The 904,374-nt window shown below is 56.5% G+C and carries 870 protein-coding genes, 15 tRNA genes, 1 other RNA gene and 28 pseudogenes (2 of these 914 running past the window's edge); 457 read left to right on the top strand and 457 right to left on the bottom strand.

The genetic code is table 11. The annotated features are described in order from the left end of the window. From AC1DFB_RS09980 to AC1DFB_RS09970, 3 genes are all read left to right on the top strand, one after another. Positions 1-510: the 3' portion of an AraC family transcriptional regulator gene (locus tag AC1DFB_RS09980; RefSeq protein WP_010442724.1), read on the top strand. It extends 381 nt beyond the left edge of the window; only the last 510 of its 891 coding nucleotides appear in the window; its start codon lies beyond the left edge, outside the window; its stop codon occupies positions 508-510. 327 nt (positions 511-837) lie between these two features. After that, the gene (locus AC1DFB_RS09975; RefSeq protein WP_480921175.1) at positions 838-2,232 is read left to right on the top strand and encodes an alpha/beta fold hydrolase; all 1,395 of its coding nucleotides are present in this window, start codon (positions 838-840) and stop codon (positions 2,230-2,232) included. Between the two features lie 461 nt (positions 2,233-2,693). Next, positions 2,694-2,972: a hypothetical protein gene (locus tag AC1DFB_RS09970; protein WP_480921174.1), complete on the top strand. Its 279-nt coding sequence runs from the start codon at positions 2,694-2,696 to the stop codon at positions 2,970-2,972. Positions 2,973-3,248: 276 nt separating this feature from the next. Here AC1DFB_RS09970 and AC1DFB_RS09965 read toward each other — a convergent pair whose 3' ends face one another. Further along, positions 3,249-3,476, bottom strand: coding sequence for a DUF1127 domain-containing protein (locus AC1DFB_RS09965; RefSeq protein WP_480438755.1), 228 nt, complete (start codon positions 3,474-3,476; stop codon positions 3,249-3,251). Beyond that, positions 3,466-3,690, bottom strand: coding sequence for a DUF1127 domain-containing protein (locus tag AC1DFB_RS09960; protein WP_480921139.1), 225 nt, complete (start codon positions 3,688-3,690; stop codon positions 3,466-3,468). The genes AC1DFB_RS09965 and AC1DFB_RS09960 overlap by 11 nt, the downstream gene beginning before the upstream one ends. Before the next feature lie 100 nt (positions 3,691-3,790). Here AC1DFB_RS09960 and AC1DFB_RS09955 point away from each other — a divergent pair, with 100 nt between their 5' ends. Next, a complete protein-coding gene (locus AC1DFB_RS09955) occupies positions 3,791-4,714 on the top strand; it encodes a LysR family transcriptional regulator (protein WP_480921173.1) in 924 nt (307 codons plus the stop codon). Positions 4,715-5,196: 482 nt separating this feature from the next. On the opposite strand, the gene yghX (AC1DFB_RS09950) is transcribed toward AC1DFB_RS09955, so the two are convergent. Next, positions 5,197-6,084: a YghX family hydrolase gene (gene yghX, locus AC1DFB_RS09950; RefSeq protein WP_480921172.1), complete on the bottom strand. Its 888-nt coding sequence runs from the start codon at positions 6,082-6,084 to the stop codon at positions 5,197-5,199. 96 nt (positions 6,085-6,180) lie between these two features. Then, complete coding sequence (locus AC1DFB_RS09945; protein ID WP_170512642.1) at positions 6,181-7,344, bottom strand: aminotransferase class V-fold PLP-dependent enzyme; 1,164 nt, start codon at positions 7,342-7,344, stop codon at positions 6,181-6,183. 191 nt (positions 7,345-7,535) lie between these two features. Between AC1DFB_RS09945 and AC1DFB_RS09940 the strand changes: the two genes are divergently transcribed. Together AC1DFB_RS09940 and AC1DFB_RS09935 are read left to right on the top strand one after the other, a co-directional pair. After that, complete coding sequence (locus tag AC1DFB_RS09940; RefSeq protein ID WP_480921171.1) at positions 7,536-10,355, top strand: FAD-binding and (Fe-S)-binding domain-containing protein; 2,820 nt, start codon at positions 7,536-7,538, stop codon at positions 10,353-10,355. 9 nt (positions 10,356-10,364) lie between these two features. Further along, entirely contained in the window at positions 10,365-11,042 is a 678-nt protein-coding gene (locus tag AC1DFB_RS09935; RefSeq protein ID WP_170800107.1) for a GntR family transcriptional regulator, read from the top strand. A gap of 196 nt (positions 11,043-11,238) precedes the next feature. Here AC1DFB_RS09935 and AC1DFB_RS09930 read toward each other — a convergent pair whose 3' ends face one another. The 5 genes from AC1DFB_RS09930 to AC1DFB_RS09910 form a co-directional block, all read right to left on the bottom strand. Continuing rightward, entirely contained in the window at positions 11,239-12,159 is a 921-nt protein-coding gene (locus AC1DFB_RS09930; protein ID WP_480921170.1) for an Ldh family oxidoreductase, read from the bottom strand. Beyond that, a complete protein-coding gene (locus tag AC1DFB_RS09925) occupies positions 12,149-13,021 on the bottom strand; it encodes an ABC transporter permease (protein ID WP_170512646.1) in 873 nt (290 codons plus the stop codon). Before AC1DFB_RS09925 ends, AC1DFB_RS09930 begins: the two co-directional genes overlap by 11 nt. Then, on the bottom strand, positions 13,018-13,827 hold the full coding sequence (locus AC1DFB_RS09920; protein WP_170646556.1) for an ABC transporter ATP-binding protein: 810 nt from the start codon (positions 13,825-13,827) through the stop codon (positions 13,018-13,020). Before AC1DFB_RS09920 ends, AC1DFB_RS09925 begins: the two co-directional genes overlap by 4 nt. Then, positions 13,824-14,783 carry an ABC transporter substrate-binding protein gene (locus AC1DFB_RS09915; RefSeq protein WP_480438749.1) on the bottom strand — a complete coding sequence of 320 codons (960 nt, stop codon included), beginning with the start codon at positions 14,781-14,783 and terminating at the stop codon, positions 13,824-13,826. Before AC1DFB_RS09915 ends, AC1DFB_RS09920 begins: the two co-directional genes overlap by 4 nt. 125 nt (positions 14,784-14,908) lie before the next feature. Next, positions 14,909-15,730: a fumarylacetoacetate hydrolase family protein gene (locus AC1DFB_RS09910; protein ID WP_480921169.1), complete on the bottom strand. Its 822-nt coding sequence runs from the start codon at positions 15,728-15,730 to the stop codon at positions 14,909-14,911. A 238-nt stretch (positions 15,731-15,968) separates the two neighbouring features. Here AC1DFB_RS09910 and AC1DFB_RS09905 point away from each other — a divergent pair, with 238 nt between their 5' ends. The 5 genes and pseudogenes from AC1DFB_RS09905 (at position 15,969) to AC1DFB_RS09885 (ending at position 20,912) form a co-directional block, all read left to right on the top strand. Further along, complete coding sequence (locus AC1DFB_RS09905) at positions 15,969-16,649, top strand: FCD domain-containing protein (protein ID WP_170512652.1); 681 nt, start codon at positions 15,969-15,971, stop codon at positions 16,647-16,649. A gap of 187 nt (positions 16,650-16,836) precedes the next feature. After that, entirely contained in the window at positions 16,837-17,520 is a 684-nt protein-coding gene (locus AC1DFB_RS09900) for a fumarylacetoacetate hydrolase family protein (protein WP_480921168.1), read from the top strand. Between the two features lie 57 nt (positions 17,521-17,577). After that, positions 17,578-19,113 carry an acyl--CoA ligase gene (locus AC1DFB_RS09895; RefSeq protein ID WP_170512656.1) on the top strand — a complete coding sequence of 512 codons (1,536 nt, stop codon included), beginning with the start codon at positions 17,578-17,580 and terminating at the stop codon, positions 19,111-19,113. A gap of 4 nt (positions 19,114-19,117) precedes the next feature. Then, on the top strand, positions 19,118-20,095 hold the full coding sequence (locus AC1DFB_RS09890; RefSeq protein ID WP_170512659.1) for a 2-dehydropantoate 2-reductase: 978 nt from the start codon (positions 19,118-19,120) through the stop codon (positions 20,093-20,095). 109 nt (positions 20,096-20,204) lie between these two features. Beyond that, positions 20,205-20,912, top strand: a pseudogene (locus tag AC1DFB_RS09885) (IS6 family transposase). Positions 20,913-21,344: 432 nt separating this feature from the next. Here AC1DFB_RS09885 and AC1DFB_RS09880 read toward each other — a convergent pair. From AC1DFB_RS09880 to AC1DFB_RS09855, 6 genes and pseudogenes are all read right to left on the bottom strand, one after another. Further along, a complete protein-coding gene (locus tag AC1DFB_RS09880) occupies positions 21,345-22,073 on the bottom strand; it encodes a hypothetical protein (RefSeq protein WP_480921167.1) in 729 nt (242 codons plus the stop codon). A 132-nt stretch (positions 22,074-22,205) separates the two neighbouring features. Continuing rightward, positions 22,206-22,475 (bottom strand): recombinase family protein, encoded by a 270-nt coding sequence (locus tag AC1DFB_RS09875; protein WP_480885652.1) that lies wholly within the window; start codon positions 22,473-22,475, stop codon positions 22,206-22,208. Then, positions 22,472-22,777: a recombinase family protein gene (locus AC1DFB_RS09870; RefSeq protein ID WP_480921166.1), complete on the bottom strand. Its 306-nt coding sequence runs from the start codon at positions 22,775-22,777 to the stop codon at positions 22,472-22,474. The genes AC1DFB_RS09875 and AC1DFB_RS09870 overlap by 4 nt, the downstream gene beginning before the upstream one ends. Positions 22,778-23,018: 241 nt before the next feature. Then, a pseudogene (locus AC1DFB_RS09865) lies at positions 23,019-23,177 on the bottom strand (DUF2924 domain-containing protein); the annotation flags it as partial. 396 nt (positions 23,178-23,573) lie between these two features. Next, the gene (locus tag AC1DFB_RS09860; RefSeq protein ID WP_480921165.1) at positions 23,574-23,819 is read right to left on the bottom strand and encodes a glutathione S-transferase N-terminal domain-containing protein; all 246 of its coding nucleotides are present in this window, start codon (positions 23,817-23,819) and stop codon (positions 23,574-23,576) included. Next, a complete protein-coding gene (locus AC1DFB_RS09855) occupies positions 23,806-24,414 on the bottom strand; it encodes an NAD(P)H-dependent oxidoreductase (protein ID WP_480758715.1) in 609 nt (202 codons plus the stop codon). The genes AC1DFB_RS09860 and AC1DFB_RS09855 overlap by 14 nt, the downstream gene beginning before the upstream one ends. A gap of 130 nt (positions 24,415-24,544) precedes the next feature. Between AC1DFB_RS09855 and AC1DFB_RS09850 the strand changes: the two genes are divergently transcribed. The 17 genes from AC1DFB_RS09850 to AC1DFB_RS09770 all read left to right on the top strand — a co-directional run bounded on the left by AC1DFB_RS09850 (position 24,545) and on the right by AC1DFB_RS09770 (position 41,936). Next, complete coding sequence (locus AC1DFB_RS09850; protein ID WP_480758719.1) at positions 24,545-24,919, top strand: winged helix-turn-helix transcriptional regulator; 375 nt, start codon at positions 24,545-24,547, stop codon at positions 24,917-24,919. 20 nt (positions 24,920-24,939) lie between these two features. Then, positions 24,940-25,347, top strand: a complete 408-nt coding sequence (gene gloA2, locus AC1DFB_RS09845) for an SMU1112c/YaeR family gloxylase I-like metalloprotein (protein ID WP_480758721.1) — start codon at positions 24,940-24,942, stop codon at positions 25,345-25,347. Between the two features lie 43 nt (positions 25,348-25,390). After that, complete coding sequence (locus AC1DFB_RS09840) at positions 25,391-26,215, top strand: TauD/TfdA dioxygenase family protein (RefSeq protein WP_480758724.1); 825 nt, start codon at positions 25,391-25,393, stop codon at positions 26,213-26,215. A 211-nt stretch (positions 26,216-26,426) separates the two neighbouring features. After that, positions 26,427-27,428 (top strand): Gfo/Idh/MocA family protein, encoded by a 1,002-nt coding sequence (locus tag AC1DFB_RS09835; protein ID WP_480921164.1) that lies wholly within the window; start codon positions 26,427-26,429, stop codon positions 27,426-27,428. Then, positions 27,428-28,999: an acyl CoA:acetate/3-ketoacid CoA transferase gene (locus tag AC1DFB_RS09830; protein WP_480758729.1), complete on the top strand. Its 1,572-nt coding sequence runs from the start codon at positions 27,428-27,430 to the stop codon at positions 28,997-28,999. The genes AC1DFB_RS09835 and AC1DFB_RS09830 overlap by 1 nt, the downstream gene beginning before the upstream one ends. After that, the gene (locus AC1DFB_RS09825) at positions 28,996-29,763 is read left to right on the top strand and encodes an enoyl-CoA hydratase/isomerase family protein (protein ID WP_170511638.1); all 768 of its coding nucleotides are present in this window, start codon (positions 28,996-28,998) and stop codon (positions 29,761-29,763) included. The genes AC1DFB_RS09830 and AC1DFB_RS09825 overlap by 4 nt, the downstream gene beginning before the upstream one ends. Before the next feature lie 4 nt (positions 29,764-29,767). Next, positions 29,768-31,291 (top strand): aldehyde dehydrogenase family protein, encoded by a 1,524-nt coding sequence (locus AC1DFB_RS09820; protein WP_480921163.1) that lies wholly within the window; start codon positions 29,768-29,770, stop codon positions 31,289-31,291. Positions 31,292-31,359: 68 nt separating this feature from the next. After that, positions 31,360-32,598, top strand: a complete 1,239-nt coding sequence (locus tag AC1DFB_RS09815; protein ID WP_480922606.1) for an ABC transporter substrate-binding protein — start codon at positions 31,360-31,362, stop codon at positions 32,596-32,598. A gap of 101 nt (positions 32,599-32,699) precedes the next feature. Beyond that, the gene (locus tag AC1DFB_RS09810; RefSeq protein ID WP_170511643.1) at positions 32,700-33,593 is read left to right on the top strand and encodes a carbohydrate ABC transporter permease; all 894 of its coding nucleotides are present in this window, start codon (positions 32,700-32,702) and stop codon (positions 33,591-33,593) included. Beyond that, on the top strand, positions 33,593-34,474 hold the full coding sequence (locus AC1DFB_RS09805; RefSeq protein WP_068340098.1) for a carbohydrate ABC transporter permease: 882 nt from the start codon (positions 33,593-33,595) through the stop codon (positions 34,472-34,474). Before AC1DFB_RS09810 ends, AC1DFB_RS09805 begins: the two co-directional genes overlap by 1 nt. 6 nt (positions 34,475-34,480) lie before the next feature. Beyond that, entirely contained in the window at positions 34,481-35,593 is a 1,113-nt protein-coding gene (locus AC1DFB_RS09800) for an ABC transporter ATP-binding protein (protein ID WP_480885667.1), read from the top strand. After that, positions 35,590-37,080 (top strand): GMC oxidoreductase, encoded by a 1,491-nt coding sequence (locus tag AC1DFB_RS09795; protein WP_480885669.1) that lies wholly within the window; start codon positions 35,590-35,592, stop codon positions 37,078-37,080. The genes AC1DFB_RS09800 and AC1DFB_RS09795 overlap by 4 nt, the downstream gene beginning before the upstream one ends. After that, positions 37,077-37,835, top strand: a complete 759-nt coding sequence (locus AC1DFB_RS09790; RefSeq protein WP_480921162.1) for a 3-ketoacyl-ACP reductase — start codon at positions 37,077-37,079, stop codon at positions 37,833-37,835. The genes AC1DFB_RS09795 and AC1DFB_RS09790 overlap by 4 nt, the downstream gene beginning before the upstream one ends. Positions 37,836-37,851: 16 nt before the next feature. Beyond that, a complete protein-coding gene (locus AC1DFB_RS09785; protein ID WP_480885673.1) occupies positions 37,852-39,438 on the top strand; it encodes a GMC family oxidoreductase in 1,587 nt (528 codons plus the stop codon). Positions 39,439-39,440: 2 nt separating this feature from the next. Then, a complete protein-coding gene (locus AC1DFB_RS09780) occupies positions 39,441-39,749 on the top strand; it encodes a Dabb family protein (RefSeq protein WP_480921161.1) in 309 nt (102 codons plus the stop codon). A gap of 4 nt (positions 39,750-39,753) precedes the next feature. Beyond that, on the top strand, positions 39,754-40,923 hold the full coding sequence (locus tag AC1DFB_RS09775) for a dihydrodipicolinate synthase family protein (RefSeq protein WP_480758745.1): 1,170 nt from the start codon (positions 39,754-39,756) through the stop codon (positions 40,921-40,923). Between the two features lie 5 nt (positions 40,924-40,928). Continuing rightward, positions 40,929-41,936: a LacI family DNA-binding transcriptional regulator gene (locus tag AC1DFB_RS09770; RefSeq protein WP_480758746.1), complete on the top strand. Its 1,008-nt coding sequence runs from the start codon at positions 40,929-40,931 to the stop codon at positions 41,934-41,936. Between the two features lie 311 nt (positions 41,937-42,247). Here the strand turns inward: AC1DFB_RS09770 and AC1DFB_RS09765 are convergent, their stop codons facing one another. Further along, positions 42,248-43,315: a hypothetical protein gene (locus tag AC1DFB_RS09765; RefSeq protein ID WP_480922641.1), complete on the bottom strand. Its 1,068-nt coding sequence runs from the start codon at positions 43,313-43,315 to the stop codon at positions 42,248-42,250. Here AC1DFB_RS09765 and AC1DFB_RS09760 point away from each other — a divergent pair. Next, positions 43,242-43,949 (top strand): annotated as a pseudogene (locus tag AC1DFB_RS09760) (IS6 family transposase). The gene AC1DFB_RS09765 and the pseudogene AC1DFB_RS09760 overlap by 74 nt on opposite strands. 267 nt (positions 43,950-44,216) lie before the next feature. Here the strand turns inward: AC1DFB_RS09760 and AC1DFB_RS09755 are convergent. Continuing rightward, positions 44,217-45,695: an AsmA family protein gene (locus tag AC1DFB_RS09755; RefSeq protein WP_480921160.1), complete on the bottom strand. Its 1,479-nt coding sequence runs from the start codon at positions 45,693-45,695 to the stop codon at positions 44,217-44,219. Then, the gene (locus tag AC1DFB_RS09750) at positions 45,692-46,864 is read right to left on the bottom strand and encodes an AsmA family protein (RefSeq protein ID WP_480921159.1); all 1,173 of its coding nucleotides are present in this window, start codon (positions 46,862-46,864) and stop codon (positions 45,692-45,694) included. The genes AC1DFB_RS09755 and AC1DFB_RS09750 overlap by 4 nt, the downstream gene beginning before the upstream one ends. A gap of 423 nt (positions 46,865-47,287) precedes the next feature. Here AC1DFB_RS09750 and AC1DFB_RS09745 point away from each other — a divergent pair, with 423 nt between their 5' ends. The 4 genes from AC1DFB_RS09745 (at position 47,288) to AC1DFB_RS09730 (ending at position 50,878) form a co-directional block, all read left to right on the top strand. Next, the gene (locus tag AC1DFB_RS09745) at positions 47,288-47,557 is read left to right on the top strand and encodes a potassium channel family protein (protein ID WP_480439390.1); all 270 of its coding nucleotides are present in this window, start codon (positions 47,288-47,290) and stop codon (positions 47,555-47,557) included. Between the two features lie 180 nt (positions 47,558-47,737). Next, complete coding sequence (locus AC1DFB_RS09740) at positions 47,738-48,817, top strand: AI-2E family transporter (protein WP_170403697.1); 1,080 nt, start codon at positions 47,738-47,740, stop codon at positions 48,815-48,817. A 104-nt stretch (positions 48,818-48,921) separates the two neighbouring features. Further along, positions 48,922-49,878 carry an HlyD family secretion protein gene (locus tag AC1DFB_RS09735; RefSeq protein ID WP_170392807.1) on the top strand — a complete coding sequence of 319 codons (957 nt, stop codon included), beginning with the start codon at positions 48,922-48,924 and terminating at the stop codon, positions 49,876-49,878. Positions 49,879-49,930: 52 nt separating this feature from the next. Continuing rightward, positions 49,931-50,878 carry a hypothetical protein gene (locus AC1DFB_RS09730; protein ID WP_480921158.1) on the top strand — a complete coding sequence of 316 codons (948 nt, stop codon included), beginning with the start codon at positions 49,931-49,933 and terminating at the stop codon, positions 50,876-50,878. Between the two features lie 196 nt (positions 50,879-51,074). On the opposite strand, the gene AC1DFB_RS09725 is transcribed toward AC1DFB_RS09730, so the two are convergent. Next, positions 51,075-51,392: a hypothetical protein gene (locus AC1DFB_RS09725; protein WP_480921157.1), complete on the bottom strand. Its 318-nt coding sequence runs from the start codon at positions 51,390-51,392 to the stop codon at positions 51,075-51,077. A 125-nt stretch (positions 51,393-51,517) separates the two neighbouring features. On the opposite strand from AC1DFB_RS09725, the gene AC1DFB_RS09720 reads away from it, so the two are divergent. After that, on the top strand, positions 51,518-51,628 hold the full coding sequence (locus AC1DFB_RS09720) for a CGNR zinc finger domain-containing protein (RefSeq protein WP_480921156.1): 111 nt from the start codon (positions 51,518-51,520) through the stop codon (positions 51,626-51,628). Between the two features lie 3 nt (positions 51,629-51,631). Here the strand turns inward: AC1DFB_RS09720 and AC1DFB_RS09715 are convergent, their stop codons facing one another. From AC1DFB_RS09715 to AC1DFB_RS09685, 7 genes are all read right to left on the bottom strand, one after another. After that, entirely contained in the window at positions 51,632-52,489 is an 858-nt protein-coding gene (locus AC1DFB_RS09715) for an SDR family oxidoreductase (protein WP_480921155.1), read from the bottom strand. Between the two features lie 63 nt (positions 52,490-52,552). Next, complete coding sequence (locus AC1DFB_RS09710; protein ID WP_480921154.1) at positions 52,553-53,116, bottom strand: TetR/AcrR family transcriptional regulator; 564 nt, start codon at positions 53,114-53,116, stop codon at positions 52,553-52,555. A gap of 6 nt (positions 53,117-53,122) precedes the next feature. Further along, positions 53,123-54,184, bottom strand: coding sequence for a flavin monoamine oxidase family protein (locus AC1DFB_RS09705; RefSeq protein WP_480921153.1), 1,062 nt, complete (start codon positions 54,182-54,184; stop codon positions 53,123-53,125). A gap of 3 nt (positions 54,185-54,187) precedes the next feature. Continuing rightward, positions 54,188-54,871, bottom strand: coding sequence for an SDR family NAD(P)-dependent oxidoreductase (locus tag AC1DFB_RS09700; protein ID WP_480921152.1), 684 nt, complete (start codon positions 54,869-54,871; stop codon positions 54,188-54,190). 3 nt (positions 54,872-54,874) lie between these two features. Beyond that, positions 54,875-55,543 (bottom strand): cupin domain-containing protein, encoded by a 669-nt coding sequence (locus AC1DFB_RS09695; protein ID WP_480921151.1) that lies wholly within the window; start codon positions 55,541-55,543, stop codon positions 54,875-54,877. Positions 55,544-55,579: 36 nt separating this feature from the next. After that, complete coding sequence (locus AC1DFB_RS09690; protein ID WP_170567688.1) at positions 55,580-56,200, bottom strand: glutathione S-transferase; 621 nt, start codon at positions 56,198-56,200, stop codon at positions 55,580-55,582. Between the two features lie 73 nt (positions 56,201-56,273). Then, positions 56,274-56,474 (bottom strand): hypothetical protein, encoded by a 201-nt coding sequence (locus AC1DFB_RS09685; protein ID WP_480760320.1) that lies wholly within the window; start codon positions 56,472-56,474, stop codon positions 56,274-56,276. On the opposite strand from AC1DFB_RS09685, the pseudogene AC1DFB_RS09680 reads away from it, so the two are divergent. Then, positions 56,394-57,041 (top strand): annotated as a pseudogene (locus AC1DFB_RS09680) (IS6 family transposase). The gene AC1DFB_RS09685 and the pseudogene AC1DFB_RS09680 sit on opposite strands and share 81 nt — an antisense overlap. Before the next feature lie 489 nt (positions 57,042-57,530). Here the strand turns inward: AC1DFB_RS09680 and AC1DFB_RS09675 are convergent. Genes AC1DFB_RS09675 through AC1DFB_RS09665 form a run of 3 tightly spaced genes read right to left on the bottom strand, consistent with a single transcriptional unit; the run spans position 57,531 to position 60,204 of the window. After that, complete coding sequence (locus tag AC1DFB_RS09675) at positions 57,531-58,859, bottom strand: ATP-binding protein (RefSeq protein WP_480921150.1); 1,329 nt, start codon at positions 58,857-58,859, stop codon at positions 57,531-57,533. After that, positions 58,859-59,518: a response regulator transcription factor gene (locus AC1DFB_RS09670; RefSeq protein WP_480758777.1), complete on the bottom strand. Its 660-nt coding sequence runs from the start codon at positions 59,516-59,518 to the stop codon at positions 58,859-58,861. Before AC1DFB_RS09670 ends, AC1DFB_RS09675 begins: the two co-directional genes overlap by 1 nt. Positions 59,519-59,556: 38 nt before the next feature. Further along, positions 59,557-60,204, bottom strand: coding sequence for a PepSY domain-containing protein (locus AC1DFB_RS09665; RefSeq protein WP_480758780.1), 648 nt, complete (start codon positions 60,202-60,204; stop codon positions 59,557-59,559). Positions 60,205-60,358: 154 nt separating this feature from the next. On the opposite strand from AC1DFB_RS09665, the gene AC1DFB_RS09660 reads away from it, so the two are divergent. Next, complete coding sequence (locus tag AC1DFB_RS09660; RefSeq protein ID WP_480921149.1) at positions 60,359-61,450, top strand: hypothetical protein; 1,092 nt, start codon at positions 60,359-60,361, stop codon at positions 61,448-61,450. Positions 61,451-61,726: 276 nt separating this feature from the next. On the opposite strand, the gene AC1DFB_RS09655 is transcribed toward AC1DFB_RS09660, so the two are convergent. After that, a complete protein-coding gene (locus AC1DFB_RS09655) occupies positions 61,727-61,915 on the bottom strand; it encodes a hypothetical protein (RefSeq protein WP_480921148.1) in 189 nt (62 codons plus the stop codon). Positions 61,916-62,245: 330 nt separating this feature from the next. Between AC1DFB_RS09655 and AC1DFB_RS09650 the strand changes: the two genes are divergently transcribed. Both AC1DFB_RS09650 and AC1DFB_RS09645 read left to right on the top strand, forming a co-directional pair. Then, entirely contained in the window at positions 62,246-62,632 is a 387-nt protein-coding gene (locus AC1DFB_RS09650) for a hypothetical protein (protein WP_480921147.1), read from the top strand. 302 nt (positions 62,633-62,934) lie between these two features. Then, positions 62,935-63,642 (top strand): annotated as a pseudogene (locus tag AC1DFB_RS09645) (IS6 family transposase). 63 nt (positions 63,643-63,705) lie between these two features. On the opposite strand, the gene AC1DFB_RS09640 reads toward AC1DFB_RS09645, so the two are convergent. From AC1DFB_RS09640 to AC1DFB_RS09560, 17 genes and pseudogenes are all read right to left on the bottom strand, one after another. Then, entirely contained in the window at positions 63,706-65,337 is a 1,632-nt protein-coding gene (locus AC1DFB_RS09640; RefSeq protein WP_170403662.1) for an alpha-D-glucose phosphate-specific phosphoglucomutase, read from the bottom strand. After that, on the bottom strand, positions 65,325-67,325 hold the full coding sequence (gene malQ, locus AC1DFB_RS09635) for a 4-alpha-glucanotransferase (RefSeq protein WP_480921146.1): 2,001 nt from the start codon (positions 67,323-67,325) through the stop codon (positions 65,325-65,327). The genes AC1DFB_RS09640 and malQ overlap by 13 nt, the downstream gene beginning before the upstream one ends. Next, complete coding sequence (gene glgX, locus AC1DFB_RS09630; RefSeq protein ID WP_480921145.1) at positions 67,322-69,427, bottom strand: glycogen debranching protein GlgX; 2,106 nt, start codon at positions 69,425-69,427, stop codon at positions 67,322-67,324. Before glgX ends, malQ begins: the two co-directional genes overlap by 4 nt. Continuing rightward, positions 69,424-70,860, bottom strand: coding sequence for a glycogen synthase GlgA (glgA, locus tag AC1DFB_RS09625; protein WP_170403653.1), 1,437 nt, complete (start codon positions 70,858-70,860; stop codon positions 69,424-69,426). Before glgA ends, glgX begins: the two co-directional genes overlap by 4 nt. A gap of 1 nt (position 70,861) precedes the next feature. Beyond that, positions 70,862-72,085 carry a glucose-1-phosphate adenylyltransferase gene (gene glgC, locus AC1DFB_RS09620; protein ID WP_480922605.1) on the bottom strand — a complete coding sequence of 408 codons (1,224 nt, stop codon included), beginning with the start codon at positions 72,083-72,085 and terminating at the stop codon, positions 70,862-70,864. A 64-nt stretch (positions 72,086-72,149) separates the two neighbouring features. Beyond that, positions 72,150-74,357 carry a 1,4-alpha-glucan branching protein GlgB gene (gene glgB / locus AC1DFB_RS09615; protein ID WP_480885694.1) on the bottom strand — a complete coding sequence of 736 codons (2,208 nt, stop codon included), beginning with the start codon at positions 74,355-74,357 and terminating at the stop codon, positions 72,150-72,152. Next, positions 74,354-76,731: pseudogene (locus AC1DFB_RS09610) on the bottom strand (glycogen/starch/alpha-glucan phosphorylase). The gene glgB and the pseudogene AC1DFB_RS09610 overlap by 4 nt, the downstream one beginning before the upstream one ends. A 19-nt stretch (positions 76,732-76,750) precedes the next feature. Beyond that, positions 76,751-76,990: a helix-turn-helix domain-containing protein gene (locus tag AC1DFB_RS09605; protein ID WP_170403641.1), complete on the bottom strand. Its 240-nt coding sequence runs from the start codon at positions 76,988-76,990 to the stop codon at positions 76,751-76,753. A gap of 161 nt (positions 76,991-77,151) precedes the next feature. Continuing rightward, entirely contained in the window at positions 77,152-78,627 is a 1,476-nt protein-coding gene (locus AC1DFB_RS09600; RefSeq protein ID WP_480921144.1) for a mannitol dehydrogenase family protein, read from the bottom strand. Further along, positions 78,615-79,388, bottom strand: coding sequence for an L-iditol 2-dehydrogenase (locus AC1DFB_RS09595; protein WP_480922604.1), 774 nt, complete (start codon positions 79,386-79,388; stop codon positions 78,615-78,617). Before AC1DFB_RS09595 ends, AC1DFB_RS09600 begins: the two co-directional genes overlap by 13 nt. Then, the gene (locus tag AC1DFB_RS09590) at positions 79,385-80,389 is read right to left on the bottom strand and encodes an ABC transporter ATP-binding protein (protein WP_480921143.1); all 1,005 of its coding nucleotides are present in this window, start codon (positions 80,387-80,389) and stop codon (positions 79,385-79,387) included. Before AC1DFB_RS09590 ends, AC1DFB_RS09595 begins: the two co-directional genes overlap by 4 nt. Before the next feature lie 12 nt (positions 80,390-80,401). Next, the gene (locus tag AC1DFB_RS09585; protein WP_170585545.1) at positions 80,402-81,232 is read right to left on the bottom strand and encodes a carbohydrate ABC transporter permease; all 831 of its coding nucleotides are present in this window, start codon (positions 81,230-81,232) and stop codon (positions 80,402-80,404) included. Between the two features lie 10 nt (positions 81,233-81,242). Continuing rightward, positions 81,243-82,109 carry a carbohydrate ABC transporter permease gene (locus AC1DFB_RS09580; protein ID WP_480921142.1) on the bottom strand — a complete coding sequence of 289 codons (867 nt, stop codon included), beginning with the start codon at positions 82,107-82,109 and terminating at the stop codon, positions 81,243-81,245. 120 nt (positions 82,110-82,229) lie between these two features. Further along, on the bottom strand, positions 82,230-83,537 hold the full coding sequence (locus AC1DFB_RS09575) for an ABC transporter substrate-binding protein (protein WP_480921141.1): 1,308 nt from the start codon (positions 83,535-83,537) through the stop codon (positions 82,230-82,232). Between the two features lie 114 nt (positions 83,538-83,651). Further along, positions 83,652-84,658, bottom strand: a pseudogene (locus tag AC1DFB_RS09570) (LacI family DNA-binding transcriptional regulator). A 915-nt stretch (positions 84,659-85,573) separates the two neighbouring features. After that, positions 85,574-85,798: a DUF1127 domain-containing protein gene (locus AC1DFB_RS09565; RefSeq protein ID WP_480921140.1), complete on the bottom strand. Its 225-nt coding sequence runs from the start codon at positions 85,796-85,798 to the stop codon at positions 85,574-85,576. Further along, entirely contained in the window at positions 85,788-86,012 is a 225-nt protein-coding gene (locus AC1DFB_RS09560; RefSeq protein WP_480921139.1) for a DUF1127 domain-containing protein, read from the bottom strand. The genes AC1DFB_RS09565 and AC1DFB_RS09560 overlap by 11 nt, the downstream gene beginning before the upstream one ends. 100 nt (positions 86,013-86,112) lie before the next feature. On the opposite strand from AC1DFB_RS09560, the gene AC1DFB_RS09555 reads away from it, so the two are divergent. Further along, complete coding sequence (locus tag AC1DFB_RS09555; RefSeq protein WP_480901532.1) at positions 86,113-87,057, top strand: LysR family transcriptional regulator; 945 nt, start codon at positions 86,113-86,115, stop codon at positions 87,055-87,057. Between the two features lie 317 nt (positions 87,058-87,374). Here the strand turns inward: AC1DFB_RS09555 and yghX (AC1DFB_RS09550) are convergent, their stop codons facing one another. From yghX (AC1DFB_RS09550) to AC1DFB_RS09530, 5 genes are read right to left on the bottom strand one after another with little or no spacing between them, the layout of a single operon-like run. Next, positions 87,375-88,262 carry a YghX family hydrolase gene (gene yghX / locus AC1DFB_RS09550; protein WP_170511706.1) on the bottom strand — a complete coding sequence of 296 codons (888 nt, stop codon included), beginning with the start codon at positions 88,260-88,262 and terminating at the stop codon, positions 87,375-87,377. A gap of 42 nt (positions 88,263-88,304) precedes the next feature. Further along, entirely contained in the window at positions 88,305-89,873 is a 1,569-nt protein-coding gene (locus AC1DFB_RS09545; protein WP_170734661.1) for a malonate--CoA ligase, read from the bottom strand. Continuing rightward, positions 89,870-91,168, bottom strand: a complete 1,299-nt coding sequence (locus tag AC1DFB_RS09540; RefSeq protein WP_170403606.1) for a malonyl-CoA decarboxylase — start codon at positions 91,166-91,168, stop codon at positions 89,870-89,872. Before AC1DFB_RS09540 ends, AC1DFB_RS09545 begins: the two co-directional genes overlap by 4 nt. Position 91,169: 1 nt before the next feature. Next, entirely contained in the window at positions 91,170-91,826 is a 657-nt protein-coding gene (locus AC1DFB_RS09535; protein ID WP_480885703.1) for a GntR family transcriptional regulator, read from the bottom strand. Between the two features lie 51 nt (positions 91,827-91,877). After that, the gene (locus AC1DFB_RS09530; RefSeq protein WP_170403600.1) at positions 91,878-92,264 is read right to left on the bottom strand and encodes a YciI family protein; all 387 of its coding nucleotides are present in this window, start codon (positions 92,262-92,264) and stop codon (positions 91,878-91,880) included. An 84-nt stretch (positions 92,265-92,348) separates the two neighbouring features. Between AC1DFB_RS09530 and AC1DFB_RS09525 the strand changes: the two genes are divergently transcribed. From AC1DFB_RS09525 to AC1DFB_RS09480, 10 genes are all read left to right on the top strand, one after another. Further along, positions 92,349-93,233 carry a fumarylacetoacetate hydrolase family protein gene (locus tag AC1DFB_RS09525; RefSeq protein ID WP_480921138.1) on the top strand — a complete coding sequence of 295 codons (885 nt, stop codon included), beginning with the start codon at positions 92,349-92,351 and terminating at the stop codon, positions 93,231-93,233. Next, positions 93,230-93,895, top strand: coding sequence for a malonic semialdehyde reductase (locus AC1DFB_RS09520; RefSeq protein ID WP_480921137.1), 666 nt, complete (start codon positions 93,230-93,232; stop codon positions 93,893-93,895). The genes AC1DFB_RS09525 and AC1DFB_RS09520 overlap by 4 nt, the downstream gene beginning before the upstream one ends. Before the next feature lie 18 nt (positions 93,896-93,913). Beyond that, a complete protein-coding gene (locus tag AC1DFB_RS09515) occupies positions 93,914-94,369 on the top strand; it encodes an OsmC family protein (protein ID WP_480922603.1) in 456 nt (151 codons plus the stop codon). A 35-nt stretch (positions 94,370-94,404) separates the two neighbouring features. Continuing rightward, positions 94,405-95,478 (top strand): C4-dicarboxylate TRAP transporter substrate-binding protein, encoded by a 1,074-nt coding sequence (locus tag AC1DFB_RS09510; RefSeq protein WP_170392798.1) that lies wholly within the window; start codon positions 94,405-94,407, stop codon positions 95,476-95,478. A gap of 30 nt (positions 95,479-95,508) precedes the next feature. Further along, positions 95,509-96,060, top strand: a complete 552-nt coding sequence (locus AC1DFB_RS09505; protein WP_480921136.1) for a TRAP transporter small permease subunit — start codon at positions 95,509-95,511, stop codon at positions 96,058-96,060. Further along, entirely contained in the window at positions 96,057-97,361 is a 1,305-nt protein-coding gene (locus tag AC1DFB_RS09500) for a TRAP transporter large permease (RefSeq protein ID WP_170565456.1), read from the top strand. Before AC1DFB_RS09505 ends, AC1DFB_RS09500 begins: the two co-directional genes overlap by 4 nt. Positions 97,362-97,371: 10 nt before the next feature. Further along, positions 97,372-98,238, top strand: coding sequence for a dioxygenase family protein (locus AC1DFB_RS09495; RefSeq protein ID WP_170392795.1), 867 nt, complete (start codon positions 97,372-97,374; stop codon positions 98,236-98,238). Between the two features lie 21 nt (positions 98,239-98,259). Beyond that, positions 98,260-99,066 carry an amidohydrolase family protein gene (locus AC1DFB_RS09490; RefSeq protein ID WP_480921135.1) on the top strand — a complete coding sequence of 269 codons (807 nt, stop codon included), beginning with the start codon at positions 98,260-98,262 and terminating at the stop codon, positions 99,064-99,066. Positions 99,067-99,134: 68 nt separating this feature from the next. After that, a complete protein-coding gene (locus tag AC1DFB_RS09485; protein WP_170392793.1) occupies positions 99,135-99,440 on the top strand; it encodes a hypothetical protein in 306 nt (101 codons plus the stop codon). Positions 99,441-99,448: 8 nt separating this feature from the next. Continuing rightward, the gene (locus AC1DFB_RS09480) at positions 99,449-100,567 is read left to right on the top strand and encodes a cytochrome-c peroxidase (protein WP_480921134.1); all 1,119 of its coding nucleotides are present in this window, start codon (positions 99,449-99,451) and stop codon (positions 100,565-100,567) included. On the opposite strand, the pseudogene AC1DFB_RS09475 reads toward AC1DFB_RS09480, so the two are convergent. From AC1DFB_RS09475 to AC1DFB_RS09450, 6 genes and pseudogenes are all read right to left on the bottom strand, one after another. Next, positions 100,554-101,131, bottom strand: a pseudogene (locus AC1DFB_RS09475) (pyridoxal-phosphate-dependent aminotransferase family protein); the annotation flags it as partial. The gene AC1DFB_RS09480 and the pseudogene AC1DFB_RS09475 overlap by 14 nt on opposite strands. A 177-nt stretch (positions 101,132-101,308) precedes the next feature. Continuing rightward, positions 101,309-101,824 carry a redoxin domain-containing protein gene (locus tag AC1DFB_RS09470; protein ID WP_170512683.1) on the bottom strand — a complete coding sequence of 172 codons (516 nt, stop codon included), beginning with the start codon at positions 101,822-101,824 and terminating at the stop codon, positions 101,309-101,311. An 83-nt stretch (positions 101,825-101,907) separates the two neighbouring features. Beyond that, positions 101,908-103,188 carry a TRAP transporter large permease gene (locus AC1DFB_RS09465; protein ID WP_480758844.1) on the bottom strand — a complete coding sequence of 427 codons (1,281 nt, stop codon included), beginning with the start codon at positions 103,186-103,188 and terminating at the stop codon, positions 101,908-101,910. Positions 103,189-103,197: 9 nt separating this feature from the next. After that, positions 103,198-103,725 (bottom strand): TRAP transporter small permease, encoded by a 528-nt coding sequence (locus AC1DFB_RS09460; RefSeq protein WP_170511735.1) that lies wholly within the window; start codon positions 103,723-103,725, stop codon positions 103,198-103,200. Positions 103,726-103,800: 75 nt separating this feature from the next. Then, entirely contained in the window at positions 103,801-104,784 is a 984-nt protein-coding gene (locus AC1DFB_RS09455) for a TRAP transporter substrate-binding protein (RefSeq protein WP_170403565.1), read from the bottom strand. Between the two features lie 51 nt (positions 104,785-104,835). Next, positions 104,836-105,621 carry an SDR family NAD(P)-dependent oxidoreductase gene (locus tag AC1DFB_RS09450; protein WP_480752609.1) on the bottom strand — a complete coding sequence of 262 codons (786 nt, stop codon included), beginning with the start codon at positions 105,619-105,621 and terminating at the stop codon, positions 104,836-104,838. A 260-nt stretch (positions 105,622-105,881) separates the two neighbouring features. Here AC1DFB_RS09450 and AC1DFB_RS09445 point away from each other — a divergent pair, with 260 nt between their 5' ends. Then, positions 105,882-106,562: a GntR family transcriptional regulator gene (locus AC1DFB_RS09445; RefSeq protein WP_480921133.1), complete on the top strand. Its 681-nt coding sequence runs from the start codon at positions 105,882-105,884 to the stop codon at positions 106,560-106,562. A gap of 35 nt (positions 106,563-106,597) precedes the next feature. Next, the gene (locus AC1DFB_RS09440; RefSeq protein WP_170396125.1) at positions 106,598-106,909 is read left to right on the top strand and encodes a cupin domain-containing protein; all 312 of its coding nucleotides are present in this window, start codon (positions 106,598-106,600) and stop codon (positions 106,907-106,909) included. A 137-nt stretch (positions 106,910-107,046) separates the two neighbouring features. Here the strand turns inward: AC1DFB_RS09440 and AC1DFB_RS09435 are convergent, their stop codons facing one another. From AC1DFB_RS09435 to AC1DFB_RS09425, 3 genes and pseudogenes are all read right to left on the bottom strand, one after another. Then, positions 107,047-108,684, bottom strand: a complete 1,638-nt coding sequence (locus AC1DFB_RS09435) for a GMC family oxidoreductase (RefSeq protein WP_480921132.1) — start codon at positions 108,682-108,684, stop codon at positions 107,047-107,049. Positions 108,685-108,846: 162 nt separating this feature from the next. Continuing rightward, complete coding sequence (locus tag AC1DFB_RS09430) at positions 108,847-109,587, bottom strand: substrate-binding domain-containing protein (RefSeq protein WP_480922602.1); 741 nt, start codon at positions 109,585-109,587, stop codon at positions 108,847-108,849. A gap of 60 nt (positions 109,588-109,647) precedes the next feature. Then, positions 109,648-109,722 (bottom strand): annotated as a pseudogene (locus AC1DFB_RS09425) (LacI family DNA-binding transcriptional regulator); the annotation flags it as partial. Between the two features lie 247 nt (positions 109,723-109,969). Here AC1DFB_RS09425 and AC1DFB_RS09420 point away from each other — a divergent pair. The 8 genes from AC1DFB_RS09420 (at position 109,970) to AC1DFB_RS09385 (ending at position 118,925) form a co-directional block, all read left to right on the top strand. After that, complete coding sequence (locus tag AC1DFB_RS09420; protein ID WP_480922601.1) at positions 109,970-111,427, top strand: aldehyde dehydrogenase family protein; 1,458 nt, start codon at positions 109,970-109,972, stop codon at positions 111,425-111,427. 55 nt (positions 111,428-111,482) lie between these two features. After that, complete coding sequence (locus tag AC1DFB_RS09415) at positions 111,483-112,457, top strand: ABC transporter substrate-binding protein (RefSeq protein ID WP_170396129.1); 975 nt, start codon at positions 111,483-111,485, stop codon at positions 112,455-112,457. Positions 112,458-112,524: 67 nt separating this feature from the next. Beyond that, entirely contained in the window at positions 112,525-114,060 is a 1,536-nt protein-coding gene (locus tag AC1DFB_RS09410; protein WP_480453813.1) for a sugar ABC transporter ATP-binding protein, read from the top strand. Continuing rightward, positions 114,045-115,022 carry an ABC transporter permease gene (locus tag AC1DFB_RS09405; RefSeq protein ID WP_480922582.1) on the top strand — a complete coding sequence of 326 codons (978 nt, stop codon included), beginning with the start codon at positions 114,045-114,047 and terminating at the stop codon, positions 115,020-115,022. The genes AC1DFB_RS09410 and AC1DFB_RS09405 overlap by 16 nt, the downstream gene beginning before the upstream one ends. A 3-nt stretch (positions 115,023-115,025) precedes the next feature. Further along, on the top strand, positions 115,026-116,021 hold the full coding sequence (locus AC1DFB_RS09400) for an ABC transporter permease (protein WP_170403549.1): 996 nt from the start codon (positions 115,026-115,028) through the stop codon (positions 116,019-116,021). Continuing rightward, the gene (locus tag AC1DFB_RS09395; RefSeq protein WP_480613066.1) at positions 116,021-117,121 is read left to right on the top strand and encodes a mandelate racemase/muconate lactonizing enzyme family protein; all 1,101 of its coding nucleotides are present in this window, start codon (positions 116,021-116,023) and stop codon (positions 117,119-117,121) included. Before AC1DFB_RS09400 ends, AC1DFB_RS09395 begins: the two co-directional genes overlap by 1 nt. After that, positions 117,118-118,158, top strand: coding sequence for a zinc-dependent alcohol dehydrogenase (locus AC1DFB_RS09390; protein ID WP_480922581.1), 1,041 nt, complete (start codon positions 117,118-117,120; stop codon positions 118,156-118,158). The genes AC1DFB_RS09395 and AC1DFB_RS09390 overlap by 4 nt, the downstream gene beginning before the upstream one ends. After that, positions 118,155-118,925, top strand: coding sequence for an SDR family oxidoreductase (locus AC1DFB_RS09385; RefSeq protein ID WP_480922580.1), 771 nt, complete (start codon positions 118,155-118,157; stop codon positions 118,923-118,925). Before AC1DFB_RS09390 ends, AC1DFB_RS09385 begins: the two co-directional genes overlap by 4 nt. A 30-nt stretch (positions 118,926-118,955) precedes the next feature. On the opposite strand, the gene AC1DFB_RS09380 is transcribed toward AC1DFB_RS09385, so the two are convergent. The 7 genes from AC1DFB_RS09380 to AC1DFB_RS09350 form a co-directional block, all read right to left on the bottom strand. Continuing rightward, entirely contained in the window at positions 118,956-119,375 is a 420-nt protein-coding gene (locus AC1DFB_RS09380) for a secondary thiamine-phosphate synthase enzyme YjbQ (protein WP_480922579.1), read from the bottom strand. A 112-nt stretch (positions 119,376-119,487) separates the two neighbouring features. Beyond that, positions 119,488-120,351 (bottom strand): sugar phosphate isomerase/epimerase family protein, encoded by an 864-nt coding sequence (locus AC1DFB_RS09375; protein WP_480922578.1) that lies wholly within the window; start codon positions 120,349-120,351, stop codon positions 119,488-119,490. 11 nt (positions 120,352-120,362) lie between these two features. After that, positions 120,363-121,253 carry an NAD(P)-dependent oxidoreductase gene (locus tag AC1DFB_RS09370; protein WP_480922577.1) on the bottom strand — a complete coding sequence of 297 codons (891 nt, stop codon included), beginning with the start codon at positions 121,251-121,253 and terminating at the stop codon, positions 120,363-120,365. A 224-nt stretch (positions 121,254-121,477) separates the two neighbouring features. Then, positions 121,478-122,659, bottom strand: a complete 1,182-nt coding sequence (gene uxuA, locus AC1DFB_RS09365; RefSeq protein WP_480922576.1) for a mannonate dehydratase — start codon at positions 122,657-122,659, stop codon at positions 121,478-121,480. Next, positions 122,656-123,708, bottom strand: coding sequence for a Gfo/Idh/MocA family protein (locus tag AC1DFB_RS09360; protein WP_480922575.1), 1,053 nt, complete (start codon positions 123,706-123,708; stop codon positions 122,656-122,658). Before AC1DFB_RS09360 ends, uxuA begins: the two co-directional genes overlap by 4 nt. After that, positions 123,705-124,706, bottom strand: a complete 1,002-nt coding sequence (locus AC1DFB_RS09355; RefSeq protein WP_480922574.1) for a Gfo/Idh/MocA family protein — start codon at positions 124,704-124,706, stop codon at positions 123,705-123,707. The genes AC1DFB_RS09360 and AC1DFB_RS09355 overlap by 4 nt, the downstream gene beginning before the upstream one ends. Then, a complete protein-coding gene (locus tag AC1DFB_RS09350; protein ID WP_480922573.1) occupies positions 124,703-125,719 on the bottom strand; it encodes a Gfo/Idh/MocA family protein in 1,017 nt (338 codons plus the stop codon). The genes AC1DFB_RS09355 and AC1DFB_RS09350 overlap by 4 nt, the downstream gene beginning before the upstream one ends. A gap of 123 nt (positions 125,720-125,842) precedes the next feature. On the opposite strand from AC1DFB_RS09350, the gene uxaC reads away from it, so the two are divergent. Both uxaC and AC1DFB_RS09340 read left to right on the top strand, forming a co-directional pair. Continuing rightward, positions 125,843-127,186, top strand: a complete 1,344-nt coding sequence (gene uxaC / locus AC1DFB_RS09345) for a glucuronate isomerase (RefSeq protein WP_480922600.1) — start codon at positions 125,843-125,845, stop codon at positions 127,184-127,186. Next, a complete protein-coding gene (locus tag AC1DFB_RS09340; protein ID WP_480922572.1) occupies positions 127,187-128,383 on the top strand; it encodes a mannitol dehydrogenase family protein in 1,197 nt (398 codons plus the stop codon). On the opposite strand, the gene AC1DFB_RS09335 is transcribed toward AC1DFB_RS09340, so the two are convergent. The 10 genes from AC1DFB_RS09335 to AC1DFB_RS09290 form a co-directional block, all read right to left on the bottom strand. Continuing rightward, positions 128,370-129,233, bottom strand: a complete 864-nt coding sequence (locus AC1DFB_RS09335) for a sugar kinase (protein WP_480922571.1) — start codon at positions 129,231-129,233, stop codon at positions 128,370-128,372. The genes AC1DFB_RS09340 and AC1DFB_RS09335 overlap by 14 nt on opposite strands. After that, entirely contained in the window at positions 129,230-130,111 is an 882-nt protein-coding gene (locus AC1DFB_RS09330; protein WP_480922570.1) for a DMT family transporter, read from the bottom strand. Before AC1DFB_RS09330 ends, AC1DFB_RS09335 begins: the two co-directional genes overlap by 4 nt. Positions 130,112-130,114: 3 nt before the next feature. Continuing rightward, positions 130,115-131,002, bottom strand: a complete 888-nt coding sequence (locus AC1DFB_RS09325; RefSeq protein ID WP_480922569.1) for an NAD(P)-dependent oxidoreductase — start codon at positions 131,000-131,002, stop codon at positions 130,115-130,117. Positions 131,003-131,141: 139 nt separating this feature from the next. Then, positions 131,142-132,146, bottom strand: coding sequence for a Gfo/Idh/MocA family protein (locus AC1DFB_RS09320; RefSeq protein ID WP_170733458.1), 1,005 nt, complete (start codon positions 132,144-132,146; stop codon positions 131,142-131,144). Further along, a complete protein-coding gene (locus AC1DFB_RS09315; RefSeq protein ID WP_480922568.1) occupies positions 132,143-133,645 on the bottom strand; it encodes a UxaA family hydrolase in 1,503 nt (500 codons plus the stop codon). Before AC1DFB_RS09315 ends, AC1DFB_RS09320 begins: the two co-directional genes overlap by 4 nt. Positions 133,646-133,669: 24 nt before the next feature. Beyond that, a complete protein-coding gene (locus AC1DFB_RS09310; protein ID WP_480922567.1) occupies positions 133,670-134,620 on the bottom strand; it encodes a phytanoyl-CoA dioxygenase family protein in 951 nt (316 codons plus the stop codon). Positions 134,621-134,630: 10 nt separating this feature from the next. Continuing rightward, on the bottom strand, positions 134,631-136,253 hold the full coding sequence (locus AC1DFB_RS09305) for a TRAP transporter large permease (RefSeq protein WP_480922566.1): 1,623 nt from the start codon (positions 136,251-136,253) through the stop codon (positions 134,631-134,633). Beyond that, positions 136,253-137,095, bottom strand: coding sequence for a TRAP transporter small permease subunit (locus AC1DFB_RS09300; RefSeq protein WP_255612041.1), 843 nt, complete (start codon positions 137,093-137,095; stop codon positions 136,253-136,255). Before AC1DFB_RS09300 ends, AC1DFB_RS09305 begins: the two co-directional genes overlap by 1 nt. A gap of 16 nt (positions 137,096-137,111) precedes the next feature. Then, positions 137,112-138,281: a mandelate racemase/muconate lactonizing enzyme family protein gene (locus AC1DFB_RS09295; protein ID WP_170800174.1), complete on the bottom strand. Its 1,170-nt coding sequence runs from the start codon at positions 138,279-138,281 to the stop codon at positions 137,112-137,114. A 79-nt stretch (positions 138,282-138,360) separates the two neighbouring features. After that, entirely contained in the window at positions 138,361-139,374 is a 1,014-nt protein-coding gene (locus AC1DFB_RS09290; RefSeq protein WP_170396175.1) for a TRAP transporter substrate-binding protein, read from the bottom strand. A gap of 197 nt (positions 139,375-139,571) precedes the next feature. On the opposite strand from AC1DFB_RS09290, the gene AC1DFB_RS09285 reads away from it, so the two are divergent. After that, entirely contained in the window at positions 139,572-140,222 is a 651-nt protein-coding gene (locus tag AC1DFB_RS09285) for a GntR family transcriptional regulator (protein WP_170403493.1), read from the top strand. Here the strand turns inward: AC1DFB_RS09285 and denD are convergent. Further along, positions 140,219-141,154, bottom strand: coding sequence for a D-erythronate dehydrogenase (gene denD / locus AC1DFB_RS09280; protein ID WP_480922565.1), 936 nt, complete (start codon positions 141,152-141,154; stop codon positions 140,219-140,221). The two genes, AC1DFB_RS09285 and denD, sit on opposite strands and share 4 nt — an antisense overlap. A 29-nt stretch (positions 141,155-141,183) precedes the next feature. Further along, complete coding sequence (locus AC1DFB_RS09275) at positions 141,184-142,068, bottom strand: NAD(P)-dependent oxidoreductase (protein ID WP_170663772.1); 885 nt, start codon at positions 142,066-142,068, stop codon at positions 141,184-141,186. Between the two features lie 190 nt (positions 142,069-142,258). Between AC1DFB_RS09275 and AC1DFB_RS09270 the strand changes: the two genes are divergently transcribed. The 5 genes from AC1DFB_RS09270 to AC1DFB_RS09250 are packed head-to-tail and all read left to right on the top strand — an operon-like array spanning position 142,259 to position 147,193. After that, positions 142,259-143,017 carry an SDR family oxidoreductase gene (locus tag AC1DFB_RS09270; protein WP_170396183.1) on the top strand — a complete coding sequence of 253 codons (759 nt, stop codon included), beginning with the start codon at positions 142,259-142,261 and terminating at the stop codon, positions 143,015-143,017. Next, positions 143,014-144,810, top strand: coding sequence for an IlvD/Edd family dehydratase (locus AC1DFB_RS09265; protein ID WP_170800182.1), 1,797 nt, complete (start codon positions 143,014-143,016; stop codon positions 144,808-144,810). Before AC1DFB_RS09270 ends, AC1DFB_RS09265 begins: the two co-directional genes overlap by 4 nt. An 11-nt stretch (positions 144,811-144,821) precedes the next feature. Continuing rightward, complete coding sequence (locus AC1DFB_RS09260) at positions 144,822-145,670, top strand: fumarylacetoacetate hydrolase family protein (protein ID WP_480922564.1); 849 nt, start codon at positions 144,822-144,824, stop codon at positions 145,668-145,670. After that, the gene (locus AC1DFB_RS09255) at positions 145,663-146,586 is read left to right on the top strand and encodes a 2-hydroxyacid dehydrogenase (RefSeq protein WP_480922563.1); all 924 of its coding nucleotides are present in this window, start codon (positions 145,663-145,665) and stop codon (positions 146,584-146,586) included. Before AC1DFB_RS09260 ends, AC1DFB_RS09255 begins: the two co-directional genes overlap by 8 nt. 16 nt (positions 146,587-146,602) lie before the next feature. After that, positions 146,603-147,193 (top strand): LysE family translocator, encoded by a 591-nt coding sequence (locus tag AC1DFB_RS09250; RefSeq protein WP_480922562.1) that lies wholly within the window; start codon positions 146,603-146,605, stop codon positions 147,191-147,193. 47 nt (positions 147,194-147,240) lie between these two features. Here AC1DFB_RS09250 and AC1DFB_RS09245 read toward each other — a convergent pair whose 3' ends face one another. After that, positions 147,241-148,008: an SDR family oxidoreductase gene (locus AC1DFB_RS09245; protein WP_170403472.1), complete on the bottom strand. Its 768-nt coding sequence runs from the start codon at positions 148,006-148,008 to the stop codon at positions 147,241-147,243. Between the two features lie 69 nt (positions 148,009-148,077). On the opposite strand from AC1DFB_RS09245, the gene AC1DFB_RS09240 reads away from it, so the two are divergent. From AC1DFB_RS09240 to AC1DFB_RS09230, 3 genes and pseudogenes are all read left to right on the top strand, one after another. Further along, positions 148,078-149,136: an L-idonate 5-dehydrogenase gene (locus AC1DFB_RS09240; protein WP_480922561.1), complete on the top strand. Its 1,059-nt coding sequence runs from the start codon at positions 148,078-148,080 to the stop codon at positions 149,134-149,136. Continuing rightward, a complete protein-coding gene (locus tag AC1DFB_RS09235) occupies positions 149,129-149,950 on the top strand; it encodes a phytanoyl-CoA dioxygenase family protein (RefSeq protein WP_480922560.1) in 822 nt (273 codons plus the stop codon). The genes AC1DFB_RS09240 and AC1DFB_RS09235 overlap by 8 nt, the downstream gene beginning before the upstream one ends. 136 nt (positions 149,951-150,086) lie before the next feature. Next, a pseudogene (locus tag AC1DFB_RS09230) lies at positions 150,087-150,792 on the top strand (IS6 family transposase). Between the two features lie 104 nt (positions 150,793-150,896). On the opposite strand, the gene AC1DFB_RS09225 reads toward AC1DFB_RS09230, so the two are convergent. Next, on the bottom strand, positions 150,897-151,676 hold the full coding sequence (locus AC1DFB_RS09225) for an MOSC domain-containing protein (RefSeq protein WP_480922559.1): 780 nt from the start codon (positions 151,674-151,676) through the stop codon (positions 150,897-150,899). A gap of 402 nt (positions 151,677-152,078) precedes the next feature. Here AC1DFB_RS09225 and AC1DFB_RS09220 point away from each other — a divergent pair, with 402 nt between their 5' ends. The 13 genes from AC1DFB_RS09220 (at position 152,079) to AC1DFB_RS09160 (ending at position 166,346) form a co-directional block, all read left to right on the top strand. After that, entirely contained in the window at positions 152,079-153,398 is a 1,320-nt protein-coding gene (locus AC1DFB_RS09220) for an extracellular solute-binding protein (RefSeq protein WP_170424759.1), read from the top strand. A 79-nt stretch (positions 153,399-153,477) separates the two neighbouring features. Continuing rightward, positions 153,478-154,425, top strand: a complete 948-nt coding sequence (locus AC1DFB_RS09215; protein ID WP_170403466.1) for a carbohydrate ABC transporter permease — start codon at positions 153,478-153,480, stop codon at positions 154,423-154,425. Beyond that, entirely contained in the window at positions 154,422-155,360 is a 939-nt protein-coding gene (locus AC1DFB_RS09210) for a carbohydrate ABC transporter permease (protein WP_480922558.1), read from the top strand. Before AC1DFB_RS09215 ends, AC1DFB_RS09210 begins: the two co-directional genes overlap by 4 nt. Beyond that, entirely contained in the window at positions 155,357-155,545 is a 189-nt protein-coding gene (locus AC1DFB_RS09205; RefSeq protein ID WP_170399676.1) for a hypothetical protein, read from the top strand. The genes AC1DFB_RS09210 and AC1DFB_RS09205 overlap by 4 nt, the downstream gene beginning before the upstream one ends. Positions 155,546-155,547: 2 nt before the next feature. Next, positions 155,548-156,645 (top strand): ABC transporter ATP-binding protein, encoded by a 1,098-nt coding sequence (locus AC1DFB_RS09200; protein WP_480922557.1) that lies wholly within the window; start codon positions 155,548-155,550, stop codon positions 156,643-156,645. Continuing rightward, entirely contained in the window at positions 156,638-157,630 is a 993-nt protein-coding gene (locus AC1DFB_RS09195) for an ABC transporter ATP-binding protein (protein ID WP_480922556.1), read from the top strand. Before AC1DFB_RS09200 ends, AC1DFB_RS09195 begins: the two co-directional genes overlap by 8 nt. An 11-nt stretch (positions 157,631-157,641) precedes the next feature. Next, positions 157,642-159,264, top strand: coding sequence for a dihydroxyacetone kinase subunit DhaK (locus AC1DFB_RS09190; protein ID WP_480922555.1), 1,623 nt, complete (start codon positions 157,642-157,644; stop codon positions 159,262-159,264). A gap of 7 nt (positions 159,265-159,271) precedes the next feature. Beyond that, positions 159,272-160,330 (top strand): LacI family DNA-binding transcriptional regulator, encoded by a 1,059-nt coding sequence (locus tag AC1DFB_RS09185; RefSeq protein WP_480758950.1) that lies wholly within the window; start codon positions 159,272-159,274, stop codon positions 160,328-160,330. A 28-nt stretch (positions 160,331-160,358) separates the two neighbouring features. Then, on the top strand, positions 160,359-161,414 hold the full coding sequence (locus AC1DFB_RS09180) for a sugar phosphate isomerase/epimerase family protein (protein WP_480894996.1): 1,056 nt from the start codon (positions 160,359-160,361) through the stop codon (positions 161,412-161,414). Next, on the top strand, positions 161,414-162,568 hold the full coding sequence (locus tag AC1DFB_RS09175; protein WP_170403456.1) for a Gfo/Idh/MocA family protein: 1,155 nt from the start codon (positions 161,414-161,416) through the stop codon (positions 162,566-162,568). The genes AC1DFB_RS09180 and AC1DFB_RS09175 overlap by 1 nt, the downstream gene beginning before the upstream one ends. Positions 162,569-162,644: 76 nt before the next feature. Continuing rightward, positions 162,645-164,102, top strand: coding sequence for a xylulokinase (xylB, locus tag AC1DFB_RS09170; RefSeq protein ID WP_170403453.1), 1,458 nt, complete (start codon positions 162,645-162,647; stop codon positions 164,100-164,102). 8 nt (positions 164,103-164,110) lie between these two features. Further along, entirely contained in the window at positions 164,111-165,058 is a 948-nt protein-coding gene (locus AC1DFB_RS09165; protein ID WP_480922554.1) for an aldose epimerase family protein, read from the top strand. Continuing rightward, positions 165,048-166,346 carry a cytochrome-c peroxidase gene (locus AC1DFB_RS09160; protein WP_480922553.1) on the top strand — a complete coding sequence of 433 codons (1,299 nt, stop codon included), beginning with the start codon at positions 165,048-165,050 and terminating at the stop codon, positions 166,344-166,346. The genes AC1DFB_RS09165 and AC1DFB_RS09160 overlap by 11 nt, the downstream gene beginning before the upstream one ends. On the opposite strand, the gene AC1DFB_RS09155 is transcribed toward AC1DFB_RS09160, so the two are convergent. Next, the gene (locus AC1DFB_RS09155; protein ID WP_170403447.1) at positions 166,347-167,855 is read right to left on the bottom strand and encodes a CRTAC1 family protein; all 1,509 of its coding nucleotides are present in this window, start codon (positions 167,853-167,855) and stop codon (positions 166,347-166,349) included. It abuts the gene before it with no gap. Continuing rightward, positions 167,845-169,062, bottom strand: a complete 1,218-nt coding sequence (locus AC1DFB_RS09150; protein WP_170403445.1) for an ROK family transcriptional regulator — start codon at positions 169,060-169,062, stop codon at positions 167,845-167,847. The genes AC1DFB_RS09155 and AC1DFB_RS09150 overlap by 11 nt, the downstream gene beginning before the upstream one ends. A 151-nt stretch (positions 169,063-169,213) precedes the next feature. On the opposite strand from AC1DFB_RS09150, the gene xylF reads away from it, so the two are divergent. The 5 genes and pseudogenes from xylF to AC1DFB_RS09125 all read left to right on the top strand — a co-directional run. After that, on the top strand, positions 169,214-170,233 hold the full coding sequence (gene xylF, locus AC1DFB_RS09145; protein ID WP_170512769.1) for a D-xylose ABC transporter substrate-binding protein: 1,020 nt from the start codon (positions 169,214-169,216) through the stop codon (positions 170,231-170,233). Positions 170,234-170,293: 60 nt separating this feature from the next. Beyond that, on the top strand, positions 170,294-171,592 hold the full coding sequence (locus tag AC1DFB_RS09140) for a sugar ABC transporter permease (RefSeq protein WP_170396208.1): 1,299 nt from the start codon (positions 170,294-170,296) through the stop codon (positions 171,590-171,592). Beyond that, entirely contained in the window at positions 171,592-172,395 is an 804-nt protein-coding gene (locus tag AC1DFB_RS09135; RefSeq protein WP_170379765.1) for an ATP-binding cassette domain-containing protein, read from the top strand. Before AC1DFB_RS09140 ends, AC1DFB_RS09135 begins: the two co-directional genes overlap by 1 nt. A 9-nt stretch (positions 172,396-172,404) precedes the next feature. After that, a complete protein-coding gene (xylA, locus tag AC1DFB_RS09130) occupies positions 172,405-173,712 on the top strand; it encodes a xylose isomerase (protein WP_170512772.1) in 1,308 nt (435 codons plus the stop codon). 91 nt (positions 173,713-173,803) lie between these two features. Then, a pseudogene (locus tag AC1DFB_RS09125) lies at positions 173,804-174,154 on the top strand (DDE-type integrase/transposase/recombinase); the annotation flags it as partial. 123 nt (positions 174,155-174,277) lie between these two features. Here the strand turns inward: AC1DFB_RS09125 and AC1DFB_RS09120 are convergent. The 4 genes from AC1DFB_RS09120 to AC1DFB_RS09105 all read right to left on the bottom strand — a co-directional run bounded on the left by AC1DFB_RS09120 (position 174,278) and on the right by AC1DFB_RS09105 (position 177,487). After that, complete coding sequence (locus AC1DFB_RS09120) at positions 174,278-175,300, bottom strand: adenylate/guanylate cyclase domain-containing protein (protein ID WP_170396212.1); 1,023 nt, start codon at positions 175,298-175,300, stop codon at positions 174,278-174,280. A 3-nt stretch (positions 175,301-175,303) separates the two neighbouring features. After that, entirely contained in the window at positions 175,304-175,663 is a 360-nt protein-coding gene (locus AC1DFB_RS09115) for a group I truncated hemoglobin (protein WP_170403431.1), read from the bottom strand. 117 nt (positions 175,664-175,780) lie between these two features. Continuing rightward, the gene (locus tag AC1DFB_RS09110) at positions 175,781-176,611 is read right to left on the bottom strand and encodes a class I SAM-dependent methyltransferase (RefSeq protein ID WP_170597879.1); all 831 of its coding nucleotides are present in this window, start codon (positions 176,609-176,611) and stop codon (positions 175,781-175,783) included. 63 nt (positions 176,612-176,674) lie between these two features. Further along, positions 176,675-177,487, bottom strand: a complete 813-nt coding sequence (locus AC1DFB_RS09105; protein WP_480922552.1) for an alpha/beta fold hydrolase — start codon at positions 177,485-177,487, stop codon at positions 176,675-176,677. Positions 177,488-177,774: 287 nt separating this feature from the next. On the opposite strand from AC1DFB_RS09105, the gene AC1DFB_RS09100 reads away from it, so the two are divergent. From AC1DFB_RS09100 to AC1DFB_RS09080, 5 genes are all read left to right on the top strand, one after another. Further along, entirely contained in the window at positions 177,775-180,006 is a 2,232-nt protein-coding gene (locus AC1DFB_RS09100; RefSeq protein WP_480922551.1) for an ATP-binding protein, read from the top strand. Next, positions 179,999-180,712, top strand: a complete 714-nt coding sequence (locus AC1DFB_RS09095) for a response regulator (RefSeq protein WP_170511845.1) — start codon at positions 179,999-180,001, stop codon at positions 180,710-180,712. The genes AC1DFB_RS09100 and AC1DFB_RS09095 overlap by 8 nt, the downstream gene beginning before the upstream one ends. Positions 180,713-180,750: 38 nt before the next feature. Next, positions 180,751-181,641 (top strand): adenylate/guanylate cyclase domain-containing protein, encoded by an 891-nt coding sequence (locus AC1DFB_RS09090; RefSeq protein ID WP_170800219.1) that lies wholly within the window; start codon positions 180,751-180,753, stop codon positions 181,639-181,641. A 113-nt stretch (positions 181,642-181,754) separates the two neighbouring features. Then, a complete protein-coding gene (locus AC1DFB_RS09085) occupies positions 181,755-182,219 on the top strand; it encodes a hypothetical protein (RefSeq protein ID WP_170396227.1) in 465 nt (154 codons plus the stop codon). Positions 182,220-182,234: 15 nt separating this feature from the next. Further along, entirely contained in the window at positions 182,235-186,653 is a 4,419-nt protein-coding gene (locus AC1DFB_RS09080) for a WD40 repeat domain-containing serine/threonine protein kinase (protein ID WP_480922550.1), read from the top strand. A 71-nt stretch (positions 186,654-186,724) separates the two neighbouring features. Here AC1DFB_RS09080 and AC1DFB_RS09075 read toward each other — a convergent pair whose 3' ends face one another. Genes AC1DFB_RS09075 through AC1DFB_RS09050 form a run of 6 tightly spaced genes read right to left on the bottom strand, consistent with a single transcriptional unit; the run spans position 186,725 to position 191,949 of the window. Continuing rightward, entirely contained in the window at positions 186,725-187,630 is a 906-nt protein-coding gene (locus AC1DFB_RS09075) for an HAD-IIA family hydrolase (RefSeq protein ID WP_480922549.1), read from the bottom strand. Continuing rightward, positions 187,627-188,442 carry a phosphonate ABC transporter, permease protein PhnE gene (gene phnE, locus AC1DFB_RS09070; RefSeq protein WP_480922548.1) on the bottom strand — a complete coding sequence of 272 codons (816 nt, stop codon included), beginning with the start codon at positions 188,440-188,442 and terminating at the stop codon, positions 187,627-187,629. The genes AC1DFB_RS09075 and phnE (AC1DFB_RS09070) overlap by 4 nt, the downstream gene beginning before the upstream one ends. Further along, a complete protein-coding gene (gene phnE / locus AC1DFB_RS09065) occupies positions 188,442-189,257 on the bottom strand; it encodes a phosphonate ABC transporter, permease protein PhnE (protein ID WP_480922547.1) in 816 nt (271 codons plus the stop codon). Before phnE (AC1DFB_RS09065) ends, phnE (AC1DFB_RS09070) begins: the two co-directional genes overlap by 1 nt. Next, complete coding sequence (phnC, locus tag AC1DFB_RS09060; RefSeq protein WP_170403402.1) at positions 189,254-190,048, bottom strand: phosphonate ABC transporter ATP-binding protein; 795 nt, start codon at positions 190,046-190,048, stop codon at positions 189,254-189,256. The genes phnE (AC1DFB_RS09065) and phnC overlap by 4 nt, the downstream gene beginning before the upstream one ends. 58 nt (positions 190,049-190,106) lie before the next feature. Then, positions 190,107-191,081: a phosphate/phosphite/phosphonate ABC transporter substrate-binding protein gene (phnD, locus tag AC1DFB_RS09055; protein ID WP_170396240.1), complete on the bottom strand. Its 975-nt coding sequence runs from the start codon at positions 191,079-191,081 to the stop codon at positions 190,107-190,109. Positions 191,082-191,094: 13 nt separating this feature from the next. Then, positions 191,095-191,949: a DeoR/GlpR family DNA-binding transcription regulator gene (locus AC1DFB_RS09050; RefSeq protein ID WP_170403399.1), complete on the bottom strand. Its 855-nt coding sequence runs from the start codon at positions 191,947-191,949 to the stop codon at positions 191,095-191,097. A 224-nt stretch (positions 191,950-192,173) separates the two neighbouring features. Here AC1DFB_RS09050 and AC1DFB_RS09045 point away from each other — a divergent pair, with 224 nt between their 5' ends. From AC1DFB_RS09045 to AC1DFB_RS09025, 5 genes are read left to right on the top strand one after another with little or no spacing between them, the layout of a single operon-like run. Beyond that, positions 192,174-192,638 carry an NUDIX hydrolase gene (locus tag AC1DFB_RS09045; protein WP_170396245.1) on the top strand — a complete coding sequence of 155 codons (465 nt, stop codon included), beginning with the start codon at positions 192,174-192,176 and terminating at the stop codon, positions 192,636-192,638. 59 nt (positions 192,639-192,697) lie between these two features. Then, on the top strand, positions 192,698-193,723 hold the full coding sequence (locus AC1DFB_RS09040; RefSeq protein ID WP_170422361.1) for an ABC transporter substrate-binding protein: 1,026 nt from the start codon (positions 192,698-192,700) through the stop codon (positions 193,721-193,723). Further along, positions 193,724-195,937, top strand: coding sequence for an ABC transporter permease (locus AC1DFB_RS09035; RefSeq protein ID WP_480922546.1), 2,214 nt, complete (start codon positions 193,724-193,726; stop codon positions 195,935-195,937). 11 nt (positions 195,938-195,948) lie between these two features. Further along, the gene (locus AC1DFB_RS09030; protein WP_480922545.1) at positions 195,949-197,010 is read left to right on the top strand and encodes an ABC transporter ATP-binding protein; all 1,062 of its coding nucleotides are present in this window, start codon (positions 195,949-195,951) and stop codon (positions 197,008-197,010) included. Next, positions 197,011-197,577: a histidine phosphatase family protein gene (locus tag AC1DFB_RS09025; protein ID WP_480922544.1), complete on the top strand. Its 567-nt coding sequence runs from the start codon at positions 197,011-197,013 to the stop codon at positions 197,575-197,577. It abuts the gene before it with no gap. A 4-nt stretch (positions 197,578-197,581) separates the two neighbouring features. Here AC1DFB_RS09025 and AC1DFB_RS09020 read toward each other — a convergent pair whose 3' ends face one another. From AC1DFB_RS09020 to AC1DFB_RS08990, 7 genes are all read right to left on the bottom strand, one after another. After that, entirely contained in the window at positions 197,582-198,373 is a 792-nt protein-coding gene (locus AC1DFB_RS09020) for an inositol monophosphatase family protein (protein WP_480705239.1), read from the bottom strand. A gap of 214 nt (positions 198,374-198,587) precedes the next feature. After that, positions 198,588-198,662, bottom strand: a tRNA-Glu gene (locus AC1DFB_RS09015). A 22-nt stretch (positions 198,663-198,684) separates the two neighbouring features. Beyond that, positions 198,685-198,759, bottom strand: a tRNA-Glu gene (locus tag AC1DFB_RS09010). 108 nt (positions 198,760-198,867) lie between these two features. Continuing rightward, positions 198,868-200,610: a single-stranded-DNA-specific exonuclease RecJ gene (recJ, locus tag AC1DFB_RS09005; RefSeq protein WP_480922543.1), complete on the bottom strand. Its 1,743-nt coding sequence runs from the start codon at positions 200,608-200,610 to the stop codon at positions 198,868-198,870. Positions 200,611-200,700: 90 nt separating this feature from the next. Next, the gene (gene glpX / locus AC1DFB_RS09000; protein WP_170422349.1) at positions 200,701-201,684 is read right to left on the bottom strand and encodes a class II fructose-bisphosphatase; all 984 of its coding nucleotides are present in this window, start codon (positions 201,682-201,684) and stop codon (positions 200,701-200,703) included. A gap of 71 nt (positions 201,685-201,755) precedes the next feature. Next, the gene (locus AC1DFB_RS08995; protein ID WP_480922542.1) at positions 201,756-203,042 is read right to left on the bottom strand and encodes a homoserine dehydrogenase; all 1,287 of its coding nucleotides are present in this window, start codon (positions 203,040-203,042) and stop codon (positions 201,756-201,758) included. A 128-nt stretch (positions 203,043-203,170) separates the two neighbouring features. Continuing rightward, on the bottom strand, positions 203,171-203,419 hold the full coding sequence (locus tag AC1DFB_RS08990; protein WP_170396262.1) for a hypothetical protein: 249 nt from the start codon (positions 203,417-203,419) through the stop codon (positions 203,171-203,173). 100 nt (positions 203,420-203,519) lie between these two features. Between AC1DFB_RS08990 and AC1DFB_RS08985 the strand changes: the two genes are divergently transcribed. Next, entirely contained in the window at positions 203,520-204,107 is a 588-nt protein-coding gene (locus tag AC1DFB_RS08985; RefSeq protein WP_170734747.1) for a TetR/AcrR family transcriptional regulator, read from the top strand. A 7-nt stretch (positions 204,108-204,114) separates the two neighbouring features. Here the strand turns inward: AC1DFB_RS08985 and AC1DFB_RS08980 are convergent, their stop codons facing one another. Further along, positions 204,115-205,026, bottom strand: coding sequence for a pirin family protein (locus tag AC1DFB_RS08980; protein ID WP_480922541.1), 912 nt, complete (start codon positions 205,024-205,026; stop codon positions 204,115-204,117). A 159-nt stretch (positions 205,027-205,185) separates the two neighbouring features. Between AC1DFB_RS08980 and AC1DFB_RS08975 the strand changes: the two genes are divergently transcribed. Beyond that, positions 205,186-205,656: a hypothetical protein gene (locus AC1DFB_RS08975; protein WP_480759021.1), complete on the top strand. Its 471-nt coding sequence runs from the start codon at positions 205,186-205,188 to the stop codon at positions 205,654-205,656. Here the strand turns inward: AC1DFB_RS08975 and AC1DFB_RS08970 are convergent. Genes AC1DFB_RS08970 through AC1DFB_RS08960 form a run of 3 tightly spaced genes read right to left on the bottom strand, consistent with a single transcriptional unit; the run spans position 205,653 to position 208,583 of the window. Continuing rightward, positions 205,653-206,243: a hypothetical protein gene (locus AC1DFB_RS08970; protein WP_170403363.1), complete on the bottom strand. Its 591-nt coding sequence runs from the start codon at positions 206,241-206,243 to the stop codon at positions 205,653-205,655. The two genes, AC1DFB_RS08975 and AC1DFB_RS08970, sit on opposite strands and share 4 nt — an antisense overlap. Beyond that, positions 206,230-206,859, bottom strand: a complete 630-nt coding sequence (locus tag AC1DFB_RS08965; protein ID WP_170403359.1) for a hypothetical protein — start codon at positions 206,857-206,859, stop codon at positions 206,230-206,232. Before AC1DFB_RS08965 ends, AC1DFB_RS08970 begins: the two co-directional genes overlap by 14 nt. Beyond that, a complete protein-coding gene (locus tag AC1DFB_RS08960) occupies positions 206,856-208,583 on the bottom strand; it encodes a Tad domain-containing protein (protein ID WP_480759024.1) in 1,728 nt (575 codons plus the stop codon). Before AC1DFB_RS08960 ends, AC1DFB_RS08965 begins: the two co-directional genes overlap by 4 nt. A gap of 54 nt (positions 208,584-208,637) precedes the next feature. Between AC1DFB_RS08960 and AC1DFB_RS08955 the strand changes: the two genes are divergently transcribed. The 9 genes from AC1DFB_RS08955 to rpoD all read left to right on the top strand — a co-directional run bounded on the left by AC1DFB_RS08955 (position 208,638) and on the right by rpoD (position 220,141). Then, on the top strand, positions 208,638-208,952 hold the full coding sequence (locus AC1DFB_RS08955; protein ID WP_170734619.1) for a hypothetical protein: 315 nt from the start codon (positions 208,638-208,640) through the stop codon (positions 208,950-208,952). 55 nt (positions 208,953-209,007) lie between these two features. Beyond that, positions 209,008-210,438 (top strand): Glu/Leu/Phe/Val family dehydrogenase, encoded by a 1,431-nt coding sequence (locus AC1DFB_RS08950; protein ID WP_170396277.1) that lies wholly within the window; start codon positions 209,008-209,010, stop codon positions 210,436-210,438. 196 nt (positions 210,439-210,634) lie between these two features. Then, positions 210,635-211,888 (top strand): sarcosine oxidase subunit beta family protein, encoded by a 1,254-nt coding sequence (locus AC1DFB_RS08945; protein WP_170512810.1) that lies wholly within the window; start codon positions 210,635-210,637, stop codon positions 211,886-211,888. Between the two features lie 55 nt (positions 211,889-211,943). Beyond that, positions 211,944-212,207, top strand: coding sequence for a sarcosine oxidase subunit delta (locus tag AC1DFB_RS08940; protein WP_170396281.1), 264 nt, complete (start codon positions 211,944-211,946; stop codon positions 212,205-212,207). Continuing rightward, positions 212,204-215,137 (top strand): sarcosine oxidase subunit alpha family protein, encoded by a 2,934-nt coding sequence (locus tag AC1DFB_RS08935; protein ID WP_480922540.1) that lies wholly within the window; start codon positions 212,204-212,206, stop codon positions 215,135-215,137. The genes AC1DFB_RS08940 and AC1DFB_RS08935 overlap by 4 nt, the downstream gene beginning before the upstream one ends. Then, on the top strand, positions 215,130-215,582 hold the full coding sequence (locus AC1DFB_RS08930; protein WP_480922539.1) for a sarcosine oxidase subunit gamma: 453 nt from the start codon (positions 215,130-215,132) through the stop codon (positions 215,580-215,582). The genes AC1DFB_RS08935 and AC1DFB_RS08930 overlap by 8 nt, the downstream gene beginning before the upstream one ends. A gap of 129 nt (positions 215,583-215,711) precedes the next feature. Next, on the top strand, positions 215,712-216,008 hold the full coding sequence (locus AC1DFB_RS08925) for a hypothetical protein (RefSeq protein WP_170396287.1): 297 nt from the start codon (positions 215,712-215,714) through the stop codon (positions 216,006-216,008). Positions 216,009-216,088: 80 nt separating this feature from the next. After that, positions 216,089-218,038, top strand: coding sequence for a DNA primase (gene dnaG, locus AC1DFB_RS08920; RefSeq protein ID WP_480922538.1), 1,950 nt, complete (start codon positions 216,089-216,091; stop codon positions 218,036-218,038). A 114-nt stretch (positions 218,039-218,152) separates the two neighbouring features. Next, positions 218,153-220,141 carry an RNA polymerase sigma factor RpoD gene (rpoD, locus tag AC1DFB_RS08915; RefSeq protein ID WP_170396291.1) on the top strand — a complete coding sequence of 663 codons (1,989 nt, stop codon included), beginning with the start codon at positions 218,153-218,155 and terminating at the stop codon, positions 220,139-220,141. 183 nt (positions 220,142-220,324) lie between these two features. On the opposite strand, the gene AC1DFB_RS08910 is transcribed toward rpoD, so the two are convergent. Then, positions 220,325-221,338, bottom strand: a complete 1,014-nt coding sequence (locus tag AC1DFB_RS08910) for an AraC family transcriptional regulator (protein ID WP_170565787.1) — start codon at positions 221,336-221,338, stop codon at positions 220,325-220,327. A 148-nt stretch (positions 221,339-221,486) separates the two neighbouring features. After that, a complete protein-coding gene (locus AC1DFB_RS08905) occupies positions 221,487-221,609 on the bottom strand; it encodes a hypothetical protein (protein WP_255612047.1) in 123 nt (40 codons plus the stop codon). A 68-nt stretch (positions 221,610-221,677) separates the two neighbouring features. Between AC1DFB_RS08905 and AC1DFB_RS08900 the strand changes: the two genes are divergently transcribed. The 6 genes from AC1DFB_RS08900 (at position 221,678) to ribD (ending at position 225,230) form a co-directional block, all read left to right on the top strand. Beyond that, on the top strand, positions 221,678-222,103 hold the full coding sequence (locus AC1DFB_RS08900; RefSeq protein WP_170403336.1) for a DCC1-like thiol-disulfide oxidoreductase family protein: 426 nt from the start codon (positions 221,678-221,680) through the stop codon (positions 222,101-222,103). Next, a complete protein-coding gene (locus AC1DFB_RS08895) occupies positions 222,093-222,647 on the top strand; it encodes a DUF4166 domain-containing protein (RefSeq protein ID WP_170422328.1) in 555 nt (184 codons plus the stop codon). Before AC1DFB_RS08900 ends, AC1DFB_RS08895 begins: the two co-directional genes overlap by 11 nt. A 77-nt stretch (positions 222,648-222,724) precedes the next feature. Continuing rightward, positions 222,725-223,126, top strand: coding sequence for a hypothetical protein (locus tag AC1DFB_RS08890; protein ID WP_255612048.1), 402 nt, complete (start codon positions 222,725-222,727; stop codon positions 223,124-223,126). Between the two features lie 6 nt (positions 223,127-223,132). After that, entirely contained in the window at positions 223,133-223,543 is a 411-nt protein-coding gene (locus AC1DFB_RS08885; RefSeq protein WP_170422324.1) for a secondary thiamine-phosphate synthase enzyme YjbQ, read from the top strand. 119 nt (positions 223,544-223,662) lie between these two features. Further along, complete coding sequence (nrdR, locus tag AC1DFB_RS08880) at positions 223,663-224,133, top strand: transcriptional regulator NrdR (RefSeq protein ID WP_039534475.1); 471 nt, start codon at positions 223,663-223,665, stop codon at positions 224,131-224,133. 20 nt (positions 224,134-224,153) lie between these two features. Then, the gene (gene ribD, locus AC1DFB_RS08875; protein WP_480922599.1) at positions 224,154-225,230 is read left to right on the top strand and encodes a bifunctional diaminohydroxyphosphoribosylaminopyrimidine deaminase/5-amino-6-(5-phosphoribosylamino)uracil reductase RibD; all 1,077 of its coding nucleotides are present in this window, start codon (positions 224,154-224,156) and stop codon (positions 225,228-225,230) included. A gap of 3 nt (positions 225,231-225,233) precedes the next feature. Here the strand turns inward: ribD and AC1DFB_RS08870 are convergent, their stop codons facing one another. From AC1DFB_RS08870 to AC1DFB_RS08860, 3 genes are all read right to left on the bottom strand, one after another. Then, on the bottom strand, positions 225,234-227,231 hold the full coding sequence (locus AC1DFB_RS08870; RefSeq protein ID WP_480922537.1) for a capsular polysaccharide biosynthesis protein: 1,998 nt from the start codon (positions 227,229-227,231) through the stop codon (positions 225,234-225,236). 3 nt (positions 227,232-227,234) lie between these two features. Further along, positions 227,235-228,326 carry a polysaccharide biosynthesis/export family protein gene (locus tag AC1DFB_RS08865; RefSeq protein WP_480922536.1) on the bottom strand — a complete coding sequence of 364 codons (1,092 nt, stop codon included), beginning with the start codon at positions 228,324-228,326 and terminating at the stop codon, positions 227,235-227,237. A gap of 121 nt (positions 228,327-228,447) precedes the next feature. Beyond that, positions 228,448-229,746: a capsule biosynthesis protein gene (locus AC1DFB_RS08860; RefSeq protein WP_480922535.1), complete on the bottom strand. Its 1,299-nt coding sequence runs from the start codon at positions 229,744-229,746 to the stop codon at positions 228,448-228,450. A 141-nt stretch (positions 229,747-229,887) separates the two neighbouring features. Between AC1DFB_RS08860 and AC1DFB_RS08855 the strand changes: the two genes are divergently transcribed. Next, positions 229,888-230,475: a riboflavin synthase gene (locus AC1DFB_RS08855; protein WP_170396310.1), complete on the top strand. Its 588-nt coding sequence runs from the start codon at positions 229,888-229,890 to the stop codon at positions 230,473-230,475. A gap of 3 nt (positions 230,476-230,478) precedes the next feature. Here the strand turns inward: AC1DFB_RS08855 and AC1DFB_RS08850 are convergent, their stop codons facing one another. Next, on the bottom strand, positions 230,479-231,534 hold the full coding sequence (locus AC1DFB_RS08850; protein WP_480922534.1) for a phosphatase PAP2 family protein: 1,056 nt from the start codon (positions 231,532-231,534) through the stop codon (positions 230,479-230,481). A 319-nt stretch (positions 231,535-231,853) separates the two neighbouring features. Here AC1DFB_RS08850 and ribB point away from each other — a divergent pair, with 319 nt between their 5' ends. The 4 genes from ribB to AC1DFB_RS08830 are packed head-to-tail and all read left to right on the top strand — an operon-like array spanning position 231,854 to position 234,373. Next, positions 231,854-232,975 carry a 3,4-dihydroxy-2-butanone-4-phosphate synthase gene (gene ribB / locus AC1DFB_RS08845; protein WP_480922533.1) on the top strand — a complete coding sequence of 374 codons (1,122 nt, stop codon included), beginning with the start codon at positions 231,854-231,856 and terminating at the stop codon, positions 232,973-232,975. A gap of 2 nt (positions 232,976-232,977) precedes the next feature. Beyond that, positions 232,978-233,529, top strand: a complete 552-nt coding sequence (locus AC1DFB_RS08840; RefSeq protein ID WP_170396313.1) for a 6,7-dimethyl-8-ribityllumazine synthase — start codon at positions 232,978-232,980, stop codon at positions 233,527-233,529. Then, positions 233,526-234,008: a transcription antitermination factor NusB gene (gene nusB, locus AC1DFB_RS08835; protein WP_170396315.1), complete on the top strand. Its 483-nt coding sequence runs from the start codon at positions 233,526-233,528 to the stop codon at positions 234,006-234,008. The genes AC1DFB_RS08840 and nusB overlap by 4 nt, the downstream gene beginning before the upstream one ends. Positions 234,009-234,067: 59 nt before the next feature. Beyond that, positions 234,068-234,373, top strand: coding sequence for a hypothetical protein (locus AC1DFB_RS08830; RefSeq protein WP_170403312.1), 306 nt, complete (start codon positions 234,068-234,070; stop codon positions 234,371-234,373). 215 nt (positions 234,374-234,588) lie between these two features. On the opposite strand, the gene AC1DFB_RS08825 is transcribed toward AC1DFB_RS08830, so the two are convergent. Both AC1DFB_RS08825 and AC1DFB_RS08820 read right to left on the bottom strand, forming a co-directional pair. Then, a complete protein-coding gene (locus AC1DFB_RS08825) occupies positions 234,589-235,014 on the bottom strand; it encodes an SRPBCC family protein (protein WP_480922532.1) in 426 nt (141 codons plus the stop codon). Next, positions 235,011-235,331 (bottom strand): metalloregulator ArsR/SmtB family transcription factor, encoded by a 321-nt coding sequence (locus AC1DFB_RS08820; protein WP_170396321.1) that lies wholly within the window; start codon positions 235,329-235,331, stop codon positions 235,011-235,013. Before AC1DFB_RS08820 ends, AC1DFB_RS08825 begins: the two co-directional genes overlap by 4 nt. Before the next feature lie 117 nt (positions 235,332-235,448). On the opposite strand from AC1DFB_RS08820, the gene AC1DFB_RS08815 reads away from it, so the two are divergent. Then, entirely contained in the window at positions 235,449-235,868 is a 420-nt protein-coding gene (locus tag AC1DFB_RS08815) for an MmcB family DNA repair protein (protein ID WP_480436653.1), read from the top strand. Here AC1DFB_RS08815 and AC1DFB_RS08810 read toward each other — a convergent pair. Beyond that, positions 235,865-236,053: a DUF6324 family protein gene (locus tag AC1DFB_RS08810; RefSeq protein ID WP_170396325.1), complete on the bottom strand. Its 189-nt coding sequence runs from the start codon at positions 236,051-236,053 to the stop codon at positions 235,865-235,867. The two genes, AC1DFB_RS08815 and AC1DFB_RS08810, sit on opposite strands and share 4 nt — an antisense overlap. Positions 236,054-236,131: 78 nt before the next feature. On the opposite strand from AC1DFB_RS08810, the gene AC1DFB_RS08805 reads away from it, so the two are divergent. The 7 genes from AC1DFB_RS08805 (at position 236,132) to AC1DFB_RS08775 (ending at position 240,728) form a co-directional block, all read left to right on the top strand. After that, entirely contained in the window at positions 236,132-236,614 is a 483-nt protein-coding gene (locus AC1DFB_RS08805) for a GNAT family N-acetyltransferase (RefSeq protein WP_170403306.1), read from the top strand. Between the two features lie 47 nt (positions 236,615-236,661). Then, a tRNA-His gene (locus AC1DFB_RS08800) sits at positions 236,662-236,738 on the top strand. A gap of 92 nt (positions 236,739-236,830) precedes the next feature. After that, a complete protein-coding gene (gene dusA, locus AC1DFB_RS08795) occupies positions 236,831-237,850 on the top strand; it encodes a tRNA dihydrouridine(20/20a) synthase DusA (RefSeq protein ID WP_480922531.1) in 1,020 nt (339 codons plus the stop codon). A 28-nt stretch (positions 237,851-237,878) separates the two neighbouring features. Next, positions 237,879-238,703 carry a sulfite exporter TauE/SafE family protein gene (locus tag AC1DFB_RS08790; protein ID WP_480922530.1) on the top strand — a complete coding sequence of 275 codons (825 nt, stop codon included), beginning with the start codon at positions 237,879-237,881 and terminating at the stop codon, positions 238,701-238,703. Next, positions 238,697-239,482: a hypothetical protein gene (locus AC1DFB_RS08785; protein ID WP_480922529.1), complete on the top strand. Its 786-nt coding sequence runs from the start codon at positions 238,697-238,699 to the stop codon at positions 239,480-239,482. The genes AC1DFB_RS08790 and AC1DFB_RS08785 overlap by 7 nt, the downstream gene beginning before the upstream one ends. Positions 239,483-239,518: 36 nt before the next feature. Beyond that, complete coding sequence (locus tag AC1DFB_RS08780; protein ID WP_170422303.1) at positions 239,519-240,247, top strand: SpoIIAA family protein; 729 nt, start codon at positions 239,519-239,521, stop codon at positions 240,245-240,247. A 280-nt stretch (positions 240,248-240,527) separates the two neighbouring features. Then, positions 240,528-240,728, top strand: a complete 201-nt coding sequence (locus tag AC1DFB_RS08775) for a hypothetical protein (RefSeq protein WP_170512844.1) — start codon at positions 240,528-240,530, stop codon at positions 240,726-240,728. Positions 240,729-240,737: 9 nt separating this feature from the next. Here AC1DFB_RS08775 and AC1DFB_RS08770 read toward each other — a convergent pair whose 3' ends face one another. Genes AC1DFB_RS08770 through ccmI form a run of 3 tightly spaced genes read right to left on the bottom strand, consistent with a single transcriptional unit; the run spans position 240,738 to position 242,670 of the window. Further along, a complete protein-coding gene (locus AC1DFB_RS08770; protein ID WP_170512846.1) occupies positions 240,738-240,971 on the bottom strand; it encodes a DUF1289 domain-containing protein in 234 nt (77 codons plus the stop codon). A 17-nt stretch (positions 240,972-240,988) separates the two neighbouring features. Further along, positions 240,989-241,453 (bottom strand): Holliday junction resolvase RuvX, encoded by a 465-nt coding sequence (gene ruvX / locus AC1DFB_RS08765; RefSeq protein ID WP_170403288.1) that lies wholly within the window; start codon positions 241,451-241,453, stop codon positions 240,989-240,991. Further along, the gene (ccmI, locus tag AC1DFB_RS08760; RefSeq protein WP_480922528.1) at positions 241,450-242,670 is read right to left on the bottom strand and encodes a c-type cytochrome biogenesis protein CcmI; all 1,221 of its coding nucleotides are present in this window, start codon (positions 242,668-242,670) and stop codon (positions 241,450-241,452) included. The genes ruvX and ccmI overlap by 4 nt, the downstream gene beginning before the upstream one ends. A gap of 178 nt (positions 242,671-242,848) precedes the next feature. Here ccmI and AC1DFB_RS08755 point away from each other — a divergent pair, with 178 nt between their 5' ends. The 4 genes from AC1DFB_RS08755 to AC1DFB_RS08740 all read left to right on the top strand — a co-directional run bounded on the left by AC1DFB_RS08755 (position 242,849) and on the right by AC1DFB_RS08740 (position 248,128). Beyond that, positions 242,849-244,093: a sarcosine oxidase subunit beta family protein gene (locus AC1DFB_RS08755; RefSeq protein WP_170422297.1), complete on the top strand. Its 1,245-nt coding sequence runs from the start codon at positions 242,849-242,851 to the stop codon at positions 244,091-244,093. A gap of 88 nt (positions 244,094-244,181) precedes the next feature. Continuing rightward, a complete protein-coding gene (locus AC1DFB_RS08750) occupies positions 244,182-244,511 on the top strand; it encodes a sarcosine oxidase subunit delta (RefSeq protein ID WP_170422295.1) in 330 nt (109 codons plus the stop codon). Positions 244,512-244,554: 43 nt separating this feature from the next. Beyond that, on the top strand, positions 244,555-247,569 hold the full coding sequence (locus AC1DFB_RS08745) for a sarcosine oxidase subunit alpha family protein (RefSeq protein ID WP_170403278.1): 3,015 nt from the start codon (positions 244,555-244,557) through the stop codon (positions 247,567-247,569). Next, positions 247,562-248,128 (top strand): sarcosine oxidase subunit gamma family protein, encoded by a 567-nt coding sequence (locus AC1DFB_RS08740; protein ID WP_170422292.1) that lies wholly within the window; start codon positions 247,562-247,564, stop codon positions 248,126-248,128. Before AC1DFB_RS08745 ends, AC1DFB_RS08740 begins: the two co-directional genes overlap by 8 nt. A 109-nt stretch (positions 248,129-248,237) precedes the next feature. Here AC1DFB_RS08740 and AC1DFB_RS08735 read toward each other — a convergent pair whose 3' ends face one another. Beyond that, on the bottom strand, positions 248,238-249,005 hold the full coding sequence (locus AC1DFB_RS08735) for an FkbM family methyltransferase (RefSeq protein WP_480922527.1): 768 nt from the start codon (positions 249,003-249,005) through the stop codon (positions 248,238-248,240). A gap of 101 nt (positions 249,006-249,106) precedes the next feature. On the opposite strand from AC1DFB_RS08735, the gene AC1DFB_RS08730 reads away from it, so the two are divergent. Then, entirely contained in the window at positions 249,107-249,706 is a 600-nt protein-coding gene (locus AC1DFB_RS08730; protein ID WP_480922526.1) for a superoxide dismutase, read from the top strand. A gap of 285 nt (positions 249,707-249,991) precedes the next feature. Continuing rightward, positions 249,992-250,444 carry a baeRF12 domain-containing protein gene (locus tag AC1DFB_RS08725; RefSeq protein WP_170396355.1) on the top strand — a complete coding sequence of 151 codons (453 nt, stop codon included), beginning with the start codon at positions 249,992-249,994 and terminating at the stop codon, positions 250,442-250,444. 47 nt (positions 250,445-250,491) lie between these two features. Here AC1DFB_RS08725 and AC1DFB_RS08720 read toward each other — a convergent pair whose 3' ends face one another. Further along, positions 250,492-251,043 (bottom strand): TIGR00730 family Rossman fold protein, encoded by a 552-nt coding sequence (locus AC1DFB_RS08720; protein WP_170396357.1) that lies wholly within the window; start codon positions 251,041-251,043, stop codon positions 250,492-250,494. Positions 251,044-251,169: 126 nt separating this feature from the next. Between AC1DFB_RS08720 and AC1DFB_RS08715 the strand changes: the two genes are divergently transcribed. The 3 genes from AC1DFB_RS08715 (at position 251,170) to AC1DFB_RS08705 (ending at position 254,841) form a co-directional block, all read left to right on the top strand. Next, complete coding sequence (locus tag AC1DFB_RS08715) at positions 251,170-252,510, top strand: LysM peptidoglycan-binding domain-containing protein (protein ID WP_480922525.1); 1,341 nt, start codon at positions 251,170-251,172, stop codon at positions 252,508-252,510. 59 nt (positions 252,511-252,569) lie between these two features. Continuing rightward, a complete protein-coding gene (locus tag AC1DFB_RS08710; RefSeq protein ID WP_170403258.1) occupies positions 252,570-254,381 on the top strand; it encodes an ABCB family ABC transporter ATP-binding protein/permease in 1,812 nt (603 codons plus the stop codon). 136 nt (positions 254,382-254,517) lie between these two features. Continuing rightward, positions 254,518-254,841 (top strand): hypothetical protein, encoded by a 324-nt coding sequence (locus tag AC1DFB_RS08705; RefSeq protein WP_170403255.1) that lies wholly within the window; start codon positions 254,518-254,520, stop codon positions 254,839-254,841. Between the two features lie 46 nt (positions 254,842-254,887). Here AC1DFB_RS08705 and AC1DFB_RS08700 read toward each other — a convergent pair whose 3' ends face one another. Next, positions 254,888-258,703, bottom strand: a complete 3,816-nt coding sequence (locus AC1DFB_RS08700) for an efflux RND transporter permease subunit (protein WP_480922524.1) — start codon at positions 258,701-258,703, stop codon at positions 254,888-254,890. Then, a complete protein-coding gene (locus AC1DFB_RS08695) occupies positions 258,700-259,923 on the bottom strand; it encodes an efflux RND transporter periplasmic adaptor subunit (protein WP_170612415.1) in 1,224 nt (407 codons plus the stop codon). Before AC1DFB_RS08695 ends, AC1DFB_RS08700 begins: the two co-directional genes overlap by 4 nt. A gap of 226 nt (positions 259,924-260,149) precedes the next feature. On the opposite strand from AC1DFB_RS08695, the gene AC1DFB_RS08690 reads away from it, so the two are divergent. The 5 genes from AC1DFB_RS08690 (at position 260,150) to AC1DFB_RS08670 (ending at position 265,533) form a co-directional block, all read left to right on the top strand. Next, positions 260,150-260,821 (top strand): hypothetical protein, encoded by a 672-nt coding sequence (locus tag AC1DFB_RS08690; RefSeq protein ID WP_170396370.1) that lies wholly within the window; start codon positions 260,150-260,152, stop codon positions 260,819-260,821. 40 nt (positions 260,822-260,861) lie between these two features. Then, positions 260,862-262,184, top strand: a complete 1,323-nt coding sequence (locus AC1DFB_RS08685) for an outer membrane protein assembly factor BamB family protein (protein ID WP_480922523.1) — start codon at positions 260,862-260,864, stop codon at positions 262,182-262,184. Between the two features lie 49 nt (positions 262,185-262,233). Then, on the top strand, positions 262,234-263,697 hold the full coding sequence (gene der / locus AC1DFB_RS08680; protein ID WP_480922522.1) for a ribosome biogenesis GTPase Der: 1,464 nt from the start codon (positions 262,234-262,236) through the stop codon (positions 263,695-263,697). A 164-nt stretch (positions 263,698-263,861) separates the two neighbouring features. Further along, positions 263,862-264,848, top strand: coding sequence for a fatty acid desaturase (locus tag AC1DFB_RS08675; RefSeq protein WP_170396376.1), 987 nt, complete (start codon positions 263,862-263,864; stop codon positions 264,846-264,848). A gap of 88 nt (positions 264,849-264,936) precedes the next feature. Then, positions 264,937-265,533, top strand: a complete 597-nt coding sequence (locus tag AC1DFB_RS08670) for a helix-hairpin-helix domain-containing protein (RefSeq protein ID WP_480922521.1) — start codon at positions 264,937-264,939, stop codon at positions 265,531-265,533. A 52-nt stretch (positions 265,534-265,585) separates the two neighbouring features. Here the strand turns inward: AC1DFB_RS08670 and serS are convergent, their stop codons facing one another. Both serS and AC1DFB_RS08660 read right to left on the bottom strand, forming a co-directional pair. Then, positions 265,586-266,878: a serine--tRNA ligase gene (serS, locus tag AC1DFB_RS08665; RefSeq protein ID WP_170663714.1), complete on the bottom strand. Its 1,293-nt coding sequence runs from the start codon at positions 266,876-266,878 to the stop codon at positions 265,586-265,588. Between the two features lie 72 nt (positions 266,879-266,950). After that, on the bottom strand, positions 266,951-268,615 hold the full coding sequence (locus tag AC1DFB_RS08660; RefSeq protein ID WP_170597969.1) for a mechanosensitive ion channel domain-containing protein: 1,665 nt from the start codon (positions 268,613-268,615) through the stop codon (positions 266,951-266,953). A 192-nt stretch (positions 268,616-268,807) separates the two neighbouring features. On the opposite strand from AC1DFB_RS08660, the gene yajC reads away from it, so the two are divergent. The 10 genes from yajC (at position 268,808) to AC1DFB_RS08610 (ending at position 275,786) form a co-directional block, all read left to right on the top strand. Next, positions 268,808-269,095, top strand: a complete 288-nt coding sequence (gene yajC / locus AC1DFB_RS08655; protein ID WP_155151194.1) for a preprotein translocase subunit YajC — start codon at positions 268,808-268,810, stop codon at positions 269,093-269,095. Positions 269,096-269,128: 33 nt separating this feature from the next. Beyond that, a complete protein-coding gene (gene secD / locus AC1DFB_RS08650) occupies positions 269,129-270,790 on the top strand; it encodes a protein translocase subunit SecD (RefSeq protein WP_480922520.1) in 1,662 nt (553 codons plus the stop codon). Between the two features lies 1 nt (position 270,791). Further along, positions 270,792-271,760, top strand: coding sequence for a protein translocase subunit SecF (gene secF, locus AC1DFB_RS08645; protein WP_170396385.1), 969 nt, complete (start codon positions 270,792-270,794; stop codon positions 271,758-271,760). After that, entirely contained in the window at positions 271,741-272,499 is a 759-nt protein-coding gene (locus tag AC1DFB_RS08640) for a TSUP family transporter (RefSeq protein ID WP_480922519.1), read from the top strand. Before secF ends, AC1DFB_RS08640 begins: the two co-directional genes overlap by 20 nt. Positions 272,500-272,509: 10 nt before the next feature. Then, on the top strand, positions 272,510-272,863 hold the full coding sequence (locus AC1DFB_RS08635) for an Mth938-like domain-containing protein (protein WP_170626639.1): 354 nt from the start codon (positions 272,510-272,512) through the stop codon (positions 272,861-272,863). 130 nt (positions 272,864-272,993) lie between these two features. Further along, positions 272,994-273,608, top strand: coding sequence for a heme ABC exporter ATP-binding protein CcmA (gene ccmA, locus AC1DFB_RS08630; protein ID WP_170396391.1), 615 nt, complete (start codon positions 272,994-272,996; stop codon positions 273,606-273,608). Then, entirely contained in the window at positions 273,605-274,261 is a 657-nt protein-coding gene (gene ccmB / locus AC1DFB_RS08625; protein WP_480922518.1) for a heme exporter protein CcmB, read from the top strand. The genes ccmA and ccmB overlap by 4 nt, the downstream gene beginning before the upstream one ends. A gap of 61 nt (positions 274,262-274,322) precedes the next feature. Continuing rightward, complete coding sequence (locus AC1DFB_RS08620) at positions 274,323-275,096, top strand: heme ABC transporter permease (protein ID WP_170396395.1); 774 nt, start codon at positions 274,323-274,325, stop codon at positions 275,094-275,096. Then, positions 275,093-275,251 carry a heme exporter protein CcmD gene (ccmD, locus tag AC1DFB_RS08615; RefSeq protein ID WP_010442050.1) on the top strand — a complete coding sequence of 53 codons (159 nt, stop codon included), beginning with the start codon at positions 275,093-275,095 and terminating at the stop codon, positions 275,249-275,251. The genes AC1DFB_RS08620 and ccmD overlap by 4 nt, the downstream gene beginning before the upstream one ends. Further along, positions 275,244-275,786, top strand: coding sequence for a DsbE family thiol:disulfide interchange protein (locus AC1DFB_RS08610; protein ID WP_170396396.1), 543 nt, complete (start codon positions 275,244-275,246; stop codon positions 275,784-275,786). Before ccmD ends, AC1DFB_RS08610 begins: the two co-directional genes overlap by 8 nt. On the opposite strand, the gene AC1DFB_RS08605 is transcribed toward AC1DFB_RS08610, so the two are convergent. From AC1DFB_RS08605 to acnA, 3 genes and pseudogenes are all read right to left on the bottom strand, one after another. After that, a complete protein-coding gene (locus tag AC1DFB_RS08605) occupies positions 275,781-276,482 on the bottom strand; it encodes an SDR family NAD(P)-dependent oxidoreductase (RefSeq protein ID WP_170422266.1) in 702 nt (233 codons plus the stop codon). The genes AC1DFB_RS08610 and AC1DFB_RS08605 overlap by 6 nt on opposite strands. Positions 276,483-276,597: 115 nt before the next feature. Beyond that, positions 276,598-278,099: pseudogene (locus AC1DFB_RS08600) on the bottom strand (BCCT family transporter). 117 nt (positions 278,100-278,216) lie between these two features. Beyond that, entirely contained in the window at positions 278,217-280,907 is a 2,691-nt protein-coding gene (gene acnA, locus AC1DFB_RS08595) for an aconitate hydratase AcnA (RefSeq protein WP_480922517.1), read from the bottom strand. Between the two features lie 226 nt (positions 280,908-281,133). Between acnA and AC1DFB_RS08590 the strand changes: the two genes are divergently transcribed. Further along, entirely contained in the window at positions 281,134-281,835 is a 702-nt protein-coding gene (locus tag AC1DFB_RS08590) for a DUF1223 domain-containing protein (protein WP_480922516.1), read from the top strand. On the opposite strand, the gene AC1DFB_RS08585 is transcribed toward AC1DFB_RS08590, so the two are convergent. The 4 genes from AC1DFB_RS08585 to purB all read right to left on the bottom strand — a co-directional run bounded on the left by AC1DFB_RS08585 (position 281,836) and on the right by purB (position 286,233). Further along, entirely contained in the window at positions 281,836-282,759 is a 924-nt protein-coding gene (locus AC1DFB_RS08585) for a lysophospholipid acyltransferase family protein (RefSeq protein ID WP_170396406.1), read from the bottom strand. A gap of 85 nt (positions 282,760-282,844) precedes the next feature. Beyond that, positions 282,845-283,921 (bottom strand): flagellar motor switch protein FliG, encoded by a 1,077-nt coding sequence (locus AC1DFB_RS08580; RefSeq protein ID WP_480760272.1) that lies wholly within the window; start codon positions 283,919-283,921, stop codon positions 282,845-282,847. A gap of 84 nt (positions 283,922-284,005) precedes the next feature. After that, on the bottom strand, positions 284,006-284,548 hold the full coding sequence (locus AC1DFB_RS08575; protein WP_480561339.1) for a hypothetical protein: 543 nt from the start codon (positions 284,546-284,548) through the stop codon (positions 284,006-284,008). 380 nt (positions 284,549-284,928) lie between these two features. Beyond that, positions 284,929-286,233 (bottom strand): adenylosuccinate lyase, encoded by a 1,305-nt coding sequence (gene purB, locus AC1DFB_RS08570; RefSeq protein WP_170612398.1) that lies wholly within the window; start codon positions 286,231-286,233, stop codon positions 284,929-284,931. An 88-nt stretch (positions 286,234-286,321) separates the two neighbouring features. Here purB and AC1DFB_RS08565 point away from each other — a divergent pair, with 88 nt between their 5' ends. The 5 genes from AC1DFB_RS08565 (at position 286,322) to AC1DFB_RS08545 (ending at position 288,794) form a co-directional block, all read left to right on the top strand. Then, positions 286,322-286,654 carry a hypothetical protein gene (locus AC1DFB_RS08565; RefSeq protein ID WP_170396412.1) on the top strand — a complete coding sequence of 111 codons (333 nt, stop codon included), beginning with the start codon at positions 286,322-286,324 and terminating at the stop codon, positions 286,652-286,654. Then, a complete protein-coding gene (locus AC1DFB_RS08560; RefSeq protein WP_480922515.1) occupies positions 286,651-287,073 on the top strand; it encodes a DUF6314 family protein in 423 nt (140 codons plus the stop codon). Before AC1DFB_RS08565 ends, AC1DFB_RS08560 begins: the two co-directional genes overlap by 4 nt. Before the next feature lie 75 nt (positions 287,074-287,148). Next, entirely contained in the window at positions 287,149-287,736 is a 588-nt protein-coding gene (locus AC1DFB_RS08555) for a biotin transporter BioY (RefSeq protein ID WP_170396416.1), read from the top strand. A 139-nt stretch (positions 287,737-287,875) separates the two neighbouring features. Then, the gene (locus tag AC1DFB_RS08550; RefSeq protein ID WP_480922514.1) at positions 287,876-288,433 is read left to right on the top strand and encodes a hypothetical protein; all 558 of its coding nucleotides are present in this window, start codon (positions 287,876-287,878) and stop codon (positions 288,431-288,433) included. Between the two features lie 10 nt (positions 288,434-288,443). Next, positions 288,444-288,794 (top strand): hypothetical protein, encoded by a 351-nt coding sequence (locus tag AC1DFB_RS08545; RefSeq protein ID WP_170403183.1) that lies wholly within the window; start codon positions 288,444-288,446, stop codon positions 288,792-288,794. Between the two features lie 55 nt (positions 288,795-288,849). On the opposite strand, the gene AC1DFB_RS08540 is transcribed toward AC1DFB_RS08545, so the two are convergent. Then, positions 288,850-290,064, bottom strand: coding sequence for a bifunctional alpha/beta hydrolase/OsmC family protein (locus tag AC1DFB_RS08540; protein ID WP_170403180.1), 1,215 nt, complete (start codon positions 290,062-290,064; stop codon positions 288,850-288,852). A 255-nt stretch (positions 290,065-290,319) separates the two neighbouring features. Between AC1DFB_RS08540 and AC1DFB_RS08535 the strand changes: the two genes are divergently transcribed. Then, a complete protein-coding gene (locus tag AC1DFB_RS08535) occupies positions 290,320-290,514 on the top strand; it encodes a hypothetical protein (protein WP_170396424.1) in 195 nt (64 codons plus the stop codon). 10 nt (positions 290,515-290,524) lie between these two features. Here the strand turns inward: AC1DFB_RS08535 and dddP are convergent, their stop codons facing one another. Then, positions 290,525-291,868: a dimethylsulfonioproprionate lyase DddP gene (gene dddP / locus AC1DFB_RS08530; RefSeq protein ID WP_170422254.1), complete on the bottom strand. Its 1,344-nt coding sequence runs from the start codon at positions 291,866-291,868 to the stop codon at positions 290,525-290,527. Positions 291,869-291,992: 124 nt separating this feature from the next. On the opposite strand from dddP, the gene AC1DFB_RS08525 reads away from it, so the two are divergent. Further along, positions 291,993-292,736: a heme-dependent oxidative N-demethylase family protein gene (locus AC1DFB_RS08525; protein ID WP_170422252.1), complete on the top strand. Its 744-nt coding sequence runs from the start codon at positions 291,993-291,995 to the stop codon at positions 292,734-292,736. Positions 292,737-292,772: 36 nt separating this feature from the next. Here AC1DFB_RS08525 and AC1DFB_RS08520 read toward each other — a convergent pair whose 3' ends face one another. The 5 genes from AC1DFB_RS08520 to AC1DFB_RS08500 form a co-directional block, all read right to left on the bottom strand. Continuing rightward, positions 292,773-293,681, bottom strand: coding sequence for a hypothetical protein (locus tag AC1DFB_RS08520; protein ID WP_480438669.1), 909 nt, complete (start codon positions 293,679-293,681; stop codon positions 292,773-292,775). A gap of 197 nt (positions 293,682-293,878) precedes the next feature. Then, on the bottom strand, positions 293,879-294,673 hold the full coding sequence (locus AC1DFB_RS08515; RefSeq protein WP_480922513.1) for a lytic murein transglycosylase: 795 nt from the start codon (positions 294,671-294,673) through the stop codon (positions 293,879-293,881). 67 nt (positions 294,674-294,740) lie between these two features. Further along, entirely contained in the window at positions 294,741-295,388 is a 648-nt protein-coding gene (locus tag AC1DFB_RS08510; RefSeq protein WP_480922512.1) for an MSMEG_1061 family FMN-dependent PPOX-type flavoprotein, read from the bottom strand. Positions 295,389-295,515: 127 nt separating this feature from the next. Further along, positions 295,516-296,922: a type I glutamate--ammonia ligase gene (gene glnA, locus AC1DFB_RS08505; RefSeq protein ID WP_170396436.1), complete on the bottom strand. Its 1,407-nt coding sequence runs from the start codon at positions 296,920-296,922 to the stop codon at positions 295,516-295,518. A 33-nt stretch (positions 296,923-296,955) separates the two neighbouring features. Continuing rightward, positions 296,956-297,294: a P-II family nitrogen regulator gene (locus AC1DFB_RS08500; protein ID WP_170396438.1), complete on the bottom strand. Its 339-nt coding sequence runs from the start codon at positions 297,292-297,294 to the stop codon at positions 296,956-296,958. A 169-nt stretch (positions 297,295-297,463) separates the two neighbouring features. On the opposite strand from AC1DFB_RS08500, the gene AC1DFB_RS08495 reads away from it, so the two are divergent. From AC1DFB_RS08495 to tig, 3 genes are all read left to right on the top strand, one after another. Then, the gene (locus AC1DFB_RS08495; protein WP_480922511.1) at positions 297,464-299,047 is read left to right on the top strand and encodes an NAD(P)H-hydrate dehydratase; all 1,584 of its coding nucleotides are present in this window, start codon (positions 297,464-297,466) and stop codon (positions 299,045-299,047) included. Between the two features lie 300 nt (positions 299,048-299,347). Beyond that, positions 299,348-300,472 carry a porin gene (locus tag AC1DFB_RS08490; protein ID WP_480922510.1) on the top strand — a complete coding sequence of 375 codons (1,125 nt, stop codon included), beginning with the start codon at positions 299,348-299,350 and terminating at the stop codon, positions 300,470-300,472. Positions 300,473-300,656: 184 nt separating this feature from the next. Beyond that, the gene (gene tig, locus AC1DFB_RS08485) at positions 300,657-301,988 is read left to right on the top strand and encodes a trigger factor (protein ID WP_480922509.1); all 1,332 of its coding nucleotides are present in this window, start codon (positions 300,657-300,659) and stop codon (positions 301,986-301,988) included. Positions 301,989-302,082: 94 nt separating this feature from the next. On the opposite strand, the gene AC1DFB_RS08480 is transcribed toward tig, so the two are convergent. The 6 genes and pseudogenes from AC1DFB_RS08480 to rpsF form a co-directional block, all read right to left on the bottom strand. Then, a complete protein-coding gene (locus tag AC1DFB_RS08480) occupies positions 302,083-302,937 on the bottom strand; it encodes an acyl-homoserine-lactone synthase (RefSeq protein WP_480922508.1) in 855 nt (284 codons plus the stop codon). 118 nt (positions 302,938-303,055) lie between these two features. Beyond that, positions 303,056-303,757: a LuxR family transcriptional regulator gene (locus AC1DFB_RS08475; RefSeq protein ID WP_170472255.1), complete on the bottom strand. Its 702-nt coding sequence runs from the start codon at positions 303,755-303,757 to the stop codon at positions 303,056-303,058. A gap of 278 nt (positions 303,758-304,035) precedes the next feature. Beyond that, positions 304,036-304,335, bottom strand: a complete 300-nt coding sequence (locus tag AC1DFB_RS08470) for a lytic transglycosylase domain-containing protein (RefSeq protein WP_480922507.1) — start codon at positions 304,333-304,335, stop codon at positions 304,036-304,038. 337 nt (positions 304,336-304,672) lie between these two features. Next, positions 304,673-305,294 (bottom strand): annotated as a pseudogene (gene rplI / locus AC1DFB_RS08465) (50S ribosomal protein L9). Between the two features lie 12 nt (positions 305,295-305,306). Next, on the bottom strand, positions 305,307-305,534 hold the full coding sequence (gene rpsR / locus AC1DFB_RS08460; protein WP_005608650.1) for a 30S ribosomal protein S18: 228 nt from the start codon (positions 305,532-305,534) through the stop codon (positions 305,307-305,309). A 27-nt stretch (positions 305,535-305,561) separates the two neighbouring features. After that, the gene (gene rpsF, locus AC1DFB_RS08455; protein ID WP_068332653.1) at positions 305,562-305,915 is read right to left on the bottom strand and encodes a 30S ribosomal protein S6; all 354 of its coding nucleotides are present in this window, start codon (positions 305,913-305,915) and stop codon (positions 305,562-305,564) included. Between the two features lie 374 nt (positions 305,916-306,289). Here rpsF and AC1DFB_RS08450 point away from each other — a divergent pair, with 374 nt between their 5' ends. Further along, entirely contained in the window at positions 306,290-306,703 is a 414-nt protein-coding gene (locus AC1DFB_RS08450) for a hypothetical protein (protein WP_480759164.1), read from the top strand. Positions 306,704-306,829: 126 nt separating this feature from the next. Beyond that, a complete protein-coding gene (locus tag AC1DFB_RS08445) occupies positions 306,830-307,402 on the top strand; it encodes a YceI family protein (protein WP_170422240.1) in 573 nt (190 codons plus the stop codon). A 54-nt stretch (positions 307,403-307,456) separates the two neighbouring features. Here the strand turns inward: AC1DFB_RS08445 and AC1DFB_RS08440 are convergent. Then, a pseudogene (locus AC1DFB_RS08440) lies at positions 307,457-308,687 on the bottom strand (cytochrome b/b6 domain-containing protein). A gap of 172 nt (positions 308,688-308,859) precedes the next feature. On the opposite strand from AC1DFB_RS08440, the gene fabD reads away from it, so the two are divergent. From fabD to mltG, 7 genes are all read left to right on the top strand, one after another. Next, the gene (gene fabD / locus AC1DFB_RS08435; protein WP_170403147.1) at positions 308,860-309,798 is read left to right on the top strand and encodes an ACP S-malonyltransferase; all 939 of its coding nucleotides are present in this window, start codon (positions 308,860-308,862) and stop codon (positions 309,796-309,798) included. A 44-nt stretch (positions 309,799-309,842) separates the two neighbouring features. After that, the gene (gene fabG, locus AC1DFB_RS08430) at positions 309,843-310,580 is read left to right on the top strand and encodes a 3-oxoacyl-[acyl-carrier-protein] reductase (RefSeq protein ID WP_480922506.1); all 738 of its coding nucleotides are present in this window, start codon (positions 309,843-309,845) and stop codon (positions 310,578-310,580) included. A gap of 210 nt (positions 310,581-310,790) precedes the next feature. Next, the gene (locus tag AC1DFB_RS08425; protein ID WP_008756330.1) at positions 310,791-311,024 is read left to right on the top strand and encodes an acyl carrier protein; all 234 of its coding nucleotides are present in this window, start codon (positions 310,791-310,793) and stop codon (positions 311,022-311,024) included. 141 nt (positions 311,025-311,165) lie between these two features. After that, entirely contained in the window at positions 311,166-311,705 is a 540-nt protein-coding gene (locus tag AC1DFB_RS08420) for a GNAT family N-acetyltransferase (RefSeq protein ID WP_170512917.1), read from the top strand. 123 nt (positions 311,706-311,828) lie between these two features. After that, on the top strand, positions 311,829-312,572 hold the full coding sequence (locus AC1DFB_RS08415; RefSeq protein ID WP_170396463.1) for a 1-(5-phosphoribosyl)-5-[(5-phosphoribosylamino)methylideneamino]imidazole-4-carboxamide isomerase: 744 nt from the start codon (positions 311,829-311,831) through the stop codon (positions 312,570-312,572). Between the two features lie 203 nt (positions 312,573-312,775). Continuing rightward, entirely contained in the window at positions 312,776-314,041 is a 1,266-nt protein-coding gene (fabF, locus tag AC1DFB_RS08410; protein WP_170403139.1) for a beta-ketoacyl-ACP synthase II, read from the top strand. Then, entirely contained in the window at positions 314,042-315,199 is a 1,158-nt protein-coding gene (mltG, locus tag AC1DFB_RS08405; RefSeq protein ID WP_480922505.1) for an endolytic transglycosylase MltG, read from the top strand. A gap of 113 nt (positions 315,200-315,312) precedes the next feature. Here the strand turns inward: mltG and AC1DFB_RS08400 are convergent, their stop codons facing one another. Further along, on the bottom strand, positions 315,313-316,572 hold the full coding sequence (locus AC1DFB_RS08400; RefSeq protein WP_480771533.1) for a DEAD/DEAH box helicase: 1,260 nt from the start codon (positions 316,570-316,572) through the stop codon (positions 315,313-315,315). 325 nt (positions 316,573-316,897) lie between these two features. Here AC1DFB_RS08400 and AC1DFB_RS08395 point away from each other — a divergent pair, with 325 nt between their 5' ends. The 3 genes and pseudogenes from AC1DFB_RS08395 to AC1DFB_RS08385 all read left to right on the top strand — a co-directional run bounded on the left by AC1DFB_RS08395 (position 316,898) and on the right by AC1DFB_RS08385 (position 319,588). Further along, complete coding sequence (locus AC1DFB_RS08395; protein WP_480922504.1) at positions 316,898-317,785, top strand: DMT family transporter; 888 nt, start codon at positions 316,898-316,900, stop codon at positions 317,783-317,785. Positions 317,786-317,965: 180 nt separating this feature from the next. After that, the gene (locus tag AC1DFB_RS08390; protein WP_039536221.1) at positions 317,966-318,310 is read left to right on the top strand and encodes a hypothetical protein; all 345 of its coding nucleotides are present in this window, start codon (positions 317,966-317,968) and stop codon (positions 318,308-318,310) included. Continuing rightward, a pseudogene (locus AC1DFB_RS08385) lies at positions 318,219-319,588 on the top strand (DNA-packaging protein). Before AC1DFB_RS08390 ends, AC1DFB_RS08385 begins: the two are co-directional and overlap by 92 nt. 73 nt (positions 319,589-319,661) lie before the next feature. Here the strand turns inward: AC1DFB_RS08385 and AC1DFB_RS08380 are convergent. Next, positions 319,662-319,916 carry a hypothetical protein gene (locus AC1DFB_RS08380; protein ID WP_170800411.1) on the bottom strand — a complete coding sequence of 85 codons (255 nt, stop codon included), beginning with the start codon at positions 319,914-319,916 and terminating at the stop codon, positions 319,662-319,664. 421 nt (positions 319,917-320,337) lie between these two features. Between AC1DFB_RS08380 and AC1DFB_RS08375 the strand changes: the two genes are divergently transcribed. The 17 genes from AC1DFB_RS08375 to AC1DFB_RS08295 all read left to right on the top strand — a co-directional run bounded on the left by AC1DFB_RS08375 (position 320,338) and on the right by AC1DFB_RS08295 (position 333,487). Next, a complete protein-coding gene (locus tag AC1DFB_RS08375; RefSeq protein ID WP_480922503.1) occupies positions 320,338-320,847 on the top strand; it encodes a hypothetical protein in 510 nt (169 codons plus the stop codon). A gap of 115 nt (positions 320,848-320,962) precedes the next feature. After that, positions 320,963-322,123, top strand: coding sequence for a phage portal protein (locus AC1DFB_RS08370; RefSeq protein ID WP_480922502.1), 1,161 nt, complete (start codon positions 320,963-320,965; stop codon positions 322,121-322,123). Next, positions 322,116-322,334, top strand: a complete 219-nt coding sequence (locus AC1DFB_RS08365; protein ID WP_010442100.1) for a GTA head formation protein, RCAP_rcc01685 family — start codon at positions 322,116-322,118, stop codon at positions 322,332-322,334. Before AC1DFB_RS08370 ends, AC1DFB_RS08365 begins: the two co-directional genes overlap by 8 nt. Positions 322,335-322,360: 26 nt before the next feature. After that, positions 322,361-322,906: an HK97 family phage prohead protease gene (locus AC1DFB_RS08360; protein ID WP_480922501.1), complete on the top strand. Its 546-nt coding sequence runs from the start codon at positions 322,361-322,363 to the stop codon at positions 322,904-322,906. 34 nt (positions 322,907-322,940) lie between these two features. After that, the gene (locus AC1DFB_RS08355) at positions 322,941-324,119 is read left to right on the top strand and encodes a phage major capsid protein (RefSeq protein WP_480922500.1); all 1,179 of its coding nucleotides are present in this window, start codon (positions 322,941-322,943) and stop codon (positions 324,117-324,119) included. Between the two features lie 172 nt (positions 324,120-324,291). Next, positions 324,292-324,891, top strand: a complete 600-nt coding sequence (locus tag AC1DFB_RS08350; RefSeq protein ID WP_480922499.1) for a head-tail connector protein — start codon at positions 324,292-324,294, stop codon at positions 324,889-324,891. After that, on the top strand, positions 324,888-325,226 hold the full coding sequence (locus tag AC1DFB_RS08345; RefSeq protein ID WP_170422221.1) for a head-tail adaptor protein: 339 nt from the start codon (positions 324,888-324,890) through the stop codon (positions 325,224-325,226). The genes AC1DFB_RS08350 and AC1DFB_RS08345 overlap by 4 nt, the downstream gene beginning before the upstream one ends. Then, a complete protein-coding gene (locus AC1DFB_RS08340; RefSeq protein WP_170422219.1) occupies positions 325,223-325,636 on the top strand; it encodes a DUF3168 domain-containing protein in 414 nt (137 codons plus the stop codon). The genes AC1DFB_RS08345 and AC1DFB_RS08340 overlap by 4 nt, the downstream gene beginning before the upstream one ends. A 20-nt stretch (positions 325,637-325,656) precedes the next feature. Beyond that, positions 325,657-326,070 (top strand): phage major tail protein, TP901-1 family, encoded by a 414-nt coding sequence (locus tag AC1DFB_RS08335; protein WP_170396490.1) that lies wholly within the window; start codon positions 325,657-325,659, stop codon positions 326,068-326,070. Then, positions 326,070-326,384 (top strand): gene transfer agent family protein, encoded by a 315-nt coding sequence (locus AC1DFB_RS08330; RefSeq protein WP_170512020.1) that lies wholly within the window; start codon positions 326,070-326,072, stop codon positions 326,382-326,384. The genes AC1DFB_RS08335 and AC1DFB_RS08330 overlap by 1 nt, the downstream gene beginning before the upstream one ends. Further along, on the top strand, positions 326,381-326,590 hold the full coding sequence (locus tag AC1DFB_RS08325) for a rcc01693 family protein (protein WP_480922498.1): 210 nt from the start codon (positions 326,381-326,383) through the stop codon (positions 326,588-326,590). Before AC1DFB_RS08330 ends, AC1DFB_RS08325 begins: the two co-directional genes overlap by 4 nt. Then, on the top strand, positions 326,577-327,239 hold the full coding sequence (locus AC1DFB_RS08320; protein WP_170512022.1) for a phage tail tape measure protein: 663 nt from the start codon (positions 326,577-326,579) through the stop codon (positions 327,237-327,239). The genes AC1DFB_RS08325 and AC1DFB_RS08320 overlap by 14 nt, the downstream gene beginning before the upstream one ends. Before the next feature lie 12 nt (positions 327,240-327,251). Beyond that, the gene (locus tag AC1DFB_RS08315) at positions 327,252-327,884 is read left to right on the top strand and encodes a DUF2460 domain-containing protein (RefSeq protein WP_170565943.1); all 633 of its coding nucleotides are present in this window, start codon (positions 327,252-327,254) and stop codon (positions 327,882-327,884) included. Beyond that, a complete protein-coding gene (locus AC1DFB_RS08310) occupies positions 327,884-328,768 on the top strand; it encodes a DUF2163 domain-containing protein (protein WP_480922497.1) in 885 nt (294 codons plus the stop codon). The genes AC1DFB_RS08315 and AC1DFB_RS08310 overlap by 1 nt, the downstream gene beginning before the upstream one ends. Then, the gene (locus AC1DFB_RS08305; protein ID WP_170396502.1) at positions 328,768-329,208 is read left to right on the top strand and encodes an NlpC/P60 family protein; all 441 of its coding nucleotides are present in this window, start codon (positions 328,768-328,770) and stop codon (positions 329,206-329,208) included. Before AC1DFB_RS08310 ends, AC1DFB_RS08305 begins: the two co-directional genes overlap by 1 nt. Continuing rightward, positions 329,208-333,188, top strand: coding sequence for a baseplate multidomain protein megatron (locus tag AC1DFB_RS08300; RefSeq protein ID WP_480922496.1), 3,981 nt, complete (start codon positions 329,208-329,210; stop codon positions 333,186-333,188). Before AC1DFB_RS08305 ends, AC1DFB_RS08300 begins: the two co-directional genes overlap by 1 nt. A 2-nt stretch (positions 333,189-333,190) precedes the next feature. Next, positions 333,191-333,487: a DUF7742 family protein gene (locus tag AC1DFB_RS08295; protein ID WP_480885837.1), complete on the top strand. Its 297-nt coding sequence runs from the start codon at positions 333,191-333,193 to the stop codon at positions 333,485-333,487. Here AC1DFB_RS08295 and AC1DFB_RS08290 read toward each other — a convergent pair. Continuing rightward, complete coding sequence (locus AC1DFB_RS08290; RefSeq protein ID WP_170626669.1) at positions 333,468-333,806, bottom strand: TraR/DksA C4-type zinc finger protein; 339 nt, start codon at positions 333,804-333,806, stop codon at positions 333,468-333,470. The two genes, AC1DFB_RS08295 and AC1DFB_RS08290, sit on opposite strands and share 20 nt — an antisense overlap. Positions 333,807-333,892: 86 nt before the next feature. Here AC1DFB_RS08290 and cysE point away from each other — a divergent pair, with 86 nt between their 5' ends. Next, complete coding sequence (gene cysE, locus AC1DFB_RS08285) at positions 333,893-334,702, top strand: serine O-acetyltransferase (protein ID WP_170396508.1); 810 nt, start codon at positions 333,893-333,895, stop codon at positions 334,700-334,702. A gap of 71 nt (positions 334,703-334,773) precedes the next feature. Here cysE and AC1DFB_RS08280 read toward each other — a convergent pair whose 3' ends face one another. The 6 genes from AC1DFB_RS08280 to AC1DFB_RS08255 form a co-directional block, all read right to left on the bottom strand. Then, entirely contained in the window at positions 334,774-336,075 is a 1,302-nt protein-coding gene (locus AC1DFB_RS08280) for a pyruvate dehydrogenase complex dihydrolipoamide acetyltransferase (RefSeq protein WP_170565952.1), read from the bottom strand. Between the two features lies 1 nt (position 336,076). Continuing rightward, positions 336,077-336,337 carry a hypothetical protein gene (locus AC1DFB_RS08275; protein ID WP_170403080.1) on the bottom strand — a complete coding sequence of 87 codons (261 nt, stop codon included), beginning with the start codon at positions 336,335-336,337 and terminating at the stop codon, positions 336,077-336,079. After that, positions 336,337-337,707, bottom strand: a complete 1,371-nt coding sequence (locus tag AC1DFB_RS08270) for a pyruvate dehydrogenase complex E1 component subunit beta (RefSeq protein WP_480922495.1) — start codon at positions 337,705-337,707, stop codon at positions 336,337-336,339. The genes AC1DFB_RS08275 and AC1DFB_RS08270 overlap by 1 nt, the downstream gene beginning before the upstream one ends. 15 nt (positions 337,708-337,722) lie before the next feature. Further along, the gene (gene pdhA / locus AC1DFB_RS08265; RefSeq protein WP_170693615.1) at positions 337,723-338,712 is read right to left on the bottom strand and encodes a pyruvate dehydrogenase (acetyl-transferring) E1 component subunit alpha; all 990 of its coding nucleotides are present in this window, start codon (positions 338,710-338,712) and stop codon (positions 337,723-337,725) included. Between the two features lie 170 nt (positions 338,713-338,882). Further along, the gene (locus tag AC1DFB_RS08260; RefSeq protein WP_170403077.1) at positions 338,883-339,182 is read right to left on the bottom strand and encodes a septum formation initiator family protein; all 300 of its coding nucleotides are present in this window, start codon (positions 339,180-339,182) and stop codon (positions 338,883-338,885) included. A 130-nt stretch (positions 339,183-339,312) separates the two neighbouring features. After that, entirely contained in the window at positions 339,313-340,503 is a 1,191-nt protein-coding gene (locus AC1DFB_RS08255; RefSeq protein WP_480922494.1) for a phosphoglycerate kinase, read from the bottom strand. A gap of 135 nt (positions 340,504-340,638) precedes the next feature. On the opposite strand from AC1DFB_RS08255, the gene AC1DFB_RS08250 reads away from it, so the two are divergent. Together AC1DFB_RS08250 and AC1DFB_RS08245 are read left to right on the top strand one after the other, a co-directional pair. Continuing rightward, complete coding sequence (locus AC1DFB_RS08250; protein WP_170396522.1) at positions 340,639-341,145, top strand: peptidylprolyl isomerase; 507 nt, start codon at positions 340,639-340,641, stop codon at positions 341,143-341,145. After that, the gene (locus tag AC1DFB_RS08245; RefSeq protein WP_170422208.1) at positions 341,138-341,686 is read left to right on the top strand and encodes a peptidylprolyl isomerase; all 549 of its coding nucleotides are present in this window, start codon (positions 341,138-341,140) and stop codon (positions 341,684-341,686) included. The genes AC1DFB_RS08250 and AC1DFB_RS08245 overlap by 8 nt, the downstream gene beginning before the upstream one ends. 51 nt (positions 341,687-341,737) lie before the next feature. On the opposite strand, the gene aqpZ is transcribed toward AC1DFB_RS08245, so the two are convergent. Continuing rightward, positions 341,738-342,427 (bottom strand): aquaporin Z, encoded by a 690-nt coding sequence (gene aqpZ / locus AC1DFB_RS08240; RefSeq protein ID WP_480922493.1) that lies wholly within the window; start codon positions 342,425-342,427, stop codon positions 341,738-341,740. Between the two features lie 235 nt (positions 342,428-342,662). Between aqpZ and AC1DFB_RS08235 the strand changes: the two genes are divergently transcribed. Beyond that, positions 342,663-343,262: a hypothetical protein gene (locus tag AC1DFB_RS08235; RefSeq protein WP_480922492.1), complete on the top strand. Its 600-nt coding sequence runs from the start codon at positions 342,663-342,665 to the stop codon at positions 343,260-343,262. A gap of 116 nt (positions 343,263-343,378) precedes the next feature. On the opposite strand, the gene AC1DFB_RS08230 is transcribed toward AC1DFB_RS08235, so the two are convergent. From AC1DFB_RS08230 to AC1DFB_RS08215, 4 genes are all read right to left on the bottom strand, one after another. After that, on the bottom strand, positions 343,379-343,879 hold the full coding sequence (locus AC1DFB_RS08230) for a bactofilin family protein (RefSeq protein WP_170396528.1): 501 nt from the start codon (positions 343,877-343,879) through the stop codon (positions 343,379-343,381). Then, positions 343,869-345,194 (bottom strand): DUF5930 domain-containing protein, encoded by a 1,326-nt coding sequence (locus AC1DFB_RS08225; RefSeq protein WP_170422207.1) that lies wholly within the window; start codon positions 345,192-345,194, stop codon positions 343,869-343,871. Before AC1DFB_RS08225 ends, AC1DFB_RS08230 begins: the two co-directional genes overlap by 11 nt. A gap of 178 nt (positions 345,195-345,372) precedes the next feature. Beyond that, the gene (locus AC1DFB_RS08220) at positions 345,373-346,191 is read right to left on the bottom strand and encodes a ferritin-like domain-containing protein (RefSeq protein ID WP_480753776.1); all 819 of its coding nucleotides are present in this window, start codon (positions 346,189-346,191) and stop codon (positions 345,373-345,375) included. An 85-nt stretch (positions 346,192-346,276) separates the two neighbouring features. Further along, entirely contained in the window at positions 346,277-346,738 is a 462-nt protein-coding gene (locus AC1DFB_RS08215) for a peroxiredoxin (protein ID WP_480922491.1), read from the bottom strand. A gap of 68 nt (positions 346,739-346,806) precedes the next feature. Here AC1DFB_RS08215 and AC1DFB_RS08210 point away from each other — a divergent pair, with 68 nt between their 5' ends. The 4 genes from AC1DFB_RS08210 (at position 346,807) to AC1DFB_RS08195 (ending at position 353,345) form a co-directional block, all read left to right on the top strand. Continuing rightward, the gene (locus tag AC1DFB_RS08210) at positions 346,807-350,190 is read left to right on the top strand and encodes a YhdP family protein (RefSeq protein ID WP_480922490.1); all 3,384 of its coding nucleotides are present in this window, start codon (positions 346,807-346,809) and stop codon (positions 350,188-350,190) included. Between the two features lie 44 nt (positions 350,191-350,234). After that, positions 350,235-351,281, top strand: coding sequence for a tRNA preQ1(34) S-adenosylmethionine ribosyltransferase-isomerase QueA (gene queA / locus AC1DFB_RS08205; protein ID WP_170513053.1), 1,047 nt, complete (start codon positions 350,235-350,237; stop codon positions 351,279-351,281). A 106-nt stretch (positions 351,282-351,387) separates the two neighbouring features. Further along, positions 351,388-352,659: an MFS transporter gene (locus AC1DFB_RS08200; protein ID WP_170422201.1), complete on the top strand. Its 1,272-nt coding sequence runs from the start codon at positions 351,388-351,390 to the stop codon at positions 352,657-352,659. 107 nt (positions 352,660-352,766) lie between these two features. After that, on the top strand, positions 352,767-353,345 hold the full coding sequence (locus AC1DFB_RS08195; protein ID WP_170396541.1) for a DUF924 family protein: 579 nt from the start codon (positions 352,767-352,769) through the stop codon (positions 353,343-353,345). Here the strand turns inward: AC1DFB_RS08195 and AC1DFB_RS08190 are convergent. Then, the gene (locus tag AC1DFB_RS08190; RefSeq protein WP_480922489.1) at positions 353,342-353,776 is read right to left on the bottom strand and encodes a hypothetical protein; all 435 of its coding nucleotides are present in this window, start codon (positions 353,774-353,776) and stop codon (positions 353,342-353,344) included. The two genes, AC1DFB_RS08195 and AC1DFB_RS08190, sit on opposite strands and share 4 nt — an antisense overlap. A 212-nt stretch (positions 353,777-353,988) precedes the next feature. Here AC1DFB_RS08190 and lpdA point away from each other — a divergent pair, with 212 nt between their 5' ends. Further along, entirely contained in the window at positions 353,989-355,383 is a 1,395-nt protein-coding gene (gene lpdA / locus AC1DFB_RS08185; RefSeq protein WP_170663673.1) for a dihydrolipoyl dehydrogenase, read from the top strand. 134 nt (positions 355,384-355,517) lie between these two features. Here lpdA and AC1DFB_RS08180 read toward each other — a convergent pair whose 3' ends face one another. Then, positions 355,518-356,903, bottom strand: coding sequence for a dipeptidase (locus tag AC1DFB_RS08180; protein WP_170403049.1), 1,386 nt, complete (start codon positions 356,901-356,903; stop codon positions 355,518-355,520). A 302-nt stretch (positions 356,904-357,205) separates the two neighbouring features. Here AC1DFB_RS08180 and hemA point away from each other — a divergent pair. The 3 genes and pseudogenes from hemA to ispG all read left to right on the top strand — a co-directional run bounded on the left by hemA (position 357,206) and on the right by ispG (position 360,965). After that, positions 357,206-358,428 (top strand): annotated as a pseudogene (hemA, locus tag AC1DFB_RS08175) (5-aminolevulinate synthase). Between the two features lie 130 nt (positions 358,429-358,558). Next, positions 358,559-359,773, top strand: a complete 1,215-nt coding sequence (locus tag AC1DFB_RS08170) for a helix-turn-helix domain-containing protein (RefSeq protein WP_170403043.1) — start codon at positions 358,559-358,561, stop codon at positions 359,771-359,773. A gap of 70 nt (positions 359,774-359,843) precedes the next feature. Further along, a complete protein-coding gene (gene ispG, locus AC1DFB_RS08165; RefSeq protein WP_170396552.1) occupies positions 359,844-360,965 on the top strand; it encodes a flavodoxin-dependent (E)-4-hydroxy-3-methylbut-2-enyl-diphosphate synthase in 1,122 nt (373 codons plus the stop codon). A gap of 6 nt (positions 360,966-360,971) precedes the next feature. Here the strand turns inward: ispG and AC1DFB_RS08160 are convergent, their stop codons facing one another. The 3 genes from AC1DFB_RS08160 to AC1DFB_RS08150 are packed head-to-tail and all read right to left on the bottom strand — an operon-like array spanning position 360,972 to position 364,205. Then, the gene (locus tag AC1DFB_RS08160) at positions 360,972-362,042 is read right to left on the bottom strand and encodes an agmatine deiminase family protein (RefSeq protein WP_480922488.1); all 1,071 of its coding nucleotides are present in this window, start codon (positions 362,040-362,042) and stop codon (positions 360,972-360,974) included. Positions 362,043-362,064: 22 nt separating this feature from the next. Continuing rightward, a complete protein-coding gene (locus AC1DFB_RS08155) occupies positions 362,065-362,823 on the bottom strand; it encodes a DsbA family protein (RefSeq protein ID WP_170396556.1) in 759 nt (252 codons plus the stop codon). Then, entirely contained in the window at positions 362,820-364,205 is a 1,386-nt protein-coding gene (locus AC1DFB_RS08150; protein ID WP_170422466.1) for a M48 family metalloprotease, read from the bottom strand. Before AC1DFB_RS08150 ends, AC1DFB_RS08155 begins: the two co-directional genes overlap by 4 nt. On the opposite strand from AC1DFB_RS08150, the gene AC1DFB_RS08145 reads away from it, so the two are divergent. The 7 genes from AC1DFB_RS08145 (at position 364,204) to AC1DFB_RS08115 (ending at position 373,503) form a co-directional block, all read left to right on the top strand. Beyond that, on the top strand, positions 364,204-365,367 hold the full coding sequence (locus tag AC1DFB_RS08145; RefSeq protein WP_480922487.1) for a pyridoxal phosphate-dependent aminotransferase: 1,164 nt from the start codon (positions 364,204-364,206) through the stop codon (positions 365,365-365,367). The two genes, AC1DFB_RS08150 and AC1DFB_RS08145, sit on opposite strands and share 2 nt — an antisense overlap. Positions 365,368-365,433: 66 nt before the next feature. Continuing rightward, positions 365,434-366,654 (top strand): N-acetylmuramoyl-L-alanine amidase, encoded by a 1,221-nt coding sequence (locus AC1DFB_RS08140; RefSeq protein WP_170626681.1) that lies wholly within the window; start codon positions 365,434-365,436, stop codon positions 366,652-366,654. A gap of 95 nt (positions 366,655-366,749) precedes the next feature. Beyond that, positions 366,750-369,236: a penicillin-binding protein 1A gene (locus AC1DFB_RS08135; RefSeq protein ID WP_480922486.1), complete on the top strand. Its 2,487-nt coding sequence runs from the start codon at positions 366,750-366,752 to the stop codon at positions 369,234-369,236. A gap of 89 nt (positions 369,237-369,325) precedes the next feature. Next, positions 369,326-370,453 (top strand): peptide chain release factor 2, encoded by a 1,128-nt coding sequence (gene prfB, locus AC1DFB_RS08130; RefSeq protein ID WP_170396566.1) that lies wholly within the window; start codon positions 369,326-369,328, stop codon positions 370,451-370,453. Beyond that, positions 370,454-371,161 carry a M50 family metallopeptidase gene (locus AC1DFB_RS08125; RefSeq protein WP_480922485.1) on the top strand — a complete coding sequence of 236 codons (708 nt, stop codon included), beginning with the start codon at positions 370,454-370,456 and terminating at the stop codon, positions 371,159-371,161. Between the two features lie 118 nt (positions 371,162-371,279). Continuing rightward, the gene (locus AC1DFB_RS08120; RefSeq protein WP_480922484.1) at positions 371,280-372,677 is read left to right on the top strand and encodes an amidase; all 1,398 of its coding nucleotides are present in this window, start codon (positions 371,280-371,282) and stop codon (positions 372,675-372,677) included. Positions 372,678-372,705: 28 nt separating this feature from the next. Continuing rightward, positions 372,706-373,503: a DUF2189 domain-containing protein gene (locus tag AC1DFB_RS08115; RefSeq protein WP_170396570.1), complete on the top strand. Its 798-nt coding sequence runs from the start codon at positions 372,706-372,708 to the stop codon at positions 373,501-373,503. On the opposite strand, the gene AC1DFB_RS08110 is transcribed toward AC1DFB_RS08115, so the two are convergent. The 3 genes from AC1DFB_RS08110 to AC1DFB_RS08100 form a co-directional block, all read right to left on the bottom strand. Further along, complete coding sequence (locus AC1DFB_RS08110) at positions 373,500-374,195, bottom strand: helix-turn-helix domain-containing protein (protein ID WP_480922598.1); 696 nt, start codon at positions 374,193-374,195, stop codon at positions 373,500-373,502. The genes AC1DFB_RS08115 and AC1DFB_RS08110 overlap by 4 nt on opposite strands. 340 nt (positions 374,196-374,535) lie before the next feature. Next, positions 374,536-375,096: an acetolactate synthase small subunit gene (gene ilvN, locus AC1DFB_RS08105; RefSeq protein ID WP_010442156.1), complete on the bottom strand. Its 561-nt coding sequence runs from the start codon at positions 375,094-375,096 to the stop codon at positions 374,536-374,538. A 69-nt stretch (positions 375,097-375,165) separates the two neighbouring features. Beyond that, complete coding sequence (locus AC1DFB_RS08100; RefSeq protein ID WP_480922483.1) at positions 375,166-376,917, bottom strand: acetolactate synthase 3 large subunit; 1,752 nt, start codon at positions 376,915-376,917, stop codon at positions 375,166-375,168. A gap of 424 nt (positions 376,918-377,341) precedes the next feature. Between AC1DFB_RS08100 and AC1DFB_RS08095 the strand changes: the two genes are divergently transcribed. Both AC1DFB_RS08095 and AC1DFB_RS08090 read left to right on the top strand, forming a co-directional pair. After that, complete coding sequence (locus tag AC1DFB_RS08095; RefSeq protein WP_480922482.1) at positions 377,342-378,187, top strand: HalD/BesD family halogenase; 846 nt, start codon at positions 377,342-377,344, stop codon at positions 378,185-378,187. A gap of 43 nt (positions 378,188-378,230) precedes the next feature. Next, positions 378,231-378,617 carry a bleomycin resistance protein gene (locus tag AC1DFB_RS08090; RefSeq protein ID WP_255612071.1) on the top strand — a complete coding sequence of 129 codons (387 nt, stop codon included), beginning with the start codon at positions 378,231-378,233 and terminating at the stop codon, positions 378,615-378,617. Between the two features lie 74 nt (positions 378,618-378,691). On the opposite strand, the gene AC1DFB_RS08085 is transcribed toward AC1DFB_RS08090, so the two are convergent. Then, the gene (locus AC1DFB_RS08085) at positions 378,692-379,339 is read right to left on the bottom strand and encodes a response regulator transcription factor (RefSeq protein WP_480922481.1); all 648 of its coding nucleotides are present in this window, start codon (positions 379,337-379,339) and stop codon (positions 378,692-378,694) included. Further along, a complete protein-coding gene (locus tag AC1DFB_RS08080; RefSeq protein WP_170396592.1) occupies positions 379,339-380,772 on the bottom strand; it encodes a cache domain-containing protein in 1,434 nt (477 codons plus the stop codon). The genes AC1DFB_RS08085 and AC1DFB_RS08080 overlap by 1 nt, the downstream gene beginning before the upstream one ends. Positions 380,773-381,018: 246 nt before the next feature. Here AC1DFB_RS08080 and AC1DFB_RS08075 point away from each other — a divergent pair, with 246 nt between their 5' ends. The 3 genes from AC1DFB_RS08075 to AC1DFB_RS08065 all read left to right on the top strand — a co-directional run bounded on the left by AC1DFB_RS08075 (position 381,019) and on the right by AC1DFB_RS08065 (position 385,517). After that, positions 381,019-382,101, top strand: coding sequence for a TRAP transporter substrate-binding protein (locus AC1DFB_RS08075; RefSeq protein ID WP_480922597.1), 1,083 nt, complete (start codon positions 381,019-381,021; stop codon positions 382,099-382,101). Between the two features lie 117 nt (positions 382,102-382,218). Next, complete coding sequence (locus AC1DFB_RS08070) at positions 382,219-383,145, top strand: TRAP transporter small permease subunit (protein WP_480922480.1); 927 nt, start codon at positions 382,219-382,221, stop codon at positions 383,143-383,145. Positions 383,146-383,162: 17 nt separating this feature from the next. Further along, positions 383,163-385,517, top strand: a complete 2,355-nt coding sequence (locus AC1DFB_RS08065; protein WP_170800499.1) for a TRAP transporter large permease subunit — start codon at positions 383,163-383,165, stop codon at positions 385,515-385,517. Positions 385,518-385,569: 52 nt separating this feature from the next. Here the strand turns inward: AC1DFB_RS08065 and AC1DFB_RS08060 are convergent, their stop codons facing one another. The 5 genes from AC1DFB_RS08060 to AC1DFB_RS08040 all read right to left on the bottom strand — a co-directional run bounded on the left by AC1DFB_RS08060 (position 385,570) and on the right by AC1DFB_RS08040 (position 389,404). Continuing rightward, positions 385,570-386,928 (bottom strand): dicarboxylate/amino acid:cation symporter, encoded by a 1,359-nt coding sequence (locus AC1DFB_RS08060; protein WP_170512093.1) that lies wholly within the window; start codon positions 386,926-386,928, stop codon positions 385,570-385,572. Between the two features lie 243 nt (positions 386,929-387,171). Continuing rightward, a complete protein-coding gene (locus tag AC1DFB_RS08055; RefSeq protein ID WP_480762581.1) occupies positions 387,172-387,579 on the bottom strand; it encodes a VOC family protein in 408 nt (135 codons plus the stop codon). Between the two features lie 6 nt (positions 387,580-387,585). Beyond that, positions 387,586-388,410 (bottom strand): arginyltransferase, encoded by an 825-nt coding sequence (locus AC1DFB_RS08050; RefSeq protein ID WP_170396602.1) that lies wholly within the window; start codon positions 388,408-388,410, stop codon positions 387,586-387,588. A gap of 74 nt (positions 388,411-388,484) precedes the next feature. Next, positions 388,485-388,916 (bottom strand): RDD family protein, encoded by a 432-nt coding sequence (locus AC1DFB_RS08045; protein ID WP_170402989.1) that lies wholly within the window; start codon positions 388,914-388,916, stop codon positions 388,485-388,487. Positions 388,917-388,981: 65 nt separating this feature from the next. Then, complete coding sequence (locus tag AC1DFB_RS08040) at positions 388,982-389,404, bottom strand: DUF2852 domain-containing protein (protein ID WP_170396606.1); 423 nt, start codon at positions 389,402-389,404, stop codon at positions 388,982-388,984. 347 nt (positions 389,405-389,751) lie between these two features. Between AC1DFB_RS08040 and AC1DFB_RS08035 the strand changes: the two genes are divergently transcribed. From AC1DFB_RS08035 to AC1DFB_RS08010, 6 genes are all read left to right on the top strand, one after another. Next, on the top strand, positions 389,752-390,675 hold the full coding sequence (locus tag AC1DFB_RS08035) for a hypothetical protein (protein ID WP_480922479.1): 924 nt from the start codon (positions 389,752-389,754) through the stop codon (positions 390,673-390,675). Positions 390,676-390,787: 112 nt separating this feature from the next. Beyond that, positions 390,788-391,177, top strand: a complete 390-nt coding sequence (locus AC1DFB_RS08030) for a DUF4440 domain-containing protein (protein ID WP_480922478.1) — start codon at positions 390,788-390,790, stop codon at positions 391,175-391,177. Then, positions 391,174-393,966 (top strand): [protein-PII] uridylyltransferase family protein, encoded by a 2,793-nt coding sequence (locus AC1DFB_RS08025; RefSeq protein WP_480922477.1) that lies wholly within the window; start codon positions 391,174-391,176, stop codon positions 393,964-393,966. Before AC1DFB_RS08030 ends, AC1DFB_RS08025 begins: the two co-directional genes overlap by 4 nt. Beyond that, positions 393,953-394,225 (top strand): hypothetical protein, encoded by a 273-nt coding sequence (locus tag AC1DFB_RS08020; RefSeq protein WP_170396636.1) that lies wholly within the window; start codon positions 393,953-393,955, stop codon positions 394,223-394,225. The genes AC1DFB_RS08025 and AC1DFB_RS08020 overlap by 14 nt, the downstream gene beginning before the upstream one ends. Before the next feature lie 41 nt (positions 394,226-394,266). Next, on the top strand, positions 394,267-395,469 hold the full coding sequence (locus AC1DFB_RS08015) for an RSP_2647 family RNA methyltransferase (protein WP_480922476.1): 1,203 nt from the start codon (positions 394,267-394,269) through the stop codon (positions 395,467-395,469). Then, on the top strand, positions 395,466-396,008 hold the full coding sequence (locus AC1DFB_RS08010; protein WP_170635194.1) for an RSP_2648 family PIN domain-containing protein: 543 nt from the start codon (positions 395,466-395,468) through the stop codon (positions 396,006-396,008). The genes AC1DFB_RS08015 and AC1DFB_RS08010 overlap by 4 nt, the downstream gene beginning before the upstream one ends. 68 nt (positions 396,009-396,076) lie before the next feature. On the opposite strand, the gene AC1DFB_RS08005 is transcribed toward AC1DFB_RS08010, so the two are convergent. From AC1DFB_RS08005 to AC1DFB_RS07975, 7 genes are all read right to left on the bottom strand, one after another. Next, entirely contained in the window at positions 396,077-396,766 is a 690-nt protein-coding gene (locus AC1DFB_RS08005; protein ID WP_170396642.1) for a M48 family metallopeptidase, read from the bottom strand. An 84-nt stretch (positions 396,767-396,850) separates the two neighbouring features. After that, the gene (locus AC1DFB_RS08000) at positions 396,851-398,653 is read right to left on the bottom strand and encodes a hypothetical protein (protein WP_480922475.1); all 1,803 of its coding nucleotides are present in this window, start codon (positions 398,651-398,653) and stop codon (positions 396,851-396,853) included. Between the two features lie 161 nt (positions 398,654-398,814). Continuing rightward, positions 398,815-399,999, bottom strand: a complete 1,185-nt coding sequence (locus tag AC1DFB_RS07995; protein ID WP_480922474.1) for a vWA domain-containing protein — start codon at positions 399,997-399,999, stop codon at positions 398,815-398,817. 4 nt (positions 400,000-400,003) lie between these two features. After that, positions 400,004-400,171, bottom strand: coding sequence for a hypothetical protein (locus AC1DFB_RS07990; protein ID WP_170396648.1), 168 nt, complete (start codon positions 400,169-400,171; stop codon positions 400,004-400,006). A gap of 6 nt (positions 400,172-400,177) precedes the next feature. Further along, positions 400,178-401,542, bottom strand: coding sequence for a DUF2927 domain-containing protein (locus tag AC1DFB_RS07985; protein WP_480922473.1), 1,365 nt, complete (start codon positions 401,540-401,542; stop codon positions 400,178-400,180). After that, positions 401,539-401,988: a GNAT family N-acetyltransferase gene (locus AC1DFB_RS07980; protein ID WP_170509831.1), complete on the bottom strand. Its 450-nt coding sequence runs from the start codon at positions 401,986-401,988 to the stop codon at positions 401,539-401,541. Before AC1DFB_RS07980 ends, AC1DFB_RS07985 begins: the two co-directional genes overlap by 4 nt. Before the next feature lie 90 nt (positions 401,989-402,078). Then, positions 402,079-402,924: an AAA family ATPase gene (locus tag AC1DFB_RS07975; protein WP_170406386.1), complete on the bottom strand. Its 846-nt coding sequence runs from the start codon at positions 402,922-402,924 to the stop codon at positions 402,079-402,081. A gap of 385 nt (positions 402,925-403,309) precedes the next feature. On the opposite strand from AC1DFB_RS07975, the gene dksA reads away from it, so the two are divergent. Together dksA and AC1DFB_RS07965 are read left to right on the top strand one after the other, a co-directional pair. Then, positions 403,310-403,732: an RNA polymerase-binding protein DksA gene (dksA, locus tag AC1DFB_RS07970; protein WP_074736317.1), complete on the top strand. Its 423-nt coding sequence runs from the start codon at positions 403,310-403,312 to the stop codon at positions 403,730-403,732. A gap of 72 nt (positions 403,733-403,804) precedes the next feature. After that, positions 403,805-404,956 carry an FAD-dependent monooxygenase gene (locus AC1DFB_RS07965; protein ID WP_480922472.1) on the top strand — a complete coding sequence of 384 codons (1,152 nt, stop codon included), beginning with the start codon at positions 403,805-403,807 and terminating at the stop codon, positions 404,954-404,956. A gap of 4 nt (positions 404,957-404,960) precedes the next feature. Here the strand turns inward: AC1DFB_RS07965 and xth are convergent, their stop codons facing one another. Beyond that, positions 404,961-405,740, bottom strand: coding sequence for an exodeoxyribonuclease III (gene xth / locus AC1DFB_RS07960; protein ID WP_480922471.1), 780 nt, complete (start codon positions 405,738-405,740; stop codon positions 404,961-404,963). 281 nt (positions 405,741-406,021) lie between these two features. Then, complete coding sequence (locus AC1DFB_RS07955) at positions 406,022-406,345, bottom strand: HesB/IscA family protein (RefSeq protein ID WP_170406378.1); 324 nt, start codon at positions 406,343-406,345, stop codon at positions 406,022-406,024. A gap of 76 nt (positions 406,346-406,421) precedes the next feature. On the opposite strand from AC1DFB_RS07955, the gene AC1DFB_RS07950 reads away from it, so the two are divergent. Then, on the top strand, positions 406,422-407,579 hold the full coding sequence (locus tag AC1DFB_RS07950; protein WP_480922470.1) for a deoxyguanosinetriphosphate triphosphohydrolase: 1,158 nt from the start codon (positions 406,422-406,424) through the stop codon (positions 407,577-407,579). Here the strand turns inward: AC1DFB_RS07950 and AC1DFB_RS07945 are convergent. After that, a complete protein-coding gene (locus AC1DFB_RS07945) occupies positions 407,561-408,112 on the bottom strand; it encodes a putative pterin-binding protein (RefSeq protein WP_480922469.1) in 552 nt (183 codons plus the stop codon). The genes AC1DFB_RS07950 and AC1DFB_RS07945 overlap by 19 nt on opposite strands. Positions 408,113-408,242: 130 nt before the next feature. On the opposite strand from AC1DFB_RS07945, the gene argS reads away from it, so the two are divergent. The 6 genes and pseudogenes from argS (at position 408,243) to AC1DFB_RS07915 (ending at position 413,854) form a co-directional block, all read left to right on the top strand. Further along, a complete protein-coding gene (gene argS / locus AC1DFB_RS07940; RefSeq protein ID WP_480922468.1) occupies positions 408,243-409,988 on the top strand; it encodes an arginine--tRNA ligase in 1,746 nt (581 codons plus the stop codon). A gap of 39 nt (positions 409,989-410,027) precedes the next feature. Continuing rightward, positions 410,028-411,119, top strand: a complete 1,092-nt coding sequence (locus AC1DFB_RS07935) for an SPOR domain-containing protein (protein WP_480922467.1) — start codon at positions 410,028-410,030, stop codon at positions 411,117-411,119. Further along, positions 411,116-412,122, top strand: a pseudogene (nagZ, locus tag AC1DFB_RS07930) (beta-N-acetylhexosaminidase). The gene AC1DFB_RS07935 and the pseudogene nagZ overlap by 4 nt, the downstream one beginning before the upstream one ends. After that, positions 412,112-412,906 carry a segregation and condensation protein A gene (locus AC1DFB_RS07925; protein ID WP_170509855.1) on the top strand — a complete coding sequence of 265 codons (795 nt, stop codon included), beginning with the start codon at positions 412,112-412,114 and terminating at the stop codon, positions 412,904-412,906. Before nagZ ends, AC1DFB_RS07925 begins: the two are co-directional and overlap by 11 nt. After that, positions 412,899-413,549, top strand: a complete 651-nt coding sequence (gene scpB, locus AC1DFB_RS07920) for an SMC-Scp complex subunit ScpB (protein WP_480922466.1) — start codon at positions 412,899-412,901, stop codon at positions 413,547-413,549. The genes AC1DFB_RS07925 and scpB overlap by 8 nt, the downstream gene beginning before the upstream one ends. Positions 413,550-413,614: 65 nt before the next feature. Then, the gene (locus tag AC1DFB_RS07915) at positions 413,615-413,854 is read left to right on the top strand and encodes a hypothetical protein (RefSeq protein ID WP_480922465.1); all 240 of its coding nucleotides are present in this window, start codon (positions 413,615-413,617) and stop codon (positions 413,852-413,854) included. Positions 413,855-413,857: 3 nt separating this feature from the next. Here AC1DFB_RS07915 and AC1DFB_RS07910 read toward each other — a convergent pair whose 3' ends face one another. The 8 genes from AC1DFB_RS07910 to AC1DFB_RS07875 form a co-directional block, all read right to left on the bottom strand. Continuing rightward, entirely contained in the window at positions 413,858-414,937 is a 1,080-nt protein-coding gene (locus AC1DFB_RS07910) for a 2'-deoxycytidine 5'-triphosphate deaminase (RefSeq protein ID WP_170406356.1), read from the bottom strand. Between the two features lie 61 nt (positions 414,938-414,998). Continuing rightward, positions 414,999-415,075, bottom strand: a tRNA-Pro gene (locus AC1DFB_RS07905). A 61-nt stretch (positions 415,076-415,136) separates the two neighbouring features. Beyond that, a complete protein-coding gene (locus tag AC1DFB_RS07900; protein ID WP_480922464.1) occupies positions 415,137-415,727 on the bottom strand; it encodes a MerR family transcriptional regulator in 591 nt (196 codons plus the stop codon). 18 nt (positions 415,728-415,745) lie between these two features. After that, a complete protein-coding gene (gene ihfA, locus AC1DFB_RS07895) occupies positions 415,746-416,048 on the bottom strand; it encodes an integration host factor subunit alpha (RefSeq protein WP_008755922.1) in 303 nt (100 codons plus the stop codon). A gap of 96 nt (positions 416,049-416,144) precedes the next feature. After that, positions 416,145-417,116 (bottom strand): beta-ketoacyl-ACP synthase III, encoded by a 972-nt coding sequence (locus AC1DFB_RS07890; RefSeq protein ID WP_480922463.1) that lies wholly within the window; start codon positions 417,114-417,116, stop codon positions 416,145-416,147. 24 nt (positions 417,117-417,140) lie between these two features. Beyond that, positions 417,141-418,226 carry a phosphate acyltransferase PlsX gene (gene plsX / locus AC1DFB_RS07885; RefSeq protein WP_170396680.1) on the bottom strand — a complete coding sequence of 362 codons (1,086 nt, stop codon included), beginning with the start codon at positions 418,224-418,226 and terminating at the stop codon, positions 417,141-417,143. A gap of 24 nt (positions 418,227-418,250) precedes the next feature. Further along, a complete protein-coding gene (gene rpmF / locus AC1DFB_RS07880; protein ID WP_008756996.1) occupies positions 418,251-418,457 on the bottom strand; it encodes a 50S ribosomal protein L32 in 207 nt (68 codons plus the stop codon). A 205-nt stretch (positions 418,458-418,662) separates the two neighbouring features. Beyond that, on the bottom strand, positions 418,663-419,199 hold the full coding sequence (locus AC1DFB_RS07875) for a YceD family protein (protein WP_480922462.1): 537 nt from the start codon (positions 419,197-419,199) through the stop codon (positions 418,663-418,665). A gap of 84 nt (positions 419,200-419,283) precedes the next feature. Between AC1DFB_RS07875 and AC1DFB_RS07870 the strand changes: the two genes are divergently transcribed. From AC1DFB_RS07870 to AC1DFB_RS07860, 3 genes and pseudogenes are all read left to right on the top strand, one after another. Beyond that, on the top strand, positions 419,284-419,760 hold the full coding sequence (locus AC1DFB_RS07870) for an outer membrane protein assembly factor BamE (RefSeq protein WP_170396685.1): 477 nt from the start codon (positions 419,284-419,286) through the stop codon (positions 419,758-419,760). 98 nt (positions 419,761-419,858) lie between these two features. Continuing rightward, positions 419,859-420,592: pseudogene (locus AC1DFB_RS07865) on the top strand (GNAT family N-acetyltransferase). 68 nt (positions 420,593-420,660) lie between these two features. Further along, positions 420,661-422,469, top strand: a complete 1,809-nt coding sequence (locus AC1DFB_RS07860; protein WP_480922461.1) for an ABC-F family ATP-binding cassette domain-containing protein — start codon at positions 420,661-420,663, stop codon at positions 422,467-422,469. A 71-nt stretch (positions 422,470-422,540) separates the two neighbouring features. Here AC1DFB_RS07860 and AC1DFB_RS07855 read toward each other — a convergent pair whose 3' ends face one another. From AC1DFB_RS07855 to AC1DFB_RS07845, 3 genes are all read right to left on the bottom strand, one after another. Then, positions 422,541-423,083, bottom strand: a complete 543-nt coding sequence (locus AC1DFB_RS07855) for a sugar O-acetyltransferase (protein ID WP_170509866.1) — start codon at positions 423,081-423,083, stop codon at positions 422,541-422,543. Between the two features lie 10 nt (positions 423,084-423,093). Then, positions 423,094-423,849, bottom strand: coding sequence for a 3-hydroxyacyl-CoA dehydrogenase (locus AC1DFB_RS07850; protein ID WP_480922460.1), 756 nt, complete (start codon positions 423,847-423,849; stop codon positions 423,094-423,096). A 74-nt stretch (positions 423,850-423,923) separates the two neighbouring features. Then, entirely contained in the window at positions 423,924-424,874 is a 951-nt protein-coding gene (locus AC1DFB_RS07845) for a GlxA family transcriptional regulator (RefSeq protein WP_170396693.1), read from the bottom strand. Positions 424,875-425,007: 133 nt separating this feature from the next. Between AC1DFB_RS07845 and AC1DFB_RS07840 the strand changes: the two genes are divergently transcribed. From AC1DFB_RS07840 to AC1DFB_RS07825, 4 genes are read left to right on the top strand one after another with little or no spacing between them, the layout of a single operon-like run. Further along, on the top strand, positions 425,008-425,718 hold the full coding sequence (locus tag AC1DFB_RS07840) for a GntR family transcriptional regulator (RefSeq protein WP_170734892.1): 711 nt from the start codon (positions 425,008-425,010) through the stop codon (positions 425,716-425,718). A 7-nt stretch (positions 425,719-425,725) separates the two neighbouring features. After that, a complete protein-coding gene (locus AC1DFB_RS07835) occupies positions 425,726-426,643 on the top strand; it encodes a dihydrodipicolinate synthase family protein (RefSeq protein WP_170422094.1) in 918 nt (305 codons plus the stop codon). Positions 426,644-426,646: 3 nt separating this feature from the next. After that, positions 426,647-428,143 (top strand): aldehyde dehydrogenase, encoded by a 1,497-nt coding sequence (locus AC1DFB_RS07830; RefSeq protein ID WP_480922459.1) that lies wholly within the window; start codon positions 426,647-426,649, stop codon positions 428,141-428,143. After that, positions 428,140-429,480, top strand: coding sequence for an NAD(P)/FAD-dependent oxidoreductase (locus AC1DFB_RS07825; RefSeq protein WP_480922458.1), 1,341 nt, complete (start codon positions 428,140-428,142; stop codon positions 429,478-429,480). Before AC1DFB_RS07830 ends, AC1DFB_RS07825 begins: the two co-directional genes overlap by 4 nt. A 12-nt stretch (positions 429,481-429,492) precedes the next feature. Here the strand turns inward: AC1DFB_RS07825 and AC1DFB_RS07820 are convergent, their stop codons facing one another. The 8 genes from AC1DFB_RS07820 to AC1DFB_RS07785 all read right to left on the bottom strand — a co-directional run bounded on the left by AC1DFB_RS07820 (position 429,493) and on the right by AC1DFB_RS07785 (position 440,009). Next, on the bottom strand, positions 429,493-430,227 hold the full coding sequence (locus AC1DFB_RS07820) for an SDR family NAD(P)-dependent oxidoreductase (RefSeq protein ID WP_480922457.1): 735 nt from the start codon (positions 430,225-430,227) through the stop codon (positions 429,493-429,495). After that, positions 430,224-430,955 (bottom strand): SDR family NAD(P)-dependent oxidoreductase, encoded by a 732-nt coding sequence (locus AC1DFB_RS07815; RefSeq protein WP_480922456.1) that lies wholly within the window; start codon positions 430,953-430,955, stop codon positions 430,224-430,226. Before AC1DFB_RS07815 ends, AC1DFB_RS07820 begins: the two co-directional genes overlap by 4 nt. A gap of 19 nt (positions 430,956-430,974) precedes the next feature. Then, positions 430,975-432,525: a trimethylamine methyltransferase family protein gene (locus AC1DFB_RS07810; protein WP_480922455.1), complete on the bottom strand. Its 1,551-nt coding sequence runs from the start codon at positions 432,523-432,525 to the stop codon at positions 430,975-430,977. Between the two features lie 495 nt (positions 432,526-433,020). After that, on the bottom strand, positions 433,021-434,010 hold the full coding sequence (locus AC1DFB_RS07805) for a HupE/UreJ family protein (RefSeq protein ID WP_480922454.1): 990 nt from the start codon (positions 434,008-434,010) through the stop codon (positions 433,021-433,023). Beyond that, positions 434,007-434,837, bottom strand: coding sequence for a peptidyl-prolyl cis-trans isomerase (locus tag AC1DFB_RS07800; protein WP_480886938.1), 831 nt, complete (start codon positions 434,835-434,837; stop codon positions 434,007-434,009). Before AC1DFB_RS07800 ends, AC1DFB_RS07805 begins: the two co-directional genes overlap by 4 nt. A gap of 158 nt (positions 434,838-434,995) precedes the next feature. Beyond that, positions 434,996-436,918, bottom strand: coding sequence for a DUF3604 domain-containing protein (locus AC1DFB_RS07795; RefSeq protein ID WP_223117011.1), 1,923 nt, complete (start codon positions 436,916-436,918; stop codon positions 434,996-434,998). A gap of 462 nt (positions 436,919-437,380) precedes the next feature. Further along, the gene (gene tyrS, locus AC1DFB_RS07790) at positions 437,381-438,631 is read right to left on the bottom strand and encodes a tyrosine--tRNA ligase (protein WP_480922596.1); all 1,251 of its coding nucleotides are present in this window, start codon (positions 438,629-438,631) and stop codon (positions 437,381-437,383) included. Between the two features lie 298 nt (positions 438,632-438,929). After that, positions 438,930-440,009 (bottom strand): Hint domain-containing protein, encoded by a 1,080-nt coding sequence (locus AC1DFB_RS07785; RefSeq protein ID WP_170800582.1) that lies wholly within the window; start codon positions 440,007-440,009, stop codon positions 438,930-438,932. A 649-nt stretch (positions 440,010-440,658) separates the two neighbouring features. Between AC1DFB_RS07785 and AC1DFB_RS07780 the strand changes: the two genes are divergently transcribed. Then, the gene (locus AC1DFB_RS07780; protein ID WP_370644450.1) at positions 440,659-441,738 is read left to right on the top strand and encodes an anhydro-N-acetylmuramic acid kinase; all 1,080 of its coding nucleotides are present in this window, start codon (positions 440,659-440,661) and stop codon (positions 441,736-441,738) included. Positions 441,739-441,801: 63 nt separating this feature from the next. On the opposite strand, the gene AC1DFB_RS07775 is transcribed toward AC1DFB_RS07780, so the two are convergent. Both AC1DFB_RS07775 and AC1DFB_RS07770 read right to left on the bottom strand, forming a co-directional pair. Beyond that, positions 441,802-442,692, bottom strand: coding sequence for a fatty acid desaturase (locus AC1DFB_RS07775; protein WP_170422071.1), 891 nt, complete (start codon positions 442,690-442,692; stop codon positions 441,802-441,804). Positions 442,693-442,696: 4 nt separating this feature from the next. After that, entirely contained in the window at positions 442,697-443,116 is a 420-nt protein-coding gene (locus tag AC1DFB_RS07770) for a cupin domain-containing protein (protein WP_170422068.1), read from the bottom strand. 86 nt (positions 443,117-443,202) lie between these two features. Here AC1DFB_RS07770 and AC1DFB_RS07765 point away from each other — a divergent pair, with 86 nt between their 5' ends. After that, positions 443,203-444,621 (top strand): protein adenylyltransferase SelO, encoded by a 1,419-nt coding sequence (locus AC1DFB_RS07765; protein WP_480922453.1) that lies wholly within the window; start codon positions 443,203-443,205, stop codon positions 444,619-444,621. Between the two features lie 62 nt (positions 444,622-444,683). Here the strand turns inward: AC1DFB_RS07765 and AC1DFB_RS07760 are convergent, their stop codons facing one another. Beyond that, entirely contained in the window at positions 444,684-445,115 is a 432-nt protein-coding gene (locus AC1DFB_RS07760) for a hypothetical protein (RefSeq protein WP_480503309.1), read from the bottom strand. A 116-nt stretch (positions 445,116-445,231) separates the two neighbouring features. Between AC1DFB_RS07760 and AC1DFB_RS07755 the strand changes: the two genes are divergently transcribed. From AC1DFB_RS07755 to AC1DFB_RS07730, 6 genes are all read left to right on the top strand, one after another. Further along, positions 445,232-445,936: an endonuclease/exonuclease/phosphatase family protein gene (locus AC1DFB_RS07755; RefSeq protein WP_480922452.1), complete on the top strand. Its 705-nt coding sequence runs from the start codon at positions 445,232-445,234 to the stop codon at positions 445,934-445,936. Between the two features lie 72 nt (positions 445,937-446,008). Continuing rightward, on the top strand, positions 446,009-446,422 hold the full coding sequence (locus tag AC1DFB_RS07750; protein WP_170396723.1) for a Fur family transcriptional regulator: 414 nt from the start codon (positions 446,009-446,011) through the stop codon (positions 446,420-446,422). 136 nt (positions 446,423-446,558) lie between these two features. Continuing rightward, positions 446,559-447,437 carry a DMT family transporter gene (locus tag AC1DFB_RS07745; protein WP_170800590.1) on the top strand — a complete coding sequence of 293 codons (879 nt, stop codon included), beginning with the start codon at positions 446,559-446,561 and terminating at the stop codon, positions 447,435-447,437. A 144-nt stretch (positions 447,438-447,581) separates the two neighbouring features. Further along, on the top strand, positions 447,582-448,859 hold the full coding sequence (gene eno / locus AC1DFB_RS07740; protein ID WP_170406273.1) for a phosphopyruvate hydratase: 1,278 nt from the start codon (positions 447,582-447,584) through the stop codon (positions 448,857-448,859). Positions 448,860-448,981: 122 nt separating this feature from the next. Next, positions 448,982-449,299, top strand: coding sequence for a hypothetical protein (locus tag AC1DFB_RS07735; RefSeq protein WP_170422059.1), 318 nt, complete (start codon positions 448,982-448,984; stop codon positions 449,297-449,299). Between the two features lie 102 nt (positions 449,300-449,401). Beyond that, positions 449,402-449,569 carry a hypothetical protein gene (locus tag AC1DFB_RS07730; RefSeq protein ID WP_480922451.1) on the top strand — a complete coding sequence of 56 codons (168 nt, stop codon included), beginning with the start codon at positions 449,402-449,404 and terminating at the stop codon, positions 449,567-449,569. Here AC1DFB_RS07730 and AC1DFB_RS07725 read toward each other — a convergent pair. The 3 genes from AC1DFB_RS07725 to mazG form a co-directional block, all read right to left on the bottom strand. After that, positions 449,566-450,015 carry a GNAT family N-acetyltransferase gene (locus AC1DFB_RS07725; protein WP_170396732.1) on the bottom strand — a complete coding sequence of 150 codons (450 nt, stop codon included), beginning with the start codon at positions 450,013-450,015 and terminating at the stop codon, positions 449,566-449,568. The genes AC1DFB_RS07730 and AC1DFB_RS07725 overlap by 4 nt on opposite strands. After that, positions 450,012-450,950 (bottom strand): nucleoside hydrolase, encoded by a 939-nt coding sequence (locus AC1DFB_RS07720; protein ID WP_480922450.1) that lies wholly within the window; start codon positions 450,948-450,950, stop codon positions 450,012-450,014. The genes AC1DFB_RS07725 and AC1DFB_RS07720 overlap by 4 nt, the downstream gene beginning before the upstream one ends. A gap of 62 nt (positions 450,951-451,012) precedes the next feature. After that, on the bottom strand, positions 451,013-451,870 hold the full coding sequence (gene mazG, locus AC1DFB_RS07715; RefSeq protein WP_170662754.1) for a nucleoside triphosphate pyrophosphohydrolase: 858 nt from the start codon (positions 451,868-451,870) through the stop codon (positions 451,013-451,015). A gap of 66 nt (positions 451,871-451,936) precedes the next feature. On the opposite strand from mazG, the gene AC1DFB_RS07710 reads away from it, so the two are divergent. From AC1DFB_RS07710 to AC1DFB_RS07695, 4 genes are read left to right on the top strand one after another with little or no spacing between them, the layout of a single operon-like run. After that, positions 451,937-453,100 (top strand): M20 aminoacylase family protein, encoded by a 1,164-nt coding sequence (locus AC1DFB_RS07710; RefSeq protein ID WP_170406258.1) that lies wholly within the window; start codon positions 451,937-451,939, stop codon positions 453,098-453,100. Positions 453,101-453,112: 12 nt separating this feature from the next. Further along, entirely contained in the window at positions 453,113-454,081 is a 969-nt protein-coding gene (speB, locus tag AC1DFB_RS07705) for an agmatinase (protein WP_170406255.1), read from the top strand. Positions 454,082-454,140: 59 nt separating this feature from the next. Continuing rightward, positions 454,141-455,088 (top strand): agmatinase, encoded by a 948-nt coding sequence (gene speB / locus AC1DFB_RS07700; protein WP_170396741.1) that lies wholly within the window; start codon positions 454,141-454,143, stop codon positions 455,086-455,088. A gap of 45 nt (positions 455,089-455,133) precedes the next feature. Next, a complete protein-coding gene (locus AC1DFB_RS07695) occupies positions 455,134-455,547 on the top strand; it encodes a DUF1499 domain-containing protein (RefSeq protein ID WP_480922449.1) in 414 nt (137 codons plus the stop codon). Here AC1DFB_RS07695 and AC1DFB_RS07690 read toward each other — a convergent pair. Beyond that, positions 455,473-455,775 carry a hypothetical protein gene (locus AC1DFB_RS07690; RefSeq protein ID WP_170406248.1) on the bottom strand — a complete coding sequence of 101 codons (303 nt, stop codon included), beginning with the start codon at positions 455,773-455,775 and terminating at the stop codon, positions 455,473-455,475. The genes AC1DFB_RS07695 and AC1DFB_RS07690 overlap by 75 nt on opposite strands. Positions 455,776-455,837: 62 nt before the next feature. On the opposite strand from AC1DFB_RS07690, the gene prfA reads away from it, so the two are divergent. The 3 genes from prfA (at position 455,838) to AC1DFB_RS07675 (ending at position 458,556) form a co-directional block, all read left to right on the top strand. Beyond that, positions 455,838-456,893, top strand: a complete 1,056-nt coding sequence (gene prfA, locus AC1DFB_RS07685) for a peptide chain release factor 1 (protein ID WP_170396981.1) — start codon at positions 455,838-455,840, stop codon at positions 456,891-456,893. Then, entirely contained in the window at positions 456,890-457,747 is an 858-nt protein-coding gene (gene prmC / locus AC1DFB_RS07680; protein ID WP_170509927.1) for a peptide chain release factor N(5)-glutamine methyltransferase, read from the top strand. The genes prfA and prmC overlap by 4 nt, the downstream gene beginning before the upstream one ends. 227 nt (positions 457,748-457,974) lie before the next feature. Continuing rightward, the gene (locus AC1DFB_RS07675; RefSeq protein WP_170396747.1) at positions 457,975-458,556 is read left to right on the top strand and encodes a DUF4167 domain-containing protein; all 582 of its coding nucleotides are present in this window, start codon (positions 457,975-457,977) and stop codon (positions 458,554-458,556) included. Positions 458,557-458,614: 58 nt separating this feature from the next. Here the strand turns inward: AC1DFB_RS07675 and rsmA are convergent. The 5 genes and pseudogenes from rsmA to lptG form a co-directional block, all read right to left on the bottom strand. Continuing rightward, a pseudogene (rsmA, locus tag AC1DFB_RS07670) lies at positions 458,615-459,456 on the bottom strand (16S rRNA (adenine(1518)-N(6)/adenine(1519)-N(6))-dimethyltransferase RsmA). A gap of 81 nt (positions 459,457-459,537) precedes the next feature. After that, positions 459,538-460,503, bottom strand: a complete 966-nt coding sequence (pdxA, locus tag AC1DFB_RS07665; RefSeq protein ID WP_480922448.1) for a 4-hydroxythreonine-4-phosphate dehydrogenase PdxA — start codon at positions 460,501-460,503, stop codon at positions 459,538-459,540. Further along, the gene (locus AC1DFB_RS07660) at positions 460,500-461,753 is read right to left on the bottom strand and encodes a peptidylprolyl isomerase (protein WP_480922447.1); all 1,254 of its coding nucleotides are present in this window, start codon (positions 461,751-461,753) and stop codon (positions 460,500-460,502) included. Before AC1DFB_RS07660 ends, pdxA begins: the two co-directional genes overlap by 4 nt. Beyond that, positions 461,744-463,909, bottom strand: a complete 2,166-nt coding sequence (locus tag AC1DFB_RS07655; RefSeq protein ID WP_480922446.1) for an LPS-assembly protein LptD — start codon at positions 463,907-463,909, stop codon at positions 461,744-461,746. The genes AC1DFB_RS07660 and AC1DFB_RS07655 overlap by 10 nt, the downstream gene beginning before the upstream one ends. Continuing rightward, a complete protein-coding gene (gene lptG / locus AC1DFB_RS07650) occupies positions 463,909-465,009 on the bottom strand; it encodes an LPS export ABC transporter permease LptG (protein ID WP_480922595.1) in 1,101 nt (366 codons plus the stop codon). Before lptG ends, AC1DFB_RS07655 begins: the two co-directional genes overlap by 1 nt. A gap of 219 nt (positions 465,010-465,228) precedes the next feature. On the opposite strand from lptG, the gene AC1DFB_RS07645 reads away from it, so the two are divergent. From AC1DFB_RS07645 to AC1DFB_RS07635, 3 genes are read left to right on the top strand one after another with little or no spacing between them, the layout of a single operon-like run. Beyond that, entirely contained in the window at positions 465,229-466,695 is a 1,467-nt protein-coding gene (locus tag AC1DFB_RS07645) for a leucyl aminopeptidase (protein ID WP_480922445.1), read from the top strand. Positions 466,696-466,699: 4 nt separating this feature from the next. Next, the gene (locus AC1DFB_RS07640; protein WP_480922444.1) at positions 466,700-467,158 is read left to right on the top strand and encodes a DNA polymerase III subunit chi; all 459 of its coding nucleotides are present in this window, start codon (positions 466,700-466,702) and stop codon (positions 467,156-467,158) included. 31 nt (positions 467,159-467,189) lie between these two features. Beyond that, on the top strand, positions 467,190-468,236 hold the full coding sequence (locus AC1DFB_RS07635) for an aldo/keto reductase (RefSeq protein ID WP_480922443.1): 1,047 nt from the start codon (positions 467,190-467,192) through the stop codon (positions 468,234-468,236). A 75-nt stretch (positions 468,237-468,311) separates the two neighbouring features. Here the strand turns inward: AC1DFB_RS07635 and AC1DFB_RS07630 are convergent, their stop codons facing one another. After that, positions 468,312-469,298, bottom strand: a complete 987-nt coding sequence (locus tag AC1DFB_RS07630) for a GlxA family transcriptional regulator (RefSeq protein ID WP_170800611.1) — start codon at positions 469,296-469,298, stop codon at positions 468,312-468,314. A gap of 132 nt (positions 469,299-469,430) precedes the next feature. Here AC1DFB_RS07630 and bcoG point away from each other — a divergent pair, with 132 nt between their 5' ends. The 3 genes from bcoG (at position 469,431) to AC1DFB_RS07615 (ending at position 472,651) form a co-directional block, all read left to right on the top strand. Beyond that, positions 469,431-470,348 carry a 3-dehydrocarnitine:acetyl-CoA trimethylamine transferase BcoG gene (gene bcoG / locus AC1DFB_RS07625; RefSeq protein WP_480922442.1) on the top strand — a complete coding sequence of 306 codons (918 nt, stop codon included), beginning with the start codon at positions 469,431-469,433 and terminating at the stop codon, positions 470,346-470,348. Between the two features lie 63 nt (positions 470,349-470,411). Continuing rightward, complete coding sequence (locus AC1DFB_RS07620) at positions 470,412-471,893, top strand: carnitine 3-dehydrogenase (protein WP_480922441.1); 1,482 nt, start codon at positions 470,412-470,414, stop codon at positions 471,891-471,893. Then, positions 471,890-472,651, top strand: coding sequence for an SDR family oxidoreductase (locus AC1DFB_RS07615; protein WP_170396769.1), 762 nt, complete (start codon positions 471,890-471,892; stop codon positions 472,649-472,651). The genes AC1DFB_RS07620 and AC1DFB_RS07615 overlap by 4 nt, the downstream gene beginning before the upstream one ends. 1 nt (position 472,652) lies before the next feature. Here the strand turns inward: AC1DFB_RS07615 and AC1DFB_RS07610 are convergent, their stop codons facing one another. Continuing rightward, complete coding sequence (locus tag AC1DFB_RS07610; RefSeq protein WP_170396771.1) at positions 472,653-472,835, bottom strand: hypothetical protein; 183 nt, start codon at positions 472,833-472,835, stop codon at positions 472,653-472,655. A gap of 76 nt (positions 472,836-472,911) precedes the next feature. Continuing rightward, positions 472,912-473,778: a helix-turn-helix domain-containing protein gene (locus AC1DFB_RS07605; RefSeq protein ID WP_170732373.1), complete on the bottom strand. Its 867-nt coding sequence runs from the start codon at positions 473,776-473,778 to the stop codon at positions 472,912-472,914. A 108-nt stretch (positions 473,779-473,886) separates the two neighbouring features. On the opposite strand from AC1DFB_RS07605, the gene AC1DFB_RS07600 reads away from it, so the two are divergent. The 3 genes from AC1DFB_RS07600 to AC1DFB_RS07590 are packed head-to-tail and all read left to right on the top strand — an operon-like array spanning position 473,887 to position 475,909. Then, positions 473,887-474,090, top strand: a complete 204-nt coding sequence (locus AC1DFB_RS07600) for a DUF2061 domain-containing protein (protein WP_170396775.1) — start codon at positions 473,887-473,889, stop codon at positions 474,088-474,090. Continuing rightward, positions 474,083-474,985 carry a fatty acid desaturase gene (locus AC1DFB_RS07595; RefSeq protein ID WP_480922440.1) on the top strand — a complete coding sequence of 301 codons (903 nt, stop codon included), beginning with the start codon at positions 474,083-474,085 and terminating at the stop codon, positions 474,983-474,985. Before AC1DFB_RS07600 ends, AC1DFB_RS07595 begins: the two co-directional genes overlap by 8 nt. Positions 474,986-475,006: 21 nt before the next feature. Further along, a complete protein-coding gene (locus tag AC1DFB_RS07590) occupies positions 475,007-475,909 on the top strand; it encodes an EamA family transporter (protein ID WP_480762538.1) in 903 nt (300 codons plus the stop codon). On the opposite strand, the gene AC1DFB_RS07585 is transcribed toward AC1DFB_RS07590, so the two are convergent. The 3 genes from AC1DFB_RS07585 to AC1DFB_RS07575 form a co-directional block, all read right to left on the bottom strand. Continuing rightward, positions 475,906-477,258 carry a DEAD/DEAH box helicase gene (locus AC1DFB_RS07585; RefSeq protein ID WP_170396782.1) on the bottom strand — a complete coding sequence of 451 codons (1,353 nt, stop codon included), beginning with the start codon at positions 477,256-477,258 and terminating at the stop codon, positions 475,906-475,908. The genes AC1DFB_RS07590 and AC1DFB_RS07585 overlap by 4 nt on opposite strands. A gap of 183 nt (positions 477,259-477,441) precedes the next feature. Further along, positions 477,442-478,347 (bottom strand): glycosyltransferase family 2 protein, encoded by a 906-nt coding sequence (locus tag AC1DFB_RS07580; protein ID WP_480569980.1) that lies wholly within the window; start codon positions 478,345-478,347, stop codon positions 477,442-477,444. Positions 478,348-478,388: 41 nt separating this feature from the next. Beyond that, on the bottom strand, positions 478,389-479,993 hold the full coding sequence (locus AC1DFB_RS07575) for a peptide chain release factor 3 (protein ID WP_480922439.1): 1,605 nt from the start codon (positions 479,991-479,993) through the stop codon (positions 478,389-478,391). A 108-nt stretch (positions 479,994-480,101) separates the two neighbouring features. Here AC1DFB_RS07575 and AC1DFB_RS07570 point away from each other — a divergent pair, with 108 nt between their 5' ends. From AC1DFB_RS07570 to AC1DFB_RS07535, 8 genes are all read left to right on the top strand, one after another. After that, the gene (locus AC1DFB_RS07570) at positions 480,102-480,464 is read left to right on the top strand and encodes a SnoaL-like domain-containing protein (protein ID WP_480922438.1); all 363 of its coding nucleotides are present in this window, start codon (positions 480,102-480,104) and stop codon (positions 480,462-480,464) included. 72 nt (positions 480,465-480,536) lie between these two features. After that, the gene (locus AC1DFB_RS07565; RefSeq protein ID WP_480922437.1) at positions 480,537-481,316 is read left to right on the top strand and encodes an SDR family oxidoreductase; all 780 of its coding nucleotides are present in this window, start codon (positions 480,537-480,539) and stop codon (positions 481,314-481,316) included. A gap of 2 nt (positions 481,317-481,318) precedes the next feature. Further along, positions 481,319-482,431: a hypothetical protein gene (locus AC1DFB_RS07560; protein WP_480922436.1), complete on the top strand. Its 1,113-nt coding sequence runs from the start codon at positions 481,319-481,321 to the stop codon at positions 482,429-482,431. A gap of 96 nt (positions 482,432-482,527) precedes the next feature. Beyond that, the gene (locus AC1DFB_RS07555; RefSeq protein WP_480922435.1) at positions 482,528-483,574 is read left to right on the top strand and encodes a methyltransferase domain-containing protein; all 1,047 of its coding nucleotides are present in this window, start codon (positions 482,528-482,530) and stop codon (positions 483,572-483,574) included. An 80-nt stretch (positions 483,575-483,654) separates the two neighbouring features. Beyond that, positions 483,655-484,740 (top strand): ABC transporter ATP-binding protein, encoded by a 1,086-nt coding sequence (locus AC1DFB_RS07550; RefSeq protein ID WP_170396795.1) that lies wholly within the window; start codon positions 483,655-483,657, stop codon positions 484,738-484,740. A 118-nt stretch (positions 484,741-484,858) separates the two neighbouring features. Beyond that, complete coding sequence (gene surE / locus AC1DFB_RS07545) at positions 484,859-485,641, top strand: 5'/3'-nucleotidase SurE (RefSeq protein ID WP_170406170.1); 783 nt, start codon at positions 484,859-484,861, stop codon at positions 485,639-485,641. Continuing rightward, positions 485,638-486,288 (top strand): protein-L-isoaspartate(D-aspartate) O-methyltransferase, encoded by a 651-nt coding sequence (locus AC1DFB_RS07540; RefSeq protein ID WP_170509978.1) that lies wholly within the window; start codon positions 485,638-485,640, stop codon positions 486,286-486,288. The genes surE and AC1DFB_RS07540 overlap by 4 nt, the downstream gene beginning before the upstream one ends. Positions 486,289-486,346: 58 nt before the next feature. Continuing rightward, positions 486,347-487,510 carry a peptidoglycan DD-metalloendopeptidase family protein gene (locus AC1DFB_RS07535; protein WP_480922434.1) on the top strand — a complete coding sequence of 388 codons (1,164 nt, stop codon included), beginning with the start codon at positions 486,347-486,349 and terminating at the stop codon, positions 487,508-487,510. A gap of 63 nt (positions 487,511-487,573) precedes the next feature. Here AC1DFB_RS07535 and AC1DFB_RS07530 read toward each other — a convergent pair whose 3' ends face one another. Continuing rightward, positions 487,574-488,245, bottom strand: a complete 672-nt coding sequence (locus AC1DFB_RS07530) for a helix-turn-helix transcriptional regulator (protein WP_480922433.1) — start codon at positions 488,243-488,245, stop codon at positions 487,574-487,576. 21 nt (positions 488,246-488,266) lie between these two features. Then, on the bottom strand, positions 488,267-488,572 hold the full coding sequence (locus AC1DFB_RS07525) for a hypothetical protein (RefSeq protein ID WP_170406158.1): 306 nt from the start codon (positions 488,570-488,572) through the stop codon (positions 488,267-488,269). A 218-nt stretch (positions 488,573-488,790) separates the two neighbouring features. Between AC1DFB_RS07525 and AC1DFB_RS07520 the strand changes: the two genes are divergently transcribed. From AC1DFB_RS07520 to AC1DFB_RS07505, 4 genes are all read left to right on the top strand, one after another. Further along, entirely contained in the window at positions 488,791-489,006 is a 216-nt protein-coding gene (locus AC1DFB_RS07520; RefSeq protein WP_010440381.1) for a twin-arginine translocase TatA/TatE family subunit, read from the top strand. Between the two features lie 6 nt (positions 489,007-489,012). Continuing rightward, positions 489,013-489,471 carry a Sec-independent protein translocase protein TatB gene (tatB, locus tag AC1DFB_RS07515; RefSeq protein WP_170396807.1) on the top strand — a complete coding sequence of 153 codons (459 nt, stop codon included), beginning with the start codon at positions 489,013-489,015 and terminating at the stop codon, positions 489,469-489,471. Next, positions 489,468-490,346 carry a twin-arginine translocase subunit TatC gene (gene tatC, locus AC1DFB_RS07510; protein WP_170396809.1) on the top strand — a complete coding sequence of 293 codons (879 nt, stop codon included), beginning with the start codon at positions 489,468-489,470 and terminating at the stop codon, positions 490,344-490,346. Before tatB ends, tatC begins: the two co-directional genes overlap by 4 nt. Positions 490,347-490,461: 115 nt before the next feature. Further along, positions 490,462-491,304: an ATP-binding protein gene (locus AC1DFB_RS07505; protein WP_170732453.1), complete on the top strand. Its 843-nt coding sequence runs from the start codon at positions 490,462-490,464 to the stop codon at positions 491,302-491,304. A 61-nt stretch (positions 491,305-491,365) separates the two neighbouring features. Here the strand turns inward: AC1DFB_RS07505 and AC1DFB_RS07500 are convergent, their stop codons facing one another. From AC1DFB_RS07500 to AC1DFB_RS07420, 17 genes are all read right to left on the bottom strand, one after another. After that, positions 491,366-492,010 (bottom strand): SDR family NAD(P)-dependent oxidoreductase, encoded by a 645-nt coding sequence (locus tag AC1DFB_RS07500; protein ID WP_170509579.1) that lies wholly within the window; start codon positions 492,008-492,010, stop codon positions 491,366-491,368. 42 nt (positions 492,011-492,052) lie between these two features. Beyond that, a complete protein-coding gene (locus AC1DFB_RS07495; protein WP_480922432.1) occupies positions 492,053-492,301 on the bottom strand; it encodes a hypothetical protein in 249 nt (82 codons plus the stop codon). 238 nt (positions 492,302-492,539) lie between these two features. Continuing rightward, positions 492,540-494,060: an amidophosphoribosyltransferase gene (purF, locus tag AC1DFB_RS07490; protein WP_170396815.1), complete on the bottom strand. Its 1,521-nt coding sequence runs from the start codon at positions 494,058-494,060 to the stop codon at positions 492,540-492,542. 16 nt (positions 494,061-494,076) lie between these two features. Beyond that, a complete protein-coding gene (locus AC1DFB_RS07485; RefSeq protein WP_170421970.1) occupies positions 494,077-494,232 on the bottom strand; it encodes a hypothetical protein in 156 nt (51 codons plus the stop codon). A gap of 471 nt (positions 494,233-494,703) precedes the next feature. Further along, positions 494,704-495,276 carry a CvpA family protein gene (locus AC1DFB_RS07480; RefSeq protein WP_170406144.1) on the bottom strand — a complete coding sequence of 191 codons (573 nt, stop codon included), beginning with the start codon at positions 495,274-495,276 and terminating at the stop codon, positions 494,704-494,706. Between the two features lie 40 nt (positions 495,277-495,316). Further along, positions 495,317-496,681: a DNA repair protein RadA gene (gene radA, locus AC1DFB_RS07475; protein ID WP_170406458.1), complete on the bottom strand. Its 1,365-nt coding sequence runs from the start codon at positions 496,679-496,681 to the stop codon at positions 495,317-495,319. 121 nt (positions 496,682-496,802) lie between these two features. Next, the gene (locus tag AC1DFB_RS07470; protein ID WP_170509585.1) at positions 496,803-497,579 is read right to left on the bottom strand and encodes a DNA repair protein; all 777 of its coding nucleotides are present in this window, start codon (positions 497,577-497,579) and stop codon (positions 496,803-496,805) included. A gap of 148 nt (positions 497,580-497,727) precedes the next feature. Next, on the bottom strand, positions 497,728-498,180 hold the full coding sequence (locus AC1DFB_RS07465) for a paraquat-inducible protein A (protein WP_170465294.1): 453 nt from the start codon (positions 498,178-498,180) through the stop codon (positions 497,728-497,730). Positions 498,181-498,715: 535 nt separating this feature from the next. Further along, positions 498,716-499,462: an ATP-binding cassette domain-containing protein gene (locus AC1DFB_RS07460; RefSeq protein WP_170734926.1), complete on the bottom strand. Its 747-nt coding sequence runs from the start codon at positions 499,460-499,462 to the stop codon at positions 498,716-498,718. Then, positions 499,459-500,241 carry an MlaE family ABC transporter permease gene (locus tag AC1DFB_RS07455; protein ID WP_480922431.1) on the bottom strand — a complete coding sequence of 261 codons (783 nt, stop codon included), beginning with the start codon at positions 500,239-500,241 and terminating at the stop codon, positions 499,459-499,461. Before AC1DFB_RS07455 ends, AC1DFB_RS07460 begins: the two co-directional genes overlap by 4 nt. After that, positions 500,238-501,272, bottom strand: coding sequence for an alanine racemase (gene alr, locus AC1DFB_RS07450; protein WP_170800638.1), 1,035 nt, complete (start codon positions 501,270-501,272; stop codon positions 500,238-500,240). The genes AC1DFB_RS07455 and alr overlap by 4 nt, the downstream gene beginning before the upstream one ends. Before the next feature lie 47 nt (positions 501,273-501,319). Beyond that, entirely contained in the window at positions 501,320-502,258 is a 939-nt protein-coding gene (locus AC1DFB_RS07445; protein WP_480922430.1) for an isopenicillin N synthase family dioxygenase, read from the bottom strand. A gap of 173 nt (positions 502,259-502,431) precedes the next feature. After that, positions 502,432-503,922, bottom strand: a complete 1,491-nt coding sequence (locus AC1DFB_RS07440) for a replicative DNA helicase (RefSeq protein WP_170567117.1) — start codon at positions 503,920-503,922, stop codon at positions 502,432-502,434. Between the two features lie 201 nt (positions 503,923-504,123). Then, entirely contained in the window at positions 504,124-504,801 is a 678-nt protein-coding gene (locus AC1DFB_RS07435) for an orotate phosphoribosyltransferase (RefSeq protein ID WP_170732358.1), read from the bottom strand. Positions 504,802-505,131: 330 nt separating this feature from the next. After that, positions 505,132-505,614: a CinA family protein gene (locus AC1DFB_RS07430; protein WP_170509600.1), complete on the bottom strand. Its 483-nt coding sequence runs from the start codon at positions 505,612-505,614 to the stop codon at positions 505,132-505,134. Further along, the gene (locus tag AC1DFB_RS07425; protein WP_170406118.1) at positions 505,611-506,108 is read right to left on the bottom strand and encodes a phosphatidylglycerophosphatase A family protein; all 498 of its coding nucleotides are present in this window, start codon (positions 506,106-506,108) and stop codon (positions 505,611-505,613) included. The genes AC1DFB_RS07430 and AC1DFB_RS07425 overlap by 4 nt, the downstream gene beginning before the upstream one ends. Next, positions 506,105-507,235, bottom strand: coding sequence for a bifunctional 2-C-methyl-D-erythritol 4-phosphate cytidylyltransferase/2-C-methyl-D-erythritol 2,4-cyclodiphosphate synthase (locus AC1DFB_RS07420; protein ID WP_480922429.1), 1,131 nt, complete (start codon positions 507,233-507,235; stop codon positions 506,105-506,107). Before AC1DFB_RS07420 ends, AC1DFB_RS07425 begins: the two co-directional genes overlap by 4 nt. A 233-nt stretch (positions 507,236-507,468) precedes the next feature. Here AC1DFB_RS07420 and dusB point away from each other — a divergent pair, with 233 nt between their 5' ends. The 7 genes from dusB (at position 507,469) to AC1DFB_RS07385 (ending at position 516,459) form a co-directional block, all read left to right on the top strand. Further along, positions 507,469-508,398, top strand: coding sequence for a tRNA dihydrouridine synthase DusB (gene dusB / locus AC1DFB_RS07415; RefSeq protein WP_480922594.1), 930 nt, complete (start codon positions 507,469-507,471; stop codon positions 508,396-508,398). Beyond that, positions 508,395-509,474, top strand: coding sequence for a two-component system sensor histidine kinase NtrB (locus AC1DFB_RS07410; RefSeq protein WP_170396849.1), 1,080 nt, complete (start codon positions 508,395-508,397; stop codon positions 509,472-509,474). The genes dusB and AC1DFB_RS07410 overlap by 4 nt, the downstream gene beginning before the upstream one ends. Then, positions 509,474-510,841 carry a sigma-54-dependent transcriptional regulator gene (locus AC1DFB_RS07405; RefSeq protein ID WP_170396851.1) on the top strand — a complete coding sequence of 456 codons (1,368 nt, stop codon included), beginning with the start codon at positions 509,474-509,476 and terminating at the stop codon, positions 510,839-510,841. The genes AC1DFB_RS07410 and AC1DFB_RS07405 overlap by 1 nt, the downstream gene beginning before the upstream one ends. A gap of 162 nt (positions 510,842-511,003) precedes the next feature. Beyond that, a complete protein-coding gene (locus tag AC1DFB_RS07400; RefSeq protein WP_480922593.1) occupies positions 511,004-513,229 on the top strand; it encodes a sensor histidine kinase NtrY-like in 2,226 nt (741 codons plus the stop codon). Beyond that, positions 513,226-514,635 carry a nitrogen assimilation response regulator NtrX gene (ntrX, locus tag AC1DFB_RS07395; protein ID WP_480922428.1) on the top strand — a complete coding sequence of 470 codons (1,410 nt, stop codon included), beginning with the start codon at positions 513,226-513,228 and terminating at the stop codon, positions 514,633-514,635. Before AC1DFB_RS07400 ends, ntrX begins: the two co-directional genes overlap by 4 nt. Then, entirely contained in the window at positions 514,632-515,222 is a 591-nt protein-coding gene (locus AC1DFB_RS07390; protein ID WP_480922427.1) for a helix-turn-helix transcriptional regulator, read from the top strand. The genes ntrX and AC1DFB_RS07390 overlap by 4 nt, the downstream gene beginning before the upstream one ends. Positions 515,223-515,265: 43 nt before the next feature. After that, positions 515,266-516,459: an MFS transporter gene (locus tag AC1DFB_RS07385; protein WP_480922426.1), complete on the top strand. Its 1,194-nt coding sequence runs from the start codon at positions 515,266-515,268 to the stop codon at positions 516,457-516,459. Here the strand turns inward: AC1DFB_RS07385 and AC1DFB_RS07380 are convergent. Then, positions 516,424-516,903: a hypothetical protein gene (locus AC1DFB_RS07380; protein ID WP_170406102.1), complete on the bottom strand. Its 480-nt coding sequence runs from the start codon at positions 516,901-516,903 to the stop codon at positions 516,424-516,426. The genes AC1DFB_RS07385 and AC1DFB_RS07380 overlap by 36 nt on opposite strands. Positions 516,904-516,999: 96 nt before the next feature. Between AC1DFB_RS07380 and trkA the strand changes: the two genes are divergently transcribed. From trkA to hflX, 4 genes are all read left to right on the top strand, one after another. Then, on the top strand, positions 517,000-518,376 hold the full coding sequence (gene trkA / locus AC1DFB_RS07375) for a Trk system potassium transporter TrkA (RefSeq protein WP_170396865.1): 1,377 nt from the start codon (positions 517,000-517,002) through the stop codon (positions 518,374-518,376). Beyond that, the gene (locus AC1DFB_RS07370) at positions 518,376-519,917 is read left to right on the top strand and encodes a TrkH family potassium uptake protein (protein WP_170396867.1); all 1,542 of its coding nucleotides are present in this window, start codon (positions 518,376-518,378) and stop codon (positions 519,915-519,917) included. The genes trkA and AC1DFB_RS07370 overlap by 1 nt, the downstream gene beginning before the upstream one ends. A 131-nt stretch (positions 519,918-520,048) precedes the next feature. Next, a complete protein-coding gene (hfq, locus tag AC1DFB_RS07365) occupies positions 520,049-520,288 on the top strand; it encodes an RNA chaperone Hfq (RefSeq protein ID WP_005982826.1) in 240 nt (79 codons plus the stop codon). Then, positions 520,288-521,559 (top strand): GTPase HflX, encoded by a 1,272-nt coding sequence (gene hflX, locus AC1DFB_RS07360; RefSeq protein ID WP_480922425.1) that lies wholly within the window; start codon positions 520,288-520,290, stop codon positions 521,557-521,559. Before hfq ends, hflX begins: the two co-directional genes overlap by 1 nt. Here the strand turns inward: hflX and AC1DFB_RS07355 are convergent. The 4 genes from AC1DFB_RS07355 to hemB form a co-directional block, all read right to left on the bottom strand. Further along, positions 521,556-521,951 (bottom strand): nuclear transport factor 2 family protein, encoded by a 396-nt coding sequence (locus AC1DFB_RS07355; protein ID WP_480922424.1) that lies wholly within the window; start codon positions 521,949-521,951, stop codon positions 521,556-521,558. The genes hflX and AC1DFB_RS07355 overlap by 4 nt on opposite strands. A gap of 103 nt (positions 521,952-522,054) precedes the next feature. Beyond that, positions 522,055-524,517, bottom strand: a complete 2,463-nt coding sequence (locus AC1DFB_RS07350) for a penicillin acylase family protein (protein ID WP_480922423.1) — start codon at positions 524,515-524,517, stop codon at positions 522,055-522,057. 164 nt (positions 524,518-524,681) lie between these two features. Further along, entirely contained in the window at positions 524,682-525,203 is a 522-nt protein-coding gene (locus AC1DFB_RS07345) for a lipid-binding SYLF domain-containing protein (protein WP_480922422.1), read from the bottom strand. Positions 525,204-525,396: 193 nt separating this feature from the next. Continuing rightward, on the bottom strand, positions 525,397-526,395 hold the full coding sequence (gene hemB, locus AC1DFB_RS07340; RefSeq protein WP_480922421.1) for a porphobilinogen synthase: 999 nt from the start codon (positions 526,393-526,395) through the stop codon (positions 525,397-525,399). Between the two features lie 82 nt (positions 526,396-526,477). Here hemB and AC1DFB_RS07335 point away from each other — a divergent pair, with 82 nt between their 5' ends. Both AC1DFB_RS07335 and mfd read left to right on the top strand, forming a co-directional pair. Continuing rightward, positions 526,478-527,041, top strand: a complete 564-nt coding sequence (locus AC1DFB_RS07335; protein ID WP_480922420.1) for a component of SufBCD complex — start codon at positions 526,478-526,480, stop codon at positions 527,039-527,041. Positions 527,042-527,062: 21 nt separating this feature from the next. After that, positions 527,063-530,518 carry a transcription-repair coupling factor gene (gene mfd, locus AC1DFB_RS07330; RefSeq protein ID WP_480922419.1) on the top strand — a complete coding sequence of 1,152 codons (3,456 nt, stop codon included), beginning with the start codon at positions 527,063-527,065 and terminating at the stop codon, positions 530,516-530,518. Here mfd and AC1DFB_RS07325 read toward each other — a convergent pair. The 5 genes from AC1DFB_RS07325 to AC1DFB_RS07305 form a co-directional block, all read right to left on the bottom strand. Next, entirely contained in the window at positions 530,515-531,192 is a 678-nt protein-coding gene (locus tag AC1DFB_RS07325; RefSeq protein ID WP_170406081.1) for an SH3 domain-containing protein, read from the bottom strand. The genes mfd and AC1DFB_RS07325 overlap by 4 nt on opposite strands. After that, positions 531,189-532,853 carry a hypothetical protein gene (locus tag AC1DFB_RS07320; RefSeq protein WP_170406078.1) on the bottom strand — a complete coding sequence of 555 codons (1,665 nt, stop codon included), beginning with the start codon at positions 532,851-532,853 and terminating at the stop codon, positions 531,189-531,191. The genes AC1DFB_RS07325 and AC1DFB_RS07320 overlap by 4 nt, the downstream gene beginning before the upstream one ends. Positions 532,854-532,911: 58 nt before the next feature. Beyond that, positions 532,912-534,120, bottom strand: coding sequence for a multidrug effflux MFS transporter (locus AC1DFB_RS07315; RefSeq protein WP_170406074.1), 1,209 nt, complete (start codon positions 534,118-534,120; stop codon positions 532,912-532,914). A 73-nt stretch (positions 534,121-534,193) separates the two neighbouring features. After that, positions 534,194-534,853 carry a DsbA family oxidoreductase gene (locus AC1DFB_RS07310; protein WP_480922418.1) on the bottom strand — a complete coding sequence of 220 codons (660 nt, stop codon included), beginning with the start codon at positions 534,851-534,853 and terminating at the stop codon, positions 534,194-534,196. Beyond that, positions 534,850-536,367, bottom strand: coding sequence for a class I adenylate-forming enzyme family protein (locus AC1DFB_RS07305; RefSeq protein WP_480922417.1), 1,518 nt, complete (start codon positions 536,365-536,367; stop codon positions 534,850-534,852). The genes AC1DFB_RS07310 and AC1DFB_RS07305 overlap by 4 nt, the downstream gene beginning before the upstream one ends. A 65-nt stretch (positions 536,368-536,432) precedes the next feature. Here AC1DFB_RS07305 and AC1DFB_RS07300 point away from each other — a divergent pair, with 65 nt between their 5' ends. Further along, positions 536,433-537,056 carry an XRE family transcriptional regulator gene (locus tag AC1DFB_RS07300; protein WP_170396891.1) on the top strand — a complete coding sequence of 208 codons (624 nt, stop codon included), beginning with the start codon at positions 536,433-536,435 and terminating at the stop codon, positions 537,054-537,056. Here the strand turns inward: AC1DFB_RS07300 and AC1DFB_RS07295 are convergent. The 5 genes from AC1DFB_RS07295 to AC1DFB_RS07275 form a co-directional block, all read right to left on the bottom strand. Continuing rightward, on the bottom strand, positions 537,045-537,281 hold the full coding sequence (locus tag AC1DFB_RS07295; RefSeq protein WP_170396893.1) for a hypothetical protein: 237 nt from the start codon (positions 537,279-537,281) through the stop codon (positions 537,045-537,047). The genes AC1DFB_RS07300 and AC1DFB_RS07295 overlap by 12 nt on opposite strands. A gap of 187 nt (positions 537,282-537,468) precedes the next feature. Beyond that, positions 537,469-538,128: an aquaporin gene (locus AC1DFB_RS07290; RefSeq protein WP_480922416.1), complete on the bottom strand. Its 660-nt coding sequence runs from the start codon at positions 538,126-538,128 to the stop codon at positions 537,469-537,471. After that, positions 538,125-538,601, bottom strand: a complete 477-nt coding sequence (locus AC1DFB_RS07285) for an arsenate reductase ArsC (protein ID WP_170396900.1) — start codon at positions 538,599-538,601, stop codon at positions 538,125-538,127. The genes AC1DFB_RS07290 and AC1DFB_RS07285 overlap by 4 nt, the downstream gene beginning before the upstream one ends. 26 nt (positions 538,602-538,627) lie before the next feature. After that, complete coding sequence (locus AC1DFB_RS07280; protein ID WP_170406059.1) at positions 538,628-539,452, bottom strand: arsenate reductase/protein-tyrosine-phosphatase family protein; 825 nt, start codon at positions 539,450-539,452, stop codon at positions 538,628-538,630. A 32-nt stretch (positions 539,453-539,484) separates the two neighbouring features. Next, positions 539,485-541,311, bottom strand: a complete 1,827-nt coding sequence (locus tag AC1DFB_RS07275) for an extracellular solute-binding protein (protein WP_480922415.1) — start codon at positions 541,309-541,311, stop codon at positions 539,485-539,487. A 293-nt stretch (positions 541,312-541,604) separates the two neighbouring features. Here AC1DFB_RS07275 and AC1DFB_RS07270 point away from each other — a divergent pair, with 293 nt between their 5' ends. Next, positions 541,605-542,378 carry a 3-hydroxybutyrate dehydrogenase gene (locus AC1DFB_RS07270; RefSeq protein WP_170406053.1) on the top strand — a complete coding sequence of 258 codons (774 nt, stop codon included), beginning with the start codon at positions 541,605-541,607 and terminating at the stop codon, positions 542,376-542,378. Positions 542,379-542,442: 64 nt separating this feature from the next. Continuing rightward, positions 542,443-543,468, top strand: coding sequence for a patatin-like phospholipase family protein (locus tag AC1DFB_RS07265; RefSeq protein ID WP_170734946.1), 1,026 nt, complete (start codon positions 542,443-542,445; stop codon positions 543,466-543,468). On the opposite strand, the gene AC1DFB_RS07260 is transcribed toward AC1DFB_RS07265, so the two are convergent. The 4 genes from AC1DFB_RS07260 to AC1DFB_RS07245 form a co-directional block, all read right to left on the bottom strand. Continuing rightward, positions 543,469-544,146, bottom strand: a complete 678-nt coding sequence (locus AC1DFB_RS07260; protein ID WP_170396909.1) for a DUF502 domain-containing protein — start codon at positions 544,144-544,146, stop codon at positions 543,469-543,471. It abuts the gene before it with no gap. 63 nt (positions 544,147-544,209) lie between these two features. Then, complete coding sequence (locus AC1DFB_RS07255; RefSeq protein WP_170610888.1) at positions 544,210-545,124, bottom strand: pseudouridine-5'-phosphate glycosidase; 915 nt, start codon at positions 545,122-545,124, stop codon at positions 544,210-544,212. Further along, complete coding sequence (locus tag AC1DFB_RS07250) at positions 545,121-546,014, bottom strand: PfkB family carbohydrate kinase (protein ID WP_170509655.1); 894 nt, start codon at positions 546,012-546,014, stop codon at positions 545,121-545,123. Before AC1DFB_RS07250 ends, AC1DFB_RS07255 begins: the two co-directional genes overlap by 4 nt. 55 nt (positions 546,015-546,069) lie before the next feature. Continuing rightward, entirely contained in the window at positions 546,070-546,690 is a 621-nt protein-coding gene (locus AC1DFB_RS07245) for a thiamine phosphate synthase (protein WP_480704952.1), read from the bottom strand. A 164-nt stretch (positions 546,691-546,854) separates the two neighbouring features. On the opposite strand from AC1DFB_RS07245, the gene AC1DFB_RS07240 reads away from it, so the two are divergent. Genes AC1DFB_RS07240 through AC1DFB_RS07230 form a run of 3 tightly spaced genes read left to right on the top strand, consistent with a single transcriptional unit; the run spans position 546,855 to position 550,277 of the window. Then, the gene (locus AC1DFB_RS07240; RefSeq protein WP_170396917.1) at positions 546,855-547,598 is read left to right on the top strand and encodes an RNA methyltransferase; all 744 of its coding nucleotides are present in this window, start codon (positions 546,855-546,857) and stop codon (positions 547,596-547,598) included. Positions 547,599-547,657: 59 nt separating this feature from the next. Beyond that, entirely contained in the window at positions 547,658-548,803 is a 1,146-nt protein-coding gene (ctaA, locus tag AC1DFB_RS07235; RefSeq protein WP_170817822.1) for a heme A synthase, read from the top strand. Positions 548,804-548,807: 4 nt separating this feature from the next. Further along, positions 548,808-550,277 (top strand): carboxypeptidase M32, encoded by a 1,470-nt coding sequence (locus AC1DFB_RS07230; protein WP_170396921.1) that lies wholly within the window; start codon positions 548,808-548,810, stop codon positions 550,275-550,277. Between the two features lie 23 nt (positions 550,278-550,300). Here the strand turns inward: AC1DFB_RS07230 and trhA are convergent, their stop codons facing one another. Both trhA and gyrA read right to left on the bottom strand, forming a co-directional pair. Beyond that, positions 550,301-550,969: a PAQR family membrane homeostasis protein TrhA gene (gene trhA / locus AC1DFB_RS07225; protein WP_480922414.1), complete on the bottom strand. Its 669-nt coding sequence runs from the start codon at positions 550,967-550,969 to the stop codon at positions 550,301-550,303. Positions 550,970-551,095: 126 nt separating this feature from the next. Continuing rightward, positions 551,096-553,819: a DNA gyrase subunit A gene (gene gyrA / locus AC1DFB_RS07220; RefSeq protein WP_170509667.1), complete on the bottom strand. Its 2,724-nt coding sequence runs from the start codon at positions 553,817-553,819 to the stop codon at positions 551,096-551,098. A 194-nt stretch (positions 553,820-554,013) separates the two neighbouring features. On the opposite strand from gyrA, the gene AC1DFB_RS07215 reads away from it, so the two are divergent. Beyond that, on the top strand, positions 554,014-554,283 hold the full coding sequence (locus AC1DFB_RS07215) for an usg protein (protein WP_039535770.1): 270 nt from the start codon (positions 554,014-554,016) through the stop codon (positions 554,281-554,283). A gap of 3 nt (positions 554,284-554,286) precedes the next feature. On the opposite strand, the gene AC1DFB_RS07210 is transcribed toward AC1DFB_RS07215, so the two are convergent. Next, positions 554,287-555,240 (bottom strand): radical SAM protein, encoded by a 954-nt coding sequence (locus AC1DFB_RS07210; protein WP_480922413.1) that lies wholly within the window; start codon positions 555,238-555,240, stop codon positions 554,287-554,289. 163 nt (positions 555,241-555,403) lie between these two features. Between AC1DFB_RS07210 and zwf the strand changes: the two genes are divergently transcribed. The 4 genes from zwf to AC1DFB_RS07190 all read left to right on the top strand — a co-directional run bounded on the left by zwf (position 555,404) and on the right by AC1DFB_RS07190 (position 560,868). Beyond that, on the top strand, positions 555,404-556,858 hold the full coding sequence (gene zwf / locus AC1DFB_RS07205; RefSeq protein WP_480922412.1) for a glucose-6-phosphate dehydrogenase: 1,455 nt from the start codon (positions 555,404-555,406) through the stop codon (positions 556,856-556,858). Beyond that, on the top strand, positions 556,855-557,526 hold the full coding sequence (pgl, locus tag AC1DFB_RS07200; RefSeq protein ID WP_170800685.1) for a 6-phosphogluconolactonase: 672 nt from the start codon (positions 556,855-556,857) through the stop codon (positions 557,524-557,526). The genes zwf and pgl overlap by 4 nt, the downstream gene beginning before the upstream one ends. Before the next feature lie 5 nt (positions 557,527-557,531). After that, complete coding sequence (gene pgi, locus AC1DFB_RS07195; protein ID WP_480922411.1) at positions 557,532-559,142, top strand: glucose-6-phosphate isomerase; 1,611 nt, start codon at positions 557,532-557,534, stop codon at positions 559,140-559,142. Between the two features lie 106 nt (positions 559,143-559,248). After that, positions 559,249-560,868, top strand: a complete 1,620-nt coding sequence (locus AC1DFB_RS07190) for a long-chain-fatty-acid--CoA ligase (RefSeq protein WP_480922410.1) — start codon at positions 559,249-559,251, stop codon at positions 560,866-560,868. Between the two features lie 18 nt (positions 560,869-560,886). On the opposite strand, the gene AC1DFB_RS07185 is transcribed toward AC1DFB_RS07190, so the two are convergent. The 3 genes from AC1DFB_RS07185 to AC1DFB_RS07175 form a co-directional block, all read right to left on the bottom strand. Next, a tRNA-Asn gene (locus AC1DFB_RS07185) sits at positions 560,887-560,961 on the bottom strand. A gap of 117 nt (positions 560,962-561,078) precedes the next feature. Further along, positions 561,079-561,153: transfer RNA gene (locus tag AC1DFB_RS07180), tRNA-Asn, on the bottom strand. 73 nt (positions 561,154-561,226) lie between these two features. Next, positions 561,227-562,141, bottom strand: a complete 915-nt coding sequence (locus tag AC1DFB_RS07175) for an MBL fold metallo-hydrolase (protein WP_480922409.1) — start codon at positions 562,139-562,141, stop codon at positions 561,227-561,229. 44 nt (positions 562,142-562,185) lie between these two features. Here AC1DFB_RS07175 and AC1DFB_RS07170 point away from each other — a divergent pair, with 44 nt between their 5' ends. Next, on the top strand, positions 562,186-563,505 hold the full coding sequence (locus AC1DFB_RS07170) for an ATP-binding protein (protein WP_170406010.1): 1,320 nt from the start codon (positions 562,186-562,188) through the stop codon (positions 563,503-563,505). Between the two features lie 2 nt (positions 563,506-563,507). Here the strand turns inward: AC1DFB_RS07170 and AC1DFB_RS07165 are convergent. Next, positions 563,508-563,584 (bottom strand) — tRNA-Ile (locus tag AC1DFB_RS07165). 107 nt (positions 563,585-563,691) lie between these two features. Between AC1DFB_RS07165 and purM the strand changes: the two genes are divergently transcribed. From purM to rnd, 3 genes are all read left to right on the top strand, one after another. Next, on the top strand, positions 563,692-564,738 hold the full coding sequence (purM, locus tag AC1DFB_RS07160) for a phosphoribosylformylglycinamidine cyclo-ligase (RefSeq protein WP_480922408.1): 1,047 nt from the start codon (positions 563,692-563,694) through the stop codon (positions 564,736-564,738). Continuing rightward, positions 564,735-565,331, top strand: a complete 597-nt coding sequence (gene purN, locus AC1DFB_RS07155) for a phosphoribosylglycinamide formyltransferase (RefSeq protein WP_170817811.1) — start codon at positions 564,735-564,737, stop codon at positions 565,329-565,331. The genes purM and purN overlap by 4 nt, the downstream gene beginning before the upstream one ends. A 110-nt stretch (positions 565,332-565,441) precedes the next feature. Then, positions 565,442-566,599, top strand: coding sequence for a ribonuclease D (rnd, locus tag AC1DFB_RS07150; RefSeq protein ID WP_480922407.1), 1,158 nt, complete (start codon positions 565,442-565,444; stop codon positions 566,597-566,599). Here the strand turns inward: rnd and AC1DFB_RS07145 are convergent. Then, positions 566,596-567,084 (bottom strand): hypothetical protein, encoded by a 489-nt coding sequence (locus AC1DFB_RS07145; RefSeq protein WP_480561439.1) that lies wholly within the window; start codon positions 567,082-567,084, stop codon positions 566,596-566,598. The two genes, rnd and AC1DFB_RS07145, sit on opposite strands and share 4 nt — an antisense overlap. A 177-nt stretch (positions 567,085-567,261) precedes the next feature. On the opposite strand from AC1DFB_RS07145, the gene AC1DFB_RS07140 reads away from it, so the two are divergent. Further along, positions 567,262-567,672, top strand: a complete 411-nt coding sequence (locus AC1DFB_RS07140; protein ID WP_170392962.1) for a SufE family protein — start codon at positions 567,262-567,264, stop codon at positions 567,670-567,672. A 3-nt stretch (positions 567,673-567,675) separates the two neighbouring features. Here the strand turns inward: AC1DFB_RS07140 and AC1DFB_RS07135 are convergent, their stop codons facing one another. Together AC1DFB_RS07135 and AC1DFB_RS07130 are read right to left on the bottom strand one after the other, a co-directional pair. Continuing rightward, positions 567,676-568,341: a DUF1638 domain-containing protein gene (locus AC1DFB_RS07135; RefSeq protein WP_480922406.1), complete on the bottom strand. Its 666-nt coding sequence runs from the start codon at positions 568,339-568,341 to the stop codon at positions 567,676-567,678. 101 nt (positions 568,342-568,442) lie between these two features. Further along, complete coding sequence (locus AC1DFB_RS07130; protein ID WP_170392964.1) at positions 568,443-569,141, bottom strand: corrinoid protein; 699 nt, start codon at positions 569,139-569,141, stop codon at positions 568,443-568,445. A gap of 315 nt (positions 569,142-569,456) precedes the next feature. Between AC1DFB_RS07130 and AC1DFB_RS07125 the strand changes: the two genes are divergently transcribed. Further along, positions 569,457-570,524, top strand: coding sequence for a PA0069 family radical SAM protein (locus AC1DFB_RS07125; protein WP_170405992.1), 1,068 nt, complete (start codon positions 569,457-569,459; stop codon positions 570,522-570,524). A 9-nt stretch (positions 570,525-570,533) separates the two neighbouring features. Here the strand turns inward: AC1DFB_RS07125 and AC1DFB_RS07120 are convergent, their stop codons facing one another. The 3 genes from AC1DFB_RS07120 to gltX form a co-directional block, all read right to left on the bottom strand. Beyond that, complete coding sequence (locus tag AC1DFB_RS07120) at positions 570,534-571,475, bottom strand: autotransporter outer membrane beta-barrel domain-containing protein (protein ID WP_480922405.1); 942 nt, start codon at positions 571,473-571,475, stop codon at positions 570,534-570,536. Positions 571,476-571,646: 171 nt separating this feature from the next. Next, on the bottom strand, positions 571,647-572,942 hold the full coding sequence (gene gltA, locus AC1DFB_RS07115; RefSeq protein ID WP_170392967.1) for a citrate synthase: 1,296 nt from the start codon (positions 572,940-572,942) through the stop codon (positions 571,647-571,649). A 114-nt stretch (positions 572,943-573,056) separates the two neighbouring features. After that, complete coding sequence (gene gltX, locus AC1DFB_RS07110; RefSeq protein WP_480922404.1) at positions 573,057-574,463, bottom strand: glutamate--tRNA ligase; 1,407 nt, start codon at positions 574,461-574,463, stop codon at positions 573,057-573,059. A 78-nt stretch (positions 574,464-574,541) separates the two neighbouring features. On the opposite strand from gltX, the gene AC1DFB_RS07105 reads away from it, so the two are divergent. After that, a complete protein-coding gene (locus tag AC1DFB_RS07105) occupies positions 574,542-576,569 on the top strand; it encodes a ComEC/Rec2 family competence protein (RefSeq protein WP_480922403.1) in 2,028 nt (675 codons plus the stop codon). On the opposite strand, the gene lexA is transcribed toward AC1DFB_RS07105, so the two are convergent. From lexA to AC1DFB_RS07075, 6 genes are all read right to left on the bottom strand, one after another. After that, positions 576,563-577,261: a transcriptional repressor LexA gene (lexA, locus tag AC1DFB_RS07100; protein ID WP_170392970.1), complete on the bottom strand. Its 699-nt coding sequence runs from the start codon at positions 577,259-577,261 to the stop codon at positions 576,563-576,565. The two genes, AC1DFB_RS07105 and lexA, sit on opposite strands and share 7 nt — an antisense overlap. Positions 577,262-577,331: 70 nt before the next feature. Then, on the bottom strand, positions 577,332-578,504 hold the full coding sequence (locus tag AC1DFB_RS07095) for a molybdopterin molybdotransferase MoeA (protein WP_480922402.1): 1,173 nt from the start codon (positions 578,502-578,504) through the stop codon (positions 577,332-577,334). Then, positions 578,501-578,974: a cyclic pyranopterin monophosphate synthase MoaC gene (gene moaC, locus AC1DFB_RS07090; RefSeq protein ID WP_170405973.1), complete on the bottom strand. Its 474-nt coding sequence runs from the start codon at positions 578,972-578,974 to the stop codon at positions 578,501-578,503. The genes AC1DFB_RS07095 and moaC overlap by 4 nt, the downstream gene beginning before the upstream one ends. Beyond that, positions 578,974-579,786, bottom strand: coding sequence for an indole-3-glycerol phosphate synthase TrpC (trpC, locus tag AC1DFB_RS07085; protein WP_480922401.1), 813 nt, complete (start codon positions 579,784-579,786; stop codon positions 578,974-578,976). The genes moaC and trpC overlap by 1 nt, the downstream gene beginning before the upstream one ends. Continuing rightward, on the bottom strand, positions 579,783-580,802 hold the full coding sequence (gene trpD / locus AC1DFB_RS07080) for an anthranilate phosphoribosyltransferase (protein WP_480922400.1): 1,020 nt from the start codon (positions 580,800-580,802) through the stop codon (positions 579,783-579,785). Before trpD ends, trpC begins: the two co-directional genes overlap by 4 nt. After that, positions 580,799-581,380, bottom strand: a complete 582-nt coding sequence (locus AC1DFB_RS07075; protein ID WP_480922399.1) for an anthranilate synthase component II — start codon at positions 581,378-581,380, stop codon at positions 580,799-580,801. The genes trpD and AC1DFB_RS07075 overlap by 4 nt, the downstream gene beginning before the upstream one ends. 197 nt (positions 581,381-581,577) lie before the next feature. On the opposite strand from AC1DFB_RS07075, the gene AC1DFB_RS07070 reads away from it, so the two are divergent. Continuing rightward, on the top strand, positions 581,578-583,059 hold the full coding sequence (locus tag AC1DFB_RS07070; RefSeq protein ID WP_480893696.1) for a divergent polysaccharide deacetylase family protein: 1,482 nt from the start codon (positions 581,578-581,580) through the stop codon (positions 583,057-583,059). A gap of 24 nt (positions 583,060-583,083) precedes the next feature. Here the strand turns inward: AC1DFB_RS07070 and trpE are convergent, their stop codons facing one another. The 5 genes from trpE to fabI all read right to left on the bottom strand — a co-directional run bounded on the left by trpE (position 583,084) and on the right by fabI (position 589,068). Then, a complete protein-coding gene (gene trpE, locus AC1DFB_RS07065) occupies positions 583,084-584,595 on the bottom strand; it encodes an anthranilate synthase component I (protein WP_170509716.1) in 1,512 nt (503 codons plus the stop codon). 12 nt (positions 584,596-584,607) lie between these two features. Continuing rightward, entirely contained in the window at positions 584,608-586,449 is a 1,842-nt protein-coding gene (locus AC1DFB_RS07060) for a SurA N-terminal domain-containing protein (protein WP_480922398.1), read from the bottom strand. Between the two features lie 81 nt (positions 586,450-586,530). Beyond that, a complete protein-coding gene (locus AC1DFB_RS07055) occupies positions 586,531-587,706 on the bottom strand; it encodes an aminotransferase (protein WP_480922397.1) in 1,176 nt (391 codons plus the stop codon). Between the two features lie 39 nt (positions 587,707-587,745). Further along, on the bottom strand, positions 587,746-588,255 hold the full coding sequence (gpt, locus tag AC1DFB_RS07050; protein ID WP_480922396.1) for a xanthine phosphoribosyltransferase: 510 nt from the start codon (positions 588,253-588,255) through the stop codon (positions 587,746-587,748). A gap of 6 nt (positions 588,256-588,261) precedes the next feature. Further along, complete coding sequence (gene fabI, locus AC1DFB_RS07045) at positions 588,262-589,068, bottom strand: enoyl-ACP reductase FabI (RefSeq protein WP_170405951.1); 807 nt, start codon at positions 589,066-589,068, stop codon at positions 588,262-588,264. 134 nt (positions 589,069-589,202) lie between these two features. Here fabI and pdxH point away from each other — a divergent pair, with 134 nt between their 5' ends. The 4 genes from pdxH (at position 589,203) to AC1DFB_RS07025 (ending at position 591,048) form a co-directional block, all read left to right on the top strand. Beyond that, complete coding sequence (gene pdxH, locus AC1DFB_RS07040) at positions 589,203-589,808, top strand: pyridoxamine 5'-phosphate oxidase (protein WP_170405948.1); 606 nt, start codon at positions 589,203-589,205, stop codon at positions 589,806-589,808. A 117-nt stretch (positions 589,809-589,925) separates the two neighbouring features. Further along, the gene (locus tag AC1DFB_RS07035; protein WP_170392983.1) at positions 589,926-590,453 is read left to right on the top strand and encodes a cold-shock protein; all 528 of its coding nucleotides are present in this window, start codon (positions 589,926-589,928) and stop codon (positions 590,451-590,453) included. Positions 590,454-590,460: 7 nt separating this feature from the next. Further along, entirely contained in the window at positions 590,461-590,928 is a 468-nt protein-coding gene (locus AC1DFB_RS07030; protein WP_480922395.1) for a DUF192 domain-containing protein, read from the top strand. Between the two features lie 43 nt (positions 590,929-590,971). Next, positions 590,972-591,048, top strand: a tRNA-Pro gene (locus AC1DFB_RS07025). 8 nt (positions 591,049-591,056) lie between these two features. Here the strand turns inward: AC1DFB_RS07025 and AC1DFB_RS07020 are convergent. After that, complete coding sequence (locus AC1DFB_RS07020; RefSeq protein WP_170392985.1) at positions 591,057-591,491, bottom strand: hypothetical protein; 435 nt, start codon at positions 591,489-591,491, stop codon at positions 591,057-591,059. 544 nt (positions 591,492-592,035) lie between these two features. Here AC1DFB_RS07020 and AC1DFB_RS07015 point away from each other — a divergent pair. After that, positions 592,036-595,653, top strand: coding sequence for a vitamin B12-dependent ribonucleotide reductase (locus AC1DFB_RS07015; RefSeq protein WP_480922394.1), 3,618 nt, complete (start codon positions 592,036-592,038; stop codon positions 595,651-595,653). Between the two features lie 543 nt (positions 595,654-596,196). Then, complete coding sequence (locus AC1DFB_RS07010; RefSeq protein WP_170405941.1) at positions 596,197-596,442, top strand: EF-hand domain-containing protein; 246 nt, start codon at positions 596,197-596,199, stop codon at positions 596,440-596,442. Between the two features lie 54 nt (positions 596,443-596,496). Here the strand turns inward: AC1DFB_RS07010 and AC1DFB_RS07005 are convergent, their stop codons facing one another. Next, positions 596,497-598,041, bottom strand: coding sequence for a trimethylamine methyltransferase family protein (locus AC1DFB_RS07005; protein ID WP_480922393.1), 1,545 nt, complete (start codon positions 598,039-598,041; stop codon positions 596,497-596,499). Positions 598,042-598,454: 413 nt separating this feature from the next. On the opposite strand from AC1DFB_RS07005, the gene AC1DFB_RS07000 reads away from it, so the two are divergent. Beyond that, positions 598,455-598,973: an outer membrane protein gene (locus AC1DFB_RS07000; protein WP_170405935.1), complete on the top strand. Its 519-nt coding sequence runs from the start codon at positions 598,455-598,457 to the stop codon at positions 598,971-598,973. Between the two features lie 17 nt (positions 598,974-598,990). Here AC1DFB_RS07000 and AC1DFB_RS06995 read toward each other — a convergent pair whose 3' ends face one another. Beyond that, the gene (locus tag AC1DFB_RS06995; RefSeq protein WP_480561451.1) at positions 598,991-600,166 is read right to left on the bottom strand and encodes a pyridoxal phosphate-dependent aminotransferase; all 1,176 of its coding nucleotides are present in this window, start codon (positions 600,164-600,166) and stop codon (positions 598,991-598,993) included. 57 nt (positions 600,167-600,223) lie between these two features. Then, entirely contained in the window at positions 600,224-600,568 is a 345-nt protein-coding gene (locus AC1DFB_RS06990; protein ID WP_170662636.1) for an MmcQ/YjbR family DNA-binding protein, read from the bottom strand. Positions 600,569-600,786: 218 nt separating this feature from the next. Between AC1DFB_RS06990 and cysS the strand changes: the two genes are divergently transcribed. From cysS to AC1DFB_RS06975, 3 genes are read left to right on the top strand one after another with little or no spacing between them, the layout of a single operon-like run. After that, positions 600,787-602,187, top strand: a complete 1,401-nt coding sequence (gene cysS / locus AC1DFB_RS06985; RefSeq protein ID WP_480922392.1) for a cysteine--tRNA ligase — start codon at positions 600,787-600,789, stop codon at positions 602,185-602,187. Next, the gene (cimA, locus tag AC1DFB_RS06980; protein WP_480922391.1) at positions 602,184-603,818 is read left to right on the top strand and encodes a citramalate synthase; all 1,635 of its coding nucleotides are present in this window, start codon (positions 602,184-602,186) and stop codon (positions 603,816-603,818) included. The genes cysS and cimA overlap by 4 nt, the downstream gene beginning before the upstream one ends. A gap of 1 nt (position 603,819) precedes the next feature. Continuing rightward, entirely contained in the window at positions 603,820-604,596 is a 777-nt protein-coding gene (locus AC1DFB_RS06975; protein ID WP_480922390.1) for a squalene/phytoene synthase family protein, read from the top strand. A gap of 2 nt (positions 604,597-604,598) precedes the next feature. Here the strand turns inward: AC1DFB_RS06975 and AC1DFB_RS06970 are convergent, their stop codons facing one another. Continuing rightward, positions 604,599-605,825 (bottom strand): MFS transporter, encoded by a 1,227-nt coding sequence (locus tag AC1DFB_RS06970; RefSeq protein WP_223118012.1) that lies wholly within the window; start codon positions 605,823-605,825, stop codon positions 604,599-604,601. A 98-nt stretch (positions 605,826-605,923) separates the two neighbouring features. Here AC1DFB_RS06970 and AC1DFB_RS06965 point away from each other — a divergent pair, with 98 nt between their 5' ends. The 3 genes from AC1DFB_RS06965 to AC1DFB_RS06955 are packed head-to-tail and all read left to right on the top strand — an operon-like array spanning position 605,924 to position 607,548. Beyond that, positions 605,924-606,556: a DNA-3-methyladenine glycosylase family protein gene (locus AC1DFB_RS06965; protein ID WP_480922389.1), complete on the top strand. Its 633-nt coding sequence runs from the start codon at positions 605,924-605,926 to the stop codon at positions 606,554-606,556. Beyond that, complete coding sequence (locus AC1DFB_RS06960) at positions 606,553-607,218, top strand: alpha/beta fold hydrolase (protein ID WP_170392997.1); 666 nt, start codon at positions 606,553-606,555, stop codon at positions 607,216-607,218. Before AC1DFB_RS06965 ends, AC1DFB_RS06960 begins: the two co-directional genes overlap by 4 nt. 27 nt (positions 607,219-607,245) lie before the next feature. Continuing rightward, positions 607,246-607,548 carry a putative quinol monooxygenase gene (locus AC1DFB_RS06955; protein WP_170405913.1) on the top strand — a complete coding sequence of 101 codons (303 nt, stop codon included), beginning with the start codon at positions 607,246-607,248 and terminating at the stop codon, positions 607,546-607,548. 4 nt (positions 607,549-607,552) lie between these two features. Here the strand turns inward: AC1DFB_RS06955 and AC1DFB_RS06950 are convergent, their stop codons facing one another. Then, positions 607,553-607,978: a VOC family protein gene (locus AC1DFB_RS06950; RefSeq protein ID WP_480922388.1), complete on the bottom strand. Its 426-nt coding sequence runs from the start codon at positions 607,976-607,978 to the stop codon at positions 607,553-607,555. Positions 607,979-608,009: 31 nt separating this feature from the next. Beyond that, complete coding sequence (locus AC1DFB_RS06945; RefSeq protein ID WP_480922387.1) at positions 608,010-608,615, bottom strand: rRNA large subunit pseudouridine synthase E; 606 nt, start codon at positions 608,613-608,615, stop codon at positions 608,010-608,012. Between the two features lie 211 nt (positions 608,616-608,826). Between AC1DFB_RS06945 and AC1DFB_RS06940 the strand changes: the two genes are divergently transcribed. After that, positions 608,827-609,414 carry an HNH endonuclease gene (locus AC1DFB_RS06940; RefSeq protein ID WP_170405905.1) on the top strand — a complete coding sequence of 196 codons (588 nt, stop codon included), beginning with the start codon at positions 608,827-608,829 and terminating at the stop codon, positions 609,412-609,414. On the opposite strand, the gene AC1DFB_RS06935 is transcribed toward AC1DFB_RS06940, so the two are convergent. After that, positions 609,409-609,882 (bottom strand): disulfide bond formation protein B, encoded by a 474-nt coding sequence (locus AC1DFB_RS06935; protein ID WP_480922386.1) that lies wholly within the window; start codon positions 609,880-609,882, stop codon positions 609,409-609,411. The two genes, AC1DFB_RS06940 and AC1DFB_RS06935, sit on opposite strands and share 6 nt — an antisense overlap. Next, complete coding sequence (locus AC1DFB_RS06930; protein ID WP_170393003.1) at positions 609,879-610,457, bottom strand: YqaA family protein; 579 nt, start codon at positions 610,455-610,457, stop codon at positions 609,879-609,881. The genes AC1DFB_RS06935 and AC1DFB_RS06930 overlap by 4 nt, the downstream gene beginning before the upstream one ends. Positions 610,458-610,602: 145 nt before the next feature. On the opposite strand from AC1DFB_RS06930, the gene AC1DFB_RS06925 reads away from it, so the two are divergent. Next, positions 610,603-610,688, top strand: a tRNA-Leu gene (locus AC1DFB_RS06925). Between the two features lie 416 nt (positions 610,689-611,104). Here AC1DFB_RS06925 and AC1DFB_RS06920 read toward each other — a convergent pair. The 4 genes from AC1DFB_RS06920 to AC1DFB_RS06905 form a co-directional block, all read right to left on the bottom strand. Beyond that, on the bottom strand, positions 611,105-611,329 hold the full coding sequence (locus AC1DFB_RS06920; protein WP_170393004.1) for a hypothetical protein: 225 nt from the start codon (positions 611,327-611,329) through the stop codon (positions 611,105-611,107). 615 nt (positions 611,330-611,944) lie between these two features. Continuing rightward, complete coding sequence (locus AC1DFB_RS06915; protein WP_480922385.1) at positions 611,945-612,979, bottom strand: lipocalin-like domain-containing protein; 1,035 nt, start codon at positions 612,977-612,979, stop codon at positions 611,945-611,947. Beyond that, on the bottom strand, positions 612,969-615,383 hold the full coding sequence (locus tag AC1DFB_RS06910; protein ID WP_480922384.1) for an ABC transporter permease: 2,415 nt from the start codon (positions 615,381-615,383) through the stop codon (positions 612,969-612,971). The genes AC1DFB_RS06915 and AC1DFB_RS06910 overlap by 11 nt, the downstream gene beginning before the upstream one ends. Further along, entirely contained in the window at positions 615,380-616,027 is a 648-nt protein-coding gene (locus tag AC1DFB_RS06905; RefSeq protein ID WP_480922383.1) for an ABC transporter ATP-binding protein, read from the bottom strand. Before AC1DFB_RS06905 ends, AC1DFB_RS06910 begins: the two co-directional genes overlap by 4 nt. On the opposite strand from AC1DFB_RS06905, the gene AC1DFB_RS06900 reads away from it, so the two are divergent. Beyond that, a complete protein-coding gene (locus AC1DFB_RS06900; protein ID WP_370644421.1) occupies positions 616,026-616,628 on the top strand; it encodes a potassium channel family protein in 603 nt (200 codons plus the stop codon). The genes AC1DFB_RS06905 and AC1DFB_RS06900 overlap by 2 nt on opposite strands. Here the strand turns inward: AC1DFB_RS06900 and cls are convergent. From cls to AC1DFB_RS06885, 3 genes are read right to left on the bottom strand one after another with little or no spacing between them, the layout of a single operon-like run. Continuing rightward, a complete protein-coding gene (gene cls / locus AC1DFB_RS06895) occupies positions 616,625-618,037 on the bottom strand; it encodes a cardiolipin synthase (protein ID WP_480922382.1) in 1,413 nt (470 codons plus the stop codon). The genes AC1DFB_RS06900 and cls overlap by 4 nt on opposite strands. 23 nt (positions 618,038-618,060) lie before the next feature. Then, entirely contained in the window at positions 618,061-619,035 is a 975-nt protein-coding gene (locus tag AC1DFB_RS06890; protein WP_170732262.1) for an HAD family hydrolase, read from the bottom strand. A 60-nt stretch (positions 619,036-619,095) separates the two neighbouring features. Beyond that, the gene (locus AC1DFB_RS06885) at positions 619,096-620,706 is read right to left on the bottom strand and encodes an arylsulfatase (protein WP_255612093.1); all 1,611 of its coding nucleotides are present in this window, start codon (positions 620,704-620,706) and stop codon (positions 619,096-619,098) included. Positions 620,707-620,981: 275 nt separating this feature from the next. Here AC1DFB_RS06885 and AC1DFB_RS06880 point away from each other — a divergent pair, with 275 nt between their 5' ends. Continuing rightward, positions 620,982-621,578: a Crp/Fnr family transcriptional regulator gene (locus AC1DFB_RS06880; protein WP_480613503.1), complete on the top strand. Its 597-nt coding sequence runs from the start codon at positions 620,982-620,984 to the stop codon at positions 621,576-621,578. A gap of 7 nt (positions 621,579-621,585) precedes the next feature. Here AC1DFB_RS06880 and AC1DFB_RS06875 read toward each other — a convergent pair whose 3' ends face one another. Further along, complete coding sequence (locus AC1DFB_RS06875; RefSeq protein ID WP_170393011.1) at positions 621,586-622,677, bottom strand: AI-2E family transporter; 1,092 nt, start codon at positions 622,675-622,677, stop codon at positions 621,586-621,588. A gap of 158 nt (positions 622,678-622,835) precedes the next feature. Between AC1DFB_RS06875 and AC1DFB_RS06870 the strand changes: the two genes are divergently transcribed. The 3 genes from AC1DFB_RS06870 to AC1DFB_RS06860 all read left to right on the top strand — a co-directional run bounded on the left by AC1DFB_RS06870 (position 622,836) and on the right by AC1DFB_RS06860 (position 625,883). Then, entirely contained in the window at positions 622,836-623,693 is an 858-nt protein-coding gene (locus AC1DFB_RS06870) for a YihY/virulence factor BrkB family protein (protein ID WP_170393012.1), read from the top strand. Then, positions 623,690-625,597: a cytochrome c3 family protein gene (locus tag AC1DFB_RS06865; protein ID WP_480922381.1), complete on the top strand. Its 1,908-nt coding sequence runs from the start codon at positions 623,690-623,692 to the stop codon at positions 625,595-625,597. The genes AC1DFB_RS06870 and AC1DFB_RS06865 overlap by 4 nt, the downstream gene beginning before the upstream one ends. A gap of 91 nt (positions 625,598-625,688) precedes the next feature. Continuing rightward, positions 625,689-625,883: a hypothetical protein gene (locus tag AC1DFB_RS06860; protein WP_480922380.1), complete on the top strand. Its 195-nt coding sequence runs from the start codon at positions 625,689-625,691 to the stop codon at positions 625,881-625,883. A gap of 6 nt (positions 625,884-625,889) precedes the next feature. On the opposite strand, the gene AC1DFB_RS06855 is transcribed toward AC1DFB_RS06860, so the two are convergent. Continuing rightward, positions 625,890-626,606, bottom strand: coding sequence for an RlmE family RNA methyltransferase (locus AC1DFB_RS06855; protein WP_170610764.1), 717 nt, complete (start codon positions 626,604-626,606; stop codon positions 625,890-625,892). Next, positions 626,606-627,718, bottom strand: a complete 1,113-nt coding sequence (locus AC1DFB_RS06850) for a Ppx/GppA phosphatase family protein (protein ID WP_170393015.1) — start codon at positions 627,716-627,718, stop codon at positions 626,606-626,608. The genes AC1DFB_RS06855 and AC1DFB_RS06850 overlap by 1 nt, the downstream gene beginning before the upstream one ends. Before the next feature lie 241 nt (positions 627,719-627,959). Between AC1DFB_RS06850 and AC1DFB_RS06845 the strand changes: the two genes are divergently transcribed. The 4 genes from AC1DFB_RS06845 to AC1DFB_RS06830 all read left to right on the top strand — a co-directional run bounded on the left by AC1DFB_RS06845 (position 627,960) and on the right by AC1DFB_RS06830 (position 630,468). After that, positions 627,960-628,256 (top strand): virulence factor, encoded by a 297-nt coding sequence (locus AC1DFB_RS06845; RefSeq protein WP_170393016.1) that lies wholly within the window; start codon positions 627,960-627,962, stop codon positions 628,254-628,256. Between the two features lie 26 nt (positions 628,257-628,282). Then, entirely contained in the window at positions 628,283-629,209 is a 927-nt protein-coding gene (locus AC1DFB_RS06840) for a methylenetetrahydrofolate reductase (protein WP_170509779.1), read from the top strand. Positions 629,210-629,218: 9 nt separating this feature from the next. Next, positions 629,219-630,283: a methyltetrahydrofolate cobalamin methyltransferase gene (locus AC1DFB_RS06835; protein ID WP_170393018.1), complete on the top strand. Its 1,065-nt coding sequence runs from the start codon at positions 629,219-629,221 to the stop codon at positions 630,281-630,283. 111 nt (positions 630,284-630,394) lie between these two features. Continuing rightward, a tRNA-Gly gene (locus AC1DFB_RS06830) sits at positions 630,395-630,468 on the top strand. 1 nt (position 630,469) lies between these two features. Here AC1DFB_RS06830 and AC1DFB_RS06825 read toward each other — a convergent pair. Both AC1DFB_RS06825 and AC1DFB_RS06820 read right to left on the bottom strand, forming a co-directional pair. Then, a complete protein-coding gene (locus AC1DFB_RS06825; protein WP_170625878.1) occupies positions 630,470-631,327 on the bottom strand; it encodes a methyltransferase domain-containing protein in 858 nt (285 codons plus the stop codon). A 24-nt stretch (positions 631,328-631,351) separates the two neighbouring features. Continuing rightward, positions 631,352-633,398: pseudogene (locus AC1DFB_RS06820) on the bottom strand (ASKHA domain-containing protein). 215 nt (positions 633,399-633,613) lie between these two features. Here AC1DFB_RS06820 and guaB point away from each other — a divergent pair. The 3 genes from guaB to AC1DFB_RS06805 all read left to right on the top strand — a co-directional run bounded on the left by guaB (position 633,614) and on the right by AC1DFB_RS06805 (position 638,680). Beyond that, positions 633,614-635,062 (top strand): IMP dehydrogenase, encoded by a 1,449-nt coding sequence (gene guaB / locus AC1DFB_RS06815; protein ID WP_170405866.1) that lies wholly within the window; start codon positions 633,614-633,616, stop codon positions 635,060-635,062. Positions 635,063-635,121: 59 nt separating this feature from the next. After that, positions 635,122-636,285: an RsmB/NOP family class I SAM-dependent RNA methyltransferase gene (locus AC1DFB_RS06810; protein WP_480922379.1), complete on the top strand. Its 1,164-nt coding sequence runs from the start codon at positions 635,122-635,124 to the stop codon at positions 636,283-636,285. Between the two features lie 103 nt (positions 636,286-636,388). Beyond that, complete coding sequence (locus AC1DFB_RS06805; protein WP_480922378.1) at positions 636,389-638,680, top strand: ATP-binding protein; 2,292 nt, start codon at positions 636,389-636,391, stop codon at positions 638,678-638,680. Between the two features lie 5 nt (positions 638,681-638,685). Here AC1DFB_RS06805 and AC1DFB_RS06800 read toward each other — a convergent pair whose 3' ends face one another. Continuing rightward, on the bottom strand, positions 638,686-639,279 hold the full coding sequence (locus AC1DFB_RS06800; protein WP_480922377.1) for a gamma-glutamyl kinase: 594 nt from the start codon (positions 639,277-639,279) through the stop codon (positions 638,686-638,688). 190 nt (positions 639,280-639,469) lie between these two features. On the opposite strand from AC1DFB_RS06800, the gene recA reads away from it, so the two are divergent. The 4 genes from recA (at position 639,470) to AC1DFB_RS06780 (ending at position 644,653) form a co-directional block, all read left to right on the top strand. Further along, a complete protein-coding gene (gene recA, locus AC1DFB_RS06795) occupies positions 639,470-640,534 on the top strand; it encodes a recombinase RecA (protein WP_170393025.1) in 1,065 nt (354 codons plus the stop codon). Between the two features lie 180 nt (positions 640,535-640,714). Beyond that, positions 640,715-643,384 (top strand): alanine--tRNA ligase, encoded by a 2,670-nt coding sequence (alaS, locus tag AC1DFB_RS06790; protein WP_480922376.1) that lies wholly within the window; start codon positions 640,715-640,717, stop codon positions 643,382-643,384. A gap of 1 nt (position 643,385) precedes the next feature. Next, positions 643,386-643,673 carry a DUF1330 domain-containing protein gene (locus AC1DFB_RS06785; RefSeq protein WP_170393026.1) on the top strand — a complete coding sequence of 96 codons (288 nt, stop codon included), beginning with the start codon at positions 643,386-643,388 and terminating at the stop codon, positions 643,671-643,673. A gap of 359 nt (positions 643,674-644,032) precedes the next feature. Continuing rightward, positions 644,033-644,653: a transglutaminase-like cysteine peptidase gene (locus AC1DFB_RS06780; protein ID WP_170405851.1), complete on the top strand. Its 621-nt coding sequence runs from the start codon at positions 644,033-644,035 to the stop codon at positions 644,651-644,653. 870 nt (positions 644,654-645,523) lie between these two features. Here the strand turns inward: AC1DFB_RS06780 and typA are convergent. The 4 genes from typA to AC1DFB_RS06760 all read right to left on the bottom strand — a co-directional run bounded on the left by typA (position 645,524) and on the right by AC1DFB_RS06760 (position 649,042). Continuing rightward, entirely contained in the window at positions 645,524-647,341 is a 1,818-nt protein-coding gene (gene typA, locus AC1DFB_RS06775) for a translational GTPase TypA (RefSeq protein ID WP_170405848.1), read from the bottom strand. 76 nt (positions 647,342-647,417) lie between these two features. Next, complete coding sequence (locus tag AC1DFB_RS06770; protein ID WP_480453698.1) at positions 647,418-647,753, bottom strand: DMT family transporter; 336 nt, start codon at positions 647,751-647,753, stop codon at positions 647,418-647,420. A gap of 390 nt (positions 647,754-648,143) precedes the next feature. Further along, on the bottom strand, positions 648,144-648,389 hold the full coding sequence (locus AC1DFB_RS06765) for a hypothetical protein (RefSeq protein ID WP_170393030.1): 246 nt from the start codon (positions 648,387-648,389) through the stop codon (positions 648,144-648,146). Beyond that, positions 648,389-649,042, bottom strand: a complete 654-nt coding sequence (locus AC1DFB_RS06760) for an alpha/beta hydrolase (RefSeq protein ID WP_008758207.1) — start codon at positions 649,040-649,042, stop codon at positions 648,389-648,391. Before AC1DFB_RS06760 ends, AC1DFB_RS06765 begins: the two co-directional genes overlap by 1 nt. A 178-nt stretch (positions 649,043-649,220) precedes the next feature. On the opposite strand from AC1DFB_RS06760, the gene iscR reads away from it, so the two are divergent. The 10 genes from iscR (at position 649,221) to AC1DFB_RS06710 (ending at position 657,022) form a co-directional block, all read left to right on the top strand. After that, complete coding sequence (gene iscR / locus AC1DFB_RS06755; RefSeq protein WP_170393031.1) at positions 649,221-649,679, top strand: Fe-S cluster assembly transcriptional regulator IscR; 459 nt, start codon at positions 649,221-649,223, stop codon at positions 649,677-649,679. Between the two features lie 54 nt (positions 649,680-649,733). After that, on the top strand, positions 649,734-650,777 hold the full coding sequence (locus AC1DFB_RS06750; protein WP_480922375.1) for a cysteine desulfurase family protein: 1,044 nt from the start codon (positions 649,734-649,736) through the stop codon (positions 650,775-650,777). 18 nt (positions 650,778-650,795) lie between these two features. Then, complete coding sequence (gene sufB / locus AC1DFB_RS06745; RefSeq protein WP_170393033.1) at positions 650,796-652,316, top strand: Fe-S cluster assembly protein SufB; 1,521 nt, start codon at positions 650,796-650,798, stop codon at positions 652,314-652,316. Further along, positions 652,316-652,519, top strand: a complete 204-nt coding sequence (locus tag AC1DFB_RS06740) for a hypothetical protein (RefSeq protein WP_480922374.1) — start codon at positions 652,316-652,318, stop codon at positions 652,517-652,519. Before sufB ends, AC1DFB_RS06740 begins: the two co-directional genes overlap by 1 nt. A 51-nt stretch (positions 652,520-652,570) precedes the next feature. Then, entirely contained in the window at positions 652,571-653,326 is a 756-nt protein-coding gene (sufC, locus tag AC1DFB_RS06735) for a Fe-S cluster assembly ATPase SufC (RefSeq protein WP_170393035.1), read from the top strand. Next, complete coding sequence (gene sufD, locus AC1DFB_RS06730) at positions 653,326-654,606, top strand: Fe-S cluster assembly protein SufD (protein WP_480922373.1); 1,281 nt, start codon at positions 653,326-653,328, stop codon at positions 654,604-654,606. The genes sufC and sufD overlap by 1 nt, the downstream gene beginning before the upstream one ends. Next, positions 654,606-655,091 carry a YIP1 family protein gene (locus AC1DFB_RS06725; RefSeq protein ID WP_170393037.1) on the top strand — a complete coding sequence of 162 codons (486 nt, stop codon included), beginning with the start codon at positions 654,606-654,608 and terminating at the stop codon, positions 655,089-655,091. Before sufD ends, AC1DFB_RS06725 begins: the two co-directional genes overlap by 1 nt. Further along, the gene (locus AC1DFB_RS06720; protein ID WP_480922372.1) at positions 655,088-655,654 is read left to right on the top strand and encodes a Yip1 family protein; all 567 of its coding nucleotides are present in this window, start codon (positions 655,088-655,090) and stop codon (positions 655,652-655,654) included. Before AC1DFB_RS06725 ends, AC1DFB_RS06720 begins: the two co-directional genes overlap by 4 nt. A gap of 13 nt (positions 655,655-655,667) precedes the next feature. Next, positions 655,668-656,888 carry a cysteine desulfurase gene (locus AC1DFB_RS06715; RefSeq protein WP_480771451.1) on the top strand — a complete coding sequence of 407 codons (1,221 nt, stop codon included), beginning with the start codon at positions 655,668-655,670 and terminating at the stop codon, positions 656,886-656,888. A 57-nt stretch (positions 656,889-656,945) separates the two neighbouring features. Next, positions 656,946-657,022, top strand: a tRNA-Arg gene (locus AC1DFB_RS06710). 128 nt (positions 657,023-657,150) lie between these two features. On the opposite strand, the gene mepK is transcribed toward AC1DFB_RS06710, so the two are convergent. Then, a complete protein-coding gene (gene mepK, locus AC1DFB_RS06705; RefSeq protein ID WP_170393040.1) occupies positions 657,151-657,720 on the bottom strand; it encodes a peptidoglycan L,D-endopeptidase MepK in 570 nt (189 codons plus the stop codon). Positions 657,721-658,065: 345 nt separating this feature from the next. Here mepK and AC1DFB_RS06700 point away from each other — a divergent pair, with 345 nt between their 5' ends. The 4 genes from AC1DFB_RS06700 to AC1DFB_RS06685 are packed head-to-tail and all read left to right on the top strand — an operon-like array spanning position 658,066 to position 662,300. Beyond that, on the top strand, positions 658,066-659,667 hold the full coding sequence (locus AC1DFB_RS06700; protein WP_480922371.1) for a L,D-transpeptidase family protein: 1,602 nt from the start codon (positions 658,066-658,068) through the stop codon (positions 659,665-659,667). Between the two features lie 34 nt (positions 659,668-659,701). Further along, positions 659,702-660,793, top strand: coding sequence for a UDP-3-O-(3-hydroxymyristoyl)glucosamine N-acyltransferase (gene lpxD, locus AC1DFB_RS06695; RefSeq protein WP_480922370.1), 1,092 nt, complete (start codon positions 659,702-659,704; stop codon positions 660,791-660,793). A 32-nt stretch (positions 660,794-660,825) separates the two neighbouring features. After that, positions 660,826-661,083: an acyl carrier protein gene (locus tag AC1DFB_RS06690; RefSeq protein WP_170393043.1), complete on the top strand. Its 258-nt coding sequence runs from the start codon at positions 660,826-660,828 to the stop codon at positions 661,081-661,083. An 8-nt stretch (positions 661,084-661,091) separates the two neighbouring features. After that, a complete protein-coding gene (locus AC1DFB_RS06685; RefSeq protein WP_480922369.1) occupies positions 661,092-662,300 on the top strand; it encodes a beta-ketoacyl-[acyl-carrier-protein] synthase family protein in 1,209 nt (402 codons plus the stop codon). Positions 662,301-662,352: 52 nt separating this feature from the next. On the opposite strand, the gene AC1DFB_RS06680 is transcribed toward AC1DFB_RS06685, so the two are convergent. After that, on the bottom strand, positions 662,353-662,952 hold the full coding sequence (locus AC1DFB_RS06680) for an invasion associated locus B family protein (protein WP_170393045.1): 600 nt from the start codon (positions 662,950-662,952) through the stop codon (positions 662,353-662,355). Positions 662,953-663,393: 441 nt separating this feature from the next. Between AC1DFB_RS06680 and AC1DFB_RS06675 the strand changes: the two genes are divergently transcribed. Continuing rightward, on the top strand, positions 663,394-664,941 hold the full coding sequence (locus tag AC1DFB_RS06675) for a helicase HerA-like domain-containing protein (protein ID WP_480922368.1): 1,548 nt from the start codon (positions 663,394-663,396) through the stop codon (positions 664,939-664,941). Positions 664,942-664,970: 29 nt separating this feature from the next. Here the strand turns inward: AC1DFB_RS06675 and AC1DFB_RS06670 are convergent, their stop codons facing one another. The 6 genes from AC1DFB_RS06670 to AC1DFB_RS06645 form a co-directional block, all read right to left on the bottom strand. Next, a complete protein-coding gene (locus tag AC1DFB_RS06670; protein ID WP_480438555.1) occupies positions 664,971-665,183 on the bottom strand; it encodes a hypothetical protein in 213 nt (70 codons plus the stop codon). A gap of 227 nt (positions 665,184-665,410) precedes the next feature. Beyond that, positions 665,411-666,724 carry a branched-chain amino acid ABC transporter permease gene (locus tag AC1DFB_RS06665; RefSeq protein ID WP_480922367.1) on the bottom strand — a complete coding sequence of 438 codons (1,314 nt, stop codon included), beginning with the start codon at positions 666,722-666,724 and terminating at the stop codon, positions 665,411-665,413. Then, positions 666,721-667,731 carry a branched-chain amino acid ABC transporter permease gene (locus AC1DFB_RS06660; RefSeq protein WP_170393049.1) on the bottom strand — a complete coding sequence of 337 codons (1,011 nt, stop codon included), beginning with the start codon at positions 667,729-667,731 and terminating at the stop codon, positions 666,721-666,723. Before AC1DFB_RS06660 ends, AC1DFB_RS06665 begins: the two co-directional genes overlap by 4 nt. A gap of 297 nt (positions 667,732-668,028) precedes the next feature. After that, a complete protein-coding gene (locus tag AC1DFB_RS06655; protein ID WP_480922366.1) occupies positions 668,029-668,949 on the bottom strand; it encodes an ABC transporter ATP-binding protein in 921 nt (306 codons plus the stop codon). Continuing rightward, positions 668,946-669,734: an ABC transporter ATP-binding protein gene (locus AC1DFB_RS06650; RefSeq protein WP_170393051.1), complete on the bottom strand. Its 789-nt coding sequence runs from the start codon at positions 669,732-669,734 to the stop codon at positions 668,946-668,948. Before AC1DFB_RS06650 ends, AC1DFB_RS06655 begins: the two co-directional genes overlap by 4 nt. A 125-nt stretch (positions 669,735-669,859) precedes the next feature. Continuing rightward, complete coding sequence (locus AC1DFB_RS06645; RefSeq protein ID WP_170393052.1) at positions 669,860-671,041, bottom strand: ABC transporter substrate-binding protein; 1,182 nt, start codon at positions 671,039-671,041, stop codon at positions 669,860-669,862. Positions 671,042-671,211: 170 nt separating this feature from the next. On the opposite strand from AC1DFB_RS06645, the gene AC1DFB_RS06640 reads away from it, so the two are divergent. Both AC1DFB_RS06640 and AC1DFB_RS06635 read left to right on the top strand, forming a co-directional pair. Next, positions 671,212-672,306, top strand: coding sequence for a PQQ-dependent sugar dehydrogenase (locus AC1DFB_RS06640; protein ID WP_480922365.1), 1,095 nt, complete (start codon positions 671,212-671,214; stop codon positions 672,304-672,306). A gap of 88 nt (positions 672,307-672,394) precedes the next feature. After that, complete coding sequence (locus tag AC1DFB_RS06635; RefSeq protein WP_480922364.1) at positions 672,395-672,922, top strand: GNAT family N-acetyltransferase; 528 nt, start codon at positions 672,395-672,397, stop codon at positions 672,920-672,922. A gap of 20 nt (positions 672,923-672,942) precedes the next feature. Here the strand turns inward: AC1DFB_RS06635 and AC1DFB_RS06630 are convergent, their stop codons facing one another. Then, entirely contained in the window at positions 672,943-673,947 is a 1,005-nt protein-coding gene (locus AC1DFB_RS06630) for a GlxA family transcriptional regulator (RefSeq protein WP_480922363.1), read from the bottom strand. A gap of 169 nt (positions 673,948-674,116) precedes the next feature. Here AC1DFB_RS06630 and AC1DFB_RS06625 point away from each other — a divergent pair, with 169 nt between their 5' ends. Then, positions 674,117-675,487 (top strand): class II 3-deoxy-7-phosphoheptulonate synthase, encoded by a 1,371-nt coding sequence (locus tag AC1DFB_RS06625; RefSeq protein WP_480922362.1) that lies wholly within the window; start codon positions 674,117-674,119, stop codon positions 675,485-675,487. Between the two features lie 55 nt (positions 675,488-675,542). Here the strand turns inward: AC1DFB_RS06625 and AC1DFB_RS06620 are convergent, their stop codons facing one another. Next, positions 675,543-676,214 carry a PAS domain-containing protein gene (locus AC1DFB_RS06620; protein WP_480922361.1) on the bottom strand — a complete coding sequence of 224 codons (672 nt, stop codon included), beginning with the start codon at positions 676,212-676,214 and terminating at the stop codon, positions 675,543-675,545. Positions 676,215-676,446: 232 nt separating this feature from the next. Here AC1DFB_RS06620 and AC1DFB_RS06615 point away from each other — a divergent pair, with 232 nt between their 5' ends. The 10 genes from AC1DFB_RS06615 to phoB all read left to right on the top strand — a co-directional run bounded on the left by AC1DFB_RS06615 (position 676,447) and on the right by phoB (position 685,875). Next, positions 676,447-677,337, top strand: coding sequence for a YicC/YloC family endoribonuclease (locus AC1DFB_RS06615; RefSeq protein WP_170393692.1), 891 nt, complete (start codon positions 676,447-676,449; stop codon positions 677,335-677,337). Between the two features lie 15 nt (positions 677,338-677,352). After that, positions 677,353-677,994, top strand: a complete 642-nt coding sequence (gene gmk, locus AC1DFB_RS06610) for a guanylate kinase (protein ID WP_170393058.1) — start codon at positions 677,353-677,355, stop codon at positions 677,992-677,994. Further along, positions 677,991-678,512 (top strand): gamma carbonic anhydrase family protein, encoded by a 522-nt coding sequence (locus AC1DFB_RS06605; protein ID WP_170646059.1) that lies wholly within the window; start codon positions 677,991-677,993, stop codon positions 678,510-678,512. The genes gmk and AC1DFB_RS06605 overlap by 4 nt, the downstream gene beginning before the upstream one ends. Before the next feature lie 6 nt (positions 678,513-678,518). Continuing rightward, positions 678,519-679,550, top strand: a complete 1,032-nt coding sequence (locus AC1DFB_RS06600) for an ATP-binding protein (protein ID WP_170393060.1) — start codon at positions 678,519-678,521, stop codon at positions 679,548-679,550. Positions 679,551-679,730: 180 nt separating this feature from the next. Next, positions 679,731-680,771, top strand: coding sequence for a substrate-binding domain-containing protein (locus tag AC1DFB_RS06595; RefSeq protein ID WP_170393061.1), 1,041 nt, complete (start codon positions 679,731-679,733; stop codon positions 680,769-680,771). A gap of 88 nt (positions 680,772-680,859) precedes the next feature. Next, positions 680,860-682,332 (top strand): phosphate ABC transporter permease subunit PstC, encoded by a 1,473-nt coding sequence (gene pstC, locus AC1DFB_RS06590; RefSeq protein WP_170405796.1) that lies wholly within the window; start codon positions 680,860-680,862, stop codon positions 682,330-682,332. Beyond that, positions 682,329-683,645, top strand: coding sequence for a phosphate ABC transporter permease PstA (pstA, locus tag AC1DFB_RS06585; RefSeq protein ID WP_170393063.1), 1,317 nt, complete (start codon positions 682,329-682,331; stop codon positions 683,643-683,645). Before pstC ends, pstA begins: the two co-directional genes overlap by 4 nt. Before the next feature lie 12 nt (positions 683,646-683,657). Continuing rightward, on the top strand, positions 683,658-684,455 hold the full coding sequence (pstB, locus tag AC1DFB_RS06580) for a phosphate ABC transporter ATP-binding protein PstB (RefSeq protein WP_170393064.1): 798 nt from the start codon (positions 683,658-683,660) through the stop codon (positions 684,453-684,455). Between the two features lie 16 nt (positions 684,456-684,471). Beyond that, complete coding sequence (gene phoU / locus AC1DFB_RS06575; protein ID WP_170393065.1) at positions 684,472-685,173, top strand: phosphate signaling complex protein PhoU; 702 nt, start codon at positions 684,472-684,474, stop codon at positions 685,171-685,173. A gap of 12 nt (positions 685,174-685,185) precedes the next feature. Next, on the top strand, positions 685,186-685,875 hold the full coding sequence (phoB, locus tag AC1DFB_RS06570; RefSeq protein ID WP_039535547.1) for a phosphate regulon transcriptional regulator PhoB: 690 nt from the start codon (positions 685,186-685,188) through the stop codon (positions 685,873-685,875). On the opposite strand, the gene AC1DFB_RS06565 is transcribed toward phoB, so the two are convergent. Continuing rightward, positions 685,872-686,783 (bottom strand): LysR family transcriptional regulator, encoded by a 912-nt coding sequence (locus tag AC1DFB_RS06565; RefSeq protein WP_480922360.1) that lies wholly within the window; start codon positions 686,781-686,783, stop codon positions 685,872-685,874. The two genes, phoB and AC1DFB_RS06565, sit on opposite strands and share 4 nt — an antisense overlap. Before the next feature lie 98 nt (positions 686,784-686,881). Here AC1DFB_RS06565 and AC1DFB_RS06560 point away from each other — a divergent pair, with 98 nt between their 5' ends. Continuing rightward, on the top strand, positions 686,882-688,111 hold the full coding sequence (locus tag AC1DFB_RS06560) for an acyl-CoA dehydrogenase (RefSeq protein ID WP_170610671.1): 1,230 nt from the start codon (positions 686,882-686,884) through the stop codon (positions 688,109-688,111). A gap of 133 nt (positions 688,112-688,244) precedes the next feature. After that, the gene (locus tag AC1DFB_RS06555) at positions 688,245-689,012 is read left to right on the top strand and encodes an SDR family oxidoreductase (protein ID WP_480922359.1); all 768 of its coding nucleotides are present in this window, start codon (positions 688,245-688,247) and stop codon (positions 689,010-689,012) included. Here AC1DFB_RS06555 and AC1DFB_RS06550 read toward each other — a convergent pair. The 4 genes and pseudogenes from AC1DFB_RS06550 to AC1DFB_RS06535 form a co-directional block, all read right to left on the bottom strand. Then, positions 689,009-689,875, bottom strand: coding sequence for an acyl-CoA thioesterase (locus AC1DFB_RS06550; protein WP_480922358.1), 867 nt, complete (start codon positions 689,873-689,875; stop codon positions 689,009-689,011). The genes AC1DFB_RS06555 and AC1DFB_RS06550 overlap by 4 nt on opposite strands. Positions 689,876-689,924: 49 nt before the next feature. After that, entirely contained in the window at positions 689,925-691,142 is a 1,218-nt protein-coding gene (locus tag AC1DFB_RS06545; protein WP_480922357.1) for a serine hydrolase domain-containing protein, read from the bottom strand. 107 nt (positions 691,143-691,249) lie between these two features. Next, positions 691,250-692,282, bottom strand: a pseudogene (locus AC1DFB_RS06540) (phosphotransferase family protein). A gap of 27 nt (positions 692,283-692,309) precedes the next feature. Continuing rightward, positions 692,310-693,128 (bottom strand): SDR family NAD(P)-dependent oxidoreductase, encoded by an 819-nt coding sequence (locus AC1DFB_RS06535; protein WP_480922356.1) that lies wholly within the window; start codon positions 693,126-693,128, stop codon positions 692,310-692,312. A gap of 108 nt (positions 693,129-693,236) precedes the next feature. On the opposite strand from AC1DFB_RS06535, the gene AC1DFB_RS06530 reads away from it, so the two are divergent. The 3 genes from AC1DFB_RS06530 (at position 693,237) to AC1DFB_RS06520 (ending at position 695,566) form a co-directional block, all read left to right on the top strand. Then, positions 693,237-694,238 (top strand): NADPH:quinone oxidoreductase family protein, encoded by a 1,002-nt coding sequence (locus AC1DFB_RS06530; protein ID WP_170800824.1) that lies wholly within the window; start codon positions 693,237-693,239, stop codon positions 694,236-694,238. A 129-nt stretch (positions 694,239-694,367) separates the two neighbouring features. Next, the gene (gene aroQ, locus AC1DFB_RS06525; RefSeq protein ID WP_480922355.1) at positions 694,368-694,817 is read left to right on the top strand and encodes a type II 3-dehydroquinate dehydratase; all 450 of its coding nucleotides are present in this window, start codon (positions 694,368-694,370) and stop codon (positions 694,815-694,817) included. After that, on the top strand, positions 694,814-695,566 hold the full coding sequence (locus AC1DFB_RS06520) for an autoinducer binding domain-containing protein (RefSeq protein WP_480922354.1): 753 nt from the start codon (positions 694,814-694,816) through the stop codon (positions 695,564-695,566). The genes aroQ and AC1DFB_RS06520 overlap by 4 nt, the downstream gene beginning before the upstream one ends. A gap of 362 nt (positions 695,567-695,928) precedes the next feature. On the opposite strand, the gene tsf is transcribed toward AC1DFB_RS06520, so the two are convergent. The 5 genes from tsf to AC1DFB_RS06495 all read right to left on the bottom strand — a co-directional run bounded on the left by tsf (position 695,929) and on the right by AC1DFB_RS06495 (position 699,734). Continuing rightward, positions 695,929-696,804: a translation elongation factor Ts gene (gene tsf, locus AC1DFB_RS06515; RefSeq protein WP_170393077.1), complete on the bottom strand. Its 876-nt coding sequence runs from the start codon at positions 696,802-696,804 to the stop codon at positions 695,929-695,931. A gap of 76 nt (positions 696,805-696,880) precedes the next feature. After that, entirely contained in the window at positions 696,881-697,681 is an 801-nt protein-coding gene (gene rpsB, locus AC1DFB_RS06510; RefSeq protein WP_170393078.1) for a 30S ribosomal protein S2, read from the bottom strand. Positions 697,682-697,849: 168 nt separating this feature from the next. Beyond that, entirely contained in the window at positions 697,850-698,704 is an 855-nt protein-coding gene (gene olsA, locus AC1DFB_RS06505) for a lyso-ornithine lipid O-acyltransferase (RefSeq protein ID WP_170611119.1), read from the bottom strand. Then, entirely contained in the window at positions 698,691-699,446 is a 756-nt protein-coding gene (gene olsB, locus AC1DFB_RS06500; protein ID WP_480922353.1) for an L-ornithine N(alpha)-acyltransferase, read from the bottom strand. The genes olsA and olsB overlap by 14 nt, the downstream gene beginning before the upstream one ends. Positions 699,447-699,551: 105 nt before the next feature. Next, the gene (locus tag AC1DFB_RS06495) at positions 699,552-699,734 is read right to left on the bottom strand and encodes a DUF3553 domain-containing protein (protein ID WP_010440107.1); all 183 of its coding nucleotides are present in this window, start codon (positions 699,732-699,734) and stop codon (positions 699,552-699,554) included. A 42-nt stretch (positions 699,735-699,776) separates the two neighbouring features. Here AC1DFB_RS06495 and AC1DFB_RS06490 point away from each other — a divergent pair, with 42 nt between their 5' ends. Then, entirely contained in the window at positions 699,777-700,373 is a 597-nt protein-coding gene (locus tag AC1DFB_RS06490; RefSeq protein ID WP_480922352.1) for a histidine phosphotransferase family protein, read from the top strand. Here AC1DFB_RS06490 and AC1DFB_RS06485 read toward each other — a convergent pair. From AC1DFB_RS06485 to AC1DFB_RS06445, 9 genes are all read right to left on the bottom strand, one after another. Continuing rightward, positions 700,370-701,632 carry a glutamate-5-semialdehyde dehydrogenase gene (locus AC1DFB_RS06485; RefSeq protein ID WP_480922351.1) on the bottom strand — a complete coding sequence of 421 codons (1,263 nt, stop codon included), beginning with the start codon at positions 701,630-701,632 and terminating at the stop codon, positions 700,370-700,372. The two genes, AC1DFB_RS06490 and AC1DFB_RS06485, sit on opposite strands and share 4 nt — an antisense overlap. Positions 701,633-701,671: 39 nt before the next feature. Next, positions 701,672-702,778, bottom strand: coding sequence for a glutamate 5-kinase (gene proB / locus AC1DFB_RS06480; protein WP_480922350.1), 1,107 nt, complete (start codon positions 702,776-702,778; stop codon positions 701,672-701,674). Continuing rightward, a complete protein-coding gene (gene obgE, locus AC1DFB_RS06475; protein WP_170393084.1) occupies positions 702,766-703,800 on the bottom strand; it encodes a GTPase ObgE in 1,035 nt (344 codons plus the stop codon). Before obgE ends, proB begins: the two co-directional genes overlap by 13 nt. 37 nt (positions 703,801-703,837) lie before the next feature. Continuing rightward, on the bottom strand, positions 703,838-704,374 hold the full coding sequence (locus AC1DFB_RS06470; protein WP_170393085.1) for a GNAT family N-acetyltransferase: 537 nt from the start codon (positions 704,372-704,374) through the stop codon (positions 703,838-703,840). Then, positions 704,371-704,979: a LysE family translocator gene (locus tag AC1DFB_RS06465; RefSeq protein ID WP_170421610.1), complete on the bottom strand. Its 609-nt coding sequence runs from the start codon at positions 704,977-704,979 to the stop codon at positions 704,371-704,373. The genes AC1DFB_RS06470 and AC1DFB_RS06465 overlap by 4 nt, the downstream gene beginning before the upstream one ends. Positions 704,980-705,074: 95 nt before the next feature. Continuing rightward, positions 705,075-705,344 (bottom strand): 50S ribosomal protein L27, encoded by a 270-nt coding sequence (gene rpmA / locus AC1DFB_RS06460; protein WP_010440093.1) that lies wholly within the window; start codon positions 705,342-705,344, stop codon positions 705,075-705,077. A gap of 11 nt (positions 705,345-705,355) precedes the next feature. Continuing rightward, positions 705,356-705,973: a 50S ribosomal protein L21 gene (locus AC1DFB_RS06455; protein ID WP_170405742.1), complete on the bottom strand. Its 618-nt coding sequence runs from the start codon at positions 705,971-705,973 to the stop codon at positions 705,356-705,358. A gap of 233 nt (positions 705,974-706,206) precedes the next feature. Next, a complete protein-coding gene (locus AC1DFB_RS06450) occupies positions 706,207-706,986 on the bottom strand; it encodes a DUF2059 domain-containing protein (RefSeq protein ID WP_480901233.1) in 780 nt (259 codons plus the stop codon). Between the two features lie 26 nt (positions 706,987-707,012). After that, complete coding sequence (locus tag AC1DFB_RS06445; RefSeq protein ID WP_170405736.1) at positions 707,013-707,855, bottom strand: DUF2059 domain-containing protein; 843 nt, start codon at positions 707,853-707,855, stop codon at positions 707,013-707,015. 123 nt (positions 707,856-707,978) lie between these two features. Here AC1DFB_RS06445 and AC1DFB_RS06440 point away from each other — a divergent pair. Beyond that, a tRNA-Ser gene (locus AC1DFB_RS06440) sits at positions 707,979-708,068 on the top strand. A gap of 363 nt (positions 708,069-708,431) precedes the next feature. Here AC1DFB_RS06440 and AC1DFB_RS06435 read toward each other — a convergent pair. From AC1DFB_RS06435 to AC1DFB_RS06375, 13 genes are all read right to left on the bottom strand, one after another. Continuing rightward, positions 708,432-709,052: a class I SAM-dependent methyltransferase gene (locus AC1DFB_RS06435; protein WP_480885913.1), complete on the bottom strand. Its 621-nt coding sequence runs from the start codon at positions 709,050-709,052 to the stop codon at positions 708,432-708,434. 296 nt (positions 709,053-709,348) lie between these two features. Beyond that, entirely contained in the window at positions 709,349-709,825 is a 477-nt protein-coding gene (locus AC1DFB_RS06430) for a DUF411 domain-containing protein (protein ID WP_480922349.1), read from the bottom strand. 825 nt (positions 709,826-710,650) lie between these two features. Continuing rightward, on the bottom strand, positions 710,651-711,037 hold the full coding sequence (gene cueR / locus AC1DFB_RS06425) for a Cu(I)-responsive transcriptional regulator (protein WP_170405727.1): 387 nt from the start codon (positions 711,035-711,037) through the stop codon (positions 710,651-710,653). 15 nt (positions 711,038-711,052) lie between these two features. After that, the gene (locus AC1DFB_RS06420; protein WP_480922348.1) at positions 711,053-713,563 is read right to left on the bottom strand and encodes a heavy metal translocating P-type ATPase; all 2,511 of its coding nucleotides are present in this window, start codon (positions 713,561-713,563) and stop codon (positions 711,053-711,055) included. A 325-nt stretch (positions 713,564-713,888) separates the two neighbouring features. Beyond that, positions 713,889-714,617, bottom strand: coding sequence for a DsbA family protein (locus tag AC1DFB_RS06415; RefSeq protein WP_480436160.1), 729 nt, complete (start codon positions 714,615-714,617; stop codon positions 713,889-713,891). 1 nt (position 714,618) lies between these two features. Further along, positions 714,619-715,092, bottom strand: a complete 474-nt coding sequence (locus AC1DFB_RS06410; RefSeq protein ID WP_170406434.1) for a c-type cytochrome — start codon at positions 715,090-715,092, stop codon at positions 714,619-714,621. Continuing rightward, the gene (locus AC1DFB_RS06405) at positions 715,092-716,462 is read right to left on the bottom strand and encodes a multicopper oxidase family protein (RefSeq protein WP_480922347.1); all 1,371 of its coding nucleotides are present in this window, start codon (positions 716,460-716,462) and stop codon (positions 715,092-715,094) included. Before AC1DFB_RS06405 ends, AC1DFB_RS06410 begins: the two co-directional genes overlap by 1 nt. Positions 716,463-716,501: 39 nt before the next feature. Beyond that, positions 716,502-717,401 (bottom strand): c-type cytochrome, encoded by a 900-nt coding sequence (locus AC1DFB_RS06400; protein WP_480922346.1) that lies wholly within the window; start codon positions 717,399-717,401, stop codon positions 716,502-716,504. Between the two features lie 9 nt (positions 717,402-717,410). Further along, positions 717,411-717,980: a c-type cytochrome gene (locus AC1DFB_RS06395; protein WP_480922345.1), complete on the bottom strand. Its 570-nt coding sequence runs from the start codon at positions 717,978-717,980 to the stop codon at positions 717,411-717,413. Between the two features lie 396 nt (positions 717,981-718,376). Further along, positions 718,377-718,826, bottom strand: coding sequence for a c-type cytochrome (locus AC1DFB_RS06390; RefSeq protein ID WP_170392477.1), 450 nt, complete (start codon positions 718,824-718,826; stop codon positions 718,377-718,379). Positions 718,827-718,895: 69 nt separating this feature from the next. Beyond that, positions 718,896-719,486: a L,D-transpeptidase gene (locus AC1DFB_RS06385; protein ID WP_170625179.1), complete on the bottom strand. Its 591-nt coding sequence runs from the start codon at positions 719,484-719,486 to the stop codon at positions 718,896-718,898. A 208-nt stretch (positions 719,487-719,694) separates the two neighbouring features. Further along, the gene (locus tag AC1DFB_RS06380; RefSeq protein WP_480922344.1) at positions 719,695-719,883 is read right to left on the bottom strand and encodes a hypothetical protein; all 189 of its coding nucleotides are present in this window, start codon (positions 719,881-719,883) and stop codon (positions 719,695-719,697) included. Positions 719,884-720,212: 329 nt separating this feature from the next. Continuing rightward, a complete protein-coding gene (locus tag AC1DFB_RS06375; protein WP_170800856.1) occupies positions 720,213-720,404 on the bottom strand; it encodes a hypothetical protein in 192 nt (63 codons plus the stop codon). Positions 720,405-720,586: 182 nt separating this feature from the next. Here AC1DFB_RS06375 and AC1DFB_RS06370 point away from each other — a divergent pair, with 182 nt between their 5' ends. The 8 genes from AC1DFB_RS06370 (at position 720,587) to AC1DFB_RS06335 (ending at position 729,015) form a co-directional block, all read left to right on the top strand. Next, the gene (locus tag AC1DFB_RS06370) at positions 720,587-721,141 is read left to right on the top strand and encodes a hypothetical protein (protein WP_170393102.1); all 555 of its coding nucleotides are present in this window, start codon (positions 720,587-720,589) and stop codon (positions 721,139-721,141) included. Positions 721,142-721,352: 211 nt separating this feature from the next. Further along, the gene (locus tag AC1DFB_RS06365) at positions 721,353-722,381 is read left to right on the top strand and encodes an alcohol dehydrogenase catalytic domain-containing protein (protein WP_480922343.1); all 1,029 of its coding nucleotides are present in this window, start codon (positions 721,353-721,355) and stop codon (positions 722,379-722,381) included. 42 nt (positions 722,382-722,423) lie between these two features. After that, positions 722,424-723,299, top strand: a complete 876-nt coding sequence (locus tag AC1DFB_RS06360; RefSeq protein ID WP_480922342.1) for a branched-chain amino acid ABC transporter permease — start codon at positions 722,424-722,426, stop codon at positions 723,297-723,299. A 4-nt stretch (positions 723,300-723,303) separates the two neighbouring features. After that, complete coding sequence (locus AC1DFB_RS06355) at positions 723,304-724,401, top strand: branched-chain amino acid ABC transporter permease (RefSeq protein WP_480895342.1); 1,098 nt, start codon at positions 723,304-723,306, stop codon at positions 724,399-724,401. After that, entirely contained in the window at positions 724,398-725,162 is a 765-nt protein-coding gene (locus AC1DFB_RS06350; RefSeq protein ID WP_170421563.1) for an ABC transporter ATP-binding protein, read from the top strand. Before AC1DFB_RS06355 ends, AC1DFB_RS06350 begins: the two co-directional genes overlap by 4 nt. Then, on the top strand, positions 725,159-725,932 hold the full coding sequence (locus AC1DFB_RS06345; protein ID WP_480922341.1) for an ABC transporter ATP-binding protein: 774 nt from the start codon (positions 725,159-725,161) through the stop codon (positions 725,930-725,932). Before AC1DFB_RS06350 ends, AC1DFB_RS06345 begins: the two co-directional genes overlap by 4 nt. Before the next feature lie 5 nt (positions 725,933-725,937). Beyond that, entirely contained in the window at positions 725,938-727,824 is a 1,887-nt protein-coding gene (locus AC1DFB_RS06340; protein WP_480922340.1) for an AMP-dependent synthetase/ligase, read from the top strand. Positions 727,825-727,854: 30 nt separating this feature from the next. Further along, entirely contained in the window at positions 727,855-729,015 is a 1,161-nt protein-coding gene (locus AC1DFB_RS06335) for an ABC transporter substrate-binding protein (protein WP_480569674.1), read from the top strand. A gap of 51 nt (positions 729,016-729,066) precedes the next feature. Here the strand turns inward: AC1DFB_RS06335 and AC1DFB_RS06330 are convergent, their stop codons facing one another. The 3 genes from AC1DFB_RS06330 to rplM form a co-directional block, all read right to left on the bottom strand. Further along, positions 729,067-729,360: a hypothetical protein gene (locus AC1DFB_RS06330; protein ID WP_170662522.1), complete on the bottom strand. Its 294-nt coding sequence runs from the start codon at positions 729,358-729,360 to the stop codon at positions 729,067-729,069. A gap of 224 nt (positions 729,361-729,584) precedes the next feature. Next, the gene (gene rpsI / locus AC1DFB_RS06325) at positions 729,585-730,070 is read right to left on the bottom strand and encodes a 30S ribosomal protein S9 (protein ID WP_010440030.1); all 486 of its coding nucleotides are present in this window, start codon (positions 730,068-730,070) and stop codon (positions 729,585-729,587) included. Between the two features lie 6 nt (positions 730,071-730,076). Then, complete coding sequence (gene rplM, locus AC1DFB_RS06320; RefSeq protein ID WP_039536983.1) at positions 730,077-730,535, bottom strand: 50S ribosomal protein L13; 459 nt, start codon at positions 730,533-730,535, stop codon at positions 730,077-730,079. A 239-nt stretch (positions 730,536-730,774) separates the two neighbouring features. On the opposite strand from rplM, the gene AC1DFB_RS06315 reads away from it, so the two are divergent. Further along, positions 730,775-731,140: a nuclear transport factor 2 family protein gene (locus AC1DFB_RS06315; RefSeq protein WP_480922339.1), complete on the top strand. Its 366-nt coding sequence runs from the start codon at positions 730,775-730,777 to the stop codon at positions 731,138-731,140. 3 nt (positions 731,141-731,143) lie between these two features. Here AC1DFB_RS06315 and AC1DFB_RS06310 read toward each other — a convergent pair whose 3' ends face one another. Beyond that, positions 731,144-732,547 carry an aminotransferase-like domain-containing protein gene (locus tag AC1DFB_RS06310; protein WP_170625923.1) on the bottom strand — a complete coding sequence of 468 codons (1,404 nt, stop codon included), beginning with the start codon at positions 732,545-732,547 and terminating at the stop codon, positions 731,144-731,146. A gap of 99 nt (positions 732,548-732,646) precedes the next feature. Between AC1DFB_RS06310 and AC1DFB_RS06305 the strand changes: the two genes are divergently transcribed. Next, entirely contained in the window at positions 732,647-732,874 is a 228-nt protein-coding gene (locus tag AC1DFB_RS06305; RefSeq protein ID WP_170393113.1) for a YjiS-like domain-containing protein, read from the top strand. Positions 732,875-732,933: 59 nt separating this feature from the next. Here the strand turns inward: AC1DFB_RS06305 and AC1DFB_RS06300 are convergent, their stop codons facing one another. Continuing rightward, entirely contained in the window at positions 732,934-733,377 is a 444-nt protein-coding gene (locus AC1DFB_RS06300) for a PaaI family thioesterase (RefSeq protein WP_480613561.1), read from the bottom strand. A gap of 58 nt (positions 733,378-733,435) precedes the next feature. Between AC1DFB_RS06300 and AC1DFB_RS06295 the strand changes: the two genes are divergently transcribed. The 4 genes and pseudogenes from AC1DFB_RS06295 to gluQRS all read left to right on the top strand — a co-directional run bounded on the left by AC1DFB_RS06295 (position 733,436) and on the right by gluQRS (position 737,306). Beyond that, positions 733,436-734,221, top strand: a complete 786-nt coding sequence (locus AC1DFB_RS06295) for an enoyl-CoA hydratase (protein WP_170393115.1) — start codon at positions 733,436-733,438, stop codon at positions 734,219-734,221. A 251-nt stretch (positions 734,222-734,472) separates the two neighbouring features. Continuing rightward, positions 734,473-735,812: pseudogene (trmFO, locus tag AC1DFB_RS06290) on the top strand (methylenetetrahydrofolate--tRNA-(uracil(54)-C(5))-methyltransferase (FADH(2)-oxidizing) TrmFO). Positions 735,813-735,850: 38 nt separating this feature from the next. After that, a complete protein-coding gene (locus AC1DFB_RS06285; protein ID WP_480922338.1) occupies positions 735,851-736,543 on the top strand; it encodes a class I SAM-dependent DNA methyltransferase in 693 nt (230 codons plus the stop codon). After that, positions 736,461-737,306 (top strand): tRNA glutamyl-Q(34) synthetase GluQRS, encoded by an 846-nt coding sequence (gene gluQRS / locus AC1DFB_RS06280; protein WP_480922592.1) that lies wholly within the window; start codon positions 736,461-736,463, stop codon positions 737,304-737,306. The genes AC1DFB_RS06285 and gluQRS overlap by 83 nt, the downstream gene beginning before the upstream one ends. A 23-nt stretch (positions 737,307-737,329) precedes the next feature. On the opposite strand, the gene hisI is transcribed toward gluQRS, so the two are convergent. Then, complete coding sequence (gene hisI / locus AC1DFB_RS06275; protein ID WP_170421534.1) at positions 737,330-737,719, bottom strand: phosphoribosyl-AMP cyclohydrolase; 390 nt, start codon at positions 737,717-737,719, stop codon at positions 737,330-737,332. A 48-nt stretch (positions 737,720-737,767) separates the two neighbouring features. Here hisI and AC1DFB_RS06270 point away from each other — a divergent pair, with 48 nt between their 5' ends. After that, a complete protein-coding gene (locus AC1DFB_RS06270; RefSeq protein WP_170405662.1) occupies positions 737,768-738,220 on the top strand; it encodes an iron-sulfur cluster assembly scaffold protein in 453 nt (150 codons plus the stop codon). Positions 738,221-738,275: 55 nt separating this feature from the next. After that, entirely contained in the window at positions 738,276-738,914 is a 639-nt protein-coding gene (locus AC1DFB_RS06265) for a MarC family protein (RefSeq protein ID WP_170393121.1), read from the top strand. A gap of 185 nt (positions 738,915-739,099) precedes the next feature. Here AC1DFB_RS06265 and AC1DFB_RS06260 read toward each other — a convergent pair whose 3' ends face one another. The 5 genes from AC1DFB_RS06260 to sciP all read right to left on the bottom strand — a co-directional run bounded on the left by AC1DFB_RS06260 (position 739,100) and on the right by sciP (position 744,892). After that, positions 739,100-739,222, bottom strand: a complete 123-nt coding sequence (locus AC1DFB_RS06260; RefSeq protein WP_255612104.1) for a hypothetical protein — start codon at positions 739,220-739,222, stop codon at positions 739,100-739,102. A 110-nt stretch (positions 739,223-739,332) separates the two neighbouring features. Further along, complete coding sequence (gene recG, locus AC1DFB_RS06255) at positions 739,333-741,423, bottom strand: ATP-dependent DNA helicase RecG (protein WP_480922337.1); 2,091 nt, start codon at positions 741,421-741,423, stop codon at positions 739,333-739,335. Continuing rightward, a complete protein-coding gene (gene ligA / locus AC1DFB_RS06250) occupies positions 741,420-743,672 on the bottom strand; it encodes an NAD-dependent DNA ligase LigA (RefSeq protein WP_480922336.1) in 2,253 nt (750 codons plus the stop codon). Before ligA ends, recG begins: the two co-directional genes overlap by 4 nt. A gap of 125 nt (positions 743,673-743,797) precedes the next feature. After that, positions 743,798-744,514 carry a response regulator transcription factor CtrA gene (gene ctrA, locus AC1DFB_RS06245; RefSeq protein ID WP_170393124.1) on the bottom strand — a complete coding sequence of 239 codons (717 nt, stop codon included), beginning with the start codon at positions 744,512-744,514 and terminating at the stop codon, positions 743,798-743,800. An 84-nt stretch (positions 744,515-744,598) separates the two neighbouring features. Continuing rightward, positions 744,599-744,892 (bottom strand): CtrA inhibitor SciP, encoded by a 294-nt coding sequence (gene sciP, locus AC1DFB_RS06240; RefSeq protein WP_170393125.1) that lies wholly within the window; start codon positions 744,890-744,892, stop codon positions 744,599-744,601. Positions 744,893-745,022: 130 nt separating this feature from the next. Here sciP and mnmA point away from each other — a divergent pair, with 130 nt between their 5' ends. After that, positions 745,023-746,168 (top strand): tRNA 2-thiouridine(34) synthase MnmA, encoded by a 1,146-nt coding sequence (gene mnmA / locus AC1DFB_RS06235; RefSeq protein ID WP_170800877.1) that lies wholly within the window; start codon positions 745,023-745,025, stop codon positions 746,166-746,168. Here mnmA and AC1DFB_RS06230 read toward each other — a convergent pair. From AC1DFB_RS06230 to AC1DFB_RS06145, 18 genes are all read right to left on the bottom strand, one after another. Further along, entirely contained in the window at positions 746,165-746,746 is a 582-nt protein-coding gene (locus AC1DFB_RS06230; protein ID WP_170800879.1) for a cadmium resistance transporter, read from the bottom strand. The two genes, mnmA and AC1DFB_RS06230, sit on opposite strands and share 4 nt — an antisense overlap. Further along, positions 746,746-747,903 (bottom strand): lipid-A-disaccharide synthase, encoded by a 1,158-nt coding sequence (gene lpxB / locus AC1DFB_RS06225; protein ID WP_480922335.1) that lies wholly within the window; start codon positions 747,901-747,903, stop codon positions 746,746-746,748. The genes AC1DFB_RS06230 and lpxB overlap by 1 nt, the downstream gene beginning before the upstream one ends. Further along, complete coding sequence (locus AC1DFB_RS06220) at positions 747,903-748,697, bottom strand: UDP-2,3-diacylglucosamine diphosphatase LpxI domain-containing protein (RefSeq protein WP_170405641.1); 795 nt, start codon at positions 748,695-748,697, stop codon at positions 747,903-747,905. The genes lpxB and AC1DFB_RS06220 overlap by 1 nt, the downstream gene beginning before the upstream one ends. A 4-nt stretch (positions 748,698-748,701) precedes the next feature. Beyond that, positions 748,702-749,487 carry an acyl-ACP--UDP-N-acetylglucosamine O-acyltransferase gene (lpxA, locus tag AC1DFB_RS06215; protein ID WP_170405636.1) on the bottom strand — a complete coding sequence of 262 codons (786 nt, stop codon included), beginning with the start codon at positions 749,485-749,487 and terminating at the stop codon, positions 748,702-748,704. After that, positions 749,484-749,957 (bottom strand): 3-hydroxyacyl-ACP dehydratase FabZ, encoded by a 474-nt coding sequence (gene fabZ, locus AC1DFB_RS06210; protein WP_170393131.1) that lies wholly within the window; start codon positions 749,955-749,957, stop codon positions 749,484-749,486. Before fabZ ends, lpxA begins: the two co-directional genes overlap by 4 nt. A 72-nt stretch (positions 749,958-750,029) precedes the next feature. Further along, the gene (locus tag AC1DFB_RS06205) at positions 750,030-750,614 is read right to left on the bottom strand and encodes an OmpH family outer membrane protein (RefSeq protein WP_480759726.1); all 585 of its coding nucleotides are present in this window, start codon (positions 750,612-750,614) and stop codon (positions 750,030-750,032) included. 6 nt (positions 750,615-750,620) lie between these two features. Then, on the bottom strand, positions 750,621-752,981 hold the full coding sequence (gene bamA / locus AC1DFB_RS06200; RefSeq protein ID WP_170393133.1) for an outer membrane protein assembly factor BamA: 2,361 nt from the start codon (positions 752,979-752,981) through the stop codon (positions 750,621-750,623). 128 nt (positions 752,982-753,109) lie between these two features. Then, positions 753,110-753,238 carry a hypothetical protein gene (locus AC1DFB_RS06195; protein ID WP_255612105.1) on the bottom strand — a complete coding sequence of 43 codons (129 nt, stop codon included), beginning with the start codon at positions 753,236-753,238 and terminating at the stop codon, positions 753,110-753,112. 91 nt (positions 753,239-753,329) lie between these two features. Further along, entirely contained in the window at positions 753,330-754,682 is a 1,353-nt protein-coding gene (gene rseP, locus AC1DFB_RS06190) for an RIP metalloprotease RseP (protein ID WP_170595683.1), read from the bottom strand. Between the two features lie 5 nt (positions 754,683-754,687). Next, a complete protein-coding gene (gene dxr, locus AC1DFB_RS06185; RefSeq protein ID WP_480922334.1) occupies positions 754,688-755,860 on the bottom strand; it encodes a 1-deoxy-D-xylulose-5-phosphate reductoisomerase in 1,173 nt (390 codons plus the stop codon). After that, complete coding sequence (locus AC1DFB_RS06180; RefSeq protein ID WP_170393136.1) at positions 755,860-756,642, bottom strand: phosphatidate cytidylyltransferase; 783 nt, start codon at positions 756,640-756,642, stop codon at positions 755,860-755,862. The genes dxr and AC1DFB_RS06180 overlap by 1 nt, the downstream gene beginning before the upstream one ends. Further along, on the bottom strand, positions 756,639-757,370 hold the full coding sequence (locus tag AC1DFB_RS06175) for an isoprenyl transferase (protein ID WP_170421502.1): 732 nt from the start codon (positions 757,368-757,370) through the stop codon (positions 756,639-756,641). Before AC1DFB_RS06175 ends, AC1DFB_RS06180 begins: the two co-directional genes overlap by 4 nt. Before the next feature lie 9 nt (positions 757,371-757,379). Beyond that, the gene (gene frr, locus AC1DFB_RS06170; RefSeq protein WP_170393138.1) at positions 757,380-757,943 is read right to left on the bottom strand and encodes a ribosome recycling factor; all 564 of its coding nucleotides are present in this window, start codon (positions 757,941-757,943) and stop codon (positions 757,380-757,382) included. Positions 757,944-758,127: 184 nt separating this feature from the next. Next, positions 758,128-759,123, bottom strand: a complete 996-nt coding sequence (gene acuI / locus AC1DFB_RS06165) for an acryloyl-CoA reductase (RefSeq protein WP_170510026.1) — start codon at positions 759,121-759,123, stop codon at positions 758,128-758,130. A gap of 50 nt (positions 759,124-759,173) precedes the next feature. Then, positions 759,174-760,268, bottom strand: a complete 1,095-nt coding sequence (locus AC1DFB_RS06160; RefSeq protein WP_480922333.1) for a dimethylsulfoniopropionate demethylase — start codon at positions 760,266-760,268, stop codon at positions 759,174-759,176. Between the two features lies 1 nt (position 760,269). After that, complete coding sequence (locus tag AC1DFB_RS06155) at positions 760,270-760,776, bottom strand: DinB family protein (RefSeq protein WP_480922332.1); 507 nt, start codon at positions 760,774-760,776, stop codon at positions 760,270-760,272. Further along, on the bottom strand, positions 760,776-761,480 hold the full coding sequence (locus AC1DFB_RS06150; protein ID WP_480922331.1) for a DUF1326 domain-containing protein: 705 nt from the start codon (positions 761,478-761,480) through the stop codon (positions 760,776-760,778). Before AC1DFB_RS06150 ends, AC1DFB_RS06155 begins: the two co-directional genes overlap by 1 nt. Positions 761,481-761,484: 4 nt before the next feature. Beyond that, entirely contained in the window at positions 761,485-762,276 is a 792-nt protein-coding gene (locus AC1DFB_RS06145; protein ID WP_170562820.1) for a DUF2182 domain-containing protein, read from the bottom strand. Between the two features lie 89 nt (positions 762,277-762,365). On the opposite strand from AC1DFB_RS06145, the gene AC1DFB_RS06140 reads away from it, so the two are divergent. The 9 genes from AC1DFB_RS06140 to AC1DFB_RS06100 all read left to right on the top strand — a co-directional run bounded on the left by AC1DFB_RS06140 (position 762,366) and on the right by AC1DFB_RS06100 (position 769,353). Further along, entirely contained in the window at positions 762,366-763,097 is a 732-nt protein-coding gene (locus AC1DFB_RS06140; protein ID WP_170405607.1) for a FadR/GntR family transcriptional regulator, read from the top strand. A 116-nt stretch (positions 763,098-763,213) separates the two neighbouring features. Beyond that, entirely contained in the window at positions 763,214-764,614 is a 1,401-nt protein-coding gene (locus tag AC1DFB_RS06135) for a selenium-binding protein SBP56-related protein (protein ID WP_170393145.1), read from the top strand. Positions 764,615-764,627: 13 nt separating this feature from the next. Continuing rightward, positions 764,628-765,278, top strand: coding sequence for a hypothetical protein (locus AC1DFB_RS06130; protein WP_170421484.1), 651 nt, complete (start codon positions 764,628-764,630; stop codon positions 765,276-765,278). Positions 765,279-765,340: 62 nt separating this feature from the next. Beyond that, positions 765,341-765,703, top strand: coding sequence for a DUF4345 family protein (locus AC1DFB_RS06125; RefSeq protein WP_170465381.1), 363 nt, complete (start codon positions 765,341-765,343; stop codon positions 765,701-765,703). Between the two features lie 36 nt (positions 765,704-765,739). After that, positions 765,740-766,086: a transfer-messenger RNA gene (gene ssrA, locus AC1DFB_RS06120) on the top strand. A 99-nt stretch (positions 766,087-766,185) separates the two neighbouring features. Beyond that, the gene (locus AC1DFB_RS06115; protein WP_170393148.1) at positions 766,186-766,617 is read left to right on the top strand and encodes an ester cyclase; all 432 of its coding nucleotides are present in this window, start codon (positions 766,186-766,188) and stop codon (positions 766,615-766,617) included. Between the two features lie 129 nt (positions 766,618-766,746). Then, the gene (locus AC1DFB_RS06110) at positions 766,747-767,562 is read left to right on the top strand and encodes a sulfurtransferase/chromate resistance protein (protein ID WP_170465383.1); all 816 of its coding nucleotides are present in this window, start codon (positions 766,747-766,749) and stop codon (positions 767,560-767,562) included. Then, on the top strand, positions 767,559-768,809 hold the full coding sequence (gene chrA, locus AC1DFB_RS06105; protein WP_480759744.1) for a chromate efflux transporter: 1,251 nt from the start codon (positions 767,559-767,561) through the stop codon (positions 768,807-768,809). Before AC1DFB_RS06110 ends, chrA begins: the two co-directional genes overlap by 4 nt. A gap of 76 nt (positions 768,810-768,885) precedes the next feature. Further along, positions 768,886-769,353 carry a ClpXP protease specificity-enhancing factor SspB gene (locus AC1DFB_RS06100; protein ID WP_170405597.1) on the top strand — a complete coding sequence of 156 codons (468 nt, stop codon included), beginning with the start codon at positions 768,886-768,888 and terminating at the stop codon, positions 769,351-769,353. Positions 769,354-769,380: 27 nt separating this feature from the next. Here AC1DFB_RS06100 and AC1DFB_RS06095 read toward each other — a convergent pair whose 3' ends face one another. Further along, entirely contained in the window at positions 769,381-769,944 is a 564-nt protein-coding gene (locus tag AC1DFB_RS06095; RefSeq protein WP_170405595.1) for a hypothetical protein, read from the bottom strand. A gap of 207 nt (positions 769,945-770,151) precedes the next feature. Between AC1DFB_RS06095 and fumC the strand changes: the two genes are divergently transcribed. The 4 genes from fumC to AC1DFB_RS06075 are packed head-to-tail and all read left to right on the top strand — an operon-like array spanning position 770,152 to position 772,602. Beyond that, positions 770,152-771,546, top strand: a complete 1,395-nt coding sequence (gene fumC / locus AC1DFB_RS06090; RefSeq protein ID WP_170421467.1) for a class II fumarate hydratase — start codon at positions 770,152-770,154, stop codon at positions 771,544-771,546. After that, on the top strand, positions 771,546-771,722 hold the full coding sequence (locus AC1DFB_RS06085) for a DUF4169 family protein (RefSeq protein WP_170393154.1): 177 nt from the start codon (positions 771,546-771,548) through the stop codon (positions 771,720-771,722). The genes fumC and AC1DFB_RS06085 overlap by 1 nt, the downstream gene beginning before the upstream one ends. Continuing rightward, entirely contained in the window at positions 771,719-771,940 is a 222-nt protein-coding gene (locus tag AC1DFB_RS06080; RefSeq protein WP_170405591.1) for a ribbon-helix-helix domain-containing protein, read from the top strand. The genes AC1DFB_RS06085 and AC1DFB_RS06080 overlap by 4 nt, the downstream gene beginning before the upstream one ends. Before the next feature lie 59 nt (positions 771,941-771,999). After that, positions 772,000-772,602 (top strand): DNA-3-methyladenine glycosylase I, encoded by a 603-nt coding sequence (locus AC1DFB_RS06075; RefSeq protein ID WP_170510052.1) that lies wholly within the window; start codon positions 772,000-772,002, stop codon positions 772,600-772,602. Positions 772,603-772,614: 12 nt separating this feature from the next. Here AC1DFB_RS06075 and AC1DFB_RS06070 read toward each other — a convergent pair whose 3' ends face one another. The 4 genes from AC1DFB_RS06070 to AC1DFB_RS06055 all read right to left on the bottom strand — a co-directional run bounded on the left by AC1DFB_RS06070 (position 772,615) and on the right by AC1DFB_RS06055 (position 776,969). Further along, entirely contained in the window at positions 772,615-773,496 is an 882-nt protein-coding gene (locus AC1DFB_RS06070) for a fructose bisphosphate aldolase (RefSeq protein WP_170393157.1), read from the bottom strand. A gap of 72 nt (positions 773,497-773,568) precedes the next feature. Beyond that, positions 773,569-774,918: a cytochrome P450 gene (locus tag AC1DFB_RS06065; RefSeq protein ID WP_480922330.1), complete on the bottom strand. Its 1,350-nt coding sequence runs from the start codon at positions 774,916-774,918 to the stop codon at positions 773,569-773,571. Continuing rightward, positions 774,915-776,129 (bottom strand): hypothetical protein, encoded by a 1,215-nt coding sequence (locus AC1DFB_RS06060; protein ID WP_480922329.1) that lies wholly within the window; start codon positions 776,127-776,129, stop codon positions 774,915-774,917. The genes AC1DFB_RS06065 and AC1DFB_RS06060 overlap by 4 nt, the downstream gene beginning before the upstream one ends. Positions 776,130-776,216: 87 nt before the next feature. Further along, positions 776,217-776,969 (bottom strand): cytochrome c biogenesis CcdA family protein, encoded by a 753-nt coding sequence (locus tag AC1DFB_RS06055; protein WP_170393160.1) that lies wholly within the window; start codon positions 776,967-776,969, stop codon positions 776,217-776,219. A gap of 105 nt (positions 776,970-777,074) precedes the next feature. Here AC1DFB_RS06055 and AC1DFB_RS06050 point away from each other — a divergent pair. Beyond that, positions 777,075-777,307 (top strand): annotated as a pseudogene (locus AC1DFB_RS06050) (sulfurtransferase TusA family protein). A gap of 56 nt (positions 777,308-777,363) precedes the next feature. Here AC1DFB_RS06050 and AC1DFB_RS06045 read toward each other — a convergent pair. The 6 genes from AC1DFB_RS06045 to purC all read right to left on the bottom strand — a co-directional run bounded on the left by AC1DFB_RS06045 (position 777,364) and on the right by purC (position 785,645). Then, positions 777,364-780,195 (bottom strand): Rne/Rng family ribonuclease, encoded by a 2,832-nt coding sequence (locus AC1DFB_RS06045; protein WP_480922328.1) that lies wholly within the window; start codon positions 780,193-780,195, stop codon positions 777,364-777,366. 507 nt (positions 780,196-780,702) lie between these two features. Continuing rightward, positions 780,703-782,037 (bottom strand): sigma-54-dependent transcriptional regulator, encoded by a 1,335-nt coding sequence (locus tag AC1DFB_RS06040; protein WP_170393162.1) that lies wholly within the window; start codon positions 782,035-782,037, stop codon positions 780,703-780,705. A gap of 11 nt (positions 782,038-782,048) precedes the next feature. After that, positions 782,049-783,827, bottom strand: a complete 1,779-nt coding sequence (locus AC1DFB_RS06035) for a sensor histidine kinase (RefSeq protein WP_480438519.1) — start codon at positions 783,825-783,827, stop codon at positions 782,049-782,051. A 36-nt stretch (positions 783,828-783,863) separates the two neighbouring features. Beyond that, the gene (gene purQ / locus AC1DFB_RS06030; protein WP_170393163.1) at positions 783,864-784,532 is read right to left on the bottom strand and encodes a phosphoribosylformylglycinamidine synthase subunit PurQ; all 669 of its coding nucleotides are present in this window, start codon (positions 784,530-784,532) and stop codon (positions 783,864-783,866) included. A gap of 26 nt (positions 784,533-784,558) precedes the next feature. Further along, positions 784,559-784,789 carry a phosphoribosylformylglycinamidine synthase subunit PurS gene (purS, locus tag AC1DFB_RS06025; RefSeq protein WP_010439914.1) on the bottom strand — a complete coding sequence of 77 codons (231 nt, stop codon included), beginning with the start codon at positions 784,787-784,789 and terminating at the stop codon, positions 784,559-784,561. A 100-nt stretch (positions 784,790-784,889) separates the two neighbouring features. Further along, positions 784,890-785,645: a phosphoribosylaminoimidazolesuccinocarboxamide synthase gene (gene purC, locus AC1DFB_RS06020; RefSeq protein WP_170393164.1), complete on the bottom strand. Its 756-nt coding sequence runs from the start codon at positions 785,643-785,645 to the stop codon at positions 784,890-784,892. A 187-nt stretch (positions 785,646-785,832) separates the two neighbouring features. Here purC and AC1DFB_RS06015 point away from each other — a divergent pair, with 187 nt between their 5' ends. Continuing rightward, positions 785,833-786,153 (top strand): DUF1476 domain-containing protein, encoded by a 321-nt coding sequence (locus tag AC1DFB_RS06015; RefSeq protein ID WP_170393165.1) that lies wholly within the window; start codon positions 785,833-785,835, stop codon positions 786,151-786,153. 121 nt (positions 786,154-786,274) lie between these two features. Further along, positions 786,275-787,288 (top strand): betaine--homocysteine S-methyltransferase, encoded by a 1,014-nt coding sequence (bmt, locus tag AC1DFB_RS06010; RefSeq protein WP_170510072.1) that lies wholly within the window; start codon positions 786,275-786,277, stop codon positions 787,286-787,288. 8 nt (positions 787,289-787,296) lie between these two features. Here bmt and AC1DFB_RS06005 read toward each other — a convergent pair whose 3' ends face one another. The 10 genes from AC1DFB_RS06005 to AC1DFB_RS05960 form a co-directional block, all read right to left on the bottom strand. Further along, a complete protein-coding gene (locus tag AC1DFB_RS06005) occupies positions 787,297-788,073 on the bottom strand; it encodes an enoyl-CoA hydratase-related protein (protein WP_170393167.1) in 777 nt (258 codons plus the stop codon). Between the two features lie 73 nt (positions 788,074-788,146). Further along, entirely contained in the window at positions 788,147-788,602 is a 456-nt protein-coding gene (locus AC1DFB_RS06000) for a cytochrome c-type biogenesis protein (RefSeq protein WP_480922327.1), read from the bottom strand. After that, complete coding sequence (locus AC1DFB_RS05995; RefSeq protein ID WP_480922591.1) at positions 788,599-790,563, bottom strand: heme lyase CcmF/NrfE family subunit; 1,965 nt, start codon at positions 790,561-790,563, stop codon at positions 788,599-788,601. The genes AC1DFB_RS06000 and AC1DFB_RS05995 overlap by 4 nt, the downstream gene beginning before the upstream one ends. A 74-nt stretch (positions 790,564-790,637) precedes the next feature. Beyond that, positions 790,638-791,216, bottom strand: a complete 579-nt coding sequence (locus AC1DFB_RS05990) for a holin family protein (protein WP_480922326.1) — start codon at positions 791,214-791,216, stop codon at positions 790,638-790,640. Then, positions 791,207-791,818 carry a holin-associated N-acetylmuramidase gene (locus AC1DFB_RS05985; protein WP_480922325.1) on the bottom strand — a complete coding sequence of 204 codons (612 nt, stop codon included), beginning with the start codon at positions 791,816-791,818 and terminating at the stop codon, positions 791,207-791,209. Before AC1DFB_RS05985 ends, AC1DFB_RS05990 begins: the two co-directional genes overlap by 10 nt. Before the next feature lie 147 nt (positions 791,819-791,965). After that, complete coding sequence (ccmE, locus tag AC1DFB_RS05980; RefSeq protein ID WP_480922324.1) at positions 791,966-792,412, bottom strand: cytochrome c maturation protein CcmE; 447 nt, start codon at positions 792,410-792,412, stop codon at positions 791,966-791,968. 7 nt (positions 792,413-792,419) lie between these two features. After that, positions 792,420-793,448: an N-acetyl-gamma-glutamyl-phosphate reductase gene (gene argC, locus AC1DFB_RS05975; RefSeq protein WP_170610496.1), complete on the bottom strand. Its 1,029-nt coding sequence runs from the start codon at positions 793,446-793,448 to the stop codon at positions 792,420-792,422. Positions 793,449-793,542: 94 nt separating this feature from the next. Next, positions 793,543-794,352, bottom strand: a complete 810-nt coding sequence (gene murI, locus AC1DFB_RS05970) for a glutamate racemase (RefSeq protein WP_480922323.1) — start codon at positions 794,350-794,352, stop codon at positions 793,543-793,545. An 8-nt stretch (positions 794,353-794,360) separates the two neighbouring features. Next, complete coding sequence (locus AC1DFB_RS05965) at positions 794,361-795,239, bottom strand: lysophospholipid acyltransferase family protein (RefSeq protein ID WP_170405553.1); 879 nt, start codon at positions 795,237-795,239, stop codon at positions 794,361-794,363. Positions 795,240-795,317: 78 nt separating this feature from the next. Beyond that, on the bottom strand, positions 795,318-798,737 hold the full coding sequence (locus AC1DFB_RS05960; protein WP_480922322.1) for an indolepyruvate ferredoxin oxidoreductase family protein: 3,420 nt from the start codon (positions 798,735-798,737) through the stop codon (positions 795,318-795,320). A 169-nt stretch (positions 798,738-798,906) separates the two neighbouring features. Here AC1DFB_RS05960 and AC1DFB_RS05955 point away from each other — a divergent pair, with 169 nt between their 5' ends. The 6 genes from AC1DFB_RS05955 to grxD all read left to right on the top strand — a co-directional run bounded on the left by AC1DFB_RS05955 (position 798,907) and on the right by grxD (position 805,738). Then, positions 798,907-799,815 (top strand): LysR family transcriptional regulator, encoded by a 909-nt coding sequence (locus tag AC1DFB_RS05955; RefSeq protein ID WP_170393176.1) that lies wholly within the window; start codon positions 798,907-798,909, stop codon positions 799,813-799,815. 269 nt (positions 799,816-800,084) lie between these two features. Continuing rightward, positions 800,085-802,331, top strand: coding sequence for a mechanosensitive ion channel family protein (locus tag AC1DFB_RS05950; protein WP_170393177.1), 2,247 nt, complete (start codon positions 800,085-800,087; stop codon positions 802,329-802,331). Between the two features lie 189 nt (positions 802,332-802,520). Continuing rightward, positions 802,521-804,680, top strand: coding sequence for a phosphoribosylformylglycinamidine synthase subunit PurL (gene purL / locus AC1DFB_RS05945; protein ID WP_480922321.1), 2,160 nt, complete (start codon positions 802,521-802,523; stop codon positions 804,678-804,680). Between the two features lie 138 nt (positions 804,681-804,818). Next, positions 804,819-805,055 carry a BolA/IbaG family iron-sulfur metabolism protein gene (locus AC1DFB_RS05940; protein WP_170393179.1) on the top strand — a complete coding sequence of 79 codons (237 nt, stop codon included), beginning with the start codon at positions 804,819-804,821 and terminating at the stop codon, positions 805,053-805,055. A gap of 43 nt (positions 805,056-805,098) precedes the next feature. Further along, complete coding sequence (locus tag AC1DFB_RS05935; protein WP_170393180.1) at positions 805,099-805,389, top strand: hypothetical protein; 291 nt, start codon at positions 805,099-805,101, stop codon at positions 805,387-805,389. Then, entirely contained in the window at positions 805,376-805,738 is a 363-nt protein-coding gene (gene grxD / locus AC1DFB_RS05930) for a Grx4 family monothiol glutaredoxin (protein ID WP_170393181.1), read from the top strand. Before AC1DFB_RS05935 ends, grxD begins: the two co-directional genes overlap by 14 nt. 1 nt (position 805,739) lies before the next feature. On the opposite strand, the gene AC1DFB_RS05925 is transcribed toward grxD, so the two are convergent. Genes AC1DFB_RS05925 through AC1DFB_RS05915 form a run of 3 tightly spaced genes read right to left on the bottom strand, consistent with a single transcriptional unit; the run spans position 805,740 to position 807,315 of the window. Beyond that, a complete protein-coding gene (locus AC1DFB_RS05925; RefSeq protein WP_170405544.1) occupies positions 805,740-806,090 on the bottom strand; it encodes an MliC family protein in 351 nt (116 codons plus the stop codon). Then, positions 806,090-806,482, bottom strand: coding sequence for a cell division protein ZapA (locus AC1DFB_RS05920; protein WP_170393183.1), 393 nt, complete (start codon positions 806,480-806,482; stop codon positions 806,090-806,092). The genes AC1DFB_RS05925 and AC1DFB_RS05920 overlap by 1 nt, the downstream gene beginning before the upstream one ends. Next, the gene (locus tag AC1DFB_RS05915; protein WP_480922320.1) at positions 806,482-807,315 is read right to left on the bottom strand and encodes a hypothetical protein; all 834 of its coding nucleotides are present in this window, start codon (positions 807,313-807,315) and stop codon (positions 806,482-806,484) included. Before AC1DFB_RS05915 ends, AC1DFB_RS05920 begins: the two co-directional genes overlap by 1 nt. A 234-nt stretch (positions 807,316-807,549) precedes the next feature. Here AC1DFB_RS05915 and tkt point away from each other — a divergent pair, with 234 nt between their 5' ends. Further along, on the top strand, positions 807,550-809,571 hold the full coding sequence (gene tkt, locus AC1DFB_RS05910) for a transketolase (RefSeq protein WP_480922319.1): 2,022 nt from the start codon (positions 807,550-807,552) through the stop codon (positions 809,569-809,571). 50 nt (positions 809,572-809,621) lie between these two features. Here the strand turns inward: tkt and AC1DFB_RS05905 are convergent, their stop codons facing one another. Beyond that, positions 809,622-810,422, bottom strand: a complete 801-nt coding sequence (locus AC1DFB_RS05905; protein WP_480922318.1) for a thioesterase family protein — start codon at positions 810,420-810,422, stop codon at positions 809,622-809,624. 87 nt (positions 810,423-810,509) lie between these two features. Next, positions 810,510-811,481 (bottom strand): DUF808 domain-containing protein, encoded by a 972-nt coding sequence (locus AC1DFB_RS05900; protein WP_170393187.1) that lies wholly within the window; start codon positions 811,479-811,481, stop codon positions 810,510-810,512. 182 nt (positions 811,482-811,663) lie between these two features. Here AC1DFB_RS05900 and gap (AC1DFB_RS05895) point away from each other — a divergent pair, with 182 nt between their 5' ends. The 3 genes from gap (AC1DFB_RS05895) to gap (AC1DFB_RS05885) all read left to right on the top strand — a co-directional run bounded on the left by gap (AC1DFB_RS05895) (position 811,664) and on the right by gap (AC1DFB_RS05885) (position 813,968). Then, entirely contained in the window at positions 811,664-812,665 is a 1,002-nt protein-coding gene (gap, locus tag AC1DFB_RS05895) for a type I glyceraldehyde-3-phosphate dehydrogenase (RefSeq protein ID WP_170510529.1), read from the top strand. Positions 812,666-812,738: 73 nt separating this feature from the next. Further along, the gene (locus AC1DFB_RS05890) at positions 812,739-812,882 is read left to right on the top strand and encodes a hypothetical protein (protein ID WP_010439846.1); all 144 of its coding nucleotides are present in this window, start codon (positions 812,739-812,741) and stop codon (positions 812,880-812,882) included. 81 nt (positions 812,883-812,963) lie between these two features. Beyond that, positions 812,964-813,968, top strand: coding sequence for a type I glyceraldehyde-3-phosphate dehydrogenase (gene gap, locus AC1DFB_RS05885; protein ID WP_170562880.1), 1,005 nt, complete (start codon positions 812,964-812,966; stop codon positions 813,966-813,968). Here gap (AC1DFB_RS05885) and coaD read toward each other — a convergent pair. From coaD to AC1DFB_RS05870, 3 genes are all read right to left on the bottom strand, one after another. Continuing rightward, entirely contained in the window at positions 813,960-814,451 is a 492-nt protein-coding gene (gene coaD / locus AC1DFB_RS05880) for a pantetheine-phosphate adenylyltransferase (RefSeq protein WP_170393190.1), read from the bottom strand. The genes gap (AC1DFB_RS05885) and coaD overlap by 9 nt on opposite strands. An 82-nt stretch (positions 814,452-814,533) precedes the next feature. Continuing rightward, positions 814,534-814,971, bottom strand: coding sequence for a CBS domain-containing protein (locus AC1DFB_RS05875; RefSeq protein ID WP_480922317.1), 438 nt, complete (start codon positions 814,969-814,971; stop codon positions 814,534-814,536). A gap of 61 nt (positions 814,972-815,032) precedes the next feature. Continuing rightward, positions 815,033-815,935 carry a LysR family transcriptional regulator gene (locus AC1DFB_RS05870; protein WP_480922316.1) on the bottom strand — a complete coding sequence of 301 codons (903 nt, stop codon included), beginning with the start codon at positions 815,933-815,935 and terminating at the stop codon, positions 815,033-815,035. Between the two features lie 104 nt (positions 815,936-816,039). Between AC1DFB_RS05870 and AC1DFB_RS05865 the strand changes: the two genes are divergently transcribed. After that, entirely contained in the window at positions 816,040-817,539 is a 1,500-nt protein-coding gene (locus AC1DFB_RS05865; RefSeq protein ID WP_170421406.1) for a CoA-acylating methylmalonate-semialdehyde dehydrogenase, read from the top strand. Between the two features lie 188 nt (positions 817,540-817,727). After that, a complete protein-coding gene (locus AC1DFB_RS05860) occupies positions 817,728-818,327 on the top strand; it encodes a L,D-transpeptidase (RefSeq protein WP_170393194.1) in 600 nt (199 codons plus the stop codon). A 79-nt stretch (positions 818,328-818,406) separates the two neighbouring features. On the opposite strand, the gene AC1DFB_RS05855 is transcribed toward AC1DFB_RS05860, so the two are convergent. Both AC1DFB_RS05855 and AC1DFB_RS05850 read right to left on the bottom strand, forming a co-directional pair. Beyond that, on the bottom strand, positions 818,407-818,883 hold the full coding sequence (locus tag AC1DFB_RS05855; RefSeq protein WP_170393195.1) for a fasciclin domain-containing protein: 477 nt from the start codon (positions 818,881-818,883) through the stop codon (positions 818,407-818,409). Between the two features lie 71 nt (positions 818,884-818,954). Beyond that, positions 818,955-819,806: a class I SAM-dependent methyltransferase gene (locus AC1DFB_RS05850; RefSeq protein WP_170735124.1), complete on the bottom strand. Its 852-nt coding sequence runs from the start codon at positions 819,804-819,806 to the stop codon at positions 818,955-818,957. Between the two features lie 135 nt (positions 819,807-819,941). On the opposite strand from AC1DFB_RS05850, the gene AC1DFB_RS05845 reads away from it, so the two are divergent. Beyond that, positions 819,942-821,057, top strand: coding sequence for a carboxylate-amine ligase (locus AC1DFB_RS05845; RefSeq protein WP_170393197.1), 1,116 nt, complete (start codon positions 819,942-819,944; stop codon positions 821,055-821,057). Positions 821,058-821,059: 2 nt separating this feature from the next. Here AC1DFB_RS05845 and AC1DFB_RS05840 read toward each other — a convergent pair whose 3' ends face one another. Then, positions 821,060-821,920: a hypothetical protein gene (locus AC1DFB_RS05840; protein ID WP_170510124.1), complete on the bottom strand. Its 861-nt coding sequence runs from the start codon at positions 821,918-821,920 to the stop codon at positions 821,060-821,062. 159 nt (positions 821,921-822,079) lie between these two features. On the opposite strand from AC1DFB_RS05840, the gene AC1DFB_RS05835 reads away from it, so the two are divergent. Genes AC1DFB_RS05835 through mmsB form a run of 3 tightly spaced genes read left to right on the top strand, consistent with a single transcriptional unit; the run spans position 822,080 to position 825,147 of the window. Further along, positions 822,080-823,222 carry an acyl-CoA dehydrogenase family protein gene (locus AC1DFB_RS05835; RefSeq protein WP_480922315.1) on the top strand — a complete coding sequence of 381 codons (1,143 nt, stop codon included), beginning with the start codon at positions 822,080-822,082 and terminating at the stop codon, positions 823,220-823,222. An 8-nt stretch (positions 823,223-823,230) separates the two neighbouring features. Then, on the top strand, positions 823,231-824,271 hold the full coding sequence (locus tag AC1DFB_RS05830) for an enoyl-CoA hydratase/isomerase family protein (RefSeq protein ID WP_480895369.1): 1,041 nt from the start codon (positions 823,231-823,233) through the stop codon (positions 824,269-824,271). Positions 824,272-824,274: 3 nt separating this feature from the next. Next, the gene (mmsB, locus tag AC1DFB_RS05825) at positions 824,275-825,147 is read left to right on the top strand and encodes a 3-hydroxyisobutyrate dehydrogenase (RefSeq protein ID WP_480922314.1); all 873 of its coding nucleotides are present in this window, start codon (positions 824,275-824,277) and stop codon (positions 825,145-825,147) included. A gap of 74 nt (positions 825,148-825,221) precedes the next feature. On the opposite strand, the gene uvrA is transcribed toward mmsB, so the two are convergent. The 4 genes from uvrA to AC1DFB_RS05805 form a co-directional block, all read right to left on the bottom strand. After that, positions 825,222-828,080: an excinuclease ABC subunit UvrA gene (gene uvrA, locus AC1DFB_RS05820; protein ID WP_480922313.1), complete on the bottom strand. Its 2,859-nt coding sequence runs from the start codon at positions 828,078-828,080 to the stop codon at positions 825,222-825,224. A gap of 105 nt (positions 828,081-828,185) precedes the next feature. Further along, positions 828,186-828,752 (bottom strand): methyltransferase domain-containing protein, encoded by a 567-nt coding sequence (locus AC1DFB_RS05815; RefSeq protein WP_170393203.1) that lies wholly within the window; start codon positions 828,750-828,752, stop codon positions 828,186-828,188. 102 nt (positions 828,753-828,854) lie between these two features. Then, positions 828,855-828,931 (bottom strand) — tRNA-Asp (locus AC1DFB_RS05810). A 52-nt stretch (positions 828,932-828,983) separates the two neighbouring features. Beyond that, a tRNA-Asp gene (locus tag AC1DFB_RS05805) sits at positions 828,984-829,060 on the bottom strand. A 213-nt stretch (positions 829,061-829,273) separates the two neighbouring features. Here AC1DFB_RS05805 and AC1DFB_RS05800 point away from each other — a divergent pair. Next, positions 829,274-829,348, top strand: a tRNA-Val gene (locus AC1DFB_RS05800). 75 nt (positions 829,349-829,423) lie between these two features. On the opposite strand, the pseudogene AC1DFB_RS05795 reads toward AC1DFB_RS05800, so the two are convergent. Next, a pseudogene (locus tag AC1DFB_RS05795) lies at positions 829,424-829,652 on the bottom strand (hypothetical protein). Between the two features lie 248 nt (positions 829,653-829,900). Between AC1DFB_RS05795 and AC1DFB_RS05790 the strand changes: the two are divergent. Then, positions 829,901-831,487, top strand: coding sequence for an APC family permease (locus AC1DFB_RS05790; protein WP_170635659.1), 1,587 nt, complete (start codon positions 829,901-829,903; stop codon positions 831,485-831,487). A gap of 51 nt (positions 831,488-831,538) precedes the next feature. On the opposite strand, the gene lon is transcribed toward AC1DFB_RS05790, so the two are convergent. From lon to AC1DFB_RS05770, 4 genes are all read right to left on the bottom strand, one after another. After that, on the bottom strand, positions 831,539-833,947 hold the full coding sequence (gene lon, locus AC1DFB_RS05785) for an endopeptidase La (protein ID WP_170393206.1): 2,409 nt from the start codon (positions 833,945-833,947) through the stop codon (positions 831,539-831,541). A gap of 233 nt (positions 833,948-834,180) precedes the next feature. Continuing rightward, the gene (locus tag AC1DFB_RS05780; RefSeq protein WP_170405494.1) at positions 834,181-834,591 is read right to left on the bottom strand and encodes a DUF6636 domain-containing protein; all 411 of its coding nucleotides are present in this window, start codon (positions 834,589-834,591) and stop codon (positions 834,181-834,183) included. A gap of 92 nt (positions 834,592-834,683) precedes the next feature. Further along, the gene (gene tgt, locus AC1DFB_RS05775; protein WP_480922590.1) at positions 834,684-835,814 is read right to left on the bottom strand and encodes a tRNA guanosine(34) transglycosylase Tgt; all 1,131 of its coding nucleotides are present in this window, start codon (positions 835,812-835,814) and stop codon (positions 834,684-834,686) included. A 63-nt stretch (positions 835,815-835,877) separates the two neighbouring features. After that, entirely contained in the window at positions 835,878-836,789 is a 912-nt protein-coding gene (locus tag AC1DFB_RS05770; protein ID WP_480922312.1) for a nucleoside hydrolase, read from the bottom strand. A 175-nt stretch (positions 836,790-836,964) separates the two neighbouring features. Here AC1DFB_RS05770 and AC1DFB_RS05765 point away from each other — a divergent pair, with 175 nt between their 5' ends. The 3 genes from AC1DFB_RS05765 (at position 836,965) to AC1DFB_RS05755 (ending at position 838,591) form a co-directional block, all read left to right on the top strand. Continuing rightward, positions 836,965-837,855 carry an SPFH domain-containing protein gene (locus AC1DFB_RS05765; RefSeq protein ID WP_170393209.1) on the top strand — a complete coding sequence of 297 codons (891 nt, stop codon included), beginning with the start codon at positions 836,965-836,967 and terminating at the stop codon, positions 837,853-837,855. Further along, positions 837,855-838,133 (top strand): NfeD family protein, encoded by a 279-nt coding sequence (locus tag AC1DFB_RS05760; protein WP_480922311.1) that lies wholly within the window; start codon positions 837,855-837,857, stop codon positions 838,131-838,133. Before AC1DFB_RS05765 ends, AC1DFB_RS05760 begins: the two co-directional genes overlap by 1 nt. Positions 838,134-838,228: 95 nt before the next feature. Beyond that, positions 838,229-838,591 carry an SUF system Fe-S cluster assembly protein gene (locus AC1DFB_RS05755; protein WP_170393211.1) on the top strand — a complete coding sequence of 121 codons (363 nt, stop codon included), beginning with the start codon at positions 838,229-838,231 and terminating at the stop codon, positions 838,589-838,591. A gap of 305 nt (positions 838,592-838,896) precedes the next feature. Here the strand turns inward: AC1DFB_RS05755 and AC1DFB_RS05750 are convergent, their stop codons facing one another. Beyond that, the gene (locus AC1DFB_RS05750; RefSeq protein ID WP_170405485.1) at positions 838,897-839,220 is read right to left on the bottom strand and encodes a hypothetical protein; all 324 of its coding nucleotides are present in this window, start codon (positions 839,218-839,220) and stop codon (positions 838,897-838,899) included. Between the two features lie 164 nt (positions 839,221-839,384). On the opposite strand from AC1DFB_RS05750, the gene AC1DFB_RS05745 reads away from it, so the two are divergent. Next, on the top strand, positions 839,385-839,750 hold the full coding sequence (locus tag AC1DFB_RS05745; protein ID WP_480922310.1) for a HesB/IscA family protein: 366 nt from the start codon (positions 839,385-839,387) through the stop codon (positions 839,748-839,750). Here AC1DFB_RS05745 and AC1DFB_RS05740 read toward each other — a convergent pair. After that, positions 839,747-840,661: an isopenicillin N synthase family oxygenase gene (locus tag AC1DFB_RS05740; RefSeq protein ID WP_170393214.1), complete on the bottom strand. Its 915-nt coding sequence runs from the start codon at positions 840,659-840,661 to the stop codon at positions 839,747-839,749. The genes AC1DFB_RS05745 and AC1DFB_RS05740 overlap by 4 nt on opposite strands. A 120-nt stretch (positions 840,662-840,781) precedes the next feature. On the opposite strand from AC1DFB_RS05740, the gene tpiA reads away from it, so the two are divergent. Beyond that, entirely contained in the window at positions 840,782-841,531 is a 750-nt protein-coding gene (tpiA, locus tag AC1DFB_RS05735; RefSeq protein ID WP_170465411.1) for a triose-phosphate isomerase, read from the top strand. Positions 841,532-841,540: 9 nt separating this feature from the next. Here tpiA and AC1DFB_RS05730 read toward each other — a convergent pair whose 3' ends face one another. The 7 genes and pseudogenes from AC1DFB_RS05730 to AC1DFB_RS05700 all read right to left on the bottom strand — a co-directional run bounded on the left by AC1DFB_RS05730 (position 841,541) and on the right by AC1DFB_RS05700 (position 848,969). Beyond that, on the bottom strand, positions 841,541-841,987 hold the full coding sequence (locus AC1DFB_RS05730) for a nucleoside deaminase (protein WP_480601653.1): 447 nt from the start codon (positions 841,985-841,987) through the stop codon (positions 841,541-841,543). Between the two features lie 65 nt (positions 841,988-842,052). Beyond that, the gene (locus AC1DFB_RS05725) at positions 842,053-842,364 is read right to left on the bottom strand and encodes a DMT family transporter (protein WP_170562909.1); all 312 of its coding nucleotides are present in this window, start codon (positions 842,362-842,364) and stop codon (positions 842,053-842,055) included. A 156-nt stretch (positions 842,365-842,520) separates the two neighbouring features. Then, positions 842,521-843,897: a TRAP transporter large permease gene (locus AC1DFB_RS05720; RefSeq protein WP_170735132.1), complete on the bottom strand. Its 1,377-nt coding sequence runs from the start codon at positions 843,895-843,897 to the stop codon at positions 842,521-842,523. Next, positions 843,897-844,574 (bottom strand): TRAP transporter small permease, encoded by a 678-nt coding sequence (locus tag AC1DFB_RS05715; RefSeq protein WP_170735134.1) that lies wholly within the window; start codon positions 844,572-844,574, stop codon positions 843,897-843,899. The genes AC1DFB_RS05720 and AC1DFB_RS05715 overlap by 1 nt, the downstream gene beginning before the upstream one ends. A gap of 115 nt (positions 844,575-844,689) precedes the next feature. Next, positions 844,690-845,691, bottom strand: a complete 1,002-nt coding sequence (locus tag AC1DFB_RS05710) for a DctP family TRAP transporter solute-binding subunit (RefSeq protein ID WP_480438504.1) — start codon at positions 845,689-845,691, stop codon at positions 844,690-844,692. Positions 845,692-846,009: 318 nt separating this feature from the next. Beyond that, positions 846,010-847,240, bottom strand: a pseudogene (locus AC1DFB_RS05705) (sigma-54-dependent transcriptional regulator). Beyond that, positions 847,237-848,969: pseudogene (locus AC1DFB_RS05700) on the bottom strand (sensor histidine kinase). The pseudogenes AC1DFB_RS05705 and AC1DFB_RS05700 overlap by 4 nt, the downstream one beginning before the upstream one ends. Before the next feature lie 46 nt (positions 848,970-849,015). Between AC1DFB_RS05700 and AC1DFB_RS05695 the strand changes: the two are divergent. After that, positions 849,016-850,197: a cytochrome P450 gene (locus AC1DFB_RS05695; protein ID WP_480922589.1), complete on the top strand. Its 1,182-nt coding sequence runs from the start codon at positions 849,016-849,018 to the stop codon at positions 850,195-850,197. 106 nt (positions 850,198-850,303) lie between these two features. Here the strand turns inward: AC1DFB_RS05695 and AC1DFB_RS05690 are convergent, their stop codons facing one another. Next, entirely contained in the window at positions 850,304-850,777 is a 474-nt protein-coding gene (locus AC1DFB_RS05690) for an Lrp/AsnC family transcriptional regulator (protein WP_010439761.1), read from the bottom strand. Between the two features lie 245 nt (positions 850,778-851,022). Here AC1DFB_RS05690 and AC1DFB_RS05685 point away from each other — a divergent pair, with 245 nt between their 5' ends. From AC1DFB_RS05685 to infC, 6 genes are all read left to right on the top strand, one after another. Then, complete coding sequence (locus AC1DFB_RS05685; protein WP_170393224.1) at positions 851,023-851,337, top strand: DUF2849 domain-containing protein; 315 nt, start codon at positions 851,023-851,025, stop codon at positions 851,335-851,337. Positions 851,338-851,402: 65 nt separating this feature from the next. After that, positions 851,403-853,067 (top strand): nitrite/sulfite reductase, encoded by a 1,665-nt coding sequence (locus AC1DFB_RS05680; RefSeq protein WP_480922309.1) that lies wholly within the window; start codon positions 851,403-851,405, stop codon positions 853,065-853,067. Further along, entirely contained in the window at positions 853,057-853,818 is a 762-nt protein-coding gene (locus tag AC1DFB_RS05675) for a phosphoadenylyl-sulfate reductase (RefSeq protein WP_170595766.1), read from the top strand. Before AC1DFB_RS05680 ends, AC1DFB_RS05675 begins: the two co-directional genes overlap by 11 nt. Then, the gene (locus tag AC1DFB_RS05670; RefSeq protein WP_170393227.1) at positions 853,815-854,222 is read left to right on the top strand and encodes a DUF934 domain-containing protein; all 408 of its coding nucleotides are present in this window, start codon (positions 853,815-853,817) and stop codon (positions 854,220-854,222) included. The genes AC1DFB_RS05675 and AC1DFB_RS05670 overlap by 4 nt, the downstream gene beginning before the upstream one ends. Positions 854,223-854,327: 105 nt before the next feature. Continuing rightward, positions 854,328-855,161, top strand: a complete 834-nt coding sequence (locus AC1DFB_RS05665; protein WP_170393228.1) for a ferredoxin--NADP reductase — start codon at positions 854,328-854,330, stop codon at positions 855,159-855,161. 116 nt (positions 855,162-855,277) lie between these two features. Further along, positions 855,278-855,868: a translation initiation factor IF-3 gene (gene infC, locus AC1DFB_RS05660; protein ID WP_310793657.1), complete on the top strand. Its 591-nt coding sequence runs from the start codon at positions 855,278-855,280 to the stop codon at positions 855,866-855,868. Between the two features lie 75 nt (positions 855,869-855,943). On the opposite strand, the gene AC1DFB_RS05655 is transcribed toward infC, so the two are convergent. Together AC1DFB_RS05655 and AC1DFB_RS05650 are read right to left on the bottom strand one after the other, a co-directional pair. Next, entirely contained in the window at positions 855,944-857,260 is a 1,317-nt protein-coding gene (locus AC1DFB_RS05655) for an aspartate aminotransferase family protein (protein WP_170510190.1), read from the bottom strand. Beyond that, entirely contained in the window at positions 857,257-858,009 is a 753-nt protein-coding gene (locus tag AC1DFB_RS05650; RefSeq protein WP_480922308.1) for a beta-keto acid cleavage family enzyme, read from the bottom strand. Before AC1DFB_RS05650 ends, AC1DFB_RS05655 begins: the two co-directional genes overlap by 4 nt. A gap of 110 nt (positions 858,010-858,119) precedes the next feature. On the opposite strand from AC1DFB_RS05650, the gene AC1DFB_RS05645 reads away from it, so the two are divergent. Then, complete coding sequence (locus AC1DFB_RS05645) at positions 858,120-859,019, top strand: MurR/RpiR family transcriptional regulator (RefSeq protein ID WP_480922307.1); 900 nt, start codon at positions 858,120-858,122, stop codon at positions 859,017-859,019. 47 nt (positions 859,020-859,066) lie between these two features. Here the strand turns inward: AC1DFB_RS05645 and AC1DFB_RS05640 are convergent, their stop codons facing one another. The 5 genes from AC1DFB_RS05640 to AC1DFB_RS05620 form a co-directional block, all read right to left on the bottom strand. Next, complete coding sequence (locus AC1DFB_RS05640; protein WP_170510198.1) at positions 859,067-859,858, bottom strand: FAD binding domain-containing protein; 792 nt, start codon at positions 859,856-859,858, stop codon at positions 859,067-859,069. Positions 859,859-859,953: 95 nt separating this feature from the next. Then, entirely contained in the window at positions 859,954-862,314 is a 2,361-nt protein-coding gene (locus AC1DFB_RS05635; protein ID WP_170510202.1) for a xanthine dehydrogenase family protein molybdopterin-binding subunit, read from the bottom strand. A 51-nt stretch (positions 862,315-862,365) separates the two neighbouring features. Then, a complete protein-coding gene (locus AC1DFB_RS05630; RefSeq protein WP_170393234.1) occupies positions 862,366-862,851 on the bottom strand; it encodes a (2Fe-2S)-binding protein in 486 nt (161 codons plus the stop codon). A gap of 156 nt (positions 862,852-863,007) precedes the next feature. Then, a complete protein-coding gene (locus tag AC1DFB_RS05625) occupies positions 863,008-864,009 on the bottom strand; it encodes a molybdopterin-binding protein (RefSeq protein WP_480922306.1) in 1,002 nt (333 codons plus the stop codon). After that, positions 864,006-864,974 (bottom strand): XdhC family protein, encoded by a 969-nt coding sequence (locus AC1DFB_RS05620; RefSeq protein WP_480922305.1) that lies wholly within the window; start codon positions 864,972-864,974, stop codon positions 864,006-864,008. Before AC1DFB_RS05620 ends, AC1DFB_RS05625 begins: the two co-directional genes overlap by 4 nt. A gap of 206 nt (positions 864,975-865,180) precedes the next feature. Here AC1DFB_RS05620 and AC1DFB_RS05615 point away from each other — a divergent pair, with 206 nt between their 5' ends. Beyond that, positions 865,181-865,681: a hypothetical protein gene (locus AC1DFB_RS05615; RefSeq protein WP_170393237.1), complete on the top strand. Its 501-nt coding sequence runs from the start codon at positions 865,181-865,183 to the stop codon at positions 865,679-865,681. Between the two features lie 3 nt (positions 865,682-865,684). Here the strand turns inward: AC1DFB_RS05615 and AC1DFB_RS05610 are convergent, their stop codons facing one another. Together AC1DFB_RS05610 and AC1DFB_RS05605 are read right to left on the bottom strand one after the other, a co-directional pair. After that, the gene (locus AC1DFB_RS05610; RefSeq protein WP_480759865.1) at positions 865,685-866,941 is read right to left on the bottom strand and encodes a vWA domain-containing protein; all 1,257 of its coding nucleotides are present in this window, start codon (positions 866,939-866,941) and stop codon (positions 865,685-865,687) included. A 34-nt stretch (positions 866,942-866,975) separates the two neighbouring features. Further along, entirely contained in the window at positions 866,976-867,884 is a 909-nt protein-coding gene (locus tag AC1DFB_RS05605) for an AAA family ATPase (RefSeq protein ID WP_170510219.1), read from the bottom strand. Between the two features lie 146 nt (positions 867,885-868,030). Between AC1DFB_RS05605 and pyrC the strand changes: the two genes are divergently transcribed. Then, positions 868,031-869,068, top strand: coding sequence for a dihydroorotase (gene pyrC, locus AC1DFB_RS05600; RefSeq protein WP_480922304.1), 1,038 nt, complete (start codon positions 868,031-868,033; stop codon positions 869,066-869,068). On the opposite strand, the gene AC1DFB_RS05595 is transcribed toward pyrC, so the two are convergent. Next, on the bottom strand, positions 869,065-870,360 hold the full coding sequence (locus AC1DFB_RS05595; RefSeq protein WP_480922303.1) for an MmgE/PrpD family protein: 1,296 nt from the start codon (positions 870,358-870,360) through the stop codon (positions 869,065-869,067). The genes pyrC and AC1DFB_RS05595 overlap by 4 nt on opposite strands. 38 nt (positions 870,361-870,398) lie before the next feature. Then, positions 870,399-870,842, bottom strand: a complete 444-nt coding sequence (locus AC1DFB_RS05590; protein ID WP_170393242.1) for a type II toxin-antitoxin system RatA family toxin — start codon at positions 870,840-870,842, stop codon at positions 870,399-870,401. A 72-nt stretch (positions 870,843-870,914) separates the two neighbouring features. On the opposite strand from AC1DFB_RS05590, the gene hpt reads away from it, so the two are divergent. Together hpt and AC1DFB_RS05580 are read left to right on the top strand one after the other, a co-directional pair. Beyond that, positions 870,915-871,463 carry a hypoxanthine phosphoribosyltransferase gene (gene hpt / locus AC1DFB_RS05585; protein ID WP_010439696.1) on the top strand — a complete coding sequence of 183 codons (549 nt, stop codon included), beginning with the start codon at positions 870,915-870,917 and terminating at the stop codon, positions 871,461-871,463. Next, positions 871,463-871,636: a hypothetical protein gene (locus AC1DFB_RS05580; RefSeq protein ID WP_170421327.1), complete on the top strand. Its 174-nt coding sequence runs from the start codon at positions 871,463-871,465 to the stop codon at positions 871,634-871,636. The genes hpt and AC1DFB_RS05580 overlap by 1 nt, the downstream gene beginning before the upstream one ends. On the opposite strand, the gene AC1DFB_RS05575 is transcribed toward AC1DFB_RS05580, so the two are convergent. Next, on the bottom strand, positions 871,626-872,771 hold the full coding sequence (locus AC1DFB_RS05575) for an amidohydrolase (RefSeq protein ID WP_480922302.1): 1,146 nt from the start codon (positions 872,769-872,771) through the stop codon (positions 871,626-871,628). The genes AC1DFB_RS05580 and AC1DFB_RS05575 overlap by 11 nt on opposite strands. After that, a complete protein-coding gene (lipA, locus tag AC1DFB_RS05570; RefSeq protein ID WP_170405410.1) occupies positions 872,768-873,718 on the bottom strand; it encodes a lipoyl synthase in 951 nt (316 codons plus the stop codon). Before lipA ends, AC1DFB_RS05575 begins: the two co-directional genes overlap by 4 nt. Before the next feature lie 262 nt (positions 873,719-873,980). Here lipA and AC1DFB_RS05565 point away from each other — a divergent pair, with 262 nt between their 5' ends. Then, positions 873,981-874,529 carry a peroxiredoxin gene (locus tag AC1DFB_RS05565; RefSeq protein WP_170405407.1) on the top strand — a complete coding sequence of 183 codons (549 nt, stop codon included), beginning with the start codon at positions 873,981-873,983 and terminating at the stop codon, positions 874,527-874,529. 51 nt (positions 874,530-874,580) lie between these two features. Here the strand turns inward: AC1DFB_RS05565 and AC1DFB_RS05560 are convergent, their stop codons facing one another. Next, positions 874,581-875,504 (bottom strand): hydrogen peroxide-inducible genes activator, encoded by a 924-nt coding sequence (locus AC1DFB_RS05560; RefSeq protein ID WP_480922301.1) that lies wholly within the window; start codon positions 875,502-875,504, stop codon positions 874,581-874,583. A 60-nt stretch (positions 875,505-875,564) separates the two neighbouring features. Continuing rightward, positions 875,565-876,663, bottom strand: a pseudogene (locus AC1DFB_RS05555) (DUF6456 domain-containing protein). A gap of 241 nt (positions 876,664-876,904) precedes the next feature. On the opposite strand from AC1DFB_RS05555, the gene AC1DFB_RS05550 reads away from it, so the two are divergent. Beyond that, positions 876,905-877,204, top strand: a complete 300-nt coding sequence (locus AC1DFB_RS05550; protein WP_170510658.1) for a DUF6477 family protein — start codon at positions 876,905-876,907, stop codon at positions 877,202-877,204. On the opposite strand, the gene AC1DFB_RS05545 is transcribed toward AC1DFB_RS05550, so the two are convergent. Both AC1DFB_RS05545 and AC1DFB_RS05540 read right to left on the bottom strand, forming a co-directional pair. Beyond that, positions 877,205-878,749, bottom strand: a complete 1,545-nt coding sequence (locus AC1DFB_RS05545; RefSeq protein ID WP_170735167.1) for a trimethylamine methyltransferase family protein — start codon at positions 878,747-878,749, stop codon at positions 877,205-877,207. It lies immediately after the preceding gene. Between the two features lie 134 nt (positions 878,750-878,883). Then, on the bottom strand, positions 878,884-879,324 hold the full coding sequence (locus AC1DFB_RS05540; RefSeq protein ID WP_170405393.1) for a GNAT family N-acetyltransferase: 441 nt from the start codon (positions 879,322-879,324) through the stop codon (positions 878,884-878,886). A gap of 70 nt (positions 879,325-879,394) precedes the next feature. Between AC1DFB_RS05540 and guaA the strand changes: the two are divergent. From guaA to AC1DFB_RS05490, 10 genes and pseudogenes are all read left to right on the top strand, one after another. Then, positions 879,395-880,955, top strand: a pseudogene (gene guaA, locus AC1DFB_RS05535) (glutamine-hydrolyzing GMP synthase). 57 nt (positions 880,956-881,012) lie between these two features. Continuing rightward, entirely contained in the window at positions 881,013-881,603 is a 591-nt protein-coding gene (locus tag AC1DFB_RS05530; protein ID WP_170393253.1) for an acyltransferase, read from the top strand. 186 nt (positions 881,604-881,789) lie between these two features. Then, a complete protein-coding gene (locus tag AC1DFB_RS05525; RefSeq protein ID WP_480922300.1) occupies positions 881,790-882,677 on the top strand; it encodes a DMT family transporter in 888 nt (295 codons plus the stop codon). Positions 882,678-882,814: 137 nt separating this feature from the next. After that, a complete protein-coding gene (locus tag AC1DFB_RS05520) occupies positions 882,815-884,041 on the top strand; it encodes an OmpP1/FadL family transporter (protein ID WP_170393255.1) in 1,227 nt (408 codons plus the stop codon). Positions 884,042-884,138: 97 nt separating this feature from the next. Continuing rightward, positions 884,139-885,035 carry a DMT family transporter gene (locus tag AC1DFB_RS05515; RefSeq protein WP_170511201.1) on the top strand — a complete coding sequence of 299 codons (897 nt, stop codon included), beginning with the start codon at positions 884,139-884,141 and terminating at the stop codon, positions 885,033-885,035. Positions 885,036-885,084: 49 nt separating this feature from the next. Beyond that, positions 885,085-885,957, top strand: a complete 873-nt coding sequence (locus AC1DFB_RS05510) for an ATPase (protein WP_480922299.1) — start codon at positions 885,085-885,087, stop codon at positions 885,955-885,957. 38 nt (positions 885,958-885,995) lie between these two features. After that, positions 885,996-886,913, top strand: a complete 918-nt coding sequence (gene metA / locus AC1DFB_RS05505; RefSeq protein WP_170393257.1) for a homoserine O-acetyltransferase MetA — start codon at positions 885,996-885,998, stop codon at positions 886,911-886,913. Next, entirely contained in the window at positions 886,903-887,856 is a 954-nt protein-coding gene (locus tag AC1DFB_RS05500) for an alpha/beta fold hydrolase (RefSeq protein WP_480922298.1), read from the top strand. Before metA ends, AC1DFB_RS05500 begins: the two co-directional genes overlap by 11 nt. Before the next feature lie 48 nt (positions 887,857-887,904). Continuing rightward, complete coding sequence (gene ppk2 / locus AC1DFB_RS05495; RefSeq protein WP_480922297.1) at positions 887,905-888,774, top strand: polyphosphate kinase 2; 870 nt, start codon at positions 887,905-887,907, stop codon at positions 888,772-888,774. 83 nt (positions 888,775-888,857) lie between these two features. After that, positions 888,858-889,472, top strand: coding sequence for a TetR/AcrR family transcriptional regulator (locus AC1DFB_RS05490; protein WP_170393260.1), 615 nt, complete (start codon positions 888,858-888,860; stop codon positions 889,470-889,472). Positions 889,473-889,483: 11 nt separating this feature from the next. Here AC1DFB_RS05490 and AC1DFB_RS05485 read toward each other — a convergent pair whose 3' ends face one another. Continuing rightward, a complete protein-coding gene (locus AC1DFB_RS05485; protein WP_480922296.1) occupies positions 889,484-890,701 on the bottom strand; it encodes a tetratricopeptide repeat protein in 1,218 nt (405 codons plus the stop codon). A gap of 239 nt (positions 890,702-890,940) precedes the next feature. On the opposite strand from AC1DFB_RS05485, the gene AC1DFB_RS05480 reads away from it, so the two are divergent. The 5 genes from AC1DFB_RS05480 (at position 890,941) to AC1DFB_RS05460 (ending at position 896,747) form a co-directional block, all read left to right on the top strand. Beyond that, positions 890,941-891,219: a hypothetical protein gene (locus AC1DFB_RS05480; RefSeq protein ID WP_170421299.1), complete on the top strand. Its 279-nt coding sequence runs from the start codon at positions 890,941-890,943 to the stop codon at positions 891,217-891,219. Further along, positions 891,216-892,856, top strand: a complete 1,641-nt coding sequence (locus AC1DFB_RS05475) for a sulfatase-like hydrolase/transferase (protein ID WP_480922295.1) — start codon at positions 891,216-891,218, stop codon at positions 892,854-892,856. Before AC1DFB_RS05480 ends, AC1DFB_RS05475 begins: the two co-directional genes overlap by 4 nt. Before the next feature lie 99 nt (positions 892,857-892,955). Then, positions 892,956-894,623 carry a sulfatase-like hydrolase/transferase gene (locus tag AC1DFB_RS05470; RefSeq protein WP_170393264.1) on the top strand — a complete coding sequence of 556 codons (1,668 nt, stop codon included), beginning with the start codon at positions 892,956-892,958 and terminating at the stop codon, positions 894,621-894,623. A 45-nt stretch (positions 894,624-894,668) separates the two neighbouring features. Next, positions 894,669-895,913 (top strand): DUF3179 domain-containing (seleno)protein, encoded by a 1,245-nt coding sequence (locus tag AC1DFB_RS05465; RefSeq protein WP_480590595.1) that lies wholly within the window; start codon positions 894,669-894,671, stop codon positions 895,911-895,913. Positions 895,914-895,994: 81 nt separating this feature from the next. Further along, complete coding sequence (locus tag AC1DFB_RS05460; RefSeq protein ID WP_480922294.1) at positions 895,995-896,747, top strand: outer membrane protein; 753 nt, start codon at positions 895,995-895,997, stop codon at positions 896,745-896,747. A 7-nt stretch (positions 896,748-896,754) separates the two neighbouring features. Here AC1DFB_RS05460 and AC1DFB_RS05455 read toward each other — a convergent pair whose 3' ends face one another. The 9 genes from AC1DFB_RS05455 to AC1DFB_RS05415 all read right to left on the bottom strand — a co-directional run. Then, positions 896,755-897,462, bottom strand: coding sequence for an ABC transporter ATP-binding protein (locus AC1DFB_RS05455; protein WP_480922293.1), 708 nt, complete (start codon positions 897,460-897,462; stop codon positions 896,755-896,757). Next, a complete protein-coding gene (locus tag AC1DFB_RS05450; protein WP_480922292.1) occupies positions 897,462-898,193 on the bottom strand; it encodes an ABC transporter ATP-binding protein in 732 nt (243 codons plus the stop codon). Before AC1DFB_RS05450 ends, AC1DFB_RS05455 begins: the two co-directional genes overlap by 1 nt. Then, positions 898,190-899,137 carry a branched-chain amino acid ABC transporter permease gene (locus AC1DFB_RS05445; protein ID WP_480922291.1) on the bottom strand — a complete coding sequence of 316 codons (948 nt, stop codon included), beginning with the start codon at positions 899,135-899,137 and terminating at the stop codon, positions 898,190-898,192. Before AC1DFB_RS05445 ends, AC1DFB_RS05450 begins: the two co-directional genes overlap by 4 nt. Positions 899,138-899,139: 2 nt before the next feature. Further along, positions 899,140-899,991: a branched-chain amino acid ABC transporter permease gene (locus AC1DFB_RS05440; RefSeq protein ID WP_170405360.1), complete on the bottom strand. Its 852-nt coding sequence runs from the start codon at positions 899,989-899,991 to the stop codon at positions 899,140-899,142. Between the two features lie 65 nt (positions 899,992-900,056). After that, entirely contained in the window at positions 900,057-901,337 is a 1,281-nt protein-coding gene (locus AC1DFB_RS05435) for an ABC transporter substrate-binding protein (protein ID WP_170393270.1), read from the bottom strand. Positions 901,338-901,433: 96 nt separating this feature from the next. Next, complete coding sequence (locus AC1DFB_RS05430; protein ID WP_170510692.1) at positions 901,434-901,844, bottom strand: Rid family hydrolase; 411 nt, start codon at positions 901,842-901,844, stop codon at positions 901,434-901,436. Continuing rightward, complete coding sequence (locus AC1DFB_RS05425; RefSeq protein ID WP_480922290.1) at positions 901,841-903,022, bottom strand: malate dehydrogenase; 1,182 nt, start codon at positions 903,020-903,022, stop codon at positions 901,841-901,843. The genes AC1DFB_RS05430 and AC1DFB_RS05425 overlap by 4 nt, the downstream gene beginning before the upstream one ends. Then, positions 903,022-903,645: a BMC domain-containing protein gene (locus tag AC1DFB_RS05420; protein WP_170393272.1), complete on the bottom strand. Its 624-nt coding sequence runs from the start codon at positions 903,643-903,645 to the stop codon at positions 903,022-903,024. The genes AC1DFB_RS05425 and AC1DFB_RS05420 overlap by 1 nt, the downstream gene beginning before the upstream one ends. Then, positions 903,642-904,374, bottom strand: partial view of an aldehyde dehydrogenase family protein gene (locus AC1DFB_RS05415; protein ID WP_480922289.1) — the 3' portion only. Its footprint extends 647 nt past the window's final position; only the last 733 of its 1,380 coding nucleotides appear in the window; its start codon lies beyond the right edge, outside the window; it ends in the stop codon at positions 903,642-903,644. The genes AC1DFB_RS05420 and AC1DFB_RS05415 overlap by 4 nt, the downstream gene beginning before the upstream one ends.

Genomic DNA, 904,374 nt, shown 5'->3' with positions numbered 1-904,374 from the left:
TCGGCTTTGGCATTGGCGTCCTGGGATAGTGGTTTCACGCAGGCACTGCTGCGGCTTCTCGATCTGCTCGACAATCCGGTTGATCTGGAGGTGCTCGGGCAGGGGCGAATGCGCGAGTTGTGTTACGCGGTGCTCATGGGCGAGGCCGGGGCCTCCGCAAGACGAGCCTTTGGCGTCGGCAACGAAATCGCGCGCACCATCGACTACGTCTCAAACCACTTGAATGAACAGGTCACCATCGACGATATGGCCGACCACGTCGGCATGAGCCGGGCGGTCTTCCATCGGCGTTTCAAAGAAGCCACGACAATGTCTCCAATACAGTTCGTGAAATCTATGCGGCTGAACAACGCCGCCATGAAGATTGCCGAAGGAAAGACCGTGTCGGAAGCGGCATGGGACGTAGGCTATCAAAGCGCGTCTCAGTTCAGCCGGGAGTTCAAACGGATGTACGGCCAGTCGCCCCGGCAATGGAGCCATGCGGCGCAGGGGCCCGAACGAATGGCCTAGGGTGCAACAGTGAGCTTACGTTTGAGACGAATGTCCGGTTGAGGTGGTGCTACGGTCAATAGGTGCGTTGTACCGAATGACGGGTTTGTCCCGTAACTCGGGTGTTCGCTGCAACTTGCTTGAACGTTTCCAATGCGGACAAACCCGCCATTCCCTAAAAAAAACGGGTAGGCATACCTTTTGAATGATCGCTTCCACGGTCTTTGGTCAATTCGAGATCTTAGTTACCGATCATTCCACTGCAAGTTTTCAGGTATTAGGCAAGTTGCCGGTTCTAACAAACTAAGAACGTGGTAGTGTTTTCGAGCCAACTTGCGGGAAGTAGCCATGAGTCAACGCCGTCTTGCTGCAATCGTGTCTCTCGATGTCGTCGGCTTCAGTCGGATGATGCAGGGCGGCTCCAAGCTACTTCTCAAAACACTGAACACCTTGTACCGCGATTTGGTAACGCCGATCGTTGAGCAAAAGTCTGGCCGGGTGGTCAAACTGTTGGGCGACGGAGCATTGATTGAATTTCCGTCGGCCGGAAACGCCCTAGAAGCGGCAATTGCGATCCAAATCGAGCTAAGAGAGCCAGACCATCCCTATTTGGTTCCGGAACGTATCCAGCTTAGAGCGGGTTTGCATGTCGGCGACGTCATCGTCGATGGCGACGATATCTTCGGAGACGGCGTCAACATCGCTGCGCGGCTCCAATCGGCAGCCGTACCCGGGGGCATTCTGGCCTCAAAGGTACTTTGTGATCTTGCCGGAGCGGATTATGCCAAACGATTGCGCCGGGAAGGACTACATACGTTCAAAGGCATTGAACAGCCGATCGAAGTGCTGTCGTTCAACTTCACCGATGAACATGTGTCCAAATCGCGCGCTAACTTCGCGAAAACACAGGAAATTCGTTATTGCAGAACTGACGACAACATTAGTCTGGCCTGGAGCTCAGTTGGGGACGGTTCTCCGGTTGTAAAGGCGCCAAGTTGGATTGGACACTTGGAACTTGACTGGCGCAATCCGGCGAAAGCTCCAATTTACACTTCTATCGCTCAACGACATCGTTTGGTCCGTTTTGATGCCAGGCTCAACGGTCTATCTGACTGGGATGCAGAAATTTGCACGTTCGAACGGTTCGTTGATGACTTGGAAACCGTTTTCGACGCGGCGGGTATCAAGCGCGCACCGATCCTTGCGATATCGCAAGGGTCCGCAGTGGCAGCCGCCTTCGCAGCGCGCCGACCTGACCGCGTGTCTGCAATCGTAATGATAGGTGGGTTCCCCATTGGTCGGGCAAAAAGAACGTCACAAAAAGATGTGGAACGCGCCAACGCAATTAAGCAAATGATGACTGCCGGGTGGGATGATGATTATCCGTCTCTGCGTGATTTAATGGCGCAAATCATCGTGCCGGGCGCGAGCCAAGAAGAACGGCGGCAATATGCCGAAGATATGCGCAAGATGATTTCACCCGAAAACATGGGGCGGTATCGCGGCGTGATTGATAACATCGATATCTCACCGATATTGTCCAAGGTCGAGGTGCCGTGCCTTGTTTGTCATGGGACCAGTGACAGGATGCAGCCGGTCGAACAAGGACGGTTGTTTGCAAAGGGATTACCCAACGCGAGGTTCATCGCCTACGAAAGCTCCAACCATACCATCCCGGAAAACGACCCGGAATGGCCACGTTTTGAGAGGGACGCCTTGGCTTTCTTGGCTGAACACAGCTGAATTATTGCTCCAAGTGCCTTCGGGTCTGGCGCAATTTCTCTCAAAACAAATGCAGCAAGAGTACTTCGCCAGATTAATGGAACACAGAGTTGCGATAAATGCAGTCAGGCTCTCCTACGCCCAAGACGGCGAGGGAGAGCCGGTCGTCTTTGTTCATGGATCGAATGCGGATCATCGCGTTTGGGATGCGCACCGCGATTTAATCGCTCCACATCCTTTGCAGCTTCCGCGAAAGTAGACGTTCAAGCAAGTTGTGGTGAATGACTGCAACGCGGACAAAGCTGCCTAACAAAGATGCAACGAATTTGTTTGCCAAGTCCGCCTCAACACAAATGCTGCTAAAAAACTCGGCCAACTAAGAGGCTTAAGAAGACGTAATGATCAATTAATAATCGCCAAATGAAAGCGCATTAAATTCATTGTGTTACATGGTTCTGAGTTGGAAAAGGCGTTGGAATACTATGGTGTATGCAGTCAGCGTAGATATTGCGCTTTCTGCCATGAAAGTTTCTTCAGCAGTTCAGGAAAGAGATGACCAGCTTTACGCGATGGGCGTGTGTGAGGCCATGGGACTTTCCGCGTGTGAAGCCGCTGTGGTGATTTTGGCTAAAGACGGCGAGTTTGAAAGACCAAAGGACACTGAAATCTGCATCAAAAAATGGGCATGTGAAGGAAGAATGGATCCAACAGAACCGGCTGTGGCCGGTGCTCTTTCAAGGCTGGGTTATTCCGCGATTTAATCCCGATAGAATAGGTGTTCGGTGAAGGCGAGGCAAAGCCTGTTGTCCTGCGGTCTGTAGTGCGGATTGCGGTTTTTCACCTGTAAATCGTTCTAGCTCTGGTCTTGCAAATTCAGCTCAAGGTATCGAGCCAGCACTTTCGGGAGGAGTTGAAAGTGCTGGCCCGTGCGTTGGCGCTCCCTGTTGGCTTTTTCGCCGCCGCTTTTGCTGGCTTACTCTGGGAGGAGCGAGGACCAGCAAATTTCGTGCAATCTTCTATCCTGAGGGTCTACTTTTCTATTCGTCAGCCATCAATTTCGCGGCATATTCCGGGATATCGGATCGCGAGATTCCGATCTGAGCGAGCTGATGGTCGTTCATATTCGAAAGTGTGGAGAGCATCCGGGCCGTTTGAAGCGCCTTAAAGGCCGCATTTGCCGTGGCTCCGATCCTCGCCAGGAAGCTGATTGATAGGGCGATGGCGTGACCACGATCTGTACCAGCCGTTTGGGTGTTAGCAGCCATATGCAGCCTCCATAGCAAGTTTTTTGATGCTACTGCGCGGAATACCCAGATCTGTTAAGTCGCGGTCAGATAGCACCGAGAGCTCATAATACGTCGCGCGGTAAACCCTGCGATTGGCCTGTGCCTTTCGCATCGTGTCTATTTTTTGATGAAAGAACGTGCGGCCAGCTTCGAAAATGACATCCAGCCCGCTGTTTGATCGAGTAATTGCCATGATATTGCCTCGTCCGTTGCTGCAATGCAGTATTTATGCTGCAATGCAGAGATACGTGTGTTTGGTAGCGCTCACAATTTGGCAATTTGGCATAGGCCCCATGTCAGATTGGAACAGCAAGGGTCATGACATGGATATTTCTGCGCAAATGCTAATCTTTACGACAGTTGTCGAGCAGGGAAGCATATCTGCGGCTGCACGATCAATGGGGCAGACCCCCTCGGCTGTAAGCAAGCAGATCGGATTGCTTGAAGATCAGGTGCACTACCGCCTACTGAATCGCACCAGAACAGGTATCTCCCCGACGTTGGAAGGCCAAGCGTTCTACGAAAAATGCAAAGCGATGGCTGACAAATTCAAAGAAGCCGAGGCGATGATCCATAACTTTGATGGTATCCCACGCGGAGTGCTCAGAATCGCATCCACGGTTGCCTTTGGTAAGGCACAGCTGATCCCTGCTCTGCCGAAATTCATGGAAGAGAACCCTGAAGTTAATGTGTCCTTGGATTTGACCGACCGAGAGATTGATCTTCGGAGCGAAGGGTTCGATGCGGCGATCTGCTTTGCTGAACAACGCAAGAACCCAGATATGGTCATCAGACGCATTATGCAGAGTCGCAGGGTGCTATGCGCCTCACCTGAATACCTTGAGCGTTCAGGAACCCCGACGAGTTTTGCCGAGTTGGCTGAACACAATTGCCTGAGAGTTGCTGGAAGAAGCCAACGGAACGCTTGGAACAGTATCGAACCAAAGGTCGGCGAAAAATTTGAAGCAACGGGCAGTTTTGAGGGAAACAGCACCGATGTCGTTTTTCGAGCGGTACTGGCTGGCATCGGGATCGCACGGCTGCCCTGCTATATGGCAAACATTAAATTTAGCTCCGGCGAACTTGTCCACGTCATGCCTGAGTATGCACCACCCAGCACAGATATTGTCGTAATGTTTGCCGAAAGGCGGAATCTGGCACCAAAAACCCGCGCGTTCGTTGATTATCTCGCGCGGCGGTTTCGGGATTCTGATTAAGACCAAAGGAACGGCTAACTACGTATAGAAACGGTCGCAGTTGTCCAAGTTTATCCAAATCCATCTGTTGTGACTGTCTAAAAACCCGGCAGAGATTGAAAGAAAACTGACTGGGCCCCTCGATCAAAAATCTATTAGCGGTTGGAGGATGCAGAATTGATGAATTCAACCTAAGAGGAGCCATTATCCGGACACATGATTAATGGCTGCTATCAGCGGCATTAAAGTGATAGTGCGCTTAACCCACAGATGAGCTGAACACCTAACGATGGATCGCTTCACCTAAATCCGCTTCGACAATATTTTCCAATCGTTTCGACTCTAAAAAACACCCAATGGTTGGGGTAGTAGGCCAAGACCTGGTCGCGGACACGCTGACTGCGAAAGTCAAATTTCTAGGGCCTCTGAGGGCTTGGCCAAGATGAACCGTGGATTGCCAGGAAGCGATATCAACGCATGGCTGACTTCGTAGCTTGCACCAATTACCTCAGATAGGTGTTGAACCAATCAATGGTGCGGTCCCAGGCTAATTTTGCCATCGATTCATCGTATCGTGGCGTGCTGTCGTTATGAAAGCCGTGGTTAGCATTTTCGTAGATGTAGGCCTCGTAGACTTTTTCGTTGGATTGAAGAGCAGCTTCAAAATCTGGCCAACCTGCATTGATTCGTTCATCAAGCTCCCCCATCTGAATCAGCAGTGGTGCCTGAATTTTGGCTACATCTTCGGCTGCTGGCTGGCGGCCATAGAACGGCACGCCTGCCGCTAGTTCCGGGTAGGCCACCGCAATTGCGCTGACCACACCACCGCCATAGCAGAAACCCACAGCGCCAACCTTCCCGGTGCAGTCTTCTCGATTCAATAGGTATTCAAAGCCATTGAAGAAATCATTCATCAGCTCGACCCGATCGACCGTCTTTTGCAACTCGCGCCCATCAGCATCGTTGCCTGGGTATCCGCCAACCGACGTCAGACCGTCTGGAGCCAGAGCCATAAAGCCTGCTTTCGCCAAGCGTCGCGCCACATCTTCGATGTAGGGATTAAGGCCGCGGTTTTCGTGGATCACCAGCACTGCTGGCAGCGGCTCATCCACACCAGCAGGCCGGACAAGGTAGCCCCGTACGTCGCCGGTTCCATTTGGTGAGGGATAGGTGATGTGGTCTGCATGGATATCGGGATCGTTGAATGATACCTGCTCGGCCAATGCATAGTTCGGGCTGAGCATGTTCAGCAACGCGACCGCAGATAAACCGCCAACCGCGAACTTACCTGCGCGATCCAGAAACTGACGCTTAGTGATTTTGCCGTGCGCGTAAAAATCGTACAGGTCCAGTAGTTCCTGGTCGAAGTCTTTTGCCGTCATGCGAGTCATGGTCAATCTCCTAATGAGTTTGGCAGTCTGAAGGGTACGTAGTATTCGATCTGAAGATTTTGATTTTATTTGGTTTTTTAAAAGCCCTGTCCAACGTCACGCAGCCTTGAGATGCTCCAAGGCAGCCTGAGTGCCGCCTCCGTTATGTGGCATACCGCTCTTGGCTAGCCCCATCTCTACGCCAGAAAGGGTGGCCATCAACATTAGGTCGTTGAAGTCGCCCAAATGACCAATGCGGAATACCTTGTCGGCTACCTTGGACAGACCATTTCCTAGTGAGATGTCATAGTGCTCAAGCGCCGCAGCACGAAACGCATCGGCGGAGTGACCCTCTGGGACCTTAACCGCAGTCAAGACGCCCGATTCCTGACCTTGATGTGTGCACAAAACCTCAAGACCCCAGGCGCGCACGGCAGCCCGTGTCGCGGCTCCGTGTCGGGCATGACGGGCAAAAACGTTGTCCAACCCTTCCTCGTGCAACATGTCGATGGCCTCATTTAATCCATAGAGAAGATTGGTGCCGGGGGTGTAAGGAAAGAACCCCTTCTGATTTGGTCCGACCATATCTTGCCAATCCCAGTAACTTCGCGGCGTGGTCACGGATTGTGAGTGTTTCAGAGCCCGATCGCTCACGGCGTTGAAGCTCAAACCAGGCGGTAACATCAATCCCTTTTGCGAGCCGGAGACACACACATCGACCCCCCAGTCATCGAACCGAAAATCAATCGACGCAAGGCCGGAGATGGAGTCCACGATTAGAAGTGCAGGGTGCTTGGCTGCGTCTATGGCCCTCCGCACTTCCTCAATTGGTGTGACTGACCCGGTTGACGTTTCGTTGTGGACGACGCAAACCGCCTTGATGCCGTGCTGCTCGTCTGCACGTAGACGGTCTTCAATCTGATTGGGGTCCGCGCCGCCACGCCAATCTCCTTCAATCAGCTCTGGTCGCAGCCCTAGTTTTCCAGCCAAGTTGCACCACATGAAGGCGAAATGCCCTGTTTCGAACATCAGAACTTTTTCGCCAGGCGAAACCGTGTTCACAAGTGCGGCTTCCCATGCGCCGGTGCCGGATGAAGGATAGATAAAGACGTTCTGTTTTGTCCTGAAAATCGTCTTTATGCCATTTAGGGCCTTGTTCCCCACTTCAGCAAAATCCGGTCCTCGATGATCAATGGTCTGCGTGCTTATGGCTTTCAGGATGCGCTCTGGCACAGCACTCGGCCCTGGAATCTGCAAAAAATGTCTGCCCGCCTGACGCATTTGAACTCATCCTTACGCTGGTGCCAAAAGAGAGGCGCTATTACTTATTGCAAAAGTTAATTATGAATTCATTATTCAGTCAACGGTGAAGTGAAGCGTTTTATAAGACTTGAAGGGAAGGGAAGGCGAACCTGATGGTGGAGAATGGATCGTTGTACCGCCGACTGTTGTCTGATGTACGGGGAGAGGTGATGTCAGATCCGGCATCGCTTGCTCGATACTCGACAGATGCCTCAATTTATCAGATGACACCGGACGCTGTGGTGATCCCTCGGTCCACTGAAGATGTCCAAGCTGTAATGTCCATTGCGCGGGACGAAGGAAGTTCGGTTCTGCCTCGCGGCGGCGGCACCTCGCAATGCGGGCAAACGGTCAATCAAGGTGTTGTACTGGACAACACAAAACACTTGAATCGTATTCTAGACGTAGATGTTGAGAAGCGTATTGCGTGCGTTCAGCCCGGTGTTGTTCTGGATCAATTGAACCAAGCGTTGAAGCAGCATGGCCTGTGGTTTCCCGTGGATCCTTCAACAGCGTCCCGTTGCACTCTTGGGGGGATGGCGGCAAACAATTCTTCAGGCGGAAAGTCTCTCCGATACGGGATCATGCGAGACAACGTCCGTGCGATAAACGCAATCACGGTTGACGGTACGGAAGCGCGGTTCAGCGCTGATACGGCCGCATCAGGCGATTATGCGGATCTTGTTGGTGATATGCGCGCTCTTGGGCGTCGCGAGGCTGCCGAAATAAACGCTCGTTTTCCTAAAGTCCAGCGCCGCGTGGGCGGGTACAATATCGACGCCCTTGTAGGTAACGACATCAACATGTCCCATTTATTGGTGGGGTCAGAAGGCACATTGGCCTATTTCACAGAACTGGAACTAAGCCTCGCTCATCTGCCGGGAGCGAAAGTTACCGGCGTGTGCCATTTCCAGACATTTCGTGCTGCAATGGAGGCCACCCAGCACATCGTTACACTCAACCCGCAGGCGGTAGAGTTGATCGACGACACCATGATTGCATTGGGGCGAGAAATCCCAATGTTTAGCGAAACGATTAATGCATTTGTTGAAGGCAATCCCGAAGCCCTGCTGCTGGTGGAGTTTGCCGAGGGCAGCGCCGAAGCCAATGCTGCAAAACTGGTCGAACTTTCGCAACTGATGGGAGATCTCGGTTTTGCTTTCAGCGGTGCGGAACATCGGTGGGGCGGCGTTGTCTCTGTTACGGACAAATCTTTGCAGAATGCTATCGCCGAGTACCGAAAATCCGGGTTGAATGTCATGATGTCGATGAAAGAGGCAGGCAAACCGATCTCTTTTGTCGAAGATTGCGCCGTCCCTTTGCCCGACCTCGCCGATTACACCGCTGGCCTAACCGAAATATTTGCCCGGCATGGCACAAGGGGAACATGGTACGCGCATGCCTCGGTGGGGTGTTTGCACGTGCGCCCTGTGCTGAACATGCGGCAAGACAAAGACGTCCGGACAATGAGGGCGATCGCCGAAGAAACATTTGATCTGGTCAAAAAGTATAAAGGATCTCATTCAGGTGAACATGGTGACGGGATCGTACGATCAGAATTTCATGAAAAGATGTTCGGTAAGCGTATCGTTTCTGCGTTTGAACAGATTAAGAAACGGTTTGATCCTAATGGGGTAATGAATCCTGGCAAGATCGTGAACGCGCCCGCCATGGATAACCGCCGACTGTTCCGCTACGGTCAGGACTATTCGGTTCCTGAATTCGAAACGACGCTGGACTGGTCTGCTTGGCCGGGTGCCGGAGGAGGGTTTCAAGGCGCCGTCGAGATGTGCAACAATAATGGTGCATGTCGCAAGCTCAAGGGCGGCGTTATGTGCCCTTCTTTCCGAGCGACCCGAGACGAGCGAGACGCTACACGTGGGCGGGCAAATTCGTTGCGGTTTGCCATCAGCGGGCAGATGCCGGGCGGTTTGTCGTCTGATGCCATGTTGGACACAATGAAGTACTGTGTGTCATGCAAAGCTTGCGCTCGGGAATGTCCGACTGGCGTCGACATGGCGCGAATGAAAATCGAAGTATTGTCAGCAAAGCGTAAAAAAGATGGGCTGACGTTGGCAGACAAATTGATAGCTTACCTGCCCCGATATGCGCCAAAAGCCGCGAAAGTCGCGTGGTTTGTGAATTTACGAAACAAAATTGGACTCTCGCGTAAGCTATTGGAGGGACCGACTGGTATTTCAGCGCGACGCGATCTGCCAGTGTGGTCTTCTGCTCCGTTCCGTGATGTCGAAGCTCAGGACAATGATCCGCAGGTGTTGCTGTTTGCCGATGTGTTCAACCGGTATTTCGAACCGGAAAATTTGCGCGCTGCCGTCCGGGTTTTGCGGGCAACAGGATTTCGGGTGGCCGTGGCGCGAGACGATCGATCTGACAGGGCTTTGGATTGCGGACGTACTCTCTTGGCTATGGGGTGCGTGGACGAAGCGCGACAGGAGGCACAACGCGTGATTGACGCGACACGAGAGGCGGTTGCAAAAGGTGTTCCAGTGGTCGGGCTCGAACCTTCCTCTATCCTCACTTTCCGGGATGAATTTTTAGCGCTTTGCCCGGGGCCGGAAACGGAGATGTTGTCGAACGCAACGTGTACCTTTGAGGAATTTCTGGCCGATCAGCCGGACTTGCCCCTGAAGCCGTTGGATCGCCCGATTTATTTGCATGGGCATTGCCACCAGAAAGCACACGATGCCGTCACACCGATGCTTGACCTTTTGAAGCGTATTCCAGGGGCACAAGTTCACATGATTGAAAGCAGTTGTTGTGGCATGGCAGGGGCATTTGGATATTCGCCCGACACTATCGATGTTTCGATAAAGATGGCACAACTCGACTTGTTCCCGGCGTTGGAAGTCGCGCCCGTAGATGCAGTTATCGTGGCAGACGGGACATCTTGCCGCCATCAAATCGCCGAAGGTACGCAGCATCAAGCTATGCACGTCGCACGCCTCTTGGATCTGGTTCTTGATGTTTAGGAAATGGAAATGAACCTGACGGACAGCATTAATCGCCCGACCCTTCACGAAGAACTGGTCGAAAGGCTACGTAACCTGGTTGTCGAAGATGTTTTAAAGCCGGGTGAAAAAGTGCCCGAGAAACAGCTTTGCGACTCGTTGGGGGTCTCACGGACACCCTTGCGAGAAGCTTTAAAGGTGCTTGCGTCAGAAGGCTTTGTGGTACTTCAAGCCAACCGGGGGGCCCGCGTCGCAAGTGTCACGCGAGAGGAATTGGAGAATACGTTTCCAGTGCTTGCGACGCTTGAGCAACTGGCGGGAGAGTTGGCATGTCAGCACATGGATTCCGCTGAAATTGAACTAATCGAACGTCGCCATGCCGATATGCTGAAAGCCTATAATTCACATGACCGACAGGCATATTTTAAGGCCAATCAGGACATTCATCAGGCACTGATACGTGGCGCGCGAAACGATATTCTTGCGAGCCACCACAAGCTGTTAGCCGCACGGGTCCGCCGCGCACGTTTTATGGCCAACTTGTCGGACGAGCGCTGGGCGCAGGCCATTGACGAACATGAAGCCATGATGGAGTTACTCAGGGCCCGTAATGCTGACGGGCTTGGAAAATCCATGAAGCTCCACATGATGAATAAACTTTCTGCACTTGTGAAAGCGCTGGAGGCAGAGGACGAGGCACCTCTCTAAACTCTTGTCAAAAGCGCCTACCAGCTTCCCACGGATGTGCTGCTAGTCGGTGCTGAGACTAGGAAACAGAGGGGATAGCCCACAGTCCTCAGCAAGTTTGTTGAGGTCTCGACAAAGAACGGGGTTCAGCCTCACACCTTCTTTGCGGCGGGCTTCTGCGGCAGCCGTTTTGCCGTCTCCGGGCAAGCGCACCGGGTCATGACCGGGCAGGGGGGGATGCGCGCATTTCAGAGAAGACGCGAGCTGCGTTAGAAGCAAAGTCATTGCCCATCCCAAAGGCTGCCGGATTGAGCGCCATAACGAACTGGCCGGTATTTGTGGATGAAGTTGTGTCCGAGGTGAAATTGATCACATCAGAGCCGAAGGCCGCACCGTTTAAGACCCCGGCTATCAACCCGATAGCTACGGAAAGACCGAACCCTTTCGGACCGCCGATTGGCAAAAGAAACCCTTCTGACTTTAGGGCGGGGTCCGTCAATGGGTTTCCATCACGCCCAACCATCCAGCCTTCGGGCATAGGCTTGCCTTGCTGCAGCAGGGTTTTGATCTTACCCATCGCGGCTACGGTCGTCGCCATATCAAACACAAACGGGTCGGGACCATCGGCGGGGGCGGAAAAAGCAATGGGATTGGTACCAAGAAGCAAGTCACTACCGCCATAGGGCGGGACGTGGTTCGCGCTGCCCACTGCCGCGGCCATACCAAGCAGCCCTGCCTCGGCTTGTGGACGTACATAAAGTGCCAGTGGTCCAGCATGATTGCCGCGCCGAACACCAACCCATCCGATGCCGGCCTCTTTTGCCTTTTCAATTGCAAGATCCCGAGCCGCCGACATAGCCAGATGGCCGAGGCCGTCATCTCCGTCGATCAAAGCGGTTGCAGCGGTCTCATGTACTACTGTGACTTTTGGCGTAGGATTGGAGCCACCTCCCGCCAGCCGGGCTAGGTACTGTCGCAGGCGAAAAACACCGTGCGTGCCATAGCCATAAATGTCGGCCTCAACCATCGTCGAGGCCACCTTGTCCGCATCTGATTTTGGCACACCTCGAGTTTCGAGTGCGGCCGCCACAAATTCACGCAGGGTGTGGCAGTCAATTTTCAAAGGCTCAGAAGTCATCTCTTCCCACCTGTTCCTTGTGCCAGAACACCAATTTACGCTGTGTCCAAACCACCGACGCAAATACGACCAGACCGACAAGGCTGAGATACAGGATTAACGAGAAGACGCGCGGCGTGTTGAGCTGCGAGGCGGCAACCCGAATAAGTTCGCCAAATCCCTTGCCACCGCCTAGGAATTCTCCTGTGATCGCACCGGCCATAACGCCGACTGCTCCGATCTTGAGGCCGGTAAAAATCTGCGGCAGGCCAGTCGGCAGTTTCATCTTGAACAATGTCTGCATCCGACTTGCGCCCATCGTCTTGAAAAGCATACGCGCGTTTTCATCGGCGGCGTGAAGCCCAGCCGCAGTACCGACCACGATTGGAAATGTCGCGATAAAGGCAGCAAGTGCCACCTTTGATTCAATACCAAAGCCCAACCACGCTACAAAGAGTGGGGCAAATGCCACTTTTGGCATGGTATCTATCGCCACCAGGTAAGGCATCACTGCCTTTTCACCAAATGCCGTTTCCCCCACCAATACGCCCAGCGAAAATCCGATCGCGATTGCCAGTGCAAAACCATAGATAACTTCTTTGATTGTGATCCACAGCGCCCCAAGCATGTAGCCGCCAGTCAATAGATTTTGTCCCACGAAGATCATATCTTTCAGGGTTTCCAACGGTGTAGGCAGAATGATTGGGGAAACCAGCTTAAGGCTCGTAACAATTTGCCAAGTGCCGACGAAAACCACGAAGACAAAGGTCATCGCCAGCCAGCGTGGGACCGAGTCGATAAAGTGAACTTTTTGTTCCCATACCGTGTCTTCTGCGGTGTCGGCGTCTTTTAGGGCAGGTGAGTAGTTATGAACGTCGCTCACATTTCTTCTCCCTTATCCAGGAGGCCGCGAATGTAGTCTACAATAGCGCCAAACTTGGGTGTGGTCATCATATCCAACGTGCGTGGGCGTGGCAGATCGACCTTCACAATTTCGGCAATCCTGCCCGGGCGTGGTTTCAACACGACGATTTCGTCGGACAAAATAACGGCTTCCTGAATAGAGTGCGTAACAAGAAAAGCCGTCGCATCCTGTTCATGGCAAATCCGCTGCAGTTCCATATTCATCATGTCGCGTGACAGCTCGTCCAGCGCGCTGAATGGTTCGTCTAACAAAAGTACAGCTGGTTCTGTGATCAGCATACGGCAGATTGAGGCGCGCTGAGCCATGCCGCCCGACAATTCGTTCGGGTATACGTCTTCGAATCCCTTCAAGCCCACGATGTCCAATAGTTCGTGAGCCTTGCCCATTGCTTGCTTGGCGGCTGCCTTTCCGTCGCGGATCTCGATTGGCAACACGATGTTTTCCACCGCTGTTTTCCAGGGAAATAGTGTCGCCTGTTGAAACATCATACCAATGTCTCGACGGGGACCGGTGACTGGCAGGCCCTGTAGGATCACACGCCCTTTGGTGGGAGGGATCAGACCCGCCATGATCTTGAGCAGAGTGGATTTCCCGCACCCGCTGGACCCAATTACAGAAGTGAAGCTTCCTTTCCGTAGCGTCAGATTAATGTCCTCAAGCGCAACAACAAGGTTGCGTGCATAGGTCTTGCTTAAATGGGTCAATTCGTAGACCGGCGTGCCCAAGGGCGCGCCGGAAAACTCTTTTGCGGCTGCAGCGTTCATTTGCTGGCGGCCTCGTTGCCGATGGCGGCAAATTCATTGGTCCAGGCAGCGCTCAAGTCATCAAGCGGTCCCGGAATTTCGCCACCTGCAACAAGTGCGTCTTGCCATTCCTGCCAAACTTCGGCGGGGTACCATCCCAAACCGTTGCTTGGATCCGCTGCTATGGTTTTCGAACGTACGGCATCGAACAGCGCTGACTGGAACTCCTTGTCCTCGCCTTCCTGCGGATTGCCGTCCGCCAGGTGCTTCAACACAGCTTCGCGGTTGGCATCATCCAGCGCAAAGGCATGACCACGAGCGAAAGCGCGGCTCCAGGCCTCGACCAATTCGCGGTCGTTGGCGATTGTGTCGGCCATTGTGGCGATGCCGTTACCGAAGAAACGCCCGAATTCCGCAGGCGTAATGTCACGCACCGCCATTCCGCGTTGGTTCAGAATTGCCGTGTCAGCGGTGGAGGCGGAATACGCGTCGATTTCGCCATTCAGAAAAGCCGCGGTCGCAGGGCCACCGTCGCCGACAGTCAGGAAGGTATAATCTTCACCTTCTTTCATTCCTGCGCCGGTCATCACATTACGCGCAAAGCCCACTTCTGCGCCATCAGCTGTACCTGTCCCGATAACTTTGCCCCGCAACTCTTCAACGTTTTGGATGTCAGAGTCTTCGGGCACTGCAATGCCGAAGTTGCTCCGCGCCGCAACGTTGTAGATGTGAACCGCATCCACATCGCGCGAGCGCGCAGCAATCAGCGGGCCGGGGCCGGGGCGACCGAAGTGTGCTTGTCCTGCAGACAATGCCTGAAGCACGGCGCCTGAGCCGTTGATAGCCTCGACGGTCACGTTCAATCCTTCATCTGCGAAGTATCCTTCTCCAATGGCGACAAACACAGGAAATGAGTTGATTGCCGAAGGGCTGGGTTGCACGAAGGTGATTTCACGCAAGTCTTGCGCAAAACCCATTGTTCCTATTGCTCCTGCTACCGGAACAGCAGTAAGCAGGGACGCTGTGAAAGTCCTTCTGTTCATCATTGTAGTCTTCCTCCCTTGAATGTTGACGCCTCACAGCTATTGCTGCGTAGGAGCCATTACACGGCACGCACTTTGTTCCTTAGCGTGCCGATTTCGGAAACCTCGCAAACTACGACGTCCCCGTTTTTCAAAAACTGCGGCGGTTCCATTGCGTATCCGACGCCTGATGGCGTACCTGTCGCAATGATGTCTCCCGGTTCTAGTGTCAGGCCTTCTGACAAGGATGCGATCAACGTTGGAATGTCGAATATCATGTCCGACGTCATCCCGTTTTGGCGCTGCTCACCGTTAACTGTCAGTCCGATCGAAAGAGCTTGCGGATCGCTGATGGCATCGGCGGTCACGATGTAGGGACCGATTGGGCAAGATCCATCCAACCCTTTGCCTTTGAAGTACTGGCCGCCATGGCGGCGCTGTATGTCTCGGGCGGTTATGTCGTTCAGAATAGAATACCCAAAGACATGATTAAACGCATCTGCCTTGGTGATGTTGCGCCCGCGCTTCCCTATCACGACTGCCAACTCGACTTCGTAGTCGATGGACTGCGACACCGAGGGAAAGAGTAGGATGTCAGCGTCTGGCGCAACGACCGAGGTCGGCGGCTTGGTAAAGAAAACCGGATGCTCGGTGATGCCGATTTTCTCTTTTTGCGCCCGCTCGCCTTCTGCGATGTGCTCAGCGTAGTTTCGCCCCACGCAGAAAACGTTCTTGCGTGGCGTGGGAATGGGCGACAGAAGAGGCGCGTCTTCGGGGACGAGCAGGTCCTTGAGTTCGCCTGCCTCACCCGCGGCAACAACGGCACTCAACGCCTCCAGCGCGGTCGGACCGCCTTCGATAATCAGCTGCATCGTGCTTACATCAAGAGCCGTATCCGGCATGAGCATCTCAATAGCACGCGATACATCCAACCTGCTTCGATTGGGAAGCAATGCGACGCAAACGGCGTGGCTATCTACTGAAACAGTCGCTAAACGCACTTGGCTCTCCTACTACATAATGGCGCCAACTTAGGTCACCGATCTTGGCAGGCGACTCAGATTTGGTTGTCACTTGCCCTTGAGTTTTTGCCGACTTGGCGTTTCAATCAATCAACCAATCAGCAAATTGGGTGGCAATGTGAGTGAGCCTACAGAACTTTCGCAACGTGTCCGGGACCTGATCGACAATGCGGGATACCGGCACAACGATAGGCTTCCGCCTGAAAGGGAACTGTGCCAATGGCTAGGCACAACCCGAAATCAGCTGAGGCGCGTATTGGCCGAACTAGAGGCGCAGGGGCTTATCTGGCGGCATGTGGGTCGGGGCACGTTCGTTGGTGCCCGACCGGTTCTCAACTTAACGGACGTCACCTATTTGGGTGCACAGATCAAGCCTGAACAGGTTGTAGGTGTTCGGTTTACCATCGAACCGCAGCTTAGCCGTCTTGCTGCGCTTCATTCTACGCGTTCAGATCGCGAGCAAATGAGGCTCTGCGTTGAGAGGTGCCGAGCCGCAGAAGACTGGCGCACATATGAAGCATGGGACAATAATTTGCATCACGCGATAGCCCGGGCAACGCGTAATCAGCTTTTCCTGTATTTCTTCGAGACTCTAAATTCTGTCCGAAGGTCTATTGTGTGGGGACAACCCCGTAAAACCTACAAACCCCCCGATGATTATTCCAGTTTTCGAGAGCATGACTTGATCCTGTCGGCGATATCGAGTGGAGACGGAGAAGAGGCGGCGCAGGCCATGTTGGCTCATCTGAGATCCGTTTACTCCCGCGTGTTGCCAGCTAGTCTTGAGACCTGCCGCTAAACCAGCGCCCGACCAATTTGGGAAATGGTTGGGCTAAGCTGCGGCTGAACCTCTTGCAAATCGCCGGTCACATTGGCGATGACTGAGACAAGAGCTACGTCTTTGCGAGCGTGGCACAGCATCGATCGGAACAACGCCATAGATTGGCAAACCGATCTTTGGCAATGAAATGTTCAGGAGTAAAGCGATGCACGATCATGTAATTCCCGCGGTGAAGGTTCACGAAATACCGGTAGAAGGCGAAGGTATGTTCCCGGTACGTCGGGTTTATTGCATTGGTCGAAACTACGCGGCGCACGCCATAGAAATGGGCCACGATCCAAATCGTGAACCCCCATTTTTCTTCCAAAAGAACCCTGACAACTTCGACCCATCTGGAGAATTTCCATATCCGGCTCACAGCTCGGACGTACATCATGAAGCTGAAATGTATGTGGCGCTTAAATCCGGCGGCACGAATATTTCTGTCGAAGATGCTCTAGATCATGTCTACGGCTACGGGCTTTCACTGGATATGACCCGTCGAGATCTACAGGGCGAAATGAAGAAAATGGGTCGTCCTTGGGAAATTGGGAAGGCATTTGAGCGCTCAGCTCCATGCGGACCGGTGCACAAAGCAGAAGATGTTGGGCCACTCGACGAAGGCGCAATTCGCCTATCGGTGAACGGAGAAATTCGGCAGGAAGGTGATTTGAATCAGATGATCTGGAAAGTCCCTGAAATGATCTCTTATCTGAGCGATTACTTCGAACTTGCCGCCGGCGACGTTATCCTGTCTGGCACGCCCTCTGGAGTTGGTCCAGTAAACCGCGGCGATGTATTGGTGCTGTCGGTCGACAAATTGGGTAGCCTAACTGTCAAGGTAACGTAGCAACCACACCAAACACTCTTCGCAAAATAGGCCAATGCCTTTGTAAAGGGATCCCAGATGCCCCACTTAGTCGCCGAATTGATCGCACCCCATTCGGGCACTGCGAATGCTATCGGTGCCCCAGGTCGATCTTGGTTGAACTACCTGGGGCTGCGAGAGCTTTGCGCAAAGGTCAAAAAAGATCTCCATCAGATCGGAGTAGGTCGTGGCGACCGAGTGGCAATTGTGTTGCCCAATGGCCCCGAAATGGCAACGGCCTTTATGTCCGTTGCCCAAGTGGCGACGACGGCACCTTTGAACCCGGCGTACACTTACGAAGAATACGTTTTCTACCTCAAGGATCTGAAGGCCAAGGCCCTTCTTGTAAACGAAAACGACGATGGACCTGCCGTAATAGCTGCTGGGGATCTTGGCATCGCAATCTTGAGGGCCTCTCACGAAAGCTTACATTCGGCTGGACAGTTCTCCATATTGTCCTGTGACCCAATTGGCACGGCGGACACATCCGCACCGGGTGAAGATGATGTCGCCCTGATACTGCACACGTCAGGAACTACGTCGCGTCCCAAAATCGTTCCTCTGACGCAGGCTAATATCTACGCATCCGCGCGAAATGTGGCTGCGTCTTTGAAACTGACAATCGACGATCGCTGTCTCAGTATTATGCCGCTGTTTCATATCCACGGGTTGATTGCGGCTGTTGCCGCGTCTTTAGGTGCTGGATCTCAAATTAGCTGCGCCCCTGGGTTCAACGCTCTTAGTTTTTTCTCGCAGGTCGCTGAAGTTAATCCGACGTGGTACACCGCAGTTCCGACAATGCATCAAGCTATACTTGCCCGAGCTGCACGAAACCAAACGATCATTGAGCAATCGCGGTTGCGCTTTCTTCGATCTTCTTCTGCTTCGTTGCCGGGCCCGGTAATGGAAGAGTTGGTGGCAACATTTAATGCGCCCGTCATCGAAGCCTACGGCATGACTGAGGCGACACATCAAATGTGTTGCAACCCGCTTGCTCCCCAAACGCAAAAACCCGGATCTGTTGGAATAGCAGCAGGCCCCGAAGTCAGAATTGCAGACGAGAACGAAAATACTCTGATCTCTTCACGGGACGTCGGAGAAATCGTTATCAGCGGTCCGAACGTGACGCCGGGGTACGAAAGCAACCCGCAGGCAAATGCCGACAATTTTTTTGAAGTGGACGGAAAAACTTGGTTTCGCACTGGCGACCAGGGTTCATTCGACGAAGAGAATTATCTGCGACTGACCGGTCGTCTTAAGGAGCTTATCAATCGCGGTGGAGAGAAAATCAGTCCACTTGAGGTTGACGCTGTACTCTTAAGCCACCCAGAAGTCGCTCAGGCAGTTTGTTTTGCCGTTCCCCACGAAAAACTGGGTGAAGACATAGCGGCAGCTGTGGTGCTTTCAGAAGGAGCGACGATCCAAGGTCAGGAGGTCAGGGCTTTTGTCGGCGCGCGGCTCGCAAAATTCAAGGTGCCGACTTCGGTGGTTGTTCTTGAAGAAATTCCAAAAGGCGCGACTGGCAAGATACAAAGGATCGGACTAGCTGCTAAATTAGGACTGGCGAAGGCATAGACACATGAAAGTTTGTATCTTTGGTGCCGGAGCTATCGGAGGTTACGTTGCCGCGAAACTTGCACAGACTGATACAGAAGTCAGTGTCGTCGCGCGTGGCCCCCACTTGGCAGCAATGCAGGAAAAAGGACTGACCCTTCTTGAAGAAGGGCAGGATCCAGTCAGCGTTCCAATACGCGCTTCAGACAATGCTGCCGATCTCGGCCCACAAGACTATGTCTTCATCACACTGAAAGCGCATTCCGTCCCAGCAGTGGTAGACTCAATGCAGCCGTTGATTGCAGACGAGACAACCGTAGTTAGTGGAGTGAACGGGGTGCCCTGGTGGTACTTCCACAAACTAGGCGGTCCTTACGAGGGAACGAGGTTGGCTTCAGTCGATCCGGGAAATGTGCAGTGGGACGGTTTTGGACCAGATCGCGTCCTCGGATGTGTTGTTTATCCTGCCGCCGAGGTCATTGCTCCTGGATCAATCAAGCATATCGAAGGCAATCGTTTTTCGTTGGGCGAGCCCGATGGTGCTAAATCAGACCGTGCTGCCAAGCTTTCGGCTGCGCTATCCGCCGCCGGACTGCGTGCGCCCGTCAGACCAAGAATCCGGGATGAAATTTGGTTGAAACTGTGGGGTAACTTGTCGTTCAACCCGATTTCCGCTCTTACCCACTCAACACTTGATGTCTTGTGTGTCGACGAAGGCACACGCTCCGTGGCACGCGGAATGATGCTCGAGGCTCAGGAAGTCGGTGAAAAACTTGGGGTTAAGTTCCCGATAGATGTTGAAAAACGCCTCGACGGCGGAGCGGCGGTTGGTGCGCACAAAACCTCTATGTGGCAGGATTTGGAGTTACGCCGACCGATGGAAATTGATGCCTTGGTCTCGTCGGTGCAAGAACTGGGGCAACTTACAAGGACCTCAACGCCCATAATCGACATCGTCGCATCACTGATCAAACTGAGGGCAAAAGTCGCAGGTCTTTACTAGACTCTTTGTCGGCCTTGCAACGAGAGCATTGCTTGAGGCGGATAACTGATACGGTCTTGCCAGAAGAACTTGCCTTGAGGCGGGCAGGGGGCTTTCCTAGCTTTTGCCCATGACCAAATCTGCCTCATTCAAGTACTTCAAAACCAGCCCTGAGATCATCCGCCTTGCGGTGATGCTGTATATCCGGTTCCCGCTCTCGCTTCGGAATGTCGAAGATCTGCTGCACGAGCGAGGCATCGACGTGAGCCATGAAACTGTCCGCTATTGGTGGAACAGGTTTGGCCCGATGTTTGCATCAGAGATCCGAAGAAAACGGGTTCAGCAACTCCGAGCCTTTTCAAAATGGAAGTGGCACGTAGACGAAGTATTCGTGAAAGTGAATGGCAAACGGCATTATCTTTGGCGCGCTGTGGATGACGAAGGCGAGGTGCTGGAAGCAGTTGTAACGAAGCGCCGTAACAAAGCTGCAGCACTGAAATTTCTCAAGAAATTGATGAAGCGGCACGTCTGCGCCGAAGAGATCGTCACAGATCGCTTCGCTTCCTACAAGGCTGCCCTTAGAGATTTGGGTGCTCTCGAAAAACAACAGACGGGCAGGTGACTAAACAACCGCGTCGAGAATTCGCACCTGCCGTTTCGACGACGCGAACGCGCGATGCAGCGTTTCAAGCGCATGCGAAGTCTACAGAAATTCGCCTCCGTCCATTCCTCCGTGTACAACCACTTCAACCAGGAAAGATCGCTAGCCAGCCGAGACTCCTTCAAGCAGACACGCACCGCCGCTCTTAGCGAGTGGCGTCAACTTTGTTCCGGATAGGTTCGCGGTTTTCGCGGCAAACTGAGACTAGTTCGAATTCGTCTGACAGCACCGCCACTCATACCTGTCTCACTTCAGTTGTGTTTTCTGACCCGGAATTGTGCCGCAATTCCCGCGAGTTGGCGCATGCGCTTTCAATCAGAGACGGAGCAGATCACACACTCAGAGCGCAATTCCGGCCGCAGTCTCTGTGGCGCATTTTGGCGGGGTCGCTTTGGGCGGGATTTCCCTGATACCCGGCAATTTACAGGGAATTTTCGTGAAACAGGTCTGAGTTCCGTCATTTCTCCTATCGGAACTGCATGTTTTCCAGAGGTTTATGTTGCAAATTCCCTAAAAGGTGGAACAGGGAATTTTCTCGTGGGAACAGGGAATTGTGCCTACGGATCAGGGAGGGCAAACCCTGTAACAGGGACGAAGGACTTGGAGATGTCAGAAGCCGAACAGGCGTTCCTGTTCAGACCAGTCTAGTGGGTGGGTCACGCTGAACAGACGCTTGAGTGTGAGTCCGGGCGGCTGAGTGCCGTCGAGAATCGCGACTTGAATCTTCGGAGAGAGAAATGCGAGCTGAGCGCGGGTACGGACAAAGGCGCCTGAGAAGCTTTCGCGCCGCGCAATTTCCATCAGTTGAACTCCGGCTTTCAGATCACGGGTCCAGCCATGGGCGCGGATCAACATGGACCGGAGGCGGGGATCGGGTTGGGGTGCCATATCTCCGGCGATGACCTTGACCTCAACGCCGCGGCGGCGCAGATCGAAGGATGTGCTGATGTGTGTGAGATCCGGGTGCAGATGGTCCGCAACAATGCCAAATGTGCGCGCCAGAGTTCTAAGGTTCAACTCGAGGTCGATCTGTCCTCTTACAATTCTGCTGCTGGCCAGAATATCTGCACCGGCCTGACCGGCTTGGCGTTGGAGTCGGGTTACTAAAACCGTGATTGAAGTCTGCACTGCCTCCGCTGACCCGGCCTCCGGTTGCGCCAGCACCTGGTGCGCGGCGGTGGCGTCTTTCAGATGTCTGACGATGACATCCATGACAGCGTGTTCCAGCGCACGGCCGGGCAGTCGCCAGCCCGAGATATCCTTGCCACCCGAGATCAACCGATTGGAGACGTAATAGCGCAACCGTCGACCTTTGCGCGTGGTGTGGGTTGGCGTCAAGCGATCACCAGTTTCGTCCTGCAGCAGACCGTTGAGTCAGGAGCCGGAGTCAGTGGTACGTTGGCGCGTATCGGGCGCAGGGTCTGCACGGGATCGCTGCGACGCTTTGCGCATTTTTTCCTGCATCCGTTCTTAAACGCTTTGGTCGATGATCACCGGGTGTTGTCCGTCCCAGATCTTACCCTTGTGGCGGATTTTTCCGAGATAAACCGGGTTGCGCTGCAGGTAATAGATCTGGCCACGTGACAGTGGACAACTCCCCTTCACGCTGCCATCTGTCCGAACAACCCGTTTTGACCGCAGCCCTTCTGCCGTTGCCCGTTCCACTACTTTGCGCAGGCAACCCGGCTCGTCGTAAAGACTGAAGAGTCGCCGGACGGTTATTGCCTCGTCTTCATTCACCACCCGCGTTCTTGTTTTTGGATCGGGTTGCGATCATAGCCAAGTGGTAGGTTGCCACCCATCCAGAGCCCCTTTTTCTTCGACGCCGCGATTTTGTCGCGAATACGTTCGGCGGTGACTTCCCGTTCAAACTGAGTGAAGGACAACAGCACATTGAGTGCCCGTTGCCCCATGGAAGATGAGGTGTTGAATGCTTGTGTGACGGACACAAAAGAACAGCTCGTCCGTTCAAGCCGTTCGCCCAGCTTAGAGAAGTCGGCAAGCGACCGGGTCAGCCGGTCGATCTTGTAGACCACAACCATGTCGATGCGCCCTACATCTATCTCTTCAAGAAGACTTGAAGGGCGGGGCGCTCGAGTTTGCCTCCGGACAGCCCGCCATCATCGTAGCGCCCTGGCAATCGGGTCCAACTTTCGTGTCGCTGGCTGGAGACATAAGCCACGCAGGCCTCATATTGCGCGTCCAGTGAATTGAAGTCCTGGTCCAGATCATCTTCTGAGGACTAGCACCTGTAGATGGCGGATCGGATTTTATGGCGAAGGCTCATTTGGCGATCTTTCCGGTGAGCCCGAAGAAACGCGGCCCTGACCAATGCGCGCCGGTAATCTCTCGGGCGATGGCCGAGAGCGAGCGATAGGACCGACCGCTCCAAGTGAAGCCGTCATCTGTAACGTCCACTACATGGGTCGTGCCATTCCACTCGCGCTGTAGGCGCCCGCCGGGTTTAAGGGCAGGGCAGGTAGGTCGGGGTCTCTTCTCAGAACCTTTTTTCCAGCGTGGCTTTCACCTGCCGCGACAGCCCGCCACGATTGCGGGACTGCATCTCAAAGGCAATGAAGCGGCGCAGGAAGGGTTGGCTGAGCATGGTGGGGGCGGCTTAATCAAACAGTTGTTGCCAAATCGTGACCAGATCCGATCGACCCATGGCGGCGAGATCGGCGACATCGCTGGTCTTGGTCATGACTCTTCTCTTGTTCCCACCGTCAGGTGATAGGTGGAAGACACATGTCCCATCATCGGGCCGATATGGCCGACGTGAAAGAACATCCACTGCATGACCTCGGACCGTTTGACCGGGTCCGGTGATAGGAATTTCCATTATTTTTCAGTCAGGTGCCACAGTGTCGCACCGGATTCGAAGATCGCTCGCCCATCCGAGCGGTCTTCGATTTTTGGGATTTTTCCGTTTGGGTTCAGCGCCAGATAATCCGGCGCTTTTTGTTCCTGCTCGGAAAAGTTGATGTGAGACAGGTCATAGGGGACACCTGCCTCTTCCAAGAAGATGACCGGCTTGTAACCGTTCATCGTACCCGAGGTGTAGAGATGAATATCAGGCTGGGACATGTTCAACCTCTGTAAATGCTGTCTTAAGATGCAACTTAAATCGGGCGAAATCAGTTTCGATTTCCGGGTTCTTCATTACGTCAAATGCCGCAAACGTCGGCAATGGCTTCAAGTTGAGGAACTTTGCGGTCAGGTGTATCGGGCGCAAAAGGTCATCAACGCTGTCACCGGCAAAGAACGGTTCGGTCACGGCGTCGAACGCCTCTTTTGGCGCGTTGAACGTCACCGAAAGCATGTACGTCTTGTCGTTCAGCGCGCCTCCCATCCCATAATTGGCCTTCGGCGCGTCAGCCGTCCGACCATCACCGGTACTTAGCCGCCCATCCATACCGGCGGTGTACACCTCATCCATGTATTTCTTGAAAACCCATGGAACTCCCATCCAGTTCACCGGGAACTGCATGATGACTGTGTCGGCCCAAAGGTGCGCCTCGACCTCAGCATTGGCGTCATAGCCATCGGCAACGGTGGTCACGCGCACTTCGTGGCCCATTGCGGCCAACGTGTTACGCGCGTGTTCGGTCAGGCTGGCGTTCAATTGTCCGGGGGCGAATTCGTAGGGCTGGGTGCCGTTCACGATCAGGATTTTGCTCATGTCTATATCCAATAAGTGCAAATTTTGAACCCTTGACTCTGGGCGGGTTCAGAGAGCATTTGATTGTGCGGGTGTAAGAAATCAACTAGTATACTTTTAGTAACCTAGTTGCCTGGGTGAAAGGGCGGTAATGCGAGCGCGGATTGACGAGGATGCAAAGGGGCGTCGACGGGTCTCGGAGGCCTGTCTGGAGCCGTGTGCAATCGAACGCGGTATGCGGATCATTGGCGGAAAATGGACCGGATCGATCTTGTGGCACCTTAAGGATGGCCCGGTGCGCTTCAACGACCTGTCGCGTATGATCGGAGGGGCCAGCAAGAAGATGATCACCGAACGGTTGCGTCAACTTGAGGAACGGGGCCTGGTGCATCGGCAGGTAATGGATACATCCCCTGTTTCCGTGCAATACTCGGTGACCGATTTTGGCCAGACAGCGCTTGGTTTTCTTAATGAGCTTCGAAAGTGGAGCGAAGAATTGCCTCAAGAGCTGGACCGAACCATTTGATTTTAAAAGGGAACGAGTCTGTGGGCGGTCTGAAAGCAATCCACCATGCTGCAGTCATTTGTTCGGATTATGAACGGTCCAAGGCGTTTTATTCAGAAACGCTTGGGTTGAAGATAATTGCGGAAAACTTCAGGGCAGAGCGGCAATCCTGGAAGCTGGATTTGGCGTTGCCGGATGGTTCTCAGATCGAGTTGTTTTCCTTTCCCAACCCGCCCAAACGCGCGTCCCGCCCCGAAGCGCTGGGTCTGCGGCATCTTGCGTTTGTTGTAGATGACATCGAGACGTTGAAAGACAGTCTGGAACAGAAGGGTGTTTCCGTCGAGGACATCCGTGTCGATGAACACACCGGACGTCGGTTTACCTTTTTCAGTGATCCGGACGATCTTCCATTGGAATTGTATGAAGTAGCGCCGATAGCGTTGAAGTGATATTCCTCGTTCTTTAGACTGAGAGAAGCAGGGAGGAAGGCGCATGGAAGTAAAACCTCTCACCGGTGGATTGGGCGCGGAAATCGTCGGGGCGGACATCCGGCGCGAAGATCAATTCGATGCGATCAATTCGGCCTTTGCAGAGTATTCCGTAATCGTTCTGAGGGCCCAAAGCGTTAGCCCGCAAGAGCATCTGTCCTTTGCGCGAAGGTTCGGCCCGATCAACGTGAACCGCTTTTTCAAACCGGTCGACGGCCATCCCGAGATTGCCACGGTTTTGAAAGAGGAGGATCAGAAAGAGGCTGTGGGAGAGGGCTGGCATACAGACCACTCCTATGATCAGGAACCCGCCATGGGCTCAATTCTGCACGCCTTGGAAGTCCCGCCGCACGGGGGCGACACGCTGTTTGTGTCGATGGCTGCTGCCTATGAGGCTTTGTCGCCCACGATGCGTGGTTTTCTGGATGGCCTATGGGCGGTGCATTCCTCTCGCCATGTCTTTGGCGCCGGCATCGTGGATTCGGAGGCCGCTAAAAGCGGCAGGCTGGGTAATGCCGAAGCTGCCACGCAAGACGCTTTGCACCCCGTTGTAATCACGCATCCGCTGAGCGGCAGGCGAGGGCTGTTCGTCAATCCTGTGTTTACCACCGAAATCAAGGGGTTGAGCTCAGATGAGTTTGCAGCTGTGCTTGGGATGCTCTATGATCATTGTAAGCAGCCCGAATTCCAATGCCGCCTCCGTTGGCAGACAGGGGATATCGCCATTTGGGATAACCGAGCCACGTGGCACAAGGCAATCAACGACTACCACGGTTTTCGACGCCTTATGCACCGGGTGACGGTTGAAGGGGTTGCCTTGACGCAGTGAGGCAAGTGGCGCAAAGCGGACCTCAGCGACTCAGTTTGGGCGTGACGACACTTTAACATCTGTCGATTCCCGACGCCCCTATTCAACACAGCGGTTGATGTCTAATTTACTGCTTTATTTCTTATACTTAGGGCACGCTAAGGAAATTCTCTTGTAAAAATTGGAACGTTCCATTAAAGATTTTGGAACCTTCCAATTTTGGAGAAAATGGATGAATTGGGCATTTGTCGGAGCGAGCACAATAGCTTCGCAATACATGTTGGTTGCAGTGCGCCAGCAGACAGGTAACGACGTGACCTGGGTCGTCAGCAATTCTCCTGAGCGGGTTAAAAGCTGGGCGAGGGAACACGGAATTCCCAACGCAACCACAGACTTGGGCGCTGCCCTGACTGACCAGAACGTTCAGGCTGTCTACGTCTCCTCGACCAATGAGAAACACCACGGTCAGGCAATTGCAGCCATTTCGGCTGGCAAGCATGTTCTATGTGAAAAGCCGCTTGGGATGACCCAGGCGGAAGCGGTCGAAATGGTGCGCGCAGCCGAAGCGGCTGGCGTGACTTTTGGTACAAACCACCACCTGCGATGCTCTGGCAGCCATCGTGCCATTCGTGACCTCATTGCAGACGGGCGCGTCGGCGACGTTCTTTCGCTGCGTATACATCACGCGGTACATTTGCCCGGGAACCTACAGGGGTGGCGCATTAACTCAGCAGATGCCGGCGGCGGCGTGATCCCCGACATCGTCGTTCATGATGCGGATGTCACGCGGTTCCTGCTCAATGAGGACCCGATTTCCGTCGTCGCGCAAATGGCCAGCTCTGGGATGGGGCAGGGGGTCGAAGACTCGTGCATGTCCGTGTGGACGATGCCATCGGGGGCGATGGTCACGACGCACGAAAGCTTTACGCACCCCTTTGCCGGGTCGGGCCTGCAAGTGCACGGGACCAAGGGCTCGATTTTTGCGGATGGCGTCATGACGCAGCGCCCTGTTGGGGCAATAAAACTGGTGACTGAAGCCGGAAGCGAAGAGATTCCGTTTTCGGACCACTCTCTCTATGTTCAAGGCGTTTCGGAATTTGTCTCCGCAGCGGCGGGACAAGGCCGTCCTGCTGCCGACGGACCTGACGGAGTGAAATCGCTGTCAATCGCGCTGAGCGTTCGTGAGGCCGCAGCGTCGGGTGAACGTATCAACATAGATTATGGCGGTTTCTGATGACCAAGCTTGTTTCCGTTTCCGAGGCCGTTTCTCGTATCCCAGACAATGCGGTTGTCACCGTGTCGTCGTCCTCTGCGCTCGGGTGCCCTAACCTCGTGCTGAAGGCACTTGGAGAACGGTTTCGCACAGAGGGGCATCCGCGCAACATTACAACGCTGCACCCTATAGCCGCCGGTGATATGTATGGCGTGAAGGGCATGGATTATCTGGCGCAGGATGGATTGCTAAGCCGCGTTCTTGCCGGATCTTACCCGTCGGGCCCTTCCAGCCTTGAGATGCCGGAAATCTGGAAAATGATCGTCGAGGATCGGGTCGCCGCATATAACGTGCCGTCGGGAATTCTGTTCGACATGCATCGCGAGGCCGCAGCGCATCGGCCTGGTGTTCTGACGCAAGTCGGGCTTGAAACCTTCGTGGACCCTGTCCGCGAAGGGTGCGCGATGAATGCGCGTGGCGCGGCAACGCCCATCGTGAACCGGAGAGAGTTCGACGGTCAGACCTGGCTGCACTTCCCAAACATCAACCCGAACGTATGTATTTTGCGCGCTACCACAGCGGATGAGTTCGGAAACCTGACCTATGAGCATGAAGGCGCTTATTTGGGCGGGCTAGAGCAAGCGATCTGCGTCCGCAACCACGGTGGGATCGTGATCGCACAGGTTCAACGTGTGACTGCCGCCGGAAGCCTGCGCCCCCATGAAGTGCGCGTGCCGGGGCATCTGGTCGACCTGATCGTTGAAGACCCGGAGCAGATGCAAACGACTGAAACGTCTTATGATCCTGCGATTTCTGGCCAGATCATGCGCCCTTGGGACAGCTTTTCACTGGCCGAGCATGGCGTCGAAAAGGTCATCGCGCGTCGCGCCGCCCAAGAACTCCGCAGCGGCATGAGCGCCAACTTGGGCTTTGGAATCAGCGCTATGGTCCCGCGTGTTTTGTTGGAAGAGGGGCATCCTCAGGCTGTGACATGGGCGATTGAGCAAGGGGCCGTTGGAGGCGTCCCATTGACCGGATTTGCCTTTGGCTGCGCGTCCAACGCACATGCTTTCGTGCCGTCCCCACAGCAGTTCATTTATTTCCAGGGCGGCGGCTTCGATATGTCGTTCCTCTCGTTCCTCGAGGTTGATGTCGAAGGCAATGTGAACGTCTCCAAACTGGGTAAGAAGCCCTACCTGACCGCAGGATGTGGTGGGTTCGTCGACATCACGGCACGCGCCAGAAAGATCGTATTCTCGGGCTGGTTCGAAGCCGGCGCTAAGATCGACCTCGCAGAGGACGGTATCCGGGTGAATGCCCCGGGCAAGTTCACCAAGATGGTGGATCAGGTTGAACACGTCACATTTTCAGGTCGCCGTGCCCGGGAAACCGGTCAGGACGTTCTGTATGTGACGGAGCGCTGCGTCATTCGCCTTACGGATCAGGGTCTGGTTGCTACGGAAATCATGCCCGGCATCGAGGCGCAGCGCGATATTGTCGAAGCATCGGGTGGTCGCGTCAAAGTCGCGGAAAATGCGGTTCAGATGCCCAAATCTCTGTTCGCTTTAGGCCCGATGGGGATGACCCTGTGAGCAAACTTGGGTTTCATATCGAGGGTCCGACAGCCGTACTTACATTGGACAACGTGCCCAAGCTCAATGCTCTGACCGTAGACATGCTGGATGCGTTGGAGGCTCGCTTGCGAGAGGTCGAGCGTGACGCGTCCATTCGTGCGCTTGTTCTGACTGGCGCAGGAGAAAAAGCGTTCTGTTGCGGAGCCGATATTGAAGCATGGGGTGGTCTGAGCCCCGCCGAGTTTGCGCGTCACTGGGTCCGAGACGGACACAGAATCTTTGATCGGTTGGCACGGATCGGCAAACCGACTATCGCTGCGATCAACGGTCACGCCTTCGGCGGCGGTCTGGAGTTGGCCAGTTGCTGCGATCTGCGCTTGATAACTCCGCGTGCAACGCTGGCTTTACCTGAAGCTCGGGTTGGGATCGTGCCGGGCTGGTCGGGGACGCAGCGGTTGACCCGGCTGCTTCCCGAGGCTGCGGTGAAAGAGATGGCACTCTTTGGGCGCCGTATTGGTGCTGACCGCGCCGTGGCCTTGGGCTATGCGACCGAGGTGACTGACGACGTTCTGGCGCGCGCGCTTGAGATCACCGCCGAACTTAGCGACCTTTCGCCTCGCGCCACCGAAATCTCAAAAAACATGATCCATGCAGCGGTCGGTGAAGACACTCATGCCGTGGTCGAAACCCTTGGTAGCGCAGCGATTGCCGCCTCAGCGGACCGCGAAGAAGGCGTTGCCGCATTCATGGAAAAACGTAACCCCACATTTTCGGGCCTTTGACAATATGAAAGATATCACCATCAACCCTGCCATCCCGTTCGAGTTGCCGCCGTTGTTCGAAGGTCGGCATCTCATCGATGGCAGGTGGCAGAATAGCGCGTCTGGTGAGACGTTCGAACGGCGCTCGCCCTCGCACGGGCACATCGTCAGCCGTTCGGCCTTGGGTGGCGAGGCTGAAGCCGAGGCCGCGATCCAGGCGGCGCGCAAGGTGTTCGACAACGGTGATTGGAGCCGGGCATCAGGCAAAGAACGGGCCACCGTTTTGCTGAAGGTTGCCGACCTGATTGAGCAGAATGTCGACCGGATCGCACTGATCGAAACGCTGGAAAGCGGTAAGCCGATCAGCCAATCCAAGGGCGAGGTCGGCGGTGCAGCAGACCTTTGGCGCTATGCGGCCTCATTGGCACGCAGCACACACGGCGACAGCCACAACACTCTTGGCGCAGACATGATGGGTGTCGTGCTGAAGGAACCCATCGGTGTCGTGTCCATCATTACGCCGTGGAACTTCCCCTTCTGGATTCTCAGTCAGAAGCTGCCCTTCGCGTTGGCGGCTGGTTGCACCGTTGTTGTGAAGCCGTCTGAGATGACACCGTCGACAACCTTGATGCTGGGCGAGTTGCTGGTCGAAGCTGGATTGCCCGCCGGTGTATGCAATATCGTTCTGGGCTACGGAGTTCCCGTTGGCAGTGTGATGTCGAGCCATGACAGCGTGGACATGATCAGCTTTACGGGCTCAACGGCTGTGGGCAAGACGATCAGCGCAGTAGCATCGGATACACTCAAGAAAGTCGCGCTTGAGCTTGGGGGCAAGAACCCTCAGGTCATCTTTCCCGACGCCGATCTAAATACAGCCGCTGATGCGGTTGTGTTTGGTGTCTATTTCAATGTTGGCCAGTGCTGCAATTCAAGCAGTCGCATCATTGTGCACGAAGACATAGCCGACGATTTCCGTGAGCGTGTCGTTGCCCTGTCGCGCAAAGTCAAATTCGGCGATCCTCTGGACCAGACGACGCAGGTTGGTGCTATCGTAACGTCCGAGCACAACTCAAAAATCGACGCGTACGTCAAGCAGGCGCAGGCTTCGGGTGCAACTATTGATCTGGGTGGTGAGCCGCTGGAGGTCGAAGGCTTGGGCGCTCAGTTCTACCAGCCGACGGTGATTTCTGATGTCTCGCCCGACATGCCAATAGCCCGGGATGAGGTATTCGGACCAGTTCTGTCTGTTTTGACGTTCAAAACACTGGACGAAGCAATCGCGCTAACCAATGATAGCGCTTACGGTCTGTCGGCAGGGGTCTGGAGCGAAAACGTTCACACCTGCCTCGAATTCGCCCGTCGTGCAGAAACGGGAACGGTCTGGACCAACACCTGGATGGACGGGTTCCCCGAGGTTGCATTCGGTGGGTTCAAGCAATCCGGGCAGGGGCGGGAAATCGGACGTTACGGGTTCGAGGAATTCTTCGAAGTGAAATCAGTGGTCATGCGCATCGGCAACAACCGAGCGCCATGGGTTCCGCAAGACTAAAGCCGGGCACCGGATTGGTCCCGTATAAGAAGAACGCATTAAGGGAGGAAACAAGAATGCGTAAATTTATGAAGACAAAATCGCTGTTTGTAGCCGGTCTATTGTGCACGACCAGCCTTGCGCATGCTGAAGACGTGGAAGTTTTGCACTGGTGGACTTCAGGTGGTGAGGCCGCAGCGTTGAATGTTCTCAAGGACGACCTGTCCGGGCAAGGAATCGGCTGGACCGACATGCCAGTAGCGGGCGGTGGTGGTGAGCAGGCGATGACCGTTCTGCGGGCGCGCGTCACTGCTGGCAACGCACCAACAGCCGTTCAGGCCCTGGGCTTTGACATTATCGATTGGGCCAATCAGGGTGCGCTGGCCGATCTGAACGAAGTGGCCGCCAAGGAAGGTTGGGATGATGTCGTTCCAGATGCTCTGAAAGCCTTTGCCAAGCATGACGGCAAGTGGGTCTCGGCACCAGTCAATGTGCACTCCACTAACTGGGTCTGGGCCAACAAAGCGGTGCTGGACGCTAACGGCCTTGCACAGCCCGCCAACTGGGACGAATTCGTCGCAGCGGTTGAGGCATTGAAAGCCGCCGGAGTCACTCCGATCGCGCATGGTGGTCAAGCCTGGCAGGATGCGACCATTTTCGATGCGGTGGCGATGTCGACACTTGGACCCGATGGCTACAAAGCAGCCTTCGTTGACCTGGACGAGGAAACACTTGGCGGCGACGCCATGAAAGAAGCGTTCGACCGTATGGCATTCATTCGCGACAACGTGGATGAGAATTTCTCGGGCCGAGACTGGAACCTGGCGACAGCGATGGTCATCAACGGTGAAGCCGGTTTCCAGATGATGGGGGATTGGGCCAAGGGCGAGTTCCTGAACGCGGGCAAAGTGCCGGGTGAGGATTTCCTGTGCTTCCGCTTCCCGGGTACTCAGGATCAGGTCACCTTCAATGCTGACCAGTTCATGATGTTCGATCAGGGCGGTTCGGTATCGGCTGAACAGGCCGCTCTGGCCAGCGCGATCCTGTCGCCATCCTTCCAGATTGCCTTCAACAAGGTGAAGGGCTCTGTCCCGGCTCGTACTGACGTGGACGGTAGTGATCTGGATGCTTGTGGCCAACAGGGCATGAAGGATCTGGCAGCAGCGGCTTCGTCGGGTAACTTGTTTGGCTCGATGGCGCACGGCCATGCCGCGCCGGCATCGGTGAAGAACGCGGTTTATGACGTCGTCACAGCCCATTTCAACGGTGAGTATGACAGCGAGACAGCTGTAGTCGAACTGGTCGACGCAGTTTCGATCGCCAAGTGATCTTAACGTGATCCTCCCGATGGGGCGGCAGGTTGGCCGCCCTGTCACCAAGTGGGCGCAATCGCTCCGACCTACAACTACTCGAACGAGGAGGGCGCGCCATGGCTGGTTCAGCCGACGCGGATTTCAAGACACGCCTTCAGAACTGGATTCCCAAGCTAGTCCTGTCTCCATCGATCGCGATGATGACGGTCTTTGTCTACGGTTTCATTCTGTTTTCGGTCTACCTGTCCTTTACTGACAGCCGCATTCTGCCGACCTTTGGTTGGGTCGGGTGGGAAAACTACGACAAGCTGTGGCGGCTGAGCCATTGGGAAACATCACTGATCAATATGGGCATCTACGCCAGCCTGTATATCGTGATCTGCACATGCTTTGGGCTGGGTCTTGCAATTTTTCTCGACCAAAAAATCCGCGGTGAGGGGCTGCTGCGCCCGATCTACCTGTACCCGATGGCGCTGAGCTTCATCGTCACCGGCACCGCGTGGAAATGGTTTCTGGATCCCGGCATCGGCTTGGAAAACGTGATGCACACATGGGGTTGGACCAGTTTTGAATTCGACTGGATTAAGAATCGCGACTACGCCATCTACACAGTTGTTCTAGCAGCCGTCTGGCAGACGAGCGGCTTCGTGATGGCAATGTTTCTGGCTGGCCTGCGTGGGATCGACAATGAAATTCTGCGGGCTGCGCAGATGGACGGCGCGTCGAACTGGAACCTCTATCGCCGGATCATTATCCCGCAACTACGACCAGCCTTCTTGTCGGCCTTCGTGATCCTCAGCCATCTGGCGATCAAGACCTTTGACCTTGTCATCGCCCTGACCGGGGGTGGCCCCGGTCGCGCCACAGAACTACCCGCGACCTTCATGTATTCTTACACGTTCACGCGAAACCAGATGGGGATCGGTGCGGCCTCGGCCACGATCATGCTGATGACCATTGCCGCGATCATGATCCCGTATCTTTACGCCGAATTGCGGGAGAAACGCTGATGTCTCAAGCTACTCAGGATACCGCAATCCGAACGGGCCGCGTTACGCGCACGTTGATATATCTGGTGCTGCTTCTGTTCGGTCTGTTCTACCTGCTGCCGCTTTATGTCATGCTGGTGAACTCGGTGAAGCCATTGGAAGAGATCACCGGCGGCGGCATGATGAACCTGCCGCAGGTATTCACGATTGAGCCGTGGCTCAAGGCGTGGTCTTCGGCGCAGATCGGCGTCGATCCGACAGGGCTGAAGCCCTACTTCTGGAACTCGATCAAGATGGTGGTTCCGGCGGTGATCGTCTCGACCATTCTTGGGGCGTTGAACGGCTATGTGCTGACCAAATGGCGCTTCAAGTACGACACCATCTTATTCGGTCTGATGCTGTTCGCCTGCTTCATCCCGTTCCAGATTGTTCTTATCCCGATGGCACGGATGTTGGGCATAATCGGGCTGGCAGGCACCACCTGGGGTCTTGCACTTGTCCACGTTGTCTACGGGATTGGCTTTACCACGCTGTACTTCCGCAACTACTACGCTGTGTTCCCGACCGAGCTGATCCGCGCGGCGCAGATTGATGGCGCCGGGTTCTTCCAGATTTTCTGGCGCATTCTTCTGCCCAGTTCCGGGCCGATCGCCGTGGTTTCGATCATCTGGCAGTTCACCAACATCTGGAATGACTTTCTGTTCGGCGCGTCCTTTGCCGATGCCAACAGCCAACCGATGACGGTGGCACTGAACAATCTGGTGCAGTCATCAACCGGTGTGAAGGAATACAACGTTCATTTTGCAGGCGCCATTCTGGCGGCCATGCCAACTCTGCTCGTCTACATCGTGGCCGGTCGATACTTCGTCCGCGGCCTGATGGCGGGTTCGGTGAAAGGATAAGACCTCATGGGTTTTCTAGACATAGACAACGCGACCAAATCCTACGGGGCGGTCGAGGTTCTGCACAAAGTCGACATCTCGGTGCAGGAAGGAGAGTTCCTGGTTCTGGTTGGCCCCTCGGGCTGTGGCAAATCCACTCTGCTGAACATGATCGCGGGGCTGGAAGAGATCACCAGCGGCGAAATCCGCATCAAGGATCAGGTGATGAACGGGGTGCACCCGTCCAGCCGCAACATTGCCATGGTTTTCCAAAGCTATGCTTTGTATCCCAATATGACGGTCGGGCAGAACATCACTTTCGGTCTTGAGATGCATGGTGTGCCCAAGCCTGAACGCGACAAAGCGATGCAAGAAGTTGCCAAGCTCTTACAGATCGAGCAGTTGCTGGATCGTAAGCCCGGTCAGTTGTCGGGTGGTCAGCGCCAGCGGGTTGCAATGGGTCGCGCGTTAGTACGGAACCCTGATGTCTTTCTGTTCGATGAACCGCTCTCGAACCTCGATGCCAAGCTTCGCGTCGACATGCGAACCGAGATCAAGAAGCTGCATCAAAATCTCGGGACCACCATCGTCTATGTGACGCATGACCAGATCGAGGCGATGACGCTTTCAAGCCGGATCGCCGTGATGAACGGCGGTTATGTCCAACAGCTGGGTACGCCGCAGGAAATCTATGACACGCCTGCGAATATCTTCGTTGCAACATTCATGGGCTCGCCTGCGATGAACGTGGTACCGGCCAAGGTTACGGTTTTGAATGGCCACCCTCATGCAGAGGTCGCCGTTCACGACGGATCTATGGCGCAACTTCCGTTCAGCCAGGACAACTTGGCCGCATGGGATGGGCGCGAGATCTTGTTGGGAATCCGCCCAGAGACTATCACCGATATGGATGGCGCGGATCGAAAGTCGTCGAACATCGCGCAGATGGCCAACCGTATCGTGGTGACGGAGCCCGCTGGATCGGACACCTTCGTCTCGATGCAATTGGGTGGACGAGATGTGATCGCGCGTATGCGTTCGGATGCCGAAGTGGCACCGGGTCAGGATTTCAACTTTGCAGTGAACATGGAAAAGGCCGTGGCTTTTGATCCCGAAAGCGAGATGCGGATTCTTCCATGAATCGAGCTGACGTCATAATCATTGGGACGGGTATCGGGGGGGCAACGCTGGCTGCGGCGTTGGCTCCGTCCGGTCGTCGCATTCTGATCCTTGAACGAGGAAAGCGGTTGCAGCCCTCACCGCAGGATCGAGACCCAAAAGCGATCTTTGCCAATGGGCACTTTCGCCCCGATGAAACATGGCTAGATGGAGCAGGCAAACCTTTTAACCCCGGAAACTACTACTGCGTTGGTGGAAATTCTAAGTTCTACGGCGCAGCTTTGATACGCTATCGGAAAGAGGATTTTGAGCCGCGTCAGCATATGGGTGGTTACTCGCGCGGCTGGCCCATGCCCTATGAAGAGCTTGAGGCGGATTACACCACCGCGGAACAGCTTTACGACGCACGTGGGACCACCAAAGAGGACCCCACCGAACCGCCGCACAGTAGGGGTTACCCGCACCCACCTGTGCCGGATGAGGTTGATATTGCAGACCTGAGGAACCGGCTAAGCCACGCAGGCCTGACGCCATCCTCAGTGCCGTTGGGCGTGGATATTGAAACCTGGTTGCGGGCTGGGCAAACAACTTGGGATGCGTTTCCCAATACATGCGGCGGCAAAATGGACGCCGAAACCTGTGCCCTCGCCGAGGCATTGAAGCATAGGAATGTCGAGCTTTTAACTGACGCGCGTGTCCGAAAATTGAAGGCTGATGCCGTTGGTCGTGTCACAAGTGTCGAAGTTGATGGTCACGGTACCCTGCATGCGCAGGTCATCGTGCTTGCAGCAGGTGCGGTACAGTCCTCGGCACTGTTGCTGCAGTCCGCGAACGACAATTGTCCAACCGGTCTTGCCAATCGGTCCGATCAGGTCGGACGGAACTTTATGAACCACAATTGTTCGGCGGTGCTGGCCCTTCATCCGCTGCGTCGAAATAGGGCGGTCTATCAGAAAACGTTGATGTTTAACGACTATTACAACAGCGGCGGGCAGGGTGGTTTGCCATTGGGCAATATTCAGATGCTGGGAAAGATCACCGGGCCGATCCTTTCGTCGCAAACCAGCCTGCCGAGGCCAATTGCAGCGCTAATCGCCAATCGCAGCTTTGATTTCTATGCCATGTCCGAAGACCTGCCGAACCCAGACAGCCGGGTGACGGTCGAAGGAGACCAAATCACGCTGGACTGGAAACGCTCGAATTGGGCGGCGCACGAGGCCTTGGTTGCGCGGCTAAAGGCGCATCTGAAGCAGGCGGGGTTTCCTGTGGTACTGTCGCGACCATTTGATCGGCGCACTCCGTCGCATCAATGCGGCACAGCGCGGATGGGTAATGACCCGGCAAGCAGTGTCGTCGACACGTTCTGCCGCAGCCACGACCATAAGAACCTGTTCATCGCCGACGCGTCAGTTCTTCCGACATCTGCGGCAGTGAATCCGGCTCTTACTATAGCCGCACTCGCACTCCGGGCAGGTCGTCACATTATTGAAACGGAGTTTGCCGCATGACCGGAACAGCATTGGTGACCGGAGGACAACAGGGCATTGGACTCGGGGTGGCGCGCGCCTTGATCGCCGCAGGGTACAAGGTCGCAATAGCCTCTCGCTCGGCGCCCTACAAACCGGTCGTTGAGGCGACTTTGGCAGAGCTTGGCCCAAGCGCAATTTATGTGCAGCACGACGTGTCCGACATTGATCACGTTCCGGCGCTACTGGATCAGATCGAAGCCGATTTGGGCCCGATCACCGCGTTTATAAACAACGCAGGCGTAGGGGCGCCAGTGCGTGGTGACATGCTGGACCTGAAGCCCGAGAATTGGGATTTCGTGCAGAGCATCAACCTGCGTGGCGCGTTTTTTCTGGCGCAAGAGGTGGCCCGGCGCATGTTGGAGCAGACGCAAGATACCTATCGTTCGATCACCTTTGTCACCTCTGTCAGCGCGACAATGGTATCGATCGAACGCGCCGATTACTGCGTGTCCAAGGCGGCCGCAGCGATGATGGCTCAGTTGTTCGCAGTACGCTTGGCCCCCGAAGGCATCGGTGTCTTTGAGCTGCGACCGGGAATCATCGCGACCGAGATGACGGCGGGCGTGCGCGACAAGTATACCGACCGTATCGAGGGCGGTCTTGTTCCCGCGGCACGCTGGGGTGAGCCCGAGGATATTGGGTCAGTTGTCGTCCCACTGGTTCAAGGGCACATGCACTTTGCGAACGGTGCCGCCATCCCGGTGGATGGCGGCTTGTCGATTTCACGTCTGTAAGTCAGGGCACACAAGAATGTCTGAAGGATATGATTTCATTGTCGTTGGGGGAGGCTCGGCAGGCTCGGTGATCGCTGCGCGTCTTTCCGAAGAACCATCGGCGAATGTGCTGTTGCTAGAGGCCGGCGCCACCGATCGTCACCCATTCTTTCACCTACCAGCCGGGTTTGCGAAGATGACCAAGGGTATCGGCAGTTGGGGCTGGTCCACGGTTCCGCAAAAGCACATGCAGAACAAGGTCTTCAACTACACCCAGGCCAAGGTGATCGGCGGAGGGTCTGCGATCAACGCGCAAATCTACGCGCGGGGTGCAGCTCAGGATTACGATGACTGGAGGCAAATGGGCTGCGAGGGGTGGAGCTATGCCGACGTGCTGCCCTATTTCAAAAAGTCCGAAGACAACGACACCTACGACGACGAATTTCACGGCAAGGGCGGACCGCTGGGCGTGTCCATGCCCTCAGCCCCTTTGCCAATCTGCGATGCCTATATCAAGGCCGCTGGGGAAGTGGGGATTCCTGAAACACGCGATGTGAATGGGACCAAACAAGATGGAGCGGGGTATTATCAGCTGACCCAGCGCAATGCGCGACGATCCTCTGCTGCGATGGCGTTTATCGCGCCGAACCGCAGCCGCCCGAACCTGACCGTGCGCACTGGCGCACAGGTCCGCCGCATTTTGGTGGACAAGGGCAGGGCGACTGGTGTCGAGATGATGAACGGGGACAAGATCTCCGCCGCGAAAGAGGTCATTCTGTCCTCAGGTGCCATCGGTTCGCCGCGCTTGTTGCAACTGTCGGGAATTGGCCCGGCGGATCATTTGGACAGCCTTGGCATCGACGCGGTTTTTCATCAGCCGCAGGTGGGCGCGAATTTGCAGGACCATCTGGATTTATATTCCATCTGCGAAGTGACCGGCCCGCACACCTACGACCGTTTCGCTAAGCTGCACCTTTCAGCTTTTGCAGGCCTGCAATACCTTTTCACCCGCAAGGGACCGGTCGCGTCCAGCCTGTTCGAAACGGGTGGGTTCTGGTACGTAGACCCGGATGCGCGTTCGCCGGATCTTCAGATGCATCTGGGGCTTGGTACCGGCATTGAGGCAGGGGTCGAGGCGATGCCCAACGGTGGGGTTACACTGAACGCCTGTTTTCTGAGACCCAGATCACGCGGAACCGTCCGGTTGCAAAGCTCTGACCCCGCGATGATGCCGCTTATAGATCCCAACTATCTGGCGGATCCCTACGATCGCGAGATGTCCATTCGGGGTCTGAAGCTGGTGCAGAAGATCCTCGCTCAGGATGCGCTGAAGCCGTACATCTTGGCAGAACGTTTGCCGGGCCCGGACGTGCGGACCGAGCAGGATTATTTCGATTTTATCTGTGTACACTCCAAAACATCGCACCACTGCGCTGGTACCTGTCGTATGGGCAGCGATGCCGAAGCCGTTCTGGACCCGCGCCTGCTGTTCAATGGGGTCGAAGGGCTTCGCGTCGCGGATGCGTCGATTATGCCGACGGTCAATTCATCGAACACCAATGCACCTACAATCATGATCGGAGAAAAAGCTTCCGACATGATCAAACAAGATCAGGGTTTCTAAAAATGATCCGCCATATCGTACTGACCAAATTCCGCGCCGACGTGACCGAGGAGACAATCGGAGCCATCTACAAAGGTCTCGAGGACGTGTCCAAGGCCCTTCCCGGGGCCAGCGGGTTTACCGGGGGCCGCAGTGAGAGCCCCGAGCAGATCGAACGCGGATACATGCATGGGTTCGTGATCGACTTCAACGATTGGGGCGTGCTGGAGACCTATCAGAACAACGAAACGCACAAAGCGCTGGGCGCGCAACTGGTCGAGAACGCCGTGGGTGGCATCGACGGCATTCTGGTTCTGGATTTGGAGGTTTGAGACAGTGAAATTGATTTTGCCAAACCCTGAGGGGCAGCTGGAACCCTATGCGCTGACCGGAACGCCGTTAGTACCGCGCAAGCCGCAGGTGCCTCTGACGCGCACAGCGTTTGCAGCGGCGCATGTGGTCTCGGACCCGCTGACGGAACGCGACCCCTGGGATGGCCGTCCGGCGGTGGATTGGGACGCAACGTTGCGTTTCCGACAAGGGCTCTGGGATCAGGGGCTGGGTCTGGCCGAGGCGATGGACACTGCTCAGCGGGGGATGGGCGTCGATTGGGCGACTGCGTTGGAGCTGATTCAGCGCACCATGGCGGCAGCAAAGGCGCACCCAATGTCACCCCGCGTGGCCTGTGGGGCAGGGACAGACCACCTGCCGCTGAGCGCATTGAACACCGCTGGCGAAATCCTGTCGGCTTACGAACATCAGGCCGAAGCGATTGAGGCTGCCGGTGGCCAATTGATCCTGATGGCCTCGCGCGCTTTCCCGGCGATCAACGCTGGCCCCGATACCTATCATGACGTCTATCGCGCGTTGATCGATGGCGCGGCTCAGCCGGTGATCCTGCATTGGCTGGGCGACATGTTCGACCCCGCTCTGACTGGCTATTGGGGTAGTTCGGACGTAGACACCGCCAGCAATTTCGTCCTGTCTTTGATCAATGAGAATCCGGCCAAAGTGGACGGGATCAAAATTTCTCTGTTGGATCAAGCGCACGAAGAAGCCTTCCGGGCGCGGCTGCCTGAAGGCGTGCGTCTGTACACCGGCGATGACTTTAACTATGCGGACCTAATTGCCGGGGATGGCACACATTTTTCCCATGCACTACTTGGAATTTTTGCCGCTATTGCCCCCGCCGCCAGTCAGGCGCTTGAAGCGCTGGCGATGGGAAACATGGATCTCTACAACGCGTTGTTCGCTCCGACCGTTCCCCTCAGCCGAGAGATATTCAAGGCTCCGACCCGGTTCTACAAAGGAGGGATCGCATATCTGGCGTGGCTAAACGGGTCGCAGTCTCATTTCATCATGCCGGGCGGGTTCCAATCCAGCCGCGATATCTGCCACTTCGCGCAAGTCTTCAAACTTGCGGATCAGGCCGGTTTGCTCTCGGACCCGGAACTGGCTAAAGCACGGATGACCACGCTTCTCAGCCTGCATGGAGTTGAACAATAGCCTGAATGCGCAGACCCACGATCATAGATGTCGCCAACTCGGCGGGTGTTTCCAAATCGACTGTAAGCCTAGTGCTGCAGGGTAGTCCGCAGGTGAAGCAGGATACGCGCAAGCTGGTTCATGCTGCGATGAAAGAAATTGGGTATGTCTACAACCGGTCGGCGGCAAATCTGCGATCCACGGGAACGGCGCTTATTGGTTTGGTAATCAACGACCTGACCAACCCATTTTTCACTGAGTTTGCGACTTCCTTGCAGATGGCACTGGGGTCGCGAGGCTATGCAGTCGTTGTGGCCAATACAAACGAAGACCCCGAGCTTCAGGACCAGGTGGTGGGCGCGATGCTGGAGCATGGGGTTTCCGCCTTGATCCTATCGCCTGCTTATGGCGATGTCTCGAACACCTTGTCCGCGGTCGAGCGAGCCGGCATCCCTTTGATGCAGGTCTTGCGGCAAGTTGACAGCGAAACGGCCAGATTTCCCTTTATCGCCCCCGACTATTCAGAGGGTGGGCGCGCGGCGACGCAGTACCTGATCGACACAGGCGCGAGGAACATCGCCTTTATCGGAGGCCTGGATGGCGCTGAAGTCACTCAGGAAAGACTGTCTGGCTACATTGGTGCAATGAAGCGCAATGGCTTGCAGCCTATTGTGAAGACAGGGAAATCCAGTCGGTCATTTGGGCATGAAGCAACGATCAGCCTTTTCAAGGAGCATCCGGAGTGCGACGCGGCAGTTTGCTTTAATGACCTTGTTGCTTTCGGGATGATTAATGCCTGCCATGAAACTCAGGTTAAGATTGGCACGGAGTTTCAGATCGTTGGTTTCGACGACATCAAGGAAGCCTCGGAATGCTGGCCAGCACTGTCGACGGTACACTGCGGCGTCTCTGAGTTTGGCGAACAAGTGGCGGACACTGTATTGCTATGGCTGCAGGATGGAGTTACGCCGGCACAACATGCTCGCACCTCCACGCGCTTGGTTTTGAGGCAAACCACGAAAGACAAAGAATAACCAAAGGCAATACAGGCCATTGTTACGTGGCGCCTTGTTCTAAAAGTGTTGGAAGGGTCTGGTTCGTCAAAAAATTGCTTCAAATGCGCATGGATCATGCCGATAAAGTCATTTGAATTCCGCTCTGGTCCGAAAAGCAGTACTGGGTTCTGAGGTGGTTGCAAACTGGCCAGACAAAAGCCCCCACAATCCCGCAGGGGCTTTCACGCTTTGTATCATCAATTCGCTTATGGCTTTGTCGGTCAGTTAGCCGTTCGCTGGGCTGACCCAAAAACGGTTTGTTTGCGCACAATGCCGTCATTTGCCTTAGGCTAGCATTGAACCTGGGGGATGTGCTCGACCCTGGATGAACCAACGGTGATCATTCGCACAACCTTGTCACAAGGGTCAAACAGCACGTACAGATCTGCATTTCCACCTAGATAAAGCGCTTCCAGCGGTCCGAAATTTTCGTTTATGTCGGTCACCATTATAGGCAGTGCAGAAAGGTCGAGGACTTTTGGGGCAAGAAACCCGTGCAGCCCGTCCTGGCGAAGATCTGGTCCCAACAGGAAGACTTCAGCGCTCAATACGAGCAACAGGACCAAGAACAGCATTCCATCTATAACCAGCGCTTTCCCGATGTTTTGCTTAGATGGGCGCAACAATTCGGGAAGGTAATCTTCCAATAAAAACAGGTTTGCGAGCATTACCAGCGCGACGACTGCGCCCAAGATGATCGTAAGAATTCTGCCGCCAGAAAAGTCTAGTGGAACAGTGATTGCCAGAACGATCGCCGCGACGGCAACCCATTGGACTCGCTCGTTGGCAATGATAACTCCAAGCGTAGTTTTCCCAATTCTTACGGGTTTGATTTTCTTGCCTAGCATCCGAAGTCTGGGGCGGCCGTTTGCCCATGACTTCAATGCCCCGCGCCAGTTTTCTACAAAGTGAAGTGGACCCAGAAACCCCAAAGGCACAAGAAACGTCAGAACAAGCTCTGCTACACGGGTGCTCGCATCCGCGCCGATATCCACCACGCGAACGCCAATCTGCCCCCAGTATTCTCGCAACAGAAAACCGGTAACCGCGGCAATAAGGCCTGCTGCCGGAATTAACCCTAGCAGTACCTGGAACATAAAGTTCAGTATCTTCTTGGCTGAAGCAGCGAGTTCAGGCGCGGTAGCTTTGAGCACACCGATAGTGGTGTCGACCGGAAAGTAAGACTTCCCCTGTAGCACTTCGGAAATCGCCTCTTGAACCTCTGCGGGTCTTGTCAGAAGAACTTTGCTTGAGCGGGGCAGGGTGGTTGCGTAGCGTTTCAAGATGATCAAACCGGCCGCTTTCAAATACTTCAAAACCAGTCCAGAGATCATCCGCCTTGCGGTGATGTTGTACATCCGTTTCCCGCTCTCGCTTCGGAATGTCGAAGATCTGTTGCACGAGCGAGGCATCGACGTGAGCCACGAGACCGTCAGATATTGGTGGAACAGGTTCGGGCCGGTGTTTGCTGTTGAGATCCGAAAAAAGCGTGTTCAGCAACTGCGCGTGTTCTCCAAATGGAAGTGGCACGTGTATGAGGTTTTCGTGAAGGTGAATGGCAAGAGACACTACCTTTGGCGGGCCGTTGATCACGAAGGTGAAGTGCTGGAAGCAGTTGTTACCAAACGCCGAAACAAAGCTGCAGCACTGAAATTCCTCAAGAAATTTTTGAAGCGGCACGGTTGCGCCGAAGAGATCGTCACAGATCGCTTCGCTTCCTACAAGGCTGCGCTCAGAGAAATGGGCGCGCTCGAAAAATAACAGACGGGCAGGTGGCTCAACAACCGCGTCGAGAATTCGCACCTGCCGTTTCGACGACGCGAACGCGCGATGCTGCGTTTCAGGCGCATGCGAAGTTTACAGAATTTCGCCTCCGTCTATTCCTCAGTCTACAACCACTTCAACCAGGAAAGATCACTAGCCAGCCGAGACACCTTCAAGCTGATCTTCACCGACGCTCTTAGCGAGTGGCGTCAACTTTGTTCCGGATAGGTTTGCGGTTTTCGCGGCAAACTGAGATTGGTTCGAATTAGTCTGACAGCACTATTGATTTTACTTTAGCTGCCATTTCAATAGTGCACACGTTTTTCCATTTGCGTCTCAAAGTCCTTCCATCATGTCGGCTGAACTCTAAGAGAGTTTCCATTCGCCTAAAGTGTGGAATATTTCGAGAGAAAACCCAAAGCAAAGATCGCATCCAGAAAGCGATGTCATTCCTTTTGAACTTTATTTGTGTTCTTATATCGACTGCCTTCGCCACTACTGCAGTTGTAGAATATCCGGAACGCAAAGTTTTCTTTTTGCCGGCATTTTGTCCGCACCATCCGATCGTTTCAGTCGCTTGGGACCGTCTTTGACCTTGATCTTCGGCTTTGCTAGTGGGCCCTTCAAGGTCACGGGCCAGGGACTCTTCGAAAGCGGTTCGCCAATCTTGCGGGGCTGCAGATTTAGGTCCAAAACCTTCCCCGCCACATTAACACCGCCAAAGACGACAACTTGGACATGATCTGTTTCCAATGTGGTTTGTTTCGTCGAAATACTTCCATTGGAAATACTAATCGGTGCACGCAAACATACGATCGGAGCAATCTTTTGTTTCTCTTTGGTAAACACCCAAGGTAGTATCCCTAGCCCTGCCAGATCCAAAAGCTGGGTCTCGATCGAGCCGTCACGCATTGAGACCGTGGCATTGCCGTTCATGCTGTTGGCAAAATGCTTAGGTGAATCGGTTCCGCCGGTCACCGAAAAATCTGCATAGATGGTACCGCTTGCGCCCTTTTTGAAGTTCAGGTTGTGAAGAATTTCATCCAGCTGCCAGCCGCCTGCTGTGCCGGTCAGCGTGAGCAGATGCGCGTCGTTCGATAGATCCATTTGTCCGCTGACATCGAAATGAGCACCTCCGTATTCAAAATTCAAAGGTCCGGCCTTGAGTTCATTTTCGTTGAGCGTCAGTTCACTCTGCAAACTGCTGATGCCTTTGGCGCCCTCTATGTGCCGAAGATCAACGTCGACATCCATATCCATACCGGACAAGAGAATTGAACGCCCAATAGGTTTAAGTGTTACGTCTCTTAGAGGACTAGTGTCGCCGGATTCCTCAATGACGTCTTCCTCGTCGGGCTCTGGACCGCCAATTTTCCTCAATTGTGCAGCGGCCTGAACGATGGTTCGGATCTGATCTATCTTTATCAAGTCACTCTCTATGGAACCCTGCAGTACAGGATCACTCGTTGCATCATCAAGATCGGCCATAATTTGCAGGACAGAGTCGGCAACCTTGACTTTGGCATTCGCATCCCAATCGGTTCCTTCGCTGGCAAGGCCAATTTCAAAGATAGCCTGTCCAGTTTCCACCCGTTCAAGCGATAGGGCTTCTAACAGGTCCGCTCCGGAGGGGACTTCTACTTGAATTGCCAAGTCCAGGTTCTCGAATTTGAGCACATTTTTGACAGAGCCATGCACCTCAAGGTTCCAAAGTTCCGTTTCGCTTGTCTGGCCATCCAAATTTGTCAGCGAAAGCTGATTGATGTCGCCGTTCAAATGAAAGTTACCAGAAAATCGACCAAGTTGATCATCCGGTCCCAGAAGCTCTGGTGAGATCAAGCTGCTTGCGGGTATATCCATTAACCCGTCGGCCGATATGCCTTGTAATTGCAACGCGTCTTCGACCGAACCGTCCAAAATGATAAATGGATCAGCAGGGTTCCCAATTCTCAAATTGATGTTTCCAACACTCAAGGCGCCTTCGGGTGTTCTGGAAAGCTCGGAAAACTTAATCGGGGGGGGCCTTCACCAGAGGTATCCAATGTGAACCCGTTGGTTTCAATGACCATTTGCCGCTGCGGGACCTGCCCGGGTACGCTATCGATAACCATGTCAACTGCTATTAGTTTTAGATCATACCGCGACGCGGCTGGGGCGGGTTCAGCATCTTCAGGGTACAACCGAATGCGGGTTGTCAGGGATACGTCTTCTGGGTTTCCCAACTCTCCGATTTGTCCCGTCAGCGAAAGGCTTTGCCCACCATCCAATTCAGTCAATACAGCCAGGTCATCAATCCGGGCTACGCCGTCGACTGATTTGAATGTTGCACCAATGCTTCCTGAACCCTCCAGAACGCGATTGAGTTTCAGGATATCAAGAAGCTGACCAAGTTCGGCAACCTCTATGGTCGTATTCACTTGTAGCCCGTTCTCTTCAGGGACTTCTTCGGCGGCAATCGCAATCTGTTCGAAGTTCACTGCGACCTGAAACGGGTCGTCCGCGGGAATGCTCGCGTTCAGATCAAACTTCTCTCCATTTAGTGAACCAGCCCCAACCGCGGTCGCAACGTCGGTTTCCGTATCACGCTTTAAAAACAGCTCAGGAAGCTGCAGATCCAGCACAAGCCCGTTTAGATCGTTCTGGTAAAGAACGGCAACATCGGTCAGGTCAATTTTTTGGTCCGTTAGAATTCCAGCCACAGACAGGTTTGCAGGTTTGGCCGGATCCCCGGCTTTAGCGCCCGTTTGGGAAGCGGACTGCCAGTTTCCGACACCGTCTTTGTCCGTGATCAAGTTGAGGTGAACACCCGAGATAGAAAGCTCACTCAGCGACAATTTGCTGTTCCAAAGGTCGCGGGCAGAAATATTGAACTCAAGTTTGTCGATTGCCGCCAGATTCGCTTTGGTCTTGATCGCGCCGGGTAGTACCAATCCCGCTGCGGATACCTGCAGTTGCCGACCAAGGCCTAGACGCACTTCATCTTCTATTAACACGTCCTGACCAAGTTTCGTTGAGATCAGGTTTTCAACAAAAGTGGTTCTGACAGAAGAAAACAACGCAGATGACAGGAAAAGCCAAGCCGCAACAACGCCGACGAACGCGACAGCGCAACAAACCATTACACCTTTTGTGATGAACCGCACGCTTTTCTCCTAAGGTTCTGATTCCTTTCTTGGGCAGACTAGACCATTAAAGCATCATGTTAATGGAATATGTGGCTTCTTATTTTGCTGAACCCTAAATGACCTTGACCATTTAGCCGACTGCGCTTGCGGAATCGGTCGGACGGCTAAGAAATGGTTAAAGGTCAGAATTTAAGATGTGCTGCTGACCCAGTTTCAAAACAGCTGGCTTGAAGCGCGTTTAACAATCCATAAACGGGCAAGTTGCATTAGCTTTGACTACAGCGGCTCGACGCATCAACCAAATTAGCGGCGGTTAAAATACTTCAATTTCCCACATCCATCTAATTACTGTTATATATGAATTCTTCAAACGACGGGGACACAATGAATTCGCTAACTAGAATAACACGTGGGATAGGCGTCGCTTTCAAGGACGGTAGAGTGAAAGGCCTTCTTGCCTTCACAGTCGGAATGATTTTATGGGCCTCAGTCTTCTACCACTTTGTCGAAGGTTGGAGTTGGCTAGACTCGATCTACTTTTCCGTAGTGACAATTTCGACCGTAGGGTTCGGTGACTTCTCACCTGAAACTGCGGCGGGGAAAATCTTCACAATGGTATATATCATTGTAGGCTTGGGTGTTTTCGTGACTGCGGCGACCACAGTGGCAGATACAATCTTGTCCCAAGACGACGAAAAAACGGACAAATAGATTATCCCAAATTAAGGCAATTTGAGTTCATGCGCAGGTATCAGTGCGACCGCGCATCTGAAGCCGTGCCTCGGATTCACTCGTACCTTCAAACTGATAGATGATCGCCGAAAACTCAAAAAATATACATATTACGTTTTTTGAGTGTATTGTTTGGAAAACAGATAGTGGAGGGATGGAATGGAAAAGACCCAGGACGCGAAGATTGTCGACCTCGCGATACGATTGCTCTTTCTCGGATTATTCCTCTACAGCGCCCTGGTCATGGTGGCTCCGCTTGCAAGTGTGGTTATCTGGGCAACGATACTCTGCGTCGCGCTCTACCCGGCATTTGATTGGCTGCAATCCAAGCTGGGAGGACGTAAGAAGCTTGCCACAACAATTATCGTTCTGTTGGGCCTTGTTCTGACCCTGGGGCCAGTCGCAACTGCGGTGTCTGGTGCTGCAGAACTAGGGTCTGAATTCGCGGAACAAGCAGACAAGGGTGAATTGAAAATCCCCCCTGCGCCCGAGGGCCTCAAGGAATTGCCGTTGGTTGGAAATAAAATCTCCGATGTCTGGGGAATGTTTGAGCGCAATCTTGACGGCGCGCTTGCAAAATACGGCGCGCAAATCCTTGAGATCACCAAATCGCTCTTCGGAAAGGTGTTGGGCATTGGTATCGGGCTTCTTGGCTTAGCTCTGTCCGTATTGATTATGGGAGCATTGTTCAGCCCGGGGCCAAATTTGGTCCAGGGTCTTCAGCGCTTTGCCAACCGTGTCTTTGCACCACGCGGCGGTGAATTCGTGACACTGGCAGGCGCAACGATCCGGAACGTTACAAAAGGCGTGATTGGCGTAGCAGCCATTCAGGCTGTTTTCGTTTGGATACTGCTGGCTTTGTTTGGGATTTCTTCGGCCGCCACACTGGCATTTGTCTGCCTCATACTCTCAATTATCCAAATCGGGCCCGGATTGGTTCTTATACCGGTAATTATCTACGCATGGAGCTCCATGTCTGGCGGAACTGCTTTGATCTTCACCATACTGGCCGTTCCAGTCATGATAATGGACAGTTTCCTAAGACCCGTGTTCATCTCAAAAGGCCTTGAGACTCCCATGCTGGTCATCCTCATCGGTGTTCTGGGAGGTATGATGGCATACGGTTTGATCGGCGTTTTTATGGGGCCGGTTCTCTTTGCTGTCTTCTATGAGCTGTTCAAGGTTTGGATTGATACCTCACCTGAAGCCGAGGGCACTGTTGAAGGTGCGGCGAAATGAGGAAAACGATATGGACAACCCTGGCTATAATTCTGATTTTTCTTGTCTGGTATCTGGTCGCTGATCGAAAAACGCCATTTACCGGGAACGCCAGAGTAAAAGCGGTGGCCACCCAAATCGTGCCTCAGGTGACCGGAACGGTAACGGAAGTTTTGGTTGAAAACGGCCAAGTCGTTTCGGCAGGTGATGTTCTGGTTCGAATAGATTCCAGACCCTACGAAATCGAGCGTTCCAAGGCGGAAGCTGATCTTGAAGCGGCAACCCAAGAGGTGGGTGCGTCTTCGGCAGAGGTAAGTGCGGCACAAGCCAAACTCGCAAGGGCGCAGAGCGATCTGGATACGATGCGCATTCAGACGGAACGTGTATTTGCGCTCGAAAAGAAAGGGTTGATTGCCGTCTCAAAGGCCGATGATGCACGAGGACAACTGGCAGAATCTGAGGCAAACTTTGAGAACGCAAAAGCTGATTTGGAAAAAGCGAAGCAAAGGCTTGGTGACGATGGGATTGAAAACCCGAAAATCCAGCGCGCATTGGCGGCCTTGGCGGATGCGGAACTGAACCTTGAATGGACCGAACTGCGTGCTCCGGCGACAGGTGTCATTTCTAATCTGCTGATTGCCCCCGGAACGTATGCGCGATCCGGTCAGGATCTTTTGACGTTTCTGGATGCAACCGACGTCTGGATAGAGGCGTATTTTACCGAGAACAATCTGGGAAGAGCTTCAATAGGGTCTCCGGTTGATGTGGTGTTGGATATGCATCCAGGTAAGATTGTTCCGGGCGTCATTGAGAGCTTTAGTGCTGCTGTTTCTTTGAGTGGCGGTGATGAGCCGGGGCAATTGGCGAGCCCGCCAAGCACCAAGGGATTTTTGCGGGAGCCTGAAAGGTTTCCGGTCAGGATTGTTTTACCCGGCTATGAAGCTGGAAGTGCCGAAGACGATCTTCGCTTTCAACTGAACGGGCAGGCCGATGTGATCATGTATCTAAGCGACAACTCGTTGCTGAACCTCGTAGGCCGCGCCTACATCCGCGTAGTTTCAATCTTCTCCTATGCGTACTGAGGATCAGAGCTCTGTCACCCGGCTTGCGCTGGGTGTTACGGGTGTCTTTGCATTGGGCCTATTTCTTGGGTGGCCCCTTGCCGTTGTTGGGGCGGTGTTTACTGCCCTTTTCCTTCAAGCACCTGCGGCACTACCTTTGGCAGCATTTGGTAAGCTGTTTGTCTTCTCGATTGGATTGATGTTCATTTCGTTCCTTTTGTCGTCAGTCTTCTCACCTTATCCTCTTGTGTTTCTCATTCTGGTGGCCATTGGAATAATCCTGTCTTTCATTTGGTCAGTTTCCGGTGCCGGAGTATTGCCGGGTGTCATTGCTCTCATGGGGGCGTTGATGATTCCGAATTTGGTGCTGCAATCACAGGATCTGGCTCTGGTGCTCGTGTATTGGATCCCGTTGAACCTGCTATTTGCTGGCTTCGTATCGACGCTGATGTTCGTGTTGATACCCGCTGCACCTCAAACGGCACCTCAAAAGAAAGCTGCAGCATCGCCGGACTTCGACTCACATCGCCGAATAGTCAGGATGTCTCTTGTCACAGTGCCCTTTGCTATGGCGTTCTTTATTTCCGGCGCTTCTGCTTTGTTGGTTCTGTTTTTTGTCGCCCTGCTGAGCCAGCAACTTGCGGCAATGCCTGCTGCAGGCAAAACAGTTGCAAAAGCTATGCTGACGGCAAATCTACTTGGGGCTGCAGTATCCATCATATGCTATGAAATAAACGTAATAGCTCCGGTCATTCTAACCCCCATTCTGCTGTGTTTTTTCTTTTGCCTAACACTCGGAGCACTTGGAAAGTCAGAATTCCCTCTCGCCGCCGCCGCCGGTTCCGCGATTACAACAGCTCTGATTGTATATGGCGGCTCGGTTGCGCCGTTTTCAGACGAGGCTGACGTCAAGAGCATCACTCGTGTATTGCAAGTCGCCAGCGCCGCTTTCTTTGTAATTATCGCATATGTCGTGGTGGATGAATTCTGGCCAGAAAAAGAGCGCCAGGCGACTCCATGAAGTTAGTTGCGATAAAGCTTGGCGCTGAAACCAGCAGAGTTTCCAGTTTGACTGATTTTTGCAACCATCGCTCGAATTGCAGCGCCATAATAAACCGCGAACATTGCTGAAGCGGTTTTATGTCAAGCGATCTCTGGTTGAGCGATGGCCGTTCTGTAAAACGAATACGAAAGGCAGCCTCGCTGACGAAGCCGACCTAGGAAGCTGCTGCATCAATGTCCGCTTTTATTGTCGGCGGTGTAATCAATGCTGCTTCCAGCTCCACACTCAGACTCGCGGCCAAATCGAAATACTGTCGTCGCACGGTCTCGGCGTAGGGATTGGCCTTCTCAGTCGCTTCGAATACTTCTGGCGCATCGTTCTGAACCAAGGAAATCGCCTCAGACAACAAGTCGAAGCTCTTCGTTGTCATGCGCGTCGGCAGCGGTCCCATTCTCAGCAGTACTTTGGCTATGAGGTGCGTGAGCCCCTGAACGACAGCAGTTTCTTTGTCATGTTCTTCTGGTGTCGTCATGATGACATTCAGACCCAGAGCCTTGCATAAAAAACACGGCCATTGCGCTGGTCGCGCAAAGCTTTGCGACTCTGCTTACAAAGACAGATCTGAAACGGATCAGGAAATGAGTACATGCTAAATACGTGTTGGTGTTTCGCGTCATCTCAAAGAGCGGTCGTCGCCGGTGGTGTAGCATGGAAACCTGCGGCAACCGAAGCATGACTGCCACTTTCCGGCCAGCATCGCACAAATAGCTCTCAGCTTAGGAACTGCTCAATCACGGCTGCTTGTTGCTTTTTTCCATCCGGGTCTGCTTCGGTTTTCAGGCGAGTAAACGCCTCACCCCAGTTTGAAGTGCGAACGCGGATCGGCGGGTCAGAGGCTTCAATCACGCCCATGACAACTGATGCCACTTGTTCCGAAGTTTGATAGATATCGCTGCCATCCATTCGCGCCTGAGCGCCACCGATATACTTCTGGAGAATAGGTAGATACTCATCCTCAAGCATCCCGCCCGTGGCCTCGACATGTTTAAGCACATTGGTCGCAAACTCGGATTGAATACCGCCCGGTTCAACTGTCGAGAAATGGATACCGAAATTGGACGTGACATAGCTGGCCAGAGCCTCAGTGTATCCCTCAACGGCGAACTTTGCGGCGCAGTAGATCTCGTTGAACGGCTGACCCACTAGGCCGCCTACGGATGAGATTGTGATGACGTGGCCCGAGCGTGCTGCGCGCATGTGTGGCATCACCGCTTTTGTGCAGCGCACGACACCCATGAAATTCACATCCATGACCCAGGCGACCTCTTCTTCGCTGGCTTGTTCGGTTGTACGAACAAATCCGGCACCCGCATTGTTGATCAGCTTATCGATCCGCCCCTCGTTCGCGATGATCTGATCGACTGCGGCGTTTACGCTGGCGCTGTTCTGCACGTCCAGCTCAAGCACGTTGAAATTGACACCAGCGTCAGAGGCGGCCGCATCCAAGATGCCACGCTTGGCGAGGTTTCGCATAGTAGCGTAGACAGTATGGCCCGCTTGGGCTGCTTGTACGGCGATTTGAACACCAAGGCCGGTTGACGTGCCGGTGATCAGAATGACTTTGGGCATAATGGAAGCTCCGAATATCAAATGAATTGCTTGCGGCAACGATCCGATGTGTCGGGGCGAAGGTCAACAGCGGGACTTTAAAACGCCCAAAGCCTCATCGAAGGTATTCACATTCTCTTCTGCGCGCGCGGTCAGATGCGCGCCTTCCAAAAGGGCCAGTATCGCACGGGACTCCGAGATCGGATCGGTGATACCGGTGATTGACTTGTCCTCTTGGCCAAGCTTCAGGATCTCTTCGATTTGGGTAACCATCATGGCGCGGAATTTTTTGATCTTTTGGATCACGTCATCCGAAAGGCTTTCACGGCTGCTGATAAGCGACACGCAGAGGCACAAGGTTTTCCCGTCATTGAGTGCATCCCGGTAGAGGTCGATCAGGGCCAGCAATTGCTCGGCCCCGGTTTTGTGTTCTACCCGGATGCGGTTGCACTCTGCCTGCAGGGTTTCATGATAGCGATCCATGAGTGCCGCCGACAGCGCTGCTTTGGTCGGGAAATGATAGTGGATTGACGCCTTGCGAATACCCACCGCCTCTGCCAGATCGGCATAGCTGAACCCGTCAAACCCCCTCGCGCGCGCAGCGTGTTCGGCAACATCCAGAAGGGCAGTCTTGGTATCACTCGTCATACGTGCTCAAACCTTTTCCGTCATGATCAGGGCCAGCGCGTTTTCCGCAGTCTCCAGGGCGCCTTCGATATAGCCCCCGAACTGTGGTGCAACTTCGGTCCCGCCAAAGATTAGTCGGCCATCCCACAGACGGGTCATCGCATGGGGCAGCCCGTATTGCGGATGAGCGTATAACGGCTGTTGATCCGCTTCGATAGAGGTGAACGGGTCAAAGGCCCAATCTTTGACAAAGAGTGTCTTTGGCTCCGCAGCTTCGGCGCCGAACAGCCGGGACAGTTGCTCTTTGAGCAACTGCCGCAGCCGTTCTTCGTTACTGCGGGTGCGCGGGGGTAAGCCGATAAAGCCGAACAACGCGTAAGGTCCGCCCTCGGCAGGGGAGGCGTCGTGTATTTCCACCATCGGCCCCCTGCGGCTCATCGCGTCACCGGACAGCCCGGCCGTGCGCCAGAACGGGGTATCATAGACAGCGATGACTTTGGCCTGGCCGGCCATCCAAGTCGCGATCCCAGTCATTGCCGCTAAAGCTTCATCTGGTAAAGCAGGTGAGAACGCGATCTTGCTCGCCACGCGAGGAGGGAGGGCCAGTACGACTTCCTGAGCATGGATGACCTGCCCAGTTTGAGCGGTCGCGGTGATCCCAGACGCAGACTTCTCTAACCCGACGATAGGCGCGGATAAGATGAGCCGCTTCGGCGGTATCTCAGCGGCAAGCGCATCAGTGAGGGCGCCCAGACCACCTTTCAAGCGATAAGACCCTTGCATCGAGGCAAACCCGCGATCGCGCTCGACCTGGCCGATCTCGTTTTCAAAGCAGAGAGCGCCTGTTGAATATTGCTCGAACCACTCCTGTCCGAGCCGCTTTATTAACGCTGCAATACGCGGCTGCCCCGGCCAGAACCAGGCGGGACCCATGTCGAAGTACCCACCCTCCAGCCTTTCCGTCAAGATACGTCCGCCCGGACGACCCCGCGCTTCGACCAGCAGGTAGTCATGGTTTCGTGCCTGTAGCTGTCGCGCAAGGCAGAGGCCAGAAAGGCCTGCGCCAATGATCAGAGTTTGCGTCTGCATCGCTCAGAACCCCTCAGATGCCGGGCGCAGGTCCAGCTCATGGGTCCAGGTGGATTGCGGTTGATGGGCTAACTGCCAGTAGGCCTCGGCAATCTCGTCCGGTTTCATCATCTTCGACGGATCCAGCGAGTGCAAATCCCGCGAGCGGGGTGTATCGATGATCCCGTCCAGAACGACGTGCGAGATATGTACGCCATCCGGTTGATATTCACGTGCCAGCGATTGTGTCAGCCCGCGCAGGGCGAACTTAGCCGACGCAAAAGCGGAAAACCGTGGGCCGCCGCGCAGCGACGCTGTGGCCCCCGAAACGATCAGCGCGCCACCACCGCCGCGCACCATCGGTTGCAGAACACATTGCCCCAGCAGGACCAAAGATTGCACCATTGATGTCCACGTTCTCTGATAGTCTTCCAATGCGGTTTCGGGGAATGGCGCGATCACCAGCTCAGCCGTATTGTGCACCACGATCTTCGGCGGGCCATGCGTAGCGATCAATTCAGAAATCACTGGCGCAACCGCACTCGGATCGGACAGATCGACCTGATGAAACGGCGCGATCGTTTCCTGCGGCTGCGTCCGTCCAAGACCAATGGCCGTCATGCCACTTGCCTGAAACCGCGCGAGAAGGGACTGGCCAAGGCCAGCCCCCGCACCGGCGACAATCGCCAGAGGTTTCTTTCTACTCATGAATTAAACCACCGGTGGCTGTGCAAAGGGCAGGTGGCCAGTCTTCATCCAGACCTTCGCCCCGTCTGGGCCAGCCATAGCCGACAGCGCTTCACCCTCAGGCAGGCGTAGCCAGTCGTTCTTTTTCAGAACGTCACCGCCTGAGGTCAGCGATCCGCCAATCATTAACAGCTCGATACCACCCTGCGCATTCGAAGTAATCTCGGTGCCTGCATCAACATGGCTGTAAGTGACAACCTCGCGGTCATCCTTGTGCAGGGTCGCAGTGGCGACCCCGTTCACGGGTGCGGCCAGTTCGTCGGCCATGGTTTTGCGGAACTGATTGCGATCATCCATGTCAAACTGCCAGAGTTTGACGAAGATCGTGCAGCCGGGTTCTGAGCCGGGCGTATGCTCGGTCGTTGGGGGATTGCGCACATAAGTGCCTTCGGGAAAATCGCCATGCTCATCCTGAAAGACGCCGTCCAAAACTATGAACTCTTCACCACCCGTATGGGTGTGGGCCGAGAATTTGCTGCCTGGTGCATAGCGCACAATGGTGGTGGCGCGGGCGACTTCGCCACCAATTCGGTCCAGCATGCGCCGGTCCACACCCTTCATGGGCGAGGCCTGCCACTCAAGCTGATCAGAGTGAACAACGACACGCGAAGAGAAGTCCGAGTTGAGTTCCATGGGAGGGGTCCTTTCAACTTAAATGGCAGTTCTCGCTTAGCCGGCGATAGATGGACGGGCCGCCATCTTAGCACGCCAAGCTTGCAGGTTGGTCAGGGTTTCAGGAATTTCAACTTTGGCAAAATCGGCGAACGCCAATCCTGCAAAGGCGGTGATATCGGCCACAGAGAATGTGTCTCCGGCCAAGTATTCGTTTTCGGCCAATACCGCATCCAGATAGGCCATTGTGTTTCCGGCAACCTCTTTCTGTTTGTTGCCCCATTCGACGCATTGATAGGTTTCCAGGTCCGGGCCGAGGCCAGGTGTGGCATGGTGGAAGTAGGTGCCGACTGCATTCAAGAGACCGTTTTCCGCGCGCAGATTCATCATCGAGATTCGGGCGCGCTCTTGCGCAGTCACGCCGGTCAATGATGGGCCATCGAAGGTTGCGTCGATATATTCAGTGATCGCGTTGCATTGAGCGATGTGCGATCCATCTTCCAGTTCCAAACAAGGCACTGCGGCATCGGGGTTTTTGGCTTTGAACTCAGGCGTACGATGTTCGCCGCCCATCACATCCACAGGGATGAATTCAACTTTGTCTGACGCGCCTTTTTCAGCCAGCGCAATACGAACACGGGCAGGGTTCGGGAACCCTTCGACATCATATATCTTCATCTGAGTACCTCCGTCGGGGTTTGTGCTTCATGAAAACTACCTATCAATAGGTAGATATTATTACAAGCCTTTTTTACGTCTTGTCAGAAGAACTTGGCTTGAGGCGGGCAGGGCGGTTGCGTAGCTTTTGCAGATGACCAGACCTGCCTCCTTCAAACAGTTTAAATCCAGTCCCGAGATCATCCGCCTTGCGGTGATGCTGTACATCCGCTTCCCGCTTTCGTTTCGGAATGTCGAAGTTCTGCTGCACGAGCGAGGGATCGACGTGAGCCACGAAACCCTCCGATATTGATGGAACAGGTTTGGCCCGATATTTGCTGCTGAGATAAAGCGGAAGCGTGTTTAGCAATTGAGAGCATACTCCAAATGGAAGTGGTAGTTGGACGAGGTTATTGTGAAGGTGAATGGCAAGCGGCATTATCTTTGGTGGGCTATCGATGAAGAAGGTGAGGTGCTAGAAGCCGTTGTCACCAAACGTCGAAACAAAGCTGCAGCATTGAAATTTCTAAAGAAATTGATGAATCGACACGGCCATGCGGAAGCCGTCGTCACGGATCGCTTCACCGGATACAAAGTCGCGGTCAGAGAGCTGGTCGCGCTCGAAAAACAACCGACGGGTAGATGGCTCAACAACCGCGTCGAGAACTCGCACCTCCCGTTCCGACCAAGAGGACGCGCCAACCAACGGTTCAGGCGCATGCGAAGGTTACAGAAATTCGCCTCCGTCTATTCCTCCGTTTACAACCACTTCAATCAGGAAAGATCTCTAGCCTGCCGAGACACCTTCAAGCTGTCGCGCACCGCCGCTCTCGCCGAGTGGCGCGAACTTTGTTCTGGATAGGTTCACGGTTTCCGCGGCAAACTGAGACTGGCTAAAATTCGTCTGACAGCAACAATGTGGGATCATTCCAGCACTGGATCTGTAAGAAGATCATGGATTGAGACGGGCAAAAGTTATCTCAAATGCGGTTAGCTTTGTCCGCTAGGCGGTCGTTCGTGCGGAACAAAGGCGCAGTACTACGGCCAGCGGTGGCTTCGTCCGCACTGCGGTCGTTCATCTGAACTTGTCGAATGACCGCTGTGAGCCCTTTGTAGCGAATGCTGCGTCGTGGAATAATGGCCGCATTGCGCAGAAAGCGGACTTTGCAAAGTGAAGGCTGCAGCTCAAAGCGGTTACGCTACATCGAGCTGCCATGCCGCGGTCGCGGTTCATGCTGCCGCTATTCCCAGCACGGTCAAAGCCAAAGACTGTTCGAACCCATAATCTGAAAAAAATTGCAATTCGATTGACTGAACTCAACGGCTGATGTGTGCCTATGTGCAATTGTGTTTATTTTGAAATCAGAATTTGGCAAGCCAAGCCGCCGAGTTTTTGGGATGTATCTAGTGTCAGTTTGCATCCATATGCATTCAGCAGATCAACGGCTATTGCCAAACCCAAACCGGTGCCACTGACAGAAGTGTCTAAACGACCTCCCGAACGAAGCACTCCTTCACGTGCAATTTCAGGAATACCAGGCCCGTCATCCTCAATGCAGATCTGAATGCCCTCTTCAACACGCTTTGCGGTGATCTGAACTGTTGTTTGGCACCATTTGAGAGCGTTGTCGAGAAGGTTACCAATCACTTCTTCTACGTCCTGAGTGTCCATTCGCACCCAGAGACCGGCGTCGTGATCTGGAGTAAGTGATTTCCCCTCGCGCTCTGCCATGACCGAAAATAGTCTGGACAATCTCCCGACCGAGTTCGAAAGATCGGTTTTTGAATGTGTCAATTCTCCAGTATTGGTCGCACGCATACGTGCGAGAGAGCGGCCAAGCTGGGCATCGATCCGACCCAATGCCTCTTCTGCCTGAGTGGTATCAGCTCCGGTTTCCGACAAGCTTTTCAGTTCATTTCTGAGGATTGCTGTCGGTGTTTTCAGCGCATGCGCCAGGTCCGCCGCTTGCCGCCGCGAGCCGGCCACAATCTCGCGATTTCTGTGCAGAAGTTGATTGAGGTCTTCGACAAGTGGCGAAACCTCTTCCGGATAGTCTTTCGGCCTAAGATCATCCCCCTTGTCCCAACGATGCGCCACATCTGCGCGTAATTTCCTGAGAGGACCGACAATTGCTGACATCAACAGCAGCGAACCCGCAACTCCAATCAGACCGACCAGCCCAAATACTGGAAGCAAGTTGTTCTGCGCGGCGCGACGTTCGCTGATCAGTTCAAGCCTGCTTTCGGCGACCGTCACGCTCCATTCTGTTCCGTCTTCGAAGGTGATTTTCTGATAAGCGCTGCGAACGGCCTCGCTGTCCGGACCTGTGGTGTTCCAAACGAGGGTCTCATCACTCACACGCGCAGGTTCAGAAATAGTTTCGTCAAAGAGTGAGGCCGATGTGAATGTAACCCCGTTTGCATCGGTCACCTGCCAGTATCTGCCTGAAAACGGCGTTCCATAGGCCGGGTCGAACATGAGATCACGTAAGGCCTCGGGGCTGTCCGTCGTCGCGCTCAACCCGACAACCAGCTGCGTATGTCTATTGCGCAGCGTCTCGTCGAACTGCTCAAGAACGCGCGCATTGATGTAGGAAAAAACAACCAAAGTTCCAACGCCGACAGAAAGCGCACCTGTGGCGAGGCCGCCAAGCAACGCGCGTTGGCGCAGCGATAACATCAGGCGGTATCGATCATATAGCCGCGTCCTCTGACCGTTGTTATTAGGTCAGGGCCGAGTTTCTTACGCAGCCGGGTTATGAAAACGGCAATGGTGTTCGAATCCCTGTCACCATCATATTCGTAGATATGTTCGGACAGCTCAGTACGCGACACCATGCGCCCGAGATTATGCGCAAGGTATGTCAGGACAGCTATTTCCTGCGCGGTCAGATCAACGGGAATTCCACCTACGCTGACCCGTCCGTTTCGTGTATCCAAAGAGACGTCCCCCATTTCGATCACAGGATTCAATTGACCGCTCTGTCGGCGCAGGATCGCGCGGACACGTGCGGCCAGTTCTGGCATGTGAAACGGCTTGGTCATGTAATCATCCGCGCCTGCGTCAAGGCCATCTACGCGTTCACTCCAACCATCGCGGGCTGTTAGGATCAACACCGGCGTCTTGATCCCTGCGCCACGCCATTCGCGCAGGACGGAGATGCCATCGCGCTCGGGCAATCCAATGTCTAGGATGATCATGTCGTATGGTTCGGTCGCCCCCAAGTGAAGCGCATCCGTACCATTGTTGGCCACGTCCACTACGCGGCCTTCTGCACTCAGAAGCTTTTTGATCTGCTCGCACAACTGCGGCTCATCTTCGGCCAGAAGTACTCTCATATTCAAAAACTACAATCACAATGGCTTTGAATTAAGCCCTATTTTTTACCCTTGCCTTTGCCGTTCCCACCGGAATTGCCATTACCGTTGCCATTCCCATCGGAATTGCCATTGCCGTTACCATTTCCCCCGGAATTACCATTTCCGCCGCCATTGCCGTTTCCGCCACCGTTGCCTCCGCCATTGCCGCCCCCGTTTCCGCCGCCTCTGTTGCCATTCTCGCCGCTGCTGCCGCGGCTTGCAGAGGCACCACGGTTGTTACTGGTGCTGCGGTTGCTGTTCTTGTCGGCATTTGCAGACCCAGACCGCGCAGCTTTTGAAATTTGGCGGGCCACGCTGGTTCGGTTGGAAACAACGGCACCGGTTTGAGCATTCACAATGACGCTAACGATTTTTCCATCGGGCTTCTTAACGAGAATACGATAGTAAATCTGGTCCGCCTGAAAGGCGCGCGCATCGACAGGTGTGCCACCGAAAGCTTTCTCAACACCATTGATGACCCGCTTCAGCCGGATCGTGTCACCTGTCAGAGTCGCCTTGCGCAGTTCACCTTGCTTGAGCTCACGTGTTTCGGCACCCGCTTCCCCACTGGGTAAAGCAACAAGCACGTTTGCAACCAACAAGAAAACGTACGCACGCATAAAAGCTCTCAATATTTCCTGGCGTAAGATTACGCCGTTCGACATGAACCGATGATGAACAAGCAGTTAGCTCTGCGTTCAAGCGCTCTCAAGTTAAATGGGAACAATCATATGAGATTCGGGCGCGAATCGAGACGATAGAACACAGCGAGTTGTTTCAGAAAACTGCTACCCGCTGATTTCCACCGAGGAGGTCGATATGAAAACCACCAGTTTGGGACTGCTCAAAGCATCGACCCTGGCAATTGCGTTGCTGGGTTCAACCGCCATCATAGCCACCGTCGCCGCGCCTGATGTTGCCTTTGCAAAAGAAGGAAAAGGCAACGGTGGAGGAAATGGTAAAGGCGGTGACAACGGCAACGGCGGTGGAAAGGGTAACAGCGGCGGTAAGGGCAACTCTGGAAAAGGAGACCGCGGCGACCATAGCTCTGCCGGGAACAAAGGCGGAAAGAAGAGTGTTGACAAAGGTCAAGCTGGCCGGACTGCAGGAAAATCCAACAACGGCAACTCGAAGTCCAAAGCTTCGCGGTCTGTATTCGGCAATGGCGGTCGTATCTCGTTGAAGGACATCTTCAGCGGAAAAGGTAAATCGAGAACGGTTACCACCTCCAGGAAAGGGTCAACAACAGGTGGCGGCAAGCAAAAGCCACGGACGTACAAGAAGCCTTCAAAATCCGTGATCGTTGAAGAATCCATACGTCCGGCCGTCCGGACCAAAGGCAACAGGATGGCAGCACTTCTTGGTGCCCATCCGTCCGAGTTGGGTGCGCTGAACGCGGCTAACGCCAGCGCAACTGCACTGGCGAACGCAGCGCCCACCTCTCGCGTCGGTCGAATTGCCTACTATCGCGATACCGTTTTGGCTGGCGAACCGTTGCGTGAGGAACTTGCGGAGCAATTGGAAGAGCTTGCCAGACTGGAGCCGCCAGAGCGGACTATATCCGAAATCGAGGAAGACCTGCGAACTGCGTTGGATGATGTGCAGGAGAACCAAGAGAGAGTCGAAGAACTTGAACAAGCGCTGGAGGATGCAGGTGGAGCTGATCCTGAGATTGAGGAACAACTTGATCAAGCGCGCGCAGATCTAGAGAGTTCGGTCGAAGAAGCCCAGGACCTGAACGATGAAAGACAGACCGCTGTCGAATACGAAGAAGCGACTGAGGAAGTGCGGGAACTGGCTGATCTGGTTGAAGAGCGGCGGTTGACCGAGCGGAAAGCCTTGGAAGCTGCAGCCAACAAACCCGTCACGGATGCCGTTGAGCAAGAGGTAAAGTCGCTCCTGGGCCTGTAAGAACAGGCAACAGCTTATTCGCCTCACGATACACGCAGTACCAACCACTCACGGAAGTACTGAATGCCGGGCCAGCCATACGCTTCGCAAAGGCGAGAAATGGTTGGCCCGCATAATATGAGGCCGAGCCATAAAAACGAAGGCTACAAGCCTCGCATCCCTCACATCGACCACGCGGAAAAAGAAACCCCGCTCCAAGTTGGAGCGGGGTTCAGTTTTCAATTCCAATATTTTGGACAGATATCGGGAATTGTGTGGGGGTCTGCTGAACTGCCTTCAGACGTTGTTATGTGCCTCGGAAAGTCGCTTGTTTTTGACGATCTGTGTTAATGCACTTTCGATAGGAGGGAAGCGACCACTGCTCGACTTGGTCGTGATTGACAAACGCTCTTCGGCAATCTTGCCGGAGGTTTGCATCACAGCTGTTGTGCTGGACTTTTCAGTCACAAAGGCAGGCTTGATCATGCGTTTCCCCTCGTCAGCGATCAAACGGAACAACATTCCGATTGATCCAACACAATCACTATGCCTGAGACTGTTTGAACACTCTGAGAATACATTGTTCACGTTCGGTTAATGTTGTTCGCGAAATAAAGACAAACGAATAGGCGGGCGACCAGATGGACGAAGAATACCCGTTCTTGGTGCTTTGGCTGGGTTATTCGATGACAATCGCAGCACATGGATTCAGATCGTGAGCAAACGGCTGCATCGGAAAGCGACTCTTCGCTTATGAACTCGCCAAGGCCCATTCAAGATCATATCTAGGCTTAGAAGCTGAAGAAGGCGCTGGGAATGAAAAAAACAGTTGGAGTTCTGGCAGTGGCACTGACCGTGCAAGGCACGTCATTTGCAAACGCAAATCACAGCTTGTGGAGCCATAACACAGGGCGCGTCAGCGGAACCGATGCTACCGCACCGATTCATGTGAAATCCAAATCCGGACATTGTCCGCCGGGTTTGGCGAAAAAGGCGATCCCGTGCGTACCGCCTGGACAGGCCAAGAAGTATCGACGTGGGGATTACATCTATGATGGGTATGTCCGGATCGATGATCCCGGCCGTTGGGGATTACGGCGCAATGGATATTACGTGCGAGCCGGAGACTACGTTTACGAAATAAACCGTGAAACGCATGAAGTGCTGAATCTAATTGGGGCAATCGCCGATGTTTTGAATTGAGTGCTTCGCCAGTTCTTGGCCCTAATACTAAGTGCGAGCCCATTTAGGCGGCGTTCCAAAATTGAAACAAACGCCCGTTTAAGGCCTTGGTCACAGCAAATTATTCGCTTAAACAGCTTATGTCGCCAGCCCGAATGGAAATCTGGTATAGCCTTCGCTAAGGGCTGTATTGTTGCACAACTCGGGATCTGCAAAGCTCAGTTATGTAGGCTGGCTTTGAGCTACCATCGTTCACAGATGAGAAGAGTCTTGTCGGAAGAGCTTTGCTTGAGCGGGGCGGGACGGTTGCGTAGCTTTTGGCCATGGCCAAACCTGCCTTCTTCAAGTACTTCAAAACCAGCTCCGAGATCATCCGCTTTATGGTGATGCTTTAAATCCGTTTTCCGCTTTCGCTTCGGAATGTTGAAGACCTTCTGCACGAACGCGGGATCAACGTGAGTCACGAGACTGTCCGATATTGGTGGAACCGTTTTGGTCCAATTTTCGCGTCAGTGATCCGAAGAAAGCGTGTTCAGTAATTGCGAGCATTCTCGAAATTTATATGGCATTCAGATGAGGTCTTTGTGAAAATCAATGGAAGGCGGCATTACCTTTGGAGTACCGTGGATCACAAAGGCGAGGTGTTGGAAGCCGTTGTTACCAAACGCCGAAACAAAGTTGCAGCACTGAGATTCCTCAAGAAATTGATGAAGAGACACGGTGTAGTGGATGAAATTATAACGGATCGTTTCGCGTCATGCCGAGCCGCGCCCAGAGATATCGATGCGACGGAAAAGCAGATGACGGGCAGGTGGAATAACAACCGCGTCGAGAATTCACACCTTCCTTTCCGACGACGCGAACGCGCCATGCAGCGATTCAAGCTTATGCGAAGTTTACAGAAATTCGCCTCCATCCTTTCTTCCGTCTACAACTACTTCAATCAGGAAAGATCATTTAGCAGCCGAGTAATCTTCAAGCAGACCTGTTCCGCCGCTCTGGCTGAGTGGCGTCAGCATTGTTCCACGTAAATTTGCGGATTTGGCGTCGAACTAAGACTGGTTGGACTTAGTCTGGCAGCACCCTTGTAGCTGTTATGTTATGACGTCTGGCGTCTGGCGGTCGCAGATTTCGGGGATTTTAGTTATTCGAGCCATTGCTTCTGTGATTTCTTGCAATGCTGACTGGGTATCCATATGCATATCTCCTCCAACGGGTGTGAACTGCTCCAAATAGATACGAACTGTGGCACCGTCCGTTCCTGTACCCGAAAGGCGGATCACGCCTCGACAGCCATTCTCGAAAGTAATGCGCACTCCTTGGTTCTTGCTTATCGAACCATCGACCGGGTCTTCGTAGGAAAAATTGTCCGCAGTCGCGACAACAAGATTGCCGGTGCTGCTGCCAGGAAGTTCAGGTAACCGATCAGTCAAATCGGCGATCATTTTCTCGGCTTTGGCGTTGTCAACGGCCTCGTAGTCATGCCGCGAATAATAGTTGCGGCCATAAGTCCGCCAGTGATCTTCCATGATTTCGCGGACCGAGACCCGACGTTCGGCAAGAATGTTCAGCCACAGTAGAACGGCCCACAATCCGTCCTTCTCGCGCACGTGATCCGAGCCAGTACCGGCACTTTCCTCTCCGCACAGCGTGATGCAGCCCGCGTCGAGCAAGTTGCCGAAAAACTTCCAACCTGTTGGCGTTTCATAACAATCTAGTCCCAACTTTTCGGCAACACGATCGACCGCTGCGCTGGTGGGCATCGATCTAGCGATCCCGGCGAGCCCCTTGCCGTAGCCCGGGACGAGGTGGGCGTTGGCGGCCAGCACGGCGAGACTGTCGGACGGGGTGACATAGATCCCTTTCCCTAAGATCATGTTGCGATCCCCATCCCCATCTGACGCGGCAGCAAAGTCCGGACCACCAGGAGATAGGACCAGATCGACAAGCGGTTTGGCCCAGATCGGGTTTGGGTCGGGATGCCCTTTGCCAAAATCGACCGATGGCACAGCGTTCAGGACTGATCCCTTTGGGGCACCCAGTTCATCTTCAAGTATGGCGGTCGCATAGGGTCCCGTGACCGCATGCATTGCGTCAAAACGAAGGGTGAACCCGCCGGACAGCAAATCTCTGATCCGGCCGAAATCGAAAATATCACGCATCAGTTCTGTGTAATCGGCCACCGGATCGACGATCTCCACGCCCATATCTTCGAGCCTTGAAACGCCGACCCCTCCCAGATCGATGTCCCCGGACTCAAGCGAGCGATACTCGGTCATGCTCCGTGACTGGGCAAAGAATTCTTCCGTCAGGCTCTCGGAGGCCGGGCCGCCATTGGCACCGTTGAATTTCAGCCCGAAATCGGCGTCGATGCCGCCGGGGTTGTGACTGGCGGACAGAATAAAGCCGCCATCGGCCCCGTGCTTGCGGATCAGATTGGACGCGGCAGGCGTTGACAACAGGCCATTCTGTCCGACAATCGCACGAACAGCGCCATTGGCTGCGGCCATGCGCAAGATGATCTGGATGGTCTCGGCGTTAAAAAACCTGCCGTCGCCACCGATGACAAAAGTCTTGCCTTGCGCGCCGCCAATGGCATTGAAAATCGACTGCACATAGCTCTCCAGATATCCGGGTTCCATAAACACCCGCGTCTTTTTGCGCAGTCCCGAGGTGCCGGGTTTCTGACCCGCAAAGGGGGTGCAGGGAAACACTACGAAAGGCATGGATCAGTTTCCTTCTGTTGAACGGTGGCGGGGACTACCCGCGCCGGTTCCATCGAATTACGTACGTCTTTCAGACTTTGAACGGCAGCTAGTTCCTCTACAGACACGCGTGCCGGACGCCTCCAATTGGGGTGCTCGTCAATTGTTCCGGGTAGGTTCTGGGCCTGCTCGCTGCCCAACAAGTCGTCCAGTTGCACCGTCACCAGTTCCGCCGGGCTCTTTCCCAGCTCTGAATGCACCGCGCCGCGGATATCTTCCAAACTTGCTTCCGGCGGGATGGCGCAATGACGGCGCAGTGAATTCCGCTGGACGGCCCGCGCGGCGTGCAATGCCATCGCCCTGTCCCGGGACAGCCAACCGATGGTGCGCCACCATTCGATATCGCGCCCGCGCCAGAAGCCTTGGATCGTCGGCGTATCATGTGTACTGAAACAAGCCATACTGAAAGGGCGCAAATCCTGCGCCGACCTCAATGCGCCATCTCGTGTCCCTTCAAATTGCCAAACCGCGTAACTGTAGAGGCCGGACTCATTCAGGCGCTCGCGGAACCCGGCGGGCACCAATCCCAGATCCTCGCCCACAACGCAGCAGTGATTGCACCAGGCCTCTATGGCCACCACCGCAAGCAACACGTCGAACGGTTGCGAGATATACCCACCCGGGCTTCCATCCTCAGGTACCCAGAAGCTGCGCATCAGGCCAAGAACATGGTCAATCCGGACAATCCCAGCCTGGGACATCAGTTTTCTCAGCAGTGTCCGCACGGGTTCGTAGCGGTTTTTCGACAACTTATTTGGTGCGTAGGCCGCTAATGTCCAGGATTGCCCAGCAGGACTGAGCTGATCTGGCGGTGCCCCGATTGAGACGCCGCGTGCAATCAGATCCTGGTGCATCCAAACTTCGGCACCGTCGGGACGCGCTCCAACCGCAAGGTCCAAGAAAAGACCTAAAGCCATCCCGGACCGAATTGCGGTCGCTTGCGCGACCTCGAGCTGAGTATAGGCCCTCCATTGCAGCCACGCATGGAATTCGTTCCGGGGCGTCGGTTTTGTTCTTTCAGGTTGGCTTAAATGGATAGGCCAATTGCGAAAGTTGCCGCCATGCATTTCGCTGATGCTTTCAAACGTGGCGAACCGGGCCAGTTCCAGACCTTCGGCGCGGCAAAAAGCCTGAAATTCTTTGTGCTCCGTCGCTGCAGCGCTTTGCTGAAATCGCTGAAACTCCGCGTCCAATGCGAGGCGGTGTTTTATGCGAAAAGCCGGGTAATCGATCAACGCCCGGTCCGAAACAGATGCAAGCCGGGTGCCTGTTGCAATGTGATCGATATTCAGAAACCCGCGGTGACTAGGCGAATAAGGGCTTTTGGTGTCACCTACCGCCCATCCCAGCGCATGGACCGGATTAACGCCAAAATACATCGCACCCGATTGCCCCATGACAGACATCGCATGGCCCAGGTCGTCGTAGTTTCCCAACCCGCCGTTTGATCGGGACCGCAACGAGTACACTGCGCCCGATACACCCCATCCCTTCGTGCGTCCTGTCAGGTCTGCGATTGTCGGCGCATGTATCGGTCGGCTCAACAGAAACACTTCTTCGCAGCGACCAGGGCTATGCACAACCAACGTAAAATATCCAACAGGCAGAGGTTGAAGCGTTAGGCTTGTTTCCCCGCGCCCCGCCTGAACCTCGTGTCCTTTGTTATCCAGCACATGCCATTCGCTGGGCTGAGACAGTGCCAATTCAAACGGCAGGTCGGCCAGAATGACCTGTTCAATAGGTAACGCTCGTGCTGCCTGTTCGGCCTGACCCGCCCGTAAGGCCTCGGAAACGGCGCTGTCCGTATCTGCGTCTATGTCCATCGCGCGGAGCAGAGCCTTCAGGGTCGGTGGATCCGATGATAAACGCGTTCCATCCCAGGCGTTGTACCCCAGATGGATGCCGCAATCCTGCGCTAGTTGACGCAGTCTGTCGTCGCTGCCCATCATTCCACTGACCGTTCTTTTAAGACAAAGGCGGCTACCGAGTGTGCCGGAATGATCGTCGTTGAAGACGTGATCTTGCTGGCCGACTGATGAGAAACCGACGTGTCAATTTCTCGCTGCCAGACTCTGTCTCCGCCGGACGGCAACCGCAACTCCAGCGCCTCATTTTCCCGGTTGAAGGCCAGCATCACCACATCGAAGATAGTGTCGCCCGCCACGCATTCGGCGCAACCGCGCAGGATCAGACAAAGGCTGGACAGTCCCGGATCGCGCCAGTTCAGTGGCGATCCGTCCATGGCACGCCACTCGACATCCGGATATCCGTCTGTCCGTTGGGCACCATGCAGGAATCGATTTTGATTGAGTACGGGATGATTGCAACGGAAACGCGACAGTGCCGCGGTAAACGCGATCAAATCGCTGTCAAGTGTGGTCCAGTCGATCCAACTTACTGGGTTGTCCTGGCAATACGCGTTGTTGTTGCCATTCTGAGAATTGCCGCCCTCGTCACCGGCCAACAGCATAGGGGTGCCTTGTGACAAGAAGACAGTGGCCAGGAAATTTCGCATCCTTTGGAGGCGCGCGGCTTTCACTTCGGGATCGTCGCAGGCTCCCTCCATGCCGAAATTGTCGCTGTAGTTGCTGTGATGGCCATCGCGATTGTCTTCACCATTGGCTGCATTATGGCGCTGAAGGTACCGGGTCGTATCTGCCAACGTGAAGCCGTCGTGAGAGGCCACGAAGTTTACTGAAGACCAGGCCTGACGACCCTTGGTATCGAATAATTCCGCTGACCCCAATAAGGCCGAGCCCATGTCCTGCGCCGAATGGCTGTCGCCGCGCCAGAACTTGCGCACCGTGTCTCGGTAACGGTCATTCCATTCCGAAAACTCGGGCGGGAACCGTCCCAGTTGATAGCCTCCCGGACCGACATCCCAAGGCTCTGCAATCAGTTTTGCACCTGCTAGTACAGGGTCCTGGCGCAAGGCATCCAGGAACCCGCCGCTTGCTTCAAACCCATGCGCCTCGCGCGCCAGAGTCGTTGCCAAGTCAAAGCGGAAACCGTCGACCCCCATGCTCTGCACCCAGAACCGCAGGCTGTCCATCACCATCCGAAGCACAAACGGGTGCTTTACCTGAAGTGTATTTCCGGTGCCGGTGTCGTTCACATAGTAGCGCGGTTGGCCATCCAGCAGCAGGTAATAAGACGCGTTGTCGATCCCGCGAAAACTAAGCGTCGGGCCGAGATGGTCACTTTCGGCGGAGTGGTTGTAGACCACATCCAGTATGACCTCGATACCGGCGGCATGAAACCGCTCGACCATGGCGCGAAACCCGAACACGCCGGATGGCCCGAAATAGCGCGGTTCGGGCGCAAAGAAGCCCAGAGTATTGTACCCCCAATAGTTCCGCATGGATCGCGCGCGCAGCGCACCTTCAGAGGTGAAGGCGTGGATAGGCAGGATTTCAACAGCCGTCACACCCAATCGCATCAGATGATCCAGAACCGGCTGTGACGACATCCCTTCATAGGTGCCCTTCACATGGTCAGGAATGTCAGGGTGCAACATGGTCACCCCTCTGACATGCGTCTCATAAATGAACGTGCCGTTCCAACGCCGTCCCAGCGTCATCGCGTCCGAGGTGAAACTGTCAGGACTAGAGACGACGGATTTGGGCACAAAAGGCGCGCTGTCGACTTCACTGAAGGACAGATCACCGTAGGGAGAATTGGGCAGGTAACCCAGGATTGCCGGATCATGGGTGACGGTTCCGTGCAGTTCGCGCGTATAAGGGTCCAAAAGCAGCTTGTTGGCGTTGAACCTGTGACCCCGCTCGGGTGCAAAAGGGCCTTCCACGCGGTAGCCATAAAGTGCTCCGGGTTTCAGGCCCGGCACGTAACCATGCCAGATGGCTCCATTGCGTTCGGGCAAAGCCAGTCGGGTGAGCTCGGTTCGGCCATCCTCTGCGAAAAGACACAGATTGACGCGCAATGCGTGCTCGGAGAACAGGGCAAAATTCACGCCTTCACCGTCGAAATGAGCACCGAGCCGCGACGGGTTGCCTTGTCGAATTATCAGTTGTGTAGGTCCAACATCCTTCATACAGACAAACTCTTGTACAATTCGGCATACTCCCGCGCCGACCGATCCCATCCAACAGCTTGGCGCATCGCCGCGCGTTGCATCATCTGCCACGTCTTCTTGTCGTCAAAGCAGCCAAAAACACGATCAAGCACAGCCTCAACGCCGGTTTTCGTAACATTATCAAACACAAATCCGGTTGCACATTCGGCGTTCAGTGCTGCGACATTTGCGTCAATCACCGTGTCAGCCAATCCCCCGGTACGCGCGACGATGGGCAAAGTACCGTATCGCAGCCCATAAAGCTGGGTCAAACCGCAAGGTTCAAACCGCGACGGGATCAGAATGGCGTCAGATCCGCCTTGTAGCAGATGGGCAAAGGCCTCGTCATATCCGATCACGGCCCCTACTGAACCGGCAAAGCGCTGGCCGGCGTCCACAAAAGCCTGTTCGAGTGCAGTTTCGCCAGAGCCCAAAACAGCCAGTTGGCCGCCGCGTTCGACGATGTGCGGAACGGTGTCAATCAGCACATCCAGACCTTTCTGCTCAGTCAACCGACTGATGACACAGAACAGCGGACCCCTGGAATCGGGATCAAGTCCAACACGGTCTGCGATACTTGCGCGGCTGTCAGCCTTTCGCCCCAGGCTTCGTGCATTGTAACCTCGGGCCAGTGCTGGATCGCTCAAGGGGTCCCATGTGCCGGTGTCTATGCCATTCAGAATACCGCTAAGTATCGCTGTTCTGGACTGTAGAACGCCGTCCAAACCCATTCCATACTGCGGCGTGAGGATTTCCCGGGCATAGGTAGGGCTGACCGTCGTGATCCGGTCTGCAAACATCAACCCACCCTTCAGAAACGCAAGATCACCGTGAAATTCCAGCGCTTCGGGATGAAACCAGTCACCGCGCAGTCCTAAATCTGACAGGGCATGCGGGCCGAACCGGCCCTGAAAGGCAATGTTGTGAATGGTCAAAACCGATTTGGGCGCGTCTTGACCGGATTGTTTGAGATAAACAGGGGTCAGAGCGGCCTGCCAGTCATGTGCGTGGATGATGTCCGGCTGCCAACCGTCGACACCGTCAAGACCCACCCGCGCCGACGCCTGTGCCAGCGCGCCAAAGCGCAGATGATTGTCCGCCCAATCCGCGCCATCGGGATCCGTGTAAGGCAAGCCGGGACGATCAAACAATTGCGGAGCATCCAATAGAAGCAGGTCAATACCTTGGACAGAGACCAGAACAAGCTGTCCATAGCCGCCAGGCAGATCACTGAACTTGGCAACCTGCCGCCCGTCGCTGAGCAAAGGCTGCAACGACGGATAGGCCGGCAACAGAATGCGACAGTCGATGCCATGACCGGACAGCGCAGCAGGCAGCGCGCCGACCACATCCGCCAGTCCTCCAGTCTTAATGAACGGCGCGCATTCTGAGGCGGCCATCAGTACTTTCATATCACATGTCCAGTTGGTCGATCATCGCTTGGGTAATAAGGCAGACACCGCCTTCTGTGCGTCTGAACCGTTTGGCGTCAAGTTTTGGGTCTTCTCCAACAATCAGACCGGGTGGAATTTTGACACCCCTATCAATCACAACGTTCTTCAGGTAAGCCCGACGCCCGACCTCGCAATATGGCAGGGCGACAGCGCCTTCCAGTTGCGAAAAGGAGTGTGTTTTTACCCCGGTGAACAGCAAGCACTGATACAGTGACGAGCCTGAGATAATACAGCCGCCTGACACCATCGACGAAACAGCCTGGCCGCGGCGCCCTTCCTCGTTGTGAATGAACTTCGCCGGCGGCGTCAGTTCGGAATAGGTCCAGATAGGCCAGTCTGTGGCGTAGATATCCAGACCCGGTTTGAAATCGGTCAGGTCGATATTGGCCTGCCAATAGGCGTCAATCGTGCCTACATCGCGCCAATAGGGTTTGTCCTCAAGCCCAGACATGACACAAGACCGGCTGAAGGGGTGCGCCATTGCGCCGCCTTCGGCTACGATAGTCGGGATGATGTCCTTGCCAAAGTCATGGCTGGATGTCTCCGAATTCGCGTCTGCTTCAAGGATGTCATAGAGATATTCTGCCTCGAACACGTAAATACCCATGCTGGCCAGTGACATGTCCGCCTGACCGGGCATCGGGGGCGGATCCGCAGGCTTTTCAACAAAGCTTAGTACTTTGTCCGTCTCGTCGACATCCATGACACCAAAGCCTTTGGCTTCTTCGCGCGGCACCTCAATACAGCCCACCGTCACCTTCGCGCCGGATTGAACATGCTGCTCAATCATCAGCGAGTAATCCTGCTTGTAAATATGATCGCCAGCCAGCACCAAAATGTATTTCGGTCCATAGCCGCGCAAGATGTTTATATTCTGGGTAACGGCATCTGCGGTGCCTTTGTACCAGTTATCCTCATCCAGCTGTTGAGATGCGGGCAGGATGTCCAGAGACTCGTTACGCTCTGCCCGGAAAAAGCTCCAACCCCGTTGCAGGTGCCGGATCAGGCTGTGAGCCTTGTATTGGGTCGCAACGCCGATCCGCCGGATACCCGAGTTCACCGCGTTGGACAAAGCAAAGTCTACGATCCGCGTTTTGCCGCCGAAATAGACCGCTGGTTTCGCGCGGACATCGGTCATTTCCTTCAGACGGCTCCCCCTGCCACCCGCAAGAACATAGGCCATGGTCTGGTTGGCCAATCTGCGACGATCTTGTTTCAACGGGTGTCCTCCCACTATTGGTTCCGGTCTATTCGTGCCTCAATTCAAAGAAAACGGTGGCAAGTGGCGGAACGGTCATCACAACAGACTGGTCACAGCCATGCGCTGCGACTGGCTCGGAATTCAGCCCGTCTCCGTTGCCCTGATTGCTGCCGCCGTAATATGTGGAATCTGTGTTCAATCGTTCTGCCCAATAGCCCGCGACCGGCACACCAACGCGGAATTCCGTCCGGGTTACAGGGGTGAAATTGGCGACCACCAACACCGGCGGGCCGTCATCGGTGCCATAGCGAACCCAAGAGAACACCGAGTCGCTGGCGTTGCCGCCGTCGATCCAACGGAACCCTTCCGCACGCGTGTCTTGTTGGTAAAGAGCGGGCGTCTCACGATAGAGCATATTGAGATCGCGCACCAACCGTTGGACACCTGCGTGGCTGGGGTGCTCCAACAGGTGCCAGTCCAAACTTTGTTCGTGGTTCCATTCGGCAACCTGCGCAAACTCGCCCCCCATGAACAACAGCTTCTTGCCAGGATGCCCCCACATGAAGCCGTAGTAGGCCCGCAGATTGGCTAAGCGCTGCCAATCATCACCGGGCATTCTGTCCAGCAAAGACCCTTTGCCATGAACGACTTCATCATGACTGAGGGGCAGCACAAAGTTCTCGGAAAACGCATAGTGCAACCCGAATGTCATTTTGTCGTGGTGGTACTTCCGGTTCACAGGATTTTCGGCCATGTACCGCAAGGTGTCGTTCATCCACCCCATGTTCCATTTGAAACCAAAGCCCAGCCCGCCCTCCGATGTCCTGGCGCAGACACCCGGGAATGCTGTGGATTCTTCGGCAATTGTCATCGCGTCGGGATGCGCTGCATAAACTGCTTCGTTCATCTGTCTCAAGAAGCCGATGGCCTCCAGGTTTTCACGCCCACCATGGATGTTTGGCACCCATTCGCCCTCTTTCCGCGAATAATCGCGATACAGCATCGAGGCCACCGCATCGACGCGAAGCCCATCGATATGGTATTCTTCCATCCAAAATTTTGCGTTCGCGATCAGATAGCTGGATACTTCGGCCCGGCCGTAGTTGTAGACCAGCGTGTTCCAGTCTGGGTGATATCCTTCCTTCGGGTCGAGATGTTCGTACAAAGCAGACCCATCGAACCGACCCAGCCCGTGCGGATCGGAGGGGAAGTGGCCTGGCACCCAGTCGATGATCAAGCCCATGTCGGCCTGATGGCAAGCATCCACCAGCGCCCGAAAATCATTAGGTGTTCCAAATCGCGCCGTAGGCGCAAACAGCCCGACAGGCTGATACCCCCAAGACCCACCGAACGGATATTCCGAGATCGGTGTGAGTTCGATATGGGTGAAGCCCATGTCGCTGGCATAAACCACAAGATCGGTTGCAAGTTCCTGATAGTCCAGCGACCGGTTGCCAGCCTCAGGAACGCGCCGCCAACTTTCCAGATGTACCTCGTAGATGGAAATCGGTTTATCCACGCGTTGGTGTTGACCACGATTAGCCATCCAATCAGCATCCGACCAGTCGAATTTCCCGAGATCGCGCACGACCGAGGCCGTTTTGGGCGGTAATTCAGACCCAAACCCGACTGGGTCGGCCTTTTCCGGCATCAGATGTCCGTCGGACCCCACGATTTCGAACTTGTATGCTGTACCGTCGCCCAATCCAGGCATGAAAATCTCGTGAACGCCGGTTGCACCACGTCGCCGCATCACGTTTCGCCGTCCATCCCAGCCGTTGAAGTCACCGATAACCGACACCCGCCTCGCGTTTGGTGCCCAGACTGCGAAATGCACGCCAATGCTGCCTTCGTGCGACGTCACATGCGCCCCAAGCGCGCGCCACAACTGACCGTGTGTACCCTCTGCCAAGAGATATTCATCAATTTCGCCAAGAACAGGGCCAAACGCGTATGGGTCTTGTTCTGTCCAGCTATCGCTGTGGTGTGTTAGGCGTAGCAGGTAAGGGAACCGTTTTTTCCTATGCGGGACGGCACCAACAAAAACACCGCTTTCCGCGTCGACTCGCGACAGCGCGCAGAGCTTCCGCCCGGTTTTCTGATCCACAACCTCGACCGTGTCCGCTTCGGGGTGAAAGCACCGGATCACCAACCGTCCATCGACTTCATGCAGCCCAAGGACCGAGAACGGGTCACCATGCTCGCCCTGAGCGATGGCAGCCCTATCCTCGGCTTGGATCAGGTCGCTCCTCATGCCGACTTGCCCAGGGGTTTGATCAGAACACTATCCGCCTGCCAGATGTCGCGGGCATATCCTCTGATTGTACGGTCTGACGAAAACCATCCCATGCTGGCCGTATTCTGCAGCGCCATCGCGGCCCAATTCTGACTGTTGCGATATGCAATGTCGGTGCGGCGCTGAGAATCGAAATAACTGTCGAAATCGCAGGTGACCAGAAAGTAGTCGTGATCGTATAGCGTTCCGATCAGAGAGTGATAGCGCCCCGCTTCCTCAGGCGAAAACAGCCCCTCAAAAATCTGCCCCAATACACGCTCCAACCGTGGGCTGTCTGCAATTGCGGCGCGCGCATAGTCATGCACCCTGCGACGCTCCATGACCTCTTGTGCTGTCAAGCCGAACAGGAAAAAATTGTCCGACCCCACATGTTCGCGGATTTCGACATTCGCGCCGTCCAGCGTGCCGATCGTCAACGCGCCGTTTAGTGCAAATTTCATGTTTCCGGTGCCTGAGGCTTCTTTCCCTGCGGTCGAAATCTGCTCGGACAAATCTGCGGCAGGGATCAGGTTTTCAGCCATCGTAACGTTGTAGTTGGCGGGATAAACAACCTTCAGAAGATTACCCGTGACAGGATCGGTGTTGATGACTTTTGCCACATCGTTGATCAGCCGCACAATTTGCTTGGCAACGTGGTAACCCGGCGCAGCTTTGCCTCCAAAAACTTTACCCGAGGTGTCCATTCGACTCTTGGATTGTCCCGCATCTCGTTCCACAGGGCGACAGTTTCCAGAATATTCATAAGCTGGCGCTTGTATTCGTGAATGCGCTTGATCTGGACGTCGAAGATCGCGTCAGGATCAACCGAGACACCACATTTGGCAGCGACCCAGTTCGACAACTTTTCCTTGTTGTGTCGTTTTGCGGCGCTGAAGTCGCTGAGGAAGCCGCGATCTCCGGCGCGGTGCTTGAGCTGTTTTAGCTGCTCCAAATCCGCAACCCAACCATCACCGATTTCGCGAGTGATCAGATCGCTCAGAACAGGGTTGCAGGTGTGTAACCAGCGGCGGGGTGTGATGCCATTGGTTTGATTGATGATACGTGCCGGATGAATGCGGTTCAGATCGGCAAAGACTGTTTCCTTTACCAGATCAGTATGCAACGCTGAGACGCCGTTGACTTTATGCGCCATGATAAAGGCCAGCTCGCCCATATGGACTTCGCCGTGTTTCAGGACGCGCGGGCTGCCGGGAAACTCCTGCTGCTGTTGCTCATCAATGGCCCGAATGATCTCCAAATGTCGCGGAAGGACGCGGCCTAGCAACCCTTCGTGCCAGCGTTCCAGTGCTTCTGGCAACAGCGTGTGGTTGGTATATCCAAGGCACCGGCGGGCGAGAGAAATCGCCTCGTCCAGAGGCAAAACATGCTCATCAACCAAAAGGCGTACCAGTTCGGGTCCCGCAATCGCCGGATGCGTATCGTTAAGCTGAATGGCTACCGCATTCGGCAATTCGCGAATGTCGCCATGATCGCTCAGGAACCGGCGCAGCAAGTCCATGATCGATGCGGCGGTAAAGAAATATTCTTGCTTAAGTCGCAGTTCCTTGCCTGCATCGGTCGTATCGTCCGGATACAGAACGCGCGAAATCGTACGTGCCAGAGCCTCGGACCGGCTGGCCGCCAGATAATCGCCCCGATTAAAGCTCTCCAGATCGAACTCATTCTCTGGCCGGGCCGACCAAAGCCTCAGAGTATTGCCCCACGCGCCTTTCCATCCAACCACTGGCGTGTCAAAAGCCTGCGCCTGAACGGTGTCAGCGGGATGCCATTCAGCTTGACCGTCATGATGGCTAACATAGCCACCAAATGAGATACGATAGCAGGCCTCGGGACGCACGAATTCCCATGCAAATCGCTGGTTCAGCCAGGTTTCTGCTTTTTCAACCTGCCGCCCATCGACAAAGCTCTGCTCGAACAACCCATGTTCATAGCGAATACCATAGCCGTAGGCAGGTATTCCAAGGGTGGCGAGGGAATCCATGAAACAGGCCGCCAACCGACCAAGGCCGCCATTACCCAAAGCGGCATCAGGTTCGTCGTTAAAAACGACGGAAATATCCTGACCAAGATCCTCAAGGGCCTGCCTGACCTTTTCTGTAAGTCCTAGGTTTGCAGTCATGTCTTCGACCAGCCTGCCGATCAAAAACTCCATCGATAGGTAATAAACGCGTTTCGCACCAGACTGATACGTCTCGCGCGTGCTTTCAAACCAGGGGTCAACGATGCGATCGCGAAGTGTAAGCGAAACCGCCATACGCCAGTCATAGATCGACGCGTGCTCGGCATCTTTACCGAGTGAGTAAGTGAGATGTCTGAGGATTTCTGGTTTCATGTTAGAGTGGCTGCCCCGTTTACGCTGAATTGGATTTGATGGCGACGCCTATACCGTCAGACGTGCTGCCATGTTTTAGAAATTGAACGCCTTCATCCTCCAGCGTGGTGCGCATTGCTTCAATCATTGCGTGGTTTACGCCTTTTTTTCCAGCTTCAAATCGATGCACTGTCATATGAGAAACGCGCGTCAAATCCGCAAATTCTTTCATAGAGAGCCCAAGCACGTGACGGGCCATTCTCAATTGCTCTGGTTTCACGTTATTCTCCCGACTTTGGGCTTCGCGGTTGAAGCATGTGTGCTTTGCATGAGCTAATTCATATCAGCTCAGACACATCTGTAACTCAAGCGGCTGACAGTGCTACCCGATCGACTTTTGTCTTGTAACAAAAGTATTCGCCACAAAATGACTGGTCCGACTCACACTTCTTCAACGTACTCAATAAGGGCTGCTTCACATCCATCCTTCCAAATAAGGTTGAGCCACTCAGAGAACGCATCTGAGAACTCCTTAGCGTTCTGTAAATCGCCATAAATCCAGGATTGTTCGAGCCATGCGACCGGATTTGATTTCGCGGCAAGCGCGGCCTCAGACAGTTTGCCCCAAACGGGATCGTTAGCCTCGATCACACTACCATCTTCGCGCTTGCCTGCACACATGCGGGCCCAAAGAGCTTCGACGAGGGCTAGGCCGACAATAGAGCGACTTGCCTTTAGCTGGTCTCGAATGATCGGCATAACGAATCCCGTATGGCGCGCCGAGCCGTCGAAAGCCACTCGTCGGGTTGTGTCCACAATTCGTGGATTTGAGAACCTACTTTCAATTAGGCTTATATACTCTTCCGGGCTTTTTCCGGATACGGGTGCAACTGTTGGTGCTATTTCGGTTCTTTGAACTTTGCCAAAAAACTGCGAAAGCTGCCTGTGCTTCATGCATTCGGAAATCGTCTGAAGCCCCAGGATCTCTCCGGCATTTGCGAGAACTTGATGCCCAGCATTGAGGACGCGAATTTTCATAGTTTCAAACGCATGAACATCGTCAGTGAAAATTGCGCCAACATTGTCCAAGTCGGGGCGCCCTGCGCAGAAACTGTCTTCTATCACCCACTGACGATAGGCTTCGTGCGTGACGACCGCGGCGTCATCAATGCCAAAGTCTATGGCGAGTGCCAGTTCGCTTGGACCGGTCGCGGGGGCGATGCAGTCTACCATCGAATTTGGAAAGGACGCATTGGCGTCGATCCAATCGGCAAGTTCAGGGTTGGTCATTCGAGCCAACGAAATGACAGTTTGCCGAAGGACGTCACCGTTACCTTGCAGGTTATCGCAGCTGAGCCCAGTGAAAGGCATATGCCCTGCATCACGTCGCTGACCAAGCGCAGCCACCATGGCTCCAAATACGGTGCGGGGTTTCAGCGGGTTTTTAGCGTCATGAAGAACGTCGGGGTGGTTGGAGTCAAACTCCTTGGTGACTGGATCGATGTAGTACCCACTTTCTGTGACCGTCATAGTTACGACGCGAATCGTAGGATTCGACATCATGCGAACTAGCGCCCCATTGTCATCTTCAATAGGCAAGTAGTCGATCATGGATCCTATGACCTCGGCAGAGATTTTTTCCGGGTCGAGTTCGATCAAGGTTGTAAGGCAATTCTGGGCGAGCAATTTATCGCGCATAATCGCATCATAAGGGCGTACGCCAGCACCGATGATTGCCCAATCTTTGGCTTTGCCTTGCTGCATCAAACGATGCAGGTACCAAGCCTGATGCGCACGGTGAAAATTGCCGACCCCTACATGAACAATGCCAGGTTTCAATGCGGCACGGTCATACCTTGGGCGTTCGACAGTCAATTGATCGAGTGTCGCATTCGAAAGGGAGATCAGCTCATCCATTGCCCACCATCCACGTTGTAAGTTTGTGCGACGATGTAGTTCGCCGCATCACTTGCCAAAAAAACAGCCATTCCGGTCAAATCGTCGGGTGTACCCATGCGTCCGTAGGGTACGGCGGCATCAACTTCCTGTTTCTTTTGTCCGGGTGCCTTGTCTTCGTACTTCGCAAAGAACGCGTCCACGCCGTCCCAGTGCTCGCCATCGACGACACCCGGAGAAATTGCGTTCACGTTTATTCCGTGCCTGATCAGGTTCAGTCCCGCCGACTGAGTCAGGCTGATGACCGCCGCCTTGGTAGCGCAATAGACCGCAACCAACGGCTCACCGCGCCTTCCGGCTTGGCTCGCCATGTTGATGATCTTGCCACCTTTCCCGCGCTCGATCATGTGTCGGGCGACGGCCTGCATCGTGAAGAGCGTGCCCGCTACATTGATGTCAAAAGCGCGCTGATAGTCAGCGCGTTCGATTTCAACAATCGGGGCGGCTGTGAAAAGTGCCGCGTTGTTGACCAGAATGTCGATGTGACCGAATTCTGCAGACGTCGTTGTCACTGCGTTGTCGATGCTGGTCTGGTCGGTCACGTCCATAGCCACAGCAATCGCATTTTCGCCAAGTGCAGCAGCGCCTTGGCGGGCGCCATCTATATTTATGTCGGCGAAGGCAACCCGAGCGCCTGCGTTGACGTAGGCCTCCGCAAATGCCCGCCCGATCCCTCGGGCGGCGCCTGTAATCAGGGCTGTTTTTCCAGCCAGTTGCATTATTCGATCCTCAGGCCCTGAGCGTCGAACTTATGCAGCTTGTCCATTTGCGGGGTCAGGTAGATCGTGTCGCCATGCTTTGCCTGAATGTCACCGGTAATCCGCACAGTCACCATGTCAGCAAGACCTGTGTCATGGACGTGAATGAAAGTGTCTGACCCCAAGTGTTCGGCCACGCCGACGACGCCTTTCCACATTCCATCAGTCATGCTGACATCTGTGTGTTCAGGACGAATGCCGATTGTGGTTGCCCCGTTTTTCTCGGCCTCAGCGCCTTTGATCAGGTTCATCTTCGGAGACCCTATAAACCCCGCGACAAATTCGTTGCGTGGACTGTGATAGAGCTCAAGCGGTGACCCCACCTGTTCGATCACGCCAGCCCGCAAAACGACGATCTTGTCCGCCATGGTCATGGCTTCAACCTGGTCGTGGGTTACGTAGATCATTGTCGTCTTGAGCCGTTCGTGAAGTTCACTGATTTCAAGCCGCATTCCGACTCGCAGGGCCGCGTCGAGGTTGGAAAGCGGTTCGTCGAACAAGAATGCAGCCGGTTCCCGAACAATGGCCCGGCCGATTGCAACGCGCTGACGCTGACCACCTGACAATTGTCCCGGACGCCGATCCAGATAATCGGTGAGGTTTAGCGCCTTTGCGGCACCCTCAATCCGGCGGTTTTGTTCATCTTCATCGATCCCTGCCATTTTCATCGGGAACGCTATGTTTTTGCGCACCGACATATGCGGATACAGGGCGTAAGACTGGAAAACCATTGCCAAACCGCGCTTGGCAGGAGGCACATCCGTCGCATCCGAGCCATCGATTTCGATATGACCCGTAGTGATGTCTTCGAGCCCCGCGATCAGGCGCAGCAGTGTGGATTTACCGCAACCGGAAGGTCCAACAAAAACCGTGAACTCGCCGTCTCCAATCGTGAGGTCCAGAGGCGGAATAACCTGAACGTCTCCGAAGCTTTTGGTCACTTGGTTGAGTTTGATTTGTCCCATTGGTCAAGTTCCTTATTTGACGGCGCCGAAGGTCAGGCCGCTGACAAGTTGTTTCTGGCTGAACCAGCCAAGAATGAGGATTGGCGCAATGGCCATGGTTGATGCTGCACTTAGTTTGGCAAAGAACAGGCCTTCGGGGCTGGAGTAGCTAGCAATGAAGGCCGTCAGCGGAGCCGCATTGGCTGCCGTCAGGTTTAGTGTCCAAAACGCCTCGTTCCAGGCCAGAATGAAGTTCAGCAGCAAGGTAGAAGCTATGCCGGGAATTGCCATTGGCGTGAGAACGTGAAGGATTTCTTCTTTCAGCGTCGCACCGTCCATTCGGGCCGCTTCAAGGATCTCACCAGGGATTTCCTTAAAGTATGTGTACAGCATCCAAACAATGATCGGCAGGTTCATCAACATGAGGATGATGACCAGCGCACCTCGGCTGTCGAGGATGCCAAGTTTGATGCAGATCAGGTAGATGGGGTACAGAACACCAACCGCCGGTAGCATTTTAGTGGACAGCATCCAGAGGAGAATGTCCTTGGTGCGATTGGAAGGAACGAATGCCATCGACCAGGCCGCGGGGACCGCCACGATGATACCCAATATTGTCGAACCCCCCGCGATGATGATCGAGTTCCAGAGGAACCGGGCATAGTTCGACCGCTCCATGACAGCTGAGTAGTTTTCAAGCGTCCAGTCAAATGCCAGGAACACCGGAGGGTCTGCGATTGCGGTGGCTTCGGTTTTGAAGCTGGTCAGGACAGTCCAGAGGATCGGGAAAAAGATCAGCAGTCCAACACCCCAGGCGGCGGCTGTGTTGATGATCTTACGTTGTTGAGTTACTGCGCGGGCCATTTTGTCCTCCTCACGCGTCCAGGTTCTTGCCGACGATGCGCATCAGGAAGATCGCAACGATATTGGCGAGAATGATTGCATAGACACCACCGGCAGAACCGAGGCCGACATTCTGACTTTCAAGAACACGCTGGAAAATCAGATAGGTAAGGGTGCGGGTGCCAAACGCACCTCCGGTTGTGACAAAAATTTCTGCAAAGATTGCCAGCAAGAAGATCGTCTGGATTAGAACCACGATCGTAATCGCACGGCTGAGATGCGGCAGAGTGATGTAACCGAACCGCTTCAGCGGCGGTGCACCGTCCATTTCCGCAGCTTCCAACTGTTCTCCGTCCAGAGATTGGATAGCAGTCAACAGGATCAGCGTAGCGAAAGGCAACCATTGCCAAGAAACGATCATGACGATGGAAGGCAACGAGGCCTCAGACAGCCAAGCGATTGGCTCGGCCCCGAAAAAGCGCCACAGGTGGGCGAACAGACCGTTCACCGGGTCCATGAACATGTTCTTCCAAACCAACGCTGAAACTGTCGGCATAACAAAGAATGGTGCGATGACCAGAATGCGGACGACACCTTGCCCCCACATTGGCTGGTTCAGCAGGATCGCCAGCAAGACGCCGATGATCACGGTGATCAAAAGAACCCCACCGACGATGGTCAGGGTAGCCACCACCGACGGCCAGAACGCACTGGAGCTGACAAAGCGGACGTAGTTGTCGAAACCGACCCACCCTAGGTCTCCACCACGCAGTGGAAGGTATTGTTTGAATGAAAAAATGAGAGTCATGATCAATGGAACGAGCATCCAGCCGAGGAGCAAGATGACCGCTGGAGCCATCATAAGCCGCGCCGCTGATCGGGAGTGTTTAGTAGCCATCGGGCATACCTCCTCTGTTGATTGCCATAAGGCTATCTTAAACAGTGCAAAGTTTTTGAGAATTGATGGCGTCTCGGGAAACACTTGGGAGAAGAGTGCTCCCCGAGACAGACGCAGCGCTTAGCGGTAGCCAGCAGCTTCCATAGCGTCGTTTGTCAGCGCCTGAGCTTTGGCAAGCGCCTCATCGACGGTCTGCTGACCTGCATAGACAGCCGAGAATTCCTGGCTCACTTCCGTCGCGATGCCCGCAAATTCCGGGATAGCCACGAACTGGACACCAACATATGGTACCGGCTTAACCGTCGGGTTTGTCGGGTCTGCCGCTAGGATTGAATCCAGCGTCTTCTGAGCGAAGGGAACCGCCTGATAGTTGGGATTTTCGTATAGCGATGTACGCGCACCCGGAGGCACGTTCGCCCAACCTTCGTTTTCGGCAACAAGTTCAATATAGTCTTTTGACGTCGCCCATTCGATGAACTCTTTTGCTGCAGCTTCCTTTTGCGTTCCGGCCGGAACTGCCAGCGCCCATGCCCAGAGCCAGTTTGCTTTCCGATCGACACCTTCACTATTCGGTGCTAGCGCGAAGCCAACCTTGTCGGCGACGGTTGAGTCATCAGGATTGGTCACAAACGAAGCTGCAACGGTGGCGTCAATCCACATGCCACACTTGCCTTGCTGGAACAGGTTCAGGTTTTCATTGAATCCGTTGGTCGCGTAGCCGTTCGGCCCGGATTCCTGCATCATGTCGACAAAGAAGGTCAGCGCCTCTTTCCACTCTGGCTGATCGAACTGGGCATTCCAGTCTTCGTCAAACCAGCGCGCACCGAAGGAGTTGCCGGTTACGGTGATAAACGCACCACCTTCACCCCAGCCCGCCTTTCCGCGCAGGCAGATACCATTGATGTCATTGTCACGGTCGGTCATTGCTGCGGCAGCTTCGCGAATGAATTGCCAGGTTGGTGCCTCAGGCATTTCCAGACCGGCCTTCTCCATCAGGTCGGTGCGGTACATGATCATCGAACTCTCGCCATAAAATGGCGCTGCATATAGGGTACCATCGTGGCTCAGACCGGCTCGCATGGCTGGCAGGATATCATCAGCGTCATACTCAGCTGAAAGGTCGTCAAGCGAGACCAGCCATCCATTGGCACCCCAGATCGGAGTCTCGTACATGCCGATGGTCATGATGTCGAAAGAACCACCCTTGGCGGCGATGTCCGTGGTGACACGCTGGCGCAATACGTTTTCTTCCAATGTGACCCACTCGACCGTGTGGCCAGTCTTATCAGTGAAGTCCTGAGTCAACCCCTGCATGCGAATCATGTCGCCATTGTTCACGGTGGCGATGACAAGATTCTCTGCTAGTGCGCCACTTGCAGTGACGAGTGTCATTGCCGTCGCCGCATATAGAGCTTGTTTGAATGACATCCTAATTCTCCTCCTCGTTGGATGATGACTTCGACCTTAGTCAAAATCACAACGCGAAGTCAATTATAAATTTACGCGCGTAAATTTTAGGCTGATTGCGAGATTAGTGGTTTCTTATGCCGACTCCCGCATGATCAGACGGCCCTCGAACAGTTTTTCCTGTCTTTCCGGCGGGACTTCTCCCTTTTCAAACAATGCAAACAATGTGGACACCGACCAATTCGCGATACCTTCATAATCCTGTGCGATCGTTGTCAGAGGGGGCATGTGAACCTTGAAAACGGGTGATCGTCGTGGCCTGCAATCCGGAGATTGCATTCCGGACCATGACCAACTTTAAAGCCAAGGCCATAAGCCGCTGACAAAAGACCGATGGCAAAGCGATCATTGCTACATAGGATCGTGTTGGTCTTGAATGCCCCCTCAGACAAGAGCCGGCCACCCTGGACTTTCCCAATTTCTTCGAAGTCCCAGCCTTCTCCGTTCACTTGAAATATATTCGGTGTCTGACCGTGCCGCTCCATACTTTCGATATAGGCTTGCCTATGCTTATTGGCGTTGGGGTTGAGCGGTTTTTTCATTTCGAAAAAACAGGGAGGTTCACCGCTGCGGCAAAGGTACTCGACCATCAAATTGACGCTCTGAAAGTGATCGGTGCCAACAAATGCTCGTCCTACATTTTGCATGTTGGCATCAAACAAGACGACTGGAATCTCGGCATCAAATGCTTTAACGGCGTCTTTGTCTGACAGCCTGCCAAAAGGTGCCAATAAGACGCCAGCAGGTTTCAGGGATTTGAGTGAATTAAGGTTGTCTCGCTCCATTTCAGGATTGCCGTGTGAACTAAGTAAAATCGGGCTGTAGCCGGCCTCTATGCACGCAAGCTCTACGCGTCTGCCGATCTCGGAAAAGAATGGGTCAGCCAGATTGGGGACTACAACTCCAATGTTCTTGGTCGTGCGCCGGTTTTGGTTCATCGCGAATACATTCGGATGATACTCATACTCTTCCAGTGCTGCTTCGATCTTGTCTCTTGTGGAAACACGCACGCTTTCTGGATCGTTGAAGTATTTTGAAACGGTAGGTCGGGAGATCCCGCTGATGGCCGCAAATTCTTCCATGTTTCGGATTTTGCGTTTCAATTCTTGCCTCACACCAATTTTCAACATGTCGCGCGGAAACTTGTAGTAAATTTAGAGATGAAGGACCCGAAGTGTCAAGTCGGCTAGAAAGGGTTAAGTTTGCTCGCTTCCGCACTCATTTCAATCTTGACCGTTTTGTCCCGGGTTCGGCTCTCAAGCAACGAGCAGATCGCGATGCAAATAGCCCATGCCCAGTTATAGCATGAGCACACGTTTTGATTTCGATCACGCGTCATCGGGTTGGGGGATCAACCGCAACCCCCGCACTCAAGTTTCAAGTTGACGCAGATGATGTTCCGGGCGACCTGCGGGACTGTTTGGCCGCCGCAGTTAACCTTATCCGGGTAGTGCTGAAACCTCTTTTTTCCGCCATTGCGAACATATCTCTAAACAAAGCACTGCAAATCCCAGGGGCTCGGTCGTTCAGCTTTAACAGCGGTCGCTGCCTAGATCTTCCACATTTATGTATGAAAGACACCGCGTAGCTCCGCAAGGCCCCTTACTTGCCTGCAAAACACGGCCCATATGCGATTTTGTCTTAACCCGGAACGTTCTATGCGGAGTTCAAGCTGCCACTTCCGTTTACAGCTCCGCAAAACCGAGCCCATCGCATCTGGACAGCTAATTTATGTATTGGTCACAAATGTAAATTTTGTCGCCAAAACGGAGATGACGGACGAGCGGATCTCGTGATGTTCTCCTGCCTCTCATCTTTCGCGGCTCCTGCTTGGCAGGGTGGTTTGGGCCAGCATTTTCGGGAGGAGGTGAAAATGCTGGCCCTTTGCGTTGGCGCTCCCTGTTGGCTTTTTCGCCGCCGCTTATGCTGGCTAACTCTGGGAGGAGCGAGAACCAGCAAATTTCGTGTGAGCTTATGCCCTGAGGGCCTCCGCTCTATTAATCAGCCATCAATTTCGCGGCATATTCCGGGATATCGGATCGCGAGATTCCGATCTGAGCGAGCTGATGGTCGTTCATATTCGAAAGTGTGGAGAGCATCCGGGCCGTTTGAAGCGCCTTAAAGGCCGCATTTGCCGTGGCTCCGATCCTCGCCAGGAAGCTGATTGATAGGGCGATGGCGTGACCACGATCTGTACCAGCCGTTTGGGTGTTAGCAGCCATATGCAGCCTCCATAGCAAGTTTTTTGATGCTACTGCGCGGAATACCCAGATCTGTTAAGTCGCGGTCAGATAGCACCGAGAGCTCATAATACGTCGCGCGGTAAACCCTGCGATTGGCCTGTGCCTTTCGCATCGTGTCTATTTTTTGATGAAAGAACGTGCGGCCAGCTTCGAAAATGACATCCAGCCCGCTGTTTGATCGAGTAATTGCCATGATATTGCCTCGTCCGTTGCTGCAATGCAGTATTTATGCTGCAATGCAGAGATACGTGTGTTTGGTAGCGCTCACAATTTGGCAATTTGGCATAGGCCCCATGTCAGATTGGAACAGCAAGGGTCATGACATGGATATTTCTGCGCAAATGCTAATCTTTACGACAGTTGTCGAGCAGGGAAGCATATCTGCGGCTGCACGATCAATGGGGCAGACCCCCTCGGCTGTAAGCAAGCAGATCGGATTGCTTGAAGATCAGGTGCACTACCGCCTACTGAATCGCACCAGAACAGGTATCTCCCCGACGTTGGAAGGCCAAGCGTTCTACGAAAAATGCAAAGCGATGGCTGACAAATTCAAAGAAGCCGAGGCGATGATCCATAACTTTGATGGTATCCCACGCGGAGTGCTCAGAATCGCATCCACGGTTGCCTTTGGTAAGGCACAGCTGATCCCTGCTCTGCCGAAATTCATGGAAGAGAACCCTGAAGTTAATGTGTCCTTGGATTTGACCGACCGAGAGATTGATCTTCGGAGCGAAGGGTTCGATGCGGCGATCTGCTTTGCTGAACAACGCAAGAACCCAGATATGGTCATCAGACGCATTATGCAGAGTCGCAGGGTGCTATGCGCCTCACCTGAATACCTTGAGCGTTCAGGAACCCCGACGAGTTTTGCCGAGTTGGCTGAACACAATTGCCTGAGAGTTGCTGGAAGAAGCCAACGGAACGCTTGGAACAGTATCGAACCAAAGGTCGGCGAAAAATTTGAAGCAACGGGCAGTTTTGAGGGAAACAGCACCGATGTCGTTTTTCGAGCGGTACTGGCTGGTATAGGGATAGCGCGGCTACCCTTTTACATCGCGAACTGCAAGTTTCAGTCCGGCGAACTCGTCCATGTTATGCCGGAATACGCACCACCGAGCACTGATATCGTGGTGATGTTTGCTGACAGGCGCAATCTAGCCCCGAAAACCCGAGCATTCGTGGATTACCTGGTGCAACAGTTTCGTGATGTCGAAAGCGACAAAATGACCGGTTCTTAACCATCTGGAAAAAGGGGTTCTTCACGCTAGCAAGGTCAAAATCATTCGGAGAGATCACAAGCAAAGCTGAAAATGGGGTTCGAACTAAAGGCCCATAGCGGATATTCGCAACCAGACTTTGCAAGGCCCGTGGAGCGCAAGCAAGACCCCGCCCGACCCTGTGATCTTAGTGCCGGACAAAGCGCCGCTCTTCTGACCTTGCTGAAACTGGTCCGAGTTTGTCTGGCAGTACCCACACCATTATCGTTGTATGGCACGGGCAGCAGCGTCCAGCCTGCGTGTCGCTGGCTGGCGACGTTGGCTGCGCGGGGTTCGTACTACTTCAGATATGTGTTGAACCAATCAATTGTTCGGTCCCAGGCTAGGTTCGCCATCTCCTCGTCATAGCGTGGCGTGCTGTCGTTGTGAAAGCCGTGATTGGCATTTTCGTAGATATAGGCCTCGTATACTTTTTCATTGGCCTGCAGAGCGGACTCAAAATCTGGCCAGCCTGCGTTGATACGTTCATCAAGCTCTCCCATCTGGATCAATAACGGTGCCTGAATTTTGGCCACATCCTCTGCTGCTGGCTGACGACCATAGAACGGCACACCTGCAGCAAGTTCGGGGTAGGCCACGGCTATTGCACTGACGACGCCGCCGCCATAGCAAAAGCCTACCGCGCCGACCTTGCCTGTGCAATCTTCCCGATTCATCAGGTATTCGAACCCGTTGAAGAAATCGTTCATCAACTCGACTCGGTCCACTGTCTTTTGCAGTTCGCGCCCATCGGTGTCGTTGCCCGGGTATCCACCGACCGAGGTCAACCCGTCGGGGGCCAGCGCCATAAATCCAGCTTTCGCCAATCTGCGCGCCACGTCCTCGATGTAGGGATTCAAGCCGCGGTTTTCGTGAATCACCAGAACTGCGGGTAGGGGATCTTCCACGCCCGCAGGCCGAACCAGATAGCCCCGGACATCGCCGGTTCCATTAGGTGAAGGGTAAGTAATATAGTCCGCTTGGATATCGGGATCGTTGAAGGATACCTGCTGAGCAAGGGCATAGTTTGGGCTAAGCATGTTGAGCAACGCGACGGCGGATAAGCCGCCAACTGCAAATTTGCCAGCACGATCCAGGAATTGGCGCTTGGTGATTTTGCCGTGCGCGTAAAAGTCGTACAGGTCCAAAAGCTCCTGGTCGAAATCTCTGGCCGTCATGCGGGTCATAGTAAATCTCCTGTTGAGTTTGGTCGTCCGAAGGGTGGGGTACTATCCGATTAAGGAGTCCTTTTTTGATTGAGGTTCGCGGTACGTCTTTTGAGACACTTCCAATGGCTCCTTTTGCGCGTGCCGTTCGCGCAGCACATTTTTTTGAACTTTTCCCATTGTATTGCGCGGCAGTTCCGAGACGAGCTCGTAGCGGCGTGGATGTTTGAAGCGTGACAGCCTGTCTTCGACGGTCCTCGCTATCTGTTCCATGTCCGGTTGTGCGCCGGGCTCAGCCACCAGTGCGGCGATGATTGCTTCGCCGAAATCGTTGTCGGGAGTGCCGAACACCGCCGATTCCAAAATACCATCAATGTCGTTCAGGACATCTTCAATTTCTTTTGGGTAGACGTTGTAACCGCCGGTGATGATCAGGTCTTTTGACCGACCTACAATCGACAGGTAGCTATCCTTACTATATTGACCCAGATCGCCGGTGATGAAGAATCCATTGTCCCGCAACTCTTCAGCGGTTTTGTCGGGCATCTGCCAATAACCTTTGAACACGTTGGGGCCGCGTACTTCGATCATTCCAACCTCGCCCTGAGGCAGCGGTTCCCCGGTATCCGGGTTTGTCACGATCACTTCGATGCCAGGCAACGCCATACCAACAGTTCCCGCACGTCGTTCGCCACTATAAGGATTAGAGCTGTTCATGTTCGTCTCGGTCATTCCGTAGCGCTCAAGGATCTGGTGGCTAGTGCGCGTTTCGAATGCTTGATGGGTTTCGGCGAGCAGGGGGGCGGAGCCGGAAACGAACAGGCGCATGTTCCCGGTGATTTCTTCGGTGAACCGGTCGTCTGCCAATAGTCTGGTATAAAAAGTGGGGACCCCCATCAAAAGGGTCGACTGAGGCAACTCATCCAGGATGGCGCCGAGGTCGAACTTTTCCATCAGTCGAACTCTGGAACCGGCGAGTAGTGACGTATTCATTGCCACGAAAAGCCCGTGCGTGTGAAAGATCGGCAGCGCGTGAATCAAGCGATCGTCGTTTGTGATGCCCCACAGATCAACAAGAACTTGGGCGTTGGACAACAGGTTTTGATGGCTCAGCATTGCGCCTTTGGAACGGCCTGTGGTGCCTGATGTATAAAGCAATGCGGCAAGATCGTCCGGAGCGCGATCCAAGGTCTCGAATACACAAGGTTGTGCGTCGGCCTCGCTGCTCAGGCTAGCGGAAACGCCGCCGAGTGTCCGCAGCTTTGCCCCAGACCGAGCCGCCCGTTTTCCGATTTCAAGTTCGTCTTTGCTGTCGCAAACGATCATCGCTGGTTGGGCATCAGAAATGAAATAGTCCAACTCTGCCAACGTGTAAGCCGTATTCAGCGGCAGGTAAACAGCACCTGCCTGAACCGCCGCCGCGTAGAGCGCAATCGTATCGGCGAGCTTTGGCGCTTGCACAACGATGCGATCGCCAGGTGAAACTCCGTTGCTTTGCAAAACACGTGCGATCTGCGCCGCGCGCTTCAAAAACGAGTCATAGGACACCACTTGGCCATCATCGAGCTGCAGGAACGGAGCCTCGTTACCCTCATGTTGGGCAAACAAACTATCGTAGAGGGTATTGGTCACTCTGTATGTTCCCTTGGCTTGGCCGCAATCGCGGCGGTTGAGGCCGCGCGAACTGAACGCGAGGCTTCGATTGTCGCATGTGTTGCGAATTCTTCGTGATGACGTTCTGTCTTGTTCAAATCGTAAAGATAGTTGACCATCGCACCGCCGGATTGTGATCGTCCGTTCGGCGACAAATCGGCTTCGGCGTGCAGTTCGTGCAACTCGGCACCATTGCCGAGGTGAAAGCGGGCCACGGGATCAAGCGGCATCCCATCTTCACGCTTGGCGAACATCAAATATCGCGCGGCCATCGCGCGCAAATCTTGTGGCGATGTTGTTGCCGCAAGCACGGCCTCGGCGGCATAGCCGTGCTCAGGGTGTTCTGTCTCGCCCGCCAACCAACGATTAAGCCCCGGTATTGGTGATAAGGTCACAAAAGTATCAATCCCCTGGAGCTCTCTCGACAGCTCGGTCACAACCTGTTTGATCAACAGATTCCCAAAGCTGATACCCATTAAACCCTTTTGGCAATTTGAAATGGAATAGAACGCCGCGACCTTTGCCTGTTCAGCTTGGATCGGTTCTCGACCTTCGGACAAAAGCGCATCAATAGCGTCTGGAACTTCAGCCGTCAGAGCAACTTCGACAAAAATCAGAGGTTCATCTGGCATCGAAGGATGGAAGAACGCAAAGCAACGACGATCAGGCGGGTAGAGCCTGCGTCGCAGATCGTCCAGATCGTTGATCTGATGAACCGCCTCGTAGGCAACGATCTTGTCTAGAACGCGGGCAGGGGTATCCCAACTGATTTGTTTGAGGACAAGAAACCCCCGATTGAACCAGCTTCGCAGCAAATGGACGAAATCAATATCTGTTCGCTTGAACTCGGGGTTGGATCTGAGAAAGCGCAACAGGTCAACGCGCATTGCTACGAGTTCTTGAGTCGCACCTGATGGTTGGTTTAATCGGCGCAAAAACTCTTGCCGTTTGGGTTCCGCGACTTCACTAAGCTTTTGATATAAATCGGCACTTCGCTCCTTGGCGTAGAGACTTGCCGTTTCGGCAAGCTGATCCGCGTCCAGCTCAAGTTGATCATTCAAATAGGCAAAAAATTGAAATTTCTCGGAATCGTTTAAAGTCTGGTAGCGATCAAGGATCGTGGAAGCGAGGGTAAAGCCCGATACTTCGCCTTCTGCAGACAACAAGGCCTCACAAAGCTCTACAATAGATCGATTGTCGTCATTGCCGCGCCTTTTGCCGGGACGGTCGAACAACTGATTTAACAGATCGCCCAGAAACCAGTTCCGCTGCATTTCAGGACTCCATCTGACTGCTCAGGTACTCACCCGTTCGGCGGTAGTGGTTGAGCAAGTGCTGGGTCGCGCTGTCTGCGTCGTGATCGAGTGCGGCATCTAGGATTTGCTGGTGTTCGGCAGCGATATCGCGCTTTTTGTAACTCGACCCTCCCGCTGCCAGATAACGGTAGCGAATGTTGAGGTCATAAAGCTGCGAGCAATACCGTAGCAGCAACGGCAGTTTTGCATTTTCCAACAAGGCCATATGAAACGCTTTGTGGGCGTCTTCGAAGTCAGGCGCACCTTTTTGACTGGCCTTTTTCATATGGTGATGACGCAAGACTAGCCTGTCCTCCCAAGCTCCGTCTGCATTGACGATGGAAGCGCGCAGCGCTGTTTCCTCGAGGTTGCATCGCAACAGGAGTATTTCTTCGAAGTTACACTTGCTGACTGGCGCTGCCCGGAATCCGCGCTGATCAATCCGCTCGACCAACATGTCCGAAGTCAAAAGGCTAAGCGCTTCGCGAACCGGACTAGCGCCAGTGTCCAAAAGCCCGCGAAGTTGCTCGATCTTGAGTTTTTGGCCCGGAGGTAATTCTCCGGTCAGGATCATTTCGCGTAGCCTTCGATACGCTCCATGAGTGGCTGATGTCTCTTTGCCCTCAGTATCAAGCATGGCGTCCATATCCGACTGTTCCTATTTCGCGGCAAATACTCTTGAGTGCTCTTAACTGAGGGCACTCGTTCCAGTCGATAGGCCAACCGAAAGGTTCAGCGAGCCTTCGTTGATCATCCAGCGCCGAAGTACAAAACTACGTGCGCCACTTTTGTGTATAGGATCGTCTTCGGCCAGCTTCCGGGCGGCTTCAAGGCTGTCGGCGCGATAGATGATCAGTCCCATCCCCTGCATATGCTCGCCAGTTTCATCCGACATGGGGCCTGCAAAAGCCAGCTGCCCCAAACGTTCCAGCTGCGTCTGATACGCCAAGTGATCTGGCAGTGACGCCTTTACATCTTCGGGCGATTTGGCTGGCGTGCTCAGCGCGACGTAAAGCTCCAAAGCAAGAGCACCGCGGCTTTTTGCTTCTGATTTGTAGTCTGCCCAAGCAACCATTTGCTGCCTCCAAAAATATCGATATTATTTGACATATTGCAAAATAGTCGGCAAAAATCAAGTGAACTGACATGGATGGTGAAAATGAAATACCTGGTGGGAGAGACTTTGGATGGCACAGCGGTTTTTGCTGTAAACGGCGAAAATGCAGTGAATCTAACGGCTTTGCATCCTGCAATCGGTTCGGATTTGATGGGTTTGATAGCCAAGCCTGAACTGGCCGACTCACTTGCCCCCAAAATTGACGCGGCAGACAGTGTGCCCGTGTCTTCCATCACTCCGGCATTGCCCGTTGCCGCTCCCGGAACGATCATTTGCATGGGGTTGAACTACACGGACCACATCAAGGAAGGCGGGTATGAATTCCCGGAGTATCCGACGCTGTTTATGCGTGGGAAGAATTCGATCATGGCGGCAGGGCAACCTATGGTGCGGCCTACCTGTTCCGAGAAACTCGACTACGAAGCCGAGCTTATGCTGATCGTTGGAAAACGCGGCCGTCATATCTCGGAAGAGGACGCACTGGATTATGTCTTTGGCTACACCGTGTTTAACGACGGGTCGCTGCGGGATTATCAGCGTAAAACCGTTCAATGGACGCCCGGCAAAAACTTCGATGACACAGGCGCGATCGGCCCTTTCACCGTAACGCCGGATGAGTTGCCCGAAGGGGCATCAGGTCTGAAAATCGAAAGCCGAGTGGGGGACGAAATCCTGCAAAGCTCGAACACCGCAAACATGATCTGGGGAGTCCCTCAAGTCATCGCCACGATCTCGGAATATACCACTCTCGAACCCGGTGATCTGATTGCGTTGGGTACGCCGCCGGGTGTTGGTCACGCCAAAAAGCCCAATCCACGTTGGTTGAAGCCGGGTGAAACCGTCGAGGTCGAAATTGAGGGCATCGGCATATGCGCCAGCCCCGTCATCGACGAAAAGGACGCCGAGACTAAGGTGGCCGCAGCATGAGCGCACCAACCGGGGCAGAGCTGGAGGCACTTCGCGCAAAGGCGCAGCAAGATCATCGCGATCTGCGCGAGCGCATTCCACGTCTTTCAGACGACGCAATTGCCCTGATCCTCCGCGAATCCAGATCTCATTACGCCTGGACCGACAAGGCTGTTTCTAACGAATTGCTTGAAGAGATCTACGACATCACGATCAACGGCGCGACCAGCATGAACACGCTGCCCGCCCGCTTCGTTTTCGTGAAAAGTGCGGAAGCTAAACAGCGCTTAGCTAAGTCGTTAAAGCCGAAGAACTTGCCAAAGATGATGGATGCGCCGGTCACCGCGATCATTGCTTATGACATGAACTTCTGGAAGGAATTACCTTTTCTTTTCCCGCACGAAGATCGACGGCCACTTTTCGAAAACAATCCCGAATATGTAGCCGATACAGCGTTTCGCAATGGAACGCTTCAGGGCGCTTACTTCATGATCGCCGCGCGTGCGGTTGGGTTGGACGTCGGCGCCATGTCTGGCTTTTCAAACAAGATCGTCGACGAGGAATTCTTCGCGGGCACAACGCTCAAGTCGAACTTTCTTTGCAATCTGGGCTACGCAGACGAAACAGGATTGTTTCACAAGCTGCCTCGCTTCTCATTCGAAAAGGTTTGCTCTTATGCATGAGGAGGTTACCCCGTGGCGATGAAAGTCAAACCTGTCGTGACCTACCGTACGACAGCTCAATGCCCGACACACGCGCGGACTGAGATACCAATTCGCGATCTGGACATGATTATCGACGAGCCTGTCGAACGAGGCGGAACAAATCTTGGCCCGTCTCCGACTGAAGCCGCAATGGCTGCTTTGATCGCCTGCACGAATGTCATCGGGCACAAGAATGCGCACCGTTTGGGAATTGATCTTGGCACCGTGAAAATCGACGCGAAATGCAGGCTGGATCGGCGCGGTGTCCTGATGGAAGAGGAGATCGATGTTCCGTTTCCCGAAATCGAACTCACTGTGAAGTGCGATACGCCCGCCAGTCAGGAGGATCTGACACGCGTGGGCGAGGAGACAGCCAAGTATTGCGCCATCGCAAAACTGTTTCAAGCGGCAGGCACGGACCTGACCGTCAACTGGGTCAAAACCAACCAATAAAAATCGACAGGACCCGACTTTCTGGGAGGAGAGAAATGAAAAACTGGACTAAACGCAGCCTAATGGGATTTGCTCTGGCAGGCACCATGGCGTTACCTCTTGCAGCAGAAGAGACCATTTCCGCCGTCGTGATTGATGGCTATCCCGATCGGGCCTTGTGGGTGAAAGAATTCACCAACTTCTTCATTCCAGAAGTGGACAAGCGGCTGGCCGACTCCGGCAACTACAAGATGAACTGGCAAGAGAACTATGGCGGTTCGATCGTAAAGCCGAAGGGCGTGCTGGAAGGAATCCAGCTTGGCCTTGGCGACATCGGCATTGTCACAACTATCTTCCATTCGTCCAAGTTGCCCAGTCAGGGGATATCGGGGTCGACCCCCTTCGTGTCATCGGACTCTCGCGCGGTAGCCAAAGCCGTGGATGAGATCGCGCGCGAATACCCAGCGATGCAAAATGAGTTCGCTGCGCAGAACCAAGTCTATCTGGCGACCGGTGTAGTGCTCGATACTTATCAGGTTTTTTGTACAGAGCCGGTCTCGGCTGTTTCTGATCTGGAAGGCCGAAAAGTGGCAGGTGCGGGACTGAACCTCCGATATCTCGAAGGTATCAAAGATGCAGCGGGGGTTCGCGGTGGCCTGACCGATTTCTACAATATGCTGCAAACCGGCCTTGTTGATTGTGCGATGCTGTGGCCTGAAGCCGCCAAGACCTTCAAGATCGCCGAAGTGGCTCCCTACATGCTCAAAGCTGACTTGGGTGCCGTGAACTCCAAGACGATCACGGTGAATTCTGATTATTGGGCAAAGTTGCCGGATGAAGTCAAAGGCGTTCTGCAGGCCGTCGCAATTGACTACCGTGATCATGTGGCTGGCATCGCTATGGACCGGGCTGCGGCCTCAAGGGACGCATACACCGAAGCCGGCGGGACGATTGTCGAAGTTTCGGACGAAGACCGAGCGGCCTGGGCCAACGCAATGCCAAATGTAGCACAGGAATGGGCAGCCACGCTGAATGAGAACGGTGAACAAGGCGACGCGATACTGGCCGCTTATCTCGGCAAGCTGCAGGACGCCGGTTTTACCGGAGTGCGTGACTGGACGGCCGAGTAACAGTCTGGCGATCCACGAAAGGGGCCTTTCATGCTGAAGACCGCAGTTGCTGGCTTGTCGCGGGTCGCCAATTCGCTTGCTATCGCCGCCAACGCATTGGGTACGCTTGTCGTCCTTGCGTTGGTGGTCATTCTGAATGTCGACGTCATTGCGCGCGGTCTGTTTTCGGCACCTCTGCGTGGCACCTATGAAATGGTGCAGTTTTCGGTCGTGATGATCGTTTTTTTGCAGCTGGCCGACGTAGTCAGAGTGGATCGGCTGACGCGCTCGGACGGGTTTCTGAACCTGCTACACCACCGCCGTCCTGGGCTAACGGCCAACCTGAGGCGCATTATCAATGCCATCTCCGCAATCTTCATGGGTCTGATTGCTTATGTAACCTTTCCCGAGTTCCTGCATATGTGGGAGACGCAGGACTACTTCGGAGTTCCGGGTCTTTTCACTCTGCCATGGTGGCCGGTCAAACTGGTCATCGCGTGCGGTACTGCGCTTGCCTGCGTGATCTTCCTTCTCAAGGTTGTCACGGCGCAGGACCGCCCGCATCTAATTCGTGCACCTGAACATGACGAGGCCACAGAATGACGCCGATTGAGATTGGCCTGATCTCGGTCATAGCCATCGTCTTTCTGATTTACGCAGGCGTTTACATTCCCATCGCATTGGGCGTGGTCTCGTTCGTGTCGATCTGGCTAATGCGGGACAATTTCACGCTTGCGCTCAACCTGCTGAAAGTGGCGGTCGGCGACAGCGCGATGGAATACAGCTTTGCAACAATCCCATTGTTTACTTTCATGGGGCTCATTGTCTCAAAAGCCGGGTTGGGCAGGGACATCTACGAAGTCATGACCATGCGATTTCGCAAGGTCAAAGGCGGTATCGGTATGGCAACCGTTGGAGCCAACGCCGTCTTTGCCGCAGTGACTGGGTCGTCAATAGCCTCCGCATCCGTGTTCACCAAGGTCTCGGTCCCGCAGATGATGGCGCAGGCTTATAACCCACGCTTTGCTGTTGGCGTGGTCGCCGGGTCTTCGGTTTTGGGGATGATAATCCCGCCCTCTGCGATGCTGATCATCTATTCCTTTGTCGCCGAGCAATCTGTGGGGGACATGTTCCTTGCGGGCGTTATTCCGGGGATCATGCTGGCGATCGCTTATGTAGGCGCGATTTGGGTTATGGGTCGTTTCACCCCAGCATTCGTCGGTGGCCGCGTTGTCGAAGACACCGAGTGGATGTCAGGGCGCGAGATAGCCTCCAAAACACTGCCGACACTGTTCATCATTACCATCGTCCTTGGTGGTATCTACACAGGTTGGTTGACTGCCGTAGAAGCAGGGGCCGCCGGAGCTCTCGTTGCGCTAATCATCGCGGTTGCCCGTAAGTCGATGTCTCCACGCGCATTCTGGGACGCGTTGCTGGAAACCGGTCACATCACAGCCGCGATCCTGTTCCTGATCACGGCCGCTTCAATCTACAGCCGCATGCTGGGGCTGGCCGGGCTGCCCAATCAACTACAGGATCTGCTTGCGGGGAATTCCGCATCTTTCTGGTCGATCATGCTGCTCTATGTTCTGTTGATGCTGTTTCTGGGAACATTGCTCGACACCGCATCGATCATTCTGATTGTGGTACCGCTGTTCCTGCCCATGGCCGAAGCGCTTGATATGTCGCTGATCTGGTTTGGCATTATCACCGTGGTCGGGGCTGAAATCGGTCTTTTGACACCACCTTTGGGTATATCCTGCTTCGTTATCAAATCCACGATTAACGATGACCGCATATCACTTAAGGACGTGTTCATGGGCGCGCTTCCCTTTGCGTTCGTGATGCTGATCGTTCTGTTCATTCTGATCGAGTTCCCGATCCTCAGCCTTGCCCTGATTTAAGGAGGACAAGATGCGCTCTGTCACCAAAGACAATATCACCGACGTCTTCATGGGGTACCTTTCCAAAGATACTGATCCACGGATGCGTGAAATCATGGGCTCCCTGGTCAAACACCTCCACGACTTTGCGCGGGAAACCAACCTGACGCATGACGAGTGGCGGGCCGGGATTGCGTTTCTGGAAGGCTGCGCTGCGGTGGAAACCGAGGATAGGCATGAATTCGTGCTGGCCTCGGACGTGTTGGGCCTGTCGTCATTGGTTGATATGCTGCATTCCAGTGCCGATGCGACCAGTTCGTCCGTTTTAGGTCCATTTCACGTCTCGGGCGCCCCCCCGCTGCCAATCGGTGGCGATATGAAGCGTCACTACGGCGGGCCGGTTCTACTTGCAGAGGGCGTGATCCGCGATACCGAAGGTAACCCTATTGCCGGGGCAGAACTGGATATCTGGCAAACGGCACCCAACGGCCTCTACGCCAGTCAGGATGAAGAACAGGACACCTATTCTTTCCACGGGCTGATGTCAGTTGGCGATGATGGCAGATATGCGTTCACCACAGTTAAGCCAGTTGAATACACCGTGCCGTCTGACGGGCCAGTCGGTGATATTCTGCGCGCTTGTGGTCGCCATCCATGGAGGCCCTCACACTTGCACTTTATCGTCAAAGCCCCCGGGTATCGCTCACTCGTGACGGAGATTTTTCCGGACAATGATCCCTATTTAGATCAGGATACTGTCTTTGGCGTTCGGGACGATCTGGTAATGACATATGTTGAACGACCTGCATCAGAATTTCCCGATGGCATGGAGCTTTCTGGTAAGATTGCCGAACCTTTCTTGCACGTGAATTTCGACGTGACGCTTGCCAGGGTCTGAATGATATTGAGGAGGCTTGAGGTGCTGAAACATATCTCCATTTTTAGTGCAGCGTTATTTTGCAGTACCGCCGTCGCAGAACAGCGACCGATCTTTGACGCACATATTCACTACAGCCACGATGCCGTCAAACTGGTTCCGCCTGAACAGGTGGCCAAAATCCTTCGAGATGCAGGCGTGCGTAAAGCGCTGATTTCCAGCTCGGATGACAATGGCACTCAGCTATTGTTGGCCGTGGCACCGGACATCGTTGTTCCGGCGCTTCGCCCTTATCGTCGTCGCGGTGAGATCAACACCTGGATGCACGATGAAACTGTAATCGAGTATCTGGAAACAAACCTGGCAAAAAACAACTACGAGGCCATCGGCGAGTTTCACGCTTACGGAGATGACATCAAGACGCCGGTCATCCAGCGTATGATTGCACTGGCGAAAGAGCGGAACCTAATCCTGCACCACCATGGTGATCGCGAGGCCGTTGACTTGATCTTCGAAACATGGCCGGAAGCTCGGGTATTGTGGGCCCATTCTGGGTTTGACGATCCAGCCAGTGTGGTCGATGCGCTAGATATCTATCCCGGGCTATGGGCCGATCTGGCATTTCGTTCGGACATGGTTTCGCGGGGCCGTGTCGACCCGGATTGGAGGGCTGCGTTCCAAGCCCATCCCGATAGGTTCATGGTCGGTACGGATACGTTCGCACCTGAACGTTGGTACTACGTAGGCCCTCATGCCGATTTTTCGCGTGAATGGTTGGATTTGCTGCCGGACCAGATCGCAGACAACATTGCCTATGCTAACGCAGAACGTTTGCTGGCATCAGAATGACCCACTGCGCTGCTTGGTTTCTTATATGGTCCAGCGCGGCGGTTGCTTGTGAAGCGACGGGGCAACGCATGAATTCGGAAGTTCAAAACGCACCCAAGGTTTATCTGACGGTCGACGAAATTCCGTTGGCCCAACCGTTTTCGGTGTTGGTTTCAGTTTGTAGTGAAACTGCTGTGGGCCAAATGCGTGTGGATGCAATCATGCCCGCTCATCAACATGGTATGAACTATACTCCCAAGGTTACCGCATTGGACGGCGGAGTGTTCCGAATTGATGATATGTTGTTTCACATGCCGGGTTTGTGGGAGCTGCAAATCGATGTCGACGTCAGTGGCCAATCGGTTTTCTACACGTCAGAAATTGCGCTGAAATGAAGCTGTGGATGACAGCTGCGCTAATTTTTCTGACCGGGGCAGTACGTGCAGATGTCTTGTTGACCGAAGACGAAATTGAACAAACGTTGTCCTTTGGGCCGTGGCCACCATCCTTCCAGCCGGATCCAAGCAATAGATTTTCCAAAGACGCCACGGCAATCAAGCTCGGACAGGCTTTATTCAACGATCCGGTGTTGTCGGTCGATGGTGCATTTTCCTGTGCAAGTTGTCATGATCCTGAACAGGCATTTACGACGCCGGAGGCGCGGGCACTCGGTCGTGATTTGTTAAATCGAAACACACCATCACTGCGAAACCTTGCCGGGCTGCGCTGGTATGGTTGGGGCGGCAAAAGCGATAATCTTTGGGCAGCCAGCCTGCATCCGATCATCGAAGAACAAGAGATGGCGCATAGTGCCGAAAGCCTAATGATAGCTATCTCTGAAAGTACCTACATTGATGATTTTGAAGCCATATTTGGTCACCTCCAGGATCAAAGCCCTGAACTTTTTCTGGTGAATACTGCAAAAGCTCTTTCTGCTTACTTAGAGACCTTAGCCACCGACCGGACGATATTTGACGATTTTCGCGATGCTTTGGAGCGCCGAGATATTGCTGCGGCTAAGGAATACCCCGAAGCAGCTCAGCGAGGTCTTCAGCTCTTTTTAGGGCGCGGAAAATGCGTATTTTGCCACAACGGTCCGAGGTTTTCCAACAACGAGTTCCATGACGCAGGTGTGCCATATTTTCTGAATGAAACCGAGGTTGACCAAGGTCGGTTCGGAGGATTGAACATTTTACTCTCCAGCCCCTACACATTGGACGGCGACTGGAACGACGATCCGGAAAAGAAAGGTGCCTGGGCCGTGCGAAATGTACGCAGGAGCCATTCTGATTTTGGAATCTTTCGGACGCCCAGCCTGCGAGGTTTGGGCGAAACCGCCCCCTACATGCATGACGGCAGCATGGATGATCTGGACGCCGTGGTCCGGCACTACAGCGAAATCGATACGGAAAGGCTTCACGCCGATGGCGAGGCGATACTTTCTGAACTGAATTTGACGAAACAGGAGATCACGGACCTTGTGGCGTTTTTAGGGACGTTGTCCAGCGCTATGCGGCCTTGAGATATTCCAATGCAGCCTGAGTACCGCCTTTATTGCGCGGCACGCCACTCTTGGCGAGCCCCATTTATACGCCTGAGAGGGTGGCCATCAACATCAGGTCGTTGAAATCGCCCAGGTGACCTATGCGGAAAACCTTGTCGGCCACTTTAGACAGGCCATTTCCAAGTGAGATGTCATAGTGCTCCAGCGCCGTCGCGCGGAAGGCGTCCGCAGAGTGCCCTTCCGGGACTTTGACAACGGTCAGGACGCCCGATCCCTGACCTTGGCGAGCACACAGCACCTCGAGACCCCATGCTTGCACGGCAGCCCGAGTCGCGGCTCCGTGGCGCGAATGCCGAGCGAATACGTTCTCCAGCCCTTCCTCGTGCAACATGTCGATGGCTTCATTCAGTCCATAGAGAAGGTTTGTGCCGGGAGTATAAGGGAAGAGTCCTTTTTGGTTTGGCTCGACCATATCCCCCAATCCCAATAGCTTCGCGGCATGGTCCCGGAATTTGATTGCTCCAACGCCCGGTCAATTACAGCATTGAAGCTCAGACCAGGCGGTAGCATCAGTCCCTTTTGCCCATGACCAAAAGGGCGACTTTATTGGATAAGCTGAGACTGGTTCAAATTTTGTTGACAGTACTTCGCCCACCACTTGTGGTTAACAGTTCAAAAATGCAGGAGGGGTTGGATGCGATCGGGTGGCGTCCGGAGAGCTTTCTGGGAACAGTCCTGCATCAAAGTAGGTAATTGCAGTTATAAAACTGTTCCCCGAGTCGGGCGGTTGTTTTCGATATTGAACTTCATTCCGTCTAGCAATTCTTCAAGATCCGGGCGCGCAGCAGGGCCATTCGAAATGTCGACCAACATCAAACTGCCATCTGGCCGAATTCCGAATGCGCCGGGCTCTGCAAACAATGTGGTTGTCTCAGCCTCCGAAAGAGGGTCCGACACGTAGAGTCCAAGTGATCGCATCTGCGTTTCGGTCAATCCAAAGCCCAAGTTAAATGTCCAACCGAACTCTTCCTTGTCGGCCAAAGCCTTTTCTTTAGAGTCAGCAGAAACGACCACTACATCCATGACGCTGCTCCAATCAGCCAGCATGGCGTTCAATTTGTTGAGAAATCGCTTGCATCTGGGACAGTGACGCCCGCGATAGACGAAAAGCATCGTCCATCGATCTTTGGGCCGACCAATCTCTATTTCGCCACCGCAGACATCAAAAACACTGATGTGCTCGACGGGAGCATTCACTTTGGGTTTTTGCGACATGTCAGCTTCCTTTTTCATTAAGAGCGAAACTCGAACACAAGCTTAGCTTCAAGTGTCTGCCTTTAAACTTGAATGTACTTTATTCACCCAACCAAGCTTGGCAGTGTTAGTGAAATCGCGGGTACAAAAGTGATAAGCATTAATGCGAAGAGAATTGCCAAGTAGAAGGGCCATATTGTTCGCACGGCTTTCTCCATTGGCAATTTACCCACGGCGCAACCGACAAACAGGCAGGATCCGACCGGTGGTGTGCACAATCCTAATCCCAAATTCACGAGCAAGATCATCCCGAATTGCAGCGGATCAATCCCAAGGCTGTTGGCAACGGGTAGAAAAATGGGTGTGCAGATCAGAATTAGCGCTGCCATATCCATAATCATTCCAAGCAACAACAAAACCGCATTTACCATCAGCAGGATGAGTATCGGATTTTCTGTCAACCCAGTAAGCAGATCTACGGTTCTGTCCGGAACTCTGTAAAAGGTCAGCATGTAGGCAAACGCACCAGCGCATGCGATTAATATCATTACCATCGCCGTCGTGCGCACAGCAGAAGCGACGGCAATACAAAAGTTTTCCCACGTTATGCTTCTGTAGACGATCAGTGTGACCACGAATGCGTAAATGGCCCCAAAAGCTCCGGACTCCGTAACGGTGAAAATACCCGACAACACACCGCCGACGATAATCACAGCCGTCAAAAGTCCTGGAATTGCACTGAAGAAGCTCACTACGAGCGCTGGCCAACCCGGGAAAGTCTCAGCTTGATAACCTCTGCGCACCGCTACAAGGTACGCCGCCACAGCAAGGCAAAGGCACATTAAAACTCCTGGAACAACGCCTGCAAGAAACAGCTTCGAGATCGATATTCCACCCCCGGCTGCGATCGCGAAAATGATCATATTGTGACTGGGTGGAATAATTATACCGGCAATCGAGGACGTGACGGTCACGTTTACGGCGTAATCTGCATCGTAACCTTTCTCTTTCATCACAGGAACCAAGATAGACCCCAGTGCGGAAATGTCTGCGATGGCCGACCCTGAAATCCCCCCAAAAAGCATCGAAGAAAACACGTTCACAATTCCCAAGCCGCCGCGCACGGCCCCGACAGCGGCTGAAGCAAACCTGACGAGACGCATGGCTATCCCGCCGTGGAACATCAGTTCACCTGCAAAAATGAAGAACGGGATCGCCATCAACGAGAATACATTGATCCCGGAGACGATCCGCTGAAATCCGATCATCAAGGGTAAGCCTTCGAACCAAAATGCCGAAATGGCCGCTATTCCAAGCGCGAATGCTACAGGCGTTCCGATCAGAACGCAGAGGGCGAACACGCCAAGCAACAGAAGTATTCCCATCATTCGCCTCTATTCGATGCTGTCATTGCGCTCGTCAAAACCGACATAGAGGCGGATTAGATGACCAACGGAAAAGAGTAATATGAGTCCTCCGCCAATTGTGAGAGGCAATGAACGCAAGCCTTCGGGGACTTGAATCAATGGGATTAGCGATCCCCACTTAAAGATCGTAAGTCGGGCTCCGAACCACAGCATCAAGGCGCCGAACCCAGCCATAAGCACGTCTGTGCAGATAACCAAAATGGTCCTCACACGTGGAGGAACCGCAGAACGCACGAGAGACACGGACAAGTGCGTGTTATCGTGTACACCTACTGCCGCACCGAGAAACGCAATTGTCATGACGAGAAGCAAGGCGACTTGCTCGACCCAGGTCGGCGTCGCATTCAGAACATAGCGACCAAATACTAGCCATCCGAATATGACCGTGATGACAACCAGTGCGACACCGGTCAAAACCCGGCACACGTCGGCGATCCAATCCAGGATCTGGATCATCTTGCGCACAGATGTCGGGGGCAGGGAAGTATAACTCATTGGCTCACAACTCTTGATCAGGCGTCCGGACCCGCATGTGCGGGACCGGACAATATCAGACCCAATGTAGCTAAATCAGTCCGTCGCCTGGATAGTCTCGACAAGCGGGCGTAAATCGGGGTTCGTAGCAAAGTAGGCTTCGTAAACCGGGCCCATAGCCGCTTGGAACGGGGCTTTGTCTGCCACTTCATTCACGACCACACCAGCTTCTTCGACGGCTGTACGGCTGGCTGCTTCGCGCTCGGCCCACAATTGCCGCTGAAGTTCTGCAGATTCCTGAGCTGCCTCTCGAACCGCGGCCTGCATCTCAGGTGAAAGTGCGTTGAACGTGTCGGTATTAATGCAGATACATTCGGGTATGATCAGGTGCTGAGACAGCGAATAGAAACCTGCAACTTCGAAGTGGCCAGTTGACTCGTACGATGGCCAGTTGTTTTCGGCACCATCGACGACACCGGTTTTCAGGGCCTGATAAACTTCGGCAAACGCCATTGGCGATGGGTTGCCACCAAGCTCAGAAATCATGCCTGTAAACAGGTCGTTGTTCATGACCCGAACTTTCATTCCCTCAACATCGGCAGGTGCGTTGATTGCCTTTGTTCCGTTGTAGAAGGAGCGAGCGCCAGCGTCATACCACGCAAGAGGTGTCAAGCCTTTGGCTGCCATACCCGCCGCAATTGCCTCGCCACCCTCACTGTCCAAGACGCGGAACATGTGCGGGACGTCTTTGAATATAAAGGGCAACGATACAACATTGGCCTCGGCGACAATCGGGCCAATTGGGCCCAGGTTAAAGTTGCCGACTTCCAATGCGCCTGCGCGGACCTGTTCAACCGCGTCGGGCTGACTGCCCAGCGTGCCCCCATGGAACATTTGAAGGCTGATTTCACCGCCAGTTTTTTCCGTAATGAGTTCTGCGAATTTGTCCATCGCGATGGTGTTTGGGTAACCATCCACGTGGATATTCCACCCGCGCCAATCCTCTGCGAAGGATGCGCTCCCGGTAATTGCGACCACGGTCGCGGCGCTCATCAGCGTTTTAGTCAGTTTGATATTCATATTTTCCTCCCTAGAAAACAGACAGTTGACTCGATGCCCGGCGAAGGCCGGTTATGAAAAGAGCAGGCCTCCGTTGATGTCGATGTTCGCGCCCGTAATGAAAGCAGCGGCGTCTGAGGCCAGATAGGCGACCAGATTGGCGACATCCTCAGATGTGCCTTCGCGTTTAAGCGGCGTGGCGCCGGCCACGTTGGTCCGCACTTCGCTTTTTGTGAAGACATTGTGAAAATCGGTGTCGATCATGCCCGGGCAAACCGAATTTACCCGGATGTCCGGCCCCAGTTCTTTGGCCAATCCACGCGTCATCGTCATGACCGCACCCTTCGAGGCCGCATAGGCGACCGCGCCTGGGCCACCCCCGTCACGCCCCGCCTGACTCGCAAACCCGACGATCGCGCCGCCTTTTTTCATATGCGGCAACACGGCCTGAACAGTGCGAGCAAAAGAAGTGGTGTTCAGGTCCATGACATGGCACCAATGTTCCATATCCATCTCAGACAGGGTCTTCCGGGCCAGCAATCCGCCGGTCACGTGGGCAAGAATGTCGATCCGAGGTCCGAATGTCGCGATAGTCTCCGAGATCAGCCTTTCCACATCCGCACCGGAGGTCATGTCGCCCTGTATGGCAATCGCCTTACCTCCGGCAGCCGTTATTTCCTGAACCGCCGATTCCGCACCCGAAGATGAGCTGTGATAGTTGATCGCGATCGACGCTCCAGCCTTGGCCAGTTTCATGACGCAGGCGCGGCCAATGTCCCGTCCGCCGCCGGTTACGATCGCAACCTTCCCTGCCAGTTCCAAGTAAGGGCCAATCTGTTCAGCGTTCAATTCGGTCATTTTCCTGTCCCTTTGGGTCCCCGGTCATCCAGTCAGTGCGCCCGTTTTGGTCTTTGAGCCTTAACGAGCATTCAGCAGTGTTGCCTATTGTAGTCGACTAGGATACTAGTATTGTCAACAATTTTGTTTGGGATCCTCAAAAAGCATCGCACGGCGCGTGCCAATAGGATTGGTTGGAGATACATTGAGGAATATCGGAGGGAGGGGCCTAGTGGCCCAGAATGCCGCCGGTGTTGGTCACGCGCAGAAAAAGGCAGGAAATGCAAAGTATTACGGATAAAATCGAGCGGCGCACCACCACTGACATCGTATATGAGAGTTTGTACGAGGCGATCGTTTCACTGGAAATTCTGCCGGGAACAAAACTGTCCGAAGCAGATATTGCAAAAAAGTTCGAAGTGTCGAGGCAGCCGGTCCGCGATGCTTTCAACAGGCTTGAGGCGCAGGATTTGCTGCTGATCCGGCCACAGAAAGCCACGCGGGTACGTAGTTTTTCCATGGAACGCATCGGTCATGCACGCTTTGTTCGCCTCTCGGTCGAGTTGGAAGTGGTGCGCGCTGCATGTCGGAACTGGAAGCCCGAATATTCGAAGCTGCTGGAGGACAATCTCAAGCAGCAGAAAGACGTCGTTTCAAGGAACGAAGCCGAGAAGTTCCATCAGCTCGACTATGACTTTCACCGGCTGATTTGTGAGTTGAGCGGCAACCCGCTGGCCTTCAACACGATTCAGGAATGCAAAAGAAAGATCGACCGCCTTTGCGTTCTAAGCCTTGGGCGCGAGAGCGAGGCCGACATTCTGGTTCGGGATCATGTTGAGCTGGCAATAGCGCTAGCAGACCGCGACGAGGCGACTGCGACCGAGATGATACGCCGCCATCTGGGCCGCATCGACAAGACCATCGAGGAGGTTCACTCGAAACATGCCGAGTATTTCGAATAAATTGAACGCCGCCAACTGACTAAGGACCTCGCATTATGACCAAGAGCTATCCGATTGTATCACCTGCCTCAGGTGTCACGCGCCAGGTTTTGGCTGATAATGAAGACCTCATGATGGTTTCATTCCGGTTTGAAGAAGGTGCCGAAGGCGTGTTGCACGACCATCCGCATGTGCAGTCGACATTTGTGCGGTCCGGGCGGTTCAACTTTGTCATCGGAGATCAGGAGCGAGCGTTGGAACCCGGTGACAGCCTGATCATTCCGTCCGGTGTAAGCCATGGTTGTGTTTGCCTGGCTGCCGGAGAGTTGATCGACTGCTTCACGCCCAGGCGGGACGATTTTCTGTAAGGCGTTTTCCGTCCGCGCCATGACCTTTGGCCACGTTCTGCGCATTGAGGCAGGGTAGTCTATTTTCGGTGGGTCGGGCAGGGCGACGCCATATTCTGCGTTAGAAATCGGATCAATGATGGGCGACGCCGCACAGGTTAGGAACTGCGTATCTCGCGGGCTGATCCGATGCCGAGGATCAGGTCGGCGCATCGTTCGCCCAGCATCATGGCAGGTGCGTTTGTGTTGCCGGCGTTGATGTCGGGCACGGCTGACATGTCGCACACCCGCAAGCTCTCGATTCCGCGCACGCGCATCCTGGCGTCCAGCACGGCCATTCCGTCGCCGTCCCGGCCCATTTTGGCAGTGCCCGCCGGGTGATAGTTGGTTTTTACGAATCGCTTGCAATGTGCTCGTAGCGTCTGGTCGTCGTCCGCTGTGGGAATGACGATTTCGCGAACCCTTTGAGCAAGCGGGCCCGAAGTGAATGCCCGGCGAAAGAACCGCTGCCCCCAGATCATCTCTTGCATGTCGTCTTCATGCTTCAGAAGGTTGGGCGAGACCACTGGCATGGTGTGAGGATCGGCCGAGCGAAGCCGGACCTCTCCGCGTGATTTCGGTTTGACCACGACAGTCGTAACGGTCAGGCCAAAATCATCCTGCACCTCGTCCAGTGCGTCGCGATCCAGATAAACAATTGGCACGCAAAAAGCTTGAATGGTTGGTTCTCCATCAGGAATCGACGGATTGACAAACGCGCCGGCTTCGACTCCGGCGGAAGTCACCGGTCCGCTGCCGAACAGTTTGAACTGGATGCCGTTGCGAAGCATCCGCCAGCCCTCACCTTGTTTGAAGTATCCGTAGGGACCGTTGGCAAAGGCGGTAATTGGAACTTCGGGATGGTCGATCAGGTTCTGGCCAACCCCAGGCAATGGGCAGATCACGGGAATACCGTGATCGGCAAGATGTGCATCAGGTCCGATGCCTGATAGCATTAGGATTTTTGGCGTCACCAGAGCGCCCGCCGCAACGACAACTTCACCATCGCACCGGACCGTGCGGGCTCCGCGTTTGTCTCGATACTGCACGCCGACGGCCTTATCGTTTTCGATGATGACTTTGTTGACCGTTGCGCCAAGCTGGATGGTCAAGTTCGGGTTCGTCTCGAGAGGGGCGAGAAAAGCATAGGCCGACGAACTGCGCTTACCGGCGCGATTGGTGAACTGATAGAACCCGACACCGCGCTGCGTTGCGCCGTTGAAATCCGTGTTGAATGGTTCGCCAAGGGCCTGGACCGACTGAACGAACCAACGTGACATGTCGTCGATATGCCCCGGATCCGAGACCTGCACCGGACCGTTGCTGCCATGCAGGTCATTGTGAAGCCTGTTATTGTCTTCCATTCTACGGAAGTAGGGCAGCACATCATCCCATCCCCAGCCGACCCCGTCGTTGGTCTGTCGTAGCAGGTCGTCCCACGCGTCATAATCAGAAGGGCGGCCGCGCATATAGACCTGGGCATTCACAGACGACCCGCCACCCAGCACGTTGGCCTGCGGAATGTCATGCACGCGACCGTCCAGGTGGTCCTGCGGTTCGGTCTGGTGGTAGGTCATGAACTTGGACCCGTTGATCATCTTGAAGATACCCGGCGGCATGTCCAGCAACGGATGGCGGTGCGAATGCCCGGCCTCCAGCACCAGAACCCTGCACTTGCCCTGGTTGACCAGTCTCGCTGCAGCGGCTGCGCCGGCAGAGCCGCCGCCGATGACGATATGATCGAAGGTTTCCGTCATGAGTTCGCCTTCAGGCCCGGCGTTTGGGTTCGCTGATCGAGTCGCGCTCCACCAGTTCGCATTCAAGCTTCACGAGAGGGTGTCGCTGACCATCCGTCGGACCGTGGAACAACTGTTCGATGACCCAGCGTCCCATCGCCCTAGTTGGAAGGATCATCGAGGTCAGGGGGGCGACAGGTGTCGCGCGGTTTCGTCATCGTCAAATCCGATGACCGAGATGTCTTCGGGGATGGATAGGCCAAGTTCCTTGAGCGCCTCATAGCAGCCGATTGCCATTCGGTCATTCTGACAGAAAATGGCGGTTGGCGGAGAGGGCAGGTCCATCAATTCGCGCGTGCCAGCATAGCCTGCGCTGGGCAGCCAGTTGCCCTCGATGACCAAATCCTCGTCAAATGGGATGTCGGCGGAAGCAAGGGCGTTTCTGTACCCGGTCGTTCGCCCTGCGGCGCATTCCATGAACGGCTCGCCGGTGATGGTGGCAATTCGTTTGTGCCCCGCCTTGATCAGGGCGTTGGTCGCCGTATGTCCAGCAGCGACTTCGCCGGGGATCACCGCAGGAAAAGAGAGGTCGTCGCAAAAGCAGTTCAGCAGCAGAACCGGGGTTGCGGTCTGCCTGAGTATTTCCGGAACGACCACCCGCCGGGTGAAAACGGTTGCGTAAATGATGCCCGCAACCTGTTGGTCGAGGAAATACCTAAGCGTTCTGGGTTCGACCTCGGGGTCGTTTTGGGTTTCTGCCAGCAATACAAGATTTCCCGTGTCCCGAACGGCCTGTTTCACGCCATTAAACGCGTTTACCATTTCGGGGCTCGACGCCAGATCGTCCACGACAAAAGCGATGGTGCCGTCTAACGCCGAGGGTCGAGGCGCGCTGTCCTGGGGTTTCCTGAGTTGAGAGGGCATGGCGTATCCAAGCGTGTTGGCGGCATCCAGGACTCTTTGCTTTGTGTCCTCGGAGATTTTGACGGAATCGTTCTTGTTTAGAACCAGCGATACTGTCGTCTGTGAGCACCCGGCGACGCGTGCAATATCATGCATCGTTATGCGCTGCCGGCCCGCGACTCGTCCCACGCCCCTGTGCTGCCCGGTCTTGTTCGCTTGATCGTTCATCGCTCAACCTTTTTGTTCGCTTCCTTTTTATCGACTATGCGGAGGACACGCAACTAATATTAGTGAATAGTAATTAATATTAGTGTTGACGAAATAATATTATTAGTGTTTTGATCGGCAGTGCGGTCGCCAATGTGGTCTGACCGAGCAAACGCGGGAGGCGAAATTGCGGTCTGTGGTGGGGGAGTTGGGTCAGGTGGTTCGGCATTCGATGTTCATCGATGGCCGCTTTACCGACTCTGACGCGGACACGGTTGGTGTCGAGAACCCTGCAAATGAAGAGATCTTTGCGCAAGTTCCAGATGGCGGTGCCGCTCATGCGGATGCGGCTGTCGAGGCGGCCCATCGTGCTTTTGGCTCGTGGTCCTCGCGCCCGGCGATCGAGCGGGCGCGACTGGTTCAGCGGTTGGCCGAAGCCATTCGGATTGACGCCGGGCGTCTGGCAGCTTTGATCACGGTCGAGCAGGGCAAGCCGATCACGCAGGCCCGGAGTGAAGTTGATGCTGCTGTTACCTTTCTTTGCCATGCGGCTGAAGAGGCCCGGAGGATTTCGGGTGACATAGTGGCATCGGACAACAAGTCCGAGGAAATCCAGATACGGCGTCATCCTTATGGCGTTGTTGTTGCGTTGACGGCCTGGAACTATCCGTTGGCATTGGCCGCCAGGAAAGTCGGGCCTGCGCTGGTCGCGGGCAACACTGTTGTTCTGTTGGGGCACGAAATCACGCCGCTGTCCGGTCTCGCGATCGCCGAGCTTGCCGAAAAGGTCGGGTTTCCGCCCGGTGTTCTGAATGTTCTGACAGGCAAGGGGCCGGTGGTAGGGCAGCGGTTGGTCGAACACCCCGATACCTCACTGATCACAATGACCGGCAGCACACGAGCCGGTAAAGAGATTTTTCGCGCCGCGGCCGACCGGATCAAGGTTGTCCGGCTCGAGCTTGGCGGTAAGGCTCCGTTCATCGTGATGGAGGATGCGGATATTGACGCTGCTGTTTCGGCCGCCATTGCCGCCCGGTTTGCCAATTGCGGCCAGATTTGCACCTGCAACGAGCGTATGTATCTACATCGCAGCATTGCGGATCAGTTTCTTGAAAAATTCGTGTCTGCGACCCGCGCTTTGTCGATCGGGGATCCGATGGAGGACTGCGATCTGGGTCCCAAAGTAAGCAAGGCCGAGGTGTCCAAGGTCGACGAAATCATTAAGCGCAGCATCACGGAAGGTGCCACGGTTCATCTGGAAGGCGGGCCCCTGTTGGACAGCACGCACCGCAAAGGACACTGGATGTCCCCGACGGTTCTCGAGGTCTCCGACAACGGCAATGCCGCGATGCAAGAGGAGGTCTTTGGCCCTGTGGCGACAGCCATGCGAGTCGAAGATTTTGATCAGGCGATAGAATTTGCGAATGACACATCATTCGGGCTGTCTGCCTATCTCTTTACGGGATCGCACCGGCGATTGATGGAGGCCCCGAGCCGTTTGAAGTTCGGCGAATTGTACCTGAACCGCTCCAATGGTGAGGCCGTACAGGGATTTCACACCGGTTGGGGTTTGTCCGGGGTTGGGGGCGAAGACGGCGCGTATGGCTTCGATGGCTATCTGAGGAAACAGACGACTTACATGAATTGGGCATGACCTGAGAACTCGCGGTCAAAACGGAGGCGACCGCACCAATGGAGGAGGAATAACCATGAAACGCAGAACTCTTTTGATCTCGACGGTTGTCGCGGGTGCGCTGTTGGGCACCACGGTGATCGCGCAGGATCTGCCACCGCTTGAGCAGAAGGATCGCTACAAGGTCGGCTTTGCGCAGATGGAATCGAACAACCCGTGGCGCATTGCCGAAACGAAATCTTTCCATGACACAGCCGAGGCCTGTGGCTGGGATCTGATCGCGACGGATGCGGCCGGATCTGCGGCCAAGCAGGTTGCGGATGTGGACAGCATGATCGCCCAAGGCATCGACGTTCTGTTCCTGCCCCCGCGGGAAGAAAAGCCGTTGATCCCAGCCGTTATGAAGGCCCGTGCAGCGGGAATCCCGACCTTTTTGGTGGACCGCTCGGTTGATCCGGCCGTTGCCAAGCCGGGCGAGCATTTTGTGGCGTTCCTTGGGTCGGATTTTATTGATCAGGGCAACCGGGCCGCACAGTGGCTGATGGAGAATTTCGACGGCGACAATGGCGTCATCGTCCAGTTGGAAGGCACGACTGGTTCTTCACCTGCAAATGACCGCAAAAAAGGTTTCGACGACGCGATTGCAGCGGATGACCGCTTTGAGATCGTGGCTTCTCAGACCGGTGACTTTGCGCGCGACCTGGGTCGTCAGGTGATGGAAACCCTGCTGCAGGCGCACCCCGATGTGAACGTGGTCTACGCCCACAATGACGAGATGGCGATCGGTGCGATCCAGGCTCTGGAACTGGCCGGCCGCAAGCCCGGCGAGGACGTGACCATCGTTTCGATCGACGGGACACGCGATGCACTTCAGGCTATTATAGATGGCAAGATGGGGGTGACGGTGGAAAGCTCACCCTTCTTCGGCCCTCTGGCTTGTGAAGTCATGAAAAAATACGCAGCTGGCGAGGCGATCCCGGAATGGGTGAAAGTCGAAGATCGCATCTTTACCAAGGACAATGCGGCCGATCACATCGACGAAGCCTATTGATTCTCCCTGGTGGGTGGTGCTGGCCTGTGGTCGGCGCCGCCTGCAAGCAATCGGAGGAAGACATCTCATGAATGCGCTCGTCTCGATGTCGGGAATTGAAAAGTCCTTTGCCGGCGTGCCGGCACTTAGCCAGGCCAACCTGGAAATCGCGCCCGGCGAGGTTCATGCGCTGATCGGCCAGAACGGTGCGGGCAAATCGACGATGATCAAGGTTCTGACCGGAGTTTACGATCGGGATGCCGGCGACGTTCATCTGGCGGGTGTGCCAAGCCGCATTTCCACTCCGCGCGAAGCGCAGGAATCCGGAATTGCCACCATCTATCAAGAGCTCAACCTGGTACCGCTGCGGTCAGTGACCGAGAACATCATCATGGGGTACGAGCCCAAACGTCTCGGCTTTCTGGTCGACTGGCGCGAGGGCAACAGGCGCGCACGCGAGGTGCTTACGCGCTTTGGCATAGATATCGACGTGACCGAGCCGTTAGGAAATTTCTCGACAGCGATCCAGCAGTTGGTTGCAATTGCGCGGGCTGTATCGCTGGATGCGAAACTTGTCATCATGGATGAACCTACGTCGTCGCTGGATGCCAGCGAAGTCGAGGTGCTGTTCGGTGTTGTGCGCGAGTTGAAGAAACAGGGCGTGTCTGTTCTTTATGTTTCGCATTTCCTCGATGAGCTGTTCCAAATATGCGATCGAGTCACAACGATGCGAGATGGGCGCACCGTCAGCACGCGTAACGTCCAGGACACGACCAAACTGGAAATGATCGCGGACATGCTGGGCCGCAACAAGGATGAGATCGCGGCAGACGGTTTGACGGACTTCGCAGGTGCTAAGGCCAAGAAAGGCGATATCGTTTTGCGGGCGGACTCTGTTTCAACAGGCCCGCGGCTGACGCATTTCGACCTCACGCTCCACCGAGGGGAAATCGTCGGGTTGGGCGGATTGCTGGGCTCTGGCCGGACCGAGGCGGCGCGCGCTTTGTTCGGAGTGGACGGGAAACGCAGCGGCGCAATCGAGTTGCATGGCACGGTCGGTCAACCGTCCGGACCGGGTGACGCGATCGCAAACGGCGTCGGCTTTCTGACCGAAGATCGCAAGGCCGAAGGGATCATTCCAGACATGTCCGTGCGCGAGAACATGACGCTGGCCCTGCTGCCGAAACTGGCCAGCCGTGGTCAAATCGACTTTGCCCGCGAGCGCGAGATCGTTCAGGCCTTTATCGACGATCTGGGCATCAAGGCGGCGCATATGGACCAGCCCATTCGCGAATTGTCCGGCGGCAACCAGCAAAAGGTGTTGCTTGCCCGTTGGCTGGCGACGCAGCCCGACATCCTGATACTCGACGAGCCGACCCGAGGCGTGGATGTTGGCGCCAAGCGAGAGATCCAATCGTTCATTCGGTCTTATGTCGAGAAGGGGTTTGGTGTCGTCCTCATTAGTTCGGAATTCGAAGAACTGGTGGAAGGCGCTGACCGCATCGTTGTCATGCACGAGGGACGCTCGGTCAAGGAACTGACCAACCCCGGGGTCACCGAGAACATACTGGTGCGCGCGCTTGCGCATCATGAAGAAGGAACTGGTTCATGGACCGCGCAATGAAGTTGCCGCAACGGGTCGCATCAATGCCCTTCCGCTTTCACGGCGGCATCGCCGCGTTGGTCGCCCTATTAGTATTCAACGCGTTTTTCACACCTAATTTCCTGCAACTGCAAACCCTGTTCGTAAATATCAGCCAGGTCGCTACGATCGCCATCGTGGCCATGGGGATGACGCTGGTAATCGCCACGGGTGGGATCGATCTGTCGGTTGGGGCGGTCATGGCGCTGGCGGGGGCGCTTGCTCCGCTGATCTTTCTGTCGGATCTGGGCGCCGCTAATCCGATGCTAGGCGTCACTTTGGCCATTGTCCTGCCGCTGTTCATTGCGGGGCTATGCGGGGTATTCAACGGCGTGATGGTTGCCGTGTTGAACGTGCAGCCCATCGTTGCGACGCTCATTCTGTTTATCTCTGGTCGCGGTATTGCCCAGGTTTTGACGAACGGGAACCTGCAGACGTTTTCAAACCCTTCATTCAGTTATCTTGGAACTGGTAAAGTGCTTGGTTTGCCGTTCCAGGGCTGGCTGGCGCTGGCCATTGCCTGTGTGCTGTTTTGGGTGATCAGCAGAACCACATGGGGCCGTTACCTGCTGGCCATAGGGGGCAATGAACGCGCGGCCTATCTGTCGGGTGGTCCCGTCCGACGGGTCAAGATCGGGGCCTATGTCATCTGCGCGGTGCTTGCGGGCCTAGCCGGTTTGATCGTGGTTGCAATCAACTCGGCCTCGGACGCCGCGCGCAACGGCAATCTGATGGAGCTTGATGCCATCGCGGCCGCGGTTGTTGGCGGGGCTCTTTTGCAAGGCGGGCGAGCGCCGATCTTTGGTGCCATACTGGGTGCCGTCATCATCCAGTTGGTCAAATATACATTGTTGGCCAACGGGGTAGAGGACGAAGTTGCACTGATCGCCAAAGCCGTCATCATTATTCTGGCCGTTTGGGTCCAGCAGTTTCGGAGGGCTTAATCGATGTTGGATGAAACGGCTTTTGACCTGCGAAAATACCTTCGACGTAATTCGGCCTCGGTGACGGTGTGGATCGCACTGCTGGCTTTGATTCTGTTCGGGCTGATGCGCTATGACAACTTTGGCAGCGCCTACAATTTCTCGTCTTTCCTGAATTACAACGCGATGTTCATCGCGATTGCGCTGGGCATGTGTTTTGTGATCATGACCGGCGGGATTGATCTGTCGGTCGGATCAGTGGCGGCCTTTACCTCGGTTGTTGCGGCCTATCTCAGCCCGTATGGGATTCAGGTTGCGTTGCCGGGGGCCGTTCTTGCCGGGGTTGGTTTCGGGGCGATCAACGCCTTTTGCATAATCATCCTTCGGATCCCGCCCTTCATCGCCACGCTGGCCACCATGCTGGCCGCAAAAGGCGGCGCATTGGTGATTTCGGGCGCCCAGACAATTTCGGTCGATTGGGGGTCGAACTTCACCAAGCTTGGCATGGGGCAGGCGTTTGGCCTGTTTCCATGGGCGATCGTCATCGTGGCCGGACTGACTCTGGCACTTTGGCTGGTGCTGGAAAGAACAACCATCGGGCGGACCGTCTTGGCGATCGGTGGCAGCGAGGATGCCTCGAACCTCATGGGTCTGAAGGTCAATCGCGCCAAGGCTTTCGTCTACCTGCTGTCGGGTGGCTGTGCGGGGCTGGCCGGAGTCTTTCTGGCCTCGGGTTTTGGAGCTGGGCAACCCCTTGAAGGCATCGGATGGGAATTATCGGCCATCGCGTCCGTCGTGGTGGGCGGAACTTTATTGACGGGTGGGATGGGATCGATCCCTGCGACGGTCGCCGGAGCGCTGTTGCTGGGGCTGGTCTTCAACGTTCTAAACTTTGAAAACGGTCAGGGCACCATCAGTTTCAGTGCCTATTGGCAAATGGTCATACGTGGAGGCTTTCTATTTGCGGTCATCCTTCTACAGTCTCGGGTTATTGCCAGGCAGCAGAAGGTCTTAGGTTAATGAATCGCATAGAAAGTGTATCAGCGCGGCTGTTCAACGTTCCGCTCGCCGAAGTCCTAGTCGATGCCAAACATGGGGATCACACGTTTTTTCAATTGATCACTGTCACCATTCAAACCTCGGATGGGGTCGAGGGGGTCGGGTATACCTATACCGGGGGCAAGGGTGGCCATGCCATCTTGGCGATGATCCAGCATGACCTGGCACCGTTCCTTGTTGGACAAGACGCCGAACAGATCGAAAGCCTGTACGATACCATGCAGTGGCACGTGCACTACGTCGCACGGGGCGGGATCGCCTCGTTTGCCATCTCGGCCGTAGATATTGCACTGTGGGATATTCGCGGCAGAACGCAGAATGCGCCTTTGTGGCAGATGGCCGGTGGAGCGTCGAAAAGGTGCAAGGCCTATGCCGGCGGGATCGACCTGAATTTCTCGTTGGAGAAACTGCTGCGTCAGACCGAAGGGTACCTTGCGCGTGGGTTCAACGCAGTCAAGATCAAGGTCGGTCAACCAGACCTGGCCGACGATCTTGCACGTGCCCGGGCGGTGCGCGAGATGCTGGGGCCGGACCGGTTCTTCATGGTCGATGCGAATTACTCTATGAGTGTCGAACAGGCCATCGTCGCTGCCAGAGGGTTCGCCGACTGCGATATCCTGTGGTTCGAGGAACCGACAATTCCAGACGACTACAAAGGTTATGGCCGAATTGTCGAAGCGACGGGCGTTCCCCTTGCCATGGGTGAAAACCTGCACACCATACACGAATTTGAATACGCCTTTGATGACGCGAAACTGAGTTTTATCCAGCCCGATGCCTCAAACTGCGGTGGAATCACCGGCTGGCTGCGCGTGGCCGCGCTAAGCGCACAGCACGGCATTCCGGTTTGCAGTCATGGGATGCAGGAGCTGCACGTCAGCCTTGTTTCTGCGCAACCCAACGCAGGCTGGCTAGAAGTACACTCATTCCCGATAGACCAGTACACGACCCGTCCACTAGTTGTCGAAGACTGTCTGGCCGTGGCCCCGGATACCCCGGGAACCGGAGTGGAATTCGACTGGGACAAATTGAATGCGGAACACAAGGAGATGCATAGATGACGACCCAGACGATCACTGCCGCATACTACAGGGGCGATAAGAGCTTTGCAGTAGAGCAAGCCCAAGCGACAGATCCGGGTCCCGGCGAGGCTGCCATTCGTGTTGCCTATTGTGGGATTTGTGGGACGGATATGCACGTCTACCACGGCAACATGGATGCCCGCGTCGGCCTGAACCGGGTTATTGGGCATGAGATGTCAGGTGTGGTCGAAGCGGTGGGCGAGGGCGTCGATACGGTCGAACCCGGCCAGAAGGTCGTTGTCCGACCGCTTGATCACTGCGGAGAATGCCCAGCTTGCAAGCGGGGGCATCAGCATATCTGTCAGAATCTCAAGTTTCTCGGCCTCGACACCGATGGCGCGATGCAAGAGATCTGGACTGTTCCGGCCCACACGTTGCACGTTCTGCCGGATGACTTGCGCATGGATCACGCGGCGCTGATCGAGCCGGTTGCCGTTGCCTGCCACGATGTGCGGCTGTCTGACCTGCAACCTGGAGAGGACGTTGTCGTTATCGGCGGCGGCCCGATTGGCATCCTGGTTGCCATGGTTGCGCGGGACGCGGGTGGAAATGTCGTGATTTCCGAAGTGAATCCGAACCGTCTTGCGATTGCTGAAAAACTTGGCTTTGACACGATCGACCCAATCGAAACCGATCTGGTTTCCACAATCAACGCGCGCACGGGCGACAAAGGGGCAGATGTGGTTTTCGAGGTGTCAGGAACGCAGCCCGGTGTCGATGCAATGACCGCCGTTGCCGCGACTCGGGCCCGGATCGTAATGGTCGCGATCCATGCTCAAAAGCCCCAGATCGACCTGTTCCAGTTCTTCTGGCGAGAGCTGCGACTGATCGGTGCTCGGGTCTATGAGCCAGAGGATTACGAGAAAGCCATTGCAGTTGTCGCCTCGGGCGGAGTGGACGCGGATGTTGTGATCACGGACGTCAGCCCTCTGGCAGACATCCAGGCCGCGTTCGAAGCACTGGATCGCAGCCCAACCGCAATGAAAAGCCTGATCGAAGTAGGACCGCGTTCATGAGTGTTTTGCAAAGTTTCGACCTGACGGGAAAGACGGCCCTTGTGACCGGGTGCAAACGCGGTATCGGGCGCGGTATGGCCGAAGCATTGGCATCGGCCGGAGCCAATATCATCGGAGTGTCCGCCTCGCTCGAGCTGTCTGGCTCGGATGTCGAAAAAGCCGTGACGGCGATGGGACGCAATTTCCGGGCCTACCAATGTGACTTCTCGGATCGCGCCGCGCTGCATGGGTTCATTGATCAGTTGAGGGCCGACGGACAAGCCCCTGATATACTTATCAACAATGCCGGCACGATCAAACGCAAACCCGCCGCCGAACACCCGGACGACTGGTGGGACGAAGTGATGGAGGTGAACCTGTCCTCGCAGTTCGTTCTGTCACGCGAGATCGGCAAGGACATGCTGGCGCGCGGCTCGGGGAAGATCATCTTCACTGCATCGCTGCTGACATTTCAGGGTGGCATCACCGTTCCGGGCTATGCGGCCTCGAAAGGCGGGATTGGACAGCTGACCAAAGCCTTGGCCAACGAATGGGCCGGGCAGGGCGTAAACGTGAATGCGATCGCGCCTGGCTACATCGCGACCGACAACACCCAAGCCCTGCGGGATGATCCGGTCCGGTCGAAGTCGATCCTGGAACGAACACCCCAAGGCCGTTGGGGTACGCCTGTTGATTTTGCCGGACCGGTGGTCTTTCTGGCCTCTGCTGCGTCGGACTTCGTCAACGGTGAAATCCTTGTAGTCGACGGGGGCTGGATGGGGCGTTAGCACTGCCAACGCTCCATGTGATCCAAGGCATCACGTCCCGATGTAGTGCACCTTCAATCGGCGTGCCTTGGGTGCTTCCCGATGTTCGAACAGGTACAGGCTTTGTACGCGACCCAGCGGAAGCTGCCCCTGTTCGACCGGGATCGATACCTGAGTTTTCGTCAACAGCGCCCGCAGATGCGATGGAGCGTTGTCGTCCTCGGTCGGGCGGTGGTGATACTTGCCTGGTGACTTGGGTACGAGTTTCTCGAAGAACGTCTCGATATCCTTGAGCACATCGGGATCGGCATTGGCCTGCACCAATAGCGCGGCACCGGTGTGGACGCACCAAAGGGTCAACAGGCCCGAGACAAATTCGTGTTCGGACACCGCACGCTGCACGATCCCGCTGATGTCTATGAGGGATTTGCCCGGCGTTTCAATGGACAGGTCAAAAAACTCTTGCTTCATCCAGCAGGCCCTTTCCTTGATTTCACGCGAGCGCGCCCAGCTTTCTACATCTCACTTGGCATTCAGCAATGGGGGTCAAGCTTTTGATTTTGAACGCATATTGACTATATTTTTATGCAAACAGGCTTTTGAACTGGTCCACACACAGACGAAAACCATCTTCGAAATTCCCGTTGCCGGGGTGATAAACGCTTTCGAAAGAAATGACGCCATCATAGCCGTCGGATCTAAGCGCGTCCGCGATGGGTTGGAACAAAGGCGCAAGCTGACCTTCCCCCATGCGGCGCACTTCCAGCGTTGCCCGCGGCGTGTCGACCTTTACGTCCTTGATGTGAATGTGACCCAGATAGCCGCCGCGCAGTTCTTCATAACCGTCCGGATATGCCAGTTCATGGCACCAGCAGTTGTTTCCGGGGTCCCACAGCACTTTCAAAGAGTCTTTTGCGTCCAACTCGTCAATCAGCTTGCGGGCTGTATAGTTGGAATTGACCAGCGTGCCGTTTCCGGTTTCCACGACAAGCGTCACGCCCTCAGCTCTTGCCAGTTCAACCGCCGGCGCGATCAGCGGCGGCATCGAGTCCCATACCCCATGCGCTACGTTCCACTTCTCGGCGCCGTTTTTTCCCCACAGTATCTGCTCTTTTCGTTGGGTCATGATCCGAACCAGCGGAGACCCAACAACATGCGCCATGTCGATTACGCGTTTCAAGGCGTCCATATGCCGAGTGTGGAGGTCGTCGCCGGGCCTATTGGCAGCTGTCATCCCCGCAAAGATATGGCGCGACAGACATGACACAGGCTTGCCCCGGTCGCGCAAAAGCGCGTCGATCTCGGCAATTTGCTGCGGGGAATGATCCCCGACCTCCGCATCGCCAACGAATTGAAGCTCTGCATAGTCCAGGCCGAACTCGTCCATCACGTCCACGGCATGCCGCAGATCGCGGGAAATGCCGTCGCAAATTACACCCAATTTCATGTCCGGACCCCTCAGCGATGCAATTCTGCGTCAACGATTTCTTCGATGACGCGAGTACACACCCAGTTGTCACCATTCGGGTATTTGGTTTTTCCTGCGTGAAAGATCTGCATAGCTGATGATGCTGTGTGCATTGGAACGCCCAACGCACCGGCCAGTGCTAGCGAGATCGTCAGGTCCTTGTGCATGGTTGCGATATGGCTGCCGGTGGCCTCGAACTTGCGATCAATGATGTTTTCAAGGGCGGAATTCACGACGCCGCACCCCGCGCTGGATGAGGAGAACACATCAAGTAATGCCTGACCGCTGACACCGGCTTTGGCCGCCAGGGCTGCAGCCTCGAATGTGGCGGAAAAGATCGATCCGATCAGGGATTGCAGGCAGGCTTTCACGGTTTGCCCGTCGCCAGCGTTTTCTCCGACTCGATGAATTGTTGCAGACACTGCCTGCATGACTTCGGCATTTCGGTCCAGCACATCCGCAGCACCGGCAGCCATCATCGTCAATGTGCCGTTCTGCGCGCCGGGAAACCCACCTGAGACCGGCGTGTCGATTAAGTTAATCCCCGAGCCTTCCATATCCTGCCCGATGGCGCGGGCTTCGGCCGGGGTAATGGTCGCCGACAGGATGACCGTTCCGCCTTTGGCCATGTTCGCAACCAGCCCGTTTTCACCCAGAATGACATCGCGGGCCTGATCTCCGTTCATTACCATGACAAACACACTGGCGGCGTGTCGACCGACCTGTCCCACGCTGTCCTTGGGCTGGCCGCCCATGTCAGCAAATGCCGTCATGCGCGTCTCGCTCAGGTCGAAACCTGATGTTTCAAAGCCATTCTTGATCAGGTTCTTGGCAAGGCCGCTGCCCATGTCGCCAAGACCTATTACGCCTGCAGTTTTCATTTAGACTCCTCCCGATATTTCGCCATTGCCGTATGGCAGACGTTTCGAAAAATGATGCCCAATCGCATCGGTTTTCGCGGGAGTTTCACGCGTCTTGTACAGACGTCGGGCGAGTCCGGAAGACACCCCGCTGCCCGTTTACGTATAGCAATTAAACGAAGAATGCGGCGCTCAGGCAAGCATAGAAGTGTTGCGGGCGAAAAGAAACCGCCTGATCCGACGCGTTACGAGAACGCCGCCATGATGCCGCGCAGTTCCGCAAGCCCGCGCATACGCCCGATCAACGGATAGCCGGGAGTACTGTGTCCGCCCAGATCGCTCAGCAGTTCTTGTCCGTGGTCGGGCCGCATCGGAATTTGCCAGTCGCGACGCCCTTGGGATTTGCGGCGGCGCTGTTCGTTCATCAGTTCGCGAATTGTGCCGACCATGTCGGTGTCGCCCTCCAGATGCGAGGCCTCAAAGAAGTCCGGCTTCTGGCTGTCTGACCCGGCGATGCGTTGGGTATTCCGCAGATGGACAAAGTGAATTCGGTCGCCATGCCTGCGCACGAAGTCCGGCCCATCAAATTCGGGGGAAACTCCCAGCGATCCGGTACACAACGTTGCGCCGTTCGCCAACAAATCAACCGCATCCAAAACGACGCCGTAGTCATCGGTGCTGGACATGATCCGCGGCAGACCAAGCAACGAGAACGGCGGATCATCCGGATGACAGCACAAGCGTAGTTCCAGTTCTTGGGCGACTGGGGCGACCTCTGACAGGAAGTCGATCAGGTTTGCGCGAAGCCGGTCACGATCTATATGAGCATAGGTCTGCAACAAAGCGCGCACGTCCTGCACGCTCCACTGATCGTTGGCGCCGGGCAACCCTGCAGTGACATTATGCTGCAACTGGGCCATGGATTTATCCGACATGCGCAAGAAGCGATCCTTGGCCGTTTGCTGGACGTCGCTGGAATAGTCTTCGGACGCGCCCGGTCGCTTGAGAATATGTATGTCGAAAACAGCAAAATCGGTCAGGTCGAACAGCATGGCCGTTCCGCCGTGCGGCTGCGGGGCGCGAAGGGCGGTGCGCGTCCAATCCAGGATTGGCATGAAGTTGTAGCAAACGACTTTGATGCCACGGGCGGACAGGGCCCTGAGGCTGGACTTATACGCCTGCAGATGTTCAGCCATGTCTGCGGACTGTGTTTTGATCGCCTCGGAGACGGGCAGGCTTTCGACAACGTCCCAACTGTACCCGGCAGTAGCCAGAACTGCCTGCCGATCGGCGATGCTTGGTTCGTCCCAGGGCTGTCCCGGCGGGATGTGATGCAGCGCGGTGACGATGCCCTGAACCCCGACTTGATGGAGAGCGGCCAGGGCGATCGGATCATCGGGTCCGAACCAACGCCAGCATTGTTTCATGGCAGCCATCCTTCATACAGCGGGTGATCGGGCCTGATGGGAAGAGCAACGCGCTGACCCGTGCGCGCCGCGTGATAAATCGCCGTCACAAGGCCGATGGACGCAACACCGTCCTGCAGTGTAACGGCCGAATTTGCCTCGGACCGCAGCGCCCTGCCGACTTCGGTAAAGAACCCTTCGAAACCTATTGGCTCGTCAGTGGCGGCTGCAAGGGCCTCGTCGATAGCGGCTTGATTCACAGGGTCCCGCGCGACGAATGTCCAGGGCGTTTGACCCGGGGCATAGGGTTCGGTGCCAGAGGTGGCGGTCACCTTTTCAAAGACGAGCCGCAGGCGGGTTTCGTCCGTGGCGGCGCCCAAGGTGATATTGCTTGTGCACAAAGCTCCGGAAGTCATGCCAAAGCAGATCGCGGCGCAGTCTTCGGTCTCGATCGGGTTTACCCGCGTTGTGGCCATCGCAGACACCCAGGCGATATCACCTGCGATATGAGTCAGCAGATCATGGTTGTGGATGGCATGGCCCAGCACTGCGCCGCCACGTTCACCAGCCCATGTTCCCCGCCACGGCACCGCGTAATAGTCTGCCCCTCGGGACCAATGGGTCTCAAGCGCGGCAGTTTGGACCGCTCCGGTCAGGCCTGCGCATTGCAAGTGGCGCAATTGGGCAAGTGACGGGCCCCACCGGTATTGAAACACCGGAAACACCTGCTTGCCTGCGCTGCGTGTGGCTGCCGTGATCCGATCCACATCTTGCATCGAGGTCGCAAGAGGCTTTTCGCAGACAACGTGTTTTCCTGCGGCCAGTGCTGCAAGGGTGGTCGGTACATGCAGATGGGGCGGCAGGCAGATGTCGATGACATCAATCGCCGGATCATCAAGAGCGTCCTGAACGTTGGTTAGTGCTCGAAAATCCGAGTTCTGCCGTATCTGTTCGATCCGGTCCGTATTCTGGTCGACCACGGCGGCTACGCGAAAGGTGCGGTCAAGCCGTCCCAGAGCGTCCAGATGTTGCGCACCGATACCTGCGCCAAGGATCGCAACGTTGATCATCTGCGTTCCGCCATTTCCTGCGCGTGCAGTGCCAGTTCCATGACCGTAAAGCAGTGGGTCTGTGTCATCGCGGTTTCGGTCCGGTTGCGGATGTCATCGGCCAGGCGCGCGAAGTAGGGAAGGCCGGCGTCGGCTGCGTCGATCTTTTGGCAGGTTTCACCATTGACGAGGATCAGATGGTCTGTCCCTGAGGCCCCACCCACATCGACGTATTTCCGCAACTCGATATATCCTTCGGTTCCGAGGATCGTCAGACGACCATCCCCCCAGTTTGGCAAGGCATCCGGCGTGAACCAGTCAACTCGGATGTACCCAGTGCCATTCTCGCTGCGCAGATTGAGCTCTCCGAAATCCTGCAATCCGGGATCGTTGGGGTTTGCGTAGTTCGCCACGTAAGCGTTCGTGATTTCTGCGGTTTTCGAACCTGTGTAATGCAAGAACTGTTCGATTTGATGCGAGGCGATGTCGGTCAGAATGCCGCCATAGCGGTCACGCTGAAAAAACCAATCCGGCCGGGTTGCCCGGTTCAATCGGTGCGGGCCAAGCCCAACCGTCTGGATCACGCGCCCGATGGCACCGGACTCGACCAACTCGGTCGCCCGGGTGCTGACGGGCGTTTCAAATCGTTCGGAAAAATTCACCGACCAGATTCGACCGGTGTCGGCGACCGCTCGCTTGATCTGGTCGAGTTGCTCGAACGTCGTGCAGCCCGGCTTGTCGCTCATGACATCCATGCCGTTTTGCATGGCGCGGATCGTCAACGCGGCCCTATCTGCCGGTATTGCCGAAATCAGCGCCAGATCCGCCCCACTGGTTAGGGCGTCTTCAGGTCGGGCCAGCCGCGGAATATCGGGAAACCTTCTAACGTAGCCCGCCAGCGTTTCCGGATCGCCTTGTGTCCAATAGCCAACGCAGTCCACGCCGATTTTGCGCATGTTTTTCGTCATGCCATAGATATGGCGGTGGTCCAGACCAAGGGCGACGCAGGTCAGGCTCATGAGGCAACTCGTGTTTTCTGGCCGGTCCGATCGGCGATCTGCATCGCATCTATGACGGCGTGGGTCAAAAGGGCACTGCGTCCGGTGGCCATCGGCTGCGTTCCACCGGCAACGGCCTTGGCGAAATCCTCGATGACCGCCTGGTGCCACGCATGGGTGAACGCCATGGGATCGGCCCCTCCGCCTGTGGCGGACGTTTCGCCAACCTTGGATTTCCGACCATCGAATGTAGTCAAGGTCAGGACTCCTGACTCCAGATGCGCTTTGGCGCGCGTGCCCTGGATGGTGATGGACTCTGCAGCCCCCGGAAATTCGGCAGTAGTCGCCATCAAAGTACCCATTGCGCCGCTATCAGTTTCAAAGACTGCACCTGCCCAATCCTCGGCCTCGAGATCGTGTAACGGAGTTTTTCTCATCATGGCTTGAATGTCCGAGATCGGCCCCAGCAGCCACATCGCAAGGTCAAGCGTGTGGATTGCCTGCGAGATCATGACACCGCCTCCGTCGCGCGCATAAGTGCCGCGACCGGGCTCGTCATAGTAGCTCTGATCGCGCCACCAAGGGACACGGATCTCCACCGTGGCGATCGCTCCCAGCTCACCCTGTTCAATGGCCGATTTCAGCGCACGCGAGGCGGCGCGGGCGCGGTGCTGAAAGACGATGCCCAGCGGCACACCAGAGACCTCGCACTGCTCGACGATGGCTGTTGCGGCGCCCAACGTCCTCTCGATGGGCTTTTCCATCAGTATAGGTTTCGAAGCGGTCGAAAGAACCCGCACCGACTCTGCGCGCTGATCGGGCGGGGTTGCGATGATCGCAAAGTCGACGTTTGGGTCGTTTGCGATTTCCACGACCGAGCTGAATGCGCGGGTGTCGTTTCGCTGCGCGAACTCAGCTGCTTTTTCAGGGTTTCGCCCGAGGACGCCGGCAAGATTGAGGCCTCGATCCGATGCCCGAATTGCAGCGACATGCGTGCCCGAAACCATCCCCAAACCAATCAGCGCAATATTCATTCATTCCCCCAGATCACCCGGTTAGTCTGCGGTTTCGAACGGGAAAGATGCAACCATTAAAAACTGTGTTAACAATTGCGGGCAGCAGTATCGGAGGCAGAATTGACTGGTAATTTGAATGGCATGGCAGAAGACTTGTACCTGGGCATCAAGGACCTGCCGATCGTTTCTCCGCATGGTCACTGCGATCCGGGGTGGTTTGCAACCGATGCGCCGTTTCCCAACCCGGCAGAGCTGCTGGTGGTTCCCGACCACTACGTGTTCCGTATGCTCTATTCGCAGGGCGTTCCCTTGTCGGAACTCGGCGTTGGAGAAGAGGGGCGAAAGAAGGATCCTCGCGCCGTTTTTCGCACCTTTGCCGAGCACTGGCCTTTGTTTCTGGGAACGCCATCCCGAATTTGGATGAACTACGTGCTGCACGAAACGCTGGGCGTGTCTGAGGAGTTGTCCTCGCGCACGGCAGACCTGATTTATGATGAGATCTCAATAAAGCTGGCGCGACCCGAATTTCGTCCGAGGGCTTTGTTCGACAGGTTTGGGATCGAGGTTCTGGCCACCACGGATTCTGCTCTCGACTGCCTCGCGGAGCATCGGGAGATTCGTACAAGTGGTTGGGGCGGGCGGGTTGTTCCGACGTTCCGCCCAGACGGGGTTTTGGATGGGGCGGACCCGGAGTTCGAACAGAACCTGAACAAGCTGGCCGAGCTGACAGACTGCGATCTGGGCAGCTATGATGGCTACCTCAACGCGCTGCGAATGCGGCGAGCTTACTTCATCCAGCTGGGATGTACTGCCACCGACCACGGTATCGAGCGCGTACAGACCGAGTGGCTGGACGACCCGGATGCGCTGTACCAGCGGCTGAGACGGCGGGAAGGTATCGAACAGGATGCTCGCCGGTTCTATGGGCATATGCTGATCGAAATGGCGCAGATGTCTGTCGATGATGGTCTGACAATGCAGATACATGCTGGCAGCAAGCGCAACACGAACCACGCGGTACTGCGGGACTTCGGACGGGACAAGGGGGCCGACATTCCAATCGCGATGGATTGGGTCACGGGCCTTGAGGCGCTGTTGAACCGGGTCGGCAACTCGGCGGAACTGCGCATCATACTTTTCACATTGGACGAAAGCACCTATGCCCGTGAATTGGCCCCGATGGCGGGACATTGGCCGTGCCTTAGGATCGGGCCGCCTTGGTGGTTCCACGACAGCCCAGCCGGGATTGCGCGGTATTTCGATCAGGTCGTTGAAACGGCCGGATATTACAATCTGGCCGGATTCAATGACGACACGCGGGCTTTCCTGTCCATTCCTGCACGTCACGACCTGTGGCGAAGGGGTGTGGCGATTCATCTGGCCGAGCAGGTTGCGCGCGGCTATTTCGATCGGGACAGTGCCGAGCATCTGGCGCGATTGCTGGCGGTCGATCTGGCGAAACAAGTTTACGGGTTGCAAAGGTAAATGGGTACAATTCTTCATTTCGGCCTTGGAAACTTTGCCCGGGCGCATTTGCTGGATTACACCGATCAAGCGGGCGAATGGGACGTTGTCGGCGTCAGCCTGCGTTCATCCTCGGTTCGGGATGGATTGGCCCGACAGGGTTTCGAGTACGATTTGTGCGTACAGGGGCAGGGCGTCAAGCGCATCAAAGCTCTGCGGGAAGTTCTGGTCGCGCCCAAGGATCGCGCAGAGATATTCGATGTGATGGCGGATGCCGAGATCATTTCGGCAACCGTTACCGAGAAAGGTTATCACTTGGACGCCGCGGGCAAGCTGAACCTTCAGGATCCGGCGATTGCCGCCGATCTGGCAGGGCAAGGGCCTGCGACACTGATCGGGTTTTTAGCTTATGGCCTTGCGGAACGGCGCAAGCCAGTAACGGTACTAAGTTGTGACAATCGCATGGAAAACGGCAAGACGCTCGAAACGGCAGTCGCCGATTTTGCGGAAGCAGCCGGTCTGGACGTGAATTGGGACTCCGTTCGCTTTCCCAACGCGATGGTCGACCGGATCACCCCGGCTACCACGGACGCCGTTCGCGCAATCAGCGGCGATCCTATGGCTGTTCCGACCGAGGCGTTCTCGGAGTGGGTGATCGAAGACAGTTTCTCCGGTCCGCACCCGGATTGGCCGGGAGTGCAACTGGTCGATGACGTAGCCCCGCACGAGATGCGAAAGCTGCGCATGTTGAACGGTGCCCATTCCCTGTTGGCTTATGCCGGGTTGGAGCGGGGCATGACCTACGTCCACGAAGCGGTTCGAGACCCGGTTTTGCGCCCGCTGGTTTCTGAGTTGATGAAGGATGCGGGCGCAACGCTGCCCGCTGCACTGCAAGCACAGGTTCCGGATTATGCCGAGGCTTTGTTGCGCCGCTTTGAAAACCCCGAGCTGGCGCATCGTCTGGACCAAATCGCGATGGATGGCAGCCAGAAGCTGCCGTATCGGTTTGTTCCCACACTCCGTGAGACCGGCTCTCAGGCGGTGATTGCAGGGATGCGGGCCTGGATCTCCTATTGCATGTCCGAGATCGCAAAGGGCAGGGCGCTGAACGATCCTTGCGCGTCGGAAATTGCCAAGGCCGTCAAGCAGCCGGACCCGGTAGCGCCGCTTTTGGGTCTCGTTGGCGCTGAGGATCTCGCGCCACTTATCCGGGAATGATCGCGCCGCGGAATTGAACAACGGTGGAAGCCAAATTGTGTCCAGCCATCAGGGCGTCGGCCTGTGATTTCCCCATCAGCAAGGCCGCGAGGTACCCACCGTTGAAACTGTCGCCCGCCGCTGTCGTATCCAGCACGTTTTTGGCAGGTTCATAGGTTTGGTCAGTGTTCTGACCGATGGACAAAGGGCCATTCTCTCCGCGTTTCAACGCACCGACACCGTGATGATCGGCAAAGCGTGCAGCCACCTGGTCCGCCCTTTCACCGAACAATGCCATCTCGTCGTCAATGGACGGCAGGGCAATGTCTGCACGTTGCCAAAGCCGTTGGTTAATCTGCCGAGCGTGTTGGACGCTGTCCCAAAGACGCGGACGAAAGTTGCTGTCATATACCAACCGGACGGAAGAGCCTTCGAGCCAGTCCAGAAGCGCAAGCCTGACTGCATGCGGAAGAATGGCCACGGAAATCCCTGACAAGTACAGCACGTCGTAACCGTTCAGCGGGCTGAAGTCGTGATCGGCAAAAAGCTGACGGGCGGCTGCCTCGCTGCGCCAATAGGTAAAGCTACGTTCACCGTCCGCAGATGTCGTGATCGCGTATAGTCCCGGAGAGGCGTCCGGAATGATACGGATGCCTGATGTTCCGATGCCATGACTGGCGATGAAGTCCACGATACGCCTTGAGAACGGGTCGTCGCCTAGACATGTCACATACTCCACCTGCAGGTCAGGCGCGGCACGGTGCATGTAGATGGCCGTGTTCAGCGTATCCCCCGCGACGCCCACCTTTGCGCCGGTTTCCAGCATGGACAATTCGATCATTGCTTCGCCGATGCAGGCAATTCGCGTCATTTCTTTTCTCTTTTCCAGATGATGAGACCGGCAGCCATGATCAGCGCAGCCCCCGCCAACGTGAATGCGTCCGGTACTGTGTCAAAGAACAGATAACCCCAGATTGCCACGTAGATTAGGAACGAATAGGTGAATGGCATCAACTGGTTCGCCGTTCCAAACCGATGCGCGTTCGTCAGCAGCTGATGCCCGCACCAGCCAAACACACCAAGGCCGATCAGTACAATCAGGCTCCACGTGTTTTCTGGCTGGACCCAAAACCAGATGGCGAACGGCAACAGGACCACCGTACCAGTAAGCCCGAGGTAGAATTGCATAGTGTCCACGGCAACGACCCCGGACAGCCTGCGCGTCATGATCGAGTACATGGCCAAAGCGGTGGCATTATATACGATCAGCAGCATGGTCGGATGAAAGGCCGAACCAAACGGCCGTACGACAACCAACACCCCCAGAAAGCCCAGGATGATAGCCGCCCAACGCCATGGGCCCACGCTTTCTTTCAATACAAAGACGGACAGAAAGCACACGATGACCGGGCTTGAGAACATGATTGCCGACACAACGGTCAGTGGCAAAAACCGTAGGGCATAAAAATTGAAAACGGTCGCCGAGATCAGCAGCAAGGCCCGGCTTATCACCTGCCATGGATGGTCAGTCTTGAACCGACCGGCCTCTATCCCGCCCTTGGCGATCACGCCCACTGAGATCACGAAGTGCCCCGCATAGCGCATGAACGCCAACTGAAATGCCGGCACTCCGGCCAACGCCAACCACTTGGCCCCAAGGTCAACCAACGAAAAGAACAGCCACGCCATCAACATCAGCACAATGCCAAGGCGCGGCAGGTCAGCGGTGGGGTTGGCGGAGACGGCCATCGATCAAGTGTTGAAACGCTTAACGTAGTAGTCAACCATCTGGCTTACCATGTCATCCGCCTGACCGTGGTCGCGGGCGTCATTCAGCGCCGAAAGCGCGCCCTGCGACATCACGCTGGTAACGCCCGCCTCGCGCGCCATTCGGTCATAATACCCGAGGTCTTTTGCCGCGTTCTTGATGGCAAAGGCCAGCTGATTTGGGTCGCTCTCAACGCCATAGGCTTTGACGAAATCCATCATTCCGGAATGCAGCGGCCCTGCGGCCATCACATCATACAGCTGCTTGCGGTCAACACCGGTGATGTCAGCCATGGCAAAGGCTTCGGCCATCGCGTTCGCAACGGTCATTCCGAAGAAGTTGTTGATCAGCTTGATCGTGTGCCCGGACCCAACGGGGCCAAGGTAAAAAACGTTTTCGCCCAAATCTTTCAGTGTCGGCTCGGCCTTGTCAAAGGCAGCCTTGTCGCCAGACGTCATAATGTTGAGCTTGCCTTCTAGCGCGTGTGAAGGTGTCCGGCCAAGCGGTGCATCAAGATAGCTTCCGTCGGCTGCGGCAACCTCCTCGGCCAAGGCGCGTGTGCTGCCAGGAAGCGAGGTGCCAAAGTCGATGACAATCGCGCCGGACTTCAATCCCGCAATCACTCCATCTGCACCGTGCATTCGGCTCTTGACCTGTTCGGAGGTGCCCATGCACAGCATCACGATGTCGCTGGCCTGAGCCAGTTCTTGGGCGTTTCGCATCTCGCGGGCGCCTCGGTCAATCGCGGCGTCCAGGTACGTGCGGTCGCGGTTTCCCAATACAGCGACCGAATATCCTTGGTCCAACAGTCGGCTCACCATGGCTCCGCCCATTAATCCCAAGCCGATAAACCCGATTGATGGTTTGCTCATTGGTTTCCCTTTCCGTGAATGTGTCTGGTTTTTATTCTTGTGTTTGTTGCGGGCGGCTTTGCTTTTTTTATGCTCATATTGCCCGGTGGATAATCATTGGTTTTTGGGTGGTCCGGCATTTGGCCGGGCCGCATGTCCATCAGGCCGGCGCCCGCGCTCGAGTCGTTCGCGCCTTTAGCCCCTGTTCAATCCGTGATGTGACCTCGAGCGTTCGGGCTGCATCCTCGACGTCAATCAGTGGAGGAGCGCCATCGATCACGTCAAGGAAGTGATCCAGCTGCACCTCCAGCGGTGCGCGTTGTTGTTCCGGTCGTGTAAGTTGGTCTTTTTGGGCCGCAGTGCCCCAATCCTGTCCGCGCCACAGGGTCATGGAAGGAAAACTCACAGCGCCACTGGTTCCCGTGATCCAGATCATGTCCTGATGGGTCGTGCCGATGTTCGGGTTTTCGCCGGTTCCGGCCTCAAACCCCCAGGGGCTGGGTGCGGTATCGGCAAAGCTGATAGTGCCCGTCGCGCCGTTTTCGAATGCGATCGCGACAGCCCCGCTTTCTATCCTATCCGATCCGCGGATGGGCGCTCCGGGCAGGGCGACGACATCCGAGATTTCTCCGATCACAAAGCGCAGGACATCGATATCATGCACCAGATTGATCATGACTGGGCTGCCATCGGAAGTCCGCCAGTTCTGTTCAAAATAGCTGTCGGGTTTACGCATGGCCCACAGCAACGAGACATTGATGACTTGTCCGATCGTACCTTGCGCGATCACCTCCTTCAGGTGTTGCAAGATTGTATGATACCGCCGATGGTGGCCTACAAGACTGCGGACATTGGCCTGGCGAACGGCCGTCTTCAGGCGCAGGGCGTCATCGACCGATGCTGCAACCGGCTTTTCGATCAGCATGTGCCAACCGCGGGATGCGGCCAGAATGCCATGTTCGGCATGCAGTCGGGTTGGCGTCGCGATAATGACGCCATCTACCGGGTCCTGCACCTCGTCCATACTGGCAAAACGCGGCGCGTCGATCTGGATCGAGCCATCTGGATCGGCCAACCCGACCAACATGCAGCCGGGATGCTCAATCACGGCGCGGACGTGGCGGATACCGATCAATCCGCCGCCGGCTACAAGGATCCGTTTCACATCACCGCTCCGATTTGCCAGGGAACAAATTCGTAGTCACCCAAGCCCTGCGCCTCGGACTTGGTCCGCGCGCCAGAGGCGACTTGGAGCAGCCGTCGGTATATTTCCTGTCCTTTTTCTTCGACGCTGGCGCCTTTGGTCAGAATGTCGCCCGCATCCACGTCCATGTCTTCGGGCATGCGTGCTGCCAATTCAGAGTTGGTAGCGATTTTCAGCGTGGGTGCCGGTTTGGACCCAAATGCAGAGCCGCGTCCCGTGGTGAAGCACACAAGGTTGCACCCAGCCGCGATCTGCCCGGTCACCGAGGCCGGGTCATATCCGGGGCTGTCCATGAAGGTGAAGCCTTTGGCGGTGATGGGTTCGGCGTATTTGAATACACCGGTCAAAGGGGTGGTGCCGCCCTTCGCCGCTGCCCCCAGCGACTTCTCTAGGATGGTCGTCAGACCCCCTTGCTTGTTGCCGGGGCTTGGGTTGTTGTCCATCGAACCGTGATTGCGAGCGGTATAGTCCTGCCACCAATCGATCAGTCCGATCAGTTTTTCCCCAGTTGTGCGACTAAGGGCGCGGCGGGTCAAAAGGTGTTCGGCTCCGTAAATTTCGGGTGTTTCCGCAAGGACACCTGTGCCGCCTTGCGCAACCAACAGGTCGCAGGCATGTCCGAGCGCCGGGTTCGCGGTCACGCCGGACCAAGCGTCCGAGCCACCGCATTGCAGCGCAACCATCAGTTCGGACGCCGGGGCTTCGCTGCGCCTCGCCTCATTGGCAATGGGAAGCATCTTTTTGATCTTGTTGATGCCCATTTCCACGGTCCGACGCAATCCGGCGACGTTCTGGATGTTCATCGTCTGGAAGGTGGGACTTTGCTTCAGCCCATACGCGTCCAGCAGCCAGTCGATCTGGTTCATCTCGCAGCCTAGACCGACCATCAGAACGGCAGCGTGGTTGGGGTGTTTTGCAAACCCCCACATGACCCGTTGAAGGGCTTCAAAACCGTCGCCGGAATCGGCCATTCCGCAGCCCGTTCCGTGGACAAAGGCCACCACGCCGTCGACGTTCGGAAACTCGGCCAGCTTGTCCGGCGTGAAGTGATTGGCGATCATGCGGGCCGCAGTTGCCGAACAGTTCACGGTGGTCAGAACCGCGATGTAGTTGCGCGTGCCGACCCGACCGCTATCCCGGTGGTAGCCCATAAACGTATCGACCGAGTTGGCGGGTTTCGTGGGTCTGTGATCCGTCGCAAACTCGTAGTTCACGCTGGTGTTGCGGAACTCGACATTGTGGGTGTGCACATGGTCGCCGGGTTCGATCGGTTGGGTGGCGTAGCCGATGATCTGGGCGTACTTTCTGACCGGATCGCCGAGTGCAAGATTCCGCGTGGCGACCTTGTGCCCCGAAAGGATGCGCGCATTGGTCGTGACATCCTCGACCATACTGCCGGCCTCCAGGTGCCGAGTTGCAACCACCACGCTATCCGTTCGATCTAAACGTACAAAAGTCATAATCAGCTTTCCTGGCGGCAGCAGCTAGGCGCAGAACGGTGAGTCCGATGTCCACCGGTGAATATCTATATGCGGCTTGCCGGACAGTCTTGCTCGCGCCGCCTCCCAATTGGACTTGCAGACGCGCCAATCTCGCAGCTCGGTTTCGGGGCGCGATCTGGACCTCGCGATGAAGCTGGGGAAATGATCTCGACCGGTCGGCTGACCTGCCGCGCTAAAGCGGATGTCGAACGACCAGCGGAACCGGTCCGTTTTATTGATCAGCGAAGCGTGTGGCGTCAAAGGGTGAAACAGGATGATCCCGCCGGCCTTGACAGGAAGGGGCACGGCGCGGCCTTCATCAATGAACCCGTCGGCAATGCCTGTCTGCGTCCGGGCACAATGTGGCAGGATAGATTGGTCTTGTGCCATTGGCAGCACTTGCAGGCAGCCGTTTTCAACCGTTGCATCGTTGACGGCAATCCAAACCGTGACCATGTCGGTCTGATCAGCATCCTCCAGCGCAACCGCTCGGTCCTGATGCCAGTCCGTTGCGGTGATGTGCGCGCGCACCTCGTCCTTGGACAGCTTCAGGGCAGGTGGCTTCAGCCGAACGTGCTGGATTGGATTGCTCACCAACTCTGGCCCGATCAGCTGCTCGACGATGTCAAGCATGGGACGGGCCGTCAGCAAGTCGAACACTGCGGGCCCAATATGGAACGGTGTGTCCGCCATGATCCGATCGCCGGGCAGCGAGATGTCCAGCGGCTGGAAATAGTCGCATCCGGCCTGATAGGCGGACAGAAGTTTGTCCCAGAAGGTCATTCCGGACGGCTCGTTCTTGACCAGCCCTTTTCCGTACCAACAGTCATAGAGCCGGTTCAGGACATCCGAGTATTCCGCTTGCACCCGACCCAGGACATCGCCGGGAATTACATCCTCAACCACGAGGTATCCATCGGTCTGGAACTTGCCAATCTGATCTTGTGTCAGCATGGGTGCAACCTCACAACAGCAGCGCGATGATGCCCGGCCAAATCAGAAGAACGGAAAGCGCCAGCAACTGGATCCCGATGAATGGCAGGAAGCCGCGGAAGATATCCGTTAGGCTGATATGCGGCGGGGCCACTGACTTCAGGTAGAACGCGGCCGGGCCGAAAGGGGGCGAGAGGAAGCTGACCTGCATGTTCATACAGAACACGACGCCGAACCAGATGGCGACATGACTCGGCTCCAACTGGCCAAAGACTCCGATTTCCTCGATGGGAAGGCGCAGGACGATCGGCAGAAAGACCGGAATGATCAACAGTACGATGCCGACCCAATCCATGAATGCGCCCATGAACAGCAAGATCAGCATCATTACCAGAATGACCAACATGGTTGGCAGCTCCTGGCCGACGATCAGGTCGGCCACATATTGGGGCCCTCCAGCAATGGTGTAGGCACCCGCCAGCGCGGCGGCCCCGATCGTAACCCAGATGATGGTGCCTGTGGATTTTAGTGTCCGCATCAAGCTGTCCCAAACCAGCTCGAACGACCCTTCGCCCCGTAGGATGGCGATGATCAGGACGGCGAAGGCGCCCATGCCTGCAGCCTCAGTGATGCCTGTGATCCCGCCATAGATCGAGCCGAGCACGACGCCGATTACAACCAGCGGCGCGACGAGACCCTTGCCCATTTCCCAACCGATTTTTGAGCGTTGTCTGCCAAAGACGAAGAAAATCAGCAGAACGGCGACGATCGTGATGCCGGCAAACCAGGGCAGGTAGTCAGCTGTCCCCAATCGCGCTGGTTCGCCCTGGCTGGCAGCGTTGGAGCCTGACAGCTCGAAAAACGCGGCTCGGATAAACAGAACGGTGGAAAATCCGGCGACGACGATGCTCATGAAGGCACCAAACAGTTTGCGTTTCTCGGCTGGTTCGGGGTCGTTCGGGTCCGGTTCCGGCAGCGGAGCGTGATGAGGATTCAACCGCGTGCGGATGATGATGTACAGGATGATCATCGAGGCCAGCATGAAGCCGGGAATGAAAGACGCGGTGAACAGTGACTTGATCGAGGTTTCGGTGATCAGCCCGTAGATGATCAGAACGATCGAAGGAGGGATCATGGTGCCCAGCGACCCAGAGGCGCAGATGACGCCGATCGCGAGATTCTGATCGTAGCCCAGGCGCAGCATCTGGGGCAGAGCGATAAGGCCCAGCAGGACAACCTCACCGCCGATGATGCCGGACATGGCTGCCATGATCACCGCCATGATCGAAGTCACGATCGCGATGCCGCCGCGTGTTCTGGACAGCCAGACATTCAGCGACGAATACATGTCGCGCGCGATCCCGGACCGCTCTAGCAGCGACGCCATGAAGATAAACAATGGCACGGATATGAGCACGTAGTCCGTTAAGAGCCCGTATATCTTCTGCGCCAGGATATAGAGCGGCCCAGTCCCTGGCCGACCGGTGAGAATCCCGTCGCCGAATGAAAACGGGTTTAAAAGCAGTGTCGGTTCGAACTTGAGCACAAGAACCAGAACCGCAAGCGAAGCCGAGGCCAGACCCAAGGGCATCCCGATCGCCAGAAGCACAATCAGGGCGACCATCAGGATGAGTGAGATTGTTCCAATGTCCATCAGTCTTGTCCCACCGCCCGTTTGATCATTTCAATTTCGTCTTCGTCCGGTTCATCTGTGTGGATTTCCGGTTCTTTGTTCCAATCCGCGACCAAGTTCAAAATTGCTTGCATTGCGACGAGCGTAATCACGATCAGCACCATCGGCTGCAACGTCGCCGGGATCGGAGGATTGAAGGCAGAGCCATAAAGCTCCCATTTGTAGAGCTTATTGACGAACACCTGTTTGTAGCTGCCGTAGACAAGAAAGAAGGCAAATAGCACGATCAGTATAGTCGAAACCGTATCAAAAACGCGCTGAAGCCAACGTGGAACTGCGTCGTACATCAGGAATATTCGAATGTGACTGCGTTGCTGCATGGCGTAGTAGCCAGACATCAAGAACACAAAACTGGCGAACCAGAGTGTCATTTCGTTCGCCCACTCGGTCGGCTTCTCCAGTATGTAGCGCATGAAGACTTCGTAGAGCATGACGACAGTCATGATTGCGATCATCATCATCGTCACTCGACCTATGAACAGGGCGAAACGGTCCATTACCGTCGAGCCTTCGAACTCCATCGTCGCCGGGCGCACGGTCTTGGTACCAATCACTGCAAGAAACGGTAGGAGGACGAGCGCGGCCATGTCGATGATGTCGACATACCCCCCGAATACGCCAGACAATTCGGGCGTAACGTCGCTGCGCAGATATATTTCAGTTACCTGACTTTTGAGGGATTCAGAGGTGTAAGGCAGCCAGTCCAATAGGAATGCGGGAAGATGCCAAACAAGCCAGCTGGCTGTTGCGACGAAGGCCAACGGTATGAGCCATTCAATTAGTCCGCCTGAGTTCTTGTGCATCGCGTAACCCTCGTCCCTATCCTTCGATCCTGTAATGATCGATAAAGTCTCGGTCCGGCTCGACACCCAATCCGGGGCCAGTCGGGATCATGACTCGGCCGTTGTTGGCCTTGACCTGATTTTGAATTTCCAGCGGTTCGGTCAGCAGATCGTCCCGAAACTTGTTGTCCGTTGTGTCGAACTCCAGCATCGGCTCCCATGGATGCAAGCCGCCTGGAATTGCGGGCATGGCCGCTAGTAAATGCAGATTAGTTGCGACGGCGATGGCGCTACCCCAGACGTGATTTACGACCGGAGTGAAATGTGCGTGGCATAGAGACAGTACCCTGAGATACTCTGAAACACCGCCCAAAGCACAAACCTCTGGCTGCGCGATATCGATGCCACGGTTTTCAAGAAGATTGCGCCATGCCCAGCGATTGAATACCGCCTCTCCGCCCGAGATGTTTACTTTAAGCGAAGTGCGCAGTTCGCGGTATCCGTCAATGTCTTCTGGCGCGACCGGTTCTTCGAACCAATATGCGTCCAGTTCTTCCAGCGCCCGACCGACAAAGAACGCGTCTGAAGTCGTATAGGCATGGTTTGCATCGACCATAAAAGGAAAGTCGTCACCAACTCCGCGTCTTACTGCTTCGCACAGTTTCACATCAGGCTTCGGGCCAAAGCCCGTTTTCATTTTGGTGGCGGTAAATCCCATTGACTTGATCTTTGCGGCTTCATCCTCAAAACGGCTTGCAAGACTAGAAATCGGTTCATCCCGGAGCATCATGCCGTAGCCGTAGCAAGGAACGCTTGCGCGATGAGCCCCGCCGACAAGCTTATGGAGGGGGAGGCCAGAGATTTTGCCGGAGATGTCCCAAAGTGCGATGTCCACCCCAGACAAAGCCTGTATTGGCATTCCGCTTTGGCCATGGTCTCGCAAAAGATTGTACACCTTGTGCCAGATCACGTCTTTGTCCAAAGGGTCCATGCCAAGGACCATTGGTTGGATTACCTTTTCCACGATGGATTTGTTCGCAATGGCTACGTTTCCGGGACCAAAGCACTCCCCCCAACCGGTTACCCCTTCATCTGTCTGAATCTCGACCAGATGGGTTGTACGCTTGTCATAATACTGTTGCGAGTAGCCCAGAACTTCCGGCATGTCGTACTGCAGTACATGACTTATTATTCTGGTGATTTTCATGAAGTTCTGGATCCCGGCGCCGATCCGGAGAGGCCGCAAGTGCGGCCTTTCCGTGTGTCGTAGTTCGATCGAAGCCTGATTACTGCATTGCGCCCAGGTCACGCAGGAAGTTGATGTGGCTTTCCAAAAGCGCCTGTGCTTCAGGTGTCGTTGCGAACTCCGTCCAACCGACCTGAACGGCCGCGCGATACGCTGCCAGGTCTTCAGGCGACCATTCGTACAACTGAACGCCTTTTGCCTTCAGGTCTTTTGCAGTCTGAGCGTTCTGCACTTCATTGATTGTGGCATTGTGCAATGCCAGGCTATCCATTGCGACTTCCATGATCTTCTTGTGATGCGCGGGCATCGCTTCCCAGACGTCTTTGCGACAAGCTAGGTGATCTGCAGGCATCGAGTGGAAACCGGGATAGTTTGTGTGGCCTGCGATCTCGTACAGACCGAGGCCCACATTGTTCGTCAGGTTCGCAGCATCCGCACCATCAATGATACCGGTTTCCAAAGCCGTGAAGATTTCGTTGAAGTCCATCACGATCGGAGAAGCACCAAGTTCCGCGAACACCTTGGTAGCAAGGCCTGGAGGCGAGCGGAACTTCCAATCTTTGAAGTCTTCCACTTTTGCAATCGGCTTGGTCGAAGACAGCGACTCTGGCCCGGGAATCCACCATCCGATGAATTCCATGTCGTAGCCGTTGTATAGATCATTTACAGCTTCTCTTCCGCCGCCATGAAGAAGCCAAGCCATTTGCTGATATGGGTTCTGATATCCGCCGAGCAGGTCGCCCGCAAACTGGAAGGCCGGGTTTTTACCGGTCTGATAGCCGCCGCCCGTCATGTCGCAATCCAGAATTCCTGTAGCTGCGGCATCGAAGGTTTCAACTGATTTGACCACCGAAGAGGAATAGAACATTTCAACTTCGATTTCGCCGTTCGACATTTCCTGAATGTCTTCAACGAATTTTGCAGCCATTTGGCCTGACAGAGTTTCGGGTGAAAAATGGGTTTGAATTCTAAGCTTCGTTGTTTCAGCCATCGCGAAACCGGCTGCCATTGTCGTGGCTACGGCCGCCAGGGCCGCTGTCTTGACTATTTTCATATTGTCCTCCCAGACGTTGAGCGTGCGCGGTGTGGAAGATCTTGCCGCCTCCTTTGCTGTCGCGCAGGTAAACGTTAAGCCGACGAATCGAATGCAACAAGAAAAAATTGAAATTTCTAAAAATTTCGAGATTCTTGCGATAATTCGAAAATAAGGTTAGGACGCTACTTGGACAAAACTTGAAGGTGCATACTGGAATGAACGACGAAATAGATATTTATCAAGATCTTAAGATGCGCCTGATCTCTAATGGATTCGAGCATGGAGCGAAGGTGCGGGCTGAAGAACTTCGTAAAGTGTATGGCTGTTCTGCGAGCGCCGTTCGTGAAGTCCTTTTTCGTTTGGCCGCTGTTGGTTTGGTGGACTTTCAGGAACAAAAAGGTTTCCGCGTGCCAATGCGTTCGCCGCAGAAGCTTATCGAATTGACGCATGTCCGTGTTCTGTTGGAGGCCGAAGGCACCGCAATGTCGATCCGTAAGGGCGGGGTGGATTGGGAAGCAAGATTGACGGCCGCACATCACAAACTCAGCCATATCGAAAAACGCATTCACGCCACAGACGACCCGAGCGGCCTTATCGAGATATGGTTTGCCTCGGAAAAGGAATTTCACCAAACACTTATTTCTGCCTGTGGCTCGGAAACCTTAAAACAAATGCATAGCCGAGTTTATGCGCAATTCAGACAGCAGTTGATGGTGGCAGACCGGAACTTTGAATTCATTTCTCAGAACATAAGACACCATGCCGATATACTTGAAGCAGCATTGTCAGGGGATGAGCAGTTAACACGAGAGAAAATTCACGACCATCTGGAACGCCATCTAACTGGAAAGACGATGGGCGACTAAAGCCGAAAATCGTCTTCCAAATACACCTGAATTATATCGTCGAAGCTTGATTCCGCTTCGAACCCCAACTCCAGAGCGCGATCTGTTTGAAAGTCGCGCGGCCAATTCTTGACTATTCGTTCGATTGCCTCGTCGGGTTCTCGCCTGATTAGGCCAACCGCTTCTTGACCTGCCACGTTGCGCAGAGCTTCGATTTGTTCGGCGACGGTGCAACTTACGCCAGGCATGTTCAATGCGCGTCTGTCATTCAAAAGCTGCGTGTCCATTGTTGCTGCGTGGGTCAAAAAAGTCGCAGCGGCGCGGGGGCTGGCGTGCCAGTGACGAACAGTTTCGGCAACTGGCAAGACAGCCTCATCCCCATTCAATGGCTCTCGGATTATACCTGAAAAGAAGGACGAAGCGGCAGCGTTGGCTTTGCCCGGGCGCACACACAAAGTGGGCAAGCGCAAGGAAATACCGTCGATATATCCTTTCCTGCTGAAATCCGTGATCATCAATTCAGCCGCCGCTTTCTGCGCTCCGTAACTTGTCAAAGGTGCCGAGAGGAACTCATCGCTTATCTTTTCGGGGAATGGTGACCCAAAAACTGCTATGGACGAGGCAAAAACCAGACGAGGTGTGTACTCGTTTCCTGATGCCTCGTGTTCATCCTTAAGTGCGTTCAGCAGTGCCCACGTTGCCATAAGGTTTACATCCCAACCCAACGCAAAGTCTGTTTCAGCTTGGCCTGAAACGATAGCTGCAAGATGAAAAATGACGTCTGGCCGCTGCGTAGCAAAAGACTTAGCTATGCCTGACGCAGTCAAGTTCCCCACAATTTGATTACCTGCCGCACTGTCGGGCGGGAACGAGAGATCGAACAGTGAGACTTGGGCATCGGCTCCAAAGGTTTCTTGGGTCGACACGCGATGGGCCAGTTTCTGGCCCAGCATTCCTCCGCCGCCTATAATCAGGATCCGCGTCACAGCATTCCGTTCCGTTTTTTGAGTTCTAGATACAAAGCTGAATGATCCAGTTCGGCCCCATCCATTTCGTCTATCAGATATTCGAAACGGTCGCGCACAGATCGGGTGCTAGGTAGCTCAACGCCAAGGCTTCGTGCTTCCTCCAGCGTGTTGTCCAAATCCTTTAGTTGAAACTTAGACAAACCTCCGGGTGCAAAATTTCCATCAGACATGCGTTCGCCATGTTGTTGCAAGATAATACTATCCGCAAAGCCCCCCTTCAGTGCGGCCCTCAACGCGGTGGGGTCCGCACCACCTTGCTGAGCCAGTAGAGTCGCCTCGGCGACTGCCGATATTGTTACAGCGACAATTGTTTGATTGGCCAATTTGCACAATTGACCAGAACCACTTGGGCCAACATGTACAGGCCGGCCCATTGCTGTCAGAACCGGTCGCACGCGCTCCATAACGTCCTGATCGCCACCGACCATGATCGCAAGGGTGCCAGCTTCGGCACCTTTGGTGCCACCGGAAACCGGGGCGTCCAGATGCAGCACCCCCATCGAGGAAAGCTGCGCGGATTGCTCTCTTGCGTGTTCGGGTTTGGCGCTCGACATATCAATCCAGATCATCCCCGGTTTGAGTTGCTCGCGGAAAGCCTCGTCAGCAAGTAGCGCGCCGGTCGCGTATCCATCCGAGAGCATGGTTATTATTACGTCTGCACCCGAAACCGCCAGCGGGGCAGTTTCCACCAATGTCGCGCCTTCTGCTGTCAACGGTTTTGCCTTTTTCAAGCTGCGGTTCCATACAGTGAGCGGAAACTCGGCGCGCAAAATATTCCGCGCCATAGGAGCTCCCATCAGGCCGGTTCCCAACAGAGCCACTTTGAACTGCTTGCTCATCATCTACTGTCCTTCCGAAGGTGCGCCACGCATGGTTATGGCCAAACCAAAATCTCTGTCATACGCTAACGGCTCTGGGCCCACATGCCAGAAGTCGTTGCAAATCCGCCAAGGTTTCTTTGCTTCTCGGTTGATCTGTGGGACGACGTAACACTTGTCCAGTCGCCACTTTTGAGGTCGGAATATTTATATGTCAGAAAGACTTAAGGGAAAAAGCGTCCTGGTCACAGCCGCCGCACAGGGGATCGGACTTGCAAGCGCAATTGCAATGGCAAGAGAGGGTGCAAAAGTCTATGCGACAGATATTAGCCCCAAAAAACTAAATTTGATTCGCGGTCAGAATCTCGAAAATCTCGAAATTTTCGAGATGGATGTGACGAATAATGACAGCATTCATCATGGGGTCGCGCGAGCGAAGCCGGACGTTTTGTTCAACTGCGCAGGGTTCGTGCATCACGGAACTATTCTGGATGCAACCGATGAAGAGTGGGATTTTGCCATGGACCTTAATGTGCGCTCAATGGTGCGCACGACAAAGGCTGTATTGCCGGGAATGCTAGAGCGCGGAGGAGGCTCGATAATCAATATGTCTTCCGCGCTGGGTTCCATAATCGGTGCGCCAAATCGTTTTGTATATGGAACGACAAAAGCCGCTGTTGTCGGGCTGACGAAATCGGTGGCCGTGGACTTCATAACAAAAGGAATCCGGTGCAATTGCATTTGTCCGGGAACAGTCGACAGTCCCAGTTGGCGTGACCGCGTAGATGCGTTGGGAGAGCAATTGGGCAGCAGAGAAGAGGCCCTTGCACAATTTGTGGCGCGACAGCCTATGGGGCGTGTAGCGAAAGCAGAAGAGATTGCTGCATTGGTCGTCTATCTGGCGAGCGATGAAAGTGCATTCACCACAGGACACACGCACATAATTGACGGGGGTTGGTCAGGCCAATGACAAAAGTATCAAAAAACGATTTGCGATCTCGCAAGTGGTTCATGAATTCTGAGAACCTTGAGATGACTGCATTGTATCTGGAAAGATACCTGAATTACGGATTGACCCGTGAGGAACTGCAATCAGGCAAACCGATCATTGGCATTGCTCAGACCGGCAGTGATTTGAGCCCCTGTAATCGGCATCATATCGAATTGTCCAAACGTGTTCGCGATGGAATCATCGCCGCCGGGGGAACGTGCATCGAAATACCGGTCCACCCGATACAAGAGACAGGTAAACGGCCAACGGCGTCACTCGACCGCAATCTGGCTTATCTGTCCTTGGTTGAGAGTCTATTCGGGTATCCGATTGACGGCGTTGTTCTGAACATTGGTTGCGACAAGACCACGCCCGCGCTTCTTATGGCCGCTGCGACCGTCAACATCCCAGCGATCGCCCTGTCGGTCGGTCCCATGCTCAACGGCTGGTGGAAAGGTGAGCGCGCCGGATCGGGAACGGTTATTTGGAAAGCGCGCGAAGACCTTGCGGCTGACGAAATCGACACCGATGAGTTCATGGAAATCGCAGCCGCCGCAGCACCTTCGGTGGGTTATTGCAATACGATGGGAACAGCAACGACCATGAATTCGCTTGCTGAGGCCTTGGGTATGCAATTGCCCGGATCAGCCGCCATACCAGCCCCGTACAGAGAGCGCGGTCAAATCAGTTATGAAACGGGTAAACGCATTGTGGACATGGTCTGGGAGGATCTACGCCCGAGCGATGTGATGACACGTCAGGCTTTTGAGAATGCGATTGTTATCAACTCTGCGATTGGCGGATCGACGAACGCGCCGATCCACCTGAATGCAATCGCCCGGCATCTTGGTGTTCCGTTGACCAACGATGACTGGCAGAAACTTGGCCACGACGTTCCACTGTTGGTTAACATGCAGCCTGCGGGTGAGTATCTGGGCGAAGATTACCAACAGGCCGGAGGTGTACCCGCCGTTGTCGGAGAGCTTCTTGATGCTGGATTGCTGCCGCATCCCGATGCGATAACGGTGAACGGTAAGACGATGGGCGATAACTGCTCGACGCGCCGGTCTCAGAATAGCGACGTAATCAAGCCTGTCAGTAGCCCGGTTAAGCAACAGGCGGGGTTCATCAATCTCTCGGGCAACCTGTTCGAGAGTGCGATTATGAAAACATCTGTGATCTCAAAGGCATTTCGAGAGACCTACCTGTCGAACCCGGATGATCCTGATGCATTTGAGGGCAGGGCGGTTGTGTTTGATGGGCCTGAGGACTTTCACCATCGGATCGATGATCCTGCAGAAAACATCGACGCAAACTGTATTCTGATTATGCGCGGAGCGGGACCAAAAGGATACCCTGGTGCTGCAGAGGTCGTGAATATGCGGCCGCCCGCATATTTGTTGAAACAGGGCATTGAAGCCCTTCCTTGCATCGGTGATGGACGGCAATCCGGTACATCAGGAAGTCCGTCTATCCTGAATGCCTCACCCGAAGCTGCAGAGGGTGGTGGGTTGGCCTTGGTGCGAAATGGCGACCGACTGCGCATCGATCTTGGAAAAGGCACAGCGGATATGCTGGTTTCGCTTGAAGAGCTGCATGAACGCGCCCGCGATCTGGAGGCAAAGGGTGGTTATTCAACCCCGCCCAACCAATCCCCCTGGCAGGAATTATTCCGCGAAAAAGTAGATCGGTTGGATCGCGGGATGACGCTCAAGGGTGCAGAAAACTACCGCGATATCGCGCGAGGCTTCATGCCACGCGATAACCACTAAAAGGAACAGAAATGAAACTTGTTCGCTACGGAGCCAAGGGCTCGGAAAAGCCAGCCCTGGTCGACTCTGAGGGTCAATTGCGGGATCTGTCCGCTCATATCAATGATATCACGGGGGATATGTTGGATGACGGAACGCTTGATAACCTGCGGTCATTGGATCCGAACAACCTGCCAATTGTAGAGGGTGACCCTCGTATCGCTCCGTGTGTCGGTGACATCGGCAAATTTCTTTGCATCGGTTTGAACTACTCGGACCATGCTGCAGAAACCGGCGCAGATATTCCCGAGCATCCGATACTTTTTTTCAAGGCGAACTCGGCTGTCATTGGTGCTTATGACGATGTTGTTATGCCGCGGGGGTCTACACATACCGACTGGGAATGCGAACTGGGGGTCGTCATTGGTAAGACAGCCAAATATGTTTCCAAGGCCGACGCACTCGAATATGTTGCGGGCTATTGCATTGTAAACGACGTGTCGGAAAGGCATTTTCAAACGCAACTGACAGGTCAATGGACCAAAGGAAAATCCTGCGACACATTTGGCCCTACCGGCCCGTGGTTAGTGACCCGGGATGAGGTGCCGGATCCCCAGAATCTTGGTATGTCACTGGATGTAAACGGTCAGCGCATGCAAACCGGGAATACCGCCACGATGATCTTTTCCGTTGCCGAGATCATTGAGCATCTAAGCCAACTTTTTACACTGCACCCCGGTGACGTCATTTCAACCGGAACACCGCCCGGTGTTGGAATGGGGATCAAACCGGAACCAGTTTATCTGAAAAAGGGCGACGTCATGGAGCTTCGTATCGATGGGCTTGGTGTTCAGCGGCAAAAGGTCGGCCAAGATGACTGAATTGTTGCAAATCGGAGGGATCACTGAACGGATGCGAGAACGCCTGTCCTCAGTGTTCAATATTCAACAATTGGACGATTTCAACGCGGAAGGTATTACGCATATCGTAACGAACGGGCATGATGGCGTTCCGCATGACCTAATGATTTCACTCAGTAATCTGAAGATGATCAGCGTCTATGGAGTCGGCTACGACGCCGTCGACGCTAATGCTGCGGCTGAGCGTGGGATTGTTGTGACGCACACGCCCAATGTGTTGAACAAAGAAGTCGCAACCACCGCCGTTCTGCTGTTGCTGTCATGTTATCGAGAGCTCATACGTGACGATGATTACGTCCGGTCCGGGCGATGGGAAGTTGAAGGTAATGCCCCTTTGACGCGATCAGCGGACAATCAAAAAATAGGCATTCTTGGTCTTGGTCGCATTGGTCAGGCGATTGTTGATAAGTTGGAGCCGTGGGCACCCGAAATCTCATATCACACCCGCAATCCAAAGGATGTCCCGTACCGATATTTCGACAATTTGGTTGAAATGGCAGAGCATGTGGACGTCCTCATATGCATCACGCCCGGCGGCCCGTCGACTAATAAGCTGGTCAACGCTGAGGTGTTGCGCGCGTTGGGGGCAGGCGGCACTCTGATAAACGTTAGTCGAGGTTCAGTTGTCGACGAAACTGCCTTAATTAGTGCATTGCAAAACGGTGAGCTCGGGTGGGCAGGGCTTGATGTCTTCGAGGACGAACCGCGCGTTCCAAAAGCATTGCGCGAGTTGTCCAATGTCGTTCTGCTCCCTCACGCTGGTAGCGCGACTTTTGAGACGCGTGCAGCAATGGGTGACCTGACTGTCGACAATCTGCTGCAACACCATAAGGACGGATCGGTGATCACAGCTGTGCCGGAATGCAGAGATCTGTAATAGGCCAATCTGAAAAGTGTTTGAGTTTGCTGTCGCGGTTTTCTTTCTGCTGATTACGCCGGGCCCGGGTGTTCTAACAACCGCGGGTATTGGATCAGCATTTGGTTTTCGAGCTGGACTCGCCTTTGTGGCTGGTCTGATGCTGGGCGGGTTCATCAACATGATGTTAGTTGTCTCGGGAGTCGCTGCGGTTGCTTTGGCTGTACCGGTGCTTAGAACTTTGTTGCTAGTCGCCTCTGTCGGGTATTTGGTATTTCTCGCCTGGCGTATTGCCAGCGCCGGCTCAAAGGTCGGATTTTCCCCTGCGGTTTCGCCGCTTGGTTTTGCGAACGGTCTGACACTTCAGTTCATTAATCCCAAGGCTTACGTGGTCGGCACAGCATTGTTTTCAGGGTTTGCCTTTTTGCCCGATGCGCCCGTTTGGGAGGTCGTCATAAAAATCGTAGTATTCAATATGATTTGGGTGCCAGTGCACATGATCTGGCTGGGTGCTGGCGCAAAGCTGGGTAGCCTTGATTTAAGCGAGAGATCGCATCAAAGGATCAATATTGCGATGGCCGCTTCATTAATGGTTGTTGTGGTAATTGCCTTGGCGTCGGCGCTATGAACGATATCTAAGTCAGTCTTACTTAGCAGACGATTGGAAGCTGCAGATCAAAGTGACGCCGTTATTCCACCATCGACATAGAGAGTATGACCATTGACGAAACTGGATGCAGGGGAGGCAAGGAAAATGGCGGCGCCGACAAGTTCTTCTACATTGCCCCAGCGACCGGCCGGGGTACGTTTCTCAAGCCATGAGCTAAACTCTGGGTCGGCAACCAAGGCGGCGTTCAAAGGTGTATCGAAATATCCAGGTGCAATGGCATTGCAGTTTAGACCATACTTAGCCCAATCAGTTGCCATTCCTTTTGTAAGATTGGTCACGGCGCCTTTTGTCGCCGTGTAAGGCGCAATACCCGGTCTTGCTAATGCGGATTGAACCGACGCAATGTTAATGATCTTACCAGACTTTCTTTCAATCATGTGCCGTGCCACAGCCTGACCGACGTGAAAGACGGACGCTACATTTGTCTGTAGCAGGCGCTCGAAGGCATCAGCGGGGAAATCCTGTAACTCCGTCCTGTGTTGCATTCCGGCGTTGTTTATCAGGATGTCTATTGGGCCGACTTTTTCTTCAAAGTCGTCCACAGCAGATCGGACACCTTCATGATCGGTTGCATCGAACGAAAGTTCGCGTACCGAGGCACCTGTTTCGCTCAGCTCGGATGCTGCTGCCGCTAGTTTAGTGGCATCGCGCCCGTTCAAAACGACCTGCGCACCGGCGGCAGCCAAACCACGAGCCAATGCAAATCCGATGCCTTGGCTAGAGCCTGTTACGAGCGCGCGTGTTCCCTCTAGGCTAAACATTTCAAGCGTCATGCAAAAATCCCTTGGTTGTCAGCACCGACTATCCGTATCTTTTGGCAATCTGTATAGGGAGTCCGTGCAATGTCCTCGGCCAGTGTTGCTGTTGTTATCCATGCCGCAAAAGATTTGAGGTTGGAAAACCGGGATGTTCACGACGTGGGGCCAGACGAAGTCTTGATTGCCATGCGCGCGGGCGGGATTTGCGGCTCTGACCTGCATTATTATAACCACGGTGGTTTCGGCGCGATCAAGTTGCGTCAACCGATGGTGCTTGGACACGAAGTCGCCGGGGAATTAGTGAGAGTTGGGTCAAGTGTGCAGGGGCTACACCTAGGTCAGCTGGTTGCAGTTTCTCCATCCCGACCTTGCCAATCCTGCAGTTATTGTCTGAACGGGCAGCAAAACCACTGTCTTGATATGAAGTTCTATGGCAGCGCGATGCCGTTCCCGCATATCCAAGGCGCTTTTCAAAGCAAACTCGTAGCGAAAGCCAGTCAATGCGTTCCAGCAGATGGGTTAAGTCCTGCGCAGGCCGCTATGGCCGAACCTTTGGCGGTCTGTTTGCACGCGATTAAACAAGCTGGGAGCCTCTTAGGTAAAACGGTTCTTATCACGGGATGCGGTCCAATCGGCTGCCTCACGATCTTGGCGGCGCGTCGTTCTGGGGCGGCCAGAATAGTGGCGACGGATATCTCGGACCAGACCCTCGCTCTGGCGCGTGGATGCGGGGCAGACGATGTCATCAACACCTACACCGATCCACAAAAACTGGAGCAGTTTGAAAACGACAAGGGTCAGGTTGATGTACAACTGGAGTGTTCCGGGGCTCAATCGGCTCTGGCTTCTGGCGTCGCATGCTTGCGACCGGGTGGAACATTGGTTCAGCTTGGTCTGGGCGGAGATATGACTGTGCCGATGCAGGCGTTGACTGCAAAAGAGATAGTGCTTCGCGGGTCTTTCCGTTTCCATTCCGAGTTCTCAGTCGCGGTCGAGATGATGCGAAGCGGACTAATAAACGTCGACCAGTTGGTGACGCATTCCTTCGAGGTTGGCGAGGCCATCACTGCTTTCGAGGTCGCGTCCGATCGAACCCAATCAATGAAGGTGCAGTTAACTTTTCCGGATAATGACAATGGATAAACGAACGCGTGATATTGCAAAGACTTATGAAAGAGATGGTTTCGTAGCTCCGCTGGATATCCTGACAGCTTCTGAGGTCCAAACGCTGCGCGATGATTTTGAGAAAGCTGAGCGCATTCTCAGAGACGACCCAGATAAACTCAAGCTTCTATATTCTTATCCGGACAGGCTGATACCATCATTCGATGCACTACTTCGCCATCCGAAGCTGATTGAGGCTGCTTCAACGGTGTTAGGGCCGGACCTCATGGTTTGGAGCGGTGCACTTTTCGTAAAAGAAGCGCGATCATCGAAGATAGTCTCGTGGCACCAAGACTTGACCTATTGGGGATTGGATGATGCTGAAGAGGTTACCTGTTGGGTTGCGATTTCAGAAGCGTCTGAGCAAAGCGGGTGTATGAAGTTTGTTCCTGGCAGCCACAAAAGCCGTATCGTGCCTCACGTGGACACTTTCAGCGAAAACAATCTGTTATCACGTGGGCAGGAAATCGCAGTCGATGTGAACGAAAAAGATGCAGTTGCTGCCGAATTGTGTGCGGGGCAGGCATCCATGCATCACGGGCATCTCTTTCACGCATCCGGGCCCAATAACACAGACGATAGACGCATTGGTGCGGCGTTGCGTTTCATAAAGCCTTCAATGAAACAGCAGAATGGCGTGAAAACTTTGGTTGCGCTAGTCGCAGGGCGAGATGATTTTGGGCATTTTTTACTTGCGTCCTCCCCTCAGGGCTTTTTGCATGAGAACGATTTCGTTTTGTGTCAAAGGGATGCAGACCGCAAGAAACAAATACTCTTCGCCGGAGTGAAGTGACGCCCTTGGCATGCCAAGAACCATTGCTACATCGACCCGGAAGCAGACCTGAATCGCGAAAACCAATGAACATTCAAAAGGGTCTTGTCATAAGAACTTGGGGTGAGCGGGCAGGGGTGTTGCGTAGCTTGTGCCCATGACTAATCCTGCCTCTTACAAGTATTTCAAAACCAGCCCCGAGATCATCCGCCTTGCGGTGATGTTATACATCCGCTTCTCGCCTTCACTTCGGAATGTCGAAGTTCTGCTGCACGAGCGAGGCATCGACGTGAGCCATGAAACTGTCCGATATGGGTGGAACAGGTTCGGTCCGATGATTGCCTCTGAGATCCGAAGTAAGCGGGTGCAACAACTGCGCGCATTCTCGAAATGGAAGTGGCATGTGGATGAGGTTTTTGTGAAGGTCAATGGCGAGATACATTATCTTTGGCGGGCCGTCGATCATGAGGGCGAAGTGCTGGAAATAATCGTTACCAAACGTCGAAACAGGCAGGCGGCATTGAAATTCCTCAGGAAATGATGAAGCGCCATGGTTGTGCCGATGAGATTGTGACCGACCGTTTTGCATCCTACAAAGCAGCGCTCAGAGAATTGGGCGCGCTCGAAAACAACAGACGGGAAGGTGGCTCAACAACCGTGTTGAGAATTCGCACCTGCCGTTTCGACGACGCGAACGCGCGACCCAACGTTTAAGGCGAATGCGAAGTTTACAGAAGTTCGCTTCCGACCATTCCTCCGTATACAACCACTTTAACCAGGAAAGATCCCTCACCAGCCGAGACTCCTTCAAGCTGACGCGAACCGCCGCTCTTGACGAGTGGCGTCAACTTTGTTCCGGATAGGTTCACGATTTTGAGTCAAATAGAGACTGGTTAAAATTCGTCTGACAGCACCTGCATCCAAATCAATGGGTCCAGAGCCTAGCTGAGATTGGTTCATATTTGTTCTACTGCGTTATCTTTCCATGTTGGCCCACGTTTAGGGTTCCCTTCTCCTGCACCTCTGCGTACACGCCCATATCCATGTGGCCCAAGTGTTTTCGAATGAGGAACGGGATTTTCAGGTCTCGTTCGGCTGTTTGTGGGTTAACTTCGGTAGCGGCACATCTTTTTGTTCGCGAAATTATCTTTAGCTTCACATCGCCAAAGGCCAAGATTGAGCCGACAGAGTCCAACTCGGAAAATGGAGGTGGTCCGTCCAATTCAATATTCGCACGAAACCTTGCCGGGTGTATTTCCACATTGAGCTCTCTACTAAGTGCATCAACAGACGCTAGGTTGAGAACGGAAATTGCGTTCATCATTTTTGGCGACACGACCGAAACGTCTGTGAATCGATGCGGATGGGAAGAGACAAACACTGGCGGTTCGGGGTCTCTTAAGTCGAGTGTGTTATTGAGGAAACTCGCCGCGTCCAATTGCCCGTTTGGCTCACTCATATCGAAGTGGAGGGTTTTCCTTCCGTGCTTAATTTCCAGCAATTGAGTTTGAGCGTCGAATTTAGTTTGCAGTCCAGCCAGTCTTGCTTCGTTCAAAAGTACAACAAAGCGGTCTTTTCTCAATGGTTTTGGATCTCGAGGGTCGAAACCGGAGTTAAAGCGGGCAAAGCCGAAAAGGCGGTCACCAGGAATGCCTTCACCCGCTCGCAGGTTTATGGTGCTTAGTGGTTCCGGGCTCAAACCTTTGATTGGGTAGCGGTTCATCCGGACAATGGTGAGTTTACTCATAATTGGGGTCCTGGCTTGTCGAGATATCCGTGTGGTGAGGCTAGCTAGCGCCCTCCTAGCGATCCTACATTGGAATCTTGGTTGAACGGCAAGAATTGGGCTTCGGCATAATCATGGATAAGCTCGGGTTGGAAATGCAATACCGTCGGTGCCTTGATTTGAAGAAACAGCGCGTTTGATTTCGAATTCCTTCTTCCTTTGCGCTTGATGAACCTGAGTGATCGAGAAGAAGAAATATATAGTAAAAGCATATTATTACTGGGATACGTTGATGTGTTGGCGATGATTTTGAGGTACGAACCTCAAAATTTTCTGGACTTGAGGTGCGTACCTCAAATAGCCTTATAGACATGCCGCGATTCGCACATCCTCGAATGACGGCGCAAAAAAAGGGAGGAATGGATGACTTACTCAAAACTGGCCTCGGCCAGCGCAATAGTCCTTGCCGCTACTACTCTTTCTACAAGGGCATATGCCGAAGACCTGACACTGTGTTGGGCAGCATGGGACCCGGCCAACGCTCTAGTTGAGCTTTCAAAAGAATTCGAAGCTGAGTCCGGCCATACTATGAACTTCGAGTTTGTGCCGTGGCCAAATTTTGCGGACCGGATGCTGAATGAGCTGAACTCTGGGGGTAAGCTCTGTGACCTGTTGATCGGAGATAGTCAGTGGATCGGCGGGGGCGCTGAAAACGGCCATTATGTAAAACTGAATGATTTCTTCGATGCCGAGAGCATCAGCATGGACGATTTCGCGCCGGCAACGGTTTACGCCTATTCGACATGGCCTAAAGGTACTCCGAACTACTACGCATTGCCCGCAATGGGGGATGCAAACGGCTGGTTCTATCGCAAGGACTGGTTCGAGAATCCGGACATCCAAGCTGCGTACAAGGAAGCAACAGGGCAAGATTTGCGTGAACCTCAGTCTCAGAAAGAATTGCTGCAAATCGCGCAGTTTTTCCAGGGTCGTGAGATCGATGGAAAGACGGTCTACGGTGCGGCGATCTTTACTGAGCGCGGTTCCGAAGGGATCACCATGGGTGTGACCGGAGCGCTCTATCCGTGGGGCTTCAAATATGAAAACACACCAGGATCCTACGATATGGAGGGTGCCGTAAACTCGCCCGAAGCAGTCGAAGCGCTAGAGTTTTACAAAGAATTCTACAAAACAGCGACACCCCCAGGATACACAAACTCCTACATGGGAGAGAGCTTGGACGCCTTTAAGTCCGGTCAGGTCGCCATGGCTATGAACTGGTTCGCGTTCTTCCCGGGTCTCTATGCCGATCCCAATACCGGTGGTGACAAGATCGACTTCTTCGTGAACCCACCACAAAATCAGGCAGGCTCGACACTGGGCGGACAAGGTATCTCTGTTGTCAGCTACTCTGACAAACAGGACGCCGCGCTTGAGTACATTAAGTGGTTCGCGCAGCCAGAAGTTCAGGCCAAATGGTGGGAACTAGGCGGCTACTCAGCACATAATTCAGTGCTGGAAGATCCTGGTTTCGTAGACAGCCAACCGTTCGCCGGTGACTTCCTGGAAGCAATGGCCGGGGTGCAGGATTTCTGGCAAGAGCCTGCCTACGCGGAACTGCTGCTGGCAATGCAGAAGCGCATCCACGACTACGTGGTTGCCGACCAAGGCACAGCTCAAGAAGCGCTTGATCTTCTGATCGAAGATTGGACGGAAGTCTTCGAAGACGAAGGCAAGCTTTAGTCCGGACACAGGCAGGAGCGGGTGCAAACCCGCTCTACCTTCACCCGTGAGTCCTAAACCAACAAGAACTGGCAAAGAGATGTCTGACAGGACCGTAGATCGCGTTGCGCAGGCAACGCCCGAGCGAGTTGCGCGAAAAATTCGGGGGTTATCCGACCGCGCGATCGCCTGGATATTCATCTCCCCAACGATATTTCTACTGCTGGCGATCAATATCTTCCCTTTGATCTGGACCATCCAACTGAGCTTTACCAACTACAAGGCCAACCGGATCGGGCGCGAGGTCAAAGATGTCGGGTTCAGGAATTACGAGCGCATCCTGACAGACTCGGACACATGGCTGAACATGCAGGCCACCGCACATTTCCTGTTCTGGACGATTTTTTTTCAAGTCCTGATCGGATTTACTCTGGCGTGGTTGATCAACAAGAAATTCAAGGGCAATGATCTTTGGACCACGATCATCGTGCTGCCGATGATGCTGTCCCCGGCCGTTGTCGGAAACTTCTGGAAGTTTCTCTATCAGCCTCAGATCGGCCTGTTTAACTACATCGTATCGTGGTTTACCGGCAAAGACCCGTCGAGCTTTGAGATGCTCGGGTCCGTAACGCTGGCGCCCTGGTCCATCGTGATTGTCGACACCTGGATGTGGACCCCCTTCGTGATGCTCATCTGTCTGGCCGGGCTGCGCAGTATTCCCGATTACATCTACGAGGCAGCTGAGATCGACAGGGCCAGCAAGCTGCGCCAGTTCTTTACGATTACCATCCCGATGGTCCTGCCATTCCTCATGTTGGCGGTGCTGTTTAGAGGGATCGAGAACTTCAAGATGTTCGATCTGGTGGTGCAACTGACGGGCGGCGGGCCAGGGTCTGTTACGGAGCTGACCTCCATCAATTTGAAGCGCGAAGCCTTTGAGAAATGGCGCACGGGTTATGCCTCGGCCTATGCGATCATCCTTTTCGTCACCGTGTTCGGCCTTGCGTCGATCTACGTCAAAGCCCTGAACAAGGTGAAACAGAGATGAGCAGTTTTTCCGTCACCGAACCTTCGAACCGTTCAAAGTGGATCGCCGGGTTTCTGGTTATCACCTATGCGCTGATCACGATGATCCCGCTGGTTTGGATTTTGCTAACTGGCTTCAAGTCTCCAGCCGACGCGATCAGCTATCCGCCCAAGGTTGTCTTTGACCCAACACTTGAAGGCTATGTCAATCTCTTCACCACTCGCACACGGCAGACGCAGGAGTTCCTGGAAGCCAACCCGCCACAGAACTGGGCCGATGAGATCGTCCGGCAATATGACATGGTTATTGTCGGGCCATCCAAGTTTGGCGAGCGTTTTATGAATTCGGTGATCATCGGGTTTGGATCGACGTTCCTAAGCATCTTCCTTGGCACCTTGGCTGCTTATGCATTCAGCCGTTTCAAGGTGCCGCTCAAGGATGACCTTCTGTTCTTCATCCTCAGTACGAGAATGATGCCCCCGGTTGCCGTTGCGATCCCAATCTTCCTGATGTTCAGAAACCTCGGTCTAAGCGACACGCATATGGGGATGATCCTTCTCTATACGGGTGTGAACATCTCGTTGGCTGTTTGGCTGCTGAAAGGGTTCATCGACGAAATCCCGCGAGAGTACGAGGAAGCGGCACTAATAGACGGCTACACCCGGTTTCAGGCGTTTTACAAAGTTGTACTGCCACAGGCTGCGACGGGTATCGCTTCGACAGCGATCTTCTGCCTTATCTTTGCATGGAACGAGTATGCGTTTGCCGTGTTGCTGACATCCGCGAATGCGCAGACCGCGCCGCCCTTTATTCCAACCATCATCGGGATCGGTGGGCTGGATTGGCCTGCAGTTGCGGCTGGTGCCACGATCTTCCTGATTCCGGTCATGATTTTCACCATCCTGATGCGCAAACACCTGCTGCGCGGGATCACATTCGGAGCGGTGCGCAAATGAGCGAGTTTCTATCAGGATTAATGCGTTTTCGCCGAGGCCCATGGGAGATGGTCGCGACCATCCTCATCGCGGTCGGCGTATTTATGCTGATGCAACCGTTCGTCCTTTGGGCGTTCACTTATTCCTTCATCGTTACGCTGATCGGAACTGTCATGTTCATCATCGTCAGCCATTTTCCGGAGTAGAAATGGCCCAGATCGTTGTCAAAAACGTAAAGAAGATGTTCGGCGATTTCACCGCTGTGCGGGAAAGCTCGTTCACGATTGAAGATGGTGAATTCTTCATGCTGCTTGGTCCATCGGGCTGCGGCAAAACAACGACGCTGAGGATGATCGCAGGCTTGGAGCTTCCAACATCGGGTGAGATCTATCTCGACGGCGAAGAAATCAGCCAGCGACCCCCATCAGAGCGAGACATTGCATTCGTGTTCCAGATGTTTGCGCTGTATCCCCACATGAACGTGCGCAAAAATATCAGCTACCCCCTGATATCGCAGGGCATGCCGCGTGCTGCTGTAAAAGCCAAAGTAGAAGAAGTCGCGGGAATTCTGGGGATCAACGACATCCTCGATAGCCCGGTAGGTGGACTGTCGGGTGGCGACCGGCAGCGCGTGGCGCTGGGCCGCGCGATCGTTCGCGAACCCAAGGCATTCATGATGGACGAACCGTTGGGTGCCTTAGATGCCGAGTTTCGAGAACACATGGCCGAAGAGTTACGCGCGCTTCATGACCGTATGGGCGCAACCACTGTTTACGTGACACACGACCAGTTGGAAGCCATGCAAATGGGCGACAAGATCGTAGTGATGAACAACGCTGTGATTGAGCAATTCGGCACACCTCAGGAAATCTACGACAAACCAGCCACAATGTTCGTTGCAGATTTTATCGGGTCCCCTTCCATGAACTTCCTGCCGTTTCAAGGAAAGGTCGCGCCTGACTCGGAAATGGTTCGACTAAATGGCCATGACGAAGCCGTGCCCAAACTGATGGAGGGGGCGGAAGGTGACTTAGTTTTTGGGGTTCGCCCTGAGCATGTTTTTCTATCGGATGCGAGCGCCTACAGAGCCAAGGTTCTGGCGACAGAATATTTGGGAACCACCCAGATCGTGACGCTGCAAAGCCCGAACGGAGAGCTGAAAGCCCGGATTGATGCGCGCGAAGTCGTAAATCCCGGCGAGACGGTGGGGTTAGAGTTCCGCTCACCCGCAGTAACACTGTTTGAAAAGGCCACCGGACGCGCGTTGAAGTCCGCTCTGAACGACGAGGTACTAAGTAATGGCTGAAGTCGTTTTAGAGAATATCTCGAAGTCATTCGGCGATCTAAAGGCGGTGGAGGATATCTCAATGACGATCCCCAACGGCGCCTTTGTGGTGCTATTGGGTCCAACGGGCGCGGGAAAGACAACGACGCTGAGATTGATATCCGGACTTGAGAAACTGGATTCTGGAACCGTTCGCATTGCTGGACGGGATGTTGGAATAGAAACGCCAGCCCAGCGCGATGTGGCCATGGTTTTCCAGCAATACTCACTGTACCCGCATATGACAGTGCGGGAGAACCTGTCTTTTCCTCTGAGGTCGCCGATCCTGAAGACGCCAGAGGATGAGATCAAGAGGAAGGTTAACGAAGTTGCGGACATCCTCCAGATTCCGCACAAGTTGAACAACAAAGCGACTGAACTGTCTGGCGGTGAAATGCAGCGCGTTTCAATTGGACGAGCGCTGGTGCGAGACCCCCAGATATTTCTGATGGATGAACCCCTCAGCTCTTTGGACGCCAAGCTTCGGGCGGATTTGCGGGTCGAATTAAAAAGAATTCAGGCGGATCTGGGATCGACCTTGCTATACGTGACCCATGATCAAGTCGAAGCCATGACAATGGCGACGCATATCGGCGTTTTGGAGAACGGCAGGCTGGTTCAGTACGGAACACCCCGGGACATCTATGAAAACCCCGGTAGCGTTTATGTCGCCAGCCGGTTGGGACTGCCACGGATCAACATTCTGCCTTCCGAGCTGTTCGGAGGTAATCACAAAGGTCCGCAGATAGGTCTTCGCCCGGAAAACATCATCGAAGGAGAAGGCAGCGAAGCGCGGGTAATACGCGCAGAGCATCTGGGGGATCAAACGCGGCTACACCTGGACCTGAACGGTCACCCGGTTGTGACCTTGATTGATGTACATCAGGATTATCCATCTGGAAAACTTATAAAAATCCGCCCACACAACCCGTTGTATTTTGACGCGTCCGGCGCGCGCGTGAATTAAGGAGCAAAAGCATGGCCCAGTTCCTCAACACCAAAGAAACCCTTGTAACAGAGGCGATTGACGGTCTTTTGGCCGCTTCTGGCGGCGCATTGACCCGATTGGACGGCTACCCGCATATCAAGGTGGTTTACCGTTCGGATTGGGACAAATCCAAGGTGGCATTGGTGTCTGGTGGCGGGTCTGGTCACGAACCTGCTCATGCTGGGTTTGTCGGGGTTGGCATGCTGACTGCGGCTGTGTGTGGAGAGGTGTTTGCATCGCCTTCGGTTGAGGCGGTTCTTGCGGGCATTCTGGCCGTGACCGGTGAGGCGGGGTGTTTGCTAATTGTGAAAAATTACACTGGTGATCGGTTGAACTTTGGGCTTGCGGCGGAACGCGCCCGCGCCTTGGGGCGCAAGGTTGAGATGGTGGTAGTCGATGATGACATCGCCTTGCCGGATCTGCCGCAGCCGCGTGGTGTGGCCGGGACCTTGTTCGTACACAAAATTGCAGGCGCGCTTGCGGAAGATGGCGCTGACCTGGACACAGTGACCAAGGCTGCAAAAAGCGTCATCGGTAAAGTGGTCAGTATCGGGATGAGCCTCGATACCTGCACCGTTCCGGGATCTCCGAAAGAGGACAGGATTGCACCGGGCAAAGCCGAGTTGGGCTTGGGAATCCATGGCGAACCGGGTGTTGAGCAGGTGGATTTTGCCAACGCGGTCACGGCTATGTCCACCGTCGTAGGAAAGTTAAAACAACGGATTAGCTCGGGGGAATGTGTTGCGTTGGTTAACAACCTCGGGTCTACAACCCCACTGGAAATGTCCGTGTTGACGCAAGCGTTATCCGAAACAGGGATGGCGCGTCACATTATCGGTCCTTCGCCAATGATGACATCTCTGGACATGCACGGATTCTCTGTTTCTGTCTTGCCCGTGAGCGAAGGCGAACTGTCGGCGCTTGAAGCTCCGGTAGCTCTCGTGGCATGGCCAGGCGTCAATTCTATTGATCCAATTCAAGTCGCGCCTTTGCCTGATGGCTTGACACCGATTGATCCTATTCCATCCAACAATCCCGCGACGAAGGAAACGATCACGCGATTGTCCGAATTGATGATAAATGCTGAGAAGGACCTGAATGAGTTAGATGCCAAGTCCGGCGATGGAGATACCGGCAGCACATTGGCAACTGCGGCCAGGGCTCTGCAGGGTAGTCTGGACCGAATGCCACTTGCGGATCTGACGCAACTTTTTCCGGCTTTGGGCAACGAACTCAGCCAAACAATGGGTGGTTCTTCAGGGGTCATTCTTGCCATCTTTTTCAATGCAGCAGGAGACGCCTGCGCCAGTGGCGCATCGATCCCGAAGTCTTTGGTGGAAGGTTTGAACCGCGTCAGCCAGGTTGGGGGCGCGAAGGTCGGCGACAGGACAATGATCGACGCGTTGGCACCCGCTTTGGACGCTCTGCCTTTGGGATTGGTCCAAGCTGCACATGCAGCGCGCGAAGGCGCGGACAGCACTGCAAATATTCACCGTGCCAAGGCCGGTCGGGCCGCTTATGTTCCCGAGGAAAACCTGATGGGAAACAACGACCCTGGCGCTGAAGCCGTCGCCTTGCTGTTCGAGGGGTTGGCGCGGGAGATTAAAGGCTGAACGACACGTGAAAGAGCAAAAACACAAACTAGAATTGGTGAACAAACCAACTGTGAATGACATTGCGCGTGTTGCGGGTGTCAGTCTGGCAACCGTTGATCGTGTCCTGAACAGACGGCCGGGCGTTCGTGCAGTGACTGTACAAAAGGTTCAACAGGCAATTAATGAGCTTGGCTATGTCCGCGACACCGCTGCAGCCAACCTTGCGAGAAAGCGTGTCTATAACTTCTTGTTTGTGCTGCCCGATAGCGACAACGAGTTTGTCGAAGCGCTCAGCAAGCAAATCGTAGACCAGTCGCGCGATCAGTTCATCGAGCGGACGCGTATGAAAATCCAACGTGTCGCTCCATTTGATCCCCAGGAAATTGTCGAAATCCTAGACGCCTTGGACATTCGGGAAGTCGATGGCGTCGCTGTCTTCGGTCCGGAAACACCGTCGGTACGTGATGCAGTGAAACGGGTCCGGGACAAAGGCGTTCCAGTCGTCGCGTTGGTGTCTGACCTGCCCAGCTCGGAGCGCGACCACTTCGTCGGAGTTGACAACGTGTCGGCTGGTCGGACTGCGGCACAGTTGATGGGGCGCTTTGTGCATCGCAAGGGAAAGTTGTTGGTCTTGACAGGCTCGCGCTTGGCACGGGATCATTTGGAACGACGGCAGGGTTTCGATCTGGTGATTGCCGAAGATTTTCCGCATCTCGAAGTTGTGGCGTCGGTCGAAGGTCGCGATGACCCTGAGCTGATCTACAAGATGATGCCCGAGATTTTTGAGACCTATCCAGATCTTGTCGGTATCTATTCTTCCGCTGCTGGCAACGCCGGTTTGATCCAGTTTCTGTCCGACAGCAAAATCAGCAAAGATCTGGTGATCATAGCCCATGAACTCACGCCGCTCAGCCGTGACGCACTGAGCCGTGGTACATTTGATGCGTTAATCTCGCAGGATTCAGGTCACTTGGTCCGATCCGCGGTCCGTCTGTTGCGCGCAACATCAGACAAGGTTCCGTTCAACAAGGCACAAGAACGTATTCGCATCGATATCTATCTGAAGGAAAATTTACCGCCATAGAGGCATCGGTTTTTGGGGAGGAGACATTATGGAAACGATTAAAGGCCCGGCGTTGTTTCTGGCACAGTTCGCCGGAGATGAAGCGCCTTTCAACTCGTGGGACACCATTACCAAATGGGCGGCGGATTGTGGGTACAGAGGCGTTCAGGTGCCCAGTTGGGACGGCCGGTTGTTTGATCTTGAAACCGCTGCCTCAAGCACGGATTACTGCGATGAATTCAAGGGCAAGGCCAAAGAGAACGGCGTGGAAGTGACGGAGTTGTCCACGCATCTTCAGGGCCAACTTGTTGCCGTGCATCCCGCATACGACGCAGCATTCGACGGCTTTGCTGCCGAAAGCGTCAGGGGAAACCCAAAAGCCCGGCAGGAGTGGGCCGTTGATCAGGTTAAGAAGGCGCTGTCAGCTTCCAAAAATTTAGGGATATCAGCGCACGCGACATTCTCTGGCGCGCTCGCATGGCCTTATGTTTACCCTTGGCCGCAACGTCCTGCTGGCCTTGTCGAAACAGCATTTGATGAGCTTGCCAGCCGTTGGGTCCCGATCCTGGATCACGCAGAAGACTGCGGAGTCGATGTTTGTTATGAAATCCATCCAGGCGAGGATCTGCATGATGGCGTGACCTATGAGATGTTCCTCGAACGGGCGGGCAATCATGCTCGGGCTTGTATGCTGTACGACCCGTCGCATTACGTTCTGCAGTGTCTCGACTACCTTGATAATATCGACATCTACAAAGACCGAATCCGGATGTTCCATGTCAAAGACGCCGAGTTCAACCCGACCGGTCGGCAGGGCGTCTATTCTGGTTATCAAAGCTGGGTTAACCGGGCAGGGCGTTTCCGCTCGCTTGGTGATGGTCAGGTCGACTTTGGGGCCGTTTTTTCGAAGATGGCTGCAAACGATTTTGACGGCTGGGCCGTGGTCGAGTGGGAGTGCTGCTTGAAACACCCAGAAGACGGAGCGCGCGAAGGTGCGCAATTCGTTTCTGACCACATTATCCGTGTCACAGAGAAAGCATTCGACGACTTTGCGGATGGCGGCAGCGATATGGCGGCCAATCGAAAAATGCTGGGGATAGACTGATGGTAACTGGACGCAGTGAAGTAAAATCAGGCCGCATTCGCCTTGGCATGGTTGGTGGCGGCACTGATGCTTTCATAGGAGGTGTGCATCGAATTGCGGCGCGCTTGGATGACAAGTTCGAGTTGGTCGCAGGTGCCTTGTCTTCAACGCCAGAAAAATCTCGAGAAAGCGGAGAAGCGTTGGGGCTCGAACGGGTCTATGACGACTTTAAGCAGATGGCGATCAGAGAAGCGCGTTTGAAATCGGGGATCGAAGCAGTCTCGATCGTCACGCCTAATCACGTTCATTACGCCGCAGCGCGAGAGTTCTTGAAGCGCGGTATTCACGTGATTTGCGACAAGCCCCTCACTTCGACCCTTGCGGATGCCAAGAAGCTCGTGAAGGCGGCGGAGAGTTCAGGCGCGCTGTTCATTCTAACCCATAACTACACCGGTTATCCAATGGTCAGGCAGGCGCGTGAGATGGTCGCCAACGGAGAGATTGGCAATATCCGCGTGGTTCAGGTTGAATATCCGCAGGACTGGTTGACCGAGCAGCAAGACTTTAAGCAAGCCGAATGGCGAACCGATCCTGAGCGTTCCGGAGCAGGGGGATCGACGGGTGACATCGGAACCCACGCCTACAATATCGCCTGCTTTGTGACAGGCTTGAAGGCGGAAAGCCTTGCGGCTGACTTGCAGGCCTTTGTGCCGGGGCGCAGGGTCGACGATAACGCACATGTCCTGCTGCGGTTCGACGGTGGCGCGCGCGGGATGCTGTGGTCGTCCCAAGTTGCCCCCGGCAACGAAAACGCACTGCGATTGCGTGTCTATGGTGAAAAAGGTGGGATCGAGTGGGCGCAGGAAGATCCAAACTATCTTTGGTTTACGCCCTATGGTGAGCCGAAACGACTGATCACCCGCAATGGGGCCGGAGCCGGGGACGCCGCCAACCGTCTGAGCAGGGTGCCTCCGGGCCATCCGGAAGGGTATCTGGAAGGTTTTGCAAATGTCTATAGTGAAGCTGCGGACGCCATAACAGCGTTTCGAAGTGGCAATTCAGCTGATCCATCGGTGATCTATCCCACTGTTCAGGATGGATTGAATGGTGTCAGGTTCGTTGCAGCTTGCGTGCAAAGTTCTGCAAGAAATGCGGCTTGGGTAAAGTTGGAGTAGCGCGACAGTCGCCTTGACACTGCGTCTTCCATGATTAATTTTATCAACTAAAATAAAACTCAAAGGATGGCGCCGAATGTATCTTGGATTGGATTTGGGAACGTCGGGACTCAGAGGCATTCTGATCGATGAATCCGGTCTCGTCGTCAGCGACGCAGAAGCTGGCATTTCTACATCGACGCCAAAACCCGGCTGGTCCGAGCAGAATCCGTCAGATTGGATTAGCGCTTGCTTAGAAGTCGTCGCGAATCTCCGTGCGGACAACGAACCGGCATTCGCAAAACTTCGCGGCATTGGTCTGAGCGGACACATGCATGGTGCCACTTTATTGGATGCCAGTGGAAGGGTTCTTAGGCCCTGCATTCTATGGAATGATACACGCTCGGCGGACGAGGCAAGTACACTCGACCAGATTCCACAGATGCGCACCATATCAGGAAACATCGTTTTTCCTGGCTTCACGGCCCCGAAACTGGAATGGGTGCGATCGCACGAGCCCGAGGTGTTCTCAAAAACAGCCAAGGTTCTATTGCCTAAAGACTATCTGCGGTTTTGGCTGACGGGTGAGTACATATCGGACATGTCAGACAGTGCCGGCACATCATGGTTGGACGTAGACAATCGTCAGTGGTCGGAAACGGCTTTGGGTTTGGGTCACATGCATGCCTCGCAGATGCCGCGTCTTGTCGAAGGGAACGAACCGGCTGGTGAGTTGAAAACTGAGCTGCGGCGGGCGTGGGGGCTTTCCAATCCTGTCGTTGTGGCAGGTGGCGCAGGTGACAATGCGGCCGCCGCGTGTGGCATCGGGAGCATTCGGGACGGCGCGGGTTTTGTATCTTTGGGAACGTCCGGAGTTCTTCTTGTTGCTCGGGATGCATATGCTCCGGCACCTGAAACTGCAGTACATTGCTTTTGCCACGCTGTTCCCGAAATGTGGATACAAATGGGGGTCATACTCTCGGCAACAAACAGTATGAATTGGTTGTCTCGCAATCTAAGTCAATCTGTGGAAAAACTGGCGTCGATGGTACCCGACAGTATAACCGGACCCTCCTCGATCGCGTTCCTACCGTACCTTTCAGGCGAGCGAACGCCGCATAACAACAGCCGTATCCGAGCAGCTTTCTTAGGCGTAGATGTCGCGTCGGGCCCCGCTGAACTGACACAATCTGTGATGGAAGGCGTCGCCTTTGCGATGCGGGACTGTCTTGAAGCCTTAAAAAGCACAGGAACCGTACCGACCAACTTGATGGCTGTTGGAGGAGGTGCACGATCCAGGTTCTGGTTGGAAACAATGGCGACCGTATTGCAAGTGCCGTTGGGCTTGCCAAAAGGCAGTGATTTCGGAGCGGCGATGGGCGCAGCGCGCCTCGCTATCTGCGCGGCCAACAACGCAAACCTTGGGGACATCATGACACCGCCCAAAATTCAGGAAGTTATCGATCCACGTAACGATCTGGCCGAACACTATGAAAAGGAATATGGGCGATATCGACAGTATTACATGGCGCTGGCGCCCTTGGCGGCAGGATGACGCCTGCAATGGAATATTCTTCTCGGGTCGAGACGGTTATGCTGATCGATGGCGATATGCGGGCATCGGTGCTGAACTACGGGGCAATCACTCAAAGTTGGTGGTTCAAGGATATACCGCTTATTTTGGGGTTTGATAATCCAATCAAGTACTTACTCGATACAAGTTATGTGGGCGCAGTTGTAGGTCGTGTTGCGAACCGGATCGGCGGCGCGCGGTTCGAGTTGGCAGGCACACGTTTTGGGCTTAGCGCCAATGAGGGTAAGAATAGTCTGCATGGCGGGGCTGAGGGGCTTTCCAAACAATTCTGGAACCTTAGACAGACCGCACCGAACGAAGTGGTATTGCACTACCTTTCACACGACGGGGAAAGCGGTTTTCCTGCGAATGTCCGGTTCGAGGTCAGCGTCACGCTGCGGTACCCACGGTTGACCTATATATTAAAAGGTTATCCTGACCGTCCTACGCCGATCAGCCTAACGCAGCATAACTATTATTCGTTGGGCAGCTCAAAAGGTGTCGACGCACACAAGCTGGAACTGGCCTCTGTCCGCTACTTGGAACTAGACGAACAAGGAGTTCCGTCCGGTGCGGTGTGTTCGACCAAGAACGGCGAACTTGATTTCTCTGCGCCCAGATCGATCGGGCATGTTCCAAAGGCCATAGACCACTATTTCTGCTTTGACCTGAATCGCGATCCAACTGGTCCGATCGCGAAGTTCACCGCACCGTCTGGTCTTTCTCTGACTGCATATTCTGACCAACCCGGAGTACAGGTCTATTCGGGTGCCCAATTGGCGAAGCCGCTAAGCGGTTCGGCTGGTTTGTGCATCGAACCCTCCGGATATCCGAATGCGCCCAACATACCCTCGTTTCCTTCGATCATATGCACCTACGAGAAACCGTACAGGCAGGTGCTCACGCTCGAGATTTCGGAAGATGGCAATGAGAGCTAGGTTAGTCATTTCCACCATTGGCTTTTTGATTGCCGGCAATGGCGCCAATGCTCAGGAGCTTGGGCCACCTCCAACTTTCCTAGAACCTGATTTCGACCGCGTTGAACTAGGACAGTTGCTATTCTACGACCCGATTTTGTCCGGCAACAAGAACATCAGTTGCGCGACATGCCATCACCCGAGGTTTGGCACTTCGGACGGCCTTTCGTTAGGAATCGGGGAAGGCGGGATTGGCCTGGCTGCTGAACGCAGGCTGGATCCCCAGAATACGCCGGAGCAACGCATCCCCCGTAATTCACCGGCGCTTTGGAATCTTGGTGCGACAGAGTTTACGACGTTTTTTCATGATGGGCGCCTTGAGGCCGATCCATCACAACCCAACGGGATTAGAACACCTTTGGGGACACATATGCGGTCCGGTTTCCAATCGGCATTAGCGGCGCAGGCGATGTTCCCGGTTCTTTCACCAGACGAAATGGCTGGTCATTACTCGGAAAATGACGTCAGCAAGGCAGTTCGACTCGGGCTTTTGACACAGCAAGGCGGCGCGTGGGATCTGATTGCAGCACGTGTTGCCGCTATCCCAGAATACAAGCAGCGGTTTGAAGCCATTACGCCGGGTGGTGAGATATCTTTCACGGCCATAGCAAATGTGATCGCAGATTTCATCGCGTTCGAATGGCGCGCAGATAACAGTCCTTTTGATCGCGCGATGCGAGGTGAGGGCACACTATCCGAAGACGCCGAACTTGGCATGAACCTGTTTTATGGAGAGGCGGGGTGTAGCGCATGCCACGTGGGATGGTTCCAAACAGATCACAAGTTTCATTCGATCGCTCTTCCGCAAATCGGGCCCGGAAAGGCCGCTCGATTTGAGAACCATGTCAGAGATGATGGTCGTCTTCGCGTCACGGGTAACTCCGAGGACGCGTTTGCCTTTCGTACGCCATCGCTCCGCAATGTGACGCTAACCGCTCCTTACGGGCACAATGGAGCATTTGCACGGCTGGAGGATATCGTACGCCACCATCTGGATTCGGTTTCTTCTTTGCGAAGCTACACTACTGAAATGGCTTATTTGCCAGATTTTCCGGGTTCTGAAGACGAAACTCCGCTGCTGGATCAGCAACATCTAGATGCCATAGCCAAAAGCAACGGTTTACCGAAGGTTGTTCTAACGGATAATGAGATCGACGCGTTATTGAGCTTTCTGGCAAGCCTTGAAGACCCTGCTCAGAGGTTGGGCGTTCCTGCCTTTGTTCCAAGCGGTCTGCCGGTAGATCAATAGTCACCTGTGCATTTCAACGATCTGGTTCGGCACGACCTCCTGCCACGCACCGACTTCTCCGTCCGGCCATATAACTCGTAACTGTACTTGGGTCTCGGCCCCCAAGCCGAAATGATGATAGCCGGCCGTGCCTCCTACATGTCCGCCGCCAATGGTAATTTCGCGGGTCTGTAATCCCCGCCTGGTTCGAACCTCGACAAATCCGCCTACCGCTGCCCAATTGAATTTGTCCTGAGTAACTTCTACCAACAGCCAATTGTCACCTGCTGACATATTCTGGTTGACCTCAAGTTTTGATCCACGGTTTACGACCACCAGATCGAGCCGCCCATCGTTGTTCAGATCCGCAAGCGCTGCGCCGCGAGACTTCGCTATCGACGCAACACCAGCCTCTGCCGAAGCTTCGATAAACTGACCTTCCGAATCCTGAACCAAAAGGTTGTTCGGGTCGTTCAGTGCTGCATCGGGCATTTGCTCGACATTGCCTTTGGCGACGAAGATGTCGTCTCTGCCGTCATTGTTGACGTCTCCAAACTGCGCGTGCCAACCGGTCGACGGCCTTCCGTCATTGCCGACATGCGGCCTGTGGGCAGTCGTGCCTTTTTCATAAGTTGCATCGCGCCACGTCGGGCCGCCGGTATCGGGGTCAAAAATTTGGAGTTTTTGGTCACCCATCGAAGTCAAGTAAACCTCAGGAAAGCCGTCTCCGGTCAGATCGCGAGAGGCAATTCCCATGCCCCAGATCGAATAGGGCAGCCATCCGTCTTCGGGCGAATACAATCGGGGCTCTGGCTCCATGGCCCATAGTTGCTCTTGCCCGCCACGAACATAATAGTGGCGGTCGTTGCTGATACGGAGGTCAGCACGTCCGGTTCGCGCCCAGTCTGAAAACAAAATGGAAAGCGAGCAATATCCCGGTTTCAGATGCTGGGGTTGGCCATAACTGTTCCCGTTCGGGCGATAGAGTAGGGTTGGCCCGCAGGATTCAAACGGACCTTCTGGATCGAAGCGATCCACGTAAGTTCCAAACGCCAGAGTCGGCATAGACTGGCCTTCTTCCCAAGTGGCTGAAAACCCTGTGGTCCAGTGATCTTCGGATTGGAACTCGATGTTATCGAAGGGACGAAACTGACAATCCGACTGCCCTTGAAGCAGCACATCTTCGCCAACGCGCAAAATGGCCAGGTCAGTCAAGCCATCGCCGTTAATGTCTAATGGGTAAGCACCGGTTACTCCCGTCAAGAACAGTGGATCCGGCGTTTCAATCCGAAAAGAAATCTCGCCCTGAGAGGTGTTTTTGAACAGCTGAGATCGATTGGATCCGCCCGCGACGAACAATTCGGGAAACGTGTCGCCGTCACAGTCGAAAACTGCTACGCCACCACCCACAAAATGCTCCCAACCGCCGTCGTAGATATGTGCAGGTACATCTATTACTTTGAATTGCGGTTGAGTGCCCGCTTCGGCAGCCGTGGCAAGAAAGAGTAATGCCGCAAGTTCAGGACGCATTCGCCGCAAGCTCCTTCACCTTCAGGATCGAGACTTGTTCGATCCCATAGGCGGCCGCACCTTTGGCCCACATCAGATCACCCCAGTGATGCACTTTGATTTCAGGCAAGGGTGCGTCGACATTCACAACACCATTTCGAATGCGCGTCATAACTTCGGCTGAGCAAAGGTGTTCAAAACTCATTTGCGCGCCCGATACAATAATGCACTGGGGATCGAACAGATTAATCAGATTGGATACCCCAAGCCCGAACATCTGTCCTGCACGCGCTAGAACCGAGGCGGCTCTATCATCACCGGAATTGGCACGAGCGTGGATATCCGAGACCGTTTGCATATTATCGGCGTGACCTGTGACAGTCATTTCCCGGATCAGGGCGTAGTCCCCCACATAGGCTTCCAGACACCCCCGTTGTCCACATTGGCATAATGCGCCATCGAGTTGCACCTTAGTATGCCCAAATTCGGCCCCGCACCCTCTTTCCCCGCGATAAAGTCGGCCGTCCAGAACGATGCCAAGCCCAACACCATGTTCGATCGTGACGACAAGGAAATTCTTCAACCCGTTGCCTAGCCCAGAAAGCTGTTCAGCCTTTGCGACAAGGTTCGCGTCGTTTTCCACGAATGCAGGGCAGGGGAGTTCTTTCGCAAGTAAAGGGCTGAAGTCAATGTTTCTTTCAGTTACCGAGGATGACCAGTGGACAAAGTTCCTTGCCGCATCAATCTGCCCGGCCAATCCGATTGAAACGCCAGCCAAGTGTCCGATTGAAAGACCGACCCGTTGGCACGTAACTTCAAGGGCTTCGCGAATAGTCGATATAAGGTTCGTCGGCGACATTCGGGCGTCTTCAAGCGGGACGTTGTGCGACGTCACCTCGTTGCCTTCAAAATCCACCAATATGACCGAGATCACCTGACGAGCAATCTTCAGGCCCGCAACAAGAATGGATTGGCCATCCAATTGCAGCAAAACTCTGGGCCGCCCTCTTTTTCCAGACTTTGACTGAGCTTCGCCTTCGGTTTCCTTGATCAGCCCTGCCGAGATCAGATCAGCCGTCGCTGAAGTGATCGTGGCAGGACTGGTCTCCAAGGCGGATGCGATATCAATCCGCGATACGGATCCATTGCTTCTGATCTGTTCCAACACCCGCAGGCGGGTCGCGTTTCGTTGGTCCAAAGAAACTACAGACGCTTTGCTTTTCAGCATCTTGCCCTCGCGAATCTTACCTTTGGTTCAATCTATTTGAATTTTGGTGTGTCTTATAGACTAAATATTTTACCGACTGAAATAAATGTGTTATTTAAAACTGTAAGAGCCGCGAATCGAGTTGAGATGGCTCTGCTTATGGGAGGAAATCATGAAAAAAATTCTCAGCTTTTCAGCTGTAGCCACGCTGCTGGCCTCGACTGCGTTCGCAGAGCCGGTAGTCGGCGTAAGCTGGTCCAACTTTCAGGAAGAGCGCTGGAAGACAGACGAAGCCGCGATCAAATCGGCGCTAGAAGCCGGCGGTGCCGAGTATATCTCGGCCGATGCGCAATCGTCTTCGGCCAAACAGCTTTCGGATATCGAAAGCCTGATTGCGCAAGGCGTGGATGCACTCATTATTCTCGCGCAGGACGCGCAGGCGATTGGACCGGCGGTTCAGGCTGCCGCTGACGAAGGCATCCCGGTCATTGCCTATGACCGTCTGATCGAGGACGACCGAGCATTTTATCTGACCTTCGACAACGTGGAAGTCGGCAGAATGCAGGCTCGGGCTGTCTTTGAGGCCATGCCAAAAGGCAACTACGTGATGATCAAAGGCTCTCCTACTGATCCGAACGCAGATTTCCTGCGCGGGGGTCAGCAAGAGATCATCGGAGCAGCCGTCGACAGCGGTGACATTGTAATTGTTGGTGAAGCCTACACAGATGGTTGGTTGCCCGCGAACGCGCAGCGGAACATGGAACAAATCCTGACCGCGAACGAGAACAACGTGGATGCAGTCGTTGCGTCGAATGACGGTACTGCAGGCGGTGTTGTTGCGGCCCTAACAGCACAGGGTATGGAAGGCATTCCGGTGTCAGGTCAGGATGGCGACCACGCAGCGTTGAACCGCGTTGCGCTGGGCACTCAAACCGTTTCGGTATGGAAGGACGCTCGTGAACTCGGAAAGGCCGCTGGCGAAATCGCAGTCGCACTGAGCGGAGGGACAAGCCCTGCTGATGTCGAAGGTGCAGTTAGTTGGACATCACCGGGTGGCACCGAGATGAACTCGGTCTTCCTCGCACCCGTTCCGATCACCAAGGACAACCTATCCGTTGTTGTGGACGCTGGATGGATCCCATTGGAAGATCTGTGTCAGGGCGTTGAAAACGGACCTGCTCCCTGCAACTAAACTTCAAAGTCCCTGGCCCCGTCTGGGCCGGGGACTATTGCTGAATGTGAAAGATCGGAAATGACCGAAACTTCGTCTCAGCCGGTACCTGAAAAAGCGAAACCCAGCCTGTTCCAGCAACTGGAACTGGATATGCGGCTTTTGGGAATGATCGGCGCGTTTGTCATCCTGTGCATCGGGTTCAACATCTTCACAGATGGAAGGTTCCTGACGCCGCGCAATCTATTCAACCTGTCCATCCAGACAGTTTCGGTCGCCATTATGGCATGTGGGATGGTGTTCATTATCGTCACGCGACACATCGACTTGTCGGTAGGAGCGCTGCTGGCAACTACCTCGGCTGTGATGGCAATGACGCAAACTGAGCTTTTGCCGCAAGTACTTGGGATGGGTTTGAACAATCCAGCAACCTGGGCGATCACCATTGTTGTTGGGCTGTTTGTCGGCACGCTGATTGGTGCGTTTCATGGCTGGATGGTCGGATACCTGACGATACCAGCCTTCATCGTCACGCTTGGTGGATTTCTGGTTTGGCGAAACGTGGCTTGGTATTTGACCAGCGGTCAGACGATTGGTCCTCTGGATAGTACATTCTTGATGTTTGGCGGGACCAACGGGACATTGGGAACGACGACAAGCTGGCTGTTCGGCTTGTTTGCTACCGCAATCGCGATCTGGGCTTTGTGGAGCAGTCGTCGCGCAAAGGCGGCACATGGATTCCCCGTCAAACCTGTCTGGGCCGAAGCCACTCTGGCCGGGATAATCGCAATCGCCATCCTTGGGTACGTTTACATCGTAAACAGCTACGCCATACCGACGCGCCGACTGCAACGTATGTTCGAAGCACGCGGAGAGACAATGCCAGAGGGGCTAGTTGTAGGATACGGCATACCGATTTCTGTACTCATCCTAATCATCGTGGCTGTCACGCTGACAATTGTGGCGCGAAAAACCCGGTTTGGTCGGTACATCTTTGCCACTGGCGGCAACCCGGATGCGGCAGAGCTTTCGGGTATCAACACTCGGCTGCTGACCGTGAAAATCTTCGCTTTGATGGGTTTCTTGTGCGCGGTGTCCGCGGTGGTCGCCTCGGCTCGCTTGGCGAACCATTCGAACGACATTGGTACGCTCGACGAACTTCGGGTCATAGCAGCTGCAGTGATCGGAGGAACCGCATTGTCAGGCGGCATCGGCACTATCTATGGCGCGATCCTGGGTGCATTGATCATGCAGGCGCTGCAATCGGGCATGGCAATGGTTGGCGTTGACGCGCCGTTTCAGAACATCGTCGTCGGCAGCGTCCTCGTGTTGGCCGTCTATATCGACATCGTTTACCGCAAGCGACTGGGGGCAAAGTGATGCAAGCTCAGGATACGCAGAAAAAACCTTCTGGCACTGGGCGCGGTTCAGGCGCGCCGCCATTGGTCGAGATGCGCGATATTTCGATTTCCTTCGGTGGGATCAAGGCCGTCGACCATGTGTCGGTCGATCTCTATCCGGGTGAAGTCGTTGGCCTGCTTGGCCACAACGGGGCCGGAAAGTCCACGTTGATCAAGGTATTGTCCGGCGCCTATCAGATGGACCACGGCGAGATTCTGATCGATGGCAAGCCGGTCGAGATTGGCAATCCCCGTGACGCCCGGGCGAACAATATCGAAACGATATATCAGACGCTCGCCTTGGCCGACAATCTGGACGCGACATCAAACCTGTTCCTGGGGCGCGAGATGACGACGCCTTTTGGCTTGGTCAACGACGCAGCCATGGAGGCCGAGTGCCGAAAGATCATGGCGCAGCTCAATCCGAACTTTCAAAAGTTCAATGATCCCGTTTCCGCATTATCCGGCGGTCAAAGGCAATCGGTGGCCATCGCGCGCGCGGTCTATTTCAACGCCCGTATCCTGATCATGGATGAACCCACAGCAGCGCTTGGGCCACATGAAACTCAGATGGTGGCGGATCTGATCCACCAGCTAAAGGCGCAAGGCATCGGGATATTTCTGATCGATCACGACGTGCATGCCGTCATGGAACTGTGCGACCGCGCATCGGTCATGAAGAACGGAAAACTGGTTGGGACGGTCGATATCGCAGATGTAACTGATGACGATCTATTGTCGATGATCATTCTCGGCAAGCAGCCAGCACAAAAAGCAGAGTAGGGGGCAGAAATGCCAAGTGGATTTTTTGAAGGGATCGAGAAGGTCCAGTTTGAAGGCGTGGACAGCAAGAACCCGTTGGCCTTTCGTCACTACGACCCGGATGAAATCATTATGGGCAAGCGTATGGAGGACCATCTGCGGTTTGCTGTGGCCTGGTGGCATTCATTCGCGTGGGAGGGCGGAGACCCCTTTGGTGGACCTACGTTCGAACGCCCATGGTATCCTCAGGACGATATGGACCGGGCCCGTCAGAAGGCAGATATTGCGTTCGAATTGTTTGAGCTTTTGGGGCAGCCATTCTTTTGCTGGCACGACGCTGACATCCGGCCCGAACAGGGAAATTTTGCCGATAACCTGCGCACATTGGAAGATATCACCGATTATATCGGTGAAAAGATGCAGGTGTCTGGCACCAAGCTGCTTTGGGGCACGGCCAATATGTTCAGCCATCGTCGCTGGATGTCTGGTGCCAGTACCAATCCTGATCCCGACGTTTTTGCGTTTGCAGCTGCGACAGTGAAATCCTGCATGGATGCGACCCATAAGCTCGGCGGAGAAAACTACGTTCTATGGGGTGGCCGAGAAGGCTATGAAACCCTATTGAACACGGATTTGAAATCCGAATTGGACCACATGGGCCGTTTTTTGAACATGGTCGTTGAATACAAACACAAGATTGGGTTCAAAGGAACTATTCTCGTGGAGCCCAAGCCTCAGGAGCCGTCCAAACACCAATACGACTACGACGCCGCGACTTGTATTGGATTTCTCAGGAAGTACGGGTTGGAGGACGAGGTCAAGTTGAACCTGGAGCAGGGGCATGCGATCCTGGCCGGACACAGTTTCGAGCATGAAATTGCGGTTGCCGCTGCCGAAGGGATGCTTGGCTCGATCGACATGAACCGAAACGATTACCAATCCGGGTGGGATACGGACCAGTTCCCGAATAACACGCCAGAGGTTGCTTTGGCATATTACTACATCCTGAAAGCTGGTGGCTTTACAACTGGGGGCACAAATTTTGACGCCAAAATTCGTCGGCAATCGCTTGATGCAAAAGATCTTGTTGCAGCCCATGTCGGCGGAATGGACATTTGTGCACGAGGCTTGAAAGCTGCGGCTGCTATGATTGAAGACGGTGGCTTGGAGGACGCGCTGACGGAACGGTATTCCGGTTGGAACACGCCGAAAGCAGTTTCTATGTTGGGTAGCAGTCTGGAAGAGATTTCTGCCCGGGTTCTGCAGGAAAATACCAACCCGAAACCACAATCTGGGCGTCAGGAGATTCTGGAGAATTATGTGAACAGGTTTGTGTGACCAAGGAAAACTGCAATTGGGGAACTGTCAAAAGAATCTTGTCAGAAGAGCTTTGCTTGGGCGGGGTAGGGGTGTTGCGTAGCTTTTGCCCATGACCAGACCTGCATCTTTCAAATACTATAACAACCGGTTCTGAGATCATCCGCTTGACCGTGATGCTGTACATCCGATTCCCGCTCTCGCTTCGGAATGCCGTAGATCTGTTGCACGAGCGAGGCATCGACCTGAGTCAAGAAACCGACTGCTACTGTTGGGACAGGTTCGGTCCGATGTTTGCCTCTGAGATCCGAAGAATGCGGATGCAACAACTGCGCGCACTCTCGATATGGAAGTGGCACGCCGACGAGATTTTGTGGAGGTGAATGGCAAGAGACATTGCCTCTGGCGGGTTGTTGATCACGAAGGCGAGGTGCTGGAAACCGTTGTCACCAAACGCCCAAACGAGTAGCCGCTTATTTCGGGATCAAGATCAGTGGTTTTGGGACTGGGTAAACAGCCTACTGTATTCACTGCAGTGATCAGTCACCATTTAGTGCGAACAAAGGATTACAGCGGGCATTGACGCTTAGCTATCGTCGGACAAGCGCCAGATGTCTTGCTCTCCAAACCCACGGATTGTTCGCGCGCCGACATTCTCAAGGTCAAACTGATCTTTGAGGACCTGCGCGACTTCGTCCTGGACTGAAATCTGCATCGGGTCAGAGAATTCCTGAAGTCTGGAGGCCAGATTCACAGCCGGACCAAAGATATCGTACACATACTTCTGGATGCCAACGACCGACCCGACGACCGATCCCGTGGCCAGTCCAATTCTGCACCGCCACTGATGCGGATGGCTAAGGTTTCGGCGGGTCAAATAGCGTACGAAACGAATGGCTGTGTTTGCGATTGCCTTGGCGTGATCCGGAGTCGGATCGGGCAGACCAGCGACGGTGATATATGCGTCTCCGATTGTCTTGATCCGTTCGCAACCGAATTGCTCACCTATGCGATCAAACGCGCTGTAAATATCGTTCAGCTCAGTGACGGTGACGCTTGGGTCCTGCGAGGCGACCATATCCGTGAACCCCACGAAATCGAGCATCAGGACGGAGACGGGATCATAGAGTTGTGGCGTAACCACGCCGAAAGTCTTGTACTCTTCGTAGACCGACCGGGGCATCAGATTTAGCAGCAGTTTTTCAACCTGCTCCTTTTCCCGCTTCAACTCGCGGGTGTTCCGTTCCACCATCATCGAATAGGAGTCGATCATGGACTCCAGCTCTTTGATGCGGGTGATGTTCTGACATACCAGAACCAGCACATCGTCATGCGCGACCGTGAAATCGAGTGCGATCACCAGTGTGCGGCGTTTCTTTTTGAAGGTGATTTCTGATGTATGTCGCCCGGTGCCGGACAGGCTTGTTTGCACTGTGTCGATATCCAGATCAGGAAAGAGCTGCTGCAATTGGTCTGAAGGGCCATCGGCACTGAACCACTCGTCAAACGTATCATTGCGGAACCCAAACTTCAGCGATTGACGGTCCAGTAGGGCAACGCCCACACCAATCGCGCGAAGGAGCTGTTCATTGATGGCTTCGATGGTCATGATTTATCCAACAATCAAGGGACGACGTTTACTGAATTCCGCGACCACGATATCGATGTCCTCGGCATCCACGCCGTGTCTTTGCAAAGCGTCACGGAGCACGACCTCCAATTCGTCGAAATGGTCATCGGTAATTGCGAGATGAGAGTGTAACTGGCGCAGTTGATTGTCGGTGTAGGAGGCCGGACCGCCAAGGAGCGATGCTATGAACTTGGTCTGATGGTCGACCATGCGGCTCATATCCACGTTGTCGAAGAAGGGTCCAACCTCGTCATTGTCCAGCAGGATGTCATAGAACGAGAACACGATCTTGCTGATCTGTGAAAACCCACCGTATTTTTCATAAAGTGTGCGCTCGGCCATAACAAAATCCCCCTTAAACAAACTAATACCAAGAAAATGGTGGATCGACTACACCGGGTAATCTTCATCGTTCTTTGACGGTTGGGTCAAAGAACGATGAGCCAGTGATTCACGATCTCAGCCACGCTGCATGACAATTTCAGCGTACTCGGATGAGATGCAAAGTGTGTCATTGCCTGAGATATCGAACTTCTCGATCAGGGCCATGATATCGCGCTGCAGCGCCTCTTGTCCCGGTGCGTCCAGTGCATCGAAGGCCTTTTGCATCGGACCATAGAAAGTCCGAAAATACTCTAGGAAGTGTTCGGCTGAACGGTAGCGGAACATGAAGTTCTTGCGTCGGAACGAAACGATGGTGCTGTGCGATCCGAAGGATTCTTCAATCCAGTCCCGGCTGCCCCACAAAGCCGGAGAGCTTACGCCAGCAGGCGGAGGCACATGTTTACCGATCGTTTTGAACAGAAGGCCGATGAAGCTGTCCGGCGTCCAGTTGGCCAGACCAATCTTGCCGCCGCGTTTGACGACCCGTTGCAGCTCTGCTGCTGATTGTTGTTGGTTCGGTGTAAACATCACGCCGAACGTCGAAACCACCGCGTCGCAGGATTGATCATCGAAAGGCAGGTTTTCGGCGTCGGCAACCTTGTAGGTCACGAACAGACCTTCCGCTTTGGCGCGCTGGCTACTAGCGTCCAGCAGGGCTTCTACATAGTCGGTCGATGTAACATCACAAAAGCGCCGGGCGAAGGCCAAGGTGGCATTACCATTCCCGGCGGCGACATCCAGTACCTTGGAACCAGGCATCAGATCCATGCTTTCAGCCAGTTCTTCACCCGTAATTTGAAGGGTGACACCCACTTTGCTGTAGTCGCCGGAGCCCCAGGCGACGTTTTGCTTTGCTTTGATTGCCGCAAAGTCTGTGGTGGCGTTGATCGATGTTTGAATGCCCATGATATTGCTCCTTTTGATGTAGCAGTGGTTTGATGAAGGCCGCATTGCTAAATGCGGCCCCGGTCAGGCAGCTTGACGTTCTGGCCAGCTGACAGTTTCAACGGGCCGCTCCACATTGGCCACGTGTTCGAAAATCCTTGAGTTGATCCATTCGGGCTGGAAGACCGGCGCCATATGACCCAGCTCGGGCAGCAACGCGATCCGCGCATTGGGCAAAGCCTTCGCGATCTCGACCGAGACGTGCTGCGCAATCTCAGGTGACTCCAAACCAGTCATTACCAACGTCGGTATCTCAAGCTTGGACAGGTCCTTCAGTTGCCAGGTTTCAGCAAAACCTATTGCAAAATCCGACATGACTGATGGGATCATCCCAATGAACCGGTCCTGGGCCTGCGCGGGCAGCGAGTTCCAAAACCCCTTCTCGTTCCAGAAATCCAAAAAGTGATGCATACCAGCAGCGGCATCGCCATCCGCTGCTGCGGCGCTCACCACACCCGCGAGAAGCTGGATTTGCCCGAACAGTTTCTTGCTGACCTCATTGCCAGCCTTCAGAAAATGAAAGGCTGCAGGCTCATATACCGTCAGGCTTTTGACAAGATCAGGACGCATCAACGCGATCTTGATGGCAATACCTCCGCCGTTGGAATGACCAACAAGATGAACGGGGCGTCCCAGCGCTTCGATTTCGCGGATTACCGGTATGGCAGAAAACGCCGCACCGTTTTGAGAGTTATCTCCAGTCAACGGGCTACGACCGTACCCGGGAAGATCAACAGCGTGAACACTAAAGCGACCTTCCAGATCCGCCGCCAGTTGGTTCCATTGCCCACTATTGGACGCCGAAGAATGCAACGCAAAAATAGGTGCGTTAATCATTTCAGTAGTTCTAAAAGAAATAGTCATCGTTCTTACCCAATCGCACTTAAGATGGGCAATAACTGACCTTTCTATGTTTCATTGTGATGTCTGGAAGCGGTGCCAAGTGTTTCAGTTGTTGCTCTGTGAAGCAGGTCACACAACTTGCTATCCGGCTCAAAAACAAACAGGTTTATCGGCCGGTACTTGGCTGAGTTGGCACCTATTGAAACAATTGAAACACGCGATGCTGATTTTGAAATGGCATTGAAACAATGGTATCCTAAAAATTCAGGATGACGATGGGCATGGCGAACGAATTTGAAGAAATCGAGAAGGCGAGGGACCTTCTTCGTGATGCGATCGAATCTCTCAAAGAAGGGTTCGCCCTCTATGATGATGATCGCCGCCTTGTCCTATTCAACCAACGATATGCCGAGATGAACAAGGGGGTCGCCGACCTGCTGCAACCCGGACTGGACTGGGAAATCCTGATGCGCGAGACGGCACGCCGCGGGATATATGCGGACGCCATCGGCAATGAACAGCAGTGGGTTTCGGACCGGTTGGCCAACGGGGTCGAGTTCATCCAAGACTTTGAGCTGACGGAAACGGATGGGCGCACCTATCTGGTTTCTGTTCATCCCACCAAGTTCGGCGGATTTGTCGTCACGCGTGAGGATATCACCGAACGCAAACAAGCCGAGGTCGAAGAGCGCGACGGCGATCTATTGATCCGAAAGGTGCTGGATGCCAGTTCGGCAATCGTAACTATGGCGCGGATTGGTGATGGTCAGATACTGTATCGCACGCCTGCTGCGCTGCAGATGTTCGGACCTTCCAAATCCGCAAAACAACATTATCAAAAGCCGGAAGAGCGCGCGGATTTTGTAACCCAGCTTTTGGCCGATGGTCGTGTCGATGACTACAAGCTCGACTTGATTAATGCGGCTGGCAAAACCTTCCCTGCGTCGATTTCGTCTCAATTGATCGATTACAAAGGCGAAGAAGTCATCGTGACCAGCGTGATCGATCTAACCGTCCAGAAAGAGGCTGATGCCCTGATCCGTCAGGTCATGGAGGCTTATCCAGCAGCCATCAACATGACGCATGCCGACACCGGAGAGGTGCTGTTTGCTACGCCCGAGATAAAGGCGCTGTTTGGTGAAGCAGAAAGTTCGAAATCCTACTATGCGGACCCGAATGAGCGCCAACGGTACCTGAAAGACCTCCGGCAAGCGGGGGCGCTTAAGGATCGACGTATGGAGTTCGTCGATGCAAGCGGACGAAAGTTCTGGGGGGCGGATTCTTCACGGCTGATCGAGTTCAACGGTGAAGAAGTAATCGTTTCCAATACCCGCGATCTGACCGATGAATTGGCCATTGAGGCTGAGCTTGAAAAGCAACGAGAGCTGCTGTTCCAGAACGAAAAGATGTCTGCGCTTGGCGAACTACTCGCCGGTGTGGCGCATGAGCTTAACAATCCATTGTCGGTTGTTGTGGGTCATTCGTTGATGTTGAAGGAAGAAATTTCTGACCCCGATCTCGGTGTCAGGATTAAAAAAATCGGCAATGCTGCAGAACGCTGCGCGAAGATTGTAAAGACCTTTCTGGCGATGGCGCGTCAGCAGCCCAGCAAGATCGAGCAGGTTGATGTTCCCAGCCTGATCGAAACAGCTGCGGATGTCGCCGGGTACGGTAGCTCATCAGGCGAAATTCGCATTGAGCAAAGTGTGCCAGCAGACCTGCCTGCAGTTGCCGGGGATGCGGACCAGCTTACGCAAGTCGTCTTGAATCTTATCATCAATGCCGAGCAGGCCATGACCGCATCCGGCATCGGCGACCACATCATGCTGTCTGCCGAGGTCAAGCCTGACACCGGAATGGTTGAGATCACGGTTCAGGACAATGGCCCCGGTATCCCTAAAGCCATACGCGCACGTATCTTCGAGCCGTTCTTCACCACAAAAGAAGTGGGTGACGGCACCGGGATTGGGCTTGCTTTCTGTCACCGGATCATTCTGTCCCATGGCGGTCAGATCAGGCTTGATCAGGCCGCAGTGTCCGGCACCTGCTTCCGGATAACTCTGCCCGTCGCAAAGATGCAAAATGATGTGGCTGAAGAAAAACCCGAACCCGCCGCGAATTTTGCCAAGCACCGTGCATTGGTCGTGGATGATGAGGTCGAAGTGGGTGAGATCAATGCCGAGATATTGCGGAAGGACGGCTTTCACGTTGATTTCGTTACCTCAGGGGAAGAGGCGCTCAGGCAACTGCAGTCCGCCAACTACGATGTATTCCTAAGTGATATGAACATGCCCGGTGTTGACGGACGCAAGATTTATGAGGCGCTGGTGGCGCGTTTTCCGAAAATGCTGACCCGGACAGCATACATCACCGGGGACACCATGGGTGAAAGCTCATTGGGACTGCTGAAGGAATCCGGTCTGCCCTATCTGGAAAAACCCGTCTCGCCTTCGGAACTGAGAATACTTGTCGGAAAGCTGCTCGCCGATCAGAAGGATCAAACGGATGAATGACCAGAAAACCCATATCCTGGTTTGCGATGACGAGATCGACGTGCGCGAGATGCTTCAGGAATATCTGAGCAAACGCGGGTACGAGGTTTCTGCAGCCGCTGGCGGAGAAGAGCTCCGGTCTGTCATCTCCTCTCGTGCTGTTGATGTCATGATCATGGATATCAATATGCCAAAGGAAGACGGTCTTTCGATCCTCAGATCGCTTCGTCCTGAAAACACGACGCCCGTGATCATGTTGACTGCAGCAGGCGATGTAGTGGACCGGATCATCGGGCTTGAGATGGGGGCAGATGACTATCTTGGAAAGCCGGTTGATCTTCGGGAACTGGAAGCGCGGATCAAGGCCCTATTGCGCCGAGGGGCCATCAACGAAAGTCTGCCTGCAGATGCCCCCGAAGGCAATTTGGCCCTTTTTGGCGACTACACGCTGGATAAAGAGGCAGCCAAACTTCTTGCGCCGGATGGATCCGAGGTCCCGCTAACGGCGATGGAGTATAGTCTGCTCAAGGTGTTTGCTGAAAACAAAGGGCGTGTTTTGAACCGTGATCAGTTGCTAGAACAAGCGCATGACCGGTCCTGGGATCCGTTCGATCGCAGCATTGATATCAGAATATCCAGACTGCGCCGGAAGCTTGAAACCAACCCGGAAAAGCCGGAAATCATCAGAACCGTGCGGGGTATAGGTTATGTCTATGATCCCAAATAGGGTTTGCCGTTCCAGACAAACACATTGCGAGTAGCACCGTGGAAACCAAGCTCGTCACAACCATAATTGCTGACATTTCTGACAGCACCCCGTTCTACGAAGAAATGGGGGACGATCAGGCGCAGCAGTTGATTCAGTTTGAAATCGATCGATTGCGTGAGGTTCTACTTGGGTTTGGCGGAGTTCCTGTGGGGCAGAAAGGCGATGACGTCTTGTCCTATTTCAAGGAACCCGAGGCCGCCGTAAACGCGGTTGTAGAGATGATTCAGAAACCGCCCGGAACATTACTGTCGGTCCACGCGGGTGTTCATCAAGGTCCTGTTGTTATTGGCGATAATGGGATATTTGGCGAAACAGTAAATCTGACCGCACGTTTGGCGGCCGCGGCCAATCCGGGTGAAGCTTGTGTCAGCGAAAGCGTCGCCAAGGATCTAAGCCCCGAAAGTCTCCAGATGCTCACCCCAATCGGATCGCTTCGCCTGAAAGGTGTGAGTGACCCGGTCAAAGCCTATTCAATCGTGGCCTCAACGGACGGGTTAAGCACCGTGATGCATCTGCCGACGCAGACGGCCAGCAGATCTGAGGGCATGCAACAGAATGAAAGCTTTGCGCTCATTCTTTATCACGACGATCATACCTGGCGGTGTCGGGAAGGCGGGGAGCTAACGATCGGCAGATCCAGTCAATGCGATGTCATCCTGCCTGAGCCGTGGGTTTCGCGACTGCATGCGGTACTCAGCATGAAAGGCGGGAAGCTGATGCTGGCGGATCGCAGTTCGTCGGGAACTTATGTACAATTCGAGAATGCGCGTGAAATCCAGCTTAAGCGCGAGAACATAATGCTGGCCGATAGCGGGCTGATATCGCCTGCACTATCAATTTTGCACTCTGATGCGCGCCCATTAGAGTTTGAGGTCGTCCGCCGATAAACGACGTGGCACGCCTGAATTCTGGCTTCTGTGGTGAAAGTCTCAGAAAGAAACTCGCGATTGTGCTAGAATCGGCGCCAATTGCGTATTTCAACCAAGATTGGGAGGAAATGATGTCATTGAATACTTCAGGAAACCAGCTTCGTCAGGGCGCTCTGATCCTGGGTGCAGCTACACTCTTGTTTGGTGCTGATGCAACTGCCCAGTCAGCGATGCCCAATGCCTGCCCTGTGGATGGGTGTGAGGTGCAGATTGTATCGGTCGCCAAAGAGGGCGACGAACTGCTTGTGAACTACGATGCGAATTTCACTCCGGACGTATCGAAGAACCATTTCCATACATGGTGGGGCGAAAGCTATTCCGTTGAGCAAGTCGGCAGAAATGCCCAAAGCGAATTCAATGCCGTTCAGGGCAGGTGGCATCGGCACGATGATTACCCAAGCTATGTGACGAAGGAGGCGGCCTCGACATCGGCGCGAGAGGGAGGGACGACACTGTGCGTTACTGCTGCCGATAGGGACCACAACATATTGGATGCGACCAAGTATCATTGCGTGGATGTGCAAGAGCACCTCTGAAGCGCCAAGAATATCATGACTTTTCCCGCGTTCATCGGCCGTTACGCTGTTGACCGTGAAATCGCGAGCGGTGGGTTCGCGGCGGTTGTCCTTGCGCGGGATGACGAGTTGGAGGTTCCGGTGACCCTCAAGATTCTGCACGCCAACCTTGCGACCAATGACAAAGTCATCACCCATTTTCTCGAAGAAGCCCGTCTGTTGCGGCGCATTCGATCTCCGCGCGTTGTCTCCGTGCATGACGTGGGGCGTTTGGAGGACGGGCGGCCCTATTTTGTCATGGACTACGCGGATCGCGGCACATTGGCCGACCGACTAAAGCGTCTAAGCCCCGCTGCTTTGGCCAAACGCGAAGGTGTGGAAATACTGATTGATGCAATGGCAGATGGCTTGTCTGCGGTTCACGACGCGAATGTCGTGCATCGGGACGTCAAACCCGCAAATGTCCTTCTGCAACGAGTGAAGCGGTCCAAAGACGATAACAGCACGACGGTTTCTGATGCTTTGGTCGGCCTAGACGAGAGGGTTTTTCTGGCGGATCTCGGTATTGCAAAGGATTTAGCGATCGGTGTGACCGGCGCGACCATGATGGCTGGGACACCGCTCTATCAAGCGCCAGAACAAGCTGAGCACGGGCAACCCGTGACGCCGATGACCGACATCTATTCGGCCAGCGCGCTGATGTGGCATGTCCTGACGGGAAAGGCGCCGCCGCCATTCCATCGCGTTACCGAGTATCTTTCCAGCCTGCCGGAAATGTGGCGCGATTGCATTGAGCACGGGATGGCAATGGACCCGCAGGCGCGTTTTCTGGATATGGTGTCCTGGCGCAGTGCAATGAATGATGCGTTGGATCGTGACCGGCGAGAGGCCGCATCCGAAGCGGTGACGCAGATATCGGAAAGTAGGGTGGAATGCCCCTACAAAGGGCTCGCCGCGTTCCAGCCAGAGGATTCCGACTATTTCTTTGGTCGCGAGGATCTTGTTGAGGAACTTGTGACCCGGCTTCAACAGAGCCGGATATTGGTTCTGGGTGGCTCATCCGGCAGTGGTAAATCATCCGTTCTGCGAGCAGGGCTGCTGCCAGCGATCGCTGCCAACGCGATATCCGGTAGCGAAAACTGGCGCGTTTGTGTTTTTACCCCCGGGCGCGATCCAATGACCGATTTGTACTTTCAACTCATCGGCGACAATTCTCACCTTACGGCTCAGGTCTCGCTCAACGACTTCATCGCCTATCCGAGTGCGGCGCGCCGTTTGGCCACCGCGAATGAAGGAGAGTTGTTGATCTGCATTGATCAGTTCGAAGAATTGTTCACGCTGGTCAAACAGGAACGCAGAAGCAAGTTCATCGAAGCTTTGTCAGCTATGACAGACCCCGCAGATAGCCGTGTTCGTATCGTGCTGACAATCCGTGCGGACTTTTATGCATCCTGTGCAGAGATACCGTGGCTTGCGGATCGAATCTCGGAAAACCAGTTTTTGGTCGGGCCGATGACACGGCCCGAGCTGCGCCGCGCAATCAGCGAACCGGCACATGCAGCTGGTTTGCACATGGACAGGTCCCTTATTGATGCGATCGTTGATGAGGCCGGGCGCGAAGCGGGTTCGCTCCCGCTGGTGGCGCATTCTCTGTATGAAACATGGAGCCGACGTAAAGGTGCGGTCATGTCTCTGGACGGCTACCGTCAGTCCGGTGGTGTCACAGGGGCAATCAGCCAGACAGCAGAGACACTTTTTACAGACGTTTTTGACAAAGTTCAGCAAGAGGCAACCCGGCGGCTATTCTTGCGTCTGGTTACGCCCGGCGAGGGGACTCCGGACACACGGCGGTTGTTGCCGATCGATGAGATCGAGCGCGACTCGGACCCGGACACAACGCGGCGGGTCGTTGAAGCTTTGACAGATGCGCGGTTGCTGACGCTGGATGACAAAAATGTTCAGATTGCGCATGAGGCGCTGCTGCGTACATGGCCGCGACTTAATTCATGGATCGAAGAAAGCCGCGATGATCTGCGCATGCGTCAGCGTATTCAGCATGACGCTGCAGAGTGGGATGTTGAAAATCGCGAGCCCGATTTACTTTATCGCGGCACAAGGTTGTTGTCGGCTGAAGAATGGTCGGTGAAGAACCAGAATATCCTCGGTGCGTTAGAGCGGGAATTTCTGGGCGCTGCACGAGACGCGCGTGACCAAGCGCAGGCAGCATCCAAGATGCGCCGGCGTCGGCGTCGGCGTATCAATCAAGTTGCCGTTGCTGCCCTCGCCTTGCTGGCCATTGGCGCAACGGTTTCGTCTTTCTTGGCTATCCGCGCGTCCAACCTTGCCGAAAGCAACAGACAGATGGCCGTTGCCGCAACAGCTGAAGCCAATGAAAGGTTCGCAAGGGCGCTAGGCGCTGCGGCGAACGGGTTATCGGATACAGATCCCTTGCTTGCCCTGTCACTCAGCGCCGAAGCGATTGTCCGAGCCGAAACTGCTGGTTCGACATCAGAAGCGAGGGCGGCGATGCTGATGGCTCGGCAAAATCTGGGTGAGGTTGGGCTTGTCCCAATGGGCAGCCCGTTTACGGTTGGTGACGCGCAGACGATGGCTATTGATGCATCCGGTACGCGTGTTGCGGTTGGATTGCGTGATGGGCGCATCGTGGTTCATAGGGCTGAATCCGGCGGAGCGGTTATTGCTGAACTGGTGGGGCACTCCGGTGGGATAAGGGATGTTGCATTCTCTCCCGATGGTGAGTTGCTGGTTTCAGCGGCAACGGATGGGGATGTCCGCCTTTGGAATGTTGGTTCGGCCAGATACGGCCCGATCACGACACTGTTCTCTGGCAATGACGTCGCATTTGGCGTGGCCTTTGATTCCACCGGCAAGCGTGTCGCGTCGGCGACCGGTGACGGGACCGTTCGCCTCTGGAACGTTTCCAATGGAATGCAAATTGGAGAGCCATTGGCGAAAATGCCGCTGGGCTTCAAAAAGGTCGCGTTTTCGCCCGTTTCAGAAGGACTTGTAGCCGGAAATGTCGATGGTGGCATATTCGGCTGGGTCGACGCAAAGGCTACGCCTGCATTTCCGCCGATACCGGGCGGTCCGCTGGGGCCTGACCCCGATCACCTGTCCTTCAGCCGCGACGGGAGAACATTCGCGGTATCCCATACGAATGGGAAGGTCACGACGATTGGTTTTCCGGATGGTTCTCCAATTGTTGATCGTTTTTCAGATAGTACCGATATCGTAGCAGCAGCATTTACCGCGCCGGACAATCTGCTGGTAGGGGCAGGGGCAGACGGAACGCTGCGATTGGAAAATTCAAACATGGAAAGTGTTGGCGACGTGGTGCAAGCGCACAGTCAGAGGGTTGTGGACCTTGAAGTCGCCCAAAATGCCCCGTTGCTGGCGACTTTGGGCCGGGATCAGCAGGTACGTCTCTGGCGGATTGGGATCGACCCCGGCGGCAAAGACACGCTTGTTTTGCAGAACGGGGCAAAGGCGCTGGGCATCGCTTATACGCCGGATGCAAAGTCTATAGCCATCGGTGACAGTGAGGGGAATATCTGGGTCTGGAAGATGGGGGCTTCCATGAAACCCATGCAGCTGAAGGGGCATGAAAGCCAGGTGTGGGCGATCTCTTTCTCGCTGGATGGCAAAACCATGGTGACTGGTGATCGCGAAGGCGGCTTGAAAATCTGGGACACGGCTGCCATGCGGCTGAAAAATCAACTCGATCTGGGGCAGGCTCCCGTCTGGTCGATCATGCCGGGGTCAGGTCCCGAGGTCTTTGTGGCGACAGGAGATGGAGTGCTGCAAATCGATATCTCAGACGCTGATTTGGTCAAGAGCTTTGCGCCAGCTGACATTCAGGCAAATCGTGTCGCCGTCTCTGAAGATGGCGGCATGCTGGCAGCGGCCTCGGTGGATGGTAAGGTCTATATTTGGTCGATTGGCGACGGTCAGTTGATCAGAGTGATTGAAGCTGATGACAACACGCTTTGGAGTGTTGCTTTCAGTCGTGATGGCGCACAGGCTGCAACTGCTTCCAGCGATGAGGTGGTCAAGGTGTGGGATGTTGAAACCGGCGAAGAGCTTGCCGCTTATGGTGGCCATAAGGGTGGGGCGACAGATGTTGCCTTTTTGGCGGATGAGGCAACCTTGGTGGCAATCGACCGATCTGGGGAACTGCATTGGTGGGATACCGCGACGCACCGTCGGCTCATGCCTGTCGAAAAGATCCATGCAGGCCCGACCTGGCGTATCGCGCTGGCACCTGACGGACATTCTTTTGCGACAACCAGCGAAGCCGGTGATGTTCGGGTTTGGGACAGGTTGAGCTTAGAGATCGCATGTGCGTTGGGCAGTCCAACCTTCGATGAAGGGCGCAGGGTTCAGTATTTAGGAAGCGATGAGCCAACAACGACCTGTGATGCCTTCGCAAATTGATCACATGGTGAGTATTGAAAAGCACCGGCGGGCGCTTGGATTTGAAGCGGAACTAAGCAGGCGTGATCAGATTATGGTCGGTTCACAACGAAATTCGGCATGATCTGCGCCTGTGTGATTGCGTCATCGACGTCATGCCCTGCGAAAAAACCGTACCCCGAAATCAGGGCCGAGGCGATTCCGGCAGCATGGGCCCCCAATATGTCGGTATGCAAGCTGTCACCAACCATAAGCACGCGAGTTTTATCGACCCGGCCAAGTCGCTTGAAAGCTAGGTCAAAAATATTCTCAAATGGTTTGCCGAAGAATTCGGGTACAACGCTGGTTCGATCGGCAAGACGGTGCGCGAACAGACCGGGTTCGTCTGAAAACCCGTGCTCGCGTGGTGCGACTATGTCCGGATTTCCAACCAATACCGGACGCGGGCGTTTTAGCAGGGCTGCTTCCAAATGAGCCTGACGTGCCTCGGACCAGACGGCTGAGCCGATCATCAGAAACCCCTCAACCGAGTCATAGGGCTCGGGATCGTCATCGAGATAAGTCAGGTTCAAATCTTCCAGATCGCGAAGGCCGGTGCTGGGTGTTGCCATCAAACCCCAATGCAGCGCGCGTTGACCGCCCAGCTCTGCCAGCAGTGTTGCGCGGCTTGTGATGATATCCTCTGACGCAAAATCATATCCCAGCCGGGCGTATTTCTCGACGAGCGCCGCATGAGGGTGACCAGCTGCATTCGAGACGACCAGAAGGCGTTTACCCATGGCTCTAAGCTGATCAATCCGCGCGGCTGTACCGGGAATTGCAGTCTCGCCGATATTGAGGACACCGAACGCATCCAGAAGGAATACATCGAAGCCTTCAGCAATATCCATCAAAGTGTTCGCATGCTGATAGGATTGAACAGCTGGTTCAGCAGCCGGAAGTCGATGCCGAACGGCCTCGTAGGCGTCGAAAGCCTCTTGGGTCGTGAAGCGGCTCAAATAATTGCCCCTCGTACTTTGGCAGACACCCATTCGCTGATCATGACGGCAATCAGAATGACGATCAGGATAAGGCTGACCTGCGGCCATGCGAGAACGTTCAGCGACGCCGACAATTGCAGCCCGATGCCGCCTGCGCCCACAAGGCCAAGAACCGTAGACTCGCGAATATTGATGTCCCAGCGGAATACGGCGATCCCGGCAAAGGCGGGCAATATTTGCGGGACGATTCCATAGGCCATGACCTGCCAGCGGGATGCGCCGGTGGCGGTGATGGCTTCGACTTGGGTGTGATCAATTTCCTCGATGGCTTCATAGAGAAGCTTGGCGCAGAAGCCGATCGAACGAATGGCAATGGCGATAACACCTGCGAACACTCCGGGACCAATGATTGCGATTAACAAAAGCGCCCAGATCAACGAGTTGATCGAGCGGGTTGAGACGATGATCAGTAACGCGATGGGGCGGATGAACACGGCCGACGGCGTGGTGTTGCGGGCGGCCAGAAAGGCGACCGGTACGGCAAGGAACAGCGCAATGATCGTACCAAGTGTGGCGATGTTCAGCGTGTCCCAGATCGGGCGGCCTAACTGCGTGATGTAATCCCACTTTGGTGGTGTCGCGCGGGTCCAGATATCGTTCGCGATCCGGGGTGCGTCCCACACAAAGAACCATGTCGTCGAGGCCGAGATGATCTGCCAGCAGTAGACAAAGACCGCCACACCCAACAGCCAGCAAAACCAACGCAAAAGGCTTTGACCGGTCGTGCGTCTGCGCCAGATTTGCGTACCTTCATGTTCAAGCACTGGCATTACTGGACCCTCGCGCGGATGATACCCGAGAGGTATTCGAGCGCCATGACGATCCCGATGATCAGGATCAGAATGGCTGCCGCAGTGTCATACTCATAACGGTCAAACGCCGTATTCAGCGTGGCCCCAATGCCGCCGGCCCCCACAAGCCCAAGAATTGCACTTTCGCGAAAGTTGATATCGATCCTGTAAATCGACAGCCCGACCAGTCGCGGCATGACCTGTGGCTGCACGCCGTAGTTGATCCATTGCATCCATCGCGCGCCCGAGGCTTTGATCGCCTCGGCCTGCACTTTGTCCATGGCCTCGATGTCTTCGGCCAAGAGCTTGGACAGGAAACCGATAGTGGCGAAGGACAGTGTCAGGAAGCCGGCCAAAGGTCCGAACCCAAAGATGGCAACCAGAAGAATGGCGACGATGATCTCTTGCAGGGCGCGGCTGATCGCAACAATGCCTCGGCAGATCACATAGACCGGGAGAGGCGCAATATTGCGTGCAGCGCCCAGTCCGATCGGGATCGATATCAGGATGCCCACCACCGACGCTGCAACCGTCATCACGATGCTCTCAAGAAGACCGCTCCAGATATCGCTCCAGCGCGATATGAAATCCGGGCTTGTGAAAGCAAGGACAAAAGCCCAACCGCGATCCAAGCCTTCATAAACCCGGCCCCAATCCACCTCGATGGTCATAAATGCCGCAATCAGATAGGCGACGAATCCAACGATCAAGGTCCAGCGCAGTAAGGCGTTTTTGACGAAGGCCGGTTTCCGCCAGCCTTTGCCCAGCAGGTCATCAAGTTCGGGATGGCTCATTCCGCGGCCTCGATCTCTTCGTCGTCTTCAACTTTCTCTATGGTCGCTTCCCAGTCTTCTTCGCCATAGATTTCGGTCAACTTGTCAGGCGTAAGCCCAGAGGGGAGGCCGTCAAATACGATTTCACCAAAGCGTAGGCCAACGACGCGCGGTACGAACATTTGCGCAAGGGCCACGTCATGAATGTTGATTATCGCGGCTAATCCGCGTTCCTGACACAGCTCGGTAATCAAGCGCATGATCTGACGGCTGGTTTTTGGGTCCAGTGAGGCGGTTGGTTCATCGACCAGCAGAAGCTTGGGATTTTGGATTAGCGCCCGGCATATTCCAACCCGCTGACGCTGACCACCTGACAGTTCGTCCGCTCGTTTGTCGGCCATATGCAACAGACCCACGCGATCCAGCAGGCGGAATGCTTCATCCACGTCAGACTGGGGGTAACGTCGCAGGAAGCTCCGCCAAAACCCAACATATCCCAGCCGTCCCGACAGTACATTTTCCATGACGGTCAGGCGTTCAACCAGTGCGTATTCCTGAAAGATCATCCCCATTTCACGACGTGCTTTCCGCAGCGCTCCCGAGCCGAGTTTGACCAGGTCCACGTCGTCCAGCAGAACCTCGCCACTCGTGGGTTCAACCAAACGGTTAATGCAGCGGATCATGGTGGATTTGCCAGCACCAGAAGGCCCGATCAGCGCCAGAACCTGGCCCTTTGGCACATCTAGATCGATCGCCTTCAGGGCCTGATCGCCGGTTTTATAAGTTTTTGTAAGCTTTTGAAGCCGCAGCATTTACGCCCCCGGTTCGGGTGGTAACGGGCCCCGCAGGGCCCGTTGGATGTAGTATCGATTACTGGCAGGCGTAGGAAACGCCGTTGGCCGCGTCGATCTTGCGGATGACGTCCCAGAACTCCTGATAGGTCATCTCAAGGAACTGACCTTCATTCGATTTCGAGAACTCAGCCTCAAGCGTCGTTCCCTCCCAGTCGAAGCTGAAGAAGGCATTGCGGATCTTCTCCTGCAGTTCCGGCGTCAGGTTGTACACGGTTCCAAAGCCTGTCGTCGGGAAGGTCTGCGACTTGTAGATCGTGATGACGTCGTCTTCGTTGATCACATCGCGCGAGATCATCCGCGATTTGACCGAATTAGCGATCGAGGCAGCCAGATAGTCCTTATTGGCGACACCCAAGATCGAGTTGTCGTGTTTGCCCGAATAAACCGGCTCAAAATCGCGTTCGGGTAGCAGATCAAAGTCGCTTTTCAGGATCGCTGACGGCGCTTTGAAGCCCGAGTTCGAAGTAGGAGAAGTAAAGGCCAATTGCTTGCCCTTGATATCCTCAACCTTTTCGATGCCTGAACCGGGATAGGTGATGATCTCCATCTCGTATCCGAAGTTTCCGTCTTTCGACGCCATGATCGTGAAGGGTCGGAAACCAGCACAGTTCACGGCCAACGGGTTTGAACCGGTATTGAAGCCCGCAATATGCAGACGCCCCGAACGCATGGCCTCAATCTGGGCCGCGTTGTTCTGAACTGGAAAGAAAACAACGTCTTTGCCAGTTTCCGCTTTCAGATGATCAAGAAAGTCCGACCAAGCAGTTTTGTATACGGCAGGGTCTTCAACCGGGGTGTAGGCAAAGATCAGAGTATCAGGATCAATCTGATCGGCAGGATCAGCGGGGATATCCGCGATCAGATCGCCATCGGCATCGCAGAACCGCGCATCCAGATCACCGCGCGGGCAGTCTTGCGCCGAAGCCGTGCCCGACAGTGACAAGAGCGCGATTGCGGAAGCTCCGATCAGTAGTTTGATATCAAATTTCATTTCTTCCTCCCAGTCATGCGTGGCTTTTCTGTCCACGGTTTGTCGTTCTTTGCAAGGACTGCTCAGCGACAAGAATCTTCACCCCGGCGTCGTTGATCGCGCCAAGCAAATCCCCTGTTGGTTTGGTATCAGTTACGATTGAATTCAGCCCGTCAAGGTCGCCCACACGGGTCAAACCTTTGCGGTCGAATTTCTCGGACCCGATCAGAAGATGTCGCGTCGCGGCGCGTGCCAGCATCATCCGTTTGACGGTTGCGAAACCGCGCACGGTTTCTGACGGCCCTTCTTCTGACAGGCCGGACGCGCCAATCATGCAGCGATCGACGTTGAAACGAGACAGGAAATCCAGTGTATCTGTCCCGATCGTGGCGGACTCGGCGGTCAGATATTCGCCTGGGCATAAAATGACTTCAACGGGTGCGTGACCAAGGGTCATGGCCACCGGTATCGAATTCGTAATTGCCGTGCAGTGAATGCCCCGATACGCCAACATACGGGCCATCTCGATCGTGGTTGAGCCGGAATCGATCATCACCGTCTCGCCTTCCTGAATCAGGTCAGCTGCGCATTTGCCGATCTTTTCACGCTCATCAAGGCGGGCGTGGGTGCGCTCATCCAGACTTGGATAACGTCCTTGTATCGGGGCAGAGGCACCGCCATGCGCCCGCGAGATCAGCCCATCATCGGCCAGGGCATCAAAATCCCTGCGCACCGTTTCCGCCGAAACATTGAAACGCTGCGCCAATTCGCTGATCCGGACGTGCGGGCGAAGCTTCAACTCCAACAATATCTCACGGCGGCGGTCGGATTTCTTGAACCGACTCTGGCCCTTGTTGGTTTTCTTATCGCGCGTTTCCGCTTTGGGCATCTGGCAATCCGACTCGGTTTCAATCTCACTTTTGTGGCGTTTCAGTCGTTTTGCAACAATTTCTGTTGCAAAGCCCACGATTCATTGTGAGACTTCAAAGAACTGTTTCTATTTCGAGGCGTAGCAATCGAAGTGCACCGGCGTTCTGGATGTAGCCACCTTGTTCAACAGCACGTATGTGTTGCCATTGCCCTTTGCGTAGTGCCAGAGCCAAGAGCGCGCGCATGAGCAAGACCGAATTCACAGATCAGATCGGTGCGCTTCCAGTGCGATGGGACAAGTCCGACAAGCTGCGGGTTCTCATGGTCACTTCGCGTGACCGGGGGCGGTGGGTCATCCCCAAAGGTTGGATGATGGATGGTAAGAAGCCTTGGCATGCCGCTGAAATCGAAGCTTTGGAAGAGGCCGGAGCGGTTGGCTTTATCTCCAAGAAATCGATCGGGTGCTTTCACTATGACAAGCGATACGAGGGTAAAAGCAGCGTGCCTTGCCGCGTAACGCTTTATCCGTTGATTGTGGAACGGCTCAAACGCCGTTGGAAGGAACGCGACGAACGCAAGCGCCACTGGTTCTCACCTGCCAAGGCCGCAAAGCTTGTCGAAGAGAAAGAACTGGCGCGTTTGTTAAAGAGCCTGTCAGATAATCAAGAGACGTTGGCTGTTATCGAAAAATTGCGAAAGGCCGCATGAGGAAGGGCATATAAGAGCCGGGAAATCCGGACGCAGTGAACTTAAAGGGAGAGAAATCAATGAAGAAATTTACATCCACAACGTTGGGATCGCTTATTGCCCTTGCCGCATCGATGTCAGCGGCACAGGCTGACAAGTTGACACTTTATTGTTCTGCGCAAGAGGATTGGTGCCAGCTTATGGCGCGCAGTTTCGAAGATGCGACTGGCATTGACGTCAATATGACCCGTAAATCCTCAGGTGAGACATTTGCTCAGATCCGTGCAGAAAGCTCCAACCCCAAGGGTGATGTCTGGTGGGGCGGAACGGGTGATCCGCATCTGCAGGCCGCAGAAGAGGGCTTGACGATGGAATACATGTCGCCGATGCGTGACCAGCTTCATGATTGGGCGATTTCTCAGGCGGAAAGCGCTGGTAACAAGACCATCGGCATCTATTCAGGTGCGCTTGGTTACGGCTACAATGCCGATCTTGTCGCCGCGAACAACCTTCCCGAACCTGCTTGCTGGAAGGACCTTCTGAAGCCCGAGTACAAGGGGCACGTTCAGATGGCGAACCCGAACTCATCAGGTACGGCCTACACGACTCTGGCCTCGATGGTGCAAATCTTCGGCGAGGACGAAGGATTTGAGTTCATGAAGGGGCTACATTCGAACATCAACCAATACACCAAATCGGGCTCGGCACCGATCAAGGCTGCTGGTCGAGGCGAGAATACAATTGGTATCGTTTTCATGCATGACGCAGTAAAGCAGGCGGTATCGGGTTTCCCGATCAAAGTCGTCGCGCCATGTGAAGGTACTGGTTACGAAATCGGTTCGATGTCGATCATCGAAGGCGCGCGCAACGAAGATGAGGCCAAGAAGTTCTATGACTGGGCATTGTCGCCCGAGGCGCAGAACCTCGCCCTTCAGGTAAATGCCTTCCAAGTGCCGTCAAACAAAGGTGCTGAAACTTCGGAAAGCGCGCCTGACATGAGCCAGATCAAGCTGATCGACTATGACTTCAAGAAATACGGCTCGTCGGATGAGCGCAAGCGCTTGCTGCAGAAATGGGACGAAGAGGTTTCGGTACTGCCGCAGTAAATGACTGACGACACGACAAAAACGACCCATCCGGTTCTGATCTTCTGGGTCATCGCCGGGTGGGTCGGATTCTGCCTGCTGCCGTGGTACATGGTTGACGGTGGCCTGTGGTCGTTCGAGTGGCTGCTGGACGGCTACCCTTTCGACGAAGATTATGCGCCTGCTGCCTTTCTAATTGGGCAGGGTGAAAAGCTGTGGCTTGCGCCGCTTCTTATCGCTCTTCTGCTGCCGCTTTTGGTATTGAGGCGCGCCAAATCAGATCCGCTTTATGCGCGCATTCTGATCCTGTCAGGGGCGCTGGGCTTCGGCTGGCTAATCGCACAAGGCTTTAGCATCGGAATCCGAGGCTACAATTTCGATTGGTTGGAGTCGGTGTTTGGAGAACTCGGGGACCGGCAGTTCGGCATGGGTTATGGCGCGATGATCTGCGCGTCGAGTTTTCTGTTCCTGCTGACCCAAGGTGTTGCTGCGCGCGGGGCGATTAACGGAGACGTCTTCGTCGTCAGCGCCATCGGCGGTGTGATCACCATCGTTACCGCTTTTGTATTCTTTCCCATCGCCAAGATGCTGTTCGCTGCCTTTGTGACGGAAGAAGGCGCGTACTCCATCGCAGTGTTCTTCTCGAAATTCTTTGACGACCGGCTATGGGGGTTGGGTTGTTTCTGGGGTGCGCGATGCGGGGCGGCATGGAACTCACTGTTTCTGGCCATCCTCGTCGGCTTCATCACCACTGCGCTCGGCTTGTGCTTTGCGCTTGTCGTGACCCGCTCGGGCTTTCGGTACAAGCGTGCGTTGCGCGCACTGACGGTTCTGCCGATTATCACGCCACCGTTCGTGATCGGCCTAGCGCTGATCCTGCTGTTTGGATTGTCGGGTTCAGTAACGCAGTTCTTTGCCGAATTATTCGGCACCCAACCCACTCGCTGGCTGTATGGCATGCCGGGTGTTCTGATTGCGCAGACGTTGGCATTTACACCCATCGCCTTCCTTGTGCTGATTGGCGTCGTTGAAGGGGTGTCTCCCTCGATGGAAGAAGCGGCCCAGACATTGCGCGCGAATAGATGGCAGACGTTCAAAACCGTGTCCCTGCCGCTGATGCGCCCGGGCCTCGCCAATGCTTTCCTTTTGGGCTTCATCGAAAGCATGGCCGATTTCGGCAACCCACTTGTGCTGGGTGGCAATTTTGACGTGCTATCGACCGAGATATTCTTTGCCATCGTGGGCGCCCAGTACGATCAAGGCCGCGCTGCGGTTCTGGCCATGGTGCTTCTGTTCTTCACGCTTTCAGCCTTCTACGCGCAGCGAGCCTGGCTGGGTAAGAAAAGCTACACCACAGTCACGGGCAAAGGTGACGCTGGCGTACATCCATTGATGCCAACCGGCCTTTCCATCCCGGTGCTAACCGTCGCCCTTGGCTGGGCCGTGTTTACCATCGTCGTCTACGCCATGATCGTCTACGGCAGCGTGGTTGAACTGTGGGGAGTCAATAATTCCCTGACGTTCAAGCACTACGTCACTGCCTTCTCGGTTCGGTTCGAGTCGGAAGGAATTCGCTGGACAGGGGCCGCATGGGACAGTTTCTGGACCACCATAACAATCGCCGCAATCGCCGCGCCGCTTACGGCTGCAGTTGGGCTCGTGACGGCCTATCTACTAACCCGGCAGAGTTTCGCAGGCAAAGACGCTTTTGAGTTCGGCACCATGCTGTCCTTTGCCATCCCCGGTACCGTGATCGGTGTCAGCTACATTCTCGCCTTCAACGTGCCACCGATCGAGATCACGGGCACGGGTGTCATCCTTGTTGTCAGTTTCATCTTCCGCAATATGCCGGTCGGTGTCCGAGCCGGCATCGCCAGCATGTCGCAACTGGATCGCAGTCTTGACGAGTCATCTCTGACCCTCGGGGCAAATTCGTGGCAGACTTTCCGGCGGATCATCCTACCACTACTGCGCCCGGCAATTCTTGCGGCGCTTGTGTACAGCTTCGTGCGGGCCATGACGGCGATTTCGGCCGTGATCTTTCTGGTCAGCGCGGAATATGACATGGCGACCAGCTATATCATCGGGCGGGTCGAGAATAACGACTATGGTCTCGCCATCGCCTATTCCACCACACTGATCTTTGTGATGCTGTCAGTGGTTGCCCTGATGCAGCTGATCGTGGGTCGGACCAAGATCGGGCGACGAATGACGCAGTCGCGGACCAATGTTTAGGAGAGTTTGACATGAGCCTGCAGTCCAAAGCCGCGCCGGTTCGGTTCGAGTCCGTCACAAAGATGTTTGGCAAGGATGTCGTTGCCGTCGACAATATTGACCTGAATGTCGATGCAGGAAAACTGGTCACGCTGTTGGGCCCGTCAGGCTGCGGCAAGACGACGACGCTGAGGATGATCGCAGGGCTCGAAATGGCCACCTCAGGAAAGATCACCATCGGGGATCGCGATGTGACCAAACTGCCCGCGACGGACCGCGACGTATCCATGGTGTTCCAGTCCTACGCGCTGTTTCCTCATATGAGCGTGCTTGAGAACGTGATGTATGGCCTCACGTTCTCGGGCTTTACTAAAGACGAGGCCCGCCGCCGCGCGTTGGACGGTTTAGAGTTGGTTGGCCTGAAAGGTTTTGACGGCCGTCTCCCGTCAGAACTGTCTGGTGGCCAACAGCAGCGCGTCGCTGTAGCGCGGGCTTTAGTGTTGGAACCACAGGTGCTGTTGTTTGATGAACCGCTTTCGAACCTCGACGCGAAATTACGCCGCCAGGTGCGCGAGGACATCCGGGCCATTCAGCAAGACCTTGGCCTGACCGTCGTCTACGTGACACACGATCAGGAAGAGGCTCTGGCGGTGTCCGACGAAATCGTCGTGATGCGGAATGCCGCGATTGCCCAGATTGGCACGCCTCGCCAGCTTTATGACGCCCCAAATGATCGCTTCGTTGCGGATTTTATTGGTGAGGCCAATCTGCTTGCCTGCCAGATCATCTCGGTCGACGGCGACATGGCCACCATCGAGATCGAAGGCTACCGCCATACCTTGGCATCCCGTGGCTTGACCGAAGGGCCTGCGACCGTCGCCATCCGGCCTTCTCGACTTGTGATCGGAGCCGCGCAAGGGGTTGCAGCGACCGTCTCCAAAGCCACCTATGTGGGTGTCCGAATGGAGTACACTCTGACCGGTGCGTTCGGACAGGTCTTTGCAGTCCATGACGATGTCGATGCGCCGCTAGAGCCGGGTACAGAAGTACAGATGGCCTTCGCCGAGAAAGGTCCGGTGCTTTTGCCCGAATAGATGCCCTGTCTTCTAATCATCACGCACCCCGAGGTCATCATTGACCCGAACATCCCCATTCAGGACTGGGGGCTTAGCGCGGTAGGCCGCCGCCGCGCTGCGGCCTTCGCAACCAGCGGAATTTTTGCAGAGGTTACCCACCTATGGGCCAGCACCGAGCAAAAGGCCCGCGAGACGGCCGACATCCTGGCCGCGCCCCGAGGCCTGCGGATAAAACAAGATGCCGCACTTGGCGAGAATGATCGAAGCGCCACCGGTTTTCTGCCGCGTGACCGGTTCGAAGCTGCCGCTGACGCATTTTTTGCCCACCCCAACACCAGTTTTCGCGGCTGGGAAACTGCCGTTGCCGCCCAGCGGCGGATAAACCAAGCAGTAACTTCAATTATCGAAACGCATGATGGCAGTGACCTCGCCATCGTTACCCATGGGGCCGTCGGGACCCTTCTGTGGTGCTCCTTGTCGGGCCACCCCATTGATCGGAGGTATGATCAGCCCGGGCAAGGCCATTATTGGCAAGCCGATCTAACGGACCTCAAACCGCTGAGCGGATGGCGCTCAATCGACTAGATTGTCAGGCCTGCCATGCGTTCTCAGAGATTTCACGCAAAGTATCAAACACATCCGGAGTACCAGCGATCACCCGACCGCCGTTGCGGATCATTGCGCCTGCGTCCTGATCTTCGACCACGCCGCCTGCTTCCGCAATCATCAATTGACCAGCCAGACAATCCCAGGCGTTCATATGTTCTTCGACATAGCCAAGCAGCCGGCCCGCTGCGACATAGGCCAGTGACAGCGCGCCACTGGCGTTTCTGTGAAACATGGCCCCACGCTCGATCAGGTTCGCGACGATTGGAACAATGTTACGGTTATCCACCCGGTTCGAATAACCCACTGCCACCGTTCCTTGATGCAGCGCAACACCCGAAGCGACCCTCATTGGCGCATCATTCAGTGTTGCCCCGCCTCCGCGCGAGGCTACGAAGGTCTCATTGATATTTGGGTCATGGATTACACCGATCTCGGTATTTTCCTCAGCGACGCCCGCCAGAACGATGGTCCAGGCCGGAATGCCATTGACGAAATTCGTGGTGCCATCGATTGGATCGATCACCCAGTCAAATCCGCTTGAACCTTGTGTTTCACCATGCTCTTCGCCAAATATGCCATCGTTGGGCCAAGCCTCGGCGATCCTCTGGCGGATGAAGGTTTCGACATTCCGGTCTGCCTCGCTGACCCAATCCTGTGCGCCTTTTTGATCGACGATCAAACCGCCCCGGTCGGAGAAATATCTGAAGGCGATTGTGCCAGCTTCCTTGCAGATCGCGATCGCGAAGTCTTTGCGTTCTTTGAGGTAATCCATTGGGAATCCAAATCATATCTGTTGTTGGCCAAAACTGTGCAGGCTTGGTGATGGAATGGCAAATACCAAATGCTGGTGAACTCGGTCCGGGGCAGCCATTGACAGGCGTGCCTTCAACCGCATTTCGCGTCTTCAAAACGGGGCGCGCAGATTTCGTGCTAAACACGATGCTGTAAGAATACGTCGCCGGGAACGATTTTAGCATTGAAGAAAATGGTAGCCCGTAGGGGAATCGAACCCCTCTTTCCAGGTTGAAAACCTGGCGTCCTAACCGATAGACGAACGGGCCATTTAGACCAGACAAGCACAAGTGGTAGCCCGTAGGGGAATCGAACCCCTCTTTCCAGGTTGAAAACCTGGCGTCCTAACCGATAGACGAACGGGCCACGCTGGCTTGTGGAGGGCCTTTTACGGTTTACCTTCCCCCCCGCAAGACGAAAAACGCAAGGCTGTGAAACTTTTTTGGCCGTTCCTGAGCGGCGTTGAAACGGTTGTCAGACAGCTTCTGCCGCGTCTTCCAGCCGCAGCTGCACGCTCTGTCGTCCGCCCCAGGTATTCACCTCAAGCCGACCCGCGAAATGGAACCGCGCACCGCCGTGATTAGACAGGCGATCCCCCAACGGGCCGTCGAACGCGCCAAAGGCGATGGCATCCAGTCCGCCAGACATTCCATCCGAAAGTGACAGCTTCAAATGTGTTTCGCCCACGCGTTTAGCAAAGCGCACTTGCAGATCAGGCAGAGCATAGCGCGGGGCAGGGGCACCGGCCCCGAAAGGACCCGCTTTCTCTACCTGTTCGATCAGATCGACTGTCGCGGCCCCGGGCATCAGCGCCCCGTCCAGTTTCAAGTCGGCGGGACCGCCTTGGCCTGCACCCTGCTTGGCCAGAAGCTCGGACAGGCGCGACATTGCAGGCTCCAACTGATCACGCATCACCGTGAGACCGGCCGCCATCTTGTGGCCACCACCCTTGACCAGCAGCCCTTCGGCAGCCAGTCGCTGGATCGACGCGCCCAGATCAACGCCCGAGATCGACCTGCCTGAACCTTTGCCCTCATCCCCGTCGAACCCGATCACGATAGCGGGCCGGTTTGCCGACTCTTTCAGCCGCGAAGCAACGATACCTACCACGCCGGGATGCCAACCGTCGCCTGCGGCCCAGACCAGCGGCGCATCCAACCCACGGTCCTCGGCTTGCGCCAAAGCCGCCGCGCGGACCGCGTTTTCGATCTCGCGCCGTTCCGAATTCAGGGCATCCAGCCGCTCGGATAAGGCTTCGGCCTCAGTGATCGAGTCCGTGCTCAGCAGCCGCGCGCCAAGATCAGCTTGACCAATGCGACCGCCTGCATTGACGCGCGGCCCCAGCAGAAACCCCAGATGATAGCTATTGGGCGCGGTATCCATGCGCGCCACGTCTGACAACGCGACCAAACCAGGCCTTTGCCTTTGGGTCATCACTTTCAGGCCCTGTCGAACCAGCGCCCGGTTGGCGTCGATCAACGGCGCAACGTCCGCCACCGTGGCCAGCGCCACCAGATCGAGCATTGCCATCAGATTCGGCCCCTTGGCCCCGGCCTCACGCAACTGACGACCCGCCTCGACCAGCATCAGGAACACCACCGCAGCAGCGCAGAGATAGCCCAGATCGCCGCTTTCGTCCTGTCGGTTCGGGTTCACCACCGCGACGCAATCCGGCAGGGTTTCTGCACCCAAATGGTGATCCAAAACGATCACATCCGCACCCTTCGCCGCCGCGATAGGTTCGTGGCTCAGCGTTCCGCAATCCACGCAGATTATCAGGTCATGGCTAGCCGCAAGCGCCTGCATTGCAGGCACATTTGGCCCATAGCCTTCATCAATCCGGTCAGGCACATAAAGCGTCGCGGCAAGCCCCATCTGGCGCAGCCACACCAACAACAACGCAGCCGAACTGCCCCCGTCCACATCATAGTCAGCAAACACTGCGATCTTTTGGCGCTTGCTCACAGCCTGTAGAAACCGGGCCGCAGCGACTTCCATATCTTTCATCGATCGTGGGTCGGGCAGCAGTTCCTTCAACTTGGGTTCCAGGAAACCGGCGGCCTCCATCACCGGAACACCACGCCGTGCCAAAACCTGACAGACGGCGCGAGGCAGATCTGTCTGCTGCGCCATCATTTCTGCTGACCGCTCGACCTCAATCCCCGGTCCGATCCAGCGTCGCCCCGTCAGAGATTGCTCTACGCCCAGAAATGCCACATCTCACCTCATGCACTAAGGCCGGACCCCTGCGGATCCGGCCTCTTGGTCTTTTATGAATACTCTTGCTGAAGGCGCTGGCGCAAGCCGCTATGCTTCATTGTGTGGCCACATCGGCGTGCGGTAGGACATCCGCCGCACCGAGCCCGTTTTTGATCGCATGAGCAGCGTCGTTGTTTCAACCCAACCCGGTTCCCGCTTGATGCGCGGCAGCAGTGAACCTCCGGTGACCCCAGTAGCAGCAAAGATGACATCCGCCGTTACCATCTCGTCGCGCGCATAAACACGGTCCAGATCTGTGATGCCCGCCTTGGCCGCCCGGCCACGTTCGTCGTCATTACGGAACAACAGGCGGCCAAAGATCTGACCGCCCATGCATTTCAGCGCGGCTGCGGCAAGCACACCCTCGGGCGCACCACCTTGACCCATATACATGTCGATGCCGGTCACTTCGCTTTCGGCGCAATGCATCACACCCGCGACATCGCCATCGGTGATCAGGCGGATCGAGGCGCCGGTATCGCGCACCTCTGCGATCATCGCTTCGTGGCGAGGACGCTCCAATATGCATACGGTAATATCCGCGGGCTCACAGCCTTTGGCCTTGGCCAGCGCTTCAACTCGCTCGCGCGGGCTCATGTCCAAGCTTACGACACCTTCGGGAAAGCCCGGACCAATGGCCAGTTTGTCCATGTATACGTCCGGAGCGTGTAGCATTGAGCCGCGCGGGCCCATGGCAATGACAGTCAGCGCGTTAGGCATATCCTTGGCGGTCAGGGTTGTGCCTTCAAGCGGGTCCAGCGCAATGTCTACGCCCGGGCCGTTACCAGTGCCAACCTCTTCGCCGATATAGAGCATCGGCGCTTCATCACGCTCGCCCTCACCAATGACAACGACACCCTCAATGTCCAGAAGGTTCAGTTGTTCACGCATAGCGTTGACGGCAGCCTGATCGGCAGCTTTCTCATCACCCCGGCCAACCAGAGAGGCGGACGCCAGCGCGGCCTGTTCTGCCACCCGTGCAAGGCCCAGAGACAGCAGGCGGTCGTTGAAATCGATCTTGGCAGCGTTCATCTTCGCATATCCTTTGGTCAGCTAAGGCGTTTTATCCGGCATAGCCTGCGCGCAGCATAGGCCGCAAGGGGTCAGACTTGTTCGATACGCAGGGCGACGGGTTCTCCGGCCACCACATCGGTGGCGCGCAGGCCATCCAGTGCATGGTCCAGCGTCGCCCGCGTGGTTTTGTGGGTCACGATCAGCACAGGCGCTGTGCTTTCTGTGTGCCCATACTGCCGCATCCGGTCGATCGAGACGCCAGCATCGCCCAGAATCGCCGCGACCTTTGCCAGAGCGCCGGGCTTGTCCAGAAGACCGAGCCGCAGATAGTAGGGTGCAGGTAAGCCAGTAACGGCGGAGGCTGCGTCTTGCAGGGTCGTCGCGGGGCGGCCAAATGTCGGTATATGCAAGCCTCGCGCCAGATCGCATACGTCGCCCATCACCGCGCTGGCAGTGGGACCTTCACCGGCACCGGGGCCGCGCAGAACGATTTGTTCAACTGCGTCCCCATCCAGCACAACCATGTTTGTTCCGCCTTCCAACTGACCTAGCGGAGAATTGCTCGGCACTAGACAGGGTTGCATCCGCTGTTCCAGTCCGCGCGCCGTTCGCTGTGCTACACCCAACAGCTTGATGCGATACCCCATGTCGTGGGCCTGATGGATGTCATCGAGGCTAATATGCTGAATGCCCTCGATCTCGATCCCATCGAAATTCGGCTTGGTGCCAAAGGCAATCGAAGACAGCAGCGCCAGTTTGTGCGCCGCGTCGATGCCGCCAACATCCAGATTGGGATCAGCTTCAAGATAGCCAAGCTGCGCGCATTCCTGGAACAGGGCGTTATAGCCCAACTCCTGCGATTGCATCCGGGTCAGAATATAGTTGCAGGTACCGTTCATGACGCCCATGACACGCGTGATCTCGTTACCCGCCAGTCCTTCGGTCAGAGATTTGATTACCGGGATACCACCCGCGACAGCCGCTTCGAAGCGAATTACACGCCCTGCGGCTTCGGCCAATTCCGCCAATTCCTGCCCGTGAATCGCCAGCAGCGCCTTGTTTGCGGTGACGACATCCTTGCCACTGGTCAGCGCCGCCTCGACCGAAGCTTTCGCGGGGCCGTTCTCGCCGCCCATCAGTTCGACAAAAACATCGATGTCTTCGCGTTTGGCCAATGCAACGGGATCGGTTTCCCATGCATAATCCGAGAGGTTTACGCCACGGTCCTTGCTGGCATCACGGGCCGAAACTGCGGTGATCTCGATGCGACGCCCGGTGCGGGCGTGCAACAAATCGGCATGACGACGCACAATTTTGACCACACCCACGCCAACGGTTCCCAATCCGGCAATTCCAAGCCTCAGCGCCTGTGTCATTCCCTTGGGTCCTTTCTGCTCGCAATACCGCCCGCAATGGCGAAGTGTCCTTTGCGGGCTGCCTTAGCGGGTTCGAGGCAGGGGTGCAATCCGTCTAATCTTTTGAAGCTAGTGACGTGACCGAATTCCTAGTTAATCTCGGCATTCTGCAGCGCTTCGGCCTTTTCCGCCAACGCTTCGCTGCGTGCTGTCAGGTCTTCTTCTACCTCTTCCGCTTCGCTGATTGGATCGGTCGGAGGACCGAGGGCGGGATCTAAAGCAATAAGCTTGGGGTAGGGTGCCTTGCGCAATGCGGCGGTTTCGCTGCCTTCCAACTCAGGGATATTTGCGCAGCCGGCGGTGGCCAGCACAAAGAGAATGGGCAGCAAAAGCTTCATCGCAGTCCTTCGGGTCGCAGCGTGTATCCCGTGATGCACGTTTTGTCGGAATGGTTCAAGCGGGGTTCTATCTGAACGTCTGTTCATATACGATCAACGCATGGCGCGTACTCAAGGCTCTCATTCCGATATCACCGGCCCCCGCATTCGCGAGGCGGCACTGGGGCTGTTTGCCCGTCATGGCTATGCTGCGGTTTCAATGCGGCAGATCGCAGGCGAGGTCGGGGTGCAGGCCGGGGCGCTCTACAATTACACCCCTGACAAGCAGAGCCTGCTGTTTCGGCTGATGCGCGATCACATGCAGGATCTGATGGCCGCCTATGACAAACTTGACCGGTTCAAGGATCCACAAGACGCGCTGCGCCAGTTTGTCGGGTTCCACATTCGTTTTCACTTGCAGCGCCCCGACGAGGTGTTCATCGCTTATATGGAGCTGCGCAATCTGAACCCCGAAAACTTTGCCGAAATCGAGGCCCTGCGCCGCCGTTACGAAGACTCGTTAGAGCATATTCTTCGTAACGGGCAGCAATCGGGTCAATTTTCGGTCACCGATACCAAGATCGCCACATTAGCGGTGATTGCCATGCTGAATGGTGTGATCACTTGGTATCGCAGCGGTGGCCGCCTGTCGCTGGATGAGGTCGAGCAGGTGTATTGGGACATGGTCCGCAAAGCGGTCACCGCCTGACCCGCCCTTAGTGGGCAGGTCGGATGAAAGTGCCGTTCCGCAACTCCCGAAACGCTTGCTGCAATTCCGCCTGAGTGTTCATCACGATCGGGCCATGCCACGCCACGGGTTCATCGATCGGAGCGCCCGAGATCAAAAGAAACCGCACACCCTCGGGCCCGGCCTGAACCGTGATTTCGTCTCCGGTCCCGAACCGAACCAACGTCCTGTCTCCTGACATGTCGCGGATGTTGACCTCTTGCCCGGCAACTTCTTTTTCCAAAAGAATACCGGTTGGCTGAGACGCATCAGCAAAGGCAGCACTGCCTTCAAAGATATAGGCGAAGGCCCGGCGGTATGTGTCGATCGGAATGGTTTTTTTCACCCCTGCCGGTATGCTGATATCCAGGTATTGCGGATCGGCAGCGATACCGTCCACTGGGCCCGTGCGTCCCCAGAATGTGCCGACAATCACACGGACCTTTGTCCCATCATCATCGATGATTTCTGGAATATCAGTGCTTTGAACGTCCTGATAGCGCGGGGCGGCCATTTTCTGATCTGATGGCAGATTGCCCCACAGCTGGAACCCATGCATCTGACCGCTGGCCGACCCCTTGGGCATTTCCTGATGCAGGATACCTGACCCGGCGGTCATCCACTGGACATCTCCGGCACCCAGCGTGCCGCTATTGCCCAGCGAGTCGCTGTGTTCGACTGTACCGGACAGGACATAAGTGATCGTTTCGATGCCCCGATGCGGATGCCACGGAAAACCGGCCATATAGTCCAATGGGTTGTCATTCCGGAAATCATCGAACAGCAGAAACGGGTCCAGTTCCGACGGGTCCTGAAACCCAAACGCCCGGTGCAATTTGACGCCCGCGCCTTCCATTGTCGGGACCGCCTTGCGGAATTCCAAAGTTGGTCTGAGTGACATAAACGCCTCCTGATCCTTTGACCGGAACTTATGCGTCGGCCTGAGGCAGTCAATTTGCGCAGGAACACTGAAGCTGTGCGAAGATGCTCAGACAGGTGACGCGGTGCTGTCCTTTGCGTATCAAAGCGGTTAAAGCGGGCGGACAATCAGGAGAACAATATGCAAGAAGAAGTGCTGGCTACGGTCGCGGCCTCGGCACCGCGGCGCTGGACTGGGGTAGGGATGCTGGTCACGGTCGGGGCGTTGGTCATTTACGTCGCGTTGGCATCGCCGCCTGAGTTTGGCTGGCAGGTCTTCTTACTGGTTTCCGGGGCAGCCGCGTTCTGGTTAGCCCGTCGCATGTGGTACGCGACCGAAGACAGGATCGAGCTGACCCAATCCCAATTGCGCACAGGCTCGGGGCAGGTGATCTGCAATATCGAGGATGTCGAAGGCGTAGACCGGGGCGTGTTCGCATTTAAGCCATCAAATGGCTTCTTGGTAATCACTCATGCACGAAGCTCAAACCAGTGGGCGCCCGGTCTTTGGTGGCGTGTCGGACGAAGGATTGGCATAGGCGGCATGACAGCCGCCGCCGAGACCAAATACATGTCGGAAATGCTGTCGGGGATTCTAGCGGAAAGGGATTAGCTCACCGTGCAAGGGGTATTGACGACCTGGTCAAAAACACGCGGGTGCGTAAACACAAAGTTGTCCATCTCAAAGTCAGCAAAATCGAGCGCAAACCGGAATGGAGCTCTGTAAGTATTATTGGTTTCGACGATAATCATGGATCCGTTGTCAGGCATGACCGGAATTCGGTGCTTGATCTTTACGATCTCCGTGTTTGTCAACTGAATGTACTTCTCACCCCGTGTACAAGACCAAACTACGTTGTGGGCATCGGCATCAGCATCATACTCAATGTAAGAAGCGCGCATAGACACCGGAGATCTCGTATAGACCATCGACTCTAGAAGGTTGTACAAGGTGTCAACGTATTTCACATTCATGTCGCTGTCTTCGCGAGAAATAATGTCAGCTATTGCATACGCCCCTTTGATGTTACGGGCGCTTTGACGATAGCTGTCATAATAGGTGTAAGACGCGAAAATCGACCAAAACACCAGCGGTACGATCAGGACCGCCTCGACTGTAATCGAACCTTCTTCTCGTTTCAGAAAGCGAACGAGCAACGCGTTGGCAAAGTCCTGAATTGATTTTTTAGTTCGAGGCATCGGCTACATCCACAGTTTCAGACGAATCTTCGTCTGGGGAGCTTGATGACCCACCGAATGGTTCATGTACGAACACTGTCGTCGCATGCAATTCCCATTGACCGTCGGGGTCCTGTTTCGCAAGGCCGCCAATCATCGTGAAACCCCAGACAGGTGAGACTTCAAGACAAGCGCGGATGATCATCAGCTCGTTTGAAGTGCCCGATTCAAAAAGGACATTCTCGGGTGGCCTGACAGTCGCTGGCGTGTCGACACAATAAGGGTTCAAATAAGAAGGGTTGTCCAGGGGATTGCCGACGCGTGGATCAATAGGAGTCATCTCAAGCGCCAAGTCTTCCAAGCAATTTGTGATCATTGCCTCGTCACAGATCATTTCTTTGAGAAGCTCATGATCCCATTCAGTTTCACCCTCTGGCAAGCGATTGAGCCTAACCTCTCGGACTGTTATGTCCAGAGACCGTTCAAGATCGGCGTGATGAAAGGATTGCAGTCCCAGATCCATGCCGGAATAAGCGACATAGAGGAAGAAAGGAAACCAGAACATAAACTCGATAGTCGAGTTTCCATCCTCATTATTGTAAAATCTACGCAGCCGCTTCCGCAGTGTCGTAATCATTGGGTCAGCCTCAGATTCTGAATGGAGGTGCTGATCGAGTCAAAAACCCGCTCGATTTGTGTACCAGTCGCCTCATAGTACCGCGCATCTTTGACCGCGCAGTCTTTCAACATTTGCTTAACGCCGGACGGGGCTTCAAAGGCGATGGAGAAAATGATGACCTTTTCTTCTTCGGCTTTATTGCAAAGATCCACAACGTTTGGATTTTTGGTCGATGGACCAATTTCGGTTGTAGAGTCTGATGCAAATTCGTCGCCGCGATCCCAGCCATAAGCGTGACGCAACATATTCCGAATTGCATACTTTTCCGTGTGCGCCCAGACGTCAGGCCATTCCAGTTCTACCGGATCGGAATCTGTTGAAAGCCCTTCGGAGTCTTCGCGTGTTTGCGATCTGTCCATCGAATAGCAGGTGCCGTTGTAGTAATCCGTACAGCGGTAGCGTATATAAGTCTCATCGCCATAGGCATGATCTTGGTATTTGTCGCGGGTCCAGCGCCTGTACGAACTGTCCCGTACAGTTGTGGCGACATTAGGCCAAGCCCAGCGGTCATACTCTTCATCGTAGATAGAATACACTTCGGCATCTTCATTCCAATAGATGTCCGAGAGGCCGTCATTGTAAGGCGGATTCACTTTGTGTTGATAAGTGTTTTCACCATCCGTCATCAACACTAGAACCTTAAGAGTGTCAGAGGTCTTGTTCGGAGCCGGTCGGATCGCAAATGAGTTCGGAATTTCAGAACTGTCTGCAATCTGAGCGATAAGCGGTTGAACACTGTCATCAAGCAAGGTCAGACCCCACTTCAGACCTACGTCGATTGAAGTCCAGCCGCTTGCCACAAGGTTCTGGATCTGACCCTTCAAAATGTCCGGGTCGTTCTGGATTACGGTCATCTCTCGACGGTCGGTGTCGGATTCAAGGCGACAGGTATTGCTGCTTACCAGCGTATCGCTGAACCTTTTGTCGCTAGAACCATTATCCTTGAAATGAAGAGTCTGTGGGACATAGTCCCCAGGTCTGATGATGTTGCCGCCGTCATCCACGATGTCGTAGTAGTTGAAGTCGGTCGTTGTGAAATCCGAAGGCTGGAAGTCGATGCAATTGGCTCTTTCGTTAGCTCCGATCGTGTTAATCGCATCCATTAGATAGTCGGGCACCGAGACCTGTTCCGAGTAGGGCACGATTGAGATTGACAATCTGCCGTCTTCCGACTTCAGGATCATTTCATCAATAAAGTCCTCAGCGGCACTTTTGAGGTTGGTAAGCTTCGTACCACGCATCGAACCCGACACGTCCAAGACCAAAGAGATTTCGACATTACCAATCGATTCTTCGGCGATGCTGGTGGCGGTTGTATCAATAGAGTCGACACCACTCCATTTCATGAAATGTGTTTCGATACTCATATCGGCGCTGGCTTCGACTTTCCGTTTTCCTTCAAGTTCGGCAACCTGAGACACCGTTCCGTCGTCGTTCGTAGTACATGTCTCAGGCTCGACCTTGATATCTTTGATGATATCCGTATCGAAGCCTTCTTTGCGGATGTAATCATTCACTACGACACGTGGGCAAAGCTCTTGGTCCAGGTCAGCTGCGGCAAGGACCGCGCGGTCCAGTGCGTATTGTAGCCTAACCCTTTCGCGATCATACCGCATGACGTCGACGGCAAACCCGGCCACGGTAAAAACCATCATGACTAGGAACATTGCGAGTATTGTCATCGTGCCTTCTGTCGAAGAAACAAAGTGACGCAAGTGCCGCGAGCATCTGTTTTCGTGGCAGAGACGGTTGAATTGAGCTTTCAAATCAAACTTGCGCATAATTGGTTCCTCGGTCGATCAGGCACACTGATGCCAGCACTTCGCAACTTTGATAATTTATCCACGGATCGTGGCGAGATTTGGGCGCAGTGGACACTATGTTGCTCGTTTTTAAAGAGATTCAGCTTTATTCCCGGTGTTATTGACGGTTTTGTTTCGCTACTTTGGACAATCGCGCGGCTTTCGTTAACGCCCGACTCACCAATGGAGCTAAAAAGTAAAGTTCACAAACTGATGAAAATACGTGCAGTTACTGATTGCGGTATTTAGCAAGCAGTGCGACAAAAAGTCATGACGTATCTCGTCTACCGGCACGGAGGATTTTATGACCGGCATTAAAGAACCCAGCTTTCGTGAGAGTGTTGATTTGATGTTCAACAGAGCGGCGTCTCTGATGGATTTGCCGCCCGGGCTAGAAGAGAAGATACGGGTTTGTAATGCCACCTACACCGTTCGGTTCGGGGTGCGTCTGCGGGGGCAGATCCACACCTTTACCGGATATCGTTCGGTTCATTCGGAACATATGGAGCCGGTAAAGGGTGGCATTCGCTATGCCTTGGCGGTGAACCAGGATGAGGTCGAAGCGCTGGCTGCGCTCATGACTTACAAGTGTGCACTGGTCGAAGCGCCCTTTGGTGGCTCGAAAGGGGGCCTTTGCATTGATCCTCGCCAGTATGAAGAACATGAGATGGAACAGATCACGCGTCGTTTTGCCTATGAGCTGGCAAAGCGCGATCTGATCAACCCATCTCAGAACGTCCCTGCGCCCGATATGGGAACAGGCGAGCGCGAAATGGCGTGGATGGCTGACCAATATGCGCGGATGAATACGACCGATATCAACGCGCGAGCCTGTGTGACAGGTAAACCGCTGAACGCGGGGGGCATCGCGGGCAGGGTCGAAGCAACCGGGCGCGGCATCCAATACGCGTTGCGCGAATTCTTCCGAAACCCGGAAGACGTCAAGAAGGCGAACTTGTCAGGCACGCTGGACGGAAAGCGCGTCGTCGTGCAGGGATTGGGTAACGTGGGCTATCACGCAGCCAAGTTCCTCAGCGAGGAAGACGGGTCGCGTGTGGTCGGCATCATCGAATGGGATGGCGCACTGTACAATCCCGATGGCATCGACGTAGAAGCCGTGCGGCAGTGGATCGTCAAGCATGGCGGCGTGAAGGACTATCCCGACGCCACGCATTCCGCCGAGGGCGGCGCGGTACTTGAAGCCGAGTGTGACATCCTGATTCCGGCGGCGCTGGAGGGGGTAATAAACCTATCCAACGCCGAACGTATTAAGGCACCACTGATCATCGAGGCCGCCAACGGGCCTGTCACGGCGGGTGCTGATGAGATCATGCGCAAGAAAGGCACGGTGATCATTCCTGACATGTATGCAAACGCCGGTGGTGTGACCGTGTCCTATTTTGAATGGGTCAAAAACCTCAGCCACATCCGTTTTGGCCGGATGCAGCGGCGTCAGGAAGAAGCTCGGCATGAGTTGATCGTCAGCGAACTGGAACGGTTGGATCGGTATCTGGGTGACGCTTGGTCGATGTCTCCGGATTTCAAGGCCAAGTACCTAAAGGGCGCTGGCGAGTTGGAGCTGGTGCGTTCTGGTCTCGATGACACGATGCGCATTGCCTATCAGTCGATGAGCGAAGTCTGGCATGATCGCGCAGATGTCGACGATCTGCGCACGGCGGCCTATATCGTTGCGATCGACCGCGTCTCAAAAAGCTATCGCGCCAAGGGCCTCTGAGCGCACAGACAACAGAAGATTCTTGAGTGGCCAACCATCGGGTTGGCCATTTTTCATTTAGGTCGAAGTCGTCAGAGTGTGTGGATTGGTCGCCCAGCGACAAGTTTTCGTCGAAAACAGGAGTGGAACCGGATTCCGGCGTTGTTACTGCTGGGTGAAGTTGGTTTGATGCCGACACACCTGTAGGGAGTTCTGAATGCGTTTCTCCGGCTTACGTGTCCTGAAAGAGGGCCTGACCGGCAACAAAGGCTGGACGCCGCACTGGCGCGAGCCTGAACCGAAATCCGAATATGACATCGTCATTATCGGCGGCGGAGGTCATGGGTTGAGCACGGCCTATTATCTGGCCAAGGAACATGGTCTGACCAATATCGCTGTTCTGGAAAAGGGCTATATCGGTGGGGGCAATGTCGGGCGCAACACCACCATTGTGCGCGCGAATTACTTTTTGCAGGGCAATTCCGAGTTCTACTCGCACTCATTGAAGCTGTGGGAAGGTCTTGAGCAGGATCTGAACTACAATGTCATGCATTCGCAACGCGGGATCATCAACCTGTTCCATTCGGACGGGCAGCGTGATGCCGCTGCGCGCCGGGGCAACATGATGATCAGTCAGGGTGACGATGCTATCCTGCTCAATCGCGATGAATTGAGGCGGATGGTGCCCTATCTGAATTTCGATGACCTTAGGTTCCCTCTGTATGGCGGTCTCTACCACCCGCGCGGAGGTACAGCGCGACACGATGCAGTGGCCTGGGGCTATGCGCGCGGAGCGGACCAGCGCGGCGTGGATCTGATCCAGAACTGCGAAGTGACCGGTATTGATATCGAGAATGGCGTGGTTCGCGGTGTTCAGACCTCGCGCGGGCCGATCCGGGCCAAGAAGGTGGCGATGGTTGCTGCCGGGCGTTCAGGTCAGGTGGCGGCGATGGCTGGAATGAGGCTGCCGATTGAAAGCCATGTCTTGCAGGCCTTCGTGACCGAAGGTCTGAAGCCCTGCATCGATCATGTGGTGACGTTTGGCATGGGGCATTTCTATATCAGCCAGTCAGATAAGGGCGGGCTGGTTTTTGGCGGTGATCTGGATTTTTACGCCTCCTATGCGGCGCGAGGTAACTTGCCCACCGTCGAAAGCGTGATGGAGGCCGGGATGGCGCTGATGCCGATGATCGGCAAGGCGCGGGTGCTGCGATCCTGGGGCGGGATCATGGATATGTCGCCCGATGGCTCTCCGATCATCGACCGGACGGATATCGACGGGCTCTATCTGAATGCCGGCTGGAACTATGGCGGGTTCAAGGCGGTTCCGGGTTCGGGGAATGTGTTTGCGCATCTGATTGCGACGGATCGGTATCACGAGAATGCCACCGGCTTCCGACTGGATCGTTTCCGCACCGGGCGCGGGATTATCGATGAAGAGGGCAAGGGCTCTCAGCACAATCTGCATTGAGGGGCGCGATGTTGGATTTGGGTATTATTGAAAAGATCAAGAAGGGCGCGCGGCTATGAGGATCACCTGTCCATATTGCGGCGAGCGGGATCGGCGCGAATTCTACTATCGCGGGGCGGCAGTGGATCTGGACCGACCGGCCCCGGATGCCGGTGAGGCGGCTTGGGATGATTTTGTCTACCAACGGGAAAACCCGGCAGGGCCGACACGAGAGCTTTGGTATCACGAAGGCGGGTGCGGTGCATGGATCGTGGTCACACGAAACACGGTAACGCATGAGATGATCGACGCGCAGCCGGCATCGGAGGAGCGGGCATGAGGATCGATGGAAAGGGTCTTATCGATCGTACGCAGTCGATTCCGTTTGTTTTCGATGGTGCCAGCTATAGCGGCTATGCGGGCGACACCCTGACCTCAGCGCTTTTGGCGAATGGCGTACGACTGATGGGGCGTTCGTTCAAGTACCACCGACCTAGGGGTGTGCTGAGCGCAGGCAGCGAAGAGCCGAATGCGCTGATTACCGTGGGGGCAGGCGCAGGACAAGAACCAAATATTCGCGCCACGATGCAAGAGATCTATCCGGGACTTGAAGCGCGCAGCCAGAATCGCTGGCCCAGCCTGAGTTTCGATTTGATGGGGATCAACGATCTGGCTTCCCCGTTTTTGGGCGCGGGTTTTTACTACAAAACCTTCATGTGGCCGAAAAGCTTCTGGGAAAAGCTATACGAGCCGATCATTCGACGTGCCGCCGGATTGGGAGCACTGTCGGGCGAAGACAATGCCGACAAGTACGAAAGCGCTTATGCCTTTTGCGATCTGCTGATTATCGGGGCAGGGCCTGCGGGGCTGATGGCCGCACTGGTCGCTGGTCGTGCCGGCGCGGACGTCATTCTGGCCGACGAAAACAGTCGCGTGGGTGGGCGTCTGCTGGCCGAGACCTATGAGGTCGACGGAAAACCGGGTCCCGTTTGGGTTGACGAAGTGCTGGCCGAGTTAGCCGCGATGGACAATGTCCGCATCATGACCCGGACCACTATCGCAGGTGCCTATGACCAAGGTACCTTTGCGGCGTTGGAACGCGTTTTTCACCATACGGATCACCGCCCCAACGGGGCGCCGTTGGAAACCTATTGGCGGATCGTGGCCAAGCGGTCAGTTCTGGCGGCAGGCGCGCTGGAGCGCCCGGTCGCATTCCGCAACAATGATCGCCCGGGGATCATGACCGCTGGCGCGGTGCGGGCGTATCTAAACCGATGGGGTGTCAGCCCGGGCCGCAATGTGACGATCTTCGGAAATACTGACGATATCCATCGCACTGCTCGTGATTTGTTGGATGCTGGTGTCCATGTGGCGGCTGTGATCGATAGCCGCCATGACGCGCCCTTGTCTGACGATTACGAGGTTCTACGCGGGGCGCAAGTTTGTAACAGTTCGGGCCGTAAGGGGCTGGAGGCGATTACAGTGCGCCGCGCCAGTGGAGAAGAACGGATACACACGGATTGCCTTGCCATGACAGGGGGCTGGAATCCTTCGGTTCATCTAACGTGTCACATGAATAGCCGCCCGATCTGGAAGCGTGAGATCGAGGCCTTTGTGCCAACGCCGGGGGCCGTGCCGGGCATGGTGACAGCGGGTGCGTGCAATGGATCTTTCTCAACTACAGCCTGCCTTCGTGAAGGGATTGAGGCAGCCAAAGGCGTGCTCGGCGATCTTGGCTACAAGGCCTCGAAGACTGTGCCACCGCAGGCCGAGGATACGCCATACGAGATCACGCAGCTTTGGGCCGTTCCCGGCAAAGGGCGCGCGTGGCTGGATTTCCAGAACGATGTTACAGTGAAAGACGTCAAACAGGCCGCGACTGAGAACTTCCGGTCAGTCGAGCACATGAAGCGCTATACGACGCAAGGTATGGCGACGGATCAGGGCAAGAATTCGAACGTGGCGGCGTTGGCCATTCTAGCGGACGTCACCGGACGCGCGATACCCGAAACCGGAACCACGACGTTCCGCCCTCCGTATTCTCCTATCGCCATTGCCGCGCTGGGTGCTGGGGCTGAAGGCAAGGGTTTCAAGCCGCAACGCTTTATCACTTCGCACAAAGCGACCGTAGCGCGGAAAGCTCCGTTGGTTGAGGCCGGGTTGTGGTATCGCCCCAGCTATTTCCCAAAGGGTGGAGAAACCACGTGGCGGCAATCCTGTGACCGTGAGGTCAACATGGTGCGTCAGGCCGTCGGGGTGTGCGATGTCTCGACGCTTGGCAAGATTGACATACAGGGGCCGGATGCGGGGGCGTTTCTGGACTTCGTTTATACGAACATGTTCTCGACCCTCAAAGTTGGCCGAACGCGATATGGCCTGATGTTGCGTGAGGATGGATTCGTCATGGATGATGGCACCACCGCGCGGCTGGGAGAGATGCATTACTTGATGACCACCACCACGGCAGGTGCTGGCGATGTAATGAAGCATCTGGAGTTCGTTCATCAGGGCCTGCGCCCTGATCTGGATGTCTCGTTCATCTCGGTCACTGAACAGTGGGCACAGTTTGCCGTGGCCGGACCAAAATCGCGTGAATTGTTGAACGATCTGCTGGACACACCTCTTGATGAAGAAAGCTGGCCCTTCATGGCTTGCGGATCGATCTCGGTGTTGGGTGTGCAGGGGCGTTTGTTCCGGATCTCGTTCTCGGGCGAGCATGCATATGAAATCGCTGTGCCTGCGCGCTATGGCTCGAGCCTGTTTGATATTTTGACCGAGCGGGCTGAAGCGCTGGGCGGTGGTCTTTATGGGATGGAGGCACTGAACGTTCTTCGGATCGAAAAGGGCTTTATTACGCATTCCGAGATCCACGGACGGACAACTGCCTATGATATCGGCATGGGCCGAATGGTGTCGCAGAAGAAGGATTGCATCGGCAAAACCATGTCGCAACGTCCGGGGCTTGAAGAGCCGGGGCGCGAGCGGTTGGTCGGGCTCAAACCCATTGGCGAAAGCAAGGAATTGCTGGCGGGCGCGCATCTGTATCGGGAAGAGGCCGAGCCGGTGCGCACCAATGATCAGGGCTATCTGACCTCCGTGTGTTATTCCCCGACGCTGGAAACGATGTTGGGCTTGGGCTTCCTGGCGGACGGGCCTGAGAGGTATGGAGAAATCGTGAAAATGGTCGATCATCTGCGCGGCGTGACAACCCTGTGTGAAGTGGTGAACCCGGTTTTCTTTGACCCCGAAGGAGGGCGCGTCCGTGGATAATCTGACCGCCAAAACACCCTGCGACGGGTTGCTGCCTTTGACCTTCGGCTCTGTAACGCTCAGCGAAGAGAATGCGGGGGCGATCCATTCGATCTCTCCCCTCATGGGTAAGCAAAAGACGCTATCCGAAGCTTTGAAAGCAGCGCATGGGATGGCTTATCCGTCGGCTAACCGCGCGACGGGCAAAGCGGGCGCACGGGCAATCTGGTTCGGCCCGGCGCATGCGATGCTGGTCGGGCCTCTACCAAATGTGGCGCTGGTCGAGAATGCAGCCATTGTGGACCAGTCAGATGCCTGGACTGTGGTCCGGTTAGAGGGCGCCGACGTCGAGGACGTGTTGGCGCGTGTGGTGCCAGTTGATCTGCGTAAGGTGCATTTCAAGCGCGGCCATACCGCCCGTACCCTGCTGTTCCACATGACCGCTTCTGATCACGCGCGTTGGTGAGAACGCGTTTCAGATCATGGTCTTCCGTTCCATGGCTGAGACATTGGTTCACGATTTGAAAAGGGCGATGGAAGGCACCGCCGCGCGCGGGTAAGCTGCGCTGAAAGAAACGAATCTTCGGAGATCCCCATGTTGCGTATCGCCATCGTTGCGGCCGTGCTGGCCACGCCAGTGGTTGCACAGGAAACCAAGGAACAGAGCTGCAAGTATCAGGCCGACGTTGTTGCAGCGATACAGAAAGCGCGACTTGACCGGGTCAAGGAACGCGATGTGGCGCAGGCGGTGGCCGACAGTGGTCCTACCTGGCCCGAGAACTACAATGCCGCTGTTCCACTGATCACGCCTTGGGTATATGAGCAAAAGATGCGCGACGTGCGTAAGAAGGATCTCGGAGCTGCGTGGCTGGAGTTGTGTTTACAACAATAATCCACAGTCAGATCATTTCTCTGTGGACAACCGCGCGCCATGCCCTTGGCGCGCGTTTTCATTTCTGGCAGGTTTAACCCATGTCTTTGCGCCCCGGATTTCTGGATGAACTGCGCACGCGCCTCAGCCTGTCTCAGGTTGTTGGGCGTAAGGTCATGTGGGACCAGCGCAAATCCAATCAGGGCAAGGGCGATATGTGGGCGCCTTGCCCCTTTCATCACGAAAAGACCGCCTCGTTCCACGTCGATGACCAAAAGGGATTCTATTATTGCTTTGGCTGCCACGCCAAAGGGGACGCGATCAGTTTTGTGAAAGAGACCGAGAATGTCTCTTTCATAGAAGCCGTGGAAATTCTGGCGCGCGAGGCCGGGATGCCGATGCCCGCGCGTGATCCCAAGGCGCAGGAAAAGCAGGACCGCCGTTCACAGCTGGCCGAGGTGATGGAACAGGCTGTGCAGTTCTTTCGTTTGCAACTCAAGACTGGGGCAGGGGCGGCGGCACGTGATTATTTGACACGTCGCGGTCTTGACGCGAAGGCGCTGGACCGTTGGGAAATCGGTTTCGCACCCGAGGGCTGGCAGGCTCTGTTGGATCATCTAACCGGTAAGAATGTCTCCGAGGACCTGATCCTTGGGGCCGGGCTGGCCAAGCCGTCGAACAAGGGTAAGAAACCCTATGATACATTCCGCAACCGCATCATGTACCCGATCCGCGACCCGCGCGGGCGGTGCATTGCGTTTGGTGGCCGGGCGATGGATCCCAATGACAACGCCAAATACCTGAACTCGCCCGAGACCGATCTGTTCGACAAAGGCCGCAGCCTCTACAACCATGGCCCCGCACGACAGGCGGCAGGCAAGGGGCAGCCTTTGGTTGTGGCCGAGGGCTATATGGACGTGATCGCTTTGGCTGAGGCCGGGTTTGGCGCGTCGGTTGCGCCTTTGGGAACAGCGATCACCGAGCATCAGTTGCAACTACTTTGGCGCATCTCAGACGAGCCGATTATCGCTCTGGATGGCGATACGGCAGGGCTGCGTGCGGCGATGCGAGCGGTCGATTTGGCGCTGCCGTTGCTGGAAGCAGGCAAATCCTTGCGTTTTGCCTTGATGCCCGAAGGCAAGGATCCTGACGATTTGCTGCGCGTCGAAGGTTCGGGGGCGGTGCAGGGTGTGCTGGATGCTGCAATCCCGATGGTCAAACTGCTCTGGCAACGCGAGACGGAAGGCAAGGTCTTTGACAGCCCCGAACGCAAAGCGGCGCTGGATAAATCCCTGCGAGAGAAGATCAAGCTGATCCGCGACCCCTCGATCCGATCGCATTACGGGCAGGAAATTAAGGACCTGCGATGGCAATTGTTTCGCCCACAGCGACAATCGCAAAATCGTCCGTGGCAACCGCGCGGAAAATGGCAGCCGCAGGCACAGCCTGCTACGCCCGGCGCGCGGGCGTCGTTTCTGGCCTCAGCTGAGAATGCGGATATTCAACTGCGCGAAGCGGCGATTCTCGCCATTGCCATTCTGAATCCGCAGGTTGTTGTGCAATTCGAAGCTCAGCTGGAAGAAATGGATTGCCACGACCCTGATCATGCGGCCTTGCGGGGGGCAATCCTGCGTCATGCGATTGACGATCCCGATAACCTGCAAGACCACATCATGCAAACTTTGGGGCCGGAACCCCTTGAAAACCTGCTGGCCCTTCGCCATGTCGCAGTGATCCCCTGTGTGTACAAACCGGGCGACGTTGAAAAGGCCGAGATGACGCTGGCCGAGGAACTCGCAAAGATCAAAGCGCTCCGGGGGTTGGATGCTGAGATTGCCGAAGCGGCAGAGGAATTGTCTGATCTGGCCGATGAGGCGCTGACATATCGGCTGGCGCAAGCCGCTGAAGAGCGCAACCGTACAAGCCGCAGCCAGAACGAAGACAGGGCCGTTTTCGACATCGCCGACAATGGTGCGCGAATCAACCGCGACGAGAAAGACGCGTTTGAGGCCATCACGTCTGGCATCAAATTCGAACGGAAACACCGATGAAGTGGTGTTTTCGTAAGGCACTGGAAAAGAAAAACGGGTAAACGGGTGGCCGAATCACTTCTACGCGCTAATGATTCGGTTCAAACGAATCACCCATCCCTGCAGGAGCATTGAATGGCCGCCAAGGATACGAACGAAGACCGCAAATCCGACGAGCAGGAACAGGAAATCTCGCTGGACATGAGCCAGGCCCAGGTCAAGAAGATGATCGCCGAGGCTCGCGAGAAAGGTTACATCACCTACGACCAGCTCAATCAGGTTCTGCCGCCTGATCAGGTCAGCTCGGAACAGATCGAAGATGTTATGTCGATGCTGTCCGAGATGGGCATCAACATTATCGAAGATGAAGAAGCCGAAGAAGAAGAAAACAAAGGCTCGACCGAACTGGTCACGACCGAAGGTCCGCGCGAGGTCGCGCTGGCTGGTGCTGCAACCGAAAAGCTGGATCGCACCGATGACCCCGTACGCATGTATCTGCGCGAGATGGGCTCGGTCGAACTGCTGAGCCGCGAGGGCGAGATTGCCATCGCCAAGCGGATCGAAGCCGGTCGGAACACCATGATCGCTGGTCTGTGCGAAAGCCCGCTGACCTTCCAAGCGATCACCATCTGGCATGATGAACTTTTGTCCGAAGACATTCTGCTGCGGGACGTCATCGATCTGGAAACCACTTTCGGCAACCAGATGGATGAAGACGGCGAGGTTGAAGAGCCGGTTGTCGATACCTCATCGGTGCAGGCGGCCAAGCCTGCCAAGGATGAGGGGCCGGAGCTTGACGCTGACGGCAACCCGATTGCCAATGATGATGACGATGATGACGACGATCAGGCCAACATGTCCCTGGCCGCGATGGAAGCAGCGCTGAAGGATCAGGTGCTGACCACGCTGGAACGCATCTCGACCGACTTCGCAATGCTGTCCGAAATGCAGGACAGCCGGATTTCTGCGACGCTGAATGAGGATGGTACTTTCAGCGCGAAGGACGAAGAAACCTATCAGAAGCTGCGCGCTGAGATTGTTGAACTGGTGAATGGTCTTCACCTGCACAACAACCGGATCGAAGCTCTGATCGACCAGCTCTATGGCATCAATCGCCGGATTATGTCACTGGACAGCTCGATGGTGAAACTGGCTGACCAGGCTCGCATCAACCGTCGCGAGTTCATCGATGCGTATCGTGGGCGCGAGCTGGATCCGAACTGGTTGGCTGAAATGGCTGAGAAGCCGGGCCGGGGTTGGCAGATGTTCATCGAACGCTCAACCGAGAAGGTCGAGGAACTGCGCAACGACATGGCCCAAGTCGGGCAATATGTCGGCCTGGACATCCCTGAATTCCGCCGCATCGTGCAGCAGGTTCAGAAAGGTGAAAAAGAGGCGCGTCAGGCCAAGAAGGAAATGGTCGAGGCCAACCTGCGTCTGGTGATCTCAATCGCCAAAAAGTACACGAACCGCGGCCTGCAATTCCTTGATCTTATTCAGGAAGGTAACATCGGCCTGATGAAGGCGGTGGACAAGTTCGAATACCGCCGGGGCTATAAGTTCTCGACCTATGCGACCTGGTGGATCCGTCAGGCGATCACGCGTTCGATCGCGGATCAGGCGCGCACGATCCGTATCCCGGTGCATATGATCGAAACGATCAACAAGCTGGTCCGGACAGGTCGTCAGATGCTGCACGAAATCGGCCGCGAGCCAACACCGGAAGAATTGGCCGAAAAGCTGCAAATGCCGCTTGAGAAGGTGCGCAAGGTGATGAAAATCGCCAAAGAGCCGATCAGCCTCGAGACGCCCATCGGCGACGAGGAAGACAGCCAGCTTGGTGATTTCATCGAGGATAAGAATGCCGTGCTGCCGCTGGACAGCGCCATTCAGGAAAACCTCAAGGAAACCACCACACGGGTTCTGGCCTCTCTCACCCCGCGTGAAGAGCGGGTTCTGCGGATGCGCTTTGGCATCGGCATGAACACCGACCACACGCTGGAAGAGGTCGGTCAGCAGTTCAGCGTGACGCGCGAACGTATCCGCCAGATCGAGGCGAAGGCGCTGCGTAAGCTGAAACACCCGAGTAGGTCGCGTAAATTGCGGTCCTTCCTAGATCAGTAAATCGAAAGGCGCCTCATCCCGAGGCGCTTTTTTCTTTCGCCCGCTCACAATGACTGAACTTCAAATCAAATTGGCGGGAATTCGCAAGGAGTCCGGCGATGCCATCTTTATATCGCCGCTGTCCACTCATGGACAGGCCGGGGCGAGGTGATTGGGCTGATGACCCCCGGCCACGTTGTAGCTTCATGAAAGCGGATGAGAGACACGTTTGCGAAAAGCAGTCGGGGCCTGGCCCGTCCAACGTTTGAAGGCGGTGGAAAACGCAGCCTGATCGGAATAACCGAGCGAATACGAGATTTCGGACAGATGCATACCGTTCTTGATAAAGGTCTGCGCCAGGTCACATCGTAAATCTTCAACAATCTCACGATATGAGGTGCCTTCATCAGCTAGGCGGCGAGCCAATGTTCGAGGGCTTAGGCCGAGCTGGGTGGCGGCGTCGTCCACCTGTACGATTCCCCCCGGCATCGCATCTGTGATCAACCCTTCGATCTGTGCTCGGGTTTTCTGTCTTGGCGACTGTCTTTCGGCCAGCAGGCGTTCGCCAAATTCAACCAAATGCGCGCGCAGGCTAGGGTCGTAAGTTGGGATCGGTGTTTCCAGCGAGGGCAGCGACAGGATGATTTCCAAGCGTTCGGCCCCGAAGGTAACTGGGAAACCTCCGATTTTCTGGTAGGTGGCTTGGTGTTGCCCAACTGTGTGCTGAAACCGTATCTCAATCGGATTCAGATTCAACTGAGTCAACGCCCGCATCCGGGCGATCGCGCCAAACAGCAGGAACTCGGTCCGCCGATGATAGCGGGAAAAGCTCGGGTCTTTCCAATCGGCCTCAAGCGAGGCAGCGTTACCTGAAAGGCGCAGATTGAAGGCCAGGGCCGGGTCGATAATGCCATGAAACCGCGCCGTATTCTCGATCACCTGCTTCAGATCACGAGAGTACTTGCTGATATAGGCCGTAATGCTGGAAGAAGAACTGAATTCCAGACCCGCCCGTGCCCCAAAGGTGATATCGCCAAGTGCATCGCAGGCGTGTCGGACAAACAGCGCTTCTTTGTGGGCGCTGTACCTTTTGGCAGGCGGTTCAATATCGCTGCGGGTCAATGCGCAGTCACTCAGGACTTGTTCCACCACGGTCGCGCTTGCGTGATCCTCAAGGGTCCGTGTCAGCAATTGAATGCGTGAAATGTCGACGTCCATCACCCAGCCCAAAAAACGCGTTACTGTAATACCGTTACCCTAGCGGCAAACCGTGGCAATGCGCCAGCCTCGGTGCTGATACCCAGGAATTGACCGCAACTCGCAAAGATATGGCAGAAATGGCCATGTCCGTAGCCTTGGCCAATAGCTACATGACCGGTGTTGTCGGGTCAGCGCCTTTTGGGGAAAAGGTCAGAGCCTGAGCGAGCGGTCCACCAAGCCGTTTCAACGGGTTCCCCGGCACGCCCCTCTCATTCTTCTGGTCAGTCATGTCGCATTGCTGCGGCGCATTCGAAGTGACAGCATCACGGGGAACCTTTTGTTATTTCTTGATCTCTCGTGGCTGATGATCTTTCCATCGATACAGATTTGATCGTCTTCGACGGTGAATGCGTGCTGTGTTCAGGGTTTTTTCACTTCATGTTGCGCCATGATCGAGATCAGAAATTTCTATTTGCAACTGCGCAGTCACCGCTTGGGCAGCAGCTTTATACTCTCCTGAACCTGCCGACAGACGAATTTGAAACCAATTTGGTGATCGTCAAAGGAAAGGTGCACCAAAATCTCGACGCATTTGCCGCTGCGATGCATGCATTATATGTTCCGTGGCGGGTATTGTCCTTGTGTCGATACCTGCCGAGGTTTCTGAAGAACCCGCTGTACCGGATGATTGCCCGTAACAGATATGCGCTATTTGGGCGGCGGGATGAGTGCCTAGTTCCTGATCCTTCTCTCCGATCGCGGTTTGCCCAAGATGGATTCTGATCGTGATCCATTCCTGCAGGCGCTGGGTATAGATGAAGCTGTGCCTGGATTGGTCAGGGATTTGCACAGTGGGGAAGGTCGCTACTCTGGTCGATGCAGCATTCAGCGTGGCCGAGGCGTTTTGGTCGCTCTGGCACTTCGCATCGGGCGATTTCCACCTGCGGGCGAAGATTTGCCGGTCACCCTTACGATCCGAAAGCCCGGCGCATATTGGCAATGGGAACGGGATTTCGCAGGCCACAAAACGCGTTCACGGATCACTTTTGATCCGCTGTGTGGCATGGTGCGGGAACAGATCGGCGGGCTGACAATATGGTTGCAGCCGGTGAGAACTGATAAGGGGCTGACCATTGAGATCCGCCGCCTCGCTTTGTTTGGCATTCCGTGTCCGGGGTTTCTTTTGCCACGTTCCGGATCGACCGAGGCTGAGGACGTACAATTGAGGTTTCGCTTTGACATTTCGGCGACAGCACCGGGATTGGGACACCTGATCCGCTATCAGGGATGGTTAGAGCCTGTTCACGAACCACGTGGGTCAAGCTGACATGATCGTTAGTTCGCTTTGCTGACGATGGCGACGCACTAGTCTATATTTCACATGGAAACAGGAAGATGGTCACGATGAAACAGACAATACTTTGCGCATTTGCAGCACTGCTTATGACCAGCTCTGCGGGCGTTGTCGATGCAGCGCCGAACGGTTATCGAACAGAACCGATGAGCGGCACAGACTTCGAGGTCATTCCAAGGACACGTCAGGATACTGATGGATATTGGTGCGCCGCTGCTGATTTTGCCCGCCGGAAATTGGGTGCTGGGTGGCAGCAACAAATCTACGTTCTGCGCGGCTACGGCCCCAGCGTGACAACGGGACGCCGGACGGCGGTACAGTTCACACTGAAACAACCCGCCAATGTCCCGCAGAAAGGCAGCTTTTCGGTCACAGCCGGGTTCCAGCCGGGTGACAGCATGTCGGTACAGGGCGCAAATGCACGGTGCGGCGTCCGTCCGTTTATCAATTGACCTGCGATGCAGACAGAATTCTCGATCCAGACACAGGGCGTGGGGCTCTATGAGATTACCGCCCCTGTGCGCAGTTGGCTGAGGCCGGTTTCGGACGGTTTGCTGACGCTCTTTGTTCGCCACACTTCTTGTTCGCTGCTTATTCAGGAAAACGCCGACCCCGAGGTGCAGACTGATCTGCGCGCATTCTTTGAACGGCTGGTGCCGCAATCGGATCATCCGTCGATGGCTTATCTGCGCCACACCTATGAGGGGCCGGACGACATGCCAGCCCATATCAAGGCCGCGATGATGCCTGTATCGCTGTCGATACCGGTGTCAGATGGGGTACCTGCGCTGGGCACATGGCAGGGGATATATCTGTTTGAACACCGCAACGCGCCGCATGAAAGAAAGGTCGCTGCGCATTTTGGGTGACGCTTTATATTGGGGTGGAAAATTCCGACTACCCAAACCCTAGAGGCTGTCCTATAGTTGTGGATAAGTAAGCCGCAGCGCTTACAAAAAGTGGCCAGCTAGGGACGAGGAGACGGCGGATGCGCTGCCCGTTTTGCGGAAATATCGATACTCAGGTCAAAGATTCACGCCCGGCAGAGGATCATGTCGCGATCCGCAGACGGCGGTTCTGCCCGGCCTGCGGCGGACGGTTCACCACCTATGAACGCGTGCAACTGCGTGATCTGGTCGTCATCAAAACCAACGGTAAGCGCGAAGACTTCGACCGCGACAAGCTGGAACGCTCGATCCGTATTTCGATGCAGAAGCGGCCCATTGATCCCGATCGGATTGATCAGATGATCTCCGGTATCGTGCGCCGTCTTGAAAGCATGGGGGAAACCGATATCCCTTCGAACAAAATCGGTGAAATTGTAATGGAAGCGCTGGCCCGGATTGATACGGTCGCATATGTTCGCTTTGCGAGTGTGTACAAGAATTTCCAGGCGGCCGATGATTTCGAGGAGTTTGTCCACGAGTTGCGCCCGCCGCAACCTTCGACGGATGAGTGAGCGATACAGATAAGCGATATATGGCGCTGGCCCTATCATTGGGGCGGCGCGGCCAAGGCACCTGCTGGCCGAATCCGTCCGTCGGGTGTGTCGTCGTGCGCGATGGACGCATCGTTGGTCGCGGCTGGACGCAGCCCGGGGGTCGTCCGCATGCAGAACCTATGGCTCTGACGCAGGCGGGTAAGGCCGCGCGAGGTGCCACCGCTTATGTCTCGCTTGAACCCTGTTCACACTACGGAAAGACGCCGCCCTGTGCCGAAGCGCTGATTGCGGCCGGTGTTACCCGTGTGGTTTCGGCGATCGAAGACAGCGATCCTCGGGTCGCTGGGCAAGGGTTTGCCATGTTGCGCGAGGCCGGGATTGAGGTCACCACCGGCGTTCTGGCGGAACAGGCGGCCCGCGATCACGCAGGGTTTTTTCTAAAAACCGAGCAAGGCCGCCCGTTTGTGACTTTGAAAATGGCCAGCAGCTTTGATGGACGGATTGCCACGGAAACCGGGCACAGTCAGTGGATCACAGGTCCAAATGCTCGCCGCGCGGTGCATGCGATGCGTGCGCGCCACGATGCGGTGATGGTTGGGGCAGGGACAGCGCGCGCCGATGACCCGTCGCTGACGGTTCGTGATCTGGGCGTGCAGCATCAGCCGGTGCGCGTGGTGGTCTCGCGCCATCTAGATCTGCCCTTGATGGGGCAACTTGCGCGAACCGCGTCCGATATCCCTGTCTGGCTCTGTCACGGCCCCCACCCAGACCCCGAGCGTGCGCGCGCATGGGAGGGGTTGGGTGCCCGTCTGATCCCTTGTGCGCTGGATGGTCATCACGTGGATGCGGCTGATCTGTTGCAGCAGCTTGGGCAGGCCGGATTGACGCGTGTCTTTTGCGAAGGCGGATCAGCATTGGCTGCATCTTTGCTAAAGGGCGATCTGGTCGATGAGTTGGTCGGTTTTACAGCGGGGCTGACCATCGGGGCCGAAGGTCTGTCCGCGATCGGGGCACTGAGGCTTGATACTCTGGATACTGCCCCCCGATTTGATCTGATCGAAACACAGGTCGTTGGCGGCGATATCCTACATCGCTGGGCGCGCGTGACGCACTAGCCTTCAGCGCCACCAATGCGCATGCGTCGCCAGTGCGCCCTGAAATTTGGACAAGATGCGATTTACGGGTCCGGTAGGGGATGGCGTACCCTGCGCAAGCCGTTCGACCGCGATTTCGACGGGGCAGTTCTGTCCTGTCACCGGATCGAGATAGCGCGGGTAGTCGATCAGCGTTGCGTGCACCAATCCCATCAACGAAGGCCGCGCGCCACGTCGCGCAGGCACCGCCCCCAGATCACTCGTCAGCCCCCAACCGGCATAGAACGGCGCACCGAGAGTGGTGACCCGGACGCCACGCAGCAAAGCCTCGAACCCCAGCAGAGAGGTCATAGTCCAGACCTCATCCACCTGTCCAAGCAGGGTGGCAGGATCGGTGCCTTCTACAATGAAATCGGCCAGATCGGTTTCGATCTTGCCATCGCGCAACCCAGCCTCAACATCCGGATGCGGTTTGTAGATCAACACAGAGTCGGGATTGGCCTCGCGCGCTGCGCGCAGCAGATCGAGATTGGTGCGGATGTTGCTCGTTCCCAGCCGGATTGAGGCGTCATCTTCAACCTGACCCGGCACCAAAATCCGGTGGCCAGTCGGCAGGTCCGGGGCAGGGTGGCCGATGTTGTACTTGCTTAGTCCTTCGGCCAGCAATCGGGCTGTCAGCCGTTCGGCGCGGAGCCTCTGATCAGGGCGCAAAGTTTCGCGTTTGGTGATCCATTCCTCCAGGCGGCTGGGATGCGTAGGATCGTAGTAGATGCCGATATCATCGGTCACCAGCGATAGCGGCGGCACCAGCTCCGCGCCCAACCCGCGGGATCGTAAAAAGCCATCCTCGATTCGGGTTGCATTCAGCGTCTCACCGGCCCGGCTGGCCCAAACCATATGGGGTTGTTTGATATTCTCTGACTGCTCGGCCACGAAACGAACCTTATGGTGCTGGCCGAAAATGCGTTGCAGGTGGCGGCGTTTCCATACCCGCATCCCGGAGGCGATCCAGCCTTTGTGGTCCTGCCGCCAGGCTCGGGTTTGCGCCTCAAGCGTATCGAGCACGCATTCCAATTCGCACAAACGATCATTGTAGGGATCATACCAGCGCGGGTACAGGATCATCGCAGCGGCAAAAAGCTGCGCCCGCGTAAGATTCCGTTGGCGACGGAGCAGGGGGGCATCATCCTGCGTCAGCCCCCACCCAGCGTAGAATGGTTGCCCGAACACGCGAGGTTTGTGCCCGGCCAATATCGCCTCAAATCCCATCTGCGAGGACAGCGTGTAAACCCCGATGGCCCCTTCAAGCAGCGACCATGGACTTATGGGGCTGTCGAGGATCGATATTCTGTCACTCAGATCCTGATCGGAAAAGTATCCCTTGCGGTGGCCTGCCGTGGTTTCGGGGTGGCTTTTGATGAGGATGCGTGCGCCGGGGTTTTCCTCTTGCGCGATGACCAGCATCTCGCGGAACCGTGCATAGTCGCCGTTGCTTGCGGTGACGGCAGCATCTCCCTGCGTCTGGTCGATCACTAGAACGTAGCCAGGATCGGGAGGCGTCAGATCAAGGTCAAAGGCCGAGTATTTGCTCAGATGCAGCTCTCGGATGCGCGCGATTGCGCCTCGCGCGCGATCCAGCAGGGCGGTGTCGTCCAGCGGATGCGTGGCTAACAGAGTTTCCAGATCCGAAGGCACACTCGGATCAAAATGCAGACCCGATCGATCCAACAACAGACCCATGGGTGCCTCACCGCTTCGTCCAGGGTGCAGAGACCGCAGGAACGCGTCTTCGACCCTCAGGACGGGCACATCGCGTTTCTGCGCGATACCCATTCCCCGATGGGCTGTCGGGCTGTTGCCCCAGACCCCGACCAGATCGTCTGGCTGTGGCAGACCAAGCCGGATGTCATACCCGGCCAGAGATAATATACGACGCAGCCGCGACTGTGTCAGGAACCCACCGTTGTAAACAAAAAGCCGGGAGCGTTCGCCCCCGGCCGTGTTCTCCGATTCAGAGAGCATTCATCAGTTACCCGTAAGCGTCGCCACATTCGCAAATGGCGTCAGACCTCCAGCAATCAGCGAGACAGATTTGCTCCACTGTGCATATGGGGCCTCGGTGACGTATATCGTGTCATCGTCTCGGATCACGAAATCGCGGGCGATGAACAGGCCATTGGGCGCGGTCAGGTTCAGCAAATAGATCATGCGCTGATCACCCTGTAGCTCGGGACGTCCCATGACATTGCGCGCCACATCCTGCCGTTCCTCACGCAGAACAAAAATACCTGTCGGGTCTGAGGATAGCGGCTGTAAGCCTCCGACCTGAGCCAGCGCCTCAAGGGCGGATAGGTCCTGACTTTCAAAGGCCACGCGGGATTGTCCGCCGGTCGAACCCAGCGCGATGTATGAGCGACTGTCCTGTTCGACCAGAATGCGATCGCCGCCGCGCAGGGCGATATCGGTTTCCGGGTTGCGGAACAGATCGTCGTACCAGATGGTTCCACTTTGCTTGCCCCTGATCACAGTGACCAATGCGATATCGGATGCAACTGCCACCCCGCCTGCTTGCGCGAGCATGGTCGATAACGAGCCAGTTGGTCGCTCAATCGGATAGATTCCCGGCGCGCCGATAGTTCCGGTCAGAGAAACGGTCGACCCATCGCCCGGAGTGCGCGACACTTGGACTTGCGGATCCGGAGTCTGTTCTTCCAGCTTCGAGGAAATCAACGTGCGGAGCTGCTCGGGCGTATTGCCCGCCGCACGCAGCCGCCCGGCATAAGGGACAAATATGTAACCTTCGCTGTCGACCTGCACCTGATCCAGAACGGTTGCGCCACCGGCTGCGGAACTTAGCAACCCATCCTCGACATTTTCCCAGATGCTGAGACTCAGAATATCGCCGGGGCGTACGGTATCGGATGCGACGCTTTGCGCGCTGCGGAAAGATTTCGAAAACCCGTATTGCGGAATCACCGATGTGGCCCGCGCAACACGGTCGTCGACCTCAACTACAAAGGCGTTACCCCCGTTTTCGACCGACCCGGCTAGAATTTCGTTTTTGTTCGGTCCGGATTTGGGAAGCTGGCATGCTGCCAGCAGGCCAAGGGTCGCCACAAGGGAAACCCCCGGATCCATCGGGTAGGAAAGCGCTGCACTGCCGATTTACCTCAATCGTCTTTGTTTTGGGAAGGTTACCCGCATCGCTTCGAAACATCCAGCAGCAGGTTGCCCGCGATCATTCAACAACGCGCAACTGTGGCGTTGTGGCCTCTTTATCGGAGAGCAACCCTTGATAGGGGTCCTGAGCCGATAGCATCATATCAGCCGCTCGCCGCAGCAATTGACGACGCCCTCGGCGAGAATAGAACCCCCCGGGGACTTGGCAGGTTTCCAGAAGAAATTGGCGATAAGCCCGATAGGCCTTGCCGCCCGGGGCATCTGGCTGGGCAAAGAATGCCTCAATCGATTGCCGAGATACGAATTCGGGCTTGTCATAAACCGACTGCCCAAAAATCCGCAAAGGTATGCCACGCCACAGAACCTGCTGGCCTGCCGTGGAATTCACCGTCACGGCGGATTTTGCATCGTCTAGCAACCTGGCCAGCTTACCACCGGGCACATAGTGAATTCGGTTTGTGATGCCGTGCTGTGCTGCAAGCTGGCGCGCCCGCAGCCGCAGCGGTTCACGGTGGTTCTCAAGCGGATGTTCCTTGATGACAAGGTGGTGATGCGCAGGGGCGCCTTTGGCGAATCCGGCGATCACTTGTTCGAGAAACTCGGACATACAGGAAAAATCCGAGTGGTACTGCACCGAACTGTCATGGCCCAATTGAAGCAACACAAGATGGTATGGAAAACCGCTCCACCTGACCTGTGCTGTGGCCCAGCCCCGCTGTAGCCTGTGAATGGGCATCAGTGTCAGGCGTTTGAAGTATAGACGAAACTCTTTCGAGACCGGCAGCTCTCGATGGGGTCGGAAATTCCGGTATCTGCGGTTCAGAAACAGCACAAACCAGTGATAGAGCGCCCCATAAAATATGTGCTGGCGCATATCCCCCCAGTGAGACGGAGGTGGAGGCGCGTGACCTTCGGATTGTGCAAGCGCCGTTTGCATCTGTGCCACGTCCAGTTTCATTAGACGCGAATTTCCGTTCGAGCCACTTCGTTCGTAAGTCACCCACCAGGGGCGCAGGTAGCCTTCTTCAAACACATGAACAGTGGTCCCGCGTGCTTTGGCAATCTCAACTGCGCGTGCATGCACGGGCCGGGTGTCGCCATAGAGCACGATATCGGTCACACCATGGTGGGCGAGCAAATCGCTGAAGGTTTCCGGCCAGTCGTCGGGCGCACCGCGATACGGAATATAACTGGATTTGTCGCCCCAGAAGGCCTGATCGCCCGCGTTGAAGCCGACCCGCCAGACCTGAGCACCCGCAGCCCGCAGCATCCGACCAAGCGCGTTAAAGAACGGACCATGCGGTCCCTGTAGAAACAGGAACACACGCTGGTCGGGGCAAGCGGTCAAGGGTGCCATGCAATCTGCTCGTCTAGTGGCCTTGTGGTGCGTTTGTATAAAATTATGCCTCTTTGTCGTTTTCACGGCAAGGCAGGGCTTGCCGGTAGAGCTGCGTGCCTTTACCTCGGCTATTGAAGCTAGGTTCAGAGGGTTAATGATATGTTCACAGGGATCGTCACCGATATTGGCACCGTTACCGAACTGGACCAGCAGGGCGACCTGCGGGCACGGATCAAGACAAGCTATGAAACGGCGGGCATTGATATTGGCGCTTCAATCGCAAGTGATGGCGTCTGCCTAACCGTCATCGCGTTGGGCGATGATTGGTATGATGTGCAGATCAGCGCTGAGACGGTTTCGAAAACCAATCTGGACAGTTGGCAGGTGGGCAAGCGCGTCAATCTGGAACGTGCCTTGAAAGTTGGGGATGAATTGGGAGGGCACATCGTCTCGGGCCACGTGGATGGCGTGGCAGAGGTGGTCTCTGTGATAGACGAGGGTGATAGCACGCGGGTGACATTGCGGGCGCCTGCCAATCTGGCACGGTTTATCGCTCCGAAAGGGTCCGTCGCGCTGAACGGCACATCGCTGACGGTTAATGATGTGGACGGGTGTGACTTTGGTATCAACTTCATCCCTCACACCAAAGAGGTCACCACATGGGGTGACGTCTCGGTCGGTGATCGCGTGAACCTTGAGATCGATACTCTGGCCCGATACGTCGCGCGACTGGCCGAGATGTCCTGACCTTCAGGTGGAAGGTCCAAATTTGGCCGTCAGCCTCTTGGACAGCCACCAGAAGCATGAAGCCAGCAGGATTGAGACATACCCGTCGATGGCGTAGTGCCAGGCGAGGTGAACCGAGCCTAGTAAGATGATGAAGGCAAACACCGACAGCGCCCAGCCGAGCCAACGCGAATAGGTGAAGCCGTAGAACGCCAGCAGCACAGTAGAGGCAACATGCATGCTGGGCATCGCCGAGATTCCGCCTGCTAGCCCATTATTCCGATAACCATCCAACAGCATTTCATGCACATTCAGCGCCCAGACCGGGCTGATTTCGTGTGATTTGCGTAACAACTCCATCTGCGGAACGAAGTCAGAGCCAAGATTGAAGGGTTCGTAGTAAACGGGACCAACCGAGGCAAAGATGGTTGCAATCACATTGCCGCCTACAAACCAGCACAGTGCAAACGCTACCAGAAAAACGGTGCTGCGGTTCGGGTCACTGCGGTCCAGACAGGCGACGCAAACCGCGATGTAAATCATGGGAAACCAGATGTGATAGGCGCCATTTATCGCAGTGGTTACGATCGGGGATCCCAAAATGGGCCATAGCAAGGTCCACGGATCGACGTCGCCGTGCAGAAACCGGTCCCATTGCACGAATTGCACATCCCAGAGTGTGGGATTCACAGCATGTATTTCGTTCTTCAGGAAGGTATAGGTCAGGATAAGAGCGACGATGCTGAGATAGCAGATAACCGCATCGGTCGCTTTTTCAACATCTGCCATCTTGGATCGCAGATCTTGCAACATCCATTGAATTGGCTTTTTGGGTCGCACGACGAACATGGCAACGCCAAGTCGCCAAAGAACGAAATTTGCGAACATGAAACCAAGCAGACGAACTGAGATGACAATCAGGGAAGAGGTCGAAAAATCCCAATATGACCGTCCTACATAGATGCTAACGGCAATGGCATAGACCATCTGCAGTGCAATGAGTGATAGCAGCAGCCTGTTTCGCCGAAGGGCGCTTACACGCACGAAATTTGCAGCGGGCAGATCAGCGGTCTTAGACACTGGGCTCAAATTCTCGTCTAGCTAGGACATTATACAATGACTGGTGCCCAGGATATCAGGCGATCCAAGGGCCCAATTGGGGCAATTTGTGGACAAAGTTCACGCAACCGGCCTAAAGGTTCAGCTATTGGCGACAATGCGCGGAAAAGGCCTAAGTCAAAACTGGCGCATAGGATTGGTAAACTGAGTTGGCACCAGATTTCATCGCTGGCCCTATAGCGCTGGGCATATCAATCTATCTCGCAGTGCTTACAGGCTGGTCTTTGCGTCCACTCTGGTCTATCCCGCCATTCAAACCCGTTGTGCGAAAGGCTGCCCTATGAGTTTTGAGACCCCCGGACCGGTAGAGGCCCAATTGCGCGAGGCGATCAGTCCGATCGAAGAAATCATCGACGAGGCCCGTAAGGGCCGGATGTACATTCTTGTGGATCATGAGGACCGCGAGAATGAGGGTGATCTGGTGATCGCGGCTGAGTTCGCTGACGCAGAGGCGATCAATTTCATGGCGACCCATGGGCGCGGGTTGATCTGCCTGCCGATGACAGCGGAACGGATCGATAGCCTGGGCCTGCCGATGATGGCGGTGAACAACTCGTCGCGTCATGAGACAGCCTTCACCGTGTCGATAGAAGCCCGCGAGGGAGTTTCGACGGGAATATCGGCCGCTGATCGCGCGCTGACTGTGGCGACGGCAATCAATGAGCAGAACACAATGGCGCATATCGCGACACCTGGCCATATCTTCCCGCTGCGCGCAAAAAGGGGCGGGGTACTGGTGCGGGCGGGGCACACCGAGGCCGCCGTTGATATCTCGCGTCTGGCCGGGCTGAACCCCTCGGGCGTGATCTGCGAGATCATGAAGCCCGATGGCACAATGGCGCGCCTGCCTGATCTGGTCGCCTTCGCCAAAGAGCATGACATGAAGATCGGCACGATCAGTGATCTGATCGCCTATCGCTCGCGTAACGACAATCTGGTGGTTGAAACTTCGCGCGAGACAGTGAATTCCGAATACGGTGGCGAATGGGAGATGCGGATTTTCACCGACCAGACCCACGGTATCGAACACGTTGTCATGATCAAGGGCGACATCACAACGCCCGAGCCGGTCCTGACCAGGACCCACGCCCTGCATGAAGCGCCCGATATTCTGGGTCTTGGCCCGAAATCGTCACGAGAGCTGCCCCGCGCGATGGAAAAGATCGCCGAAGAGGGGCGCGGCGTCGTTTGCCTTTTCCGTCAGCCGCGAAATTCGCTGTATGCCGCAGACGACGAAGGCCCGCGCACGATCAAGCAAACCGGTCTGGGTGCGCAGATCCTGTCCAAGATGGGTATTCAGGAACTGGTGTTGCTGACAGACTCGCCTGAAACCGTGTATCTGGGGCTCGACGCGTTTGGACTGTCAATCGTCGGCACCCGCTCGATCCTCAAGGAAGACTGATAATGGCTGAAAAAGACAAACATGGCATTCTGCCGACTCCCAGCTTCGACAAGCCGGTGAAACTGCTGCTGGTGGTGGCTCCGTTCTACCGTGCCATCGCTGACAACATGGTCGCTGGTGCCAAGGCTGAGATCGAGGCCGCAGGCGGAACCTGCGACGTGGTCGAAGTGCCCGGTGCGCTGGAAATCCCGACCACAATCGCCATGGCCGACCGTCAGTGCAACTACGACGGCTATGTCGCGTTGGGCTGTGTCATTCGGGGCGAGACGACGCATTATGAAACCGTCTGCAACGACTCTAGCCGTGCAATCCAGTTGATGGGCCTGCAGGGCCTGCTGATCGGCAACGGCATCCTGACTGTCGAAAACGACGAACAGGCCGAGGTACGTGCAAACCCCGAAAAGATGAATAAAGGCGGTGGAGCGGCGGCTGCGGCCTTGCATCTGATCGCGCTCAGCCGTAAGTGGGGCTCTTCCAAAAAGGGCGTGGGCTTCAAGCCACCGTCCGAGTCCATCCTTGTGGCGGGCGACAGCAACGGACCCACGACAGCATGACCCAGACAGACGCGCCGAAACCGGCCAACCAGAAACGCCTTATGAAATCCGCCGCCCGGCTTTATGCCGTGCAGGCACTGTTCCAGATGGAGCAGTCGGGCCAGACGACTGAACAGGTTGTGAATGAGTTTCTGGATCATCGGTTTGGCGCGGTCTACGAGGGGGATGAGATGCTGGATGGCGATATCAGTGTCTTCCGTAAGTTGGTGGATGACGCCGTGAACTATCAGGCCACCATCGACCAGATGACCGATCGTGCATTGGTCGCCAAATGGCCCATTGCGCGCATCGATCCGACCCTACGCGCTGTGTTTCGCGCGGCCGGGGCTGAGTTGACCCAGAGCGACACGCCGCCAAAGGTCGTGATCACCGAATTCGTCGATGTCGCACGTGCGTTCTTCCCCGAAGGCAAAGAGCCCAAATTCGTGAACGCTGTGCTGGATCACATGGCGCGCGAGGCCCAGCCCGAGGCGTTCTGACGCCTTTACCGCGACCCTGCATGCGCTAGACTCACCATCACAGCGCAAGGAGGTTCGCCATGCCCAAACTGGTCCGTCTCTACATTACGCAAGTCATCTGGGGCTTTGTGATCTCGGCCGTCTTTGTCGGGGTGCTGCTGGCGCTCAACGTGGCCAATCTACGGCATCTGATCACCAGTTCGGAAATTGGTCTGATCGCGTTGGCCATGATCTGGTTCATGAACGGGATCGTCTTTGCGGGTGTGCAGTTCGCCTATGCGATCATGAGCATGGCTGAGAAGCCGAACAAACCACGTGGTGGAACACCGATTGCTCATGGTTTGAAGCCTGCGCCGATCAAACAGGAAGTGCGCGCAGGGCGCTGATTTATTAGGTAAATATGTGGCGGGACCACCAGTCAACCGTGCGGTTTGATTCCCGAGGACCTGTATGTACAGGTGGGCGCCAGGTAATCAGGCCAGGACCTGAACAGAGCCAGCCCCCTCGGAATTGCTTAAGGCCACCAGAATGCTACCTGTCACAAGAAGGGCAGAACCCGCCACGGGCCTAAGTAGGGCCTGAAGCAGGTTCGCACAAGGGGTTAAGCATCAACAGTTTCGTGCAATGCGGTGCGCATCTTGCCGAAATGTTCATCCCATCCGTCATCCAGCGAAAGGATCAGGTCAAAGGCGTCAGCCCCTTGAGGTAAGCCCTCGTGCAGCAGTCCAAGGCGTGTACCGCCGGCGACGGGTTCCAGCGTCCACTTGACCACACTTTCGGCGCCGCCCATCGGTTTTATGGTGAATGTATATTCAAGATACTCTGGACGTCTCGCTTCACGCACTTCACCCCAAATCAGAAGGTCGCCACTGGTCGTCCCGAACATCTCAAGCTTTTGTCCAGCAGCAAGGGGACGTTCGGGTTTGTGAAACCACTCGGCCAACCGGTCGGGATCAGTCAAATAGTCCCAAACGACTTCCGGTGTGGCGCGGAGAAAGATTGTTTTCTGCAAAACTGCGTCTGTCATTTCTTATTCCCTTCGATAGCTTTCTTCAGATTTGCGAGGCGATCATCCCAGAACCGGTCGAAGTAGCTGAGCCAGTCCAGAACCGGAGCCATTCCTTTGGGTTCAAGGCGATTGATGCGTTCGCGTCCACGAGCTTCGACGGTGATCAATCCTCCGTCGGACAAAACGGTCAGATGCTTTTTGACGGCCGCGCGGGTCATGTCGAAACGTTCGGTTAGTTGAGCGATCGTCATATCCTGCGCTGCTAGCATCTGAACGATGTCGCGGCGGGTCGGGTCCGCCAGGGCGCGAAATGCGTTTTGGGTCTGTGTATTCATCGGGCACCTCTTATTAGATACCATTTGGTTTCATATTATTGCGATACCAAATGGTACTATGTCAAGCTGCTTGATTTTTGTTCATGAATTGTTCACATTCTCGGAATGACACTAATTATGCAGCCTGGACAGAAGCTGGCCCGTGGTGTTTCGCGTCACTTGTTGACCCACGGCTATGTTTCGATTGAAGAATTTGTCCCTACCCGAGGGCTGCGGGTCGATGTGATGGGGTTGGGCCCAAAGGGTGAGATTTGGGTGGTCGAGTGTAAATCCAGCCGCGCCGATTATCAGTCGGATTCCAAATGGCAGGGCTATCTTGACTGGTGTGACCGATTCTTTTGGGCGGTTGATACGGATTTCCCGACCGAGCTTCTGCCTGCGGAAACAGGCTTGATCATCGCTGATGCCTATGATGCCGAAATCATCCGTATGGGGCCAGAAAGCAAGCTAGCCCCGGCGCGGCGCAAAAAGATGGTTCAGAAATTCGCGATGGATTCTGCACGTCGGTTGCAGGCTTTGCGCGACCCCAGGGTTTAGCTTTTGATGGCGCGCGCGGCTTGGGCTGCGGCGCGGATTTCCTCGGCGATTTCTTCGGCCTCTTCGGGGTCGAAATCCATTGGAATCTCAATACCGGCACCTTCAATGAACAGCCGCACCATACCATGATCGGTGGGGCCGATCTGCAGGTTCGCTTCGATATCGCGTTCGGTATTGATGCTCATGTTCGCCTCCGGGAAATGCGCTTTGGTGCTAACGCGCGATGGGTTGAGAATCAAGCCGACTATGGGTTCAGATAGGGCATGGAGACGGCAACGCTCAGACCTTTCCGCGCCGAGGATGCGCCGTGGCTGGTTGAACAGCATGGAGTGCTTTATTCCCGCGACGAAGGGTTTGATGACAGTTTCGGCCCGCTGGTTGCCCGCATTCTGACGGAATTCATCGCGGATCACGATCCAACTTGCGAACAAGGCTGGATCGCCGAGTGCGACGGGGATCGTTTGGGTAGTATTTTCTGTGTCAGGCTGGATGATCAAACCGCCAAGCTGCGGTTGTTTCTGCTGCTGCCCGAGGCTCGTGGACAGGGGCTGGGCAAGCGGCTACTGACTGCCTGCATGGGTTTCGCCCGCGACGCAGGATATCGCCAGATGGTGCTGTGGACCCATGAGAGTCACGCCGCCGCTTGCGGGCTGTATCGTGCGTTTGGGTGGGAGCTTGTCGACAGCAAGCCGGTGCATTCCTTCGGTGTCGATCTGGTCGAACAAAGCTGGCGAATTCAGCTTTAATCCCCTTGCAATCCCCGTACGCCTTCGCTAAATCGCCCCTCACAAGTGCCGCCTTAGCTCAGTTGGTTAGAGCGCTGGATTGTGGATCCAGAGGTCCCCTGTTCAAGCCAGGGAGGCGGTACCATCTCCCAAAACCCAAGAACGGTTTGCCGGTTGCAGGTCTTTCTGTATACCCGGTACTTGGCGAAAGCTGCGTTCCGATGACATGAGCAAGATATGCCGGATAAGAAACCTGTAGACATCCGTAGAAGTGCGAGACTGTCTGTCGCGCCGATGATGGATTGGACCGACAAGAATTGCCGGTTTCTGCATCGTTTGCTGAGTTCTGAGACCTTGCTTTATACTGAAATGGTCACAGCGCCTGCTTTGGTGCGCGGCGGCGCGCTGCATCTGCTGGACTTTAATCCTCAGGAGCACCCGGTTGCGTTGCAGCTAGGGGGTTCTGACCCGCAGGAATTGGCGCAGGCGGCCATGCTGGGCGCTGAAGCCGGATATGACGAGATCAACTTGAACTGTGGGTGTCCGTCTGACCGGGTGCAATCAGGGACATTTGGTGCGATATTGATGCGCGCACCCGAAAAGGTCGCGGAATGCGTTGCGGCGATGCGCGAGGCAGTGAAGGTCGAAGTCACGGTGAAATGCCGTATCGGTGTTGACGAACAGGAACCTTCAGAAGTGCTACCTGCTTTCCTCGACCAAATTCGCGAGGCCGGATGCCAACGTGTCACGATCCATGCGCGCAAAGCTTGGTTGCAGGGGTTAAGCCCGAAGGAAAACAGGGATATTCCACCGTTGGACTATGGTCTTGTGCACCGGATGAAGGCTGATTTTTCGGACATGCACATCTCGATCAATGGTGGCATTACGTCGCTTGCTCAGGCGCAACAGCATCTGGAGGCTGGGCTTGATGGTGTCATGATCGGTCGTGCCGCCTATCACCAACCGACAGATATTCTGGCGGCTGCGGACCCGTTGATCTTTGGAACGGGCAGTGTCGCGGATCCCATTGAAGTGGTGCAAAATATGCTGCCCTATGTCGAGGCGCATCTTGTCGACGGTGGTCGATTGCACCAGATCACGCGGCACATGCTGGGCCTGTTCGCGGGGCGTCCCGGTGCGCGGGGATGGCGGCGGATGCTCTCCGAAGGTGCTGTGCGCGAGAATGCCGGCCCAGAAGTGATCCTGCAGGCTCTGGACCCTGTCGCTGCGCTATCGCAGGTGGAACAGGTAGGCTAAGACGGCTTCGAGCCGCTATGGGGGAATGATGCCCGAGACGATGTTGCTGGCCCAGATGCTGGGCCTTTTGCTTGTGATCGGCGCTTTGGCCGGGGTGTTGGCTGGGCTTTTGGGCGTTGGTGGTGGAATCGTTCTGGTGCCCGCGTTTTTCTATGCGTTTCAGACACTTGGATATGGCGGGCCTCAGCTGATGCAGCTATGCCTCGCAACTTCGCTGGCGACGATCATTGTAACGTCGATCCGATCGGTTCTTAGCCATAACAAGAAAGGCGCGGTGGATTGGGGCATCCTGCGCGGCTGGGGGCCAGGCATAGCGGTGGGTGCGGTGATCGGTGTTCTGGTGGCTTCAGCTCTGAGGACAGAGTTTTTGCAGGCACTGTTCGGCATGCTTGGCATGGTTATCGGCATCTATTTTGGATTGGGTAAATCCGAGTGGCGGTTGGGGGATGCAATGCCCAAGGGATTGCGCCGCGCTGTGCTTTCGCCTTCGGTCGGGTTTCTGTCGGTACTGATGGGAATTGGCGGGGGCAGTTTCGGTGTTCCGCTCATGAGCCTTTATAACACTCCGATCCACCGGGCGGTTGCGACCGCAGCGGGCTTTGGCGTGATCATCGCTGTACCGTCGGTGCTGGGTTTTTTATTTCTCAACATCGCTCCGGAGCATCGCCCGCCGCTGACCATTGGCGCGGTCAATCTGGTGGCTTTCGGAATCGTCGTTGCGATGACTATGATCACCGCCCCGTGGGGCGTTAAGCTGGCGCATGCGATGGATCCGAAGCCGCTCAGGCGGGTCTTCGCGGTATTCCTTACCCTGGTTGCTCTGAATATGCTGAGAAAGGCGTTGGGGTGGTAGCGTCGTTTTACAAGCTAGGTTGGGTAAAGTTTCCTTATGATGGAGCGTTGGCGGATTGGGTGGCGCACGCTCTTCCCACTGCGCGTGCGTCCGTCAGCGATCCGGCTCATGCAGCTTGGCACGATTGCGATGGCACGTGGTTCATTGGCGTTGATGCACTGGACAATGATGCGCAGGGCAGGGTCGCGGGTTCGCCTGCACTGGCGGGCGCGGCCATCGAACTGGCACACCAGCAGTTTGGATCGATTGATCTGCACAAAGGGCAGGTGTCGGTAATATATCCGGGCTACCCTCAACCCCGGCGTGGCGAAAGCGAGGCTGCGGCGCGGTATCGTGCGCGGCGAGATGCGGCGCATATGGACGGGCTGAAGCCAACTGGCCCTGATCGACGACGGCGGGTGGATGAACCTCATGCCTGGATATTGGGTATCCCACTTACCGAGGCCAGTGTGGACGCAGCACCAATGGTGCTGTGGGAGGGAAGCCACAAAATCCTCGGCGATGCTTTTCGGGCCGCGATGAAGAAGGTGCCGCGGCATGAATTGGGCGAGGCCGATATCACAGATGTCTATCAGGCTGCACGCCGCGAAGTATTCGAGACCTGTCCGCGCCTCGAACTACCAGCACGCCCAGGCGAAGCCTATCTGTTGCACCGCCACTGTCTGCATGGTGTTGCACCATGGGGTCCGAATGCCAGCGCTGGACCGGATGGACGGATGATCGCCTATTTCCGCCCTCAGTTGCCTGGTGGTGTAGCGCAATGGCTCGAATCCCCGTAACCTCCTGCCATTGTTTGGCTTTGGAGAGTTGGTTCGATGATTACGGTTCACACGAATGCAGATGGTGCCCTTATTGAGGTCGAGCTTTCGGGCGAGGTCACTAGCGCAGATTACGCGAGCACGCTTGTTCCCGCTATTGAGGCCGCATTGGAAGAGCACGACGCCATACGTCTGCTGGCGATCGTTGGGTCCGAGTTCAAGGGATATGATCTGGGTGCCGCATGGTCTGATACCAAGTTGGGGCTCAGCCATTGGCGCGGATTCGACCGGATTGGCGTTGTGGCGGACCAGGGATGGGTGCAAACAAGCGTCCGCCTGGCTGCCCCGATCCTGCCTTGCCCGGTGCACGTTTTTGGAATGGATGGGGTGGAGGAAGCGCGTCGCTGGATGCGCGAATCTCTCGGGGCGATCCACGTGACGGATCTGGGCGGACCTTGCGTGCAGATCAGCCTGATGGGCAAACTGGATTCGCAGGAATACGGTCAGGCTCAAACCGATCTTGATGCGCTGTTGCGCGAACGTGACGGGTTTCGCCTGTTGATCGATCTGCGCGAGTTCGATGGTTGGCAGGGTCTGACTGCAATGGCAGCCCATTTCAGACTGGCGGCTGGTCATATTGGGATGCTGGATCGTGCAGCGATTGTCGGTGACAAGACATGGCAAAAAATGGCGCAACGCATGGCCAGCCATGTTCTGGGAACGCGGACCCAGTATTTCCCGGCTGAGGAATACGAGAATGCAAAAACCTGGCTTGCGACTGGCTAAATGCTCTAAAAATGGTTCAGAAACAATGCCTTGTAATCATAGGCATTGTTCTTTTTTGCGTTGACGTTACGGAATGCAACTTTAAGTTAGCGCTATTATTGACTGGTTGGTCAAATAACTTAAAAAGTCCTTACCTGTCCCGGATTTAGAGGGAGAGGCAACAAGCTGTTTCGCGTCGCTGTGGGCCACCACTCACTCAAACACAGCTTCCGGACTCTTCCCCCTCGGTGTTCGGAACGGTCCCGCAGTGGCGCGTCGTTTATTACATATTGGAAGAGCAATGATTTTTCGCTCAGTACTAAAGCGCATTCTTTCGAAGGACACTCCCGAACAGGCTGAAAGCCACGAGGTGGAAGCTGAGTTGCGCCCGCGACCTGCAAAGACGACAACCCAGAACGAGCTGGTTGAACTGTTCGGTTCTGAGTTGCGGGATCACGAATCTCTGAGTGATCTTAAGCCTACGCGGACGCCAAAATACTAGGCTTGCTGATCAGGACCCTTGCAGCCGGCCGGCACGGCCACCACGGCGCTTTGCCAGACGGGGTTTGCGTTCCGGCAGATCCTGCATGATTTCGGCCCGTTCGGTGCTGTCCATCTTTGACCAGCGCGTGATCTCGTCAATGGTGCGGTAGCAGCCGGTGCAGATACGTTCGGTCGGGTGAACGACGCAGATTTGGATGCAAGGGCTTTCGACCTCGTCCCGTTTCCAAACCATATTCGTCATGGGCGTTTTCCGATCCGTCAAAGAAAGCGCAGTCTGTCCAGCGCGCCTTGCAGAATATAACCTGCTGCGACGTGATCAATAACCTGTCCGCGACGTTTTCGTGTCGTATCCGCCTCAAGCAGTGCTTTTTCTGCCGCAACGGTGCTTAGTCGTTCGTCCCAGAAACCGATGGGCAGATCGGTCAAACGGGTCATGTTTCGTGCGAAGGCGCGGGTTGACTGGCAGCGCGGCCCTTCGCTGCCATCCATGTTGCGCGGCAGTCCGAGGATAATGCCGCCGATCTCACGCTCGGTCACAATCTCGATCAAACGCGCGGAATCCAGTGTGAATTTCTTGCGTCGTACCGTCTCAAGCGGGGTGGCCACGCCGCGCATCCGGTCCGAGACGGAAACGCCGATGGTCTTTTCTCCCAGATCCAGCCCCATCAGGGCTGACATTGGGGGCAGGGATGCTGCGAAGTCTTCGAACGCGTCGTGGATCATTGAGCGATTCCGGCCTGCAGCGCGGCAGCGTCGATCATCTCCAACGCTTCAGCGTTACCCGCAAATACTTCCTTGGCTTCGTTCCTGATTTTGATGGCGCGTTGGCCTTCGCCCAGCACGCCCAAGGCGGCAATCAGGCGTGCCCACTCCTCGGGTGTCCCGCCCTCGGCCGCAAGGCGGTCCGAAAGGCCATCGACCATACCGCGGATCATTTCTTGTCGTTCTTCTGGCGACATCTCGGCAGCGGCATTTACATCGTCTTGGCTGGGGCCGGATGCAGCAGAAAAGTCGGGTGTGTTGAACACGCCTGCGCGGAATGCCAATTCATCGATCTGTGACCGGATGGCATTCGCCCATGGCGCGCCGGCCGGGGCGTCATTCAGGGTTTCGACCCAAACGCGATAAGCCATATCAGGCCGCCCGGTCTGTGCCAGCATCTGCCCCCAATAATACCGGGCAGGACCCAAGCGCTGATTGCGCTCAAGCGCCTGTCGCAAGGCGGCTTCCGCTTCCGGTGAGACGTAGCCGCCAGCGGCCAGAATCATCATCTCGGCCTGATCCGAATAGGCCTGAGCCGAGGCATTGTCACCCGACAGTTCGATCACACGGGTTTGTGCCTCATACCCTGCTTTGAAGTTCCCCGCATTGGTTTCATGTTGTGCCAGCAGGGTATGGCCTTGCAGATCATCGGGGCGTTCGGCCACAGTTTCGCGCAGCCGGTTCAGCAAAGTTGCATAGCTTTCGTCCAGCGGAGGCGTCTGGAGCGGTGTGGCAATGTCCTCGGCCTCAGCCTGGCTGGGTCGATTTTCGCGCAGGTCTTCTGCCATTTCCAGACGAACTGAAAGGGGCATGTCAGGGAAACCGGCAGCACCCAACTGGCGATACATCGCCAACCCGCCACCAACCAGAACGGCGGCCATGGCGAGGAACGCAATTATGGTAACCAAGCGTGATGGCCCGGTGCCTTTGTCTTCATTGCGCATCTGCGCGTCTGCGGCCAGGATACGGCGCGAGATTTCCGTGCGTACACGCTCGGCATCAGCTTTCGCGATCACGCCGCGCGCCAAGTCTTTGTCAACGCCTGCTAGCTGTTCACGATAGACTCGCAGATCATAAGCAGCTGTCGGGCCGGTGCCGCGACGACCGCGCAGCATCGTGTAACCCAGGAAAATCGCGATCAGCAGCGCGATCAAGAAGATGAGAACCCAGAACGGCATGGTCCCTCCAAAATGGTTGCCCTGACTTAGACCTGTCGGCGCATGGAAAAAAGGGACAAATAGCCGCGAAGGGCGCTCATGTCGCAATAGTGCATTATTGCGGCGTTGCGCGGCAGGGTTAAAATGTACGGGCACGGCATACCTGCGCCCAATCATCGAAGACCGGACGGATTCGCACATGAAACACTACTCAGCCTTTGCTGTAGCGCGCGAAGCGCTGCGCTATCACACCGGATGGGAGCGCGCATGGCGTTCGCCGGAGCCTAAGAAGCGCTATGACGTCATTATCGTCGGGGCCGGCGGTCACGGCCTGGCAACAGCCTACTATCTTGGCAAGAACTACGGCATCCAGAACGTTGCCGTAATAGAAAAAGGCTGGTTGGGCGGTGGCAACACCGGTCGGAACACGACCATCATCCGATCGAACTATCTGCAGGACCCGTCAGCGGCGATTTACGAAAAGGCTCGCGGTCTCTACGAAGATCTAAGCCAGGAACTGAACTATAACATCATGTTCAGTCCGCGTGGCGTAATCATGCTGGCGCAGACCCAGCACGAGATTCGCGGCTATCAGCGTACTGCGCATGCGAATGCGCTGCAGGGTGTTCAGACCGAATGGATTGGGCCCGAGCGTGTGAAAGAACTGGTGCCGATCATTAATCTGGAAGGTCCGCGCTATCCGGTTCTGGGCGGGCTTTGGCAGGAACGTGGTGGGACCGCGCGCCATGATGCGGTGGCATGGGGCTATGCCCGTGCATGCTCGGCCATGGGTATGGACATCATCCAGAAATGCGAAGTCACCGGCGTCCGGTCCGAAAACGGTCGTGTTGTCGGGGTCGATACCACAAAAGGGGCCATCGATTGTGACAAGCTGGGGATCGTGGTTGCGGGGCATTCCGGCCAGTTGGCTGAGATGGCGGGCTTCCGTCTGCCGCTTGAGGCCGTCGCGCTGCAGGCGCTGGTTTCTGAGCCGATCAAACCCTGCATGGATGTCGTTGTGATGGCGAACACCGTACACGGCTACATGTCTCAGTCCGATAAGGGCGAGATGGTGATTGGTGGTGGCACGGACGGATTCAACAACTATACCCAGCGCGGCAGCTTCCATCATATCGAGGAAACGGTACGCGCATTGGTCGAAACTTTCCCGATGATCTCGCGCCTGAAAATGCTGCGCCAGTGGGGCGGTATTGTGGATATGACCGGCGACCGTTCACCCATCCTGTCGAAAACACCGCTTAATGGCTGCTTTATCAACGCGGGCTGGGGCACCGGCGGCTTCAAAGCCATTCCGGGATCGGGCTGGGGCATGGCACAGCTGATGGCCACGGGGCATTCACCACTGACCGAAGCCTTCTCGCTGGATCGTTTCAAAGAAGGCCGCTTCATCGACGAAAGCGTCGCGGCTGGGGTGGCGCACTGATGAAGATTTTTCGTCGAAAAATCTCGCACGCCCGTCACGCAGAATTTGTAGGCAGATACGTCTCGCCTGCTGCCAAGAGGATGATCACATGCTGATCTTGAAATGCCCCTATTGCGGCGTCGAAGCCGAAGAAACTGAACTGGCTGCAGGTGGCGAGGCGCATTTGAAGCGTTATGGCCCGGGCTCGTCAGATGATGAGTTCCACGACTACCTGTTCATGCGCGAAAACCCCAAAGGCGTTCATTTCGAACGCTGGCGCCATGCCAATGGGTGCGGCAAGTGGTTCCACGCCGCGCGCTGTACGAACACGCTTGAGGTCTTTGGCACCTATTCGGCGCAGACAACCGAGCCGCCCCAAGAGATCAAGGACGCCATCACCGCCAAGCGTCCCGGCTGGACGTGGAGAGAGTACAAATGATCTGTACAGCCATCCAAAATACTGCCTGCGAAAGGTCCGCATCATGAGCACCCGTCTCGCAAAACATGGCCGTTTGATTGATCGGTCGAAAAAGGTCAACTTCACCTTCAACGGCACCTCGATGCAGGGCTACGAGGGCGATACGCTCGCGTCTGCCTTGCTGGCAAATGATCAGATGATGATGGGCAGGTCGTTCAAGTATCACCGCCCGCGCGGCGTGGTCGCGAGTGGCGCGGAAGAGCCAAACGCTCTGGTCGGTCTGGGTGAGGGCAACCGGTTCGAGCCGAACCAGCGCGCCACCACGACAGAGCTGTTCAATGGTCTGACATCCGCATCACAGAACCACTGGCCGAACCTCGAGTTCGACATCGGTGCGATCAATACGCATCTGTCGCGGTTTCTGCCCGCCGGTTTCTATTACAAGATGTTCATCCATCCGAAACCGTTCTGGAAACATGTTTACGAGCCGTTTATTCGCCAGTCGGCGGGTTTGGGCAAAGCGCCCGACAAGGACAACCGTGACGCGGACACATACGAGCACTTTTACGCCTTCACCGATGTCTTGGTGATTGGCGGTGGTGTCGCGGGTTTGCAGGCCGCCAAGGTGGCAGCCCAAACCGGTGCCAAGGTGATGCTGATCGAGCAGACTGCGCACTGGGGTGGTCGCGCTCCGGTTGATGGCGGAACCATCAATGGCGAGCCTGTGGATAAGTTCGTGGAACAATTGGTTTCCGATCTCGAAACAATGGGCAACGTCACCATGCGCAACCGCTGCATGGGTGCGGGGGTCTATGACCATGGTTATGTACTGGGTTATGAGCGTCTGACAGACCACAAACCAGGTGTTCAGGGGCCGCGTCACCGCCTGTGGCGCATTCGTGCGAAGCAGGTCGTGACCGCGACCGGTGCCATCGAGCGTCCGCTGTCATTCGCAGGCAATGATGTGCCTGGCGTCATGCTGGCCTCTGCCATGCGCGACTATGTGGTCAACTGGGGCGTGACGCCGGGCGAGCGTGTAATCGTCGCCACCAACAATGATGACGCCTACCGGACTGCAATTACCTTGAAGCAGGCCGGTGTCGATGTCCTGCGCGTGGTTGATGCGCGCGACACCGCCGGACCTCTGGCCGAAGAGGCGCGTCAGCTGGGTATCCGCGTCGATCCGGGCAAGGCGATCGCAAAGGTCAAAGGCGGCAAGCGGGTCAAGAAAGTTGCGATCTGCAATCAAGAGGGGATCGGAGGCGCCCGGGAAGAGGTCGAATGCGATGCGATTGCCATGTCAGGTGGCTGGTCTCCGGTCGTGCATATGTGGTCGCATTGCGGCGGTAAGCTGATCTGGGACGAGGCGAACGCGCATTTCCGCCCCGATCCTTCGCGTCCTCCGCTGGGGGCCGACGGTGAAGGTTTTGTTCTGGCGGCAGGGGCTTCGAACGGCCCGCTGGCCCTGGGGGATGTCCTGAAGGATGCAGATACTGCCGGCAAAGCGGCAGCGAAGGCGGCCGGGTTCTCCGCGAAGCGCACCAAAGCGCCAGTTGGTGAGACTACGGCCGAGGCCCCAATGGCCGCTGTCTGGCTCATGCCTTCTAATGCCGAGATTGATCTGCGCATGAAATCGTGGCTGGACTTCCAGAACGACGTCAAGGTCTCGGACGTGCAACTGGCTGCGCGCGAGGGCTATGAAAGTGTCGAGCACACCAAGCGTTACACCACGCTGGGCATGGCAACGGATCAGGGTAAGTTGAGTAATATCAACGGTCTGGCAATCCTTGCTGATGCGCTGGATTCAGAGATCCCGAAGGTCGGTACCACCACCTTCCGCCCGCCATATACTCCAATCTCGATGGCTTCGATTGGTGGTGAAGCGCGTGGTGAGGTGTTCCAGCCGATCCGTCAAACGCCGATGCATAACTGGCACGATAAGAACGGGGCCGATTGGGAGCCGGTCGGCCATTGGCGTCGAACCTATGCCTATGTGCGACCCGGAGAATCCGTGCATGATGCGGTGAATCGCGAGGTTAAAAACACCCGCGAAAACCTCGGGCTGTTGGACGCTTCGACCCTCGGCAAGCTGATCGTCAAAGGCCCCGACGCAGGCAAGTTCCTGGACATGATGTACACCAACATGATGTCCACGCTGAAGGTCGGCAAATGCCGCTATGGCCTGATGTGTTCCGAGAATGGCTTCCTGATCGACGACGGCGTTGTTGCCCGCATCGATGAGGACACGTGGCTGTGCCACACCACCACCGGCGGGGCCGAGCGTATCCATGGCCACATGGAAGAATGGCTGCAGACCGAGTGGTGGGACTGGAAAGTCTACGTCGCGAACGTCACCGAGCAATATGCGCAGGTCGCCGTGGTAGGTCCGAACGCCCGCAAGGTACTTGAGAAGCTGGGCGGCATGGATCTGTCGAAAGAGGCGCTGCCCTTCATGGAATGGCGCGATGGCAAGATCGGCGCGTTCGACGCGCGGGCCTACCGTATCTCGTTCTCGGGTGAGCTGTCCTATGAGATCGCGGTCCCTGCAAGCCAAGGTCAGGCGTTCTGGGACGCTCTGATCGAGGCAGGGCAGGAGTTCGGAGTGATGCCATACGGCACCGAATGTCTGCATATTCTGCGTGCCGAGAAAGGCTTTATCATGATCGGCGATGAGACCGACGGCACCGTGATCCCGCAGGATCTGGGGCTGCACTGGGCGCTGTCCAAAAAGAAAGAGGATTACCTCGGAAAACGCGCCCATTCGCGGACCCATATGGCCGATCCTGAGCGCTGGAAACTGGTTGGTCTTGAGACTGTGGATGGATCGGTTCTGCCGGACGGTGCCTATGCGGTGGGCGAGGGCGTGAATGCGAACGGTCAGCGCAACATGATCGGGCGCGTTACTTCGACCTACTACTCGGCCAATCTGGGCAAAGGCATTGCCATGGGCCTGATCAAACACGGCCCCGACCGAATGGGCGAAGTGGTCGAGTTCCCGGGCACTGACGGCAAAACCTACAAGGCCAAGATCGTGGACCCGATCTTCTATGACAAGGACGGGGAGAAGCAGAATGTCTGAACCCATCAGCGCACTGAACCACGCCTCATATGATGGCATCGCCAAGATCGAGGAATGTGGCCTGCAGGGCATGATCACACTGCGCGGTGATCTGTCGGATAAGGTACTGGCTAAGGCTGTCAAAGACGCCACCGGGCAGAAAGTGCCCGGTCAGCGTGAAGCGTTTGTGAATGGCGACACCGGTGTTTGCTGGATGTCCACCGACGAATTGCTGGTGCTTGTGCCTTATGCCGAGGTCGAGGCCAAACTGGCCGCGATGACCAACGCGCTAAGTGGTACGCACGCGCTGGCGGTCAACGTCTCCGACGCGCGGGCCGTATTCCGCGTTTCGGGCGCGAACGCACGCGAGGTATTGGGCAAGCTGGCTCCGGTTGAGCTGTCGGCCGAGGCATTCCAACCCGGCCAGATCCGCCGTTCGCGTTTGGCGCAGGTGGCAGGTGCCTTCTGGATGGACGACGCTGAGACTTTCCGCATCGTCTGCTTCCGCTCTGCGGCGGATTATGCGTTCAAATTGCTGAAGGTTGCGGCGCAGCCCGGCAGCGAGGTCGGGGTTTATTAAGTCCCGATCGCCTGATGATATGTGGGTGTGGGGGCTTTGCCCCCTCGGCCTGCGGCCTCACTCCCAGGGTATTTCTGTTTAGATGAAGGCCGGATCTCTGGTTCGGGTCTCAGGGGGTCGTGCTGAACAGGAATGTCGGGAACTGAGTGAGTGCACGCTGGCCCGTGAGGGCTGACTTGCCGGTTTCGCCTGTGTGTGGGTCGTGGCATTGGCGATAGAAAGCCAGGTCTTCTGATAGTTTTTTCATGGCCGCGCTGCGGTTGTCTGCGCTCAGATAAGGTGCGTGCGTTGAGAGAAACAGCGCAGGATTATCTTTTTCTAACCAAGGCAGCAGAGAAGGCAGGACCGAAAATTCAGCGCCTTCGATATCCATTTTGACCAAAGAGACATCAGTCAGGTCGACGGATTCAGAAAATTGATCCCAACCGATGGTAAGTGCGTCGGTGCCATGGCTTCCTTCGTGGAGCAATGATGACGTTGAATCGCCTGCCTCTCCGTGCGCTGAAGCCATTCGTGTCACTCCAAACCCATCTGACAAGGCGATGCTGAAGGCTGATACGTTTCGGATGTCGTTCAGCTCTAGGTTCCAGACCAAATGGCGGTAAGCCACTGGGTCAGGCTCAAAACACCACACATGGCGAGCGCGGCGCGCGGCATAGAGGACCGTGGGGCCGATCCATGCACCGATATCAAGATAGTCCTTTTCGGGCGACAGATAGTGGTCCAGCACCGAAAATGTCTCGGGTTCCCACTCCCCGGCTGATGCCTTGCGCCAGAATTTCGAGTGATAGGGGTCCAGGCGAAAGGGTTCACCGTTCAAGTTGCCCGCATAGTATCCGCGGGCGCGATAGAACATTTTGCGCGCCTGTGTCAGCATCGCGGACCTCCGGGTTTTTGTGTTGCGGCCCTTGACCTGCGGCGGCTGTCAAAGCATTTAACCTTTGGAACCGCAACATTCATTTTCAACAGGGGGCCGAGATGGCTTTTGAACTTCCTGATCTTCCTTATGCACATGACGCGCTGGCAGCCAAGGGTATGTCCGCGGAAACGCTGGAATATCACCATGACCTGCACCACAAGGCCTATGTCGACAACGGCAACAAGCTGATCACCGGCACCGAGTGGGACGGCAAGTCACTGGAAGAGATCATCGTTGGCACGTACGACGCAAATGCCGTCGCGCAGAACGGTATCTTCAACAACATCAGCCAGCTGTGGAACCACAACCAGTTCTGGGAGATGATGGGCCCCGGTGGCAACGCGATGCCCGGTGAGCTGGAGAAGGCTCTGACCGAGAGCTTTGGTTCGGTTGACGAATTCAAATCACAGTTCAGCGCTGCCGGTGCTGGTCAGTTTGGTTCGGGCTGGGCTTGGCTGGTCAAGAATGCAGACGGCTCGTTGGCCGTAACCAAGACCGAGAACGGAGTGAACCCGCTGTGCTTTGGTCAGACCGCACTGCTGGGCTGTGACGTGTGGGAGCATTCCTATTACATCGACTTCCGCAACAAGCGTCCGGCTTACCTGTCGAATTTCCTCGACAATCTGGTGAACTGGGAAAACGTCGCCTCGCGGATGTGATCCCCGCTTGGTAGAACTTAGCGAATGGCCCGCTGGCGGTGATGCTGGCGGGCCTTTTTCTTAGGAAACGATGAGTGGCCGGTGAAAACCTGCCGGTACGTCAACTTTCGTGATCGCACCCATTGTGTGCCGCCTTCCAGCACCTACGTAAAGTAAGCGGAGGGAGAGAACCGCCAATCAACCAAATACCGACCAGAATGCGCGCGAAACACCAACGCCGCATAGCCGGACAAGTGTGTCTGAGGGACAGGCGAAGGCCAACCAAAGCGATACAGGAGATCACGAATGGCTGCACTTGAACAGGGAACATGGGTTATCATCGCCGATGGGGAAAAAGCGCTGGTGATGGAGAATATCACGGACGCACAGGACCCCAACTTGGTCGTCGTGTCGGTCGAAGAACAGGACGCAGCACCGACAAAGCCAAGTGACAGGGCAGGGCGGCGACCCGATACGGGACCGAACCAGAAATCTGCAGTTGAAGAGGAGACATGGAAGTCCCACGCAAAATCTCTGTTCGTTCAGGATGTGGCGAACCTTCTGAATCGCAAGGGGCTGAAAGGGGCCTATAAACGATTGGTATTGGTTGCCAGTCCGCATGTTCTGGGCCTGTTGCGCCGTCGGCTGCACAGTGAAGTGCTGGCAAAGGTGGTGGCCGAGGTTGACAAAACACTCACAAACCACCCTTTGCACAAGGTCGAACGGATACTGAAGACCCGATTGGCAAAACCTGCCTAAACGAATACTGAGACTCGGGCGGCTTGCGCCGCCCGATTGCCAGTTTTTTAGTTCAGTAATTTGCGAAGCGCGGACATGGTCGCATCCGGTGTGTCGACCCAGGTGATGAATTCTGCCAGAGAACCATCTGCAAACCCCTGACCGATCAGTTGATTCAGCAGCGTGTGCAGCGTGTCCCAGTACCCGTCAACATTCATCACCAGAATGGGTTTGTCATGAAGCCCCAGTTGCCGCCATGTCAGTGCTTCGAAAAGTTCATCCAATGATCCGGGGCCGCCGGGCAGGACAACTACGGCATCCGCGTTCATGATCATCACTTTTTTACGCTCGTGCATCGTCTCGGTCACGATGAAGCGGGTAAGGTCGGTCTTGCCGACCTCGCGCTGAAGCAAGTGCACCGGGATCACCCCAAATGTATCGCCGCCGGACGATTGCGCTGCACGCGCGACCTCGCCCATAAGACCCACATCTCCGGCCCCGTAGACCAGCCGCCAGCCTTCGTTGGCCAACAAGGTTCCAAAGCTGTGGGCAGCGGCGGAGTAGGCAGGATTCACACCATTGCGTGACCCGCAATACACACAGACGGATTTCTGGGACATAGGTAGGGCTCTCTGCTCTTGTGTTAGGGGTTTTGACCCCTGATAGCGGGATTGATAGGTTGGCTCAACCGCTCCATGAAATGCGCGCCAAACTGGGCATTTCCCGGGCGGAGTGAAAGGAAAAGAATGAACGCCAAATCGGGAAGCGGAGGTTCTGGTACCTTCATATGGGGGCTGGTTGCCGGGATCGTTGTGGTGCTCGTTGCGGGCGGGTTGTACCTGTCCGGTCTGTTCGGCGAGCCGGAACAGCAGGCTGAGCAGGAAGCAACCGAAACATCCGAGCCGATTGCGGAGGTCGCCGAGCCGGAAACCCAGCCAGCGGAGGCGCAGCCCGAAAGCCAGGCGGCGGAAGCCGGCGAATCTGTTGCTGAAGACACACCGCCCGAGATTTCCGATCAAACTCCGGATAGCGAAGATGCGGATGTTCCGGTTGTGGCCGCGCCGGTTCTGGATCAGATATTCGTTGAGTCCGATGGAAATGCGGTACTATCCGGCAATGCCGAACCGGGGTCCGAGGTCAGTGTTCTGCTGGACGGTGAGACTGTTCACAGCTTCACCGTCGATGACAGCGGCCAGTTCGCCGAGTTTGTATCGATCCCGTTTGCAGACGACGCTCGCGGGCTTGTTCTTGAGACCCGGAAAGGCGAAGACACCAGCCGTTCAGATGATTATCTGATCGCGGCGCTGCCCGAACCGGCCCCACCGGCCGTGTCGGAGCCCGCTGCCGATGAGCCGGTCGAAGAGGTTGCCGAGGCGCAGACGACGGATACGGAAACAACCGATCAGCAAGCAGCTAACCAAGCTGAAACCGAAGAGAATGAACCAGAAGTTGCAGGTGCCGCAACGCCACCTGTGAATGAGACCGCGCCCGCGACTGAAACTCAGCCGGAATCAGGCGACGCGCCTGACCAGCAGGTTGCGATCCTGCGCTCGGGCGAAGAAGGGGTTGAACTTTTGCAAGCACCCACTGTTCAGGATACGCCGCCAGAGCAGATAGCCCTGGACACGATTGGCTATTCAGACGCGGGTGATGTGGAATTGACCGGGCGGGCGCAGGATGGATCGGCCGTACGCTTGTATCTGGACAACCAGCTTGTGGCCGACATTGCACCAGCGACTGACGGGCAATGGCGCGGCGAGGTCGAGGGCATTGACCCCGGAGTCTACACTCTGAGAGTGGATGAGGTTGCCCCTGATGGCACTGTGGTCAGCAGGCTTGAGACGCCGTTCAAACGCGAACCTGTTGAGGTCCTGCGCGCGACCGAAACCACCAATCCGGGTGAGGCCTCAACCGACGCTCCGGCGATCCGCTCGGTCACGGTTCAAAAGGGTGATACGCTTTGGGCGATCTCGCGCGACCGGTTTGGTGACGGTGTGCTGTATGTCAAACTATTCGAGGCTAACAAAGATTCGATCCGTGATCCTGACCTGATCTATCCAGGGCAGATTTTCACCATTCCTGAATAAACATGACCACTGGCCCAACCCGGGCCAGGGCAATTCTCTGACCGCAGTTAAGGTACGTGATGAGACAACCATCCGCGATCAAAACCGACACGGACGAGCATCGTTCGGGCTGGCGAACCATCCGCAAGGTTTCGCCCTATCTTTGGCCCGAGGACGAGCCATGGGTGAAACGGCGTGTCATTTTGGCGATGGCGATGCTGGTGCTGGCCAAGCTGATCGCTGTGTATACTCCCATCCTGTACAAAGGTGCCGTGGATGGTTTGGCGGGCGAAGGTGTACCGCCGCTTGCGTTGGGTGCGATCGGATTGACCGTTGCCTATGGTGTGGCCCGCATGATGACTGTTGGCTTCCAGCAATTGCGGGATGCGTTCTTTGCACCGGTTGGGCAACGCGCGCTGCGAGCGCTGGCGCTTGAGACGTTCCAGCACATTCACCAGCTCTCGATGCGCTATCACGTGACCCGGCGCACGGGTGGTCTCAGCCGGATAATCGAGCGGGGCGTGAAAGGCGTAGAGTTTCTGTTGCGGTTTCTGCTGTTTTCAATCGGGCCGCTGATCCTGGAATTGCTTCTGGTGTCGATCATCCTGCTATGGTTATTCGACGTCTGGTATCTGGTCGTCGTTGCGGTGACGATTGCGCTTTACATATGGTTCACCTTTGCGGTGACCGAGTGGCGCGTGAAGCTGCGGCGCGAGATGAACGATCAGGATACCGAGGCCAACCAGCGCGCCATCGACAGCCTGCTGAACTTCGAAACAGTCAAGTATTTCAATGCCGAAACCCGCGAAGCCGAACGGTATGATGTTTCGATGAAAGGTTACGCGAAGGCCGCGCTGAAGACGGCCTATTCGCTGGCATTCCTGAATTTTGGTCAGTCGTTCCTGATCACATGTGGCCTGATTGGCGTGATGGTTCTGGCTGCAATGGGCGTGCAGAAGGGGGCGCTGACCGTCGGCGATTTCGTGATGGTTAATGCTTACATGATCCAGATAACCGTACCGCTGAATTTTCTTGGCACGGTGTACCGCGAAATTCGTCAGTCACTGGTGGATATGGGGCAGATGTTTGATCTGTTGGAGCAGCCAGCGGAAGTGATGGATAAACCCTGCGCCCCGAACCTGAAGGTAAATGGTGGGGAGGTCACGCTTGAAGATGTCCGCTTTGGGTACGAGCCTGATCGCGAAATCCTCAAGGGCGTTTCTTTGACCGTACCAGCCGGTCAGACCGTTGCGATTGTCGGCGCCACCGGGTCTGGGAAGTCCACAATCGGGCGGCTGCTATTTAGGTTTTACGATGTCACCGGCGGGTCGCTGAAAATCGACGGGCAGGATGTGCGCGATGTTAGCCAGTCAAGCCTGCATGCCTCGATCGGTGTCGTTCCGCAGGATACGGTCCTGTTCAATGACACGATCCGATACAATATCGCTTATGGGCGTGAAGGCGCGACCCAGCAGGATGTAGAGACCGCCGCCAAATCCGCGCAGATTCATGATTTCATCGTCAGCCTGCCAGAAGGGTACGATACCAAGGTCGGCGAACGCGGCCTGAAACTATCAGGCGGTGAAAAGCAACGCGTCGGCATCGCCCGAACCTTGCTAAAAAACCCGCCGATCCTGTTGTTGGACGAAGCGACGTCAGCCTTGGATACGGATACCGAGCAGGACATCAAAGATGCTTTGGCCCGAGCGGGTGAGGGGCGGACGGTGATCACCATCGCACACCGCCTTAGCACCATTGCCGAGGCCGACCGGATCGTCGTGCTGGAACGTGGTGAGATCATTGAGCAGGGCACGCATGATGAGCTGCTCCGCCGCGAAGGGCGATATGCCCAGCTGTGGAACCGTCAACAGGCCGACAGTGAAGCGGCGTGAGCCCAACGGTCCTTACAACTGATGATTGCGTGGATCGGTTCGATAAAAATCGGCCGCTGCGATACGGTTTTCCGTTTGACGCGGACCCGCCGCCGCGACACTGTGCGGGCCGAAACACAGACAAGGAAGAAACTTCATGAAAATGCGAGCAGCAGCAGCGTTGACTGCAACACTGTTGATGGCGACTTCGGCGGCAGCCGAGGATCTGGAATTCTTGATTATCAATGAAACCAGCTATGATCTGGTCGAGTTCAACGTGTCTCCGGCCTCATCCGGCAGCTGGGAAGGCAACCTTCTTGAGGGTGGATATTTGGGCGCGGATTACGAAGTGGGCGTCCTCATCGCGGACGGGCTGACCACGTGTGTCTATGACATCCGCGGTGTTTTCAGCGACGGAGAATCGATTGAAGACTATGGTATGAACCTGTGTGATCTGGGCGAATACGCGTTCGTCGAGTAACGCGTCTGCCAGAATTGAAAAGGCGAGCCCGAAGGCTCGCCTTTTTTTATTCCGCCGCCTTCAGCGGTGTTGTCGGGGGATGATCGGGGCGGTCGTCCTGAGCGCTCTGATCAGGGACAGCTTTGTCCTGTTCATCGGTCCAGATCATTTCGGCTGCTTGCACATCTCGCGCGCTTTGGCCGATTGCCATGTCCTGCGCGATTTGGCTGGATCGACCCGCCGTGGCGCGTGCCAGCGCCTTACCCAGCCATACCGCGTAGGTTGTGACCCACACTCGCAGCGCCAGGAATGACGGCGTCACGATCAGTGTCAACACCGTGGCTGTACCCAAGCCAAAGACCACCGCCGTGGCCAACTGTTTCCACCACAGTGCCGTGGGGCTGTCGATCGAATACCCTCCGCCGATGAAATCCAGCGACAGGCCGAACATCATCGGGGTCAGACCCGCCATTGTTGTCAGCGTAGTCAGCAAAACCGGGCGGATACGCGCCTCAGCCGTGCGGACGATGGCATCAATGCGAGACATGTAGCCGCTATATTCCTGATAGGTGTCGATCAGAACAATGTTGTTGTTCACCACGATACCGGCCAACGCCACGATCCCGGTCCCGGTCATGATGATCGAGAACGGTTGTTGCATTACCATCATGCCCAGCAACACGCCGGTCGTAGACAGAACCACGGCCAGCAGCACCAGCACCGAGTTGTAGAACGAGTTGAACTGCGCCAGCAGGATCACGAACATCAGACCCAGTGCTGCCAGGAATGCGCTGGACAGGAACGCCTGGCTTTCAGCCTGATCCTCCTGATCGCCGGTCCATTCCCAAGTGATGGTGCGACCAAAAGGATCGGTTTCCAGCCACTCGGTCAGCACGGCAATCCGTTCGTTCGGATTTATCAGGGCAAACCGAGCGTCACCGCTTTCGATGGCGGACCGCACTTCACCCACGTTCTCGGCACCCGTTAGTTGAACGAGTTCGAACTCTGCCCCGTCCGCGCTGGTAATCGTGCTGCCAGTTGGTGTGGCACCTTCACCAATCGCGCGCACGGTTGCCAAACGCAGCTCTGCACCGTCAGGACCGGTGGTCACGATCTTGCTCAGCCCAGGCTCGACATCCGCTTTAACGTCATAGTAGCGCTGTTGATCCGCGCGATTGATCTCGGCGAGCTTAGCCACGGGTTTGCGGGTGACGAAGTTCGACAGGGGGACCAACCCGTCCGGTGTGCGAACTTTCAGCGTATCCAGCGTTGACAGGACGCGATCCTGATCAGGTAGGCGGACGCGGATTTCTACCTCTTCATCGGTTGAATCCGGTCGCATTTCACCCAGCAAGATGCCACGCGTCACAAGCTGTACCATCGCGCCAACGGTTGCGACGTCCGCGCCGAATCGACCCGCCTTGGCCACGTCCACGTCGATCTGCCAGTCGATGCCGGGCAGGGGCAGGGTGTCCTCGATCTTGATCAAGCCGGGTGTGGTGTCAAAGGCTTCTCGTGCTGTGACGGTCGCGGCCGTCAGATCCTCCCAGCTATCGCCTTTTATGCGCAGATGAACGGGCTTGGCGGAAGCGGGACCTTGTTCCAGCGCCTGAAGATCAACGATAAAGCCAGGAAGGGTTGCCAGCTCTGCGGTTAGTTCGTCCAGAACAAAATTGCCGTCATATTCCGTCGCGACTTCTTCCTTTGCAAAGCCAAGTAGACCTGCAATCGGTCCCCAGAACCAACCGGTAATCTGTTCAGAGCTGATTGGGCGATCTTCCCAAGGAATGAGTTCGAACTGGACGCGACCAATTGTGTCGGCGGGGGCTTCTGCACCGCCATTGTTCTGATTGAGCCCGCCTTCGCCCGCAAAGGCAAATACGTTGATCACCGCCGGGTGTTCGCTGATCACGCGCTCGGCCTCAAGAACCATTTCGTCCTTTTCAGCCAGAGACAGGTTGCCGCGCGCCCGGACATAGGCCGTGGCCTGTTCCGGTTCGCTTTCCACGAAGAATTCAACGCCGCGAGAGTTTTGCGGGAATATGATGAATGCGACCCAAAACACCGCCGCAAAGACGACTGCGATGGACACCACCGGCATGACCGGATTGCCGACCAGGAACTTGATCACATAACCGAAGGGCGTGTGCTCTTTAGCGGTATGAACATGTTCATCCGGGGCGCGTTCGATCTTGGCAGCACTCAGCGTGACCGACCCAGCGAAGGCGCCGAACAGAAACAGCAGCACGCCAGCAAGTGAACCGCCGGGCAGCAGATAGTTGGGGTTCAAAACCTGCATCGCGCCGAGGAAGATCATATATAGTGAAGGCGGCACCAGAAGCACTCGCAGCCACCAAGGCGTGCGGGCTCGCAGCCAGTTCGAGCTGCGCTCGAAACTGCGGCTCATACGGCCCGAGACACCGCCCACGACCGGCAGGTAGATCAGTGCCACGATCAGCGAGGCCGACAGAACGAAGATCAGCGTGATGGGCAGCATCTTCATGAACTCGCCGGGAATACCGGGCCAGAACAACATCGGAAGAAATGCACACAGTGTAGTGGCCGTCGACGAAACAATCGGCCAGAACATCCGTTGCGCCGCCTCGACATAGGCGTGCATCGGACCAACGCCTTCTTTAATGCGCTTGTCGGCATATTCCACAACAACGATGGCGCCATCGACCAGCATGCCCACGGCAAGGATCAGGCCAAACATCACCATATTCGAGATGGTGACCCCGATCATCGCGAGGAAGGCGAAGCACAACAGAAACGAGGTTGGAATGGCAAAACCCACCAACAACGCGGCGCGTGTTCCCAACGAAGCCAGCACCACGATCATCACGAGCGCGACGGCGGTCAGAACCGATCCTTCAAGCTGGCGCACCATTGAATCGACGATGCGGCTTTGGTCGTTTGAGGTGCCCACATCAACAGCGGCCTGCAGTTCGGCTGGCCACTTGATTTGTTCTTCGGCGACAGTGGCTTTGATCAGCGCAACGGTGTCGATCAGATTGAAGCCCTTGCGCTTGACGACCTGCAGCGCGACGGTGGGTTCGCCGTTGAACCGGGCCGTGCCCGCGCGGTCTTCAAACGTATAGTTGATTTCGGCCAGTTCGCCTAAGGTGACCACACGGTCTCCGTTGACCTTTACGGGCAGGCCATAGACGTCCTGAGCAGTCTTAAATGACGACGGGATCTTGACCGAGAACGTGCCCTGTTCGGTCTCGACCTCACCTGCAGCGATCAGTTGGTTGTTGTTTTGCACAACGTTGATCAGTTCGGCGGCCGTGACGTTGTAGGCCTCAAGCCGCAGCGGGTCGATCACGACCTCAAGCATTTCATCGCGGTTTCCGGCAATGCCAGCTTCCAGCACTGCGTCCAACGCCTCAAGTTCGTCCTGCAGATCTTTGGCAACGCGCGCCATTGTACGCTCTGGTACCGGGCCGGTCAGGTTAACAATGACGATGGGAAACTCGGAGAAGTTGACCTCGGTAATCGTGTATTGCTCAGCCCCATCAGGGAAATCAGCTTGCGCGGTGTTCATGGCATCGCGAACATCCGCGATGGTGGCGGATTTGTCCCAACCGAACTCGAACTCCAGCAGAATGCCTGCGTAGCCCTCGGCGGCGGTGGCGGTCATTGTGTCCAACCCGTCGAGATCGGCCATCTCGGTTTCCATCGGCCTGATCAGCAGGCTTTCGCTGTCCTCGGCTGAAATCCCTGGAAACTGCACCGACACAAAGAGCATCGGGATATCGATGTCGGGTTCACCCTCTTTTGGGAGCCCGACATAAGCATACCCACCGATAACCAGCGAAATCGCGATGAAAGCCAGCACCATTCTGGCACGGCTTGCGGCCCAACTGACGATACCCGTCATTGCGATGCTTCCCTGTATGTCGGCGCGACCGTCACACCACGTGTGACGAATTCCTGCCCGATCACGATGATATCAGCAGTTTCCGGCAGGCCACCAACCCATACACCATCAGCGGTGTCACGCAGAAGGCGGATCGGAACAAAATCAACGACATTGTCGGCTACCACGGTGCGAACACCAAGCTCACCTTCATTGTTCAAGGTCAGTGCGGATTGGGGCAGCAGATGTGCCTTGACCCCTTCGGCCGCGATCTGAATGTTGGCGGTTTGGCCGTCACGGATCAGCAGTTCCGGGTTTGGCACTGTGATCTCGACCTCGAATGTCCGCGTGGTCTCATCAGCCGAACGGCTGAGGAAGGTCACGCGCCCCTCGACCTGCAGCCCCGTAACCAACTGCGCAGTTGCCATCGATCCGACAATGATCCGATTCACTTCTGATTCAGGCACAAAACCCACCAGCTTGATCGGGTCGAGCTGGATGACGGTTGCGCAGAGCGAGCCGGGCTGCATCAGGCTGCCCAATTCCGCAGTATCACTTTCAAGCAGACCCTTGAACGGTGCGCTGATGGTCAGGCGATCAATCTCGCGCTGGGCGGCTGCTACTGCTGCGGTGGCGGCTTCAATCCCGGCTTGCGTAGCTTCCAGACCGGCCTCGGCGGATTTGATTCCGGCCTCGGCAGTGCTCATTTCGGCTTCGCTTGAGATACGGCGCGTTTCTGATCCAAACCCGGTTTCCGACAGCTTGCGGGCTGCTTTCAGATTGATTTCGGCTTCAGCCAAACGGGCGTGAGCTTCTTCCAGGCGCGCTTCGGCCTCGGGAACGCGGCTTTCGGCCTCAAGCTTGGCTGCCATGGCTTCGGCCAGGCTCGCGGGCCGGGTTCCGGGGTCAAGCTCGCACAGCAGATCTCCTGCTTCGACAAAAGCTCCTTTGCGCTTGGGCTCGGACAGGACTGTCGAAATGGTTTCGGCAAGGACCTCGACCTGGCGGTTTGCCTTGGTCTGACCCCGTAATTGAACGGCGCTGCCGATCTCGCGCGCAGTTGAGCGCAGCACAACAACGCCGATCGAGTCCGGTGATTGCACCGATTCCGAGGCCTCGGTCGCGGTCTCGGATGGCTCGTCTCCGCGACCTGCAAACGCAAACAGCGCGTCGCGCTCGAAAACAAGAAAATACAACGCAACAATAACCAAAATGGCGTTAACGAATGAAATCAATCGCATGCGGTAGAATCTCCAGATCTGTTCGCGCGGTCGGCTTTAGCCGCTATCCCTTAAAATGGGGCTGTGGCCATGTCTTTTCCATACTGAACTGAATAGTTCGGTTTAGTTTTTTACGCAAGGGTCACCCATATGGTGGCAAATGTATGAATTCGGGCACTTGGCTTGGCCTTATCGCCGGGGTATGACATGGCGCTAGAAAACCGGACACTTAAGCCTGGGGGCAGGGATGAGCGACGCCGACAGTTTTATTGAAGAGGTCACCGAAGAGGTGCGCCGCGATCGCATGTACCTTCTTTTGCGCCGTTGGGGCTGGGTTGGTGTGCTGGCTGTCGTGGCCATTGTCGGGGGCGCTGCGTTCAACGAATACCGAAAAGCACGCGATACCAACCAGGCCGAGGCTCTAGGTGATGCGATTCTGTCAGCGCTGGCTGAAAACGGATCGGCCGAACGGGCACAAAGCCTGCAGGCGATCGATGCTGCATCTGTCGGCGGTGACGCGGTTTTGAACATGTTGCTGTCCGCCTCTCAGGCCGAGGCCGGATCGGCGCAAGATGCGGTGAACAGTCTGAATGCGATCGCCACGCAGGGGGATTTGCCCGAAATCTATCGCGCGATTGCAAGTTTCAAGGCATTGCTACTGCAAACTGACACGATGCCAGTGGCGGATCGTCGTCAACAGTTCGAAGCGCTGGCCATACCTGGTGCTCCGTTGCGTCTGCTCGCCGAAGAACAATTGGCCTTGATCGATGTGGCCGAGGGCAATACGCAAGCCGCTTTGGACCGTTTGCAGGCGTTGCGCCAGGACGCCGAGGCCAGCGTCGATCTGCAACAGCGCGCGGCTCAACTTATCGTCGCGCTTGGGGGCGAACCCGAGCCCGTGGCGAACCAGCAGGGTTAACCCGCAGCGAAACGGAATATCACAGGCGAGTTTGTAGATTATGCTATCACGTTATTTCTCAGGCTTCGGATTGCCGGTTGCGGCAGCCGCGCTCACCGTTCTCAGCGCCTGTCAGGAACCCGAAGTCATTCTGCCGGGTGAGCGTGAGGATATTCGTGCCTCCATCGACAACGAAACCGTTGAAACCCGTGGCGCCAAACCGATCAGTATTCCGGCTCAAAGCCGCAACGCCAACTGGTCGCAAAGCGCGGGTACACCCGCCTTCCGCACTACCAACGCAGCGCTGAGTGCCACACCGCAACGTATTTGGTCTGCTAACATTGGGTCCGGCGATAGCCGAAAACAGCGGATCACCGCAGACCCTGTTGTTGCTGGTGGCCTGATATATACGCTCGATTCCGGGGCAAATGTCTCGGCTGTTACGCCCCAAGGGCAGGTCGCCTGGAGCACAAACCTGATCCCGCCGAATGAAAAGGACGGGGATGCCACAGGCGGAGGGCTCGCCTATGCCGACGGTGTGCTTTATGTCTCGTCGGGTTTCGGTAGGCTGACCGCGCTCGATGCGAAATCCGGGGCGCAAAGGTGGCAGAAACGTCTGAATGCAACTGGCAGCGGTGCTCCTTTGGTTAGCGGCGGCATACTCTATCTGGTGGCCGGGGACGAAACCGGTTGGGCGGTGAATGCCAAGGATGGGCGGATCATCTGGCAAATCGAAGGCACGCCGAGCGTCGGAAACGTTCTGGGTGCACCTGCTCCCGTGATTGCCTCGGACCTGTCAGTCTTTGCCTTTGGATCGGGTGATGTCGCGGCAACATTCCGCCGGGGCGGTATTCTACGCTGGAACGCGTCCGTTGCAGGCGGGCGTCGGGGCCGAGCGGCAGCTCAGATCGTGGATGTGACCGCCGGGCCCATGGTGTCGGGTAGTTCGGTCATAATCGGCAACCATTCGGGGCGCACGGTCTCGTTCGACGGGAATTCGGGTGAGCGGAACTGGACCGCACCGGAAGGCGCCGTTGATACAGTCTGGCCGGCGGGGAACAGTGTTTTTCTGATCAGTGATCGCAGTCAATTGGTACGGTTGGATGCAGCCGATGGCTCGACTGTCTGGGCCATCGATCTGCCGGGCTTCGTCAAGAACAAGCCGGGCCGCCGGGGGCCGATCTTTGCCCATTACGGCCCGATCATGGCCGGTGGACGCCTTGTCGTGGCTTCGAACGACGGCTATCTGCGCTTCTTCAATCCCGTCGACGGAGCGCTGGTGCATCAGGTCGAAGTGCCGGGTGGCGCGACCACGGCACCGGTTGTGGCGGGTCAGACGCTGTATGTTGTGTCGACCAAGGGCGAACTGCACGCTTTCCGTTGACGAAAAGATGCGTTAAAGGGCGCATCTTGAGTCTTGAAAGTTGAATATCATGTCGCTGACCCTCGCCATCGTGGGGCGCCCGAATGTGGGCAAATCCACTCTGTTCAATCGCCTTGTGGGCAAACGCCTGGCTTTGGTCGACGACCAGCCCGGCGTGACGCGTGACCTGCGCGAAGGTGAAGGGCGGCTGGGCGATCTGCGTTTTACCGTGATCGACACGGCGGGTCTTGAGGACGCAACCGATGACAGCTTGCAAGGTCGGATGCGCCGCCTGACCGAGCGTGCAGTGGACATGGCCGATGTCTGCCTGTTCATGATTGACGCGCGGGTGGGCTTGACGCCCACGGACGAAATGTTCGCCGAGATTCTGCGTAAGCGCTCCAAACATGTGATCCTGGCAGCGAACAAGGCCGAAGGGAACGCGGCTGATGCGGGCGTGCTTGAAGCATACAACCTAGGCCTTGGCGAGCCGGTGCGTCTGTCGGGCGAACATGGCGAGGGGATGACGGACCTCTATGCGCAGCTGATGCCACTGGCTGACGCGGCTGAAAAGGCGCGCGTAGAAGAGACGCCGCAAACCGATATCGAGCTAGACGAAGACGGGGAAGGCGAAGCCCCGCTGATCACCGCTGACAAACCCCTGCAAGTCGCTGTAGTTGGCCGTCCGAATGCCGGTAAATCCACCCTGATCAACAAGATCATCGGCGAGGATCGATTGCTGACCGGCCCCGAGGCCGGGATCACGCGCGACGCGATCAGCTTGCGGATCGACTGGGCCGACCCTGATGGGGACAGCACCCCGATGCGGATTTTTGATACCGCCGGGATGCGGAAGAAGGCCAAGGTGCAGGAGAAGCTTGAGAAACTCTCGGTTTCCGACGGGCTGCGCGCAGTCAAGTTTGCCGAGGTCGTCGTCGTGTTGCTGGATGCGGCTATCCCATTCGAGCAACAGGACCTGCGCATTGCCGATCTGGCCGAACGTGAGGGTCGTGCTGTGGTCGTCGCCGTCAACAAATGGGACATCGAAGAAGACAAACAGGAAAAGCTGCGCGATCTGAAAGAATCCTTCGAACGCTTGCTGCCGCAGTTGCGTGGAGCGCCGCTGATCACAGTCTCGGCTAAAACAGGCCGCGGTTTGGAACGTTTGCGCGCCGCGATATTGCGTGCCCATGACGTGTGGAACCGCCGCGTGCCGACCGCTGCGCTGAACCGTTGGCTGACCGCCATGCTGGAACAGCACCCGCCGCCAGCCCCGCAGGGGCGCCGGATCAAGCTGCGGTATATGACGCAGGCCAAGACCCGCCCGCCCGGGTTTGTGGTCATGTGTTCGCATCCGGACAAGATGCCTGACAGCTATTCGCGTTATCTGGTCAACGGCCTGCGCGAGGATTTTGATATGCCGGGCACCCCTATCCGCCTGACGTTGCGCGGACAGGGCGATAAGAACCCCTACAAAGGGCGGCGCAAGAAAAACGCAGGCGCACTGGCCAAGCATCTCAAGGGACGGGCGTAACTGCGCTAATTTCCAGCATTTTCAGAGAGGGGGCGTGACAGCCCCGTTTCTGCGCGTTAGCATTCAAGCACGTGCATTTGTTTTGCACGTGCTGCTTGTTTGCGGGATCTCCGCACTTAATTTTGAATTTGTGATTGGTCGGACCTCCGTGGGGAGCGGGCGTGATGGATCTGAGAGAATATACAAGACAATACGCGGTGCAGGACAACAAGCTTGCCGCGCTCAGTTATTTCGGAACATTCGCGGTGTATTTCGCATCGCTTACATTGGCGATCACCTATGTCGACCGCTGGTACATCATGATCCCGGCGGGGATCGTTTTTGCCTTCTCTGCCGTGCGTCTCTATGTCCTGCAGCATGATTGCGGGCACCATTCGTTGTTCGAGACGCGCGAGCAGAACGAATGGGCTGGCCATGGGTTATCGCCCTTCACATTTGCCCCGTTCGAGGTGATGAAGCAGAACCACAATCTGCATCACGCCGGAATCGGCAACCTCGAGCATCGCGAGACCGGTGAAATCCACACCATGACGCTGCGCGAATGGAACGAGGCGGATTGGAAAAAGCGTTTGTTTTACCGACTGTATCGGAATCCCTTCATTCTGGTGCCGGTTGGCGCGCTATTCACATACTTCATCCGCTATCGCTGGCCCAAGAACACCGTGCGGTTCGGTGTGATGGGCGTGGTGCTGCACAACCTCTCGATTGTTGTGTTTTTGGGACTGCTGTATTTGATCGCCGGTGCCACCGGCATTCTGGTCTGGCTGGTGTTTTCGCTGCTGGGCGGGATGCTTGGGGTGTTCCTGGTGTATTTGCAGCACAATTTCGAGGACACCTACTGGGATCGCCGCCCCGAGCTGGATCCAAAGCTGGCTGCGTTGGAGGGGTCCTCGGCGCTGGATTTCGGCTGGTGGTTCGATAATGCGGTGGCCTGCATCACATTGCATGACATCCACCATTTCAATGCGCGCATCCCATCTTACCGGCTGCGCGCGTGCCACTATAACCTGCCGCCAGAATACACACCGCGACGGATCAAGTTTCCCGAGGCAGTGGCGGCGCTGAATCTGAAACTATGGGATGAAGACGCCAAAAGACTTGTCCCATTTCCCAGCCGAACTGCAGGCCATCGCCTGGCCGAAAGCGGGTAACCTCCTATCTAATTCTTGAATTGGCGCTCTCTCAGGAACGTATGTGCTGTGCATTTACAATCTGGGGGAGTTAACGAAAGGAAACGAAATGACCGCAGTTACTGAGGTGCGTGGCGTAGGGCCAGCGCTTGCTAAGGCATTGAATGCAAAGGGCTACAAAACAGCAGAAGCCATTGCCAAGGCCAAACCGGAAGATCTGTCCGGCACCCCGCGCGTCGGTTCCACCCGCGCAGCTAAGCTGATCGCGGCTGCGAAAGAAGTCGTCGGTGCCAAGCCCGAGCCCGCGCGCCGCGCTGCCACCCGCAAGCCTGCCGAGCGGAAATCGGCTGTGCAGCGCGCGACAGCCAAAAGCAATGCGGCTGCGAACAAGGCCGAGGCCGAGCGTAAGGCGGCAAAGGAGCGCGCGGCGGCAGAACAGGCCGCTGCCGAGGCCAAGGCAAAGAAAAAGGCGAAAGCCAAGGCCAAGGCTGAAAAGGCGGCCAAGAAGAAGTCTGAAATGGAGGCGGTGTTTTCCAAAGCCAAGGAAAAGGTCAAGGAAAAGACCAAGAAGGGTAAGAAAAACAAGAAGCCCAAAAAAGACGTTAAGAAAAAGGACGCCAAAAAGAAGGACGATAAGAAGTCTGACAAGAAGAAGTCCGACAAGAAGCCCGGAAAGAAGAAAGATAAGAAAAAGGCGAAGAAGTGATACTTCTCCGCCTTGTCTGATCGGAAACCGGCGCCTAAATGCGCCGGTTTTTTTATGTCAGCGTGCCGTTGGTCTGAAGGGTTAGCTTGCCGCCCAGATAGGGTGCCAGAACCTCGGGCAGGGTGACCGTCCCATCCGCATTCTGACCATTTTCCAACACAGCTATCAGGCAGCGCCCCACGGCCAGGCCCGAACCATTCAGGGTATGGACATATTCTGGCTTGCCCCCGGCCTCTGGCCGGAAGCGCGCATTCATGCGGCGCGCCTGAAAATCCCCGCATGTCGAGACCGAGCTGATCTCGCGATAAGTATTTTGGCCCGGCAGCCACGCCTCGATGTCGTAAGTGCGTCGTGCACCAAAGCCCATGTCGCCGGTGCACAAGATCACGGTGCGATAGGGAATGCCCAGCTTTTCAAGAATGCCTTCGGCGCAGCGCAGCATACGTTTCTGTTCATCATCCGACTTGTCCGGATGGGTGACCGAGACCATCTCGACCTTTTCGAACTGGTGCTGCCGCAGCATCCCGCGTGTGTCCTTGCCGGCACTACCAGCCTCGGACCGGAAGCACAGCGAATGCGCGGTATAGCGGCGAGGCAGGTAACTCTCCTCGATCATCGTGTCGTTGACGATGTTGGTCAGCGACACTTCGGAGGTTGGAATCAACCACCAGCCTTCGCGGGTTTGATAGCTGTCCTCGCCAAACTTCGGCAACTGACCAGTACCCTGCATCATTTCCGAGAGAACCAGAACCGGGCCGTTGACCTCGGTCAGATCATTCTCGTTGATATGGGTGTCCAGCATGAACTGCGCCAAAGCGCGGTGGATGCGCGCGACGCCGCCCGAAAGCAGCACAAAGCGCGAGCCAGAGAGTTTGGCGGCCGTCTCAAAATCCATGCCGTTTTGGACGGCATCGATTTCGAAATGCTCTTTAGGTGCAAAATCCAATTCGCGTGGTGTGCCCCAGCGGTTGATTTCGACATTGTCGTTCTCATCCGCGCCTTCGGGCACATCCTCGGCGGGCAGGTTCGCGATGCGGATCAGCTGGTCGGCCAGCAGAGCATCCAGATCCTTGGCCTCGGTCTGCATCCGCGCCACTTCGGCCTTTTTCTCGGCGACCAGAGCGCGCAGGCGTTCGAATTCAGCTTCATCCCCGCGCCCTTTGGCAGCGCCAACCTCTTTGGAGGCCTTTTTCTGCTCGGCCTGAGCTGTCTCAGCAGCCAGAATCTTGGCGCGGCGGCTTTCGTCCAGCCTCAGCAGGTCTGACGACACCGGCGCGTCCCCGCGGCGCGCAAGGGCGGCGTCGAAGGCGGCTGGGTTTTCGCGTATGGCGCGGATGTCGTGCATGGTTCAGATCCTTAACTGCGTGAATCACTGAATCCGCTTATGCACCATCTGAATGGCAGGGTGTAGCACCGGTTACGACTTATCCGCGTCGTCATGCGTTTCATGTGCCAGATGGCCATCCCAATCTTCGGCCGGGATCTTCGGCTCGGGCGGATCAGCCATGTACGAAGGTGTCATGATTTGCACGTTGTTCTCATTGAACACGGCCACGATGTTGCGATGTAAGTCCGAGCGGATTTTCGGGATGATACTGCCCCGAGTGGTATAACCGTTGATCTGATAGTTGATCGCGTAATCGGCCAATGCGGTCCATAATACAAAGGGTTCGGGCTTGGCCTTGATTCCCTTGGTGCGATGGGCGGCCTCGATCAGCATCGCTTCGATCTTTTCGGGCGGCTCTTCATACCCAATCCCAACGGTGGTGTGCAGAAGCAAACCGCTTCCATCCGTTCTTTTTGAGAAATTCACCACGTCCGAATTCATCAACTGGGCGTTCGGGATCGAGATCAGTTCGTTCTTGATGGACTTAAGGTGCGTCTCCATCAACTTGATCTGCACCACATCGCCAATATGGTCCCCGATCTGGATCCGATCCCCGATCGAAGTTGAGCGGCGATAGATCACGAAGAGCCCCGCCAGCATGTTCGACACGACCGAGTTTGCGCCCAGCGACAGCATGGCACCAACCAGAATCGTCAGCCCCTGAAAAGCCGCCGAATCTGATCCGGGGATGTAAGGGACAGCAAAGACCAGAGCGATCAGGATAACGACGACACGGGCGATGTTGAAGGTCGGGTTCACCCAGTGGCTTTCAAAATCGCCCATGTCAAAGGTTCCCGCCTCGACGGCGTCAAAGAACACACGCATGCCCCGGATAATATACAGCGTTATCCATGCGATCAGTATCAACATGATCAGGTTTGGGATGTAGCTGAGGATGCCTTTGAAGATCAGCAGGACCGGCTCGGTCAAGTAGGTCAGCAGGAGTTGCGCGAAATAGCGCGTCTCGGCAAAGGCAAGTAGTACGAAGGAGAGGTAGTAGTAGAAGCCGAGGAAAAAGATCACCAGCAGGACAAAATTCAGAGCATACCGGATCAACGCGGCGATGGCCTCGGCCTGAACGCTTTTTGCGGTCGCGGTTTCGACATCCTTGAGGTAACGCTTGACCAGTTTCAGCGTACGGCGGCGAATGCGCCGGTGCAGCCACAGGATAACGACGACAAAAAGCGCGAATCCAGCTGTCCATGCCAAGGCTTCGATGGCACCCGAAACACGCGCCTGCTCGGTGCGGTTTGCGCGATAGCTTTCAATGGATTGTTTAATAGCGTCGCCGTGCAACAAACTGAGAACGTTCAGGTCCATCTGCTCAAGCTCGGAATCGGCATCGGTCACGATCGAAACTTGAACACCATCGGCAAAGATTCGAATGCCGAACTCTGAGTCCTCGAAGGTTATAGAGACCTGCTCGGCGTCTGAGGCCTCGGCGATTTCGATGATCTTGTTCTGTACACTCGCGGCCCGTTCCGGAGCGGGCAGCGCGCTGGAGCCGCGCAGGTGAAACAAGGTGTCGCCGTCAACGATAACCGGAGCCTGAAAAATCTCTGATTCAGTGTCTTCTATAGCAGGCTCTTCGCTAGTGGCGTTCTGTGCCCATACGGGCGACGCCAAAAGACCTATACAGGTTGTCACGAGCATCAGGCGAACAAACGCGCCAAGGGTCTGGATTGATTGAATCATTAGGCCTCCTGCCACAGGACTATATCTGACTGGAAGGGTCTGCCTAGAACATATCTGCAACGTCCGGCAGCAAACCTTTGAACCCGATGGTCGAAATGGGGCCAGGTTTGCTTGCAAACCCATGTTTCAAAGCATAGGTTCCCGCAAACTTTGCAGAGAGCTCTCTGCATCATCAGAACAAAGGAATATCCCATGGAAGGTGGCGCAATCGCCCAGTTTCTCCCGCTGATCCTGATCTTCGCGATTATGTATTTTCTGCTGATCCGTCCGCAGCAGAAAAAGATGAAGGAACATCAGGCCATGGTCGAAGCCGTGCGCCGGGGCGATCAGGTTGTCACCCAAGGCGGGCTGATCGGCAAGGTGTCGAAGGTCAAGGAAGGCGACAACGAGATCGAAGTCGAGATCGCCGAGGGCGTTAAGGTTCGCGTGGTCAAATCGACCATCGCTCAGGTTCTGAACAAGACCGAACCTGCGAAGTAACTTCGCGCGACAATTCCTTGAAAAGGCAGGGTAATGCTGCAAATTGATTCCTGGAAGCGGGTTCTGATCTGGTCGGTCTGTGTGATCGGTCTGTTCCTTGCCCTGCCGAATGCGTTTTATACGCGCGTCGAACAATCTAACGATGCCAAGGCTGCGATTGAGCTTGGCATTGATACACCTGAAATGCAGGCCGAGGCCGCGCAATGGCCGAATCGGCTGCCGTCGTCTCTGGTCAATCTCGGGCTCGATTTGCGCGGCGGCGCGCATTTGCTGGCCGAGGTCAAGGTTGATGATGTCTACGAATCCCGGATGGAGGCGATGTGGCCCGAAATCCGCGACGCGCTGCGTGATGAACGCGCGACGGTCGGCACGATCCGTCGTCAGGATTCGGCGCCTGACGAGATTCGCGTGCGCATCAGCCAACCCGAGGGCATGTCCCGCGCATTAGAGGTTGTGCGCGGTCTGGCCCGACAGGTGCAGACGCTGACCGGGGCAGGGGCAACAGATATAGAGGCTCGCGCCGAGGGGGACACTATCGTTGTCCAACTGTCCGAGGCCGAAAAGCTTGCTTCGGATGATCGTACTGTGCGCCAGTCCCTTGAGATCATCCGCCGTCGGATCGACGAGGTTGGCACACGCGAACCAACGATCCAGCGTCAGGGCGCTGATCGTATCCTGATACAGGTGCCCGGCATCGGCAGCGCCGGGGAGCTCAAAGAGATTATCGGCACGACGGCACAGTTGACGTTCAATCCTGTCGTTGGACGCGGGACTGACCCAGATGCAATTCCGGGAGTTGGCGAGAAGCTTGTGCCATCGATCGATGAAGATGGTGTGTATTACACTCTGGATGCCGCACCCGTCGTGACCGGTGAAGAATTGGTCGACGCGCAGCCATCCTTCGACCAGAACGGCCGCCCTGCGGTCAGCTTCCGGTTCAACACCTCTGGCGCGCGCAAATTCGGCGATTACACGCTGGAAAACATTGGCGCACCCTTTGCTATCGTCCTGGATGACGAGGTGATCTCGGCCCCTGTAATCCAAAGCCATATCCCCGGCGGCTCGGGCATCATCACTGGCAATTTCACGGTTGAGGAAAGCACCAATTTGGCCGTTCTGCTGCGCGCAGGTGCCTTGCCTGCAGGTCTGGATTTCCTGGAAGAGCGCACCATCGGCCCTGAGCTGGGTCAGGACAGTATCGACGCAGGTAAAGTCGCGACAATCGTGGCCTTTGTCGCCGTGTTGGTATTCATGGCTCTCAGCTACGGCCTGTTCGGCATCTTCGCCAATATTGCGCTGATCCTGAACGTGGGGCTTTTGTTTGGCCTGCTCTCACTGATCGGCGCCACGCTGACCTTGCCCGGGATCGCGGGTATCGTGCTGACGGTGGGCATGGCAGTTGACGCCAACGTGCTGATCTTCGAGCGTATCCGCGAGGAACTGAAATCTGCCAAAGGTCCGGCGCGTGCCATCGAACTGGGATACGAAAAAGCGCTTTCGGCCATTCTGGACGCAAACGTGACCACATTCATTACCGCAACCATCCTGTTTGCCATGGGCAGTGGTCCTGTGCGCGGCTTCTCCATTACGCTTGGTCTGGGTATTCTGACCTCGGTCTTCACCGCGATCTTTGTGACGCGTCTGATGATCGTGATGTGGTTCGAACGCCGCCGTCCGAAAACGATCGAGGTTTGACATGAGACTGAAACTCGTACCCCAAAACACCTCGTTCGATTTCTTTAGCCGTTGGAAGGTCTGGCTGGGCATCTCGGGTTTGATGATGGTGATCGCATTCACGTCATTCCTGCTGCAAGGGCTGAACTTCGGCATCGACTTTCGCGGCGGCACCACGATCCGGACCCAAAGCGCGCAAGAGATCGACGTCGGCGCCTATCGCGACGCCATCGCGCCGCTTGAGCTTGGCGATGTGACCATCACCGAGATTTTTGATCCCACCTTTGGCGAGGATGAAAACGTCGCGATGATCCGCATTCAGGCACAGGACGGGGCCGAAGCTGTGGCGGCCGCAACCGTCACAGCCGTCGAAGAAGCGCTGACCGTCGCCGCGCCGGATATCCAGTTCGTCTCGGTAGAATCGGTTGGCCCCAAGGTTTCGGGTGAGTTGATCCAGACCGCGGTCATTGCGGTCGCCTTGGCGATTGGCGCAGTGCTTGTCTATATCTGGCTTAGGTTCGAATGGCAGTTCGCACTCGGGGCGGTCGCCGCGTTGGTGCATGACGTGATCCTGACCATCGGCATCTTCTCGGAACTACAAATCCGTTTTGACCTGGCGATCATCGCCGCTCTACTGACTATCGTCGGCTATTCGCTGAACGACACCGTGGTCGTCTTCGACCGGGTTCGCGAAAACCTGCGGAAGTACAAGAAGAAAGACCTCAAAGAGGTGCTGAACATCTCGATCAACGAAACGCTCAGCCGGACGGTGATGACCTCTGTGACCACGCTGCTGGCGCTGATCTCGCTCTATGTACTGGGCGGAGACGTGATCCGAGGCTTTGTCTTCGCGATGATCTGGGGCGTGATCGTCGGGACCTATTCGTCGGTCTTCGTGGCCTCGACCATCCTGCTGTGGCTGGGGGTCAAGCGCGACTGGTCGAAGCCGTCGAATACGGCGGGCAACCAGTTTGCCAACATTGATGCCTGAGTATTTCGGCCAGACCCCAACCGGTCTGGCCGTTATTATTTTCGCCGCCTTTGTTGGGGGCATCGTGCGCGGGTTCTCCGGCTTTGGGACGGCCCTGATCTTCCTGCCCATCGCCAGCCCGTATCTTGGCCCCTTCGGTGCCATCATCGCGCTGACGGTCATGGACATATTTGGCCCGATCCCGAACCTGCGCCGCGCATGGACGGTTGTTGACAAGGCAGATCTGATGCGCCTTTTGGTCGGGTGCGCGCTACTTCTACCGGTTGGCTTATGGCTGCTGACCCGGACCGATCCCGAAGTGTTTCGCTATATCGTCAGCCTGATTTCATTGTCGATGCTGGCCGTTCTGGTTTTTGGTCTGCGCTACCGGGGAGCGGTATCGCGTGGCATGGTTGCTGCGATCGGCGGGGCTGCAGGGCTACTGGGCGGGGTAGCCGGGATACCGGGGCCTGCTGTCATCCTGTTTTATATGTCACGGCCCTTACCGGTTGAGATCATCCGCGCGACGATCCTACTGTTCCTGTTTGCTTTCGATTTGCTGATCCTTGGATATCTCGGTGGGATGGGGCGTCTTTCGATCGCGAGCATCGGATTGGGCCTTGCTTTGGCAGTTCCCAACCTTGCGGGCAACTGGCTGGGAGGCTGGATGTTCCGACCCGAGTACGAGAACCTCTACCGCGCCGCAGCCTATCTGGTGATTGCAACAGCGGCCTTGTCCGGCCTGCCGCTTTGGGGCTAGAACCCTGCACATGCGCCTGAACGAGATCACATATACAAACGCTCAGCCGGTTGATGGCTATGGCCCCGGGTTCTTTCGGATAGGCGGGGAAGTTCATGATGGGGCAGTCCTGACCGGCCCCACCGGTACATCGGCTTGGGCGGGTTACTCCGACGCCCAGACCCTGCTGGCCTTGTCCGAACATGTCGATGTTCTGTTCATCGGTACGGGCAAAGAACTGACCCACATCCCAGCCGACTTGCGCACCACATTGGAAGAGGCAGGTCTGGGTGTCGAAATCATGAACTCTCCGGCGGCCTGCCGCACCTACAACGTGCTGCTTTCCGAAGGCCGCCGCATTGCGCTTGCGCTGATCCCGGTCTGAGGATCTGTTCTTCCACTGGCTAAAAATATCCCGGGGAGTGTGAGGGGCTGGCCCCTCACTGCGATCCGACCAGCCGCTCTGCGGCAATTCCGACCTTTTGCCCACACGCACAATCCGCTAAGCGGGCTTCATGACTTTAAAGGTAACCGATCTGGCCATCGCACGCGGCGGAGTTCCCGTGCTCGAAGGGCTGAGCTTCTCGCTTGAGGCAGGAAGGGCGCTGATTCTGCGTGGACCGAATGGGATCGGAAAGACAACATTACTGCGTACGCTTGCGGGCCTGCAACCGCCGCTGGCAGGGCAAATCGACGGGGCAGAAGACCAGATCGCATACGCGTCCCATTCCGACGGGTTAAAACCGACCCTGACCGTTGTCGAAAACCTCAACTTCTGGGCGTCGGTCTTTGGCACCCGTGATATCCAGCACGCCCTTGATGCGTTTGAGCTGAACGAGTTGGCTGACCGCCATGCGGGCAACCTTTCGGCAGGGCAGAAACGGCGTCTGGGATTGGCGCGTATGTTGGTTACTGGCCGCCCGATCTGGATGCTGGACGAGCCGACGGTCTCGCTGGATCGTCACGCCGTGCAGATGTTTGCGGATGCTGTGCGCGCGCATCTGGGGCAGGGTGGTTCGGCCCTGATCGCGACCCATATTGATCTTGGCTTGGACGGAGAGGTTCTGGACGTTGGCCCCAACAAGGCCAAGCCCAAGCCCATCGACGATTTCGACGGAGGTTTCTTGTGATCGCCTTATTGCTGCGTGATCTGAAATTGGCCTTCCGTGCGGGGGGTGGCTTTGGTCTCGGTCTTGCTTTCTTCCTGATCGTCACCGTTCTGGTGCCATTCTCGGTTGGCCCGCAATCTTCGCTGCTTTCGACCATCGCACCGGGCGTTCTTTGGCTGGGCGCGCTTTTGGCGTGTCTGCTGTCACTTGATCGCCTTCTGGCGCTGGATTGGGAAGACGGCTCGCTTGATCTGCTCGCGACCGCGCCGCTTCCGTTGGAATCGGTTGTTACCGTCAAAGCGCTAGCCCATTGGCTAACCACCGGATTGCCGCTGGTTCTGGCCGCGCCGTTCCTAGGCGTGTTGCTAAACCTGCCTGTACCCGGGTTTTCGTGGCTAGTGATCTCACTGCTCCTCGGTACTCCGGCGATGAGCGTTATCGGCACCTTTGGCGCGGCCCTTACTGTTGGTCTAAAACGGGGCGGTCTGCTACTGTCGCTTCTGGTTTTGCCGCTCTACGTGCCGACTTTGATTTTCGGAGCCGAGGTCGCCCGACGCGGTGCGACAGGCATGGAGACGCAAACGCCCCTGCTAATGCTGTCAGGGATTACCGCCGCAACGGTCGCACTTTTACCCTTTGCCAGCGCAGCGGTACTGCGCATCAATCTTAGGTGATGGCCACAAAGCTTGACTGAGGTCAATTGAGAACCACGCCGACTCGGACTAGATAGAGCCCATGACAATCGCAGCCAAAGCCAATGCCCTTTGGGAATACGCCAACCCGCGTAAGTTCCTCGCGACCAGCGAACGGGTCCTTCCGTTCTTCTGGATCAGCTCAGGTCTTTGTCTGGTCGTCGGATTGATCTGGGGCTTTTTCTTCACCCCGGATGACTACAAACAAGGCTCGACCGTAAAGATCATCTATTTGCATGTGCCCGCCGCGTTGATGGCGATCAATTGCTGGCTGATGATGCTGGCAACTTCGCTGGTCTGGTTGGTGCGTCGCCACCATGTCAGTGCGCTGGCTGCCCGTGCCGCTGCGCCCATTGGCATCGTGATGACGCTGATCGCATTGGCCACCGGAGCGATCTGGGGGCAGCCCATGTGGGGGACATGGTGGGCCTGGGACCCGCGCCTGACATCGTTCCTGATCCTGTTCCTGTTCTATCTAGGTTATGTCGCGCTTTGGGAAGCGATCGAAGATCCGGATACAGCGGCGGACCTGACCTCGGTCCTTTGCCTTGTGGGTTCTGTCTTTGCGTTCCTCAGCCGGTATGCGGTGAACTTCTGGAATCAGGGGCTGCATCAGGGGGCTTCGGTGATGCGCGCCGGGGCGATCACAGGCACGGATACTGAGGAGAAGGTAAGCAATATCTACTTCTATCCACTGCTGCTCTGCATCATCGGCTTTGTACTGCTGTTCATTGCGCTGGTCTTCTATCGTACGGGCACAGAAATTCGCGCCCGCCGGACCAAGGCGCTTATGGCGCGTGAAAGGGTGAGCGGATGATCCCTGATCTTGGAAAATATGCCGATACCGTCTTGTGGTCCTATGTCGTATCAATCGGACTTCTGATCGCATTGGTGGGTTTCAGCGTGATCCGGGGCCGTAAGGTACGGGCCGAGATGGAGAAGGTTGAACAAAGGATGTCACGCAATGGCTAAGATTTCGCCCCTGATGATCGCGCCTCCGCTGATTTTCGGCGCCTTCGCTGTACTCGCGGGCATCGGCATGTTCCGTGACGATCCTAACGCCTTGCCCTCGGCGCGTGAGGGTCAGCCAGCACCGCCGGTTGTACTGACCGAGTTCGCGGGCAAACCGGGCTTCGATGATGCCACACTGCGTGATGGCGAGGTCAAGCTGGTCAACTACTGGGCCAGTTGGTGTGCACCATGCCGCGTCGAACACCCCAATCTGCAGGCTCTGTCTGACGAGGGTATCCCGGTCTATGGTATCAACTACAAAGATCAACTGGACAACGCTGAAGGATTTCTTGCCGAACTGGGCGATCCCTATGCAGGTATCGGTCGGGATGAACAGGGCCGCATGGGGCTGGACTGGGGCGTCTACGGTGTGCCCGAAACATATGTGATCGACGGTGAGGGTACGATCATCCTGCGCTGGGCTGGTCCGGTCACTCAGCGGGTGATCGAAAGCACGATCCGCCCAGCGCTTGAGAAAGCCGCAGGTGGCTCATAAGCGATAGCCACCGGTGACGCCCAGAACCTCACCAGTGATGAAGGATGCGGCATCGGACGCCAGAAACCTGACGACTTTGGCGATATCCTCGGGCTTTCCCGCGCGACCTAAAGCGGTTTCTTTGACAAACAGCGCGGTCAACTCCTCCGACCGGGGCGCTTCGGGGATGTTGATCGCACCCGGCGCGACTGCATTAACGCGTATCCCCTTTGGCCCAAGCTCCTTTGCCATGGCATGGGTCCATAGATTCAGGGCGGCCTTGCTTGCCCCATAGGTCACAGCATCCCGAGGCGGCAAGACCGCGTTCATGGATGAGATACTGACGATTGAGGCGTCGCGTTTCAGATGTGGTAGCGCAGCAGCCAACAATGCGGCGGGGGCCAGCAGGTTCAAATCCAGAATGGCGCGGTGGTCCTCGGCCCGAAATTCCTCTTTGGGGGTAGATTTCACAAGGCCGGCATTGTTGACGATCACATCCAGCCGTCCAAACCTCTCGATCACCTGCGAAATCACGCTAGCCGGCTGGTCGGGCGCAGATAGATCAGAGCGTATGGCCAGAACATCCCCACCCAGTAGCTCGGGCGTGGGTTTGCTCGACAACCAAGTAAACGCGACGCGGTGATCACGGCTGAGGTCTTCGACGATTGCACGCCCAATTCCGCGTGCACCGCCGGTTATCAATGCGACTTTGTCCATAATCGTAGGAAATCGGTAAAATGGTCGGGATTCAAGCCGTTACTTACGAACCAAAATCCAGATCATCGCGCCGATGAATGCAAAGGTGGTCAGATTCATAAGCGTATCCGTCAGATCACCGATCAGCATGGCTCAGCCCCTCTTCTCGTAGTGCTCGGAACAGGCAGACCATCAGGAGAACCGAGATGAACACAAAGGGCAGCGCCCCGAGTGATATCAGGACTTTGACCGATTCCACCGAGCCCGACAGGATCATCGCGACACTCAACAAGCCCAGCAATGCACCCCAGATCAGCCGCACGCGCGGGGTGGGTTCTCATCCCCCTCGGTCGAGAATGTACCCAGCACAAAAGCCGCGCTGACGACGCTGGTCACGATGAACAGAAACGCTGCTGCTACGGTTGCGAGTGTTGTGATCAGCGACAGCGGCAAACGGTCGAGCAGGGCGAAGGTCACACGCTCGATGTTTGTTTGCGTATAGGCCAGCAGTTCTCCGGCACCGTTGAGCGCCTCGAACAGACCGATGCCGCCGAAGGCACCGAACCAAAGGATCGAGAACAGTGTGGGCGCAAAGAGTACTCCGATCACGAATTCCCGGATCGTGCGACCGCGAGAGATACGCGCAACAAACACACCAACAAAAGGTCCCCAGGCGATCCACCAGACCATATAGGTGAGGGTCCAGTCGCTGAACCATTTGGTGACGTCATCGCCGAAGAAGGTGAAGGTCTGAAAGCCCCGAGGGATGACATTGGTGACGTAATCGCCGAACCCTTGAACCACGGTATTCAATAGATACTCGGTGGGGCCGAGGACCACTGTATAGGCCACAAGGCAGATCGCGATCAGCATTGCCGCATTTGACAAGCGCGCCATGCCTTGGCCAAGGTCGATCAACAGAGCAGGGATGTAGGCTGCGACCATCGCCAGGAAAACAACGCCGATCAGAAGGGCACCAACCGTTTCCCGGCCACCCAGAACCGCAATCCCGTCCGCAACCTGGAACACGCCCATGGCCATTGAACCGCCAACACCGATAGAGATTGCAACAATGGCCATGAAATCCGACAGCCACCCGACCCGCTCGGCCCAGCGTTCTCCTGGGAATAGGCTTTTGATCGGTGCACTGACCATCATGCCTGTCCCGCGCCGAAAGCTGAAATAAGCAATGGTCAGCGCGGTCGAACCGTAAATCGCCCATGCGTGCAGGCCCCAATGGAAGTTTGTTGCCAGCATGGCCTGCTGCGCGGCGACATAGTCGGGTGCCATGCCCGAGATGAAGTTGAAATGGGTCAGGGGCTCGGCGACCGCCCAGAACAGCAGTCCAACGCCCATTCCTGCGGAGAACAGCATTGAGATCCAGGTGGCGGTCGAGAACTCGGGCTCTTCATCATCCCGGCCCAGACGGATTTTGCCATATGGCGAAAAGGCCAGAACCAAACACCCGATCAACATGCCTGAGGCCGCGAGCATCACGAACCAACCGCGACTGTGGAAGGTTTGTTGCACGATGCTATTGGCCCAAGTCACCAAGCTTTCGATATCGACGACGCCCCAGATCCCGATCACGGCGATGACGCTAAGCGAACAAACCAGTAGGGCGTTGGGCTTTTTCATGGTGATGGAATTCCGAAGACTGTCTTGCCCAACAGTTTCAGATTTTTGAATAAATGGCCAGAAAACAAAACCCCCGGCGCAGGGCCGGGGGCTGAGGTTGGATATCAACCTGCTGATTTATGACGCTTTTGCGAGATTGCGCAGCACGTATTGCAGCACACCGCCGTTTTCGATGTATTCGATCTCGGGCGCGGTATCGATGCGGCACTTCAGGGTGATCGTCTTTTCGGTACCATCTCCGTAAATGATGGTGCAGGGCACTTCCTGTAGGGGCTCAACTGAATCCAACCCGTGGATCGATACGGTCTCATCACCCTTCAGACCCAGTGTCTTGCGGGTATCACCATCGGTGAATTCGAACGGTATGACGCCCATGCCCACCAAGTTTGAACGGTGGATGCGCTCAAAACTCTCGGCGATCACTGCCTTGACGCCAAGCAGAGCTGTGCCCTTGGCCGCCCAGTCGCGTGACGAACCTGCACCGTACTGTTCGCCGCCAATGACGACCAGCGGGGTGCCTTGCTCCTGATAGGCCATCGATGCTTCGTAGACCGAGGTTTGTTCACCATCCGGGCCTTTTGTATAACCGCCTTCGACGCCATCCAGCATCTCGTTCTTGACGCGGATATTGGCGAAGGTGCCGCGCATCATGATCTCGTGGTTGCCACGGCGTGAGCCATACGAGTTGAATTCGCGCGGCTGAACCTGACGATCGGTCAGATACTTCCCGGCAGGTGTCGTTGTCGCAAACGAACCGGCGGGCGAGATATGGTCGGTGGTGATCATGTCACCCAGGATCAGCAGAACCTTTGCACCATCGATATTCGAGATTGTGCCCGGCTCAGGCCCCATGCCTTGGAAATAGGGAGGGTTTTGAATGTAGGTTGACGTCGGTGGCCAATCATAGGTTTCCTGTTGTGGAACCTCGACCTCCTGCCATTTCTCGTCGCCTTTGAAGACATCGGCATATTTCGACTGGAACGCCTCGCGGGTCACGGTTGCCTCAACCAATTCGGCGATTTCGCTTTGGGTCGGCCAGATGTCTTTCATGTAGACATCGTTGCCGGCCTGATCCTGTCCAATCGGTTCCGAGGTCAGGTCGATGTCCAACGTACCAGCCAAAGCATAAACCACTACCAGCGGCGGTGAAGCCAGATAGTTGGCGCGCACGTCGGGCGAGATGCGGCCTTCAAAGTTGCGGTTGCCTGACAGCACCGAAGTGGCAACAAGATCGCCTTCGGCAATCGCTTCGCTGATTTCCCTTTGGATCGGACCCGAGTTGCCAATGCAGGTGGTGCAGCCATAACCAACAAGGTTGAAGCCGATCTTGTCCAGATCTTCCTGCAGACCCGCAGCCTCCAAGTAGGCGGACACAACCTGCGAGCCGGGCGCCAATGAGGTCTTTACCCACGGTTTGCGATCCAATCCCAGCGCGGCGGCTTTACGTGCAACGAGGCCCGCGCCGATCATCACATACGGGTTCGACGTGTTGGTGCAGGAGGTGATCGAGGCGATCACGACTTTGCCCGATTCCATGCCGTAGTTTTCGCCTTTGACCTCTATTTGTTTGCCCATCGGGCGTTTGAAGGTCTCGGCCATTTCCTTGGTGAATGCGGCCTTGGCGTCGGTTAGTGCGACATAATCCTGCGGCCGTTTCGGGCCCGAGATCGCAGGAACAATTGTGCCCATATCCAGCGACAGAGTGTCGGTGTAGATCGGCGCGTAATCGGCATCGCGCCAGAAGCCGTTTTCCTTGGCGTAGGCCTCGACCAATGCGATGCGGTCTTCGTCGCGTCCAGTATTGCGCATATAGCGCAAGGTCTCGCCGTCAATCGGGAAGAAACCACAGGTCGCGCCGTATTCGGGGGCCATGTTGGCGATGGTTGCGCGATCGGCCAAGGGCAAGCGGTCCAGACCTTCGCCGTAGAATTCAACGAATTTACCAACCACGCCTTTCTCGCGCAGCATCTCGACGACTTTCAGGACAAGGTCAGTTCCCGTTGTGCCTTCGACCATCGAACCGGTCAGTTCAAAGCCCACAACCTCGGGGATCAGCATCGAGATCGGTTGACCCAGCATCGCTGCCTCGGCCTCGATCCCGCCAACGCCCCAGCCCAGAACGGCCATGCCGTTGACCATGGTGGTGTGGCTGTCAGTACCAACAAGTGTATCGGGATAAGCGACTTCTTCGCCGCTTTGGTCCGTGTCCGTCCAGACGGTCTGCGCCAGGTATTCCAGGTTTACTTGGTGGCAGATACCGGTGCCGGGAGGCACGACGCGGAAATTGTTGAACGCGTTCTGACCCCATTTCAGGAACTGATAGCGTTCCATGTTGCGCTCATATTCGCGGTCCACGTTCATCTGAAACGCGCGTGGGTTGCCGAACTCATCAATCATGACCGAGTGGTCGATGACCAGATCGACCGGGTTCAGCGGGTTGATCTTTTGCGCGTCCCCACCAAGGCCCTTGATGCCGTCGCGCATCGCTGCCAGATCCACCACGGCCGGAACTCCGGTAAAGTCTTGCATCAGAACCCGGGCAGGGCGATAGGCAATCTCACGTGGGTTCTTGCCACCGTTGGCACCCCATTCGGCAAAGGCTTTGATGTCATCGACGGAAACCGAGAACCCGTCATCTTCGAACCGCAGCATGTTTTCCAGAACCACTTTCAACGCGGCAGGCAGATTCGAAAAATCGCCTAAGCCTGCTTCTTGCGCGGCTGGAATCGAATAATAGGAAATGGATTTGCCATTCACGTTCAGGCTGCGGCGTGTCTTGGCGGTGTCCTGTCCGACCTTGATGGGCATCTGTGGCCTCCCTCTCAAATGACTTGGAATACGGGCTTCGCTAAGGGTTATCTGCATTACCACACCAGTTGTTTCAAGGTGCAACGGGCAGTTTGGGTGGTTTTTTGTATACCATTGCACACATTTTGTCGAAAGCTTGTGTCTGAGGTCTCAAGAAACCTTGATTGGCAGTTTATTCGGTTCCGACTTAAACCTTTCAGGCAATCATCCTCTATCGAGAGAAAACATGCTCAGATCAGTCGCTGCGACCGCGTTTGTTTCACTCTTTCTTGCTGCCCCGGCTCAGGTGCAGGATGATCCGGTGGTGGTCGAACTGTTCACCTCGCAGGGGTGCTCGTCCTGCCCGCCAGCAGACCGGATCATGCATGAATTGGCCAAGCGGGATGATGTAATCGGTCTGGCGTTGCATGTGGATTATTGGGACTACATTGGCTGGAAAGATGAATACGCCAATCCCGACCACACCGATCGTCAGCGCGCCTATGCACGTGAAGGCGGGCGGACGATGATCTACACGCCGCAGATGGTTGTGAATGGGCAGCAGGATGTGGTTGGGGCCAAGTCAATTGAACTGAACCGGCTAATCGATGCACACCTGGCTGCGCCGCCGGAGGCCGAGGTCAGTGCCACGCGTACTGCGAACGAAGTATCCATGAATGTCGTTCCGATCGAGTTACCAGACGACGAAACCTATGATGTTCGGATTGTGCAGTATTCGCCGATGCGTCGCACCTCGATCCGGCGTGGCGAATTGGCCGGACATGATCTGGATTATGCAAACGTGGTCGAGAATTGGCAGATTGCCGGTCGCTGGGATGGCCAAACACCGCAGAGTTTCACCGCAACATTGTCATCGGAATTGCCTGCCGTTGTTCTGATCCAGCGCAGTGGCCATGGTCCGATCGTGGCCGCAGCGCGGGTTAAGTGATCAGGGCATATCCTTTGGCTGGACCCCCAGTCCCCTCCAGGACTTCCAGCGCCGATGAATCCAGAACCATTGTCCCATGTGCTGACGCACCATCGCTTCCAGGTCGTCATTGGTGAACTGGGTCATGGTTTTGGCATCAGTATGCGGGACCGGGTCGTGTAGGACGATCTCAAAATCGATCCCGTTGGGTTGGCGCACTGCATAGCAGGGGATCAGCACAGCCTTGTATTTGATCGCAAGTTCCGCGTTCAGCACCGAGGTGACGGCGGGTTTGCCGAAAAAGGTCAGCTCCTCACCACCATGCGCATGCAGGTCGGATACAATGGCAATGATGCCTCCGCTTTTCAGTGAACGGACCATTTCGACCATACCTCGGCGGCCCTGTTCGAACATGGGCGACCCGGTCTGATAGAATGCCTCGACATACATGTCGTTGAAATATGGATTTGCCATGCGGCGATAGAGGCTGCCGATGGGTTTACCGCTACGCGCCTGCAGCGCGACCCGCGCGGCCAGATAGTGCCCGAAATGCGCAGTGATCATCATCACTGGACGCCCTTCCGCCACGGCGGCATCAAATGCTTCGACACCCGAGCCCGATACTTTGGCCTTGCTTTGTCGCTCGATGAAACCGTCGGCTGAAAAATGCTCCATGATCGCGCGCCCGGCATTGTCAGGCACGGCGCGGCAGATGCGTTTGACCTCGGCCTCGGGCAGGTCTGGGCAGGTGAGTTTCAGGTTGCGGCGCACGCGGGTTCGAAACCCGACAATAGGGGCAAGCCAGCGCACAATCGCGCCCATCGCTCCGATGCGGCGCTCATATGGCAGCAGGCGCATGCCGCGGATTACGCCGGTCAGAAACAGGTTGGCGACGTAGTATTTTCCAAGCTCAAATCGGCTTAGTTCCGACTTTTCGACGGGCATGGGGAGAGACACCTGAGCGTTGTGAACTGCGCGACGAGACATACAGGCCCCATCGTGCGATCACAAGTGGTCGCGCCTTGCCGGACTATTCTGCATTCTCCTCCGCCTCGACCAGTGCGATCGCGCCCTCGTCCAAAAGCGCGCGGATGGCTGCAACGATCTGCGACATCGCATCTTCACTGTCGGATTGTTTGACCTTGCCACGTTCGGCCATTTCTTCCCGTAAGTTTTCCGCCATGCGAGAGGACATGTTGGCTAGGAAGAACTCGACCGTGGCGAGGTCATCGTCGCTATTGGCTCCGGCCAACGCCGTGATGAGAACGGGTTGATCCACACCGCGCAGAATCGCTGGAACATCGCGGGGTTGGATGCGCGAGGGCACATGCGAAAAGATGAAGATCGATTGCCGGACGGTATCCGCAAAATCGGCGTCTTCTTCGTCCAACGCGGTCAGCAAACCATTACGCGTCGCCGCGGCTGACTGGTTGAGGATCGCGCCCACACGCTCACCCGGCCCATCCCGAAAGGCGGGCTCGGGGCGTTGATCCAGCTGAGCGGCCAAGGACCATCCGATCCGCTCAACCGCCTCGGGCGTCACGTTGGCCGTTTTCGAGACTGCATAAGTTATCCGTCGCGCTGTGGGGCCGGGCAGGTGGCCCAACAACTGGGCAGCCTTGGCGGTTTCGAGTTTCGACAGCATAACGGCGGCGACTTCTGTGCTTTCAGCTTTGGCCATTTCGGCCAGATCTTCTGAGGGTACTTCGCGCAAACGCTGCCATGGGTCACCGATCTGCCTCACGCCAGCTACCTTGCGCAGCCGGGCGGCGGTGGCTGGGGCGATCTTGCCGTTCACCGCGTCCAGAGCACCGGCTAGCCCATGGGGAAATGCAAGCCCTACGCCATCCAGCGCATCGGCAAATTCCTGTGCGACGGCGGCCAACGTTACCCGGTCAACCAACCCCATCTGTCCAAGTTGGTGGGTAAGTTGTTCCTGCAGTGAATCGGGAAGCTCTTCCAACGGGATATCCGCCCCCTCGTTCAGCAGCAGCCGAACCACAACCGCCGCTTTCTCTCGGTTGCTGAGGGCGCGCGGCACAACACGTGGCGCATCATTGTCTTGTTCAACGACCGGGGTTTGCGTGCCCGGCGTCATCTGCACCATTAGGTTCGTGTCCTGCATCTGCCTGCAATGCCTCATTCGCGTTGCAGGCAGAATATAGAGAGTCGGGTAAAGAAACCCTGAAACTCAGTAGCTATATGTCAGCCCTGTTCTGATCGCTTCGCGCAGCGATGTCTCAGCCCATGTGCCTTCGCCACCACGCGCCTTGATCTCGCGCCATTGTGCGATGGCCAACTCGGTCTTGCCCTGGGTAACAAATCCCTGACCCATGTAGCTGCGGGCGAGGATGTTGTCGGGGTTGGATTCAATTGCTTTCTGGTAAAACGCGTCAGCCAGTTTCAGCTCACCCATCTTGCGATAGGTGAACCCCCAATAGGTCTGCACCCGATCATCATCTTGATCCATGATACGCAGAATGCCCTGAGCATTTTCGTACTGCCCGTCGTAAGCCAACTCGCGCAAGGCATCATACAGTTGGTCTTCGGTGAAATTTGTCTTGTTGGGTTTGACGCAGCGCCCGGCTGCCTCGTCATAGACGCGGCCAAACAGGCATTTCTTTGTGGTGTTGGTGGGCTTGGGCGGGCTGCTGTCCCCACCACCCGCAGCAATGGCCATGGGCGCGAAAGTAAAGGCCTGAAGAGCGATGGCCGAGGCTAGTACAAGACGCATTTTCCTACTCCGTTGTCAAAGAGACTTGTTACAATCATAGCTTGATCTTCAAAAAAGCTAACGATTGACTGATCGCTTTTATTCACAAGCAGGAAATAAAAATGTCAGCTATTGACGATTTTCATGCAGCTTTGGCTTTCGCTGTCCCAAATTGTGCCTTCAGCACAGGACTGGGTTTGCTTGGTGTTACCGTTACAGGCAAATCCGGCGGTGCCCGCACAGATAAGAGCAATTGCGCATAGAGCAGTTCGTAGCATCGAGTTTTCCTTTCGCGGAAACTGTGCCAACAGATTAACCGATTTTTGCCAATCTGGCAAAGACACAAGGCCCGGCTGCATTGAGCAAGCCGGGCCAAGTTTTTAGCACTGTTTGAGTTTGAATTATTCGCCGAATACGCGGGCGAAAATCGTTTCTACATGTTTGGTATGGTAGCCGAGATCGAATTTCTCTTCGATTTCTTTCGGGCTCAGCGCGGCGGTGACATCAGCGTCGGCCAACAGTTCCTCTTTGAAGTCGGTGCGATGCTCCCAGACTTTAAGTGCGTTGCGCTGAACCATGGCATAGGCATCCTCGCGGCTTACACCGGCTTGGGTCAACGCCAACAGCACTCGTTGGCTCATGACAAGACCGGGGAACTTGTTCATGTTCTCGATCATGTTCTCGGGGAAGATCAGCATCTTGTCGATTACACCGGTCAATCGCGCGAGTGCAAAGTCCAGCGTGATAGTGGCATCCGGCCCGATCATGCGTTCGACCGAGGAATGCGAGATATCGCGCTCGTGCCACAGCGCCACGTTCTCCATCGCCGGGATCACGGCCGCACGCACCATGCGCGCAAGACCGGTCAGGTTCTCGGTCAGGACCGGGTTCTTCTTGTGCGGCATCGCCGAGGAACCTTTCTGTCCCATCGAGAAGAACTCGGCACCTTCCAACACCTCTGTCCGCTGCATATGGCGGATTTCGATAGCGATGTTTTCGATGCTGCTGGCGATAACACCCAGTGTGGCGAAGAATGCGGCGTGACGGTCGCGGGGAATGACCTGCGTGCTGATCGGTTCAGGCACCAGACCCAGCTTGTCGCAGACATGCTCTTCAACCTGCGGGTCGATATTCGCAAACGTCCCGACCGCGCCGCTGATCGCTCCGGTGGCGATTTCCGCGCGGGCATCGCGCATCCGGGACAAGTTGCGGTCCATCTCGGCATAGAAGCGGGCAAAGGTCAGGCCCATCGTGGTGGGTTCGGCATGGATACCGTGGCTGCGACCGATGCGAACGGTGTCTTTGTGCTCGATCGCGCGGCGTTTCAGGGCAGCCAACAGACCTTCGAGGTCTGCAATCAGCAGGTCGGCGGCGCGGGTCAGTTGCACATTGAAGCAAGTGTCCAGTACGTCCGAGGAGGTCATGCCCTGATGCACGAAACGGGCTTCCTCGCTGCCCACATGTTCGGCCAGATGGGTCAAGAAGGCGATGACGTCGTGTTTGGTGACGGCCTCGATCTCGTCGATACGGGCGACATCAAACTCCACATCCTTGGCTTTCCACACGGCCTCGGCGTTTTCACGCGGGATCACGCCTAGATCGGCCATGGCGTCGCAGGCGTGCGCCTCGATCTCGTACCAAATGCGGAACTTGCTCTCGGGTGACCAGATGGCGACCATGTCGGGGCGTGAATAGCGGGGAATCATTGGCGGCAGCACCTTTTTATGATTGGGATGAGGCGTTGGCGCGGGGTTTAGCCGCGCATTGACCAAGGAACAAGGCGCGAGTGCTGGGATGAGACGGTTTGCCCTGATTTTATTGCTTTGGCCCGGATTTGTGGCCGCCGACGAGTTTCAGCAACTGACGGGTGATGAGATTCTGATGGCGCTTGCTGGCAAGAAGCTCGACTATGGCGAGGGGATCACCCAGACCTTCGATAGCAACATGCAAACGCAGTACTTTTCAGGTCGCCCAAGTTCGGGACGATGGGCTGTTCGTGATGATCGCTATTGCTCGGTCTGGCCGCCTTCGGATTTCTGGGCTTGTTATGATGTTGAGCAAAGCGGTGAAACCATCCGGTTTGTGGATGATTCAGGCAATACAACTGACGGAATCTATTTGAAGTGAGCCTGCCCAGAAATATTTATGATTTCCAGGGGGTTTGGGACCTAAGCCGCCTCATCCGGGACGAGCTTGCAGGCCAGATCATTCAGGCCGAGGGTAAGGCTGAGCTTCGGCAAGATACCCAAGGGTTGGTCTATGATGAGACGGTCACGCTGCGTGTTCCGGGGCAGCCTGCAATGACGGGAACGCGTCGATACCTTTGGCGCGACGCCGGTGATCGGATCGCTATCCATTTTGATGATGATCGGTTTTTTCACGCACTCAAACTTGGCCAAACCCGGGTCGAGGATCATCACGATTGCCCGCCAGACAGCTATGATGCAGACTATGATTTCTCAGGATGGCCGCGCTGGACAGTCCGCTGGACTGTATCAGGACCGCGAAAATCCTATGAAATGGAGACCAAATACGCGCTGCGATAGCGTAATCATCTTGCAGCAACGGCCCGGAACGGGCATTGCTGCATGTGCAAATAAGTCCGAATGTGGAGAAATGAGATGAACGCAAACGTACTGGCCAATGCTTTTGGCCCGCGTGAGGGGACGGCGCTGCGCGTCAAGCAGGTGGCTCTGGTTGCCCTGGGTATCGTTGCTCTGGCTGTTGCAGCCAAAATCAAAGTGCCGATGTGGCCGGTTCCGATCACCATGGGCACATTCGCCGTTCTGACCATCGGCACCGCTTATGGCGCGCGCCTTGGCCTGATCACGATGCTGGGTTACCTGCTGGTTGGTGCTCTGGGCTTTGACGTGTTTGCAGGGTCCTCGGCCGAAAAATACGGCCTGACCTACATGATGGGTGGCACCGGCGGCTATCTGGTCGGTTACCTGATGGCGACCATTCTGCTGGGCGCACTGGCCGCGCGCGGCTGGGACCGTTCGGTCGGCAAGTTGGCGCTGGCGCTGGTACTGGCCAACGTGCTGATCTACGTGCCGGGACTGCTGTGGTTGGGTCAGCTGTATGGCTGGGACAAGCCGATCCTGGAATGGGGTCTGACACCGTTCCTGCTGGGTGACGCGATCAAGCTGGCGCTGGCCGCTCTGCTGATCCCTGGCCTGTGGAAGCTGCTGGGCGACGCACGCACCTGATAGCGCGCTCTTGCGCAAGATACACCCGCGTTCGGAGCTTTCCGGACGCGGGTTTTTTATTGTCTGCAGAACAGGATACTGGACAAAGTCAAACTGCATGGGCAACCTGAGACCAGAAAACTGATCAGGTTATTGAGATATGCGTATTTTGTTAAGCTTGGTGCTTGCTGCAAGTGCCGTGACTTGGTTGGCTGTAACGCCTGTACAAGCCGACACACCGGTGACTTACACCGATGAAGGACGCGCGCTGTTCCGCTTTGAGGTTCCCGACTTTTGGGCATTGCGTACCGGTGGCCCGCGTGAAATCGAGGATACCAATCTGGGCGATGCCCGTGCGGTTTCGCGCGTCATGGGGATCAGACCGGTGACCGACGATAATGTCTGGATGGGCTTCGTCTCACCATCACGGGTTTCCAGCATTCAGGGCGGGGTGCGCTATCTTGAGGATATCGACAAATTCCTCGTCAAAGACCCGACCGTGACCAGCACCAGCAATACAAGGATTGGTGGGCGGCCAGCCCACGTTATTCGAGGCACCGGCAATCGGGATGGGCGAGGCGTAAACTTTACCGCCACCGTGATCGACCTGCCGCGTGACCGTGTTGCGATAGGGGTTGCGATCCTGCGTGACGGGGCCGACCCGTCTTATGTTGATGCCTTGAACGCCGTTTTCGCGTCGTTCCGGTCTTTGCAGTAAGGAGGCTCGGATGACTCGCAAACTGTTAAAACGGTCTGTTCTGGCGCTGGGGTTGGGTACTGCAACGTTTACATTGTCCGCCTGCGATGGCGTGTCCGTCGGGGTAGGGTATGGCGTTGGGTATGACCCGTTCTACGACTCGATGCTGTGGAATGATTACTACCACGACCGTAACGTGAATGTAGATGTTGACATAAACCGCCCAGACCGGCCCGACCGCCCCGATCGACCGGTTCGTCCGAACCCTCCACCGCGGCCAAAGCCACCGATCGCCAAACCGCCGTCGCGCCCGCATCCCCCGGTGGCGCGTCCTCCGACGGCACGGCCACCAATTCACCGACCCTCACCGAGGCGCCGTTAGAAAAAGGGGGCAAAAGCCCCCTTCAATCATTATCATAAGCTGACAAAGGTGGTTTTCAGTCCAGCAGCTCAGTCGTGATATGGGCCGAGCCTTCAAGGGTTCGGTGCACGGGACATTTATCTGCGATCTCCAATAGCTTAGCACGTTGCGCGGCATCCAGCGGCCCTTGTAGCCGTATCTTGCGGCGGAACTGATCGACCTTACCATCGCTGGCCAGTCCAGCGTCCTGGGCGTGTACCTTGTCGTGGCAGACATCGACGGTGATACCTGTCAGCGGCCATTTCTTGCGCCGCGCATACATGCGAATGGTCATCGAGGTACAGGCGCCCAATCCCGAGGACACAAATCCATAAGGGGACATGCCTCGGTCCGTTCCTCCGTACGAGGCGGGCTCGTCAGCGACCGCATGGTGGCGCGGGCCGGACTGGATGTCTTGCAGGAACCCTGCCGGGTCTGCCTCGGTTACGCGAACAACACCTTCCGGGGCGCCGGGTGGTGGGGCGGGCGGGCACAGTTTGACGTATCGCGACACCCAAGCCGCAATGACATCCGCCGCGTAATCCGCATCAGCGGCGCGTGTGATCAGATGGTCGGCATCGTCCAGCGTGACAAAACTTTTCGGATGCTTCGCAGCCAGAAAGATGGTGCTGGCGTTATCAATGCTAACCGTGTCATCGCGCGGTGCGTGCAGGATCAGAAGCGCTGCTTTCAAATCTGAAACGGCAGGGCTAAGCGCGGCCTCTGAAATGTCATCGACAAAAGCTTTGCCAATGCGGAACGGGCGACCGCCAAGCGAAACCTCTGCGCTGCCTTGCGCCTGAATCTCGGGCAGGGCGGCCTCGAAATGGTGTGATACGTGGCCCGGGTCAGCAGGCGCACCCAATGTGACGACCGCCTTGATCGACGGTATGCCAGCGCGTGCGCGCAGTACCGCAGCGCCGCCAAGTGAATGGCCAATAAGCAGGGCGGGGGCCATGTTGCGGCCGGACAGGTAGTGCGCTGCAGCGATCAGATCTTCGACATTTGAGGTGAATGTCGTATTCGCAAACTCTCCATCCGAGTGGCCAAGGCCTGTAAAATCAAACCTGAGCACGGCGATGCCCATCGCCGCCAAACGCGCCGAAATGCGCCGTGCGGCAGGTATGTCCTTAGAGCAGGTAAAGCAATGCGCAAACAAAGCCGTTGCCAGTACCGGCCCGTCCGGCAGATCAAGGCGCGCGGCCAATTGGCTGCCGTCGTGACCGGCGAAAGTAATGCGTTCGGTGGGCATGATGAATCCTTGGTGGTCCAGGTTTCGACAATACTGTGTGCTGTGTGCGGTTCTCTCAACCCCTGTGTCAGTGGCGTAACAGGAAGGTGAGGGGGTGGGACCACGTAGCCCTTGGCGCGTCGCATCAATGCATTGTTGGGGTTGGTATCTGAACAATCAAAAAATGTGATGATAATTCGGATAAACATTCATTTTACTTATTTATACTTGGACCCCAACTTGCAATCATCCTTCTTATCCAAAGCAGAGGTCAAAATGGCACATACAACATCTGCACCGCTAAGCCCGACACTCCACGCCGGAGTTCTGTTGGCAATTCTCGTGACTGGCGCAATTGGTTTTGCGCTGGGACAAAGCTGGCCGCTGACGAATACGTCTGAGGACACGCCAACTCTCACAGCGCCTGAGGATTGGCACGGTAATGTCAGACGGTCCCACTGGTCAAACTAGGCGATAGCGCTTAGCCAGACCCCATCAACTGTGCGTCGAACGGATACTTCGTGAGGTTTTCATAGCCGTCTTCGGTGATCAGCACCTGATCTTCCAGCTTGATCGAGAAATCGCCGCCAACCTCGCCAACTGCCGCTTCGACGCACAACACCATTCCGGGTTCAAGTGGATAATCATAGGATCCCTCGACCGCCTTGTCGGGATAGGCTACCAAGGGCCATTCATCGCACAATCCAACTCCATGCATCAGGCAGCCGTATTTCTGTGCCTGAAACTTGTCATCCAGCCGATGGGCATTCGCAGTTAGTTCCGGGATCATGACGCCGGGCTTCAGCATTTCCATATTGGTCATGATATGCTCATGCGCGTGCTGCATGGCATAGATCATGTCGGGGCGCGGTTTTTGATCGCCGATCCACCAGGTTCGTGAGATGTCGACGCAAATGCCGTAAGACCCGATCAGGTCGGTATCGAACGCGATGATTTCATTTTGCCGCGTGATGCGCGGGCCGCATTCCTGAAACCAGGGATTGGTGCGCTGGCCCGAGGCAAGCAAGCGGGTCTCGATCCATTCACCACCGCGCCGGATGTTTTCAGCATGTAGCACTGCCCAAATGTCATCCTCGGATGTCTTCCCGTCTCCGACATTGACACGTGCGAAGCGCTCCATTTCGGCCACTGCGGTCTCGCAGGCGTGGCTGGCGCAGCGCATGGCGAGGATTTCGTCTGGGCCTTTGATGGCACGGGTTTTCTCGGTAAGCTCTTCGCCCTCCATCACCTCGAACCCCTGAGCCTCAAGCGCGCGCAGGCCGTGCAGCATGATCTTGTCGACACCCAGCCGCATGTTGCCGCCGCCGTGTTCTTCGATCAGGGCGCGCACCTCGTTTGAGAACACATCTGCGGCAACGTCAATCTTGTCGCCCCGGTCGAAATAGAACAGATCGGCGCCCGAGCGCTGCTCGCGCACCAGCGGGTTGAATTTCGACAAGAACGGAGAGTTCTTGTAGTCCCAGATCACCATATACCCGTCAGCGCAAACCAAAACGGCCCGGAACGGGTTATGGGTATTCCAGAGCTGCATGTTGGTGCTGTCAGTCGCATAGCGGATATTCAGGGGGTCAAACAGCAGGATCCCGCCCCAATCGCGCTGCACGATGGCCTGAGTGAGGCGTTTCCAGCGGTATTTACGCATCTGTTCTAGATTGGGCAGGCTAAGCCCGGCAGCGGCCCATTCGTCAAAGGCAAGCTGTGTCGGTCCGATCTCGATCCTGTCATTGTCGTTCGGTGTCCCGTCCCCGAGTGTGGCGCCCCGGGTCGGGTCAATCTTACGGGTGTCACGATATGGTGTGTTCACGGTTGGACCTTTCTGCTTGCCTGACCAACCTGCAAATCCAGATGCGCTGCGTCTTCTAGGTTTGCGACCGTCTTCTGGTCGCTTTTTGACCGACAGCGCCAGAGCAGGGTGCTATGCCTCGACTATGACCGTGATACTACAGCAAGCCATTCCCTATGATCCACTCGCCCAAAACCCGCTGCCTGGCATTAAGCCTGCGGACCCCAGGGCCTGGTTGCATCGCGACGATGCGTTTTCTGCCCAGATGCAACGACGCGCCGCGCTGTTGGCGCAGCAAAAACCGGACGTCTTGGCGCAAAGCCCCGAGGCGTTGGCACCCGCGCAGGAGTTGCTGGAACTGGTCATTCAGCAAGTTTATCCGAATGTCTCCGATCACGTTGTGCGGCCCGACGGTGTACGGGTTGAGGTTGACCGGGAATGCCCGTTGGAAACGCTATGCCATTTGGTGCAAGAGGATTTCTGCATTCTGCAGAAACACGATGACGAGCATGTTTTGACTGGCGCGATCCTGTGCTTTCCTGCAAGCTGGATGCTGTCGGAAAAGTTCATGCGCCCGTTGATTGGGATCCATGAACCGGTTGATGCCTACGACGCCAATATTGCCCGCAGAGTTCAACGATTGTTTGACGGCATTCAGCCCAACCGGCCACTCTGGCGGTTCAATGCGCTTTGGTACAATGATGCCGAATTGTTCCAACCGCGTAGTCTCATGCAGCGACGCACACCGCGGGATGAAAATTCGGCCCGATATCTGCGTAGTGAACGTCAGACTCTCTTGCGTTTACCTGAGACAAACGCAGTGGTGTTCGCGATCCACACTTATGTAATGGCCGCTGATCAGGTCCTTAAAATGGAAAACCCCGCCTGACGGCGGGGCCTCCAAGGAGGGTCTTGGGTAATTTGATTACATGCCAATCGCGCTGGCGACCTCGGCAAAAGCATTCGTAGCGTTCAGGCCAAAAATCGCTGTGGTAAAAGCCAGAACCTGAGTGTTGAGGCGGAAATCCTCACCCCGGATCAGATTGACTGCTGCCAGGGATATGGCAATCGGTGTCGATATGCTTGCCACAGCACCAGTCATGCCCCAGCTGGTCAGTCGCAGAATATCGCTTGGGCGTTCCGTTTCGTCCTCGGACTGGTGAATGTTGCCGGCGGGCAGGGGAGCATCAGCCTCGGTCCGGAAGGCGATACTGAGCAGTTGGTCGTCACTTAGCTTGATCGGACGCGGCTTGGCGTGTTTGGTCTGTGTATTTTCCGCATCAGGATCGGGCAGATCGAGCCCCGCAAATGGGCCGCTGACTGCTTCGAATATCTGCTTTCGGTTCCGGGCGTTGCGCGGCGCAATTGAATCAAAGGCACTCATGAATTGTTCGATGGTCAGAACCGTTTTGGGCGACAACCATTCGACACGACGGGTCGTGCAGATGTCGACCATTCGGTACAGGATCACCACAAGCATCAACTCGGATATTTCACTGTCATCGAGCAGTTTTGACACCGGACAAATCGAGATCGTCAGCCGGTTTCCCGGCAGCGTAACCGCAGCACGCGGCATAGTTTTGAGACCAGCGGTTCGATCCATCCGCTCATGGTGGTTGTGATCTACTTGGGTTGGTTCCGAGTCCAATGTCAGACGCACGAGATATTGGCTGCTGACGATACTGGCCTCCGATGCGCTAAGAAGCGTCTTGCGCTCGACCAGATGGCCATAGTCACCCAGCGTCGTCGAGACGACCTCGCACAGACGCTCAAGCGCGCCATCTGCCGACCCGTCAAACTGGAGGCCACCGTGGTAACTATGCTTTGCAGTCACAGCATGTTCCTTTGCTGTCATAATCTTCACAACAAATTAACAGGCGAAATGGCGCAAATTTTGACCAAAATGGAAAAAAGTCGAAATATTCCAAGATTGATTACGCTTTGGAAACCAAGAAAATCGGGGTTTCCTTAAATCTATGTGGCAACAATGTGGCCGAATTCAGGTGCTCTGACGTCAAGCCTATGACTGCCCTAGTTGTCGATTCGCGCCGCCATGATTGCAATGGATTGCTGGTAGACCGAGGCCGCATTCCATTGCTGTATGACAGCAAAATTCGGCTCTCCGGGTTGATAGCCGCGACCGGGCTTCCACCCTTTCTTACGTAGAAAATTCGCGGTCGAGGCAAGCGCGTCGGTCATGTTATAAAAATCGACCCGACCATCGCCCGTGGCGTCCACACCATAGGTCAGGGCGTTGCCGGGCAGAAACTGCGTATGCCCCAGCTCGCCATGTTTTGCCCCTTTTGTCGCCATCGTAAGGGTTCCTTGGTCAACCAGTTTTAAGGCGCCGATAGCGTGCGGGATGAAGAATTCGGACCGGCGACAATCATAGGCTAATGTCGTGATTGCGGAAACAACCTGACTATCGCCCATGAAACCTCCAAAGCCGGTTTCCATGCCGTGAATGGCAATCAGCACACCCGCCGGTACGCCATACTGACGCTCGAGCGCGGCGTAAAATTGCGGATTGCGGGCTTTGCGCTTGCGCCCTTGTGCGACGATGGTGTTTGCTCCGCGCACCTGCATGAATTTGTCCAATGAGTATTTAAAGCTCTTCTGATTGCGATCCGCGGCAATCGTACGTGTTGCATATTGCGTCTGCGCGAGCGCCTGCAAACCTTTCTTTTTCACACCTGCCCGTTTGGCGGTTTTGGTAAAGTCGGCTTTCCAGGCCTCAAACCCGCTGCTGGTATTCCCACAAGGGGCGGATAGTGCCACCGAGGGCAGAAGGAACGCGAGTGCAGCGTAAAGGCGAAGACGATGCATAGAGGAAATCCGAGTGCTGAAAAAACTACGCTCAGCCTAAGCCGAGTTCGACCTACCGCAAAGTGCTTTAATAGAGATCAAGCTCGTCTGTGCCTTTCAGGGATTCGAACCATTCATCCGGGGTTTTGTCGATCTTGGCATGTTTGACCATCATCGCGTTCATATTTGGCAGACTGGATGAGTCCGGCCATTCATCGGGTTGCCACAGGTTTGATCGAATGATGCATTTGGGACAGTGCGCAAAGACGGTTTCGACATGGATCAACAGGGCCAGCTTGGGCACGCGTCCACCGACGGCCATGTTTGAAAGAAGTTCGGGATCTGCGCTAATTCTCGCGGATCCCCGCAGGCGCAGAGTTTCCAATTTTCCGGGGACAAAGAATATCACGCTGACGCGCTGATCTTTCAGCACATTATGAAACGTATCCACGCGCTTGTTCCCAGGCCGGTCCGGGATCGCAATCATCGAGTTCGAGAGCACCTGCACAAACCCCGCAGGATCGCCACGAGGCGAAATATCGAGATGCCCATCGGGATTGGCCGAAGCGATCAGACAGAACGAGGACATGCCGATGAAGTCTCGACACATCTCATCAAGTGCAGGCAATTCCTTTGCAATGATCTGCGGCAAGGGTTGCCCGCAAGTGCGTTCCAGATCTTTTTCCGAGGTTACAAGTCCTGAATACTCAGAAAAGGGATTGTCGCTTGCGGGCATGTGCTCTCTCCGCCTGATGTTGAGCTCAAATTTTGAAAGATCATCATCGATCCGTCAAATCTCGCGGAGATACAGAAAAGGGGCGCCCGATGGGCGCCCCCTGAGAATTTTCGTCGAAAATTCTTAATCAGCAGCTGTAGTACATGCCGTACTCAACCGGGTGAGGTGTGTGCTCGTAGGTTTCTACCTCTTCCATCTTCAGCGCGATGTAGCCGTCGATCTGGTCTTTGGTGAACACGTCGCCTTGCAGCAGGAAGTCGTGATCAGATGCCAGCGCTTCCAGAGCTTCGCGCAGGCTGCCGCAGACGGTCGGGATGTCGGCCAGTTCTTCGGCAGGAAGATCGTACAGGTTCTTGTCCATGGCTTCGCCCGGATCGATCTTGTTCTTGATGCCGTCCAGACCGGCCATCAGCAGCGCGGCGAACGCCAGATAGGGGTTTGCGGCCGGATCGGGGAAGCGGGCCTCGACGCGCTTGGCTTTCGGGCTTTCGGTCCACGGAATACGCACGCAGCCAGAACGGTTGCGGGCCGAATAGGCGCGCAAGACGGGGGCTTCGAACCCTGGGATCAGACGCTTGTAGCTGTTGGTTGCCGGGTTGGTGAAGGCGTTCAGCGTTTTGGCGTGTTTCAGGATGCCGCCGATGAAGTACAGCGCCTCATCAGACAGGTCGGCGTATTTGTCGCCCGCGAACAGCGGCTTGCCGTCTTTCCAGATCGACATGTTCACGTGCATGCCGGTGCCGTTGTCACCTGCGATTGGCTTCGGCATGAAGGTCGCCGATTTGCCATAGGCATGTGCAACGTTGTGGATCACGTACTTGTACTTCTGCAGCTCATCGGCCTGCTTGGTCAGGCTGTCGAAGATCAGGCCCAGTTCGTGCTGACACGATGCAACCTCGTGGTGGTGCTTGTCGACCTTCATGCCCAGACGCTTCATTGTCGACAGCATTTCCGAGCGCAGGTCCTGCGCTTCGTCAACGGGGTTTACGGGGAAGTAACCACCTTTGACGCCCGGACGATGGCCCATGTTGCCCATCTCGTATTCGGTGTCGGTGTTCCACGATGCATCAGTAGCATCAACTTCGTAGGATACCTTGTTGATACTGTTCGAGAAACGAACGTCATCAAAGAGGAAAAATTCGGCCTCAGGACCCATATAGGCCACATCACCAATACCGGAAGCCTTCAGGTACGCTTCGGCTTTCTGAGCGGTGCCTCGCGGGTCACGTTCATAGGCTTCACCAGTGTCAGGCTCCACAACCGAGCAGTGCAGGCAGATGGTCTTTTCCGCATAGAACGGATCGACATAGGCGCTGTCGGTGTCGGGCATCAGTTTCATGTCGGAAGCTTCAATCGACTTCCAGCCCGCGATGGACGAACCGTCGAACATAAAGCCCTCTTCCAGGAAGTCCTCATCGACCTGATCGGACATGATGGTGACGTGCTGAAGTTTGCCACGCGGGTCGGTAAAGCGGATGTCGACGTATTCGGCGTCTTCATCACGGATCAGCTGAAGAACTGCGTCCTTGCTCATACTATTTGTTCCTCTGATTTGAAGATTGCTGTGTTACAGGGCTTCCGAACCGGTTTCGCCGGTGCGGATACGAATGGCTTGTTCGATAGGTGAGACAAAGATTTTTCCGTCCCCGATCTTGTCGGTCTTTGCGGCGCTAACGATGGCTTCGATCGCTGCGTCAACCTGATCATCATCCAGCACGACCTCGACCTTTACCTTGGGTAGAAAGTCGACAACATATTCTGCGCCGCGATAAAGTTCGGTGTGACCTTTCTGGCGACCAAAGCCTTTCACCTCGACCACGCTGAGGCCCTGGACTCCCACGTCCTGCAGCGCCTCTTTCACTTCGTCCAGTTTGAACGGCTTGATGATCGCTTCGATCTTTTTCATTCCGGCTCACCTTGTATGGTTGTCTCGATGGCAATGATCACGTCTAAGATCAGGCGGCAATGGAACTGCGAATATGGTCGCCTTGTGGTGCTGCGAAATCGTGCAACGGGTTAAATTTTGATCGATGTGCACAAAATGTAATCAGAATTGAATCGCGTGAGGGCGCAATATGGCAGAGTTGCTGACAGCGGCACGGATGCGGACGATCGAAAAGTCCGCGATTGAGTCCGGTGACGTGAGCGGACTGGAGCTGATGGAGCGGGCGGGGCGCGGTGTTCTTCAAGCCGTATTTGAAGAATGGCCAGAGCTGCAGCGGGGGCCAGCCCCCGCACCCCCGAGGTATTTGGGGTCAGATGAAGAGGATCCGCTGCGTGCGGTAGTTCTTTGCGGGCCAGGAAATAACGGGGGGGATGGATTTGTTGTTGCACGCTTGCTGCGGGAGCGCGGCTGGGAGGTGGCGGCATTTCTTCTTGGTGATCCGGCGAAGCTGCCACCAGATGCGCGTGTGAATCATGACAGGTGGGGCGAATTGGGGGAGGTTCACCCATTTTCCGAAGTGTTTGCCGCGCATCAAGGGGCTGACCTTTATGTCGATGCGTTATTCGGGACGGGCTTACAGCGACCGCTTGAGGGTGATGTTCTAAAATGGGCAGAAATGACTGCCTCGGATCCAGCCATCGCCGAAAAGACAGTATCCGTTGATATGCCGTCTGGCCTGTGTTCCGATAGTGGGCGTGAGCTGGCCCCGGGGACCGCGACGGTTCAGGCCAGGCTCACGGTATCGTTTCATACTGCAAAGCTGGGGCATTATCTGGGGCTAGGGCCGGTCAGAAGTGGCCGATTGGTCGTCAAGGACATTGGTTTGGAGGAGGGAGTTCAGGGTGCGGTCAAACTGGTGACCGCCCCGGATGCTGATTTTTCGAAGGCAACTGCCTTACACAAATATGCGCATGGGCATGCCTTAATTATTAGCGGAGGTGCGGGGGCAACCGGCGCAGCAAGGCTGGCGGCACGTGGTGCATTACGCATCGGGGCCGGATTGGTGACGCTGGGTGTTCCACCCTCGGCTCAGATGGAGGTTGCCAGTCACATCACTGCGCTGATGCTGCAGCGGGTCCAGAGCGGCGATGATCTGTTGGAAGTCCTGATGGATGCGCGGTTGAATGCACTATGCCTCGGTCCTGGTTTGGGGCTGGCGCGTGCGCAGGAGCTGGTTCCTGCGGCGCTGGCCTCGGGGCGTCCCGCGTTGCTGGACGCGGATGCTTTGACGGCTTTTGCTGATGCGCCAGAGGTGCTGTTGGACATGCTCCATGACAGATGTGTTCTGACACCGCACGGGGGCGAGTTTGCGCGATTGTTCCCGGAGATCACCGAAAAGCTCTCGGTCAAGCCGGGCAGAGGGCCGGCTTATTCCAAAGTGGATGCCGTGCGTGAGGCGGCCAAGCAGGCTGGCTGTGTAGTACTATACAAGGGCCCTGACACGGTGATTGCTGCACCGGATGGGCAATGTGCGATCAATGCGGCGCTGTTTGACCGGGCGGCGCCCTGGCTGGCGACAGCAGGGTCGGGCGATGTGCTTGCCGGGTTCATAACGGGACTACTGGCGCGGAGCTTCAACCCGATGGCTGCAGCCAAGGCCGCAGCTTGGTTACATGTGGAATGCGCCAGGCAATTTGGGCCGGGGTTGATTGCTGAAGATCTGCCGGAACAAGTGCCAGCGGTATTCGCACGGCTTGAAATCAATGGGTCATAGGCAAATATTGGCCGATCGCGGGTCAAAGCGGCAATGTTTCGCCTTAAGATTTACCTGTGCGCATAACGGGTGTTTGCAAGCTGCAACACGCAGCGCAAGAATTGTCTTGCAGGTTAGCTGGGTGCTGCTTTCGAACTAGGTCAAAATATTGATTATAAAACGCTTTCCCTGAAGGTCCCCGCCTCCGCCTGTGGCAGAAATGCAATGCCGGGCTAATAAGCTTTAGCAATCATTGGAACCGTTAATCCAGGTGCGCATATCGGCAATATCAAAAAAACTGACCCATCTATGGTGAATGACATGACAGTGAATTTTAAGCTGACTTCGATAGCAGCGGCGCTTGTCGCAACAACGGCAATCCCCGCCGCCGCCGAACTGAAATACGAAAACAACACGGGCGGTTATGTCCTGCTTTATGGTCAGTTGCACCCGGCCTTAATCTCGGTTGACGACGGTGAAGAGACCGAAACGCGCGTTCTGGACAATGACCTGTCAAACAGCCGCGTCGGTTTGGAACTGTTGCAGCCCTTCGGCAACAACGATTTCACCTTCCGTTTTGAAACCGGGCTTGGTCTGCCGAGCTCGAGCGAGTGGAACCAGCTGGGCACAGATTTCAGCGGCTGGACGCGTGAAGATATCCGTCACGCGGATTTCGCACTTGCCGGTGACTGGGGTAAATTCTCGGCCGGTCAGGGCAGCATGGTGGCCGATGGCGCTGCCGAAGTGGATCTGTCTTACGTCGGAACCGCGCTGTATTCCTTTACCAACGATGAAAATGGCGGGTTCTTCTATCGCGGTACTGACGGTTTTCTGAGCGACATCACCGTTGGCGATTCCAGCAGCAACTTTGACGGTGCGCGCCGTGGCCGCGTTCGGTATGACACGCCGGAGTTCAGCGGTTTTAAGGCCGGCATCGCCTATGGTCAGAACATTCTGTCCAGCAGCGATGACGATGACTATTACGATATCGGCCTTCGCTATAACAACACCTTCGGCGGCGGGGTTGAATTTGCAGCGGCGGTTGCATACTCGGTGCGTTCGGCTGACGATGGTTCGGGGGACCGCAAGGATACGATCGGGTCGGCCTCGGTTATGCTGCAAAACGGCCTGAGCTTCACCGTAGCCGCCGGTACGCGGGACAATGACGCGGATGGTGCGTCTGACCCGAACTACTTCTACGGCAAGATTGCCTATGAGGATCAGTGGGTATCCTGGGGTAAAACCGGTATCGGGATCGACTATTACTCGGGTTCGGACTTCGTAAATGACGGCTCCAGCACTGATGCTTGGGGCATCGCTCTTGTTCAGCGTATCGACAGCATCAATACAGATGCATATCTGAAATACCGCAATCACGATTTCGAAGATGGCGCTTCGTTCGACAACAATGAGGCGTGGGTGCTGGGAGCCCGCTGGAGGTTCTGATTTCTCAGCTTTCGATGATCGAACGCCCCGGCCTGTGCCGGGGCGTTTTTTCGTCTGTAATAGGGGTAAAACCAGCCTGAAAGGGCCTTTGCCTCTTGCGCGCAGGCGGCTGTGCAAATAGAAGGCGTCAAATTTGCCCGGCGCGCCCGTTTTGCGCGCCCCGAATCCTATGGGGACTACCAAAATGCAGGTTACCGAGACGCTGAACGAAGGTCTGAAGCGCGGCTACAACATCGTTGTGACCGCAGCCGAGCTGGACGACAAGGTCAACGAGAAACTGACCGAAGCGCAGCCCGAGGTTGAAATGAAGGGTTTCCGCAAAGGCAAGGTGCCGATGGCTCTGCTGAAAAAGCAGTTCGGCCAGCGCCTGCTTGGCGAAGCGATGCAAGAAACCATCGACGGTGCGATGAACAAGCACTTTGAGGACAGCGGCGAACGTCCTGCATTGCAGCCCGAGGTCAAGATGACCAACGAGGACTGGAAAGAAGGCGACGACGTAGAAGTTGCGATGTCCTACGAAGCGCTGCCCGAGATTCCGGAAGTTGACCTGAAATCGGTCGAACTGGAGAAGCTGGTTGTCAAAGCGGACGACGCAGCCGTGGAAGAAGCGCTGAACAACCTGGCTGAAACCGCGCAGAACTTCAAAGCGCGTCGCAAAGGTTCGAAAGCCAAAGACGGTGACCAGATCGTGTTCGACTTTGTTGGTAAGGTTGACGGCGAAGAGTTCGAAGGCGGTTCGGCTGAAGATTACCCGCTGGTTCTGGGCTCGAACAGCTTCATCCCCGGCTTTGAAGAGCAGTTGGTTGGTGTGAAGGCCGAGGAAGAAAAAGACGTCAACGTCACCTTCCCCGAAGAATACGGTGCTGAGCATCTGGCCGGCAAAGACGCCGTTTTCACCTGCACTATCAAAGAGGTGAAAGAGCCGGTCGCGGCTGAGGTCGACGACGAGTTGGCCAAGAAATTTGGTGCCGAAGATCTGGCTGGGTTGAAGGCACAGATCGCCGAGCGTCTGGAAGCCGAATATGCTGGTGCGTCCCGTGCAGTAATGAAGCGCGCTTTGTTGGACGTGCTGGACGAGAAAGTCTCGTTCGACCTGCCGCCGTCACTGGTAGAAGCAGAAGCCAAGCAGATCGCGCATCAGCTGTGGCACGAGGAAAATCCTGACGTTGAAGGTCACGATCACGATCCGATCGAACCAACCGACGAGCATAACAAGCTTGCCGAACGCCGCGTGCGTCTGGGCCTGCTGCTTGCCGAACTGGGCCAGAAGGCCGAGGTTGAAGTGACCGACTCGGAAATGACACAAGCGATCATGAACCAGGCGCGTCAGTACCCGGGCCAGGAGCGCCAGTTCTTTGAATTTGTGCAGCAGAACGCCCAAATGCAGCAGCAGCTGCGTGCGCCTATCTTTGAAGACAAGGTTGTCGACTACGTCTTCGAACTGGCTCAGGTTGCGGACAAAGAAGTCAGCAAGGACGATCTGCAAAAAGCCGTTGATGCACTGGAAGAGGAATAATCCTCTTCCTTCCCCCTTTAGGGGTCAAAAAAAGCGGAGCCGTCTCGAATTAGACGGCTCCGCATGGGTGGCTTTGTACTATGAGGTGAGGGGGTCAGGCCTCATGAGCAAAAGCACGGGGGGTCTGTAACAGAGCGGTCTTCTGCTCTGGGGTGAATGTGTCGGACAGCGCTTCGATCAGTTTCAGCACTGCCTGCCTTTCTTCTTCCGTCTTGGCCGCACTCATCTGTTCGACAAAGTACTTCTCAAGATCGGTGAGCGGCTTGTGGTCACGATTTGCCGGGCTGAGTTTGGCGGCCTTTTTGGCCTCGAAGAACTCCAACGCCTTTTCTTCTTCGATAAAGACATCGTGGTGAATGTCTGCGAATTCGCGAAGACCCGAAATCCTTTCTTCTGTGCAATCCAGCAACGCCGCCATGGCCGGTACCTTGCCCATCGGAACGGTTTCGCCCACATAGTCGTAAGGCGCACAGTTCGAGCGTTTGAGAACGCGGTTCATAACAGGGTCAATCACGGTGATGATGTCCTGGATACCCGCACTACGGCAGTATTCCAGAGATCCGATCATCAGCTCACAGGTCGCATAAGAAACCGAGTTCTTCTCTTTTCCTCGGGTCAGTCGCTGCGTATCGACACAGAAGCGGGTCGATTCCCACATGGTCGCGCTGCGCATCGGCGCTTCGCCGCATAAGATATCCGAGAACACATCCGAAAGCATGTGCGGGCCGGTGGTCTGGAGTGCACGTACTGCGGCCACGACGTTCCCCTCATCGTCGAGACCGATTACGTATGCAGGATCCAGATGATCGAATTGATCGATTTCTTTCCCATCTTCGATGTTAACGTCCCAACCAAGTCGCCCGCCAAAGACCCGAGCGCGCAGTTCGAACATATCGTCAAGAACTTCGGTGAACAGATGTCTGTTCAGCCCATCAACTACCAAAATCATGTTAACCCCCTTCGAGTGATCTGTCTGTGGATAAGACGTTACTCGGTTTCCACAGCGAATCTATTGGGGGTTTCCCGTAATATTGGCTTTTTTAGCCCAATTTTGGCAAAATTTGGCTTTATCCTGGGTAGATTAAGCCGATTCCGATGGCGCGACCGACGGCCTGCGGAGTCGTCAGTGCATTAAGCTTTTCGCGAGAAGAGCGCAAGTGCACCTCAACCGTACGGTGCGAAATCGACAGAATATCGCCGATATCCTGCTGTGATTTGCCTGCTGCGGCCCATTGCAAAATCTCCAACTCGCGGCTGGAGAGGGTCGGGTGGTACAGCATTCGGCTGATTGTATCCGACGTCATGACGTTGTCATGAATGTGTACGGCCAAAGATTGCAGGTCACTTATCACGTTGGGCACCAGTTTCTTCCACTCTTCCCGGCTGCATTCACGCACGGCGCTGAGCAGGCCGATATCTCCGTAGGGCCCGCGCACAGGAATCGTAATGCCCTGATCTGGAATACCAAAATCATGGGCATCACGGAAAACGCGTTGGAAATCCTTGCCGCGTTCTAGACGGCTCCAATCAACCGGGGCGATGCTGCGCTGGCTCATGTGCAGCGTCGGATCGATCAGGTGCAGGCCTTGCTCTTGATAGTGGGTTTTCCAGTCGTCCCCATAGGTCACGTGGCCGTGGATTGTCCCCGCAGCAGGGTTCATACCCGCATAAGCTGCGTGGTCCATTTCGTACTTGTCACAGACCTGACGCAGGAACTCGTCATACCGAGTATCCTGTTCGGGAAGAGTGCTGAGATCAACAATATCCATACGGTAACGACCAGTTAGACCCGAGTGAGCGGGCGGATCCCCTTGGCCAGGAAAATGATACTGTCTTCCCTGACGTCAAGCAGGACACCACATTTCGCTTGTCAAGACAAGAAGATGTGGGAAATGTCTGCCTTTTATAGGTAAATGTGCCTTTCGGGCACACAATTACGCACCTTTAAAAGATTTAACGTCAGAGTTGTGCAGTAGGTCATGGGATTCGCCGTGGCATTTCGAAGGTTATGTATGTGCATTACAATCGAAATGCGAATTAAACATGCCTATTCTGTGGCAGAAACCAGACCCGTCTCGACGAGCATGCCCCTGGCCTTTGCTTCGGACCAATATCCTTTGGCATAAAGAAAGATGGCACGTTGTTGATCTCCATCAGACAAAAGCCAGGCGCCTCGCAGGTATTTTCCGGCAAACTCCAGATTGGTATCGGCGTCCAGCAGGCCTTCGGCATTTCCAGTATAACCCATTGATCGCGCAGTCGCCGGGAGGATTTGCAGAAGCCCATAATAGGGCCGGTTCACCGCCCACGGCCGATGTGTACTTTCACGGATGGCCAGCTTGTGCACCAACTCCCGCGGGAGCTCGTAGTGGTCAGCCCATTTATTGATCAAAACGCGAAGCTCGGGTGTTTCATTGGGGTAGAGGGGGGATCGAACGTATCGCCGGAACCCGAGCTGCCAGGACTGCCACAAGCTGCAAGCGGTGCCATAAGCAACAAGGTTAAGACGCGGCGACGAAGGAGGGGGTCATCAAAATACTCCTGATTGCGAATGGCGATGATATAAAACCCTCGCCGGTCTGCAAGGCCAGGCGAACAATCGGGCCGAATTTTGCTTGCGATGTAACAAAAAGAAAAAGGGCCGCGTAAAAGCGCGGCCCTTTGATATTGGATATGCAGTCAGATCAGGCTTTTGCTTCGTCTTCTTCGACCGGAGCTTCTTCGGCAACCAGATCTTCGTCTTCCGAAGCGGCAGAGCCTATGTCGTCGAACAGCTCGGCGATCTCGAATTCGGCAGCGGCTTCTTCTTCAGCAGCCAGTTCCTGGATCGATTTGCCCGATGCCTGCAGTTCGGCTTCTTCTTCCGAACGTGCGACGTTCATCTTGATCTCGACTTCTACCTCGGGGTGCAGGTTGACTGCGACCGAGTGCAGACCCAGTTCCTTAATCGGAGCGATCAGGGCAATCTGTTTCTTGTCGACGGTGAAACCAGCTTCGGTTGCAGCGTCTGCGGCGTCACGCGGGGTGACCGAACCGTACAGAGCGCCGGCATCCGATGCCGAGCAGAATCACGATGAACTGCTGACCGTCCAGCTTTTCAGCCAGCGCTTCAGCTTCTTTCTTAGTTTCCAGGTTGCGTGCCTCAAGCTGCGCTTTCTGGGCTTCGAACGACGCGATGTTGGCGTTCGATGCGCTCAGCGCTTTGCCTTGGGGCAGCAGGAAGTTGCGGGCGTAGCCGGGCTTGACGTCAACGACGTCGCCCATCTGACCCAGTTTCGCAACGCGTTCCAGAAGGATAACTTGCATGTCAGTCTCTCCTTACTTCACGGCGTAGGGCAGCAGGGCGAGGAAGCGGGCGCGCTTGATAGCACGGGCCAGTTCACGCTGCTTTTTCGCCGAAACGGCGGTGATGCGCGAAGGTACGATCTTGCCACGCTCAGAGATGTAGCGCTGCAGCAGACGAGTGTCTTTGTAGTCGATTTTCGGCGCGTTCTCACCCGAGAACGGGCAGACCTTGCGGCGGCGGAAAAATGGTTTTGCGGCCATGGTTTATGTCCTTTCGTCAGGCGTTGATCAGCGGCGCTCGCGGCGGCCTTCGCGCTCATCGCGCTTCTGCATCTGGACCGAAGGGCCCTCGGCATGCTCGTCGACCTTGATGGTCAGAACGCGCATCACGTCATCATGCAGGCGCATCAGGCGTTCCATTTCCTGAACCGCACCCGAAGGGGCATCGGTTTTCAGGAAGGCATAGTGGCCTTTGCGGTTCTTGTTGATCTTGTAAGCCATCGTCTTGACGCCCCAGTACTCGCTTTCGACGACGTTGCCGCCGTTGTCAGCCAGAACGGTGCCGAAATGTTCGACAAGGCTTTCTGCCTGCGCGTTGGACAAATCCTGACGCGCGATCATTACATGCTCATACAGTGGCATGTGCACTCCTGTTTATATCAAGGCGCATTTCAAAGGCGGGGCCATATGGTCCTTCGCGACCCTGCCACGAGAGGCTGCGCGATTCATAACTCCTGCGAAGGATGGCCCCGTATACACGTTTGAGCGGGCGGGGCAAGCCCTGCCACATATGCCTTTGTGAAGTCGCCCTATTTCCACTGGTGCGCCCAATTCCTGACGCTTTTCGCCCCGAGGTTGTTCATGAAGCCGGGAGGACCCGGTAGATTGGAAAACATAGACAGGGCAAGACAATGGCCGTCATGAACACAAACACTTTTGAACAATCGGCGCCTGCCGCGGTATTTGATAAATCCGTCCCCGTTCTGATTACGTTTGCGCCGAATTGGCGGGCTCGGATGTTTCTTCTGCGTGCCGTTGGTGTCTTTCTGATCGTGTCGGCCTTTTCGATGTGGTTGATGCCGGGTTCGGTTATGGGGGCCGAGGTTTGGCCTATCAAGTTGGTCGCTTCACTGATGTTCCTGATTGTTGGCGTCAGCCTGCTGACCATCGAGGTGATGGATGCGCGCCCAGACGCCTATTTTGACCCAATCCGCCGCGAGGTTCGCATTCTGCAGAAAAACGAAAACGGTCGGCCGCAAACGGTATTGCGCCGCAGCTACGACTCGCTGGGTGGCGCGCGTTTCGCTGACGACCAGGTCGAACTGTACGATGTAGACGGAAGCCTGCTGATGAAGCTACCACTGGAATCGGCGGATGTTGGCTCAGCGCTCAAAGGTCAACTCAGCCAAAACGTAACAATTTTCGCCTGATTTTTATTCTGTTCAAAAAGGAACAGAAGTTGTGAATCAAAAAAACTTGTGTGCCGCCCTTGGGCGGCACATTTTCGTAGGTGAGCAACCCACCCGGTTTGCAACAACACCATTGCGGAGATTGTTATGAAATCCACCCTTATTGCTGCTGCTTTGGCCGTATCGGCGACCACAGCATTCGCCAGTGCTGAAAAATACGTTTTGGACTCCAGCCATAGCCAGGTCATCTTCAGTTGGAACCACCTTGGCTTTTCGACCACCACGGGCATGTTTTCGGGCTTTGAGGGCGAAATCATGTTTGATCAGGAAGACCCGGCAGCATCAAGCGTGACTGTTTCGATGCCGGTCGTTGAGATGATCACCGGTTGGAAGCCGCGCGAAGATCACTTCATGACCGAAGATTTCTTTGGCGCAGCCGAAGGTGATCTGGTGACCTTCACTTCAACTGGTATTGAGGTCACTGGCGAGAACACAGCCAACATCACCGGTGATCTGACCATGAATGGTGTCACCAAATCCGTGGTTCTGGATGCCAAGCTGAACCAAGTGGGTGAGCACCCGATGGCGGGCAAGCCATGGGCCGGATTTGACGCCACCACAACGCTGGTGCGCAGCGATTTTGATCTGGGCCAATTCGCTCCGTTCGTGGGTGACGAGGTCGAGGTCAAGATTTCGATCGAGGCGCAGAAGGCCGACTAATCCCTTCATGATCCCAAAAAAGGAACCGCCGGGGTTATGCGCCCCGGCGGTTTTTCATTTGTCGTCGCGTTCTGCCGTCAATTCAACTGCGACGATAACCGTGAACCCCAACGAGATCTTCGGTGGGTTGCGATTTTCCAACGTCGAAATCCATTCGGTTGAGTTCCAGATTCCCCGACATCGTCGCTGCATCGTCGGCCAGTTCCAGCGTAAATGGCAGGACGACATCGATAGATTTGTCCCGGATTGTCAGAGGTCCTCGCGCCTCATAACCCGCATCCGTTTTGAACAGGTCGGCCTTAAATTGAGCCGTAGGAAACTGCGCACTGTCAAAGAAATCCGCACCCATCGCTTGGTCGGTGACTGTGCCGAGGCTGAGTGAGCCAATGGCAATCGTTACATCGACGGAACCGGCCAATCCCGGCTCGGCGGGATCCTCAAACGCTATCGCTGCAGTCCAGTCTGCAAACTCGCCGCTAACGGGACTGCCCAATTGCGAGATAGTAATCGACAGGGATCCGTCATTGACCTCCCATTCCGATTGAACTTGCGCAAGTTCGGCCGTGTCTTCGGATGCTTTGGACTGGTCGTCAAAGACACCGGTGGACCAACCTCCGACCAGCACCGCGCCCCAGATTGCCAAGGCGGCGAAGGCGGGAACAATGGAATGGTGCTGTGCCGGGGGTTCCGGCGCGTCCGATTGGCCGGGCAGCATACGGCGCAGGGTACTGTCTTTGTCCACGACATGGTGTTTCAGCGCGCCCGCTATGTGCAGCACGAGCGCCACACCCAGGGCCCAGACGAAAAGCCAATGCAGGCTGGCGCTGATGTCTGCAAGGAAAGCTGACTTCGGAACAAGCGGTAGGTTCTGACCAAGGGGCCATAGGATCGGCGCGAAGCCGTCGGTGGCGGCGTGGTGGATCCAGCCGCTGAGCGGAGCCAGTACAAGCGAGCCGTACAGCAGCCAGTGCACAGTTTCGGCGGCGAAGGCCTCGGGTTTGTTTTCAGCGTTCAGCAAGCCCGGCTTCGTCTGGGTAACAGCCCAAAGGATTCGGGCCAGTGCGACGAAGAACACGGTAACACCAATGGTTTTGTGCAGTGAAAACAGCTGGGCGGCGCGAGCGATGTCATCCTCGGTCGTGGGAATGCTCGGATCGTAAATCGCATGGGCCAATTGGTTCGCGAACCAGCCCAGCGGCAGAGCCGTCAGGATCAGTAGCGCGGTCAGCCAGTGAAATGCTTTGGTTACACCACCATAGCTGGACCGGGTGTTGGTAAGGGGCATCGATTGGCTCTCCGAGTTTCTGAATTGAGGGTAAGTTAAATGGATGCCGTGTGGACACAAGACAGAGAAATGCACAGTAAAGGTGTCCTGATGCAGAACGCAGGCAATGCTTGTGCCGCGCCGATTGTCAGTTTAAACCCCGCCGAAATCTGACGTCACGCAAGAGGCACCAATGACACGCGCGTTTGTTTTCCCCGGGCAGGGCGCCCAGACCATCGGAATGGGCAAGGCCTTGGCTGAGGCATATCCAGCCGCCCGCGCCGTTTTCGATGAGGTCGATGAGGCCTTGGGCGAAAAACTGAGCGATCTGATCTGGGACGGCGATATCGCAGAGCTGACCCTGACTCAGAATGCACAGCCCGCGCTGATGGCAACCTCGATGGCCGCAATGCGCGCACTTGAGGCCGAAGGCGTTTCGATTTCAATGGCATCTTATGTTGCGGGTCACTCGCTGGGTGAATACTCGGCGCTGGCTGCGGCCGGAGCCTTGACGGTTGCCGATACTGCCCGCCTGCTGCGGACGCGCGGGCAGGCGATGCAAAGTGCAGTGCCGGTGGGCGAGGGCGCAATGGCCGCCATTCTGGGGCTCGATCTTGAAGCGGTGCGCGCCGTTGCGGAAGAGGCCGCGCAAGATGAGGTTTGCCAGGCTGCCAATGACAATGACCCAACCCAGGTAGTCGTTTCTGGTTCAAAAGCCGCTGTTGAGCGCGCAGCCGAGATCGCCAAGGAAAAAGGTGCCAAGCGTGCAATTATGTTGCCGGTAAGTGCTCCATTTCACTGTGCGCTGATGCAGCCTGCGGCAGATGTAATGGCAGAGGCTTTGGCCTCGGTTGAAATCAAAGCGCCTGCCGTGCCTTTGGTTGCGAATGTTCGCGCCGAAGCTGTGGCTGATCCAGATATGATCCGTCAGTTGCTGGTGGAACAGGTCACCGGCTCGGTTCGGTGGCGTGAGAGCGTACAGTACATGGTCGCGCAGGGTGTGACCGAAGCGTGGGAGATCGGCGCGGGCAAAGCTCTGTCGGGAATGATCCGCAAGATCGATCGAGCATTGGCGTGCACAGCGGTCGGGACGCCTGAAGATGTACAAAAAGCCGTTAACCCCGGCGCATGAACAAGGGACAGCCGCCGGATTCGGCGGCCAGAGAGGAAACATAGATGTTTGATTTGACAGGTAAGAATGCGCTAGTCACCGGTGCTTCGGGTGGTATTGGCGGCGATATCGCCCGCGCGCTTTACGACGCTGGTGCAACTGTTGGCCTTTCCGGAACGCGCGTGGAGCCTCTGCAAGCTCTGGCCGACAGCCTTGGCGATCGTGCGCATGTCTTGCCGTGTAACCTGAGCGATCCCGAAGCCGTCGAGGCCCTGCCGAAACAAGCGGCTGAGGCGATGGGCTCGGTTGATATTCTGGTGAACAACGCAGGCATCACACGCGATAACCTGTTCATGCGCATGTCGGATGAAGAATGGCAGAGCGTGATCGACGTGAACATGACCGCAACGATGAAGCTGTGCAAAGGCGTGATCAGGGGCATGATGAAGGCGCGCTGGGGTCGGATCGTCAATGTCTCGTCCGTTGTGGCTGCGATCGGAAACCCAGGGCAGGCGAACTATGCTGCCTCCAAGGCCGGCATGATCGGCTTTTCCAAGGCGCTGGCGCATGAGGTTGCGACCCGTGGCATTACCGTTAATGCGGTTGCGCCGGGCTTTATCACCACCGCGATGACCGAGAAGCTGACGGATGAGCAAAAGAAGGGTCTGCTGCTCAAGGTTCCGGCCGGTCGTATGGGTGATCCGCAGGAAATCGCAGCCGCTGTGCTGTATCTGGCAAGCCCTGAAGCAGGTTATGTTACCGGAAGCACCTTGCATGTGAATGGCGGTATGGCCATGTTGTAATCGCAATTCAGGGTGGGCGCGAAAGCGTTTGCCTTGTGCGTTGTCTGTGCTATAGGCGGCGCATATGCGCAGGAACCGGTCCAAGGGCCGGTTCTCTGATTTCCCGGGGACCCGGGACCCAAACCGCCCGGAAAGGGCAAAACAAGTCCACCCCGAACGGGCAAGGGCAGAACCGGGCGGACAGCCCTGAAATTGAAATGAGGAATAGACATGAGCGACGTCGCAGATCGCGTAAAGAAGATCGTTGTTGAGCACCTGGGTGTTGAAGAGGACAAGGTTGCCGAAAACGCCTCGTTCATCGACGATCTGGGCGCAGACAGCCTGGACACCGTTGAGCTGGTAATGGCGTTCGAAGAAGAGTTCGGCATCGAGATTCCGGACGACGCAGCCGAGACCATCCAGACCTTTGGCGACGCGGTCAAATTCATCAGCGAAGCTTCCTAAGCTGACCTGACTGAGACAAAAACGGCGCTTCCGGGCAACGGAAGCGCCGTTTTTTTATGCTCTGCCACATTTCGCGCTTGCTTTGAGGCGTTGAGGCTCCGCACTCTGACACCTGAGGCAAGTTTCTGAGCGGGCAAGGGCATGATAAGATCCACCCCGATGATCAACACGGCGCGTCTGACCTTGTGTGCAATGCGCCCCGAAGATTTCAACCGGTTCGCCGAAATCTGGCGCGACCCCGAGGTTGTACGCCATATTGGAGGCACCCCGAAAACGCGCGGCGAGGCATGGGATTCTTTCCTGCGCAACGCTGGACATTGGCAGATGACCGGGTTCGGTCAATGGGGTGTGATGCTGCAGTCGAATCGTACTCTGATCGGGCAAGCCGGGTTCTTCTATGGCAACCGGTCTCTGGGCGATGATTTTGATGGTTTTCCCGAAGCCGGCTGGGTTCTGGCCCCGGACATGCAGGGGCAAGGATACGGGTGTGAGGCCGCGCAGGCGGCGCACGACTGGTTCGACCGGATCATACCGGGCCCGTTGGTTGCGCTGATCGACGCGGACCATGCAGCCTCACAGCGATTGGCTGAAAAGCTGGGCTACAAGCTGTTGCGCGAAGCTGAATACCGCGACACGCCCGTTCATCTGTTTCGCCGTGACGGACCTCCTACACAGGTGTGAAACGCATTGGGCAGTGCGATGCCGCAAAATGGACGAGCTTTGCCGATCTTGTGAAACAAAGCGGCAAATTGAGACTCTATGCTATCGTGGAATTACGGAATGATTCAGCGGAGGATATGAATCATGATGATTTACCCCACGATGGAGTTGCAGAACGGTCGGTGCGTTACGCTGGACAAGGGGCGTCTGGATGAAGCGATGATCTGGCATGTCGATCCGGTCGAGACCGCGCGCGGCTGGTCTGCGGCTGGAGCGGAATGGATGCAGCTTACGGATTTTGATGCGATCGAAGGCCGGGATACCAATTCCGAACTGATCGAAGAAATCATTCGCTCCTCTGAAATGTCAGTGCAGTTGGCAGGGGGGATGCGGACCCGCGAGCATGTTGAACATTGGATCAACAAAGGGGCTGGCCGAATCGTGATTGGCACACTTGCGGCCTGGGACCCGCAGTTGGTTAAGGAATTGGCCAAGCTTTATCCCGATCAGATCGTGTTGGCGGTCGATGTTTGGCAAGGGCAAGTGATGACCGAAGGTTGGCGCAGCCAAAGTGCGTTTACCCCGGAAGCCTTCATCGAAGCTTTCGCGGATACGCCGCTTGCAGCCATTCTGGTGACCGATATCGATAGCGATATGGAAGACGTCGAGGCGCAGCTGGGTCTGATTTCAGGATTGGCCGAAAAATCACGCACGCCGATCATAGCCAGCGGTGTCGTGCGTACCAGCGACGATATCTCTCGTCTCGCCTATATCTCGAATATTTCGGGTGCGATCGTAGGCCGGGCACTGTTCCGCAAGTCCGTCGATCTGTCCGAAGCATTGGAGGTCGCCCAATCGGCACACGAGCCAGTCGCCGAGTTCCAGTAAACTTCAGTACCAGACGACCCGCCTTTCCCGTTGAAGGAAGGGCGGGTTTTTGCCTTTCAGGCATCGTTCAACTCAATTGACAGAGGATTTGAACAGGTTACGGCACAAGGATGCCGGTTCAGAATATGCCGTTGCTCTTGCCCCCGCACCCCGGGCCGGGGTATGAGCGGTTCTCATAACAGGAAGCAGGCAAGAGGCACTTCATGCGCAGAGTCGTTGTAACCGGTCTTGGATTGGTCACTCCTTTGGCCAGTGGGGTCGAGGAAACATGGTCACGGCTGCTGGATGGAGAATCCGGCGCAGGACCAATCACGCAGTTTGATGCCGAGGCAAGCGGGGTCACCACGACCTATGCCTGCGAAGTGCCGCGCGGAGATGGCACCAACGGGACGTTTAATCCTGACGATTGGATGCCGCCGAAAGAACAGCGCAAGATTGAAGATTTCATCCTATATTCCATCGCTGCAGCCGAGATGGCTTGCAAGGATGCCAATTGGCTGCCCGAAGACGAAGAAGACCGCCTGCGCACGGGCGTTCTGATTGGGTCCGGTATCGGTGGGCTGGGATCAATTGCCAACACGGCCAACCTGATCCGCGACAAAGGTCCGCGCAGGGTTTCTCCGTTCTTTATCCCGGGCGCGCTGATCAATCTGGCCTCGGGGCAGGTTTCGATCCGTCATGGGTTCAAAGGGCCGAACCACTCGGTCGTGACTGCTTGCTCGACCGGTGCCCATGCGATCGGTGATGCCAGCCGCATCATCCGCGCCGGGGATGCAGACGTGATGATCGCAGGCGGCGGCGAGGGCTGTATTTGCGAAATCGGTATCGCCGGCTTCAACGCCTGCAAGGCGCTGTCGACCAAATACGCCGATGATCCGAAGAAAGCGAGCCGCCCCTATGACATCGACCGCGACGGTTTCGTCATGGGCGAAGGTGCAGGCATTGTAGTTCTTGAGGATTACGAACACGCCAAAGCGCGTGGCGCCAAGATTTATGCCGAGGTTCTGGGCTATGGGATGTCGGGTGACGCTTATCACATAACCGCGCCGTCCGAGGATGGCGACGGGGCCGAACGCTCGATGAAAGCAGCGCTGCGTAGTGCGGGGCTTGAGCCGAAGGATCTGGATTACATTAACGCGCATGGGACCTCGACCATGGCGGATACGATTGAGCTGGGCGCGGTAGAACGCCTGCTGGGGGATCACGCCAGCAACGCGACGATGACTTCGACCAAATCGGCCACTGGTCACCTGCTGGGCGCCGCTGGCGCGATTGAGGCGATTTTCTCAATCCTTGCGATCCGCGATCAGGTTGCGCCACCGACGATCAATCTGGACAATCCAGCAGTTGAAACTCCGATCGATTTGGCCCCGAATGCCAAGCGCGAGCGTGAGATCAACGTGGCCTTGTCAAATTCGTTCGGCTTCGGCGGCACCAATGCAAGTGTGATCTTCGGAAAGGTCAACTAAATGTGGCGAGCGCTCGCTTCGAACGCGTTGACAATACTGATCGTTGGGCTGTTCCTGATGGGCGGTGTCGTCCTGTGGGGGCAGTCGCAATACAAGTCCGAAGGACCGCTGGAAACCGCGATCTGCCTGCAGGTAAAGCCAGGCTCCAACATGACACGGGTCAGCCGTGACCTCGAGGATCAAGGTGCGATCAGCAGCGGGTTGATTTTCCGCTTAGCTGCTGATTACACAGACAAATCTCAGCAGCTGAAAGCGGGTAGCTTTCTGGTTCGCGAAGGCGCGTCGATGGAGCAAATCGTCGACGACATAACTCATAGCGGCGCCAGCACTTGCGGGACCGAGATCGAATACCGCATTGGTGTGACCCGTATGCAGGCCCGCGTGCGTGAGCTGAACCCGGCGACTCTGGATTTTGATGAGGTGGCTTCCTTTGTGATCGGCGAAGAGGACGCCCCGGAAGTTTATGCAGAAAAACGCGGTGAGGCGGATACGCGTTATCGCATCTCCTTAGCTGAAGGCGTCACCAGTTGGCAGATTGTCGAGTCGCTGAAGGCGATGGATTTGCTAACCGGCGAAGTAGCCGAATTGCCAGCTGAAGGGATGTTGGCCCCTGACAGTTATGAGGTCAGACCCGGTGAAGATCGGAATGCAATTCTTGCTGAAATGCAGGAAAAACAGCAGCTTAGAATCAACGCGGCGTGGGAGGGGCGTCAGGATGGTTTACCTCTGAACAGCCCCGAAGAGATGCTGATTTTGGCTTCGATCATCGAAAAAGAAACAGGTCAGCCGGAAGAGCGTGGCCAGGTAGCCAGCGTTTTCGTTAACCGTCTGAACCAAGGTATGAGGCTGCAGACAGACCCGACGGTGATCTATGGTGTAACCAAAGGGCAGGGTACTTTGGGTCGCGGTTTGCGGCAAAGCGAACTGCGCCGTGCGACGCCTTGGAACACCTATGTCATCGAAGGGCTGCCACCCACCCCGATTGCCAATCCGGGTCTTGCGAGCCTTGAGGCTGCGGTGGCACCTGACAACACGGATTTCATCTTCTTTGTTGCGGACGGAACCGGTGGTCATGCCTTTGCCGAGACCCTGCAAGAGCACAATCGCAACGTCGCAAAGTGGCGTGAGATCGAGGCCGAGCGGAATTCCGGGAACTGATTCAATCGTCCGTGTTGTACAGGTTTGAAACGGCACTTTGTCCGACTTGTACAACACGAAGCTCTGACCCCGATAAAGCAACGGCCCGGTCAATCGACCGGGCCGTTTCTTATTCAGGCCGCTTTCGCGCGACGCGGTCGGCGGCGTTTCTGACCGCCCGGTTTGGGCGCACCAGAGTGCTGAGGTTTCGGGCCGCGACGGCGATTGCTTGGGCGGCGCGGGGTTTTCTTTGGTGAGATTGCTTCAGGCATCTCACCGCTGGCGACCGGGATTTCGATCTTCATCAGCTTCTGAATCTGACGCAGCAGGTCGACCTCTTCCGCCGAGCAGAAGGCAATGGCCTCGCCCTCGCGGCCTGCACGAGCGGTGCGGCCGATGCGGTGGACATAGTTGTCCGGTACCTCGGGCAGGTCGTAGTTGATCACATAGGCCACGCCCGGAATATCGATGCCGCGCGCGGCGACGTCGGTAGCGACGAGGACGTTCACCTCACCCGCGCGGAAGGCCTTGATGGCGCGGTCGCGCTGGCCCTGGCTTTTGTTGCCGTGGATGGAAGCAGCGTTGAACCCATCCGCGACCAGCCCCTTCATCAGCTTTTCGGCCCCGTGTTTGGTGCGGGAGAAGACCAACGTCAGCGCGTCCATGTCAGCCGAGAGGATCTCGCGCAGTTTGGCGGGTTTTGCAGGCTTTTCAACAAAGTGGATCGACTGCGTGATCTTGTCGGCTGCTTTGCCGGGGGGCGAGACCTGCACCCGCTGCGGGTTGGTCAAATAGGCACGGCTGAGCTCTTCCATTTGCTTCGGCATGGTGGCTGAGAACAGCATGGTTTGGCGCGGCGTGCCCAGTTCCGGCGCGATCCGACGCAGGGCATGGATGAAGCCCATATCGAGCATCTGGTCAGCCTCGTCCAGCACAAGGTGCTTGACTGAACCCAGATTAACCGCACCGCGATCCATCAGGTCGATCAGGCGACCGGGGGTGGCGACAAGAATGTCGGTGCCGCGCGCCAGAAACATGATCTGCTTGTTGATCGACTGACCGCCAACCACGGTCGCGACGCGGATCTTGGTCTTTTTGGTCAGGTTACGCAGGCTGTCCGCGATCTGGTTCACCAACTCGCGGGTGGGCGCGAGGATCAGCGCCTTGGCGGTTTTGGGATTGGGCTTGCCGGGCTGGGCCAGCAGATGGTCGATCAGCGGCAGGCCAAAGGCCAATGTCTTACCTGTACCGGTCTGGGCGAGGCCAAGGATATCGTGACCATTCAGGGCCAGCGGGATCGCCTGGTTCTGGATCGGGGTCGGTTGAGTGAAGTTGGCGCGTTTGAGCGCATCATTTAGAGCGGGCGCAAGGCCAAGCATATCGAAGTCGAACAAATATCTATCCTTTACAGCCCGAGGCAATGGCCCACGGGCAAGTCGTGATGGGCCGCATCCGCGACCGGCAGGGGTTGTGCGAAACCTCAGGACGTGCAGGCGTTCCCTGCAGCATCTGGTTGTCGCGTCAAGAACCCTGCGTGATGGGGAACTATGGGTGAATCGGGCGCTGTTGGGGGCGGTGTCGCCCACGTGCTCACGCGGTAGCGCTGTTTGAGGGGCACATGCGCCTTGCGGTCGCGATTGTCAAGCGCCGTGTCGGCCATAAGCTTGCGCGGGTTGCGCGTTTGCCAGATACGGTTCGGAAGGTTTTATGAGTCGGGTCATGACATTCAGAGCTATACACGGAGCGGATTTGAGGACCGCCAGCGTCGCCCTTGTCATCGGCGGGATGATGTGGGGGCTGTACTGGATTCCGGTTCGCTACTTTGTCGACCAAGGACTGGATGGCCCATGGCCCGGTATTGTGATGTACACCTCGGCGTTGATCGTACTGACGCCTTTCCTGATGCGCGAACGGCAAGCGCTTTTGAAAGACTGGCGCGGGCTGATCTTGAGCGGGATGTTCACCGGTGCTGCGTTCAGCTTGTTTACCATCAGTCTGGTTTACACAGATGTCGTCCGGTCAATCCTGCTGTTCTATCTGACACCGGTCTGGGGAACGATCCTTGGAATGGTGTTTCTGGGTGAACGTCTTGGCCCGGCGCGCGTGCTGGGCTTGCTCTGCGGTCTGGGTGGCATGTTCATCGTGCTTGGCGGAGAACAGGGGTTTCCCTGGCCGCGCAATACTGGAGACTGGCTGGCCCTGATATCGGGGATCACTTGGGCGATGGGATCGCTGGGGCTTTATCGGACGTCCGGTATTTCTGTTCCGGGGCAGGTTTTTGCCTTTGTTTCAGGCGCTTTGGTGTTGTCTCTGCTGAGCGTTCCATTCAGCGGCGGTTTTGCGTCATCAGAGGCAGTCGGCGAGATGGTTATACGTATCGGCCCGGTCGCGTTGCTGTCGGTCCTGTACACCTTGCCGATGTTTTTTCTGACGATTTGGCCCGCAACCAAGCTGACCCCGGCACGCGTTGGTCTACTGCTGATGAGCGAAGTTGTGGTGGGCCTGATCTCGGCGGCGGTCTTCTCGGGCGAGCCGTTTGGGATGAGAGAAGCATTGGGTGCGGCGTTGATCGTAAGCGCTGCGTTTCTTGAGGTCATGCGGGGCTGATCGTTAACCGATCGGACGCCGGGTGTTGCATCTGCGTTGTGTAACGCATTGACTTTGCGCGCTTTTCTTGGTACGAATTATGTCATGCTAGAAGAGGTGGGCAACGGCCCCGGGGCGACCCGGCGGTCGTTTTTCGTTTCTCTCGTGCGGAAAAACTCACGCATGAGGTCACAGGCAAACATGACTTTGATTACCCCGGAAGAGCGGATTTCTCAGACGGCTGATTTGTTGCAGTCGCTCGAAAGATCCATTCGCGATCTACGCCAAGCAGCGGAAGAACTGCGAAAACAGATCGGTGCCGGGGAGGATGCAGACCTTGCCGGAACAGGCAAGCAACTGGGTCAGCTAGAGGGGCTGATCCGCAGTTGCCAGAAAGTGGAGACAAGCTTTGTCGAACAACATCACAGACAAGCCGGAATTGCCCAAGGGGGCTATGCGCTCGACCTTGATCGGGCACGATCTGAGATCGGGTGCAGGCTGGCTCGCCTCCGCGCCTGCTGCGGTGCAGGACAGATTTCTGAGTGAGATCGGGGAGGGGGGCTGTGTGCCCTCCCTTTCCTGTTCGAGTTCTGGGCGCTGCCGCATCAGTTGCCGCCCGAGGGCGACTGGCGGTCGTGGGTGATCATGGGCGGGCGTGGGGCCGGTAAGACGCGGGCGGGGGCCGAATGGGTGCGGTCGGTTGTCGAGGGGTCTTTGCCGTTGGAGAAGGGTGAGGCCAGTCGCGTGGCTCTGGTCGGTGAGACATTCGATCAGGTGCGCGATGTGATGATCTTTGGGGATAGCGGGATATTGCAGTGTTCACCGCCGGATCGGCGGCCTGTTTGGAAGGCGTCTGAACGCAAGCTGGTTTGGCCTAACGGAGCTGAGGCGCAGGCGTTTTCGGCGCATGATCCCGAGGGGCTGAGGGGGCCGCAGTTTGATGCGGCCTGGGTGGATGAGCTGGCCAAGTGGAAGAAGGCTGGAGAGACCTGGGATATGCTGCAATTTGCACTGCGTTTGGGGGAACGGCCGCGGGTCTGTGTGACGACGACGCCGCGCAATGTGAAGGTTTTGAAGGATTTGCTGGCGTCGCCGTCGACCGTGCAGACCCATGCGCCGACCGAGGCGAACCGGGCCAATCTGGCAGAGTCCTTCTTGGACGAGGTGCGCGCGCGTTATGCAGGTACGCGGCTGGGGCGGCAGGAGTTGGACGGTGTGTTGCTGTCGGATGCCGAAGGGGCGCTGTGGACCGGCTCGATGCTGGAGGCGGCGCGCTGTGCGCAGGTGCCCGCATTGGACCGGGTTGTCGTGGCGCTGGACCCGGCGGTGACGGCGGGGTCGGATGCGGATGCCTGCGGGATCGTGGTCGTTGGTGCTCAGCTACAGGGGCCACCCGAGGACTGGCGGGCCTATGTACTGGCTGACCGGACGGTGCAGGGCGTTGGCCCGGCTGGCTGGGCGCAGGCGGCGATTGACGCGATGGATGAGTTCGGGGCCGAACGGTTGGTGGCCGAGGTCAATCAGGGCGGGCAACTGGTGGAAGAGGTCGTGCGGCAGGTGGACCCTCTGGTGCCTTATCGCGCAGTGCGAGCGTCTCGCGGCAAGGTCGCGCGGGCCGAGCCGGTGTCGGCGCTGTACGAGCAAGGGCGGGTGGCGCATGTCGCCGGACTGGATTCGCTGGAAGAGCAGATGTGCCAGATGACCGCGCGCGGGTTCGAAGGGCAGGGCTCGCCCGACCGGGTCGACGCGCTGGTCTGGGCGCTGCATGAGTTGGTTGTGGGGCCCGCGGGGGCGTTTCGGCGGCCTAGGGTGCGGAGTTTGTGAGCACTCTGAGGGGTGCTCTACAGACAATCATATTTCGCCTAGAGAATTGATCTTTCGCTGGGCGAATTCAGGTTCAGGACGTTGGGTACTCTTCATTCCAACTGTCCTCGTATTCGCCGAGCAACCGGGACAACGTTAGCAGAGAAGAAAACAGCCTTGCGTGGACATCCGGCGACATCATGGTTTTGTAGTCGTCAAGCAGCTGCACAAGAACGACTACGTTGGAGGCAAACACCTCATAGACGTGTTTGTCGGCAGCAGTCGGTTCCTTGGTCCAGTTATTGTTTGTATCGGAGTGCCCGGACGGCACAGGTTCGTTTTCATTCATCGGGTGGCCTCTTCAATTTGAAGCACACGTGGGGGCATGTGAAACGTAGGCAACAGCCGTGGCATGAAATCACAAGAACTTGGCGGTGATTGCAAAGGATTTAGGTTAAGTGTCCAGCAAGCCGCTAAGCCTTACAATTGGCCATGATGGATTCAGGGACAGGATTGGCCTGATCGGGTCGACGCGCTGGTCAGGGCGCTGCATGAGTTGGTGGTGGGACCAGCAGGGGCGCATCGGTGTCCTCGGGTAAGGGCTTTGCGAGATAAGACTTCTTCTGCGTTCTGTTACTGTTAGTCCCGACTTGCATATCTTTGTCGGCAGCGTTTACCTGCCTCGGAATTGGGCTGAATGCGAGTAAAGTCAAATGAGTAGCAATAGGATTCTGGGCTATCTTCTGACGTGCATCGCCGTATTTCCCGTCTTGGCATCGGCGCAACTTCTGGGCAGCCCTTACGGGAAATTCACATTCGTTTTGCGGGTTGAGGACAGCGGTGATCAGGCTGGTATTCACTCCATCGCCACTGCGGTTCAGATTTTGGACAATCAAGAAAAAGTAGGATCTGAGCCTAACGCCCAGGATGCTGAACTTAGCTTTTTCTTTGCTTCCGGACGCGGTTTTATTGAGAATGATAGAGTTTCTATCAAAGCCTTCGAGCAGTTTCCTAGAGAATTGGTTGATGCAGTAGTTAATCTGCCTACCAATACTGACGTTTGTTATGTTCAAGGCTTCAAACTGTTGGTGCAAGACGGCTCTCGTACACAAAATTTGGTCGTTTCAGTTCATGATAGTACTGACGCCGAAATGGAGGATGCTTATCGGTGTTTTGCCGCGGGTGTTTGGTACTTCAAGTTTGGAAACATCGGCGGGTTTGAGGCGAGCCGTTGGAGAGAAATGCTGGCTAAAGTAATTGGCTCTAGTAGACGAGATTAATGATCATTTCTGTCCGTTGCCCACCCCCCGTACGCATCATTCCCGGGGCTTAAACTTCTTTCCGTCATAACTCCTTTCAACAAGCCGAGCAGAGCGGCGGCAGAAAGGAGCACAGATGGTATTCGATTTCTTGCGTCGTGGATCGGCTGAGGCAGCGCCCGAGGCGAAGGCGAGCACGGCGGGGCCTGTGGTGGCGTGGCAGACGGGCGGGCGCGTGGCGTGGAGCCCTCGGGATGCGGTGTCGCTGACGCGGACGGGGTTTTCGGGGAACCCGGTGGGGTTTCGATCGGTCAAACTGATTGCTGAGGCGGCGGCGGCGTTGCCTTTGGTGTTGCAGGATCAGGCGCAGCGGTTTGATATGCATCCGATCCTGTCGCTGATGCGCCGCCCAAATGCGGCACAGGGGCGGGCGGAATTGATGGAAGCTTTGTTTGGGCAGTTGCTGCTGTCGGGCAATGCTTATGTCGAGGCTGTACGGGCTGACGAGGGGCTACCGGTTGAGCTGCATGTGTTGCGCTCGGACCGGATGAGCGTGGTGCCGGGGGCGGATGGGTGGCCCAAGGCGTATGATTACGCTGTAGGCGGCAAGAAGCACCGGTTTGCGGCGGAAAATATCTGTCATATCAAATCGTTCCATCCGCAGGACGATCACTATGGCTTTTCGCCCATGCAGGCGGCTGCAATGGCGATTGATGTGCATAACAGCGCGTCGCGGTGGTCAAAATCGTTATTGGACAATGCGGCGCGACCTTCGGGGGCGCTGGTGTGGAAGGGTGATGGTCATGGGGTGATGGCCGAGGATCAGTTCCGGCGATTGTCGGATGAGATCGAGCAGAACTATCGCGGGGCGCGGAATGCGGGCCGTCCGATGGTTCTGGAAGGGGGCTTGGATTGGAAGCCGATGGGGTTCTCTCCGTCCGATATGGAGTTTCAAAAGACCAAGGAAGCCGCCGCCCGCGAGATCGCGCTGGCCTTCGGTGTCCCGCCAATGTTGCTTGGGATCCAAGGCGACGCGACCTATTCGAACTATCAGGAGGCCAACCGGGCGTTTTATCGCCTGACCGTATTGCCTCTGGTGACGCGGGTGGCGGCGGCGATGTCCGAGTGGCTGGCGGGCTTCTCGGGTGAGGATTTGGTGCTGAAGCCGGATCTGGATCAGGTGCCCGCGCTGTCGGCGGAACGCGATGCGCAATGGGCGCGGGTCAACGGGGCGGATTTCCTGACGGATGCCGAGAAACGCGCGTTGCTGGGGCTGCCGGAGCGTGGCGATGGGTGACGGGTATCCTCCGTTCGACTGTGCGCCGGGCCTACGTCTGGCCGCGCATGAGAGGGTGGCCGAGATCCAGCATGCGCATCTGTGCCGCAGGTTGGATCAGATCGAAGAGATGATGGAGCGGCTGGAGAAACGGTTGTGGCTGACAGTGTACGGCGTGGCGGCGGTGATTTTGGCGCAGGCGTTTCAGTCATTCCTTGTGGTAACGCCATAATGTCAGTGGGTTACATGGAGAAGTTCATGGATTTGGAACATAAATTCGCACAGTTCGGAGACAGCTTGTCGGTAACCGACGATGCGGTGATCGAAGGGTATGCCAGCCTGTTTGGGCAGGTCGATCAGGGCAGCGAAGTGGTGCAGCGCGGGGCGTATCGCGGCTCGCTGGAGGGGCTGGCGAAGGCAGGTCAGCGGGTCAAGATGCTGTGGCAGCACGATCCGGCGCAGCCTATCGGCGTCTGGGATGAGGTGCGCGAGGACGACAAGGGCCTGTGGGTCAAAGGGCGTCTGCTGGAGGCCACGCAAAAGGGCCGTGAGGCGGCCGAGTTGATCCGGGCGGGCGCTATGGATGGCCTGTCGATTGGTTATCGCACCAAACGGGCCGTGAAGAATGACAAGGGCCAGCGGGTCCTGACCGAACTGGAGCTATGGGAGGTGTCGCTGGTGACTTTCCCGATGCTGCCCAGTGCGCGGGTGGCGGCGAAGGGCGTTGAGCCTGACGTTGAAAACACCTGGCGCAGTATTGCCGAGGTGTTCAACGACGCCCGGCAGGAGCTGGCGCGGACCTAGCGCGCCTCAATACCCACCCAAAAAGGAAGTGCTGATGAGCAAGACCGAGACCCCGGCCTTGACCGGAGAGGGTGCGCCCCTGGTTCAGGAGGTGAAGCAGGCGATGGCTGGCTTCGTGAATGAATTCAAGGACCTCAAGGCTGAAGTTAAAACCCAACTGCAACAGACAGAAGAGCGACTGACCATGCTGGATCGTAAATCAACCATCGCGGCGCGTCCGCATCTTGCGGCCTCGATCGAGGACGGCGCACCGCATCAGAAGGCCTTTGACGCCTATTTGCGTTCGGGCGAGGATGACGGGCTGCGCGGGCTGGAGATGGAATCGAAATCTTTGTCGACGGCGGTGAACAGTGATGGCGGATTTCTGGTTGATCCGCAGACCGCTGAGGCGATCAAATCGGTACTGAATTCGACCGCTTCGATCCGTTCGATTGTGTCAGTGGTAAATGTCGAGGCGAACTCATTTGACGTTCTGATTGACCACACGGATGTGGGTGCGGGCTGGGCTGATGAAAACTCCGCCACAGCGGAAACTGGTACGCCGTCGATTGACCGTATCTCGATCCCGCTGCACGAGCTGAGCGCGCTGCCCAAAGCGTCGCAGCGTCTGTTGGATGACAGTGCGTTTGACGTCGAAGGCTGGCTGGCCGGTCGCATCGCCGACAAGTTTGCACGGGCCGAGGCGGCGGCGTTCATCAATGGTGATGGTGTGGACAAGCCCAAGGGTATCCTGACCCATCGTACGATGGAAAACGGCAGCTGGGGCTGGGATAGCCTGGGTTATGTCGCGTCGGGCATTGATGGTGGCGTCGATGCGGATGCGATTGTGGACGTGGTCTATGCGCTGGGCGCGCAGTACCGGGTGAACGGCACTTTCGTGATGAACTCGAAAACCGCGGGTCTGATCCGCAAGCTGAAGGACAGCGATGGCCGCTTCCTTTGGTCGGATGGCCTAGCCGCTGGTGAGCCTGCGCGTCTGATGGGCTATCCGGTGCTGATTGCCGAGGACATGCCGGATGCGGCGACCGACAGCTATTCGATTGCCTTCGGTGACTTCCAGTCGGGCTACACCATAGCCGAACGTCCCGATCTGCGCGTGCTGCGCGATCCGTTCAGCGCCAAGCCGCATGTCCTGTTCTACGCGACCAAGCGCGTGGGCGGTGATGTGAGCGATTTTGCTGCAATCAAACTGCTGAAATTCGGCATCGCCTAAGCGGTGGCGGATCCGGGGGGCTGCAAGGCCCCTCGGGCGGCGGGCGCGGGCCGGGGTGAGATCCCCCGCGTTGTCTAGCTGCTCCCCTCCGTCCGAGCAACGTGGGGCGGCGCGTGCCCGTCATTTTCCAAGGATACGGCCCCGGAGGGGTCCGAGATTGCGGAGTGAATGGATGATGTTGATCGAAGAAACCGCCATCGCGGATGCGGCGCTGCCGGTGGATCAGTTCAAGGCGCATCTGCGGCTGGGCACGGGGTTTGCCGAGGGCAATGTGCAGGACGAGGTGTTGAATGGCTTTCTGCGTGCGGCCATTGCGGCGATTGAGGCGTGCACCGGTAAGGTGCTGATCGAACGGGATTTCTCGTGGAGCCTGAACGGTTGGCGCGATCCAGCAGGTGAAGTGCTGCCGGTGGCCCCGGTGGTCTCGGTTGCTGCGATCACGCTGACGGATGCGGCGGGGACCGACACGCTTGTGGATGCCGAAGCTTACCGTTTGGAGCGCGACATGCAGCGCCCTAGGTTGCGTCCGGTTGGCGCTTGTTTGCCAAGGGTGCAGACCGGCGGCTCGGTGAAGATTGCCTTCACTGTCGGGATGGCCACGGATTGGGGCGGGCTGCCCGCTGACCTTGGGCAGGCGGTGCTGCTGCTGGCGGCGCATTACTACGAATACCGCGATGAGACGGCGCTGGGCGCGGGGTGCATGCCATTTGGTGTCACCAGTCTGATCCAGCGTTATCGAACTGTGCGCTTCGGCGCGGGGGTGACGCAATGAGCGCGCCGCGACTGAATCGCAAGCTGGTGCTGGAGGCTCCGATCCGTAGTGCCGATGGTGCGGGCGGCTATACCGAGACATGGGCTGCGCTGGGCGCGCTTTGGGCCGAGGTGACGGCACGTAGCGGGGCGGAACGCGCGGTCGGTGGCGCCTCGGTGTCGCGGGTTGGCTATCGGATCGTAGTCCGGGGCGCACCTGAGGGATCATCCATGCGGCCCACGCCTGATCAGCGATTTGTTGAGGGGGCGCGCCGGTTTGTCATTCGTGCAGTGGCCGAGCGCGATCCACGCGGCCAGTACCTGACTTGTTTCGCAGATGAAGAGGTGGCCGCATGAGCTATGGCGTTGCAGCCGCTTTGCAGGCGGCGGTGTTTCAACAATTGGCGGGCGATGCGCAGGTCAGCACCCTTTCGGGTGGTGCGATCTATGACGCGGTGCCGTCGGGAGTGTTGCCGCAAACTTACGTGACACTTGGCCCGGAAGAGGTGCGCGACGCGTCGGACCGGACGGGCGCAGGCGCGGTGCATCGGTTCACGGTCTCAGTGGTGTCCGAAGCGGCGGGCTTTGGCGCGGCCAAGACATTGGCGGGCGCAGTGTGTGACGCGCTGGAAGGCGCGGCGTTGACATTGGACCGGGGCCATCTGGTGGGGCTGTGGTTCGAACGCGCTAGCGCCCGACGCACGGGAACCGGCGGCGCGATCCGCCAGATCGATCTGAGATTCCGCGCCCGCGTGGAAGACGACTAAGCAATCAACGGAGAGAGCATATGGCTGCCCAGAACGGAAAAGACCTGTTGGTCAAAGTGGATATGAACGGCACCGGCCTGTTCGAGACCATCGCGGGGCTGCGCGCCACGCGTATCAGTTTCAACGCGGAAAGTGTGGATGTGACCAGCCTGGAAAGTCAGGGCGGGTGGCGCGAGCTGCTGTCGGGGGCCGGGGTCAAATCGGCCGCTATTTCGGGCTCGGGCGTGTTCAAGGATGCGGGCACAGATGAGCGTGCGCGCCAGCTGTTCTTTGACGGTGAGACGCCCGGCTTTCAGGTGATCATCCCCGATTTCGGTATTGTCGAAGGCCCGTTTCAGGTCAGCAGCATCGAATATGCGGGCTCGCATAACGGTGAGGCGACCTACGAGATGAGCATGGCAAGCGCCGGCGCGCTGAGCTTTACGGCGCTCTGATGGCCAATCCGTGGACGGGCGAGGTGGCGCTGACAATCGATGGGGAGCAGCGGGTGCTCAAGCTGACATTGGGTGCTTTGGCGGAATTGGAACAAGAGCTGCAGGCCGGGTCTCTGGTCGAGCTGGTGCAGCGGTTCGAGGGTGGCGCGTATTCCAGCGGCGATGTGCTGGCGTTGCTTGTTGCCGGGCTGCGCGGCGGCGGGTCTCAGGTGACCCGCGATGATCTGCTGCATGCCGAGATTGCGGGCGGGCCGATGGCGGGGGCCAAGGCGGCAGCCGAGTTGCTGGCGCGGGCCTTCATGGTGCCCGAGTGAGCGGGTTCGACTGGGCCGTACTGATGCGGGCCGGGTTCCTCGGCCTTCGCCTGACGCCGGATCAGTTCTGGCGTCTGACCCCGGCTGAGCTGCGGCTGATGCTGGGGCAGGGCGCCGGGATGCCCGCGATGAACCGGGCAGGGCTGGATGCGCTGCTGACGGCCTATCCGGACAAGACACAAGGAGAGCGTAATGACGGATCGTGATGGTTTTGACGACCTGCAGGAGCGGGGAGAGGCGCTGGGTGACGCGCTGGGCGATGCGGCGACCATGGCCTCGGCATTTGATGGCCAGATGCGACGGATCAAGGCCGCGTTTGAAGAGACCGGAAAGGATGTGGCTACGCTGGAGCGTGGCATGTCGGGCGGGTTGCGCAAGGCTTTTGATGGCGTGGTGCTGGATGGGATGAACCTGTCGGGGGCGCTGGATGTGCTGAAGAACTCGATGATCCGCACGGCGTATTCGGCGGCGATCAAACCGGTGACGGATCATTTCGGCGGGATGCTTGCCAATGGGGTGGGTGGCTTGGTGCAAGGGATACTGCCCTTTGCCGATGGCGGCAGTTTTTCTCAGGGCCGTGTGATGCCGTTTGCCAATGGTGGGGTCGTTAGCAGCCCGACCATGTTCCCGATGCGAGGCGGCACCGGGTTGATGGGTGAGGCGGGTCCCGAGGCGATCATGCCGCTAGCGCGCGGGGCCGATGGCAAGCTGGGTGTGCGGACGCAGGGCGGCGGGCGAGCGGTCAACGTGGTGATGAATATCTCAACACCGGATGTGCAGGGGTTCCGCCGCTCTCAAGGCCAGATCGCGGCGCAGATGAGCCGCGCATTGGGCCGCGGCAATCGCAACAGATAAGGGGAGCAGGCGATGAATTTCCACGAGGTGAGATTTCCCGCCAGCCTGAGCTTTGGCTCGGTCGGTGGGCCGGAACGGCGCACGGATATCGTGACGCTGGCCAACGGGTTCGAAGAACGCAACACGCCCTGGGCGCATTCGCGCAGGCGCTATGATGCCGGGCTGGGGATGCGGTCGCTAGACGATATCGAGACATTGATTTCCTTCTTCGAGGCGCGGCAAGGCCAGATGTTTGGATTCCGCTGGAAGGACTGGTCGGATTTCAAATCGGGCGCGGCGACGGCTGAAGTCGACAAGGGCGATCAGGTGATTGCGCGCGGAGATGGCGAGACGGTTTCGTTTCAACTGGTCAAGACCTACAGCTCGGGCGGGTTCAGCTATGTGCGGCCAATCCTGAAGCCGGTACTGGGGACCGTGACGCTGGGGCTGGATCAGGACGCGCAACGCGAAGGCGTGGACTTTGAGGTCGATTTGGCGACCGGACGCGTGATGTTCTCGGCCCCGCCGCCTGAGCAGGTCGAGATTACAGCCGGGTTTGAGTTCGACGTTCCGGTACGGTTCGACACCGACAAGATCCAGACCAGCGTGGCCAGCTTTCAGGCCGGTGACGTCCCGAACGTACCGGTGGTCGAGGTGCGGGTCTGATGAGCGGGGACAAACAGGCGCTGCAGGCGCATTTGCAAAGCGGGCTGACCACCACCTGTCGTTGCTGGGCAATCACGCGCAGCGACGGGCAGGTCTATGGTTTCACGGATCACGATATGGAGTTGCGCTTTGACGGGCTGGTGTTCAAAGCCAGCACCGGTCTGACCGCTGCGGCGATCGAGCAGGCAACCGGCCTGTCGATCGATAATACCGAGGCGATGGGCGCGCTGTCTGATGCCTCGGTCCGGGAAGAGGATATCGAGGCGGGGCGCTTTGATGGGGCCGAGGTGCAGGCCTGGCTGGTCAATTGGGCCGATCCTGAGCAGCGGATGCTGCAGTTTCGTGGTTCGATTGGTGAGTTGCGTCGCGCTGGCGGGGCGTTTCATGCGGAATTGCGCGGGTTGACCGATCTGCTGAACCGGCCTTTAGGGCGGATTTATCAGAAGCCCTGTACGGCGGTGTTGGGGGATAAGGCGTGCCGCTTTGCCCTGGAGACGCCGGGTTATCGCGCTGAGGCTGAAATTGTCGCGCTGGACGGCGCGGCGTTGCGTTTGCAGGGCGCGGAGAATTCTGAGGCGGGTTGGTTTGAACGCGGCAGGCTGGATGTGCTGGACGGGGCTGCGCAGGGCCTGTGGGCCTCGATCAAGCTGGATGAACAGGTCAGAGATGGCCGCGATGTCACGCTGTGGTCGGCGATTGGCGGCGGGCTGGCGGTTGGGGACCGGGTCCAGCTGACCGCCGGGTGTGACAAGCGTATGACCACTTGCCGACTGAAGTTCAACAACATGCTGAATTTTCAGGGCTTCCCTGACCTGCCGCACGAGGATTGGGTCATGGCCGTACCCAAGCGCAGTAGTCAACACAAAGGGGGAAGCAGGCGATGATGCGGACAAAACAAGATATCGTGGACGAAGCGCGCGGATGGCTGGGCACACCTTATGTTCATCAGGCCTCTGTTCGGGGTGCAGGCGCCGATTGTCTCGGCTTGCTGCGGGGCGTTTGGCGCGCGGTGATGGGGCATGAGCCCGAGGCGGTGCCGGTCTACAGCATGGATTGGTCCGAGCCGCAGGGTGAGGAACGCATGTGGGCCGCAGCCCGTCGCCATCTAGTCGAGAAATCGCCCGATGATTTAGCCCCGGGGGATGTATTGCTGTTTCGGATGCGGGATGCGGCCGTGGCAAAGCATCTGGGCATCGTCAGCGCCCAAGACCCGATGCGATTCATCCACGCCTATACCGGGCATGGTGTTGTTGAAAACACGCTGAGCGAGCCTTGGCGTCGCCGCGTGGTCGCTTGTTTCGAATTCCCGCTGGAGGATTTCTGATGGCCACAATAGTTCTGTCTGCTGCAGGTGCGGCAATAGGTGGTTCGATCGGGGGCTCGGTTGCGGGTCTGTCCACGGCGGTGATTGGCCGCGCGGTCGGGGCGACGCTGGGGCGGGTGATCGACAACCGGTTGATGGCCAGCCAATCCGTAATGGGCGGCGGCAGCGAGGTGGTCGAGACCGGGCGTCTGGATCGTTTCCGTCTCACCGAAACCGGTGAGGGTGCGACCGTCGCGACGGTCTACGGCCGGATGCGAGTTGGAGGACAGGTCATCTGGGCCTCGGACTTTCTGGAAACCCGATCGACCTCGACGACGACGCAAACATCAGGCGGTGGCGGTGGAGGCAAGGGGAAACCCAAGCCCGTTGAAGTGACGACAACGACAACCACGCATAGCTACAGCTATTCTGTGTCTCTGGCGATTGCCGTGGGCGCGGGACAGGTTGCGGATATCACGCGTGTCTGGGCCGATGGTGAAGAGGTCGAGCGTAGATCGCTGAACATGCGAATTTATCGCGGCGATCACGAGCAATTGCCCGACCCGCTCATTGAAGCGGTCGAAGGGGCAGGCACGGTGCCCGCTTATCGCGGCACGGCTTATGTGGTGATTGAAGATCTGGCGCTGGGTCCCTTTGGCAACCGAGTGCCGCAATTCTCGTTCGAGGTGGTGCGGCAGGAACAAGACGAGATGCCGGATGCCGAGGACGCGCTGTCTCGGATCATCAAGGGGGTGGCCTTGATGCCGGGTACGGGGGAATACGCGCTGGCTTCATCTCAGGTTAATTACACCAAGGGCCGTGGGCGCAGTTGGGCGGCGAATGTCAATTCACCATCGGGCAAGTCCGATCTGGTGACCTCGACGCGGGCGCTCGGCCAGGAATTGCCGGGCTGCGAGGCGGCTTCGTTGATCGTGTCGTGGTTCGGCGATGATTTGCGCTGCGGAGAATGCCAGATCCGCCCCAAGGTTGAACGCAAGAATATCGAGGGCGCAAACATGCCCTGGAGTGTTTCAGGTCTGTCCCGAACTGCGGCGGGGCAGGTGAAATGGCAGGATGGGCGTCCGGTTTATGGCGGCACACCGGCTGATGCGGCCGTAGTGCAGGCGATCCGGCACCTGAAGAACTCGGGCAAACGGGTTATGTTTTATCCGTTTATTTTGATGGAGCAATCAGAGGGCAACGGCCTGCCTGATCCGTGGTCCGATGCGCCGGATCAACCTCATTTACCCTGGCGTGGGCGGATCACTTTGGATGTCGCTCCGGGACGGCCAGGCTCGCCGGATCAAACTTCCGATGCGGATGCGCAGGTGGCGGCGTTCTTTGGTACGGCGCGCGCGTCACATTTCTCGACCAGCGGCAGCAAAGTGGCCTATCGCGGCCCAAGTGAATGGGGATTACGGCGGTTCATTCTGCACTATGCGGCCCTGTGCAAGGCGGCGGGCGGCGTGGAGTCCTTCTGCATCGGGTCCGAGATGCGCGGGCTAACGCAAATCCGCGGCGCGTCTGGCTTCGCTGCAGTTGCGGGGCTGCGGTCTCTGGCCGCGGAAGTACGCGCGATATTGGGGCCGGAAACTAAGATCGGCTATGCCGCAGACTGGACCGAGTATTTCGGGTATCAGCCGCAAGACGGCACCGGAGACCGGTATTTCCACCTCGACCCGCTTTGGGCCGATGAGAACATAGATTTTGTCGGCATCGACAACTATATGCCGCTGTCCGACTGGCGGGACAGGGCCTCGCATCTGGACGCTGAGGTGTCGAATGGGTCGATCTACGATCTGGATTATCTGCGCGGTAATATCGAAGGTGGCGAGGGGTATGATTGGTACTATGCGTCACCGGAGGAAGCCGAAGCGCAGATCCGAAGCCCGATCACTGATGACGATCATGGCGAGCCGTGGGTCTGGCGGTATAAGGACCTGCGCAACTGGTGGGCGAACCGACATCATGAGCGGATCGGGGGCGTGCGGCAGCAAACACCCACGAGTTGGGTTCCGGGGTCCAAGCCAATCTGGTTCACCGAACTGGGCTGCGCGGCGATCGACAAGGGCACGAACCAGCCGAACAAATTCTTGGACCCAAAGTCGTCTGAATCAAATTTGCCGCAGTATTCCAACGGGGTACGGGACGATTTTATCATGGTTCAGTACCTTCGGGCCGTCCTTGGCTATTGGGGTGATGCTGAGATCAACCCGGTTTCAGATATCTATGACGGCCCGATGGTTGACCTGTCGAACGCCTTTGTCTGGGCTTGGGATGCGCGTCCGTTCCCGACTTTCCCGAACCTGCGGTCGCAGTGGTCGGACGGCGATAACTATGCACGTGGGCATTGGCTGAACGGGCGATCCGGGTCGCGGACTCTGGCCTCGGTCGTGACAGAAATCTGCCATGAGGCAGGGGTGACGGCGATTGATGTGTCCGAGCTCTACGGCGTGTTACGTGGTTACGCGGTTGAGGAAGTAATGAACGCTCGGCAGGCCTTGCAGCCGCTGATGCTGCGCTATGGGTTCGACGCGATCGAGCGGGACGGGGTGCTGAAGTTCAGAACCCGCGACGGGCGTCGGGCCGTTGACATTGACCCCGAGCAGATCGCTATCAGCGCGGATATCGACGGGCCAGTGGAACATCGCCGCGAGGCTGAGGCCGAGATGACCGGGCGCGTGCGGCTAAGATTCGTCCAGTCGGATGCGGACCATGATGTTGTCGCGGAAGAGGCCGTCTTGCCTGATGACAGAACCCATTCGGTCGCCGTCAACGAAATGCCCTTGTCGATGACTCGCGCCGAAGGGCGTCAGACGGTCGAGCGCTGGCTAAGCGAATCCCGCATCTCGCGCGAGACTGTGCGATTTGCTCTGCCGCCCTCGCTGCTGCATGTCGGGGCCGGCGATGTGGTGCGTTTGCCGGATGGCGGGGACGGAACGCTATATCGGATCGACCGGCTGGAACAGGCCGAGATGCAATTGGCGGATGCGGTGCGGATTGAACCCGGAGTTTATACCCCGTCCGATGTTTTGGATGATGTAGCGGCAGCCAAGCCGTTCATTGCTCCGGTGCCAGTTCTGCCGGTGCTCATGGATCTGCCGCTGATCACTGGATCCGAAGCGCCCCATGCGCCGTATCTGGCGATATCGGCCGAGCCCTGGCCCGGTAACGTGGCTGTTTATTCGGCTGCACAGGATGAGGACTATACCTTGCATCAAGTGATCGCGGGGCAGGCGGTGATTGGCTTCACCGAAACACCCCTGCGACGCGCAGGCGCTGGGATCTGGGACGAAGGGGCCGCGTTGCGTGTCAACCTGATCGATGGCGTGTTGGAGTCTCGTCCACGCTCGGCGTTGCTGAGTGGTGCCAATCTGGCTGCCATCGGTGACGGAACACCGGGCAATTGGGAAGTGTTCCAGTTCTCGGATGCGGTCTTGCAGGAGACTGGCGTTTACAATTTGTCAGGCCGCTTGCGTGGTCAGCTGGGTACGGATGCCCTGATGCCGGATGTATGGCCTGAAGCGTCTACCTTTGTCCTACTGGATGAACGTGTTTATCAGACCGGGTTGCTGCGCACCGAACGCCGCGTGGCCAAGCATTACCGTATCGGCCCTGCAACGCGCGGCTACGAGGACCCGGCATATGTGCATCTGGTTGAAGCGTTCGATGGCAATGGGCTGAGGCCTTATGCGCCAGCGCATTTGCGGGCGTCTGCGTCGGCTACCGGGGACAAGATCTCGTGGGTGCGCCGCACCCGGATTGATGGCGATGACTGGAGCGCATTGGATGTGCCTCTGGGCGAAGAAAGCGAATCCTATCTTATCCGCGTCTTCACTGAGGGTGCTTTGTTGCGCGAAACTGTCACCAGTGATCCGGTTTGGCAGTATTCTGCCGCGATGAAAGCCGATGACGGGCTGGCCGGACCCTACGATGTCGCAGTCGCGCAGGTTTCGGCTACCTACGGACCCGGGGCGTTTGCGCGCCTTTCGGTCGGCTAGCCGTGCGGCCAGTCCTGCACGGAGATCTCAGCGCGGCGGCGCGGGCTTTGCTGGCCGCGCCGCGAACCGACCGCGATAGGATAAGCACCCTCCTGATTGCTGAGGCCGAACTGGCGGATCGACATGTCGCCAGAACTGGGCGGTTGCATCCTGTTTATGGAAATGGCTCGTTGATGGCAGCCGCGTGCTGCCGGCCCTTGGCAGACGAACCAAATTTCGACGATCTGCAATATTGCCAATGTTTCGAGATGGTTCTGCGCAAACTGATCCGGTTTCAAATCAGCCAGATGCGCAACTGACACATTTTGAGGCGGCAAGGTCCAGCTCTAGCCTTCCGTGCGCTATTTCCTCGCCGCAATCTTCGCAATAGCCGAAATCGTCTTCGTCCATCCGGTTTAGAGCGGCCCGAAGCCGATGCGTTTCGGTGTCGCGCCGGGCCTGTTGCGCCTTGGCCATTGCTTGATTTTGCAACGCATCCATCCGGCTGAGCCGACCCACTGCCTGTTGATCCAGCTCCACAACTGATTGCGCATCCTGACCGGCGGCGGATTGCGCGGCGAGATCGCGAAGGCGCTGGTGAATAAGCTTCCGAAAATGGTCCAGATCGGCTGAGTTCATTTTTTGTTGTAGTGCATATCAAGGGTTTGCGTTTGGTAATTTTACGACTAGATGGCTATTCTAAGCGCAGCAAAGGATGAAAAGCCATGTTCGAAACGCGCAGCCAAGTGACACCTGTGGACCCGGTTTGGGACCGCATCACCTCGGAAGCCCATGCAGCCGTCGAGAAAGAGCCGCTGATGGGTGGGTTGGTGCATGCCTGTATCTTGCATCACCGCAGTCTTGAGAGGGCATTGTCGTATCGCATCTCGGCCAAGCTATGCTCGAATGAGATGTCTATGATGGTACTGCGTGAGATCGTGGATGAGGCCTATGCTGACGACAAAGCGTTGATTGAAGCCGCGCGCGCGGACCTGATGGCTGTTTATGAACGCGATCCGGCCTGCCACCGCCTGCTGCAACCGATCCTTTATTTCAAAGGGTATCAGGCGATGCAGGCTTATCGCGTGGCCCACTGGCTTTGGAACAAGGGGCGCCATGATCTGGCGTATTTCTTCCAGATGCGATCTTCCGAGATATTCGGCATTGATATCCATCCAGCTGCCCGCATCGGTAAAGGCATCATGATCGACCATGCCCATTCTATCGTGATCGGTGAAACCGCTGTGGTTGGGGACAATGTTTCGATGCTGCATTCGGTGACGCTGGGCGGAACCGGCAAGGAAGAAGAACAGCGCCATCCAACCATTGGTGACGGCGTTCTGATCGGCGCGGGTGCTAAGGTTCTGGGCAATATCGAGGTTGGCCATTGCAGCCGTATCGCCGCCGGATCAGTGGTGCTGCAGGAAGTGCCACCGTGCACGACGGTCGCTGGCATTCCCGCCAAGATCGTGGGCGAGGCCGGGTGCGATCAGCCGTCAATCTCGATGGATCATATGCTGGGGAAAGACCAGTAATTCGGAGTGAATAGACGAAAAAGGCCGCCTCGGGGTTCGAGGCGGCCTTTTTTGTGCATGATCTTCTGGGCTTAGGCCAACATGACCATCGGATTTTCCAGGTTGTCGACGATGGCTTGCAGCAGCTGAGCGCCAAGCGCGCCGTCGATGACCCGGTGATCGACCGACATGGTGACGGACATGACGGTTGCGACCGTCAGTTCTCCGTCATCGCCCACTATGGGTTTCTTGAGGCCGGTACCAACTGCGAGGATACCTGCATGCGGCGGGTTCACGATGGCATCGAAATTGTCGATGCCGAACATGCCGAGGTTCGAGACCGCGAAAGTACCGCCTTGGTACTCGTGCGGGGCCAGCTTGCGCTCGCGGGCGCGTCCGGCGAGGTCTTTCATCTCGGTCGACAGCGCCGACAGCGATTTGGTGTCGGCATCTTGCAGGACCGGAGTGAACAGACCGCCCTCGATGGCGACGGCAACAGCCACATCCGAAGGTTTCAGTTGCAGAACCCGGTCACCCGCCCAGACGGCATTGCACTCGGGCACCTGCTGCAGCGCGTTGGCGACGGCCTTGATGATAAAGTCGTTGACGCTGAGTTTCACACCCCGGCCTTCGAGTTGCTTGTTCAGCTGGCTGCGGAATTTCAGCAGCGCATCCAGCTTGATATCCCGGCGCAGGTAGAAATGCGGGATGGTCTGTTTGGCCTCAGACAGACGCGCGGCGATGGTCTTGCGCATGCCATCGAGTTTGATCTCTTCGTATTCGCGGCCTTCGTACATCTTGGCCACGGCGTCAGCCGATGGACCTGCGGGAGCGGCGGCGGTTGGGGCGGCTGCAGCAGCAGGCGCAGGTGCCGCTGCAGGTGCGGCTGTGGCGCTTTCCACATCGGCTTTGACGATACGGCCATGCGGGCCAGAACCTGCGATTTGAGCCAGATCTAGACCCTTTTGCGCGGCAATCCGACGAGCAAGGGGGGATGCGAAGATACGACCGCCATCCGCTTTGGCCGGTGCCGCTGGGGCAGGGGCGGGCGCCTCGGGTGCCGCCGGCGCGGCAGCCTCGTTGCCCGCTGCGGCAGCTGGCGCAGCCGCGGGAGCAGCGGTTGGCGTTGCACCGATATCATCAGCGCTTTCCCCATCTTCCAGCAGGACTGCGATGGCGGTGTTGACTTTAACGCCTTCGGTTCCCTCAGGAATAAGGATCTTGCCGACGGTGCCTTCGTCAACGGCCTCGAACTCCATTGTTGCCTTGTCGGTTTCAATTTCGGCCAGCAGATCGCCCGAGGAGACGGTGTCGCCTTCCTTGACGAGCCATTTTGCAAGTGTGCCTTCCTCCATCGTCGGGGACAGGGCTGGCATCAGGATTTCGGTGGGCATTTCAGCGCTCCTCAATCAGAGTAATTTGGTCAAAGGGCGCCTTGGGGCGCCCAGTGCCGCGTGCGAGTGTCGCAATCGCAGCCTCGATTTTGTCTTTGTTCTCCGCCATCCAGACATAGGCGGTCTGGTGTGAGGGGCGCGCGCCGATCAACCGCATATCCGCCGCCAGTCGCTCGGGTACAAGCGCCCGCACGATGCGGTTGTCGATGTCAATCTCGACACGGTAGCATTCGGTTGCTGGATCGCGGCCCCTGATCTCCATTACCGGTAGGTCACCTGTTTCACCGCAGCGATCACCTCATCAGTGGTGATCAGCGCCAGCTTTTCGAGGTTCGCCGCATATGGCATCGGAACATCTTTGCCGGTGAGGGTGATGACCGGGGCGTCGAGATAATCGAACGCTTCCTGCATGACGACCGAGCTGATGTAGCTACCAACGGAACCTTGCGGCCAGCCTTCTTCGACGGTCACAAGACGGTTGGTTTTCATCACCGAGTTGATGATCGCGCCAGTATCCATCGGACGGATAGTGCGCAGGTCGATCACCTCGGCGCTAATGCCGTCTTCGGCCAGCTTGTCGGCGGCTTCCAGCGCATATTGCATGCCGATGCCGAAGCTGACGATGGTCACATCCGAGCCTTCGCGCCAGATGCGGGCCTTGCCCAGCGGGATGGTCAGGTCATCCACTTGCGGCACGTCGAAGGACCGGCCGTAGAGGATTTCGTTTTCCAGGAAGACCACGGGGTTCGGGTCGCGGATGGCCGATTTCAGCAAACCTTTGGCATCGGCTGCGGAATAGGGCATCACCACTTTGAGACCTGGCACCTGCATGTACCATGCGGCGTAGTCCTGCGAGTGTTGCGCGGCCACGCGGGCAGCGGCACCGTTAGGGCCACGGAATACGATCGGACAGCCCATCTGACCGCCAGACATATAAAGCGTTTTGGCGGCAGAGTTGATGATCTGGTCAATCGCCTGCATCGCGAAGTTGAAGGTCATGAATTCGACAATCGGTTTCAACCCGCCAAAGGCTGAGCCTACGGCGATACCAGTGAATCCATGCTCGGTGATCGGCGTGTCGATCACACGCTTGGCGCCGAATTCATCCAACAGGCCTTGAGAAATTTTGTATGCGCCCTGATATTCAGCGACCTCTTCGCCCATCAGATAGACGTCTTCGTCGCCACGCATTTCTTCTGCCATTGCATCACGCAAGGATTCGCGGACGGTTTGTTGCGCCATTTCAGCATCCGCGGGCCAGTCAGGCGAAAGATCCACTATCGGAGCAGCGGGAGCGGCAGAAGGAGCGGGGGCCTCAACCGCCGCAGGGGCGGCTTCGGCCACCGCTGCGGATGCGGGCGCAGCCGCGGGCAGAGCGGAGGCGTCTTCGCCTTCCTCAACCAAGATTGCGATGGGGGTGTTGACCTTGACCCCTTCGGTACCCTCGCCGATCAGGATCTTACCGACGATGCCTTCATCGACGGCTTCAAACTCCATCGTGGCTTTGTCGGTTTCGATCTCGGCCATGATATCGCCCGAGGATACGGTGTCGCCTTCCTTGACCAGCCACTTGGCCAATGTGCCCTCTTCCATCGTGGGCGAAAGGGCGGGCATGAGAATTTCGGTTGCCATGTCTTATTCGTCCTCTCAGGCGTAGATATCAGTCCAGAGCTCGTCCAGCGACGGCTCGGGGCTTTCTTTCGAGAATTCGGCGGCCTGATTGACGACCTCTTTGATCTCTTTGTCGATCGCCTTCAGGTCATCCTCGGTCGCGTGTTTGCCGGTCAGCAGCAGTTCGCGCACGTGTTCGATCGGATCGCTTTGTTCGCGGACCTTCTGAACCTCTTCGCGTGTACGGTACTTGGCTGGGTCAGACATCGAGTGGCCACGATAGCGGTAGGTTTTCACCTCGAGGATGTAGGGACCTTTGCCCGCACGGCAGTGGGCGACCGCTTTTTCACCTGCGGCTTTGACGGCCAGAACGTCCATGCCGTTCACCATTTCGCCCGGTATTCCGAAGGCTTGGCCGCGGTGGTAAATATCGGCCGAAGAGGTCGAGCGTGCCTGCGCGGTGCCCATGGCATACTGGTTGTTTTCGATCACGAAAACCACCGGCAGTTCCCACAGGGCCGCCATGTTGAAGGTTTCATAGACCTGACCCTGGTTGGCCGCGCCATCACCGAAATACGTGAAGGTGACGCCGCCGTTCTCTTTATACTTGTCAGCAAACGCCAATCCCGCACCCAGCGGAACCTGTGCGCCAACGATGCCATGGCCGCCATAGAAATGCTTCTCTTTCGAGAACATGTGCATCGAGCCGCCTTTGCCTTTGGACAGCCCGCCTTCGCGACCGGTCAATTCGGCCATTACGCCGCCCGGGTCCATTCCACAGGCCAGCATGTGGCCGTGATCGCGATAGGACGTGATGCGCTTGTCGCCTTCTTTGGCCGCGGCCTCAAGGCCGACAACAACCGCTTCCTGACCGATGTAGAGGTGGCAGAAACCCCCGATCAGACCCATGCCGTAGAGTTGACCTGCCTTTTCCTCGAATCGGCGGATCAGCAGCATCTCGCGGTAATATGTGGTCAGTTCTTCCGCAGAAACATTTGGTTTCTTTGTGGTTTTTCGCGCAGCCATAGTGGCGATCTCCCCCTTTCGGCAAGATAGTTTAGCGTTAAACTATCTCATAGAGCATTTCACACGTTCTGGCGAGTACTAATGTTACGCGAGGGCAGGATACGCGAGTTGCGGCCTGCCACAGCTTATCTTCCGGGCGTTAAGGTAGAGATTCTTAGTCAAAAATTTCGTCAGCGGATGACGATCTCATCCGCGCGGATCATGCCGAGCACTGAGCGGGCCTGTTGATCCAGCAGATCGAGATCCAGATAGGTGTCTGACAGTCGGCGGGTCAGGTTCTCCATCCGCTCGATCTCGGCGTTCAGCTGCGCCAGATCGCGAGACAAAACATCGCGTTCGGCGGCAATCTCGACTCGGCGAAACAGACCGTAATCCCCTTGAACGGCGGCAAAGGTGAAATACACCCCCAGCATGAAGGCGATTGAGAAGAAAATGAAAGCCCCTAAACCGGGCCGATTGGAACGGGACACTGTGTTAACCGCCGTGTGAAATACTGCCTCAGAAACGCACCCTTTTTGGATGTCTCGACGCACTATGTCACAGGTGATTCGGCTTGTGAATCCCCTGAGTAGAAAAAGCTGAGACCTGAGGTTTGAGCGCTTACGGGTCCAGCGCGGCCACACCCGGCAAGGTCTTGCCTTCCATCCATTCAAGGAAGGCACCACCAGCAGTAGAGATATATGAGAAATCCGTTGCCGCGCCCGAGGCGTTCAGTGCGGCCACTGTGTCGCCCCCGCCCGCGACCGAGGTCAGCTTGCCATCGCGGGTTAGTGCTGCGGCCTTCAGCGCCGCCGCATTGGTTGCGGCATCGAACGGGGTCAGCTCAAACGCCCCCAGTGGGCCGTTCCAAATCAGGGTCTGGCTTTTTTCCAGCACTTCGGACACGGCTGATACGCTTTCGGGACCGGCGTCTAGGATCATCGAGTCAGAAGGGCACTGATCAGCGGGCAGCACCTGATGCGGCGCGTTGGCCTCGAACACTTCGGCCACGACGATGTCGCGCGGCAGGACGATCGTGCAGCCAGCGGCTTCGGCCTTGCCGAGGATTTCGGCGGCGGTATCGGTCATGGCGTGCTCGGCCAGTGATTTGCCGACATCGATCCCCTGCGCCAGTAGGAATGTATTCGCCATCCCGCCACCGATGACCAGATAGTCAACCTTCTCGATCAGGTTGCCCAGCAGGTCCAGCTTGGTCGACACTTTGGCGCCCCCGACAACCGCTGTGACAGGCCGCTTGGGTGCGCCCAGGGCGGCTTCAAGCGCGCTCAGTTCCTGCTGCATCAGGCGTCCGGCACAGGCGGGCAGCAGACGGGCCAGCGCCTCAGTCGAGCTGTGGGCGCGGTGCGCGGCCGAGAAGGCATCGTTGCAATAGATGTCGCCCAGCTTTGCCATGCCTTGGGCAAGTGGGACGCTGTTCTTGGTCTCCTCGGCATGGAAGCGGGTGTTTTCCAGCAGCAGAACCTCACCTTCCGTCAGGGCGGAGGCTGCGGTTTCAGCCTCATAGCCTACGCAATCATCTGCAAAGCGCACGGGAACCCCGAAAGCGGATTCAAGTGCTGGCACAAGCTGCTTCAATGACAGCTCGGGTACATGCTGACCACCGGGGCGTCCGAAATGGGCCAGCAAGATGGGTTTACCGCCTGCGGCGAGGATATCGCGCACGGTTGGCACGATCCGTTGAATGCGGGTGTCGTCGGTCACCACGCCATCCGCGACCGGTACGTTGATATCCACGCGTACCAGAACCCGCTTACCGCCAAGATCCATATCGTCCAGAGATTTCCAGCCCATCGCGCTCATCCTTGCCCATTGCATCCAGTTTCAGCGGTTCTTTTCCTGCATTTTGCGTTCAGGTCAATGCGTCACTTGGAATTCGCGCGCCCGCGTCATAGGTATTTGCGCAAGTTTCAAAGACAGGAGGGCCAGATGGCCGAGATCAAAGACCCCGAAAACACGATCATCATTGAGCTGAAAGACGGCAATGTCGTCATCGAATTGCTGCCTGATGTGGCCCCTCAGCACTCGGCCCGCATGAAAGAGCTGGCGCGTGGTGGCGAATATGACAACGTCGCATTTCACCGCGTGATCGACGGGTTCATGGCGCAAACCGGCGACGTGCAGCATGGCGACATGGAAGACGGGTTCAACATTCGTATGGCGGGCACCGGTGGATCGTCGCTGCCGAACGTACCTGCCGAGTTTTCGAAACTGCCCCATGATCGCGGCACGTTGGGTGCGGCACGCTCGGCCAACCCGGATTCGGCAAACTCGCAGTTCTTCATCAACTTCAAGGACAACCATTTCCTGAACGGCCAGTATACCGTTTATGGCCGCGTCATCGACGGGATGGAGCATGTGGACGCGATTGTGCGTGGTGAGCCGCCAGCGAGCCCCGACCGCATGATCAGCGTTAAGGTGGCTGCTGATGCATAAGCTGGCTGCAGTTTTTGCCTTGCTGGCCAGCCCTGCGCTGGCAACCGGGCTTGAGATTGAGATCGAGGGCGAGGGCGCCAATGGCACCGTCACCGTTGATCTGTTCGAGGATATTGCACCCAAGCATGTGGAGCAGATCACCGCTCTGGCCGCTGCTGGTCAGTACGATGGGGTTGTGTTTCACCGTGTGATCGACGGCTTTATGGCGCAGACCGGCGATGTTGAGTTTGGCCGTGTTGGTGGCGACATGCGTCGTGCGGGTACGGGTGGATCGGATCGCCCTGATCTGCCTGCCGAGTTCTCGGATTTCAATTATGACCGGGGCGTCGTGGGTATGGCGCGGGCGCAGGACCCAAACAGCGCGAACTCGCAATTCTTCATTATGTTCGAGCCCGGCCCTTTCCTGAATGGTCAGTACACGGTTGTCGGTCAGGTGACAGACGGGATGGACGTGGTCGATGCGATCAAGCGGGGCGATGGCCCTAATGGCGCAGTGATCGGACAACCGGATGCGATGAAAAAGGTCACTGTGACCGAATAAAAGAAAACCCCGGCGCGCTTCTGCGGGCCGGGGGTTCTTGATGCGGCCGGGTCAATCGTCGTCCGACATCGCCCGCCAGATCAGTGCGCCAATCGCACCGCCGATCAAAGGTGCCGCCCAGAAGAGCCACAGCTGCGCCAGTGCCGGACCATCGGCAAACAACGCCACGCCGGTTGACCGGGCAGGGTTCACCGAGGTGTTGGTCACCGGAATCGAGATCAGGTGGATCAGCGTCAGCCCCAATCCAATCGCTATCGGGGCGAACCCGGCAGGCGCGCCGCTGGACGTCGCGCCGAGAATGATCACGATGAAGAAAGCTGTCATGACGATTTCGATCACCAACGCCGACATCATCGAATAGCCTTCGGGTGATGCCTCGCCATACCCGTTTGAAGCAAACCCCCCGACGCCTTCAAAGCCCGGTGCTCCGCTGACGATCAGATAGAGCACGGCTGCTGCGGCGATCGCTCCGATCACCTGCGCGATCCAGTAGGGGATCAGATCTTTGGCATCGAACCGCCCTCCGATCATCAGCCCAAGACTGACCGCCGGGTTAAAGTGCCCGCCCGATATATGACCGACCGCATAAGCCATGGTCAGCACCGTCAGGCCGAAAGCGAACGAAACGCCCAGCCAGCCGATACCCACATCGGCCACACCTGCAGCCAGCACCGCGCTGCCGCAGCCACCCAGTACCAGCCAGAATGTACCGAAGAATTCGGCCATGAGTTTTGATGACATGAAAAGCCCTCCAGAAATCAATGACTTTAAGGTTAATTCAAAAAACGCTTTTTGTGAAACTGTGGATTGAGGGGAATTTTTGGCCAACGCGCGTCTGAATGAAGTTGTCGCTTTGGAGTAGGCTTAGTCTCGTGTCCCGATGATTGAGAACGTCTGGTCCGAGCCCAAACCGACCTTTAAGTGGCGGGTCATATCGAGTAGGTCAGGTGTTGGTTAGAACCTAGGAGCATGTTTAATGCTATCTCGCACCGCAGCGTTTAGCTTGTTTACCGCTCTGATAGCTTTTTCAGGCACAGCGGTAATTGGCGAAAACAAATGGGAACACGACCCCTTTTCCGACGAGTTCCTTCCTACTTGCGGATCATTAGCCTTGTCGGGTGCAAGTCCTTACTTTGGGAAATCCATCTCCGGCGGTGCGAATGCTTCCCGCTCTAAAGTCGAGATGAAAGAAAGAGGTGAATTTACTTTTTGCAGCCTTTTTGAGATGTATCGTAGCGACATCTCAGACTTTGAAGGGGTTAACCTATCGAAGTATCAGCCGAAGTGGTTAGAAGACCCATATTCAGTTGGCGCTGCATTTAACCTATGGATTGAAGAAAACCGTAGTAGTATTCAGTTGTCCCCGAGCCCAAGTTGCGTCGGCGTTCTAAAAGCTGACGACTCAGTAACCGAAGTGCTGTTCTCTCGGGCAATAACAATTGATGATACAGCTCGAGTCATTGCTGTTGAAATAACTCAATCCCCTATGAGTTATGTTGATCCTGACCAAGGCTACACGATTACTTTGTTTGCATGGGCATCAAACGCGCCCGCGGAATGCGTTGAACGGGAGTAGGTTAAGGTCTGCTTTGTCCGCATTGGAGGCACTACCAGACTTATATGTACAACCTCAAAACAGAAAACGCCGCAGGTGATCCTGCGGCGCTGTCAATTTGTCTTCTCGACAGAGGCCTACTGCTTAACTTCCGCCGCCGGGTTGGCGCCGGATTTGCCGCTGCGGCCCGGGTTCAGCGGGTCGTCCTGACGCTGGACAGACCCTTCGAAATGCGCACCGCTTTCGATGGCGATGGTCTTGTGGATGATGTCGCCTTCGACGCGGGCGGTCGAGGTCAGGCGGACCTTCAGGCCGCGGACGCGGCCCACGATACGGCCGTTGACCACTACGTCATCTGCAGTGACTTCGCCCTTGATGGTGGCAGTCTCGCCGATGGTCAGCAGATGGGCGCGGATGTCGCCTTCGACAGTGCCCTCAACCTGGATATCGCCCGAGGTCTTGATGTTACCGGTGATGTGCAGATCCGAGGATAGCACCGATGCCGGTGGCTTGGGCTTGGGAGGTGTGCTGGCCTTTGTTTCAGCCGGTGCAGGTGTTGCCGGAGTGGCCGGAGCGGCCGGTTTTGCTGCCTCAGTCTCTTTCGACCCGGGTTCGTTGATTTTGCTCTTAGAAAACATTTCTCGCAGCCTTGATGTAAGTCATTGGGTTCATGGGTTTTCCGTTCACGCGCACCTCATAGTGCAGATGCGTGCCGGTCGATCGTCCGGTGGTACCCATATCAGCAATATGGTCCCCGCGCGAGACCCTTTGGCCAACCTTAACGCGAAGATTGCTGTTATGAGCGTAAAGTGTCTCAATCCCGAAGGCGTGTTTGATTTTCACCAGCTTTCCGAAACCGGATTGCCAGCCCGCATGGGTGACAACGCCATCGGCGGTCGCAAAGATATCGGTCCCGCGAGGACCGGCGAAATCCGACCCGTTATGCATGCGCCGGCCGCCGGTTTTGGGGTCGCGGCGGGTTCCGTAGCCACTGGTATAACGGACAGCGGCGCGCACCGGGCTGGCGAAGGGGGCCTTTTCTGCAGCGATGCGATAGAGGTTCAGCTGGTCCATCTGTTCCAGCAGGATATTGGCGCGGATCTGGTCGGGGCTCAGTTCCTCACCGCGGGTGCTGAAGGATAAAGGGGTCAGCGGACCGCCCATACCGCTATATCCGCGCCGAACTTCGTCGAGGATACGATCTGTTGGCATGCCCGCGCTGCGGAACATCTTGTCGAGAGGTTCGACTGAGATCAGCATCGCCTCTTCCAACTGGCGGAAAATCTCGTCGCTGCGCTCCTGCATCAGGCGGATTTCAAGCTCGAGCTCGTCACGCTGGTCCAACGCGCCTTGCGCATCGGCAGCGATCTGGTCGCGCTGCGCCGCGGTCCGGGCCAGGGCATCGGTCATAAATGCCATCTGTTCCGGGTTTGCCGATGCCATCGCATAAGCCGCGTCCGCATCATTGCTGGGTTGCAGTTCGGCCAGTTTGGTCCGCGCGTCTTCGCGCTGCTTCATAGTGGCACGCAGCGTGGTTTGGATCACCTCGATGCCGGTCTCCAGCTCGCGCCGGCGGTTCTCGGATTCCAGCAATTCGGACTGCATGACCGAAATCTGTTCCAGAGCTGCGTTGAACCTGTCATGTGCAGCCAGCGCTTCGGCCGCACGCGCATCGCGCTCTTCCGACAAGATGTTCAGACGTTCTTGATACGTAGCCTGATCGCGCTTGGCCTGTTCCCGGAAATTGCCCGATCCGATGCTGTCCATCAACAGAACTGACGTGGCAATCGCGGTCCAGGCGACCATCACCGACACACCGGCGACTGCAGCGATCTGAGTTTCAGAACTCAGTCGGATGAACCGTGTGTCGTTGTCAGATTTCAGAAAAACACGGCGCTCTGGAAAGTGCCGCTCGAGCAGTGAGTGTAGTTTAATTGCCAGACGTGTCCGCACGCGTCCTACCTCAATTGTCCCCATATCTCGGAGCCGGTCGTGAGTGAGTAGCCGCTCCTTGACGCGATTGCATAAAGCGGTCGAGGCATTCGGGCAAGTTTGTTAACCAATCAAGAGCTATGAACGGAGAATTACCGCACGTGATCGGCGAGAACTTGCCGATAGCGAGCATTTGCTGTCAGTCCGACACAACTCCGGGTGGTGGCAGGTCTTCGGTCAGGGGCCAATAGAAATCTGGCGGCAGTCCGGCCTCGGCCCGTTTCTCTTCGTTAAATGGTGGTTTCAGCGCGCCGTGGAAGTAGCGGCGGACGAGGGCGTGGAATACATCCTTGGGGTCGGCATTCTCGCGCCCGCACAAGAAGTGGAACCATTTCGAGCCATAGGCGACGTGACCAACTTCCTCGGCATAAATCACTTCCAGTGCAGCGACTGCGTCGTCAGCCTTGGCCTTGCGGAAAATGTCGATCATTCCGGGGGTCACGTCCAACCCACGTGCCTCAAGCACCATTGGGACGACGGCAAGACGACCCATAAGATCCTGTGCGGTGTCCTCGGCGGCGCGCCACATGCCTGCATGGGCGGGCAGGGCGCCATAGTGGCTGCCCATCTGTTCGAGGCAGTCGCAGACCATCTCAAAATGGCGCGATTCTTCTTCGGCGCATTTCACCCAATCGTCATAGAAGCCGATGGGCATCGGCACATCCCCGAACCGGGCGATGATGTCCCAGTGTAGATCAACGGCGTTCAACTCTATATGCGCGACAGCGTGCAACAATGCGATGCGGCCGGCCTCTGACCCCGCCCTTCGGCGCGGTACATCACGAGGCGACAACAGTTCGGGCTTTTCAGGTCGCGCAGGGTATAGCGGTGGCTTTGCGGTGCCCACTTCGATCTTGGGCGCGTCGCCCTGCCGGGCTGCGAACCAGGCAGCGGCGTATCGTTTGGACAGGGCGGTTTTCTCGCGACCGACTGATGTGGTCAAAACCTCGGTCGCCATTTCGGTCAGTGTTTTTGACACGCTTGCCCCCTTACGCTGCACTCCGCGCGGGTCATACCCTTGATGCCCGCGCGGGTCGAGAGGGCTAGAGCGCGCGTGCGGCCTCCAGCACTTCGTCCACATGACCCGGCACTTTCACCTTGCGCCAGACGCGGACGATTTTTCCATCCGCATCAATCAGAAAGGTCGAGCGTTCGATGCCCATGGATTTGCGTCCGTACATGTTCTTTTCGACCCAGACGCCATAATCTTCGCACACGCTCTGACCCTCATCGGACAAAAGCGGCGTCGTCAGGCCGTGCTTGGCGACAAATTTGTCATGCTTCGCCACGGTATCGCGCGAGATGCCGAAAACGTTAGCACCCGCATCCGCAAAGGCTTGTAGTTGTTCCGAGAAACCGATGGATTCCTTGGTGCAGCCCGGCGTATCATCGCGGGGATAGAAAAACAGAACGACCGCGCGGCCACGCTGTTCCGACAGGGTCACCTCGCCGCCGCCGTCGCGAGGCAGTGTAAAGTCGGGTGCGATGTCTGAGACTTCGGGCATATTCAAACTCCGGCTGAGAAATTAACGGTTGCCGCATATCATAGGGCTCCGTTGACAGGTTGAAAGGCGTGAGACGCAAATTGGTCCAGCAAGAACAGCAGGATGACACGAAGGCGGATAAGAAACCCCGCCGTCGGTCGCGGCGTCGGACCGCAGGCCTGTGGACATTGCGCGGTGTCTTCATCCTTGGATTTCTGGCACTGGTCACCGGCTTTATGGTTGTCGGCCAGCGCATGCACGCGCCGGATTGGTTGCGCGACCGGGTCGAGGCGCGCCTTGATCAGACATTGGGTGGCGTCAAAGTTCGGTTCGGCGATGTCAGTTTCATCATTCATGAAGGCTGGCGTCCGCGACTGCGACTGACTGATGTTCGTATCAGCGATGCGGACGGACGGCAGATTGCCGAAGTGTCCGACCTGCGGGCCAGCCTGTCGATGCGCCCGCTGTTGCGCGGGCATGTGCGCCCGAAGCGGATCATATTGCAAGGCGCGCAGATTGCACTGACACGGGGTGTCGATGGAGCGCTGTCGCTGACCGTCGGTGCCGGAAGTGCGCCGGTCGGTCAGGCCCGGAACCTGGCGCAGCTGATTGAATCATCGGACGAGGTGTTCCAGGCACCTATTTTGTCAGCCCTGACCTCGGTCGAACTGGATGCAATTACGCTGGACTATCAGGACCTGCGGTTGGGCCGGTCCTGGGTGCTGGACGGCGGGCGTATTCAGGCCAACCGCAGCGCGGGTGAGATTCGTCTGGCCACCAGTTTCTCGGTGCTGGCCGGTCGCGATTATGTCAGCACGATCGAGGCCAACTATACCAGTTTGCTGGGCAGTCCCGCTGCGCAGTTCGGCATCTCGATCACCGATCTTCCCGCCGAGGATATCGCAGGCCACAGCCCGGCGCTGGCATGGATGCAGGTACTTCGCACACCGATCTCGGGTGCTTTGAGGGGTGGCATTGATACTGAGGGCGCGCTGGGGCCGGTCTTTGCCACGTTAAATCTGGGTGCAGGTGCCGTGCAGCCCACGCCTGAAACAACACCGATCAAATTCGACGCGGCGCGGACGTATTTTACCTACGACCCGAAACAACAGGCGCTGGATTTCAATGAAGTCTCGATCCAGTCTGCCTGGGGTACGGTGCAGGCAGATGGCAAGGCCTTTCTACATGGGGTCAAAGCTGGCGGGTTGGACAGTATGTCGGGGCAGTTCCGCCTCAGCGGGATTGAGATCAACCCGGCCAATCTGTTCCCCGAAGCACTGAATCTGACGCGGGCCGATGTTGATTTCCAGATGAAACTTGCGCCGTTCCGTATACAGCTGGGGCAAATGACGGTTGAAGACGGTGCACATCGCGCACGGCTCAGCGGGTCTCTGGCTGGTTTGACCGACGGCTGGGTCGCAGCCATTGATGCACAGATTGATCGGATGAGCTCTGATCAGCTGTTGAACTACTGGCCCGAACGACTTGCACCGAAACCGCGCCTTTGGGTCACCGATAACCTCTATCACGGAGAAATGTCCGATCTGGATTTCGCCCTGCGTCTACGGCCCGGCGAAAAGCCGGACATCTATGCGGATTTCGAATTCGACGAGACCGAGATTCGGTTCGCCAAGACGTTGCCAACTATCCAAGACGCGCAGGGGCAGGCCAGCCTGCTCAACCGGCGCTTTACCGTCTCGGCGCAAAAGGGGATTGTGATCGCGGATGAAGGAGGTACCGTTGATGCCTCGGGCACCTCGTTCATCATCCCCGATACCGGCATCAAAAAAACCACCCCGGCCATTGCGCGGATTAAGGCCAGCGGCAGTGTAACCGCAGCCATGTCATTGCTGGACCGGCCGCCGCTGCAACTGCTGACCAAGGCCAATCTGCCGGTGGATCTGGCCAACGGTCAGGTCAGTCTGAGTGGAACGCTTTCCTTGCCGCTGATCAAGGGCCTGAAGCTGGAAGATACCAGGTTCCATTTCATTGGCGAGTTGTCGAATTTGGACAGCAGCAAGCTGGTACCCGGATTTGAAGTCAGCGCAGACCGATTGGACCTGAGCGGCGACCAGACGCAAGTGGCCATCCAGGGCGAGGGGCTGTTTGGCGTCGTACCGGTTGAAGCGCTTTGGCGGCAGCCGATCGGAGGCGAAACCCCGCGGCAAAGCGAACTGACAGGTCAAATCGAACTCTCCCCGCGTTTGATGGAACAAATCAATGCCGGACTGCCGCGCGGCATGTTGACCGGAGAGGGGATCGCCGATTTCAGCCTGAGTCTTGGTGCGGGTGAGCCCCCGCGCTTGTCCGCACAATCCGATCTGGTTGGTGTCGCGCTGGCGATCCCTGAGCTTGGATGGCGCAAATCAGCCAGCACTGGCGGCTCTCTGACTGCCGAGGCCACGCTGGGCGCTCAGCTAAGTGTCGATTCCCTTCGGATCAACGCTGCTGGTCTGCGGACAACTGCAGCGATCTCGTTCCGGGATGGCGGGTTCGAAAGGGTACGGTTCAGCACGTTCGAACTGGGCGACTGGCTTGCAGTTCCGGCGGAATTGATTGGGCGTGGTGCCGCGCTGCCAGATATCCGTGTGTTGGGCGGCGTGCTTGATCTGGGAAAATCCACCATCGGTGAGGGAGGTAGCAGCGGTGGTGCTGCCGGGCCCGGGCCAAAGCTGGATGTGAAGCTGGACCGACTACAAGTCACTGAATCCGTTGCGTTGACCGGGTTGACTGGCTCGTTTCAAACCACTGGCGGATTGACCGGCAGCTTTGCGTCGCAAGTCAATGGCGGTGCAGCGATCCGCGGTCAGGTCACCCCGCGCGCGTCCCGATCTGCGGTTGGTCTAACCTCGGACGATGCAGGGGCGGTTCTGAGATCAGCGGGGGTTCTGACGCAGGCACGCGGTGGAACAATGCAATTGCAACTGGATCCGATCGCAGAGCCTGGAAATTATGACGTCGACCTGAAAATCAAAAATACGCGGATCACGGACGCCCCGGCCATGGCAGCGATATTGAACGCGATCAGTCTAGTGGGGTTGCTGGATGAAATGGCGGGGCAAGGTATTTTCTTCGCAGCCATCGACAGCAAAATGCGTATCACTCCGACCGAGGTGAAGGTGCTGAGCGGTAGTGCCGTAGGTCCATCAATGGGGCTGTCCTTTGATGGTACGGTCGACACTGTAGCCGGGATGCTGAACCTGCGCGGCGCGATTTCACCGATCTATCTGGTCAATGCTATTGGCAGCGTTCTGACCAAAAAGGGGGAAGGCATCTTTGCCTTCAACTACACGCTGTCCGGACCGCTGTCCGACCCGCAGGTTTCGGTCAATCCGCTGTCGGGACTCGCGCCCCTGTTCCTGCGCAACCTGTTGCGCGAGCCTGCGCCAACGGTCTCGGATGGCCCGAATGCCACACCGGACCGATCCGGCGAACCCAATCCCGCCTTCCAGACACGGGGTGAGGATCGCTGATCTGAGCTGTGGCCGAATCTGTCGGGCCGATGTATGGCGCGGCCATGAAACTTAGCGACTTTGACTTCCACCTGCCCGAACACCTGATTGCCACGCGTCCCGCCAGCCCGCGCTCGTCCGCGCGACTGCTGCTTGCGCAGGGTGATGCTGTTCAGGACCGGCACGTGTTCGATCTGCCGGACATATTGCAGCCCGGGGACCGTCTGGTGCTGAACGACACCCGCGTCATTCCCGCTCGCCTCAGCGGTCGCCGCCACCGTGACAGCGCGCAAGGGCCGGTATCTGCCGCGATTGAGGCGACGTTGCTGGACCCGCAATCTGATGGTTGTTGGGCCGCGCTGATCAAGCCGCTTAAGAAGATCAAACCGGGCGAAGAGATCGTGTTCTCAGACGATCTGAGCGCAACCCTGGACCGAGTTGCCGATGGCCAAGCCTATCTGCGCTTCAACCTGACCGGAGAGGATTTCGATCAAGCGTTGGAGCAGGCCGGCGCGATGCCGTTGCCTCCCTACATCGCAGCGAAACGTGCAGCGGATGAACAGGACAAGACCGACTACCAAACTGTGTGGGCGCGAAATTCCGGAGCCGTAGCGGCCCCAACCGCGTCCTTGCATTTTGATGATGCGCTTTTGCAGGCGCTATCGGAGCGCGGTGTCGAGTTCACGCATGTCACGCTGCATGTGGGGGCAGGCACATTTCTGCCGGTCAAAGTGGAAGACGTGACCACCCACAAGATGCACGCCGAATGGGGACGGGTCAGCGCGCAGGCCGCTGCCGAGATTGCGGCAACCAAAGAAGCGGGCGGGCGCGTTATCCCGGTGGGCACAACCGCCCTTCGACTGATCGAAAGCGCGGCACGCAGCGGGCGGATCGCGCCGTGGGAAGGCGAGACCGATATCTTCATATACCCAGGTTTTGAATTTCACGTCACTGATGCGCTGATGACCAATTTCCACCTGCCGAAATCCACATTGCTGATGCTTGTTTCGGCGTTGATTGGGCAGGATCGGGTCAAGTCGGTCTATGACCACGCTATCGCAGAAGAGTATCGCTTTTTCTCATACGGCGACGCGTCTCTGCTGATACCATAGTCGTATCTTGGCCATCTGCGCCCTTACAATGTCGTAGACAAGCGCGACGTGCTTCGTCATTGACGGCAAAGCGGACAAAACACACCGGCAATTTTGGATAGGCAGAATGCTTCAGGTTCTTTCCAGCGCTTGGGCGCTTCTTCTGGGAATGGGGTTGCTGATGGTCGGCAATGGCCTGCAGGGCACGTTGCTGGGGGTGCGTGGAGAAATCGAGGGATTCTCGACCTTAGAGATGTCCTTTGTGATGTCGGCCTATTTCCTTGGGTTCCTTGGCGGCTCGCGTCTGGCACCTGAAATGATCCGCCGCGTCGGGCACGTGCGCGTGTTTGCGGCGCTGGCCTCGTTCATCTCGGCTGTCATGATCATGTATCCGATGCTGACCGATCCAATTGCATGGTCGATTGGCCGCGTGATTATCGGGTTCTGTTTTTCGGGCGTGTATGTGACCGCGGAAAGCTGGCTGAACAATGCCGCAAACAACGAGAACCGAGGGCAGGCGCTGTCGCTTTATATGATGGTGCAGATGACAGGTGTGGTGAGCGCCCAGGCCTTATTGCTGGTCGGCGACCCGGCAGGATATGAGACCTTTGTCATCGCTTCTATACTGGTTTCGATCTCATTTGCGCCTATTCTGCTGTCCATTTCTCCGACCCCGGCGTTCGATACCACCAAACCGATGACATTGCGCCAGCTGATGGAAACATCGCCGCTGGGCTGCGTCGGCATGTTCTTGCTTGGCGGGATATTTTCAGCGCAATTCGGGATGAGCGCCGTTTATGGCGCTCAGGTTGGATTGAGTCTGGTCGAGATTTCGACCTTCGTAGCGGTGTTTTACATCGGCGCCGTAGTCCTGCAATATCCGTTGGGCTGGATGTCCGACAGAATGGACCGCCGTCTGCTGATCATGCTGGTGGCCGCTGTTGGTGGGGTAGGCGCCGTGATAGGCATGATACTGGGCGTCACTTTCACCATGCTTCTCGTAGCTGCCTTTATCATCGGCGGCATGACAAGCCCGCTCTATTCTCTGTTGATCGCGTATACCAATGACTACTTGGAGTATGACGATATGTCGGCGGCTTCGGGCGGTCTGGTTTTTATTAACGGCTTGGGCGCAATCGCAGGTCCAATTATCACCGGTTGGCTAATGGGGGCTGGCGTGCTCGGCCCACAAGGCTTTTTCCTGTTCATCGCGGCGCTGATGTTCATCATGGCCGCCTATGCGGCCTATCGTATGACCCAGCGCGTTTACAAACCCGTGGATGAAACCGGATCGATTGCCCCGATCTACCCGACATCTTCGCCCGTTGCCCTGGAAGTTGCGCAAGAGGTCGCCATTGAAGCAGCCCAGGACGAGCAGGATACGCAAGAACCCGCCTGAGCGCCGGAAATGTGACTTTTGTGTTGCAATATGTTACTGTCACAAATCTGTAAAAGTGATTTTAATGACGTTACGTCCTGGGGAGGGCAATTACGGAGTCTAGGGCAATGGTAGGTCCTGAAGAAGTATTGAGTTTTTGGTTAGATGAGGTTGGCCCCGAGGGGTGGTACCTGCAGGATGAAGCGCTGGATGCGCGGATCCGGGATAAATTTCTTTCAACATGGGAAGCCGCGTGTGAGGGTAAATTCTCGCTTTGGCTGACCTATCCCAGCGGTTCGCTGGCCTATATTATTCTTATGGATCAGTTGCCTCGCAACATGTTCCGAGGTAGCAAACAGGCCTTTGCATCGGATCGCGCGGCACTGGCTGCAGCGAAATGCGCGGTCGACAAAGGCTGGGATCTTAAGATCGACGAACCGGCGCGGCAGTTCTTTTATTTGCCGATGATGCATTCGGAAAATCTGTGCGATCAGGAGCGCTGTGTGCGCCTTATGATCGAACGGATGCCGGAAGGCGGCGAGAGCAATCTGCTTCATGCGCGCGCTCATCGTGAGGTGATCCGCAAGTTCGGTCGTTTCCCGTATCGAAACGATGCGCTGGAACGCGCGACCACTGAACACGAAGCCGCATATGTCAGTAATGGCGGATATGGTTCGACTGTGCGCGAGTTGCAGGCCGCGACCTAGGTCGCGGGCTCACAGCCTTTTAGGATCAGAAGGAGGTCGGTAACAGTGTCGGCGGATGTCGTGATGGCATAGTCGATCAAGTCTTCTGGTTTTTCGACCAGGCCCGCCAATCGGGCCTGAGTGTCTTCCAGCTTCCCCTCCAGATCACCCAAACGTCGCAATGCCGCATTCAACTGTTGGCGCGTAACCGCATCGAGTTGCGTGCCCTGACTGCTAAGGGTAGCAAGATCGCTGCGCAACGCGGCCAGTTCCCCACGAATTCCCTGCGCCTGATCTCGTAGCGGCGCCACGACCTGCAGGTTCTCAGCAAACCCGACCCGGATCTGATCGACAGACTGCGCAAGTTTCCACCCCAGAAACAGGCATAAAGCCAACAATATCAATGTCGCGTTCAAAAGAGCGAGCAGTAAATCTTTGAGCGTTTTAGCCATGATACGCCTTTCGAAAATCGGGAAGGTCAAAAACTGGTAGTGCATATTCGTCAGTTCTAGCCTTTGCGGTAACGTGGGTATAGGCTGAATTCAGCTCCAAATACCTGATTTGACCCCGCGTCACATATGTCGCGGGCTCTGATGTTGATGCGTTGTAAAAAATAGTTTAACGGTAAACTAGTTTTTGAACTGACCTGTGCCGAGAGGGAAACATGGCTGCACAATCTTATGATCTGATCGTAATCGGGGCTGGCCCCGGTGGCTATGTGGCCGCTATTCGCGCGGCGCAACTGGGCCTGAAGACAGCTGTTGTCGAGCGCGAGCATCTGGGTGGTATCTGCCTGAACTGGGGCTGTATCCCGACAAAGGCACTACTGCGGTCATCGGAAGTGTTCCACCTGATGGAGCGAGCCAAGGATTTTGGCTTGAAAGCAGACAAGGTCGGCTACGATCTGGATGCGGTTGTGAAGCGCTCGCGCGGTGTTGCCGCGCAGTTGTCCGGCGGTATAGGTCATCTGCTGAAAAAGAACAAAGTCGCTGTTGTCATGGGTGAGGCATCGATCCCCGCCAAGGGCAAGGTCAGCGTCAAAACAGACAAAGGCACGGAAGACCTAACCGCGAAGAATATCGTTCTGGCCACCGGTGCCCGGGCGCGCGAACTGCCGGGCCTTGAAGCGGATGGCGATCTGGTCTGGACGTACAAACACGCGCTGCAACCGCCGCGGATGCCCAAGAAACTGCTGGTCATCGGCTCGGGTGCGATCGGGATCGAATTCGCCAGCTTCTATAACACTTTGGGCGCGGACACGACCGTGGTCGAGGTGATGGATCGAGTGCTGCCTGTAGAAGATGCCGAGATCAGTGCATTTGCCAAGAAGGCTTTCACCAAGCAGGGCATGACCATCATGGAAAAGGCGATGGTTAAACAATTGGACCGCGCCAAGGGCAAGGTGACTGCGCATATCGAGGTGAAAGGCAAGGTTGAGAAACACGATTTTGACACGGTGATCTCGGCCGTGGGCATCGTCGGCAATGTGGAAAACCTCGGGCTTGAAGCCTTGGGTGTGAAGATCGACCGCACGCACGTGGTCACCGATGAATACTGCCGCACTGGGGTAGACGGGCTTTACGCTATAGGTGATATCGCCGGGGCGCCCTGGCTGGCACACAAAGCCAGCCACGAAGGCGTGATGGTAGCTGAGCTGATCGCGGGCAAACACGCACATCCGGTGAAGCCTGAAAGCATCGCGGGCTGCACCTATTGCCAGCCTCAGGTCGCTTCGGTTGGGTATAGCGAAGCCAAGGCCAAAGAGCTGGGCTATGAGATCAAGGTCGGACGCTTCCCGTTCATCGGCAACGGCAAGGCCATCGCGCTTGGTGAGCCCGAGGGACTGATCAAGACCGTCTTCGATGCCAAGACTGGGGAACTGCTAGGTGCACACATGATCGGTGCCGAAGTCACAGAGCTTATTCAGGGCTATGTGGTCGGTCGCCAGTTGGAAACCACTGAAGAAGACCTGATGAATACCGTCTTCCCGCATCCGACGCTGTCTGAAATGATGCATGAAAGCGTGCTGGATGCCTATGGACGCGTGATCCACATGTAAGGACAGGGGGCTCTGTCCCCCGCCGCGGCAAGCCGCGACTCCCCGAGATATTTATAGCCAGATGAAGCAGGGGATCCGTACTTCATCTGGCCGAAAATACCTCGGAGCGCGAGGCAGAGCCTCGCAAAGTATCGTCATTTATTTATTGCTTCCAATATACGGGCCCACGAGCGGATGCCTTTGTGGAAGCTTTTGACGTCGTATTTCTCGTTCGGCGAGTGGATGGCATCATCGTCATTGGCATACCCAACCAGCATCGAATCCAGCCCCAACACTGTATTGAAATATCCAACCACCGGGATTGATCCGCCCATCCCGGTGAAAACGGCCTCGCGATTCCACTCGTCCGAAAGTGCTCCGCGGGCCGCTTCGAATTCTGGGCGGCTAAGGTTCATCACCGAAGCAGGCGAGCCTTCGAGATCACTGTCCCAGACCACTTTAGCATCCGTAGACAGGCGCTCTTCGACATGTTTGCGGATCCTTTTGCGGAGCGCGTCCGGGTCCATGTCGCCGACCAGGCGGCAGGTGATCTTGCAATGTGCCTCGGACGGGATAACGGTTTTGGAGCCCGCGCCGTTGTAACCTCCCCAAAGGCCATTCACTTCGAGCGTGGGTCGCGCCCATTGTTGTTCCAGCGTGGAATAGCCTGTTTCACCGTGCGGCTCGGTATAGCCAACCGAATTCAGGTATTCCGCTTCATCGAACCCGCAATTCTCCCATTGGCGCAACTGCTCGGCCGGGACTTCGTGTACGCCTTCGTAAAAACCTTCGACTGCGACGCGGCCGGTTTCTTCATCATAGAAGGATGCGACGATGCGCGACAGTTCTCGCAGCGGGTTCAGACCCGGCCCGCCATAGTGGCCCGAATGCAGGTCGATGCGGGGACCGATGATTGTGAATTCATCCTTGAGCATGCCGCGCAATTGCGACGCTATCGAAGGCACCCCCCGCGACACCATCGAAGTATCACAGACCAGCGCGAGATCGGCCTGAAGCTCGGATTTGTTTGCTTTGAGAAATGGCACGAGTGAGGGCGACCCGGATTCTTCCTCACCTTCGAAGAAAAACGTGATGCGGCAGGGCAGGGTGCCATGCACTGCTTTCCAGGCGCGGCAGGCCTCGACGAAGGTCATCAGTTGGCCTTTGTCGTCAGAAGCGCCGCGCCCGCGTATCACCTGTCCGTGTGGAGTGTCTTCCAAAGCCGGATCGAAAGGATCGCGTGTCCACAGCTCCAGCGGATCGACAGGTTGCACATCATAGTGCCCATAGAACAGAACATGCGGCCCACCGCTGTCCTCACCGACATGGCCAACGACCATGGGATGTCCCGGAGTTTCGCGCTTTTCGGCTGCAATACCGATACTTTTCAGATCCGCCACCAGCCAATCGGCAGCCTGGTCGACTTGGTCCTTGAAGGCCGGGTCAGTCGAGATGGAGGGAATGCGCAGAAACTCCATCAGGCGGTCGATGGAGGTGGTCAGATCGGCGTCGATCCGGCTCAGTACAGCGTCAAGCGACATAGGGGTCTCCTGGGAAGGTCTTGAAATTGGACAGAGCCTATCAGCATGGGCGGTACCGTCCAGCAGGTTTCTGTGCTGGATCTGGGGGAAAGGCCTGCGGCGTTTCCTCGCGTCTTGTGGTCGTAACTTTGCTTGTCGGTTTAGGCGTTTGGCGTTATTTGATGCAAATCAAAGTTGGGTTCGGCTGTTCGGCTGTAGGCCAGTTGGACAGATGAACGCGACGCCATACTTCCAGCCCGGCTTGTGAAGTGGCGAAAAAAGTCGCCCGGGGCTATAATAACCGGGCATCCAAGGAGGGTCCGTTGGACTATACTGCTCAGCTCGATACAGCGATTGCCAGGCTGCATGACGAAGGACGTTATCGGACCTTTATCGATATTGAACGCCGGAACGGTCATTTTCCGCATGCGGTACGGACTTGTCCCGATGGTTCGCAGCAGAACATCACCGTTTGGTGTGGCAATGATTATTTGGGCATGGGTCAGAATCCTGTTGTTCTGGAGGCCATGCACGAGGCGGTGGAGGCCGCAGGCGCAGGCTCGGGCGGGACGCGCAACATTTCAGGCACGACAGTCTATCACAAACGGCTGGAAGCTGAATTGGCGGACTTGCACGGCAAAGAAGCCGCACTGCTATTCACCAGTGCCTATATCGCCAATGACGCGACACTCAGCACTCTGCCAAAATTGTTCCCCGGCCTGATTATATATTCCGATGCACTGAACCATGCGTCGATGATCGAAGGCGTGCGCCGCAACGGGGGGCCAAACGCATCTTCCGCCACAATGACGTGGCACATCTGCGTGAGTTGCTTGAGGCTGATGACCCTGCAGCCCCCAAGCTGATCGCGTTTGAGTCGGTCTATTCGATGGATGGCGATTTCGGACCCATTGAAGAGATTTGCGATCTGGCCGATGAATTCGGTGCTTTGACCTATATTGATGAGGTTCACGCGGTTGGCATGTACGGCCCCCGCGGCGGGGGCGTAACCGAGCGTGATCGGTTGGCGCATCGCATTGACATCATCAACGGAACGCTTGCCAAAGCCTACGGTGTCATGGGCGGCTACATCGCGGCGAGTGCCAAGATGTGTGACGCCATCCGGTCCTATGCGCCGGGCTTTATCTTCACTACCTCGCTGCCACCTGCGGTTGCGGCAGGGGCGGCAGCCTCGGTGGCCTATCTCAAGCGCGCGCCTGAACTGCGCGAGCAGCACCAGACCCAGGCCAGCATTCTTAAGCTGAGGCTGAAAGGACTTGGCATGCCTCTGATTGATCACGGCAGCCACATTGTGCCGGTGATCGTTGGTAACCCCGTCCACACCAAGAAGTTGAGCGATATGCTGCTGGATGACTATGGTATCTATGTGCAGCCAATCAATTTCCCGACCGTTCCGCGCGGCACCGAACGTCTGCGGTTTACGCCATCTCCGGTGCATGGACCCGACGAAATGAACCGTCTGGTGCAGGCGATGGACGAACTTTGGTCACATTGTGCGCTAAATCGCGCCGAACTTGCTGGATAACCTCACGCTAAAGTGTGCAACGAGTTTGCTGCGTGTTAAGCTTACGCTAACAAAAGAAGCGGACGAATCGTTATAGGGGCGATTCGACGTTTGCGCGTAACACGCGACAGGCAAAGATGGGGCAGCAGGAATGATTGGGCGCAGATCACAGCGCGATTCCGAAGAAGACATGGACGTCAGACCCAAGGGTTTTGATGACTATGAGGTACGGCTTGGCGATGTCATGCGCGGCGAACGTGCAACGATGGGCAAGTCGCTTCTGGATGTGCAGCGTGAACTGCGAATCAAAGCCAACTACATCGCCGCCATCGAAAATGCAGATCCCGATGCCTTTGACACACCCGGCTTCATCGCCGGGTATGTGCGTTCATATGCCCGCTATCTGGGCATGAACCCCGATGAGACTTTTGCGACCTTCTGTCAGGAAAGCGGTTTCGAGGTTGCGCATGGCATGTCGGCCGAGGCGTCGGTGGTCAAAAAGGCGCAAGGTGGTTTGCCCTCACGCGGGCCGATGGGACGTGATCCGTTTGTCTCGCCCAATACGCCTTATATTCCGGGCCGCGAATCCGTAGTCAGCCAGATTGAACCGCGTGCTATTGGATCGACGCTGGTGCTGTTGGCCGTCATTGGCGGCATCGGTTATGGGGGCTGGTCGGTTCTGAACCGCATTCAGCAGGTGCAGGTCAGCCCGGTTGAGCAGGCCCCCGTCGTGCTTACAGACCTTGACCCGCTGGATGCCGCGCAGGCCCGGCCCGAGGCAACGGAACTGGCCAGCGCCGAGGTGCCAAGCTCTGAAGCGCTGGATCGTCTGTATCGTCCGCAGGCACTTGATGTGCCGGTGCTGGTGGCGCGCGATGCGCCGATTTCCACCCTTGATCCGCGCAATGTCGGAACGTTCCGCGCGCCTGAACCTCCGCAAATCAAAGTGACCGAAGTTCATACGGTTGAACGCCCGGCCTTGCCTCAAGTGGTTGAAAAGCTGGATACGACGCTGAAGATCGTGGCCGTGAACCCTGCTTGGATGCGTGTCACTGCAGCCGATGGCAGCGTGATTTTCGAAGGAACTCTGGGCACCGTTGAGCAGGGCAGCACGTTTGAAGTGCCGCTCACCGAGGAACCCCCGCAACTGCGAGCAGGAGCCGCGGGGTCGGTCTATTTCTCGATGAATGGCGAACACTTTGGTCCTGTGGGCGCGCCGGGTACGGTGGCCAAAGGTGTTGTTCTGTCAAAGGATGCCGTTGCAGAAACCTTCGCAGTTGCCGATCTTGAGGCCGATCAGAACAGCGCACTCAAGCAACTGGTGGCCGAGTTGCAGACCGAGGCGGCAGAAGCGCCCGCCGAGTGATCTTGGCATTGCTCCCCAAGGGATGGCGAACTATCTAAGGGTCAATTCAGGCTGATCCGGATCGATCCTCATGTCGCTCAATCACGTGCGCCCTTGGCGCAATATCTATCGCCGCAAATCCCGCCAGATCATGGTTGGCAATGTGCCCGTCGGAGGTGACGCACCGATTGCCGTGCAGACCATGACCAACACGCTGACCACCGATGTGGCTGCGACCGTGGCACAGGTGCAGGCGGCAGCAGAGGCGGGGGCGGATATCGTGCGGGTCTCGGTCCCGGATGAGGCCTCGTCAAAAGCGCTGAAAGAGATCGTGCGCGAAAGCCCTGTTCCTATCGTGGCTGATATTCATTTCCACTACCGTCGCGGAATCGAATCCGCCGAGGCCGGTGCGGCCTGTCTGCGGATCAATCCGGGCAATATCGGCGATGAAAAACGGGTGAAAGAGGTCATCAAAGCCGCGCGAGACCACAATTGCTCGATCCGGATCGGGGTGAACGCAGGGAGCCTGGAAAAGCACCTGCTTGAGAAATACGGCGAGCCGTGCCCCGAAGCGATGGTCGAGAGCGGGTTGGAGCATATCCGTATTCTCGAAGACAACGACTTTCACAATTTCAAGATCAGTGTGAAGGCCAGCGACGTATTCCTGTCAGCCGCGGCTTATCAGGGCATTGCCGAGGCGACGGATGCGCCCATCCATCTGGGCATCACCGAGGCCGGAGGGCTGGTCAGCGGCACCATCAAATCGGCCATCGGTCTGGGCAATCTGCTGTGGATGGGCATTGGCGACACGATCCGCGTCAGCCTGTCTGCTGATCCGGTGGAAGAGGTCAAGGTCGGCTATGAGATCCTGAAATCTCTGGGCCTGCGCCATCGCGGCGTGAACATCATCTCATGCCCCTCCTGCGCGCGACAGGGTTTTGACGTAATCAAAACGGTTGAGGCGTTGGAGCATCGCTTGGAACACATCAAGACACCCATGAGCCTGTCGATCATCGGCTGTGTCGTGAACGGTCCGGGTGAGGCGCTGATGACCGATGTCGGTTTCACCGGTGGCGGGGCAGGCTCGGGCATGGTCTATCTGGCAGGCAAAGCCAGCCACAAGATGTCAAACGACCAGATGATTGATCACATCGTTGAAGAGGTCGAAAAGAAGGCAGCAGAGCTGGATGCGGCAGCTGAAGCTGCTGAGTAACAAGGCCTATGCAACAGGCATTTGCTGTGTTGCGCAGTGAATGCCGCCGCCCAGCTCGCCCAATACGTCGACATTCAATGCAATGTTCTCGCGCCCGGGGTAGTGACGAGCTAGGGCCATCTGTGCAATCTCATCGGTTTCGCGGTCTCCGAACTGGGCCATCACGATGCCGCCATTACAAACATAGTAATTCGCATAAGACGCCACGAATTCGGGATCGTTAACTCGGCGCCTATTGGGTTCAGGGATCACCTCAACCTGCAATCCTTCGGCGACGAGACGGTCATGAGTATCAAGGGCCGCGACATGAAACGGATCATCCATATCCGGCTCGTCTGGCAGGTTGATCAAAACGCGCCCAGGGCCGGTGAAGCGCGCCAGACTGTCGATGTGGTAATCGGTGATATCCTCGCCCCAGACCCCATCGGACCAGACCATGCGGTCGGCCCCATATGCAGCCAGTAATCGAGATTCAATTTCATTGCGTGACAGGTCTGGATTGCGGTTCTCATTCACCCATGAGCTTTCATGGGCCATGATCAACCCATGACCGTCTTGTTCTACACCGCCGGCCTCGCCTTTCAAGCCGGTCGGAAGCAGGGGCAGACCGAGATGGTCGGCAACCTTGGCAGCGATCCGCGCATCGTGTTTGTGCACCTGTTTCCGACCCCAGCCGTTGAACTGGATATGAGTGACCGCAATCCCGCCTCGATTGTCGATCACGAAGATTGGACCCGCGTCGCGGCACCACAAATCTTCGGTTGGAACATCCCAGAGCTCGACTGATGAGGATAGTTTTTGACGCGCATCCGCATGGTGCTTTGCCGCCGCAAGCATTGTCACGGGTTCAAAGGCGGAAATGGCGTTCGCGATTTCCGCGATGGTTTGTTGCACCATATCCAGAAAGATCTGGTCACGGTAAACTTTGCGGCTGACCGGCCATTGCATAAATGTGCGTTCGTGGGGCGCTTCTTCCGCCGGTACAAAGAAGTTTGAGGTGCGCTGAGCGAGGGCTTGCTTAGACAGGCCCATAAAACTCAGCGCACCTCCAGTGAGTAAGAGGTTCCGTCGATCCATGCTGGAAACCCACAGTGATGACTTAACCCTGTTCTGCCCGAACACCATTTGCGATCTGGAGCATTTGGTCTGCGGGCAGGTACCCGCGCATCATTTCGGTGCCCAGAACAAAGGACGGTGTGCCTGAAATCCGCAGCTTTTGCGCCAGATCGCGGGTTTTTGCGATTTCTTCGGTGACCTCATCGCTGTTCATTGCCGCGATGATCGCGTCGCTGTCCAGACCCAGCCCATCTGAAATCCGGCGCAGGGTCACCTCGGAGGGCTCGCCGCTGAATTCCAGCAGAGCGTCATGGACCTGCTTATAGGCATCGTCTCCGGCCACCTGTTTTGTTGCGATGGCAAAGCGGGATGACGCTACAGAGGCATCGCCCAGGATCGGCAATTCCTTAATCACAAGACGGATATTGCCGTCCTCGGCCAGCAGGGTGGCCACTTCGGGCACGGCGCGTCGACAGTAACCGCAACGGTAGTCCATGAACTCGACCAGAGTAATATCGCCGTCCGGATTGCCACCGACCCAGCTGTAACCGTCATTAAAAAGCTCGTCAGCGTTGGCCGCGACAAGCTCCTTGTCAGCCTGAGCCTCGGCAACGGCATTGCGTTCCTCAAGGATGTTGATCGCCTCGAGGATCACTTCGGGGTTTTCCAGAAGGTATTCGCGCACCTGTGCGCCAAACTCGGCCTTCTCGGCGTCGCTCATCGCGTTCAATTCCAGCGCCTGCGCAGGACCAGTGATCAGGGAAAGACCCAATAGGGCCGGTGCAGCATGTCTCAGGATCATTTCCGTTTCCTCTTTTTCTTCTTCTTTGCGCGCTCCGAGGCAATCAACACATCCTGTGCCCTTTGCCAACCCGGAGAGCCTTCGGGGAGCTGTGCAACAGCCCGTTTAGCATGTATGCCCGCATCATCAAGTCGGCCCTGCAGCGCATAGCGTTCTGCAGTCACCGCAGACGCCATTCCGTTGTTGCCCACCTGCGAATAGGCAGAACCCAGATCCTGCATCAGCCGGGCATTGCGATAGTCGCGTGCGCGCGCCTTTTCAAGCACTTGCAGGGCTTTCTTCGTCTTGCCATCCGCCAGCAAAGCACGTCCGTAACCGGCGAGGATCAGGGCATTGTTGGGCGCCATATCAACGGCTGCACCGTAGGCATCCACAGCTTCGCGCACGCGCCGGTTCTCCAATAGAATCTGGCCCTTCAATTCATAAAAAAACGGATCGTCAGGGCGAATCTCCAGCGCACCATCGATTGCGGCGCGGGCACGGGCGAGATCGCGATTTTGATGATGGGCCGATGCCTCGCGCATCAGGCGTATGTCACGATCTTTTTCTTCGCCCGCGCGACGCATGGTCCAGGTCGGGGATCGAAGAAAGGCTGACAACTTACCTTTGATCCGCGCGAACCAGTAATCGGCATTTGCGTTTTGCTCTGCCTTGTCGCCGAATTCGTTCAGAAAGGCCTCGGCCGCGCGCAAACGTTCGCGGCTGGTAGGGTGTGAGCGCATGTAGGGGTCTTGATTGACGGGGTTCAACAGCTCTTGCCCCGCGAACTTACGGTGCAGGTTGACCATCCCGCGCGGAGATACTCCCGCCCAACGCAAATAGCTGGCAGCACTTCGATCCGCCGAGGCTTCTTCGGCCCGCGTATGGCCCAGAAAGCTGCGCAGCGCCGAGGCTTGTGTGCCCGCTGCAATTCCTGCAGCAGCTTCTCCGCCACCTGCGGCTGCGGCTGCAAGCGCTAAAAGTGTCCCAAGCTGCGCGTTACGTTGTGCCGCGCGCAGGTTCTCTGAGCGTCTGGCCAGGTGGCCGTTGGCGATGTGCGCGGCCTCGTGTGCGATCACCGCTTGCAGCATCTCGGGCGTATCGACGCTCAGGATCAAGCCATAGTTGATATAGATCGTGTTGTAATCGATCACGAAGGCATTGAACGTACCATCATTGACGATCAGTACGCGCACCCGGTTGGTGTTCAGGCCAGCGGCCCGCAGGATCGGAAAGGCGAGCTCTTGCAGCCCGTGTTCAATGTCGGGATCGCGGATAAGGCTTTGCGCGCTGGCCTGCATGGCGCTGATCGACCATGTCACTGCCAGCAGCAACACGGCCGGGATTGACGCCAGCCGGGATAAGCGTTCAAAAGCCATGGCTGCAACATGGGAGATGGCCATGAGAAACTCAACCCGTTCCGGGGTCGATCCCTTCATCGTGATGGACGTGATGGAGGCCGCGCGCAAGGCGGAAGAAGCCGGGCGGCATGTCGTTCACATGGAAGTAGGTCAACCGGGGACCGGCGCACCCAAAGGGGCAACCGAAGCATTGGCGAAGGCCATGGAACAAGGGCCGCTTGGGTATACGGTGGCTTTGGGTTTGCCCGCTCTTCGTCAGCGGATCGCGCAGATGTATGGCGAATGGTATGACGTTGATCTCAATCCAGAACGGGTGGTGATCACACCGGGATCTTCGGGCGGGTTTTTGCTCGCCTTTACCGCTCTGTTCGACAGCGGTGATCGGGTGGGGATTGGTGCCCCGGGATATCCCTCATATAGGCAAATCCTGAAAGCATTGGGTTTGGTGCCGGTAGACTTGCCGACAGCACCGGAAAACCGGCTGCAGCCGGTGCCCGCCGATTTCGCGGGGCTTGATTTGCAGGGATTGATGGTTGCCTCGCCTGCCAACCCGACTGGGACAATGCTGGATCATGCGGCGATGCAGGCGCTGATCGATGCGGCGCACGCGCAGGGTGCATCGTTCATCAGTGACGAGATTTACCACGGGCTGGAATACGAGGCCAAAGCCGTCACTGCGCTGGAGCTGACGGATGAGTGCTATGTGATCAACTCATTCTCCAAATATTTCTCGATGACCGGTTGGCGCGTTGGCTGGATGGTTGTGCCCGAAGATCAGGTACGGGTGGTTGAGCGGATTGCCCAGAACATGTTCATCTGCGCGCCTCACGCCAGTCAGGTGGCCGCATTGGCTGCTATGGATTGTGACGACGAATTGCAGGCCAATCTGGATGTATACCGCCGCAATCGTCTGATGATGCTGGACGGGTTGCCCAAGGCCGGATTTACCAATATCGCACCCCCGGATGGGGCGTTTTATGTTTACGCGGATGTCTCAGACTTGACCGATGACAGCCGGGCATTTGCAGCCGAGATTCTCGACAAAGCCGGGGTTGCCGTGACGCCGGGGCTGGATTTCGACCCGGTGCGCGGGCACACGACGCTGCGATTTTCCTATGCGCGATCGACCGAAGACATTCAGGAAGGGCTGGATCGGCTGCAACGTTTTATGGCCAAGCGAGGTGCGATCCCGCAATCGGCCTAAAGCGTTCACAAAGGCGGCGTCATGCGATAGGCTCTGCCTCAAACGATCTCGGGATAACTTGAGGCCATGAGCAGGATTTTCTACGCAATCGCCCTGATCTGGGCGTTGAACGGTGTCGCTGTCGCGCAGGACTTCAGCGCGCTCGCACGCGTCCTTCCGGACCAGAGCGGCATCGTCGATGATGGTAATACCGGCGTAAGGGTCGAACTTGGGCTGACTCAAGGCGTGCCATACCGCGTGTTCACGCTGCGCGATCCATACCGCGTGGTTCTGGATTTCCAAGAGGTCGACTGGTCTGGCCTGAACCGCGAGACCTTCCTACAAACCAGCCGGATCAGCGGTGTTCAATTCGGGGCATACGTGCCCGGTTGGTCGCGTCTGGTGTTGGAGCTGGGCGCTCCGCTGGCGGTGGAAACAGCTGATCTGCGGGTTGATCAGGCGACGGGCACTGCTCAACTATCGCTGCACCTAAAAGGCACTGATTTTGACAGTTTTGCAGCCAGCGCAGGTGCCCCCCGTCAGCCCGGCTGGGATTTGCCGGAACCCGCAGTGACACCGGCACTGCCACGGCGCGACGGTGTGCGGGCGGTACGGGTCATGCTGGATCCCGGGCATGGCGGCATTGATCCCGGGGCAGAATTCGCTGATACAAATGAGAAAACACTGATGCTGACCTTCGCGCGAGAGCTGCGAGAGGCGCTGCTGCGTACCGGCGGTTTCGAAGTGGTGATGACGCGTGTTGACGATCAATTCGTCTCGCTCGAACGCCGTATCTCGCTGGCACATCAGGCCGGGGCTGACGTGTTTATCTCACTGCATGCGGATTCGCTTTCCGAAGGGCTGGCGCATGGGTCGGTCGTGTACACTCTTTCAGAGGAAGCTTCAGACGTTGCCAGTCAAAAGCTGGCCGAACGGCATGACCGGAGTGATTTGATCGCAGGTATTGATCTCAGCGGTGCAGACGATCAGGTCGCTGATGTGTTGCTGGATCTGGCTCGGCAAGAGACTGTGCCACGCAGTAGCGCACTGGCGCGCTCGCTGGTGGATGGAATGACGCAGCAGGGAGGCCCGATGAATCGTCGTCCGCTACGTTCTTCGTCGTTTTCGGTGTTGAAGGCAGCCGATATCCCATCGGTTCTGGTTGAGTTGGGTTTTTTGTCCAGCCCGCGCGATTTCAAGAACATCTCTGATCCAAACTGGCGCGCATCCATGGCGCATGGGCTTGTGCAGGGGCTTGAGAACTGGCGTCGGGACGATCTGGTGAAGCGATCTCTGATCGGACAATGACGCAGCGGCGCAAAACAGCCATTGTAGCCTTTCGTGTTTTGACCCTGCGCGGGGGCGACACTATATAGGCGTCATCGCGAGTAAAAGGCAGTAACGTGATCCGGTTCATTCTTTCGTTCTTCGGGGCAATTTTCAGTCTCGTGACCTTAGGTATTTTTATGGCCGCGCTGGTCGTTGGCGCGGTGTTCTGGATGTATGGCCGAGACCTGCCCAGTCATGAATCATTGGCACAATACAAACCACCGACGATCAGCCGGATTTACTCGGGTGAGGGCCAGCTGATCGACGAATTTGCGCAGGAGCGCCGCCTGTTCACGCCGTCCGAGGAAATTCCCGATCTGGTAAAACAGGCGTTTATCTCGGCGGAAGACAAAAATTTCTATACCCATCAGGGCTATGACCCGCGTGGGATCATTGCTGCCGGGGTCGAGGCAGTGCGCACTAAAGGCGAAACCGTTCGTGGTGCGTCAACCATCACGCAGCAGGTGATGAAGAACTTCCTTTTGTCCGGTGACCGCCGGGCCGAGCGCAAGATCAAGGAAATTATCCTCGCCACCCGGCTTGAGGATACCTTGGACAAGGAACAGATCCTCGAACTGTATATGAACGAGATCTTTCTGGGCCAGAACTCTTATGGTGTGACCGCTGCAGCGCAGACCTATTTCAACAAAACTCTGCAGGAACTGGCCCCGCATGAGGCCGCGATGCTGGCGGCGATGCCCAAGGCACCATCGGACTACCATCCTGTGCGGCAGAAAGAACGTTTGCTGAACCGCCGCAACTATGTGCTGCGCGAGATGCAACAGAACGGCTATATCGATCAGGCCACCTATGAGACCGAAGTCGAGATGCCTTTGCGTTCGGTTCAGAACGGGGATTTTGAAAGCTTCCGCACTGCACTGCCGCCGCGTGACTATTTCACCGACGAAATCCGACGCCAGTTGAGCGAGGATTTTGGCGAGGGTGAGTTCTTCACTGGCGGTTTCACCGTACGCGCCTCGGTGGATGAGGAAATGCAGGTCGAAGCGGCGAAAGCCCTACGCACGGCGCTGCAGAAATACGACCGCTCTCGCGGGCGGTGGCGCGGCACAGGCGAGGTCATCGCCGAGGAGAAGCTGGCGGATGAAGCACAGTGGCGCGAGGCGCTGGCGATCATGGAAATCCCCCGCGACGTGGTGCTGCCGACGCAGTGGTATCCGGCCGTTGTTCTGAACGTGGCCGACCAATCCCTGACGGTCGGGATCGAAGATGGCCCAGTAGATGGCACCGTCCCGCGCGAAGACATCAAATGGATGCAGGGCAACTTCCAGGACAATTTCAAACGCGGCGATGTCATTCTGGTAATGGCTGGCGAAGAGGGGCAGTGGTCTGCCCGTCAGGTGCCAGAAGTGCAGGGCGGCTTTGTCGCGATGGACGTGAATTCGGGCCGTGTTCTGGCGATGCAGGGTGGGTTCTCGTATCAGGACACGGTATTCAACCGCGCCACTCAGGCGCAGCGCCAGCCCGGGTCCAGCTTCAAGCCATTCGTTTATGCAGCGGCGCTAGACAGCGGATACAGCCCCGCAACGATCGTTGTGGATGCGCCGATTGAAGTGAATACACCGCAGGGACTGTGGCGACCCAAGAACTCGACGAACAAGTTTTACGGTCCAACGCCCTTGCGTACCGGGATCGAACAGTCGCGGAACCTGATGACCATCCGTCTGGCGCAAGAAGTCACCATGCCCGTTGTTGCGGGCTATGCCGAGCGGTTTGGCGTCTATGATCGGATGGGGGCGTTCCTTGCGAACTCGCTGGGGTCAGAAGAGACGACGCTGTATAAGATGGTTGCTGCTTATGCGATGTTCGCCAATGGTGGTGAACGGGTCGAACCAACGTTGGTCGACCGTATTCAGGACCGGTTTGGCAAGACCATCTATCGCCATGACGATCGCCAGTGCGTCGATTGTAACTCTAGCTGGCTTGAGCCTGATGAATCGCCCACGATCCTCACCGATCGCAGCCAGGTCATGGATGCCATCACCGCCTACCAGTTGACGTCGATGATGAAGGGCGTGGTTGATCGCGGCACTGCATCGCGTGTTGTGAACCTGCCCGTGCCCACAGCGGGGAAGACCGGCACCACGAACGAATCCAAGGATGCGTGGTTCATCGGTTTCACCTCAAATATCGTGGCCGGTTGCTACATCGGTTATGACCGCCCGCGCCCCATGGGCCGAGGAGCCTACGGCGGCACCTTGTGCGGCCCTGTGTTCCAAAGCTTTATGGAAAAAGCAGTCGAGAAATACGGCGGTGGCCCGTTCGAGGTGCCTCCAGGTGGCCATTTCATCAAGATTGACCGTTTCAGCGGCGCGCGCCTGCCAGAAGACGCGAGTGGAGAATATGTGGTCGCCGAGTATTTCCGTGATGGCGTGGATGGTTTTATCGATCGCGTCTATGACGGTGGCTTCGCGATGGGATCTGACCTGCCGTTGTTTGAAGAGGCAAGTTCGGGCCGTCAGGTGACCACCTCAACCGGGGATACGATCACCGTTGGCCCCAATGCCAGCCAGGGCGATCTGCAGGGCGGCGGGCTTTACTGATCCGCCCAAGTTTCCCGGCTCAGTCGTCTTGTGGTGCCTCGCACCTCTTGCTATCACGCACACCTGATTGAGCAAGTTGGGACCTGACCATGCGCGCCGAAACCCAGAATATTGTGGCGGAAATCGAAAAGTCGCTGGAGCTGCTGGCGCAGCGCATGGACTATGAAACAGCGCCGCACCGGTTGGAGGAATTCAACGCGCGTGTTGAAGATCCGAACCTGTGGGACAATCCCGAGAACGCGCAGAAATTGATGCGCGAACGGCAGTTGCTGGTCGATGCCATCGAGACCTACGAATCCATCAAGACCGATCTCAGCGACAATATCGAGCTGATCGAACTGGGCGAGATGGAAGAGGACGAAGAGGTCGTAACCGACGCCGAAGAAGCGATCAAAAAGCTGCAGACCAAGGCCGCAAAGAAAGAGCTTGAGGCGCTGCTTGATGGCGAAGCGGACGGCAATGATACCTTCCTTGAGATCAACTCGGGCGCAGGCGGTACGGAAAGCTGCGACTGGGCCTCGATGCTGGCGCGGATGTATGTCCGCTGGGCCGAGAAAAAAGGCTATACGGTCGAACTGCAATCCGAGACAGCGGGGGAAGAGGCGGGGATCAAGTCCGCCGCCTACAAGATCACTGGCCACAACGCCTATGGCTGGCTTAAATCGGAAAGTGGCGTGCACCGTTTGGTGCGTATCTCTCCGTTCGACTCGGCGGCCAAGCGGCATACCTCGTTCAGTTCGGTCTGGGTTTATCCTGTGGTGGACGACAATATCGAGATCGAGGTGAACCCATCGGATATCCGCGTTGATACCTACCGGTCCTCGGGCGCGGGTGGTCAGCACGTGAACACGACGGACTCGGCGGTTCGGATTACGCATATTCCGACCGGAATCGTGGTCACCAGTTCCGAGAAATCGCAGCACCAGAACCGCGATATTGCCATGAAAGCGCTGAAATCACGGCTGTACCAGCAAGAGCTGGATCGCAGAAACGCCGAGATCAACGCCGCCCACGAAGCCAAGGGCGATGCGGGTTGGGGCAACCAGATCCGGTCTTACGTGCTGCAGCCCTATCAGATGGTCAAAGACTTGCGGACCAATCATGAAACATCCGACACCAAAGGTGTGCTGGATGGCGATCTGGATGGTTTCATGGCGGCGACACTGGCCCTGAATGTCTCAGGCAAAAGCCGGTCCGAGGCACAGGGCGAGGGCTAATTGCGGCAGTCCCTGACCTCGGCTATGAACCTGATCAAGGGCCACTGGCAATTGATCGCAATTGTCGCGTTGGTGTTTGTGTTCTGGAACACGATGCTGGTGCTTCCGTTGAAAATCCTGGTTGTGTTCCTGCATGAGCTTTCGCATGCCGGTGCCATTATCCTGACCGGTGGTTCGGTTGAAAGTTTCTCGGTCTCTCCACAACAAGGTGGCCTGGTTATTGGCCGAGGAGGCAATCGGTTTGTCAGTCTGTCAGCGGGATATCTTGGGTCCTTGATGCTTGGGATGGGCCTGCTGATGATCGCCCTGCGCACCAATGCCGATCAGGCTGCGCTTGGTCTCTTTGGGGGAGTCATGCTGATTGTTGCGCTCCTGTATATCCGGGAACCGTTTGCCATGGCGTTCAGCGCGGGCTGTGGAGCGGTGATGCTGGCCACCGCGTGGTTCCTGAACCGCAACCTGTGTGATCTGATTCTACGGGTCATCGGGCTGACCAGCATGATCTACGTTCCGTTTGACATTTTCGATGACACGATCCGACGCGCGGGATTGCGATCAGATGCATATATGCTGGCTGAAGAATTCGGCGGAACCACCATGATGTGGGGCGGGTTGTGGCTGGTGCTTAGTCTGGTGATGATCGTCTTTGGTCTGAAGAATGTGCTGGGCCGCGACAGCAATGTGCGGATCGACCTCAGGATCAGATGATCTGCGCTCTTGCGTCGCTTTTCTTCGCGAAATTCTAAAAAGATACATTTAAACAGTGGCTTTAAATGGTCCGAGCACGTCGCTAGGCTGATGACGAGCAGCCAAAGGACCAACCCGCATGGATTTGACCAGAGCATCCGCGACGGACATTCTTGACGCCTTGTCCCGCCGACAGCTTTCAGCTGCAGAACTGATGCGCGCGACGCTGGATCGGATCGCCCAGGTGAACGGTGAGGTAAACGCGATTGTCGCGCTGCGGGATGAAGACGCTTTGATGGCCGAGGCGCGGGCGGCGGATGCCGCGTCACCTCGCGGCGCACTGTACGGGTTGCCGATAGCGGTGAAAGATCTGGTAAATGTGGCAGGGATCACTTCGACGCAGGGTTCGCCATTGTTCAAAGATCATGTGCCACAAACTGACGATCTGCTGGCCACCCGGCTAAGGGATGCTGGGGCAATTCTGATCGGTAAGACCAACACGCCGGAATTCGGACTGGGTTCGCACACGTTCAATCCTGTCTATGGTGCAACACGTAACCCCTATGATCCCACGAAAACCTGTGGAGGTTCGTCGGGCGGTGCAGCAGTGGCGTTGGCGACGGGAATGCTGGCGCTGGCGGACGGCTCGGACATGATGGGCAGCCTGCGCAACCCGGCTGCCTGGAACAACGTCTACGGGTTCAGGCCAAGTTGGGGGCGCGTTCCGTCCGAGCCAGTGGGGGACAGTTATCTGCATCAGCTTTCAACACTGGGGCCTATGGCGCGCAGCCCCGAAGACATCGGGCTATTGCTTGACGTCATATCCGGCCCTGATTCAAGGATGCCTTTAAGCACAGAGGTCGAGAGCGTGTCGCCCGTTCAAGCGGCTGATCTGACAGGGCTGCGCATAGGCTGGTTGGGCGATTGGGGCGGGGCGTTTCCGTGCGAAGAGGGTATCCTCGCGCTATGCCGCGATGCTTTGCACGTTTTCGAAGAACGCGGTGCGCGAGTTGAGGCGCTTGCACCCCCGTTTGACGCGGACCTGATCTGGGACAGTTGGATTACTCTGCGCTCCTGGTCAGTGGCCGCAGGGTTGGAGCCTTTGGCCAAGAAGAAATCATCACTCAAAGACACCGCTCAATGGGAATTGGAGCGAGGCCTGGCGCTCAGCGCGATGGATGTGCACCGGGCCAGTGTGAACCGGTCTGACTGGCACAAGCGGGCGGTGGAGCTTTTCGAAGACTATGACGCCTTGGTGTTGCCCGCAGCGCAGGTCTGGCCGTTCGAACTCGAAACGCCGTACCCAACCGAAATCAAGGGGCAGGGGATGGATACCTACCATCGCTGGATGCAGGTCGTGACACCCGTCAGCCTTTTGGGGTTGCCCTGTCTGGGTGCGCCTGTCGGTTTTGGAGCACAAGGGCTGCCGATGGGAATGCAGCTGTTCGGTCCGCGTGGTGCAGATGCGCGGATCTTGTCGATTGGGGCGGCATATCATTCTGCAACGCTTTGGCCTCAGAAACGACCCGCCATGTAGAACAACCGCCCGGGAGGAGAAAACAAGAATGGACAAACCCTTTGGTGTGCCGACGCTGAAACCCGTTGATACCGCGATGCTGAAAGAAGCGTTACGCCGAGCTTGGCAGGATTATCGCCGCGCGCCGCTTTTCGGACTTCTGTTCGCAGGCTTCTACGTGCTGGCCGGGTGGCTGATGGCGTGGGTCACGCTGCAGACGGGAACGTCGTTCTGGCTGGTTTTGGCCGCGATCGGCTTTCCCCTGATCGGGCCGTTTGCTGCCGTGGGATTATATGAGGTCTCGCACCGGCTGGAACAGGGTGAGCCGTTGAATCCCGGTGCGATCTTCGGCGTGGTCATACAGCAAAGCCGAAGGCAACTGCCGTCGATCTGCGCCATTATCGTGGTGATCTTTCTGTTCTGGTTCTTTCTGGGCCACATGATCTTTGCCCTGTTCATGGGGCTGTCGACGATGACCAATATTTCAACATCATTTGAGGTGTTCCTGACCCCGAATGGGCTGAGCATGTTGGTATTGGGCACACTGGTCGGGGCCGTATTTGCAATCATTCTGTACATGATCACCGTGCTGTCGATCCCTATGCTGCTGGATCGTGAGCTGGATTTTGTGACCGCGATGATCACCAGCTTTGCCTATGTCAAAGCGAACATGGGTGTGATGCTGGCCTGGGGGGCCTTCATCGCGATCATCACTTTTTTGGCGATGATCCCTTGGTTCCTGGGCCTGTTTATCGTCCTGCCTTTGCTGGGGCATGCCAGCTGGCATCTTTATCGCTTGATCTTGGACAACGATCCGTCCGGGGCTGCTCAGCCGACACCCTCTTAAATCTGTCCGTTTAAGTCAGGCCCTGATGAATTGTGCGCCTTTCGGGCCGATTGCAGTGCTGCGGACAAATCATGCCCAAGGTGATGCAGCGTAAGCCGTCTTACATCGGATCCACTGCCACCGGCCAACCGATACACATAACCCGACCATTCCTGAGGTGCCGATTCAGGCGGAAGGTTCAGAACCATCATTCTGCAATCCTGTGCGCCGGGCCGGGACATCAATGCGCAGACTTGTCCGCCGATGTGAGAAACGATGCCCTGAACCTCACGCATGGGCGCGGAGCATTTCGGCATATGCGACAAGGGTTCATAGCTGCGCAGCAAGGTGCAATGCCTAATGCGGCGCATAAACAGTAGCCGGTGAAGTGTTGGTTCGCGTCGGTTTGGTGAGGCCTCAGCGGCGTGATAAAATCCGGTCGCCATAGTTTTTTCTGACCCGGTGACGAGAAATCGATCGATGATTTCTGATGCGGGATGAGCGGCGACCGGTTCTATTTCATCCAAAGGTTTCAGCAGGATACGCGCGTCGATATCGAAGAATCGACACATCCGGTCCAGCACATCCGGCCTGGGAAAACTTTCACCTGACAGATAGCGATTAAACTGCGTTCGATTGATGCCCAATTGGCGGCAAAGCTCTGAAACCGACCGATAACTGTTTGCGAGCTGCCTGAGGTTGGCTCCGAACATGCTGCGCAATTCTGCGGGGCTGCGATTGATGTCGGTCACTTCTGTCCCAGATTTCCGTTTGTATCTTCAGCAAAAACAGGTTTGCGGCGGCACAGCGGCCGCGCAGTATTCAGAAATCGTAAAGTTGACCCCAACGGGCGCTGCAAAGCGCCTCGCTACGCGTCACAGGCTAGTCTGATGATAAGCAAAATCAATAGGCTTTCAGCCTATTTGCATGATCTTTTTCATGCTGTTGCTCATATTTGATGAACGCATTAAGCCTTTTTGAGGTTAGCAGGGCACAATGGCCAAGCAGGCCGCCGCCCCGAGAATGAATTCAGTCCCAGGGCGGAAATGGGGCTTAGTCACCGCGCAACAGGGCTGCAACTCCGGTACGGGCGATTTCAATCAAGCCAAGAGGGCGCATCAGATCGGCAAAGGCATCGATCTTGTCCGGTGCACCGGTGATCTCGAAGATGAACGAATTCAGCGTACTATCGACGACATTGGCCCGGAAAATGTCGGCCAGTCGCAGGGCTTCGACCCGTTTGTCGCCTTCACCCACAACCTTTATGATCGCCAACTCGCGCTCGACCGAAGCACCTTCGACTGTCAGATCATGCACGTCACGGACCGACACGATGCGTCCAAGCTGCGCCTTGATCTGCTCAATCACTTGCGGGGTGCCGGTGGTGACGATGGTAATTCGGCTGAGATGCCCGGTGTGGTCAACCTCGGCAACCGTTAGACTTTCAATATTATAGCCACGACCCGAGAACAGACCAATTACGCGGGCCAGAACCCCCGGTTCGTTTTCAACCAGCACCGCGATCGTGTGTTGTTCCTGCACGTCCGAGAATGTTGGGCGTAGGTTATATGCAGAATGGCGGGTTGCACCTTTTTTGATTTGCAGGGCAGACATTCATGTCCCTTTCATGATCTTGAGAGAGCCGGGCGCCATCCTGCGCCCGATAAAGTTAGTCGAATTTTGTTAAACCAGAACCGACCCCTTGCTATCGATCACGCCCTGCGTTTCGGCTTCGCCCAGCAGCATCTCATTGTGGGCCTTGCCCGATGGGATCATCGGGAAGCAATTCTCGTGCTTTTCGACCACGCAGTCGAAGATGACCGGACCGTCGTAATTGATCATCTCGATGATCGCGTCGTCCAGATCGGCCGGGTCGGAACACAGGATACCCTTGGCACCAAAGGCTTCAGCGAGTTTGACGAAATCAGGCAGGGCCTCGGACCACGAATGCGAATAGCGTTCGCCGTGCAGCAGTTCTTGCCATTGTCGTACCATTCCAAGCCGCTCGTTATTCAGAATGAACTGTTTCACGGGCAGGCGGTATTGCGCGGCCGTGCCCATTTCCTGCATGTTCATCAGCCACGAGGCCTCACCAGCCACGTTGATGACCAGCGCATCGGGATGTGCCATTTGCACACCGATCGAGGCGGGGAAACCATAGCCCATAGTGCCCAGCCCGCCCGAAGTCATCCAGCGGTTGGGGTCTTCAAAGCCCAGGTATTGCGCCGCCCACATCTGGTGCTGTCCAACCTCGGTCGTGACATAGCGGTCATATTTCTTCGTCAGCTCTTCAAGCCGTTGCAGCGCGTATTGCGGCTTGATGGTCTTCTCGCTGTTTGTGAAGGCAAGGCAGTTGACCTTGCGCCATTCGTTAATCTGGTCTTGCCACTGCTTGATATTGGCAGCGTCTGATTTGCGACCGCGTGCTTTCCAGACTTTCAGAATATCCTCAAGCACGTGGGCAACATCGCCAACTATTGGGATGTCGACACGGATAACTTTGTTGATCGACGACGGGTCGATATCTACATGGGCTTTGATTGAGTTCGGCGAGAACGCATCGATCCGGCCGGTGATACGGTCATCAAATCGCGCGCCGATGTTGATCATCAGATCGCAATCATGCATCGCCATGTTGGCCTCGTAGAGCCCATGCATCCCAAGCATGCCGATCCAGTTTTCGCCCGAGGCCGGATAGGCCCCAAGCCCCATCAGAGTCGAAGTGATCGGAAAGCCGGTTGCATCCACCAGTTCGCGCAGCAGCTGGCTGGCAGCTGGACCAGAATTGATAACGCCACCACCGGTATAGAAGACTGGTTTCTTCGCGGTCTCGATTGCTGCGACGAGTTCCGTGATTTCTTCCAAATCGCCTTTCAATACCGGCTGATAATGGGAAGTTGACGGTTTCGGCGTTGTATACTCTCCCGAGGCAAACTGAACGTCCTTCGGAATATCGACCAGCACGGGGCCGGGGCGACCCGATGTGGCCACATGGAAGGCTTCGTGCATAGTCGCCGCCAGCGAGTCGGTATCCTTCACCAACCAGTTGTGCTTGGTGCAGGGGCGGGTGATGCCCACGGTGTCGGCTTCCTGAAAGGCGTCAGAGCCAATCATGAAGGTCGGAACCTGACCGGTCAGAACAACGATCGGAATTGAATCCAACAACGCATCGGTCAAGCCGGTCACGGCATTGGTCGCGCCAGGACCGGATGTGACCAAAGCAACGCCCGGCTTGCCGGTCGAGCGGGCATAGCCTTCGGCAGCATGTACCGCACCTTGCTCATGCCGTACCAGAATGTGACGGATGTCATTTTGCAGAAAGATCTCGTCATAGATCGGTAGGACGGCGCCACCGGGGTATCCGAATACCGTGTCCACGCCCTGATCCTTGAGGGCCTGAACCACCATCTTTGCGCCGGTCATCTCACGTGTCATCTGCTTTGCTCCGTTCGCGACATGTGTCTTGCGTGTTGCCAAAAAAAGCCCCCGAGATTTTCGGAGGCGCATGGGTTCGATTATGGTTTACCGTTACCGGCCCATGCGCGTGTTTCCTACGATTACGACTAGCGCTTTCATCGCCAGAGGCTCCTTCTTTGCGTGCAGGGACATTATGGTTGAGGGGAAGGGGCGTCAACAGGCAAATACAAAAATATTGTAAGTCTGGGCTTGTGGGATTTGATATTTTGTTGCGCAAAATGACGCAGGTCGAGAAATATCCGCGAAAATTCGCCGCAAATTGGTGGGCGATCGGGTGATCAACAGTGGTCTGATTGCGTCAGGCCCATGTCTGAAACAGACCAGAGCAGCGCCCGATGCTGAGGCAGGCTGGTGAAAACAGCGCTAAATCGGGAGGTCAGACATGCTGCACGATCTTGTGGATCTGGGGCGCTATCCGATCGATCGGCCTGATTCATACGGGTACAGGCAGCTGATCGCGGACCTGAGGCGGGACCTGGAAGCTGATGGATGCGCGGTCCTCCCCGGCTTTGTGCACGAAGATGGCCTTGGGAAACTGATCGCTGAGGCCGATCACGTCGCTCCCAAAGCCCATCGATCGTTCAATCGTACGAATGCCTATTTTACGCAGGATGATCCCAGTTACGGGATCGGTCATCCAATCCGACGGTTTTATGACCGATCCAACGCCTTTGTTCCGGCTGACAACTTCCCTGTCACAAGCCCGCTGCGGCGTATTTATGAGTATGAAGGTTTCATGCCTTTCATCCGCATGGCTTTGAACGAGCCGGAGGATCGGTTCTTCCGATATGATGACCCGTTGGCGGATGTGATCATCAATGTGGTCGAGAAGGGAGGCGGCTTTCCGTGGCATTTTGACACCAATAATTACACCGTGACGCTGGCAATCCAGAATGGCGAGGAGGGCGGTGCATTCGAATACGCACCCAATCTGCGGACCAGTGAAGACGAGAATTTCAAAGGCGTCGCTGCGATTTTGGATGGCAGCAGGAGGGGCGTACACCAACTGGAACTGCAACCGGGCGACCTGCAGATTTTCAAGGGGCGCTATGCCTTGCACCGGGTAGCGCCGGTTGAAGGACAACGGAAACGCTATGTTGGTATCTTTTCGTTTGTCGAAACCGAAGGCATGTGTGGTGGGGTGGAGCGGACCCGTCAACTCTATGGCCGTGTGCTGCCGCATCATTATGAGCGTGAAGGGTTGCGGGGTGATCAACTGCTTGACTGATATGTGCTAGTCTCGGGCCCGAGGTTGGAAGAGGGCTGTTTTGATGCAGATATTACAACTTACACCATTTGTCCTTTGTTCTTCTTTGGACGCGCAGATTGAGTTCTACACTCAGCGGCTTGGGTTTTCCTGCACATTCAGGCAGGACAATTATGCCTTCTTGCGCCGTGATCCTGTGGCGATCCGATTATTGGAATGTCCACCGCGTCAGGATGGGCGCGCATTGGGGGATGAGCAGTCGTTTTATGTTGACGTCAAAGGAATCGACAGCCTGTTCGAAAGCCTGCGCCCCGGGTTGGAGGAGCTGCCTGAAGGGCGGGTGCGCCCGCCATTCGATCAGCCGTATCAGCAGCGCGAATTTCATGTCCTCGATGAAGACGGGACTTTGGTGTTCTTTGGTGAAGATATCAGTGAACGCGGCAGCGGGTAGTGCTCCCGCCCGACTTCAATTTGCCGTTGGCACATCTCCTTCGGTTGGGCCGGGCAGCGCGTTTCGCGCTGCGGTCATAGCCCGGGGCTGGTGCCCTGCAGGACGCCATGCTCCAGGGCATAGCGGGTCAAGCCGGCGGTGGAGGAGATGCCAAGTTTGCGCTTGATGTTCTTGCGATGCGTCTCAACTGTGCGCACCGAAATGTCCAGCGCCAGTGCCACCTCTTTGTTGGATTTACCCTGCGCCAATTCCAGCAGGATTGTCTGTTCCCGGCCGGTCAGCGCCTCGCGCGTGTTGCCGTCCTTGGGCTCCAGCGAGCCGCTGGCCCCGGTACAAAGATACCGCTCGCCCCGCATCACGGCATCGATGGCTTGCTTGATCTCTTCGGTGGGAACGTCCTTGAGGATATAGCCTTTGGCGCCGTGGCTGAGCGCGGTTGAGATGTATTCGGGACTGTCATGCATCGACAGGATCAGAACGCGGGTTTTGGGCAGGCGCTCTAAAATGATCTCGGTGGCGTTCAACCCGCTCAGGCCGGGCATGTTGAGATCCATCAGGATCACGTCCGGCTGCAGGTGGGTTGCTCGATCGACAGCTTCTTGTCCGTTGCAAAGTGTGCCGACAACTTCGATCTCATCATAGCTTTCCAGCAGAGACTGAATGCCTTCGGCGACCATGGGGTGATCGTCGACAATAAGGACCCGGATGATTGAGTCGGACATCAGATACCGGCCTTTCGTTTTGGCGTTGGGTCTTCCTGTGGTGGCAGCATATGACTGAGCGGCAAGCTGACCTCAATCACGGTGCCGCTGCGCCCGCCGCGCGATGAGAGGATGCGTAGAGTGCCGTCAAGCTGTTCGATCCGTTCCTGCATGTTGCGTAGCCCGATTCCGGTGCTGACATGGCCTGGTTCGTTCCGCAACCCGCGACCATTGTCCGTAATCCGCATCGTGGCGCCTTTCTTATGACCTCGCAGGTCAATGGTAACACGAGTTGCTCCCGAGTGGCGCTCGATATTGGTCAGGGCTTCCTGCGCAATACGGTAGAGGGCAATCTTGCTGTCTTGATCCAATCGGTTTCGGAACACCACGGTTGAGAAATCGGTTTCAATACCCGTGCGTTCACTGAAATCGTCGGTCAAAGCCTTGAGCGCTGGCCCAAGCCCAAGATCATCCAGAACACCAGGACGCAGGTCGCGGCTGATGCGGCGAACCTCGGTGATGGCGGTGGCCAGATTGTCGATACCTGTTTGCAATGGTTCCTGCGCCGATTCGTCATCCCCGCGGATCAGACGTCGTCGGGCGTTGTCCAGTGCATAGCGTACGCCAACCAGAATCTGGCTGATGCCGTCATGCAATTCGCGGGCGACGCGCCCGCGCTCTTCTTCCTGAGCGTCCAATACCCGCTGTGTCAGTTCCTTAAGCTTGGCATCAGCCAGCCGCCGTTCGCGGAAGTTCAGCAACATGCCCGAGGCAAAGACGATCAGAACAGCGGCCAGAACAATGCCTCCGATATAAAGGAATGTGCGCTGCACGCGCGCCTCAACCTCAGCACGGGCATTGGCGACGGTGGCGACGATGTCATCGATGAACACACCCGTGCCCACCACCCAGCGCCAGTCCTGCAGGCCAACAACATAGGCGATCATCTGAGCCTCTTCACCGGTCGATGGTTTTTGCCACATAAAGCTGTGCCAGCCCGCGCCCTGTCGGGCGAGCGTGATAAACTCATCCACAATCGGGGTGCCATCGCTGTCGGTCAGATCGGCCCAGTTGCGATTGATGAATTCAGTCTGGCGCGGGCTGACGAGGTTGTTGCCGTCATAGTCATAGACAAAGAAGAACCCGTCCTTGCCGTAAATCATCGCCGACAGAATCTGGGTCACGAGGTTTTTTGCGATTTCGTCATCCGGGGAGGCGCGACCGTAAATATAGGCAAACCCGTTCCGCGCCTGGGTCACGTAATTACGCAGCTCTTCTTTTTTGGCTTCGATCAGGCGGCGCTCGAGGGCCTGTATCTCACTCTCGGCGGTCGCGCGGGATTCATAAGCGACCACCATTGCAATGGCCGCAACCGCTGCGATCAGCGGGATTGCGGCAACCAGCGACAGTTTTTGCGCATAGGTTAGCGAGATTAGGTTCCGGATTCCTCCCATGTTCGAATCGATACGCAAGCTGCCGGGAAATTGCAAAAAATTTGGAAGAACACAGTGCTCGGCCACAGTGATTTGGGCGTGAGCGGGTAAAATCAACCGGATTTGTGCTTTTGAATGTGGAAAAACCCGACTGGCTACGTAGTAGTAGGTATTCACATTCATGTGTGTGGAACTAGGCTAACGCGCACTAGAAACGATCGACCCGGCATCACCCGGGGAATGAATATGAAGGGGAGGATCACTCATATGGATCGTCGTAAGTTTCTGAAAACATCAGCACTGGGCGGCTCGGCCGCTGCAGCCACCACGCTGGCAGCGCCCGCCTATGCGCAAGGCAAGCGCACGCTGACTATGGTCACCTCGTGGGGCCGTGGCCTCGCAGGTGTGTTCGACAGCGCGCAACGTTGCGCCGACAGCATTACCACAATGTCGGATGGCGACCTGAACGTTGAAATCAAAGCCGCTGGTGAACTGGTTGGTGCCTTTGAGGTGTTTGACGCGGTATCGTCCGGTCAGGCCGATATGTACCACGCGGCAGACTACTACTTTGTGGGTCAGCACCCGGGCTATGCGTTCTTCACCACTGTTCCATTTGGCATGACCGCGCAGGAACTGGTGAACTGGTACTACCATGCCGGCGGCATGGAGCTGCATGATGAGCTGGGCGAAATCTTCGGCCTGAAATCCTTCCTGGCCGGTAACACTGGCGCGCAGGCAGGTGGCTGGTACTCGAAAGAGATCAACAGCCCCGAAGACTTTAACGGCCTGAAATTCCGCATGCCGGGTCTGGGTGGCAAGGCGCTGGGCAAACTGGGCGCATCCGTTCAGAACATTCCGGGTTCGGAAGTGTATCAGGCGTTGTCGTCCGGTGCGATTGACGGAACCGAGTGGATCGGTCCCTGGGCTGACGAAAAAGCGGGCTTCCAGGAAATCACCAAAACCTACTACACCGCGGGCTTCCACGAGCCGGGTGCGGGTCTGTCGCTGGCCACCAACCGCGAGGTTTATGACAGCCTGTCTGCCGCGCAGCAGAAGATCATCGAGATCGCAGCTGCCGAGTGCCACCAGTGGAACCTGGCACAATTCCTGGCCAACAACGGTGCAGCGCTGCAGCGTCTGCAGGCCGGTGGTGTCAAGGTCATGGAATTCCCTGACAGCGTTTGGGACGCGTTTGGCGCAGCCAGCCAAGAAGTTCTGGATGAAAACATGGGTGATGAGCTGTTCAAGCGCATTCACGACAGCGCCATGGAGTCGATGGCAGCATCGTCGGCATGGAACAACCGGTCGTCGGGTGTCTACACCTCGCAGCGTGACCGCGTACGCGGCTAAGCAATCCGCTCAATGCAATCGGTTCCCCCGTCAGCGGGGGAGCCTTTCCTGTTGCACATAAGCGGCCCGGACATGCCGTCATAACCAAACGTGCAACCGATACGACCTGGGGACAACATGCAGGACGAAAACGGTATCTCGTTCTTCGGCGCCCTGTGGAATGGACTGATATGGTTCATTCAGAACATTGCCGAAGCCTTCTATAATTTCGGATACGCCATCACGCATCCGCAACTCTGGCTGAACTGGTCCGACAAAGAGGCAATCATGCGCTTTGTCTATTATGGCGGGTCTGTGGAGTTCTTCTTTGTGATCTTCACGCTGTTTCTCGTGCTGACGGCCATAGGGCTCTACTACCGGAACTTCATGTGGGGCATGGTGCGCGGGCTTGAGGGTTTTGCCAACACCACGGGTCGATTCTTTGCGTGGGCGGGATTGCTGATGGTAATTCAGCAGATCGTTATCGTATTCATGCAGCGGGTGTTCACACGGCCGGATATGTCCTTTGGGCTGGGTATCCCTTTTCAAATGGATATCAGTTGGTTCGCCGAAGAACTTAAACTCTACAACGCCATGGTTGTGTGCCTTTGCTGCACCTACACATTCGTGCAGGGCGGCCATGTGCGCGTTGACCTGATTTATGCGGGCATCAGTCACAAGGCCAAACGCGTCGTTGATATGTGCGGGGCGGTTCTGTTCATGATGCCCATGGCCGTTCTGACCTGGATGTATGGATGGTACTTCATGTGGCGGCACCTGATCGTGCCGAAACCCTCGGCCAGTGACACGCTGGATAGGCTTGTGGCCAAGTCCCGAGCGCTGCGTTGGAACGTGGAAACCATCGGGTTTAGTCCCAACGGGTTCAACGCCTACTTCCTGTTCAAAATCCTGCTGGTGGCCTTTGCCGCCATGGTGTTCCTGCACGCGATTGCGTTCCTGTATCGCTCGTATCTGGAATACGTGGAAGGGCCGGAAAGTGAAGGAAAATACCTCGACAAGGACAGCCTTGGCGAGGGTGAAGAAGCCTACGAAGGCGCGCATTAGGGACGGAGAACCAGACAATGCTATTCGGACTTGATGGCGTCGAGATAGGCCTCATTATCGTATTTTTCTGCCTCTTCGGAGGCATTCTTTCGGGTTTCCCCGTGGCCTTTGCCATCGGTGGGGCCGGGGTGATTTCGTTCGGGATTATCGCTGCATTGGATAGTGCCGGACTGTTGATCCACCAGGCGATCGACACCGGCTCGCAAGCCTACCGCGACGTGGTGAATTCTGGCGTCAAACCTGACGTGATATCCGTGTTCCGATACCCGGATTTGCCAAGGATCGCCGAGCCGGTCTTTGTACAAGGCTGGGAAACCGCGCTGGACCGGAATGTTTCCTTCATCGTGAACCGCATGAACGAACGTGTTCTGGCCGGGCAGTCGATCGAGACGCTGCTGGCGGTGCTGATGTTCGTTCTGATGGGCATCACGCTGGAGCGTTCAAAAATTGCAAACGACCTGCTGACCACGATGGCGCGCGTCTTTGGCCCGCTGCCCGGTGGCCTTGCGGTCTCGATTGTGGTCGTGGGCGCGTTCCTTGCTGCCTCGACCGGTATCGTCGGCGCGACCGTTGTTACCATGGGACTGTTGGCCCTGCCGACCATGCTGCGGAACAACTATTCGCCGGAATTGGCGACAGGTGTGATCGCGGCCTCGGGTACGTTGGGGCAGATCATTCCACCCTCCATCGTGATCGTTCTGCTAGGTACACTGGCTGGTGACCTCTATTCGACCGCGCAGGAAACACGCGCGGTTGAGGCCGGGTGCACCGACGCGCTGACCTATCTGGGCGAACCTGCGGTTGTTTCGGTGGGTACATTGTTCCAGGCGGCGTTGCTGCCTGGGATCATGTTGGCGCTGCTCTATGCGCTTTATGCCTTTGGCTATGCGCTGTTGAACCCGGAAAAGGCCCCGGCAGTTGAACTGTCGGGAGGCTCGGGTGAAACCATCACGCGCTCGGAAGGGCTGACCTGGCTGCTGGGTGCTCCGGTTGCTCTGATTGTTGGCGCGGTGCTTTTGGGAAGCGCGGGAGTGATTGGCAGCCAGAACATCTCGGTCTCGGCATTTACGGATATCGGGCAGGGCGCCTCGCTGCGCACGAACGTGTCCGAAGAGTGTAAGGCTTCGATGATCGAACTGCATGGGCAATCAGCCTGGGATCAGGCCGTGGCCGAGCAGGAAGCGATTGACGAAGCAGGTGGTTCGTCCGAAGCGCAGCGTCTGAGCGAAGAGGAACTGGCTGCTGCGCAAGAGGCCAAGATCGCCGCTGCAGCGCCAATTGGCAACGGTGTCGCCGTGATTGTGGTACTGCTGGGTCTGACACTGGTGCTGGGTCGCGGAATCGCACCGTCGCAAGCGCCGCAGCCTCTGATCGTCGGAGCGATTGGCCTGTTGCTGATGCTGTTGGTCGACGTGTTGCTGATCGCGCCAACGACTTCGTCCGGGGCTACGTTCCTGATACTCGCCATACCTTTTGCGCTCGCAATGCATGGGTGCAAAGAAGCTGCCGCCCGTTGCGCGACCAATGATCTGATCCGTGTGGTCTTCCCACCGCTGGTGCTGATCATCGCGGTGTTGGGTTCGATCCTTGGCGGTGTCACCAACCCTACGCCGGCTGCGGCACTGGGGGCGGGTGGAGCGATCATGCTAGCGGCCTATCGGAAACTTCAGGATCAGAACCGGTCGGGCAAAGTGATCATCTGGTCAACCTTCGCAGTGATCATCGCACTGGTGATGGGAGTGAACTTTGATCTGCGCATCAATCAGGGCAATGTTTCAGTTGAAAGCTGGATCGCGTTCATCATCGCCTATTCGGCCTACCTCTATGCGCTGTTCGGCTTGATCTACGGCTGCTGGGTGCTGTTCTCAAGCGGGGTTCTGACACCGGTGGTGCGTGAGACAGCGAAGGTGACGTCGATGGTCTTCACCATCCTGATCGGATCGCAACTGCTGAACCTGGTGGTGATTTCGTTTGGTGGAGAGCACTATATCCAGCAGTTCCTCAAGAGCTTCGACAACGAATTCACGGTCTTCCTGATCGTGATGCTGGTGTTGTTCTTCCTGGGCTTTGTGCTGGATTTCCTCGAGATCATCTACATCGTGATCCCGATCGTTGGGCCGGTGATCTACGGCGGATCGTTCGATCCGAAATGGGTGACAATCATGGTGGCGGTGAACCTGCAGACCTCGTTCCTGACGCCTCCGTTCGGATTTGCGCTGTTCTATCTCAGGGGTGTTGCGCCGAAAGAGGTCACCACTGGCCACATCTATCGCGGCATCATACCGTTCGTGATTATTCAGGTTGTGGGCATTGCAATCCTGTGGTTCTTCCCCACGATTGTGACTATCGTCCCTGACCTGATCCCGAACTGATCTGCAGCTTGATCTAACGAAAACGGAGGCCCGTTAGGGCCTCCGTTTGTTTTCAGGAATTCGGTTGTGGGTGTGTCAGCCTTTCAAACTCCGCTTCAGTGGCATGATCGATTGCAAGGTCTGTGGTCTCGACAAGTCCGGCATTGGGATTGTCGAACGTGGCCTTATCCAGCTTGCCAACCTTTTGCCCGACGATGGTGGTGACAACAGCATCGCCCGTGACATTCACTACCGTCCGCATCATATCGAGGATCCGGTCGACGGCCAGAATGATGCCGATGCCTTCCAGCGGCATACCCAACTGGTTCAGAACCATCGCCAGCATCACTATCCCCACACCGGGCACACCTGCCGTGCCGATTGAGGCCAGAACCGAGATTGAAATCACGGTCAGATAACCGCTCAACCCCAGATCGATGCCATAGGCGTTGGCCAGAAATACCGTCGCCACACCATGCATGATTGCGGTGCCGTCCATGTTGATCGTCGCCCCTAGGGGAATACCGAACGACGCCACGGAACGGTCAACGCCGACGCGCTGCGTCACGCATTGCAGGCTGGCCGGAATTGTTGCGTTCGAGCTTGAGGTCGAAAACGCAAACACCTGCGCCGAGCGCATCTTGCGCAGGAATACCCGAGGGCTCAGCCCGGTCGTAAAATACAGCAGCGCCATCAACGTGACACACAGATGGAATACCAGCGTCAGGCTGATCGTGGTCAGATAGCCGATCACCGGTCCGAACAGGCCAAAGCCCTCCATCGCAAAGGTTTTGGCAATCAGGCTGAAGACGCCGATGGGGGCGAAGGCCATGACGATATTGACGATCTTCATTGCCAGTTCATTCATGAACTCGCAGCCTTCCACAAAGGCCTTGGCGCGGCTGCCCATCATTAGCACTGCAATACCAACGACCATTACGTAGAAGATGATCTGCAGCATCTCACCATTGGCCAACGCGTTGATCGGGTTCTTGGGAATGATGTTTGCCAGTATTTCCCAAGTGGTCTGTGGGTTGGCGACGCTTACGCTATCACCGGCCAGATGCAGGCTCGTGAATCCTGTGCCCGGCCCAATGAGGCCCGCAAAGATCAAGGCAGTTGTCACGGCCAAGGCGGTGGTGGCCAGATAGGTAACGAAGGTCAGCCCTCCGACACGGCCCAGCAATTTGACATCGCCAATGCCGACAACGCCGCACAGCAGTGAGAATACAACCAGCGGCACAACAAGCATCTGAAGTGCATTAAGGAACATTTGCCCAAACATGGACAGCACACCCTGCACAAGTGTTGCGTTGAGCGCAGCGATATCGAGATAGTTCAAGACCAAACCAAAGATCGAGCCCAAGGCGAGCGCGACCAGAATCTGGGTCGTCAGCGTGGCCGAAACCAGTCGGCGTGCGGCATATGTCATTTTCCCCCTCCTTCAGAACCTCTGCGACAGGGTGGGAGGCCTGCCGTAGCGACAATAAAGCCAGCCCGGTCAGCGTCTGATTGAGCTGCGGGTTTCAGGTTTGGGCTGGACGTTTAGAAGTGCGGCTAATTTGGTGACCTTGCGTCAACTTTCAATCGCACGGGCGGGGGAAGGTCGATTAAGATTGCTTAACAATTGGGCGCAGCATGGCGGAAGGTAGTTTAAAGCGATGAAAAAAAGTATTTATTTTGTCGATACAGGTGCTGAAAATTCGATCAAATCCCAACGATTTCCGAAAGGATCCCGCCAGACGGCGACAATTCCATAGGGTTCATGGCGCGGGCGCTCTTCAAACCCAACGCCTGCTTCCAGCATCGCCGCGTGATCGCGGTAAAAATCATCTGTTTCGAGGAAAAAGCCAACGCGCCCACCGGTTTGATTGCCGACCGATGCGATCTGTTCCGCGCCCACAGCCTGGGCCAGCAACAACGAAGCACCATCCGAGCCCGGAGGCGTGATCCGCACCCAGCGTTTACCATCGCCCAGATCAATATCCTGCGTCAGAGTAAAGCACAGCACTTTGGTGTAGAACGCGATCGCTGCGTCATAATCCGGGACGACCAGCGTCACCGCATGAAGGCTCTGACGCATGATAGATTAACCTTTGGTGGGGTGGCGGTCAGGCAGTTGGATGTTGGCCACCTGCTCGGCAATCGGGGCCGACGAAAGGGGGTGGTGGGCCGTATGGTCACACTGCTCGGGATTTTTAATTCGCTGCCATTCACCCTGCATATAGACCTGCAAGCCCGCGAATTTGGCCTTGTACCCCATCTTGGGGCTGCCGGGCACCCAATAGCCCAGATAAATATAGGGCAACCCAGCCTCGCGCGCGATCTCGATATGGTCGAGAATCATGTAAGTGCCCAGCGAGCTTTGCTGGAACTCTGGATCGTAGAATGAGTAAACCATGCTCAGCCCGTCATCCAGTACATCGGTCAAACTGACGGCGATCAGTTCGCCGGTTTCGGGATCGGCATATTCTACGACTCGGCTGCGGATCGGGGTTTCCTCGATCATCGCGGCGAATTCGAAGACATCCATATCGGCCATGCCGCCATCCGCATGGCGCGCGTCCAGATACCGACGGAACAGGTCGAACTGTTCATCCGTTGCCCAGGGCGATGTTGCACGTCGGATCAAATAGGAATTGCGCTTGTGGGCCCGTTTTTGGCTTTTGCTTGGCTGAAAGGCTGACACATCGATACGGGCAGACAGACAGGCGGCGCAGTCGGTGCAGGACGGGCGATACAGAACGTTCTGCGAGCGGCGAAATCCTTGTTGCGAAAGGCAATTGTTCAATTGATCCGCACCTTCCCCCTGTAGGGCGGTGAACAGTTTGCGCTCCATCCTGCCCTCAAGGTAAGGGCAGGGCTGGGGTGCCGTCACATAGAATTGTGGCGCAATTGGCAGCGTGTGTCGCATGAAGGTCCCGCATTTCCTCGGAACCGATGATAGCAACGGTTTTTGGCGCAGCCAAGTGTTTCACTCAGGTGTTTTTAGGCGCGCTGGTTGATCATCACGGTGCCGAGGAAGGCATCGGTCAGGCCCTGACAGCGGGCGCTGGTCATCATCATGATGACCGAAATGATCTGTAGTACCGGGATCGCCATGCTGACGAAATACCCTGCCGTATGTGCAATGGCTTTGCCCGTATCCATTCGGGCGCCAAAGGCGTCACGCAACTCTATCCCCATGAAGCGCATCCCCAGTGTGGCCGAGCCGTTGGCGATGGTAACAACGCGATAGACAAAGCTGATGACTGCGTAGATCAGCGCCAATATGAAGAAGCCCATGCCAAAGGTCAGCAGAATCGCAACTGTACAGAGCAATGAGATAAAGGCGATGTCGAACAGCCAGGCAAAAAAGCGCTTGGTCGCTACGGATTGGTAGAATTCGGGTTGGCTGTCAGGGTCAGGCAGATGAGGCATAGATTGTAATCCGGGTATTGTGCAGAAACACCCTGTCCCGATGGGCGGGACAGGGCAAGCCACGATTAGGCAGGTTGTTCGCCGTTTTCGTCATCACGATTATCGCGGGCGCGTTCATCCATGAACTCGTCGAACTCGGCCTTGTCCTTGGCTTCACGCAGGCGGTGCAGGAACGCCTCAAAGTCTTTCTGTTCACGCTCCAAACGCGCCAGTGTGTCGGCCTTGTAGGCGTCAAACGCGCTGTTGCCCGAAGGTTTCATGGCGCTCATGTGGCTGTTCCACGACGAACGGCGGCTGCAGGATTTGCTGAACATGCGTTTGCTCCAGATCATATAGGCAAGAAAGGCCAGGCCGATGGGCCAGAAGAAGATAAAGCCAAGGACCATTGCGGCGATCCAGGCGCCTTTTCCCTTGCTATCAAGCCAGGCTTCGCTTCGGTGCAGCCATCCCGGATTTTGGGGAACGGCGTGGTCGGACAATGCGGTCATGTGCTCTCTCCAGTTAGGATGTAAATGCTTTTCACATTACCAAGATGGGAGGGGGGATAGGTGGTTGCAAGGGGGTATGTGAAAAAGATTTACATTTTTCGGAATCCAGCGTCTGACCGGGCGGATCAATCAGCGGGGTAAGGCGGATTTGCGTCTCAGTATTTCAGGCCGAGCGACGCAGCCCATCGATTAAACGTTTCATTAAGAAGGCTTAATAATCAAACCCTTCCATAGGGTTTGCACGATGGCTGCATACATAGTTTTCCGAGGAGTAATCAAGGGAGGTCGCTGAAATGGTTGTTGTGAACACAACTCATTGGCCGTTCGGGTCAGAGGAGAGTTTCATCTTGTCGACCGAACCAGGCCTAGCTTCGCAAGGCGGCGTATCTAGTTCGATTGATCAAGTCGATTTGCCTTTTTTGAACCTCGATCCCCATGATCTCGAAGGGAAAGAAGATCTGCCGGATATCGAACTGCGCGGGTTTTGGGACGGGGTGATCGACAGCACGGTCAGCGCGTATCAGGGCGCTGGGTCTCACGAGGTTGAGTTCAGTCTTTCGATGGTGAACTACGAGATCGCGACACGCGGAAGCGCCACGCTCATTTCCGAGCTGTACCATACACAGCAAGTCGCGCTTGAAACCATAAGCATGCATGGAACGGACATACCTGTTTCTTACGAGGCCCGGTCCGCCTTTGGATTTGAGGGCGTTCACATTGGTCAGGCAGCACAGTTTCAGCATCTGTCTATAGCCAGCGAACAGGGGGAGATGTTCGATGTGCATGGGTTCGATGCAAATGGCGATCTGGTTCTGGCGTCATACGGCTATTACGAGGTCGTCGAGATCGCAGGCAAGCTTCATCAAAACGGAATTTCTGATTTTGCGCTTAGTTTCGAGGTGTCGTTCGAGCTCGAAATGAATGAGACCGGTCTTTATGAAGTATTTGCTGCGGTCTCGTTCGATGGCCAAATTGACTTTAACGACGGAATGTCGCGCTACTTTCAGTTTGAAGAGGATATGTATTTCCCAGCTCGCGATCTGGGGAGTGTGGAATTTGGCCCCCTGCCAGATGGCTTGTTCCAACAACTGGCGATGTTTCAGGCTCATTTGGGTGACGCCTGGGACGAGTTGGTGAGTTTGAACGATCAGCTTGAGGCGGTGTTTCTGCAGCTTCGTGAAGACGAGCACTATGATGAGTGGGATTTGGCTGGGCATGGGATAGAAAATCCGTTCACTTTCGATTTGCCGCCAGTGGATCAGTGGCTATAACGATTTGGACATTCGGCCCTTTCTGCTGTTCAATCGGACAGGGCTAAGCCAACTCTGTCCGATCATGTGCGCTGGCCGCATCTGATTTTCGGCCGTCACAAGTCATAGGCAAATGGAAGATATTGAAAACACCAGCCCACCGTCACTCGATCAGATCCTCTCGCTGGAAAAACAGGTATGGACTGCGCTGGTTGAAGGCAATGCACAGGCCGACCGGGCACTTCTGAGCCCCGATTTTCTGGGCGTGTATCCAACGGGTTTTGCCAACCGCGACGATCATGTTGGCCAGTTCGCCGATGCGCCTACGATGGCGCAATATGAACTCAGCGATACCAGGTTGCGCGTCTTATCGGCAGATGTGGTTTTGCTCTCATACAGGGCAGATTATCTGCGACCCGAAGCACAGGAATGGGAGGCGATGCTGATCTCATCCCTGTGGGAGCAGCGTCACGATGTCGGGATCAACAGTTTCAGCCAGGACACACCACTGGAACGGTCATGAGCCAGTCTCTTGTTATCAACCGCTTGCCGCGCGCTTTTCATACCGATCTGGGTGACGAAACACGCGCGGCGCTGCCCGATTTGACTGCCGAGCAGGGGGAGTTGATCGCGGGAACTGCGGGCTCTAGCCCCTACCTGAAAGGGTTGATTGACCAAGAAAGGAACTGGTTGCCACACGCGTTACAGCAACCGGACCAGGCATTGTCGGAAGTGATGGACGCGGCGCGCGCGCTGCCGTCGGATCAGTTGAAACCCGGTTTGCGGCAAGCGAAGAGGCGCATGGCCTTATTGACGGCGCTGGCCGATCTGGCAGGTGCGTGGCCGTTGGAAAAGGTAACTGCCGCGCTGACTGACTTTGGCGCTTTGGCCGTAGATGTGGCAGCGAAGGCCGAAATTGCTGCGTTGATCCGGCGCGGCAAGCTGCCGGGTATGACCGAGAATGATGTCGAAACCGCAGCTGGTATGGTCATTCTGGCGATGGGCAAAATGGGCGCACATGAGCTGAACTACAGCTCGGATATCGATCTGATCGTGCTGTTCGACGAAACCCGTTTCGATCCCGATGATTTCTATGAAGCCCGTCAGGGAATGGTGCGCGCCACGCGGAATTTCTGTGCCACGCTTAGCGACAAGACGGCTGATGGGTATGTATTCCGCACCGATCTGCGATTGCGCCCCGACCCTGCGGTCACGCCCGTCTGTCTGGCGATGGAAGCGGCCGAGCGGTATTACGAAAGTCTTGGGCGCACGTGGGAACGTGCGGCCTATATCAAGGCACGCCCCTGCGCCGGGGATATCGCGGCAGGTCAAAGATTTCTCGATGCATTGCGCCCGTTCGTTTGGCGGCGGCATCTGGATTTTGCCGCCATTCAAGACGCTCATGACATGCGACTGCGTATACGCGAGAACAAGGGAACGGGCGGAAGTCTCTCGATTCCCGGTCACGACATGAAGCTGGGGCAGGGCGGTATTCGAGAAATCGAGTTCTTCACCCAGACCCGCCAATTGATCGCGGGCGGACGTGATCCAGACCTTCGTGTACGGGGCACCGTTCCCGGTCTGGCGGCGCTGGCCTCAAAAGGCTGGGTGCCCGAAGATGTCGCCGAGAAGCTGACTGACCACTACTGCGCCCACCGCGAGGTCGAGCATCGCATCCAGATGGTGCACGACGCGCAGACCCATAAGGTGCCAAATTCAGAGGACGGTATCGAACGGGTCGCGTGCCTGATGGGCATCAGCAGCGCCGAACTGACCGCTGATCTGACCCGCCGCCTGACAGAAGTGCATGAACTGACCGAAGGGTTCTTTGCCCCCGGACCGGGCGCAGCACCCGCGCCGGTACAGGAAGTCGAGTTCGACAAGGGTGTGCTGGCCCGCTGGCCCACCTATCCGGCGCTTCGCTCGCAGCGGGGTGCACGGATATTCGAACGGCTCAGGCCGGAACTTCTGGCGCGATTGGCAAAAACTGCGAAACCCGACGAAGCATTGCTGGCGCTGGATGGGTTTTTGGCAGGATTACCCGCTGGAGTGCAGCTGTTTTCCCTGTTCGAAGCGAACCCGCATCTGATTGATCTGCTGGTCGATATCGTTGGAACGTCACATGCGCTCGCCACCCATCTGTCGGGCAACGCCTCGGTTTTTGATGCGGTGATTGGTGGCAGTTTCTTCAGCGATTGGCCCGGGCAGGCGACCTTGCAGTCGGACTTGACGCAGGCCTTGGCAGAGGAAAGCGACTATGAAACACAGCTCGATCTCGCACGTCGCTGGTGCAAGGAATGGCACTTTCGCATCGGTGTGCATCATCTGCGCGGACTGATCGATGGGGCGCAGGCCGGGCAGCAATATGCCGAACTGGCGCAGGCCGTGATTGCGGCGGTTCTGCCCTGCGTTGTCGACCAGTTCTCCAAAAAGCATGGACCGGTGCCCGGGCGCGGCGCCGCGGTTTTGGGCATGGGGTCACTTGGGGCAGGGCGCATCAACTCGCAATCCGATCTGGACATGATTGTCATCTACGATCCTCAGGATCAGGATATGTCCGACGGTCCTCGCCCGCTGGCGACGCGGACGTATTATGCTCGGTTCACCCAGGCACTGATCACGGCGCTCAGCGCGCCAATGTCGCAGGGACGGCTTTATGAGGTCGACATGCGTCTGCGCCCGTCGGGCAATCAGGGGCCGGTGGCTACAAGCTGGGTCAGCTTCACCAACTATCAGCAGAATGAGGCCTGGGTGTGGGAACACCTTGCTTTGACCCGCGCCCATGTGGTCGCAGGCGACGCCGGTCTGGCCGAAGATATCGAAAGCTTCCGCGCCGATTTCCTGTCGCAAACGCGCGATCGCCAGAAGGTGCTGAAAGAAGTGGCCGCGATGCGCGAAAGGCTGGCCGCCACCAAAGCGCCAGCGGGCGTTTGGGACGCAAAGAATGGGCCGGGCCGCATGATGGATATCGAACTGATGGCAGAGACGGGCGCATTGCTGGCCGGATTGCCCCAGCGCGATGTCCATTCGGGTCTGGACGGGGCGGTCGCTGTCGGGCTGCTGGATGTCGCGCAGGCGCAAACCCTGAAGGGTTGTTACGATTTATGCTGGTCGGTGCAATGTGCGGCGCGTCTGCTGTCGGGAAAGGTGATCGAGGCCGACAAGATCGGTGAAGGCGGTACGGCCTTTCTGTGTCGGGCGACCGGGTTCGATCAGGTCGAACAGCTGCAATCCGCGTTGCAAGACAATTACAGCACTGCGGCCTCGTTGATTGGCGCAGTTGTCGGAGGGGTTGAAGATGGCACGCAGTGATGATCCGAATGACCACAAAGGCCTGATCCGCGAGGCGTATCGCATTGAAGGCATCACCTTGCCCGAGTGTCGCAGCATCTTTCTGGATTGGGCGTTGAGCCTGCCCGGAGAGCTTGATCAAAATCAGGCCTTGACCAACCTGCACGCAGTCTATTCGGAACAGGCTGCTGATCATCCGATGACGCAGGTCCTGACCGAGGGTTTGCAGGCGGCCCAAGCCCCCAAGCGTCGTGGCGGCTGGCGCAAGCGCAATCGTTAACGGGGCTTTCACCCCCGTGCATTCACGATTATGAGGGCGCCATGACACCCGTAGCTGACCGCCCCCGTATCCGTTTGAAACCCAAGGCCAATGCGCGTGGCCTGCGCCACGGGTTTCCCTGGGTCTATGCCAATGACATCGTCACCGACCGCCGGACCCGCAAAATCGGGCCGGGGTCCTTGGCTGTGCTGGAAGACGAGAAGCGCGCGCCAATCGCTCTGGTCGCAGTGAATCCGGTCTCGAAGATCATGTGCCGGGTGCTGGATCGCGACATTAACGCGCAGTTGGATGCGGACTGGTTTGAAACCCGTCTGCGCCGCGCGCTTGAGATGCGCGAGCGACTGTTCGATGCGCCTTACTATCGCCTGATCCATGCCGAGGCGGATGGGTTTCCCGGGGTGATCATCGACCGGTTCGGAGACGCCTGCGTGATCCAACCCAACGCAACCTGGGCTGAGGCACATCTTGAATCTCTGACCGACGCGCTAGTCAAGGTGACCGGGGTCGACACAGTGCTGAAGAACGCCTCGGGGCGCACGCGTGTGCTCGAGGGGTTGGACGACACCAATCTGACCTTGCGCGGCATCGCGCCCGATAAGCCTCTGCCGGTGCCAATGAATGGCGCAACCTACATGGCTGACCTGACTGGTGGACAGAAAACCGGCCTGTTCTATGACCAACGCCCCAATCACGCGTTTGCCGCCAAGTTGGTTCACCCCGAGGCGCAGGTGCTGGATGTATTCAGCCACGTCGGAGGCTTTGGTCTGGCCATGCTGGCGGGCGGCGCAGCACAGGCATTGTCCGTTGACGGCTCGGCAGCGGCGCTCGAACTGGCGGCGAAGGGCGCTGAAGCCTCAGGATTTTCTGCCCGTTTCCAGACCCGACAAGGCGACGCCTTTGATATACTGACCAAACTCGGCGAAGAGGGCGCGTTGTTCGACGTCGTCATCTGTGATCCCCCGGCTTTTGCACCTTCGAAACAAGCATTGGACGCAGGCCTGCGCGCCTATGAGCGTACCGCACGTCTGGCGGCTCCGCTGGTCAAACCGGGCGGGTATCTTGGCCTCTGCTCCTGTTCTCATGCCGCTGATCTGGGCCGCTTCCGCGATGCCTCATCCCGTGGGATCGGACGGGCAGGACGACAGGCCCAACTGATCCGAACTGGCTTTGCCGGGCCGGACCATCCACAACTGCCGCAGCTGGCAGAAAGCGGCTACCTCAAAGCCGTGTTTTACCGTCTGTGAAGGCGGTTCTTGATACCTGCGTCATCTATCCCACGGTGATGCGAGAGATGCTGTTGGGCGCAGCGAGGCTTGGTTATTTCACGCCCGTCTGGTCTGCACGTATCCTCGAAGAATGGGCTCGTGCCGCCCGCAAACTCGGCCCCGAGGGCGAGGCGCAGGCGCGCGCCGAAATCGCGCTGGTTCAGGCCCATTGGCCAAATGCCGAGCGACCTGCCAACCTCGGTGTTGAACAGCGCCTATGGTTGCCGGATGCCGCCGACATCCACGTTCTCGCAACGGCGGTCACAAGCTCGGCAGATGTCATTGTCACCGTCAATGCCAAAGACTTTCCCAAGAATATGTTGGCCGACGAAGGGCTTGAGCGGCGCGATCCGGACGGGCTGCTGCATGAACTCTGGCTGTCCGACCCCGAAGGCATAACGCAGGTTTCCAAAGCGGTCCTTGCTGAAGCCAACCGGCTATCCGGTGCTCAATGGACCTTGCGCAGCTTAATGAAAAAAGCCCGCCTGCCGCGCCTTGGCAAAGCCCTGAGTACTTAATTCGGGATCCCATTCATCTGGCCAAAAATATCTCGGGGAGCGCGAGGGGCTGGCCCCTCGCTCCTATCCTAAACTCCCACGCCCCACTTTTGTTCAAGTACTTCCAGAGCTGCGATCCGCTCATCCGTCTTTGGATGACTCATCAACCAAGCGGGCACAACGCCCGCGCGCTGCTGTGTCAGATCCTCAAGCTTGTGGAACAAAGACTTCTGTGGACCAATCCCGATCCCGGCTTTTGTCAAAAGCGCAGCCGCATATTCATCCGCCTCATATTCATCACTCCGCGACAGGCGGGAGGCCAGCAAATGAGTCAGCATATTTGCAATCCAGGCTCCAATGAATGGGATGAAGCGGTTCAGTAGCATCATCAGCGCAGCACGCAGGGCGTTTTGACCCGAGAAATCAATCATCCGCCGCCGGGCGTGGCCAAGGGCGACATGGCCCAATTCATGCGCGATTACGCTTGCCATTTCTTCCGCTGATACTTCGCCGTTGCCAAATTTGCGATAAAAACCGCGAGTGATGAAAATACGCCCATCCGGCGCGGCCAGCCCGTTCACCGGATCGATCTCGTAGATGTAGACTGGGACCCGATCAATCTCCAAGGCTGCAGCCAGCCGGTCCGTCATGCGTTTTAGCGCAGGATCGGCCAGTTCGGTGGACTTCGCATCCAACTCACGATGCGTGCGCCAGACGGATATCCGGTACATCACAACGGCATAGGCTATGGCCAGCAGGATGGGTGTTAAGCGAAGCATGAGTTAGATATGGGCGGCCCACCCCGAGGAGGCAAGCGGTAACTCGCCCTTCACGTCCGATCAGTTATGCGGCTCAATCCAGCCTTACCTGCCTGGCGAGGGCAGGTGCAGGTTCGAATGAAACTCGGCAAGGGACTGCTTGATTAAGACCTCGCCCTTCGAAGCCTCAAAAAATGCGCGTTCAGCTTCCTTTTCTGCGACCAGAGCATCAACTCTCAGGTCCCTCACATCCGCGCGCAGAGCGTCGCGCGCCTCCTCGTAGGTTTCAGCATCGCGCAGTTCATCCTCAAGCGCACTCAGCTTGTCATCATAGTCCGGGTCCGCAGGATCAAGTGCGGCGATATCATCGGCGATGTCTTCGCTGCTGCGGCCATCGTAGTCTTCGTTCAGATCACGCAGTTCACGGCGCGCCTCATAGAGGTCACCGCGTAAGTCGTAATAGGTTTCCGCCGCCGCCTGGTAGGTCGCGATTTTGCCGACATTGCTGTTGGGTGAAGCATTGCGGAACGCCGGGGCCGCTGCCTTAGACGCATTCAGGTTACGCAGCTTGTCCGAGCCATAGGGATCGGTGATCGCTGCAACAAGCGGGTCGCGGTAATAGCGGTAGCGGTCCTTCTTGCGATCGGAATATGGCTTTTCGTAGCGCAGTCGATAGTCGGTTTCATCATAGATCTTCTTATCGTCCGAATAGCGGTAGCCGTCAGGATCGTAAGGCACCGGCTGGATCGTTGCCCAGTCCTTGTGCCGGTGGTTTGGCTGTGGCAGATCGAGATTGCCGTGGAACTCGCCCAGCGTCGCTTTGGTCAATGTACGCCCTTTCGAAGCGTCATAAAAGGCAGCCTCCGCATCTTGCAACGCGTCGCGGGTTTCGTATTTCAGATCCCTCAGATCAGCGCGCAGATCGTCGCGCGCCTCCTCATAGGTTTCTGCATCGCGCAACTCATCCTCAAGCGCACTCAGCTTGTCATCGTAGTTCGGGTCCGCAGGATCAAGCGCGGCGATATCATCGGCGATGTCTTCGCTGCTGCGGCCATCGTAGTCTTCGTTCAGATCACGCAGTTCACGGCGCGCCTCATAGAGGTCACCGCGCAGGTCGTAATAGGTTTCTGCCGCCGCCTGATAGGTCGCGATCTTGCCGACATTGCTGTTGGGTGAAGCATTGCGGAACGCCGGGGCTGCTGCCTTAGACGCATTCAGGTTACGCAGCTTGTCCGCGCCATCGGGATCGGTGATCGCTGCAACAAGCGGGTCGCGATAGCGACGCTTGCTGGGCTTCTTACTGTCATAGTGCTTGGATTTATAATCTGTGCGAGCAACAGGTCGCGGGGAATACTCAACAGGAGCAACCGACGCCTTGCGATACGTTTTCGTTACGCGGTTCGCGCTTGACTTGGTTTTTACCGGCGAACGCTTGCCAAATAGTTGCTCGACATCGCGTTTAAACTCTCTTCCAAAGCCCGCCAGTGTGGTCTTTTGTACCTTGCCGTTCCGTCCCTTAGCTTTAGCAGAGGTTTTGGCTGACCGGTGGTGTTTTGCCTTTTGCTTCTTGTTAAACCCGAAAGCCTTTTCCACGCGGTGCGTTTTGGAGTTGGCCTTGCCGGCATCTTTACCCGCGCTTTTGGAACCCTTAGCTTTGCCGGATTTTCCCTTTTCGCCACTTTTGTTGCCGTCGTTGCCTTTTCCTGACTTACCCTTGCCTTTGTTGCCGTCGTTGCTTTTTCCAGAATTACCTTTGCCGCCGCCGCGGCCCTTTCCATTGCCATTATCATTCTTGGCATAAGCGGCGTCAGGGGAAAGTACCAATGTCGCGGTCGCACCCGATGCAATTGCGAACGCTGTAATAGTCAAAACAGATGTCAGGATATTTCGTAGTTTTGAAATGGTCATCTCAGCCCCCCAGCTTCAATCACTTTGTCGTATATCACGAATTCGAGCGAGGCAGGGAAATTTGCCGAGATTGTTTCTTTGGTGGTGCTTTTGACGCGAATATCTCTGAAAAATGGGCCTATTGTTTCCGGTTTCTGAAACAACAAGGACTTCGACGGTGACTATCGCGTCAGTTCCCGCATACCTTGTTCTAAACCCGCCAGCGTCATGGGTACCATGCGATCTTCGAATATCTCACGGATCATGCCGATCGAATGGGTGTATTCCCAATACTTCTCGGGGATTGGGTTGATCCAAAGGTTCGATGTCCACTGTTCGCGTGCACGGCCCAGCCAGACTTGGCCGGCCTCCTGGTTCCAATGCTCATTTGCACCGCCGGGATAAGCGATCTCGTAAGGACTCATTGAGGCATCGCCGACAAAGATGCACTTGTAGTCCGGCCCGTATGTGCGCAAGACCTCGTGCGTCGGAGTTTGCTGATCCCAGCGGCGGCGATTGTCGCGCCAGACGCCTTCATAGAGGCAGTTGTGGAAGTAGTAGTATTCCAGATGTTTGAATTCGGTTCGGGCCGCTGAGAACAGTTCTTCGACGACCTTGATATGCGGGTCCATCGATCCGCCCACGTCCAGAAACAAAAGGACTTTGACGGCGTTGTGTCGTTCGGGTCGGGTTTTGACATCCAGATATCCGTGTTCAGCCGTAGCCCTGATCGTTCCATCCAGATCAAGCTCTTCCGCTGCACCTTCACGCGCCCAGCGGCGCAGGCGTTTCAAGGCAACCTTGATGTTCCGGGTGCCCAGTTCAACAGTGTCATCTAAGTTCTTGAATTCGCGCTTGTCCCAGACCTTTACGGCACGCTGATGGCGGCTTTCTTTCTGGCCGATGCGCACGCCTTCAGGGTTATAGCCATAGGCGCCGAAAGGTGAGGTGCCTGCGGTGCCGATCCACTTGTTACCGCCCTGATGGCGACCCTGTTGGTCCATGAGGCGCTCGCGTAGCGTCTCCATCAGCTTCTCAAAGCCACCAAGCGCCTCGATCTCGGCTTTTTCTTCATCCGACAGGTGCTTTTCGGCCATCTTTGCAAGCCACTCGGCAGGAATATCGACCGCCTCGAGTACTTGATCGAAACTGATTTCACCCAACCCTTCGAAACTGGCGGCAAAGGCACGATCGAACTTGTCGATGTTGCGCTCGTCTTTCACCATCGAAACGCGGGCGAGATAGTAAAACGCCTCGACATCGTATGTCGCCAAGCCCTTTTTCATCCCTTCCAGAAACGTCAGGTACTCGCGCAGAGATACGGGAATGCCCGCGTTTCGGAGGTTTTCGAAGAAGGGCAGGAACATCGTTCTATACCAGACGAACAATGACCAGTGAAATCACCAGCCCGACCAACGCAAAGGCAATGCCGTAACCTGCAGCGTATTGAGCCATATCCGCACCGCTTCCGTTACGTTTGCGTGCTGTCAACGCGCCCAGAATCGCGCCCAGAATAGCCATGCCCAGAACCACTATCATGTGACGTTATCCACCCGTGCTTGTGGCGGCTGACTGCGCGATGTCTTGTGTGACCGAGCGCACCACCAAATCCGAGCCGAAGCCGTAACGTGCCCATCCGATACTGTCCAGCCGAACGCGACGTGCCTGATCTAGTTGACCGGACTGCCGCAGCGCCTCGGATTTGAGCAGCAGCAGGGTGGCCAGAAGGGCGGCGTTCTCGGCCTTCGTCATAACACTGATTGCTTTGTTCAATTCGGGCAGGGCCTCGGTGCCCTGACCCTGTGCCAAAGCAAATGCTGCGGTTTGTGCCGTGATATGAGCGCGCTGAATTTCCGTTCCCGGGGTGGCGTTCAGGTATTTCAGGGCAATTTCATATTGCTGCTGCGCCGCCTCGGGGTCGTCGAATTGCCCCATGCGCCCCAGCAGATAATGCGGATAGGCGCGGCGGTGGTCGGTCCAGCCTTGCTGTTGACCAATTCGCGCTGCCTCGTTCGCAGCGTTAACGCGCTTGGCCGTACCAGCGCCAGCCCCCAAAGCGCGTTGAACTGCATTAATCCACGCCCGAGGTGTCTCAGTAACCTGTTGTGGCGCAACCCGATCCCCTCTGGGGTTCAGCCGGCTGAGTACGCCGGGCAGAACCGCTGCCACCTGTTCGCGTGTCATGCCATTTTGCAACTCAGGCGCATAGGCTGCGCGCAGGATCAACATGTCGAATCCGGTCAGAACCGTGTGGAAATTGTCGTCGTTGAATACTGAATCGGTTAGGCGATAGAGGTCGTTCAGAGGTCCAAGGGCCTGAGCCAATTCTTCATGCAGGCAGTCCCGAATTTCCTGTGGGCTGGCATCGTAGGGGATGAATATCCCGATCCGTTCACGTTTTCGCAGTTCGGTCCAGTTGCTTTTGCTTTTGCGCCTGTCACGGCGGTATTCTTCCAGACTTGAAGAGTTGGGCACGACGAAACAGGCTGCCTGCGGCAGGATGCGGCGGATCTGTTTCTGGCTTACAGCCTCGATCGTGATGTTCGCCTGACCCTCTGGAATCTGCCGGATGTCGATCTTCGCCTCACGTTGCAACCGGGTCAGTAGCCGGCTCAGGTCGGTCTGCATCGTTGGTGGCGGTGTCCCAGTCAGACGCACCGTGATGGGTCCATCAAACCGGGTGAAAACGGGCAACTCTGCGCCGCTCTCAAGTGCGAAATGCAGCGATAGGAAATCTGCGGCGATGTTTTTGTTTGAGCGGGCAGGCGGGCTAGGACGAGTAGCGCCGAAGGATTTAGACGGCGGCAGCGAAGCTTCAATCACCTGGGTACGGGTCGGCGTCTCGATCCGGTCGACCGTGGTGCAGGCAGACAGCGCCGCCAGAAGTAGGGTTGCGCCTAAAAGCCTCATGGTCGCTGATACTTCAGGAACGGCGACAACTTGCCGATGCGGTCATAGAGTTTGCGTGCGGTATGGTTGTTTTCCTGCGTCAGCCAATAGACTGAGGGGGCTTTCTGCCTGTCCGCTTCTTCATAGACGGCCTCAATCAGGGCGCGTCCAACTCCGGTGCCTCGCGCTTCTGGGCGGGCATAGAGATCCTGCAGATAGCAGACACTTTCTTCCTTCCAGGCGTGGCGATGAAACAGGTAATGGGTCAGTCCAAGCAGTTGCCCATCCAAATCCGCGACAAAACAGGAAAAGTCATTCGGATCATCACCTAAGAGCCGCGCAAAGGTGCTTTGGAAAGTCGAATCCGGCACTTCGGTTTCATAAAATGCCAGGTAGTCACGCCACATTTCGGCCCATTGATCCCGGTCTTCTGGTCGCAAGGGGCGAATTGTGAGGGCGTTAGTCATTTTATTATTTCCTGCTCTGGAGGCCCGATTGGCGCGGGGTCTTTCGTTGATGTAATGCTGACACCCGACCGTACCGATGACAAGCTGTGATCACCGCTTGCTACGCGCCATAAAGGCCAGCCGTTCAAACAGGTGTACGTCCTGCTCATTTTTTAGAAGCGCACCATGCAGCTTGGGCAGTGCATTCACACCGTCGCGTTTAAGGTCCTCAGCGCTCAAGTCCTCAGCTAAGAGCAGTTTCAGCCAGTCCAGCACTTCCGAGGTCGAGGGCTTTTTCTTCAAACCTTGCGTTTCGCGGATTTCGTAGAACTGGGTCAGCGCGGTGGTCAGCAGCGCATCTTTGATGCCGGGGTGATGGACTTCGACGATACGGCGCATCGTGGCTTCGTCTGGAAAGCGGATGTAGTGAAAGAAGCAGCGGCGCAGGAATGCGTCAGGTAGTTCCTTTTCGTTGTTCGAAGTGATTATGACGATAGGACGGTTCTTGGCACGGATCGTCTCGCCAGTCTCGTAGACGTGGAACTCCATCTTATCGAGTTCTTGCAGCAGGTCGTTCGGAAACTCGATATCAGCCTTGTCGATCTCGTCGATCAGTAGCACAACCTTTTCATCCGCATCGAATGCCTGCCATAGCTTCCCCTTGCGAATATAGTTCGAGACATCATGCACGCGCTCATCACCTAGCTGACTGTCACGTAGACGGCTGACCGCATCGTATTCATACAGTCCCTGCTGCGCGCGCGTTGTGGATTTCACGTTCCACTCAATCATCGTCAGCCCCAGCGCGCCTGCGACCTGTTTCGCCAGCTCGGTTTTGCCGGTTCCGGGTTCGCCCTTGACAAGCAGCGGGCGTTCCAGCGTGACGGCGGCGTTCACGGCAATGTTCAGATCGTCGGTGGCAACATATTCTGCGGTGCCTTGAAAACGTGCGGTCATGGGACCCCTCATGTGGTTTCCGCGGAATGCGGGCTGGGTTTGCTCTGCTCGGGTTACAGAGAGGCAAGGTTATTTACAAGCCGGGCCGCAGCGTCGCGAAAGGATGGGATGGGCTGTAAGTCCAATCTGTTTTGGGCGATTCGTTCGGGGCGGGGTATCGCAGGGGTTGAAGCTGCCTGAAAAACGCCTTGCGAGAACCACAGAAAAACAAGGTTTTGTTGTTACAAGTCTCAATATTAGAGCAGTCGGAGTGACGCGGCGGCGAGGCATACGTTTGTGTAGTGACAATCTCTGCCCCGTCGGATAAACGCTCCGCAGAAGGGGGTGCCGAATGTCAGGTAATACAATCGCAACCGACGTTTCAGGCCATACCGAGGGAGCAAATATGAAGCAGGAAGTTTTTCTGCCGGAAGATTACCGTCCGGCTGAAGATGAACCTTTCATGAATGATCGCCAGCTTGAGTATTTTCGCCGCAAGCTGATGGATTGGAAGACAGAACTACTCGCAGGCAGCCGTGATACGATCGAAGGTCTGCAGGACAACACCCGAAACATTCCCGATGTCGCTGACCGCGCAAGCGAAGAGACCGACCGTGCGCTGGAACTGCGCACCCGGGATCGTCAGCGTAAGCTGGTGGCCAAAATCGACTCGGCCCTGCGCCGGATCGAAGAAGGGGAGTATGGATATTGCGAGAAGACCGGTGATCCGATCTCGCTCAAGCGCCTGGATGCGCGCCCTATCGCGACTATGACGCTTGAGGCGCAAGAGCGTCACGAGCGCCGCGAAAAGGTCCACCGCGACGATTGATCGCTGGGAAATTGCAACAAAACAACTGCGCCGGGGCCTGTCGCCTCGGCGTTTTTGCGTTATGGCAGGCCCATGAATATCAATGGTCTGAATTTCTGCGTCATTGGCGGCGGCATTGGGGGCATGGCGGCGGCACTCGCACTGCGAAGTCAGGGTGCTCAGGTGACGGTTCTGGAGCAGGCCCCAGAACTGACCGAAGTTGGTGCTGGATTGCAAATCAGTGCGAACGGGATGGCGGTACTGCGTGCGCTAGGCGTTGCTGGTAAGGTCCCGGAAGCTGGACAAATCTCGGGTGGGACCGTTCTGCGCGATTACCGTAATGGGCGCGTGATCAGTCGGGTCCCGGTCCCTGCCGCTGGGTCGACTTACTATTATCACCGGGCAGATCTGCTGGACCTGTTACACAAAGCCGCCTTGCGCTCTGGGGTGGATATTCGGCTGGATGCACCTGTCGCCACGGTTCATAAACACCCAAGCGAAGCCGAGATCGTTCTGGAAAGCGGCGAAAGGCTGCGTGCGGAATGCGCGATCGCCGCAGACGGTGGGCGCAGCACTATCCGCCCGATCTTGAATGGCCCCGAGGTCCCGGTTTTCACCCATCAGGTTGCCTGGCGAGCAACGATCCCCTGGACCCAGCGAGAAGAACTGCCATGCGCGTCCTTGACGATGGGGCCAGGCCGGCACGTAGTAACCTACCCGCTGCGCGATCAACGCCTCGTGAACATCGTGGCCATAGAAGAGCGTTCCGACTGGCAAGAGGAAGGCTGGCGACGTCAGGGTGATCCCGACGACCTGCGAACCCGGTTTGCCGATTTTGGCGGACCGGTTGGTGACATATTGTCAAAGATTGACGAGGTTCACCTTTGGGCGCTGTTTCTGCGCCCCGTGGCGCAAATCTGGCAGAATGGGCGATTGGCCTTGCTTGGGGATGCGGCGCACCCGACGTTGCCTTTTATGGCCCAAGGAGCTTGCCTAGCACTGGAAGATGCCTGGGTCCTGACACGCGCGTTCCAGGACAACTCAGGCGTCGCCCGCGCATTGGCTACCTATGAAGCCACTCGACGACCGCGTGCCAGGCAAGTGGTTGGCGCCGCAGGCGCAAATGCGCGTAATTTCCACCTTCGTGGGCCAATGAGGCTGGCCGCACAGGCCGCCTTAATGGCGGTTGGTCCACGCTTGGCACGGCGCTACGAGTGGATCTATAGCTACGACGCGACCGCGTAAGTGTTCACAGGTCGAGATCAACCCAGACCGGCACATGGTCCGAAGGTTTTTCGTGCCCCCTCACTTCGGCATCGATCCTGCAATCACGCATCAAATCTGCAGCTTGCGGCGTCAGAAGAACGTGATCGATGCGAATCCCGTCGTTTCTGTTCCACGCGCCGGCTTGATAATCCCAGAATGAGTAATGACCGGGGCCTTGCGTTCGTGCGCGAAAGGCTTCGGTGAAGCCCAGATTTAATATCTTGCGAAATGCTGCACGGCTTTCGGGCCGAAACAACGCATCCTCGCGCCAGGCGTCGGGGCGCTTGGCATCTTCGGCCTGCGGTATAATATTGTAATCCCCGGCCATCAATGCGGGTTCCTCTGATGCCATCAAATCGTGGGCACGATCATAGAGGCGCTCCATCCACTCAAGCTTGTAGTCATATTTCGGCCCCGGCACCGGATTGCCATTTGGCAGATACAATCCGCAGATGCGCAATGCTCTCTTTCCTATGACAGTGGCTTCGATCCAGCGCGCCTGCTCATCACTTTCATCACCGGGCAACCCACGGGAGACATCCTCAAGCGGCAATTTCGAAAGGATTGCAACGCCGTTGAAGCTCTTTTGCCCGTGGGTTTCAACGTTATATCCGCGCTCCTCGAAAATCTCGCGGGGGAAATTCTCATCAATAGATTTGATTTCCTGCAGCAACACAACATCGGGCTGCGCCTCATCCAACCAGCGAGGTAACGCCTCGGCCCGTGCCTTGATACCGTTGATGTTGAATGTGGCGATTTTCATGCGTGATCCTCCGGTGCCATTGGCAACCTATCGCGCAGAATACACGCTACGGCAAGTTGCCGAACAAGTAAGCGAGGCTCTGCCACGCGCTCCGAGGTATTTTGGGCCAGATGAAGAAACGGATTCTTAACCATATTCGTCAAAACTGAGTATGCGGTACAGGCGGAGGCGCCGATGACCGCGCCAGGTGAAGTTCTCTGACTTTGACTGTCAGAGAGCGGATCCCTCTTCATCTGGCTAAAAATACCTTGGGGGTGTGGGGGCAAAGCCCCCACTTGGCGCTACATCGAGAACGATGTGCCGCAGCCGCAGGAAGACGTGGCGTTGGGGTTCTCAATCACGAAGCGCGCGCCGATGAGTTCCTGTGTGAAATCAATTACCGCGTTCTCCAGAAACGGCAGAGAGATCGAGTCGACGATGACCTTTTGGCCTTTGCCCTCTAGCACCAAATCGTCCTCTTTCGGCTCATCCAGGGCGATCTCGTATTGAAAACCGGAACATCCGCCACCCTCCACAGCGACACGCAGGGCCTGGCCCTGATCTGCGGCACCGATTTCGGCCAGGCGTTCAAAGGCGCGTTCTGTGACTGTTGGGGGCAGATTCATGCCGGTCTCCAAAGGTTTATTTCCTTAGCATCGTACAATATATGGAACCTAACGACAGGCGACAAGGACAAGACCTTTGGACAGAGCGGGTTTTGCCTCGGACCCAGGCCGCGCAAGGGGGCGGCTTGTACCTGAGGAGGAAAGCAGTTTTCGGTCATGCTTTCAGCGCGACCGGGACAGGATTATTCACGCTAGCGCATTTCGGCGGCTCAAACACAAAACCCAAGTGTTTGTTGAGCATGAGGGTGACAGTTATCGAACCCGCCTGACGCATTCCATAGAAGTGGCTCAGGTGGCCCGCACGATTGCCGGGGCCTTGGGCTTGAACGGCGAATTGACCGAGGCGGTCGCCCTGGCGCATGACCTTGGGCATACACCGTTTGGTCACACGGGCGAGGATGCTCTGCATGCGTTGATGGAGCCATATGGTGGCTTTGACCACAACGCACAGGCCATTCGGATCGTAACCAAACTTGAGCGTCACTACGCCGAGTTCGATGGGTGCAACCTGACCTGGGAATGTCTTGAAGGGATAGCCAAGCACAACGGGCCGGTCACTGGTGCATTGCCTTGGGCATTGGCCGAGTGTAATCGGGGCTTTGACCTCGAACTTCACACCCATGCGAGCGCCGAGGCGCAGGTCGCGGCGCTATCGGACGACATTGCCTACAACAACCACGATCTATTTGACGGATTGCGGGCGGGATTGTTCAGAGATGAAGACATTCAGCAGCTTCCCATAATTGATGCCTGTTTCGCCGAAGTGGATGCCAAGTATCCGGGTCTTGACCCTTATCGCCGTCGGCACGAGGCGCTCAGACGGGTATTTGGCGTCATGGTTTCGGATTTGATCGACACCTCACGCGCGTTGATAGCGGCCTCGGGGGCGCAGTCGGTCGAGGATATCCGCCATCTGGGTTATCCGGTCATTCAATTCTCGGATGATCTTTGGGCGAAGCTCAAACAGATCCGCGCCTTCCTGTTTTCGCGCATGTATCGCGCACCGAGCGTGATGGAAGTGCGCGTCAGTGTCAGCAAGGTGGTTGAGGAACTGTTTCCGATTTACCTGTCCGATCCCAAACAGATGCCGCGCCATTGGCACAGCGATATCAAGGCGGCAACAGATGAAACCGCGCTGGCCCGCATCGTCTCAGATTATATCGCGGGCATGACCGACAGGTTTGCGCTGCAAGACCATGCCCGGCTGACCGGAGATCACTCGATCGCAATATAGGCGATGGCCCAGACCTGTTGGCTGGCTTGTGTTTGAGCCAGTTCAGCATCATCCGTGGGCGGGAAAACGATCATCGTGGGGCCGTAACTACCAATGCCCATCGGCACGCCATCCGCGTGGGTGGCCACGATGGGTTGATGTGTCTCGATGCTTTCCCATGGAATTTCAGCCTGATAGCCATCCATAGCCATGGGCAGAGCAGATTTGCCCCTCGCACCTGCCATCGTCATCACGTCAGATAACAGCGGACCAGCGAAGGTATAGTCGCGCTGGTTCTCTGGCGGGCCATAGCGGATGGTTATTTCGATCTGATCCAACCCGTCCAGCATGGCAGCGTCAAAGCCTGCTGCACCGTCATGTGTGACTTCGAGAAAACCCAACAGCCCACCGTCATTCTCAGCGCGCGCGGGCAGATTGGTTTCGGTGATGGCGCCACCGAGCGTCAGCAATACGTGGCCTTGAGGTGAGGGCATCTCGGCCCATGTGGGCAAGGCGGTGGTCAGCAACAAGGCGATCGGCAGGGTAAGGCGCATTCAGGGGCTCCAGTCACGGTTTTCCCCGACCTTAGCCCTGATAGCGGTTAATCCAAGCGCAAAATTTAGGCGTCCATTGACCTTGGCGCTTTGCGTGGTAAACCCCGCGACAAGCAAAAGGACATCCGAAATGAACCTGTTTTCCGAGATCCGCGGCCTGGTACTGGACGCGCTGGCGCAGATGCAGTCCGAAGGCGCGCTGCCTAAGGGGCTGAGCTTTGACAACGTGGCGGTTGAGCCTCCGCGCGATGCGGCGCATGGCGATATGGCGACCAATGCGGCGATGGTACTGGCGAAACCGGCGAAGATGAAGCCGCGGGACATTGCGGATTTGCTTGCAGGCAAGCTATCTGCAGACGACCGGATCACCAGCGCCGAGGTGGCGGGCCCGGGTTTTCTAAACCTGCGGCTTGCGTCTTCGGTTTGGCAGGGCGTGCTGGCTGCGGTGCTGGAGAAGGGCACCGATTATGGCCGTTCGACCATGGGACATGGTCAAAAGGTGAACGTAGAATATGTCTCGGCCAACCCGACCGGCCCGCTGCATGTGGGCCACACGCGGGGGGCTGTGTTCGGTGATGCGCTGGCAAGCTTGCTGGCCTATTCGGGCCATGAGGTGACCCGCGAATACTACATCAACGATGGCGGCGCGCAGGTGGATGTGCTGGCGCGGTCGGCATATGAACGGTATCGCGAGGCTAACGGGCTCAGTCCCGAGATCGCCGAAGGTCTCTATCCCGGCGATTACCTGATCCCGATCGGTCAGGCGCTGAAAGAGAAATACGGCGACAGCCTGATCGACAAGCCTGAAAGCGTATGGCTGGAAGAGCTGCGCGAGTTCTCGACCGACGCTATGATGGACCTGATCCGCGCCGACCTGAAGGCGTTGGGTGTTGAGATGGATGTGTTCTTCTCAGAGAAGTCGCTCTACGGCACAGGGCGGATCGAGGCTGCGCTTCAGTCGCTGACCGACAAGGGCCTGATCTACGAAGGCGTTCTTGAGCCGCCCAAGGGCAAGAAGCCCGAGGATTGGGAACCGCGCGAGCAGACCTTGTTCAAGTCGACCGAACACGGGGATGACGTCGACCGCCCGGTCAAGAAATCGGACGGCAGCTGGACCTATTTCGCCCCGGATATCGCTTATCATTATGACAAGGTGAGCCGTGGGTTTGACGCGCTAATCGACGTGTTCGGTGCGGACCATGGCGGCTATGTCAAACGGATGAAGGCGGCCGTTTCGGCCCTTTCCGATGGTAAGGTGCCGCTGGATATCAAGCTGACCCAATTGGTGAAGCTGTGGAAGAATGGCGAGCCGTTCAAGATGTCCAAGCGGGCAGGGAACTTTGTCACGTTGCGCAATGTAGTCGATCAGGTCGGGCCTGATGTAACCCGTTTCGTGATGCTGACCCGCAAGAACGACGCACCGCTGGATTTCGATTTCGACAAGGTGCTGGAACAAAGCCGCGAAAACCCGGTGTTCTACGTCCAATACGCCCATGCCCGCGTCATGAGTGTGCTGCGCCGCGCTGCTGAGGCCGGGATTTCTGCCGATGATGCTACGCTATCTGGGGCAGATCTGGGCAAGATCGACCACGCCTCTGAGCTGACCGTTGCCAAGAAGCTGGCAGAATGGCCACGTCTGGTTGAAATCGCCGCTCGCACAAATGAACCGCACCGGGTTGCCTTCTATCTCTATGAATTGGCAGGAGATTTCCACGCGCTGTGGAACAAGGGCAATGACGAAACCCAGTTGCGCTTCATTCAGGATGGCGATGTTGCCACAAGCCAATCGAAAATCGCACTGGCCCGGGCTGTTTCTGTTGTGATTTCAGCGGGCTTGGGTATTCTTGGCGTTACCCCGGCGCAGGAGATGCGATAACAAATATCGCCCGAACCGCCGGTCTGAGGCAGACAAGAAATGACCCGCGCGCCACTTTTTACGGCGCAATCGGGCGGTGAGGCGGAAATGGCACGTTACGATTACTCGGGGCAGCATAGCCCCGAGCAGATGCATTACTCGAATCAATCGCATCCTGAAGATGCGTATGATTATCCTGATGAAAGCTATAGCTATGATGACGCCCCGCGCGCAGGCGCTGGGCTGGGCCGTATTGTCAACGTGCTTGGGGCGGTTGCGTCTATGGCGCTGGTCGCCGGAGTCGGCGTTTGGGGCTACCAACTGATCATGCGCGACGTCAGCGGGGTACCGGTCGTGCGCGCCGCCGAAGGACCCATGCGCGTGCAGCCCGAAAATCCCGGCGGGACGCCTGCTGATCATCAGGGACTAGCGGTAAATGCAGTTGCCGCTGTCGGGACTGCTGCACCGCCAGCAGATCGTCTGATCCTCGCACCGCGCCCCGTGTCTCTGACTGATGAAGACACGCCCATGACCGCGCTTGAGGCCACAAATGCAGTGCAAGTGATTGAGGAACCCGCCACTGATCAGGCGATCGTGAACGCTCTGGCCGAAGGGCTCGCCGCCGAACCTCTGCCTGAACAGACGCCTGAGCAGGGCGTGCAATTGGCTTCCCTGGTCACGCCCGAAGAAGAGCCCGCGATTGATCCGGCTGATTACGCCGCGCAACAGCCCGACCCTAAGATTGCTGCACTGCCTGGTGTGCGCCGGTCGCTGCGTCCGCATGTGCGTCCAGCCCGCGCTACGCCAAGTTCTATTTCGTCCAACAGCGCTACGGAAGCTGCGATCAATGCTGCAGTAAAGGCTGCTGTTGGTCTGGATGTTGATCCCGATACATTGACCAAAGGTACGCGACTGGCTCAGCTTGGGGCATACGAAAGCGCCGATGTGGCGCAGGCCGAATGGGCACGTTTGAATGGCCGATTTGGAGAATATATGGATGGAAAACAGCGTGTTATCCAGAAGACCTCAAGCGGAGGGCGAACCTTCTATCGCCTGCGTGTCATGGGGTTTGATGATCTGAGCGACTCGCGCCAGTTTTGCGCGGCCCTAGTCGCGCAGGGTGCAGACTGTATCCCGGTCGCCGTCCGGTGAGATTTGGCGCGGTTATCACCGATGCCGAAGGGCTGCGCCTGACGCCGGATGAGAAAGCTCTGTTCAAAGAGATGAACCCGTTCGGGTTCATTCTGTTTGCCCGCAACATCGAATCCGCTGATCAGACCCGCGCCTTGTGCGAGGAATTCCGCGAGGCGGTTGGCCGAAATTGCCTAATCACCGTCGATCAGGAGGGGGGCGCGTACAACGTCTGCGCGCACCTTTAGCCCGTGAATGGTTGCCCCCTTTGGATCATGTCGCGCATGCCGGAGATCAGGCCGAGCGCGCGATGTATCTGCGCTATCGTCTGATCGCGCATGAACTGCTGGGATTGGGCATCGACAGCAATTGTGCGCCGATGGTCGATCTGGCCCGCGAGGGTACTCATGCGTTCCTGAAGAACCGCTGCTATGGGTCCGATCCCGAAAAGGTTTCCGCGATTGGTCGAGCCGTTGCCAACGGACACTTTGATGGCGGAGTGTTGCCGGTAGTAAAGCACATGCCCGGCCACGGTCTGTCGACGCTCGACAGTCATCACGAGTTGCCGCATGTGGATCTTTCTCTAAGTGCACTGGAAGCAGCAGATTTTGCACCATTCCGCGCGCTGAACGACTTGCCGATGGGGATGACGGCGCATTTGGTTTATGACCAGATCGATCCACGGCCCGCAACGATTTCTGCTGGAATGATGACGTTGATTAGGGAGCGCATCGGTTTCGACGGTCTGATTATGACCGACGATATCACGATGAAAGCCCTGAACGGCGCGCCCGCCGACTTGGCCCGACAGGCACTGGACGCTGGATGCGATGTTGCTTTGCACTGCAACGGGGCCTTTGAAGAGCGTGCTAAGGTGCTCGAAGCCGCTGGTGACATGTCGGATGCGGCACAAGCCCGCGCAGATCGGGCGCTGGTCCGGAGACAACCGCCACAGGAACTTGACATCCAAGCCGCCGAGGCGGAACTATCTGCCCTAATGGGCGGGCAGGTATATGCAGGATAACCTTTTCAGCGAAGACCCGGTCTCGGTTGCCGATCGGCTGGCCGCCGAGGCTTTGATTGTAGACGTCGACGGGTTTGAAGGTCCGCTCGATGTGCTTTTGACACTTTCGCGTACGCAAAAAGTGGACTTGCGCAAAATCTCGGTTCTGGCGTTGGCGCAACAGTATCTGACCTTTGTCGAAAAAGCGCGGCAGTTGCGGATTGAACTGGCGGCGGATTATTTGGTGATGGCGGCCTGGCTGGCCTTCCTCAAATCACGCCTGTTATTGCCTCCGGACCCGGATGACGAAGGCCCATCGGGCGAGGAACTCGCCGCGCACCTCGCATTCCAATTGGAGCGTCTGCAGGCCATGCGTGATGCCGCCGCTCGGTTGATGGCGCGTGATCAATTGGGCCGCGATTTTTTTAAACGCGGGCAGGGTGAGGATGTTACGCGTATCCGCACCGTGACCTATTCCGCCACACTGCTGGACCTGATGCAGGGCTATGCGCGTATCCGCACGCGCGACGAGTTCCGCCCCTTCGTCATGGATCGCGACGCCGTTTTCACCATGGAACAAGCGCTTGAGCGGATGCGGCCCTTGATAGGCTTTGCCGGTGCGTGGACGGATATGGAGACCTACCTGCCCGAAGGCTGGGATGCCGATCCGGTGCGGCGACGCTCGGCCACGGCTGCAACCTTCGCAGCCTCGCTGGAGCTGGTGAAAGAAGGACATATGGAGATCAAGCAAAGCGAGACCTTTGCGCCGATCCATCTGCGTAAGAGGACTGAGACACGTGACTGATGCCAACGAAGAGACAGGCACACTGTTCGAAGCGCCGCCCTTGGCGGAACAGGAACGTATGGTCGAGGCCGTGCTGTTTGCCAGCGCCGAGCCAGTGACGATTGGTGATCTTGAAGCGCGGATGCCCCATGGCAGCGATGCCGCGCAAGCTGTTGAATCGCTTCAGAAACGGTACGAAGGGCGCGGGGTACGTGTGGTGCGCGTTGGTGAGGCTTGGGCGATCCGCACAGCCCCCGATCTTGGCTTCCTGATGCAGAAGGAAACGGTTGAGACCCGCAAGCTTAGCCGGGCGGCCATCGAAACGCTGGCGATCGTGGCTTATCACCAGCCCTGCACTCGTGCGGAGATCGAGGAAATCCGGGGCGTGTCCGTTTCGCGCGGCACCATTGACCAACTGCTTGAGATGGAGTGGATCCGACTGGGCCGCCGTCGCATGACACCAGGCCGTCCGGTGACATTCGTCGTAACGCCTGAGTTTCTGGATCATTTCGGGCTGGAAAACGCCCGTGACCTGCCGGGCCTGAAGGAGTTGCGCGCAGCCGGATTGTTGGAGAATCGCCCACCCCCTGGTGCTGTGCCGCTGGGCGAAGGGCAGGGTGATGACGAGGACGAAGATCAAACCGAACTGTTCGAAGAAGAGTGATCGGACAGCCCTTTTATTGCCGCAGATCCCGCCTATCATAGGGTGCAGGAAACGGAGTTGAGCCAATGAATGCCAATCGGATCATCGATATGATCGTGCGCCGGGTGATGCGTCGCCTGGTGAACCACGGTGTGGACAAGGGTATTGATATGGCCAGCAAGGTGGGCCGCAAACCGGGGCAGTCTGATGTTGAGAATGGCCCCGAGGCGGATCGCCAGGTGCGCGATGCGGCCAAGCGCCAAAATCAAAGCGCAAAGCAGATGCGGCAGGTGTCGCGTCAGATGCGTCGGTTCATGAAGTTCTGAAACTCAGCCCACAGCTTTGAAATGCTTGGACAGTTTCAGTCCTTGACCCTGATAGTTCGAAGCAATACCCGCGCCATATAGTTGCGTCGGCATTTCGGCCATCTTCTCATAAACCAGGCGCCCGACGACTTGTCCGTGTTCCAACACAAATGGCGCTTCGTGGCAGCGCACTTCCAGCACCCCGCGTGATCCGGCACCGCCTGCTTCGGCATGTCCAAAGCCCGGGTCAAAGAATCCGGCGTAATGTACCCGGAACTCGCCGACCATAGCGAGATATGGGGCCATTTCAGCAGCATACATTGGCGGGATATGCACCGCTTCGCGGCTGACGAGAATGTAGAACGCGCCGGGGTCGAGGATGATGCGACCGTCCTTGGTATGCACCTCTTCCCAGTATTCCTGCGGGTCGTATTCGCCGATCCGATCCAGATCGATCACCCCGGTATGGGGCTTGGCGCGATAGCCGACCAGATCGGTATCGGGCAGTTGCAGATCGACCGAAAACCCCAACCCGTCCTGAATGACGGCTGGCCCATCAACCAACGGCGTTTGACCATGCAACGCGGTCAGCTCGGCGTCGCTGAGTACCGCCTGACCTTTGCGGAAACGGATCTGATTCAGACGCATTCCGGGGCGCACCAGAACCGAGAACGATCGCGGGCAGATCTCGGCATAAAGCGGACCTGTGTAGCCTGCGGGAACCCGATCAAACTCGGTTCCGCCATCGGTGATCGTGCGCGTGAGCAAGTCGAGCCGCCCGGTCGAGCTTTTGGCATTGGCCACCGCACTGACGTCATCGGGCAGGGCGAGTGATTCCATCAGCGGCACCAGATAGACACAGCCCTTTTCCAGAACAGCGCCTTCAGTGATGTCGATGCGGTGCATCTCAAACTCGGCCAGCCGGTCTGCGACAGAACGCCCTTCGCCCGCCAGAAAGGACGCGCGCACCCGGTAAGCCACTGTGCCCAAACGTAGATCAAGGCTTGCCGGCTGCACTTGTGCAGGGATGATATCCGGGCTTGCGGCGATCTCAGCGCGTGCAATCATCGCCTCAAGCTGTTGGTTTGGGCAAACACCTGTCATCTCGATCCCCTCTGCTGCCAGAGCGGGATCTGGCCTATGTGCCATAAACGTCGGTGTGATTTGGTCGGGCTAGCAGGACTCGAACCTGCGACCTTCCGTCCCCCAGACGGACGCGCTACCAGGCTGCGCCATAGCCCGACGTTGAGGTGTTCATAAAGACTTTCCCGGCGGGGGCAAGAGGAAATCATCGCCTTTTTTGCTATCCCGCCGTGTGGTGTTCGACGCGATTCAGCCACCTGCGCAGGTCCTTGGCGATGGGTGCAATCTGGTGCAACAGCTCATTGTCATACTCGTCACGATTCCATGCCAGCGAGGCAATACCACCCATCAGCGGCGCTGCATCCAGCTCAGCCGGTATCGGTTTGGGTTCGGGGGTTGTGACGGGTTTCGGAGCCCTCGGGGCAGGGGAATGGGCGGGTTCGCCCAAATCCATGTCGATCTGGTTTGCGGATGGTTCCGGCGCTGAAGCGAACGGAACCACAGTATCGTCGATGCTGGGTGCTGGCGCGTTTTCGTCCAGGCTAGGTGACAGCGATGCAACATGCGCAACGCCCTGTTCCCGAAGGATACGCTGAACACCTTTGATGGTAATCCCGTCCTCGTGTAGCAGTTTCTTGATACCGCCCAGCAGACGCATATCATTGGGGCGATAATATCGCCGCCCACCGGCGCGTTTGACGGGTTTGACTTGGGTAAACCGGCTTTCCCAGAAACGCAGCACATGAGCCTGAACTCCGAGCCAGTCCGCAACTTCACTTATGGTGCGAAAGGCATCGGGGGACTTACTCATAACCTGGATGTCCTGAACTTACTTGCGGTTCCCTGCGGCGACGCGATCCTTCATCAGGTGCGACGGACGGAATGTCAGCACACGACGCGGCTGGATCGGAACCTCTTCACCGGTTTTAGGGTTGCGACCGATACGGGCGGTTTTGTCCCGAACGCTGAAGGTGCCGAAGGACGAAATCTTGACCTGTTCGCCACGCACCAGCGCGTCAGACATGTGGTTCAGAACGCTTTCGACCAGCTGTGCGCTTTCATTGCGTGACAGGCCAACCTCACGAAAGACGGCCTCGCTCAGATCCATTCGGGTCAGTGTTTTGTCGCCCATGCTTTTTCCCCTGTTGATGTCTGAGCATATGGCTATGCAAAATTCGCTGTCAATATCAATGAATTGCAGGAGGCTCTGTAAGCCGGATTGTGCCGGTCACCAACGCAGTGCGACCGCACCCCAGGCCAGACCGCCACCAATCGCCTCTGTAACGATCAGATCGCCGGTTTTGATCTGGCCGTTTTGCTTGCCCACCGACAGGGCCAGAGGGATGGAGGCTGCCGATGTGTTGCCATGGTCCTGAACGGTGACCACAACGTTATCCATCGGCAGGCCCATCTTCTTGGCGGTGCCCTGAATAATGCGGATATTGGCCTGATGCGGCACGATCCAGTCAACATCGTCGCTGGACAGACCTGCACGCTCCAGCGCGACTTCTGCGGTTCGGGCCAGTTTTTCGACCGCATGACGGAAGACCTGATTGCCCTGCATCCGCAAGTGGCCGGTGGATTGGGTCGAAACCCCGCCATCAACATAGAGAAGGTCTTTGTAGCGTCCGTCCGAATTCAAGTCGGTCGCAAGAATACCGCGATCATCCGAAGTGCCCTGACCCTCTTGCTTTTCCAGAACCAGTGCGCCCGCGCCATCGCCAAACAGCACGCAGGTCGACCGGTCGGTCCAGTCCATGATTCGTGAAAAGGTCTCGGCGCCGATCACCAGTACGCGCTTGGCCTGACCGGACAGGATCAGGGCGTTGGCGTTGCTGAGCGCAAAGACAAACCCAGCGCAGACCGCCTGTACATCGAAGGCAAAACCTTTGGTCATGCCCAACCGGGCCTGAACCATGGTTGCCGCCGAAGGAAAGGTCAAATCAGCTGTGGAGGTTGCCAGCACAATCGCGTCGATATCATCCGCCGTCAGTCCGGCATCAGCCAGTGCAGCTTCGGCCGCTTTGGTGGCCAGATCGGAAGTGGTTTCGTCCTCGGCCGCGAAGTGTCGCCGCTCGATCCCGGACCGGGTGCGAATCCATTCGTCCGTCGTATCCAGCGTTTTCTCGAACTCAGAGTTCGGTACAACGCGCTCTGGCAAATAATGCCCGACACCTACAACAACTGAGCGGCCTGCCATGCTGGGGTACTGCCTTTTTTGTTATTATTCCGATTGAGACACGGAATGGGCCGCATCTTGTGCAAGTGCGGCTGTTGATGCAACCCGTGCCGCCAATTTTTCGGCGAAACCGGATTCAGCCAGAGTGAAGGCCAGCTTAACCGCTGCGGAAACGCCGGTTGCGTCCGCTCCGCCGTGGGATTTCACCACGGTTCCGTTGAGTCCCAGGAACACGCCGCCATTGACGCGGCGCGGGTCTATCCGCTTTTTCAGACGATTCAACGAGGTGATTGCCAGGATCGAGGCCAGCCGGGATAGAGGCGAGTATTTGAACGCCTCACGCAGCAAATCACCGATAAGGTTCGCGGTGCCTTCACCAGTTTTAATGGCGACATTGCCGGTGAACCCGTCAGTCACGATCACGTCAGCTTTGTCGCCGGGGATATCGCTGCCTTCGACAAAGCCCACGAATTCGAAATTCGCCTGATCGGCAAAGTCCGAAATCATCGCATGGGCTTCTTTCAGTTCGGCGCGGCCCTTGTGTTCTTCGGTGCCGACATTCAGCAACCCGATCCGAGGGCGGCTGAGCGCCATACCGTTGCGCGCGTATGAAGCCCCCATCAGCGCGTATTGCAAAAGGTCCTTGGCATCAGCGCGCACATCTGCGCCGACGTCCAGCATCACGTTGAACCCATGCGGATTGCGCGAGGGCCACAGGATCGCGATGGCAGGGCGGTTCACGCCGGGCAGCTTGCGCAGCCGCAACATGGACATGGCCATCAGCGCGCCCGTATTGCCGCAGGACACCGCGCCGTGCGCTTCACCTGCACGCACCGCTTCCAGAGCGGACCACATCGACGTGCTCTTGCCGCTGCGGACAACCTGGCTTGGTTTGTCTTCCATCGTGACCACGTCCGGGCAATCACGAAAAACGACGCGCCCATCAAGGACACGCCGTTTGGCAACCAGCTTACGTAGTTCCTGTTCCTGACCGTGCAGGATGAACCCGATCTTCGGGTTCTTGTCCGCAGATTTTGCAATGCCCGCCACAACGACGGCAGGGCCCGAATCTCCGCCCATAGCGTCAACCGAGATGATGATCCGTCCGGTCTGCGTGGGCTGATCCGTCATGCCTTGGCCTGCGTCCAATCAGGCTTAGGCCGCGTCTTCGTCCAGGTCGATTTCGTCGGCCTGAGCGACGACTTCACGATCGTCATAGTGGCCGCAAGATGCGCAAACGTGGTGTGGGCGCTTCAGCTCGCCGCAGTTCGGGCATTCGTTCGGGTTTGCAGCAACCAGAGCGTCGTGTGCGCGGCGGTTGTTGCGACGCGACTTGGAAACTTTGTTCTGTTGGACGGCCATGGTCTCAACCTTTGTCTGATATGGGCTGACAGATTCGCTGTCAGCCGGGTTACGTACTTTGTTTTCTCGTGGTTTGACGCGCGTTTAAGGGGCTTGCCCCGCAATGTCCAACCCAAATTCCAATGAGCGCGCGAAAATACTGCGATTCTCGTCATGTTCAAGCGGTTTTTCTGACGGCCTGCTATGACAGGAAATCCCTCGCCTGTCACTCGTCTTTTTTCATCGCATCCCGAAGCCCCGCCAAACCAGCGAAGGGTTTTACATCCTCATCTGTGAGGGCCTGTTTGCCCGGTTCGGTATAGTCTATCTGGCCCAGCTCGACTCCATCCTTCCGTGGATATTGGGGCAGGGCCAGCGACAGCGCTTCAACCATGATTAGCGCAGGATCGATCTCGGGCCCAAGCGGTTCGGTCTCGTCATCCTCGGGGATTTCGAACTCGGGCTCCTCCGGATCGCTCCAATCGGCCACAAAGACGCGACTCACCGGGGTGTCGATGCGTGTGGTCACTGGTTCCAACGTCACGACACAAGGTTGGATCACCGTTGCGCCCAGCTTGCCAGAAAGCATCCAATCCCGTTTGCCCTGCGCGCGCAATTCGCCGACAAAGCTGAGCTTGCGCAGGCCAAGCAGGCCGAGCTCTTGTTTTATGACCTCCAGCGCGTCGCCGGTCGGGCGCAACTCAAACGGGGTCGGAGCGTTTTGCGGCAGGTCTGCGACGCGTAAAGATGTCTGGTTGCTCATTCGTGAGGTTTTCCTGTGTTGAACCGGAGCCTTGGTTTCTGTAATCGGATAGGGTCCGCAAGGGGCCATGGCAAGAGGATGTGCATGTTGAAGGGTTTGAACAGGTTGAAACCAGCGTCGAAAACGCTTGTCTTTGCGGCCTGTCTGGCGGTCGCGGGCGCATGTTCACCAATCTTCAAGAATCACGGCTACGTGCCTCCGCCAGAGGATCTGGCCAAAATCAAGGTCGGCGTCGATACCCGCGATAGTGTTGAAGAAACCATCGGCGCGCCCAGCTCGGCGGGCGTGGTGCGGGATTCGGGCTATTACTATGTCGCCTCGCGCGTCCGTCATTATGGGCCCAAACGACCCGAGGTCGTTTCACGTGAACTGGTCGCGATCAGCTTTGATCAGCGCGGCGTCGTTCGCAATATCGAGCGGTTCGGCCTGGAAGACGGCTATGTCATCGTGCTGGATCGTCGCGTGACCGATTCCAACGTGGAAGACAAAGGCTTCCTGCGTCAGCTTCTGGGTAACATCGGTAACTTCAACCCGGCAAATATTCCTGGCGCAAACAACTAAAGCGACCAATTCTCTTGCAGTGGTCACAGGACAGTCACACATTCTGTAGTAAGGACCAGACAGATGTGACCGGTCAGCAACCGCAGGAGGATGCGACCATGGCGGTTTTGTTGGACAAGGGCCGATATCGCGCCCGCTTGGCGCAAACCGAGCAAGACGTGGCGGCGGCGCAGACGCTGAGGATGCTGACCTTTGCTACTGATGGTCAGGATTGTGATGCTTTTGACGAACGCTGCGCCCATGTTCTGGTCGAAGATCTGCAGGCCGGTGGGGCGTTGGTGTGCTGTTTCCGTATGCTGACAATGCAGGGCGGCTTTGAAATCGGACTCAGCTACTCGGCACAGTTCTATGACCTGTCGGCGCTACGCGATTTTACCGGACCGATGGTCGAGATGGGTCGGTTCTGTATCCACCCGGACTACAATGATCCGGATATCTTGCGTGTCGCGTGGGGCGCAATGACGGCGTATGTCGATCAGAACGGGATCGAAATGCTGTTTGGTTGTTCGTCATTCGCTGGAACAGAAACTGCCGAATATCTTGACGCTTTTGCGATGCTCAAACACCGGCATCTGGCACCAAGGCGTTGGTTGCCACGAGTCAAGGCGCCGGATGTGTTTCGCTTTGCGGCGCGTTTGCGCCGACGCCCCGATGTAAAACAGGCGATGCTTAGGATGCCGCCCTTGTTGCGCACCTATCTGATGATGGGGGGTGGGTCAGCGATCATGCGGTGGTGGACAGGCACATGAACACCCTGCATGTGTTCACTGGCCTTGAAATCGGAGCAATTCCCCCAGCTCGTAAACGGTTGCTGCGCGCGGTGGCTGGGTGATTTGAGTATCTGGGAAAAGGTGAAGTTGGGGCGTTGACGCCTTGCTTTGGCCGGTTTAGCTGGCGGGTATGGCGAGAATTCCTTTATTGCAGATGTCCGGTATCTCTCTGACGTTCGGGGGTGATCCGGTGTTTTCCGATCTGGACCTTGTGGTTCAACCCGGTGATCGCGTCGCGCTGGTCGGGCGGAACGGGTCTGGCAAATCCACCTTGATGAAAGTGATGGCCGGGCTGGTCGAGGCCGATCAGGGTGAAATCGTCATCCCTCCGGGTAAATCAGTGGGTTACATGGAGCAGGATCCCGGAATGCAGGGATTCGCGACGCTTGGAGACTATGCCTCAAGCGGGTTGGAACCGGGCGAGCTGTATAAGGTCGAACGCGCGGGCGAAGGGCTGAAATTCGACCCTGAGCGTGCGGTCGAAACCGCTTCGGGTGGGGAAAGGCGACGCGCCGCCTTGGCCAAGCTGATGGCCGAGGCGCCTGACTTGATGTTGCTGGACGAACCGACGAACCACCTGGATATCGAGGCGATTGCGTGGTTGGAGCGTGAGTTGGGCTCGACCCGCGCCGCCTATGTTTTGATCTCGCATGATCGCGCATTCCTGCGTGCGTTGACCCGTGCGACGCTGTGGATCGATCGCGGAGTTGTGCGGCGGCAAGAACAGGGCTTTGCGGCCTTTGAAAACTGGCGGGACAAGGTCTGGGAAGAGGAGGATCAGCAGCGCCACAAGCTGAACCGCTTGATCAAGTCCGAGGCGCGATGGGCCGTCGAGGGTATCAGCGCCCGCCGCAAGCGCAATCAGGGTCGTGTTCGGGCGCTACAAGCCTTGCGCGCCGAGCGTGCAGCGCAGATCAAACGTCAGGGATCGGCTGCCATGACGTTGGAATCCGGTCCGAAATCAGGCCGCAAGGTCATCGAGGCTACTGGCGTTTCAAAGGCATTTGACTCTCAGCAGATCGTGCGCAATTTCGATCTTCTGGTTCAGCGCGGCGACCGTGTGGCCTTTGTTGGGCCTAACGGTGTGGGCAAAACGACGTTGCTGAAAATGCTGCTAGGTCAGGTTGAACCAGACGAGGGTTCGGTGGTGCTGGGCACTAACCTTGAGATCGCCGTGTTCGATCAGGCGAGGGCACAGCTGGACCCGGAAATGAGCCTGTGGGACAGCTTGACCGGCGATCCCGAGATGCGAGTCTCGGGCAAGGCCGATCAGGTGATGGTGGGCGGCCAACCCAAGCATGTAGTGGGCTATCTCAAAGAGTTTCTGTTCGATGACGCGCAGGCAAGAGCGGCTGTTAAGTCCTTGTCCGGTGGGGAAAAAGCCCGGTTGCTGTTGGCGAAACTGATGGCGAAAACATCGAACCTGCTGGTGCTGGACGAACCGACCAACGATCTGGATGTTGAAACGCTGGATCTGCTGCAGGAATTGCTGGACGACTATGATGGAACGGTGCTGCTCGTCAGCCACGATAGGGATTTTTTGGATCGGGTTGCAACCACAACCATCGCCATGGAGGGCAACGGGCGCGCGACCGTCTATGCTGGTGGTTGGTCAGATTACATCGCTCAGCGAGGTGATATAGTTGCGAAAAAGGAAGAAAAAGCAAGGCCTTCAAAGCCGAAAGTGAAGCAAGAAGCGAAGTCAAAAGCAGGGCTGTCGTTCTCGGAGAAACACCGACTTGAGAAGCTACCAGCAGAGATCGCGCGCCTTGAAGCCGAGATCGCCAAGCTCGAAGAACTGATGTCTGATCCTGAGCTGTTCACACGCGAACCGATCAAGTTCCAGAAGGCAACCGATGCCCTGGTCGAACGGCAGGAAAAACTGTCAGCGGCTGAGGAAGAGTGGCTGATGCTTGAAGAGAAGGCCGAAGCCGGTTGAGTCCGAGTTGTACAACCTCAATCGACTAGATTGTCTGAGTTGTACAAACCTATGCACCGGTTTGCGCGTGCTCAAATGGGGCGGGCGGGGTTACCAACAACAGTTGCTCGGGCAGGGACGTCCTTCGTGACGACGCTGCCTGCACCGACGATGGCGCGGTCTCCGATCGTGACGCCGGGCATTATGATCGCGCCGCCGCCGATCCAGACGTTTTCGCCGATTGTCACCGGGTGGTCGATTTCCAGACCCTGTGCGCGCAGGGCTGGGTCTTTGGCGTGTTGGGCGCAATAGATCTGCACCGTGGGGCCGAGCATCGAGTCACTGCCGATGCGAACAGGCGCGGTGTCGAGAATGACACAGCCCGCATTCAGATAAACCCGGTCGCCCAGCGACAGGTTCATTCCATAAGCGCAGTGGAACGGAGCCTCAAAATAGCAATCTTGCCCGATCCCCGCAAAGAGCGCCGCCAATTCGGGAGCTATAGCCCCTCGGTCATCGGGCGGGCAGGTGTTGTGGGCATGGACCGCGCGGCGTGCTTTCATACGAAGCACTTCCAGTTCGGGGTCGAGGCAGCAATACCACTCGCCTGCCGCCATTTTCTGCCGCTCGGTCATGAAACCCGTCTTAGCGCATCCGCAGGGCACCGTCGATGCGGATGACCTCTCCGTTCAGGTAGCCCATCTCAACGATGAACCCGGCCAGACGACCGTATTCGCGCGGGTCGCCGAGGCGAGCAGGGTTGGGGACGTCCGCCGCAAGCTGTTGCTGCACCTCTTCAGGCAGGCCGGCCAGCATCGGGGTCATGAAGATGCCCGGTGCGATGGCCATCACACGGATACCAGTCGAGGCCAGATCGCGTGCCATGGGTAGGGTCATGCCGACCACGCCGCCTTTCGAGGCTGCATAGGCCGCCTGACCTTTTTGCCCGTCAAAGGCCGCGATCGAGGCGGTGTTGATAATCACGCCGCGCGCGCCATCCGGTTCGGGGTCATTCTTTGCCATCTCTGCGGCAGCAAGACGCGAGACGTTGAAGGAACCGACCAGATTGATGTCGATGGTACGCTGGAACGCCCGCAGAGGGTGGGGGCCGTCTTTGCCCACAGTCTTAGCTCCAATCGCGATTCCGGCGCAGTTCACTGCGGCGGTGATGCGACCCATCTTGTCCATAGCATGTGCAATCGCTGAAGCGACCGAGGCCTCATCCGTCACATCGGTTTGTGCGAAATGTCCGCCGATTTCAGCCGCGACTTGCGGGCCACGCTCGGCGTCGCGGTCAAGGATTGTGACCTGCGCGCCGTTCTCGGCAAAGTGACGGGCTGTGGCTTCACCCAGGCCGGAGGCTCCGCCGGTGATCACCGCAGCTGTGGTTGTGAGTTGCATGGCGGGTTCCTTCCTGATCTGAACACTTGTTCAGATAATCCCAACCATGGCCTCCTGTCCAGTCACAGCTTTGATCAATCAAGCCTGCTGCGCTGCTGCATCGGCGTGACGCCAAACGCAGCCCGGTACACACGCGAGAAATGGCCGGCGCTTTCGAAACCGCAGGCAAAGGCGACCTCGGTCACCGAAGATTCGGTCTGCAACAGCAGATTGCGGGCGCGGTCCAGCCGCAATTCCATGAAGTATTTCTTAGGCGAGGTGTTCAGGAATTTCCCAAACAGGCGCTCCAGTTGCCGGGTTGAGATGCCGATATCGCTGGCAATGACCGAGGGGGACAACGGGCTTTGGATATTGTCGGTCATGATGTGGATTGCCTTGGCCAGATGCGCGTTCCGCATCCCGTTGCGCGATTGCAGCGAAACGCGCTGATCGGCGGTGGCGTTGCGCACGGCGTTATAGACCATTTGATCGGCCACTGCGACTGATAGATCGTGACCGTGGTCGCGTTCGATCAGGTGCAGCATCAGATCGGCGGTTGCGGTGCCACCCGAGGCGGTCATGTGTTTTTCGTCGGCGACAAAGACGCTGCGAACAAGGTTTATCTCGGGGAAGGCCTCCATGAAAGCATCATGGTATTCCCAATGGATCGCTGCCTGCATCCCATCCAAAAATCCGGCCTCGGCCAGCAGCCATGCACCGGAACACAAGGCGCTGATATTGGTGCCCCGTGCCCGCTCTCGGCGCAGGGTTGCGAGCAGCGGACGCGAGACGTGATTGCGCATGTTTATTCCTGACAGAACAAACAGTTGGTCACATTTTGGGATAGATCCCAATCCGCCATGCACCAAAGTGACCGATCCGTTTGAACAGACCGCATGCTCTGCGTGTTCGGACAGGAAGGACCATCGATAAAGATCTTCCTCGGCCAGCAAATTTGCGATCCGCAATGGCTCGACCGCGCAGGAGAAGGCGAGATGCGAGAATTCCTCGACCAGTATGAAGGCGTAGTGCTGTGTTTGGCTCATCGATAGGACCGGAATCAGGGCGTTCTGACAGTTTTCTGCATGCTGCACGAAAACTAACTGTATACAACATGTATTTTTATACGATACCAGAGGGCAAGCTATCGATTCGCGGGATCGTGATGAAGGGGATCGGATGAGGGACGAAGGGAAATCACCAAAAGAGGCGTTGGCTGAGCATCTGAAGATGTCGGTTCTGACCCTGCGTTTGCGTCCCGGAGAGGATTTGGACGAGGCGCAGCTGTCGCAGGCCTTTGGCCTGTCGCGCACGCCTTTGCGCGAAGTGTTCCGGCAGTTGGCCGGTGAGGGGTATCTGGACCTGCGCACCCATCGCGGGGCGCGGGTGTCAGAGATGTCTCATACCACGCTACGCGATTTCTTTCTGGTTGCGCCGATGGTCTATGGCGCGGTGCTGCGTCTGGCCGCGGCGAATGCGACGCACGATCAGATCGATCAGTTGAAAGAGGCGCAAGAGACGTTTCGGCAAGCCTTGCGTACAGGCTCGGCTGAGGAGCGGACGCTGGCCAATACCCGGTTTCACGAGGTGACCGGAGAGATGGCGGGGAATGTCTATTTATCCCCATCGTTCAACCGGTTGCTGATCGATCACGCGCGGATCGGGATGACATTTTATCGCCCGCAGACCGCACGAATGGCTGAGAACCTTTCAGAGGCGAGCGACCAGCATGACGCCATCATCGCCGCCATCGAGACGGGCGATGAGGCGGCTGCTGCGCAGCTGGCCGACGACCACTGGACCCTGTCACGCGATCAGATCGAGCTGTTCGTGATGCCCGAGGGGTTGGATTTTCCGCTGGGGCAGGTCCCCGGTAAGACTTCTGCATGAGGGACACATGACTCCGATCTTCAGATTTGAGGGTATTTATACGCCGGTGGTGACACCCTACGCGGCGGATGGTGGCGTGAACTGGGACGCGTTGGCCGAGGTGATCGAGTACCTGATCGAGAATGGTGTGCACGGGCTGATCTCGGGCGGGTCCACCGGCGAAAACTATGCGCAGACCGTCGATGAGCGGCTGGAACTGGCGCGCTTTACGCATGAACAACTAAAGGGGCGTGTGCCTCTGGTTGTGGGAACGGGGGCGATGCTGACCGGGGATTCCGTCGCTTTAGCCTCAGGTGCGCGAGACCTAGGCGCAGATGCGATCTTGTTGGCCAGCCCGCCGTATTCGGTGCCCACCGACCGCGAGAATGCGCTGAATGCGCTGGCAATCGACAAGGCGGCTGACCTGCCGGTGATGCTGTACAACTATCCGCACCGGACCGGCACGATGATGGGGGAAGAGTTTCTGGACCGCGTAGGCCGCAGCCGGAATTTCTGTGGCATCAAGGAAAGTTCGGGCGATATCAACCGGGTGCATCTGCTGGCGCGGGACTACCCGCATATCCAACTTGGTTGTGGCATGGATGATCAGGCGCTGGAGTTCTTCGCCTGGGGAGCGCCGTTCTGGGTCTGTGGCGGGTCGAACTTTCTGCCTGCCGAACACGTGGCGCTGTATCAGGCTTGTGTGATCGAGGGCAACTTTGCCAAAGGCCGCCGCATCATGAGCGCGCTGATGCCGCTGATGCGGGTGCTGGAGCAGGGCGGCAAATTCATCCAGACGATCAAGTATGGGGTGACCATGAACGGGATCGATGCTGGGATGGTGAGACCTCCGCTCAAAGGGCTGAACAAGGATGACAAACGCGCGCTGGAGCAGGTGACGCGCGTTCTGAAACGCAAAATCGCAGATATCGTGGCGGAGGGTTAAGGCATGGGCTTGCTGACGAAAGACGAATATGAATCCATCGCTGCGCATCTGGATCTGCCGACGGGCGCTTTCATCGACGGCGGTTATCGCCCCTCGATCTCGGGACAGGTGTTCGACACTATCAATCCAGCCACCGGGGCTGTGCTGACCAGCATTGCTGCCTGCGGATCGGAGGATGTGGATTTTGCGGTCGAAAAGGCGCGAGAAGCCTTTGACGACGGGCGTTGGTCAAAGATGCACCCCTCGGATCGCAAGGACATTCTGATCCGCCTGTGCAAGCTGCTTACCCGCAACGCGCGGGAACTGGCGGTGATGGAGAGCATCGATAGCGGCAAGACCATCTTTGATTGCGAAACCGTTGATGTTCCCGAGACGATCCACTGCCTGAAATGGCATGCCGAGGCGATCGACAAGATCTATGATCAGGTCAGCCCGGCCAGTGATGACCACATCGCCATGGTCGTGCGTGAGCCCATCGGCGTGGTTGGGCTGGTCCTGCCGTGGAACTTCCCCTTGCTGATGCTGGCGTGGAAGATCGGGCCGGCGCTGGCGGCGGGCTGTTCGGTGGTGGTGAAACCGGCGGCCGAGACTTCTCTGACCGCATTAAAGGTGGCGGAGCTGGCGTCTGAGGCCGGGTTGCCGCGCGGTGTGCTGAATGTGGTGCCCGGCGGTGGCGCCGAGGTGGGCGAACCCATCGGGCGGCATTTGGATATCGACATGGTGTCCTTCACGGGCTCGACCGTGACGGGAAAGAAGTTCCTGAGCTATTCCGCTGAAAGCAATGCCAAGGAGGTGGTGCTTGAGATGGGTGGTAAGAACCCGGCCATCGTCTTGGACGATGCGGAAAATCTGGACCGGGTGGCAGCGCATGTCGTCAATGGTGCGTTCTGGAACATGGGCGAGAATTGCTCGGCCTCATCGCGGATGATCGTGCATAAAGACGTGAAGGCAGAACTGCTGGAACGGATCGCGCATCATGCCAAGCACTGGAATGTCGGCGACCCGCTGGATCCGGAAACGCGTATGGGCGCGCTTGTCAGCGAGGGGCATTATTCCAAGGTGTGCGGCTATCTGGATCAGGCCAAGACTGTGCTGATTGGTGGCAAGGCGGAGAATGGGTTCGTTGAAGCCACGGTGGTCGAGGTGCCCGGAAACGATGCCACGCTGGCGCGCGAGGAAATCTTTGGCCCGGTTCTGTCGGTGATCGAAGTCTCTGGCTTTGACGAGGCGATCAGCATTGCCAACGACACTGAATATGGCCTGTGTGCTTCGATCTTCACAGCCAACGCCAAACGCGCCATCCGAGGCGCGCGGGCGATCCGGGCGGGTACCGTCACGATCAACAGCTTTGGTGAAGGGGATATCACCACACCCTTTGGTGGCTACAAGCAGTCCGGGTTTGGTGGCCGGGACAACTCGGTTCACGCCCATGATCAGTATACCCAGCTGAAAACCATCTGGATTGATCTGGCCGATGACGAAGATGAGGCGGTAGATTGACGATCTACACCGCCAAACGTTTGCCCCGGCAAACCGGCGTGGCAGGATGGAATGCCATCCTGCCTCTGCAGCAAGACCTGCCTCGGCTTGAGCAAGACCAGACAGCAGATGTGACCATCATCGGCGGTGGTTTTGCCGGGCTGTCCGCAGCGCTGAGGCTGCATCAGCTTGATCCGACGCTGAAGGTTGTGGTGCTTGAGGCTGGGCGCTTTGCGGAAGGCTCTGCCGGGCGCAACTCGGGGTTCATGATCGATCTGCCGCATGACTTGGCCTCGGACAATTACGCCAGCGATGGGCTGGACGCAGATCGGGCCACAATCGCGCTGAATCGCCAGGCGATTTCCTTTGCGACCCGGGTAGCCGCTGAGTGCGACCTGTCGCCGGAGATGTTCGACCCGTGCGGCAAGATCAACGCTGCAGCGACCGCAGCGGGTGATCGGCACAACGCAGACTACGCAGTGCATTTGGCACGATTGGGAGAGCCCCACGAGCTTTATGATGCACAGCAGATGCAGGCGCTGACAGGCAGCCCGCATTACACATCTGGTCTGTTTGCGCCCGGGACGGTGATGATCCAGCCCGCAGCCTATGTGCGGGCTCTCTCAACGCATCTGGCTGGGCGGATTAATGTTTATGAAAACTCTGCCGTGACCGGGTTTCGCAAACAAGGCGGTGGCTGGGTGGTCGAGACCGAACACGCGCGGGTTTCGACGGGGCGGATCGTGATGGCAACGAATGGTCACCTGGAAAGCTTTGGGTTTTACCAGCGGCGTCTGATGCACATCTGCCTCTACGCGTCGATAACGGAACCGCTGACGCCAGATCAGATCGCCACGCTGGGCGGACAGCCACGCTGGTCGGTAACGCCAGCGGATCCGATGGGCACTTCGGTCCGGCGGGTTTCGGGCAGTTATGGGGATCGCATCCTGATCCGGACCTGTTCAAGCTTTCATCCTGAAATCCACAGCAGCGACAGCCATTTGAATCGGGCAGGCGCGGTGCACGATCGTAAGTTTCAGGAGCGATTTCCCAACTTGCCGAATGTACAGATGCAGCACCGTTGGGCTGGGATGCTGTGTCTTAGCCGCAATGGCTCGGCCGCATTCGGTGAGATTGAGCAGGGTGTATATGCCGCCTGCTGTCAAAACGGATTGGGTATAGCGCGAGGAACATTGCAGGGAATGGGCGTGGCAGAGCTTGTGAAGGGGAAAGACTCCCAGATTGCAGATCATTTTCTGGCGCAACCGATGCCACCGCGTTTGCCACCCGAGCCCTTCGCATCGGTTGGGGCCAATGCGTATCTGCGCTGGAAAGAGTGGCGATCAGGGGCGGAATAGCTTGCAGGCTGGTCAGGGCAGGCTGAGCTTTGCCATCCGTCCGCCATCGATCGTGTAAATTTGACCGGTGACAAAACCCGCTTCCTTGGCTGCCAAGAACGCGACCAGTGCGGCGACTTCTTTCGGGTCGCCGGTGCGGCCAACGGGATGAATGCGGGCGATATCCCGGCGGAATGCGCCGGGGTCGTTCATGCTCTCGATGAAATCGATGTTGAGGTCTGTGTCGATCCAGCCCGGTGCCACTGCATTGCAGCGAATGCCTTCTGCTCCGTGGTCCACGGCAACCGCGCGGGTCAGCCCATGCAGCCCGGCCTTAGAGGCGCAGTAGGCGGCATGGCCGGGGTTGCTGCCCAACCCCTCGACCGAGCCGATATTGACGATGCTGCCCTTGGTTTTGCGCAGATGTGGCAGTGCAGCCTGGATCAGCAGGAACGGGGCGGTCAGGTTGACCATGAGGTTGCGTTGCCAATCTTCAAGCGGCATGTCGTTGACGGAGGCCTCCTGCATCATGCCTGCATTGTTGATCAGTACGTCCAACTGGCCCGCGCTGCCCACGACCTGCTTGACGATCTGCGCCGGGCATTCCGGGTTTGCAAAATCCGCCGGGATAGAGGGGAACTCATCATCTTTACCGCGCTGCGCAGTGTAGACATTAGCCCCTTCTACGCGCAGCCGCCGGGCGATGGCTTGTCCGATGCCACTGCGGCCACCGGTCACGAGCGCTGTTTTTCCTGCAAATCTTTTCATTGTACCGGCTTGCCCCCATTCACTTCGACCAGAGCACCACACATGTAGCGCGCCGAATCCGAGGCGAGAAAAAGGATCACTTCGGCTATATCTTCGGGTTCGGCGATACGCCCTAAAGGCACCGACTTCCCAAGCTCGGCAATCGCCGTATCAGGATCGAACCCACGTTTGGCAAAGCCCGAACGCAGCATCGGTGTGTTCACCTCGTTCGGGCAAACGGCGTTGATGCGGATGCCCTGATTGGCGTGATCGTGCCCCATGCATTGGGTGAGGCTGGCAATGGCCGCTTTGGTCATGCAGTACACCGCATGATCCGGGCCAGGTCGAAGGCCCCAGCACGAGGCAGTGTTCACAATAGCACCGCCACCCGCCGCCGCCATGATTGGAATCGCAGCGCGGCAGATACGGAAAGGGGCCTCGACATTCACTCCGACGGAAAGGGCCCAATCCTCATCGGATGTTTCAGTCACCGGGCCGCGGGTGATCACGCCTGCATTGTTGATCACGATATCAAGACCAACCAGCGCCTGATGCGCGGCCAAGGCCAGCCCGTCGCAATAGTCGGGATCGCGCAGATCGCCGGGCAGATGCGCCTCGGCTTCAAGGCTGCCCACATCGCGGTCAGCAACAGCCACACGCGCGCCTTCGGCCCGCAGCTGGCTGACGATGGCGGCCCCGATCCCGCCCGACGCCCCTGTGACGAGTGCGGTTTTTTCAGCGAACCTCATTCGTGTACCTCCCCGGGATTTAGTAGGACTGGTTCAGCTCATCCGCAGCCGGTATTTCACGCTCGCGCCGGGCGATGTAATCCAGCAGCTCTTCGTTCTTGGCGATATCGAGCGTTGGTTCCTGATACTCGGCCAGCAGCTTGTGGGCGTGTTTCAGGGCGCGTTCGGTGATTTCAACACAACCCTCAGCCTGCCATTGTTCGATCGAGTTGTTGTCGAACATATCCGGCATGAAGAATGCGCTCTGGAAATTGTCCTGCGTATGCGGATGCCCAAGGTAATGCCCGCCCGGACCGATATCACCGACTGCCGAAACGGCCTGATCGAAATCGCCCCATTTCGGGCCCTCGGCCATGCGATAGGCCATGGCGCATTGTTCTGCGTCAACGATGAACTTGGCGGTCGAGCAGTGCATCCCGGCCTCGTTCCAGCCCGCCGAATGCCAGATGTAGTTGGCGCCGGAATGGATCACGGCCTGCAGAGTGGTTGCGGATTCATAGCCTGCCTGCGCGTCGAACGTCTTGGCTCCGCCCAGAGTGTTTGAGGTACGCCAAGGCACTTCGTAATACCGGGCCATCTGTCCAATCATGAAGTTCATCAGACTGATCTCGGGCGTGCCTGCCATCGGCGCGCCGGATTTCATCGAGACGGTCGACAGGTAGTGCCCGTAGATCGCGGGCGCGCCCTTGCGGATCACCTGCGTATAGGCCAGCGCGCTGAGCGCCTCGGCATTCAGTTGCGCCACGGTCGCCGGAACGCTGGCAGGCGTATTGGCCCCGCCCAGAACGAAGGGCGAGCACAACACCGGCTGCTTTCGGCGACAGAAGGCACGCATCGCGCCCAGCATGGTTTCATCCCAAACCAGCGGCGAATTGCCGTTGCAATTGCCAGTGGTGACCGGGTGATCTTCAAGGAAATCCTCGCCGAACAGGATGGCACACATCTCCATGACATCTTCGGCATTCTTGGGGCTGGTGGTCATGCCCATGAAGGTTTTGTCAGAGTGCTTCATTGACGAATAGGTAATCCGCAGATGCCGCTGACTGATCGGGTGATCATAGGGCTCCACGATGTGATGGGCCGAGGAATGCAGCGCGGGCAACATATGGCTGAGCTTGTGGAACATCGCCAGATCGTCCAGCGTCGGGTTGCGGCGCACATCTTCCAGATCGCGCAGGAAGGGCGCACCGGTCATCGGCACGAAGATCGAGTGTTTACCGCCCAGCCGCACGTTCTTTTTCGGATCGCGCGCGTGGTAGGTGAAATCTGACGGAATGGTCGCGATCAACTCGCGCACCAGACCACGATCCAGATAGACGAGCTCGCCTTCTACCTTGGCACCAGCCTTCTTCCAGTCTTCCAGCGCGATGGGGTCACGGAACTGGACACCCACGTTTTCCAGAATATCCATCGAGGCCGCATCAATGCGTTCAACCTGTGCGCCGTCCATCACTTTGCATAACGGAATGCCGCGGGTCAGCCCCGGCAGCATCTCGAAGTTTGGAGCGGTGCGCATGGCGCGCCGGGCTGAGCGCCCTCCGGTACGTGTGGCTGTGGCAGTTCTGGTCATATGGTGCCTCCTTCCTGTTCAGAGTGGAACGGAAAGGGTGAGGTCCACATGCAGGAATGCGAAAGACTGTTGCGAAATGCGACGCCGAAATATCACAAGTGTAAATAACCACTCGAAGTCAGCCCATAGAGTAGTATTGTTAGTCTTACGCCCATTTGGGTTTCAGTACCATCAGACAAAAACGATTCCGAAAATGCCTTTGTCAGGACATTCGTGTATGACATTGCTCAATGTCTGCTCAGCGGACAAAGCTACCCTTCACTTGTTTGGTTTCAATGAACACTCGCAACCAAATGCGGACATACCCGATCCGCAGTTTGTACAGGGAGCAACTATGGCCGCTTAGGTAAACTAACGTTGGGCATGCGATGAAGTCGGCTTTTTTTCGCAACCTATTCTGCGCGGTTGCACCTGCATCCGGTCAATTTGCGCGCTTCGCAATCGACTAGTGCCTTGAGCCGATCTACCACCTCAACGACATCGAGGTAAATCGCTTTAGAACCCACTTAAACGTTCTATGAGCCAGTACATCGATACCGACCCGATGCCATAAGCGGCAATCACAGTCGCCCTTTGGCTAACTGGACGTGCCATCAATCGCCAGATCGCGACAAGAAGTGCCAAAGCTCCGACAAAGCTCAACTGACCAGCTTCGACGCCTAGGTTGAAGGCAAACAAGGCTGCAGGAATATCGTTGGAGGGAAGTCCTATCTCGGACAAAGCGCCTGCAAAACCAAGGCCGTGCAAAAGCCCAAATCCGAAACAAACGATCCAGGGCTTTTGTTTTGAAAGTCGAAAACGCCCGTCACCGCCCTTAACAATTTCCATTGCCAAAAAAACGATAGAAAGCGCAATGACGGCCTCGACCGGCGGGCCGGGGACATTCAGAAATCCCAGCGTTGCCAGTGCCAGTGTTATTGAATGTGCCAAGGTGAATGCCGTGATTGCTCCCGCCAGTCTCCACGGATCAGGGACCAAAACAAACAGTGCAAAGACAAACAGCAGGTGATCCCAGCCTTCTAGTATGTGTTCATAACCCAACTGAAAATAGGCTATGAAAACAGACCATGTTGTCTGTTCAAAAGGTATGTTTTGGATGGCAGCATCCGGGGTGAAACGAAGCGTGGCAGGCTCGGAGTGCAGAGGATGCACACGGACCAAAACGTCGTTCTTTTGTGCCGCCAGTCCGTCGACCTCGATGGATTGGCCCGCGATCTCAGCACGGCATTCGACAACCCAGGAAGAAACCCACGCTCGCCCATCGGAGATTGGGTCAGGGCCGTGTGAGGGTGTACAGCCATCCGGTAACACCGCATCAATCGCCATTGGTTGACCATAAACATCTGGTTTTCGCCAATGAACACTCCAAGTGTCCGTAGTGATTTGTCGAATTTCCAAGTATCCCGGATCAAGCGCATGCGCGTTGGCGTATCCCGTGGGCCACGTGAACAACAGAGCAAACATCAAGCCGAAGATGAAGTTCATTTGACCTGACCTGTGAGATCGGGTGCTGTGATCTCATAATTGTCGGCAAGAGCCTCGTATTGCGCCTGCGCCAAATCTTCGCTCATGGCGCGACGCCAATCACGAAGCACCACACTGTGGATCTCTTGCAAGCGAGGTATCCGGCTTGGTTCAATGGCAAGCACTTTCACCAGATGGATGCCGTAACCTGATTGGACCGGCCCCATCCACTGACCTTTTTCGAGATTGGAGAGACCATTGGAAAATCCGGTTCCAAAGACCGAGTCGATTACCCGTGTCGCGGTTAGGGGCATTGATGCAGGCAGTAGTGTCGCGCTTTCCAAGCCGGAAGTCTCCTGTTCCGCACGCAAGGCGGCCAGTGCCCTTTCAATCTCGGTCTCACTTGGTCCTTCACCAAGAAAAACTTGAGTGAACGCGACCTTATTGGGTGTCGCGTAGCGGTCCGTGTTTTGTTGGAGAAAAGCCTCTAGATCTTCGTCTTCTGGAATAACTGAAGCGGCGATGGCTTCGGTCAGAAAATCCATCTTTTGGCTCAGCCGCGACCTGATCACGCTATCTCCGCGTTCCAAGCCAAGCTTTCTTGCTTCCCTAACTAAAACTTCTTCGCGAATTGAAGCGTCGACCAACGCTTGTAGCTCAGAACCGCTTGGCTGGCGTTTCCACCTCGCTTCGAACTGTGAAGCTAACAGCGCGGCATCACTTTCGCTTATCGCTATCGTCTCCGGATCTGCAGCGGCGTCGTTATCTGGTGATATTATGTGGAACCAAATGAATATGGCAGCTCCGATCAAGAAGAAATGGAACAGAGGTTCTTTCACTATTCGCATGAAGGCTCCTGCGTGAAACGCGATACGGCATTATGTTTTATGCTGGCATCAGGCAGTTGAATAACACAAGGAATTGCAACTCAAGGTGCGCCGCTTATCATAAGAGCGTCCCGAGTTAGTGATTGCGATCTGGGTCCCCAAATCTGCACGAAGTAAGGTCACTCTGCCGGCGTGTACCAAATCGGCGAGGAATACGCGCGCTCCTGATGCGTAAGTACCGCATCTTCCGGCAGCTCCGCACCAAACCTCAGTTTGTCGTACAACACCCAGCGTGGGGTTGGGATTTCGAGCGCACGTACGTAATAGAATGCCCGCGCATTTGGATCGAAATCAGGATCAGACCAAACGGTTACCAGTTCGGCGGTTCCAATTGTATTGGTCCAGCTGGCGGTTTCCAGATCCACGGTATTCCCAACCGCAGGGATCTTGCCGTTTTGATCGGCAACACGGTTGTCCGACCATGCCACGTCATAGACGTTTTCCTGCAAAGCACCTTCGGAATCGAGCCATCCCTTTATCACCTGTACACGATCCAGGTTGGCCCCGACCGGGTCGCGCAGAGCAGCGATCAGGAATGTGGGCGGACCTTCACCCTCGCGAGGTCGCAGATCCGAACCCATTGGAACACCTTTTGTGTAGCCCACATCCGCAAGGAAGCGAGTTTCAACATCAGCGTCATCGAAATCCCATCCGCCAAAGAACCGTAGACCAATCCGCGGTCCAGTGCTCGCGTAGGTTTCGCGCCGCTTGAACGCATCGAAGATCGCAGCGCGGGTATTGTCGGTCGCCCAAACGGCCGTGTACCCGGAAGCTACAAGGAGGTCGCCAGGAATTTCGCCAAGATCGTTGGCGATGAAAGGATGCTTTATTCTCGTGGCCGAAGGTTCAACGCTGACGGATTTTCCGAAGAAGTTGTCTTCCTCAGCAGTTGCCAGAGACGTATGGCTGTCCGTCGCGCCACCCATGCCAAACTTATATGGGTTCACGCCGAACTTATCTTCCAACAACAAACCGCGCTTCAAGGCTTCTCGGGCGTACTCGCCGGCCAGCATGTCATCAGTTTTCAGCTCGGTTATGTCGAGGTTGCCAACGTCCCAGTTTTCGTAATCCGCGAATTCGTCGTCGGGGCTCAGATAGGGGTGCGCTTCGCCATCGCCCTTGATCTGAGTGACTTCGTAATGGGGTTCCCATTTTGCGCGGGCAGCCACATATTCCTCGTCGACCTTGCCACCGTGATAGGTGTCTTCGGTCGGGAACATCCATCCGTTCGACAGGTTGCCATTATGGGCGAAAGCTACCGCGCGACCACCCGTTTTTTCTTGATAGTCATCTAGCCATGAATACAGCGTTCTTGGGTCGGTATCACCAAAGGGCGGTTGCGTGACTGGCGGCACCATCTGAAGCGCCCTGATGGGCCCATCGCGCAGCATAACATTCCGGTGCAGGTTGAAGCCCTTGGGTACGGAAGTCCACTCGAACCCTATGAACGCCGTGAAATTGCCGGGGTCGTTATGTTCTTCCGCAGCCAGAACGATTTGCTCCCATGTAAAAGCAAAAGCGTCAGCACCCGGGCTGTAGGAGTCCAGAAGGACTTCTGGCAGGGTCATTTGCGAGAAATTGGTAATGATATCGAACGCCGCTTTGCCGGCCTCTTCGCCGCCTGCCTTGTAACCTTCGTACCATTCCAAACCTTTCGGATCGGCAAGAACGCCTGGCTTGCCAGCCTGAAGGTCAGGGGCGAATCCCATTAGGTCAGTGTGATCCGTAAGAACCATCCAGTCCAGAGGCCGGGCCAGTCTTACCGGTTGACCCGTTGAAGAAGTAACCTGTTCACCTTTTGCAAAGCGCCATGCTTCATCAGGCAACAGAGTGTTCCCAAAAGCACCTGCGTCCAGCGAAAGCCCGGTGTGAAGATGCGTGTCTCCCCACAGCGGTCGCTCGGGGAAAGTGCGCTCGGCATACGGAGAATACGGTTGATCTGAGAACAAGCCTGCCGCGGCTTCTTCACTTGGAACAGCATCTGCAAGGACAGTCGATGATGCCAGCCCTAGTGAGATAGAACAAACAAAAGCTCGAAGCATATGGAACTCCTAAATCAAGATAGCGCGGTGGTGCCGATGATCTGCAACTCAAGAATTAATATTCCTATTTCTCTATATAACATCAATTTTCCGTTTGTGGGGATATTCCGCTCTTGGCATTGTCACGATGGTACACTTAGGAGTTTGTCTGAAGAAGTTGGTCTAACAATAACTCCATAAGCCATCTCCTAGATTGTTGTGCTCAACATCGAGAAAGGAAGCTTTAGAGAAATTGCGACTCAGCACCGTTTGGATTGGCGAATGCCCATCGTCTGCCTGTATACAATTTGCAAAGTTGGCATTGCGGCGATGAGATGACATCCCGGGCTATCGCGACATGGATCATTATAGGCTCGAAGCGGAATCTCGCAGGATGTAGGCCAAAGTTGTTGCAGTTCGAGTTACTCGACGTGCAACATCTGCCATTTATCGCTGGTGCCCGCAGGTGGCCGTCCGATTGTATCAACCCAATTGAACCAGCGCGTGGCGTTTCTTGCCCGCGCTGAGTTTGATGGGCGAGGACAGTGCGCTTGCGTCGATCATCAGGCCCGTATCAGTCAGCGGAGCATCGTCCAGTTTGGCGCCGTTTTCGGCGATCAGGCGTTTGGCTTCTTTGCCGGATTTGGCGAGGCCGGATTTGACGATCAGCTGCACGATGGACATGCCGTCGCCCAGCTCTGATGCGCTGAGGGTCAGGGTCGGGAGGTCTCCGCCAACGCCGCCCTTTTCGAACACCTCGCGCGCGGTCGCCTCGGCGGTTGCAGCGGCTTCTGCACCGTGCAGCAGAGTTGTGACTTCGTTGGCGAGGCGAATTTTGGCCTCGTTGATCTCGGACCCTTGCAGCGCGGCCATGCGGTCGCATTCGTCCACCGGAAGCTCGGTGAAGATTTTCAGGAACCGGCCCACATCGGCGTCGGTCGTGTTGCGCCAGAACTGCCAGAACTCATAGGCGCTCAGCATGTCGCCGTTCAACCAAACCGCACCGCCCTGTGATTTGCCCATCTTGCGGCCATCGCTGGTGGTCAGCAGGGGGGTCGTGAGGCCATAGATCTCGTGATCCAGCACCCGGCGGGTTAGGTCGATGCCGTTGACGATGTTGCCCCATTGGTCCGAGCCGCCCATCTGCAGAACGCAGTTATATCGGCGGTTCAGTTCGAGGAAGTCATAAGCCTGCAGGATCATGTAGTTGAATTCGAGAAAGCTCAGCGACTGTTCACGATCCAACCGCGATTTCACCGATTCAAAGCTGAGCATCCGGTTGACCGAGAAATGCCGCCCAATATCGCGCAGGAAATCGAGGTAGTTCAGGCTATCCAGCCATTCGGCATTGTTCAGCATCAACGCGCCGGTCTCGCTGTCATCGTAAGACAGGTATTTCGAGAACACCTGCTTCATGCCTGCGATATTGGCGTCGATCTGTTCAGGGCCCAGCAGGGGCCGTTCGTCTGACCGGAACGAGGGGTCGCCCACCTTGGTGGTGCCGCCACCCATCAGGGTGATCGGTTTGTGTCCAGTCTTTTGCAGCCAGCGCAGCACCATAATGTTCATCAGGTGACCCACGTGCAGCGACTGTGCGGTGGCGTCATAGCCGATATAAGCCGTCTGCACCCCAGAAATCAGAGCGTCGTCAAGGCCTTGATAATCGGTGCAGTCGGCGAGAAAGCCGCGCTCGATCATCGTGGCGATGAAATCCGATTTGGGGTGGTAGGTCATGACGCTCAACAGGCCTTGTGTTCTGGCCCTCTCTGCAAGGGCTGGTGTAAGTCTTAGGTCAGTAATTTCAAAACCAGACCCGCTAGGTCGCACGACGGAAGTTACATTCATGCGACTGGCTTTCTAATTCCCTAAGTCTCGCGGAATGTCCAGTCATTGGCGAGCAAGTGCAGTCCGCACTGAAAGAATCTTGCGGATGAGCTTTATGAGGGAAACGCGAAGAAACAACGCATAACGAAACACAGAATATCGCGTCAGTCATTGAAGCGTACCAAGTCCTGCCGGATAACCTCTGGTTCTAGCGTGCAGTGTGTCTGGCCAGAAGCGGCTTTTCATTCTTGATGTGGCGTTCAATCAGTTGCTTTTGCAGCTTCCCGGATGGGATCGGGCAGGCGGGCTTGGGGGCAAATTCCAGTTCTGCTATCTCGGGGAATATGCTCAGGATTTCTATTCGTGCTTCTGCACTGATGGCCTTGAGCACTTCCGGTCCGGTAAACAGGCTTTCCGATGGTGCGCCTTCGGCATAGACTACCTCGTGCTGTCCAAAAAGAAGGTGAAAATACTCGACGCTCTGGGCATCCTGGTCGATGAAAATACCGGGCAGCGAAGTCAGATTGACGGCGGGTACCAGAACTTCGGAAGTCCTGAACATCCGCTCGACAATCTTTGAAGACACCAGCATCCGGTGCTGCCGGGACACCACAAGATCACGCTGAGGCAAGCCCAGACCTAACGCTCCGGCGCTGATACGAACCGGGCGCAGTTTGGGGTTTGCGGCCAGTTCCGGGGCAGATATCGTACGGCGAAACACCCGCAGCAGGGTGGCAAATCCGGGCCCATCACCTGTGGGATCAAACACTTCGATCTCATCGCTGGCTTTCAGATCCTCGACCGCCTTATGACCACCCCTTACCCGAATATTCGTGCCACTGGTGAAACAGGGAACAAAGTCGTCAACGGGCAGATTTACGACTGGACTGGCGAAGGCACCGTCACCCAGCGCCGTGATCGTCAGTGTTGTGTTGAGCGGGGGGACATCCCCCAAAAAGCCGATGAAGAATCCTTGCTCGGCTCCGCCGCCAAACGCGCCGTTGCCGCTGGAATCATAGTCGAAAACGCCAATCGTGTAGGTATTGGTGCCATCCGTGACTATGTAATTGTAGTCCCAGGCAATTGCATTCCCCAGATAGGTTTGCGTGGGGTCGTCTGGGAATTCGTTGTTTACACCGTCTCCCTCGATGGTGTTGGGGTCAACACCATCAGTAATTTCGATCGTATTGTACGCGGAGATCTGAAATGTCGTTCCAACGCCGCCGAATTGGGCCTGGTTCGTGGTCAGAGTCGTGTCCGTCCGAAATGCACCGTATATGTTTGGCATAAACCCTGTTCAGGCCAATTCACTGCCGCTTTTTACTAAGCGGTATGAACCTACTCACCCGTCCTCAATTTGTTGTCTGTGCTTTGCTGCATATTAATATCTCATCTATAAGCATTGGTGCAACATTTGCGAATATCCGGGGTTTTGAGCCTGCGCTTTTATTGCACTGAACATCCCAAAGTACCGGCCATTATTCAGTCGCTTTGTTTCAATGAAAATCTGACGAAGCTGAGCTATATGGAATGATCGTAGGTGCTTCAGACCAAGTGGAACACTGAAACCGGCGACGGGCATTCTTGGGAGAGCTTGGCACCTGCTGTAGCGGTCTGCGAACATGTGGTAATGGACTTTGTACAGCTCTTTCATGAGCACTCGGAACTGCGCTGCGTTTGAGAACACCCTGTTGCCTTCATTCGCGGTCTCATGCCTTTCGGTACACTGTAGCGGGGCACGGTACAGGCGCGGGCAGGGGCAAGAAAAAGGCACATTTCCAAGAAAAGTGCCGCTCGCGCATGATGTGTCTTGCCTTGGCTTTGCATTACCGTGCAGGTTGTGCTCAGAACCCGGCGAAACGGGTGGAGAGACGCAATACGAGGTCGGCGTGGGCAGGGTCATCAGCAAATCGGGGGCGATCAGAGCGTTGGGGGCCATGTCGGGCACATCGCTGGACGGTGTGGACGCTGCGGTCGTTGAAACCGATGGGCAGCAGATATTCGGCTTTGGTCCCAGCGGGTATCGCGCTTATTCCGAAGAAGAGCGTGCCACACTGCGCGCGGCGCTGGGGCTTTGGCATGGACCAAAGGTTGATATTTCGGCTGAATTGGTGACCCGGGCACATGCCGAGGTTCTTTCAGAGTTCGAAGAGGTCGACCTGATCGGCTTCCACGGTCAGACATTGGCACATGAGCCGCGTGGGCGTGGCACGTTGCAGGTGGGTGACGGGTTGGGTCTGTCGCAGGCTTTGGGGCTGCCGGTGGTCTGGGATTTTCGCAGCGATGATGTGGCGCTGGGCGGAGAGGGTGCGCCTCTGGCCCCGTTCTTTCATTTCGCCTGCGCCAAATGGATCGGGGCGGAAGAGCCGCTGTGTTTCCTCAATCTGGGCGGTGTTGGGAACCTGACCTATGTTGACCCGTCTTTTGACGGGCCAGAAGCGCCAGGGGCGTTGCTGGCTTTCGACACCGGACCTGCCAACGCGCCGGTTGACGATCTGATGCAGGCGCGCTTGGGGTTGCCGATGGATCGGGACGGCGCGCTGGCCCGAGAGGGTACGGTCGAGACCGGCGCACTGGAGCTGTTTCTGGCCGAGCCCTATTTCAACCGAATGCCGCCCAAATCGCTGGACCGGAATGATTTCTCGGAAATGATTGGTCTTGTGACCGAGCTGAGCGATGCGGATGCGGTGGCCACGTTGACCGGGATGAGCGCTGCGGGTGTGCTGCAGGGGATGGAGCATTGTCCCAAGCCGCCTGTGCGCATGCTGGTTACCGGTGGCGGACGTCACAACCCAGTGCTGATGGAAATGCTGCGCGTGTCGCTGGATTGCCCGGTCGAGCCGGTTGAGGCGGTTGGGCTGGACGGAGACATGCTGGAAGCGCAGGCCTTTGCCTACCTTGCCGTGCGTGTGGCGCGGGGATTGCCGACCTCTTGCCCGGGTACCACCGGGGTAAGTGCGCTGGTCGGGGGCGGTGTCGTGTCGTCTCCGGCGAGGGGTGTCGTGGTGAGCGGGTAGGGGGCTCTGCCCCGGTCGCTGCGCGACTCCCCGAGGTATTTTTGGCCAGATGAAGAGGCGGATCTAGCGATTTAGGGCGCGGGCGTAATCCAGGGTGAATTCGGTGTAGCCGTCCGAGGTGGATTGCAGGTGTGCTTGGGTCCAGCGGTGGAAGGCTGGAAGGTGGTGGAAAGGCACGTTTGGAAAGGCGTGGTGCTCCGCGTGGTAGGGCATGTTCCAGGCCAGAAATCGGATCATTCGATTGGTAAAGGTGGTACGGGAGTTTTCGAGCATGTTTGCCACCGGCGGGCAGAGGCCGTGTTCGGCGAGCAGGTATAGGCGCAGGAAAGGCTGGCCGATAAGGGCGGGCAGAAGCCAGAGCCAGAACAACAAGGGGCTGAAGAACAGGCTGAGTGCGGCCAGGGCATATAGTGTGGACAATATTCGGGCTTCGGTTCGTATGGCGTGGTGCTGGCGGGTTGGCAGGTAAGCGGCGCCAATCCTGCCGCGCGCGTTGTCGGTCAACACACGGGCCATACCTGTCCAATATGGCCAACCGCTGAGATAGATCGCAAGGCTGCGCCAGTTTTCGGGGCGGGGTTTGCCGCCAAGTTCCGGGTCTTTGGTTGGGTGGTTTGTCCATTTGTGATGGGCAAGGTGAAAGTAGCGAAACCATGTGAACGGCAGGCAGATAGGAATTGAGACAAGGTGCCCAACCGCTTCGTTGATCCAAGGGGTTTTGAACGGCGTCTTGTGGGTGCACTCGTGGCTGAGCGTAAAGAGGAAAACCAGCAATAGGCCTTGCGGCAGGAGCAGTAGCGGCCAGAGGGGAACCTGTAGGATGATACCGGTGCTGGTTGCTGTCAAAGCGCCGAAATAGATCGCTAGATGTCTGAGACCTGCCATGTCTGACCGCTGTTGCAGCCTGTCCTTGGTCTCGGGCGGGATCGCGGCGATCAGGGCGCGGTGGTCCATGGAATTACACTCCTGGAATATCAAAGCCGGGTGGCGCGAGTTCAAACCCGTCAAATTCAAATCCCGGTGAAACAGTGCAACTGACCAGCGTGTAGTCTCCACTGCTGCGCGCCGCCTGCCAATGGCCCTTAGGTACAATAAGCTGCGGTGCGCCTTGGGTCAGATCAGGTGTGAGGGTGTGGTCTTTGGCAGGGCCTGTATCGGAGGCGCTGAGCGAGAGGATCAGCGGAGCGCCGGAATGGTAGAGCCAGATCTCGGTCGCATCTACCTTGTGCCAGTGGCTGCGCTCACCCTCTGCCAGTAGGAAGTAGATGCAAGTGCCGGTGGCACGTCCGGGATTGTCGGCGCGCCAGGTCTCTTTGAACCAGCCGCCTTCGGGGTGCTGCTGCAGGTTCAGGTGTTGGATGATGTCTTGCGCGGTCATGGAAGCCTCGGGTCTGTTTGTGGGATTATGCACGCACGCGCACGATCTGCTATGGCAATTGTGTATGCAGAGCATATGTTTGCCGCATGACTTTGACGATCCCGTTTGACAACAGCTATGTTCGCCTGCCGGACACCTTCTTTGCGCGGCAGGGGCCTGTGCCTGTGCGTGCACCGAAGCTTGTTGCCTTCAACAGTGATCTGGCGCGACTGTTGCGGATTGCGCCGGGCGACGTAGAAGAGATGGCGCAGGCTTTTGCGGGCAATACTGTGCCCGAAGGGGCCGAGCCGCTGGCGCAGTTATATTCCGGGCATCAGTTTGGCACCTATAACCCTCAACTAGGAGATGGGCGCGCGGTTTTGTTAGGTGAGACGGTCGGAACCGACGGGATTCGGCGGGATATTCAATTGAAGGGCTCAGGGCAGACACCTTTCTCGCGCCAGGGAGATGGACGTGCCTGGCTGGGGCCGGTTTTGCGCGAATATGTGGTTTCCGAGGCGATGCATGCGCTGGGCATTCCCACCACGCGCGCCTTGGCAACGGTTGAAACCGGAGAGATCGTGCTGCGCGAGGGTCCGATGCCCGGGGCGGTACTGACACGTGTGGCGCAGAGCCATTTGCGGGTGGGCACGTTTCAGGTGTTTGCAGCGCGAGGGCAGATAGAGAGCCTGCAACGGCTGACTGAATATGCCGTTCAGCGCCACTATCCTGAGGCGGACGGGGCTATGGGTTTGTTGCGCGCGGTTCGGGATGCGCAGGCCGGGTTGATCGCTCGATGGATGAGCGTGGGTTTCATTCACGGGGTCATGAATACTGACAACAGCTCGATCGCCGGTGAGACGATCGACTATGGCCCATGTGCGTTCATGGACAGCTATCACCCGAATACAGTCTATAGCTCGATCGACCGGATGGGGCGGTATGCCTACTCGAACCAGCCTGAGATTGCGGTTTGGAATCTGGCGCAGCTGGCAACGGCCCTAATTCAGCAGTTTGAGGACAAGGACGCAGCTGTCGAAGAGGCCACCGAAATTGTCCATGCCATGCCTGCGTTGATGCAGGCACATTGGCTGGAACGTTTCAGGGCCAAGATCGGATTGGTTCGGGCAGAGGAGGGGGATCTTGAAATGATCTCGGACCTGTTGACGCGGATGGCGCAGAATCAGGCGGATTTCTCAAACACGTTCCGCGCGCTGGGCAGCGACCGCGCGCGAGACCAGTTTGCCGACCCGGCGGCTTTTGACGAATGGGCAAAGGGGTGGCAGGAACGCTTGGCGCGTGAGGATGCGCCTTCGGACGTGATGGATGCGGCCAATCCGGCCTTCATTCCACGCAATCATCGGGTGGAGCAGATGATTCAGGCTGCGGTGCAGGGCGATTACGCACCGTTCAATCGGCTGAATGAAGTGCTGTCACGGCCGTATGAGGATCAACCAGAATCAGCTGACCTGATGCGCCCTCCGGCGAAGAACGAGGTCGTACACGCGACATTCTGCGGTACGTAACAAAGAGACGGTTTCTTATGAAGAAACCGAGCCTGAAACTTTTGAAGTTTCAGGTTTCGAGGCTATCGGGGCGTGTCTGCAAAGGGTTCGGCGATCACCTGACACGCATCTTCATAGACAACGTAGCCGATCCGGTCTGATCGCAGAGTATCGATCTGATATCCGTTTTCTTTGAGCAGTGCGACCATCTCATACGACTTGCCCAAAACCTCATTGGCTTCGGGTTTGAACCAGCTAAGGCCTTTGGTGTTGCGCTGAAAGGCGCCTTTAGATTTTGTCCTGTTGAAACGATAGGGGATTTCAAGGTTTTCCCGGAACCAAGCCAATAGCGCCTCAATTCGATCGAATGTGTATTTATCCAGCGCGGTGGTGTCGCGCAGGTCGTAGGCCGCGCAGAAGAACCCCTGACGCGCGTCCATATCTTCTATCTTGATCGGGTGGACAAACCTTATGAACATGATCGTGAAGGTGGCCGAGAGGCTGCGCGGGCTCAAGGCCGTTTTGCACAAATGTTAGCGGAGCAAGCGGCGCGTTGCCATTCAGCGCTGGGTTCGGCTTGCACTTGTCCGACCAGTTGGCGATCTTGGGTTAAATCAGTTTAAGTGTGCCGATGACCTACCGCTCAACCCTGCGCCTTGCCAGTTACAACATTCAGAAATGCGTGGGACTCGATTTCCGGCGGCAGCCGCAGCGGATATTGCAGGTCATCGAAAGCATGCAGGCCGATATCGTTGTTCTGCAGGAGGCGGACAAACGATTGCCGCCCCGTCCTGCCGCTTTGCCACATTTCATGTTGGATGAGGCCGGGTGGCAGATCGTGGACCTGGGCGGTGCCGGTAGTCTTGGTTGGCATGGCAACGCGGTGATCTGGCGTGGGGACGCCATTCAGGTGCGTCAGGCAGGTCATCATGATTTGCCGGGTCTGGAGCCCCGCGGCGCCGTGCGGGTCGAGTTTGATACGCAGATCGGGCCTTTGCGGGTGATGGGGATGCATCTTGGGCTTTTGCCGGCGTCGCGACGCCAACAGATCAGTCATATCCGTCGATGTGATTCTGATCTGGAACACATGCCCACCGTCTGGGCCGGGGATTTCAACGAATGGTCACGCCAGCCGGTTCTTGATCATTTGGCCCCGGACATGCGGTTTCTTCCTCCGGTTCCAAGCTTCCCGGCCGCGCAGCCATTGGGGGCACTGGACAGAATCGCGGTGGGGCAGGGGCTTGAGGCTGCACTGCACGGGGTGCATGATGCGCGGCCCGCGCATATCGCCTCGGATCATTTGCCGATCTGGGCCGATCTGCGACGCATCGCCTGACCGCAAAATCGTCTGTGGCGCAGGGCGCGTAGACATATTAAGACAGAACACCGAACAGTCCCGGGGGTCACCATGTCCGACACGATTATCGCCCGTTGCGAAGCCAAGGGCCTGCGCATGACCGGCCAGCGGCGGACCATTGCACAGGTCTTGCAGCAAAGCGAAGATCACCCGGATGTAGAAGAGCTTTATGCCCGTGCTTCAGCCGAAGATGCGGGAATTTCGATCGCGACAGTCTATCGTACCGTGAAGTTGTTCGAAGAGGCCGGGATACTTGAGCGGCTGGAGTTCGGTGACGGGCGCGCGCGGTACGAAGATGCGGAGCGCGATCACCACGACCACCTGATCGACATGCAGTCAGGCGAGGTGATCGAGTTTGTCGACCCTGAGATAGAAGCTCTGCAAGAAAAGATTGCGGCCAAGCTTGGCTACAGGCTGAAAGGCCATCGCCTTGAATTGTACGGCGTACCGTTAGAAAAAGACTGACACATCACGAAAATCGATCGGTCGGTGAACGCGATTTCATCGAACATGTCGTAATACTTCTTGCGACGTCGCAAAGGTTGCGGTTTTGCTGCCGGAAAGGTCCGCCTGTCAGCGGCCTGTTCCAATGGAAACGCGCATGAACAACGTAAACGGCATTTTGCTGATCATCGGCTCGATGGCGGCCTTCGCGCTTGAGGACATGTTCATCAAGCATCTCTCGGTCAGTGTGTCGACCGGGCAGATCATGATCGCATTGGGTCTGATCTGCGGGGCTGTGTTTACGCTTATGTCTATGGCGACACGCAAACGCATCTTCGACCCGGTCGCGTGGCAACCTTTGCCGCTGATCCGTGCCGGGACCGAAGCCTTTGGTGCGCTCAGCTTCGTGACCGCGCTGTCACTTGTTGATCTGTCGACTGTGGCGGCGGTTTTTCAGGCGATGCCTCTATTTGTCACGATGGGGGCAGCACTGTTTCTGGGCGAGCAGGTCGGTTGGCGTCGTTGGAGCGCCATCGGCATCGGCTTTGTCGGCGTCTTGATGATCATCCGCCCCGGTTTCGAGGGATTCCAGCCGGAATCTCTGTTTGTTTTGGTCTCGGTCGTTGCGATCGCGGCACGTGATCTGATCACACGCAGGTTGGATGTTCGTGTGGCCTCGTCGGTCGTCGCATTGCAGGCCTATATCGGAGTGGCGCTGGCTGGTGCGGCCCTTATGGTGTTCACAGCACAGCCCGTTGTGCCGCTGCAAGCTGCGCAGATCGGGCCTTATCTGGGTGCCATCGGGTTCGGCGTTTTGGGCTATTACGGCATCGTAACCGCGATGCGGATTGGCGAAGCTTCAGCGCTGACGCCATTTCGGTATACTCGGTTGGTGTTCTCGATCACGGCCGGGATGCTGATGTTTGGCGAACGCCCCGACAGCATGACGTTGGCCGGTGCCGGTCTGATTATCGGATCAGGTCTGTATACTTTCATTCGAGAACGCCAGCTGGCGCGGGCATTGGCATTGGCCTAAGCGCCCGCGACCTGTTGGCGCAAACAGCAAACTGTTAGCCCTAAAGGCTGAAAAATATAAGTGTTAGCGATAACGGAAACGGTTTACTTTTCGCCGCGTGCTGGTATGAGGCATGCAACCGTTGGCATCATTGGGACCCGTATCATGAGCACGATCATCGACATCCACGCACGCGAAATACTGGACAGCCGGGGCAACCCGACGGTCGAAGTGGACGTGATTCTGGAAGACGGCACCATGGGCCGCGCCGCTGTGCCTTCAGGGGCGTCGACCGGCGCCTACGAGGCGGTGGAAAAGCGCGATGGTGACAAATCTCGTTACATGGGCAAGGGCGTGCTGGAAGCGGTTGCTGCCGTTAACGGTGAGATCGCCGAAGAACTGGTGGGCTTTGACGCGACCGAGCAGGTGGCCATCGATCAGGCGATGATTGAACTCGACGGGACCGAGAACAAGGGCCGTCTGGGCGCGAACGCTATCCTGGGTGTCTCGCTGGCGACGGCTAAGGCGGCTGCGGATTTCACCACGCAGCCTCTGTACCGCTATGTTGGCGGTACCTCGGCGCGCGTTCTTCCGGTTCCGATGATGAACATCATCAACGGGGGTGAGCACGCCGATAACCCAATCGACATTCAGGAATTCATGATCATGCCGACCTCGGCCGCGAATATCCGCGAAGCCGTGCGCATGGGGTCCGAGGTGTTCCATACGCTCAAGCGCGAGCTGTCGGCTGCCGGTCTGGCCACCGGAGTGGGGGACGAAGGTGGTTTTGCCCCTAACATCGCTTCGACCCGTGAGGCACTGGATTTCATCCTGCAGGCGGTCGAAAAAGCGGGCTACAAACCCGGCGAAGAGATCCATCTGGCGCTGGACTGCGCCGCCACCGAATACTACCGCGACGGAAAATATGTTCTGTCGGGTGAAAACATCTCGCTGACCTCAGAGGAAAACGCTGAGTATCTGGCGACATTGGTCAAAGATTACCCAATTATCTCGATCGAAGACGGTATGTCCGAGGACGATTGGGATGGCTGGAAAGCGCTGACTGATGCCATCGGCAACGAAGTACAACTGGTCGGCGACGACCTGTTCGTAACCAACCCAGAGCGTTTGGCCGAGGGAATCGATCGTGGCTGTGCCAACTCGATGCTGGTCAAGGTGAACCAGATTGGATCACTGACCGAAACTCTGCGCGCCGTCGATATGGCCCACCGTGCACGGTATACCAACGTGATGTCGCATCGCTCGGGCGAGACCGAAGATGCCACCATTGCCGATTTGGCTGTGGCGACCAACTGCGGGCAGATCAAAACCGGCTCGTTGGCGCGGTCGGACCGGTTGGCCAAATACAACCAGCTGATCCGCATCGAGGAATCGCTGGGTGAGGTCGCAGAATACGCCGGCGCGTCGATCCTGAAGCGCTGAGTTTGGCGTACTTGGTAAAACCAGATCAGGCCCCGGTAGAACGCCGGGGCCATTTTTTTCTTTGAGTCATTACCGATCCGTCTAAGCTGGGCATCGAAGGCCAACATGGGAGAGGGCGATTTATGACAACATTCAAACGCATCGTTGGCGCTGGGGCGCTATTGATCCTGCCTCAGCTTGCAGGGGCTGATCGTCCGCCTCAGGCAGTGTGCCAGAAAATGGTGGAAGGCGATCCCAGCGGGCAGGTCACGATGGAGGAATGCCTGTGCACCTATAACGTCGCCAACACGGTTTTGGACGATGATATCAAAGAATTATTGTTCGAGTCCTGGTACACCGGTGAGAACATAACTGAACAGTTGAATGCGCTGCCCAAACCCAAACGCGTGCCCCGGCAGTTCAAGACCATGGAGCAGACGTTCAATAAGAACTGCCGCTGATCGTTAAGCTAAACAAACATAAATGTCGTTATGTGTGAACTTGTTCCTATTGCGGCGCTGTGACTCCCGATAGTCTGCAAGCATTGCAGAAAGGGGGACGATATGTCTGCTTCAAAGGTCTTTCTCGTAATTTCAATGCTTTGCACGGGGATGCTGGCCGCATGTTCAGAGCCTGGGACCTATCCGATCACAGGGATGCAGGTTTCGCAGGATGATCCGGTGCAGGAAATGGCAAATCCGGCGGTAATCTTCCGGGGGGAATCGCGCTAAAGCGATTTGCTCATCAGCATGTAGCGATCGCGCGGTTTAAAACCTGACCGCAGATATAGTTTCTGCGCGGTTTCGTTGGTCCGGTCGACCTCAAGATGCAGGGCGGTCAGACCGGCCTCGGCCAGCGCCTTGGGGAGATCATGCAGCACTTCGGTGGCGATACCGCGTCCGCGGACGGCGGGGCGGATGTAAATCTCATCTACAAAGGCATCCATGCCACCAAACTCGACCGACCAACCGAAGGTGAGGATGACATAGCCCAGCGGTGCGCGGCCCGGACCGATCAGATATATGCACCCATGGGGAATTCCATCCAGTAGAGGGGTCAGCGCGTTGCGACGTTTCTCGTCATCCTGCGCGATGCCGGATTCCGAGTGAAACGCCGCGACCAGCGCCATCAGTCGGTCCAGATCGTCGGGGCGGGCAAGGCGGAGTGCGGCGGTCATAGGCGGGCAAGTCTTTCTGTGAGCAGATCGAAGAAACCTTGGGCATCCACGTCACCCATGAACATGGCGTTTGGTGCGCGATCAGTGACCCGCCACCAGTCGGCCACTGTCATGCCCAACGTCAATTCTGATTGGGTTTCGATCTCAACATTGATGTGGCGGCCCGAGAACAACTCGGGTCGGATTAGATAGGCGGTGACGCAGGGGTCGTGCAGCGGTGCGCCCTCCGATCCGTATTTTTCTTTGTCGAAACGTTCGAAGAAATCGGTCATCTCTGCCACTGCATGACCAATGTTGCTGTCCAATGCCCGGAATGCATCGTTGCGATGGGGCGTGACAAGCGCATCATGTGTGACATCCAGCGGCATGACTACGATGTGAATGCCGGATTTAAACACAATATCAGCGGCTTCCGGGTCGACATAAATGTTGAATTCGGCTGCTGGTGTGATGTTTCCAACCTCAAAATACGCACCACCCATCAGCACGATTTCCTGCACCCGGTTGATGATGTCGGGCGCTTTCTGGAACGCTGTGGCGATGTTCGTCAGCGGCCCCAGAGGGCAGAGCGTCACCGTGCCGGGCTCATGTGCGCGTAGGGTATCGATGATAAAATCGACCGCGTGACCCTCGGCCAGGGGCATTTCGGGATCTGGCAAAACAGGGCCGTCGAGCCCTGTTTTGCCATGCACATGCTCGGCGGTGACGAGCGGGCGTTTCAGGGGGCGATCGCATCCGGCGTAGACGAGGATATCGGTGTGACCTGCCAACTCGCACACGATGCGGGCGTTTTTGGCGGTCAGCTCCAAAGGCACGTTTCCAGCGACGGCGGTAATACCCAGAACCTCGATCTCTTCGGGGCTGGCAAGCGCCAGAAGAATGGCGACGGCGTCGTCCTGTCCGGGATCGGTGTCGATTATGATCTTGCGGGGCATTGTGGTCTCCGGGGCCGTGAAGGGCGGACACTCGCAAGTGTCGCGGGGCTTGTCCAGCGGTTTCAGGCCTCGCGTGCGGCATCCACCGGCGGGAGTTTGCCGTTGGCGCGGTGTTCCTCGATTTTCACCTCGTCCCACAGCGCGTCCATTTCGGCCAGATCACTTTGGGTGGGCGTTTTTCCGCGTTCGGCCAGCCGGGCTTCGACCTTCTCAAAACGACGAGTAAACTTGGCGTTTGTGCGGCGAAGGGCAGCCTCGGGTTCGATGCCCAGATGGCGGCCAAGGTTGACCATCACAAACAGCAGATCGCCGAATTCATCCTCAAGCGCGTCGGCATCCATGCTGTCGCGCGCCTCTTCCAGTTCGGCGGCCTCTTCGGTGATTTTGGCCAGCACATGGCTGGCGTCGGGCCAGTCGAACCCTACGCGCGCGGCACGTTTCTGCAGCTTATGTGCGCGTAGCAGGGCGGGCAGGTTGGCGGCGACACCGTCTAGTGCACCTTTTTGTTCTTTGCCCGCACGTTCGGCGGCTTTGATGGTTTCCCAGTCCTTTGTCTGTTGATCCGCCGACTTGTCTCGGGACTCATCACCGAAGACATGTGGGTGACGGGTAACCATCTTGTCCGACATGGTGCGCACCACGTCCTGAAAGGTAAAATGCCCAGCCTCTTCAGCCATTTGCGCGTGGAAGACGGATTGGAACAGCAGGTCGCCCAGCTCTCCCTTCAATTCGTCATAAGCCTCGCGTTCGATGGCATCGGCGACTTCATAGGCTTCTTCGATCGTATAGGGCGCGATGGTCGAAAAATCCTGTTCGATATCCCACGGGCAACCGGATTGAGGGTCGCGTAGGCGGCGCATGATTTCCAGCAAACGCTCGATACCTGCGTCCGTGTCGTGGATCAGAGGATTTTCGGCCATTGCGAACCCTTTCGTTCCGGTGTCAGATGCATCCATCCCGCAGTCAGGATCAGGAGTCCACCCCAGATGCCCGTCGTCAACCGAATTGCCGATTACGCCGCTGATATGGCCAAGTGGCGCCAGCACCTTCACACCATCCCCGAATTGGAGTTCGAATGCTATGAGACCGCCGCCTTTGTGGCCGAGCGTCTGCGCGAGTTTGGGGTGGATGAACTGCATGAGGGAATCGCCAAAACCGGCATGGTCGCGATCATCAACGGGCAGGGCGAGGGACCGACTATTGGTCTGCGCGCTGACATGGATGCATTGCCGATTACCGAGGAAACGGGCGTGGACTACGCCTCGAAGAACCCCGGTAAGATGCATGCCTGCGGTCATGACGGGCACACAACCATGCTGCTGGGTGCTGCGCGCTATCTGGCCGAAACGCGGAATTTCGCGGGCCGCGTTGCGCTGATCTTTCAGCCTGCCGAGGAAGAGGGCGGCGGCGCGGGCGTGATGGTTGAAGAAGGCATCATGGATCGGTTCAATATCTCTCAGGTTTACGGCATCCATAACACTCCGGGTCGGCCCGAAGGGCTGTTCGAAACCACGCCGGGGCCGCTGATGGCCGCAGTAGATACGTTTGAGATCCATATTCAGGGCGTGGGCGGCCACGGGGCAATGCCGCATGAGACGCGCGACCCAGTGATGGCAGCTTGCGGGATGGCGCAGGCGATCCAAACTATCGTCAGCCGCAACCACTATGCGCTGGACGATCTGGTGGTGTCGGTGACGCAGATACACACCGGAACAGTGAATAACGTGATACCTGATACCGCTTATCTGAACGGCACCGTTCGCACCTTTGATCCGGCCGTGCAAAGGATGGTCAAAGAGAGAATGGCGCAGATCGTGGCGGGGCAGGCGGCCTCGTACGGTGTTGAAGCCAAACTGGACTATCAGGAGGGTTATCCCGCCACTATCAACGACGCCGACAAGGCGGCATTCGCGGCTGAAGTGGCGCGGGATGTATCCGGCGCGGAACGCGTGAAAGATGATGCTGGGCGTGAGATGGGGGCAGAGGATTTTTCCTACATGCTGCAGGCCCGACCCGGTGCTTACCTGTTCATGGGGCAAGGAGATGGCGCGGGGCTGCACCATCCGAAATACAACTTCAATGACGACGTCGCGCCGATCGGAGCGTCCTTCTTCGCACGGATCGTCGAAAAGGCACAGCCGTTGGGCTGACAGGGAAAAGACATGGCACTGGAAGATGCAAAGAACCAGGTGGATGAGGCATTCACCAACCCCGATCTTAAGGGGCTGTCCTATGAAAACACCTTTGGCGGCGCGACTTCATTCCTGCGGCGGCTTTATACCAAAGACCTGACTGGTGCGGATATTGCTGTAACCGGCGTGCCTTTCGATCAGGCGGTGACAAACCGCCCCGGAACCCGGCTTGGCCCTCGCGCGATCCGTGAGGCGAGCGCGCTGCAATCGCCGGATGCGCCTTATGGCTGGCCTTTTGATGCTCTGAGTGAGCTGGCCATCGTGGATTATGGCGACATGGCCTATGACTACGCCAATATCCCGGCCTTTCCCGACACGCTGACCGACCACATTCGGACCATTCTGAAGGCCGATGTCGCTTCGGTCACGCTGGGCGGGGATCATTATATCAGCTTCCCGATCCTCAAAGCTTATGCCGAGAAATATGGGCCGATGTCGCTGCTGCAATTTGATGCGCATACGGACACCTGGGCCGATGACGACATGTCCCGCGTGGATCACGGGACGATGTTCTACAAGGCAGTGAAATCGGGGTTGGTTGATCCGAAACGCTCGGTTCAGGTGGGCATTCGCACTACAAACGAAGACACGTTGGGCGTCAACATCATCGACGCGCGCGAGGTTTACGAATCCGGCCCAGCCGCCGTGGCGCAGAAGATCAGGGGTATTCTGGGCGACAGCCCCGTGTACCTGAGCTTCGACATCGACGGTCTGGATCCTGCTTTTGCGCCCGGTACTGGTACGCCGGTCTGGGGTGGGCTGAGTTCGATTCAGGCGCAAATCATCCTGCGCGACATTGCCGGGATCAACCTCAAAGGTGGCGACGTGGTCGAGGTTTCTCCGCCGTATGACACCTCTGGTGCGACGGCGATTGCGGGGGCTCATGTGGCAACACAGATCATTTGCCTTTTGGGGTGGAACAAGCTGGTGAAGCCTTAACCTTTGGTTAGGCATAATCCCGGTATCTGCTTGGTGAGGCACCGGATCGGAGACATTACATGACCCAATACAACCAACCGATTGGCGGCAATGATCTGGCACGGTTTTCGGGGCCGAACACGTTTATGCGGTTGCCACAGGCGTCGTCGCTGGACGGGCTGGATGTGGCGATCCTGGGGGTTCCGATGGATATCGGCACTTCGTGGCGGTCGGGCACACGGTTCGGACCCAAGCAGATTCGCAGTGAAAGTGCGATGATCCGGCCCTATAACATGTCCAATGGCGCGGCGCCCTTCGACCATCTGCAGATCGCAGATATCGGCGATCTGGCGATCAACACTTTCTCGCTCGCCGATAGTCTTAAGATCATCAAGGAAAGCTATGACGGCATTTTGGCGCAAGGTGTTGTACCAGTGGCGATGGGTGGGGATCACTCGATCACTTTGCCGATCCTGCGGGCGATGGCAGCCAAGCACGGGCCTGTGGCTCTGGTGCACGTGGACGCTCATGCTGACGTGAATGATGAGATGTTCGGTGAAAAGGAAACCCACGGCACTGTCTTCCGGCGCGCCTATGAGGAAGGGCTGATTGTCCCTGACAAGACCTTTCAGATCGGCATTCGAGGCTCGGGTTACGCCGCCAGCGACTTTACCGAGGCACAGGGTTGGGGGTTCCGTCAGTACCCGGCGTGGGAGCTGTGGCAACAGAACCTGACCGAAATCGGCTCTTTGATCCGTAAAACTGTTGACGATCACCCGGTCTATATCACCTACGATATCGACAGCCTCGATCCGGCCTATGCACCCGGAACAGGCACGCCCGAGATCGCAGGTCTGACCACTCCGCAGGCGCTGCAGTTGATCCATGCGCTGGCGGGCATGAACGTGGTGGGCTGCGATCTGGTCGAAGTATCTCCACCCTATGATCCGTCGGGCAATACGGCACTGACCGCAGCCAATCTACTGTTCGAGATGCTGTGCATTCTGCCCGGAGTGACGTCACGATAGGGGTGCGACGCCATCCTCTGACCGAGTAAGCAGGGCATAGCGGGAATGAATGGGCAGATGAAAATGGTGCTGTGGCTTTTGATTGCGGTGGGCCTTGCAATGGGTGCCTATATCAGACTTGCGCCTTCAGATCCTGTGCGCTGGCATGTGGCCCATGAAGACGCGGAACGAGACCTGAAGGGTGGTGTCGTTCGGGTCGTCGAAACCGGTCCTGATGGGCTGGCGCGTCTCGACAAAATTGCGCGCGCAACACCACGCACCAGTGTGCTGGCCGGATCTCTAGAAGAGGGCATGATCACCTATATCACCCGTACCAAGGTGTTCGGGTTTCCCGACTACACCACCGTGCAGCAAGACGGCGATACGCTGCGTATCTATGCCAGATTAAGATTTGGCCGGAAAGATTTCGGCGTTAATCGGGACCGGGTCACCCAATGGCTTGCTTTGCTGCAACCCTGACGACAAACAGCCCTCTTGCACCTCGCGCCACATGGGCACGTTCAGCGACATCTGGCATTGGGCCATGAACATGCGGCCGTCGACCTGCAGGCATATCATCTCTCCCAACTCGATGCGGGTGCCGGATTTGTCGGTGCAATAGCAGTCTTGCACTTTGCCTCCGGGACCAACAACATCGGCCATTCCGGGCGTCGCAATGAGTGTCAGGGCTAAGATCAGTCGCTTCATGGCCCAAGCCTAGCACAAGGCAGGGCCTTGACCAAAGCCTCTGGATGATAGACACCGCGCGGATGATCCCCGAAGAACGCCTTGAACAGATAACTCAGCGATTCCAATACCTCGAAGCGGCCATGGCGGATGGTGCCTCGGGCGGGGATATTGCAGCTTTGGCAAAGGAATATTCCGACCTCAAGCCGGTGGTCGATCAGATCATGGCGTGGCGTCAGCTGGTTTCAGATCTGGCCGAGGCCGAGGCAATGCTGTCCGACCCGGACATGAAAGAGCTGGCCGAAGAGGAAATTCCAGAACTGCAGGCGCGTATCCCCGAGGCGGAGCATGCCTTGCAGCTGGCGCTGTTGCCCAAAGACGCGGCTGATGCGCGCCCGGCAATGCTGGAAATACGCCCCGGCACCGGCGGGGATGAGGCCGCGCTGTTTGCCGGAGACTTGCTGCGCATGTATCAACGCTATGCCGAAGCGCGGGGCTGGCAGTTCGAGATCATCGAGGAACAAGCGTCTGATCTTGGTGGGATCAAAGAGGTGGTGGCACATATCAAGGGCGACAATGTCTTTGCGCGGATGAAGTACGAATCCGGCGTGCATCGCGTGCAGCGCGTGCCCGAAACCGAAAGCGGTGGGCGCATTCATACCTCGGCGGCGACGGTGGCGGTTTTGCCTGAGGCCGAGGATGTGGACATTCAGATCGATGCCAATGACATCCGTATTGACACGATGCGCAGCTCGGGCGCGGGGGGGCAGCACGTGAACACGACGGATTCGGCTGTGCGGATTACCCACTTGCCCAGCGGTATCGTGGTGACCAGTTCCGAGAAATCCCAGCACCGAAACCGTGAGATAGCGATGCAGGTGCTGAAAACGCGCCTTTATGATCTTGAACGGCAGCGGATCGACAGCGAACGCTCGGCGGATCGCGCCAGTCAGGTCGGTTCAGGTGACCGGTCGGAACGGATCAGGACGTATAACTTCCCGCAAGGCCGCATGACGGATCACCGCATCAACCTGACGCTTTATAAGCTGGATCAGGTGATGCAGGGCGATCTGGATGAGGTGATCGACGCGCTGACCGCAGATGATCAGGCTCGGCTTCTGGCCGAAATGGCGCAATGATTTCGGCGCTGACAGCCGCGCAGGCCATGGTCGCTGCAACCGCACGTTTGCGCGCAGCCGGTGTGCCTGATCCAGCGCGGGATGCGCGGGTGCTGCTGGCGCATGCGGCGCGGATCGAGGCCAGTCGGGTGACGCTGATCGCGCCCGAGGAACTGCCGGTGGATATCGCGGAACGCTACGATCAATTGATCTCGCTAAGGGCCATTCGGGTGCCGGTATCGCATCTGCTGGGCGAGCGTGAATTCTATGGTCGGCGGTTTCGGGTCAGTCGCGATGTGCTGGACCCGCGCCCGGAGACAGAAGCATTGATCGAGGCGGCGCTGAGCGAGCCGTTTGATCATGTACTCGATTTGGGTGTGGGCTCGGGCTGTATCCTGATCACCTTGCTGGCCGAGCGGGCGAGTGCCTCGGGCGTCGGCGCCGACCTCAGCGAAGCTGCCTGTCTGCAGGCCAGCGCCAATGCAGTACAGCATCAGGTGCAGGCGCGCGTCGAGATTCGGCAATCTGACTGGTTCGAAAACATTGAAGGTCAGTTCGATCTGATTGTTTCGAATCCGCCCTATATTTCAGCGGACGAGATGCACGCGCTTTCCCCTGAAGTGCGCGAGCATGAGCCGCGCATGGCGCTGACGGATGAGGGCGACGGTCTGGATGCCTATCGCCGTATTGCGGCGTCGGCCCCGGATTATCTGATGCCCGGCGGGCGTATTCTGGTTGAAATTGGCCCGACACAGGGCGCTTATGTTTCTGCCCTTTTTGATGCCGCTGGTTTGACCGGCGTAAAGGTGATCCCCGATCTGGACAGGCGTGATCGTGTTGTGGGGGCCAGAATGCCGCCTTCTAAGCGAAACTGAGGCCGAAAAATGCCGATTGATGTAAAAAAGCTGCGACATTTTCGAGAATCCCCTTGTCTGAACGCTCAGGACATGTTTACTCAGGATTAGTCGGCGAGGTTGACGCTGTTTCAGCGCACCCCTGACGCCAAGCCCAAAAAGTCGATAGCGCGTAACGGCACAAGCCACTGAGCAGCGTTAGATACGGGTTGATCGACAGTGAATTGATAAGGCTGACGTAAAGTAAGATGAGATCTTCCAAATCCCGCTCGCGGGCCAAGAACAACCGCAATCGTCCTTCTGGCGGAAACGTCGTAAACCGGGTTTTTGACAGCTCGGGCCCCGAAGGCAAGGTGCGTGGCACACCGCAGCAGATCATTGACAAATACAACCAATTGGCGCGCGACGCTCAGCTGTCGAATGACCGCGTGGCAGCTGAGAACTTTCAGCAACACGCCGAGCACTATCTGCGCATGCTAAGCGAAGCGCAGCGCGAGATCGAAGCGCGCCGCGAAGAGCAAGAGCGTCAGAACCGCGAACGACAGGCCGAGCGTGATCGTGAACGCGCCGAGCGTCAGGAACGCGAAGCAGCCCGTCAGGCCGATCCGGCCGAGGCTCCGCAGCCGGACGTTGTGGATTTCGGGAATGAGGCGGCTGCGCCCGATACAGGGCTGGTCGAGACGCCGGAAAGCAAGGATGCCGAGCAACCCGAAGCGACCGAGCGTAAGGAAAAGCCGCGCCGCCCGCGCACCCGGAAGCCAAAGGCTGCCACCCCTGCGGCTGAGGATGCACCCGCTGACAAGGGCGACGCACCCGAGGCAGCTGAATAAGGGCTTTTCGATCATGAATTGAATGAAAACCCCGGGCAAAGGCCTGGGGTTTTTTCGTTCAGGGTTTGCGAATTTCGCGCGCGAGCGCGCAGAAGGCTTCGAGCGGGATCTGCTCGGCCCGGTCGGTGGGTTTGATTCCGGCTGCGATCAGGCGGTCCTCGATATCTGGCGCTGCCCCTTTCAGTGAGGCCCGCAGCATTTTGCGGCGCTGATTGAAGGCTGTGGCAACCACGCGCGACAGGGTTGCGGCGTCAGCGGGATAGCGGGGTTCGGGCAGGGCAGTCAGGTGAACCACGGCGCTTGAGACCTTGGGCGGTGGAGTGAAGGCTCCGGGTGGCAGGGACATCGCAATACGCGCCTCGGCCCGCCATTGGGCAAGGATGGCGAGGCGGCCATAGGCCTTGTTGCCGGGTTGGGCCACGATCCGCTCGGCCACTTCACGCTGGAACATGAGCGTCAGGCTTTGCCAGAAGGGCGGCCATTCGGGCGGGGTAAGCCAGCGGACCAGAAGCTCGGTCCCGACATTGTAGGGCAGGTTCGCGGCCACGCGGATCGGAGGCGTCAGATGGGCCAGCGGGTCGACTTCCAGCGCGTCGCCGTTGATCACTTCAAGCTGCCTCGGATAGGCGGCGGCGATGTCGTTCAGGGCAGCGATGCAGCGGGTGTCCTTTTCCACGGCCACGACCTTGCGCGCGCCTTCGGACAGAAGCCCGCGAGTCAGACCTCCGGGGCCTGGGCCGATTTCAAGGACATCGCATTGAGTCAGATCACCCGCCTGCCGCGCGATCTTGGCTGTCAGGTTGAGGTCGAGCAGGAAGTTCTGGCCCAGCGACTTGCGGGCCGAAAGCTGGTGAGTTGCGATAACCTCGCGCAGCGGGGGAGGGAGTCGATGGCGCTCATGTCTCTAGCGTTGTTCGGAATGGAGGGGGAGCGCCAGAGATTTTTTGCCTCCGGCGGAGGTATTTGGGGCCAGATGAAGCATTAGCGGGAATGGCCCATTCGTTGGGCGAGTTTCAGGGCCTCGATCAGGCTGGTGGCGGTCGCGCTGCTTTGGCCCGCGATGTCCAGAGCGGTGCCGTGATCCGGCGAGGTCCGGACGAAGGGCAGGCCCAAGGTTACGTTCACACCGCGGTCGAAATCCAGTGTCTTGATCGGGATCAGGGCCTGGTCGTGATACATCGCAATCGCGGCATCATATCGCGTGCGCGCCGCGGCGTGGAACATGGTGTCTGCCGGGTGGGGTCCGGTCAAGGTGCAATCGACTGGATTGAGGTCTGCGATCAGTGGCGCGATCCAGTCAAGCTCTTCCGTACCCATTTTCCCGCCTTCGCCAGCGTGGGGGTTCAGCCCCGCGATGGCGATGCGAGGATGTTGGATACCGAATTGGGTGCGCAGGCCTTGGGCGGTGATCTCGATGGTTTCTTGCAGCACTTCTGGGGTGAGTGCGCTTGGGACCTGGGAGAGCGGGATGTGGATGGTGGCCGGAACCACGCGGAGCTGTTCGCTGGCCAGCATCATTACCACGCGTGACCGGCCTGCCAAAGCAGCAAGAAATTCGGTATGGCCGGGGAAGGCAAAGCCCGCACCGTCGATCAGCGCCTTTTTGTGGATCGGCGCGGTACACAGTGCAGAGGCTGCGCCGGAACTCACCAGCTCAACACCCTTTTCAATAGAATCGATGACCGAAAGTGCGTTTGCTGGATCGGGGTGGCCGGGCGTGTTCGGGGCAGGAAAGTCGAAATGCAGCACCGGCAGAGCCGAGGCGCTGGCCGGTGTGGCCTCAGACGGGTCGGCGATCCGGGTAATGGGTGTTCCATCGGGCAAATGTGATGCGTCGCCGATGTAGAAGAACGGACAGGTATCGCGCAGGGCTGCCCAAGCTTTGGCTGCGATTTCGGGTCCGATCCCGGCGGGCTCACCACAGCTTAGCGCGATTGGGGCGATCATTGTTCGATGATGACAGCGTCGGCCCTCAGCTGTTCCAGCAGGCTGTTTGCAAGGGCCTGTAACCGTTGCTGGGTCAGTGCGTTTGCCACGTCCACACGGGTGGTATCTTCGCCCAGGTTGCGGGTGCGATTGCACAGCATCAGGAACATCAGCGTCTGCCCGTTGTTGCGCGTCAGCGTGGCCGATGCTTCATTTGGATCAAGCTTGGCCAACTCAAGCGCTACGTCGCGTGGAATTGCCGAGGGGCTTTGGGTAAGGCGTTCCAGCACGTCGGGCGATTGATCTTTGGCGATGCCGTAGAGGTCATCGCAGGTGTCGATCTCTTCCTTGAGCTTTTCGGCTTTTGCAAGCGTTTCGGCGCTGCGGCCACCGGGAAGGTAGTAGATCGCGTAGTCGATCTCGGAATAGGTTGGGGCACCTGCGGCAACTTCGCGGATGCCGCGCATCTGGAACAGAGCAACGGCGTTAGGGAGCGACAGTGGGTCGGTGATCTCACCGTTTTTCAAGCCCAGAATGACGGGTTGCAGGGCCGGAGGCAGGTTGTTGAGCGACAGCCAATCCAGTCGCCCGCCATTCTCGCGTGTTGCCGCGGCAGAGTATTGCGTAGCAGCCGAAGAAAAGCTGTCTTGATCGGGAAGTTGTGAGATTTCATCGGCCAGGGCTTCAGCCTGCGCCAGGGTCTGCGGTGTTACCGGAATGATAATTTCGGACAACAGAACCTGTAGGCCGCCGCCGCCACCCTGACCCAGTGCACGGTTGATCTCATCTTCCGAGGGGCGAGCCTGCGACAGAAAGCGGGTACTGACAAAGTCGCGCCAGGACAATTGATCGGCGACAAAATCCCGTACGGTTTCCTTTGATACGCCCGCATCGTTGAGCAGCTGCAGAAACTCTTCGCTGCTGAGGTTGCCGCGCGAGGCGAATTCATCAATCCCGGTCTGGATATCTTCGGGTGCGGCTTCGATGCCGGCATCGCGCATCGCCTGTTTGCGCAGACGATCCTCGATCAAGGCTTCGCGGACTTCGCGCTCGGAACTGCCCGGAACGCCGAGCAGTTCGAGAAACTGCTGACGTTGTTGAAGTTCATACCAGGTGACAATGTCCTGATTGACCCGGATTGCAGGCGAGAACAGGCTTTGAGCCTGGACCTGTGGTGTGGCCATTGCAACAAGCGCGGCAGCCAGCACCCGCAGCACCGATCTACGGCAGCCAGAGCGGAGAGATTTTGTGAAACCTGAGATCAACTGCATCTTCTCTTAAACTTCTGTCCATCGCCTTCGACGGAATACCCTGTCAGGGCAACGGTAAAGCCGAATTCTGTCGAAGGCTCAATACTTGATGTGGAGGTAAAGCGTCTGTTGACGTTCACATTTACCTGCACACACTCATTTTCGTAGGTCACGCCGAACCCAAGGCGGAGTGGTTCGGATTCGCTGAAATCATAGCGTGCGCTGGCAAGGGTTAGCCAATTTTGGTCTACGCGGTAGCGGCCACCGACCCGTAGTTCCGAGATTTCATCATTATTCGCTTCAGCAGGATCAGGTTCGAGCCAAATGTACCCGCCGGAGATTGCCGTATCTCCATTAGACCAGCCTGCACGAATTTCAGCTTTGGTAAAACTGAAATCGCTGTTTAAAAGCCCACGCGCGGCCAAGGTCAGCCCCTTGCCGTTATTCAATTGCCCGGCAAGCAGAATGTCGGACTTGGTACCCTGCAGCCCCGATGTGAGCGTGAAATCCGGATCCGCATCGGACCGGAAGACCTGTCCGATTGTCGCCAGCGCCCGCCAACCGTCAGCGTTGTACCGAGACCAGTTCAGGCCCACAACGGCTGTTGCACCGTCTTCGCGGCGGTCGGGGGCCGGAAAGCGCGAAAGGGACAAAAGATTGCCCTGATCGAGTTCCTGAAAGGTACTTTCATCGTTGGGAATGTCATTGTTCGAAACATGCGTCCAACCAATTTGCGCGATTGGCTCGAGGATTTGTGTTGCACCGGACTGCTCGCGGCGCAGCATGGGGTAGCGCAGGGTAAAAGCTGCACGCGGGGTCGAGCGGGTTACATTGTTCGGAAACTCGCTGTCATTGCGGATATTGAAGGTATCCACTGACGCGCCCACCAATGCTTCTGCACGTAATCCGGTCGCAAAGGTCCAGTTGCGCAACCATTCCGCATCGAATGTTGCCCTGGCGACGTCGCGACCAATAATATCTTCGTCACTGGTTCGCGTGTGGGTGTGACCATCGAGGCTTAGTTCAACTTCACCCCCTAAGGTGCTGGGGAAGAATCGCTTTCGATAGTTGATGTCGAAGACACGCGATGGGATTTCATCCTGATTTTCGCTATCCCGAAGGGACTTGTAGTGGATGAAGCTGGTTCTGAATGCCGTATCACGCTTGATCCGCTCAAGTGCAATTTCGCTACGCAAGCGGTCAAAATCGGGCAAGCCGTAATCTGCCAGATACGAGTCATCCGAAGTTGTTTTGATATCGAATGTCAGCCGGTAGTCATTTCCAAGACCGAACCGGCCATCGGCGAAGAAATACCCCCGATCCTGACCGGGCTGCAGGTCGTCGCGTGTATAAGAGCCCCGCAGCCGAATGCGCCCGCGTTTGAATGCCTGTCGGTAACGAAACCCAAGTGTGCGGGTCTTGGACGACAGATACGGCGTCAGAGTCAGGTCCTTGTGATCTCCGATCTTGAAGAAATACGGCACCTGAACGCCAGTGCCCAGTTGCGAAGTGGTGCGGATCGACGGCACGAGAAAGCCGGTCGCCCGCTCAAGTGTCGGGTCGGGTAGGCGCAGCGTGGGAAAGTAGAAGACCGGGACATCAAGTATTCGGAACTGTGCGCCTTCGAAATAGAGCTGCCGTTCAAGCTGGTCATGGGTCACTTTACGGGCGCGAATTTGCCAGATCGGGGGTCTGCCATTCGCGCAGACATGACATGAGGTTGCGGCGACCTTGCTGAATTGCGTGTAGCGACCTGCCGCACGGGTGGCCTGGACTGAGGCGATCTGCACTTGCTGGTCAAAGACCATGCGCGCGCCCATCAAAAGGCCATTTTGTATCCCGCTGTCCAACTGCGCGGAATCGGCCAGCAATGTGCTGTTTCCGCCCTGATCGATCCGGATTGGGCCGGTCAGGGTCAGCTCGCCGGTTTCGCGATCATAGGTGACGCTTTGCGCTGTCAGTTTGACGTCGCCTTGGAAGGCCTCGACATTCCCCTCTGCGACCAGTTTGCGATCCGGGGTAATGAATATCTCATCGGCTACCAGTAGGGCGGGTTGATTCTGTTCAGTCGTGTCAGCCTCGCTGGCGGCACCTTCTGGTTCGGACTGTGCGGCAACTGCTGCTGGCAGCGAGAGGATCAGTGCGCTCGACAGCAACAAAGACAGGATGGAGCGCATCAGCCATCCTCCGCATGAAGCAACAGGCCCAGAGACAGTAGAATGCCCGCAAAGGGTGGGGCCCAAGCCGAGACCAGAATAGGTAATTGCCCGTTTTCGCCAAGGATTTGGGCGAAATTCCGGATGAAGTAGATACCGAACCCCAGCAATACGGCGGTCAGCACGGCGATGCCGGTGCCGCCGAACCGGACATGGCGCATTGTGAAGGCGGCCCCGATCAGAACCATCGAAACCAGAAACAGGGGTCGCGCAAGTTGTACTTGCAGCCAGACCTCATATTGCTTGGTTGAAAATCCCGCCTCGCCCAGATCACGAATCAACTGGGGCAGATCATAGACCGAAACCGAATCCTTTTGCCCGAGAGTGTCCAGAATCCGGTCTCTGGTCAGCGTTGTGGGTAGGTTCAGGATCTCATGGCTGGTGGCATTTGCTTCGGGATTGAGGTCGTCCTGAATGGGCCAGATTTTGGCCTGATGCAAGGTCCAGAATCCATCCTCCAGATCAGCTTGCTGGGCCGAGATTTGCTGGTTCGGCTTGCCGTCGGATGAGAACGTTGTGATGGTCACGTTCTGCAGGGCGAACCGGTCGCCGTTGACAGTGCCGGTTGCGTGAATCACCGACTGACCGTTGGCTGAGCTCTGGCGCAACCACAACCCCTCGCGGCTGATGGACAGGGCTGAGCCACCCTGGTTGCGATAGCCATCGGACAAGCGTTGGACCTCTTCCGATGTCGCGGCCGCGATGGGATTCAGCAAAGTCACAGCAAGTGCGCCGATGGTCAGCGCAAGCAACACGGGCGCTAGCAGGGCTCGGATACCGGATCGCCCGATTGCGCGGGTCACGACCAGTTCGGAGCTGCGGGCGAGGCCGACAAACAGCGCGATCGTGGCCAGGATCATCAGCAGAGGCAACATCTCGCTGATCGCGGCTGGTGTGTTCAGCAACGTCAGTTGCAGCAACTGGCCAAAGGATAGGTCAACACCATCGAACCGCCGCACCTGTTCGATCAGATCGATCAGGATCATCAAGGTCAGAAAAATACCGCCGATTACAAGAAAGCTTTGAATAAAGCGGCGGGCAAAATAGCGGTCGAGGATCACTTGGGCATCCCCGTCAAACCCCGGCATCCAAGAATCACAATCGGGCATGGAATCATGCGCGACGGCCTGTAACTGCCGATTGGTGTCACGTTCTCTCCCCCGAGCCTGCCGTTATTTTCGCGCGACCATAATGCAATTGCCCGGCGGGGAAAACTGCTATCTGGTCAACGGTGGCTGCGCGGGCTAGGTCTTGGGCAACGCATTTTTCAGGAGAATGATATGAGCAGTCTTGTGCCCGTCCGATTCACCCCCTTTGACCTTGATGCGATAGCGCAAACCGAAGGGCGCGTGGCCATTCTCATTCCCGCCGATGGCAAGATGAGCCCCGCCGCGCGTCGAGCCAATCGCCTGACCAAAGGCGCGGTTGCGCGGCTGGTCGAAAGCGAGCGGTTCAGCAAGGTCAAATCGGGTAATGTTATTTCGCTGGCCTGGCCTGCCGGAATGGTGGCCGAGGCGCTGGATATTCTGGTGTTGCCGCGTCGCCCCGACTCTGACGAGGCACGCAAGGCCGGGGCCAATCTGGCGAAAGCTGCAGCGGGCAAACCCGTGCTGGTCATGGCCGCCAATCACGTGCGTATCGAAGAGGTAGCCTTGGGCATGGTACTGCGGGCCTACGATTTCGATGTCCACAAATCCAAGGACTCAGACCCGGCGGGTGAGATCACCATCGGTCACTCCAAGCCAGAGGAGGCCGAAGCTGACTTTGCGCCGCTCTATGCCGTCGCAGACGGTGTGCGCATGACACGAGATCTGACAAATGAACCCGCGAATGTGCTGACGACAACTGAGTTCGCGGACAGGTTGGTCGAGATGGAATCGCTGGGCCTGAAGGTCGAGGTTCTGGAAGAGGACAAGCTGGCCGAACTGGGCATGCGTACGCTGCTGAGCGTCGGGCAGGGCTCGGTCAGCCCCTCGAAAGTTGTGGTGATGCAATGGGACGGCGGCGACAAGGATGACGCGCCGCTGGCCTTGGTCGGAAAGGGGGTCGTGTTCGATACCGGCGGTATCTCGCTGAAGCCGGCCGGAGGCATGGAAGACATGACCATGGACATGGGCGGCGCGGGAGTTGTTGCCGGAACCATGCGAGCGTTGGCCAAGCGCAACGCCAAAGCCAATGTCGTGGGGCTGGTCGGGTTGGTCGAAAACATGCCCTCGGGCAATGCCTCTCGGCCGGGCGATGTGGTCACTTCGATGAAAGGCGACACTGTCGAGATCATCAACACCGATGCCGAGGGTCGTTTGGTTCTGTGTGACGTCATGTGGTACGCGCAGGATCGGTTCCAGCCGGTGGGCATGATCGATCTGGCCACTCTGACGGGCGCGGTCATCATTGGTCTTGGGCATGAGAATGCCGGTGTGTTTTCAAACAACGACACCTTCTGCGACGCCTTCTTGAAGTCGGCCAAGGCCGAGGACGAGGGCGCATGGCGGCTGCCCTTGGGTGAAGGCTATGACAAACAACTTAAATCGCGCATTGCGGATATGAAGAACGTGGGCGGGCGGCCCGCAGGTTCGATCACCGCAGCACAGTTCCTGCAGCGTTTCGTCAAGGAAGAGACGCCATGGATTCACTTGGATATCGCAGGTGTGGCCTCTGTCTCTTCCGAGACCTCTTATGCGCCGAAAGGGGCCACGGGCTGGGGCGTCCGCGCGCTAAGCCGGTTCGTGCAGGACAATTTCGAGTAAGCGTATGGGTGCCGTCTATTTCTACCACCTGACCCGCCAGCCGTTAGAGCACACATTGCCTGTGCTGCTCGACAAGGCACGGCAGGCCGGGTGGCGGATTGCCGTGCGGGGTATCGACCCTGTGCGGATGGACTGGCTGGATGAGAAATTGTGGCTGGGACCTGAGGACGGGTTCCTGCCGCATGGCCGCGAAGGTGGCCCGCACGACGCGGCACAGCCCGTTCTGCTGACGACCGGCCAAGAGGCCGCAAATGGCGCGACCTGTGTGATGGCTGTCGATGGGGCAACGGTTGAGGCGGAGGAAGTTTCGACCATGGAGCGTGTCTGCATTCTGTTCGACGGGAATGATCCGGAGGCGGTTCAACATGCGCGCGGGCAGTGGAAGGCTCTGACCGGGGCGGGATGTTCGGCACAATATTGGTCCGAGGAATCCGGACGATGGGAGAAAAAGGCCGAGGCTTGATCGGCCACAAATATATTTTAGGAGATTTCAAATGGATATGAAGCCTTTGGGCCGCACCGGGATCATGGTGTCGGATTTATGTCTTGGGACAATGACCTTTGGTACTCAGACCTCGGAAACTGAGGCGCACCGCCAGATGGACATGGCGCTTGCGGGTGGGATCAACTTTGTCGACGCGGCTGAGATGTATCCGGTGAACCCGATCTCGGCAGAGACGGTCGGGCGGACCGAAGAGATTCTTGGCAATTGGAATGCCGCCAATCGTTCGCGTCGAGGGGACTATGTGCTGGCCACGAAACACTCTGGTGAAGGGTTCGTGCATGCGCGCAATGGCGCCCCAATCTCGAAAGAGACCATACCTGAGGCGATAGAGGGTTCACTGCGTCGTCTACAGACTGACTGCATAGATCTCTATCAGTTCCACTGGCCAAATCGTGGCAGCTACATGTTCCGACAGAACTGGGACTATGCACCCTCGGGTCACAACCGGGACGAGATTATGGACGAGATGCGCGAAAGCCTGATCGCTCTGCGGGCGCAGGTGGACAAGGGCAATATCCGCGCCTTTGGTCTGTCGAATGAAAGCGCTTGGGGTACCGCTCAGTGGTTGCGGGCGTCGGATGAGGTTAGTGGACCTCGGGTCGCGTCGATCCAGAACGAATATTCTTTGCTCTGCCGGTTATTCGATACCGACCTGGCTGAATTGTGTCTTCTGGAAGATGTCGGGTTACTATCATTCTCACCGTTGGCGGCAGGTTTCCTGACTGGGAAATATCAAGGGGGTGCTGTTCCAGAAGGATCACGCATGGCGCTGGTGCCGAATATGGGCGGGCGTAAAACAGATCGCGTTTTTGATGCAGTGGCGGCTTATCTGGATGTCGCCGCGCGGCATGGGCTGGACCCGATCCACATGTCACTGGCGTGGTGTTGCAGCCGTCCGTTCATGGCCTCAACCATCTTTGGCGCGACAAATGTAGCGCAGCTAGAACATATTCTGGCGGGTAAGGATTTGAAGCTGTCGTCCGAAGTGATGGCCGAGATCAGTGCGGCGCATCGGGCGTTTCCGATGCCATATTGAAGGGATGGGGGCTCTGCCCCCGTCGCCTTTGGCGACTCCCCCGAGGTATTTTATGCCAGATGAAGTTGGATCGTGTCAGTGATGGGTTGGTTGCGTACGGTCTTGCCTGAGGTCGCGAGCCGTGAGGCCGTGGGCGGTTCGAAACGCGCGGGCGAAGCTGGATTGCGAGGCGAAGCCGGTGGCCAGCGCCACGTCCATCAGCGGCAGGTCGGTATCGGTAACCAGACGGCGGGCCTCGGCCAATCTGAGTTGCAGGTAGTGATCCTGCGGAGTTGTATTCAGGCGCAGGCGGAACTGCTGCTGCAGGGTGCGCGTACTAGTGCCGAGTCTATCGGCGATGTGCGCAAGGGACAGCGGGTCGTCCAGTGAGGATTCCATCAATGAGTTGGCTTTGGCTGTGAGCGCGGTGTGACGGTGCGGCGCACCGGTGCGGCTTTGCGGTTTTGAGGGCTGAGATGCACCTTCGTAGAGGAATAGCCCGGACACGCGGGCGGCAAAGCCCGCGCCATGACGTGCAGCAATAATATGGAGCATCATATCGATCGCCGGGACGGCGCCGCCGGAGGTCAGGCGTGTATCGGAGACGGTAAATCGGTCAGGGCGCACATCGACATTGGGAAAGCGCGCAGCGAAGTTCTCCAAATCCTCCCAATGGGTCGTCGCCGCGTGACCGTCGAGCAATCCAGCCTCAGCCAGCAACCAGGGGCCGCCATCGATCCCGGCGATTGTTGCACCGGTGGCCGCGATCCTGCGGAGCCCGGCGAGCAGGCTGGGCGTCGCGTGACGGGCCAATTGGAATCCGGCAACTACGATCAACAGATCGCAGCCCTGCAACCGGGCCAGGGGAATGCCTTGCACATTCAGGGCGCTGGTCAGCATCGCGGGTTCTGTGGTTGCCGTGACGTAGTCCCAATCAAAAGCGGGCCGATCCGCCAGTCGGTTGGCAGCACGCATCGGATCGACGGCGGCCGCGAAGCTGAGTGTGTTGCATTCGTCCAGCACCAGCACCGCCGTTTTCAGGGCGCGATGTTCGGGCTGCAGTATGTTTTTTGCGGATTTCATCAAGTCTGATTCGCATTTTGCTAAGTGGTTCCCTCAAGGCTGCGTCAGAGTTGGCGTTGACGCAAATCGGAATCCGGGGAGAAGCCTGGGGAAAACCCACGGTAAAACCGGGTATAAGCTGGGGATAACGCCATGCCTTTGGAAATGAACCGCGAAGTCTTTATCACCTGTGCCGTCACCGGCTCGGGCGGGACACAGGATCGCAGCCCACATGTGCCGCGTTCGCCGAAGCAGATTGCCGATAGTGCAATTGCTGCAGCGAAAGCCGGTGCGGCCGTGGTGCACTGCCATGTGCGCGACCCCGAGACCGGTGCGCCTTCACGCGATCTGGCGCTGTACCGTGAAGTCACGGACCGCATTCGCGATGCCGAAGTAGACGCGGTTCTGAACCTGACGGCGGGCATGGGCGGAGACATCGTGTTCGGCGGGATCGAAAATCCGCTGCCTTTGGCAGAGGCCGGAACAGATTTGGTCGGCGCGACTGAACGTGTTGCTCATGTAGCGGAGTGCTTGCCTGAAATCTGTACTCTGGATTGTGGCACGATGAACTTTGCCGAGGCCGATTATGTGATGACCAATACGCCCGGCGCCTTGCGGGCGATGGGGCAGATGATGACCGATCTGGGTGTGAAGCCCGAGATCGAGGCCTTCGACACCGGCCATCTGTGGTTCGCCAAGCAGCTGGTGAAAGAGGGTGTTCTGGAACCGAACGCTCTGGTCCAGCTATGTATGGGGGTGCCGTGGGGGGCTCCGGATGATCTCAACACCTTTATGGCGATGGTGAACAATGTGCCGGAGGACTGGACGTTCAGCGCGTTTTCGCTGGGGCGCAATGAGATGGCGTATGTCGCGGCCTCGGTTCTGGCGGGCGGTAATGTGCGCGTCGGGCTGGAGGACAACCTGTGGCTGGAAAAGGGTGTTCTGGCCGAAAACTGGCAGTTGGTCGAGCGTGCAGGCAGCATCATCGAAAACATGGGCGCGCGGGTGATCGGGCCGCAGGAAGTGCGTGAGAAGCTGGGGCTTACCAAGCGGGCTCCGGTTGCGAAGTAGTCGCGGATTGGGGGCCAGCCCCCAAACCCCCGAGATATTTTTGGCCAGATGAAGAGGCGGATCGTGGGCAAAGAACAGCAAGCAAAAACAGCAGCAATCATCGGAGGCGGAGTGATTGGTGGCGGGTGGGCTGCCCGGTTCCTGCTGAACGGACGGAATGTTCGGGTATACGATCCCGACCCTGAAGCCGAGAGGAAGATCGGTGAGGTGTTAGATAACGCGCGTCGTTCTTTGCCGGGGTTGAGCGATGTACCTCTGCCGCCCGAAGGGACGCTGAGCTTTCATGACGATCTCGGTGAGGCAGTTCAGGGTGCGATCTGGATTCAGGAGAGCGTACCGGAAAGGCTCGATCTGAAGCTGAAGGTTTACAAGAGCTTGCAGGGGGTTTGTGATCCAGATGCAATCATCGGGTCCTCGACCAGCGGGTTCAAGCCCTCGGAGTTGCAGGAAGGCGCTTTGCGACCCGAGCAGATCGTGGTGACCCACCCGTTCAACCCGGTCTACCTGTTGCCACTGATCGAACTGGTTCCGACCGACAAGAATTCACCTGACTTGATCGCGCGGGCCAAAGATCTTTTGGCCTCGGTGGGGTTCTTCCCGCTGCACATCAAGAAGGAAATCGACGCGCATATTGCTGACCGGTTCCTCGAGGCGGTGTGGCGCGAGGCGCTTTGGCTGGTGAAAGACGGCATCGCAACGACCGAAGAGATCGATGAATCCATCCGCATGGGTTTTGGTATCCGTTGGGCTCAGATGGGACTGTTCGAAACCTATCGCGTGGCCGGTGGAGAGGCCGGGATGCGGCATTTCATGGCTCAGTTCGGCCCGGCGCTGAAATGGCCCTGGACCAAGCTCATGGACGTGCCTGAGTTCACTGATGAGTTGGTCGACATGATTGCGGATCAGTCGGATGCGCAGTCTGGCAAGCGCTCGATCCGCGAGTTGGAGCGTATCCGGGACAATAACCTCGTTGGTATGATGCGGGCGCTGAAGGCCCAGAACTATGGTGCAGGGGCGGTATTGAACCAGCATGATGCGGCCTTGAAGCCCGGAGCGCTGCCGACGCTGGACGAGGCGGATCTGAGCCAGCCGATCCTCACGCTGTCGCGCGCCGTTCCGCTGGATTGGACCGACTACAATGGCCACATGAATGAAGCTAAATATCTGGAGGCCTTTGCAGCGGCCACGGATCGTTTCATGGAAATCATTGGCTGCGATATGGAGTATATCGCGACAGGCGGCAGCTATTTCACTGCCGAAAATCACATCCGTTACATGCAGGAGACCCATGCGGGGTCGCGGATCGAATGCCGTACGCAGATGCTGTTAGGGCAGGGCAAGAAGCTGCATGTCTTCCACAGCATGTACGAGGGTGAAACGCTGCTGGCCACAGGCGAAAGCTTTCTTCTGCATGTCAGCCTTGAGACCCGACGCCCCAGCCCACCTTCACCCGAGATCGAGGCCGCGATGGCACGGGTTGCCGAGGCGCAGGCCGGGTTGCCTTATCCCGAAGGCGCGGGCGCGGCGATCCGCAAGCCCGCATGAGCAGCCGGGTCTTGATTACCGCAGGCGCCTCTGGCGTCGGCAGGGCCATGGCTGAAGCGTTTGATGCTGCCGGGGCTCAGGTCTGGGTTGCGGATGTTGATGCGGATGCGTTGGCGGATTGCCCGGCGCATTGGAAGCAAAGCCAGCTTGATGTGTCGGATGAGGATGCTGTCGCGGCTGCGTTTACTGACCTTGAGACCGAATGGGACGGGCTTGATGTGCTCTGTGCGAATGCGGGGATAGCGGGTCCCACCGCAGCAGTTGAGGACGTTTCCCTGACGGATTGGAGGTCATGCCTTTCCATCAATTTAGAGGGGTCATTTTTGTGCTCTAAATACGCTGCACCTCTGATGAAACAGCAGCGCAGCGGGGCGATCTTGATCACTTCATCGACTGCAGGCCAGTACGGATACCCCAACCGCGCGCCGTACGCGGCGGCCAAGTGGGGCATGGTGGGATTGGGCAAGACGCTGGCGATGGAGCTTGGGCCGCACGGTATCCGCTGCAATGTGATCTGCCCGGGTTCGGTTGAAGGACCACGCATGGAGGGCGTGTTACAGCGCGAGGCCGATGCCAAGGGCATGACCCGGGATCAGGTTTACGACGGCTATGCCTCGGGCACGTCCATGGGCCGCTTTGTAGAGGCGCAGGACATAGCGAACATGGCTGTATTCCTGGCTTCAGATGCAGCGAGGCTGGTGTCGGGTCAGGTAATCGCGGTGGATGGCCATACGGTCAATCCTGACCCGAAACTGTGAATCAGCCCTGATTTGGCCCCCGAATCTGGCGGATGGCGCTGCGGACGGCTTGCCAGTCCTGCGCCTCCTGCTGATTTCCGGCGGCTTCACATTCGCGCATTTTCTGCGCAGCTTCGGCTTCGGCCCGATCGCCATGGGCCGTATAAAGGGCACGTGCGTATTCAGCGGTTTTGAGTGCGTCCATTCCCGTCATCCTCCATCTCAGATCGGAATGTCTGTAGTTTCGCGCCAAGTGACTATACTACAGCTTTCAGCCCAGGTCATGTCTGAGAGATTTCTGAGCGCAATTGCTGCAGATGGTCCGGGAAATCACGCGCGGTCATATCCGCCTCTCGAACCAGCCGGTCGAAATGGAGCGTAAAGACCTCAATCCGGTCGCGGTCTCGGAAAGCCATGTAGTGGCTTCCGGCATAGAACACGCAAAGAAGTGGGCCGAATATCGTGACGGGGGCAGAGTAAAGACGTTTTGCATCAAATAGATAGATGCGCAGACGTGGATAAAGCTGCTCGCACACCGACAGCAGGTGATCGATCTGATCCAACCGGACCTGAAGCGGTAGTCCCTCGTAGTAACCGGTGGCATAGGCAAAGCTGTGAAGCTCGTACAACGGCATGGCAATCTCATAATCGGACTGGGCGCTGCGCATCCATGCCAGCCGGTCTGCCGAGGCGCCAATGGCTTGATCTGCAGTACGGCCGAGATGCGGAGCGTATTCCCATTCAAGCACGGCGCGGGTCTTGAGCATGTCGGGCAGGGTAGCCGGAACGTAGCGTATCTTGTAGCCGGCGGCCTCTTGATGCCATTCAAAAATGCGCTCATCAACCAATGCCCGGGCGGCCTCGGTTAGGGTGAGGGAACTGGCCAATAGTTCTGCCGCGCTTTCGGGTCGGTTGGAAAGCCCAAGAAGCCAGTCGGCGGAAACCCCGAGCGCCGAGGCGCAGCTACCGACCACATGCGCATTGGGCAGGCGCGCGCCCGCACCGGTCAGCAACTGCGAAACGGTCGATCGGTCAACACCGATGTCGCGTGCCAGGGCGCTTTGGCTGACATCTCGATCCTGCATTGCTCGGGCCAGGCGCTGGCGAAAATGCAGGGCACGATCCCGTTTGTCGATTTTATCAATCATGTGGTGATTAATATCGCCTTTGGTGAGAATTGTTAATCATATTCAGAATTCACGACCCTTGGCTCTGTCTGTAACGCTGGTGTTACAAAAATAAGAATGGGGTCTGGAATGGAAACGCGACGCAGGTCGGTCGTGAAGGCGCTGGTGTGGAATGCGATGGGGCTGGCGATGATGACGCTGGTTGGTTTGATCGCCACGGGTTCAGCAGCACTTGGAGGGATGGTTGCGCTGGTCAATACAGCCATTGGTCTGACCATGTATGTAATTTACGAGCGTATCTGGGCCGGAATCACGTGGGGCCGCAATGGCTGAGCCGATCACACCCAAATCACCTGAATGGGCGACATTTGCCCTGATCATCGCGTGCTATTTAGCCTGGATTGGTGCGATTTTCTGGTTGGCAGGCATATCGCTTTGGCTTGCGATCCCGTTCATGGGGCTGGTGGCTGCGCTGCATTCCTCGCTGACCCATGAGGCTTTGCACGGGCATCCCTTTCGCCAGAAGTGGCTGAATGAGGCGCTGATGGCGATGCCGCTGACTTTGTTCATTCCCTACAATCGGTTTCGAGACCTGCATCTGGCGCATCACTGTGACGCGAACCTAACCGATCCCTATGATGACCCTGAGACCAACTATCTCGACCCGCAGGTCTGGGCGTCTCTGTCCGGTTGGCAGAGGCGGATGTATCAAGTGAACAACACTCTGCTGGGGCGGATGGTTCTGGGGCCTGCAATTGGGCAGGTTGCGTTCTTGCGAGATGAACTGCGTGGTGCACTTCGCGGAGATCGGGCGATTTTGTTGGCATGGGCGCTGCATATGCCCGGCGTTGTCGCGACTCTTTGGATCGTCTCGCTTTCGCAAATGCCGATCTGGGCCTTCGCCCTTTCAGCATATATCGGGCTGGGACTGGTCAAGATCCGCACATTCCTGGAACACCGCGCGCATGAGAAATCGCGCGCGCGCACAGTGATCGTAGAAGACCGTGGCATCCTTGCATTTCTGTTTTTGAACAATAACTTGCACGTCGTTCATCACATGAATCCATCAGCGCCGTGGTACCGATTACCTGCTCTCTATCGTACCGGCAAGGAAAGATACTTGGCCTGTAACGAGGCTTATGTCTACCGTTCGTACGGGCAGATATTCCGAGAGTATTTCTGGCGCGCCAAGGATCCGGTGGCGCATCCGCTCTGGCCAAAGCCTTGATTTAACGACAGAAGGGAAGCCATGAGTTTATGGATTCCCGTCACCATCGCGGCCGCGTCGTTCCAGACGGTGCGGTTTATGCTGCAGAAATCCCTGAGCAGCGTGAAGCTTTCGGCTGCCGGGGCGACATTTGCACGATTCGCCTATTCCATGCCATTGGCCTTGCTGGGGCTTTTCATTGCTTTGGGCGCGACAGGGTACGAACTGCCAGCGCTGACGGCGAAGTTCTGGATATTTGCTGTCATCGGCGGGACCACACAGATATTGGCCACGATCTGCGTTGTGGCATTGTTCAAGCAGCGCAACTTTGCGGTAGGGATTACGTTCAAGAAAACTGAGGTGATTCAAACCGCTATTGTGGGGTTCCTTGTCCTCGGCGATCAGGTCTCTACCGGGGCGCTGGGGGCAATTCTGCTTGGGTTGCTGGCCGTCCTGTTATTGTCAAAAACGCCCGGAGGCAGCGGCGCTTGGTGGCAACATCTGACAAACAAAGCCTCGCGTCTTGGACTGGGGTCAGGCGTGTTATTCGCATTCTCCTCGGTCAGCTATCGCGGCGCCTCTTTGCAATTGGGCGACATCGATGCGTGGTTCCGGGCACTTGTGACACTTGCCGTCGTGGTAACGTTTCAGTTTCTCAGCATGTGGCTGTGGCTGCTTTGGCGAGACAGGGCCGAGCTGCGCGCGGTGTGGGAGACTCGCCGGACCGGTGTTTTTGTCGGCCTGACCAGCCTCTGTGGTTCGTTTTGCTGGTTCTTCGCCTTCACGTTGCAGAACGCAGCCTATGTGAAGGCCTTGGGTCAGATCGAACTGATCCTCAGCCTGATCGCATCGCTGCTGTTTTTCCGTGAAACCATCACCCGGCGCGAGATCGCCGGGATGACGTTGCTTGGCTTGTCGATACTGGCGCTTGTGCTGACAATCTAGCCTGCGCGACGCTCATCAAAGCTGAGGGCGATAAAGCTGGGGAGGTGATCCCCCATGCCTACAACTGCTGGCCCGCCATCGTCGCGACGTCCACGACCACGGGTTTTGGGCTCTCGCTCTTTGCGGCTCTCGCTCTTTTTGTTGTCCGACGCTTTGGCCTTCTTCTCTGGCTTTGGCGCCTCGGGCTTGGGTTCATCGGCCTTGACCGGATTGTCGATGCGCGGAATGTCCTTCTGGATCAGGCTCTCGATCGCGGCCAGCGCCTTTTCATCGCGGCCCGAGCAGATCGTGATTGCCTTGCCTTCGCGCCCGGCACGGCCCGTGCGGCCGATGCGGTGGACATAATCTTCGGCATGGCCGGGAACATCGAAGTTGAACACGTGGCTGACCGAGGGGATATCCAGACCCCGTGCAGCAACGTCCGAAGCCACCAGCAGCCGCAGTGATCCATCGCGGAATCCGTCGAGTGTTTTCATCCGCTGCGACTGATCCAGATCGCCATGGATCGCGGCGGCGTTATAGCCGTATTTCTTCAGCGACTTGGCGCAGATATCTACATCGGTCTTGCGATTGCAGAAGATGATGGCGTTGGTGCATTTGTCACCCTCGGCATCGATCAATGCGCGCAGGGTTTTGCGTTTCTGGCTGGCCTCACGATCCCGGCGACCACCTTTGAACATCACCACGCCTTGTTCGATGGTTTCCGAAGCGGTGGCCTGACGCGCAACTTCGACCCGGGTGGGGGCCGACAGGAAAGTATCGGTGATCCGTTCGATCTCGGGCGCCATGGTGGCTGAGAAGAACAGCGTCTGGCGGGTGAATGGCGTCAGCGAGAAGATGCGCTCGATATCAGGAATGAAACCCATGTCGAGCATCCGGTCAGCTTCGTCCACCACCATGATCTGAACGCCTGTCAGAAGCAGCTTCCCGCGTTCGAAATGATCCAGCAGACGGCCCGGAGTGGCAATCAGCACGTCAACACCGCGGTCAATCAGAGCATCCTGTTCCTTAAAGGAAACGCCACCGATCAACAGTGCTTTGGTCAGCTTGAGGTGCTTGGCGTAGGTATCGAAATTCTCGGCCACCTGCGCTGCCAGTTCCCGCGTCGGGCACAAGACCAGCGAGCGTGGCATGCGTGCGCGGGCGCGCCCACGGGCCAGCAATGTGATCATCGGCAGGGTGAAGCTGGCGGTTTTGCCGGTGCCGGTTTGGGCGATCCCCAGAACATCGCGCCCTTCCAGCGCAGCTGGAATTGCGCCTTCCTGGATCGGGGTCGGAGTTTCGTATCCGGCTTCCTCAATTGCTTTGAGGACCTTCGGGTTCAGGTTCAGTTCGTTAAACTTTGTCATGTATGTCCGGTTCAAGCGGACACTAGACCTGGCCCGCGCGTCTGAAAATGCCGGGCCCGGATGGCCATGCGCCCCATGCGCGTTTCGGCTGTGGCGCGGGCATAACAAAAACGTGGGGCATGGTCAAATGAAGTCGGTTTAATCCGTGGCAAATCTGCCGGTAACAAGGATTTCCGCAACAATTCAGATGGTTCCGGGAAAGTGTTTCGCGACTTTTTGGTCCAGATCAAGCGGCCGGTGACGGATCATGTCGTTATCCTCAAGCCGTTCCAGCACTTCCGGGTCAGCAGCGCTGATTTCATCGTAAAATTCCCGCAGGCCATCGAGCCCGTATTCGGTTTCCAGAAGGGTGATCAATTCGTACCTGTCTAGCGCACCGATCTTTCGCGGGCGATCCGGGCTGGCCTGGTACGAGCCGCGTTCGAGGCGGAAACGATAATGCGCCAGCCAATGCTCCCAATCCGGGGCGTGGCGATGACACAGATCGATCTGAGGAAGCTCGGTCCTGACCGGCAGAAACTCACCGTTCTGATAGAGGTTATGTATGCGGTCGCTCAGCTTTTTCAGGCCTTTACGCACAAACAGCTTCCCCTGAATGTGGCTCATGAAACCGGCCAGAACGTAAGTGCCGAAATTGGGATAGAGCGCTTCGACCAGGGCTTGTCGATTCTGACCTTCGGGAATGAACGCTTTGTAGAGGTCCTGGCCACCCGCCAGCGCCTCAATCGGGCGGACGCGGACGGCGGGGATGTCATCGGGGATGTCGCGCAGCAGGTCGGGGATCGGGGACATCGGCCACAGAAACTCATCGACATCGATATGTGCGACCCAGTCCAGATCAGTCCTGTTGTAGATCAAATTCGCATTCGAGGATTGGCGAACCTGATGTTTGTCCGGCCTCTCACGCCTGCGACGCTTCCAGAATGCCGCATCGCAGGTACGCACCCGGATCCGGGGATGCTCGCGCAGGGCTGAGATGTCCCCCTGGACCGGCTCGTCCAGAAAGATGTGAATCCGGTCCGCGCCGATATCGAGGTGGTGGGCGGCAAAGCGCAAAATATCCTCACGCGGGGCGCGGATCGTTGACACAATCCCCCATGTGGTCACTTCTGGATTGCCTGCAGAATCCGTCAGGTCATCATTTCCTTCGTCGCGGTCAGGCTCAGCTCGGGATAATCGCGGACGACCCGGTCGATGTCCCACTGCAGCCGCGTCAGATAGACGATATCTCCATCGTGATCATGGGCAATATGCTGCTTGTTGGCGTTGACGAATTTGTCGATCTCATCCTTGTTGCCACTGACCCAACGGGCCGAGGTGAACTGAGACGCCTCAAACCGCACAGGCAGGCCGTATTCCATCTCAATCCGGCTGGCGAGCACCTCGAATTGCAGCGCACCGACGACGCCTACGATGAATCCTGACCCGATTGAGGGTTTGAAAACCTTCGCGGCACCTTCCTCGGCAAACTGCATCAGGGCCTTTTCCAGATGCTTGGCCTTCAATGGGTCACCCGCGCGCACCGTTTGCAGCAATTCCGGTGCGAAGGAGGGGATGCCGGTCACCCGGATCGCCTCACCTTCGGTCAGCGTGTCACCGATGCGCAACTGACCGTGGTTGGGAATGCCGATGATATCACCGGCCCAGGCTTCCTCGGCCAGTTCACGATCAGAGGCGAGGAACAGCACGGGGTTCGATATTGCCATCGGTTTCTTCGATCGCACATGCGTTAGCTTCATGCCGCGTTTGAAATGGCCCGAGGCCATGCGGACAAACGCCACCCGGTCGCGGTGTTTGGGATCCATATTGGCCTGCACCTTGAACACGAAACCGGCGACCTTCTTTTCATCGGGCGCGATCTGACGGGGCTCAGCCGACTGAACCTGCGGCTGCGGACCATAGGCGCCGATACCCTCCATCAGTTCCTTGACGCCAAACGAGTTGATGGCCGAACCAAACCAGATCGGCGTCATGTGCCCCTCAAGCACCGCCTGAGGGTCGAGCTTGGGCAGCAATTCGCGCGCCATCTCAACCTCTTCCAGCAGCTTGTCGAGCAATTCAACGGGCACATGCTCGGCCAGCTTAGGGTCATCCAGACCATTGATTTGGATGCTTTCGGCCACCTTGTTGCGGTCGGCGCGGTCCATCAGCTCAAGCCGGTCGCGCAGCATGTCGTAGCAGCCGATGAAATCGCGACCCACACCGATAGGCCACGCGGCTGGCGTGACGTCGATCGCCAGCATTTCCTGAATTTCGTCGATGATCTCGAACGTATCCCGGCTTTCGCGGTCCATCTTGTTACAGAAGGTCAGGATCGGCAGATCGCGCAGGCGGCAGACCTCGAACAGTTTCTGCGTCTGGCTTTCCACACCTTTCGCACCGTCAATGACCATGACGGCGGCGTCTACGGCCGTCAGGGTGCGATAGGTGTCTTCGGAGAAATCCGAGTGGCCGGGTGTGTCCACCAGATTGAACCGGAAGTTCCCATAGTCGAACGACATGGCCGAGGCTGAGACCGAAATACCACGATCTTTCTCCATCTGCATAAAGTCCGACCGCGTCCGCCGTGCCTCACCCTTGGCCCGTACCTGTCCAGCCATCTGGATCGCGCCGCCGTACAGCAGAAACTTTTCCGTTAGCGTCGTCTTGCCCGCATCCGGGTGCGAGATGATAGCGAAGGTCCGGCGACGAGCGATCTCGGGCGGCAGGGTGGGTTGGTTCGAAGTATCAAGCATAAGCGCGCGTATAGGCGGGGAATCCGACTGAGGCAAGACAAAGGGGGTGGTTCGAATCATGTGGCTGTGGCAATAAGAACATATAGTGAACAAAAATGGAGTGGACCAATGAATTTGAAAGAAATCGCAGACGAACTGGTTGCTGGATGCCGCGAGAACCGGGCCAAGGAAAACCTCGAGAAGCTTTATGCCTCGGATGCTGTTTCTGTTGAGGGACAGGATTTTGCGGGCATGGGGCGCGAGACGCACGGATTGGAAGCTATTCTTGGCAAGCACGAATGGTGGGAAGGCGCACATGAAGTATCGGGCGCGTCCGTCAGTGGCCCGTACCCGCATGGTGACGACCGCTTTGCCGTGATCTTTGAAGTGCAGGGCAAGGTGAAAGAAACCGGTGAGAGCTTTGATATGCGTGAGGTCGGTGTCTATCACGTCGCCGATGGCAAGATCGTGCGTGAAGAGTTCTTTTATTAATCCGCAAGATCCCATTCTGGTCTTCTTTGCCGGGCCGATGTTAGATGTGTGCCGAAGATAGGGAGGGCCAGAATGGACTTGGGAATTCGCGGAAAACGTGCGCTGGTTTGTGCCAGCAGCAAAGGCTTGGGATTGGGCTGTGCCGAGGCGTTGGCCGAAGCCGGCGTTGATCTTGTGATGAACGCGCGCGGAGCCGAAACGTTGGAGGCCGAAGCCACGCGTTTGCGATCATCATATGGCATTGCCGTGCAGACAGTGGCTTGTGATGTTACCACACCAGAGGGTCAGACCGAGGTGATAAGTGCCGCGCAGGGCACTGATATCCTTGTCACAAACGCGGGTGGCCCTCCGCCCGGCATGTGGTCGGACTGGGAGCGTGATGATTTCATTAAAGCACTGGATGCCAATATGCTGACACCCATAGCTTTCATGAAGGCTCTGCTGCCGGGCATGATGGATAAGGGCTGGGGTCGCGTGGTGAATATCACCTCGCAGTCGGTACGCGCGCCGATTGCGGTGCTGGGCCTGTCGAATGCGGCGCGAACTGGATTAACCGGCTATGTTGCGGGCACATCGCGCCAGGTGGCACCACATGGCGTGACGATCAATAATCTGCTGCCAGGTATCCACGCCACCGACCGCGCGAACGCGCTGGATGGCGGGGTGTCAGAGCAGAAAGGTATTTCGATGGCCGAGGCACGGGCTGAACGCGCTGCAACCATCCCAGCGAGACGCTATGGCACGAGGGAAGAGTTTGGGGCGACCTGCGCGTTTCTATGCTCGCAACACGCCGGGTTCATTGTCGGGCAGAACATTTTGCTGGACGGTGGTGGCACCAATCTGACGATGTAGGTATGGCACAGAACTTTTCTCTGAAAGATCAGTTGTTCAACGCGGAAAAGGTAAGCTTTCTTGCGGGCTTGTTCGCCAAGGCTGATTCCGATTTCAAGGAAGAAGCATTCGCGGCGAAAGTGATGTCGCGTTTGCCCGAGCTTGAACTGAAAGAGCGTATGGCGTGGATTGCAGAGTGTCTGCAAGAATCGGTGCCTGGCGATTTGCCGGCAGTGGCACCGGTCATTCTGCGGGCGCTGCCGCCTCCGCTGGACCCCGCCAAAAGTGATGACGACTTCGGAGACTTTATCTTTGCGCCCTTGGGTGATTGGGTTTGTGCAATCGGCCTGGATCATCCCGCTTTGGCGCTGGATGTATTCGAAGAGCTGACCCAGAGATTTTCGATGGAATGGGCGATCCGCCCGTACCTCAATCACCACTCCGAACTGGTCATGGCGCGGATGCAGGGCTGGTGCACCCATCCCAGCTATCACGTGCGTCGTCTGGTCAGCGAGGGCACGCGGCCGCGTTTACCGTGGGGGCAGGCCGTTGGCTTGGCAATGTCAGACCCATTGCCGTTATTGGACCGGTTGCACGGGGATCGGACGCGCTATGTGACGCGCTCGGTCGCCAATCATCTGAATGATATCACCAAGAAAGACCCCGATCTGGTGCTGGAACGTCTGCGTAGCTGGGGCGAAACAGGGCGGCAGGACAAGGACGAGCTGAACTGGATGACATCTCATGCATTACGAGGCCTTGTGAAATCTGGGCATCCCATGGCGATGAAGGTGCTTGGATACGATCCCGATGCAGATATTGCGGTTGAGATTCAGGTAAACGGTCCGGCCCGGATTGGTGAAGCGCTGGAGTTTGAAACCCGCCTGAGCGGCGCAGAAGATCAGCCAGTCTTGGTCGACTATATCGTTCATTTCCAACGGCCTGGCGGAAAGATCTCACCCAAGGTTCACAAGTTGAAACAGGCCGCGCTTACAGGTGGACAGTTGACACTTAGAAAGCGGCACAAGCTGAAGGGCAATGCAACAACGTTCAAGTTGGTTCCTGGGCCGCATCGGTTGGAGATTCAAGTGAACGGCCGCGTGCACGCAGGCGTGGATTTCGACCTGCTCGCTTGAGCCCTGTCACGGTTTCGTCAGATCGGGCGCTGGTGGATTGCGTGGTGTGGATTGCTGCACTAGCTGCAAAAGACCAGTGACAAAAGGATTGCCCCGATGAAGCACGAGGCTGTGCAGAACTACTATGGTGAGGTGTTGCAAGGCAGCGCGGATTTGCAAACAAATGCCTGCTGTACTCCGGATGATATGCCGGATCACTTCAAGAAAATTCTGTCGCAAATTCATGATGATGTGCTGACACGTTACTATGGATGCGGGCTGATTGCTCCGTTGGATCTGGAGGGAATGCGTATCCTGGATCTGGGCTGTGGTGCGGGGCGCGATGTGTATGCTTTATCCGCGATGGTCGGTGAAAAGGGCCGTGTTGTCGGCGTTGACATGACGCCTGAGCAGCTCGACGTGGCGCGCGCGCATCAGGACCATCACGCGAAGGCATTCGGACATTCGGCCAGCAATGTCGAGTTTCACCACGGCTATATCGAAAAGCTGGATGAGCTGGACCTCGAACCGGGATCGTTCGATATCATCGTCTCAAACTGCGTGATTAATCTGGCGACCGACAAGGCTGCTGTGCTGCGTGGTACGCATCGGCTGCTAAAAGAGGGCGGAGAGATGTATTTCTCGGACGTCTACGCCGATCGCCGGGTGCCCAAGGCGATGGCCGAGGATGAGATCCTGTATGGCGAATGCCTGTCGGGTGCGCTCTATTGGAACGATTTTCTGTCGATGTCGCGTGCGGTCGGGTTCAGCGATCCCCGTCGGTTGACGCATCGGCCTTTGACCATCGAGAACCCAATTCTGGAAGAACGGGTCGCACCGCTGAGCTTTATTTCGGCCACCTACCGTCTGTTCAAGCTGCCGGAGTTGGAACCTGCATGCGAGGATTACGGTCAGGCTGTGATCTACAAGGGCACAGTGCCGCGTGCGCCGCATGAATTTGTGCTGGATGACCACCATACGATCGAGGCCGGCAAAGTATTCCCGGTCTGTGGCAACACGTGGATGATGCTGCAAGACACCCGTTTTGCACGACATTTCGAGTTTATCGGCGATTTCTCGACCCATTACGGGATTTTCGAAGGCTGCGGCGGGGATAGCCCGTTTGTTGTACAGGGCGAAGCTGCCTCGACCGGGTGCTGCTGATCCCTTGCGCCTGATGGGCGGGGTTGTTATCCCCGCCTAAGCCCGATGGAATTGATCGGGAAAGGCAATGGGGTCCATCGGTGACAGTGACGACAACTCCTCCTCGATTGGAAATCCGCAATCTGATTGCGCGCTTTGGCGGGCGGACGGTCGTGGATGATGTATCGTTGACCGTGCACGCGGGGCAGGTGACTTGCCTGCTGGGGCCTTCGGGCTGCGGAAAGTCGACCACCTTGCGGATGATCGCGGGGGTCGAAATGCAGACCTCAGGCGAGATTTATGTAGATGGCAAGCTGATCTGTGACACGGTGTTCCGAGTACCGCCCGAACGGCGCGAGATTGGGCTGATGTTTCAGGATTTTGCGCTGTTTCCGCATCTCAGCGTGGCGGATAACGTCGCGTTCGGCCTGAAAGGCAGCAAAGAGCAGAAACGCGCGCGGGTCGAGGAACTGCTGACCAAGGTCGATCTGATGCGGTTCATCGATGGATTTCCGCATCAGTTATCTGGGGGTGAGCAGCAGCGGGTTGCTCTGGCGCGTGCGTTGGCCCCACGTCCGCGGATCATGCTGATGGATGAGCCGTTCTCGGGCCTCGATAACCGTCTGCGCGACGGCATTCGGGACGAAACGCTCGCAGTCCTCAAAGAAGAGGACGCTGCTGTTCTATTGGTCACGCATGAGCCGGACGAGGCGATGCGAATGGCTGATGAAATCGCGCTGATGCGGCGCGGCAAGATTGTGCAGCAGGGGGCGCCATACAATGTCTATACCCGGCCTGCAGACAAGGCAGCAGTTTCGTTTTTTAGTGATATCAATGTGTTGAAGGCCCAAGTTAATGGTGCGTTGGCGCATACTCCGTTTGGCCGTTTTCTTGCGCCCGGTGTGCCGGACGCGACCGATGTTGAAATCGTGTTTCGACCCCAGCACGTCAAGCTGGACTTCGACCGCAATGGCAAAGGGCCTGCGCCGACGCCGACAGACGGCATTGCCGCCCGAGGCGTGGTTGAGCGTGCTCGGTTTTTGGGAAATGAAAGCCTTGTCGAGTTTCGCATGGACTATGATGGCTCGATCCTGAAGGCGACGGTTCCGAACGTCTTTGTGCCCAAAGAGGGCCGTGTCATGTGGCTGACCATTCGCCGCGACCGGTGTTTTGTATTCCCGGCCTGACGCTCAAATCCTGCATTTTCATCCAAGTGGTGCGTGAAAGCCTCAGATTGCGCATGTGCATTGCTTGTCGCAGCGCTGAGGCGGGTCTATCAAGGGCAAAACGAGGGGTGGACCGGGCATGCGAATTCTTCTGACCAATGATGACGGCATCAATGCGCCGGGACTGATTGTGCTTGAAGCGATCGCGGCTGAACTGGCCGGTCCCGATGGCGAGGTCTGGGTCGTCGCGCCTGCCTTTGAGCAGTCAGGCGTGGGCCATTGCATTAGCTATACCCACCCAATGATGGTCGCCAAACTAGGCGAGCGCCGCTATGCCGCCGAAGGGTCTCCGGCGGATTGCGTTTTGGCCGGTTTGCACGACGTGATGAAGGACGCCCCGCCCGATCTGGTGTTGTCAGGGGTAAACCGGGGCAACAACTCGGCTGAAAACACGCTGTATTCGGGTACTATCGGCGGCGCGATGGAGGCGGCGTTGCAAGGTGTGCCCGCGATTGCCTTGTCTCAGTATTTCGGGCCGCGCAATCTGGGGCTGGACGATCCGTTTGAGGCGGCTGCCAAATTTGGGGCCGATCTGGTGCGCCGCATTCTTGATGCGACACCCGAGCAGCAGGGCGACTATCGTCTGTTCTATAATGTGAATTTCCCTCCGGTTCCCGCAGATGAGGTGCTGGGTACGCGCGTGGCCCCGCAGGGGTACCGACGCGATACACATTTCTCTGTCGAGCCGCACAGCTCGCCCTCGGGTCGCCGGTTCCTTTGGATTAAGGGCGGGTATCAGCATAATCCGACCGCTCCGGGCACGGATGCGGCGGTCAATCTGGAAGGGTATATCTCGGTCACTCCGATGCGCGCTGATCTGACAGCATATGACACGCTCGAGGCGCTAAAGGTCATCGAATGACTGGGCCAAGCGCAGAAACCATAATGCAGTTCCTGTTTGCCCTGCGCTCGCGCGGGGTAACGGATGCACGTGTGCTGGCGGCGATGGAGCAGGTTGACCGGGGGCAGTTTGTCAAAGGCCTTTTCGCGGACCGGGCCTATGAGGACACTCCGCTACCGATTGCCTGTGGACAGACCATCAGCCAGCCTTCGGTTGTGGGGCTGATGACGCAGGCGCTGCAGGTGCGTCCGCGTGATACGGTTCTAGAGGTCGGCACCGGCTCGGGCTATCAGGCGGCGATCCTGTCCAAGCTGGCGCGCCGGGTCTACACGGTTGAGCGGCACAAGAGGCTGGTGCGCGAAACGGGAGAACTGTTCCGTGAGCTGGGGCTGACGAATGTGACCGCGATGCTGTCGGATGGATCATTTGGACTGTCCGAGCAGGCCCCGTTCGACCGTATCATTGTGACCGCTGCTGCCGAAGATCCTCCGGGGCCGCTCTTGGCGCAGTTGAAAATCGGCGGTATCATGGTGTTACCCGTGGGCCAGTCGGACGCGGTGCAGACCCTAATCCGGGTCACGCGCACTGAAACCGGTCTGGACTATGACGAATTGTTGCCGGTCCGTTTTGTGCCCTTGCTTGAGGGGCTGGGAAAAGACGGAGCGTAAAGGTATATTAGAGGCGCCAGAACCCCGGAGAACAGGGGCAGGTGTTGAGGACAGTAAAATGAGAGCAGTTTCCAAATCAGCAATGCGCCGCTATGCGACAGGTGTTGCCGCACTGGCAATTCTGGCCGGGTGTGAAGGGCCATATGACTATGACCTGCGCGGCAATGTCGGCGGGTTCTCCACTGCAGATGCCGCCCTTGCAGCGACCGCCAACCGCCCGACGCCGGATGCGCGTGGCGTGATCACCTATCCGAACTATCAGGTCGCGGTAGCCCGCCGTGGGGATACAGTTGGCGATGTCGCCACCCGGATCGGCATGCCGGTGGCCGAATTGGCCCGGTTTAACGGATTGCAGCCAAATGACAGCCTGCGTGACGGTGAAGTTCTGGCCTTGCCGCGCTCGGTCGGTGGGACGAGCAATGTTGATATTGCGACCATTGCCGGAACCGCGATTGACGAGGCACCGGACACAGGATCTGTTCATACATCGACATTGGAGCCCGCGCAACCTGCTGCGGCTCCGGCACCGGTTGCTACGGGGCCTGAGCCGATCCGGCACAAGGTCAAGCGGGGTGAGACAGCCTATACAATTTCGCGCCTCTATCAGGTGCCTGTGGAGTCTCTGGCAGAATGGAACGGTTTGGGACCAGACTTTATGGTGCGCGAAGACCAGTACCTGTTGATCCCGGTCAAGAATCAACCGGCACCTCGGGCAGCAGCGCCGGCCGCCACGGCAACTGCGGTAACCCAACCGGGCGAAGGCTCACCAACTCCTACGCCGCCGAGCGCGACGCAGCCATTGCCGGATGAGAAAGTTGCCGCGGCAACGCCTGCGCCGGATATCACAGCCGAGGCCCCGACCAATTCGGGAAGCTCGGCGCTGGCAAGCCCGGTGAGCGGCACCATCATTCGGACCTACAAGAAGGGTAAGAATGAGGGGATAGATATCGCCGCAGCGCCAGGCGCGTCGGTCAGTGCGGCCGAGGCAGGCACGGTCGCCGCGATCACCGCGGATGCGGATCAGGTTCCGATCATCGTTGTGAAACACAACAATGACTTGCTGACTGTTTATGCCAATGTCGACAATATCACCATCAAGAAAGGTGATCGGGTGCGACGGGGACAAAAGATCGCCTCGCTGCGCGGAGGCGACAATGCATATGTGCACTTCGAAGTGCGCAAAGGGTTCGAGTCGGTTGATCCCGAGCCTTACCTGAAGTGACCGAAATGGCCCGTTCCGGGCCATGCCTCCGGCGGAGGTATTTGGGGCCAGATGAAGGACGGATCACGCATTGGGATCGTAGTCGCTGAGCCTTTTACCCGGTTCGTCGGTAAAGAGTTCCGGTAGAGGCGTGACGTTTTCTATCAGGTCGATGCGGAAGACGCGGAAGTCGTTGCGCAGTTCGCACCAGGCAGTCAGTGTCCAGACACGGCCCCAGTATTCCATATGTAGCGGTCGGATAGTGCGATCGGTCAGCGCGCCGTCAATGCGGCGGTAGCTGAGCTGCAATTTCTGGCGCGATTTGATCGCGGCGCGGATCGGGGCCATATGTGCCATTCCGCGTACGACATCAGCGAAGGGATAGACCGCGAATTTCCAGCTGTCGGCCTCGGCAATGACCTGCGTGGGCAGGACGGCGTCGATTTTCTCGGCTAGAGATTCTGCGGCGGATTTAAGATCGGGATCGGCGGCCTCGGCAACGATCGCCATGCCGAGGTTCAGAGCCTCAAGCTCGGCGGGTGTCAGGTTTAGCGGGGGCAGCGTGATCTGTTCACGCACCATGTAACCTACGCCGCGTTCGCCTTCTACAGGTACGCCCGAGGCCAGCAACGTGTCCATATCGCGATAGATCGTACGGACCGACACCTCAAGTCGGTCCGCGATGTCCTGCGCGCGGTGCAAGTTACCATCGCGCAGGATCTGTATGATGTCGAACAGGCGGTCAGTGCGGCGCATGACACGCCGTCCGAGCCGCCCTTAGGCGGTCATGTTCCATAGCACGGTCTCGTGACGCATCTGGGCGCTGTCGGGGTTGATTGCCGCCATCAGAGCGGGTGCAAAATCCTGTTGCATGAATGCAGCAGCGGCGTCCTTTGCCGATTTCATATCGGTCCAGACGACATAGTCGGTCCAGCGGCCATCTTCGCCATGGCTTAGCTGGCGGTGGGTAAAGCCGGGAGCCGCGCGGACGAAGGCTTCGGAGGCTTGGCTTAGCCTGACGAACTGTTCAGGCTTTGTGCCGTCGGCAAGGGTAAAGGTGACGATTTCTGCGACATGGGTCATGTGGTTCTCCGTAGACCAGGTTTCGATATCGTCCTTCTAGGTGATATCAACTGACATAAACCTGTCAGTTGAGAAATGCGAGTCCGCAAAAAACGCATGATCCGTTCAATTTTGCGCGCGGATTTGATCTGTCGCACTTTTGCTGATGCCCGTACGGGCGTAGACACGGGGCCAGACATATTCACGGCGCGCTGCGCCGACGTAGAAGGAGACAAGTCATGCTCAACAATATTGGCCTTCCGGGTATCCTGCTGATTGCTGTTGTGGTTCTCGTCCTGTTTGGACGCGGCAAGATCAGCTCGCTGATGGGTGAAGTGGGTAAAGGCATTACCTCGTTCAAAAAAGGCATCAAGGAAGGTTCGGAAGAACTGGAACAAGACGCGTCTGAGCTGGCCAAAGACGTCACGCCTGAGACTGACAAAGACAAGGTCTGAGCCTAGATGTTTGATCTGGGCTGGACCGAGCTTCTGGTCATCGGCATCGTCGCGTTGATCGTGGTGGGGCCAAAGGACCTGCCTGTGCTGTTCCGCAATGTCGGACGGTTCGTCGGAAAGGCGCGCGGCATGGCGCGCGAATTCAGCACTGCAATGAACGAGGCTGCGGACGAAGCAGGCGTCAATGAGATCAAGAAGGGCCTGAACGCGGCGACCAACCCGGTTAGTACAGCGATGGACGGGATCAACGAAGCCGCGCGCGACGTGGCCAAATCCATCGACCCAACCAAGTTCGACCCTGACAGCGAGACCGGCAAGCTGGCCACTGAGCGAGCAGAGCAAGCCAAGAAGATCCAAGCCACAACGGCGCGCGCTGCCGCTGAACGCAAGGCCAAGGAAGCCGCGGATGCGCTGGCCAAGGCGGAAGAGGCCGAAGCAGCGCTGAAAACCGAAAGCAAAACATGACCAAGACCGACGAGATCGAGGACAGCTCGGCACCCCTGATCGAGCACCTGGCCGAGCTACGTACGCGGCTGATCCACTGCGTTGTGGCGTTTCTGATCGGTATGATCATCTGTTTCACCGTGGCCACCCCACTGTTCAACTTCCTCACGCAACCGCTATGTGAGGTGCTGACCGAGCGTGGACAGGATTGTGGGCTGATCTTCATCTCGCCGCAGGAAGGGTTCTTTGTAGCGATCAAGGTTTCGCTGCTGGGCGGGTTCATTCTGGCCTTTCCCTATATCGGGATGCAGATGTGGAGGTTCGTGGCGCCGGGCCTGTATAAATCGGAAAAAAACGCGTTTCTGCCGTTCATGCTGGCCTCTCCCTTCATGTTCCTGCTGGGCGCAAGCTTCGCTTTTTATGTGGTCACGCCATTGGCCTATGACTTCTTCCTCGGTTTCCAGCAATTTGGAGCGGAAGGAGAAGCTGTAGCAGAAGGCGCAACCGCACCTTTGAGCGTGGTGTTTCAGGGTTCGGCGCAGGAATATCTCAACCTGACCATCAAGTTCATCGTTGCCTTTGGCCTGTGCTTTCAATTGCCCGTATTGCTGACACTGATGGGTAAGGCCGGACTTGTCAGTGCCGAAGGTCTGGGGGCAGTGCGTAAATATGCGGTGGTAGGCATTCTGGTGTTGGCTGCGATTGTCACACCGCCGGACGTGATCACCCAGATCATCCTCTTTGTCGTAGTTTACGGGCTCTATGAAATTTCAATATTCCTGGTCGCCCGTGTCGAGAAGAAGCGCGAAGAACAGTTGCGCGCCGATGGATACTACGACGATGAAGAGGCCGAAGCCGACGCAGACGTGATGCAGGATTACGAAGAGAACAAGTAACCTGTTCCAATAGCTTTAAAGGCGCGCCCAAGGTAGGCGCGCCTTTTTCAATTGCTGCTCTTGTTGTGTTGATCGGAACATGGTTGAACTCCGCCAGAACATCCCGGAGGAGCCGATGGACGACCAAGCCCTGAATCGCATTGCGGACGCGTTGGAACGCATGGCGCCCGCGCCGCTGGCGGCACCTGATTTCAACGCGGCCCCGGCTTTCGTCTGGCATGTCGAGCCTGACCGGCTGGAACCCGTCACACAGGTCAATCGGGTCGACCTTGATCTATTGGTAGGGATCAACCGCTCCCGCGATACGTTGCTGGACAACACGCGCCGCTTTGCTGCGGGTTACAAGGCTAATAACGCGCTCTTGTGGGGCGCGCGCGGAATGGGGAAATCCAGCCTCGTCAAAGCGGTGCACGGTACGTTGCAGGATGAGCATCCTGACCTGAAACTGGTCGAATTGCAGCGCGAGGATATGGGCTCGGTCGCGCGTTTGCTGAACCACCTGCGTGCCGCGCCGCACAGGTTCATCCTGTTTTGCGATGATTTGTCGTTCAGCCACGATGACCAGCATTACAAATCGCTCAAGGCCGTGCTGGATGGCGGTATCGAAGGTCGCCCGGAAAACGTTGTGTTCTACGCCACATCAAACCGCCGCCACCTGATGCCGCGCGACATGATCGAAAACGAACGCTCCAGCGCCATTAATCCGTCCGAGGCGGTCGAGGAGAAGGTCTCACTCTCTGACCGTTTCGGCCTGTGGCTGGGGTTCCACCCCTGCGATCAGGACGAATATCTAGCGATGATCGATCGCTACTGCGCCGCTCATGGCGTCAAGGTTGATCCAAAAACTCTGCGCGCGGAAGCCATCGAGTGGCAAGCCACCCGGGGGGCACGCTCGGGCCGCGTCGCCTGGCAATTCTTCGTCGACCTCGCCGGGCGAAACGGCGTCCATATCGGTTAGTCCGCCCGCTTCATCTGGCCAGAGATACCTCTGCCGGAGGCATGGCCCGTCAGGGCCATTCTCACAACAGTGCTATAATCCGCGCCGCCTCATCCGCAGTGCTGGTTAATACATCCCGATCCTCACCGGGATGGAAACGCGCACGTACGGCGGTCGGCATCGGTGCAGGCTCAACAATCGACACGCGCGGTCCCGTCCGTGCGGTCTCGGTCGCCCAACTGCGAGCCAGCGCCATCTGTGCCGCTTTGGTGGCGCCGTAGATGCCATAGAACTTCTCGCCTGCCTTCGGGTCATCGAAGAACACGGCATGGCCAGTTTCGCCCAACAAAGGCGCGACATACGGGATCAGAACCGAGGTGGCGTTTGCATTGATGCTGACTGCCTTGTTCCATTCCTTCGGATCAACGAAATGCACTGGCGTCAGGGCTGAGGTATGGATTGCAGTATGCAACCACAAATCGATCTTGCCCCAGCGATCGTGAATGCTCCGGCACAGGGTCGCCATCGCATTGGGATCGGTGATGTCCATAGGGGCCAGAGTGGCCGAGCCACCCTTCGCCTGGATGCGGTCATCCAGCTCTTCCAGCCCGCCCTGAGTACGAGCGACAGCGACGATGTGATAGTCGGGGGCCAGCGCTTCGGCCAGCGCCGCGCCCAACCCGCGAGAAGCCCCGGTGATAAGGGCGATTTTGGTCTGATCGGTCATGAGGGGGGTTTGAACCTGCACGCGCAGGGCGTCAAGTCAGGATCAACTGCCGGGGATGTCGATCCTTCGGTTCTGGCCGCTTTGTCGCAGCACAACACCATTTTCATCAATGGCGACGACCTTACCCGGGCCGACACGACTGCCGAGTTTCACTTTCTTAATGCGCCCCGACGACATGCGGACTAGGGCTTGTAGGTCCGCCTTGGGCCCAAAAATGCCCAATACCGAGACCGCGTTCTTCTTGAGCGCCCCCGCCTGTGTGGCGGCGCTTTTCACCGTTGCGTTTGCCATGATCTGTGGCCGAGCTGCGCGCCCGGACCCCGTTTTGTGAGTGGTTTTCGGCATCCGGGTAACACGGGCTTTGCCGGACCAAAAGGCCGGCAGCACTCGGTTGGAAGCGGTTCGAATGCCGCATACCGAACCCTTTGCAAATGCAGCCTGTTCAGCAATAGGTTGTCGGCGGATTCTGACCTATGGCCGCTAGCGCAAGTCTCTTGGCCGGCGCCTCAGGACAAAACGATTCGCCCGATCACCCCGAGGCCAGTTTCGCCGCGTTCCACGAACTGCCGACCACCTGCATATCTTCACGCTTTTTGCTGACCCGACTGCTGTTTTCTAGGCTGCCCAGATATTCCTCATCGACGCCGGTGACGTAGTTGCCGTCAAAGCAGGAACAGTCAAAAGCTTCGATCTCGGGGTTGCCTTCCTTGGCAGCCCAGATCAGATCGTCGAGATGTTGGTAGAACAGCGCATCCGCACCCAGTTCTTCGCGAATCTCCTCGATCTCTTTGCCATTCGCGACAAGCTCGTGTCGGGTTGGCATATCGATGCCATAGACATTGGGGTATTTCACCGGGGGCGAGGCGCTGGCGATATAGACCTTTTTGGCCCCGGCCTCACGGCACATCTGGACGATCTTTTTGATTGTATTGCCGCGCACGATCGAATCGTCGATCAGCAGTACGTTATGACCGTCAAACTCCAAAGGCACCGCGTTCAGTTTGCGACGCACGGATTTCTGCCGTTCTTCCTGGCCTGGCATGATGAAGGTGCGGCCAACATAACGGTTCTTAACAAGCCCCTCGCGATAGGGAATGCCTGTGATCTTTGCGGCCTCAAGCGCGACAGGGCGGGCGCTATCTGGCACAGGGATGATCCGGTCGATCTCAAGTCCCGAGTCCTGAATTTGCTTGGCCAGCGTCTGCCCCATTCGCATCTGGGTTTTGTAAACCGACACCCCATCCAGCAGCGAATCCGGTCGGGCTAGATAGACATACTCGAAGATGCAGGGTGTCAGTTTACCTTCAACGGCCTGGAACTCGTGCATATTGCCGTCGAGGTCGATAAGGATCGCCTCGCCGGGACCTAGGTCGCGCAGCTTGTCAAAACCGTTGATGCCGAATGCCACATCTTCGGAAGCAAAGGCATAATCATCGCCGTCACCAGTTGCAGCACGCTTGGCAACAGACAAAGGTCGGATGCCGTAAGGATCGCGGAAGGCCAGCATCCCGACGCCCGCGACGAGGCAGATCACCGAATACGCCCCCTGAACCCGCTCCATCGTCATTTTGACACCGGCAAACAGGTTGCGGATCGGATCAGCATTACCATTGACCTTGATCGCATCAGCGACCTTGTCGGCCAGTACGTTCAGAAGGACCTCTGAATCCGAAGTTGTGCGCAGGTGGCGGCTGTATTTGGCAGTTACCTTTTCGCGTTGTTCTTCGGTATTGGTGATGTTGCCGTTGTGAACCAGATAGATGCCATAAGGCGCGTTCACGAAAAATGGTTGCGCCTCGGCCGCGCTGAGCGAGCCAGCGGTTGGATAGCGGACATGGCCCATGCCGACCTTTCCCAACAGGGTTTCGGCGTCACTGGCATTGAACACGTCTTTGACGAGACCATTTGCTTTCTTCTCACGGAAGAACTCGCCGTTGTAGGTGACGATCCCCGAGGCGTCCTGACCTCGGTGCTGAAGCATCAGCAAGCCGTCATAGATTTCCGCAAAGACATCATGTGTCCGGCTTGCGATCCCCAAAATCCCACACATACACGGGCTCCAATTTCTATGACTTGCTTAGGATGGCGTTCAGGTCGGATCGGGTGCGGACGGGTATCTGAATGGTGTGTTTTGGTCCGTTTGCACGGGACTGAGGCACAAGCACGAAAGCGGCTAGCGCATAAGAAAACAGATACAGCAAGGTCGGCAGCTCCGATTCCATGTCGGTATGGCCTCCACATAATGCCAAACGATGCGTGTGTCATCAAAGGATCACATTCGCGATTTGACGCAGGTGCGAATTGTACACGCCGCGGGTTTAGGATGACAAATGTACAGACCTATGCTGTCATATCATTGCGAAGGTTTTTTGCATGCAGTCCGGCAATACCTGGTGGAGCAGACGCCATGTGGCAACACAAGCAAAACACACCGAAGGACAAACCTGTCAAGCGGCGTTGCCACCGATGTCGTGGGGCAGGGCGCGCACCCTGCGAGATCTGCAAGGGAACCGGTGAAGTGATCAAGAGCCGAGACCAGTATGGCAAGCCGATCTCAAGCCGATGTGACGGATGCTTTGGCCTGAAGACCATCCGTTGCAATATTTGTGGTGGCGAAGGGTTTATCTGATTTTTCCGAACCAAACGCAAAAAAGCCCGGCTGAAACCGGGCTTATCTTTGGAATTTGGTTTGATTAACCCTCAGAGGCGTTGTCGGCGGTGCAGCTTGCGACCAGCTCTTCGTACTGGGCGGTAACCCAACCCAACGCCGCCTCGGGATTTTGTTCTTCGATCTGTCCGCTGAACTGTTCGAACACTTTGGCAGAGCGGCTTTCATCAACCATGGTATAAGACTGGCCGGTCATCACCGTGTCGTAGACAAAGAACGCGATGGCAACCAACAGGATGCCGCGGGCGATGCCGAAGAAGAAGCCAAGCGCCTGATCCAGCCCGCCAAGCGCGGAACGCTGCACCAAAGACGAAAAGAGCGGTGTGAAGATGCTGACCACGATCAGCGCAATGGCGAAGACGGCGGCAAAGCCGGTAATGACCGAAAGCTCGCAGCTATCACGCAGGAATTCTCCAACCACCGGGACCTCTTTGACCAGTGGTACGGCCTGCGGTGCGAAGATGAATGCTAGAACTGCCGCGGCGACCCAGCCTGCGATGGCCAAAACCTCGCGCATGAAACCGCGCGAATAGGCCAGCAAGCCCGACAGCACGATGATCAGGGCCACAACCCCGTCAATTATTGTAAAACCTTCCATGGCCCTCGCCTGTTCGTTTTCTGCCCCTCAAGGCGCGACTTTACCCTGCTCCGAAGGTTTCGCCAACAAACCCCACCAAATCAGAGGGTCGGGTGAGTGTCAGACCTGCCACAGTGCCAGTTTTGCCACCTGCCGGAGCAATTGCCGCTGTGAAACCAAGTTTTTGCGCTTCTTTCAACCTGTTTTCGGTCTGCGGGGCTGGTCTAAGTGCCCCGGATAGCGAGATTTCTCCGAAAACGACCGTATCGGCAGGCAGGGCGGTGTCTTCACGAGCGCTGAGCAGTGCAGCAGCAACGGCGAGGTCGGCAGCAGGTTCGCTGACTTTCAGCCCTCCGGCGACGTTCAGGTAGACATCGAGCCCGGCAAAGGGGATGCCGCAGCGGGCTTCGAGTACTGCAAGGATCATGGCGAGCCGCCCGCTATCCCATCCCACAACCGTGCGGCGGGGCTGGGAATGGGGGGACGGCGCCACCAGTGCTTGCAATTCGACCAGCACGGGGCGGGTGCCTTCGATACCTGCGAATACGGCGGAACCTGGGCTGGGCTTACCGCGTTCCGATAGGAACAGGGCCGAAGGGTTGGTGACTTGCGCCAGCCCTTTGCCGGTCATTTCGAAGACGCCGATCTCATCCGCTGGGCCAAAGCGGTTCTTAACGGCGCGCAGGATGCGGAACTGGTGCCCGCGTTCGCCTTCGAAGTAAAGCACGGTGTCGACCATATGTTCGACTACACGGGGGCCAGCGATCTGGCCTTCTTTGGTGACGTGGCCAACCATGATGATCGATACGCCGTGGCGTTTTGCAAATGTCGTCAGCTCGTGCGCTGCGGCGCGCACCTGCGACACCGAGCCCGGCGCGCTGTCGACATTGTCGGCCCACATCGTCTGGATCGAGTCGATGATGGCGAGGCCGGGTTTTTCTGCCTCTAGCGTCGTGAGGATGTCCCGAAGGTTGGTTTCAGCGGCCAATTGCACCGGCGACTCTTCCAGACCTAACCGGCGCGCGCGCATCCTAACCTGTGCGCTAGCCTCCTCGCCCGAGACGTAGATGGTTTTGACACCTTTGCGGGCAAAACGTGCTGCAGCTTGCAGTAAGAGGGTCGATTTGCCAATGCCGGGGTCACCGCCCACCAGCAGCGCCGATGCAGGGACAAGGCCGCCGCCGAGGACACGGTCCAATTCTTCAACACCGCAGAGGGTGCGGGGCGGGGGTGTTTCTTCGGTCGAGAGGTCGGTGAGCGCGATTGACTGGCCGCGTTTGCCGCCGAGGGATTTCTTGGCTGGTCCAGCCGAGAGCGGGGCTTCCTGAACGATGGTGTTCCACTCGCCGCAGCCGTCGCAGCGGCCTGACCATCGTGTATGTGAGGCACCGCAGGCGGAGCAGGTGAAGGATTGTGTCTTTGCCATGTCGCCCTTGGTGCCCGAGGAAGGGCGGTTCTTCAAGCCCTTGCGGGCTTTCCTCACCGCCGGTGGCGCGCCACGTCCTCAGGCCCTTCGGGCCATCGTCCGCTGCGGGCGCTAGACGCGCCTATTCCGCAGCACGCGGCGGGGTCATCGCAACCACGCTGCCTGGTGTTTGATCGTCCGTGGGGGATTGCAATTGCGCCGACAGTTCCGGAAGCAGATCGAACAGCTCATCCCTGAGGCGCGCGAGTTGCGATTTGGCGATGGATTCCTCGATCTCGATGTCTCGGGTCCATTGGCGCAGCTCGTGCTGGATGATTTGGGCTTCCTCGATGCGCTGCTGGAATTGTTCGACCTCTTCCTGACGTTGCCGCAGGAAGGCGCGGGCGCGTTCGACCTTTGTGTCCCCATAGGTCTCGGCCAGTTCCTGGCTGATCTGGCTCATCTGAGCAGCCAGTTCCAGCACCTGCGGTTCGAGCCCCTGCAAATCGGGGTGATCGCGCAGGAAGGCCATGCGCTCTTTCACCGCGTCGAATTCGGAGGCCAGCGCAAAGGCGCCGCTGCGGTCGGCGGCATGGGCGACCTGATAGGCCCCGGCCACGTCCTGCATATTCATTGTGAACTTACGATGGGTGTTTTCAAGCGCCATCATGCGGGCGTTCGATGGCAGATAGAAGACCAGCATCAGGATCAGGGCGGTTAATCCGATCTGGATATAGATGCCTGCGTCAATTGTTGCACCGTTGCTGAGACCGGCCTGCAACGAGAGCCAGGGCAGGATGCCAATCGCGGATAAAATGGTGGTCGTCACCGCGAACAATGCTGCGGCGCAGATCAGGAAAAAAGTGAGCCTTAATAAGGTATTCTGAAATTGCAATGTTATTGTGTGGAGGGCGGCCATGATCGTCGTTCTCCTTCTTCAACCGGTACAAAAACCGGGCCGAAGCGGAAGGTTAGACAGACGCGAAGTGATCCGCTACGGACCCGAAAACTACAAAATTTACTGCTCGAAATATTAAGATGATACTCAGAAATCTGTTTTCAATCAATTAGGTCTGAGGTTTTCGTGATCCAAATGTCATCTCTGTAATATGGCCCAGTGCAAGTGAGGCCAGAATGCAGCCGGTGAACAGGTAGAGACCCCATGCGGTTTCGATGGTGGCGTATGAGATGCCTTTGGCCAGCGTGATGTAGAGCGCGATGAGGAAGATATCGGCCATCGCCAGCTTGCCGAGGATGTTGAGCGCGGGCTGGACGCGCGGGTCCAGCAGGTTCCATTGGATCAGCGCGGTGCCGATGGTTTTGACGTAGGGCGCGAAGAGGGCGAAGACGGTAACGATCAACGCGAGGAAGATGTCGGACTTCCACAAGGACTGGAGCCCGGTGATGACGCTGATTTCACTGAGGCCGAAGATCGGGAGCAGACCGGCGCGCATCAGCGGGGCGAACCACGCGATGGGGTAGAGGATCAGGAGGGATAGGGTGGCGAGGCGGAGGATCATGAACAAGAATTTTGATAAGGCAGTTGAATACTTAATGAGTGGAGGTATCTGCGGCAAGTTCTGAGTTGCGGTCGCTTGAGTTGAGTGTAAGTTTAAGTAAGTCCTAAATTAATCAGCTTTAGATTGCAGTGCCTGACCCAATAATAAAGATCGTAAATGGCCCATCCGCATTTAGTAAAGGAACCGTTGCTGCGGGAACTGACGGCTTAAATGCTGTCTTTTCAGCTGCGAGTGCGGCAGCAGACAGGTTGCCGTTTGACCGAGAGCAGCTCTTTGGTGTTTTGCATTTCCGACTTTACGAAACGGATCGCGCACGAAGAAGAGCGGTATGGTTTGGTGGCCGTCTATTCAACAGGTTTTCTGGTGAAGATCCCGGCTACATCCCGGTTTCCGGAACACATCTTCGCCAAGTGTTTGATGCAATACGCATTCTAACCCCCGACTTTGTGATAAGCGCAGGGCAATATCTATTGCGCTATGACTACGCTAAGCGCGCGTATGATCAGTTAAAGCAGGAACGTGAGGCGGAGAGAGCTTAACGCACCGCCTCAATCGGCCCCTCGGCACTCCCGCTGATGAACTGCTCCACATAGGGATCACCTGAGGCGTCCATCTGGCTGACCGGGCCAGTCCACTGGATCACGCCTCCGTGCAGCATGGCTACGTTGTCGGCAATGGCACGGACGGAGCTCATGTCGTGGGTGATTGTCATCGCGGTGGCGCCCATCTCGGTCACGATTTCTCGGATCAGGTCGTTGATGACGCCGGACATGATGGGGTCGAGGCCGGTGGTGGGCTCGTCGAAGAAAATGATCTCGGGTTCGGCGGCGATGGCGCGGGCGAGGCCGACGCGTTTTTGCATGCCGCCTGACAACTCCGCCGGGAACCGGTCAGCGACGTTGGATTTCAGGCCCACACGGCGCAGTTTCTCGATGGCGATCTCGCGCGCCTCATCGACTGGGCGTTTCAGCGAGCCGCGCAGCAGGCGGAAGGCGACGTTTTGCCAGACGGGCAGCGAGTCGAACAGCGCCGCGCCCTGAAACAGCATTCCAAAGCGGGCCAGAAACGCATCGCGGTCGCCTTTGGCGGCGTCTTTGCCGTCGACATAGATCATGCCGCTGTCGGGCTTGATCAGGCCGAGGATGCATTTCAGCGCCACGGATTTGCCCGTACCCGAACCACCGATGATGACCATCGAGGTGCCCTGTGGGATATCAAGGTTCATGCCTTGCAAGACGTGGTTGTCGTCAAAGGCCTTATGTACGTTCTCCATTCGGATCATAGCGAGAAGAACACCCCTGTAAGAACGAAATTGGCGGCGAGGATCAGCACAGCAGCAGCCTCGACCGAGCCCTTGGTGGCGCGGCCCACGCCCTGCGCGCCGCGGCTTGAGGACATGCCGTAATAGCAACCCATAATGGCGGCGATCACGCCGAATGCAGCACCTTTGACCAGTGACGAAACGATATCCCGCGCTTCAAGGAAATCGACGGTGTTTTTCAGATAGGCTGCCGGGTTGAAGCCCAGATTTTGCGTCGCGACAGTGTAGCCGCCTGCGATGCCGATGATATCTCCGACCCCGACCAGCGCTGGAACTGTGATCAAGGCGGCCAGCACGCGTGGGGCGGTGAGGTATTTCATCGGATGGGTGGACAATGTGACCAGAGCGTCGATCTGCTCGGTCACTTTCATCGTCGCAATCTCGGCGGCGATCGAAGACGTCACGCGGGCGGCGATCATCAGGCCGACCAGCACCGGGCCAAGCTCTCGCACCATGCCTATGGCGACGATCTGGGGCACAACGGCTTCGGCGTTGAAACGCGCGCCGCCTGCGTAGATCTGCAGCGCCAACGCGCCGCCGGTGAAGATGGCGGTCAGGCCGACCACGGGCAGGGACAACCAGCCGATATTCAGCAGGGCGATGCCGAACTCGCGCGGATAAAACGGTGGTCGAAAAATGTGCGAAACCGCGTCGAGCGCGAACAGCGCGACGCGGCCAAACGCGGCGAGCATGGTCAGGATAGAACGCCCCAGCTCACCCAGCAATGAAACGGGATTCATTCCACGTAGCCCCGCGAAAAGCGACTGCCGAGCGAGGTCAGAATTTCATAGCCGATGGTGCCAGCGGCTTCGGCCAGATCATCGACGGTTTGGTGCCCGTTCAGGATACGCAGGCGATCAGGTTTATACGGCAAGTCAGTCACATCCACGGTGATCAGGTCCATCGAGATACGTCCTACCACCGGGCAGGGCTGATCACCAGCGAATGTATCGATGCCGCCCCCAATGGCGCGATGCAGCCCATCGGCATAACCGGCCGCAACGGTCGCAATCTTCGACGGGCGGCGCGCGCTCCAGCTGTTGCCGTAGCCGACGGTCTCGCCCACGGCGACGTCGCGCACTTGAATCACCGGCATATCGACGGTGACGACCGGCTTGGCCCCGGCAAAGGGCATCCCGCCGTACAGGCCAATCCCTGGGCGGCAAAAGTCAAAGTGGAATTCCGGCCCCATCAGAGTACCACCCGTCGCCGCAAGCGAGCGAGGCGCATCGACGCCATCGGTCATCTGTTTGAACGTGTTCAACTGTTGGCGGTTCATAGGGTGTTCAGGCTCATCCCCGCAGGCCAAATGCGACATCACGACCAGCGGGTCCAGGGCAAGAGCTTCGTGCCGCAGTTCGGCCCAGTCCGCAGGCTCAAGCCCAAGGCGATTCATACCGCTGTCGAGCTGGATACCAAAGCCATGATCGGGCAGGGCCTGACGATGACGCTTGAATTGTTCGGGCGAGTTGATCAACGGCGTCAGATCATGCTGGCGCAGCAGATCCGTGTCACCCTCCATATGTCCGGAAAACACCGCAACCAGCGGGCCGGGGCCCACAGCCTCACGCACGGCCACGCCTTCCTCGGCGACGGCGACGAAGAATTTTGCAACGCCTTCCTCAGCCAGCGCAGAGGCGACCGGACCGGCACCTAACCCGTAAGCGTCAGCTTTGACCACTGCGCCGGTTTCAACCTGGGTCTTTGCGTCAAGCGCCTGCCAGTTCTGGGCGAGCGCGTGCAGATTTATCGTCAGATGTGCGGTACTCATAAACGCCGTTCATCACATAGGATTGGCCCAGGTCAAGGGGGAGCACCTTAATTCTTGGCGGGTTTATGCGCCTCATAGGCCGCTTCCAGCTCGGAACGCAGGAAATCCGCAAATAATAAGGGGCTAAACTGAGGTTGGCCGGTCCCGGGTAGGGGTTCGATGATTGTACTGACATGAGGATCAAAGAAGAACGGAACGCTATATCGTTCACGGCCAGAATGGTTGATGACCCGATGCGGCGTCGAAAGCAGGCGGCCGTTCGACATCCGGTGCAGCATATCCCCGACATTGACGACAAAGGCGTCGGGACGGGACGGAACGTCAACCCAATGCCCTGACGGTGTTTTGACCTGCAAGCCGCCCACCTGATCTTGAGCAAGCAGCGTTAGGCATCCGAAATCAGTGTGCGGGGCCGAGCCGAACAGATCATCGGGGCTGGTCTTTGCTTGCGGAGGATAGTGAAGCAGACGCAGCCAGAATGTAGGCTCATCAAACGCGGAAAGGACCGAGAAATCCTGCGCCTCGCAAGCGATCAGCGCGATATGCATCAATCTGCGTCCAAGGGCCGACATAGCCTTAACGTAGGTTTCCAGGGTGTCGCGAAAATCCGGTAGATCAGGCCATCGGTTTGGACCCGAGAGGTAGATATCGGGATCAACGCCGGCATCCTCGCGCATCATCATGAAGCTGGCGGATTGGTTGGGTTTTTTTACATCGGCCAGTGTTGAGTTCACATCTGTCGATGTGTTGATGGCGATGTATCCGCGATGCGTGTGGTCGACTGCGATTGCCAGCTTTTGATCCAGCGGCAGCGCGTGAAACTGTTTTGAGGCTTCGAACACATCGCGCATCAGCTGCGGGTCTATTCCGTGATCTTCGATATAGCCGAAACCAGTCGTGCCGTAGGCCGAACGAAACTCGGCCGCGATTTCCTCATCAGGGCGTGCACCCAGACGAATAACGGGGATCTCTGTGAACTCAGTCATGTCTCTCTCGCTTATATTGGGAAGATTGCAGGGGCAAAAATGCCCCCGGTCTATCCCGCAAAGCGTTTGCGGCGATGCCCGAAATGACGCGCCAGAATCACGCGCCGGGGTAGGGGATTGAGACAAGCTTGCATGGCCCGATCCGTACACATCGGACCGGGCTGGTCAAGGGATCAATAGCCCTCGATTTGGCTATCCTGTTGCCAGGGTTTGACCAGATTGCCGAAGCGGGTGAACTGAGCCTCGAACGACAGCTCTACCGTGCCGATGGGGCCGTGGCGCTGCTTGCCGACGATGACCTCGGCCTTGCCATGCAGGCGCTCCATGGCCTGCTTCCATTCTTCCATCTTTTCCAGCTCGTGATCGCCGGGTTTTTCGCGTTCCTTATAGTATTCCTCGCGGAACACGAACATCACAACGTCGGCATCCTGTTCGATCGAGCCCGATTCCCGCAGGTCAGACAGCTGCGGGCGTTTGTCGTCACGGCTTTCTACCTGTCGGCTGAGCTGTGACAGTGCGATGACCGGGATATTGAGTTCCTTGGCGATGGCTTTCATGCCCATCGAAATCTCGGCGATTTCGTTGACCCGGTTGTCGGCCATTCCGCGGCAGAGCTGAAGGTAGTCGATCACCAGCAAATCCAGCCCGTGCGTCCGCTTCAGCCGCCGTGCACGGGCAGCGAGTTGCGAGATTGGCAGGGCGGGGGTGTCATCAATGAACAGCGGGCAGGCTTCCAGTTCTTTCGCGGCGTCCACGAAGCGGCGGAACTCGGCCTCGGTCATGTCGCCCTGGCGGATTTTGTGACTGGAGATCTCGGAAGCCTCGGCCAGAACCCGGCCCGCAAGCTGTTCGGCGCTCATTTCGAGTGAAAAGAACCCAACCACACCGCCGTCGATCGCACCTTCAGAGCCGTCCGGCTTGGTGCCGCGCTTGTAGGCCTTGGCCACGTTAAATGCGACGTTTGTTGCCAGCGATGTCTTACCCATCGACGGACGCCCGGCCAAAATGATCAGGTCGGACGGGTGCAGGCCACCCAATTGCTTGTCGAGATCGGCCAGACCGGTGGAAATCCCCGCCATGCCGCCACCGCGTTGGTACGCCTCGTTGGTGACGTTGACGGCTTCTGTGACCGCCTTGAGGAAGGATTGAAAACCCTGTTCGGTCTGGCCCTGCTCGGATAACTGATAAAGTTGTTGCTCGGCCTCGACGATTTGCTCTTTGGGCTCGCTGCTGACATCGACCCTCGCAGCCTTGTCTGAAATGTCCCGGCCCAGCCGGATCAGCTCGCGCCGAATGGCGAGGTCGTAGATCATCTGGGCGTAGTCATGCACCGCAAAGGCACTGATTGAGGCACCGGCAAGCTTGACCAGATAGGCCGGACCACCCAGTTCCTTCAGGCCCTCATCCTCGGCCATGAAAGACTTCAGCGTGACGGGTGAAGCCAGCGCATTTTTAGCGATACGGGTCGACGCGACTTCGTAGATGCGCGCATGAACCGGATCATAGAAATGCTCGGCCCCAATAATCGATGCGACCCGATCATACAGATCGTTATTCGTCAGAATCGCACCCAGAAGCTGCTGCTCGGCCTCGATGGAGTGCGGCATTGTTTCTGGGTTCTGAATCTGTGCGGCGGCCTGCTCGATACTGCTGATCTCGTTCATTGCTGTTCTCTTTGTCCCCTGGACAGAGGCCATAGCGCGGCCCTGTGAGTCGGCGCAAATTGTATGTTTTCTGGGGATATGCTGTGCATATCTCTCTGCCCCATCATATTGAAGGATGAGGCAGGGTTGCGTCAACATCTTGTGGATGAAGCGATCGACGCAGCGGTCAGTGTTTCCATTCTGAAAACAGTTTGCGCAACGTCAGCTTTTATGTGCGTCCTGCCAACCGCGCGGGTCGTTCAGGAAGGCCTCGACGCCATCAAGCGTCTCTTCGTCAAAGGCCTTTTGCGCTTTGGCTTCCGCCAAAACATCCCACCAAGTACAAAGCGAGTGCAATTTTACGCCGTGATCACCCAGCGTTTTCTCGGTTTCGGGGAAAATACCATAATAGAAGATCACAGCCGTATGCCCACAGGTCGCACCGGTTTCGCGGATCGCGTCGACAAAGGACAGTTTTGAGCCTCCATCGGTGGTCAGGTCTTCAACCAGCAGTACCCGCTCACCCTCGCTCATCGCGCCTTCGATGCGGGCGTTCCGGCCGTAGCCTTTGGGTTTCTTCCGCACGTAGGTCATTGGCAGTGACATGCGCTCGGCCACCATTGCAGCGAAGGGAATACCTGCTGTCTCGCCACCGGCGATATTGTCAAACGCTTCGAACCCCGCGTCGCGCATCACGGTAACCGTCAGGAAGTCCATCAGGGTCGAGCGGATGCGCGGGTACGAGATCAGCTTGCGGCAATCGATATAGGTCGGGCTTGGTAGACCGCTGGCCAGCGTGAAAGGTTCGCGGGAATTAAAGTGTACGGCCTTGATCTCCAGCAGCATCCGCGCGGTCAGGCGGGCGATTTCGGTGCTGTCGGGGAAGGAACTGGGGATCATGGCGCAAACCTCTGGGCTGAAAGGGTGTCGCAGGCTGATAGCCTGACCCCCGGCCCAGAGTCGAGAGGGCACGCTAAAAGAAAAGCGGACCCCCAAGAGGTCCGCTTGATGCCCTTGCGGGCAGAGCAGCCAAGGTGGGCTTGACTGCTCATTTCTCAGGCTCGCTTTCCGCAATCGGCAAGACTGTGCCTTCAATCTCGGTTTCGACGTGTATGCGAGGCGAGGTAAGAAGCGCAACCACCATTGCCGTCACAAATGTGTAGGCTGCCGCGCAGTAACTGTATTCAGCGCCCAGTATTCGAATTGATGCGATGAAGGGTGCAGGTTTTCTTAGGTCCGAGCCAGATCAGCAAGAGCGTCGCTCAAAAGGGTCAAAGCGTGGTCCCGCGCAGCGCGACGTACGTTATCCCGTCCCTGCGCTCCGAATTCCACGGTCTCGGTTCGGGTCGGTTGACCCTGTGCAGCGAGGCCAAAGCATACGCGGCCTTCGGGTTTGTGTTCGGACCCGCCGGGGCCCGCGATGCCGGTGATCGAGACCGCCAACTGTGCCCGCGAATTCTGCAGGGCGCCATTGGCCATTTCCCGGGCGACTTCTTCTGAAACTGCTCCATATGTCTCAAGCGTATCGGCGCGCACGCCCAGCATCTCTTGCTTTGCGGTGTTGGTGTAGGTGACAAAGCCGCGCTCAACCACGGCAGAGCTGCCAGGGATGTCAGTCAGTGCAGCGGCGACCATACCGCCGGTACAGCTTTCAGCAGTGGTGATCATCATGCCCTGCGCCTTGGCGCGATCCAGCAGGTCGACAACGATCATTGACCCATGACTCCATGTGAGATACCGGCGAGGACGACCACACCGATGGCCGCAAAGACGCCAGCGATCACATCATCCAGCATGACACCCATCGGATCTCCACGCCGGTCGGCCCAGCCAATGGGACCGGGTTTGGTAATGTCGAAGAGGCGGAACAAGAGAAAACCCGCGATCCAGCCGGGCCAGAGCGCTGTGATGTCGATCCCATGCGCCCAAGACGGGTAGGAAATCGCCCATATCGCGATGAACTGGCCCGCGACTTCATCAATGACAATTTCGGACGGGTCGTGGTCATCTTGTCCAGCTGTCATCACTTGCGTAGCCCACAGGCCCCCGAAGAAAACCGCGAGTGTTGAGATGACCAGCAAGGGGAAGCCACCCAGCGTATGCAGAACCCATGCCAGCGGCAAAGCAGCCAGCGATCCCCAGGTGCCGGGGGCAGGGCGGAGGTAACCGACGCCGCAGACGGTTCCGATTAGACGAGCCGCTGTCATGACTTCACCAGACAGGCAGTTGCGAGCGAGGCAATGCCTTCGCTGCGACCGGTAAAGCCCAGCCGTTCGGATGTGGTGGCCTTGACCGAGACCTGATCGGTGCGCAAGCCCATGATCCGTGCCATTTCGGCACGCATGGTATCGGCATGAGGGCCGATCTTGGGAAATTCGCAGACCAGTGTGCAGTCGACATTCGAGATCTCATAGCCCAACTGCCCAGCCAATTCGACTGCGTGGCGCAGGAAAATTTCACTCGCTGCACCTTTCCACTGCGGATCGGAGGGCGGAAAATGCTGTCCGATATCACCCCGCGCCAGGGCGCCATAGATCGCGTCGGTGACCGCGTGCATCCCCACATCTGCATCGGAGTGACCTTGGAGCCCACGATTGTGCGGCACCTTCACCCCGCAGAGGATCACGTGATCTCCGTCACCAAAGCGGTGCACGTCGTAGCCGTTGCCCAGCCTTACATCCATATTCATACCCATTGTACGTTCGGCCCGGGCGAAATCCTCGGGCCGTGTGATTTTCAGGTTATCCGCATCGCCCGGAATAATCGCGACTTCGATTCCCGCAGCGCGCGCGACTTCTACATCATCCGCTGCACCTCCGGGATGGGCTGAATGGGCGGCGGTGATTGTGACATAATGAAATCCCTGCGGTGTCTGCGCAGCGTAAAGGCCGGATCGATCCTGCGTTCCTGTCACCATCGAACCGTCGCCTGTCCAGAGCGCATCCGTGACGACCAAGCCTGGAGCAGCTGCCGCATGCGTGTCGAGTGCTTTCAGAACATCGCCGATTATCCGAGCGCTGACGCAGGGTCGGGCAACATCATGTATCAAAACCTTTTCAACGCTGTACGCTTCCAAAGCCTGCAACCCGTTGCGCACTGATCCGGCGCGGTCTGCACCGCCGGGTGCAAGGATCAGGTTTGTCGCGCTGAATTCTTCCCAAACGGCTGTGTCCTCTTCGGCCAGCACCAAAACGACGTGATCAACCAACCCTTCGAAGCGGTCAATCGCCCAATCGGCCACGCGCCGCCCAGCCAAGGCACGCCACTGTTTGGGCACTCCGCCTCCGGCGCGCTGGCCGCGCCCGGCGGCGACGATGATGGCGGCTGTGGTCATCTGAAAGGTCTCCTGATTGGGGCATTGTTTAGGGGTCGGTGAATGCAGAGGCAATCACCCGCGTCAATTTGCTTAAAAAATAAGCATATGATGATTTTGCGGGCTTGAATGCTCCCGTTTTATTGTTCATATGCCGCAATTTCGATATCAAATGCGCAACTGCTCAAGGATTAAGCACATTGGCCCTGCGTCTTGCTGAAAAGGATCTGACCCCTCCGGTGCTGTTGGCGCCAATGGCCGGAATCACCGACCGGCCTTTTAGGGACCTTGTGATGCGCTTCGGCGCGGGCATGGTGGTCAGCGAAATGGTCGCCAGCCAAGAGATGGTGCAGGCCAAACCAGGCGTACGTGAACGGGCCGAGCTGTCGGCGGATGTGGAAAACACCGCAGTGCAATTGGCCGGACGCGAGGCGCATTGGATGGCCGAGGCCGCCCGGCAAGTCGCTGACCGGGGCGCGCGCGTGATCGATATCAATATGGGTTGCCCAGCAAAGAAGGTAACCAACGGCTATTCCGGTTCGGCTTTGTTGAAAACTCCGGACCATGCACTGACGCTAATCGAGGCCGTTGTGGGTGCAGTTGATTTGCCTGTTACGCTGAAAACGAGGCTAGGCTGGGATGACAATCTGCTGAACGCGCCGGATGTGGCGCGGCGTGCGCAGGACGCAGGCATCCGGATGGTGACCATCCATGGGCGTACGCGCTGTCAATTCTATAAAGGCCGGGCAGATTGGCGGGCGATCCGGGCGGTGAAAGAAGCCGTCTCGATCCCTGTCATCGCAAACGGTGACATCGTCGATACCGAGGCCGCGCAAATCGCGCTGAATCAGTCCGGGGCCGATGGCGTCATGATAGGTCGGGGGGCGCAGGGCAAGCCCTGGCTGCTGGCGCAGATTTGCCATGATCTCTATGGCGCTGCTTCTCCAACCATTCCCACGGGCACTGAACTGATCGAGATGGTGCGTGGCCACTATCTGGCGATGCTGGAGTTCTACGGTACCGATCTGGGCCTGCGTGTCGCACGCAAACATCTCGGTTGGTACATGGATGAGGCCGGAACACCCGCCACCTTGCGGCGGGCTGTCCTGACATCCCGCGACTCCGATGAGGTGTTACGGCTTTTGGCAGATGCGCTTAGTGGCACGGCGGAGGCAGCAGCATGACCTCTGACCAGAGCATCTGGACCTCGCTTCCGGTTCCGGCGTTCATTATCGATGCCGAAGATCGGATATCGGACGTCAACTCCTCGGGTGAGGGGTTTCTGAACGCCTCCCGCAAGGCAGTGATTGGACACCCGGTCTGGGATCAACTCGCGGTTGACGCGCCGTTGGAAGAGGCGTTTCTGCGCGCGCGTCAACAAGGTACACCGCTGTTCGTGAACGATGTGGACGTTGGGTCGGGAAATCGCGCGCCGCTACAATGTGCGCTGCAAATCGCGCCGCTGATGGGGCATCCCGGTTCAATGATCATGATCATCTCGCCGCGCGAACTGGCCGGTCGGATGACCCGTGGCAACACTGTGAAATCGGCAGCGCAGTCTGCGATTGGCATGGCCGAGATGCTGGCGCATGAGATCAAGAACCCTTTGGCAGGGATCACCGGTGCGGCGCAATTGCTCAGCATGAATATTTCGCAGCAAGATCTTGAGCTCACTGACCTTATCGTTGAGGAAAGCCGCCGCATTGTGAAGTTGTTGGAGCAAGTAGAACAGTTCGGCAACCTGTCTCAACCCGATTTCAAACCGGTCAATATCCACGATGTACTGGATCGCGCGCGCCGGTCAGCGCTGTTGGGTTTTGGCGCGCATATGACGATTATCGAGGATTACGACCCCTCGCTGCCCTTGGCCTACGGGGACCCGGATCAGTTCCTGCAGGTGGTTCTGAACTTGCTCAAAAACGCTTCGGAAGCTGCTGATGGCAACGGTACAATCCGGCTGCGTACCTATTTTGAGCATTCATTCCGACTGCGGCGCAGTGACGGTTCGGGTCATTCGCTGCCTCTGCAGATCGAGATTATTGATGATGGGCCGGGCCTGCCGGAAAATATTCGCAGTGATATTTTCGACCCCTTCGTGTCGGGCAAGGAGAACGGCACCGGGCTTGGGCTGGCGCTGGTCAGCAAGATCGTTTCCGACCACGACGGCTGGATTTCGGCTGAATCTGTGCCCGGTCGCACTAGTTTTCGACTGTCCCTGCGGCGTGCACCGAACGACGCGTATGAAAAGGAGAGCATCTGATGGATGGCACAGTTCTGGTTGCCGATGACGACCGCACGATCCGCACGGTTCTTACACAGGCCCTGACGCGGGCGGGGTGCAAGGTTCACGCGACATCTTCGCTGACCACGCTGATGCGCTGGGTGGCCGAAGGCAAGGGCGACGTTGTGATCTCGGACGTGGTAATGCCGGATGGAAACGGGTTGGAGATGCTGCCAAAGATCGCGCAGGACCGTCCCGGTTTGCCGGTCATCGTGATCTCGGCCCAGAACACCATCATGACAGCCATTCAGGCGGCTGAGGCGGAAGCTTACGATTATCTGCCAAAGCCTTTCGATTTGCCCGATCTGATGAAGCGCACCGCGAGGGCGCTGGATCAAAAGCAGCGGGTACAGGCTGAGCCGGTGATGGCCAGCGAAGACCGACCTGATGAACTGCCGCTTGTCGGGCGCACCCCGGTGATGCAGGCGCTTTATCGTCTGGTCGCTCGGGTGATGAACACGGATCTGTCTGTAATGATTTCTGGTGAAAGTGGGACGGGTAAATCTCTGATAGCACGCGCTATTCACGATTTCTCTGACCGAAGGACACTGCCCTTTGTCACCGTGACTGCTGCCGATCTGAGCGATTTGGAAGGCCCGGCACGGGTTATGGCGCGCGTACGTGGTGGTACGCTGCTGATCGATGAAATTGCCGATATTGATGATGAGATCCAGGCCCGTATCGTGCGCATGATGGACACGCCGGGCGATCACGTGCCGCGTTTCATGGCCACAAGTCAATCAGATCTGACCGACGCAATGGAAAGTGGTCGCGTACGACAAGATCTCTATTACCGTCTCTGCGGTGCGACGATCCACGTGCCTGCGTTGCGCGAACGGGTTGATGATATCACCTTGCTAACCGATCACTTTCTGGCGCGGGAGGAGCGGGAAAGTGGCGCGCAGCGTCGCCTCAGCCCCGAAGCGGTTGAGTTGGTGCGCCGGTATTCCTGGCCCGGCAATGTCCGACAGCTTGAAAATGCGATCCGGCGTCTTGGTCTAACCAGCCGTTCTGATGAAATCTCGCGCACCGAAGTTGAGATGGTGCTGGGTAGCCAGCCCGAGGCCGAACCAGTTCTGGGTGATGGCGAGCGTGAGAAGCTGTCATCTTCGGTTGGTCGTCACCTGCGCCGGTATTTTGATCTGCACGGAAACATCCTGCCGCCTCCCGGCCTCTATCAACGTATTCTACGCGAGGTCGAGGCACCGTTGATCGAAATCGCGCTGGATGCGACTGGTGGAAATCAGGCAAAATGTGCTGATCTCCTGGGGATTAACCGGAATACGCTGCGGAAAAAGATTACTGACCTCGATATTCAGGTGACACGCCGTCGCAAACTGATGTAATATCGCCACACAAACAGTGGCATTCGGGTTCTACCCCGGGAACGACCACGATATATGGCGGTAAGCCGCGCAAGCGGCACATCAGAATGAGGGCAGACGGTGGCAACCCGGGCACAGAACGGGCCGATCCTATCGATCAACCGGTGGCGCAAGTCCCGGAGGATGCGCAATTTCAGTACGTTGGGATTGGTTATGCTGGGCCCGGTTCTGGCGCTTGCAACCTATCTCGTCATTGGCCCTTTTGATCTTGGCGCTGCGGCACCGACACTGCGGCTGATTTTGTTGGCTGATCTGGTCTACGTGCTGGTCGTAGCTGCGCTGGTGTTGGGCCAATTGTTCAGTCTGATCGCCGCACGTCGCGCGAAATCTGCGGGCTCCCGTCTTCACCTGCGCCTGATCGGCGCTTTCACGCTGTTGGCTTTGGTGCCGACGGTCACCGTGGCGATTTTCGCCGGGCTGACGGTGAATATCGGCCTTGAAGGTTGGTTCTCGGACCGTGTGCGGCAGGTGGTTGGGTCGTCACTGACCGCGGCCGAAGCTTACGAACAGGAACACCGCGAGGGCCTGACGCAGGATGCGGTTGTTCTGGCGCGTTTCCTCGATAACGCGCGGTCGTTGGATTATTTTGTCTCAGACGCCGAATTGCGAGAGGTTCTGGCCCAGGGTCAGGCCCAGATACAACGCGGTTTGCGCGAGGCCTATGTGATCGATGGCAGCGCCGAAATCCGGTCGCGCGGTGATCGGTCCTACCTGTTCGACTACGAGGCACCAACCCCCGAAGAGATAATCGAGGCCAATGATCAGGGCGTGGCCATCATTGCCGATTGGGAGAACAGCGAATTCCGCGCGCTTGTTCCTTTGCATGCCTATCTTGACCGGTATCTATATGTCAGTCGCGAGGTTGATGGGCAGCTTCTGACCCTGCTTGATGAAACCAAAGAGACCGCACAGTTCTACAGCCAACTGGAAAGTGAGCGGGGCAGGGTCCTGTTCGAATTCGGCCTTCTGTATCTTGGTTTTGCGGTGATCCTGATTCTGGCCGCGATGTCGCTGGGCATGTGGTTCGCTGAACGTCTTTCTCGCCCTGTTGGACGGCTGACAACGGCGGCGCAGCGCGTTGGTGCTGGTGATCTGAGTGTTCAGGTCATCGAAGAGGCCAGCGACGACGAAATCGCGATGCTGGGCCGCTACTTCAACCAGATGACCCGTCAGTTGAAGGGGCAGCGCGACACGCTGTTGGAAAACACCCGCCATATCGAGCGTCGAAGGCGGCTGTTTGATTCAGTTCTAAGCTCGGTGACATCCGGTGTCGTTGGCGTTGATTCAGAGGGCTGTGTGACCTTCGTGAACCGATCCGCCGAACGTCTTCTGGGCTGGTCTGGTGGAGAGCAGAACCTGGCTATCGGCATCGCTGTTCCCGAATTTTTGCCTTTGTTCGAAGCCCTTAAGGACAGCGGGCAAGAGGCGGTCCAGGGGGAGATCAAGGTAACCCGCAAAGGCCGGTTGGAGAACTTACTGGTACGCATGGCGACACGGCGTGGCGAGGATGGAAGGCTGGAAGGCTACGTTGTAGCCTTTGATGACGTGACCGATCTGGTAAGCGCGCAGCGCATGGCGGCGTGGGGTGATGTGGCCCGTCGCATTGCGCATGAGATCAAGAATCCGCTGACACCGATCCAACTGAGCGCCGAGCGGATCAAACGCAAATTCTCGCGCAAGCTGGACGAGGACGATTGCGATAGCCTGGAATCGATGACCGACGTGATCGTGCGGCAGACCAATGATCTGAGGCGGATTGTTGACGAGTTCTCGAAATTCGCACGCATGCCCGAACCGGAACGGCGCGAAGAGAATATCGTGACGCTAGTGCGTGAGGCGGTTCTGTTGCAGCAGGCGGGTCAGCCCGATGTTCAGATCGATGCGGACTTACCTGAACAGCCCATTTTGGCGGACGTGGATTCGACCATGTTGAGCCAAGCGTTGACGAACCTGATCAAGAACGCGGGCGAGGCTATTGAAACGCTGAAAGAAAAAGGCGCACCGGACAATCTGAAACCTCAGATCAAAGTCGTAGTCTCCACTGACGATGCAGGAACGCAGATCACCATTGCGGACAATGGCATCGGTCTGCCCGAGGACAGGGCACGGCTGTTCGAACCTTATGTGACCACGCGTGACGAAGGCACAGGCCTTGGCCTGCCCATCGTAAAGAAGATCATCGAAGAACATGGCGGAGCGCTGACATTGGAAGACGCGCCCACATTCGACGGACAGGACCATTTCGGCGCAATGGCTGTCATTCGTCTACCCGGGGCCTCAGGCGGCCCGACAAATGCGCCGGAAAAACAGGCGATTAAAACAAACAAACTGAAAGCAGGCCAAAGATGAGCGACATTCTGATCGTAGATGACGAACGCGATATTCGCGAATTGGTGTCCGACATTCTGGAGGACGAAGGCTATTCCACCCGGTTGGCGGCAAACTCGGACGAGTGCATGTCGTCGATCAATGCTGAACCTCCGGGATTGTTAATCCTGGATATCTGGCTGAAAGACAGCCGTATGGACGGGATCGATATCCTGAAAGCTGTAAAACGGGACAACCCGGATGTGCCGGTGGTGATCATTTCGGGCCACGGTAATATCGAAATTGCGGTGGCCGCGATCAAACAGGGGGCATACGACTTTATCGAAAAGCCCTTTAATATTGACCAGTTGATGGTTGTGATCCGTCGCGCGATGGAAACCTCGCGCCTGCGTCGCGAGAATGCCTCGCTGAAACGGCAAGAGGTCAGCTGTTCAGACATGATTGGCAATTCTGCGTCGTTCCGAGCGATGCAGGGGCAGTTGGACAAGGTAACAAAGTCGAATGGCCGGGTTATGCTCAGCGGGCCGGCTGGGTCGGGCAAGGAAATTGCCGCGCGCTATATCCATGCCCATTCCAACCGGGCGAATGCCCCATTTGTGACGGTCAATTGTGCGGGGATTGAACCTGAGAGGGTTGAAGAGGTTCTGTTCGGACGAGAATCGTCTGAGCGCGGAATCGAGTCAGGCCTGCTTGAAGAGGCGCATGGCGGCGTTGTCTACTTCGACGAAGTCGCTGACATGCCGCTGGGGACGCAGTCCAAGATTCTTCGCGTGTTGGTTGATCAGCAATTCCAGCGTGTCGGTGGCACTGACAAGGTGCGGGTTGATCTGCGGGTCATCTCCTCGACCAACCGCGATCTGGAAGAAGAGATCGCCGCCGAACGATTCCGCGAAGAACTGTATCACCGGCTGAATGTGGTGCCGATTGCGGTTCCCTCGCTGGAGGAACGGCGAGAGGACATCCCGGTTCTGGCGCAACATTTCATCGAGATGTGCAACGATACACAGGGTCTGCCGATGCGCGAGCTGTCGGATGAGGCTATTGCTTTGCTACAAACGATGACATGGCCGGGCAATGTGCGTCAGCTGAAGAACCTGATCGAGCGGGTGCTGATCCTTGGTGACAGCAATGGCCCGATCGAGGCCCGCGAGTTGCCCAACGAAGAAGAGAAATCCGACGAGTCCGGGCGCGTGGTACTGTCTGGCGCACTGGCGACGCTGCCGCTGCGTGAGGCGCGCGAAGCGTTCGAGCGTGAATATTTGCTCACCCAGATCAATCGGTTTGGTGGCAACATAAGCCGCACGGCCAGTTTTGTCGGCATGGAGCGCAGCGCCTTGCATCGCAAGCTCAAGTCGCTGGGCGTCGTGACCTCGAACAAATCCGGTGCGCGGGTGGCTCAGATTGACGAGCCCGAACCAGCCGAGTGATTGCCGCGCCGAATACAAAGACCGCAGCCGTTTCCATCGGTTTTCCCGCCTTTGGTAAACGGTTGAAGCGGTTGCGGCGGTCGGTTGGACTTAAGCAATCCGCCCTCGCAGATCTGATTGAAGTCGACCAAACCACGATTTCCCGGTGGGAAAACGGGGGTCAAACGCCATCGCCGCATATTCAACAGTCCGTTTTTGCAGCGTTGGGGCCGGTTCGGGTGCAGGATTCTGCGCTGAAACGTCTGGTTGTTCATTCGGCAGAGTGCTTGCACCTTGTCGAAGAGGCCAGCCATATCTGCCTTGCTTATTCGGGCAGCCGGGCGCGGGATTGGAAGACCTCACAGCGCGCCTTGCTGGGCGTGTCGCTTTGGCAATTTGCAACGGATGAGATCCGACAAGCCGAAGCAGAACTGCAGAAAGATGGCTGGTGGGATTTGCATTCGCCTTCACCCAAAGCGTTTCTGACTTCCGAGGCTGTGCATGATCAAATCAGGATCAGCGCCGGGCAAATCGTGTGGGAGCGGTTGTATCTGGGTGATGGCACTCCGGTCCGTCTGGTCAGCGGGCGGCGCGAAGTCACCGCATAATTTATGCGTTCCGCTATCAGGTTAGGCGCGATAGACCGGCTGCATGAGTGACTCTTTTCGCACATTCTTGCAGGTCATGCTGATCTGGTTTGCTGGCCTCGGTGCGGCAACCCAATTTGCAAAGATTGCCGTACCATTTTCTGATGTGGGGCTGTTGTACCCGGACAACGCTGCCGTGATCGGCTGGTTGCTGTCCATTATCAGTCTAATGGGGGCTGCTTTGGGCGCGATATCCGGAGCGATCACAGCGCGTATTGGGCCAAATCGTCTATTGCTATCAGGGCTTGTGCTCGGCGGCGCGTTATCTTTGCTGCAAGCAAGCTTGCCGGTTTTTCAACTGATGCTGCTCAGCCGGGTGATCGAGGGGCTGTCCCATCTAGCGATTGTGGTAGCGGCACCGACGCTGATTGCTCAGATCACATCCGGTCGGGCGCAGTATAATTCCATGGTGCTGTGGAGTACATTCTTTGGCGTTGCATTTGCATTAAACGCTTGGGTTGGGCTGCCCATCGTCGATCGTTTCGGACTGCCCACATACTTTGCCATGCACGGGGGTCTGATGCTGCTGATCGCCGCGCTGATCGCGCTTAGCGATCTGAAAACCGACATGGGCCAGACGGAGGGTACCGGGTGGGGGCTCTCCGCCTTCCTTGATGTGCATATCAGGACCTACCGCTCACCCTTTATTTCGGCCCCGGCAATTGGCTGGTTCTTTTACACGCTGACATTTGTTTCTCTGTTAGCGATCCTGCCGGGTCGTTTACCCGAAGGGCAGGGTGCATCGATTGCAGCACTTATGCCCCTGGCAGGGATTGTACTGTCATGGCTGCTGGTGCCCTTGCTGTTGACCGTCCTGTCCTGCGTCAGCGTCGTCAATCTGGGCTTTGTGCTGGGGATCGCGACGATCATCGCATTGTTTCTGGGGGCGCCCCTTACGTTCGGATGTATCGCCTTGTTTGCCGTGCTCGGGCTTGTACAGGGCGGCAGCTTCGCCGCAGTGCCAGAGCTAAACGGTACCACCGAAGCCCAAGCTCTGAGTTATGGTGCGATGGCGCAGATGGGCAATGCCGGAAACCTGCTTGGAACCCCGGTATTGCTGGCGGTATTGCTGGGCGTCGATGAGGCTGGCATGTTTGTAGCCGTCGCCGCGTTCTATAGCATCGCGATCATAGCGCATCTGCTGCTGGCGCGGCGTCGCAAATCAGCCGGCTTGTCCCGGAGTGATGATCTGAAATGACCCGTCGTCAAATTTCACGAAACAGGACGCGCTGTTCAGCGGCGGGAGCGTCGTGGTGCGCGTGGGCGTGACCCGCGATTTGACACCCTGTTTGCAAGGCGGAAGGCTGACCGGGCGATAGCCCTTTTGGGCCATGCACTGCGCCTCGACCTTGTTTCTCAGCCCCTGGTTCACGTCGACGGTATAGACCCGCCCGGGCTCCCACCATCCGGGGTTGCGATAGCAGCGTCCTCGGCCATCGCAATAGGTGCGCCCGGGCCAATAGACTGGCGGGCTCTGCCGGACCTGATTGGCGACAGGGGCGTCCTTGAGCGCCTGCACCTGGCAGTTCGTGGTCTCGGTCTGCATCCGTGAGACGCTCTCACCTTCGCGATAATACAAAGAAAGCGGACCACAAGCGGACAGCGTCAGCAGGCAAATCAGGGCAGGCAGAATGGTTTTCATATGCTTACTTTGGCGTAGCTTAGGAGGCATGACAATTCAATTGACCGCTTTGGGGGCATCTGTCATTCAAAGATTTCAGGCAGAAAGGCCAAGAGCATGAAGGTCATCATATGCGGTGCCGGTCAAGTCGGCTGGCAGATTGCGCGTCACCTTTCGGGCGAACTGAACGATGTGACGGTGGTCGACAACAATCCCGATCTGGTACGTCGCGCGACCGAGACGCTGGACGTGCAGGGGATCGCCGGTTTCGCCAGTTATCCGGATGTGCTGGATCGGGCAGGGGCGCGGGATGCCGATATGATCATCGCCGCGACCCATTCGGATGAGGTGAATATGGTCACCTGCCAGATGGCGCATTCGGTTTTTTCGATCCAGCGCAAGATCGCGCGTTTGCGATCAAAATCCTATCTTGAGGCGATCCACTCCGATCTGTATCGTCGTGATCATCTGCCCATCGATGTCGTAATTAGCCCCGAGCGCGAGGTTGCCGCCGCAGCGATGCGCCGTCTTTCGGCACCTTCTGCTTTCGATACCGAGATATTCATGGATGGAAAGGCGCAACTGCTGGGCATTCGGGTCGAGGAAGACTGCCCAATCGTCAACACACCGCTGCGACAATTGACCGACCTGTTTTCCACGCTCAGCTCGATTGTGGTTGGTGTGCGCCGTGAAGGGACGCTGTTTGCGCCGGAATCCGAGGATCAGTTGTTTGTAGGCGACGAATGCTACGTCTTCACTAGCGTAAAAGACGTTGAACGTACGATGGAGGTGTTCGGCAAGGCTCAGCGTAAGCAAGATCGTGTGGTGATCGTCGGCGGCGGTAATGTCGGGTTGGAAGTGGCCCGCACACTGGAAGAGCGCGAAAGCCGGGTGCGTGCCAAGATTATCGAGCGTGACCGCAAATGCGCCGAAATCGCTGCCGAAGCATTGGAGCGTACGATTGTTCTGAACGGCGACGGCCTAGATTCATCTTTGCTGAGCGAAGCAGGGATTGAGCGCGCCGACGCGATGTTGGCGGTCACGGATGACGATCGCACCAACATGCTGGCCGCGGTACGCGCCAAGGGAGAGGGTTGTCCACTGGCCATCGCCCTGATCAACGACCCCAGCATGGTCGCTTTGATGGGACCGCTGGGGATTGACGCATATATCAACCCGCGCGCCACCACTGTCAGTTCGATCCTGCGTCACATTCGGCACGGGCGCGTGCGTCAGGTGTATTCCATTGGAGATGCCGAGGCCGAGGTAATCGAGGCCGAAGTGCTATCAACCTCGCCCATGGCTGGACAAAAACTGCGCGACATCGATTTCCCAGAAGGCGTTCTGGTCGGCGCAGTACGCAAAGGTGACGAGGTTCTGCGCCCGACCGGCAGCCTGCGCATCGACGAGAAAGACGTGGTGGCGATCTTTGCAATGGCCAAAGACGTGCCCGAGGTTGAGCGTCTGATGCAGGTTTCAATCGATTTCTTCTGATGTTGCAAGCACGCGGACAGCAACGGATCGGAGTATTGCGGCGATTGCCGCTGCTGCTGATGATCTGGGGTATCGTGTCGCTGGCAATGTGGATACCCGCAGTTTATGCGCTGGCGCTGGATGATCACGCCACCTCACGGTCATTCTTCTATTCCGGATTGCTGGGTGTTTTTGCGGTGTCGATCATAGCTCTGGCCATGTCGAACCGACGACCACGGCGGGGAACGCTTGGCCAATTGGCGGTTCTGCTGGCCGCCTTTACCGTACTGCCGATATTTCTTGCTATTCCGTTTCATGATGCGCTGGGGACAACCAGCTTCCTGAACGCCTATTTCGATATGGTCAGCGCGCTGACCACAACCGGCGCCGATCTGTTCCCCGATCCCGCACGCCTTTCGGCGCCGTTGCACTTATGGCGCGCGTTGGTCGGTTGGATGGGCGGATTGCTGATGTGGATCTCGGCGGCCGCGATTCTGGCGCCCTTGTCGTTGGGCGGTTTCGAAGTCACAGCCCGGGGGCAACCGGGGCGTCCCGTCTCGGGCGTGGCACAGAGCGAGAAGTCCGATCCACGCGGCCATCTGATCCGCGTGTCGCGCACATTGGCACCCGTCTATGCGGGTTTGACAGCTGTGATCTGGATCCTGCTGTTGATCGCAGGTGAGCAAGGGCTTACTGCCGTGAGCCACGCGATGTCAGTGATTGCGACTTCCGGCATATCACCCGTCGGTGGATTGGAAGGATCGACCGCAGGAATCACTGGCGAGGCGATCCTGTTCCTGTTCCTGTTCTTTGCCCTGTCGCGGCTGACCTTTTCGACCGATACAGCGACCTCAGGGTATTCGCGGCTGGACAAAGACCCAGAATTTCGGATTGGCATCTTCATCGTGCTGGCGGTCGCTGTGCTGCTGTTCATCCGGTTTTTGGCTGGAACGGCCGAACTGAACATTGCTGTCGAAGTGCGGCAAGCACTTGGCGTTTTTTGGGGGTTCATGTTTACGGCGATGTCGTTTCTGACCACGGCCGGATTTGAAAGCGCCAACTGGAACGACGCGCAGCAATTGTCGGGCTTGAGCACACCGGGCCTGATTCTGATGGGGCTAGCCCTGGTCGGAGGAGGCGTGGCGACGACTGCGGGTGGGGTAAAGCTGTTGCGGGTTTTTGCGCTCTATCTGAATGGCAAGCGCGAGATTGATCGACTGATCTATCCTTCTTCGGTCAGCGGAGAGGGTGGCGGCAACCGCCGCATTCAAAGCGACGGTGCCTTCATCGCCTGGATCTTCCTGATGATGTTCGCCCTGACGTTGGCCTTGTTCGATTTGTTGCTGGCCGTCATGGGCGTAGGTTTTGAACAGGCCATGCTGCTTAGCGTTGCTGCACTCAGCACCACGGGGCCGTTGATAGAATTGGCAACGGATGTGCCCATACGTCTGATTGATCTTTCCAGCGGGGCCAAGTTGACGGTCTGCGCGGCGATGGTGATCGGGCGGTTGGAAACTCTGGCGATCGTGGCACTGATTACGCCAACGCTGTGGCGCGATTGACCCTGCGTCAGGCACCTGGTGTTACTGCCTGATTTTTCATCTGGAATATCTGTGCGCGGCACTCCATACTCTGCCGGAGGGAGCGCGTTGGTCCGCAGCGCGTAGCAAGAACAATGGCGAGATAACAAAATATGGCTTCGGACAGACAGAATCTGCAGGACGCGTTCCTGAACAATGTACGGAAAGCAAAGGTCCCGGTCACAATATTCCTGATCAACGGTGTGAAATTGCAGGGTGTAATCACCTGGTTCGATAATTTCTGCGTGCTGCTGCGCCGCGACGGACAGTCGCAGTTGGTGTACAAGCATGCGATTTCGACCATCATGCCGTCACAGCCGATCAACCTTTATGAGGGCGAAGACGCCTCTTGATGGAACATGAGAGGGCGCGCACCCGGGCTTGGGTGCTGCATCCCGAAATCAAATCAGATGAACAGCGCCGTGTCCCCGAACCAGCGCTGGAAGAGGCGGTGGCACTAGCTGCCGCTTTGCCCGATCTGGATTTGGTCGGTTCCGAAATAGTGCGCCTACCGCGCGCGCAGGCTGGTTTTCTGTTCGGCAGCGGCAAGATCGAGGAACTGGCCGAACGCCTCCAAGACAATGAGATCGAGCTGGTTCTGATCGACGGGCCAGTAACTCCGGTTCAGCAGCGCAATCTGGAAAAAGCGTGGAAGGTCAAAATCCTCGACCGGACCAGTTTGATTCTGGAAATATTCAGCGACCGTGCGCGTACCCGTGAAGGTGTGCTGCAAGTTGAGATGGCCGCGCTTAGCTATCAGCGTACGCGACTGGTTCGGGCCTGGACCCACCTGGAACGTCAGCGCGGTGGCCTTGGGTTTGTGGGTGGTCCCGGTGAAACTCAGATCGAGGCCGACCGGCGTGCCATTGATGAACAACTGGTCCGCCTGCGCCGCCAATTGCAAAAAGTGGTGAAGACCCGCACCCTACACCGCGCAGCGCGCGCGAAGGTTCCATACCCGATTGTTGCACTTGTTGGCTATACAAACGCCGGGAAATCCACGCTGTTCAACAGCCTAACCGGGGCCGAGGTGATGGCAAAAGACATGCTGTTCGCCACGTTGGACCCAACCATGCGACGGGTTGAGCTGCCGGATGGCCCCGAGGTGATCCTGTCCGATACCGTGGGTTTCATCTCGAACCTGCCCACGGAACTGGTTGCGGCCTTCCGCGCCACGCTGGAAGAGGTTCTGGGGGCTGATCTGGTCGTGCATGTCCGCGATATCAGCCACGAAGAAACCGAAGCACAGGCACGGGATGTCGAGGCTATCCTGAACTCTCTGGGTGTCGAGGACAGTCGCCCCCGGTTGGAGGTTTGGAACAAGATCGATCTGCTGAGCCCGGAAGACCGCGAAGCCGCGCTTGCCCGGGCCGAGCGTGATCCGGCGATCTTTGCCATATCGGCCGTAACGGGCGAAGGTGTTGATCCGCTGCTGTCTGAAATCGCCACGATCCTGCAGGGCGCGCGGCATGAGACTATCCTGAAACTGGGCTTTGCCGATGGTGACAAACGCGCGTGGCTCTATCGTCAGGATGTGGTCAGGTCTGAAGATCAGACCGAAGAGGGGTTCGAGATCACGGTGCTCTGGACTGACAAGCAGGCGTCCCGCTTCGCGGCGTTCTAGGTACCGTCTATCTGGCGCTGGTAATCCTCTGCATCGAACCACCCAAGCGATGATAGCACCTTGTTGTCCTTTGAAAGCTCCCACTCTTCCCAGCCGCGTGTAACGACACGGTTGCCGGTCTCGGCGTGATGGCCTTCGAGGGTCCAGACAAAAATGGCATGCCCTCCGGCCCAACGCATCATATCGCAACGCACCTCAAGATCGGGGAATTCTGCATAGAACCCGCGGGCCATTTCGGCGATTTCGGCATGGCCGCGCAGGGGCTCACCGCGATTAATGCTGATCTGACCTTCGGGGGCGAAAAAACTGGCGACCAAGTCGGGTTCGCCCGAGCTCCAGGCGATGGCATAATCGCGTGCGAGATTGTTTAAGGTGTCTCGAAAGCTGCCCATGCATTTTCCCCCTTCGTGCAATGCGACGGCCAGACGAGTTTAGGCGATAACGAAGGGGTGCGCCACGCGAGGTTCAAAAAGGGGCGGGGATTTGCCGATCAGATCAGCGCGGGTTCAGGACGGTCACACCAACTGCCGCTGCTCGGGCAAGCCCGATATCCAGCGACATGGGGATGTATTCCCCGCGCCGCCATAGTTGGGCCTGATCGTCATAATAGCGAGATAGGAAATGGCCTGACTGGCCAGTTGCGGTGATGAAAACCGAACTATCGGGGTCCGCAAAATCGTAGACGCCACGATAACCTGCGCCATGCACATTCTGGAACGGGTCCGGTCCTTCGCCTGACGTGCGCCCGCGCAGCAGGGTGTTATCGCCACCGCTGGTGGATTGGCGGATGTTGACGAAAAACCGCAGCACCGGAACCTGGCCCAGCGCAGGGTGGTCCTGGGTGGCCTGATGCGCATCGCCCCAGCGTAAAGATTCGAGTGCGGGGCCATAGCGCTCGGAAATCCAAATGATCGCGTCATCCAGGGCCAGTCGTGCCATGTCGGTGCAATTTTCAACGGGAGCGCTCTGAACCACGTCGCACCAGACCGAGGCACCGTCGATATCGCGATACACCCGTTCGATAAACAGCGGCTCGACATGCTTGTATTCGGCAGCCAGCGGACCAAGTTCGTCCGAGATCAGGCGGATTTGCAGCGCGCGCAACCATGCGGCGTAGATCAGGGGTTCCGGCAGATGCTCGTTCATCTCACCGTTCCAGTTGGCCAGCAGATCCAGCGCGATCTGACGCTGCCGTTCGGGCGTACCTTCGGGTGCGGATTCACCGGTAAACCAGAGATCAGCGCCGATCAGGGGCAGCAGTGATCGCGCTGTAAAGCTAACCGTGTCCAACTGCGCTTCGATAAAACTGTCACGCGTATGTACCTCGCGCGATTGCATCAGGCGTTCCCAGCGATTGACCCGCTGGGTGTCGCCCCACTCGTACGACACATGGCGGGGGAAGGGCCGGTCGATAATCTTGTTGTTGGTGTTACCCAGAACTCCGCCGACCGGGGCCACGAATTCAGGATTGTTTGAGTAGGGCAGGCGGCCCTGCCATCGGTTCCGTTCCAGCCAGCCGGGGGTGGGAATGCGGCCTCGGCTTTGATTGTTCAGATCGCGCCGGGGCATTGCGCCGACCAGTTTCATGCCGATCGTGTCTTTATCGACAAGTGACAAGTTTTGCGAAGGGGCAATATAGTCCTCGGCCGCGTCAATGGCGTCTCGAACTGAATCGGCATTCATCAGTGCCAAAGAGGCGCTCATGGATGTATCGCGGGGGCTTAGCGCGCTCCACGACAGAGACGCGACATGGCCCGGTGGTGTGATGGTTTCCAGATCATAATGCGTGCCCGGCAGAACCGGGCCATTCTCGGTCCAGCGCAGGGTCAGGGTAATTGGGGCGGCGTCTTTGATCTCGATAATCGAAGGGCGGGTCTGAAAGCGTTTGTAGCCGTCTGGGGTAAGGTATTCTTCGGGATTGTCGGGGTTCAGTTGTTCGATGTGAACGTCCTGATCGTCCAGATAGGATGAGGTAAGGCCCCAGCCCAAGCGCTCACTCCGTCCGGCTGAGATTGCCGGTACGCCTGGAATGGTTGCACCGATAACGCCGCCTTTGGCCAGTTCCAGCCGCGCCAGATACCAGATACCCGGGGCGGTGAGGCCCAGATGCGGATCGTTTGCCAGCAACGTGCCACCGCTGGCCGAGCGGGACGGCGCGGCGGTCCACGCATTTGACGCACCTGCCAGCCCGCGCTGCGGGAAAGGCGACAGCGGCGTGTCGGGCATCGGGGTGCCTTGGGCATAGCGCGGAAGGTCTGGAAACAGATCAGCATACTCGGGCAGCGCGGCAATACCGGGGCCGGGGACGTCGGGCAGAATGTCGGCCAGCCGTGCGGGATTATCCAGCATCAGCGATGTGCGTGCGCGCAACACTTCATCAGCAAGATGGCCGGAAAGCTGCAGGCTCATCAGCTTGATAATCGCTACGCTGTCGCCCGGCTGCCATGGGGGAACGGGGGCGTTGAACAGGAACATCTCGGGGGCGCCACGTCCAAGCGCCTGTTCGTTGATCTCGGTAAGCCGGGCGTTGATCCCTGCGGAATAAGCGCGAAGCGCGGCCTTGGTATAGTCGTCCTGAAACTCGACTGAGCGATGGGCGAGCCCGTAAAGATCGAAACGACGCAGTAATTTGTCGATGGCTACCGTGCGCTGGCCGAACACTTCGGACAAGCGGCCCTGTGCGGTCCGACGCAGAATGGTCATCTGCCACAGCCTGTCTTGTGCATGGGCATAGCCCAGACCAAAGAACACGTCCGGGTCGGACTGGCCCAGTATATGCGGCACATTTGCAGTGTCGCGAACGATCTCGACAGGGGCAGTTATTCCTTCAACTTCAAGGGTTTGATTGTATTCAGGCAGGGATTGGCTGGCCAGAAAGTAGACCAACCCCACAGCAGCGATTGCCAGCAGGATCAGGCCTGTCGTAAGTCTCACCAGCCAGCGAAAAACCAGGCCCATCTGTCCCCCGAGAATTCTATGCGGTCATTTGCGCCAAGGTTACTGGAACCTCCGCCCGACCGAAAGAGGAATGCCACTGGAATTTGTGGAAAACCGCGAAAACTCGGAGCCCCGCCACAAGATGTAGCGGGGCTCGTCAGAGGGGGAGGGTGGTATCTTGGGTCTTAGGGGATGATGCGCGTATATTTGGTGCCTTCGACCGTCGCGCCGAACTTCAGACCCGCCTGTCCAAAGACTGCGGCCAGCACGGGTTTGCGCAACTGAGTGGTGTCGGTCGACAAGGATTCTCCGGTCGCGTCGACGACGTATCCGATATCTGCACCGGCCGTCCAACCGCTGGAGCGGCGGAAATCGTTCAAGGCCTCTTCGGTCATAAAGAACAGAACATGCGCATATTGCTGTGCGCCGATCTGCAGGCCCGCAGTACCGGAGATGGCGGAATAATAGTCGACCGTCGCGCCCTGAATACGCAGTGCACCCTGACCATAGGCGCCACCAAAGATAAATCCGGCATCTGTAATCAGTGGCATGACCAACATTCCGTTGGCCTTGTTGGCAATCTCAACGGTGTTGGGATACTTGCTGTACATCTCGTTCAGCGTCGCGTCGACGCGCGCGTCGAGTGTGACTGCGTTGGAGTTGCCAACGCCGTTGCCGCAAGCGGCGGTCAGCGTCAGTCCGGCCATGCCAAAAGCAAAACCGCGACGGCTAAGTCGGGGGAGTTTGAACTGCTCATGTTTCTCTGTCTCTGTGTATGTGCCTGATATGTCGGGTGTTCCCGATCTTGTCTGCAAGAATACGCCGATTGCACCGGCCTGTCACGGGAAAGCTGTGCTGCGCACGCAGCAAATCGGCGAAAAATTGCGACAATCTGAGGTGTTAGCCCTGCAGGATGCGCGCGGCTTCGGGTGCAAAATAGGTCAGGATGCCGTCACAGCCTGCGCGCTTGAAGGCCAGCAGGCTTTCCAGCATCACCTTTTCGCCGTCGATCCAACCGTTTTGTGCAGCGGCTTGGATCATCGCGTATTCGCCAGACACCTGATAGGCATAGGTCGGCGCACCGAAGCTGTCTTTGACCCGTCGGCAGATATCCAAGTATGGCATCCCCGGTTTGATCATGACCATATCTGCACCCTCGGTCAGATCACGCTCGATCAGACGGAGGGCCTCGTCCGAGTTGGCAGGGTCCATCTGATAGGTCTTCTTGTCACCGGTCAGAGCGCCCGATGCCCCAACGGCGTCGCGGAAAGGGCCGTAGAAAGCGCTGGCATATTTGGCGGCATAACTCAGGATCATGACATTGTGGTGACCCGCCGACTCAAGTGCGCTGCGCATGGCGCCGATACGGCCATCCATCATGTCGGACGGGCCGATGATGTCAGCTCCGGCTTGGGCCTGCGCCAGCGTCATTTTCACCAGCGCCTCAACAGTCTGGTCATTCACAATCTCGCCATCGACCACATAGCCGTCATGGCCGTTGATGTTGTAGGGGTCCAGGGCCACATCCGTCATCACCGCGATTTCGGGCGCAGCGGTCTTGATCGCACGAATGGCGCGGTTGGACAGGTTGTCGGGGTTCCAGGCCTCGGCACAATCCTCGGTTTTCAGGCTCGGATCGGTGTATGGGAAAATACATATTGCAGGAATGCCAAGGGCTTGCGCTTCAACCGCGGCTTTGGCGATCAGGTCGACCGAGCGTCGCACGACCCCGGGCATCGACGGGACGGGTTCTTCGATATTTTCACCGTCGCGCACAAAAATAGGCCAGATAAAGTCATTCACGGTCAAGGTGTTCTCGCGCACCAGACCCCGGATCGCCTCGGATTGGCGGGCCCGGCGGAAACGGGTCCGGGGATATGGGGCGATAGTCGGTTTCATGGCGCACTCTCCTTGAACAATTGCGCATTGGGTGGCATGAATTCCCGGTGGTCTCAAGGGTAACAATGGACGCATCGCTGCGATGACGGTCCCTGCGGACGTTGAACAAAGGGCAGACGCTTGGACATTTACTCTTCTGATTTTCGAACTCATCGATATGCGGAGCTTCTCAAATCTGTGGTATTGGATCGGCTTGGCCGCCCTTTGGTCATCTGCAAGCCATTGGACCATGGGAGTGCCCTATGATCTGGTGATGCGCGCCCGTCGTGTGGGTGGTCAAGCGGAACAGGACCTTTTGGATATCGCGCGGATCAACTCGAACAGAGTGTTGTACATCGTTGAAGCCTCGGGTCTGGTATTGATGGCAATTTGCTGTTTTGTTTTGACTGGCCTTGCGACGTTGGGTTTCTTCTACGACGTGGAATTTGCACAGGCCGTATTCCTCCTTCTGCTCCCGATGTGTTTTGTAATGATGATCAGTATTGCGGCAGCGCGTCGATTACAGACTCAAGAAGCGACCGTAGAAAATGTTTCCAAAACGCTGACGCGAAGTCGAACCTTTACTCAGATCATCGGTATGTTCTCGATCTTGATCACTGCGTTCTGGGGAATGTATCAGAACATTTCGATTGGTGTCCTGGGTTAGTAGTCCCTGAAAGGCAAGGTAATGACGGCTCCGAACCACGTAACAGTCGGCGGCGGCCCCGAGGGGTTTGATGCACAGCTTGTGCTGAATGAGATCGCGCGCTCGGGCGGTCCAGTCTGTCATATCGCCCGCGATGACAAACGGATGGAGGCGATGCGGGCAGCGTTGGCATTCTTTGCCCCGGACATGCCCGTATTTGTATTCCCCGGATGGGACTGCTTGCCCTATGATCGGGTGTCGCCCAACGCCGACATTTCTGCTGCCCGCGTGGCAACATTGGCTGCTTTGGTGCATCAGATTCCGCAGCGGTTCGTGCTGCTTACCACGCTCAATGCCGCGACCCAACGGGTACCCGCGCGTGCAGTGTTGCGAGAGGCCGCATTCACCGCTCGCGTAGATCAGCGCATAGACGAAGATGCCCTTCGCAACTTTCTGGTGCGGATGGGCTTTACCCAAAGCCCCACGGTGATGGAGCCCGGAGACTACGCTATCCGAGGCGGTATCATCGACATCTTCCCACCCGGTGAGAGCGGTCCCGTGCGGCTGGACTTGTTCGGGGATGTTCTGGATGGTGCACGCCGGTTTGATCCTGTCTCGCAGCGAACGACTGAAAAACTTGATGTGGTCGAGCTTGCCCCGGTGTCCGAGGTCATACTGGACGAAGCCGCCATCACCCGATTCCGTCAGAACTATCGCATCGAATTCGGCGCCGCGGGTACGGATGATCCCTTATACGAAGCTGTCAGCGCAGGTCGCAAGCATCAGGGGATCGAGCATTGGTTGCCGTTTTTCCATGAAAAGCTGGAAACGCTGTTCGACTATCTTCCAGGGGCCTCAATCTCGCTTGACGATCAGGTCACGCCTGCTCGGCTGGCGCGCTGGGATACGATTGCGGATCAGTATGAGACACGAAAGCTCGCTTTGGAAAACCGCTCGCGCATGGATACGGTTTATAAACCGACGCCTCCCGGTCTGCTCTATATGGACGATGCTGCATGGGAAGATGCAGTGGGCGATCGTCGCGTTTTGCAGTTCAGCCCGCTGCCGCAGGCGAGTGGTCCGGGCGTGATTGATGCAGGCGGACGGATCGGGCGCAACTTTGCACCCGAACGTCAGCAGGAAAGCATCAGCCTGTTTGGCGCTCTGGCGGCGCATATCACCGAAAAGATGGACAAGGGGCCGGTCCTCATTGCCTCTTACTCCGAAGGCGCTCGTGAACGACTGACCGGCTTGATCGAAGATGAAGGCCTGGCCGAGGCAATCCCGGTGACCGACGGGACCCGGGTTGGAAAGCGCGGCCTGCATCTTGCGGTTTGGGCATTGGAACACGGGTTTGAAGCGCCCAATCTGACCGTGATCTCGGAACAGGACGTTCTGGGCGACCGTCTGATCCGCCAACCCAAAAAACGCCGCAAGGCCGAGAACTTCCTGACTGAAACGCAGTCGCTTAGCCCCGGTGATCTGGTGGTGCATGTTGACCACGGGATCGGGCGGTATCAGGGGATGGAGGTCGTTACGGCTGCGGGGGCCGCGCATGAATGCCTGCTGCTGGAATATGCTGAACAGTCCAAACTCTACCTGCCGGTCGAAAACATCGAACTGCTTTCGAAATATGGCCATGACGAAGGTCTGCTTGATCGCTTGGGTGGTGGCGCTTGGCAGGCCAAGAAGGCCAAGCTGAAAGAGCGCATCCGCGAAATGGCGGACAAGCTGATCCGCATCGCCGCCGAACGAGCCCTGCGGAAAGCTCCTGTCATGGACCCACCGCCGCATGCATGGGAAGAGTTCAGCGCGCGTTTCCCATATCAGGAGACCGACGATCAGTTGCGCGCGATTTCCGAGGTGATGGAAGACATGCATTCCGGCGCGCCGATGGATCGTCTGATCTGTGGCGATGTAGGCTTTGGCAAGACCGAGGTCGCCATGCGCGCAGCCTTTGTCGCCGCGATGTCGGGCGTACAGGTTGCCATTGTGGCACCGACCACGTTGCTCGCGCGGCAACACGCGGCGTCCTTCAAGGATCGCTTCCGGGGTTTCCCACTTGAAGTCCGGCAACTGTCGCGCTTTGTCTCGGCCAAAGAGGCGCAGCAAACCCGTGACGGGCTGGCGCGAGGCACTGTAGATATCGTGATCGGCACCCATGCGTTGCTGGCGAAAGGGATACGGTTCAATAATCTAGGCCTGCTGATCATCGACGAGGAACAGCATTTCGGCGTGGGCCACAAGGAACGGCTGAAACAGCTGCGTTCAGATGTGCACGTCCTGACCCTGACAGCGACACCGATCCCACGAACTCTGCAATTGTCCCTGACAGGCGTGCGTGATCTGTCGATCATTGGCACGCCCCCCATCGATCGGCTTGCGATCCGCACCTATGTTAGCGAATTCGACGCGGTAACGATCCGTGAGGCGCTGCTGCGCGAGCATTATCGTGGCGGGCAGAGCTTCTATGTGGTGCCGCGCATCTCTGACCTGCCTGAGATCGAGGAATTCCTGAAAGAGCAGTTGCCTGAATTATCCTACGTGGTCGCACACGGGCAGATGGCTGCGGGTGAGCTTGATGACCGGATGAACGCGTTCTACGACGGTAAATACGACGTTCTGCTGGCCACGACGATCGTAGAAAGCGGGTTGGATATCCCGACTGCCAACACGATGGTCGTGCATCGGGCGGATATGTTTGGCCTAGCGCAGCTCTATCAGATCCGGGGGCGGGTGGGGCGCTCAAAAACCCGCGCCTATGCCTATCTGACCACCAAACCGCGCCAGCGCCTGACGGCGACGGCTGAGAAACGGCTGCGGGTTCTGGGCTCGCTGGATACGCTCGGGGCCGGGTTCACACTGGCATCGCAAGACCTCGACATTCGTGGTGCGGGCAACCTGCTGGGTGAGGAACAGTCCGGCCAGATGCGTGATGTGGGCTACGAACTCTACCAATCGATGCTGGAAGAGGCGATTGCCAAGATCAAAGCCGGCGAGATGGAGGGGCTATCGGATGCCGATGACCAATGGGCGCCGCAGATCAATCTGGGTGTCCCGGTTCTGATCCCCGAGGATTATGTGCCCGATCTGGACGTGCGTCTGGGCCTCTACCGCCGCCTGTCGTCACTGTCGACGAAAGTGGAACTGGAAGGATTCGCTGCCGAGTTGATCGACCGCTTCGGCAGCCTGCCGAAAGAGGTGAATACCCTGATGCTTGTCGTGCGCATCAAGGCGATGTGCAAACGCGCCGGGATCGCCAAGCTGGACGGCGGGCCAAAGGGCGCAACGATACAGTTCCACAATGATAAGTTCGCCTCACCCGAGGGGTTGGTCGAGTTCATTCAGAACCAACGCGGGCTGGCCAAGGTCAAGGACAACAAGATCGTTGTGCGGCGCGACTGGAAGAAGGACAGCGACAAGATCAAAGGTGCGTTTGCCATCGCCCGTGATCTGGCCGAAAAGGTCGTGGCTGTGAAGAAAAAGGCGAAAGCCTAGTCCCCCGTCACAAAAGTGCAGATTTGCCAGTCGCCCGTATCGGATTTAACAAACGCAGCGCGGTAGCCAACCATCGATGTCAGAAAATCGCTGAGTAAGTAGCCCGATGTCCCATCGGTTAGTCTGATTTTCTGGTATTCCCCATCAGGTTGATAGTCAGGGACGATCACGATTTCATGACTGATCAGCGCGAGGATGGGCGCGCCACGAGACGGTGCCTGACGCAGTGTGATGCTTTCGCCCGAAACATAGAAGGCGGTGAAAGGGTCTACTGTAGCGGGAAGAATGATCCGCCAATAGTGCGGCATCCAGAATTCACCCTGATCGTCAAAATATCCCGGTTGGGAAACTGTTTGCTGCAATTGCGACCAGTAAAAATCACGTAGCTCCGCAGCCTCGTCCTGAAATTCTTCACCAAGCGTTTCCGGAGGCACAGTCAAGTTGGTGCGAAACTCTTCCGGTCCACCTGCTGTGCCGTGACTGAGATAGATGTCGGGACAAGCGGCGGCGACAACTGCATCGGTATCGCGTGCCTCGATTTTCGCCAGCAAGTCAGCTCGGAATGCGACCAGTGATGGATTTTGACCTGCCTCGTCGATAGGTGGAAAGGTCTGGCGCTGTGCCAGCGCTGGACTGGCAAGCAGCAGGCCTGCCACCAAAAGGAATAGCTTCATTCCGCAGCCCTCATGGCGGCTTGGGCACAGAAGCACGACGCGCCGACGGTGCGGTCCGCGCGCGCCAAGGCAAGATCAAGGCGTTGCTTGATTTGGCGGATTTCTACTGTCTCGCCGCGTGCTTTCAGGCAATCATGCAAACCCTTCAAACTCCAGACATTGTCAGGGTGGATCGAGGCGCGGCTGAGCGTGCCACCCAAGCCTAGATCTTCACGATAGACTGCCTCGGCCTCGTTCACATGCCCTTGTTCGCACAACAACGCACCAAGCGCATGGCGTGTTGGTTGCATCCAACCCCATGGCTCGTCATAGGGCAGCGTGTCATCCAACTCGACCGAGCGGCGTAGATGTGCATAGGCAATCTCGTAGTTGCCTTTGCGATACTCGATTTCTCCGCGCAGCATTTCCGCTGCGATCTCCAGAAGGTCGATGACCCGATTGTTGTGCAGGCGGCGGGTCTCGGGCACGCAGGTTTTTGCGGCAAGGAACAACTGCTCTTCGGCCTCGGCTTGCGCCACCTCATCAGTGGCCGCATGGGCGATGGCGCGAGCATAATGTGTTGTTGCTGTCAAAGTGCGATAAAGGTCAGGGTCGTCTGGCAAATTCAGTGCCTTGGCCTCTTCCCAGCGGCCAAAGCGGATCAGGATATGCGGGCCCATGGACATGTAGCTTTCAAAATAATCCGCCATGGGCGGGCTTTCGATCCGAAGCATATCTTCGGGGGTGGTATCCCACAGGCCCTGATTGGCACGCAGGGCTGGTTCCATCTGACCGAGAAACAGAGCGCCATAGATGGTGAAGTGATAGTTGTGCTGACGATAGCCGGTATAAATGTTGAACGCGCCTTCACGCTCATAATATTTCAGATCGGCCTCGGTAGCCTTTTCGTTCCAGTAGGCAACGTTGTGATAGTGGCCGCACAGCACGTCGATATGGGTCGGCATATGCACCAGGTGACCGGCATCGGGTACGAGTGTACGCAGGATGTCTCCGGCCTGCAGCGCCTTTTCTGGCGTCGGCGACATCTCCATCAGGTGCACATATAGGTGAAGTAGACCGGGATGAGACATCGACGCCGGGTCATTGACCAAAGCGCTCTCCAAAGCGTCTTGCGCTTCAAGGGTCGCGGCACCCTCGGCCGGTTGGCCCGTTTTCAGGTCCCACATCTGCCACGGGGTGAGGTTCATCAGCGCCTCAACATGGATCGTGCGCAGGTCCAGATCATCAGGCTGTTCGGCAAATGCGGCGCGCATGGCATCCGCATAGTCATAGTCCCACTGGTGCATGTTTTCGATGGGGTCACGCTGAGGGTATCGGGCGGGTAGGGCGCGGATCAATGCTTGCTCAACCGCTGTGCACCCGTTGAGCAGCGACAGCGCCTTCTGTGTTGCATCATAGGCGATGGCCAGTGATTTGGCCCGGCCCTGATCGTCCCGCAATTCCCACGGCAGGTTATAGTTTGGGCCTGCTGCATAGGCGACGCCCCAATGGGCCATGGCGCAATCCGGGTCAATCTCGGCAGCTTTCTGAAAGCACGTGACCGCTTCGTCGTGGTTGTAGCCATACGTCCAGACCAATCCGCGATCGAACCAAAGCTGTGCTTCGGGTGATGCTGTGGTGACGGCACAGGAATACGTGCCCAGATCATAATAGTCGCTCATGGCGCCCCCTCCCCACGATTTGCGGGAAGGTTAGCGTGTTTCAGCGGCTCTGCACAGATCAGGCGGGCAGTCTGTTTTCGATCCGGCCCATATGTAGCATCAGGCCGAAGCCAAGGATGCACATCGTTAGCACGCCGGTCGTCAGCGGTGTGATCGACCCGTCAAATAACAGCCCAATAGGGGCCGCGATGGCAGCCGCCAGAATTGTGGCGATCGAGCCAATGACCGAGGCAGCCATTCCCGCGATATGACCCATAGGTTCCATCGCAATGGCGTTCAGGTTGCCCATGGTTACACCGGCCATAAAGAAGATCGAGGTCTGCCACGCCACAAAAACAGCAAAGGATGCGCCCGGTGAAAGTGGTGTCATGTTCAGGATGATGACGGCGCTTGTGATCAGAATCTGCGCGCCCAAGGCCCAGGTCACCATACGGCGCATCCCGACGCGTACGACCACGGCGGCGTTCAAAAGGCTGGCCGAACCCGAGATCAGCGCCACGAAGGCGAACCAGAAGGGAAAGCTGTCTGCCCGATCATGGATGACGTCAAAAACCGGCTGAACCATCGTTAGCATGGTGAACAGCAACCCCATGCAAAGGGTCTGCACCAGGATCGAGAGGCGTACGGTGGGGTGTGCGAACATCTCATGCACTGCCGCAATCATCAGGGGCAGGCGGAAGGGGCGCCGGTTTTCGGGCGCCAGAGATTCAGGCAGGCGCGTGGCCATCCAGATCACGATGATCGTGGCGAATATGATGAAGGACACAAAGATGCCGCGCCAGCCGACCAGTGCAATAACGCCTGCGCCTAGCAGCGGTGCCACGGCGGGGACCAGAGTAAAGATCATCATCGCAATCGAGATGATGCGCGCCATCTCGCGCCCTGAAAACAAGTCGCGAATGATCGCCATAGCCACAACGCGCGGCCCGGCCGCCCCGAGGCCCTGCGCGATGCGCGCAGCCAGCACCAGTTCAAGCGATGAGCTCGACCACGCAACAGCGCAGGCCAGTATATAGAGAGCGGCACCACCATAAATCACCGGCTTGCGCCCGACCGCATCGGAAATTGGCCCGGTAAAGAATGTGCCGATCCCCATGCCCAGCACAAAAGAGGTCAGGATCAACTGTGCTTTGTTCAGATCGTAGGGGCTGAGCTCTGCGCCGATCTCGGGCAGGGCTGGCAGCATTGAATCGATCGAAAAGGCTATCGTGGCGAACATCATCGCGATCAACGCAATGAATTCGCCCCGGGACATGCGGTCGGCCATGGGGAACTCCTTCCCGAATGCGCTATCACGGCGTTTCGGGTTGGACTAGATCAGAAATGCACAGAGGTATGTGCTATTCTGCAGGGGAAGCCTCAATCTGAGACATGATCTCAGAGATCACTTTTGCCCACAATTCAGGAGGTTGCGCGCCCGGAACGGCGTGCTGGTTTGCAACGATGTATGTGGGAACCGAATTTACGCCCATTTCGCGTGAATGGCTGTCGCGGTTACGGATATCCTCGCGGTCGGCGTCTGACTGCAGCAGTTTCAGTACGACCGCTGCATCCATGCCGACGCTGTCGGCGACATCAGCCAACACCTCATGATCACCAATATCACGCGCCTCGACGAAGTAAGCATTAAAGAGTGCATCGACCACGGCATCCTGCTTGCCCTCAATCCCCGCCCAGTGGATCAGGCGGTGGGCATCCAGCGTGTTGGGCGTGCGTTTCATGCCTTCGAAATCGATATTCAAACCTGCGTTTTCGGCATGTTCAACAACGGGCGCGTATGCACGAACTGCTCCTTCCTTACCGCCGAACTTCCGTTCAAGGTATTCGCGCCGATCCATTCCCTCGTCGGGCATATCGGGGTTCAGCTGAAAGGGGTGCCACTCGATCATAAAGGGGTTGTCTGGCACTTCGGCGAGCGCTTTGTCCAGATGGGTCTTGCCGATATAGCACCAGGGGCAAATCGGATCGGACATGATGTCGAGCTTTACAGTGTGTGTCATTCGGACGTCGCCTTGAAATAGGCCGGCAGGGCGCGGCGCAGAAGTTTGCCGTTGCCTCCGGTGGGCAAGGCGGGCAGATGGACAAAGGCACGCGGCTGTTTGTAGCGCGCCAACTTGTCAGACACATAGGCGTGCAGGTCCGCCGCGTCCAGTTCTTCGGGGCCAGTGTAGAAGGCAACGATGATCGAACTGTCCTGTTTTACCTCGACCGTAGCCGCCCCGACCTGGGTGATCTCGGGATGGGTGGATAAGGCCGCTTCGACTTCGACCGGGGAAACGCGATATCCGCCCGCATTCATCATGTCGTCATCTCGACCCAGATAGGTGATTTGCCCATCAACGGCCATCGCGCCTTGATCACCGGTCAGGAACCAATCCCCCTGCATCCGAGCAGCGGCCTCGTCCGGGGCATTCAGATAGGTTAGCATCAGGCCCGGATCTTCGCGATGTACGGCTATTGTACCTTCCTGACCTTGTGGCACAGGACCATCCGGCCCGAGGATGGCAATCCGACGCCCGGGCTGCGGCTGCCCCAATGCTGTGCCGCGTGCCGGGTGGCTTGGGCTGGATGAGATGAAGGTCGAGCATTCGGACATGCCGTAAGCCTCATAAAGCTCGGTGCCGGTGGACTGCACCCATTGTTCATGCAGGTGTCGCGACAGCTTTTCCCCGGCGCAAAGGCCGTGGCGCAGATCGGGAAGGCCGGGCTGCGTGTCACTTTGCATCATCTTCCGAAAGACCCCCGGTGCGGCTGCAAAGATGGTGGCATGATGTTGTTTCAACAGGGCAGGCAGATCGCGTATGTCTGTCCCGGGTTCAGGGATCAGAGCCGTTGCACCAATGGCCCAAGGGTCCATCAAGCCGGTGCCCAGCGTGTAGGTCCAATTGAATGCCCCCGCATGGCACAGCCGGTCCGAGGATTTCAGGCCATACCAGCCGTCGACCATCATCTGCCGAGCCCAGATGGCGCGGTGTGCATGCGCAACCGCACGGGGTTTGCCCGAAGTGCCCGAAGTGTAGACCACGTAGGCAAGCCGCTCGGGATCACCCATGGCAAAACTTGCAGGTGGCAGTGATCGCATCCGGGCCAGTTCAGGCAGCATGATCTGATCCGGGTGCGGCGCGCAGGCGACCTGGGGATCTCGCAAAATGGCGGCGGGATTCAGATCGTCGATGATCTTTGCGGTCTCTTGCTCGGTCAGTTGTGATGAGGTGGGCACGGGGACCAGCCCCACGGCGATTGCGCCCAGATAGGCGATCGGAAAATCGACGGTATTGCCCAATCGCATGAGAACAATGTCTTGGGCGCGAAGGCCGCTCTGCAGCAATCCTGAACCGGTGCCCATTATCGCCGAATGCAGATCGCCATAGGTCCAGTCTGTTGCACCATCCGATCTCAGCACCGAAAGCGCGGTCTTCTCAGCTGAACTTTTCGCATGGCGCAGCACATGCGCGGCAAGATTGAATGGGCGCGGGCAGGGCGTAGGCGGCCCCTGATCAAAGATCGACAACATGAGAACTGGCTATCCCCGTGCGAGGCGCGTTGCAAGCAGGGCATGCTCGCCCTATAGAAAGACCCATGGCCACCAATGATCATAAATCTATCGTCAGAATTGCCCGCGACAATGGTGTCAACACCGAGTTGGAGCCGGTCGATTTGGGCGCGCGCGTGCGCGAACTGCGTAAAGCCCGCAACTGGACGCTGGAACAGGCGGCGAGTCAGGCGGGTCTGGCCCGGTCGACACTCAGCAAGATCGAAAATGGTCAGATGTCTCCGACCTATGATGCTTTGAAAAAGCTGGCGACCGGATTGGAGATTTCGGTGCCTCAGCTTTTTACGCCGCCACAACGCGATCAGGTGATCGGTCGAATGGCAGTGACCAAGATGGGCGGGGGGGCGGCCCATGCGACCACCACCTACGAACATGAGTTGCTGGCAGAAACGCTGACTAAAAAGCAGATGCTGCCCTATCGCGCCCGTGTACGTGCACGCTCGATGGAAGAATTTGACGGCTGGGTGCGTCACGATGGTGAGGAATTTCTGTATGTCCTGACCGGAGTGGTGCGATTGTTTACCGAGTTCTATGAGCCGGTCGAAATGCGCCGCGGCGACAGCGCTTATTACGACGGCAGCATGGGGCATAACGTCATTTCGGTCAGTGATGAGGATGCGACGATCCTGTGGGTGACGTCACTTGCTTAGGGCTTGGGCCGCTTCGCGGTTCAATGCTTCGGTGAACAGGAAATCCTCAAGCTCTTCGCGCGCCTCGTTTACGGTCAGGTGGTGACGCTCGGCCAGGTAAGCTTCGAACTGTTTGCGATCTTCGCCAACGCGCGCCATATCCCTATCGCGCAGGTTCGGAAACCTACGTTTTGCACGCGCATATGACGCGTCCCAGTCTTGCGTCAGATCAGCCCAGTTTAGCATCTGCGAGCCTTCCTTAGTTGGTGTTTCAGGATTGCTCTCCCCCAAGACAGCCTACGGAGCGCCGTGCGTTGCTGCAGACATGACAAAATGTCGCAGCCGGAGTCGGGAGATAAGATGCAAAAAACCCGCTGCGGAGATACCGCAACGGGCCCACGGACCTGCTGTAAAGTGAGTGGCGGCCGGTCCGTTATTCTGCTGGTTCGAATAACCAGTTCAGTATTTTGTGTCCGATAAATACAGCAATTAACTGCATAATTATGAACATCGCAATGTGCGCAGGGTATATCCCCGCAAAGGTATCCGTAAAGCCCCTTGCGATTGTAACGGCCGGATTAGCAAAACTTGTGGAAGACGTATACCAGTAGGCGCCGGTAATATAGAGGCCCACAAGGGCTGGTACCGTGTCCGGCTTGTGCCGAATTCCGCCGAAAATCACAAAGAGCAAACCCAAAGTGGCGACAATTTCCGAAAACCACTGATGAGCCCCGGTACGATGCATCGTTTCCGAAGTTTGCAGAATCGGCAGGTCAAACATGTAATGGCTGGCCCAGACCCCCGCGATACCGCCGGCAATCTGAACAAGCATGTAAGGGGTGACCGCACGCCAGGGATGTTCACCGCGCAGCGCAAAGGCCAATGTCACTGCAGGGTTGAAGTGAGCGCCCGAGACAGGGCCGAGCGTAGTGATGATAGCGTAAAGGATGCAGCCGGTCGCAATTGCATTGGCCAGCAACGCCAGCGCGATGTTCCCGTCGGACAAGGTTTGCGCCATGATGCCTGATCCGACAACGCCGATCAGCAGGAAGGCGGTTCCGAGGAATTCGGCAAAGTATTGGCGGGCGCTCACAGCAGGGCTCCTATACGTTTGAGATGGGCCGAGAGTTCAACGCTGTCCATGGTTTCAATGGGCAGCTCCAGAAGTGCTTCGGCGCGGCGCCCAAGAATGTCATATGCGGTCCTAAAGGCGGTTTCCCAGTCTGACTGAGACGCGGCGGCTGGGTCCTCGACACCCCAATGCGCGCGTACGGGCGCGCCGGGCCAGACGGGACATGTCTCTTCGGCGGCTGAGCCGCAAACCGTGATCACTATGTCCATTTCCGGAGCATTTTCTGCTGCAAACTCATCCCAGCTTTTAGAGCGGGCATCGCGGACGTCATGGCCTTCGGCACCAAGCAGCGTCAAGGATTGCGGATGCACCTTCCCGGTCGGGTTGGAGCCTGCTGAATAGGCGCGTACACGCCCTTCGCCGGTGTGATTGAAGAGCGACTCCAGCAGAATCGACCGAGCCGAGTTGCCGGTGCATAGAACCAGTATGTTCATGGGGGTATCCTTGGATTGATCGAGGACTACTCGGCCATTCGGCCGATATCATCCACCTTGTGCTGTAGTGAGATGCGGTCGAGCGTTTCGAACGGGAGGCTGGCAAAGGTGGTGATACGGTTGCGCAGCAATCCGTAGGACTGCTGGAATGCCAGCTGCTTTTGCGCGTCGGTTCCTTCAACTTTGACCGGATCGGGCAGACCCCAATGCGCGCTTATCGGTTGTCCTGGCCAAGCGGGGCAGGCCTCGTTCGCTGCGTGGTCGCAGACGGTAAAGACAAAATCCATCTTTGGGGCATCAGCAGCGGCAAATTCTTCCAGTGATTTTGAGCGGAGCGAGGTCGTGTCGTAGTCTTTTTGCTTCAAGAGTTCCAAAACGATTGAATTTGGTCCGTCCGATGGTGCCGTTCCTGCCGAATAAGCGCGAAACAAGCCGTTACCTTCATTGTTTAGGATGGCTTCCGCCATGATCGAACGGGCCGAGTTTCCGGTGCAGAGGAAAAGCGCATTCATGACGCGGTCAGGGGACGCCATAACGGGGTCATCCGAGGGTTGCATGCACAAATCAGGACGATTTTGACAGCAACCGCCCAGCAACTCATCAAACAGCCCGCGCACCGCTGGTAAGTTGGCGGCATATTGCAATGATGTCCCGCTGCGCGACTGCTGGATCAGCCCGGCGGATTTCAATGCATTCAGGTAGGTTGACGCAGTATTGGGTTTCAGCGCTAAAGCCTCAGCTATCTGACCCGCAGCAACGGAATCTGGATAGCGACGCATCAACAGCCGGAACAGATCCAGCCGCTTGGGATGTGCGAGTGCGTTCAGCCTGTCATGAATCTCTATTTCCATAATTCATGAAATATTGAAATAGAAAGGACTCGTCAATCCTGAAACCACCAGACCTGTGGCATATATTCTGGCCCATCGCCATAAATTGGCAGAGTGTCGGGTTGTTTCAGCTCTTTGACATGGGCGATACGGCCGACATCAAAGCTCCAGATAGGAATGACATAGCGACCCGCTGTCAGAACACGATCCAGCGCGCGCGTTGCCGCAACAAAATCCTCGTGGCTTTCCGAGGCCAGCATCGCGTCGATCAGCCCGTCCACGGCGGGCGAGGTCAGGCCCATAACATTCCGCGTCCCGGGAGCATTTGCGTTTTCGCTGCCCCAATACAGACGTTGTTCGTTGCCTGGCGAGAGCGACAGCGCTCGACGGAACGGGGTCATGTCAAAATCTTGCGCATCGATGCGTGAAGTATATTGCGCGTCATCTACTTTCTCGACTGTCAACTGGATACCCAGGCGTTCGAGGGCGCGGGCGTAAATTTCCGCGATCACGCCGACATCCTGGACCACGTTCAGGCTGCCCTGGCTGATGACCAGATCAATCACAAACGGCTCACCGCTGGCGTTGCGAAGCTGGCCGTCCTGAATGGTCCATCCGGCCTCTTCCAGCAGTTTAAGCGCTTTGCGGATATTTCGGCGGTTGCGTTCGGTTCCATCGCTTTGAGGCAATTCATATCCATCCAGCGTGCCCGGTGCCAACTCGGCGGCGTAAGGTTGAAGCAATTCCTCGACACGACCAGTGGCCGGTCCGGGTTGCATCCCCAATTCCGAACCCGAGAAATAGGAGGTGATCCTGGGCTGCGCCCCGCCTGTAATGGTGTCGTTGATGAACTCGAAGTTGAAGGCCAGCGTCAGCGCCTCGCGTACGCGCCAGTCATCGAATGGCGCCTTGCGTGTGTTCATGACAAAGCCGGTCATGCCCGATGGTTTTTGATGGGGAATTTCCGTCTTCACAACATCACCGCGCTGAACCGCTGGGAAGTTGTACTGCGTGTTCCATTTATCCGCGTTGAATTCACGAACGGCCGAAAGCTCGCCAGCTTTGAACGCTTCAAACGCGACTGTGCCGTCGCCGTAGAACTCAATCCGCATGTCATCCAGATTCATCGTGCCCTTGCGGTAGGGGATATCGGCACCCCAATAGTCAGGATTGCGACGCAGGTTCACATAGCGGCCAGCCTCATAGTCATCGATTACGTATGGTCCGGAACCGATGGGTATATCGTGTAGTTGAGCGTCAGCGAACGACTTTCCCTCCCACTGCGCTTTTTGCAGGATCGGGCGCATTCCGGCGATCAGGGCCAGTTCGCGATCCGGTTCGTTAAAGGTGATCCGAACGTTGCGCGGTCCAGTCTGTTCAATGCTATCAATCTTGCCCCACAGCCCGCGATATCGCAGGTGGCCTTCGGTGCCCAGTGTCTCATACGACCATATCACGTCATCGACAGTGACCGGCGATCCATCCGAGAATTCAGCATTTTCGCGCAGCGTGAATTCGACCCATGTGCGGTCCGAATCCGTCTCAACTGATTCGGCTAACAACCCGTAAAGAGTGAAAGGTTCGTCCCAGGAGCGGCCCATCAGGCTTTCATGAGTCCAAAATCGCAACTGCCACGGCGCGGTACCTTTTTGCACAAACGGGTTCAGACTGTTATAGCCGCCGGTATTGCCAAATACGACCTTGCCGCCCTTGGGCGCGTCAGGATTTGCGTAGGGTAGCGACACAAAATCCGGTGGTAGGGCCGGGTCACCATACATAGCTATGCCATGGGCCGATTCTGCTGACGCCATTGAGGCGGCGAAAATACAGGTGATTCCCACAATCGCGGGACGAAGGGGGCGGAGATAATCGGGGCTCATTTTGGAAACAATCCTGCTCTGGCCTTATTTTGTTTGGGATTCACCGTAGCCATGATTTTTCTTATTATCAAACTTTTAGCTTGGACGAGGGCGTGGAATTGCTTATAAAGGTTCTACTGCTCGATAGGTTTCTTGCCTGTATGAAACCTGCCTCAATAACTTAACGCCCGCTTCGTGCGGGCGTTTTTTTTGGCAAAACTCGTGCGGGTGCGCGGATCAGATCATTCCCCGTTTTCTTTGCAGGTGCAGCATGGCACTGTGTTTGAGAAACAAAAACTCATAAGGAGAGTGCCATGAGTCTGTCGGGCAAAACAGCCGTCGTCACGGGGTCGAATTCGGGGATTGGGCTGGGCATCGCGCGTGAGCTGGCGAAGGCCGGGGCGGATGTGGTGCTGAATTCGTTCAACGACCGTGATGAAGATCATGCGCTGGCCACCGAGATTGGCAAAGAGACGGGAACCAACGCGCGCTATATCAAGGCAGATATGTCCAAGGGCGATGAATGCCGTGCACTGATCGAACAGGCAGGTGCTTGTGACATTCTGGTGAACAACGCCGGCATTCAGCATGTGGCTCCGATCGATCAGTTTCCGTCGGACAAATGGGATGCGATCATCGCGATCAACATGAATTCGGTCTTTCATACGATGGCGGCAGCGCTTCCGATGATGCGCGCGGCGGGTTGGGGGCGGATCGTGAATATTGCCTCGGCTCACGGTCTGACGGCCTCGCCCTACAAGGCGGCTTACATCGCGGCAAAGCATGGTGTCGTCGGAATGAGCAAGACCGTGGCGCTAGAGACTGCGCAGGAGCCGATTACCTGCAATGCTATTTGTCCGGGATACGTACTGACTCCATTGGTTGAGGCGCAAATTCCCAACACGATGAAAGAGTACAATATGAGCCGTGAGGATGTGGTGAAGAACATCCTGCTGGAGCGGCAGCCGTCGAAGGAGTTTGCCACGGTCGAGCAGCTGGGCGGAACTACGATCTTCTTGTGCTCGGATGCAGCGGCACAGATCACAGGAACGACGATATCCGTGGATGGGGGATGGACGGCATTGTGAGGGACCATGGGGGCTCTGCCCCCATACCCCCGAGGTATTTCTGGCCAGATGAAGAGGCGGAACCATGAAACGGATCAATCTGGCATTGCAGGGCGGTGGGGCGCATGGCGCGTTTACCTGGGGTGTACTGGATCGATTGCTGGATGAAGAGGATATCGAGGTTGCCGCGATCACTGGGACTTCGGCCGGCGCGCTGAACGGGGCAGCGTTCAAATCAGGGATGGTGCATGCAGGGCGCGACGGGGCGCGGGCGTGTCTGGATGGGCTTTGGAAACGCATGGGTGCCGTCGGCGATATGCGAATTGCCCATTGGATGCGGGGCATTGAGCCTGCTCATGTTGCACAAGCGTTGGAGTACTCCGTTCCGTTCTCGATGGCCGAAGCATGGTCGCGGCTGGTATCGCCTTACGCTTATGGGCCGTTTTATCGCAATCCGCTCACCCCGGTTGTGGATCGGTTCAACTTTGATGAGATTTGTGCAGACGAAGGGCCCGCGCTGTTTGTCTGCGCCACCTGTGTGCGCAGCGGCAAGATTCGCGTGTTCACAGGCGAGGAGATTTCGACCGATGCGATTCTGGCCTCGGCCTGCTTGCCGAACCTGTTTCAGGCGGTTGAGATCTATGACCCGAAATCCGAGCGGACCGAAGCGTATTGGGATGGCGGCTATACCGGAAACCCGGCGCTTTATCCGTTGTTCGGTGGGGATTTGCCAGATGATGTGGTGATTGTGAACATCAACCCGCTGGAACGCGATGAGGTGCCTAAAACGCCGCAGCAGATTCAGAACCGGATCAATGAGATCAGCTTTAACTCATCGTTGTTTCGCGAGCTGCGTGCGATCAATTTCGTTCAACGGCTTCTGGCCGAAGGCAAGCTGAAGGCTGGTGAGATGAGCCGGGTGCTTGTGCATATGATCGCTGATGACGCTTTGATGAACGACCTTTCGGCGGCCACCAAGATCGTGCCAAACCCGGTTGTGCTGAACCGGCTGAAACAGTCCGGGCGCGATGCGGCGGATCAGTTTCTGAGCGCGCATAAGGACGATCTGGGTCAGCGAAGCACGGTCGATTTGCCCGCAATGTTTGGTTGATTATTCAGGCGGCTGGGTTGGGTCTTTGTCATTCGGGTAAACCAGACCCGCTGAGATCACCAGTTTGGCTGCATCCTCTATGGACATATCCAGCAGGATCACATCCTCTGCGGGGAAAAACAACAGGAACCCGGATGTGGGGTTTGGGGTTGTCGGGACAAACACGCTTAGCAACTCGCCCCCGGTTTCGGCGCGATCGCTCACTTCACCGCGCGCCGTTGTCGAGACGAAGCCGATTGCCCAGATGCCCCGGCGCGGATACTGGATCAGGCAGGCTTTTTCGAAAGAGCGTTCGGTCTGGGCGAACACAGTTTCCGAGATTTGTTTAATCCCAGAATAAACTGAACGGACCACGGGCATGCGGTCGACGACGCTTTCGGCGAAATGGATCAATGAACGACCCAGGATACCTTTGGCGATCCAGCCAACGATGATCGTGAACAGCAAGAATATGACTACGCCGACGCCGCGCAGGTTGATGCCGACATATTCGGACGGCTGGAACCGCTGCGGGATCAGCGGCAAGACTGCGCTGTCAATCCAACCCACTACAGACCAGATCAACCAGATGGTCAGCCACACCGGAGCAATGACGACGATACCAGTCAGAAAGGACGCGCGTAGCCGGGAGAACAGGCCGGGGCGTCGGTGGGGTTCTTCGTCAAACGGAGTGTTCATTGCGGTCCTGAGTGGTTTGCGGAATTAGGTAAGCAGTCCGGGCGCTTGGTGCAATAGCTGGGGTCAGTGGGCTGATTCCATCAGCGCACGCGCGATGGCCGCTGCCAGTCGGGCGTTGTTGCGTACCAATGCGATGTTGGCGGTAAGCGAACGGCCCTCGGTCTGTTCATAGATACGCTGCAGCAGATAAGGCGTGACGCCTTTGCCGGTGATGCGGTGCGCCTCGGCGTCTGCCTGGGCAGAGGCGATGATCGGGGCCAGTTCCTCGGACGGGATTTGGTCGGCTTGCGGGATCGGGTTAGCGACCAACTGACCACCCGGCAGCCCTAACGCACGCCGTGTTGCGTGGGCTTTTGCTATGTCAGCGGCATCATCCATGCGCAGCGGGGCTGCCAAGGGTGATTTTGCGGACCAGAAGGCCGGGAACTCGTCCTGTCCGTGGGCGATGACGGGGACGCCGAGCGTTTCCAGAACTTCAAGCGTTTTGGCGAGGTCGAGGATGGCTTTAGCCCCGGCCGCGACCACAGTCACCGGGGTCTGCGCGAGCTCGTGCAGGTCGGCGGAGATGTCGAAGGAGGTTTCGGCCCCCTGATGCACCCCACCGATGCCTCCGGTGGCGAAGACCTCAATGCCTGCATAATGTGCGGCGATCATTGTTGCGGCGACGGTGGTGGCCCCGGTGCCGCCTGTGGCGAGGCAGGCGGCCATGTCAGCGCGTGACAGTTTGGCGACGCCTTGCGCCTGACCCAATGCGCTCAGCTGGTCGGCTTCGAGGCCGACGTGCAAAACTCCGTCAATAACGGCAATCGTTGCTGGAACGGCGCCCGCATCGCGGATGTCTTGTTCAACCTGTGCCGCGACCTCGATGTTCTGGGGGTAGGGCATGCCATGGGTGATGATGGTGCTTTCCAATGCCACGATCGGTTGGCCCGCATCCTTGGCGGCGCGGACCTCTGCAGAATAATGAATGGTGATCACAGTGGGGTTTCTCCGGAAACATAAGTTGCAGCGGCGCGCAGCGCGCGGCTGAGTGCCGCGTCGCTGTCGGCACCATTCGCCTCGGCGGCGATATGGGCGGCCATGAAAGTGTCACCCGCGCCGGTCACGCGGGTGACCAGAACGGAAGGGGGTGTTTGGGTCAAGACGGCGTCAGCATCCCCGACGGTGGCCGAGTTGCCGCCATCGGTCACAAGAACCCGCAACGCGCCACGGTCCAGCAGGCCTTTGGCGGCGCTCTCGGAATCGGTGAACTCGCGCTGGCAAAGCAGTCCGGCCTCTTCGAGATTCACATAGAGCGTTGCACGGGCGTGTTTGAGGAAGGGCAGCAGCCGTTCTGCCTTGCCGGGCGAGGCCGGGGCGACGCGCAGGTCGGCTTTGGCGAAGGCGGGGCTTTGGGCGATCTCTTCAAGCAAGGTCAGCGTGAGGTTACCGTCCAGCGCGATGGGCCCTTCGAATGGTGTATTTTCATAGCCCAGCGGACCATGCATCAAGGGACGCAGGATTTTGGCTCCGGCAGCTTCAAGCGAATGCGCATCGGCAATGGCGGCGATCAGCCCGTTGGCTCCTTCAACCGCCATATATCTGTCGGTTGGCAGGTCTTGCGAGCGATAGATGTGATCGGTGACCATCCCCAAACGCGCGCAGGACCGGACCAGTTCATCCCCTTCAGCGTCGCGGCCAATTGCGGTCAGCAAAGTCGGGGTCATTCCGAACCGCACCAGCGTCATGGCGATGTTCATGGCGACGCCACCCGGCAGGCGAGTAATGCGGCCGGGTACATCCGAGCCCTGTCGCATGGCGCTGGCCGAGCGTCCGATCACGTCCCAAAGGACCGAGCCGATGCACAAAATTTCGCTGTTCTTGTTCATGCCTTGTGTCATGCCGCAGCCCCGACGCGGGTGCAAGGGTTAACGCTCGCATCCCTCAGCGCATTGCGGCAATCAGAGAGTTCAGCGCCTCCAACGGGTTATCTTGCGACCAGATTTCCTCTCCGATGCCGAAGAAATCGGTGCAGGGGGTGAGGTCTCGGATCAGATCGGACGTCAGGCCGCCCTCGGCCACGACGGGAACCTCGATCATTTCGGACCACCATTGGAACAGGTCCTTTTCGGCCTGAGTACCATCGCCCAGCGTGGCTGAACCAACCGGGCCAAAGGCCACGTAATCCGCGCCACTTTCACCAGCAGTCATCCCGTCATGACTGGAAGACCCGCAAAAACTGCCGACAATCGCATCCGTGCCCAGCTCCTTGCGGGCTGCCCTGACAGACCGCGCGCCGTCATCCAGATGCACCCCGTCCAGACCCAACCGCTGCGCCAGCAATACATGGTTGGAAATCACGATGGCTACATCGCGCGCATGCGCAACTTCGCGGCAAGCATCGGCGGCGCGCGCGATGGTATCTTCGTCGCTTCCAGCCAAGGCGAGGCGGATACATGCAATTTCAGACCCGTCCAATACGTGGCCCAATTGATCAGGGAATGTACTCAGCGCGATGGTAGGAGGCGTGATCAGGTAAATCTGCGGCTGCTCGGGGGTGTCCATGGCGCGTCCTTCGGGTTTGTCATCTTTCGCGCGGTTTAGCGGATTGCGCGGGGGAAGCAAACTTTTATGCCGGCTACGTACCCTTTTGCGAACAGAAGACGCCGGGCCGACTTGCCCTCGACCCATGCGGCCATTAGAGCAAGCGGAGTTTTTCGGAGTTAGCCATGCCCAGCGATACATCACAGCCGTCTTTTGTTCTGGTGCGCCCTCAGATGGGTGAGAACATCGGTGCTGCCGCGCGGGCGATGTGGAACTTTGGGCTGGATCGGATGCGGATCGTGGCACCGCGCGACGGCTGGCCCAACCCCAAGGCGGTGGCGATGTCCAGCGGGGCCGGGCGGCTTTTGGATGAGGCGCAGTTATTTGACGATCTGGCGGGCGCGCTGGAGGACACCACCTTTGTCTTCGCCACCACAGCGCGGCAACGTGGGTTGACCAAGCCTGTCTATAGCCCGGAGCGCGCAATGCAGCTTGCATCGCAGAAAGTGGCGGCGGGCGAAAAGGTCGCTGTTCTATTTGGCCCGGAACGGGCAGGGCTTGAGAATGAGGATATCGCCAAGGCCAATGCGATTATCTCGGTGCCAGTGAATCCGGAATATGCGTCGTTGAACCTCGGGCAGTGCGTTCTGCTGACCGCCTATGAATGGATGCGCCAGACCGGGGATGTCGTGCATGAGGCAACTGATCTGGGCAAGGGCGATTGGGCGACCGGGATCGAGGTTGAAAAGTTGGTCGAGCATTATGAGGACCGTCTGGAACAGGCCGGGTTCTTTTATCCGCCGGAAAAAGCCGAAGGAATGAAGGTGAACCTGCGCAATCTGTGGTCGCGGATGCGGATGACACGGGCCGATGTACAGATGCTTCACGGGATCATGCGGCAGATGGTCCGCTGGAAAGACAAAAGCTGAGGCTGGACCTATCTTCCGCCAAACCATAGCTTGCGACGAAATCAGGACATGAGGACAGCATGAGCGGTAAGCGCAGCATCTTCGAAGAGGTCTCGGACAGCGAAAAACAACAGGCCGTCCAACCCGGTATGATCGACCGGGGGCGTGGCGGTGCGCGGGCCGCGATCCGGGTTTGGCTGATGATCCTGTTCGCGCTGGTCGTGATCATGATTGCCGTGGGCGGGCTCACGCGGCTGACCGACAGTGGACTATCGATCACCGAATGGCGACCTATTACGGGTGCGATCCCACCGATGAACGCCGCCGACTGGCAAGCCGAATTCGACAAATACAAGCAGATTGACCAGTGGCGCATTCAGAACCAATGGATGGAGCTGGATGATTTCAAAACCATCTATTGGTGGGAATGGGGCCATCGCCAGTTGGGCCGCGTGATAGGATTGGTTTGGGCCGTTGGATTTATCGGTTTCCTTGTGACCCGCAAGATTCCGACAGGATGGGCTGGTAAGCTGCTGATCCCCGGCCTGCTTGGCGGTGTTCAGGGTGCTGTAGGCTGGTGGATGGTCGCCTCGGGCGTCACACAGGGTGAAGGCATGACCGCCGTTGCCAGCTATCGTCTGGCAACGCATCTTGGCTTGGCCTTCGTGATCCTCGGCTTTCTTGCCTGGTACATCTTTGAACTTGGCCGTGACGAACGTGACCTGATGCAGGCCCGCCGCGCGAAAGAGGCTAAGCTTTTCTCGATATCGACCGGACTGCTGCACTTCACCTTCCTGCAAATCCTCATCGGTGCGCTGGTGGCCGGGATCGACGCGGGGAGGTCCTACACTGACTGGCCCCTGATTGGCGGTCAGTTGCTGCCGCCCGATGCGGCCATGCTGGAACCGATGTGGCGTAACTTCTTTGAAAGTCCCGGTCTGGTGCAGTTTATCCACCGTTGCGTCGGCTATCTGCTGTTTATTTTCGCCATCATAGTCTGGCGGCGCGGTGGCAGCAGCGCGCACCCACAGACCCGCTTTGCCTTCAACGCCATGTTCGCAGCTTTGTCACTGCAAGTGGTCGTGGGCATCATCACAGTCGTCTATGCGGCACCTTGGCAGATCGCCATTTTCCACCAGTTCATGGCCGTGGTCGTCTGGACCCTGATCCTGCGCGCCCGCTTCCTGACAGCTTACCCTATCGCAACATCTGTGCGCGGAGCATGACCCCATGACAGCATACAACGACTTGATGGCCTTTCAGCGCGAAACCTCGGCCCTGGGCCAGATTGCCGGTAGGCTCGGCTGGGACCAGGAAACGGTGATGCCGCGCGGTGCCGCGCCGCAACGGGCCGAGGAAATGGCAGCGATCGAGGCTGTATTGCATGCTCGCCGCTCTGACTCTCGCGTTGCCGAATGGTTGGAGCAGGCCGCACCGCAAGATGAGGTCGGCAAGGCACAACTGCGTGAGATACGCCGCGCCTATGACCGCGCGGTGAAGGTGCCCGCCGATCTGGCGACGGCGATTGCACGCGTGACATCCGCCGCGCAGGGCACATGGGCCCAGGCGCGAGCGGACGAAGATGTCTCAGCCTTCCTGCCGGTGCTGGAAGAAGTTGTCTCGCTGAAACGGCAAGAAGGTGAAGCGCTGGCACAGGGTGGCGACGTTTATGACGCGATGGTCGAGGATTACGAGCCCTACACAACCGGCGCTCAGATCGCTGCGATCTTTGACGAAATGCGCCCACGTCTGGTGGCTCTTCGCGCCGCCGTTCTGGATCGCCCGGAACCTGTCGCGCTGACCGGCAACTTTGACGAACTGACCCAGATGCGCCTGACGCAGAAACTGGCAACGACATTCGGCTATGACCTGAACAATGGCCGCGTCGACAAGGCTGTGCATCCGTTCAGCTCGGGCAGCGGGCTGGACGTTCGGATCACCACTCGCACCAGCGAGACCGATCCGTTCAACTGCTTTTACTCGACCATTCACGAGGTTGGCCACGCCGCCTATGAGCAGGGCATCGACCGCGATTACCTGCTGACCCCGCTGGGACGTGGTGTGTCGATGGGTGTGCATGAAAGCCAAAGCCGGATTTACGAAAACCAGCTGGGCCGCTCGCGCGCCTTTACCGGATGGCTGTTTGACCAGATGAAAGAGGCGTTCGGTGATTTTGGCATCGCCGATGCAGATGCGTTCTATGCCACCGTCAACCGCGTCCACAACGGCTATATCCGGACCGAGGCGGATGAGGTGCAGTACAATCTGCACATCATGCTGCGGTTTGATTTGGAACGCGCACTGATGGCCGGTGACTTGCAGGTCGGCGACCTTGAAGCCGCCTGGAACAACCGCTTCAAAGCAGATTTTGGTTATGCGGTCGACAAGCCCTCGAATGGATGCTTGCAGGACGTACACTGGTCGGTTGGCCTGTTTGGCTATTTCCCGACCTATTCACTGGGCAATGTATATGCCGGATGCCTGTATCAAGCACTGCGCGCGGCAATTCCCGGACTTGAGGGGCAGTTGGCAGCTGGCGATACTTCCGGGGCGACCGGTTGGCTTCGAGAGCATGTGCAGCAGCATGGAGGACTGTACGCGCCCCGCGAAATCATTCAGCGCGCCAGTGGGGTGGAACCAGGGCCGGAGCCGCTGTTGGCTTATCTGGAGCAGAAGTTCGGGGCGTTGTACGGGCTTTGAGGCGTGTTCGTGGCGCTCCGGCGTTACACTGGCCCTGACGGTACCATTTCGATACGCAAGGCAACAGCGGCGAAGAAAAGGCCGCTTCCTGCCAATACAAACACGTGCCAGATGGTGTTGTGGTAGGGCAGCCAGTCCAGAAGGTAAAATACCACGCCTGCGGTATAGATGAGGCCTCCGGCGATCATTAAAGTAAGGGTAAGGGGTGAAAGTTCGGCCAACATGGATTGTCCGGCCCAAACCGCGGCCCATCCCATCAGAAGATACAGCGCCAGCCCGAACCAGCGGAAGCGGTTCGGGTCGATCATCTTCAGAACAGAGCCCAGCGTCGCAGAAGACCACAGCCCCAGCAAAAGTCCCGGAGGTTGTGAAGCCGAGAGCAGCAGGAACGGCGTATAAGTTCCTGCGATCTTCACATAGATACCCGAGTGATCAAGGCGGCGCAGAAACTCTGCCCACTCATCATGCTCGATCATGTTGTAGAGCACCGAGAACGTCAGCATCAAAACCAGAGTTATTCCATAGATCGAGGCGCCCAAAACCGCCGCCGGGTCTGACCGATAGAAGACTGTCATGATGATCAGCATAGGCGCTGCGATCACCGCCGAAGAAACACCCAGCACATGAACAACACCGTCACTTATTCGCTCAGCACGGCTGTAGGCAGGTCGGATATGGGCGAATGACCACATATCGAAATGCTAGGCGTGCCGGGTCTGCTGGGGCAAGCCCACCCTCGTGCCGTTGGCAGGAACGTGACACTGAGTAACAAAAACGCCCGCAATACGGGCGTTTTGTTACACTTCTGTAGTGCTTTGTTATTCCTCGGCTTCTTCGTCACCCTGGTCGGCGATCCAGGCCACACTGACGACTTCTTCGCCTTTACCGGTGTTGAATACACGCACACCACCCGCGCTGCGGGAGCGGAACGAGATGCCCTCGACCGGCACCCGGATCGATTGGCCTTTCGAGGTAGCCAGCATGATCTGATCGTCGATTTCTACGGGGAAGGAGGCAACCAGTTCGCCACCGCGCATGGCTTTGTCCATCGCCGCCACACCCATGCCACCGCGACCGCGGACAGGGTAGTCGTGACTGGAGCTCAGCTTGCCCGCGCCGCCCGACGTGATGGTCAAGATCAGGTTCTCGGCTGCCGACATCTCAGCATAGCGTTCCTGCGTGATACTGCCAGGCGCGGCTTCGTCCTCGTCCATTTCGCCGTCATCCGCAATGCCCGCGACTGCGCGGCGCATCTTGAGGTAGGCGGCGCGCTCGTCCGGGTCGGCCTCGAAATGGCGAATTACGGACATCGAGACGACACGGTCGCCATTGCTCAGCCTGATGCCGCGCACACCGGTAGATTCGCGCGAATTGAAAACGCGCACATCAGTGGTCCGGAATCGGATCGCACGGCCCGAATTGGTGACCAGCATCACGTCTTCATCTTCTGAACAGATGCGGGCGTTTACCAGTTCCACATCCTCGGGCAGTTTCATCGCGATCTTGCCATTGCGGCGGACGTTCGTGAAATCTGACAGACGATTGCGGCGGACGTCACCTGCACTGGTGGCGAAGACGATTTGCAGGTTCTCCCACTCTTCATCCGGCACATCTACGGGCATGATCGCCGCGATCGAAACACCGGTCGGGATCGGCAGGATGTTGACGATCGCCTTGCCCTTACCGGTCCGGCTGGATTGCGGCAGACGCCAGGTCTTGAGCTTGTAGACCATGCCTTCGGTGGTGAAGAACAGCAGTTGCGTATGCGTGTTCGCCACGAAGAGATTGGTGACAACATCCTCTTCCTTGGTCTGCATACCCGACAGGCCTTTGCCGCCACGCTTTTGCGCCCGGAAATCGGCCAGTGGGGTGCGTTTGATGTAGCCGCCTGAGGTGACAGTCACGACCATATCTTCGCGTTCGATCAGGTCTTCGTCTTCCATATCACCGGACCAGTCAACGATCTCGGTGCGGCGGTCGACGGCGAACTGCTCGCGCACGCTGCGTAGCTCATCGGCGATGATGCCCATGATGCGCTCACGCGAAGACAGAATATCCAAGTATTCCTTGATCTTGTCGGCCAGTTCTTCCAGTTCGTCCGTGACTTCCTTGACACCCAGTTGGGTCAGACGCTGCAGCCGCAGTTCGAGAATGGCGCGGGCCTGTACCTCGGTCAGGTTATAGGTGCCGTCGTCATTCATCTTGGACAGCGGATCGTCGATCAGGCGTAGATAGCCTTCGATCTCGGATGCAGGCCAGCGGCGGGTCATCAGTTTCTCGCGCGCTTCAGCAGCGTCTGCCGACGAGCGGATCGTGGCAACCACTTCGTCAACATTCGAAACGGCCACGGCCAGACCACACAGGATGTGACTGCGCTCACGCGCCTTGCGCAAGTCATAGGCTGTGCGGCGGGCAACAACATCTTCGCGGAAGTCGATGAACGAGGTTAGGAAGCGGCGCAGGGTCAGCTGTTCAGGCCGACCGCCGTTCAACGCCAGCATGTTGCAACCAAATGAGGTCTGCATCGGCGAGAAGCGGTAGAGCTGGTTCAGCACCACTTCGGGCGTTGCATCGCGTTTCAGTTCGACCACGACACGCACACCATTGCGGTCGGATTCGTCCTGTACGTGGCTGACGCCTTCGATGCGTTTTTCACGCACGGCTTCGGCGATCTTTTCGATCATCGAGGCTTTGTTCACCTGATAGGGGATCTCGTCGACAACGATGGCGTACCGATCCTTGCGCAGCTCTTCTACGCGGGTCTTGGCGCGGATGATAACGCTGCCACGGCCTTCAAGGTACGCTTTGCGCGCACCTGAGCGGCCCAGCATCACACCGCCAGTCGGGAAGTCGGGGCCGGGCACATACTCGATCAGTTGTTCTGATGTCAGATCCGGGTCGTCGATCAGCGCCAGCGTGGCATCGACCACTTCGCCTAAGTTATGCGGTGGGATGTTGGTTGCCATACCCACGGCGATACCACCGGCACCATTGACCAGCATGTTCGGGAAACGGGCGGGTAGGACGGTCGGCTCTTTGTCTTTGCCGTCATAGTTGTCCTGAAAATCGACAGTCTCTTTTTCGATATCGGCCAGCAGGGACGCGGCGGGTTTGTCCATCCTTACTTCGGTGTAACGCATCGCCGCTGGGTTATCGCCGTCCATTGAGCCAAAGTTGCCCTGACCATCAAGCAGCGGCAGCGACATCGAGAAATCCTGCGCCATCCGCACCAGCGCGTCATAGATCGCACTATCACCATGCGGGTGGTACTTACCCATCACGTCGCCAACCGGACGGGCCGACTTACGATAGGACTTGTCATGAGTGTTCCCGGTCTCATGCATCGCGTAGAGAATACGCCGGTGCACCGGTTTCAGCCCGTCGCGCAGATCAGGGATCGCACGGCTGACAATGACCGACATCGCATAGTCCAGATAGGACGTGCGCATTTCGGATTCGATGGATACCGTCGGGCCGTCATAAACGGGGCGCTCGGGCGGGGTTTCGTCCATGTTTTCAGGGATTTCTGGCGTATCGCTCACGTAGGCTGCCCGTGTCTTGTTCTTGATCTATATCTTGTGGATACACTTTATCAGACCCGGCATATAAGGTGCAAGCAAGCAACCGTTCCCCGGCCAAATTAGGTCGGTAACACCTGAGTAACATATTGTTATCTAAGTATTAGGGCAGTTCCGTGTTACTCTGACTAGACCTTGTAACAAATTTGGAGGTCTGCATGGCGCAAAGTGAAACTGAACTCATGCTTAAGGGGTACGGGCTGACCACGGCGGAATTTTTCTACCACATGCCCGACTATATTCACGTACTGAACACGTTTATTTGGCAGGATTACGACCTTGCTCCGGACCATCCGAAGCTGTTCGAATTCGTAGAATTCTGGCAGAAAGAGATTGAAGGTCCGCTGCACTCGGTCAGGTTCACGCACCGTAAAATGATCGCGCCGGGGGAATGGCGCAACATGGTGGGTGAGTTTCGGGTAAATTAGCCCTCAGGCCGAACAGCTCGCGCCGCCCAATACACAGAATTTGGCGCAATGCGGGTGGTTCAGATGCACGTCGGCCTCGGCCTCTTCAAGGGTTTCGCCCAATTCAAACTCCGGCGAATAAGGCAGCAGCGTACAGGCCAGCACCGCCGGACGCTCGGCGCCTTTGCGTTTGACGACCATACGCGAGTTGGCGCACATCACCGCATCAGGGGCTTTGTCCAGGATGCCCCAGCAAGCGGTTGTGATTTCAGGAACTTCAACTGTTTCGTCCATCTCGGGAAACAAAACTGTTTGGCCCGGATTTTGCGCATCGATGTCAAAGCCGTGCTTGGCAAAGAATGCTGCATACCCCGCGCGGCTTTCAGCGTCGCTATCCCCCCAGACTGTGCGCCCGGCAATGGCCATCCTAAAGCCGTTATCCCGCAACCACTGCATCCCCGTCAGAGTTTTGGCAAAACTGCCTTTGCCGCGTTCTTCGTCATGCAGATCGGGGCGGTAGTGGTCGACGGAGACACGCAGCGTCAGTTTTTCTGCGTAGTCGCGCTGTAATTCCAGTAAACCCTCGCGCATTTTGCGGCGCATCATCGGCCGCATTGCATTGGTCAGGATCAAAACTTCGTACCCGCGCTCTAGCGCGACGCGCGTCATCTCGATCATCTCGGGGTTCATGAAGGGCTCACCACCTGTAAAGCCTATCTCGCGGATCGGCCATTGGCGCTGTTCGATCTGATCCAGATAGTCGCGGACTTCGTCGGCGGTGATGTAAACCAGAGCATCGTTGGTTGGGCTGCTGGCGATATAGCAGTTAATGCACTCGATGTTGCACAGCGTTCCGGTGTTGAACCAAAGGGTTTCGGGATGAGTCAGCGCGACGGACGCGCGCGTTTGCCCGTCTGCTGTCACTAAACTGTTCTGAAACTTCCCGATATTCGCAGCCTGTAGGGCGTTGTCTTTCATTCCGGCATCCGGTTCTGTGCTTGTGCCAAACCGGCTTAACCGTTTGTGCCGGTTTAGTTAAGAGTATCTACCCCTCGCTGACAGAGTTTTGATGTGGGAAGAAAGTTGCTGATTGGTTGCGCTAACATTGGACATGCCCCAAGCGGCAAGGTAAGGAAAAGCCATGGTTTCTCGTGTCATACCTGTTGACCCATTTGATCTGGTCATATTCGGCGGAACCGGCGATCTGGCGCAGCGCAAGATCGTTCCGGCCCTGTTTCGGCGTTACTGCGCCGGGCAGTGGCCCGAGGCCACCCGGATCATCGGCGCAGCGCGGGGCGCTCTGAGCGTTGATGGCTTTCGCGAGATGGTGGCCGAATCGTTGCGCCAGCACGCACCGAAGCGGGCAAAAGATCAGGAGGCTGTGAACGGTTTTCTGCAGCGCGTGGAGTATGTCCCGCTTGACGCTTTGTCCGAAGATGGTTGGGCCCAGTTGGCCGAAATGCTGAATGCGGATCGTGTCAGGGCCTTCTATTTCTCGGTAGGCCCCCGTTTGTTTGGCCCGCTGGCCGAACAGATCAGGACGCACAATCTGGCCACCCCGCAAACCCGTATCGTCGTCGAAAAGCCTTTTGGGCACGATCTGGAAAGTGCTCGCGCGTTGAATGCGACACTGGCGGCGCATTTTGACGAAGGGCAAATCTATCGGATCGATCATTATCTGGGTAAGGAAACCGTTCAGAATCTTATGGCCGTTCGGTTCGGCAACATGCTGTTCGAACCGCTTTGGAACAGCCAGTATGTCGATCACATTCAGATCACTGTGGCCGAGACCGTCGGCATTGACGGTCGTGAAGAGTATTACGAGCGCGCTGGCGCCATGCGCGACATGATGCAGAACCATCTGATGCAGCTTTTGTGTCTGATCGCGATGGAACCACCCGCAAAATTTGATCCGGACGCGGTGCGCGATGAGAAACTCAAGGTCATACGCGCGTTGGATTCGGTTGAGCCGCACCATATCGTACGAGGTCAGTTTGCAGGCGGTGCCGATGGCCGGGGGTATCGTGAAGTTGTCGGCAATCAAAGGTCCACGACGGAAAGCTACATCGCATTGCGCGCACATATCAGCAATTGGCGTTGGGCGGGCACACCGTTCTATCTGCGCACGGGCAAAGAGCTGGTGGCGCGGTCCTCGGTCATCAATGTGATGTTCAAGGATGCTCCGCATTCGATTTTTGGCGAAGAGGCCGGGCGTCATGCGAATGCCCTGTCGATCCGGTTGCAGCCCAATGAAGGCATCACTTTGAAAGTGACAATTAAAGAGCCGGGGCAGGGAGGCATGCGTCTGGTTGACGTTCCGCTGGACATGAGCTTTGCCGAAGCGCTTGGGCCTGAAAACCAGGACCCACCCGACGCTTATGAGCGGCTGGTGATGGATGTCATTCGCGGCAACCAAACCCTGTTCATGCGCGGCGATGAAGTAGAAGCCGCATGGGCCTGGACCGATCCGATTATCGCGGGCTGGGAGGCGCGCGGTGATGTTCCCAAACCATATGAAAACGGCAGCACCGGCCCGGGCGACGCCGAGCTGCTGATGAAACGAGACCACCGCCGCTGGCAAGGAATAAATCCATGAATATCAAAGAATACGCCGATCGCGACATGCTGGCGATTGATGTCGCGAATGCATTGGCCGGAGACCTTGAGGCCGCATTGCTACATCATGATACTGTCTCGTTGGCCATTCCGGGCGGAACCACACCGGGGCCGATCTTTGATGGATTGTGCGCTGCTGATCTGGAATGGGATCGTGTGCACATACTGCCGACCGATGAAAGATGCGTGCCGGGTGATCACGAGCGTTCGAACGAGAGGTTGATCCGGGAACGGTTGCTGACCAGTCGCGCATCCATTGCACAATACATGCCGCTCTATGTTGCGGAACATGAGCCTGAGGCGGTTTTGCCCGAGATCGAAAGCCTGATTAACCCGCATCTGCCGCTATCGGTTCTGGTGCTGGGTATGGGTGAGGACATGCATACCGCCTCGCTCTTTCCGGGGATGCAGGGCTTGTCTGCTGCTCTGAACAACAACGCCCCGACACTGGCGGTAGCGCGGACCGACGTGCAGCCCGAAGCGCGTATCACGCTGACGGGTCCGGTTCTGGACGGCGCTTTGTCCAAGCATCTCGTCATATTCGGAGAAACTAAACGGAATGCCCTGGATCGTGCCATGTCACTGCCACCCGAGGAAGCTCCGATCGCGGCCGTGCTCAGCGGCATGACCGTACATTGGGCGGAGTAAACACGATGCAGCTGGATCAATTGAACTCACTCGCAGCCACACAGACGGGCCGTCGGATACTCGATCTGTTTGACGCCGATCCAAACCGGGCGCAGGGTTTCTCGGCTTCGACCGGAGATCTGCTGTTTGACTATTCGAAGACACAAATCGACGAAGATATCCGCGCGGCACTGATCCAGCTTTGCGATCAAGTCGAATTGGCAGAGCGTCGGGCCGCGATGTTCTCCGGTGAAAAGATCAACGAAACCGAAGGCCGGGCTGTATTGCATACCGCGCTACGCAATCTCGACGGAGGCCCGGTCGAGGTCGATGGTCAGGACGTAATGCCGGACGTACTGGGCACTTTGCAGCGAATGCGCGTCTTTGCCGAAGAAGTGCGTGGCGGGGCGATCAAAGGGGCAGGGGGCAGCTTTACGGATGTGGTCAACATTGGCATCGGCGGCTCGGACCTTGGGCCGGTGATGGCGACGCATGCCTTGGCACCTTATCACGACGGGCCAAGGCTGCATTATGTCTCAAACGTGGATGGCGCGCATATTGCGGATACGCTGCGCCCGCTTGATCCGACACGGACTCTGGTGATTGTCGCTTCGAAGACCTTTACGACCATCGAGACGATGACCAATGCACGCACGGCGCGGGCTTGGATGGTCGATGGTGGTGGTGATCCGGCGCGGCAATTCGCAGCGGTCTCCAGCGCTGTTGACAAGACTCAGGCCTTCGGGATTCCCGAGTCGCGGGTGTTTGGCTTCGCGGATTGGGTCGGCGGGCGGTACTCGGTCTGGGGGCCGGTCGGACTGCCGGTAATGATCGCCGTTGGCTCGAACGCGTTTGACGCGTTTCTACGGGGCGGTCAGGCGATGGATCTGCACTTTCAATCCGCCGAATGGGCAGAAAATCTGCCAGTTATGCTGGCGCTTGTGGGGGTCTGGCATCGTCAGGTGCTTGGGCATGCCAGCCGCGCAGTTCTGCCATATGATCAGCGTCTGCTGCGCCTGCCTGCCTATTTCCAACAGCTTGAGATGGAATCGAACGGCAAATCCGTCACGATGGATGGCAGCGCGCTGACCATGCCTTCAGGACCGGTCGTCTGGGGCGAACCCGGCACCAATGGACAGCACGCCTTTTATCAGTTGATCCATCAGGGCACCGATGTGATTCCCTGCGAATTCATGGTTGCAGCAAACGGGCATGAGCCGGAACTGGCCCATCATCATCGCCTTCTATTGGCTAATTGCTTGGCCCAGTCCGAAGCGCTAATGCGGGGTCGGTCGCTGGATGTTGCACGCGCACGCATGGCCGAAAAGGGTCTGACTGGCGACGAGTTGGAACGGCAGGCGCGCCATCGTGTGTTTTCGGGCGACCGCCCGTCAACCACGCTGATCTATCCGCAGCTTACCCCGTTTGTGCTGGGTCAAATCATTGCGCTTTATGAACACCGCGTGTTTGTCGAAGGCGTGCTGCTTGGAATCAACTCGTTCGATCAGTGGGGTGTTGAGCTGGGCAAGGAATTGGCAACGTCACTTGGGCCGATCGTGGACGGTGAGGTTAGCGCCGAAGGCAAAGATGGCTCGACCTCGGCGCTGGTTGGATACGCATTGCGACATCGCGGTTGACGCGGCACCCTGCCGCACTCTCTTATTGTCAGACAATTGAATTCTTGGCAGGGTTGTTGCCTAGACATAACGGCGCGGCCAAGCGCTGACGATGGGAGGAATGTCCATGCTGGGACAGATGATGACGCAGCCTTTGCTGATTTCGTCGCTGATTGAACATGCTGAACTTTATCACGGGCAGACCGAGATCATCTCGGTCGAGACCGACGGAACCGTGACCGAGACCAACTGGTCCGGGATCGCGCAGAACGCCCGACGGATGGCTTCGGCGTTAGAGAAACTGGGGCTGCAACCGCAGGATCGCGTGGGCACGCTGGCCTGGAATAACCGCCGCCACCTTGAGATCTACTATGCAGTGTCCGGCGCGGGCTTTGTCTGCCACACGATCAACCCGCGTCTGTTTCCCGAACAACTAACCTATATCATCAACCACGCGCAGGACCGGGTCCTGTTCTTCGATGCGACTTTCCTGCCATTAGTCGCCGCGCTGCAAGAGCATCTGACCGAGGTGCAGTACTATGTGCTGATGGGTGCGCGGGACGAGGATGCGCTGTCTCAGGTGCCGGGGTTGGTTTTTTATGACGAGCTCATTGAAACCGGTGATACAGACTACGCGTGGCCCAGCTTTGATGAAAACACTGCCTCCAGCCTCTGTTATACTTCGGGTACCACTGGGAACCCCAAAGGCGTTCTCTATTCCCACCGCTCTACAGTTCTGCATAGCTTCGCGTCGAACACGCGCGACGTAATCGGCTATTCCGCCATGGATGTGGTGATGCCGGTGGTGCCAATGTTCCACGTCAACGCTTGGGGCTCGCCCTATGCCAGCGCTATGTCTGGTTCGCGAATGGTGATGCCAGGGCCGGGATTGCATGGCGAGGCATTGGTCAATCTGATCGACACATATGGCGTCACGCTGGCGATGGGCGTACCGACCATTTGGCAAGGTCTGCTGGCCCATGCCGCGACATGCGGGACCAAGTTGAAAAGCCTCAATCGTACTGTAATCGGTGGTGCGGCATGCCCGCCCTCAATGATTGAAACGTTCCGCGAAACTTATGGCGTCGATACCGTCCACGCCTGGGGCATGAGCGAAATGAGCCCGCTGGGCACGACGAATTATCCGATGGCCAAACATCTGGACATGCCCATGGAGGCACAGCACAAGCTGCGCGAAAACCAAGGCCGCCCGCCCTTTGGGGTTGAACTAAAAATCGTCGATGATGATGGCAGAGATCTTCCCCATGACGGTGAAACGCAGGGCGATCTGATGGTGCGCGGCCATTGGGTGCTGGACAGCTACTTCCACATGCAGGATGAGGCCTTGTTGCAGGATGGCTGGTTCGCGACTGGCGACGTTGCCACACTGGACCCGGATGGGTACATGACCATCCGCGACCGATCGAAGGACATCATCAAATCGGGGGGTGAATGGATCAGCTCTGTCGAGTTGGAGAATATCGCGGTCGCACACCCTCAACTAGCGACGGCTGCCGTTGTGGGCGTGCCGCATCCGAAATGGGACGAACGCCCGCTTTTAGTAGCAGTGAAGGCCGAGGGCGAAGAACCGACCGAGCAGGATTTGTTGGCATTCTTCGACGGCAAAATCGCCAAATGGCAGGTGCCCGACAAGGTCGTGTTCGTCGACGCCTTGCCCCTTAACGCGACCGGAAAGGTCCTGAAACGCACGTTGCGCTCGGATTTCAGTGATGCGCTGATGGTATAAGTGCCAGTCTGGGAAGAATGGCTCCGGCGGTAGGGATCGAACCTACGACCAATTGATTAACAGTCAACTGCTCTACCGCTGAGCTACGCCGGAACGGTCCGCGCCGTATAGCAACCTCAAATTGCGGCGTCCAGTGGGGTAGTGGAGTTTTTTCTGCGAAAAAACTTCGCCGTGGCTCACGCAGCTAATTATGAAGAATTTGGTGTGATTTGGCTCCGGCGGTAGGGATCGAACCTACGACCAATTGATTAACAGTCAACTGCTCTACCGCTGAGCTACGCCGGAACTGAGGGGCGTATAACAACCCGTATTTTCGGCGTCCAGAGGGGAAGCGCACGGGCCGTCAATTTTTTCCGATTCACGCGATGCGCTTGAAACGAGACGCAACTGACAGATCCCCCAAGGGCGCTACACGGGATCTGCCGGTCAGATCAACCAGATGGGCGAAGACATTACGCTCGGCCGCGGGAAGCAGCGCGGCGGGGGTTTCGATATAGATTCGCTGGGCAAGCTGTTGGGCCGTTTCTGGGCCATTTTCCAGGGCGTCGAGTATCTGTGATTCCCGCTGCAATCGGTGGTCTATCAGCCAATCCAGGCGCTTGGCAGGATTCGTGATAGGGGCACCATGGCCCGGATGAAAAACCGACCACTCGCGCGCACGCAGGCGGCGACAGGCCGCCATGAAATCCGTCAGGTCTCCGTCCGGGGGCGAGACCAGAGAGCTGGCCCAGCCCATGACGTGATCAGCCGTAAAGCAGACATCCCCCCAGGCCAACGCGATATGGTTGCCCAGATGGCCGGGTGTGTGGATCACTTCGAGTTGCCAGCCTTCTGCCGCGACGCGTTCACCGTCTTCAAGCTCGATATCAGGGCGGAAATCGGCATCGATTCCCTCACTACCTCCGGCAAGCCCGTTCTGGGCCAGCTCGGTCATGACTTCGCTGCGTCCAGCTTGCGGACCACCAAAAGCCAGAATCGGAGCGCCGGCGCGGGATGCGAGCGGGGCGGCCAAAGGCGAGTGATCCAGATGGGTGTGCGTAACAAATATGTGGCTGATCCGCTGCCCGGGTTCCAGCGCATCAACAATGGCTTGCAAATGGGCATCACTCAATGGCCCAGGGTCGATGACAGCAATGTCCTCATCGCCCAGAAGGTAGGTATTCGTACCACGATAAGTCATTGGCGAGGGATTGGGCGCAAGAATGCGCCTTAGCCCCGGGGTGAGCACGGCAACCTGTCCAGGGAGAGGGTTGAAATCGTCGGGGGCTTGCATTCTGACCTCTTCCTCTTGCCCGAGCAGCCCGCTAGGTTTAGCGCATGTCGACCCAATGGCTCAAACCCTATATGCCGCGTAGCCTATATGCGCGTGCCGCACTCATTCTGGTACTGCCGGTCATTGTCGTGCTTTTGGTGGTGGCGATTGCCTTTTTGCAAAAACATCTTGAAGAAGTGACCGCCCAGATGACCCGCACGGCGGCGCGCGAGGTGACACTGGTGCTGGACGTGATGGAGGGTGCGGAAACCCAGCAGCAGGCATTGGCAGCTGCGCGGCAGGACTTGTCGGTCTTGAACATGACCGCCCGCTTTCTGCCGCCGAATGAAGAGCCGAAAAACAGTCCGCGTCGATGGTACGATTTCATTGCCCCGCAGGTGGATGCGGAAATGCGCAGCTTGTTGCCTGAAACCCAGTATGTGGCTCTGCCAAATGGACAGGAAGTGAGTCTTTTTCTGGCAACCAATCTGGGCATGCTTGAGCTAGAGTTTGATCGCCGACGCCTGTCGCCGACTGCACCGCATCAGCTGATTGTGACGATGGTGTTCTTTGCGGCTCTGATGACAACGATCTCGTTTCTCTACATGCGCAATCAGTTGCGCCCGATCACGCGCCTTGCGGACGCGGCGCAGGCCTTTGGTCGCGGGCGGGTCGTGCCTTATTCACCCGGTGGTGCAATCGAGGTACGCGCTGCGGGCAATGCCTTCGTTGACATGCGCGCCCGAATCGAGCGGCAGATTGAGCAGCGCACGCTCATGTTGTCGGGGGTCAGCCACGATCTGCGCACACCTCTGACGCGTCTGAAACTTGGATTAGCTATGTTGCCCGAGGACGAGGCCGCACCGTTGTTGCAAGACGTGGACGAGATGCAATCGCTGCTGGATGCATTCTTGGACTTCTCGCGTGGCGCTGCAGAGAGCGCACCCGAAGAGATTGAACCCGAAAATTGGCTGAGCCAAATCGTTGACGATGCACAGCGCGCGGGCCAGCACGTTGAACTAATCTCGGTCGAGGGGCGTGGAACGACAATGCTGCGCCCATCGGCCATGCGCAGGGCAGTAGAGAATCTGATTGGAAACGCGAATCGCTATGGTTCACGCGCCGAGGTCAGCCTTTCGATGACGCCAAAGTCACTACGCATTCGGGTAGAAGATGACGGCCCCGGTATCCCGATCGAACAACGCACCGAGGCCGTCAAACCCTTCACGCGACTTGATCCGGCGCGAAACCAGAATCAGGGCACCGGCGTGGGTTTGGGCCTTGCCATTGTTGCCGATATCGCCCGCGTACATGGTGGTATTCTGCGACTGGGCAGCAGCGAAAGGCTGGGCGGATTAAGCGCGGATATCGTGATTGGACGGTGATTTGGTAGGCCCGGAGGGACTCGAACCCCCAACCAAAGCGTTATGAGCGCTCTGCTCTAACCAATTGAGCTACAGGCCCACCGTGCCGCCTTGGGTATCACGATCACTGGCCGCGTCAAGCCTGACCGTTGCAACATGGCCCACAATCGAATAACCCGCGCGCAAAGCACTCATGAGGGATTGGCCATGACAGCGGGCAAGAACGGAATCACCTATGCCGACGCAGGTGTAGATATCGATGCAGGCAACGCTCTGGTCGATCGGATCAAGCCTGCGGCCAAGCGCACCAACCGTTCGGGCGTGATGAGCGGGCTAGGCGGTTTTGGCGCTCTGTTCGACCTGAAAGCGGCTGGCTATCAAGACCCGGTTCTGGTGGGCGCAACCGATGGTGTGGGCACCAAGCTGCGGATCGCAATCGATACCGGCGTTGTCGATGGCGTGGGAATCGATCTGGTGGCGATGTGCGTCAATGATCTGATCTGCCAAGGTGCTGAGCCGCTGTTTTTCCTGGATTATTTTGCCACCGGTAAGCTGGACACCGATACTGCCGCGCGGATTATCGAAGGAATTGCCGAGGGGTGTGTCCAATCTGGCTGCGCCCTGATTGGTGGTGAAACCGCCGAGATGCCGGGTATGTACCCTGACGGCGATTTCGATCTGGCCGGTTTCTCGGTTGGTGCCATGGAACGCGGGGCCGCATTGCCCGAGGGCGTTGAACAGGGTGATGTCCTGCTGGGGCTGGCTTCGAACGGGGTGCATTCCAACGGCTATTCGCTGGTGCGCAAACTGGTTGAAATGTCCGGGCTGGGCTGGGAGGAAGAGTCGCCTTTCGGTGGCGGAACATTGGGTGAGGCTCTGCTGACCCCCACGCGGCTTTATGTGAAACCAGCGCTGCAAGCGATCCGGGCCGGCGGCGTTCACGCGATTGCCCATATAACCGGTGGAGGCCTCACCGAAAATCTGCCACGAGTATTGCCCGAAGGGCTCGGGGCCGAGATTGATTTGAATGCTTGGGACTTGCCGCCTGTGTTCAAATGGATGGCCGAGACCGGTGGGATCGCCGAATCCGAGATGTTGAAGACCTTCAACTGCGGCATCGGCATGATTGTTGTCTGCGCTGCAGATCAGGCGGATGATCTTACAACACTGCTTGCAGAGGCAGGCGAATCCGTTGCGCGCATCGGAACGGTCACCGCAGCGCCGGGTGTTGCCTATTCAGGCAAACTGCTGTGAGCCACAAGCGCGTCGCGATCCTGATCTCCGGGGGCGGATCGAACATGCTGTCGCTGGTCGACAGCATGAATGGCGATCATCCCGGTCGGCCATGTCTGGTATTGTCGAACGATGCAAATGCCGGAGGGCTGAAGAAAGCTGCACAGCGCGGAATTCCGACCGCAGCCGTCGACCACAAGCCCTTTGGCAAAGATCGCGCTGCGTTTGAGGCAGAACTGCTTAAACCGCTTATGGCAGCCCAGCCGGATGTTGTCTGTCTGGCCGGTTTCATGCGTGTATTGACGGGTGAATTTGTATCGCGTTTCCAGGGCCGGATGCTGAACATCCACCCATCGCTTTTGCCTAAGTACAAGGGTTTGAATACCCATGCCCGCGCCATTGAAGCAGGCGACGCCGAACATGGCTGCACCGTTCACGAAGTTACTGCCGCGTTGGATGACGGACCGATTCTGGGTCAGGCGCGCGTGGGTGTACGGGTAGGGGACACGCCTGAGGAGCTCGCCGCCCGCGTGTTGACCTGGGAGCACAAACTCTACCCTGCCGTGCTTCGCCGTTATTGTATGGGCAACAAAGACCCAGTTCTTCTGCCCTAACGCGGCGGGGTGATTTACACGCAAAGGTTATTCGTCTTATGGTCGCATATCGCTCGGGACGAGGACGGCACGGGCAGTCACAATAACCAAAAGCAAGAACAGCACCGCGCATGAAAACCCTGACGACGACGCAAGAGCTGGCCGCATTCTGCTCGGCTGCTGCACAATATCCTTATGTCACTGTAGATACCGAATTTCTGCGCGAACGGACCTATTATTCGAAACTCTGTCTGGTGCAGCTTGCAGTGCCATCGGAAGATGAAGACAGCGCCGTTCTGGTTGATCCATTGACTGACGGCATGTCGCTGGAGCCTTTGTACCAGCTGTTCAACGACGAAAGCGTGGTTAAGGTTTTCCACGCCGCGCGGCAGGATCTTGAAATTTTTTGGGTCGACGCGGGAGTCTTTCCGACTCCGTTGTTTGATACTCAGGTCGCTGCGATGGTCTGTGGTTTTGGTGAACAGGTTGGCTATGAGACTCTGGTCCGGAAGATTTGCAAGGAAGGGGTCGATAAAACTTCTCGCTTCACCGACTGGTCACGGCGCCCTCTGACGGAAGCGCAGAAAACATACGCATTGGCAGATGTAACCCATCTTCGGAAAATCTATGAGCATCTGGCTGCAGAACTTAAGAAGTCGCGCCGGGATCACTGGGTCGCAGAAGAGCTTCGCATACTGACCCGACCCGCGACATATGACATTCGCCCGGAAGAGGCGTGGCGGCGGGTCAAAACGCGGACCAACTCTGCCAAGTTTCTGGCCGTGGTTCGAGAGCTGGCGCAGTTCCGCGAGGCCTATGCGCAAGAGAACAATGTGCCACGAAGCCGTGTGTTCAAAGACGATGCGTTGATCGAGATGGCCTCGACCAAGCCCAAGACGCCCTCTGATCTGGGCGGATCGCGCTTGTTGCTGCGCGAAGCGCGCAAAGGGGCGATCGCAGAAGGCATTCTGGAGGCGGTAAAACGGGGCGTAGGTTGCCCGCAAGACCGATTGCCGAAAATTGACAACAGCCGCGACAAGCTGAAGGTCAACCCTGCACTTGCAGATTTGCTGCGCGTTCTTTTGAAATCAAAGACCGAAAGCGCAGGCGTTGCCGCAAAATTGATCGCCTCCAGCGCGGAATTGGATCAGATCGCTGCAGGAGAACGAGAAGTTCCCGCCATGTCTGGTTGGCGGTTCGAGGTTTTTGGCGAGGACGCGCTGAAGCTTTGCGAAGGCAAGATTGCTTTGGCCGCCAAGGGACAGGCCGTGCAGGTTGTCTCGCTTTAACGGCGACGGGATTCCAACGCGTTCTGCTGGCCTTTGACCCGAACTAAACGAATACCTTCCAGTTCTTTCCGGCTTACATTGACGGCCTCTGAAACCATCCGCGACCGTTCGGTGCCCTGCGCAGTGGCGTAGTCCGGGTAATCCACGCGGAAGGTGAATTCCATAACGCCATTTTTGCTGAGTTCTTCAGATCTTACGCGCGCGAGCTGCGCGTTGAACGCACCCTGTCGAATGGCTGTGCCAGCCGCATAGATGATTGCACCCGTCGAGGTTGGGTCGATCCGCAATTCGTTGATCACGGCGATTGGAACGCTATTATCCTCGGCGTCCGGACGCTCGAACAGGCCTTTTTTGTCGGCATTTTCGGGAACCAAGGCATTAGCGTCATCGGCTGATACTTCGGATGGGCTGGGTGTGCTGCTGCCAAACCAGTTCGATGGATTCGCGCTTGAGTTGCTCCAGTTGCTACAAGCGGACAGAGCCATTGTGGAGATCATCAGAACAGGCAGAGTTTTGTGCATGGACCCAGTACTTTGTGCAACTTTACCTGCATCGGGTTAACGCAAATTCGATCGTTTGAAAAGCCACGCTGGGGACTGGACAGTCGGTAGCGCTGAGCATAGTTCACAATTGTGAACGCGTAACGCAAGGACGGACCCGATATGGCAACGCCAGCCTTCGAAGAGATAGTCGAGGATTTCGAGTTCCTGGAGGACTGGGAAGACCGCTATCGCCATGTGATCGAGCAGGGCAAAGCGATGGAGCCTCTGGATGATGCATTCAAAGTCCCTGCGACCAAGGTGAATGGTTGCGCCAGTCAGGTCTGGCTGCATCCAACCATTGAGGGCGGTCAATTCCGATTTGACGGTGACAGCGATGCCCTGATTGTTCGGGGCCTGATTGCGGTTCTGCGTAGCCTGTATAACGGCTTGCCGGTGGCCGAGGTGCCCAGTGTTGATGCCGGTGGAGAACTCGCGCGTCTGGGGTTGCAGGATCATTTGTCTGCCCAACGTTCGAACGGGTTACGCGCTATGATAGAACGTATTCGCGAAGTGGCATTGGCCAGCGCCTGACTTTTAGGTGGATTTGCGTGCTGCCCAGTCAGCAAGCGTGGTTTCCAAATCGCCATAGCCGGTTTGCCGACGTTCGAATTCCAGCCCCATCCGTTCGGCACACTCCTGCGCGCGGCGAGTGAGGTTGGGATCATCAGTTTGTGCTTGATAGACGAGCTTGGTGTAATTGCCGAAATACATCTCTCGCAATTCAGGATGCCGGTCTAGACCCAGCGGTTTCCAGACAAACGCATCAAACTGCCGCGCAAGGAAATCTGTCAGATAAAAAGCGGTGGTTTCATCGTCTCCATGCGCGGCAAAGGCCAAATTGCCCTCGAAGAAGGAATAGCAATGGGGCCCTTGGATCATCTCGACCCCCAGTCGCTCGCACGCTGCTTGTAGCAACCCACCGGTTCCGCAATCAGCATAGACAACGTAGATGCGATCGTAGGAGTCCCGATGCTTGGCAACCGCATCCTCGACCGCCTGTGTAATCTTTTCCGGGTGCACATGTAAAATGGCGGGCAGGCAAGTCAGGGCCATGTGATCCCAGCCGTTCCGTTCTTTCAAGTCCAAAATCTCGCGCGCCAGTGCGCCGCATGCGATCAGAAGAATTGACTCGGTGCTGTGCGGTGCGACATAGCCCTGACGGGTCAGGCTGTCATCGTCTGGGATCTGTGAGTCGGTCATCTGATCTCTCTGGCTGGTCTTTAGCAATATATGTGCCCGAGGTTCGGACAAAAAAGGCCGCCCCAAAAAGGACGGCCTGTCTCACGATATGATCTCGCGCCTTAGCCGGCTAGTTGGTTGTGCTTGCGCGACATAAAGTCCTTTGCCATTTCCACCGCCACGGCTGCGTCGCGGCAATAGCCGTCAGCGCCGATCGCCTTGCCGAACTCTTCGTTCAGCGGAGCACCGCCAACCAGAACGGTGTACTCATCACGCAGGCCTTGTTCGACCAACGTGTCGATTACGACCTTCATATAAGGCATCGTCGTCGTCAGCAGAGCGGACATGCCCAGAATGTCGGGCTGTTCGTTTTCCAGCGCTTCGAGGTAGTTCTCGACCGGGTTGTTGATGCCGATATCGACAACTTCGAACCCGGCGCCTTCCATCATCATCGCAACAAGGTTCTTGCCGATGTCATGGATGTCGCCCTTTACGGTGCCGATCACCATCTTGCCAACGCGCGGAGCACCAGTTTCAGCCAGCAGAGGCTTCAGGATCGCCATACCGCCTTTCATGGCGTTGGCCGCGAGCAGAACCTCAGGCACGAACAGGATGCCGTCGCGGAAGTCATGGCCGACAATTGTCATGCCGCCAACCAGCGCTTTGGTTAGGATGTCATAGGGTTGCCATCCGCGCTCGAGCAGGATGTTCACACCTTCTTCGATCTCTTCCTTCAGGCCGTCATAAAGGTCATCGAACATCTGTTCGACGAGTTCGTCGTCATTCAGTTCGGACAGGACGATGTCTTCTTCATCAGACATGGGTATTTCCCTGAGCTGTGCGGGCCTGCGGCCCGTGGTGGCATTTTCTCCGTTTTGGCCATTTCGTCGCAGGTGTACTGTGACGATTGCGACCTAGGTCGTTCTGAGACCGACCTATAGGCCGAATATTCGCACTCAGCGACATCGAATTTTGCAAGATCATCCTGCATTGGTTTCATTAGCCACGGTAAATTCACCCGCAGTCTAATGCGTCGCCGGTTTCGAGCATCTGATGATTTTTGGGAATCGAAACATGAATCTTGCCAGTGAAACTGGTTTTAATTACATCTAGTGATAGGAACAAAAGGCGAACAAATGACTGCTGCCATCAAAAGCCCTGGGCGCGGAGCAACCTCAAACGAAGCAGGTCGATTCGAGAGGTTTACAACCGAGTTGACCGAAGATGGCTGGGATTTGCCAGACGAACTGCCCCCGTTGCGGACCGAAGTTCGGGAAGAAATGGCGCGCAATCTGATCACCTATAACAAGTCGCCGGACCTACCTTTTGACCGATCCATAAACCCATATCGGGGCTGCGAGCATGGATGCGTGTATTGCTTTGCTCGGCCAACGCATGCGTATCTGGGGCTGTCTCCGGGTTTGGATTTCGAAACCCGCCTTGTTGCACGACCCAATGCGGCTGAGCTATTGCGTCGCGAACTCTCGGCACGTTCTTACAAGGTGGCCACGATTGCACTGGGCACCAACACCGATCCCTATCAACCCATCGAAAAAAACCGCAAGATAACAAGAAGCTGTCTAAAGGTTCTGAGAGATTTTCAACATCCGGTCGGTATTGTGACCAAGGGGACTCTGATCGAGCGTGATCTTGATATTCTGGCACCGATGGCCAGCAATGGTCTTGTCCGGGTTGGCATTTCGCTGACCACATTGGACCGGGATCTTTCCCGGCGGATGGAACCCCGGGCGCCTTCACCACAGCGCAGGCTCGGAATGATCCGCAACCTGACCGAGGCTGGCGTGCCTGTGCGCGTTATGACGTCTCCAATCGTGCCCGGATTAACCGATCATGAGCTGGAAAATCTGCTGGAGGCCGGAAAGCAGGCCGGCGCAGATTCCGCGAGCTGGATCATGCTGCGGCTACCGCGTGAAGTATCCGGGCTTTGGCGCGAATGGCTGAGTGAACATCAGCCAGGCAGAGCAGAGAAGGTGATGGCGCGGCTGCGCGAAATGCATGGGGGTAGGGAATATGATCCCCGATGGGGCCACCGCATGCGGGGCGAAGGGACCTATGCCGAGATGATTGCGCAACGGTTCAAGGCCGCAGTCAAACGTCTCGGGCTGTCGACAGACATGCCGCCTCTGAACTGTGCGGCGTTTGCACCTCCACCCCAGCCCGGTGATCAACTGGCTTTGTTTTGAAGCCTTGGTTCAGAAACTAATGCCAATACCGGCCGAGAATCCGTTGACGGTATCGCTGCCGTAATAACGGACCATAAACCGTGTCGTTGATACCCAAGGCACCCATGTGTCGGACAGATCAACCTCGATCCCGCCACCTACGCGGGCTAGCCAGTCGGTGCCCAATACAAGTGACTGATCCCCGATCAGATAGGACAGGGACAGATCGCCCACCCAGCGGACCGGGCGACCGAACATGCGTTTTCCAGTTGGAAAGCGGTAGCGTGACCACAGAACTGCATTTGCGGCAGTTGATTCAACCAACAAGTCCTCGTTGTCTCCGATAGGCCAGTATTCGATATGGGTATAGCGCAGGCTCGCCTCGAATTCCCGATCGTTGGACAGAGCTTTTTCGTACGAGACCGTCATCGATCCGCCTGCGCCACCAGCCCAGATGCCGCCGCTTTCGAGAAAGTCTCGATCAAGCCCCAGGCGGTTGGCGATGGCTTGCGCACCGACAGATGCGTCGGATTGCGTACGTCCGACCGAGATATGGGCCATCGGGGTCATTTTCCAATACTCGCCGATGTCGAACTGATAGCCGACACCGCCGGTCAGGGCGAGGCTGGTCCATTTCAGCGGAATACGCGTGGTATCTCCGGTGCCGCTGAAGGTCAGAACGGGGTCATAGCGCGCGTAGCCTATATACCCCTCAAGATAGATCGGCACGCCCTCAGCAAGGCGAAACCCGCCGCCCAGCTGGGCGGATTTGAAATCGTAATCGCGATTGTCTGTATTTGATTGCAGCGAGATTGCGCTGGCAGAATCGTCCGGGATGCCTGCTAGCCCTAAGATTGCCAGCGACCCGGCGGCGTTTTCCTGCTGCTGCTTCTCAAAAGCACGTTCCAGCACGCTTTGAGCGGAAGCCGATTGCGCAAGTAGCGACATAATGAACAAGAGAAATAAACGCATGAGAACCAAACACTATTCGCCGGACGCGGCAACATTAGGTGGGCTGAGGCAGTGCGGAAAGATGCATCGAAACAGTCATTTACGTTTGGTTTCGAACGGTCTCATTTTGGTAACGCTACGGAAAAAAAGACCCCGGATAACCGGGGTCTTTACATCGAAATTGTGTGTGGATCAGCGGTTTTCGATGTCCACGTAATCGCGGTTGGTCGCGCCCAGATAAAGCTGACGTGGGCGTCCGATCTTGTTTTGTGGATCGGCGATCATTTCTTTCCACTGGCTGACCCAGCCGACGGTGCGTGACAACGCGAAGATTGGCGTGAACATCGACGTTGGGAAACCCATCGCTTCCATCACGATGCCCGAATAAAAGTCGACATTCGGGAACAGTTTCTTTTCGATGAAATACGGATCTTCCAGAGCCTGTTTTTCCAGCGCCTTCGCGACCTGTAGTTTGGGATTGTTTTCTACGCCCAGCAGGTCAAGTACTTCGTCTGCCGATTGCTTCATCACTTTCGCGCGTGGATCGAAGTTCTTGTAGACGCGGTGGCCAAAGCCCATCAGACGGAACGGGTCATCTTTGTCTTTGGCGCGCTCGATAAACTCGGGGATGCGGTCCACGCTGCCGATCTCTTCCAGCATTTCAAGGCAAGCCTGGTTCGCACCACCATGGGCCGGACCCCAGAGACAGGCGATACCGGCCGCGATACAGGCGAACGGGTTTGCACCCGAAGAAGATGCCAGACGCACCGTCGAAGTCGAGGCGTTCTGTTCGTGATCCGCCTGCAGCATGAAGATACGATCCATGGCGCGTGCCAGAATCGGGTTCACCTCGTAATCTTCGGCAGGAACGGCAAAACACATGCGCAAGAAGTTTGACGCATAGTCCAGGTCGTTGCGCGGATACACGAAGGGCTGACCGATATGGTATTTGTAGGCCCAGGCCGCGATGGTCGGCATTTTTGCGATCAAACGGTGCGAAGCTACTTCACGCTGACGCGGGTCCGCGATGTCGGTCGAATCGTGATAGAACGCAGACATGGCACCGACAACACCCACCATGATGGCCATCGGATGCGCATCCCGGCGGAATCCGCGATAGAAATACTGCATCTGCTCGTGCAGCATCGTGTGGCGGGTGATTGTGGTCTCGAAGTTCTCCAGATCCTTCGCCGAAGGCAGCTCGCCATACAGCAGCAGATAGCTTAGTTCGAGGAAATGCGACTTCGAGGCGATCTGTTCGATCGGATAACCGCGATGCAGCAACTCGCCCTTGTCACCGTCGATGAATGTAATGGTGCTGTCACAGCTTGCGGTGGACGTGAAACCCGGATCATAAGTAAAGACGCCAGCCTGACCATAGAGCTTGCGGATATCGATCACATCGGGCCCAGCGGTCGGAGAAAACACCGGCAGATCATAGCTTTCGCCGTGGACAGTCAGTTTGGCTGATTTTTTGCTCTCGGTCATGTTTGTCCCTTCTTCATTCGTGCGCATGCCGGATCGCTGTCCGACAAAGCAGGCAACGACTGCGTTCCGTCGCGCAGTCCGTTCTTAGCGGAGCAGCGTTACCCTTATGTGAAATCAGGCCGGGTTCGCTGCATCAGAAAGCCGCGCCAGGGTTTCATCGCGCCCAAGCACAAGCATCATGTCAAATACCGAAGGTGTAACTGCCCGGCCCGCTAGTGCCGCCCGCAGCGGACCAGCCAATTTGCCGAACTTAACCCCATTCGCCTCTGCGAACGAATTCAGGGTCTCCTCCAGTTCGTTCCGGGACCAGCTAGCATTTTGCAGCTGCGGCGTCAATTCTTTCAGTATACCGTCGGATACAGATGCCAGCGCCTTTGCGGCCTTTTCATCTGGCTGGATAGGTCGCGACGTAAGCACAAAATGAGCTTTTTCAATGAGTTCCGGGAACGTGCGTGCGCGATCCTTGAGGCAATACATCGCACGGACCAAATCACTGGATTGTGTTTCGGAAAGCGGCGGCAAACCAGCTGACTTCAGATATCCCTGAATTTCATGCTGCAGCGCGGCATCTTCCCCGACGGCAATATGTTGTCCACAAAGGTTTTCAAGCTTCTTCACATCAAACCGCGCCGGGCTTTTGCCGATGCCATCCAGATCGAACCACTCTTTAGCTTGGGCATCGGTAAAGAACTCATCATCCCCATGGCTCCAGCCCAGCCGAGCCAGATAGTTGCGCATTCCGGATGCCGGATATCCCATGGCCTGATATTCTTGCGCCCCCAACGCACCGTGACGTTTGCTGAGCTTTTTCCCATCGGGTCCATGGATCAAAGGGATATGCGCCCAGACTGGTACATCCCAACCCATCGCCTCGTAGATCATCATCTGACGGGCGGCGTTGTTGAGGTGATCGTCGCCCCGGATCACATGAGTCACGCCCATATCATGATCGTCAACCACAACGGCCAGCATATAGACCGGAGTCCCATCCGAACGCAGCAGGATCATGTCATCCAACTGATCGTTGCGAATGGTGACATCGCCCTGCACCTGATCGCGGATCACAGTGGCACCGTCTTGCGGGGCCTTGATGCGGATCACGTAAGGGGCGTCCGGATGGGTGGCCGGGTCGGCCTCGCGCCATGGGCTGCGGAACAGGGTCGATTTCCCTTCGGCCCGGGCCTGTTCGCGGAACGCAGCGATTTCTTCCTGCGTCGAAAAGCACTTGTATGCCTTGCCTTCGGACAGCAACTGATGCGCGACCTCTGCGTGCCGGGCGGCGCCTTCGAATTGGCTGACGACTTCGCCGTCATGATCCAGCCCCAGCCAGTTCATGCCCTGCAAAATAGCTGCGGTCGCTTCCGGCGTGGAACGTTCCCGGTCGGTATCCTCGATCCGCAGCAGGAATTTGCCGCCGCGGCCCCGCGCATAAAGCCAGTTGAACAGCGCAGTGCGGGCGCCACCGATATGCAGAAATCCGGTGGGAGAGGGGGCAAAACGGGTGACGACCTGATCGGACATGGTGTGGATTAACCTTTTGGTAACCTTAGCGGGCATAGTTTGGCGACTATCTACCCAGCCCGAAGGACGGGGGCAACCATGCGTGTTCTGACGCGGGTCGAGACCGCATTGCTGACCCAGCGGGGACACCTGTTTCCGTGGTCTCCGATTTGCATGTCGGTCGGGATTGGCTGGTATTTCAGCCTCAGGTTCGAACCCGAGGTTGAGCTCTATGTCGGCGTTCTGGTGCTTGCCTGTCTGGCACTTGCCTCCACCCGTTGGATGGGTACCGCGTGGTCACCCCTGGCCACCGGGTTGGCCCTGATCGCGATGGGGTTCGCTCTGGCCGGGACGCGGGCACATATGGTTGCGGAGCCGGTCCTGCAATGGCGTTACTATGGCCCAGTCGAGGGGAGGGTCGTAGCGCTGGACCGCTCTGCGTCGGATGCGCTGAGGGTGACATTGGATCAGGTGCGGATCGGGGACGTTCCTGCTGATCAAAGACCCCGGCGCATCCGGCTGTCTATTCACGGGGAGTCAGTTGCGCTGTCCCCGGGTCAGCGGATTATGACCACAGCACATCTTTCGCCGCCGCAAGGGCCAGTTGAACCCGGAGGTTTTGATTTTCGCCGCCACGCCTGGTTCCAGCAACTCGGCGCTGTTGGATACACTCGGGTTCCGGTCCTGACGTCGGCTGCGGCGCAAGATGGTTTGGACGGAGTGCGTATCACGGCCTGGCGCATGGAGATCTCGGATCGGGTGCGCACGATCCTGCCGGGCGAAGTCGGGGGCTTTGCCGCCGCCGTAACTACCGGTGATCGCAGCGGGATGGGGCAGGCCTCGTTAGAGGCGTTGCGCGCGTCCAACCTGGCTCATCTTCTGGCGATTTCGGGCCTTCACATGGGTTTGTTGACCGGTTTCGTTTTTGTGGCGTGCCGCATGGGGTTCTCAATGGTACCTGTCATCGCGCTTCGCATGCCCGTACGCAAGGTGGCCGCGCTCTGCGCGTTATTCGCGTCGACAATCTACCTGCTTCTGTCTGGTGGGAACGTCGCGACTGAGCGCGCCTTTGTGATGGTCTGCGTTATGCTGGGGGCCGTATTGTTGGACCGGCGCGCGATTTCATTGCGGGCGGTGGCCATGGCTGCGCTGATTGTTCTTACCTTGCGCCCGGAAACTCTATTGAGCCCCGGATTTCAGATGTCTTTTGCTGCTACAACCGCCTTGGTCGCAGGGTTCGGCGCATTGCGGGACTATGGCCCAATGCCAGGCCCAAAGTGGCTGCGGCCTGTGCTGGCCTTGTTGACATCCTCGGCGATCGCGGGGATCGCGACAGCTCCGATCGGGGCGGCGCATTTTAACGCTATTTCGCACTATGGGTTGTTGGCAAATCTCGTCTCCGTGCCCGTCATGGGAACGCTGGTCGTTCCAAGTGCGGTGGTCGCCGCCCTTCTTGCACCTTTTGGGCTTGAAGCGATTGCATTGCACGTAATGGGTCTTGGGCTGAGATGGATCCTTACCGTTGCCAATTGGGTCGCGGGACTGGAGCGCGCGCGCGGGTACGTAGTAAGCCCAGACTATTTCGTATTGCCTGCTCTGGCTCTGTCTCTTCTGTGGCTAATGCTGTGGCAAGGGCGCGCACGGTGGCTCGGCATCGCCCCCGCAGCATTGGCGATAGCGCTGTGGGGTCAGGGAAGCCGCCCAGACGTGCTGATCGCCGATACCGGCGGGCTGGTCGGAGTGATGACTGAACACGGGCGCGCGCTGAGCAAACCGAAAGGTAGCGGATTTGTCGCGTCGGTGTGGCTGGAAAATGACGGGGACGGGGCAGATCAACCAAAGGCCGCTTTGCGATGGCCAGAGGCATCAGCGGGAATTCAACGTTTTCTTCTGGGAGACAAAGAGCTTGTCCACTTGACTGGCAAGCGGGCTGCGAGCGCCTTTCAGGAATGCAGGAAAGATCAGATCATTGTCGCCCCGGTGTCGTTGACTTTGACCGGTGAATGCAGCGTTTACGATACGGAATTTCTGCGGAAGACAGGCAGTCTTGCGTTATCCAAGGGGCGTTTGTTCGCGAGTTCTGATATCTCAGGCCGCCGCCTATGGTCCCCCAAGCTGCCTCAGTAGCTTCGGATCAAGCCTACCAGGCGGCCCTGAACTTTCACCTTGTCCTCTGGCAGCACGCGGGTCTCATAGGCCGGATTCGCCGCTTCCAGCGCAATGGCCTGACCTCGGCGGAAAAACCGTTTCAGCGTGGCTTCCTGATCTTCCACCAATGCCACCACGATGTCACCGTTGTCAGCGGCCGTTGTTTCGCGGATCACCACGACATCGCCATCGTTGATACCGGCGTCGATCATCGAGTCGCCACGAACCTCAAGCGCATAATGTTCACCACGGCCCGAAACCATCGAGCCCGGTACCGCAACGCGGTGCGAAACATGGCTGATCGCTTCGATCGGTACACCGGCAGCAATCCGGCCCATAACAGGCAATTCCATCGCATCAACTGTGACGGGTTCAAAGTTCGCGGGGCGTGGACCTTCAGGGCGATCGCCTTCAATCACACGCGGTTTGAAACCTGCCGTGGGCTCTCCCCCAAGGCTTTCTGGCAGCTTGACAATTTCGATGGCACGAGCCCGATGGGCAAGGCGGCGGATAAAGCCACGTTCTTCAAGCGCGGTGATCAGTCGATGAATCCCGGATTTTGACCGTAGATCCAACGCGGCCTTCATCTCATCAAAACTGGGCGGAACACCGTCCGCTTGCACGCGTTTGTGGATGAATTCCAGCAAATCCAATTGCTTCTTGGTCAGCATTGCTCATACCTCGTCGCTCATGCGTTTTCTTTTGTTCTACGCATGTTCACGTTTTGTGTCAACGGATTTGCTAGATCGGCAGGTAAAGGACCTCATCCCCGGCCTCGCGCGCGGGATCGTGGGGTTGGCGTACCAATAGTGCATTGGCTTGCGCCAAAACACTAAGCAGCGAGCTGTCTTGATCATCACAGGCGCGGATGCCGCCGTTGTCCAACACCGCCCGCATATAATGCTCACGCGGGCCATTTTTTCCGAGCGGGGCAGAAAGGCGGGCGCGTTGGAATGGCTGTAGGGCCTGTTCAATCCCCAACATGCGGCGCACCATTGGGATGAGGAACAGGTAACCGCACACCATGGCACTGACCGGGTTTCCGGGTAGACCGACCATTGTAGCACCCCCAAGCTGCCCGGCCATCAGAGGTTTACCCGGTCGCATGCGAATCTTGTAGAACGATTGCTTCAGCCCAAGACCTTCCGAGACATCCGCAACCAGGTCGTATTCGCCAACCGACGCTCCTCCGATGGTCACCACGAGGTCAGCGCCTTGCGCCAAGCCAAAAGCTGTTTCTAGTGAGGCTAAAGTATCTTGTGCGATAGGAAGTACACGAACTTGTGCGCCAGCGTTTTCCAGTAACGCCTTAAGACCAAAGGTATTTGAGGCGATGATCTGATCGGGGCCGGGTGTTTCTCCGGGCATCACCAGTTCGTCACCGGTTGAGATTAGTGCAACCACGGGTTTGCGGTTCACAGGGACCGAAGCGATGTTCATCGCCGCCATTAATGCGACATCTTCGGGTCTGAGCTGGCGTGGGGCCGTGATCTGCGTACCGATGCTGAAATCGATCCCCGCAGGGCGGATATTGGCCTTTTCACCGGGGGCGTCGGTTATGGTGATCAGATCACCGCGTCGGTCGACATCTTCCTGTATGACGACGAAATCTGCACCATCCGGCACAGGCGCACCAGTGAATATCCGCACAGCTTGGCCGGGTCCGACGCTTCCAGCAAAGCGACGTCCGGCCGCTGCTTCGCCAACCACTTTGAACATTGCATGCAGTTCGACTTCGGCCGCCTTGACGGCGTACCCATCCATCGATGACGCAGCAAAGGGCGGCTGATCACGCGTTGCTGCAACGTTTTCTGCCAGGATACGACCGGCAGCCTCGGCAAGGGCAACCGTTTCTGCGGGCAGCGGTGAGACCAGATCGAACAGCAGAGCCCGCGCTTCTTCAACCGAGATCATGATGCCTCGTAACGCCCTGATTTTCCGCCGTCTTTCAGTAGAACACGAATGCCGCCGATCTCCATCGATTTGTCCACGGCCTTCGCCATATCGTAAACCGTCAGTGCGGCTGTCGAGACTGCTGTCAGCGCTTCCATCTCTACGCCGGTCTGGCCGGAAGTCTTTACAGTCGCTTCAATCTGAACGCCGGGAAGGTCCGGGTCTAAGCTCAGTTCAATGGCGACTTTGGTCACGGGTAGCGGATGACACAGAGGTATCAGGTCAGGCGTTTTCTTGGCGCCCATTATGCCCGCAAGTCTGGCAACACCAAGAACATCGCCTTTCTTAGCGCGTCCTTCTGAAATGATATCAAAGGTTTCCTTCGCCATCTTGATGTATCCAGATGCAACCGCAACCCGGTCGGTGACAGCCTTGTCGGACACGTCCACCATGTGGGCCTCACCTTTGGCATCAAAATGGGTCAGCGGCATCACATCACTCCGGGAATGAGCGGGTTGGCGAGCAATGCTCGAGTTGCCGAAGCTACATCATCCTGACGCATCAGGCTTTCACCAATAAGGAAACAGCGCGCACCGTAGCGGGCGATATCGGCGAGGTCCGCCGGAGTGCTCAGGCCGCTCTCGCAGACGATCGTGCGATCCGCTGGAACCAGCTTTGACAGATGGCGAGTTGTATCAAGAGTCGTCTCGAACGTCTTGAGATTGCGGTTGTTTATCCCGATCAGCGGGCTTTTCAGCTGCGATGCGCGCGCAAGTTCATCGGCGTCATGGACTTCGATCAGAACATCCATGCCCCAGTCAAACGCGGTTTGCTCAAGCTCGGCGGCCTGTGCATCGCTGACCGATGCCATGATGATCAGGATGCAATCAGCACCCAATGCACGCGCTTCGACCACCTGATAGGGGTCGTACATGAAGTCCTTCCGCAATGCTGGCAACGAACAGGCCGCGCGCGCTTCGGTCAGAAAGGACTTGTCACCCTGAAAGCTAGGCGTGTCCGTCAGAACCGACAGGCAAGCCGCGCCGCCCTCTTCATAAGCTCTGGCAAGCGCGGGCGGATCGAAATCAGCGCGGATCAGACCTTTGGACGGGCTGGCCTTTTTGACCTCGGCGATCAATCCGTACCCCTTGCGCATAGCCGAATGCAGGGCTTCGGCAAAACCGCGTACCTCGGGTGCGTTCCGTGCCTCAGATTCTAGTGTTTCCAGAGGCTTATGCGCCTTATCCGCAGCGATCTCTTCCAGCTTATACGCTTTGATTTTGTCCAGAACGGTCTCGGTCATGCGGCTTCCTGTGTAATGCGCGCCAGCGCGGTGATCTTTTTACGGGCCTTGCCGCTATCAATGCTTTCTGTGGCCATCGCAACGCCCTCGCGCAGATCGCTTGCCGCATCTGCAACGACCAGCGCCGCTGCCGAGTTTAGCAACACCGCGTCGCGGTAGGCTGAAGGTGCCCCATCCAGCAAGGCGCGGAAGGCAACCGCGTTCTCTTCGGGGGTGCCGCCGATGATATCTTCGAACGGATGCACCGGAAGGCCCGCGTCTTCGGGGTGAAGCTCGACCTCTTTGACAACGCCGTCCTCAACCGATGCGACCCAGCTGATCCCTGTGATCGTAAGCTCATCCGTACCGTCTGAGCCGTGGACCAACCAGGCATGTTCCGCCCCAAGCAAGCCCAAAGTTTCGGCCATCGGGCGGATCAGGTCGCGGCTGAACGCACCGGTCAGTTGGCGCTTCACCCCGGCGGGGTTGGTCAGGGGGCCCAGAATGTTGAAAATCGTGCGCGTACCCAGTTCTTGCCGCGAAGGCATGACATGGGCGATCGCCGGGTGGTGCATTGGGGCCATCATAAAGCCGATGCCGACCTCTTTCAGCGCTTTTTCAACGACTTCCGGGCCGACCATTACGTTAATACCTAGCTGCCCAAGAGCATCTGCTGCGCCGGATTTCGAGCTCAGATTCCGATTACCGTGTTTTGCAACGGTGACACCGGCGCCCGCCGTCACAAAAGCCGTGGCTGTCGAGATATTGAGTGTTCCTTTGCCGTCGCCCCCCGTGCCAACGATGTCCATCGCGCCAGCGGGAGCTTTCACTGCATTGCATTTCGCGCGCATTACGGCAGCGGCGGCGGCGTATTCCTCGACCGTCTCGCCGCGCGTACGCATTGCCATTAACAACCCGCCGATCTGGCTGGGCGTGGCGGCCCCATCAAAGAGGATGCCAAAGGCCTGTTCAGCCTCGGCACGGGTCAAAGGTCGATCGGCCGCAGCACCGATCAGCGGTTTCAGAGCGTCGCTCATGCGGGGACTTTCATTTCGTTCAGGAAGTTCTTGAGCAGGGCGTGACCATGCTCGGACGCGATGGATTCCGGGTGAAACTGGACGCCGTGGATCGGCAGTTCTCTGTGCTGCAGACCCATAATCGTGCCATCCTCAAGCTCGGCCGTGATCTCAAGGCAATCGGGCAGGTTTTCGCGTTCTACGACAAGCGAATGATACCGGGTGGCCTCGAAGGGCGAGGGCAGGCCAGCGAATACACCTTTGCCGGTGTGTTTCATCGTGCCCATTTTCCCGTGCACGATCTCATGACAGCGCACAACCTTGCCGCCAAATGCCTGACCGATGGTTTGATGCCCCAGACAGACCCCCATCAGCGGTGTTTGCGTCTCGGCCGCGGCTTCGGTCAGGGCCAGACAGATGCCCGCCTGATCGGGATCACAAGGGCCGGGGCTGAGCAGAATACCAGCCGGGTTCATCGCCATTGCTTCCTGTACATCCAGCGCGTCATTCCGGCGCACGACCATCTCGGCCCCGAGCTCACCCAGATAATGAACGAGGTTGTAGGTAAACGAGTCATAGTTGTCGATCAGCAGCAGCATTTGGGCACTTATCTTCCTATGGGCATTTCGGGCTGGCGATGCAGTCCCTGAGCGCGGTATAATGTCGGGACATACATGCTCAGGCTTGTGCGGCAGCGTCAAGAGGACATACCCAACTTGACACCGTGCGGGTGAGCGCCGCGGAAGATGGCGTCTGGGTGGATGAGGCACGAAACAACGCGAGAGGCGAGATTTCGATGAGCGGATTTTACGGTGGAGTGATCGCCGGGGCGGTCTCGGTATTGGCACTGGGCGCGGTTCTTTCGCTGACAACTCCTTTGTCACGTAAACCAGATGTGACGGCAACCGCGCCCGAAGTGGCTGATACTCCGCAGCCCCTGGAGGCTGCGAAAGTTGAAGAAAGCAATGCCGATGCCGATCTGGTTCAGTTGCCACCATCCGGCCCTGAAACCCCCGATCTATCATCAGATTCGCTGGATGGCTTGGCAGGTATCGAGCTTGAGCCCGGTGCCCGTCCTGAGGCGGGTGGAGCACCGACCGTAGCCGAGGCACCCGCAGCGATCTCATCTTCTGACGTGACCGTTCAAACCGAAGCGCCCGCGGCACCGCCAAATCCACTTGCCGAACCGACCTCGCCACAACAGGAAGTCGAACCGGCAGCGCTCGCGGACGCTCCAGCAGCGCCTGCGCCCGAGGAAGCCCCGGAACCGCAGGTTGCGGAAGAAACGCCCAAGGAGGCCCCTCAGGTCGCTGCCTTGCAGCCTGAGATCGCGGATGTGCCGGATGCAGCTCCAGAGGCTCAGGAAGCGGAACCCGTGCCTGATGAAAATCCAATCGCGGTTGAGGGTGAAGAAGATACCCGCCCTGTACGTCAGCCGCGCGTATTGACCCTGCCGCAAATTGGCGGAGAGGGAGCCACAGGTTCCGGTTCGTTGATCGGCAAGCGTGTCGTGCCCCTAACCGAGAGGGATGACCCGCCCGTCGAACAAGCCGTGATTACTCCAGAAGTGGCGGCCAAGCCCATCGAAGCACATGCTGCCACCTTCGAAAACCCAGAATCCAAGCCATTGATGTCGATCATTCTGATCGATGATGAAGGGGCTTTTGGGGCCGAGGCGTTGCAGGATTTCCCATACCCGCTAAGTTTTGCCGTCAGCCCGTCTGACCCGAATGCAGCGGAAAAAATGGCCCGTCATCGCGAGGCTGGATTTGAAGTATTGGCCTTGGTTGACATGCACGAAGCCGCCAGTGCTCAAGACGCTGAGGTGTCGTTGTCAGTGTGGTTGGATCAATTGCCTCAAACCGTTGGCATTCTGGAAGGTGTCGGAAGCGGCATTCAGGGCAACCGAAAGCTGGCTGATCAGGTTGCGGCGATTGCCGGAGATACCGGGCGCGGGCTGGTGACGCAGGACAATGGTCTAAACACTGCGCAAAAGCTTGCAGCGCGCAACGGCATTCCATCCAGCGTAGTGTTCCGCGATTTCGATGGTGCCAAACAGGACCCCAAGATCATGCGGCGTTTTCTGGATCAGGCAGCCTTCCGCGCCGGACAGGAAGGTGCCGTGGTGATGCTGGGTCGTCTGCGTCCCGAGACGATCTCGGCCCTGTTGCTGTGGGGGCTTGAGGATCGCGGCAGCCGCGTGGCGATGGCCCCAATTTCTGCCGTGATGATGAAAGAAGTCCAGCAGGGCGTTGCCGGATCGCTGACGGACGGGTGACGGCAGCGACCATCCGCCACCCCGCTAGCTGTTTCCGCTGCCTGTAAACCGCGCCGCATCCGCAGCCGCGCGGCGAATGGCGTTCGATTTATGGACGGTCTCCATGTATTCCGCTTCGGGGTCGCTGTCATAGACAACGCCGCCTCCAGCTTGGATATACAGTTTGTGGTCTTTCACAATGGCCGTCCGCAGCGCGATGCACATATCCATGTCGCCGCCTGCGCTGAAATACCCGACACCGCCACCGTAGATGCCGCGCTTTTCAGGCTCCAACTCGTCGATGATCTCCATCGCGCGCACTTTGGGCGCGCCCGAAACCGTGCCTGCAGGCATCCCGGCAAAGAACGCGTCCAGTGCATCCTTGTCTTCGGCCAGTTCGCCGACCACGTTTGATACGATGTGCATCACGTGGCTGTAGCGCTCGATGATGAACTCTTCGGTAGGACGCACGGTTCCAATCTTAGAAACACGCCCGGTGTCATTGCGGCCCAGGTCCAGCAACATGAGGTGCTCGGCGAGTTCTTTCTTGTCGGCCAGCAGGTCGATTTCGTTGGCCTTGTCTTCTTCGGGCGTCGCGCCACGCGGGCGGGTACCCGCGATAGGGCGGATCGTGACCTCATTGCCGAAGACACGCACCAGAATTTCTGGGCTTGCGCCTACGACCTGAAAGCCGCCGAAGTTGAAATAGAACATGAATGGCGATGGGTTGGTGCGCCGCAGCGAGCGGTAGAGGGCAAATGGCGGTTGTGGAAAATCCTGCGTCCAGCGTTGGGCCGGGACGACCTGAAAGATATCGCCCGCGCGGATATATTCCTTGGCCTTTTCAACGGCCTCCATATAGCCCGACTTGGTAAAGTTCGACACCGGAGGCCCAACTTCGACCGCGTCGCCCAGATCGCGGGTTTCGGCGGGCATGGCGCGTTCCAGATCGCGCACGGCATCCATCACACGCTCGGCAGCCTGCGCATAGGCGGCTTTGGCGGTTTGCCCCTCGCTGACCCAGGCGGGCGACACCACGGTAACCTCGCCTTTGACGCCGTCCAACACAGCAATGACCGAGGGGCGCAGCATGATCGCATCGGGCAGGCCCAACGGGTCAGGGTTCACATCCGGCAGGTATTCCACCAACCGGACCATGTCGTAGCCCAGATAGCCAAACAGGCCAGCGGCGGCCTGCGGCAGGTCATCGGGAAGCGCGATGCGGCTTTCAGCCAACAAGGCGCGTAAGTTGTCCATCGGGTTGCCATCCTGTGGCTCGAACGCCTCGGCATCGAAGCGGGCTGATCGGTTCAAGGCCGATGTCTCGCCCTGACAGCGCCAAATCAGATCGGGCTTCATTCCGATGATCGAATAGCGCCCGCGTACCTCACCCCCGGTTACCGACTCGAGCATGAAGGCGTCTTTCTGAGCGCCTGTCAGTTTCAGCATCAGTGAAACCGGCGTATCCAGATCAGCGGCGAGGCGGGTATAGACGACCTGATTTTCGCCCGCATCATAAGCGCGCGCGAAACTTTCGAAATCCGGGGTCAGGGCCATGTTCTGTCTCTTTTAGTAACTGGCCCGTACCGCGTTCAGCGCTTGCTGATCCAGCACAGGGCGTGCGCGTGTCTGGGCATTGCGCACATAGATGTCAAAGATGTTCTGCGCCAGCGCCTGGCTCAATTGCGCAGCCAGTGCATCCTGCATCTGGCGCTGCTCATCGGTTTCCGCCGGAGGCAGCTCTTCATCCAGACGCACGATCAGGGCGTTACCGTTTCCGGGAATGACACGCAGCTCGCCAGGGTCCATTTCAAACACCTGAGTCATGAAGTCCACGGGAACATCCTCGAGGAATGCGGTACGTGTCAGCGCATTTTCGACGCGGAAGGGCAGGCCTGTGGCGGTAAAGTCGCCATCTGTTGCCAGTTGGGTCAGAACCGTGTTGCCCTGATTTTGCAGCGCTTTCGCAGTTTCTACCTGCAGCCATGCCTCGGCGACACGGTCACGGGCGCTTTCCAGAGGTTCCGGGCGCGGTTCCAGCACTTCATTCAAGCGCAGCGCAAAGATCGAACCATCTTCAAGGAACGCGACCTCTGGGAAATCACCTTCTTGCACAGCCTCAGCGACTGAGCGGAAGCCGTCATACGCGGCAACGCCATCGTCGCTTTGCTGGGTCCAGTCGATCTGACCCAGTTCCATCTCGGTCTCACCGGCCAGTTCTTCCAGTGTTGCGCCGCCTGCAAGCAGGTCATTGATGTCTTCGGCCTGTGCTTCGATCTGACGGCGCGCTCGGTCGGCGGCGAGTTCTGCACGAAGTTCGGGTTCGGCGTCTTCGAAACTGACATTGTTCTCGGCCAGCGATCCATTGATCCGGAACAGGGCAGGGCCGAACACCGTGGGAAGCGGGCCGACCACATCGTCGATCTCGGCGGCAAACACGGCGTCGGCTGCATCGCCCAGATCTTCACGGGTGACATCGCCCAGATCAACATCGCTCAGCTCAAGCTGACGTTCGCGGACCAACTGTTCGAAATCGGCCCCGCCAACTTCAAGTTGTTCCAGCGCCTCGGTTGCGGATTCTTCGCTGGGATAGGGAAGGCGCTCGACCAAGCGGCGCTCGGGTTGAAAATATTCGTCAGCGCGTTGGTCGTATAGACGGCGCAGAGAATCTTCGTCCACTTCGATCGTATCGAGCAGCATGTCGGGCGACAGAATAGCGTAGGTCAGTTGCTTGGTGCGGGGCAGCGTGAACTGATCGGTATTCTCATCGTAAAATGTCTGAATCTGCGCGTCTGTGGGTTGGGCCACGGGCGTTTCGAGAAGGTCGGCTGACAGGGTCGCCACGGTAAAGCTGCGGCGGGCCAGCACATAGTTCGACAAAGCCTCGGTCAGCGTACGGGGCATTTCAACACCGCTCATGACCGCGCCCTGAACGATGGTGCGTGAAGATTCTTTGCGCAGATCCGATTCGAATTCGGAATCGGTCATTCCGACCTGTTCCAGCTGAAAGCGATAGGCTTCGCGGTCGAATGTACCGTTTACACCTTGGAACGCCGGTATCTGTACAATCTCGTCCTGCAGGTTCTCGTCACCGATCGAAATGCCAAGCTGTCCGACCTCGTTATCGATTGCGGCCAGCGCGATCAGGCGCGAAAGGGCAAGTTGATCAAGGCCAAGATCATGTGCCTGCGAAATCTGCATTGCCTGACCGGTTTGCGCTTCGACGGCCCGGATCTCGCGCTGAAGCTCACGAAAATACGCGTCGACCGAAATGCTTTCATCACCGACCTGCGCAACCGTACGCACGGTTCCGGTCAGGCTGGTGGCGCCAAAGCCCGCAAGGCCCAGCATCAAAAGACCCATGAGAATCCAGACAAAGGTTTTGGATAGGTTTTTCATGCCTGCGGCCATGGTGCCCTCTTGGTTTTGTCGGCAAATGTCTGCCCAGTCGGTTGCGGCCCTGAATACGATGCGTGCAGCCGGGGGGCAAGCTTAGAAGGACAAGCCCTGCAATCGGTCGAACAATTGCGCGATACCGGCGCGGTCGAGGTTGGCAAATGCTACACGAACCTGCCGCTTTCCCGCGGAATCGCCCTCTGGCATGAACATGGTACCCGGCAAAAGCAGTATACCTGCCTCGGGTACCAGCCGTCGGGCCAATTCGTCGGAAGCGATGCCAAAGGGATGTTCGAGGTAGGCAAAGTAAGCGCCAAGTCCCAAAAGACGCCAGCCTTTGTCTTCAAGGCGTGGCATTCCTTCTGCAATGGCGGCTCTTCGGTCGAGAATTTCATCTCGTTCACCCGCAACCCATTGGGTCAAGTTCCGCATGCCCCAAAGCGCGGCAAACTGGCCGATCTGGCCGGGGCAGATTGCGACCGTGTCCAGAAATTTCTCGATCTCCGCCAACAGGGCGGGGCTGGTTGAAATCGCGCCGACACGGTGACCGGTCAGGCGGTAGGCTTTTGAGAACGAGTAGAGATGGACAAACGTATCGTCCCAACCCGATTGCTGGAACAGGTCATGAGGCGCGCCTGATCGACTGTCGAAATCGCGATAGGTTTCGTCAACCAAAAGACGAAGCCCCGTTTCCCGCGCAAGATCATAGAAGCGGCGCACCAAGTCCGCAGGGTATTCGACACCACCGGGATTGTTCGGCGTCACCAACGAAATCGCCCGTGTCTTTTCGGTGATAAGGGCGTGGGCGCGCTCCGGATCGGGAAGCAAATCATCGTCTGTGGGCAAATCAACGGTTTTTACCCCAGCCATATCCAGCCACATCTTGTGATTGAAATACCAAGGGGTCGGAAGGATCACCTCATCCCCCTGATCGGTAATTGCCGAAATCACGGCTGAAAAGGCCTGATTGCAACCCGAGGTGATTGCGATCTGATTCGCCGTTACCTCAGCCACATAATGTGCGCTGATCTGAGCCGCGAGCTCGGACCGCAGGTCATCGTTGCCCAGAACCGGGCCGTATAGATGCGCGCTGTCCTGCTCGACCGCGAATTCGGCCATTGCTTGCCGCAGCGCTAACGGGGGCGGATCGACCGGAGCCGCCTGACTGACATTGATCAACGGACGGTTAACCGCGAACTCGACCCCGTCCAGCCAACGGCGTGCCTCCATCACCGGAGGGGCAAAGGTGGCGGCAGTGCGGGTCATTGTCATGGTGAGTCCGTGATTTCAGCGCTTATGAAAAACGCTTGATTAATCGGTGCCCCGATAGGGTTCGACATATTGCAGCGCCATGTCCCATGGGAAGAAAATCCATGTGTCCTGACTGACCTCGGTAATGAAGGTGTCTACCATCGGACGGCCCTTGGGCTTGGCGTATACGGTCGCGAAATGCGCTTTGGGGAACATCTCGCGCACCAGTTCCAGCGTTTTGCCGCTATCGACCAGATCGTCGATGATCAGAATACCGATGCCATCACCCATCAGATCAGCATTGGGCGCTTTGAGAATTTCTGCTTCGCCCTGCGCTTGATGATGATAGGATTTCACGCTGACAGTATCGACCGTACGGATATCCAGTTCGCGGCTGACGATCATCGCGGGGGCCATGCCGCCACGTGTAATTGCTACGACTGCACGCCAAGCGCCGTCATCTGGTCCTTGCCCATCCAGACGCCACGCAAGAGCGCGCGAGTCGCGATGAATCTGATCCCAGCTGATGTGGAAGCCTTTTTCGTGTGGCAGGCGGTCCTTGGCGCTCATGGTCTGTTATCCTTTTTCAACGTCCGGCGCGTCGACGGCCTTCATTCCGACGATGTGATAGCCTGAATCCACGTGCAGATTCTCACCTGTCACTCCGCTGCTGAGATCAGACAGCAGATACAGGGCCGATTTACCAACATCATCGATGGTCACATTCCGACGCAGGGGCGAGTTATACTCGTTCCACTTCATGATGTAACGGAAATCGCCGATGCCGCTGGCCGCGAGCGTTTTGATCGGGCCTGCCGAGATCGAATTCACGCGAATGCCGTCTTTGCCCAAATCCTCGGCCAGATACTTTACGGATGCCTCAAGGGCGGCTTTGGCAACACCCATTACATTGTAGTGTGGCATGACCTGTTCGGCGCCGTAGTAGGTGAGGGTGATCGCACTGCCGCCTTCGTTCATCATTTTTTCCGCGCGCTGCATAACGGCGGTGAAAGAGTAGACCGAAACATCCATCGTCAGGTTAAAGTTCGCGCGCGACGTGTCGACGTAACGCCCGCGCAATTCGTTCTTGTCAGAAAAGCCAATGGCGTGGACGACGAAATCCAGTTTACCCCATTTCTTTTCGAGCGCGCTGAAGAGTTCATTAATTGATTCTTCGTCGCTGACGTCACAGGGCAAAACGATCTCGCTGCCCAATTGCGCCGCCAATGGATCGACGCGTTTTTTCAGGGCGTCCCCCTGATAGGAAAAGGCCAGCTCGGCCCCGGCGTCGGACAAGGCGCGGGCGATACCCCATGCGATTGATTTGTCATTGGCCAGTCCCATGATGAGGCCGCGTTTTCCGGCCATCAACTGATTTGACATCTTCGGTTCTCCGCCTGTCGTCGCATTGTGTTCGGTTGGTTTATGCCATTGATTGTCCTGCTTCAAGGCCATGCGCTCTTGCCCGCAGCGGGTTCTCGCCTTAGGGTCATGTTAATTGTTTCCTGGGGATGGAAATGAACGAGCATAATGGCATCTTCGCCGGGGCTGATCCGTTTGAAATCGCGGATCGGTGGCTGGCCGAGGCAGAAAAGACCGAACCGAATGATCCTAATGCGATTGCTTTGGCAACCGTGGACCCGGAAGGTTTGCCGAACGCCCGTATGGTTCTGCTGAAGGAAATCGAGAAGGACGCGTTTGTTTTCTATACGAACTATCACAGCGCCAAGGCTCAGGAGTTGGACAGCGCCCACAAAGCGGCTTTTGTGATGCATTGGAAATCTTTGCGGCGACAAATCCGTGTTCGTGGTACAATCACCAAGGAAGATGGGCCGCAGGCGGACGCATACTACGCCTCGCGCTCGCTCAAAAGCCGCTTGGGTGCTTGGGCGTCACACCAGTCGCAACCGCTGGAAAGTCGTGCATCCCTGATGGCCGAAGTGGCTAAAGTGACCGCAAAGTTGGGTACCAACCCGCCTCGCCCTGAATTTTGGGGGGGATACCGTGTAACACCTGTCGAAGTCGAGTTCTGGGCCGATGGTGCCTTCAGGTTGCATGACAGGTTTCAGTGGAAGCGACAAAATGTCGATTCCGACTGGCAAGTGCTGAGGTTAAATCCATGACGTTCGCGTTGCGTGAAATGCAACTGTTTGCAGACAATAGCTTTTTTCAGCTTGAATTTGCGAGCCAAAACATAAACAAGAAACCCTTAACGACTTGCCTATCGTAATGGGAAAACAGTGCCAGAAGATCTGAACAGCATGTACCGCGTCCGTGGACACGTAAAATGGTTCGATCCCGCCAAGGGATACGGATTTGTTGTGTCTGACGAAGGCGGCCCGGACATTCTGTTGCACGTCAACGTGCTGCGAAACTTCGGGCAAAGCTCGGTCGCGGATGGCGCCGGCATCGAGATCATGACCCACAAAACTGATCGCGGTGTTCAAGCGGTCGAAGTGATCAGTGTTGACCCGCCTGTTCGCGCGGAAACCATGATGTTGGCCGATTTTGCCGAGCTTGATCCAACCGTGATCGGCAGCGCTCCGCTTGAGGCTGCGCGCGTCAAATGGTTCGACAAGGGCAAAGGGTTTGGCTTTGCCAATGTTTTCGGTAGCAGTGAAGACGTATTCCTGCATATCGAGGTGCTACGTCGTTCTGGGTTGGCAGATCTGCAACCGGGCGAAGCGCTGGCCATGCGGGTCATTGATGGCAAGCGCGGAAGAATGGCCGCGCAGGTTCTGGCCTGGGAAGCGGCCCTGAACGACTAGGTTCTGAATGATGAGAACGGCTTTCGTACTGGCGCTCCTGAGTTTTTTGATTGGCGGGATCGCGCGGGCTGAATGCCGTCCGGATCGTGTCGAGCTTCGAAATGATCTGGCAGAGGTTCGCTTCGACGTTGAACTGGCCATCACACCGAAAGAGCGATCGCGCGGATTGATGTTTCGCGAAAGCATGCCCAACAGATTTGGAATGTTGTTTGTTTTTGATCCGCCGCAACCTGTTGCGTTCTGGATGAAGAATACCCTGATTCCGCTTGATATGATCTTTGTTGATCGCGCGGGCACGGTGACGCGTGTGCACGAAGGTGCAATTCCGGGGGATCTGAGCCCAATCGAAGGCGGCGATTCGGTTTATGCAGTCCTGGAAATCAACGCTGGCCTAGCCGAGCGTTACGCCATTCGGCCTGGATCGCAGATGCGCCACGAAGTTTTTTCGCAAGGTCCTGCAATTTGGCCCTGTTAGGGCTTTTCAAATCAGATCGGCACGTTTAGGAAGGCGCACGGTCCGGGGCGTGGCGCAGTCTGGTAGCGCACCTGTTTTGGGTACAGGGGGTCGTAGGTTCGAATCCTGCCGCCCCGACCATTTTTCCTCTACACTGGCGTTCCGCCATAATCGGTGTAGAGCTTGGAAAAATCCCTGTCCAAATCTTTGCTTTCAATAGGTATTCTAAGAGTTGAACCATCTTTCTGCGGAACCAGAAAGTACAATTCTGCGTCCACGCGATACCCGGCCTGATTCTTGGTCGAGCTCAGCCGCGTTACGATCTGCGGCAAGTTCTGCGGATAGCCGTTGAAGCTGAGAATCAAATAGGCCGTTGCCTCGGGCGGTAAGGTCTCGCGGCATTCAAAGATGCTTGCGGTGGTCTTGATATACTTGTCGCCCGGCCCCGCGCAGTCGGTCCTGAAGGAATTGAAAAGGTTCTGCGGATAACCGTCGAATTGCGCGCTGCGAGATGCAGGTGGTGCTTCCTGTGATGTGCAGGACACGATTAGCGCCACAATAGTTAACAATGAAATCAAACGCATGTAGAGTAGATTTCCCATCCAGAAATGTCGTGTGATTTCAAGTATGGCACGCGCTGCGATGTCGTGACGATGATTCTCTGAACATGTTCTTAACGCGGGATCGGTTGATCAATGACCTCTAACTGTGGCGGAAAACACGAGAAATCACTCTGACACATCAAGGCGGAATGGGCTGGTCGTCCGGGACATGTCTGTGGAGGAATCGCGATGCGGCGAAATTCCGCCGGTTCAGCAAAACAGGTCAAGCTAAAAGATTCCAAAAATGACCGAAAAAGCCCGTTGACCAACTATGGGAATATACGTCAGATTGTATGGGCCGAAAGACGAGCCACTAAATCTGGTAGGCAATGACCGGAAAAGGCATCGGGCGAGGGACGGAAAGCAAACCACTATGACGTAGACCGTATTCGCGGTTCTGCGTTGTTCTAGGCAGCGTCCGGTCCCTTGCGTCTCAAATTCGTCGGTAGTGCGGGCGGCACCCCGCAGCATCAAGATTTAGTGCCGGGACTTGAAATTTGGACAGATCGAAGCTGGGGCAGCGGACATGAAGATTGAAAGAAAATTCACCAAACCGGGACAGGATGCATATGCCGATCTGGATTTTGTGTCCGCAACATCCGAGATTCGCAATCCGGATGGCACAATCGTGTTCCGTCTGGACGAGATCGAAGTGCCTGCAAAATGGAGCCAGGTGGCTAGCGATGTCATCGCACAGAAGTACTTCCGCAAGGCCGGTGTTCCTTCCAAGCTGAAGAAGGTTAAGGAAAAGGATGTTCCCGAATTCCTGTGGCGATCGGTTCCTGCGGAAGATGCTGAATTTGATGGCGAAACCTCATCGAAACAGGTTTTTGATCGTCTGGCCGGCGCGTGGGCTTATTGGGGCTGGAAGGGCGGTTATTTCTCGACTGAAGAGGACGCGAGCGCCTATTTTGACGAGATGCGCTATATGCTGGCGACCCAGCGTGCAGCTCCGAACTCGCCGCAGTGGTTCAACACCGGTCTGCACTGGGCATATGGGATCGATGGCCCGGCGCAGGGCCACCACTATGTTGACTACAAAACCGGCAAGCTAACCAAATCGAAATCCGCTTATGAGCATCCGCAACCGCATGCGTGCTTCATCCAGTCGGTCGACGATGATCTGGTCAACGAAGGCGGCATCATGGACTTGTGGGTGCGTGAGGCGCGCCTGTTTAAGTATGGCTCGGGCACCGGAACCAACTTCAGCCATCTGCGTGCAGAGGGTGAAGCGCTTTCGGGTGGCGGCAAGTCTTCGGGCCTCATGGGATTTCTCAAGATCGGCGACCGCGCCGCTGGCGCGATCAAATCAGGCGGTACAACCCGTCGAGCAGCAAAGATGGTAATCGTCGATGCAGATCACCCGGACATCGAGCAATTCATCGAATGGAAAGTGATCGAAGAGCAGAAGGTGGCCTCGATCGTTGCCGGATCGAAGATGCACGAGAAGATGCTGAACGGCATTTTCGAGGCCATCCGGTCTTGGGACGGCTCTGCCGATGATGCCTATAATCCAAACGCAAACGACGCCCTGAAAAATGCGGTTCGCGAAGCGAAAAAGGTCGCGATCCCAGAAACTTACATCAAGCGCGTTCTGGACTACGCCAAGCAGGGCCACGATAGCATTGAATTCCCGACCTACGATACGGACTGGGATTCGGAGGCTTATAGCTCGGTCTCGGGCCAAAACTCGAACAACTCGATCCGGGTGACCAATGCGTTCCTGACCGCAGTTGAAAAAGACGCGGATTGGGAACTGATCAACCGCACCGACGGCAAGGTTGCTCGTACAGTCAAAGCACGTGATTTGTGGGAAAAGGTCGGCCACGCCGCATGGGCCTGTGCCGATCCTGGCATCCAGTTCCATGATACTGTCAACGAATGGCACACTTGCCCCGAAGACGGTGAAATCCGCGGTTCGAACCCGTGTTCGGAATACATGTTCCTCGATGACACTGCCTGTAACCTGGCGTCGATGAACTTGCTGACCTTTTTCAAGGACGGTGAGTTCCAGGCGGCGGACTATATGCACGCCTCGCGTCTGTGGACCCTGACGCTGGAAATCTCGGTGACCATGGCGCAGTTCCCGTCTAAGGAAATTGCGAAACTCTCTTACGATTTCCGTACGCTGGGTCTGGGTTATGCCAACATTGGCGGTCTGCTGATGAACATGGGTTACAGCTACGACTCGGATGAGGGGCGTTCGATCTGTGGCGCGCTGACCGCGATCATGACCGGTGTGGCTTATGCGACCTCGGCGGAGATTGCAGGCGAGCTTGGCCCGTTCAAAGGATATGAGCGCAACGCAGACCACATGTTGCGCGTCATCCGCAACCACCGTCGTGCGTCGCAAGGGGTGACCGAGGGGTATGAAAAACTGGCTGTTAAGCCGGTACCGCTGGATCACGACAATTGCCCGGACAAGCGTCTGATCGATCTGGCGATGTCCGCTTGGGATGAAGCGCTGAGCCTCGGCGAAAAGAACGGCTACCGTAATGCGCAGGCGACCGTGATCGCGCCCACAGGCACCATCGGTCTGGTGATGGATTGCGACACGACCGGGATCGAACCGGATTTTGCGCTGGTTAAGTTCAAGAAGCTGGCCGGCGGTGGTTACTTCAAGATCATCAACCGCTCGGTGCCTTCGGCGCTGGAAAAGCTGGGCTATTCCTCGGCTCAGATCGAAGAGATCGTGGGTTATGCGGTTGGTCATGGCACCATCGGCAACGCGCCGGGGATCAACCACACCTCGCTGACCGGTCATGGTTTTGGCCCGAACGAGTTGGCAAAAGTAGATGCCGCACTGGAAAGCGCGTTCGACATCCGGTTCGTCTTCAACCAGTGGACGCTGGGCGAGGACTTCTGCACCGGTGTTCTGGGCATCCCGGCGACCAAGCTGAATGACCCGACTTTCGATTTGCTGCGCCATCTGGGCTTTACCAAAGCCGATATCGACGCAGCGAACGACCACGTCTGCGGGACCATGACGCTAGAAGGCGCGCCGCACCTGAAGGAAGAACACTATTCGATCTTCGACTGCGCCAACCCGTGCGGTAAAAAAGGCAAGCGTTTCCTTGGGGTTGATAGCCACATCACCATGATGGCGGCGGCGCAGAGCTTCATCTCAGGCGCGATCAGCAAGACGATCAACATGCCGAATGACGCGACCATCGAGGACTGCCAAAAGGCATACGAACTCAGTTGGTCGCTGGGTGTGAAGGCGAACGCGCTATACCGCGACGGCTCGAAACTGTCGCAGCCTCTGGCCGCGGCGCTGGTCGAAGATGATGACGAAGCGGCGGAAATTCTGGAAAGCGGTTCGACGCAAGAAAAAGCTGTCGTTCTGGCCGAGAAGGTGATCGAGAAGGTTGTGGTCAAGGAAATGATCCGCAGCCATCGCGAGAAACTGCCGCATCGCCGCAAGGGCTATACCCAAAAGGCGATCGTTGGCGGCCACAAGGTCTATCTGCGGACTGGCGAGTTCGAAGACGGCAAATTGGGCGAGATTTTCATCGACATGCATAAGGAAGGCGCTGGCTTCCGGGCGATGATGAACAACTTTGCCATCGCTGTGTCGGTTGGCCTGCAATACGGCGTGCCGCTGGAGGAGTTCGTCGACGCTTTCACCTTCACCAAGTTCGAACCGGCCGGGATGGTGCAGGGCAACGACTCGATCAAAAACGCGACGTCGATCCTTGATTACATCTTCCGCGAACTGGCTGTGTCCTATCTGGACCGCACCGATCTGGCGCATGTCAAACCCGAAGGCGCAACCTTCGACGATCTGGGTCGCGGCGAAGAGGATGGTCTGTCCAACGTATCGGAAATCAGTGAAAGCGCGGCGACCAAATCCTTGGAAGTGCTGAAACAAATCAGTTCAACCGGCTATCTGCGCAAACGTCTTCCGCAGGACCTGATGGTCTTCAATGGCGGACAGGCTGACGCGACGGGTATGGCGGAAACCGCAGCGACATTCGAAGCACCCGCTGAGACGGCGGTTGCGACCGGAATGGACGCCCGTACCAAAGCCAAGATGCAAGGGTACGAGGGCGATCCATGCGGCGAATGCGGAAACTACACGCTGGTGCGCAACGGCACCTGCATGAAATGCAACACCTGCGGCGCGACAAGCGGGTGTAGCTGAATTTAGCGCCCCGGCAACCCGGGGTGCAGGGGTCGGATGCTGCCATAGTAACCGGCCCCGACGAATACGAAGCAAGGCGCTGAGACTTACCATCGATGCCTTGTTTCACTCGGCCGACATGCCCGTGTCGGCCGGGAACAGGGTGGGGCGGAATATTTGCTCCCTCCCACTCTCTCACGGGACGGGTGCGCTCGTCCCATGCGCAGTCCAGGCCGCAGGCAAAAAAACACCGGGCGGTCAACGAAATGAGCCTGGAAGGCGAAACTGACAGGGGGCTTCGGCCCCCTCTCTTTTTTCAACCCCGAGTCGTGGATTTGAGCAGGGCATTGCCGGATCATCCCGTTTGGATCGGGCAAGAGTTGCCGAAACCTGTCCTGGCCATTTCGCCCGGCAAGCCTCCGCAAATGCGACTCAGTCAAACACGCAGAGATTGGCTTGAAAGCGGCCATATCAATCTGAGCGGGTGACACGCCTTCAGGATGGCCTTTTTTTGGCGCTTGTCCGGACGCAAACACTCAAGAAATCGCAATCAGGAGGCATAACATGAAACCGCAAATTCTGGCCCTTATCTCAACCTTCGCACTTGGCCTGCCGACATTGGCCGTCGGCCAAAGCGCCGCCGATACCAACGGCGACGGAGTACTGACGATCGATGAAGTTCAGGCCGTCGTGCCTGACGTTGATGCCGAAGGCTTTGCGCAGATGGACGCAAACGGCGACGGTGCGCTAGATCAGGATGAGATCACCATCGCTGAACAAGCGGGCCTGCTGCCGCCGTCCAACGGCTGATCAAGCAAGAATACTGGCGGCCCGGAAGCTCCGGGCCGCTTATTTTTCAGTGTCTTACGCGGGTAAGTAAATGTTAAACTTGCCGCGAATTTCCGCGTCCAGAAGCGGGTCGAATCTAGCCGGGGAAGGCACGGCAAGGATTTCTTCCTTCCGCTTCACTGCCTTTTCGATCAGATCTGGTTTGCCAAGCTCAACCCATTCCTTCGGAGATGATCGGTCACCAAAGGTAGGATAGACGTAATCTGCCTGCATACGGCCTAGCGTCGCATCGGTGCCAAGATAATGCCCAGGACCACCCATGCAGACTTCGGCCATCTGGTCCAGTGCCAGAGTCTCGTCCGTCACCTCAATTCCGCGCACACAGCGCTGTGCCTGTCCGATCAGGTCATCGCTCAGGATCAGGCTCTCGTGGCAGAACCCCAGCAACGAGGCATGCATGCCTGCGGCCTCATACACCATGTTCAGGCCCGATAGCCCAGCCATGACGTTCGAACACATTTGTTCCCAACCGGCCTGCATGTCGGGCAATTTCGCGTCCGATGCACCAGCTGCGGCACCACCGGGCAGATCGTAAAACTGGTGCATTTGCGCGCAGCCAGCGGTTAGCAGAGCTTGTTCACCCGATCCGATGGACATAGCACCGGTGCGCAAGTCCAGACCAAAAGGCCAAGTGCCAAAAATCGCGGGTGCACCGGGCTTTACGGCGTTTACATAAACCAAACCCGCCAAACATTCGGCGGTGGCTTGTGTGATCGCTCCGGCAACGGTCGAGGGTGCGGTAGCTCCTGCCATGCCCGCAGAAAGCAACAAAACCGGCATTCCGGCCTTGATGCATTCTTCCATCACCTCGCAGCTTTCGGTGGCGAATTTCATCGGGGGCACAACGAAGCAGTTGGAGTTGGACATGAAGGGCCGCTCGCGCCACTTGTCCTCTCCGCCCGCGATCATGTGCAGCATCTCGATGGCGGGGGCCACATGGCTGGGCTCCGTGAACGACGTACCGATATGTTTGAACGTGCCTGAGGTGGTGGCGTAGACCGTGTTCAGATCCATCTCAAGGTTGTCGGCGATATCTCGGCACACCATGGGGCGTTGAACAAAGTGAATGTTCTCAAGCTGTTCACAGATGCAAGTCGCGTCATGCAGGTCCTGCAGGGTCGAGTCGCGATATTCCTGCCCATGCACGTCGACCATGCTGACCGCTGCGCCTGCGGTGCCATAATGGACACGCGTTCCCGACAGCTCCAGATCCGATTTGCCGTCCCGGCTGTGCAGAGTGATCGAGCGATTGGCCTTGGCGATTGTGTCCTCGACCAATGCGCGCGGAAAGCGGATGCGGCCATCGTCGCCCAAGGTGCATCCCGCAGCCACGAGATAGTCGATCCCACTTTGTGGCGCATCAGCAAGGCCGATGGTTTCCAGTGCGGTCAGAGCGGCCTCGTGGATGCGTTCGATCTGTGCTTGGGTCAGAACCTTCAGGGTTCCGCCCTCCATACCAGGCCGAATCGGGCGAAGATGTTCCGGAAGAGCTGACGCACGGGCGGCACGACGCGCGGCGCGGCCACCGCTGCGGGATGAGTTTCGGGTTTGTTCGTTCATGTGTGTGTCCGGTCAAAAAAGTACGTTGTGGGTGAGTGTACCTAGACCAGTGCTGGCCGTCCTCGTGCCGCACGACCGCGATCCGCACCAATGGTGCGGCTGACCAGCCGAATCTTCCAAACTTCGTTATGCATCAACTTCCTCAGTCTGATGCGCCCATTGTTTCAATGCACTTCTGGACAATCTGTTCTGTTTGCGACTTTGGACTAATTTTATTGGGTCGTCAGTCAAAATGAACTGGGCGCAAATCCTCGTGACTAAATGTTTTTTTCCAATTGCGGTAAGAATCTGTTAATCTGCACGTAGTTATTTGGATTTGTACCTTAGGTTTAAGTAAATACTGGGGTTGGCTGATCAGCAGATCGCTGCCTCGGGGATGCGCCCAAACCGGCAACGGATGTTTGGAGGTCTGCATGAAGTCATTACTGGCCGCACTCGCCGCAGCACTGATAACAGGTGCAGGGCAGGTTGTGGCAGAAGACTGGACAGGCGCGTACGCTGGTTTCAGCTTTGGTTATGCAGATGTTGATGGGTCCGGAGGGGCAGGCGGAAGCGGGGGCAGTTTTGGCCCGCTGATCGGATACGACTATGATTTTGGAAATTTCGTGCTTGGCGGTGAGTTGGAATATAACCGCCTGAATCTTGATCTGGGACAATCCGAAGGAAGCCTTGATAGTATGTCGCGATTGAAGTTGCGCGGCGGCTACGATTTTGGATCAGCCCTTGGCTATGTTGTCTTGGGAACCGCGCGGGCCAGTACGTCGGGTGACAGTGATACGGCTGCCGTTTACGGGATCGGTGTTGCCTATCCGCTTGGCGATCGGTTTGTAATCAGTGGCGAAGCGCTGCGGCAGAACTTCGATGATATACCGGAGTCTGGTCGAAGCCTCGACGCAAATGTGTTCAACTTGCGCACCACATTCCGCTTCTGAAACTCGGTGGTCGATTGTCATCCATCTGCCAATTGAGCGGCAAATTCGCATAGGGTCTGTAGCGATGTGACGAATTTCTCGTCATCGATTGTCATGGCCACGCGGATGTGACCTGCGGCGGCAGAACCAAAGCTCTCACCGGGCATCACAGCGATGGCATGCGTGTCCAGCAGCGCATTTGCGAACACATCGCCGCTAAGACCCGTAGCCCGGATATCCAGCATCAGATACATCGCGCCTTGCGCCGGTATTAAGGTGACGACCTGCTGCGCAGCCAGCACTTCAATCGCCAGAGCGCGGCGGCGGCGAAACGGCGCGGCGATCTTGTCTTCGAGAGGTTGTCCCACGCTCAGCGCATAGTTGGCCGCATCCTGTATAAAGCCGGGCACACCATAGGTTGTGTGTGTTGCCAAGTTGATCAGGTGGTCGATCACGCCTTCCGGAGCAACGATCCACCCACAACGCGAGCCAGTCATGGCATGAGATTTCGACATTGAACCCACGACCAGAGTGCGCTCAGCCATGCCGGGTAGGGCGCGCGGTGACAGGTGTTCACCCTCCCAAACCTGCGTGTCGTAGACTTCATCGGAAATCAGCCACAGATCGCGGCGCTGACAAACCTCGGCGATGGCAGAAAGTGTTTCGGCGGAATAGACCACACCAGTTGGGTTGTTTGGGGAGTTTATCAGCAGCGACACCGCCCCGCCTGCCGCGCCATCGATATCGGAAGCGCGAGGTTGGAACAAATCTTCGGCGCGTGTTTCTATGCGTTTGGCTACCGCTCCAACGCCACGGATCGTGCCGGGGTAGGTGGCATAATACGGATCCAGGTAGAGCGCGATATCGCCCGGATCGCAAAGCGCGGTGTGCGCCGCAAACAATGCGGCCTGACCGCCGGGGGTGATGATGACATTGTTGCGTGTGGTCGCTACACCTGTTCGCATTTGGACACGGGCGGCCACAGTATCACGCAGCAGATCAGTGCCCGGAACCATCGCGTATCCTGTGTGCCCGCTGCGGGCCGAACTTTCCATGGCCGACAATATTGACTGATCGGTCCGAATGTCATGCTCGCCGATCGTCAACTCGGTGACGGCATGGCCTTCGGCAATCATCCGACGCGCGCGGATGAACACCTCCCAGCCGTCTGATCCACCCTCGGTCAGATGCGTAATGCGATGCGATAGTTTCAAGGGATTCTCCCGACCGGCTATGACGCCGAATGGGGCAAAGCACAGCAATTTTGTCAATCAGCTTCGCGGCGGCAAACTCGCCTGTATCTTCTTGGTCAGCGATGCACGGACGATATCGTATGAGGTGATCAGGCGATGTTGCATCTCGTCGGCGGCGGTTTCCCACGGCAGGCGAACCCAGCTGCGGTGAAAATACGGGGCCTTGGTGCCAATCCCTGCGTCGATCAACATCTGCGCGGTCTCAATGTCGGGTGTCTTGACCGATACACCATCCCCGACCGAACCGACGCAGGCGAACATCTTGCCGCCAACTTTCCATGCGTCGTGGCCGCCACCCCAAGGGTCCGAAAGTTCGGCACCGGGCAGGTCTGCGCATACGGAATTGACGTAATCACGGGTCATGGTGGGCAGACTGCCTCTGTGGAGGTTGAAACTCAAGGCTTGGCTCAGCATCAATCCCGTGCTAGGCAAAGCGCATGAACCGGAAAACTTGCATCATTATCTGCTGCATTACCTGCTGATTTCTCAAGCGGGCCGGTTTCTTTCGTTTTCATCTCTGAGACAAGTTGCTAAGCCCGCGCCAACGCGTGACGTATATGCTGTTTCAGGAGCACGACCCGATGACGACGATCAAACTGCACAACACAAGGACTCGGACGAAAGAGGATTTCGCGCCGATCGATCCCGGTAATGTGCGGATGTATGTCTGTGGTCCGACGGTCTATGATCGGGCGCATCTTGGGAACGCACGGCCTGTGGTTGTGTTCGACGTGCTCTATCGTTTGTTGCGGCATGTATACGGTGCTGATCACGTGACCTATGTGCGCAATTTCACCGACGTGGATGACAAGATCAACGCCACCGCATTGTCGCGCAAGAAGGCTGGGGCTGACGGGTCTTTGGAACAGTTGGTTCAGGAACGTTCGGACGAAACCATCGGCTGGTATCTGCACGACATGGGCGCGCTAGGGGCGTTGGAACCCAACGCGATGCCGCGCGCCACAGAGTATATCGCGCAGATGATTGCGATGATCGAAGACCTGATGGCCAAGGGGCATGCCTATGCCGCCGAGGGTCACGTGTTGTTCGCGGTGGACAGCTGGAAGGAACACTACGGTGCGCTGTCGGGGCGGTCGGTTGATGACATGATCGCCGGGGCGCGGGTCGAGGTCGCGCCTTACAAGAAGAACCCGATGGATTTTGTGCTGTGGAAGCCGTCGACCGATGAGTTGCCCGGCTGGGACAGCCCATGGGGCCGGGGGCGTCCGGGGTGGCATATCGAATGCTCGGCCATGAGCTATGAATTGCTGGGCGAGAGCTTTGATATTCACGGTGGCGGCAACGATCTGATGTTCCCGCACCACGAGAACGAGATTGCTCAGAGCAAATGTGCCCACCCGCATGGCGAATTCGCGCGTGTCTGGATGCATAATGAGATGCTACAGGTCGAGGGCAAGAAAATGTCCAAATCGCTGGGCAATTTCTTCACCGTTCATGATCTGCTTGAGCAGGGTGTGCCGGGTGAAGTGATCCGGTTTGTGTTCTTGCAGACCCATTATCGCAAGCCGATGGACTGGACCGAGAAGAAGGCGCGCGAAGCCGAGGCAACATTGCGCAAGTGGCGGGCGTTGACAGCGGGCATCGAGCCCGCCGCCACCGCGGCACCTGCGGTCATCGATGCGCTTGCCGATGACATGAACACGGCAGGTGCCATCGCTGAACTTCATCGTTTGGCTGCTGACGGCAACGCTGCTTTATTGCTGGCGAGTGCAAAGGTGGTCGGGCTGTTGACGGATGAAATGGCAGCTTGGGCGCAAACCGCCGTGGCTGATCTGTCATCCCACGCAGAAAAGCTGGCCGCTGCGCGCGCTCTTGCGATGCAGAACAAGGATTTCTCTGAGGTCGATCGCCTGAAGGCGGCCTATGTCGCCGCAGGGCTGGAGGTTCGGATGAGCAAGGACGGTGTGGAGTTGGTGCCAGGTGCTAGCTTTGATGCCGCGAAGTTGGAGGCGGTCGAATGACCAAAGAGCGCCTTTACCTCTATGACACCACCCTGCGCGACGGGCAACAAACGCAAGGCGTACAGTTCTCGACCGCAGAGAAGGTACAGATCGCGCAGGCTCTGGATTCGTTGGGGCTTGATTACATCGAAGGAGGCTGGCCCGGGGCGAACCCGACTGACAGCGCCTTTTTTGATGCCGCGCCCAAGACTTCGGCATGTATGACCGCGTTTGGAATGACCAAACGTGCGGGCCGATCTGCGGAGAATGATGACGTTCTGGCTGCTGTTATGAACGCGGGAACACCAGCCGTTTGTCTCGTGGGGAAATCGCACGATTACCACGTGACCCACGCGCTTGGTGTCACGCTGGAGGAAAACACCGAGAACGTTCGCGCCTCGGTCGCGCATATCGTGGCGCAGGGGCGGGAGGCTCTGTTTGATGCCGAGCATTTTTTTGATGGCTACAAGGACAACCCGGAATATGCGGTTGAAGTCTGCCGCGCTGCGCTCGATGCAGGGGCACGGTGGGTGGTTCTGTGTGACACCAATGGCGGAGCATTGCCGGCAGAGGTCGGGCGGATCGTATCCGAGGTGATTGCGGCCGGTCTGCCGGGGGATCGGCTGGGCATTCATACGCATAACGACACCGAGAACGCAGTGGCGTGCTCGCTGGCTGCAGTCGATGCGGGGGCGCGGCAAATTCAAGGTACGTTGAATGGGTTGGGAGAGCGCTGTGGCAATGCCAACCTGACCGCTTTGATCCCAACGCTGATGCTGAAAGAACCCTATGCCTCGTGCTATGAGATCGGAGTGATGCCCGAGGCGCTGGCCGGGCTGACGCGCATCAGCCGGATGCTGGATGATATCCTGAACCGAGTGCCCAGCAAGCAGAGCGCCTATGTAGGCGCGTCGGCTTTTGCGCATAAGGCCGGGCTGCATGCCAGCGCGATCCTCAAGGACCCGACAACCTATGAGCATATCGATCCGGCAAGTGTTGGAAATGCGCGCATCATTCCGATGTCGAACCAGGCCGGGCAATCGAACCTGCGCAAACGTTTGACCGATGCGGGATTGGTCGTAGAAGCGGGCGATCCGGCGTTGGGACGTATCCTTGAGCGGATAAAACTGCGCGAGGCCGAGGGGTATTCCTACGACACCGCGCAGGCTAGTTTTGAGCTGCTGGCGCGGGATGAGCTGGGGCAATTGCCCGAATTCTTTGAGGTCAAGCGCTATAAGGTGACCGTTGAGCGCCGGAAGAACAAATACAACAAGATGGTCAGCCTGTCCGAGGCGGTTGTTGTTGTGAAAGTGGATGGTGAGAAGAAGCTGTCGGTCAGTGAGTCGTTGGACGAAAGCGGTAGTGATCGCGGTCCGGTGAACGCGCTCGCCAAAGCTCTGGCCAAGGATTTGGGGCAGTATTCGCAGATACTGTCGGATATGCGGCTGGTCGACTTCAAGGTGCGCATCACTCAGGGCGGGACCGAGGCGGTCACGCGCGTGATCATTGACAGCGAAGACGGGCAAGGGCGGCGCTGGTCTACGGTTGGGGTGAGCGCGAACATAATTGATGCCTCGTTCGAAGCGCTGCTGGATGCGATTCAGTGGAAACTGGTGAGCGATTGCGCCCCGCAGCCAGCGGCCGCCGAATAAGGTGGAGTTCGACGACGACATCAAGGCTTGTGCTGCGCTGGTTCATCGGGCCGATCCCGATCGCTTTATGGCTGCCATGGCCGCGCCAGTTGAGGCACGGGCAGTTTTGTTCCCGATTTATGCGCTGAACGTCGAGGTGGCCCGTGCCCCGTGGGTGACGCAAGAGAGCATGATCGCCGAGATGCGGCTGCAATGGTGGCGCGATGCCTTGCAAGAGATTGCCGAAGGGCCATCTGTTCGTCGGCACGAGGTTGTCACACCTGTGTCGCGCGTGATTTCTCCGCATCTGGCAGCGCATCTGGATGAATATGTGGCCGTAAGGCGTTGGGATATCTATCGTGATCCGTTCGAGGATGAGGCGCATTTTGACGCCTATATTGCCCATAGCGCTGGGACAATAATGGTGGTGTCGGCGCAGGCTCTGGGTTCGGCGGATGAAACTGTTCTGCGTGATTTCGGATATGCAGCGGGGGTCGCGAATTGGCTGCGCGCAATTCCCGAGCTTGAGGCACGTGGGCGCATTCCTTTGCTGGACGGAACCCATGACGGGGTTCGGGCGCTGGCGCAGAAGGCTTTGGACCGATTGGCGCAAGCGCGGTCCACCCGCAACGAGATCTCGGCACAAGCACGGCCAGCGCTCTATGCGGGGTGGCAGACGGAATGGGTGTTGCGGACTGCATTGGCCAGACCGGACCGGGTGGCCGCAGGTGCGTTGGCTCAGGGTGAAATCCGACGTCGGTTTACGCTGATGAAAACCGCAGCGACCGGGCGCTGGTAACGTCAGACGGTTTGTGGGTCCGAAGGCCTCAGAACCAGCCACAGCAGCGCGCCACCTGCAAGGGTCAGCAGCGGGATCATGGCGAGGTTTACGGCCGTCCAACCCTCGACCGCTGAACCGCCCGAGCAGTTCATCAATCCGCCAGAGGCAAGCGAGGCAAAAGTCACGCCGCCAAACACCAGCAAGTCATTCAGGCCCTGCATTCGCCCGCGTTCGTGCACTTCATGCGAGTCTGCCAACATGCTGGTGGCGCCAATGAAGCCAAAGTTCCATCCGATGCCAAGCAGGATCAGGGCGACGAAAAAGTTACCTAGATCAACACCTTGCAGGGCGACAATGCCTGCACCGCCAAGGATTGCCAAACCGAGAGCTACGATCTTTTCGACCCCAAACCGCGCGATCAGGTGGCCGGTGAAGAAGCTGGGAATGTACATCGCCAGTACGTGGCTGGTGACGATATCCGCGGCATCACCTTCGGTATATCCGCACCCGACGACGGCCAAAGGTGTAGACGTCATTACAAGGTTCATCAGCGCGTAGGAAACCATTGCGCAGATGATCGCTACTGCGATGCGTGGAGTTTTCAGCAACTCCAGCCTTGTGCGACCTTTGGGTTCATCTTCGGTCGGTTTCGGCGGAGTAGGGATGTCGAGAAAGAAGAACAGGGCTGAGCCGATTACGTTGATCGCGATCACCGCCAGATAAGTGCCCAAAAACGGGACCACATACGCTTGCGAAGTCAGCTTGACGATCTGAGGGCCGATGATCGCCGCCGCAAGCCCTCCGGCCATGACGTATGAGATCGCCTTGGGCCGAAATGCATCAGAGGCGGTGTCTGCTGCTGCAAAGCGATAAAAGCCATGTGCGCTCATGTATATGCCGGTCAGGAAGCTGCCGATCAGGAAGATCGGGAACGAGCCGAGATAAAGGCCGTAAGCCCCGATAACGCCCCCTGCGGCACCTGCGGTTGATCCCACAAGAAACCCGGCACGGCGTCCCCAGCGTTGCATGATGGCCGAAATCGGCGTGGCCGCCAGCATTGAACCCAGAACGATCAGTGAAATCGGCAGCGTCGCAAGGCAAGCGTTGCTGGCCAGCGATTGGCCTGCCAGCCCGCCGACGATGAACATCATGGGCATCTGTGCACCCAGGATTGCCTGTGCTGCCACCAAAACGGCAACGTTGCGTTTGGCCTGACTATCGTCAGGGGTGGCAGCGATCATTGTCATGGGCGAATGGTTATCTACGATTGAGACTTGGCACAAGCGGGTTGCATATGCGGCACATCCGCCTAACGTGCGGACAAGGATCACTTATCGGAGAGCGCATGTCCGTCGGACGCATCATCGAAACACCGGACTGCGTTACCGAAGGGGCCGAGTGGTTGGCTGAGGCCTGCCCCCGGATGGCTTATGCGATGGAGCAAACCGGACCCCTGCCACTCAGGCGCAAGCCTGACGGGTTCGCCCAATTGCTCAGCGCGATTGTCAGTCAGCAGGTCAGCGTGGCCTCGGCAAACGCAATCTGGAAGAGGCTGCAGGACGCAAAACTGACCGGTCCGCGCAAGATTATGTGGGCCACTGATGATGATCTGCGCGCCGTGGGTCTCAGCCGTCAGAAAATTCGCTATGCCCGCGCCTTGGCTGAGGCGCGGATCGATTACAAAGCGTTGCGTGATGCGCCAGATGACGAAGTGGTCGCAATTCTGACCGAGGTACCGGGAATCGGTGTCTGGACTGCCGAGATTTATGCGATGTTTTCGCTGGGTCGCGCCGATGTGATTGCACCGGGCGATCTGGCCTTACAGGAAGCTGCACGCATCCTCTATGAATTGTCAGAACGACCAAAAGACAAAGAGTTACGCCAGATGGCTGAAGCCTGGTCGCCATGGCGATCGGTTGCGGCGCGGGTGCTGTGGGCCTATTACCGGGTCGCAAAAGACAGAGAAGGGATCAGATGACACGGGTTTTGAACGCGCTCAGGAAAGAGCCGGTTTCAGGCGACACACGCTCGGTCGTGGTGTTTGTGCATGGTTATGGTGCAAACGGGGCCGATCTTTTGGGGCTGGCTGATCCGTTGGGCGAGCATCTGCCGGATACGTTGTTTGTAGCTCCGGACGCGCCTGAACAGATCATCGGTATGCCCAACGGTTTCCAGTGGTTCCCGATCCCGTGGATTGATGGCTCATCCGAGGAGGAAGCCCGACGGGGTATGGAAATGGCAGTTGAGGATTTCAACGCGTTCCTTGATGCGCTGATGGTGGATGAGGATGTCCTGCCAGAGCAGGTAGTGCTGTTCGGTTTCAGCCAGGGCACGATGATGAGCTTACATGTAGCCCCGCGCCGCGAGGACCCAGTGGCGGGGATCGTAGCGTTCTCGGGACGTTTGCTGGAACCTGATTTGCTGCCGGACGAAACCGTAAGTCGCATGCCAATCCTGCTGGTGCATGGCGATGCTGATGACGTTGTACCGCCGCAATCGTTGCCAGAAGCAGCTGAGGCACTTCAGGCGGCCGGGTTCAAAGAGGTTTATGCCCATATAATGAAGGGCACCGGCCACGGGATTGCTCCGGATGGCTTGAGTGTTGCGCTGGCCTTCATGCGGGATAAGCTGAGCCTCTGACTTGCGGGGCGATCTAAGGAGAGCATGATGCTGATCGTGACAGGAGTGGTCGAAGTTTCAGATGCAGCGGTCGAGAAAGCCATTGATGCCGCGCAGGAAATGGTTGCGGAAACTCTGAAAGAACCCGGATGCCTGATCTATGAATTCAGTCAAATCCTGGGTCAGGCGACCCGCTTTCGGGTCTATGAGGAATGGCAGGATCAGGCCGCGCTTGAGGCCCATTTCGCGACCCCTCATATGGCTGCTTTTCAGGCGGCACTTGGTGAGGTCGGCGTTGTCTCTAGCGAAATCTACCGTGTGATCGGGGGCGAGAAGCAGCCGCTTCGCTGATCGATCACTCCCACAGCCTTCCTTCCGAGAATTCGACCGAGTTGCCTGCAGGGTCTCGTACATAGAGCGACCGGGCTCCGTTGGGCCAGTCGATCTCGGCATCGACAGGGATGTTCCAGTCCAACAGATGCTTGCGCATCACGGTGATTTCATCTCGGGTTAGGACAAGGCAAACATGGCTGGGACCGCGCGCCCCATGCGGTGGGACCGGCAGATCGGGGTTGCCTGGCGGTTTCTCGGTTTCGCTGGCATTGAACAGCAACAGGACAGACCCGCCGATTCGATAGAACACATGGCGGTCGGTGACGCGCTGGATTTTCTCTAGCCCCAATATCTGACCATAGAAATCCTCGGCCGCATCTAGATCGTCGACATACAGCGCGGCTTCCAGGATGGCAGACGGGGCAGGGATATCCGGTGTGACCTTCATGCCCTAAGCCTATCACATCACGCAGTTTTTGTCACCGGCGCGGGCGGCGCTCCCGCTTGCGCGACGGTGCTGCGTCAACAGCTGGAATCGGCAGGCTTTCCCACTGACCGGGGTCAAGGCCGTCCAAAGACCAATCTCCAACACGGGCTCGGATCAGGCGCAGAGTTGGGTGCCCGACTGCGGCTGTCATCCGGCGAACCTGACGGTTGCGGCCCTCTTTAATCGTCAGTTCAACCCAACTGTCGGGCACCGTTTGGCGAACCCGGATCGGCTGGGTGCGTGGCCACAGCCATTCGGGTTCGTCAATCAGCCGCGCCTTGGCGAGGCGCGTCAAACCATCCTTAAGTTCAACACCTTCCCGCAACGCCTTTAGTGCCGCTGTATCGGGAATGCCTTCGACTTGAACCCAGTATGTCTTAGGCATCTTGTGCTTGGGGTCTGATATCTGCGCCTGCAATCGCCCATTATCAGTCAGCAGCATCAAACCCTCGCTATCCCGGTCCAAGCGTCCCGCAGGATAGACACCGGGCAGGTCGATGAATTCCGAGAGCGTGCTGCGGGGCGAGTCAGAATTGGCGCGGTCGGTGAACTGCGGCAATACATCGTAAGGTTTGTTGAAACGGATGAACCAGGACATGCCCCGCCATAGCTTGCAGACCACGTCTGCGCAACCTGTGGATAAGTGTCACTTATCTGTTACGTATTCGGCCTAACCAATACCCGAGATGTTGTGTGAACTCGGCACTTGTCAGAGATTTAACACGATATATAGTTAACTTAAGGCCGGGGCGGGTGTTCCCCGCTCTGATGTCACAAACGGGCAGTACAGAGCGAGGAGCGATTCTGTTATGGACGGAGACTTCAGGACCGAATTTGTCAGGGAAACCGGTGCGCTCAAGCATCATCCGGCATTGGTTTTGAACGCTGATTACAGACCTCTTTCCTACTACCCGTTGTCTTTATGGCCGTGGCAGGAGGCGATCAAAGCTGCCTGGCTGGACAGGGTGGATATTGTTGCGGAATATGACGAGGTTGTCCGCAGTCCCAGTACCGAGATCCGAATACCCTCGGTCGTTGTCCTGAAAGACTATGTAAAACCCAGAAAGCGCGTGGCCTTCACGCGCTTTAATTTATTTTTGCGGGACGAATTCAAATGCCAGTACTGCGGCAGCCGTGAAAACCTGACCTTTGATCATGTTGTACCGCGCGCTGCGGGCGGGGTCACAAGTTGGCAGAATGTCGTTGCAGCGTGCAGCCCGTGCAATCTGCGCAAGGGCTCAAAATCCCTGCGACAGGCCAGAATGTCACTGAATAAACCGCCGCGTCAGCCGGATGCTGAGGCTTTGCGCAATATCGGTCGGAAGTTCCCCCCGAACCATCTGCACGAAAGCTGGATCGACTTCCTCTACTGGGATGCCGAACTGGATCAGCTATAAACCCTGGCGCGCGCGCCAGGCTGCTATCCAGATCAGGACCAGACCCGTCGAAATCAATCCATTCCAGCCCGCCATGGAAATCCCGAACATCTCCCACGGGATGTCATCGCAACGCACGAGCGGGGCGGACATGATCTGATCCATTAACTCTTCGGCACTCAGACCACCGATATCACCAGATGTGCAGGTCGATGGGCCCTCCCACCAGCCTTGCTCGACCCCAGCATGGTAAAACCCTATTCCCGCCGTTGTGGCCGCGGCCAGAGCGCCTAGTAGGGGCAGGGGGCGGACGCCCGGGAAGGCAAAGGCTAGAGCACCAAGAATCACTGCGACACCATGAGGATACCGCTGCCAGATGCACATTTTGCACGGCGCGAGCCCACCGATGTACTGAAAGCCCCAAGCCCCAAGTAGCAACGCGGCCGAGCCGGATGCGGCAACCAGAACCAGAAGTCTTTTGCGCGTCATAAGTATTTCACCACAAGAAAGCCGCCAAACAGCAGGATTATGAATAGGGTAAACATCAAACCCAACCGTTTTTCGATGAAGTCACGGATTGGTTCCCCAAATTTCCATAGCAGCCCGGCCACAAGAAAGAAGCGCAAGGCGCGCGCCAGGATCGAGGTGGCTATGAACGTCCCAATCGGCATCCCGGTCCAGCCCGACATGATGGTGATGACCTTATATGGGAAAGGCGTCACACCAGCCGCCAGCACGGCCCAGAAGCCGAAATCATTGAAGCGGGTATTGAATTCTTCCATTGCGTGGGCTTTGCCCATGGCTTCCAGAACAGGCTGCCCAAGGCTTTCGTAAAAGAATGCCCCAATTGCATAACCCAATATCCCACCCAGCACCGAGGCAACCAAGGCGACCGTCGCGATCAGCCAGGCCCGCGACGGACGCGCAAGGATCATGGGAATCATCAAAACATCGGGTGGGATCGGAAAAAACGAACTTTCAACAAAAGCCACAACAGCCAGCGCCCAGAGCGCATGAGGATGTTCGGCCAGACGAATGGTCCAGTCATAAAGGGATCGCAACATGAAGAATAAGTATCCTGGTAACCGCTGCGGCAAGCCAAACCATGCACCCGACTGACCGTCAACCTCCTTCGATGAAACATTCAGGGCAGTGGTTGTTTTTTGCCTCTGGACCTTCTCTCGGTAGGGCGCTAATCCAGTGTTCGTGGCCCAAGTGGCGGAATGGTAGACGCAGGGGATTCAAAATCCCCCGGTAGTGATACCGTGCCGGTTCGAGTCCGGCCTTGGGTACCAAAGTAAAAACAGTGAGTTAGGGGAGCCGGCTCGCTGTTTTTTCTTTTGGGGACATTTACTTTGAACTGTTTTGATTCATCAACGAGTTTGCTTTGAATGCACGAGTCATATCGCCATTTCTGGACAAGCCGTGGCTTCACAATTCTAGGTTTATGCAGATATTTCACACTTCCATAACATTTTCTGGACGGTCGGTTTCGGTATTCAGAATGGGTGCTAATCACGCGCGTTCCAGCGCTCGATCCCGCCAGTGCGATATTGGTTGAGGCAACGCGCCATTGCCCACTAAATCGCGGAACTCTGAAGTAGTCACATCCAGCAATTCTTAATAGTTCTGATGCCCAGTCGCGCGAGATGGCGGCTTTGTAATTGACCTGTGGGTGGGACCCGCTGCTTAGAACGCAGCGGGCAGAGCGTTAGCTACACTTTTGCTCGTAGTAGGCATCAAGTAATTCAATGATCCACTTGATGATAAATTTGGTTGCACCGTTCGCCTTTTCTTTGATCTTCTCCAGAACCACTCGTACCACAGGCCACGCATCGCAAAAATCGATACCTTTTACCTGTTCTGGTTGCCCTAGATCGAGTGAGTTCAAATAGGCTTCGATCTCTTCGCGGCTCACTTCAACGCCATTAGCCATTTTCAATTCCTTTCAAATAAGTGTGTGTAACAGGCAACGCCCGAATTCGATTAGTTAAAAATAATTTTGTTGAAACGGGCGAAATTGCCGTGTTTTGAACACTAGTGCATTTGATCGAATTTTTCAATTTTCAGCACAACCGCATGAGCGAAATGGAAAAATGTTCGGCTTGCGCCTCGCTCAGACCAGACAGCTATTGCAAGTCTTCTGCGTATTCCTCGCGTGTTTTGTTAACGTGTTATGACAAAGCGATTTTTCTGATTCCCTCGCCTCCCATCGATTAAAAATATGTGCAATCCTGACCGGGTGTTTATCGCACTCAGGATAGTCGAGTATGTTATAATACGACGAGGTTCAGTGTCGTGAAACTGATCTTCAGCTCCGACATCAAATACCAACAAAGCCCTGCAAACAGCTCGGGAATATCACTATGATGTGTGGGACGGTTCGGCGTGTTGTTTCTTGTGCCTCTGAATATGACCAGGAGTGGGAACTGGATTTCCACATGGTCTCGAATTTGAATAAGTGGGCGCTGGGTATTGCATGACCCTGAAAAGCAAGCTCTGACCCCGTTTGGGGACATCCGCTAGCTTGAAAGAACACGAAATTTCAACTTCAATACCCCGTCATCTCAAGATATCCGCGTCCTGTGTGGCTACCTGTGATGGTGATTGGGCCTTCCCAGTATTCGAACCGGGTTCCCATCCAGGCTTTCGGGGTTATGGCATCGACTTCAACATCGATCCCGCGATCCGGCAACGACACCTGCCATTTGATCGGAACGTCACGTTGTGCCACGCGGGCGGTTTCAAGGGGTTCTAGCAGGACTGAGCCGTCAGGTAGGGGGGTCGTTTGCCCATCGGCCTCAATCCACGTAGCGGCCGTGAAATCCCCTCGATCCCCGCGTAGGCGGAAGGCCATCAGCTTGTCACCGTCGTCAAAGCTGAGCGAGAACCAGTCCCAGCCGCTTTGATCTTCGGCCAAGGGTTGCGAAGACCATTCGCGATCCAGCCAACCCTGGCCGGCGACTTCGACATCTTCGTTGGGCAGGTGGAGCGTGCCCTCGACCGAGTAGAAGGGTTGTGAATAGTAGTAGCTTGCCTGACCATCGGCGGATTTCACCGAATACCCCTCGGCCCCGTGAAACACCAATGGGCCTTGGGCCTTCAGAGTCAGATCATACCCAAAGTCTGATCCGTTTGCTGTCAGGCTGAGGGTTTCCAAATCATCGCCGCGCATGTGCCATTCATCGATCCATGCCTCAAACGGATGGGCCGTTACGCCAGCCTGTCCGACACCGCCGCGAGAGAGTCGTTCGGCGAAATAGTGTGTTTCTGGCGTTGTGAGCGCGGCATGGCCCATCCAGATCTGCGGGCTTTGCCAGCCGTCAGCCTCGGACGGTTTCAGGGCCGATCGGAACAGGGTCCATTGTATGCCATAGTCGCGACCCTCTGCGTCTTTGAGGTTTGCCGTCAGATACCACCATTCAATCCGATAATCCGGATGGGCGCCGTGATCTTGCGGAAACTGAAAGCTGTAGCCCGGTTCAGGACGCGTAAAGCCATCCGCATTGCCGCCCAACCCGGCATAACCCTGCGCCCAACCGGGAATTGGAAGGAGGATGAACAGAATGAAGGCTTTAACGTTCATTGGCAAAAACCCTCAACAGCGCAGCAGGTGGCAGGCGGAGCAATCGTAATGAGGGTAGGGCCGCTGCGAGCACGGCGGCAACCAGAGTCAGCAGGAATAAGCTCAGCCAATCAGTTGGGAACAAATACATGGGCAAGCGCCATCCGAAGGCCTGCACGTTGATCACGGCCAGCAGCACCCATGCCAATACAAGGCCCAATGGAAGGGCAAGACAAGCGGTCATCACCGCAAGCAGGACACTGCGCAGAAGCTCTAGCTTGGCCAGTTGCGCGCGCGTTAGACCCAGCGCCCAGACCGGTGCGACCTGAGGCAGGCGCTGGGTCCACAATGTCAGTAAACTGGTGAGTATCGCGAACCCCGCAACGCCCAGTGTCAGCACATTCAGCGCTGAGGTGACGACGAAAGTTTTTTCAAAAACAGCCATCGATTGCGCTTTCATAGCGGCCTGCTGCACAACTGCCGATGGAGGCAGGTCAAATTGGTCACGCAACGCCTGTGCCAGCTCCGAGGCTTGATCCGGTGCGATGCGAATGCCAAAGCGGCGTGTATCCGTGTCCGGGGCAATCTGATCCAGCATCGGCATTGCGACGATGGCCTGACCTGTCGGGTTCCCATAGTCGGAATAGACACCTGCAATCGGCAAGCTGTGCTCGGGTGTGATCGAGATGGTATCTCCAGGCCATAGATCCGCGCGTCGTGCGAGTTGCTCGTTGATGAGTACGGCGCCGCGATACAGGACGTTGTCCCAGACGTCAGGACCCTTGGCGATCAGTGGCCAGTTGTTGCGATAGCTATCGTGATCAACAATCCCGTACAGAAACAACGGCCCGGTCTCGTGCGGCAATTCGGTGCTGCGAATGGGTAGGACAGCTGACGCCCTTGGGTCGAGCCAATCGATAAGGGCTGCGCCTTGTGCATTGTCGGCTGCGGTCACGTAAAGTTCGGAGGTCAACCGTTGATCGAGCCAGCCAGTAAAGGTGAGGCGGAAGCTTGAAACCATTGTGCCGACGCCGATATTCGCGGCGAGCGCCAGCAGCAAGGCCATCAGCGCAAGTGACAGACCGGGCAATTGCGCCCGCATGTCCGCGAGCACCCATTGACCAACAGGCGTGCGGGCCCGGCGCAGGCACAAGGTCAATATCCCTGACAGTGCGAGCGGCAGCAACAAGGCCGCTCCGGTCAGCATCCCGGCAAGCAAGGCAAATCCTGCGATAAGTCCGCCGATTGTGAAATATGCGATAAAGCCCACTGCTAGCAAGGCTAGGCCACATGCGCCTGTAATCTGGGCCGAGGCTTTACTGCCACGCCAAGCTTGTAAGCCCGGCCCTGCGAGGATGGGCATGCGCGAAAGTCGCCAAAGAGCGTGGCCACTGGCCGCCAACGTGCCGCCTGTTGCCATCGCAAGACCTGCGGCGACCCATTGGGGGCGTAATGACATCTGCCCGTCGATTGTTGCCCCGTAGAGGCCGCGCAACGTGGCGGCGACATCAGGCAACAAGGCTCCAGCCAGAAAATACCCCAGGGTTAACCCGAACAGGCCACCGATCAGGGCCAAGAGAAGCAATTCACCCAGAACGATCCAGATCAGGCCCCGCATGGGAAGGCCCAACGCCCTTAATGTACGGATAGTGCCACGCCTCTGCGCGAAGGCGAGGCCGACCGTTCCGTGAACGATGAACAGGCCGACGGCGAAAGACAGCAAGCCGAAAGCTGAGAGGTTCAGGTGAAAGCTGTCGGTAAGCTGCGCGGTATCCAACTGGGCCGAGGGGCTAATGCGTTGAAGTTCAGGCGCAAGTTCTGACAGAGACGGGACACCACGGGGCTGATTGGGCAAGATCACCAGACGGGAAATCTGACCGGGACGGTTCAGAAGACGCTCGGCCAATCCAATATCGGTGAGCACCAGATCAGGTGGCAGCGCGGTGCTGGAAAGCGCCGGTGGGAAGTCGTCACTAGATTGAAACAGCGGGGCCAGGGCGGGTGACATCAGCAGCCGCCCCGGAGCTGTCAGCATATCAGCCGGGCCGGGGGCATCCGCGCCTTGCTCGATCTGGGTGATCGCGGGCAGGACAGGGTAGGTCACCAAATCCACCCCCATCAGACGTACGGAACGGCCCTTGATGCGCAGCGTGCCTTCTAAGACGGCCGCCACTTGCCAGCCTGCGCGCCTGAGCTCGGCGTAGCGGGAAAGAGGGATCGTGGAACCGGAGGCGCGCAATTCGTCGAATTGTCCGATGGCAAGCTGGGTGCTGGCGCGTTCATAGCTCGCGCGCGCTTCGGCATTGATGGCTTGCACGGCCGACCACAGACAAGTTGCCAGCGCGATACCCGTCAGAAGCGTCATCAATTGCAATGGGTGCATCCGCCAATGGGACACCAGCGCCAGGACCGCAGCGCGTGTCATGCGATATGCCCGCCCGTCAGGTGGGCACGCCGGTCGAGACGGCTGGCGATGTCATTCGAGTGGGTGACCAGCAGGAGCGCAGCGCCGGTATCGGCAACCAATGAAAGCATCAGGTCCAGCACCACCGCACTTGCTGTTTCGTCCAGATTGCCAGTCGGCTCATCCGCTAGCAGCAATCGTGGTCGGATCGCCATGGCGCGTCCGATGGCAACTCGCTGCTGCTGTCCGCCCGAAAGGTTCTCGGGGTAGCGGTCTTGCAATTCGCTCAGGCCAAGGCGCTCGGTCAGGTGGACAACCCAATCCGGGTCGTTCCGACCCGCAAGTCGCGCATGGATCGAGAGGTTCTGGGCAACGGTCAGCGACGGGATCAGGTTGAACTGCTGAAAGACCAGAGACAGGGTGCCGCGACGCAATTCGGCGCGTTCCGCATCATTCAGGGCCGACATGGCGCGCCCGTCCAGAGTAATCTCTCCGCCATCAAACCCATCCAGCGCCGCCACCAGATGCAATAATGTGCTTTTGCCACTGCCACTTTCTCCGGTCAGCGCCAAGGTCTGTCCCTGTTCCAGCGTCAATGAAACATCGGTCAGGACAGGTCTCCCACCGGGATAGGATTTTCGAACGTGATTAATTGATAGCAACATGCAAACTCTCATCTGGTCCCGTCACAATGTGCAACGCGGCGCGCCAGTGTCCAGAGCCGAGATCGGTTCTATTCGCCGCAGCCTTACGCATCGCATGGGGTTGTCGGCAACGCGCGAAACCCCCATGCTTGCACAGTTTTCAGCGATCAGAACAAAGGCCGTTTACATGACATTGTCGCAACAAATCATTTGGGGCAGCTTCTATCTGGGTATTTGTTTTCTGATCGAAATCATGCTGCTGACATGGTGCGTTCTGGTCATCCGAAAACTGGTTGCGAAATGGGAGACGCGCAGCACTATCCTTGCAACCGCAGGCCCGATCAGCGTGGCGCTGGTGTTTATCGTGCTGACCCATACGGTTCAGGTCTGGATCTGGGCGATTGTCTGGGTGTGGGGTGATGTGCTGCCGGATTGGAATTCGGCCCTCTATTTCTCATTGGTGACGTTCACAACGCTGGGTTACGGCGACATCGTCTTGGGCGAAGGGCTGCGCATCTTCGGAGCGTTTGCATCGGTCACGGGCCTACTGGCCTTTGGGCTGTCGACCGCGTTCCTGGTGGCCCTCATGACGCGGGTCTTTGAAGAACGGTTCCTGAACTAGAGGATCGGTGCAAACAACCGTGCAAGCGGCGCACCAAAACGGATGTGGAACGGTTGCTGGGGCAAATTGCGGGTCAATTCGTAACTTGCTTCAAAATCAGTTTCCAGCATCGCAGCCACTGCGTTTGCTGCGCGACGATCAAAGAACAGGGCCATCGCCTCAAAGTTCAGACGGAAAGATCGGTTGTCCAGATTGGTGGTGCCAACGGCGGCCAAGGTATCGTCTACAACAAACGCTTTTTGATGCATGAAGCCGTCGGTATAGCGAAACACACGGGCGCCACAGTCTCGAATTTCGTCGAAATAGGCAAAAGCGGCCAGCCAGGGCAGACGATGGTCGATGACATCCGGCACGAGTATCCGTACATCCACACCGCGCAGTGCGGCGTGCTGCAGCGCGGTCATGATGTCGATGTCAGGCACAAAATATGGTGAGGCGATCCAAAGCCGTTCTTTCGCCTCAGTGATGGCCGCAAAGAACATCATTGCGCCGGTTTCTGTTTCGTCGCCCGGGCCCGTTGCCACCAGCAGCGCATTCATGTCCTGATCAGATTCATTTCCAGCCCAATCGAGTTGGTCGATCAGATCTTCGTTGCGCGCCCAGTGCCAATCCTCGGTAAAAATCAATTGCAGTTGCCGTACAACGTGGCCGGTCATCTTGATATGCGTGTCCCGCCAGCGACCGAACCGAGGGCTTTGCCCCAAGTATTCAACGCCGATGTTGTGACCACCGATAAAGCCGACATTGCCATCCACGATCACAGTTTTTCGGTGGTTGCGATAGTTCAGTTGAAACCGGAAATTGGGCCCGCGTTGTTCGCGGGGATCTGCAACATCCACACCGGCCTGGCGCAGCGTCTCAAAATAGCTGGACGGCAGGCCATAGCTGCCCACCGCGTCGGTCATGAACCGAACATGTACGCCACGCTTGACCGCGGCGATTAGCCGGTCCCGCACCCTTCGCCCAAGATCATCATCCCGGACGATGTAGAACTGGATCAGAACGTAATTCTCGGCCTTATCTATGGCGTCGAGAATGGCATCAAACGTAGCTTCGCCGTCGATCAGCAGCTCGGCTCCATTACCACGTGAGACGGGCAAATGGGCAAGCGCTTCAAACGCGCGAGGATTGACTCGCATCGTCTGAGGGTCGGGTTTCGAGAAATCGGCAAAGGTCTTGATCCCTTCGACGACGCGCTCACTTTCTTGCCGAGCGATCCGGTATCCTCTGAACCGATGGTGACCGAGGAATAGATACAGCGGCACGCCAAACATCGGGGCCGACAGCAGGAACACAACCCAGCCAACCGCTCCTTGTGGTGTGCGTGCAGTCTGCGCAGCGCGAACTGCAAAGACGACCGCTACGCAATAGAGTGAAAACAGAAAAAACGAGACGAGTAATGTCCACATCGGGGCGCAGCGATCCGGGTTGCTTAGTTTGCCCCAGTGTAGATGCGGGACCAGTCGTTGGCCATATCAACAATGACCCATCCCATATCCGGGCCTTTGTCCAACCCATCGACCAGCCGTCCAATCGGGCTTTCGCGGTCGTAGGCCCATTCACGATCCGCATCAGTGTGATGGATCAAAACGCCCAGCCGTGGCCCGTCGCCTGCGGTGGTCCATTCAAGCATGGCAAAATCCCCGTCCGAGTTTCCCCCGGCAAATATGGGGCGCTTGCCGATGGTGCGCTCGATATTGATAGGTTTGCCTTCTTTATCATCGATGAAGGCGATGCCGGGGGCCTTGTTGATTACAGGCGTGCCGTCCACATTGTCATACGTGGTCTCACCATAGGTGCCCAGAATCTGTTCGGGCGGGATGCCATAGGCCTGTTCGGCGAAGACACGCATGAAATGCAGGCCTCCGCCTGAAACGATATAAGTTTTGAAATCCTCATCCCGCAGATAGCGCAACAGCTCGACCATCGGCTGATAGGTCATCTGGTCGTAGGGCAGATCGGTCTCGGGATGTCGTGCAGTGTCCAGCCAATCGGCCACCGACGCCTGAAATACTTCAACGCTGCTGCCGGAATGCGATGCGTTGACCACTTCGATCAGAGCGTCGTGCCCGCCTTCCAGAATGGTTTTCAGATCACCTTCAGCAGCCGCTTTCAACGCTGGGGTCGATAAGATCGATGGGTCTTGTTTAGCAAGCTCTGCCAGTTGGTCCATGGCAAATATGAACTGAAAATAGACCGGTTGTTCGGCCCAGAGCGTGCCGTCATTGTCAAACACCGCAATCCGGTCGACGGGAGTGACATAGAGTTCATTCGCCGGGTCGCTGACCGCGTCAACAAAGTCGATGATCTGCTGTTTTGATGCCGAGTCGGTCCAGCTGGGCAGGGGGTCTGCGAACGCCACTAAGGGGACGGTGGCTATAAACGCCGTGAGTTTGAGAAATCTCATGTAATAGCCTCTGATACTGGAAAAAGGGGCCGCGCTTTACGGCGGCCCCTGTCTTGTTTTCTAGTTCGAAGTTGGTGTGGCCAATTTCTGCATCACCTGATCAAGGCTGAAGCTGGCCGCCTTCTGACGTGGTGGGAATTCTTGGAAAGTACTCAGGAAACTCGCCACATATTGCTGCGCCGGTACTAGGAAATACACCCGGTCGATCATCCAGTCGTAGTATGTGTTGGATGTACGGTATCCACGCTCATAAGGGTCGCGGCGCAAATTCACGATGATCGGCACGCGCAGTTCCGTGAATGGTTCCATCCATGCGCGCAGGGTGGCCCATGCTTTTTGCTCCAAAAAGATCAGCTTCCAGTCGTCAAAACGCAAAGCGGACAGGTCGCCGTCATCCGTGAAATAAAAGATTTCTCGGCGGGGGCTTTCAGTGGTCTCACCGGTCAGCAGTGGCAAGATGTTGTAGCCATCCAGATGCACTTTGTAGTCGCGACCCATGGCAGGTGAGGAATAGCCGGCTTTCAGCTTTTCCTTGATTTCGGGGTCGCCAGCGACCGCCAGATAGGTGGGCAGCCAGTCCATGTGATGCACGATTTCGTTTGAGATCGAACCCGCTTCGATCTTGCCGGGCCAACGCACCATGGATGGTACGCGCCAGCCGCCTTCCCAGTTGGTGTTCTTTTCGCCCCAGAACGGTGTCGAAGCGGCATCCGGCCATGTGTTGTAATGCGGGCCGTTATCGGTGGAATAATGAACGATCGTGTTGTCGGCGATGCCGAGTTCGTCCAGCAGATCAAGCAGTTGGCCGACCTGAATGTCATGTTCGATCATGCCCGCCGTGTACTCATCGGCCGGACTACCTAGGATTTCGTTGGCTGTTTCGCGCATTTCTTCCCCGACATGGGTGCGGAAATGCATGCGTGTGCCATTCCACCATACATAGAATGGTGTGCCGTTCTGGTTGGCCTCACGAATGAACTCAACGGCAGCTTCCAGGGTTTCCTGATCCACCGTTTCCATGCGTTTGCGTGTCAGTGGACCGGTGTCTTCGATGGGGCCACCTGCGCTGGACTTGATCACACCGCGCGGACCATAGGCCTCGCGGAACGTGCGCCCGTCGGGCAGAACCGCGTCCCCGGGATAATCTTCATGCTCGGGTTCTTCTTCTGCATTGAGGTGATAGAGATTCCCAAAAAACTCATCAAATCCGTGATTTGTCGGTAGATGCTCATCCCTGTCGCCCAGGTGGTTCTTGCCAAACTGGCCGGTCACGTACCCATGATCCTTAAGCAACCCTGCAATCGTGGGGTCTTCGATCTGCATCCCTTCTTTAGCGCCAGGCAAGCCAACCTTGGACAGTCCAGTCCGGAACACCGATTGGCCCATGATGTAAGATGAGCGGCCAGCTGTACAGGATTGCTCGCCATAATAATCGGTGAAGATCATGCCTTCATCGGCGACCCTGTCGATATTGGGGGTCTGGTATCCCATAAGGCCCATTGTGTAGGCCGAAATGTTGGATTGGCCGATGTCATCGCCCCAAATGACCAGAATGTTGGGTTTTTGATCCTGCGCCCATGCGGGCAGTGCGACCAGAACGGCAATCGACGCTGCTGCGGTACGGCGCAGTCCGATACGCCAGCTTTCCAAGAACCGGGTTGTAGTTAACATGTTTTACTCCTGAACTTGTGGACAATTTGTCCCTGTGAACTATCTGAGACTTGTGTCCAGAATAGGATTAGTTGCAGTCGTTAAGCATTGGATATCCCGCGAAAATAGCCAGATTGCGGGATTCGTGTGTAAGTAATGTAGGCCAGTGAGCCTGATTGAAATTTATCATATGATGAAGTTTAAATATATAGATGGCATTAATTGAAACTGATCTAGACGCGCTGCAGGAAAGTTCCTGGTTCAAAACCAGATCTCCCGCCTTTCAGGATGCTCTGATGCGCAGCGCCGTGCGCCGAACTTACGGTGCTGACGAAGCTTTGTTTGTCCAGGGTGATCCCGCCAACGGGATCCACGCTGTATTGGATGGTAGTGTTAAGATCACCGTCCCCGCAGATGACGGTCAGGAATTTGTCATACACCAAGAGGGACGTGGCTTTTGGATCGGCGATCTCGCGTTGTTTGCGACTGCGCATCGGCTGATCAGCGTGGTAGCGACTCGTCCAACCGAGACGCTTTTCTTTCCGGCCCCGCGGTTAGAACGCTTGGTGCAGGATTCTCCTGACTTTGTTCGGGATTTCTACGCCTTAAGTCATGAAAACATGCAAAAAGCCCTGCGTATCGTAGCCAATCTTGCGGTGACCGGCACCGAGAAACGGCTGGTTTTGAGGCTGCTGCATCTGGATGAGGTGACATCCGATGCAGAGGGTTGGATACCGGTTTCGCAGGAAGAGCTGGCGGCTATGATTGCAGTCTCTGCGCCAACGCTTCACCGAGCATTACACAGGCTTATCGAATTGGACTTGATCGAAGGCGGGTATGGTCGGCTGAGGTTGAAAGATCGACGCGCCCTCGTCGCTAGCTGTCAAAGTTGACGGACCTTCAAGCCGAATGTTCGGTTGACGACCGATCATCCTCGCCAAGCCTTCCATCCAAAGACATCAAGATCGCGACAGGGCGCAGCGCGGGGATGTGGCTGAAGATGATCAGGATGCAGACGGTCAAAGGCACACTCAGGAACGCTCCGATCAGACCCCAGACCGTGGTCCAGAAGGTCAACGCCAAAATCACTAGGAAGGTCGACATGTTCAGCGATCGGCCTAGCATGGCCGGATCTAGAAAGTTGCCGATTAGAAACTGTAGTGTGCCGCACCCCAGAACGATCACGAGAAATGGCCCGATCGTCTCAAACTGAACCAGAGCGATCATTGCGGGAAAGATGACGGCGATGATCGAACCGATTGACGGGATGAAATTCAGGGCGAAAGTCAGCACGGCCCAGGTTTCAGCATATTCCAGACCCAGCGCTTTGAATACGGCGTAGCTAATGGTGGCGGTGATCAGACTGATAAAGGTCTTCACGCCGACATATCGCTGCAGGCTGTACGAAATCGCATCCAGAACCAAGGCCAGGTCAGCCCCCAGCCTTGGGTTGCCGGCGGCAAGCTGGATTTTCTTGCGAAAGGCCAACCGCTCGGCCATCAGAAAGGCGACATAAAGGCTGATAAGGAAGAACTGGTTAAGCAGTGATGTGGCGCTGCCCAGCAATATTCGAGCGACATAGGACATATCGATGCTGACCAGATTGTCTCGGATAAAACTTGTGACATCGTTGCCGACCAACCCGGTAATTCTATGAACAGCCCCGTCAAACTGGCTTTCGTAGGTGTTGATCGAGCGTGCAAACTGCGTGGCCTGACTGCCCAGTATGTACATGATCATGAACAAACCGGCCAATACAACCGTTACTCCCGCGACATTCGCCAACCAGATTGGCACCCGCGTCACTGCAATGACCCGGTCGCTAAGGGCCAGGATCAGCACGTTGACCAGTAACGCCATGGTCAACGGCACCAGAAAGTTTGCCCCTGCATAGAGGCCAAGCACCATTAGCGTGGCCACGATCGCTACATCCCGCAATACGCTCAGTTGCGGACGCGCACGGGATGGGCTGTTTTCTGGGTCAGAGGTCATAAGATGGCCTTGGTCTGAGTGCTGCCTGGATGTGTTTTGATTGATCCTGCACAGGCTGGCGGGTTTATGCAATCCATACAGAAGGTTATACCCATGAAATCGGTGGCCTGATCCGATTGGCGGTTCTGCCAAAGGAAAAGGCACGCTAGGCTAGCGCAATGCCAACTGTTTTGATTCCCTCGTTCGGTCAATTCCTGCGTGCGCTCTGGCTTGCTGTGCGCCGATTTAATGACAAAAACGGCTTCGTCATGAGCAGCCACGTCGCCATGTCGTTGATGATGGCCCTGTTTCCATTCGTTCTATTCACGGTCGCGTTGGCAGGGGCCTTGTCACAGGGCTATGTGACCGATGAACTGATCGAACTGATATTTGGCGCCTGGCCCAAAGACGTGGCCGATCCCATCGTTTCAGAACTGCGTGCTGTTCTGGCCGGTGCGGGCTCGGGCGTGATCACTTTGGGTGGCTTGTTGGCGATCTACTTTGCCTCGAACGGAGTCGCCGCTGTGCGAAAGGCGATGGCGCAGGCCTATCACGACACGGACAATTGGCCGTTCTGGAAGACCCGACTGCTGTGCTTTGTGCTGGTCATAATCGGCGGTGCTGCCATTCTGGCCATCGCGGCGGTCGAAGTCGTTCTGCCGGTCTATACCCGTTTGGTTTCGGAAAAGACGGCGGTGGATGTGGACAACTGGTTGTCGGTGGATCGTCTGCGATGGACCTTTACCGTGGCTGTCCCCGCTGGCACCGTTCTTTTGGCCCATCTGATCTTGCCCACCCGACGGCACAGCCTACTACAGATCTTGCCGGGCGTAATCCTGACATTGGCTTTGTGGGCTGCAGGTGGATGGGGCTTTTCAATCTACATCGCCAAGTTTGCGACCTATAGCGCGACGTATGCCGGGCTTGCAGGGGCGATGGCGGCGCTGATTTTCCTGTACCTGTGCTCGGCCATGCTGATCCTCGGGGCTGAATACAACGGCGCGCTGATCGATTTGCAAAACGAAGAGGGGCAATGATGTATCTCCGCGCAATCTTGGTGACCGCGATCCTTTGGTTGACCGTGCAGCAGTCGCAGGCGCAGGACTATGTTGGATCAGACGCGTGCTCGGATTGTCATAAGGAAGAAACCGAAGCCTGGGAAAGCTCATACCATGCGCTTGCCTGGACCGAGGTGGAGGACGGCCACGTTCAGGCTGATTTCGATGGAACACGATTCTCGCATGATGGAATGAGCGTGGCCTTTGCGGATCAAGATGGAGCTCTTACGGCGCAAGTCACCGAAAAAGACGGCGTTACAACGACCTATCCGGTCCATTCCGTTGTCGGTATCGCGCCGCTACAGCAATATCTTTTCGAAACCGAGCCCGGCCGATTGCAGAGTTTTGATGTGGTTTGGGACGTCGAAAAGGGCCGTTGGTTCCACCTTTACCCGGATCAGGATCTGCCTCCGAATGATGGGCTGCACTGGACCGGTCCGTACAAAAACTGGAACGCCCGCTGTGCCGAGTGTCATGCGACCGGTTATGTGAAGAACTACGACTCTGAGGAAAGGCGCTATGCCTCGACACAGGTCGAAATTGGTGTCGGGTGCGAGGCTTGCCACGGGCCGGGCTCTGCGCATTTGGAGTGGACGACCGGAAAAGTGTTGCAAGACGGTTTGAGCGAGTTCGGATTCCCTACGACATGGGGCAGGGGGCAGACAGAAGCGGAAATTCAGCAATGCGCCGGCTGTCATTCCCGGCGCGAGGCGTTAGAAGATGGTAATCCGCTTCCCGGCAAGCCGTATCACGACGCCTATAACCTGGCGTTGCTGCGACCGGGTTTGTATCACCCAGATGGCCAGATTTTGGACGAGGTCTATGTTTATGGCTCATTCCTGCAGTCGCGCATGTATGCAGAAGGGGTGGGTTGTATGAATTGCCACGATCCGCACCGGGCTGAGGTGAAAGCCGAGGGTAATGGGTTGTGTACCCAATGCCACTCCCCCGCTGGCAACCCGGATTTTCCGACCCTTCGGCTGGCCGAATATGACACGCCCGCGCATCACCAACATGCTGAAAATTCTGCGGGTGCCCAATGCAAGAACTGCCACATGATCGAGCGTGTCTATATGGGTGTAGATGGCAGGCGCGATCACAGCTTCCGCATTCCCCGCCCTGATCTGGGGCTCGGAACTGATGCCTGCACAGATTGCCATGCGGATGAAGATCAGTCTTGGGCGGCGCAGCAGATTGAACTCTGGTTCCCGGAATCATCCTATAGAGTGGCGCATTATGGCACGACATTTGCAGCAGCAGGCAGTGGTCAATTGGACGACCCTGAAACGCTGGTCGCGATCGCTCTGGATGAAGGGCAGGCAGGTATCGTTCGCGCAACCGCTCTGTATTTGTTGCAACCTTTTGCAACGCCTGATCTTGCCGAGCGTCTGGCACCGTTGCTGGCCGATCCGGACCCACTGATACGTGCCAATGGACCGGTACTGCAGCGTCAGGTTCCTGCCCAGTTGCGCGCTTCGCGGTTAGAGCCGTTGTTATCCGACCCCATGCGCAATGTACGCATCTCGGCTGCGAAAGAGTTCTTATCGATCCCAGCGCAGGCCATGACGCAAGACCAACGCGCAAGCGCGCAGCAGGGCATGGCGGATTGGCAACGTAGCATTTCCAATCGTTTGGACTTTCCTGAGACCCATTTGGTGCTGGGTGGTTGGGCGCTTACGCTCAGAAACGCGCCGGCTGCAGAACGTGCATTCCGCGAGGTTGTAACGCTCGACCCGCAGCGCGTTGAGGCTTGGCCGATGCTGGTTCAACTTGCCCACATCAATCGCGGTGTTCAGGCTGCGTTGGCGACATTGGACGAGGCCTTGTTAGTGCTTCCCGATGATCCGAACTTAATGCAACTTGCGCAGGAACTCGGGAGATAGCTGGCATGGAACTGGCAGAATTGCGCCATCTTCACGGCGCATTCTGCGGTTAGCCAACCGGTATAAGCACTCGGATTGCTACAGGTGATGTATGCCGGATCGCACCGCTACCCTCGAAAAGCCGCTGACGGCGGCCCGTAAAACGACGCTTGACCAGCGTATTGAAGAGCTGCGCGCGCGCAAGCCTGTCGATATCAATCATGGCGAAGCACTATTGCTGCAAGGCATAGCTGCAGCGTCTCTGCGGAAACAGAGTATAGCGCCGGGAAAGATCGATCTGGATTAACGCCGCTTAACCCCGGAAGCCGGTGGCGACAACAAACTTCTCGGAACTATCAGAACGTGAGGCCGGAGGCTTCACATTGGCAACCTTGTTGAATTTCTGCTTGAGCAGTTTCTGAAGGTCCCCCTCAGCCCCGCCAGCAAGCACCTTGGCAACGAAGGTGCCGCCCTCTTCCAGCACGTCGAACGCGAAATAAGCCGCCGTTTCGCACAGGGCCATGATCCGCAGGTGGTCAGTCTGTTTGTGGCCCGAAGACGCAGCCGCCATATCAGACATGACCACGTCCGCTTTGCCACCCAGCCAGTCCTTGACCTTCTGATCGGCGTCATCTTCCATGAAATCAAGGACATGCGCGGTGGCACCGGCGACGGGCTCAACCTCTTGAAGGTCAACCCCCAGAACGGTGCCGACGCGCTTGCCGCTTTTCTCGCCGAGTGCATTGACGCGTTTCACGGCGACTTGCAGCCAGCCACCGGGCGCACAACCCAGATCGACCACGCGCGCGCCGGGTACGAGAAACCGGAACTTGTCGTCCAACTCAAGTATCTTGAATGCCGCGCGTCCGCGATAGCCTTCGACCTGCGCGCGTTTGACATAGGGGTCGTTCAACTGCCGTTCCAGCCAGCGGGTCGAGCTGAGCTTGCGCCCGCGCGCTGTCTTGACCTTCACCTTCAGGTCGCGTTGCCCGCGACCCGAGTTGCTTTTGCCAGTTGGTGTCTTCGCCATCAGAACGGTCCGTCTTCCAATACACCGTCCGCACTCATTTGCGCATAAAGCAAACCCTCGCGCAGCCCACGGTCCGCCACAGAAAGGCGATCGGTGGGCCAGCAGCGCAACAGCGCCTGCAAGATGGCAGAGCCGGACATGATCAGGGCCTGCCGATCTTCTCCGATCCGGGGATCACGGCGGCGCCCACGAGGGCCGAGTTCTAGATAGCCTCGTATCACCTTGTCAATCTGATCGCTGGTCATCCGCAATCCGTCCACCTTCGTCCGGTCATAGCGCTTGAGGCCAAGGTGTGAGGCGGCGACAGTGGTCACCGTTCCGCTGGTGCCCACAATCTGAAACCCTTCGCGGGCCTGTTCATCCTTGTAAGGTGCGAAATCGGCCAGATTTTCTTCGAAAAACCAGCTCATTAGCGCAAAACGCGCGGCATCGTCTTCGACGTCGTTGAACTGATCACGCAATGTTGCCACGCCCAGCGGGACGCTGATCCAATCAACCACTTTGGCCGCAGGGAAAGGGCTTTCAGGTGTGTGGAACCCGTTATGCAATCTCATAATCGCGGCAGGCCGATCCCGACGAGGAACAGAGGAGATGTCGATCCAGACCAATTCGGTTGAGCCGCCGCCGATATCGACGACCAACAATTGCTCGGTCTTGGTCGACACCAGCGGTGCACAGGAAATCACAGCCAGACGTGCTTCTTCCTCGGGCTGGATGATGTCGAGCGTCAGGCCGGTTTCGCGTTTAACTTGCCGGATGAAATCGCGTGAATTCTTGGCGCGACGGCAAGCCTCGGTTGCGATCAAGCGCATGCGCTTGACCTTGTTACGCTTGAGTTTTTGCTGACAAATCCGCAGCGCCTGTACGGTACGTGCCATGGACGCCCGCGACAATCGCCCGGTGCGTTCCAGACCGGCACCCAACTGCACCGATTTGGAGAAGCTGTCCACCACATGAAATCCACTGCCCTTGGGCTGGGCGATCAACATGCGGCAGCTATTTGTCCCCAAATCCAGTGCCGCATATAACGCATCTGGATCGGGTCTTGCCGGCGCGGGGCTTTCGACCGCTTTCGGGAACGCGCCCGCACCTCTGGGACGCTTGGGCGCCATCTTAAACGCCCTCCGATTTTCGAGTTACCCCGACCATAGGTCGCGCAATTGGATCACGCAAGACGCTCATTAAAGTCATTAGGATTTTGATGTTCGGTTTTGGCCACCAAGGCATTAAAAGCTGCGGTATGCAGCCGTGGGCAAAAAGGTCGCTGCAAATACGCCGTATGTCGAAAATCGACCGACTTGGACCCACATTGAAGTTTAGAACCGGTCCATCTGGTTAGGAGGAATCACGGTAATGCCTGACGTCACCATCGTATATTGGCGCGATATTCCCGCCCAAGTCATCGTCGGCAAGGGCCGTCGTGGCGCTAAGCGGCAGTTGGAAGAGCGGTTTGAACAAGCCATCGACCGGGCCGCAATGAAGGTGAACGCCAAAGATAGTGATGCCTATCTGGCCGAGTGGCGCAAAGCCGAGCCTTTCGCAGTTGAGGGCGACCCGTCCGAAATTGCCGAAGCCGAGGCCGCGCGTTTGGAAACAGAGTACGATCAGGACCGTATCAAGACCCTGATCGCCAATGACGGTTGGGCATGAGCCCCAGATCTTTATGGGAGGCCGCTATGGCTTTGCTGAACTTCAAGAAACGTGATGCGGTCGAAAACGGCCCTGTGAACCCGACCGTCGAAGCCTTTTTGCAGGGCTACTCGATCGAGGTGATGCCGCGCACTGCGGAAAAGGTCGAAGATTTCCGCGCGCTGCTGCCAGAAGGCACCCGTGTCTACATCGCCCATATCGAGGGCACGCCAATCGAAGACATGGTCAAAACTGCCAAGCGCATCGCGGCCGAAGGTTACCCTGTCATGCCGCATTTCCCGGCACGGATCATCAAGGATGCCGCAACGCTGGAAAACTGGATTTCCATGTATCAGGGTGAAGCGGGTGTCGAGCAGGCGCTTCTGCTGGCCGGTGGGGTCGCCAAACCGCATGGTGATTTCGACAGCTCGATGCAGCTGCTGGAAACCGGACTGTTCGACAAGGCGGGGTTCAAGCGACTGCACGTAGCCGGTCACCCCGAAGGCAACAAGGATATCGATCCCGACGGCTCGACCAAGAATGTCGATGACGCGCTGCGCTGGAAGCAGAAGTTTTCGGAAACCACCGACGCCGAAATGGCGCTGGCCACTCAGTTTGCGTTCGACGCCAAGCCGATCATCGCTTGGGCGAACGGTCTGAAAGAAGCGGGTATTGATCTGCCGATCCATATCGGTATCGCGGGCCCGGCGAAGCTGCAGACGTTGATCAAATTCGCTATCGCCTGCGGCGTTGGTCCATCGCTGAAAGTCCTGCAGAAGCGCGCCATGGACGTGTCCAAGCTGCTGTTGCCTTACGAGCCAACCGATGTGGTCACCGAACTGGCCAATCACAAGGCAGCCAACCCGGATTTCAATATCACCAAGGTACACTTCTTCCCGCTGGGCGGGATCAAGACCAACGCCAACTGGGCGATCAACAACGGCGGCGCTTCGGCAAAGCCGGTTAACTCCTAAGGAACGGACATGACCCGTACAGTCGTAGAATCAAAAACAAAAACTGCCGTTCTGGGCTTTGACGAACCGTTCTGCGTTATCGGTGAGCGGATCAACCCAACGGGCCGTAAGAAACTGGCTGCCGAATTGGAAGCAGGCGATTTCTCGACAGTCGAAAAGGATGCTCTGGCGCAGGTCGCTGCAGGCGCGACCGTCCTGGATATCAACGCAGGTGTCGTCTACAACTCGAACCCCAACCCGAACGAGACCGAGCCGCCGCTGATGACCAAGATCGTCGAGCTGGTGCAGGGGCTTGTTGATGTACCGCTTTGCATCGATTCCTCGGTTCCGGGCGCTTTGGAAGCCGGTCTTGAGGCGGCGGAAGGTCGTCCGCTGTTGAACTCGGTCACCGGTGAAGAAGAGCGTCTGGAACTGGTTCTGCCACTGGTCAAGAAATACAACGTACCCGTTGTGGCGATCTCGAACGATGACACCGGAATCTCAGAAGACCCTGATGTGCGTTTTGCCGTCGCCAAAACCATCGTTGAGCGTGCAGCCGATCACGGCATCCCGGCTCATGACATCGTGGTCGATCCACTGGTCATGCCGATTGGTGCGATGGCAACTGCTGGCCAGCAGGTGTTTGCTCTGGTCCGTCGTCTGCGGGAAGAGCTGGGCGTGAACACCACATGCGGTGCGTCCAACATCTCGTTCGGCCTGCCGAACCGTCACGGTATCAACAACGCCTTCCTGCCGATGGCAATGGGTGCTGGAATGACTTCGGCGATCATGAACCCGGTGGCTCTGCCGGTGACGCAGAAGAAGATTGCCGAAAAGAAAGAGGCCGTTGCTGCCGCCGGTATCATTCTGCCCGAGGATATGGACGACGAAACCTTTGTACAGATGTTCGGTCTGGGTTCGACCCTTCCGCGTGCGGGCAAAGAGATGGAGGCCATCCGCGCCGCCAACCTGCTGACCAACAACGACGCACATGGCGGTGAGTGGATCAGGTTCAACAAACCACCCGCCGAGGCCGGAGCCGAAGGCGAGGGTGCACGCGGACGTCGTGGCGGTGGTCGTCGTCGCCGCGCTTAAGGTAAATAAAACAATGGATTGGGCCGGATTTTTTGATCCGGCCTTTTTGATCCGTCAGCGTTTGTTGACCCTTGAACCCCAGTAAAGAGCAGTGCTAATCAATGCCCAGCGGCGGGTATGATGTAATGGTAGCCTGTCAGCTTCCCAAGCTGAACGCGCGGGTTCGATTCCCGCTACCCGCTCCAATCATTCTGCGCGTCGGGCCTGATAGAGGTTGATCATCGCCGGGATGAGGATCTCCGAACCAGACTTATACTGTCGGAACTCTTTTGCGACCGCTTCTTGAATAGCGTCAGTATCAGCCTCACTCCCTTCGAAATGAGCAACAACACGGCCCGCAGGACCAACACGTGTCACCAGCCTCGCCGTGCCTTCAACGCCGCCAAAACCCGTCAGGTTCACTGTGATCGCGTCGCCGGTTATTTCAGACAACCCCGCTTGGGTCATCAGACCTTTGACATGGTCGATGTCGTGGAACGCCAGCGGCCCGGGCGCATAGCGGTCTACGCGGGGCGGTTGACCCATTCGCCGAACGGCGGCGACATGGGGTATCTTGAACCACGGGTTGACGTCCAATGGCCCCCAGGAAGCGAACGTCATTTGCCCACCGGGTTTCAGTGCCGAGGCGATGTTTCGGAATGCTGCGATCGAGTCGCTAAAGAACATGACACCAAACCGGGAGATTGCGGCATCCATTTGTCCGGGTTCAAACGCGTAGGTTTGCGCATCCGCGTGCTGAAAAGTGATAGTCTGTATCCCGTTGCTTTCAGCACGTTTGGCTGCGCGGTCCAGAAACGGCTGCGATATATCGGCCGCCAATACGTGTCCTTCGGCCCCAACCGCGCGCGCCGCTGCGATTGCACTGACGCCTGTGCCGCATCCGATATCCAGCACTTGCATACCCGCCGACAGGGCGGCCCGGTCCAGAACGAGATCAAGAACGGGCGCGAAGGCGTGGTCAAGCTGATCCTCATAGGTCAGCCATTTGGTGCCTTGTTCCGAGTTTCCCCAGAATTCCGCCTGTTCCTCGTTCACTGATGTCATGTTCGCCTCCTGTGGATGGGGCGACTATGACCTCCGGCGGCGTCGACGGCCAGATTTTTCCTCATCCCCGCCGCCGGTATTGAAGGACGGAGCGGGCAGGGTGACGACCTGCGCCAATTCAGGGAACGGATCGGTTTTGTGCGGGATCGCATTGGCGGCGACGAAATGGTCTTGAAACTTGGGTTCGATTGCCGTTTCGACCTTGGTGATCTCGCGCACCACGCGTTCGATCTCGGCCCGCGATCCGATGTTACACAGCGCGATCCGGGCACCGGTTCCAGCGGCATTACCCGCGCTGGAGACCTTCTCCAGCGGTGCATCAGGGATCATACCCAGCACCATCGCGTGTTTGGTCGAAATATGCGCGCCGAAGGCACCGGCAAGTACCACGCGATCCACACGGTCAACCTCCATCTCATCCATTAGGAGACGCGCTCCGGCGTAGAGCGCGGATTTAGCCAACTGGATGGCACGGATATCACCCTGAGTTACCGTGATACGCGGACCGCCCTCGGTGCTGGCATCGTGGATCAGATAGGAGTTGGTGCGGCCTTCGGGAACGCAACGCGGTGTGCCAGTCTGCGCGGCCGAGCCGATCAGCCCGCTTTCGTCCAGAAGACCTGCAATGCGCATCTCGGCCACGGCCTCGATAATGCCTGAGCCGCAGATACCGGTGATGCCCGTGGTGGCAATGTCCTGATCAAAGCCTTCGTCATTCGACCATTTCTCGGACCCGATCACGCGGAAACGCGGTTCTTTGGTGACAGGATCGATTTCGATCTCGTTCAATCGCACCGGGCGCGGCTCTCTGGCCCGAGCTGATCTGGGCACCCTCAAATGCGGGGCCGGTGGGTGACGAACAGGCCAGAACGCGGTGGGTGTTGCCCAGCAAGATTTCCGCATTGGTACCCACATCCACGATCAGTACCAGATCGTCGGACTTGCCGGGTTCCTCGGATAGGGCAACGGCAGCGCAGTCCGCACCCACATGGCCCGCAATACACGGCAGGATGTAGACCTGCGCGCGCAGATTCATCGTGGTCAGGTCCATCTCATGCGCAGGCAGGGACATGCTTTCAGACGTCGCGAGCGCAAATGGCGCCTGACCCAGTTCGACTGGGTCCAGACCCAGCAAAAGATGGTGCATGACCGGATTGCAGACGAACACCGCTTCGACGATCAAAGCGGCATCGATCCCGGCCTCATCAGCGATTGAAGTGGTCAGATCGTTGATCGCTTCGCGCACGGCCCGGGTCATTTCCTTGTCGCCACCGGGATTCATCATGGCGTAAGACACGCGGCTCATCAGGTCTTCGCCGAAACGAATTTGCGGGTTCATCAGGCCGGAAGAAGCCTTGACTTCACCTGTTTCCAGATCGGTCAGGTGCGCAGCGATGGTGGTCGAGCCGAGGTCGATAGCCAGACCGTAAAGCCCATGTTCGTGCAGGCCGGGCCAAATTTCGACGATACGGGCTACGTTGTCCTTGTGGCCTTTGTGGACGGCGACCGTGACCTCCCATTTCCCTTTGCGCAGCACTGGCTGCAGCTTGGACATCAGCGACAGATCGGCGGTAATCGCATCGATCTTCCATTGTTCGCGCAAGGCGCGTTCTAACCGTTCCAGATCGCCTGTGGGCGAGTGCATGTCGGGTTGTTCCACCACCACGAAATACAGGCGTGTTGCAGGGTCCATGGTGATGGCGCGGGCGGCGGCGGCCTTGCGGACCACCTGACGGTGAACCTGGCTTTCAGGAGGCACGTCGATCACCACGTCACCCTGAACCGAGGCCTGACAGCCCAAACGGCGCCCGGGTTTCAAGCCTCGCTTGTCGTCATAACGCTGTTCAACCGCGTTCCATTCGCTCAGCGCGTCCTCCGAGACGGTCACGCCATGCTTGGGAAACTCGCCATAGCTGGGGGTGATCTGACATTTCGAACAAATACCGCGTCCACCGCAGACTGAATCAAGATCGACACCCAACTGGCGCGCTGCCGTCAGGATTGGCGTGCCAACGGGAAAGTGTCCGCGTTTGCCGGACGGGGTAAAAACGACAAGAGGATCGGTGGTCATGAATGGCCTGCCTTTGTATTCGCGCGTATGCCGGCGAACATATGGGTTTGAACGCAAAGGGAAAGGGCATTCAGCGGCACGTTTTGCATTGCTTGCGTCGTTTTCGGGCGTGGCAGAAGCCCGCAGGGGAAAACAACTTGGGTTCGGGGCTTTCCCTCTGGTGAAATCCATGCAATAGGGTCACCGTCAAACGGGCTTTTGCATGGGGTTATCAAATGCAGATTCGTGAGGCACTCACCTTCGACGACGTTCTTCTGGTTCCGGGCGCATCTTCTGTGCTGCCGGCAACCGCTGATACCACCACGCGCGTGACGCGTGAGATTACGATGAACATCCCGCTGCTAAGCTCGGCGATGGACACGGTGACCGAGGCGCGTATGGCTATCGCCATGGCGCAGGCTGGAGGCATCGGCGTGGTGCACAAAAACCTCTCGGTCGAGGAACAGGCTCGTGAAATTCGGCGGGTAAAGCGGTTCGAATCCGGTATCGTCTATAACCCGGTCACGCTGCGCGCGGATCAAACATTGGCAGATGCTCAGGCTTTGGTAGAGCGCTACAACTTCACCGGCTTCCCGGTCGTTGAAGAAAGCGGTCGTGTCGTCGGCATTGTCACCAACCGAGATATGCGCTTTGCGACCTCGGATGACACGCCGATCAAAGCGATGATGACCTCTGATAATCTGGCGATGCTGCAAGAGCCCGCCGATCTGGAAGAGGCCAAAAGCCTCATGCGTGCGCGTCGGATCGAAAAATTGCTGGTCGTCGATGGCGAGGGCAAGCTGACAGGCTTACTGACGCTGAAAGATACCGAGCAGGCCGTGCTGAACCCTACAGCCTGCAAGGACCGGTTGGGCCGTCTGCGTGTGGCTGCTGCAACCTCGGTCGGAGACGCTGGGTTCGAGCGGTCAGAGCAGTTGGTCGATTCCGGGGTCGATATCATTGTTGTGGATACCGCACATGGTCATTCGCAAGGGGTTCTGGACGCGGTGAAACGTGCCAAGACGCTGTCGAACGAGGTTCAGATCATCGCCGGTAACGTCGCCACTGCCGAGGCCACCAAAGCGCTGATCGATGCAGGTGCAGACGCGATCAAAGTGGGCATCGGGCCCGGCTCGATCTGTACCACACGGATGGTCGCGGGCGTTGGCGTCCCTCAGTTGACGGCCATCATGGATTGTGCAGCTGCGGCGGGGGAAGTTCCGGTCATTGCTGATGGTGGCATCAAATTCTCGGGCGATTTCGCCAAGGCGATTGCGGCAGGGGCATCCTGCGCCATGGTCGGTTCGATGATTGCGGGCACGGATGAAAGCCCGGGCGAGGTGATCCTCTATCAAGGCCGCTCGTTCAAATCGTATCGCGGCATGGGAAGTCTGGGTGCGATGGCGCGCGGCTCGGCGGATCGCTATTTCCAGAAGGACGCCGCGAATGACAAGCTGGTGCCCGAAGGGATCGAAGGTCAGGTGCCGTACAAAGGGTCCGCAAGCGCTGTTGTGCACCAACTGGTTGGAGGTTTGCGCGCGGCGATGGGCTATACCGGTTGTGCCACCGTCGATGAGATGCGCCAGAACTGCAACTTTGTCAAAATCACTGGCGCAGGTTTGAAGGAAAGCCATGTGCATGACGTTCAGATCACACGGGAAAGCCCCAATTATCGCGTGATGTAAGTTTGTGAGACCCTTCAGGGGGCTTTCGAAATTGATCGTGTAGACGAACGGAAATCGCGATGACACCTGCTGCTCGGGTTCAGGCCTCGATCGAGATCCTCGATGACATTCTTGCCGGTGCACCGGTCGAGAAGGCGTTGACCGGCTGGGCTCGACGCAGTCGGTTCGCGGGATCTAAGGATCGCGCTGCGATCCGGGATCATGTGTTTGATGCATTGCGGTGCAAACGATCCTTCTCGGCGCTCGGTGGGTCCGAGACGGGGCGCGGCCTGATGATCGGTGCCGCCCGATCCTTGGACTCAGACCTAACGTCATTATTTTCGGGTGCGCGGTATGCACCTGCAGAGGTAACCGAAGCTGACCAACCCAGGTCATTTCAGAGCGACGCAGAACGTCTGGATATCCCCGAATGGTTGTGGCCTCAATTTCAGGCCGCGTTGAAGGACGAAGCTGAACTTGCCGCAGCCGCGCTACAATCGCGCGCTCCGATTCATCTGAGGGTCAACCTGCTGAAAACTGACCTGCCTACAGCCATTCAACGACTGGCTGCCGAGGAGATCACGGCGCATCCACATCCGGCCTGCGATACTGCATTGGAAGTTACCGAGGGCGCACGCAAGATATCTCAGAGCGGTCCGTATACAGATGGGCTGGTTGAGTTGCAGGATGCCGCGAGCCAAGCGGTAGTTGCCGCGCTTGATTTGCAGCCAGGCATGCGTGTCCTTGACTATTGTGCGGGTGGCGGAGGCAAGTCCCTTGCTTTAGCGGCTACGTATATGGGTGTTCAGGTCTTTGCCCATGATGCCAATCCCAACCGTATGCGCGACTTGCCAGCGCGCGCGGCAAGGGCGGGCGCGGATGTTACGATCCTGACCACAGGCCAAATCACCGGTCAGGCCCCGTTCGATGTGGTTTTGACAGATGTGCCATGTTCCGGCAGCGGATCGTGGCGTCGCGCGCCGGCAGGGAAATGGGCACTAACGCCCGAGCGTTTGGAGGAACTAGCGCAGATTCAGGCCACCATTCTACGAGATGTTTCACCTCTCGTTGCGCCCAAAGGCGTGCTTGCCTATGCGACCTGCTCGATGCTGGCGATTGAAAACGACGACATTATTGATGGATTCTTGGCCAGCAATCCCGAATGGCAGAGCGGATACCGCAAAACGTGGCTGGTTTCACACGGGACCGATGGATTTTTTACAGCACACTTGACGCGAATATAAGCTTTAAAACACAACCTTAAGAAGTTTATGTTACTGACCATTAAGCAGCAATTAACCATTGCAGGCAGATATTGATCAGAAATTTTAATAATCCGGGCTGTTTATGTCTATTCAATCTGAATTTACCCCCTCTCGATCAAGTGGATGGGGCATTGATCGTGGGCGCTATGCCTCACTGGCATTGATCGCCATTTTATTGAGCGTACTTTCCTTCTTTGACGTCTTGCCGCCACGGTTAAGTGCCGGGGTCGCAGCCGTTGGCTTGTCCTTCCTGGTAGTAGTGGTCTTTGCCTTGGCGCGTGCTTGGATATTGAATCAGATCGAAGCGCAAACATACGCTGCGATGACGGGTTTTCTAGAGCAAGAAACCGATGCCTGTGTCATTTCGGATGCGACGGGCGAGGTGCTAGTTGCAAACGCTCAGGCCAATGCGCGTCTTATTCGGAACGCGGGTACGCGACTAGATGAGTCTCTGCGTACCGTATTTGCAAACCCGTCGGCGGTGCTGTTGCGTTTGCAGTCTCATGCCCTGAAACGGGGCTTTTGGGAAGAAGATGTTGTCACGCGCGGACAAACAATACCCGTGTCTGTTTCAAAGCTGGGTGAAAATCGGTTTTGCTGGCGTTTTAGAATAGATGCACCCCAGATCTGGCGCAGCGTGCAGCGGCCGGTTCTGACGGTCGGACGAAATGACGTGGTGCTGGATGCCAATGATGCGGCAATCGAACTTTTTGGTCAGATTCCCACCTGCCTCAAGCCGATGGTTCAGGCTGGCGGTGCAGTTGATGGTTGCATCATACAGATTAAAACCGGGGAAACCGAAGCATCATTCACTGTCACAACGCTCAGGCACAGCGGTATTGTGCGTGAGTTGCTTTTAACGCCGCTGCAGCACGCCGAAGGACCGCAGCACACGACATCATTTGCAGATTTGCCAGTTGCGATCATGTGCATGTCTCCCGATGGAGATGTTAGCGAAGCAAACCACCTCGCGGTTGAATTGGTCGGTGAGATCCAACCGGGGCGGACGAATATCGAAAGCATGATGCAGGGGCTCGGCTATCCGATCAGGGACTGGCTGGCGAGTGCTGCCGAACAAGGCGCAGCACCGCGGTCTGAATTCCTGCGTTTGGTGCGCAAGGACAAAGAGGTGTTTGTGCAAGTTACGCTGTCACGGATTCTCAGGGATGGTCAGGTTTGTCTTATTGCGGTTCTGAACGATGCCACCGAACTGAAAACGATGGAGGCGCAGTTTGTCCAAGGCCAGAAGATGCAAGCCGTTGGGCAATTGGCTGGCGGGGTCGCACATGATTTCAATAACTTGCTGACGGCGATTTCGGGGCATTGTGATCTGTTGCTGTTGCGCCATGACCAAGATGACCCGAATTACGGCGATCTTGTACAGATCAATCAGAACGCCAACCGTGCTGCAGCGTTGGTCAGCCAGCTTCTGGCCTTTTCGCGCAAACAAACGCTCCGGCCCGAGGTGCTGGATCTGCGAGATACAATTTCAGACCTTATCCATTTGCTAAACCGTCTTGTGGGCGAGAAGGTCCGCCTGACGCTCAGTCATGATCCGGTGCTCAAATCCGTTTGCGCGGACAAGCGCCAGTTAGAGCAGGTCTTGATGAACCTGGTCGTCAATGCGCGTGATGCGATGCCTGAGGGTGGGGAGATTCGGATCGAGACCGAAGTAGTGACATTGGATCAATCGATCACGCGCGATCGGGCTACGGTACAGCCGGGAGAATATGTTACGGTCAAAGTCATCGATAGCGGCATCGGGATTCCTGCAGACAAACTGCAAAAAGTGTTTGAGCCATTTTATACGACCAAACGCACAGGCGAGGGGACGGGGCTGGGGCTATCGACTGTTTACGGGATCGTAAAACAGACTGGTGGTTTCATATTTGTCGACAGTGTGCAGGACCGGGGAACGGAATTCACCGTGCTCTTGCCTGTGAGTTCCCGGGTCCAAGAATCGGAGCCTGAGGCCCCCGATACGTCAGAGGTGCAAAGTTCCCGATTGGGTGAAGGCATGGTTTTGTTGGTCGAAGACGAAGCCCCGGTGCGCGCCTTCGCGACGCGGGCGCTTCGCTTGAAAGGCTACACTGTGCTTGAAGCTGAATCAGCCGAAGATGCGCTGCAATTGTTGGACGACCCCAATTTGCTGGTGGATGTTTTTGTTACCGATGTCGTCATGCCCGGAATGGACGGCCCGACCTGGGTGCGCGAGGCCATGAAAACACGGCCTGACGTGCGGGTGGTCTTCATGTCAGGCTATACTGAAGGGGCGTTCGGCGAATCTGGTCCTCAGATCGAAAATTCCACCTTCCTGCCCAAGCCGTTTTCGTTGACCCAGCTGACCGAAGCGGTGTTTCAGCAAATGAATTGAAAACGCTATTCGGCAGCACGATACAATGCGTATTCTGCGGCGTTCAATGATTGGAACCGGAGTTCAGTTTGTTTTGAGAAGTCCATCGGGCAAGCGGGCGAGACGTTCTCTCGCGGTAGATCGATTTTACATTCCAGCCGATTCTGAAGGAAATCCAGTATCTTTTGCTGGCTGTCATATTTGAAGATATGCGCAACACCTTTACCGTTACTGCGGGGTCGCAAAAAATCGGTTTGGCATCCCACATCTGCGTAGGCCGGGCGGGGGTTTTGCATATAGGCGTCAAGGAATGCCTCGAAGCTTAAACCTTTTGTGGAATGCGGATGACCTGCCAATTCGGCGCGCGTTCGATATCGATACCAACTTCCCAACCAATCGACAGGTTCGCGCACAATGGCCATGACGTCCATTTCTGCATCAAACATCTTGCGAAACATGGTCTGGAAGAAGCGATCATAGCGACGCATGTTCGCATGTTTCAGGTCTGTTGGTCCGGACACAACGATATCGGCCCTATCGCGTAAAGCTGATTGATACGCGGTGGAGCCGGTCTTTGGAACAGACAGAAGCGCAAGCCGCTTTTCATAGAAAACAAGCATTTATCTTTTCTCTTCAATGCCTTTCAAGTCTCAGATTGTCGTAAACGACTCTTTAACACAATTGCTGAAGAGTAGTTTTCATAAGTTTTAGTTGAAATGTTCTCTTTTTGGTCCCATAAGGAACAAGAGGCGAACAAAGCAGCGATTGCCGCCCGATCAAGGGTGTGACAAAAGAGAAGGCGACAGGACAATGGCGGATCTTCTGACGATGAGCGACAAGAAAAACGCAGACAAGCAAAAGGCGCTCGATAGCGCATTGGCCCAGATCGAACGGCAGTTCGGCAAGGGCTCGATCATGAAGTTGGGCGAAGATTCCAAGCAGGATATCGATGCGAGCTCGACCGGGTCGCTGGGCTTGGATATCGCGCTGGGGATCGGCGGCCTGCCGATGGGGCGGATCGTCGAGATTTATGGCCCGGAAAGCTCGGGTAAGACCACGCTGACGCTGCACTGCATCGCTGAACAGCAAAAACGCGGCGGAGTCTGCGCGTTCGTCGACGCAGAACATGCGCTGGACCCTCAATATGCGCGCAAGCTGGGTGTGGATCTGGATGAATTGCTGATCTCTCAGCCCGACACCGGCGAGCAGGCCCTTGAGATCACCGACACCTTGGTGCGGTCGGGGGCCGTGAACATGGTTGTGGTCGACTCGGTTGCGGCGCTGACGCCGAAATCCGAGTTGGAAGGCGACATGGGTGACAGCAGCGTGGGTGTTCAGGCCCGGCTGATGAGCCAGGCGATGCGCAAGCTGACCGGCTCGATCAATCGCTCGAACTGCATGGTGATCTTCATCAACCAGATCAGGATGAAGATCGGTGTGATGTTTGGCAGCCCGGAAACCACTACCGGTGGTAATGCGTTGAAATTCTACAGCTCGGTCCGTCTGGATATTCGCCGTATCGGTGCGATCAAGGATCGGGACGAAGTTGTGGGCAACCAGACCCGCGTCAAGGTCGTCAAGAACAAGGTGGCACCGCCGTTCAAGCAGGTGGAATTCGACATCATGTATGGCGAAGGCATCAGCAAAATGGGTGAGCTTCTGGATCTGGGCGTCAAGGCCGGTGTGGTCGAAAAGTCGGGTTCGTGGTTTAGCTACGGTGATGAGCGGATCGGGCAGGGGCGTGAGAATGCCAAGCAATATCTGCGTGACAATTCCCGTGCGGCGCTCGAGATCGAAGACAAAATACGTGCCGCGCATGGGTTAGACTTTGAAATGCCACCCGAAGCGGAAGAGGATGACATCCTCGAAGCTTAAAGCGTGCCTGAGGGGGAACCAAAGAAATCCCCCGGCACCCCGGTAGTGCTGAATCTATCTGGAACAGGGTGGCCCCTAGGGGCCGCCTTGTTTCGTTTCGGATGGGCCAATGCTGTGGACACTCTCGGGGGTGGGGCTAAACCTTTGCTGACCATAACGACTGCGCGCCGAGAGAGCCTTATGCCAACGCTGAACGACATTCGATCTACCTTCCTGAACTACTTTGCCAAGCAGGGGCACGAAGTGGTTGCGTCTAGCCCGCTGGTTCCGCGCAATGATCCGACACTGATGTTCGTCAACTCGGGTATGGTTCAGTTCAAGAATCTGTTTACTGGCGTCGAAACCCGCGACTACAGCCGTGCTACCACTGCACAGAAATGCGTGCGTGCAGGCGGCAAACACAACGATCTGGACAATGTGGGCTATACCGCTCGCCACCATACGTTCTTTGAAATGCTGGGGAATTTCTCATTCGGGGATTACTTTAAGCATGAGGCGATACCGTTCGCTTGGGAACTGATCACCAAAGAATTTGGTATCGATAAGAATCGTCTGTTGGCCACTGTCTATCACACCGATGATGAGGCATTTGAAATCTGGAAAAAGGTTGGTGTCCCTGAAGACCGGATCATCCGCATCGCTACTAATGACAATTTCTGGCAAATGGGCCCTACCGGCCCCTGCGGCCCGTGCACCGAAATTTTCTATGACCATGGTGATCATATCTGGGGTGGGCCTCCGGGTTCGGCTGAGGAAGATGGCGATAGGTTCATCGAAATCTGGAACATCGTTTTTATGCAGAATGAGCAGTTCGAAGACGGCTCGATGGTCGAACTCGATATGCAGTCGATCGATACCGGCATGGGATTGGAACGCATTGGTGCGTTGCTGCAAGGCAGCCACGACAATTATGACACCGATCTGTTCAAAACGCTGATCGAAGCCTCCGCGGATGCGACCGGTGTTGATCCTTATGGGGATCAAAACGTGCATCATCGCGTGATTGCGGACCACTTGCGTTCAACTTCGTTCCTGATCGCGGATGGTGTGATGCCGTCAAATGATGGGCGAGGGTATGTTCTGCGCCGTATCATGCGCCGCGCGATGCGCCATGCGCATCTGTTGGGGGCCAAAGATCCGGTGATGCATCGCCTGGTACCCACGCTGGTGCAATTGATGGGTGCGCAATATTCAGAGCTTGGTCAGGCGCAGCCACTGATCGAAGAGACACTGCTGCTTGAGGAAACTCGGTTCAAGCAAACTTTGGATCGCGGTCTGAAGCTGTTGGATGAGGAAGTCTCGGGCTTACCTGAAGGCGATCCACTACCCGGAGACTCGGCGTTCAAACTGTATGATACCTATGGTTTCCCGCTCGATCTGACGCAGGATGCGCTGCGCGAGAAAGGTCGAACCGTCGACACCGATGGATTTGACGTGGCGATGGCCGAACAAAAAGCCAAGGCACGCGCGGCGTGGGCCGGATCTGGCGAATCTGCCGATCAGGTGGTTTGGTTCGATGTGCTGGATGCGGCCGGTGCGACCGATTTCCTTGGCTACGATACTGAAAAGGCCGAGGGGCAGGTCGCTGCGTTGGTGGTCGATGGTGCATTGGTCGACAAGATCGAGAAGGGTGGTACCGGCTGGGTCGTAGTCAACCAGACACCGTTCTATGGCGAGGCCGGCGGCCAGGTCGGCGACACCGGTGAAATTCGCAGGCTGGATGAGCGCGACGATATCGCCCGTGTTGAAGACACCAGAAAGTTTGCTGATGGCAAAGTCTATGCTCACAAGGTCACGATTGATCATGGGGCGATCTCAAAAGGTGACGCAGTTGAGCTGGAAGTCGATCACGCGCGCCGCACGGCCATTCGTGCCAACCACTCCGCGACGCACCTTCTGCATGAAGCCCTGCGTGAGACATTGGGTGACCACGTAGCGCAGCGCGGGTCGCTCAACGCATCAGATCGTTTGCGGTTCGATTTCAGCCATTCCAAGGCTCTGACACTGGAAGAAGTGCAGAAAGTTGAGCGAGAGGTGAACGCATTCATCCGCCAAAACTCAACCGTGGAAACCAGGATTATGACACCTGATAACGCCCGTGAACTGGGTGCTCAAGCTCTGTTCGGTGAGAAATACGGGGATGAGGTGCGCGTGGTTTCGATGGGCAAAGCACCCACCGGCAAAGGCCAGGATGGTGAGACATGGTCGATTGAACTGTGTGGCGGCACCCATGTGCGCCAGACCGGTGATATCGGAACCTTCGTCGTGCTGGGCGACAGTGCCAGCAGCGCAGGCGTGCGGCGGATCGAGGCTTTGACCGGTGATGACGCGTTTAAGTATCTGTCGAAACAGGATCATCGCCTTTCAGCAATTGCGCTTGAGTTGAAAGCCCAGCCGGATGACGTTGTTGCGCGTGTTAAGACTCTGCTGGACGAGCGTAAATCGCTGCAGAACGAAGTTGCGCAGTTGCGCCGTGATCTGGCCATGGCCGGAGGCGCGGGGCAGGGCAGTGGCGCTGAAGCGCGCGATGTAAACGGTGTGGCGTTCTTTGCGCAGTCGCTCTCGGGTGTTTCCGGAAAGGATCTGCCTGCGTTGATTGATGAGCACAAAAGCCGTCTGGGTACGGGCGCAGTATTATTGATTGCTGATACCGGCGGCAAAGCGGCTGTCGCAGCGGGTGTCACTTCGGACCTGACAGACACGGTATCTGCGGTGGATCTGGTCCGGGCGGCGGTCGCTGAACTGGGCGGCAAAGGCGGTGGCGGACGGCCTGACATGGCACAGGGGGGCAAGGATGCCTCGAATGCAGAGGCTGCAATCAAGGCCGCTGAACAGGTTTTGGGAGGATAAGATGCCAGCACTTTGGATCGCACACGTCACTGTGACAGACGCCGATGCTTATGGAAAATACGCCGAGCTTGCAGGGCCGGCAATTGCGGCGCATGGGGGTGAATTCATCGCCCGCGCGGCACGTTACGTGCAGTTAGAGGGCAAAGAGCGACCACGCAATGTGGTCGCCCGCTTCCCAACCGTAGAGGCTGCGGTAGAGTGCTACAATTCTCCTGCATATCAGCAGGCATTGGATCATGCCCGTGGCGCCAGCGAGCGAGAGCTGGTGGTCGTTGAAATTACCGACTGAGAATCAGGCTAAATCTACCTTCGCATGAAATTTGCAAATTCTGCCCGGCCCCGAGCCGTGCGTCCTGCCATGCATTTTAGCGTGGGCGGCTCTTCACGATCGCTCTGAATTTATACACATTATTACAATGGGTTGTGCGTACTTCCTGTTGATTTTGAACATATTTCTCTGTCCGATTGTGGCACTTCGCGCCACTTTCTTGCGCGGAAATGGTCACGAAATGTGACGAATTTCCGCCGTTTTTTCCGCTCAATCTCGGATTTGATTGCGTGACAACCACGGTTTGCGGATATGGTCCGGTATACAGATGGGTTCTGATCCACGCAGTTTGCAGGGATTAATAGGACTCGAGGGACAGCATGAAATTCTTTGGTACGACCATAGATGCCCACTTAAAGAGCGCTGCCAAGCTTGGCGGGCTGTTTGGTTTGGCTATCCTGATTAACGGTTCGCTGTTGTTTGGGACTGAAGCATCGGCGAAAGATGCCGCGTTTATCCCGAGTATCGCTGCCTCGCCACCACCCTCCGGTGCGCGTCAGCTTTGCGGTAAGTATTCCTGGGCATGTGCGCAAAAAGGTATCGGTTCCTTATCTACCAGCCAAGAATTGAAGCTTGTCAAAGAGATCAACCGCCGCGTTAATCGATCCACGCGAGAGGTCACGGATCAGTCGCAATACAAAACCAGTGAACTTTGGGCGCTTCCAACGTCGCGCGGTGGTGACTGCGAAGATTTTGCGCTTCTAAAGAAAAGAGATTTGATCCAGGCTGGTTTCGACCCTCGTAAACTACTGCTCGCGACAGTGTTGGATACGCGCAGAAACTCTCATGCTGTTTTGGTTTATCGGTCGAGCGGCGGCGATCTGGTCCTGGATAATTTGACCAATCAGATCAAGCCTTGGAAAGCGACGCGCTATCTGTTCTTGAGGATGCAAGACCCAAAGCAGCCACGAAATTGGGTCGGGGTTTTCGGTAAGAGCTAGAAAATCGTGAAACAAAGATACGGGCGCCTGCTATTAGCAGCGCCCGTATCTTTGTAATAGTTAACAAAATACTAGTGTTTACCCTGGTATTCGAATTTTTTTCTACCTTTTGTCTTTAGACCTTTTCTCCTTCAGCTTTAAGTTGTGTAAATTATTGTCTTTGGTTTGATTGTCATCAGGATCTTTGTTTTTTCCGTTGTCCTCGCTTTCCGGCGTCAAGGAACCAGGGTCGTTGTCTGGAGAAGGAATACGGCTCGGGCCGGAACATGAACATTCCCGCTCTGATTCATCCCATGGACCATCGTCTGATCTTAGGTTGGCAAAGCCGGTGCTCAAAGTTGGCAAGTCAGTCAAGACTGCCACAAATTGAGGACAATCAAGAATGGTACGCTCCAAAGTCAACTTAATATCTGCGCGTCTCTGGATGCAACGGAGTATGCCCGCAGTAATCATTTCGCACGTACAAATAGTGTTCGACGATACAGATTTTTGTCGTTCTCACGGCGCATTTATCAGTTGCCTAAGCGAATTCACGAAGATGAAGTGTATGATTGCTAAGGCAAAGCAATTAATAGCAGTTTGGATTCAATGCGCATAGGACACTGCTCAAACGCTCATTAACTAAACTGCCGTAGACTCGAGCGGCGTATCACTCTTGAGACAATGCCCACTTTCTGCCGCCTATTATCAAACAAGCTATTTGTCTGATCACAGTGAGTTGGCTCACTCAAATGAAGATTAACCCATAAGAAACAAAAAGAAGACCTGCTGTTGCACCAGGTCTTCTTTTTCTGTGTTGTTTCTAGCCTGACGCAAAAATGTCACGAATGTGGCAATGTTTCCAAAACGTGAACAAGTTCACAGCAATGATCAGGCTGATTTTGACATCCGTTTACGCTCATGCGGATCCAGATAACGTTTGCGAAGCCGGATCGCATTGGGCGTAACCTCGACCAGTTCATCGTCGTCGATATAAGCGATTGCCTCTTCAAGCGAGAACTGAATATGAGGGGTCAGCCTTACTGCGTCGTCCGAGCCGCTGGCACGCACGTTTGTCAGCTTCTTCCCTTTCAGCGGATTCACTTCCAGATCGTTGTCTCGCGAATGCTCTCCGATCACCATGCCCTGATAGACATCAGTTTGCGGGCCAACGAACATGCGGCCACGCTCTTCCAAATTCCAAAGCGCATAGGCAACCGCCTGGCCGTTTTCCATCGAGATCAGAACACCTGCGCGTCGGCCGGGGATCTGTCCTTTATGGGCCGCCCAGCCGTGGAAGACACGGTTCAAGACACCAGTTCCGCGCGTATCGGTCAGGAACTCTCCGTGATAGCCGATCAGGCCACGAGACGGCACGTGGGCGATGATCCGGGTTTTGCCTGCCCCTGCAGGGCGCATTTCAGCCAGTTCACCTTTGCGCGCACCCGTGATTTTCTCGATCACCGCGCCAGAATATTCATCATCCACATCGATCGTGACTTCTTCGATAGGTTCAAGGCGCTGGCCGCCCTCCTCGCGGAACAAAACCTGTGGGCGCGAGATGCTGAGCTCGAACCCTTCACGGCGCATGTTTTCGATCAGAACACCCATCTGCAATTCGCCGCGACCAGCAACCTCGAAGGCTTCGCCGCCGGGCGTGTCGCTGATGCGGATGGCTACGTTCGATTCGGCTTCTTTCATCAGGCGATCACGAATGACCCGAGACTGAACCTTTTTGCCGTCACGACCGGCCAGCGGGGAATCGTTTATGCCGAAGGTCACTGTGATGGTTGGCGGATCGATAGGCTGGGCAGGCAGGGCCTCTTCGACTTGCGGGGCTACAAGGGAGTCTGCCACGGTGGCTTTGCTCATACCCGCAATCGTGACAATGTCGCCTGCTTCAGCGACGTCGATGGGTTGTTGAGCTAATCCACGGAATGCCAGGATTTTCGACGCGCGGAAGCTTTCAATCTGGGTGCCGTCTCGGCTGAGTGCCTTGAGGCTGTCACCTGCTTTCAGAGTTCCACTTTCCACGCGACCGGTCAGAATGCGACCGATGAATGGATCGCTGCCCAAAGTGGTGGCGAGCATCCTGAACGGTTCGTCCTTTTTCTCGATCTGCTTGGGGGCGGGGACGTGATCAACGATCAGATCGAACAGGGCGGTCAAGTCCTTGCGCGGACCGTCAAGCTCCATATCGGCCCAGCCGGACCGGCCCGAAGCATACATGGCCGGGAAGTCCAACTGATCGTCATCGGCGCCCAAGTTGGCGAAAAGGTCGAAACATTCGTCCAGAGCGCGATCAGGCTCGGCATCGGGTTTGTCGACCTTGTTCAGCACGACAATCGGGCGCAGGCCCAAAGCCAGCGCCTTTGAGGTCACGAATTTGGTTTGCGGCATCGGGCCTTCGGCGGCGTCGACCAGCAGTACAACGCCGTCGACCATGCTGAGAATACGTTCGACTTCCCCACCGAAATCAGCGTGGCCGGGGGTGTCGACGATGTTGATGCGGGTATCCTTCCACTCAACGCTGGTGGCTTTGGCCAGGATGGTAATGCCGCGTTCGCGTTCCAGGTCGTTGCTGTCCATGGCGCGTTCTGCCACGGCCTGGTTTTCCCGGAACGCGCCGGATTGTTTAAGCAGCTCATCCACCAGGGTCGTCTTGCCGTGGTCCACGTGAGCGATGATTGCGATGTTGCGCAGGTCCATGAGAGGTCAGCCTTTGAACGGGAAGTTGCCGCGCGCATAACGCGGCGCGACAAAATATACCAGCCCTAACCGGCGGTCAGTGGCCCGCTGTAGCTGAAAACAGGTGGATGATCAGAATGCCGCTCAAAATCATGCCCAAACCCAAGACTGCGGGCCAATCGAGTTTTTGGCCAAAAACCAGAAATCCAATCAGTGCGATCAGGGCAATACCAAGGCCCGACCAGATTGCATAGACAATGCCCACAGGCATGACCTTTAACGTGAGGGCCATAAGATAAAAGGCCGACCCATAGCCAACCACGACAAGAGCCGACGGCCAAAATCGCGTAAACTGATGGCTAGCCTGCAACGCAGTCGTGCCGATGGTTTCCGCGATAACAGCCAACATTAGGATTAGGTAGGTCTTTGGCACGAGCGATGCCTCTCTGAATTATCGCGAAAGGTTGAGCATATTTGCGATCATTTGGGCAAGGGGATTCACATGCAGATGATCAAAACCCTAACTTTACCAAAGGTCAGGTAAACCCGACTATTCGGGCTTTTGCATTCGTGCTAAACACTCGATTGTTTTTAGTGTGTTTTTAATGAGTTTGATAAGATGACGACTTTTGCAAAATCGGTCATTATCGTTTCGGTTTTGATTGTGGCGTTGGGGTGGCTTGCAGACGGGGGGTCCGTCGACATTGATGCAGCCCAGAGTGTTGAGCGGTTCACAGGTTTTCCGGTTTAGGCGCCCACCGAGCGATATCCTCGAAAAGGAGCTTTCGGGCTCCTTTTCTTTTCTTCAGACGCTAAGAAATCTTTACTGCTTTTCGATCGCTTTCAGCTTGGATCGATGTTCAGACAGTCTTTTCACCACGAATTGCCGCGCCTTGCGTTCCGCCAGCCTAACCCGGATTTCGGTCAAGAACGCTTCTTCCAGAGATTGCGAGGCTGCACCGAGAACGTCTCCAACCTCCACAAAGAATCGATCCTCGCCCGTCTCGTCCATAACCTTCATCGTGTCCTCGGCCAATCTGGCGGCGAGGGTAGTGATGGTGTCGGACATCAGCGCGTATTCTCTGTCAGGCGGCGTTTCACGTAATCCGTCACATCTGTCATCAGCGTGTCCATGTGGCGGTCTTGGAAGAAGTGATCGGCACCTTCCACCTCATTATGGGTGATGGTGATACCCTTTTGTTCATGCAGCTTTCCGACCAGAGACGCAGTGTCTGCAGGTGGTGCCACACGGTCCGCCAATCCGTTGATGATCAAGCCAGAAGACGGGCAGGGTGCCAGGAACGAAAAGTCGTACATGTTTGCGGGCGGCGATACACTGATGAAGCCAGTGATCTCGGGGCGGCGCATCAGAAGCTGCATTCCGATCCATGCACCGAACGAGAACCCAGCGACCCAGCAATGCTTGGAGTTGTTGTTCATCGACTGAAGGTAATCCAGCGCTGATGCTGCATCGCTCAGCTCACCTACACCCTGGTCATACTCGCCCTGGCTGCGACCAACGCCGCGAAAGTTAAAACGCAGAACCGTGAAGCCCATGTTGTAAAAGGCATAATGCAGGTTATAGACCACCTTGTTGTTCATGGTCCCGCCAAATTGTGGATGCGGGTGAAGCACGATAGCGATCGGTGCGTCTTTTTCCTTTTGCGGGTGGTAGCGGCCTTCCAGGCGGCCTTCGGGTCCGGGAAAAATCACCTCGGGCATGTGTGCTTTGGTCCTGTTTTTTGACGCGTCGGCCCCGAGATTATCTTGACGGTAATCCTCAGGTACCTTAGAACGGTTCTAATTACATTGTGTCGCGTGAAAACGCTGTCAGTGGGAGATACGCACTGGCTCGGGCGACGTCAATGTTTTCGCGCAGTTCTTGCCTGAAGGAAACAAAATGAAGCTGTCGACCAAAGGCCGCTATGCGATGGTTGCGCTGGCGGATATCGCCCTTCAGTCCTCGGACAAACTTGTCACGTTGGGCGAGATTTCCGAACGTCAGGATATTTCACTGCCGTATTTGGAGCAGCTTTTCGTGAAACTGCGCCGAGCTGATCTGGTCAGTTCAGTACGCGGACCGGGTGGGGGCTATCGCCTGGCGCGACCTGCCTCGGAAATCCGTGTGGTCGAGATACTGGCCGCGGTTGATGAGACGGTGGATGCGATGCACAAGGGGGCAGGTGCCTCGGGCGCGTCTTCGGGCAGCCGGGCGCAGTCACTGACCAATCGGTTGTGGGAAAGCCTGAGCGCGAATGTTTACGTATTCCTGCATCAAACGCGGCTGTCGGATGTAATTCGGAATGATCTTGCACCGTGTCCCGCTGTTCCCAGCTTGTTCGCAGTCGTGGACGATTGATCTGATGACGTTTTTCTGTGTTCCGTCAAAACCCATCTTGGAAAAGATACATCTATGAAACGGGTTTATCTCGACCATAACGCAACCGCCGCTCTGAGGCCCGAGGCCCGCGATGCAATGATCGCGGCGATGGATTTGCTGGGCAATCCGTCCTCGGTCCATGCCGAAGGGCGCGCCGCAAAAGCGGTGGTCGAGAAAGCGCGCGCTCAAATCGCAACAGCGTTTGGGGCCGATGGTGCCGACATCGTGTTTACATCCGGCGCGACTGAGGCAGCGGCTTTGGCCATGGCGGGGCGCGATCTTCAAGGCGCAACGATTGAACATGACGCGGTAAGGGCCTGGATTGATGAGGTTTTGCCTGTGGCCCAGAGTGGGCACGTTGACGTTCTGGAGGCGTCTCGATCCACGCTGCAACTGGCCAATTCGGAAACCGGGATTGTTCAGTCTTTGCCTGCCGGTCTTGCGGTCACTGACGCGACTCAGGCTTTTGGTAAGTTGCCGATAGCCTTCAACTGGCTGGGGGCTGAGATGGCGCTGATTTCAGCCCACAAACTTGGCGGGCCAAAAGGGATCGGGGCGTTGGTGATGAAACGCGGCACCGATCTTGCTGCGCAAATCAAGGGCGGCGGGCAGGAGATGGGGCGTCGCTCGGGCACAGAAAATGTCACTGGAATCGCGGGGTTCGGAGCAGCAGCTGAAGCCGCGTCCCGTGATTTAGCAAATGGCGTTTGGGAAAACGTTGCAGAACTTAGAAATATTCTAGAAAACGCTCTTGAGGCTGGTACGAAAGCTACTATTTTTGTCGGGAAAGACCAAAGGCGACTCCCCAACACTCTGTGCTTCGCCACACCGGGATGGAAGGGCGAGACACAGGTCATGCAGATGGATTTGTCAGGCTTCGCGATCAGTGCGGGCTCGGCCTGTTCCAGTGGCAAGGTTCGTGCAAGCGCCGTACTGACGGCCATGGGATTTGATGAGATGACGGCATCCAGCGCAATCCGCGTATCGCTGGGGCCAGAGACGGCAGAAGAAGATGTGCTGCGTTTCGCGGAAACGTGGCTTGAAAAAGAGAAAAAGCATCGCGCGCGGGCCGCGTGATCTGACGGAGGGTGAATTATGGCCGCTTTGGACCAGACCCAGGTGAAAGAGGGTGTCGATCAGGAAACCGTAGACGCGGTTCGCGAGGTCAGCACTTATAAATACGGCTGGGAAACTGATATCGAGATGGAGTATGCGCCAAAAGGCGTGAATCCCGATATCGTTCGTCTGATCTCGGACAAAAATGATGAACCTGAGTGGATGACCGAATGGCGTCTGGCCGCGTTCGAGCGCTGGACCCAGATGGAAGAGCCTAAATGGGCGATGGTGCACTACCCGCCGATCGACTTTCAGGACCAGTATTATTATGCCCGTCCGAAATCGATGGAAGATAAACCCAAATCTCTTGATGAGGTCGATCCCAAACTTCTGGCGACTTACGAAAAGCTGGGTATCCCTTTGAAAGAACAGATGATCCTGGCAGGTGTCGAGGGCGCTGAGAATGCACCGGCAGAAGGCCGTAAGGTTGCGGTTGATGCAGTATTTGACTCGGTTTCGGTCGGGACGACTTTTCAGGAAGAGTTGAAGAAAGCCGGTGTTATCTTCTGCTCGATTTCCGAGGCGATCAAAGAGCATCCGGAACTGGTCAAGAAATACCTGGGGACGGTCGTACCGGTCTCGGACAATTTCTATGCCACGCTCAACTCGGCTGTATTCTCGGATGGTTCATTCGTCTACGTCCCGCCCGGCGTGCGCTGCCCGATGGAACTGAGCACATATTTCCGCATCAATGCAGAAAATACCGGCCAGTTTGAGCGCACGCTGATCATCGCCGACAAGGGCTCTTACGTCTCGTATCTGGAAGGCTGCACCGCGCCCCAGCGCGACACCGCTCAGTTGCACGCGGCGGTTGTCGAGATCATCGTCGAAGAAGATGCCGAGGTGAAATACTCGACCGTTCAGAACTGGTTCCCCGGAGATGAGAATGGCAAGGGCGGGATCTACAACTTCGTGACCAAGCGCGCCGATTGTCGGGGTGATCGCTCCAAGGTGATGTGGACGCAGGTCGAAACCGGCTCAGCCGTAACCTGGAAATACCCGTCCTGCATCCTGCGTGGCGACGATAGCCAGGGTGAGTTCTACTCGATCGCAATCACGAACAACATGCAGCAAGCCGACACCGGCACCAAGATGGTGCATCTGGGCAAGAACACCAAGTCGCGGATCGTATCGAAAGGGATCAGCGCCGGTAAGGCGCAGAATACCTATCGTGGTCTGGTGTCGATGCATCCAAAGGCCAAGGACAGCCGCAACTATACGCAGTGCGACAGCTTGCTGATTGGCGACAAATGCGGGGCGCATACGGTTCCGTATATCGAGGTGAAGAACAACTCATCTCGGGTCGAGCACGAGGCGACGACATCAAAAGTGGATGACGATCAGCTGTTCTATTGCCGTCAGCGTGGCATGGACGAGGAAGAAGCCGTGGCCTTGGTCGTCAACGGGTTCTGCAAGGACGTTCTGCAGGCGCTGCCGATGGAATTTGCGATGGAAGCGCAACAGCTTGTGGCAATCAGCCTTGAGGGATCAGTCGGCTGATGACACCAAAACCCCAACAGCGAATCCGAAAGGACGATGTCCTGACCGTGCTTGGCTATGCGTTGCCGGTGCTCGGCGGCCTGTTGGGGGTTGCTTACGTCAATACCAAGTACATGGACTTCATAAACCCGGTTTGGGCAGTGGGCGCAGGCGCGTTGCTTGGATGGATCATCGCCCGCGTGATCCGCAAGGTGCTGGAATAAGAACTTATCGGGGTCGCAATGCGCCCCTTGCGAGATGCTAAAGGACAGAAAATGCTGGAAATCAATAACCTGCACGTCAAACTTGAGGAAGAAGACAAGCAAATTCTGAAAGGGGTCGACCTGACGGTCGAGCCTGGCAAGGTGCATGCGATCATGGGGCCCAATGGCTCGGGCAAATCAACGCTCAGCTACGTGTTGTCTGGTCGTGATGGCTATGAGGTGACCGAGGGCGGCGCGACGCTTGATGGCGAGGATCTGCTTGAGATGGAACCGGAAGAACGTGCAGCCGCAGGTGTGTTTCTGGCGTTCCAGTACCCGGTCGAGATTCCCGGTGTGGGCAACATGACCTTCCTGCGCACCGCCGTGAATGCGCAGCGCAAAGCACGTGGCGAGGAAGAGCTGTCGGCGACGGATTTTTTGAAAGAGGTTCGTGCCAAAGCCAAGGCGCTGAAAATCGACGCTGAAATGTTGAAACGTCCGGTCAATGTTGGCTTTTCGGGTGGTGAGAAAAAGCGCAACGAAATCCTGCAAATGGCGATGCTTGAGCCGAAGATGTGCATCCTGGATGAGACAGACTCGGGCCTTGACGTGGACGCGATGAAACTGGTGGCCGAGGGCGTGAACGCGTTGCGTGATGAGGGGCGCGGGTTCCTTGTTATCACGCACTATCAGCGGCTTCTCGATCACATCAAACCTGACGTGGTTCACATCATGGCGGATGGTCGTATCGTGAAATCCGGTGGTCCCGAACTGGCGCTGGAAGTTGAAAACAACGGCTATGCCGACATACTGGCCGAGGTGAACTGATGGCTTTGCCCCAAGCAAAACAGACAGCAACCGAGGAACGGCTGGCAGCGCTGACCATGCCGGATGCGGGATGCACACGCAAAGCGCGCGAAGCCGCAATTGCACGTGTACGCGCGATGGGTTTGCCCAGTCGTCGAGATGAATACTGGAAATATACCCGTCCAGACACTCTGGTCTCTGCGGAAGCTCCCAGTGCTGCTTTGTTCAAAACGGATGAACCGGCTCTGTTCCACGCGCTCGACCGACTGAAGATCGTTTTCATTGATGGCGTATTCAGCCCGGAAGAGTCTGATGATCTGTCTCTGGAGGGTGTAACGATCGATCGGCTGGAAGATATCTGTTGCAAAGACATCCATTGGGCCAAAGAGTTATACGGCGTTCTTGAAGCAAAAGGCCAAAATCCAGTGGCGCGTCCCTTGGCGGCGCTGAACACGGCCTATGCGTCAGATGGAGTTGCCATTCATGTATCCGGCAAGCCGAGCAAACCGATTAACCTGATTTATCGCCATGAATCTGAAACGTCGGATGCAATCCTGCATCATGTCGTTCGGGTTGAAAGCGGTGCCGAAGTAACGATCCTTGAAAACGGACCCGCAGCTTCGCGCTTCAACAAATGTATGGAGATCGATATCGCCGACAATGGTACACTGCATCACATCCGTGCGCAGGGCCGGGATCATCAACGTCGTGCGGCGACTCATATGTTCTCGCGGCTTGGTAAAGCATCCGTCTATAAATCCTTCACGCTGACCGTGAACGGAGTTTTGACGCGAAACGAGCAAGTCGTCGAACTGACGGGTGACGATGCGGTCGCTCACGTGGCGGGTGCGTGTGTTGGAGACGGTGATTTTCTCCATGATGACACGGTCTTTGTCACCCATGATGCGGTGAATTGCGAGAGCCGCCAAGTGTTCAAGAAGGTGCTTCGCAATGGTGCGACGGGTGTTTTTCAGGGCAAGATCTTGGTGAAGGAAGGTGCCCAGAAAACCGATGGTTACCAGATCAGCCAGTCGTTGCTTCTGGACGATGACAGTCAGTTCCTCGCCAAACCCGAGCTTGAGATTTACGCCGATGACGTTGCGTGTTCGCACGGTTCGACCTCGGGCGCCATCGATGAAACGGCTTTGTTCTACCTGCGCTCCCGTGGCGTCCCAACGGCAGAAGCAACCGACATGTTGACACTGGCCTTCCTAGCTGAAGCCGTTGATGAAATCGAGGACGAGGATCTGGCAGCTGATATCGTGTCCCGATTGCAAGATTGGCTGGCACGCCGCCGCTGATGCCTGTCACAACTGATATCGTGGCCACGTATCGCGGACCGGGGCGTGTGGTGCGTCGACTGCTTGATATGGGGCCGCGCGAGGATCGCGCATTGGCGTTTGTGATGGCGTTCTGTGTAATAGGCTTTATCGCACAGTTGCCCGGCCTTGCACGGAGGGCTCATCTGGAAGGGATAGAGCTGAACATGCTGATGGGCGGGGCCCTGTTGGGCTCGGTCTTTATTCTGCCATTGTGCTTTTATCTTCTTGCTTGGCTCACCCATTTCATCGCGCGGATGATGGGGGGCGTTGGCACCAGCTATGGCGCGCGGCTAGCCTTGTTCTGGGCGCTTCTCGCGTCAGCGCCTTTGGTGTTGCTGAATGGGCTGGTGTCCGGTTTCATCGGCCCCGGGTCAGCGCAAACACTTGTGGGGCTGTTATGGGTTGCGGTTTTTCTCTGGTTCTGGTTGTCGGGCCTCAAGCAATCGCAAAAGGCTGCTAAATGAAATCCACCGCACTGCTCAACCTGGTCGTTCTGACCCTGTCCAATCCAGCCGAAGCCGCAAGACGATTGCTCGCGTTGCGGCTGGGTACGGAGGTACTATGGCTCGCCTTTTCTCTTGCGGTGATCCTGAACGCTCTGGTCCAGTCTGCGTCCAGCTTCGTCCTGCCGCTTATCAGTCCGGATGTTCAGCAACTGGCTGAGCCACTATCGAGGACGCTTTTTGTTTCCGTTGCGGCAATCATGATCAGCGTCGTGACGTTCCTATTAGTGGGCCGCGTCCTGGGTGGAACGGGAACGTTCAATGACTTCATGACGCTGATTGTCTGGTTGCAAATCCTGCAAATTGCGGGGCAAGCAATCATTCTAGCGCTGGTTGCAGCGCTGCCGTTTCTATTCTTACCGGCCAGTCTGGCGATGCTGGGTCTTAGCCTTTACATCACCTTGCATTTTCTCAACGAGGCGCATCGATTTCAGTCGTTGGGAAAATCGTTTGTGGTGATCCTGATCTCTGGTCTTGTGGCCGTCCCGTTTGTTCTTTGGCTGATCCCCGCCGGGTCTGTATAGGGAAGTCCTGTCTATGTATGACGTACAAAAAATCCGCGCAGATTTTCCGATCCTGTCACGTCAGGTCAACGGAAAGCCGCTGACTTATCTAGACAACGGGGCCTCCGCGCAGAAACCCCAGGTAGTGATCGACGCGATCACGCAGGCCTATGCGCACGAATATTCGAACGTGCATCGAGGGCTTCACTATCTGTCAAATCTCGCGACCGAGAAATATGAGGCCGTCCGTGGCACGGTTGCGCGGTTTCTGGGCGTATCAAACGAGAATGAGATTGTCCTGAATTCGGGTACGACCGAGGGAATCAATTTGGTCGCCTACGGTTGGGCAATGCCACGCCTGCAGGCGGGGGACGAGATTGTCCTCAGCGTGATGGAACATCACGCCAACATCGTGCCGTGGCACTTCCTGCGCGAACGGCAGGGCGTGGTGCTGAAATGGATCGACATCGATGCGACCGGCCATCTTGACCCTCAGGCGGTAATCGACGCCATTGGCCCCAAGACAAAGCTGGTTGCGGTGACCCAGTGCTCGAACGTGCTGGGCTCTGTGGTTGATGTCAAAGCAATCACGCAAGCCGCCCACGTCAAAGGCGTTCCGGTTCTGGTGGATGGCAGCCAGGGCGCGGTTCATATGCCCGTCAATGTCGATGACATCGGATGTGACTTCTATGCCATCACGGGTCATAAACTGTACGGCCCATCCGGTTCTGGCGCAATTTTTATCAAATCGGACCGCATGGCTGAAATGCGCCCCTTTATTGGTGGCGGTGACATGATCAAAGAGGTTTCAAAAGATCAGGTGATCTACAACGATCCGCCAATGAAGTTCGAGGCCGGAACCCCCGGCATCGTGCAGACCATCGGGTTGGGTGTGGCGCTTGACTATATGATGGACCTTGGCATGGAGAGCATCGCATCGCATGAGGCCGGCTTGCGCGACTATGCGATGCAACGGTTGAATGGATTGAACTGGCTGCAGGTTCAAGGCACCACAGCGAACAAAGCCGCGATATTCAGCTTTACTTTGGATGGGGCAGGGCATGCCCATGATGTTTCAACCATTCTGGACAAAAAGGGTGTCGCCGTGCGCGCAGGCCACCACTGCGCCGGGCCGCTGATGGACCATTTGGGGGTCACTGCTACCTGTCGTGCCAGCTTTGGGCTTTATAACACGACTGATGAGGTCGACACTCTGATCGATGCGTTGGAGCTTGCCCACGATCTGTTTGCCTGATCGTACTGCTGATTTGCAGTTGCACCCGGATTGGAACGAGGGTAGCTAACGGCCAAGGCACCTGTAGCTCAGCTGGATAGAGCGCTGCCCTCCGAAGGCAGAGGCCAGAGGTTCGAATCCTCTCAGGTGCGCCATTTCACCCTTGCTAGTCGTCATATTACGCAGAACTGACGGTGCACGAACCTGTTTTTCCAGGCAAAACAAAACCCCCGCCAGAACTATCTGATGGGGGTTGTGCAACAGCGAAAGATGAAATGCTCGATTAGCCGCGCCACGAGCGGATGACACCGCAATCCATGTGAACGAAATTCGAACGATAGTACTGTCCAACGCCACCGGCACGACAGGCCATCGCTGCTTTACCCATTTGCGAGACCGAGCGTGATGACAGTCGCAGATCAGCAGCCTGACCCTTCATATGAAGCGAATTCTTGGCAACACCCCGCGAGCGGCGGCGCAGCATTGCGTTGGTTTGCGGCGAGCGGTAACCCGACAGCAGCATGTAGGGTTCGCTGACATCCAGAAGATTGTGGGTGGCAGCCATGATGTCGATGGTCCTCAGGTCCACGGACTTGACTTGATCGCTGCGCCAGTCGCGCATGAAGTGGTTGACCTCTTTCACCGCGTCTTTGATGTATTTGCCATCAACCCAATAGACCATATCGATACGTTCACCGGTACGGCCGGAATACATGCGGATACGGCGAATATCACCTCCGCCGCGAAGGAAACCTGCTGCGTTGGAATATGTGGGGGCTGCAACAACTGCGGTTGCGGCGAATGCGCCCAATAGGGCACGCCGGGTCAGGCCCGAGGTACTGCTCTTGGTCATTTTTTGTTTCGTCCCGTACTGTTCCTGCCTGCACACGATGTTACGCGCGCCGTATTAATTTTTTCCCATCCCAGATGCGGGATTTATGGCACAGTAGGATTCAACAGCCAAGAAATCTTTGGTCGCAGTCAAATCAAGGGGGAAATTTCGGCAGTTTTTTGCGCAACTGATGCAAGTATGCTTGCTTTTGGCGCAGTTCGCGCGTCGGCGATGCAAACGCGCACCAGGGGTCAAAGAAGCGGTCTGGTGATGAATTTGTGAATAGACATCAGGCGCTCAGCAAAACATTATTTTCAGACGCCGCTTATAGGGCGTGACAAGTCATTGAAGAAACAGGGCCATCCTATGTCATTTGTTACCCGTGCTCGATCAAGTGTTTTTATCGCCGCTTTCCTTGTGGCTTCGGCCTCAGTCGCGCAGGCGGGGACGGATGGCACAGCGTTTCAATTGGCCGTTGCGGAAAGTGTGTCCAACAGCCCGGCAATTGCTGAGTTTTATCGCACAAACGGGTTTGATCCGGTTTGGGTTGGCGATACGCCCGAACATTCTGCACGACGCAAAGCCCTGATCGAAGCGCTTTCGACGACCGATCTGCATGGATTGCCTGGGGCACGTTACGACGTCCAGACTTTGAAGACAAAGATGCAGGACGCGCGCAACACCCGTGATCTGGGCATGCTCGAGGCCGAGCTGACTCGGGTTTTTGTCAAATATGCCAGAGACTTGCATTCCGGTTCTGTAACGCCTTCGCAGATTGATCCCGGCCTAGTGCGGGCGGTGGAACGACGCAGCGCCGCAGAGCATCTTGAACTGCTCGTTTCCAGCCAGGGTGATACCTATTTCAGGGATATGATGCCTCAATCGCGCCAGTATCTTGCGCTGTTGAAACAGAAGAAGGCGCTGGAAGCGCTGATGACACAAGGTGGCTGGGGCGAGACCGTTCCTGTCTCCAAGCTTGAGCTTGGGGACACAGGGAACAGTGTCATCAGGCTGCGCAATCGACTTGTCGCGATGGGTTATCTGAAGCCTACTGCCAGCCCAAACTATGATGATGCGCTGTTTGCGGCGGTGCAATCCTTTCAGGCTGCTCATGGTCTTGAGGCGGATGGCGTAGCTGGCAAAGGCACTATTTCCGAGATCAATCGCCCAGTTTCAGACCGCTTGAAAGCTGTTTACGTTGCGCTTGAACGGGAGCGCTGGTTACCCAAAGACCGTGGTGAGCGGCATATTCTGGTGAATCTGGCTGATTTTTCTGCCAAGATCGTCGATGACGGGCAGGTCACGTTTGAGACTCGTGCCGTGATCGGCAAAAACACACATGATCGCCGCAGCCCAGAGTTCTCGGATGAGATGGAGCATATGGTGATCAACCCAAGTTGGTATGTGCCACGCTCGATCATCACGAAGGAATATCTGCCGCAATTACGGGCCAATCCAAATGCTGTCGGCCATATCCAGATCACCGACCGCCGTGGCCGTCAGGTAAATCGTGGAGCGGTTGACTTTACCCAGTTCACTGCGCGTAATTTCCCGTTTTCCATGCGTCAGCCCCCGAGCAAAAGCAACGCACTTGGGCTGGTGAAGTTCATGTTCCCTAATAAGTACAACATCTATCTGCATGATACGCCTCAGAAATCTCTGTTCGCACGCGAGGTTCGGGCATTCTCTCATGGATGCATCCGTTTGGCGCAACCGTTCGAGTTTGCCTATAAGCTGCTGGCCAAGCAGGAAGAGGATCCAAAGGCGTTTTTCCACCGCGTGCTGAACACGGGCAAAGAAACGAAGGTTGAACTGGATAAAAAAATTCCGGTGCATCTGATTTATCGCACGGCCTATATTGGCCCCAAAGGCGAGGTGCAGTATCGCCGCGACGTGTATGACCGGGATCGCAAGATCTGGGAAGCGCTGCAAAAGGCAGGGGTGGTCCTGCCGGACGTTCAAGGGTAATCACGAGGCAAATCCCGCCACGAGGACGCCCGACATGCAGTTTACCGTTCAACAAATCGCCGATTCCCTGGGGGTCGTCGCAGAAGGCCAGACTGGCCTGACCATCTTGCGGGCAGCCGAGCCGGGAGATGCCGGGCCAACCGATCTGGCCATGGCGATGTCGCCAAAATATGCTGAAGCTTTGGAGACCGGTTCAGCACGGGCCGCGGTTTTGTGGGATGGCGCGGACTGGAAAGCACTGGGGCTTGAGGCCGCCATTTTTGTGCAACGCCCCCGCATGGCGATGGCAGGGATCACCGCGATGCTGGATCGCGGGCAGGGGATTGCGCCGGGAATTCATCCATCGGCTGTCATTGATGAAACCGCCGAGATCGGGGGCGACGTATCGGTCGGCCCGCTTGCTGTTATCGGTGCGCGCGCGCGCGTCGGCGCGGGTTCGGTTATCGGCGCGCATTGCGTGATCGGTATGGATGCGTCGCTTGGTGAAAACGCTCTGCTGCGCGAAATGGTCAGCATCGGTGCGCGGGCTCAAATCGGTGATCGCTTTATCGCGCAGCCGGGTGCCCGTATCGGCGGGGACGGTTTCAGCTATGTCACACCAGAAGTCTCGGGTGCCGAAAATGCGAGGAAAACTCTGGGTGATCAGGGGGGTGCAAAGGCGCAAAGCTGGTTGCGCATCCATTCGCTGGGTGCGGTCGAGATTGGCGATGACGTCGAGGTCGGCTCGAACTGCACTGTCGACAACGGGACCATACGCAATACTGTAATCGGAAGTGGATCGAAACTGGATAATCTTGTCCACCTGGGACACAACACCCGAGTCGGGCAGGATTGTTTGTTATGTGGGCAAACCGGCGTTTCTGGTTCGGTCGAGATTGGTAATAACGTAGTACTGGGTGGTCAGACTGGTGTTGTCGATAATATTTTCATCGGTGATGGCGTGATTGCCGGTGGCGGCACCAAGATTCTGTCAAATGTTCCTGCTGGGCGCGTGATCATGGGCTACCCGGGCATTAAAATGGAAAGCCATACCGAGATATATAAAGCCCAACGTCGTCTGCCCCGATTGTCGCGCGACGTCGAGGCGTTGAAAAAGGCTGTTTTCAAACAGCCTTCAAGTGATTAAATCATCCCCAAGGCGAAAATCAGGGGATCGAGATGAGCATCAGCGACCGCGTCATAGCAATCATTGCCGAACAGGCCGTGCTTGAGCCTTCGGATGTGACGCCCGACAGTACGCTCGAAGAATTGGGCATCGATAGCCTGGGTCTTGTTGAGAGTATCTTTGCCATCGAGGAAGAGTTCGATATCACCGTGCCCTTCAACGCAAACGAGCCCACATCCGGCGATTTCGACATTTCGAATGTGACAGCGATCATTGCGGGTATCGAAAAACTCGTGTCTGAAAAGGTCTGACCGCTGGTATGAAACGCGTCGTCATTACGGGTGCTGGCACCATTAACGCGTTGGGCCATTCCGTCCCCGACACTCTGGAAGCCATGCGCGAGGGTCGTTGTGGTATCTCCGACCTTGAGTTTCGTGATGTGGATCGCCTGTCGATCAAGATCGGCGGTCAAGTCCGGGGTTTTGAGGCCGAGGGCCGTTTCAACCGCCAACAGATGACGCTGTATGATCGGTTCACGCAGTTCACGTTAACCGCCGCCAAAGAAGCGATCGATCAATCCGGTATCGTATTCTCGGGTGACACAGCCGCGCGGTCGGGGGTGGTGCTGGGAACGGCCGGTGGTGGCGTCTCCACCTGGGATGACAACTACCGCTCGGTTTACGAGGATGGTAAAAATCGCGTGCATCCTTTTGTCGTGCCCAAGCTGATGAACAACGCGGCGGCCAGCCACGTTTCAATGGAGCACAACCTCAAAGGCCCTAGCTTTACAGTATCAACAGCGTGTGCGTCTTCGAACCATGCGATGGCGCAGGCATTTCAGATGGTGCGCAGCGGGGCAGCGCCCGCAATGGTGACCGGTGGCTCGGAGTCGATGCTGTGCTTTGGGGGCGTCAAGGCATGGGAAGGGCTTCGCGTCATGTCAAAAGATGCCTGTCGGCCCTTTAGCGCAAACCGAAACGGGATGGTGCAAGGCGAAGGTGCGGGTGTTTTTGTGTTCGAAGAATACGAACACGCGCGCGCGCGCGGAGCAGATATCCTGAGCGAGGTCGTGGGCTTCGCCATGTCCTCGGACGCGGCCGACATAGTTATGCCGAGCAAACAGGGTGCAGCACGGGCCATGGCCGGGGCGCTATCGGATGCACGGCTGAATGCAAGCGATGTGGGTTACATAAATGCCCATGGGACCGGCACGGCTGCAAATGACAAAACCGAATGTGCAGCCGTTGCTGGTGTGTTTGGTCCGCACGCCGACGATCTGATGATTTCGTCAACAAAGTCCATGCACGGACACCTGATCGGCGGTACCGGCGCAGTTGAGCTATTAGCCTGTATCATGGCCCTGCGCGACGGGGTGATCGCCCCGACCATTGGCTATGAAGAGCCCGACCCCGAATGCGCGCTGGATGTGGTGCCAAACGAGGCGCGTGAGGCGAAAGTTAATGTCGCCCTTAGCAATGCTTTCGCCTTTGGTGGGCTGAACGCCGTTCTTGCGTTGAAGCGTATATGAAGAAGCCGCCGTGTTATCACGGCGGCTTTCTTATTCGATGCTTTTGCGGGGCTTAGTTTATGGAAACGTTCAGTCCGTCAAAGCCTGCTGTGAAGCCAGACAAAGACATGTCCATATTCAGAACCTGATCTGGCAGGCGCGCAGGAACCAGCGACAGCACTGCCTTTTGGCCTGATTTCATCGCGTCGATATCACCCTGTGTCAAACCCAGTTGCGCCACGCAGCCAACTGGAATGCAGTGGTGATAATTGTAAAGCTTGCGCGGTGCCCCATCGATCGACATAGCCAATTGCGCCTGCAGCAGGGTTTCGAGCGGTACAACAACATTCGCCCAAGCAACAGCGGCACCGCCTTCGGGCAGTTTTCCGATCGAAACTTCGGCAATCGGATCACCCTGTTGGTTATTGAGGATCTGAACCATCGCGCAGGGATCGTCTTCGCCTTCGGTTTTGATGCAGGAAATATTCCATTCACCCGTTTGTTCTTTGACGTATTGCTCGCCAACACGGGGACCGGATTCACCCAGATCCAGATCGCTGCCAACTTCGGCTTCAGCACCGGCTTCAGGTTGCTGTGTGGTTTCCTGCGCAAATGCCGTTCCGCATAACAGCGCTGCGGCCGCCACATTAAAAGGGACAAGTTTCCTGATCATGAATGCCTCATCTAACTGATCCAGTTTTTTGTTTCCTCTATCACCGCAATTCAGTGGTGTCAGGGTAAATCCGAATTCCAGACCGGGAATTGATCGTTTTTTGCCGAAATGCGTGGGAAACACCGCGATCTGCAACGAAAAAGGGAGCCGGTGGAGCGGCTCCCTTCCTGAATATTTTCTCCCCGTCGGACTGGCCGACTTAGTTATGCGCAGACGTTACGAAAGGGGAACCCGTTGGTCAACTCCTAACCCTAAAAAACTATTCTTGCGTCTTTCGGTTTTCGTAGAATTTAAAAAAAAGCCGTGCCCAAAGGCACGGCCAGTCGACAGGGAGGAAGTTTGCCCCCGCAGCCAAGCCACGAGAAGCAACATTTACTCTCGCAGCGAAAGGTTAACTTTGTATGCTTGCAGCAGATCGGTAGAATTCGGGACAGATTTTCAATGGACAACAAGATCTTCGTAGGCGGTGGTGGCGACGGCTATTCAGTGGCACAGGGGCTGTCGCTGAAATATGCGAACCGCCATGGCCTGATTGCTGGTGCGACCGGTACGGGCAAAACGGTTACGCTGCAAATTCTGGCTGAAGGCTTCTCACAGGCGGGGGTTCCAGTGTTTCTGGCCGATGTGAAAGGTGACTTGTCTGGGCTGGCGCTGCCTGGAAGCGAAACCCACAAATTACACCAGGCTTTTTTGGATCGGGCCGAGAAGATCGGGTTCGGCACATTCTCTTACGCCGCGTGTCCAGTCACGTTCTGGGATCTGTTTGGCGAGCAGGGGCATCCGGTCCGAACCACAGTGACAGAGATGGGCCCACTGCTACTATCGCGACTGATGGAGCTGAGCGAGGCGCAGGAAGGCATTCTGAACATCGCCTTTCGGGTCGCAGACGAAGAAGGCATGCCGCTGCTTGACCTGAAAGACCTGCAGGCATTGCTGGTCTGGATAGGCGAGAAACGTGCCCAACTATCGCTGCGCTATGGCAATGTCTCGACATCTTCGATCGGTGCTATTCAACGCCGCTTGCTGGTTCTGGAAAATCAGGGCGGTACCAATCTGTTTGGCGAGCCTGCGTTGGACCTGGCCGACCTGATGCGGACAGATGCGAACGGGCAGGGGATGGTGAACATTCTGGCCTCTGACAAGCTGATGGGCTCTCCGCGTCTGTACGCGACTTTCCTGTTGTGGCTGCTTAGCGAATTGTTTGAAGAACTGCCCGAAGTGGGGGACCCTGAAAAACCGAAGCTGGTGTTCTTCTTTGACGAAGCGCACTTGCTGTTCGAGGACGCCCCCAAGGTGCTGGTGGACAAGGTCGAGCAGGTGGCGCGCCTGATCCGATCAAAGGGCGTTGGAGTTTATTTCATCTCGCAGAATCCGGCAGACATCCCGGAAGATATTCTGGGTCAGCTGGGCAACCGAGTCCAACATGCGCTGCGAGCCTTCACCGCGCGCGACCGCAAGAATCTGCGACTTGCTGCTGAGACCTATCGTGAAAACCCAACTTTCGATACTGAGACCGCAATCCGAGAGGTGGGCGTGGGCGAGGCCGTGACCTCGATGTTGCAAAAGAAGGGTGTTCCGGGCGTGGTCGAGCGCACTTTGATCCGGCCACCGGGCTCTCAACTTGGTCCGATTACCAAAGCTGAGCGTCAGTCGGTGATCAAAGCTTCGCCGATGGATGCAAAATACGGCAAGCGTATCGACCGCAAATCGGCGTTTGAGATTCTGCAGGCGCGCGCGGATGCTGCTGCGAATGCGGCGGAACAGGCGGAATCCGACGAAGTTCTGGAACAGCAGAGCCCGGCAGAACGCGAATATGCCTCGGCCCGAAGGTATTCGGGCAACCGCGTTGGGCGATCGTCTTCTCGTCTTTCGCGCAAAAAGGATACCTTCGCCACAGCCATGAGCGAGGCCGTGATCAAAGAACTGAAAGGAACAACTGGCCGCCGCATCGTCAGGGGCATACTAGGCGGCTTGTTCCGCAATCGCTAGAATCCGGAGTGCGGCGCGCGCCCATATTGTTATCGATTAAGCCGACGCAGGCCTTCCTGTCTGCAATAATTATCCGCCTCGGGCACCGACATTTTGGTGGCCGGAAAATCGATTGCGCGGTCCCAGGTGACGCGGTCCTGGCGGTAAAGCTGACAGGTCACAACACCTTTGGGCGTCTGGACCTTGACCGGGGTGGTCTCCAATTGTTCAGGTGAGGGAATACACGCTGATAGCGTTGCCATCAGCGGGATTCCGATTGCGAAAACTCTGAGTGGTTTAATCATTGCGACTACGGTGCTCTCATCTTGGTTAACTGTCAGATCGTTACAACTCCGCACCAAACAAACATGGTATGGGGCACAGCGCGATGTGGTGGATCACGATACACCGATTTAGAGCGTTCTGACACGCCGCACAATAAAACGCACCGATTAACGGTGCGTTAGGGGAATTTCGCAGGAAATTTTGCTTATTTCTCGGGGATCAGCCCTCTTGGACTGAATCTGAGAACAATCAAAAGAATCAGCCCCATGGTGAACAGGCGCATATGTGCGGCGCTATCGATCAGATGCGTCTTAAGTGCGCTGCCGTCAGGCATGCCTGAGGTTATCAGGTTCATCAGCCACAGGCCCATGGGTTCAACCTGAACCCACAGGAACCAGATCAGGAACGCTCCCAGTACGGCTCCGAAATTGTTGCCCGACCCGCCGACGATCACCATGACCCAGACAAGGAAGGTAAAGCGAAGCGGGTTGTAAGTGCCCGGCGTCAGCTGCCCGTCCAAAGTGGTCATCATCGCACCGGCGATGCCGCAGATGGCCGAGCCCAGAACAAAGATCTGTAGATGGCGGCGTGTGACATCCTTGCCCATCGCCTCGGCGGCGACTTCGTTGTCGCGGATGGCGCGCATCATGCGGCCCCAAGGGCTTTTCAACGCCATCTGAGCCATCCACAGCAGCACTAGGAGCACGATCAGGAACAGCAAAGAGTAGCCCAGCTTGACGGAAAGCGTCGAGGCAGTAACCGGATCCAGCCCGAACCACTCGGCCCTTGCAAGGAAAGTTGGGTCTTGCTGCAATTCAACTTCGTAGCCAACCACCGGTGAAGGACGTGGAATGCCGTAGACGTTCTTGACCCCACGTGCCAGCCAGTCCTCGTTTTTCATGACGGCGATGATGATCTCGGCGATACCAAGTGTGGCAATTGCCAAATAGTCCGAGCGCAGGCCCAGCGCCGTTTTTCCGATCAGCCAGGCGGCACCTGCAGCCAAAAGCCCCCCGGCAGGCCAAGCGAATAGGACAGGAAGGTTCAAACCGCCGATATTACCAGCGACAGCAGGGTCAATCGCTTCGATCGCAGCTACGTTGGGATCAAAAATTGCGCGGTAAACAAAAAAACCTACGACCAGAATACCGATGATTGCAAAGGTTTGTGTGCGTCCCTTTGGCATTATTTGGGCCACCATCACAGCTGCAACCACGGTTGCTGCACCCATCAAAAGCGACAGGATGACGCCATACCCGCCACCAGACCAGGCGCCGGGGGTTGGGGGTGTCGAGACCAGCACAACCGCCAGCCCGCCCAGCGCGACAAAGCCCATGACACCAACGTTGAAGAGGCCAGCAAAGCCCCATTGCAGGTTGACGCCAATCGACATGATGGCCGAGATCAAGCCCATGTTCAGGATCAGGATTGCGGCGTTCCAGCTTTGGGTGAATCCGGTCAACAGGATGAGTGCGCCGACGACCACGAAAAGCAGCGTGTTTTTGACGGGCTCGCTCATATCACTTTTCCTTTGAACAAGCCGGTTGGCTTAAACAGAAGTACGATCAGCAAAATGGCAAAGCTGACAGCGAATTTGTAATCGGTGGACAGGAACTGCACCAAACCTGACGGCTCCAGATTTTCAGGTGCCAGATAGGTGAGCACTTTCTTCCACGCGTAGGTGATCGTCACCTCAGAAAACGCGATGATGAAACCGCCTGCGATGGCTCCCAGAGGGTTTCCGAGGCCACCCACGATAGCCGAGGCAAAGATCGGCAGCAAAAGCTGGAAATAGACAAATGGCTTGAAGCTTTTGTCGAGGCCGTAAAGCACGCCCGCAGTGGTCGCCAGCGCGGCAACGATGATCCATGTGATCATCACCACGCGCTCGGGGTTGATACCGGACAGCAACGCAAGATCCTCATTGTCAGAATAGGCCCGCATTGATTTGCCGGTGCGCGTTTTGTTCAGGAACCAGAACAACAGCGCCACGGCGACAACCGCCACGATCACCGTGATGCCCTGGGAGGTCTTGATAGCCAGCCCTTCACGCAGCCCAGTCATCGCCTTGAAATCTCGCGCCGAGACGATGAAACGCGCTCCGTCCGAGAACCTTTGGTCATCCGGACCGATGATGAAACGAACCAGCCCGTTCATGATGAACATCACGCCCATCGAGACGATCACCAGAATGACCGGTTTGGCCTTCTGTTCCCGATAGAAGCGATAGACCAACCGGTCGGTGATCAGCACCAGAACGATACAGCCCAGAATGGCAAAGGGCAGGGCGAGCAGAGCCGTTGGCAACGGCCCGAAACTGACGCCTGCGGCTTGCAGGCCCCAAGTGACCAGCACCGCGATCATCGCGCCAAAGGCCATCGTATCGCCATGGGCAAAGTTAGAAAACCGCAGGATGCCGTAGATCAGCGTCACCCCCAAAGCGCCCAGCGCCAACTGGCTGCCATAGGCGATTGCGGGAACAAGAACGAAGTTGGAGAGCGCCACAAGGGCGTTGAGAAAGTCCATTAGTTGTCACCTCCAAACGCAGAGCATTGCCCATGCCATTGGGAGACTACAAACTCACCAGCGATTGACGTATGTCGAGAATGAACTGCCGCGCCGTTCTGCAAAATCGAAGTCGATTGAACTACACCAGTTCCGAGAGGTTCCACGAATGAGTGGGCAGTATCACCTACTAACGGCATGACTTGGACAAGATCTACGTTTCCTTGCATGAAAGCTTGTCCTTGTTCATCGATGAAAAATGTCAGGTCCATATTCTTCTTCTCGCATCCATCTTCGATGGTGCATTCGACAACGAAATTACAAACGAACGAGGTCGCCTGTGCTTCTGATGCCTGGGGTAGGATCATGAGGGCGGAAGCCAGCGAGGCGCATATTAATTGCCTCATCCTCACCCCCCAAGAAACTCTTACGCACTTCGGGATCGGCAAGAAGTTCCTTGCCCGTACCGGTATAGGCATTTCGCCCCTGAACCAGCACGTACCCTTTGTCCGCAATCTCCAGCGCCTGACGGGCATTCTGTTCGACCATCAGGATCGGTAACCCGGTGCGCGAGACCTCGATGATCCGGTCGAACAGCTCATCCATCACGATTGGTGAGACACCGGCGGTGGGTTCGTCCAGCATCAACACCTTGGGCTGGGTCATCAGCGCACGGCCCACAGCGACCTGTTGGCGCTGGCCGCCCGACAGCTCTCCGGCGGCCTGGTTGCGCTTGTCGCGCAGGATGGGGAAGAGGTCATAGACCTGTTCCATCGTCTGGCTGATGTCGTCGCGCCGGATGAAAGCACCCATCTCAAGGTTCTCTTCCACTGTCATCGACGTAAAAATGTTCGAGGTCTGCGGGACAAAGCCCATGCCGCGTACCACGCGGTCTTGCGGGCTGAGATTGGTGATATCTTCGCCATCCAGCCGCACAGACCCTTGGCGTACGTCCAGCATGCCAAACACAGCCTTCATTGCGGTGGATTTGCCCGCGCCGTTGGGGCCGACGATCACCGCGATCTCGCCCTTATCAACGGCGATGGTGCAGTCATGCAGGATGTCCGGCCCTTTGCCATAGCCACCAGTCATGGTGTCGCCAATCAGGAAAGGACCGCCCTCGACCCGATGCGTTTCACCGCTTTTGCGATGCGCTGGTGTCATGGTGCCGACACCATGCGTATTGGTGATCGAGGCGTCCTTGTTGCCCTTGTCGTCCTGGTAGGGGTTGTCGCTCATGCGCCCGCCTCCAGCTTGTCTTTGTTCTTCAGGCCGGTGCCTAGGTAGGCTTCGATCACGTGTTCATTGGCCTTGATCTCGTCCAGAGTGCCTTCGGCCAGCACCTTTCCCTCGGCCATACAGATGACCGGGTCGCAAATCTTGCCGATGAAATCCATGTCGTGCTCGATAACGACGAAGGTATAGCCGCGTTCCTTGTTCAGGCGCAGGATCGTGTCGGCGATGGTCATCAGCAGGGTGCGGTTCACACCAGCGCCGACCTCGTCCAAAAACACGATCTTGGCATCGACCATCATGGTTCGGCCAAGTTCCAGCAGCTTCTTCTGACCGCCCGAGACCTGACCGGCCTTGTGATCGGCCAGATGTTCGATTGTCAGGAACTCCAGCACCTCATCGGCTTTCGCCCTAAGTGCGCGTTCCTCATCCGCGATACGCTTACGCCCGAACCATGTGTTCCACAGCGATTCCCCGGATTGTGCGCCGGGCACCATCATCAGGTTTTCACGGCAACTCATCGACGAAAACTCATGCGCGATCTGGAAGGTGCGCAGCAGGCCCTTATGAAACAGCTCGTGCGGGGGCAGGCCAGTGATATCCTCACCGTCCATGTGTACCTTACCGCTGGTCGGTGGAAGTACGCCCGCGATCACGTTGAATAGCGTGGTTTTTCCGGCCCCGTTCGGTCCGATCAGACCGGTGATCGAGCCCTTTTGGATTTCCAGCGATGCCCCGTCCACCGCATGAAACCCGCCGAAATGCTTGTGCACGTCATCGACGACGATCATCTTTTCCCCTAGCCGCCGTTTTCGGCGTTTTTACCATCCCCGTTAACCGGAGTGCGGCCTTTTTTCATTGAAACAGCCCGGACACAAGGGCCGGGCTGCTTGTTTTTATGACTTTTAACCTTGGATCAACGGAAGTTGACGGTCTTGTTTTCGCCGTCGGTCACCTCGATCTCGCGATAGGAACCTGCGCTTTCACCAGGGCCGATCAGCTCAACGCCCGATGCGCCGACATAATCGATGTCCTGACCGGCAGCCAACAGCTCCAGACCTTTAGCCAGTTCTCCGGGGAAGATTTGCTCACCCGGAGCATTGGCGACATCCATGATTTTCGCGCCGTATTCAGCGGGGTTGGTCGAACCTGCGGCCTGCATCGCCAGCATGAACAGCGCGGCGGCGTCATAGCTTTCCGGCGAGTAGGGCGACGAACCGTCAAAGCCCGCAGCTTCAGCCATGGCAAAGTACTTCTCGGCACCTTCACCGCCCGAGCCAGCGATCTGACCGAACGAGCCGTTCAGGTCGGGGCCAACGTTTGCCGGCAGCGAGTCACCGATCATGCCGCCCGGCAGACCGAACGTGTCAAACGCTCCGCTGTCCAGAGCCGACTGGATGATGCCCAAACCACCTTGGTCCAGATATCCTGCGACCACGAGAATATCGCCACCGGCCGAGGCCAGCGCGCCAACTTCGGCCGAATAGTCGGCCTTGCCGTCTTCGTGCGCGGCAACGATGGTGACTTCGCCGCCCGAAGCCTCGAACGAGGACTGGATCGCGTCCGCCAGTCCCTTGCCATAGTCGTTGTTGGTGTACGTCAGAGCAATCGAGCTGATGCCACGGTCATTCAGGATGTCTGCCATTACCTGACCTTCACGCGCATCCGACGGCGCGGTGCGGAAGAACAGGCCGTTGTCTTCCATGGTCGACAGACCCGGAGATGTGGCCGACGGCGAGATCATGACCATGCCGTTCGGGATCGCGACGTTCTGCAGGATTGCGCCAGTGACGCCCGAGCAGTCGCCGCCGATGATACCGGCAACGCCGTCGGCAATCATACGTTCGCCGTTCGAGGTGGCCAGACCATTGTCGATACAGCCGGTATCGGCGCGGGTTCCGGTCACGCTTGCGCCGTCCAGCAGTTTGCCGGATTCGGTGACCTCGGCCATCGCCATTTCTGCGCCCGAACCCATGGCCGGGGCCAGCGATTCAATCGGGCCTGTAAAGCCGAACAGCACGCCCAGCTTCACGTCCTCGGCCATAGCGGTACCCGCCAGCAGAGCGGTTGCTGCAGTAGCGGTAAGCAGCTTTTTCATTAGGTTACTCCCTATTTATCGTTTGAACGTCGTCGTTCTGGGCATGACCCTAGGCAAGCTGTCCGAAAAAGAAAAGTCCTAACAAAAAAGTGCTTTTGAAAGCAGCAATCCTATCTGTTTTGTTAGGCTAGGTCAGTTTGTTGCGGTGCACCACTAGGGATTGGGTCGATATGATCAGAACTTTTGCGATTCTCATTCTGTCGTGCTGGTCGATTGCAGGCTGGTCCGATGTCATCAACACAACCGGCGGGCCGGTTCAGGTTACTCAGGTGGTTAGAGGCCTTGATACACCTTGGGCGATTGGCATTCTTCCGGATGGCAGCTTTGTTGTCACTGAGCGAGATGGCGAGCTTTTGTACGTTGCCGGAAGTGAGGCGAAGCGCATCAAGGGTCTGCCAAAAGTGGTCGCGAACGGGCAGGGCGGTCTGCTAGATGTCACCATCGCGCGTGACTTTAATCGGACCCGCGAGCTTTTTCTGACTTTCTCCAAATCGCAACGAGGCGGTGCAGGCACCGCTGTCGCTGTCGCTCGTTTATCGGAAAACGGAGAACGTCTAACCAATCTGCGCGTGATATTCGAGGCCTCTCCCGGTGGCTCCGGCGGGCGCCACTTTGGTTCTCGCGTCGTTGAAGCGAATGATGGCACGTTGTTCGTCACTATCGGTGACCGAGGTGATCGCCCGGCTGCGCAGGATCGAACGAACCACATGGGTACGGTCATTCGGATCAACCGTGATGGTTCAGTTCCCAGTGATAACCCTTTTGTTGGCGATTCCAATGTAAGGCCCGAGATCTGGTCGTTTGGTCACAGAAACCCGCAGGGTGCCAATTTGGATCTGCAGGGCCGGCTTTGGGTTTCGGAACACGGGGCAAAAGGCGGGGATGAGGTTAATCTGATCAGACCCGGTGCCAATTATGGCTGGCCAGTGATTTCGTATGGCGTTCATTATTCGGGTCAGAAGATCGGTGAAGGCACGTCGAAGCAAGGAATGGAACAGCCCGAGCATTATTGGGATCCTTCCATCGCACCCTCTGGCTTGATGGTCTATTCCGGAAAACTTTGGCCGGAATGGAAGGGGAATCTGTTCGTTGGCTCTTTGAAATTCGACTACATTGCACGTTTGGCGGGCGATCCTCTGCGTGAGGCTGAGCAGATCGAAGGCCCCGAGACCGAACGTGTTCGCGACATCGCCGAAGCACCAGATGGGTCGATCTGGTTCATTTCCGTCGGGCAAGGCGCGGTTTACCGAATGACGCCCCTCTGACGGTATTAAACGGAGTTAGGGCGTTTGCTTCTATGCCATTCGGTCACGGTGTATCTGTTCCGGGCTTCAGGGTGATCAGGAGATTTGAATGAGTGATTTTGTAATCGAGCTTTGTGAAACAATGCCGCCAAAGCGCGAACTGAATACGATCCTGGCACAGTATTACGCGCTTATCGTGCAACGAATGCAGGATATGGGCTTTGAGATTGAACCAGCGGCCCCCGAAAGCGCATTGGCGGAGTTTTGGGCGCATACAGAGGATTACCTACCCCCGAATGGATGTCTTGTGGTGGCGCGAAACGATGCCGGAGACATCATTGGATGTGGGATGCTGAAACGATTTGATCACCAAACCGGTGAACTTAAGCGGGTTTTTGTGACCGAGGAGGCACGGGGGACCGGTGCCGGGCGTGCCTTGATCGAAGCCCGGGAACAGGCCGCGCGTGATATGGGTTTGAAACGCCTCATCGCCGATACGCTTACACCGAATGTCGAAATGCGCGACCTGTACCCCAAACTTGGTTTTGTTGAACTGGACTCACCAATCGAAACCACGACCTATCTGGATCAACCGATGTTACGGCCGCACCTGCACTACTTTGCGAAAGATTTGTAAGGTTTCCCTGCGGCTTTGGATTAAACAGACAACCGACCGCTCTGTGCACCGCGTTCGCGATAAGGCGTGGTGTTGTAATGCGCCCGGTAGCATTTGGAGAAATGCGACGGGCTGGCAAAGCCGCAAGCCAGCGCCACATTGATGACGCTCATATCGGTCTGCATCAGCAAGTTCCGCGCTTTATGCAGGCGCAGTTCCATGTAGTAGCGCTTGGGCGAGCGGCTGAGATAGCGGCGGAACAGACGTTCTAGCTGGCGCGTCGACATGCCTACGTCCTTGGCTAGAATAGAGGGCGAGATTGGCTCTTCTATGTTCTTTTCCATCATCAGGATAACCTGACTGAGCTTGGGGTGGCGTACGCCGATCCGTGTAGGTGTCGACAAACGTTGCGTGTCCTGATCCGTACGTATCGAAGAATAGATCATCTGATCAGCGACCGCGTTGGCCAGATCTTCTCCGTAATCTTCGGCAATCAGCTTGAGCATCAGGTCAATCGAGGATGTGCCGCCAGCAGTTGTCATTCGGTTGCCATCAACCAAAAACACCGACTTGGTCAGCTCTACTGTGTCGAATTCTTCGGCAAAACTGTCTGAGTTTTCCCAATGGATCGTTGCGCGCTTGCCTTCCAGCAAACCGGCTTTGGCCAGCGTATAGGCCGCGGTGCAAAGACCGCCGATTTTCAACCCTTTACGCGCTTCGCGGCGTACCCAGTTCAGGATGCGTTTGGTGGTTGCCGCTTGTACATCGACCCCCCCGCAGATCAGGACGACGTCGTCACGCTGCAATTCGGTCAGATCAGAATCAAGATTGAAAGAAGTACCGGCTGAACAAGTCACTGTTTCACCGCCTTCGCCCGTCAAGGTCCAGGTATAAAGCTGTCGGTTGGCCATTCGATTGGCGATCCGCAGACTGTCCAAAGCCGAAGCGAATGACAAAAGGGAAAACTTGTCCAAAAGCACAAATACAAAGTTATGCGGCTTGCCTGTGCTATGATCCACAGTGACAACTTGGCGTTGCTCTTGCATGGCGAACTGTCCTTGATTCGGCGCGCACCGGGATTTCCACGGTGGCGGATATGCCAGTCACCATGCTCAAAGCTTGATTATGGCGTCAAGAGGCGCAAAAGGGATATGGCCTCTCATTCATGCATTTTGTATAGAGGCCACCTGAAATACTTCAGCGGAGATAAAAGCTATGACTGAATGGCAAAAAACGAACTGGCGCAACAAGCCCCGGGTTCAGATGCCAGACTATACCGACGCGGCCGCGCTGGCCAAAGTCGAGGCGCAGCTTTCGCAGTATCCCCCGCTGGTTTTTGCGGGTGAAGCGCGACGGCTGAAGCAGCATCTGGGAGCCGCGGGTCGTGGCGAAGCGTTCCTGTTGCAAGGCGGGGATTGCGCTGAAAGCTTTGAGCAGTTCAGCGCGGATGCGATCCGTGACACGTTCAAGGTGATGCTGCAGATGGCAATGGTGCTAACCTACGGCGCCAAGGTTCCCGTGGTTAAAGTTGGCCGCATGGCGGGCCAGTTCGCAAAACCGCGCAGTGCGCCGACAGAGGTTGTGGACGGTGTGGAGCTGCCCAGCTACCGCGGTGACATCATCAATGAGCTGGCCTTTACACCCGAGGCACGTATTCCGAATCCCGACAAGATGCTTCAGGCCTATACACAGGCGGCGGCAACACTGAATCTGCTGCGGGCGTTCTCGACCGGTGGTTTTGCGGATATGAGCCACGTGCATTCGTGGACGCTGGGTTTTGCCGACGGGCAAGACGTTCAGAAATACTCTGAGATCGCCGACCGCATTCAGGATTCGATTGACTTCATGGGGGCTGCTGGCATCACCGCCGACACCACCCACGAATTCTCATCGGTGGAGTTTTATACCAGCCACGAGAGCCTGTTGCTTGAGTACGAAGAGGCGTTGACCCGTCTGGATTCGACCTCGGGCAATTGGTTGGCCGGTTCTGGGCACATGATCTGGATCGGCGATCGGACCCGTCAGCCCGGCGGCGCGCATGTCGAGTTCTGCCGGGGTGTTCTGAACCCGATTGGTCTGAAATGTGGCCCGACAACTAGTGCCGAAGACCTCAAGGTTCTGATGTCCAAGTTGAATCCCGAAAACGAAGAGGGGCGTCTGACTCTGATCGCGCGCTTTGGTGCAGGTAAAGCGGGTGAGCATCTGCCGCGTCTGGTCAAAGCGGTGAAGGAAGAGGGCGCACAGGTTACTTGGGTCTGCGATCCGATGCATGGCAACACGATCAAATCCGCGACCGGCTACAAGACCCGGCCGTTTGATTCCGTGCTGCGCGAAGTACGCGATTTCTTTGGCGTACATCAGGCTGAAGGCACGATCCCCGGTGGTGTTCATTTCGAGATGACAGGGCTGGATGTCACCGAATGCACCGGAGGTGTGCGCGCGGTGACCGAAGAGGATCTTTCGGATCGCTATCACACAGCTTGTGACCCGCGCCTGAACGCCTCGCAGTCGCTGGAACTTGCATTCCTTGTTGCGGAAGAACTGACCAACCTACGTCGTGACCGCAGCAAGCGCGCTGCAAGCTGACTTCGAATACATCCTGAATTAGTAAGACGGCGGGCCTCATGCCCGCCGTTTTCATTTAGTCGTCACGTGATGATACCAACCTTAAGTGCGGTGCCCCTTTGAACGTGGTCTGGTCTTCAGCGAACCCCTCTGCTTGCTGTTGGACAGGCCTCGGAGGCTGTTGCAAATCAGAGATCGTGTTGACGCGGCGATCCGAGACGATGAAGCGACGCGGTGTCGACCCGATGGTTCCGTCGCTGACCATGACCCCAAGAATGCGGCTGACGTCGCCCAGATCGCTTTTAAGCGGCAGCAGGATCATGCGGGCCTGAAGGCTGGTTCGTCCGAGCTTGCCTTTCGAAAGCAAGCCCAGTTCAGCAACTGCGGGGCCGGTGAGGACTTGGTCCAGAATGGATTTGACATCATCGCGGGCGCTCGGTTCGAAAAAAGCCGTTAGAGGCATACCGCGAACTTCCATGCCCGCCAGATTGTTCAGGTGACTTCCCGCCAGCCGAAACCGGGCCAAACCCGGCGCGATGCGTTCCAGTATGAATGTGTATTCGAGAATATTCTCCAGGCCGCGCGGATCGATCTGCGAGCGCATCGGAACGCCTTCACCTGTCAGCAAGGCGGTCCAATAGGCTTCGGCCTGACGGATGGGAGAAAGGCTTCGCCCGTTGTCAAATCGGTCCATTGCGATGATCTTTCCAAGTTCTGAGCCGGAACCAGTCCCGAAAAAGGTTTTCATTTCATCACCCTACCGTCAATCACTCGCGATTTTCCTAAAATGCCATCTAATGGGCAAAGCTGCGATCCGCCAGCTTTTCTGACTGTCAGATTGACACGGGTTAATACAATTTTGGAGCAATTCTTTAACGAATGGTTAACCTCTTGGCATTGATTGGGGAATGAGCAAGGTCTTGCCCCTTGCTGGTCAATGGCATTAGGTGCGACCAGTGAATTTGACGGAAAGGGCAGGCATGATCAAATCCATGACCGGTTTCGCCTCGGGCAAGGGGGCGTTTGGTCCCCATAGCTGGACTTGGGAATTGCGCAGCGTCAATGGCAAGGGGCTGGATTTGCGACTGCGGCTCCCCGATTGGTTGACAGGGCTAGAGGCCGCGCTGAGAGGCGATCTGTCGAAGCAGGTCAACCGAGGGAACATCACGCTGTCCCTTCGGATGGGACGGGAAGAATCCGCCGCGGATGTCCGGTTGAATACCCCAGCGATGGAAGCTGCGCTGGATGCACTGGCCCAGACCGAAGCGCTTGCAGGCGCGCGGGGCGTATTGTTGGCTCCCTCCAAAGCCAGTGATCTTCTTGCGTTGAAAGGGATGTTGGAAGCCGGAGCTGACGCGGATGATCCAGCCCAACTTGTCGAGCACCTGAAATCTGAGTTCGGTGGCTTGCTTGCTTCATTTATTGAGATGCGCGGTTCCGAAGGTGAAGCTCTGTCAGGCATTCTTGCGGGACAACTCGACCAAGTCGCAAAGTTGACGGATCAGGCCGCTGATCTGGCCGAGCGTCGCCGCGAGGAAATGGCGCAAAACATGCGCGAAAATCTGACACGCGTTCTCGACAATACGCAAGGTGCGGACCCTGATCGCGTTGCACAAGAACTGGCCCTGATCGCGGTCAAGGCCGATATTACCGAAGAAATTGACCGGTTGAAGGCCCATGTCACTGCGGCGCGTTCCCTTTTAACGCAAGACGGCCCGGTTGGGCGAAAGCTGGATTTCCTGATGCAGGAGTTCAATCGTGAGGCCAATACGCTTTGCTCGAAATCGCAGAATGCCGAACTGACGGCGGTTGGGTTGGAGCTGAAAGCGGTCATCGATCAGATGCGCGAGCAAGTGCAGAACGTGGAATAAGGACGGGAACATCACATGGCGGATCGCCGCGGTCTATTAATCATACTGTCCTCGCCTTCGGGCGCAGGTAAATCCACTCTGGCCCGCCGTTTGATGCAATGGGATGTCGGTTTGGAATTCTCGATCTCGGCCACCACCCGTGCTCCGCGCCCGGGTGAGGAGCACGGCCGGGAGTATTACTTCCTATCCGAGGACGAGTTCAAACAGCAGGTGGCGGATGGGCAGATGCTGGAACACGCGCATGTGTTCGGCAACTTCTACGGCTCTCCTGCTGGACCGGTCCGCGAGTCTATTACGCAAGGGCGTGATGTGTTGTTCGATGTGGACTGGCAGGGTGAAGTGCAGATCCGAAATTCGGATCTGGGCAAGCATGCGTTGTCGATTTTCATCCTCCCGCCCTCGATCCGTGAACTACGCCGCAGGCTGGAAGGGCGTGGGCAGGACAGCGAAGACGTGATCGCCAAGCGCATGTTGAAAAGCTGGGATGAGATCAGCCATTGGGGCTACTACGACTATGTTCTGATCAACGATGATTTGGATACCACCGAGGAAAAGCTGAAAACCATCGTCAGCGCAGAACGCATGCGTCGCATCCAACAGCCCAGCCTGCAGAACCACATTCGCTCGTTGCAGACCGAGTTCGAGGGCTTGTCATGACCATCTATGCCTTGGGCGATCACTCGCCGCAAATTCACGAAGACACCTGGGTAGCCCCCGACGCCAACTTGATCGGCAAAGTAGTCCTGGAACAAGGCGCTTCGGTCTGGTTCGGGTGCACCATCCGGGCCGATCACGAAGAAATCCGTGTGGGCGCAGGCAGCAATGTGCAGGAAAACTGCGTGATGCACATCGATGCGGGTTATCCGCTGACCATTGGGAAGAACTGCACAATTGGTCACAAGGTCATGCTGCATGGTTGCACGATCGGAGACAATACGCTGATCGGTATGGGGGCTATCGTTCTAAACGGAGCGAAGATCGGAAAGAACTGTCTGATCGGGGCGGGGGCGCTGATCACCGAAGGCAAAGAGGTTCCCGATAATTCGTTGGTCATGGGCTCGCCGGGCAAAGTTGTGCGGCAGCTTGATGAGGCGGCGGCCCAGAAACTAACGCTGAGTGCGCTGCACTATCAGGACAACATGCGCAAGTTTCGCCAAACATTGCGTCCGGTCTAAACGCGCATGACGGATACCCTGCTTGCCGAATTGGTTTCTGCCATTCCTATGCCCGCCGTGCTGGTCGGTCAGACCGAGCGTATTGTCGCCGCAAATAGCGAGGCACGGACGCTTTTGGGGCACGCAATCGAAGGCAGGCATTTTGCCACGATCCTGCGCCAACCTCAGGTCATCGATGCCGTCGAACAATGCCTGCGCTCGAAGCAACCCGGCAAAGCGCGGCATCTTTCCAATGATGGTGCTCAGGATACGACGTTTGAGGTGCAGTGCAGATTCGTCGGTGGGACCGAGGCGGTATTGGCGGTATTTCAAGATATCACGCATCTGGAACAGGCAGGTCAGATGCGGCGCGATTTTGTGGCCAATGTCAGCCATGAATTGCGCACGCCGCTAACGGCCTTGATGGGGTTTATCGAAACATTGCGAGGCCCCGCCCGCGATGACACCGCCGCCCGCGACCGTTTTCTTCAGATCATGGCGGATGAGGCCAATCGGATGAACCGGCTTGTGGGGGATTTGCTGTCGCTGAATCGAGTGGAAAGTGAAGAACGGGTCAGACCCAAAGAGCCATTGGAACTGACAGGTCTGATTCAATCGACCTTAAACACTCTGCGACCGCTGGCGGATGATGCCAGTGTTGTTGTTTCGTTGGATGCCCCAAACGAGTCGATCGAGATGGTCGGAGACAGCGATCAGCTTCGTCAGGTGATAACCAATCTCGTTGAAAACGCGATCAAATACGGGGGCAGCGGTGGCAAGGTCGGTGTGGTCGTAACCCTGTCTGAGCGGGATACGGCGATGCGCGGTCCTGCGGTACGGATCAAGATCATTGATCAAGGGCCCGGTATTGATGCCAAACACCTGCCCAGGTTGACCGAACGGTTCTATCGCGCAGACAGTCACCGCTCGCGCGAGTTGGGCGGAACCGGTCTGGGGCTTGCGATCGTGAAGCATATCGTCAATCGCCATCGGGGCAGGTTGCGTGTGGAAAGTGAACCGGGGCAGGGAGCGACGTTTACGGTCATTCTACCACGCTGAGGGCGTGCCAAACGCAGGCTTTACGGGGTGACGCTTCGTCAAGTTAAGAATTTCTGAGAAATTCATGAGTTGTCATGAAACCGTTACATACCTGTCACAAAAGGCTTACGCAGGCGTCATAGTGCTGCGCTCAGATCATCATGGGGATGATCAGTACCCATCCTTTTCAAGGAGACTGAAATGTCCTTTGTAAAACTGTCGGCTTCTGCGCTGGCTATCGCTGCCGTCTCGGCAACCACTGCTGCTGCGCGTGACAACGTTCAAGTTGCTGGCTCTTCCACCGTTCTGCCTTATGCGTCAATCGTTGCAGAACTGTTCGGTGAAAATACCGACTTCCCCACACCGGTTGTTGAATCAGGCGGCTCGTCCGCCGGTCTGAAACGCTTCTGCGAAGGCGTCGGTGAAAACACGATCGACGTTGCAAACGCATCGCGTGCCATCCGTGAAAAAGAGATTAAAGCATGCGCCGAAAACGGTGTGACCGACATCATGGAAGTCCGCATCGGTTATGACGGCATCGTATTTGCAAGCCAGCAGTCGGGTCCTGCCTTCACGGCGTTTGAGCCTGCGGATATTTACAATGCCATCGGATCGAAAGTGATGAAAGATGGCGCGCTGGTCGACAACAGCTTCAACAGCTGGGCCGAGTTCAACGCTGACCTGCCGGATGTGGAAATCGCAATGTTCATCCCGGGCACCAAGCACGGCACCCGCGAAGTGTTCGAAGACAAAGTTCTGCTGGCAGGTTGTGAAGCGACGGGCGCGATGGAAGCCATGGTCGCGGGCGGCCTAAGCGAAGATGACGCCGAAGATGCATGCCTGGACGTGCGCACCGACGGCAAATCGGTCGATATCGACGGTGACTACACCGAAACTCTGGCCCGCATCGACACCAACACCAATGGTATCGGCGTGTTTGGTCTGGCGTTCTACGAGAACAACACCGACAAGCTGAAAGTGGCTACGATGGGTGGTATCGCACCGTCGACCGAGAGCATCGCGTCGGGTGAATACCCCGTCTCGCGCCCGCTGTTTTTCTACGTCAAGAAAGCGCATATCGGCGTGATCCCCGGTCTGAAAGAATACGCCCAGTTCTTCACTCATGAAGAAATTGCTGGTCCCTCGGGCCCGCTGGCCAACTACGGTCTGGTTGCCGATCCTGAACTGGCAAAAACGCAGGACGCGATTGCCAACGAAGTAACCTTGGGTTCGGGCAGCTAATCCCTCACCCCGATTGAATTGACTGGGGGCGGCGTTTTCTGTCGCCCCCAATTTTTCCCTAATCCCGATCAAGACCTATGGGGGCGTCATGCCAATTCTTTGGCTCATTCTGATCGTGCTTGCGATCGCGGCAGTCGGATATGTTTTGGGGCGAATGCGCGCCTTGCAAAGTGCCGGAGGGGACAGCCGCAATCTGCATTCTCTTCCCTCGTTTTATGGCGCTAACGTCGCACTGAAAGTCATAGTTCCCGCCTTAGGTTTGCTGATCGTCTGGCTGCTGGTTCAGCCGCTCTACGTTAACTCTCAGGTCTCGGAGATGGTTCCCGAAACGGCGATCAAGGAAGGATCGTCGCGCAGTCTTGTTATGGCCGAGGTGCGTCGGACCGCAAATGGTCTGGACAGTGCCGTTGCGCAGGGACATCTCACCGAAACGCTCGCACAGGATGCGCGGGCGGATATTTCCGAGATGACCCAAAAGTTGAAGGACGCGGGTCAAGTCGTAACCTCGGACATCACGCAGACGGTTTTGCATGCAGCTCAAGCCTATCGGGCGATAAATTCAACCGGTTACGCGATAATGTCCGCCGCTGTGATACTGGTCGCCTTGGCCGGGGCTGTGTTCAGTTGGTTACAGACGCATTCTGAATATCGTGCCCGCAATGTGGTTGAGCAGGGAATTCGTGTGATGCTGCTGGCGGCTGCGTCGATTGCGATCCTGACAACGGTCGGCATCGTCCTTTCGCTGGTTTTCAATACGTGGGAGTTCTTCAAGCTTTACCCGGCATCAGAATTCTTTTTCGGTACCACCTGGGCGCCCAGTTTCTCGGGCCGTGGTGGGGCATCAGATCTGGGTATCATCCCTTTGCTGTGGGGCACGTTCTATATCTCGTTGGTGGCGTTGTTGGTGGCCGTGCCAATCGGTCTTTTCGCTGCGATTTATCTCAGTGAGTACGCTTCTTCACGCGTGCGCTCGATCGCCAAACCGATGCTTGAGGTGCTGGCCGGTATCCCGACCATCGTTTACGGCCTTTTCGCTCTGCTGACCGTTGGCCCGCTGTTGCTGAGCGTGTTCGGGGATGACGGATTGGGCTGGATGAAAGCCGGTACGGCAGTGATGACCGCCGGTCTTGTCATGGGCATCATGCTAATCCCGTTCGTTTCGTCGCTTTCCGACGACATCATCAACGCGGTGCCTCAGGCCATGCGTGATGGCTCTTACGGGCTGGGGGCCACACAATCCGAGACCATCCGGCAGGTCGTTTTGCCCGCAGCCTTGCCCGGGATCGTGGGAGCGATCCTGCTGGCAGCATCGCGCGCCATCGGTGAGACCATGATCGTGGTTCTGGGGGCAGGGGCCGCCGCGCGTCTGGACCTGAACCCGTTCGAGGCCATGACCACCGTCACCGCCAAGATCGTCAGCCAGCTGACGGGCGACGCCGATTTCGCCTCGCCCGAGGCCCTCGTCGCCTTCGCGCTTGGCATGACGCTGTTCATCCTCACTCTGGGGCTGAACGTTTTCGCCCTTTATATCGTGCGCAAGTATCGGGAGCAGTACGAATGACCGACGCCAGCATGCAAAATACCTCGACCTCGCTGACTGCATCCGATGCCCGGACCAAAAAACGCGCGGCTGCCGAAAAGCGTTTTCGCGCCTACGGGATCGTCGCTATCGCGACCGGACTGTTCTTTCTGATTGTGCTGTTTGCCTCAATCCTGTCGCAGGGCATCCCGGCCTTCCAGCGCACAGTGATCAGTTTAGAATTCACGCTGAGCGAAGCGCAGCGCGATGAAGCCGAAGGCACGATGTTCAAGACAAAGGCCTACTCCAATCTGTTCATTGCGGAACTGAATGAACAACTAGCCGAAAGTGGCATCACCGTGGATTTCGATCAGGATGCCATCGAGCGTCTGTTGGGCAAAATCGGCGGTACGATCCGAACCTTCTATGCCGATAATCCTAGCAAGCTGGGTGAGCCGATCATGTTCGATCTGGCGGCTTCAAGCCGTGTGGATGGCTACTTCAAGGGTCGGGTGTCTCGTGACACCCTGCAGGACAGCCGCTTCCTGCAACTCAGCGATCTGGATCTGGTGGACGCGTTGAAAGAGGCAGGGATCATCAAGCAGGCATTCAACTGGCCGTTCATCACTGGTGCGGACTCGGGCGTGGATAACCCCGGTGGCGCGGGTATTGGTGCCTCAGTTGTTGGCTCGTTCTTCATGATGCTGGTGGTGCTGTGCCTATCGCTGCCCATTGGGGTCGCCGCCTCGATCTATCTGGAAGAATTCGCGCCGCAGAACAAATTTACCGACCTGATTGAGGTGAATATTTCGAACCTGGCCGCCGTTCCGTCTATCGTGTTCGGTATCCTGGGTCTGGCCGTGTTCATCCAATTTATGCACCTGCCGCAATCGGCGCCGCTGGTGGGTGGTCTGGTCCTGACCCTGATGACGTTGCCAACGATCATCATCTCGACCCGAGCCTCGCTAAAGGCGGTTCCCCCGTCTATCCGCGACGCGGCGTTGGGGGTAGGGGCCTCGAAGATGCAGGCCGTCTTCCACCACGTGCTGCCGTTGGCCGCGCCCGGTATCCTGACTGGTACCATCATTGGTCTGGCGCAGGCGCTGGGTGAAACTGCTCCGTTGCTGTTGATCGGCATGGTGGGCTTTGTCGCCCGAGGCTATCCCGATGGCTTTTTAGCGGGCTTCACCGAGCCGAACTCGGCCATGCCGGCACAGATCTACACATGGGCCGCGCGTGCCGATGTGGGTTTCTACGAGAAAGCCTGGGGCGGCATCATCATCCTTTTGATGTTCCTGCTGACCATGAATATCATCGCTATCATCCTGCGCCGCCGCTTTGAACGCCGCTGGTAGGAGGGGTTTAAAATGAACGATATGACACGAGTGGAGAGAACCGTGGACTCCAAAGACATCAAGATCAACGCCAAGCAGGTTCAGGTCTACTACGGTGAGACCCACGCCATTAAGGACGTGAGCGTCGATATCGAAGACAAGACTGTGACGGCTTTCATCGGTCCCTCTGGCTGCGGTAAATCCACCTTCTTACGCTGTCTGAACCGGATGAACGACACAATCGACATTTGCCGGGTGCAGGGTGATATCCTGCTGGACGGTGAAGACATTTACGACAAGCGCGTCGATCCGGTACAGTTGCGTGCCAAGGTCGGCATGGTTTTTCAAAAACCGAACCCGTTCCCCAAATCGATCTATGACAACGTGGCTTACGGTCCGCGTATCCACGGCCTTGCCAAGAATAAGGCAGAACTGGATGAAATCGTAGAGAAATCTCTGCGTCGTGGTGCGATCTGGGATGAGGTCAAAGACCGTCTGGATGCCCCCGGTACCGGCCTTTCTGGTGGTCAGCAACAGCGTCTTTGCATCGCGCGCGCCGTAGCCACCGAGCCTGAGGTGCTATTGATGGACGAACCCTGTTCGGCGCTCGACCCAATCGCAACCGCGCAGGTCGAGGAACTGATTGACGAACTGCGTTCACGCTATTCAGTGGTGATCGTAACCCATTCGATGCAACAGGCCGCGCGGGTCAGTCAGAAGACAGCGTTTTTCCATCTGGGGAACTTGGTTGAGTTCGGCGAAACCGGGCAGATCTTCACCAACCCCGAAGATCCCCGAACCGAAAGTTACATCACCGGCCGGATTGGCTGAGCACAGGATAACTGCAATGAGCGAACAACATATTGCATCCGCGTTCGACCGCGACCTTGAGGCCATCCAAGCACACATCATGAAGATGGGTGGACTGGTCGAAGCCGCCATTATGGGCGCAGCCCGGTCGCTGGAGACCCGCGACGAAGAACTGGCAAATGAAGTGCGTCAAGGCGACAAGGCTATCGACGCACTGGAAGAACTGATTGATGAAGAGACCGCGCGCCTGATTGCCTTGCGTGCACCGACGGCCAGCGATTTGCGGCTGGTGCTGTCCGTGCTGAAGGTTGCGACCAACCTTGAACGGATTGGAGATTACTCCAAGAACATCGCCAAGCGAACGACCGTTCTGGTGAATGCCGGCGAAATCAACGGCAGTGCCGCCGCTCTGCGCCGAATGGCGCGCGAGGTCGAGCGGATGCTGCGCGACGCGCTGGATGCCTATATCCAGCGTGATGCTGAGCTGGCGCAGGACGTGATCGAACGGGATCTGGAAGTGGACCAGATGTATAACGGCCTGTTTCGCGAGTTCCTGACCTTCATGGCGGAGGATCCGCGCAACATCTCATCGTGTATGCACCTGCATTTCATCGCAAAAAATATCGAACGCATGGGCGATCACGTCACCGCCATTGCCGAGCAGGTCGTCTATCTCGTCACCGGCGAGAGACCCAGCGAAGCGCGCCCCAAAGCCGACAACACGTCGCAAACGATCTAGGAGATCTCAGTCATGTCCGCTGATCAACCGACTGTGCTGGTTGTTGAGGATGAATTGGCACAGCGAGAGGTGCTGGCCTACAATCTGGACGCCGAAGGGTTCCGCGTTACGCGCGCCGCTAATGGCGACGAGGCTTTGTTGTTAGTCGAAGAAGATCGCCCGGATATCATCGTTCTGGACTGGATGATGCCCAATCTGAGCGGTATCGAGGTCTGCCGCCGCCTGAAAACGCGGCCCGACACCCGATCGATCCCAATCATCATGCTGTCGGCACGTTCCGAAGAGGTCGACAAAGTGCGCGGCCTGGAAACAGGCGCGGATGACTATGTGGTCAAGCCTTACTCGGTTGTCGAATTGATGGCGCGCGTGCGAACGCAACTGCGCCGAGTGCGCCCGGCAACCGTGGGAATCCGGTTGGAGTTTGACGATATCATACTGGACTCTGAGACCCACAAGGTCAGCCGCGACAACAAGCTGTTAAAACTGGGCCCGACCGAGTTCCGGTTGCTGAGCACATTCATGGAAAAGCCCGGCCGGGTCTGGAGCCGCGAGCAGTTGCTTGACCGCGTATGGGGCCGCGATATCTACGTCGACACGCGTACTGTTGATGTTCATATCGGTCGTCTGCGCAAAGCGTTGACTCAACATGGCGGCGAAGATCCGGTGCGAACGGTGCGCGGGGCAGGGTACGCGCTCGGCTAACGTGGCAGTGCTTCTTCGGTCTGGGCCTGAGAAGCAAGCCAGTGTCGAAACTCTCGCAATGATCCGTCATCCGATTTTTCGCGCGGCCAAACCAGATAATATGCCCCCATCGTCTCTATCGCGTCAGGGAAGGCTGCAACCAGCCTACCTGTCGCAAGGTCTTGTTCCACCAGATAGTTTGGCAACAAGGCAACACCCAGGCCGTGCAGCGCGGCTTGGTTGATGGTGTTGAACTGGTCGTGGACGGTGCCGGGCAGGGGATACGGGTGCGTGACACCCATCTGTTGAAACCAGTCCTGCCAGGCGCGCGGTCTTGTCTGGATATGCAGCAGCGGCAGTTTTAGCAGATCGCGGGGTGAGGTCGGAGTGCCTTTGGGTAAAAGCTCGGGCGCGCAGACGGGCAAAACCCGCTCGACACTTAATAGTAAGCGATCAGTTCCAGGCCAATCAGGTTCCCCAAAATGTAAAGCCGCATCAAAGGGTTCCGAAGCAAAACTAAACGGTCGCAACCGCGTGGTCATGTTGATTGTGATATCCGGATGGCGGCGGGCGAAATCCGGCAGACGCGGTACCAGCCAGCGCATTCCGAATGTCGGCAGAATCGCCAGATTCAATGTCCCACCGACAGGGGAAATGTGCAGTTTCAGCGCCGCCTGCGCGATCTGAGACAAGGCTGGCCGAATTTCTTGTACATAGTCTTGTCCAGCCTTTGTCAGTGACAATCGCTTGCGATCACGGCTGACCAATTCTGCGTCCAAATGCGCTTCAAGCGTCTGCAGTTGCCGACTGACCGCGCTCTGCGTCAGTGCCATTTCATGCGCAACTGCCGAGGCTGATCCAAGGCGATCCAAAGCCTCAAGCGCGCGCAGCGCGGATATAGGCGGCAGGATAGGGCGCTTGGTGTCCATCTATGCGTTTTGATCATGAAACAATGCAAATGTCTCGCTGTTTTTTGAATATTACTCAGATTATAGTTGCGCGAACCTATTCAATTCGGAGAAGCAAAATGAACGCTCCAGATACAAAGCCTGTCCTGCGCGCAAAAGATGCGCCTGACCTTGGACGTTTCAACTGGGACGACCCATTTCGCTTGTCGGACCAGTTGGAAGAGGATGAACGCCTGATTGCCGACAGCGCGCGCGCTTACGCCCAGGAGAAATTGCAGCCGCGTGTCACCAAGGCTTTTGCAAACGAAGAAACCGATCCCGAGATCTTTCGTGAAATGGGTGAAATGGGCCTGTTGGGCACGACAGTCCCCGAAGAATATGGTGGGATCGGTGCAAGCTACGTATCTTATGGACTTGTGGCGCGGGAAGTTGAACGGGTGGATTCCGGCTATCGCTCGATGATGTCGGTGCAAAGCTCGTTGGTGATGTACCCGATTTTCGCCTATGGCAGCGAAGAACAGCGTCGCAAATATCTGCCGAAACTGGCAAGTGGCGAATGGATTGGGTGTTTTGGCCTGACAGAGCCGGATGCGGGTTCGGACCCGGCGGCGATGAAGACCCGCGCCGAGAAGATTGATGGCGGGTATCGTCTGACCGGCAGCAAGATGTGGATTTCAAACGCACCGATCGCAGATGTCTATGTGGTCTGGGCCAAGTCAGATGCGCATGACGGCAAGATTCGTGGGTTCGTGCTGGATAAAGGCACCAAGGGCCTTAGCGCACCGAAGATCGAGAACAAGCTGAGCCTGCGTACTTCGATCACAGGTGAAATTGTCATGGATGGCGTTGAGGTGGACGAGGGCGCTTTGCTTCCACATGTTCAGGGTCTCAAGGGACCGTTCGGCTGCCTGAACCGCGCACGCTATGGTATCAGCTGGGGTGCGATGGGGGCCGCGGAATGCTGCTGGCACGCAGCGCGTCAATACGGCTTGGATCGTAAACAGTTCAATCGACCACTTGCGCAGACCCAGTTGTTTCAACGCAAACTGGCAGAGATGCAGACCGAAATCTCTTTGGGACTGCAAGCAAGCTTGCGCGTCGGTCGTCTGATGGATCAGGCTGAAGCTGCGCCTGAGATGATCTCGATCATCAAACGTAACAATTGCGGCAAGGCATTGGACATTGCGCGGATGTCGCGTGACATGCACGGCGGCAACGGTATCTCACTTGAGTTCCAGGTGGTGCGTCACATGATCAATCTTGAGACAGTCAACACCTATGAGGGCACGCACGACGTTCATGCATTGATCCTGGGGCGGGCGCAAACCGGGCTACAGGCATTTTACTGAGATCGCATCTATTAATCGTATAATCGGTATTATGTAAAAAACTTAGCAAGCGAGCCACGACTATAGAACACACATTGGTCGAGGCTTGCCAATATGTTACGCTGTGTTTGAGAAGTAAGACACGAGCTATGCAATGGTTCTGATTGGGAAGACCGTCGTCATCACTGGCGCTGCAAATGGCATAGGTAAAGGTCTTGCCAAGCGGTTCTCAGAAGAAGGTGCGCATGTAGTCTGCGCCGATATCGACCTTGCCGGCGCGCAGGCCGTGGCGGCGCAAATTGGCGGTGATGCACTCAGCTGTGATGTGTCCAAGGAAAGTGATATTCGAAATCTGATTGAGACTGTCGAGGATACGATCGCTCCGATTGATTTATTCTTTGCCAATGCGGGAATACTCACCCTAGGTGGATTTGAAGTGCCGAATGCTGAATGGGACCGCATCTGGCAGATCAACGTTATGTCTCATGTCTGGACCGCGCGGCACCTGATCCCAAGGATGGTTGCGCGTGATGGTGGTTACTTAATGATCACAGCTTCAGCGGCTGGATTGCTCAATCAACCCGGCGCAGCCCCTTATGGCGTAACCAAACATGCGGCTGTGGGTTTTGCTGAATGGGTCGCGATGACCTATGGCGACAAAGGTCTCAGGGTCTCAGTTCTGTGTCCACAGGCCGTTCGGTCCGAGATGATACGTGGACATGAGGATTCGGTCGCCGCGATTGACGGAATAATTGAACCTGATGAGGTCGCCCAAGCCTGTGTCGAGGCGCTGGCGGATGAACGTTTCTTGATTCTTCCGCATCCACAAGTGCTTGACTATATGCGTTTAAAAACAGAAGACTACGACCGATGGTTAGGTGGAATGACGAAGCTTAATCAAAGGTTTGCTGGCAGTTCTTAGCGCGGTTTCCGTCTTCTGAGCAGGCCTTCTTGCGCGACGGATGCAACTAATTCGCCATTCTGCGAGAAGATCGAACCCCGATTGAAGCTGCGCCCCTGCCCTGTCCACGGCGACTCCATCGAATACAGATGCCAGTTTTGAAACTGCACGGGCGCATGAAACCAGATTGTATGGTCCAGACTGGCCCCATCAATTTCACCAGTGAACCAGCTCAGCCCATGGGGCCGCATTCCGGAACTGAGCAAGCTCATATCCGAGGCATAGGCCAATAGAAGATGTTGTGTGACGGTGTCCGCGTGGTTCGCTGCGCCCATGCGAAACCAGACGTGATTCTTGTCATCTGCCTTTGCGGGTGCAAACAGATCCAGCGGATCGATTTCGCGCACTTCGATCGGGCGCTCGCGCAGCAATTCAGCTTTCAGCTTTTCGGGAACGCGATCCAGGTATTTTTCGCGCAATTCGTCACGCGATGGATGGTGCTCGGGCGCTTGAACGTCCGGAATCGGATGCTGATGTTCCCATCCGTCATCCTGCTTGTGAAACGAGGCCGACATGTTCAAAATTTGCTTGCCATGCTGGATCGCAACCACGCGGCGGGTTGTAAAAGAACCTCCATCGCGCGCGCGATCCACTTGATATATAACCGGAATTGACGGATCTCCGGGCCTTATGAAATAGGCGTGCAAGGAATGGCATAAACGATCCTCGACCGTCCTGTACGCTGCGGCAAGCGCTTGCGCGATCACCTGCCCGCCGAAGATACGCGTTGGTGTCTCGCCACCAGAACCGGTTCCGCGAAACAAATCGACCTCAAGCGGTTCGATATTCAGCAGATCAAGCAATATGCGTTCGGCTTCGGTCATTCGGGGCTCTCCGGCGTCTTGGCCTTTTCCGGTATCACTCAAACACCGATCATTCAACGAGCGCCGCGTGAACAAGCGCCTTTAACTCGGCTCGGGATGGATAAGAGCTGGATGGCGAGAGCTGTGTAAAAAACACAGTCGACAGCGCGTTGACCGGATCGATCCAGAAATAGGTGGAGGCCATCCCGCCCCAGCCATAGTCGCCAACCGAGCTTGGGGCTCGGGTGGGCGCCGGGTTCAGTACCACCGCGCCTCCGATGCCAAAGCCTGTGCCTTCCATGGGTTGCTCGGCAAAGCTTTGTGGACCCATTGAGGCGATATCGCTCGGTAAGTGGTTACGATACATGAATTCTACGGTCTTCGGTCCGAGCAATCGCGCGCCATTTGCGGTTCCTTTGTTTCGCAACAACTCGGCGAACTTGCTGTAATCGTCGATGGTACTGATCAATCCGCCACCGCCAGAAAAGGTCGTTGCCGCCTCAAACGGGGACTCTCCGGCCCGATCCACCAACCGCAATGTTTCTCCACCCGATTTTGCGGCATTCAGCGCCATGGCATCGCCTTCGAGCGGGGTGTAGAGCGAGGCAAATCGGTCCCCTGCCCCATCAGGCACTGAAAACGCGGTTTCACTCATCCCAAGTGGTCGAAAGATGTGTTCTGTCAGAAACACGTCCAGCGGTTTGCCTGATACAACTTCTATCACGCGGCCAATCACGTCGATCCCGACCGAGTACTCCCAGCGACTGCCTGGCTGAAAAGCCAGCGGCAACCCTGCCAGCACTTTAACCCGATCCGCCAGCGGGCCTTGTTTCGGGGAAAAGATCAGATCGAGCTCATCCATGGCCATTGGCAAAAGGCCGGGATTGAACGGGTAGCTCAGCCCGCTGGTGTGCGTCAGCAATTGATGCAAGCTGGGTGTTGGCGCGTCCTCGGTCTGGTTCAACTGCGTTGCGCCCGGGACCAAGGCTTGCATGGTTGCAAACTCTGGCAGGAAATCGGAAACCGGGGCATCTAGATGAAACAACCCTTGTTCCACCAACATCATCAAAGCAACGGACGTCACAGGCTTAGTCATCGAATAGATCCGAACCAGGCTATCGCGCTGGAACGCGAGGTCGGTTTCAATGCAGCGGCGGCCACATGCGTGAAAGAATGCCTCTTGCCCGTTCTGGTGGATCAGAAGGGCGCTGCCTGCGTATTTCTTCTGCTCAACATATCTGTGCATCCATTGGCGGATGTGGGTCTGCGCGGTCGGATCAAATCCCATGAGGCAACTCCATCTTGATCAGGCCGATCTTGCCTTCGTAAGACCCTAGGCAACAGCGAATTCTGCCGATTTTTGCTGGATTTGTTGAAGGGCGCCGAGAATACTGCCTACGTTTTTTGCAGCGCAGATAATCCGTGTTGGGCGAAGACCGGCACATAGGCACCGAAAGCCTTAGCGCGTGCCGGGTCTGATGCGTTTCCATCCAAGGCCCGCTTGTAGACACCTTGCAGAATGCCGGCCATCCGAAAGAAGTTGAAAGCAAGGTAGAAGCCAAAATTCTCAATCCCCGTTAGGCCGCGGCGCGCGCAATACTCGGCGATGAAGTCCTGATCTGACGGTAGCCCAAGGCTTAACCGATCTACGCCAGCCAATCCCCGACCCTCCTTGCCCGGAGGCAGCTGCCATTGCATGATGACGGCCGCCAGGTCCGCATATGGGTGACCGATGGTCGATAGCTCCCAATCCAGCACTCCGATGCAGGCGGTGCCATGCGTCTCGAACATCAGATTGTCGATCTCGGTAATCCCCATGAACCAGTGTTCTTTGATTATCATCCTCGGGGATCTGGCACTCAAGCTCGGCGATCAGCTGATCCATCTCGGCGATTTTTTCGGTCTCAGAGGCGCGATATTGTTTGGTCCAACGGGCAATTTGCCGCTCAAAATAGTTGCCTGGAGGTCCGAAATCCGAAAGGCCCACCGCATCGATATCGACCATGTGCAGTTCGGCCAGTACGCGATTCATCTCTTTCAGCACACCCGTGCGCGTCGCATTGTTTTCGCCTTTCATGACAGGGTCGACAAATGTGCGCCCTTTCAGATGCTCCATCACGTAAAAGGCAGAGCCTATGACGCTGTCATCTTCACAAAGCAGATGTACTTGCGGGACGGGCACTTTGCTACCAGCCAGCGCCGCTTGTACGCGAAATTCCCGATCCACTGCATGTGCGGATTTCAGCAATATGCCCGGCGGCTTGCGTCTCAGAACATAGGATTTGGCCGGCGTACGCAGCAGATAGGTTGGGTTCGACTGACCCACGGTGAATTTTGTAGCTTCAAGAGGGCCATGATACCCAACAAGATGCGTATCTAGATAAGCGTCGACGGACTTGATATCCAAAGTGTTTTCAGTGTGTGTCATATATTCAGCCTGCGTATGAACCCACGGCTAAAGGGCATCGGCAAAGATATTGCCACCGGTCTGCACATTTATCCCGCCGGAGACAGGGATGACCGCGCCAGTGACATAGCTGCCTCCGCGACCGCATAGAAACAACATGCAACCAGCGATATCCTCGGCCTGGCCAACCCGGCCCAGTGGAACACCTTTGCCGACCCGCGCGCGCTTGGTTTCGTCCTCGGTAGCAAAGGCCGTCATGCGCGATACGAATGGTCCCGGGGCCAGCGCATTCACCGTAACTCTGTAGGGTGCCAATTCTTTAGCCATGATTTTGGACAGGTGAATAACCGCCGCTTTGGACGCGGAATAGCTGTAGGCCCCGTCACCCATCGGAACTTCACCCATGACCGAACCTACATTGATGACCCGCGCAGGATCCTCGTCGGTTGCGGATTTCATCAGAATTGGCAGCAATTTTTGGGTCAGATCAAATACGCCTGCGACATTAACCGACATGACTTTGTCCCAAGCGAAATGAGGGAACTGCCCCATCGGCGCGCCCCAAGACACACCTGCATTATTCATCAGTATATCAATCGCTTGAGTGCGGTTTTTGACTTCATCTACCAGCGCATCTATACCCGCCTCACTGCTGATGTCGCCAGCAAACCCTTCGGCCGAGCCTGGCGCGTCCAGAGCGTTCAACTCTGTTGCAACCTCCTCGCATGCCTCGCCTTTGCGAGAAGCGATCAGTACATGCGCCCCGGCACGTACCAACGCCTCGGCCGCCATTCGACCGATACCGGTGGCACCCCCCGTTACCAGTGCCGTCTTTCCACTGAGCGAAAACAAAGTCTCGGGCGTCATGTGCACTCCATTCAGGCGATCTGGGATTCTGGCGTGAGGTCTTCTTGACAATACGTGCTGACAATCCAACGATTTCAAAACAGGTGAAGCAAGAGGCAAATGAAAAACATGCAGGCATTACTCAGCGTCACACCAGGCGGCCCCGAGAGTTTGGAACTGACCACCCTGCCCGATCCAACCCCTGAGTCAGATGAAATTGTATTGCGTATCCGCGCCGCCGGGGTGAACTTCCCTGATACGCTGATGATCCGGGACCTCTATCAGATAAAACCACCCCGCCCCTTTGCGCCAGGTGGTGAAATCGCCGGAGAAGTTGTCTCGGTCGGAGAAGGCGTCACAGACTTCGCGCCTGGTGACCGGGTTCTGGCGCTCACAGGGCACGGAGGGTTCGCTACGCATCTGAAGCTCAAACCAGCGACTGCCGTCAAGATACCCGACGTGATGCCGTTTGAAGATGCGGCTAGCTTTGTCTTCACCTACGGCACTTCATACCACGCCCTCAAGGACCGTGCGCTACTTAAGCCCGGTGAAAAAGTACTTGTTCTGGGGGCCGCCGGTGGCGTTGGGTCTGCGGCGATCGAGCTAGCCAAAGCGATGGGGGCACATGTGATCGCGGCGGTCTCGTCTGAAGACAAAGCATTGTTTTGCAGAGATATTGGTGCAGACCAGACGCTGATCTATCCACGCGATTTGGACCGCGAAGCGCAAAAGGCCCTGTCCGCCGAGATAAAGGCACTGGCCCGGGGCGAAGGTGTGGATGTGGTCTACGACGCGGTCGGCGGAGACTACGCTGAGCCCGCCTTGCGAAGTATGGCATGGGGCGGGCGTTATCTGGTTGTTGGCTTTCCTGCCGGCATCCCCAGCATTCCGCTGAACCTGACTTTGCTCAAGGGCTGTCAGATCGTCGGGGTGTTCTGGGGCGCGTCAGTATTTCGCGACCCGAAAGGGCACGCACAGAACCTGGCCGAGTTGTTCCGCCTGTATGGTTCGGGAGAGATTTCACCCCGTATCAGTGCACGATTTCCGCTAACCCAGGCGGCAGAGGCAATTGGGAGGCTCGAACGGCGCGAGGCTCTCGGTAAAGTTGTGGTCACGATGGAAGATAATTGAATAGAGGATGGGATTGAGCCGATCCAGCAACCTGCATGCGTCAATGAAGCTCTACCCATAAGAGCGAAGGTCGCTGGACGACCTTTAAAATCATGTTTATGAAAAAAGGAAGATGGGGACAGTTTGAATATGCACAATATCCTGGTTCTGAATGGTCCGAACCTGAATTTGCTTGGTACACGGCAACCCGAGGTCTACGGCGCAACGACGTTGCAGATGATCGAGGACCTGTGCGTTGCGCATGGTGAAACGCTGGGTCAAAACATAACCCTTCTCCAATCCAATCACGAAGGCGCGCTGATTGATGCGATCCACGCGGCACGCGGCGTTCAGGATGGCATAGTACTGAATGCAGGCGCATTCACGCATACATCGATTGCGCTGATGGATGCGATATCTTCGGCCGAAGTACCCGTGGTCGAAGTTCATTTATCTAACATCCACGCGCGCGAGGCGTTTCGTCACAAATCGCATATCGCACCAGTCGCGATTGGACAGATCTGTGGTTTTGGCGCGCAAAGCTATGTTCTTGCACTGAACGCGATTGCCGCGCATCTGGCTGAGAGGGACACAGGATGACCCTCAAAGAGTATCTGAATTTTCTGAGCTACACGAAAACTCTGGAAGAGCTTTGGGATGCACATTGCCGCCAGATGGAAAAGTATGGCTTCGACCGGCTGTTGTATGGGTATACGCAATACCGAACGGCGACTTCGCTCGGCGATCCAGAAGACTTTGTAATCCTGACCAATCACTGCTCGGATTACTTGGAAGGGTTCCTTCAATCCGGCCTGTATTTTCACGCCCCCATGCTGAAATGGGCGCTGAACAACGAAGGCGCTGCAAGTTGGAGCATGATACAGGACATGATGTCCAGCGGGGTCATGTCGAACGAAGAGCTTCGGGTTTTTGAGTTCAATAAGTCGCGTGATATTACAGTAGGTTATACGGTCAGCTTCAACTCAGTATCGATGCGTTCCAAAGGGGCGATTTCGATTGCGGCACGTAATCACAGCCAGGAGGAGATGGACGAGGTCTGGAACGAGCACGGCGACGACATCCTTCTGATGAACAATGTTGCCCATCTCAAAATCCTGACCTTGCCATATCATGCCCCGAACCGCGCGCTGACCAAACGCCAGCGCGAAGCTTTGCAATGGGTCGGCGACGGAAAGACCACGCAGGACATCGCGCTATTGATGGGTTTGACTTCGGCAACGGTGGAAAAACACCTGAGACTCGCGCGTGAGGCGCTTTCGGTTGAAACAACTGCTCAGGCCGTATTGAAGGCCGCGTTGCAGAATCAGATGTTTGTGATGGAAGCATGACCCTATTTTGATGCTAATTAGCATCAAATTGACCTAGGGTAAGGAATACATGACTTTCCGAATCTCCCGATAAAATTGCAAATTGATATTGTTCCGTGAGTGGTGGCTTTAGCCAGGGAACGTTTTGATCGGATCTTTGTAATACCAAAGCTCTCTGATCGCTCTGACACCGAGGCGTCTATTCGTCCACGTCTCTTTGTCGGGATTATTGAGGGGCCCTTCCATCCCCATCATGCAGGGCCCCTCAATTCACCAATCTTCGCAAGCATCGGTTCATCGGCTTTTGACATGAAAAAACCCGGCTGCGCTATGCAACCGGGCTCGGTATTTGTTGCAGCCTCTAACCGAAGCTGCAAAAGATTTTAGCCTTGGGCTGCCTTTGCAACTTCGGCAGCGAAGTCTTCTTTTTCGACCACGATGCCTTCGCCTACTTCCATGCGGACAAAACCGGTGATGGTCGCACCCGCTTCTTTGGCGGCCGCTTCGACGGTCAGGTCAGGATTCACAACGAAGTCCTGGTTCAGAAGGGTCGCTTCGGCGACGAATTTCTTCATGCGACCGACGATCATCTTTTCGATCACCTGCTCGGGCTTGCCGGATTCGCGAGCGATGTCCATCTGGACCTGCTTCTCTTTCTCGACAACTTCCGGATCCATGTCCGCCTCGGACAGGGCCGCCGGGTTCACAGCCGCAATGTGCATTGCAACCTGCTTGCCGAAGGCTTCATCGCCGCCGGACAGAGCAACCAGAACGCCGATTTTGCCCATGCCGGTTGTCGCCGCGTTGTGAACGTATGACACGACGGTATCGCCCGACAGTTTCGACATGCGGCGGACCGACATGTTTTCACCAATGGTGGCGATCTTGTCGGTCAGGGTATCTGCAACAGACTTGCCGCCCAGATCAGCAGCCAGCAGCGCATCGACGTCATCAACACCCTCGGCTGCGTAGGTGATCTTGCCGACCATCTCCTGGAATTCACTGTTTTTCGCAACGAAGTCGGTTTCCGAGTTCACTTCGACAGCAACACCGTTGCCGCCGTTGACGTGAACAGCAACCAGACCTTCGGCTGCGGTACGGCCCGATTTCTTGGCCGCCTTGGCCAGGCCTTTGGTGCGCAGCCAGTCAACGGCTTCGTCCATGTTGCCGCCGGTTTCGGTCAGCGCTTTTTTTGCGTCCATCATGCCTGCGCCGGTCGAGTCGCGCAGTTCTTTTACCATTGCTGCTGTGATTGCCATCTTTTGGCTCTCCTCAATTCAAACGGAATTGGGGCAGGTCTACCCTGCCCCATATGTCATTTACGTGACGGGCAGCTTACGCTTCGGCTTTGGCTTCCGGCGCGGCTTCTTCAGCGGGTGCTTCTTCGGCTACGACTTCTTCAACCGGAGCTTCTTCGAATGCACCCAGGTCAACGCCAGCAGCACCCATCTGAGCGGTCATGCCGTCCAGAGCGGCACGTGCGGCCAGATCGCAATACAGAGCGATTGCGCGCGCTGCGTCGTCGTTGCCGGGGATGATGTAGTCAACACCATCGGGCGAGCAGTTGGTGTCGACAACAGCCACAACCGGGATACCCAGCTTGTTGGCTTCGGCGATAGCCAGTGCTTCTTTCTTGACGTCGATGACGAACAGCAGATCCGGAACGCCACCCATCTCGCGGATACCGCCCAGTGAAGCCTGCAGCTTGGCCTGGTCACGTTCCATGCCCAGACGCTCTTTCTTGGTCAGGCCTTCGGCACCCGATTCCATGGCTTCGTCGATCTGGTTCAGACGGTTGATCGACTGGGAAACGGTTTTCCAGTTGGTCAGCGTGCCGCCCAGCCAGCGGTGGTTCATGTAGTACTGAGCCGACTTTTCAGCGGCATCTGCGATCGGCTGAGCTGCCTGACGCTTGGTGCCTACGAACAGAACGCGGCCACCTTTTGCGACGGTATCACGAACAGCCTGCAGAGCCTGATCCAGCATCGGAACGGTCTGAGTCAGGTCCATGATGTGGATGCCATTGCGCGAGCCGTAGATGAACGGGCCCATGCGGGGATTCCAACGCTGTGTCTGGTGACCAAAGTGAACGCCAGCTTCTAGCAGCTGACGCATGGTGAACTCGGGAAGAGCCATGCTTTACTTTCCTTTTCCGGTTTACGCCTCGGCGGGGGTGAAAGAAGCGGATGCTCCAACCGGCGGGCCAGATAAGGATGTCTCCCTCAAAAAGCCCAAACCCCGCCTGCGGGTTTGAATGGCGCGCGTATACGGCAGGTTTAGCATCAGTGCAAGGGCCAAATGCCCCTATTTTTCAAGCCGCGCCAGTGAATGCGCATGACGTACCGCGTCTTCGCAATGGGCTGCCAGAGCTTTGCGGTTTTCAAAGTCGTTAACCTTGGCTGGCGCGTGGTAGATCAATTCCACGGTGCCTTGTCGACGTGCCCCCAAAGTCTTAAGCAAATGCGGTCCGAAATCCATGTCGCCCCACCAGCCATAAAACCTATCGGGCTGACCTTGGGGAGCGTGAAAGATGACCGAAACCGGTTGAACATACATGAATTCCCGCAGCTCTTCAGTGAAGAACGCGGCAAAGAGTGTTGTTTTAAAGGGTAAAACTCGCTGTCCGTCGGTCGAGGTGCCTTCTGGAAAGAACAACAGCTTGTGCCCGGCTTTCAGACGTTCCTCGAAAATCCGGGTCTGCTCGCGGGCTTTCTTGCGATCACGTTCGATGAAGACCGTACCCGTCGCGCGTGCCAGCCAGCCGATGCCGGGCCATTTTGCAACTTCGGCTTTCGATACGAAATACACGCGCTTACGGGCATTCAGCGCAAAGATATCCAACCACGACGTATGGTTTGCAACCACAGCGCCGCGTTCCTGCATGAGCGCGCCAGAGGTGCGAAATCTGATCCCGAGAATTCGAAATGCATTGCGACAAACGAACTGAGAAATGAACGGTGTCACCGGCCGTTGAACGCCATAAAGCGGTCGTTCGATGAGACGTATGGCCAATAAGACGAACAGCCCCCCAAAAACCAGAAGGGCCAGCGGCAGACCGCGAAGTATCACCAGGACCCAACCTAAGAAACCAAGCTCAATTGGATCAGGCGCGTCTTCACTTTGCCACGATGGGTCGCTCACAGGGTTATGCTCCACCATAAATACGCCGCTGACGCTCATTCATGCGGGCTGTGTCAAGGATCAGACACACATCGGTTGTGTTGAAGGCATGATCGATAAATGCCCCCTCGCCCACGAATCCACCGAGGCGAAGGTAGGCCTTGATGAGAGACGGCACTTGAACCATCGCCGCGCGCCGATCCAGCGCGTCGGGTGCCAAAAGGTCCATTGATTGAAATACCTCTGGCTGGGCCCGAACCCGCAAATCCAGCGGGGCAAGATGGTTGTGATGCAGCATCGACAGCGGCTGCGCCAATTTGCTCACGTCGGTTCCGTGGAAACTCGCGACCCCGAACAAGATCTCAATACCACGCTCAGTGACGTATGCAGCCAGACCATTCCACAGATGATACATCGCCGTGCCACCACGATAATCCGGATGCACGCACGAGCGTCCAAGCTCCAACAGCTTGCGCCCGCTTTGTTTCAGGACGGTGAGATCGTATTCATCCTCGGAGTAGAATTGCCCCAGTTCGGCAGCTCGCTCACCAGGAAGCAGTCGATAGACGCCGATCACCTCTCCAGATGCATCGTCGATGGCGAGCATATGATCGAAGTATGGATCGAACCGATCCTTCTCGAGCCCCGCCTCATGATCCACCATCTCGCCGCCACCGCCCAATTCCTGAACAAATACGTCGTAGCGCAGTCGTTGGGCCGCCCGCAGTTCAACCTCGGTATTGGCCAATTTGACAGTGAATGAGGGGCCTTCGTCGGGCATCAAGAAAATTCCATCGATCGCTGTTGCGCGCTGATAACGCGATTGCTCGGCCAAAGGCAACAAGCCCGCGTTTTGCCCGAGTTGTTAACCTTTCCTAAACCAGTTTCACGGATCAAAGACCGGCATCAGGGCTATACGTGTCCCGTCGATCACCACTTTCCCCTGCTCGCGAAAGTTAACGGTGATCTTGCCTCCGATATTGGACTGCACTTGTCCAACGCCCCAATCGGGGAAATCGGGGTGGCGGACATACATGCCCGGTGCAAGAATGGCATTCAGATCTGTCATGTTGGGCTCCGGGTCCAATGGCAGGTGCAGCAGGAGGTACGCATGGGCGCGTCAGACGTCAACCTGGCCGAATTGATCGGCTCTCGGATCTGTCATGATCTGATTAGCCCCATTGGGGCAATTACCAACGGGCTTGAGCTGTTGGAGATGGTTGGCGAAGTCCAAGGCCCTGAAATGGAGCTGATTTCAGGCAGCGTTGGCAGTGCAGGCGCCCGCATCCGGTTTTTCCGCGTTGCCTTTGGATCAGCAAGCGATCAGCCATTGGGTCGCACCGAAGTGGTCGAGCTTCTTAAAGATGTGGAAAAGGCCGGGCGTCTGCGGATCAGTTGGAACCTGACCGAACCTGTCCCGCGCAATCAGGTTAAACTCGCGTTTCTGGCTGTGATGTGCTGTGAAAATGCGATGCCCTTCGGCGGCGAAGTGGAAATCGAAACTCAGGGCGACGCATGGACGGTGACTGGCGTTGCTGACAAGCTGAACCTCAATACGGGACTGTGGAAAGGGATTGGCTCGGGGCGATTTACCGAAAAACTAAGCCCGGCGCAGGTTCAATTTGCCCTGCTGCCGGACACGGCCTCGACGATGGGGCGCAGGATCACGGCAGAAACGACCGCAACCCGGGTGACACTGCGGTTTTAGTGCCGCGTGGTCCCGTTTCCGCGTACCAGATACTTAAAACTGGTCAACTGAGCGGCACCGACGGGACCGCGCGCGTGCATCTTGCCGGTGGCGATACCAATCTCAGCACCCATGCCAAACTCACCGCCATCCGCGAATTGGGTCGAGGCGTTATGCATCAGGATTGCGCTATCAAGCCGTTCGAAGAAGTGCTCGGCGGCCACGGAATCCTCGGTCATGATACAATCGGTGTGGCTTGAGCCAAACTGCCGGATATGCGCAATCGCGGCGTCGATATCTGCGACGGGCCGTGCAGCGATGATACTATCTAGGTACTCTTTGCCCCAATCATCATCTGACGCAGGAATCGTGTTTTCATTGGTCAAAACGCCTTCGGCATGCACTTCAACACCCGCAGCTTGAAGAGCAGCGATCAGATCACGGCCCAGTGTTTCTGCAACGTCTTGATGGATCAGCAAGCATTCTGCCGCGCCACAGATACCGGTGCGCCGGGTTTTGGCGTTCAACACAACATCCAGCGTCTTCTGGGGATCGGCGGCTTTATCTACATAAATATGAACGATGCCTTCGAGATGCGCAAAGACGGGCACGCGCGCCTCGCGTTGCACAAGGCCTACCAATCCTTTGCCACCTCGGGGAACGATGACGTCGACATAATCAGTCATGGTCAAAAGCTCTTGCACCGCAGCCCGGTCGCGAGTCGGCACCAGTTGAATGGCGTCTTCGGGCAAGCTAGCAGCTGCTAGCCCCTCAACCAGACAGGCGTGGATCGCGGTTGACGAATGAAAGCTCTCAGACCCGCCGCGCAAGATCACGGCGTTCCCGGATTTCAGGCACAATGCACCCGCATCCGCCGTCACGTTGGGGCGGCTTTCATAAATCACGCCGATTACACCCAAAGGCGTGCGCACACGCTGAATGTTGAGGCCCGAGGCCATGTCCCATTCGGCCAACACCTCACCCACAGGATCAGTCTGATCGGCAACGGTGCGCAGCCCGTCAACCATGCCCTGAACGCGTGCTTCATCCAGCATCAGGCGGTCCATCATCGCGGGGCTCAAACCCTTTTCTCGCCCGAACTCCAAATCCTTCTTGTTCGCTTCGATAATGCCGGCACGTTTGTGCCAAACGGCGTCTGCGGCTGCGATCAGCGCGGCGTGCTTGCATTCGGCGGTGGCAAAGGCAAGCTCTTGCGAGGCTGCTTTGGCGCGCGCACCAAGGTCGGCCATCATTGCGGGAATGTTGTCGAAATCCTTCATCTCAAGCGCCTTTCGGTCTCAGTTTATCAAATCACGCCCTTACAGCGCCAGATCGTCCCGGTGGATCAGGGCCGCGCGGCCTGGATAGCCTAGCGTCGCCTCGATTTCGGACGATTTACGTCCTTTGATCGCATCCGCCTCTTGCGCGGTATAGCGACTTAGCCCCTGTGCCAGCCTCCGCGCCTGCGCATCCAGAACAGCGACGGGATCGCCGCGACCAAAATCACCCGTGACCTCGACAATGCCAGCGGGCAACAGGCTTTTGCCATTGGAAAGCGCCCTTGCCGCGCCGTCATCGATCACGATCTCTCCGCGCGGTTTCATCGCCGAAATCCAGCGTTTCCGGGCTGCATGCGGATCGAGTGTGGCCGTGAACCAAGTGCAGCTCGCGCCATTTTCAAGCGTTTTCAGCGGGTTCCGGGGTGACCCTTCAGTTATCGCCATATCGCAGCCAGCTGCGGTTGCCATCTTGGCAGCCAACAGCTTGGTCTTCATGCCGCCCTTTGACAGCCCCGATCCCGCGTCACCTGCCATGGCCTCGATCTCGGGCGTGATCTGTTTGATCACGTCATACCGGGTGGCTGTCGTGTCCTCGTTGGGATTGCCCGAATAGAACCCGTCGACATCTGAAAGCAGGATCAACTGATCCGCGCCGATGGTCACGGCGATTTGCGCTGCCAGCCGGTCATTGTCGCCATACCGGATCTCATCCGTGGCGACTGTATCGTTTTCGTTGACAATCGGAACAACACCCAGGCTCAGCAGCGTTTCCAGCGTTGCACGGGAATTCAGATAACGCCGCCGATCCGCGCTGTCTTCCAACGTGACCAACACCTGAGCGGTTTTGATCTCATGCGGCGTCAACGCTTCTTCATACGCACGGGCAAGCCGGATTTGTCCAACCGCCGCAGCGGCCTGTGACTGTTCCAGCGGCAGATTCTGCATCGGCAGGCCAAGTACACCTCGACCCAACGCGATTGACCCGGACGAAACCAGAACAACATCCGTCCCCTGCCCTTTCAGCCAAGCCACGTCCTGCGCCAGCGATTTCAGCCAATCCGACCTGAGCAATCCCGTATCCCGGTCGACCAACAAGGCCGATCCGATCTTGACCACCAGGCGGCGGGCATGGGTCAGGGTTGCCAAGGCGTGGCCTCCTCGGCGGGTTTCTGGCGCAGGCGGTTTTCATCGATCTGAGCCCGCAAGGACCGCAGCACCTCGGTCACGCCCAAATGCGCAACGCCTGACATGGTCATGACCGGGCCGCGAACGGCTTCTTCCAGTTCGGCCTTGATCAGTTCGCGTTCCTCATCGTCCAGAGCGTCGATCTTGTTCAATACGGTGATACGCGGCTTATCCGCCAGCTCTCCGCCATAGGCCTCAAGCTCGGTGATGATTGTGCGATAGTCTTCGACCACAGTTTCCGAGGTGCCGTCGACCAGATGCAACAGTACCGCGCAGCGTTCTACGTGGCCAAGAAACCGGTCACCGATTCCACGCCCCTCATGCGCGCCTTCGATCAGACCTGGAATGTCGGCAACGACGAACTCCACGTTATCGACACCGACAACGCCCAGATTGGGGTGCAGCGTAGTAAAGGGATAGTCGGCGATTTTGGGCCGTGCATTGGATGTGGCAGCCAAGAAAGTTGATTTCCCGGCGTTGGGCATGCCCAAAAGACCCACATCCGCAATCAGCTTCAGCCGCAGCCAGATGGTGCGGTCGATCCCCGCCTGCCCCGGATTGGCGCGGCGCGGGGCCTGATTGGTCGCGGATTTGAAATGCAGGTTGCCAAAGCCGCCGTTGCCGCCTTTTGCCAGCAAAAATCTCTGACCAACCTCGGTCAGGTCACAAATCACGGTCTCTTCGTCTTCGTCCAGAATTTCGGTTCCGACGGGAACGCGCAGGATGATGTCGTCACCATCCTTACCCGTACGCTGCTGACCGCGACCGGGTTGGCCGTTCTTGGCGAAGAAATGCTGTTGATAGCGAAAGTCGATCAGGGTGTTCAGCCCGTCCACAACCTCGGCCCAAACAGACCCACCCTTACCGCCGTCCCCACCATCGGGTCCGCCGTATTCGATGTACTTTTCACGTCTAAAGCTGACGCAGCCGCCACCTCCGGCCCCGGACCGGATGTAGACCTTTGCAAGATCGAGAAATTTCATAGCTGTCCCCTACTGCAAAGGCCCCATCGGCCACAAGTCAGAGTTTCTTTGTATAGGTCCAGGTGGGCACATTCGCATCGCGCGCCACCGAATAGGTTTCCGCATCGCCAAGATACTGGAATCCGCAATGGGTCAGAACCCGGGCCGAGGCCGGGTTGTCCTGGAACACGCTGGCGAACATGGTCGCGTTTTCCAGCGGATTGGCGTTGACCAGCGTTTCAACGGCCAGCGATGCAATGCCGGTGTTCCAATACACCGGGGCGACCCAATAGCCGACCTCGGACTGGTTGCGATCCAGCCGAGTCAATGAAATCAGTCCTATCAGCTCCGGGCCACCATCCTTTGTGGCATCCATTGCCCAGACATCCTCGTCCCGGTCTTCGGCCATCGCGCGCATCACAAACGCCTCAATCGAGCCGGGTGGCAATGGATGCGGGATCGATGTCGTCATGCGCGCCACACGCTCATCGCCTGCATAGTGCTCAATGAGACCCAAATCCGACCGACGCAGAGGGCGAAGGTCGAACCGCTCGGTTTCAATGACCGGCTGATTTATTATTGCCTCAATCTTCATGAGTGCGTTCCTCCTCCGAACAACACAAAAAGTACGGACGCAACTGTCAAACTGGCTAACGTCCACATCAGATATTTTTCCGCAGGCCGACCTTCAACCGCATGGGCGATCCGATCTCCTGCAAATGTCCAGATCGGGTGCAATACGATCTGGCAGATTAACAAACAGAGAGCGATCGTGAGGGTCGCCTCAAAACTGGGTGTTCCTGCTGCCACAAACCCGGTGAAACCTGCGATAATCATTGCCCAAGCTTTAGGGTTAAGAGGATGCACTATTAACCCCGCCAGAAAACCGGGCACTTGCTTATCCGATTGATCTCGGGAAAGCCGCAGATTGGCAATTTTCCACGCGAGCCAGCAAATATATGCAGCAGAAGCATATTTGAGTGTCTCGAACACCAACGGCACCTGATCGGCCAGTTGCATCAGCCCAAACCCAACCGGCCAGATGATCAACTGCTTGCCCAGTATGACACCCGCCACAAAAGGCAACGCCGCCCGAAAGCCATAGCGCGCACCGGTTCCCAGCAGGACCATGTTGGCCGGTCCCGGCGTGCCGACCTGCGAGGCGGCGAAAATCAGGAAACTGGTGGTTGCGACTGTCATCGGTTCTGGTGATCACGACTGCGTTAAAACGAAAAAGGGACCGGCACTTTGTGCCGGTCCCCCATGAATTTTTCTTAAACCTTCTGGGTTTCGGCTTACTCTGCGGCCTCCGCCACTGGCAGGACCGAAATAAAGGTGCGGTTTTTAAGTCCCTTATGGAACTTCACGGCGCCATCGACAGTTGCAAAGATGGTATGGTCTTTGCCCATGCCTACGCCTTCGCCCGGCCAGAACTTGGTGCCGCGCTGACGCACGATGATGTTGCCTGCGATGGCGGCCTGGCCACCATACAGTTTCACGCCAAGGCGACGACCAGCTGAGTCGCGACCGTTACGGGAGGAACCGCCAGCTTTCTTATGTGCCATTCTCTCTCTCCTTAGCCCTGAGCCAGCTCTTTGGCTTGCTCAACCCATTCGGGTTTCACTTTGATGGTGTCGATAGCAGCAATCTGCTCGTCCGACAAGGCGGCCAGAGCGGCAAAGCTTTCGATACCGGCTTCAACCAGCTTTTTGGCAGCGGCAGGGCCGACACCATTAAGAGCAGTCAGATCGTCAGCGGCAGCAGCTGCGGCGGGTGCCTCTGCTTTGGCTTCAGCTTTCTTGGCAGGCTTTTTTGCCACCGGAGCAGCTTCGCCAGCCGGTGCCGAACCGGTTGCAGCTTTGATGCCCGACTTGTCAGCGCCCGACGACAGGATGTCGGTGATTTTGACCAGAGTCAGTTTCTGACGGTGACCAACAGTACGCTTCGAGCTGTGCTTACGACGGCGCTTGACGAACTTGATGACCTTGTCACCTTTGATCTGTTCGATCACTTCGGCCTGTACACCTGCGCCTTCAACGAAAGGTGCACCAACAACCGGTGCGTCGCCGCCCAGCATCAGAACATCGTTGAATTGAACTTTTTCACCTGCGTCGGCAGCCAGCTTTTCAACACGGAGCACATCGCCCGCATGAACCTTGTACTGCTTGCCGCCAGTCTTGAGGACCGCAAACATGCGTCTTTCCTTTGTCTAACCGCGTTCTGTGGTCCCCGATTGGGTGTTACTGGCTTTCGCCACCTCGAACAGCGCGCCCTTTTCGGGCTGTGTGAATGACCTTTGGCACATGCCATCAGGTCAAAGAATAACGATACCCGGCGCGGAAAGCCGGCCGGGATGCGCGCTTATCGAAGCATTCATGAAGAAAGTCAACCAAAAATCCGCAGCTTTGAGATCCGAAAATCTGCGGCTCAGAGATCCGACGCTTTCATGGCTTGCGCGACGGATTGCCCAAGCTGGTAAGAGATGCCGTTTAGCATCTCATCAAAACCCATGAACAAGGCGGAATTCAAGGCCCGACCCGCATCGGTGCGGGAAAAGGCGATGTTCTCTCGCATCTGAGACTCGTTCAACGGCTGATAGGCCAATAAAAGGAACGAGTACATCCATTCAGTTGTCTCAGCCCTGGTGTTCTCATGCTGAGATAGCAGTTCCTGCAACACGGATGCATCGTCAAACAGGGCGCTTTGCCCAGAGGCAAGTCCTTGGTAAAAACTATAATCAGCGCTGATGGTGCCTTGCACATTTTTCTCGATCAGGTCGTTGACCTGCACATATTCATCTACAAGACGAAAAAACATGCCCTCGCGATCAGCCTGTTCGTAAGCGCTGCGTGCCATCTCTTCGATCGCGTCATCTGCAATGGCCCGGCGCGCCGAGTTTTCCAGAGAAACGATGCTTTGCCCCAGTTCGCTTTCAAAAAAGATCGAAGCTTGTTCTAGCTGCGCATCGGACATCATCTCGCCAACCGACAGCGAAAGTTGTTGGTGCATCGTGCTCGGATCGTACAAATCCTCAACTTGCGCCAAAAAATAGGCTCCTGCTGAGCTGCCCAGCATCGACTCGTTGATTGCATGCCCTTGCGCCACGCCTTCTTCACTAAGAATTTTCATAAAATCCAAAATATGCATCGCCTGCATCAGTCTTTCAGCACGCTCGCTTGCGGCCAGAGGCAGCGCCCAGATCGTCAAACAGAGTGCCGTAGCTAAAACTCGCATCAGATATCCTGCGCCGGGCGCAATTCGGCCATGCGGGCGGCTAATACTTCAAACCGCATCGCCATGATTTCATATTGGATCGCATTCAACAACTCATAGACCTCCTGCATCAGAGGCTGTTCCAGAGCGTCAACATAGGCGTCGACATCCTCATCCGAGAAATCCTGGTAGGTGTAAGCCGCCCCTGCCAAAGCTGACAGTTGCAGAGATCGACGCAACTCACCTTCATTGCGTTGGATCATCGCGCGCAGTTCATCTCCGCTCAGTTGCATGTCGATAATGCCAGACGCACTTGCGGCCAGTAAAAACCGCACCTGAATCTCTTGCAGCGCGCGCAGCGAGGTTCCGCTGGCGTCCACCGCACGGTTCATGCGCTTCAGGCTTTCAACGCGCGATGAGCCTTCTTTTATCAACTTCGAGACGATTTCCTGCCCGGCCAGTTGTTTGGCATCATCATCGTCATCCATATGAGCGGCGTTTTCAGCAACGACCAGTCTTTGCCCCAACTCCGAGGCATAAAACGAGACCGCGTGGACCAGCGCCTCTTCGCTAAGCGTCTGTTCAAGGATCAAGACGGCCGTTTCGTGCATCAAAGCGGTATCAAACACCTCTTCGGTCAGACGCGCCCAATCCGATCCGAAGCCGTCAGGGTCGATACCCAGCATCTGCGGGGCCGAAGCAGAGGCCTGCGCTATGCTTTCCAAGGCAACGTCAAAACCTGTCGTGGTCAGAAACGCCTCAATCTGATCCTGACTAGCGGCCTGGGATGGCGAGGCCATGACACCAAGCGAGAAAATTGGAAGGATGAGGCTGATTGCGAACTGGCGTATAAAGTAAGTCATACATATCAGCCTAGGTGTTTTCTTACCTCTGGCAATGGAAAATCCCACTATCGTCAAAATCCGGTATTTTCTGCTTGCACCCCTGCCCGTTCACCACTAAATCCCCCCCTCACAGACCCCCGCGGAGAGGTGCCGGAGTGGTCGAACGGGGCGGTCTCGAAAACCGTTGTGGGTGCAAGCCCACCCAGGGTTCGAATCCCTGTCTCTCCGCCACTATGCCCTAAAAAACAGTGAAAATTGTCTGGTCTCAGGACTTGGTACAGCTTTAGGATTGGCGTTTCAGGAGGCCAAAAGGGTAATACTATGCCCATTCTCAGGCCTTCTGATTATGCCAGCTATGCTCCTATTGGTGCACACTACGTCACCTTTGGGCCATTCCAAATTCGTTCAGGCAATCGAAAAAGGGGCCTACGCCTGCAGGATCCCTTTAGATCTTTGCGGCTTTTCCTCCGTTCATTCAAATTTGGAGATAGAACAAAAGCGATTTGCCGATTAGATATCAGGCAAGTTTTTTTCTTAGCCAATCCTCAGAAGCGTGATGGGCAGGTCGGCTAACGACCAGTTTCATCTGCGGCTTCACCGGAAGCGGCGAAAAAGACTGAACTGAAATGACTGTCTTTTGCCCAAGGGAGTTTGATGCAGATGATGGCGATGTGCGATGAGTTCGAAGCTTTCTTGCAGTAGCCTGGAGAGGTCGCTTGGACTATATCGGGCGACTTGGAGGCCGCTGCATTTCTCTGGTCCATCTGGCGCAAAGGTGGCAATGATCACATGTCCGCCGACACTCACCCCACGCCGGAGACTTTTCAAATAGGCCGCCTGCTCTGCTGGATCGACGAGGAAATGGAACACCGCCCTATCGTGCCACAGGTCGTAATGGCGATCAGGCACCCAAGAAGTGATGTCTGCCGAAATCCATTTCACTGTTTCACAGGCTTGTCCAAGCCGGTTCCGCGCTATATCCAGAGCGACCTGCGATAGATCGAGGACTGTAATATCGTGGAGCCCCATAGCGAGTATAGAGCTCGCAAGGCGGGATGTTCCTCCGCCAATGTCGATGACTGATGAATTCGCAGTTGCGCCAGACATCTCGATCAGTTCGAGAGAGAGACGTGGATCATCTTGATGCCAACTCAACTGGGCCTCGGACTTCTCGCCATAGACGACGTCCCAGTGTTCCTTTCTTTCGACCGTCATATCTCCACGCTCCACCAACTTAAAGTAGCGAAAGCACTCTTCGAAAGACTGCTCTGCCGGGTTTGCCTATCTGCCTTCCTTTTAGTCCGCGGAAGGCAGTATTGGCTGAAATCACGAAAAAAGAAGGCGACCAACACATTTTAGCGGCTTGGCTTTCTTTTTTGCTGGTGACTTACCGAACTATTCTCAACCAACTGTACATCTCGAGTTACGCTTCAATCGCCGCCATTCACAGCAACCGTAAAGAGATTCAAACGCACGGCGGTTTCGTTTGCGGTATACGTTTAGGTTGCCGATCAAGCTGCCTCGTAATGGTTGAACACTTCCGTGGTGCCATCCTTACCGATCAGGAAAACCGAATAGGCTTCCCGCTCACTCTCCGGCCCCATACCAGGTGAGCCATAGGGCATACCTGGCACTGTCAGCCCGACCGCATCAGGGCGTTCGGCCAACAAGCGCCGGATGTCCGCCGGGGGCACATGACCTTCTATGACATAGCCCTCGAGCAAGCCCGTGTGACAGGACGCCATCTCTTCTGGAATACCCTTGTTAGCTTTGTATTCAGACAAAGTCTCCCAGGAGGCATTCTGCACTTCCATCTCGAATCCTTCGCGTTGCATAATATCAATCCACGCGCCACAACACCCGCATGCGGGGTCCTTGAGAACTTTCGCCAGCGGTTTGGTCGTTGCAAATGTAGGTGAAGCCAGGGCGATGCCGGAGGCGCTGAGGCCAGCCAGGAAAAGGCGTCGGTCAAGTTTCGTGGTGTTCATGTCATTTCCTTTCCGTGTTTACGCCTGCGCTGTGATATTCGGTCTTGTGACCGAAATCGCAGGCAAGTGCTATGATTTGTGTCAAGCGGGCGATCATGACCAGCCCTGTTTCTGCTCGCTTTCGGTGCATAGCGCACGCATGTCGCAACCGCTTGGATAAGATGAGCGCCAAGGCAAATACTGATAGTTTAGCCTCTCTTCCACGCATAATAATCTCCTTACGACCGCAGTGCATGCTCGAACAGAAACAATTTGAAAACCCGCACTTTCGGGACTTTGGATGTTAGGATATTTGTGGAGGAAGATTGGGCGTCAGAGGCGCTTGAGAATTATGGTTATCCGTGTCCATGTTACGGTTTCTCTGGCCATAAGCTTCCACCAAAACCGCAAGTCCTAATTGGGTCGGGTTTTCACCAACGCAACAGGTTCCAGTGTGGCATGCCCCGCCACAACTCATGCAGTCGTCCGCGCAATCTTGATCTGTGGTAGAATGCGAACGGTGATTGTTGTGTTTGAATTCTGATGCTTTTGACGCGATCGAAACGCCATATTGTTTGTGGTTGTCTGCGATTTCAAAGTCGTTGTTTGCAAAAGCAATAGAGCCGATGATTGTCACCGTAAGACAGACGCACACTAAAAGCGTTTTTCTTAAAACAGGGATCAACTCATTCACCGCACTGCGGACGTAGTTTGATCGTGGCAACGTGCTGATCCGAAGCCAACAAAACTACAATTGATAGTGCGGCACGCACTAGAGAAGAGCGGATTGACACGTCTGAAGAAAAAGATTGCCAAACTTGGAGGCAGATCAAACAACAAGGTCAACTACGCTTGGCCCAAGTTTTTTAGAATTGGACAGTCTGGGCGGTGGTCGCCAGCGCATTCTTCGATCAGATGAGACAGTGTTTCATGCATCGCCTTCAGATCGGCAATCTTATCGTCGATCTCTTTCAGATTCTGTTTTGCAATTTCTTTCACGTCCGCGCTTGCGCGTTCTTTGTCCTCGTAAAGCGCCAGTAGCGAACGACAATCCTCAATGGTAAAGCCCAATGAACGGGCCCGCCCGATGAAGGCCAGCTTGTGCAGTTCCTTTTCGTCGAAATGGCGATACCCATTGAGGCTCCGCTTGGGTTTGATGAACCCGATATCCTCGTAATAGCGGATGGTTTTGGCAGGCAGACCGGAACGTTCTGCTACATCTCCGATATTCACAGCGGTTCTCCTATTCTATCCAGCAGGCGCTGAACGCAGCGTCTGCTCGGTGTTCTGCGAGATCTGTTCTCGCCCAACTTTGATCGGCTTTACCCAGCGCAACCGCAGCGCATTGGTCAGGACAAATACACTGGAGAGAGCCATGGCACCTGCGGCCAAAACCGGCGACAGCAGCGGGCCGCCAAACGGATAAAGCACCCCTGCCGCAACCGGTATGAGCAGTGTGTTGTAGCCGAACGCCCAGAACAGGTTTTGGCGGATGTTACGCATGGTGCGCTGACTAATATCGAAGGCATTGACCACGCCGGTCAGGTCGCCTGACATCAGAACGACATCAGCCGCTTCGATGGCAATGTCAGTGCCTGTCCCGATCGCAATTCCTACCTCAGCTGCCGCCAAAGCAGGCGCATCATTGATGCCATCACCCACAAAGGCCAGTTTTCCGCCATTTGAACGCAAATCCTGCAACGCTGATACTTTACCCTCGGGCAGAACTTCAGCCACGACATGATCGATGCCAAGCTGCGCTGCAATGGATTTGGCAGTAGCGGAATTGTCGCCGGTGATCATCGCTACTTTCAGGCCCAGCCCGTGCAGAGCTTCGATTGCGTCCGGCGTGGTGGTTTTGATTGGGTCCGCCACAGCGATTACGGCCGCGATAGCCCCGTCTACGGCAGCATAAAGTGGAGTCTTTCCGTTGATTGCGAGTTCAGCGCCCCGATCAGACAACGCGCCCATTTCTACCCCTTCGCGACTCATCAGGCGGTCGGCCCCGATCAGGATTTTATGGCCTTCGACTGAGGCGCTTACCCCGTAACCGGTGATCGACGTGAAGTCTTCTGGCTTGGAAAGCTCCAGACCACGGGTTTCTGCCGCGCGCACGATGGCTGTGGCGATTGGATGTTCGGAAGTGACCTCAACGGCAGCAACAAGGTGCAGAACCTCGTCTTCGGTCATTCCTTCGGCCACAATCATGTCGGTCAGCTCCGGACGCCCTTCGGTCAGGGTACCTGTCTTGTCCACCGCAACAACGGTAGTTTCCTGCAGCATTTGCAAGGCATCGCCCTTTCGGAACAGGACGCCCATCTCGGCAGCGCGGCCAGTGCCGACCATGATGGAAGTAGGTGTGGCCAACCCCATGGCACAGGGGCAAGCAATGATCAGTACCGCAACCCCGGCCACCAACGCCAGGCTAAGCGCGGGATCGGGTCCGAACAACATCCATACCAGCACTGTCACAACGGCCACTGCGATCACTACCGGCACAAACCACAGCGTGATGCGGTCGACCAGGCCTTGAATCGGAAGCTTGGCACCCTGTGCTTGCTCGACCATCTGAATGATCTGGGCCAACATAGTGTCTGCGCCGATCTTTTCAGCACGGTACGTCAATGTACCCGCGCCATTTACGGTCCCCCCGACCACAGTTGCGCCCTCGGTTTTTTCGACGGGAACCGGCTCTCCGGTGATCATGCTTTCATCGACATATGACGCGCCGGTCATTACGGCGCCATCCACCGCGATTTTTTCGCCCGGTCGAACGTGCACAATATCCCCTACAACGATCTGCTCAATCGGTAGCTCGACAACCGATCCGTCGCGCTCAACTCGTGCTGTTTTTGCCTGCAGACCGACCAGTTTTCGGATCGCTTCACCCGTTCGGCCCTTGGCGCGCGCCTCGAGGAACCGCCCAAGCAATATAAGAACCACGATTACCGCTGCGGCCTCGTAGTAGACATTTACGGTTCCGGCAGGAAGAATATGCGGCGCAAAGGTCGAGATCAGTGAGAACCCATATGCCGCCGAAGTGCCCAGGGCCACCAGAGAGTTCATGTCCGGCGCGCCTTTGACCAAGGAAGGGAATCCCTTGGTGTAGAACTGCAAGCCTGGCCCAAAAAGAACGATCGTGGTCAGAAGGAATTGCAGGTAATAGCTGTTCTGGATGCCGATGGTGCTCGCTATCAGGTGGTGCATGCCCGGAATAACATGCGAGCCCATTTCGAGAATGAATACCGGCAATGCGAGCAAGGCGGCGAAACTTGTTCGCCGCGCCAAATGGCTGATCTCTGCCGCTTTACGGTCGTGTGGTTCGGTCTGCGTTGCGGATCGCAGGCTCGCCGGATAGCCAGCAGACGCCGCATGCGCCGCTATGGCTTCGGGTGTTGTGACTCCCTCAGCATAACGCACAGTTGCACTTTCAGTGGCCAGATTGACCGACGCGGACAAAACGCCGCCATCGGCTTCCAGGGCTCGTTCAACGCGCCCTACACAGGATGCGCAGGACATGTTCTGAATATCCAGAGTGACCTCTGCCGTCCGCGCCGGATATCCGGCGCGGTTTAACGCATCAGCAATGGCCGCTTTATCGGCTGGATCGCGGAAATCGACCTGAACGCTTTCACTGGCGAGATTAACCGAAGCGGTATCTACCCCTGGAACATCTTTCAAAGCGCGCTCGACGCGCCCAACGCAGGAAGCACAGCTCATACCCTGAACCTGGAACCGCGCATGTGAATTTTCAGTCATATTGTCACCACGTATGTTCTGCTGACGGGCAACATAAGGGTTCCAGCAAGTGGAAGGTCAAGGGATGAGGCTGACTTTCTTTCTCATCATCCATGACGACGCTAAGTATCCCGGATATGAGCTGCGGGCTCCGCAAGTTAGTTATAGACAAAGCCATTGACACAGTAAGTTCCTCCGCACAGTTGAACTTTGACATGAAAAACCGCAGGGTACGTGTCTTAAGCGCTAATCAACTTGATCATATCCTTGCAGCTCTGAGTCCGAGGGATGCGAAGCCACGGTCGCAACAGAAGTTTAGGAGCGCACATGCTGTCGTCCCTTAGTTCTATCTTGCGTCTCTGACTGCCTCGATTAGACGGGTCATTTCATCTTCGGCGATCAGCCCCGGGGCAAGCGCATCTCCAATCACAAACGAAGGGGTGCCACTGAAGCCAAGCTGCCGGGCCAATTCCATGGACACTTGAATATGCGCGTCGACTTCCGGCGCCTCCATGTCTGCGCGCAATTGATCCTCGTCCAGGCCGAGTTCCCGAACAACTTTCAGGACGCTGGCCTCAGTCGCACGACCGTTCAGCGCCATAAGCGCCCAATGGAATTCTTCATATTTTCCCTGGTTTCGTGAGGCAAGCGCGGCGCGTGCCGCAAAGTCGGAACCTTCTCCGAGTATGGGCCATTCTCGGTAAACAACTCGGACATCGGAATCGCCTGCGATTACGTTTTTCACGACCGGGGCCGCGCGTTTGCAATATGGGCAGTTATAGTCAAAAAACTCGACTACGGTTACATCACCTTCCGGGTTTCCGATGACAGGCGCATTCGGATCCTGTTCCAGCAATTCACGCTGATTTTCCAAGACGTTTCCAATGGCTTCGGCTTTTGCCTGATCCTCGCGCTGTTGAAGCAATTGAATCGCCTGCATGATGATTTCAGGGTTTTCCATAATGGCTTCCAGAGCCAGCCGTTTTACATCGGAGTCAGACAATTCGTCAGCACTCGCCATAGCAGCACCAATCGACATAGTGATGGCAATTAAGCCTGCAAAAAATCGTTTCACGTCAGTTTCCTTCCGTTTGTTCTGCCTCGGTGCGCTGCTCTTGCAGCTTGCGTTCCCGATCCGGCCAACTCTCCTTGATGAAGGCAAGGATGTCCCAGATTTCTTGATCCGACAGAGTGTCCTCGAAACCTGGCATACCGCTTTTGACATCAGCGACGCCCATCTGTTTTAGTGTTTGGTACCCGCCAAGCTTTGTATAATCGAACAACAGCTTGTCGCCGTGATGCCAGGTGTGCCCTGTTCGGTCATGCGGGGGAGCTCGCAAGACGCCATCTGGATCAGGTGTCTGCCAATCTGGTTGACCCTCCAAATTTGCCCCGTGGCATGACGCGCAGTTTTCGGCATACAAAACTGCACCACGTGCCGAATCCGCTGATGCACTGTTTTGTGCACGCCCGCTCAGGCCCCAGCCAGCGACCGCGACAATGATCACCACAGCAGCTAGTGACACCCATTTCGCCGCGCTCTTGTTCATCACGCCACGCTCAGCCAGGTCTTCATTCCAGCGGCCTGATGCGACAGCATATGGCAATGAAACAGCCAGTCCCCCGGGTTATCCGCAACGAACGCAATCTCCCGCGTTTCCATCCGGTCAACCAGTATCGTGTCTCGCAGCGGTCCCAGGCTCCCGTTCGACAGTACTTCCTGAAAGTGCGTCCCGTGCAAGTGCATGGCGTGCGCAAAGACAGTGTCGTTCTGCATCTGAATACGGACTATGTCGCCACGCGAAACAGAAGCGAGCGGGTCTTCGGGTAACCCTGCGACTCCGTTGAATGTCCAGATCTGTCCTTCCTGAACCAACTCATTAGCGCTCATGACTTGGCCGTTGTAAGTACCTTGACGCAGTCCGCCCATCGCCCCGCCTTCCATCACCAATTGAACCTTTAAGGCGTCAGAAACATCTTCAAGAAAAGAAACAGGGTTGGGTGGCAGAGCTTCAATCTCACCGCGGCTGGCAGATGTACCGCTTCCCGAAACCGGGATCTCAGCGATAACAAATGATTCATCGCGTTCGTGAAGAGTTATTTGAACGGCTTCGTTCGATTCCGCTGTGACGTCGACGATCAAATCTGCTCGCTGCGCAGGTCCGAAAACAAGTGTTTCGAAATCTTCTGGCTGCCTTACAGGCATGCCATCATAAGCGACCAGTTTCCCGTTTGCGCCACCTACTGACACATACATGATCCGATCAGTTGCCACGTTGACCATTCGAATTCGCAATCGCTGGTTCGTCAAAACTTCGGTCATTGGCGATATGCGCGCGTGAACGTAGTTTCCCATGCGACCTGCATGGGTCCAATCATGCATTGCACCAAAATCATCTACTATTTGAGCGTCCTTACCCAACCGCCAATCATCCAGAAGGATCGTGATGTCATGGTCCGTGTCCGGCGGGTCCGTTTCGTCGACGATGAACGCGCCGTAAAGGCCCTTGGCCACTTGTACCGTTGACTGGTTGTGAGAGTGATACCAGAAGGTCCCCGCGTCCTTCAGAGGCAAGTCATACTGAAATTTGCCGCCGGTTGGTACAGCCTCCTGCGTAAGGCCCGGCACCCCGTCCATATTGTTCGGAACCCGCAATCCGTGCCAATGGATTGCTGTAGGCTGAGGTAGCGAGTTCAGGAGTGTCCGGCGAACCGTTTCGCCTTGCCGGGCACGAATTTCAGGGCCTGGAACACCGCCATCATATCCCCATATCTCGGTTTCCGGATAGTTGTTGGGGGCAACACGCGCCAATCCTGAACGCGCCTCGATTATTCGGGGGGCGGTAGCCGACCTCCCAATAGTCGGCACTGCGATTAGTGCCGACGTGCCTGCAACAAATTGCCTGCGATTAAGCTTCATTAGGACTTCCTTCCAAAGAATACTTGATCTCGCACTGGATTATCCCCCGTCGTGCACATCCAGCAGATAGGTCGCCATTGCCTTCCGGTCATCGTCTGTCAGAAAACTGGTGCCATAGTTTATGACCTCTCCCATGGCGCCGCCGAAGACATCGCCATCAGGCATGACGCCGGTGCGCAACGCGTAGGCCAGATCATCAACTGTCCACCCACGCATTTGCAGGGTCTCAAAGTCGATGGCCGGTGCCTTGTCACCGCCCGGCAGAGAGTCACTTCCCTTGAGGTGTTCCGTGTCCGAATTTCTTGCGCCAGCCAGGTTCCTCCCGGTGTGACAGGCGGCACAATGCGTGGCACCTTCAACGAGTAACCGGCCCCGGTTCCATACATCATCATTGCCCGGCACAGGATCGGTCCGCGGCGGTTCCAAAAATGCCGCCCGCCACAGCTTCAGGCCCCATCTCTGATTGAAGGGGAACACCATTTCCTGCTCTTTTGACGGTTCCGCTACTGGCGGAACCGTTTGCCAGGCGGCCCAAAGATCGGCGATGTCCTGATCCGTGAAGTTGGCATAGAACGTATAAGGAAAGGCCGGGTAGTAGGGTTGTCCGTCGGGCGACACACCCTGACGTACTGCGCGGGCAAATTCCTCGATGGTCCAATCACCGATCCCGTGATCGGGATCTGTGGTCAGGTTCGGCGAAAAGAGCGAGCCGAACGGGGTATCCAACTCCACCCCACCGGCCAAGGGCGCGCCCCCTTTGGCAAAGTCTGTGTGGCAGGTGATACAGCCGCTTGCCCTTGCCAGATACGCCCCGCGGTTAACGTCACCTTGAATGTCGAGAGCTTGTAAGGGCTGGCCAATCGGCCAAGCCATCACAGCAACAAACCCTGCTGACGCCGTAACGGCGGCAGCAAGACCCAACCGTATTATCGGCTTCATGATGCATTCCTATTCCGACCGAAATCGCGTGTGACACGCCGAGCATGTCTGGCTCAGCATCATAAACACACCGTCTGCCGGCATTTCAGACAGCTGTGCTAAGTTTGGACTGCCAGCCATCATCCCGCTGCCCATCATGGAACCACCTCCCATCATGGATTTGCCGCCCATCATGCCGGAACCATGACCCGATCCGGACGCCATCAGCCCGTTGTCTGCCGAAAGCGCAAGGCCTTCTGAGTAGATTTCCAATTGTCTGGCTATTTCTGTAAAGGAACCCCAATCCTGCCAGATTTGCGATTTGGCCTCCGAGGGTTTGCCATCAGATCCCTCTGGAAACAGCTTTGTCATGCTTTCACCGGCGTGGCTTCCGATTTTCTTGGCTTCGCTTCGTACCGTTTGCGCATTGTAGGGCGTTTTCCCCTGCATCATCGGTGTAAGGACCTTCATGCTGTCCTTCATCGCGGACATGCCGTCCATGCGTTCTTTGACGATGCCGGTTGCGCCACCATGCGCCAGGGCGGCCGCCGCAAATAGTGAAACCAGGGCCACGCTTGTAGTCATTTTTAGAATGTTCATTTCTTTGTCCTTTTCGGCTGCTTCGACGCGCCCATCTTGGGCGCAATTCGACTCGTCAGATCAGGACACGCGGCGGTGGTGGGTCAAACGCGATAATACTAAGAACCCGGTATTGAGCTCGCGGGATCGAGTATCTTCGTTCTGTGCCTTGGGGACCAGGCGGTGTTGGACCCATCAAAAATAGTCCAACAGCGTTGCAGATCGCTCCGCCATGACAATGCCCGGGATGACCCTGCTTGACATGTTCGACGTCCGCAGAGTCGGTTTGGTCAATCAAATGCTGTGAATCACCGCCATGTGCATGAGCAGAATCGGCCGTCACAAGTAGCCCGCCAATAGCCAGCGCAATTGACAGGATGGAGTAACGAATTGCTGTGCCCACTCGACTCGTCACCTTCAGAAAATCCCGTTTTCTTGCTGCAACTCTCTTATGTACGCCACGATGCCCTTCACATCCGCGCGGGTCAAACCATCGACCGGCGGCATGTTACCGAACTTCCAATGGTGTGCCCGAACACCATTCTGGACGGCCACGTAAAATGCCTCGTCCGAATGGTGGCTTGGTTCATAGATTTTATGCACCAATGGTGGTGCTAGGCCCTCCAGACCAGTTGCATTCCCGCCATGGCACGCCGAGCATTTTGCGTCGAATGCCACTTTGCCGACGGCCGCAAATTCGCTTAGCTGGTCCGGTAGATTGACGTTTTGGATTGGATCTCCCGACGCCAGCGTCGACGTATCAGGTGTCGTCATCGAATGGCCAGCTGGTTGCTGATTTAGATTGTAGACGATTGCGACGGCACCTGCGATCGCCACACCGCCTATCATGAGTGTAAGTTTATCCATTTTACTATTTCACGTCGTTGTCAGTTACCGAGCTTAAGCACCTGTCCAGAAAAGCCGACTTGACCATGGTCAGATCAGTTTTACCTGCGTGCCTACGGTGGCCAGTTCGAACAAGTCCGCGATCTGCTCATTGTACAAGCCGATGCAGCCATTGGAGGATCTTCTTCCGATCTTGCGTGTGTCGTTGGTGCCGTGGATCCGGTAGTATTGCCAGCTCAAATAAAGTGCATGTGTCCCCAGAGGATTCTCCGGACCCGGGCCCACATAGTCGGGCCAAGCGGGGTTGCGCTTTTTCATTGCTGGTGTCGGTCGCCAAGATGGCCCCTCAACCTTGCGAGTTACTGTGGTGTAGCCCAGCCTTGTAAGGTCTTCCGTCAGCGGCACGCTGGTTGGATACATCCGATAGACGCTCTCGTCTTCTGACCAATATTGCAGGACCTTGGACTGTGTATCGGACAGGATCACACCATTCTTAAGCGTATCAAAGTGATCCTGCCATTTAGCAACGCGGAATGAAGAAACATTGCGGCGCGTCCCCTCGGTTGTCATCGATTGGGCCCAAACGGCCGGTGCTGGAAAAAGAGTTGTCGCAGCAAACGCGGCAATCACTCCGCGTCGCGTAACAGCCTTTCTATCCCTGTTCGGTTTCATGCCTGCCATCCCAAGCGTGTATTCTTGCTTTACGACTCATTTGGGCTGTATGCCCGGTTCCCGCGCTGGAAGGTCAACAAACAACAGGTTTTGCGTAAGGGATATTTCATCTGGAATGCCGCCGCCGTGGGCACATGGGGCGGTTTCAAAGGTGGCTTCAGATCGTCAAGCCATTGTGAAGAAGAAACTATTTTTGGGTACTCACACCAAAACAACGTCAATACAGGTAGATAGCAAGCATGGAGCGTTTTCCCGAGCTTCTATCGCCTTTGTTCAGATTGCTGCCCGTTGTCGGTCCAATAAAAGCAAAGGGCGCAACACCTGCGAGAGCTTTGACCTGTGTCATGGCATCGATTTCCCAATAACCTGTATGGTCGTTGGCACGCGGCCCAGATTCACTGGACATTATACTCTCGCGTAACGGTCGCCATAATAGCTTTGTCTGGATGCACGAGCAGGCACCACCTCGTTGACTGGATTAGCCTCGGAGCGGAATACTGTTACCGTACTCACCATTAAGTTGATCGCGAGGTTCTTCGCGGAACATGTGATTGAAATGACACAAAAAACGTGTGCCGCCTGGAATGCTTTACTTTCCTAGCCTACTGTTTCGGGCGAAAAAGATTTGGTGTTAGAAAGTCACGCGGAGTGGTTCCAAAAAATTCCGGTTCCGCCCTAAGGATCTTCAATGGGCGTTCGGCAACCGCTGACATAGGTCACTCACCATAAATCACTTTAGTGCTTTCTTGTGACACCCCTGCCCGCTTTCTGTGCCGAACCTGCCCATCTTGCCGCCACAAAGCTCTTGTCTCTTAATGCAAGGACTTCTGTTTTGATATAGAACACGGTCTCGGAAATCGTTGTGAGTGCAAGCCCACCCAGGGTTCGAATCCCTTTCACTTCGTCATCAATCAATTCATCCTTCAAGGCTGTTTCTTTGCTTGTGTCGCGATTCCTGCAACGGATGGCATGATGTTGCCACTGCCTGCAGTGTCAATCAGCGCAGTGTGGCTCAAACCCGCAATATGCTGCAAACTCACGTGTTTTCCCCTTTGCTTTAACGTACCTTAACCCCATCTGAGCGACACATCATTTGAAGGAGACATCCAATGTCGCGTCTTTTACTTATCGTAGCCATCGCCGTTATCGGCGGAGGCGCTTACTATTTCGCCACAAAACCTGAACCAACCCCTGCCGAGCAGTTGCAATCGGCGGCTGAAGATGCCTCAGAGGCGGTTGGTGAAGCAGCCTCGGCAATACAAGAGGGCGCTGCTGATGCCGTTGAGGCGGCGACTGAACAAGCATCCGAGGCTGCGTCCTCGATTGCGGATCAGGCCTCGGAAGCTGCATCTTCGGTATCGGAACAGGCCAGCGACGCTGCTACATCTTTGACCGAGCAGGCCAATGATGCAGCCTCAGCAGCTGGCGATCAGGTCGCAGCGCTTGCCGGTCAGGGGCAGGAACTGTTCAACTCGTGGGTTCAGGACGGCATGCTGACCGCGCAGAATTTCGACTATGACGCAATCGTCACGTCGGTTCAGGAAAGCGCCTTGTCTCAGGACATCAAAACACAGGTTATGAAGATCCTCGACGAGATCAAAGCGTCGCCTGAGCTGGTTGTCGCGAAGATACAGGATCTACGCAATCTGATGACGCAGCAGTGATCAGTTCCAGAACCAGCCCCAAGAGGGCTGGTTCACCCGGTCGGGATGCGACTCAATTTGCGTCACATTACGGCATTACCCAATTGACATAGCTCACCGTGTTTGATTGCTTTCTTGAGATTGTTTTTAAAAAATAAAACCTTTTGTCAGTGTGTTACATTGTGACGATGAAGGCCTCAGTGCTGAACTCGCATCAAAGAAGGATCGAACGATGACCACCCTGCCCGACACCATGTTTGCCGTTGTTCAGACGCAGGACGGATATTCCGGCACAGCCACGGGACCGACGCTGGAGAATGCCTCGGACTGGTTAGCGGAGGCCGAGCTGCCTTTGCCTGTGCCCAAGGCGGGACAGGTTTTGATCAAACTGCGCACAGCCTCGGTGAACCCGTCAGATATTCATTTCATCAAAGGGGAATATGGTCAGCCGCGGGTCAAAGGCGCCGCAGCAGGGTTCGAGGGGTGCGGAGATGTTGTTGCCACCGGTACCGGGGCTGACGCCCTACTGGATCAGCGCGTGGCCTTTGTGGCAGCAGGCTCTGGTGCCTGGGCCGAATATGTGGTCACGCAGGCCCAGATGTGTATCCCCCTGCGGCCCGATATCTCGGACGAAGACGGGGCGGCACAGATCGTCAATCCTCTGACCGCCATGGCGATGGTTGATATCGCACGGTCCGAAGGTGAGGCTTTTGTGGTCTCCGCCGCTACCAGTCAGCTGGGCAAGCTGATGTGCAGTCTTGGACGGGATCTTGGGTTGAAACCGATCGCTTTGGTGCGGCGCGCCGAAACGGTCGAGATGTTGAAAGGCCTGGGTGCGGCAGAGGTGGTCGTGACCAGCGATACGGATGCGCCAACGCGGTTTGCCGCGATCAGTGCAATTCTGAAACCTTGTGTTTTTCTTGATGCCGTTGCCGACCAGATGTCCGAGCAGGTGTTCTGCGCGATGCCCAATGGCGCGAGGTGGGTATGTTATGGGAAACTCAGCACTGAAATGCCGAAATTGACCCAGATGGGCCAACTGATCTTCATGAGCAAGCGGATCGAAGGCTTCTGGCTGACCCGCTGGATGATGGATACGCCGCCTGCTCATCAGATATGGATTGCCGGTGAAGTACAAGCGCGATTTGCCGATGGCCGCTGGCGCACAGATGTCTCTGCACGGCTATCGTTGCGTGAGGTTCTGTCAAATCTCGCGGATGCGCTGAAAAAGAGTGACGGCAAGGTTATTATCACGCCATAGTATAACAACGCGCCGACCAATTCCGGCTGAGGGAGGGTGAGATTGGATAACGCGCAGCTGCTGATCAGCGGGCTGGCGAATGGCTGTGTTTACGGCTTGATCGCCCTTGGTTTTGTTCTGATTTACAAAGCCACCGAGGCAGTGAATTTTGCGCAAGGCGATTTCATGATGCTGGGCGCGTTCGTTACCATCGGCCTCACGAATACCGAATATATAGGGCTGCCCTTCTGGATGGCGCTACCGATTTCACTGGGGATTATGGGCGCACTTGGGTATCTGATCGATCGGCTGATCATCCGCCGCGTCTTTGGCGAAAGTCAGACTGCCGTGGTGATCCTAACCATCGCCTTGGGCTTTGTGATCAGGTTTGCAGCTGGTCTGATCTGGGGGCACGAGCCGCAAACGCTGCAGAACCCATTGGCTGGTAAGGAAATCCGGTTCGGTGGTCTTGTGCTGGGGATGGAGGACGTGGCCGTGATTGTTGTCACCGTCCTACTGACCTGGGGTCTTTATGTGTTCTTCAGCAAGACCAAGCTGGGGCTTGCCATGCAAGGTGCGTCTCAAAACCAGTTGGCGGCATATTACATGGGGATACCGGTTAAGCGGGTTCAGGGCTTAATCTGGGCATTGGCCGGAGTTGTCGCCGGGATTGCCGGAATTTTGTTCGCGGCCAAAGGCTCGGTCGATCCCACAACTGGGCTTCTGGGGATCAAGGCATTTGCCGCAGCTGTGATAGGCGGATTCGGCAGCCTGCCCGGCGCTTTGGCCGGCGGGCTGATCGTCGGCGTAATCGAGCCCTTCGCTAGCCGCTATATCGCAGCCGGGTACAGTCAGATCGCGCCTTATGCGCTGTTGCTGGCAGTTCTGATCTTTCGACCGCATGGGCTGTTCAGCCAGGTGCGGGTCAAGAAGGTCTGATCGCATGCGGATTGTTTTCAAAACAAACTATATGCAGGACATTCGCCCTTGGAAGGATGGCTATCAGCTTAGCCTCTATCTGATCCTGTTGGCGGTCGTAACCGCTGCGCCGTGGTGGTTGGATGACTTTTATCTTGGCGAACTGACCAATGTTCTGATCTGGGCCATCGCGGGTTTGGGCTTGATGATCCTAACCGGCCATACCGGGCAGGCCAGCCTTGGCCATGCCGCATTTCTGGCCGTTGGGTGCTATGCCAATGTCATCCTGATTGAGGCTGGGGTGCCCTTTCTGCTGGCGTTCCCGTTGGCGGGCCTGTTGACCGGCATCGTCGGAGCAACCGTCGCTATTCCTGCCCTGCGCCTGCATGGCATCTATCTTGCGATCTTCACCCTGGCTCTGTCTGTGCTCATGGACGACATCATCGTTCTGGCCGAACCCGTCACCGGAGGTGTCGCGGGTAAATATCTGGGTGGTGTCGAAATCTTCGGATATCTGCTCGATCGTTGGGCGACCCCGGCCCCGTTCTTCTGGCTGGTGCTGGCCGTCGCCGTTGTCGTGACACTGGGCTATATCAACCTATTGCGCGCGCCCTTGGGCCGCAGCTTCATCGCCGTACGAGACTCTGAGGTCTCAGCGCAGGCGATGGGTGTGGATATCGCGCGCACCAAGACAATATCTTTCGCCCTCTCCTGCGCGGTCACCGGACTAGCAGGCGCATTGATGGGTATGTTCTCTGGGGCGTTCAATAACGAGACATTCAGTGTCGTAATTTCCATCCAATTGCTGATGATGATCGTTATCGGAGGTCTGGGCTCAATCCATGGCGCGTTTTTGGGCGCAATCGTGATCGGTTTCCTGCCGCAGTTTCTGTCGATTTCAAAGGAATACGCAGCAGCCCTGTTTGGCGGCAATACGGTCGCCATTCCGGGGCTCGAATTCGGCATCTTTGGCATGATCCTGATCGCCTTCATCCTGTTCGAACCGATGGGTTTGTATGGTCGATGGCTAAAAATCCGGACGTGGTTCGAACTGTTCCCCTTCTACCGCAAGGACATGTTCAAAAGACAAAAGTCCTATCTCAAGACGGAGCGTCTGAGATGAGCTTGCTGGAGTTTGAAAACGTTACCCTGAAATTCGGCGGTCTGACTGCTGTGGATGATCTGTCCTTCAACGTGCAAGAAGGTGAGGTGTTCGCCATCGTCGGTCCCAACGGCGCCGGCAAATCAACGGTCTTCAACCTGATTTCGCGCTTCTATGATCCTTATGCAGGGGCGATCCACTTTGACGGGCATGATCTGCTGCGTATCAAGCCCTCGGGTGTCGCGGCCTATGGCGTCGCGCGGACATTCCAGAACATTGAACTGTTCGAACATGCGACCGTTTTGCAGAACCTCCTGGTCGGGCGCCACCGGCACCGCAAAACCAATCTGATCTCGGAAATTCTGTTCTCGCCCTCAGCTCGCAGGCAGGAGATCGAGAACCGAGAAAAGGTAGAAGAGATCATCGACTTCCTCGACCTCCAGGCCTTTCGTGACAAGATGATCTCGGGCTTACCCTATGGCGTGCGTAAGGTGGTCGAAGTCGCTCGAGCGTTGGCCACCGATCCAAAACTCCTGCTGTTGGATGAACCCGCCTCGGGCCTATCGGTGGAAGAGACCACAGATATGCGTTGGTGGATCGATGACATCCGGCGTCAGATGGGCATTACCGTGCTTATGGTAGAGCACGATATGGGTCTGGTCTCGGGCGTGTCCGACCGGGTTCTTGCCATGGCCGACGGAGCGAAGCTTGCCCTTGGAACCCCAGCCGAAGTTCAATCTCATCCTGCTGTGGTAGAGGCCTATTTGGGCAAAGCTTCATGAACCAACCGATCCTTAGCATTCGCAATGTTGAAAGCTTTTATGGCCCGATCATGGCCATTCGTGGCGTGTCATTGGACGTGCATCGAGGGCAGGTCGTTTCAATCCTGGGCGCAAATGGCGCGGGCAAGACAACGCTGATGAAAACAATCTCAGGCGTGATGGATCCCGAAAAAGGTTCAATCACATTTGACGGTCAGCAAATACAGGGATCGGAACCTCACAAGGTCGTGCAAAAAGGCATCGTCCATGTGCCCGAGGGACGCGAGGTCTTTCCACTTTTGACCGTCGACGAGAATTTGAATCTTGGGGCTTATATCCTTTCGGACAAGGGTCAGATCGATCATGACCGCGATCTGGTGTTTTCCTACTTTCCTGTGTTGAAAGACCGCCGCAATCAAGAGGCTGGCACTCTGTCCGGCGGGCAACAGCAGATGCTGGCGATTGGGCGCGGCCTGATGGCTAACCCGCGTATCATGCTGTTGGATGAGCCTTCGCTGGGCCTATCGCCGCTGCTGGTGCAAGAGATTTTTGGCATTCTCAAACGCCTGAATGACGAACAGAGCATGACAATGATGCTGGTCGAGCAGAACGCCAATGCGGCACTGGAACTCGCCCATCATGGCTATGTAATGGAGATCGGACGGATCGTTATGGATGGTGCGGCTGAAACCTTGCTGCAATCCGAGGACATTCAGAATTTCTATCTGGGCGTTCAGGAAGAAGGCGCGCGAGAAAACCGCCGCTGGAAACGCAAGAAGACATGGAGGTGAGCTGGATGGACGCAAGCCCCCTGCCCCCTCAGACCAGAATCAACGGTGTGCAGTTCAACGCTACGCCAGGTCAGAGACCCCTGCGAGTCGATGGCTGTGTCACGATATGCGAGCTATTCCAGAAACGCTGTGCCGAACTGGGACAGCGTACGGCGCATCGCGAGAAGGACTTCGGCATCTGGAAATCCTACTCATGGGCCGACTACTGGCAACACGCCAAATGGATCGGGCTGGCCCTGCGCAAGCTGGGTCTGCAACGTGGCGAGGTTGTCTCGATCCTGTCCGAAGACCGCAAGGAATGGGCGTGGTTCGACATGGGCATCCAGTGTGTCGGAGGGATTGCTTCGGGCGTCTACACCACAGATTCGGCCAGCCAGTTAAAATACCTGATCAATGACAGTGGCAGCCGGTTTCTGATCGTTGAAGATGAAGAGCAGTTGGACAAGTTCCTCGAAGTCGAGGCGGATCTGTCCGATCTGCTCAAGGTCATTATCCTTGAGGATGAAGGCCTGCACGACCTGGATCATCCGCGTTGCATGATGATCGAGGACTTGTATGCTCTGGGGCAACAGGCTGAGGTCGATGAACCCGGCGCATTCGAAGCAGAAATCGCTGAAACCACGTCACAAGACACCGCCCTGCTCATATATACGTCAGGTACCACCGGTAATCCCAAAGGCGCCATGCTAAGCCATGAGAACATCATGGCCGCGATAGAGGCAGGGGCGCATTCCCTGCCCTCCCAATCAACCGACGAACAGCTATGCTTTCTGCCGCTCTGTCATATCCTCGAACGCGACGTGTCGATCTACTACCCGCTTGCGATGAAGACTACTGTGAATTTCGCTGAAAGCCCCGAGACAGTGTTCTCCAACCTGCAAGAGGTCTCTCCCGCCACCTTCACTGCCGTCCCGCGCGTGTGGGAGAAGATCTACTCGCAGGTCATGTTCATGGCGAAAGAAGCAACGCCCACAGGGCGCTTCGCCTTTGCACAGGCGCTCAAGTCTGGAATGGCGCGGGCCGAATTTATCCTTGCAGGCAAACCTGTTCCAGCACCGATCGCTATGCAGTTCTGGCTTTGGGATCGGCTTGTTCTGCGTAACCTGCGCCGGATGCTGGGCTTAGATCGTCTCCGCCGAGGCGGCTCTGGTGCAGCGCCGATCTCTCCCGATTTGCTCAGGTGGTATTGGGCAATTGGCGTGCCCATTGTCGAGGGCTTCGGTATGACTGAAACCGCCGGCATAGCAGCGCTGAACACGCTTGAGGCCAACAAGATCGGCACCATTGGGAAACCCGTTCCTGGCAACGACCTGCGCATCTCGGAAGACGGAGAAATTCAGGTCAAAGGCCTCAACGTCTTTCAGGGCTACTGGCGCAACAATGCCAAAACAGCCGAAAGCTTCACCTGCGACGGCTGGCTGCGCACCGGGGATATGGGGCATATCGACGAGGAAGGTTTTGTCACCATCACAGGGCGCCTCAAGGACATCATCATCACTGCGGGCGGTAAGAACATCACGCCCGCAGAGATCGAGAGCGGGTTGAAGTTCAGCCAGTATATCTCGGACGCGGTGATCATCGGGGATCGGCGCAAGTATCTGACGGCGCTAATCATGATCGATCAGGAAAACGTTGAGAAATTCGCACAAGAGCGCAAGATCCCCTTTTCGAACTTTTCTTCTCTTTGTGCTGCGTCCGAAGTGACGGAGTTGATCGGCAATGAAATCGCAGCGGTCAATAAGGACTTTGCGCGGGTCGAACAGATCAAGGATTTCCGGCTGATCGACGTGTTGCTCACTGCCGAAGATGAGGAGCTGACGGCGACGATGAAACTCAAGCGTGGTCTGGTGGAAAAGAAACACGCACATCTCATTGAAGATATGTACAATTAGTTAAGGGGCGACCCAACAGGGAGGAGAAGTATGAAACACTTATTTAAGGGCCTTGCCGCGGCGACGGCATTGACTGCATCCGCCACGATCAGCTGGGCGCAAACACAAGGCGTGACAGATGACGAGATCGTCATTGGCTCAGTCAACGACCTCAGCGGCATCTTCGCTGCCGTGGGCGTTCCGGCCACCAAAGGCGCAAATGTGGTCTTTGATCGCGTCAACGCCGAGGGTGGCGTGCATGGCCGCAAGATCCGCTTTGTGGTCGAGGATAACGGCTATCAGATGCCACGCGCGATGCAGGGCTATAACAAGCTGCTGAACCGCGACAAGGTTTTCGCGATGTTGCAGTCGCTGGGTACGCCGATGAATGTTGCTGGGTTCAAGCTGCTGGATCCGAAAGGTATTCCCAACGTCGCCCCTCTGACCGCCGCGCGGCAAATGCTGCAAGAGCCGATGAAGAACAAGTTCACCTCATTCTCGACCTATTACGATCAAGCTCGGATTGGGGTGAAGTATCTGAACGGTGAATTTGGATCGCAAACCGTTTGCACCATGTACCTGCCTACTGATTTCGGTGAGGAAATTCTGGAAGGCAGCAAAGCGGGAGCCGAAGAGGCTGGCATCACTTTCGGCGCTGAGACCACCCATAAACCGGACGAGACGGATTTCGTGGGGTCCTTGAGCAAGCTTAAAGAAGAAGGTTGTGACATCGTCACGATGGCGCTCGGCGTGCGTCAGGCAATCACTGTTGTTGGAACGGCCAAGAAAATGGGCCTGACCGACATGAAGTTCCTCGGCACCTCTGCCAGCTTCCTAACCGTGGTGGCGCAGGTGCCCGGTGGTGTGACCGACGGTTTCTATGCGGCGGCCTCGTGGCTGGATCTCTGGGCGCGCGCCGAAGAGCCCGCCCCGGCAGCATTTATTTCTGAATACAAAGAGGCTACGGGCGAAGACCCGGTCGGATTTTCAATGCTGGGCTATTCAGCGGCCGAGATGATGGTCAAAGCGCTTGAAGCTGCAGGTCCTGATCTGACGCATGATAGCTTCATCGCCGCGATGGAATCTCTGGATTACATGGATGAGTTGGTCGGCAACCAGATCACCTATGGGCCCAATGACCATCAGGGTGCTGACTCTGTATTTGTCAGCGTCGTCGAAAATGGTGCGTGGAAACTGGTTTACGAAGAATAAACCGACCAAGGAAAAAGGGCTCGCAGTTGCGAGCCCTCTCCAATTTAGAATTCAGCCCGTCGGCGAATTAAAAATCAAGAACACTAAAACTGCCATCGCAGCGGCCATTGTGCCCCTTGTATATGTAGCGTTGCGCTCGGTTTTTTCGACAAGCCAGGTTAGAAGTTCAACAACTTGCTGTTGATCAGTCAATTCGCGCCGATAAAAATCGTCGCGTAATTGTTGTATGTACTCTAAATTCTCTCGCTGCGCCTTTACGCTAACGCGTGCGTAAAACAAGAGCGTAACAATAGCAGCTAAGACCGCAAAATACTCGTTCAATGTGCTCCAAATGCTCTCCAGCATCAAAATTTGCTCCCTCATCCTCACCAACAACCTCAGATTCTCCGGGCTCTTTCAGATAAGAAACGCATTTTGAGAAAGGATCAGTTGACGAATTGCCGCATTAAATTGGATAAAAAAATAAGAAATTTCTTGCGTTTAGTAGATTCAGGTTAATCTCACGATAAAAAAACAAGCACAAACTTTCGTAAGTGCTTGTTTTAGAGTTTCTATAGTTTTTTCGGCGATTAACGCTTCGAGAACTGGAACGAACGACGCGCTTTACGCTTACCGTATTTCTTACGTTCCACAACGCGGCTGTCGCGGGTCAGGAAGCCAGCGGCTTTCAGAGCGCCACGCAGGTTGGGATCGTACAGTTGCAGCGCTTTCGAGATGCCGTGCTTGACCGCACCGGCCTGACCGGTCAGGCCACCGCCTTTGACGGTTGCAACAACGTCGAACTCACCTTCCACACCAGCAACCTGGAACGGCTGGCGCAGGATCAGCTGCAGAACGGGACGAGCGAAGTACTTGTCCTGATCCTTGCCGTTTACGGTGACTTTGCCGGAACCCGGTTTGATCCAAACGCGGGCGACAGCGTCTTTACGCTTGCCGGTGGCGTAGGAACGACCCAGCTCGTCACGTACGGGTTCACGTACGATAACTTCTTCGGCCACGGTTTCAACGCCTGCGACGGCGCTCAGCTCTTCGAGAGTATTGATCTGATCAGCCATCGGTCATTAGCTCCGGGTGTTTTTCTTGTTCATGGACTTAACGTCCAGAACTTCGGGCGCTTGCGCCTCATGAGGATGCTCGGCACCTGCGTAAACGCGCAGGTTGGTCATCTGCTGACGCGCCAGACGGTTGCCCGGCAGCATGCGCTTGACCGCTTGGGTCACGACGCGCTCGGGGTGCGCACCCTCAAGGATCTGCTGCTTGGTGCGCGATTTGATGCCGCCCGGGTGGCCAGTGTGCCAGTAGAAGTTCTCTTCGCGCTTCTTGCCGGTCATCTGGATTTTGTCAGCGTTGATCACGATGACATTGTCGCCCATGTCCATGTTGGGTGTGAACGACGCTTTGTGCTTGCCACGCAGGCGCATGGCGACGATCGAGGCAAGACGGCCCAGAACAACGCCCTCGGCGTCGATCAGGATCCATTTCTTGTCGATGTCTGCAGGTGTTGCAGAAAAGGTTTTCATGGCAGGATAGTCCTGTTTGATGTGAAAGACCGCCCCTTGGCGGAGCGGCCCGAATTCGATGGAGGGGGTTTAGACCTACTAGTTATGCAGGTCAATACAGGCAAAGTATAATATATCTATCAATAACAATAACTTATAAAATAGGTATTATTTTACCCCAAAATTTCTTCGGCATATCCAGTTTTGCGTAGCTTAGTTAAGCTAGACTCAACCAAGATCATCCAATGTCGGAGGTGGCTATGCAAGAATTGGAACAGGTTATCGCTGCCTATGGTGCGGCATGGCAGTCGACCGATCCCGAAAGGCGACGGAGCCTTCTTGAGCAGTGTTTTGCACAAACTGGTCGTTACGTCGATCCAACTGCAGAAGTTTCCGGCAGAGATCAACTCAATGCCCATATCGGAGCAGTTCTGAGTGATACAAAGGGCCGTGTTGAGCTGACCAGTGAGCCCACTTCACACCATGATGTGGTTCACTTTACCTGGCATATGGTTGCGACCGATGGTTCCATAATGGTTGCCGGGCATGATTTCATTCGTCTCGATGCCGATGGTAAGATTTCTCATTTGTCGGGCTTTTTCGGTGACCCTGCCCCAGTGCAATAGCGGCTAGACGCTTATTTGTTCGGGTGGGTTATCGAGCAGCGCGCGCAGACGCAGCATGGCATCTTCGAACTTCTCGAGCGAGACATGCCCATTCACCGCTATACGAACGGCATTTGGCGCGCGACCATCCCGCAGCGCGAATTCATCGGCCGATCGCAGCTGAATACCTTCCCGCTCGGCCGCCCGGCTGAACGCAGCAGACCGCCAACCGGAAGGCAAATGAAGCCAGACGAAGGGAATCTCAGAATCCCAGTTTAGATCGAAGCCACCCAGGGCGTTTACCGCCACACGTACATATTCGCCCATCTTGGAGCGAACGTTTTTTGCAAGTTGCCTCGCCTCTGGATGTCCCAACAGTAACCGCGTCAACTCAGCCAAAGGCTGGGCGAGCCCGAAATACCCGTATTCTGCAGAACGCCGCAGATCGACGCTCTGCTCTTTCGGTGCGATGGCGAAACCTACCCGTAATGCTGGTGTTAGAGTTTTCGAAATTGACGAAACATGCCAGCCCCGTTCGGGTGCCAAAGCACGATAGCTGGGCGCGCGGGCCTCGCCCATGCGATAGCAATCGTCTTCAATGATCTGTAATTCATGCTTTCGCGCAATCTCGACAACTTCTTTGCGCCGTTCCAACGGTGAATGCCCGCCCGTTGGGTTCTGCACTTCGGGTGAGACGCAGATCGCCTGCGCCTTCGTCTGCCTGAGGATGTGGTCCAGCGCATCGGGGCTTATGCCCCATTTGTCCATTTTTACCCCGACAACCTCGGCGCGCATCAACTCACCTGCCCGTCTGAACCCGGCATAAGACAAGTCCTCAACCAACACGATGGGTTTCGGATCTTTCAGAACGGTCTGGAACACAACGCAAATGCCACTTTGCCCACCATGTGTCAGTACAATGTCATCTGCATTCAATGAGCCCAGAGGAAGATCTGACAACCAGTCGGCCACAACCTGGCGCACGGGTAGGTAGGCATCTCGGGTCGGATAGTTCATAAACATCCGCGGATCGCCTTTTGCAACCTTTTCAAGGCATTCGCGGATTAATGTCACCTGCCCCACATCTGGCAAGCGTGGGCTGAACAGACTGACGTTGGATTCATATTTGTCGTCCCTCAGATGTAACTGCCGCGACCAGACATCGTCCAGAATGGGCGATCTCGGCGGGGCTACAAATGTACCACGCCCGACCTCGGCTTGTAGCAAACCTTCATCGGTCAGGATCGTATAGGCGCGCGCGACAGTGCCTGGTGTAATCTTTAATCGATACGCCAGTTCCCGCACCGGAGGTAGTTTCTTTCCAACCTCCAGTGTTTTGTTTTCTATCGCTTTTCGGATCGTGTCAGCGACCAGAGTATATTTTGGACCTTTGGATTTCGGTAACGCCTCTGGCCAAATTGTATCCATTACAATTCTTCCTTTGATTTCGACACAATGCTGAATGTATCAAAGCAGTGTACCGAACATTTTTACTTTGTGTCAATACAATTAGAAAGGATACCCAAGATGACACGCGCAATGCACAACCCCGCCCTCTTGCTGCTGAACGACAGCCCCCGGCTGCCGCTGATCGCCGCGCTGGCCGTGCGGTTTGCGGCGTCGGTCACACAATGGGAACAACGCCGCCGCAGCCGGGTAAACTTAGGTAAGCTGGATGACAGGCTGCTCCGCGATGTCGGGCTGACCCGCCATCGGGCAGATGCAGAAGTCAGCCGCTATTTCTGGATGAAATAGACTATCCCCAGTCCCATCTAAGGGACCTCTTCCTGGCCGGGGTTTATCCCCGGCCTTTTTTACCCAAAGGCAGCAGCGGCTGAGCCTTCTGGAGGAAGCGAATAGGTCATGCTGGCCCGCGCGACGGGCTTGTCAGAGCCTTCCGAGTAAATCAGCACATCCCCAACAGCCAGCGTTCTACCTAATTTCAACAACTTACACTCAGCAATCAGGTCCGCCCCGCCTTCCGGCTTGCGCAAGAAATCCAGAGAACTGTTGGTCGTGACAGCCAGAGATTGCCGACCTTTCCGTGCCAAAACCATTGCATATACACTGACATCGGCCAGCCCGAACATGGAAGGACCAGATACTGTGCCTCCGGGGCGCAGGTGACGGTCTTCGACCCTCAGGCGCATGGTGATGTTTGCTTCTCTCAGATCCTCGACGACAAAGTCGCTATGAACCTGTGGGAACACCTGCGCCAGGTATTCCGTCAATTCTTGTTTATTCAGTGCTAATGACATGCTTCCCCTCGTCGCTCTGCCCGCCTAGAGTTGGCCTGAACGCCAGCGGGAGGGCAAGATGGCAATTCTGGAACGTAACGATACAGGTGCGATCGCACGGCTTCGAATGAACGCGCCTGAGCGGTTGAACGCCCTCAGCGATGAAATGCTGGCGGCCCTGCAGGCAGAGTTCGATGCGCTGCGCGAAGACAAGTCGATTCGTGTTGTTGTTCTTTCCGGTGCGGGGAAAGCGTTTTGCGCGGGGCACGATCTGAAACAGATGACCCAAGGGCGGCAGGCACCCGATGGTGGGCTTTCCTATTTTCAGGATCTGTTCGACCGATGTGCCAAGATGATGATGTCCATTCAGTCCCTGCCCCAACCCGTGATCGCCCAAGCGCACGGGATCGCCACTGCCGCAGGGTGTCAGCTTGTAGCAACCTGTGACCTGGCAATCGCGGCCGAGGGCACACGGTTCGGCGTAAATGGTGTCAATATCGGCTTGTTCTGCTCCACTCCGATGGTGGCTCTCAGCCGGAATATACCGCGGAAACAGGCGTTTGAAATGCTCACGACCGGTGATTTTATCACCGCCGAACGCGCGGCTGAGCTGGGTCTGATCAATCGAGCGGTTCCCGAGAACTTGTTGGAAGATGAAACCAATGCGTTGGCCGAGAAGTTGGCAGGCAAGCTCAGCAGTGCCGTGAAAATCGGTAAAACCGCTTTTTATCAACAGATTACAATGCGGACTGATCAGGCATACGATTATACCGCCGAGGTAATGGCACAGAATATGATGGACCGGAATACTGAGGAAGGGATTAGTGCCTTTATCGAAAAGCGCCCGCCTGATTGGCACCAGTAACGCAATTATTTAATACATTTTTGCCGACTGTTCGCATTTTTTCACTTTTCAAAAGGGCGACACTGTGGCAAAGCTGGGTCAAGGCCAAGGCCTGACCATACTTTTGGGTCGCCGTGGGCGGAAGGTCCCTCCAAGCTGGTTTCTCTCACCGGCGTTGACATTCCCGCAGCGGCGACCCCAAGAATCCCCCTCAGAACTAAAGCGATTACTGCGCATTGCGCATGGCGCTGCTCTGCCCTATTTGGCAGCACATGACAGAGACATTGCATATCGTGGGCGGCGGCATGGCCGGGTCCGAGGCCGCCTGGCAGGCAGCGGAAATGGGCGTGGATGTTGTGATCCACGAAATGCGTCCTGATGTGGGCACGTTTGCACACCAGACCGGCAATCTGGCCGAGATGGTGTGTTCGAACTCATTCCGATCGGATGATGATGAACAGAACGCAGTCGGCTTGCTGCATTGGGAAATGCGCGCGGCAAACGGGTTGATCATGACGACCGCAGATAGCCATCGCCTGCCTGCGGGTGGCGCGCTTGCGGTTGACCGTGATCCTTTTGCCGAAGCCGTAACTGCCAAGCTGAAGGCCCATCCACGGGTCTCGGTCTCAGCGGAAGAAGTAACCAGTCTACCCCAAGACGGAAAGTGGATCTTTGCAACCGGGCCGTTGACCTCGCCCGCATTGGGGGAAGCCATTCGCGCAGAGACTGGTACCGAGGCGCTGGCCTTTTTCGACGCGATCGCCCCCATCGTCTATGCAGACAGCATTGATATGAGCAAAGCCTGGATGCAGTCACGCTACGACAAGGGCGAGACTGAGGAAGAGCGCACCGCCTACCTCAACTGTCCGATGAATCGTGATCAGCACGAAGCCTTCATTGATGCGCTGCTGGCTGCAGATAAGACCGAATTCCACGAGGGAGAGACCGCTGGTTATTTCGACGGCTGTCTGCCGATCGAGGTTATGGCCGAGCGCGGTCGTGAAACTTTACGCCATGGCCCGATGAAACCTGTTGGCCTGACAAATCCGCATCAACCGGAAGTAAAACCTTATGCCGTCGTCCAATTGCGACGCGACAATGCCTTGGGCACGTTGTTCAATATCGTCGGTTTTCAAACCAAGATGAAATACGGAGCGCAGACCGAGGTATTTCGTATGATACCGGGTCTGGAAAATGCCAGCTTTGCGCGATTGGGTGGCATTCACCGCAATACTTTCATCAACTCTCCGACTTTGCTGGACGCGCAGATGCGGCTCAAGTCTAGGCCAAATATTCGTTTTGCGGGGCAAATCACGGGGGTGGAAGGCTATGTGGAAAGCGCAGCGATGGGCCTTTTGGCAGGCCGTTTGGCCGCTGCCGAAATACTAGGCCGATCCCTTCCCGACGTACCGCAAGACAGTGCGACGGGCGCATTGATCCACCACATCACGGGCGGCGCCGAAGCCAAGACCTTCCAGCCGATGAACGTGAATTTCGGTCTGTTTCGCCCGGTCGACGGCCTGAAGGGGGGCGCCGAGGCCGTAAGGACCGCTACAAGGCCTATACCGATCGCGCAAAAGAAGTCTGGAGCGATTGGGTAAAGCAGTGTTGACTGGACGTCGCCCCCAGCCTGCGCCTAACATGTAAGGTATGAGCGATAAGTTTCTGAAAGACACATACAATCTGAATTCTGCCCAGGAAACGCACGATCACTACCAAAAATGGGCGGCCTCATACGATGATGAAGTCGGTGAGCACGGATATGTCACCCCGGACCGTGTTGCGGCAGCATTGAAATCCTTTGTCTCAGATGCTGATGTGCCGGTGCTGGACTACGGATGCGGTACCGGGTTGTCGGGTTTAGCACTTCGCAAGGCGGGTTTTCGTGTCATCGATGGGATGGATCCAACACCAAAGATGCTGGAAGGTGCCGCTGCCAAGGGGGTTTATCGCAACTTGATAAACTTCGAAGTTACTGATCCCAACCCCATTGAGGCCGAGGCTTACTCAGCCATAACATGCATTGGCGTCATCGGCGTTGGTGCCGCGCCGCCTGAAACCTTTGATCTACTTATGAACGCGCTGCCACGCGGCGGATATCTGGCGTTTTCCTTCAACGATCACACTTTGGCTGACCGCACTTACACCGGGCGGCTGAACGACTGGCTGGACATGGGTCACGCAAGGCTGTTATTCCGCGAATACGGTCCGCATCTACCAGGTGTGGACATGAAATCTGACGTATATGTTGTTGAAAAAAGTGATATTCACAACGCGTTTTGCGCCATCGCCAACAGGTCCGCTGCATTTGGGGCATGCCTATTCCGCGCTTCTTGCGTTTGATCAGGCACGGGCTGCGGGTGGATCATTTCTTTTACGGATCGAAGATATTGATCAATCGCGATCCAGGTCCCGTTGGGAAACCCAGATCTACGACGACCTGCACTGGCTTGGACTGCACTGGCCGCACCCGGTGATGCGCCAGTCGGACAGGCTGCCGCGATACAGAGAGGCATTGGAGATTCTCAAAAACACGGGCCTGGTCTACCCTTGCAACTGCAATCGTGCCGATATCGAATCTGCGGCCGGTGCTCCGCAGGAAGGTGTACCCCAGTTCGGACCTGACGGGCGCATCTATCCAGGCACGTGCCGCGACCGCCCTTTGTCGGATGCTTCAGCTGGGGATGTTCTGCGCCTGAACATGCACAAGGCAATCAAGGCATCCGAACTTCGTGGATTTTGTGAAACTGGTGCGAAGTATTTGGGAACGCATGAGCTTGATGCGCACAACCTCATGATCGCGGTTGGCGACATCATTCTCGTTCGGCGCAATATGGGCAGTTCGTATCACCTGTCCGTTGTGGTTGATGACGCGGACCAGAACATCTCCCATGTGGTCCGGGGCGAGGATTTGTTCGATGCCACGCAGATACATGTCCTTTTACAAGGGCTGCTTGGGTTACCGACACCTGTTTATCATCATCACCGTCTGATCCGGGACAACAACGGCAAACGCCTCGCAAAACGTGACGACGCACGCGCCATCTCGCTTTATCGCGAACAAGGAGCATCTCCTGCTGAAATCAGAGAGATGGTGGGCATTTGACTTAACCACCATCAGAGGCCCCACTATTCCATCGGCTTCATGAGTTCGACTTCGGTCCCATCGCGGACGGCCGTGTAGAAACAACTTCGCCGGTTGGTGTGACAGGCTGGCCCCGTTTGGTTCACCACAACCAGCAGGCAATCCCTGTCGCAATCGACGCGAAAATCCACCAGGGCCTGCAAGTGGCCTGAGCTTTCGCCCTTGATCCAGAACGCCTGTCGTGACCGCGACCAATACGTAACCCGTCCGGTTTCCAACGTGTGCTCGATGGATTGGGCATTCATCCAGGCCATCATCAGAACCTCGCCCGTCGCTTCGTCCTGTGCGATCGCGGGGATCAAACCCGCCTCGTTGAATTTCAGTGTCGACGGATCGAACAAGACTGCGTCAGCCATCGCAAAAACCTTTTGCATCCCAGAATCCCGCCATTATGTATGGGGAATGGACAACGAGGGAAAGCCATGAGCGGCGAAACCGATCTGATCAAGCTCTATTCCGGACGCATCTTGGCGCTAGCTGCGGATATTCCCCATCTGGATCGCTTGGATAATCCCGATGCGACGGTAAAGAAACGAGCCCCTTTGTGTGGATCGACCGTGACTGTAGACGTCAAGCTCGAAGATGGGCGGATCGTGGACTTTGGGCAAGACGTCAAGGCCTGTGCGTTGGGTCAAGCCTCGGCTTCGGTCGTAGGCAGCGCCGTGATCGGGGCGACGCGGTCGCAGGTCGAAACCGCACGTGATCAGCTTTCCGCAATGCTGAAGAAAGACGGCCCTGCCCCCGAGGCGCCCTTTGACGGGCTCGAAGTTCTGATGCCCGCGCGGGACTACAAGAATCGCCACGCGTCAATCCTGCTGGCGCTTGACGCGACCGCCGAGGCGATGGAGCAGGCCGAACAAGCCAACTGCGCCTGATTGGCTTTTCCATACAAAGCCGTATAGGGTGCCCCCAATGATTGGGGGGGCTAACGTGAACAATTTGCTGGAACATTTTGTGACGCTCTGGGTCGTGATCGACCCGATCGGCACCATCCCCGTCTTTATCGCTGTCACTGCTGGGATCGCGACGGGTGCGCGTCGTAAAACTGCTTTACTGGCCGCGTTGGTCAGCGCAGGCATTCTGCTGTTCTTTCTGATCTTCGGGCAACTTGTGATCGAGGCTTTGGATATCGGCCTTAACTCGTTTCAGGTTGCAGGCGGAATTATTCTGTTTCTCTTCGCTCTGACCATGATCTTTGGCGAAAGCAAACAGGTGATCGAGCAGCGCCAGGCCGAAGAAGACCTGGACGACAAAATGCACAAGACCAATCCGGCCATTTTCCCTTTGGCCGTCCCTTCGCTTGCGTCACCGGGCGCGATGCTGGCGATAGTGGTTCTAACGGACAACAACCGATACAGCGTTGCCGATCAGAGCATCACTGCACTGGTTATGCTGGTCGTTATTGCCATAGCGTTTGTGCTGATGCTGCTGGCCGAGCCGATCATCCGGTTGATCGGGCATTCCGGCGCAGCGATCATCAGCCGCGTGATGGGGATGATCCTTGCATCTGTCGCCGTAAATTCAGTTCTATCCGCCACGATCGAAATCATCAAAACCGGACAGCTGTAAAAAGAACCGCCGCACCTTCCGGGCGGAAAGGGCGGCGGCAAGTCATGCGTTTCTCATGTAGGGTCCGGATCACCGCACGGGGCCGAGGCAGGCCCCTTCAAGGGAAATGGGACAGGCAGGTCACCCTTGACTATGACGGGGAGACAAGCGCGGTGTGATCGGCACGAGATCGCAGGCAGAAAGGCTTAGAACCCGGTTGGCAGGTGAAGGGCAACCACCAGCATCACAACCAGTGAAACCGCGCCCGCTGCATCCTGCAAAATCGTGGATTGTGAACGGGTAAAGGCAGTTTTGATCTGGCTCAGCATGGTCTCACCTCCGGTCAGGTTTAATCCTTTGTTGACCTTTTGTTCTCATATTTTAACGAGTCGGTAAAGAACTTTTTGAGAACATTTGTGAACTTAGTGGGATTTTCGGTCTAACCCACTGATATCAAACGGATCGCCTGATCCTGCTTCATAAGCCACAGAAGAACACGCGCAGCCTGCCCCCGATCCGAGGTCAATTTGGGGTCTGCGGACAGCAAAGCGCGCGCATCTGATTGCGCCACCGCCATCAGCCCAGCTTGCCTTTCAAGATCAGCTATCCGGAACTTTGGCAGGCCAGATTGTGCGGTTCCGATCAAGTCACCCGCACCGCGCATCTGCAGATCGGTCTCGGCGATGCGGAAGCCGTCTTCAGTTTCTCGGAGTACCTCCAGCCGTTTGCGACCACCCTCGCTAAGCGGTGGCTGATAAATCAACAAACAGGTTGAGGCATCTTCACCACGTCCAACTCGGCCCCTAAGCTGATGCAACTGCGCCAGACCAAAAATCTCTGCCCGCTCAATCACCATGATCGTGGCGTTGGGCACGTTCACCCCAACCTCGATCACCGTAGTAGCGACAAGGACTTTGGTCTTACCACTCTGAAACGCCGCCATTGCCGCGTCTTTATCGGCGGTCGGCATTTGGCCGTGTACCAGGCCCACCACGTCGTCCCCCAAGATCGCGCGCAACCGTTTGAAACGCTCCTCAGCCGCAGTCAGGTCCGAGACCTCGGATTCATCGACTAATGGGCACACCCAATAGCATTGTTTGCCTGCATCAATCGCACCGCGCAGATGGGCCACAACTTCGTCCATGCGTTGCGTGCTGACGACTGCGGTCTTGATCGGTTTACGACCCGGCGGCTTTTCATCCAGCACCGAGACGTCCATATCGCCGTACTGCGCAAGCGCCAAACTGCGCGGGATGGGCGTAGCGGTCATCACCAGCACATCAGCGCGTTGGCCCTTTTCGGACAGCTCCATGCGTTGGCGGACGCCAAAACGGTGCTGCTCATCAACGATGGCCAGCCTTAGGGCTTTGAATTCAACATCGTCCTGAAACACCGCGTGGGTACCGACCAATATCTGAATATCTCCCTGCTTCAGCGCGGCCAGCTTCGCTCGACGCTCAGCCCCCTTGTCGCGCCCGGTCAGGATTTCCAGTACAACTCCGGCTTCTTCTGCCAATGGACGCAGCCCTTCAAGATGCTGCCGGGCAAGGATTTCGGTAGGGGCCATCATTACCCCCTGCCCGCCAGCTTCAACGGCTATGAGCAGCGAAACAAATGCTACTAGAGTTTTTCCTGCCCCCACATCGCCCTGAAGCAACCGGTTCATCCGCGTCTCAGCGGCCATATCTGCCGAGATTTCCTCGATCGCGCGTGTCTGCGCTCCGGTTGGTCGATATGGAAGGCTTGCAAGCACCTTGGATTGCAAAGCACCGGTGCCGAGACTGACGATCCCCCGCGCTTTACGCTCACGCTGTCGTGCCAGGGCCAGCGTCAGTTGATGTGCGAGCAGCTCATCGTAAGCCAGACGTTCCCGCGCAGGCGCAAAAGGTGCTACGTCGTCCGCCCCTTGTGGGTAATGCGCCGCGTGAATAGCAGTTGTCCAATCTGGCCAATTCTGTTGTGCCACCTGAGCGGGGTCGGCCCATTCGGCCAATGCAGGTACTCGCGCCAACGCACTTTGAGCAGCTTTATAGGCAGTTTTTTGCGTCACACCCTGCGTCAGATGATAAACCGGTTCAAACTCGGGCAATTCGCCTGCGTTTTCAGGCGCGACCATATGATCGGGGTGTACCATCTGAGCCATGCCATCGAACAGCTCAAGCTTTCCCGATACCACCCGGCGTGCGCCCTCCGGCAACAGCTTCTTCAGATAGTCCCCTCGGGCATGAAAAAACACCAGTTGGAAATCCGCCTGACTGTCTTCAACATGAATGCGATATGCGCCCCCTTTGTTCCGCGGTGCTCGATGCGCGCCGATCGTCACCTCAACAGTCAGAGTCGTCGGAAGGTCGGCGCCCTGAATCGTATCGCGTCGCCGCCGGTCAATCACCGCATAGGGTAGCGAAAACAATACATCGCGCGGTGAATCGATCCCTAATTGGCCCAGAAGCTGCGCGGTCTTCGGCCCCACACCATCTAGTGTTTCAAGACCCGCAAACAGCGGAAAGAGCTGTTCAGGCCTACCGCTCATAGATCGCCAATCAGTTGAAGCCAGCTATCTTCATCCAAGGTTTCGATGCCCAGATCAGCCGCTTTTTTCGCCTTGGACCCTGCGCCCGGACCCGCGACCAGCAAATCGGTTTTCTGGCTGACTGAGCCGGACACTTTGGCTCCCAACGCTTCGGCGCGGGCCTTGGCCTCGGCGCGTGTCATCTTTTCAAGCGTTCCCGTAAACACGACGGTTTTTCCTGCGACCGGACTGTCCGACGCAGGAGCCTCTGGTGGAACAACCGTCAGATGTTTACGCAGATCATCAAATGCTTGGCGTTCCTCCGAATTGGCAAACGCATCAGATAGTGACAACCCGAGCGTGGCGCCGATTCCGTCGATACCAATCAGATCAGCCCAGGCGCTGGCGGCATCCGTCGAAACATCCATTCGCGCGAAAGCCGCATCCCGAACTTCTTTAATTTTCGCGCGTCTCGCTTCTGCAGTAGCCGCGATTCTCTCGGCGTCTTCCGCTTCATCGGCTGCACGCTGCGCAAGCGCGGCAGGCCGGGCCGTATCAATGGAGGCCGCCATTACATCCCATTCCCGATAAAACAACGCCAAATCTCGTGCACCAACTTCGCCCACATGACGAATCCCCAGAGCGAACAACAGACGGGCAAACGGTATGGTTCGCTTGTCATCGATCGCTGCAAACAGGTTGCTTGCCGATGTCTCGCCCCAGCCGTCGCGGTTTTTCAACCGGGCCAGGTTTTCGGTGTCGCGATCTTTCAATGTAAATATATCAGCGGGTGTGTTTATTGGCAGAAGAGGATCGCCATAAAACATCTCGATTTGTTTTGCGCCAAGCCCTTCGATATCGAACGCCTTGCGCGATACGAAATGTTTGAGTTTTTCAACCGCCTGAGCGGGACATATCAGCCCCCCTGTGCAGCGGCGGACCGCATCCCCCTCTTCCCGGATCGCGTCGCTGTCACATTCCGGGCATTTCGTCGGGAAAGCGAAGGGCCGCGCATCATCGGGTCGTTTCGACAGATCAACATCCGAGATTTTCGGGATCACATCCCCGGCCCGATAGACCTGAACCCAATCTCCAACGCGAATATCCTTGCCCTCACGAATGACTCCGCCTTTGGCGTCCCGCCCTGCAACATAATCTTCATTGTGTAGGGTCGCGTTCGAAACAACTACCCCGCCAACGGTTACCGGATGCAGCCTCGCTACCGGGCTAAGCGCGCCGGTACGGCCCACCTGAATGTCGATGGCTTCAAGCCGCGTCCAAGCCAGTTCGGCAGGAAACTTGTGCGCAATCGCCCAGCGGGGCGTGGTAGATCGGAAACCCAGCCGGGCCTGCAGACTCAGATCATCGACCTTGTATACGACCCCATCAATGTCATAGCCCAAGGTCGCGCGCTGAGCTTCAATCTGACGGTAATGTTCCAACATCTCATTAGTCGTTGAGCAACGCCTTGTCAGCGCATTGACCTGGAACCCCAAGGTTTTGAGGCGATCAATTGCGTCCATCTGAGTCTCAGCTAGCGGTGCAGACAATTCACCCCAGGCGTAGGCAAAGAATTTCAGCGGGCGAGATCGTGTTATTTCGGAATCCAGTTGACGGAGCGAACCAGCCGCAGCGTTGCGCGGATTTGCAAAGGTCTTTCCACCTGTTTCGACCTGACGTGCGTTTAAAGCCTCGAAATCATGGTGAGACATGTAGACCTCGCCGCGAACCTCAAGAACGTCTGGTGCACCCTCAATTCGGTGTGGAATATCGGAAAGCGTACGCGCATTTGCGGTAACCTTTTCACCGGTCTCACCATCACCACGTGTTGCAGCCTGCATCAGTTCACCCTGCTCATACCGCAGGGATAATGACAGGCCGTCGATTTTGGGCTCAGCTGTATAGGCGAGCGGTGCCTCATCTCCCAGTCCCAGATATTTGCGGATCGAGCGGTCAAAATCGGCAACATCCGTGTCATCAAACGCATTGCCCAGTGACATCATACGCACGGCGTGGGTCACTTTTGCAAACCCATCTGAAACGCGTGCGCCCACTTGTTCAGTAGGGCTGTCGGAGCGTTTCAGTTCGGGGAATCGCGCCTCGATCTTGGCATTGCGACGCTTGAGAGCATCATAGTCGGCATCCGAAATTTCTGGAGCATCTTCAGTGTGATAAAGCTGGTTTGCCCGCAGCAATTCCTTGGCGAGCCGGGCCAATTCTTCCCGTGCTTCATCTTCTGTCAGATCTGCGATTGCTGTGGTATCGCTCATGGCCCCGCCCTGTCACATCGTCTTGAAAACCAGTGATAGGACGAGGCCATGGTCAGGTCCAGTGTTGTGCTGACACGCGAGTGGATTTACCGCCCCGGACCATCGACGGTAGCAATCAGATCAGATTAGGCGCCCACGGCCATGCGGGTTTCACCCATGTTGTTGGCTTGCGGATCACGCAGGACGTATCCACGGCCCCAGACCGTCTCGATATAATTCTCACCACCGGTCGCATTGCTGAGTTTCTTGCGTAACTTGCAGATGAAGACGTCGATAATCTTGAGCTCGGGCTCATCCATGCCGCCGTAGAGATGGTTCAGGAACATTTCTTTGGTCAGTGTTGTTCCTTTCCGCAGGCTCAGAAGTTCCAGCATCTGATATTCCTTGCCTGTCAGGTGTACGGTTTTTCCGTTCACCTCTACGGTTTTGGCATCCAGATTTACGGCGACCTGCCCGGTGTGAATCACGGATTGAGAATGCCCTTTAGAGCGGCGGATAATCGCATGAATGCGCGCCACCAGCTCTTCGCGATGGAAAGGTTTGGTCAGATAATCGTCTGCTCCAAATCCGAATCCCTTGATCTTGCTTTCGGTGTCATCAGCGCCCGACAGAATCAGGATCGGTGTCTCTACCCGTGCTATGCGCAGTTGGCGCAACACTTCATGGCCGTTCATATCCGGCAGGTTCAAGTCCAACAGGATGAGGTCGTAATCATATAGCTTGGCCAGATCGATGCCTTCTTCGCCAAGGTCCGTCGCATACACGTTGAGATTGGCGTGTGTCAGCATCAGTTCGATGCTTTTGGACGTGGTTGGATCATCCTCGACAAGAAGTATGCGCATGTTCACTGCTCCAATTTAGGTCAAATTCTTCAACTGATTTGAGCCTGAATAAAAATGGTTAATCTGACGTTACCGTTGAATCATTTATTCACTTTCACCTTTAAGTTGTCGATATTTTTTTAAGGCCGTCACCTTCAACGCATCGATCCCGTGCTCAGCAACTGCTGAGACCCACGAGTTGAACTCTTCATCGCTGATGCCATAGCGCTTTTTGGCTTCGGACAACGAAATCAACCCATAAAGTACACCACGCACGACGATCACCTTGCGCGACGCCACCCAGCGCCGCGTATCCGCAGGAGGCAAATCGGCGCGTGTCAGCACGCTCCCGTCCGGTAGGGTGACCGACCTTGGACCTTCCACTTTGTGCAAATACATCTCTCATACCTTCTGCTGTTGCGACAAAGCTGCACCCAGCCTACTTAAAAGGGCGTGAAACCGCCCCTTGAGAGTGTCTAGAATTTTCTTATATTCTGCCGGTCTTTCTTAACCCGGACAGGAACCGCCTATGGCCCTCGATACCGAGACCCCGCTGAACTCGCTTGGCTTTGCCAAACCACCCTCGGAAACGCGGGTTGTCGTAGCCATGTCCGGCGGTGTGGACAGCTCTGTTGTGGCGGCCCATCTCGCTGATCAAGGCTATGATGTCGTAGGTGTTACTCTGCAGCTTTACGATCACGGTGCGGCGTTGGCCAAGAAAGGCGCGTGCTGTGCGGGGATCGACATCCACGATGCGCGTCGCGTGGCGGAAGAACGCGGGTTCCCTCACTACGTCTTGGACTATGAAAATATCTTCAAGGACGCTGTAATCGACGAATTCGCCGACAGCTATCTTGCCGGCGCGACTCCGGTGCCCTGCATCCGTTGCAATGAACGGGTGAAGTTCAAGGACTTGCTTGAGACCGCCAAGGACCTTGAGGCCGAATGCATGGCCACCGGCCACTATATTCAGCGCAAGATGGGCCCCAAAGGCGCCGAGCTTCATAGCGCTGAGGATGCAAATCGCGATCAGTCCTATTTCCTATTTTCGACCACACCGGAACAGTTGGATTTCCTGCGTTTCCCGCTAGGCCACCTGCCCTCCAAAGACGCCACGCGCGAGATGGCGGCACAATATGGGCTGGCCGTTGCGGACAAGCCGGATAGTCAGGACATCTGTTTTGTGCCCAACGGAAACTATGCCAGCGTGATCGAAAAACTGCGCCCCGGAGCCGCAGAACCCGGTGAGATCGTACACGCCGATGGCCGCGTTCTGGCGCAGCATAACGGGGTGATTCACTATACGATCGGTCAGCGTCGTGGGCTCGGTATCGGTGGTCTCAGCGAACCTTTGTATGTGGTCAAGCTGGATGTGGACAAGAAACAGGTTGTTGTCGGCCCCAAAGAGATGTTGGCCACAAGAACCGTTCCCGTGCGCGAGATCAATTGGCTGGGAGACGAACCGTTCACGTCAAAGAACGAATGGCATGTTTCGGTCAAAGTCCGCTCGACCCGCCCCCCGCGTGAGGCGATTATTCGCCCCCTTTCGGACACAACAGCCGAGGTTGAATTGCTGACGCCCGAGGAAGGTATCTCTCCGGGTCAGGCTTGTGTGTTCTACGAAACCGATGGCAGCCGTATCTTTGGCGGCGGCTGGATCTGGCGCGGTTACTAAATCGCGTCAGTCCACGAGTTGCTGAGGATATAGATCCCGGCACAAATCATCACGTAAGGTACCAGTTTTTCAAGCCGTCGCGCGAAACCGCCGGTCATGATCGGGGATTGTGCGCCCACCAGCCCAATCATGGTTAATGTCACAGCCGCCGCCAGCGCACCTATGACGCCTGCGACCCGATAGCTGGGGGCCGAGTCGGCCAAAAGCGGTGCAAGAACAGCAAATGTGTCCATCGACAGGCTGATGAACAGCAGCATCGTCACCAACGTCGAAGCGCTGGTCGATACACGCGGGGCCTCTTCGGTCTCTGTGCCTCGAAATTGACGCATGACTCCGATCAGGCCGAGGCCCAGCGGGATCACACCCAGATAACCGGCCCAATGTGGCACCACATCATCGACACCCAAGGCCAACAATAAGGCGGCCGCGATGATTAACATCTGCGCCAGCAGGAACCCCGCAACGGTCCGGCGCGGACCAGACACCATCATCAGCGCAACAAGCGCTGCGAGGTTGTCGAGATTGGTCAAAACCTGCGCCATGAAGGCCGAAGCAGCGAAGATCGTGTGATCCAGCATCACGATTTCATTCTGTCCAAAACGGACCTTGCCGCACGCAAACCCGGTGCTTCGCCACCGCGACCAAGACGCTCCATCGTCGTCGCCATGGCTTGATGTTGGGCGTTGGGGGTGGCGGCCACCTGTTCCAACGCCGCAGCGATCTTATCCGGTTGGCATTCATCCAGCAGACATTCGGGTACTGCGCGTGTCTCCGAGACCAGATTGACCAGTGTGACGGTGTCCAGCTTAACCATTCGTTTTGCGATCAGCGTGGTCAGCCAGTTGAGGTTATAGGCGATCACCATCGGTGTTGCCTGCGCGGCCAGTTCCAATGAGACCGTGCCGGATGCAGCCAATGCAAGATCAGCTGCGGCAAACGCTGCCCGTTTCTGCGCTTGCGCGTCGTCCGAGGGCAATTCCCGCGGATCGACAACTATCGGATTCCCCGGCCAGTTCCGAACCTGTTCGGCGACCGCATCAACCATATGTGCAACTGCGGGCACGACCACGCGCATATCGGGACGGTTTTTCAGAAATTCCTGCAAAGCAGCGCCAAAGATCGGAGCCAGCCGTTCGACCTCACCCCGCCGAGAGCCGGGCAAAGCCAGCACGATGGGCGCGTCGCCCAGATCGTGAGCCGCGCGGAATCGCTGGATATCCCGATCGGACGCAATGGGTTCGTTCACAACCGGATGGCCGACAAAGTCACACTCCATCCCTGCCCGCTCCATATAAGGCGGTTCAAAGGGTAACAGCGCAAGGACGTGATCGATTACTTTCGCCATCTTGTCTGCGCGCCCCGGTCTCCAGGCCCAGACGCTGGGGGCAACGTAGTGGACAGTGCGAATCTCGCTGGAGGCCTTTACCAGCTTAGCCACACGCAACGAGAAATCCGGGCTGTCGATAGTGATCAGTACATCAGGCTTCGTGTCTAGAACTGCCTGAGCAGTCTCAGCGATACGGCGTTTTAGGTGAAAGAACTTGGGCAGAACCTCGACCAACCCCATAATGCTGAGTTCGGACATGGGAAATCGGCTGGTCAGCCCCTGCGCCTGCATTAGCGGCCCGCCAACCCCATCAAACTGCACCTCTGGCAAAAGGGTACGCAGACCTTCCATCAACGCGGCCCCCAAACGGTCGCCCGAAGGTTCACCGGCGACCAGAAATACGCGCATCAGACCGTGCGCTCGCGGACATAAAGAAACAGACCAAGGCGATTGCATTCTTCAATCACGCGATCGCGTTGCAAAACGATGACGCCGCCCTTTTCGATGACAATGCCCGACAGGCCCGCCGCGACAGCCGCCGAAACGGTGTCGGGTCCGATGGCAGGCATATCTGCGCGGCGATCCTGATCTGGTTTTGGACCCTTGTACAGAATGCCACCGCCCGCGTCGGGGCGCTGAGTCAAGGATTGCAGCATCCATGCGGTGCCATAGATGCCCTCGATCGCCAACGCTTGAGATTTCAGTACTACGCAAGCCTGACCGATATCCGCCGTCCCCATGTTGCGCAGGATTCCTGCCGCTCGATCTGCGTCGGCGTGATCAGTTTCAGAAGGCTGGGCTTCGGTCGATGAGCCAAGAGGCGGCAGCAAATCCGGCGCGATCTCATGCGCCGCACGGACCGTCAAACCGGCATCCTCAAATATTCCAATGACCGCGCGCAATGCGCCGTCGTCACCGGCCATGATGGCCTTTTGCAGGATCGGCACCAGCGGCATCGTCGCCGCATCAATGCGAGCTGGATTGACAGTCGGACGACGCACTGCCCCTGCCATGCAAATCTCGGTCACGCCGCGGGCTTTGAGATCGGCGATGAAGCTACCCAGTTGCTCCAATGGAAAAACCAAGTCGGTGGTCAGTGTATCGGGCTCAAACCCTTCCAGAGCGCAGATTAGCGGGCGGTTTGGCAGACAAGTGACCACCTCGTCTGGTAAAGCGCCAGTTCCTGCGATCAATGCCAGCATTGGCCTACTTCCTCGGGGTCAGGAACGAACGGTCTGTTTGCCCCGTCACAAATTCGACGATCTGGCGCACATATTCGTTGTCTGCATCCTCGCCCAGCCGGGTGGCGCGATCCATGAAGGTGCCGTCTCCTTCTGACAGTTCCTTGAAGGCCGCGCGCAATGCCGAGATATCCTCACGCGTTACACCACGCCGTTTCAAACCGACCAGATTCAAGCCATCCAGTTCGCCCCGAGGCGCCTGAACAAGCCCATATGGAATCACATCATTCGGGACCATCGTAAGCGCGCCAATGATGGCACCGCGACCTACGCGCACGAACTGATGTAAGCCCGAAATTCCGCCAACGATGACGTCATCCTCGATAATACAGTGACCAGCCGCGCCAGCGTGATTCACCAGAATGACCCGGTTGCCGATTTGTACATCATGCGCCACGTGGACACCGGCCATCAGTAAGCAATCATCGCCAATCCGGGTGATACCACCGCCGCCATCCGTGCCGGTGTTGATAGTGACGTGTTCGCGGATACGGTTGCGCTCACCGATTTCAAGGCGCGTGTTCTCACCACCGAATTTCTTGTCTTGCGGAATTTCCCCGACAACAGCAAAGCTGAAAATCACTGTGTCATCACCAATTGACGTATCGCCGGTGACTACGACATGGGATTTCAGTTCGACCCGATCGCCCAGACGGACCTGCGGACCGATATGGCAGAATGGACCAATCGTACAACCCTGCCCGATCTGCGCACCGTCTTCGATAATGGCGCTGGGATGAATACCGCTCATGTTGTTTTTTCCATGTCCCAGTCGACATAGGCCGAAAATTCAGCTTCGGCAGCAACTTCGCCCTCGACTGTCGCGCGGCCGCTGAACTTGAAGATCTTGCCACCTTTCTTACCGCGTACAGTTTCGACATGCATTTCGAGAACATCGCCAGGTACGACCTTGCGGCGGAATTTGCATTTGTCGATATTCATGAAATAGATCAGCAACTCGCTGTCGATTACATCCATGCCGACACCCAGCATAACCCCTGCAGTCTGCGCCATCGCCTCGACAATGGTCACGCCAGGCATGATCGGAGTTCCGGGGAAATGGCCCTGAAAGTGCGGCTCGTTCATGGTGACATTCTTGATGCCCACCGCTGATTGATAGCCATCGATATCCACAACCTTGTCGACCAACAAAAACGGATAGCGATGCGGCAATATACGCTGAATCAGCTGAATGTCGGCGCTCTTGGTTTCCGTGGTCATGGTGCGGATGTCCTGTTCTGGATGTCTCTTTCAAGCGTGGTTAGCAATACCCGTACCCAAGGGCAAGCCAGCCTATTCGTTGTTATTGTTTTCAAGTGTAGCGCCGTCGCCGATTGCGGCATCGATCCTGGCGATCGCAGCGTTGGTAATATCTGAGGCGTCCGTGCTTAGAACCACATTGGACCGCTCGATCACAATCGAGGCGCCAAATTCGCGCAGCAATTCGATCAGCACCGGTTGCGCCATTTCAAAAAACTGACCACGCGCCTCTTCGCCGCGCCGCGCTAATGCGTCCAGTTTGGCGCGCTGGCCGTCACGGTGTGATTGAACTTTCTCGTCAAAAGCTTCGGCAAGCGGGCGAAACTCGTCCGCCGAAAGATCTGACCTCATTTCGGTCAGATCTTTTTCTTCCTTGCTCAACTGCGCCACAATCCGTTCGTTTTCTTCAGCCAAAAGGGTGCTTTCGGCTTCAATCTCGCGAAAGACGCGCTGCCCAAAGGCGGAATCTGCAAACAAACGCTCACTGGAGATTGTCAGAACGTCTGTTTGTGGCACGCCCAGTTGCTGCGCACCCAGCGGCATTGCTACAGCTAGAAGTACCAAAACGCACAGGGCCCTTAGTGGGCCCTGCAGGATGTTCTTAACTTCGGTGATCATTCGCGATCAGAACCTGGCTTGAACGGTAAGGTCAAAGCTTTGCTCTTTATCGAAGTCCTCTTTCTTGAGGGCCTGCGAGAAGTTGAAGCGAAGCGGACCAAACGGTGTTTCCCACAGTACGGATACCCCTACAACATGCCGGATCGAACCGCTTTCACCAACAATATCAGCGCCAGCGGTGTTGACGTTGTTGAGATTGTAGAGGTTGCCAACATCATAGAAGACGCCGCCACGCAGCCCCAGTTCTTCAGGCAGCCCCAGCGGGAAGTCCGATTCGAAACGAGCAACCCAGTAGTAGTTGCCGCCGATGGCATCGTCCTGCCCGTTCGAAAGGTCACGCGGCCCGATACCAGCAGGCTCAAACCCGCGGAATGTGCTAGGACCTAGAACAAACCGGTCGAGCGTGCGGCTGAAATCGTCCCCGGTCCAGTTTAGTGCACCCAATTCAAGCGTCGCGCGCAATACGACTTCTTCGTTGAGGACGCGTTTCTGCGCGATCGCCCGCGCCGTGGTTTTGAAGAATTCATTATCCCCGCCAAGACCAGCAGCATCCACGCCGACTTCGAACAAGACGCCCGCTGTGGGGTTCAGGCCACCAATACGGCTATCGTATACGTAGGACACCCCCAGAGAACTGCTGGTTCGTTTCCCCTGATCGATCTCTGATGAGATGACAGCGCCGTTCCGCTCATTGCTCTGCTGGGTCATTTCGCTGCGATCCCAACCATAGCGAAGACGCAACGCCGACAATTCACCGATCGCGTAGCTCAGCTGTGGGCGGAAGAACACTGTTTTTGTGTCGTAGCTGGCAAAGCTCGAATTGGTGCTGGCCAGACCAAGCCCAAGATCAAAGCGTAGCTTACGGCCCAACAGATAAGGCTCGGTAAAGTTGATAACGTACTGCTCAGAATCCTGAGCTGTCGACAACGTGATACCCAGGTTTTGCCCACGGCCGAGGAAGTTCGATTCATTCAATCCGATTGCGATCCCGAAACCGTCCGAGACCGAGTAGCTACCACCCAGGCTCAACGAACCGGTTGGTTGTTCTTCGACATCCACGTCCACGATAACCTGGCTTGGCGACGATCCCTCGCGGGTTTCCACATCAGCGACCGAGAAGAAACCCAAGGCGCGAATACGTTCGGCGCTCTGGCGGATTTCACGGGGATTGAAGGGGTCACCTTCAACGGTATCGAATTGACGGCGGATCACACGGTCTAGGGTGGTTGTGTTCCCCTCGATATCGATGCGTTCCACAAAGATACGCGGGCCACGGGTCAGCACGAACTGGACATCCAATGTCAGATCGCGGGGATTACGCGTTACCCGGGGCTCGACCCGCAGGAAATCAACGCCGTTTTTCAGCCCCAGACGCTCCATCCGCGCGATCGAGTTCTCAAGCACCGTCGGAGAGTAAATTACACCTGGTTTGACTTTCAGAGCCGCCTGATAAGGCGCCGGGTCCACACCCGGGATCTCACTGACGGTCGTAATCTGACCGAACGAGAACCGCTGTCCTTCTGTGACGTTCATAACCAGAAAGAATGCATCCCGTTCGCGGGTGAATTCGACATTGGCACTATTGACGCGAAAATCGATATAACCGCGTGACAGGTAGAAATCACGGATCACCTGTTTGTCGAATTCGATTCTGTCGGCAATGAAGGTGTCGCCGCGAAGGAAGGTCCGCAGAATGTTCGCCTGCTTTGTTTCAAGCACGCGGCGCAGGCGACGGTCCGAAAACGCGCGGTTTCCTACAAAACTGACGCGCTCGACCTCGATTGTCGTTCCTTCGGCGACTTCGAACACCAGATCGACACGGTTATCGCTGCGACGTATGATACGCGGGATAACCGTCGCGGATACGCGGCCCTGCGCCGAATATACTTCGGCAATCAGGTCAGCGTCCGCTTCGGCCTGTTGAGGCGTGAAGACGCGGCGGGTTTGGGACGATATCGCTTCGAGCAGGAGATCATCTTTTACGCGGCGATTGCCCTCGATGCTGATCTGGTTGATGGTCGGGTATTCCTCGACCGCGATGACCAACGTACTGCCACGCGGTGTAAGTTCGACTGTCTCAAAAACACCACTGTCAAGCAAACGCTGGAAGGCATCATTCAATTGTCCTGCCGTAACAGTCTGCCCCGGTTCGATCCCGGTGCGGGCGATAATCGTCGAAGTCTCGATCCGTCGATTGCCCTCAACTTCGAAGCTGTTGATGGTGTAGGATTGCGCCTGCGCGGGCTGCGTCAGAACCAGTAAACCCGGTGTAGCAAAAAGGAAAAAGAACGTTAGTGCCTGCCACAAAATGTTGCTTTTCCGCCCCCGCGAGCCGCAGTATGTGCCCGTGCGCCTGCTGTCAGTCATTTTTATCACTATCCAGAATTTTCAGCCTTTAGCTGCTGAGTAGCCCGATTGTGAGGCCATGTCAAAAGACGAAAAAGCAAAAACGGCCCATCAGGCCGTTGCACGTAAGTCAGACATATTCAGGAGAATCACAAACCGAGCAGATAACCACCAACAGCTAGAGCCAGTGCGGTCACGGCAAAGCTAAGCAGCATATCCCAGTTCAACTGGAACAGGACGCTGACACTCTGATAGGATTTTTGAAACGCCTTGGTCATTGAACTCAAGCCTACACTTATCGATGCACCCCGATAAGATAGGCTTGAATTGCGGCAATTTTGCGTCGGAACGGTGCCAAGATCGCCTTAATCAGCAGAACAGATCATTACTGACCGAGAAAAGCATCAATGACAGGATCAGCGTGACACCGACCCCCATCAGTACCCTCAGCGCTTTATCACTGGGTGGTCTGCCAGACACAGCTTCATAAGCGTAGAATAGCAAATGTCCCCCATCCAAGGCTGGGATCGGGAACAGGTTCAGCAACCCGACCGCCGTTGACAATACGGCGATGAAGAAGATGAAGTTCTGTGCCCCCTGGCTGGCCATAGCACCCGAGGTTTCGGCAATACCGATCGGCCCGGAAATGTTGCAGGTGCTGATCGCTCCGGTGATCATGTGCCACATTCCCGACAGTGAGCCTTCGATGATGCGCCCGGTTTGGACTACGCCACCTTCGATCGAATCCCAAATGCCCGCTGGAACGGTTTCGGGATCGATCATCATGCCGCCGACGATACCGATGCGCCAATGGGTGATGAAACCACCATCCGACGTCGGCTCGTCCGTACGGCGGGGCGCAAGTGCAAATTCTAAATCCGCCCCGTCGCGCCATACATCCAATAGCAATACGCGCCCGTTCGATCCTTCGACATGTTCCTTAAGCTGCTCGAACGCAAAGATCGGATCACCGTCTACCGCCGTGATTACGTCGCCTTGCTGCAACTGTATGTCCATCGCTGCACTGCGCGGCGTAACCTGTTGGATTAGCGGTGGAAAGAGCCAAGGTGCCACGACATCAGTGGTCTCTCCATCTCGGATAACCGTATAGTCCAGCTCTGGTTCTACAGGCAGCGAATTGATGAAATCGGACCAGTTGCTTGCGTCATCGAAATCCGGTGTTGGAATGCCTGCGATGGCGATAATCTCATCGCCCTCCTGCAAACCCTGAATTGTACCAGGCAACGGCTGCAGTGCGCCGACAGTCAAAGGTTCACGGGATACACCCTGCGACCAGAAAATCAGGCCAAACACCAATATCGACATCACGAAATTAAAGACCGGCCCTGCCGCAACAGTAGCCGCACGCGCCCAAAGCGGGGCGCCGTGCATGGTGCGGCGCAGCTCTTCCGGGCTTTGTGCAGAGATCTCACTCATCGCGTCTACGTCTTTGCCGGACGCGGCATTGGCATCCCCCAGGAATTTGACATAACCGCCAAATGGCAGCAGCGCGACCTGCCAGCGAGTGCCGCGCTTGTCTACGCGGCTCCATAGAACCGGGCCGAAACCGATCGAGAACACTTCGGCATGAATGCCAGACCACCGACCAACGATGTAGTGGCCGTATTCGTGCACCGCGACAATCACTGAAAGCGCAATAACGAAGGCTATTATCGTGTAGAGCAGATTGCCAAATTGCGGGATCAAAGAGAGTATGTCCAAAAGTTCTATCCTGCTCGTTCCAATACGGTTTCATCGACCCACTGACGTGCGAGATGGTCCGTTTGCTGTACATTATCAAGGGTCAATGGTGCATCAATCAGGCTGTCTGAGGCCTCAAAGCGCTCCAACACGGCCGACACCGTGTCTGCCATATCCAAAAAACGTATCCGGTTTTCTATAAAGTGGTCCAATGCGCGCTCTTTGGCGGCGTTGAAGATCGCACCGGACAAGCCGCCGCGCTGCATCACTTCGCGGGCAAGACGCAAAGCCGGGTAACGCGCTTCATCCGGTGCATGAAATCGCAACTGACCCAGTTGCGCGAGATCCAGACGCGCAACAGGTAAATCGCGCCGTTCGGGCCAATGCAGCGCGTACCCGATGGCATGGCGCATATCCGGAGCCCCCAGATGCGCCATCAAGGCGCCGTCCTGAAATCCGACCAGTGCGTGAACGATGGATTCGGGGTGCACGAGGACTTCGATATTCGATGGGTTAACGCCAAAATATTCTTTGGTTTCTATAACTTCCAACGCCTTGTTGAACATAGATGCGCTGTCGATCGTAATCCGCTGTCCCATGTTCCAGTTCGGATGACTCGATGCCTGTTCAACAGTTGCTTTGGCCAGATCGCCAAGCGGCCAATCCCGGAACGCTCCACCGCTTGCGGTGATAATGATCCGTTCGACGCTAGTCATATCCTCGCCCACAAGCGCCTGAAAAACTGCCGAATGTTCGCTATCCACGGGTAATAGCGTGGCGCCATGCGCCCGAGCCGTTTCCAGAACCAGCGGCCCGGCACAAACCAGCGTTTCCTTGTTGGCAAGCGCGAGTGTCGACCCTTGTTTCAACGCTTCGATCCCCGGAGCCAGTCCTGCGGAACCGACAATCGCCGACATCACCCAATCCGCCGGTCGCGCCCCGGCCTCGATCAGAGCGGCCTGCCCCGCAGCCGCTCGCACTCCGCTGCCGGCCAATGCGTCACGCAGATCATCGAGTTTGTCATCAAACGCAGTCACCGCCACGTCTGCATCCAGGCGCACTGCATCGCGTGCAAGCTGCGCGACGTTGCATCCACCGGTCAACGCGACCACGTCATAGGCATTCGGATTTCTTGCGATCAGATCAATCGTATTCTGGCCAATGGAACCAGTCGCACCAAATATGGCTACCCTTCGCATCACATACCTCCGGGCGCGTAAAACAGCCCTGCGAGCAACACAAAGACTGACGCGCCCATCATCCCATCAAACCGATCCAGAAACCCGCCATGACCGGGTATAAGGTTTGAGCTGTCCTTAACGCCAAAGCCACGTTTTGTCGCGCTTTCAACAATATCACCGATCTGGCTGGCCATAGAGGCAAGAACCGAGACAACGATAAAAGCAATGCCGAAACCGGCATAGTGCGCAAAAACTGTTCCGACCAGCGCGGCGGCAACCCAGCCTCCAACCGTACCGGACCATGTCTTCTTGGGGCTAACTCTGGGCCAAAACTTAGGTCCGCCAAGCGTTTTGCCCACAAAATACCCGGCGACATCCGTGGCCACGACCACAAGTATCAGCCAAACCATCCATCCAAATCCCAGGTTTTCTCGGATCGATATGAATCCCAGCCCCGACATCGCGATCCAAAGGGCAAACAGGACGTATATCCCGCGCGCACGGTTGATCTGTCCTGCTCCTACCAATGCCGGGGCCACCAAACATGGAAGCTTGTATAGCGGTGGTAGATGATAGCTTAGGACCACGGCGAACCCGGTCAGTATCGCCAGCTGAATCGCGACACCCTGACGTTCTGGGTCGATCATCCGGATCAGTTCCCATATCATCAGACCGCAGACGGTGCCGATAAATATCTCAAACCACAGGCCGCCTAGCCAAACTTCGACTGCCGCAATAGTCACAAGAACCGAAGCCGACAAAACCCGGGCAGTCAGATCAGACCATCGGCCATCACTCATGCCGGGACCGCTCCAAACCGCCGTTCACGCGATCCATAGTTGCGGCACAGCCGTTCTAGTTCTGCAGCGGTGAAATCAGGCCACAGAGTATCGATGAATTCGTATTCGGAATAGGCAGACTGCCACAGCAGGAAATTCGAAATCCGCGCTTCACCACTGGTACGGATTACCAAATCGGGGTCTGGCAGAACGCGCGTGTCCAGATATTTGGGCAGAGTTTCCTCGTCCACGTCCTCGGGGCGCAGAATGCCATCGGCCACGTCTCGTGCCAAACGTCTGGTCGCGCGCGCCACCTCGTCACGACCGCCATAGTTCAAGGCAACGGTTAGATGAACCAGGTCATTGTTCTGTGTTTCGCGTTCAAGCGTATCCATCAGCTCGGTCAGCTTGGCATCCAGCCGAACTCTATCCCCAATGAAACGGACCCGAATGCCGTTATCTTTCAAGGTCTTGGTCTCTTTGACGATGTAACGGCGGAACAAGCTCATCAGACCTGCAACTTCGACCTGAGTGCGTTTCCAGTTTTCAGTCGAAAACGCAAATACTGTCAGATACTTGATCCCTAAACCCGGGCAGGCCTCGACCACCTCACGGACGCGGCGCGCACCTGCATGATGGCCAAACAATCGAGGCCGCCCGCGTGACTGTGCCCAGCGACCGTTGCCGTCCATGATGATAGCAACGTGGCGCGGCCCTGCAATCGGAGAGGTATCGGGATCCTTTGGCATATCCGAGGCTCAGACCTGCATGATCTCGGCTTGTTTGGTCTCGAGCGCATCATCGACGGATTTGATCATGGTATCCGTCAGCTCCTGAACCTCGGTTTCCCAGAATTTCTGATCGTCCTCGGACATGCCGTCTGCCTTGGCCTTTTTGATCTGGTCCATGCCATCACGGCGCACATTCCTGATCGAAACCCGTGCGCTTTCTGCATATTGACCCGCGACCTTGCCGAGCTCGCGACGGCGTTCTTCGTTCAGTTCGGGAATCGGCAGCATGATGATGGTACCATTCAGTTGCGGGTTAATACCCAAACCGCTTTCCCGAATGGCCTTTTCAACTTTGCCGACGAGGCCCTTGTCCCAAACATTCACGGTTACCATGCGCGGTTCAGGGACGTTCACGGTACCAACCTGATTGATCGGAGTCATCGCGCCGTAAGCATCGACCATGACGGGCTCAAGCATTGAAGCCGATGCACGACCGGTCCGCAGCGAAGCGAATTCGGTTCTGAGGTTGGCCATGGCACCGTCCATGCGGCGTTTCAGATCATCGGTATCGAGTTCGAAATCATCAGACATGCTGCTCACTCCCCGTCTTCAGGTGATGTTCGGATGGGTCTTAAGCCATCACAAATGGGATGTATAGCAATCATGGTCACGAAATGTGGCAATGGCCAGAACTGTTTCCGGCATTTCGGCCTCATTCCCGACAATTGGGTCGGCCGGATGCATGCTCCGGCCGATCCGTTGTCTGTTTTGTCTATCAAGCGTTCACGTTTACCACTACGCGCCCTTTTACCTGACCTTGCAGGATGTCCGCTCCCAACTGGGGCAGATCAGAAAGTGTTGCTGCATGGACCATCGCCTCAAGCTTATCCATGGGCAAATCGGTCGCGATACGCTTCCAGGCACGGACCCGGTTGTCGTATGGCTGCATCACGCTGTCGATGCCCAACAGATTAACACCGCGCAGCAGGAATGGGATCACGGTTGCGGGCAGCGCCGCACCACCGGCAAGGCCAACCGCAGCTACCGAGGCCCCATACTTCATCTGCCCCAGCACGCGGGCAAGCATCGCTCCGCCCACCGCATCAACACATCCGGACCAAGTTTCACTTTCCAGCGGACGCTTGGTGGTCTCGTTCAACTCGTCACGCGGGACAATTGTGGTTGCACCCAGTGATTTCAGGTATTCTTCGGTTTCAGGACGCCCGGTCACAGCTGCAACCTCATAGCCCAGATGGGCCAAAATGGCCGTCGCGACCGAGCCGACACCTCCTGCGGCACCTGTGACCAACACCGGGCCATGACCCGGCTGCAAACCTTGATCCTCCAGCGCCATGACGGCCAGCATAGCGGTGAACCCGGCAGTGCCAACTGCCATCGCCTGCCGTGTATCCAACCCATCCGGCAACGGCACCAGCCAATCTGCCCGCGCGTTTGCTTTTTGTGAATAGCCGCCCCAATGCGCTTCACCTACGCGCCAGCCCGTCAGCACGACCTTGTCGCCAGGTTTGTAGCGTGCATCCGAGGACTGCTCGACCGTGCCCGCATAATCGATGCCCGGAATATGAGGATAGCTACGCACCAGACCACCGCCTTTGGGCGACATGCACAGGCCGTCCTTGTAGTTCACCGTTGAATATTCAACGGCGATCGTCACTTCTCCATCCGGCAGCGTATCCAGAGAAATCTGCTTCACCGAAGCGCTTGCGAGGCCACTTTCTTCATCTTTTTCAACGACAAGTGCATTAAACATGAACTTACTCCTTCTATTGCCTCAATCGGCTGTGTTCCTGAAACAAGGGCTTAGCGCCAGAATTTTTCCTGCACTTCGGCCCATCGCATTCCATGTTCGGTCATCAATTCAATCCGCGTACCTGGCGCCCAATGGGACCGGTCGACCATTCCAATGGCTACATTCACTCCAAACTCGGGTGAATACGCAGCCGAAGCCACCTGCCCGACCTGCCGGCCCCCGGCCATCAGCGGCCAAGATTCGGTGCACGGTCCGATCTCACCTTCAATGACAAGCGGACGGATCTGCCGGGGTGGACCGTTTTTCGCCTGATCCGCCAAAGCGGCTTTGCCGATGTAATCCAGCGGAGAATTGCAGAACCGTGCTAGCCCGCATTCATAGGGCGTATTCTCGCGCCGCATGTCCGACCCGAAACTCAACAGACCGCTTTCAACACGCTCAATCCCGTTTGGGCAACCTGCCCGTACGTTCAGGTCTCGGCCAGTAGAAAACAGCGTGTCCCATAGTGGCATGCCATAATCCGTCCCTTCGACGTATATCTCGAACCCGCCTTGTTTTGACCAGCCAGACCGGGCGACGACGAATGATGTATCTTCAAACGCCAACCGTTTATATCGAAAGAACTTTATATCCCTGACTTCATCACCAAAGACGCGCGTCATCAGCTCGTCCGCCTTGGGGCCTTGTACCGCCAAGGGCGACACATCCGGCTCAGAAATATCGACATCCAGCCCCAGCGCAATCACGATTCCCAGAGCAAACTGCCAAAGGTCACCATCGGCAACCGACAACCAATAGTGATCATCCGCCAGTTTGATCGCAACAGGATCATTCAGCATGCCGCCATTGTGATCTACTATCGGCACATAATAGCACTGGTTCGCCTGCATTTTGTCCATATCGCGCGGGCTGAGCATCTTCATCAGCCGCAACGCATCCGGACCTTTGATCTGTACCTGCCGCTCACACGAGACATCCCAGACCTGAACATGCTGTTTCAGATGCGCCGCATCAGCCTCGATGCTTTCAAAAACCGTCGCAAGCAGCATGTGATTATAAACGGTATACCCTGTGACGCCTTCGGCCTCGACGCCCGGAGTGAATGGGGTTTTGCGCACGCGCCGGTTCGGTGAGATGACTGCCATGTCAGAAATCCTCTGGCAGAAAGACAAGATCGCTGACAGGTGCCTGCGAACCAGCCTCGGTCAGCATTTGGTGCAATTGTCCGCGATGATGCGTCTGATGATTGAACATATGAATGACGCATCGCCCGTAAGACTTTGTTACGTCGTTCTCTTTTGCAGCCGAGTACCACGTGAACGAACCGCTCAGGACATCATCCCCCAACGTATTGGCCCATCTGGCAATACGGGCGTCAATCGTATCGCGCAGCGGCAGCCAGTCGGCCATGCCAGTGCAGATCGAGACACTCTTAGGAATGCCGCCACCTGGCCCCGGTCCCTTGTCAAACCGGGAAATCCAGATCCAATCCCCCCAAAGCAGATGATTGGCAGTTCCCATGATCGACCCGAAAAAAGCGCCGCGATCCCGTGCCAATTCTTCGTCTGAAAGAGCTTTGAGAAAGCTCTTTAACTGGTTGTTTTGCCAGTGGTTATATCGCGCCATTTCACGGGCATAGGCACCGGTTATCATTACTTAGGCCCGTGCCAGTCAATCGGGCAGATCTCGGCTGACTTGCCGCCGAAGTCCCATACGCGACCATAGTCGCGCACCTTGGATTTCGTGCCTTTTGCTACAATGATGTCCGACCCCATCCAGTATTTCGAATTTGAAACCATCACCGGATGCTCTGGGTCTTTGCCCGCAAGCATTTCGATCTCACCCTGAATCTTGCGACCTATCATGATCCGGCGTTTGGTGCCGTCCCTTTCGATCTGAACCGGTGCACGTTCAGCCCCTATGATCTCGCTGACCAACATAGTGAACAGCCCGGTTGTGCCACCTGCCTGACCGCTGAATATCTGCAACAGTCCATTGTAAGCCTTGCCGCTAGCACGTTCATCCACATAAGCCGCGACCTTCCACTGGCCTTCGCCCATGCGTCCGGGGATATCAACCAACAGGCCCACATTCAGTCCGGACAAAACTTCGCCTTCGTAGTGGCCTTCGTCGATCGCGATACCCATCCACGCGTGGCAATGCCCTTCGGTCGGAGGGTGTGCACCCAGCGAAACCACGCATGGGCAGAATACGTCACACGAACAGTTCAGGATCAGTTCACCCTTAACCGCCCAATCGGTCGGGCTCATCTCACGCCGCTTGGGATTTGGCATCCGGCTGTCAATTCTTTGACTGACCGGCAGCTTGTCTGCATCCGGTTTTCTGTTTTTAGCCATCGACTTATCCTCCGTAAACAATGTGATGAGCGAGCAGTGCAAAACCACCCGCAATCAAGACGAATCCCATAGGACGGGTCACGGCGTGCCCGATCTGGGGAAGTTTTTCCAATACCATGAACAGGGTCGCCAGCCCCATCCAGAGCAGGCTCATGACGCCGCCGACAAAGCCCAACGCCATGAAGCCCCAGCAGCAACCGACACAGAACGCACCCAGTCCGACGCCCATGCGTACACCGCCGCCGAATCCGGTTTTCCAGTGGCCCAGAAAATAAGTCATCGGTGCATGGCAAACACCGTGGCAGACTTCTTTCGCCCGAGAAAACTGAAAGGCACCCACGGCGATCAACAGGCCGGCGGCCAGATATGGCGATTTAGCGATTCCCAACATATCAACCGCGCCGCCAAACAGCAGCGCCAATTGCAGGCCAGTGATCAGCGCAGCAAAGCCCACCCAAACTATGAAATATCCGGATAGAACGCCCAGCCACCCTGCCCGCGTACCGTTCGCGCTGCGGATCAGATCATCATAACTGCGCAACGTGGGCACCAAAGTCGGCAGCATCATGGCCGCCATCATGATCGCCCACATCCAGAAAAGTGGGCCGAACTCGGCCATGGGCATATACATGTCCATACGCGGATCCATGGCCGCCATCGCCTGCCCCATCGGTCCGGGTCGACCGATCCAGTCCACGTCCATATCGCGGCTCATCGAGACCATCATCCACCACGACCAAAGGATCGTGATGTAGAAGCCCAACCAAAGCGCGCTGCGGAAAATTGAGCGACTCACTTGCTCCTCCCGACTCAACTCTCTTGCTTTTCAAATGTCAGACTTTTAAATGTCAGACAAATAAAAATTACGCATCGCCGAAAACAACCATGAAAATCGACCCTCAGAGTACTGCAGATCTGTCCGCTCAAATTGCTCAGGCAATCCGCGACGCAATTATCTCGGGTCGGCTGATCGTCGATGAGCGTCTGCCATCAGAATCTGAGTTGGCCGATCAGTTCAAAGTATCACGGCCTACGGTTCGCGAAGCATTGAAACGTCTGGCAGCGCAGTCCCTTATCCGCACGCAACGCGGGGCATCGGGTGGTGCGTTTGTGAACCGGCTGAGTTTTGAGGATGCCTATTCCCAACAAGTCACAACCTCGACACTGCTGCTGTCGATGAACGCTGTCAGTTTCGACACCGCATGCGAAGCGCGTTATGCGCTCGAACGTGCATGCGCTGCTTTGTCGTCACAACGCCGCACCGCAGATCAACTCGCGACCATGCGGGCCGAGATATTTCGTCAGGCGCAACCAGGTCTCACAGATGAGGCTTTCTGCGCGTCCGACGTCGCCTTTCATCGCGCGCTTGTGGATGGCGCGGGCAACCCCGTTCTGTCCTACCAATTGGCCGGTGCGGTAGAGGCTATGCAACCTCTGATGAACATGATTACGTTCACGGCCCGATCCCGCGAAGAGATCATCGCCCTCCACAGTGACATCACAGACGCACTAGAAGCGCGTGATGCCGGCTCGGTCGATGCAGCATTGATCAAACTTGAGGCCTACACACGGCAACTGGCGCAGGACGTGGCCGAAAGACGACGCAAACCCGCCTGACCACAGGCAAAAAGGAACGAAGGACGGCGAGGTGCCCGAGCAGGCAGCATGACATCCGGCGTTAAGACCGGAACTTCCAACATGAATTGAAGATCAATGACTTACGGGAGGACGTTATGAACCAAAGACCGGACCCAACCTTTTACCCATCAGCCAAACTGGCGATGGAGGGCCCCACTGAAACGCTTGCATTCACTTTGATGCTAAGCCCTGATTTTTCCCAACCAGACGGTTTGGCCGTCGTGAACGTGGATCCGACTTCGGATGATTACGGAAAAATTGTCCATCAAGTGATCATGCCAGAGAAAGGCGATGAGTTTCACCATTTCGGGTGGAACGCTTGTTCCTCTGCGCTGTCACCGCTTAGTGGTCATGCGTTTCTGGAACGCCGTTACCTCATTGTTCCTGGTATACGATCCAGCCGGATCTACATTATCGACGTAAAGAACCCGCTTGAGGCCAAGATACACAAGATCATCGAACCCGAAGAAGTCTTTGCAAAAACTGGATATTCCCGCCCGCACACGATCCATTGCGGACCGGAGGGGATCTACGTGAGCACGCTTGGAGGCGGTGGCGAAGACGGCACGGACGGCCCTCCGGGCATTTTCATCATGGATTGCGAGAGCTTCGAGATCATCGGGCGCTACGAGATCGAGCGAGGTATCCAAGACAAACACTACGATTTCTGGTGGAACCTGCCACGTGACTATATGGTTAGTTCGGAATGGGGACTGCCTCCGCAATTCGAAAACGGCATCGTGGCCGAGGATCTGCTTTCGAACAAATACGGGCACAGCATCCATTTCTGGAACCTGCGCAGCCGGACCAATATTCAGACCATCGATCTGGGTGAAAATCACCAGATGGCCCTGGAAATCCGGCCCGCTCACGATCCGGTCAAACAATATGGGTTCTGTGGTGTGGTGGTTGACACGACCAACCTGCAGGGCGCGATCTTTACTTGGTGGCGTAATGATGATGGCACCTTCGAGGCCAAGAAGACCATCACGATCGATCCGCAGCCCGCTGATCCAGATGACTTGCCTGAATTGCTGAAAGGCTTCTCTGCCGTTCCGCCACTGGTCACGGATATCGATCTCAGCTTGGACGATAAATACCTTTATGTGGCCTGTTGGGGCACGGGTGAGATGCATCAATACGATGTCTCTGATCCGATGAACCCGACCCTTGCGGGCAAAGTCGAGATCGGGGGGATCGTCAAGAAAACAAAACATCCCAACGGGCAAGACTTTGGTTACGGGCCGCAGATGGTTGAAATCAGCCGCGACGGAAAGCGGGTATATTGGACCAATTCGCTGTATTCCACATGGGATGATCAGTTCTATCCCGGTGAACGCGGGGCTGCGATGGTCAAGGCGGATGTTGGCGAAAACGGAGGCCTGACATTGGATCCGAAGTTCTGGGTCGACTTCCCCGACGGATATCGGGCCCACCAAATCCGGCTTGAGGGTGGAGACTGTTCTACCGATAGTTTCTGCTACCCATCGGTCTGAGTTGGAGACTCTGATGACATCAACGGCTGGTCTCTGGCTGGCCGTTGTGCTTAGCGGCGCATATCATGGCCTGAATCCCGGAATGGGCTGGCCGCTTGCGGTATCTTCGGCGCTGATGGAACAACGGCCATCAGCTTTGTGGCGCGCATTGACCGCCCTGGCTGGTGGTCATTTCGTCGCCATGCTGGGGGTCCTACTGCCATTTGCTATGATGGCAGTTCTGGTTGAATATCAACGCGAAATTCGTATCGGTGCTGCGCTGATTGTGATCACAATGGGTGTTTACATCGCCATAACACGCCGGCATCCCCGGATGTTGTCGCGCGTACCGCCAAGCAAATTGGCACTTTGGTCGTTCCTCGTTGCGCTGGCACACGGCGCGGCGTTGATGTTGGTTCCGATTTATCTTGGATTGTGTGGATCAGACGAGTTGGAAACGGGCCAGATCGCAGTCTCTCAGATCATGGCGAGCAATGGCCTGCTCGTACTGACGGTCGCTGCACTTCACACAGCCGCCATGATCCTTGGCGGGGGCATTCTGGCCTTCGCCGTCTATCGCTGGCTGGGCCTTCAATTTCTTTCACGCAGTTGGTTCAATCTGGAACTTGTCTGGGCTCTCAGCCTGATCGCGGTCGGAGTTATAGGCTTGTGGTCAGCGATTTAGATGCTTTTCTTTACATAGTGCTGCGCTAGACTCTGCGGGCAGAGCAGAAAGGGAAAAAGTCCATGATCACAGCCCTTAACGTGATTGCCGCCTTGCTGACCATCGGCTTTGGTTTGTTCGGATTTCTGGCCCCGGCCTACACAGCCAACGCGCTGGACCTAGCCCCCACCAAAAGCACCATGGGATTTAGTGAGATGCGAGCCTCGGTTGGCGGGTTGTTCGTGGTGACAGGTGCCGTGGTTCTCTGGCTCAACACACCGATGGCATATGCCATGCTGGGCGTTGTTTATGCAGGGGCGGCGTTGGGTCGGTTTGTGTCTTTGGCGCTGGATAATCCCCCGTTCGTCAAGGCGCTGACTTTTGGTGGAATCGAGCTTGTTCTGGCCCTTTGGCTTATTCTCGCCAACATGAACAGAGCTGCTTAACTTGTTGAATTTGATATGAGTCAACCTTAGCATTCCGGGTTTGCATCCGACCACGTCCTAACCTATATATGAGGGGTCCTTCGGGACTATGGACATAAACGCGCTCGTAATAAGCGGATCGGACCCGGGGGCGGTACCCGGCGGCTCCACCAACATCCTTCGTTTGAGGATCATGGGGCCGAAATAGGATCGACGAACGTCTAAAGGGGTTAGCTTTGTCTCGGCTGTCTGCCACCGTTACCGGCGAAACTAGTACAATTGCAAACGACAATCGTGCTCCGGTTGCAGTTGCTGCGTAAGCAGTAGCAAGACCGAAACTTAAGCCCTTGCGCCTAGCCGCGTAAGGCGGGGTTCGCAGGTACCTGGCAACAGAAACCTGCATTTTACCGATTATGTCTGCTCCATGCCCATAACTCACCTGGGATTCAGGGTTTATTCATTTCTCTGATCCATCTTCCTGAACAAGCGACAGGAGGGCTGAGATGACGAATTCTGACAGGCTTAGGGCGTGGTATTCAGAGGTCTGGGAACAAGGCAATACCGATGCAATCGATCAGTTTTTTGCCCCGGATACGATGGCCGAAGGGTTGATACCCGAAATGCAGGTTGGCGCGGACGACTTTCGCGATCTGGTCATGGCGTTTCGTCATGTTCTGGGCGAGATCACAGTCGAACTGCCGAAGATCATCGAAAATGGTGATTGGGTCTCTGGTATTCTGCATGTCCGCACCTTCCGGGCCGATAACGGTGCCCCGCTTGAAGTTACCGGACAAGTCATGGCGCGCTTCAAAGGGGACAAGATGGTCGAGGCCTATAATCAGTTTGATTTCATTACACTTTTTGAACAACTGGGGCAGTTCCCACAGGATACCCTTCCGGTTTGCATGACCGGGCAAAGGTTGGACTGGGCCTGATAAACTTGACCGCAAGCTTGACCCATCCCGCATTTGCGCGCTAGCAGAGGATCAAGGGGTAAGCTTGCGAACACCCCGTGAGGCGGCAGCCCAAGTTCGCATGTATCCAAAGCAATAAGGAAACATGCAATGGCTGCCCCCAATGCAATTACACCCCGACAACTCTTGCGCCTGATCGGTACGCCTCAGGCTCCTATCCTGTTTGATGTGCGCACAGATGGGGATTTCGACGATGATCCCTCCCTCATACCCGGCGCATTCCGAATGCCATATCAAAATGTTGATGGCATAAGAAATCATACCGGCGATCATTCTTGCGTTGTAATTTGCCAGAAAGGCAAAAAGCTGAGTCAGGGCGTTGTTTCATGGCTGCAGGCTGAAGGGGTGGTGGCAGAATTTCTGGAAGGTGGAATGTTCGCCTGGCGCGCTATGCCGGGCGCAATGGTCGTGCCTGTGCCTGCCCTTCCTGCAGTTGCAAAAGGCAACACGGTCTGGGTGACGCGGCACCGCCCCAAGATTGATCGCATCGCGTGCCCCTGGCTGATCCGCAGGTTTGTCGACAGGCGCGCTCGGTTCCTGTTTGTAGCACCGGATGAAATTCAGGGGGTTGCCGAGCACTTCGGTGCCACACCCTTTGATGTTGAAGGAACTGATTGGAGCCATCGCGGCGACAATTGCACCTTTGATACGATGCTGGATGACTTCAAGCTTCGATCTGAGCCTCTGGACCGCATGGCGACGATCATACGTGCCGCCGATACAAACAGGCACGATCTGGCGCCTGAGGCCGCCGGGGTGCTGGCCCTTTCGGTCGGCTTGTCGCGCCAGTATCGGGATGACCAACAACAATTGCAGGCTGGAATGCACATCTATGATGCACTCTATCGCTGGGCGCGCGATGGCTCTAGCGAGACGCATGATTGGCCCGCGGGTCACGGCAGATGACCCCTTCATATCAAGAGTTGATCAGGGTGTTTGGGCGCATCGGGCTTTTGTCATTTGGCGGCCCCGCCGCCCAAATCTCACTCATGCATCAGGAACTGGTCGAAAAGCGCCCCTGGTTGGACGAACAGACCTATCTACGCGCGCTTTCGCTGTGCATGCTGTTGCCGGGTCCCGAAGCCATGCAGCTTGCCACTTATGCTGGCTGGCGGCTGCGCGGCGTAGCCGGAGGGTTGATCGCGGGCAGCTTGTTTGTGCTGCCGGGGGCTCTGGTGATCGCGCTGTTGGTTTTGCTCTATGCGGCCTATGGCACATTGCCTTTGGTTCAGGCCGGGTTTCTGGGCATCAAGGCCACCGTGATCATCATCGTCCTTCAGGCGCTACGGAACCTATCGAAAAAAGCGCTGACAGATGTTGAGCATCGGATGATCGCGGGCCTCGCCTTTTTAGGGATTTTTGTCTTCAACCTGCCCTTCCCGCTGATCATCCTGTGCGCCGCCGTTTGGGGGTTCGCCACTTCGAAGGACCATGCACCAGCCGCCGTTCAAACCAGCCCAACGCTTGCCAATCCCGTTCGCACTGCGGTTTTCTGGCTTGTTCTTTGGCTGGGGCCGTTGTTCGTGCTGTCTCTGACGGGTCAGGAACTGCTCAGCGATCTGGGTTGGTTCTTTGCCCGGCTCGCGGTTGTTACCTTTGGCGGGGCCTATGCGGTGCTGGCCTATATGACCCAGACTGTGGTCGAGACCTACCAATGGATCAGCACGGACCAGATGATCGACGCGCTGGGGCTGGCCGAAACGACGCCCGGGCCGCTGATTCTGGTGACTCAGTTTGTGGCCATGCTTAGCGGTCAGATTGCCGGAGGCGCCTCGCTGGCGTTTGCGGCGGGCATTGTCGCTTTATGGGCGACGTTTGTACCGTGTTTTCTGTGGATTTTTCTTGCAGCCCCGCATCTGGATAGAATCGCCGAGCGTCCGCGTCTTGAGGCCGCGATGCACGGAATCACAGCTGCGGTCGTCGGAGTGATTCTCAACCTCTCCGTGTGGTTCGGGCTAAACGTCTTGTTCACCTCAATTCCGGGGTGGCATTGGGGACCAGTTTCTCTCCCCCTACCCGACCTTTCGTCGCTTGAATTCAGCGCACTTGTGCTGACCGTTCTGGCTGGCCTGTTGATTTTCCGTATGAAATCCGGTTTAGCAACCACACTTGGTATCATGGTTCTGGCCGGACTAGGCATGCAGATTTTGTAATCAATACAGCCCAGCACAGCCTTTCGTTTCCGTCCGAATGAACTATGCTGGGATTAACCACTTTCGAGGATCAACCATGTCGCAAGACATCGACTACGGGAATCTGATGCACACGGCCATGCGAGGCCTGATCAAGACCGTCCTGACCGACGTGTCCGAAACCGGCCTGCCCGGTTCGCATCATTTCTTTATCACTTTTGATACACGGCATGAGGGCGTTGAGTTGGCCGATTGGCTGCGTGAGCGCTATCCAGGCGAGATGACGATTGTCATGCAGCACTGGTTCGAAAACCTCGAAGTCGGTGACGATGGCTTTTCGATTACGCTGAATTTCGGGGATGCGCCGGAACCCCTTTACATCCCCTATCTGGCGATCAAGACCTTCGTGGATCCTTCGGTTGAGTTTGGCTTGCGCTTTGAAAGCCCAGAAGACGAGGACGAAGAGATCCATGTGACGGAAGAAGCCCCGATTGAGCTTGAGGCCGAAGAGACGGAACCTCAGCATGATGCGGATGTGGTCTCGCTGGACAGCTTCCGGAAATGACCCAGAAAACCCCGCTTGATGCGGGGTTTATTCTTTTCGAAGGAATGTCTCGACCGAGCGCGACTTAATCCCATCGCGAAACCGGGAAAATGACAGGTCGAGCCCACCATCAGCTAGTGTCCGGTCAAATTGCTGAAGCTCATAGCCACCGTTTTCGGCTATGAACAACGAAAACACCGTCAGAGTATCTCCTTCGATCCGCCCCCAAACAAAGGGTTCCCCTTTCATCGGGTCAAGCGGCACCTCATGGCCAAACACATTACGCTTCATGGCCGCAGAATAAACATCGGGCCGATCCGAGCTTTGAAAATCAACCGAGTATTTCTCATCCTTGATGCGACCGTCGGCTTTGTAAGTCGTGGTGGTCCAACTCACGTTGAAGCCCCCTTTAATTTCCTGTATCGAAACGCTCATATCCCGAGGGGTCGCCGTACCATCCGCATCAACAACGTCGGCCGAACCGGTATAGTCGCCCACGAACGGCTCGATTCCCGTCGCCTGAGCGTGTTGCACAAATACTGCCAGCCAAAAACTCGCGGCAAACAATAACGCAAGCGTATACAAAGGGCTTTTGAGAAGTGACACGCGCATGGTTGCCTCCGTCAGGGTTATTGTCCCATCTTAACTTTAGCCCGCCGACGTACAATGGCACTGTTTTCGCTAACAGAAATTATTTGTAGCTGTGCCGCGTCTATACCTTTGCGCGGCCCAAGTTTAAGGTGCGCTCAACTGGCCGATTGCGCCACAGCCTTGCTGCGGGTAAACGGCATACGACTGCATACCAGACCGGAGCGACCGATGTCTCAAACCCGCACTGAATCCGACAGCTTTGGCCCGCTTGAGGTGCCTGCCGATAAGTACTGGGGCGCGCAAACGCAGCGTTCGATCATGAACTTCCCCATCGGCTGGGAAAAGCAGCCCGTCGCCATCGTGCGCGCGCTGGGTGTGATCAAAAAGGCCTGTGCAATTGAAAACAAGGCCATCGGCAAGCTGGACGCCAAGATCGCCGACGCGATCATACAAGCGGCCGGTGAAGTGTTCGAAGGCAAGTTTGACGACAACTTTCCTCTGGTCGTATGGCAAACCGGCTCGGGCACGCAATCCAACATGAACTCGAACGAGGTCATTGCGAACCGCGCGATTGAGATTATGGGTGGCGAGATTGGCTCGAAAGATCCCGTTCACCCGAATGATCACTGCAATATGGGTCAATCCTCGAACGATACTTTCCCCACCGCGATGCACATCGCCACAGCGATGAGTGTGCGCGATGTGTTGATGCCCGGGCTTGAGAAGTTCGCCTCGGCGCTGGAAGCCAAGGCAAAAGAGTTTGCCGGTATCATCAAGATCGGCCGCACCCATACGCAGGATGCCACGCCGTTGACGTTGGAACAGGAATTCGGCGGGTATGCGCACCAAATCCGTCAGGGCATTGCGCGTGTAGAAGCTGCAATGCCCGGTATCTATGAACTGGCTCAAGGCGGTACTGCTGTGGGTACCGGTTTGAACACGCATGGCGGCTGGGATGAGGCTGTCGCCAAGAATATGGCCGATATCACCGGCCTGCCCTTTGTGACCGCGCCGAACAAATTCGAAGCTCTGGCCGCACATGATGCCATGGTCTTTTTGTCGGGCGCTTTGGCCACGATTGCCGGTTCCTGCTACAAGATTGCCAACGATATCCGTCTGTTGGGTTCGGGGCCCCGCTCAGGATTGGGTGAGCTTATCCTGCCCGAAAACGAGCCCGGTTCCTCCATCATGCCCGGAAAGGTGAACCCGACACAGGCCGAAGCGCTGACTCAGGTGGCCGCGCATGTGATGGGCAACGACGCAGCAATGAAGTTTGCAGGCTCGCAGGGCCATTTCCAGTTGAACGTCTACAACCCGATGATGTCCTATAACCTGCTGCAGTCGATCCAGCTGCTCGGCGATGCAACCGACAGCTTTACCGAGCGAATGCTGTTGGGCATCAAAGCCAACGAGCCACGCATCGACAAGCTGATGAAGGAATCCCTGATGCTGGTGACTGCTCTGGCACCGACAATCGGGTATGACAACGCCACGACCGTCGCCAAAACAGCGCACAAGAACGGCACAACACTTAAGGAAGAAGCGATTGCGTTGGGCTTTGTGGATGAGGCGACGTTTGATGCGGTTGTGCGGCCCGAGCATATGATTGGACCCAAGGACTGATGGGTAAACCGGTTAACCTGAACCGGTTTCGAAAAGAAAAAGCGCGGGCTGAAAAAAAGGCCCGCGCGGATGCAAACGCTGCGAAACACGGGCAATCCAAAGCCGACAGGACCGTTGTAAAGCTGCAGCAAGACCGGCAGCGCCGGGACCTTGACGGTCACAAGGTCGACGAATGAGTGGACGTCCTGTCAAACGCTCCCTGACCTTGCAAGGTCATCGAACATCCGTTTCGCTTGAGGATGAGTTCTGGCAAGCCTTCCGTGACATCGCGCGGAAAAAAGATATCCCAATCAATGTCCTGGCGGCAAATATTGATGCAGAGCGCGACCCGGAAACCGGACTGGCTTCGGCCATTCGTGTCTTCATTCTGAATTGGTATCGTCAAACCGATTGAGTACTTGATTTCAAACAATCGCGTCGCTTATCCTCGCGGAGAACAAAAAGGGTACATTCATGAACGATTTGGCAACGGGCCCAGATGGAAAACCTCGGTGTTCGTGGTGCAACGCCGCCCCCGAATTCTTTGACTATCATGATAACGAATGGGGATATCCGGTTTCCGATGACAGACGATTGTTTGAGAAACTTTGCCTCGAGAGCTTTCAGTCGGGCCTGAGTTGGCGCACTATTCTGTCAAAACGCGAGAATTTCAGAGCAGCGTTTTGTAAATTTGATTTCAATAAGATAGCAGAGTTTTCTGACGCAGATATCAATCGACTTCTGGACGACAAAGGCATCGTGCGACACCGCGGCAAGATTGAAGCCGTTATCAACAATGCCTGCCGCGTGCAGGACCTAATCGCTTCCGAAGGATCATTGGCCGCTTATGTCTGGAGGTACGAGCCTACGGCGCCACCCGCCCCGCAAAGCGCTTCCACGTCGGCAGAATCCATTGCGATGTCGAAAGATCTGAAAAAACGCGGTTGGAAATTCGTAGGCCCCACCACGATCTTTGCCTTTATGCAGGCCATGGGGTTGATCAATGATCACGCCAACGGATGTGTCATGCGCGAAAAAGCGGCGCAGATGCGCCGCGATTTCATCAAGCCCGAATAGATTACCCCACGATCAGATCGAGGCGCGGAAGATATTGTCGATATTCCCGCCGAGCGCTGCGTTGAATTCTGCGTCAGATTGCTGTTTGGACAGCCCTTCGGTCAGTGCGCGCGAAAACGAGGCGATCATCTTGCTGTTTTGGCCAAGCAGGTCGCAGGCCTGCTCGGTCGAGTATCCGCCGGACAGCGCCACAACACGCAGGACGCGCGGGTGATCCGCCACCTCATCATAAAGGTTGGCCTGGCTGGGGATGGTCAGCTTCAGCATCACTTCCTGACCCTCGACCAATTGATCCAGATTCTTCAGAATTTCTGATTTCAGAATGTCCTCAGCCTCGGCCTTGGTTTCCGAGTGGATGTTTACCTCAGGCTCGACAATTGGGACCATTCCCGCATCAGTGACCACGCGTGCGACCTGGAACTGCTGCGCGACAACGTCGGCAATGCCCTGAGCATTTGCTTCGTGGATAACTGAGCGTTCCTTGGTGCCAAAAACACCATCCGCCTTGGCCAACGTCTCAGCCAGCCCCGGAATTGGCTTCATCATCTGAACACCGTTGGCCTGATCCTCAAGTCCTTTGTCGATTTTCAGAAACGGCACGATGCCTTTTTCGGACCACAGATAATCCGCGACCTTCTTGCCGTCGATTTCTTCGCCCAAGGTCCGTTCGAACAGGATCGCGCCAATCACTTTATCCTTGGTGAAATCGTCAGCCAGAATGATCCGCGCGCGCATCTTCTGAATCTCGCCGAACATCTCTTCGTCTGATCCGTAATCCGATGCTTCAACGCCATACAAAGCCAGCGCTTTGGGGGTTGAACCGCCGCTTTGGTCCAGTGCTGCGATAAATCCTGCGCCTTCGGACATCTGCGCGCGCTGTTCTGCTTTCGACATAACTCAATCCCGTTCAATATGATTCCGCATTTTCAATCCGCATACAGCATGCCGAAGAGCGATGGTAGTTTGTTAGCGCTCAACCAAGCGCAACCAAATTCCGTCTTTCGATCTGACGGTCAAATGCGCGACCGGTACCGGCGTTTCGCCGTGAATTGTTTCGAATCGATAACGGCGCAACAGCATTGACAAGATCAAAGGCCCTTCGACCATCGCAAACCCCGCACCCGTGCAGACACGGGGGCCAGCCGAAAACGGAATATAGGCCTCGCGCTGGCATTTCTTTCCGTTCTCCGTCGTCCATCGTGTGGGATCGAAATCGTCCGGCCTGTCCCAAAGCCGCTCATGTCGATGCAAATGCCAGGGGCTCACAACGATCTGAGAGCCCTGCGGAACATCCCGATCACGGAAGCGTTCTGGGCATGTCGCCTCGCGCACCATCATCGGAACTGGTGGATACAGACGTAGAGCTTCGCGAAATACATCGCGGCTGAGTTTCAATTGGGACATGGTGGAAAAATCAGGCGTGTCCAGGGCCTGCGCTTCTTCAGCCAGTTTATCCTGCCAGTCCGGATACAGTGCCATCAAATAGAGCATCCAGGCCAGTGCCGATGCGCTGGTTTCATGCCCCGCCAAAAAGAAGATGGCGACCTGATCGACCATTTCCTGCGCATCAAACCGGTCTCCAGTTTCCGGATCTGTTGTCGTCATGATCTTGGTGGCCAGATCATCGGGGGCCGACCCGTTTTCGATTGCTATAGCGCGTGCATCCGTCAATCGGCTGATCAGATCCCGAATCTCGCTGGCGGTTTGGCGAGTTTTGCGAGAATGAAATCGGGGCATCCAGCTTGGAACCGGCACGAATGCGGCCAGGTTCAGCAAGGGCTGTTCGCGCTGATAGATTCGGAATTTATCGAAGACCTGCGCGGCAACCTCATGTTCGATGGGAACCGAAAACAGGGTGCGGAAAATCACATCCGCCGCGACATGGCTTGTGATTTCTTCACATTCCACCTTCTGCCCGACCCTGCCAGAAAGCCGATCCGCACAAGCCTGGGCCGCATTTAACATTGCGGGAAACGTGTCCTTCAAACGTCCGCCTTCAAAGGCGGGATCAATGATCCTGCGCTGCCGTTTCCAGACTTCGCCATTGGTCAGGAACACGGACCGGCCCAATAAGGGGCGCAAGCCTTCGCTGATGCGATTTGATTTTGGAAACGCATCCGGGCGCTCTTTCAGAACTGCGCGGATCAGATCGGGTTGGTTGACCATATACGAGCGAAAGAACGGCGTTCGGAATTCAGCCATCCACGCTCGATATAGACGCTGGGGCTGAGCAGACAGCAAGTCTTGCCGAAACAGACGTAGATACCGCCACAGCGAGACCTTATCTGGTCGTGCTTCGGGCTTTGGGGGCGTCATGCTTCCACCGCGATGTATTTCGAAACAGCCCGCTCAATGCGCGATCGTGATGGGGCGCGCCTTTCAAACCGCTGTTTCAATGTTTCAGGACCTGCGGTGATGCGGAAATAGTCATAAAGTCCAGGTTGATCGAACGCACAAAGATATTGAAAGTGCAGGCGAAAAAAGCGCCAACGCAATTGCTGCCATCGCGCGTGGGACAGTGTTTGGGTGAACGCCGCAGAAAGAACCAGCGGCCCGCATTTTTTGGGGCCAGCGACGCCGCTGACCGCGACCGGATCGCACAACGCAAACGCGCAGCCATCCCCTGGTGCAGAGACATCGATCCAAGTCATATCCGCGCGTTCGGACAGATATTTAAGATCAGCGCGAAGCGTGTGTGCCTGCGGTAGAAACGAAACCATTGGCACCACCTGCCCCAAGGTCAGAAAGGATAAGACTGGCTTATCCTGTATACCGCCCCGTCGTCGTAAAACATCTGCCAACACTGACACACCAAGATGGGCGCCAGAGCTGTGACCTACGACCAGCACCTCATCGGTGTCTGTGTCCAGCGTCTCGGTGATCAGGTCAGAAAACTCCCGCAGCCTCGATTGCAGATCTTGCGAATACGCGCCGTATAGCTTCGCCGAGTGGGCATAGTCATGCATAAGGTAATAAGCGAACAGTCGATTATCGATCTTTCGGAACCATTGCATCAGAGCATAGATTACCCCGGCAGCAGGTACCAAAGACCACCACCCAACGAGTGGTTTCAATACAGAGACTAAACCCCAAGCAATCAACAACGATGCAAAAAGCTGCAGCAGCAGCATTGCCACCGGGTATAGCGCCGCAATTACGGGCCCCTTGCGCAACTGCATCAGCCGCCAAAGCGTACCGGTCGAGATATATATCCAGGCGGTTCTCGCCAGTTGCAGATAGGTTGCCGGTATCGATTGAGCCATGCTGTCACGCACGATATCCGACCAGACCAGAACCTGAACATCTGCATCAACAGGACTGCCGTCCTGCTGAGAAATCACCTGCCAGCCGTAGGGACCTTCGCCCGTCCTAGCGCTAATATCGATCTGGTATCCCGATATCTCAGCCTGGGCGCCCCCCTCTTTGCGGTAGAGCTCTCGATATCGGCGCGGATGAATCGGGTCGTAGCCGGGAATGTAAAACACCCGGCGTTTGCGCACCTGCGGATTGGATTGCTGACTGCTCATTACCCGGCCCTCTGCGCCAAAGATTAGCGCAGCGTTGACGCCAAGGTAAGACCTGGCGTCTATCCATCCGCGTTTAAAGCCAGAGGGTTAACCGAGGTTTGCCAAAGCCGGAAATGTTTCCAGCAGCCACCAGCTGAATTCGGTGAACAAACCGGTGACAAGCATGATGCCAACAAACAGCAGCAGCCCGCCCATCACCTTCTCGATCGTGCCCATATGCGGTTTGATGCGGTTCATAACCGCCATCGAGCGGTTCAGGAACATCGCAGCCAGCAAGAATGGAATGCCCAGGCCTGCCGCATATACGCCAAGCAATACGGTGCCACGCGTGACTGATGCTTCGGAGGCGGCCAGCGACAAGATTGCACCTAATTGTGGGCCGATGCACGGCGTCCAACCGAAGGCGAAGGCCAGTCCCAGAATATATGCCCCGAACACAGATCCGCTGGAGTCACCCGTATCAACGCGTGCCTCACGATCCAACAAAGGAATACGGAACACGTTCAGAAAGTGCAGGCCAAAGACAATGACGACAGCGCCCGAGAGTTTGGCGAAAAGCACCTGATTCTGAAGAACAAACGCCCCAAAGACCGAGGCCGTGAAGCCTAGCAGCAGGAACACTGTCGATAGACCCAAAACAAAAAACAGTGCCGCCAGGGTCGCCTTGCGCCGCGCGCGCGCCTCATCCTGCATCTCGTTGATAGTCACACCGCTCATATACGCGAGGTACGGTGGCACAATCGGCAGCACGCAGGGAGACAGAAAACTTATCAACCCGCCCAGCATGGCGATAAACATGGCAGGCAGAAGGCCCGCGTCTATGATCTCAATTCCGAACATGACTCAGCACATAAGTTATCGCGCGGGTTTCGTCACGAGGCCATTCGGTCACATCCTCGTGGTTGCGCGCTGGACAGTATGGCTCGTTAGAAATATCTCAGCCCCATGACCAATGAGATTGAAACACTGGATGCGTTGGGATTGTTGTGCCCCCTGCCTGTTTTGAAGGCTCGGAAGCGCCTGAAATCCTTGCCTGCGGGGGTATGCTGCGCGTGCTGGCCGATGATCCAGCCGCGATTATCGACGTACCGCATTTCTGTACCGAATCTGGCCATACACTTGTCTCGCAAGATACAGTGGATGGTCATCAGATATATGTGATCCAAAAATCGGCCTGAGGATTCTTTGGAACGCACCCTAATGAAAAAGGCGGGCCAGTTGGCCCGCCTTTTTCTTACTGTCCCAATGACCACCACCCTCGGCGCTTTGGCTTGGCCGGCGCGGGTTCGGGTTCGTCCGCCACTGCCTCCAAGACCGGCTCTGGGGTGGCAGCCTCAATGACTTCGGGTTCTGCTGCCACGGTCGATTCTTCGGCTTCTTCGGCAACCAGTTCAGGCGCTTCAGCAGGTTCCTCTGGCACTTCTTCATCGACTTTAGAAGCCGACGTTGCTTCGGCGATCTCAAGTTCTGATGGTGCATCAGCACTATCGGGCTCAGCGGCTGGTTCGATGCTTTCAGACTCATCGGCTGGCTCTTGCTGTTCAGCCTCGGCGGCCTCAGCATTGACCGGCTCTTTCTGCGGATCGGAGTTCGCATTATCCGCTTCGGTCTGCGTCTCACTTGCTTCGACTGTGGCCTCAGTATCCTTTTTGCGTCGGCGCGGTGCCCGGCGCTTTTTCGGTTTGGCCGCTTTCTCAGCATCTTCCTCAGCAACAGGCTCAGCCTCGGTCTGCTTGGTATCGACGCTCTCAGCTTCGTTGCTCGAGTCGGTTACACTGTCTGCGTCAGACTCGTCCGCATTACCATCCGGCGCGTCACCATTGCCCGAACTCTTCTTGCGCCGGCGCCGACGCCGTTTACGCTTGGGCTTGGTCTCTTCCTCACTCTGAACCGCAGTTTCTTCTTCGGTTTCGTCTTCATCCGTGGCGTCGACCATATCCATCAGCGACGCATCAACCGAAACCACCGGCGCAGTTGCTTCAGGAACAACGCGGCTAGCGGTCTTGAACTTCTCCATCGAGAAGTCGGGGCTGACCAAATGAACGTCCCCTTCGATCCGAACCGACAAACCATACCGCGCTTCGATCTGCGCGATGTGTTCGCGTTTCTGGTTCATCAGGAAGTTGGCGATGCTAACCGGGCAACGCACCAATACCTCACGCGAACGGCGGCGAGTGCCTTCCTCTTCAATCTGGCGAAGGATTGACAGTGCCATATTGTCGTCCGACCGGATCAGGCCGGTACCATGGCAAGACGGGCATGGCTGGGTCGTCGCCTCGAGCATTCCAGGACGCAGGCGCTGACGGCTCATTTCGAGCAGTCCAAAGCCCGAAATCCGGCCCACCTGAATACGGGCACGATCCGTTTTCAGCTTGTCTTTCAGTCGTTTCTCAACGGCCGAGTTATTTTTGCGCTCGTCCATATCGATGAAATCGATCACGATCAGACCGGCCAGATCGCGCAGACGCAATTGGCGCGCCACTTCTTCGGCGGCCTCCAGATTGGTCTTCAACGCGGTTTCCTCGATCGAACCTTCTTTGGTCGCCCGACCCGAGTTCACATCGATCGCCACCAGCGCTTCGGTCACCCCGATCACGATATAGCCACCGGATTTCAGCTGAACCGTCGGGTTGAACATCCCGGCCAGATAGCTTTCCACCTGATATCGCGCGAATAGCGGCAGCGCGTCTTCGTATCGCTTCACGTTCTTGGCGTGCGACGGCATGATCATCTTCATGAAGTCTTTGGCGATGCGATACCCGCCCTCGCCTTCAACCAGAACCTCATCGATGTCGCGATTATACAAGTCGCGGATCGAGCGTTTGATTAGGTCGCCTTCTTCATAAATTTTCGCAGGCGCAATGGATTGCAACGTCAGCTCGCGGATCTGCTCCCACAATCGTTGCAGGTATTCATAGTCGCGCTTGATCTCTGATTTTGTCCGTTTGGCTCCGGCCGTGCGCACGATCAGACCCGCGCCCGTGGGCACGTCGATTTCAGCGGCAATGTCTTTCAGTTTCTTCCGGTCAGCGGCATTGGTGATCTTGCGGCTAATTCCGCCGCCCCGTGCGGTATTGGGCATCAGTACGCAGTACCGACCCGCCAAAGACAGATACGTGGTAAGTGCCGCACCCTTGTTGCCGCGCTCTTCCTTGACCACCTGCACCAGCAGGACCTGACGCACCTTGATAACTTCCTGAATCTTGTAGCGGCGCGGGCGTGGCTTGCGCGGAGGACGGATATCCTCGCTATCGTCTTCGTCTGCGACCGACTCGATGGTATCGTCTTTCGAAGCCGCGTCAGCGCTTTTGCTTTCTGTCTCGCCATCCGCCTCGGGCTCATCGCCAGAAGCTTCCGCCTCTTCTTCGTCAGACTTGGCTTCGACCTCATCCGAAGGTTCTTCTTGGTCGGTATCAGTTGCTTCGACAGGTGCGTCTTCTGCTACCTCAGCAGTCTCTTCTGGCGCTTCCGCCTGCTGATCTACATCTTCGGACTCGGCTTCTTCGGTCGGAGCTTCTTCAGCAACAGGCTCGGCGGCATCCTCAGGCTCTTCCACCGGCGTCTCGGCAACGATTTCCATCGGAGACGTCCCTTCGGGCACCTCCGTCTCTTCACCGTCATCCAGATCGATGGTTTCCATTCCGGTCGGCTCTGAGGAAACCTCCAGCGTCTCAACCGGATCGTCCGTCTTGACGTCAGCGGCCTTGGAACGCGAACGTGACCGGCGCTTCTTGGGCTTTGTTTCCTCGGCCTCATCCCGCGCCTTCATCGCCTCGGCATAGGCGCGCTCTTCCTCCATTAGCGCCTCGCGGTCAGCGACGGGGATCTGGTAGTAGTCGGGATGGATTTCGGAAAAGGCCAGAAACCCGTGCCGGTTCCCGCCGTAATCCACAAATGCCGCCTGTAGCGACGGCTCAACCCGTGTTACTTTTGCAAGATAGATGTTGCCAGCAAGCTGGCGTTTGTTTTCGGATTCAAAGTCAAATTCCTCAACCTTGTTTCCGTCGACCACCACAACGCGGGTTTCCTCCGCGTGGGTGGCATCGATAAGCATTTTCTTAGCCATGTGTCCTTGGTGCACCGCGCCAAACGCGTTGTCCTGACCCGTCCAGGCGGACAGGCGCTTTTGGGGAGGTGTCTTGTACGGGCGATATCGGACGGCGCGCGGCAGGGTCTGGCGCTTTGGCCCCCTGCCCGTATACTCAATCGTTGCGCGCGCGTCATCGCGGTTCTTCTCCGACAGGCGCGTCTAAATGCGGCCCGCCCATTTATTCCTTTCACCCGCATAGACGGGTTCAGGCGTTCATCTGCCCCATTGGGGCATAATCGGTCTGCCGCGCCGCGCGGGATCTATCCTCACCATCAGCTCAGCAGCGAAACTCAAAACACGGGGCTTGCAGGCACAAAATACCCGGCCCGTTCGATCACAATAAAAGCAGTCCTGTGGAAAAGACAATGGGCAAACTGCATCGCGACCCAAGAACGCGCCGAAGAGTCCCTTCATCTGTTCAGAAATATCCAGGGGTTGAATTGAACCGCAAGCTCAAGAGGGGGCTGGCCCCCTCCTCCGCTTTCACAGGTAATCCGAACGCTGCAACCCGTACTTCGCCATCTTTTCGTTCAGTGTCCGGCGTGGCAGGCAGAGTTCTTCCATCACCGAGGCGATCGATCCCTTGTGACGGCGCATCGTATTGTCGATCAGCATCCGCTCGAAGGCTTCAACATATTCCTTCAGCGGCTTGCCTTCAGTTGTCATCACTGGCTGCATCTCTTCGTGATCCGACATCAGCAGCGAAGCAATTGTCCCCGACCCGCGCCGCGACTGCAGCACCGCACGCTCAGCAATGTTGATCAACTGCCTCACATTCCCAGGCCACGGGGCCTGAAGCAGCTGAGCCGCTTCCTGCGCACTGACCTGAGGCGCGTCGCAGCCATATTCCTCTGCGAACTGTTCGCTCAGACGGGTGAACAGCGTCAGGATGTCCTCACCCCGCTGTCGCAGCGGAGGCATGGTGATGCGCAGCGCCGCCAACCGATAGAACAGATCGGGACGCAATACATCTTCTGAGGTTTTGCCCGCTTCCTGCAGGTTCGAAATCGCAACGATCCGCGTTTCCGCAGGGGTGCCCTGCTCATTCATAACGCTCAATAGACGGGCCTGCAGCGTATCACTCAGGGCTTCGACATCCTCAAGAACCAGCGTACCGCCTCGGGCCTCTTCGATGGCGGGCAACTGCGTGTCTTCGGGGAGCATCGGGCCAAACAGGCGTTTCGACAGCGCTTCTTCCTCAAGTGCTGCGCAAGAAACCAGGACGAATTTCTTACCCGCCCGGCTACCAACCGCGTGCAATGCATGCGCCACCAAAGTCTTTCCGGTTCCGGTTTCCCCATCGATCAGGACATGACCATCCGCCTGCCCCAGATCCAGAATATCTTCTCGCAACCGCTCCATGACGGGGCTGGCACCGATCAGCTTGTTCATGATCTGCGTACCGCCAGACAGCTCACGCCGCAGGGCTCGGTTGTCGAGCGTCAGACGACGCGCATTGCTGGCGCGTTTGGCCAGTTCGGACATGCGATCGGGGTTAAACGGCTTTTCAAGGAAATCGAACGCCCCGACACGCATCGCCTCTACGGCCATTGGCACATCGCCATGTCCCGTGATCATGATCACCGGAAGCGTGCTATCGGCCCCCATCAGCTTTTTCAGCAGTTGAATGCCATCCATTCCGGGCATCTTGATGTCAGAAATCACGATCCCGGGGTATTCTGGCCCTAACACCTTGAGCGCATCCTCGGCGCTTGAAAAGGTTTCGGTGTCGTACCCCGACAAAGCCAGCCACTGGCTGATCGACTGGCGCATGTCCTGTTCATCATCCACGATGGCGATTTTCATGGCCTGTGCCATAGTCACTTCCTCTATTCCGCGGCCTCAAGGCCGTCGCTTCCCAATATGGGCAATTGCATCTCAAACACCGCGCCACCCTGTTGGCCATTACGCGCGGTCAGCCGTCCGCCATGGTCGTTCACGATCCCGGACGAGATGGCAAGCCCCAGACCAACGCCGTCCCCCGGGCGTTTGGTTGTATAAAACGGCTCGAACAGGTTTTCGATATCCTCGATCCCGTGGCCATTGTCCCGCACGGTCAGTACCGCAGTTTCACCTGCAGCGAGAATGATCTCGACATCCGGCTCATCCACAGACTTGGTCGCATCCAGCGCATTGCGCAAGAGATTGACCATAACCTGTTCGATCCGCATCCGATCACCCATCACTATAACAGGTTCTTCGGGCAAAATCTGGGTTATCTTCACATGCCGCTGACGCAGCTGCGGTTCCATCATCGACAGGGACGAGGCCAGCGCTTCGCCAAGATTTACTGGCGAAAACGCATCTGCACCTTTGCGCGCATAGGATTTGAGCTGGCGCGTGATCGCTCCCATCCGCTCGATCAATCCGTCGATCCGCCCAAAGCTGGCCAACGCTTCTTCGGGCCGGTTTCGACGCAAAAGCAGACGCGCGCCGGCCAGATAAGTTTTCATCGCAGCCAGAGGTTGATTTAACTCGTGACTGACTGCCGCAGACATCTCTCCAAGTGCTGCCAGTTTTGAGCTCTGGGCAAGGGTTTGTTCGGCAACTTCCAGCGTCTTTTCAACACGTTCACGCTCAGCGATTTCCCGCTGCAGCCTTACGTTCAATGCGCGAAGCTCCGCCGACTCGCGCTGGAACAAGGTCATGCGCAACGTCGCTCTGCGGCTGAGCGCATAGAAGGTCAGCGCCAGAAGAATCGCAAAGGCCATGATCTCAAGCGCCAGAACGCTGTTCACCCGCTCGCGGATCGACGAATAGGTGGTGAACGAGGTCATTTGCCAGCCCCGGAACGGAATACGGGTCTCCATCCGCATCACAGCCTCGCCCTGAAGATAGGCATCGGGGGGCAAAGCGCTCCAATCGGTTGTGGCCCGGATCGCGCGCTGAATCGCGTTCTGAGGGGGTTGGCGCAACATGGCACCGCTTTCATCCAGACCTCGCCACTGAGGCTCGGTCGAGAGGATGATCGTACCAGTGCTGTCTGTGACCATCACCGCGTCAGAAATACCAGCCCAGGCGCGTTCAAATTTCTGCAAATCAACTTCGACTACGATCACGCCAAGAATCTCTGCATTCGCCTCGATTCGCCGCGAGTACACAAAGCTGTAACCGCCGGACTCACGTGGAATGACCGAGAATATAGTGGCATTCGATCGAATTGCATCGATGAAGTAAGGCGAGTTCCGGTGGCTTTCCTGCAACCGGTTCCGGTCGGTTGCAGCACGTGTCAGGCCATCCCCATCCAGCAAAACCAGCGAGGCCGCCCCGATTTCTTCAACGAAAGAGATCAGGCGCTGGCTCGACAGCGTGTAATCGCTGGATTGCAGGGCCGAAATCAGGGTGGGGTCACGGGCAAGCAACTGCGGCACGATGGCGTTGCGTCGCAACTCACTCAGCAGGTTGCCGGAGTACAAGGCTAACCGCAGTTCGGCCCGGTTTCTGGTCGATTCGGTGAAGCGACTTGTTAGCAGACTGTTGGTGATCCACACTGTGGCGACGGTAGCAAGCAGCAACAAAAACACGGCAAGACGCAGCCGCCAGCCCATAGGCGCGCCGCGAAACCGGTTCAGAAACCCTTTGCTGTTTGCTTGATCTTCCGCGCTCATGTACTGACGCTACGCGTCCCGACTGATGACCTCAAGTCACGCGGGCGTCAGCACCCCGGCCAATGCGCGGAAGAGCGCCGTCCCGTCAGTGCCTCCGTGGCCTGAATCCGCCGCTCGTTCTGGGTGGGGCATCATGCCTAACACGCGCCGGTTGTGCGATAAAATCCCTGCAATATCGTCACGCGAACCATTGGGATTTTCGGCATATGTGAAGGCAATGCGATCCTGATCCTTCAACTCGGCCAAGGTCTCATCGTCTGCGAAATAATTGCCATCGTGATGCGCAATCGGGATATCGATCACATCCCCGGCATTGTACCCTTCAGTAAAGGCGCTATCGCTGGTTTCGACCTTCAGTCCGATCGTTTTGCAGATGTATTTCAGACCGGCGTTGCGCAACAGCGCGCCAGGCAGAATTCCGGTTTCGGTCAGAACCTGAAAACCGTTGCAGATACCGACGGCATAGCCACCACGCTCGGTATGCGCGGCCAGCGCTTTGCAAATGGGCGACTGGGCCGCAATCGCGCCGCAGCGCAGATAGTCACCGTAAGAAAACCCACCCGGAACACCGACAATATCTATGCCCTCGGGCAGCGCGGCATCTTTATGCCAGACCATATCGACGGAAAAACCGGCCTGCTCGAAGGCAACGGCAAGATCACGATCGCAGTTGGAACCGGGGAAAACGATGACGGCTGCGCGCATGGCGGACCCTCCTAGGTCAAAAAAACTTAGAGCAGTTCGATCTCAAAGCGTTCGATGACCGTGTTGGCCAACAGCTTTTCGCACATCTTGGTTACGTCCGCTTCGGTCGCGCCGTCTGCCAGTTCCAGATCGATCACCTTGCCCTGACGGACACCTTCGACCTGATCAAAGCCCATCGCACCCAATGCGTGACGCACAGCCTCGCCCTGCGGGTCCAGAACCCCGTTCTTGAGCATCACATGCACACGTGCTTTCATTTTCGAGAACTCCACTGATGGACCGCGCATCGATCCGTTTCGTTGGGCGCGGGATACCCCGCTTGGGCTTGTCGGACAACCCTGTCGATATATGACAGGATCAGTTGATCAGCGTTGGTTTTGTGACATTGCTTTTGGGCAGAACACCAAGACGGCGGGCCACTTCCGAATAGGCGTCCGTCAGGCTGCCCAGATCGCGGCGGAATACATCCTTGTCCAGCTTCTGACCGGTTTCGATATCCCACAAACGGCAGCTGTCGGGGCTGATTTCGTCCGCAATGATCAAGCGTTGGAAATCGCCTTCGAATACGCGCCCGATCTCGATCTTGAAATCGACCAGACGAATACCGACGGCCAGCATCACGCCGCTCATGAAATCATTCACGCGCAGTGCAAGGCTCAGGATATCGTCCATATCCTGCTGGCTAGCCCAGCCGAATGCTGCGATGTGCTCTTCAGTCACCAGCGGATCACCCAGCGCATCGTCCTTATAGCAGTATTCAACAATCGGGCGCGGCAGTTGAGTACCCTCGGCGATACCGAGACGCTTGGACATCGATCCAGCGGCATAGTTGCGAACGATCACTTCCAGCGGAATGATCTCACAATTCCGAACCAGTTGTTCCCGCATGTTCAGACGGCGAATGAAGTGCGTCGGAACTCCGATCTGGGCCAGACCGGTCATGAAGAATTCACTCAACCGGTTGTTCAGAACGCCCTTTCCATCGATCACGTCTTTCTTCTCGGCGTTGAAAGCTGTGGCGTCATCCTTGAAGTACTGCACGATGGTGCCCGGCTCGGGACCTTCATACAGGATCTTGGCTTTACCTTCGTAAATCTTCTTGCGACGCGCCATGAGCGACCTTTCCAGTCTGGGGAAAGGGAATGAGTCCCTTCACGTTGGCGCCCTCATAGTGCAAGCCCCGCTTTCCCGCAAGTTCGCAACCCCGAGAGGCTTTGACGCAGCGCAAATACCTTGCGCACAGGGCGTCGTATAGTCATATCATCAGAAAAGAACATCTAACCCAAGAGGTCCCCAACCAATGACCACATTCGACGAACGTGAAGCCGCGTTTGAAAACAAATTCGCTCATGACGAAAAGATGCAGTTCATCGCTCGGATGCGCCGCAACCGATTTATGGCTGTATGGGCCTCGGCGCTGAAAGGCGAGACTGTGGAACAGGCGCGTAAATACGGGCAGGAACTGGTCCACACGGACCTGCAAAATGTCAGCGAAGACGATGTTGTCGAGGCGGTCAAAGGATACCTCGGTGATCTCGCCGATGAGGCTAAAATCCGCGAGAAGATGGTCGAACTTCTGGTCGAAGCCAAAGAGCAGGTGATGGCAGAAGCCGAGTCCTGATGCCTGAGCTGCAAAACTCATGATCTTCATGAGTTTTATGAATTTGATTTGACGCCCCGGTCGTGAGACACGGGGCGTCTCATATTTTGACGGGCTGTGGCCCCAATTTTGGAATACTCCAATGACAAACGCGCTCAGCAACCTTCTGGAAACCGTAGACGTCATTCTGGCGGATGGCGCAACCGGGACGAACCTGTTCAACATGGGCCTGCAATCAGGCGATGCGCCGGAATTGTGGAACGTCGATGCGCCTGACAAGATTCGTGCTCTGTATCAGGGCTCGGTCGATGCCGGCAGTGATCTGTTTTTGACAAACACATTTGGTGGAACAGCCGCGCGTTTGAAGTTACACGACGCCCAGAACCGCGTGGCCGAGCTGAACCGTACTGGCGCTGAACTGGGTCGCGAAGTCGCTGACAAGGCAGGTCGCCCGATCATCGTGGCCGGCTCTGTTGGCCCGACCGGCGAGATCATGGAACCTGTCGGCAGCCTTTCGCACGCCGAAGCCGTCGAGATGTTTCATGAACAGGCTGAAGCGCTAAAGGCTGGAGGCGCAGATGTTCTGTGGCTTGAGACCATAAGCGCGCCGGAAGAATTCCGGGCTGCGGCAGAAGCGTTCGCTCTGGCAGATATGCCGTGGTGCGGCACCATGAGTTTTGACACGGCTGGCCGCACAATGATGGGTGTTACATCTTCTGATCTGGCAATGATCGTGGAAACTCTGCCCAATCCTCCGGTTGCGTTCGGGGCGAATTGCGGCACTGGTGCCTCGGATATACTGCGGACGGTGCTTGGGTTCGCTGCCCAAGGAAACGAACGTCCACTGATTTCCAAGGGCAACGCAGGGATCCCAAAATATGTGGACGGTCATATCCATTATGATGGAACGCCTGAACTGATGGGCCAGTACGCCGCCATGGCGCGCGATGCAGGTGCAACGATCATTGGCGGTTGCTGTGGCACCATGCCTGCGCATTTGCGCAAAATGCGCGAGGCGTTAGACAACGGCCCGCGCGGCGAACGCCCGACCCTGGATCAGATCGTATCGGCACTTGGTCCGTTTACCTCAGCCTCAGATGGCACTGGGGACGAGGCCGTTCCCGAACGGCGCACTCGTCGCCGCCGCCGGGCCTGATCGAATGATCAGCGCCCTTCGAATTTCGCAGGGCGCTTTTCCAGAAAGGCTACGACGCCTTCGGCAAAGTCTCGGGTACGTCCGCATTCGCCCTGCAGGTGGGCTTCGGCCGCAAGTTGCTGAGGTAACGTTCTATCGTAAGTTCCCCGGATCGCTTGTTTGATCGCGCGAAACCCAGAGGTTGGGCCATTCGCCAAATACGCAGCTCTCTTGCGCCAATGAGCGTCGAACTCATCATCTGCAACCGCTTCCCAGATCAATCCCCATTCATCCGCCTGGCGCGCGCTGATCTTGTCTGCAAACAACGCTGCACCCATCGCTTTGGCAAACCCCATCTGACGCGGCATGAACCAGGTGCCGCCTGCATCAGGCAGCAGACCGATCCGAGCGAAAGCTTGCAGGAAATAGGCACTCTCGGTTGCTATCACCACATCGGCACAAAGTGCCAGGTTAGCCCCCGCCCCCGCTGCAGGCCCGTTAACAGCCGCTATTGTTGGCACGGGGCAATCATAGACAGCCTCAAGCATCGGTTCATATTCGTCCCGAAGCGCGCGTTCGAGGTCGATCTTTCCTGTGCTCGACGCGTCGCCAAGATCTTGCCCCGAACAAAAGGCAGGTCCAGCACCGGTCAGGACGATCGCGCGAGCGTGTTGCGCGGCATCTTTCATTGCGTAGGTGATCTCGGCCCGCATCTGCGTCGTCAACGCATTCATCTTATCCGGCCGGTTCAATGTCAAAACCGCCAAATTATCAGTAATGTCCAGAAGGACCGCTTCGTATTCCATGCAAAACCTCAGCTGCGCAGCGTTCTGCAAAACACTGACGCAAATGCGGAAAAAGGAAAAGAAGAACCGCGCGTCAGTCTTCCAGAATTCGGCGCAGACGCTCTTGTTCTTCCTCACTAAGGCCTTCTGAATGCGCTACTTCCTGATGCTGCGCACGCTTGCGCAAAAAGTTCCACCCCATGCCGGCCGCTATCAGCAGCATGACAGGAGCCGACAGCCATAACAACAGATTGGCGCCGGTCGCGGTAGGTTTCAGCAGCACATATTCGCCATAGCGATCAACGATGAAGTCCACAACCTCTTGATCAGTATCCCCCGCAACCAGACGTTCTCGCACCAAGAAACGCAGATCACGCGCAAGTTCGGCATTGCTTTCGTCAATGCTTTCGTTCCGGCACACCAAGCAGCGCAGACCGGTACTGATATCCCGTGCTCGTGTCTCGAGCGCCGGGTCGTCAAGCACTTCATCCGGCTGAATAGCCATGATCGGGGATGCAATCAGCAGCAGTATAACAAACAGGCGCTTCATTCGGCAGGAACCCCGCTTGCAGGCCTTTTCCGTGCACCGGCTGCAACACGGAAACGGCGATCCGACAGGCTGAGCACACCGCCCAGAGCCATGAGGATACATCCGCCCCAAATCCAGTTGGCCAGAGGTTTGATATAGGTTCGCATCACCCAGCCGCCATCAGCTTGTTGATCCCCGATCACAACATATAGATCGCGCAGAAAGCGGTAGTCGATTGCAGCCTCAGTTGTCGGCATCCGTGCCACAGGGTAGTCGCGCTTTTCCGGGTTAAGAGTCGCGATATAGCGCCCGTCCTTCTCAACAAGCACATCCGCCATGGTTGAGAAATAGTTCGGCCCCTGTACCTGACGCACATCTTGCAACGTCAACGTAAACTGCCCCACTTCAAAAGGCTGACCCGGTTGAGCGACACGAATATCCTCGACTTCCCAAGCGGTTAGGCCTGCGATGGCAAACATGGTGACGCCCAAACCACTATGGGCCACCGCCTTACCCCAGTCTGCGCCGGGCAGTCGAAACAGGCGTCCAAAACTGCCTTTGCGGCCAGTGCGGCTCCAAAGATCGACGATGGCGCCGAAGGTGATCCACGCCCCCAGGAACAAACCTACGGGTCCCAATGCGCTGCGTCCGGTCTGCATCACCCAGACCAGTATCGCGATCGTGACCGCCAGCACAAATGCATAGCGCAAAGACCACGCCGCCCGGCTTAGCTTGCCCCGCTTCCACGGCAGCATTGCGCCGACGGGAAGAACGATTCCGAGGGCGACCATGAATGGGGTAAATGCCGCATTGAAGAACGGCGCGCCCACCGAGAGTTTTCTATCGAACGCCATCTCGGCCACCATTGGCCACATTGTGCCAAAAAACACGACAAAGCAGCTAACTGCCAACAAGATGTTGTTCAGAACCAATGCACTTTCGCGGCTGACCATTCCGAAGACACCCTTCGCCTCCATCGCCTGCGCGCGTGCAGCAAACAGGGTCAACGCACCGCCGGTAAAGATGATCAGGATGAACAGGATAAATACGCCACGCTCAGGATCATTGGCAAAAGCATGGACCGAAGTCAGCAGCCCCGATCTCACGATAAAGGTCCCGATCAGAGAAAACCCAAACGCGATAATCGCAAGCAAGATCGTCCAGCTTTTCAACGACTCGCGTTTTTCCACCACGATGGAGGAATGCAATAGAGCGGCCGCCAGTAACCAAGGCATAAAGCTGGCGTTCTCAACAGGATCCCAGAACCAGAACCCGCCCCAGCCCAATTCGTAGTAGGCCCACCAGGATCCAAGCGCGATACCGATCGTCAGGAAGACCCAAGCCGCCAATGTCCAAGGCCGTACCCAACGCCCCCAAGCCGCGTCCACCCGGCCCTCGATCAATGCAGCAACGGCAAAACTGAACGCCATGCTGAGGCCGACATAGCCCAGATACAGGAATGGCGGATGGAAGGCCAAACCGGGGTCCTGCAGCAGCGGGTTCAGGTCCCGTCCATCGAATGGAGGAACAGGCAGTCGGTCAAACGGGTTCGATGTGAAGAGGATAAAGGCATAGAAAGCCACTCCGATCGCGGCCTGAACGGCCAGCACCCGCGCCTTTAAGGTCGGAGGCAAGCCAGCGCCGAATATGGCGGCCATCGCGCCGAATATCGCTACAATCAGGACCCATAACAGCATCGAACCTTCATGGTTTCCCCAGGTCCCGGTGATCTTGTAGAGCATCGGTTTTGCCGAATGGCTATTCTCGACCACGATCCGCAACGAGAAGTCAGACGTGGTAAACGCCCAGACCAGCGCACCAAAGGAAAAGGCGGCCAAAATGAACTGCGTGATGGCGGCCGGTTCAGCGAAAACCATCCACCCGTTCCAACGGTTGGCAGCCCCGATCAACGGCACCACAGTTTGGACGATGGCAACGAGGAAGGCTAAGATAAGTGCGAAATGGCCGAGTTCTGTAATCATGGCCTGCTTATACTGCGGCACCGGTGCAAGTGCCATTCACATTCGCCTCGGATCACCGCACATAATGTCGCGCCTCAGGTCTTTCGTAGTCGCTTCCAGTCCTCCAATGCAGGGTTCGAATCCGGCTGGTTGACTGCTTCGGCCAACGATGCGTCCGAGCCAGTATCGGCGACACCCGGACTGTCATCGCGCAACCCGCGGATCGTTTCACGATTGGCGATCACCTCAGGCGCCCTCAGCATTGTCGCGCTGATTTCTCTTTGAAAATCCTGCGCTTTGATCTGATGCCGCGCGCCAAAGTAAAACGACACGATCACCCCTAACAGCCACCACAGTGGCTCTGGCACCAGCGCAATTCCCTGCATACGTGCTGCGAACCACAGCGGATCGATCATGGCGGCCAGAAACAAACCCAATGTTCCCAAAGCCAGCGCCGGTCGCGGAAGGCGATTCAGCCCATCCATGAATCGATCAAACCTGGTTTTGCTTGGAGCTTGGAATTCAGTGCCGAATTGCGCCATGGCCGCACCGCGCAGTTCGACAGAACGCTCGGCACCGCTTTCTACATTTTCGCGAAACACTTCCGCAGTTTCGCGAACCACATTGCGACCTCCGCCAAACAAGAGCGCCAACAAACCCGAGATCAAACCCATCCTGAAACCCTTTTCTGAAACGCGTCCTCGCTAAGATGATACTTGGGCGATAAAAACTCTTCGGCACGCTTGATCCATCCGCCTTTGCCGCCCGCGCGAGTTCTGGCATATTTGCGAAGAGCGATCCGCCGGTCTGCTAAACGGAAGTAATAGTTTCGCCTTGCGACCCCATAGGCATCACGAAACACCAGAGGCTTTGGACTAGCCGCCTCCCGGCTAGCCTGCGCAGTCTGAGGGCCGATGACCCCGTCAACCGTAATGTCATACTCCATCTGCCGCAGCAGGTTCTGCAGGATTTTCACCGCTTGAGCTCCTGCATTGACGTACATGTCGAACACGGATGCCTGTACGGCTTCCGGCAGCACCTGAAGGCGAGGTTTCTCAAAATAGTGTTCCAGAAAAATATCGACGGCCTGCGCTTTGCTAAGCATGCGCACGTCTTGTTGCGTCACCGAACCATCTCGGTCCAGATCGAGACCCAATCTGCGCATGGTATGGATCGTCACCCCGTATTTCGTGGCACCGCCGGGATCATCGGGGTCATCCACAAAACCACCTTCCCGCGCCACGATCCCTTTTGCAATCTGTCGTGCCGTCAACATCGTCACCCCTATGCCAAACTTTGGCAAACGGTCGGACAATTTCGTTAACACCACTGCAAAACAAAGGGCGCTGCCTACCTTAGCACGCAACGCCCCGCTTCTTCTGTTTAGAAATTTTAACGCCAATGGCATTCAGCGATGCTGCATTCAGCTATCGCCTGATTCCTGATAAACGCCTTGCTCTTTTAATGCGTCCACAACCTCTTTGGGCATGTAGGTTTCATCGTGTTTCGCAAGGATTTCAGTGGCTTCAAAGATTCCATTCACATAACTTCCGGTGCCCACCATACCCTGATTTTCCGAGAACAGATCAGGCAGAACACCGGTAAAAGCGACCTTTACGCTTTCACCGCCGTCGGTCACGACGAAATGCACAGTCTCACCCTGCCCGCGAATGATCGAACCTTCTTCGACCAATCCACCGATACGGAACACCTCGGTCGGTTTCGGCGGTTCTGCAATCACCTGACTGGGTGAGCGGAAAAAGTTGATGCCATCACGCATCGCATATCCGATCAGACCCGTCGCCAGTATCAGGGCCGCAACAGCCACTAGAATGACTTGTACACGACGACGTTTCTTAAGCGTTTTCATACCGTCCTCACGGGAACAAGGGGGCCATCATCAGACCCAGGGTTTCATCCTCACCTAACATCAGGTTGGCGTTCTGCAAGGCTTGCCCACTGCTACCTTTTGTCAGGTTATCCAATGCTGCCACCACGATTGCACGGCGTTCGATCCGATCTCCAACGACACCGATATGGCAGAAGTTCGACCCCCGCACATGGTGGGTTGAGGGCGTCTCGCCAAATGGCAGCATCTCAATGAAGGGCTCGGCTTCATAGGCCGATTGAAGTGTCTCATACACGCTCTGCGGGTCGCCCTTTACATAGGTTGTGGCCAGAATACCCCGGTTGGCCGGGATCAGGTGCGGTGTGAACTGCACATGCACCGTCCGTCCAGCCAGTTCCGAAAACTCCTGATCAAACTCGCCCAGATGCCGGTGCGTCCCGCCAACGGCATATGCGTTCGCCCCTTCACTGAGTTCTGCGTGCAATAGATTCTCTTTCAGCGCCCGACCTGCGCCCGAGACCGCGCATTTCAGGTCCAGAATGATGTCATCCAGATCAATCACACCCGCCGAAATCAGCGGACGCAGCACATACTGACCCGTCGCGGCATTGCATCCGGTCCCGGCAACCAGCCGAGCGCCGCGGATTTCGTCACGGTAGAACTCGGTCAGACCATAAACCGCCTCTTCCTGATGCCCAAGCGCGGCATGTGAATTCCCATACCACTTCTTGTATTCGTCGCCATCGCGAAGTCGAAAATCTGCTGACAGGTCAACAATTTTCAAGGTGTTGGGCAGTTCGCGAATGACTTCCTGACTAGTCTTGTGCGGCAGAGCGCAGAAACACAGGTCGATTTGGCTAAAGTCGATCTCGGAAATCTTGCAAAGCACCGGCAAATCCATATGGCGCAGATGCGGAAATACCTGCGCCATTGTCTGTCCAGCCTTCCGCTCGGCGGCCAGAGATTTGATTTCCATACTCGGATGCCCGGCGATCAGCCGCACGAGTTCCGCGCCGGTGTAACCAGAAGCGCCAAGAATTGCGATTTTGTGGGTCATGTCAGACCTCTTTCATTCATGTGTCACATGGGGTGACCGCCGCTGTGACGGTCAACGAATTACGGAATCGGAAAAGCGCCGTCCTTGACCTAGGTCAGGCGGCTTCAAAGGTGATTTGTCGTCGGAGGAACTGAGTCGCGCGATCCGTCACAACGCCCGGCTTACCCGTTGTCAGGAAGCCATCAGTGCCCTCACCCAGCATATTCGGATGCCGTTGCAAGTAGTCTGCAAGGCTTTCCGCAACCAGATCACCCTGGCTATAGACTTTCACATCCGGTCCGAGCGCCTGCTGAAACGTCTCTGCCATCAGCGGGTAATGCGTACAGCCCAGAATGGCTGCTTGCGGTTCCGGCATCTTGCGCTTCAGAGCATCCACATGGCTGCGTACCAAAGCCTCGGCCAAGATCATGTCGCCCTCTTCGATGGCGTCCACAACCCCGCCGCAGGCTTGCGCCTCGACATCAACCCCTATCGCCCGAAACGCCAGCTCCCGCTGAAACGCACGGCTCGACACTGTCGCGGGCGTCGCAAACAGCGCAACATGCTGCACCTGAACCTCACGCGGTGGAGAGTTGTCGCCCCATTGCCGTTCAGTCAGCGCCTCAATCAAAGGCACAAATACGCCCAGTACACGCTTTCCTTCTGGCACGCCCGCTTCTTGCATCCGACGCAGGGCGGCGGCGCTTGCGGTATTGCAGGCCAGAATCACCAGATTGCAGCCGCGAGCCCAAAGGTCCTGCACAGCGTTTCGTGTCAGGTTAAAGATATCCTCGGCATCGCGCACACCATAAGGCGCATGCGCGCTGTCCGCGAAATAAAGAAAATCAACGTCGGGCAGACGTTTCTGCGCGGCGTTCAGGACGGTCAAACCACCCAATCCGGAATCAAAGATACCTACTGCCATTTGCCCCTTCAGGCGCGATGCCGTTCCTCGAATTCATAGCCATAGTCATAAGACTTCAATGGCTCTGGAGACAGCTCATACGTGGCTTTGCGCAGGAAATCCATCATCTTGCGCGTATCCTTGCCCAGCGGGTCCAGAATGTCGCGCCCAATGGGGTCTCCTACAACCACGCGGACGGGGGTATCGACACGTTTCTTGAACTCTTTGATCAGCAACCCCATCCGCAGAGTGTTGTGCAGATGGCTGGCAATCTGGAACAAACGCGAGGTGTGACCATCGAAGAAAACCGGCACAACGGTCGCATTGGATTTGGCAACCATCCGCGCTGTAAATCCGCGCCACCCTGGATCCATCGGATGAGAAAATGGCTTGGCCGCAGTGCTGACTGTGCCACCCGGGAAGATCCCGATTGCACCACCATCGCTTAGGTAGTTCAGAGCGGTTTTGCGGGTCGCAAGATTCAGCTTCATCGCATCTTTTGTGGCATCAAACGAAATTGGCAGCACGATGCTGTTCAGGTCTTCAGCTTTGCGAAAAACATGATTGGCGAGAATGCGAAAGTCTGTCCGAGTCTGAGACAGGATGTTTCCCATCATTAGCCCGTCTAGAATGCCATAAGGATGGTTCGCAATCAGGATCAATGGCCCATCTTTTGGGATGTTCGACAACGCACCGCCCACCACGTCTAATGTCAGCCCATATCGATCCACCATTACGGACCAAAAATCACGCCCCTGTGCGACCTCCTGCTCATACCCCTCAGCGCGGCGGATAAGACGCAGACGACCGGTCGTGTTTTCCATCAGCTTAATCACTATACGCCCGCTCCGCGTTTCTGCGGAATGGGCGTAAGAGATGTCACGAGCGACGTGATGGCGCGAGGGCATTGGCTACTCCGGTTTGCTGCCGCTTAGATAAGGCCGGGTAGCCATTTTGCATAGGTTTGATGACAAGCTTGTAAAGCCTCACTCTGCCGCAGCTTTCATCTGAGGCCCGCCATCGCGAATAACAGCCAACAATTCCTCGCGGCGTTTCGCAGCCTTGGCTTCATTCGCGACCAAAACCGGACCGAAACCACGAATGTCCAATGGCAGAGCCGCAAGGGCCGCGATCGCATCACTGGTTTCGGGTGTCAGGCTGGGCAAAACCTCTTTCATGTCCTTTTCATACTGGCGGATCAGAGCACGCTCCATTTTGCGCTCTGTCGTGTAGCCAAAGATATCCAGCGGAGTGCCGCGCAAACCTTTCAGCTTGGCTAGAACCTTCAACGGACCAAGAAACCACTCTCCGAACGCTTTCTTGGCCGGGCGTCCGTTGTCGCCCTTCGTCCCCAGGGTTGGCGGCGCAAGATGGAAGGTCATCTTAAAGTCACCATCAAACTCGGCCTCCGCCTTCTTGCGACTGTCGAGCAGCAATCGGGCGACTTCATATTCATCCTTATATGACAAAAGCTTATGGTAGCCTTTGGCAATAGCCTCACGAACGTGTTGATCTTCGACGCTGTCGACCAGCTTGCGATAACGTTTCGCCAACCGCTTGTTCTGATAGTCGATCAGGTGCGCAGCGCGGAAATCGATCACTTGATCGAGGGTCTTTGGCAACTCTGCCACGTTGGGGTGCAAAATATTGGCCACGTCGTCGGGGTGGGTCACCGCCCAGCGACCAACTTCAAAGGCGCGTTTGTTGCGCTCGACCGCCGCACCGTTCAACTCAATAGCACCCATTATCGCTTGGTGACTGATCGGTAGCAGACCACGCTGCCAGGCTGCGCCAAAGACCATCATATTGGAATAGATCGAGTCGCCCATCACGGCTCGCGCCAGATCGGTGGCATCGAAAAGGGCCACCCCATCTTTCAACCGCGCCTGCAGCGCAAGCTGCAATTGATCGCTGGGGATTGTGAATTCTGTATCGCGCGTGAAGTCACCGGTGATAATCTCATGACTGTTCACAACGGCGCCGGTCTGGCCGGTTTGCGTGAGGCCAAGCGTCTTGGCTCCTGCCGATACCACCAGATCACCGCCAATCAGCGCATGCGCCTCGCCAGTGGCAACACGAATCGCGCTGATATCATCGGGCCGGTTGGCCAGACGGCAATGGATATGTACGGCGCCGCCCTTCTGTGCGAGGCCGGCCATTTCCATCATACCGGCACCCTTGCCGTCGATTTGTGCGGCTTGCGCCAGAACCGCCCCGATGGTGACAACGCCTGTGCCACCAACGCCGGTGATCACGACATTATGGGTGCCGTTAATCTGTGGCAAAACGGGGTCCGGTAGGTCGGGCAAGTCGAGGTCGGTCGTCGCCTCTTTGCGGATTTTCGCCCCTTCAACGGTTACAAAAGACGGGCAGAACCCGTTCAAGCAGGAAAAATCCTTGTTGCAGCTTGACTGATCAATCGCACGCTTGCGGCCAAGTTCGGTCTCTTTCGGTACGATGGAAACACAGTTCGACTGAACGCCGCAATCTCCGCAACCCTCACAGATATCAGTATTTATGAACACTCGCTTATCGAGGTCGGGGAACGTGCCGCGCTTGCGTCTCCTGCGCTTTTCAGCTGCGCAGGTCTGGACATAAACAATGACCGATACGCCCTCGATTTCGCGGAATTTTTCCTGAACCTGCATCAGTTTTGAACGCTCGAACGTCTCAACGCCCGAAGGCAACGCACCAAAATTCACATCTTCTTTTTCGTCGTAAACGACAGCAACGTTGCTGACTCCCATCGCGCGGACCTCGGCGACGATGCGTTCGGCACTTAGCCCACCTTCGTTCTCCTGACCTCCGGTCATCGCAACGGCGTCGTTATAGAGGATCTTAAAGGTGATATTTGTGCCCGCAGCCAGTGCCGCCCGGATCGCCTGCACGCCGGAATGGTTATAGGTGCCATCGCCGAGGTTTTGGAAAACATGTTGTGTGGTCGAAAACGGAGCCTCGCCAATCCAGTTCGCCCCTTCGCCGCCCATCTGGGTGAAACCGGTGGTTTCGCGATCCATCCACTGCACCATGTAGTGACAGCCAATCCCGGCATAGGCTCGGCTGCCATCAGGCAGCTTGGTTGAACTGTTATGCGGACATCCTGAACAAAAGTATGGTAAACGCGCCGCGATTTCCTGCGCATTGTCAGCCCGGCGCGCTTCGGACAGCGCCTCCAGTCCGGCACGAACGCCATCTGTATCCCGCCCCTCTTCGATCAGGATCTCACCCAGCTTCTCGGCAATCATGATCGGGTCGAGCGCTCCTCGGGTCGGAAACAGTTCTTCGCGGTGCAGCGTCCCCGCGCCGCCTTTGTACCAGCCATAAACACGGCGCCCACGACGGTCGTCAAAGATCGCCTCTTTGACCTGAACTTCGATCAGCTTGCGCTTTTCCTCGACGATCACGATCAGGTCCAGCCCCTCAGCCCAATCGTGGAAGCCCTTCATATCCAAAGGGAAAGTTTGACCGATCTTATAGGTGGTAATGCCTAGCCGTTCGGCCTCATCCGCGTTGATGTTCAGCAGCGACATGGCATGAGTCAGATCAAGCCAGTTCTTACCCGCCGCCACAAACCCAATCTTGGCGCCCGGTTTCCCCCAGATCCTCTTGTCTAGCTTGTTGGCGTGCGAAAAGACCTCTGCCGCAAAGCGCTTGTGGTCGATTACGCGCGCTTCCTGCAGATGCGGCGTATCACCCAGTCGAATATTCAGCCCACCCTCTGGCATATCGAATTGAGGGGTGACCAGCTGCATTCGGTCAGGGCGGCCATCTACGACGGAAGTCACTTCGATCGTGTCTTTCATCGTTTTCAGCCCGACCCAGACCCCGGCGAAGCGGCTGAGCGCAAATCCATAGATGCCATAGTCCAGGATTTCTTGCACACCTGCCGGGCTGACCACGGGCATATACATGTCCACCAGTGACCATTCCGACTGATGTAAAACGGTCGAGCTTTCACCCGTGTGATCATCGCCCATGGCCATCAATACACCGCCATGTTGCGCCGTGCCCGCCATATTGGCATGGCGCATCACATCACCGGATCGATCTACGCCCGGCCCCTTGCCATACCAGAGCCCAAAAACACCATCGAATTTTCCGTCGCCACGCAGCCCCGCCTGTTGGCTGCCCCACAATGCGGTTGCAGCCAGATCTTCGTTCAATCCGAATTGAAAGGTGACATCCTTTTCGGCAAGTTGCTTTTCTGCACGAGACATCTGAAGGTCTACAGCCCCAAGCGGAGACCCCCGATAGCCTGTGACCAGACCTGCTGTGTTCAATCCCGCCGCAGTGTCTCGTACTTTTTGCATCAGCATCAAACGCACCAGTGCCTGCGTGCCGTTCAGAAGAACCGGGCTTTTGGACAGGTCGAACCGGTCGTTGAGTGAAATTTTCGGCTGACTCATCTGACGTCTCCCCTCGTCGGATTAGTGTGCTTTATTCTCGTGCATATTAGGTCATAAATACTGACCTGTATAGTGATTTTACTCTATTCCGTAACGATTTCCGGGTTTCATTGTGGAATTTGTTACCTGTTTCATATAGGGCTGCGCGAGGATAACGAAAGTTGCGGCGATGGATTGGGACAAGCTCAGAATATTTCACGCGGTTGCAGACGCTGGCAGCCTCACACACGCGGGAGACAAGCTCAATTTATCTCAATCCGCGGTGAGCCGTCAGATCCGCGCGCTTGAAGAATCACTCGATGCAACCTTGTTCCACCGCCATGCACGCGGCCTGATTCTGACAGAACAAGGCGAATTGTTGTTCGATGCTACGACAGCTATGCTGAAACGTCTGGATGCCGCTGCAGCGCGTATCCGGGATAGTGAAGATGAGGTATTTGGCGTACTGAGGGTGACCACCACCTTCGGGTTCGGCACGCTGTGGCTCGCCCCGCGCTTACCGAAGCTCTATGAACAGTATCCCGACCTCAATATCGACCTCATGCTTGAAGAACGGGTATTGGATCTGCCAATGCGTGAAGCCGATGTGGCCATCCGCATGAAAGAGCCCAGCCAGGCCGATCTCGTGCGCAAACGTCTGATGACTGTGCAGATGCTGCTCTATGCAACGCGCAGCTATTTGGATGCTCATGGTGGGGCGCCTGAAACGCTGGAAGACATTTCCAAGCACCGATTGATCTGCCAAACGCCTGCAGCTCCTCAGGTTGGGGCAAGCGCGTCGATGGTTCGTCACCTTATGACATACAATCCCGGCTCGTTGCTAACCGTGAACAACTATTTCGGCGTTCTTCAGGGCGTGCTGCATGATCTGGGTATCGGAGTACTTCCTGATTATGTGACAGAGGACTTCCCGGATCTGGTCCCCGTCATGTCAGACATCGAAAGTGCTGATGTGCCGGTTTACCTCGCCTACCCCGAAGAATTGCGTCATTCCAAACGGATAGCGGCATTCCGGGACTTTGTGCAGGATGAGATAATCGCCCATCGCAAACAGCTAAGGCAATTGGGCAAGCTATAGCCATGCACTCAGAGCATAGCGGGCATGACGCCGGGGTCTGCTAATAGACCTTGATCGTTAATAAACTGATCCCTAAATGAGCACATGAAGGCGGTGATGCTGAAACGCTCATCATCTTCATACCTCCCTGTTGGACTACGGCCGAGCTTAGTGCTCGGCCTTTTTTTTGCGCGAGGCTGATGCAATTCAGTGGAAAGCACTGGGAAAATCCAACGCGTAGGCCTATGATCCCGAAAAAACACCTAAATTTCGTGTTCGAGGGCTAATTCATGTTCCACTCATTCCGCCTATTGTTGGCGATGATTTCAGTCTTGTTCCTGGCCGTGCCACTTCATGCACAAGACACAAGCACAACCGCTACAGTTGAAATTCCCGAAGATTTGACGCCAGAACAGGTTGATGATCTGGTTGCGCGCATGTCTGACGACCAAGTACGGGCGATCCTTCTGGAACGCCTTGACGCTGTCGCCGAAAAGCAAGCGGCGGAAAAGGAAGGTCAGGAAGACCCGCTGACCGAGCTCAATGAGATCTGGGCAGAAATGGTCGCATCCTGGACACATGTTCTGACCACAGTTCCCAATATCATCAGTGCGCAAATCACTGCATTTAGCAATTTCTCTGACAAATTGGGGGGCGCTGGTGTTCTGACGCTAATGGGGCTGGTGCTCTCGGTCCTGATAGTCGGCTTCATTGCTGAGAAGCTATTCATTTTCCTGACCCGCCGCTGGCATGAGGCAACCGAGCCCTCGGGTGACGCTGATCTCAGAGGCGCTGTGAACTACCTGTTCCGCCGATTTTGCCGCGAAATTGCAGGGCTTATCGTATTCTACGTCGTCATTCGGGCGATTGGCCGAGGATTGCTGAGCCCCGAGCAGATCATCTATGCAGCCCCATTTGTATTCTACCTAATCTGGGTGCCGCGTCTGGGGGCAGCAGTCTCGCGCTTTGTTCTTGCGCCGCAAAAGCCACAATTCCGATTGGTAAACATTGACGACCACTGGGCAAAATACCTGCATCGCAACCTGATCGGTCTGCTGATCCTGATCGGCTTTACCTTGTTCGTACTAAGGTTCAATGCGCTGAACGGGGTTACCGGCGATCAGACGCGCATCGGTTTCTGGCTGAACGCAGCAATCCACGTCTATATTGGCATAATCGCCTGGACAGCGCGCGAAGGTTTGTCACAGATGATGCTGGGTACCGACCCGGACCACACCAAGTTCGACGAAGAAGTCGCGCGGTATTACCCGTATTTTGCAATCGGCGTTTCTGTCGTGATTTGGCTGCTGGTCGAGTTCCTGGTGGCACAACGCAACCCGGCGCTGATCCGCGTGCTGTCCGGTGGAGCGCATTTCACAACCATGTTCTGGCTGTTGATTGCACCTGCACTTGATACATTGATACGTGGTTTGGTGCGTCACCTGCAGCCGCCAATGTCGGGCGAAGGGCCATTAGCAGAACGCGCCTATCGATCGGCCAAGCGCAGCTATATTCGCATCGGTCGGGTGATTGCTGGCCTCTTCGTCGTCTTCATGATTTCCCGTGTTTGGCAGCTAGATCTGCGCCATGTTGCGTCCGCAGGAATCGGTGCCGAAGTTGGCGGCGCAATCATCGAGTTCCTGCTGATCATCGCTGTCGGCTACATCCTGAACGAGATCGTCTCGCTGTGGATTAACCGTCGTCTGGCCAAGGAACAGACAGCGGCCGAGGAGCTGGATGAAGAAGCCGGCGGAGAAGGTGGCGGCGCAGGTGGTTCGCGTCTGGCGACCGTCCTGCCCTTGTTGCGGATTACCGCACAAGTCACCATCTCGGTGATCTTCGGCCTACTGGCCCTGAGCGCCTTGGGCATCAACATCACGCCGCTGCTGGCTGGTGCTGGTGTTTTGGGTCTGGCCATCGGCTTTGGTGCGCAGAAACTGGTGGCCGATATCGTAGGCGGCATCTTCTTCCTGATCGATGACGCCTTCCGCGTCGGCGAATATGTCGATGTCGGCGGGACCATGGGAACGGTCGAGAAAATTTCGATCCGCTCAATGCAGCTTCGCCACCATCGTGGTCCAGTCCACACTATACCTTATGGCGAGATTCAAAAGCTCACCAACTTCAGCCGTGACTGGGTGATCATGAAGTTGAAATTTACTGTGCCGTTCGACACCGACCCCAACAAGGTCAAGAAGATCTTCAAGAAGATCGGTGCCGAGATGATGCAGGACGAGGTTCACAAAGATGGCTTCCTGCAACCCTTCAAATCTCAGGGTGTGTTCGACTTCGACGATGTCGGTATGATCATCCGAGGCAAGTTCATGGCCAAGCCCGGTAAGCAATTCACATTGCGTAAGGAAATCTTTAACCGTGTGAAGGCCGAATTCAACGCAAATGGTATCGACTTCGCCCGCCGCGAGGTGCGCGTCGCCATCCCGGGGTTGGATGAGGCTGAGAACATAACTGAAGAACAAAAAGCTGCCGCCGGCGCAGCCGCCGCAGATGCGGTCAACAAAGGGCAAAACCCCGCCTGACACTTAGGCTTCGACACGTTTCAGCCGCTGGCTGAACCAAATCAGCACGCCTCTGAAATCGGAACCGGTCTTATGGCCGGTTCCGTTTTTTATTGCACGATGACCCCTGTGCGGGTTTGGCTCTTTCCTCAAGCGGCCCATTGCCCTAAAAGGCCCGCAATCTCGGCCCACTTGGACACAGGACAGAAGATGCAAGAGCCCGCCATCACACCCGATCTGATTGCCGCACATGGGCTCAAGCCCGAGGAATACGACATGATCCTTGAGATCATCGGGCGTGAGCCGACCTTTACCGAGCTTGGCATCTTTTCAGCGATGTGGAACGAGCATTGTTCTTATAAGTCATCCAAGAAATGGTTGCGCACCCTTCCAACCTCTGGCCCTCAGGTTATCTGCGGCCCAGGCGAGAATGCGGGTGTCGTCGATATCGGCGACGGTCAGGCCGTGGTGTTCAAGATGGAAAGCCACAACCACCCCTCGTATATCGAACCCTATCAGGGCGCGGCGACCGGCGTGGGCGGCATCCTGCGGGATGTTTTTACCATGGGCGCACGGCCCATCGCCTCGATGAACGCACTGTCCTTTGGCGAGCCAGGCCACCATAAGACGCGCCAATTGGTGAACGGAGTGGTCGAGGGTATTGGCGGCTACGGCAACTGCTTCGGTGTGCCTTGCGTGGGTGGCGAAGTTCGGTTCCACCCGGCCTATAACGGCAACTGCCTTGTGAACGCGTTTGCCGCTGGTCTGGCTGACAGTGACAAGATTTTCTACTCGGCCGCTTCGGGCGTTGGGATGCCCGTCGTCTATCTGGGCGCAAAAACCGGTCGTGACGGTGTGGGCGGAGCAACCATGGCATCGGCCGAATTCGATGACACCATCGAAGAAAAACGCCCCACCGTTCAGGTCGGCGACCCCTTCACCGAAAAGCGCCTGATGGAAGCAACGCTGGAACTGATGCAGACCGGTGCCGTGATCTCGATCCAGGACATGGGCGCAGCGGGCCTGACCTGTTCTGCCGTGGAAATGGGCGATAAGGGCGGCCTTGGCGTGCGCCTTGATCTGGAAAACGTACCTCAGCGCGAAGAGAACATGACAGCCTATGAAATGATGCTGTCGGAATCTCAGGAACGGATGCTGATGGTCCTCAAACCTGAGCTTGAGGCCGAGGCCCGCGCCGTGTTCGAAAAATGGGACCTCGATTTTGCCATCGTAGGCGAAACCATTGCCGAAGACCGTTTCCTGATCATGCACAATGGTGAGATCAAAGCCGATCTGGTCCTGTCTAAACTGTCCTCGACCGCGCCTGAATACGACCGCCCGTGGGAACCGACCCCTGTGTCCGCGCCACTGGAAGACGTACCACAGATCGATCCGATCGACGGTCTGCGCGCCCTGCTCTCTTCACCCAATTACGCAGGCAAACAATGGGTCTATGAGCAATACGACACCATGGTCATGGCGGATTCAACTCGCACGCCGGGTCTGGGCGCTGGCATGGTCCGCGTACATGGCACTGACAAGGTGCTAGCCTTTACCAGCGACGTAACCCCGCGCTATGTCCGTGCAAACCCGGTGGAAGGCGGCAAACAAGCGGTGGCCGAGGCCTATCGCAACCTGACCGCCGTGGGGGCCAAACCACTTGCCACCACAGACAACCTGAACTTCGGGAACCCCGAAAAGCCCGAGATCATGGGTCAGTTCGTCGGCGCGATCCAAGGTATCGGTGCCGCCGTTGGTGCGCTGGATATGCCCATCGTGTCGGGCAACGTCTCGCTTTATAACGAGACTGACGGCCAGGCGATCCTGCCAACCCCCACCATTGGCGCGGTTGGTCTTCTTGCTCATAGCGACGAGATCATCGGAAACGAGGTTCGGGATGGCCATGTTGCGCTGGTCATCGGCGAAACCAACGGCCATATGGGTCAGTCCGCCCTGCTGGCCGAGGTATTCAACCGCGAGGACGGAGACGCGCCGCATGTTGATCTGGCTGCAGAGGCGCGCAACGGGGAATTCATCCGCGCCAATCGCGAGATGATCAAAGCATGTACTGATCTTAGCGATGGCGGCCTTGCACTGGCAGCGTTTGAACTTGCTGAAGCTGCAGGCGTAGGGGTTTGCCTGGATGATGCGTCGTCCGAGTTCCTATTCGGCGAAGACCAGGCCCGTTATCTTGTGGCGTGCAACTTCGATCAAGCCGAGGCGCTGATGATCGCTGCCGGTCAGGCCGGTGTCCCGCTGGTCTCGGTTGGCCGGTTTACCGGTGACAGCGTGAAGATCGGCAATTCCGAAGCTCCTTTGGCAGAACTGACCGAGACCTTCCGCCAGAGCTTTGCCGCCGCGGTCGCCTGATCAATCGTCTCTTCCGAATTCCAGAATTCCCGCGTCTTCCATAGGCGCGGGATTCGCGTATCTGAAAAATGCTCGACATCTTGCACGCCCGCTCCCATCACTCTACATCTTGGGAAAGACCTACAGGAGTGAACCTACATGCCGATGAGCGCCCACGAGATTGAAACCCTGCTGCGCGAAAGCTTTCCCAATGCGGAAATTCAGGTTGGTGGCAGCGATGGCGTGCACATGTCCGCCATGGTCGTGGACGAAAGCTTTCGCGGCAAAAACCGCGTTCAGCAACAGCGTGCGGTTTACGCCGCGCTGAAAGGCAAGATGGATGGATCTGATGGGGAATTGCACGCGCTGGCGTTGACGACGAAGGTACCTGAATGACACAGAACTACTTTCAAAAAAGCGCCTAAGTGGCTTTGAAAAGATGAGTGGCTGGCCCTTTTGGATATCTCTTCTTGGTGCATTGATAGTTGTCGCCGCCCTCATCGAAGCCTATGTCAAACGCAACAGAAAACGAAAACTGTCGGATATGCGCCCTGACCCCGATACGCTTAGCAAGGTTGGGGGAATTGAACGATACGGGCTTGATCCGGTGACGCTTGCACAAGCAGAACACCGGCGGCTTGAAGAAGAAGGATGGGCACCTGAACTGCCCGATAACCGAACGACCGCCGCGCAAGCGGATGAAAAGGAAAAGCAAGATGAGCGACGTTAAGACCCAGATCGACGAAACCGTCAAAGCCAACGATGTGGTGCTTTACATGAAAGGCACCAAAGAGATGCCGCAGTGCGGGTTCTCATCCCGGGTGGCCGGTGTTCTGAATTACATGGGTGTCGAATACACCGATGTGAACGTTCTGGCTGACGAAGCTGTGCGCCAGGGCATCAAGGACTACTCCGACTGGCCAACCGTGCCTCAGCTTTATGTCAAAGGCGAGTTTGTCGGCGGTTGCGACATTATCACTGAAATGACGCTTTCGGGTGAGCTAGACACACTGTTCGATGAAAACAGTGTGGGCTACAACAAAGACGCAGCGGACAAAATCCGCGAAGCAAACGCGTAAGCTATCGGCTGCTACAGTCCTTGAACAATACGAGTTCCGGGGCTGTGTCGCCTTCGGCCTGATGGCTGATCGTGGCATCCCACCCCTTGGAGCGCAGGGTGTATGTCCCTGCCCCTCCGACGGATTCATACCGGATGCCCGAGCCGCTTGGAACCTGTTTCATGGGGATCAACTGATCATCGATCATCATCGCAGCCGCCCCATCGCCATTTGAGGCGTTAAAGTAGGACACCGGCACTTGCGTGTTGTTCTCACAGGTAAACGTCACGGACAGAATGTCGATATCGGCCTTTGCCATCGTGCCAGTCAGCGAGACGACGGCCGCGCAAAAGGCCATTCGGGCGATCGGCATTAGGCCGTCCTTTCTTCAATGACTGCCGCCAGGGCTTCGGCGCGCGCCGCCATTTCAGCCAGCGTATCCGTGACAGATGGCGGCACTACCGCGACCTCGATCCGTTCAGGTTCCGGCTGCGGTTGGCTGCGGAGCCGCTTCAATTCGGTCTCCAATTCAACCAGCTTGGCCTCGGCCAGTTTCATGCGATCTTCATGCGCGGCTGCCTTGTCTGCCAACATGAGTCCCGCCATCAGCAGCATCCGCGATTCCGGCATACGTCCGATCTGGTCCGACAAAACCTGAGCCTCATCATCCAGCAGTCTGGCTGCCGCTTGCAGAAACGGTTCTTCACCGTCCTGGCACGAGACATCAAAGCCACGGCCACCGATATGAATGGTTACTTCGGGCATTATTCCACCTCTCCCTCGGCCAGATTGGCATGACTTAGCAATGGCTCAAGCCGAGCCAGGACCGCATGCGCTTCGGCTGCGTCCGACGCGCGCGCGGCACGTATGGCTTCTAATTCGGCTGTCGTGGCCCGGTTCAGCATGTCAGCATCCGTGACACCGTCCTCTGCGGCGGCGCGTAATTCATCGACAGCGCTTCGGAGCTGATCGTTTGCATTGCGAAGCCGTTGCAAATCATCATCCAACCGGGACATCGCGGCCCCATGGCTAGCCCGTTCCGCGCGCAGCATCTCAAGCTCGGCATTGAGTTCGGTTAACCGCTCGCTATCGACCAGTTCAGCCCGCAGACGCGCCAATTCGGCCTCCATCTCTTCCGCGCGATCCGCGATTGGGGTCAGTTTCTCGACCTGCGCGCGCAACGTATTGGCCTCTTCTGCGGTGCCCTGATGTGATCGCAGATTCTCAATCTCTGCCTTCAAGCCCTCGACTTCGTCCGTGTTTTCAAGCGCAGCCTTGGCATCCGCCAACTCGGCCCGCGCGGCCTCAACCGTGGCGAGCTGAGAAGTCGCCTCGGCCAATTGCGCACGCAGCGCATCCACTTCCGAACTCGGTGCCGGTTGCGCACGCAGCGCGTCTATCTCTTGCGCGTGTCTCTCTTTGATCGTTTTCAGCCGTTCCTCAAGCTGGGCATTGGCCACCCGCTCTTCTTCAAGCGCCGTTCGCAGCGACGTATCATCACCGGCTGCGGATCCAGCATCGTGCAAGGCCTCGACACCATTACCGATCCGCTCCATCGCGGTGATAATACGGCGTTGTAGTTCTTCGATCTGACTCATGCCTGTGTCACCTCTTTATCAAGGTTCGTTCTGATATTCGCCTACCCGAATCAAAAGCGGCGGCGCTCAGCCCTAGTCTAACGGAATGCGACAGAAAATACCCACTGTTTGGTTTCAACCACTTGCACACCGCTCTTGAAGCGCCAATTCGGCGTGCCACGCGGTTCTGCTTGCACTTTGACAATCGGATGGTATTCAGCGCCCATCTGCCCGTAAACCAAAGGAACTACGCCCGTGGACCTGACTGCGCTGCGCAATGCCAACCCCGAACACTGGGACAAGGCTGCGGCCATCCGCACCCTGACCCTCGACGCTGTCGCCGCCGCCAATTCCGGCCATTCCGGTATGCCGATGGGCATGGCCGATGTTGCGACCGTATTGTTCGAAAAGCACCTCAAATTCGACGCCACTGCCCCGAACTGGCCGGACCGCGATCGGTTCATCCTATCGGCGGGTCACGGTTCGATGCTGGTCTATTCGCTGCTGTATCTCACCGGTCATGGCGATGTTACGCTGGAAGAGATCAAGAACTTCCGTCAATTGGGCGCCAAAACTGCCGGGCACCCTGAAAACTTCCTGATCCATGGTGTCGAAACCACTACCGGACCTTTGGGTCAGGGCATTTCGAATGCCGTTGGCTTTGCGATGGCCGAAGAAATTCAGCGTGCGCATTATGGCAAGAAGATCGTTGATCACTATACCTACGTGATTGCGGGCGACGGCTGCCTGATGGAAGGCGTCAGCCAAGAGGCGATCACTTTGGCCGGTCGCCACGAGCTGAGCAAGCTGATCGTCTTCTGGGATAACAACAACATCACCATCGACGGCACAGTAGACATCGCCGACCGCACCGATCAGGTGCGCCGTTTTGCGGCCTCGGGCTGGCATGTGCTTGAGATTGACGGCCACGACCCCAAGGCCATCGATGCGGCCATCGTGCAGGCGAAGAAGTCGAACAAACCGACGATGATTGCTTGTGAAAGCCACATTGCACTGGGTCACGCGGCGCAGGACACTTCAAAAGGCCATGGCGCTCTGACCGATCAGGATCAGTTGAACGCCGCCAAAGAAGCATATGACTGGCCGCATGATGCGTTCGTCATCCCTGCTGAGGTCAAAGCCGCTTGGGAGGCCATTGGTGCACGTGGCAAAGCCGAGCGCGCAGCGTGGGAGGAGCGTTTTGCGCAAGTCTCCGAACGTAAACAAGCCGAATTCAACCGCGCCTATGCGTTTGAGGCACCAAAGAAGCTGGCCGGCGCCATCCGGTCGTTCAAGAAACAGATGTCGGAAGACCAGCCAAAGCTGGCCACACGCGCCTCTTCAGAGAAGGTGTTGAATGTCGTTAACCCGATCATGCCCGAAACCATTGGCGGCTCGGCTGACCTGACTGGATCGAACAACACCAAATCGGCTGATATGGGCGTGTTCCTTCCGGAAAACCGCAAGGGTCGGTATATCCATTACGGCATTCGTGAACACGGTATGGCCGCTGCTATGAACGGTATGGCGCTGCATGGTGGCATTCGCCCGTATGGCGGTACGTTCATGGCCTTCACCGACTATGCGCGACCCTCGATGCGTTTGGCTGCACTTATGAAGATCCCGACGGTGTTCGTGATGACCCACGACTCGATTGGTCTGGGCGAAGACGGTCCGACGCACCAACCGGTGGAACATCTGGCGATCTCACGCGCGACGCCGAACACTTATGTGTTCCGCCCAGCCGATACGATTGAGACCGCCGAAGCCTGGGAATTGGCGCTGACCTTAAAGGACAGCCCCTCGGTTTTGTCGCTGACCCGTCAAGGCGTGCCAACTGTTCGGACCCAGCACAAAGCCAAAAACCTGACCGCGCAAGGCGCTTATGTATTGGCTGACGCAGAAAACAAGCGTCAGGCGATTCTGATTGCCACAGGTTCCGAGGTTTCGCTGGCGATGGAAGCTAAAGCAATACTTGAGGCCGAAGGCATCGGCACTCGGGTCGTTTCCATGCCCTGTATGGAGCTGTTTGCCGAACAAGACGAAGCCTACCGCAAGCGCGTATTGCCTGCGGGAGCCGTCCGCGTCGGTATCGAGGCTGCGGTTCGCGCCGGAGGCTGGGACCGTTGGCTTCTGGGCGAGCGTGGTCGCGAGGCCAAGGCTGGGTTCATCGGCATGTCCAGCTTTGGTGCGTCGGCACCCGCCGGAGAGCTCTACAAGCATTTTGGCATCACGACCGAGGCAACAGTCGCCAAGGTCAAAGAACTGCTGGGTTGAACCTACCCAAATTAGTCAAAAGGCCTCGGTGAAAACCGGGGCCTTTTTTGTTAGACGAAAATTATTACTGACTGCATACCATCGACAATTAGATCACCATCGGTGTTCCACATCCGCATGACCTGAGAGCTGTAGCCGTCATGTCCAGCTGTCAATCGATGTTCCATCAACCACCATCCATCGCGAGTATGAATATCCTCGGATAGCACGTTGAAAATCCAGTTCATTGACGAGTTGTTTCCCGGCTTCTTCAATGTCGGGAATATGGCCGGTGGCAATAGGTCCGCAATTGCGATCAACCCTTCGATCCTATCGCGCATATCGGCATCATTATGGCGCGCCCAAACCTTCACATAGCCACGCTCTGCACCAGCAAATGGTCGCGCCCCGTCGATCAACCGAACGTCGAAGTTCTCAAGAAATGCGATGGGAAGTTTTGGCAAATCTGGCGGGAAATAGTGTTCGGTGATCTCTGGCTGTATCTCTGCCTTAGCCGGATGTTCGAACGCCACATGGCTGTCCTGTGCCTTGCCAAACGTAAATGTCCCAAGCGCGGCTGTATTCCCCTCAATCCTTGCTCGTGTATTGATCGTTGTGACATTCCGCCCATTGCGAAGCACCTCGGTTTCGATCAGCGGAGGTGAACCGATGGGCGCGGTAAAATTGATCAGGGCCGAGCGTAATGGCGGCAGAACATCGACCGCATTTCTCGCAGCAGCCAGCAGCAAGGCAGACGAGAAGCCGCCATATGTTGTGCGGCCTTGCATCCAGTTTGGCGGCACCGGAAACTGCAGCATCCCGTTCAACCGATCTGAACTGGCAAGGACTTGGGAAAGGCTGAGTTTAGTCATCGATCTCACACCGGGTATGCTTCGAATGGAACTTACCCCGCTCTTACCGTTGTGCCAGATGAAACCTCACGTCACATGATCCTGATTTCAGTGTTTATTCGCAGATCCCGAAATCGCGCTGATCGCGGGGGACAGCAGCTTGGTTGCCACCGGTATCAGCGCCAGCCCATAGGCCAGACCGAATACACCATCCATCGTCGCCTTCGCGATCCACTTTACCGCGCCTGCCCATTGTTCAGACACAGCATGACTCGCAGCATTTGCCCAGTCGTAAATGTGATGGCCCAGCCAGCCAAAGCCCAGGACCTCCATACCGTGGATCATGATCGACCCGCCGACCCACAGCATCGCAGCAGTACCAACGATAGACAGAACTTTCATAACAACGGGCATCGCTTTGACGAGGCCCCTTCCCGTTCCGCGCCCTATCGGCGTCGGCGCGTTTTGCGCCAAATACAGGCCGACATCATCCATTTTCACGATCAGAGCGACCGAGCCATAAACGGCGACGGTGACCCCAACGCCCACCACGGCCAGCGTCGCGGCTTGCATCCACACATTCGGCGCTTCAATGGCCGCCAAAGCGATGGTCATGATTTCAGCAGACAGAATAAAGTCAGTCTTGATCGCACCCTTCACCTTCTTTTCTTCCAGATGGCCAGGATCAGGATTTTTCATATCTTCGTCTATCGCATGGCTCCCATGTGGAAACAGGACGTGAAAAATCTTCTCGGCCCCCTCGAAACACAGATATGAACCACCGAGCATAAGCAGCGGTGTGATCAACCAAGGCGCAAAATTGGCTAGTAGCAATGCCACTGGCAACAACAGAATGATCTTGTTGAAAATCGATCCGCGCGCGATGCGCCAGATGATCGGCAGTTCCCGCGCCGGGGCAAAACCCTGAACGTATTTGGGCGTCACGGCCGCATCGTCAATGATCACACCCGCAGTCTTGGCCCCAGCCTTGCCGGCAGCGGCCACCACATCGTCCACCGAAGCCGCCGCGACCTTTGCAATGCCCGCCACGTCGTCCAACAGGGCCAACAGACCACTCATCGCGCTTCCTTTCCATTCATCTGTTCGATCGGACCCTACCTGATCCAACGGCTAGCGCAAGCGTTAGCGCAATCGGCGCAGGTTTGCGCTAACACCTTAAAAATATGCCATTTTTGCCCTTTTGAGATTCAATATTCGCGGCTATATGGCCTGCAACGCAAGCGCATTTTTGGAGACGTCGGATGACCATCAAGGTCGGTATCAATGGTTTTGGCCGCATCGGCCGCTGTACTCTGTCGCACATCGCCGCATCGGCGCGCAATGACATCGAAGTGATCAAGGTCAACGCCACCGGCCCGCTGGAAACCTCGGCGCATCTGTTGAAATACGACAGCATCCATGGACGTTTCCCACGCGACATCTCGGTCGAAGGCAACACCATGGATCTGGGTCGCGGCCCGATGGAGATGTTCTCGACCTACGATATGAACGAGCTGGACTGGGAAGGCTGCGATGTCGTTCTGGAATGCACCGGTAAATTCAACGACGGCCTGAAGGCTAAAACCCATCTTGAGCGCGGCGCAGGCAAGGTTCTGCTATCGGCCCCTGGCAAGAATGTCGACAAGACCATCGTATTCGGTGTGAACCACAACAGCCTGACTGCAAACGACAACATGGTGTCGAACGGTTCTTGCACCACCAACTGCCTTGCTCCGCTTGCCAAAGTTCTGGACGAAGGTATCGGCATCGAGCATGGCATCATGACCACGATTCACGCCTATACCGGCGACCAACCGACGCTGGACCGTCGCCACAGCGATCTGTATCGCGCCCGCGCTGCCGCCATGTCCATGATCCCGACGTCCACTGGCGCCGCTGCAGCACTGGGAGAGGTTCTGCCGAACCTCAAAGGGCGCCTGGACGGCTCGGCCATCCGCGTGCCTACCCCGAATGTTTCGGCCGTTGATCTGTCTTTCCGCGCCTCGCGCGACGTCACTGTCGAAGAGGTCAACGCCATCGTAGAAGAAGCCGCGAAAGGCCCGATGCAGCGCGTTCTAGGGTATGAGCCCGCGCCGCTGGTTTCGACCGATTTCAACCATACCGAAGAAAGCTCGATCTTCGCGCCGGATCAGACCCGTGTGGTCGACAACCGTATGGTGCGCGTGCTGGCGTGGTATGACAACGAATGGGGATTCTCGGTGCGTATGGCGGATGTCGCCGTCGCGATGGGCCGCCTTAACTGACCCTTCGCACATCGCTTGTACCTTTATGCCCGCTCAGGTTATCTGAGCGGGCATTTACGTTCAGGGCGCAGAAATGACAAATCAAATCGCCATCTGGCTTGGAATCCTAATTCTGGGCGGTCTGATGCTGGACGTGGCACTATTCGGCACCGAACACCTGCTGTTCCTGGGCAAGAAGCTCTACGATTTCCTGGATTGGCTCGCCTTCTGGCGCTGACAGAGGTTTTTCTTGACTTTCGCGCCAATCTGGCTTTGTTAGCGCTAACCATCTATGGACCATGTTCTGACGGAGCGCATTATGACACTCAAGCTGGCAATCAATGGATTTGGACGGATCGGGCGCGGCGTTCTTCGGGCCGTCATGGAATCCGGACGTACTGATGTTGAAATCATCGCAATCAACGATCTGGCAAAGCCCGAAATGAACGCACATCTGTTCGAGTTCGACAGTGTGCATGGACGCTATTCCAAACCCGTAACTCTGACTGATGCAGGTCTGGATGTGGGTGCTGGGCCCATCCGGCTGACCAGCGAGCGTGATCCCGAAGCACTGGACTGGTCTGATGTGGATGTGGTTCTGGAATGCACCGGTGTTTTCCGGACCCGTGAAGCAGCTGAGCGGCACCTGAAAAACGGATCAAAGAAAGTATTGATCTCGGCCCCTGCCCGTGGCGACGGCGGCGTGAAGACAGTCGTGTTCGGCGTGAACGATCATGAGCTAACCGCCGACGATATCGTTGTTTCCAATGCCTCGTGCACCACCAACTGCCTGTCGCCGGTCGCGGCGGCTTTGGACGCAGGACTAGGTATCAAACACGGCAACATGACCACAGTTCATGCATACACGGCCAGCCAACCGGTTCACGACACTGCGGGTAAAGACCCCTACCTGTCGCGCGCAGCAGCACTTTCGATGATTCCGACGACAACTGGCGCGGCATCGGCTGTTGGTCTGGTTCTGCCGCAGCTTGCTGGTAAGTTGACCGGGCAAGCCATTCGTGTCCCCACGCCCAATGTCTCAGTCGTTGATCTGGTTGCTGAGGTTTCGCGACCGACGACCGAAGAAGAGGTCAATGCCCTCTTTGTAGAAGCCGCCGCCAAAATCCCCGGTGTGCTGGCGGCCGAGAATCGCCCCTTGATCTCGATCGATTTCAACCACGACTCGCATAGCTCGACGGTTTCACTGGCTGAAACCAAAGTAACTGACGGCACATTGGTTCGTGTGCTTGCATGGTACGACAACGAATGGGGCTTCTCGAACCGAATGCTGGACACTGCCGCCGCGATGGGCGCGCTATCCTAACCGCTCTTTCAAGGCGGAATTGACGCGGGGCGTGACGAATTTTGACACGTCCCCGTTCAATCTGGCGATTTCTTTGACCAGTTTCGACGCAATGGCTTGATGCCGTGCCTCTGCCATCAAGAACACGGTCTCAATCGAGTCGTCCAACGCTCGGTTCATCCCAACCATCTGGAATTCATACTCGAAATCCGCAACCGCACGCAGTCCGCGCACGATGATCTGAGCGCCTACATCGCGGGCGCAATCGATCAGCAGGTTTTCAAACGGATGCGCGACAATCTCGGTGCCGGTCTGCTCGGTCAGATGGGCGCATTCGGCCTCGATCATCGCGACACGCTCTTCCAAAGAAAACAGCGGGCCCTTGTCCCGGTTGATAGCAACACCAATGACGAGCTTATCCACCAGCGCAGCCGCGCGGCGAATAATGTCTATATGACCCATGGTGATAGGGTCGAAAGTACCGGGATATAATCCAACCCGCATTGGGCTCTCCAGCGCAACAATATTTCTGCGCAAGCAAACATAACTTTGCCGCAGGTGCAAGAGGCTGAAACAGCCCCCGCGTTCAGTGCCCCATGATCATGCCCTCAAGCGCGTCTTTTTCCATAGCAAGTTCAGCAAGTTGCGCCTTGACCGCATCACCCAGCGTAACGATGCCGACCAGTTTGCCATCTTCCAATACAGGCATGTGGCGAAATCGTCCTTCGGTCATCTGGGACAGGATAGACTCAACAGTATCCTGCTGGCTGGCGGTCACAAGTTGCTTGGTCATATAGTTGCTAACGGGTTTATCCAAGCATCCGCTGCCGCTGGCAGCCAACTCGCGAACAATGTCTCGTTCGGATAAAATGCCCGCTGCCGTCTGCCCCCCATCCTCGGAAACGACCACAGTACCAATCCGCTTTTCCGCAAGAATCTCGGCAGCCTGAGAAACGGATGCCGTTGGCTCGACCGTCTCCACACCGCCGCTGGCCTTGGATTTGAGAATGGCCTGTACAAGCATAAGCGAAAACCTCCGAAATTACGTACTGTTTTCCAAAGCGTTGCCGGAATGTGTGAATGTGTCAAGGTGAAGCTTCGCGCTCAAGCCGCGCTACTTCGTCCCGTATTCCGCGCGTCAACGCCTCGGCAAAGTGGTTCAACCGCTCATTGCGCTGATCGCCCTGATGGCGGACCAGATAGAACCCCCGGGTCAGACTGACCTGATCCGCCAGGATTTTCTGCAATCCCCGATGGAACGGCAATGTGAAATCATGTGCCACGCAGACCCCTGTTCCCTGCGAAACTTGTCGCAGCTGAACGGAAACAGAGTTTGATGCAAGCGCGACACGTTCAACACCAATGTCGTTGAGATAGTCCAGCTCGCGGTCGAAGATCATGTCCGGAATATAGCCTATCATCCGATGCCCTTTTAGATCTTCGATGGATCGAATTTCGGCGTGACGACTCAGGTATTCCTTCGTTGCGACCATATGCAGCCGATAGTCGGATATCTTCTGCACCAGCAGTTTCCCTGCGGTGGGCGCACTGACTGTTACCGCCATGTCGGCCTCTCGCCGGGATAGGTTGATGATGCGCGGCAACGCCAGGATCTGAATGTCGAGATCAGGATTGGCATCGCTGATCTTGGCGCAGACCTGTGGCAACAGGTAATTGGCACTACCATCCGGGGCACCAATTCGGATCTGACCGCTTAGCGATTTGGCAGAGCCTGACATGACACCAGTCGCTGCGCGCATAGCTTCTTCCGCCTGCAGCCCATGCTCCATCAGGCGTTGTCCTGCAGTCGTCAACACATAGCCCTGCTGTGATTTCGTGAACAACACCGCGTCCAATGCCGCTTCGAGCCGCGCTATTCTGCGCCCGACAGTCGCCGGGTCGATCTTGAGAATCCGCCCCGCCCCTGAAAGGCTTTCATCGCGCGCGACCGCCAGGAAAACCCGCAAATCATCCCAATTCGGCGTCATGCTCTACCCTTTGCATTTTTGCAAAACTGATTTGAAATATTGCCTCTGTTCAGGTGATTTTCGCAAGTCTATTCTTCGCGCAACTTAATCCGGAGGAGTTTGCAATGCAGAACCTGACCCATTTCATCAACGGCGAAAATGTCGCTGGCACATCTGGCCGCTTTGACAATGTATTCAACCCAGCAACGGGTGAAGTGCAGTACCAATGCCCGATGGCCAGTGTCGCCGAGACCACCGCTGCGATCGAAGACGCTGCAGCAGCTCAGGTCGCTTGGGGCGCAACCAACCCGCAGAAGCGCGCGCGCGTTATGATGGCGATGGTTGGCTTGATGAACCGCGACATGGACAAGCTGGCCGAGGCTCTCAGCCGCGAGCACGGTAAAACCATCCCGGACGCCAAGGGTGATCTGCAGCGTGGTCTGGAAGTGATAGAATACTGCATCGGCGCGCCCCAGATGCTGAAAGGTGAGTTCACCGACAGCGCGGGCCCGGGCATCGATATGTATTCGATGCGTCAGCCGCTGGGCGTGGTCGCTTCGATCATGCCATTCAACTTCCCCGCAATGATGCCGCTTTGGCACGTTGGCCCGGCGCTGGCCTGCGGCAACGCAGTTGTTCTAAAGCCGTCCGAGCGCGACCCCTCTGTTCCATTGATGCTGGCAGAGCTGTTTGTCGAAGCTGGTCTGCCCAAGGGCGTGTTCCAAGTCGTAAACGGTGACAAAGAGGCCGTGGACACCCTGCTGGACAGCGAAATCATTCAGGGCGTGTCGTTCGTGGGTTCAACCCCGATTGCGCAATACATCTATGCTCGTGCAACCGCCAACGGCAAACGGGCGCAGTGTTTCGGTGGTGCCAAGAACCACATGATCGTTATGCCTGACGCCGATCTGGATCAGGCTGCTGATGCGCTGGTCGGTGCAGGTTTCGGCGCGGCTGGCGAACGCTGCATGGCAATCTCGGTGGCCGTGCCTGTGGGCGAAGAAACCGCAGACGCACTGATCGAAAAACTGATCCCGCGTGTCGAAAAGCTGAAAGTCGGCCCCTACACAGCAGGTGACGATGTAGACATGGGGCCAGTTGTTACTGCCGCCGCGAAAGAGCGTATCCTTGGCCTGATCAACTCGGGTGTTGAGCAAGGCGCGAAGCTGGTTGTCGACAACCGCGATTTCAGCTTGCAGGGTTATGAGGACGGCTTCTTTGTCGGCCCGCACTTGTTCGACAACGTCACTCCCGACATGGATATCTACAAGCAAGAGATCTTTGGACCGGTCCTGTCGACCGTCCGCGCGGGTTCTTATGAAGAGGCGCTGAAACTGGCGATGGATCATGAATACGGCAACGGCACTGCGATCTTCACCCGCGACGGTGATACGGCGCGCGACTTTGCCAGCCGTGTGAACATCGGCATGGTCGGCATCAACGTTCCGATCCCGGTTCCGCTGGCCTACCACACTTTTGGCGGCTGGAAGAAATCGATGTTCGGCGACCTGAACCAGCACGGTCCAGACAGCTTCAAGTTCTACACCCGCACCAAAACAGTGACATCGCGCTGGCCGTCGGGCATCAAGGAAGGTGGCGAGTTCAACTTCAAAGCGATGGACTGATCATTCAGCTTACATATCAGGAAACCCGGCCCTACATGGGTCGGGTTTTTTCGTGCATGCGCCAGTTGCTGCCTGATCGCGTACCTCACAAGAAATTCAGAGGTCGCCCTCTGGAAAAAGCAGGCAATCACTAATATTTTATCGGTAATTCAACTATCCGAGCAGTTCATAACTTCCTGGAGGCAACCTTGTCCCAAAATCGTTTTACCCGTCGTCACGCCCTTTTGGGCGCTGCATCGCTGATTGCGGCCCCTGCCATCGTGCGTGCTCAAAGCACTGATGCTTTCCCACAGACCGAGGAAGCAATCAGCACGCAGCTTCCAGTACGTCGTAACGTTTCATCGTTCTCGCAGCAGAATTGGCAGGATCACTTTGACGAGTTGGGCGTCGGCGCATTGTTGGCCGATATCACCAGCCGGGCTGTTCATTACTGGGGGCCGGATGGAACCTACAAGCTGTACCCCAGTTCTGTCCCGATGAGCGAAGAGCTGACCAAGCGCGGCTATACCAAAGTCACACGCAAGGCGGAGAACCCAAGCTGGACCCCAACCCCCTCAATGCGCGAGCGCGATCCCTCGTTGCCAATTCGCATGGAGGGTGGTGAACCTGGAAACCCATTGGGAACTCGCGCTATGTATCTTGGCTGGCCTGCCTACCTGGTTCACGGCACCTATGATACCCGCAAGATTGGACGTCAGAGCTCGTCCGGCTGTATCGGTCTTTATAACCAGCACGTTGAAGAGCTGTACCCGCTGGTAAAGGTCGGTACTCAGGTACGTTTGGTCTAAACGGCGAGTTTCTACACGAAACACAAAAAAAGCCCCGTCCATCAGGAACGGGGCTTTTGTTTTCGTGAAGGTGGTAGATTTATTCAGGAATGATCACTTCGTCGACAACGTGGATGACGCCGTTGCTGGCTTCGATGTCGGCCTGCACAACTTTGGCACCATTAACTTTCACGCCATTTTTCGCGTTCACGCTTAGTCGGTCGCCTTGCACGGTCAGAACCTTAGCGCGCTTTCCTGCAATGTCGCCGGACATCACTTTGGCTGGCACGACATGGTAGGTCAGGATCGACACCAACTGGTCCTTGTTTTCTGGCAGAAGTAGGGTTTCAACAGTGCCTTCAGGCAGAGCTGCAAATGCTTCATCCGTGGGTGCAAAGACGGTAAAGGGCCCATCGCCTTTCAGCGTATCAACCAGGCCCGCGGCCTGAACGGCAGCAACCAGGGTGTTGAATGACCCGGCAGCAACTGCGGTATCTACGATATCAGCGGCCTGTGCCTTGACGGGCAGTGCAAGTGCAAATGCGGCGGCAGCGCCCATGAATGTGCGGCGGAACATGGCTGTTAACTCCTCTCCAGCTTGTTATGGAAAGGGTTACGGGCCTGGGTTCGAACCGGATCACACAGAAATCAATTTTCTTTGAGCTGAACCCAGATGCTCTGCGCACGGCCCTCTTCTAGAAACGGCAGCGCTGCGACGGCGTCGGGGCGATCCTGCTGCAGGTAATAACCGGGCCAAAGCATTGAATAGAAACCGGATTGCAGCAAGGCGTGCAACATGTACTGCTCACCCCATCCTGGGCAGTCATAAAAGAACCGTTTGGGATATTCATAAGGCAGAAAAACATCGTGGACATGAATGACAACGCCGGGTTTCAGCGCCGGAATGATCCGACAGAATAGATGGGCGACATCGTTGCTCATCCGAACCACATGGCTTGAATCGATGAACAGAACATCCCCAGCCTCAAGCTGATCGAACAGCGCGGGATCTACTTCTTCCAGTCGCTTCTGCTCAAACTGATCGACGACATGGGCGATATCTGCGCGCGGGTACGGATCAATTGCCGTGATCGTCGTATCCAAACCACCATCTATGATCGCCTGCCGCGTCACGCGAGTAGAGTTCCCGCAGCCGACCTCGATCACGCGCTTGGGCTGAAAGCGGCGGATCATCAGGTAAAGCGCATCCGCATCCGGGCTATCGTAATATCCATTGCCGGTGTGATACCCAGTCTGGTTTCGCGCCGGGTCCTTCAAAGCTGCAAGCGCATCGGCATGGCGCGTATACTCTTCGACAAGTTGCGCGATATCGAATCCGTCTATTCCCGGCGACAGGGCATAGGCAGGCCTGTTCAATCCCCCTGCCCGTTCGAACGCTTCGAGCCGCGCCCGTTCATCCTGTTCTGTAACCTTGTCGATCAGCTTGACGCCCAACTCATCCAGGGCGGCATTGATCTGCGGAAATTTTCTGGGTTTCACGAGGACGGCTCCACATTGCGTTGCGCCCGCTCTTTACCCGTGCACGCAGGACTTCCGCAAGAACCGACAGGCCAAACCCTTGGCAAAACGCTAATTTCCGTATTCACTAACGTGAATTGACCAACGAGGGCCGCCATGCAGCAGGAATTTACGATCGGCATTGAAGAGGAATACCTGCTGGTCGATCAAGACAGCCTGCAGCTCGCCGAGGCGCCCGCAGCATTGATGGAAGCTTGTCAGGCAGATTTCGAAGGCCAGGTCAGCCCGGAATTTCTGCAGTGCCAGATCGAAGTCGGGACCCGCCCACATGCTACGATCAGATCGGCGCGCGAAGATCTAAAGCGCCTGCGTTCTTGTGTATCAAAACGTGCGTCCGAGTATAATCTGGCTCCGATCGCGGTCTCTTGCCATCCGTTTGCGAACTGGAAAGATCAACACCACACACGGAAAGAGCGCTACGACGCCCTGCAGCATGCTTTGGGCGGCGTGGCGCGGCGGATGCTGATCTGCGGAATGCACGTGCATGTGGGCGTCGAAGATCAAGCCTTGCGCGCCGACCTGGTACCCCAGCTTTCTTACTTTCTGCCCCATCTGCTGGCGTTGTCGACCTCGTCTCCTTATTGGAACGGCGAAGATACCGGGCTTTCCTCCTATAGGCTCACCGTGTTCGACAATCTGCCCCGGACCGGTCTGCCCCCGGTGTTCAGCAGTTGGGGCGAATACGAACGCACCACCGGCGTGCTGGTCGAACTCGGCGTGATCGAGGACACCTCTAAAATCTGGTGGGACCTACGTCCATCTCACCGGTTCCCCACCCTAGAAACACGCATCATGGACGTACAGCCAAGGCTTGAACATACGCTTTCGCTTGCAGCGCTAGTGCAGGCGCTGACCCGGATGCTGTGCCGCCTGAAAGACCGCAATCTTCGTTGGCGGCAATATGATAAGTTTCTGATCGGCGAAAACCGTTGGCGCGCGCAGCGCTACGGTGTGGGCGAAGGTCTGATCGATTTCGGTGATCGCTCAATCAAGCCGATGGCTGAACTGATCGGAGAGCTGATGGGCATGTTGGCCGAAGACACCGAGGCATTGGGCACCATGACCGAACTCGCCCGCCTTCGGCAGATCGCAGAAAATGGCACCTCCGCCACCCGCCAACGCCGTGTTTATGCTGAAGCTTTGGCGCGCGGGGATGATCCGGGCATGGCGGTGGTCAAGCACCTGATCGAGGAATTTCACGCCGACCTATAAAGTCAAACCGCCGCCAAAATCTCTTTGATCCGGTCCGCTACAGGTTCATACAAATCGCGATCCGTCCAGTATCCGTTATGCGAAAGCGGGTTCCACGACGTAAAGATTTTGCCCGCATTGATCGGCTTATCCTTCAAGGCCCCACTTTGAGCGAGCTGTTCATAGCTTGGCGCGCTTTTGCCCAAAGGAAAACCCAAAACATCATGCTTGTCATAGTAGTTTCGCCACCAGGTCGAAAACTGCAACGCAGGCGGCAGCGCGCGGTTCGGGGCCATGATCGGAAAAATCTCATTCTCGGGATATGCGAACAGAAAAATCGGAATATTGCACCCAAACGTCACGAGGCCAGCAACGGTTTTCATGTTTTCAACATCTGTCGGGTGAACCGGTGAACCACCCTGGCGCAGATGTCTTTGCATGTCATAAATATAGTTCGACATTATGTGCCCACCCAGCGAATGCGCCAGGATCAGTACAGGCCCCTGTGGTCCGACCTGGTATTTGACGACCCCCATCACATTCTCGATTTTCTTGTGGATCGCCTCATAGATCTTATCGCCATCATCCGGAGTTGGTCGGTAGGAAGCCGCATCCGACAGATTGCACACTACAAACTCGCGCAGCTTGTCGTATCCAAGGCTGCGGTTGACCTTGCGCAGATATGCCTTCTGCCGCCCTTGCAGGATCTGTGCCCATACCACCTCGTGCCAGATCACATCATCCATATCCGCGCCGACCTGGTTCGAAACGCGTCGTTTCAGCCCTTTGGAAAACGTTGGGGTCGTGGATGGGGGCTGGTTCTGAGGATTGTACTGGCTGCCCATGCCGTGAATCGCGATAACAGCAAGCTTGTGTGACGACATAAGAATACTCCGTAATGATCAAGAAAGCAGAATTCCCGCAGTATACCTCACCGTCCAGAAATACCCTAAATCGCCGGGTTTGCCGACATTGAAAAATTTCTGTAAGGATTGAAGAATAAAACGCTCGTTCAATTCTATAGCCATCAGGAAGCACACGTCATGGATTTCGCGCTGACCGAAGAACAAACGGCCATTTTCGACATGGCCTACGCCTTTGGCCAAGACCACATCGCCCCCTTCGCGCGTCAGTGGGAAGCAGACGGAACCATCCCCAAAGAGCTTTGGCCCAAAATCGGCGAACTAGGATTTGGTGGACTTTATGTCTCGGAAGAGGCTGGCGGTTCGGGTTTGACGCGATTGGATGCGACACTGGTGTTCGAAGCGCTATCGATGGCCTGTCCCTCGGTCGCGGCGTTCCTGTCGATTCACAACATGTGCGCCAAAATGCTGGACAGCTTTTGCAGTGACGATCTGAAGTCCCGCATTATGCCAAGTATCCTCAGCCTCGAAACCGTCCTCAGCTACTGCCTGACGGAACCCGGATCGGGATCAGACGCCGCAGCATTGAAAACGCGCGCTGAACGGACCAATGAAGGCTACACACTGAATGGCACAAAAGCGTTCATTTCCGGCGGCGGCTATTCGGATGCTTACGTCTGCATGGTGCGTACGGGTCAGGACGGTCCCAAGGGGATCTCGACGGTATATGTCGAAGACGGCACACCCGGCCTGAGCTTTGGTGGTCTGGAGCAGAAAATGGGTTGGAAAAGCCAGCCAACCGCGCAAGTTCAGTTTGACGATTGCAAAATTCCGTCCAGCAATCTGGTCGGGGCTGAAGGCGACGGTTTCAAATACGCGATGATGGGGCTGGACGGTGGCCGCCTGAACATAGCGTCCTGCTCGCTGGGGGCAGCTCAGAACGGTCTGGACATGACGTTGCAGTATATGTCCGAGCGCAAGGCCTTTGGACAATCGATCGATCAGTTTCAAGCGCTGCAGTTCCGACTGGCAGATATGGAGATTGAGCTACAGGCGGCGCGCACATTCTTGCGTCAGGCGGCGTGGAAACTTGATCAGGGCGCACCGGACGCCACAAAATTCTGTGCGATGGCCAAGAAATTCGTAACAGAAACCGGATCGAAGGTTGTGGATCAGTGTCTGCAATTGCACGGCGGATATGGTTATTTGGCTGATTATGGCATCGAGAAACTGGTGCGGGATCTGCGTGTGCATCAAATTTTGGAAGGCACGAACGAGATCATGCGCGTGATCGTTGCACGCCAGATGCTCTCCAATCGCTGAGGTCTTTGATGTCCGATATCGACATTCGCACCACAGGCCGTGCCGGGCGCATCACGCTGACACGACCACACGCCCTGAACGCCCTTAGCTATGAGATGTGCATGGCCATTGATACCGCTCTGCGCAACTGGCGTGAGGATGATCAAGTCGATCTGATCATTCTCGATGCCGAAGGCGACAAAGCCTTTTGCGCTGGCGGAGATATTGCCGAGCTTTATGCGACCGGCACCAAGGCGGACTATGCTTATGGCCAAACGTTTTGGCGCGACGAATACCGCCTGAATGCCTTGATTTTTGAGTACTCAAAACCAGTGATCAGCTTCCTGCAAGGTTTCACCATGGGTGGCGGGGTTGGCATCGGGTGCCATGGCAGCCATCGAGTGGTTGGAGAAAGCTCAAAGATCGCGATGCCGGAATGCTCAATCGGGCTGGTTCCTGATGTGGGCGGATCGCTGATGTTGGCGCTGGCGCCGGGACGATTGGGCGAGTATCTGGGCACCACCGGCCACCGCATGGGGCCCGGAGATGCGATCTATGCCGGGTTTGCCGACCATTTCATTCCCCAAGAGCATTGGGCGGGGCTGATAGACCAGTTGGAAGCCTCTGGACGGGCGGAACTGGTGGATGAGCATGCAGTGCCCGCACCGGATAGCCCCTTGGCTGAAATGCAGGGCGAGATCGACAGGCTATTCAGCGGAGAAAGCCTTAGCGATATCCTGAACAGCTTGCGCAACGATGACACAGAATTTTCGACGAAAATTCTCGGCACCCTGCAGCGAAACTCTCCTATCTCCATGGCTTGTGCTGTCGAGATGTTGCATCGGCTGCGCGGAACCGGCCTGACATTGCAAAAAGCGCTGGATCTGGAGTACCGGTTTACTTATCGCGCAATGGAGCATGGCGATTTTCTGGAAGGCATTCGCGCCCAGATCATCGACAAGGATCGCAACCCGAAATGGCAGTTTGCTGATTTGGATGTGCCTGCAGTCGCGGTGTCCAAGATGCTGCAACCGCTCGGTGCGGATGCACTAAGCTTTTCAGAGGAGTAAGGGATGAAAATCGCATTCATAGGGCTTGGCAACATGGGCGGCCCGATGGCGGCCAATCTGGCGCGCGCGGGTCATGACGTGATCGGATTTGATCAAGTTGATGTCGCCGTTGAAGGCGTGGCCATGGCGCCTTCCGGCGCTGCCGCAGCTGCGGAAGCCGACGTGGTTATCACCATGCTTCCCAACGGGCAAATTCTGCGCGCTGTGGCCGATGAAGTTGTCCCTGAAATGCAAGACGGCGCGGTTCTGATTGACTGCTCTACGGTCGATGTCGACAGCGCCCGCGCAGTGGCGCAGCAAGCTGCTCAGGCTGGTCTGCTATCAGTTGATGCACCTGTATCCGGCGGGATTGGTGGGGCCGCTGCAGGCACTTTGACCTTTATGGCCGGTGGATCTGACGCAGCTTTTGCCAAGGCGGCTCCGTTATTTGAAATCATGGGGCAAAAAGCGGTTCACTGCGGTGAAGCTGGCGCGGGTCAGGCCGCCAAAATCTGCAACAACATGATCCTCGGCGTGACGATGATCGCAACCTGCGAGGCATTTGCGCTTGCTGATAAATTGGGACTGGACCGGCAAAAGATGTTCGATGTGGTCAGCACCTCGTCAGGGTACAGCTGGACAATGAACGCCTATTGCCCTGCCCCAGGCGTTGGACCCGAAAGCCCATCCGACAATGACTATACCCCTGGTTTCGCCGCCGAGCTGATGTTGAAAGATCTACGCCTCAGCCAACAGGCCGCCGAAAGTGCGAATGCCGATACGCCCATGGGACAGGTTGCGACAAAGCTCTATGAATCGTTTGTCGAACACGAAGATGGCTTGGGGCGCGATTTCAGCGCCATGCTGCCACGTTTTGAGAAGCGGTCCAGAGACTGAACAACCTCAGAACGCAGCGCTCTACGAAGCACCAGAGAAGAAAATTCGCAGCATTTTCTTCTCTCGCTCTGTTCCTATTCGGCAGCTACGGCTTGCCCATCCAGCATTGGCTTCAAATAACGCCCAGTGTGGCTACGCTCACATTCAGCGACGTCTTCGGGCGTACCCTCAGCCACAATCTGACCTCCGCCATCGCCACCTTCCGGGCCAATGTCGATTATCCAGTCGGCGGTTTTTACGACATCGAGATTATGTTCGATGACAACAACAGTATTTCCTTGGTCGACCAGTTCGTGCAGGACTTCCAACAGTTTACGTACGTCCTCGAAATGCAGACCCGTTGTGGGTTCGTCCAGAATATACAGCGTTCGACCCGTTGATCGCTTGCTCAGTTCTTTAGAGAGCTTTACACGCTGCGCCTCACCACCGGAGAGCGTGGTCGCCTGTTGACCAACTTTGATGTAGCCGAGCCCAACGCGAGCCAAGGCATCCATCTTGTCACGGATCGATGGCACCGCTTTAAAAAACTCCTGCGCATCTTCCACTGTCATATCAAGTACATCCGCGATGGACTTACCCTTGAACTTGATCTCAAGCGTCTCACGGTTATATCGCGCGCCTTTGCAGGTTTCGCAGGTGACATAAACATCAGGCAGAAAGTGCATCTCGATCTTGATGACGCCATCACCCTGACACGCTTCGCACCGGCCGCCTTTGACGTTAAAGCTGAACCGCCCGGGCTTGTATCCACGCGCTTTGGCTTCTGGCAATCCGGCAAACCACTCTCGGATCGGGGTGAAAGCCCCGGTGTAAGTCGCTGGATTTGAACGTGGAGTCCGGCCAATGGGTCGCTGATCTATGTCGATCACCTTGTCCAGATGCTCTAGCCCTTTGATTGTTTCACAGGGCGCCGGTGTCTGGCGAGCGCCGTTCAACCGCATCGAGGCGGTTTTGAACAAAGTCTCAATCGTCAGCGTCGATTTTCCACCGCCAGACACACCGGTCACACAAACAAATTTTCCCAGCGGAAATTCGGCCGTAACGTTCTTGAGGTTGTTTCCCGTCGCCTTAACAACGGTCACTTTCTGCTTCTTACCCTTTCGCCGTTCAACCGGCACCGGGATCTCGCGTGTGCCCGAAAGGTATTGACCGGTGATCGAGGCCGCATCGCCGGCGATATGCTCGGGCGTACCGTGGCTGACCACCTGTCCGCCATGCACTCCTGCACCGGGACCGATATCAAACACATAATCCGCCTCGCGAATGGCCTCTTCGTCATGTTCAACGACGATGACCGTGTTACCCTGATCACGCAAATTCTTAAGCGTTCCCAGCAGACGATCATTGTCGCGTTGGTGCAGACCAATCGATGGCTCGTCGAGCACATACAATACCCCGGTCAGGCCCGAGCCGATCTGGCTCGCCAGACGGATACGCTGACTTTCACCTCCGGACAGGGTGCCACTTGAACGAGACATCGTAAGATATTCTAATCCAACATTATTCAAAAAACCCAACCGCTCGCGAATTTCCTTGAGAATTGCGCGCGCGATCTCGTTCTTTTGTGCGCTCAGATGATTTGGGGCATCCTCAACCCAGGCCAGCGCCTCGCGGATCGACATTTCGACGACCTGCCCAACGTGCAAACCCGCAATTTTGACGGCCAGCGCCTCAGCACGTAGACGGTAGCCTTCGCACGTGCCGCAGGGTCGGTTGTTTTGATAGCGTTCGAATTCTTCGCGAATCCAGGCGCTGTCAGTCTCGCGATAGCGGCGCTCCATGTTGGGAATGACGCCTTCAAAGCTTCGGGTAACCTGATAGACGCGGCCACCTTCATCATAACGGAACTGGATCTCTTCATCACCAGACCCACGCAGAAACACCTGCTGGACTTTCTTGGGCAAGTCCTTCCAGGGAGTGTTCTTGTCAAACTCGTAATGTCGCGCGATAGCTTCGATCGTTTGCAGAAAATACGGTGATTTACCCTTCCGCCAGGGCGCAAGCGCCCCGTCATAGAGTTTCAATGTCTGGTCCGGCACGACCAGACGTTCATCAAAGAACAGTTCGACCCCAAGCCCGTCGCAATCGGGGCAAGCCCCAAAGGGCGCGTTGAATGAGAACAGGCGCGGCTCGATCTCGGGGATGGTGAACCCACTGACCGGGCAGGCAAAATTCTCACTGAATGTGATGCGTTCCGGGTCGCCCTCCTTCGGTGCGGTTTCGAGGATTGCGATCCCGTCCGCCAGATCCAGTGCGGTCCTTAGGCTGTCGGCCAGGCGTGTTTCCATGCCTTCTCGTACCACCAGACGATCGACAACGACGTCGATATCGTGGCGGAACTTCTTGTCCAGTGTCGGCGGCTCATCCAATTCATAGAACTCACCATCTACCTTGACGCGCTGAAAACCCTGCTTGCGCAGCTCAAGGAATTCTTTCCGATATTCACCCTTCCGATCACGAACGATGGGGGCCAGCAGATAGCCGCGCGTGCCCTCCTCCATCGTCATGATCCGGTCGACCATGTCCTGCACCTGCTGCGCCTCAATTGGCAATCCTGTGGCCGGGCTGTAAGGCGTACCAGCACGGGCAAAGAGCAAGCGCAGATAGTCGTAGATCTCGGTTACGGTGCCCACGGTCGAACGCGGGTTTTTTGAGGTCGTCTTCTGCTCGATCGAAATCGCGGGGCTTAGTCCGCTGATGTGATCCACATCGGGCTTCTCCATCATATCGAGGAACTGGCGCGCATAGGCCGACAGGCTTTCGACATAGCGGCGCTGCCCTTCGGCATAGATCGTATCAAATGCCAAAGAAGACTTTCCCGAGCCCGACAGGCCAGTGATCACCACCAGCTGATCCCGTGGGATGTCGACATCAATGCTCTTGAGGTTATGCTCGCGCGCACCGCGCACCTCGATATTCTTCAGCTCAGCCATTCAGGCCCCCAACAACCAACGTCACTCAGAGATAGGCGAGAGCGGCTGAGTCTCCAACCAAAAAATTAGAACAAAGTAAGAACAGGCGATTTTTCGACACTCGGCTTAAGCACTGGTTTTCTTAGCCAGAGCCCATGCGCAGATTGGAAAATCGGGATCGTTCTCCAAATTGTCTGTCTCAGGGTCATAAACAGGAGGCCATTCAAGTTCGAGATTGCGCAAAGCGGCGTGCCGATTGCCCCACTGTTCGGCCCGGATGAGATCCGGGTCGAACCCACACTCAGTGAGCAGGTTTTTCAATCCGCGCGCAGACCAGCGCGAACAGTCATGCGGAGCGGCGTGAAACGGAATGAAGAACGGGACGGCCAGCCAGAAATACCCTCCGGGTCTTAGCATCTCTAGCACGTTCAGCGTGGCTTCAACCGGGCGATCCAAGTGCTCCCACACCTGATTGGCCAAAACCAGATCGACCTTTCGCACCTGCTGTTGTTTGTTCAGAACGGGTCCGGTGCAGATATCATGTTGCTTATGCCAAATCTGTTCATAGCTGCAAAATCCAAATTGCTTACCCCACGAACCAGAAATCTCAATGACATCAAGTGTTTCCGGCTTCAGGCCGCGGACCCACTGCCGGCTGCGCCGTGCCATGATGACTCGATTTAGACTGGTCACTGCTTGCCCCTGATGTTTTGCAGGCAATAAACCATAAGATCAGTAAGATGTCGGCACAAAAAAACGCCCACAAGGGCGTATGACTTTCTAAATCGAAGGAAATGGCGCGGTTGACGGGGCTCGAACCCGCGACCCCCGGCGTGACAGGCCGGTACTCTAACCAACTGAGCTACAACCGCGCATTTAGGGTCTATGTGCGATCCGTTTGCCCGGATCAAAGGCTGGCAGCGATGGCGCGGTTGACGGGGCTCGAACCCGCGACCCCCGGCGTGACAGGCCGGTACTCTAACCAACTGAGCTACAACCGCCCACTGCCCGTTCATCTCTGAACGTTGGGGTGTATTATGGCTACACCCCGGCATCGTCAAGCGGCGTTTTCAAGTTTTTTGCTCGAACCTGATTTTTTCCGATCTATCCGACTTGGCGGGCAATGTGTGAAAACCGGATTTCGTCTGACGCGCTGCAATTTGAACGCTTTGAACTTGCGGCGAAACACAAGCCGCTGTATCAAACGCCGCTATGGGTGATTAGCTCAGTGGTAGAGCGCTTCGTTCACATCGAAGATGTCAGGAGTTCAAATCTCTTATCACCCACCATATTATTCAAATGCTTATGCGGCATAGTTGAAGCGTTTTGGAGCCATTTGGTTCAACGCTGCGAGCACAATGCTGTCATCCTCCGACATACACGCCGGATTTAGGACGATAAAAAACCTTTTGGTCATGCAGACGCCCCAGAAGGTCGTGTGCCTTGCGCACAAAGTCTTCACGGGTTTCCCTTTCTTCTACCCTCTCGTCAACAGGGACATTCGATCTGGAAGCTATGGCATGACGCATGGCCTCTTCTGATTATATCCATATCTTCGACCGAAAGCTCGAACATATCATTGTACAGAGGCATCCTGGGTTCTCCTACCTTGGCACAGACGACCAGCGTGCCTCATGTTCCGAGTCGATTCCACTTCAAATACCTATTGCCGGCGATCGCGTTTCGAAGAACACGCCCAGCAGGATTTAGAAGATGAATCGGGCAGACCTCGTTCTCGCGAATTTTCCGCATGATATGTGGCACTTGCGATGTTTCCCGTGGCCTGCTTATCCTGATGTCATAGCCACCAATAAGGCACCCCTCTTTGGGCGAGAAATAACATGGCGAAACTGAAGCGGGAAATTGGCCTGGTCGGCCTGACCTTCATTTCGGTTGGAGGAATCATTGGGTCAGGCTGGCTTTTCGGCCCCCTGCTCGCCGTGCAACACGCAGGCCCCGCCGCGGTTCTTTCTTGGATTATTGGCGCCGTTGCGATGTTCATACTGGCAATAACATTCGCCGAGATTTCAGCGATGTTACCTATCCCAGGCGGAATCGCACGCGTCCCTCAGTTCTCACACGGCAACATCGTGTCGATGGCGATGGGATGGACGGCCTGGATTGGCTACAACACCACCGCTCCGATCGAAGTTGAAGCCATGCTTAAATACCTCGCACCCTACGCGTCATGGCTCCACGCCGCAGATACCGGCGAACTGACCGGCGCTGGTGTTTCGGTCGCCTTGCTGTTCATGTTGCTGTTCGTCGCTGTGAACGCACTGGGCGTGAAATTTTTTGCACAGGTAAATGCAACGCTGACCTGGGCCAAGATTGCCATTCCGATAGTTTTGTCCGTGTTGTTGATCGCGACCCGCTTTGACGTGCAGAATTTCTCCGCCCCTGACGGTTTCGCCCCCTACGGCCTGAAAGGCATCATGGCCGCAGTATCAACCGGTGGGGTGATCTTTTCCTTTATAGGTTTCCGGCATGTTGTTGATATGGCAGGAGAAGTTCGAAACCCAAAATTCGACATCCCGGCCGCTCTGGTTCTATCCATTGTATTATGTGCCTTGATCTACCTTGGATTACAGGTGGCCTTTATCGGCGCGCTTGATCCCGCGATGATCCGCAATGGTTGGGCAAGCCTCAACTTTGGCGGACAAGGTCCCTTGGATGGCGTCATAATGTCTGTCGGAATATTGTGGTTCCTCAGCTTGCTGAACGTCGGGTCAGTCATCGGCCCGTTTGGCAATGGGTTGGTTGCAACAGGATCGAACGCCCGTATCGCTCTGGCCCTGTCGCAAAACGGGTTCCTGCCGAAACGTTTGCAGATCTTGTCATCGTTCGGAGTACCGCTTTGGGCCTTGGCTCTCAACTTTCTGATTGGCACTCTGTTTTTACTGACGGTCCCGTTCGCAACCGTAATCGCCCTGAACGGGGCCGCCATTGTGCTTTCGTTCGCGGTCGGCCCAATCGCCGTGGTGTGCTTACGCGATCTGATGCCTGACCGCCCGCGCTCAATCCGTATTCCCGCCGTCAAACTTGTCGGGCTCACGGCCTTCGCGATCTCAACCCTGATCGTCTACTGGAGCGGATGGGACACGGTCTGGAGGCTGGGAATTGCACTACTCATCGGCATGGCGCTGCTGCTGATCCGCTTTCACAATCGGCTCGATGAAATGGACGCAACCGAGGCGCTTTGGCTGATGCCCTATTTCTGTGGTTTGGGGCTGATCTCTTACATGGGTCAGTTTGGAGAAGGCGCGCAAAAGCAGATCCCGTTTGGTTGGGACATTGTGCTGTGTGCGGCATTTTCGGCGGTGATTTTTGCGCTCGCCGTACGCTCGGCGCTGTCAGACAAAAAATTCCAGGCTTACATCGAAAACGAAGAGGTGCTGGACCCGGCCAAACCTGTCATTGGACTTTGAACAAAAAAAGGCGGGGAATGACCCCGCCTTTCTAATTAATCTGTTTCAGGCTTAGTGGGCTGTTGCCGACGGTCCTGCCCCTTCGGCCGCCTTGGCGGCAGCGGCAGCGGCCTCTTCAGCGGCCTCATCCCACTCAATTGACTCGGGCTTACGTATCAACGCTTGCTCCAGTACTTCCGAGACGTGTTTGACCGCGATGATCTCCAGCCCTTCTTTCACGTTGTCGGGAATATCTGCCAGATCCTTTTCATTCTCTTCGGGAATGAGGACGGTCTTGATCCCGCCACGCAGGGCAGCCAGCAGTTTTTCTTTCAGCCCGCCAATCGGCATCGCGTTGCCGCGCAGCGAAACCTCGCCTGTCATGGCGATGTCCTTGCGCACAGGAATACCGGTCAGGACCGAAACAATCGAGGTCACCATAGCCAAGCCCGCAGACGGACCATCCTTTGGCGTCGCACCATCGGGCACGTGCACGTGGATATCGATTTTGTCGAACTGCGGCGGTTTAACCCCGATCTGAGGCGAAATTGATCGGACGTAAGACGACGCCGCGTCGATCGATTCCTTCATCACATCGCCCAGCTTACCAGTGGTCTTCATCCGCCCTTTGCCGGGCAGTTTCAGAGCCTCGATATGCAGCAGATCACCACCGACCGAAGTCCAGGCCAAGCCAGTGACTACACCAACCTGATCGTCCTGTTCAGCCAAGCCATAACGGAACTTGGGCACTCCAAGAAAATCATCCAGATTGTCGGGCGTCACCTTTACGGTCTCCGCCTCTTTCTTGATGATCTTGGTCAACGATTTCCGCGCCACTTTGGCGATTTCGCGTTCGAGGTTCCGCACACCCGCCTCGCGGGTATAGGTGCGGATGATCGATTGCAGCGCCTCATCGGTCAGCTCAAACTCCTTGGCTTTCAGACCATGGTTTTTGACCTGTTTGTCGATCAGGTGTTGCTTGGCGATCTCGCTCTTTTCCTCTTCGGTGTAACCGGCCAGCGGGATGATCTCCATCCGGTCTAGCAGAGGCCCAGGCATGTTGTAGCTGTTAGACGTGGTCAGGAACATCACGTTGGACAGGTCATATTCGACCTCAAGATAATGATCCATGAACGTGTTGTTCTGTTCCGGGTCCAACACCTCCAGCATCGCCGAGGCTGGATCGCCACGGAAATCCTGCCCCATCTTGTCGATTTCATCGAGCAGGATGAGAGGGTTTGTGGTTTTCGCCTTCTTCAGCGCCTGAATGATCTTGCCGGGCATCGACCCGATATAAGTCCGACGGTGGCCACGAATCTCAGATTCGTCGCGCACACCACCCAGCGAGATGCGAATGAATTCGCGCCCCGTGGCTTTTGCGACCGATTTACCCAGCGAGGTTTTACCCACACCCGGAGGGCCAACAAGGCACAGGATCGGGCCTTTCAGCTTTTTCGAGCGCTGCTGAACCGCCAGATATTCGACGATCCGCTCTTTGACTTTCTCAAGTCCATAATGATCGGCGTCCAGAATGTCCTGCGCGCGACCCAGATCCTTTTTAACGCGAGATTTGGTGCCCCACGGCAGTGACAGGATCCAGTCCAGATAGTTGCGCACAACGGTCGCTTCAGCCGACATGGGCGACATGTTCTTAAGCTTTTTCAGCTCACCTTCGGCCTTTTCGCGCGCCTCTTTCGACAGCTTGGTCTCGTTGATCTTGGCTTCCAGTTCGGCAACTTCGTTGCTGCCGTCCTCACCATCGCCAAGCTCCTTCTGAATGGCTTTCATCTGCTCATTCAGATAGTACTCGCGCTGCGTCTTCTCCATCTGGGATTTGACGCGGGTCTTGATCTTTTTCTCGACCTGCAGAACCGACATTTCGCCCTGCATAAGGCCATAGACCTTCTCAAGCCGCTCGCTCACCGAGAGCGTCTCAAGCAGTTCCTGTTTCTGTTCAACCTCGATGCCCAGATGACCTGACACAAGGTCGGCCAACTTTGCAGGCTCGGTGGTTTCACCAACAGCGGCCAGCGCTTCTTCGGGGATGTTCTTGCGCACTTTGGCATAGCGCTCGAACTCATCGGCGACGGTGCGCAGCAGTGCTTCGGTCGTGGTGACATCGCCCGGAATCTCGGTCAGATACTCGGCGCGCGCTTCGAAAAACTGATCGTTTTCAAGGAATTCTGTGATCTGCACCCGCGCCTGCCCCTCGACAAGCACCTTCACGGTGCCATCGGGCAGTTTCAGCAGTTGCAGCACGTTGGCCAGAACGCCCGAGCGGTAGATACCGTCGATTTCCGGATCATCCTCACCAGGATCAATCTGGCTGGACAACAGAATTTGCTTGTCATCCTGCATCACCTCTTCCAGGGCGCGGACCGATTTGTCACGGCCCACGAACAGCGGCACGATCATATGTGGGAAGACCACGATATCGCGCAGCGGCAGGACGGGGTATGAGGAATTCAGAGGCTCTTGCATGCTCTATCCTTATCATTGGCAAGACGGCGCTGGTCCCTGATTCAGGCAACCTTTGGCCATCTCCTGTCTTGGACGATAAAGGTGGGGCACCTGTTCCCCCATTTCAACCTCATCGTCGTTTGTCGTGATGCAGCATGACCGGATGATTTGGGGACTTCAAGGCATCCGACAGACATATCCACCGATTTTAGCGAACCCAGCATTAAAACGGGCAACAAATCATCCAGCGTGGATCAGAACACCCTCTGCTTAGCTCGCGACAAAAAGAAGCCATGACCGACTTCGTTTCTACATTCCAAGCCCTTTTTCGAGGAATGGCAAACGAACCCGCCAAACTCTCCGGTTACGCCGTAGTCTGCACGGTCAAATCCATCCCGGTTATGGCTGACTGGTTGGCACAGCATGCGGACGGCGCCCGTATTGGTCATGAAAAAATCATGTCCCCAGTCCGACTGACAATCCGCCGGGCGCGGGAACGCAGGCGCACCACTCCGCTCAATTATAGTGCAAGACAGGTCCGAAACACTCGCCCCCTGCCCGACGACACACTGAATATTCTCGGACGGGGTTTCGAAGGTCCAGACATCCGCAAGAGATGTCGATGCGCAAAGAACGATTGCGATAGAAACAATAAAGCGAGGCATTGAATCCTCCTGAACAAAACAAATGAAAATGGTAAATAATGCGCGAACAGTATAGCAAAAAATACCGCGTTTGTCACCGCAATGGCCACAATCTACAGCGGTTCAATATCGCCTTGCTCCCGAAGCGCGTGGAATTGCGATTGCCACTCTGCGAATGTGCCCTGTGAAATCGCGTCCCGCATTCTCTGCATGATATCCTGAAAGTAATGCAGATTGTGCCAAGTCAGCAGCATGCCCGAGATCATCTCATTCGAGCGGAACACGTGATGCAAGTAGGCGCGAGAATAACTTGAACACGCGGGGCATGTGCAGTTCTCATCCAGCGGGCGTGGGTCGTCAGCATGGCGGGCGTTCTTGATATTGACCACACCATAACGCGTGAACACCTGCCCGGTGCGACCCGACCGCGAAGGTAGAACGCAATCCATCATATCTATCCCACGTGCAACGGCACCTACGATATCATCAGGCTTGCCTACGCCCATCAGATAACGCGGTTTATCCTGGGGCAAGAAGTCAGGCGCATAGTCAAGGCAGCTGAACATGGCCTCCTGCCCCTCACCCACGGCAAGGCCGCCGACGGCGTAGCCTTCAAAACCGACCTGCTTAAGCGCCTCGGCACTTTCTTCCCGCAGATCCTGTTCCAGCCCGCCCTGCATGATCCCAAACAGGGCATGTCCGGGGCGGTCTCCAAACGCTTCGCGCGACCGCGCGGCCCACCGCATCGAAAGGCGCATGGACTCGGCGATACGGTCGCGATCGGCGGGCAGCGCAGGGCATTCATCAAAGCACATGACGATGTCCGAGCCCAAAAGCCGCTGGATTTCCATCGACCGTTCCGGCGTCAATTCGTGCTTCGAGCCATCGACGTGAGATTTAAAGGTCACGCCCTTCTCGGTCAGCTTGCGCAGACCGGCCAGCGACATCACCTGAAATCCGCCAGAATCCGTCAGGATGGGCCGGTCCCAGTTCATGAATTTGTGCAGGCCTCCCAAACGATCGATCCGCTCGGCCGTTGGGCGTAGCATCAGATGATAGGTGTTGCCCAACAGAATATCGGCACCCGTGGCGCGCACACTTTCCGGCATCATCGCCTTGACGGTCGCGGCTGTGCCCACAGGCATGAACGCCGGCGTCCGCACCTCACCGCGCGGCGTGTTGATCACGCCTGTGCGGGCCTTGCCATCGGTGGCTTTCAGGTCGAAAGAAAATCGCTGGGTCATGGTAACGCCTTGGATCGCTGAACCGGGCAGGCTTTGCCCGATCTGCAAGGGCATTGCAACCCGTCAGGGCAGCGAGGCTACACGGTCCGTAAACAGGCGCACCACCCCTGCCCCATCGACATCCCGGCACACTCGCACTGGTGGCCGTGCAGGGTCAGGACGAGTCGCACCGATCTCAACCCCGTCCAACGCCACCTGCAAACCCGTTTCGACCATTTCGAACATCGGTTCATGGGTGCAGGCGATAACGGCAGTCGAGTCATGCAGTCCGCACCCTTCAAGCCCACCGATCTCTTTGTAGAACTTTAGATAGAAGCGCGAGATATCACGCAGAAAACCACCCATGTCAGGGGAACGTTCAGCGAGCGCCTCAAAATCAGCGGTCTCGTAGAGCGTTTTCAGAGTCACATCCAATCCCACCAGAATCGTAGGCGGCGGCGCGGCAAAGACTTCGTCTGCAGCTTTGGCATCGTGATAGATATTCGCCTCGGCATGTTCGGTGATGTTGCCCGGGCAGTACACGGCCCCGCCCATGATGACGAGCTTGCCAAGATTCTCTGTAAACTCAGGGTCCAATCGCATGGCATGAGCGATATTGGTCAATGGCCCAACCGCGCATACGACCAGCTCTCCGCGATGGCTGCGCGCCATGTCGACAAGAAACTCTGCGGCGGACAGGGCGTGGTTTTCACCGATCTCATCAATCTTGGTCAGGTCACCAAAACCTTCGGGGCCATGCACATGTTCCGAAGGTGAATGCGTGGTCTCTCCCAAAGCGAATGGCGCGCCTTGGGCCACGGGAATGCCCAGCCCTAGTTTGTCCACCAGAAACCGCGCATTGCGGCTGGATTGATGCACATGGGTGTTGCCGAACACGGTGGTCAGACCGATCAGGTCAATTTCGGACGCAGCGGCGGCATAGGCAATGGCCATTGCGTCGTCGATGCCGGGGTCCGTATCTATTATCAGTTTCATCCTCGTCCGATAACGCAAACACCAGTGGGATGCAAAGCTGCCACAAAAGGGAATTTCTGGCCGGTATGAACGCTTTCACAGATTTGCATTCCAGCCTGTACAATCCATACCAGAGTTGAAATTGAGCGATTCAATCCCAATATGTATACCATAGTACACAATAAATGAGGACAGTATGATAGAAGACCAGATTATCGGACTGATTACTTCGAACATTATCTACCTGCTGGCAGCGGCGCTTATTGCCATTGTCATCTTCAAGGGCATCAAGATCGTGCCTCAATCCGAGAAATACGTTGTTGAACGGTTTGGCCGCCTGCATTCGGTGCTTGGGCCCGGGATCAATTTTATCGTTCCTTTTCTAGATGTTGCCCGCCACAAGATATCCATCCTTGAGCGTCAGTTGCCAAACGCAACGCAAGACGCAATTACCAAGGACAATGTTCTGGTGCAGATCGATACCTCGGTGTTCTACCGCATTCTCGAGCCGGAAAAGACGGTCTATCGCATCCGCGATGTCGACGGTGCGATTGCAACGACTGTAGCCGGTATCGTCCGCGCCGAGATCGGTAAGATGGACCTGGATGAAGTGCAATCGAACCGGGCGCAACTGATTGAACGTATTCAGGAAAGTGTCGAAACCGCTGTTGACGATTGGGGGATCGAAGTAACCCGCGCCGAGATTCTGGACGTGAACCTCGATCAGGCCACTCGTGACGCGATGTTGCAGCAATTGAACGCCGAACGTGCCCGCCGCGCACAGGTCACCGAGGCCGAGGGCCAAAAGCGTGCCGTTGAACTGCAGGCAGATGCCGAACTTTATGCGGCAGAGCAGACCGCCAAGGCCCGCCGAATCTCGGCTGAGGCCGAAGCTTATGCGACTCAGGTCGTGGCAAAGGCCATTCAAGACAACGGGCTGGAAGCGGCACAGTATCAGGTTGCGTTGAAACAGGTGGAATCGCTGAACGCCCTAGGCAACGGCACCGGCTCGCAGACCATCGTTGTGCCTGCAAACGCACTTGAAGCCTTCGGCAATGCCTTTAACATGCTTAAAGGAGGAAAATGATGGCCGATCCTTTCTGGCTGACGTGGTGGATTTGGTTGGCCGGAGCGCTTGCTCTGGGCATCCTTGAGGTCGCGCTGCCCGGCTTCATTTTCCTGGGTTTTGCCATCGGTGCAGCCATTACCGGAGTGGTTTTGCTGATCCCTGGCCTCACGCCATCCCTGCCCGTTCTGCTGTTGATATTTGCTGTTCTGTCACTGGTCGCATGGCTGGTTCTGCGCCGTATGTTTGCCCTGCCGCACGGTCAGGTCAAAACCTTCAGGCACGACATCAACGACTGATCTGTCGTGGCGCCCAAATCAGGCGCCACGGCACCTCTGGACGCTGCCCGGCACTTTCCCTATATAATTTCTCAGGTAACAGACCCGAGGCATCAATGACCCACCCCAGTGAACAGTTCGAAGGCAGCCCCCTGATCGCTCCCTCGACCATCGATCACCCGCTCTACGAACCCGTGGTCGAAGCTTGCCGGACGGTGTTTGACCCAGAAATACCAGTCAATATCTACGATCTCGGTCTGATCTATACGATCGACATCACCGGAGAAAACGCGGTCAAGGTGATCATGACCCTCACTGCACCAGGTTGTCCTGTCGCAGGCGAAATGCCCGGTTGGATCGTGGAAGCAATCGAACCCGTTGCAGGCGTCAAAGAGGTCGACGTCGAACTGACTTGGGAGCCACCTTGGGGCATGGAAATGATGTCAGATGAAGCCCGGCTTGAGCTGGGTTTCATGTAACGCCCGATTTACCCACAAAAAACATGGCGATGTTACAAAACGGTGTACTGCGTGTTACTTAACCGTTTTCATGTTGTCACAATGCTGGGTCACAAGGACCTCAGGTACTGACCCAGTGATTAAGCATGCGTTTTTTCGATCTGCTGGACGTGCTGGCGCAGGATGTTGAGTCGCGGGCGTCTTATCCGATTGCCCCGCTAAATTGACATACTTCGTGAATTGCATGGGCCTCTGACCATAGCCATCCCCCATTCAATGGGCCCATTCCGGGCCGCTCTTGCCCGAGAGCGGCCCTTTTTGTTTGATTATTCTATGTTACAGGTCGATTTGATTTCAGCAGCGCGCGCGTCCAGCTCTTTTATATAGTCGCCTGACAGCATCTTCAGGTGCTTGCTCTCGGTTCCTGTGACGAGACCCAGCAAGGCACCGGCAGGGAGGATCGAGAACACGCTTTCAGCCTGCTGGTCCTCGGCATGTTTCTTTTCAGCTGCGATTGCGCGCAGATCACCAGGTGCGGTAGCACAGTTGACCGGGTGCCGTTTTGTGTCATCTATCGCAAATGCCGCAGACGCGGACGCCAGCAACATAGATGTGAAAATGGCTGCTCCTGCCCAGTTCTGCGCTCTCATCGATCCAAACCTCTCTGGAATGCCTGTCCTTTACTTCAGATACGCTAAAGCTTCGCGCACCATCGTGACAACCCTGCGCGGAGTGTGTATTTGAACAGGCTCTCTCTTGAGCCCGGCGCGTGTCGGCCTTAGATTAGAGATAACGCGCGATAACGGAGCCCACCATGTTTGGCATTCCCGGCAAACAAGCCGTGACCATAACACCTAAAGCTGCTGAACAGATTGTTCGGTTGATGAAATCCGGCGGTCACACCGGATTGCGCATTGGCGTCAAGAAAGGCGGCTGTGCGGGGATGGAATACACCATGGACTACGTCGATGATGCCGACCCGAACGACGAAGTGGTCGAGCAGGATGGCGCGCGTGTTATGATCGCCCCCATGGCACAGATGTTCCTGTTCGGAACCGAGATCGACTACGAGGTTTCACTGCTTGAGGCCGGGTTCAAGTTCCGGAACCCGAATGTAGTCGATGCATGCGGATGCGGAGAATCGATTAAGTTCGACGAAACCTTGGCTGAACAACGCTAACTCGCAGCTTTTAGGTGGACGTAGGTCTCATTAAATCGCCGCGTCAGGTGCTCTCCGGCGCGGATCGTGGCGTATGAACCCGGCGGCGCAACATTTGTGTCGTAAGAAGGATTAAAGAACAACGGAACCGAGATCCTCTCGTTCACGCTGCCTTTGACTCTATGCTCGGTCGCTTTGACTTCTCCTGCCGTCCAAAACTCCAGCATCTCCCCGAAATTGATGATGAATTGTCCCGGCGTGGCGTTTACAGCTTGCCAATCGCCATCAGGCATACGAACTTCCAGACCCGGTGTGCCGTCCGTGGCCAGCAAAGTCAGGCAGCCATAATCCGTATGCGCGCCGATACCAAAGTCCTTTTCTCCCGCCCAATCAGGGCGTTGCGGATAGAAGTTACCGCGCAGCAGCGCCATTGGTGTATCAAAGGCCGCATCAAAACTGTTTGCATCCCTACCGATGGCAATCGCAATCGCGCGCAAAACGCGAATGGCAACTGAGCAGGCGTCTGAATAGTAACTCTGGATCGTTCTCCGAAAGGCGTCGGCCCCGTCTGGCCAGAGATTTGGGGCATACACACTTAATCCGCGCCCCGCATAGGGATCATCGGCTGGCAGTTCAAAACCGCTATCAAAGACTTCTTTGAAATCCGGGTTCGCCCTGAGATCCACCTGTTCGGAACGCGGCGCACCCCAACCGCGGTTGGCACCCGTAGCTGCCATATCGACGCTCTGCTTGATCTCATCGGGTTGACGAAAAAAATCGCGATACGCGTCAATCACCAGCTGCACACGGGCGGCATCGAGGCCGGAATTGGAGATTGTTAGAAATCCGATCTGGCGAACAGCATGTCTCAGCTTTTCCATCTCAGCTGGATCACGCAGATCCAATTTGGCGAGATCGAGATCGTCTATCATGCCATCCTCCGCAACAACGCGCGCAATGTGTCCCGACACGTAGCGCTATGCAACCGGAATTGTCAGCCCCGCCTGCGGGTGATATCCGAGGGTTCAAAGCAGAAAACCGGAGGGATCGCGATGCGGCGTAAGTTGGCGGCAGGCAACTGGAAAATGAACGGAACTGGCGTTGCGCTGAGCGAGTTGGAAGCGTTGAAAGCCTCGCACCCATCTTCTGCGGTAGAAATCCTGATATGCCCACCAGCCACTTTGCTTCATCGCGCGGCAAATACAGTTGAAGGTTCGGGCATTACCGTTGGTGGCCAAGACTGCCACGCGGCGCTCTCGGGTGCGCATACCGGGGATCTGAGTGCCGAGATGCTGTTGGATGCAGGGGCAAGCGCAGTGATCCTTGGCCATTCCGAGCGCCGTGAAGATCATGCTGAGCAGAACGAAGACATCCGTGCCAAAGCCCGCACCGCCATGGATGCAGGCCTGAAGACGATCATCTGCGTCGGTGAAAGCCTTGAGCAGCGCGAAGCAGCAAATACTCTGGATATCATCGGTGGACAGATGTCAGGTTCGATCCCGGATCAAGCGACAGGCGAGAACCTGATTGTCGCATATGAGCCGATCTGGGCCATCGGCACCGGTAAGGTTCCAACTTTGGAAGAGATCGGAGAAGTGCACGATTTCATACGAGCACGTCTGGAACGCCGATTTGGCGAAGGTGTCGGCCGGTCAGTCCGCCTGCTGTATGGCGGATCGGTCAAACCCGGTAATGCTGCCGAGATTTTTGGCGTTTCAAATGTTGACGGAGCGTTGGTGGGTGGCGCCAGTCTGAAAGCAAATGATTTCTCGGGCATCATTCAGGCGCTTGAAAGCGCCTGATCGCCAAGCTCATTCGGCAATATCTTCGGCCCAAAGCGCGGGCTTCTCTTCGATAAAACGCTTCATCAATGCAATGCAGTCCGGGTCATCAGCGATGATGACCTCGACACCGCGGTCGCGCAGGAAGTCCTCATTGCCGCCAAAATTCACGGTGTCTCCGATCACAACACGCGGGATACCGAACTGTACGATCGTGCCAGAACACATCATGCAAGGCGACAGCGAGGTATAGAGCACAGTATCGCGATAGGTCTTCTGCCGCCCTGCCTTGCGCAGCGCATCCATTTCCCCATGGGCAATCGGGTCGCCCAGTTGGACACGCTGATTACGCCCTTGCGCAACGACCTCACCACCCCGCGCAAGCACTGAACCGATTGGGCAGCCTCCTTCTTCAAGTCCAGCTTTCGCCTCATCATAGGCGACGCGCAGCAAGCGTACATCGGTGTCGGTCAGCATATGCAGGTGTCCTTTGTTCGGAGTTGTTTCGCAAAGCTGCCCGACACCACAACGGCGGTCAACGCTTAGGCCAGTTTCATGATGACCAAACCCGTCACGATTAGAACCGCAGCGCCGATCCGCATGGGCGTCAGCGCTTCACCCAGGAATAGGATGCCAATAGTGAACGCCCCTACTGCGCCGATCCCGGTCCAGATCGTGTAGGCGGTGCCAAGCGGCAGATCCCGCATGGCCATTGCAAGCAGGCCAAATGACCCGATCATCGCAACACCCATGATCGCCGTCGGCCACAGCCGCGTGAAACCAGCGGTCTGCTTCATCGCGACGGCCCAGACGATTTCGAGCAGGCCAGCAAACAATAGTAATATCCAGGGCATAAGAACACCTCACTTTCCGAGATCGGGTCGTCCCGAATAATCGTCCATGATGGTGAGGTCGTCCTCTGACCCTCAGATATGCGTTTGGGCATCAGTTTCAAGACAAAAAAACCGGGCGGATTACACCGCCCGGTTCACATGCTCGGTTTAACCGATCTAGTTGGTTATGATCTCAGGCCCCATGAATGTGTTGGGCAGGAATGTCGAAATCCACGGGATATACGTAACCATGATGAGGAAGACGAACAGCACGGCCAAGAACGGCAACGCTGCCTTCACAACACTCATCATCGGCATACCCGCCACGCCCGAGGTTACGAACAGGTTCAACCCGACCGGAGGCGTGATCATCCCGATCTCCATATTGACCACCATGATAATGCCCAGATGGATCGGGTCGATACCCAACTCGATAGCAATCGGGAAGACCAGCGGGGCCACAATGACCAGCAGACCTGAGGGCTCCATGAACTGGCCACCGATCAGCAGGATTACGTTGACCACAATCAGGAAAGTCACCGGCCCCAGACCCGCCGATAGCATGGCGCTTGCGATATGCTGGGGCACCTGCTCATCCGTCAGCACATGTTTCAGGATCAGCGCGTTGGCGATCACAAAAAGCAGCGTAACGGTTAGCTTGCCGGCCTCGAACAGCGTATGCTTGGTGTCGGGGTGCACAAAGGCCGTGATCAACGCATAGGGTTTCTTGAGCAGCGAGATGTTCTGCGCATCGCCTTCGGTGCTGAGCGGACCCATATCCTTGTAGACAAAACTTGCGATCAAGAACGCATAGACGGCAGCAACAGCCGCGGCCTCGGTCGGGGTAAAGATACCTCCGTAGATACCGCCGAGGATGATGACGATCAGGAACAGACCCCAACCGGCCTCGCGTGCTGACGTGAAGACCTCACCCCAACCTTTCCAATCGCCTTTGGGAAGGTTCTTGACCCTGGCCATGACGTAAATGGTGATCATCAGCATCAGACCAGCCATCAAACCCGGAATAACGCCCGCAAGGAACATCCGCCCGACCGAAACCTCCACGGCCGCCGCATAGACCACCATCACGATTGATGGCGGAATCAGAATGCCCAGTGTCCCTGCGTTACAGATCACACCGGCGGCGAATTCCTTGGAATAGCCCACCTGACGCATGCCAGCGATGACGATCGATCCGATTGCCACAACTGTCGCCGGAGACGACCCCGACAAGGCCGCAAACAACATACACGCGAAGACGCCAGCAATTGCCAGACCTCCGGGCAAGTGCCCCACACAAGCGATCGAGAACCGGATGATCCGCCGCGCCACTCCACCTGTGGTCATGAAAGATGACGCGAGAATGAAAAACGGGATAGCCAAGAGGGTGAAATGCCCCTCAAATGCCTCGAACAGGGTGCCAGCGACCGAAGCCAATGAGCTGTCGGAATAGATCAGCAGGAATAGGGTCGAGCTGAGACCAAGTGCCACCGCAATCGGAACTCCGATCAACAATAGGCCAATGACCATCGAGAAAAGTAGTACGACGTCCATCAGTCATGCTCCCCCTGCTGGGCGCGGACTTCTTCGATCTCGTCCTCAACCTCGTGGCTAGCTACAAGGCGATCAGTTTCACCGCGCCAAATCTGTCCTGCGACCTGTGCGAAACGGATCACCAGCAGCAACATCGAAAGAGGCAGAACGAAATACGGAACGACCTTGGGCAGTTTCTCGTAATATTCGCCATAGTTGATCATATCTTCCAGAAACCGCAGCGGCGCGACCATCGGGATATCATCAACTTCATAGAAGCTCTGGCTGCGCGCACTCATGTCAAAGCCGGTCGGAAACCAGCGACCCGAGGTGGGCGGCAGATCGGCAAACACTGCCCAGTAGTCATACGAACCCTTGAGCAGGAGCAGAGAAAACACCAGACAGCAAGCCACGGCTATCAGCGCCAAAACCCGGCGTGGCGCGGGGGCCAGCATGTTCAGGATCGCATCAACACCCAGATGTGCATGCTTTTTCACTGCATAAGACGCACCCAGCAGCACCAACCAACCGAAGGTGAATACTGTCAGTTCCAGCGCCCAAAGAATGTTAGAATTGAATACAAACCGCGCGATCACATTGGCGAAGGTGACAATTGTCATCAGACCCAACAGGCACGCAATCATGGTTTCTTCGATATGGTCGACCAGCCCGCCTTGGCCGGGTTTCGCACCAGACATCTCTCTGTCCCCGCATTTTTTGATGAGAGTGGTGGGAGTGTGGCGGGCCATTAAGGCCCGCCCAGCCTATGCGTCCATAACTCCCCAGTCCCCGGACGCGTGGCTTGAACCGGGATCAGAACCCGGCGTTGATCGCCTGTGCGGCGTCGATCTTGTCCTGACCAACGTCACCGGCAAATTTGTCCCAGACTGGCTTCATCGCATCGACCCAGGCCTGGCGCTGCTCGGGGTTCAGTTCCCGGATGATGCCCCCTGCGTCAGTGATCGAAGCCTTGGCAGCTTCGTTTACGGAAAAGGCCTCCTTATTACGGGTCTCGGTCACTTCGGCGAGAATCGTCAGGAATTGATCGCGAACTTCAGGCTCCAGGCTGTCCAGCCAGTCAACTGAGGTTACAACCAGATAATCGATGATACCGTGGTTCGTTTCTGTGATGCCGTCCTGCACCTCGAAGAACTTCTTGCCGTAGATGTTCGACCAGGTGTTTTCCTGCCCGTCCACAACGCCCTGTTGCAGAGCACCGTACACTTCCGAGAACGCCATCTTCTGAGGGCTGCCACCAATTGCTTCCATCTGGGCAACCAATACGTCCGAAGACTGAACGCGGAACTTCAGGCCGTTCGCATCCGAAGGATCTTCCAACGGCTTGTTCGCAGACATCTGCTTCATGCCATTGTGCCAGAATGCCAGCCCTTGAAGGCCGCGGCGCTGCATGCTGTCTTTCATCGCCTGACCATCAGCCGAGGCTTGGAACGCATCCACAGCATCGATGTTCTTGAACATGAACGGCAGATCGAACAGGCGGAATTGCTTTGTAAACTTCTCAAACTTCGACAGCGAGGGTGCGGCCAACTGCACGTCGCCCTGCAGCATCGCTTCAAGAACCTTGTCATCGTTGTAAAGAGTGGAGTTCGGATAAACCTCCATGCACATCACGCCGTTCATTTCGTCATTGACGCGCTGCTCAAGCAGCGAAGCGGCGATGCCCTTGGGGTGTTTGTCCGTATTGGTCACATGCGCAAACTTCACGACGATCTCGCCATCATCGCAAGCTGCTACACCAGCGGTCGCTGTCACGGACAGTGCGATTGCAGTTGCTGCCGTTGTCAGGAATTTCATCAGTCTTATCCTCCCAGACTTCCCTAAAACTTCCATCGAGCGCTCAATCAGCGCCGTATGTTGCGGAGTGAACCGAATCGGCTCCTCACTCTCAACATTTTGTTTAGATGTTGCTGAAATCTGTTTTTTCCGAATAATTTCTTACGGTTAAATTATGTTCGTTATAAATCTGGTGTTTCGGCAGAACTACGCTGTGCGATTTTTCGCACAGGCAGTCAGCACCTTGTGCGAATTTCCGCACAATATCCGAATCGATGCGAGCGAATCGCTCGCTTAAGACGCAGCGCAGCCGCGGCTCGCCCTAGCGGAAGTGTTTTGCTAACGACGATAGTCTTCTGGCCTAATGTGGTAGCGGGTCAGCTTGTCATAAAAAGTTTTGCGCGGCAGCTTCAGTGCCTTGGCGGCATCCGCAGCCTTGCCATTGTGGCGCCCAAGGGCTGCAATCAGCAAAGACCTCTCAACACGCGCCAATTGCTCGCTCAACCCCAGATCAGCGGCCTGTGCAACCTCATCCGGCATCCCCAACACAAACCGCATTGCCGCCGACATCAACGATCGGGCATTGCCCGGCCAATCCTGCGCCATCAGCGAGGCCAGATGCTCGGGTGTCACTTCAGGTTCCGCAATCCCGGCCTGCTCAGCGGCCTGCGCCACATAGCGGCGAAAGATGACGGGGATATCCTCGGGCCGTTCTGACAGGGCCGGGATTCTGCACCCGCATGACATCCAACCTATAGAACAGATCGGCATTGAACCTTCCCTGTGCAGTAAGGTCCGACAAATCGGCCGTTGCCCCTGCGATGATTCTGGCTTCCGTCCCTTGTTCGATCAGTTCCAGCGCGGCGTATTGCGTGGCATCCGACATCGCCGAGATCTCATCCAGATACAGCGATCCGCCTGCCGCGTCCTTGCAGACACGCAATAAATCATCCGGGTTCAGGCCTGAGGCAGGGCGTTTGACAAATGGCCCCTGTCCAACCGGAGACATCAGATGGACAACTTCAGCGACCTTTGAAACTCCGCTACCCGCTGGCCCGGTAACCAGTACCTCGGCCCGTGTTGGCGCTACGCTCCGCACTCGCTCACGCAAGGCCTCGGCTTGATCTGACAACCCAAACAGCATGCGTGCTGCGGGATCGCCACGCTCAAGTTCGCGCCGTTGCTCGCGTTCCTGCAGAATTTCTGCGCGCGCGACAAAGGCTCGTTCGAGTACCGCCAATAAATCCGCTGCTGCACAGGGCTTTTCCAGAAAATCAAATGCTCCCTGCCCCATGGCCTGTACCGCCATCGGGATATCGCCTTCACCTGTCAGCAATACCACCGGAAGCTCAGGATCAACCTCGCGCGCGTATGCGAGCAGATGAAACCCATCCCGCCCCGGCATGCGAATATCCGAGATGATCACACCGCCGAAGTCACGATGAATATGATCCTTTGCGGCCACGAAAGATCCCGCGGTGACCGGTTCATACTCGGCCAATTCGAGGGTTTGCGCCAAGGCCTCACGTACGGCGGCATCATCATCGACCAAAAGCACTTTGCGGATCATGCTGCCTCATCTTCTTCAAAGGGTTCCAGTTCAACCGTGAATTCAGCACCCTCGTCCGTGTTGGCACCGCGAATATCCCCCCCGAAGCTCTGAACCAGACCGTAGGATATCGACAGCCCCAGACCCATCCCCTCGGACGTCCCAACTGTTTTTGTGGTGTAGAACGGCTCAAACACGCGGTCGGGGTCCTCGATGCCGGGTCCGGTATCCCGCACCGACACGCGAATAGGCTTCCCCCTGACAGAGTGACCAATATCCTGCGCGTCGGTCGATCGACCATCGCATCCGCTGCATTATTGATTAGGTTGACAAACACCTGTACCAGTCGCACCTCTCCACCCCAAGCATAGACCGCATCCTTTGGCGGCACCCACTCCAACGCGACATTCTCATCGCGCAGGCGCGCCTCGGTCAATTCGGTGGCAGTGTTCAGAACCTGGACCAGATCAACGCGCCCCATTGGTTCGCTTTCATTTCTCGCAAAAGCCCGCAGGTTCTTGATGATCCGCGCCATGCGTGCGGCCATATCGGAAATACGGCCCAGATTTTCGCCAGCTCTCTGGCCCTTGCCGCGCTCAAGAAAGGCGGACCCGTTGTCGGCGAACTGCTGAATCGCCATCAAGGGCTGGTTCAATTCATGACTGATGCCAGCCGACATCTTGCCCAAAGCGCTCAACTTACCAGCCTGAACCAAATCGGCCTGCGCTTGTTTGAGCGCGGCCTCCGCCTCCTGCCGCTCGGCAACTTCGTGGCGCAAAGCGCTATTAGCCGCCGTCAAGGCGCGCGTGCGTTGCGCGACCCGGCTTTCCAGCACGGTATTTGCCTCTGCAAGTGTCCGACGGCGTTCCGAGGCCAGAAACAACAAAGCACCAAAGGCGAAACAGATCGCCGCAACCGCCGCCGCCTGCAACCCCGCCAACCGGCGCGCCGGGGCGACATCAACCAGCATCTCTGCGGTCATCGCAATCACCGGAAGATCGAGCGTTAGATGCAAGGCGCGACGGGGCAGATAGCGACCCCAATCGAGCTTCCACACTTCATATCCCGCAATCCAGGTTGAGGCGAAATCGACATTCTCACCTTCTGGTGACATCAGGCCTTGCTGCCCTTGCCCGCGGCGCCATAGCAGCAGATCCGAACGGTTCGAGATAAAGACAACCCCATCCGTATCAACGAAAAACACCGCATCGGTGCTACCGCGCCAAGTTTGTTCAACGTCCTGCACATCGGCCAGAACCATCAACGCGCCTTGTATCTGCCCCAATTCCCCAAATGCAGGGGCCGCATATGAATAGATGCGATCGCCGCTTGCGTCTTCGACCCCATGCGCGCTGCCCAAGGCACCTTGCATGGCGCGCTCGAAGGCCGGATGTGCGGACATATCGCGCTGCGTCACCGGTTGGGCCGCGACAAGAACCTGACCCTCCGGATTCAGGTACATAACGTTAACGGCAGCGGTTTTGTCTGCCACATCCAGCAGCACCTTTCGGGCGGCCCGTTGCTGTTCTGATGTTTCTAGCTCCTGCAAAGCAGGATGATCCGCCATCAAGGCGGCCACTTCCTGATAGACCTGCATTTGCGTGCTCAGACGGTCGGCGGCCAGTTCCAAATCAGCCTCGGCCTTCTCGCTCAGTTGCGACAGGGCCTGACGATAGCCATAAGTCCAGACCGCCGCTGACAGCAATCCGACCGCGCATAAGAAACCGGCTATGATCCAAAAACGTTGCATATCTAGGGTCTTGCATTCAGCAGCCGCCATGGCAAGTCTGCACCGCATGAAGACGCTGACCCAATCCCCGACCGACCCGGCATTCGTGCAAAACCCATACCCCTTTTATGACAGCGCACGTCAGTCGGGCGATCTGTTCTACTGGAAAGACTACGGCCTTGTCGCGGCTGTCTCGCACAAAGCGGTGCAAATTCTGCTGCGCGATCGGCGCTTCGGGCGTGAAATCCCGGCGGAACTTGCAAAACCCGGCCCAGAGCATCTTGCACCCTGGCTAGAAGTCGAATCCCATTCGATGTTAGAGCTTGAACCCCCGCGTCATACTCGATTGCGTTCTCTGGTACTGCGGGCGTTTACCTCTCGCGCGATCACGGCACTTGAGGGGTCCACTGAACAGTTGTGCCACGATTTGATCAAGCAGTTCCCCGCTGGCCCCTTCGATCTGCTGGAGGCCTATTGCACCCAGGTCCCCGTGATCACGATCTGCCGTCTGGCTGGTGTGCCAGAAGACATGGCACCGCAACTGTTGCAGTGGTCGCACGCCATGGTGGCCATGTATCAGGCAAACCGGACGCGCCAGACCGAAGACGAAGCCGTCCGTGCCACACAAGCCTTTACCACCTATCTCGAAGAATACATCGAAAAACGCCGCACTGACCCGCATGACGATCTGATCACCCGGTTGATCGCGGCAGAGGAAGATGGTGAAAAACTCTCGCGGGACGAGCTGATCACGACCTGCATTTTGTTGCTGAACGCCGGTCACGAAGCCACCGTGCACGCCATCGGCAATGGCGTGAAGACTATGTTGACGACGGGTACACAGCAGTATGTCCTGACGCCCGGCACCATCGACGGCGCAGTCGAGGAAATCCTGCGTTTCGATCCACCACTGCACATGTTCAGACGCTATGCCTATGAAGATATTGAACTCTTCGGTCACCGCTTTGCGCGTGGTGACGAAGTTGCCTTGCTTCTGGGCGCAGCCAATCGCGACCCTGCTGCTTGGTCCCAACCCGATACATTCGACCCAATGCGAGATGTAAGCGCCAATGCTAGCTTTGGTGGTGGCCTTCACTTCTGTGTAGGCGCTCCGCTGGCCCGGCTTGAGATGCGGATCGCCCTGCCCATGCTGTTCCAGCAATGCCCAAAGCTAAAGCTGACGGCAGAGCCGCAATATTCGGACAGCTACCATTTCCACGGGCTGACCAAACTCATGGTAACGGTCTGACTTAATATCCTGTCAAGAAACCCGGATCCGTTCTTCATCTGGCCATAAATATCTTGGGGGAGTCGCCTTCGGGCGGCGGGGGCGGCGCCCCCATTCACGCTTCAAACTATCCGACAGACTTCAATGGCAGCATTGTGGTCGATTTGATCTCTTCCATCGAAAGCAAGGCTGTGACGTTGTGCACCCGTACCTCTGAAATCAACGCCTGATAAAACGCATCATACGCACGCGCGTTCTTGACGCGCACTTTCAGAATGTAATCGATGTCTCCAGCCAAACGGTGCGCTTCCTGAACCTCTGGACGATCGCGCAACGCTTTCAGGAACTTCTGCTGCCACTCAGCCTCATGTTCCGACGTACGGATCAGCACAAAGAATGTGGCCTCAAAGCCCAACGCTTCGGCATCCAGCAATACGGTCTGCTGGCCAATGACCCCTGCCCCCTTCAGCTTGCGAATGCGATTCCAAACCGGCGTCTTGGAGCTCCCTACACGGGCTGCGATTTCGTCAAGCGACTGGCTGGCATCCCGTTGCAGCTCGGCTAGAATTTTCCGATCCGTGTCGTCTATTCGCACCGACATTCCAATTTCCCTTCCAATTCAGAACAAACCTTCTTCCACTCGCCGCAGATAGAACATCTGTTCTTATTTCTTCACGCATATGGCGATTTGGCGGGAATATTTCCTATATTGGCACACAAGTCAATTCAGTCACGAGATGATCCGATGCAGGTCAAACAAACAAATATGCGCATTCACAAACCCGGCGTCGCCCGAGTTGCGCAATACCCGCACAAAGTCTCGGTTTTCAATAAGGAGCTTGCCTGATGGCCCGCGCTTTTACCCCCAAAGTCGTCACCGCCAACGACTTGTTGGAAGGTGATGTGATTTACCAGACCGAAGATGACCGGTGGTCGCGCGAGTTGTCCGATGCCGAACTGATCACGGACGAAGCTCACGCGCAGGTTCGTCTGCTGGATGCCGCGCGTCAGGCCAACAAGATCGTCGGCGCCTATCTTGCCGACGCGGTGGCCGGAGAAAACGGCCCCGAACCCACCCACTTTCGGGAGGATTTCCGCCGGACTGGTCCGTCCAACTATGCCCACGGCAAACAGGAAACCTCCCCGCAGCCTCGGGCCTGATCTCAGGCCATTCTCTCTCCCCTTCAAGGCCCCGGGTCCGGGGCTGCAACTAAGGACAGCTAAACATGTATCGCTACTCCGAGTTCGACACAGCATTTTTGGCAGAACGCAACGCGCAGTTCCGTGCGCAGGTTGAGCGTCGCATTGACGGTTCGCTGACTGAAGACGAATTCAAGCCACTGCGCCTGATGAATGGTCTGTATCTGCAATTGCACGCTTATATGCTGCGGGTCGCTATTCCATATGGCACGCTGTCCAGTGCTCAGATGCGTCAGCTCGCTTTGCTGGCCGAGAAATGGGACAAAGGTTACGGCCATTTTACCACCCGTCAGAACATTCAGTACAACTGGCCGAAGCTGAACGACGTGCCGGATATGCTGGACGCACTGGCCGAGGTTGGCATGCACGCCATCCAGACCTCGGGTAACACCATCCGCAACGTGACCGCCGATCATTTCGCCGGTGCCGCCGCGGATGAAGTCGCTGATCCGCGCCCCTATGCCGAACTGCTGCGCCAGTGGTCAACCGACCACCCTGAATTCCAGTTCATGCCCCGCAAATTCAAGATCGCCATCACCGGCAGCGAGAATGACCGCGCCGTGATCAAGGCGCATGACATCGGTCTGCAATTGGTTGAGCGTGATGGCGTTCTGGGTGCCCGCGTCATCGTTGGCGGTGGTCTGGGCCGTACGCCCATGATCGGCAAAGAGCTATCGGAATTCGTCGCCTTTGACGACCTGCTGGCCTATCTTGAGGCCACCGTTTCCGTGTGGAACCAGATCGGCCGTCGCGACAACAAGTACAAGGCACGTATCAAGATCACCGTGCATGAGCACGGCATCGACGCCATCCGTGCCAAAGTGAACGAACGCTTTTTGAAGGTTCGCCCGCAATTCAAAGGCGCGGATATGAACCTGCTGGAAGAAATCAAGGGCCACTTTGCGCCTCCGGCCTTCCGTGATGGTTCGGTTGCCTCGTTCGAGAGTGCCTACACCAACGATCCGGTCTTCCGTTCGTGGGTCGACACCAACATCGCGCCGCACAAGAACGCGGACCACGCGATCGTCACGATCTCGATCAAGAAGCACGGCCAGACGCCGGGCGATGCGACTGCCGAGCAGATGCGCGTGATGGCCGATCTGGCCGAAGAGTTCGCCTATGACGAACTGCGTATCAGCCATGAGCAGAACGTAATCCTGCCGCATGTCCACAAATCCGACCTGCCCACGATCCATGCGAAGCTGAAAGAGCATGAGCTGGCCACCGCAAATATCGGCTTGATCAGCGACATTATCGCCTGTCCTGGTATGGATTACTGCGCACTGGCGACGGCACGTTCGATTCCCGTGGCGCAGGAAATCGCGACCCGGTTCGAAGACCTGAAACTGGAGCATGATATCGGTCACCTGAAGATCAAGATTTCAGGCTGCATCAACGCCTGTGGTCACCACCATGTGGGTCACATCGGCATTCTTGGCCTGGACCGCGCTGGCGTCGAAAACTACCAGATCACTCTGGGTGGTGACGGTACTGAATCCGCAGCCATCGGTGATCGTACTGGCCCGGGCTTCGCCTATGACGAGATCGTTCCGGCGGTCGAGCGCATTGTCGACACATATCTGGAGCAGCGCGACAGCGCGGAAGAGACCTTCTTGCAGACCTATCGCCGCGTTGGCATGGCACCGTTCAAAGCGGCGCTTTACCCCGAGGCACAGGCCAATGCCGCTTGACCTGATCCAAACGGAACTGGGGGCTGATCGCGCCGAACTGACCGAAAAGGTCGAGGCGCTGAACGCCCGCTTCCGCCACCACAGTGCCCATGATGTGATGCATGGCGCATTGGACGAGATCGAGGAGCTTGCTCTGGTCTCCAGCTTTGGCGCGGAATCGGTGGTGTTGCTGCATATGGCTGCAGTGGTCGACAAGATGACCCCAGTGCTGTTCGTGGACACCCAGATGCTGTTTGCCGAAACGCTGGAATACCAGCAGGAGGTCAGCGAGCGTCTGGGCCTGCGCAATGTGCAGATCATCCGCGCCGAGGATGAAGATGTTCAGCGCGACGATCCTTATGGCGCGTTGCGTCTGCGTGACACCGATGCCTGCTGTAACCTGCGCAAGACCTTCCCGCTGCAGAAAGCTCTGACCGGGTATTGTGGCTGGATCACCGGGCGCAAACGGTTTCAGTCCGGCACCCGTGCCGCGCTGGACTTTTTCGAGGTCGAGGACGGAACCGGCCGGATCAAGGTCAACCCCTTGGCCCACTGGGCGCCCAACGATGTGCGCGCCTATATGGAAGAAAACAACCTGCCCCGGCATCCGCTGGTGGCCAAAGGATACCCCTCGATCGGCTGTGCGCCCTGCACTTCGCCGGTCAAAGAAGGCGAAGACCCCCGCGCCGGGCGCTGGCGCGATCAGAACAAGGAAGAATGCGGCATCCATTTTGTTGATGGAAAAATGGTGCGCATCGGAGAGAAAACATGAACGTAATCGTAAACGACGAGGGCTTTGCCCCCGATGATTGGACCGATGGCTATGTCACGCTGGACGATGCAGCGAATGACGTGGTTGCACTGGATATCGCCTCGGACACTGACCCCGATGAACTGTTTGACCGGCTGGGCAGCGCCCAGATGGTGCGCGTGGACTTTCCATCCTCAGCGGATGGGCGCGGTTTCACCATCGCGCGTGTTCTGCGTCTGAAAGGTTATACGGGTCGCCTGCGGGCAAAAGGCCATGTTCTTGCAGACCAATACGCCATGGCGCGTCGTAGCGGCTTTGACGAAGTCGAAATTGATGACACCTTGGCGAACCGGCAGCCCGAAGATCAGTGGTTGGCCCGGGCCAATTGGCAGGACAACAACTACCAGGCCCGCCTGCGCGGCTGACCCGCCATCGCCAACCTGTGATACGAAAGGGGCAATCTGCCCCTTTTCCTGACTTGGATCAAAGATTAAACGGAGATACCGGTTTAGCAGACCGGCAGTGAAATGATGACAGAGATGAAATCCGTGAGTGAAGCAACCGCCGTTAAGGCCCCCGTCCTGCCCGACGCCCAGACTGTGACCGAGGTCAAACATTGGACCGACCGCCTGTTCTCTTTCAAGGTGTCGCGCCCTGCATCGCTTCGTTTCCGCTCGGGTGAGTTCGTGATGATCGGCCTGCTGGGCGACAACGGCAAACCGCTGCTGCGCGCCTATTCCATCGCCTCGCCTTCATGGGATGAGGAACTGGAATTCTACTCGATCAAAGTGCAGGATGGCCCGCTGACCTCAAAACTGCAGCACATCCAGCCTGGTGATCAGATCATCCTTCGGCCTAAACCCGTTGGCACGCTGGTGCATGACGCATTGCTGCCCGGCAAGCGCATCTGGTTCTTCGCCACTGGCACAGGCTTTGCGCCCTTCGCGTCGCTGCTGCGTGAACCGCAGACCTATGAGGATTATGACGAGGTTATCATCACCCATACCTGCCGCGACGTAGCTGAACTGGATTACGGTCGCGAGTTGATCGAGAGCGTCAAACAGGACGAGTTGCTGGCCGAACTGATTGGTGACGGTTTCGCCGACAAGATTCGCTATTACCCCACCACCACGCGGGAAGAGAGCCCAAAGATGGGCCGTATAACCGAGCTGTTGAAAGACGGCACAGTATTTGCCGATCTGGGCATCGAAGGTGGTATCAAGCCAGACACTGATCGCGCGATGGTTTGTGGCAGCCTTGCCTTCAACCATGACATCAAAGCAATTCTGGAAGAGTTCGGCTTGCGAGAGGGTGCCAATTCCGAACCCAAGGAATTCGTGATTGAAAAGGCATTTGTGGGCTAATGGGGTTTGCCGGTGGAGTTATCGACACCCTAAACCGGCAAAAACTCACGAAATTCATGGAAAATTCATGCGGCTTGCAATTTATGCCGCTTGAAACACCTCTCAGCCCGGTCTAAATTCCGGGCTCGAAATTCTGCAATCATCAAAGGAATGAACCCATAGCCCGCAGACCTCACAACGCGCCGCCACAGCGAGATACCGGCCCGCGCGTCAATGACAAGATCCGTGCTCCCGAAATTCGCCTGATTGGCGCCGAAGGTGAAAATGTCGGGGTGGTTCATCCCGCAAAGGCCATGCAGATGGCCGCCGATGTCGGCCTCGATCTGGTTGAGATTTCGCCCAACGCGAACCCGCCGGTCTGCAAAATCATGGATTTCGGCAAGTTCAAGTACGAACAGCAGAAACGCGAAAGCGAAGCCCGCAAGAAGCAAAAGATCATCGAGGTGAAAGAGGTCAAGTTCCGGCCCAACACCGACACGCATGACTATGACGTCAAGATGCGCAACGTGTTCAAGTTTCTTGAGAACGGCGACAAGGTCAAAGTCACCCTGCGATTCCGGGGCCGCGAGATGGCGCACCAGAACCTGGGGCGTGAGCTGCTGGAACGTGTGGCCGAAGACGTCAAGGATCTGGGCAAGATCGAGAACATGCCCAAGATGGAAGGCCGTCAGATGATCATGATGATTGGCCCGCTGCCACAGAAGTAGGTTTTCTTTTTGTAGAATGACAAAAGCCCCTCCGAAATCGGAGGGGCTTCTTTGTTTTCTGGCTTCTCGCCTAAATCAGATCACCGAGGATATCGCCCGATCCAGCTTGTCTACAAGCTCGACCAGTTGGTCATCTTCGATGACAAAGGGCGGTGCTAGGAGGATATGATCTCCGTTGCGTCCATCACGCGTTCCCGACATCGGGTAACAGATCAATCCCTCGGCCATGGCGGCCTTCTTGATCTTGGCCGCTAGGCCGCGCGACGGATCAAACGGAGTTTTCGTATCCCGATCCTCGACCAACTCAATTCCTCGGAATAAGCCGCGGCCCCGTATGTCCCCGACATTCGGGTGTTGGCCAAACTTGTTTTCCAACATGCTCTGCAATTTGCCCCCCATTACGCCGGCCCGCGCTGGCAGTTCACGAGAAGTAAGTTCCTGTACAACGGCAAGCGCAGCCGCAGTCGCAACCGGATGACCGATATAGGTGTGGCCATGCTGGAAGAAGCCCGATCCATCCCGGATCGCATCATAGATTCGACCCGAACACAGCATCGCTCCGATAGGCTGATACCCAGCCCCCAACCCTTTGGCGATACAAAGAATATCCGGCGTGACATCGTCATGATCACAGGCAAACAAATGCCCGGTACGCCCCATGCCGCACATTACTTCGTCGAGGATCAGAAGAACGCCGTGTTGATCGCAAATTTCACGGATTCGCTTGTAGTACCCCTCGACTGCCGGAACAGCCCCAAGCGTCGCACCAACCACCGGCTCCGCCATGAAAGCCATGACCGTTTCAGGCCCAAGGCGCAGGATTTCTGCCTCCAGCTCATTCGCAACGCGCTGACCATATTCAAAACTGCTCTCATCCTCAGGCTTTTCGGCGTACTCATAGCAAGGAGCGATATGAGTCATCTCGATCAGCATCGGTGCAAACTGCGCCCGCCGCCATTCATTGCCACCCGCCGAAAGTGCCCCCAAAGTGTTGCCGTGATAGCTTTGTCGGCGCGCTATGACATGACGGCGTTCAGGCTGGCCGGTTTCCAGATAATACTGCCGCGCCAGTTTGATAGCAGCCTCGGTCGCCTCTGACCCGCCCGAGACAAAATAGACCCGGTCCAGTTCGCCGGGGGAGTGTTTAATCAGCAGATCGGCCAGTGCCTCGGCCGGTGCCGAGGTCATAAAGCCCGTATGCGCAAACGCAATCTGCGCCACCTGATCCTGCACCGCTTTGACCACAGCGGCGTTGGAATGGCCGAGGCATGAAACGGCAGCATCACCACAATCCAGATAGCGACGGCCGGTTGAGTCGATGAGATAACAGCCGTCACCACCAGCGGCCTCAGGCAGTTCCGACTTTGTATGGCGTGGAAATACGTGACTCATGTCGACGTCCTTTTCAGAAGATCAATCAGCGCCGCGACGGATGCGGCATTGTCAGCCCAGGTTTGTCCATCCGGACCGGCAAGGCTGTTCTCAAAACCCACGCGCACATCGCCACCCAACTGCGCGGCCTTTTGCAGGCACGCATGCTCCTGCCCTCCAAAGGCACAGACCATCCATGGATCAGCGCTGTGCGGAAACACATCCAGATCATTCGGACTCGATTCCTGCGCCGTGGCATAGCGACCAAGGACAAGCAGACGGTCGACCTGATCCGATTTTACCACCCCTTCAGCCTGCCAATGGGTCAGTAACTCGACGTCAGCGACATCATAGAGGATATGCTGAACACGAGTCCCTTGTTCCGCGCATAGTGCGTAGACCTTTGGCGCAAGCTCGGGCGAGCGTGCAATCTCGCGCACCGAAATCGAAGCCCAGTCCGGGCGCACACTCTGCAAACAAGCAAGTTGTGCTTGAACGCCGAAAACGCCAGCGGCTTCTGTCGTAATCTGGATGTCCATGTCAGGGACCGCAGCACGCAGTTCAGCAATGGTTTCGCGATACAAACCCGCATCAAGCGAATGCTGGCCTGCCTGATCGCGAATATGCAGATGCAGACCTTGCGCACCTGCCCTATGGCACGTTTTCGCGACCTTGACGATTTCATCAGTCTTGATCGGCAGGGCGGGATGATCTCCATGCCCTCGTCGCGCCCCGTTCGGAGCCACCAACACATATGGCCTTCTCGTCATCCTCAAACCAGTCCCAGACATTCCGTCACCTGTTTTTTACGATCCCGAATTAAACACCTCGCTCACGTTTTCAATTTGCATTCTTCATAACATTTGTTTTTTCTTACCAAATGCAACACACCTCATCCCAACTGACCGAGCAGCTTCGGCACGAAATCGACACCCTGCCTCAGCAAATGCAAGCCGCAGCGAAATACATCATCGACCACCCTGGCGATTTCGGGCTCGACCCGGTTCGGCTTACCGCCGAAAAGATCGGTGTCAGTTCAAATGTTTTGGTGCGGTTGGCACAACGCATGGGATTCGACAGTTTTGAGTCGTTCAGACGACCCTTTCGCCAAACCCTTGTCACAGACCGAGAAGATCGGCTGGGTCAGGGCTGGCTGGATCGCATGAAATCGGGGGACCAATTCAGCGCCGCGCAAGCTGGGTTTGCGCAAAACGAACTGAACGTCGTAGCCCGCTCCCTGCGACTGGCCGATCCTGATTTGATGCAACAGGTCACAGAGTACATGATTGCAGCTAATCGCTGTTTCATAACCGCGACCCGGGCCAGCTATGCTTTGGCCTATTATCTTCACTATGCGGGTCGGATGGCACACCCAGGATTTCAGCTTATCCCGCGACATATGGGATCAGCCATCGATGATTTGCTCGAGGCCGATGAGGCGGACTGCCTTTTCGCTATTACCGTTCACCCCTATTCCTCTGACACTATACAATCCATGCGTTTTGCGCGTAAACGCGGAATGCGCATCGTGTTATTGTCGGATAGCGATGTCATCGCCCCTGGTGTTGACCCTGACATCGTGCTGCCTGTAAGTACCCGCGCGCAACATCACTTTTCCAGCTTCTCCGGAGCGATGGCAGTGCTTGAATGCCTGCTAGGTCATCTCTTTGCCGCCGGGGGATCAGCCGCGCGTGACCGCGTGGAACGCTATCAGACGGCACGAGAAGACACCGGCGCCTACTGGCGCCCCGCCAAGCCCCCAAGAGTTCGGAAAGAATAAAGAGCCCCGGCTTTCACCGAGGCTCTCAAAGCTGATTAACAATCAGATCAGCTGCAAGCTTCGACAGCCCGTTTCGTCATAACAGTGACCAGATGCGCCCGATACGTTTTGCTCCCGTGCAGATCACCAATCATGTTCATCGGATTGATGTGCAGCCCCATCAAAGCGTCCGCGCGGAACTCTTTGTTCAGGGCCTCCTCAGCCTCTGCCCAGCGGAAAACTCCGTCCTCGCTTGCGCCGGTTACTGCAACCCGAACGCCATTGGCAAACCGAGCGAGATAAACCCCGACCAACGCAAACCGAGACGCGGGCTGCAAAAACTTCTGATAACTCGCCGCCTGAGGCACAGGGAAACGCACCGAAGTGATAATCTCGCCCTCTTCCAGAGCTGTCGTGAACATGCCCTGAAAGAAGTCATCCGCCGCTATCTGGCGATTATTGGTAACAATGGTCGCGCCTGAACCCAGCACTCCCGCCGGATAACAGGCCGCTGGATCATTGTTGGCAATCGAACCGCCAATAGTGCCACGATTACGCACCGCAGGATCACCGATCTGGCCGGCCAGCGCTGCCAGCGCCGGATAGTTACCAGCAGCTTCAGCGGCCACATTTGCGTGGGTTGTTGCACCGCCTATCGCCACCGAGCCATCATCCTCGACGCAGACCCCTTTCATTTCAGCGATTCCATTGACCGAAACCAGCTTGGATGGCGCGGCCAACCGCTGCTTCATTGTGGGGATCAGGGTTTGCCCACCCCCCAATGCCTGTGCATCCTCAACTCCCAACGCAGTAACCGCGTCAGCGATGGTCGAGGGTTTCTCAAACTCGAAATTGTACATTTCGTTCTTCCTTTCCGAAAAGCGCGGATCCGCCCTTCATCTGGCTATAAATATCTCGGGGAGCGCGAGGGGCTGACCCCTCGCACCCGAACCTCTCAACCATGCATTGCTGTCCAAACACGCGACGGGCTCATCGGCATGTCAATGTGATCAACAGCCTTTCCACCCGAGTTCAGTGCATCCAGAACCGCGTTGACTACCGCAGGCGGCGAGCCAATCGCACCAGCTTCACCGCAGCCCTTCACACCCAACGGGTTGTGCGTACACGGCGTCTGGCTGGAATGGTCGACCGCATAGAACGGCAGATCATCGGCGCGTGGCATCGCGTAATCCATGAAGGATGCGCTCAGCAACTGGCCATTCTCGTCATAGGCGCAGTTTTCCAACAAAGCCTGACCGATACCCTGACCGATGCCGCCATGTACCTGACCATCCACAATCATCGGGTTAACGATGTTGCCAAAGTCATCCGCAGCGGTGAAGGCTTCGATGGTCACCTGTCCAGTCTCGGGATCCACCTCAACCTCGCAGGCATATGCCCCCGCCGGGAAGGTGAAGTTGGCCGGGTCATAAAATGCGGTCTCCTCCAGCCCCGGCTCAACCTCCAACGGGAAGTTGTGCGGTACATAGGCTGTCAGAGTCACATCACCCCAGGCCACCGACTTGTCAGTGCCCGCGACGCTGAATTGACCGTCCTTCAGCTCGATATCGGCCTCGGACGCCTCGAGCAGGTGGGCCGCGATCTTCTTGGCCTTGTCGATCACCTTTTCGGTCGCCTTAACCATGGCCGAACCACAGACCGCGAGCGAGCGTGAGCCATAAGTGCCCATGCCGAACGGGATCTTCGAGGTGTCGCCATGCACAATCTCTACCATCGACTCGTCGATGCCGATCATGTCGGCCACAACCTGCGGGAAAGCGGTCTCATGCCCCTGCCCGTGGCTATGTGCACCAACCATGACGCTGATGGAACCGGTGGCGTTCACCCGCACCGTGGCAGCATCATAAAGACCCGCCCGGGCCCCCAGCATGCCGACGATGTTCGAGGGCGCGATGCCGCAGGCCTCGATATAGCAATTGACGCCTAGGCCACGCAGCTTGCCATTGGCCTCGCTTTCCGCCCGTCGCGCGGCAAAGCCAGCCAAATCAGCAGCAGCTTCAAGCTTATCCATCGTCCCGTTGTAATCCCCGGTGTCGTAGGTCAGCGCCACCGGTGTGTCATACGGGAACTGGGTGATGAAATTCTGGCGACGCAGGGCGATCGGATCGACACCCAGTTCACGCGCTGCCTTGTCGATGACGCGCTCTAACTGATAGGTCGCCTCTGGCCGACCCGCACCGCGATAAGCGTCCACCGGCACTGTGTTGGTGAACATTGCCTTCACATTCACCTGAATGACCGGCGTCTTGTAGTTGCCCGCCATCAGAGTGCCATGCAGCCAAGTCGGAACCGAGCTTGAGAAGGTCGACAGATACGCGCCCAGATTGGCGTAAGTGTTGGTGCGAAGGCCTGTGAAGTTATTGTCCGCGTCCAAAGCGAGCTCAATCGTGCTGACGTGGTCGCGGCCCTGCGCATCCGACATAAACGCCTCGGACCGGCTGGCGGTCCATTTGACCGGACGGTTGCAGGCCTTGGCAGCGAATGTACAGAACGCCTCTTCCGCGTAGTGGAAAATCTTCGTGCCAAATCCACCACCAACATCAGGCGCTACGACACGCACTTTGTGTTCAGGCAAGCCCAGAACAAATGCGCACATCAGCAAGCGGATCACATGCGGGTTCTGCGAAGTGGTGTAGAGCGTGTACTCATCCGTACCCCGGCTGTACTCGGCCACCGCAACGCGCGGCTCCATCGGATTAGCAACCAGACGGTTATTGATCAGGTCCAGAGTGGTGACATGGGCCGCGTTGGCAAAAACCTCATTGACCTTGTCATTGTCTTCTTCGCCTAGATGCCAGTCATAGCAGATGTTGTTCTTCAAATCCTCATGGATAAGCGTCGCGCCATCCTGCGCTGCGGCTTTCATATCCAGCACGGCAGGGAGCTCTTCGATATCCACTTCAATCGCTTCCGCCGCATCTCGGGCGAGTTCAAGGCTGTCCGCGACAACGGCAGCGATGGGATCGCCTACATGTCGGACCTTGCCTTGCGCCAGAATGGGATGCGGTGGTTCTTGCATCGGGGCGCCATGACGGTCGGTTACTTCCCAGCCGCAGGGCATTCCGCCCACGCCTTCAAAGTCCTTGCCGGTGAACACCTTCACAACCCCCGGCAAACCCTCGGCGGCAGATGTGTCAATGTTGGTGATCCGGCCATGCGCGATGTCGGACCGTAGGAAATGCACATAGGCCTGGCCATGTACGTTGATGTCGTCGGTGTAATTGCCTGCTCCGGTCAGAAAGCGTACGTCCTCGCGCCGCTTGGAACTGGCTCCGATGCCACTGTCTTTGGGCATTGCTTGTTCTCCTCCGTGGAAAAGAATTTTCGTCGAAAATTCTTAACCGCCTCACTCGGCGGCGATGCTGGAAACGTCTTGACCCGATGCGGCCATGATTGCCTTGACGATGTTGTGGTAGCCTGTGCACCGGCATAGGTTACCCTCAAGGTACTTGCGAATTTCGCCTTCGGTCGGGCGCGGGTTATCCTTGAGCAATGCTGCAGCGCTCATCACCATGCCCGGAGTGCAAAATCCACATTGCAGCCCGTGATGATCCTGAAAGGCCTGTTGGATCACGTTCAGCGTGCCATCTTCGGCCGCCTGCCCCTCGATCGTGCCCACATCCGCGCCGTCTGCTTCCAGCGCCAGCATGTTGCAGGATTTGACCGCCTCACCATTCACGTGCACCACGCACGCGCCACATTGAGCCGTGTCGCAGCCAATATGTGTGCCTGTCAAATTCAGGTGGTCGCGTAGAAATCCGGATAATAGAGTCCGCCCTTCAACATCACCGCTGACGGCAACGCCGTTCACGGTCATTGAGACCTTGGTCATAAGATCCTCCCCTTTTTTTGGCTTATTTGCTAAGCCAGAGTTAAACACGGTAAATTTCGTTTGAGAACAAAAATATTTGCCTGATTTTTCCGCAGTTTCGCTGATCAGCCTTCTAACAATGATGCGTCCACCAAACAGGGCAAAATTGCCGTTGCGTCATTTACTCTTGGCAGCGCGGGGCTGTGGCCGCGTCGGGATTTCTTTTAGCAGCCCACCGACACCCATCCCTGCGATGTCCGCGCCCGTCGTTTCGATTCCGCAAGCAACGCGGGACAAGACCCAATCCGCCCCGTTCAATGCTGGTGAGCGCGCGCATCCGGGCAAACCGATAATGGGGCGCCCGCCGGAAGATCCCAAAAACAACAGGTTCCCCGGATCGACCGGCATTCCAAACCGGTCGACGATACCCCCCGCTGCCCGCACAGAAGCAGGCGCCACATCATCTTTATCCGACGTGGCCGATCCGGTCAGGATCATGACGATCTCACCCCGAATGGCCGAAATCGATGCTGTTAAGTCGCCCATCCGATGCGGCACCACCTGAACATCTGACAGATTCATACCCAAAGCCTCAACCCGGCTACGAATAGCAGCGATACCTTTTTCATTAGATGGCCCGCCAGCAATGTCGGTAACGATGAGACCCGCGTTTTCGTATTTGGGCACCGATAACCGAATAGCGTCCTGCGCATGACGGGCCGCACTCTCAACGTCGGATCGAGGTACGGCATAAGAAATCACCTTGATCGTCGCGACCATGCCGCCAGCCGCCATCTGCTGATATTGCGGCACCGTCGCAACAGTGATCATCGGATTGACCTGATTGAACTTTTGCAAGGCATCGGTAGCCAGCACCGCGACGCCTGGTCCATTTGCTAAAAGGTTGACCCGGCCTGTAAAGGCTTCGGTGACACGCAGATTTGCCTGTGTGGGACTTGGTGCAAGCGCTTCTGCCAGCAGCGCTGCGGCTTCGTCCTCATGGCAATCACCTTGCTCCAGTCTGGCGACTGTGACCTCGGTCAGACCGGCTTGGTGCAACTCGGCTATGTGCTCGGACGAAAGCGTTATACCTTTCCTAAGCTTGCGGTTTCCCGCTTTGACGGAATGGGCCAATATCGCGCCGTTGGCGTCGGAAACGGGTACCGGACCAAACTTCACGCTCTGCCTCGCAGAACCGCAGTCATTTGCGCCAGAATCGCAACGGCTATTTCAGACGGTCCAGCCGCCCCGATATCAAGCCCAACGGGTCCGTGGATCAGTGAAATCTGGTCATCGTTGAACCCGGCCTGCTTCATCCGCTCCACGCGTTTGGCATGTGTGCGCTTAGATCCGAGTGCGCCGATGTAGAACACATCGGCCGCCAAACTGGCCTGAAGCGCGGGGTCATCAAGTTTGGGGTCGTGGGTCAGCAACACAAGCGCGGTGCGCGAGTCGAGACCCAGCTTTGACACAGCCTCATCCGGCCAATCCGTCAGGATGGTTTCTCCGGGAAAACGTGCGTCCGATGCGAAGGCCTCGCGCGGGTCTATAATCGCCGGGTCATAGCCCGCGATCCGGGCCATCGGCACCAGAGCTTGGGCGATGTGCACCGCTCCCACCACTATCAACCGTAGCGGTGGGTTGTGGACAGCGACAAAGGTTTGCCCATCCTCTTCGAACCCGGACCTGTCCATACGCAAGCGTTCGGAATAGGCATTATGGCGCAACGCGCGCTGGCCCGTCTCGACATTGACTTCATAGGCCAAGGGTTCGCGCCGCGCCCGTGCCGCGACCAGTTCGGCCAGCATTGGTTCGGGCAGGACCTTGCCGACCGGTTCAACCAAAACCCTGATCGTACCGCCGCAGGCCAGACCGACGGCAAACGCATCCTCGTCGCTTACACCGAACTCTAGCAGCCTTGCCTCGCCTTCCTCTATGGCTTCCAGCGCTTCGACGATCACGGCACCTTCGACGCAACCACCAGAAACCGAGCCTTCGATCCGACCATCGCCCGCAATGACCAACTGCGCGCCTACACGGCGCGGCGCGCTGCCCCAGGTCTCAACCACAGTGGCCAAAGCCGCGCCCTTCCCGGCGCGATACCATTTTAGTGCGGTTTCCGGGCTGCTATCGAATCGTTCCATTTAGACCTCCGGCCGTGCTTGGGTTCAACATAGTCAGCTTTGGAGCAATGAAAAGCGCTCAGCGGGTCGATCTTGTGGCGCTAACAAGCCGATTTTGAACTCACATTCACAAATTGTTGAATGTTGGAAGGCGTCATTCTAGCCTGCATGCGATTCCGGGGCCTATTCGGGATCGTCCCAACATATTTCATAGCGGAGACAAACAGTTGAAACGCATTCTTACACTCGGAGCAGCGATCGGCCTGTTGACTGCCAGCACCGGCTGGGCTGACACATTTCTGAAATACGGTGAGGTCGAAGGCTGGAAGGTTTTCATTGATCAGGACAAGAAATCCTGCCTGATCGAAGCGGTTGATGACGCTGAAAATGTCGTACAGATGGGCCTGACCGAAGATCGCGGCGTTGGCTATGTGGGCGTCTTCACCAAAGCCGAGACCAACATCAAGAAAGGCGAGAAAGAGGCTGTTGCCATCCTTATCGGCGACAATATTTATGTCGGAGAAGCCACCGGTATGAAGGGGAACATCACCAAGGGCTATTCGGGCGGGTATGTTCTGTCAGACGACCCTCAGTTCGCAGATGATCTTGCCAAGAAGAAGGTGATGGTCGTTTTCCCGGAGAAAGAGTTCGCCTTCACCGTTGACCTGACTGGCACTTACAAAGCCATGGAGATGGCACGGAAGTGCAATGAAGAGCAGCTTTCGTAACAGCTAGTCTGAAAGCGCGGACATCAGCCGCGCTTTCTGCCCCTGATCATCTGGTTGCGAAATCACGGCGGCCAGATCTTCCAGCGACGCAATCGAATGCCCGGCGCGGAAGCTGTCGACATGTGGAAGCATTGTCGCCACACCCTGAGCTTTCGGTGCGAACCCGTCCCAGCGCAGCAATGGGTTCAGCCAAATCAGACGCCGCGACGACAGGTGTAGGCGCTCGATTTCCTTTTCCAGCATCTCGGGATCGCCCCGCTCTAACCCGTCGGTGATCAACAACACGACCGCCCCCTGCCCCATGACGCGCCGCGACCAGTCGCGATTGAACTGATGCAGGCATTCTCCGATCCGGGTTCCGCCTTCCCAGTCCTGCGCCTCGGCCCCAGCAGCGGCCAGCGCTGCATCGACATCACGTTGATGCAGATGGCGGGTGATGTTGGTCAGGCGTGTGCCAAACGTGAAGGCGTGCACTTTGGCCCAACCTGCGCCTTTGGCATTCGAAACCGCGTGTAGAAAGTGCAGAATGATCCGACTGTATTGGCTCATCGACCCGGAGATATCGCACAACGCCACCAAATTCGGCCAGCGAGGTTTGGGTTGCAAGTGCGCGATATCGCGTAGTTCGCCACCCTGCCGCATCGCTGACCTAAGTGTCCGAGCGCGATCAATGCGGTGACCGAGGTGACTGGCCTGACCTCGGCGAGACTCGATGGGTTTGACCGGTAAGTTCAGGCGCGACAGCATGCGTTTGGCCTGCGCGATCTCGGATGTACTCATCTGTTCGAAATCGAGGTTACGCAAGCGTTCTTCAGATGACGCGGTTTGGGTTGCGTCGATCTCGATCTCGCTTTCCTCTTGTTGCTCGGTTGATTCTGGCAAGTCGCGTTCGACGCCATCCAATAACGCCTCAGCCGCGCGCTTTTCAGCCGCATCCGCTTTGCGCTCCTCCTGAACACCGCGAATGGCGGGCAGCATCATGGACATCATATGTTCTAGATACCGCGGATCGCGCCAATAGAGGCGGAAGACTTGCGCAAAAACCGTTCGATGTTCCGGCCGGTTCACGAAACAGGCATGCAGCGTCCAGTAGAAATCTCTTTTCTCGGTGAACCCCGCAGCCTGCACCGCGCGGATCGCGTCAATCACGCGCCCAGTTCCTATCGGCAGTCCGGCCTTGCGCAAAGCGCGCGCAAAATGGGTGATGTTCTGGGCCAGTTTGGGGTTGTCCGGTATATCGAGTGGGAGTTGTTCGGCCATCAAACCCCCAAAGTATTTTCGAGCATATGAAGCATCAGGCTGGTTCGAGATCGGCTTTCGCCTGATCCAGAATGCGTTTGGCCTCGGACCCCTGCAACTTTTGGATGTCGTCCTGGTATTTCAGGATGGCACCCAACGTATCGCCGATTACTTCGGGACTGAGGTTGATAACGTCCAGCGCCAGCAGACACTTAGCCCAATCGATGGTCTCGGCCACCCCCGGTTTCTTGAACAAATCTTCAGTGCGCAAGCGCTGAACAAAGGCGACCACCTCACGGCTCAGCGCTTCTGCCGCTTCGGGAGCCCGTGCGTGCAGGATTTCGATTTCGCGCGCAAAGTCAGGGTAATCAACCCAATGATATAGGCAGCGGCGTTTCAGTGCGTCGTGTACTTCGCGCGTGCGGTTCGAGGTGACGATCACAATGGGCGGTTCTGGAGCTTTGACAGTACCAAGCTCGGGGATCGTGACCTGAAAGTCACTGAGCGCCTCCAGCAAGAAAGCCTCAAAGGGTTCGTCGGTCCGGTCCAATTCGTCAATTAGCAGTACAGGTGCCCCAGTAGCATCCGGGCGCATGGCCTGCAGCAAGGGGCGCTCGATCAGATAATCATCCGAGAACAGCTCGGTCTGCAACGCGCCTCGGTCCGCCCCACCCGACGCTTCTGCGGTTCGGATCGCCACCATCTGGGCGGGGAAATTCCACTCATACACGGCGGAAGAGGCATCAAGGCCTTCGTAGCACTGCAACCTGATCAGGCGCCGCCCCAATCCTGCGGCCAGCGCCTTGGCGATCTCAGTCTTGCCGACGCCCGCCTCGCCTTCCAGAAATAGAGGTCGACCAAGTTTCAGCGAAAGAAACACAACCGTCGCCAAAGCCCGGCCACAGACATAACCCTCAGAGCCCAAAAGCTCTTGCACGGCATCGATGGAGTTTGGCTGTGTCATGAGTTCCCCTTTTTCCTGCGCCCCAACAGGTCATGACCACAACCAGAGGTCAAGACCACCATCCGTCAGTGACTTACGGCGATCTGTCTCATCGGCAAGGTCAAGAGGGTCTTTCACCATTCAAGCGGCTGTGTTAGCCGGGGGCCATGACCCAATCCCTGACGATCCGCCGCCCCGATGACTGGCATTTGCATCTGCGCGATGGCGCCATGCTACAAGCCGTCCTGCCTGAAACCGCGCGCCATTTTGCCCGTGCCATCATCATGCCGAATCTGGTTCCGCCCGTTGTCAAAGGTGACGACGCAGCAGCTTATCGGGACCGCATCCTTGCTGCTCTGCCTGAGGATATGACGTTTGAGCCGCTGATGACGCTCTACCTGACCGAAGACACGGACCCGGCGGATGTGGCCGCCGCACATGCAAGCGGATTGGTCAAGGCGGTCAAGCTTTACCCGGCTGGGGCAACAACCAACTCGTCTTCTGGCGTTCGCGATTTCGACAAGGTGCGCCCGGTGCTGGAGAAGATGGCCGAGATCGGTCTGCCGCTATGTGTGCACGGCGAAGTCACGGATGCCGAGATCGATATATTCGATCGCGAGGCGGTGTTCATCGACCGCGTTCTTGATCCGATTCACAAAGCAACACCCGGACTGCGCGTGGTGATGGAGCACATCACGACGTCAAACGGCGTGGATTACGTCAAGGCGAATGATAAAGATTTGGGTGCGACGATTACAACGCATCACCTGATCATCAACCGCAACCACATCCTGGTGGGCGGTATCAAGCCGCATTATTACTGCTTGCCGGTCGCCAAACGCGAAGAGCATCGGCTGGCACTGCTGACCGCCGCGACATCGGGCGATGCGCGTTTCTTCTTGGGCACAGACAGCGCGCCGCACACGGATGCAAACAAGGAAATGGCCTGTGGCTGCGCCGGCTGTTTCACTGCAACCAATACGATGTCACTGCTGGCCGAAATGTTCGAGCGCGCAGATGCGTTGGACAAGCTAGAGGCGTTCACGTCACTCAACGGCCCGGCCTTCTACCGCCTGCCAGTGAACGAAGAGACCATCACGCTGACCAAAGGCGATGAGGTCGTCTATCCGGCCAAAATCGAAAGCGGCGACGGCCCCGTGACCGTATTCGATCCGGGCTTTCCGCTGCATTGGCGGGTCACTTAATCGGTTAACCTGTCAGCCAAATCCGCTGCGCGCCCGCCGGTGCGCAGCATCGACCAGATGGCGTCCGCCTCATCCCCCCCGATCAGCTTCGCCGCTTTCTCCCTGACGCGATCTTCGCGATCCGAAAGAGACATCGGTGCCAGCAGATCATGGCTGGCCTCGCGGCGCGCGCCGTCCCGGCGTAACAGGGACAGATGGGCTTGTGTCTCGGATAGACTCTCATCCGCCTCGACCGTGATCCGGTCCCTTAAGGATTGCAGTCTTGGATCAGCACAAATCTTGTCGGAATAACTCCCTGGCAGAGCTGTATCGTAGCCCATTGCCTGCATTGCGATCACGGTACGATAGGAAAACTTCGCTCCTAACCCACTGGTCGGCTGCAGTTGATTGCACACGCTCATCCAGCGGGGGTGGGTTCTGATCTTGATCTCGGCCACCTCAGGCTCGGCGATGTCGAGATCGCGCGCAGCCTCAAGCGCCGCGTGCAGGCCATGGCAGCAAGCGTGGAATTTGTGGCTGATGCTTTCGAACAGCCACTCGTCCCCCAAACCATCAAGCGCAGCAGCTAAATCGTCAGCCCCCAAATGTGTCGCCCCAAACCCAAACGGGCCTTCCAATGCGTCAGCACCGGGTTGAAAGCCGTTGCGGATCAACTGGGCGGCCTCAACACCGTTCGAGGCCGCAAGTCCAGCGTTATAAGGTTTACCCATGGTCCCGAACTGTGATTTCTGCCCTGAGGCCCGGGTCGCGGTTAGCCCCAACAGGTCACGCATCTGCTTTACGTCAAATGCCATAATCCGACCCGCAGCCACCGCAGCCCCAAACGCGCCAGCCGTGGCTGTTTGGTGAAAACCAGCCTGATAATGACCACGACCAAGCCACAAACCGATGCGGATCGATAACTCCATTCCCACTAGCGCTGCCTCAAGCAGATCGACCAGAGGTCGGTCTTCCCACGCCGCAAGAGCAAGGGCTGCAGGAAAAACAGCAACCGATGGATGACCGATATGAGCGAAATGCGTGTCGTCATAATCAAGCGCATGAGAAATGGTACCATTCACCAGCGCCGCTGCGCGTAGCGGCGCATCACCGCCTCCGAACAAACGCGCCTGTGCGGCACCGCTCTCGGAAAGAACCATCTGACGTATGATGCGGGAAACCGGCTCATCTGCGCCTGCCCGCCCCACAGCAAGCCAGTCCAACGCGGATAAAGATGTCACGATACGGGCCTGCGCCGTGGTCGATACAGAACCAGCAGCAAACTCGGCAAGGGCAGTTGTCAAATCGGTCATGTGGCGCAGTCTAGCGCGCGCCGCTCGGGCGTAAAGCCTCAGCCGTACAGGACGGCAGCACGTTGTTCGAATGCTCGGACGATACGGTGCATGGCTTCGTTGAAAACCACGCCAATGATTCCTTGCAGAACCGCGTTCTTGAATTCGAAATCAACGTGGAACGAGACGTTGCAGCCGTCTTCCGTATCTTCAAACTCCCAATCCGAGCGCATGTATTTGAACGGTCCGTCCAGATACTCGGTATCGATCCGTTTCAGCTCATCAAACAGCGTGACGCGGCTGCCGAAGCGTTCGCGGAACACCTTGAATGAAATAACCAAATCCGCTTCCATCACCTTGCCATCGCCCGCGGCATAGGTCCGACGGATGCGGGCCGCAGCGCACCAAGGCAAAAATTCAGGGTATTTCGCCACATCCGCGACCAGATCATACATCTGCTGAGCGGTGTAAGGCAGCGGGCGGGTCTCGGAATGGGTTGGCATGATATCTGGGATTAACTGGTGACAATGGCGCGTGATTTCGTATGTTGCGCGCCAAAGATCAAGGGGGCAGCGATGAGCCAGCGCGCATATGTGATAGATGAGATGATCTCGGCCAAGGCGATTGCTGCCCGGATCGAAGAGCTTTGCCGCGAAATAACGGCTGAATTCGGCGGCACCGACAAGCTGGTCGTTGTCGGCCTGCTGCGCGGCAGCTTCGTCTTTATCGCTGATCTGGTGCGTGAGCTAGACCTGCCCATCGAGGTCGATTTTCTTGAGGCATCATCCTACGGTGACTCGATGGAAAGCAGTCGAGAAGTTCGTATTCTTAAGGACTTACGCGGCGCCATTGAAGGGCGCGATGTTTTGGTGGTCGAGGATATCGTGGATACCGGCCATACCCTGAATCATGTCTCCAAGCTGCTCCGTACCCGCAAGCCGCACCGGTTGAAATCCATCGCCCTTCTGGACAAACCCAGCCGGCGCGAGGTTGATTTCCGCTCGGACTGGATCGGGTTTGAAATCCCTGATGAATTTGTCGTGGGTTATGGCATCGACTATGCGCAGCGCAATCGCAACCTGCCGTTTATCGGCAAGGTTCGATTTGTCGAAGATCAGGACTGATGAGTCTGCGCCACTTTGTTCGCATGTCAAAATGGGGGCGAAACCCGCCCTCGGAACGGCGCGTGAAACTGGTGTTTGGCGCGATCCTTATCTGCCTGATGATTGCCGGAATTGAATATATGGGTTGGTGGCCCGAATGGGCAGAAAGCCAGCCCAGAAAACTCAGGCCTTGAGCGTTTGTTCGATAGCAGCCAGAAAAATATCTGTCCCGATCGGGATCAAAGCATCCGGAAAATCATAGTCGGGGTTGTGTAGCTGCGGATGATCCCGCCCCGCGCCTAGCCAGAACATGGCGCTTTTTGCGCCTTTTCCGAACTGCCCGAAATCTTCCGAAAACCTTTGTGGGGTCGCAACCAGCTTGCAAGGAATGTCGCGGCTTTGGCAGGCCTCTGACAGGATCTGCACGGCTTCACCCGAATTTGTGCAAGCCTCAAACACATCGTCATAGGTGATTTCAACACCTAATCCCTGTGCCTGAGCACGTGTAGTCACCAGCTGTTCTGCGTCGCGGATCAGGCTTGCCATCCGGCTGTCCGAGACCGTGCGCAGGGTCACCCACAGTTCGGCCTGACCGGGTGCGATACCAAAAGTGGCCTCACCCAGCCTAGCATGGGTTACCGTTGTCAGCGCATATTCTGCATCCAGCGCCCCACCCTGCCCCAGAATGGCCAAAGCAGGCATAAGCTCTGCCAACGCACCGGCTGGCGACACTCCATCCTGAGGAGCCGCCGCGTGCGAGGTTTTGCCCGTCAAAACAATTCGCATCCCACGCGAGGCGCAATTCGCCGGACCCGAGCAAAGCTCAACCCCGCCCAATTCCAAACCCGGCAAATTGTGTAAAGAAAACAAATAGTCCGGAGCGATATCCGCAAACTTGGGATCAGCACGATAGGCAATCGCACCTTGACCGGTTTCTTCGGCGGGTTGAAAAATCAGAACCACCCGCCCCTTGGTCGGACGCTTGTCCCCCAATACAAAGGCAACACCAAGCACCATCGCCATATGGCCATCATGCCCGCAAAGATGCCCCTTTCCGGGATGTTGCGACGCGTATCGTGCACTTGAGATTTCCTGGATCGGCAAACCGTCCAATTCACATCGGATTCCGATGGTTGGTCCGGGCTGTCCGCTATCATAAACCGCCGCGACACCGTGGCCACCGATACCTGTCAGAACCGCATCGGGATCACACGCCTGAAGCAAGTTCGAGATACTCGTCGCGGTTCCACGTTCCTCGCCCGATATCTCAGGCACTTGATGCAGTTCATGGCGCTTTTCGGTAAGCCAGGATTGAAGTTCGGGTTTCACCTCTGGTTCAACTTCTTTTGTCGAGCTTCGCGCAAACGGGCGAAATCATCGCCCGCATGGTAAGACGACCGGGTCAAAGGAGTTGCCGAGACCATAAGGAAACCTTTGCCGAATGCAGCTTTTTCATAGGCCGCAAACTCTTCGGGTGTAACAAAGCGGTCAATGCCATGATGCTTGGGTGTTGGCTGCAGATACTGGCCGATAGTCAGAAAATCGATATCCGCCGCGCGCATGTCATCCATGACCTGACGAACTTGCTGCTCGTCCTCGCCCAGTCCGACCATTATGCCGGATTTGGTGAAAATGGACGGGTCCATCTCTTTGACCCGCTGCAGCAAGCGCAATGAGTGGAAATATCGCGCACCGGGACGCACCTGAGGATAAAGGCCCGGCACCGTTTCAAGATTGTGATTGAACACATCTGGCTTGGCCTCGACAACAATCTCAAGCACCGAGGGATCGCATTTCAGGAAATCCGGCGTCAGAATCTCGATCGTAGTCTTGGGCGAGCGGTGTCGCACCGCACGGATGGTCTGTGCAAAGTGATCGGCGCCTCCATCGAGCAGGTCATCCCGGTCCACGGATGTGATGACCACATGGTTCAAGCCCAGCTTCTGCACCGCATGCGCCACGCGACCCGGTTCAAATGCATCCAGAGTATCCGGCTTACCGGTCGCAATGTTGCAGAAGGTACAACCGCGCGTGCAGATTTCGCCCATGATCATCATGGTCGCGTGACCCTGGCTCCAGCACTCACCCACATTCGGGCATCCGGCTTCTTCGCAGACGGTGACCAGATTGTTGTCACGCATGATCTTATGCGTCTCGGCATAGCCCTTGCCACCCGGCGCTTTGACACGAATCCAATTCGGTTTGCGCGGAGCCGCATTGTCAGGTCGATGTGCCTTTTCGGGGTGTCTTTGCTCGGGTATTTTCAGATCACGCACAGCTGGCTTTCCTGACTTTGGGTCAATTATCTTTGTTCATAACATAGACCGACTCATTTGGTTACACCAGCGGCGCATAGCCGCTATGCAGCACGTCTACGCGCGTGCAGCGAAAGTGACCACGCACATCATTTTACGCATTACTTATAATGCTTTATCGCCATCAAAGATATTATGCTTTTGCAGCATATATATCATTGAAGCCGAGTTAGAATCATTTTAACTCTCGCGGCAAACATATGTGAATCACAGGAGTTTGATGATGAAAACCGGTGCAAAACTGCCTGACGTAACCTTCCACACCCGTGTCCGTGATGACGCCGTCGAAGGCCCCAACCCGTTCCGTTGGGAAGACAAGACAACTGCGGATTATTTTGCAGGCAAGCGCGTTATCCTGTTCTCGCTACCCGGTGCGTTCACCCCGACATGCTCGACCTATCAATTGCCTGGTTTCGAAAAAGGCCACGGCGATTTTGCGGCCAAGGGCATCGATGCAATCTACTGCATGTCCGTCAACGACAGCTTTGTCATGAACAAATGGGCCGCCGATCAGGGTCTGGAAAACGTCAAGGTCATTCCTGATGGGTCCGGTGAGTTCACGCGTAAAATGGGTATGCTGGTCGACAAGGACAATCTGGGCTTTGGCATGCGCTCGTGGCGTTACGCAGCCATCGTCAACGATGGCGTTGTGGAGGCATGGTTCGAAGAGCCCGGCCTGATGGATAACTGCCCCGAAGACCCTTACGGCGTGTCGTCCCCGGAAAACCTAATGAAGCATCTGGACGAAGCCCGCGAACCGGCGCTGGCATAATCCTGTCATGCCCTACTTTGAAAGGCCCGCCATTTCGGCGGGCCTTTTTCGTTAGGTTCGAGTTTTAGCTACCACGTCTTCACCGACCTGCCGGATTACTTGCGCCAATCGATCGAACCACTCCTCCGCTCCGGTCGAGCTGCGACGCACCAGGCCAATGGTCCTCGCCGGTTGCGGCGCACCAAATCGCAACAATCGCAATCCGGGGACTGCATCCGTCTCGGCCTGCGCCGCAAGTTCAGGCATCAACGTCAGGCCAAACCCTTCGGCGACCAAACGCGACAACGTGGCAAGTGAGGACGCACCCATATTAATTTGGCCGCTGGTACGATCCTGACCGCAAACTTCTAGCGCCTGATCTGTCAGGCAGTGCCCGTCTTCCAACAGCATCAATTGCGCTGTCTTCAAGTCCACAGGCCGCAACTCTTCCGGGCTGATGGTCAATCGATTCAAGCGAGTCTGACTTCCTGCCAGCAAGAACCGATCTTCGAACAGTGGCTCTTCGTGGAAAGTTCCATTTCCCAAGGGTAGCGCCAGTACGGCGGCATCTATTTCGCCCAAGCCCAACATGGATAGCAGCCGCTCGGTCCGGGCCTCGCGAATCTGAACCCGTAACGAGACATCCGCAGCCCGCAACCCAGCCAGCACCCCCGGCAGCAAATAAGGTGCAACCGTAGGAATAATCCCGATCGACAGGGACCTATGGCCACCCGAACGGTCGCGCGCAAATCGATCCAACCGTTCGGCCGCGTTCAGGACATGTTGGGCATAGTCCAAAACGTCTCGACCAAGTGGTGTCAACAGGATGTCGCGGGCCTGCCGTTCGAACAACGGCCCACCGATCGAGTCTTCCAGCGCCTTGATTTGAACCGAAAGCGCAGGCTGCGATACATGGCAGACCTGCGCGGCACGGCCAAAGTTACGCTGTTCGGCGACGGCCTGGAAATATTGCAGCTGGCGGAAGGTGAAATTCATAACCCCTGACTATCATTTGGGGTCATTTCCGCAAGGCCAGTATATGGCTGCATGAATCCTTCAGCCGATCATCCGATCCCGCTCGGTCTGGTCCTCGTAGTGGCGCTTCAGCCTTTGCAACGCGATCCGCAGCACGATCTTGCCTGATCGCGCAGACCAGCCCATCCGCTTTTCAGCCAGCTCAAGCCCTTCTAGATAACAACAACAGCGCAGCGCGACGTCGCTCAAACCCGGCCCAAGGTCAGACAGCGCGCGGGCCACACGATCCCTGGCACCAGAAGGTCCTCGCCCCACATGGCTGTCCGAGGCAAAGTCACCGCGTCCACCGCCTGTCAGAAAGCGATCCCAATTTTGTGTGACCTGAGGTCCGATCTGGGCCAGTTCGAAATCCTCACGCAAGCGCTCGCCCGCGCTCACCAGAGTTTCATCCAGAAACGGCTTGCCATCCCGGTCGCGGCGGCGCGCCAAAGCGATCAGCGGGCTTTCCACAGTGCTGTAACGGACGCGAGGCTGTGATGGCGCCCTTGCACCCGCAGTTGCGGGTTTGAATGCGGCCTGCGCTTCCGCCATGCCAAATTCATTCTGCGTGCGCGCTCGATTTTCGGCCTCGGCAATCAAATGACTTAGCGCAGCCCTGCCCGGGGTTGAAATCCGGTAGCGCGAGATCTCGACCCGGACTATCGCATGAAATCCAATCATTCAGCGCCAGAGCCTGCGCGATCCGGCAATCTACAACTGCTGTTTTGGTAGTTCCTCCTTTGCCGTTGTCCCGAACCACAACAGCCTTGTCCATATCCTCGGCCACGGCAAGCACGGCACCGGATTCACACATGCGCCTCAGTACACGCAGCGACTCGCGCTCGAATTCGTCGTCTTGGGCTTCGGGCCGTCCTGCCTCAGACGTCACGATTGCAAATGAAGAACCTGTGCGCTCCATTGGCGCAAAGTGTGACTGGGCCAGAGAATGCAGAGCTGCATCCACCAAAGGATCGTCCCTGCGCATCTCAACCCTGCGGATCTGACGCAGAATGGTCGAGGCATGGCACCCTGCGGACCGCGCAATATCCCGAATAGATCGCCCTGACTCCGTATGGTCCAGATATCGTTGCGCCCCTTCGGGAACCCATGCCGGAACAGTGAATGCCACGCTGTTTTCCATATTTCTTCGCCCTCGTCGACAAAACAAACTGACAGTTTTAGCCGTCGGATTCTTAGTTAACCAAATCTAACTAGAGTTGCTTTCGTTACTCGTTCGTTAATCACAGACGGCACAGAGCAGAATTGATTCAAAAAGATAAACAGTGGTGAAACCATAGTTCGGGGTGATCCCGCACAAGGCAACACCCGCTTAGGTTGTGTCACATTTCAGACAGCGAAATTGAATAAGAAGGAAAGCTGCCGTGCAGGACCTGATGACCATGATCACCACACTCCGCCGCCCGCGATTACTGGCCCGTGCCGCCAAGATCGGGGTGCAGGACTATAATCGCGACCGCCACCTGCAACGGCTTCTTGGATATGGATCAACACCGGGCACTGGTGCAGCGTTGATCCGTTTGCTGGAATTGGAGCGTGAGATTAACGCGCAACGCATCGAAGAAGACGCGGCCTATTCACTGGTGCGCCATCTTGATCTGCTGATTGCATTAAATGGCGAAGCGCAACTGTATCAGGCCAGTCGCGCCACGCAGTATCAGTAATCAGGTGAACGCGTCCGGCATCGATGCTTTCTTTTCGGCAACATATGCGTCGAGCGCCGCCTTTACATCAGGGTCAAGCTGCGGCTGCTGGTAGTTCGCCAACAGATTCTCAACCCGTGCCGAAGCCAGCGTCCGTGTATCGCGGGCGCCTTCTTCTTCCCAGGTCTCAAACGGCTTGTAATCCAAGAGATCGGTTTTCCAGAACGCTTCTTTGAAGTTGGCCTGCGTATGTGCACAACCCAAATAGTGACCTCCGGGACCGACTTCGCGGATGGCGTCCATCGCCTGTGCATTCTCATCATAGGCCACACCTTTGGCCAATCCGTGCAAGACGCCCAACTGATCGGCATCCATGACGAATTTCTCGAAATCCGCCACCAAGCCGCCTTCGAGCCAACCGCAGGAATGCAGCATGAAATTCACACCCGACATCAGGCCCATGTTCAACGAGTTCGCGGTCTCATACGCAGCTTGCGCATCCGGCAATTTTGAACCACAGAACGAACCCGCAGAGCGATATGGCAGACCCAGTCGGCGCGCCAACTGACCCGCGCCATAAGTGACGTGCGAAGCCTCTGGGGTGCCAAAGGTCGGCGCTCCTGAATTCATGTCGATCGACGATACGAATGCCCCAAAGATCGCAGGAGCACCCGGACGGATGATCTGGCTATATGCTACACCTGCCATGACCTCGGCCAGGACCTGCGTCAGCGTGCCCGCGACCGAAACCGGTGCCATAGCACCACCCACGATGAACGGCGAAATAATGCAGGCCTGATTGTTGGCAGCATAAACTTCAAGAGAGCCCATCATCACGTCGTCAAAGGTCATCGGCGAGTTGATGTTGGTCAAAGATGTCATCACGGTGTTGTTCTGCACGAACTCTTTGCCGAACAGGATCTCGCACATCTCGATCGAATCCTGCGCCCGGCTGGGATCAGTGACCGAACCCATGAACGGTTTGTCGGACAGAGTCATATGCGCCATCAGCATGTCCAAATGGCGCTTGTTTACCGGAATATCTGTCGGTTCGCAGACCGTACCGCCCGAATGGTGCAGCCACTTGGACATGTAGGCCAGCTTCACGAACTTGTTGAAATCGTCCATTGTCGCGTAACGACGTCCGCCTTGCGCATCGCGTACAAACGGAGGGCCATAGACCGGAGCCAGAACCATATTGCGGCCGCCGATGACTACCGATTTCTCGGGATTGCGGGCGTGCTGGGTAAATTCGCTAGGGGCGGTCTTGATCAGCTCACGTGCCAGGCCGCGCGGCAGGCGGACGCGCTCACCATCCACATCTGCACCCGCGTCTTTCCAGCGCTCAAGCGCTGCCGGATTGTCTACGAAATTGACGCCAATCTCAGCCAATACGGTTTCCGCATTGGTTTCGATAATCTCTAGCGCCTCTTCGTTGAGGACCTCGAAATTGGGGATATTGCGTTCGATATATTTCGCGGTTTCGATCTTGACCGCCGTACGCTCGGCACGACGGGCGGCACCACCGCCACCCCGTGCCCTGCGCCGGGTGTTTGCCTCTGCCATTGAGTAAATCCCGTGATTGGTTGGTTTGGTAGATGTGTTACATGAACGGCAAACTTCGCCACAGGTAGTTTACGGCGCTCTAGAGGTAAAAGCGACATGAACCGCGGGCCGCTGCGACATATGTCTGTCGGTTACTACTTTGCCTTTTTCTGCATAACGACAGTGTTTCCTGACACCTCGACCTCAACCCACCCCAGATGAGTGTACATTTCGCGGGTTGCACGCATCAGCCGATGTGTCCGCAAGCGCAGGACTGAAAGCCCGGCCTCAACGGCCTTAGCTTCAGCAACTGCAAGCAGTTGCCGCGCAATACCCTTGCCCTGAGCCTCTGGCGAAACGGCGAGATTGAATATCATCACGGCCTCGGCCTGTTGATCGAATATGATGACACCGAGAAGTGCACCGTCCACTTCAGCAATGACGACCTGATGCTCTGCGATCTCATCCTCGATACCAGACGCAACATCCGGCAGATCGGCAATGTCTCTCATCGCATCGGCATAAGCGCTTGCGATACAAACTTGTATCGACTTGGCGTCGCTTCGTTCGGCAGTTCTGAGTTTTATGGTGGTCATGTATCAGCCTCCTCGCTGAATTGACGTCATTACGCTTGCACAAGCAAGGCTTGCGACCTAATAGCCAATCATGACCCAAGACAGCCATGACCGCCTTTTGATCATCGACTTCGGCAGCCAGGTGACGCAGCTTATTGCCCGCCGCTTGCGCGAACTGAACGTCTATTGCGAAATCCACCCCTACCAGAACGTCACGATGGATTTCGTGCGAGAGATGGCGCCTAAGGCCGTCATTTTTTCGGGCGGCCCTGACAGTGTTACGCGCGAGGGTTCACCCCGCGCCCCGCAAGAGATTTTTGACTACGGCGTGCCGATCCTGGGCATCTGCTATGGTCAGCAGGTGATGATGCATCAGCTGGGCGGCAAGGTTGAAAGCGGGCACGGCACCGCAGAATTTGGCCGCGCATTTGTTACTCCGAATAATCGGCTTGATATCCTCGATGGCTGGTTCGCCGAAGGTGACGAGCAGGTCTGGATGAGCCACGGCGATCATGTAAGCGAAATCGCTCCGGGTTTTGAGGTTTTCGGCACTTCACCCAACGCGCCGTATGCCATCACGGCCGACGCCTCGCGTCATTTCTATGCGGTGCAATTTCACCCCGAGGTTCATCACACACCCAAGGGTGCAAAGCTCTATGAGAATTTTGTCAAACTGGCAGGGTTCAAGGGCGATTGGACCATGGGGGCTTATCGGGACGAGATGATCCGCAAGATCCGCGAACAGGTCGGGGACAAAAAAGTCATTTGTGGCTTGTCTGGCGGTGTCGACAGCTCGGTTGCGGCGATCCTGATACATGAGGCGATTGGCGATCAGCTGACCTGCGTGTTTGTCGACCATGGGCTGCTACGCAAGAACGAAGCTGCCGAAGTCGTCGGCATGTTCCGCGACAATTACAACATCCAGTTGATCCACGCGGACGAAAGCGAACTGTTCCTGGGTGAACTTGATGGTCAATCCGATCCTGAGACCAAGCGCAAGATTATCGGCAAGCTGTTCATCGACGTGTTCCAGAAACACGCCGACACAATCGACGGCGCCGAGTTCTTGGCACAGGGCACCTTGTATCCAGATGTGATTGAATCCGTGTCGTTTTCAGGCGGTCCATCTGTGACCATCAAATCGCACCACAATGTGGGTGGCCTGCCTGAAAAGATGGGTTTGAAGCTGGTCGAGCCTCTGCGTGAACTCTTCAAGGACGAGGTTCGCGCGTTGGGCCGCGAGTTGGGCCTGCCCGACAGCTTCATCGGTCGCCATCCCTTCCCCGGCCCCGGCCTTGCCATCCGCTGCCCGGGTGAGATCACCCGCGAAAAGCTTGAGATCCTGCGCGAAGCCGATGCCATCTATATCGACCAGATTCTGCAAACATGGTCTGTATGATGAGATTTGGCAGGCCTTTGTCGCCATTCTTCCGGTGCGCACGGTCGGTGTAATGGGGGATGGACGAACATACGATTATGCCTGCGCCCTCCGCGCGGTCACATCCGTCGATGGCATGACAGCGGACTACTATCCGTTCAGCCATGAATTCCTCGGTGAAACCGCCACGCGTATCATCAACGAAGTCAAGGGCATCAACCGGTGCACTTACGACATCACCTCGAAACCTCCCGGAACGATTGAATGGGAATGATTATTCCCCCTCGACAGTGCTGAAATGCACCGCGTTTGACGGGAGAAGGACAATTCGATGAGCAACTACTCGGTACATGAAACGGCAATCGTCGATGAAGGCGCGCAGATCGGAGATGGCTGCCGAATCTGGCATTGGGTGCACATCTGCGGCGGCGCCAAACTGGGCCGAAATGTTTCACTCGGGCAGAATGTCTTCGTTGGGAACAAGGTCATAATTGGCGACGATTGCAAAATTCAGAACAACGTTTCGATCTATGACAACATCACGCTGGAAGATGGCGTATTCTGTGGGCCGAGCATGGTGTTCACGAATGTGTACAACCCGCGTTCATTGATCGAACGAAAGGCCGAATACCGCAATACTCTGGTAAAGAAAGGGGCCACGCTGGGCGCCAATTGCACGATCGTTTGCGGTGCTACAATCGGGGAATACGCTTTTATCGGCGCAGGTGCCGTTGTTAATGCTGACGTGAAGCCATACGCACTGATGGTGGGCGTCGCTGCCAAACAGATTGGCTGGATGAGCGAGTATGGCGAGCAGTTGGATTTACCTCTCACTGGTCGTGGTGAGGTTACCTGCCCTCATACCGGTGCTCGATACGTGTTGAACGGCGATTCGGTCAGCAAAGCTCTGCCAACCACCTGAGTATCAGCGCCAGCGCGCTGACCGGTTAAGAACCCCTTTATTTGCGGGTTCGAGTCAGAATACTGGCATCATCTAAGCCGCTCACCCAAAGCGATCATAGACGGCCAGACGTACATTTAGCCTTGCTTCATCGGGTAAAACGCAATCTATTCAGCCCGTTGCACCACTGCACATGTAAGAGATCTCATGAACAGCAATAAAATGCAGATCGGTAAGGCGGCGCTGTGGATGACAGGGGCGATCGCCTCATTCACATCGATGGCCATTGCCGGCCGCGAGCTGAGCGTGACGCACGACACCTTTGAGATCATGTTCTATCGCAGCCTAGTGGGTATCTGCGTGGTGGCAATCGTCCTCTCGGCTTCACGCAAATGGCATCAGGTAACCACCAAACGTCTTGGTTTGCATGGTATTCGGAACGTGTTGCATTTCACCGGGCAGAACCTGTGGTTCTATGCAGTAACGGTGATCCCGTTGGCGCAGGTCTTCGCGCTCGAATTCACTCAGCCCATCTGGGTGATCCTGCTGTCCCCACTGCTGCTGCACGAGAGGTTGACCGCTTTGCGTCTGACCGCAGCCCTGATCGGATTTGCCGGGATTCTCATTGTGGCCCGTCCAGGGGCCGCCACACTTAGTCCCGGCGTTATTGCTGCGGCCGCATCTGCGATTTTCTTCGCGTTAACAGCAATATCGACCAAGTCCTTAACGCGCACAGCCAGCATCGGATGCATTATGTTCTGGCTTACTTTGATGCAGACCGGTTTGGGTCTGGTTGCATCAGGTCTGGATGGGCAAATCACACTTCCAACCTTAACGACTGCGCCGCTTCTTTTGCTTGTCGGCTTGGCAGGGCTATTGGCCCACTACTGTATTACCAATGCCCTGGCCATCGCGCCTGCGACCGTGGTCGTGCCGTTTGATTTTGCACGCCTTCCGACCATCGCGATCCTCGGGATGGTCCTTTATCACGAGCCGCTGGATCACTGGACGCTGCTGGGGGCCGTGGTGATCTTTGCCGGGATTTTCCTGAACGTTTGGTCCGAGAACCGTAGCAATTCAGCAACACCCGCATAGAGCTATTTTGCTGAATAACGCTCCGTCACCGGTTGACCCAATTTTAAAGTTTAAGACAGTAAAAAGCGGTAACGAGGCCGAATACGCCCAATGAGGATGCGTATAACAGGCAATTTGGACAGTGTAGGGAGGAATATATGAAACGAGTGTTGTTGCACACATGCGCGTTGTGCATTGGGGCAACCGCGGCGCAGGCCGGCGGCCTAGACCGAAGTGGGCAAGGTGTTAACATCCTGTTCGAAGAGGGATCTGTCGTGCAGTTTCGGCTTGGGTATACAAAGCCGGACGTAAGCGGATCGATGGAGGATCAAATCCCGACGAGCCCGACGTTTGGGGAAACGATTGACTCGGGCAATGTCTCGAACAGCTTTTTCACGCCGCATCTGGCATACAAGACTTCTTTGACCGAAAAGCTCGACTTCGCGCTGGTTTATGACGAGCCGTTTGGCGCGGATATCGACTATTCTTCGGATTATCCCTTGTCGCAGAATGTCTTGGCTCTGGCAGGTCTTCCCGGAGCAACAACTGACGTGCTTCGCGCAAAAGCAGATACCGATGCGATCACGGCTTTGCTTCGCTACAAATTGGATGGTGGCTTCAGTGTTATCGGTGGTCTCCGCGCCCAGCGTCTGAAAGCAAGTGTTTCAGTTCCGATCGCTGGTGCAAGCACAACACCATTCGCGTCCGGCGGATACCGCGTTGAAACCGATGCCGAGATCGATTTCGGTTACGTTGTCGGTGTTGCTTGGGAACGGCCAGATATCGCCGCACGGGTCGCTCTGACCTATAACTCGAAAATCACACATGATCTATCGCAGACCGAAGCGAACGATGCCATCACGGGAATTGTTCCACCCGGCATACCCGTCGTGGGTCGCGTCAGCGCTGATTCATCGACCGAGGTTGTGACGCCTCAATCGGTCAATCTCGATTTCCAGACAGGTGTCGCGCCAAAAACCCTGTTGTTTGGTTCGATCCGTTGGGTTGACTGGCCGCAAACCGTGTACGCACCGCCGGTCTATACTGGTCTGACAGGTATTAACCTGGTCGACTACGAAGAGGCGACATGGACCTACTCACTGGGTCTCGGCTATCAGTTCAGCGAAGAATTCTCTGGCGCGGTAACGCTGGGTTACGAGAGCTCTCAGGGGAACTCGGTCTCGAACCTAGGCCCGACCGATGGGTTCTGGAGTATCGGTCTGGGCGGCACTTACTCTCTTGAAAAGGCCAAGATTTCCGGTGGTGTACGCTATACGGATATTGGGGATGCCACTGCCAACGGTACTGGCCCCGATAACCGTGCCACGTTCACTGGCAACAGCGCATGGAGCGTTGGTATTCAGGTGACTTACGCGCTGAACTAAAGCAGATGCAAATGTGCATATTAAGCCCCGCCATCTCGGTGGGGCTTTTTCGCATGTTCCGGGTCGATATGCTGATTGAGAGATGCCAGAACAAGCCATGACTTCTCAGAAAACACTCACAGCTCGCACTTGGTCCGAATTGATACTGCTTGGTGTCATTTGGGGAATGTCATTCCTTGCGATCCGAATCGCACTTGATACGATTCCCGTCATAACATCAGTTTTCCACAGGGTTTTTTGGGCAGCGCTGGCGTTGTGGATCGTCATCATCTTTCAACGCCAACCGGTCCCGAGCGATCCCAAGGTCTGGGGTATTTTTCTGATCATGGGGCTGTTGAACAATGTCCTGCCATTCTCGCTTATGGCCTGGGGGCAGCTCTATGTCGAAACTGGGCTGACATCGATTCTGAACGCTGCCACCGCGATCTTCGGCGTCCTTTTAGCGGCCTTGTTTTTTCGCGACGAGAGGCTGACCAAAACCCGCCTCCTTGGCGTAGGGCTTGGGTTTCTGGGCGTTTCAATCACAATTGGCCTCAGACAGTTTAGCAACCTAAACCCAAGCAACCTGGGTCAGGTTGCGATCCTGGCTGGCACGCTTTCTTATGCGTTTGCAGCCATCTGGGCTCGCATCCACATGAGCGCCCTTCCCCCTCAGATCGCCGCGGCAGGTATGTTGACCGGATCTGCGATCCTGATGACGCCTGTTATGTTGTTGGTCGATGGAGTTCCAACCTTCACCCTGCCCCTGCAAACCTGGCTGGCAATCGCCTATTACGCCCTGCTGGCAACAGCCGGAGCCTATTTGCTGTACTATCGGGTGCTGCAACAAGCAGGCAGCGGCAATGTTCTGCTCGTAACGCTCATCATTCCGCCAATCGCAATCCTAATGGGTGCTTTGGTGCGCGATGAAGCTTTGCCACCACGTGCTTTTATTGGTTTTACGGTACTGGCGATCGGCTTGCTCATCCTCAGCCGATCTCGCCGACGCGATTGACGCCGCCAGCGGCCCGTTTTAGCTAGGGCAAAACAAGGGACGGTGGATTATGATCTACAACTCGGCAACGGACTGGCGTCAGGCTGCGCGAAAGAAGGTGTTGTTCTTCGGTATGTCCGGGTTGGGAAAATCCTATGTCTCAAACACGCTGCGAGATGCCGGGGACTGGTTCCACTATTCAATCGATTACCGCATCGGCACCCGCTATATGGGCGAACATATCGCGGACAATGCCAAGGCTGAGGCGATGAAAGTACCCTTTCTCCGCGAACTTTTGCTGTCGGATTCAATATATATCGGGTCGAACATCACGTTTCAGAACCTGACCCCGGTGTCGACTTATCTGGGCAAGCCGGGCAATCCCGATCTGGGCGGCCTTGAAATCTCGGAATATCAACTGCGGCAAGACCAGTTTCGGCAGGCCGAAATCCATGCCCTGTTGGATACCAAGTATTTCATAGACCGGGCCAATCGTCTTTATAGCTATCCACACTTTATCTGCGATACCGGCGGGTCAATCTGCGAATGGGTAGAGCCTGAAAATCAAAATGACCACATTCTGACCGAATTGTCGCGCCAGACCCTGATGATCTGGATCAAGGGCGATGAAGCCCACACTGAAGAACTGATCAAACGCTTCGACAAGGCACCAAAGCCTATGTCCTATAAGGCCGAGTTCCTGCAGCGGGTTTGGGACGAATACCTCGCCCTCAACAAGTGTTCCGGCACCGAGGTTGATCCGGATGCATTCATCCGCTGGACCTATGCGCAAGCGCTGGCGCACCGGCAGCCACGCTATGAAGCGATGGCCCGAAATTGGGGCGTTACAATAGCAGCCGATGACATCGCCAAAGTGCGGGATAGTGGCGATTTCGATGAGTTGATCGAACGCACCCTTGAGACCCGCCCCAACCCCGCCTAAGTTCCAGACTTCCTTCGCAGTTTCAACAGCGTGACCAAATGCCGATCAAAATCCCCTCCGACCTGCCTGCCTTTGAAGTCCTGACAAATGAGGGCGTCATGGTCATGGCTGATGATCAGGCCGCACGGCAGGATATTCGCCCCCTTCGGATCGGGCTTTTGAACCTGATGCCAAAGAAGATACAGACCGAAAACCAGTTCGCACGCCTGATCGGAGCGACCCCACTGCAGATCGAGCTATCGCTGATCCGCATGACGGAACACCAGACAAAGAATACCGCCGCCGAGCATATGGCCGAGTTCTACCATCCTTTTCAGGAGGTGAAGGACCAGAAGTTCGACGGCCTGATCATAACCGGTGCACCAATCGAACATCTGGATTTCGCTGACGTCACCTATTGGGATGAAATCCGCGAAGTGTTTGAGTGGACCCAGACCAATGTGCATTCCACATTTGGCGTATGCTGGGGTGGTATGGCGATGATCAACCATTTCCACGACGTTGAAAAACACATGCTGGATGCGAAGGCCTTTGGCTGCTTCCGGCACCGGAACCTAGCACCCGCGTCTCCATTTTTGCGTGGTTTTTCTGATGATTGCGTGATACCCGTCAGCCGCTGGACCGAGATGCGGCAATACGAGATCGATGCGGTTCCTGATCTGATCACTTTGCTTGGCAGTGATGATGTCGGCCCCTGCCTGATCGAAGATCCCGTGCATCGGGCGCTCTATATCTTCAATCACTTTGAGTATGACAGCGATACGCTCAAACAGGAATATGACCGGGACATCGCAAATAACACGCCGATTAATGTGCCTATCAACTACTATCCCGACGATGATCCAAGCCAGAACCCTCAGAACAGGTGGCGCAGTCACGCGCATCTGCTTTATGGTAACTGGATCAATGAAATTTACCAGACAACCCCGTTTGATATGAGTAAAATTGGCCAGTAAGCTTTTGATATCACTCAGCGTTGCGCTTGTGGGTCTCGCTCTTGTGACCGCATGGCGCAGCGCGCAGCGTGAAAGCAGCGCCGAGGCTTCGTTTCCGCCAGAAGGCCAGATCGTCGATGTCGATGGCGTTGCTGTGCATGCCGTCGTGATGGGCGTAGGGCCGGATGTGGTGCTTATCCACGGGTCCAGCGGAAACACGCGCGACATGACTTTTGCGCTGGCCCCAATTCTGGCCGAGACCTATCGCGTCATCGTCTTTGACCGCCCGGGTCTTGGATATTCAGATAGCTTTAACTCCGACGGTGAAACCATTGTCGAACAAGCGGAAATCCTACAACGGGTTGCATCGAAACTAGGCGCAGAAAAACCGATCGTCGCCGGGCAAAGCTATGGCGGTTCGGTTTCGCTTGCCTGGGCTGTCACCCGGCCCGACAACATCGCAGCTTTGGTCCTGATCGCTCCGGCGGCGATCCCGTGGGAAACACCTCTGGACGCGTTCAACACTATTGGTGCGACGACAGCGGGCAACGCCCTTGCTTTGCCTTTGGTCAGCGCATTTGTTCCTGACTGGTTTGTTACGAAGGCGTTGGACCAGGTGTTTGCACCGCAAAAAGCCCCCGAAGGATATGCCGAGCATTTCGGGCCGGGCTTGACCATGCGCCAGTCTTCGATGCACGCAAATGCCAAACAGCGTGCAAATCTGCTGGATGAAATCACCGAGCTTCAACCCCGCTATGGCGAGATCTCCGTGCCAACCGAAATTGTCCACGGTACCGCGGATACGACTGTCGGGCTGGGCTGGCATTCCGAGCGCCTGATCGAACAAATCCCTGGCGCTGAGCTGATCGAATTGGACGGCATAGGACACATGCCGCAGGTTGTGGCCGCCCCAGAGGTTGCCGCCGCAATCGACCGCGCAGCCGAGCGCGCGGGTTTGCGTTAAGCCCATCCGTAATTCATAGTAAGATATGGATTTTATTGCGAGGCGTGCATGACCCAATCAGACCCGGACACTATCGAGAACTATTTTCACAACCACGCCCCAAAACCCATACGCTCGGCTATTGAAGAGGCCAAGAAGGGTGAAATTCTGAACCCGACCTACCCCTACTCCAAAAAGCTTAAAGGCAAGGAATACGATCAGCAGATGGAAGGTCTGCAGATTGAGCTGGTCAAGATGCAGCGATGGGTCAAGGAGAATGACCAGCGCATCGCTATCCTGTTCGAGGGCCGTGACGCCGCTGGCAAAGGCGGAACCATCAAACGGTTCCGCGAGAATTTGAACCCGAGGGGCGCGCGGAACGTGGCGCTCAGCAAACCCTCGGACGCAGAACGCAGCCAATGGTATTTCCAACGCTATATCTCTCATCTCCCATCGGCCGGTGAAATCGTGTTTTTTGATCGCAGTTGGTATAATCGGGGCGTTGTCGAAAATGTCTTTGGCTTCTGCACGACGGAAGAGCGTGAACGGTTTTTCAGGCAGGTCCTCCCCTTGGAAACCGGTTTTAGCAATGATGGCATACATATCTTCAAGTTCTGGCTGAATGTCGGGCGCGCCGAGCAGCTTAACCGCTTTCTTGCCCGCGAAACCGACCTTCTGAAGCAGTGGAAACTCAGCCCGATCGACATCGCAGGCCTACACAAATGGGACGAATACAGCCAGTCGATTACCGAAACCCTTACACGAAGCCATTCCGAAAACTGCCCTTGGACGATCATTCGATCAGATGACAAGAAACGCGCCCGGTTGGCAGCCATTCGCACCGTGCTAAGCCAACTGGACTACGAAGGCAAAAACCTGGAAGTGGTGGGCATGCCGGATGAAAAGATCAGTGGTGGTCCGGAAATCTGGGATGCATAAGCTAATTGCAACACTCTGCTCAGCCTACGCTGGATTAGGCCCTGACCGCTGCATATATACAATAAAACGCGCCTGAGGCCGGGATGACGAAACGCGGATATCACCACGGAAACCTAAAGCAAGCCTTGATGGAGGCCGCCTTGTCCCTGATCGAACAGAAGGGACCGACCGGTTTTACATTGTCAGAGGCCGCAAAGACTGCTGGGGTCACTCCCGCAGCCGTCTATCGCCATTTCGAAGGGCGTGAGGACCTGATCGCCGAGGCTGCCCGTCAGGGGTTTGAGATGTTCGCCGACCTGATGCAATTTGCCTATGACAAAGGGCAACCCTCGGCGCTTGCGGCGTTTGAGGCCACGGGCCGCGCCTATCTTGCCTTCGCCCGCAAGCACCCCGGCTATTATATCGCGATGTTCGAAAGCGGGATTTCGATCAATCGTACACCGGAACTGGCGCTGGCCGCGAACCGGGCCAAAAACGTGCTTGAAAAGGCCGCCAGCGATCTGTCGCAGCATATTCCGCCGGAGAAGCGTCCGCCCGCTTCGATGTTCAGCGCCCATATCTGGGCCATGAGCCATGGTGTTGTCGAACTTTTCGCACGCAATACCGGCGCAAGTTCCCCCTTCCCGCCTGAAGACCTTCTGGAGAGCGGAATTGGAATCTATCTGCGCGGTTTGGGTCTGGTCGCACAGGACGAATAAGACCCTGCCAGTCAATCACTTTCGCGGGCGGTCCCGCCGTCGATCAACGGGACTCCCGCTGCCCTAACCCCTGCAATAAGCGCATCAACCGGTTGCGACTCTTTGAATACGCGGCGTTTCAGGGCCTCCAGCGGAAAACCAGGCCAAGTTTTCTGGTAAACATTGGCGAGACGCCGTGCCTCGACTTGTTCGCCATTGTTCCAATGCGCAGCCATCAGATAGGCCGCTGATATCGGCCCAAATGGTCCTCCGCGCTCGATCGTGTCCTCGTAAGTTCGGATCGCCGCTGCATAGTCTCCGGTATGAAAATGCGCAGACCCTAGTACATTGCCAAAGACAAGCCCGCCGCTGCGTTCCGCAAGCTCTTCATACCATTCAGATTGCGCCAGGATCCGCTCGAAATTCAGAGTATAGAGTGAAATAAGCGCATCGAACTCAGCGACATGCGGATCGGTGGGGGCCAGATCTACGGCTCTGCGAGACAGGGCCGATGCCCGATCGTAATTGCCCAGTGCAAATTCCAGCCAGGCCCGCGCCGAGAGCGCCCAGGCCTCATCAGGTACGATATCCATCGCATGGGCGCTTTTTTCATCGGCAGACTTCAAATACTTTTCTGCATCCGGTTCAAAGAACAACAAAATGGCCAGCATGGTCTCGACCTGTGCCGCTCCGGCATAGCCGCAGAAAAACAGTGGATCTCGCTCAATCGCCGTCTCAAAAATCAGCAAAGCCGGTTGCAGGCGCGATAGGTCAACGACGGGGAACATCACATCGCGGCCAGCACTGCAAAGGTTTATCGCTTCTACCCGGGCGGGAGATACGTCATAAATCGCGCTTTGCCCTCGGCCCACAGCGCCGCGTGGCTCATTCTTTGAGTAATAGCCTGATACCCAGATGCCTAAGCCAATCAAAGCCAGAAAGAACGCGATGACCAACGCGCTTCGCCGAATGCCCTGTGGGTTCTGGGCTTGCGAACTCCCCAGCGTAAATTCGGGTGCATAGCTACCGACAGGCAGTGAAATCACCACGGGATCAGTTGCGCCATCACCTCCGTAGTAAGCTTTTAGCTTTCGCCTGACACGACCCGCATCAACGCGCACAACCCCTTCCCGCTTGGTCAAGTCGTCGGCGCTGTAGCCATAAACATCCATGGCAATGGTCTTGGCGCGGATCTCATCCGTGCGGCCCGCAAGCGCTTCGGTCACGACATAGCTAAGAAAGGCCCGCATTCGGGCAGATCCTTTGAAGCCACCTGAGTTCAATACCCGCTCAAGAGCACTTCGCACCTCCTCATCCGAGAAAGAAGGCGCTGTGTCACGTTGTTTGTTATCCGCCCGGGCAGTCAAGAACTATCCTTTCATGACAATGGCTTGACCCCATGGTGCTACGGTAGCATGCGGCTTAATACGTTCAAGTCATATTCTAGGGAATGCATACTTTATGAGCAATTTCCACGAAGGCAACGCGGATGGACGAAGAAGACTTCTTTGACGCACAATTCCCGGGAACCTCCGTTCTGCTGCGAAACATGCGCGCCCAAGACAGTGAGTTCGACCGGATTTGCCTCGACTATCAGGAGATGATGACCGAGTTGGCTCAGTCTCCTCTTTCCGACACGGGCGTTCGCCCTCGGTACCTCGCGGATCTGGCGGAAACCGTTACTGATTTGCGAAGCTCTATCGAAGCAAAGCTGTCAGACGTTCCGGGTACGCCCGGGCATTTGGATAAAACGAAAGGCTTGAAATGACCCTGAAACACATTTTGCCCGCGCTAATCCTGACTGCAGCTTCGGCATATGCCCAACAGAACCCGATTATTCACGATGGTGAGTTCGAATTTCTGCGTGCCCAGTTCGGCGCGGTCTGGGATGCCCAGGACATTGAGATTGACGCGAAACTGGCCGAAATCCGCGACGCAAACGGGGGCAAACCACCCAATATCCTGTACATCCTGATCGACGACATCAGCTTTGGTCAGATGGGTGATCGCAAGATGAACTACGTCATGGGCATCGAAACGCCCAGCATCAACCAGTTCGCCACCGAAGGTTTGTCGCTGATGCGAATGTACACGGAACCCTCGTGCACGCCGACCCGAACGGCGATGCTGACCGGGCGACATCCGGTGCGTGCCGGTGTGACAGAAGTCAAAGTGGCTCTGGTAGGCGAAGGCCTTCCAGCCAGCGAGGTGACCCTGCCCGAGATCCTAAAAGAGGTTGGCTACAACACCGTGCATGTTGGCAAGTGGCACCAAGGTGACATCGAACAGGCCTACCCCCACAACCAAGGTTTCGATTGGGCCGCCTTCCCCCTGCATCAACAAGTTCAACTGAGCCTCATGACCCCCGAGGCGATGCGCGCGAATAATATGCTCGGATACGTGCCCGAGGGGCAGAACAATCAGTTTCTGCTGGATGAGCGTTTCAAACCCTACGGACTGGTGACTGGTGTCGAGGCAGAAGCAGGCGGCACCGCCCGAGAGGTGGATATGTCACCGGGCGAGGTCTGGACCCAAGCCAAGTATGAAGCGATGAACGAGAGGTATCAGCGTCAGGCTCTTGAGCAATTGGAGCGTGCCGCAGCCGAGGAAGAACCGTTTTTCCTGCAATATTGGCCGCTCTACCCGCTGAATTTCGTTTATGCCGAGAACGCGATCTCTCGCAACGGCGGGTTTCATGCTGACAAACTGCAACTACTGGATGGCTGGATCGGTGACCTGCTGGTCAAGCTCGAAGAAACCGGAGAAGCCGACAACACGATTGTGGTTTTGATGGCCGACAATGGACTGATGTACCACTACGAAGGAACTTCGGGGCTCAATCAACTGATCTATCGTGGCGGTAAGACACAACATCTGGAAGGTGGCGTACGCACGGATGCATTCATTCGCTGGCCCGGAGTAATCGAGGCTGACAGCGCCGCCGGAGATATCTTTCATGTGTCTGATATCTATACCACAATGGCTCGGATCGCAGGCGCGACTGATCATATCCCGCGCGACCGCATCATCGATGGTGTCGATCAGACCGCCCTGCTGCTGAACGGTGAAGGCAACGGTCGCCGCGATTATGTATATGTCTATGAAGGCCCGGTTTTGCGCTCGATGGTCAAGCAGGAATTCAAAATGCACCTGCCCGCGCCCGGCCAACCCGGAGCGGCGGCCCCGACCTTCAACATCTATCGTGATCCACGCGAACTGCACCCTTTGGTCGGTTACTCACTTTGGGCCGGAGCGTCGTTTCAGGACATGATCAAACGCCATCAGAAGATGATCGCGAAATACCCGCATTCCGAAATCGGGCGCGGCATCCCCTACGAGGGCATCGACAACCTGCGCCCGGAATCTGAACTGGCTCGCGATGTGTTCACCAGCTGGCAGCAGTGAAGGCTACAGAAATTCCTGTTTAAATATGATAATGTTTTAATGTGAAATCAGCGGCAGGAGTGTTTGCGTTCCGCCCAGCACATGATCGGGGGATATCGAATGAAGATTTCAGGGGTATTGGTTTTATTCGCCAGCCTTGCCGCGCGCAGCACGTTCGCGCAAGAAAACCCAATCCAACACGATGCCGAATTCTATATCTTGCAAGCACAGCGCGCAGAGCAATGGGCCCAGGATGATATGGCTGTGGATGAAGCCCTGGCTGCATTTCGCGAAGGCAACAACGGCAAGCCACCGAACATCATCAGCGTTCTGATCGATGATCTGGGATTCGGCGACATGGGGATACCCGAGTTGAACGCCGTTCGGGGTTATTCGACGCCGAATATCAACGATTTCTCCGACGACGCGATGCGCATGGTTCGGATGTATACCGAACCCTCTTGCACCCCTACTCGCGTCGCCCAAATGACAGGGCGGCTGCCTGTACGCATGGGAATGGGTGATACCACCGTTGATATTGCCGGCTTTGGCCTGCCGGGGGCAGAAGTGACGTTGGCCGAAGTGCTGAAACAGGTTGGTTACGCAACCAGCCATGTTGGCAAGTGGCACATGGGGGATATCGCGGAAAGTTGGGCGATGAACCAAGGCTTTGACTATGCGCAACACGCCATTCACCAGCAGGGTCAGCTGACGATTTTCAATGATGATGCAATCAAAGAGCAGGTCTCGGTCGCGATCAGAGATTATGATGACAAATACACGCTGGACGGTTGGTTCAGGCCGGACGCCTCAGCGATGATGACCGTCATCGAAGGCGAAACGGGCGGTCCAATTCGCGAAATTCGGATGGAGTCAGGTGAGCGCTGGAATGCGGCCAAATACGATGAGATGAACCAGGCCTTTCAGGACAAAACCTTGTCAGAGCTTGAACGTCTTGCCAGCGACGATACCCCCTTTTTCCTGCAGTATTGGCCGATGATCCCTCTGGATAATACCCGCGCCGGACGTTCTGGTCCCGAAAGCGCGAATGGCGGTCTCTATGTCGACAAGATGCAACTTTTGGATCAATGGCTGGGTGATTTGTTCGCCAGCATGGCAGAGTTGGGGGTCAGCGAGAATACCATCGTCATCGTTATGGGGGACAACGGCCACTTTACCAAATACGCCCCGCAATCGGGCTATACTCCGATGATATATGCTGGTGGCAAAGGGGATACGACCGAGGGCGGTGTTCGGGTCGATGCCTTTATTCGCTGGCCGGGGATGATTCAGGCAGATGGTTTGCTGAACAGCATCATTCACGTGTCGGACCTTTATACAACGCTTTCACGTTTTGCGGGGGCCGAGCAATACATCCCGCGAGATCGTCTGGTGGATGGCGTCGATCAATCCGCAGCGCTATTGTTTGCGGACGAAGCCAAAGCGCGCAGAGATCACGTGATCATCTATTCGGTGAACAAACCCGAGGCGATCGTGAAGGACCAGCTTAAGCTCAAACTGCCGGGAGCCGGGGAAAGCGCCATTCTGGCAAAGTTCTTTGATCTCTACCGGGACACGCGCGAGGAATATTCAGTCTCGACCGAGGTTGGCGCCTGGGGCGGGCAGGAATTCGCACGCATCCTTGGCCGACACATGGCCCGCAAAGAGAAATTCCCCGACACACCACCCGCGTATGGCGTGCCCTATGAAGGGATCGAGAACCTGCGCCCCGAAACCCAACAAGCGGTCGAGGCTTTCCTGATCAAAAGCCAATCCCCGCAGCAATAGCACGGTGTCGCCGTCGTCATTCACTCAAGTTTCTAGGATCATCACATGCTTGGATTACTCCTATTCGCACTGGGTTTAATCGGATCACTTGGGATCGGGTTCGTCTACTTCCGTGATTTGGGCGACGTGTCCCAGATGCTGTTGAAGGTAAAGCGCGAGAATATGGTGCGTTTCATCCGCAATGAATACCGCTTGATTGCCATCGGGTTGGGCGCATTTGCTCTCGCAACGCTCGCGCATTTCGCCCTGGGAGCCGGGCCGTTCTGGCTTTGGCTCATTGCCGCTTTACTTGTTCTACTTCTCTATGGCTTTCCCTATGTCTGGGTTCATCTAGGTCTGAGAAATCAGCTAAATGACGCGCAGTATTTTCCCATCGACGAGGCCCGCAAATATGTCGGGCCGACTGCCCCCGTGATGGTGATTGAAAATGAAGGCCATGCCCGCGCCCATCCTGATGCACAAATCATGCGCCCACATTTGGCGGGCGATGAAAAGGGGCTGGGCGGAGAAGACGTCGTGATGACCTATTGCGCCATGGCCAATCTCGGTCAGGGCTATGCGCCAAGCATCGAAGGCAAACGGCTAAACCTTGAGGTTCTCGCCCAGCACGGCAACAACCTGATCTTGCGTGATAATGACACCGGTGAGCCCATCCAGCACATATACGGCTTTCGCGAAGCGGATCGTGACACAAATGCAAACGGCCTCGCGTGCCCTTTGCGGCCCGAAGCGCAGATGACACCCTGGCCAACCTATCGGATGACTTTCCGTGGATTTCAAAAGGCTTTCCCGGAAGGCGAGGTGTTTTTGAACAAACCCTCCCCAAACCCCTTGCTGCGGCTGCTGGACATGATGACCGAGATCACGTTCGGCTGGGGCATTGGCCGCCAGCATCAGGAAGAGGCTCCGGTGATGGACAACATGGACCGTTCGGACAATCGGCTGCCGAATAAAACCTATGTCTGGGGGATCACAATCGGACAGGATGCCACCTGCTGGACCGACGATTTCGTTGTCGACAACGATTGGATCGTCAACGCGCGTGTCGGCGGGCGGGATATCGTCGTCAGCCTCGATCCAAAATTTGAAAGCTTGGGCGTTTGGTACAATGACAGCGGTCAACCCGTGACCCAATGTGACTTTTGGGGAATGTCTGATCAGGGCCAACTGCAACGGGTCGAAACCCTGCGCGCAGGCGTGTTCTGGCATGTCTGGTCCGAGTTTTTTCCCAGCACCGATATCAATCGTGTCGGTGACGGCGCAGGCAAATCCGAAGACGTGGCAGCATGAAAGAATGAACATTGCGCTTGGCTAGATTGGCATGAGGCGACAACGGAATTTCAATTCAAGGTTCTTGGCGGGAGACGGAAAATGGATGTGACAGTAAAGTGGACAGGATTGGCGCTTGGCCTCGCAATGGCAGGTTCGATGGCACCAATGGCCTTGGCCCAACAGTCGGACTGGTCATATGAGGCCTCAATCTATCTTTTCATGCCGGAAACTGAGACCTCACTCAGCACACCGATGGGTACACTGGATGGCACCCTGAGTTTTTCCGATGCGTTGGACAATCTCGATTTTGCCTTCATGGCCGCGTTTGCCGCCACAAATGGCCGGTGGTCTCTGTTGGCCGACTATAACTATACCAATCTCTCTTTCAGCAGCGACACTCCCGGCCCTGCCAGCTCAGGCTTGGACACATCCTTTACCACTCAATTTCTCAGCGGCTATGTCGGCTATAGGGTCTACGAGGATCAAACCGCGAATGTGGATATTGTCGGTGGATTCAGGTGGTTCAGCACGGAAACCGACTTTGAATTGCAACCAGGCGCGGCCCCCGGCCGTCGAACAACGGTTGATTCAAGCTGGACCGATCCCGTGATCGGGGCCCGCGCACGCGTCAAGTTCTCGGACAAATGGTCAGGAACTGGGTTTGTAGACTATGGCGGCTTCCGCAGTGGCAGCGAGACATGGCAGGTTCTGCTGACAGCTGACTATGCGGTTAATGATCGTTGGCTGATCCGCGGTGGATACCGCTATATCTCATTCGACCACGACATCGACGGAAACGATTTCAAGTTCGACCAATCCGGTCCACTGATTGGCGCGACTTACCGCTTCTAAGCGGCTTCTAGTGACCGCCAAAGTAAGCCTCGAGCAATCGCTTGTCATTCCGCAACTCGTCTGCGGTGCCTGATGTCTGCATGCGTCCTGACTCGAGCACGTAAATCCGGCTCGCCAGCGAAAGCGCGAAGTTGGCGTTTTGCTCGGTGATCACAACCGTCAGCCCGTATTCCTTGTTGAGCTTGCGCACCACCTCGGCGATTTCGTGACAGATTTTCGGGGCCAGACCAATCGTCGGTTCGTCGACGAGCAACAGCTCGGGGCTGGTCATCAGCGCGCGTCCGAACGAGACCATCTGACGTTCCCCGCCCGACTGGGTCGAGGTCTCCTGCCCTTCCCTCTCTTCGAGACGCGGGAACAGGCTGTGTACCATTGCCAGATTGCTTTGGATGTCTTCGCGGGCCGTGAAGGCACCGACCATTAGGTTGTCACGCACCGACATATAGGGAAACAGGTTGAAGCGTTCGGGCGCATAACCCACGCCATGTCGTACAATTTCGGAAGGCGTCCGACCGGCAAGGCTGTGCCCCCTGAGCCGGATATCGCCCTCGATTTTGACTAGCCCCATGATGCTGTCCAGCAAGGTCGATTTTCCAGCCCCATTTGGACCCACCACAGCGACAATCTCACCGGGTTGGACGGTGAGCGAGATGTCGGTTAGCGCTTGCGCCTTGCCATAGAATGCCGACAGGTTTTCGATTTCCAGATACGACATTACGCGCGCCCCAGATACGAGGCCTGAACAGCCTTGTCGTTCATGACTTCGCTGAACGAGCCCTCGGCAATCATGGTGCCCCGTTCAATGGCGATCGCACGGTCGACCAATGGCTCAAGCGCAGGCAAATCATGGCTGACGATCAGAAAAGTCATCCCATCTTTGCGCATCGACTGAATGAGATCAGAGATTTGGGCGATCTCTCCTGTGGTGAGACCCGCAAACACTTCATCCAGCAGCATCACCTTGGGCGCGGTTGCCATTGTGCGCGCCATCTCAAGTTTACGCAGATCACCCATGGCCAGTTCTGTCGGCGCGCGATTCAAGTCCGCTTCTGTAAACCCGACGCTGAGCGCAAGCTCTCGCTCACGTTCTTTATCTGGGGGTGAGACGATCATCTGCCAGATATTGTCGGGCATTAGGCCAACCCGGATATTTTCGGCAACGCTCATATCACCAAACGGGCGTGGGATCTGATAGGTTCGGCTGACCCCGGCCCGAATGCGTTGCGGGGTCGACAGCGTCGAGATTTCCTGCCCGAACAGTTCGATCGTTCCGCCGTTTTGCCGCAACTCACCCATGATCTGGCTGAACACGGTCGTCTTGCCTGCCCCGTTGGGACCGATCAATCCAAGCGACTCGCCCTCTTTGAGAGAAAACGACAGATCATTCGTCGCGACTAATCCGCCGAAACGTTTTACCAGACCTGAAACCTGTAACGCCACGCTCATGTCGTCCGCCCCTTGCCCAGGCCTTTGAAACCACGCCGAACCAGCTCAACAATGCCTTTCGGCTGATACATGTAGAGGAGCAGCGCTATGGCTCCGTAGACGAAATACCGTTCGGCGCCAGGTAGGACCGGTCGCAGATACTCTAAAAGGAATGTCATGAAGAACGCGCCGATCATGGGGCCAATGATGGTCGATGTTCCCCCCAGAAGTGCCGCAACGATGATTGTGAACAGGAAGTTAATATCAAACAACGCACGCGGCGCAAGCGATCCCAGATAGTGAACGTAGAAGGCACCACCCAAGCCCGCGATCATCGCACTTGTCAGAAAGGCAAAAGCTTTGAGGCGCGTGGTGCTGAGGCCCGAACCGCGCACACTTTCCTCGTTCATTCCGATGGCAGACAAGGCCGTACCTAGTCGCGTCTTCATCAAAAGCCACATGCTGACGGCGATTGCCAACATCAGCGTCGTGGACAGGTAATAGCCGTTCGCCGCGCCGCGCGTCAGAGTTTGAATACCCGACATGCCGCGTGTTCCGCCGGTCAGATCCGGGCGAATGACCTGAACCAGTTGATACAGCAACTCCATGAAGGCCAGCGTGACCAGAGCGAAATAACTGCCTCGGATACGCAATGCCGGTAGCAATACCAGCAGGCCAGCAATCATGGTGAAAAGCACGGCGATCGGGATCGAGATTTCAACCGCGACGTCGAACCGCTTTGTCAGGATTGCCGTGGTGTAGGCCCCGATACCGATCAGGAACGGATGACCGAAGCTTACATAGCCTGTTCTGCCCGAAAGAACGTCCCAACTGATGGCAAAGATCGCCAGATAGTTAGCAAAGATCATCGTCCGCATCGTCCCGTTCGAGACGAATTGCGGCAACAGGAACATTCCGGCAATCAAGCCGCCCCAGAGCGCAAAGTGAAACCAGCGTAGCCCCATCGTCACAGCTCCTCGCGGCCAAACAGGCCCTGCGGTCGCGTGACCAGCACGCCGATGATCAACAGCATCGTGAAGACACCTCGCAACTCTGGTGCAAGCGTCGCCACAACGATGACTTCGAGGAAGCCCACAATATGCGCCACCACCAAAGTGCCCAGGATCGAGCCTATCCCGCCAACGATAACCACAGCCACCGAAATGATTAGCGGAGCCACCCACATGGATGGCGATAGCTGAGTGTAGCTGGCGAAGAAGACACCACCGAGTGCTCCCAGCGCACCGGAGATACCCCAAGTGATCAGATTGATGCGATCAGGGTCGATCCCGGAAATCGCAGCGCCCTTGGCATCCATTGATACCGCTTGCATTGCTCGCCCGGTATGGGTCAGCCGAACAAAGGCATAGAGCCCCAGCAGAATGGCCCAGCTAATGAGTGTCGCGATCAAGATATTATACGTGACCGAAGCGCCGGCTACGTTGATCACCCCGGGAACAATTGGCAAAAGGATTTTGCTGCTGTCGCCAAAGACCAAAACGATCCCGGCCTGAATGACGACCGCAAGGATCAACGTCGAAATCTCGACAGCCACGTGATCCCCTTTGAGCGTTTTGACGATCAGGCGGTACTTCAGAACTCCCATCAAAACACCCAGCACAGCGGCAACGGCAACGCCCATGAGTTTTGGCATACCAAGTGACTGCGATATCCAGAAGTAAATGTAGCCGCCGACCATCAGATAGGCGCCATAGGCGAGATTCAGAACGCGGCCTATGCTGAAGATCAGCGTGAACCCCATAGCGATGAGCGCGTAGAGACCGCTGAGCAAAAGCCCCTGAATCAGTATCTGCAACATGTGTGGATCCTTGGCTGCGAGTGCGCGTCGCCGCGCACCCGTTTCATGCTATGGTTGGGGCAGGTTTATGGCTTTACCCAGCTGGGCAGCGTGAACTCGCCCGTCGCGTATTTCTCGGGGTACACAACTGCGGCAGTGCCGTCTTCGTACCACTGGACCACGACCATTGACGGGGCCGCATCATCAAACGGCTCGGAAAGATCAAAGCGAATGTTGTGGGGATAGGTGCGGCCTGTCACAGGCTCGACCTCATCATCGCCCCAGAAGGCATAGCGCAGCCAAAGCTGACCATCCATCTCAAGAACCAGATCCTGCTTCTTCATGGCATCGGCCCAGCCTTCGACATTGTCGAAGCCACCCGCCTCTTCCGCGGCAGCCATGGCCTGCTTCAGCCCGTGATAGGCGTTGAACCCATTGAAATGCGGCAGCAGTGGGCGGCTGTCATACTTGGCCTGATAGGTGTCGACAAAGGTCTGGCTTGCCGGGTCAAGTTTGAACCCTACAGACGGGATCGGTGACAGGGTCGAGATGCCGCCCCCGGCTCCGCCAGTGTCTTCCCAATATTCCATACCCAATGCAGCTACGTTCACGCCTGTCATCGCCATGGGCACCTGCAGTTTCACATATTGCGACGAGACCACCTGAGAATTTACGGATGAGACCTGGTAGATGAAATCCGCCCCTGTATCCTGCGCGCGGCTGAAGATCGGCGCGAAATCAACGGTGGCAACATCATAGGTGATGATGTCCTTGACCTCGATCCCCGCAACCGGCGCAAGCGCCTCGGTCACCAATCCGGTGATCGCTTCGCCAAATGCCGTATCCTCAGCCAGAATGACAACGGAATCCCAACCCATCTTTTCCTTCAGAACATCCGCACCGAAATTGATATAAAGCGTGGCAAGAGCCTCGTCTGAGGCGATGTTCATGAAATATGGCGCCATGCTTTCGGGATCTTCGACCACCATGTCGATGATGCCGATATATGACGTCCACGTGTCCAGCGTCGGAATCCGGTATTCCTGCATTCGCGGCAGCCAGCCCAACGAAACATCATCGATTGAGCCTGAGATGATGAAATCCACTTCTTCGGTTTCCGCCAAGTATTCATAGGCCCGCACCCCTTCGGTCGGGTCCTGCCCAGTGTCGGCGGACACCAGCGTGATCTGTTCCCCCATAACGCCGCCATTCGCATTAAGCTCTTCAATCGCGATCTCTGCACCACGCAGCGTCGACAGACCGGTGTCTGAGGAAAGAGATCCAATAAAGCCCACCTTGATTTCAGCTGCGGCCGCCGAGGCCACAAGCGCGATACATGTTCCGCTGAGTAGCGCTGTCTTGATCATCACATTAGCTCCCTGTGTCTTATTGTGTCCTTCTTGTATTCTGTATACAGTACACAAGACGATAGTTCGATCAAATCCTTTCTTGGTGACTCATGTTCAGATTCCGCTGATTTCGCCGTTTTCGTCGTGAATTACCGCATCCACATCGATTTCCACCGTCAAACCGGGTTGCGTCAGCCCGGCTTGAACGGCTGTCAGAACCGGATCAATATCCTTGAATACCTCTCCGTGAACGCTCGCGAATTCACCCGCGCACGACAGATCGGTCAGATATGCGCGGACCCGGCCAACATGGCGCATCTCGGCACCGACGGCCTTAAGCGCCTCTTCTATACGGGACAGAATGTATTTTGTCTGGGCTCCCACATCTCCTGGCGCATGAATACGCCCGCTGGGTTCGATCGCTGTGGTCCCTGCGACCCAAACGAAGGGACCGATGCGCTTTGCGCGGGAATAAGACGCAACTTCTTCGAACCGCCCGCCTGACTTCCAGATGCGGAGGGTCACAGGCCTAACCTCGATCGGATGGCATCCGCCGCTTTCTGCAAGGCTGCTTGTTCTTGATCGGTCAGCCGCAACTCCTCGACTTCGACCAACCCGGAAGACCCCAGATGGGCAGGAACACCAAGCACAACCCCATCGATGCCATATTCCCCCTGCAACATGACCGAGACCGGAACCGGGCCGGTGCGTGCGCCCCGGATATGGTCGATCAACTCGATCGACGCGTGCGCCGGTGCTATGGTTGCGGAACCGGATTTCTTCAGGGCAACTACCTGCCCACCGCCGGTCACGGCGTCCTGAACGCAAGCCTCAATCTGATCAGGCGATAAAAACACATCCAATGCCCTGCCCTTAATTTTTGCCCGGCTTGGGATTGGCGCCATCTCGTCCCCGTGGCTTCCGAGCGTGAAGGCCTCGACATCAGCGGGCGCTACTCCCGCAGCCATAGCAAGGGCGTTGCGAAACCGGCTGCTGTCCAGAGTACCGGCCATGCCCAGCACTCTTTCACGAGGGAACCCGGTTGCACGCAGCATTTCTACGGTCATTTCGTCAAGCGGATTGGTCACCACGATGACGATGGCATCAGGCGCAGCGGAGCGTATGGCCTCAGCGGCCTGGCGGATCACGCGCGCATTCACATCGATCAGATCCGCGCGGCTCATACCCGGTCGCCGGGCACGGCCTGCTGTCACCACAATCACTTCGGCCCCGGCTACAAGATCTAACGACTCGCCGCCGACGCACCGGGCGCGCGCTCCGGTGATGCCTGACGTGTGATTCAAATCCAACGCGGTTGCAGCCGCCATCCCCGGAGCAATGTCGATCAGAGCAATCTCATCCGCGATATCCTGCATCGCCGCCAGATGCGCCACATTGCCCCCGACGCCCCCTGCCCCGATCATGGCAAGTTTGCCAAGCCTTCGGGCGTTGTGTTTCGCACGCACCGGAGCAACCCATTTTGGCGAGCGGCGATACAACACCCGCTGCATTGAAATAGCAGCGTCTGTACGCGTTGGTTGTGGCTTTTCCAGCGGTCCGTCGACAAGCTTTATGCCAACACGCTCGGCAGTTTCGCGCGCCAAGGCCGTCACGATATCGTCGGGCAGGACTTCGAACACGATCCGACCGCGACGACGGGCATCCTCGACCGCTTCGGAACCTATGACGCGCGGCGCTGCCATCAGTTGGCTTGCCCGTCCACCGCCTCGATGGCGCGGGTCGCAGCCTCGACGGCGGTTTTGACCGAATTTTCCGACCCGGAAATGAACAACCGCCCAAAACGCCCCACGGCGCGCACTTCGACAATATCGATCTCTGCCGCCTTCTCCGCTTCATTCGCGGCAATCGAGATATAGGCTGCCGGGGCACATTCGACGATGCCCAGCGTCTGCCCTGGAACGATCAGAGCCCCTTTGCGCCATTTGTTCAGCAGTTGCGCCTGATAGGGTTCGACGCTGGTGATAATCTGCGTGGAACTGATCGCCGGTTTCAACCGGTCAGACATTGTTGCGCCGAGCTCTGCCAGCATCGCATCGCGCGCGGCGGACACCTCCGCATTCGACGGAGACCGCAGGATAAAGAACCCGAACTCGCGCTCGACCATCTGTGTTGTCGCCTCAACCGAAGATGCCTTGAGCGCCCGGTCGATCAGCGAGAATACTCCGTTACCCGGCGCAAACTCTCCGATCAAAACCGTATCCCCGGACAAGGGCACCGACCCTTGCACCGTCGCACCGTTATAGGCGGCGAATTTTGGTTGCAGGTTGTCGATCTGCATCAGCGCCCGGATGGTAATCTCGCTCATGCGCCATACTCCTCGTAAATGTCGCGCCAGGGCCTGCTTTCGTAGGCAACCCGTTTGATGTTGATGAGATGCAGGGCTGTCACATTGTCCGAAGTGATCGAACCTGACCACGTGCCGGTGCCCAACATGAAGGATGGTTCCAGATCAGTCGAATATCCCATACCGCCCATGATGCCCGGTGTATTCACCAGTACCCGACCCGTCGGCACGGTGGCAAAACGGGCCACGATCTCAGGGTCGTCCGAATGGATGACCGAGGAATGACCCCACCCTTCGAACTTGGCGATGGATTGCGCCAGCTCGATCCCATGGTCTGTGGATTTCGCCGCGTAGTACGCCAAAACGGGGTTCAGTTTTTCTGCAGACAGCGGGCGCTGCCAACCTACTTCAGTTTCTTCCGAAACGAGGCACCGGGTGCGTGGTGGGATGGAAAAACCGGCAGCATCCGCCAGCGCCTGCGGGCTTTGCCCCACCTTCTCAGGGTCCATGGCCTGCACGCCTTTGAAGATCACCCCGGCAAGACGATCCGCTTCGGCCGGTGTGCAGAAATAGGCACCTTTCAATTTAAGCTCGTGGCGCAAATCACGTGCGATCTCGGGATCAGCGACGACGGCCTGCTCACTGACGCAGGCGGTCCCGTAGTCAAAGCACTTCGACGTCACGATCATCTCGGCGACTTCCGCCAGATCGCGTGCTTTCGACTTGTGTACGTAACACGGCACGTTGCCC

It is taken from the genome of Ruegeria sp. S84, assembly GCF_056583445.1.
Note: the sequence above shows the minus strand (reverse complement) of the source record. Positions and strands in the feature narration are given on the sequence as shown.

Coding starts and splice junctions, on each gene's coding strand:
- AC1DFB_RS09975 (WP_480921175.1), top strand. CDS start 838: ATGAGTCAACGCCGTCTTGCTGCAATCGTGTCTCTCGATGTCGTCGGC.
- AC1DFB_RS09970 (WP_480921174.1), top strand. CDS start 2,694: ATGGTGTATGCAGTCAGCGTAGATATTGCGCTTTCTGCCATGAAAGTT.
- AC1DFB_RS09965 (WP_480438755.1), bottom strand. CDS start 3,476: ATGGCTGCTAACACCCAAACGGCTGGTACAGATCGTGGTCACGCCATC.
- AC1DFB_RS09960 (WP_480921139.1), bottom strand. CDS start 3,690: ATGGCAATTACTCGATCAAACAGCGGGCTGGATGTCATTTTCGAAGCT.
- AC1DFB_RS09955 (WP_480921173.1), top strand. CDS start 3,791: ATGTCAGATTGGAACAGCAAGGGTCATGACATGGATATTTCTGCGCAA.
- yghX (WP_480921172.1), bottom strand. CDS start 6,084: ATGACTCGCATGACGGCAAAAGACTTCGACCAGGAACTACTGGACCTG.
- AC1DFB_RS09945 (WP_170512642.1), bottom strand. CDS start 7,344: ATGCGTCAGGCGGGCAGACATTTTTTGCAGATTCCAGGGCCGAGTGCT.
- AC1DFB_RS09940 (WP_480921171.1), top strand. CDS start 7,536: ATGTCAGATCCGGCATCGCTTGCTCGATACTCGACAGATGCCTCAATT.
- AC1DFB_RS09935 (WP_170800107.1), top strand. CDS start 10,365: ATGAACCTGACGGACAGCATTAATCGCCCGACCCTTCACGAAGAACTG.
- AC1DFB_RS09930 (WP_480921170.1), bottom strand. CDS start 12,159: ATGACTTCTGAGCCTTTGAAAATTGACTGCCACACCCTGCGTGAATTT.
- AC1DFB_RS09920 (WP_170646556.1), bottom strand. CDS start 13,827: ATGAACGCTGCAGCCGCAAAAGAGTTTTCCGGCGCGCCCTTGGGCACG.
- AC1DFB_RS09915 (WP_480438749.1), bottom strand. CDS start 14,783: ATGGGTTTTGCGCAAGACTTGCGTGAAATCACCTTCGTGCAACCCAGC.
- AC1DFB_RS09910 (WP_480921169.1), bottom strand. CDS start 15,730: ATGCCGGATACGGCTCTTGATGTAAGCACGATGCAGCTGATTATCGAA.
- AC1DFB_RS09900 (WP_480921168.1), top strand. CDS start 16,837: ATGCACGATCATGTAATTCCCGCGGTGAAGGTTCACGAAATACCGGTA.
- AC1DFB_RS09895 (WP_170512656.1), top strand. CDS start 17,578: ATGCCCCACTTAGTCGCCGAATTGATCGCACCCCATTCGGGCACTGCG.
- AC1DFB_RS09890 (WP_170512659.1), top strand. CDS start 19,118: ATGAAAGTTTGTATCTTTGGTGCCGGAGCTATCGGAGGTTACGTTGCC.
- AC1DFB_RS09870 (WP_480921166.1), bottom strand. CDS start 22,777: ATGGTTGTGGTCTACAAGATCGACCGGCTGACCCGGTCGCTTGCCGAC.
- AC1DFB_RS09860 (WP_480921165.1), bottom strand. CDS start 23,819: ATGTCCCAGCCTGATATTCATCTCTACACCTCGGGTACGATGAACGGT.
- AC1DFB_RS09855 (WP_480758715.1), bottom strand. CDS start 24,414: ATGAGCAAAATCCTGATCGTGAACGGCACCCAGCCCTACGAATTCGCC.
- AC1DFB_RS09850 (WP_480758719.1), top strand. CDS start 24,545: ATGCGAGCGCGGATTGACGAGGATGCAAAGGGGCGTCGACGGGTCTCG.
- AC1DFB_RS09840 (WP_480758724.1), top strand. CDS start 25,391: ATGGAAGTAAAACCTCTCACCGGTGGATTGGGCGCGGAAATCGTCGGG.
- AC1DFB_RS09835 (WP_480921164.1), top strand. CDS start 26,427: ATGAATTGGGCATTTGTCGGAGCGAGCACAATAGCTTCGCAATACATG.
- AC1DFB_RS09830 (WP_480758729.1), top strand. CDS start 27,428: ATGACCAAGCTTGTTTCCGTTTCCGAGGCCGTTTCTCGTATCCCAGAC.
- AC1DFB_RS09820 (WP_480921163.1), top strand. CDS start 29,768: ATGAAAGATATCACCATCAACCCTGCCATCCCGTTCGAGTTGCCGCCG.
- AC1DFB_RS09815 (WP_480922606.1), top strand. CDS start 31,360: ATGAAGACAAAATCGCTGTTTGTAGCCGGTCTATTGTGCACGACCAGC.
- AC1DFB_RS09810 (WP_170511643.1), top strand. CDS start 32,700: ATGGCTGGTTCAGCCGACGCGGATTTCAAGACACGCCTTCAGAACTGG.
- AC1DFB_RS09805 (WP_068340098.1), top strand. CDS start 33,593: ATGTCTCAAGCTACTCAGGATACCGCAATCCGAACGGGCCGCGTTACG.
- AC1DFB_RS09800 (WP_480885667.1), top strand. CDS start 34,481: ATGGGTTTTCTAGACATAGACAACGCGACCAAATCCTACGGGGCGGTC.
- AC1DFB_RS09795 (WP_480885669.1), top strand. CDS start 35,590: ATGAATCGAGCTGACGTCATAATCATTGGGACGGGTATCGGGGGGGCA.
- AC1DFB_RS09790 (WP_480921162.1), top strand. CDS start 37,077: ATGACCGGAACAGCATTGGTGACCGGAGGACAACAGGGCATTGGACTC.
- AC1DFB_RS09785 (WP_480885673.1), top strand. CDS start 37,852: ATGTCTGAAGGATATGATTTCATTGTCGTTGGGGGAGGCTCGGCAGGC.
- AC1DFB_RS09780 (WP_480921161.1), top strand. CDS start 39,441: ATGATCCGCCATATCGTACTGACCAAATTCCGCGCCGACGTGACCGAG.
- AC1DFB_RS09770 (WP_480758746.1), top strand. CDS start 40,929: ATGCGCAGACCCACGATCATAGATGTCGCCAACTCGGCGGGTGTTTCC.
- AC1DFB_RS09765 (WP_480922641.1), bottom strand. CDS start 43,315: ATGTACAACATCACCGCAAGGCGGATGATCTCTGGACTGGTTTTGAAG.
- AC1DFB_RS09740 (WP_170403697.1), top strand. CDS start 47,738: ATGGAAAAGACCCAGGACGCGAAGATTGTCGACCTCGCGATACGATTG.
- AC1DFB_RS09725 (WP_480921157.1), bottom strand. CDS start 51,392: ATGACGACACCAGAAGAACATGACAAAGAAACTGCTGTCGTTCAGGGG.
- AC1DFB_RS09715 (WP_480921155.1), bottom strand. CDS start 52,489: ATGCCCAAAGTCATTCTGATCACCGGCACGTCAACCGGCCTTGGTGTT.
- AC1DFB_RS09710 (WP_480921154.1), bottom strand. CDS start 53,116: ATGACGAGTGATACCAAGACTGCCCTTCTGGATGTTGCCGAACACGCT.
- AC1DFB_RS09705 (WP_480921153.1), bottom strand. CDS start 54,184: ATGCAGACGCAAACTCTGATCATTGGCGCAGGCCTTTCTGGCCTCTGC.
- AC1DFB_RS09700 (WP_480921152.1), bottom strand. CDS start 54,871: ATGAGTAGAAAGAAACCTCTGGCGATTGTCGCCGGTGCGGGGGCTGGC.
- AC1DFB_RS09695 (WP_480921151.1), bottom strand. CDS start 55,543: ATGGAACTCAACTCGGACTTCTCTTCGCGTGTCGTTGTTCACTCTGAT.
- AC1DFB_RS09690 (WP_170567688.1), bottom strand. CDS start 56,200: ATGAAGATATATGATGTCGAAGGGTTCCCGAACCCTGCCCGTGTTCGT.
- AC1DFB_RS09675 (WP_480921150.1), bottom strand. CDS start 58,859: ATGTTATCGCTGCGCCAACGCGCGTTGCTTGGCGGCCTCGCCACAGGT.
- AC1DFB_RS09670 (WP_480758777.1), bottom strand. CDS start 59,518: ATGAGAGTACTTCTGGCCGAAGATGAGCCGCAGTTGTGCGAGCAGATC.
- AC1DFB_RS09665 (WP_480758780.1), bottom strand. CDS start 60,204: ATGTCGAACGGCGTAATCTTACGCCAGGAAATATTGAGAGCTTTTATG.
- AC1DFB_RS09660 (WP_480921149.1), top strand. CDS start 60,359: ATGAAAACCACCAGTTTGGGACTGCTCAAAGCATCGACCCTGGCAATT.
- AC1DFB_RS09655 (WP_480921148.1), bottom strand. CDS start 61,915: ATGATCAAGCCTGCCTTTGTGACTGAAAAGTCCAGCACAACAGCTGTG.
- AC1DFB_RS09650 (WP_480921147.1), top strand. CDS start 62,246: ATGAAAAAAACAGTTGGAGTTCTGGCAGTGGCACTGACCGTGCAAGGC.
- AC1DFB_RS09640 (WP_170403662.1), bottom strand. CDS start 65,337: ATGCCTTTCGTAGTGTTTCCCTGCACCCCCTTTGCGGGTCAGAAACCC.
- malQ (WP_480921146.1), bottom strand. CDS start 67,325: ATGATGGGCAGCGACGACAGACTGCGTCAACTAGCGCAGGATTGCGGC.
- glgX (WP_480921145.1), bottom strand. CDS start 69,427: ATGAAGGATGTTGGACCTACACAACTGATAATTCGACAAGGCAACCCG.
- glgA (WP_170403653.1), bottom strand. CDS start 70,860: ATGAAAGTACTGATGGCCGCCTCAGAATGCGCGCCGTTCATTAAGACT.
- glgC (WP_480922605.1), bottom strand. CDS start 72,085: ATGGCCTATGTTCTTGCGGGTGGCAGGGGGAGCCGTCTGAAGGAAATG.
- glgB (WP_480885694.1), bottom strand. CDS start 74,357: ATGAGGAGCGACCTGATCCAAGCCGAGGATAGGGCTGCCATCGCTCAG.
- AC1DFB_RS09600 (WP_480921144.1), bottom strand. CDS start 78,627: ATGGATGAGCTGATCTCCCTTTCGAATGCGACACTCGATCAATTGACT.
- AC1DFB_RS09590 (WP_480921143.1), bottom strand. CDS start 80,389: ATGGGACAAATCAAACTCAACCAAGTGACCAAAAGCTTCGGAGACGTT.
- AC1DFB_RS09585 (WP_170585545.1), bottom strand. CDS start 81,232: ATGGCCCGCGCAGTAACTCAACAACGTAAGATCATCAACACAGCCGCC.
- AC1DFB_RS09580 (WP_480921142.1), bottom strand. CDS start 82,109: ATGGCTACTAAACACTCCCGATCAGCGGCGCGGCTTATGATGGCTCCA.
- AC1DFB_RS09575 (WP_480921141.1), bottom strand. CDS start 83,537: ATGTCATTCAAACAAGCTCTATATGCGGCGACGGCAATGACACTCGTC.
- AC1DFB_RS09565 (WP_480921140.1), bottom strand. CDS start 85,798: ATGGCTGCTAACACCCAAACGGCTGGTACAGATCGTGGTCACGCCATC.
- AC1DFB_RS09560 (WP_480921139.1), bottom strand. CDS start 86,012: ATGGCAATTACTCGATCAAACAGCGGGCTGGATGTCATTTTCGAAGCT.
- AC1DFB_RS09555 (WP_480901532.1), top strand. CDS start 86,113: ATGTCAGATTGGAACAGCAAGGGTCATGACATGGATATTTCTGCGCAA.
- yghX (WP_170511706.1), bottom strand. CDS start 88,262: ATGACCCGCATGACGGCCAGAGATTTCGACCAGGAGCTTTTGGACCTG.
- AC1DFB_RS09540 (WP_170403606.1), bottom strand. CDS start 91,168: ATGCAGCGGAACTGGTTTCTGGGCGATCTGTTAAATCAGTTGTTCGAC.
- AC1DFB_RS09535 (WP_480885703.1), bottom strand. CDS start 91,826: ATGCTTGATACTGAGGGCAAAGAGACATCAGCCACTCATGGAGCGTAT.
- AC1DFB_RS09530 (WP_170403600.1), bottom strand. CDS start 92,264: ATGGTTGCTTGGGCAGACTACAAATCAGAAGCAAAAAGCCGCGGTGCT.
- AC1DFB_RS09525 (WP_480921138.1), top strand. CDS start 92,349: ATGAAATACCTGGTGGGAGAGACTTTGGATGGCACAGCGGTTTTTGCT.
- AC1DFB_RS09520 (WP_480921137.1), top strand. CDS start 93,230: ATGAGCGCACCAACCGGGGCAGAGCTGGAGGCACTTCGCGCAAAGGCG.
- AC1DFB_RS09515 (WP_480922603.1), top strand. CDS start 93,914: ATGAAAGTCAAACCTGTCGTGACCTACCGTACGACAGCTCAATGCCCG.
- AC1DFB_RS09510 (WP_170392798.1), top strand. CDS start 94,405: ATGAAAAACTGGACTAAACGCAGCCTAATGGGATTTGCTCTGGCAGGC.
- AC1DFB_RS09505 (WP_480921136.1), top strand. CDS start 95,509: ATGCTGAAGACCGCAGTTGCTGGCTTGTCGCGGGTCGCCAATTCGCTT.
- AC1DFB_RS09500 (WP_170565456.1), top strand. CDS start 96,057: ATGACGCCGATTGAGATTGGCCTGATCTCGGTCATAGCCATCGTCTTT.
- AC1DFB_RS09495 (WP_170392795.1), top strand. CDS start 97,372: ATGCGCTCTGTCACCAAAGACAATATCACCGACGTCTTCATGGGGTAC.
- AC1DFB_RS09485 (WP_170392793.1), top strand. CDS start 99,135: ATGAATTCGGAAGTTCAAAACGCACCCAAGGTTTATCTGACGGTCGAC.
- AC1DFB_RS09480 (WP_480921134.1), top strand. CDS start 99,449: ATGACAGCTGCGCTAATTTTTCTGACCGGGGCAGTACGTGCAGATGTC.
- AC1DFB_RS09470 (WP_170512683.1), bottom strand. CDS start 101,824: ATGTCGCAAAAACCCAAAGTGAATGCTCCCGTCGAGCACATCAGTGTT.
- AC1DFB_RS09465 (WP_480758844.1), bottom strand. CDS start 103,188: ATGGGAATACTTCTGTTGCTTGGCGTGTTCGCCCTCTGCGTTCTGATC.
- AC1DFB_RS09460 (WP_170511735.1), bottom strand. CDS start 103,725: ATGAGTTATACTTCCCTGCCCCCGACATCTGTGCGCAAGATGATCCAG.
- AC1DFB_RS09455 (WP_170403565.1), bottom strand. CDS start 104,784: ATGAATATCAAACTGACTAAAACGCTGATGAGCGCCGCGACCGTGGTC.
- AC1DFB_RS09450 (WP_480752609.1), bottom strand. CDS start 105,621: ATGACCGAATTGAACGCTGAACAGATTGGCCCTTACTTGGAACTGGCA.
- AC1DFB_RS09445 (WP_480921133.1), top strand. CDS start 105,882: ATGCAAAGTATTACGGATAAAATCGAGCGGCGCACCACCACTGACATC.
- AC1DFB_RS09440 (WP_170396125.1), top strand. CDS start 106,598: ATGACCAAGAGCTATCCGATTGTATCACCTGCCTCAGGTGTCACGCGC.
- AC1DFB_RS09435 (WP_480921132.1), bottom strand. CDS start 108,684: ATGACGGAAACCTTCGATCATATCGTCATCGGCGGCGGCTCTGCCGGC.
- AC1DFB_RS09430 (WP_480922602.1), bottom strand. CDS start 109,587: ATGCCCTCTCAACTCAGGAAACCCCAGGACAGCGCGCCTCGACCCTCG.
- AC1DFB_RS09415 (WP_170396129.1), top strand. CDS start 111,483: ATGAAACGCAGAACTCTTTTGATCTCGACGGTTGTCGCGGGTGCGCTG.
- AC1DFB_RS09410 (WP_480453813.1), top strand. CDS start 112,525: ATGAATGCGCTCGTCTCGATGTCGGGAATTGAAAAGTCCTTTGCCGGC.
- AC1DFB_RS09405 (WP_480922582.1), top strand. CDS start 114,045: ATGGACCGCGCAATGAAGTTGCCGCAACGGGTCGCATCAATGCCCTTC.
- AC1DFB_RS09400 (WP_170403549.1), top strand. CDS start 115,026: ATGTTGGATGAAACGGCTTTTGACCTGCGAAAATACCTTCGACGTAAT.
- AC1DFB_RS09395 (WP_480613066.1), top strand. CDS start 116,021: ATGAATCGCATAGAAAGTGTATCAGCGCGGCTGTTCAACGTTCCGCTC.
- AC1DFB_RS09390 (WP_480922581.1), top strand. CDS start 117,118: ATGACGACCCAGACGATCACTGCCGCATACTACAGGGGCGATAAGAGC.
- AC1DFB_RS09385 (WP_480922580.1), top strand. CDS start 118,155: ATGAGTGTTTTGCAAAGTTTCGACCTGACGGGAAAGACGGCCCTTGTG.
- AC1DFB_RS09380 (WP_480922579.1), bottom strand. CDS start 119,375: ATGAAGCAAGAGTTTTTTGACCTGTCCATTGAAACGCCGGGCAAATCC.
- AC1DFB_RS09375 (WP_480922578.1), bottom strand. CDS start 120,351: ATGAAATTGGGTGTAATTTGCGACGGCATTTCCCGCGATCTGCGGCAT.
- AC1DFB_RS09370 (WP_480922577.1), bottom strand. CDS start 121,253: ATGAAAACTGCAGGCGTAATAGGTCTTGGCGACATGGGCAGCGGCCTT.
- uxuA (WP_480922576.1), bottom strand. CDS start 122,659: ATGAAACAATGCTGGCGTTGGTTCGGACCCGATGATCCGATCGCCCTG.
- AC1DFB_RS09360 (WP_480922575.1), bottom strand. CDS start 123,708: ATGATCAACGTTGCGATCCTTGGCGCAGGTATCGGTGCGCAACATCTG.
- AC1DFB_RS09355 (WP_480922574.1), bottom strand. CDS start 124,706: ATGAGCCTGACCTGCGTCGCCCTTGGTCTGGACCACCGCCATATCTAT.
- AC1DFB_RS09350 (WP_480922573.1), bottom strand. CDS start 125,719: ATGAATATTGCGCTGATTGGTTTGGGGATGGTTTCGGGCACGCATGTC.
- uxaC (WP_480922600.1), top strand. CDS start 125,843: ATGGCAGAAGACTTGTACCTGGGCATCAAGGACCTGCCGATCGTTTCT.
- AC1DFB_RS09340 (WP_480922572.1), top strand. CDS start 127,187: ATGGGTACAATTCTTCATTTCGGCCTTGGAAACTTTGCCCGGGCGCAT.
- AC1DFB_RS09335 (WP_480922571.1), bottom strand. CDS start 129,233: ATGACGCGAATTGCCTGCATCGGCGAAGCAATGATCGAATTGTCCATG.
- AC1DFB_RS09330 (WP_480922570.1), bottom strand. CDS start 130,111: ATGGCCGTCTCCGCCAACCCCACCGCTGACCTGCCGCGCCTTGGCATT.
- AC1DFB_RS09325 (WP_480922569.1), bottom strand. CDS start 131,002: ATGAGCAAACCATCAATCGGGTTTATCGGCTTGGGATTAATGGGCGGA.
- AC1DFB_RS09315 (WP_480922568.1), bottom strand. CDS start 133,645: ATGACTTTTGTACGTTTAGATCGAACGGATAGCGTGGTGGTTGCAACT.
- AC1DFB_RS09310 (WP_480922567.1), bottom strand. CDS start 134,620: ATGCTGACACAAGATCAGATTGGCAAGTTCCAGACCGATGGATACCTC.
- AC1DFB_RS09305 (WP_480922566.1), bottom strand. CDS start 136,253: ATGGACATTGGAACAATCTCACTCATCCTGATGGTCGCCCTGATTGTG.
- AC1DFB_RS09300 (WP_255612041.1), bottom strand. CDS start 137,095: ATGCACAAGAACTCAGGCGGACTAATTGAATGGCTCATACCGTTGGCC.
- AC1DFB_RS09295 (WP_170800174.1), bottom strand. CDS start 138,281: ATGAAAATCACCAGAATAATAAGTCATGTACTGCAGTACGACATGCCG.
- AC1DFB_RS09290 (WP_170396175.1), bottom strand. CDS start 139,374: ATGAAAATAGTCAAGACAGCGGCCCTGGCGGCCGTAGCCACGACAATG.
- AC1DFB_RS09285 (WP_170403493.1), top strand. CDS start 139,572: ATGAACGACGAAATAGATATTTATCAAGATCTTAAGATGCGCCTGATC.
- denD (WP_480922565.1), bottom strand. CDS start 141,154: ATGCTGGGCCAGAAACTGGCCCATCGCGTGTCGACCCAAGAAACCTTT.
- AC1DFB_RS09275 (WP_170663772.1), bottom strand. CDS start 142,068: ATGAGCAAGCAGTTCAAAGTGGCTCTGTTGGGAACCGGCCTGATGGGA.
- AC1DFB_RS09270 (WP_170396183.1), top strand. CDS start 142,259: ATGTCAGAAAGACTTAAGGGAAAAAGCGTCCTGGTCACAGCCGCCGCA.
- AC1DFB_RS09265 (WP_170800182.1), top strand. CDS start 143,014: ATGACAAAAGTATCAAAAAACGATTTGCGATCTCGCAAGTGGTTCATG.
- AC1DFB_RS09260 (WP_480922564.1), top strand. CDS start 144,822: ATGAAACTTGTTCGCTACGGAGCCAAGGGCTCGGAAAAGCCAGCCCTG.
- AC1DFB_RS09255 (WP_480922563.1), top strand. CDS start 145,663: ATGACTGAATTGTTGCAAATCGGAGGGATCACTGAACGGATGCGAGAA.
- AC1DFB_RS09245 (WP_170403472.1), bottom strand. CDS start 148,008: ATGACGCTTGAAATGTTTAGCCTAGAGGGAACACGCGCGCTCGTAACA.
- AC1DFB_RS09240 (WP_480922561.1), top strand. CDS start 148,078: ATGTCCTCGGCCAGTGTTGCTGTTGTTATCCATGCCGCAAAAGATTTG.
- AC1DFB_RS09235 (WP_480922560.1), top strand. CDS start 149,129: ATGGATAAACGAACGCGTGATATTGCAAAGACTTATGAAAGAGATGGT.
- AC1DFB_RS09225 (WP_480922559.1), bottom strand. CDS start 151,676: ATGAGTAAACTCACCATTGTCCGGATGAACCGCTACCCAATCAAAGGT.
- AC1DFB_RS09220 (WP_170424759.1), top strand. CDS start 152,079: ATGACTTACTCAAAACTGGCCTCGGCCAGCGCAATAGTCCTTGCCGCT.
- AC1DFB_RS09215 (WP_170403466.1), top strand. CDS start 153,478: ATGTCTGACAGGACCGTAGATCGCGTTGCGCAGGCAACGCCCGAGCGA.
- AC1DFB_RS09210 (WP_480922558.1), top strand. CDS start 154,422: ATGAGCAGTTTTTCCGTCACCGAACCTTCGAACCGTTCAAAGTGGATC.
- AC1DFB_RS09205 (WP_170399676.1), top strand. CDS start 155,357: ATGAGCGAGTTTCTATCAGGATTAATGCGTTTTCGCCGAGGCCCATGG.
- AC1DFB_RS09200 (WP_480922557.1), top strand. CDS start 155,548: ATGGCCCAGATCGTTGTCAAAAACGTAAAGAAGATGTTCGGCGATTTC.
- AC1DFB_RS09195 (WP_480922556.1), top strand. CDS start 156,638: ATGGCTGAAGTCGTTTTAGAGAATATCTCGAAGTCATTCGGCGATCTA.
- AC1DFB_RS09190 (WP_480922555.1), top strand. CDS start 157,642: ATGGCCCAGTTCCTCAACACCAAAGAAACCCTTGTAACAGAGGCGATT.
- AC1DFB_RS09180 (WP_480894996.1), top strand. CDS start 160,359: ATGGAAACGATTAAAGGCCCGGCGTTGTTTCTGGCACAGTTCGCCGGA.
- AC1DFB_RS09175 (WP_170403456.1), top strand. CDS start 161,414: ATGGTAACTGGACGCAGTGAAGTAAAATCAGGCCGCATTCGCCTTGGC.
- xylB (WP_170403453.1), top strand. CDS start 162,645: ATGTATCTTGGATTGGATTTGGGAACGTCGGGACTCAGAGGCATTCTG.
- AC1DFB_RS09165 (WP_480922554.1), top strand. CDS start 164,111: ATGGAATATTCTTCTCGGGTCGAGACGGTTATGCTGATCGATGGCGAT.
- AC1DFB_RS09160 (WP_480922553.1), top strand. CDS start 165,048: ATGAGAGCTAGGTTAGTCATTTCCACCATTGGCTTTTTGATTGCCGGC.
- AC1DFB_RS09155 (WP_170403447.1), bottom strand. CDS start 167,855: ATGCGTCCTGAACTTGCGGCATTACTCTTTCTTGCCACGGCTGCCGAA.
- AC1DFB_RS09150 (WP_170403445.1), bottom strand. CDS start 169,062: ATGCTGAAAAGCAAAGCGTCTGTAGTTTCTTTGGACCAACGAAACGCG.
- xylF (WP_170512769.1), top strand. CDS start 169,214: ATGAAAAAAATTCTCAGCTTTTCAGCTGTAGCCACGCTGCTGGCCTCG.
- AC1DFB_RS09140 (WP_170396208.1), top strand. CDS start 170,294: ATGACCGAAACTTCGTCTCAGCCGGTACCTGAAAAAGCGAAACCCAGC.
- AC1DFB_RS09135 (WP_170379765.1), top strand. CDS start 171,592: ATGCAAGCTCAGGATACGCAGAAAAAACCTTCTGGCACTGGGCGCGGT.
- xylA (WP_170512772.1), top strand. CDS start 172,405: ATGCCAAGTGGATTTTTTGAAGGGATCGAGAAGGTCCAGTTTGAAGGC.
- AC1DFB_RS09120 (WP_170396212.1), bottom strand. CDS start 175,300: ATGACCATCGAAGCCATCAATGAACAGCTCCTTCGCGCGATTGGTGTG.
- AC1DFB_RS09115 (WP_170403431.1), bottom strand. CDS start 175,663: ATGGCCGAGCGCACACTTTATGAAAAATACGGTGGGTTTTCACAGATC.
- AC1DFB_RS09110 (WP_170597879.1), bottom strand. CDS start 176,611: ATGGGCATTCAAACATCGATCAACGCCACCACAGACTTTGCGGCAATC.
- AC1DFB_RS09105 (WP_480922552.1), bottom strand. CDS start 177,487: ATGATTAACGCACCTATTTTTGCGTTGCATTCTTCGGCGTCCAATAGT.
- AC1DFB_RS09100 (WP_480922551.1), top strand. CDS start 177,775: ATGGCGAACGAATTTGAAGAAATCGAGAAGGCGAGGGACCTTCTTCGT.
- AC1DFB_RS09095 (WP_170511845.1), top strand. CDS start 179,999: ATGAATGACCAGAAAACCCATATCCTGGTTTGCGATGACGAGATCGAC.
- AC1DFB_RS09085 (WP_170396227.1), top strand. CDS start 181,755: ATGTCATTGAATACTTCAGGAAACCAGCTTCGTCAGGGCGCTCTGATC.
- AC1DFB_RS09080 (WP_480922550.1), top strand. CDS start 182,235: ATGACTTTTCCCGCGTTCATCGGCCGTTACGCTGTTGACCGTGAAATC.
- phnE (WP_480922548.1), bottom strand. CDS start 188,442: ATGCCAGTGCTTGAACATGAAGGTACGCAAATCTGGCGCAGACGCACG.
- phnE (WP_480922547.1), bottom strand. CDS start 189,257: ATGAGCCATCCCGAACTTGATGACCTGCTGGGCAAAGGCTGGCGGAAA.
- phnC (WP_170403402.1), bottom strand. CDS start 190,048: ATGCTGCGGCTTCAAAAGCTTACAAAAACTTATAAAACCGGCGATCAG.
- phnD (WP_170396240.1), bottom strand. CDS start 191,081: ATGAAATTTGATATCAAACTACTGATCGGAGCTTCCGCAATCGCGCTC.
- AC1DFB_RS09050 (WP_170403399.1), bottom strand. CDS start 191,949: ATGCCCAAAGCGGAAACGCGCGATAAGAAAACCAACAAGGGCCAGAGT.
- AC1DFB_RS09045 (WP_170396245.1), top strand. CDS start 192,174: ATGAGCAAGACCGAATTCACAGATCAGATCGGTGCGCTTCCAGTGCGA.
- AC1DFB_RS09040 (WP_170422361.1), top strand. CDS start 192,698: ATGAAGAAATTTACATCCACAACGTTGGGATCGCTTATTGCCCTTGCC.
- AC1DFB_RS09035 (WP_480922546.1), top strand. CDS start 193,724: ATGACTGACGACACGACAAAAACGACCCATCCGGTTCTGATCTTCTGG.
- AC1DFB_RS09030 (WP_480922545.1), top strand. CDS start 195,949: ATGAGCCTGCAGTCCAAAGCCGCGCCGGTTCGGTTCGAGTCCGTCACA.
- AC1DFB_RS09025 (WP_480922544.1), top strand. CDS start 197,011: ATGCCCTGTCTTCTAATCATCACGCACCCCGAGGTCATCATTGACCCG.
- AC1DFB_RS09020 (WP_480705239.1), bottom strand. CDS start 198,373: ATGGATTACCTCAAAGAACGCAAAGACTTCGCGATCGCGATCTGCAAG.
- glpX (WP_170422349.1), bottom strand. CDS start 201,684: ATGAACGCTGCCAAGATCGATTTCAACGACCGCCTGCTGTCTCTGGGC.
- AC1DFB_RS08995 (WP_480922542.1), bottom strand. CDS start 203,042: ATGACACAGGCGCTGAGGCTTGGAATTGCCGGATTGGGAACCGTTGGC.
- AC1DFB_RS08990 (WP_170396262.1), bottom strand. CDS start 203,419: ATGAAGCTTTTGCTGCCCATTCTCTTTGTGCTGGCCACCGCCGGCTGC.
- AC1DFB_RS08985 (WP_170734747.1), top strand. CDS start 203,520: ATGGCGCGTACTCAAGGCTCTCATTCCGATATCACCGGCCCCCGCATT.
- AC1DFB_RS08980 (WP_480922541.1), bottom strand. CDS start 205,026: ATGTCACTCAGACCAACTTTGGAATTCCGCAAGGCGGTCCCGACAATG.
- AC1DFB_RS08975 (WP_480759021.1), top strand. CDS start 205,186: ATGCAAGAAGAAGTGCTGGCTACGGTCGCGGCCTCGGCACCGCGGCGC.
- AC1DFB_RS08970 (WP_170403363.1), bottom strand. CDS start 206,243: ATGCCTCGAACTAAAAAATCAATTCAGGACTTTGCCAACGCGTTGCTC.
- AC1DFB_RS08965 (WP_170403359.1), bottom strand. CDS start 206,859: ATGATTACGACACTGCGGAAGCGGCTGCGTAGATTTTACAATAATGAG.
- AC1DFB_RS08960 (WP_480759024.1), bottom strand. CDS start 208,583: ATGACAATACTCGCAATGTTCCTAGTCATGATGGTTTTTACCGTGGCC.
- AC1DFB_RS08950 (WP_170396277.1), top strand. CDS start 209,008: ATGACCGGCATTAAAGAACCCAGCTTTCGTGAGAGTGTTGATTTGATG.
- AC1DFB_RS08945 (WP_170512810.1), top strand. CDS start 210,635: ATGCGTTTCTCCGGCTTACGTGTCCTGAAAGAGGGCCTGACCGGCAAC.
- AC1DFB_RS08940 (WP_170396281.1), top strand. CDS start 211,944: ATGAGGATCACCTGTCCATATTGCGGCGAGCGGGATCGGCGCGAATTC.
- AC1DFB_RS08935 (WP_480922540.1), top strand. CDS start 212,204: ATGAGGATCGATGGAAAGGGTCTTATCGATCGTACGCAGTCGATTCCG.
- AC1DFB_RS08925 (WP_170396287.1), top strand. CDS start 215,712: ATGTTGCGTATCGCCATCGTTGCGGCCGTGCTGGCCACGCCAGTGGTT.
- dnaG (WP_480922538.1), top strand. CDS start 216,089: ATGTCTTTGCGCCCCGGATTTCTGGATGAACTGCGCACGCGCCTCAGC.
- rpoD (WP_170396291.1), top strand. CDS start 218,153: ATGGCCGCCAAGGATACGAACGAAGACCGCAAATCCGACGAGCAGGAA.
- AC1DFB_RS08910 (WP_170565787.1), bottom strand. CDS start 221,338: ATGGACGTCGACATTTCACGCATTCAATTGCTGACACGGACCCTTGAG.
- AC1DFB_RS08905 (WP_255612047.1), bottom strand. CDS start 221,609: ATGACTGACCAGAAGAATGAGAGGGGCGTGCCGGGGAACCCGTTGAAA.
- AC1DFB_RS08895 (WP_170422328.1), top strand. CDS start 222,093: ATGGATTCTGATCGTGATCCATTCCTGCAGGCGCTGGGTATAGATGAA.
- AC1DFB_RS08890 (WP_255612048.1), top strand. CDS start 222,725: ATGAAACAGACAATACTTTGCGCATTTGCAGCACTGCTTATGACCAGC.
- AC1DFB_RS08885 (WP_170422324.1), top strand. CDS start 223,133: ATGCAGACAGAATTCTCGATCCAGACACAGGGCGTGGGGCTCTATGAG.
- nrdR (WP_039534475.1), top strand. CDS start 223,663: ATGCGCTGCCCGTTTTGCGGAAATATCGATACTCAGGTCAAAGATTCA.
- ribD (WP_480922599.1), top strand. CDS start 224,154: ATGGCGCTGGCCCTATCATTGGGGCGGCGCGGCCAAGGCACCTGCTGG.
- AC1DFB_RS08870 (WP_480922537.1), bottom strand. CDS start 227,231: ATGCTCTCTGAATCGGAGAACACGGCCGGGGGCGAACGCTCCCGGCTT.
- AC1DFB_RS08860 (WP_480922535.1), bottom strand. CDS start 229,746: ATGGCACCCTTGACCGCTTGCCCCGACCAGCGTGTGTTCCTGTTTCTA.
- AC1DFB_RS08855 (WP_170396310.1), top strand. CDS start 229,888: ATGTTCACAGGGATCGTCACCGATATTGGCACCGTTACCGAACTGGAC.
- ribB (WP_480922533.1), top strand. CDS start 231,854: ATGAGTTTTGAGACCCCCGGACCGGTAGAGGCCCAATTGCGCGAGGCG.
- AC1DFB_RS08840 (WP_170396313.1), top strand. CDS start 232,978: ATGGCTGAAAAAGACAAACATGGCATTCTGCCGACTCCCAGCTTCGAC.
- nusB (WP_170396315.1), top strand. CDS start 233,526: ATGACCCAGACAGACGCGCCGAAACCGGCCAACCAGAAACGCCTTATG.
- AC1DFB_RS08830 (WP_170403312.1), top strand. CDS start 234,068: ATGCCCAAACTGGTCCGTCTCTACATTACGCAAGTCATCTGGGGCTTT.
- AC1DFB_RS08825 (WP_480922532.1), bottom strand. CDS start 235,014: ATGACAGACGCAGTTTTGCAGAAAACAATCTTTCTCCGCGCCACACCG.
- AC1DFB_RS08820 (WP_170396321.1), bottom strand. CDS start 235,331: ATGAATACACAGACCCAAAACGCATTTCGCGCCCTGGCGGACCCGACC.
- AC1DFB_RS08815 (WP_480436653.1), top strand. CDS start 235,449: ATGCAGCCTGGACAGAAGCTGGCCCGTGGTGTTTCGCGTCACTTGTTG.
- AC1DFB_RS08810 (WP_170396325.1), bottom strand. CDS start 236,053: ATGAGCATCAATACCGAACGCGATATCGAAGCGAACCTGCAGATCGGC.
- AC1DFB_RS08805 (WP_170403306.1), top strand. CDS start 236,132: ATGGAGACGGCAACGCTCAGACCTTTCCGCGCCGAGGATGCGCCGTGG.
- dusA (WP_480922531.1), top strand. CDS start 236,831: ATGCCGGATAAGAAACCTGTAGACATCCGTAGAAGTGCGAGACTGTCT.
- AC1DFB_RS08790 (WP_480922530.1), top strand. CDS start 237,879: ATGCCCGAGACGATGTTGCTGGCCCAGATGCTGGGCCTTTTGCTTGTG.
- AC1DFB_RS08780 (WP_170422303.1), top strand. CDS start 239,519: ATGATTACGGTTCACACGAATGCAGATGGTGCCCTTATTGAGGTCGAG.
- AC1DFB_RS08775 (WP_170512844.1), top strand. CDS start 240,528: ATGATTTTTCGCTCAGTACTAAAGCGCATTCTTTCGAAGGACACTCCC.
- AC1DFB_RS08770 (WP_170512846.1), bottom strand. CDS start 240,971: ATGACGAATATGGTTTGGAAACGGGACGAGGTCGAAAGCCCTTGCATC.
- ruvX (WP_170403288.1), bottom strand. CDS start 241,453: ATGATCCACGACGCGTTCGAAGACTTCGCAGCATCCCTGCCCCCAATG.
- ccmI (WP_480922528.1), bottom strand. CDS start 242,670: ATGCCGTTCTGGGTTCTCATCTTCTTGATCGCGCTGCTGATCGCGATT.
- AC1DFB_RS08755 (WP_170422297.1), top strand. CDS start 242,849: ATGAAACACTACTCAGCCTTTGCTGTAGCGCGCGAAGCGCTGCGCTAT.
- AC1DFB_RS08750 (WP_170422295.1), top strand. CDS start 244,182: ATGCTGATCTTGAAATGCCCCTATTGCGGCGTCGAAGCCGAAGAAACT.
- AC1DFB_RS08745 (WP_170403278.1), top strand. CDS start 244,555: ATGAGCACCCGTCTCGCAAAACATGGCCGTTTGATTGATCGGTCGAAA.
- AC1DFB_RS08740 (WP_170422292.1), top strand. CDS start 247,562: ATGTCTGAACCCATCAGCGCACTGAACCACGCCTCATATGATGGCATC.
- AC1DFB_RS08735 (WP_480922527.1), bottom strand. CDS start 249,005: ATGCTGACACAGGCGCGCAAAATGTTCTATCGCGCCCGCGGATACTAT.
- AC1DFB_RS08730 (WP_480922526.1), top strand. CDS start 249,107: ATGGCTTTTGAACTTCCTGATCTTCCTTATGCACATGACGCGCTGGCA.
- AC1DFB_RS08725 (WP_170396355.1), top strand. CDS start 249,992: ATGGCTGCACTTGAACAGGGAACATGGGTTATCATCGCCGATGGGGAA.
- AC1DFB_RS08720 (WP_170396357.1), bottom strand. CDS start 251,043: ATGTCCCAGAAATCCGTCTGTGTGTATTGCGGGTCACGCAATGGTGTG.
- AC1DFB_RS08715 (WP_480922525.1), top strand. CDS start 251,170: ATGAACGCCAAATCGGGAAGCGGAGGTTCTGGTACCTTCATATGGGGG.
- AC1DFB_RS08710 (WP_170403258.1), top strand. CDS start 252,570: ATGAGACAACCATCCGCGATCAAAACCGACACGGACGAGCATCGTTCG.
- AC1DFB_RS08705 (WP_170403255.1), top strand. CDS start 254,518: ATGAAAATGCGAGCAGCAGCAGCGTTGACTGCAACACTGTTGATGGCG.
- AC1DFB_RS08700 (WP_480922524.1), bottom strand. CDS start 258,703: ATGACGGGTATCGTCAGTTGGGCCGCAAGCCGTGCCAGAATGGTGCTG.
- AC1DFB_RS08695 (WP_170612415.1), bottom strand. CDS start 259,923: ATGCGATTGATTTCATTCGTTAACGCCATTTTGGTTATTGTTGCGTTG.
- AC1DFB_RS08690 (WP_170396370.1), top strand. CDS start 260,150: ATGAGCGACGCCGACAGTTTTATTGAAGAGGTCACCGAAGAGGTGCGC.
- AC1DFB_RS08685 (WP_480922523.1), top strand. CDS start 260,862: ATGCTATCACGTTATTTCTCAGGCTTCGGATTGCCGGTTGCGGCAGCC.
- der (WP_480922522.1), top strand. CDS start 262,234: ATGTCGCTGACCCTCGCCATCGTGGGGCGCCCGAATGTGGGCAAATCC.
- AC1DFB_RS08675 (WP_170396376.1), top strand. CDS start 263,862: ATGGATCTGAGAGAATATACAAGACAATACGCGGTGCAGGACAACAAG.
- AC1DFB_RS08670 (WP_480922521.1), top strand. CDS start 264,937: ATGACCGCAGTTACTGAGGTGCGTGGCGTAGGGCCAGCGCTTGCTAAG.
- serS (WP_170663714.1), bottom strand. CDS start 266,878: ATGCACGACATCCGCGCCATACGCGAAAACCCAGCCGCCTTCGACGCC.
- AC1DFB_RS08660 (WP_170597969.1), bottom strand. CDS start 268,615: ATGATTCAATCAATCCAGACCCTTGGCGCGTTTGTTCGCCTGATGCTC.
- yajC (WP_155151194.1), top strand. CDS start 268,808: ATGGAAGGTGGCGCAATCGCCCAGTTTCTCCCGCTGATCCTGATCTTC.
- secD (WP_480922520.1), top strand. CDS start 269,129: ATGCTGCAAATTGATTCCTGGAAGCGGGTTCTGATCTGGTCGGTCTGT.
- secF (WP_170396385.1), top strand. CDS start 270,792: ATGAGACTGAAACTCGTACCCCAAAACACCTCGTTCGATTTCTTTAGC.
- AC1DFB_RS08635 (WP_170626639.1), top strand. CDS start 272,510: ATGCGCCTGAACGAGATCACATATACAAACGCTCAGCCGGTTGATGGC.
- ccmA (WP_170396391.1), top strand. CDS start 272,994: ATGACTTTAAAGGTAACCGATCTGGCCATCGCACGCGGCGGAGTTCCC.
- AC1DFB_RS08620 (WP_170396395.1), top strand. CDS start 274,323: ATGACAATCGCAGCCAAAGCCAATGCCCTTTGGGAATACGCCAACCCG.
- ccmD (WP_010442050.1), top strand. CDS start 275,093: ATGATCCCTGATCTTGGAAAATATGCCGATACCGTCTTGTGGTCCTAT.
- AC1DFB_RS08610 (WP_170396396.1), top strand. CDS start 275,244: ATGGCTAAGATTTCGCCCCTGATGATCGCGCCTCCGCTGATTTTCGGC.
- AC1DFB_RS08605 (WP_170422266.1), bottom strand. CDS start 276,482: ATGGACAAAGTCGCATTGATAACCGGCGGTGCACGCGGAATTGGGCGT.
- acnA (WP_480922517.1), bottom strand. CDS start 280,907: ATGCCCATCAAGGTCGGACAGGACACCGCCAAGACACGCCGCAGCCTG.
- AC1DFB_RS08590 (WP_480922516.1), top strand. CDS start 281,134: ATGCTCAGATCAGTCGCTGCGACCGCGTTTGTTTCACTCTTTCTTGCT.
- AC1DFB_RS08585 (WP_170396406.1), bottom strand. CDS start 282,759: ATGCCCGTCGAAAAGTCGGAACTAAGCCGATTTGAGCTTGGAAAATAC.
- AC1DFB_RS08580 (WP_480760272.1), bottom strand. CDS start 283,921: ATGGTGCAGATGACGCCGGGCACGCAAACCCCGGTCGTTGAACAAGAC.
- AC1DFB_RS08575 (WP_480561339.1), bottom strand. CDS start 284,548: ATGCGTCTTGTACTAGCCTCGGCCATCGCTCTTCAGGCCTTTACTTTC.
- purB (WP_170612398.1), bottom strand. CDS start 286,233: ATGATTCCCCGCTATTCACGCCCCGACATGGTCGCCATCTGGTCACCC.
- AC1DFB_RS08565 (WP_170396412.1), top strand. CDS start 286,322: ATGAGACGGTTTGCCCTGATTTTATTGCTTTGGCCCGGATTTGTGGCC.
- AC1DFB_RS08555 (WP_170396416.1), top strand. CDS start 287,149: ATGAACGCAAACGTACTGGCCAATGCTTTTGGCCCGCGTGAGGGGACG.
- AC1DFB_RS08550 (WP_480922514.1), top strand. CDS start 287,876: ATGCGTATTTTGTTAAGCTTGGTGCTTGCTGCAAGTGCCGTGACTTGG.
- AC1DFB_RS08545 (WP_170403183.1), top strand. CDS start 288,444: ATGACTCGCAAACTGTTAAAACGGTCTGTTCTGGCGCTGGGGTTGGGT.
- AC1DFB_RS08540 (WP_170403180.1), bottom strand. CDS start 290,064: ATGCCCACCGAACGCATTACTTTCGCCGGTCACGACGGCAGCCAATTG.
- AC1DFB_RS08535 (WP_170396424.1), top strand. CDS start 290,320: ATGGCACATACAACATCTGCACCGCTAAGCCCGACACTCCACGCCGGA.
- AC1DFB_RS08525 (WP_170422252.1), top strand. CDS start 291,993: ATGACCGTGATACTACAGCAAGCCATTCCCTATGATCCACTCGCCCAA.
- AC1DFB_RS08515 (WP_480922513.1), bottom strand. CDS start 294,673: ATGCATCGTCTTCGCCTTTACGCTGCACTCGCGTTCCTTCTGCCCTCG.
- AC1DFB_RS08510 (WP_480922512.1), bottom strand. CDS start 295,388: ATGCCCGCAAGCGACAATCCCTTTTCTGAGTATTCAGGACTTGTAACC.
- glnA (WP_170396436.1), bottom strand. CDS start 296,922: ATGAGCAAGGACGCAGTTCTTCAGCTGATCCGTGATGAAGACGCCGAA.
- AC1DFB_RS08500 (WP_170396438.1), bottom strand. CDS start 297,294: ATGAAAAAGATCGAAGCGATCATCAAGCCGTTCAAACTGGACGAAGTG.
- AC1DFB_RS08495 (WP_480922511.1), top strand. CDS start 297,464: ATGGCAGAGTTGCTGACAGCGGCACGGATGCGGACGATCGAAAAGTCC.
- AC1DFB_RS08490 (WP_480922510.1), top strand. CDS start 299,348: ATGACAGTGAATTTTAAGCTGACTTCGATAGCAGCGGCGCTTGTCGCA.
- tig (WP_480922509.1), top strand. CDS start 300,657: ATGCAGGTTACCGAGACGCTGAACGAAGGTCTGAAGCGCGGCTACAAC.
- AC1DFB_RS08480 (WP_480922508.1), bottom strand. CDS start 302,937: ATGATTTTGGTAGTTGATGGGCTGAACAGACATCTGTTCACCGAAGTT.
- AC1DFB_RS08475 (WP_170472255.1), bottom strand. CDS start 303,757: ATGGATATTGTTGATCTCAGCACTCTTCCCGAACAGGATACTCGGTAT.
- rpsR (WP_005608650.1), bottom strand. CDS start 305,534: ATGGCCGCAAAACCATTTTTCCGCCGCCGCAAGGTCTGCCCGTTCTCG.
- rpsF (WP_068332653.1), bottom strand. CDS start 305,915: ATGCCACTGTATGAGCATGTAATGATCGCGCGTCAGGATTTGTCCAAC.
- AC1DFB_RS08450 (WP_480759164.1), top strand. CDS start 306,290: ATGTTTCTTCTGCGTGCCGTTGGTGTCTTTCTGATCGTGTCGGCCTTT.
- AC1DFB_RS08445 (WP_170422240.1), top strand. CDS start 306,830: ATGAAATCCACCCTTATTGCTGCTGCTTTGGCCGTATCGGCGACCACA.
- fabD (WP_170403147.1), top strand. CDS start 308,860: ATGACACGCGCGTTTGTTTTCCCCGGGCAGGGCGCCCAGACCATCGGA.
- fabG (WP_480922506.1), top strand. CDS start 309,843: ATGTTTGATTTGACAGGTAAGAATGCGCTAGTCACCGGTGCTTCGGGT.
- AC1DFB_RS08425 (WP_008756330.1), top strand. CDS start 310,791: ATGAGCGACGTCGCAGATCGCGTAAAGAAGATCGTTGTTGAGCACCTG.
- AC1DFB_RS08420 (WP_170512917.1), top strand. CDS start 311,166: ATGATAAGATCCACCCCGATGATCAACACGGCGCGTCTGACCTTGTGT.
- AC1DFB_RS08415 (WP_170396463.1), top strand. CDS start 311,829: ATGATGATTTACCCCACGATGGAGTTGCAGAACGGTCGGTGCGTTACG.
- fabF (WP_170403139.1), top strand. CDS start 312,776: ATGCGCAGAGTCGTTGTAACCGGTCTTGGATTGGTCACTCCTTTGGCC.
- mltG (WP_480922505.1), top strand. CDS start 314,042: ATGTGGCGAGCGCTCGCTTCGAACGCGTTGACAATACTGATCGTTGGG.
- AC1DFB_RS08395 (WP_480922504.1), top strand. CDS start 316,898: ATGACATTCAGAGCTATACACGGAGCGGATTTGAGGACCGCCAGCGTC.
- AC1DFB_RS08390 (WP_039536221.1), top strand. CDS start 317,966: ATGACTTTGATTACCCCGGAAGAGCGGATTTCTCAGACGGCTGATTTG.
- AC1DFB_RS08380 (WP_170800411.1), bottom strand. CDS start 319,916: ATGAATGAAAACGAACCTGTGCCGTCCGGGCACTCCGATACAAACAAT.
- AC1DFB_RS08370 (WP_480922502.1), top strand. CDS start 320,963: ATGGTATTCGATTTCTTGCGTCGTGGATCGGCTGAGGCAGCGCCCGAG.
- AC1DFB_RS08365 (WP_010442100.1), top strand. CDS start 322,116: ATGGGTGACGGGTATCCTCCGTTCGACTGTGCGCCGGGCCTACGTCTG.
- AC1DFB_RS08360 (WP_480922501.1), top strand. CDS start 322,361: ATGGATTTGGAACATAAATTCGCACAGTTCGGAGACAGCTTGTCGGTA.
- AC1DFB_RS08355 (WP_480922500.1), top strand. CDS start 322,941: ATGAGCAAGACCGAGACCCCGGCCTTGACCGGAGAGGGTGCGCCCCTG.
- AC1DFB_RS08350 (WP_480922499.1), top strand. CDS start 324,292: ATGATGTTGATCGAAGAAACCGCCATCGCGGATGCGGCGCTGCCGGTG.
- AC1DFB_RS08345 (WP_170422221.1), top strand. CDS start 324,888: ATGAGCGCGCCGCGACTGAATCGCAAGCTGGTGCTGGAGGCTCCGATC.
- AC1DFB_RS08340 (WP_170422219.1), top strand. CDS start 325,223: ATGAGCTATGGCGTTGCAGCCGCTTTGCAGGCGGCGGTGTTTCAACAA.
- AC1DFB_RS08335 (WP_170396490.1), top strand. CDS start 325,657: ATGGCTGCCCAGAACGGAAAAGACCTGTTGGTCAAAGTGGATATGAAC.
- AC1DFB_RS08330 (WP_170512020.1), top strand. CDS start 326,070: ATGGCCAATCCGTGGACGGGCGAGGTGGCGCTGACAATCGATGGGGAG.
- AC1DFB_RS08320 (WP_170512022.1), top strand. CDS start 326,577: ATGACGGATCGTGATGGTTTTGACGACCTGCAGGAGCGGGGAGAGGCG.
- AC1DFB_RS08315 (WP_170565943.1), top strand. CDS start 327,252: ATGAATTTCCACGAGGTGAGATTTCCCGCCAGCCTGAGCTTTGGCTCG.
- AC1DFB_RS08310 (WP_480922497.1), top strand. CDS start 327,884: ATGAGCGGGGACAAACAGGCGCTGCAGGCGCATTTGCAAAGCGGGCTG.
- AC1DFB_RS08305 (WP_170396502.1), top strand. CDS start 328,768: ATGCGGACAAAACAAGATATCGTGGACGAAGCGCGCGGATGGCTGGGC.
- AC1DFB_RS08300 (WP_480922496.1), top strand. CDS start 329,208: ATGGCCACAATAGTTCTGTCTGCTGCAGGTGCGGCAATAGGTGGTTCG.
- AC1DFB_RS08290 (WP_170626669.1), bottom strand. CDS start 333,806: ATGAACTCAGCCGATCTGGACCATTTTCGGAAGCTTATTCACCAGCGC.
- cysE (WP_170396508.1), top strand. CDS start 333,893: ATGTTCGAAACGCGCAGCCAAGTGACACCTGTGGACCCGGTTTGGGAC.
- AC1DFB_RS08280 (WP_170565952.1), bottom strand. CDS start 336,075: ATGCCCACCGAAATCCTGATGCCAGCCCTGTCCCCGACGATGGAGGAA.
- AC1DFB_RS08275 (WP_170403080.1), bottom strand. CDS start 336,337: ATGGAGATCAGGGGCCGCGATCCAGCAACCGAATGCTACCGTGTCGAG.
- AC1DFB_RS08270 (WP_480922495.1), bottom strand. CDS start 337,707: ATGGCAACCGAAATTCTCATGCCCGCCCTTTCGCCCACGATGGAAGAG.
- pdhA (WP_170693615.1), bottom strand. CDS start 338,712: ATGGCTGCGCGAAAAACCACAAAGAAACCAAATGTTTCTGCGGAAGAA.
- AC1DFB_RS08255 (WP_480922494.1), bottom strand. CDS start 340,503: ATGGGCTGGAAATCTCTGGACGATATGGATCTTGGCGGTAAGCGGGTT.
- AC1DFB_RS08250 (WP_170396522.1), top strand. CDS start 340,639: ATGGCCGAGATCAAAGACCCCGAAAACACGATCATCATTGAGCTGAAA.
- AC1DFB_RS08245 (WP_170422208.1), top strand. CDS start 341,138: ATGCATAAGCTGGCTGCAGTTTTTGCCTTGCTGGCCAGCCCTGCGCTG.
- aqpZ (WP_480922493.1), bottom strand. CDS start 342,427: ATGTCATCAAAACTCATGGCCGAATTCTTCGGTACATTCTGGCTGGTA.
- AC1DFB_RS08235 (WP_480922492.1), top strand. CDS start 342,663: ATGCTATCTCGCACCGCAGCGTTTAGCTTGTTTACCGCTCTGATAGCT.
- AC1DFB_RS08230 (WP_170396528.1), bottom strand. CDS start 343,879: ATGTTTTCTAAGAGCAAAATCAACGAACCCGGGTCGAAAGAGACTGAG.
- AC1DFB_RS08220 (WP_480753776.1), bottom strand. CDS start 346,191: ATGGCGACCGAGGTTTTGACCACATCAGTCGGTCGCGAGAAAACCGCC.
- AC1DFB_RS08215 (WP_480922491.1), bottom strand. CDS start 346,738: ATGCCCGAAGTCTCAGACATCGCACCCGACTTTACACTGCCTCGCGAC.
- queA (WP_170513053.1), top strand. CDS start 350,235: ATGAAACTTAGCGACTTTGACTTCCACCTGCCCGAACACCTGATTGCC.
- AC1DFB_RS08200 (WP_170422201.1), top strand. CDS start 351,388: ATGCTTCAGGTTCTTTCCAGCGCTTGGGCGCTTCTTCTGGGAATGGGG.
- AC1DFB_RS08195 (WP_170396541.1), top strand. CDS start 352,767: ATGGTAGGTCCTGAAGAAGTATTGAGTTTTTGGTTAGATGAGGTTGGC.
- AC1DFB_RS08190 (WP_480922489.1), bottom strand. CDS start 353,776: ATGGCTAAAACGCTCAAAGATTTACTGCTCGCTCTTTTGAACGCGACA.
- lpdA (WP_170663673.1), top strand. CDS start 353,989: ATGGCTGCACAATCTTATGATCTGATCGTAATCGGGGCTGGCCCCGGT.
- AC1DFB_RS08180 (WP_170403049.1), bottom strand. CDS start 356,903: ATGTCGCTTGACGCTGTACTGAGCCGGATCGACGCCGATCTGACCACC.
- AC1DFB_RS08170 (WP_170403043.1), top strand. CDS start 358,559: ATGATTGGGCGCAGATCACAGCGCGATTCCGAAGAAGACATGGACGTC.
- ispG (WP_170396552.1), top strand. CDS start 359,844: ATGTCGCTCAATCACGTGCGCCCTTGGCGCAATATCTATCGCCGCAAA.
- AC1DFB_RS08160 (WP_480922488.1), bottom strand. CDS start 362,042: ATGGATCGACGGAACCTCTTACTCACTGGAGGTGCGCTGAGTTTTATG.
- AC1DFB_RS08155 (WP_170396556.1), bottom strand. CDS start 362,823: ATGATCCTGAGACATGCTGCACCGGCCCTATTGGGTCTTTCCCTGATC.
- AC1DFB_RS08145 (WP_480922487.1), top strand. CDS start 364,204: ATGAGAAACTCAACCCGTTCCGGGGTCGATCCCTTCATCGTGATGGAC.
- AC1DFB_RS08150 (WP_170422466.1), bottom strand. CDS start 364,205: ATGGCCATCTCCCATGTTGCAGCCATGGCTTTTGAACGCTTATCCCGG.
- AC1DFB_RS08140 (WP_170626681.1), top strand. CDS start 365,434: ATGAGCAGGATTTTCTACGCAATCGCCCTGATCTGGGCGTTGAACGGT.
- prfB (WP_170396566.1), top strand. CDS start 369,326: ATGCGCGCCGAAACCCAGAATATTGTGGCGGAAATCGAAAAGTCGCTG.
- AC1DFB_RS08120 (WP_480922484.1), top strand. CDS start 371,280: ATGGATTTGACCAGAGCATCCGCGACGGACATTCTTGACGCCTTGTCC.
- AC1DFB_RS08115 (WP_170396570.1), top strand. CDS start 372,706: ATGGACAAACCCTTTGGTGTGCCGACGCTGAAACCCGTTGATACCGCG.
- AC1DFB_RS08110 (WP_480922598.1), bottom strand. CDS start 374,195: ATGTTCGGAGCCAACCTCAGGCAGCTCGCAAACAGTTATCGGTCGGTT.
- ilvN (WP_010442156.1), bottom strand. CDS start 375,096: ATGTCTGCCCTGCAAATCAAAAAAGGTGCAACCCGCCATTCTGCATAT.
- AC1DFB_RS08100 (WP_480922483.1), bottom strand. CDS start 376,917: ATGACACGTGAGATGACCGGCGCAAAGATGGTGGTTCAGGCCCTCAAG.
- AC1DFB_RS08095 (WP_480922482.1), top strand. CDS start 377,342: ATGCTGCACGATCTTGTGGATCTGGGGCGCTATCCGATCGATCGGCCT.
- AC1DFB_RS08090 (WP_255612071.1), top strand. CDS start 378,231: ATGCAGATATTACAACTTACACCATTTGTCCTTTGTTCTTCTTTGGAC.
- AC1DFB_RS08085 (WP_480922481.1), bottom strand. CDS start 379,339: ATGTCCGACTCAATCATCCGGGTCCTTATTGTCGACGATCACCCCATG.
- AC1DFB_RS08080 (WP_170396592.1), bottom strand. CDS start 380,772: ATGGGAGGAATCCGGAACCTAATCTCGCTAACCTATGCGCAAAAACTG.
- AC1DFB_RS08075 (WP_480922597.1), top strand. CDS start 381,019: ATGGATCGTCGTAAGTTTCTGAAAACATCAGCACTGGGCGGCTCGGCC.
- AC1DFB_RS08070 (WP_480922480.1), top strand. CDS start 382,219: ATGCAGGACGAAAACGGTATCTCGTTCTTCGGCGCCCTGTGGAATGGA.
- AC1DFB_RS08065 (WP_170800499.1), top strand. CDS start 383,163: ATGCTATTCGGACTTGATGGCGTCGAGATAGGCCTCATTATCGTATTT.
- AC1DFB_RS08060 (WP_170512093.1), bottom strand. CDS start 386,928: ATGACATATGCCGCACGCCGACTGGTTTCGGCCACGCTGACGACCCAG.
- AC1DFB_RS08055 (WP_480762581.1), bottom strand. CDS start 387,579: ATGCGTCAGAGCCTTCATGCGGTGACGCTGGTCGTCCCGGATTATGAC.
- AC1DFB_RS08050 (WP_170396602.1), bottom strand. CDS start 388,410: ATGCGACACACGCTGCCAATTGCGCCACAATTCTATGTGACGGCACCC.
- AC1DFB_RS08045 (WP_170402989.1), bottom strand. CDS start 388,916: ATGCCTCATCTGCCTGACCCTGACAGCCAACCCGAATTCTACCAATCC.
- AC1DFB_RS08040 (WP_170396606.1), bottom strand. CDS start 389,404: ATGACCGCATTGTCCGACCACGCCGTTCCCCAAAATCCGGGATGGCTG.
- AC1DFB_RS08030 (WP_480922478.1), top strand. CDS start 390,788: ATGGAAGATATTGAAAACACCAGCCCACCGTCACTCGATCAGATCCTC.
- AC1DFB_RS08025 (WP_480922477.1), top strand. CDS start 391,174: ATGAGCCAGTCTCTTGTTATCAACCGCTTGCCGCGCGCTTTTCATACC.
- AC1DFB_RS08020 (WP_170396636.1), top strand. CDS start 393,953: ATGGCACGCAGTGATGATCCGAATGACCACAAAGGCCTGATCCGCGAG.
- AC1DFB_RS08015 (WP_480922476.1), top strand. CDS start 394,267: ATGACACCCGTAGCTGACCGCCCCCGTATCCGTTTGAAACCCAAGGCC.
- AC1DFB_RS08005 (WP_170396642.1), bottom strand. CDS start 396,766: ATGCTTCGCTTAACACCCATCCTGCTGGCCATAGCCTATGCCGTTGTG.
- AC1DFB_RS08000 (WP_480922475.1), bottom strand. CDS start 398,653: ATGACCATTTCAAAACTACGAAATATCCTGACATCTGTTTTGACTATT.
- AC1DFB_RS07995 (WP_480922474.1), bottom strand. CDS start 399,999: ATGTTCCTGCCCTTCTTCGAAAACCTCCGAAACGCGGGCATTCCCGTA.
- AC1DFB_RS07990 (WP_170396648.1), bottom strand. CDS start 400,171: ATGATAGTGGTTCTGGGCATGGCTATTCTGGGCGCGATTCTGGGCGCG.
- AC1DFB_RS07985 (WP_480922473.1), bottom strand. CDS start 401,542: ATGAGGCTTTTAGGCGCAACCCTACTTCTGGCGGCGCTGTCTGCCTGC.
- AC1DFB_RS07980 (WP_170509831.1), bottom strand. CDS start 401,988: ATGACTAACGCCCTCACAATTCGCCCCTTGCGACCAGAAGACCGGGAT.
- AC1DFB_RS07975 (WP_170406386.1), bottom strand. CDS start 402,924: ATGACCGCACGTTTTCAAGGCACCGCAGAATATGTTGCCACCGACGAT.
- dksA (WP_074736317.1), top strand. CDS start 403,310: ATGAAGCAGGAAGTTTTTCTGCCGGAAGATTACCGTCCGGCTGAAGAT.
- AC1DFB_RS07965 (WP_480922472.1), top strand. CDS start 403,805: ATGAATATCAATGGTCTGAATTTCTGCGTCATTGGCGGCGGCATTGGG.
- xth (WP_480922471.1), bottom strand. CDS start 405,740: ATGAAAATCGCCACATTCAACATCAACGGTATCAAGGCACGGGCCGAG.
- AC1DFB_RS07955 (WP_170406378.1), bottom strand. CDS start 406,345: ATGAATCTGCCCCCAACAGTCACAGAACGCGCCTTTGAACGCCTGGCC.
- AC1DFB_RS07945 (WP_480922469.1), bottom strand. CDS start 408,112: ATGCGCCTTACCCTGCCGATCGCCTTGTTGCTGACCACCGCCTTGCCC.
- argS (WP_480922468.1), top strand. CDS start 408,243: ATGAACCTGTTTTCCGAGATCCGCGGCCTGGTACTGGACGCGCTGGCG.
- AC1DFB_RS07935 (WP_480922467.1), top strand. CDS start 410,028: ATGACCCGCGCGCCACTTTTTACGGCGCAATCGGGCGGTGAGGCGGAA.
- AC1DFB_RS07925 (WP_170509855.1), top strand. CDS start 412,112: ATGCAGGATAACCTTTTCAGCGAAGACCCGGTCTCGGTTGCCGATCGG.
- AC1DFB_RS07915 (WP_480922465.1), top strand. CDS start 413,615: ATGAATGCCAATCGGATCATCGATATGATCGTGCGCCGGGTGATGCGT.
- AC1DFB_RS07910 (WP_170406356.1), bottom strand. CDS start 414,937: ATGACAGGTGTTTGCCCAAACCAACAGCTTGAGGCGATGATTGCACGC.
- AC1DFB_RS07900 (WP_480922464.1), bottom strand. CDS start 415,727: ATGAGTAAGTCCCCCGATGCCTTTCGCACCATAAGTGAAGTTGCGGAC.
- ihfA (WP_008755922.1), bottom strand. CDS start 416,048: ATGGGCGACAAAACACTGACCCGAATGGATCTGAGCGAGGCCGTCTTT.
- AC1DFB_RS07890 (WP_480922463.1), bottom strand. CDS start 417,116: ATGGCAGGCCGCTCAGTTGTTGTAGGTGTCGGGCATTATTTGCCAGAG.
- plsX (WP_170396680.1), bottom strand. CDS start 418,226: ATGACGGATCAGCCCACGCAGACCGGACGGATCATCATCTCGGTTGAC.
- rpmF (WP_008756996.1), bottom strand. CDS start 418,457: ATGGCCGTCCAACAGAACAAAGTTTCCAAGTCGCGTCGCAACAACCGC.
- AC1DFB_RS07875 (WP_480922462.1), bottom strand. CDS start 419,199: ATGAGCAACCAGACATCTTTACGCGTCGCAGACCTGCCGCAAAACGCT.
- AC1DFB_RS07870 (WP_170396685.1), top strand. CDS start 419,284: ATGTTGAAGGGTTTGAACAGGTTGAAACCAGCGTCGAAAACGCTTGTC.
- AC1DFB_RS07860 (WP_480922461.1), top strand. CDS start 420,661: ATGGCGAGAATTCCTTTATTGCAGATGTCCGGTATCTCTCTGACGTTC.
- AC1DFB_RS07855 (WP_170509866.1), bottom strand. CDS start 423,083: ATGACCGAGCGGCAGAAAATGGCGGCAGGCGAGTGGTATTGCTGCCTC.
- AC1DFB_RS07850 (WP_480922460.1), bottom strand. CDS start 423,849: ATGCAACTCACAACCACAGCTGCGGTGATCACCGGCGGAGCCTCCGGC.
- AC1DFB_RS07845 (WP_170396693.1), bottom strand. CDS start 424,874: ATGAGCCAAACACAGCACTACGCCTTCATACTGGTCGAGGAATTCTCG.
- AC1DFB_RS07840 (WP_170734892.1), top strand. CDS start 425,008: ATGAGGGACGAAGGGAAATCACCAAAAGAGGCGTTGGCTGAGCATCTG.
- AC1DFB_RS07835 (WP_170422094.1), top strand. CDS start 425,726: ATGACTCCGATCTTCAGATTTGAGGGTATTTATACGCCGGTGGTGACA.
- AC1DFB_RS07830 (WP_480922459.1), top strand. CDS start 426,647: ATGGGCTTGCTGACGAAAGACGAATATGAATCCATCGCTGCGCATCTG.
- AC1DFB_RS07820 (WP_480922457.1), bottom strand. CDS start 430,227: ATGAAAAGATTTGCAGGAAAAACAGCGCTCGTGACCGGTGGCCGCAGT.
- AC1DFB_RS07815 (WP_480922456.1), bottom strand. CDS start 430,955: ATGAGGTTCGCTGAAAAAACCGCACTCGTCACAGGGGCGTCGGGCGGG.
- AC1DFB_RS07810 (WP_480922455.1), bottom strand. CDS start 432,525: ATGACCAGAACTGCCACAGCCACACGTACCGGAGGGCGCTCAGCCCGG.
- AC1DFB_RS07805 (WP_480922454.1), bottom strand. CDS start 434,010: ATGAACTTCATCTTCGGCTTGATGTTTGCTCTGTTGTTCACGTGGCCC.
- AC1DFB_RS07800 (WP_480886938.1), bottom strand. CDS start 434,837: ATGCGAATAGTGAAAGAACCTCTGTTCCATTTCTTCTTGATCGGAGCT.
- AC1DFB_RS07795 (WP_223117011.1), bottom strand. CDS start 436,918: ATGCTTCGAGCTTTTGTTTGTTCTATCTCACTAGGGCTGGCATCATCG.
- tyrS (WP_480922596.1), bottom strand. CDS start 438,631: ATGACCTACCACCCCAAATCGGATTTCATCGCCACGATGATCGAGCGC.
- AC1DFB_RS07785 (WP_170800582.1), bottom strand. CDS start 440,009: ATGCCAAACATATACGGTGCATTTCGGACGGACACGACTCTGACCACG.
- AC1DFB_RS07780 (WP_370644450.1), top strand. CDS start 440,659: ATGTCGGGCACATCGCTGGACGGTGTGGACGCTGCGGTCGTTGAAACC.
- AC1DFB_RS07775 (WP_170422071.1), bottom strand. CDS start 442,692: ATGGACCACCGCGCCCTGATCGCCGCGATCCCGCCCGAGACCAAGGAC.
- AC1DFB_RS07770 (WP_170422068.1), bottom strand. CDS start 443,116: ATGACCGCGCAAGACATCATCCAACACCTGAACCTGCAGCAGCACCCC.
- AC1DFB_RS07765 (WP_480922453.1), top strand. CDS start 443,203: ATGACTTTGACGATCCCGTTTGACAACAGCTATGTTCGCCTGCCGGAC.
- AC1DFB_RS07755 (WP_480922452.1), top strand. CDS start 445,232: ATGACCTACCGCTCAACCCTGCGCCTTGCCAGTTACAACATTCAGAAA.
- AC1DFB_RS07750 (WP_170396723.1), top strand. CDS start 446,009: ATGTCCGACACGATTATCGCCCGTTGCGAAGCCAAGGGCCTGCGCATG.
- AC1DFB_RS07745 (WP_170800590.1), top strand. CDS start 446,559: ATGAACAACGTAAACGGCATTTTGCTGATCATCGGCTCGATGGCGGCC.
- eno (WP_170406273.1), top strand. CDS start 447,582: ATGAGCACGATCATCGACATCCACGCACGCGAAATACTGGACAGCCGG.
- AC1DFB_RS07735 (WP_170422059.1), top strand. CDS start 448,982: ATGACAACATTCAAACGCATCGTTGGCGCTGGGGCGCTATTGATCCTG.
- AC1DFB_RS07730 (WP_480922451.1), top strand. CDS start 449,402: ATGTCTGCTTCAAAGGTCTTTCTCGTAATTTCAATGCTTTGCACGGGG.
- AC1DFB_RS07725 (WP_170396732.1), bottom strand. CDS start 450,015: ATGACCGCCGCACTCCGCCTTGCCCGCCCCGACGATCTGGACCGACTG.
- AC1DFB_RS07720 (WP_480922450.1), bottom strand. CDS start 450,950: ATGCCCCGCAAGATCATAATCGACACCGATCCCGGACAGGACGACGCC.
- mazG (WP_170662754.1), bottom strand. CDS start 451,870: ATGGCCGAAAATCCTCTGATCCACGACACGGACGCAGGTATCGAGCGT.
- AC1DFB_RS07710 (WP_170406258.1), top strand. CDS start 451,937: ATGCCCGTCGTCAACCGAATTGCCGATTACGCCGCTGATATGGCCAAG.
- speB (WP_170406255.1), top strand. CDS start 453,113: ATGGCACTGGAAGATGCAAAGAACCAGGTGGATGAGGCATTCACCAAC.
- speB (WP_170396741.1), top strand. CDS start 454,141: ATGACCCAATACAACCAACCGATTGGCGGCAATGATCTGGCACGGTTT.
- AC1DFB_RS07695 (WP_480922449.1), top strand. CDS start 455,134: ATGAATGGGCAGATGAAAATGGTGCTGTGGCTTTTGATTGCGGTGGGC.
- AC1DFB_RS07690 (WP_170406248.1), bottom strand. CDS start 455,775: ATGAAGCGACTGATCTTAGCCCTGACACTCATTGCGACGCCCGGAATG.
- prfA (WP_170396981.1), top strand. CDS start 455,838: ATGATCCCCGAAGAACGCCTTGAACAGATAACTCAGCGATTCCAATAC.
- prmC (WP_170509927.1), top strand. CDS start 456,890: ATGATTTCGGCGCTGACAGCCGCGCAGGCCATGGTCGCTGCAACCGCA.
- AC1DFB_RS07675 (WP_170396747.1), top strand. CDS start 457,975: ATGAGATCTTCCAAATCCCGCTCGCGGGCCAAGAACAACCGCAATCGT.
- pdxA (WP_480922448.1), bottom strand. CDS start 460,503: ATGATCGCCCCAATCGCGCTAAGCTGTGGTGAGCCCGCCGGGATCGGA.
- AC1DFB_RS07660 (WP_480922447.1), bottom strand. CDS start 461,753: ATGCAGTTGATCTCAGGTTTCACAAAATCTCTCCGCTCTGGCTGCCGT.
- AC1DFB_RS07655 (WP_480922446.1), bottom strand. CDS start 463,909: ATGCGCTCCATCCTGTCTTTGTTGCTGTCGAGCGCACTGATCCTCTCG.
- AC1DFB_RS07645 (WP_480922445.1), top strand. CDS start 465,229: ATGAGCAGTCTTGTGCCCGTCCGATTCACCCCCTTTGACCTTGATGCG.
- AC1DFB_RS07640 (WP_480922444.1), top strand. CDS start 466,700: ATGGGTGCCGTCTATTTCTACCACCTGACCCGCCAGCCGTTAGAGCAC.
- AC1DFB_RS07635 (WP_480922443.1), top strand. CDS start 467,190: ATGGATATGAAGCCTTTGGGCCGCACCGGGATCATGGTGTCGGATTTA.
- AC1DFB_RS07630 (WP_170800611.1), bottom strand. CDS start 469,298: ATGAAATCCGCAAAAAACATACTGCAGCCCGAACATCGCGCCCTGAAA.
- bcoG (WP_480922442.1), top strand. CDS start 469,431: ATGCCTTTGGAAATGAACCGCGAAGTCTTTATCACCTGTGCCGTCACC.
- AC1DFB_RS07615 (WP_170396769.1), top strand. CDS start 471,890: ATGAGCAGCCGGGTCTTGATTACCGCAGGCGCCTCTGGCGTCGGCAGG.
- AC1DFB_RS07610 (WP_170396771.1), bottom strand. CDS start 472,835: ATGGACGCACTCAAAACCGCTGAATACGCACGTGCCCTTTATACGGCC.
- AC1DFB_RS07605 (WP_170732373.1), bottom strand. CDS start 473,778: ATGATTGATAAAATCGACAAACGGGATCGTGCCCTGCATTTTCGCCAG.
- AC1DFB_RS07600 (WP_170396775.1), top strand. CDS start 473,887: ATGGAAACGCGACGCAGGTCGGTCGTGAAGGCGCTGGTGTGGAATGCG.
- AC1DFB_RS07595 (WP_480922440.1), top strand. CDS start 474,083: ATGGCTGAGCCGATCACACCCAAATCACCTGAATGGGCGACATTTGCC.
- AC1DFB_RS07590 (WP_480762538.1), top strand. CDS start 475,007: ATGAGTTTATGGATTCCCGTCACCATCGCGGCCGCGTCGTTCCAGACG.
- AC1DFB_RS07585 (WP_170396782.1), bottom strand. CDS start 477,258: ATGACAAAGTTTAACGAACTGAACCTGAACCCGAAGGTCCTCAAAGCA.
- AC1DFB_RS07575 (WP_480922439.1), bottom strand. CDS start 479,993: ATGCTTGATACTTCGAACCAACCCACCCTGCCGCCCGAGATCGCTCGT.
- AC1DFB_RS07570 (WP_480922438.1), top strand. CDS start 480,102: ATGAATTTGAAAGAAATCGCAGACGAACTGGTTGCTGGATGCCGCGAG.
- AC1DFB_RS07565 (WP_480922437.1), top strand. CDS start 480,537: ATGGACTTGGGAATTCGCGGAAAACGTGCGCTGGTTTGTGCCAGCAGC.
- AC1DFB_RS07560 (WP_480922436.1), top strand. CDS start 481,319: ATGGCACAGAACTTTTCTCTGAAAGATCAGTTGTTCAACGCGGAAAAG.
- AC1DFB_RS07555 (WP_480922435.1), top strand. CDS start 482,528: ATGAAGCACGAGGCTGTGCAGAACTACTATGGTGAGGTGTTGCAAGGC.
- surE (WP_170406170.1), top strand. CDS start 484,859: ATGCGAATTCTTCTGACCAATGATGACGGCATCAATGCGCCGGGACTG.
- AC1DFB_RS07540 (WP_170509978.1), top strand. CDS start 485,638: ATGACTGGGCCAAGCGCAGAAACCATAATGCAGTTCCTGTTTGCCCTG.
- AC1DFB_RS07535 (WP_480922434.1), top strand. CDS start 486,347: ATGAGAGCAGTTTCCAAATCAGCAATGCGCCGCTATGCGACAGGTGTT.
- AC1DFB_RS07530 (WP_480922433.1), bottom strand. CDS start 488,245: ATGCGCCGCACTGACCGCCTGTTCGACATCATACAGATCCTGCGCGAT.
- AC1DFB_RS07525 (WP_170406158.1), bottom strand. CDS start 488,572: ATGACCCATGTCGCAGAAATCGTCACCTTTACCCTTGCCGACGGCACA.
- AC1DFB_RS07520 (WP_010440381.1), top strand. CDS start 488,791: ATGCTCAACAATATTGGCCTTCCGGGTATCCTGCTGATTGCTGTTGTG.
- tatB (WP_170396807.1), top strand. CDS start 489,013: ATGTTTGATCTGGGCTGGACCGAGCTTCTGGTCATCGGCATCGTCGCG.
- tatC (WP_170396809.1), top strand. CDS start 489,468: ATGACCAAGACCGACGAGATCGAGGACAGCTCGGCACCCCTGATCGAG.
- AC1DFB_RS07505 (WP_170732453.1), top strand. CDS start 490,462: ATGGACGACCAAGCCCTGAATCGCATTGCGGACGCGTTGGAACGCATG.
- AC1DFB_RS07500 (WP_170509579.1), bottom strand. CDS start 492,010: ATGACCGATCAGACCAAAATCGCCCTTATCACCGGGGCTTCTCGCGGG.
- AC1DFB_RS07495 (WP_480922432.1), bottom strand. CDS start 492,301: ATGGCAAACGCAACGGTGAAAAGCGCCGCCACACAGGCGGGGGCGCTC.
- purF (WP_170396815.1), bottom strand. CDS start 494,060: ATGTGTGGGATTTTGGGGATCGCAAGCCGGACACATGATGTCTTTGCG.
- AC1DFB_RS07485 (WP_170421970.1), bottom strand. CDS start 494,232: ATGGAATCGGAGCTGCCGACCTTGCTGTATCTGTTTTCTTATGCGCTA.
- AC1DFB_RS07480 (WP_170406144.1), bottom strand. CDS start 495,276: ATGGAAGGTTTTACAATAATTGACGGGGTTGTGGCCCTGATCATCGTG.
- radA (WP_170406458.1), bottom strand. CDS start 496,681: ATGGCAAAGACACAATCCTTCACCTGCTCCGCCTGCGGTGCCTCACAT.
- AC1DFB_RS07470 (WP_170509585.1), bottom strand. CDS start 497,579: ATGGCCGCCCTCCACACAATAACATTGCAATTTCAGAATACCTTATTA.
- AC1DFB_RS07465 (WP_170465294.1), bottom strand. CDS start 498,180: ATGATCCTCCGCCTCGCCACCCTATCCCTCCTGATCCTCTACCCCATC.
- AC1DFB_RS07460 (WP_170734926.1), bottom strand. CDS start 499,462: ATGATCCGAATGGAGAACGTACATAAGGCCTTTGACGACAACCACGTC.
- AC1DFB_RS07455 (WP_480922431.1), bottom strand. CDS start 500,241: ATGAATCCCGTTTCATTGCTGGGTGAGCTGGGGCGTTCTATCCTGACC.
- alr (WP_170800638.1), bottom strand. CDS start 501,272: ATGAGTACCGCACATCTGACGATAAATCTGCACGCGCTCGCCCAGAAC.
- AC1DFB_RS07445 (WP_480922430.1), bottom strand. CDS start 502,258: ATGACTGAGTTCACAGAGATCCCCGTTATTCGTCTGGGTGCACGCCCT.
- AC1DFB_RS07440 (WP_170567117.1), bottom strand. CDS start 503,922: ATGAACGAGATCAGCAGTATCGAGCAGGCCGCCGCACAGATTCAGAAC.
- AC1DFB_RS07435 (WP_170732358.1), bottom strand. CDS start 504,801: ATGATCCCCAGTTCCTTCCCCGACAGCACCGAAATCGCCCGCCTGACC.
- AC1DFB_RS07430 (WP_170509600.1), bottom strand. CDS start 505,614: ATGATCGTTGTCGACCTGCTGGATCGCGCCAAGGCGCAGGGCATGATG.
- AC1DFB_RS07425 (WP_170406118.1), bottom strand. CDS start 506,108: ATGACAGCGGCTCGTCTAATCGGAACCGTCTGCGGCGTCGGTTACCTC.
- AC1DFB_RS07420 (WP_480922429.1), bottom strand. CDS start 507,235: ATGACCACAGCCGCCATCATCGTCGCCGCCGGGCGCGGCCAGCGCGCC.
- dusB (WP_480922594.1), top strand. CDS start 507,469: ATGGCCGGAATCACCGACCGGCCTTTTAGGGACCTTGTGATGCGCTTC.
- AC1DFB_RS07410 (WP_170396849.1), top strand. CDS start 508,395: ATGACCTCTGACCAGAGCATCTGGACCTCGCTTCCGGTTCCGGCGTTC.
- AC1DFB_RS07405 (WP_170396851.1), top strand. CDS start 509,474: ATGGATGGCACAGTTCTGGTTGCCGATGACGACCGCACGATCCGCACG.
- AC1DFB_RS07400 (WP_480922593.1), top strand. CDS start 511,004: ATGCGCAATTTCAGTACGTTGGGATTGGTTATGCTGGGCCCGGTTCTG.
- ntrX (WP_480922428.1), top strand. CDS start 513,226: ATGAGCGACATTCTGATCGTAGATGACGAACGCGATATTCGCGAATTG.
- AC1DFB_RS07385 (WP_480922426.1), top strand. CDS start 515,266: ATGAGTGACTCTTTTCGCACATTCTTGCAGGTCATGCTGATCTGGTTT.
- AC1DFB_RS07380 (WP_170406102.1), bottom strand. CDS start 516,903: ATGAAAACCATTCTGCCTGCCCTGATTTGCCTGCTGACGCTGTCCGCT.
- trkA (WP_170396865.1), top strand. CDS start 517,000: ATGAAGGTCATCATATGCGGTGCCGGTCAAGTCGGCTGGCAGATTGCG.
- AC1DFB_RS07370 (WP_170396867.1), top strand. CDS start 518,376: ATGTTGCAAGCACGCGGACAGCAACGGATCGGAGTATTGCGGCGATTG.
- hfq (WP_005982826.1), top strand. CDS start 520,049: ATGGCTTCGGACAGACAGAATCTGCAGGACGCGTTCCTGAACAATGTA.
- hflX (WP_480922425.1), top strand. CDS start 520,288: ATGGAACATGAGAGGGCGCGCACCCGGGCTTGGGTGCTGCATCCCGAA.
- AC1DFB_RS07355 (WP_480922424.1), bottom strand. CDS start 521,951: ATGGGCAGCTTTCGAGACACCTTAAACAATCTCGCACGCGATTATGCC.
- AC1DFB_RS07350 (WP_480922423.1), bottom strand. CDS start 524,517: ATGGGCCTGGTTTTTCGCTGGCTGGTGAGACTTACGACAGGCCTGATC.
- AC1DFB_RS07345 (WP_480922422.1), bottom strand. CDS start 525,203: ATGGCCGGACTGACGCTGACCGCCGCTTGCGGCAACGGCGTTGGCAAC.
- hemB (WP_480922421.1), bottom strand. CDS start 526,395: ATGAAACCGACTATCGCCCCATATCCCCGGACCCGTTTCCGCCGGGCC.
- AC1DFB_RS07335 (WP_480922420.1), top strand. CDS start 526,478: ATGACGGTCCCTGCGGACGTTGAACAAAGGGCAGACGCTTGGACATTT.
- mfd (WP_480922419.1), top strand. CDS start 527,063: ATGACGGCTCCGAACCACGTAACAGTCGGCGGCGGCCCCGAGGGGTTT.
- AC1DFB_RS07325 (WP_170406081.1), bottom strand. CDS start 531,192: ATGAAGCTATTCCTTTTGGTGGCAGGCCTGCTGCTTGCCAGTCCAGCG.
- AC1DFB_RS07320 (WP_170406078.1), bottom strand. CDS start 532,853: ATGAGCGACTATTATGATCTGGGCACGTATTCCTGTGCCGTCACCACA.
- AC1DFB_RS07315 (WP_170406074.1), bottom strand. CDS start 534,120: ATGGCCGACCGCATGTCCCGGGGCGAATTCATTGCGTTGATCGCGATG.
- AC1DFB_RS07310 (WP_480922418.1), bottom strand. CDS start 534,853: ATGACACACACTGTAAAGCTCGACATCATGTCCGATCCGATTTGCCCC.
- AC1DFB_RS07305 (WP_480922417.1), bottom strand. CDS start 536,367: ATGTTGTCGATCTTTGATCAGGGGCCGCCTACGCCCTGCCCGCGCCCA.
- AC1DFB_RS07300 (WP_170396891.1), top strand. CDS start 536,433: ATGGCCACCAATGATCATAAATCTATCGTCAGAATTGCCCGCGACAAT.
- AC1DFB_RS07295 (WP_170396893.1), bottom strand. CDS start 537,281: ATGCTAAACTGGGCTGATCTGACGCAAGACTGGGACGCGTCATATGCG.
- AC1DFB_RS07285 (WP_170396900.1), bottom strand. CDS start 538,601: ATGAACATACTGGTTCTATGCACCGGCAACTCGGCTCGGTCGATTCTG.
- AC1DFB_RS07280 (WP_170406059.1), bottom strand. CDS start 539,452: ATGGAAATAGAGATTCATGACAGGCTGAACGCACTCGCACATCCCAAG.
- AC1DFB_RS07275 (WP_480922415.1), bottom strand. CDS start 541,311: ATGAGCCCCGATTATCTCCGCCCCCTTCGTCCCGCGATTGTGGGAATC.
- AC1DFB_RS07270 (WP_170406053.1), top strand. CDS start 541,605: ATGAGTCTGTCGGGCAAAACAGCCGTCGTCACGGGGTCGAATTCGGGG.
- AC1DFB_RS07265 (WP_170734946.1), top strand. CDS start 542,443: ATGAAACGGATCAATCTGGCATTGCAGGGCGGTGGGGCGCATGGCGCG.
- AC1DFB_RS07260 (WP_170396909.1), bottom strand. CDS start 544,146: ATGAACACTCCGTTTGACGAAGAACCCCACCGACGCCCCGGCCTGTTC.
- AC1DFB_RS07250 (WP_170509655.1), bottom strand. CDS start 546,014: ATGAACAAGAACAGCGAAATTTTGTGCATCGGCTCGGTCCTTTGGGAC.
- AC1DFB_RS07245 (WP_480704952.1), bottom strand. CDS start 546,690: ATGGACACCCCCGAGCAGCCGCAGATTTACCTGATCACGCCTCCTACC.
- AC1DFB_RS07240 (WP_170396917.1), top strand. CDS start 546,855: ATGCCCAGCGATACATCACAGCCGTCTTTTGTTCTGGTGCGCCCTCAG.
- ctaA (WP_170817822.1), top strand. CDS start 547,658: ATGAGCGGTAAGCGCAGCATCTTCGAAGAGGTCTCGGACAGCGAAAAA.
- AC1DFB_RS07230 (WP_170396921.1), top strand. CDS start 548,808: ATGACAGCATACAACGACTTGATGGCCTTTCAGCGCGAAACCTCGGCC.
- trhA (WP_480922414.1), bottom strand. CDS start 550,969: ATGTGGTCATTCGCCCATATCCGACCTGCCTACAGCCGTGCTGAGCGA.
- AC1DFB_RS07215 (WP_039535770.1), top strand. CDS start 554,014: ATGGCGCAAAGTGAAACTGAACTCATGCTTAAGGGGTACGGGCTGACC.
- AC1DFB_RS07210 (WP_480922413.1), bottom strand. CDS start 555,240: ATGAAAGACAACGCCCTACAGGCTGCGAATATCGGGAAGTTTCAGAAC.
- zwf (WP_480922412.1), top strand. CDS start 555,404: ATGGTTTCTCGTGTCATACCTGTTGACCCATTTGATCTGGTCATATTC.
- pgl (WP_170800685.1), top strand. CDS start 556,855: ATGAATATCAAAGAATACGCCGATCGCGACATGCTGGCGATTGATGTC.
- pgi (WP_480922411.1), top strand. CDS start 557,532: ATGCAGCTGGATCAATTGAACTCACTCGCAGCCACACAGACGGGCCGT.
- AC1DFB_RS07190 (WP_480922410.1), top strand. CDS start 559,249: ATGCTGGGACAGATGATGACGCAGCCTTTGCTGATTTCGTCGCTGATT.
- AC1DFB_RS07175 (WP_480922409.1), bottom strand. CDS start 562,141: ATGCAAGCCCCCGACGATTTCAACCCTCTCCCTGGACAGGTTGCCGTG.
- AC1DFB_RS07170 (WP_170406010.1), top strand. CDS start 562,186: ATGTCGACCCAATGGCTCAAACCCTATATGCCGCGTAGCCTATATGCG.
- purM (WP_480922408.1), top strand. CDS start 563,692: ATGACAGCGGGCAAGAACGGAATCACCTATGCCGACGCAGGTGTAGAT.
- rnd (WP_480922407.1), top strand. CDS start 565,442: ATGAAAACCCTGACGACGACGCAAGAGCTGGCCGCATTCTGCTCGGCT.
- AC1DFB_RS07145 (WP_480561439.1), bottom strand. CDS start 567,084: ATGGCTCTGTCCGCTTGTAGCAACTGGAGCAACTCAAGCGCGAATCCA.
- AC1DFB_RS07140 (WP_170392962.1), top strand. CDS start 567,262: ATGGCAACGCCAGCCTTCGAAGAGATAGTCGAGGATTTCGAGTTCCTG.
- AC1DFB_RS07135 (WP_480922406.1), bottom strand. CDS start 568,341: ATGACCGACTCACAGATCCCAGACGATGACAGCCTGACCCGTCAGGGC.
- AC1DFB_RS07130 (WP_170392964.1), bottom strand. CDS start 569,141: ATGTCTGATGAAGAAGACATCGTCCTGTCCGAACTGAATGACGACGAA.
- AC1DFB_RS07125 (WP_170405992.1), top strand. CDS start 569,457: ATGACTGCTGCCATCAAAAGCCCTGGGCGCGGAGCAACCTCAAACGAA.
- AC1DFB_RS07120 (WP_480922405.1), bottom strand. CDS start 571,475: ATGCGTTTATTTCTCTTGTTCATTATGTCGCTACTTGCGCAATCGGCT.
- gltA (WP_170392967.1), bottom strand. CDS start 572,942: ATGACCGAGAGCAAAAAATCAGCCAAACTGACTGTCCACGGCGAAAGC.
- gltX (WP_480922404.1), bottom strand. CDS start 574,463: ATGTCCGATCAGGTCGTCACCCGTTTTGCCCCCTCTCCCACCGGATTT.
- AC1DFB_RS07105 (WP_480922403.1), top strand. CDS start 574,542: ATGCGTGTTCTGACGCGGGTCGAGACCGCATTGCTGACCCAGCGGGGA.
- lexA (WP_170392970.1), bottom strand. CDS start 577,261: ATGCTGACCAAGAAGCAATTGGATTTGCTGGAATTCATCCACAAACGC.
- AC1DFB_RS07095 (WP_480922402.1), bottom strand. CDS start 578,504: ATGATCTCGGTTGAAGAAGCGCGGGCTCTGCTGTTCGATCTGGTCTCA.
- moaC (WP_170405973.1), bottom strand. CDS start 578,974: ATGCCGCTGACCCATTTTGATGCCAAAGGTGAGGCCCACATGGTGGAC.
- trpC (WP_480922401.1), bottom strand. CDS start 579,786: ATGACCGAGACCGTTCTGGACAAAATCAAAGCGTATAAGCTGGAAGAG.
- trpD (WP_480922400.1), bottom strand. CDS start 580,802: ATGAGCGACGCTCTGAAACCGCTGATCGGTGCTGCGGCCGATCGACCT.
- AC1DFB_RS07075 (WP_480922399.1), bottom strand. CDS start 581,380: ATGCTGCTGCTGATCGACAACTATGACTCGTTTACCTACAACCTCGTT.
- AC1DFB_RS07070 (WP_480893696.1), top strand. CDS start 581,578: ATGAGCGGATTTTACGGTGGAGTGATCGCCGGGGCGGTCTCGGTATTG.
- trpE (WP_170509716.1), bottom strand. CDS start 584,595: ATGGCCCTGACCCCGGATTTCGAAAGTTTCGCGCGCGCTTATGATGCG.
- AC1DFB_RS07060 (WP_480922398.1), bottom strand. CDS start 586,449: ATGGCCGCAGGCATGAAAAACCTATCCAAAACCTTTGTCTGGATTCTC.
- AC1DFB_RS07055 (WP_480922397.1), bottom strand. CDS start 587,706: ATGACAATGACCCGCACTGCCGCCACCTTTGCCCCTCCGGTGATGGAG.
- gpt (WP_480922396.1), bottom strand. CDS start 588,255: ATGAGCGCCAAGGACCGCCTGCCACACGAAAAAGGCTTCCACATCAGC.
- fabI (WP_170405951.1), bottom strand. CDS start 589,068: ATGTCAAATCAGTTGATGGCCGGAAAACGCGGCCTCATCATGGGACTG.
- pdxH (WP_170405948.1), top strand. CDS start 589,203: ATGAACGAGCATAATGGCATCTTCGCCGGGGCTGATCCGTTTGAAATC.
- AC1DFB_RS07030 (WP_480922395.1), top strand. CDS start 590,461: ATGATGAGAACGGCTTTCGTACTGGCGCTCCTGAGTTTTTTGATTGGC.
- AC1DFB_RS07020 (WP_170392985.1), bottom strand. CDS start 591,491: ATGCGTTTGATTTCATTGTTAACTATTGTGGCGCTAATCGTGTCCTGC.
- AC1DFB_RS07015 (WP_480922394.1), top strand. CDS start 592,036: ATGAAGATTGAAAGAAAATTCACCAAACCGGGACAGGATGCATATGCC.
- AC1DFB_RS07010 (WP_170405941.1), top strand. CDS start 596,197: ATGAAACCGCAAATTCTGGCCCTTATCTCAACCTTCGCACTTGGCCTG.
- AC1DFB_RS07005 (WP_480922393.1), bottom strand. CDS start 598,041: ATGAACGAACAAACCCGAAACTCATCCCGCAGCGGTGGCCGCGCCGCG.
- AC1DFB_RS07000 (WP_170405935.1), top strand. CDS start 598,455: ATGAAGTCATTACTGGCCGCACTCGCCGCAGCACTGATAACAGGTGCA.
- AC1DFB_RS06990 (WP_170662636.1), bottom strand. CDS start 600,568: ATGACCCGTGATTACGTCAATTCCGTATGCGCAGACCTGCCCGGTGCC.
- cysS (WP_480922392.1), top strand. CDS start 600,787: ATGACGACGATCAAACTGCACAACACAAGGACTCGGACGAAAGAGGAT.
- cimA (WP_480922391.1), top strand. CDS start 602,184: ATGACCAAAGAGCGCCTTTACCTCTATGACACCACCCTGCGCGACGGG.
- AC1DFB_RS06970 (WP_223118012.1), bottom strand. CDS start 605,825: ATGACAATGATCGCTGCCACCCCTGACGATAGTCAGGCCAAACGCAAC.
- AC1DFB_RS06965 (WP_480922389.1), top strand. CDS start 605,924: ATGTCCGTCGGACGCATCATCGAAACACCGGACTGCGTTACCGAAGGG.
- AC1DFB_RS06960 (WP_170392997.1), top strand. CDS start 606,553: ATGACACGGGTTTTGAACGCGCTCAGGAAAGAGCCGGTTTCAGGCGAC.
- AC1DFB_RS06955 (WP_170405913.1), top strand. CDS start 607,246: ATGCTGATCGTGACAGGAGTGGTCGAAGTTTCAGATGCAGCGGTCGAG.
- AC1DFB_RS06950 (WP_480922388.1), bottom strand. CDS start 607,978: ATGAAGGTCACACCGGATATCCCTGCCCCGTCTGCCATCCTGGAAGCC.
- AC1DFB_RS06945 (WP_480922387.1), bottom strand. CDS start 608,615: ATGTCCTGGTTCATCCGTTTCAACAAACCTTACGATGTATTGCCGCAG.
- AC1DFB_RS06940 (WP_170405905.1), top strand. CDS start 608,827: ATGGACGGAGACTTCAGGACCGAATTTGTCAGGGAAACCGGTGCGCTC.
- AC1DFB_RS06935 (WP_480922386.1), bottom strand. CDS start 609,882: ATGACGCGCAAAAGACTTCTGGTTCTGGTTGCCGCATCCGGCTCGGCC.
- AC1DFB_RS06930 (WP_170393003.1), bottom strand. CDS start 610,457: ATGTTGCGATCCCTTTATGACTGGACCATTCGTCTGGCCGAACATCCT.
- AC1DFB_RS06920 (WP_170393004.1), bottom strand. CDS start 611,329: ATGGCTAATGGCGTTGAAGTGAGCCGCGAAGAGATCGAAGCCTATTTG.
- AC1DFB_RS06915 (WP_480922385.1), bottom strand. CDS start 612,979: ATGAACGTTAAAGCCTTCATTCTGTTCATCCTCCTTCCAATTCCCGGT.
- AC1DFB_RS06910 (WP_480922384.1), bottom strand. CDS start 615,383: ATGACACGCGCTGCGGTCCTGGCGCTGGTGTCCCATTGGCGGATGCAC.
- AC1DFB_RS06900 (WP_370644421.1), top strand. CDS start 616,026: ATGCAAACTCTCATCTGGTCCCGTCACAATGTGCAACGCGGCGCGCCA.
- AC1DFB_RS06905 (WP_480922383.1), bottom strand. CDS start 616,027: ATGTTGCTATCAATTAATCACGTTCGAAAATCCTATCCCGGTGGGAGA.
- cls (WP_480922382.1), bottom strand. CDS start 618,037: ATGTGGACATTACTCGTCTCGTTTTTTCTGTTTTCACTCTATTGCGTA.
- AC1DFB_RS06890 (WP_170732262.1), bottom strand. CDS start 619,035: ATGAGATTTCTCAAACTCACGGCGTTTATAGCCACCGTCCCCTTAGTG.
- AC1DFB_RS06885 (WP_255612093.1), bottom strand. CDS start 620,706: ATGTTAACTACAACCCGGTTCTTGGAAAGCTGGCGTATCGGACTGCGC.
- AC1DFB_RS06880 (WP_480613503.1), top strand. CDS start 620,982: ATGCGCAGCGCCGTGCGCCGAACTTACGGTGCTGACGAAGCTTTGTTT.
- AC1DFB_RS06875 (WP_170393011.1), bottom strand. CDS start 622,677: ATGACCTCTGACCCAGAAAACAGCCCATCCCGTGCGCGTCCGCAACTG.
- AC1DFB_RS06870 (WP_170393012.1), top strand. CDS start 622,836: ATGCCAACTGTTTTGATTCCCTCGTTCGGTCAATTCCTGCGTGCGCTC.
- AC1DFB_RS06865 (WP_480922381.1), top strand. CDS start 623,690: ATGATGTATCTCCGCGCAATCTTGGTGACCGCGATCCTTTGGTTGACC.
- AC1DFB_RS06860 (WP_480922380.1), top strand. CDS start 625,689: ATGCCGGATCGCACCGCTACCCTCGAAAAGCCGCTGACGGCGGCCCGT.
- AC1DFB_RS06855 (WP_170610764.1), bottom strand. CDS start 626,606: ATGGCGAAGACACCAACTGGCAAAAGCAACTCGGGTCGCGGGCAACGC.
- AC1DFB_RS06850 (WP_170393015.1), bottom strand. CDS start 627,718: ATGGCGCCCAAGCGTCCCAGAGGTGCGGGCGCGTTCCCGAAAGCGGTC.
- AC1DFB_RS06845 (WP_170393016.1), top strand. CDS start 627,960: ATGCCTGACGTCACCATCGTATATTGGCGCGATATTCCCGCCCAAGTC.
- AC1DFB_RS06840 (WP_170509779.1), top strand. CDS start 628,283: ATGGCTTTGCTGAACTTCAAGAAACGTGATGCGGTCGAAAACGGCCCT.
- AC1DFB_RS06835 (WP_170393018.1), top strand. CDS start 629,219: ATGACCCGTACAGTCGTAGAATCAAAAACAAAAACTGCCGTTCTGGGC.
- AC1DFB_RS06825 (WP_170625878.1), bottom strand. CDS start 631,327: ATGACATCAGTGAACGAGGAACAGGCGGAATTCTGGGGAAACTCGGAA.
- guaB (WP_170405866.1), top strand. CDS start 633,614: ATGCAGATTCGTGAGGCACTCACCTTCGACGACGTTCTTCTGGTTCCG.
- AC1DFB_RS06810 (WP_480922379.1), top strand. CDS start 635,122: ATGACACCTGCTGCTCGGGTTCAGGCCTCGATCGAGATCCTCGATGAC.
- AC1DFB_RS06805 (WP_480922378.1), top strand. CDS start 636,389: ATGTCTATTCAATCTGAATTTACCCCCTCTCGATCAAGTGGATGGGGC.
- AC1DFB_RS06800 (WP_480922377.1), bottom strand. CDS start 639,279: ATGCTTGTTTTCTATGAAAAGCGGCTTGCGCTTCTGTCTGTTCCAAAG.
- recA (WP_170393025.1), top strand. CDS start 639,470: ATGGCGGATCTTCTGACGATGAGCGACAAGAAAAACGCAGACAAGCAA.
- alaS (WP_480922376.1), top strand. CDS start 640,715: ATGCCAACGCTGAACGACATTCGATCTACCTTCCTGAACTACTTTGCC.
- AC1DFB_RS06785 (WP_170393026.1), top strand. CDS start 643,386: ATGCCAGCACTTTGGATCGCACACGTCACTGTGACAGACGCCGATGCT.
- AC1DFB_RS06780 (WP_170405851.1), top strand. CDS start 644,033: ATGAAATTCTTTGGTACGACCATAGATGCCCACTTAAAGAGCGCTGCC.
- typA (WP_170405848.1), bottom strand. CDS start 647,341: ATGGACCTGCGCAACATCGCAATCATCGCTCACGTGGACCACGGCAAG.
- AC1DFB_RS06765 (WP_170393030.1), bottom strand. CDS start 648,389: ATGTCCGACACCATCACTACCCTCGCCGCCAGATTGGCCGAGGACACG.
- AC1DFB_RS06760 (WP_008758207.1), bottom strand. CDS start 649,042: ATGCCCGAGGTGATTTTTCCCGGACCCGAAGGCCGCCTGGAAGGCCGC.
- iscR (WP_170393031.1), top strand. CDS start 649,221: ATGAAGCTGTCGACCAAAGGCCGCTATGCGATGGTTGCGCTGGCGGAT.
- AC1DFB_RS06750 (WP_480922375.1), top strand. CDS start 649,734: ATGAAACGGGTTTATCTCGACCATAACGCAACCGCCGCTCTGAGGCCC.
- sufB (WP_170393033.1), top strand. CDS start 650,796: ATGGCCGCTTTGGACCAGACCCAGGTGAAAGAGGGTGTCGATCAGGAA.
- AC1DFB_RS06740 (WP_480922374.1), top strand. CDS start 652,316: ATGACACCAAAACCCCAACAGCGAATCCGAAAGGACGATGTCCTGACC.
- sufC (WP_170393035.1), top strand. CDS start 652,571: ATGCTGGAAATCAATAACCTGCACGTCAAACTTGAGGAAGAAGACAAG.
- sufD (WP_480922373.1), top strand. CDS start 653,326: ATGGCTTTGCCCCAAGCAAAACAGACAGCAACCGAGGAACGGCTGGCA.
- AC1DFB_RS06725 (WP_170393037.1), top strand. CDS start 654,606: ATGCCTGTCACAACTGATATCGTGGCCACGTATCGCGGACCGGGGCGT.
- AC1DFB_RS06720 (WP_480922372.1), top strand. CDS start 655,088: ATGAAATCCACCGCACTGCTCAACCTGGTCGTTCTGACCCTGTCCAAT.
- AC1DFB_RS06715 (WP_480771451.1), top strand. CDS start 655,668: ATGTATGACGTACAAAAAATCCGCGCAGATTTTCCGATCCTGTCACGT.
- mepK (WP_170393040.1), bottom strand. CDS start 657,720: ATGACCAAGAGCAGTACCTCGGGCCTGACCCGGCGTGCCCTATTGGGC.
- AC1DFB_RS06700 (WP_480922371.1), top strand. CDS start 658,066: ATGTCATTTGTTACCCGTGCTCGATCAAGTGTTTTTATCGCCGCTTTC.
- lpxD (WP_480922370.1), top strand. CDS start 659,702: ATGCAGTTTACCGTTCAACAAATCGCCGATTCCCTGGGGGTCGTCGCA.
- AC1DFB_RS06690 (WP_170393043.1), top strand. CDS start 660,826: ATGAGCATCAGCGACCGCGTCATAGCAATCATTGCCGAACAGGCCGTG.
- AC1DFB_RS06685 (WP_480922369.1), top strand. CDS start 661,092: ATGAAACGCGTCGTCATTACGGGTGCTGGCACCATTAACGCGTTGGGC.
- AC1DFB_RS06680 (WP_170393045.1), bottom strand. CDS start 662,952: ATGATCAGGAAACTTGTCCCTTTTAATGTGGCGGCCGCAGCGCTGTTA.
- AC1DFB_RS06675 (WP_480922368.1), top strand. CDS start 663,394: ATGGACAACAAGATCTTCGTAGGCGGTGGTGGCGACGGCTATTCAGTG.
- AC1DFB_RS06670 (WP_480438555.1), bottom strand. CDS start 665,183: ATGGCAACGCTATCAGCGTGTATTCCCTCACCTGAACAATTGGAGACC.
- AC1DFB_RS06665 (WP_480922367.1), bottom strand. CDS start 666,724: ATGAGCGAGCCCGTCAAAAACACGCTGCTTTTCGTGGTCGTCGGCGCA.
- AC1DFB_RS06660 (WP_170393049.1), bottom strand. CDS start 667,731: ATGGACTTTCTCAACGCCCTTGTGGCGCTCTCCAACTTCGTTCTTGTT.
- AC1DFB_RS06655 (WP_480922366.1), bottom strand. CDS start 668,949: ATGAGCGACAACCCCTACCAGGACGACAAGGGCAACAAGGACGCCTCG.
- AC1DFB_RS06650 (WP_170393051.1), bottom strand. CDS start 669,734: ATGATCGTCGTCGATGACGTGCACAAGCATTTCGGCGGGTTTCATGCG.
- AC1DFB_RS06645 (WP_170393052.1), bottom strand. CDS start 671,041: ATGAAAAAGCTGCTTACCGCTACTGCAGCAACCGCTCTGCTGGCGGGT.
- AC1DFB_RS06640 (WP_480922365.1), top strand. CDS start 671,212: ATGATCAGAACTTTTGCGATTCTCATTCTGTCGTGCTGGTCGATTGCA.
- AC1DFB_RS06635 (WP_480922364.1), top strand. CDS start 672,395: ATGAGTGATTTTGTAATCGAGCTTTGTGAAACAATGCCGCCAAAGCGC.
- AC1DFB_RS06630 (WP_480922363.1), bottom strand. CDS start 673,947: ATGCAAGAGCAACGCCAAGTTGTCACTGTGGATCATAGCACAGGCAAG.
- AC1DFB_RS06625 (WP_480922362.1), top strand. CDS start 674,117: ATGACTGAATGGCAAAAAACGAACTGGCGCAACAAGCCCCGGGTTCAG.
- AC1DFB_RS06620 (WP_480922361.1), bottom strand. CDS start 676,214: ATGAAAACCTTTTTCGGGACTGGTTCCGGCTCAGAACTTGGAAAGATC.
- AC1DFB_RS06615 (WP_170393692.1), top strand. CDS start 676,447: ATGATCAAATCCATGACCGGTTTCGCCTCGGGCAAGGGGGCGTTTGGT.
- gmk (WP_170393058.1), top strand. CDS start 677,353: ATGGCGGATCGCCGCGGTCTATTAATCATACTGTCCTCGCCTTCGGGC.
- AC1DFB_RS06605 (WP_170646059.1), top strand. CDS start 677,991: ATGACCATCTATGCCTTGGGCGATCACTCGCCGCAAATTCACGAAGAC.
- AC1DFB_RS06600 (WP_170393060.1), top strand. CDS start 678,519: ATGACGGATACCCTGCTTGCCGAATTGGTTTCTGCCATTCCTATGCCC.
- AC1DFB_RS06595 (WP_170393061.1), top strand. CDS start 679,731: ATGTCCTTTGTAAAACTGTCGGCTTCTGCGCTGGCTATCGCTGCCGTC.
- pstC (WP_170405796.1), top strand. CDS start 680,860: ATGCCAATTCTTTGGCTCATTCTGATCGTGCTTGCGATCGCGGCAGTC.
- pstA (WP_170393063.1), top strand. CDS start 682,329: ATGACCGACGCCAGCATGCAAAATACCTCGACCTCGCTGACTGCATCC.
- pstB (WP_170393064.1), top strand. CDS start 683,658: ATGAACGATATGACACGAGTGGAGAGAACCGTGGACTCCAAAGACATC.
- phoU (WP_170393065.1), top strand. CDS start 684,472: ATGAGCGAACAACATATTGCATCCGCGTTCGACCGCGACCTTGAGGCC.
- phoB (WP_039535547.1), top strand. CDS start 685,186: ATGTCCGCTGATCAACCGACTGTGCTGGTTGTTGAGGATGAATTGGCA.
- AC1DFB_RS06565 (WP_480922360.1), bottom strand. CDS start 686,783: ATGGACACCAAGCGCCCTATCCTGCCGCCTATATCCGCGCTGCGCGCG.
- AC1DFB_RS06560 (WP_170610671.1), top strand. CDS start 686,882: ATGAACGCTCCAGATACAAAGCCTGTCCTGCGCGCAAAAGATGCGCCT.
- AC1DFB_RS06555 (WP_480922359.1), top strand. CDS start 688,245: ATGGTTCTGATTGGGAAGACCGTCGTCATCACTGGCGCTGCAAATGGC.
- AC1DFB_RS06550 (WP_480922358.1), bottom strand. CDS start 689,875: ATGACCGAAGCCGAACGCATATTGCTTGATCTGCTGAATATCGAACCG.
- AC1DFB_RS06545 (WP_480922357.1), bottom strand. CDS start 691,142: ATGGGATTTGATCCGACCGCGCAGACCCACATCCGCCAATGGATGCAC.
- AC1DFB_RS06535 (WP_480922356.1), bottom strand. CDS start 693,128: ATGACGCCCGAGACTTTGTTTTCGCTCAGTGGAAAGACGGCACTGGTA.
- AC1DFB_RS06530 (WP_170800824.1), top strand. CDS start 693,237: ATGCAGGCATTACTCAGCGTCACACCAGGCGGCCCCGAGAGTTTGGAA.
- aroQ (WP_480922355.1), top strand. CDS start 694,368: ATGCACAATATCCTGGTTCTGAATGGTCCGAACCTGAATTTGCTTGGT.
- AC1DFB_RS06520 (WP_480922354.1), top strand. CDS start 694,814: ATGACCCTCAAAGAGTATCTGAATTTTCTGAGCTACACGAAAACTCTG.
- tsf (WP_170393077.1), bottom strand. CDS start 696,804: ATGGCAATCACAGCAGCAATGGTAAAAGAACTGCGCGACTCGACCGGC.
- rpsB (WP_170393078.1), bottom strand. CDS start 697,681: ATGGCTCTTCCCGAGTTCACCATGCGTCAGCTGCTAGAAGCTGGCGTT.
- olsA (WP_170611119.1), bottom strand. CDS start 698,704: ATGGTGGAGCATAACCCTGTGAGCGACCCATCGTGGCAAAGTGAAGAC.
- olsB (WP_480922353.1), bottom strand. CDS start 699,446: ATGCCCGACGAAGGCCCCTCATTCACTGTCAAATTGGCCAATACCGAG.
- AC1DFB_RS06495 (WP_010440107.1), bottom strand. CDS start 699,734: ATGACAGATCTGAATGCCATTCTTGCACCGGGCATGTATGTCCGCCAC.
- AC1DFB_RS06490 (WP_480922352.1), top strand. CDS start 699,777: ATGGGCGCGTCAGACGTCAACCTGGCCGAATTGATCGGCTCTCGGATC.
- AC1DFB_RS06485 (WP_480922351.1), bottom strand. CDS start 701,632: ATGAAGGATTTCGACAACATTCCCGCAATGATGGCCGACCTTGGTGCG.
- obgE (WP_170393084.1), bottom strand. CDS start 703,800: ATGAAATTTCTCGATCTTGCAAAGGTCTACATCCGGTCCGGGGCCGGA.
- AC1DFB_RS06470 (WP_170393085.1), bottom strand. CDS start 704,374: ATGAAGATTGAGGCAATAATAAATCAGCCGGTCATTGAAACCGAGCGG.
- AC1DFB_RS06465 (WP_170421610.1), bottom strand. CDS start 704,979: ATGACAGTCGCAACCACCAGTTTCCTGATTTTCGCCGCCTCGCAGGTC.
- rpmA (WP_010440093.1), bottom strand. CDS start 705,344: ATGGCACATAAGAAAGCTGGCGGTTCCTCCCGTAACGGTCGCGACTCA.
- AC1DFB_RS06455 (WP_170405742.1), bottom strand. CDS start 705,973: ATGTTTGCGGTCCTCAAGACTGGCGGCAAGCAGTACAAGGTTCATGCG.
- AC1DFB_RS06445 (WP_170405736.1), bottom strand. CDS start 707,855: ATGACTTACTTTATACGCCAGTTCGCAATCAGCCTCATCCTTCCAATT.
- AC1DFB_RS06435 (WP_480885913.1), bottom strand. CDS start 709,052: ATGACGGTCGAAAGAAAGGAACACTGGGACGTCGTCTATGGCGAGAAG.
- AC1DFB_RS06430 (WP_480922349.1), bottom strand. CDS start 709,825: ATGAACACCACGAAACTTGACCGACGCCTTTTCCTGGCTGGCCTCAGC.
- AC1DFB_RS06420 (WP_480922348.1), bottom strand. CDS start 713,563: ATGACTGAAAATTCACATGCGCGGTTCCAGGTTCAGGGTATGAGCTGT.
- AC1DFB_RS06410 (WP_170406434.1), bottom strand. CDS start 715,092: ATGAACAAGAGCGCGGCGAAATGGGTGTCACTAGCTGCTGTGGTGATC.
- AC1DFB_RS06405 (WP_480922347.1), bottom strand. CDS start 716,462: ATGAAGCTTAATCGCAGGCAATTTGTTGCAGGCACGTCGGCACTAATC.
- AC1DFB_RS06400 (WP_480922346.1), bottom strand. CDS start 717,401: ATGAAGCCGATAATACGGTTGGGTCTTGCTGCCGCCGTTACGGCGTCA.
- AC1DFB_RS06395 (WP_480922345.1), bottom strand. CDS start 717,980: ATGAACATTCTAAAAATGACTACAAGCGTGGCCCTGGTTTCACTATTT.
- AC1DFB_RS06390 (WP_170392477.1), bottom strand. CDS start 718,826: ATGGATAAACTTACACTCATGATAGGCGGTGTGGCGATCGCAGGTGCC.
- AC1DFB_RS06385 (WP_170625179.1), bottom strand. CDS start 719,486: ATGGCAGGCATGAAACCGAACAGGGATAGAAAGGCTGTTACGCGACGC.
- AC1DFB_RS06380 (WP_480922344.1), bottom strand. CDS start 719,883: ATGTCCAGTGAATCTGGGCCGCGTGCCAACGACCATACAGGTTATTGG.
- AC1DFB_RS06370 (WP_170393102.1), top strand. CDS start 720,587: ATGTCGCGTCTTTTACTTATCGTAGCCATCGCCGTTATCGGCGGAGGC.
- AC1DFB_RS06365 (WP_480922343.1), top strand. CDS start 721,353: ATGACCACCCTGCCCGACACCATGTTTGCCGTTGTTCAGACGCAGGAC.
- AC1DFB_RS06355 (WP_480895342.1), top strand. CDS start 723,304: ATGCGGATTGTTTTCAAAACAAACTATATGCAGGACATTCGCCCTTGG.
- AC1DFB_RS06350 (WP_170421563.1), top strand. CDS start 724,398: ATGAGCTTGCTGGAGTTTGAAAACGTTACCCTGAAATTCGGCGGTCTG.
- AC1DFB_RS06345 (WP_480922341.1), top strand. CDS start 725,159: ATGAACCAACCGATCCTTAGCATTCGCAATGTTGAAAGCTTTTATGGC.
- AC1DFB_RS06340 (WP_480922340.1), top strand. CDS start 725,938: ATGGACGCAAGCCCCCTGCCCCCTCAGACCAGAATCAACGGTGTGCAG.
- AC1DFB_RS06335 (WP_480569674.1), top strand. CDS start 727,855: ATGAAACACTTATTTAAGGGCCTTGCCGCGGCGACGGCATTGACTGCA.
- AC1DFB_RS06330 (WP_170662522.1), bottom strand. CDS start 729,360: ATGCTGGAGAGCATTTGGAGCACATTGAACGAGTATTTTGCGGTCTTA.
- rpsI (WP_010440030.1), bottom strand. CDS start 730,070: ATGGCTGATCAGATCAATACTCTCGAAGAGCTGAGCGCCGTCGCAGGC.
- rplM (WP_039536983.1), bottom strand. CDS start 730,535: ATGAAAACCTTTTCTGCAACACCTGCAGACATCGACAAGAAATGGATC.
- AC1DFB_RS06315 (WP_480922339.1), top strand. CDS start 730,775: ATGCAAGAATTGGAACAGGTTATCGCTGCCTATGGTGCGGCATGGCAG.
- AC1DFB_RS06310 (WP_170625923.1), bottom strand. CDS start 732,547: ATGGATACAATTTGGCCAGAGGCGTTACCGAAATCCAAAGGTCCAAAA.
- AC1DFB_RS06305 (WP_170393113.1), top strand. CDS start 732,647: ATGACACGCGCAATGCACAACCCCGCCCTCTTGCTGCTGAACGACAGC.
- AC1DFB_RS06300 (WP_480613561.1), bottom strand. CDS start 733,377: ATGTCATTAGCACTGAATAAACAAGAATTGACGGAATACCTGGCGCAG.
- AC1DFB_RS06295 (WP_170393115.1), top strand. CDS start 733,436: ATGGCAATTCTGGAACGTAACGATACAGGTGCGATCGCACGGCTTCGA.
- AC1DFB_RS06285 (WP_480922338.1), top strand. CDS start 735,851: ATGAGCGATAAGTTTCTGAAAGACACATACAATCTGAATTCTGCCCAG.
- hisI (WP_170421534.1), bottom strand. CDS start 737,719: ATGCAAAAGGTTTTTGCGATGGCTGACGCAGTCTTGTTCGATCCGTCG.
- AC1DFB_RS06270 (WP_170405662.1), top strand. CDS start 737,768: ATGAGCGGCGAAACCGATCTGATCAAGCTCTATTCCGGACGCATCTTG.
- AC1DFB_RS06260 (WP_255612104.1), bottom strand. CDS start 739,222: ATGCTGAGCCAGATCAAAACTGCCTTTACCCGTTCACAATCCACGATT.
- recG (WP_480922337.1), bottom strand. CDS start 741,423: ATGAGCGGTAGGCCTGAACAGCTCTTTCCGCTGTTTGCGGGTCTTGAA.
- ligA (WP_480922336.1), bottom strand. CDS start 743,672: ATGAGCGATACCACAGCAATCGCAGATCTGACAGAAGATGAAGCACGG.
- ctrA (WP_170393124.1), bottom strand. CDS start 744,514: ATGCGCATACTTCTTGTCGAGGATGATCCAACCACGTCCAAAAGCATC.
- sciP (WP_170393125.1), bottom strand. CDS start 744,892: ATGTATTTGCACAAAGTGGAAGGTCCAAGGTCGGTCACCCTACCGGAC.
- mnmA (WP_170800877.1), top strand. CDS start 745,023: ATGGCCCTCGATACCGAGACCCCGCTGAACTCGCTTGGCTTTGCCAAA.
- AC1DFB_RS06230 (WP_170800879.1), bottom strand. CDS start 746,746: ATGCTGGATCACACGATCTTCGCTGCTTCGGCCTTCATGGCGCAGGTT.
- lpxB (WP_480922335.1), bottom strand. CDS start 747,903: ATGCGCGTATTTCTGGTCGCCGGTGAACCTTCGGGCGACCGTTTGGGG.
- AC1DFB_RS06220 (WP_170405641.1), bottom strand. CDS start 748,697: ATGCTGGCATTGATCGCAGGAACTGGCGCTTTACCAGACGAGGTGGTC.
- lpxA (WP_170405636.1), bottom strand. CDS start 749,487: ATGAGCGGTATTCATCCCAGCGCCATTATCGAAGACGGTGCGCAGATC.
- fabZ (WP_170393131.1), bottom strand. CDS start 749,957: ATGACCACGGAAACCAAGAGCGCCGACATTCAGCTGATTCAGCGTATA.
- AC1DFB_RS06205 (WP_480759726.1), bottom strand. CDS start 750,614: ATGATCACCGAAGTTAAGAACATCCTGCAGGGCCCACTAAGGGCCCTG.
- bamA (WP_170393133.1), bottom strand. CDS start 752,981: ATGACTGACAGCAGGCGCACGGGCACATACTGCGGCTCGCGGGGGCGG.
- AC1DFB_RS06195 (WP_255612105.1), bottom strand. CDS start 753,238: ATGACCAAGGCGTTTCAAAAATCCTATCAGAGTGTCAGCGTCCTGTTC.
- dxr (WP_480922334.1), bottom strand. CDS start 755,860: ATGCGAAGGGTAGCCATATTTGGTGCGACTGGTTCCATTGGCCAGAAT.
- AC1DFB_RS06180 (WP_170393136.1), bottom strand. CDS start 756,642: ATGAGTGATGGCCGATGGTCTGATCTGACTGCCCGGGTTTTGTCGGCT.
- AC1DFB_RS06175 (WP_170421502.1), bottom strand. CDS start 757,370: ATGCCAAAGGATCCCGATACCTCTCCGATTGCAGGGCCGCGCCACGTT.
- frr (WP_170393138.1), bottom strand. CDS start 757,943: ATGTCTGATGATTTCGAACTCGATACCGATGATCTGAAACGCCGCATG.
- acuI (WP_170510026.1), bottom strand. CDS start 759,123: ATGTTTAATGCACTTGTCGTTGAAAAAGATGAAGAAAGTGGCCTCGCA.
- AC1DFB_RS06160 (WP_480922333.1), bottom strand. CDS start 760,268: ATGGCAGTCATCTCACCGAACCGGCGCGTGCGCAAAACCCCATTCACT.
- AC1DFB_RS06155 (WP_480922332.1), bottom strand. CDS start 760,776: ATGATAACCGGTGCCTATGCCCGTGAAATGGCGCGATATAACCACTGG.
- AC1DFB_RS06150 (WP_480922331.1), bottom strand. CDS start 761,480: ATGGCTAAAAACAGAAAACCGGATGCAGACAAGCTGCCGGTCAGTCAA.
- AC1DFB_RS06140 (WP_170405607.1), top strand. CDS start 762,366: ATGAAAATCGACCCTCAGAGTACTGCAGATCTGTCCGCTCAAATTGCT.
- AC1DFB_RS06135 (WP_170393145.1), top strand. CDS start 763,214: ATGAACCAAAGACCGGACCCAACCTTTTACCCATCAGCCAAACTGGCG.
- AC1DFB_RS06130 (WP_170421484.1), top strand. CDS start 764,628: ATGACATCAACGGCTGGTCTCTGGCTGGCCGTTGTGCTTAGCGGCGCA.
- AC1DFB_RS06125 (WP_170465381.1), top strand. CDS start 765,341: ATGATCACAGCCCTTAACGTGATTGCCGCCTTGCTGACCATCGGCTTT.
- AC1DFB_RS06115 (WP_170393148.1), top strand. CDS start 766,186: ATGACGAATTCTGACAGGCTTAGGGCGTGGTATTCAGAGGTCTGGGAA.
- AC1DFB_RS06110 (WP_170465383.1), top strand. CDS start 766,747: ATGGCTGCCCCCAATGCAATTACACCCCGACAACTCTTGCGCCTGATC.
- chrA (WP_480759744.1), top strand. CDS start 767,559: ATGACCCCTTCATATCAAGAGTTGATCAGGGTGTTTGGGCGCATCGGG.
- AC1DFB_RS06100 (WP_170405597.1), top strand. CDS start 768,886: ATGTCGCAAGACATCGACTACGGGAATCTGATGCACACGGCCATGCGA.
- AC1DFB_RS06095 (WP_170405595.1), bottom strand. CDS start 769,944: ATGCGCGTGTCACTTCTCAAAAGCCCTTTGTATACGCTTGCGTTATTG.
- fumC (WP_170421467.1), top strand. CDS start 770,152: ATGTCTCAAACCCGCACTGAATCCGACAGCTTTGGCCCGCTTGAGGTG.
- AC1DFB_RS06085 (WP_170393154.1), top strand. CDS start 771,546: ATGGGTAAACCGGTTAACCTGAACCGGTTTCGAAAAGAAAAAGCGCGG.
- AC1DFB_RS06080 (WP_170405591.1), top strand. CDS start 771,719: ATGAGTGGACGTCCTGTCAAACGCTCCCTGACCTTGCAAGGTCATCGA.
- AC1DFB_RS06075 (WP_170510052.1), top strand. CDS start 772,000: ATGAACGATTTGGCAACGGGCCCAGATGGAAAACCTCGGTGTTCGTGG.
- AC1DFB_RS06070 (WP_170393157.1), bottom strand. CDS start 773,496: ATGTCGAAAGCAGAACAGCGCGCGCAGATGTCCGAAGGCGCAGGATTT.
- AC1DFB_RS06065 (WP_480922330.1), bottom strand. CDS start 774,918: ATGACGCCCCCAAAGCCCGAAGCACGACCAGATAAGGTCTCGCTGTGG.
- AC1DFB_RS06060 (WP_480922329.1), bottom strand. CDS start 776,129: ATGAGCAGTCAGCAATCCAATCCGCAGGTGCGCAAACGCCGGGTGTTT.
- AC1DFB_RS06055 (WP_170393160.1), bottom strand. CDS start 776,969: ATGTTCGGAATTGAGATCATAGACGCGGGCCTTCTGCCTGCCATGTTT.
- AC1DFB_RS06045 (WP_480922328.1), bottom strand. CDS start 780,195: ATGGCTAAGAAAATGCTTATCGATGCCACCCACGCGGAGGAAACCCGC.
- AC1DFB_RS06040 (WP_170393162.1), bottom strand. CDS start 782,037: ATGGCACAGGCCATGAAAATCGCCATCGTGGATGATGAACAGGACATG.
- AC1DFB_RS06035 (WP_480438519.1), bottom strand. CDS start 783,827: ATGAGCGCGGAAGATCAAGCAAACAGCAAAGGGTTTCTGAACCGGTTT.
- purQ (WP_170393163.1), bottom strand. CDS start 784,532: ATGCGCGCAGCCGTCATCGTTTTCCCCGGTTCCAACTGCGATCGTGAT.
- purS (WP_010439914.1), bottom strand. CDS start 784,789: ATGAAAGCACGTGTGCATGTGATGCTCAAGAACGGGGTTCTGGACCCG.
- purC (WP_170393164.1), bottom strand. CDS start 785,645: ATGGCGCGTCGCAAGAAGATTTACGAAGGTAAAGCCAAGATCCTGTAT.
- AC1DFB_RS06015 (WP_170393165.1), top strand. CDS start 785,833: ATGACCACATTCGACGAACGTGAAGCCGCGTTTGAAAACAAATTCGCT.
- bmt (WP_170510072.1), top strand. CDS start 786,275: ATGACAAACGCGCTCAGCAACCTTCTGGAAACCGTAGACGTCATTCTG.
- AC1DFB_RS06005 (WP_170393167.1), bottom strand. CDS start 788,073: ATGGAATACGAAGCGGTCCTTCTGGACATTACTGATAATTTGGCGGTT.
- AC1DFB_RS06000 (WP_480922327.1), bottom strand. CDS start 788,602: ATGAAGCGCCTGTTTGTTATACTGCTGCTGATTGCATCCCCGATCATG.
- AC1DFB_RS05995 (WP_480922591.1), bottom strand. CDS start 790,563: ATGATTACAGAACTCGGCCATTTCGCACTTATCTTAGCCTTCCTCGTT.
- AC1DFB_RS05990 (WP_480922326.1), bottom strand. CDS start 791,216: ATGGGTTTGATCTCGGGTTTGTTGGCGCTCTTGTTTGGCGGAGGTCGC.
- AC1DFB_RS05985 (WP_480922325.1), bottom strand. CDS start 791,818: ATGTTGACGGCACGACAGATTGCAAAAGGGATCGTGGCGCGGGAAGGT.
- ccmE (WP_480922324.1), bottom strand. CDS start 792,412: ATGAAAACGCTTAAGAAACGTCGTCGTGTACAAGTCATTCTAGTGGCT.
- argC (WP_170610496.1), bottom strand. CDS start 793,448: ATGACCCACAAAATCGCAATTCTTGGCGCTTCTGGTTACACCGGCGCG.
- murI (WP_480922323.1), bottom strand. CDS start 794,352: ATGGCAGTAGGTATCTTTGATTCCGGATTGGGTGGTTTGACCGTCCTG.
- AC1DFB_RS05965 (WP_170405553.1), bottom strand. CDS start 795,239: ATGCCCTCGCGCCATCACGTCGCTCGTGACATCTCTTACGCCCATTCC.
- AC1DFB_RS05960 (WP_480922322.1), bottom strand. CDS start 798,737: ATGAGTCAGCCGAAAATTTCACTCAACGACCGGTTCGACCTGTCCAAA.
- AC1DFB_RS05955 (WP_170393176.1), top strand. CDS start 798,907: ATGGATTGGGACAAGCTCAGAATATTTCACGCGGTTGCAGACGCTGGC.
- AC1DFB_RS05950 (WP_170393177.1), top strand. CDS start 800,085: ATGTTCCACTCATTCCGCCTATTGTTGGCGATGATTTCAGTCTTGTTC.
- purL (WP_480922321.1), top strand. CDS start 802,521: ATGCAAGAGCCCGCCATCACACCCGATCTGATTGCCGCACATGGGCTC.
- AC1DFB_RS05940 (WP_170393179.1), top strand. CDS start 804,819: ATGCCGATGAGCGCCCACGAGATTGAAACCCTGCTGCGCGAAAGCTTT.
- AC1DFB_RS05935 (WP_170393180.1), top strand. CDS start 805,099: ATGAGTGGCTGGCCCTTTTGGATATCTCTTCTTGGTGCATTGATAGTT.
- grxD (WP_170393181.1), top strand. CDS start 805,376: ATGAGCGACGTTAAGACCCAGATCGACGAAACCGTCAAAGCCAACGAT.
- AC1DFB_RS05925 (WP_170405544.1), bottom strand. CDS start 806,090: ATGCCGATCGCCCGAATGGCCTTTTGCGCGGCCGTCGTCTCGCTGACT.
- AC1DFB_RS05920 (WP_170393183.1), bottom strand. CDS start 806,482: ATGCCCGAAGTAACCATTCATATCGGTGGCCGTGGCTTTGATGTCTCG.
- AC1DFB_RS05915 (WP_480922320.1), bottom strand. CDS start 807,315: ATGAGTCAGATCGAAGAACTACAACGCCGTATTATCACCGCGATGGAG.
- AC1DFB_RS05905 (WP_480922318.1), bottom strand. CDS start 810,422: ATGACTAAACTCAGCCTTTCCCAAGTCCTTGCCAGTTCAGATCGGTTG.
- AC1DFB_RS05900 (WP_170393187.1), bottom strand. CDS start 811,481: ATGAGTGGTCTGTTGGCCCTGTTGGACGACGTGGCGGGCATTGCAAAG.
- gap (WP_170510529.1), top strand. CDS start 811,664: ATGACCATCAAGGTCGGTATCAATGGTTTTGGCCGCATCGGCCGCTGT.
- AC1DFB_RS05890 (WP_010439846.1), top strand. CDS start 812,739: ATGACAAATCAAATCGCCATCTGGCTTGGAATCCTAATTCTGGGCGGT.
- gap (WP_170562880.1), top strand. CDS start 812,964: ATGACACTCAAGCTGGCAATCAATGGATTTGGACGGATCGGGCGCGGC.
- coaD (WP_170393190.1), bottom strand. CDS start 814,451: ATGCGGGTTGGATTATATCCCGGTACTTTCGACCCTATCACCATGGGT.
- AC1DFB_RS05875 (WP_480922317.1), bottom strand. CDS start 814,971: ATGCTTGTACAGGCCATTCTCAAATCCAAGGCCAGCGGCGGTGTGGAG.
- AC1DFB_RS05870 (WP_480922316.1), bottom strand. CDS start 815,935: ATGACGCCGAATTGGGATGATTTGCGGGTTTTCCTGGCGGTCGCGCGC.
- AC1DFB_RS05865 (WP_170421406.1), top strand. CDS start 816,040: ATGCAGAACCTGACCCATTTCATCAACGGCGAAAATGTCGCTGGCACA.
- AC1DFB_RS05855 (WP_170393195.1), bottom strand. CDS start 818,883: ATGTTCCGCCGCACATTCATGGGCGCTGCCGCCGCATTTGCACTTGCA.
- AC1DFB_RS05845 (WP_170393197.1), top strand. CDS start 819,942: ATGCAGCAGGAATTTACGATCGGCATTGAAGAGGAATACCTGCTGGTC.
- AC1DFB_RS05840 (WP_170510124.1), bottom strand. CDS start 821,920: ATGTCGTCACACAAGCTTGCTGTTATCGCGATTCACGGCATGGGCAGC.
- AC1DFB_RS05835 (WP_480922315.1), top strand. CDS start 822,080: ATGGATTTCGCGCTGACCGAAGAACAAACGGCCATTTTCGACATGGCC.
- AC1DFB_RS05830 (WP_480895369.1), top strand. CDS start 823,231: ATGTCCGATATCGACATTCGCACCACAGGCCGTGCCGGGCGCATCACG.
- mmsB (WP_480922314.1), top strand. CDS start 824,275: ATGAAAATCGCATTCATAGGGCTTGGCAACATGGGCGGCCCGATGGCG.
- uvrA (WP_480922313.1), bottom strand. CDS start 828,080: ATGGCTGAGCTGAAGAATATCGAGGTGCGCGGTGCGCGCGAGCATAAC.
- AC1DFB_RS05790 (WP_170635659.1), top strand. CDS start 829,901: ATGGCGAAACTGAAGCGGGAAATTGGCCTGGTCGGCCTGACCTTCATT.
- lon (WP_170393206.1), bottom strand. CDS start 833,947: ATGCAAGAGCCTCTGAATTCCTCATACCCCGTCCTGCCGCTGCGCGAT.
- AC1DFB_RS05780 (WP_170405494.1), bottom strand. CDS start 834,591: ATGCCTCGCTTTATTGTTTCTATCGCAATCGTTCTTTGCGCATCGACA.
- tgt (WP_480922590.1), bottom strand. CDS start 835,814: ATGACCCAGCGATTTTCTTTCGACCTGAAAGCCACCGATGGCAAGGCC.
- AC1DFB_RS05770 (WP_480922312.1), bottom strand. CDS start 836,789: ATGAAACTGATAATAGATACGGACCCCGGCATCGACGACGCAATGGCC.
- AC1DFB_RS05765 (WP_170393209.1), top strand. CDS start 836,965: ATGATAGAAGACCAGATTATCGGACTGATTACTTCGAACATTATCTAC.
- AC1DFB_RS05760 (WP_480922311.1), top strand. CDS start 837,855: ATGGCCGATCCTTTCTGGCTGACGTGGTGGATTTGGTTGGCCGGAGCG.
- AC1DFB_RS05755 (WP_170393211.1), top strand. CDS start 838,229: ATGACCCACCCCAGTGAACAGTTCGAAGGCAGCCCCCTGATCGCTCCC.
- AC1DFB_RS05750 (WP_170405485.1), bottom strand. CDS start 839,220: ATGAGAGCGCAGAACTGGGCAGGAGCAGCCATTTTCACATCTATGTTG.
- AC1DFB_RS05745 (WP_480922310.1), top strand. CDS start 839,385: ATGTTTGGCATTCCCGGCAAACAAGCCGTGACCATAACACCTAAAGCT.
- AC1DFB_RS05740 (WP_170393214.1), bottom strand. CDS start 840,661: ATGATAGACGATCTCGATCTCGCCAAATTGGATCTGCGTGATCCAGCT.
- tpiA (WP_170465411.1), top strand. CDS start 840,782: ATGCGGCGTAAGTTGGCGGCAGGCAACTGGAAAATGAACGGAACTGGC.
- AC1DFB_RS05730 (WP_480601653.1), bottom strand. CDS start 841,987: ATGCTGACCGACACCGATGTACGCTTGCTGCGCGTCGCCTATGATGAG.
- AC1DFB_RS05725 (WP_170562909.1), bottom strand. CDS start 842,364: ATGCCCTGGATATTACTATTGTTTGCTGGCCTGCTCGAAATCGTCTGG.
- AC1DFB_RS05720 (WP_170735132.1), bottom strand. CDS start 843,897: ATGGACGTCGTACTACTTTTCTCGATGGTCATTGGCCTATTGTTGATC.
- AC1DFB_RS05715 (WP_170735134.1), bottom strand. CDS start 844,574: ATGTCTGGTGCGAAACCCGGCCAAGGCGGGCTGGTCGACCATATCGAA.
- AC1DFB_RS05710 (WP_480438504.1), bottom strand. CDS start 845,691: ATGAAATTCCTGACAACGGCAGCAACTGCAATCGCACTGTCCGTGACA.
- AC1DFB_RS05695 (WP_480922589.1), top strand. CDS start 849,016: ATGAAGACGCTGACCCAATCCCCGACCGACCCGGCATTCGTGCAAAAC.
- AC1DFB_RS05690 (WP_010439761.1), bottom strand. CDS start 850,777: ATGTCGGTGCGAATAGACGACACGGATCGGAAAATTCTAGCCGAGCTG.
- AC1DFB_RS05685 (WP_170393224.1), top strand. CDS start 851,023: ATGGCCCGCGCTTTTACCCCCAAAGTCGTCACCGCCAACGACTTGTTG.
- AC1DFB_RS05680 (WP_480922309.1), top strand. CDS start 851,403: ATGTATCGCTACTCCGAGTTCGACACAGCATTTTTGGCAGAACGCAAC.
- AC1DFB_RS05675 (WP_170595766.1), top strand. CDS start 853,057: ATGCCGCTTGACCTGATCCAAACGGAACTGGGGGCTGATCGCGCCGAA.
- AC1DFB_RS05670 (WP_170393227.1), top strand. CDS start 853,815: ATGAACGTAATCGTAAACGACGAGGGCTTTGCCCCCGATGATTGGACC.
- AC1DFB_RS05665 (WP_170393228.1), top strand. CDS start 854,328: ATGACAGAGATGAAATCCGTGAGTGAAGCAACCGCCGTTAAGGCCCCC.
- AC1DFB_RS05655 (WP_170510190.1), bottom strand. CDS start 857,260: ATGAGTCACGTATTTCCACGCCATACAAAGTCGGAACTGCCTGAGGCC.
- AC1DFB_RS05650 (WP_480922308.1), bottom strand. CDS start 858,009: ATGACGAGAAGGCCATATGTGTTGGTGGCTCCGAACGGGGCGCGACGA.
- AC1DFB_RS05645 (WP_480922307.1), top strand. CDS start 858,120: ATGCAACACACCTCATCCCAACTGACCGAGCAGCTTCGGCACGAAATC.
- AC1DFB_RS05640 (WP_170510198.1), bottom strand. CDS start 859,858: ATGTACAATTTCGAGTTTGAGAAACCCTCGACCATCGCTGACGCGGTT.
- AC1DFB_RS05635 (WP_170510202.1), bottom strand. CDS start 862,314: ATGCCCAAAGACAGTGGCATCGGAGCCAGTTCCAAGCGGCGCGAGGAC.
- AC1DFB_RS05630 (WP_170393234.1), bottom strand. CDS start 862,851: ATGACCAAGGTCTCAATGACCGTGAACGGCGTTGCCGTCAGCGGTGAT.
- AC1DFB_RS05620 (WP_480922305.1), bottom strand. CDS start 864,974: ATGGAACGATTCGATAGCAGCCCGGAAACCGCACTAAAATGGTATCGC.
- AC1DFB_RS05610 (WP_480759865.1), bottom strand. CDS start 866,941: ATGGCCGAACAACTCCCACTCGATATACCGGACAACCCCAAACTGGCC.
- AC1DFB_RS05605 (WP_170510219.1), bottom strand. CDS start 867,884: ATGACACAGCCAAACTCCATCGATGCCGTGCAAGAGCTTTTGGGCTCT.
- pyrC (WP_480922304.1), top strand. CDS start 868,031: ATGACCCAATCCCTGACGATCCGCCGCCCCGATGACTGGCATTTGCAT.
- AC1DFB_RS05595 (WP_480922303.1), bottom strand. CDS start 870,360: ATGACCGATTTGACAACTGCCCTTGCCGAGTTTGCTGCTGGTTCTGTA.
- AC1DFB_RS05590 (WP_170393242.1), bottom strand. CDS start 870,842: ATGCCAACCCATTCCGAGACCCGCCCGCTGCCTTACACCGCTCAGCAG.
- hpt (WP_010439696.1), top strand. CDS start 870,915: ATGAGCCAGCGCGCATATGTGATAGATGAGATGATCTCGGCCAAGGCG.
- AC1DFB_RS05580 (WP_170421327.1), top strand. CDS start 871,463: ATGAGTCTGCGCCACTTTGTTCGCATGTCAAAATGGGGGCGAAACCCG.
- AC1DFB_RS05565 (WP_170405407.1), top strand. CDS start 873,981: ATGAAAACCGGTGCAAAACTGCCTGACGTAACCTTCCACACCCGTGTC.
- AC1DFB_RS05560 (WP_480922301.1), bottom strand. CDS start 875,504: ATGAATTTCACCTTCCGCCAGCTGCAATATTTCCAGGCCGTCGCCGAA.
- AC1DFB_RS05545 (WP_170735167.1), bottom strand. CDS start 878,749: ATGGCAGAGGCAAACACCCGGCGCAGGGCACGGGGTGGCGGTGGTGCC.
- AC1DFB_RS05540 (WP_170405393.1), bottom strand. CDS start 879,324: ATGACCACCATAAAACTCAGAACTGCCGAACGAAGCGACGCCAAGTCG.
- AC1DFB_RS05530 (WP_170393253.1), top strand. CDS start 881,013: ATGAGCAACTACTCGGTACATGAAACGGCAATCGTCGATGAAGGCGCG.
- AC1DFB_RS05525 (WP_480922300.1), top strand. CDS start 881,790: ATGAACAGCAATAAAATGCAGATCGGTAAGGCGGCGCTGTGGATGACA.
- AC1DFB_RS05520 (WP_170393255.1), top strand. CDS start 882,815: ATGAAACGAGTGTTGTTGCACACATGCGCGTTGTGCATTGGGGCAACC.
- AC1DFB_RS05515 (WP_170511201.1), top strand. CDS start 884,139: ATGACTTCTCAGAAAACACTCACAGCTCGCACTTGGTCCGAATTGATA.
- AC1DFB_RS05510 (WP_480922299.1), top strand. CDS start 885,085: ATGATCTACAACTCGGCAACGGACTGGCGTCAGGCTGCGCGAAAGAAG.
- metA (WP_170393257.1), top strand. CDS start 885,996: ATGCCGATCAAAATCCCCTCCGACCTGCCTGCCTTTGAAGTCCTGACA.
- ppk2 (WP_480922297.1), top strand. CDS start 887,905: ATGACCCAATCAGACCCGGACACTATCGAGAACTATTTTCACAACCAC.
- AC1DFB_RS05490 (WP_170393260.1), top strand. CDS start 888,858: ATGACGAAACGCGGATATCACCACGGAAACCTAAAGCAAGCCTTGATG.
- AC1DFB_RS05485 (WP_480922296.1), bottom strand. CDS start 890,701: ATGCGGGCCTTTCTTAGCTATGTCGTGACCGAAGCGCTTGCGGGCCGC.
- AC1DFB_RS05480 (WP_170421299.1), top strand. CDS start 890,941: ATGGACGAAGAAGACTTCTTTGACGCACAATTCCCGGGAACCTCCGTT.
- AC1DFB_RS05475 (WP_480922295.1), top strand. CDS start 891,216: ATGACCCTGAAACACATTTTGCCCGCGCTAATCCTGACTGCAGCTTCG.
- AC1DFB_RS05470 (WP_170393264.1), top strand. CDS start 892,956: ATGAAGATTTCAGGGGTATTGGTTTTATTCGCCAGCCTTGCCGCGCGC.
- AC1DFB_RS05465 (WP_480590595.1), top strand. CDS start 894,669: ATGCTTGGATTACTCCTATTCGCACTGGGTTTAATCGGATCACTTGGG.
- AC1DFB_RS05460 (WP_480922294.1), top strand. CDS start 895,995: ATGGATGTGACAGTAAAGTGGACAGGATTGGCGCTTGGCCTCGCAATG.
- AC1DFB_RS05455 (WP_480922293.1), bottom strand. CDS start 897,462: ATGTCGTATCTGGAAATCGAAAACCTGTCGGCATTCTATGGCAAGGCG.
- AC1DFB_RS05450 (WP_480922292.1), bottom strand. CDS start 898,193: ATGAGCGTGGCGTTACAGGTTTCAGGTCTGGTAAAACGTTTCGGCGGA.
- AC1DFB_RS05445 (WP_480922291.1), bottom strand. CDS start 899,137: ATGGGGCTACGCTGGTTTCACTTTGCGCTCTGGGGCGGCTTGATTGCC.
- AC1DFB_RS05440 (WP_170405360.1), bottom strand. CDS start 899,991: ATGTTGCAGATACTGATTCAGGGGCTTTTGCTCAGCGGTCTCTACGCG.
- AC1DFB_RS05435 (WP_170393270.1), bottom strand. CDS start 901,337: ATGATCAAGACAGCGCTACTCAGCGGAACATGTATCGCGCTTGTGGCC.
- AC1DFB_RS05425 (WP_480922290.1), bottom strand. CDS start 903,022: ATGGCAGCGCCGCGCGTCATAGGTTCCGAAGCGGTCGAGGATGCCCGT.
- AC1DFB_RS05420 (WP_170393272.1), bottom strand. CDS start 903,645: ATGAGCGAGATTACCATCCGGGCGCTGATGCAGATCGACAACCTGCAA.